Raw genomic sequence first — 922,746 nt, forward strand, 5'->3', positions numbered from 1 at the left:
ACTTTTACGGGACTATCACCCTCTATGGTCTGTCTTTCCAAACAGTTCTAATTCACTTATCTTCGAATATCGTGGCCCTACAACCCCTATTTTGCCGTAACAAAATAGGTTTGGGCTAATCCGCGTTCGCTCGCCACTACTAACGGAATCACTATTGTTTTCTCTTCCTCCGGTTACTTAGATGTTTCAGTTCACCGGGTTTACCCCTATTGCTTGGTGACATGTCTTCAACATGCCGGGTTGCCCCATTCGGATATCTACGGATCAAAAGGTATGTGCCCCTCCCCGTAGCTTTTCGCAGCTTATCACGTCCTTCGTCGTCTCTGAGAGCCTAGGCATCCGCCATACGCCCTTACTTAACTTATTGTACTTTTTGCTACAGTGTGTCTCCACACTATAATGAACTCTTTTATATTTTTATAAAAAAATTTTTAATTAGATTGCTCTAATCGTTCTCTATCTATTTGATTCTTACGATATCATTTTACCAATATGTCAATGAACTTTCTTTCAATTAAACAATTATCAGTTAACAATTATCAATGTAAAATTGATCAATGTTAAGCGGTCATTGTTAATTGACCTGGTGGAGAATATCGGAGTCGAACCGATGACCTCTTGCGTGCAAGGCAAGCGCTCTAGCCAGCTGAGCTAATCCCCCATTTACTAGTTGGCAGTCCACAGTCCTCAGTCTGCAGTCGATAGCCGACTAATTAGGGTGAATAACCACTTCTAGAATTTCCTTAAGTATTTTTTTTTAGCTTTTTGTAGTCCCGGGCAGACTCGAACTGCCGACCTCTACATTATCAGTGTAGCGCTCTAACCAGCTGAGCTACGAGACTAGAATAGCTTAAATACTTTTTTATTTTAAAATTAACAGCAAAGAGTAAAAATGACCTTTTTTTGTAACTCACCATCTTTCTCTAGAAAGGAGGTGTTCCAGCCGCACCTTCCGGTACGGCTACCTTGTTACGACTTAGCCCTAGTTACCAGTTTTACCCTAGGCGGCTCCTTGCGGTGACCGACTTCAGGCACTCCCAGCTTCCATGGCTTGACGGGCGGTGTGTACAAGGCCCGGGAACGTATTCACCGGATCATGGCTGATATCCGATTACTAGCGATTCCAGCTTCACGGAGTCGAGTTGCAGACTCCGATCCGAACTGTGATATGGTTTATAGATTCGCTCTCTGTTGCCAGATGGCTGCTCATTGTCCATACCATTGTAGCACGTGTGTGGCCCAGGACGTAAGGGCCGTGATGATTTGACGTCATCCCCACCTTCCTCACTACTTGCGTAGGCAGTCTCGTTAGAGTCCCCATCATAACATGCTGGCAACTAACGACAGGGGTTGCGCTCGTTATAGGACTTAACCTGACACCTCACGGCACGAGCTGACGACAACCATGCAGCACCTTGTAATATGTCCGAAGAAAAAACTATCTCTAGTCCTGTCATACTACATTTAAGCCCTGGTAAGGTTCCTCGCGTATCATCGAATTAAACCACATGCTCCACCGCTTGTGCGGGCCCCCGTCAATTCCTTTGAGTTTCAGTCTTGCGACCGTACTCCCCAGGTGGGATACTTATCACTTTCGCTTAGTCACTGAGCTAATGCCCAACAACTAGTATCCATCGTTTACGGCGTGGACTACCAGGGTATCTAATCCTGTTCGCTCCCCACGCTTTCGTCCCTCAGCGTCAGTACATACGTAGTAGACTGCCTTCGCAATCGGTATTCTGTGTAATATCTATGCATTTCACCGCTACACTACACATTCTATCTACTTCCATATGACTCAAGTCAACCAGTATCAAAGGCAGTTCCATAGTTGAGCTATGGGATTTCACCTCTGACTTAATCGACCGCCTGCGGACCCTTTAAACCCAATGATTCCGGATAACGCTCGGACCCTCCGTATTACCGCGGCTGCTGGCACGGAGTTAGCCGGTCCTTATTCTTACAGTACCGTCAAGCTGGTATACATACCAGTGTTTCTTCCTGTATAAAAGCAGTTTACAACCCATAGGGCAGTCTTCCTGCACGCGGCATGGCTGGGTCAGAGTTGCCTCCATTGCCCAATATTCCTCACTGCTGCCTCCCGTAGGAGTCTGGTCCGTGTCTCAGTACCAGTGTGGGGGATCTCCCTCTCAGGACCCCTACCTATCGATGTCATGGTAAGCCGTTACCTTACCATCTAACTAATAGGACGCATAGCCATCTTTTACCAATAAATCTTTAATTACATCTCGATGCCGAGTCGCAATACTATGGAGCATTAATCTTCATTTCTAAAGGCTATTCTCCAGTAAAAGGTAGGTTCTATACGCGTTACGCACCCGTGCGCCGGTCGTCATCTGTGCAAGCACAATGTTACCCCTCGACTTGCATGTGTTAAGCCTGCCGCTAGCGTTCATCCTGAGCCAGGATCAAACTCTTCATTGTATATTTTAAATATTTTAATGAATAAGTTTCAAAAGAATTTACATTAAACTAATAATGTGGTTATTCTACTCTTTAATTACGCTGTCAATTTCAATATTTTCAATGAACTGTGCCGAGTCGGCACCGACAAGTCATAAAACTCAATCTTTACCTTTAACTCAACTTTGTAGAAACGTTAGACTCGAACTAACTGACTTTTTTAAATCATTCCAAATTTTCTCTGATCGTTTTGCTGTATTTCTTAGCGGCTGCAAACATACAAACTATTTCTAATCTGACAATAAAAAATAAACTTTTTTTTATTTGTTTTTACCTGTAAAAAAACCTGAACGTTTTGCCGAAAATTTCGGACTGCAAATATACAATGTTTTTTACAAACAAACCTCATAAAAATTAAAGTTTTTTTTTGATAAAATTTTATAACTTTACAAGTTTAACTCCTTAATTTTCAATCGACTTACAAACTCTCAATGAACGTGACTAACAGAACAATATTGCTGTTAGCGGGTGCAAACTTACAACTCATTTTTAATCTAACAACTATCTTTTAACCTTTATTTTAATTTAATTTTACATACACATCTTAAGTGCATTGTTTTGAGCAAGTTATAGACTGACTTTTTTTGAATGTTTTTTTTAAGGTATTGGGGGGTATGTAGGTTTTGGGGATGACAGCTACTATAAACAACCTAATGACATTAAAAAGATGGAAGAGTTTGTGCTGAAATTTTAGTCTAAATAGGTTTCTTGTTCTCTAATTTTAGATAAAACGACTACTACTCTCGTTAATTTTATCTTTGAAATAGCTTTATCTGGTTACTTGGATTTGTTTTTTAGCTTTTAAATAAGGTATGTAAATGATTGTTTTTTTTATTTTAATAGAAAGGAAATTGTAAAAAAGGTCCCTTATAGATGAAGTAGAAACTTTGTAAATAGAATTAAATCTAAAAAAAACGGATTATTAGAAGACAAGTATCGTGTAGGTTTCTGTTGAATACATAGGCTTCGATTTACTCAGAACCTTAATTTATTGAAATAAAGGGATTGCTTCGTGCCTCGCAATGACGGGTGTTTTTTTTTAAGAGAAAATAGAGATGAAAAACAAATTGGCTATCTATTTGTTAAAATTGCTCTTTGTAGACTTGTTTCCTTCTGGCTAATTACAATTACAGGCTTTGTGTTAGGGATTGAAACGGCATCCTTTTTGCTTTTCGCAAAAAGATATAGTGTAAAGCCCGACCTTTTTTTATCTGAGAGTTTGTGGAAATTGCAAAAGTGTCTTTATATATAACTATATCTTTTTTAATATTTCAACGAAAAAAAAGGGAACACCCAAATGGAAGTTTATATTGGATACTTTTTAAATTACGTATTTGATTGCTTTTTAAGGGGTGAAAAAAACTAATAAGAAATGCTATCTATAAAGAATACTTAAAGCATATAGAGGTTTAAGTGAAGAATAGAGTTATTAGTTAAGTGTAAAATTAATTTTATTAACGATAAACGAAATGGATAATAGTGAAACTTGGTAATGATTGCTTAAATGAATAAAATTAAAAACCTGTAACTGCTTCTTTACAGTTACATGCATAAATCTATAATAAATACTACATTTTTATGTATCTAGATCATAGTTATAATATTGATATTGCACTCAATAATTTTATACTATGCTTAAAGAACAACAAATAAAAGAAGAAGCACAACGTTTAGATAAGGCTGAAATTAATAGACAGCAAATAAGCGCAACTACCACAAGGTTTCCAGATATGGAAATTAAGGATTCTTATGCCATCCAAAAAGCATGGATGCAATTAAAACAAAATAAAGGAAGAAAAGTAGTAGGTCATAAAATAGGTTTAACCTCTAGGGTTATGCAAGTTGCTATGGGGATTGACGAACCAGATTATGGAACATTATTAGATGATATGGTTTTTGAAAATAATTCAGAAATTGAAACGTCTAATTTTTTAGATCCTAAAATTGAAGTGGAATTGGCTTTTGTTTTGAAAAAGAGATTGTTTGGCGAAAATGTAACTATTGAAGATGTTTTTGATGCTACAGATTATGTAGTGCCTGCTTTAGAGCTAATAGCAGCTAGAAGTTATAGAAAAAACCCTGAAACAGGTTATGTAAGAACGGTTAGAGATACAATTTCAGACAATGCAGCAAACGCAGGTATTATAACTGGAGGAAAAAAAGTAAACCCAAGAGATGTAGACTTACGCTGGGTAAGTACACTTTTATATAAAAACGGTACAATAGAAGAGTCTGGTGTTGCAGCAGCAGTTCTAGACCATCCAGCAAATGGAATTGTATGGTTGGCAAAAAAATATGCACAACACAATGTAGCCTTAGAGGCTGGTCAAATTATCTTGGCGGGGTCTTTTACTAGACCTATTGATGTTTCTGCAGGCGATGAAATTATTGCAGATTATGGTCCTTTGGGCAAAATAACAGTTAACTTTTCTTAGAAAAAATTATGGAGACACCTAAAAATAGTTTTAAGCAAAAAGCATTAGCACAAGAAACCAGCTATGGTATTTGGAATGGTTTAGTAGACACAGTAACTGCCGAAATAATTGCTGGTGCTGGTTTCGATTGGATTTTAGTTGATGGCGAGCACGCACCATTTGATTTAAGAACCATTCAACTACAATTACAAACTATTGCTGCATATAATGTACAAGTTGTGGTAAGACCACCAGTTGGAGATACTGTATTAATAAAACAATTGATGGATATTGGTGTGCAAAGTTTACTAGTACCTATGGTAGAAACCGCAGCACAAGCTACACAATTAGTAAAAGCTATGCGTTACCCTCCAGAAGGTGTACGTGGTGTTGGTACAGCTTTGGCAAGAGCGTCAAAATGGAATAGAACTAATAATTATTTTAGAGATGCTAATAATGAAATGTGTCTTATTTGCCAGATAGAATCTGTAGAAGGTATCAAAAACTTAGATGCTATTCTTGCTGTAGAAGGTGTAGATGGTGTGTTTATTGGTCCGGCAGATTTGGGCGCATCTATGGGATACCTTGGCAAACCATCGCATCCAGATGTTAAAGCGGCAGTTGTTAAAGCTATAAAAACCATTATAGCAGCAGGAAAAACAGCTGGTACCTTAGCCGTAAATCAAGAATTAGTAAACTTTTATAAAAACGCAGGCGCTAATATGTTTGGTGTAGGCGTAGATACTTTGCTTATGGCTAAAGCAACTAAAGAGCTAGCCGAACTTTATAAACCAGAATTAAAAAACAATCAATCTAATACTAAATATTAATATTATGTTAGAAAAAAATTTAAAAATATTAGACCAGTATTTACCAAATTTAAAGTCTAATGGTGTTCAGAATTTAATAAACGGAAAATCAATAGATGCTATTTCTGGTAAAAAATTCGATAATACAACCCCTGTAGACGGCTCTTTTATAGGCCAAGTTTCTGAAGGTGATGCAGAAGATATAGATAAAGCGGCAAATGCTGCTATGGATGCTTTTGATGCTTGGAAAAAAATGCCACATCAAGAACGTAAAAAAATAATGCATGCTATTGCAGATAAAATTGAAGAACACGCAGATGAAATAGCTGTTTTAGAAAGTTATGATACTGGGCAAACTATACGTTTTATGAAAAAAGCAGCAATGCGTGGAGCTGCAAATTTTAGATATTTTGCAGACAAAGTAATTGATGCTCCAAACGGATTGTCTACACCAGATACAAACCATGTAAACTACACTATGCGCCAACCTATAGGGCCTGTTGGTATCATTACACCTTGGAATACACCTTTTATGTTAACCACATGGAAAATTGCTCCTGCCCTAGCCTCTGGTTGTACCGTAGTGCACAAACCAGCAGAGTTTAGCCCTGTTACCGCTACTAGATTAGCACAGTTAGCACATGAAGCAGGTTTACCAAAAGGAGTTTGGAACGTAGTACACGGTTTTGGCGAAACTGCGGGTAAAGCCTTAACAGAGCATGAGCACATTAAAGCAGTAGCCTTTATTGGAGAAACTACCACAGGTACATATATAATGAAACAAGGTGCACCAACTTTAAAACGTGTGCATTTAGAATTAGGTGGTCAAAACCCAATTATTGTGTTTGATGATGCCGATTTAGATAGAGCTCTAGATGCTGCCATTTTTATGAAATATAGCATAAATGGAGAACGATGCACGTCTAGTAGTAGATTGCTTTTACATAAAAATGTGTATAAAGATTTTGTTAAAAAACTAACAGCACGAGTTGCAAATATAAAAGTTGGGCATCCATTAGATCCAAAAACAGAAGTGGGACCAATGATACACCCATCACATCAAGAAAAAGTATTAAGCTATATTGATATAGGTAAGAAAGATGGTGCTGTTTTGGCTTGTGGTGGCGGAAAACCAGCAGGTTTACCAGAGGGAGGTGCTTATGTAAACCCAACATTATTTATTGATGCTAATAAAGATATGAGAATTTCTCAAGAAGAAGTTTTTGGACCCTTTTTAACGGTAATCCCTTTTGAAACAGAAGCAGAAGCTATAGAAATAGCAAATTCAGTAAAATACGGGTTAGCGGCTTACATCTGGACAAAAGACATAAGTAGAGGGCACAGAATGGCACATGCAGCAGAAGCAGGTATGGTGTGGATTAATTCTGAAAACGTAAGACACTTGCCAACACCTTTTGGTGGCGTAAAATATAGTGGTATTGGTAGAGATGGTGGCGAGTATAGTTTCGATTTTTATATGGAAACCAAAAATATATCTGTTGCCTTGGGAGATCATAAAATAACACAATTAGGAGTTCAATAATTATAAAAAATTAAGACTATGGGTAAAATTGTTTTAGCAGCGAAAATAACACATGTACCAACTATGTTAATGTCCGAAAAACCAGGAAGACTTTTTGGGTGCAGGCAACAAGCCATAGACGGCCATCATGAAATTGTTAGAAGAGCTAGAGAAGCGGGTGCCGATACAGTTATTGTTTTTGACACCCATTGGTTAATAAACGCGGGGTATCACATTAATTCTGGCGAGCATTTTAAAGGTATCTATACCAGTCATGAGTTTCCACAATTTATTCAAAATATGACTTATGAATATACAGGAAATAAAGCTTTAGGTGATGCTATAGCAAAAAAAGCAATGGAAAAAGGAGTGCATACAGAATCTCATAATATTCCTTCTTTAACCTTAGAGTACGGCACTTTAGTACCTATGTACTTTATGAATAAAGAACAGGATTTAAAAATAGTTTCAGTAGCTGCCCTATGTATGGTACATAGCCATGAATCATCTATGAAATTAGGCGAATCCGTTGCAGAAGCTGTTGCAGAAAGCGACAGCAACGTTATGCTGTTAGCATCGGGCTCACTGTCTCACGGTATGTGGGCTAATGAAGATTATGCTGCAAATAATGGCACATTTACCATTTCTAGTGAATTTAATCAACAAATGGATTTACACGTTATAGAGCTATGGAAACAAGGGAGACATAAAGAGTTTTTAAAGTTCTTACCCGAGTATGCAAGTAAATGTGATGGTGAAGGTAATATGCATGATACTGCTATGTTATACGGAGCATTAGGAGGAGAAAACTACGAAGGAAAATGCGAGTTAATAGGAGAATACTTTCCAAGTTCTGGAACAGGACAAGTAAATATGATTTTTCCTGTTTAATTAAAAAAAATGAAAATATGCCACATATCACTTTAGAACATTCCGCAAATATCTCTTTAGATTTTCAATCGTTTTTTAAAGACCTATCGGAACAATTAGTAGCCACAGGACATGTTCCTAAACTAGGTGTAAAATGTAGAGCTGTTTCTTCTGATAATTATTATATAATTGATGGGAAACCAGAATATCAAATGGTGAATCTATTATTTAGACTTCGTGAAGGACGTTCATTTGAAGTACGACAACAAATTTCATCAATTGGTATGAAATTAATGTCAAACTATTTTCAAAAAGAAATGAAAGCAAAACAAATTATACTTTCAACGGAAGTTAAAGAATTAACTAAAGAATTAGATCTCACAAAAAACTCGATTAGATAAATGAGACTGTTAAAACATAAAGCATATATAAACGGAGAGTGGATAGATTCAAATTCTGGTAAAACATTTGAAGTTACAAATCCGTATAATAATGAAGTTATTGGTAGTGTTTCTGATTGTGGTCAAGAAGAAACAAAATTAGCTATTGATGCTGCAAGTGAAGCATTCAAAACGTGGAAAAAATATGCTGCGTCAGAACGAGCAGACTTACTTAAAAAATGGTATCAATTACAAATAGATAACGCTGAAGAATTAGGTAAGATACTAACCTTAGAACAAGGTAAACCATTACAAGAAGCTATTGGCGAAATTAAGTATGGCGCCTCATTTGTAGAATGGTTTGCAGAAGAAGCACGAAGAAATTATGGCGATGTTATACCTGGGCATCAAAGAGACAAAAGAATACTAACAATTAAGCAACCTATTGGTGTTGTAGCAGCCATAACACCTTGGAATTTTCCTAATGCCATGATAACTAGAAAAGTAGCCCCAGCACTGGCAGCTGGCTGTACAGTAGTTATTAAACCAGCAAATTTAACACCTTTTTCTGCACTGGCATTAGCGGCTTTAGCAGAAGAAGCAGGGATTCCTCCAGGAGTAATAAATATAATTCAAGGAACTAATGCAAGCGCAATAGGCTTAGAGCTTTGTAAAAACCCAATTGTTAAAAAATTATCGTTTACAGGCTCTACTCCTGTTGGTAAAATTTTATTGAAGCAATGCGCAGATACCGTAAAAAAAGTATCAATGGAACTTGGAGGAAATGCTCCTTTTATAGTTTTTGATGATGCAGATATTGATGCCGCAGTAGAAGGCGCTATAATTTCTAAATATAGAAATGCAGGTCAAACCTGTGTATGTACCAATAGAATATTTGTTCAAGAATCTGTTTATGATTTGTTTATTGAAAAATTTACAAAAGCAGTAAAACTTCAAAAAATTGGAAACGGATTAGAGGATGGCGTTACTATTGGCCCTTTAGTAGAAGAAAAAGCAATTCAATTTGTAGAAAGCGTAGTTAAAGATGCAACAAATAAAGGCGCTAAAGTAGTTTTAGGAGGTAAACGTTTTAATAACTCTGATAATTCATTGGTTTATGAACCTACTATTTTAGCCAATGTTACTAAAGATATGGATGTTTATAAAGAAGAAATATTTGGTCCCGTAGCACCTGTTTTTAAATTTAAAACAGAAGAAGAGGTTATTGCTTATGCCAATGATACTCCTTTTGGATTGGCTTCCTATTTCTACGGAAGAGATTATGCTAAAATTTGGCGCGTTGCCGAGGCTTTAGAATATGGAATGGTTGGTATAAACACAGGGCTTATATCTACTACTGTAGCTCCCTTTGGAGGTATTAAAGAAAGTGGTTTTGGACGAGAAGGTTCTAAATACGGAATGGATGATTATCTAGAAATTAAATATTTATGTTTTGGAGGGATAGAGTAAGCATTCTTTTCTAAAATTTTAATATAAAAATACAATTATACAAGATGAAATGTGCAAGTTATAATATAAACGGTACAACTACTTATGGTTCTGTAGTTGAAGAAAATAATCAAATTTTTCTAACTGATATTGGAAAAACAGAAGGGCACGATTTACGTTATTGGATTGAAAACGATGCTATGAGCCAATTAAAAGATATAGCAAAAAAAACTAAAACACGTTATTCAGAAAAAGAAATAGAATATTTGCCACCTATACTTTCTGCAGAAAAAATTGCCTGTATTGGTGTAAATTATGCCAATAGAAATGCAGAATATAAAGACAATTCAGACTTACCAAAGTACCCAAGTTTATTTCTACGTTATTTAGATTCGTTTACAGGACATGGTAAAAACCTTGTTAGACCACCAGAATCACATCAATTAGATTATGAAGGCGAAATAGTTATTATTATTGGTAAAGGCGGAAGACGTATTAAAGAAGAAGATGCACTAGGTCATATTGCAGGACTTACATTAATGAACGAGGGCACCTTGCGAGATTGGGTGCGACACGCAAAATTTAATGTAACACAAGGAAAGAATTTTGAAAAATCGGGTTCTATTGGACCGTGGATGATGACAGCAGATGAGGTGCCAGATTATACCAATCTAGATATTCAAACACGAGTAAACGGAGAAATAAGACAAAATGATAACACAAAAAGATTAATGTTTCCTTTTGCATTTATCATATCGTATTTAAGCACTTTTATGACTTTAAAACCAGGAGATATGATTTCTACAGGAACACCAAATGGAGCTGGTGCAAGATTTGATCCGCCTATATATTTAAAACCAGGAGATATTGTTGAGGTAGAAGCCGCAGGAATTGGTGTTTTAAGTAATGGTATTGAAGATGAAGTTATTTAATAATTAATATTTTAAAACTTTAGATAATTTAAGCTGTATTAAATTGGTTTTAACCTTTTTTTTACAGCTTTTTTATTGAATTAAATAGATAAGGGGTTTCTAAAAAAGAGTACTGTAATGTCATTACATTTCTTTTTAAATTAGTTAATAAAAACTATAATAATGTAAGAATAAAAATATTTTTTAAATTATAAATAATTGATAATAAGACTTATCCCTATTTAAGTTTTTATATCGTAATAATTTTACGTTTAAATTATGACATAAATCATAAATACACAAAACCTAAATAAATGCATCATTTTTATGTAATTCTAAAGTTGTAGTTTAGACTAGTTTTGGATTATATCATTTCAACTAAAAATATTTGTACTAATTAAATTTCACTTATTATGAAAAAAATTATCTTAATTTTTATTTTACAGCTAACAACGGTGGCTTTTGCTCAGAAAACCATATCCGGGACTATAGACGACGCAGGAACGGGTGACCCACTTCCAGAGGTAACAGTAGTTATTGAAAACACAACAACAGGAACTACGACAGATTTTGATGGTAAATTCAGTTTACAAGGAAACACGAATACTTTTACATTAGTAATAAGGTATTTAGGGTATGAAACTCAAAAAATAAAAATTACATCAGCAACAAGCGTTTTAAAGATTGCTTTAAAAGAAGATGCTGCGCAATTAGACCAAGTTGTTGTTACCGCTAATAAAACAGCACAACGCTCACAAGATGTTCCTTTAAGTATTACGGCAATTGGAGCCAAAGAACTTACAAGAACAGGATCTGTTAAAGCTGAAGATTATTTTCCTAGTATTCCTAACTTAAGTGTTTCTTCTGCAGGTGGCGGTGGTGCTAGTTTTGGTGATGGTAGGTCTTCTGGTAAAAACATATCTATTAGAGGTATATCTGGTCAAAATACTACTGCGTTTTATTTAGATGAAACACCTTTACCAGAATTTGCAGATCCAAGATTATTTGATACAAATAGAATAGAAGTTTTAAGAGGTCCTCAAGGAACACTATATGGTTCAAACACCATGGGAGGTGCAGTTAAAGTAATCACTAATAATCCTAACGCTTTTGATACATCTGGAAGTATTGATGTTTCTACTGCAAAAGTAAAAGAAGGAGATGCAGATTATAGTTTTCAAAGCATTTTAAACATCCCTTTAATCAAAGAAAAATTAGCTTTAAGAGTTGGCGCTTTTTATGCTTTTGAAACAGGTATTTATGACAGAAAGCAACAAACTAGCTTTAATGGTTTTCCTTTAAATACAGAAGATGGTACAGGAGCAAACCCCGGAGCTGTTTTTGATAACCCTGATGGTAGTGGTGTAAGAATACCTTATAATTTAGGTTCGCTACCAATTGTTCTTCAACAAAATGGAAACAATGATTTAGCTGGTAATTTTAGAGATAATGTTGATGATGAAAAAAGTTATGGAATTAATATTGGATTAGGCTTTTATCCAAATGATAGAGTAAAAATTATTCCTAAATTTATTTATCAAAAAACTCAAGGAGACGGATTAGACTTTGCAGATTTTAAATCGGATAATTTTACACAATATAGAGTAGCTGGTATTGATGAAAAGTATGAGTTAGATCTATTACACGCAAGTCTTTTAACTCAGTTTGAGTTTAAAAATGGACAATTAACAAATAACATATCATTTACTAATTTAGATCAGTTTGATAGAGAAGACGTTACAGAACGTGAAAGTTCTGGTAACACAAGTACAGAACTGACTCCATTTGATGAAAATGGATTAATTATAGGTGCAGTAGATGAGCCACAGTTTACCAATACAGACTATACTGAAGCTTATTTTTATCCTGAATTTATAGATAGAACAGGGTCTTTAAATAAGTTAGTTGAAGAATTACGATATAGTTCTACCAATGAGGATAGCAAACTTAATTTTACAGCTGGATTATTTTATAGTTCAGAGAGCTCTAAATTTAATGCATCACAACCTAGAAATAAATATTTAGGAGATTTATCAGATTTCTTCAAAAACCTTATTGAATTAGGAGTAACTGAAGTAGAAGGATTGCCAGAATTTATTGCGGCAGAAAATTATATATGGTATTCTCAAGATACAAATTTTCAAACCAATGAATTAGCATTATTTGGTGAGTTATATTGGGATATAACACCAAAATTAAAAGCTACATTTGGATTAAGATACTTCTCTTATAATCAAAAATTAGAACAAAAATTAGCCGGTTTTATTGCTGCTGGTGGTGGAGAACCAACAAACGAAGAAACTAACGATAGTGGTTTTACTCCTAAATTTAATTTAACCTATAACATAAATGAAAATAGTTTAGTTTATGGTAGCGCAACTAGAGGCTATAGATTAGGTGGTGCAAATGGTATTGTTCCGGTTCTTTTTGCTGCAGCAGATTTAGAAGCAATTGGTTTAACTGAAGCACCAAGAACATTTGAGCCTGATTTCTTATGGACCTATGAAATAGGTAGTAAAAACACTTTTTTAGGTAATAAATTAATTACTAATATGTCTTTATTTCATACAGTATGGAATGATTTACAGCAACGTGTTTTTCTTCCAACAGGCTTTTTATTTGTAGACAATATTGGTCAAGCAAAAATGACAGGTGTTGAGTTAGAAATAAAAGGAAAAGTTAATCAAAATCTTCAAATTGGAGGGGCTTTTGGATACACAAAAGCAGAAATTCAAGAAGGAAGTATTTTAACAGGAGCAGAAAAAGGAGATAGAGTGCTTAATGTACCCGAGTTAACAGCAAGTGCTAATATTCAATATGCTCATACCTTAAAAAACAAAGACAACTCTATGTTTTACAGACTCGATCTAAACCATTCGGGAGATCGTGTCAATACATTTTCTCCAGAAACTCAATCTCAATTTGTATTTGATGCCTATACAACTCTAAGTGCAAGAGTTGGTTATACAAGCAAAAAAATACGATGTTTCAATATTTGCTAAAAATATAACAAATACAATTGCCAATTTTGGCGATATCACCTCACTTGCAGCTACTCCTTTTGGTAGAACAAGGTATGCTGCTGGTAGACCTGCTTCTTTTGGTGTAAACTTAAAGTATAAGTTTTAATTAATAGCAGCAAATAAGAATTGCGTTTAGTTCATTATTAATAACTAAGTGTAAATAAGCTTTCCCTTAAAAAAAATAAAAATGGAATATAAAATGTTACCAAAAGTAGAATCTTTTTTAAATAAAAACCAATTATCATTATTTATAAATGGTAAACAACAAGCTGCTCAAACAGATAAACTGATAGCAGTCCATAACCCCGCAACAGAAGATATTCTGGCTTATATTCCAAATGCTTCGAGTGCAGATACAGAAAAAGCCATAAAGGCAGCAGACAAAGCTTTAAGTTTAGGAAAATGGCCTAAGCTATTAGCAAATCAGCGTGAGAAGATGATGTTGGATTACGCGAATATAATCGAAAAAAATGAGCCTGAATTAGCACAATTACTAGTTCTAGAACATGGCAAACTATATGTCGATGCTCAAAAAGAAGTAAGTGCAGCAGTAAACTGTTTTCGTTATTATGCAGGTTGGGCTACAAAAATTGAAGGATCTACATTAGATGTTTCATTGGGTGGAGCAGATCATTTTGCATATACAAAAAGAGAACCTATTGGGGTTGTTGGCGCTATTGCGCCTTGGAATGTGCCAATAATGATGTATGCATGGAAAATAGCACCAGCATTAGCTTGCGGATGTACTATTGTATTTAAACCTTCTGAAGAAACGCCATTAACAGCATTGTTTTTAGCGGAGCTTTCTGCAGAAGTAGGCATCCCTGAGGGGGTTATAAATGTAGTTACAGGTGATGGTGAAAATGCAGGAAGTGATATTGTAAAACATCCTTTGGTTTCTAAAATAACATTTACAGGCTCTACAAATGTTGGTAAAATTATAGGACAAGGTGCCGCAAAAGCACTTAAAGATTTCACTTTAGAATTAGGTGGAAAGAATCCTGTTTTAGTGTTAGATGATGCCGATTTAAACAAAGTGCCAAAAGGAGCTGCAAAAGGTATTTTCTATAATCAAGGTCAAGTTTGTGTATCTGGTTCTAGAATTTACTTGCCAAAAAATAAATATGATAATTTATTAGGTGATATTGGCGAGATTGCAAATAATATAAAAACAGGAAACGGAATGGATGCTAGTTCTCAAATGGGACCATTAGTTTCAGAAAAACACATGCAAAATGTAATGCGTTATATAGATTCTGGTAAAACATCTGGTGCAGAGGTTATTGCAGGAGGATCAAAACTTTTTAACAAAGGGTATTATGTTGCTCCAACGGTGTTTTCTAATCCAGATAATAAAAATATTGATATCTTAACCGAAGAAATATTTGGCCCTGTTATAGTAGCTGTTGCTTATGATGGTATTGATGATTTAATTCAAAAAGCAAATGACACAACTTATGGTTTAGCCGCAAGTGTTTGGACAAACAATGTAAGTAATATGCATAAAACATTGGCAAAATTAAACGCAGGAATGATTTATGTTAATTCGCCCGTAAGATCAGATCCTAATTTACCACTTGGCGGTTTTAATCAATCTGGAATTGGGAATGAATTAGGTAGCGCATCAATAAAAGCATATACACGTTTAAAATCTGTTGTTATTGCTTACTAAAATAATTTATAATTAGTCTGTTTATTTAAACCCATATCAAAATAAATCCAAATGAAAAAAACCAAAGTAATAGATGTAAATAGTCGAGGCACAATTGCAGCAGGAGTAATTTTAGGTACAATTGGTGTGCTTTCATTTATTGTTCAGCCTGGTTTAGTACAGGGATTTGTTAGTGTGCTAGGGTTATCTGAAGCAGATGCAAATCTTTTAGCTTCTATAGAAATGGCAGGTATCGCTATTGCTACCATTATTGCTATTTTCTTAACGCCTAATGTAAGTTGGAGAATTATTCTAGGTGCAGCAATTATAATAGCAGCGGTAGGAAACTTGTTTTCTGCCATTGGAGATAATGATACTAGCCTTCAACTAGCAAGGTTTATTACTGGTATAGGTGAGGGTTTAATTATATCTCTAAGTTTTACAATTATAGGTTTAACTAAAAAAACAGAAAGAAATATAGCACTTTATCTTGCGTTATTAATGACATACGGAGCCTTTGGACTCTGGGGTATGCCATTGGCTTTTGAAACTATTGGCTTAAATGGTATTTTTATTATTTGGGCTATATTAACTTTAATAGCACTTATTACTCTTAAATATGTACCAGTTTCGACTGAAAGTCAAGAAGAACCTAGACCTTCTGCTGTGCAATTAAGTATAGGATGGTTAATTTTAGCATTATTAGCAGTGTTTGCTTACAATGCAGCTATTGGTTTGGCCTGGGCCAACTTATTCCTTATTGGCATGGATATTAAACCCAATGAGCAAACCGTTGCCAATGCACTATTAATTGCTCAATTTGCTGGTATTATTGGCGCTATAGGAGCTGTTTATCTTTCAGACCGTATAGGAAGTTGGTGGCCATTATCTCTTGGTGTTATTATAGCAGCTATTTGTATTTCTTTATTATTAGGAGACACATCAATTTTAATCTTTGTAATTGCTGTCTCTGGTTTTAATGGCTTATGGAACTTTACACTCCCCTATTTACTGAGTATAGTAGGAGATATGGATACAAAATCACGTATGATGACTTTGGCAATAGCTATACAAATGGTTGGTCTTGGCTCTGGGCCATATTTAGCTTCTAAATTATTTGAGTCAGGTTTTGGGTTTACAGAAATGGAAATCATTACTGCAGTTGCTTTAGTTGGAAGCGTTATTATTCTTTCCATTCCAATGCGAATTCATCGTATCAAATTAAAAAATAGATAGAAGGAGTATTTCTGAAATCTTTTATCAATTTTAGATTGCAATAAAACACGAAAGTTTATTTATTCTAACACTTTTATGTAATTATTTATCTAAGTTTATTAATAATTTTATAGTGTAATTAATAATTCAATTATGGAAAAAAAAACCATACTTATTATAGGAACGGCAGATACAAAATCTGATGAGTTATTGTTTATGAAGTCTTGTATAGAAGCACAAAATGGCGACGTAAAAATTATGGACGTAGGTGTTCTTGGTGATCCTCCTTTTACGCCAGACTACAGTAAACATGATGTTGCTAAGTGTGCAAACACTACAAATAAAGATATTATAGCTCTTGGTGATGAAAACCAAGCTATGACTAAAACAGCAGAAGGCGCCTCTATATTAACAAGAAAATTATATGATGAAGGTATCATAGATGGTATGATTGCTTTAGGAGGCTCCATGGGAACCGATTTAGCTTTAGATACTGCAGCCTCTTTACCTATAGGTGTACCTAAATATGTAGTTTCTACGATAGCTTTTTCTCATTTAATTCCACCAGAAAGAATTTCACCAGATTTAACTATGATGCTTTGGTCTGGAGGTCTTTATGGTATAAATAAAATTTGTAAGGCTGTATTAAGTCAAGCTTGCGGAGCTGTTTTAGGCGCAGCAAAATCTACCCAAAAACCTCATGAAGGTAAACCACTTATAGGAATGAGTTCTCTAGGTAAAACAGCCTTAAAATATATGGTACATTTAAAACCAGAACTCGAAAAAAGAGGTTATGAACTTGTTGTTTTTCATACAACAGGCCAAGGTGGTAGAGCTTTAGAATGGTTAGCTAAAAGAGAACGGTTTGCAGCAGTTTTAGACTTTAGTTTACAAGAGGTTGTTAATGATATTTTTGAATCTGTAGTAACTTCAGGCAGTAATCGTTTAGTCAGAGCAGGGGAAGTTGGTGTTCCTCAAATTATTGCACCAGGTTCTATAAACATTATAGATTTACCCACATGGCAAAAACCAATAAAACGATTAAAAGATAGGCCACGTCACGTGCATAATAGGTTAATTTCATCTGTAACTCTAAGTGTTAAAGAATTAAAAAAAGCGGCTAAACATATTTCTAAAAAAGTATCAAATTCTAAAGGACCTATAAAATTTATTCTTCCCAGAAAAGGTGTTTTAGAATGGGATAGAGAAGGAAATGAATTACATGACCCAAAAACGCTAAATGTGTTTTTTGATGAAATAAAATCTAACGTAAAACCCAATGTAGATGTTATAGAATTAGACTGTCATATTAATGATATAGAATTTGTAAACAAAGTGCTCGATATTTTTGATGAGTGGGTTAAACAAGGAATTATAGTAAAAGGAATTCAATAAGATTATAGCATGGAAAATAAAACAAATATAAAAGCCTTACTCCTAGATTTTGGTAGTGTAATTAGTAAATCACTTTTTGAACGACACGACCTTATTGAAGAGCGATTAAATTTACCTAAAGGCACACTAACTTGGAAAGGACCATTTGACCCAGCAAACGATCCGTTATGGATGTCTATGCAACGTGATAAAATTACAGAACGCGATTATTGGAGAACTAGAGCTAAAGAAATTGGCGAATTAGTTGGAGAGCAAAATTGGTCTATGATAGATTTATTGAATGCCATGGGTGGCGAAACTAATTACGCTAAAATATTAAGACCAGAAGCACTAGAAACTATCGCTTTAGTAAAAAAAGCAGGATTAAAAGTTGGTATTTTAAGTAATGAAATAGAATTATTTACAGGTAAGACATTTGTAGATAACCTACCGTTTATTAATGATTTAGATACGTTTTACGATGCTACACATTCTGATATTCTTAAACCAGATCCGAGATCGTATAACTCAGCATTAAGCAACCTTAAATTAGAAGCTAAAGATGTTTTGTTTGTGGACGATCAACTAAGAAATATTGTAGGTGCAATGAAATGCGGATTGAAGACTTTACATTTTGATATAACACAACCTAAAGCTTGCTACGATTACGTAACAAGCGTAATGAATATAAAATAATACGTTATGAATACAGGTACAGATAGTATTACAGCAGCTAACATTGAAGAGTGGAACGGAAAAGAACAATGGCACCCAATGGGACATCCAAACGATTCGTTAAAAAAACCACCTTTAATTATCAATAAAGGAAGAGGTGTTTACATTGAAGATAGTAATGGTAACAAAATGGTAGATGGTGTTGCTGGTCTTTGGAATATAAACTGTGGTTATGATAGACCAGAAATTAAAGCGGCTATAGTTAAGCAATTAGATGAATTGGTATACTATTCTACTTTTAAAGGAACCACACACCCTAAATCTATAGAATTAGCACACCTTTTAATAGAAATGCTAGAGCCAGAAAACATGAAACGTGTTATGTTTAGCTCTGGAGGGTCTGATGCTATGGAAACTGCTATGCGTATTGCACGTCAATATTGGAAAATGTTAGGACAAAGAGATCGATTTAAATTTATATCATTAAAACAAGGGTATCACGGAACGCATTTTGGAGCGGCTTCTGTAAATGGAAACACACGTTTTAGAAGAAACTATGAACCTATGTTACCAGGATGTTTTCATGTCGATGTACCTTGGGATTATAGAAACCCATTTACACAAGACCCAGAAAAATTGGCTGAAATTTGTGCAGAATTAGTGGATAGAGAAATACAGTTTCAAAGTCCAGATACTGTTGCTGCATTTATTATGGAGCCTGTTTTAGGTGCTGGAGGCGTTATTGTACCACCAGACAATTACATGAAATTAGTAAGAAAGGTATGCGATAAACATGGTGTGCTATTAATAGCTGATGAAGTTGTTACTGGTTTTGGACGTACAGGTAGTATGTTTGGTAGTAGAGCTTATGGAGTAAAACCAGACATTATTACATTAGCAAAAGGTATTTCTTCAGGTTATATTCCGTTGGGTGCTACAGTTTGTAACGAGCGTATTGATAATGCTTTTAAAGAAAACGAAGATTCTTTTGGTACTTTAGGTCATGGTTATACTTATGCAGGACACCCTATTGCATGTGCTGCTGCTATAGCTGCATTAAAAATAGTTAAAGATGAAGATTTACCTGGTAATGCAGCAAAACAAGGTGCTTATTTAATGGATAGACTAAAACCTTTAGAAGATAAATATAATTTTATAGGTAATGTAAGAGGTAAAGGATTAATGTTGGCTATGGAGTTTGTTGAAGACAAAGTAAGTAAAAAGCCTAACAGAGCAATTGTTGCAGAAATTTTTAAATTGATGCTTACCAAAGGTGCATTTGTTAGAGCTGCAGGTAATAATATTATTATTTCTCCTCCTTTAGTAATTAAAAAAGAAGAGTTAGATATTATTATAGATGCATTAGAATTTGCATTAGAAGAAGTTAATAAATAAGTGTTTGAATTGGTTTTAAAAATAGTACTAATCCTCATTTAAAGTTTTAGTACTATTTTTTTATCATCATTAAAAAAAACAAATGAAATCAGCTAAAAAGATAATCGTATTACTATGCTTTTTTACCCTACTAACCTCGTGTTCTAAAGGGCAAAAAAAAGATGTAAAAGAAAATATTAAAAACGAATTGAACCTAAAAACTATCAGTTTAAAGGGAAAAACTTTTTTATATAATTATGTTGATTATCAATATGAAGTAAGTTTTAAATCTGAAAACCAATTACATTGGAAATGTATTAAAGGTAATGAACTAGGTAGAGAAGAAGATGAACATTACAAATTACAAAGAATAAACGATTACACATTATTTATCTCTTGGGTAGAAAAAGACGGATTAGGCGTTAGCCAAGTTATTAATTTAAGAGAATATAAAGTTAATTCGTATCTAAAAATTGATAAAGAAATCATGCCTTTAATGGGTACTATTAAAGAATTATAATTATTTTTCCATGCCAAACATATCAATAAAAGGATCTCAAATGCCTGCATCTCCAATACGTAAATTGGTACCTTATGCAGAAGAAGCAAAAAAAAGAGGCGTAAACGTCTATCATCTTAATATTGGTCAGCCAGATATTAAAACTCCTCAAATAGCACTAGATGCAGTAAAAAATAACACACTTAATGTTTTAGCTTACAGCAGGTCTGAAGGGTCTGAGGCGTACCGTAAAAAATTAGCAGCTTACTATAAAAAGAATAACATACTTGTAAATGCAGCAGATATTATAGTAACCACAGGAGGTAGTGAAGCTCTTTTGTTTGCTTTTGGTAGTATTATGGATATAGGAGATGAGGTTATTATACCAGAACCATTTTATGCCAATTATAATGGTTTTTCTGTAGCATCTGGCATAAATGTAGTTCCTGTAATATCTAAAATTGAAGATAATTTTGCATTACCCCCAATTGAAGAGTTTGAAAAATTAATAACACCAAAAACAAAAGCAATTTTAATTTGTAACCCAGGTAACCCTACAGGGTATTTGTATAGTGAAGAAGAAATTAAAAAATTAGCAAGTTTAGTAAAAAAACATGATTTATTTTTAATTGCAGACGAGGTTTATAGAGAATTTGTTTACGATGGTGTAAAGCATTACTCTATTCTAGAAAATGAAGGATTAGAAGATCATGCAATTATTATAGATTCGGTATCTAAACGATATAGCATGTGTGGTGCTAGAATTGGATGCCTGGTTTCAAAAAATAAAGAAGTTATTAATACAGCACTTAAATTTGCCCAAGCAAGATTATCGCCCCCAACCTATGCTCAAATTGCATGTGAAGCTGCATTAGATACAGATCAAAGCTATTTTGATGAAGTTATTACAGAATATGTTGGGCGCAGAAATACTTTAATAAAAGAATTAGAACAAATAAGTGGTGTTAAAGTAGCCTACCCAAAAGGTGCTTTTTATTGTATGGTAGAGCTGCCAATAGACAATGCCGATAATTTTGCGCAATGGTTATTAGAAAGTTTTCACTACAATAACCAAACAGTAATGGTTGCACCTGCAGCAGGTTTTTATTCTACTCCAGGGGTTGGGCTAAATCAAATTAGAATTGCATATGTATTAAAAAGTGAAGATTTAGTAAAAGCAATTCATATTTTAAAAATAGCATTAGAAAAATATATTTTACAAGCAAACTAATTTTTATAAAAGGATTGTTTTATAAAAAGGAGAATAAAAGCTAAATATAACATTCGTTATAGAGTAATATATTTGAAAGTAATTGTCTGTAAGATATTAAGATACTCGTTTAATTAAAAATATAGATAAGAGATGAATATAAAAATAATTGAAGGGAAAATAGAGCTTTTAGAACCAATAACTCAACTTTATAATGAATATATGCTGTTTTATAAACAACCTAGTAATATACCAAAATATAGAGCATATTTAAAAGACAGAATGCTGCAAGATAATACTATTTTTTGCTTAGCAGTTGATGCTAATAATAACGCAGTAGGCTTTACTCAAAATTTTAATTCATATAGCTCATTATCATTACATCCAATTTTGGTTTTAAACGATTTATTTGTAAGTTCAAATTATAGACGAAAAGGTATTGCAGAAATGCTAATAAAGAAAACATTTCAATTAGCAAAAAAAGCAAATATGTTTAGAGTTGATTTAAGAACGTCTAAAGATAATACAGGCGCTCAAAAATTATATAATAAAATGAATTTTATAAGAGACGAGAATGTCTATACTTATAGATGTGAATTATAAATTAAAATAGTTTTAATACAAAGAAAGAAATCACCATTTAAGGTAAACGAATTACTAAAAATGGTATAAGTTTATATTATATAAAGAGTATTTATACGTAAAAAAACGCAATCTAAATTCAAGAGGGGTTAGTAGCCCCCCCTATTTCTGTTGTTGAATTTTTCTGTATTGATTTGGTGTATGCCCCGTTATTTCTTTAAATAATGTAGAAAAATACGCTGGGTATTCAAACCCTAAATCATAACAAATCTCTTTTAGATTTTTATTAGAATAAGCCAGTAATCTTTTAGCTTCTAAAATAACCCGGTCTAATAAATAGCGTTTGGCAGTAATTCCTGTAAATTCTTTTACAAGATCGGATAGTTTTCTTCTAGATAAACTTAATTTATCGGCATAAAAATCCATATTATGAGTCGTCATAAAATTTTCTTCCAAAATATCTAAAAAATTAGTGTACAGTATTTTGTTATGATTATTTATTTCTCCTTTTGTGGTATCAATAACAATGTCTCTTGCTTTACGTTCAATTTTTAGAATTAAACTAATAAAGAGATGCTGTACAATACTTTTGCTAGTAAAAGCTTCTTCGGGCTCATAATATTCTTTTAAAAGCACATTAAAATGCGATTTTAAATTTTTCATGCCTTTTTTCTTGAATTCAATATATTTTAAATCAGAAATGTAACCGTTTAACTTAGAGTAATAAGATGATTTATAATTAAGTCCGGCACTAGGTATAAATTCATTTTTATATTTTAATGAATACCCTACAGTGTTTTTAATGTGGAGAATTTTAAAAAATTGATTTTTCTTTATAAAAAATAACGTATTTGGTTTTAACTTAATAACCTCGTCGTCTATCTTAAATTCACCTGTTCCAGAAAATAAAAAAATAATTTCCTTATAGTCATGAGTAACGTCATTTTTACTATTCTTATCTATAATATAATCTGTAGGCAAGGGTATAATTGTAAATGCTGACTCTCTGTTATTTCTAATCATAAGTTTTTAATTAAATAAGAAAAATGCAATTTAGTTTTTTTAAAATAAAAGCATATTGTTTTTATTTTGCAAATGCTATCAAGTAGAAAATAAACAGTAAAAATCTGTATTCAGAAGAAATAAAAACTTTCACTTGCTTTAAAGGCTCGATTTTACGATGTAGCTTAAACCATTTTATTCAATCTGTAAGCCCGATTGCTAAATCATCAATAACAAAAAAAGAGCCGAAGATAAATCTTCGGCTCTTTGTACAGGCGGAGAGACTCGAACTCTCACACCTTGCGGCACTAGATCCTAAGTCTAGCGTGTCTACCAATTCCACCACGCCTGCAACTTTACCATTAAATTGGGGTGCAAATATAAACAATAGTTCGAAACTGCAAAGCAGTTCATAATTATTTTTCTACTTTTGATGAAGAAATAAAAAACATCCCTAATGAATACAATTCAATCTTATATAAAAGACAACAAACAACGATTTTTAAATGAGTTAGTCGATTTACTTAAAATACCTTCTGTAAGTGCTGACTCTGCCTACAAAAAAGACGTTTTACTAACTGCCGATTTTGTACTAGAAAGCCTTAAAAAAGCAGGATGTGACAAGGTAGAAATGTGTGAAACACCAGGATACCCTATTATTTACGGAGAAAAAATTATTGATAAAAATTTACCTACAGTGTTAGTTTATGGTCATTATGACGTGCAACCTGCAGATCCTATTGAATTATGGACCTCTCCTCCATTTGAACCTGTTATCAAAAAAACAGAAATTCATCCAGAGGGAGCAATATTTGCTCGCGGTGCTTGCGATGATAAAGGACAGATGTATATGCACGTAAAAGCATTAGAATACATGACATCTGCAGGAAACTTACCTTGTAACGTAAAATTTATGATTGAAGGTGAAGAAGAAGTTGGTTCTAAAAGTTTAGCTTGGTTTGTACCAAGAAACACAGAAAAATTAGCCAATGATGTTATTATAATATCTGACACTGGTATGATTGCCAACGATATTCCTTCTATTACAACAGGTTTACGTGGTTTAAGCTATGTAGAAGTAGAAGTTACAGGCCCTAATAGAGATTTACATTCTGGTTTATATGGTGGTGCCGTTGCCAATCCTATTAATATCTTAACCAAAATGATTGCTTCTTTACATGATGAAAACAATCATATTACAATACCTGGTTTTTATAACAATGTAGAGGAGTTATCTGCTGAAGATAGAGCAGAAATGGCAAAAGCTCCATTTTCTTTAGATAAATATAAGGATGCCTTAAAAATTGATGAAGTCTATGGAGAGAAAGGATACTCTACAAACGAACGTAATGCTATTCGCCCTACCTTAGATGTAAACGGAATTTGGGGAGGTTATACGGGAGAAGGTGCAAAAACAGTAATTGCTAGCAAAGCATTTGCAAAAATTTCTATGCGCTTAGTACCAAATCAAGATTGGAAAGAAATTACACAATTATTTAAAAACCATTTTGAAAGTATTGCACCAAAAGCAGTAACTGTAAAAGTAACACCACACCACGGAGGGCAAGGTTATGTTACACCAATAGATAATATAGCATACAAAGCAGCAAGCAAAGCATATAAAACTACCTTTGGTAAAACACCTATTCCGCAAAGAAGTGGTGGTAGCATCCCTATTGTTGCCTTATTTGAACAACACTTAAAAAGTAAGACTATTTTAATGGGATTTGGGCTAGATTCTGATGCAATTCACTCTCCAAATGAACATTTTGGCGTTTTTAATTTCCTAAAAGGGATAGAAACAATTCCTTATTTTTATAAATTCTTTACAGAATTATCAAAATAAAACACTAATTTCCATAGCAATTAAAAGATTTTTATTTGAATACGATACAACTGTTTATGCTACAATTGTTTGATAAAACACTTGTATAACAACATTCTAATCATTTTTTATGTAAAAAAAGAGAATTTTAATAATTGCAACAATAAGTAAACTGGGCAAGTACAATACTACTTAACATCTATAAATTACTCTTTAAATCTCCGTTTATAGGGTAACTATTTTTATTATAAAGAAAGTATTGTTTGTATATACAAAAAATATTGTAAATTTGCAACCAAAATCACAGTTATAATTAAAAACAAAAAAAATGAAAAGATTAATTTTAGGGGCATTATTAATAGGTTCCGTTTTTCAATCAAGTGCGCAAGATTTTAACAAATGGTCTATCGATGTTGGTGCCGGTGTACAAACAATTGTAGGTTCAGTAGCACCAGGATATGGAACAAACAATCCAGATTTCTGGCAAGCAAACATAGGTGCTAGATACATGTTTAACGAAAGATTTGGTTTACGTTTAGATTTAGGTTACAACAACATTAGTGAAGCTAGCGGAAACAACCCTTTTAAATCTAACTATTACAGAGGAAGTATAGAAGGAGTTATAAATGCTGGTAATCTTTTAAACTTTAAAAGTTGGACAAAAGACTTCAATTTATTAGTACATGCTGGTGGTGGAATCTCTAGATTATATTCTTCAGAGCCAATAGATACTGATGCTGATAAAATGCGTCAATTAATTGCAGGTATAACACCACAATTTAAATTATCTAATCGTGTTTCTTTATTTGCAGATGTATCTGGAATAAGTAACTTTTACCAAAATCGTTCTTTTGACGGTACAGGTACTACTACAAAAAATGGAATTAGTGGAGGTATTGTTAACTACTCTGTTGGTGTAAATATTTCTTTAGGGAAACATGAGCAACATGCAGACTGGTACTATTCTGATGTAGAAGTAGCAGAAAAAAGCGAATTAGAAGCTATCAACAAGCGTTTAAAAGATGCTGAAGAAGAAATTGCTGATTTAAAAGCAAAAGACTTTACTAAAGCTAAACTTGTTTCTGAATTAGATTCTAGATACGCTACAATAGAAAGTGTTGGATCTAAAAATGTTGATTTTGCTAAGCAATTAATTGAGAACGGTTATGTAAACGTTTATTTTGATGTTGACAGAGCTAACGTTCAAACTGGTTCTACAAGTGCAATCAACTTCTTAAAAACATACTTAGAAAATAATTCTTCTGCAAAAGCTGAATTAATTGGTTATGCTGATGAAACTGGACCAAAAGGTTACAACAAATTTTTATCTGAAAAAAGAGCTAAAACAGTATACAATGTTTTAGTTGCTGCTGGTGTAGACGCTAACAGATTATCTCACAAAGGTGAAGGTGAAGACGCTACTGCAACTAAAGAAGCTAGACAATTAGCTAGAAGAGTAGCAATCAGAATTCAAAAATAATAAATAGTTCGTTATACATTTTATTATAATAAAAACAACCATCAACAATTTATTTGTTGGTGGTTGTTTTTTTTGTGCCTATAAATTATTTATTTAAAGAAAACTACACTAACCCTACAATTAAGAAATAGTTTAAAATAAATAAGTAAAAAACAAATCCTAGCGTATGTTTTAAAAACTCTTAGCCAGTTTCTTTTATACAGCAGCAGAAAGTATCAAAAACAAGTATTAACAGCTCCTTATCACTAAAAAAAGCACTACAAACTATTTTAAAATAGATATAACTAATTCTGATGTAGTTTAGTAATTAAAAAAAATAGTCATAAAAACAATTAGAAAACTTCTAGATGTTTATATGACTATTTTTAAGAATCATTAAATTAGATTCTAATGTTATATGTAGGTAAATAAACGTTTATTAGATTTCTACTTAGCTTAATACAAGCTCTAAGTAGCACAAAAAAGAAACGCCCACCTAGGGTATAAAATATTACTCTTTTTCTGCCATCTTTTTAACGTAATCTGTAATAATTACAATTTGCGTTGGTCCAACCTTACCCTCTATATATTTTGCATTTTCATGATCTAAAGATATTCTACGCACTGCAGTTCCTTGTTTTGCAACCATGCTAGATCCTTTTACCTTTAAATCTTTAATTAAAACTACAGAATCTCCAGCTTCTAAAATAGCTCCATTTGCATCCCTGTGAATAATTTTTTCGCTATCATCTAAATGATCTCCAGATTCTTTTGCAAAACGTAAATCGTCATCTTCTAAATACATCATGTCTAGTAAATCTTTTGGCCAACCTTCGTTTCTTAAACGAGATAATATTCTCCAAGCAACCACTTTTACAGCTCTATATTCACTCCACATAGAATCGTTTAAACAACGCCAATGGTTTGGTTCTGTTTGGTCTGCATTATCAATTTGAGTTCTACAAGTTTCACAAGCTAGCAAACTTCCATCTACTCCACTTCCCCCAACTGTTGATGTTGGTTTAACTTCATAAATTGCTAAATTATCTGTTGAAGTACATAATTCGCATTTATTTCCACTTCTATTTTCTAAATCTTGTTGTAAACTCATAATATATTTTTTGTTGCACAAAAGTACATTTTTAATTGAAAAACACTAATTAATTTGCAAAGAAGTACGTTAAAAATTAAGAATTTGATAAAATTTTAACTAGAAGCTATTTCCTGCTTTCACTACTCGCTTTTTTTAGCCCAAAAAAGGCTAAAAAAGAGCTCAAACAAACCGTTCAATCAGGGCTAAACCTGTTTGCAAACATATTGTCATTATCAAACAAATTGTTTTTTCAATTTCTTATTGTAAATTCCTGTCTGTGCAGAAATGTCAAAGCATTATTGTCATTTCGAAATGAGCTTTTTAACGATTGAGAAATCTCATTTCATATAGACGAATAACCGCTATCTATAAAATGAGATTGCTTCGTAAACTCGCAATGACAGTTCATTATTCTATTTCTAAAGAAGTAAATTTAAACGAAGTTCCATCAAACAAACCTTTGTCAGATAATTTTAAAGACGGAATTACCAATAACGCCATAAAAGATAAACTCATATAAGGCGCTCTTAACTTACTACCCATTTCTTTTGCCATTGTATCTAAGGCAGCATAAGACCTTCCTATTTCTTCCGCAGATAAATCAGACATGATTCCGGCAACTGGTAACGAAACTATTTTTTCCTCCCTTGCATTTACAGCACAAACTCCTCCTCTATTTTCGATGATTAAATTTACGGCTCTACAAATATCTTCATCAGAAACTCCAACGGCAATAATATTATGAGAATCGTGACCAACAGAACTTGCAATAGCACCTTCTTTTAATCCGAAATTTTTGATGAATGCAATTGCAGGCGTATCATTTTTATAACGATTTACAACCGTCATTTTTAAAACATCAGTTTTTGTGTTTGAAATTAAGTTTCCATCTACAATTAAAGAAGCTGCTTCAATCTGGTTGGTTACTAATTCACCATCTAAAGCTTCAATAACTCTAATTTTTTCTGAAGACGAATCGAATCTAAATTCTGATACTTCTTTTTTATCCGTATTAAAATTATTTAAAACCTCAAAAGGAACAGATTCTACAAAAGATTCTCCGTTTTTAGCAACCAATTCTCCATTAATATAAGTCTCTAAAACATTGAATTTCTCTAAACTATCTACCAAAATAAAATCGGCATCATCTCCTTTTTGTAAGAAACCAACATCTAAATTATAATGTTTTATAGGGTTTATACACGCTGCTTGCAATACTTTAAAAACATCGATTCCTTTGGCAACGGCTCTTTCACAAAGTTGATTGATATGCCCTAACAACAAATCATCTGGATGTTTATCATCTGAACAAAACATCATATTTTCGAAATGCGTTGGTAATAAATCTATTAAAGCTTCGAAGTTTTTGGCTGCAGAACCTTCTCTAATAATTACTTTCATTCCTTTTTGTAGCTTTTCTAAAGCTTCATCATAAGAAAAACACTCATGATCTGTAGAAATTCCGGCTGCAATATACTTGGTAACATCATCTCCTCTTAAACCCGGAGCGTGACCATCAACTGGTTTGTTATTGTTTTTAGCATGTTCAATTTTCTTTAGAACCTCAGCATCATCAAACAAAACACCAGGATAATTCATCATTTCTGCCAAATATTTAATGTCTGGGTTTTCCATCATCAATTTAATATCATCAGCATCTATAATTGCACCAGCACTTTCAAAAGAAGTTGCAGGCACACAACTTGGTGCGCCAAAATTGAATTTTAACGGAACTTTCTTTCCGTTTTCAATCATAAACTCAACACCTTTAACGCCTAAAACGTTGGCAATTTCATGCGGATCGGAAACCGTTGCAACGGTACCGTGTTTTACAGCAATTTTAGCAAACTCAGATGGCACCAACATAGAACTTTCTATATGGATGTGTGCATCTATAAAACCAGGTAGAATGTAATTTTCTTGGTGGTGATTTACTTCTTTAATAGAAGAAATTTTTCCGTTGATAACCTCTACTTCTCCTTTGTAAATTCGTTTGTTTTGTATGTCTACAATATTTCCTTGTACAATCATTTGCTTTCTGTTTCTAAAGCAAATTTACAAAGAATAATAGGTGTCTTAAAGTTTATTTGGGATAGATTACTTGGTGTAAAGGAATATCAAATTCATCTGAATCTTTAATTTGATAAATAGGTTTAAAAAAGTTTAAACCAATAAATTGTGCTTCTTCTGTACATTTTGATAAAAACCTATCGTAAAACCCTTTTCCGTAACCAACTCTGTAATTTAATTCATCGGATATTAAAAGCGGAACAAAAATAAGATCGAGTTCTTTTTCATCAACTTGTTCTGCATTTATGGGTTCTGGAACGCCAAATTTATTCAACTCTAAAACAGTATCTTCTTCTAAATAGAAATGAGAAAGTGTATTGTCTTTAAAATTACAGGTACTTACTACTATTTTTTTATGTCGTTTTCTAAAAAAATTGATAATTGGTTGCGTATTTATTTCTTTAAACTTGGTTAGCGACAGAAACAAATGCACATTTTTAACACCAGAAGTATCTAAATCATAAATTTGTTCATAGATATTTTCTTGAAACGCTAAAATTTCATCTGCAGTTAAATCTGTACGTTTTTGTTTGTAAATTTTTCTGAGTTCTTGCTTTTTCATTTCACAAATTATATAAGTTTATTTGTAATTCTATCTACTGTTATTACTCTAAAAGTATTTGAATTAATAGTAACTCTAATTGTATGTTGCTTATTAGAAATATAAAAATTCTTCCCTTTTTTAATATAGTTTTCTAAAGTGGTTTCTTCTAATATTTTTTTAATCAGCGTTTCGCTTTCATCATTAGAAAAATTAGTTTTTAATTTCTTGTTTATCCTTTCGTAAACCAACTTTGTATAGCAATGCTTTTTTATAATTTCTTCTTTATGCACTATCATAAGTTACTTAAAGTTTCTTTTTGTTTTTTAGTTAAACCTAATACAACTAAATCGTAAGAATGGTTTATCAATTCTCTTGCTAAATCATCTGAAACATCACTAGAGTTTAAGATTACTGTGTTCCAATGTTTTTTATTCATGTGAAAACCCGGAATAATACCTTCATATTCTCCTCGTAATTCTTCTGCTTTTTCTGGATTACATTTTAAGTTGATCTTTTGTTCGCCTTTTTCCCAATTGTTTAATCCTGTGAGTAAAAACATTTTATCCATCACTTTAAAAACCAACGTAGATTCATCAAAAGGAAAATGTTCTGTCACACCTTTTTTAACAATACAAAAATCTCTTAATTGTTCTATATGCATAAACTCTTTATTTTAAAATTGATATTATTACAATATAAAAAGTATCTTTATCTATCAAATTTACAACTATTTTATATGACGGAAAATGATTTTTTAGACAATACTACAATTATCAGTTACTCTCATAGTAATTATGAGAAAACTGATTTTACTTCAGTTTCAGAAATTGATTTTTTAGAAAATAAGACAACTATAAAGTGGCTAAACACCTATGGAATTAAATTTCATGATGCCTACAAGCAAGTTATTGTTCAAAATAAATTAGACGATTTTTTAATTAAATTATTAAGTGATGAAGAGCATCCTAATAAAGTTATTTTATTAGATAACTTACTTTTTATTACCACACGAGTTTTAATTACTACAAGTAATAAATTAGATTCTGAACAAATGGTTTTTATTGTTTCTGCAGACTTTTTATGGTCTATTCAAGAAAAATCTGGCGATTATTTTAATTGGATTCGCGAACGTTTAGAAGGTAATAAAGGAATTGTTAGAAAGAAAAGAGCAGATTATCTATTGTTTTTATTATTAGAATCGATTATAGATAACTACCAAGATACTTATGAAGAAAATGCAGAATTAAGTGCAGATAAATTAAATTCTACACATATTAAACCTACACCAGAATTTACTTCTTTAGTTGAAAAAAGAAAGCAAGAACTATTCAATTTTAAGAAAGCAACAATGAGTTTAAAAGACACTATTGTTAAGCTAGAAAAAATTGAAATTGATGGTTTTGATGTAAAATATTTTAGCGAATTAAAGGAACAAACCAATAACTTAATTTCTAATATAGATTTTGAGTTACAAGAATTAGAAAGTAAGATAAACTTAATTTTTAGTATACAAGGACATCGCTTAAATGAAGTAATGAAAACCTTAACTATATTGTCTGTTGTTTTTATTCCTCTAACTTTTTTAGCAGGAATTTACGGAATGAACTTTGACAATATTCCGGAATTAAAATATGAATATAGTTACTTTATTTTATTAGCAGTTATGGTACTAATTACCATTGTTTCTGTTTGGTATTTTAAACGTAAAAAGTGGTTTTAGAATAAAGTTTTACTTTATAATCTTATACAAAACAGGCTTACTTGGTGTTGCATCATTTTCGAATGGTGCAATCATTAAGTTTAATAAATACTCCCCATCTTCTACTTCATTTGGCACATAAATAAATTCTGTAATTGTAGCATTCATACGAATTTCTCCTGCAGTATTCCAAAAAGCATTATGAGCTAAAAGTTCTCCATCATCTTTTTCTTTATCTACAGATGGTAAATCTATTAATAAATGTTTTATCCCTTTTTCTCTTAAATAAATGGCAGCTTCTTCTAATAAATAAGGCGGGTTTGTATTCGAATATTTCATCGACTTCTTATCTTTTAAATTAGGCAAAGTTCTAATTACAATTGCATCTCTTTTCTTATTCTTTAAGGCTGTTTTTAATTGTTTTTCAGAAATAAAGAAATCTTTACCATTGTTTTCTGGTACAACAGTTACAACTTCTGCAAGAAAAATAAAGTATTTTAAATTTTGATTTACGGAGTGTACCTCTTTTGTAATATGCCCAACACATTCTGTGTGTGTAATATGAGAATGTGGATTAAAATGAATATTATTAAAATTAACCACAGCACCATTTGCAACGCTTATATCATAACCATCTACCGATTCTGGGAAAATTTTTGGGTCTTCTATATACCAAGCATTTACATTTTCTTTCTTAATATCTATAGGAATTGAAATATCTATAGGATTAGATATGTTAACTTCTATTTTTCTAGAATTATATTCTATAGTTGCTTTCATTATGCTAAACTTATTTCAGTAATTTTTAAATTATACTACAAACTCAAATATAAGTTTTTAAATTTTGATTTCTGCCTTTATAGCAAATCTAATCTTAACATTTAACAAAAATAAAAGACTGATAAAACTAATTAACCATAAATAAATCTGAAGAAATTCCGTCTGATAAAAACTTTCCTTTTTGAGTTGTTTTTAAAATTCGGTTTTCTAGAATTAGTAATTCTTGTTGCAAATATTTATCAGCTTGTTTTTCTAAATATTTTATATATTTTTCTCCAAAATCCTTTTCAATTTTATCTAAAGAAACTCCCCAAATAGTTCGTAAACCTGTCATAATATATTCATTATAACCATCCACTTTTGTTAACGTTTCTCTTTCTATAGGAAGTTTATTTTCTTGAATAGATTTAATATACTTTGTGTTATTTCTAACATTCCAACTTCGTTGAATACCATTAAACGAATGTGCAGAAGGACCAATACCTAAATAAGATTTACCCAACCAATAAGACGAATTATTTTGACTAAAAAAACCTTCTTTACCAAAGTTTGATAATTCGTAATGCACAAAATTGGCTCTCTTTAATTCTTCAATTAAAATATAAAACTGTTCTTGCGCTTTTTCTTCATCAACATTTTTAATTTCACCTTTTTTAATTAAAGTGTCTAAAGCTGTTTTTGGTTCTACCGTTAAGGCATAACTAGATATATGTGGAATTCCGAAACTCAAAGCCGTTTGTATATTTTCTCTCCATTCCTCATTTGTACAATCCGGAATTCCGTAAATTAAATCGACAGAAAGATTATCGAAATAGCGCGTTACCATAGCTAATGATTTTTTTGCTTCGGATGAATTATGCGCACGATTCATCAGTTGTAAATCTTTCTCAAAAAAAGATTGAACACCAATACTTAGTCTGTTTATGGGTGATTTAGAAAGTTGTATAATTTTTTCTTCTGATAAATCATCAGGATTTGCCTCTAGCGTAATTTCTGGATTATCAACTACTGTATGATTTTTATAAACAGCATCAATTAAAGTTTGAATTTCTTCCGTATTTAAAACAGATGGTGTTCCTCCTCCAAAATAAATGGTTTCTATAATTGAATTTTCTAATTCGTCTTTTCTAATTTCTATCTCTTTAATTAAAGACAAAATCATATCTTCTTTCTTCTTTAACGAAGTAGAAAAATGAAAGTCGCAATAAAAACATGCTTGTTTACAAAACGGTATATGTATATAAATTCCAGACATAAATTCAGTTATCTTTTATCAATTATCACGATTGCTTATTAATTCTAGTCGTTTTTAAAATTGAAAAAAGAATTCTCCCAATCTCATCAGCTTTTTCAAATAAAATATTAAAATCAACAAGTTCTAAATCGTCACTATCTTTTAATAAATGCAACCAATATTTTGTTTCTAAACATTCTTTATAAGCAATTGACATTTTAGCAGAAAAATCTGCCTTAGAAATAGCACCGTTAGCTTCAACGATATTGGCTCCAACTGAAGTTCCGCTTCTTAAAATCTGTTTTGACAAAACATATTCTTTCTTTTCTATCATTAACTTCTTGCTAAGTTTTACAATTAACAATGCAAGGTCATAAGATTTATTCTGTAACGGATTATTTGGTAATTTCATTATTTCTGATAATTGATTACTGATAAATGTTCCTTGAAAATTTACTTTTTAACCCGTTTTTCATTTTGTTTTACAAAACTGGCCCAACCTGTATAGTTTTTCCCACCAACAACTTTACCCGAATTGTAAAAATGACAAACTGCAGCCGCTAAACCATCTGTTGCATCTAAATTTTTAGGCAATGTTTTTAAATTCAATAAAGATTTTAACATCAAAGCCACTTGCTCTTTACTTGCACTTCCGCTTCCGGTAACTGCCATTTTAATTTTCTTAGGCAAGTATTCTGTAATCGGAATTTCGCGAGATAAACCTGCAGCCATCGCAACTCCTTGCGCTCTACCTAACTTTAACATCGATTGTACATTCTTACCAAAAAAGGGTGCTTCAATAGCAATCTCATCCGGATTGTAAGTGTCTATCAATTCTATGGTTCGTTCAAAAATGAGTTTTAATTTTAGATAATGATCGTCGTATTTCTTTAACATTAATTCATTCATTTGAATAAATTCCATCTTTTTACCAACAACTTTTATCAGTCCGAAACCCATAATTGTGGTTCCTGGATCAATTCCTAAAATAATTTTTTCTATCGCCAAACTGGTAGATTGTTTTTGTGTGTATCACCAAAAATACTGATGATTATTTATTACTTTGCGAACCATGTATAATTCGCTTTCTTACAAATCTAAACAATTCTTTTGGTTGATAATAAAACTATCGATTGTAATTGGCTGCGGATATTTTATTTACACAAAACTGATTGAAAACGAACAGTTAGCCTTTTCTGTTTTTTATCAGAATTTGATACAAAACAACATTTTTACAATAAAAAACAGTCTATTTCTACTTCTTTTTACATTTTTAAACTGGTATTTAGAAGCTAATAAATGGCACTTGTTAATTTCTTTTATTAGTAATTACTCTTTTAAAAGTGCTTTAATACAGAGTTTATCTTCTTTAACAACCTCACTAATTACACCAAATAGAATTGGAGAATACGGCGCAAAAGCATTGTATTTTGAAAAAAAACATAGAAAACAAATTTTAGGTTTAAACTTGGTTGGCAACTTTTACCAGATGTTAACAACACTCATTTTTGGAGTTACTGGTTTTACTTATTTTGTATTTAAACATAATGTTGCTATAAACATTTCTCAAATTTCTAGTATTTTATTGATAGGAATAAGTATAATAGTTTCTTTAATTTTTCTGATAAAACACTTTAATTTTAAAGGATTGTCTTTTGAAAAAGTAAGAAATTTTATCAAAAAAATTCCAGCTGCGCTTAACCGTAAAGTCGCACTTATTTCATTGTTGAGATTTGTAATTTTCTCTCACCAATTCTACTACTTGTTACTAATCTTTAATGTTGATATTTCTTATATAGACGCCATTTCTGCAATTTCGTCCGTTTATTTAATTGCTTCTACAATACCAATGTTATCTTTATTTGATGTGGTTTTAAAAGGTTCTGTTGCAATTTGGGTTTTTCCATTTTTTAATATTGAACCACTTACTATTTTATCAATAACAACAATTATGTGGTTGCTTAATTTTGTTTTACCAGCAACTATTGGTAGCTATTTTGTTTTAACTTTTAAACCTAATTTTACAAAATGATATGGTTATTAGTTTTTACATTCGTTTTCTACGCTATTTTGATTGTCTCTTTGTCAATAGGCTTTAAAAACAGTCCTAATTATATTCCTCAAAACACCGAAACTAAAACTTCTTTCTCTGTAATTATCCCTTTTAGAAACGAAGCTAAAAACCTACCGCTTTTATTAAAATCAATTAGCGAATTAAAGTATCCCAAGAATTTGGTAGAATTTATTTTGGTTGATGATGCTTCTTCTGATAATTCTATCGAAGTTATAAACAACTTCCTTTCAGTAATTACGAACGAGGAACAAGGAGAAACCTTTAAAGATGCTACTAGAATTGATATTAAGGTTATAAAAAACGTAAGAATATCTAATTCTCCAAAAAAAGATGCTATTACAACTGCAATTACTACTGCAAAAAATAATTGGATTGTTACCACAGATGCAGATTGTATGTTGCCTATAAATTGGCTGAATATTTTAGATAACTTTATTCTGAACAAAAAACCGAATATGGTAGTTGCTCCTGTAAATTACAAGGTAGAAAACAACTTTTTAGAACAGTTTCAGTTATTAGATTTTATGAGCATGCAAGGAACTACAATTGGCGGTTTTGGCATCAATTTTCCGTTTTTATGTAATGGTGCTAATTTTGCTTATAAAAAAACAACCTTTTTAGAGTTAAATGGCTTTAAAGGAAACAACAATATAGCAAGTGGTGATGATATCTTTCTATTCGAAAAATTTATAAAAGCTGATAAAAAAAGTGTTCGTTATTTAAAATCTCCAAATGCAATTGTAACTACATTTCCGGTAAAAAGTTGGACAGACTTAATGAACCAAAGAACAAGATGGGCAGCAAAAACAAGTAGTTTTAGTTCTTTAAGAGTAAAACTAATTGGCTTACTCGTACTTTTTACAAATTGCTTTGTTATTTATTATCTATTAACAGGTTCTGTTAAAATGATGTTTGTTCCTTTGGTTTTAAAAATGAGTATAGATTTGTTTTTATTCTTGCCTACAATTCAGTTTTTTAACCACAAATCGTCATTTTTTAAATGGTATTTCTTATCGAGCTTACTGTATCCATTTTTTAGTATTCTAGTTATTTTAAAATCTATTTTCTTTAAGTATGGCTGGAAAGATAGACGTTTTAAAAAATAACTTTAGTTAAAGCATAAAACAAATGCTACAAACAAGGTTAGCCCTGATTGTAGCATTTGTTTGAGCTCTTTTTTATCTTTTTTCGAGATAAAAAAAGCGAGTGCGAAAAGCAGGAAATAGCTTCTAAAAAACTATTTAAAGTAACGCATTCATAATATCTTCTGCTTTAAACCAAAGAATTATAACAAACGCTAAAAGCAATATAAAAAAAAGTCCTTTTGAAGGTTTTGATTCTTTTTTCCTTCCAAATTTTCTTCTGAATTCCATTTAAAAAATATTTTAAACGAAGATAAAAAAAGGATTGGAATTTAAACCTCTTTACTACTTTTTATCTTTTACAGAATTGTCTGTTAGACTTTCTATAAAAGCAATAATATCTTGCTGTTCTTGCTCTGTAAGCTCTAATTTATCGAAAGGTAATGTTTGGTGCTCTAAATCGAATCCTAAACCAGCGCCTCCACCAAGATTATAAAAATTAAGTACCTCTTCTAAAGTTTCATAAACACCATTATGCATGTACGGTCCTGTAATACCGGCATTTCTAATGGTTGGCGTTTTAAACATTCCTTTATGTAAATCTTCTTTAAAAACCCAATAAAAACCTAAATCGTCGTCTAGTTTTTTATTCATTTTAGTTTCCGGAACACCTATTACTTCTTTTTCTGTTTCTGTAAAAAAAGGAGGTACTGTTCCGTTAGTTAACGGCATAAAATGGCAAGTTGCACACAAGGCTTTACCCATAAATAAATTGTACCCATTTTTTTCATTTTCTGTATAGGTGTTTTCTTCTCCTCTAATATTTTTATCGAATTTAGAGTTAAAACCGTTTAATGTAGATACGTAAGATGAAATGGCTCTAATTACTTCTCTATTACTTTTAGGCACAAAATTATAAGCTTCTTTAAATAATTTTAAATAGGTTGTGTCTTTTAAAATATCGTTAGAAAAAGTATGAACATCTGTATTAAACTCTTTTTTGTTTTTAAAAACCATAGAAATTTGATCTAATAGATCTCTAGATCTTCCGTCCCAAAAAAAACTTTTTTGAAATGCAGCATTTATAAGTGTAGGTGCATTACGCGTTAACAAATCTCCTTTATTGTCTTTATTAAGCGAAAAACCATCTGAATATCCCTTTTCTGGTAAATGACAACTTATACATGCCAATTTTTTGTTTGCAGAAAGCGCTGGATCTGAAAATAATTTTTCTCCTAATTGTATTTGTTTAATTGTTGCGTTTCTATTTGTAGGCGGTGTAAAGTAAGTTAGGTTAAAAGAATCGTTTTCAAAAAAAGTAGGCGCATTAAAATTAAATGGTTCTGTTTTTACAGGAATCCAAAGGTTACTTGTTTTACGAATTTTAACCCAATTTCTAGTAATAGGATTTAGGTAATCTCTAGTAAATGTATATCTATCGAAAGTATTAAAATCGGTATTACTTTTGATAAAATTAATTGCATTTAAAATATTTGTTTGAAACTCTTTATCGAGGTTTTTATCTTTACTTATAATGATAGATTGAATTGTATTTTGATACATCAACTCTAAACTTTCTAAAGAAATGATAGTTTCTAAAATACCTAAATGACTTACAGGTGTATCAAAACCAGAAATTGCTAAACTTGCAATTCTAAATAATTGTTGATGTGTTGCTATAAAAAAACGATGAGCATTTAATTCTCTTTTTATTATATTCTTCTTTAATACAGAAAACAGCCCTTTTGTAACATAGATTTCTTGATTAAAATCTTCTAGAATCGTTTCTTTATCATAAATACTTTCTTCAATTTTTTGCAAACCAACAGGTGCTAAAATTTTTCCACTGTCTTCTTTATAAAATGGCAATGCAGGTCCGTTGGCTCTATGCCCAACTTCTGGATTTAAATAGGAAGCAAATGGCTCTGCCATTTTAAAATTTTCTCTTACTTTTTTAAAATAAAACTTCGTTTTCCCCCCATCAATTCCCTCTTGCTTTAAACTATCTAAATAAATAATTGCAGTTGTAATATGTTCTTTATAATAGTTCTGTGCAAAAGACCAATTTACGGTAGCTACATAATTTTCTTCCTTCTTATTTTTACAAGAACTAATTAAAACTGAAACTAAAAATACAAGTAATAGCGTTTTATGCGCTTTTATAATCATAAGTAATATTTTATAAACAAATGAATCTCCATAAATTATGGAGATTCATCTTATGCTATGTTAATTTTGTAATTTATCTAGGTAAACCCTGTAATAAGACAACTTGTCCACCTTGGTTATGAGGTAAATTTGAAGATTCAAAATCGTCACTTTGCCAATAATGTGGTTGTAATGCTAAAATAAAAGTATCTGGCACGCCTACTTTATCAGAAACATCTATTAAAGAACCAAATTCTCCAGAAAAGTTAGTACTTCCTGTTGGAGATAAGTTACTTTCTATTTTTAATTCTAATACAACACTTGCATTATTACCATTTAAATCTGTTTGATAAATTTGTGCTGCGTGACCTCTACTAAAAGAATTTGGGTCTTCTTGTACATACACAAAGTTTTCTGTTACACAAATATTATCTGGACTCTGAAGCGCTGCTAAGTTTCCATCATTATTATTAGAATCTGTATTTCCACTAACAATTTGCGTTAATTTTCCTTCTAGAGGATTTGTATCATCTAACTCTAATTTATAAACGGTTCCCCAATCATTATAAGTCCCTCTATCTGGGCCTCTACCAGTAACTGCAAAAAACACATTTCTTCCATTTGCATCAGAACCTTTTTGATAATCTACATCTTCTACACGCATAAATTGTGAAGCAAAAACACCTGTACAAGCCGTTTCCATTTCATTCTTTGTCATACTTGCTCCGTTTTCGATTTCAACAAATTCAACATTGTATGTTTTACCAAAATCTAAACTTCCTTCATTGTACACTGTATTAGCAACAACATCTTGCACACCATTTGCACCATCAGAAACTTGTTTATATCTTAAAACATATATTTTTCCGTTTTCTAAATCTGCATCTCCATTTTCTGAAACATACATTGTTACTTGTCCTTCAGAACCGCTAGAGTCATCATCTCCACCAACAATAACCGTTTTACCAGAGTAAGCGTCTTTTGGTAATGGAACTGCATTTTCCCAAGAAAATTCTCCTAAAGCATCTAAACCAAAATCTGCCGTTGGCGTAGGTGTTTCTATCCAAGGATCAATTCCTTTTACATCATAAGCAATACTTTCTGACGCTGATAAAAAAATATCTTTATCACCTCCATGAATATCCTTTTCCCACATAGTACCAGAACATTGTCTTGCAAAATCTGCAACACCAGCATTTAATAACCAATCTCCTTCTATAGGATTCATAAATTCATCAAAACGAATTCTAGAAACACCATAATCATCTTCTGCATTTACAACATAAATATACTCATTGCCATCTTTTAAGAAACCTGCGCCATCTTGCGCACCAACCAAACGAAATCCATTTGATAATACATCTGTAGAACTGATTAAAGAATATGCTTTAACATTACTAAAACTAGCATTAATATTTACTAGTGGATTTAAAGAAGACTTATTGGTAAATAAATTTGGACTTGGTGTAAAATCTTCTCCATTAGTACCATCTACACCATCAACACCATTTTCTCCATCGATACCATTTATACCATCTTCGGCACAACTTGTTAATAAAGTAAAACTAGCACCTATTAAGGTAAGTGTTAAAAATAATTTAGTAATTGATTTTTTCATAATTGTAATTATCGTTTTGTTTAGAGTGCCAAAACTATAATTATAAAAGAAGGGAGTTGTTAACCCAGAAAAACCATTGCGTTAAAATAGCGTTACAAGAAAGTTAAGAAGTTTAAGAAAACATTAAGAGAAAAATGATTGCCTTAACTTGTAAAAAAAAGTTGTATTAGTTCTTAAAATAGAACATTAAGCTTTAAATGAAATTAAAATTTAATGTTCTAAATAATAATTTGATATTATATTTTACTTGCTCTAAGCATTTCTCTTTTTCCTGGAGGTCCAGGCAAACGCTCTACAACAAAACCTACTTCTTGCATGGCTCTTCGTACGCTACCTTTTGCTGAATAGGTTACTAAAATTCCGTTTTCTTTTAATGCATCATACATTTTACGAAAAATTTCTACAGTCCATAATTGAGGCTGTACACGAGCGCCAAAAGCATCAAAATAAATTAAATTAAATGCGTCTTTATCTTCAATATCTTCAAAAAACTGTTTTCTTTTTGTTAGAGAAAAAGTCTCTGAAATTTGATGTTTTTCTTCCCAAGAAACCTCGTGCATTTTTTTAAAAGCTTCGTTTTCTTTTTCTGCCTTTAAAATGGAAATAAAATTCATTTTCTCCACTTCTTCTGTGGTAACAGGATAGGCTTCTACACCCACATAATCGATTTCTTTTTTAGCTTCTAAATAGGTTATAAAACAATTTAAACCTGTACCAAAACCAATTTCTAGTATAGCAACTTTTTCTAAAGAAACCAATTTTAACCCGCTGTTTATAAAAACATGATAGGTTTCATTTATAGATCCATTTTTAGAATGATATTGCTCATCCCAATCTGGTATATGTATGGTTGATGAACCGTCTGAAGTAATTAGAATTTCTCTTTTCAAAATCTTAAATTGTTTAAGTATTTAAACTATATTTTTAATAAAACACCATCAGCTTCAAAAGCAAACTCGGTTTTTGGTTCAGTTATTTTTGCTATTTCTTCTTTAGATTTACCTGCATCTTCTGCATAATGTTGTAGTTCTTTTACAGAAGTTTCTTTTACAAATGCTTTGCCATTTAAAACCACTTCTTTTCCTTTAGAATCTAAAGGCATAAAAAAGCCGTAATCTTTAAAACGCACCATTGTTTCTGTCTCCTTATTTAAAGGAACCTTCATCCAACATCCTTTTTTAGAACACACTTCATTAATAGTAGAAGCAACCTTTACGTTAATAGTATCACCTACTTTTAAATCTCTAAATTTAGATAAAAGTTCTTCTGATGTTATAGCCTTATTAGATGTTATTTTTTCACCAAAAGAATTGTATCCAATTTCTTGTTTTGGTTGCTCTACTTTTTTAACTGTTTTCACTCCATCTTTACATGAAGAAAAAGCAAATATAATAAGTAAACAAAACGGCATCAAATATTTCATAATTTCTAATTTTAAACAATGTTGAACAAAAGTACATCTTTTAAAGAGTAAAAGCAATGACTTGTTATATTGACAGATAAATATTTTATGTACATTTGTTGCCCAAATCAATCAATAAAGAATGAAATCTAAAATAGAAATTCAACGTATAGAAAAATCGAAGATCGATTCTGTAGATTTTAACAATCTACCCTTTGGTAGTGTATATTCTGACCACATGTTAGAATGTGATTTTATAAATGGCGAATGGCAAACACCGGTCATTAAACCATATTCACCAATATCTTTAGATCCGGCTGCAAAGATTTTCCATTATGGTCAATCTATTTTTGAAGGAATGAAAGCCTACAAAGATGCAGATGAAAATACCATGTTATTTAGACCTTTAGAAAACTGGAAGCGTTTAAATAAATCTGCAGAACGTTTGGTTATTCCTCAAATTCCTGAAGACATTTTTATGGAGGGTTTAAAAAAATTATTAGAAGTTGATAATAACTGGATTCCTACAAACGAAGGAAGTTCTTTGTACATAAGACCTTTTATGTTTGCATCTGGAATTGGTTTTCATGCTTCTCCTGCAGATGCATATAAATTTATAATTTGTACCGCTCCTTCTGGTGCTTATTTTGCTGGAAAAGTAAAAGTTGCTATTGAAGAAAAATATGCACGTGCGGCTAATGGTGGTGTTGGTTTTGCAAAAGCTGGTGGTAATTATGCTGCTCAGTTTTACCCTACACAATTAGCTATAGAAAAAGGATACAATCAAGTAATTTGGACGGATGATAATTCTCACGAATATATTGAGGAAGCTGGAGCAATGAATATTTTCATCAGAATTAATGATACTTTAATTACAAGCCCTACTAGCGATAGAATCTTAGACGGAATTACACGTAAAAGTGTTATTCAGATTGCTAAAGACATGGATATTGATGTAGAAGTTAGAAAAATCACTGTTTCTGAAGTAATTGCTGCTGCACAAAGCGGAAGCTTAAAAGAAATGTTTGGTGCAGGAACTGCTGCAGTAATTTCTCCAATAGCAGGTTTTGGGTATCAAGGTACAGATTATGATTTACCTGAATTAGAAACTCCTTTTGCAGGTACATTAAAGAAAGCTATTACAGATATTCAAACAAATAAAGTTGAAGACCCATACGGATGGAGGGTTGTTTTAGACTAAAAAAGAATATTAAATATTTAATATACTAAAAGCATCAATTAATTTTGATGCTTTTTTTTTATCTTTCAATTTTATTTCTAAATTATGAAACACATAGTTGCACTTTTATTTCTTTTACTAATTTCTTGTCACCCCCCTAAAGACAAGGATAAAATTCTACCTTTAGAAAAAGGAAAGCAATACATTACAGTATTAGGAATTGCCCAAGACGGAGGTTACCCACATATTGGTTGCCAAAAAGAATGTTGCGCTAATTTTTACAATGGAAAAAACAACAAAAAAAGTGTTGTTTCTTTAGGCTTGGTAGATCTAGATAACAAGCAAAAATGGCTATTTGATGCAACACCAGATATGCATACACAATTAGCAGCATTAGAACAACATCACAAAAAAAAAGAAAACCTTATTGATGGTGTATTTTTAACGCATGCTCACATTGGGCATTACACAGGTCTTATGTATTTTGGTAGAGAAGCTTTTGGTAAAAAAAATATGAAAGTTTATGCAATGCCAAAAATGAAAAGTTTTTTACAAAAAAATGGGCCTTGGAGTCAATTAATTTCTCTTCAAAATATTCAACTCCAAAACTTACAACACGACACTACCTTAGTGTTAAATAACAAAATAAAAGTAACCCCTTTTTTAGTGCCGCATAGAGATGAATTTTCTGAAACCGTAGGATATAAAATAGAAGGAACACAAAAAACAGCCCTTTTTATTCCAGACATTGACAAATGGCATAAATGGAGCCGCAATATTATTGATGAAGTTAAAAAGGTTGATTATGCTTTTGTAGATGCCACATTTTTAAATCAGAATGAAGTAAAACGAGCAATGACAGAAGTTCCTCACCCTTTTATACAAGAAACCATAGACTTATTTAAAAACGAAACGCTAGCAACTAAAAATAAAGTTATTTTTATTCACTTTAATCACACCAACCCTACTCTTCAGAAAAATAGTAAAAAACGAAAAGAAATTGAAAAAATGGGCTTTCGTTTTGCAAGTGAAGGCAATAACTATACATTATAAAATGAGCGTTACTTGCCTCTTTTTTTTTAGTTTTTAAAACATTAAAAAGACAAAAACATTTATTCTCTATATTTTTATAAAAATAATTATAACAGCCTATTTGTCAATCAAATAAAAAGCAGTACATTTGCACTCCTTTTTTAAGGTAAAATTGATTATTAATAAACAAAAACTAATAGTGTAATTATGAACACATTAAGTTACAAAACAGTATCAGCAAACAGCGCTACCGTAAACAAGGAGTGGGTTTTAGTTGATGCAGACGGGCAAACGTTGGGTCGTCTAGCTTCTAAAGTAGCAAAGCTAATTAGAGGTAAATACAAACCAAATTTTACTCCTCACGTAGATTGTGGAGATAACGTGGTTATTATCAACGCAGAAAAAATTGTTTTAACTGGAAACAAATGGAGAGACAAATCTTACATTCGTCACACAGGGTATCCAGGAGGACAAAGATCGTTAACTGCAACAGAAATGTTTGAGAAAGATCCTACAAGATTAATCGAAAAAGCAGTAAAAGGAATGTTACCTAAAAATATTTTAGGAGCAGCTTTGTACAGAAACTTGTATGTATATGCAGGTACTGAGCACAAACAAGATGGGCAAACGCCTAAAGCTATTAACCTTAACGATTTAATATAATGGATATAGTACACAAAATCGGTAGAAGAAAAACTGCTGTAGCTCGTATTTATCTTTCTGAAGGAAAAGGTAACATTACAGTAAACAAAAAAGATTACAAAAGCTATTTTACTACTGGTACTTTACAGTATAAAGTACAACAACCTTTAATGTTAACAGAAAACTTAGAATCTTATGATATCAAAGTTAATGTTTACGGAGGTGGTGTAACAGGACAAGCAGAAGCTATCCGTTTAGCTATTACTAGAGCTTTAGTTTCTATTAACGAAGAGCACAGATTAGTATTGAAACCAGAAGGTTTATTAACTCGTGACCCAAGAATGGTTGAACGTAAGAAATTCGGTCAGAAAAAAGCACGTAAAAAATTCCAATTCTCGAAACGTTAATATTATTCAGAATTTATTCTGCAATATATTATATCGAGAACTGTTATTATATTTTAATATTAAACAGTTTAGCATCTAAATAGTTAGGACTCGAAAGACTACCTAACTATTGATTTCAAAACAGAAAGTAAACACATTTAAGAAAATGGCAAACGTAAACATTCAAGAATTATTAGATAGTGGTGTACATTTTGGACACTTAACTAGAAAATGGAACCCAAACATGGCTCCATACATTTATACAGAACGTAATGGTGTTCACATCATCGATTTGTATAAAACAGCAGCAAAAATAGAAGAAACTTCAGAAGCTTTAAAAAAGATCGCTAACTCTGGACGTAAAATTTTATTTGTAGCTACTAAAAAGCAAGCAAAAGATATCGTTGCAGAAAAAGCAAAAGCAGTAAACATGCCTTTCATTACAGAAAGATGGCCAGGTGGTATGTTAACTAACTTTGTAACTATTAGAAAAGCTGTTAAGAAAATGGCTCATATTGATAGAATGAAGTTAGATGGTTCTTTTGATGCATTATCTAAAAGAGAAAAATTACAAATCAACCGTCAGAGAGAAAAATTAGAAAAGAATTTAGGTTCTATTTCTGATATGACTCGTTTACCTGGAGCATTATTTGTAGTAGATATTAAAAAAGAGCACATTGCTGTTGCTGAAGCTCAAAAATTAAGCATTCCTATTTTTGCAATGGTTGATACAAACTCTGATCCTAGATTAGTAGATTTTATCATTCCAGCAAATGATGATGCCTCTAAATCTATAGATAAAGTATTATCTTATGTTACTGATGCAATTGCAGACGGTTTATCAGACAGAAAAGCAGACAAAGAAAAAGTAAAAGAAACTAAAGAAGTTGCAGCTCCAAAGGCAGAAAAAGCAGCTCCTGTAGTTGAAGAAGCGAAAGCTGAAGTTACTGAAACTCCTGCTGAAGAAAAAAAATAACAATCACTAAAAAATATACATAACATGGAAACAGTAAAGATTAGTGCTGCTGATGTTAAAAAGTTAAGAGAAGCAACTGGGGCTGGAATGATGGACTGTAAAAAGGCATTAGTAGAAGCTGCTGGAGACTTTGATAAAGCAATTGATATTTTACGTAAAAAAGGTCAAAAAATTGCTGCAAAAAGAGCTGATAGAGATTCTACAGAAGGAGTTGCAGTAACAAAAATAAACGACGCTAACACTGCTGGTGTTGCTATCGTTTTAGCTTGTGAGACTGATTTTGTTGGTAAAAATGACGCATTTGTAGCTTTAGGAGCTCAATTTGCTGAAATCGCTTTAAATTCTGCTGATAAGGAAGCTTTCTTAGCGGCTGATTTTGGAGGAATGACTGTTGCTGATAAATTAATTGAGCAAACTGGTGTTATTGGAGAAAAGTTAGAGATAACAGCTTTTGAAAAAGTAGAAGCTGCTTATGTTGGTGCTTACACTCACATTGGTAAAATTGCTGCTTTAGTAGGTTTATCTGCTGTTGTAGACAATGCTGATGTTTTATCTAAAGACGTAGCTATGCAAATTGCATCTATGGGAGCATCTACTTTATCTTATAAAGATTTTGATCCTGCATTTGTTGCTGCTGAAACAGAAGCAAGAATTGCTGTAATTGAAAAAGATAATATTGAATTAGGAAGATTAGGGAAAACATTAAAAAATGTACCTCAATTTATTTCTATGTCTCAATTATCTGAAGAAGTTTTAGCAAAAGCTGAAGAAGTTGCAAAAGCAGAATTAGCTGCAGAAGGAAAACCAGAAAAAATCTGGGATAGAATTTTACCAGGTAAAATGGAAAGATTTGTTTCTGACAACACAACTTTAGATACAGAGCAATGTCTTTTAGACCAAGCTTTTATTAAAGATGAAAAGAAAAATGTTGCACAATATGTAAAAACATATGGTGATGTTGAAGTAAGTACTTTTAAAAGGGTTACTTTAGGATAAACATTTATCTGCAATTCTTGTACGGTTTATACAAAACTAGCTTAGGCAACAAGAATATAAATTTTTAAAAACCTCACATTCTATAATTTTAGAATTGTGAGGTTTTTTTATTTCTCAGAAAAAGGAAACTCAAAAAAAAAGCTTAATTTTGCACAACTTTCAAAATAAACTATGCAATACAATAGAATTCTTTTAAAATTAAGTGGAGAAGCATTAATGGGCGATAGACAATATGGTATAGATCCTAAACGTCTGGCTGAATATGCCAAAGAAATAAAAGAAATAGTAGCTAAAGGTATAGAAGTTGCTATTGTAATTGGTGGTGGAAATATATTTAGAGGAGTTGCAGGTGCTGCCAATGGTATGGATCGTGTGCAAGGAGACCACATGGGTATGTTAGCAACCTGTATTAATGGTTTAGCATTGCAAAGTGCATTAGAAGATGAAAACGTAGACACGCGCTTACAAACAGCCCTAGAAATTAAAGAAGTTGCAGAACCTTATATCAAAAGAAAAGCAATTCGTCATTTAGAAAAAGGAAGAGTTGTTATTTTTGGAGCAGGAACAGGTAATCCGTATTTTACAACCGATACTGCTGCCGTTTTAAGAGCAATTGAAATAGATGCAGATGCAATTTTAAAAGGGACTCGTGTTGATGGAATCTACGATATGGATCCAGAAAAAAATAAAGACGCCATTAAATTCGAAAAAATTACTTTTAAAGATGTTATTAAAAAAGGTCTTAAAGTGATGGACATGACTGCATTTACATTAAGTGAAGAAAACAACTTACCAATTATTGTTTTTGACATGAATACAAATGGAAACTTAATGAAATTAGTTTCAGGAGAAAAAATTGGTACTATTGTTGATTCTCAATAAACAGCGTATTTTTTAAAATTTACTAAAGATGAACGAAGAAATTGAATTTATTCTTGACAGTGCTAAAGAAGCAATGAGTAATGCTATTGAGCATTTAATTAAAGAATTAAGAACTATTAGAGCAGGTAAAGCAACGCCTGCAATGTTAGCAAATGTTATGGTAGATTATTATGGTTCTCAAACCCCATTAAGTCAGGTAGCAAATGTTAGCACACCAGACCCTAGAACGATCTCTGTACAACCTTGGGAGAAAAACATGTTACAACCAATAGAGAAAGCAATAATGATTGCTAATCTTGGTTTTAACCCAATGAATAATGGTGATATTATTATGATTAACGTACCACCATTAACGGAAGAACGAAGAATTGGTCTTGCAAAACAAGCAAAAGCAGAAGCAGAACATGCAAAAGTTGGTATTAGAAATGCACGTAAAGATGCAAATAATGATATCAAAAAAACAGACATTTCTGATGATATGAAAAAAATATCAGAAGACGATATTCAAAAACTAACAGATACTTTTGTAAAACAGATCGAAGAAAAACTGGCTGTTAAAGAAGTAGAAATAATGAAGGTTTAATAAAATCTAAACAATAAAAAGAGGGTGTTTCTTAACACTCTTTTTTTATTTACAACAATATACAATTTAACTACATTTTCGTAAAATTAACTGAATGAATTTCTGGACAAAAGTTGCTGGTATTATCTTAAGAAACCGCTATTTGGTTTTAATAGGTATTGCAATCATTACTGGCTTATTAGCATCACAAATGAAGTATATGAAATTTTCATATACAGAAGCAAACCTATTGCCAGAAGATCATGAAGCAAACATACAATACAACCAATTTTTAAAAATCTTTGGAGAAGAAGGTAACTTAGTTATTTTAGGAATTAAAGACTCTACAGTTTTTACACCTAAGAAATTTAATGCTTGGAATAATTTAGTTCGGAAATTTGATAGTTTAGACGAAATAGATTTTACAATCTCTATAGCTGATGTTCAAAAGTTAAAAGCAGATAGAAAACAAAGAAAATTTGTACTAGAACCTTTATATGAAGAAGAACCAACTACAACAGAAGAGGTTCTAGCAATAAAAAAACAGCTTTTTGAAAAACTGCCTTTCTATGATAATTTATTATTTAATAAGGAAACAGGAACACTACAAACAGCAATTTATATTAAGAAATCGATTATAAATACACCCAAGCGTAGGGATTTTATTTTTGATGTCTTAATACCCACTATAAAACAGTTTGAAAAGGAAAATAATGTAAACGTGCGTGTTTCTGGAATGCCGTACATTAGAACACTAAATGCACAAAACATTCAAGATGAAATTATACTCTTTGTAGGTGGTGCATTAGGTATTACTGCCATTATTTTCTTCTTTTTCTTCAGATCTTTTAGAGCAACGTTTATTACGCTTTTAGTAGTAATGATAGGGGTTGTTTGGGCTTTTGGATTTATAGGCTGGTTTCAGTACGAAATTACGGTATTATCAGCATTAATACCTCCTTTAATTATTGTAATTGGTGTACCAAATGCCGTTTTTCTAATTAACAAATATCAGCAAGAAATAAAAAAACACGGTCAACAAGCAAAAGCCTTACAACGTGTAATTTCTAAAGTAGGAAACGCTACTTTAATGACCAATATTACAACTGCATCTGGTTTTGCAACTTTTGTATTTGTAAAAAGTAGTTTGCTTCGTGAATTCGGAATTTTAGCTTCTGTAAACATTATAAGTATCTTTATTCTAGCATTACTTATTATACCTATTTTATATAGTTTTATGCCGCTTCCAAAGAAAAAACATTTAAATCACCTTGAAACAAAGTGGATTGAAAATGTAGTAGATTGGATGGAAAGAATGGTTAGAAACCGAAGAATTACCATATACTTTACCACTGTAATTGTTATAATTGCGGCGATTATTGGAGTTTATAAAATTAAAGTATCCGGTAGTTTAATTGAAGATATGCCTAAAAGCTTAGAGTTCTATCAAGACATTAAGTTTTTCGAAACCGAGTTTGGTGGAATTATGCCTTTAGAAATATTGGTAGATACTAAAAAAGATAAAGGTGTAATGAAACTCTCTACTTTAAAGAAGATGGAGAAAATAAATGAAGCTATTGAAACTTTTCCAGAATTGTCTAAACCCATATCGGTAACAAACCTAGTAAAATACTCTAAACAAGCGTACTACAGAGGTAATCCTAAATATTATCAATTACCAACAAGCCAAGAACAAAGTTACATTTTTGCATACACCAAAAACTCTAACAGTGAGGCTGGTATGCTTAAAAACTTTGTAGACTCTACAGGTCGTTATGCAAGAATAACAACTTTTATGAAAGACATTGGTACAGAAAAAATGAATGTCATTCAAGAAAGACTAAAAGCAGTTATTGCTAAAGAATTTCCATCAGATGACTATAATGTTTCAATAACAGGAAAAGCATTAGTTTTTATAAAAGGAACTAATTATTTGATTAAAAATTTAGTGATTTCTTTATCATTAGCTATTTTTCTAATCGCTATTTTTATGGCATGGATGTTTAGATCACCACAAATGATTTTTATTTCTCTAATTCCAAACATACTACCATTACTAATTACAGCAGGATTAATGGGCTTCTTTGGTATCCCAATAAAACCATCAACAATTTTGGTATTTAGTATTGCTTTTGGTATTTCTGTAGATGATACGATTCACTTTTTAGCTAAATATAGACAAGAACTAATTGCTAATAAATGGCGAATAAAACCGTCTGTTTATGCTGCTTTAAGAGAAACGGGTGTAAGTATGTTTTATACTTCTATAGTGTTGTTTTTTGGTTTTTTAACTTTTACACTTTCTAGCTTTGGAGGTACCATTGCTTTAGGCGGTTTAGTTTCAGTTACTTTATTATTAGCAATGGTTTCTAACTTATTATTACTACCCTCTTTATTATTAACTTTTGAAAAAAAGATAGCCAATAAAAAAGTATTTAAAGAACCCTCAATAAAAATATTTCCACCAAAGGAAGAAAAGAAAGAAGAGTAGTATTTTAGTTTGATAAAATATCAACCAAATAAAAAAAATCGGATGTTTTATAAAAACATCCGATTTTTAGTTTGTTGAAAGAAATTAACAAGAATAATTCAAATAATAATAGAAATTTCTAACAGTTTAAAGGTATATAAAAAAACAGTATTTTTTATAGGGGTTTTTACCCTAAATTCTAACACAAACAACTTAAAAATATCATTGGTTATCTTATATCAAAAAAGTATCTTTACTTTTTAATTATAACATATATTTATATCAATATTATAAGAATATGATAAACAGCAACGTTGCCGAACTTTTAAAGTCGGAAGGATTATTATTACAGGAAGTACAATTAAAAGGATGGGTTAGAACTTTTAGAAGCAATCGTTTTATTGCTTTAAATGATGGTTCTACTATTAATAATATTCAATGTGTAATCGATTTTGAAAACACAGATGAAAATACATTAAAAAGAATTACAACAGGTGCCGCAATTGCTATAAAAGGAACTTTAGCAGCAAGTCAAGGAAAAGGACAGTCTGTAGAAATTCAGGTTACCGAAATAGAAATATTAGGAGATTCTAATCCAGATGAATACCCTATTCAACCTAAAAAACACAGTTTCGAATTCTTAAGAGAAAATGCACATTTACGTGTTAGAACTAATACTTTTAGCGCTGTAATGCGTGTACGTTCTAAATTATCATTTGCCGTACATCAGTATTTTCAAGAAAGAGATTTTAACTATGTGCACACTCCAATTGTTACAGGTTCTGATGCAGAAGGTGCAGGAGAAATGTTTAGAGTAACAACCTTTAAAGACAATGAAGCCCCAGTTACAGAAGACGGAAAAGTAGATTATTCTAAAGATTTTTTTGGTAAAGAAACCAACTTAACCGTTTCCGGACAATTAGAGGCAGAAACTTTTGCAATGGCATTGGGTAAAGCATATACTTTTGGTCCAACTTTTAGAGCAGAAAACTCTAATACCACTCGACATTTAGCAGAATTTTGGATGATAGAACCAGAAGTTGCCTTTATGGATTTAGATGGTAACATGGATTTAGCAGAAGACTTTATAAAATATGTAATAAACTATGTTTTAGAAAAATGTGAAGATGATTTGGGTTTTCTAGACCAACGTTTAACTCAAGAGGAAAAAAGCAAACCACAAGCTGAAAGAAGTGAAATGAGTTTGTTAGATAAATTAAAATTTGTTGTTGAGAACAACTTCAAAAGAGTTTCATACACAGAAGCTATCGATATTCTTAGAAATTCGAAACCAAATAAGAAGAAGAAATTTCAATTTCCTATCAATGAATGGGGAGCGGATTTACAATCTGAACACGAACGTTTTTTAGTTGAAAAACACTTTAAATGTCCTGTAATTTTATTTGATTACCCAGCAAACATCAAAGCATTTTACATGCGTTTAAATGATGATGGTAAAACAGTAAGAGCCATGGATGTATTGTTTCCTGGTATTGGAGAAATCGTAGGAGGTTCTCAAAGAGAAGAACGTTATGATGTTTTAGTTGATAAAATGAAAGCATTAGGTATCGAAGAAAAAGAATTGTGGTGGTATTTAGATTTAAGAAAATTTGGAACAGCAGTGCATTCTGGATTTGGTTTAGGTTTTGAAAGATTAGTACAATTTACAACAGGAATGAATAATATTAGAGACGTAATTCCTTTTCCAAGAACTCCACAAAACGCAGAGTTTTAAAAGAAATACTAAAATTTTATAATATGAAACGTCATTCCTAACAGAATGACGTTTTTTATTTTAACCTATTTCATATATTTGTCTATATGCTAAAACAAAGTTTACAATACAAACTCTTACAGAAATTATCTCCTCAACAAATACAGTTGATGAAGTTAATTCAATTGCCTACGCAAGCTTTTGAAGAACGCTTAAAGCAAGAAATTGAAGAAAACCCTGCATTAGACACAGGTAAAGATGATGCTGACGCAATAGACGATGATCTATCTAATGAGTTTGATGATACTGGCAATGAAAAAATTGAAGCAGAAGACATCAATATTGATGAGTATTTAAGTGATGATGAAATACCTAATTACAAAACTCAAGCAAACAATTATTCTGCTGATGACGAAGAAAAAAACGTTCCTTATGCATCCGGAACAAGTTTCCACCAATCCTTAAAAAATCAATTAAGTACTTATAGTTTTAATGATGAAGAATTTGCTATTGCAGAATTTTTAGTAGGTAGTATTGATGATAGTGGCTACATAAGAAGAGATATTCTAGATTTAGTAGATGATTTAGCTTTTACTGAAAATGTTTTTACAACAGAAGAAAAAGTAATTTCTATTCTAAAAAAAGTAGTACATACATTAGATCCTATTGGTGTTGGTGCAAGAGATTTAAAAGAATGTTTAATCATTCAACTTAAAAGGAAAGAAAAAAATAAAATAAGGAGTTTAGCTATTGATATTTTAGAATCTGCTTTTGATCATTTTGTAAAAAAACATTATAAGAAACTACAGGAAAAGTTTAATATTTCTGAAGACGAATTAAAAGAAGTAAACAAAGAAATTTCTAAACTAAACCCTAAACCAGGTAGTTCTTACGCTGGTAATAATAAAATTGCAGAACAAATTGTTCCAGATTTTTCTATTAAACTTATTGATGGAGAATTAGATTTGGTTTTAAACTCTAGAAACGCACCAGAATTGCATATTTCTAGAGAATATAACAATATGCTAAAAGGATATCAAGAAGCAAGTGTAAAAAGTAAATCTCAAAAAGATGCTGTTTTCTTTATCAAACAAAAATTAGATTCTGCTAAGTGGTTTATTGATGCCATAAAACAACGTCAACAAACACTTTTGGTTACTATGAATACTATTATGCATTATCAATATGAATATTTCTTAACGGGTGATGAGCGCAAGTTAAAACCAATGATTTTAAAAGATATTGCAGATAAAATTAACATGGATGTTTCTACGGTTTCTAGAGTTGCAAATAGCAAATATGTTTCTACACCTTATGGCACAAAATTAATTAAAGAATTCTTTTCTGAATCTATGAAGAATGATCAAGGAGAAGATGTATCAACCAAAGAAATAAAGAAAATTTTAGAAACTGTAATTCTAGAGGAAAATAAGAAAAAACCGTTAACTGATGAAAAATTGGCAGCAATTTTAAAAGAAAAGGGATACCCAATAGCAAGAAGGACTGTTGCTAAATATAGAGAACAATTAGATTTACCTGTAGCACGTTTAAGAAAAGAAATTTAGTGAAGTTTTATAAATTTATATCGGTAATGTTGCACCCAATTGTAATACCTACAATTGGAATCTTCTTATATTTTATTTTAATTCAAAATAATTTTGATAGTTCGCAAAAATTCACGGTATTAGGTTTAATATTTCTTACAACATACATAATACCTTTACTTGTTCTAATACTTTTTAAGAGGTTTAAACTAATTAAATCGTTTAATGCAGAAAGTATTAAGGAAAGGAAAGTTCCTGTCGCTATGATGATTTTACTCTTCTATTTACTAGGTAATACACTTTACAGAATCAATCATTTAACTGATTTAGGAATCCTTTTTTATTCGACTACCTTAGGATTTCTATTTATCTATATATTATTCGCTTTTAAGATAAAAACAAGTATTCATTTAACTTCATTAGGAATCACAACAGGGTTCTTTTTTATATTAAACCTTATCTACCAGCAAAACTTAATAATAGTTATTGTTTGTGCAATTATACTTTCTGGTATTCTTGCTAGTGCTCGATTGCACTTAAAAGCACATACACAAAAAGAAGTTTATTTAGGTTTTATATTGGGTTTTCTATCTCCAATAATCATTTTCTATTTTTTATAAGATATAGAAAATCAGTCCAAATTTTAAAATTTTAGTATTTATCACCTCTCCATTTATAGTACTATTGTTAAAAACAGGTGTTAAACCATAATAGATATTAATATTAAACTCGTCATAACCGGCAGAAAGGGTTAAACCGTACTGCAGTTTATTATAATTAGAAATGTTTGAATACTTAAAAGTAGTTTCATCAGCATCTTCAAACTGAAACTTATTTGATAGATTATAAGTGAATTTAATTCCACCATATATTCTCCAAAAACTATATTTATTAGCGGTTGATGTTCTCCATCTTAACTCAAAAGGAAACTCTAGGTTATGAGATTTTAATAAATTAGAACTAATATCATCATCTTGACTAAAAGCAATTTCATTATTAAGATCTTCTACCTTTAATTCATGATTAAAAAAATAAAATCCATAGCCAACTCCAGCGGCAACCGATATATTTCCTTGCTTATTTAAGATCAAATCCTTAATAAACCCTAAAGAGAGTCCATAAGAAAAATTACTTTTAGAAATTACTGTTGGTTGATCATAAAACTGAGCATAAGAAACCGTAACATAAATTTGATCGTCTGCATATCTATTACCAAGTTCTAAGGAGTCTTTCTGAGCAAAAGAAACCATAATATTCATCAATAATAAAAGGAAGGTAATCGCTGTTTTCATATACAAAATTAACGTAGCATAAAGATACAATATTTCATCACGAGTAATGATTTCTCAAAAAAAAACATAAAAAAAGGATAATTCAAATGAATTATCCTTTTTTTAATAAAATTATATTATAAAGATTACTCTGTTTTTTTAGAAGCAGAATAACTAATTTTAAGAGCATTTACATCTCTTAATTTTAATCTAATATCAGTAATTGTACCTACACTAGATTCTTTATCTGCTTTAATAGAAGTTGTCATAAACGGAACTTCAGCTTCAGAAACCTTAGATCTTGCATTTATAATAAAAGCAGGAACGTCATCCGCAGAACCGATTTTATCATTCAATTGAATTCTATTAAAACTAGTTCCATATTTAGCATCTTTTGCTTTACCAACGTAAATAGTAGTTACTAAACTTTTGTGTTCTAGTTTTTTAACTTCAGTTGCCGACGGTAATCTTGGAGCATCAATTTGTAAAGAAGTTTCTCTCATAGTAGTAGTTACCATGAAGAAGAATAACAACATAAATACAATATCTGGTAAAGCTGCAGTATTCACTGCTGGCATTCCTTTTTTCTTTTTTCTAAATTTAGACATACTGTTAAATTTTAAAGATTATTTTGTAGGTTCTTGATCGGAAATAATTTGAGGATAAGCTGTTTTTATAAATTCAACTTTCTTTTTCAAATTCTCATTATTCTTATCATCCTTATAAGCTTCTTCTAGTTCTTCAAAAGGAGTAGCGTATTTTTCAACACTTAACCTATTTCTTAAAAAACTATAAGCCTTCAACAATTGATCTTGAACAGTTAAATACATTCCATACTCTGTTAATCTATCACTTTGAACCGAAATAATTGCTTTATTTGGGTGATCTGAAGAAGAATCACTTCTTTCACCTTTACAATAGCTACAAGGCCCACTAACAATACCATTCTCAACTTTACCTTCACCTCCACCGTTATCGATAAAAGCGATAGCAGCTTCTTTTAGGTCTTTAATATCCATTCTTTCGCCTTCAACTAAAAGCTCATTATTTCTATTAATGTTTACCTCAAAAATGTTTTTTTCTTTAATAACAGGTGGCACATAATCCGCTGGTGGTTTTTCAGATAGTTTTTTAGAAACTCCCGAATCAACATTCATCGTTGTTGTTACTAAGAAAAAGATTAACAGCAAGAAGGCAATATCTGCCATAGAACCTGCATTAATTTCTGGATTCTCTCTTCTTGCCATATTATTATGATTTTATTAATCCTTTTACTAAATCGTATACAAAGAAGAAACTAGCAACAAGACCTAAACAAACGCTGTACCAGATACCTGTTCCAACCCATTGATTAATTGATGTTCCTGCATCACCTCCTTTAAGTACTTTACCTTGTGTATCTAACACTGCATTACTATCTGCTAAAAAGTAAGCAAAAACTAATACAACACCTAATACCGCAACACCTAATAAAGTTTTCTTTAAATTATCAGGATTTGTAAAAAGACTGATTAAAGAAAGAATTAAAGTTGCACCAATTGCAAAGTACAGTAATATAGTAGAAAAAGTAACTATACTACCCACAGAACCACTTAAGGCTTCTGTATCACCTTCATCAGTCATAAAAATTCTGATAAAGAGAAAAGCTCCAACTACAGCTATAAGAGCTATAAATATGTTTAAAATTTTTGATAAATTATTTTTCATAATATATCTTATTTTTTATATTTCACTAATAAATCTATTAATTGAATAGATGCATCTTCCATGTTATTTACAATACTATCGATTTTAGAAACGATATAATTATAAAAAATTTGAAGAATAATAGCCACAACTAAACCAAATACAGTTGTTAATAATGCTACTTTAATACCAACTGCTACAACTCCTGGAGAGATATCGTTTGCTACTGCAATCATATCAAAGGCCTGGATCATACCAATTACCGTACCCATAAACCCAAGCATCGGTGCTAAAGCGATAAATAAAGATAACCAAGAAATATTTTTCTCTAAAAGCCCCATTTGAACACCTCCATAAGAAACTACAGCTTTTTCTGCAGCCTCTACTCCTTCATCTACTCTGTCTAAACCTTGGTAAAAGATAGATGCAACTGGTCCTTTAGAATTTCTACAAACTTCTTTAGCAGCTTCTATACCACCAGAACTTAGAGCATCATCTACACTAGCTACTAATTTCTTAGTATTAGTTGTTGCCATGTTTAAATAAATAATTCTTTCAATTGCAATTGCCAAACCTAAAATTAAGGCTACTAATACAATTCCCATAAATTCTGGGCCACCCTCAATAAAACGTTGTTTTAATTCCTGGTGGAAAGTTTTTGACTCTTCAGCTGCTTCTTGTGCGAAAGTTGATTGAATAGCTCCAAAAAACATAAATCCTGTTACGGATAGGACATTTACTACTTTTTTCATCTTTGTTATAATTATTTTTAATAGTTAACGGGTTAAAGATATTAATTTTCCTCTCAAAAAAACAATATGAAAGACAATTTAACTAAATAAATTAGAAAGCATTTCTCTCTACAATACTTTTGAGAGTGCCAAGTAACAAAAAAATATTGAGCATTAAAAAAAAAATTCAATCTATTTAGCTCTTGAAAGTTGATTTAACAGAATAAGTTATTTAAAAATGATAATTATCAGTTAATTCACCCCTTAAAGACGATTCAAAGTGATTTTTAAAATCTTTAATTGATAAGTTTTTATTTAAAAGATACATTAATTTGGCTATTGCAGACTCTGTTGTAATATCTTTTCCATTTATAACGCCTATTTCTTTTAGTAATAAACTAGTATCATAATGCCCCATCATTACGCTACCACTTTTACACTGAGTAACATTTACTATTTTAATTCCTTTATTTATGGCTTCTTTTAATAAAGTAATAAAATAGTTAGAATTTGGAGCGTTTCCAGAACCATACGTTTCCAATACTATTCCTTTTAAATTAGGTGTATTTAAAATACTTTCTATGACTAACTTAGAAATCCCTGGAAATAGTTTTAAAATAACAACTTCTTCTACTAATTCTTTTCTAACAATTAAAGGTTGCTCTTTATTTTTAGATTGATAAATTAAGTGTTCATTAAATTTAAGATGCACTCCACTTTCTGCCAACGGAGGAAAATTTAAAGAAGTAAACGCTTCAAACTGTTCTGAACTTATTTTGGTTGTTCTATTGGCTCTGTATAATTTGTATTCGAAATACAAACAAACTTCAGAAATAACAGGTGCTCCATTTTTATTTGCACATGCTACTTCTATAGAAGTAATTAAATTCTCTTTTGCATCTGTTCTTAAATCGCCAATTGGCAGTTGAGAACCTGTGAAAATAATTGGTTTTTGCAGGTTTTCTAGCATAAAACTAATTGCAGATGACGTATATGACATTGTATCAGAACCTGTTAACACCACAAAACCTTCATATTTATTATAATTAGCTTCAATAATTTCTACAATTTCTTTATAATATTCAATATTCATGTTTGATGAATCTATAGGTTCATCAAAAGAAATACTGGTTATATTACAGTTTAACTGTTGCAATTCTGGAATTTTATCTACAATCTGACTAAAGTCGAATGCTTTTAAAGCATTCGTTTTATAATCTTTAACCATACCAATAGTTCCACCAGTATAAATAAGTAATATGTTAGGTTTTGTTGTCATTTTGTCATTTTTATTCTCCAAATAATAAATTGGAATACTTTATGTTGTAAATTTATCAAACAAAAATGAATTACAATTTTTAAACAATATAAATTATGATCGGATTTTATATTTTAATTGGTGCAATTGCTTTAGTGAGTTGGCTAGTTAGTAATACTTTAAAAAATAAATTTAAGAAATACTCTAAAATTCAGCTTAGAAACGGCATGAGCGGTGCAGAAATTGCACAAAAAATGCTTGCTGATAACGGTATTTTTGATGTAAAAGTTATTTCTACTCCTGGGAGATTAACAGACCACTACAACCCTGCAGATAAAACGGTAAATTTAAGTGAATCTGTTTACAACCAAACAAATGCTGCTGCTGCTGCTGTTGCTGCACATGAATGCGGACACGCAGTACAACACGCACAAGCATATAGTTATTTAACAATGCGATCTCAATTAGTGCCAATTGTAGGTGTTACTTCTAAGTTTTCTCAATGGTTGGTCTTTGGTGGATTAATTTTAGGTGTTACTTCAGATGCTACTGGTGCTAATGGAATTGGTTTTTATATTGCTATAACTGGTTTGGTTTTTATGGGGTTTGCTACACTTTTTAGTTTTATTACCTTACCCGTAGAATACGATGCTAGTAATAGAGCTTTAGCATGGTTACAAAATAAAAACATGGTTTCACAAGAGGAATTAGCTGGCGCAACCGATGCCTTAAAATGGGCTGCAAGAACTTATTTAGTTGCTGCTTTAGGTTCTTTAGCTACATTATTATATTGGGGAATGCAAATTTTAGGAGGAAGAGATTAAGTATCGCAGATACTTTTTACCTTTATCTGATACAAATACTACAAAACACTTTTGATTCATTTCTGAAGTGTTTTTTTTGATTTAACTGCTACTTAAACTTATAAAAGCAGATTTATTAGTACTGATTTCGCAGGATAAAAAGTGAGCTAACAAATAGTTTAGCCCAGATTGAACGGCATGTTTGAGCTCTTTTTTATTCCTTTTTTAGGATAAAAAAAGCGAGTAGTGAAAGCTGGAAATAGCTTCAAATAAAAAAACCTTCTTGATTTCTCAAAAAGGTTTTCTGTTTTATAAACTTATATAGATTTCTGCCTTCGCAGGAATGATAACTGTGATAATTTTTGATTCTAAAAGACTAGATCTTAGTCATTCAATTTTAAAACTGCCATAAATGCTTCTTGCGGAATTTCTACATTACCAACCTGACGCATTCTTTTCTTTCCTTTTTTCTGCTTTTCTAGTAACTTACGTTTTCTAGAAATATCTCCACCGTAACATTTTGCAGTAACATCTTTACGCAATGCTTTGGTAGTTTCACGCGCAATAATTTTTGCACCGATTGCTGCCTGAATAGGAATATCAAACTGTTGTCTTGGTATTAATTCTTTTAATTTCTCTACAATTTTCTTACCAATTGTATAGGCGTTATCTGCATGTAAAAGCGCAGAAAGGGCATCTACTGGTTGTGCATTTAATAAAATATCTACACGTACTAATTTAGATTCTCTCATTCCTATCGGAGAATAATCGAAAGAAGCATATCCTTTAGAAACTGTTTTTAATCGATCGTAAAAATCGAAAACAATTTCTGCCAAAGGCATATCAAACGTTAACTCAACTCTTTCTGTTGTTAAGTATGTTTGATTGGTAATTTCTCCACGTTTTTCGATACACAAACTCATTACTTGACCCACAAAATCTGATTTTGTAATAATAGAAGCTTTAATAAAAGGCTCTTCTACTCTATCTAATCTAGATGGATCTGGTAAATCTGTTGGGTTATTTAAAAGTAATATTTCGTTTGGATTTTTCTTTGTATAAGCATGATAAGAAACGTTGGGAACCGTTGTAATAACTGTCATATTAAACTCACGCTCTAAACGTTCTTGAATAATTTCCATGTGTAACATTCCTAAGAATCCACAACGGAAACCAAAGCCTAAAGCGGCAGAACTTTCTGGTACAAAAACCAAAGAAGCATCATTTAATTGCAGTTTTTCCATAGAATAACGCAACTCTTCATAATCTTCTGTGTCTACAGGATAAATTCCTGCAAAAACCATTGGTTTTACATCTTCGAAACCATCTATAATTTCTGTAGTTGGGTTTGCGGCATCTGTAATAGTATCTCCTACTTTTACTTCTTTTGCTGTTTTAATTCCTGTAATTAAATAACCAACATCACCTGTTTTTACAGATTGTTTTACAACTTGAGTTAATTTTAATGTACCAACTTCATCTGCAAAATATTCATTATTTGTTGCCATGAATTTAATACGTTGCCCTTTTTTAATTTCTCCGTTTAAAACTCTAAAATAAGTTTCTATACCTCTATAAGAGTTGTAAACAGAATCGAAAATTAAGGCTTGTAATGGTGCTTCTGGATCTCCTTTTGGGGCCGGGATTCTAGCTATAATTGCAGCTAAAATATTGTCTACACCAAAACCTGTTTTTCCACTAGCATGTATAATGTCTTCTGGCTCGCAACCTAATAAATCTACAATATCGTCTGTTACTTCTTCTGGGTTTGCAGAAGGTAAATCTACTTTATTTAAAACCGGAATAATTTCTAAATCATTCTCTAAAGCTAGGTATAAGTTAGAAATTGTTTGTGCTTGTATACTTTGTGCTGCATCTACAATTAGCAAAGCGCCCTCACAAGCAGCAATAGAACGAGAAACTTCGTAAGAAAAATCTACGTGACCTGGAGTATCAATTAAATTTAAAATAAATTGTTCTCCATTATGGGTATAATCCATTTGAATGGCATGCGATTTTATGGTAATTCCGCGTTCGCGTTCTAAATCCATATTATCTAATAACTGATCTTTCTTTTCTCGATCTGTTACAGAGCCTGTATATTCTAATAATCTATCTGCCAACGTACTTTTACCATGATCAATGTGTGCGATAATGCAAAAGTTTCTAATGTTCTTCATACTTCGTTTTCTAACTGCGTTCAACTTACAAAGATATGTTATTTACAGACCTTGTCAAATAAAAAAATATTCAATTATAAATCTCTCTCTAATTCTGCTATTGCTACTTTAAACTCTTCTAAATTAATAGCTTCATCACCAGATTTATCATATCCCTTAATTAATTCATTGGCTACAATTCCTCTTAAAAAACTGCTGATATCTGCATTTTTTAATAATTCTTTAAGCTCACCTTTGTTTAAACTTCCATCTTTATCCTTATCGTAAAACTGAAAAGCTTCTGTAGGTGTTTGAAATTTATCGCTTATTAAACCGTGTATTTTTTCTAATATTTGTTCTTTTGCTCCCATTTTTAATGTTTGTTTAAATACAATTTTAAGATACTAAATAAAGTTGAAATGTAATACAAAAAACTCAATCTTTTAAACCTTCTTTTAACAAACAAAGATGACTAAAAAAATGGGATTTTTTTTGTTTTGATTACTCTGTAATAACCAAATTAAATATAAATAGCTCTTCACTTTAAAGATACAAGAAAATATTTTTATACTTAAAGGATGAAAAAACACTAAATTTGCAAAAAATTAAATCGTTTTGATTAAAATTGGCAACATAGAATTACCAGACTTTCCGCTTTTATTAGCACCAATGGAAGATGTTTCTGACCCACCATTTAGAGCCTTGTGTAAAGAACAAGGAGCAGATGTGGTATATACAGAGTTCATTTCTTCTGAAGGCTTAATTCGTGATGCAGCAAAAAGCATCATGAAATTAGATATCTACGAGAAAGAACGTCCGGTAGGAATTCAGATTTTTGGAGCCAATTTAGAATCGATGTTAAAAACGGTAGAAATTGTAGAAAAATCGAATCCAGATATTATTGATATCAACTTTGGTTGTCCTGTAAAAAAAGTGGTTTCTAAAGGAGCCGGAGCAGGAATTTTAAAAGACATCGATTTAATGGTTTCTCTTACAGAAGCTATGGTAAAGCACACCAATTTACCAATTACTGTAAAAACTCGCTTGGGTTGGGACCATGATTCTATTAGAATTGTAGAAGTTGCAGAACGCTTACAAGATGTTGGTTGTAAAGCAATTTCTATACATGGTAGAACGCGTGCTCAAATGTATAAAGGAGAGGCTGATTGGAAACCTATTGCCGATGTAAAAAATAACCAAAGAATGCACATTCCTGTTTTTGGTAATGGCGATGTTACAACGCCAGAAAAAGCGATGGAAATGAGAGATTCTTATGGTTTAGACGGCGCTATGATTGGTAGAGCTGCAATTGGATATCCTTGGATTTTTAACGAAATAAAACATTTTTTTAATACTGGTGAACATTTAGCAAAACCAACAATTGCCCAACGTGTGGAAATGGCGAGAAGACATTTGCAAATGGCCATTGATTGGAAAGGACCTGTTTTAGGTGTTTTTGAAACCAGAAGACATTACACCAATTACTTTAAAGGAATTCCGCATTTTAAAGAATACAGAATGAAAATGGTAACTTCAGATGATGCTAAAGATGTTTTTGCGACGTTTGATGAAGTAGAAGCGAAGTTTGGAAATACAATTATTCCTCAGTTTTAAACTCAGTTAATTCGATAAATACTATCGTTAGCAAAAATACTTAGCCCTGATTGAAGTGACATCCTTTTTATTGCTCTTTTAAATAAGCCTCATTACGAGGAACGAAGTAATCTCTTTCGGATTTAGAGCTTGCCACAGTTTACAAAAAAGTAAACTTCGCAATGACAGCAATAAAAAGATATAACGAAAAGCAGGAAATAGCTTCAAAAAAATTACTTCTCTATAAACTCTTTAGAAATTCTACTACTAGCTATTTTAGAGGCTATAAAACCTAAAATAGTAATGGTTGCAATTACAATAAACAGATTAGAAAGTCGAAACTCAACTGGATAGGCTAAATTTTGAGTGATCATAAATACACCAAATTCTTTTTGAATAAAAACGATAATTAGACCCAATGTTAAACCAATAAACATTCCTAAAACAGTTAATAGAAACCCTTGCATTACAAAGACTTTCTTAATTTCTTTAATGGTTGCTCCTAAACTAAAAAGTGTTTTTAAGTTAGATTTTTTATCAATAATCATCATTATAATTGCACCAATAACATTAAATAATGCTATAATTACAATCAAAGTAAAAATAAGATAAGACACAAAATTCTCTGTATTTATTACCTTATAAAAAACTTCATTTAATTGCTGTTTGGTTTGTACTTTAAATTGATTACCTAGTTGTTGTTGTAGTTGTTCTGAAAATAAATCTGCCGTAGAATTGTCTTTTAATTTAATTTCAATACCTGTAATTTCATTGCCTTTAAACCTCAATAAACTCTTTGCATCATCAATGGAAACAAAAACAAATTTACTTTCAAATTCCTCGGTACCAGAATACAAACCAACAATTTGAACATCCTTTTTATAAAATGCATTATTGGGGTTTATAAAACCAACACCAGGTTTAGGAACCATAATTGATAGAGGTGCTCCAAAATTTAAAATACCTAAAGATAGTTTTCTAGAAATTCCATTCCCAACCACTGCTGTATTCGAAAAATCATTATCTAACCAATTCCCTAAAGTTACAACGGAATCTATGTGAGTAATGGAAGTGTAGTTTTCTTCTACCCCTTTTATATAAGCAATCTCATTTTTGTCATTGTACTCTAAAAAAACACGTTCTTCAATAACTTTAGAAGCCGCTTTTATAGCCGTATTTTGTAATAATGTTTGATGAACATCATCTGTATATAAAAAAGTTTTTCCTTTGTTAGAAGTTATTTTAATATCAGGATCTGATACATCTAACAAACTATAGCTAAAAGTACGTAAACCAGAAAAGCCAGAAAGAATTATAAACAAGGCTAAAGAGCCTACAATCACTCCAAAAGAAGCAATAATGGTTATAATATTTATGGCATTGTTACTTGTTTTAGAAAACAAATATCTTTTAGCAATGTATAAAGGAAAGTTCAAATGAAAGAATTTTTAACTTCTTTTACGTCTTGGTAAAACGCTAGGATCTTTAATAGGGTTATCATCTTCTCCTTTTAAAGATTTGTCAATTTCTTCTATATAATCTAAAGTGTCATCACCAAAAAACAATAATTCTGGCATTCTACGCAATTGATGTTTAGTTCTTTTTGCCATTTCATGACGAATTAAAACGGTGTTAGATTGTACACCTTTAATAATTTCGTCTCTATTACTTGAAGGAAAAACACTTAAATATACTTTGGCAACTCCTAAATCTGAAGTTACATGAACTTTAGAAACAGAAATTATTATCCCTTTCATACCATCTTGTGCTGCCTTCTGCAAAACATCTACCAAATCTTTTTGTAATACTCCTGCAATTTTTCGCTGTCTATTCGTTTCTTCCATGCTGCAAATTTACACAATTTTTATGGAGTGTAAATTTTATTTTTTATCGCATACATTACCAAACCTACCCTATTTTTTACATTCAATTTTGTAAATAAAACATCTCTATAACCATCTATTGTTTTGGGACTTAAACACATTTTATCTGCAATTTCTTTGTAAGTTAATTCAGAACAAGCATATTTCATAAAAGTTATTTCTCTTTCTTTTAAGTGAATTTCTGCACTTCCATTACCAGAAAGAGATTTCATTAATAAATTAGTTACATTTTTAGTATGATAAAATCCGTTTTCAGCTATTTCAACCAAGGCCTTTTCCAAGACAACTTTTTCTGTATCTTTTAACAAGTAACCAATAGCACCTACTTTAAGCATTTTTAAAATGGTTGTATCTTCGTCCTCTACAGAAAGCGCCATTACGTGTACACTACCATGGTTGTTTGTAATCCATTCTGTAGTTTCTATACCATTCATTATAGGCATGTTAATATCCATTAAAACAACGTCTGGTATAAACTCTGGCGACGCCGAAAACTTATCAATTAATTCTTGTCCGTTTTTACATGTATATAATACTTTAAATTTAGGAAAAGTATTTACCATGGCTGCTATAGCCTGAGAAAGCAATGTATGATCATCTACAATAACAACTGAATATTTCATCATAATTTATATACTATTTTTAAAGAGGTTCCTTTATTTACTTCGGATGTAAAAACTGCAGAAGCTCCAATTAATTTTGCTCTATTTTTAATATTTTCTAAGCCAATTCCTTTCGTTTTATTTTCTAATGATGAAAAACCAACCCCATCGTCTGCTGCAATAATTTCTAACTCAGTATCAGTGAAATTTAGCTGCACCATTAGATTAGAAGCTTTAGAGTGTTTGATGGTATTCGAAAAAAATTCTTGTAGAATTCTAAAAATAATGATGCTAGATTTTTTATTAATTATCTTTTCTTCTCCAGAAACCACTAATTTGGAGTTGATAAAATTTAATCTATTAAACCGGTCAATTTCTAATTGAATTGCATCTCTTAACTTTATGTTTTTTATAGCCTCTGGATTTATTAATTTAGATAAGGCTCTCACTTCTGTTAATCCTTTTGTAATTGTTTCTGACACTTCACTAATATTTTCTGGAGTAGCATTTTGTAATTGAATTTTAGCTAAAGTTAACAACTGCCCAATATTATCATGCAACTCCCAACTAATATTTCTAAGTGTTTCTTCTCTTATCTCTATTTGTGTTTCGGCTATTTCTCGCTCAAAACGTTTTTTGGTTTCATCTCTATCAATTAATAATGCTTTTTTCTTTTTTTGAAATACTCCAAAAAGTGCAATTAATGCTATTGTAATAAAACCAATAATTAATGTAGAAATTAAAAAAATTAATTCTTCTCCTTTGAACTCCATATTAGACCACCAATAAATAAAACATGTGTTAAAATTATTATTATTCGCTGAACTGTAAACAAATTAATACCATCTTGCCTAGACTTTATACCTATAACATAGAATGCTGTGTAAAATGGTATTGTAGTTAAGTAATACAACAAAAAAGCAATGGTTATCCAAAAAGGTAAACTTTTCTGAAAATTAATAATTTTATCGGATTTAAGTAATTCTTTTAAATAAAAAAACATGCAGAAACAAACTACTAATGCACCTAAAAGAACAGTATAATCTTGTATTGTTCTAAATATAAAACTTAATAAATAGATACAATTAAATAAAAGCATCAAATATTTGATGCAAATATGAGATATAGTTTCTTTGGTTAACTTAAAATAAATTAAAGCCACTAAATTATATTCAAAAAAAGTATATATATTAAAAAGACCTAGTGTTGGATAACCATAAAAAATAACAACTTTGGCTATAAATTCAAAAAACATAACTGTAACAATATAACCAAAAAAATACTTAAAATAAGATAGCGTATATTTTTTAAACAACACAACTGCAACAATCACTGTTGAAATATAAATAAAAGGGATGAAATTAGTTAATTCCATTAATACAATTAATAAGGAGGCATTACACTCAACCTATTCGCTCCAGAACTATTAAAATCTGCCTTAGCACTCATAAAAGGTAAAAAAGAAGCCCTCACTACATTTTTAGTTTCATCGCTACTAAATTGATGTAAAAACTCTGTAAACGGCACTGCTTGTCCTTCTTTAGAATACAAAGGCTCAAAGGCCACATTTTTACTTTTATCTGTATCTGCAGTTGGCATAAAAATTAAAGTCTGTCTTCCTCTTAAAAGTTCATCAGAATGATCTTTAGGATAGGCCGCAGAAAAAATTCGAATACCCGTTAATTTTATATTTTTTTCATTTGACAATTTTTCTAAATAAGCAATGTATTGCTTTAATTGATTAAGCTCATAAAAATGCGAAATACTTTCTGTAGCGTCTTTAGCATCACCTGTAAATTCTTTTCTATATTGGTCTAAAACAGGTTTTTGACCAACATCGTATTGATGAAACATACTAGCCATTTCTTTATAAGTTATTGTATTAGAAGGTCTAGAATCATCAACTTTTGGTTCTTTAGACTCTACTTCGGTTTGGCAACTAAAAATAAAAAGTGATAAAAAAAGTACTGAAAAAAAATTGCAAAGTGTTTTCATAATAATATAGTTAGATTAATTTTTATCAAAATACAATTTAAATTATAATCTTTAAAGGATAAATAAAAAAAAAAACCTTAACAACTATATACCAACAACTTGTATACTATTTTAGTTATTAATACATTCTTAAAAAGGGTGTTTTTCCCCTAAAAAATTAATGCTTTACACTTCTCTTTTATTCTAGTATTATTATCAATTTTGTAACATGAAAAAAAGAAAATTTTAGGGGGAAATTGCAAAACAAAAATACTTTACATAATACAAAGTATTTTAACTAAAAAGTCTCAAAACATAACTGTTTTGAGACTTTTAATTTTATATTTATTTTAAGAATTTAATCTGCTAAAATAATTACTTTATTTTCGTTTAATTCTAAAGTACCTGACTTAATAGCAATTATTAGAATATTATCATCATCTATATGAGATTCATAATGTCCATTAAATTGATTAAACTCCTGATGTTCTTTAGTATGAACATGAATTTTTATTGTTCCTTCTACTAAATTAGAAACAACTGGTGCGTGATTATTTAACATTTGAAACTCACCATCTACACCAGGTACTGATAAAGAATCAATTTCCGATGAAAATAATATAGCCTCTGGTGTTATAATTTCTAAATACATATATTTTAGTTTTTAGTTTTTAGCTAAAGTTGTTAATAAAAACACCAACCGTTAACTAAACTATGTTTATGCTTCAGCTAACATTTTTTCTCCGGCATCAATTGCATCTTGAATTGATCCTCTTAAGTTAAACGCTGCTTCTGGATATTTATCTAATTCACCATCCATAATCATATTAAAACCTTTAATAGTGTCTTTAATATCAACTAAAACTCCTGGTATACCAGTAAACTGTTCAGCTACATGGAAAGGCTGAGATAAGAAACGTTGTACACGTCTAGCTCTATGAACTACCAATTTATCTTCTTCAGATAATTCTTCCATCCCTAAAATTGCGATAATATCTTGTAATTCTTTATAACGTTGTAAAATTTCTTTTACAGCAGTTGCAGTGTTATAATGCTCATCACCTAAAACTGCTGCAGATAAAATTCTTGAAGTAGAATCTAAAGGATCTACCGCTGGGTAAATACCTAATTCTGCAATCTTACGAGACAATACTGTTGTTGCATCTAAATGCGCAAACGTTGTTGCTGGTGCTGGATCTGTTAAATCATCCGCAGGTACATAAACTGCCTGTACAGATGTAATAGAACCTTTTTTAGTTGATGTAATACGTTCTTGCATTGCTCCCATTTCAGTTGCCAATGTTGGTTGGTAACCTACTGCAGATGGCATACGTCCTAAAAGTGCTGACACTTCAGAACCTGCTTGCGTAAAACGGAAAATATTATCTACGAAGAAAAGTACATCTTTACCTTGTGCTTCACCTGCTCCATCTCTAAAATATTCTGCTATTGTTAAACCAGATAAGGCAACACGTGCACGTGCTCCAGGTGGCTCATTCATTTGTCCGAATACAAAAGTAGCTTTAGAATCTTTCATTCCTGGCTTATCTACTTTAGATAAATCCCATCCTCCTGCTTCCATAGAATGCATAAAGTCATCACCATATTTGATAATTCCAGATTCTAACATCTCTCTAAGTAAATCATTTCCTTCACGAGTTCTCTCACCAACACCTGCAAAAACTGATAAACCACCATGTCCTTTTGCAATGTTGTTAATTAACTCTTGAATTAATACTGTTTTACCTACTCCTGCTCCACCAAATAATCCAATTTTACCTCCTTTTGCATAAGGTTCAATTAAGTCGATTACTTTTATCCCTGTAAATAAAACTTCAGTAGAAACTGATAGGTCTTCGAACTTAGGTGCAGATCTGTGAATTGGTAAACCATCTTTACCTTCTTTTTTCAAGTTCCCTAAACCATCAATAGCATCTCCAGTTACATTAAACAAACGACCGTAGATATCGTTTCCAATAGGCATTTGAATAGGATTACCTGTAGCGACAACTTCAGTACCTCTGCTTAATCCGTCGGTTGCATCCATCGAGATTGTTCTAACTGTATCTTCTCCAATATGCTGTTGTACTTCTAAGACTAATATAGAGCCGTCAGCTTTTTTGATTTCTAACGAATCGTAAATTTTAGGAAGTTCATTATCCGTATTGAATTCAACATCAATTACTGGCCCAATAATTTGTGAAACTTTACCTGTTATTGTAGACATTATGTATCTAATTAAAGTTATTATTTGTTTTATGAGACTTACCTCTCATTTTCAGGATGCAAAGGTAATTTTTTAGATTGAATTTAAAAAGTTTTTTTAACTAAAAACAAAAAACAGATGTACAAAAAAAAGCCTCATCTATTTTAGATGAGGCTTTTTAAATATTATTTAAGAAAGAAACTAGTTAGTTACTTTAATTTCAACCCTTCTGTTGTTAGCTTTACCTGCTCTTGTAGTATTAGAATCTACTGGGAAACCTTCTCCGAATCCTTTCGCTTCTAATCTTGTAGTAGCTATTCCGTTATTTACTAAATAATCTCTAACTGAAATTGCTCTTTTTTCAGATAATCTTAAGTTAGTAGCAGCTGCACCACTACTATCTGTATGACCTCCAATAGCAAAAGTTGCTTTACTATTTTTATTCATTATTGCAACAATAGCATCCAATTGTGTAGTAACTCCTGGTTTAAAAGTAGATCTTCCTGAGTTAAATAAAATAGATTTAGCTGTAAAATTAAGTACTTCAATATCTTTTTTAGTAATAACTGGTTCTGGACATCCTCCTTGAGAAGCAACACCTGCAACAGTTGGACATTTATCATCTTTATCTAATACACCGTCTCCATCAGAATCTGGCCAAGGACAACCTGAATTAGCAACTGGTCCTGCAACAGAAGCACATTTATCATCTTTATCAACAACACCGTCTCCATCAGAATCTGGACAACCTTTGTTTGCTTTAGTTCCTTTAGAATTAGGACACATATCATCTTTATCAGCTACTCCATCTCCGTCTGCATCTGGACAACCATTCATAGCTGCTAAACCTGCAACATTAGGACAAGCATCATCAGAATCTTTTACTCCATCTCCATCTGCATCTGGACAACCATTAAATTCTTTTAAACCTGCAACCTCTGGACAAGCATCATCTTTATCATATACTCCGTCTCCGTCTGTATCATTTCCTCCAAATTTAATTACTAAACCTAAAGAATGTTGCCAGTGCTTTTGTACTTTATCAGCAAAACCGTGTTTAGCTCCTGAATGAAAATTTAAACCTAAGTTATCATTAAACCAAGTATTAAAACCTGCTCCAAATGTTAACATCCCTTCACCTTCACTATCTACAGAAACATAAGAACCACCTAAATGTACATAAGGATCAAACCATCCTGTTTGTCCAACTAAATTATTTAAATCATATTTTACACCAGCATCTAATGACCAATAAAGTAAATCTGAATCATCTTCTGTTAGTAATGTTTCTATTTTATTTAAAGAACCTGCTAATTGCAATGAAAAACCTTTATCTAAATATTTTTCTCCATAAATCCTAGAAATAGAAGGTAAAACATTCCAATCATTAACATCACCAAATAGGTCTTTAAAATGTTCACTGTCAGAAATTTTTGAGTGAATAAAGTCTACAGAGTTAACACCAAAACCTACAGCCCATGGATTGTTTTCATCTTGTGCGTTTACGTTACTAACTGTTACCAACGTAAACAAAGCTATCACAGCTATTTTTAATCGTTTCATTATCAAATTTTTAAATTAAAAGTTCGTTATTATAATACGCAAAAGTAATCCCTTAAAACGTATCTACAAAGACAAATCTACAAAATATTATTAGAACAATCCCTTTTATCAATTCTAAATAATATTCAACTCCTTACCCACCTCTGTAAAAGCTGTAACAGCCTTATTTAGATGCTCTTTAGTATGAACTGCAGACAATTGCACTCTAATTCTTGCCTTCTCTTTTGGTACTACAGGAAAAAAGAAACCAATAACATAAATTCCTTTTTCTAGTAGTTTATTTGCCATTATTTGAGCAATTTTTGCATCATATAACATCACCGGAACAATTGCTGCATCTGCCCCCACTAAATCAAAACCAGCTTTTTCCATTCCTTTTCTAAAATAATTAGTATTCCACTCTAATTTATCTCGTAATGAAGTATCATTAGAGATTAAATCGAACACTTTTAAGGATGCACCTACAATTGCTGGCGCTAAAGAATTAGAAAACAAATAAGGTCTAGAACGTTGACGTAAAATTTCAATAATTTCTTTTCTACCTGTAGTATAACCTCCCATTGCACCTCCAAGAGCTTTCCCTAAAGTTCCTGTAACAATATCTACTCTATCCATTACATCCTTTAATTCTACAGTTCCTCTACCAGTTTTACCAATAAAACCTGTAGCATGGCATTCATCAACCATAACCAAAGCATCATATTTATCTGCTAAATCACAAATTTCATCGAGCTTTGCTACAATTCCGTCCATAGAAAACACACCATCTGTAACGATAATCTTAAAACGGTGGTTCTGTTTATTTGCTTCAATTAACTGCTCCTCTAAAGAAGCCATGTCATTATTATTATAACGATACCGTGCAGCTTTACACAAACGAACTCCATCTATAATAGAAGCGTGGTTTAAGCTATCCGATATAATGGCATCTTCACTTGTTAATAGCGGTTCAAAAACACCTCCGTTAGCATCAAAAGCCGCAGCATATAAAATAGTATCTTCTGTAGTATAGAAATCTGCAATTGTTTTTTCTAATTGCTTGTGAATATCTTGTGTGCCGCAGATAAAACGAACAGAAGACATACCAAAACCATGTGTATCCATAGTGTCTTTTGCTGCCTGAATTACCATCGGGTGGTTAGACAACCCTAAATAATTATTTGCACAAAAATTGATAACTTCTTCTCCCGTAGAAATTTTGATAACTGCGTCTTGTGAAGATGTTATAATTCTTTCTGATTTATATAAACCTGCATCTTTTAACTCCTGAAGCTCTTTATTTAAAGTATCTTTAATTTTACCGTACATTTTTTATCAATTTAAGAAATGTAAAGTTACAAACTTTATTTTTTTTGATTATACCTCAACAACATCAATTTTATCATTTATATAAATCAGTATTTTTTTATCAACTATAAAATGCATTGATTTTAAAATTTTCTCATATTTTAGTAACTGTTGATGATGTTCATCCGAAGGATTCCCCGTTTTATAATCTATAATAACCAACTTGTTTTCATCAATAAAAACCAATCTATCCGGAATTATAACTTGATTATCTACATCTACAATTTCTCTTTCATTAAAAACAGCAAAGTTTTCAGAGAAATACATGGCTAATTTTGGATGTTTTACAACATCATTAAAATTCTGTTTAATAAGTACCGCTTGCTTTTCATCTAAAACTCCTTGTTGATGATACGACTCAACAACATTATCAACATCATTAATGGTAGTTATTTTAGCAAAAATTTCGTGAAATAGGTTTCCAAAATCAATGGCATTACCTTGTTCTGTATTCCATAATTTAGAAGAATTTGCTAACAAGACAATATTATGCTCTTGCCATGGTGTCGAAATAAATTTCTGATGAATTTCTGCAACAGAACTTTCTTCTTTTTTTATACTAACGCGGTTTTCATCACCAAAAGAATATTCTGACAAATCTTCATTCCAAAGATTTTCTTGTTTTAAATAATTGATAAAAACACCTGAATAAAAATTAGTGTTTTCTTCTCCTTTAGAGGATATTTTTTTATCAGTAATAACATGTAATTGCTCTACAGCCCTGGTTAAAGTAACATACAATAGATTAAAATTATCTAATTCTAATTCTTCTCTTTGCATATTGTAAATATCTAAACCTCTTTCACTAACAATGCTTAGACTTTTACTGTAATCAACCAATAACTCATCGAAACCTTCATAAGATTCTGGCAATTTATTTAACCATGCTTTTGGTTTTATCTGTCGATAAATATCAACATCACAAGGAAAAATAACTACCGGAAATTCTAATCCTTTTGATTTATGAATCGTCATAATCTGAACAGCACCAGCACTTTCTGGCGCAACAATACTTAAACGTTCTTTTTTAAGTTCCCAAAACTCTAAAAATGCACCAACATCGGTTCCGTTTCTTTGTTGTTCTAAAACTACATCCAGAAAAAACTGAATATATGCATCCGACGAATTTATCAAATTAAAACCTCTAATAATTTCTTCTACCTTCTCATAAAAAGGCAACTGATGAAACATTGAAACCTCAAATAATACTCCGTATTTTTTTAAAGACCCTAAAATAGTTTCATTATCAGCTTTAGCGAATTCATTAAAAAAGACATGTTTCGGGTTTTCAACTTGTAAATGTTGATGTAAAAAATACAGCATTTCAAACCTTGTTTCTTCATCACTTGGGTTTTGTAACACTTTTAAAACATCCACAATAAAAGTAACTTTTGCACTGTTTTTAAGCAACAAAGTTTCTGATGAAACAATATCAATTCCTTTTTCTGATAAATAATTAGCAACCGCAACTCCATCTTTTCTTGTACGTGTTAACACACAAATTTCACTCAAAGAAAAGTTTTCTTTTAATTGTAGAATCTTTTCTAAAACCTTCTGCGGATACTTTACTTTCTCAATCTCTTTATCTTCGTTTTTTTCAAGAAAAGTTAACGAGACAAAACCACCTTTTTTAGCATTTTCAATTTGTTTATTTCCTTCGATAAAAATATTTTTATACGATTCATTTTGAAGGAAATTGGCCGTATGCTGAAAAAACGAATTATTAAAATTGATAACCTCTGAATAACTTCTAAAATTGGTTTCTAAGTTTTTAATTTCTTTAGGAACATGAAAAGGGTTTACTCTATCTGAACCTAACTCGATAAACTGTTCTGCTTTTCCGCCACGCCATCTATAAATTGCTTGTTTACCATCGCCAACCAACAATAAATTACTATTTTCTTGTGCTAAGGTATTGTCTATTAACGGAACTAAATTTTGCCATTGCAACACAGAAGTATCCTGCATTTCATCTATAAAATAATGCTGAAAACGCTGCCCTATCCTTTCATAAATAAAAGGTGCTGGCTGATCTTTTATATTGTCAGAAATCAATTGATTAAATTCTGCGTTTAACCGTATATTATTATCTTCTTTTATCTGTTCTAATTCTGAATTGATATTATTTAAAACCGCTAAAGGGATGATGCTTTTTAATGCTAATTTATTCATAGAGAATTGCTGATAAATTAACTCAGCCTCATTAAATAAACGAACAATATCCGGAACAATTTGATCTATAGAACTTGCAATAAGTTCTGATGTTGTTTTTGAATAGTATTGATTATTCTCTATCGCTTTTTTTATAGTTTCACTTCGTTTGATAAAATCGATATTTACAGACTTTACGCTTAAATCTGCAAAGAATTTAGGAATCGTTCCTCGCATAAAATTCTTATGCTCTAAATCGTTATTTTCTATTAATTGAAGACATTCTTCTCCGATTTTTATAACAGATTCTTTTAATTCTTTTTGTTGATTGTATAGTTTTGATTTTAAGTTTGTAAAATCTTCTAACTTTTTATCTGCAAGACTTCTAAAATGCTGTACATCGTCTTCATTTAGTAAAATTCTTGCAAACTCGCTTAAATCTCTAGAAATATCCCAAGATTTATCATCATCGGTTTTATCTAAAGAATAATCAATTAAAAGATTTGTTAACTTTTTATCTGTTCCTATTTTAGAGATTAAAACATCTACCGCTTCGTTTAAAAGAGAAACGGCATCCATTTCTACTTCAAAATTAAGCGACAAACCTAAATCGAAAGCGAAATTTTTAATAATCTTATGTGTAAAACTATCAATCGTAGTAATTGAAAAAGCAGAATAATTTTGCAAAATTGCATCTAAAATCTTTCTACTTCTTTCTTTAATAATAGATTTATCAATAGTAATTTCATTGATAATTATATTGAATAAATCATTTTCTTCTCCGTCTGCAAAATCCTCTAAACTAGACAATACACGTTCTTTCATTTCACCAGCGGCTTTGTTGGTAAACGTAATTGCTAATATTTTCTGAAACGAAAAAATATCATCAGAAGTTAATAAGACTTTTATGTATTCTTTTACAAGCGTAAAGGTTTTTCCGCTTCCTGCAGAAGCATTATAAACCTGAAAAGTAGATGATTGTTGCACAGTTTATTTTACTGCAAAATACAAAATTAAGTATTTAAATTTATCTTAATCCTTGGTTTTATTTTTATCAATTAACTTAAAATTCTCCAAATTTGCGCCACTAAGAAAGTTACTATAAACCCTGCAATTACAGGTAACATGGTAGCAACTACCGTCCATTTTACGCTTTTTGTCTCTTTATAAATTGTGTAAATAGTTGTACTACATGGGTTATGCAGTAAACTAAACAACATTACATTAATTGCCGTTAACAAGGTCCAACCACCACTTCTTAAAACATCTCCCGTTGCACTAACAGAATCTAACTCGAACATTACTCCAGCGCCAGCGCCACCAGCCACTCCAGTTACCATTACTGTTAACATTAATATAGACGGAATTACAATTTCATTGGCAGGAATAGCAACAACATACGCTAATAAAATAACACCATTTAAACCAAGTAAAAATCCAAACCCATCTAAAGAATGAATTAAATATACTGCAATGCTTTCATTACCAATAAAAATATTAGAAATTAACCATATTACCGCTCCTGCAGGCGCTGCAAAAACAATTGCTCTCCATAAAACAATTAATGTTCTATCTATTAAAGACGTATAAATCGTTTTCCAAAATAACGGTGTTCTATAAGGTGGAAGCTCTAAATTAAAAGTAGAAACCTCTCCTTTTAAGACTGTTTTAGACAATGCCCAAGAAAAGAAAAACATAAAAAAGATTCCTAAAACGGCAATTCCAACAACGGCAACTAAAGAAATTAAACTAGAATATGTTGATGGAACAACAGCTCCAATAAATATGGTAGCTAATAATATTTGTGTTGGCCAACGACCATTACACAAAGAAAAATTATTAGTAATAATTGCAATTAATCGTTCTCTAGGACTATCAATAATACGTGTTGCTACAACTCCCGCTGCATTACAACCAAACCCCATACTCATTGTTAAGGCTTGTTTACCGTGTGCACCAGATTTTTTAAAAAGTGCATCCATATTAAAAGCGACTCTTGGTAAATACCCAAAATCTTCTAATAAAGTAAATAACGGAAAAAATATCGCCATAGGCGGTAACATTACTGCAATTACCCAAGCAACTGACAAATAAACTCCATCAATTAAAAAACCAGACAACCACCAAGGAAAACCAACAGATGATGCTCCTTCTTTTAACAAAGGATGAACCGTATCTAATAATAAACTAGCCAACATTGATGATGGATAATTGGCGCCAATAATTGTTAACCAAAGCACCAAACCTAACAGCAAAAGCATAATTGGAAAACCCCAAATTTTACTTGTTACTACTCGATCTATTTTTGCATTTAAATAAAAAGCGCCTTTTTTATCATCTTTTACAACTGTTTTTTCTACAATTTTAGAAGCATCAGCATAAATTGCCTCGGTTAAGTTATCATGAAAATCATCGCCAATTTGCCAGCGCAACTCATTAGATAACTCTATAATTTTATCAATATTTTTTGTTTCCATTTCTTAAAAATTAAATAAAATCACCTGTTTTTAAGGCTTCTAAAATATGTGTATCTCCTTCTAAAACCCTAAAAGCTAACCACCTGCTATTTGAAACATTTGGATATTCTTCTTTAATAGCGTTGCTCAATTTTTGAACAGCATCTTCTACGTGTTTTGGAATACTCTTTATTTTATAAGGTTTACAAACTATTTTTCCGTTTGCTAAATCGCTAATTGCAGCAATTAATTCCGGAATTCCTTCTTTAGACCTTGCACTTGTTGGCACAACAGGAATACCTAATTCTCTTGATAAACTTCTATGATCTATGTTTATATTATTTTTCTCTGCTTCGTCCATTAAATTCAAACACAAAACAGCATTCGAAGAAATTTCTAAAATTTGCAATACCAAGTTTAAATTACGCTCTAACCTACTTGCATCTACCACAATAACCGTTAAAGTTGGTTTACCAAAAAGGATAAAATCTCTAGCAACTTCCTCATCCTCAGATCGAGACATTAAAGAATACGTACCCGGTAAATCTATTAACTTATATTTTTGTTGCTGATATTCGAATGCGCCTTCTGCTCTTGTAACCGTTTTCCCTGGCCAATTACCTGTGTGTTGCCTTAAACCTGTTAATGCATTAAAAACAGTACTTTTTCCGGTATTTGGGTTTCCTGCTAATGCAATTACAAAGTCTACATTTTCAGTATCTACGCCTAATTTTTTTACGCCGTCTAAATTATGATGTACACAAGTGTCACAAGCTGATTTTGTTGCCGTTTTCATATTTTTATACTTTGGTAATTAAAATTTTAACCGCCTGGTCTTTTCTTAACGCAATGGCAGTTCCTTTAATTAAAAATGCTTTTGGATCTCCTAAAGGGTTTAATAAATCTACATTAACAGTGGCTCCTTTTACAAAACCTAAATCTAATAATCGTCTTCTATTTTCTCCTCTACACTCTTTAGAAACACCAATAATAAGAGCTTTTTGATTACTTTCTAAATTTGATAAACGCATGGTGTCTTTTTCTATTACATCTGCCTTATCTAAAGAAATTACAGTAATATTCTTAGCCACTTTTGGTGTTAATACAAACTGTTCTCCTTCCGACTCAAAAACAATGCGATTTTCATTAACTTCTTTCATATAAAACTGAGAATCTAAATGAATGTGTTTCGCTAAAATTTGCTTATAAACACCAATAGGCTCATCTTCTATATGAATAATTTTCCCGAAATTAAAAACAGGTAATTTAGAAAGCAACATTCCTTTTTTCTTAGGCACTTCACCCCCCTTAGTAGGTATTGGATCTCCGTGAGGATCATATCTTGGATTTCCTAAAAGCGTAGACAAATCTTCTACCTCTTTTCCAGACAACTCATGTTCTTTTTTTTCTGCTCTTTTATGCCATTCTTCTTTATGAAAACCTGTTTTTTCTGATAAGTATTTTTCCCACAAACGATGTGCTCTAATAATCCTTAACGCATACTCATCTCCTTCGTTTGTTAAAGAGAATAATTCATTCTTTTTTTCCATCAAACCTGTTTCTAACATGGTTTCAATACTTTCTAGTAATAAACTATGACTAAATTCTAGCTCATCAAAAATAGTATCTTTCGAGGTGTCAGGATTATGATACAATAATTTTAAAACATCTTCTATAGCCGTTTTTTCATTTTCTTTACGTGCTTTTAAATACTTAAAAAAGAGTCCTTTTTTAGGATTAAAAATAAAAAACAACAGTATGATAACGACACCAAATACCAAAAGCGCTGTTACAGGATTGTAAGTGTTCATGTTTTTTGAATGTATAAATTATTAGCTATTTTATATGAAATAGACAGCTTTTTTTCTTCTATTAAAATTGATAAAGAATTGTCAAAATCTTCTTTATCTAAAACGGTAATTTTTTTTCCTAACGTGATGCCCTTTTTATCTAAGAATTTTAAAAATTCTGATGAAGAATCATCAACACCCACACAAACTCCACTTTCGTTTTTTGATAAAGTTGATAATAAACTTTTTTCAATTGTTTTTAAATTTCCGTCTTTATCCGGAATAGGATCTCCATGAGGATCGTGCGTTGGAAAACCTAAAAAAGCATCTATCTGGTCTACTAATTTTTCTGACTTGATATGTTCTAACTGCTCTGCAACATCATGCACTTCATCCCAAGAAAAATTTAATTTCTCAACTAAAAAAACCTCCCAAAGCCTGTGTTTACGTACAATATTTGCTGCAATTTTCTTTCCAAAATCTGTCAACTTTACACCTTTATACTTTTTATAAACAACCACCTCTTTTTCAGATAGCTTTTTAATCATATCTGTTACAGAAGAAGCTTTTGTTTCTAACTTTTTAGCAATAGCATTTGTACTGATTCCTTTATCAGCATCTAATTCTAAATGATAAATTGCTTTTAAATAATTTTCTTCGGAAAATGTAAACATCTACAAATTTTATATTACAAAGATATACTTTTTAATTTTAATAAATATATTTTTAGACATGTCTAAAAATTAAATTATATTTGTCAAAAATTAAAATCAAATGAATCTAAAAAGACTCTTCTTATTTATTGCTTTTATCAGTATAAATTCTATTTTTTCTCAGAATAACACTATTTCTGGTAAAATCTATAACAACTCAGATGCATTGCCTTATGTAAATGTCTATTTGAAAAAGACTAAAATCGGAGCAGCTTCTGACGAAAACGGCTTTTATCAACTAAAAAACATTCCAAAAGGAAATTACACACTTGTTGCAAGTAGTATTGGTTATAAAACTAAATCTATTAAAATATCTATTGATAAAAATCAAAAAATTACGCAGAACTTCTCTTTAGTAGAAGATAGTTCTTTAGATGAAATTGTTATTTCTGGCACTTTAAAACCAGTTACAAAATCTAACAGTTCTGTTCCTATAGAGGTTTATAGTAAAACTTTTTTTAAGAAAAATCCAACTCCTTCAATTTTTGAATCTTTACAAAATGTAAACGGAGTTAGGCCGCAATTAAACTGTAATGTTTGTAATACGGGAGATATTCATATTAACGGATTAGAAGGCCCTTATACTTTTGTTTTAATTGATGGAATGCCAATTGTAAGTGGACTGTCTACCGTTTACGGGTTAACCGGAATTCCGCAAGCATTAATAGAAAGAGTAGAAATTGTTAAAGGACCAGCATCTACATTGTATGGTTCTGAAGCAGTAGGAGGAATTATAAATATCATCACCAAAAAACCATCTAACTCCCCCGCATTAACAACAGATGTTTTTGCTAGCTCTTGGGGAGAAGTAAATACAGACATTGGTTTACGTTATAAATTATCAGAAAAAACGCAAGGTTTATTGGGGGTTAATTACTTTAATTATCAGAATAGAATTGATAATAATAATGATGGATTTACAGACTTAACACTTCAAAATAGAATATCTCTTTTTAATAAAATAAATATTGAAAGAGAAAGTAATAAAGTCTTTACAGTTGCTGGTAGATATGTTTATGAAGATCGTTGGGGTGGCGAAATGGATTGGGAAAAGGAGTTTAGAGGGACAGATATAAAATATGGTGAGAGTATTTACACGAATAGATGGGAAACTTTTGGAACCTATGAATTGCCTACATCAGAAAATATTAATTTTCAATTTAGTGCAAACGGACATTATCAAGATTCCTTTTACGGAACAGATGCTTATGACGCTGAACAATTAATTGCTTTTGGTCAGTTTGTATATAACAAACAGATTAAGGAAAAACACGATTTACTTTTAGGAGTTGCTTATAGGTATACTTTTTATGATGATAATACTTTTGCTACTTTTGAGGAAGACGGAATTACAAACAAAGCTTCTGTAACTCATTTACCAGGTGTTTTTCTTCAGGATGAAATTAGCTTAAACAAGCAAAATAAATTACTTATTGGTGCAAGATGGGATTATAATAGTTTGCATGGTAGTATTTTTTCTCCGAGAGTAAATTACAAATGGAATTCTAAAGACAATGCTGATATTATTAGACTTAGTGTTGGTAACGGTTTTAGAGTTGCCAATGTTTTTACAGAAGACCATGCTGCGTTAACAGGTGCTAGAGAAGTAGAATTTAATGGCGAATTAGACCCAGAAACTTCTTGGAATGCAAACATTAACTATGTTAAAAAAATAAATACAGAAAATTCGTTTATCACCTTAGATGCGAGTGCTTTTTACACGTATTTTAATAATAGAATTTTGCCTGATTACGAAACGGATTCTAATAAAATAATATATGCAAATCTAGATGGTTATTCTGTTTCAAAAGGAGTTTCTTTAAACACAGACATTACATTTACAAACGGATTAGCTATTAATTTAGGTGCCACTTTAATGGATGTTTCCATAACAGAAAACGATATTAAAACAAGGCAATTATTAACAGAAGGTTTTAGTGGAGTTTGGTCTATTTCTTACAAGTTACATCATAATTTTACAATAGATTATACTGGAAATTTATACGGACCAATGCGATTACCTTTATTGGGAAAAAATGATACAAGAGACAAATATTCTCCTTGGTACAGTATACAAAACCTACAATTAACTAAAAACTTTAATAATAGTTGGGAAGTTTATGGTGGTGTAAAAAACCTTTTAAATTTTACACCAGCAGCAAATAGTATAAATAATTCTAAAAACCCTTTTGATAAAGGAATTAATACAGAACAAAACCCAGAATTAGCTTTTGATCCAAATTACGTATACGCTTCTAACCAAGGAATTAGAGCCTTTTTAGGCGTACGCTACACAATCTTTTAATCCTTATTTATGAAAAAATATATAATCTTTATTATTTTATTTATTTGCTTTACAATTCAATCTCAAGAAAAAGAATTGAATGTTTTTTCTTTTGAGGAAACAGAAATACTACATCAACAAAAGCCAAAACCAGTGGTAATTTTCATTTATACAGATTGGTGTAAATTTTGTTATGCGATGGAAAAAAACACCTTCGGAAACAAAGAAATAATTGAAATTTTAAATAAAAACTTTTATTTTATAAAACTAAATGCAGAAGAAAAGAAAGACATACTATTTTTAAACAACACATTTAAGTACAAACCAACCGGTAAAAACACAGGAATTCATCAACTTGCAAACGAATTGGCATCCATTAAGAATAAAATTAGTTATCCTACATCAATTATATTGAACTCTAAATTTGAAATTGAACTACAGAAAAGTGGTTATATAAATAGTAAAAAAATGAAATCAATTATAAATAGATACATGAAGTCCCTTTCCTTAAATTAAACCTATTCAAATAGAAAACTTATAAATAATATTGATTTCTATTCTTTAATCCCAAAGACGTTTTCTATTAAAACCATCAATAGTACCATTTCTTCCTTTAAATAATGAAAAACGGTAAACAAACCCTGCAGATAAAAATGTATGTGAACGCTGGCTATTAAATTTCTTATCATTATACTTATGCAACAGTTGACCGTGTAACCCAAAATGATCAGAAACCCAAAGCGTACCTCCAACACCAAAATTTAAAGTTGGTAAAAAATGTTTAGACTTCACAAAACTGCCTCCTATCACCACATAAGGATTAATTGTATTTTTTGAAGTACCAAAATCATACCTAGCCTCAGCATCAAAAGTGGTATATTTTTGACTGTCTTTATAAGTACCAGAAATACTACCAACAAAAGTTACATTTTTAAACATATATCTAGCCGCAGATACTCTTGGAAATTGAGGTATATATCTACCCTCAACTACAGGTGCATTTTCTACAGAATAAATCACAGCCCCAGATCCTAAGGTAACTGCCCATTTATGTTCTTCGTTCTGACTGAAATTATGAAGTGTAAATACTAAAAAAATAAGTACAAAAAATTTAAGTTTTCTGTTCATTTAAAGGAGATAATATAGAGGGTTTTATAATAACATTTTTTGCAAATGTATTGTATTACCTAATGAAACAGAAGAATAAATCATTTATTATATGTTAAGTTATGTTTATTTTGAATACAATAAAAATAGCTCTTAAAATAATGCAAATAAATAAACTAATACCTAAATATTTACTTCTTAATATTTTTTTTAAATCAAAGTGTAATAATCATTTTCTACAAGAAAAAGAGGCATCATTATGAGCAATTTTACAATAGACAAACTACAAGTATCGTTTAAGGTTAATTAAAATAGTTGTATAACATTTTATATTTAATAAATTCAAATTAATATCTTTGAACAAAATATTTCAGGTTGAGTACCCAGAACATTGTAAATCAATATCAAAATTCTGCAAATGTATCGCAGATAATTAAAGCACTTCAACAAGACAAAAACCATTTTCAAATATCGAATTTGGTCGGATCTTCGTTGTCTTTTGTTATTTCAGAAACTTTTAAAGTAGCAGACAAACCTTATCTTTTAATCTTTAATGATAAGGAAGAAGCTGCTTATTATTTAAATGATCTTGAACAATTATTAGGCGAAAAAAATGTGCTTTTTTATCCTGGTTCCTACAGAAGACCTTACCAGATAGAAGAAACAGACAATGCCAATGTTTTATTACGATCAGAGGTTTTAAACCGAATTAATTCGCGTAAAAAACCTGCTGTAATTGTAACATACCCAACTGCTTTATTCGAAAAAGTGGTTACCAAAAAAGAGTTAGAAAAAAATACTTTAAAAGTTGCTGTTGGTGAGAGTTTATCTCTAGATTTTGTTAACGAAGTGTTATTTGAATACAAATTTAAACGTGTAGATTTTGTTACAGAACCTGGAGACTTTTCTGTACGTGGAGGAATTATAGATGTTTTTTCTTTTTCTAATGATGAACCTTATCGAGTAGAATTTTTTGGTGATGAAATAGATAGTATCCGTTCTTTTGATGTAGAAACACAACTTTCTAAAGAAAAGCTGAAGAAAATTTCTATAATGCCCAATGTAGAAAACAAAACATTGGAAGAAAATAGAGAGAGTTTTCTAAAATACATCTCTTCAAAAACAGTCATTTTTGCAAAAAACACCGACTTATTAGTTGGTAATCTAGATAAGTTTTATCAAAAAGCAGAAGAAGCTTTTCTTAGTTTATCCAAAGAAATAAAACACGCAAAACCAAGTGAATTATTTTGTGATGGTAATTTTATAAAAAATCAATTACACGAGTTTTCTTTGATAGAAATGTCACCGAAAGTGCAATCGAAAGAATTGTTAGAAATTGAATTTAATACCATTGCACAACCTTCTTTTAATAAACAATTCAATTTATTAATTGATAATTTAGAAGAGTATCACAAAGCAAAATTTACCAGTTATATATTTTGTGCCAACGATCAGCAAGCAAAACGTTTTCACGATATTTTTGATGATGCAGAACAAGAAGTTCATTACGAAACCGTTGTTTTTCCATTATACCAAGGTTTTGTAGATGTAGATAATCGTTTGGTTTGTTATACAGATCATGAAATTTTTGAACGTTATCATAAATTCAGATTAAAAAACGGGTACGCTAAAAAACAAGCCATAACGCTTCAAGATTTAAATAAATTAGAAATTGGCGATTATGTAACGCACATGGATCACGGAATTGGAAAATTTGGTGGTTTACAAAAAATTGATGTTCAAGGTAAAAAACAAGAAGCAATTAAATTGGTCTATGGAGAAAGAGACATTTTATATGTAAGTATTCACTCGCTTCACAAGATTTCTAAATTTAATGGAAAAGATGGTAAAGCACCTAAAATATACAAATTAGGTTCTGGAGCTTGGAAAAAAATAAAACAAAAAACAAAAGCCCGAGTTAAGCATGTTGCCTTTAATTTAATTCAATTATACGCAAAGAGAAAACTCCAAAAAGGATTCGCTTTTGGTCCAGATACACACATTCAACATGAGCTAGAAGGTAGTTTTATGTATGAAGATACTCCAGATCAATTTACATCTACACAAGATGTAAAATTAGATATGGAAAAAGAACAACCAATGGACCGTTTGGTTTGTGGCGATGTTGGTTTCGGTAAAACAGAAGTTGCCGTAAGAGCTGCTTTTAAAGCGGTAGATAATGGCAAGCAAGTTGCAATTTTGGTACCAACAACCATACTTGCTTTTCAACATTATAAAACATTTACAGAACGTTTAAAAGATTTTCCGGTTAGAATCGATTATCTGAATCGTTTTAGAACAGCAAAACAAAAAACAGAAGCTATAAATGGCGTAAATGATGGTTCTGTAGACATTATAATCGGTACACATCAGCTTACAAATAAACGTTTACAATTTAAAGATTTAGGTCTATTAATTATCGATGAAGAGCAAAAATTTGGTGTTGCCGTAAAAGACAAATTAAAAACTTTAAAGGAAAATGTAGACACTTTAACCTTAACCGCAACTCCAATTCCTAGAACGTTGCAGTTTAGTTTAATGGCTGCAAGAGATTTATCGGTTATAAAAACGCCGCCACCAAACAGACATCCTATAGAAAGTAATGTCATTCGTTTTTCTGAAGAAACAGTACGAGACGCTATTGCTTACGAGATTTCTAGAGGAGGACAGGTTTTCTTTATTCATAATAGAATAGAGAATATTAAAGAAGTTGCTGGTTTAATTCAGCGTTTGGTGCCAAATGCAAAAGTGGGTATTGGTCACGGACAAATGGAAGGTAAAAAACTAGAGGGCTTAATGCTCAGTTTTATGAACGGAGAGTTTGATGTTTTGGTTTCTACAACCATTATAGAAAGTGGTTTAGACGTACCAAATGCCAATACTATTTTTATTAATAATGCCAATAATTTCGGCCTTTCAGACTTACACCAAATGCGTGGTAGAGTTGGTCGTTCTAACAAAAAAGCCTTCTGTTATTTTATAACGCCTCCGTATCATATGATGACGGATGATGCCAGAAAACGTATAGAAGCCTTGGTGTTATTTTCAGACTTAGGAAGCGGAATTAACATTGCCATGAAAGATTTAGAAATTCGTGGAGCTGGAGATTTATTAGGTGGAGAACAGAGTGGCTTTATCAATGATATTGGGTTTGACACCTATCAGAAAATATTGCAAGAAGCCATCGAAGAACTGAAAGAGAATGAATTTAAAGAATTGTATCCTACAGATAATTCCAAACCAAAAGAATATGTAAAAGAGGTTACAATTGATACTGATTTCGAGATTTTATTCCCAGATGATTATATCAATTCCATTACAGAAAGATTGGCTTTGTATAATAAATTAGGTGAACTAAAATCTGAAGAAGAATTACAGGTTTTCGAAACTGAAATTATAGATCGTTTTGGAGAAATACCTACGCAAGTAGAAGATTTATTAGATTCTGTTCGTATAAAATGGCTAGCCAAAGAGCTTGGTTTAGAGAAAGTTATTCTAAAACAAAAAAGAATGATGGGCTATTTTGTATCGAACCAGCAAAGTGAATTTTACCACACAGATGCTTTTACAAGAATGTTAAAATACGTGCAACTAAACCCTAAAAGTTGCGTAATGAAAGAGAAAGAAAGCAAAAACGGAATTCGTTTATTAATCACTTTTATAAGAATAGATTCGGTAAAAACGGCATTAAGCGTCTTACAGAAAATTTAGGCATCTCTTTAGAAGCTATTTCCTGCTTTCCTCTATATCTTTTTGCTGAAAAAGCAAAAAGGATGTCGTTTCAATCAGGGCTAGACTTGTTTGCAAGCATTCTGTCATTCCTGCGCAGGCAGAAATCTATACATAAGTTTACTAAAACAATTAGAAACCTAACAGTGCGCTTTGTGTCATTGCGAAGTTTACTTTTTTGTAAACTGTGGCAAGAAATAGATTGCTTCGTGCCTCGCAATGACTCATATTAGAAAGAGCAATAAAAGGATGTCGTTTCAATCTGGGCTAAACTTGTTTGCAAGCACTCTGTCATTCCTGCGAGGGCAGGAATCCATACATAAGTTTACTAAAACAATTAGGAACCTAACAGAGCTGTTTCTGTCATTGCGAAGTTTACTTTTTTGTAAACTGTGGCAATCGCTAACAAAACAAGAGATTGCTTCGTGCCTCGCAATGACACACTTTTAAAACACAAAGTTTAGGCTTGTTTGTTAACTACTTTAATCTTGATTTATTAAAAGATTATAAACAAGATTACTTATAGATTCCTGCCTACGCAGGAATGACAAATAGAATTTACTTATTATTTTATAAAAAAAGCTAGTAAACAACTTAAACCCTAAGAAAGCTATTCCTGTCATTGCGAAGTTTACTTTTTTGTAAACTTCGCAATCTCTGACTAAACAAGAGATTACTTCGTTCCTCGTAATGACACTCATTTAAAAAAAAGTTAGGCTTGTTTAATAACTACTTTCATCTTTACCTTTTAAGGGATTGTAAATAACCTTACTTAGAGAATTCCTGCCTACTCAGGAATAACAAAGAAAACTGAGTTCTAAATAATTTCCATTTTCTGCAACAAGAAAGAAGCATTCATGTTTTTACAAATTCCGTTTTTTAAGGTGTAATCGAAATGCAATTCATCATCTATAATTTCTGCATCAAAATAATAGTTTTTAATACCTGTAAACTCGTTTTCTAATTCGCACAAACTCACATCATGAGTGGCAATAATTCCGGTGGATTTCGATTTTGTTAACTTTTCTACAAACTTTTTAGAACCAATTGCCTTGTCTTTACTGTTAGTTCCTTTTAAAATCTCATCTAAAATGATAAAATAATCTGTTGTTTTAATTTCATCAACAATAAACTTTAAACGCTTTAATTCAGAATAAAAATACGATTCATCTTCTGTTAAAGAATCTGTAGTTCGCATACTTGTAATCAATTTTATGGGCGCATATTTAAAACTTACCGCACACACGGGCAAACCACAATTTGCCATAACAATAGACAAAGAAATGGTTCTTAAAAAAGTACTTTTACCTGCCATATTTGCTCCTGTAACTATAAAAAACTCTTCTTTATGAATGGTAAAGTCATTGTCAATTCTTTTAATAGCATCTAATAACGGATGCCCTAAGTTGGTTGCTTTTACAACTTCTTTGTCCGATGTAATTTCTGGAAAAATGAATTTTGTATGGTTAAAATGAAAGTTTGCTAAAGAATTCTGAGAATCAAAAAAAGCAACCACAGAAAACCATTTATCTACAGTATGTTTGTAAGTAGTAATCCATTTTTCTACTCTGCAAGCATTAAAGATTTCTGATAAAAAAAGTCCGTTACCAGCCACAGAAATTAAAATATTATTACGCTGATCAAATCCATCTAAAATTTTAGAAAATTCTTTAAAAATTGTTGAAGCTTTTTTACTCTCGGAATTAATAATAGCTTGTTTTTCTACTAAAACTTTAGAAGTAAATTTTTCGTTTTCAATTTCATTTAATAATACGTGATATTGCTTAAAAGTTTCTCTTACTTTATCTGTATCCGTATATAAATTACTTGTTTTTTTAACAAATGCTGCTGTGATAAATAGTCCTGTAAAAAACCAAAGAATTAAATAAGTAAACGAAACAAATCCAAAAGAAATTAAACCAATTAAAACTAAAGAAACTACAGAAAAGCCCATTTGTATTCCCTTTAAAAAAGCAGGTAAAACTGCTGTATAATTCTGAATCCAATTTACAATAAAACCAGACGTATCTTTAGTGGTTATTAAACTTGCCAAAGCGGAAAAATGCTGCCTCCAAGTTACTTTTGTAGCTAATTCTTTAATCGTATTTTGCTTCTCTACAATTCCGTCTGTTTTATTTTCTGTAAACGTATTTGCAAGTAGTTTCTTCCCTTCACCTGTTACCGTTCTATTTGCATATTGAAAAAACGAACCAACATCAAACAAATCGATATCATTACTATAATAATGCGTTGGGTTAACAAATTCCACTCCAGATTCTAAATGATGGAAATTCCTATTTAAAACTTCTAGTTCTGTATTATTGATGTTAATTTTTGCTTTAACAATAGCCCTTTTTCTTTGTAAACTAACCTGTTTTACTACTAAAAAACCAAATAATAAAACCCCTAAAAAAGCGATGATAAAAACATCTGGATAACTACCAAAAGTTAAATACACTAAAAAGCAAGTTATTAAAAAAACAGAAAATCTAAAAACACTTAAGTTTACAGATTTACGTTTTAATATTGTTGCTTCTTTTTCTAATATTAACTTTTCTTGACTATAAAAATCTACAGGGGTTTTCATTCTTTTAATTTCTTTCTAAAAATTTAATTTCTAAGTTTTTGGCTAAATCTCTACCATAAATAACAGCATTATCTATCTCATCAAAAACGGCAATTCTATATCTTTTATTACTAATATCCCAAATATTAATTTCGCATTCTTTCCTATTATTTAAAAATGTAGAAACTCTATCTAATTTTCTTATTGCTTTCCATTTTCCAAAACCAATAGGACCTACAGCATAAAATTTTCTGTATTTCATTTCTTGAAAATTAAAATGATGACTTTCCATAACCGAAAACTTAATACCAAGTACAATTAGCGTTGTAATAGAAAACACATTGGACCTTAACATTCTACTAGGGGTTGAAAGAGTAAATGAACTGTCTATAATAAAATATTTATAAACTAAAAACAACGTTAATGAGTAGAAAATTGCCGCAAGAGCTCTACTGAATATAGATCTTTTGCCAAAGTGAATAATTACGTTTTTATCCTTCAAAACTTAATAACCAGATATTCCTCCAGATAAACTTAACACATTTAATGCTGGATATTTTTTCTTTAACATTTTTGTTGCTCTGTAACTATTAATACCTCTTTGACAAACCATAATGTAGGTTTTAGTAAAATCTACCTCTATAGTATCTACATTAAACTCATTAATAGGAATTGTTTGATGCACTTTAAAAGGTAATTTTAAATTCGGTAAAACTGCTATCAACTCTAAACTTCTCGACTGCGCTCGAAGTGACAATTGTTCTTTTAGTTCTTTTGATGATATTTGCAAATCTGAATTTTGAAGAGTACAGGCAGCATCAAAATACGTTTGTATTTTAAATAAATTTGAAATATTTTCTTTTAAAACTGTTGGTTTTAACTTCATTTTCAATTGTGTATTTTGAAGCGAATTGTAAATCAATAATTCATTTGCTAAAGGTTTTCCAATACCTGTTATCAATTTTAAAACTTCATTTACTTGTTGGATAGCAATGAGACCAACAATAGCGTTCATAGTTCCCACTTCTGAACAATTAGGAACATCTGTTGCCATTTTTGGAAAAGCATCTCTTAAATTGGCTGAATATCTTCCGTCATTTTGTAAAACATTAAAAGTAGCTGCATAACCATCAAACTTATACAAAGACCCATATACCAATGGTTTGCTTTTTATAACGCAAGCGTCATTCAATAAGTATTTTGTAGGTAAAGAATCTGTGCCATCTACAATAATATCAAAAGTAGAAATCAGCTCAAAAACGTTTTCTTTTGTAATGGGTTTATCCGTAAAACTAACAGCTGTAAAAGCGGCTCTTTTTTTTATAAATTCTGATAAAACTGCTGCTTTCGATTTGCCAACATCATCTAACGCATAAAAAACTTGTCTGTGTAGATTAGAAGCATCAACAGTATCAAAATCTACCAAATGAATTTTTCCAATTCCGCTTGCGGCTAAATACACCGCAATCGGACTTCCTAATCCGCCACAACCAACCACTAAAACAGATGCTTTTTGTAGTTTTTCTTGCCCTTCTTCACTAATCTCAGATAAAGTAATTTGACGCTTAAAAAGTTCCTTTTTTGTTACACTCATTCAGCTCACAAGATAGTTAAATAAAAAAGCCATTACAAATGCTGTAATGACTTTTAATTGTATTAAAAAAATCGCTGACTTACTTATATTTTATCTTCATAACTAAGAGATAAAAAGTTAAAATTGCGGTAATTATATTCGCTAAAATTATTGATAAACTTTGTATCCAAATACCATAGATTAACCATAAAAGAACTCCAATAAAAAAGATAATATACATGGACAAAGAAAGTCCGGAGGTATCTTTTGTTTTGTAGGTTTTAAAAACTTGCGGCAAAAATGATGTTGTTGTAAAAACGGCTGCAACTAAACCAATAATCTCGTGTAGATCTATCACTGTTTATATTTTTCTAATATATGAATTACATAATTTGTCATTTTGAAATGAGCTTTTTGCGATTGAGAAATCTCATAAAAACAGTTATTCTCTTTATGAGATTCCTCCTCAATTCTTCGTTCGGAATGACAAAAATAAGCTAATACAAAAGCACCCGTTACGTGTGCTATATTACAATGTTTATAATTTTACCAGGAACAATAATTACTTTCTTAGGAGCTTTACCTTCTAATTGGGCAATTGTTTTTTCGTTTTCCATGACTACTTTTTCTATTTCTTCTTTAGATAAATCTAAAGGAAGTTCTAACGTAAAACGCATTTTTCCATTAAAAGAAATTGGATAATTTTTAGCACTTTCGACCAAATGACTTGCTTCAAAAACAGGGAAAGCTGCCGTAGAAATAGATTCATTATTCCCTAACAAACTCCATAATTCTTCTGCAATGTGTGGTGCATAAGGAGAAACCAAAATTGCTAAAGGTTCTAATATTGCACGTTTATTACATTTTAAAGCAGTTAACTCGTTTACAGCAATCATAAAGGTAGAAACAGATGTATTAAAAGAGAAATTCTCTATATCATCTTCTACTTTTTTGATGGTTTTATGTAATGTTTTTAACTCGTCTTTAGTTGGTACAGCATTAGAAACATCAAAATTTTCACCGTTAAAGTACAGTTTCCATAATTTCTTTAAGAAAGATGAAACTCCAGAAATACCAGAAGTTTTCCAAGGTTTTGCTTGTTCTAAAGGGCCTAAAAACATTTCGAATAAACGTAAACTATCTGCTCCGTATTCTTCACAAATAGCATCTGGGTTTACCACATTGTATTTAGATTTAGACATTTTTTCTACTTCACGTCCTACTTTATAAGCTCCGTCTTGTAAAACAAATTCAGCATTTTTATAATCAGCATTTAAAGCATGATTTTTAAACGCATCAACATCTAGTTCATCAGAAGCATTTACCAAAGAAACATCTGCATGTAAAGCCGTTTTAGTGATCATTACTAAATCTGCAAAATTAGGATCTAAAAACTTGTTATCTAATAAGTAGTTTTTTACCACAGTTTCAAATTCGTCATCTGTAGTAAAAGAATTTTTAGAAACAAAAACCGTTGGTATTTTTTCTAAAACATCATCCATAGATTTTTCATCAGAACAACCACAACCATTCTTTACAAAAGCAGTTGCTTTGTAAACAAAAGCAGAAGTTCCTAAAATCATTCCTTGGTTAATCAGTTTTTTTGCAAACTCATCTACAGGTACAATTCCTTTATCGAACAAGAATTTTTGCCAAAAACGAGCGTATAATAAATGTCCTGTTGCGTGTTCAGATCCACCAATATATAAATCTACTTCTTTCCAATAGTCTAAGTTTTCTTTGCTTGCAAACTCATTCGTGTTTTTAGCATCCATGTATCTGTTAAAATACCAAGAACTACCTGCCCACCCAGGCATTGTATTTAATTCTAAAGGATACACCGTTTTGTTTTTTAACTTATCGTTAGAAACCACTTTCTTTCCACGAGAATCCCAAGCCCATTCTGTTGCATTTCCTAAAGGTGGTTTTCCATCTTCCGTTGGTAAGTATTTTTCTACTTCTGGTAAAACGATTGGCAAATGTTCTGCATCAATCATTTGTGGCATTCCGTCTTTGTAATATACAGGGAAAGGTTCTCCCCAATAACGTTGTCTGCTAAAAACAGCATCACGTAAACGGTAATTTATTTTCCCGTAACCAAAGCCACGTTTTTCCATTTCAAAAATGGATAATTTTAATGCTTTCTTATATTTTAATCCTGATAAAAAATCTGAATTTGCAATTTTTGTTCCGTCTTTACCTGCGTGTGCAGCTTCAGAAATATCTACATCTTCGAAAATATTAGGAATCGGAATTCCAAAATGTTTCGCAAAGTCATAATCACGTTGATCTCCACAAGGAACTGCCATAACTGCTCCTGTTCCGTAATTTGCTAATACGTAATCTCCAATCCAAATTTGAACCTTTTCACCAGAAAAAGGATGTATTGCAAAAGCACCTGTAAAAGCACCAGAAATGGTTTTTACATCTGCCATTCTATCACGTTCAGAACGCTTTGCTGTGGCTGTAATATACGCTTCAACGTCTGTTTTTTGAGCATCTGTTGTAATTTTTGATACTAACTCATGTTCTGGAGCTAATGTCATAAAACTTACACCGTAAATAGTATCTGGTCTTGTAGTAAAGACATCTATCTTATATTGATTTTCTTCTTTAGCTGTAACTTCTTTCTTCTCCGTTTTTTCAATTGCTTTTGGAAATTGAATTGCCGAATTAATTTTAGAAACTGCTCCAAGTACATTTTTAATTACTTCTTCATTTGTAAAACGAACTACATTAAAGCCTTCGCTTGTAAAATAAAGATCTCTTGCTGCTTCATCTTCTTTACCAGAAAATTCCACAATTAAGTTTTTAGTAACACAAACATAATCTACTAAAAATGTACCAATGGTATATTTTTTTCTAAATTTTGATGCTCCTTTTTTATTCTTTAACTCGTTCCAAAGAACTGTTTCTGCTTTCGATAAATTTTGTCTTAATTCTTTTAAAGCTTCTAATTCTTTATAAGATAATTTTACTTCAGAAGAGACTTTTTCAGAACCATTTGCTACATCAAAAGTAACCATGGCACCCACAGATTTACCAATCCAATTGGTTTGAGAATCTTTTAAAGGCTGTGGCCAATCTATTTTTTCTAATCCGTCTAACAAACGTTGTGCATATGCAGAAATTCGCATAGACCATTGTGTCATTTTCTTTCTGATAACAGGATGACTACCACGTTCTGATACTCCGTTTACAATCTCATCATTTGCTAAAACGGTTCCTAAAGCAGGACACCAGTTTACTTCTGTATCAGATAAAAACGTTAAACGGTATTGTAATAAAATTTCTTCTTGTTCTTTTGTTGATAACGCTTTCCATTCATCCGCAGAAAAAGATTGAATTTCTTCATCACAAACTGCATTTACTGTTGCGTTACCTTCTTTTTTAAATATTTTAATCAAAGTAGAAACATCTTCTGCCTTGTCTGTATCTTTATTATACCAAGAATCAAATAATTGAATAAAAATCCACTGTGTCCATTTATAATACTCAGGACTAGAAGTTCTTACTTCTCTGCTCCAATCGAAAGAAAAACCAATAGTATCTAATTGTCTTCTGTAGGTTGCTACATTATCTTCTGTAGTTTTTGCTGGATGCTGACCTGTTTGAATAGCATACTGTTCTGCCGGTAAACCAAAAGAATCATATCCTTGCGGATGCAATACGTTAAAACCTTTATGACGTTTGTAACGCGCATAAATATCACTTGCAATATATCCTAAAGGATGCCCAACATGCAAACCTGCTCCCGAAGGGTAAGGAAACATATCTAACACATAATATTTAGGTTTCTCAGATTCATTATTAGCTTTAAAAGTTTGGTTATCTGCCCAAAATTTTTGCCATTTCTTTTCTATATCTAGGTGATTATATTGCATTTGATTCTTTTATTAAAGTGTGCAAATTTACATTTATTCTAAGAAAGAATAAAGTAAATAAATTGATGATTATTCGTATTATAGGAAATAAAAAAAGTCGAGATTTCAGCATTCTGAAATCTCGACCTTATATATAAGTTTTGAAATTATTATTTCAACTTCTTCTTAACTGCTACTTCTTTGTATGCCTCAATTACATCTCCTTCTAAAATATCATTGTAGTTCTTAATTTGAACACCACAATCAAATCCTTTTGTAACTTCTCTAACATCATCTTTAAAACGTTTTAACGCTGTTAAAGTTCCGTCGTGCACTACAATTCCGTCTCTAATAATTCTAATCTGAGAATCTCTTTGGATTTTACCAGACATTACCATACAACCTGCAATATTACCAACTTTAGATATTTTATAGATTTCTCTAATTTCTACGTTACCAGTAACTTCTTCTTTCATTTCTGGAGATAACATCCCTTCCATGGCGTCTTTTAAGTCGTTGATAGCTGCATAAATAATAGAATATGTTCTAATATCTACCTCTTCTCTATCTGCTACTACTCTTGCATTTCCTTGCGGACGAACATTAAACCCAACAATAATTGCGTCTGATGCTGATGCTAATAAAACATCACTTTCTGTAATGGCTCCAACACCTTTATGTAAAATATTAACTTGAATTTCTTCAGTAGATAATTTCTGGAAAGAATCTGTTAACGCTTCTACAGAACCATCTACATCTCCTTTTAAGATAATGTTTAATTCTTTAAAGTCTCCTAACGCAATTCTACGTCCGATTTCATCTAACGTTAATGTTTTCTGAGTTCTTACAGATTGCTCACGTTGTAATTGAGAACGTTTAGATGCTATTTGTTTTGCTTCTCTTTCATCATCAAATACTACAAACTTATCACCCGCTTGTGGCGCTCCGTCTAAACCTAATATTGATACTGGTGTTGATGGACCTGCAACTTTTAAATTAGTTCCTTTATCATCAAACATTGCTCTTACTTTACCACTGTGTTTACCTGCTAACAAGTAATCTCCAATTTTTAAAGTTCCTGCTTGTACTAATACAGTAGAAACATATCCTCTACCTTTATCTAATAATGCTTCCACTACTGCACCAACTGCATTTTTATTAGGATTTGCTTTCAATTCTAAAATTTCAGCTTCTAATAAAACTTTCTCTAATAATTCTGGAACACCTGTTCCATGTTTTGCTGAGATATCTTGAGACTGTATGTTACCACCCCATTCTTCTATCAACAAATTCATTGAAGATAATTGCGTTTTTACATTATCTGGATTTGCATTTGGTTTATCAATCTTATTGATTGCAAATATAATAGGCACTCCTGCTGCTTGCGCATGAGAAATTGCTTCTTTAGTTTGTGGCATTACATCATCATCTGCTGCAACTACAATAATAACTAAATCTGTTACTTGCGCCCCACGTGCACGCATTGCGGTAAACGCCTCGTGACCTGGTGTATCTAAAAATGCTATTTTTTGATCGCCAACTTTTACAGAATATGCACCAATGTGTTGTGTAATTCCTCCACTTTCACCATCAATAACATTTGCTTTTCTAATGTAATCTAATAAAGATGTTTTACCATGATCTACGTGACCCATTACCGTAATAATTGGTGCACGAGTTTCTAAATCTTCTGGTTTATCTATTACTTCTTCTATAGACTCTTCTACTTCTGCACCAACAAATTCTACTTTGTGGTTAAATTCTTCAGCAACAATAACTAATGTTTCTGCGTCTAAACGCTGATTCATTGTTACCATCATACCTAAAGACATACATGCAGATATAATATTTGTTACAGGAACTTCCATCATTGTAGCAACTTCACTTACAGTAACAAATTCTGTTACTTTTAAGATTTTGTTGTCTAATGCTTGAGCTTCTAACTCAGCGTCAGAATGTTCTCTGTGTGCATCTCTTTTATTTCTACGGTATTTTGCTCCTTTACCTCTAGAAGATTTTCCTTGCAGTTTCTCTAGCGTTTCTCTTACTTGCTTTTGAATTTCTGCTTCAGTTGGTTCTTCTTTTTTAACGGCTGCTGGTCTTGCTGCTCCACGTCCACCTCTATTAAAAGGAGGTCTACTACCACCACCTGCTCTATTACCTTGACCTGGTCTACTAGGTCTTGCAGTTGCAGAACCTGGCGCACCTGCTTTAGTTACAATACGCTTACGTTTCTTCTTGTCTGCGTTTGCATCTTTTTTAGGGTCTGGTTTCTTTTTCTTAGGTCTTTCAAATTGTTTTAAATCAATTTTCTTACCTGTAAAGTTTGGACCGTCTAATTTTTTATACTGAGTTTTGATTGCTTCTGCATTTTCTGCAGTAACTTCCTCTACTTTTTCATCAGATTTCGAAGCATCTTTTTTACCTTTTGGTTTATCACCAACTTTAGAAACTTCTTTTTCTATTTCAGAAACAGTTTTTTTAACTTCAGGAATTACAGCCTTTGGTTTTTCAACCACCGGAGTTTCTTCAACTTTAGGTGTTTCAGCTTTCACTTCAACAACTGGAGTTTCTGCAACTACTTTCGGTTCTTCAACTTTAGGCGTTTCAGTCTTAGGTTCAGCAACAACCTCTACAGGTGCTTCTTTTTCCTTTTCGACTATCTTGGCAGGTTTTTTACCGATATTTTCAATATCAATTTTACCAACAGTCTTAAACTCTAATTTATCTGCTTTGGCTTTTAAAACCTCTTCCTTCTTAACCTCTTCCGCTCTTTTCTTCTCTAACTTAGCTTCATGTTCTAAACGAATAGCTTCTTTCTCCTTACGTTTTTCCTCTCCAACTTCTTTAGATGCAGCTTTCTTGTTTGCATCTTTTTCAAAGCCATCAAGTAAAACTTGATAGACGTCACCCGTTATTTTTGTGGTTGGCCTCGATTCTATTTCGTGACCTTTACCCGCTAAATATTCGACTGCTCTATCAAGAGAAATGTTTAATTCTCTTAAAACTTTATTAAGCCTCATTGTTTTGCCTACAGACATAAATTCTTTTTAACTTTATACTTGTAAAAATATACTTTTTACTTTAATACTATACTATACTTAGTCCTCGAATTCTTCTTTCAAGATTCTTTGAACGTCCATAATTGTTTCCTCTTCTAAATCAGTTCTTCTTACTAGTTCTGCAACACTTGTTTCCAAGACACTTCTTGCAGTATCTAAACCAATCTTTTTGAATTCAACAATAACCCAATCTTCAATTTCATCGCCAAACTCTGTTAACTCTACGTCTTCTTCTTCTAGACCTTCTCTCTTAACGTCTATTTCGTAACCTGTTAACTCACTTGCCAAACGAATATTTACACCACCTCTACCAATTGCTTTAGAAACTTCTTCTGGTTTTAATAAAACGCTTACACGTCCTTTTTTACCGTTTCTTTCTTCATCAAACATTTCTATTTCCATTGATGTCACTTTAGCAGGACTCAATGCTCTTGAAATAAATAATTGTTCGTTTTTGGTATAGTTAATAACGTCTATATTTTCATTCCCTAATTCACGTACTATACCATGAATTCTAGAACCTTTTACACCAACACAAGCTCCTACAGGATCTATTCTATCATCATAAGAATCTACCGCTACTTTTGCTTTTTCTCCTGGTATTCTTGCCACACCTTCAACAGTAATTAAACCATCAAAAACTTCTGGAATTTCTTGCTCGAACAGCTTGTTTAAGAAAACAGGCGATGTTCTTGATAAGATAATCGCTGGTTTATTTCCTCTTAACTCTACTGTTTTTATAACACCTTTTACAGAATCTCCTTTTCTAAAAAAGTCTGAACGAATTTGCTCACTTTTTGGTAATACAATTTCATTACCATCATCATCTAACAAAATAATTGCATTATGACGAATGTGATGCACCTCTGCACTGTACAATTCTCCTTCTAATTCTTTAAACTGCTTAAAGATATTTGTACTGTCGTGTTCGTAAATTTTAGAAATTAAGTTTTGGCGTAATGCTAAAATAGCTCTTCTTCCTAAATCTATTAACTTCACTTCTTCAGATACATCTTCACCAATTTCAAAATCTGGCTCAATTAATCTTGCTTCCGCTAATTCAATTTCTTCATTATCATCTTCAGAAAAACCATCTGCAACAACAACTCTATTTCTCCAAATTTCTAAATCTCCTTTATCTGGGTTAATAATAATATCAAAATTATCATCAGAACCAAACTTACGTTTTAAGGCAGCTCTAAAAACTTCTTCTAAAATAGACATTAATGTTACTCTGTCTATACTCTTGTTATCTTTAAATTCTGAAAACGAATCAATTAATGCTATATTCTCCATTACATTTTTGCTTAAAATACAATCTTCACTTTTGCTTCTTTAATATCCTGATAATCTATAGTTGCTGTTTTTAACACAGTAACTTTTCCTTTACCTATTGGTTTTGGCTCTCTTGCTTTCCAGTTTAAAACAATTTTATCTTCATCAGCTTCTACTAAAGTTCCTTCTAATTCTTCTTCAGAAGTTTTTACTTTTAGTATTCTATTAATGTTTTTAATATATTGTCTTTTAACTTTAAGTGGATGCGAAATGTCTGGTGTAGAAACTTCTAAAGAGAAATCTTCTTCTTCTCTATCAAAATTATTATCTACACTTCTACTAATTCTAATGCATTCACTTAATGGAACTCCATTATCGCCATCAACTGTAACCTGAATTTTATTATTTTCTGATATCGATAAATCTATCAAATACAATGATTCGTTCAGTGCTAATGCTTCATCTACTAAATCTCTTACCTTGGTTTGGTCCATTCTAACGCTTAAAATAAAATATAAAAAGAGGGGACTCTTAGTCCCCTTCTTTCTCCATTTATTATAAATTTCGATGCAAATATACTAAATGTTTGGGATTTACCAAACTAAGTTCAAGTCAATTATTTTTTGTAACTTTATATATATTGATATGAACCTTTAAATTTCTGCAAAATGAAAAAAATTTTAGTCCCTATAGATTTTTCTAAAACATCTGAGTACGCATCTAAAATTGCAGCAAAAATAGCTACAAAAACAAATGCTACTGTTTACCTCATTCATTTAATTGAAGTTCCAAAAGGTGTCATAGACATGACTGCTAGCAGTAAATTTAGCATTCCTGAGAGCATGTTATATTTAAGAAAAATTAGAGAGAAAATACTACATTTTAAAAATACTTTTTTTAGTAAAGACACTCATGTAGAATACCTTATAAAACTACTCACTCCTTTTGAAGGCATTCAAAAATATGCTGATAAGATTGATGCAGACCTAATTATAATGGGCTCTAAAGGTCATTCTGAACTAGAAGAAATGATTATTGGCTCTAATACAGAAAAAGTTACACGAAACTCTAAAAGACCTGTTATTGTTATAAAACAAGATAGCGGAAAATTTAAATTAAAAAATTTAGTTTTTGCATCTAACTTTAAGGAAGAAAACAAAGAAGTGTTTGGTAAATTTGTTGATTTTGCATCTATTTTTGAAAGTAAAATTCATTTATTAAAAGTTAACACTCCTGCCAACTTTCATGGAACCTCAGAAACAAAACAAAAAATAAAAGACTTTATTGCCGATTTTAATTTACCAAAACACAAAATTAACATCTATAGCGACACCTCTGTAGAAAAAGGAATCTTAAATTTCTCTAACGATATTAATGCAGACTTAATTGCCTTAAGTACACACGGAAGAACTGGTTTAGCACACCTATTTACAGGTAGTGTTACCAAAAGTTTATCTAAAAATGCATTAAAACCAATGTTAACCATTAAGGTTTAGAGAATAGTTTTGTTTGTTTTTAAAATTATTTACTGAGACCTTGGCCAACTACGGATATAAAAAATTTAAATGTTGCCTATTTTTGTTAACCTTAACAAAAAATAAAAAAACCTCCATTTCTGGAGGTTTTTTTTCATATAATATATCTAATTCTCTTACAAAAGATAATCTGTACTAATAAAATTAGATGCTTTTTTATCTAATAATTCTTCTAAAATAGCATTGTTATAAGGTGTATCTTTAGACGCTACAAAAGTTCTAATAGAAAAAGAACGCAATGCATCATGCACACTTAACGTAGCAACTGCAGAATCTTTTCTTCCTGTAAAAGGATATACATCTGGTCCTCTTTGTGCAGCACTATTTAAGTTTACTCTACACACTAAATTTACCAACGTATCTATTAATGGCGCTAAGGTTTTTACCTCGCTACCAAAAACACTTACTTGTTGTCCGTAATTAGAATCTGCCATATCATCTAAAGGCTCTTGAATATTTTTAAAAGAAACAATAGGTGTTACTGGTCCAAATTGCTCTTCTTTAAACACTCTCATATCTTTAGAAACAGGGTATAAAACTGATGGAAAAATATAATTATCTGTAGTTTCTCCTCCTTTTTTATTAATAACTTTTGCTCCTTTTGCAGTTGCATCATCAATTAATTCTTGAATATAAGCAGGTTTACCTGGTTCTGGTAAGGGTGTTAATTTTACACCTTCTACCCAAGGATTTCCAAATTTTAAAGCATCTACTCTTTTTGCAAATCGTTTGTTAAATTTATCTACAATATGCTCATGAACATATAATATCTTTAACGCCGTACAACGTTGCCCGTTAAAAGAGGTTGCTCCAGCAAGACATTCATCTATTGCCAAGTCTAAATCTGCATCTGGCAATACAATTCCAGGGTTTTTAGCCTCTAAACCTAATACCAAACGCAATCTATTTTTAAACGGGTGATTTGCCTGAATAGCATTTGCAGATTTACTGTTACCTATTAAAGCTAACACATCTACTTTCCCTGTTTTCATGATAGGAGTTGCTAAAACACGACCTCTACCGTAAATTACATTTACAACACCTTCTGGAAAACTATTTTGAAAAGCCTCTAATAAAGGAGACAATAATAACACTCCATGTTTTGCAGGCTTAAAAACAGCAGTATTCCCCATAATTAAAGCAGGAATTAACAATGCAAATGTTTCATTTAAAGGGTAGTTATAAGGTCCTAAACACAAAACAACACCTAAAGGTCCACGTCTAATATGAGCATGTACTCCACTATTTTTTTCAAACTTAGCAAAATCCCTGTCCATTTGTTTGTAATCTTCAATGGTATCGTAAATATAGTCTATGGTTCTATCAAATTCTTTTTCAGAATCCGGTAAAGCTTTTCCAATTTCCCACATTAATAATTTTACAACCTCATCTCGTTTGGTTTTCATTTGCTCTGCAAACTCCTCCATACATTCTATTCTGTCTGCAACACGCATTGTTGGCCACAAACCCTGCCCTTTATCATAGGCTCTGTATGCAGAATTTAAAGCTTCTATACCTTCTTCTCCTGTTAAATTAGGCACAGTACCTAACAAAGTTGGCTTGTATTCTTTTGTTGATGAAATTGTAGAATACACCTCTGCAAATTCCCCTTTCCATTCTTTTAATTCACCATCAACTAAATACGTCTTTTGATGTAAAAGTGAAGTAACTTTATATGCTTCTGGAATTTCTGTAAATTGTTTTTTCATAAATTAAATTTTAATAGATTGTATAAAAAATAAGCCCTACAATTATCTATTGTTCAAAATTAACTAAAAATAACTGTAAAATACCTCATTTATTATTTAAAAAACGAAAAGGATTTCGGTATTGTAACACTGTTTTATTTTAGAGTTTTTTAAACAATTAAACCAAAAACTGAAACAAATCTGGCTTATCATTTAGGTAGTCGCCAAAGAAACTTCTTTCTTTCATTCTATTGATTAAAGGTTCTAAATCTTTAGAAGATTTTAACTCTAAACCAACAACAGCAGCTCCATTAGTCCTGTTATTTTTCTTTGTATACTCAAAATGCGTAATATCATCATTTGGTCCTAAAATTTCTGCCACAAATTCTTTTAAAGCTCCTGCTCTTTGAGGAAACTTTACAATAAAGTAATGTTTTAGATTGGCAAATAACAATGCACGTTCTTTAATCTCTGCAGTTCTTGTAATATCATTATTACTACCACTTACCACGCAAACTATATTTTTACCTTTAATTTCATCAGCAAAAAAATCTAATGCAGCAATACTTAAAGCACCTGCAGGTTCTACCACAATAGCGTCTTTGTTATATAAATCTAAAATTGTCTGACAGATTTTTCCTTCAGGAACCGTTATTACTTCGGTTAAGTTTTGCTCACAAATAGCAAAATTTAAGTCTCCCACTCTTTTAACCGCTGCTCCATCTACAAAAGAATCTATTACATCTAAAGTTGTATTCTTTTTATTTTTGATTGATGTTAGCATGGAAGGTGCTCCCTCTGGCTCTACACCAATAATTTTTGTTTCTGGTGATAAGTATTTAAAAACAGACGATAGTCCTGCAGACAGACCTCCACCGCCAATAGGCACAAAAACATAATCTATTTTTTTATCCGTTTGATTCAATATTTCGAAACCAACTGTTGCCTGACCTTCAATTACTTTTTTATCATTAAAAGGATGAATAAAGGTTTTTTCCTTGGCGTCACACTCTAGTTTTGCTGCATCAGAAGCATCATCAAAAGTATCTCCTTCAATTACAATGTCAATAAAATCTTCACCAAACATTTTTACTTGGTTAATTTTTTGGTTCGGAGTTGGAGACGGCATAAAAATAGTTCCTTTTATCTTTAATAACTTACAAGATAAAGCAACTCCTTGTGCATGATTTCCTGCACTTGCACAAACAATTCCTCGTTGCTTTTCATCCGAAGTTAAAGAAGACATTTTATTATAGGCACCTCTAATTTTATAAGAACGTACCACTTGTAAATCTTCTCGCTTAAACAAAATTGTTGCTTCTAACTCTTTAGACAAGTTAAAGTTTTTGCTTAACGGAGTTTCAAAAGCAACTCCCTTTAAGTTTGCTGCGGCAGCTTTTACGTTTTCTAAGCTTGGGTAATAAATTGGCTTTGTTTGCATGGGTCGAATATAAAAAGAAAACCTGTCAGACAATTAAATCTGACAGGTTTTTATAAAAAAAATCTTTAGTTAATTATGCAGTTTTTACAACTTTCATTGCGGTCATAGAAGCTCTTAATTGCTCTCCTACTTTTTCTACTGGATGATTTCTAATAATTTTGTTAATTCTAATTAATTCTTGGTTATCAACTCCGTTTTCTGAGCTAAAAGATTTACCAATAACGTTTGTAGAAACTGTTTTCATAAAATCAGTTAATAAAGGCTTACAAGCATGATCAAATAAATAACAACCATATTCTGCAGTATCAGAAATTACACGGTTCATTTCTGCCAATTTCATTCTTGCAATTGTATTTGCAATTAATGGCGTTTCGTGTAAAGACTCGTAATAAGCAGAAGCAGCAATAATACCAGATTCTGTCATTGCCTCAAAAGCTAATTCTACACCAGCTCTTACAAAAGCAACTAATAAAGTTCCGTGGTCAAAATATTCTTGTTCAGAAATTTCTTGATCTGTAACTTCTTGTTTTTCAAAAGCAGTTTCTCCTGTTGCAGCTCTCCAAGTTAATAAGTTTTTATCATCATTTGCCCAGTCTTCCATCATTGTTTGAGAGAAATGACCAGTCATAATATCATCCATATGTTTTTGAAACAACGGACGCATAATTTCTTTTAATTCTTCAGAAATTCTAAAAGCTTCTACTTTTGCAGGATTAGACAATCTGTCCATCATGTTAGTAATTCCTCCATGTTTTAAAGCTTCTGTTACAGTTTCCCAACCATACTGAATTAATTTAGCAGCATAACCTGCTTCAATTCCTTCTTCAACCATTTTATCAAAAGATAAAATTGCTCCTGTTTGTAACAAACCACATAAAATAGTTTGCTCTCCCATTAAATCAGACTTTACCTCAGCAACAAAAGAAGATTGTAAAACTCCGGCTTTATGACCACCTGTTCCTACTGCATACGCTTTTGCTTCTGCCCAACCTTTTCCTTGTGGATCATTTTCTGGGTGAACCGCAATTAATGTTGGTACACCAAATCCTCTTTTATACTCTTCTCTAACCTCAGATCCTGGAGACTTTGGCGCCACCATAATTACAGTTAAATCTTTACGAACTTGCATTCCTTCTTCAACAATATTAAAACCATGAGAATAAGATAATGTAGCTCCTTTTTTCATTAAAGGCATTACTGCATTTACAACATTTGTATGTTGCTTATCTGGCGTTAAATTAATTACCACATCTGCACTTGGTAACATTTCTTCATAAGTACCAACCTCAAAATTATTTGAAGATGCATTGATAAAAGATTGTCTCTTTTGCTCAATAGCAGCCCCTCTTAATGTATAAGAAATATCTAAACCAGATTCTCTCATATTTAAACCTTGGTTTAAACCTTGTGCACCACAACCTACAATAACAATTTTTTTCCCTTTCAATGCTTCTACTCCGTCTTCAAATTCTGAAGCGTCCATAAAACGACATTTTCCTAATTGCTCTAATTTTTCTCTTAATGTTAATGTGTTAAAATAATTTGACATTTTTATTGTTTTTGTTTGTTGGTTTTAGAGTAAAGATGATAGAAAAAAGAAGATAGACAAATCTTACTTGTAATAGATTTATTTCTTGTCTCTTCTCTTTTTTCTCTTCTCTTTTTTCTTTGACTTATTTTTAGTTGTTGTATGTTTCTAATAATGCTGATATCTTCATTTCTTCTTTAGTAACCGCAATTAAACCAGAACGGGTATATTGCATAATACCAAATACGCTTAACTTATTGTATAACGTTACTATTTCTTCTTTTTTGCCTGATTTTTCTAAAACAAAAAATTCTTTATTAACGGTTACAATTCTAGCGTTGCTTTCTTTAATTATATTCTGAATTTGACGCTCTTCGAACAATAATTCTGATTTAATTTTAAACAATCCCGAAATTTGATAGATAATCTCATCTTGATCATGGTAGTAAGCTTTTATAACCTCTACTTGTTTTTCTATCTGACCAATTATTTTTTTAACGCTTTCTTCTGCCATATTTACAACAATTGTAAATTTAGCAACGCCCACAATTTCTGATGGAGAAATATTTAAACTCTCTATATTGATGTGTCTTCTTTGAAAAATTGCCGAAATTCTATTCAACAATCCTATATTATTTTCTGTATAAACAGATATGGTAAATAATTGTTTTTCTGTATTCATATTTTTAAAAGATGATAGAAAAAAGATATTAGAAAATAGACTTGCAAGGTCTTGTTATTTTGATAAAATCTTTATTCTTTGTTCTCTACTCTTTTCTCTAATTTTATTACGCTAGTCTTATATCTGAAACACTTGCTCCTGTAGGAATCATTGGAAATACGTTTCCTTCTTTTTCTACACAAACCTCTAAAAAATAAGCTTCTTTACTTTCCATCATTTCTTTAACAGCTTCTGCTAAATCTTCTCGTTTAGTAACTTTTCTTGCTTTTATATAATATCCTTCTGCAATAGCAACAAAATTAGGGTTTACCATTTCTGTTGATGCATATCGTTTATCGAAAAACAACTGTTGCCACTGACGTACCATTCCTAAGAAATCATTATTTAAAACCACCACTTTTACAGCCGCTTTTTGCTGAAAAATAGTTCCTAATTCTTGAATCGTCATTTGGTAACCTCCGTCTCCAGAAATAGAAACTACTTCTCTATCTGGTGCCGCCATTTTTGCTCCAATTGCAGCAGGTAAACCAAAGCCCATTGTACCCAAACCACCAGAAGTAATATTACTTTTAGTTTTATTGAATTCTGCATATCTACAAGCAATCATTTGGTGTTGCCCAACATCTGAAACGATGGCAGCATCACCTTTACTATAAATATTAATTTGGTTTAAAACCTCACCCATCGTTAAACCTTCTTTAGTTGGGTGTATATCGTCTTTTATTACTTTTTCATATTCGATAGCATATAAATCTTTAAATTTCTGATGCCAATCTGTATGAGAATTTTTATTTATTAACGGTAAAATTGCCTCTAAGCTAGCTTTTGCATCCCCTAAAACAGCAACATCCGTTTTAACGTTTTTATCTACTTCTGCAGGATCTATTTCAAAATGAATCACTTTTGCCTGTGTAGCATACTCATCTAACTTCCCTGTAACCCTATCGTCAAAACGCATTCCGATTGCAATTAAAACATCACATTCGTTTGTTAAAACATTTGGTGCATAATTACCATGCATACCAACCATACCAACATTTAATGGGTGTTTAGTAGGTATTGCAGAAGCTCCTAAAATTGTCCATGCAGAAGGAATTCCTGCTTTTTCAATTACTGCTTTAAATGCTTCTTCTGCTTTACTTAAAATTACTCCTTGCCCCCAAACCACTAATGGTTTTTTTGCAGCATTGATTAATTTTGCAGCAGCTTCAACAGAAGAAAAATCTGTTTTTGGCACAGGAACATAACTTCTTATTTTTGTACATTTTTCATAAGAAAAATCGAACATTTCCATTTGTGCATCCTTAGTAATATCTACTAAAACAGGTCCTGGTCTTCCGCTTCTAGCAATATAAAATGCTTTTGCCATTGCTTCTGGAATATCAGCTGCTTTTGCAACTTGACAGTTCCATTTTGTAACTGGTGTAGAAATACCAACAATATCCGTTTCTTGAAATGCATCACTTCCCAATAAATGAGAAAAAACCTGACCTGTAATACACACCATTGGTGTAGAGTCTATTTGTGCATCTGCAATACCAGTAATTAAATTGGTTGCTCCGGGTCCTGAAGTTGCCATAGCAACTCCAACCTCACCAGAAATACGTGCATAACCTTGTGCAGAGTGTGTTGCACCTTGCTCATGACGTGTTAATACATGATGAATTTTGTCTTGATATTTATACAGCTCATCATAAACAGGCATAATTGCCCCTCCAGGATAACCGTATAAAATCTTAACTCCTTCTTCTATAAGACATCTAACAATTGCCTCGCTACCAGAAATCCTTTCTGTAGTTTTTGTTGTATTTTGTTTGCTTTTTATGGTTTGTGTTTCCATAGTTTTATCTTTTAAACACCTACAAGGCTATTGAAACCTTTCGGGATATCTTGTCTCTTTTTTTATCTTGTTTCTTGATTCTATTTAAATCTACAAATCAGTTACACATCCTTTGGATGCAGATGCTACTGTTTTTGCATATTTATACAAAATTCCTTTTGTATGTTTTAACGCTGGCTCAACCCATTTAGATTTTCTTTCTGCGATTTCTTCATCAGAAATTAACACATTTATTGAATTGTCTTCTGCGCTAATTCTAATTTTATCTCCCGTTTCTAAAATTCCGATTGTTCCTCCAGATTGTGCTTCTGGTGTAATATGCCCGACCACAAAACCATGGGTTCCTCCAGAAAAACGACCATCTGTAATTAACGCTACAGATTTTCCTAAACCTGCTCCCATAATTAAAGAAGTTGGCTTTAACATTTCTGGCATTCCTGGTCCTCCTTTAGGTCCAACATACCTAATGACGACTACATCACCTCTTTCTACTTCTCCGTTAGAAATACCTGTATTTGCTGCTTGTTCACCATCATATACAACTGCTTTCCCTTCAAAAAGTAAACCTTCATTTCCAGAAATTTTAGCTACAGCTCCTTCTTCTGCAAGGTTTCCGTAAATTATTTGAATGTTTCCTGATGATTTTAATGCTTTATCTGTTGGATGAATTACATCTTGATCATCAAATTCTATTGCTTCTACATTTGCTAAATTTTCAGCTAATGTTTTTCCTGTTACCGTCATACAGTCTCCATGTAAATATCCATTATCTAATAAATATTTCATAATTGCAGGCGTACCTCCAATTCCGTGTACATCTTCCATTAAGTATCTACCAGATGGTTTTAAATCTGCTATTAACGGAGTTCTGTCTGAAACTTTCTGAAAATCTGCCAATGTAAACTCAATATCAGCTGCATGTGCAATTGCTAAAAAGTGCAATACTGCATTTGTAGACCCACCTAAAGCATTTACAATTGCAATGGCATTTTCTAAAGATTTTTTAGTGATAATATCTAAAGGCTTTAAATCTAATTCTAATAAATTTTTAATAGCTAAAGCAGTTCTTTCTGCTTCTGATAATTTATTAGGATTTTCTGCTGGTATTGATGAATTGTAAGGTAAAGAGAACCCCATACATTCTATTGCAGAAGCCATTGTGTTTGCAGTATACATACCACCACATGCTCCAGCCCCTGGAATTGCTCTTTTTATAATTTCTCTATATTCTTCTTCTTCTATTTCTCCTGCTACTTTTTGACCTAAAGCCTCAAAAGCAGAAACAATATTTAATTTTTTTCCTTTGTAATTTCCTGATGCAATTGTACCACCATACATCATAATTGATGGTCGGTTTAAACGTAACATTGCAATTACTGCTCCTGGCATGTTTTTATCACAACCAACCACAGAAACTAAAGCATCATAACTTTGAGCATTCATTACAGTTTCTATAGAATCTGCAATAATATCTCTAGAAGCTAATGAGTAATTCATACCAGAAGTTCCCATAGAAATACCATCTGAAACTCCAATTGTATTGAATCCTAAACCGACTAAACCTGCAATTTTGCTTTCTACCTTAACCTCTGCGGCCAAATTATTTAAATGCATATTACATGGGTTACCGTCATAACCAGTGCTTGCAATACCAACTTGCGCTTTCTGCATGTCTTCATCCGTTAAACCTACCGCATACAACATTGCTTGTGATGCTGGTTGAGATTCGTCTTGTGTTAATCTGCTACTGTGTTTATTTAGTTTCATTTAATGTTTTCTTCAATTTGTTGTCTAAATTACTATGTTTCTCTATTTTTATTGAATATACTTTAATGATATCCTTTAAATTCACGTGTTAAAAATACACCTCAATAAACTGATATACAATTATTTAAGTGTATTTAATTATGATATTCAATCATTGAAATAAATTCATAAAAAAAACCTTCCGTTTTATTAGAAGGTTTGTTTATAAAAAATATAAATAGCACTTCCTTATCATGTCGTAATAATTACGATGACGATGATAATTGAAATACTATTTAATATTTGTTTTTTCATGTGTTCAAATATTGTAATTTTATTTTAAATATACAACTACTTTTATTTTTATTACCAAAAATAGGCAAATTAGGCTAGCCCAGATTGAATGGTTTGTTTGAGCTCTTTTTTGTTTTTTACAAAAAAAGCGAGTAATGAAAGCTGGAAATAGCTTCTAAATAATAGTGCTTTGTCCCATATGAATGTTTTGAAAATTCATATTACTATCTTCTTGATTTGCAATGTAATCTGCAATAAAATCACCTACTTTTGCGGTAGACGCCGAGTACTGGTTTTTGCCTTTTAAATCTGGAGTTGTAATACCTAAATCTAACGATTTCTCTACAGCTCTTTGTATTGCATCTGCTTCATCATGCAAGCCTAAATGCTCTAGCATCATTGCGGCAGATAAAATAGAAGCCAAAGGGTTGGCAATATCTTTTCCGGTTGCTTGTGGGTAAGACCCATGGATTGGCTCGAATAATGCATTTTTTTCGCCAATTGAGCTTGATGCAAGTATCCCTATAGAACCACCAATAACGCAAGCTACATCAGAAATAACGTCTCCAAAAAGGTTTTCTGTTAAAATTACATCAAACTTTTTAGGGTTTAGAACAATTTGCATTGCAGCATTGTCTATAAACATAAAATCTAAGGTAACATCTTTGTATTGTTCTGCAATTTCGGCAACTGTTTTTCTCCATAAACGAGAGGTTGCCAAAACATTTGCTTTATCTATTAGCGTTACTTTTTTCTTTCTATCTTGTGCTGCTTTAAAGGCTAAATGTGTTATTCTAGATATTTCTTTAACAGTATAAGAACATACGTCATAAGCAGATTTGCCATCTTTACTGATTTCTTTTTTTCCGAAATAAATTCCGCCAGACAATTCTCTATAAATAACGATATCTGTACCAGAAATAATTTCTTTTTTAAGCGGCGAGTTTTTTAACAACTTCGGATATGCTTTTATTGGTCTTACATTACAGAATAAGCCCAACTCTTGTCTTAGTTGCAAAAGACCTTGTTCTGGTCTTATTTTTAAAGATGGATCATTATCGTATTTTAATTCTCCGATGGCTCCGAATAAAATGGCGTCTGCTTTTTTACAGATTTCAATTGTTTCTTTTGGCAAAGGATTACCAGTTTTATCAATTGCACAAGCGCCCATTTGCGCTTCTTTATATAAAAAAATATGATCGTACACCTCAGCTACAGCATCTAATGCTTTTTTTGCTTGCGTAGTTACTGCTGGCCCTATACCATCTCCGGGGATTACTGCAATTGTATATTTCATTCTGTAGGTGTAATCTAAAAAATTATTCTGTAATCAAAGGTAGTTGATTATTTTAAATTGTACACTTAAAATTTACAACTACCTATGAAGACAAAGTTTACTTTTATATTGTTGCTACTTTAGAGGTTTTACTTACTTCTTTCATAATTGCATGAATGTCCTCGTCTTTTACTTCTTTTTGTTTATCGGCAGTACTTAAAAAAGCTTCGTAAGCAATATCTAGCTGAACTTTAGTTAACTCGTAACCCACTTTTTTTGCTCTGTACGCTAAAGCAGCTCTACCACTTCTTGCAGTTAACACAATTGCACTTTCTGTTACACCAACGTCTTCAGGATCCATAATTTCGTATGTTTCTCTGTTTTTTATAACGCCGTCTTGATGAATACCAGAACTATGCGCAAATGCATTTGCACCAACAATAGCTTTGTTTGGTTGCACAGGCATTCCCATACTTTCACGAACCATAATACTTGTATCGTACAATAATTTTGTATTGATACTTGTTTCTAGGTTTAAATATGGATGTTGCTTTAACACCATTACCACTTCTTCTAAAGCTGTATTTCCAGCTCTTTCACCAATACCATTAATAGTACACTCTATTTGACGAGCACCATTAATAACACCCGCAATAGAATTTGCAGTTGCCATACCTAAATCGTTATGACAGTGACAAGAAAGAATTACATTCTCTATTCCCTTTACGTTTTCACGTAAATATTTAATTTTAGCTCCATATTCTTCTGGCAAACAATACCCTGTTGTATCAGGAATATTTAATACCGTAGCACCTGCTTTAATAACCGCTTCGCAAACTCTTGCTAAAAACTCATTGTCTGTTCTACCTGCATCTTCTGCATAAAACTCTACATCTTCTACAAAAGATTTTGAATATGACACTGCTTTAACAGCGCGTTCTATTACTTTTTCTCTTGTTGAGTTAAATTTAAATTGAATATGAGAATCACTTGTACCAATACCTGTATGAATTCTTGGTAATTTGGCATATTTAAGTGCTTCTGCAGCTACTTTTATATCATTTTCTACAGCTCTGGTTAAGCCACAAACTGTAGCATTTTTTACAATTTTTGCAATTTCTGAAACTGAATTAAAATCACCAGGACTTGAAACTGGAAAACCCGCCTCAATAACATTTACTCCTAATAAATCTAATCTCTCAGCAATCACTAATTTCTGTCTTGTATCTAACTTGCACCCAGGGACTTGCTCCCCATCTCTTAATGTTGTATCAAAAATTTGAACCTTGTTATCTTGCATAATTTCTGTAAAGATTATCTTATTTAAACTCAAATGTATATATTGAACTTAAAATAAATAGTTATTTTTACCATTCCGTACGATTTCTAATATCATTTACAAAAACTTAAACAACTAACAATCAGTTTTTTATGAGTAAAAATGTTACATCAGCCAATCAACAAAATGATGCTCTTTTTGTTTTAATTAAGTCTTTAACTAAGTCAGAAAAGAGGCAATTTAATTTATATGTAGGTAGATTAGGTGGAAACATCGATGCTAAATTTTTTTCTTTATTTAAGTTTTTAGAAAAGCTAAAAATTTATGATGAAAAGGTAATTATTGGAAGTGGAATTGTTTCTAAACAACAACTTTCTAATTTAAAAGCGCACTTATACAAACAAATTTTAATTAGTCTACGTTTAAACCCTGCACATAAAAATGTACGAATTCAAATTAGAGAACAATTAGATTTTGCTACCGTTTTATACCAAAAAGGACTTTACAAACAAAGTTTAAAACTGCTAGAAAAAGCCAAACACATGGCTTTAGATACAGAAGAAAAAAATATTGCTTACGAAATTGTAGAGCTAGAAAAAGTAATTGAAACACAATACATAACCAGAAGTTTAAGCAACAGAGCAAACCAACTTTCTATTGAAGCAAAAGAACTAAGTCAAGACAATGTAATTGCGAGCAAACTATCTAACCTATCCTTACAATTATACAGTCATTTAATACAAAATGGTTATGTAAAAAACATAGAAGAGTTAGAGTTTGTTGACAAATACTTTAGTGACCGAATGCCAAAATACAACTATCAAAAATTAGGCTTTCGTGAAAAACTTTGGTTATACAAAGCACATTTATGGCATAGTTTTTTGGTACAAGATTTTTTATTGAGCTATAAATACGCTAAAAAATGTGTCGATTTATTTGATTCTCCAAAATTAATAAACACACATCCTGTATTCTATTTAAAATCTAAAAACTACTTACTAGAGGCTTCTTTTTTAGTAAAAAAAGTATCTACCTTTAAAAGAGAACTAACCCTTTTTGAGTCTGAAATAGAACAAAAAGAGATACCAATGAATACCAATACAGAGTTGTTAATATTTTTATACCTGTATTCTAACAAATTACACTTTCACTTCTTAGAAGGTTCTTTTGAAAAAGGAGAGTATTTGGTTGATATTATCAATAACAAAATTGATAAATATAAAAACAGACTAGACAATCATTACATTGTTTTACTGTATTACAAAATTGCTTGTTTGTATTTTGGAATGGGTAAAAACAAGTTGTGCATCATCTATTTACAAAAAATTATTAAATCTAAAAACATAGGTTCTGCAGAAGACTTACAATGTTTTGCACGTATTTTAAATTTAATTGCACATTATGAATGTGGCTTAGATTACGATCTAGAAAGACAGTTTGTAGACACTTACAAGTTTTTATTAAAAATGGAAAACCTACAAGAAGTACAGAAGGTTTTTCTTACTTCTATTAGAGATTTAAGCGATGTTTTTCCGCATGAAATTAAAAATGAATTCAAAAAAATTCATGCCAAGTTAAAGACATTCGAAAATCATCCGTATGAAAAAAGAGCTTTCTTATATTTAGACATATTATCTTGGCTAGAAAGTAAAATTCAAAACAAACCTATTGCTTTAATTATTAAAGAAAAAACAAAACAACTTACCAAATAATAGGAAAACAACACCTGAAATAGCTTAATTATAATAATTCTGCATAAATCAATTAAAAACGAGAAATAATTGCTACTGAAAGGTGAAAAATTAAATAATACTCCTATTTTTGTCTTGTGAATTTATCGTATACACATACTAATTCTTCTAAAACTACCAACGTAGTTTATACTTCTATGCGCACAATTACCTTCACAACTACAACAATTACCCTTTAGGGGTTCTACTATATTCATATCACCACAGGTTATATATTGTTTCGAATAACATCGAAACAAACTCAATAAAATATTAAATTACACAAACTATTCATTAGAAATGAAAGTATTAAAATTTGGCGGTTCATCTGTCGCAAGTTCAGAAAAAATACAAAAAGTATTAGCCATCGTAGAGGCTGCATCTAAAAAAGAAAAAATAGCAGTAGTTGTTTCCGCTTTCGGAAAAACTACAGATAAGTTATTAGCTGGCGCTAATGAGGCTTTAGAAGACATTGCATCTGCTAAAGAAACTTTAGGCCACATTAAAAAAATTCACTTTGAAGTAGTTGATGATTTAATTACTAAAAACACAAAAGAGGTTCACGAAGAAGTTACTTCTTTGTTCAATCGCTTATTGTCTATTTATGAAGGTGTTTTCTTATTACAAGAATTATCAGATAAAACCTTAGCTAAAGTATATAGTTTTGGAGAAAGACTTTCTTCTTATATTATTGCAAATGCAGCAAAAGAATTATTTGATGCCGACCATAAAGAAAGCAGAGATTTAATCATTACAAATAATGAGTATTTAAATGCTCAAGTAAATTTTAAAGTCACAAACAAAAATATCGTTTCATTTTTTAAAGAAAACAAGCATCAGGTTATTGTTTTAGGTGGTTTTATTTCTTCTAATGTTTTTGAAGAAACAACTACATTAGGTAGAGGTGGTTCTGATTTTACTGCTGCTATTTATGCTGCCGCTTTAAATGCGGATGAATTACAAATATGGACAGACGTTAGTGGTATGTTTACTGCAAACCCAAGAGTTGTAAAACAAGCATATCCTATTTCAGAAATTTCTTATGAAGAAGCTATGGAGTTGTCTCATTTTGGAGCAAAAGTTTTGTATCCGCCAACAATTCAGCCTGCATTAAGAAAAGAAATTGCCATCAGAATTAAAAATACATTTGAACCAGAAAGTGCTGGAACTTTAATTTGTAAACATCCTAAAAACGGGAACGAAGTTAAAGGAATTTCTCATATAGAAGATATTAGTTTAATCACCTTAGAAGGTGGTGGAATGATTGGTATTCCTGGTTTTTCTAAACGTTTGTTCGAAACACTTTCTCAACAAAAAATAAATGTAGTTTTTATTACTCAAGCTTCATCAGAACATTCTATTTGTGTGGGTGTTTATGAAAATGATGCTGCAAAAGCAAAAGAGCTTTTGGATGAAACTTTTAGCATAGAAATAGACAAGAAAAAAATAAAGCCAATTATTGTAGAAAATAATTTAGCAATTATTGCTGTTGTTGGTGAAAGCATGAAAAATTATCAAGGTTTAAGCGGACAAATGTTTAGCGCTTTAGGTAGAAATAATGTAAATGTTAGAGCAATTGCTCAAGGTTCATCAGAAAAAAACATCTCTGCAGTTATTAATAAGTACGATGCAAAAAAGGCATTAAATACGTTACACGAGCAATTCTTTGAAGAAAGAACAAAGCAGTTAAACTTATTTGTAACTGGTGTTGGTAATGTTGGTGAACGCTTTTTAGCACAAATACATCAACAAAAGAAATTCTTAAAAGAGAACTTAAAATTAAGTATTAAGGTTATCGGAATTGCGAATTCTAGAAAAATGGCTTTCGATGATAATGGTATCGATTTAGGTAACTGGAAAGAAGCATTAGAAAACGGAGAACCAACAACTTTAGACAGTTTTCATAAAAAAGTAAAAGAAAGCAATCATATTAATAGTGTTTTTATAGACAATACTGCAAACCAGCAAGTATCAGAAATCTATGAAAAATATTTACGCGATAGTATTTCTGTAGTAACTTGTAACAAAATTGCATGTGCTTCTAGTTTTGATAATTATAAAACTTTAAAACAAGTTTCTAGAAAATACAATGCTTCTTTCTTATTTGAAACAAATGTTGGTGCAGGTTTACCAATTATAGATACTTTAAAGAATTTAGTAAATTCTGGAGATAGCGTCAATAAAATTCAAGCTGTTTTATCTGGAAGTTTAAATTTTGTGTTTAATAACTTTAATGCAAACTCAACGTTTCATGATGTTGTTGCAGCTGCTCAAAAGGAAGGATATACAGAACCAGATCCAAAAATTGATTTAAGCGGTGTTGATGTTGCTCGTAAAATTTTAATTTTAGCTAGAGAAAGTGGTTATAAAATGGAATTAGAAGACATTGCAAAAAATGCCTTTTTACCTGAAGAAAGCTTAAAAACAACTAACAATGATGATTTTTACGCATCATTAACTAAAAACGAAGCACATTTTCAAAATATATTTAAAGAAGCAAACGACAAAGATTGCCGCTTAAAATATGTTGCAGAATTTGCTGATGGAAAAGCAAATGTTGGTTTACAACACATCGCTTCAGACCATCCTTTTTATAATTTAGAAGGAAGTGATAATATTGTATTATTCTTTACAGACAGATACCCAGAAAATCCTTTAATTATAAAAGGTGCTGGTGCTGGTGCAGATGTTACTGCTTCTGGTATTTTTGCGGATGTAATTAGAATTGCAAATAAATAGTTATTGGTTGATAGTTGTTGGTTTATGGTTCTGTTTTCAGCTAAAAACCAACAACTAAAAACCACAAACCAAAAAAAAAATGGATTATTTAAAAATTTTTGCTCCCGCTACTGTTGCTAATGTTTCTTGCGGATTCGATTCTCTAGGTTTTGCTGTTGACGAAATTGGAGATGAAATGACCTTTACAAAAACAACAGAAAAAGGCGTTAAAATAACAAATATTACCGGTGCTAATTTAACATATAATGTTGATGAAAATGCTGCAAGTGCCGTTGTTAAAAAAATACTGAATGAAGCAAATGCAGATTTCGGAATTGAATTAACAATTCACAAAGGTTTTTCTCCAGGAAGTGGATTAGGAAGTTCTGCCGCTAGTGCTGCAGGTGCTGCTTTTGGTGCAAATCAATTATTAGGGAACATTTATTCGGACTTAGAGCTAACTAAATTTGCCATGTTTGGTGAAGAAGTTGCTTGCGGAACTCCAATTGCAGACAATGTTTCTGCAGCTATATATGGTGGTTTTGTTTTAGTGAGAAGCTACAGTCCTTTAGAAATTATAAAATTACCGGTTCCTAATGAATTAAGAGTTGTAGCCATTCATCCGCAGGTAGAAGTAAAAACCAAAGACGCTAGAGAAGTTTTACCTACAGAAATAGCTTTGAAAGATGCTGTTACACAATGGGCAAATGTTGGTGGTTTAATTAGCGGTTTATATGCTGATAACTACGACTTAATCAGTAATTCTTTAGTAGATATTATTGTAGAACCTCATAGAAAAAAATTAATTCCGTTTTTTGACGATGTTAAAAACGCAGCAACAAAAGCAGGTGCTTTAGGTGCGGGAATTAGTGGTTCTGGTCCAACAATTTTTGCACTTTGTAAAGGTGATAAAATTGCCAATGAGGTTTACAAAAGTATCGAAGAAAGTTATAAAAATACAGGTATTGACTTTGAAATGTTTATTTCGAAAGTGAATCACGAAGGAATAAAAATATTATAATTGCAATAAGCCTTAAGCAATAGGTTTTATGCAAAAAAATAACACATACGCTTAGAGCATACCGCCTAAAGCGTAAAGCAAAACACAAAAAATGAACTACTACAGTTTACACCATAAATCGCCAATATCAACTTTTAAAAACGCAGTTGTAGAAGGCTTAGCAAAAGATAGAGGAATTTATTTTCCTGATAATATTCATCAGCTTTCAAAAGATTTTATTGAAAACATTTCTGATTATTCGAATCATGAAATTGCTTATGAAGTAATTAAACAGTTTGTAGGAGATGAAATTCCTGCTGAAAAATTAAAAGACATTGTTGCAAAAACGGTTTCTTTCGATTTTCCTTTGGTAAAAGTGGATGATAATATTGCTTCTTTAGAATTGTTTCACGGACCAACCATGGCTTTTAAAGACGTTGGTGCTAAATTTATGGCACAGTGTCTAGAGTATTTCAATAAAGACAACGATGATGAAGTTACTGTTTTAGTAGCAACTTCTGGAGATACAGGTGGTGCAGTTGCTAACGGATTTTTAGGTGCAAAAGGAGTAAATGTTGTTATTTTATATCCTTCAGGAAAAGTAAGTGACATTCAAGAAAAACAATTAACAACTTTAGGTCAGAACATTACTGCTTTAGAAGTTGATGGAGTTTTTGATGATTGTCAAGAAATGGTAAAAACTGCTTTTTTAGATGAAGAAATTACAAAGACATTAACATCTGCTAATTCTATAAACGTTGCACGTTGGTTGCCACAAATGTTTTACTTTTTCTTTGCGTATAAAGAATTACACAAAAAACACAAAGATTTAATCTTTTCTGTACCAAGTGGAAACTTTGGTAATATCTGTGCAGGAATTATGGCACAAAAATTAGGTTTACCTATTAAACACTTTGTAGCTTCTACAAATGTAAATGATACCGTACCTAATTATTTAATAGACGGAGTTTACAAACCAAAACCATCTAAAGCAACTATTTCTAACGCTATGGATGTTGGTAACCCAAGTAACTTTATCAGAATACAAGAATTATTTAATAATGACTTAGAGGCTCTTAAAAGCGCTTTTTCTTCATATAGTTTTTCTGATGATGAAACTCGTGCTACCATGAAAGATATTTACACCAATTCTGGTTACGTTGCAGATCCTCATGGAGCTGTTGGTTATTTAGGTTTAAAAAAACATGGATTAAAAGAAAACGAATTTGGTGTTTTCCTTGAAACAGCACATCCAGTAAAATTCTTAGATGTTGTAGAAGAAACGTTACCTGTAAAAGTAGAAATACCAGCACAGATTAAAAAGGTTATCAATAATAAAAAAGTGGCTTACAAAGCTTCTAACTATCAAGATTTGAAAGATTTCTTAATGAAAAAATAAGAAACCAAAACTTTTACAAAAAGAAAAAAGTCCTAACAATTTAAATTGTTAGGACTCTTTTCTTTTTGTAAGTATACCTTTTGTAAACCAAATAAAATAATCAACCTTAAACTTCTAAGTTAAAACAACTATTTTACTTATTTTTATAATATAGTTTCTGATATAAGAACAACAAGGTAAATATGATTACAAAAAATAATATAGATTCAAAATTCCCAGAAACTTCACTTTTAAGAATTATTAAATTTACCACATCTTAGTTTTTTAGGTCTATACTATCTTTGTGAATATTTTTTTCGCCATTAGATTAACTAAAGTATTGAGTACTAATAAAAGTGCCAAATAAAATAAAAAAATCTCATCTGTCTTATTTTGTATAAGTTCAAACTACTTTTAATTACTATCTTGAATTGTAAAAAAAACTTTACGTAAACGATTTATTTTTTTGAATACAACTAGGATTATTTTTTAGATGATACTTACTTGATTTTACTCTAACAAGTAGTATTCCATAAATAACAGCAATAATCAATAAGACAATTATCCCTGAATCTACAGGTAGTCCCGGAGGTGATGGTGGACCCAATGTTGGTGGTCCAGATTGTAATGCAATCATCTTTAATATTGTTTTTGTGTTTTATAATTTTTTAAAAAAAATATTAGAAAAGAGTTTAGTTTCACGGGAATGCTACTAAAAATTACAATAAAAAAATTTTATTAATCTTTTCTAATATAGTCTTATAGATAATACTTTTTTGTTCACTCAATAAAAGAAGCTATTAATCAATAACAACTTTTTTATTTATTGTACCCTTATCTGTATTTATTTTTACAATGTAAACACCTGTTGGTATGTGTTTTTGAATATCTAATTCGTAAGATGTTTTCTGTTCTTTAATATTCCAGAATCTTACTTCTTTACCAAGAATATCAAACAACTCTACCTTGTTAAGGGTTACATTTAAATCTTTAGAAACTACAATACTATGATTTTTATTATCTGCATAAATATGAGTACTGTTAGATAAAACATCTCCCTCTAAACTAAGTACACTATTTTCAGAAAAAGCAAGTACAAAGCGATCTGAATAAACACCTTTATCTAATGTTAAAGTGATTTTTCCATCAGTAATACGATGAGAAGTACCTGATAATTTATCAGTAATATAAATATCTCTAGAAATATTTTGCTTTTCATCTATCATCACATCTACTTCACCAGAATATCCCATTGTAATTTCTAAAGGAACTTCTAAGTCATCAGAGATTGATTGCACACCAGCAATTACATATTTTTTGTCATCATTAGAAAACTTCCAATACATGTCTGTAGCATCAATTCCATAAGCTTCTGAGTCTGCTCCTTTATCGTAACCAAATGAATTTGTTTCTTGAAAAGAGATTCCTATTTGATGGTGAAGTAATAATTCTTCAGCATTTTTATATTCAAATCCTAATTTAATAATAGGCAGTAAGTTATTAGTACTTGCCGTTTTGGCTGCACTCCTTTTTTTACTTCCTTTAAAAAATACAGATTCTGAGTTTACTCCTCCTTCTTCAGTAACATATGCTCTTTGACTGTTATTAAATGTAATATCTCCTCCTGTTGCATTTCCTTCTACAAAGAATCCTTGTGCTATTGCTATATAAGGTTTAGGGGCTTTATAAACAGATGAATCGTTTCCTAAACCAGAAGTACCGTTATTATTATTACTCTGAAGTGAGCTATTTGCTGCTAACCCCATTGTTAAGTTTAACGTTGCATAACCACCTATATAGCCACCAAATATATGACCATCAATTCCGGTTCCCTCTCCATTAGCACTTTTTTGGTGATCCCAGAAATAAAGTGTCTGCTCTATAGAACCTACATTATCTTCCATAAACTTTCTTGCGTTCATTGCGGAAGCGAAAGGATTACCAATTAGATAATCTTCTTCTGCATTTATAGATGTAGAAGTATCAAATTCTCCATCATTAGGTACACCTACAAAAGTATAATTTTGCGGTCTACCAGGTCCTTTAAAAATAAATCCATCACCACGAGATATAGATCCCGATCTGTACTTATGTACCCAATTAGATCTTCCGTTAGCTCCAGGAGCATAAGTATATATCCAATAGTCTGCTAATGAGATAGGATCTGTAGCAGCTCCATCATAACCTTGAATAAACTTAATATCTTTTGCCAACGTAGTACCAATAATAGAGGTAGCGTCTAATGGTGTAGTACCATCTTTTAAAACATCTTTTACTGTGAACGTATTATTTATTCCTGAGGTAACAGGAGAACTCATATAACCATATCTATATAAACTAGTTATTTCTGAATTTTGTTCTACCAATAATTTACCAGAAACAGTAGGTAAAGTACTTGTAACTGTACTACCACCAGTATGCGTTTGTACTAATTGAGAAGTACCTGCTAAACGAATATTACCATCTAAAATAAGATCATTAGTAACTACTAATAACTGATTGGTTACCGTTAAGTTAACTATTGTATTTACCTTTAATTTTCTAGCACTTAAACGATTACCTGTATGCTCGAAATCTTGATCAATTACTACAGAACGAGACCTGTCTGGAAAACCATTAGTCCAAGTATTACTATTAGAATTTGAAGTAGTAATATTTATTGTATGTAAACCTAACAAAGTATTTGCCTCTATACTAGATGTTTTAATCTCTGAAATTAAAGGATCTTGTGGATGTCTTCTTGGAATAACAACAGTACTACCAGGATTATTTACAGCCTGATAAGGTGCTATATTATCATCTATAAAAGCTACCCATTCTGAAGCTTTATAGTCTTTATTAGTTGTTAAAGTTTCATCTATTCTTACAAACGACGTATTGTTTGTAATGCTAGAAATAACGTCATATCTATTTTCCCATGAAAAACTTCCTTCTGCTGTTGAAAGTGTAATAATATCATCACCTCCATTAATATCTGTTAATGCATCATTTACTACAGTTGTTGCATCAGCTGCTATTTCTGAATTTAGAATTATTGAATTATTAGAATTTTTAAATAAAACAGAATTACCAGCTTCTAGTATGGTACCAACTGTATAAGAAACATCTGGAGCAATACCTGTTTGATCTCCTGATTTATCTTTGTACAATTGTACTTTAATGGTATTTGCAGGGATATCTGTTATACCTATATTGGTAATTTCAATCCATCTTTCCTTAACCGAATCAGTATCAGCACCAAATTGATATACCTGGGTAATCATTGCGTCTGCTGAATCTGGTATATCTCTATAATCTACATCTCCTCCAGTAATTACATCTCCATCGGTGTCTGTAAAGTTATCTGCTTGTGTATTGTCATACTCTCCATTTACATCAGTATACCCTTGGTCTGTATCGCCCGTTTCTATAGCATCTACTAATCCGTTAGTGCCTACAACACCTGTTACAACACCACTTCCATTATTTGCCAATCCACTTCCTGATTCAATAACATCAAAAATACCATCATTATCAGAATGTAAATCTATATAATCTGCAGTATCAGCACCGTCTGTATTTACAGGTACAATAAGAGCTCCGATAACACCAGAACAATTTATTCCGGTACAATCTGGATCATACGCATCATCTAAACCATCCTTATCGGTATCTGCTCCTGAAGGTGATACATAACCTAAAGTAGTTTGTGCTTCTATATTATCTGGAATTCCATCATTATCTGCATCTAAGTCTAAATAATCTGGAATACTATCTCCATCTGTACTTGTTGGTGTTAAACCTGTACCTGCTGAAGTAGGGATACCATTTGAACCTGTATTATTTACATTGTTATCGTCATCATCTGCTCTACCATCATTGTTTGTGTCTGTTCCTCCTGCTTCTGTTACATCTGGAATACCATCGTTATCTGAATCTAAATCTAATAAGTTTAATTGACCATCTCCATCGGTATCATCTGTACTTGGGTAAGAATCTGGTTTACCATCATTGTTAGCATCATCTCCTGTAACAATTAATACACTTGAAGTGTTTTCTGATACTCCATCTTGCCCAACATCTCCATCAACAACATCGCTAAATCCATCACCGTCTATATCATCTGTTAAAGTACCATTAGCATTAAGACCGTCTACTTTACCATTACCATCGGTATCTAAACCTCCAGCTTCTATGATATCTGTAATACCATCATTGTCTGAATCTAAGTCTTGGCTATTTGGTACGCCATCGCCATCGCTATCTAGATTTGCTAAACTATTACCTCCATTATTTACATCATAACGATCATCTATACCATCGTTGTCAGTATCATTGACTAAGGTACCATTAGCGTTTAAATCATCTACTTTACCATTACCATCTGTATCTTCTCCTCCTGCTTCTACAATATCTGCAACTCCATCATTGTCTGAATCTAAATCGAAATGATTTGGTACACCATCGCCATCTGCATCATATACATCCGGAATTCCATCGTTATTAGAATCTGTATAGTCTGTTGTACTTCCGTCTCCACCGTTTCCGTTATCGGTTGTGTCTTTGTAGTTTGGTATGCCGTCGCCATCTTCATCGCCATCTGCAAAATTTACTCCATTTTCTGCAGTATCAGGAATTCCATCATTATCATCATCTAAATCTACGCTATCTGGAATACCATCATTGTCATTATCGTTATCTTCGGCATCTCTATAATCTACATCTCCTCCAGTATTTACATCTCCATCGGTATCTGCAAAATTATCTGCTTGTGTATTGTCATATTCTCCATTTACATCAGTATAACCTTGATCTGTATCGCCTGTTTCTATAGCATCTACTAATCCGTTTGTACCTACAACACCTGTTACAACACCATTACCATCATTTGCCAATCCACTTCCTGATTCAATAACATCAAAAATACCATCGTTATCTGCATCTAAATCTATATAATCTGCTGTATCAGCACCGTCTGTATTTACAGGTACAATAAGAGCTCCGGTAACACCAGAACAATTTGCGCCAGTACAATCTGGATCATACGCATCATCTAAACCATCATTATCCGTATCTGCTCCTGAAGGTGCTACATAACCTGTTGTAGTTTGTCCTTCTATATTGTCTGGAATACCATCATTATCTGCATCTAAGTCTAAGTAATCTGGAATTTTATCACCATCGGTATCTTCACATTGATCTACTAATTGGGTTCTAACAGGATTAGCAAATGTGGTTGAACCAAAGAGATAACCTGTATTATTAGTAGGCCCATCTCTTTTTCTAAAGCTAGCAGTAAAAGAGCTTGTTTTAAGCATCTCTGTTTTTACCATTATTTTAGTGTCAGTAGTACTTGAATTAAGTGATGAAGTAAACACAGTTTCTCCACCTACAGAATTAACTATAATATTTGTAGGAGTATCTACCGTATAGGCAGCAATTTCATTGGTGTTAAATGTAATAGACTCTGTACCGTTACCGCTAGGGAAACCTGTTACAACGTCGATATCTTTCCAAACAAAATTTGCTATAACAGGAATTAATGTGTTGGTACCAGAAATTAGGTATTCAAATTTTAATGATGCAGAATCTCCGTCAAAAGAAAATTGGTTTCCTCCTAAAAAAATAGGATATATGTTAGGACTCGAACCTACACCTGCTATATTAACAGTCATGTTTGCTGGGTTAGAATTTGATAAAACGGTTACCCTTAAATCAATACTTTCCCCGTTATAAGTAGTAATATTGGAATATACTGCGATGTCACCAACGTCTCCTGGAGCTCCAGAATCTACAAAAGAGCTACTAATTTGTGAGATATTTGCAGGTGAAACAGTACATTCTTCAGTATCTAAGATACCATCATTATCGTCATCTATATCTACACTATCTGGAACACCATCTTTATCATTGTCATTATCTTGAGCATCTCTATAATCTACATCTCCACCGGTATTTACATCTCCATCTGTATCTGTAAAGTTGTCTGCTTGTGTATTGTCATATTCTCCATTTACATCAGTATACCCTTGGTCTGTATCACCTGTTTCTATAGCATCTACTAATCCGTTAGTTCCTACAGCTCCAGTTACAACGCCATTACCATCGTTTGCCAATCCACTTCCTGATTCAATAACATCAAAAACACCATCGTTATCTGCATCTAAATCTATATAATCTGCAGTATCGGCATTGTCTGCGTTTACAGGGTTGATAATTGCTCCGCTTACACCAGAACAATTTGCGCCGGTACAATCTGGATCATAAGCATCATCTAAACCATCATTATCGGTGTCTGCTCCTGAAGGTGCTACATAACCTATTGTAGTTTGTGCTTCTATGTTATCTGGAATACCATCATTATCTGCATCTAAGTCTAAATAATCTGGAATACTATCACCATCTGTACTTGTTGGTGTTAAACCTGTACCTGCTGATGTAGGTATACCATTTGAACCAGAATTGTCTACATTATTATCGTCATCATCTGCTCTACCATCATTATTAAGATCTGTTCCACCTGCTTCCGTTACATCTGGAATACCATCGTTATCTGAATCTAAATCTAAGTAATCTGGCACACCATCATTATCTGTATTGGTTGGTACAATAGTACCTGTACCAGCTGAAGTTGGAATACCATTTGAACCTGTATTGTCTGCATTGTTATCATCATCACCTGCTCTTCCATCATTGTTTGCATCTGTTCCTCCTGCTTCTGTTACATCTGGAATACCATCGTTATCTGAATCTAAATCTAATAAATTTAATTGACCATCTCCATCTGTATCATCAGTATTTGGGTAAGAATCTGGTTTACCATCATTGTTAGCATCATCTCCTGTAACAATTAATACATTTGAAATATTTTCTGAAGTACCATCTTGTCCTACATCACCATCAACAGCGTCATTAAAACCATCGCCGTCTGTATCTGTAAATACACCATCTACAACACCATTACTATCATTATCTGCACCACCTGCTTCAATAATATCTGTAACACCATCATTATCTGAATCTAAATCTTGGCTATTTGGTACGCCATCGCCATCTGTATCTGGGTTACCTATACCACTACCTCCATTATCAACATCATAACGATTATCTATACCGTCGCCGTCTGTATCATTTATTAAGGTACCGTTAGCGTTTAAATCATCTACTTTACCATTACCATCTGTATCTTCTCCTCCTGCTTCTACAATATCTGCAATACCATCATTATCTGCATCTAAATCTTGGCTATTTGGTACGCCATCATTATCTGAATCTATATTTGTAAGATCTGTACCACCATTATTAGAATCATATAAATCATCTAAACCATCGTTGTCCGTATCATTTATTAAGGTTCCATTTGGGTTTAAGGCATCTACCTTACCATTACCATCTGCATCTGTACCACCAACTTCTACAATATCTGGAACACCATCATTGTCTGAATCTAAATCTAAATGATTAGGGATACCATCTCCATCTTTATCTAAACTACTAACAACACCATTTACAATAGTAGAGCCATTTTCTGCTGCATAGTCTGGATCTCTGTAATTTAGTATTCCATCATTATCTGAATCTAAACTTGGATCTGCAGTTAAACAAACGTAAGGAGATAATGGAAATGTAAGATTTCTAGTGAATGACAAATTAGAAGTACCATTAGTATTCTGTTTACGGAAAGGATCTCCTTGCCCTTGAACAACTCCATCGAACGCTACTCTGTAAAAAGAAGTTCCATTCTCATTACTACCATCGCCAGTTGGAGTTCTTGAAGTAAATAAAGAGAACTTATACTGACCTTCTACAGTTGTAATAAACTCTAAATCTATAATATCATCTGCATTAACATAAGGACCACCACTTTGTGATACAAAACCAGACGGTCCTGTTAAAGTCCAAGTAGTTCTAGTTTCGAAAGCATCTAAATCTAAAAATAGAGTTATTTTAGATTCTGTAAGATATGTAGGTCCATCAGGACATAGTTCTTCTATATCTAAAATACCATCATTATCATCATCTACATCAGCTGTATCTATAATACCATCATTGTCTGAATCTGTATTTGTTAAATTTACATCATCTCTATAATCTACTTCACCTCCAGAAGAAAAATCATTATCAATATCACCTAAATTACTTGCATTTGGCGGGTTTATACCATCATTTACTGTAAAGCCAGAATTTGAAGAATCATCATTATCATCAAAATTATCGTCTAAACCATCATTATCTACATCTGTATTAGCCAAAACATTATCAGTATCACCATTTTCAGCAATATCAAGAATACCATCATTGTCTGAATCTGAGTCTAAATAATCTGGAGTATCAGTAGCGTCTGTATTTACGGGTGTTATTTTAAGTATTCCTGTTAATGTATCTTCGTAAGAATCATCAATACCATTGTTATTGCTATCTGTTATAGAAGTACCAATACCGCTTGGTGCAATGTAACCATTTGTAGGTTGTGCTTCTATATTATCTGGAATACCATCATTATCTGCATCGATGTCTAAATAATCTGGAATAGCATCGCCGTCAGAATTTATAGGAGTAACTCCATTTACTGCAGAATTAGGCACTCCATTAGTAGTAACAGAAGTACCTACAGGTCCATCTGCCTTACCATCGTTATCTAAATCTAAACCACCTGCTTCTAAAACATCAGAAATACCATCATTATCTGAATCTAAGTCGTAAATATTTAAAACACCATCTTTATCTGTATCTCCAGAACATATACCTCTTAAAATACTAAATGCATCTAAAGCAATATCTGCCCCTAATTCTTCTGGATTAGTTTGTACTAAAACAATATCTATATTTTTTGTTGCTGGTGCAGTAAAATCTGTTTCGTTTAGCTGCCAATTTTGATTACCCTGTGTAATATTATTTAAACTAAAATTAGGGATTCCTGCAGGTGTACTTGTACCAGCATTATAAAATTCAAACGAATAAGAACTTACATATGGATTTGTATTTGTAATTTCTGCTGCGTACACTGCTACAGAATAGGTTACACCCTCTACAATAGATACGTTACCAATAGAAACAATTTCTCCAAACCTACCATTTCCATTATAATCTATACCAAGTCTTCTACAAACATTAGCATTTGTATTTGCTGCAAATGCATTAAAAACAGCAGCTTTACCTGATGGTACCGGATGTAAACCTTTAGTAGACTCTACAACACCCGTTGTTGGTTGCCAACATGTTATTGTTGAAGGATCTAAAAGAGTAATACCCCCACCTTTAGGCACATTACAACCCGAAATTGCACAAGCAGCATCATTAACACCAGCATCTGTAACAAAACCAGCAGCCTCAAAACCTTCTGTAACAACAGGCACAGAATATACGAATCCCATACATTCATCTGTATCTAAAACACCATCGTTATCATCATCTAAATCATCTACATTTAAGATCGTATCACAATCAAAATCATCTTCTGGCAATGTACCTCCACAAGCTGCCATTGAAGTTGTAGCTGATTCATTTACAGTTAATGTGTTTTTTGTAATTTCTTTTGAAGAAATAATTAAACTACTCGTTTCTAAACCTTCGGATAAACTTTTCCAGAAATTATTGAATTCCTGTAAAAAACCAGTATATTTAACGGCTTCATTGTTAATAGTAACGTAGTTAACTAATTTGTAATTGTTTTCTGCCTTTTCAATTTCGTTTGCAGATGTAAAAAGTGTGAAAAATAGAAAAATCCACACAAAAACAGGTTTAGATAACCCGTTTGTTAAACTTAATAAGAACTGTCCCAACATCTTTTATTTTTATAAATGTTTAAAATTAATTTGCACTACTTGTACTAAATATAATGTTAGGGGACTCTTTGCAAAGTTACAATTTATATATTACAAAAAAACTTTTAAAAAGACGAATTGTACTTTAGAATAGACATAAAAAAATTAATTTGCACTATTTTTAGACATTTATCTATTTTTTTTAGACATTAGTTAAATATTACTAACTAATACAGATTATTACAAAATATTAAAGTTTAATTTTACATAATTAAAGCCCTCTAATGAAATCGATATTTTTTTACTTTTTTTTATGCTTATCTCTACTTACAAAAGCGCAAACAAATATTGACACTGTAACTATAAAGAAAAAACTAACTAAACTTCAATTAGAAACTGCAATTGTATCTATTGACACTACAAAAAATAGAATTTACAAACTTCTACATCAGCTAAACCGTATAAAAAGCTCGTTTTCTAACCAAGAAAAAGAAACGAAGACAGGTAAAGCTATTAAAAAAATATATACCAATACAGTTATTAGCTTAATAGAAAATATTTTTTTGCCAGAGGCTAAAGTAGATTCTATTAAATATTATCATACATTATTAGAAAAAAATAATAGCGATTACTACACGTTAGCACGCACTATAAAACATGTAGGATATCTAAGTAATCAAAAAAATGATATCGCTAATGCAGTAAAAAACTTTAATAAAAGTATTGATTACTTTGATAAAGCAAATGCTAAGATAGACGAATTAGAAACTATAATAATGCTGGCTTCTACATACATAGCGTACGATTTACCAACTTATACAGAAGAAACCATTGCTATTTTTGAAGCTCGCTTTAATAGTTACAAAAAAGAGCTTATTCCTAAAGATTATAGACTTTTAGAAATTTCATTTAAAACAATGAAAGCATCTTGGATATCTGCTGGAGGTGATTGTAAAAAAGCGCTTTCTATTATAAAATCAATTAACTTAGACGGAGTTAATAATTTAAATACGTTAGCAGATTATTACAAAGAAAGTATGCTTATACATCTGGATTGCGGAAACTATGATGAAGCTATTGCTTGCTTAAAGAAAGCATATGATGAAAAATATAATAATTTTAAGGAATTCGAACAATTTAAAAACGGCCATTACTTAACTATCTACTTACAAAAAAACGATTTAGAAAAAGCGGCTTATTATGTAGATCTTCTAAAAAAAGACAGCACCATCAATAAAAACACAGATATCTCTATAAACAAATCATATTCAAAATTTTACAAAGCTACAGGTAACTATAAATTAGCGTTACAATACAAAGAAAAACATCATCACATATTAGATTCTATTAATTCATTAAAATCTAAAATTACAAACGATTTAACTATTTACAAACTAAAACTAGATAACGAAGTTGTAAAGCTAAATGCACAAAATAAGAGCCAAGAAATAATCAATAAAAGAACAAAAGAATACTTAATTTATGTTTTTATTGCAATAATTTACATCTTGCTATTTACTTTCTACAGAATCTCTCATACTAGAAATAAAAAGAGGTATATTTTAAATTTAGAGCTAGAAAAAAACAAAGAAATAGTTGCCCTTAAAAACTTATACATACAAAACCTATCTCACGAGATAAGAACACCAATTACTATTATTATTGGGTATTTAAGCTTGATTAGGCAAAATATTTTTGACAACGCCAAAATACTAGATTATACAAATAAAACACTTAAAAGTAGCGAACAATTAACTACTTCGCTTAACGATTTTTTAACCTTATTAAAATTAGAGAATAAAAAAATAATATCGAATACAGAATCTAAAAACTTAGGTGCATTTCTAAAAAAAATAGTTTATTCTTTTGAAGGCAACGTAACTTTAAAACGTATAAATTTATACTACAAAACAAATATAAAAGCCACCAATAAGAATTTAACCTACGATTACAATAGTCTTACCAAAATTATACATAACCTAATTACCAATGCTATAAAATACACACATACGGGCGAAACTATTTATGTAGAAACTTTAGTGAATAAAAACGAATTATTAATTACCATAAAAGATACTGGTATAGGAATCTCTGAAGAAGAAATTCCTCATATATTTTCAAGATTCTTTCAATCTAAAGAACACATAAATTCTGGTGGCTTTGGTATTGGTCTTTCTTTAGTTTCTGAATTAATAAAAAATTTAAACGGAAAAATAGACGTAAAAAGTAAAAAAAATAAAGGCACTACATTTACAGTAACCTTAACGCTTGATAAAAATAATGACCTACAAGTTACAGAAAACACTTCTGACTATATTTTAATTAACGAAAAAGAAGACACTGAAAAAGAAAAAGATTCGAAAAAAAGAAATTTACCTAAAATTCTAATCGTAGACGACAATACAGATATTTTAATTTACTTAAAAGAATTACTTTCTACAGAGTTTAATTGTTTTACCTGTTACAATGGTAAAGACGGGTTAACATTAGCTAAGGCATATCAATTTAATTTAGTTTTATCTGATTTATACATGCCTATTATGCAAGGATTTAAATTTAAAGAAGAATTAAACAAGTTAGACAAGTATAAAGAAACTCCTTTTATATTGATGTCTGCATCACCACCAGAAGAAACAGAAGCTTTAAAACTTACTCTTGGTATTGATGACTTTATAGTAAAACCATTTAAAGCAAAAGAAATTCAATCTAGAATTTATAATCTCCTAGAAAATAAAATATACAGAGACAAATTGCAAAACATTAACTATAATGACATAGAAATGACTAGTTATAATTCTGAATTTGTTAATAAAGTAAGATCTATTATTTTAGAAAACTTAAACAACTCAGAGTTTTCTGTAAATGACTTAGCCACAGCCTGCAATTACAGCACAAAACAATTGGGAAGAATTTTACAAGCAAAAACAGGCTTATCTACTGTAAAAATTATCTTAGAAATACGTTTATTAAAAGCCTATGAATTAATTTTAAAAAATGAATACCAAACAATAAAAGAAGTTACGTTTGCTATTGGTTTAAATAGTACAGATTATTTTAATAAAGCTTTTACAAAAAGATTTGGCATAAAACCTAGCGAACTAATCAAATAACAAAAAAGGAAACTTATAGATATTAATATCACTTAGAAAAAAACTTTCTAAATGTAAAAAATCCTAACAATTTAAATTGTTAGGATTTTTTTGTTGGCCTACAAGGACTCGAACCTTGAATGTCGGTACCAAAAACCGGTGTGTTACCAATTACACCATAGGCCAATACTCTAATGCGGGTGCAAATTTAAACCTTTATTTAGAACACGCAAACATTTTTTTATTTTTTTTTCATTTAACAAACATTTAAGATGAAATTATCAGTTATAAAAGCGCTTCTCAACTATTTTTATTCATATTTATTAGTAAATTCGCCACAACTTATTAAAAGACTATGACATCAGCAAATTTTAAAAAATGGAACATCATCTTAGGATGGGCTACATTTGTAATTGCTTTAATTACATATACCCTAACCTTAGAGCCAACTGTGAGTGCCTGGGATTGTGGAGAATACATTTCTACCTCAGTAAAGTTAGAAGTTGGTCACCCACCAGGAGCACCTTTGTTTCAAATGTTGGGCGCATTTTTTGCAATGTTTACTTCTAGTTTAGACCAAATTGCTAAAATGGTAAACTTTATGTCTGCCTTGGCAAGTGCATTTACTATTTTGTTTATGTTTTGGACCATAAGTAACTTAGCAAAGAAATTATCTTTAAAAACAGGTGCTATTTCCGAAGGAAAATACATTGCCATTTTAGGGAGTTCTATTGTAGGTTCTTTAGCGTATACGTTTTCAGACAGTTTCTGGTTTAGTGCTGTAGAAGGAGAAGTATATGCAATGTCATCATTTTTAATGGCATTATTATTCTGGCTAGGTTTAAAATGGGAAAGTGAAATACATACTGCTAGAGGTAACAAATGGTTAATTCTAATCAGTTTTGTTGTTGGTTTATCGTTTGGAGTACACATTCTATCATTATTGGTAATTCCTGCCATTGTAATGCTCTATTTCTTTAAAACGTATAAAGAAATCAACTTAAAAACAACTGCAATAGCAACCGTAATTTCTGTTATTGCGCTAATGTTTGTTTTTAAATTTCTATTTCCTTTTACATTAAAATTCTTTAGTGCTTCTGAGTTATTTTTTATCAACTCAATAGGAATGCCTTATAATTCTGGAAGTATTATAGCTGCCTTAATTTTGGTAGCATTGTTCTATTTCGGATTAAATTTTACACGTAAAAAAAACAAAATACACGCAAATACCTTAATACTATCTGTATTGTTTATTATGATTGGTTTCTCTTCTTGGATGATGTTACCAATTAGAGCAAATGCAAATACTACAATTAATGAAAACAACCCGTCTAGTGCTCGTGAGTTATTAGCCTATTATGATCGTGAACAATATGGTGATGCCAATGTTTTTTATGATACTTATTATTCTAACTCTTATGAAAGAACACAAGATGAAAACAAGCCTTACAAGGATGATAAGCCTAAGTACGAAAAAAGAAACGGCAAATACGAAATTGTAAATAATTACGAAGGAGTAGTACCAAATTGGTCTGATAAGCACAAAGGATTTATACCTAGAATGGTAAATTCTGCATCAGAAAAAATGTACAAATCTATTGCCGGAATTCCGCAAAACAGTAAACGTAGACCCACATTTTCAGAAAACATAAAGTTTATGATGAGCTACCAATTTGGCTACATGTATGGACGTTATTTTATGTGGAATTTTGTAGGAAGACAAAATGATATTCAAGGAAACTTAGATGCTTTTAATGGAAATTGGCTTAGCGGAATTACTGCCATTGATGAAGTACGATTGGGTTCTCAAAAGGAACTTCCTTCGCAAGTATTAAACAATAAAGGAAGAAACAAATATTACTTTTTACCTTTAATTTTAGGAATTATAGGATTGCTTTACCAAATTAAATGGGATAAAAAGAATTTCTTCACACTTTTCCTATTCTTTGCTTTTACGGGTTTTGCCATTATTTTTTACACAAATCCAAGGCCTTTTGAACCAAGAGAAAGAGATTATGCAGTTGTAGGAAGTTTTTACATTTTTGCCATCTGGATTGGTTTTGGCGTACTTGCTTTATATGAATATTTAAAGAATTTTGCTAATAAAAAAATGGTTGCCATTGCGGTTTCTTTAGTGTCTCTTTTAGCAGTACCAACTTTAATGGCTTCTCAAAATTGGGATGATCACGACAGATCTAACAGATACACAACACATTTAAACGCACAAGCTTATTTAGAAAGTTGTGACAAAAATGCTATTATGTTTACCATTGGCGACAATGATACTTTTCCGCTTTGGTACATGCAAGAGGTAGAAAACATAAGAACAGATATAAAACTTGTAAACACATCACTTTTTGCAACCGATTGGTACATAGATCAGATGAAACGAGCTACTTATAAAGCAGCTCCTATTCCATCTCAATTAAAACACGATCAATATAAATACGGAACTTTAGACGTTGCTTATTCAATGGATCATCCTCGTTTTAAAGATTCTGTAATGACCATTAAAAACTTTATGCGTTGGATTGCTTCTGATAGTGATGCTACGTATGTTGAAACAGAAAACGGTCAGAAAGAAAAGTTTTATCCAACTAATAAAATTAGAATTCCTGTTAACAAACAAATGGTCTTAAAAAACGGAATTGTAGCTCAAAAGGATGCAGATAAAATTGTGCCTTATATTGATATTACTATTGATAATAGAGCCTTGTTTAAAAATAGAATTTTAATGTTAGATATTCTTGCCAATAACAATTGGGAACGACCTATTTATTTTACAGGTGGTGCAAATGCTGCCGAAGAATATCTTTGGTTAAAAGACTACTTACAATTAGATGGTTTGGCTTATAAATTAGTACCAATTAAAACGCCAATGGCTAAAAAGAGTTTGTTTGACATGGGTAGAATTGACCCAGAAAAAATGTATACAAACATTCAGAAATGGAATTGGAGAAATATTAATGACGGTAAAATTTATTTAGACGAACAAACCAAAAGAAATTCAATTTCTATGCGTAATAGTTTATTGCGTTTGTCTGAAGCTTTTGGTAAAGAAGGAGATACTGCAAAAGCATTAGAAATCTTAGACTTGTCTTTAGATAAAATGCCAATTAAAGACTTTGATCACTATAGTTTATCATTAGGGTATCCAGAAGCGTATTACCGTTTAAAAGACACTAAAAAAGCAAGAGAAACATCTAGAACATTAGTTGATTTATTTAAAGAAAAATTACTTTGGTTAAGTACTTTCTCTAAAGAGGATACAGAACTTATTTTTGATGAAATAGATACAACGCTGTACATGTACAGAAATATTATTAGTCAGGCAGAAGCAGGTGAAGTTGATAAAAAATATTTAGATGCTTTACAAAACGAATTTATAAATATTGTAAAGCTATTTAATCATCTTATTCCGGATGAAGAATAATATTTTATAAATGAAAAGTTATTTCCCCGAAACGCCACGTTTTATTATGAGATTATTCTCTAAATATACGTGGCGTTTTAATTCTGATAAAAAAGAGATTTTTCTTACTTTTGATGATGGACCAACGCCCAAAATTACTCAATTTGTTTTAGCTGAATTAAAGAAATACAACGCAAAAGCCACATTTTTTTGTATTGGAAAAAACATCCAAAATCATCCTGAAATTTTTAAGGATATAATTTCAGACGGGCATTCTATAGGAAACCATACACAAAACCATTTAAAAGGTTGGCAAACCAACAATGCTACCTATATTGAGAATACTTTAACGTGTGAGCATGTTATCTCTAAAGAATTTAAGAACTTAAAACTTAAAACTCAAAACTTAAAAATTTTCAGACCGCCTTACGGAAAAATAAAAAAAGCACAAGCTAAAGAACTCCTAAAAAGAGGCTATAAAATTATTATGTGGAGTGTTTTATCTGCTGATTTTGACACAACAATTTCTAATGAAAAATGCTTAAACAATGTTTTAAAAAACACCAAAGCAGGAAGTATTATTGTTTTTCATGATAGTGTTAAAGCTGCCGAAAGAATGCAATACGCATTACCAAAAGTATTAAAACATTTTTCTGATAAAGGGTTTGTTTTTAAGTCGATATAAAATGCCCAAATTGTCATTTCGAAATGAGCTTTTTTGCGATTGAGAAATCTTATAACTTTCCTTAATTTTAAGGATCGCATCTCGATACTAATTTCATAAAAAATAAAATCCACTCGATGTGACAGTAAGTGAAAATAGAGATTGCTTCGTGCCTCGCAATGACGGATCGTTTTACTTATACTACCAACCAAATAGTAACACAAAAATATAGCGTATTTTACTGTAAAAAAGGTGAATTACGCCTCCAAATGTCATTTAGAAATGAACTTTTTTGCGATTGAGAAATCTAAAAGTTTAGTTTTCTTAATTTTATCTCGATACAGATTTCTGAAGAAATTAACACATATAGTTCATATACAAGAGATTGCTTCGTTCCCCGAAATAACAAAGGTTAGCAAACAAGCTCTAGCCCTGATTGAACCTTTCGCCTTCGCTCAAGACAGGCTATCTGTTTGAGCTCTTTTTTATTCCTTTTTAGGGTAAAAAAAGCGAGTAGTGAAAGCAGGAAATAGCTTCTAAAAAAATTAAAGGTATTCTTTTACCAAACCAATTAAGGTATTTGCGTCTTGCAAACCGGTTTGACGCCATTTCATTTGGCCATTTTTATAAATCATAAAAGTAGGGCTTCCCTTTACCTGCAAAGCATCTGCAAGAGTTTCATTCTTTTTTATGTCTATTTTAATTACTTTGGCTTTTGCACCTAATACGGAAGCGACATCTCTTAAGGTATGTATCGTGTTATCCGTATCATTCCAATCTGTATAAAAGTCGATTAAAACAGGCTTTTCAGTACTAATTAATTCACCAAATTTTGCCATAATATAAATTTTTAAAGAGGGAAAATGCGTAAATATCTATTTGTAATTAAACAAAGATAAAGAAAAGTAATTAAACAACCTGAGTATCAGGCTTTCTTCAATTCTATCACCGTAATTTCTGGCCAAATACCTACTCTACCCGGAAATGCATGGTACCCAAAACCTCGGTTTACATTAATGTATCTGCCATATTCTTCATACAAACCTGCCCATTGTTTGTAAACGTATTTAGAAGGACTCCATTTTAACCAACCCGGAATTTCGATACCCATTTGCAAACCATGTGTATGCCCACTTAAAGTAAGCTGATAATTAAAAGGATCTTCTTTTACTTTATACTCCCAATGACTTGGATCGTGAGACATTAATATTTTAAAATCTTCTTTTTTGATGTTTGCAGAGGCTTTTGCCAAATCGCCTGCTTGGTTAAATCCTTTTCCCCAATTTTCTACACCTACTAGAGCAATTTTTTGTCCGTCTTTTTCTAAATAACGGTGTTCATCTAACAATAAATCGAATCCTATTTTTTGATGAATATCTTTTACTTTTTGAAAGTTGTCTATTTTGTCTTGCGGATTACCCCAATCCATATAATCGCCATAATCATGGTTTCCTAGAATAGAATATTTGCCTTCCTTTGCCTCCAACTTATCAAAAACATCCATCCAATTGTCCATTTCATCGGCTTTGTTATTTACAATATCTCCTGTAAACAACATGATATCCGATTTTTGTTGATTGATTAAATCGACTCCGTATTGTATTTTTTCTTTATTAGTAAAACTACCAGAATGTATATCGGAAATTTGAGTGATTGTAAATCCATCGAAAGCATCAGGTAAATCTTTAAAACTCAATTGGTACTTTAAAACTTTGTAATTGTATTTTCCTTGAATAATTCCGTAAATAAAAGCTGCAAAAGGTATGGCTGCCAACCCTAAAGCTAATTGAGAAATAAACTTTCTTCTACCAACTAAAGATTTTGTTTGTTCGCTTGAAACAGCAGAAAATAGTTTTAAAACCCAACGATATGCATCTTCTCCAAAAAGTAATATGATAATAACAAGTTTGGGTATAGAAACGGTTAACAACAACCCCATTGCCATCTGAAATTGTGGCGTTTGCCCTTCGCTTCTAGAATACGTAATTATGTTTATAAAGAAATTAATGTAAACCGCAATACTTACTAATAGAAAAGAATAACGAACTATTTTACTTTTAGAAACCGTTTTAAATGCTTGAAATGTATAAACTTCTACAAGTATAATAACAATTGTTAATATGATTAAAGGAAAAACCCAACGTGGCATAGATCTATTTTAAAATGTTAGCAAAGATAACTGTTTAAATATCGAATGGATTTTAACGTCTTGTTAAAGTTTTGTACCTTTCTCGAATCTCAAAAAACACTATTTTTGAGGTCAAATTATCATCATTTAAACCACAAAACCAATATAATGTCAGATCAAAAAAGAGTTTTTTTAGTGGATGCTTTTGCATTAATTTTTAGAGGATATTATGCTTTTATAAAGAACCCAAGAATAAACTCTAAAGGATTGGATACTTCTGCAATTATGGGGTTTATGAATTCTCTTTTAGACGTTATAAAACGTGAAAGACCAGATCATTTAGCGGTTTGTTTTGATAAAGGCGGAAGTGTAGACAGAGTAGAAATGTTTGAAGCTTATAAAGCCAACAGAGATGAAACTCCGGAAGCTATTAAGTTAGCAGTGCCTTACATTCAAGAAATTTTAAAAGCCATGCACATTCCTATTATGGTAAAAGAAGGTTTTGAGGCAGATGATGTTATTGGAACACTTTCTAAACAAGCAGAAAAAGAAGGCTACAAAACCTATATGGTAACGCCAGATAAGGATTTTGCTCAGTTAGTTTCTGAGAATATTTTTATGTACAAACCTCGTTTTGGTGGTGGTTACGATATTTGGGGCGTGGATGAAGTGAAAGAAAAATTTGGTGTAGAAAATCCAGAGCAAGTCATCGATTTCTTAGGAATGATGGGAGATTCTGCAGATAATATCCCAGGTTTACCAGGTGTTGGAGAAAAAACAGCTAAGAAATTTTTGGCTGCTTACGGTTCTATGGAAAATCTGTTAGCAAATACCCATGAGCTAAAAGGAAAAATGAAAGAGAAAATAGAAGCAAACGGAGAATTAGGTTTGCTTTCTAAACAATTGGCAACAATTATGTTAGATGTGCCGGTAACTTTTGATGCTAAAGATTTTGAATTAGACCAGCCAGATAAAGAAAAAGTAACGGAACTTTTTAACGAGTTAGAGTTCAGAAATTTATTAACCAATTTCTTACGAACTTTTGCAGTTGAAAATGCAGAAAAAGCAAACTCTGTAGAAGATAACAAAAACACGACAGACTCAAGTCCGTTGCAAAGCAAAAAAGTAGCTCCAGAAGGTCAGTTTGATTTATTCGCAGCTCCAGGAAGCGGAAGTGTTTCTGAAGAAGCAATTGCATCTGGTTTTAAAACGATAAAAGATACAAGTCATTTTTACCAACATATAGATTCTCCTTTTGCCAGAAAATTATTACTTAAAAAATTAATGGAACAAACTTCTGTTTGTTTTGATACAGAAACTACAGGTTTAAAAGCTTTAGAAGTAGAATTAATAGGAATTGCTTTTTCTTACGAAGTTGGTAAAGGATATTATGTTTCATTCCCAGAAGACCAAGAAGAAACCAAAGCAATTTTAGAAGAATTTCGTCCGTTTTTCACATCCGATGGAATCGAAAAAATTGGGCATAATTTAAAGTATGATATCAAGGTTTTATCCAATTATGATATGCCTGTAAAAGGGAAATTATTTGATACCATGATTGCACATTACTTGATCAATCCAGATATGCGTCATAATATGGATATGTTGGCAGAAACATATTTAAATTATCAACCAGTTTCTATTGTAGATTTAATTGGTAAAAAAGGAAAGAACCAATTGACGATGCGTGTTGTTCCGCTTGCAGACCAAACAGAATATGCCGTAGAAGATGCAGATATTACGTTTCAATTAAAACAATTGTTTACAAGCGAATTAGAAAGCGGAAATGTAACCAACCTTTTTAATGATATAGAAACGCCTTTAGTTTCGGTATTAACTGCCATGGAAATTGAGGGAATTAACATTAATATTGATTTCTTAAAAGACTTATCTGTTGCCTTAACAGACGACATTGATAGACTTGAAAAAAATATTTACGAGCAAGCAGGTGAAGAATTTAATATTGCTTCTCCTAAACAATTAGGAATTGTTTTGTTCGAAAAAATGGAGTTGGTTAAAAAACCAAAAAAGACAAAAACAGGTCAGTATAAAACAGGAGAAGATATTTTATCATTCTTAGCAAAAGATCATAAAATTATTAGAGACATTCAAGAATATCGTCAGTATAAAAAATTACAAAGTACCTATGTAGATGCATTGCCAAATGAAGTGAATCCTAAAACAGGAAGAATTCATACGGAATATATGCAAGCTGTTGCTGCAACAGGAAGATTAAGTTCTAACAATCCGAATTTACAGAACATTCCTATTAGAACAGAACGTGGTAAGGAAGTAAGAAAATCGTTTATACCTAGAGATGAAAACTATGTATTGTTAGCAGCCGATTATTCTCAAATAGAATTACGAATTATAGCAGCTTTAAGTGAAGAAGAAAACATGATTGAAGCTTTTAAAAACGGTGAAGATATTCACGCTTCTACCGCTGCAAAAGTTTTTAATGTTCCGTTAGATGAAGTTACTCGTGAACAAAGAAGTAATGCAAAAACAGTCAATTTTGGAATTGTCTACGGAGTTTCTGCTTTCGGATTAAGCAATCAGACAGATTTATCTAGAAGTGAGGCTAAAGAATTAATTGATACGTATTACGAAACCTATCCGAAGTTAAAAGCATACATGTCTGCACAAGTAGATTTTGCAAGAGAACATGGTTATGTAGAAACTGTTTTAAACAGACGTAGGTATTTAAAAGACATTAATTCTAGAAACGCTATGGTTAGAAGTGGCGCAGAAAGAAATGCTGTAAACGCACCGATACAAGGTTCTGCAGCAGACATTATAAAATTAGCCATGATTAATATTCATAACCGTTTTGAGAAAGAAGGTTTTAAATCTAAAATGTTGTTGCAAGTGCATGATGAATTGGTTTTTGATGCACATAAAGACGAATTAGAGATTATTAGACCTATTATAAAGTACGAAATGGAAAATGCTTTTAAAATGAGTGTTCCTTTAGATGTTGAAGTTGGCATTGGAGAAAATTGGCTACAGGCGCATTAAAATAAGTGAATGAGTCTTAGATAAACTCAGACTGACAAACATTACATTCATTAAAATTCTGAATGTTATACTGAGCTTACCGAAGTGTTTTTCTTTTGAATATTAAAAATAAAAAATGGAATTAGATTATATTGAAAATATAGATGGTCACGATCAGAATATCGTTCGTTTATATAATTTTGACAAAGCAGAAGCCGTTTTGTTTAGAGACTTAATTGTAGATACTATTATCAATAAAAAACAAAAGTTAGATTTGGCACAGGTAGATTTTATCTCACCACGTAATTGCAATTTAATTTTTGGTTTATTTAAATCTGATGAAGGTATATTATCTGAAGACAATGAAACTTTTTTCTGTGTTTTAACGTTAGATGGTTTTACTAATATGGCGCGCCTTTTAGAGCCTTTTTGTAGAAAAGAATCTAAAGGATATGAGTATTTGTATGAAATTGACAACCCAACGGATTTACTATTTTGCCCAACTGCGACTTATGATAATGAAGAGAATGAAGACTTTGATGACGATCTTGAAGACGAAATAGAATTTTAAAAAAAAATCCCTTTCTAAATCGATACTTCTTATCAGTTTAGAAAGGGAAAAAAGGAATTTATTTTAATAAAATCTTTTAATTTAATAATTCTGGATTGCTAAGAATCAATTCTATTTTCTTAATAATTACCGTAATCTCATCCATTTGAGATTCTATATTTCTAAAATAAAGGCTAATATCTCTATTTACCCAACTTTCTGAAATAACTCTTGCTCCCAAGCTAATTCGTAAAACTGCACTTTGTAAATCGTTTCCGTATTTTACATTTACTGCTTGACCAATATGACATTTTTGAGCAGCAAGTCTAATTACCTTTAAAGACGCTCCTTTAAACTGAGCAGATAAATCTGAATTTAACAACACATACAATTTCTTTACATTTTCTACAGATAATGCTTCCTTATTTTTAAGGATGAAAAAAGGAAAAATGGTTCGGATATTTCTGATCCCGAATTCTTGATTATCATACGTTTTTACACTTGCCTCCTCATCACAAAGTAATTCTAAAAAAGTAGCTTCTTTTATAGAATCTTCAACAAAATTGCAAAACATTTCAATTCCCATATTTCTATATAATATTGGCGTTTTGTAATATCTATCCATTTCTACAATGGCAGCTTTCCAACGCATATAAGAACCAAAATTAAATCCATCAGATAAGTTTTTAGAGCAAAACCAAGCTGTTGGCCAATCTGAATTATTATAATATTCAGTTAATCCTTTTGGTAATATATTTTTAGCATCGTCCATTAATTTACTAACAGATTCTGGGAAAATTAAGGCTCCAGAATACGGAGGTCCTGTAAAATATTTACTTCCTGTAATACTAACAATATATCCTTTGCTTAAATAATTCTGAATATCTAAAGGATCTAATCGAAGTTGCGCTGCATCTACAAGAACTTGTAATGACACCCCTTTAAGTGTATCTAATTTATCTAACATGTCTTTACTAGGCGATTGATAACCTAATTTAGAATGATCCATTACATGTAAAACAATGTGTCGTCCTAATTTATTGGTTTCAGAAATGGCTGTAAAAACTTCATCATCTAATTGTACTGTAGATTTTAATTGACCACTTTCATCTCTAAAAGGAATTTTAATTAAATCGATATCTCTAAAACCTTCAATTTTATCTCCTTTTTTAACAGGATAATTAAGTGCAGTATTATTTTCGAAATGACGTCCTTGTAACGCACCAGCAACACCACTACCCGTTTCATCAGAAGCTACCAAAACATGGGTAATTTCTTTGTCTGTAATAATCTGAGTAATTGCTGCTATTTGAAGTGAAGAATCTGTACCTGATGGCGAAAAAATAACCTGACACTCATCATTTAAATTAAATATCTTTCTAAGATTATCTTTTAATGATTCTGCAAACTCTATAGCCGTTTCTTTAAAACCATTTTTTAAGCTATTTTTAATTAAAATACTTCTTACTTTATCTGTTTTATCATACGCAAAGTTAGAAACACTTGTTGCCGTAGAAGAAGCAAAAGTAAATGCTTCTGGTCTTGGAAATGGCCTACAACCATATTTGTTTAACAAATCTACCTCATCAATATTCAATCTAAAATCGCCACCATCCATTAATAAATATTCTGTGGGTTTTGCTAAGTTTTCAATAATTGGTTCCCAAGATTCTTCAAATATTTTATTATCATTATTTAATCCATGAATAGCCTGTAAAGCCTCATGTTTTAATAAATATACGGCATTTAAATCTTGTTCATTTTTAATTAAATTCATTAAAAAATAATCTTGATTTTTTAATTTCTCTTTATCCTCTTTTCGTAATAATTTATAAAATATTCTAGTTACTTCTAATGCTGCAATATTACATAAAGAAGTTCCGTTTTTTTCGTTTCCTAATGCTTTATACCAAAGCTGCCATTCTATACCATATCTTAAATAAACTAAAGCTAAAACAGGATTTTTTAGATATAATGAACCAATAATAATCGATTCATTGGGTACTATTTTAAAGATGCTAGGTTCACTGCTAGAAGTAATAATATTAATGTTGTTTACTTTAGGCACCGTGTTAAATCTCTTTAAAACATGCACTAAATAATTTACATTTTCTTTTTCAAATAAAGATGTTCTTTTATATTGATCTTCAATTGGTATATTATTTGTCATAAGTACTTTCATTTAAACGTTCATAGAACGCCGTTCTCTAATGAGACTATTTATCGATTTTTAAACCGTAAATAATTAATATTAATGTATCATGCATATAAACACACATGATTCTTTTTATTCTTTTAAATTTAATAATTCGGTAGTTTCATCAGAAGAACAATCTCCACATACTTTAGAATTTGTGATGTCTCCTATTAACCTGAAACAGTTGTTGCATTTATACCAATCTTTTTCAAACTCGAAGTTCCCTCCTTTTATAAGGATCGATTTTCCCTCTACAAATGCTTGTGCAATTTTTTTTAAAGCACTGTTATAAATCCTGGTAAGCGTAGGTCTAGAAACTTCCATTTTTTCTGCCGCTATACCTTGCGAAAAACTATCATAAACAACCAACTTAACGGCCTCGTATTCTTCATACTGCATTACAATATGCTCCGTATCACAAAATCGAATTCCAAAAGGTTTAAAACCAAGCATTTTAGGCGGACAATTAACTTTCCTTTTCTTTTTTGGCCTTGGCATTTATTATTTTTTTGCAAATATAAAGAACCTACGTTCATAACAAATAAAATAGTCTAAAGAAAATGCTAAATTTTATTAAAAATGCAGCTTATATTTAAAATGAGACACTAACTTTATTTCTTATCAAATTAAGTAAACCAATTTGTGCTATTTTATCTTTAAATTTGCAGCCTATAACATAAGCAATGAGCATCATTTCTAAAGACATACAAAAAGCAGTACAGTTACTAACCAATGAAGAATTGGTTGCCATACCTACAGAAACCGTTTATGGATTGGCAGGAAATATTTTTAGCGAAAAAGCCATAAAAAGTATTTTTTCTACAAAGAAACGTCCGTTTTTTAACCCTTTAATTGTACATATTCCTTCTGTAGATTCTTTAGAGGGAATTGTAACACATATTCCTGAAAAAGCAAAGTTACTAGCAGCTGCATTTTGGCCTGGTTCTATGACATTGGTTTTAAAAAAGGATAAAAATATTCCAGATCTTATTACTGCCGGAAAAGATACTGTTGCGGTTCGTGTTCCTAATCATCCTGTAACTTTAGAGTTATTAAGACAACTTCCTTTTCCATTAGCAGCACCAAGTGCAAACCCCTTTGGAAGTATTAGCCCAACAAAACCAGAACACGTAGAACGTTATTTTAAAAATGATATTCAACAAGTTTTAGATGGTGGCCCTTGCACAAACGGAATTGAATCTACCATTATTGGTTTTATAGATGATGAACCTATTATATATAGATTAGGTGCTTTGGCTTTAGAGGATATTGAAGCGGTTATTGGTAAAATTTCTATAAAAAATAAGGATGAAGTAAGTCCGGATGCTCCAGGAATGTTAGCAAGACATTACGCACCTAGTACACGTACTTTTTTGGTTGATGATGTTGCTGCTGAAGTTAAAAATCATCAAGGAAAAAAAATTGGCGTTTTGGTTTTTAAGAACTCTTTAAGTGATACTGATCTTACTGAGATAATTTTATCAGAAAAAGGGGATTTGCATGAAGCTGCATCAAAATTATATGATTCATTACACGAATTAGACAGTAAAAAACTGGATGTAATTATTGCAGAACGATTTCCTGAATCAGGTTTGGGTAAATCTATAAATGACAGATTGCAACGTGCAACGTTTCGTCTTTAACTTCCTAATTTTACATATTGAATTATTTCCAAAATTTTAAAGCAGACTTTTCTAGAATTCAACTTCCAGAAAAATTTACATTCCCTTTTTATTACCAACCTCATACGTTGGCTAAAATTGCAGCAAATGAGCTCCAAGAATATTTAGAGAACCAAACTGATTTTACACATAATTTTGGACTTACAGAAATAGAAAATGAATTGCCAATTGGTAAAATGTTTGGCGTTTTAGTAGTTAAAAATCAACAAAATGAAATTGGCTATTTAGCCGCCTTTTCTGGGAAGTTAGCTGATAAAAGCTTACCTAACAAATTTGTACCTCCTGTTTTTAATATGAGAACAGAAGGTAGTTTCTATATAAAAGGAGAACAAGAAATAGACAAAATAAACGCACAATTATCTATTTTAAAAAAGGATAAAGGATATTTAAAGCTAAAAAAATCTGTTCAAAAACTATCAGAAGAAATAGAAGACGATTTAATGCTGGAGAGAAGAAAAATGAAACTTCAGAAAAAAAACAGAAAAACTAAGAAAACAAATGGGTTAGCCACTTTAAATGAAGCTGATTTTAATGTTTTAAATAAAACGTTAGTTCAAGAGAGTTTTAATAACCAGTTCTACTACAAAGAACTTGTAGAATATTACGAAGATAAAATTGCAAAAAAAAGAACAGAATTAATACTTTTTGAAGATAAAATTTCCTCCTTAAAAAAAGAAAGAAAAGAAAAATCTAACTACCTACAACAAACACTTTTTAGTAAGTATGCTTTCTTAAATCAAAAGAAAGAGCCGCGTAATTTATTAGACATTTTCAACAATCCTGACATAAAACCACCCGCTGGTTCTGGAGAATGTTCTGCACCCAAATTATTACAACACGCTTTTTTAAACGACTTAACACCTATTTGCATGGCTGAATTTTGGTGGGGAATTTCGCCAAACTCAGCAATTAGAAAACATAAAAACTATTATCCGGCTTGCCAAGGAAGATGCAAACCCATTTTAACACATATGTTAGATGGTGTTAAAATGGACGATAATTTATTATTAGAAAATTTAGCAGAAAAACAAACTTTAGAAATCATTTATGAAGATGATGTTTTATTGGTTGTAAACAAACCTACTGAGTTTTTATCTGTACCCGGTAAAGATATTACAGACTCTGTATACACTCGAATTAAGGAGAAATACCCAAACGCAACAGGTCCGTTAATTGTACACAGATTAGACATGTCTACTTCCGGAATTTTACTATTAACCAAAACCAAAGAAGCTAATAAAGTTTTACAAAGTCAGTTTATAAACAGAACTGTAAAAAAACGATATGTTGCTTTATTAGATGGTAATTTAACTGAAGAAAGCGGAAAAATAAAACTTCCATTACGTGTAGATTTAGATGACAGACCCAAACAATTAGTCGATTTTGTTCACGGAAAAAATGCTGAAACAGATTGGAAAGTCATTAAAAAAGAAAATGAAAAAACCAAAATTCACTTCTACCCAATTACAGGACGAACTCATCAATTAAGAGTACATGCTGCTCATAAAAATGGACTAAACACACCGATTGTAGGTGATGATTTATACGGAAAAAAAGAAAATAGGTTGCATTTACATGCAGAATTCATTGAGTTTAGACATCCATCAACAAATAAAATAATGAACTTTACGGTTGCTCCAGATTTTTAAATTGATATTTCACTGATTTCAACATATAAAAGGACAAACAGTTTAACAAAACATACTAACGAGTCAAAATAACAGACTAACTCCTTCTACTCCTTATAATAAATCTTATAAATAAAAAGAAAACTAAGACTTTAAGTTCTTTAAAAAGATACTTCTATCAACCTCTTGTGCCCCCAAACTAGCTAAATGATCATTATGCATTTGGCAATCTATTAAGGTGTATTCTTTATTTTTAGCTAAATAAATAAACGCCAATTTAGAAGCATTAGAGACCTTGCTAAACATACTTTCTCCACAGAAAATAGCATTTATTTCTAAACCATATAAACCACCAACTAACTCATCATTCTGCCATACTTCTATAGACTTTGCAATGCCTTTTTTGTGTAAATTAATATAAGCCTGCTCCATATCATCCGTAATCCAAGTTCCAAAACCATCACTTCTTTCAATATTCTTACAATTATAAATTACTTCTTTAAAAGCTTTGTTCTCTGTTATTGTAAATTGATTTTTATGGATAATTTTTCGCATCGATTTAGACACTTTTATTTGATCAGGATATAATACCATTCTTTTATAAGGACAATACCAAACAATAGGATCTCCTTCCGAAAACCAAGGAAAGATTCCGTTTCTGTAGGCATAAATCAATCGTTCTTCAGATAAATCTCCACCCAAAGCAATAATTCCATCATCCGTTGTAAACTCATAAGGCGGGAATTCTATTTTATCTGTTAGCCAAATCATTTTTGCTGTATTTATGGCTAAATTAAGAAAATCTTAAAAAACTATTAAACTAAAATTGTAACCTTATTTATTTAGAATTTGTTCTTATTTTTGCAGTATCATTTAAACAATTACCTACTTGGAAAAAAAGCGTAAAAAAAGAAAGAAAAAAAAGGCATTTATAGGAAAAAGACTCCATAATTATTATGGTAGAACTGGTTTCTATTTATTTGTTTGGGAAAGCTTAAAAAAAGCTTTCTTACCTATCCTTGCCGTTGTGGTTAGTTTATTTCTTTTTAATAAATATGTTTATAATATAAATGAGGGTTTACATCATTTTACAGAAACTTTTTCTAGACTAACTGTTTTAACAGCTTTCTTTATTTCTGAAACATTGTTAGGGTTAGTGCCTCCAGAAATGTTTATTGCATGGTCTAAAAAAACATCAGAACCCGTTTTAAATCTAGCAATCTTAGCTACGTTATCTTATTCAGGAGGTTTACTTTCTTATTTTATTGGAAAAACAGCTTTAAAAATTAAATCTGTAAAAGAATATTTAGAAGTAAAAATGGCAGACAACTTAAAAAACACTCGAAAATGGGGTGGAATTTTAATTTTAGTCGGTGCTTTATTACCACTGCCTTTTTCTATAGCTTGTTTAGCTGCCGGTATGATAAAATACCCTTTTAGAAGTGTTGTTCTGTTTGGTTTATTTCGTTTTGTAAGATTTGCAATTTATGCCTGGGCAATTTTTCAAGTAGTAAATTAAACTCAATTTAAAATAATTATCTTTGCTGTATGGGATTAACAAATAACGACATTTTAAAAAAACTACGTGTAGCTCATAAACTGCGCGATACTGATATTGTAGACATTTGCGCTTTGGTTGACTTTAAGGTAAGTAAAGCCGAATTAGGCGCTTTATTTAGAAGTGAAGAGCATCCAAAGTATATGGAATGTCAAGATCAAATTTTACGTAATTTCTTAAACGGATTGGTTATTCATTTACGTGGACCAATGCCTAAGAAAGGAGAAAAAAAATAATTGCAGATATTTAGATTGTTGGATTATTAGGTCTTTCGATTTAAAAAAGCAAAATAAAATTTTATATAAAAAAAGAGTGTAATTTAAAAATTACACTCTTTTTTTTATTTTTATCTAAAATTCCAATAGTCTAGAAAGGTAAATCGTCTGGCTCTTCATCTGTAATTTTAGATGCTGGCTCAAAATTATCTGTAGGAGGTATATTACCACCTGCAGAAGCACCTTGAGATAAGTTTTCTATTCTCCATCCTACGATTGAGTTAAAGTATTTAGCTTCACCTTGTGGGTTAATCCACTCTCTACCTCTTAAATTGATAGATACTTTTACATCTTGCCCAACTTTATAGTTGTTTAACAAGTCTGCTTTATCTTGTTGAAACTCAATATTAATCATTTGTGGATATTGATCATCTGTTGTAACCACTAATTCTCTTTTTTGAAATCCATTTGATCCAAAAGTTTGAACTTCTCCAATTAATTTTACTTTACCAATAACTTCCATAATTTCTAATTTAATAAAAGTACTTTCCAAGCACTTTCTACATCATTCATTTTTAAATACTCTTGGGCAAATGTATGTTTTTTTGTGGTTTCTAATCCAATAAATTCAGAATGTTCTTCCTTAAAGTTATTAACATCCGCTTCTGTTGGCAATTGTTCTACGTTACCTAACATCCCTAAATTATTACCAGTTAAAATAGTACTATTCCTTATATCTAAAGGGATTTGGTCTACTCCAATACCTAAATTAGCAATAGGTTTTGGTATTTCGAAAAAACCATCTTTAGCTCTTGTATAGTAATTACCTCCTGCTCTTGCTACTAAATCTATTTTATGTTGATCTATGCTTCCATCCTCTGCTAAAACATCCTCAGAAATATGCACTTTTACAACTTCACAAACTATTAAGTTTCCAGCGCCACCTTCATCACCTGTAAAAATAACATCATTTACTTTACACTCTAATTGCACAGGAGATTCTGCTACTCTAAATGGTTTAATTTTATCGGAAGGTAACATGGTAAACCCTGCTTTTTCAAACTCATTTATACCCTCTGGATATTCTGCGCTACTTAAAGACATTTGTTGTGCCATCGCATAGTTTACTACATTTATAACAACTTCTTTTGTTGCCAAAGCATTATCTAAAGTATGTTTTGTAGTATTATCTCTAACTCTTCTTGCAGGAGAAAAAATTAATATTGGCGGATTTGCACCAAAAATATTAAAAAAACTAAAAGGTGATAAATTTGGATTTCCATCTGCATCAATTGTACTTGCAAAAGCAATGGGTCTTGGCGCAATGGCACCCAATAAATAACCATGCAATTTTTGAGTAGAAATATCTTTTGGATCGATAGAAAGCATACATAAATTTTTAGTTACGTAAAGATACTATCTAATCTTTAAATGAGTTATATACAAGAAACCTTTATATTTGTTTTAATGAACTTTTTCTCTAATACTATTTTATTTAAACGAATTACAATTTTTGTTTCGTTAATTATTGTCTCGTTAATTCTATGGAATACATATACGTTCTTTCAAAAATTTAAACATGAAGAGCGTATTAAAATGGAAATTTTAGCAACTGCTCAAAAGGAAATAGCCAGTGACACCAACTTAGACGCAAATGTAGATTTGCCTTTAAAAATAATTGAGAACAACAGTAATATTCCAATGATTTTAGTGAATAACAAGGGAGCGATAGAATATTTTCAAAACCTCGATTCTGTAAAAGCCTCAAATCCTAGTTATTTAGAGAAACAACTACTAGAAATGAAGGCAGAAAACGAGCCCATTGAAGTTAGTTATAAAGGAAAAAACAAACAATTTATTTACTACCGAAATTCGGATTTATTAAACAGGTTAACTTACTACCCTATTGCTTTAATCTTAATTTTAGTGCTCTTTCTAAGTGTTATTTATATGTTTTACAACTCTAACAAAGCTGCAGAAACCAATAAACTCTGGACAGGCATGGCTAAAGAAACAGCACATCAAATTGGTACACCCTTATCTTCTCTTTTAGGCTGGATTGCCATTTTAAAAATGGAAAAAATTGATGATAAATATGTAGAAGAAATAGAAAAAGACGTTAGCAGACTAAACACTATTGCAAATCGATTTTCTAAAATTGGCTCTACCCCAGAATTGAAAAAAGAAAATGTGGTTGCTATTACAAAACAAGCTTTCGATTATTTAGAATCTAGAAGTTCTAAACAAATATCCTTTTCTTTTATTACTACTGATGATGAGATTTACACAAACTTAAATACAGAACTATTTGGTTGGGTTATAGAAAACCTTATCAAAAATGCTATTGACGCTATGTTAGGTAAAGGAGAACTGAAACTAAATATAGAAAACACTACTAAAAAAGTAAAAATTACCATTACTGATACTGGTAAAGGAATGCCTAAAAAGTTATTCAAACAGATTTTTAAACCCGGATTTACCACTAAAAAGCGTGGTTGGGGCTTAGGATTATCACTTTCTAAACGTATTGTTTCTGATTATCACAAAGGAAAAATATTTGTACAAAAATCTGAAATTGGAAAAGGAACTACTTTTGAGATCCAATTAGACAAAGTGTAGTTGAACGGTTTCTACAACAATCCTAAAAAAGATATTTCCTTAATACTTACTGTAAGTACTAAAACACTTGTTTCCTCTCGATTTATTGATAAAACCAACACTCTTTACTACCAATAGTTTCTCAAAATTAACACTTTTTTCACTTAATAAATGGTTATTAAAGCAATTTTATCTAATAACAAAAAGCAATTCAACTACACTAAACTGCATTTTAAGTACATAAAAAAGCCACTCGAATAAAAACATCTCATTTTTTTAAACCTCATCACTAATTTTGTAACTCCAAACGATATTAAAATTTAAAAACCAGTTATATATGAACATCTTAAGGTTTAAAAAATTAAAGAGAGCATTTTTATTTATTATTCTATTTACTTTTTCTCAGATAGGCTATGGTCAATTAAGTGACTTACACATCCTTCCGCCATTAAAACAAGATGCTAATAACCAAGCTATTCAGCAACAAACCATCTATTTATCTACACCAGAAACTTCAAGTTTCAATGTAAATATATATAGAGGTACTAATACCACAGCACTTACTACATTATCACTATCAAAAGCAACTCCAAAAACATACAACCCAGGTAATGGAGATAACAATATAACTCTAGTAACTAATGCCAATACAGGTATAACTTTATCTAACAGTGGTTTACGCTTTGAGTCTGAAAACGGAGAAAAATTTTATGTCAATTACAGAGGGCGTTCTAAATCACAAGCTGCTTCAATTACTTCTAAAGGTAGAGCAGCTTTAGGTCAAAAATTTAAATGGGGAGGCGCACCTATTGAAGCGAACCATAAAACAATGAGTGCTACATTAGGTATAATGGCTACTGAGGACAATACCCAAATAAAAATAAGTGGCTACGATACAAATTGTAAATTTAGAGCTACAACTACAGTAGACGGAATTACAGATAATACTATAAATATTACGCTAAACAAAGGACAGTCTTATGTACTTGAAGCTGCAAAAGACGCTACCACAGCCAATGTAGATGGATGGATTGGCTCATCTATTGAAGCTGATAAAGATATTGCTATTAGTAATGGTATGTTAAATTTTGGGGTAAATACTAATAGCGCTTCTAGAGATGCTGGTGCAGACCAACCTGTGCCTGAAGATAAATTAGGAAAAGAATATGTTTTTGTTCGTGGTAATGGAGGTACAACAAATGAGTTTGTAATCATCATAGGTACACAAGCAAACACAGAAATCTATGTAAATAACGAGACCACACCTTTTGCAACAATTGGTATTGGAGAGTACGCAGAAATACCATCCTCTAAATATTCTGGGACTTCAAGTGGTAAAAATATGTTTGTATCTTCTACAAAAAATGTATACGCCTACCAAGTTATTTCTGGAAGTTCAAGTATTGCTACAGTAAGTTTAAATTTTGTAGCACCTGTAAGCTGCTTATTACCAGATACAATGGATCACATTTCTAATATAGAAGATATTTCTGGAATTACAGCTTCTGGAGGTTTATCTATTATAGCATCAACTACAACAGCAAACTCAGCTATTAAGGTTTATAACGGTGCTAACGGTATCACTCAAATTAATTTACCTGCAGAAGAAGCTGTTGCAGGTTCATCTGACTGGAAAACTTTTTATATTACAGGTCTTACAGGGAAAGTATCTGTAAAATCTACAGGCCCAATTGCTGTTGGGTTTTTAGGTTTTAATGGAGCTAGAGGAATTGCAGGATATTTTTCTGGATTTGATACAGAACCAGAGACTGTATTAGCTATTACAGGCGGAGGATGTTTACCTAGTGGTGCAATTGAAGTAGTTAATAAAGATTTTGAAACTTATCAATGGTTTGATAATGGCGCTTTAGTACAAGGAGCAACTAGCCATACATATACCCCAACCGAAGCTGGAGATTATTATGTACGTGTTTCTAAAGGAGGTTGTACTTATGATTCTAAATCTATTTCCGCTTACTATTGTAACCCAGATATTGTTGTAACCAAAACTGCCGACAAAACCGAAGTTATAGAAGGTGGTACCATTACTTTTAAAATTACAGTAGAAAGTAAAGGATTAGACGCAGTAACAAATGTTAACATTTCAGATGTAATCCCTAGTGGAATAACAATATCTAGTGCAGAAGCAAGTACAGGTTCTTGGTCTGCACCAAACTGGACAGTAGGTACACTTACAAGCGGACAAATAGAAACCATTACAATAAAAACTATTGTTGATCCAATGACAGGCATTACCGCTAGCACAGAATTAACAAACACAGCAACAAACACACAAGACCAAGTAGATAGTAATATCACTACAGATGCCCCTTCTGTATCTTTTAATATTTTAAGAGATTCTGATGGTGATGGTATTGCAGATGTAAATGATATTGACGATGATAACGATGGTGTTTTAGATACTGTAGAAGGAAGTAATGATTTAGATAACGATGGTATCCCTAATTTCTTAGACTTAGATTCTGATGGTGATGGTTGTCCAGATACTATAGAAGCTAGTGTACCTACAGTATTAACAAATATAGATGTAACCAATGGTAATGGTACAAATACTAATGATAACACAATTACCAACATTACAAATGCTACAATAAACACTACAAACAACCCTGTTGGAAGTAATGGATTAGCTGCTGGTTTAGAAGCAAACGACACTGCTACAACCTCTACAAACTACACTTCTACTTACAATACGTATGCTTTAGATGCTGCGACAAATGTTTGTGGAACTGCAATGATAACACAAGTATACCAGACACCAACAGAACGTTGGATAGAAATTACCAATACAGACGCTACAAATATTGTTGCACCAAATGCAGCTATTATTGCGCTCTTTAAAAATACTGCTGGAGACCAAACAGATAAAACTCCTTCTGCCTTTGCTTCTAACACTAATGTTATTAACCCAGGTAAATCTATACTAATATCTGCAGGTAGTGTTACAAACAAGCTTTCTTCTGCACAAGAAATAGTAAACACAAATGTTACCAATTTTGCTGATGGAAATGATATTATAGCGTTAACAAGAGTTTCAGGTAATAATGCTTGGGAAACAAGAATTGATGTTTTAGAAGCTATAAAAAACACTACTAGTTATGTGCGTATTGATGAAATATTAGCTCCAAATAAAACTGCAGACGCAACAGAATGGGTAGCTTTTATAAATGATAATATTATTACGTATTCAGACTTAGTAAACGAAGAAAACGAAGAACGTCATACACATGATCCTTTATTATCAGAAATAGCAACTGCAAATAACAATGCGAACATTAAACCAGGTTTACACAACTTTGGACTAACAGATAGAACGAGTTCTGATTGGTCTAATGGATATCCTGATAGATCTAGAAATGTACAAATTTCTGAAACATATTCTTTTTCAGAAAAACTAAGTGCTAGAAAATTTGAAGTTAAAAACGGAAGTATTTTTAGTATTACGGATAATTTATTAGTAGTAACAAACAACATTAACATCGATAGTGCTACAGATGAAATTAGATTGGTTAGTTCTGATGATACTAATAAAGCACAACTAATACAAACGCACGAAGGTGATAAACTAGTTACAGGTTTAGGTAAAATTCTTATCGATCAAAACTCAAATGTACCAAGTAAATACAGATATAACTACATGAGTTCGCCAGTAAACACTGTTGGTACCAATTCTTTTACTTTAGAAAATGTACTAAAAGACGGAACAACACCAACCTCTACAACTTCTACAATAAAAGATATAAATTTTGTAACAGGTTACGATGGTAGTGCAACATCACCAATTTCTATAGCAGAATATTGGGTTTACACTTATTCAAATGCATCAGGAAGAAGTAATTGGTCTCATAAATATAAAAACAGAACAATTTCACAAACCGACGGTTTTACAATTAAAGGAACTGGTACTGCGCAGAATTACACATTTGCAGGTACACCAAAAGACGGAGATTTAAGCACTACTATTGGCGCACAACAATCTTATCTACTAGGAAACCCATACACATCTACAATGAGTGCTAAAAAGTTTATAGAAGACAATAAAAACACAATAACTGGTAATATCTATTTCTGGGAACATGATGGAGAAGAAAGTACCGAAGCTAAAAACCAAGGACATAATTACGGTGGGTATATTGGTGGTTACGCAATAAGAAACAGTGCTATGGGAATTGCTGCAAACCAAGTATCAACTAACAATGGTGCAACCCGCACAAATAGTGTGATTGAAGCAGAAACAGGAACACTGTCTAATGGTGCAGAAATTTATACCGATAATGATATGAGCGGTGTGTTGTTAAATGGATACAATCAAAAAGTTGCTTTTACAAGTGGTGTTAATGCAGATTCATTATTTATAAATTATAAAACAAATCAATCTCTATTTTTAAATATTAAAATAAACGGAGTAGATTATCCTACCTACCTTAACACTGTACCTGGTAATTATGCAAATGTTTTTATTGTAACAGATATAAAAGTTTCTGATGAAATAGAATTTATTTATCCTGATGAAACTTCAAACATAGACATCTATATTAACGAAATTACTTTAACCGGAGATGGCGCAAATGATGCAGCACCTTCATTAGGTAACGGAGAGTACAAAATTCCAGGTGCGTATATACCTATCGGACAAGGATTTTTTGTTACAGCTAATGAAAATGGCGGAACGATTAACTTTAATAATAGCCAAAGAGAATATATTACTGAAGGAGCAGAAGCTGTTTTCTTTAAAAGCAGTAATAAGAAAGCAAAAACAACCGACTTTACAAACACATTACCTATTATTAAACTAGGTATGGATTATAGAAACAATAATGAATTAAGCCTGCATAGACAAATAGGTATTTCATTTAAAAACGGAAATTCATTTGAATTTGAAACAGGATACGATGCACCAATCTATGATGTTGGAACAACCGATATCTACTGGAAATTTCCAAATGTTGATAATAAATATGCTATTGCAGGTGTGCAAAGTATTACCGAAGACCTAGAAATTCCTTTAGAAATTACTTTAAAAAACACAGGTACAGTTACTGTAGGTATTGATGAGTGGAATGCAATTGACAGAAACATCTATTTAATAGATAGAGTAACAGAAACCTCTTATTTATTAAACAACGCAAAAATTGCTTTAACTTTAGTAAAAGGAACCTATTCAGAAAGGTTTTATTTAGGATTTAAAAATATTAAACCAGAAGTAGAAGTAACTCTAGACACTAAAAATTCTGTAATTTTAGACACAAACATCTCTGTATATTTAGATAATAATACACAAGAGTTGGTTATTAACAATAACAGTAATTTACAAATAGAAAATGTAAAATTATTTAATCTTACAGGTCAACAAGTAAACGAATGGAATAACCTTGAACCAACTAAAACTGAAAGTAGGTTTAAAACTAAAAAACTTTCTAAAGCAATTTATATTGTAAACATAGCAACTGAAAAAGGAATTGTTTCTAAAAAAATTATATTAGAATAATTTATTCTAAAACACTTATATGGTAACCACGTTTTTATTTTAAAACGTGGTTATTTTTTTCATGCCTAATATTTACAAAACCATACCCAAGAATTAATCCAAAAAACATCCAAAGTAAAAACTTTAAAGAACTTTTTTAAGATAATTTCTTCATCAACAATAAATGGCCAAAAAAAAGCTGCACCAATAAACTTACAAAAGCCCAAAATTAAGTCAACTTTAACCCACGGTCTCATCTTATTCAAACTGATTAGAAATACTTGTAGCTAAAGCAACAAACTTATCATTTGTTAATGTTACTTTTTTAATAAATTGAATATCTTCCATTGTATTTGTAGGCACTAAATGTATGTGTACATATGGTACTTCTAACCCCATAACCCTCGTACAAACTCTTTTACATGCAACTTCTTTTTTAATGATTTATCATTTGGATTGATATCTAAAAAAGCAATATAGTTATCATCTTCTAAAGCTCTTTTAAAATAAAGCGCTACCTTTATATAGAAAAAGTAACTTACAGTCTATCTACAGCATCAAATCAATTAATAACACCCTAAAGTACTTATACCTTTCTTCTTTTTTTAAAATATTTTATTAGAGGTCAGTATTTAAATTCATATCTTTAAAAACAACAAATACAGTAATATTATGAATATATTTAAAGGACAAAACCTTCTAGAGTTTGCTGATCGGTTTAAAACGGATGAAGATTGCAAGAAATACTTGGCAGATATTAAGTGGAAAGATGGATTTCAATGTGTTAAATGTGGTCATAACAAGGCTCAAATAAGAAAAGATTTTTCACGGACATGTAATATTTGCTCTCATCAAGAATCATCTACATCAAACACACTTTTTCATAAAGTAAAGTTTGGTGTTAGAAAAGCTTTCTTTATTGTTTTTGAAATGAGTACGAGTACTAAAAGCCTTTCTGCTAGTTATGTTGCAGTTCGTTTTAGTGTAACAGAAAAGACTGCACGTTTATTTATGCTCAAAATTAGAGAAGCTATGGAAAGTAGTGGAAATAGTCCTATGACCGGTATTGTTCATGTGGATGAATTTGTTTTGGGTGGACGAGAAAAAGATAAAGTAGGAAGAAGTTATAATGCTAAGAAAAAGAAAGCTATAACTGCTGTTGAACTAACTGAAGATGGAAAAGTTAAAAGAATGTATGCCATGAGAATCGAAGATTTTTCAGCTAGTTCTTTGCAATATATTTTTGTGAATCATATCAGTCGAGAAGCTAAAGTGATAACCGACAAATGGAGAGGTTACAGGCCTATTGCTAAAGTTTATAATATTACTCAAATAGAAAGTAATGGTGGTATGAATTTTAAAGCACTTCATACAATGATTCATCAGGTGAAATCTTGGATAAGAACAACGTATTCTTGGGTAAGTGACTTTAATCTAAATAGATATTTTAATGAATTTTGTTTTAGAATTAATCGATCACAAAGTAAAGCAACAATATTCAATAACTTAATAACTAAAATGGTTGAAAAGGAGAAAGTAGAACATCACAAAATTATATGTAACTAACTACTGACCTCTATATTTTATTACTACATTAGCATTATTATAAAATAAGATGCTCTAAATTCCCTAAAATGAGAAAAAAAATATATAAAATAATTATCAGTATTATTTTATTAACCATAACACACGCTGGTTATAGCCAATTAAGTGATTTACATTACCTACCACCATTAAAACAATCTGCTAACAACCAAGCTATTAAAGAACAAACCATCTATTTATCTACACCAGAAACTTCAAGTTTTAATGTAAAAATATATAGAGGTACTAATACTACAGCACTTGCTACTTTATCACTATCAAAATCTACCCCACAAACCTATTCTCCAGCCCCAGGAGACAATGATATAACCCTAGTAAGTGATAACACACACAGGAATTGTGTTATCTGATGGAGGCTTACGTTTTGAATCTGCAAGCGGAGAAAAATTCTATGTTAACTATAGAGGTAGATCCGCTTCACAAGCAACTTCAATTACCTCTAAAGGTAGAGCTGCTTTAGGTCAAAAATTTAAATGGGGAGGCGCACCAATTGAATCCAAGGACAGTAGAGTTAATGCAACACTAGGTATAATGGCTACTGAAGACAATACCTCGATAACAATAAGTGGTTATGATACAGAATGTAAATTTAGATCTCCAACTGCAATAGACGGAATTACTGATAATACAATAAATATTACTTTAAATAAAGGACAGTCTTATGTACTTGAAGCAGCTAAAGACGGTGCCGCAGCCAACATTGATGGTTGGATTGGTGCATCTATTGTGTCTGATAAAGACATAGCCATCAGTAACGGAATGTTAAATTTTGGTGTAGATATTGCTAGAGGGGCTAGAGATGCTGGTGCCGATCAACCTGTACCAGAAGATAAATTAGGTAAAGAATATATTTTTGTACGTGGTAATGGAGGGTCAACCAGTGAGTTTGTAATCATCATAGGAACCCAAGCAAATACAGAAATTTATGTAAATGATGAAACTTCGGCTTTTACTACAATTGGTGTTGGAGAGTATGCAAAAGTACCATCCTCTAAATATTCTGGTAATTCTGTTGGAAAAAACATGCACATAACAACTACAAAAAACGTTTATGCCTACCAAGTTCTTTCCGGATCTAGTAATAGCAATTCAGTAAGTTTAAACTTCGTAGCCCCCGTAAGTTGCTTATTACCAGATACCATGGATCACATTTCTAATATAGAAGATATTGCTGGACTTACAGCATCTGGAGGTTTATTTATTATAGCATCAACCACAACAGCAAACTCAGCTATTGAGGTTTATAACGGTGCTAGCGGTAATACTAGAATTTTTTTAACTACAGAAGAAACTGTTTCAGGTTCATCTGACTGGAAAACTTTTTATATTACAGGAGTTACAGGGAATGTATCTGTAAAATCTACGGGGCCAATAGCTGTTGGATTTTTAGGTTTTGACGGAGCTAAAGGTATTGCCGGATATTTTTCTGGATTTGACACTGTACCTGTTACAGAATTAGCTGTTACAGGTGGAGGTTGTTTGCCAGGTGGTGCTATTGAGGTAGTTAGTAAAAATTTTGAATCTTACCAATGGTATGATAATGGTGTTTTAGTAACAGGGGCAACAGACCATACATACACCCCAACAACATCTGGAGATTATTATGTACGTGTTACTAAAGGAGGTTGTACCTATGATTCTCAGTCAATATCTGCTTACTATTGTAACCCAGATATTGTGGTAACCAAAACTGCCGACAAAACCGAAGTTATGGAAGGAGAAACCATTACTTTTAAAATTACAGTAGAAAGTAAAAGTCTAAACGAAGTTACAAATATTAACATCTCAGATGTGGTTCCTAATGGTTTAACAATTATTAGCGCAAGTACAAGTATAGGTTCTTGGACAGCTCCTAATTGGACTGTAGGAGACATTATTAGCGGGCAAGTAGAAACCATTACAATTGTTACAAAAGCAGATGCAATGACAGGAATTAACGCTACTTCTGCTAAGGTAAACACAGCTACAAATACACAAGATCAAGTAGATGATAATACCACTGCAGATTCACCTTCTGTTTCTTTTAATGTTTTAAGAGATTATGATGGAGATGGCATCGCAGATATTTATGATATTGATGATGATAATGATGGTATTTTAGATACCGAAGAAGGAAATATTGATACAGATAATGATGGTATACCAAATCAACTAGATTTAGATTCTGATGGAGACGGTTGCCCAGATGCAATAGAAGCAAATGTGCCAACTACATTTAAAGAAGCGCCTGTAAGTAATTTAGATACAGATAATACAACAACCATAATAACCAATATAGCAAATGCAGTTATAGATACTACACAAGACCTAGTTGGTGCCAATGGATTAGCAAATAGCTTAGAAGATGTAGACACAGATGCAGCAGCTATTAATTACACATCAACATACACTAATTATGCTTTAGACACAGCATTAAAAGCATGTGGTACATCAATGATAACACAAGTATATACTACAGGTACAGAGCATTGGGTAGAAATTACAAACATAGACCCAACAAATATTGTTGGTATAAATGCAGCAACATTAGCATTATTTAAAGACGGATCTGACCCAACAACAGCAACATCTCCTGTAATTTTTGCCAATACAACAACTATTCAACCAGGTGCTTCTATTTTAATTACTAATGATCTTACTAATGCTTCATTAAGTAATGCTAACGTTACGCCTATTACTAATGCAAACGTAATAGATTTCTCTGATGCAGATGATGTATTAGTACTAACAAAAGGTACCGCAAATTATGCTTGGAACAGAAGAGTAGATGTTGTAAGTGCTATTGCAGACAATACAAGTTACGTGCGTATAGATGAAACTTTAGTACCAAACACAACCTATACAGAAGATGAATGGGTTGCTTTTATAGATGATACTATTATTACGTATTCAGATGCAGCAAATGATAATACCACAGAACGTCATGCACATGCGCCACTTTTATCTGAAATTGCTAATGCAGATGATGCCGCTAATATAAGACCTGGTTTGCATAACTTTGGAGAGACTAGAAGAATAAGTAATGCTTGGTCTAACGGTTACCCAGATAGATCTAGATACGTAAGAATTTTTAGAGACTTTAGTACTTCTGATAAATTAAGCGCAAGAAAACTAGAAGTTAGAAATGGTCGTACACTTAGTATTACAGACAATTTAATAATAGTAACCGAGGAGGTTAAAATTAAAGATACTACCGATCAAATACGATTAATTAGCTCTGATGACACCAACAAAGCACAATTAATACAAACGCATACAACAACATCTAAAGTAACTGGTGATGGAAAATTATTAGTAGACCAAAACACTACCGTACCAAGTAAATACAGATATAACTATTTAAGTTCTCCTGTAAATACAATCGGTGAAACAAATTTTACGGTTGCTAGTGTTTTAAAAGATGGTACAAACCCATTAGACGCAACCTCTACTATTGGTAACGGAAGCTCTAATATAGCTAAAGAGATTACTTTTGTAGCAGGTTATGATGGTGACTATACAAAATCACCCATAGAAATCGCTGAATATTGGGTATATACCTATGCAGCCTCAGCAGGCGGAAGAGCTAATTGGTTACAGAAATTTAAAGGAGGAACCATTGCACAAACAGATGGGTTTCTACTTAAAGGAGCAGGAAGTTTAAATCAAAGTACAAAAGGACAAAATTACACTTTTGTAGGCACACCAAAAGACGGAACATTAACAACAACTATTAGTGCGGGAGATTTTTATTTAGTAGGTAATCCGTATGCATCTGCAATAAGTGCTAAAAAGTTTATAGAAGATAATTTAGATACTACCAACGGAAGTTTATATTTCTGGGAACATAAAGAAGAAAAAGCTTCTAAAAATGGATCTGAAGGACATAATTACGGAGGATATGGAGTTAGAAACTTGTCTGGTGGAGTTGCTGCAACTAGTGTATCTAATAACAATAATTCTAATAACGGTACACCTAATTTAGGTAACGGTTCTTATACAGAGCCAAAGGCTTTTATAGCAATCGGACAAGGTTTTTTTATAAATGGAGATGATGCCGCCTCTACAACTACAGACAATATTCAGTTTAACAATAGCCAAAGAGAATACATACAAGAAGGAAACGAATCTTATTTCTTTAAAAGTGAAAACAAAAAATCTGCAAGCTACACAAACACATTGCCTATAATTAAACTTGGAATGAGTTATACTAATGATGAAAACTTAAACCTACACAGACAATTAGCTATTTCATTTAAAAACAATAACTCTTTTGATTTTGACAAAGGATATGACACAGAAATTTACGACGTAGGAACTACCGATATCTATTGGAAGTTTCCAAACAATGATAAAAAGTATGTAATTACTGGTGTACAAAGTATTTCTGAAGATTTAGAAATTCCTTTAGAGTTAGTGCTCTCTAAAAACGGTAATGCAACAATTGGTATAGATGAATGGAATGCTATTAACAGAGACGTTTATTTAACAGATAAATTAACAAATACATCTTACGCTCTTAATAATAAAACTATCGATTTAACACTTGCAAAAGGAACCTATACAGATCGTTTTGTACTTGCTTTTTCTAAAACCACAACACTAGGTATAGAAGATGTTCTTTTAGAAAATAAAGTTGCTGTCTATTTAGACAACAATGCTAAAGAAATTGTAATTAACAACAACAGTAATTTAGAATTAAAAAAGGTAACTTTAGTTAATATATTAGGTCAAAAAGTGGCACAATGGAATAATATTGGAATCACAAACAAAGAAAATAGATTAAAAATAAATACTCTTTCCAAAGCTATTTACATTGTAAATATTGATACAGAAAATGGAAAAGTAACTAAAAAAATAGCAGTAGAATAATTTATTTTAAGAAAAAAAACTAATTTCTAATCGTTAAAAAGCCTACTATGTAATGGTAGGCTTTTTAATTAGAAGCTATTTCCTGCTTTCACTACTCGCTTTTTTTATCCTAAAAAGGAATAAAAAAGAGCTCAAACAGACCGTTCAATCAGGGCTAAACTTCTTTGCTAACTAATTATTTGAAATTTATACAGTATAGTTTTCAAGTAAGAAATTTAATATTTTATAAATACCAAAACCTAAAATCATTCCTATTAACATCCAATAAAAACGTTGTTTTTTGTCTGTTTCTACAATTCGCTTATCTAACAATTCCCCATTATTTTTCAATTCAAGTATAATTTCATTTTTATCGAATTGTTTATAATTTGATTCTAATGTTAAATCGCTTAATTTTAGTTTTACTTTATGCTTAATTCCAAAAAAAGAGAACTTCTTAGAGATTATTTTTCCATTTAACAAAACACTTTCAACTCCTAAAAAAGAATTTAAAAACTCAATTTTATTAGATTCTATATTAAATTCAGCGTATTTCATTTTTAATTAGAGTTATTAATCTTTATTTAAGTTCAGATGAAATACTTGCCGCCAATGCCACAAACTCATCATTTGTTAATTTTACTTTTTTAGTAAATTGAATATCTTCCATTGCATTTGTAGGCACTAAATGTACATGTACATGTGGCACTTCTAAACCAATAACACTCATACAAACTCTTTTACAAGCAACTGCTTTTTCTAAAGCTTTTGCAACTCTGTAAGAAAAATTCATAAGGTTTAAATATTCTTCTTTAGACAAGTCGAATAATTTATTTTCTTCCTTTTTTGGCACTACTAAAGTGTGTCCTTTTGCATTTGGGTTGATATCTAAAAAAGCTATGTAGTTATCGTCTTCTGCTACTTTGTAACACGGAATTTCTCCTTCTATTATTTTTGTAAAAATGCTCATATAATTAGGTTTTAGTTGTTGGTTTTAGTTGAAGAACTAAATATAAAAAAGAATTCGGGTTCTAGCAGTGCTAAAACCCGAATTTATAATGAATAAAAACGTCATTGCGAATGTAATGAAGCAATCTTTTAATCGATAAAGAGATTACTTCGTCATTCTTCCTCGTAATGATTTTATCTCGTAATTTCTACAATCTCGAATTTCATAATCCCGCTAGGTACCTGAATTTCTGCAACATCACCAACTATTTTACCTAACAAACCTTTACCAATTGGCGAGTTTACAGATAGTTTTCCGTTTCTAACATCGGTTTCAGAATCTGCTACCAAGGTGTAAGAAAACTCCATTCCGTTTGCAGAATTTTTAATTTTAACAATCGAATGAATTAGTACTTTAGAAGTATCTAATTGAGATTCATCTATAATTCTAGCATTAGAAATTACATTCTTTAATTTTGCAATCTTAAATTCTAAGTGAGATTGTTCTTCTTTTGCTGCGTGATATTCTGCATTTTCACTTAAATCTCCTTTATCTCGTGCATCTGCAATTTCTGTAGTTACTCTTGGTCTTTCTACTTGTTCTAGTTGCACCAATTCTTCTTTCAATTTCTTTAATCCTTCTGCTGAATAATATGATATATCGCTCATTTTTTTTTTAATTTAAATTCATCAACTTTTCTTAATAAATTATTTAAATTTATTAAGAAAAGAGTAACTCTCTCTCTCTTATAATACCCTTTATGGGGTTAAATTTAAAAATCCCATTACCTTTGCAGTAATGAGATTGTCTTACAAATATACAAAATATTTGTAAATTTCAATCGTTTTAGATAAAATGAAACTTTTGTATGTTTAAAAAAATATTGTTTTTATGCTTTTCCATAACAATTTTATCATGTAGCGATAACACGCAAATTAATGATTGTTTTATGGATGTAAACGTCTCTGAAGTTTTAAATACCAGACTTCCTTCTAACCAATTATTAACAATAAATGGTACTAGTAAAACGTATTCTATAGATGGTAGACAGATTCATATTATTAGAAATAATGCTTCAGATTTTATTGCGTTTGATTTAGAATGCCCAGATAGAAACTGTAATACCCCTTTAGATATTGTTACAAATGCACCTCTTATAACGTGCACTTGCCATAACAGAAACTATAATTATTTACAAGGCGGCGCATTAATTGGAGAAGAAGGTTGCGGTATGTTAATGTACACCGTAAACCTACTTGGAAGCGATGCAGTACAAATAAGGAATTAAATTAATAGATTAGTTAATTTGAGTTGCTTATTTTTGCCTAAACACAACAATATTCAACGTGAAAAACTATTATTCTTCAGATTTTAAATTAGGCGTTCTTGGTGGCGGACAATTAGGCAGAATGCTTTTGGCCGAAACTCAAAAATTAGACATTCATACTTCTATTTTAGAAAGCAACAAAAACGCACCTTGTGCAGAAATTTGTAACACCTTTGTTGTTGGAGATTTATTAGATTTTGATGCTGTATATAATTTTGGTAAAACGGTAGATGTATTGACCATTGAAATTGAAAATGTAAATCTTGATGCCTTAGACAAACTGGAAGAAGAAGGTTTAACTATTTTTCCCAAGCCAAAAGATTTACGTATCATTCAAAGTAAAGCAAGACAGAAAAACTTTTATATAGATCATCAAATTCCTACTGCAGAATTTTCTCATTATGCATATTTAGAGGAATTAAAACATTGTTTTGAAAACAATATTATCGATTTTCCTTTTGTTTGGAAAGCAGCACGTTTTGGTTATGATGGTACTGGTGTTAAAATTGTTAGAAATATAGACGATTTAAACAACTTACCTAATGTTGAGTGTATTACCGAAAAACTGATTCCTTTTAAAAATGAATTGGCAGTAATTGTGGCAAGAAATGTTAGTGGAGAGGTAAAAACATATCCTGTTGTAGAAATGGAATTTCACCCAGAAGCAAACCAGGTTGAGTATGTTATTTGTCCGGCAAGGATAAATAGTACCGTTGCAGAAAAAGCAAGAGAAGTTGCTTTAAAAGTAGTAAGTGATTTAGATTTTGTTGGTTTATTGGCTGTAGAAATGTTTCAAACAGTAGATGATAAAATCTTAGTGAATGAAGTTGCTCCAAGACCTCATAATTCTGGCCATTATTCTATAGAAGCAAGTTACACCAACCAATTTGAACAACATATTCGTTCTATTTTAAATCTTCCTTTAGGAAATACAGATAGTAAAGTTGCCGGAATTATGGTAAATTTGGTTGGTGAAGAAGGCTTTTCTGGTGATGTAATTTACGAGAATATAGAAGAAATTTTAAAGATTGATGGTGTTACGCCACATATCTACGGAAAGAAAGAAACTCGTCCGTTTCGTAAAATGGGACATGTTACGATTGTAAATGCGGATATTGATGTTGCAAGAAAAGTAGCGCAAGAGGTTAAAGAAACGATTAGGGTAATTTCTAAGTAATAGAAAATAGAATTGGTGTATTATTTTTACAGCAACTAAAAAACAAGTTTGATAAGTTATTCTTAAATTAGTCAAAATTTCTAAAAATGAAAATTTCTAAACTACATATAGAACAGTATAAACATCTAGAAAACCTAGAATTTGATTTTACGTATCAAACAGGAAAAAGAAAAGGACAACCTTTAGATAAAATTTGTTTTATTGGGCAGAGTGCTACTGGGAAGACTAATTTGTTGGAGTTATTGTTTTCAGAAACAAAACGAGCTTTAAATCAAGAAGTAATTAATGAATCTCTTAGATCACTAAACTATCTTGAAACAAAATTTGATGGCGAGTTAATTATAAATTTCAAAACAGAAACTTATAAAAAAAAGAATGGAGTAACTACTTACAAAGAGAAAGAATATGGGCATACTAATGCAGCAGGACTTGTAAGGAAATTAATTCCAAATAACGTAAAATCAAACTTACTATTTTTTAAATCAAACTTTATTTCAGATGAAAATATTTCAATCTTTAACAGAAACCCAATAGACATCTTTGAAGAAAGTGATTCTCATTTTAAAGAAATTGAAAAGAATAATATAGTAAATCTTGTTGAACCAGATTTTATTTCTGTATTTGATAAAAAAGTAGAATATAAAACTTGGCTGCAATTACTAATTGAAATTTTAGAATATCGTAAAAAGTTCAATCAAAAAATGTCTGAACTTATTCATAAGGGTTTACTGGCAAATACCAATAAATTAAGTTCTGAATTTAAAAAATGGCAAAAAGATAATCCAAATAGTTTAGAGAAATTTGCCTTAAAATTTAATCCCTTAATTGAAAAACTAAACTTAGAGATTGATATAATTAATACAGAATATTCAATTCCTATCGCTAATAAAAGAAACGACGAGATTATACCGATTCAAAATACAAGTACAGGAACAAAAGGTTTATTATTAACATTTTTACCATTATTTAAATTAGATACTAAAGATGCTATTATATTAATGGATGAACCTGAGCGTTCTTTATACCCAGATATGCAAATGGATTTAATAGAGCACTATCAGAATCTTGCTCCAGATGCGCAGTTTATAGTTGCAACGCATTCTCCATTTATTGCTGCTTCTTTTGAACCAGAAGAACGTTTTATTTTATATTTTGATGAAGAAGGTAAAGTTGCCGTTAGAAGAGGAAGTTCTCCTATTGGAGACGACCCAAACGATATGCTAAAAAATGATTTTGGTGTTAATTATTATAATAAACACGGGGAAGATGCATATAAAAAATACCTTAGTTTAAAACAAGCAGTATCAAGTGAAAAAGATCCAAAAAAGAAAAAAGAATTACTGCTTGAAACTGTTAAATTAGGAGATGCTTATAATTTTTAAATATGAAAAGAATTGTAAAAAAAGAAGCATCTGAAATTATAAAAGAAAATCTAAGTTACATTGTTGGAAATTCTTTAAATAATAAAAAAATATCAACAATTTTATATAAAGAGCAGAAAGGGTTTTGTGCTTATACCGAAGAATTTATTGGTAGAACAGATGCTAAAGATATAGAACATTTTAACCCTACATTAAAAGGAACAGATGAAGACTCATATCAGAACTGGTTTTTAGTAAAACACCAATGGAATAAAGAGAAATCTTCTAAATGGGAGAAATTTCAACCGGTTTTACATCCAACTAATCCAACTTTCGAAAATAGAGTTTTATACTTAAACGGAGATTATGTTTTAGCAGATTCAAAAGATATAGAAGCTAAAAATTTAATTGATTTACTTAAGCTAGACGATGTTTTACTTGCAGATGAAAGAAAAAAATACATCAAAAGAAAAAAATCTGAGATGGAAATTTACAATATAAATCCAACAGAATTCTTTGAGTTACTAATTGATGATGATATTAAACAAGTTTCTTACTTAAGAGCAATAGACAAAGAGTTCAATATAAATATATGGAAATTAATTCCTGAAATTGAATAATAAATAAAAATATGGTAGGTATAATAATGGGAAGCGATTCTGATCTTCCAATAATGCAAGAAGCAATAGATATTTTAGAGAGTTTTAATATTGCAATAGAAGTAGATATTGTTTCTGCTCACAGAACTCCAGAGAAATTGGTAGACTATTCTAAAAATGCTCACAAAAGAGGTATTCAAGTAATTATTGCAGGTGCAGGTGGCGCAGCGCACTTACCAGGAATGGTAGCTTCTATGAGTCCGTTGCCAATAATAGGAGTTCCTGTAAAAAGCAGAAATTCTATTGATGGTTGGGATTCTGTTTTATCAATTTTACAAATGCCTGGTGGCGTACCTGTAGCAACTGTAGCTTTAGATGGTGCAAAAAACGCAGGTATTTTAGCGGCTCAAATTATTGGTGCTTCAGACAAAGCTGTTTTAGATAAAATAATTGCTTACAAAGAAGAATTAAAATTGAAGGTTGAACAGGCTTCTGAACGAGTTAGAAAATAAAAAATGTCTCCTCGAGCGCAGTCGAGAGGTTTATTTTAGGTCTCGACTGCGCTCGACCTGACACAGTTTAACAATTACACCTTTTTAGATGAACCCACTTTTACAAGACTTTAATACGGCTCCTTTTTCTAAAATTTCTAATAACGATTACAAACCTGCCATTAAAAAAGGGATTGAAATTGCCAAAACAGAAATTAATGAGCTTATACATAATACTGAAAAACCAACGTTTAAAAATACAACAGTAGCTTTAGATTTTACTGGTGAAAAACTAAACAGAATTACTAGTATTTTTTTCAATTTAAATTCTGCAGAAACCAATGATGAGATTCAGAAAATTGCACAAGAAGTTTCTCCTTGGTTAAGTGAATTTAGTAATGATATTACTTTAAACGAAGATTTGTTTAAAAGAGTAAAATCTGTTTTTGATAGTAAAGAAACGTTAGATTTAACGCCAGAGCAAGCAATGCTTTTAGAAAAGCAGTACAAAAGTTTTGCAAGAAATGGGGCTAATTTAAAGGAAGCTGATAAAATTGAACTTCGTAAAATTGATGCTCAACTTTCTAAATTATCTTTAAAATTTGGAGAAAACGTATTGGCAGAAACGCATGCTTTTGAAATGCATTTAACCGATGAAAAAGATGTAGCAGGTTTGCCAGAAAGTGAAAAAGAAGCAGCCAAAGAAGTGGCAAAATCTAAAGACAAAGAAGGATATATTTTTACGTTAGATTACCCAAGTTACATTCCTTTTTTAACCTATGCTGATAACAGAGAATTGCGTAAAAAAATGGCAATTGCTGCTGGTAAAAAAGCGTTTCAAGCCAATGAATTCAACAATGAAAAAATTGTTTTAGAAATTGTAAATCTTCGTCATCAGAGAGCTAATTTATTAGGTTATAAAACACATGCTCATTTTGTTTTAGAAGAAAGAATGGCAGAAACGCCAGAAAAAGTAATCGAATTTTCTAATAATCTTTTAGAAAAAGCAAAACCTGCTGCTTTAAAAGAATTTGAAAACTTAGAAAACTTTGCTAAAAAATTAGACGGAATAGACCAACTTGAAAAATGGGATGGTTCTTACTATTCTGAGAAATTAAAGAAAGAATTATTCGATTTAGATCAAGAATTATTAAAGCCTTATTTTAAATTAGAAAACGTAATTGATGGTGTTTTTGAAATTGCCAACAGATTATATGATTTAAAATTTGAAGAAGTATCTAACATCGACAAATATCACGAAGATGTTAAAACATATAACGTAACAGATATAAACGGTAACTTTATTTCTGTGTTTTATGCAGATTTCCATCCAAGAAAAGGCAAACGTAATGGTGCGTGGATGACTTCTTATAAGTCACAACAAATTAAAAACGGAATTAACGAAAGACCACAGGTTTCCATTGTTTGTAATTTTACCAAACCAACCGAAACCAAACCGTCTTTATTAACGTTTAACGAGGTTACAACCTTGTTTCATGAATTTGGTCATGCATTACACGGAATGTTAGCAAATACTACTTACAATAGCTTATCTGGAACATCTGTTTCTTGGGATTTTGTAGAATTACCAAGTCAGGTTTTAGAAAACTGGTGTTTCGAAAAAGAAGCTTTAGAATTGTTTGCAAAACATTATGAAACCGGAGAAGTTATTCCGATGAAATATGTTGAAAAAATTAAAGAATCTGCAAGTTTTCATGAAGGAATGCAAACCTTACGTCAGTTAAGTTTTGGTTTATTAGATATGCAATGGCACGGTGGCGAGTCGCCACAGACAATTACTTCTATAAAAGAGTTTGAGAACAACGCTTTTGCAAACACAAAATTATATCCTGATGTTGCAGAAAACTGTATGAGTACCGCTTTTTCTCATATTTTTCTAGGAGGATATTCTGCCGGATATTATTCTTACAAATGGGCCGAAGTTTTAGATGCTGATGCTTTTGAATATTTCTTAGAAGAAGGAATTTTTAATAAAGAAGTAGCCACCAAATTTAAAGACAATGTACTTTCTAAAGGTGGAACCGAGAAACCTATGGAATTATACAAACGTTTTAGAGGTAAAGAACCAAAACCAGATGCACTTTTAAGAAGAGCGGGGTTAATTTAGTATTCAGTTTTCAGTAGCAGTTTTCAGTTCTCATCTTACTGAAAACTGTAGACTGTTTTACTACCTGCCAAAATGCTACGCATTTTTCTCTTCTATCCATTTACTCATATACTTTGTTGCTTGTAACGTTTGATGTTGTAACAAACTTCCTAAAAAATTATGAGTTCTATGTTGATATAAATTCTCTTGAACTCCTTTTATTTGGTTGATAAAAAGCACTCCTAACTCCTCTTTATCATAAATTTGATTGATGATTTCAATTCCGTTTTTTTGAGATGATTTCCAAAGTTTTTCATCAGTATATAATTGAACTGCTTTTTCTGAAAATTTAGAGTAATCAGATTCTATAAAACCATTCCAATTTAATTTACCAGACATTCCTTCTGCTCCTATTTCTGTTGTAACACTTGGCGTACCACAAATCATAGCTTCGGTTAGTTTTCCTTTTATACCCGCTCCAAAACGAAGAGGCGCTAACACAACTCTTGCCTTTTTTACAACCTCTTTTGCATCTTCTGCAAAGCCTTTAATGATAAATCCTTCTTTTTTATTATGTAATTGATTTATTTGCTGATTTGCATACGCTCCGTAAATATGAACCTCTGCTTTTGGTAAAATCGCTCTAATTTCTTTCCAAATCTCATTTTTTAATGTTAAAACAGCATCAACATTGGGTTTGTGAAAAAAGTTACCAATAAAAATAAAACGATCTCTTTCCTCAAAAATTCTCCATTTTTCTTGCTGATGCTCATCAACCTTATCTAATAAAAAAGGGAGATAATACAAGATTTTTTCATCAACTTTAAAAATATCTTTCAATAAATCCATTTCAAAAGAAGAGATAATCAAACTGATATCACAACGTAAAATTGAAGCGATTTCTCTTTTAGCATCATCCGACTTTAATAATGCGTCCGTTGTAAATTTTTCTCCTTTTTTTAATTGCTGATGACGGGTTTTTCGTAAAAAATGTAAATCTTCCGTATCTAGAATTCGTATTGCATTAGGGCAATTTTCCGCAACGCGCCAACCAAATTGTTCTTCCATCATAAAACGATCGAACAAAACAATTGTTGGGTTTAATTCTTTTATAAAATCATCAAAAGAAACATTATTTAATTCAATAGCAACTTCATCAACACCTAAAGAATTTAAACTTGCTGCTTTATCGCTTTTTTGTGCAGGAGAAGCAAACGTTATTTTATAACCTTCTTGTAAAAACTGTTCTATAAGTTGTAACATTCTACTGCCAGCAGCAGAAGAATTAGGCTCTACCCAAACATACCCAATAATTAAAACTTGTTGAGTATTCAATTACTTCGCATTTAATTGTTGTTTATAATCTGCTTGTACTTTCTTAGCCCAAGTAACCACAGCATCAATTTGATCTTGTGTTAAATTGGCGTCTCCATGCGTCCAAGTATACGAATCTAAAGGCATTTTTTTCTCTGCAACTTCCTCATGAAGCTCATCCATTTTATGTTCTTTCTTTTTTAAAGAATACGCACTCCAAGTAGAAAAATTAAAATGTTTTTTACCGTCTTTAACATGATCTGCCAACCAAAAATTTACAGGAGTAATAGTATTATACCAAGGATAATTAGTTTTACTAGAATGGCAATCGTAACAAGTAGTTTCTAAAATCTTTCTTACATCTGCTGGCGGATTTGTTTCTGCTATAAAGGTTTCTACAGAAGCTAAATCTCCTTCATTTTTTTCGGGACCAAAAAATTGTGCAATTAAAAATATTAAAACAATAACAACTCCTATTTTCTTGATAATTTTCATTGTGTAAATTTTAAGGTTTACAAGACTGTAAAACTACTAAAATCCCTCTTCATTTTGTGAAAATATCCGTATTTTTGTCAACTATCATTAAAAAACAAACCGAAAGGTTACATTATACGCAAAATAAACGCACTCATGAAATACGATATTATTGTAATTGGATCTGGTCCTGGAGGATACATTTCTGCAGTTAGAGCTTCTCAATTAGGTAAAAAAGTAGCAATTATTGAAAAATATTCAACTTTAGGAGGAACCTGTTTAAACGTTGGTTGCATTCCATCTAAAGCATTGTTAGATTCTTCTCATCATTATTATGATGCTGTACATCATTTTGAAGAACATGGTATTTCTGTAGAAAACCCTACTTTCGATTTTGGTAAAATGATAGAAAGAAAGGCTAAAGTTGTAGAAACTACAACAGGAGGAATTACGTATTTAATGGACAAAAACAACGTTGATGTTTTTGAAGGTTTAGGTTCTTTTGAAGATGCTACACATGTAAAAATTACTAAAAATGATGGTTCGTCAGAAATAATTGAAGGAACAAATATTATTATAGCAACAGGTTCTAAACCGTCTACTTTACCTTTTATTTCTTTAGATAAAGAGCGTGTAATTACCTCTACAGAAGCTTTAAAATTACCAGAGGTACCAAAACATTTAATTGTAATTGGTGGTGGTGTTATTGGTTTAGAATTAGGTTCTGTATACAAACGTTTAGGTGCAGATGTTACTGTTGTAGAATATGCGCCTAAAATTACACCAACAATGGATGCTGATGTTTCTAAAGAACTACAAAAAGTTTTAAAGAAACAAGGAATTAAGTTTGCTATAAGTCATGGTGTTACTTCTGTAGAAAGAAATGGTGATGAAATTACAGTAAAAGCAAACAATAAAAAAGGTGTAGAAGTAGAATTTAAAGGAGATTATTGTTTAGTTGCAGTTGGTAGAAAAGCGTATACAGAAGGTTTAGGTTTAGAAAAAGTTGGAGTAGAAGTTAACGAACGTGGGCAGGTTGCTACCAACGATCATTTACAAACAAATGTTTCTAATATTTACGCAATTGGTGATGTTGTTGCTGGTGCTATGCTTGCACACAAAGCAGAAGAAGAAGGTGTTGTGGTTGCAGAATATTTAGCTGGAGAAAAACCACACATCGATTATAATTTAATTCCTGGTATTGTGTACACATGGCCAGAAGTTGCTGCTGTTGGTAAAACAGAAGACGAATTAAAAGAAGCAAAAGCAGATTATAAAGTTGGTAAATTTTCTATGAGAGCTTTAGGTAGATCTCGTGCTAGTGGAGATTTAGATGGTTTTGTAAAAGTTTTAGCTGATAAAAATACAGATGAAATTTTAGGAGTTCACATGGTAGGTGCACGTGTTGCAGATTTAATTATGGAAGCAGCAGTTGCTATGGAATACAGAGCGTCTGCAGAAGACTTGGCAAGAATTTGTCATGGTCACCCAACGTATTCTGAAGCGGTAAAAGAAGCTGCAAAAGCTGCTTGGGACGGAAAACCCTTAAACTCATAAAGAGTAAAAAACATACCATTTAAAAAATCTCGAAATATATTTATTTCGAGATTTTTTTATTTTCTTCATTTGTTTCTAAAGCTGTAAAATCTAATTTCCAGCCAATCGTTTCTACTAAATTTTCCATTAAAATAATTGACTCTAAAGCTTCTTTATTTGCAAGGCGAATTAAATTACTTTCTGGTATTTTACTAAGCACATGTTCTTTTGCTTCTTTATTTAAAGTGGTAAAATCTTCTGTATCAAACTTATTTAGGTAGCCGTTTTTTAAATCATAAAATTTAATATCACACTCTATAGAAACCACTTCTGGTTGCGGAAAAGCAGACATAACAATTTCTTTTTTTTCTGTATTAGCCTCTAATTTAATTTTTCTAAAATCGAAGCCAATATGTGCTTTTGCGTGAATTAAAATAATGGCTTTTTTCTTACTTGTAAATCCCCAAAAATTTTCTTTGGTATTTTCATGATGATAGATTTCAGAAAAATCTCCTTCTACCGTAATCAACTTTGATACTTTCTTTATTTTGTCTAATAAGATAACAGATTGTTTTTCTGTTAAACTCTTTTTTTTTGATAAAGAAAATCGTTGCGAGATTACATAAGAAATTCCTAAACCAATAACCAACCCTAAAATAACTAACTCCATACTGTAAATATACTATTGTTTTCTTAAATTTTAACACTCTTGCATAAGCATGAACATCAAAATTAAATTCTCAAAAAAAACTTTGACAATAAGCTTCTTTGGGTTAAAAACTAAAGAAGCTTTTTTTTTAAGGAGCTTTAGTCTATTTTTATCCCATGAAAAAAACCAACCTACTCTACTTTTTTCTATTGATTTACACCGTTTGTTTGGCACAAAAAACAGACAGCATTCCGCTTAAAAACGGAATAGATAAACCTAGTTTATTACCGATTCATCATTTTGGGATGTTTTCGGCAAGAATCAATCAAAATTTTAAAATTAGACCGCCAGAAATATCCACTTTAAATTTTTCTTACGCGAGCGCAAATACGTTTCACCCTTTTGTAGAAATGTATATACCAGAAGACGAAGCTACCCGACAAACTCTAAAACAACAAACTTGGTATGACAGGCATTTTTATGAAAACCAACAAACAACACCTGCTGATTACGAAAACATTATTGTAGATGCCGTTTTTAAAAATTTCAGGATTGATTATAATACCAAAATCGGAAAAAACCATGAACTCGGAATCACACTTCGCTCCTATTTAGTAAGCAAAGGTAAATACCCTTTTTCGGTTTTTACAAGTGATGAAACAATAGAATGGTTTCATAGCAATGTTGCTGGTGGAGAAGATCCTTTTGGCCGAAAATATTATGGTATTAACAAAGTAAATGTGAACTACCAAGATAGAAATGGTAACACTTTAGAATTAAAAGACGGTCAATTTCTTTTTGCAGGAATAGAATTCAATCATTTTTATTATCCAAATTTCATCAATCTAAAAAATAGAAATATTCATGTTAATTTTGGTTCTCATTTAGGTGTTAACACGTCAAAAAACACCCCTTCTATAGATGTTGGTGTTTCTGGAAACATTGTAAAAGAATGGAAATTAAACGAAAATTCAGAAATTAGATCTGGCTTTGGTACAAGTTTTTTAAGAAAAAATGCCATTAATTTTAAGGAAAACCTTGTAAACTTAGGAAACAATAAATATTTAGGAAGTTTAGAAACCATGTTTGAGTTTACAAAATACACCAGAAAGAAAAATTACCATTCTGTATCTGTTAATTACCAAATTCAATCTCGCTTTAGCAAAAGAGCAGAAGCAGATTATTATCAGTTGGTGGGGCTTTGGCAAGAAATTCATTCTGGTTGGCAAAATGGTTTCGCAAAATTATACGAATACCAATCTGCTTGGAGCTGGCTGTATACTTACACAAGAAAAGAATACAGTTTTACCATATACGTAAAGGAAGATTTGTATTTAAACAACTCGCCAGATTTACAAACAGGAATCAGTTTAAAAATTCCGCTTTCTAACAAATAAGATTTGTATTTTTGACGCAAATATGCAAAGAACAATTCGCACTTTTTCCATTGATAATATTATTGAATTCAAGAACAATTTATTGTCTTGGGCACAACAATTTGAAACCGTACTTTGGTTAGATTCTAACAAATATCATCAAAAATATGCTAGTTTTGATGGTGCTTTAGCTGCAGATGATTTTACTTCGATAAAAACAGATTATCATCAAGCTTTTAACAAGTTAAAAGAATACCAAACCATTACCAAAGATTATATTTTTGGTTATATGACCTATGATATTAAGAATGATGTAGAGCGTCTTTCTTCTAATAATTTTGATGGTTTACACTTTGCTGATTTATATTTTTTTCAGCCTAAAAAACTTATTTTCATCAAAGGAAACACAGCTGAGTTTCATTATTTAAGAATGGCTGATGATGAGATTGAAAGCGATTTTGAAGAAATTAAAAAATTTGAAGACTCAATAATTAAAGAATCAGCTTCTGATATTAAAATAAAGCTTAGAATTCATAAAGATGAATACCACGCTAAAGTAACCAAAGTTTTAGAACACATAAAAAAAGGAGATATTTACGAAGCCAATTTTTGTCAAGAATTTTATGCCGAAAATGCAACGATAAACCCGGTGGAAGTTTACAAACACCTCAACCAAATTTCTGAACCTCCTTTTGCTTCTTTTTTTAAATTAGATGATAAATTTGCTTTGTGTGCATCACCAGAAAGATACCTTAAAAAGGAAGGCACAAAAATAATTTCTCAACCCATTAAAGGCACTGCTAAAAGATTGGTAAGTGAGTTTGACGATGCTCAATTAGCTTTAGATTTAATGCGCGACGAAAAAGAGCGTGCAGAAAACGTAATGATTGTAGATTTGGTTAGAAACGACCTATCTAAAACAGCAAAAATAGGAAGCGTAAAAGTAGAAGAACTTTGTAAAGTATATTCTTTTAAGCAAGTACATCAGCTAATATCTACCGTGGTCTCTGAGGTTGAAGAAAACACACATCCAATAGACATAATTCAAAGCACGTATCCGATGGGAAGTATGACCGGAGCACCTAAAGTTTCTGCTATGAAAATTATTGAAAACCTAGAAGAAACAAAACGTGGTTTATACTCAGGATCAATAGGTTATTTTACTCCAGAAAATGATTTCGATTTTAATGTAATTATAAGAAGTATCTTATATAATGAAGAAAAAAAATACATATCTTATTCTGTTGGTGGCGCTATAACCGCAAAATCTATAGTAGAAAAAGAGTATGAAGAATGTTTGCTAAAAGCAAAGGCTATGAAGTATGTTTTGCTGAATTCAAAATAAAAAAATATGATACCAAATCAAGAAGAACTTTTTCAAAAAACGTTAGATAGTTTAGATGAAAAACCAACGGAACAAAATATGTTTAACATGTTCTTAAAATTGTACCCAGCAGAATGGAAAGCACTAAAAGTTACCTTTTCTAAATTTAACCGAAGTAAACAATTTGGTAAAACAATTCCGTTACCAAAACCAGAAGTGTCTATAAGAAAAGACATTCGTGTTTGGTTAAATAAACAATAAATGGCCGATTTAATATCTTTCTTTTTAGATATTTATTTAGACATTAAATATTGGATTAAATACAAGAAACAACGGAAGTTTGAGAAAGAGAATAACCTGCCCAAAAGTATTGTTTGGTATCCGTACATAAAACAATTTGCAATATTATTTAGCGTTCTTTTTGCTGTTTATTTTCTTGTTGTTATTTTTATTTTAAAGGATAATAATCAGAAAAAAACAACCAAAAGGATGACGGAAATTTCTAAACTTTTAGCCTCAGAAAAAAAACAGTTTGGTAAATTTCCATCAGAATTAAAAGACATTATTAGAAATAATCCTCTAAGATCTAATATAACCATAGATTCTTGGAAAGCTGCTTTTGTATATATTCCATCTAAAGGTGGACAAAATTATCAACTGATTTCTTTAGGAGGAGACGGAATACTATCTACTAAAGACGATATTGTATATTCTTCTAAATAAAAAACATCAACATATATAAAATGTGTTATTTTTGATATATAATGCTACAAGAACTCTCTAACCACATCAACCATAATCTTCCTTTTTTAAAAGGCAAGAAATTATTAATCGCCATTTCTGGCGGAATAGACTCTGTTGTTTTAACACATCTGTTATCAGCATTAAAATTTAATATATCACTGGCACATTGCAACTTTAATTTAAGAGGCACAGAAAGCGATTTAGATGAAAACTTTGTTAAGGAATTAGGTAAAGAACAAAACATAGCTGTTTTTACATCTCATTTTAACACTGAAGAATTCGCTAAAAAAAATAAACAATCTACACAAATTGCTGCAAGAAACTTACGGTATGATTGGTTTAATGAACTGATTGAAAAACACCAATTTGATTATCTCTTAACAGCACATCATGCCGATGATAATTTAGAAACTTTTCTTATTAATTTAACCCGTGGCGCAGGTTTAGATGGTTTAACTGGTATTCCAGAAATTAACGGAAATATTGTACGCCCGTTATTAACTTTCTCTAGAAATGACGTTTTAACGTTTGCTAAAGAAAATAATATTTATTGGCGAGAAGATAAAAGTAATGCATCTACAAAATACACAAGAAATAAAATTAGACACCTTATTACTCCTATTTTAAAAGAAATTAATCCTAGTTTACTAGAAACCTTTACAAAAACTACAGAACACTTAAAGGAAAGTCTGCAAATTATTGAAGATAAAGTTAACGATGTTTCTACAAAAGTAATATCAACAGAAAACAATTTTATAAAATTAGATATTAGTGAGATAGAAAAAACATCAAACCCAAAAGCGTATTTATATCAACTTTTAAAAGAATATAATTTTACAGAATGGAATGATGTTTATCAATTACTTTCTGCTCAATCGGGTAAACAAGTTTTATCTAAAACACATACATTATTAAAAAACAGAGGTTTTTTATTGCTTTCTAAAAATGTATCTTCTAATGAAGTTAAAATGTTTTTAATTGAAGAAACTCAATCTGAAATTACAAACCCAATTCATCTTAAATTAGAAGAAGTAAAAGAAAAATCAACAGAAAATAACCAAACCATTTATGTTGATAAACAACGTTTAAGTTTTCCGTTAACACTTAGAAAATGGCAAGATGGCGATTTCTTTTATCCAACAGGAATGACCGGGAAAAAGAAATTGAGCAAGTATTTTAAAGACCAAAAATTATCGCTTTTAGAAAAACAAAATACGTGGTTACTTTGCAATAATAATGAGGATATTATTTGGATTATAGATTATCGCTTAGACAATCGTTTTGAAACAACCCAACAAACAAAATCTATTTTAAAAATAGCTCTTCTATAAAACTTTGCCGCTGTTTTTTCAACTCAAAAAAAACAAAATCAACAAATAGTAACAGAAAATAAACATTTCATAAAAAAGAAATGAAATTTATATCGTTTTCGTAAATAAATCAAGCATTATTCATTAAAAAGTAGGTTTAATCATTTCTCTTTTTTGTAATTTTAATCCCGTAAAATCAGAAGAAAATGAACAATTTACCTAAGCTAGATAGATTTAATGAAAATGTACTGTCTAAATATCAAATTTACAACAGTATTTTCACAACCCTACCTTTTGACACCATAGACGATACTGGGGTTTTATTACCTCTTTTACATAAAGTTTGTAGTAAAGGTTTTAAATTAGAAAAAAATCCTACAGAAATTGTAGAACATTTTTTTAGTAAATACCAAGACGAACCTACAGAAAAAGAAAAAGCAGATTTACTTTTTCGTTTTATTCAATTTATAGAACGTCAAGTCGTTTTATTTGATGCCGTAGAAGATGCTGCCTATCCTATTGTAAATAATATGGATGGTTTTGGTACACTTAGAAACTCTAAAGAAGCTGCATTTCTTAACAATAAAAAAGATGAATTAAAGGCGCATTTAGACGACTTTAAAGTTCGTATTGTATTAACAGCGCATCCAACACAATTTTACCCAGGTTCTGTTTTAGGTATTATTACAGATTTAGATAAGGCAATACAAGATGATGACTTATTACTAATTAGAAAATTGTTAGCTCAATTAGGAAAAACGCCTTTCTATAAAAAAGAAAAGCCATCTCCTTTTGATGAAGCAGTTAGTTTAATCTGGTATTTAGAACATGTATTCTACCACTCGGTTCCTAAAATTTACAACTATATTCAACAACATATTTATGATGGTGAACCAATAGAAAATGAAATTATAGAACTCGGTTTCTGGCCAGGTGGAGATAGAGATGGTAACCCATTTGTAACTACTAAAATTACTTTAGATGTTGCCGAAAGACTGCGTCAAACAATTTTAAGAAACTACTATAGAGACATTAGACGTTTAAAAAGACGTTTTACGTTTGATGAAGTACAAGAAATCTTTTCTAAATTAGAAAAGAGACTTTACAAGCACGTTGTTAGAAGTTATACGAAAGTTAATTTTTCTCAGAAAATATTATTAGAAGAGTTATATGCTGCAAGAGAAATTATTGTAAATAAGCATCAATCTTTATTTGTAGAAGAATTAAATGACGTTATCAATAAAGTAAAAATCTTTGGTTTTCACTTTGCAACGTTAGATATTAGACAAGATAGTAGAGTGCATCACCAAGCATTTACACAAATTGTAGAAGACTTATTAAAAACAGGAGATACTACTTTTCCTGAAAATTATTTAAGACTTTCTGACGAAGAACAAGTTGAAGTTTTATCTGTTGTAAAAGGACACATAGACCCAAGTATTTTAACCGATGAAACTTCTATTAAAACTATAGAATCTATTTATGCTTTAAAAGAAATTCAGCAAAGAAATGGAGAACGTGGTGCAAACCGTTACATAATTAGTAACAACCAAAGTGCTTTACACGTAATGCAAACTTTTGCAATGCTAAACTTATGTGGTTTTGAAAACGAATTACCAGTAGATGTTATTCCGCTTTTTGAAACTGTAGAAGATTTAGAAAACGCAGAAGACGTAATGAGAACTTTATATTCTAATAAAGTTTATAGACACCATGTTGCAAAAAGAGGACACAAACAAACTATTATGTTAGGTTTTTCTGATGGAACAAAAGACGGTGGTTACTTAATGGCAAACTGGGGTATTTTTAAAGCTAAAGAAGCTTTAACAAGAATCTCTAGAGAATATGATATTGAAGTAGTTTTCTTTGACGGACGTGGAGGACCACCTGCTCGTGGAGGAGGAAAAACACACCAATTTTATGCTTCTTTAGGACCAACAATAGAAGATAAAGAAATTCAATTAACCGTACAAGGACAAACTATTAGTTCTAATTTTGGTACACAAAACTCATCTCAATTTAATTTAGAACAATTAATAAGTTCTGGTATTAAGAATGATGTTTTTACAAAAGATCAATTAAATGATAGCCATAGAGAATTAATAAACGACATGGCCGCTACAAGTTACAAAACGTATGTAGATTTTAAAAATCACGATAAGTTCTTACCGTATTTAGAAAAAATGAGTACGTTAAAATACTATGCAAAAACCAATATTGGAAGTAGACCAAGTAAACGTGGTGGATCTGATAAACTTGACTTTTCTGCATTAAGAGCAATTCCTTTTGTAGGTAGTTGGAGCCAGTTAAAACAAAACGTTCCTGGTTTCTTTGGAGTAGGAACTGCATTAAAAAAGTATGAAGACGCAGGTAGATTTGATGAAATTATTGAATTCTACAACGCATCTGATTTCTTTAGAACATTATTAGAAAACAGTATGATGAGTTTAACCAAATCTTTCTTTGGCTTAACTTCTTATATGGCAGATGATGAAGAGTTTGGAGAATTCTGGACTTTAATTTTTACAGAATACGAAACAACAAAACGATTACTTTTAAAGTTAACAGGTCATACAGAATTAATGGAGAATTTCCCTGTTGGAAAAGCATCTATTGAAGTTAGAGAACAAATTGTATTGCCTTTATTAACGATACAACAGTTTGCTTTAAAGAAAATTCAAGAACTTCAAAAAACTGGCGGAAGCGCAGAAGAAATTGAAATTTATGAAAAAATGGTAATGCGTTCTTTATTTGGTAACATTAATGCAAGTAGAAACTCTGCTTAAAATTTTGTTTATCAAATAATTACAGTATATTTATAAAGTAAAATTACGTACTATGAAAAAATACGCTTCTTTACTTTTAACTTTATTTGTTGGTAGTTTTTGTTTTTCACAACAAAAAACTACCAACAATAATTTTATTCCAATTAGTATTTATACTTCTTCTTTTGGGGTTAAAACAAACCAAAGCCCTTCTTATTCATCCATTAAGAAGAATTTAAATCTCAAAAACATTATAAATTTACCACAGTTTCTTTTGAAGAAATAGATGCAAATCAGTTTTTTATTTCTGATAAAAATCTCAGTACAAAAGCTACGCTATTTATTTATGATGACTATAAAAGTTATAGAGATGAAAACCTTTTAAAGGGGGTTTTAGAAAAATACGATCTTACAAGATGGGATCCTTCTAATTTTCAACAACCAAACCTTAATTAATTTTCTTTATCTTTAGAAAAAAGAAAAAGAATGCTTGTAAAAGTCTATGGTTCTGCCGTTTTTGGTATCGAAGCAACTACAATTACCGTTGAAGTAAATATTGATAAAGGAATTGGCTATCATTTGGTAGGTTTACCAGATAATGCAGTTCGTGAGAGTTCTTATCGAATTTCTGCTGCACTCAACAACAATAACTACAAACTTCCAGGTAAGAAAATTATTATCAACATGGCTCCCGCCGATATTCGGAAAGAAGGTGCTTCTTATGATTTAACTTTGGCTGTTGGAATTTTAGCCGCATCAGCTCAAATAAAATCTGAAGCTATTCATGAATACATTATTATGGGCGAACTTTCTCTAGACGGAAGCTTACAACCCATAAGAGGCGCTTTACCAATTGCCATAAAAGCAAGAGAAGAAGGTTATAAGCATTTAATTCTTCCGAAAGAAAATGCTAAAGAAGCTGCCATTGTAGATGATTTAGAAGTTTTAGGTGTCGAAAATATATTAGAAGTAATCAATCATTTTAATGATGATAAAAAAATTGAACCAACTATTGTTGATACAAGAGCTGAGTTTTATAAAAACATCGATTTCCCAGAGTTCGATTTTTCTGATGTAAAAGGACAAGAATCTATAAAACGATGCATGGAAATTGCTGCTGCAGGCGGACATAATATTATTTTAATTGGTCCTCCAGGATCTGGAAAAACGATGTTAGCAAAGAGATTGCCTTCTATTTTACCACCAATGACGTTACATGAAGCATTAGAGACCACAAAGATTCATTCTGTGGTTGGTAAAATAAAAAAGGAAGGTTTGCTATACCAACGCCCTTTTAGAAGCCCACATCACACAATTTCGAATGTAGCTTTGGTCGGCGGCGGGCAATATCCTCGTCCTGGAGAGATTTCGTTATCTCATAATGGTGTTTTATTTTTAGATGAATTACCAGAATTTAAAAGAGATGTTTTAGAGGTAATGCGTCAACCTTTAGAAGACAGAGAAGTCACTATTTCTAGAGCAAAATTTACAGTTACCTACCCAAGTAGTTTTATGTTGGTAGCAAGTATGAACCCGAGTCCGAGTGGTTTTTTTAATGACCCAAATAGCCCAATGACTTCTTCTCCACAAGAAATGCAACGTTATTTAAGCAAAATTTCTGGACCATTATTAGACAGAATCGATATTCATATAGAAGTTACTCCTGTTCCATTTGCAAAACTATCAGAAGAACGCAAAGGTGAATCTAGTGTTGCCATTAGAAAACGAGTTACGGCATCTAGAGAAATACAATCTGAGCGATTTAAAGACTTTGAAAACGTACATTATAATGCACAAATGAATGTAAAACAGATTCGTGAATTTTGCAAATTATCACCAGAAAGTTTATCCCTTTTAAAAACTGCAATGGAAAAATTAAACCTTTCTGCCAGAGCCTATGATCGAATATTAAAAGTATCTAGAACAATCGCAGATTTAGCAAATTCTAAAGATATTTCTCCAGATCATATTGCAGAGGCAATACAGTATAGAAGTCTAGATAGAGATGGTTGGTTGGGGTAAAATAGATTTATCTAAACGCAAAGGCGCAAAGGTAAATCGCAAAGTTAACAGAGAAGAATGGTTAAAAATCTTTGCTTTTTATTTAAATTAACTACGTTTACTTTTGATATAAATATTATAAAGCAAGCCAAACATTATTAAAAACACACCTAACAAGGTCCATAAATTATAGATTTCTCCAAACCAAAATGCACCGATAGCAATCATAAAAATGACTTCTAAATACTTTAAAGGTGCAATTACATTTGTTTCGTGAGATTGTAATGCTTTGGTCATGTATAATTGGCCAACATAACCAAAAACACCTAAACTTAATAGTAACAACCATTCTACTAAACTTGGGTTTCTCCAATGATTGATAGACATAATACCCCCAAAAACAAAAGCCATTACCATAAAGTAATTGATAATTACTAATGGATTTTCAGTGTCTCCTATTTTACGAATCACCACAAAAATAACACCTAAAGAAATTGCAGATAATAAAACAAAAATTATTCCCATAGAATCTACATCTACTCCAAAACCCTTAATGATTAATACACCAGCAAATGCTATTAAAAACAGCAGCCATTGTATTGGTTTTATTTTCTCTTTCAAGAATATAAAGGCAAAAATAGCAGCGAAAATTGGTGACGTATATCTTAATGAAACGGCAGTACCAACCGCTAAATAATTTAATGACTGAAAGAAACATGTTAATGAAATTACACCAGTAAGACCTCTAATAAATAACAGTTTTTTATGCGTACCAAGAATAGGAATTTTAGCCTTTAAAATTAATGGTACTGTAAAACACAACGTACCAATAGATCTAAAAAATACAATTTGATAAGCGCTAAAATCATTTAAATATTTTACAACTGCATTCATTAATGAAAATGCAATTACACTAAAAATCATATAAAAAATGGCTGTTGAGCTTTTCATAAAGAAGTAGTTTGTACTATTTTTATTATAAGCGTACAAAAATAACATTAAAATAAAGAAAACTACTTTAGTTTGTATAGAACCTTAGCTTTAGAAATAATAGAATTTGAATGTTTTTTAAATTAAAAACTCCAATTTTTATAACTACTAGAGCTTTCTAACTTATTTTCAACAGAATCCTCTAATTCTTTAAAGAAATCGATACCCGTTAAAGCTTCAATTTTATCTACCGAAACCACAAATTTATACAAAGGTAAATTAGATTCTTTATGAGGCATTAAAAACGCCAACATTTTAATTTTACCCTTTGTTTTATCTAAGATTAATTTATAAAACTGATTTGGAACAGAAACAGATTCACTACCAATCGTTTTTAAATTGTTTTCTAAAACGCCTCCTGTAATTACAAATACTCCATCGTTTTTCTTTGCCCAATAACGCACTTTCTGTTCTAGACGATTCCAAACCCCTGCATTAAATTGATGTTCTTGCGGACTGATATTACTTGTTAAAAAAGTTTCGTCGTGCGCAGCTTTAGAAAAACGTCTGTCTGCAGCAGGACATAAATGCCCTTTATCGTAACCAGATTTTTTATAATTACGCCAATGAGCTGCTTTGGTTTTTACGGCGTTGTCAATTTCAAAATAAGGTCTTTTGTAATTGGTACTACTTAAATCGGATGCTTTTAACTCATACGCAACCCATTCTGCTTGTTCGTGTTTTTCGCTATAGGATAACGAATAGTTTTGATGATGCACCACTTGGTTGGTTGTACTTGTTGGCAAAAAATATTGATTGGTAGTTGCTTTTGGTATTTTACCAGCTTCTATTACAACATTTTCTTCTTCTGAATTTAAAAATTGTTCATAACCATAAACCGCAATTAAAATAACAACAGAAATTATGGAAAGCAATGTCTTTTTCTTCAAAATATATTTTTTTATAATTATTAATTACCGCAAAGATAAAGAAGTAAAAAAATAGATTTTACTTCTTTAATATACTCTTTACAATCTTTAAGTGATGGTTTGTATGTGTATCTATAAAACGGAAAACTCTTTTCTTATTTATATGTCCGAATAAAGGATGTCTGAAATAAGCGTTTTCATCTAAGTTTTTAATTGCTTCTATATGCGCTATTGCCGCTGCTAATTGTGTAACAATAGCTGCTTCTAAAATTACTTCTGGAGATTTAAGATATTCTGGTGCTTTTGCTTTTCCTCTCGGAAAAAAACCAAGTGTAAGGCATATTTTTCCGACAAGCGTAAAATTATTTCTAAATAATGTTGGGTCTGATGTACTAATACTTTCTGCTACAGCATTCAATACTCTTAAACTATGGTCTAAATGCCATGCAACGTCTGCTTTAGAAACACTAGTATCTACACTTTTACTATGTGGAATATAACTTTCTAAAAGGTTTAATCGGTTTTCTAAGGTTGACGTATTTATTGCTTTCATTCAGAATTTATTTTTTTAAAGGTACTTAAAATTGATGAAACTCTTTTAGTTATTACAGATTCGCGTTAAGGATAGAACGGTCTGTTTGAGCTCTTTTTTACTGTTAGTTAGAGTGAATTTTGAAGAATGAAAAATTTGTATCGAGAACTAGCAGTAAAAAAAGCGAGTAGTGAAAGCCTGTTAAAACGCCCAAAAAGAAGTTGAATTTATAAAAAAGAGATTGCTTCGTCATTCTTCCTCGCAATGACAGATAAAGAAAAACCCTTTCAAATAAATGAAAGGGTTTTGTATTTATGAGATTTCTCAATCGACTAAAAAGTCTCATTTAGAAATGACAAATAGTTTGTGATTTTTGATTGTCACTAATAACTAACAACCAAAAACTAACAACTTTTTTTAGTATCTATAGTGTTCTGGCTTATAAGGACCTTCTACAGTTACACCAATATAAGAAGCTTGTTCTTCGCGTAATTCAGTTAATTCGACACCGATTTTTGCTAAGTGTAATTTTGCTACTTTTTCATCTAAATGCTTTGGTAACATATATACTTCATTTTCGTAAGCATCTCTGTTTGTCCAAAGTTCTATTTGAGCCAAAGTTTGGTTTGTAAATGAGTTAGACATTACAAAACTTGGGTGACCTGTTGCACAACCTAAGTTTACTAAACGACCTTCTGCTAACAAAATAATGTCGTTTCCGTTAATGTTATATTTATCAACCTGTGGTTTGATAGTATCTTTTGAAGCACCATGATTACCGTTTAACCAAGCCATGTCAATTTCGTTATCGAAATGCCCAATGTTACAAACGATTACCTTGTCTTTCATAGCCTCAAAATGACGACCTTGAATAATATCTTTGTTTCCTGTAGTTGTAATAATAATGTCTGAATTACCAACAACAGTTTCTAAACGTTTTACCTCAAAACCATCCATTGCAGCTTGTAAAGCACAAATAGGATCGATTTCTGTAACCGTTACAATAGAACCTGCACCTTTAAAAGAAGCTGCTGTTCCTTTACCAACATCTCCATAACCACAAACAGTTACACGTTTACCGGCTAACATAATATCTGTTGCTCTACGAATTGCATCTACTGCAGATTCTTTACAACCATATTTATTATCGAATTTAGATTTTGTAACAGAATCGTTTACGTTAATTGCTGGCATTGGTAAAGTTCCTGCTTTTACTCTTTCGTACAATCTATGAACTCCTGTTGTAGTTTCTTCTGATAAACCATTAATACCTGCAGCTAATTCTGGGTAACGATCTAAAACCATATTTGTTAAATCTCCACCATCATCTAAAATTAAGTTTAATGGTTTTCTGTCTTCTCCAAAGAATAAAGTTTGCTCGATACACCAGTCAAATTCTTCTTCAGTTAAACCTTTCCAAGCATAAACCGCTGTTCCTGCTGCTGCAATTGCTGCTGCTGCTTGATCTTGTGTAGAAAAAATATTACAAGAACTCCAAGTAACTTCTGCTCCTAAAGCTTGTAAAGTTTCTATTAAAACTGCTGTTTGAATTGTCATGTGAAGACAACCTGCAATTCTAGCTCCTTTTAAAGGTTGCTCGTTTTTGTACTCTTCTCTTAAAGACATTAATCCTGGCATTTCTGCCTCTGCCAATAAAATTTCTTTTCTTCCCCAAGCTGCTAAAGAAATATCTTTAACTTTATTTGGTACGTAAGCTAATTTAGTGCTCATATTATGTATATTTATATTCTAATTTTTTCGAGCTGCAAAGTTACGACATCCATTTTAAAAAAGTATGCCTCTTTACAAAAGTTTAACGATTAACAAAAACACTAAAGTATTCATTTGGAAAATTGAAGAATCATTTAATCAATTAAATACAAACGTTTTACTTACTGATAAAAGTCAGACTCGTTTAGACGGAATGAAATCGGACTTACACCAAAGGGGTTTTTTAAGTGTGCGTCATTTATTAAAAGAAGCTGGTTATTCTGATTCGGATTTAGTTTATGATGAATTTGGAAAACCACACTTAAAGGATGGAAAGTTTATTTCGATAACACATTCCTTCACTTTTTCTGGGTTGATAATTTCTGATAATTTACATGTTGGTATTGATATTGAAATGCAACGTGATAAAATATTGAAAATTGCACACAAATTCACCTCCATTAAAGAGTATGTAACCATTGCAAACCACGATGCTTTAATAAGTAAACTAACCATTGTTTGGGGAGGAAAAGAGAGCTTATATAAAATCTACGGAAAGAAAAAATTACGCTTTTTAGAAAATATTTATATTGAAGATTTTGATTTTTCTGATAAAAAGACAACTGGTAAAATTCGTTATAACGGAGAGGAAACCTCTTATACTATAGAATTTTTAGAGTTTGAAGGTTTTACGTGTGTGTATGCTTTTTAGTTTTAATATTGAAAGTTGGAAAGTAAAAAAGTTTTCGTCATTGCGAAGAATGAAGCAATCTTTTATTTGAAAAACAGATTACTTCGTCATTCTTCCTCGTAATGACATATAGGTTTTGTATTTTCGCAGTTGTGAATATTTATCAAAACATTTTATTAGCAAAAAAAGAGGGCAAAAAATTATTGGCTGTTTTAATAGATCCTGAAAAAATAGATCTAGATAATATTGTTGCTTTTTTTGAAAAAGTACATCAATCTATTGCTACACATATTTTTGTTGGTGGCAGTACTGATATAAACAACGTAACCGAAAAGGTGGTTGCTGCTATTAAAAAAGAAACACATTTGCCTGTTGTTCTTTTTCCTGGAGATGTAAAACAAATTACACAAAAAGCAGACGGAATTCTATTTCTGAGTTTACTTTCTGGCAGAAATCCTGAATATTTAATTGAACAACAAATAAAAAGTGTTCCGTTTTTAAAGGATTCTAATTTAGAAATTTTACCAACGGGTTACATTTTAATTGACGGACAAAAAGAAACGGCAACACAAAGAGTAAGCAACACAAAACCAATTGCACAAGAAAACACAGAATTGATTTTAAACACGGCTTTAGCAGGCGAATTTTCTGGTAAAAAATTGATTTATTTAGAAGCCGGTTCTGGCGCCAAAGTGCCTGTGGACGCAAATATTATCACTGTTGTAAAAAACAACTTATCGATTCCTTTAATTGTTGGTGGCGGAATTAGAACTAAAGAACAGTTAAAAAACGCTTTTAATGCAGGTGCAGATGTAGTGGTTATTGGTACTGCTTTTGAAAATGATGAAGCTTTTTTTAACGATTTAAAAAAATAAAAGTTTTCTTTATAGTTTTTCTGAATTCAATCGAAAAAAACACTCGAACTGACAGAATGTATTATTTTTGTGTTTCAAAAAAAAAACAATGACTGATATTTTTGATTTTTTCTTAGCATCATATCAAGATAAACCAAGTTTTATTATTGTAATCGAAGCCATCATTTTTATTTTTGGTATCATAAGTGTTTTGTACGCTAAAAAAGAAAATATTTTAGTATATCCTACAGGGCTAATCGCTACCATTTTATCAGTTTACCTACTATATAAAGATAAATTAATGGGTGATATGATGATGAATTTTTATTTCTCAATAATGAGTATTTATGGTTGGTGGAACTGGTCAAGAAAAAAAGATAATAAATATTTAATCCCTATTTCAAGAACAGATAATCTAGAAAAGATAATTGGTGTTGGATTATTTCTAATCACTTTTTTAATTACATATATCGTATATAAAACATCTGGAGTACCAATTGAAGTATCTAATTATATAGATATGTTTACTTCAGGTCTCTTTTTTGTAGGAATGTGGTATATGGCAAAAAAGAAATTAGAAAACTGGACTATTTGGATTATTGCGGATATTATAACAGTCCCACTTTATGCATACCGTGGATGGGGAATGTTGTCATTACAATACCTTATCTTTACAATATTAGCCATTCAAGGTTACATCGTATGGAAAAAGAACTTAAACAAGCCCCAATTAACATCGTAAAAGTTGTTTTATTCGGACCTGAATCTTCTGGTAAAACTACTCTTTCTCGTCATTTAGCACGTTATTACAATACGGTTTGGGCGCCAGAATTTGCACGTGAATATTTACAAGAAAAATGGAACAACGAGCGTAAAACTTGCGAAAAAGATGATTTACTTCCTATTGCAATCGGACAAATGAAATTAGAAAATACGTTGGCTAAAAAGGCTGATAAAATTTTAATTTGTGATACCGATTTATTAGAAACCAAAGTATATTCCGAAGAGTTTTATGGCGGTTTTGTTGATGAAAGACTAGACGAAGCGGCAGATGAAAACACATACGACTTGTACTTATTAACGTATATAGACACGCCTTGGGAAGAAGATGATTTACGAGACAGACCAGAGCTACGTTTAGAAATGTTTAATGCTTTTGAAAAATCTTTAATAGATCATAACAGACCTTATATTTTATTAAAAGGCGATAAAGAAACTCGTTTAAAGAATGCTACAGCAGCTATTGATAAAATAATTGCTGATAAAGAAAATTTACATTCTTTTTCTGATTCTTTACAAGATGTAGACATGCATTTTCTACATCAAAACACGGGTGATTTTGGCACTCCGTTTGAGTATTGAATAACAGAAAAAGTGATAAGTGATAAGTGATAAGTGATAAAACTATCAATATTTATCTAAAAACACTACTAATTTCTTTATTATAGACTTTATTTTTAGAACAAATGAACAAAGAAAACATCTTAAAAGAACTCAGTTTTAAAGGCATTAGAAGTTCTGGTGCTGGCGGGCAGCATGTAAATAAAGTGTCTTCTAAAATTGAGTTGACTTTTGATTTAGAAAACTCTCTTTCTCTTTCTGATACTGAAAAAACACTTCTAAAAACAAAGCTTTCAAATAAGCTAACTAAAGAAAACACGTTGGTTTTATTTTGTGACGAATCTCGTTCTCAGCACAGAAATAAGGAAGTAGCTATAAAACGTTTTTTAGAATTATTACGGGTAAATTTAATTCGCCCGAAAAAAAGAAGACCTACAAAACCGAGCAAATCTTCTGTTCGAAAAAATGCCGAAAAGAAAAAAAGAAATTCGGTTAAAAAAACATTGAGAAAGAAACCAGGTTTAGATTAAAAATTACATTTTTTAACTTAAGATTCCTCAATCGTCAAACTACTCATTTCGGAATGGCTTACTTATTATTGCTTTTTAAAATGAGTTATTGCGAGGTACAAAACTCTCTTTTTATAATACCAAATAAACATCAAAATTCATTTGATATAAGGATGAGATTGCCACAGTTTACAAAAAAGTAAACTTCGCAATGACAGAAATTAAAATCGACCTAAAACCAAAAGCTAACAAACAGGCTTAGCCCTGATTGAACGATCTGTTTGAGCTCTTTTTTACTGGCAGTTCGAGTGAATTTTGAAGAATGAAAAATTTGTATCGAGAACAGACTGTAAAAAAAGCGAGTAGTGAAAGCAGGAAATAGCTTCTAAAAAAAGTGCTTTTGTTATTCTTTATGTCAAAAAACTGAGGTAATTTTGCGCCGTTCTCATAAAGGGGTGCTAATTTTTAGTTGATGGTGTTTAGTTGTTAGTTTTTAGTCTTACTCAGACTTTTTAAACTTTCTAACTTTCAAATTAAAGAAAAGCTGAGATCATACCCATTGAACCTAGAACAGGTAATGCTGTTTAGGAAATATCAAATGTCATTGCGAAGATTTTTTTCTGAAGCAATCTTTCTTACTGAAGAGATTACCACGTTGTAAACTCCTCGTAATGACAGTAAATAATTATTCAAAAATCAATCACAAGAATAATTACCTCTTTTTATTCGTTTTAAAATTTTTAAAATGAAAAAAATTACTTTTTTTTTATTCTTGTTTACAAGCATTCTTGTAAACGCCCAGACATTTACACTTAACGGAAAAGTGGTAGATGAAAACAATGATTCTTTACCAGGAGCAACTATTTTGGTACAAGAAACTAAAAAAGGAACCTCAACAGATTTTGATGGAAAGTTTAGTGTAAGTCTTCTTAAAGGAGATTATACCATTCAGGTTTCTTTTATAGGTTATAAAACTGTTTATAAAACAGTTACTTTAACCAAAAATGATACAATTGCGTTTTCTTTAGTACCAAATGCTACTCTTTTAGAAGAGATTTTGGTTTCTGCAACTAGAGCAAATGATCAGTCTCCTTTTGTATTTACCAACATTAAAAAAGAAACTTTAGAATCTGCTAATTTAGGTCAGGATTTACCTATTTTATTAGACCAACTTCCTTCTGTAGTAACTACTAGTGATGCCGGTGCTGGAGTTGGTTATACAGGAATTAGAGTTCGTGGAAGTGATGCAACTAGGGTTAATGTAACAATTAATGGAATTCCTTATAATGACTCTGAAAGTCAAGGAACTTTTTGGGTTAACATGCCAGATTTTACAAGTTCTGTAGAAGATATTCAATTGCAGCGAGGTGTAGGAACTTCTACAAATGGATCTGGTGCTTTTGGTGCAAGTTTAAATATAAAAACATTAACTCCTTCTAAAGTTGGTTATGCCAAAACATCACATTCTGTTGGAAGTTTTAACACTAGAAAACACAATGTTAGCGTTGGTTCTGGAATTAAAAACAATTTTTATGTTGAAGCTAGATTATCTAGTATACAAAGTGATGGATATATTGATAGAGCCAGTGCAGATTTAAGTAGTTACTATACTGAAGCTGGATTTTTAAATGATAAAACTTCTATAAAAGCCGTCATATTTGGTGGTAAAGAAATAACCTATCAATCTTGGTATGGGACTCCTGAAGCTGTTGTAAAAAATGATAGAGATGGCATTCAAGGTTTTATAGATAGAAATTTTCCAAGTACTGATGAAGAACAAAACTTATTAAATTCTGGTAGAACTTATAATTTTTACACGTATGATAATCAGGTTGATAATTATGAACAAACTCATTATCAATTACATTTATCACACAAGTTTACAGATTATTTTTCTGCTAATATTTCTAGTAATTTAACCAAAGGTAAAGGTTATTTTGAGCAATATAAGGACGGTGAAGAACTAGGAGATTATTTTCCTACAAATGCAAATGCATCAGATGAAGGAGACGTAATAAGAAGACGTTGGTTAGATAATGACTTTTACGCATTTGTTTATACTCTAAATTATAAGAAAGATAATTTTAATATCTATTTAGGTGGGGGCTACAATTCTTATAAAGGAGATCATTATGGAGAAATAATTTGGGACTCTTTTAAAACTGCAATTCCAATTAGAAGTAACTATTATTTTAGTTATGGTAAAAAGAAAAGTTTTAACACCTATTTTAAAGTAGAATATGATATTACATCAAATTTATTTGCCTTATTAGATTTACAGTATAGAACTGTTAATTATGAGTCTTTAGGTACAAGTTCTGACTTATTAAATATAAACGTTGACGAAAAATATAATTTTTTTAATCCTAAATTCGGTTTAACATATTACATCAATAAAAACAATAGTATTTACGGTTCTTATGCCGTTGGTAACAGAGAGCCAAATAGAGATGATTTAACTAAAAATCCTGTTTTACCAAAATCAGAAAGGTTACATGACTTTGAATTTGGTTACAAGTTAAAAAAGAAAGACTACTACTTTAATGCGAACTTGTATTACATGAATTACACAGATCAGTTAGTGCTAACTGGAGATTTAGATGATGTTGGTGATCCAATTAGACAAAATGTTTCTGATAGTTACAGATTAGGAATTGAGTTACAGTTAGGTTATAAATTATCTGAAAAATTTAGAGTAGACTTTAATGCTACATTCAGTAAAAATAAAATTGATGAATTTGATTATGTTGTTTATGACACCCAACATGATGCTAATTTTAAGACTGTTTCTTATACCCCAATTGTAACCACATTTAAAGATACAGATATTTCTTTTTCTCCAAATACAATCTTTGCAAGTACTTTAACTTACTCTCCATTTAAAAATGGAAAGATCTCTTTATTAAGTAAATATGTTGGAAAACAATTTTTAGATAATACGGCCAACAACAGTAAAAGTATTGATAGCTATTTTGTAAATAATCTAAATCTTTCATACAAATTGCAACCAAAATGGATAGATGAAATAGGATTCAATTTACTTGTTAATAACATATTTAACAATGAATATGTTTCAAATGGTTATACTTACAGTTATTTTTATAGACCAGAAAATTCTAATAACAACGCAATAACAGAAAATTTTTATTACCCACAAGCAACTAGAAATTTCTTAGTTGGCCTTACTTTAAAGTTTTAAAAAAACATCATTTCTTAGTCTTTTTTGATTAAAATTGACGAAAAAATAAACAAAACGAGCATTTTCTATTGAAAATCGCTCGTTTTTTCGTATATTGTAGATTCATGAGAAATTCTTTCTTTTACATCAAAAATAATACGAGCACTTATAGTCTTGATTTTTGTCTTACAAAAAATCATTCTAATATATCGATCACTCCTGCTTTCTAGTTTTTTAATAAAATTACATCTGTTATCATCTTCAACTTCATAAAAAAGTGTTTTTACACTTCTTTAAAACTATATATATGAAAATTATTCAAATTCAAAGAAAAACGAAATATCAAAAATACTATTCTTCTGCCATGGGAACTCTAAATTCTAGAGTTACTTACATCAAAAAATATTTTTTAGGGATTCCTTTTAAAACGATTCACAAATACCGAGAAACCTATTACGGAGAAATGAAAATGTGTGATGATTGCAATCTATTTATTTAAAATTAATCTTAAAAAAACCCCAAACAATATATGAGACAACTTAAAATTGTAAAGCAAGTAACCAATCGTGACGCCAAATCTTTAGAAAAATATTTTCAAGAAATCAGTAAAATTGGTCTTATTACTGCTGATGAAGAAGTAGAACTAGCTTTGAAAATAAAAAAAGGGAACAATAGAGCGTTGGATAAACTTGTTACTGCAAATTTAAGATTTGTTGTTTCTGTTGCAAAACAATACCAAGGTCAGGGTTTAAAACTGTCTGATTTAATTAATGAAGGTAATTTAGGTTTGGTAAAAGCTGCAAAACGTTTTGATGAAACAAGAGGTTTTAAGTTTATTTCTTATGCTGTTTGGTGGATTCGTCAATCTATTATGTCTGCCTTGGCAGAACAATCTCGTATTGTACGTTTGCCTTTAAATAAAATTGGTAGCATTAATAAAATACGTAAAATATATGATCGTTTAGAACAAAACGAACAACGTATGCCTACTAATAAAGAAATAGCAAAACAGTTAGACATGACAGAAACTGAAGTTGCTCAGTCTTTAAAAAACTCTGGAAGACACGTTTCTATGGATGCACCGTTTAAAGAAGGAGAAGATTCTAATTTATACAATCTAATACAGTCTGATGATTCTCCTAGACCAGATAAAAACTTAATGACACAATCTTTATCAATTGAAATAAACAGGGCTTTAGACACGCTTTCTAGTAAAGAGGCTAAAGTGATAAAAATGTTTTATGGCATTAATCTTCCTGCTCCTTGTAGCTTAACCGAAATTGGAGAAATTTTTGACCTTTCTAGAGAAAGAGTGAGACAGGTAAAACAAAAAGCAATTAGACGCTTACAACATCGATCTAAAACACATCTTTTAAAAACATATTTAGGGTAACATTTACCCTTTTAAATTATTTACAAAAAAAGGAAGCAAAATTGCTTCCTTTTTTTTTGTAAAAAACCATATAAACCTACTTTATAGGTTCTAACAACAATACTATTTTATTAAAATCTGCAGCACTATTAATTACCGTTCTATATTCTTCATACATAGCTACTTCTATGTTGTTTTCTCTATAATGCTCATCGGCAGTAACAGTTAACGTATTTCCTTTTAATTGGTAAGAAGATTTAAAAGAGAATAATTCTTTGCCATCTTTCACATACGAATTATCAATAATGATATCCTCTAAATTGGTTATTTTATATCCTTTAGGGATATGAAGTGTTAGCGTTCTAAAATAACTCCTATGAAACTGACCTTCTAAAGGCAACACTCGTTGCTTTTCTTGATACATTTCTAATTGTTGTCCAATTAAATCGCCCAACTTAAATAAGTATTTTCTGCCTGCTTTTTCTACAAATCCTTCTGTTGTAAAATCTACAATAACTTGTAAGGGCTTTACACCAAACAATTCAGCATCGTCATTTATTAGTTTTCTACTTTTAATTTCAAACTCTGGTGTTGCACTTTCTACAAAACTATCTACTAAATCATTTCTAGCTTCTTTACCTTGAATTAAATGCATAAAAGGTTGAATATTCATAGCATAATATCCGCTGAAAGCTCTGTCTAAATGAACCGTGTTTTCTGTTAAATTGTCTTTATCAAAATCGATTGTTACTTTCATAACATCTGCAATTTTATCCGCTTTTACAGGTTCTATATATTTAATTTTCCCAGTTACCGATTTCTGATCTCCAACAACCACTTCTTTTAAAAACAATCCATAATTATCGGTTACATAAGGCAACGGGAAACCAAACCTTGTTCCTGATGCATTTGGTGACAGATATTTATCAGAAGCAGGGAAATATAGTAAAAAGTCCGTTAAAAAATTAGTCGACTCAAATTCTGGATCGAACTTTATTTCATTTCTATCTGAGGTAATCACCAATTCATGCGCTATATTTAAAGTTCTTAAAACAGCGATATATAATTTTATAACTCCAGTTTCATTCGCCACTTGTTGGGCTAAAATTAAATCTAAATTTTCTAAATCATCACCATAAATATCTTGAGAATACACCGTTGCTTTTATGTAATAATCTAATTTTCTTACAATTGTTTCTTCATCTGCTTTTTTCGGAAGGTCTAATTCTTTTATAAAATCGTTAAGTAAACCAGTTGTTTTTTCTGAATATTCTGGATAATAAGAGGTATACAAATTATGAGCGATGTTACCATAAGAAATAACATCAACATCCATATTGTTGGTGTTTTTATCCATTTTATAAACAATAAATCCTCTGGATGCATTATAAGGCGCTTGGTATTCATTTTCTAATTTTGGCACCTTAGCAACATATAATTTATAATGTATTTTATGGGTACTAAAAGTATCTGTATCAACATCTGGTACATTATTATAACTCTTAAATTTAAACAATAAATTACTTGGTGAAAATAAATCGAATTCTACATTTTCTTTATAGTATGCATCTTGAATGTACATTCTTTCTCCTGTATAACTTGGTGCTCTTTTTACCACATACATATACTCAATAAAACTGCCTTTTATAATCCCTTCTAAAGCAAAATATTTATAAGTACTTCCTGTCTCTTCATCTTCTGCCGTTAGTATTTTAGATTGATCTAAATTGATTATTTTGCCTTCTGGAGTAATTACTCTTGCTTTATTTATTTGTAATTCGGCACCCGCAGAAAATGGTAAATAAATTTTGTTATATTCTTCAATCGCATCATCAGAATTTAACCACAACACTTTGTGCTCTAAAAAATATTCTACTAAATCTTCCTTATCAAAAGTAAATTCTGTAACTATTTTTTCTTTTACAGCAATCATATCTTCTGTACTTCCTTTTTCTACGGTATAATTAGGAGTTGTTTCCCAATCGTAACTTTTAAAGAAAAGAGTTTCTTGCGCTACTGCAATCTGAAAAGTAAATAACAAGGCAACTAATAAGCTAATTTTAATCTTCATAATTTGATTTTATTCTTTTTTTAAAACGACAATTTCTTTATAATTTCTTTCAATTTTTTTAATCGCTGTATTTACTTCTTTTTGTTGATCTAAAGATAAAACTAAGAAATTTAATTCGATTTCTTGGGCATAGACAACCTCATTACCGTTTGCTTGATAACTAATTTTACAAGTCAGTAAATCATTAGATACTTTTACATCTTCAGGCACATAATCTACCACATAACCTTTCGGAACTTCTAATGTAGTTGTATAACTAAAGAATTTTTTATAATCGTATTCTATGGAGTTTTTTCTGTTTTTATCTGTTTTATAAATAGAAATATCTTTATTCAAATTTAGGTTGATGTAAATTTCATCACCCAAATTTTTAGCATAATTTTTAATCTTAAAATCATAATCTACAATAAAATTATCATCGTAATGATATTTATTTGTCTCTTTAAAATCACTTATTAAAAAGGTATTGTTCCCTTTTTGGAACACGCTATTATAAAATTTCTTTAACTTCGTTTCTGTATTTCCTGTTTCTAAACTATGAAAAATATCGATTTTTGGATATCCAGAAATCTCGGTTTTAGAAGAACCAATAACCCTGCCGTTTTCAATTTTGATATCGGTTACATCTATAATTGCATTTTCTTTAGCCGCAACAATTGGTACTTTTTTAATTTTAAAATCTTTTCCATACCCCACCAATGCTTCTTTTCCTTGAATAAAAGAAGTTGGCATACCAAATTTTATATACCTACCTGTTGCATCTAAATAATAGGTTTTTCCGTTGTTCTCATAAGAGAGAATCATGTGATTGTCTACAACAGGTGTTGGCACCTCATCATACGTATACGGAATACTTCTTGTACCAATCCAAGTTAAATTTCCTTTCACACCTGCAATTTCTAACATTCTATAAAGAATACTAGAATTGTCTTTACAATCGCCATATTTTTTTCTAAATACCTCGTTAGATTCTCTCGGAATAAAACCACCTAATGCATACTCAAAAGCAATGTATTTTATGTTTTGCTGTGTCCAATAATAAATGGCTTTTACCTTTTCTAAATCGTTTTTTTTATCCTCAGTAATTCTAGCAACTAAAGCTACCAATTCGGTATTTGGTGCTTCTGTATTTACATTTTCTACCAAAGAATAATACCAATTGTACAGATCGGATACTTTGCCTAACAACTTACTGTTTTTACCCTTAATTTTATAAGAAGTAATGATAGGAACAATATGAGGTAAAATGGTTTTGTAACTTGGTGTATTTGCCTCAAAATCATATTCTGGTTGGTTGTTTAATATCCAAGTATAAATTACCTTATCTCCTTTTTTAGCTTCTGTAAACTCAATTTCTGTATCAGAAATATTGAATTTCTTGAATTCTAAATGCACGTTTTCATCAACAATAATGGTGACTTTGTTTTTTTGAACAGGAAAATAATCACCAAAATAAAAAGGGGTTAAGAAACGGGGATTTTTAATTTTCTGAGAATATTTTAAAATCGATTTTGATCCTTTTTTCAAATTGGAATACACAAAATTTAACAACTTAGAATCATCATGAAAAGACTGATTTAATTCATCCTTCTCCGTAAACTTTTCTACTTTATTTTCTACATATTTGTTATTCTCATAAGAAAAAGAGGATGCTTCTATTTTATTTAATTCAAAAAATGTAGAAAAGTTTAGTGTATTTTTAGAATTATAAGTTGCAGCATCATTTAAATACAAGTCTTCTTCTATAAACGCTTGATTGATTTGTAAACTATCATTAATAACTTCTATCGTAATAATAGTTTCTTGTAGTAAACGTGTTCTTGCCGCTTCTGGATGCAGCTTGTGATACTTTAAATACTCAGCAGAATACTGAGCGTTTAAGCTTGTAACAATAAATAAAAAGAACGCAATTAAACTTAATTTATAAATTTTCAACCGTGTATACTTTTCCATTAAAATATTCCTTTTTCGTTTTTATTTTTCCTGCCTCATCATAAAAAAACGACATTCCATGTTCTACATTATTAATAAATATCAATTCTTCTTTCTTATTTCCGTTTTCGAAAAATACAATTTGTTTCCCATGCTTTTCTCCATGATTGTAATTAATCTCTTTTTTTACATTACCATTAGAAAAGTACGATTTTCTTACACCATGATAATTACCATCTACATACTTAATTTCTTCAATTAATTTTCCATCATAAGCATACGATTTACAGCTATGTATAAATTCTCCATGTTTTAGCTCTGACGTTTTTGAAACTTTTCCGTTATCGAAAAAACCTTCTATTTTACCACTTTCTTTAGCCAATGGAATCATTGCAATTTCTGTTCCGTTTTTATCTAAATAACTATAACCAATAATTGCTCCATGATTGTAAAAACAAATTAACTGAAGTTTTCCTAAAACATCATAAAACACATTTTCACCATGTTTTTGTCCTTCATAATATTCAATACTTGCCTTTTTAACACCATTATCATAGTATTTAAAACTAGTTCCTATTTCTAAATTACTATCATAATTAGAGGTGCTTTTTATTTTCCCTTCTTTATAATAGTTTATTAATTTACCCTGAAGATTTCCCATTGAGTAATTGACGCTACGCTCTATATTTCCGTTTTCAAAATACCAAACCCAAGTTCCGTTTTGTGCTCCATTAAGATAACTTCCCTTAATTTTTGCTTTTCCATTAAAGTAGAAAGCTTCATAATTTCCATGTTTTACTTCATTTACATAAGAAATAGTAGTATTTATATTTCCATTGTAATGCTTAGAACTTATTTGGTATTCATTTTCTTTAGAAGTATAATTTACCTTTTCGAAAAAAAATTCTTCTTTACCAAAGGTATTTTCCGAAATTAAATCACCAAACTTATAGAAAGTAGTTGCTATTAATTTACCATCTACACCATAAGATTCTTGTGTTCCATTAAGCAATCCTTTATGATAAAAATTAATTGCATTTAAACTACCGTCTAAATTGTAATACCTCCATTCTCCATGTTCACTTCCTTCTTTATACCAACCTTGGGTTCTCATTTGTTCATTGTCATAATACGCCACGTAATAGCCATCTATAACATTTTCCTTGTAGGTGGTTGAATTATCTATTTTACCATTTTTAAAATAGGTAAAATACTCCCCTATTATTTTATCATCCTTAAAGTTTCCTTTATTCTTTAAAACAGAATTATTAGTATAGAATTTCCATTCACCTACTTTTCCTCCAGAAACATCATACAAGCCTTCTGTTATTTTATTGCCCTCAGGAGAAAACCCTTCATAATAAAATGCTCCTTTTCTCTTTTTACCTTCATTTAAAATAGTTGCGTCTTTGTTGTAAAAAGTAAAAGCTATCAATTCTCCTTTTCTATAGATATAATCATAATATAATTTGCCATCTGTATCATAGTACCTATAAAAATCACTTAGATTTCCTTTTTTATAAAAAGACTTACTTTCTAATGTACCATCTGAATAATACGTTCTCCAAGCACCCGTATAATAACCGTTTAAAGTTTGTCCTATTTCCTTTGGCTTTCCATTAGAATGAAACGTTTTATAACGACCACTTAACTCGTCATTCACATAATTAATTTCTGATAAAATGTTGTTATTATAATGATAAGTTGTTTCTATTCCGTTCTTTTTATCATCTACATAATATGATTTAGAATATAAATCTCCATTTGCATAATATTCTAAAACTTCACCTTCTATTTTTCCTTCTCTGTAGGGCATCTCAAGTTCTAATAACTTTTCTCCAACACTAAAATAAGATTGAGAAAGGCCATCTATTTTACCATATTTAAAATATTTTCTTTCTACTAAGGCTCCCTTGTTGTTAAAATACTCATATAGACCCTGCAAAGAATCGTTTTTAAAAATAGCATCCACATACTTTTTTCCATTTTCATAGAACATAAGGTTCTTTCCATCTAGCATTCCTTCTTTGTAAAAAGTAGTCTCTTCTATTTTATTAAATGAAGAATACCAAATCCATTTACCAACCCTAGCACCTAAATCATCAAAATTACCTTCTGTTGTTAACCCTCCAAATTCATTATAAAACTGCCAAAACCCAACTGTTTTTCCATCCTTGTAATTACCAATTCCGTTTACTAAGTAATTGTCATATTTATAAGTAACATCTTGTTGTTTTCCATTAAAAAGAATGTTGTTTTTAGATACATTATTAGCCCATTTAATTTTTAAAGCTAATAAAAAAGCAATTATTTGTTTCTTTTTTTTCTTAATTATTTTTTGATAATCTTCATTCTCAATAGCATATGTTAACGTATAAATAAAATCATCAAATGTATTGTTTGTAGCAATCCACTTATAAAAAGGAATGTATGTGTGATCCCAAAAACCACCATTTCCCTCAAAGTTTTTTAACTTTTCAATCATTGCATGATTCTGTCTTACTAAAGCTATGTCAATTGAGTTTCCTGTTTTGTAGTTCTTATTCAAAGCCACTTTACTAGTCAACAATACATCTATATTTTTAAAAGAATCATCTTCATCATCTAAAACAATATTTGGGTTTCTTTTATTCGTTTTTTTAGATTTAACAATATTATTTAAAGACTTTAAAACTTTTGCGCTATTATCTGCATTTGGCTCTAAAAGTAAGTACAAATTAAAGCACATTAACGCTTGTGTTAAACGGTTTTGTTTGTAATAAATATTACCAATTAGTATATGTGGTTTGGTATAAGTTGGATTTAAAGTAATAACTTTTTTATAAGCATTTACAGCGGCGTTTAAGTTTCCTGCTACCTCTAAGACAAGCCCTTTATTAAACCAAAATAAATAATTCTTTGGATAAATCTTAAGGCCTTCATCATAGTTTTTTAAAGCTTCATCATATCTTTCTAAACTTGATAAAGCAACTCCTTTATTAGCATAAAAATCAGCTTTAAAATACTCACTATTATTATTAAGACCTTCGTTTACAACCTCTAGCGCCTCCTCGTACTTATTTAATTTTAGCAAATAAAAAGACTTTACTACCAGCAATGAATTATAAGAAGAATCGTTTTTATGAAGTGTATTGATAAGATCTACAATTTTATCATCACTTACTTCTTTATAAATTTTCTGAAGAACTTCATCATAATCTATGAACGGAATTTTTTCTTGAGAAAAGCTAAAGTTAGCAACAAAAAGTATAGCAATCAGTAATTTTTTCATAAAACTAAAATACAAAAAAGAGAGAACAAAAACCCAACTTTAAGGCTCTTGTTCTCTCTATCTATTATTATGTTTTTATGGTTCTAATTTTCTTTTCCCCATTGATTATATCCACCGAGTACATTTACTACTTTAAATCCTTTTTCTTGAAGTATTTCCGAAGCTTTAGTACTTCTTCTACCACTTCTACAATAAATATAAACAGGCTTATTTTTATCTAAAGAGTTCGCTGCTTTTATAGAAAAATCAGCATCAAATACATTTGCAAATTTTGCTGTTTTTATAAACCCTAGTTGCACTTCTTTAGGCGTTCTAACATCTAATAATTGAATGTTATCTTTTTCTAATAAGACTTTTAATTCTTTTGTAGAAATAGACTTTAAATCTTCTTGAGAATTACAACTTAAAAAGAATAGCGTTAAAAAGAATAATGGAATTAATTTCTTCATTTATTTTATTTTAAAGTTGATGGACACACTGCTGCCGTTCTTTCGATATTTGTATTTCTTATTGCCGCATAACCACCAGCAACATCAATTACATTATGAATACCTCTTGCTTTTAAAATAGACGCCGTAATTACAGAACGATAACCACCACCACAATACACATAAAAATCTCCTTTTTCTGGAAACTCAGAAATATGATCATTTAAAAAATCTAACGGTGTATTTTTTGCCACAACTGCATGTTCACTTGCAAATTCACCTGGTTTTCTAGCATCAAAAACTACTGCATTTTCTTTAATTTTATCTTCTAAAACATCAACAGAAACAGACGTTAAGGTATCTATTTCTTTACCTGCTTTTTGCCAAGCATCAAAACTACCTTCTAAATATCCTAAAACATTATCGAAACCAACTCTAGACAAACGGGTAATGGTATCTTCTTCTCTTCCTTCTGGAGCAACTAATAAAATTGGTTGTTGAATATCTTTAATCAATGCACCAACCCAAGGAGCAAAACCGCCATCGATACCAATAAAAATAGATTGCGGAATGAATCCTTTTACAAACTCTGTTTGATGACGAACGTCTAAAACAATTGCACCAGTTTCATTTGCAATGATTTCAAAATCTTTAACAGATAAGGGCTTTTCACTGTTTTTAATAACATCATCAATACTTTTATAGCCTTCTTTATTCAACTTTACATTTAAAGGAAAATAAGCTGGAGGAGGCAATAAACCATCTGTAACTTCTTTTACAAACTCCTCTTTAGTCATGTTTGCTCTTAAAGCGTAATTGGTTTCTTTTTGATGACCAATAGTACCAACCGTTTCTTTGCTTAAGTTTTTACCACAAGCAGAACCCGCTCCGTGTGCAGGATATACAATAACCTCATCAGCTAAAGTCATTACTTTAGTACGCAAACTATCAAATAAAAAACCTGCTAAATCTTTTTCTGTTACATCACTTTTTTGAGCCAAGTCTGGACGACCAACATCACCTAAAAACAAGGTATCACCACTAAAAAGCGCATGGTCTTTACCGTTTTCATCCTTTAATAAATAACAAGAGCTTTCCATTGTATGACCAGGTGTGTGTAATACCGTAATGGTAATATCTCCTACTTTAAAAACCTGATTATCTTCTGCTATAATTGCATCGAAATTAGTTTTTGCTGTTGGACCAAATACAATTTGTGCTCCCGTTTTTTCTGCCAATGTAACGTGTCCGCTCACAAAATCTGCATGAAAATGCGTTTCGAAAATATATTTAATTTTTGCATCGTTTTTAGCTGCGCTATCTATATAATCTTGTACTTCTCTTAATGGATCTATAATAGCAACTTCGCCATTACTTTCTATGTAGTAAGCCCCTTGAGCTAAACAACCTGTATAAATTTGTTCTATGATCATTTTTATATTTTTAACACCTACAAGGTTTTAAAATTCTGAATTCACTTCAAAAATTTTACTTATAGACTTAGTTACTAATTATTTTTAATGATATGCTTGATGTATGTATTTCGCATATTTTTCTTGTTGTTTTCTATCTCCAGTTTTGTAGAATTTTACGGCATCATTAGAGCGCATAAAAAAGTGATTGATATCTATAATTGATAAAATTCCGCTTCTAAATAAATCGTCTCTTACTGGACCTTTTACGCCTGCTAGTAAAAAAGTAATCCCTTTCTTTTTATAGTATTTAATACGCTCTTTTAGCATTTCTACTCCTGTACTATCTACTCTGTTTATGCTTTCTGCATCTAAAACTATCAATTTTAAAGCATCTCCTTTTCTATATGCCATTTCATCTAATTTATCTCTAAAATAGCTAGAATTTGCGTAGAATATTTGTGCATCAAATCTAAAAATTAAGACATCTTCTTCTATAATAACTTCTTCAAAACGGCTTCTATTTCTGTAAAAATTAGAGTTAGGCACTTTACCTAATTCTGCTACATAAGGTCTAGAGGTTCTATAAATTAACACTATTAAAGACAACCCTACGCCAACAATAATACCAAATTCGATTCCTAATAATAACGTACCAATAAATGTGGCTAACATCAACCAGAAATCTAAATGATTTGCTCTCCATAAAAAAGCTGCTTCTTTAATATTTACCAAATTAAAAACGGCTACTATAATAATTGCTGCCAAGACTGTTTTTGGTAAATGATAAAATAACGGTGTTAAAAATAATAGCGTAATAACAACCATTACAACAGAAATTAAAGCTGCCATACCTGTTCTTGCTCCACTTTCTTGGTTAATTGCAGAACGAGAAAAACTAGAAGTAGTTGGATATGCTTTAAACAGCGACCCCACCATATTACTGATTCCTAAAGCTATTAATTCTTGATTGGGTCTTATTCTATATTCGTCCTGTTTTGCTTCTAACGATTTTCCTATAGAAATGGTTTCTAAATATCCAACCATTACCAACGTAAATGCAATTGGTAATAACTCTCTTATTAAGTCAATATCAAACTCTGGAATTCCGAAAATTGGCAACCCAGAAGGAATATCTTTTACAATGGAAACACCAACTATAGAACTTCCAAAAAACTTTAAAATTAGAATGCCTAAAATAACAACTATTAAGGCACTTGGTATTTTTTTATTGATTTTTCTGAGGATGATAATAATCACGACAGAAATTAATCCGATAATAGTTGTTGGGTGATTAAAATTGTTAATTCTACCAAAAACATCTACTACAACATACTGTAATTGATCACTTTGCACAAAATCTACTCCAAATAAATTCCGAAATTGATTAAACCCAATAATTAACGCTACCGCGGATGTAAAGCCAGTTATTACGGGTTTAGAGAGGAAGTTTACAATAAAGCCCAAACTAAAAATCCCCATAATAAATTGGATTGCTCCAACCATTAACGCTAATAAAATGGCAATAGAAATATAACTATCAGACCCCGCTAAAGCTAAAGTAGAAACTCCTGTTGCAACAATTAAAGAATCCATTGCTACAGGACCAATTGCTACTTGTCTAGACGACCCAAAAATGGCGTACATAACTTGTGGCATTAAAGCACAATACAAACCATAAATTGGTGGTAAACCCGCAATTAAAGCATACGCAATTCCTTGCGGAATTAAAATAATACCAACAGTTATACCTGCTAACAAATCTCCCTTAAAAAGAGATTTATTGTAGTTTGGCAACCACTCTAAAATTGGAATTATTTTTTTTATATTCATTCTTTAGCAATATGCTTTAAGCAATATGCTTTAAGCTTACAGCCTAAAGCTTAAAGCCTTTTAAAACAATTCTCCTTGATTTTTTCCTTTTACGCGTCCTAAATGTTTGTAAGCTAAATCTGTTACTTCTCTTCCTCTTGGAGTTCTCATGATAAAACCTTGCTGAATTAAAAAAGGTTCGTACACTTCTTCAATGGTTTCTGTGTTTTCAGAAACAGCAGTTGCAATGGTACTTAAACCAACAGGTCCTCCTTTAAATTTATCAATAATAGTCATTAAGATTTTATTGTCCATTTCATCTAAACCATGCGCATCTACATTTAATGCCTTTAAAGCATATTTTGCAATTTCTATGGTAATACTTCCGTCTCCTTTTATTTGTGCAAAATCTCTAACTCTTCTTAATAAAGCATTTGCTATTCTTGGTGTACCTCTACTTCTACCTGCAATTTCTATGGCAGATTCCATAGAAATAGGAACCCCTAGAATATAAGCACTTCTTTGAATAATGGTTGTTAATAACTCTGTTTTGTAATAATGTAATCTACTACTTATTCCAAAACGTGCTCTCATTGGCGCAGTTAACAATCCAGATCGGGTTGTTGCTCCAATTAAAGTAAAAGGTTCTAAGTTTATTTGAACTGTTCTGGCATTTGGGCCAGATTCTATCATAATATCAATTTTATAATCTTCCATTGCAGAGTATAAATATTCTTCTACAATAGGACTTAATCTATGAATTTCATCAATAAATAATACATCACGCTCATCTAGGTTTGTTAACAAACCAGCTAAATCTCCAGGCTTGTCTAAAACAGGACCAGAAGTAACTTTTATCCCTACTTCTAATTCATTTGCTAAAATATGTGCTAAAGTTGTTTTCCCTAAACCTGGAGGTCCGTGAAAAAGTGTATGATCTAAAGCTTCTCCTCTTTGATTTGCTGCTTCAACAAATATTTTTAGGTTATCTATGGCCTGATCTTGTCCTGTAAAATCATCAAAAGAAAGTGGACGTAATTTTTTTTCTACGTCTAAATCTTCATTAGATAAGTTGTCGTTTTCAGGATTTAAGTTTTCATTCATAACTACAAAGATAATTGATTTTAAAGTACAGTTTTGTAAGATTTGTTACATAACAAAAAAACCTTTCTTATTCAGAAAGGTTTTTTATAATACAGTATCTATTTTTTATTATTTTTTAAAAATTTTACGTGTAAAAGTTCCTTTGTTCGTTTTTACATTAACAATATAAATTGAGGTTGATAAATTACCAACTTCTAAGTCTATTTTTTCATCTACAACATTTGGGTTCCATGTTTTAATTTGCTGACCTAACACATTAAATAGTTCTACATTTTCTATAAAAAGATTGGTATTGTTAAGTATTGATATTGCATTCGAATTGTCATCCAAATAAACTCTTAAACTAAAATCTAAAACCTCATCAGAAACAGATAACACATTAGCTTCATTAAAGGTGATAAAAAAACGATCCTTATAAGTTCCTTTAGCCAACTCTAATTCCACCATCTCATCTTCTTTTAATTCTCTAGTTGTATTCTCTAATGCATCTAATAAATAAATTTTACGGTCAATATTTTCTAATTCATCAATCCTTATAAAAAGAGGTTCATTAGAATCAACAAGAATTGTAAGCGGTACTTTTAAATTATCATTTATACTCTCAACTCCTGCAATAGCTAATTTCTGATTATCTATTTCATCAAAATTCCAATATACATCAGATGATTGAATATCTATCATTACACTTTCATAACCATAATCAAAAGCAAAAGAATGATTTTCATTAAATGAAACACCTATTTGCCTATGAATTTTTAAATAGTCTTTATTTGTAAAATCAATCCCTAACTTTAAAATAGGTAACGTATTATCTGTTGTTTTCTTTTTTTGTCCTTTAAAAAAATGAGGTTCCGCTGCTTGGTAACTTCTTTGCTTGTTATTAAAATTAATGGTTCCTCCATCTGTATCTGAAAGAACAAAAAAACCCTGACCTACAGCGATATATCTTGTTGGCTCTGTATATGTGTAAGAGTCTGTTAACCCACTTGTACCCTCAACAACACTAGTGGCAGCTGTACCCATAGAAAAAGTTAATTGGGCATAACCACCTTCATAGCCTCCTTTTACATGTCCTTGATCTGTCGCTTCTCCAGAATGTTCCCAAAAATAAAGCGTACCATCAATTGTATCTTCATTATTTAATATAAATGCCTTACCATCTAAAGTACCTGCGTATGGATTTCCTAAAAGACTATTTGTATTTGCAGATAAGTTAAATGAAATATCTCCATCAATTGGACTTCCATAAAAAGTAAAATATTGAGGATTCGCACCTGTACTTTTCATAATATATCCTAAACCTTTAGATAAATACCCCGTATCTTTTAATTGCACCCAATCATTACCTGCTGTACTATTAAAGTAAGCCCAAATCCAATAACTTGCTATTTGTATAGGACTAGTAGCAGCCCCATCATAACCTCCAACAAAATTAATATTTGTAATTATTGAACTAGCAGTAAGCTCACCTCCAGCATCTTTCATAATTTCTGAAACTCTATACGTATTTCCGCCAATAAACTCTACCACTGGTGATGACCAATAATTATACCTGAACACATTAGGAACCTCGCTTTTTTGATCTATTAATAGTTTTCCATTACCGGTTACATTACGATTACCATCGTGTACTTGCACAAACTGTCCAATACCTAAAATTCTAATCTGTGCATTTACATTAATATTCGTGTTGTTTAAAACAATTAACGCATTATCACTAACACTTAACACATTACTACCTTGCACATCTAATATTCTTGCATTTAAATTACCTGTAGAATGTGTATACGTTTCTCTAACAATTACACTTCTAGACTTATCTGGAAAACCATTACTCCACGCAGCTCCTGTACGAATAGTTGGACTTATTCTATGCAAACCTAAACCACAATTTGTTTCATTAATTGGTGTCTTTACTTCTGATAAAAGCGGCGCATTTGCATGTCTTACAATTGCAGGAATTGGATCTGAATCTCCAACAACTTCTATTGAGTCATCTACAAAAGAAAGCCATTCTGCTGCAGTAAATGTGGTATTTGCTTTTGTTATTTCATCGATACGAACCAAAGATGTTGTGTTACTAATATTCTTAACAACATCATATCTATTTTCCCAAGCAGAGGCATTTACGGTTTTTGAAAGAATTATAGTGTCGTCTCCTCCAGCAAAATCAGTAATATTTGCGTCTGTTAATTCGGTAGGATTATTTATAAAAGTAACTCCCGGAAGTGATGCAACAGATTTTATAACAACAGAGCCACTTGCAGGTATACTTGCTATTGTTAAATCCGCCGTAGGCAAAATAGCACTTGCAGAAGCAGTACCTAAATCTTTAAATAAAACTAAACTGACATTGGTTACAGTTGTTGTTCCAATATTTGTTAACTCTATTGCGTTACCTGACGCCGTTTGATAAACTTGACTAATAATTACAGGCAGCAAACTACAACTTGAATCTTGTACTAAATCATCTTGACTACTTCCTAATAATTGACCATTACTAGTTGCTACAACAGGAATACCTTTTCCATCTATATCTCCTTTTAATCGATTATTACCATCTACATCTGCAAAAGTAAAAGTAGCACCACCTTCTAAAGCATCCGGACAACCATCTCCGTCTGCGTCCGTATCAAATTGATCTATAATTCCGTCTAAATCAAGATCATATCGATCATCTATATCATCTGAATTAGAGTCTACGAAACCACTAAGACTTGGATCTTTGTAATCTATAATTCCGTTTTTATTTGTATCTGCAATCGGGTTTCCACTAGATGCATTTTCTGCAGTATCTAAAACACCATCGTTATCGTCGTCTAAATCAATAATATCAATGATTCCATCTAAATCAGTATCAGTAGTATCACAAGCTAAAACACTTCCATTTTGGCTATCACCAATATCTTGTCCTGCTCCAGCACCAGCTTCTGTTAAAGTTGGTATTCCTTGTGCATTTACTGTTCCGATAATTACAAAACTAGCATCTAAATCCGTTTGCTTAACAGTACCTGTTGCTTCTAAAGCATCCGGACAACCATCTCCATCACTATCTAAATCTAAATAATTAGCAATTCCGTCTCCATCAAAATCTCCAGTTCCTTCAATAGTATCTAAAATACCATCATTATCATCATCTAAATCATCCGTATCTTTTACACCATCACAATCATTGTCTTCACCGGCTTCAGATATTGTTTGTGTATTATTACTTGGATCACTATCTGGTTGAAACACCCCCGTTGCTGTAGCTGTAAAACTGATAGGAAATGAAGCCGTACTTACAGAAGTATTAACCGTTAACGTAACACTTTCTCCTACTGATAAATTATCAATAGTCCAGGTATTATTCGTATTATTAAAACTTGCTGATAAAGGAGAAACACCTGATTCAGAAAAAACTGCGGAGTTACTTGTTACCGTCATACCAACTGGTATTGTAAAATCTACCTCAAAATCTTTTGATAATTCGGTAGCAGATTTATTAGTTATCGTTGTTGTAAAAGTAGCAGTAGTAGGCGCACAAAAATCATCTGCAGAAATCATTGAATTTGATACTTCTAAATCTGTTGCTGGTAGCAATATTTTTATTGCATCAGAATTGTATGCCGTAAAAGCAATATCTGTACTACCAGATGTAGTGTGTACAAAATTAGTTATTTGGTTAAAGTTACTCGTTGTTATGCCAAAATCACTTAAATTGATAGATAGAACTCTTAGATCTCTATAAGTATCTATCCCAAAAGTATTTGACACGGTACCTGTAGAAGGATTTACCCTATAAATAGTCCAATCTGTTCCTCCTACAATAGCTACATTTCCAAAAGTAACGTTGATTTCCGCCCCTACTATAACACCTGCACTATCTATAAATTTAAACTTATCTGTATTTCCAGGAGCTCCTGTCTGAGTTACAATAATATCTGGCATCGCATCATTAATACTTACCGCCTGATTTATTACAATAGCATCGTATATGATTACTTGACTTTCTATATTAAAAAAATTTGTTGCTAACTCTAAACCGTTACTACCGTCTCTAACAAAGAATGAAGGAACAATAGGGCTAAATGTTTTAATATAATCTGTTGCACTATTATTTTGAGAAACTCCACCCCAGTTAGTTCCAACCCCAATTAATTCTTGATTATTAGTACCATAAACAATAGAGGCTGGCATTGGAAATGAAACAAAACTTCCGCTTGTAAACGTTATATTATTTGCTGTTAAAGTTGCGTCATTAACACAGGTAGAATATGTAGCACCATCTACTGTAAACCCTAATAAATTATTAGAATCATCATAAGTTACAGGCACAGCCGTTGTAGAAGTATAAAAACCTCCATTATCGCCATAAACAGCGGTTACAGCATGTTGTTGTGCACTCGAAGAAAAAGAGGCACTTAATAAAACAAAGAAAAAAAGATAGAGATAAAAAAAATCACTAAAATTTAGACGTATGGAGAGGTGATTTTTCAATTATGTATATTTTAATAAAATTAATTTCTTGATAAATGTAAATATTAGAACATAACAACATTATATCTATTTTACCCGAAAAGACAACAATATTGATCATCTATTGATGTTGCCAATTACAAAAGTAACCAAATAAAAAAACCTCTCCAAGTAGGAGAGGTTTTTCATAATCTTTTAACATTCTTACTTCACTTCTAGAACATTATTCTCTAAATTAATATCAGCCATTAATCCGCTTTTATCAATAGTAACAGATTTTACAGCTTTAGAAACTGTAAAAGAATATGTTGGCATTGCCCAACCCCAATCTTTTAAAATGGTTGCTGTTGTTGGCTTAGTACCTCTCATCATTTCTAATGGAATGTTAAAACTTTCTGATGTCCCATCAACATAAGTTACATCAACATCCATTGGCATTGGCATTTGCCCAATTCTCTCTAAAGTAATTGTTTTGTTATCTACAGATTTTACTCCATAATCTATGGTGTGTGTAGTTTGTGTCCATTCATTTAAATACCATCCTAAATCCAATCCAGCAGTTTTTTCCATAGAACGTTTAATATCATTTGGAGTTGGATGTTTAAAACTAAAATCTGTAAAATACTTTTTTAATCCGTTTGCAACATTCTCTTTACCAATAACATATTCTAACTGACTTAAAAAAATATTTCCTTTAGAATAACTTGCGGTACTATACGCCCAATTTGTGTTGTATCTATCTGCATGTGTAGACAAAGATTCTTCATACCCTTTTGCAACAATTGTTCTATATCCTTTATAAGAACCTGCATGTGGATTTTCTTTGTTTTCTTTTAAAATTTCGTTTTCTGCTTTGTTAGAAATATAGGTTGTAAAACCTTCATCCATCCAAGGATGTAAACTTTCGTTAGAGGCTAACAAAAACTGAAACCAAGTATGTGCCATTTCATGTGCTGTTACGCCAAAAAGGCTCCCGAATTTACGTTTACCAGTAATTAACGTAGACATTGCATACTCCATACCACCATCTCCACCTTGTATTACAGAGTATTGTTTGTATGGATATTGACCAACATGCGCACTATAATACGTCATTAATTCGGCTACTTTAGGCTGTAAATCTTTCCAGTTTTTTAAATAAACTTCTTCAAGATCTTTCTTATATAAAAAGTGTAAATCAATTCCGTTTTCCATTTTTAAAACATCATGAATGTATGCAGGATCTGCTGCCCACATAAAATCGTGCACATTTGGTGCTTTAAAATGCCATGTTAATTTATCGCCTTTAGGCAAGTTTAATTCTTTTGAATCATCTTGATACCCATGACCAATTTCTTGAGGGTTTTGTAAATTTCCAGAACCACCAACCGTATAGTTTTTATCGATATGGATAGTTACATCAAAATCTCCCCAAACACCTTGAAATTCTCTAGCGATATAAGGAGGTGTATGCCAACCCTGAAAATCGTATTCTGCTAATTTAGGATACCATTGCGCCATAGATAACGCAACTCCTTCTTTATTGTTTCTTCCAGAACGACGAATTTGAACAGGAACCTGAGCATCAAAATTCATTTCTAAAGTAACTGTTTCTCCAGATTTTATAGGTTTATTTAATTGTACTTCTAAAATTGTACCAACGGTTTCATGAGAAACTGCAACGCCATTTTGTTTTAATGAGTTTACTTTAATGTATCCTATTTCATTAGGTTGTAATTTACTAATTCTATCTCCTACTCTTCTGTCTGGATCTTTAATATTTAAAGAACGAACATCCATTTGAGATCCTGGTTGAAATGCATTAAAATACAAGTGATAAAATACTTTATCTAAATCGTCTGGAGAATTATTTGTGTACTCTAAAGTCTGTTTTCCTTTGTATTGATATTTGTTTACATCTACATCTACGTCCATTGTATAATCTACATGTTGCTGCCAATAGGTTTCTTTAGACACAGAAGTTGTGTTTTTTGTAACCGTACAAGAAGTTAACATGATAAGCGACAATCCTAAAAAGTAAATTTTTCTCATATTTAAGTTGATTAAAGTTCAAAAAAAAGCAGCATCTTTTACAATGCTGCTTTTTAAAATTAATAATTATTTTTTTCCGTTTACCATTTCGTCTGCCATTTTTAAGGCATTGTAGGCATTTACAACTCTACCCGAAACAGATAAGTCTGCAAAAGGAACTTTTACTCCTTCTGGATTTTCTCTTGATTGAGAACCTGGTTGAATTACATCAAAATTAATTTTGATACCAGAATTCATTAAAATATGTTTTACCTGACTTGCAGTTAATTTAGGATAATAAGAACGAATTAACGCTGCAACACCAACTGTAGAAGGCGCAGCCATAGAAGTTCCACTAAATTTTTTATACTCATTTTCTGGAGTTGTAGAATAAATTTGAACTCCAGGTGCAAAAACATCTACATTCTTTTTACCGTAGTTAGAAAAATTAGCTGGTAATTTTTCGTTATAATTAGCACTCATTGCACCAATTGTTAATACGTTGTCAGAAATTTCTGTTTCTAAATCTTTAGAATCGTTAGGGTACGTTCTTTCTACGTCAATATTTTTACCATCATTTCCTGCTGCATTTACAATTAATACATCTTTAGAAGCGGCATACTTTATAGCATCATAAACCCATTCTTTTTTAGGCGAATATCCTTTTCCAAAACTTGTGTTAATTACTTTTGCTCCGTTATCTACTGCATAACGTAAACCTAAAGCAACATCTTTATCATACTCATCTCCGTCTGGTACAGCTCTAACAGCCATTATCTTTACGTGATTTGCAACTCCGTTCATTCCTATTCCATTATTTCTGCTTGCAGCAATAATACCAGAAACATGTGTTCCGTGTGCTTCATCTTTTACAGAGTGACCGGTTTTATTATTTCCATAAACCTTTACATCCATTGTATAAGCATTGTCTCCAACAGCACCTCTATAGTCTTTCTTTAAAGCATCTCCATTTAACAAATCTGCAGAACTTGTAACCAATTTAGTAAGTTCTGCTTTTGCTGCACTTAAAGATGGCAAACCAAAACTAAACATTTGCTTAGCAATCGCAACACCTTGTAATAAAGCAGGGTCTTCGGTAACAATAGCTAAAACCTCTTCTTTAGTATAATCTGTTTTATTTAAGTTTTTAGAAATAACGTCATCTGCATTTGTTATTCCTTGTAACATTTGCTCGTATCTTAATTTACTTTTCTCTGCACCTTCTAGTTTTTTATCATAAAACGCTTTTGCTTCTTTTGCTTCTTCTTTACTGGCAATAGATGGATCTTTTACAATTCTTTCGTATTCTAAATTTTCTTTATAAATACTCCCTAAAAAATTCCAGCCATTAATATCGTCTATAAAACCATTTTTATCATCATCAATTCCATTACCTGCAACTTCTTTTGGGTTAATCCAAGCCACATCTTTAAGATCTTCATGCGCTAAATCTGTTCCAGAATCTACAACACCAACAACAACTTGTACTCCTTTTTTACCAGAAAGAAACTGATATGCTTTTTCAAGACTCATACCCGGAATTGAATCTGTTAGTAAGTCTGCATGACTCCATTTATTCAATTCATCCTCAGACAACACTCCTTTTTTAGCGGTTGCATTTAGTACCGTTGTTGCCCCCTGTGGAACAGGAATCTTAGAAATTGATTTACAACTAGAAAAAACTAAACCAGCAAAAGCTACGTAAAAAATAGGTTTTAAAACTCTCATAATCTCACTTATCTTAATTAAATATGTCTATAAATTTATGTGTATTCTTTAATCTAACTCCTTTTTCTGTATGCTGAACCGTACAAATTTCATTATAAGCATCGTGTTCTAAAAAAAGGTAATACTCTTTGTCTGCAGCTTGGTTTAAAAATGCTGCTTTTTCTTTTAAGGTTAATAAAGGCCTTGTATCATACCCCATAACGTAAGGCAATGGAATGTGCCCAATAGTTGGTAATAAATCTGCTACAAAAACAATGGTTTTACCTTGATAAGACAACATTGGTAACATTTGTTTTTCTGTATGGCCATCCATAAAAAGAACGTCAAAACCTATTTGTTCTTTAAAGTTACTGTGAATAAAATTTAATTGTCCGCTTTCTTTAATAGGGTTGATGTTTTCCTTGAAAAAAGATGCTTTTTCTCTTGGGTTGGGGTCTGTTGCCCATTGCCAATGTTTATCATTAGACCAAAATTTTGCATTTTTAAAAGCGGGTTGTAAAAAAGTTCTCTCGGCATTCCATTCTATAGCTCCTCCGCAATGATCAAAATGTAAATGTGTTAAAAAAACATCTGTAATATTATCTCTATGAAAACCATGTTTTGCCAAAGAAGAATCTAAAGAGAAATCTCCAAAAAGGTAATAATAGCTATAAAATTTATTCGATTGTTTTGCTCCTAAGCCTGTATCTACAAGAATTAAACGATTTCCGTCTTCTATAAGCATACTTCGCATGCTCATATCTATCAAATTATTATTGTCTGCCGGATTGGTTTTTTGCCAAATAGTTTTGGGTACAACACCAAACATTGCACCACCATCTAATTTAAAATTACCAGTTTCTATAGGATATATCTTCATTCTGTGTAGATTAAAATCATAAAAAAAATCGACTATAAAAATAATCAATTAAGACTTAATATATTCACAATACTTCATAAAAGTACAAGAGAACAAAGATGTAGAAAATTATATAAGTTTTTGTTAAGAAAAATCTAAAGGTTACCTATTAAAACCTAAAATACTTTATGAGTTATAACCCGACTTATTATTAGCCTTATTAAAACTCATTTTACTTAAAGATTTAGCAATTCTTAAAATTAAAAAGACTAAAATAACCAAACCTAAAATTACAAATACTAATTGATTTTCAAAAACGGCTTTAGCTGATGTAAATACATTATGAGCAAAAACTTGTAAAAACATAATCAATAGAATTTTTAATAGTGAGAAACAAAAGTACAATACAAACCGTTTTAACATCTTTTATTTCGACAAACTGCTACTTAGCTTCGATAATTTGCACTTTAACTTCTTTCTATAAATTACTCTTTTATTATTATTTGTTGATGAATTTCGTTTCCAAAATTATCTGTAGCAGAAATAAGGTAACTTCCGCTCTTTAAATGAACCCCAAATTCATGTGTTTCTGTTGTTGTACCTAAATATGTTTTATCTACGTACCAGTACAATACTGCGTCCTTATTGGCATGTACTATTTTTAAAACAAGTTCATTCTTTTTTCCATCAAAGTTCTTTGGTAAAAAAATGGTGCTTTTTTCTGTTGGATACATAAATTTCATCACATTTTTATCCGCACCCAAACAATCAGTTCTAAATTTTGGCAATGGTTTATAAAACGGATTTTTATCCTTGTAATAGTACTCCATTAATGGAGGCAACACAAACCATTTTTTTTGTTTGATGTTTTCTAAGCGTTCACAAGAAGTATTTACTTGATAATTTTCTGACGCATCTACATTTACCAACACATGATATGGACAAGGTTTGGTTTTTAAACCTGCATTCTGTACAAATTCTACAGTTTTTTCTTCGCAATTTTCAGCAGCCCTATAACCACTTTTAGCACAAACTTCTATTTCTGTCATTTCATCAAAAGGTTTTTCAAACCATGCTGAGTTTGGTAATTTATCAAAAACAGCAAATAAAATAGGCGCTGCAGCTTGCACACCCACCAAACCAGGTCTTCCTTCTCCGTCTGCATTCCCAACCCAAACTCCTACTACATAATCTTTAGTGGTTCCTATTGCCCAAGCATCTCTAAAACCAAAACTGGTACCAGTTTTCCATGCAATTTGTTTAGAAGAATCAAAAAACTCCCAATTCTGACTTGCATTTGGTCTATTTACATCCTTTAAACTTTCAAAAGTGAGGTAAATAGAAGCGGCATCAAAAATTATTTTTTCTGCGGATTTTTCTCCGAAATCTATTTTTTTATCAGCATAAAAAGTAGGTTCACAAAATTCATTTTTAAAGTACCTACTCGAATTTTCTGAATAGTGATTTACCGTAGACGCAATCGATGCATAACTTTTACATAAATCCCATAAATTACTTTCTGCACCACCTAAAGCCAATGTTAATCCGTAGTAATTAGGATTTTTCTTTAAATCTTTAAGCTTCAACTTTTGTAAATAATCATGAAATTTTTCCAATCCAAAACTTTGCAACATTCTTACAGTTGGCACATTTAAAGATTTAGCCAAGGCTAATTTTGCCGAAACTGCTCCAGCATATTTTTTATCAAAATTTTCTGGATGATAACTTCCAAAGTTTGTGGGTACATCTGCAATTAACATATTTGGCAACAAATCTCCACTATCTAACATGGCTGCGTACAAAAATGGTTTTAGAATACTTCCGGTACTTCTAGGCTTATCTATAACGTCTACATATTTTTGATTTTTTGGCGTTGTTTCAGAGTTGCCAACATAGGTTAAAACCTTTCTATTTTTTACATCTAAAACCAAAACAGAAATATTATATATCTCATTATTTTTCAATTGTTTATAATGATTATTAACAATTAAATTTGTTTGAATTTGCAACTTTTTATTTATGGTAGTTTTTACAAATTTTCCATTATTTTTTTTGTTAATTTTTTGCAATAAATGCGATGTAATTTGTGGAAGCGGATATGGTTTTTGTGGCAACTCTTCTAAAACGGATAATTCGTATGTTAATGAATCTATTATTTTTTTAGTGAGTAACTTTTTTAATAATCGATTTCTTTTTGCTAATAATCTATGTTGATTTTTCCCCGGATAAATCAAGTTTGGCGCATTGGGTAAAACGGCTAAAGTTGCCGATTCTGCCCAAGATAAATCTGTAGCTTTTCTATTAAAATAACGCCAAGATGCTGCGTCCAAACCTACAACATTTCCGCCAAATGGCGCATTAGAACTCCAATAGGTTATAATTTTTTCTTTTGATGCTCTAACCTCTAAACGCGTTGCTAAAATTAATTCTTTTACTTTTTCAAAATAAGTTCTAGGTCTATTATCTCTACTTAATCTAATTACTTGTTGCGTAATGGTACTTCCACCTCTTTTTACACTTCCTGCTTGTAAATTTTGTTTTAATGCCTTAAAAATAGAAACCGGATTAAACCCTGGATGTTCATAAAAATGTTCATCTTCAAACTGAATTAAACAGGTTTTAAATTTCTTCGGAACCGAATCGTTATGCGGAAAACGCCATTGCCCATCTTTTGCTATTAACGCACCCAACAACTCGTTTTTGTTACTTGTAATTACGGTTGATGTTGGCTTTGTAAATAATTTATTAGGCAAACAAAACACATAGAAAATCAGCAAAACAACCACTAGTATTGTTTTCTTTTTATGACGTTTTATGTAGTTTGTTATTTTCAATTTTTGATGTATTTATTTCTTTTAAGGTTTAATTGTCATTTCAAAATGAGCCTTTTCGGCGATTGAGAAATCTCACAAACCAAATATTCATAATGAGATTCCTCTTCCTACGTCATTCGGAATGACAATCTTACTTTTATCTATCATTGTGAGTTTACAAAGGAATCTGTTGTTTTAATCGAAAGATTGCTTCGTTCCTCGCAATGACATTTCTTTACTTAATAACCTTTATCCAACTTCCTTTAGTTATCACCATATAATCATTATCATACATAGCTTCTACCTGAATTCCGGGTAAATAATAAGTTCCTAAATAGGCTGCATTTAATAAAACTGAAAACGTTTTTGTTTCTGATTTTTTAGATTGATGCTCTAAATCGAAATAAAAATTAACGCGATCATCTCTAATATCTGTATAACGTGCTTCACTTTTTATAGTTGTTCCAAAATCTGTAAAACGTGTGTTTACAATTTCCCATCCAGACGGGAAAATTTGCGTCAACGCAATATCATTTACCGTTTCGTTTTTAGGATTACTTACCGTAATTTTTGCTACAAAATCCTGACCTTGTTTCAGGTTTTTAATATCAATAGCCTTTCCTTGTAAATCTTTATACTGAACAGAAACACTTAAACCTCTACCTTCGGTAATTTCATCATCCAAAGGCAATTGACCAGAATTGATAATTCTTGCAAAAACAATATTATCATCATTTTTTATGTTGATAGCATTTGCACCATTTTTTACATTTAAAGTTCGTTGCACCATAGAACTTTGCGTTTTAATTGCAACTGTTTTTCCATTATTGGTATACTTCAAATTCATGGCTTTCCCTCCGTTTTTAACAACCATTTTACCAATTGCCAACAAACTATACGCGGTAGATTGTGTGCTCATCCATCTTTTACTAGACAACTCTTTGGCTATAGATTTCGCTACACTTTTAACGTCTTTATGATCTGTAATTAGCATGGTTTCTAAAGCCATTGCTCGGTTTCTATCTACAGAGCCATAAGAGTAATAATTGTATTTAGAAGAGGTGAAATTAATATTTGCAGTACTCATAATTTCTTTACTCGCTTCCTTTTGGCCTGACAATGCATACGCTGCAGCCAATCGCCATTTTGCTTCGTTAGAAATTTGTTTAAACTCGCGCATTCTATTCATTGCAGATAAATCTGGACTACCCGCTAAAGCCAATGTATACAATCTGTAAGCTTGCGCTAAATCTGTGTAATTATTACTGTAATTTGGTCGCCAGTTTCTTGCAGCATTTTTCTGATATTTGATAAAATTACTTTTAAAAGTTAACGGTAAAACAAATCCTTTTTTAGCAGCTTCTAACATAAAATGACCTGCGTATGTTGTACCCCAATCATTTACATAATTTTCTCCAAGCCAATAACTCAAACCTCCATTTGCTTGCTGAAAGTTTCCTAATCGTTTAATGCCGTTTTCTATATTTTCCTGAATTTCGCGTTTTTTATCCGACGTTAAGTCGAAAATATCATTCAGAAATAATTGAGGAAAAACGCTCGACGTAGTTTGCTCTACACAACCATGTGGATACTGAATTAAATACGCCAATCTACCAGAGAAATTAATAGGCGGAATTGTAGACAATTCTAACGTAGCGGTATTAGAACCTGCAACACCAAATGTATTAAAACTAATGATTTGTGCTTGCTTCTCTTCAATCGTTGCATCTACCAATTTAGAGGTAATTGGGTTTGGATTTACAACATCTAACTCTACTTTATAAGTAGCTTTTTCTCCGTTTCCTGATGCAATAATTTCTACCGTATTTATGCCGTTTGCTTTTAAAACATCCATTTCAAAATACACCATTTTTTCATCTGGTTTCTCAAAATTGATGTTCTGCGTTTTATTGCCAATAACCGCAATTCCGTTAGACGTTTTTACCTGAACCGTTACATTTTTTACTTTTTTATCCATTGCAAAAATGGTAATTGGCAACGTTACTTTTTCTTTTGGCGATAATTTTCTTGGCAACGTAGCCAATACCATTAAAGGCTTTTTAACAGGCACCGCTTTTTCTGCATTTCCAAAAGCTTCCTTATTTACATCACCTGCAACCACCATTGTTCTTACAGAGCCAATATAATTTGGTAAGGTAATTTTATGCGAAGCTGTTTTTCCTTTTTCTAAATAAAACGGACCTAAAAACTTTACAACCGGTTTAAATCTGTTTGCTTTTCTACTTTTTCCTTTTGCAGCACTTCCATCTCCACCAATGGCAAAAACTTGATCTACGCTGCCCGAATACGCACCAATTACATCATCAAAAATATCCCAAGTTTTTACACCTAAAGCTTCTCTTGCATAAAAAACATCAAATGCATTTGGAGTTTTAAATCGTGTTAAATCTAACAAACCTTCTTCTACAACCGCCAAAGTATAGGTCATGGTTTTGTTGTTTGTTTCTGAAACTTTTACCACAAACTCTTTTTCTGGCTGTAACTCATCTGGCATAGAAATTTGAGGTTCTAACTTGGTGTTTTTATCTTCTACCAAAAGTGGAATTACACCAAACAACCTTAATGGTAAATCGTTTTCTGAAACATGATGTGGTTGCAATAATGAAATGTTTACAAACACATTGGGTGCCATGTTTTTGTTGATAGGAATTTCTACAGAAGTTGTTCCTTTTTGAGTTGCTACCCATTTAGTTTCTAAAACTTTTGTACCGTTTTCTATACTGATTAACGCACGTCCTTTACTTCCTGAAGGAAATGTAATTTTTGCAGTTTCGCCAACAGCATACTTTTCTTTATCTGCAGAAAAAACCAACATTTTAGCGGCTTCTTTATCGCCAGAACCAGCATTTTGCCACCAATTTTTATAGAAATAAGCCGTTCTACCGGTTGCATGACCACTTTTTTTATCAATAACTCGTATTAAAAAACGACCTCTATCTCTTTCTGGAATGTTTAATTTAAAACTTCCTTTTCCTTTAGAATCGGTACTAATTTTTATCGTTTTATAAGGTTTTTGATACGTACTAGAAGTATATCTAGATAAATTATCCTCGGAAGAACTCCACCACCAACGCCATTTAATTTGATGCACTTCTACTTCAATTTCACCTCTTTTAGTTGGCACTCCTTTTTCATCTACCGAAACCACAGAAAACGTCTGATTTTCGTCTGTAAAGAAAGAACCATATCTATTTCCTTCTGGTGATTTTAACCCTACAAAAGACTCAAAAGGCGCATACTTTTTAGTAAAAGCATCTATAGAAAAATCTCCTCCGTTTTCAAAAGCTCTTATCAAAAACTGAACGTTTAACATGCCCGGAGCATTTTTACCAATACTTAATTTACTATTGATTTTTGCCATTCCGTTCGCATCTAATTTTCCTTCGAAAACATTTATCTCTTCGGATGAAAAATCTCTTGATGGATCTGTAAAAACATAATCTTCATACGCTTTAAAGCTATAATTAGCCGCAGAAACTTTGGCTTTAATTTCTGCTTTTAGATTTTTTGCAGGTGTACCATGCAACCATTTTACATCTAAGGTTCCGTTTATAGGTTTGTTGTTAGATAAAACCTCATCATTAAAATCTACTTTAATTTTTAAACGATTTGGTTTTACCGTTTCAATTTTTAAACTCTTAGAAAATTTTGCGCCACCTACAGAAATTTCTGCATTGTAGTTTCCTGTTTTTGCTTCTTGTACTGTTGAAAATGTAAACTTGTAAAAATTATTAAGATTCTCTGAAGTCACTTTTTTATACACCAACTTACCACTTGGGTCTGTAACTTCTAATTTTACAGGATGATTTTTTGGCAACTTATTATCGGCATCATTTAGCATAAAAGTTAAGTGCACATCATCTCCAGGACGCCAAACTCCACGTTCTCCGTACAAATATCCTTTTAAACCTTTTTGAGTTTTACTTCCTGCAACATCAAACTTACTTAAAGACAAAGAATTTCCGTCTAACAATCTAATATAGCCTTTATTATTCCCTTTAGACACCACTGCAAAAGAAGCATTTTTAGCGGTTTCTACATTTGCAAATCCTTCTGAATCTGTTTTGGTAGAAAGAATTTCTTGTTGCTGAAAATTATATAATTTTATGGTAGCACCAGCTTCTGGTTTTGTCGTTAAAATATTAGTGATCGCAAAGAAATAAGAATTGTTTGTCCCTTTTTTTGCAATGATTCCCAAATTAGAAGCTAGTAAATTCTGAGTTACTTCTTTATAGCGATAATAAGAATCTGAACAAGGATTGTCTCTTTCTCGCCAATCATAATCACGGTCTCTGTAATCGTATAATTTGTTATCCCAATACAATTCTTCTCTTGCGTTCTCGTCTTCAATCTTACTTAAATCGTCAAATCTCTCATCTTCAAACCCTTCTAAATTTGTGTTGGAATCTTTATTTTCTGAACATTTGTAAAATACCTGATTTTTATGATAACTCAGTTCTACTCTATAAATTGCTCCAGGTTCTGCCTCAAACATTTTAGCCAAGTCTACACTGTATGCTTTCCATTTTTGTGCATTGTTTTTTTTACTATCAACTAAAGTAATGGTTTGTTTAGCAACACCTCTACCAACTCGTTTAACCTGATATTCATTGTTACTATTGATGCTATTTTCTTGCAAAAACTGCAATACATTATCTTCATAAATTTTAATAACTCTAACATCTACTTCTTTTACGTTGATGGCCTCGAAATTGAATTTTAAATCTTTAGAGTTTGGTAAAATTGTTCCGCTACTTATGGATCTAATTTGTGGTTTCTTTTGCTCGAAAGTAATGGTTTCTTTAAATAATTTTTTGAGTTTAAAATCATTAGAATTTCTAATTCCCTCAAAAACAGAAACTAAAATATCTCCTTCAAATTTATTTTCGGAAAATACTTTTAACTCATTTCCGTTAACGATAAAACGAGGTTTCTTTTCATTCTGAACAGTAACCAAACCATCAAAATTTTGTTGCTTTTTTAACCGATCAGAAAAGTTGATAGAAATGTATTGTTCTGTACTATTGTTTACTTTTAAACGAACTACTTTAAAATTATTTTTACCAGGAATTATAATTTCATTTTCTCCTTTTGAGGTTGCATTGATTGCTTTTCCGTTCCAAGAAATTGATAATTTAGAATCTTCTATAGATCGTTTGATACTATCAATTTTAAATTCGAATATTTTTCCTTTCTCATAGGATTCATTCCAAACTATATTTTTTGAATCGTTATTATGAGAAGCATTTAATAGCTTTTTAGCATTTTCTAAAGAGATTACATCTGCAGATTTTACAACACCTTCTACATATTGATATTCTTTAGAATACGATTGTAAATTATTGGTCTGGACATTAAAATTTGGTGTAATTGTTTTAAACTGAAATGTATAATCACTAAAACCCTGAGGTGTATTTTTATAAATCTCTTTTAATTTTACCGTTACACTATATTCTGTATTTGCATCTAAAACTTCATCAGGAATAAAAATAAAAGCATGTTTATTAACCGTTTTAATTGTTCCGTTTACAAATGGTTTTATAGCAATAATTTCTGATGAAATTTCTTTATTTACTTCCCAACCTGTTACTTCTTTTGCTAAGTTTACTTCAATATTATTAGCTATAGAAACCACTCCAGAAGTGGTATAACTTATATATTCTTTAAATTTGTAAATGTTATCTGTTTTAATTTCTTCTTTCTTACAAGAAAAAATTAATAGCAAAATTGAGGTTGTTAAAAGTAGATTTTTCAGTTTCATAATAATTGTATTTGTATACACTTATCAAAAATAAGTGTTCCTTTTTAACTTAAGGGTAACCGTTTAGTATTCGTTACTGTTTATTTAGTATTCGCGTAAAACAAAAAAAACCCCAATCTTAAAGATTGGGGTTTTTGGAGGTGTCTAGCGGATTCGAACCGCTGTACATGGTTTTGCAAACCATTGCCTAGCCACTCGGCCAAGACACCTTTTTATCTTAAAACTAATTTACAATAAATTGAAAATATGTTTTTAAGGATTGCAAATTTAAGCAAATTTACAAGGATTGCAAGTGTTTTTTTACTTTATCGCTTTTTTGTAAGAATAATTACCACTTCTTCTACATTTCCGCCAATAGGTGGATTGATTTTTGCTACAGAAACTTTGGCTTTTTTTACCATTAAAATTTCTTTAAAAATTCTATCTAATATTCTCTGTGCCACCTCTTCTAACAACTTAGAACGAATTGCCATTTCTTCTTTTACAATACGATTTAAGTGTACATAATCTACCGTATCTGCCAACTCATCTGTTTTAGATGATTTTTTTAAATTAGCTTTAATTTCTACATCTACACTGTATTCAGATCCTATTTTTGCTTCTTCGTCTAAACATCCATGAAAAGCATAGAGTTTAATATTGTTTACTTGTATTATTCCCATTTTGTATTTTAAAAGTACAAATATAGCTTTATTAACGGATTTTTATTGACTTTCTACACACCGTGTTAGTGATTGAAACGGCAGCTTTTTTATAGTTTTTTTTCTAAAACTATAAAAAACTACAGTGTAAAGCACGACCCGCAGGGAAACACCCAAAAAAAAGGACTTAAAAATGAGTTATTTTATGTAATTTTGAGGCTTAATTTTGTACCGAAACAGATGTCTGAAGAGAAAAAATCGCTCAATTTTTTAGAGCATATTATTGAAGAGGATTTAGCAAACGGAATGCCTAAAGAAAATTTACGTTTTCGTTTTCCGCCAGAACCAAATGGGTATTTACATATTGGTCACACAAAAGCAATCGGAATTAGTTTCGGCTTAGGTGAGACGTATAATGCGCCTGTAAATTTGCGTTTTGATGATACAAACCCAGCAAAAGAAGAACAAGAATATGTAGATGCCATTAAGAAAGATATTTCTTGGTTAGGATATTCTTGGGCAAATGAATGTTATTCATCAGACTATTTTCAGCAATTGTTCGATTGGGCAGTTTTGTTAATAAAGGATGGTAAAGCGTATGTAGATTCTCAATCTTCGGAAGATATGAGAGCACAAAAAGGAACGCCAACGAAGGTTGGTACAAATAGCCCTTTTAGAAATCGTTCTGTTGAAGAAAACTTGGAATTATTTCAAGGAATGAAGGATGGAAAATTTAAGGAAGGGGAACATACTTTGCGTGCAAAGATTGATATGGAGAGCCCAAATATGTTGATGCGTGATCCTTTAATGTACAGAATTATGTTTAAATCTCACCACAGAACGGGTGATGATTGGTGCATTTACCCAATGTACGATTGGACGCATGGTGAGAGTGATTATATTGAGCAAATATCACATTCTTTATGTTCTCTTGAGTTTAAACCTCACAGAGAATTGTATAATTGGTTTAGAGATAATGTATATAATTATAGTAGTTCTAAATATCCGAATCCGCCAAAACAACGTGAGTTTTCTCGTTTGAATTTGAGTTATACAATTATGAGTAAACGTAAATTGTTAACGTTGGTAGAAAATGGAGTTGTTTCTGGTTGGGACGATCCTAGAATGCCTACTATTTCTGGTTTGCGTAGACGTGGTTATACTCCAGAATCGATTAAGAGTTTTATAGAAACGGTTGGTGTTTCTAAACGTGAAAATATAATTGACGTAGCACTTTTAGAGTTTAAAATTCGTGAGGATTTAAACAAAACGGCTAAAAGAGTCATGGGTGTTTTAGACCCAGTTAAAGTAATTATTGATAATTATCCTGAAGGACAAGAAGAAATGTTAACGGCTGATTATAATGATTATGAAGAAGGTTTTGGAACAAGAGAGGTTCCTTTTTCTAGAGAAATTTACATAGAACGTGAAGATTTTAGAGAAGAGGCTAACAAAAAATTCTTCCGTTTAAAATTAGGAAAAGAGGTTCGTTTAAAAAATGCTTATTTTATTACAGCAACGAGCTGTGAGAAAGATGAAAACGGAGAAATTACCGTTATTCATTGTACATACGATCCATTAACAAAATCTGGAATGGATACGGAAGAAAGCAAGCGTAAAGTAAAAGGTACTTTGCATTGGGTTTCTGTAAAACATGCTGTAAAAGCAGAAGTAAGAGCTTATGACAGGTTGTTTTTAGATGAAGCTCCTGATGCTCATAAAGACAAGGATTTTATGGAATTTGTAAATCCTAATTCTTTAGAGGTAATTACTGCTTTTGTAGAACCTAGTTTACAAACGGCTAAAATTGGAGAACGTTTTCAGTTTCAGCGTATGGGCTATTTTAATGTTGATGATGATGCTACCACAGATAACTTAATTTTCAACAAAATTGTTGGATTGAGAGATTCTTGGGGCGGGAAATAAGTAGGCAGTGTTCAGTAGCAGTTGGCAGTTATCACTGTTGGGTAAAACATCTCGATACAATTTTGATAAAAAAATCAAAATCACTCGATGTGACAGAAACCTACAAATAGGTGTTCGTAAATTACGAAGTGTCAGTTCGAGCGCAGTCGAGAACTCATAAAAATTATAATTATGAAAAAATTAATCGTTTTAAGTTTATTAATATTAGCTTCTTGTTCTAACAAGAAAGAAATTAAGCAAGTTGCAGAAATTTCTTGCGGTATATGTCAGCTTCATTTAGATGCTGAAGAGTGTAGCTTAGCGGTTAGGTTTAATGATAAAGCTTATTTTGTTGATGGTTTTAATATTGATGATTTTGGCGATGCACATGATGAGAAAATTGGCTTCTGTAATGTTATTAGAAAAGCAGAAATTACTGGCACAGTAGAAAACGGACGATTTTTTGCAAGTGATATTAAGTTGGTTGAATAAAAGTACATTGATTTTAGAGACAAGAACTAAGACATAAGAAAAATAGATTTCTACTTACGCTGGAATAGAAACAAAAAAATCCGATGAAATAATTTCATCGGATTTTTATTGCAGTATATATTTTATATATAAAATATATACTTTATATTTGTTGTGTTAAATTTTTAAAATAAAATAAAGTTTACATTATATGAAGAAATTAATAGAAATAGATGATACTATTCTTACAAAACTGAAAGTATTATCTGCTTTTGAAGGATTAAGCGTAAAGGCCTTAATGGAAAAAGCTATTGAATTGTTTGTGAAAACAAAAGAAAAAGAACAATTAGATAGTTTAACAGATGAACAAAAAGAGGATATAGGACTTTTATTATTGATGCAACAAGCAGATAGAACTGACACAGTAAGTGAAGAAGAGTTTTTAAATGCATTAAAATAATGGAAATTATCTACTTACGCCAAGCATTAAAAGACGTAAACAAAATTAAAAATAGTAAGTTAAAGTCAAAAATAGCTGACGTTGTAGCTGATTTAAAATTAGCTGAAAATTTATCAGAAATAAAAAATGTAAAACCAATGTCTGGTCATTCAGATGCCTACAGAATTAGAATTGGCAATTATAGATTAGGAATTTATTATTTAGACGATACAATTACAATCGGTCGTTTTGTAAAACGTGAAGATATTTATAAATTATTTCCATAAATAATAGATTCCTGCTTTCGCAGGAATGACAACAAATAAAAAAATCCGATGAAATAATTTCATCGGATTTTTTTATACTGCTTACTGAAGACTGTTAACTGCCCACTAACTTTTATGGCGCAGGATTCGGAATTAACTTATGAACAGCTTCTATTTCATTCAAAATTTCTTCTGATAAATCAATATGAATACTACCAATATTTTCTTTTAACTGACTCATTTTTGTAGCACCAATAATATTACTCGTTACAAACGGTAATTGATTAATATATGCTAAAGACAATTCTGTTAAAGTCATTCCGTTTTTCAATGCAATTGCTTCATACGCTAAAACTGCCTGATCTACTAAATCTGTTTGGTATCTTGTAATATAATTAGGAAACAAGATTCCTCTTGCATCTGCAGGTTTTTGCCCTCTTAAATACTTACCCGATAAAACCCCTTGTGCTAAAGGAGAATACGCCAACAAACCAATATTTTCTCTCATAGAAACTTCCGACATTCCGTATTCATAACCACGGTGCACTAAAGAATAAGAATTCTGAATTGTAGCCATTCTTGGCAAATTCACTTCTTTAGCAGCTTGTAAATACTGCATCGTTCCCCAAGGTGTTTCATTAGACAAACCTACTTGTCTAATTTTACCTTCGTTGATTAAAGTTTGTAGCGTTTCTAGAATCTCTACATGATTTTCTGCCTCTTTATTAGAAGTCCTATAAGGATAATCTCTTAACCCAAAACAGTTAACTCCTCTTTCTGGCCAGTGCAACTGATACAAATCTATATAATCTGTTTGCAACCTTTTAAGACTACCTTCTACAGCATCTATAATTGCTTCCTTTGCAAATCCATTTTTTCTAATATGCGCTGTATAAGGTCCAGAACCCGCTATTTTACTTCCTAAAACAACGTTATCTCTATTCCCCGTTTTTTTAAACCAATTTCCTATAATAGTTTCTGTGGTTCCATAAGTTTCTGGAGTTGCAGGAACGGAATACAGTTCTGCCGTATCAAAAAAGTTTACGCCTTGTTCTAAAGCATAATCCATTTGCTCAAAACCATCTTCTTGCGTATTTTGTTTTCCCCAAGTCATGGTTCCTAAACAAATCTTAGAAACTTTAATATCTGTATTTGGTAATTTTGTGTATTTCATAATAATGTGTAAACGTGTAATTGTTTGTTTGTATAACCATACAAAAACTGACCGCGAAATTATAATATATTCTTCTATAAAACAATAAGCGTGTAATTTTACAATTACACGCTTATTAATAAATTTATATTTTAAAATGAAACTTAGACAAGCTCAGTTTAACATCTTAAATGTTAATTGGAATCTAAAATCTAATTTAAAGGTATAACAGTCTATTAAACAATTACACGATTAATCAAATAAACAGTTAAACGACTATTTTAAGATAGCATCAATTCCTGGTAACGTTTTACCTTCTAACATTTCTAACATTGCCCCACCACCAGTAGAAACATAACTTACTTTATCTGCAAAACCAAATTGTTTAACAGCAGCAACAGAATCTCCACCACCAACTAAAGAGAATGCTCCGTTTTTGGTTGCTTTATCAATAGAATGACCTAAAGCAATTGTTCCACCTGCAAAAGATTCCATTTCGAAAACACCTAAAGGTCCGTTCCATAAAATTGTTTTACACTTGTTTACAACAGCATCAAAGATTTCTCTAGATTTTGGTCCAGCATCAACTCCTTCCCAACCATCAGGAATTTCGTTAATATCTACTGTTTGTGTATTTGCATCATTAGAAAAATCATCAGCAGCAATAACATCAACAGGGATATGTACTTCTACTCCTTTTGCTTTTGCTTGCTTTAAAATATCTAAAGCTAATTCCATTTTATCATCTTCACAAATAGAGTTCCCAATCTTTCCTCCTTGTGCTTTCACAAAAGTAAAACTCATTCCACCACCAATAATTAAGTGGTCTACTTTATCTAAAATATTTTCGATAACCGTAATTTTAGAAGACACTTTTGCACCACCTAAAATTGCTAAAACTGGTCTTTCAGAATTGTTTAATACTTTATCTATACTTTCTATTTCTCTTGCTAATAAGTTTCCAAAACATTTGTTTTCAGGAAAAAACTGAGCAATAATTGTTGTTGATGCATGTGCTCTGTGTGCAGTACCAAAAGCATCATTTACATACACATCACCTAATTTAGATAATTTTTCTGCAAAAGCAACATCACCTTTTTTCTCTTCTTCGTAAAAACGTAAGTTTTCTAATAATAAGATTTCTCCAGATTCTAAATTAGCAACAGCTTCTTCTACTTTATCTCCAATACAATCTGCAACAAACTTTACATTTACACCTAAAATTTCAGTTGCTTTAGCTACAATATGGCTTAAAGAAAATTCATCTTGAAATCCTTTTGGACGTCCTAAATGAGACATTAAGATACAACTTCCTTCTTGCTCTAAAATATCTATAATTGTAGATTTTGCAGCTTGGATTCTTGTAGCATCTGTTACTTCAAACTTATCGTTTAAAGGCACATTAAAATCTACACGAATTAACGCTTTCTTATTCTTGAAATTAAAATCTTTTAGTGTTTTCATCTTTTATTAATCTATTTTCAACAAAAATACCGAATTATTTACTTTTTTAGAACTGTAAAACCTAAAATTTAATACAACGTTTTCGAAGACAAATACCACGCTTACTAAGATTTCACAAATGAAAAAGATTGCCTTCTAAAATTGATGGATTAATGACAAACAAATTTTATATTTGCCCATGCTTTTCAACCAAATTATCGGCCAAGAACACATTAAAAAACACTTAAAAGTATCTGCAGAAAACGGCAGAATTCCGCACGCGCAATTATTTGTAGGTAAAGAAGGAAGCGGCACCTTGCCAATGGCAATTGCATACGCGCAGTTTTTATTGTGTAATTTTTCTGATAATACAGACATCTGTAACTTAAAATGCGACAAGCTACAACACCCAGATTTGCATTTTGCATATCCTGTTACTTCTAATGAAAACGTAAAAAAACATCCTGTTAGTAGTTTGTTTTTAGAAGATTGGAGAACCTTTATAGCAACCCAACCATACGGTAGTTTGTTTAATTGGCTACAACATATTGGTGTAGAAAATAAACAAGGAATTATTGGTGTAGATGAAGCAGAAGAAGTTGTAAAAAAGCTACGACTTAAAAGTTACGAAGGTGGTTTTAAGGTGATGATTATTTGGATGGCAGAAAAAATGAATATTGCTGCCGCCAACAAATTATTAAAATTAATTGAAGAACCGCCAGAAAAAACGGTTTTTATTTTAATTACAGAAAGCGAAGAACAAATTATAAATACTATAAAATCTCGCTGTCAGGCATTACATTTCCCTGCTTTAAGCGAGCAAGATATTTCTAATACTTTAGTGGTAGACCATCAGGTTTCAGATAATGAAGCTGCAAAAATTGCGCATCAGGCAGAAGGAAATTTTAATAAAGCATTGCATTTATTACAAAATGATTCTAGTGATCTTGTTTTTGAAGAATGGTTTATTGCTTGGATTAGAACCGCTTTTAAAGCCAAAGGAAATGCCGCTGTTGTGCAACAATTAATCGAATGGTCGGAAAACATTGCCAAAACCGGACGAGAAACTCAGAAGCGTTTTTTAGAGTATTGTTTGCAATTTTTTAGACAAGCTTTACTATTAAATTACAAATCAGAAAACTTGGTTTTTATGGAAACTAAAACCGGATTTAATCTTTCTAAATTTGCTCCTTTTGTGCATTCTGGAAACATTTTAGACATAGAAAAGGAACTAAATGATGCCATGTATCATATAGAAAGAAACGGAAATCCAAAGATTATTCTGTTAGATTTATCTATGAAATTGACTCGTTTTTTACATAAAAAAGAAGCAACTGTTTAGAAGCTATTTCCAGCTTTCGTTACTCGCTTTTTTTACCATAAAAAATGGTAAAAAAGAGCTCAGACAGACCACTCAATCTGGGCTAAACTTGTTTGCCAACTATATGTATCCTTTTAAACCTGTCAGTTTTTAGCAAGTCTACAAAGAGCAAATAATTTTGTTTAAAAAACAAGAAAATTAATTTTGTTTTCCTAAATTGTTATCCATAAATTTTTATGAATCCATTTTATTTCAAAAAAAAATAAAAAAAATGTCCTCTTTTTAATTTTGACAAACGTCTTAATCATATAAAACTTAAAAACTTTAAATTATGAAACAATTTATGATGATTTTTATCGGTGAAGATTACGCCGATTTAGGACTTTCTCCGGAAGAGATGCAAAACAGAATGGGCAAATGGTTTGCTTGGAGTCAGAAAATGGAAAAAGCAGGAATTCCTCACGAAGGAGAAGCCTTAACTTCAAAAATAAGACGTATTTCAGGTGTTGAGAGAACAGCAAAAGATTTAGCATCAACAGAATTAAAAGAAATAGTTGGGGGTTATTATACTGTTTCTGCCAAAAATTTTGACGAAGTTGAAGAAATCGCTAAAGATTTTCCAGATTATGATTTAGGATCATTCGTAGAAATTAGAGAAATAATGGTATTTGATCATTAATGGAAACCAAACAAATAGACCATCTTTTTCGCCATCATAGTGGAAAGATGGTTTCTGTTTTAACAAGAATTTTTGGGCTTTCAAATCTAGAAATTATTGAAGATGCTGTTCAAGATACTTTCTTAAAAGCCAGTTTAACTTGGCGAACTCATCAACCAGAAAACCCTGAAGCTTGGCTCACAAAAGTTGCTAAAAACAATGTATTAGATGTTTTTAGAAAAGGGAAGACTGCACAAAAATATCTCTCAAAAATTAATCAAAATATTCAAGCCGTTTCTAATAACGAACTCTTTTTAGTTTCAGAAATCGAAGACGCTCAACTCCGGATGATTTTTACTGCTTGTCATCCAAAATTAGATCCACAAGATCAAATTACATTTGCTTTAAAAACTATTTCTGGTTTTAGTACAAAAGAAATTGCTCCTGCTTTATTAACAAAAGAAGAAACCATTAAAAAGCGATTATTAAGAGCTAGAAAAAATATACAGGAAACAAATTTAGCTTTTAAAGTTCCACAAGGAAAAGAACTTCCGCTAAGAATCGAAAATGTTCTAAATATTATTTATTTAATTTTTAACGAAGGTTTTCATTCAAATAAAAAAGAAATTCTCATTCAAAAAGAATTATGTGGAGAAGCAATTCGTTTGTGTAAAATGCTGCTTAAAAATAAACACACTCAAATTTCAGACAGTTATGCTTTATTTGCGTTAATGTGTTTTCATTCGGCTAGATTAGATGCAAAAGTAAACACCGAAAACGAGTTATTAGACTTAAAAACACAAGATAGAAATAAATGGTCATTTCCTTTAATTCAATTAGGAAACATGATGATGAATAAAGCTGTTGAAACTGAAACATTTTCAAGATATCATTATGAAGCAGCCATTGTTGCAGAACACATAAAAGCAGCTAATTTTGAACAAACAGATTGGGATAAAATCTTACATTGGTACAAATGTTTGTACAAAATACAGCCTACAACTTCTCATTTATTAACAATGGCCGTAGTTTGCTTACAAAGTAAAAATCATGTAAAAGCAAACTATTATTTCCAGCAAATAAACCCTGATGATTTAGCACAACGTGCTTATTTATTTTACGGGGCAAAATCAGATTATTATTCAAAAATTAATAAGAAAAAGCAAGCTCTTAAATGTATGAATATTGCTTTAGAAAAAGTGACTAATGATTTGGAAAAAGCATTTTTAGAGAAGAAGAAAAAAACTTTATTATAATCCTTTTACCTTTCTTTGAGCAACAAACAAATCTGCTATTGTTGGGTTATCCGGACAACTTTTTATTTGAATAAATTCATCACCAGCCTTTACAAAACCTGTTTGTAAAACTTTAAAATAAACACCACAAAAAGTAGTTTTCCAAAACTTCTTTACAATGCTCATATTGTTAAAACGAACTCCTAACTTATAACAAGGATCTCTTTGTACAGTTGCTTCTAAAATAGTTTCACCTACTTTAAAAGTATCACCTTGATGAATTTTAGTTTCATCAATATCATCAATGGTTAAGTTTTCTCCAAAAATTCCCATTTCAAAATCTACCTTTGGATACACCGTTTTCCAATATGTATAATGCTTTAAAGAATACGCATAAACTGCTTGTAAAACACCTCCATGATTCTCTCTATCGCAAATAGTATCTCCTTTTACATCTTCTACATTTAAAAAGATAGGTTGCGCAACGCTGTACTTAAAAATACCCGTAGTGACTAAAGTTCCCTTGTAATCTATTTCTTGTCGTTCTCCAATATTTGTTGAAATGATTTTCACACTCTTATTTTTTAAATTTTGACAATGCTTTTTTGGTGAATTCTGATAAAACTAACTCTCCAGAAACAGCAGCTCTTTCGGCTAATAAATCCGTCCAATTTTCTGTTCCTTGCCACAATGCTTTCTTCATTTCTAATAAAACTACAGAATTGTAAGAAGCCAATTTTTCTGATAACAATTCAACCTCTTCATCCAATTCTTTTTGCGATTCAAAAACCTTTGCATACAAACCTTTTTCTTTTGCCCAATACGCATTTTTCCAATTGGTTGCATCTAACGTTAATTCTGCGGTACTAGAAACTCCAATTTTACGAGTTACTGCAGGTTCAATTACAAAAGGGCCAATTCCAATCGTAAATTCAGATAATTTTATTGCTGCATTTTCTGTTGCCAAAACATAATCGCAAGCAGCAACTAAACCAACGCCACCACCCACTGTTTTTCCCTGAACACGACCAATAATTAGTTTTCCACAAGTTCGCATGGCATTTAATACGTTTGCAAAACCAGAGAAAAACTGTTTTCCTTCTTCTAAATTTGATATGGCAACTAATTCATCAAAAGAAGCACCAGCACAAAATGCTTTTTCTCCTTCAGACTTTAAAACAATAACAGAAACAGTAGCATTATTTCCTACAGAAATCAATTCTTTGGCTAACCTGTCTAACAATTCACTCGGAAAAGAATTACTTGCAGGATGCCCAAATTCTATCGTTGCAATACTATTTTGAATGTTGGTATATAAACTTCCGTTTTGTCTTGTAGTGTTCATAAAATGTATTTTTAGTAAAGTTAAGGCTTTATCCTTAATGTCATTTAGAAATGAGACTTTTTAGTCGATTGAGAAATCTAAAAATAAAAGTATAATATTTAATGAGATTGCTTCGTACCTCGCAATGACAAGAATACTGTCATTACGAGGACGATAGGACGAAGTAATCTGTTTATTTAGAGTGCTAATTTAAAAGATTGCTTAGTTACTCGCAACGACAACACAAACTAATTACTTTCAACAAGTGGTAAAAACTTACTTCTAAACTTAATAATTAATGGCAATCCTCTTGCAACCATCCAAAGGGTAAAAGCAATCCAGATAGCCGTTAATTTAAAATCGTAATAATCAAAAACCAATAAAGTGGGAATAAAAACCAAACCTGTAGCCAGAATTAATAAGTTTCTTAAATATTTCATTTCTCCCATTCCTTTAAACATTCCATCAAAAATAAAAGTGACCGCATTTAAAGGTTGCATTAGTAAAACAATCCAAAAAACATTGTAAAACTGCTCTAAAACAGCGGTTTCTTTCGTAAAAATCTGTCCGATGAAATCGTAAAAAATAAAACCTACCAAAGCAATAATTATTCCTATTGCTAATCCGTATTTAAAAAGTTCGTTACTTAATAACACCAAAGATTTATACGATTTAGCGCCCAAGAACTTGCCAGATAAAATATTTCCGGCACTTGCATATCCATCAATCATAAAAGCACCTAAAAGCCAAATATTAATACCAATTGTATACGCCGCAATATATTCTTTTCCGTAATCTGTAGCATAAGAAGTTGCAAAGTATAAAGCTGTATTTAAAGCAATGGTTCTTATAAAAAGGTTACCAATCATCCCTAATAATCGTGGGATTTCTGAATGTAATTTCAATGAAATCCTTAATGAAATAGGCGTTTTTTTCATCAACAAAACAAGAGCAATAATAGCCATAGTAATTTGCGCAATAATACTTGCATAAGCAGCACCTTCTATATTCATTGCAGGAATGTATCCTTCTACTCCATAAACCAAAATAATATCTAAAAAAACATTTAACAAAGCACCAATAATTGCAATTATCATTGGGTAATACGTGTTTTGCAAACCTCTAAAAATACCAAAAACAGCAAATACAAAAAGTGAAAACGGAAATCCGAAAATTCTTATTTTAAAATAGGTAACGCAATAGTCTAAAACAGTACCAGATGCATTGTAAAATTGAAAAATTTGTTTCGCAAACGGATAAGAAATTGCTAATACAAACAAACTTCCTAAAACTACAATGGCAATTGCTTGTGCTGGTAAAGCTTTTACTTCATCCAATTTATTGGCGCCTACATATTGAGAAATAATAGAAGAAATAGCACTTCTAATTTGTCCGAAAACCCAAATTAACATCGATATAAATGCACCTACAATACCAACAGCGGCTAAACTTTCGGTGGCATTTTCATTAATATTACCAATAATTGCAGTGTCTGTAATAGAGAGTAATGGTTCTGCAATACCAGCAATTAAAGCAGGAATTGCCAATTTATTTATTCTCTTAAAACTAATATTTTTATCCAAGAAATACTTTTTTTGGCAAAGGTACATATCTAAAAAAGGTAAGCAGAAAGGTTTCAATGAAAAATAACTAACTTTGCAGCAATAAATATAGCATTATGAAAAATATTTTAGTACCTATTGGATCTACAGAAAATGCACAATCTACTTTGCAATATGCCATTGATTTTGCTGCCGAAATAAATGCAGATGTGTTAGTTTTTAGAGCTTACAAAGCAAAATCTAAAGCAGGAACAATGGTAAATATGACGGCCATTATTGAACGTGAAACCAATCTATATCTAAGAACAATGGTAAGCGCTGTTGATAGAAAAAATGTAGCTGTAAAATTAATTTCATCTAAAGGTAGTGTTGCTGAAAATGTGGAAGCTATTGATGATGAAATTGGAATAGATTTAGTAATTGTAGGTGCTAAAAGTAATTCTATTAAAGAAGAAGTTTTTTTAGGAGCTACCGCTGGTAGTATTGTAAAAAACACAAACTTACCAGTATTAACAGTACCTGAAGGATATGTTTACAAACCAGTAAAAAATATACTATTAGCCTTTAAAACTGGAATTGTAAAAAGTAAAACAGCTTTAACTCCTTTAAAGTTTATTGTTAAAAGTTTTAAAACGGACGTACATTCTTTGCTAGTAAAAACAGCTCGTTATAAAGAAGAAGATTTAGTTGTAGATAAAGATTTACTTGAAATACAAACTTCATTTACCACAACAGAAAATACAACTACATTTCAAGGTGTATTAGAGCATTTTAAATATCATAACCCAGATATGTTATGCGTTTTTAGACGTAAACGTGGTTTCTTTAAAAAATTATGGAAAAAGAAGATTATTTTAAAACAAGAATTTCATACTTCTATTCCTTTATTAATTTTAAAAGGAAAATAAACTAGTATTTTAAATCTGCTGGTTCTATAAAATCTACATCAAGGGTATACATCTCTTTGATGTAGGTTTTTATTTCTACCATAAATTCCTCTAACTTTTCTTCTGTTATTTCTACGTCGGGTTTTCTATAATTTGACGAAAAATTGACAGATAAAAATCCACTATTTAGGTTTTTAAAAGAATAAATTCCGCCTTCTAAAGGTTGCTTAAAATCGTACTTTTTACTTTTAGTATATAAATAAGCGTATAACAATACTTGTATGGCTTTGTGCTGCTCTTTTTCTCTTAATTTATCAAATTCTACAACGCGTAAATCTGCACTACTTACCATGCCTGTTTTATAATCTATAATACGTAAAACTCCATTTAATTGATCTACTCGATCTACTTGGCCATGAATTTTTATAGGATAATCAATTCCTTCAATTTCTATTTCTGCAGCTAAGTTTTCTTCGGTTGCCAAAATCTTTAATTGATTGTTTTTATCTTTTAATAATTCTTTTTCTTGTGATAAAAAATTATTAACAAATCGGTTAGCCACTTCAAAAATTAAACGATTTCTACCTGTAGAAATATCTCCGTTTTTAAAGGCTTCTTTAAAATGTTTCTCCACCAAATCTTTCGATTTTTTGCCCATCGAATCAATATCTTCTACTTGTAAAAACTTACCTACAAACGGTGTGTATAGTTCATCTAATGTTTCATGAACAACAGTACCTAAGGTGTTATAAGCAACGGTTTCCTCTACATCTTCAAACTCTTTTAACTTAATTATTTTCTGTTTGTAAAACGAAATTGGGTTGTATAAATAATTGGTTAATGCAGACGGAGAAATTCCTTTTACAGCCAATTCTTTTAGTTTATCTAAAACAGTTTTATCTTTTTTAATTTCTTTCAACTCCACTTTTTGATTTAGTACTTTTGGGGCAACCGTTTTCTGAATAACATCTGTTCGCATCATTTCTAATTGCGTAACAAAACGGCTTTTCTCTCCACTTCCTAAAACATCGTGCTCTGTATTATAAATGATAAACACATTTTTGGCTCTTTGCATCAATCTAAAAAAGTGATACGAAAAAATAGCATCTTTTTCTCTGTAAGTTGGTAAGCCAAACTCTACTTTAACATCAAAAGGAATAAAAGAATTTTGCTGACTACTTGCTGGTAAAACACCTTCGTTTGTAGAAATTAAAATAATGTTTTCGAAATCTAAAACACGGGTTTCTAACATACCCATTAACTGTAAACCTCTTAAAGGCTCTCCTTGAAACGATAAACTTTCCGAAGATATTAATTGTCTAAAAAAGAGGGCTAATGTTTTTAAATCTGGAAAATATTTAAATTCATTTTGCAAGGTTTTTAGTTGCGTGAAGGTGGTGTAAAAACGGAACAAATATTCCCTTTCTAAATCGCTTACATCTTCTTTTAAAAGATTGATTAAGTTTAAAACTCGATCTATAAATTCATCTACAGAAACGTACGAATTAAAAATTGAAACAAGAACTACTTGTAATTCTGCACTGGTATTTTTTAATAATTTATTAAGATCATTTTGTTTGATAAACGTCTGGTTATGTTTTGCTATATTGTCTGAAAAAGCATCTATTTCTGGTATTAATTTATAAATAGATTGTTGTTTTAAAAACCGAATTACATCTTTATAATAAAACTCATTTACAATACCTTTTTGTAATTTTTCTTGAGAAATAAATAATTGAAATATAGAAAATAACAAGTTGGTTGTTGGCACATCTTTTAAAGGATATCCCATGGTAATATTAATTGCATTGATGTTTTTAGGCAAAGAATTTAACGTTATTGGCAACAACGTTTCATCTGCTAAAACTAATGCTGTATTTTTAAAATCAGTAATTTTTTCTAAAATTTCTCCTGCATATTTTATTTGAGTCGTGTTTTTAGAAGCTCCAATTACTTCAATATTTTTAGGCTCAGAAAAGGTACTACCTAACGTTTGTATTTCGTTTTTCTCGTAGTATTTCCATTGTTTTTTATACCTTCTGATGAATTTTCCGGCTTGATGATTAGACTTAAAAAAAACTTCATCAATATCCCAATAAATTTCTGAATTACCACTTTCTAAAACTTTCTGAAACAATAATTCTTCGGCAGTATTTAGAGCGTTAAACCCAATAATAAAAAACTTCTTCGTTGAATTTCTTTCTAAAAAATCGTCAATTTTATTACAAGATTCTCTATAAATTAAACCTTGGTAACCAATGTTTTTTTCTTTTAAAAATTGATAAAAGGCATCGTAATAAACATTCAGTTTCTCTAAAAACGAATAATGATCTTTCATTAATTCCGTTTCTGTAAATTCTCCATCTACAGACCATTTTTTTAAACGTTGAATATCTCTTAAATAAATAAAGATGTTTTTAGTTTCTATTAAATGTTGGTCTATTTCGTTAAAATCTTGAATAACGGTAAATGCCCAAGAGGCAAAAACATCGAAAGTTACAGGTTCTTTCTCTAAACCTTTATAAATAGTATAAAAATGAAATAACAATTGAATGCTGTCTGCCTTTTCTATGCCTGAAACTTTATTGATAAATTGCTCTACATTGATAACTTCTGGTAAAAAACCAACTGTAATTTTATCTTTAAAGGTTTGTTTTACAAACACTTTTGCTCTTTGAGATGGAAGTATAAATACTACATCTTGAAAAGATTTTGTAGTTTTTAAAATGTTTTCTATAGTATCAGAAATAAAAGATTGCATAGTTAAAATAGGTCTCGACTGCGCTCGACCAGACATTTAGGAGAACTTGTCTCCTCGAGCGGAGTCGAGAGGTTTATATTAAATACCAAATTACAATTTTTATCCTATTTTTGAGTAATCAAATTTTTAATTTTAAAATAAAAAAATGCAAAACGAATTGAACATTGTTGGTATTCAGGCTGATTTAGTTTGGGAAAACCCAACTGAAAATATTGCTTTTTTTGAAGAAAAAATAAACGCACTTTCTAAAAACACCGATCTTGTTGTTTTACCAGAAATGTTTACTTCTGGTTTCACCATGAATCCAGAAAAGGTTGCGGAAGAAATGAATGGAATTTCGGTTTCTTGGATGCAAAAAATGGCGACAGAAAATGCTCTTGCAATTTGTGGTAGCTTGGTGATATACGAAAGACCTTTCGACTGCGCTCAAAGTGACAAAAAATATTACAATCGTTTGGTTTTTGTGCATCCTGATGGTAAAATAGAAACCTATGACAAACGACATTCTTTTACCTTGGCAGGAGAAGACAAAGTGTATACTTCTGGTGCTGTAAAGCTAATTGTAAATTATAAAGGATGGAAAATTTGTCCGTTAATTTGTTACGATTTACGTTTTCCTGTTTGGGCTAGAAACACCGAAAATTACGATCTTTTAATTTTTATGGCAAATTGGCCTGTAATTAGAATTAAAGCTTGGGAAACACTTTTAAAAGCACGTGCTATAGAAAATATGTGTTATGTTATTGGCGTAAATAGAACCGGAAAGGATGCTAATAATTATGATTACTCTGGAAACTCTTTAGTCTTGAATTTTTTGGGTGATGAACTTTCTCAATTAGAAAATAATAAAGTAGGACTTGTTACCGTTACTTTGGTGAAAACCGAGCAAGATTCAGTTAGAAAAAAACTTGGTTTTTTAAATGATATGGATACTTTTAACATTGATTTCTAATGTTTTACAACAAAAAAAAGACCTTTCTGCTTTTAAACTGAAAGGTCTTTTAAAATTATATATAAGTTAGCAAACAAGGCTAGCCCTGATTGAACGGCTTGTTTGAGCTCTTTTTTGTTTTTTCAAAAAAAGCGAGTAGTGAAAGCAGGAAATAGCTTCTAATACTAACTAGGATTCATCATCCATTTGAATTTGAAATCTGTTTTAGGAACTACAATTCTTTCTGTAATTCTGTACATCCTGTCTGGTAATTTCATTAGATAATCTCTTGCCTTTTCTGCTTCTGGCGTAAGATTTGTAATTTTATCGATTTCCCAAGCTTCGTTTAATTTTCTTAAAATATCTACATAATCGAAACCGGTGTAAACACCAACTCTTTGTGCTACAATAGAAAAATCGTCGAACAAAGTTCCTTTTTCTTCAAAAGATTCTCTTAAGTGCATTGCAGGCATAACAATTTTGTATTTCATCATGTGCTGAAAAGCCAACATCATTTCACTAGGATCTATTTTAAAGATTTCTTTTACGAATTCTGTATATGCCTGGTGGTGACGCATTTCGTCTCCTGCAATAATTCTAGACATTTTTGCTAATGCTTTGTGCCCTTTTTTACGTGCAATTTTAGCTACATTGTTGTGGGAAACATAGGTAGCTAATTCTTGAAAACTTGTATAAACAAAGTTTTTATATGGATCTGTAGAGGTACCAATATCAAAACCATCTGCAATTAAATGCTGTGTAGAAATTTCTACTTCACGCATATTTACACGACCTGATAAGTACAAGTATTTGTTTAAAACATCTCCATGTCTATTTTCTTCTGCAGTCCAAGTTCTTACCCATTTTGCCCAACTGTTATCTGGATCCTGAGAAACCCCGTCTAAATCTAATAACCAAGATTCGTATGTTGGTAATGCTTCTTCTGTAATGGTATCTCCTACTAAAACAATCCAAAAATCGTCATGCAATTCTTTAGATAATTCTCTAATTTCTTCTACTTCTGATATGAAAGAGTCTTTTTGAGAATTTGGCAAAAAGTCTGTTGGCTGCCAGATTTTTTCTGCAGGAATTAAATATTTATCTACAAAGGTATGCATCCTTTTTTCTAAGTTAAGCATAACTTCTTTTCTTACGTTGTGTATAGACATATCTTTATTTTATGTGTTCTTTAATAACTGATTCTGTTTTTTCTAACAATTCATTAAATGGTAATGAATTTATTTTTATAGGTTTATGAACCTTAACTGTAATGGGGCTACCTAAACCTAATGGAAATTTTCCGTATTTAAAAACTTTCCAAGAATTATTTATGGTTAAAGGTACGATATAGCCTTCTTTATTAAATTTAGTGATGACTTTTAACCCATTTACTGCAAATTCTTTAGGTTTACCGTCTTTACTTCTTGTGCCTTCTGGGAAAATAACGGCTCCCCAATTTTTTGTTTTTATTTTTTTAGCAAACTCCATTAAAGCAGAAATTGCTTGTTTTGGGTCTTGTCTATCTATTAATGCTGCGCCACCATGTTTTAAATTAAAAGAGATACTTGGTATCCCTTTACCGAGTTCTTTTTTTGAGACAAATTTTGGTTGATGTTTTCTAAACGCCCAACTAATAGGAGAAATATCGAACATACTTTGATGGTTAGAAACAAAAATTAGCGAACAATTTTCTGGCAATTCTTGCTGATTATCTACCTTAACAACTACTCCTAAAATTAAAAGTGTTTTTGATAAAAACCAGTTCATATAATCTACCACCAACTGATGTCCTTTATGTCCAAACAACTTTAACCCCAACCATTGTAATGGATGAAATATGAGTAGACTTAAAAAAAACACCAATATAAAAATTGGTGATATTATGTAGCTTAAAATTTTCATTTAAATCTAATATAGGTTCCTGCTTACACAAGAATGATCGTTACTATAACCAGTTACTCCAAGGGATTCTAGAAAGAATTACTATTAAAGCAATACCGTAAAAGATTGCAAACGTTTTAAATTTTGCAGCATCTGTTGTTTGTTTCTTATGCTTAGACCAACCTATTGTAATAAATACAATAGCAATAAGCATCATTAAAGGGTGTTCTACAGCTAACAATCTTGCTGCTTTATCTCCCATAACTTCACTTCCGTTTGCTTTTAAGGCTTTAAACCAAGGCGACATAAAATACCATCCCAAACCTAATAATAATTGTATGTGAGATACAATTAAAGTAAACAAACCTAGTCTTAAATCTTTGTCTGTAAATTCCTTTTTTTTCTTTAAACCAATTACTGCATTAACAACCGTAAAAATTAAAATTGCCAATACTAAATAAGCCCAATATGAATGTATGTCTTTCATGCTTTTTTTATTCTATTTATGATGTTGTAAAGTTACTAAATTTATAAATAAAAAAACCACCTCGTTTGAGGTGGTTTTAAATAATATACAAATAAAGTATTATTTTATTAATCGTCGTCTGCAGTTTTTAATCTATAATCTGCACCGTCTTTAATAAGGTTTATTGTGTTATTAACCGTTGAACCATCAAATACAACATAAGTAAGCGAATATTTTTGTTTTTCTTCTGCAGAAGGATCGATATCATTTAACAAAGCATTAAAAGCTTCTAAAAGCATATCATTATTCCAATAGTTACCACTACTACTTCTTACATCAAAACTTTTAAAGAACCCTAAATTATCTGCAGGACCAGGGTATTTTGAAAGAAATTCACTAGATATAAATGCTACATCTGCAGCAGATAATGTTCTTTTAATAGTATTATCTGGTACCCATTGTTGACCATCATGACCTAATTGAATTGACTGATCTATTACGTTATTATATGTTGACCAGTTTGCACCGTCATAGATAAAAAATGCAACAAAACTGTTTACAACTCTAGCACTGCTATCAAATAATTTATACATTACTCCTTCAATATCTCCTTTTTTTGGTAATAAAACAACTTCTTTACCTTTTAAATACAAAGGAATTTTAGACAATGCTTCATCTTCATTAGAAAACTGGGCTCTAACCTCTCCCATAGCATTGTACTCTGCTAAGGTAATACCGTTAGATTTTTCCCAAGTATCATTTACATAGATAAATCCGTTTTCTACAGTAGTAGTAATACCACTATCATATGCATCATAAGTTAATGCAACTAAAACACGTTCTTCTGGTGTAGGATATAAATAATTTAATAATTGTTGAGCTTGATCATCATTAGAGATATTTGAAAACCTTAATCCAGCTGCAGTATAATCTCCAGCTTCAACTGTATATGTAATTAAACTCTTCTCATCGTTCTTCTTATTAAACAACTTATAACTTACAAGTGCAGTTGACTTTTTCTTAATATCTCCATTAGGAGAGTAAGTAACTCCTAACTGAGGATATTTTGCTGATAAAAAACCAGGCAATAATTCTAGAGCTTGCTCTTGGTTACTAAAGTTTGGAAAACTAAAACCAAAACCACCATCTTCTACATCTGCTGTATAATCATCGTCTGATAATGTAAATACAAGATCGTCTACTAAAGCATCATTTGCTGTAAGTGCGTCTACATCTTCAATTACATCCTCTAATGGATTACATGAAGTAAATACGAACGCTGTAATTGCGAATAAATAAAATATTTTTTTCATTTTTATATATGTTTAAAAATTAATTTTTGCACCAACACTAAATGTTCTACCAGCACCGTAATATACTTGCGCTTCTGCAGCTGTAGAAGCCCCTCTGTCTTGTGCATCTGAGATATAACTAGTATCAAATACATTGTTAACTCTTGCAATAACAGAAGCATCGAAATCACCAAATTTAAATTTATGTCTTAATGCTGTATCAAACAAAGTAAAAGAAGGAACTTTCCACGCATCTGGCGCTCCAGCTGTACCTCTATCACTAGGGTCGAAATCTGCATATAAATCTGCAAAATAATTAGCATCAACTGTAAAAGTAGTTTCTGATGTTAATTTGTAGTTTAAACCTAATGCAAGTGTAGTTTGTGCAGCATCACCAACATGTAAGTCTTTAATAAACAAATCTACTTCATCTACCTCTACATTATCTTCATTAAATATTTTAACGTTTTCTACATTACTATCCCATCTCCAGTCTCCTAAAGAAGCCATACCTGTAATCTTTAATTTATCTGTAGCTTTATAAACGAAGTCTACCTCAACACCTTGATGAATTGCATTTACTCCTAAAACGTTTGCAGTTGCTCTAGTACCATCTGGTTGTTGAAAACTCGCAGTCTCCGTTCTATCTTTCCATAAAGTTCTATATAAATTTAAATTTGCAGTAAATTTTTCTGCTCTAAAAGTATACCCAAGTTCATAACTTGTAATTTTTTGATTCGGAGCATCTTCGTTTGTATCTGTATTACTTGAACGACTTGTAAAAATAGCATTAAAATAAGGTGCTCTTTCAAAGTAACCTAAGTTAGCAAAAATACCATGATTATCATCTAAATTATAGTTTACACCACCTTTAGTACCAAAACCAATAAAGTTAAATTTTTCTGAAGTTTGTCCTGGATCTGAATCTAAGTAATTAAAACGGTCTACTCTTTGGTAAGATGTATTAGAAACGTTTGCAGAAATAAATCCACTAAGGTCGTCTTTAGAATATTCTAATTGTGCAAAGCCACCAAACCAGCCAACTTTACCATCATTATCATAAAATATTTTATCTCCTACTTTTGTTTGATTATTTGGGTTGTTTTTATTAGAGTTATCTAAATAATACTGACCTCCTAATAAATCTGTAACTTCTGTAAAGTGAATTCCTTTATATCCTCTAACATCTACTCCGGTTAAAAAAGTTAACTCTTCTGTAACATCTGTTTTTAAAGTAGATAAAACACCATACCAAATATGGTCATTTCTAGAAGCTCTTAATATAGATTCAGAACCACTAGTACCTAATGCTTCGTTTTCATCAACAATTTTATCAAAATCTATAGTTCCTAAAGACCCTATTCTGTAGTCATCATTATCAAAGTTAAATTTATTAACTCCACTAAAACCCCCACCACCACCTGTTCCAAAAGAAACATATGCAGCTGTAGATACTAACGTCTTATCACTAACATTCCAGTAATGATTTAAAGATACTTGCGGTTTGTGATAAAAATTGTCTTCAGAATTTGTTTCCTGACCATTTTTATACCCCCAATCTGAATTATATTTTCTTCCGCTTTCACTTGCTCTAAAAGTAGAAATTAAATGTCTATTTTGTCTTTGACCGTGTTGTTGTTTTGCACCAAAAGCAGTTAAAGATAATTTATGAGCTTCATTAAATTGTTTTGTAATATTAACAAAGTAATTAAAACCTTTAAAAGAAGTACCATCTACATATCCTCTTCCTTCTGTTGAAGAAGCAGAAACAGAAACAGCAATACCATTATCCATCATCCCTGTAGAGTAAGTAAGACCAAATTTACTATATCCGTCATTTGCTAAAGAATATCCTAAATTACCTCCTTCTTCTACATCAGAAGTTTTTGTTAAAATATTTATAGTACCACCAATAGAAGGTACAGCTACTTTAGAAGCACCTAAACCTCTTTGCACTTGCATTGCAGAAGTAACATCTCCTAAACCGGCCCAATTAGACCAAAATACTCTACCATTTTCCATATCGTTAACAGGTACTCCGTTAATCATTACGGCAACGTTTTCTGAATTAAAACCACGTAAATTTATACGTCCATCTCCATAACCACCACCAGATTTAGTAGCGTATACTCCAGGAGTAGATTTTAAAACCTCAGGAAATTCTTGTGTTCCTAATTTTAATTCGATATCTGCTGCTTTAATTGTTGAAACCGCAACAGGCGTTTTTCTATCTATTGCAAAAGAAGTTGCTGTAACAATAATTTCATCTAAAGAACCAGAATCTTCTTCTAATTTAATAGATTTAAAATTAGATTTAGAAGCAGAAAAAACAAACTCTCTAGTTTTGTAGCCTATAAAAGAGACTATCATAACGCCTGAATTTGTTTTTGCTGTTAAAGTAAATTTTCCATCAAAATCTGTTGATGTACCGTTTGCTGTACCTTTTACAACAATACTTGCTCCTGGTAATGGTTGGTTTGTATCATCTACAACTGTCCCAGTAATTTTAGTTTGTCCTAAAATTGTAGCCGATACAAATAGTAAGGCTACTAATAATAAGTTTTTAAAATTTCTCATTGTTTAATTTTATGTTATTAAATGTTCTGCAAAATTCCTCTTTTTGTAGAGTTCTAATGTTAATTTAATGTTAAGCTTTAACAAAAAATTAAGACAAATAATCACATAAAATATTTTTTTTATACTGATAATCAAACTGTTAAAAATAAACAGATATGTTAACAAAAGTTAACTAAATAATTAATAGTTTAAAAAACAGGACAAAAAACTAAATTTAAGATTTATTCAATAATTTTTTCGCCATTTCTTTACCAAGTTCTACACCAAATTGATCGTAGCTATAAATGTTCCATAAAATTCCTTGTGTATAAATTTTATGTTCATAAAGTGCTATTAGTTTTCCTAAAGAACGTGGTGTTAATTTATCAAAAAGAATGGCGTTACTTGGTCTGTTTCCTTCAAAAACTTTAAAAGGTAAAAGTGTAGCAATTTTATCTTCATCACCAGAAAACTTTAACTCTAAATGCACTTCTTCTTTTGTTTTACCAAAAGCCAATGCATCCATTTGACCATAATAATTAGACATTAATTTTTTTTGATGATCTGTTAAACCATATAAAGACTCTTTGTAACCAATAAAATCTGCAGGAATTAATTTAGTTCCTTGATGTACCAATTGCATAAAAGCATGCTGCATATTTGTACCTGTGCTTCCCCAAACAATGGTACCTGTTTGGTAAGTTACTTTTTCTCCGTTTCTGTCTACACCTTTTCCATTACTTTCCATAATAGCTTGTTGTAAATAATCTGGAAGTTTTGCTAAGTACTGAGAATAGGGTAAAACGGCCTCTGTTTCTGCACCGTAAAAGTTATTATACCAAATACTTAACAATGCTAAAATTACAGGGATATTTGTATCAAAATCTTCATTTTTATAATGAATATCCATTTCTTCGGCTCCTTCTAAAAGTTGCTTATAGTTATCGAAACCTACAGACAAACTAATAGACAAACCAACACCTGACCAAAGAGAAAAACGTCCTCCAACCCAATTCCACATCGGAAAAACGTTACCTTTATCTATACCAAAATTATCTACTGCTTCTAAATTTGTAGAAACTGCCACAAAATGTTTTGGAATATCAAAAATAGTTGCCGATTTTAAAAACCAATTTTTAAGCGTTTCTGCATTGGTAATAGTTTCTTGTGTTGTAAATGTTTTAGATACAATTACAAATAAGGTTGTTTCTGGGTTTAAAAATTTAATAACTTCAGAAACATGATCTCCATCTACATTAGAAACAAAATGAGTGGTTAATTGATTTTTGTAATATTTTAAGGATTCTACAACCATATCTGGCCCTAGATCAGAACCTCCAATACCAATATTTACAATATCTGTAATAGATTTGCCTGTATATCCTTTCCATTTACCAGAAATAACTTTGTTAGAAAAACTTTTAATTTTTCTTAGGGCTGCTTGTATTTGTGGCTTCACATTTTTCCCTTCAACTAAAACAGGTTCATCAGAAGTACTTCTTAACGCAGTATGTAAAACTTCTCTACCTTCTGTTACGTTAATAACTTCTCCTGCAAATTGCTTTTCTATAGCATCTTTTAAATCAACTTCTTTGGCTAAATCTAGTAACAAACTAATTGTTTCTTTAGTAACTCTATTTTTAGAAAAATCTACCAATAAGTCATCAAATTTTAAAGAAAAATCTTCTTTTCTATTTGCATCCTTATATAAATCTTTAATATTGATATCTTTAATATCGTTAAAATGATATGTTAATGCTGCCCAAGCATTTGTTGTAGTTGGGTTGATGTTTTTTAAAGCCATTTTATTTTAATTTTGTGCAATTTTCTCTATCACCTCTGGCTCTTTAACCGGAAGTACTTTATTTTCTAATTGATATTTAAGCGGTTTAATATACTCTAAATATTTAGGTTTTAAACTTTTCTTTAAAGGTTCTGCAGAGGGTAGTTTCTCCTTAAAAGGGTCTACTTGCTTGCCATGTTTCCAAAAACGATAACATACATGTGGTCCACCTGTATTCCCCGTCATACCTACCCAACCAATTACATCTCCTTGTTTTACGTATTGCCCTTTATTAACTTTACGTTTTTTCATGTGTAAATACTGCGTAGAGTACGTACTATTATGTTTAATCTTTACATAATTACCATTTCCTCCTCTTCTTGCAGACTCAGAAACGGTTCCACTTGCTGTTGCTAAAATTGGTGTACCAATATTGGCCGCAAAATCAGTCCCTTTATGTGGTCTTATCTTATTACCGTAATATGCTATCCTTCTTCTTAAATTGTATCTCGAAGAAATTCTATATTGAAATTTTATAGGTGATTTTAAAAACTGACTACGAAGCATGTTTCCGTTTTCATCATAGTATTCTGGAATTCCTTTTATAGAATCTGCCACGTATCTAAAAGCAAGTAAATTTGTTCCATTATGCTTAAATACTGCCGATTTAATTTCTCCATAGCCTGCAAAAAGAGAGTCTTTTATGTACTTCTCTTCAAAAACGAGCTTAAAAGTATCTCCTTTCTGTAGTTTGTAAAAATCTAAAGTCCAAGCATAAATATCTGCAACAGCATACGTTAAATTTGCTGATAAATGTAAACTATCCATTGCATTAGAAAGATTAGAATGAATTTCTCCTTCTACAATTTTTTCTACTGTTTTTATTGGCTGAACATAAGTATGTGCAGCTATTATAGAATCTTTAAAATCTATAACCGTAGCGTTAATTAAATTATCCTTATAAATAAAAACCTTGGCCTCCTCTAAAGAGTCTTTACTAGATAAAATTACATAAGGTTTTCCTGCTCTTAATCTTCTAACATCAAAAACATCTTTTATAGAAGTAGTAATTTCACTAATTTTTGGGTAATCTACATGATGCCTATCTAAAATAGCGCCAAAACTTTCGCCTCTTCTAATAGTATCTTGTATTACTTTATAATCTTCTATTTTATACCCAAATTTATAAACAGGTTTAGGTTTTACTTTTTTAGGTACTGTTACGGGTTTTTTAACATCTTTTTTACAAGATGAAAACGAGGTAATTAAAACTAAAAGGAGGATTATTTTTTTCAAAAATATGTGCTATTGAATGTAGTCTTCAAAAGTACAAATAAAAAAGTTTTTTTAGGTTGCTATCTTAATGAACTTCCTAAATCGGTTTCGTTAAAAATTTCTTAATATTTAATAAAAGGATTTGCTAACCCCTTATAAGACTCTAATTCCGCTCTTAAAGAACCAACTGCTAAATCTGCTTTCATTTTAATAGGAATTTTATTAGCATCATCAGTAATCCAAAGCGTAACACTTTCTTGTGCTTTAAAAACTCTACCAGACTGTACTAATGGTCTAAAAATAAGTGTTTTAACTTTACCGAATTTTGTTTTTAACGTTTCTCTTCCTATAAAACGTAATTTAAAAGGATATACCTGAGAATCTAAAAACATATCTATGGCAATTTCCTCTCCCTTATTCATATTTTTAACATCTTTATTTCTTAAATAATAGAATGAAGAAAGGATGTCTTGCACATTAGAAAAAGAGACAGACGTATCTTTTTGCATTGTAAAATCTTGAACGTATGCTTTATTAGAATTATAATTAAATGAAGTAATTCTATGTTTTTTATAGCCACCTTCGTCAATTTTTCTTTTAAAAAGATAAGGCTTCACGGTATCTTTATCAAAATAACTCTCATATTTATCATCCACACTAAAAAACCATTTTATCATACCAGAGGTCCAACCTGTACCTTTAGTATAAAACACTTTTTTACCATTTAAATCTTTTTCTTGTACTTCTAAAACGGCAGTTCCTGCTCTTAAAAAGCCACTGTAACTCATTTTATAACGTAACAACTCTCCGCTTTTAAAAGCAACTGAATTTTCTTGACTATTAGTAATTGTCAAGAAAAAAAGGGTCAAAAATAATAGGGTATATTTTTTCATATTAAACCAAACATATAAAAAAGTAATGACAATTACCGTTCCAAAATAAAAAAAAACCATTTACTAACTATTTGTAAATGGTTTTTTAATATAAATGTATGTTACTATAAGCCAATCTAATTGATCGTAAAATTTAACAAGATTGCCCTTTTTATTTATACCGTAAATATTTCTAACAATAAATTATTTAATTTTAAAACGTACCCCAATTTTTTAACTCTTCTTCACTCCACAAGTACGGATAAAAAATTCTTCGTTGATATTTTGGATGCATATATTTACGCCAATTACTACCTCCTGTAGCTTTTAATTCAGAATCATTACCACCAATATATTTTGCAGCAGCATTGTAATGAGCCATTACCCACTTTACGTTTACTGTATAATCATAATGACGCATGGCTTTGATTAAATCTTTATTTTCTTGCACTTCTTTAGGCAACTGTTTAAATTTTAAAGACAAATTAATATCATTATAATCTTCCATAAAATCGATAAAATCTCCCATATATTTTTTTTCAAAAAGAGTTAATAAAGTCGATTTCTGCCCTGTTGTATAATTTTTACCTGCTGCTTGCCAATACAAATGATTATAGGCATTTTTAAATGACGAATTTCTATCGATATCGTCCCTAAAACGAACATCAATTAAATTTATTAATTCTGTGGATGCAAATTCTATTTTACGGTATTGTGCACTTTGAAAACCACTTGCAGGCGTTAATGTATTTCTAAATTTTAGATACTGCTCTTTCTCCATTCCATCTGCCATTACATTAAAAGAACTACAAAGCATATCAAAATACCTGCTAATTCTACCTAAATGCATCGAAAACCTATCTGCTGTAACTTCAATTGTTTTTGCTACTTGGTCAATTTCCCACAAAATCATTTTAAACAACAACTCATTTACTTGATGGTACATGATAAAAACCATTTCGTCTGGTTGCGTAGTTCTTGGAGTTTGCAAACCAAGTAAAGCATCTGTTTGAATATAATCCCAATACGTTATTGGCGTACTCCAAAGCAAACCCTCTAACATAGAATCTACAGGCACACCTAATTTATCGTACTTTTCTTCTATTGCTTTTAAAATTTCGTCTCTGTTCATTTTTTTTTAAGAATCAAGATAATTAGAGCCAAGAAACAAGAAATTTTTGATTTTTGGACATTTTGAATGCAATTTAATATAAAAAATAAAAATTATTTCATCTTTCTATTGAAGTTTTATTAAAACAAAAAACCAAGAATTAAGTTGTTAAATCCTGAAAATCTTATAAGTGTAAAACAGAAAATCAATTATTTTTATTTGGGTGTTTTAACGGGCTTTCCATTATATCTTTTTGCCGAAAAGTCAAAAAGGATGCCATTGCAATCCCTAACACTCATTAAATACTTTGCTGATTTTAGTCAAAAATTTGATTATAATTTACGTATAAATCATAAAAAAACATCTACAAGGTTTTAAAAAAAACCTGTAAAACAACTAGTATTAAACTGTTACTACCACTAAAAATTAAAGATTTATAAACATAAAAAAAACAAGAACTAAGGTGTTAAATCTTGATTCTTGATTCTTTTTAAAGAGTTCCCCTTTTTGCTTGTTCTCTTTCTATAGACTCAAACAAAGCTTTAAAGTTTCCTGCACCAAAGCCTTTTGCTCCCATTCTTTGAATAATTTCAAAAAACAACGTTGGTCTGTCTTCAACTGGTTTTGTAAAAATTTGTAATAGATAACCTTCCTCATCAGCATCAATCATAATACCAAGCTCTTTTAAATTCTCAATATCTTCTCTTAGTTCATGGCTATACTCTTCTAATCTTCCTGGAACTGCATTGTAATATTCTTCTGGTGGGGTCGATAAAAATTCTACTCCACTATAACGCAATTGAGTTACAGTAGCAATAATATCATCTGTTGCAACTGCAATATGCTGTACACCTGCGCCTTCATAAAAATCTAAATATTCTTCTATTTGAGAACGTTTTTTACCCTCTGCTGGCTCGTTTATCGGAAACTTAATTCTACCATTTCCGTTAGACATTACTTTACTCATTAATGCAGAATATTCTGTATGAATTTGCTTATCATCAAAAGATAGAAAGTTTTCAAACCCCATAACATCTTCGTACCATTTTACCCAAACATCCATTTGATTCCACCCCACATTACCCACCATGTGATCTATGTATTTTAAACCTGCAATTGGTGGGTTGTAATCTGATTCCCATTTTTGAAAACCTGGTAAAAATGTGCCGTTATAATTTTTACGCTCTACAAACATGTGTACCGTTTCTCCGTAGGTGTAAATCCCAGCTCTTACCACTTCTCCATCTTCATCTGTTTCTACCGTTGGCTCCATATAAGATTTTGCACCTCTAGAAGTTGTTTCTTCGTATGCTTTTCTTGCGTCTTCTACCCAAAGCGCCACAACTTTTACACCATCGCCATGTTTTACAATATGGTCGTTTATTGGTGATCTACTGTTTAATGGAGTTGTTAAAACTAATTTAATTTTATCTTGAGTTAGCACATAACTTACAACATCTTTAGAACCTGTTTCTAATCCTCTATAAGCATATGATTGAAAACCAAAGGCTGTTTTGTAAAAGTGTGCTGCTTGTTTTGCGTTACCAACGTAAAACTCTACATAATCTGTTCCTAAAAGTGGAAGGAAATCTTGTGCGCCTTCAAATATTTTTTCTAATCCGTAGTTTACTGATTTTATTTCTTTTGCCATCTTTATGTTTTATAGAACAAAGAAAAAAGAGACAAGAAAAAAGACTTTTAGAGCTTATTTTGAAACCCCATTATCATTTTTTGAAATTCTTGAATCTTTAATTCAATCTTTGTTAATTGATGTTTATTTTTTAGACCTCACAGGTTTTAAAAACCTGTGAGGTCTCTGTGTTTGTAAATTTATTTATTTTTAAAAATTAGCTGTTTTTTTTTAAAATTAAAGCTGTTGGTTTCAAACAAGTTTAGCCCTAATTAACTCTGCTTTACTTTTTTTTTGAATCGTTGAATGCTTCGCTATTGAAGTGACATCCTTTTTGTTTTTTACAAAAAACATAACGAAAAGCAGTAAATAGCTTCTAATGTCTATTTTCTTCTAACCAAGATTTATAATACTCTTCATCTGCAATTTTCATAGCTTCTTCTGTAACCATTAAAGGTTTAAAAGTGTCTACCATAACTGCCAATTCTTCGGTTTTTGTTTTTCCTATACTTTTTTCTGTAGTTCCTGGGTGTGGACCATGAGGAATTCCGGATGGATGCAAGGAAATATGACCTTGGTCGATGTCGTTTCTACTCATAAAATCGCCATCTACATAATACAAAACCTCGTCTGAATCTATATTACTGTGATTATATGGCGCAGGAATTGAGTTTGGATGATAATCGTACAAACGGGGTACAAAACTGCAAATTACAAAGGCATTGGTTTCAAAAGTTTGATGTACTGGCGGCGGTTGATGAACGCGACCTGTTATTGGCTCAAAATCGTGAATTGAAAATGCATACGGAAAATTATAACCGTCGTAACCCACCACATCAAAAGGATGTGAAGCATACGTCATTTCTATAATTTCGCCTTGTTTTTTTACTTTGATAAGAAAATCTCCTAACTCATTATAGGTTTCTAATTCTTGGGGTCTTCTTAAATCTCGCTCACAAAATGGTGAGTGTTCTAACAATTGACCAAAGTAATTTCTATATCTTTTTGGTGTATACACTGGCGAATAAGATTCTACGATAAAAAGTCTGTTGTTCTCGTCATCGAAATCTAATTTGTAAATAATTCCACGCGGAATTACTAAATAATCTCCGTATTTAAAGTTGATGTTACCAAGATGTGTTCTTAACTTCCCGGTTCCTTTATGGATAAAAACTACCTCATCTGCGTCTGTATTTTTATAAAAATATGCTGTGGTAGATTTTTTGGGCGCCGATAAAATAATATTACAATCAGCATTTGTTAAAACGATTTTTCTACTTTCTAGATAATCGTTTTCTGGCGGAACTTGAAATCCACGAAAACGATACGATTGAATATTATTGGCTTTTGCAATTTTTGGTTTTACAGAATATTGTTTACCAATATGCTTAACCATTGTTGGTCTATGCTCGTGATACGAATTGGTAGACATACCATCGAAACCAATAGTACCAAACAATTGCTCGTAATATAAGCTTCCGTCTTTTTTACGAAACTGGGTGTGTCTTTTAGGTGGAATGGTTCCTAATTTATGATAAAAAGGCATATGTTTTTAAAATTTTAAATTAATAATTTGATTAAAATAAAAATTTAAACCCTTTATTCTGGATTGCGTTTGATTAGGAATTTTAAATGTGAAAGTAAGTCTACAAACATCTCAATCGATTTCGTTGTTCTACAAATATAAGAAAAGATTGTTAGAATATTTTTTTAAAAGTATTAGTAAAAAGAGTTTACAGCACCAATAAGTTTATCTACAGGAACGATAATAACAAAAGCAATAAGGACTAAAACTAAGGCTTTACCCCAAATTGAAGTAGTGCTTTGGGTAATAATTAAATTTATATTGCTATTATTCGATTGCAATAAAACATCTTTTGATTGATAAATAGTATTCTCTAATTCCCTACTAGAATTATTACTTTTTGAGATACTATTATAATAAAAAAGTAAAATTGATATCAGGACAAAAGAACCTAAACCAAAGATTAATAAATCATAGGCATTTGGCTCATTTTGGTAACCAAGACAATTTATTACAAAAAATTTTATTCCGATTATCATACTTTAATTTTCATCTAAGATAGGGGTATTAATTCACAAAAACATGGATTCCTGCCTACGCAGGAATGACAAAAAAAAATCCTTCAGGTTATAAAAATATAAAGGAATACCAACTTCTTGTTTATCTATTATCTTAAAAACCTCACTAGAATAAAATCTTGTGAGGTTTTTTTATGCTGATGAGCGCGTTAGGGATTGAAATGACATCCTTTTTGCTTTTCGCAAAAAAATATAATGTAAAGCCCGACCTTTAGGTAACGCCCAAAAATATATTTCTACAATTATTAATAACTGATTTACAGGTAATTACACTACATTTATTACTTCTGTAATTTGTGGTGCAAACTTTTTAATGGTAGCTTCTACTCCGTTTTTTAACGTCATTTGATTTACAGAACAACCTGTACAAGCGCCTTCTAATTGTACTTTTACAATAAAATCTTCTATAGAAAGTAGTTTGATGTTACCTCCGTCACTTATTAAAAAAGGACGAATTTCTTCTAATGCTTTTTCTACATTATTTAATGTTTCTTGCTCTGTCATAATCTTATTTTTTTACAGAACTACAACCACTCATAGTTGTAATTCTTACTACTTCTGTAGGTGGTAAATCTGCGTTTCTTTTTAATAATTCTGCAACCATTTCTTTAGTAATATCATTAAATGATTTTTCTAAAATAGTTCCGTTTTGTAAAGCTACCGGATGCCCAACATCTCCAGATTCTCTAATACTTTGTACCAAAGGAATTTCTCCTAAAAATTTAGTTTCAATATCTTCTGCTAAATTTTTTGCTCCATCTTTACCAAAGATATAATATTTATTATCTGGTAATTCTTCTGGTGTAAAATAAGCCATATTTTCTATGATTCCTAAAACAGGAACATTAATATTTTCTTGCTGAAACATTGCAACTCCTTTTTTAGCATCTGCTAAAGCAATATTTTGCGGTGTACTTACTATAACTGCTCCGTTTATAGGTAAAGCTTGTACTATTGATAAATGTACATCTCCTGTTCCTGGAGGTAAATCAATTAATAAAAAGTCTAATTCTCCCCAATCTGCATCAAAAATTAATTGATTTAATGCTTTAGATGCCATTGGCCCCCTCCAAATTACTGCTTGACCTGGATCTGTAAAGAAACCTAAAGACAATAATTTAACTCCGTAATTTTCTACAGGCTTCATTTTAGAACGCCCATCTATTTTTACAGAAAGTGGTTTTGCTTTTTCTACATCGAACATAATGTGTTGCGATGGTCCGTAAACATCTGCATCTAAAATACCTACATTAAAACCCATTTTGGCTAATGAAATAGCTGTATTTGCGGTAATTGTAGATTTACCTACACCTCCTTTACCTGATGCAATTGCAATAATGTTTTTAATATTTGGTATTGCTTTTCCTTTAATTTGATTCGGTTTTGCTTTTTCTACTGGCTTTTCTACTTTTACGTTTACTTTTACAGTAATTTCTTCGCTAACATTGGTCTGAATAGCCTTTGTTATTTCCGTCTCAATCTTCTTTTTTGCTTGTAAAGTAGGGTTACTAATGGTAACATCTACCTCTACTTCATTACCAAAAGTAACTACATTGGTAACATTATTATTTTCTATTAAACTTTTACCTTCTCCAGGAGCAGTAATCGTTTCTAATGCGTTGTATATATCTTGTTTTTTAAAACTCATTTTTGAGATTCTAATTAAGGTTATTCTAAGTTACAAAGATACGTTTTACAGTTTAGAAAAGAAAGCTTGTAGATTGTGAATATTGATGTGTTGATAGCAGAAAATTATAGACTTAATTTTGATAAAGAAACCCTAAGACAATTCATCCATAGGATTCCATAATACTTTTTCTAAATCTTGAATTTGATTATCGATGACAACAATACCTTCACTTTCTAGTAATTGCTGCATAAGGTTTGTACCATCAAAGTGATGCTTGCCTGTGAGTAACCCTTTTCTATTTACAACTCTATGTGCAGGAATATCGTTTAAATTATGGGCTTTGTTCATTGCCCAACCTACCATTCTTGCAGATCTTGCTGCTCCTAAATAGGTTGCAATTGCGCCATAACTGGTCACTTTTCCATAAGGAATTAAGCGTGCAACTTTGTACACTTTATCAAAAAAATTGTCTTCTTTTTCCACGTTGTGAAGATACTATTATTACCTAGAGTTTTGCAGAGAAATTTAGAGCGTTAAAATATTGCATTAATAACAGTGGTGTTATGAGGTTCCTCGACCACCTTAAAAGGCTCATTTCGGAATGACAGTAGAGCGTTTTAATAAATACTCATAAAAAAACTAGTACTCATTAAAACGAGTACTAGTTTTTTATATGTAAGAAATTCCTAAATCACCTTAAAACGTTCGTTTTGGGAATTAAAAAAATTAATATTTTAATCTAAACTTAATGTAGGTAATTGGTTTATCTACTTCTAAATATTGTTTTTCGTAAAAAGTCTGTGTTTCCGTAACTTCTTTCGGAGCTCCTTCATTTTTATATACGGTATGATTTGCGTATAAAATTTCGTGTCCTTCTCCATGTAACAAACCTAAAGTATAACCATGCATAAATTCAGAATCTGTTTTTAAGTTCATAATTCCGTCTTCATTTAAAATATGGTGGTACTTTTTCATAAAACTAGAATTTGTCATTCTATGTTTTGTGCGTTGAAATTTTATTTGTGGATCTGGGAAAGTAATCCAAATTTCTGAAACTTCATTTTCGGCAAAAATAAAATCGACCAATTCTATTTGGGTTCTTACAAAAGCTACATTAGGTAAATTTTCTTCTATTGCAGTTTTTGCGCCTCTCCAAAAACGAGCGCCTTTTATATCGATACCAATATAATTTTTATTCGGATTTTTTCTAGCCAAAGCAATGGTATATTCTCCTTTACCACAACCTAACTCTACAACAATAGGATTGTTGTTACCAAAAAAAGAATGCCATTTCCCTTTATGAGAAAAGTCTGTTACAACTTCTTCTCTAGTTGGTTGAATGACATTTTTAAACGTTTCATTTTCTTTGAAACGTTTCAATTTATTTTTGCTTCCCAAATTGTTATTTTAAGCTTTATCTTCAGTTCCTTCTCTCTTAAACTTAAGAGATTCTTTCATCCAATATGCTAATAAGCATAATAAAACGACTAGAAAAAACCAATTTACTGCATTAGATATCCACCAACCTAAATCTGCTTGTGCTACACTTGTACGTAACCATTTAAAAGGGACGAATAAAAAATCAGTAAATAAACTACCAATCCATCTAAAAATATTGCTTGCTATCATAACTTAATTATCTTTACGCTGCAAAAATAACAAAAAGAAACAATGCTAGCCAACTTTTTAGAGAAATCTAAACCAATCAATTTTATAGTCTATTTAGGGCTGTTTTTTTGCTTCTTCTTAATCACTGTTTTTACAGACTTTTTTACAGGAAGTTTTACTTGGCCTCAAACACTAGAAAACCTTTTATTTTTGTTTTTGTTTTTGATTGTTTTTTTCTTTTATAATTTTATCGTTTCTAAGAACAAATTAACGTTCGATCATTCGTATGCATTCTTTATTTTTACATTAACAACCATCCTTTTTATTTCTAAGCTACTTGAACTGAAAGCCCTGTTAATGCTTATAATTTACTTTCTTTTTTTAAGAAAAATTTACAGCTTACGCTCTTCTAAACAGGTAATTCAAAAATTATTTGATAGCGGTTTTTGGTTAGGGATTCTTTTTTTATTAGAACCCTTTACACTGGTATTTCTTGTTTTAATTTACGCTTCTAATCTGTTAAGAAAAAAAGTATCAATTCATACTTTATTAACACCAATTATAGGATTCATCTCTCCCTTAATTATTTACTTTGCGTACTTGTTTTGGAACGATGCTACGGAAGAAATACACCATTTATTCTATTTTAAAAGCATAAATAACCTACTTATTTACGCAGAAGACAATACAATATGGCTTTTCGGAACCATAGTTTTATTAACAATATGTTCAATTTTCTTAAAATCGCCTAAAGCATTCTCTGTAAATAATTCTTTTAAGAAAAGTTGGATTCTGTTAATTATAAACGTAATTATTGCTATTGTTTTTGCATTAATTATTACAAACAAAAATGGATCTGAAATTGTTTATCTACTCGTTCCATCATCAATAATTATTGCAAACGGATTTGAAGTTATTGAAAAAACGTTGGTAAAAAATATTTTAGCTGGATTGTTATTAATAGGAACAATTATAACTTTTTTTTTATCATAATTTCGCTCCAAAAGCTAAATCGCCAGCATCTCCTAAACCAGGAACGATGTACCCCTTACTGTTTAACGTATCATCTAATGCAGCAATCCATAAATGGGTATTTTCTGGGAACTTGTCTTCTATAAATTCGATTCCTTCTTTAGAGGCAATAACTACAACAATATGTATTTCTTTTGGAATTCCTTGTTTTTTTATGGCCTCATAAACAGACACTAAAGATTGCCCTGTAGCTAACATTGGGTCTGCCAATAATAATGTTTTATTTTCTACGGATGGAGCTGCAAAATACTCTACTACAATTTCAAATTCGGCATTATTATTTGGGTGATGACGGTATGCAGAAATAAAAGCATTTTCTGCATCATCAAAATAATTTAACAACCCTTGATGCAAAGGCAAACCTGCTCTTAAAATAGAACACAAAACAACCTCATTACTAGATATCTGCTCTTTTTTTACGCCTAAAGGTGTTTCTATAGAAACATCCCTGTAAGAAAGTTTTTTACTTAATTCATACCCCAAAACCTCACCAATTCTTTCAATATTTCTTCTAAAACGAAGTGAATCTTTTTGAATCTTGACGTCTCTAATCTCTGCAATAAATTTATTAAGAATTGAGTTTTCTTCTTGTAGGTAATGAATAATCATTTTTATTAAGGTATTTATACAAATATAGAAATAAAACTTTACCTGAAAGTTCTATTAAGGTCGATATAATTAGTGAATTTTATCTCGCTTTAAAAAAATTGTAACCAAAACAAAGCCGAAAAGCGTCTATAAATATATTTTAGAACTTATTTTATTTAAGAAAAATATACCTATTAATTTTCTTTAACATTTTAAAAATACAATTAAAATATCTATTTTTTTGTATCTTGCATCAGCACAAAAAATTAAAATTTAAACAAAAAACAATCAAAAAAAATGGGAATTTTTTCATTCATTAAAAATGCAGGAGCAAAAGTTTTCGGCATTGGAAAAACTACAGAAGAAGAAAATGCAGACAAATCTGAACAATTAAGAGGAGCTATTGCTGCTCTAGAACTAGAAGTTACAGACTTATCTATTGAGGTAGATGACGATGCTGTAAAACTTTGGGGAGAAACCGCAGACTTGGCTACAAAAGAAAAAGTAGTTTTAGTAGTAGGTAACACCAATGGTGTAGCATCTGTTGAAGACAATTTAACAGTGGCAGAAATTGAAGTTATTGAAGAAGCTGCAATGGCACAATTTCATACAGTAGAAAGTGGAGATACTTTAGGTAAAATTGCAAAAACATATTATGGTAACGCTATGAAATATCCTGTAATTTTTGAAGCAAACAAACCAATGTTATCGCATCCAGATAAAATTTATCCTGGTCAGGTTTTAAGAATACCGCCTTTAGTAGACTAACTTAAAAACAATAAAATTTTAAAAGAGTTTCAAAATATATTTGAAACTCTTTTTTTATGCTCTAAATTAAAATTTATCACCAACTTTGCAGGCTAATTTTAGAATTTCAATCTTGAAAATAAACCAAAGAACATTAGCATTAATTGCAGTATCTATAGCCACCTTAATTTACGGTCTTAATTACACCATAGCTAAAGAAGTAATGCCTTTTTACGTAAAACCCTTCGGTTTTATTTTAATAAGAGTTCTTGGTGCAACTACTATTTTTTGGATTCTTGGTTTATTTATTAAATCAGAAAAAATAGATAAATCAGATTACAAAACCATTCTCTTAGCGTCCTTTTTTGGTATCGGTGTAAACATGCTTTCCTTTTTTAAAGGGTTAAGCCTAACAACCCCCATAAGTGCTTCTGTAATGATGGTTACCTCGCCAATTATGGTGTTAATTTTCTCTAGTATACTAATACGTAAAGCAATTGGTAAACAAAGAATTATAGGCGTTATTATAGGTTTAATAGGTACAATTATACTTATTACATACGGCAACTCATCAGACTCTAACGCTACAAACAGCAATTGGGGTAATTTCTTGGTTTTTATAAATGCTGCTTCTTATGGCTTGTATTTAGTTATTTCTAAAAAATTAACAGCAAAATACCATCCAATAACTTTAGTAAAGTGGCTCTATTTAGTAGGCTTACTCATTACAGTTCCTTTTGGGTACCGCGAATTAATGGATGTTAATTGGCACCAGATGCCCACAAATATTTATTGGAATATAAGCTTTGTAGTTGTCTTTACTTCTTGTATTACCTATCTCTTTAATCTATACGGTTTATCTAAATTAAAGCCAACTACTGTTAGTGTTTTTATTTATTTACAACCTGTAATTGCAACCATTTTTGCATTAATTGTTGGTAGCGACTCTTTAAGCCTTATAAAAATTGGTGCAACCCTACTTATCTTTTCTGGCGTATATTTAGTAACCAGACAAGTAGAAAATTCTGTGAAATAAAAACTATATTTGCCCTTCATCTAAAATGTTGATTTTATGATTCAATCTATGACTGGTTATGGGAAGTCTGTATTACAATTACCTACTAAAAAAGTAACCATAGAAATTAAATCTTTAAACAGTAAAAACCTCGATTTAAACGTTCGTATTCCTTCTTATTATAAAGAGAAAGAATTGGCTGTTCGTAAAAAACTAGCAAGTGCTTTGGTTCGTGGTAAAGTAGATTTTTCAATTTTTGTAGAAATGACTGCGGATGAAACTTCTACAACTATTAATCATGGAGTAGTAAAAGAATACATGCAACAACTAAGAAACGTTGTACAAACAGGTACTACAGATGATGTAGAGTTATTAAAGATGGCTGTAAGAATGCCAGATGCTTTAAAAACAGAACGTGAAGAATTAGATGAAAACGAATGGAACCTTATCAACACAAGTGTTGATGTTGCCATTAAAGATATTGTACAATATAGAATTGATGAGGCTGCATCTTTAGAAATAGATTTTAAAGAAAGAATTGCTAATATTAAAACCTATTTAGAAGAAGTAAAAGCTTTAGATGGCGATAGAGTAGAAAACGTTAAAACCCGTTTAAAAAAGGCTATCGACGATTTAAAAGTAGATACGGATGAAAATCGTTTTGAACAAGAATTGATTTATTATCTAGAAAAATTAGATATTAACGAAGAAAAAGTTCGTTTGGCAAATCATCTAGATTATTTTTTACAAACAATGGATTCTGAAGATTCTAATGGTAAGAAACTAGGCTTTATTGTTCAAGAAATGGGACGAGAAATAAACACAACAGGTTCTAAAGCAAATTTTGCACCTATGCAAAAAGCAGTAATTCAAATGAAAAACGAATTAGAACAAATTAAAGAGCAAATTTTAAACGTGCTTTAATTAGTTTTTGGTTGATGGTTTTTAGTTAGTAGTAAAACCCATCAACCAAAAATTAGCAACTAAAAACAAAATCATATGTCAGATTTTAAAGGAAAATTATTCGTCTTTTCGGCACCTTCTGGTTCAGGTAAAACTACAATTGTACGTCATTTATTAAAGCAAGAAAGGTTTAATTTAGAGTTTTCTATTTCAGCTACTTCTAGAGCACCAAGAGGAGAAGAAAAAGACGGTAAAGATTATTATTTTATCAATTTAAGAGAATTTAAAGATAAAATTAAAAGTGATGAGTTTTTAGAGTGGGAAGAAGTTTACAGAGATAACTTTTACGGAACTTTAAAAACGGAAGTAGAAAGAATTTGGGCCTTAAAAAAACATGTTATTTTTGATATTGATGTAGTTGGAGGATTAAGAATTAAACATAAATTCCCAGAAGAAACCTTGTCTGTTTTTGTAAAACCACCAAGTGTAGATGAATTAAAAATTCGTTTAAAAAAACGATCTACAGAAAGTGAAGACAAAATAAATATGCGTATTGCAAAAGCTTCTGTAGAGTTAGCAACAGCGCCGCAGTTTGATAAAATTATAAAAAATTATATCCTAGAAGATGCTTTAAAAGAAGCAGAAGAATTAATGAGTATTTTTTTAGGGTTAGAATAGAAACAAGAGCAGTTTTCTAAAAAAACTTCTCGATACAAAATTCTTGAAAAAAAGAATTTCACTCTAAACGGCAAAGTGTTCATCTATTTAGTTAATACACATTGTTTGTTTGAATGATTTTTCTGAAGAATGAAGAAAAATAGTATCTAGAACATTTCATTTTTAAAAGATATGAGTAAAATCGGTTTATATTTTGGCACATTCAATCCAATTCATATTGGACATTTAATTATTGCCAATCATATGGTAGAAAATTCAGATTTAGACGAAATTTGGATGGTAGTAACCCCTCATAATCCGTTTAAAAAGAAAAGCTCTTTGCTAGAAAATCATCATCGTTTAGAAATGGTTTACAGAGCAACAGAAAACTACGTAAAAATTAAGCCTTCTAATATTGAGTTTAAATTACCACAACCCAATTACACCGTATACACGTTAGCACATATTGCAGAGTTGCACCCAGACAAAGAATTTTGTTTAATTATGGGTGAAGACAATTTAAAAAGTTTACATAAATGGAAAAATTATGAAACTATTTTAGAGCATCATCATATTTATGTATATCCAAGAATTGCAGAAGGTACCGTAGATCATCAATTTAACAATCACTCTAAAATTCATAAAGTAGCTGCACCTATTGTACAAATATCTTCTACCATGATTAGAAAGGGTATAAAAGATCAAAAAAACATACAACCACTCTTACCAAAAGAAGTTTGGGAATATGCAGATGAAATGAATTTTTACAGAAAATAATTAAATTACATTTGTAACGTTAATAAACTGAGTACGTACTGCAAAGGTTTCATTGTATCTTTGTTAAACATAAAATACATTTTTGTGGCTAAAAAAAATAAAAAGAAAGGAAAACTTAAAGAAAAACTAACTGACAAGTACAGGTTGGTTGTTTTAAATGAAGACACTTTTGAAGAGCGTTTTTCATTGAAACTTTCTAGATTAAATGTTTTTGTTTTAGGTGGTTTTTTCTCTATACTACTAATAGCCGGCACCATTTTATTAATTGCTTTTACTCCCTTAAAAGAATACATACCAGGTTATTCTTCTACCGCTTTAAAAAGAAAAGCTGCCAATTTAACTTTTGAAGCAGATTCTTTAAAAATTAAATTAGCTATTTTAGAAAACTACACAAAGGCATTAAAACCTGTATTAACAGGTGATATTGAACCAGAAAATATAGATTCTATTCAAGTTGAAGCTAGACATCGTTTAATAGATGAAAGTAAATTAGACGCAACAAGAGAAGACTCTATCTTTAGAGAAAAAGTAGATAGTGAAAATCGATTCTCTATTCAAAAGAATGCACAAAGCAATGTTAAGATAGTCTTTTTTGCCCCTTTAAATGGTAACATATCACAAAATTTTGATGCTACTTCTAAACATTTTGCTGTAGACATTACCGCAAAAACAGGGAGCCCCATTAAAGCAACTGCAGATGGTACTGTAATTTTTTCTGGATGGACTACAGAAACAGGCTACGTTATTATTTTAAAACATGCTAAAGATTATATTTCTGTATACAAACACAATGGAAATTTACTAAAAGAACAAGGAGATTTTGTAAAATCTGGCGAAGTTATAGCTACTATAGGTTCTACAGGAGAGTTAACAACAGGACCGCATTTACATTTTGAACTTTGGAGCGGTGGTTATGCCGTAAACCCAACAAATTTTATAGATTTTAAATAATGAGTATCAAATCACTTTTTGCGATTCCGTTTGCTAAAATTGCAACAAAAAAAGTTTATAAATGGGCAAATACCCCTCATAAAACACAAGAAAAAGTTTTTAAAAACTTACTTTCTAAAGGAAGCAAAACTGCCTTTGGAAAAGATCATAATTTTTCTACAATTACCAATTACCAAGATTTTAAAAGAGAGGTTAAAGTTACAGATTACGAAGGTTTAAGACCTTATGTAGATAGAATTGTAGCAGGAGAATCTGATGTTCTTTGGACCGGAAAACCACTTTACTTTGCTAAAACTTCTGGTACAACTTCTGGCGCAAAATACATACCAATTACCAAAGATTCTATGCCTACACACATTAAGGCAGCAAGAAATGCTTTGTTGTTTTATATCGCAGAAAAAAAAGACGCAAGTTTTGTTGATGGAAAAATGATTTTCTTACAAGGAAGTCCTGTTTTAAGTGATAAAAATGGTGTAAAACTAGGTAGATTAAGCGGAATTGTGGCGCATTACGTGCCTCAATATTTATTAAAAAACAGATTGCCAAGTTGGGAAACCAACTGTATAGAAGATTGGGATACCAAAGTAAATGCCATTGTAGAAGAAACCATTAACGAAGACATGTCTGTAATTAGCGGAATTCCGTCTTGGGTACAAATGTATTTTGAAAAACTAATTGAAAAAACAGGGAAATCGGTTTCAGAATTGTTCCCTAATTTTAATTTCTTTATTTATGGCGGTGTTAATTTTGAGCCTTATAAAAATAAGTTTGAAAGTTTAATTGGTAAAAAGATAGATTATATAGAGTTGTATCCTGCATCAGAAGGGTTTATTGCCTATCAAGATTCTCAGACAGAAAAAGGAATGTTGTTGCAATTAGATTCTGGTATCTTTTATGAGTTTATTCCTGCGGATGAGTTTTTTAACGAAAACCCAACAAGAATTTCTTTAAAGGATGTAAAAATAGGCGTTAATTATGCTATCATTTTAAATACTACTGCAGGTCTTTGGGGTTATAATATTGGTGATACTGTAGAGTTTACATCAACAAAACCTTATCGAATTAAAGTTACCGGTAGAATAAAACATTTTATATCCGCCTTTGGCGAACATGTTATTGGTAAGGAAGTAGAAAAAGCACTAAACGACTCTATTAAAGGCACAAATATAAACATTAGCGAATTTACAGTAGCACCACAAGTAAGCCCAGAAAGTGGTTTACCGTATCACGAATGGTTTATTGAGTTTGAAAACGAACCAGAAGATTTAGAAGCTTTTGCGGCTAAGATTGATGCTTCTATGCAGGCTCAGAATATTTATTATATCGATTTAATTGAAGGGAAAGTTTTACGTCCTTTGGTGATTAGAAAAGTAAAAAAGGGTGGTTTTCATGAATATATGAAATCTATTGGTAAATTTGGAGGACAAAATAAGATTCCGCAATTATCTGATAACAGAAAAATTGCAGATGTTTTAAATAATTTTTTAATTACAGCATAACAAAATATACACAAAATGGGAGGAGATTTTTTATTTTTAGGATTGGCAATAGCATTAGTTGTTGTTTATTTTTACAACAAGTTTAGAAACAGAAGATAATTTTTTTGTCATTAAGAAGCATAAAATAATCTGATTATAAAAAATAGATTACTTCTTTATTCTTCCTCGTAATGACGGATTCATAAAAAACACAAATGAGCACAATAAGAATTACCAAACAATTTAACTTTGAAACAGGGCACGCATTATATGGTTATGATGGAAAATGTAAAAATGTACACGGGCACTCTTACAAACTGTCTGTAACTGTTTCTGGAAAACCAATTAAAGACAATACCAATGTAAAGTTTGGTATGGTGATTGACTTTGGAGATTTAAAAAAAATTGTAAATGAAGAGGTTGTAGACATCTTTGACCATGCAACTGTTTTTAATAAAAACACACCTCATGTTGAGCTAGCTAAAGAATTGCAAGCAAGAGACCATCATGTTATTTTAGTAGATTACCAACCAACAAGTGAAATGATGGTGATAGACTTTGCTAAAAAAATTAAAAATAGGTTGCCAGAAAACATCAAACTACATTCTATAAAACTACAAGAAACAGATTCTAGTTTTGCAGAATGGTTTGCTAGTGAAAACAAATAGTCTGTTTTAAAAAAGTGCTATTTTTTAATAGTAACATTTTAAATTATGCCTTATATTTGCCCAAAAATCAAAATATTATGAAATTATTAAAATCATTTTTAATCTTATGTATCGCAGTATCTATTACTAGCTGTAGTAGTGACGATGACAATTCTTTTGAGTTATCAGCAGTAAATTTAGCTGGTACTTACAAAATTACAGCTTACAAAGCTGTAGAAACAGAAATAGCAACAGCTTCTAATGGTAATGAATCTACACTTTCTACAACCACAAAAACAGGAAGTACTTTTTCAATAGATGTAGCATTAAATGCAAACGGAACTTACAGCATTGGCGGAACTTTATTATTAGGGTATAAAGCAGATCCAACTCCAAAAGGTGGAGATGAAGATAACGAAATACTAACTTTAGCTTCTAGTGGTAATTACACTTTAAATGCAACAGCTAAAACAATTACTCTTACAGTTTCTGAAGACGAAGCTTTTATTGGTGGTACTTTTGAGATTAAATCTTTTAATGAAGATAAAATGGTACTAAAACAAACAGTTGAAGGAACTGGATCTGTTAGTATTAATAGTGTTACAGACATTACTTTAGAAAGAAATTAAAAAAGTAAGTAAACTTTAATAAAAAAGGTATCTATTTCTAGATACCTTTTTTTATTTTCCGTTAAAAGTATTCATGGTATTATTTAAGCCTGCAGTACCAAAAGAGGTAATTACTTTAGCTGATGTTGGTAAACGCTCTATCAACTCACTAGTTTCTTCTTTACTCCATTCTCCAAGTACAAAATCTACTTGTCTACCTCTACTATAATTACCTCCTACTCCAAATCTAAAACGAGCGTATTGCTGTGTATTCAATTTTTCTTGAATGTCTTTTAATCCGTTATGTCCGCCAGCAGATCCTTTTGCTTTTAAACGAATTGTACCAAAATCAATATTTATATCATCTGTAACTACTAAAATATTTTCTATAGATATATTTTCTTTATCCATCCAATACTTTACCGCCTTTCCACTTAAATTCATAAATGTACTTGGTTTTAGTAAAATAAAAGTTCTGCCTTTAAATCGAAAGCTAGCTACATCTCCAAGCTTTTCAGTTTCAAAAGTTACGTTGTGTTCTTCTGCCACCTCATCTAGAACCTTAAAACCAATATTATGACGCGTATTTGTGTACTTATCACCAATATTACCTAAACCAATAATTAAAAATTTCTTCATTAACTCTTCTTTAGTTTCAACTTTTATACCCAATATTTCAGAAAAAAAGTTTTTAAATTTCATTCTTCAAAAATAAGAAGAATTATATAATGTGAGGCCCAGAAATAAGTTTAGGGCAAAAAAAAAAGCGTTACAAAATTGTAACGCTTTTTATATTTTATGTGTGCAAAATTTATTCTGCAGCAGCTTCTGTAGCTTCTTCTTCTTCTTCATCATCAGAAACAGTTGCATTACGAGAAGTTCTTACTTGAACAACAACTGTATTGTCTGGGTGCATAAATGTATACCCATCTGTTGCTAAAGCTGTTACTGTTAATTTATTTCCAATTTTTAATTTAGAAATATCTGCAGTTACAAAATCTGGCAAGTTAGCTGGTAATGCTTTTACTCTTAATTTACGGTTTGTAAAACGTAAAGATCCACCATTTAATACACCAGGAGAAGTACCTGTTAATTTTACAGGAATGTTCATTGTAATTTCTTTATCATCAAATGTTTGATAAAAATCTACGTGAATGATTTTATCTGTTACTGGGTGATACTGAATGTCTTGTAACACTGCTGGTATTTGCTGACCATCAATATCTAAACTTGCTGTATACACATTTGGAGTGAATACCAATTTTGTAAACGCTTTTTCTTCTGCTGAAAAGTGTATTGGGTTTTCTCCTCCGTATATAACGCAAGGAACCATACCAGCATTACGTAAGGCCTTAGTTGCTACTTTACCTACGCTTTCTCTTTTTGATCCTTTAATTGAAATTGATTTCATTACTTTGTTTATTATTTATTTACATTAAAAATTGTCCACTAATTGAAGTATTGTCTTGCACTTTATGCATAACATCCGCAAATAATGGCGCGCAAGATACCACTTTTATTTTAGAAGTAGCCTTTTTTAAAGGAATTGTGTCTGAAACAATTAGCTCTGTTAATCCTGAGTCTTCTATTTTTTGATAAGCCCCACCAGAAAGTATTGGATGTGTACAGATTGCTCTTACACTTAATGCTCCTCTTTCCATCATTAAATTTGCTGCATGTGCTAATGTTCCTCCAGTATCAATCATGTCATCTACTAAGATTACATTTTTACCTTTAACGTCTCCAATTAACTCCATGTGCCCAATTTGATTGGCTTTAATACGTTGCTTATAACAAATAACAACATCACATTGCAAGTGCTTAGAATATGCATACGCTCTTTTAGAACCTCCCATATCTGGAGATGCAATTGTTAAATTGTCTAATTTTAAACTATTAATGTAAGGCATAAAAATAGTGGAAGCAAACAAATGGTCTACTGGTTTTTCGAAAAAACCTTGAATTTGGTCTGCATGTAAATCCATCGTCATAATTCTAGTTGCTCCTGCAGATTCTAAAAGTTTTGCAACTAATTTTGCTCCAATAGCAACTCTTGGTTGATCTTTTCTATCTTGTCTAGCCCAACCAAAATATGGCATAACCGCTGTAATATGTCTTGCTGATGCTCTTTTTGCAGCATCACACATTAACAACATTTCCATTAAATTGTCTGCATTCGGAAATGTAGAACCAATAATAAAAACACGTCTTCCACGAACAGATTCTTCAAAAGCTGGCTGAAATTCTCCGTCACTAAAGTAAGTTGTTTTAACTTTTCCTAAAGTAGTATTGTATTCTGTTGCAATCTTTTCTGCCAAAACTGTGCTTTGTCTGCAGGCAAATAGTTTTGGTGCTAATTGATTTGTAGGCATTTAGTTGTTTTTTTGTTGTATTGTTGTGTGTTTACAAAAGTAGAAATTATTTATTGAGTTTCGAATTAAATTTTTCACTTTAAAATAAAATAATTTTATACATTTGCAGTCTTATTAATTTTTTGCTCAAGTGGCGGAATTGGTAGACGCGCTGGATTCAAAATCCAGTTCTTTCGGGAGTGTGGGTTCGATTCCCACCTTGAGTACTTAAAACCCTTTAAAAACGTTGTTTTTAAAGGGTTTTTTAATTTTTGGGTGGCGAAATGGGTGGCGTTTTTACATTATATAGATATTAAGCCAAGCTTTAATAAGATTATAAACTATTATTCCTCTTAATAACGAACCTCTCATTTTCCCAACTCATAATATTCAATAATTGAGCTTTTCAGGTTTTTCATTAATTCCATTTCCGAGTTAAATCTCAATTGCTGAAACGGTCGAATATTAAATCCGATATCCGTTTCCTGAGAGTCTTTATCCTGTCGTTTTATTAAGATGAAATTCTCTTGTTTAAGCCCTTTTCCTTGATTTAATCCCATTAAGTAACCTAACTCTTGGTAAACATTAATATTCTTCGAAGAAAGGTCTGCAATCAATAATCCGCTTTCTTCTATTAAGGATAATATTTCATCATCTATTTTATAAGAATGACCAACGTTAAAATTATCAATTCTTATTTCTCTCAGCTGAATATCTAAATCAAACTCATCATTTACTTCTTCAATTACTTTTACTATTGCTTCATAATGTGGTTTTGTTTCTTCGTCAAATTGCATTGAAACAAAAACCTGTTTTGACTTACTCTCTCTAATTTTTGAATAAATATTAATCAATGAAATTGGAGATAGACCTTTGATTTCAATTATATGATTTTTGAATAACCAGTTTATAAAGATGTCAATATTGTAATCTTTAGTAATAAATAGATAAAGTGCCGTTGCAACAAAACTGATGTCGTTTGAAGCTGTAAGTTTAGGATGGTTTCCAAAAATTTGATTCACTTCTTTTAAAGCTTCGTTTACTTTCTTTATGCTAGAATTGGTTTTTGTTATCTTCTTATTTTTTAATAAAATACTTATCAAGTGTTTAGATAAAGTTCTAGGTTGTTCTAAAAATTTCTGACCTAAATTTGGATATGATTCTTCAATATTTTTTGGTAATTCTTGATAGACCTTTCGGATAGCTAAGTATTCCCATCCAAATTTTTCTTTTAGTTCATCATTTGGAAAGTTGACAGTATCGTCTAATATTACTCTTAAATTTTCCTCTGATGTTAGAGGTATTGTTTTGGTATTGATGTTATGAAAAACAGCTCTTTCAAATTTCTCATTATTGCTTTTAGTTTCTCTAACAACAGTTCCATCGTAAGCAACTATTTCGTCTGTAATTTCCTCTGTAAGAATAATACAAAACGGAACTTGCATTCTTTGAACCTTTTCAGATGTTGCTAATTCCGCTGCTTTTAACCTGTGATTCCCATCAACTCGATTAAATGGTTCCTCTTCATCTTCAATAGCTTCTTTCAGAATAGCATCGTCCAAATATAGCTCAACAACTTTAATTTGTTCGCTACCTCTAATATCGCTTTTGTCTTTATAATTGACGTTTTTAGTTTTAAGTGTTGATTTGTCAATGTTAGATTTAAAACTCCCTTTTTGTTCTAATAACTGTATTGGAGTTAACGATTTATCTTTAAGTTTTGAGTAATCTGATTTTATCTTGTAACTTAAAATAACTTCAGGAAAAAACAAAAATTCTTCTTCGTCTAAAAAAGTAGATATTTCTTCTTGTTGCTCATAAATTGGGTTACGCTGATATGAATAATCTGCTCTTGATATTTTAGCTAATTCTTTTATTGGAGCAAAACCTCTAATGCAAATTTGGCTACTTAGCGAACGGTCTAATATTCCTCTTAAAATCATTTGTTACCTAATATTAGTTGTTCAATTTCTTGTTTTGCAAACTCTAATTCGTTTTTTGCTTCAGCTTCTAATTGTTTTGCTTTTGCTCTAATTTTAGAGATATGTTCTGCAATTTCTTTTTGTTTTGGGAGTGTTGGAACAATTATCGATATACTTTTTAGAGCGGTTTGATTAATTTCGGGAATTACTCCACCATTGTTAACTCTAAAAAATTGTATTTGCCCCATTTCACTCCTCAAAAAAGCTTCTAGATAATAAGGGTTAATTAATTCAATGTTAAGGCTAACTTTAAATATATGAGAACTCAGTATTGAATCAATTACTTTGTCGTTAACTACATTTACTAAACCCAATGAACCTGAACGAGAAATTAAAAAATCAGAATAGGTTAATTTTATTTTTGAAGGAATTTCTAGAACATCAACGATTTTAGCATTTTTATTGTTTATGCCATTTTTGCCTAAATCACTTACTCGTAAGTATCTAAAACCAGTATTGGAATAACTTCTTATCTCTACTCCATTATTTAAATCAGTCATTATCTTACTGAAAAGCAAAGAATCGAATTTTCCGTTTTCTAAAGCATTTTGTAATTCAAAATATTCCGTTTTGTTGAAAAATGAATCTAATCGACTTCCTGATATTTTTGAAAAATTAACATTAAAAATCCTCTTGTTTAGGCTGTTATCTTTCTTTGGCAAAATAACACCTAACTCGTTCAATAAATAAGTGTCTATATTTGCCAATATTTCTTTGGCTTCTTTTTCTTTTTGCTGTTTTGAGTTGTAAGCATTTTTATAAAGAGTTACTATCTCTTTTTGAATTTCGATTGGTGGTACTACAATTGGAGTAGGAGCCAATTGCTGATAATTAATATTTTTTTGAGCTGCTTGTGGTGCTAAATCATTTAAATAATTTTTCAAGAATTTAAAATATACATTCAGATATTCTAATTGTAGTTTTCCTTCTTCCTTTGGTGTCATTGCAATTAAACTATCTGGAAAACAAGCAGGATAATCTAATATTGCTGTATCTCCAATATTGGCAGCTATGGTAATAATAATGGCCTTTTCTTCAAAAAGTCGACTTGTTTTTAACCCTAATTCGTTTAAGGTTTGCGAATATGGTATTTGACCTCCTTTTTTACTAGCCTTTACAATATCGCCTGTTTGAATAAATGGGTATTTCCCATTGTAAAATTTAGGGTCGTTTCTTGGCCTGTGACCAAAACGCCCTCTTTTCATATTTACTACTTCCGAAAGTTTGAATACAGGATTGGATGTCTTTTTAACTATTACCAATTCATTTACCGATTTGAAATAGATAGGGTCAATCCTTTCCGTTATTTCAGAATGATTAATGATAAAAACTTTGTTTTCATCTACTACTCCAGAAAATTTATATTCTCCCATCTTCAATTTGTTTTATAAAATGAGACAACTCTTTTAGAATACCTTCTGATAGTATTTCCTTTTTCGCAGAAATTTCTTCTTCTTGTACATCAAAGGTTTTGGTAATTCGTTCGTCAAATAAATCGTGACTTAGGTGTTTGATTATTTTCGTGTAATTCCCTTCTATAATCTCTTTTTTACTAACTGTAGTAGCAGAAGATTTACCAGTAGCATCATAGCCAATATTTTCAGCGATTGCCATAAAGATTGGATAATCTGGTAATTCTTTCGCTTTTTCTTCTTGGTAAGCTTCGGTTAGCTGTTCTTGTAGGTCTTTTAGTTTTTCATTGTAAAGGCTATTTATATCTGTACGCCAATCTTTAAACTCCTGCGTTTTCTTTATTTCCTTTACACTTGTTAAACCAGTTGTATTGGTGAAACCATCTAAATCTTTAATGATTTTGGCTTTTTCTGTATTCCATTTTTCAATGGTTTCCAAATACTTAAATTTAGTTTTAAGCTTATTTTGAATTTTCTCTTTTAAAGCCTGTAATTTAACTGTATGTTTTTTGGTATGCTTTTTCACAAATAATACAGAGCTTTTAACACCAGCACCTGTGGCACTAAATGCAGTTTGTGGCATAGAGTTTACGGCTACAATTCTGTACCAATCTTCTATTTGGTCTCTTACATATTGTAAACTACTATTGGTAAGTACACCATCTGGCAACACAACTGCTAAATAACCACCTTCTGTTAAAAAGTTATAGCATTGTTCAATAAATAGAACTTCTGTACTCTGGTTGTTTCTTACTACAGTTTTTGTGTTTTTATAATCTAACCAATCAGGTTTTTTATTACCTAATTCAAAGCTTTTTAAATAATGTTTTTCATTTTCTTTTATGCTACTACCAAATGGTGGATTGGTAATGATAAAATCAAAATGATTGTTTTTAAAACCTTTGTTTATGGCTTTAATTTGACTTTCACTTTCTAAACCATCAATTGCAATCACGTTAGTGTGTCCGTCATCGTGAATAATCATATTCATTTTGGCAGTTCTTGCTATTTGTTCGTTGATTTCTATTCCAAATAAATTATTTTCTGCAAAATCGTGCCAGTACTCTTTCCAAGCGATTCTCTCATCAGCATCATCTTTATAGTCAGGAAATTCTTCGTCTGCTTTACTTCTTACTTTATCTAAAGCGTGCAATAAGAAACCACCACTACCACAAGAAGTATCTAAAACATAAGAAGTGTTTTTAATAGGTAAAGCTTCTACAATAAATTGTACAATTGGTCTAGGTGTAAAATATTGTCCAAATTCTCCTCTAAAGAAATTCCCCATAAAGGTTTCAAACGCTCGACCTTTACTATCTAAATCGGTATCGTTGAGATTTATGTCTTGTAGATAATTGGCTATTGTTCTAATCCTACTATCTGATAGTCTAATATTATCTTTAAAGACTTCCTTATCAAAACTTCTTCCTGCACTATATATGTTTTTAACACGTTTTGCTAAAGCTTCATTTGTTTTTTTAATAGTGTCTTCTTTATCTTTACCTGTAACTGTAATAACTTGAAAATCGTAAATCTCACCTTTTTTTCTGCGTTTTTTTGTTTTACCTGTTAAGTTATATTTTTCATCCCAAATTTTACAGAATATTAATTTGTCTAATTCATCAAAAGCTTCTGATGGGTTAAGTTGTCCACCAGCCCATAGTGCATCATGTGCCTGTTTAAAACGCTTGGTTAAATCGTTTTCAGATACAGTTTTAATGTCTTTAAAAAACTGTTTCTTCTTTTTTCCCTGTTCATCTAAGTATTCTCTTTCTCCACCACCTTTTACAAACTTGTATGGAGCAACTGAATCAAAACCGTGTCTAGGTAATTCCCCTAGAGGTTCTTTAGTCTCTTTTTCTTTATCAAATCGATAAAACTCGTTAAGGATACCAGAAGTAATCCATACAAATTTTACAGTTCCTGATAAAGCGTTTGCATAACTAAAACCTTGATTTACTGCTTGATTAAATTCCTGTTGAGAGACTTCTTGTTTTTTACACTCAACGACAATTTTAGGTTTGTCCCATTCTGCATTTTCGTGAACAATTATGTCAGCTTCTCTTTTGTCAGAACCCATTGTAACAATTTTAAACTGCTCAATATATTCAACAGGATAACCATATTCTAAAACTAATTTCAGAAATATTTCTGCTTGTACTTTTTCTTCAGGATTAGAATAGCTCCTTGATTTGTCCTGATGTATATAGGTTATTCGTTTTTTGTCTTCTGAGAACTTAATAAGTCCTTTTTCTATTCCTTGGTCAATTAAACTCATTATATCTTATTTATCAATTCGCTTTTAAGCCAGTTAAAAGCTTCTGCTTGGTTGTATTTTACTCCTGTTCTTAATAGCGCTTCCATATCTCCTGTAAAGTCTGGGTTTTGCTCTTTTTCTTCTATATTTAATAAGAATTCTTTTTGGCTTGGTGGTCTGTTTCCTGTTGAAAATGTTGTGTATTCTTTGAAACATTCAACTATCTCGTCTATATCTAGCTCCATATTTAACCTAGAATAATCTAAATCGAATAAATCTCTTCCTTTGCTACGTTGGTACAAGGCACGTAATTTTGTACCTAATAATTCGTTAATGCTATAGGTTTTAATTTTAGCTTTTCCAGAAAACCATTCGCTTTCTACTTCAAAAGGAAAATCTACCCAATCCAAAACATTAAAATGCTCTTTACAGTTAATTTCTAATTTTAAGCGTAATCTAATATCTTCGTATTCTGATGTAAAACGGTAGGTTGCTTTTGCTCCGTGTCCTTTTACTTGTGTTCTTCTTGGTTCTTCAAAAAAAGTGATTACCTCTTTTAATCTCTCCATTATTGGTTTTATAGGTCCTGGTTTAATTTGAACCAAATCTATATCCTCCGAATACCTTGGAGCAGGATTTAAATACAACTTATGCAAAGCTGTACCACCCCTAAAAGCTAAATTTTTACGTAGGAAATCATCAGAAAATATTTCTACTAAAGCACGACTAATTACAAGGTCTTGCTCTACTTGATAAAATTGTTTCCAAGGTGCTTGTTCTTGCCATTTTGCTATGTAAGGCTTCGGAATCATAAATCGCTTTCTAGTTTAATGTTTATATCTACTTTCCAGTCGTTATCTACTCCGCCTGCTTTCTGTTTAGATTTTGGACTTAATAATACCGGAAAGTATTTCGATTTTTTTAAGTGTTGTATTATTGGTTCTAAAAGAGTTTCTTCTACTTGCAATTCTTCTAATAAAAAGCCAAGTCGTTGTAAAGTACTTTTATGCGGATACCAACTCAATAATTCTTCGATGTCATTTTTAGTAATTTCTTCGGATAATTCTTCCAAAATGGCTAACATTCTATTAATTCCGCCCAACTTATTCTGATGATGGATTAAATCTACCGCTGTAAGTGCTGGACTTGAAATTTTGAAAATTCCTGCATCAGATTTTTTTTCTACAATGTTTTTTGATGGCCATTTTGAAGTTGTGAAAAAATGAATATCTAAAGACGATTTTTTAATGTTAGAAAATGCTTTATCTGTCATTACATAATCCCTTTGCACTTGTTGATGTCCAGCTCCGTGAAACTTGGCTGCAGAATAAAAACATAAATAATAATCTCTTTTTAAATATTGAAACAACTTACTAGAAAACAATTGAACAGGTATTTGCTCTTGTTTTGAATACCTAGGAGGAATAATTAAATAAAACCCTTTTCTAAGGTTTACAATTTCTTTTTTTGTAACAAGTCTCGATAGTTCTCTTTTTAAAGCGGTTTCTGTTTTATCGCATTTTTGCACTAACTCATCCCAAGAAAAAGCATATTCTTCAACGGATTGTAGTTGTTTTATATAATCAGAAATATCCAATTTTGTAGTAATTTTTTGATAAAGATACCTTTTTAAGGTAATTATCTCATTATTTTACTATGTTATTTTTAATTTTATTTACTTTTCACTTTTATAAAGCTGATTTTAAATAAATTGTAATAGATTTAAAACCAACCTATCTTGAATTACTTGATATATAAACGAGGGTAATTTCAGTTAAAAATTACCCTCGTTTTGGTTTTGAGAGTAAAACTTACTCCTGTGGTTTTTCCGTTTTAAAAATGATTTGATTTTTCTCTTCATATTTTTTTATTAAGTTATTTATATTTCTAGTGGTTTAGTATTTTACTTTTTTATAGAAGAATCAAAACGACAGTAAACACGGTAATATTTATTTTTAGATTGGGTATAAAACTTTAAGTGAGCTCTATCGCTTATAACAACCTTAAAAGGTTTTAAACAGACACTACACTGCTTTACTTTATAAATAGTAAACACTTCTATACTTCTTAAATTTGAGAAGTAATTTTCAGTATTATATTTATTACAAAATAAATCTAATTAAAAATATAATCTATATAATCTATATAATTGTACATTTTTAAAATCGAAATAACAACTACCTTTCAACCTCAATTTAAAACTTTAAAATGAAAAATAAAATACTATTTTTTATCGCCTTTATAATTTGTGGTTATGGAACTGTTTTCTCCCAAAATACAATTCTAAATAATTTTGAAACAGATTCACCAAGCGTGGTTGCTAAAAATGATGCAAAGTTTGCAATCGTTAAAAACCCAAGTCTTACTAAAAATAATAGCATAATTTTAAACGACTTTGAACCTAACTCACCAAATGTTGTTGCTAGAAGTGGTGCAAGTATTTTAAATGTACCAAACCCTAATAGTAGCGAACAAAATAACACAGCAAATTGTATTAGAATTGGAAGAACTACTAATAATTGGTTCGAATTAATTGCTTTTCCTGTTGCAAATGAAGCTATTATTCCTGCTAATACAATAAAATATATAACAATGGCAGTAAACTATCCTGCAGAGCCAGATATTGCTATACGAATAGATGGAGATGATGAAAATTCTAACGGAAGCGCTACTGTTGCTATTAGACCTATTAATAAATATACTAATTTTGGAAACTGGCAAACGTTAACTTTTAAAATTAATGGCGGACAAAATGGTGCCCAAATTAAAGCGATTGTTATTTTTCCAGATGCTGGTTTTGAAAACTCACCTATTAAAAAAATATTAAACAATACCGATTCTTTCGGTTATATTGATGAAATTAAACTAAATGATACCGATAGCGAAGAAACAACTTATAAAGATTATTTAACAAACGTAAAATTAGAACTTGTAAAAAATTGGCCAGCAAATAGAACTATTAATTTGGTTTTTCACGGACATTCAGTACCTTCTGGATACAATCAAACACCAATAGTAAATACACTAAATTCTTATCCACATCAAGTATTGCAAAAATTATCTGCAAAATACCCAACAGCTGTTATAAATACGATTAAAACATCAATTGGTGGAGAAAACTCTATACAAGGAGCCAGAAGATTTGATGAAGATGTATTGGTTTACAAACCTGATGTTTTATTTATAGATTATAGTTTAAATGATCGTTCTCAAGGATTAGAGGCAACTTATGCTGCTTGGGATGAAATGATTAAAAAAGCTGTTGCAAAAGGTATTAAGGTTATTCTATTAACACCATCTCCTTTTAGAGATGTAGACATGTTATCTACAACTACAGAGCTATACCAGCACACAGAACAAGTTAAAAGATTAGCAATAGAAAATGGAGTTGCTTTGGTTGATAGTTATGAGCAATTTAAAAAAGCAGTAGTAGCAGGTAATAACGTAAATAATTATTTATCTTCTTTTAATCATCCAAATGCTGCCGGACATACCTTAATATCTGACGAAATTATAAAGTTTTTTTAAAAAAAACTTTTATCAACTAAACAATCAATAATTAAATATTTATAATGAGCAAAAAGATATTTTTTAATATTACATTTTTATTATGCTGTTCAATGTTTATTTACGGACAAGCTAATAATACAGAAAATTGTATTAAAGTATGGAGAACTACCGATAATGAAGAAGCATTAATTACCTTTTCTTTTGATCAATTTACCATTCCTCCAAATACTACTAGATATATTCAAATGATGGTAAATTACAAAGCACAACCAGATATTGCTATACAAGTTGCTAGCAAGAATGGAGGTTCAGACGCTATAGTTTCATCACTTATTAGACCTACAGAAAAATATACAAATTTAGATACTTGGCAAACAATTGTATTTCCTATTAGTGCTCAAAAAGAGGAAGTTAAAGTAAATTCCATTCTTATTTTTCCTGATTTAGGGTTTGAAAATGAACCTACAGGACAAATTTTAGACAATATGGGCGAAGTTGGTTATATCGATGAAATAATGCTTTTAGAAAATTCAACACTTTCTACAGATGCAGCATTTTTAAATAATAATGTAATTTCTATACAACCAAATCCTGTAAAAAACACTTTTAAAATTCTTACAGAAAAAGCATTTAGTAAAGTTTCTTTCTTTGATTCTTTGGGAAAAGAAATTAGCAAAAACATTACCAAAATCAATATAAATGAATACGATATAAGTAGCTTACCTACTGGTTTATATTTTATAAAATGTATCGATGAAAATAATGTTGTTGAAACATTAAAAATAGTAAAACAATAATTTTCTATTAAAATTAAACGCCAAAAGGATTCTCTATAGAATGTGCTGGTTTTGTAAACCATTCTGCACCATTTTCTGCCATATAAATATGATCCTCTAAACGAATTCCAAATTCATTTGGCACGCAAATCATAGGTTCATTACTAAATGTAATTCCTTCTACTAATGTTGTTTTATCTCCTTTAACAATATAAGGGTATTCATGAATTTGCAACCCAATTCCATGACCAGTTCTGTGAGGTAAACCTGGTAATTTATAATCAGGGCCTAAATGGTGTTTTTCTAAAATTCTTCTTGATGCATCATCAACAGAACTGCAAGAATTTCCCAAAATAGAAGCTTTAAAAGCTGCTTGTTGCGTTTCTTTTTCGATGTTCCATATTTTGTGTTGTAGCTCATTGGCTTCTCCAAAAACGTAGGTTCTTGTAATATCAGAAATATAATCATACAATTGGCAACCTGTGTCTACCAAAACAACATCATTCATTTCTAAATTCTTCGGGTTTTTAACACCATGTGGAAAAGAAGAATCTACACCAAATAAAACAATGCAAAAATAAGAGCCAGAAGAAACTCCGTATTTTTTATGTGCTTCATGTATAAAATTTTCTACTTCTTTGGTAGAAATACCAACTCTTAAAATTTTTGCAGATGCTTTTTGAACCTCTAAAGTAATATTCATTACATGTTGAATAATAGCAATTTCTGCTGCCGATTTTATCATTCTACATTCTGAAATAAAAGCAGTTGCTGTTGTTATTTTAAACGCTTCTTTCTCTTTTAACAATCCATTTATAATAGAAAAAGGTGTAGTTTCATCTACTTGAATTTCTCCTGGATTAATCTTATTTTCTTTTAAAACATCAAAGAATAATCTATGCGGATTTTCATGTTCTTCCCAACAATGAATTGTTCCTTCAACTTCTAAAAAATCTTGGATTGTTCCTTTTTCGAAATTTGGAGCAATATAATGAACTTCTTCATTTGGCAATAAAAGTGCACCAACCATTCTTTCACTTGCTCCCCAATGTGTACCTGTAAAATACAGTAAATTTGCACCTGCATTTACATATATTGCTTGTACATTATTCGCTTTCATTAAATTACAAATTTTATGAATTCGCTGTTTGTATTCTATTTTTTGTATTGGTTTTACGCTACTTTCTAAAGGTTGTATTTTCGCTAATTCTTTTTCTGAAGTAGAACCTCCAATTCCGTATTTATTCATACTTAAAATTTTCTATCTGGATGAAATGAATCTATATTTAAAGATAATTTTTTATCAGAAATAATTTCTGATACTAGTTTACCTGTTACAGGGCCTAAACTCCACCCCATCATTGCGTGACCAGTTGCAATGGTTAAATTTTTACATTTGTTTGATTTCCCAATATAAGGCAATCCATCAGGAGAACAAGGTCTTAAACCACAATTTGCAGTTTCTTTTTCTTTGGATGAAATTTCTAAGTTTTTATAATAACTTTTACCTGCATTTGCAATTGCTGCAACTCTTTTTGGGTTAATATCATGATTAATACCTGTAATTTCCATAGTTCCTGCAAAACGAGTAAAACCATTCATAGGAGTAACTGCTACTTTTGCTTCGCATAAAATTGATGGAATTGTAATTTTTGTATCGCTCTTAACATTAATACTATAGCCTTTTCCAGCTTGAATTGGTATTTTTAAACCCAGTTTTTTTGTAATTATCGGACTCCAACTGCCTGCTGCCAAAACAACCTCATCTGCTTTTAATGCTCTTTTATTGGTTATTATTGATGAAATTTCACCTCCTGAAATTTGTAAATCATTTACAGTTTCATTTTTATAAAAAGTAACGCCATTTTTTTCTAGATAAGAAATCATTTCTATCATAAATAAATTTGGAGTCATATGTGCATCAGAATGATAATAAACTGCACCTTTAATATCTAAATTTGCATTGGGTTCTATTTTTGCCACTTCTTTAGCTGATAAGTTTTCAACCTGCAAACCTTGCTGAATTCCTATTTTACCAACTTCCCATTCTTCCTCTCCAACTTTATCAGATTTATAAAACATCAACAACCCTTTTTTCTCATAATGAAAATTAAAGTCGTTTGTGTTTTTTAAATCTTCATACAAATCTCTCCCCAACAAATTAATGTTTAAAATTGGTTGTATTGCTTTGGCTACTTTTTCTTTTGTGGCAGATTTTTTAAACGCTAAACTCCACTTTAAAAAATCGATATCTAACCTTGGTTTTACGTAAAATGGACTAGAAGAATTAAACATCCATTTAATGCCTTTTGTAATAATTCCAGGAGTTGCCAATGGTATAAAATGACTTGGAGTTATATACCCTGCATTTACATGAGAAGCACCAGAATTCATATTTGTTTTATCAATAACGGTAACTTTACACCCTTCTTTTTGAAGGTAATAAGCAGTGCAAACACCTATAATTCCACCACCAATAATTACTATATTTCTACTCATGTTCTACTCTAAATTAAAATTCCAAATTGGTTTTGTTTCTAAAAGATGTTCTACAAAATAGTTCCATCTTTTCTTTGTAAAATATTTGTAAGAATCTCCACTATATCCATGTTTTTGACTTGGAATAATCAATAAATCAAACTCTTTATCTGCTTTTATAAGTGCTTCAGCAAATTTAAACGTTGCAGAAGGGTTTACGTTTTCATCAATTCCTCCATGAACCAATAGTAGTTTTCCTTTTAAGTTTTTTGCATTGGTAATATTAGATGCTTTATGGTATCTTTCATCAACTGGCCACCCCATATACATTTCTGGCCACCAAGCTTTTTCCATTCTAAAATCATGATCTCCAGAGCTAGCAACACCAACTTTATAAAAATCAGGAAAACCAACCATAGCTCTTCCAGTATCATAACCTCCAGCAGAATGTCCGTAAATTCCAACTTTATTTACATCTATAAAAGCATATTTTTCTGCTAAATACTTAATTGCCAAAACATGGTCTTCTAAATTATTTTGCATATTTAAATAAGAATGTGCTTTAAATTCTTTTGATCTTGCTGCAGTTCCTAAGCCATCAATTCTAACCACAATAAAACCTAATTCTGCTAACGATTGTTCTGTATAAATTAAATTAAAAGATTTTGGAAAACGTTGTGTATGTGGCCCTGTATAAGTGGCATCTATAATTGGATATTTTTTAGAAGCATCAAAATTAGAAGGTCTCCAAAAAGCTCCATAGATAGTTGTTTTATCATCTTTTGCAATTAGCGAAAATGGTTTTGGAGCTGTCCAACCTGTTTTTGTTATTTCAGAAACATCTGCATTTGTTAATTCTGTAATTATTTTACCAGATATTGTTTCTCTTAAAACTGTTTTTGTTGGTTTTTCTATCGTTGAAAAATTATCTGCAAAATATTTTTTATCTTTTGAAAAATGGACAATGTGATGCGTGTTTTCTGGCGTTAATAAAGTTTCTTTTCCTTTAAAAGTAACTTTGTATAATTGCTGATGATATGGATTGTTTCCTTCCTCTTTTCCTGATGCTAAAAAATATACAACTTCCTTTTTCTCATCAATAAATTCAATGTTGTTAATGTAATAACCATCACTTGTTAAAAGTTTAGATTTTTTTGTTTTTACATCAAATAAATACAACTGTTTCCATCCCGATTTTTCTGACAAATAAATAATCTTTTCTTTGTTTTCTGTAAGCCTAAATTCAAAAGCATCAATGCCAATAGAATCTTTTTCGTGAATTAAAACTTCTTCAGAATTTGTGTTTAAATCGATAAGTTTTACATATTCATTTAAAAAACCTCTCTCTTTATAATTGGCAATAAACTCGCCAGATTTATTTGTCCAATTTACACTTACAGTATTTATGTGAGTTTGAGTTGGTAAGTTTGTTTTTACTTCATTTTTTGTATCAATATTAAAAAATACAGGAATACTTTTTACCATAGTTGTATCTCCAGGAGAACCTCTGTAATAAGACAATAATTTTGGTTTGTATAAAGAATCTATTGCCCAATTTAACAAATACATTTTTTCTGCATTTCTTGTATCTACAATATTCGTGGCAATCCATTTAGAATCTTTGGACCATTTTACAGAAAAATGTTTTGGTCTTTCCCCATTTTCTCCTTCCATCATATCAGACCAACCATACCAAGAGGCATATTCGTATCCTTTTTTTCCGTTTTTACTCAGTTGAAATACTTGGTTTGTTTCTGTAGATTTTATAAATAAATTATACTCTTTTACAAAAGCAATCCATTTATTATCTGGTGATCTACTTTCAAAATTATTTGGTTTTTCTTGCGCTGTTTTCGTTGGTTTTTCTTTTAGTTGATAATCTTTTAAATTTAAGTTGAAGGTTTTATTATCAACAGAAAAAGTTAGAATACCATCTAATTTTTCAATATTTGAAAGCGATAAATTAGTTGCTTTCACTTCTTTATTTAATGCTTCTGATAAACTTTTTGCTAATTTTTTATGGTTAAAAAATTCAACTACTTTTTTATTTTTAAAGCTTACTGTGTTATACGTTTTATTATTTTTACTGTAATCGATAAACCAAAAACCTGAACCATCTTTAAACCAATTTACATTTGTTTGTAAATTAAAAACTTGCTTATTAATTAATTTACTGTAGCCAAAGTTTACTGCCCTTTTATAGTCTTCTTTTGTTATTTCTTGAGCAGTAATAGTTACTGAACTTATTAAAAAAAGAACTAATGCTCTTAAGAAATGCTTCATTTTAGTTTGTTTAAATTAATAATGTTATAAGATTCTGAAACAAGTTGAGAATAAATTTAGTTTGATGTAAGCATCAACTTAAATCACTTGAAAACCATGTGCATAAGGATCATCTTCATCATCAATAATAATTGTATTGTAACCATAAATTTTTGCCCATCCTTTTACGCTTGGTATTATTGCAGGTTTGCCATTTAAAGTGGTTACTTCTTCCACTAAACCTGTAAATTTAGAACCGATAAAGCTTTCATGAATAAACTCTTCACCAACTTTTAATTTTCCTTTCCCAAATAATTGTGCTAATCTTGCAGAAGTACCTGTTCCACAAGGGCTTCTATCTATTGCTTTATCGCCATAAAAAACTGCATTTCTGCCAGAAGATGTTGAATCTAAAGGATTGCCTGTCCACAACATGTGTGTTACATCTTTAATGGTTTCATCTTCTGGATGCACAAATAAATTAGGGTATTTTAAATTGATATTTGCTCTTACTATTTGCGAATATTGAACAATTTTACTTGCTGTAAAGTTATGAATACCACTAAAATTTTTCTGCGGATCTACAATTGCATAAAAATTTCCTCCATAAGAAACATCAAAAGTAAGTTCACCTAATTCTGGACAGTCTACAGTTAAGTTTTCTGCAGCTAAATAACTTTTTACATTTTTTAATTTTACCCAATCTACTTTTTTTCCTGTGGTTTTGTATTCAATTTCAACCAAACCTGCAGGCGCTTCCATTCTAATTTTACCAGGAATTTTTGGGGTTATTAAACCTTCTTCTATAGCAATTGTAATTGTGCCAATTGTTCCATGACCACACATTGGCAAACAGCCAGAAGTTTCTATAAATAAAATGGCAAAATCGTTTGCTGGGTTGTGAGGTGGAAACAAAATAGAACCACTCATCATATCATGACCTCTTGGTTCAAACATTAAGCCTTTTCGAATCCAATCGAATTCTTTTAAAAAATGCTGACGCTTTTCGCTCATATTTGCGCCAATTAAGTTAGGGCCACCACCTGCAACAACTCTCACAGGATTCCCACAAGTGTGTGCATCAACACAAAAAAAAGTTTTTCTACTCATTTAATTTCTGATTGATATAATTATTCACTCGATTTTCCATGATTGATAATGTTACAGTACCAACACCTAAAATTACTTCATGAAAATCTCTAATATTAAATTTTTCTTTTAATTCTTTTTCTGCTTTTTTACGCAATTCACGAATTTTAATTTCACCAATTTTGTAAGAAATTGCTTGTCCAGGCCAAGAAATATACCTGTCTGTTTCTGTAGTAACTTCGTGGATTGACAATGCTGTATTTTCTGCCAAATAATCAATTACTTGCTGTCTAGACCAACCTTTCGCATGAATTCCTGTATCTACAACTAACCTACAAGCACGCCACATTTCGTAGGTAAATTTTCCAAATTTTTCGTAAGGTGTTGTGTAAATTCCCATTTCATCTGCCAGCGTTTCTGCATACAAACCCCAACCTTCACCATAAGCAGATAAATATAAATTTCTTCTAAATTTCGGAATTTCATCTTTTGGTAATTCGTTGTTTAAAGATATTTGTAAATGATGCCCAGGAACTGCTTCATGAGCTGTTAATGCAGGAATTGTATACAAAGTTCTGCTTGATAAATTATAGGTATTTACCCAATAAAAGCCAGCTGTGTCATCACTGCTGCTTCCAGAATATCTACCTCCTGTATAATTGGGCGCAATTGCTGCAGGAACCGGCACAACTCCATAAGGTTTTCTTGGTAATGTTTTAAAATATTTTGGCAATTCAGCATCAATTCTTTTAGCGATATCTCTTGCGAACATTAATAATTCTTTTGCCGTTTTTGGATAGAATTGCTCTTCTGTTCTTAAAAATTGCAAGAAGTCTGCAAAAGTTCCTTCAAATTGAAGTTCGTTAATTATTGTTTGCATTTCTGCTTTAATTCGTGCAACTTCTTTCAAACCAATTTGATGAATATCTTCTGCAGTATATTCTTGGCTAGTAGTGTAAAAATTTATTCTGTTTTGATAAAACGCTTCTCCATTTGGAGTGTTATTTACACCCAATTCTTCTCTAGTATTTAGAAAATATTCATCCTCAAAAAAAGCTTTTATTTCTTTAAATTTTTCTACTACATTTTCTTGAATACTTTTTGTTGCTTTCTTTATAAAATCTTCTTTTTCTTGGTTTGATAAAGATGCAGGTAAATTTAAAAAAGGTTTGTAAAATTCACTTTTAGTTACATCTAAAACAATATGTTTATCATATGTAAAACTATAATTGCTAAAAACTGCTTTGGGTTGAGAAATTCCTGCTGCAACCCCTGCTCTTAGTAAGTTTATATTATAATCTATTTTACTATTAAGTTTTTCTAAATCCTTTAAATATTTTGCAACATCTTCTTTTGTTTTTAGAACTTTAGAACCCATATTTCCTAAATTCAAATGAAAAGCAACTTCATTTGTAATCGGATTTAGGTGCATTTTAAACTTAACTTCGTCTATTTTATCTTGTAAGACAAAAAGCAATAATTCTCTAGAAATTTTATCTGATTCAGAAAGATTTTCTAGAGAAATCTTATTTATTTTTTGAATCATTTCCGTTGCAAAATCTGCCTCAAGTTTATAATACTCGTTTGTCTTTTCTACAGATTCAAATGGATTAAATTTATAATCTCTTTGCGTTTCATAAACTTCAATAATTTTTGCCAATTCGTTTTTACTTTGTGCTGTAGTTAAAGAAATACACACAAAACAAATTAGAATACAAAGAGATTTTAAATTTTTCAAATTAATTAATTTTTTCAGTTGATTTTTTTCCGTCTATTGATCTTAAAATTCCTAAAGGATTTTCGTTCTTTAATTCGTCTGGCAATAAATTATTTGGCCAATCTTGATAACTAAAAGGTCTTACCCAACGTTTTATAGAACCAACACCAACTGCTGTAAATCTACTATCTGTAGATGCAGGATAAGGACCTCCATGAACCATAGATTCACAAACTTCTACACCTGTTGGCACTCCATTAAAAATAATTCGTCCAACTCTATTTTGTAGCGCATTTACAATATTTGTGTGGTTTTCTAATTCATTATCATCTGCAATAATAGTTCCTGTTAATTGCCCTTCTAAATGGTCAATTACGTTTTCTAATTCAGCTTCATTCTCACATTGAACAACCATAGAAAAAGGTCCAAAAACCTCTAAGTGTAAAGTTGTGTTTTTAAGAAATTCACTTCCATTTACAGTAACAACAGCTTGTTGTGCATAATTGGCTTTTACATCTTCTGTGAAATTTGCAGTTACAGAAACTCCTTTTTGAGAAACCACCTTTTCTTTATTATTTAAATAGCCTTTTTTAATATTTGGATGCAACATAACAGAAGGATTTATTTTTACAATTTCTTCTGATAATGTATGTACAAAAGTGGTTAATCCTTCTGATTTTATACCTAAAAGTAATCCAGGGTTTGTACAAAACTGACCTGTACCAACAGTAATAGAACCTGCATAAATAGTTGCAATATTAACGGCTCTGTTTTCTAATGCCTTTGGTAATAATACAACAGGATTTATACTACCCATTTCTGCAAAAACCGGAATTGGTTCTTCTCTTTTTGCGGCTAAATCATACAAAGCTCTTCCTCCTTTTATACTTCCTGTAAAACCAACTGCTTTTACTCCTGAATTTGAAACTAATTTTTGACCAACTTCTATACCACTAGAATTTAAGTTAGAGAAAACCCCATTTGGCATCTTGGTTTTTTCTGCTGCTTTTATAACTGCTGTAGCAATTAATTCTCCTGTTCCTGCATGCATTGGATGTGATTTTACAAGTACAGGACAACCTGCTGCTAAAGCTGCTGCAGTATCTCCACCAGCAGTAGAAAATGCTAAAGGAAAATTACTTGCACCAAAAACAACTACTGGACCTAATGGAAAGTTAAGTTTTCTAATATCTGGTTTTGGTTGTGGCTCTCTAGTTGCATCTCCTTTATCTATAGTTGCATCTACCCAAGAACCTGCTGCAATTAAATTGGCAAAACCTCTTAATTGCCCAACTGTTCTTCCTCTTTCTCCATTTGCACGTCCTTCTGGTAAACCACTTTCTAAACAATATGTTTTAATTAATACATCGTCTAAAGCCAAAATTTCATCTGCAATTGCATTTAAGAATGCTGCTTTTTTAGTGCCAGAAATTTTACTGTATTCTTTATAAGCTTTGGTTGCTAAACTTACAGCTTCATTTATTTCTTCGGTTGTTGCTTCTGTAAAAACAGATTCGTTTTCTTGATTTAATTCTGGATTAAAGGTTGTAAAAGTCTTGTTTCCTTTTGCTGATAATTTATTTCCTATATAGTTTTTTCCTGTAATCATTCTTTGCTTATTTTTAAATGTTTTTTTCAAATTTACTCGTTTGTAAGCTATTTTTTTGATAATAGATATTTTTGCAATAATGCCTTAAAATGAAAAACCTTTTCTCATATCCATCTCTAGAATTATGATAAACGTGTAATTAATGTCTACATTATGCCTTCTGTAAAAACGAAGCTTTCTCTTTTTTAAATATTTGAAAGAATCAACTTATTAAGTCCAGAACTTCAAGTCTTTCTTTTGCCAGAATATACCTTGCACGCACATCATCAATTTGTTGTTGAGTTAATTTCTTACCAAAGGTACGCAGCCCTCCAGCAACATCATTATGATGAATTCCCATAGCAAGCTTAAGATATTCCATAAGCAGCGGCTGAGCATCTAGATACGATAAGGAATTTAAAGCCTGAGAAATTTTGTTAGCCTCTGCCCATTCTCCATTTAAAACATACTCCTGCATAGTAACACTTGCTTTTGGGAAGATAGTACCTACACCTGTAATCCCACCGCTTGCTCCAGCGAGTCCTGCATATACAGTTACTGTGTCTACTCCTGCCAAAATTTTTAAATCTTTGTTCTCTAACATCAGAGTTTCAATAATTGAAACATCTATAGTCGATATTTTAAGAGCAGTTACTTTAGGCAGCACAGAAAGTCTTTTAAGAAGGTCCGTTGAGAGCGCATGATAACCGGCTGCATCAGGGTTGTTATAAGGCATAATTGTTACACCTGCATCTTTTGCAGTTGTTTCAGAAAGTGCATAGTACTCATACATTTCTTTTTCAGAAGGAACCGCCTTAGTTTTTGGTGGCATGACCATAACGGTATCAACTCCAACTGTTGCAAGTCCTTCAATGATTTTGGCAAGTTCTTCCTTAGTTTCTGCTGCAGCTCCACTAATCAACGGAACATTGTATTCTTTAGCAACCTCAGAAAGGGATTTAAGTAAAGAAAGACGCTGTTTGGCGCTCAGGTAGCTATTCTCTCCCAGAGTACCAGAACCAACAAGTCCGCTCATTCTGCTTCCGCCCTTTCCTTGAGCTTTTAAAATAACTGCGGCCTGTTTTTGTGTTATATCAAGGTCAATTTCAAGAGCGCCAGATTTTGACTCTTTCAGCCATGTAAACACGGCCGGCATTACGCCATTCCATTGTATACTCATAATTATTGTTTTTTGTTTTATTCAAAAATACACAATAACTTATTTTTTTTAGTTGATAAATTATCCAGAATTAATACTATAATATCCAATAAGTATGATGTAAATTATATATCGAGTATTATTTACATATATTTGATGTAATTATAGCTTATTTATGATTGTACTCCCTTTTAAAATAGCGAAACCAGAAAAGAATTCTTTTGTTTTTCAGATAGACGATACACATCCTTTTTATGACAAATTACATCAGCATGAAGAAATACAAATAAGTTTAATTGTTAAAGGTGAAGGCACTTTAATTGTTGGTGATACTGTTAATTCTTTTAAAAAAGGCGATATCTTTATTATTGGTAGCGCAATTCCTCATGTTTTTAAAAGTGATATAAAAGCCTCTGAAAGTTCATATATGCTTACGTTATTTTTTACCTATAAATCTTTTGGAAAAGACTTTTTTGAACTAGAGGAATTGCAAGAAGTCACTACTTTTTTTAAACGATCTAAACATGGTTTTAAAATTACTTCTAAAAAAAAGATTGCAAGTGATGTATTTTTTCAACTTGAAAAATCTACAAAACTAAATCAATTAATTCTCTTACTTCAACTTTTAAAAATCTGTTCTAATACTAGTTATAAAAGTTTATCTTCTTTTATTTACGATAAAAAATATTCTGATAATGAAGGAAATAGAATGCGAACTATTTTTGAATATACTATGAACAATTTTACTCAAAAAATAACGCTTGAAGAAATAAGTACCATTGCAAATATGACTAAAAATGCGTTTTGTAAATATTTTAAAAAACGAACTAATAAAACTTATTTTCAGTTTTTAATGGAGTTAAGAATTGAAAATGCTTGCAAACTTTTAATAAGTGATAAAGAAGCTTCTATTGCTGGTATAGCAGAGCAATGTGGGTATTATAATATTTCTAATTTTAATAGACAGTTTCAAATTTATAAACAACAATCGCCTTCAGAATTTAAGAATTCTTTTTCTTAAAATATGGATTATAATAACTGGCTACTATCACTTTTTAAAACAGATGTTATTATTTATTTTATCAACTTTACAAAAACCATTTTACAAATTAAAAAACCTCAACTTTATTAAGTTGAGGTTCTATAATTGACTAATTTTAAGCAATAATAAAGTTACTCTTTAATTATTTTTTTGGTGATAAAATTTCCGTTTTCACTAGTAATTTTAACGATGTACATTCCTGATGATAAAGAACTAATGTTGTAGGTTTCGTTTTCTAACTTTACAAGATTATTAGTAACATTTTTACCTAAAACACTAAATATAGAAATATCACTTATAGTTTTAGTAGTTTTTACTGTAAAGACAGAAGAAACAGCACTTGGATAAATAGAGAAAGCATCTTCTAAGCTAGCATCATTAATACTAGCAGTAGCTAAAGGGTTTTCATCTAAAATACGAATATTATCTATATAAGCTAGTTTTGTAGTGCTTAGTACTTGACCTGCAGGAACATTTACAAAACCCATATCTGGATGAAACACCAATCTATCTAAAGAGCCAAGAGTAAATGCAAAAGCATCTTTATCATCTTTAATTTCCCATACAATTTCTTGCCAGGTATCTGGTGCAGAAGCATCATAAGTGTTTAATGCTCTTATAATTCCCGATTCTGTACCAGCAGGTTTATCTTCGTTAGCATTAAAACGTACTCCTAAATCTGACTGAGCTGAATAACGTACCATGATACTTAAAAACTTAGGATTATCAGTAACGCTTATTGTAGCAATAGGATCTACAGGTATTGTAGCAAATGCCCACCATTTGCTATTATCATTTCTTGAAAATTGTAAACAATTATCTGAAGTATTTAAACCTGTTTTACTTGGGTTTTCTACTACTAAAGTGGTAACACCACCTTTAATAAATTCTAAATTAGAGCCCTCAAAATCTTGAACGTTAATTTGGCTAAATCCAACACTAATTGATAGTGTAAATAAGGTAAAAAGAGTAATTTTTTTCATGGTACATTAATTTAATTAGTTAAAATGTTAAAATTAAATAATAGACGACTTATTTAAAATAGATGATATTATCTAATAAATAGCTAATAATGTATGTCTTACGAAAGAAATAATGCTATTATACCTTAAATTCAAATTAAACTTTATGTAAAAATGACAAGTATAATTATCATTAAGAGAATGTTTGTTAATAAATTATTATTCAAAATTTTAACCGACTAAACATTCTGTTTTTTATATTATATTATTTTACTTTTCTTATATAGAACTTACTAAGTTACTTAACTAAATATGTTATTCTATCAAAATAACATTTAAACAAGCCTAAATTTATATAAAAAAACAGATTCATTTCTGAATCTGTTTTAACTTTTAAAAATAAAAAATTATTTTTTTATAATTTTTTTAGTAGATAGGTTTCCTTTATTATCTGAAAGTTTCATCATATAAATACCAGAAGATAAATTACTAAAATCATACTCTTCTTTACTATTTTTTATAACGTTATTGGTAACATCTTTACCTAAAATATTATAAAATGAAATACTTTCAACGTTAATAGAATTGTCTATTTTAACTTTAAAAACACTACTTGTAGGATTTGGATAAACCGAAATAGCATTATCTAATATAAAACTCTTTGTACTTAAAGGGTTAACATTTAATACGCGAAATTGATCTAAATAACCTAGTTGAAAATCACTAAGTATTCTACCAGCAGGTACATTTTCAAATCCTGCATCTGCATGAAATGTAATGTTAAATAATTTATCTTGCGTAAAGGAATGTGGACCGCTTGTGGTACTTTTTATCTCAAAAATAATTTCTTGCCAAGTATTTGCATTATCTCCTGAAGTATCGTAGGTGTTTATAGCTCTCAGCACTCCTGCATTTGTACCTATTTCTCCATCAGCAGATGAATTAAAACGTACAACTAAATCTGGCTGAACTGGGTAATTAACCATTACACTAAGAAATTTCTTATCGGTAGGTAAAAAATTAATATCAGGATCTACATCAATAATTGTTAAAGAATACCAAAAATCTGCATTAGCTCTACCAACTTGCAAGCAATTTGCTGTAGTATTTAAACCTGTTGGAAAAGGGTTTGCTACTATTTCGGTTGTTAATCCAAAACGTACTTCTGGGGCTGTTTCTCCAGAGCTTTCAAAATCATTTACCATAGTTTGTCCATTAGTAATAAATGAAATAGAAAATAAAAGTAAAAAAGTAATTTTTTTCATCATAAGTTAATTTAATTAGTTAGATATAAAAATAGTTAAAAGACAGCTTGATTAAAATAGATGATATTACCTAATAAATGGCTAATAATGTTTACGTTACAATTAAAAAAAACTTCAACTTTTAAAAGTTGAAGTTTTATATTCTTAAAAAATTATTAATAAGATTTTAAAAACCTGTACCAGGCCCCTCAGGTGTTGCACTTGCTGCTTGTGCTTTTTGTGGATTTAAAATCATATAAGTTCCTAATGCTGTTAATGCTGCATATTTACCGTAATTACCTATCTTTTTAATAGCGTCTTTACGAGTAATTTCTTTATTTGTTTCTCTATTTTTCTTCATAATATTAGTATTTAAAAATCTCGTAAATTATTCTAAAATTATTTTTTTATTTAAACGACCGCTTTCTGTTTCTAACTTTACAAAGTAAATACCAGAAGCTAATATTGGTAAAGCAATTTCTATGTTATTGTTTGATGTAAAATTAGAATTCATTACTTGTTTTCCTAAAGTATTAAAAATAGAAATAGTAGCTTTACCTGGTTGCAAACCTTTAATTGTAAGCATATTATTCATTTTCTTAAAAACTTGCACACCAGCTAACTCTGTAGACACTGTAGATAGTACGTTTGCTGTAGTTTTTAAAAAGAATCTTCCTGTACCATCTATACTTTCTTTTAAGGTAACTTTAAAATTACCTTCATTTAAATTCGTAAACGTATTGTTTAATCTATCTTCTAAATAAACATTAATTCCATCTGGTAAATTTAAGGAGCTTGCAGATATAGTTATTTCTTTCCCAAAAGATGATTTAATTCCAATAGGTACTACCATAGCATCATAATCTGAATTTGGTAAAGACTGTACGCTTAATTTTTTATCCTCATTAATTAATCCTGTATAAATTGATAAATCATATTCTACACCACCAAACAATGAACCATCAAATCCATTGTCAAAACCAGTTGAAGTACCTTCTATATAATATAGTTTTGTACTATGTATTGAGTTGTCTTGAGTTACTTTCAACTTTATTTCTGTAGTATTGTTAACACTCTTTAAAAAAGAATCTGTTCCTTGATGACTTAATTGACCTAAAAAGAACGCAACTTTGTTTGAAGCTGCAGAACCTGCACTTACAAAAAAACCTTGTCCTGGTGCTAATTCAAAATCTGTATCTAAAGGAATACCAGACATTTTTGTAACATAGCCCCCCATATTAACCCCCTCTTTATTTTCGTCCCAAAACCAAATAGTAGGTTCAGATAATCTATCTGCTTGAGCATTTCCTGTAAAGAAACCACCTAAATTATGATAAGACAAAAATGGATTACCTACATAATTAAAGTTATTACTTCCTTGAGAAATAACTACTTCTGTATAAGCGCCAGAGTAAGTACCAGTAAAAGAAACTTCAGTATTTGAACCTCCATTATCTAATTTTACACTTAAGCCAGTACCAGCAGGTATTGCGTCTGTACTAGTTGTGGTAAAGTAATTCCAAGCAGGTGTAACATTATTATAAGTTGATAACCCTATTCTATTTCCTCCAGAACCATCTGCAAAGTCATTTTCTGCTCTTAGAGAGGAAGCTGTAACTCCTAAAACTGGTGATGATAAACTATGCCAACCCTCTGTTAAACCAGCAGCTTTGCTTAATGTTCTTTTATAGGTAATGTTACCTGTTGCTGCACCACTAACAATTAAAGAACTTCCGTCTTTAATTGTTAAAATTGCTCCAGAAGCCACTGTTAAATCATCAACTGTTACTCCTGTATGTGAACTTATTTCAGGAGAAAACGTAGTACCTGATGGTATAACTACATTATCGGTTGTTACAGGAACAGCTTCTTTAGACCAGTTAGTAGAAGTATTCCAATCTGTTGATGTAGTACCTAACCAATTATTATCTAATGGATTATAATCTAAAACACGAATATTATCTACATAACCAATAGTAGGATTAGTAAGAACCCTACCTGCAGGTACATTATTAAAACCCATATCTGGATAAAAAACAACTTTATACATAGTACCATTGGTAAACGTATGTGCTCCAGTACCTGCGGTTTTAATTTCAAAAACCAATTCCTGCCATGTATTTACCTTACCAACAGAAGCATCATAAGTGTTTAAACTTCTTGTTATTAAAGAATTTAAACCCCTATCTGTGTCATCAGCTCCGGCAGTAGATACACCAAAATCTGGTGATGCTGGATAATTTACCATAACACTTAAAAACTTCTTTTCTGAAGGTGCTATTACTAAATTTGGATTTACATTAATGATAAAACTTCGCCACCATTCTACTGCTGCTGTTCTACCTACTTGTAAACAATTTTCAGATAAATTTAAACCTGCTTTAGTAGGATTTACAACAACATTTGTATTAAAATTAGTTGAAATTACTACAGGTTCGTAACCTAATTCAAAATCGTTTACATTAATTTGTCCGTGTATTAATGCTGTACTATAAAGTAACAACAAAAATGTAATTGTTTTTTTCATGATAATTAAATTTAAATATTTAGTTAAATTTAACATAAATGAAAACTCAAAAAATAGACATAAATTGAAATTACATGGACTATTATATCAATTTAAAAGATTAACTGTTAATTAATTACGATTATAATACAAATCAATAGAATGCTGTATCATAAAGAATAAAAAAAACTTTTTAATTTATAAATCTTAATGATAAAAAATCACCTTTTGTTAGTCTTTAAAATAAAAAATATTGCAATTAAAAATGGTTTTTTATTTTAATTACTTCCTTAATTATAAGATTGTAATTAAAACAAAAAACCATTTAAAAAATCTAATTGAATAGATATTTTTATATATTATTTTTTTTGCAAACTAAAAGAAGCAATTGTCATAAATCTATTAATATTTACTGGTGGAGCACTTGGCTCATTTGGATTAATACCATTTGTTAAAGCTAAACCTATTGCAATATCTGTTAAATCTTCTGTTAAAGTAAATTCAATTGTATATGTATTTGCTGGACCAGAAACTCTTGTAAAGGCTAATGTTTCTGAAGATGTTTCTACATCTATAACATCTGGTAATATATCTCCTAAAGTAGCTGTCATATAAACTTGGTCGTTTACACCATTATAATTATTACCTTCTGTTACTAATGTATAGGTATAGGTACCACTTCTTAATCTCATTTTTTGGTAAATTTTACCATTAACAATATTAGGTTCACCTCCATAACCAGAAACAAGATTAAATATTCCACCACCACTATTACTATCATAAACACCATAACCATTATGATTTAATGCACCTTCATTATGAATCCAATCTGTTGGTGTTCCATAACGACCTGTACCAATCTCTAACAATTTAAAAGGTTTAGAAGCGTTTTCAAAGTAAGGCGCTTCTGAAATAGGAACAATAGCTTCTATAACACTATAGTCTGTATAAAAAGTATCTATACTTGTAGAATCTGGCTTAAAAGAAGATCTATATTTAAAAGTATTTCCTGGATTAAAATTACCTAAAACTAATTGATAAGTACTGTCTGCAGGAATTGTATAAGATTTAGTTACATTATTATTATCTGTATATTCTAACTCAGAATCGATGATCCCAGAAGAGGTATCTACTGGAGCAAACTGAACTACTGCAGAATTATCTGCTATTTGCAATTCGCTTTTTACAAGAGGCCTGTTAATTATTGAATTTTGATAACGTTCTCCATACACTTTTCCTAATGTAAAAACAGGTACTGAACTATTTCCTTTATCATCAAAAGTTACAATCTCAAAATTGTACGTATTTTCTTCAAGGTTTTCAATTATTTGAGAAATATTCGTTGCAATTTGATTTTCTTGTACAGGAATAACTACACTGTCTTTTCTGCTAGCCCAATAAACTCGATAAGAGGTTACTTGTGGATCTGTGCTTAAAAAAGCATTTAGTTTCATTCTATTTTTACCTGAAAAAATCTTTACTGAATCTAGTTTTCCTGTATAGGAGATTTCACCACCTTCAGTATATTTCTTAAAATCGTCAGCTTCTACAGAGCAAGCATTTAAACCTATTACTAATACTCCGAACAGAAACAGTGAATATGCTATATTTTTTAACTTATTAATCATAATATTAATTAATTTATTAGTATTTATTATTATCTAGGATCTCCGTAAACTCTCATTTCTGCAATCGCTAAACGGCCACCACCAGCCCAATTTTTTAAGTTGTTAATTCTTAAATATCTATATTTAGGTGATGTAATAGGAATTGGCCAATTGAAACCATCTTGTGCAAATTCTAAATCTTCAGCATTTTGCTGTGTTAAAGGCAACCCAGAAGGTTTTACAACTTCATAGGTACCTAACAAATCCCAACTATCATAACTTCCGTCTGTACTTGGATTATTTGAACCCCAAATCTCAAAATTACGCATGTTAAATTGCCAATAATAAATATAGCCTGCTGCAGTTCCTTGTGGATAATCCCAGATTTTAACACGACTTATTTTTAATTCCTGTCCTAAATCTATAGTAAATGAATGAGGAGCAGGTGCAGAAGCATCTGTAATATAAATTCTTGGCCAGCCTATAAAATTATTATCAAATAATCTATCTAGACCGAATCCAAAATCATTTGTTGGAGCATCTCCTGGTAATGGAAATCCAGCATATTGTGTTCTTGGTATTTCTGTTTCAAAAATTGGTTTTACCGCTTGAAATAATGTATCTGAAGTATTTAAAAAACGATCACGAATTGTAAATGCAAAATCTCTAGATATTGTATCTAAACCTCTAACTGTTCTAAAAATTTCATCTGTACCTGTGTACACACTATTAGCAGTTGTTTCCCAATCTCCATTCTCATCTTTTTCCATTACTAAAATAGCAATATCAGCTCTTTCTGGATTTTTAGCTTCTAAAAACAAACCACCAAAATCAGGCCCCACTGAAAGACTTTTGTAAATATCGTAAATAGGAGAATCTAAAGGATTTACTGTTATAATAATTGGTGCAGATTCAATTTCGTTTCTACTTACTGTAACTAAACTTACTTCTCTAGGACCAGCAATAGAAAAACCATCGAGCTCTATTGTTTTTTTATAAAATGAAGACTTTACTTCAATTTCTTTACCAGTATCTAACTTATAAAGTGCTTTTACATATAGTAAATTATCATCTTTAGGTAGTGAATATGTAATTTTAGATTTACCTGCCGCATTTGTAACAGAAATATTAGTTAACTGCTCTGGTACAGTACTATTTTCACTTAAAGGTTCGTTAAAATTATCACTTTTATCACAAGAAGTTAATGTTGCGACTATACAAAGTATACATAAACAGGTTTTAAATATTAAGTATCTCATAATTTATTATTTTAGAATTGATTACCAACCTGGGTTTTGCTCCAAATTAGGGTTTTGTAATAATGTGTTTTCAGAAATTGGCCATAAATAATCTCTTGGTGCAACAAATCTTTGTAGTTCTAAAGTTTGTATTTGATAATATTCAGCTTCTTCAATTCCAGTAAAGTTCCATCCTTGAATTGGTTTATTTAATTCTTCAGCAGCTTTTTTCCAACGTCTTAAATCCCAAAATCTTTGTCCTTCGAAAGACATTTCGATTAGCCTCTCATGATGAATTATTTCCCTCATACCTTCTTTAGTGGTGTATTTTGATGGATTTACAGAATACGTAGACCAAGATGTAGCAACACCCTTTAAACCAGCTCTTGCTCTAACTAAATCTATATATCTTAAAACTTCTGGTGTTGGCCCAGAAGCTTCATTTAAAGCCTCTGCATACAAAAGGTATAAGTCTGCCAATCTTAGTTCTGGCCAAGCATAAGTTCTATAAGGGTTTTGAGTAGAATTCGTCATCCTTCTATCTATCAACTTCTTAATATAATATCCTGTAACATTGTAAAGTACACCCGCATTACTACCCGAATAATCGTTAAATTTAGAACGAATTACCCAAGTATCTTCATCTGATCTAGATGGACTATCGTCTTTATAAAAAGTACTCCCATCAAAACCTAAATTTGCATAAAAACGAGGCTCTCTATCAAAATGAATCCTAGCTGTTCTATATCCTTCTAAAATATTATAACGATGGTCTGCATCTCCAATTCTTAAATCTGTATCATTCCCAAAGTTTAAAGTTCTATCTTCATTCATAGGTACTCCATTTTTAGTGTAGTACATTTTAGCTATTTTTAATGGTGGTGATAATATTTTTTGGGCTAAAGTATGCGTGTATTCTGAGCTCAAAGGAACCATACAATAATACTGTAAAGCTCCTGTTCTACTATTTGGATTGGACCATATTACCTCTTGATTCCATCGCTCTGTAACAGCCTGTCTAATACTCATTTTAGTTAATGTAGTATCGGATAAATTAAACTGATTTTGAGGAAAGTAATACAAACTACTTCCTATAGCTTCTGCAGATTGAATAGCAGCTAACGCAGCATCTGCGGCTTTATTCCATTTTTCAGAATCTGATGTTGTGCTTATTAACTGCCTTCCTTTACTATCTGTAAAACCTGCATAATCTGGATTTCCATTAAATAAAGGGCTAGCTGCCATTGTTAATAATTTGGCTTTTATACCCAATGCAATTGGCCTTGTAATTCTACCTAATTCATTGGTAACATCTTGTATAGATTCTGGTAATTTTTCTGCAGATGTATCTAATAAATTTGATATATAAGTTACACAATCATCAAAAGGTTCTCTAAAAACATTTATTTCTTCTGTTGATGCTTCAATAGGAATATTCTTATCTATAATAGGAATTGGCCCATACATTCTTAATAAATAATAATGATAATAAGCTTTTAAAAATTGCGCTTCAGCAATCCAACGTTGTCTTTCTGAAGCATCTAAATCTCTAACATTATCAGTATTACTAACAGCTTCTATAAAAATATTACAATGTCTAATACCATCATAAATATCGTAGTTGTTCGATGGACCAGCACCATCTCTATTACCGTCCCAAGCGTTTTGAAAAACTGTACCTACAGCTTGGCTACCAATGGCTATTTGGGTACTAGGCATATTAGGAAGTGCAACATTATTTTTCCAAACTTCATCTCCTGATAACATACCTATGTTATAATTAATATCTCCGTTTTTTGGTATGTATGAATAACAAGTAAACAAGTATTTTTCGGCCTCATTTCTTAGTGTAAAGGCATTATCTATAGTTGCTACATTATCAGGAACTATATCTAAAAAACTATCGCAAGATTGAAAACTTATAGTTAGTGCCACAAACACAGCAAATACTTTAATTTTTTTAAAATACAAACTCATTTTTTTATTTTTTAAATTAATCATTTTTTTAAAATCTAGCTGTTAATCCAATATTATAGGTGCTTTGTATTGGATATCCTAATCCATTAGCTCCTTGTTCTGGATCCCACAAATCAAAAGAACTCCAAACCGCAACATTAATAGCACTTGCATATACTCTTAAATTTTTAAGTCCTAATTTTTTATAAAAATTTTCTGGAGCATTGTAACCAGCTTCTATATTTTTAAGTCTTAAAAAAGCTCCATTTCTCATCCACCAAGTTGATGTTTGATTGTTATTAACTTCTTGATTAGTACTTAGTCTAGGCCAAAATGCGTAAATATCTCTATTTTCTTCAGACCAGTGACTGTCTGCAATTGCTTGTAATAAACCACTTTCTGATCTTCCATTAATAAAAAATGGCTGAATTAATGATGGGTTTATAAAAAAGCTAGATCTACCAGAACCTTGAAAGAAAATACTTAGATCAAAACCTTTGTAACCTACTGTACCTCCAAAACCAAAAATAAGCTCTGGCACTCTTGGTAAACCAATTGGTACTCTATCTGTATTACTAATTACGCCATCTCCATTTACATCTCTATATTTAATATCTCCACCACGAACATCCCCAAACTGAGTAGGTGAATTGGCAACTTCTTCGTCATCAATAAACAAACGCTCTGCAATAAGACCATAAGTTTGTGCTACTGAATTCCCTTTTTGTCTTAAATAAGATAGTTCATCAGGATAATCAAGCTCTGCAAACTGTAAAACCTTACTTCTAGAGTAGGTTAGGTTACCACGTAAACTAGTCCACCAATCTCTACCAAACTGTTTATTATAATCTAAAGCTAATTCAAAACCTTGTGTTTGTGCTTCACCAAAATTAGTTCTAGGCGTAAGTTGCAAACCTTGAGTTGCACCCACATCTTGTCTTACCTGAAGTATATTTGATCTTGTTTGTCTGAAATAATCTGCATTAATTGTTAAAGAATTTAAAATTTCAAAATCAATTCCAAGATTTAATTGTTCAGAAGTTTCCCAACTAATATTTCTATTTGCATAACTTGTTGTTGATACACCAGGTCTAGAAAACTCAAAATCCTGACCAAAAGTAGCTCCATAAGTATTATCATTAAGATTTACACCAGCTAAATAGAAAAATCGATCTTGAGCTGTTCCCCCAATATCATCATTACCAACAGTACCAAAAGTAGCTCTAAATTTAAAATCTGTTAATACGTTTTTAACTGGCTCAAAAAATTTCTCATTAGAAACTCTGTATGCTAAACCTACTGAAGGAAAGAAACCAAATCTTTTTCCAGAATCAAAACGTTCAGAACCATTATAACCAAAATTGAATTCTACTAAATATCTACTATCATAATCATAAGTAAATCTACCAGAGAAACTATTGTTTCTTCTTGGCAAAGATGCTTCTAAAAACCCTGCATTTCCTGTTTGAAAACTTTGCAATAAGTTAACTAACATTCCTGAAACATTGTGTACTTTATTAAACGTTCTATTATAGTTTATAGCTGTCTCTATATGTATTCTAGCATCTATATTTTTTTCACCTGGACTGTAATCTAAAAATTCAGTACCTGCTCCTGCAAGACCACCAATAGCACCTTCACTACCATCATTAATTACATTTAATATAATTTCTCCGTTTTCTGGGTTTTTTCTTGATGAGTAATAAAAGGGGTTAAAACCTCTACTTACATCAAAGTATTGAAATCTTCTGATATAACCCATTGCTCTAGCACTTAAGCCTTCTGTTATAAAGTCTAAATCTTGTTTTAACTCTAATTGTACCTGAAAAGTTGAGTTTTTATATTCTTGAAAACCACTTACAGCTTCTGCATAAGGGTTTTGAGCTAAAACACCACTTCCTGGTCTTGTTTCTGCACCACCAAACATTGGGTGTGTTGTAAATGGTGAAAGTTCTGCTGGATAAATGTCTGGAAACAATACTGGATTTGAATACAAAGCAGAACTAAAAATACGTTGTCCCCCATTTACTCTTCTACCTTGAGCATCTCTTCCTCCAATTGGCCCTTTGTAATCATCAAACTGACCATACATTCTTATGATACCTTCTGTTGTTGGTGTTAACTGTAAATTTATGTTTGTTCTTATTGAATAATTTTGCAATTTTATATTATTATCCACACCATTTAAACTGTTTTGTTTAATTAAACCATTATCTACATTAAATGTACCTGCAACGTAATAACGAGCTTTTTCAGCACCTCCACTTGCACTTATATTAAATGCTTGGTTCCAAGAAAAATCTTTTATCAATCTATCTATCCAATTATTATTTGGGTATAATAAAGGATTATCGCCAGCTGCTGTTCTTTCAATTTTGTTTTGAGAGTAAGGCAATTGCGCTAAAGGATCTCTAGTTAAATTTGCTTCGTTTGCCAACTTCATGTAGGTAATGTTATCTGCCATTTTAAAGTTGTCTGTGTTAGAAGAAAACCTGTTCTCTATTCTAACGTCAAATTTAGCTGCACCAACTTTACCTACTTTTGTTGAAATTAAAACCACTCCATTTGCACCACGCGCTCCATATATAGAGGAAGCTGCAGCATCTTTTAAAACAGAGAAAGAATCAATATCATCTGGTTGTAATCTGGCCATATCTGTATTTGTAGATTCAATACCATCAATAAGAATTAATGGATTTTGCCTACCAGTTCCGAAAGAACTTAAACCTCTAATAAAAAAGTCGGAATTATCTGCTCCTGGCTCACCACTTCTTTGAAAAGCAATCATACCTGCAACCCTACCAGCTAACATTGAGGTAAGATTACTTGTAGGTGCTTGCAGTTCTGATGGAGTAATTGTAGTAATAGAACTTACCAAACTCTCTTTTTTCTGAGTACCAAAACCTACTAGTACAATTTCATCAAGTTGATTGTCATCATTTTCTAAAACTACATTTATTGATTTTTGATTTTTAACAGCAACTTCTTTCTTTTTGTACCCTAAATAGGCAAAAACTAAAACGGCATCTGTATTTGACACTGAAATTACATATTGACCGTCAAAATTTGTTGAAAATCCATTCGTGGTCCCTTTCTCTAAAACACTGGCTCCAGGTAAAAGGTTTCCTTCCGGGTCTTTTACAGTTCCCTCTATTGAAATTTGCGAAAACACAGTTTGGGCAAGTAAAATAAATAAGACGATTAGATGTTTTGTATTCTTCATACTTTAATATTTGGTTTGCGTTTATTATTTATTATGTAAGAAAAACGTTAAGTTAAAAGAATGTTTTTTATAAATACTTTAAGTATTAACTAAAATTAAGATTCAATTAACATCTCATTAACATAACTGAGTGCAATTTAGCATTTAGAATACATGAAAAAATGGATAAAACAACTAAAAACATCAACAAAAATACTTTTATATTAAAATTTATATAATTTAAAGCTATAAATATTAAGGATAAATTAATTTGATATATACAAACTGAATCATGTTTGTATGTAAAGTTTAAAGCTACTGAAGAGAAATGAGGTTTGTGAGGATTAGCTAGAAAATGCTGCCATACTAAATAAAAAGTAGTTCTATAATTATAATGCTTTTTTCTTTTCCAATGATAGATCAATCTAAACAATTGCCTACATAATTGATGACTTACGCAACCAATTTATTTGCATTAAAAACTCATAAAAAAATATTTATACATTAAATTAATGTATAAATATTTGTCCATTTGATATAGGCTTTATATCGTTATTTTTTAAGTTTTGAAATTTGATTAAAAAACTAAAAAGAATGTAAATACACTTAAAAAATCTTACTTTTTTGGATGTGCTTTCTTGTAAGCAGGATTCCAAATATCTTTATAATCTGTCTTTTTATTTTCCATTAAGCTCTGATGAATATGATTTGAAACATTTAACCAACTTTCGCCTTCATCCCATAATGGTTTCATTAACGTTTTTTCCCAATCTTTATAAGTTTTCTTTAAATTTTCTGAAATAGAAACTTTTGAATTTATTATATTTTTTGTTTCTCCTAAGTCTTCTTTCAGATTATAAACTACAGATCCATAATTATTTAAAGTAATCATTTTGTAATCTCCAGTTCTAATTGCAGAAGCCTCTAGTTTTTTCCAAAATAAGTTTTTATGAGGATTACCTGTTTTAGTATTATTTAAATATGGCATTAAATTAACTCCATCTAACTCTAAATTTTCTTCATAGATATTTGCTGCTGCTATTGAAGTTACAAAAATATCTAGTGATGAGGTTAATCCATTAAATTTTTCATTGCCTTTAATTACTGAAGGCCAACTCATTAAAAATGGCACACGGTGGCCACCTTCAAAGTTATTACCTTTCCAACCTTTTAAAGACCCCGTTTTCGATTCGTTATTATGAGCCCCACCATTATCACTTAAAAAATATATAATTGTATTATCTCTAACCCCTAAGGTTTCTAATTTATCTGTTAATTTACCGATGTTCTCATCTAAAGACCAAGTCATTGCAGCTAACTTTTGTCTTGGATGATTTTTAAATTTTTCTAAATCTTCTTTTTTAGCGTGCATTGGTGTATGCACAGCATTGTATGATAAATACATAAAAAATGGTTGGTTTTTAGAATCCTCTATATATTTTAGAGATTGATCTCCTAAAACATCTGTCATATAACCGTCAAAAATTACACGTTTTCCATTATTTTGTAACATATCGTTTCTTGATGGATTTTTTATTGGAAAATAAGACCTACTACCAGAAATAAAACCATAAAAATCATCAAAACCTCTTTGGTTTGGATGGTCTGAAACGTCTTCTCCTAAATGCCATTTTCCTAAAGCATATGTATTGTAACCATTTTTTTGAAACACATTTGCAATTGTAGTTACGTTATCACTTAAACCAATTCCTGCTGTTCCATTTGCCTCAAATCCAAATCGTTGTTGGTATTTACCCGTAATTAAACCTGCTCTAGAAGGTGCACAAACTGTTGCACTAACATGTGCATCTGTAAATACAACTCCGCTTTTTGCTAATTTATCTATGTTAGGCGTTTGTAAGTCTTCACTACCCATAAAACCAAAATCTACATAGCCAGCATCATCAATTAAAATTATGATAACATTTGGTTGTACATTTTTTAGTTTTTTACTTGTTACTAATCTGTTTTTACTGTTAGTTTCTTTAGTTTTACAGCTAAAACTGATTATCAGTAGAATAAAAAAACTTAAACAAATACTATTTAATTTCATATTATTAATTTTTATTTATCAAAAAAATCTAAACTCCATTCAGAATACCATTTTATGATTGGCTTTTCATCTTCAAACTCAATTGGCAACCATACATATCTGCCATTAATTGCGTTTTGAGGCATCCATCTATCTGCCATAAAAATATAAGCATCTTTTTTACCCATTACTGGTAAAATGTGAGTACTTTGACTATGAAAAGTAGTTTTTCTCTCTTTTTCATTACCTCTTGCAGGGTTTCCTAAAGAAGTCCAACTACCAAGCATATTATCTGCCATTGCAGATCTTGCACTATTTGGGTCCCAACCTGTTAAACCAGAAGATATCATAAAATACTTTCCATCTTTCTTAAATATAGCTGGTGCTTCATTATTTCCTCCAGGAAAAACACGTATATATTCGTCTGAAAGCGAAAGAAAATCAGAACTTAATTTAGATATTATTAAAGTTCCATTTTCTTCGGATGCTGTAATGTGATATGCAACACCATCATCGTCTTTAAAAAGAGTCATATCTCTAGACATTTGCCCACTTTCAAAATCTCTTAAGAAATAGACACCATGCACAGAGCCTTCACCCCATTTTAGTTTTTGTTTTGACATTTTTTTTGCATGCTGCTTTTGTTCTTCACTAAAGTTTTTAGGCCATACATTAGGATGCATTCTAAAACTATCTATATAATTATAAGGACCTGTAACATTATCTGAAACTGCAACACCAACTAATGCAGCATCATAACCTCTGCCTTTTAATTCGTGATGAAACCACATAACATATTTCTTAGTTTTATCATTATAAATAACTTTTGGGCGCTCAATTAAACTGCCTTCTACTAATTTAGATGACGGGTCTTTTGTTACTTTTAAAGCAACTCCTTCATTTTTCCAATTGTATAAATCTTTAGATGAATAAACCCTTACACCAACCCAAGATTGGTTTCCTCTACTACCTTTAACTTTGTGTTCTCCAAATAGATAATAAGTATCATTTTTAGTTAATACTCCTGCTCCATGTGCATTAATATGTACACCATCTGTATCTTTCCAGATTTCCCCTGGTTTAAAACTACTATGTTTTTCTTGCGCAAAATAATTATGAAATGAAACTATTAAAATAGATATATATATTATTGACTTGATATTTTTTATCATCTTTATTTATTATTACCTAAGAAACTAAAGGTTTGTATAAATTATTTTTCGCCATAAAAAATTATTACCTGTATTAAACTTAAAAAAATAGATTCCTTCTGCTAGAACTGGTAGCATTGTAATTTCCGATACTTCTTTTTCTAAAATTTTTGTTTGCACTTTTTTTCCTGTAACATCAAATATTTCCAACTCTAAAATTTTAATAAAATCTTTAACTGTAATTGTAATTTTTCCGTTTGTTGGATTTGGGTAAATACGTAACTTATCTATTGAATTAAAAATATCAATATTTAATACATTTCCACCGCAAGCATCACCAATACCATTATTATCAGTATCTTTTTGTTCTGTATTTGGGGTTGTTTTGCAATTGTCTAATATATCTAAAACACCATCATTATCATCATCTATATCAAATACATCTGGCACCCCATCTTTATCTATATCTGAAGGGCCATTTAGAATAGTAATTTTATCAAAAATTGGCATATTTTCTTGAGATTGAGATATTGTTATAGCATTTATTCCTGCATTTAAATTAACCAGAAAAGTTCTTTCTGCCATTTGTCCTCCAGCATCACACCAATTGCCCGATCTTTCAAAAAACCCATTGTATAAAAGCGCTCCATTTACGTGAACTTTTGCACTTCTATTATTTGCAGACATATATGCTACATTTAAAATATAAGAGCCAGCCTCATTTACTGGCACATTTGTATAGTTTAAATTTTTATTTGGTACTGGGTTTAAATTTATATACTGTCCATTTGAAGCAGTATTACAGTTCTGTAACGCACTTGCACCTGCATATAAAGCATCTTCGGCTTCGCCAGTCCATAAAACCTCTGAACTAATTTCATCTAAAAAATTAATATCTAATGTTGAACTACTCTTAATATTTAACACATCAAAAGCTCCCCAATAACCTGTAGAATTTTCATTTTTACCTACAGAAGTTAATTTTATATTGTAATTCCCTTTTTCTAGATAAATAGCTCCAAAAGTTTGCGATTTTTCTTTAACTGATGCTCCATAAAGATCTAATACTTGATCAAACTCATGCCAAACACCTTCTTCTATTTCTATGGATGCTTTAAATTGACCAAAAGTACTAAAGGTTAAACCTGATAAATTATAGGTATAATAACCACTTTCTGTATGGCAGATATTCTCTAAAACTACTTCATCTCCTTCACCATTTGACTGGAATCTTAGTAACGAATCATTAGATGCTAAAGAGTTTTGAACAACATCTGTTGTTGCTCCATTGCTTGCGTATTCTAAATTTTCTACCTCTTTAATAGGATTAAGACAAGCATAATTATCTAATTCCCAAACCCTAACGTAATCTACATAAGCATGTGTAAGTGTCCCAACTGGTTCTTTTGTAAAATTATCTCCAGAAAAACCAAAACTAGCACCATCTGAAAGCCAAATATATTGTGGTACCTGTGGAATCCATTTTGGATCTGAATACGTAATTTTTAATTTACCATCATAATAAATCTTTATGGCATCTGGGGTCCATAATACACCAAATGTATGAAAACCTTCATGTAAGCCTGGTGTTTCATACCTTTTTGTATTTGCTTTATGTGCACTTGCATAACCATCTATGTGTATTACAGATTTTGTATAATCTCCTGTCCAAGCAGATTCAAAAACATCTACTTCTGCTCCATCTCTTCCTGTTCCATCTATATTACCCATATTATCTCCCTGAAACCAAAACGCAGTATGAGTACCTTTATCTGCTTGTGCTATTTTAATTCTTGTTTCATAATAACCAAAAGCTTTTTCGAACCTATTATTAGAATTTACAGAACCACAAGTCATTGTATTGGCGTTGTACTTTTGCACTCTTAAAACAAGGTTTCCATCTACTTCCCAAGTGTTTTGAGGTCTCCAAAACCATTGAGAAATTCCTAAACCTGGTCTAGAGTTTCTAGATTTTTCGCTATTAGACACCCCCCATTTAGAGCCATCTATTTCTGTATCATTAAACTCGTCACTAAACGTCATTTCCCAGTCTCCAAACAAATCAACTCCATTTGGTTTAACAGATGCAGGTGTTTCAGTATCCACCATTTCTTGAGAAAAAAGAAAATTAACAGCTAATAAATTAAACAGTATTATAAAACTACATCTTATCTTTTTATGTATTGTTTCAGTTAAAAAATAATTTAAGATTATACTCATCAGTTTTTAATTTTTGATAGGAATTATACTGTAAGCATAGCTCATATTTTTTGTCTTAATTTGATATTTGTTTAAAGGTCTAGCCCACCAACTGGTATCTCCTCCAACACCCATTTGTTCAGTATCTATATTGATATTTACAAAATCTCTTTTTACAATATCTGTTGTGTGTCTTTGTTGCTTTTCTTTGCCTGAATCAAAATCTGAATTGTATTGATGATGTGCACTAAAACTTAACATTTTTGGTCCTAAAACTTTTATTCCTTTACCAGAAGTTTCTGTAAAAGTTATCCAACGAACATCTGTTTTATAACCATTTTCTTGCGGACGTATATAAGGATAATATAAGTCTTCTACATTAGAATTATAAACTCCTACAAATGCTGCAGAGTTTCTGTCTTGATAGTTTTCTTGTGGCCCTCTACCATACCAATTTACTTGATTATAGTTGTTATTTAAAATAAAATTATTTCCAAAACGCGGTATATTAGAAACGCCTTTTTTTACATCTCTTAAAGAGTTTGTAACCGTTATTTGACCAGAAGCCTCTATTTTATAATCTATTTGAATTTTAGCTAATTCATTAGGCAATTGATATACTACTTTAATATTTGCAAATTTTCTATTTAAAGAATTACGCTCTTTTAAAGTTGATATATCTATTATTTTTTCTCCATCTTTAAACTCTATAAAAATTAATGTTTGGGTTTCTGTAGCTTCTTTCCAAATACCAAACTCCTTTGGCATATTAAAACCAAAATCATTATCTGTGGTTGCTCTCCAAAAATTTGGTTGCATGCCTTGTACTAAAATATTTCCATCTCCATAATTTAAACCATTTAATGTACCCGTTTTGGTATTAAATTTTGCTTCGAAATTAGCAGATTTTAAGGTTAAACTGCTTTCTTCTTTTAAAACCTCTAAGCTTTCTTTTGAGGTTTCTAAGTATATTGGGGTATAATTACCAGCAATAAACTCTTCTTTAGCAACTGCATAATCTTTAGCAACTAAACGGGATTCTGTATTTGTATGTGCATATAATTGTAAAGAAAACTCACCTGTATTTAAGTCTATTTTAGGTAAGTTTAAAGCTAGTGTTTTTGTTTCTCCAGGAGCAACATTTGTACTTGCCATGGTTCCTTTTTCTATTTGAGAACCATTTTTAAAAAGTTTCCAAGAATAATTAAACTCATTTAAATCTCTAAAGAAAAACTCATTATAAACAGCTACTTTACCTGTTTTAAAGTTCATATCTTTAAAATGTATATTTTGATAAACTTTCTTTAATTCCTCTAATGCAGGATGTGCAGTTCTGTCTGGGTTTACAACACCATTTAAACAGAAATTACCATCATTTTTTATATGACTTGCGCCTAAATCTCCTCCATAAGCCCAAAATTCTTGTCCATCGTCTGTTTTGGTCTTTATACCTTGGTCTACCCAATCCCAAATAAAACCACCTTGTAAAACATCATATTTTCTAAAAGCATTCCAATAATCTTTAAAGTTACCTAAACTATTACCCATTGCATGCGAATATTCACATTGTATCATTGGTCTTTTAGGATCATTTTCAGCATACTTAATCATATCATGAATTAGCATATACATAGGTGCTTGAATATCTGTATTTGCATAACCTGTTGCTCCTTCGTATTGTGTTGGTCTTGTACTATCATTATCTTTTAACCATTTATAAGTAGTAAAAAAATTATCTCCATTTCCTGCTTCATTTCCTAAAGACCAAGTTACAATTGAAGGGTGATTTTTATCACGCTCAAACATTCTAATAGTTCTATCTAAGTGCATTGCTTTCCATTGAGGTAAATATGCTGGATGCACACTTTTTCTTTTTTCATCATTATCTAAACCTTGGTTTGTTGTTCCCATTCCATGGCTTTCTATATTAGCTTCATCAATTACATAAAAACCATACTCATCACAAAGTTCATAGAAAAAAGGATTTTTTGGGTAATGGCTACAACGTATTGCGTTTACGTTGTTTTCTTTCATTACCTTTAAATCTTTAATTGTTAACTCTTTACTTACAACATGTCCTTCAGACTCATCATGATCGTGCAGATTTACTCCTTTAATTAGAACAGGTTTACCGTTAATTAAAAATTGATTATTTTTTATTTTGATATTCCTAAAACCAACTTTTAGAGCTGTTGATTGTAAAACATTATTGTCTGTATCTTTTAATGTAATTAATGTAGTGTACAAATTTGGTGTTTCTGCTGACCACGATTTTATATCTGAAAGTGCCTCATTAAAACCTGCAGATGAAGAGTTATCTGCGGAAACATTTAACTTTTTTGAGTATTTTTTTAAAACCTTATCTTTATCTAAAAGTGTAATTTCAAGGGCTGCAGCTTGTTCTTTTTTAGAGAAATTATCTAGTTCAATATCTAAGCTGAATACTCCTTTTGAGTAATCTGAAGATAAATCTCCATTTAACCTAATATCTTTTATATGAAGTTTATTTTCTGCCCTTAAATACACATCTCTTTCGATACCACTTAATCTCCAAAAATCTTGATCTTCCATATAACTACCATCAGACCAACGTAAAACTTGAACAGCAATTTGGTTTTCTCCAGTTTTTATAAATTCTGTAACGTTAAATTCAGCAGCAGTTTTACTCCCTTCATTATAGCCAACTTTTTCTCCATTTACATATACATACATAGCACCACTTACACCTGCAAAGTGTAAAAAAACCTCTTTATTACCCCAGTCTTTAGAGATATTAATTGTTCTTTTATAGCTCCCTACATTGTTAATACTATGATCTATAAATGGTGGGTTTTTAGGAAAAACATATCCTGCATTTACATAAACAGGAAGCCCAAACCCTTTCATTTCCCAATTTGATGGCACCTCTATTTGATCCCAACCTTTTAGGCTAAAATCGTTTTTATAAAAATCTACAGGTCTTGCTTGTACACTATCTGCATAATAAAAACTCCAAGTACCGTTTAAAGTTTTGTAGCTTGCAGAATTTTGCCAACCTTTATTACTTAAGGCATCATTTTCGTTATTATAATTATAAAATGTTGCTTTAGGTGCTTCTCTATTTATCTGAAAAATTTCTGGGTTTTCCCATTCTGGATTTTCCCATTTTTCTGATGTATAAATTGGTTTTGTTATCTCGTTTTCTTGACAAGCAATAATCAATAAAATTAAAAGCAGTAGTTGGGTAAAGTTTTTCATTGTATGTAGCGTAAAAAATTATGTTGATTTTGTGATATTTAGCAATCGATTTTTAATTAAACAAAACTTAAAATTGAAGTTTTAAGGGTATCAAAATACTTTTTAAGAAATCAAAATTTCTCAAAAAATAAAAATAACACATATCACTTTTATAAACATAGTCTTTACTTTTGTATATATAGACAAAAAAATATTTATAAAAATGCGTCTTAATACAAAATTGTGCAGTAGATTTTTAAGTTCGTTAAAAAAAAGTATTTATAGATTTATTATTCTTTAACAAATTTGTGTGCCTTGTTGTTTATTAAAATAACATAATATCCAACATCTAATTTAGAGATATCAATAGTTTTTCCTGTGTTTTTAATTAGCTCTTTTCCGAGAATATTATAAACTTTATAAAGAGTATCATCGTCTGCATTTTTAATAGTTAAAATATCTTTTGCAGGGTTTGGATATACAGAAATTTGTGATTCTTCAAGATTAATGTTTTTGGTAGATAATATGGTATTAGAAAACACTTCTATTGCCTGTTTTTGAACATTAAATTTATCATCTAAATAAAAAACTGTGTAAGTACCTAAATCTTTCGACTGAATATTATTTAACACAGGTGCTCTTCCATTAAAATAATAACCATTAGGTCCATGCCAACTAAATGTTCCAAAATATTGTGTTTGCCCAAAATTATCTTGCGCTTGTGGTCCAAATTGCACTTGACTTCCTTGGTTTACTTGAATGTTTGTTCCTGATTTCCAGCCTTGACTATCTGTATTGTAGTAAGAGTTTATTCCTCCAGATGTATACTCGCTACTAATTATTAATTTTATTTCTGATGCTGTTGCAAAACTAGTTTCATTAAAGTCTGAAAGCGCAACAAACTTCATAAATTTAGCACTTTTTTGTTGAAAATATAGTTCGCTCCAATACCCTAACCAACCAGAAGCAACCGGAGCTCCCCAATTAATGCCATCCTCACTTAAAAAAAGTTGAAAATCTCTAAGAATTCCATTTAAACTATTATCTAATCTTGGCACGTAACTTAAGCCAGAAATACTATAACTAGCACCCAAATCTATTACAAATTCATGAGGAAAATTATCTTGTCCAGAATTGTAACGAGAGTGCCATATTGTATTTTTATTACCATCAAAAACATTTGTTAAAGGAAAATTACCAGAAACTGTTTCTTGACTAGAAACAGATACTACACTCCAATTATTTTTTGGAACGTAGGCATTATCATCAAAAGCAGACCAAGTACTTGTTGTTAAATTGATTTTAAATTCTCTTACATAATTCATACTTAATGTTCCGTTATTAACTGTTAACGGAAATAGTACTGTTTTAGAATTTCTAATATCTGGATCTCTCCATCTATCACCCACATAATAATAATTAGTGCCTGCTGTACCTGTAATTGTTAAAACGTCTGTAGGTTGAGAATCGAATGTAATTTTATTTCCTACGTTTTTCCAAGAAGACCAACCACTTTTTAAGTTTGTAGAAGTACTATATTGCATTTGGTTAGGATCCCAACCTGTTTTAGTAGATGATAACATGTAATAAATATTATCTTTTTTAAAAATAACAGGCGCTTCTTTATTCTGACCAGAAAATAAAACAGTTGCATCTTCTGCACCTCTAAAATTATCTGTTAATGTGTATAAATTTAAACTTTGATTTGCTTTATTTGTTGATACGTAATAAGCTTTACCATCTGTATCTACAAACATACTAGCATCATTAGAATCATATCCTTTCGGAAAAAACTCTCTATCATAAGTGTAACTTCCATCTATTGTGCTAGCATAAAAAACAGCTGCTTTATTATTGGTATATGACGCATTTTGGTATTTAACCCATACTACAAAAGTATTTGTTAAAGCATTGTAAATTAAACAAGGCCTTTCTGTAATCCGTTCTAAGTTTTTTAATTCATTGTTTGTATTTTTATCAATAATTGTTTTTTTAAACTCCCAATTCATTAAATCTGTAGAAGCATATAAGTTAATGCCCTTAAAAGTAAAGGCATCTCTCATATCATTACCAATCATATAAAAAATTCCTTGATGTTTTATGATTGCAACACCATGGGCATTAATTCTATTACCCGCTGTATCTCTCCAAAAAGTACCGTTTTTTATAGAGTTAACTTGACTAAAAAACTGAAAAGAAAATGCGAACAAGAAGAAAAATATAAGTTTATGTAATTTCATTTTTAGTTTTTTTTTAATTAATTATCTACAAGGTATTTACAATAAAAGATTTAAAATAGTTGATTAATAACCTATATCCATTTTTAAAAAATCAAACTTTTCAGCACTTTCGCCTGCTGTTTTAACTACATCTAAATCTTTCATTTCAATATTTTTAGACGGTTTAAAAGCATCACTTTGCATATAGTTTAATAAACTATAACGTAATTGTCTTGCAACTGGTCTTTCTGATAATGTTGAGCTTATATCAATAGCAGAAAATATTAATTTTCCAGTTCCTACATTTGTTTCAAATACATTTGCTAAATGATGATTCGTTACAAAATTATCGATGACACGAACTATTGGTGTAACCTCTAAAGAGTCTATAACTATAGATTTAGAGTTGATACATAAATCCCACCATTGCCAATCTGTATGAGTATCTGTTGGAAAACTATTAAAAGCAGGGTTTTTATCATCTACCATTAAACCCATTGTTGCTGGTTGATTAGGAAAATGTACCGGACTCCAAAAAACAGGTACAAACCTACCTTCTATACCTTTTAAGGCTTTATAATTAGGGTTTAACAACACCTTTTGCCCTTGCTTTAAGGCTGCTTCCGCATCTTTAAATGATGATGTTATAAGTATATCTTTAGCTGTTGTTGTTACTTTTTTTGGATACACCCAAATATGCCAATTGTTGGTATATTTTGTCCCTTTTAAACTTACTGTAATATTTAATTTCTCAGCTTTTGTTACGTTTACAGCATAATCTATCTTACCTAAATTTACATTGTTTCCTATTGATAAATTTACATTTCTAAAGCTCCCATTTTTTATAACTGAACCTGCATTATTAGTAATTGCCCAATCTAAAGTTTGGTTTGTTTTGTCTTCAAAAAAGTTAGCAACTTCTAAAGTTGCTTTAAAGTTTTCTCCCGTTTCGTAAACTGCTTTTTCAAAACGAATTAGTGGCACTAATTCACTGTTAAATTGGCTAAACTCTTCTGCAGTAATTACACCTTTAGATTCCCAAAAAGCATTTAATAATCCTACCAAAGCTGTTCCTTGACCAGGAAAATCTTGTAATTGTAGTAGTTGAAAGCCATCGAAACTTGGTGTTTTTAAGGCTCTTTCTATTTCTTCTTTATACAATAAAGCAGCTAATTTTCCTGAGTTAAAAGTAAAATCTGGTGCAAAATCAATAAGTCCTTTATTTTCTAATTCTATTTTAATTGCCTTAAAATTTAAAGGATCTAAAACACCTGTGTATTTTTTAATTTCACTCATGTCTGGATATACTGAGTATTGACCAATTTCATGTGTAACCAAAGGGATTTTTATATGTGAAGCTCCGGCAGTAAAATCTGCATTAAAGTGTGGAGGTTTGGCATTAAAAACGCCTTGTCCACGAATCCAACCTTTATCTGTCCATTGCGCAATAAAAAACTCATCTTCTTTTTCTGGTCTTGTTCCTGTTGGTCTTTGAAAAGAAAATGCTGTTGTAGCATATAAATGTCTGTTATCTATAGGTTTTAACTCTGCAACCATCTCATTTAAAACACTAATATCTCCTTGTAATTCGTTACCCAAAGCCATAAAAATAAAAGAAGGATGATTCCCATAATCTTTTAACATTCTTTGCGCTTCTTCTCTCAAAAAAGCAGTTGTGCTTGGATCTTTTCCAACCTCTAAACTCCAATGAGGTAATTCTACCTGATAATAAAAACCGGCTTCGTCTGCTGCCTCAAAGGCTGCTTTTGGTGGGCACCAAGAATGAAAACGTAAATGGTTTAAACCATACGCTTTTGCCTGAGTTATTAATTTTGCCCAATCTTCTTTTTTTGTTGGCGGATAACCTGTTAATGGAAAAATAACACATTCTAAGTTTCCTCTTAAAAAAATTCTTTTATCGTTTAATGTTAAATCTCCATTATCATTACCCAAATATTTATATCCAAAACTATCTGTTATTTCTCCTGTTTTAGTTATAACCGTAACATCATATAAATTTGGATGGAATTCGTCCCAAAGCTGCAGGTTTTCTGGTTTATCAATTTCGAAACTTACCGTATTTTTCTCTCCTTTTTCAATAGAAACGTTTTCACTAAAAACCTCTTTACCATCTTTAGATTTTATAATACACTTTATTTCATTCTCTAAAACAGATGCTTGCTCAAAACTTATTTTTATTTTATTTGCTCTACTAATTGGATAAATTTGTAAATTTTCTGGTGCATTTTTTGATGCCGTTTTTAAAAGAATATCCCCTAAAATACCATTCCATTTTATCTGAGTGTGGTTGGTATAACCATGTGCCATATCTTGGTTTACTTTGTCTGGGTATCTGGTTCCTGCAACATTTATGTACGGAAATTTATTACCATTATCAATTAGTATGGTTATCAAGTTTTTGCCCTCAGTTAAATGTTCAGTAACATTATAATCATGCTTAGCAACTAAACTATTATTTTTACCAATTAATTTACCATTTACAAATACGGTAGATTCCCAAATAATTCTCTCTAAACTCAACGTAATATTTTCTTTTACCCAAGCATTCGGAATTTCTATTTCTTTTTGATACCAAGCTTTACCAATATATTGATATTTTCTAGTAAGATTAGACAATACATAGTTGTTCATAGCTGGTTCTAACGTACTTTTTACTCCAATTTCAGCATCATCTAAAGTACCAGGTAAATTTATATTTTGTCCTTCAAATTTAGCTGAAGCCCAGTTTTCTTGATTACCTATATCTGTAGAGTCTAATTTTACTTGCCAAGTTCCTTCCAAAGAAATTGTTTCTATTTTATTAGTTGTGCAGTTAGCAAATAGAAAAAGTATTATAAAAACACTAAAAATTGAACTAATTAATTTCATAAATGGGTTCTTTAAATTATTTGATTTAATTGATAACAATGGTTCCTGAAGATAAAGTTGTAGAATCTTCCTCTAATTTATATAAATAAGTTCCGTTTTCTAAATCCTCTCTGGTTACTTTTAGTTCTTTACTATTAATGTTTTCAATTTTTTTAACTTCCATACCTAAAACATTATAAATTACTAAACGACCATTAATTAAATTGCGTGGAAACTTAAAAGTACTTTCCGTAGCAAAAGGAATTGGATAAAATTTAAAGCCTTCTTTTTTAAATACTGATGTGGAAAGTGATTTAGAAACATCAATAACAAACGTACTTACAGAATAAGCAGGTGCATTATATCTTATAGATTTTTTTGTTAATTGTCCTTTTAAATTTATATTTTCAATAGTGTTTTCTGTAGTATCTTCTCCTTTTTCGGAAGTTCTATAGGCTTTATAACCATTTACATTAGAGAATTTACTTAAATCTATAGAATATTCTCTAGTATCTTCTGAGCTATTAACGAGTACTAAAACCACTTCATTTTCATCAGGACTTAAAGCAGCAATGGTATTTCCTTCATCAGTTGCTATTATTTTATAACCAACTTTTATAAAATTAGTTACGTTTTTACGACAATAAAAACCTCTTGTTTTATTTAAAATAGGCTCTTGAAACGGCTTACTTTCATCCCAATTTGTTTGGTGAAGCAAACCCCAACCATCGTCTCTAGACATTAACTGCCAATCGCACCAAACTGTAGCTTTTAAATTTCTTACATCTTCTACCAATCTATACGCCATATCATAGTGCCTTGCAAACCAACCTCTGCCATTTCTATCCCAACTTAAAGGACCTGTTTCTGTTTGCCAAATTGGTTTGTTGCCATTATTTTTTGCAAACAAAGCTAAATTGGCTTTATCTTGCCAACTACCTCCATAACTGTGAGTGCTTATTTTAGAAATACCATTATATTCATTCAAATTATTATTTCTTAGAGTAGTTAAATTAGATAGTGAGCTTGTTATTTTAGAATTATCAGCAGCAGTAAATTTCAAAGAGTTAAAATCTAAATCTCTTCTTCTTTGCCACATTCTCCATAAAATTTGTGCCTGAGTTGCAGGATAAATAGCTGAACCTTCTTGTTTTCCTCCTTTTTTCCAATAACCAGAAATTGGTTCGTTAAAAGCTTCTAAATAACTAATATTCCAAGAAGGATACATAGTATCTAAACCTTTAGAAACAGAAACTAAATAATCTGCAAAATCGTCTATAAATTCTGGTTTTAAATTTTCTTGTGTAGCAACAACATTACCAGCTGAACATTGGCTATGTGTCATCCACCAAGGTGGAGAATAAGAAATCATTTCTGTAATAATATCTCCTTTTAACGCTCTTAATTCAGCAATTTTATTCATAACTGCAATTTGTCGAGCATCATTTGTATAATTATTTACACCCCAACCTTCATTATTTTTTTGCTGAGTTCTATAACCTGGCAATAAACCACCATCTTTTCTAATATGAGCTCCTTCTGTACAAGTAGGGTTTTCTCCTCCTGCAATGTTAAATCTAAATACATTTAAATTTAAATCGTTTACAGCATAATTTGCAACTTCATCTATAGTTTCTTGAGACATACCTCCAACAAGATTTGCCCACCAAGCTAAAGAAACTCCCCAACCTTCTATCGTTTGATGTTTGGTTTCTGGGTTTATAACAATATTAGTTTGCGCATGTATGTTGTTAAAAAATAAACAAAATGCAATACTTAATAAAAAGTTGATTCTTATGTTTTTTAACTCCATTTTTATTCTTTTTAACTTTTATAAATCTGTTGATTCTTTTGATTTTGGAATTCAATAAACTTTATGAACCTTCCAAAATTGTTAAAAAATCATTGCACGCAGCTTTTACTTAATAAGGATGATTTAATTTTTTTTATACAGATTTTATAGTGGCTTTAAATTAAGGCGAAGTATCTATAATAGTTATTCATAAAACATCTCTATTTTAAAATTTCTTTAAGCTTATTCTCCATCTTTTTAACAATTTTTGGATTGTTTTTTGCAATATTATTTTCTTCTGATGGATCTTTTTCTAAATCGAATAATTGTATTTCTGCACTAAAACCAGGATCAACAAACTTTTTAGCAATCCAATCAGGAATTGGTTTATCTTTTGGTTGTATGTATTTCCATTTACCAAAACGAAGTCCATAAGTATAGGCTTCTTCTAATAAAAACTCTCTTCCTTTTTTAGATTTCCCTAACCAAGCGTCTAAATGATTTTCGCTATCTGGTGCTGCATTTTTAGCAACTTTAACATCTAACAAACAGGCTAAAGTAGCATATAAATCTACTTGAGATAATAAAGCATCGCTTTTACCCGGTTTTACTTTTGCTGGCCAATGTAAAATAGTTGGCATTCTTGTTCCTGCCTCAAATACTGAATATTTTGCTCCTTTATATTTTCCTCCTGGTTTATGATCTCCAAGTAATTCAATTGCATAATCTAAATAACCATCATCTAAAATAGGCCCATTATCACTTGTAAAAATAATAAGTGTATTGTCTAATAAATTTTGCTTTTTTAAAGCTTTTGTAATTTCACCAACACACCAATCCATTTGTGCAATAACATCGCCTCTTGGGCCCATTGTACTACTTTCTACAAATTTTATATTGGCAATTCTTGGTTGATGAATGTCATGTAAAGAAAAGTATAAAAAAAACGGATTTTCTTTTTCCTTTTCAATAAAACCAGTGGCTTTTTCTGATAAAACAAAAGGAATTTTCTCATCTACCCAAAGAGCATCTTTACCACCTTTCATATAACCAATTCTACTAATTCCGTTTATTACTGCTCCTTGATGATAAGGATCTGTATGTTGTTTTAACAATTCAGGATGTTTAGATCCCCAAGGATATCCATCTATTCTTGTGCCATAACTTACAGTAATAGGATCATTTTTATCTAAATTAACTACTTCTTGATTTTCTAAAAATACAGTAGGAACTCTGTCTCCAGTTGCAGGAATTAAAAAACTATAATCAAAACCTACTTCTTCTGGTCCTAAAGGAATTTTTTGATTCCAATCTATCTTACCTGCACCTAATCCTAAATGCCATTTACCAACAATACCTGTAGTATAACCCGCTTTTTGCAGCATTTTTGGTAGCGTTTCTTTAGTTGTATCAATAATTAAAGGAGCATCTCCTTCTAAAATAGCGGCATTATTTCTAAACGCATAACTACCTGTTAATAAAGAATAACGAGAGGGCGTACAAGTTGCAGCAGCACTATGTGCATCCGTAAAATTTAAACCATTTTTTGCTAACTCGTCTACAAAAGGTGTTTTTACACCTATAGCACCATTTACACCAATATCTCCGTAACCTAAATCATCAACATAAATAATTACTATGTTTGGTTTTTTTGTTTTATTTTGAGAAATAATAAATTGACTCACTAAAAGTGAAACCAACAACATACATAGATTTCTTGTTTTTTTCATATTATTTCTGTTTAATTTTATTGTTTTTATTCGCTTTTAAAACTGAATTATTACTCTTTTAAAGTCCTTTTATAAAGATTATTTTTATTGATAGATTTCAAGAAAAAAGATCTTTTTTTACAAACTATTTTTAAATCTGTTTGGTTTCTCCTATCGAATTAAATACAACAAAAGAAACCATAACAGCGTAATTTTTTTAAATATTATTAGCTTACTAAAACTAATTGTGCATGTAAATGTGCTGGTAAATGATATAAATCCATTTCGATTACTTTATCAAAACTTTCACTCGCTTTTTGTTGATTTTTTAAACCTAATTGGCCTAAACCAATTAAATAGTTACAATGAATTTTATTAATATCATTTAAATCTTCTTCCCATATTAATAAATCTGGTAATGAAATTGCAAAATAATCTAACTTTACGTCATCATTCATATGCGCAATTCCGTAATTAATTAGGTTTTCGAAACGAACATTTGCCTCTTTAATTCTATTTAATTTTAGCAATGCCAAACCTTGATAAAAGATTTTATCTGGTTGTTGATCGTTGTAAAATATTGCAGGACTTGGATCACTTAAACCTTCCGAAGCTAACTTAAAATGTGTAGCCGCTTTTTGCTGTTCACCTAAACCTTCATATGCACAACCTAACCAATAATCAATATCATTTTCTTGCGTTCCGTCTAATTTTCCTTCACCTAAATTATGAGGATAAATTTTAGCTTGCTCTAAACATAAAATTGCTTTTTCAAAATTGTATAAATTAATGTGCTTTTTTGCTAATTCTACCTGACTAGTTAAATATTGAAAAGGTACTTTTCCTTCACCACCTTCCCAAGGATGAAACTGACGATTTGCCATTAATTCTGCAGATTTTTCAAAATCACCTTTTGTGTTATACAACGCAACTCGTTCTAAGTATAAATCGTCTCTAGAGTTTGTTAAATCGATATATTTTTCTAACAATTCTAATCGTTCAACAGCAGAAACGTTTACTTTTTTATAAAATTGATCTAGCTCCATTAATAAACGAGCATCTGTATTATCTAGAGAAAATGCTTTTTCTAAATGTGTTCTTGCCAACTCTTTTTGTTCCGTTTTATTAAAATATAAAAGAGACAAATTTCTGTGTGTAATTGCAAAAGTATCATCTAAATCTAAAGATTTCTCCCAAGCGTTTTGTGCCTCTTTATACTGCCTGTTTGCATACCAAAAATTCCCCAAATAATAATGTGCTTTAGCATCTTTTGGGTTTGCTTTAGCTGCTGCTTGCAATGCTAAAACTTCTTCAATTTTGTTTGGAAAACAATAATCTGCAGACATTGTAGAAGCTTTTTTATAACATTCAAAAGCGTTAGTTACATCTCCTTTTTGATCAAAATACCAACCCATAAAATAATAAACCATTGGGTACACTGTATCATTATCATTGGTAAACACCTTTAATAAAGAAATTGCATCGTTAAACTGACCAGCCATGGCGTAATCTAAAGAAAACTCATTATAGTTATGTGCATACCCTCTAATAATATCTTTAAACGCTTGTAGATCTTCTGCTTTATTTGAAATTAAATAACGCTCATACAAAACACCAAAATTAAATTTATCGATTGCTAAAGAATCATTAATTAGTTGATTTGCTTGGTCTAATTTCCCTAGTTTTCTTAAAATAATTACTTTTAAATGTCTTGCTTTGTGGTTATGCCAGTTTTTAATTAATGCTCTATCAATTAAATCTAAACCTTTTGTTAAATCTCCTCTAAAAGTATCAATTTGTGCTAAATTAAAATATCCTGCATCTTGCCATTGAGCGTTCCAACAAGATTTAAAGAAACTTGCATACGCCTCTTTCTTCTTCCCTAAGAAATTTAAGGCAATTCCTCTGTTAAAATAAGGCTCACCATCATAAGGATTTGGATTGTGTTTTGTTAAAGAAGCAATAGCCGTATCAAAATAAGAAACTGCTTTTTCTAATTGTCCTTTTCTTAAATATAACAATCCTATTGCATTATTATTTCTAACATCTCCAGGAGCTCTTCTTAACGCTTCTTCATAATAATCCATAGGATTAAAAGTTGCGTGCCTGTATTGCTCTAAATGCAAACCTTGTAAAAATAATGCTTCTACAGAATCTATTTCACTAGGTTCTTTTGCTGCAGTTGCAGGATCTGGAATTTCTGTTGATAAATCCTTATCTGGAGTCCAAGAAACTAAAATATTACCTAATTTATCAGAAACTGATACTTCTAAATCTTCAAATTTAGAACCATTTACTTCTATCAGCTTCTCAAAACCATTTCTTGGAGAAAGCTGAACAACCTCTTCTAATAAAACTCCATTTTTACCTTTTAAAGAAATAATTCCATCATTATAAGTAGAGGTTACGTGTACTTTTACGCGTGCTTTTCCATCAACAATTTCTAAATTAACCATTGCTTCTTTCGTCGCATTTTTAACCACACCAACATTATAATATGGCATAAAATATTGGGTAAAACTTTTTTCCTCATAGGGATGCATCCATGTAAAATCTGGCTGATTATCTGTATAAACACCACACATTAATTCAATGTAAGGCCCATCTTCATCCGTTAAATTTCTATCCCAAGCTTTTCCAAAATCTCCATTTCCCCAAGTCCATTGTTTTTTTCCTGGTGATACATTATGGTCTGCTATATGCAACAAACCTCCTTTAGAATCATTCTCATAACCACCAACAAAATCATATTCAGACGTAATTGCCATATAACTTGTTGGTACAGGAATATTTTTATAATTTGATATATCTGTTCCTGGTGAATAATCTACTTTATAATATTCTCCTTTTGCAATCGGAAATTCAGATACATCTCTTTTTCCATGATCAAAAACCGCATTTACATCTGGTGGAAAAACAGATTGATAATGATCATTTACAGCCACTGCTGGATTTGCCCACCATAAAAACGTTTGTGGATGTGGAGTTCTGTTGTATAATTGTGCTTTAATTTCTATATATGCTTTGTCTGGATGCAATGTAAAACCAGCCATTCCTTTTGTACGAAACATTCTTTCTAACTCACTTACCCAAATAGTTTTACTACCATCTTCATTTTCTTCAATAGTAGAATCTGTAGGGTCATAAGTACTTGGTCTATGATGTTGTGGCCAATTAAATTCTATTCCTCCAGAAATCCAAGGACCTGTTAAACCTACCAAAGCTGGTTTTATAACGTGATTGTAATATACAAAATGACGTTCTCTAACTTTGTCATACGCCATTTGAATTCTACCTCCTAATTCTGGTAAAATCATTACTTTTATATAATCGTTTTCAATATAAATAGCGTTCCACTCTTTATCTACTTTCGTGTCGCTAATTTTTTCAATTACAGGGTTTGGATAAACTGCTCCACTACTTGCTTGATATACTCTTTTTTCTAAAAAAACTGGATATTTCTCAGGTGTTCCAACCTCGTAAGTGGGTATAACCACTTTTTCTCTCCAAACTTTAACAGTTTTCATAATGCTATATTTTTAATTATTCTTTGGTTAGCTTTGGTGCTATATTTTTTTTAAGTTTATATTTTTTACTGACGATTTTCTATTTCAATAATTTTTTTATTTGGTTAATTTCTAAACTTACTTCAGGATTAAATTTAACAGTAGTCATGTATTTTTTTAAACTGTACAAGAGTTGTTTTGCCTCTAATCTTGATTCTAAATTTGTGTGTAAATCGATTCCTGACATAATAATTTTTCCTTTACCAACTTTTGCTTCAAAGACCAACCCTAGTCTTCGGTTTTTAAACCAATCATCAACCACTCTTACAATTGGAGTCATTTTTGGTAAATCATCTAAAATAATTGCATTAGAATTTGTCATAGCATCCCACCATTGCCAATTAGAATGATATTCTGTTGGAAAATCTGCTAAAGCCGGATTTTTAGGATCACACAGAATACCCAAAGTATGTGGTTTTTGACCATTTGTCCACGAGGTATTCCAAAAAATACTTGAAAAACCAATGCCAATATCACCACCTTTATCTGCTACTATATCTCCTTTTGTTATGTTAAATAAAACATTACCTCCTTTTTGAAGATAATTAACAGTTGATGCATCTAATTTATTTACAACTTTTACATTATTTTCATTTGTAATTGCTGGTATTTTATTCGGATACACCCATAAATCCCAAGTATTCTTAAACTCGTTCACATCAATAGAAAGTGTCAGTTTTCTTGCTTTTTCAATTTTTAAAAGTGATAAACTGATTTCTCCTAATTGAATTCCGTTTCCGATTTCAATATCTTTTTCAACTAAATTTCCTTCTGCAAAAACAGTATTATCAATGTTTGTTAAAGACCATTTAGGTGTTACATTTTTCAATGTTTTTTCACCAAAATGTGCAACTTCAATAGCTACTTTTAAAGTATCTGTATTTTTAAATGTTCTTTTTGGAAAACGCGCTAAAGCAACTGTTTGACCACTAAATGCTTTAAACTCTTCTGGAGATACATATCCTTTTTCTCCCCAAAATGCATCTAAAACCCCAACAAGTGCAGTTCCTTGACCTGGAAAATCGTGTAAATCTAACAGTTGAAATCCAGCCATATCTTTAGTTCTTAAAGCTGCTTCTATATCGGCTTTGTAACATAAGGTTTGTAATTTACCAGAAGCCATTAAAAATTGTTTAGCTAAATCTGCCATTCCATTTTCTGCCAAAGACTCTTGAAATATTTCAAAGTTTTTAGGTTTTAAAACACCTGTATATTTAGACATTTCTTCAAAATTAGGATACACACACCACTGACCCATTTCATGACTCACATAAGGCATTGGTGTTTTATCTATAAATGTACTCCAGTCAAATACAGTTTGTGGAGGCTTGGCATTAATTATACTTTTCAAATTTTCATCCCAACCTTGTATTCTTGGACCTCTGTGATTGTAATAATCCAAATTATCTAAATAAGGGTAACCAGCACCACTAGTATACAATCTTCTACTATCTAATTTTTTAAAATGATTTACATAGTCTCTTAAATATTCTTTATGATTTTCTCCATGAGGCTCATTACCATAAGTCATCATAACAAATGAAGGATGATTTCCGTATGCATTTATAATATCCTCTCCTTCTTTATAAAACCATTTGTCTTCAGGGTTTCCATCTCCTAATTTATTCCATCCAGAAGCCTCTGCTTGTAAATAAATTCCTTCTTCATCTGCAGCAATAAAAGCAGCTTCTGGTGGACTCCAAGAATGAAATCGTACATGATTTAAACCATGATTTTTAATTACTTTGTAAATACTCTTCCAAGAAGCAACATCGGTTGGTGGATAACCTGTTAATGGAAAAATAGCACTTTCTAAGGTTCCTCTTAAAAAAGTTTGCCTTCCATTAATGGTAAAGACTTTTCCATTTGCCTTAAATTCTCTCATTCCAAAATCGATGTTTTTTCTATCTGTACCCGATTTTGAATCTAAAGTAATTTGCATTTGATACACATTGGGATTGAATTCATCCCAAAGCTTTGGGCTATCACCCATATCATAATGTAAAACAACCTCATTATTTCCACTAATTGTAATTTCTTCTTTTAAAGTATTTAAAGAAAAATCTTCTACAGATTTTTCGATAGCAGTTAAAGTTAATTTTGCTGTTTGGTTTTCTTTGGTGATGTTTTCAATCTGAATAACAACTTTTACCTTTTTATCAGTAACATTAGGGTATAATTTTACATTACCTATTGCTATTTTAGGTTTTGCTATTAGTTTTATATCTCCAATAATTCCGTTCCAATTACTTTGAGTGTTATCAGAAATACTATGTGCATCTTTTCCAACATCAATATCTTTTACCCTATTATCTACCCTTATCGTTATGGTATGTTCTCCGGCAGTTAATGCAGCTCCTAAACTATAATCATGTGCTGTGGCTAAACTATTCTGCATCCCTATTTTTATAGCATCTACCCAAACTGTAGATTCCCAATGCACTCTCTCTAAATGTAAATCTATTTTTTTAGCCTTCCAGTCTGATGGAATCGTTACCTTTTTCTGATACCAAGCTGCTCCTGTATATTTTTTGTTAGGGGTTAACCAAAAAGGAAGCTTAATATTTCCTTTTTGTCTGTATTTAGCCATTTTTGCATCTTTGTACCAAACACTATCATTGTCCCAAATATTACCAGTCCATTTTGTTTTAACACTTAACTCATCACCTTTTCCATTTGTGTTCATAGAACCAGGTAATGTTATGGTTTCTTTAAATTGACTTTGATACCATTGCTCTGTAATACCTTGATCTAAAGAATCAACCTGAAAACTCCATTTACCTGATAAATCGATGCTAGTATCTGTATTGTTTTTGCAGCTTCCTAAAATAAGCACAGAAAAACATATTGCAAGTATCTTAATTTGATTAAATATTTTCATGTTTATTATTATTTTAACAAACTCTTAATTTGATTAATTTCTAACGTAACTTCTGGATTAAATTCAGATGTTGTCATGTATTTTTTTAAACTGTACAAGAGTTGTTTTGCCTCTAATCTTGATTCTAAATTTGTGTGTAAATCGATTCCAGAAATGATGATTTTCCCTTTGCCAACTTTTGCTTCAAAGACCAACCCTAGTCTTCGGTTTTTAAACCAATCATCAACCACTCTTACAATTGGAGTCATTTTTGGTAAATCATCTAAAATAATTGCATTAGAATTTGTCATAGCGTCCCACCATTGCCAATTAGAATGATATTCTGTTGGAAAATCTGCTAAAGCCGGATTTTTAGGATCACACAGAATACCCAAAGTATGTGGTTTTTGACCATTTGTCCACGAGGTATTCCAAAAAATACTTGAAAAACCAATCCCAATATCACCACCTTTATCTGCTGCTATATCTCCTTTTGTAATGTTAAATAAAACATTACCTCCTTTTTGAAGATAATTAACCGTTGATGCATCTAATTTATTTACAACTTTTACAATATTTTCATTTGTAATTGCTGGTATTTTATTCGGATACACCCATAAATCCCAAGTATTCTTAAACTCGTTCACATCAATAGAAAGTGTCAGTTTTCTTGCTTTTTCAATTTTTAAAAGTGATAAACTGATTTCTCCTAATTGAGTTCCGTTTCCGATTTCAATATCTTTTTCAACTAAATTTCCTTCTGCAAAAACAGTATTATCAATGTTTGTTAAAGACCATTTAGGTGTTACATTTTTCAATGTTTTTTCACCAAAATGTGCAACTTCAATAGCTACTTTTAAAGTATCTGTATTTTTAAATGTTCTTTTTGGAAAACGCGCTAAAGCAACTGTTTGACCACTAAATGCTTTAAACTCTTCTGGAGATACATATCCTTTTTCTCCCCAAAATGCATCTAAAACCCCAACAAGTGCAGTTCCTTGACCTGGAAAATCGTGTAAATCTAACAATTGAAATCCAGCCATATCTTTAGTTCTTAAAGCTGCTTCTATATCGGCTTTGTAACATAAGGTTTGTAATTTACCAGAAGCCATTAAAAATTGTTTAGCTAAATCTGCCATTCCATTTTCTGCCAAAGACTCTTGAAATATTTCAAAGTTTTTAGGTTTTAAAACGCCTGTATATTTAGACATTTCTTCAAAATTAGGATACACACACCACTGACCAATCTCGTGACTTACATAAGGCATTGGAGTTTTGTTAATATGCGTACTCCAATCAAATAACGTTTGAGGAGGTTGTGCATTTATAATACTTTTTAAATTTTGATTCCAAGCTTGAATTCTTGGTGCTCCACCATTAAAGTAATCTAGATTATCTATATATGGCCAATTTGCGCCACTAGTATATAATCTTCTATTATCTAAATCTTTAAAATGATTTACATAGTCTCTTAAATACTCTTTACTATTCTTTCCATGTGGTTCGTTTCCATGCGTCATCAATACAAATGAAGGATGATTTCCGTATGCATTTATAATATCCTCTCCTTCTTTATAGAGCCATCCATCAATTGGTTTATCATCGCCAACAGTAGCCCAAGCAGAAGCCTCTACTTGTAAATAAATTCCTTCTTCATCTGCAGCAATAAAAGCAGCTTCTGGTGGACTCCAAGAATGAAAACGCACATGATTTAAACCATGATTTTTAATTACTTTGTAAATACTCTTCCAAGAAGCAACATCGGTTGGTGGATAACCTGTTAATGGAAAAATAGCACTTTCTAAGGTTCCTCTTAAAAAAGTTTGCCTTCCATTAATGGTAAAGACTTTTCCATTTGCCTTAAATTCTCTCATTCCAAAATCGATGTTTTTTCTATCTGTACCCGATTTGGAATCTAAAGTAATTTGCATTTGATACACATTGGGATTAAATTCATCCCAAAGCTTTGGGCTATCACCCATATCATAATGTAAAACAACCTCATTATTTCCGCTAATTGTAATTTCTTCTTTTAAAGTATTTAAAGAATTGCCTTCTACAAATTTTTCGTTGGCAATTAAAGTTAACTTTGCTGTTTGGTTTTCTTTGGTGAGGTTTTCAATCTGAATAACAACTTTTACCTTTTTATCAGTAACATTAGGGTATAATTTTACATTACCTATTGCTATTTTAGGTTTTGCTATTAGTTTTATATCTCCAATAATTCCGTTCCAATTACTTTGAGTGTTATCAGAAATACTATGTGCATCTTTTCCAACATCAATATCTTTTACCCTATTATCTACCCTTATCGTTATGGTATGTTCTCCGGCAGTTAATGCAGCTCCTAAACTATAATCATGTGCTGTGGCTAAACTATTCTGCATCCCTATTTTTATAGCATCTACCCAAACTGTAGATTCCCAATGCACTCTCTCTAAATGTAAATCTATTTTTTTATCCTTCCAGTCAGATGGAATCGTTACCTTTTTCTGATACCAAGCTGCTCCTGTATATTTTTTGTTAGGGGTTAACCAAAAAGGAAGCTTAATATTTCCTTTTTGTCTGTATTTAGCCATTTTTGCATCTTTGTACCAAACACTATCATTGTCCCAAATATTACCAGTCCATTTTGTTTTAACACTTAACTCATCACCTTTTCCATTTGTGTTCATAGAACCAGGTAATGTTATGGTTTCTTTAAATTGACTTTGATACCATTGCTCTGTAATACCTTGATCTAAAGAATCAACCTGAAAACTCCATTTACCTGATAAATCGATGCTGTTCTCTTTTTTATTTCCACAGGAAATAAAAAAGAGAATTGTAAAACAAATAGTAAAGGATTTTACGATGGTGCAAAATTTCATATTATAATTAGTTTATTTATAATTTAAAATATTCAAAAATTACATCTGCTACAAACTGATGTCCTTTCTGATTTATATGATTGTTTTGAGACATATAACCAACTAAGGGTTGTTTTTTTGCTAATTTTTTAAATAGTACATAACTATCAATTAAACCAACATTATATTTTTTTGCCAGTGCTCTAATTTGAGCACTATGTTTTGCTAGTTTTGTTTCTTCGGATGAAATATCTTCTCTTAAATCTGGGGTTGGAGTTAATAAAATTACTTTTGTTCCATATTCTAGTGCTTCAACAATCATTTGTTCCCAAGCTATTTTTGCTCTTTCTAAACCTATTCCTCTGTCATTTAAAGCATAGTCTATAAAAAGTACATCTGGTCTGTAGCTTAAAACTTCTTCTTTAAATCTTTTTGCTCCTTGTTCAGATTGCTCACCACCAATAGACGTTGTAATTGTATTTACTACAGAGTAAGGATAATAATCATTTACCTTTTTTAAGGTTCTAAAAGGATATGCGCTTAAACGATCTACAACACCTTTGGTAGTATATCCTGTTGGTACAGAATGTCCATGAAAAACTAAATTTACAGACTTATTATTTGGCCACTTTTTCATCAATTTAACTTTGATTGAATCTAAATAGGTTTCAACTTTTATCTGATTTATAGATATGTTATTTTTTTGTTGAGCACAAGCAAAATTGATGCTTAATAAAAGGCCTATACAAAAAATTATTGTTGATTTTTTTAAACTGAATATCATTGTATTTTACTTGTCTTTTGTTAATTCTGCTTCAATTTCTTCTAAACTTTTCCCTTTGGTTTCTGGTAATTTCTTTTTGATGAATAAAAACCCTAAAACACAAATAATACTATATACCCAAAAAGTACCAGAAGCACCTAAAGCATCATTTAATATTGGAAAAGTGAATGTTAATATAAAGGATGCAACCCATAATGAAAATGTTGCTATAGACATTGCAACTCCTCTTATTTTATTTGGAAAAATCTCTGACAAAACAACCCAAGTAATTGGTGCTAAAGACATCGAATAAATAGCTATTGCTGTTAATACCAATACCAAAACAGGCCAACCTGTATACTGCATATAATAAGCACCCCCTAAAATAGCATATACAACCCCTAAACCAATAGAACCAAAAAGCATTAATTTTCTTCTACCCCAGCTATCTACTGTTCTCATTGCAATTATGGTAAAAATTAGATTTACACTTCCGGTAATTACAATATTGAATAACATATCTCCAACACTATAACCAGCAGCTGTAAAAATTTCTTCAGCATAATTAAAAATGATGTTTATTCCACACCATTGTTGAAAAATTGCCAAAACAATACCTATAATTAAAATGGGTTTTACTTTAGGACTTTTAAAATCTGAAAATTTAATTTTAACACTTCCACTTTCTTTTAGGGTTAAAGCAATACTTTTAATTTCCTCTTCTGCATAAGAATTTCCTCCAATTTTAGCTAATACTTTTTTAGCTGCAACTACATTATTCATTTTCATTAAAAAACGAGGACTTTTAGGTACTAAAAACATTAACACAAAGAATAAGATAGCTGGAATTATTTCTGCCCAAAACATCCATCTCCAACCAGTTTGACCATTCCAAGAATCTAGCATAGTAGCTTCATCTAAAACTGGATCTGAAATTAAAAAATTAGCTATTTGTGCTACTAAAATCCCAATTACTAAGGTAAGTTGATTAATAGCAACAAATTGCCCCCTATACTTTGCTGGTGCAATTTCTGCGATATACATTGGTGATAATGTAGAAGCCAACCCAATACCTAAACCACCTAATAATCTATAAAAAATAAAGGGTGTAAAATTATCTACATAACCAGTACCAAAAGCAGATAATGTAAACAATACAGCTGCAAAAATTAAAGGATTTTTACGTCCAAAACGATCTGCAGCAAAACCCGAAATTATGGCTCCGAAAATACAACCTATTAAAGCACTACTCATTGCCCAACCTTGTAGAGTTGGCATATCACTAATATTAAAATATAACTCGTAAAATGGTTTTGCACCACCAATTACCACCCAGTCATAACCAAATAAAAACCCTCCCATTGCAGAAGCTAATGCTAAAAAAAGCAAGTATCTAAAATTAAATTTATTACTTTCTGTTTGTGTTTGATGATTGATTTCCATAATTTATTTTAATAATTCGTATTAATAATTTAGTCTTTGGTTAAACTACTGTTATACCAATCTTCATTTGGTTTAAAGTCTTTCTTTAAAAAATCTTTACGTTGCTTTTCTAAACTTTGCATCATTTTCGTTTTTCTATTTTCTTGCAATTCAGTAGCTTTTTTTGCATCGTAGTTTTTATTTGTAGTAGGTACTTTTGCATCTACATTTTTTAAATACTCATCTAATTCTGCTCTTAATTTTTTTGTTATTTCTAAATTTGAAGAAGAAACATCATTTAATTCTTTAGGATCAGTATTTAAATTATATAATTCATCTTTTCCATCTTCATAATAATGAATCAATTTAAATTCATTTTTCCTGATAATACTTACTGGCTCACCTCCTTGATTTCCATAATGTGGATAATGCCAAAATAAGGCTCTATCCTCTAAAGATTCTCCTTTTAATAAAGGCACTAAACTAACACCATCTATAATTTGCTTAGGGTTTAATGCTACACCAGCTAAATCTAAAAGCGTAGGATAAAAATCTACTCCAGAAACTGGGTAGCTAACGGCTTTTGGAGAATTTTTTAACATTGGGGCTTTAATTAAATATGGCTCTCTAATACCACCTTCCCATTGATAACCTTTTCCTCCTCTTAATGGAAAATTTGTAGTAGAAAATGCATCTCCACTTGCAACACCTCCATTATCTGAAGTGAAAACTATAATTGTGTTTTTATCTAAACCTAATTCTTTTAATCTATTTAAAACAACACCCACAGCATCATCCATAGATTCTACTAAACCTGCATAAACAGGATTGTCTTGAACAGTTCTTATTGGCAAAATACGCTCCATTTCAAAACCTTTTTCTGGTATTCCTTGCGCTTCTGCCTTGTTTCTATATTTGTTCCATTTTTCTTGTGTAGTTTCTATTGGACCATGAACTGCATAAAAAGATAACATTGCAAAAAATGGCTCGTCTTTATTCTCAGACATAAAGTCTGCGGTTTCTAAAGCGAGTCTTTTTGTTAAGTTTTCGCCCTTATATTTATAATCTAATTTTGGATTATTCCAAGGTGCATAATAACCTCCTTTGGGGCTACCAACTTCCCAACCTCCAATATTAATATCAAAACCATTACTTTCTGGTCCATAAGATACGTCCCCTATATGCCATTTTCCTGCAAAAAATGTTTTGTAACCACCTTCTTTAAATGCTTCTGCTATGGTAATATTATCTTCTGAAATTGCGTTTACGTATTCTGGTGGTAAAACTTTTGTGTTTTTTCTTTCACCCCAAGTCTCGCCTGTTAGAGCACCAATCCAATCAGTAACACCATGTCTTGCTGTATGTTGACCCGTCATTAAACTGGCTCTTGAAGGGCTACATACTTGGGCAGCAGCATACCCTTGTGTAAATTCTACACCTTCATTTGCAATTGCGTCTATATTTGGTGTTTCATAATAAGTACTTCCTGCATAACTTAAATCATGCGCACCTAAATCATCTGCTACAATAAAAAGAATATTAGGTCTTTTCTTTTCTTCTTTTGAAATAGTGCCTTTTGTCTTACAAGCGTTTAAAATAATCACTGTAAAAAAAAGGCACAAAATCAACTCAAATTTCTTATTTAAAATTGCATTCATATTTCTATTTTTTGACATCCTATTATTGTGTTAATTGATTTTTATTTTTTAGTAATAATAGTATTATTTGATATTAATTCTAAATTTTTATCACCTGAGGTGACGTACATTTTATTTAAAGAAAAATTTTAAAATTGAACTTGTTTATCTGTATCACTATAATTAGCTAATTCTTTACTAAATAATAGTTCTGCTATTTTTCATTAAGCCAATTCAAATTAACAAAGCCAATTATATGAAACTCCAAATCTTTTTATTTTTTGATGCTTTTTATTTTTATCAATCTCAATATCTAAAACCTTTGAGGTTAAACCATTTGAAACAGGCAGTATTAGAAAACAAAAAACATAGCTTGTTTTATATTTGAAAGTATTTACTATCATAAATAAAATGGTTTACTTACAAATTTAGATTAAATAAGTGTTCTTAAAATACCTTATATCTGTTGAAACATAGATAATATTACTTAAACTATTAAACTTATTTAGAAAGATGAAATCTAAATATATTATAACATTGCACCTAAATTGTTAGGTTTTAAAATTTAATTGTAACGTGATTTATAAGAATAAAACTCCATCAATCTAAGTAATTTTGAATGATGGAATTTTATATCTCAAAAAACTATTTTCCTTACTTTTTAGTTATTATTAATAACCAGGATTTTGTACTAAATTTTCATTATCACTTATAAGTCCTTGTGAGATTGGTAAATAATAACGTTCTTTTCCAAATATTCTCGTTTGAGTTTCTGCATTTTTTAAAGTAATCACATATCTATCTGTATCTAAATTATACCTAAAAACCAATCCAGACATCCTTACTCCATCCATTTCTTCAACTGCTGTTCTCCATCTAACTAAATCCCAAAACCTATGGTCTTCAAAAGCTAATTCTACTTGTCTTTCTAACCTAATATTTTCTTCTGTAGCAATAGTTCTAAGAGGCATACCAGCACGATCTCTAATTTCATTAATGGCATCTAGAGCTTCTCCACTATTATTTAAATAAAAAGCAGCTTCCGCTTTATTAAGAAGGATTTCACCATATCTAAATACAAAAAAATCTTGCCCAGACCCTAACTCAATAACACCAGAAAGTGGTAAATTTGGATCTAACCTTTTTCTTAATAGAAGAGATGTATTTCTAATAGATCTTGCAGGTCCAGATGCAGGCCAAGTAGCACCATTTACGTCTATATTACCTTGATTTGTTGTTACAACTTGTCCGTTTAAAGTGTAAGTAGTGTTTGTATGAAAGTAAACTTCTTCTCCCCTCCAACTAGTTTGAGGAAAAAATACTGAAGCTACAAATCTAGGATCTTTTTCTCCGAAAAAATCTTTTATATCCCAATCATTATTTGCTGTAAGCATAGATCTTGGTACATTTTGTCTTCCATCTTTATACTCAAATAACTCAGCAAAATCATACAGTACAGGGAAATTAGAGTTCCAGGTAGTATTAAAACCATCTGGATGCGCTAAGTAATCTAAATTATGACCTCTTACTATTGGCTCGTATACTTCTGCAAAAATTACCTCTGGATTACCTAAACCATCTGTTAAAAATAAATCTCCAAAATTTTTCACTTTGTCACTTGGACTTGCATTATAAAGACTAAATACTCCACTTTTCTCTAAAGCTACAGAAGCGTCGTAACTTCTTTTATAATACTGCTCTGTTAAAGATGAATTAATACCAACAACAGCATCTAAATCAACTTCACCAAATTTTGCGATACTCGCTGCATAAAGCATTGCTCTACTTTGTAGTGCTAGAGCTGTATATTTATCAACTCTACCTTCTGCTCCAGTTCTATCATCAGAAAATTTACCTATAATATCATTAAGTTCCGTATAAATAAAATCATATATTTCTTGTTCTTTTGCACGCTTTGGAAACAATTCTTCTTCAGGGTCATCTGCTTTTTGAACCTTTGTTATTAACGGAACACCTCCATATCTTTTTACCATATCAAAATAGATATAAGCTCTTAAAAATCTTGCTTCCAGTATTTTTTTATCAATTATATTCTTTCTCAAAAGCTTTACTATTGACAATATTTTCGATAATAAAATTACTTTGTCTTACTGCCCCATAAGCCCAGTAGCCAAGTGTACCTGCCCCATTTTGTTGAGAATAGGTTCTTAAAAAAGCTTGGTTTGGTGCTTGCCAATTAGCAAAAGCAATAGCTTCTGCACCAATTGCACTAATAAGGCCCATATTTGTTTGCCCAAAAGAAGTAGTATTCATAAACTGCATAGATTCATAAATCTGTGACATATATGCCTCTGTTAAAGCTTTATCTTCAAAGACAGAACTCTCAGATAAAAAATCTGGCTCTACATTTAAATCATCATTACAGCTGAAAGTTGTAAGACAAATTGCTAAAAAAATTATAAATTTTCTCATATTGTTATTTGTTATTTTATTATTTTATAATCCTATTTTTATGCCTAAAGTAACTGTACGTAATGTTGGTAAAGTAAAACCATCATTATTAGCTGCAGCCTCAGGATCGATTATGTCACTAAATATACCTAACTTATTAAACATCAATAAATTATCAGCAGACACATATAATTCACATTTATTCATTCCTGTTTTTTCTAAAATATTTTTAGGAATCGAATAATTGATACTTGCTGTTTTTAATCTTAAGTATGTTGCATCTTTGTACCAAAAATCTGAAAAATTATTATTCCAAGCACGAGCACCATTTCTACCAAAAGCTGGTAGTTGAGCATTAGGGTTTCCATTTTGACCTGGATTTTCAGGATCTTGATAAAAACTATATTGTGTATGTATTTGAAGTGGTACACGTTCATTATCAAAAGGATTTCTTGCCTGAGTTGCAATACTTAAATTAAAACGAGTTGCACCTTGCCATAATAAGTTTAAACCAAAATTTTTGTATTTAAAATTAGTAGTTAATGCAAAAGTCATTTCTGGAAAAGTACCAAAACCTAACTGTTCTCTATCTTCTTGATTTATAATATTATCACCATTTACATCTTTATATCTTATATCTCCAAGTTGAGGCGAACCATTAAGGTCTTCTAATGTGTATTGATTTAAATAGTCATCTACCTCTAATTGATTTTGAAATAATCCATCAGATACATAACCAAATACTGTTTCATTAACAAACCTTCCTTCTCTTTTATTATACTTAACATCAATAGGATTGGTTTCATCAATTTCTTCCTCTACTTTTTCAAATTTTTCTCTAGCCAATCCAACATTTCCATTTAATGTAAATGTAAAATCTTCTCCAACTCTACCTTTATATCCTAAAGAAAGATCAAAACCACGATTGCTTCTACTATCTAAATTTGTTAGAGGCAAATTAGCTCCAAAAGTTGATGGAAAACCTTGTATTGGTCTTCTTAATAAACCCTCTCTTAGCCTATAAAAAACATCTACACTACCATATAGTTGTCCATTTAAAAAACTAAAATCTAAACCGGCATTATAAAGTTTTGTTTGCTCCCAAGTAATAAATGGATTTGCCAACCCTTGATCTACAATAATTGGCGTTGCAGTGTTATCAAGGAAATATACATTACCAAGAGATTCTGAAAAACCAGTTAAGTAATCGAAAGTAGTTCTACCAACATTTGAATCTACACCAGTTTCACTATAAGAAAGTCTTAGTTTTAAATTTCTAACAAATTCATTATCTTTTAAAAAGTTTTCTTTTGATATGTTCCACCCAAGAGAAACTGATGGAAAATAACCCCAACGAACATCTGGTCCAAAATAAGAACTACCATCTGCTCTAATAGTTGCTTCTAATAAATATTTATCTTTATAACTGTAGTTTGCACGAGCTGCGTAACTAACTCTTTTATACTCTTGAGTTCTACCAGTACTTGCAGCACCAATAGATGTAAGGTCATCTGCTCCACTAATCTGCGGAACTTCAAAAGATAACAACTCACGTCTTTGAACAAATAAATTATTAAAGGTATTCGTTTCTTTTTCTTTTAATGCTAAAAATTTTAGATCATGATTTCCTAATGATTTATCATATTCTATAAAAAATCTAGGAAGTATTCTTCTACGAGGTTCTCCGGCACCTGTAAAATAAGCCTGATCATAACCTGCTTGTGCAAAATTAGAAGCTTCAAGTGTATAACCATCGTTATCTTCTGTAACAGCTTCTGGATCGTAAGAAAAAATGTCATAAGCTCTTCGTAAAAAATCTTGATAATCATTTCTAAAACGCGCGTTAACTCTAACTCCTATAGATAAACCATCAATAAAGGGAGTTTTATATTTTAATTCTAAAGCAGCTGCTAGGGTTTCTGTTCTTGTTCTATTATAACCAGAAAATCTTTGATTTACCCTTGCCACTGGAGAACGCTGAGTAAAGCCTGAAAATGGTGCTCTGTCAGCATCTGGAAATTCATAATTATAGAAAGGTTGTGCCGTTCTTAAATCACCAAAAAAATCACCTAAAGTAGTTGCAGCATAATCTTTATATTCATCTATAAAAGAAGTGTTTAAACTCATCTTTAAATTCTCTGAAAGATCAGCATCCATATTATTAGTGATTGTCAATTTTCGGTAGTCATAATCTCCTTCAAAAATAGCATCTTGTGTTGCTAGACCAATAGAAGTAAAGTATTTAAATTTTTCTCCACCTCCTCTAATACTTAAATTGTGTTGCGCTATTGCAGCTCCACTATTTTTTAATAATCCATCAGCCCAATCATAAGATTTTCTTTGTCCAGAAGTGTATAAATCAAGTCTTTCTTGAGAGAAATCTGCAGGATATACCACATCAGCATCGGGATTAGCAGGATCATATTGATCATTAAATATAGCTGATCTTCCTAAGGTTAAATAATCTGTAGCATTCGCATAGTTTGCAAATGAAATTTCTTTTTGAAAACCATAGTAACCATGATAATCTATTGATGTTTTACCTGCTTTACCTCTCTTTGTAGTTACTAATATAACTCCATTACCTGCTCTAGCCCCGTAAATAGCAGCAGAGGCATCTTTTAAAACTGTAATTGACTCTATATCATTAGGATCTATACGATCAAAGAAAGACTCAACCCCATCTACAATAATCAAAGGAGCTCCAAACCCCCTAATACTTAAAGCAACATTATCTGAACCCGGTAAACCTGGATTTTGATTTGTTAACAATCCAGGTATTTGCCCTATTAATAGGTTTTTTACATTTGTTACTGGGCTATTTACAACATCACCCACCTTTAAAGTTTCAATAGAACCTGTTATGGTTTCTTTTTTTTGAGTACCATAAGCAACTACCACAATCTCATCTAACCCTTCGTTATCTACTACCATTTTAAGAGAAATGTTATTTCTACCATTCACCAAAATTTCTTCAGTTTTATATCCTAAATATCGAAAAACAAGAGTTGCGTTGTCTTCAACTGTAATTTCGTATTTTCCATTAAAATCGGAGACGAAACCTTTTGTTGTATTTTTTTCCAAAACACTAACTCCTGGAAAAGGCTCTCCAAACTCATCAGTAATCTGTCCAGAAACTTTATTCTGCCCAATTAATGATGAAGAGATAATTAGGAAACCTGTCATAATTAAAAATAAGTGCTTCATATTGTATAGTATTTAATTGATTGTTTTTTTTATTTTAAATATTATTTCGATAAGAAATTAAAATAATGATGTAAGATTAAAATTTTAAGTGTTGTAAAAATGGATTAATCAAGGTAAAATATGGACGCATCTATATTTTTCTAAAAAATTATTAAATGCCACCTTACTAAAAAGATAAAACCTACAATTTTATATTTACAATTAATTATTCTTTAATTTAATCTTATAAATTTAACATATAACTTCTTTAAAATTGAAATGAAAAACTAGAAAATAATTTTAAAAGTACTAGTATTTAATGCTGTTAATCTTTACAAAACAATTTATAAACCATTAAAAGCTTAATTTAAACGCTTAACAGTCTTTATTTTCTTAAATCTAAGAATCTATTATATTTCAATTGAGAAAATTAACTGCATTTTGATATTTATAATTTTATTTAGTTTTTTTTATGTTATAATTAAAATAGGCATATAATTTTATCAAATATACAATGACCTATTAACAAATAAAATAGACGAAAATATTAAAAATATAGATAAAAACACTTAGGTAAAAAAAATATTTATTTCACAAAAACCTTCATAGATACCTAAATTAAGGGTTTTTTTTTAATTAAAAAAGACCAACTAAATTAAATAGTATAATTTATGGATTTAATCACTTTAAAAAAAAAGCATATATTTACAAATAAACTACCATTTAAAATGAATAAAAATTAAAAGTAAATTTTACTATGGATACAACTGCTTTAAGAGAAGGCTTTTTGGGACAGAAATTAATTTCATTACCAAAATCTATAATTAGTATTGCAAAAAACAACCCTATTACTAAAAATTTTTATATTACTGATTTAGGTCATTATCCAAAAGCAAATAATCATTATAGACGAAGAAAAAAAGGGTCTACTGAATATATTTTGATATATTGTACCAAAGGGCAAGGCGAAATTATTTTAGATGATGTAAAATATATAATTTCTCCTAATGAATTTTTCATAATACCAAAAAAAGTTAAGCATGAATACAGAGCAGATGAATCTGATCCATGGACAATTTATTGGTTTCATTTTAATGGAGTTCTAGCTAAAGAATTATTTAATAGATATAAAGCTACAGATGCTAAAAATTATAAAAACACACCTTTTTCAAAAGAAAAAATAACATTGTTTGAAAAAATTTTTAATCTTTTTGATCATAATAATTTAGAAAATCAAATAGAGTATGCAAATTTATTAAGTTTAAGTTTTATTAGTACTTTTATCTACCAAGATTCAGATTTTAAAGTAAACAGAAGCGATAATGATAACGTTATCAATTCTATTAAAAATTTCTTGTTAGATAATTTGGATAAAAATTTTACTTTAGATGAAGTTGCAAACAAATTTAATTATTCAAAATCTTACTTGCACACAAAATTTAAATCAAACACAGGCTACCCAATAATGGTATTTTTTAATCTTAAAAAAACTCAAAAAGCTTGTGAGTATCTAAATTATACAGATTTAAGCATTAAGGAAATTAGCTACAAAATTGGCTTTGAAGATCCGTTATATTTTTCTAGAATATTTAAAAATTTCATGGGTAAATCACCAAGAAATTACAAAAAAAGTCAAATAAAGTAATATTTTTCAAGAATCTAAAAGGGTATTTTTTTTAGAACTATTAATAAAATTTATAACATTATCTTAATTAGAAATCTTCACTAACTTTCTAAACAAAAACGCTGCAAACGCCTGAATTACAATTATTTTATCTAAAACACCTGCACTAAAATAATTATAACTATTTAATGGATTATATTAAAGATTCCCCTAACATATATGTTAAATAAATATTCTTAGTAACCATCCTCACCGTTTTTTTTTGGCACCATCTTTAATAAATGATACCGAATATGCAAACCTATAGAAGTACATATCTATAAACTCTTTCTTGCAAGAATCTTCATTAATAATAACTTATGGTGTATACAATTATGGTTATTGTTAATCAGTATAAAACATAAATTTGCCTAAGAAGTTTAGCTAAAGATTATCAAAAGAAAACAATTATTTTTATTCTTTTAAAATTTTAACAAAAGCTGGTTTTTCTAAAAATATTTTAGCTAAATAAATACCTGAAGCTTCATTTTTTAGAGAAAGTTGAATTTGACCACCTACAACTTTGTATTTACTATTTGTAATTAACCTACCTGCTTCTGTATAAATATGCACTAAAACATCTTTTGAAGCATTAGGCACAGGTACTTTAAAATTTCCAGAAGTTGGGTTTGGAAATGCTTTAACGGATTCTGTTTCGTTTATAACATTATTATTTATAGACAAAGAGCTAACGTCTATTTTAAAATCGAAAACACCACTTCCATAAGTAGTAAATCTTACGATATCTTTAGACTTAATATACTGTACATCTGTAAAGCTTGTTAATTCAGGCACATCATCTCCATTCATTTCAAACCATTTATCTTCTTCTGTAGAATATACCCAGATTCCACTAAAATTACAAGCAGCAAATATAAATTTTCCTGAAGGAGCTACTGTAAAATCCATAATTTCATTAACATTAAGACCAATATTGTGGTTGGTGAATGTTATACCACCATCTTTAGAAATTAAAAAAATGTTGCCTTTACCTGTATAATACACTGTAGACTCATCTGCAGGACTTCCTTTTATAACCTGTCTTTGCTTTGTATGCTTATCTGTTTGACCAGGCATAGTGCCAGCATAAGTTGTTTCTGTAAAAGTTGTACCACCATCTGTTGAATAGAAAAATTCTCCAGTTTTTAAACCAACATACCACCTATTTGTATTTACTGGAGAGTAATTAAAACTTACTGCAGATCCTGGAAAAGTATAAGGATGAATTGTTCTAATTAAAGTACTACCATTATAAGTAATCTTTTCTAATTTATTTTGACCAGAAGGAATATAAATAGCATCCTCATTATTGTCTGGTGAAGGAATCATGCTTGTTGCCCACCAATTTCCATAATAGTTTTTCCCAACAACAGTGCCATAATTACCTCCATTAGTTGTGCTTGCTCTTCCTATTCTACCATACCAATACCAAAACCAAACTGAAGATTCATTTTTAGATAAAGCGACTCTAAAAACATCTGTATTCGCTTCTCTTGCAGTTTCATAATATCCGTTTTGAGATGGTGTTCCAGAAAAACTCTGTGAACCCCTATCTTGATTTGCTACGTATATTTTATCGTGAATTTCACTGGTAACAGCATCATAAGAAAGCATATTAGGGCTTCCTCTATTAATACTTTTCCAAGAACTCCAATCAGATGGATCTGTGGTGTAATAACTACCAAAATGAAATCCTGAAAAGGTAAAACTACCTCCATCTTCTTTATCATAAATTCTAAAATGTTCTAAATCCCAAACATAAGTTCCTGGACTTAAACGATGATTATTTCCTGCAAAACTAGCTCCAAAGTTTTGAGAAATAAATAAATCTATAAATCCTTTAAAAACAATATTTGGTTTTGTAGGATGCATTTCCACTATATTTCTGTCATTGGTATTATTTGTATGTTCCCAAGTTTCTCCTTCGTCTTTTGAATAATATATATTCTTGTTTCCACTACTTACATAAAAATAATAAACCCCACCAACTAAAGCTCCATGTAAGGTGTCTACTCCTGTAAAAGTTTGTGTTGGTTCTTTTATGATACTAAATTCACTCTCTCCTGCTTCCAGTTTAAAAATAAATATTTTCGAATCACTTTTTCTCCTAACAAAAGCGTAAATACTATTGTCATTATGAGGTTTAAGAGTATTAACCTCAAAAGAACTTCTAGAAAACTTATACCTAGATTCTCTATAATTTAAGCCGTAATCATCTGAAATAAAAAGTTTATCAAAACCAGAGTTGCCTTCAAAATTACCTCCATGAGCAACAACCCTTCTTCCTGTTGGCGTTTTCACAACATGCGTTTTAAAGTTTAATGAATTTTGAAATAAGGCTCCATTGGCTGTTGTCCAAGTTCTACCTTCATCATCAGAAAACTCCATACCCCCATTTGATTGTTGATTTACAAGACGAAAACTATTATCTGGTAAATTAACACCACTTAAAACTAAACCTCTAAAATTTAAACTACTATTTCCTAAAAAATTTCGCTTATGATTTCTAAGAGACCATTTTACTTGTTTAGTATCATCAATTTTATAGAGGTGACCTGGTCTAGAAAGTACATACACCTCTTCGTTAACAGGGTCGTAAACAGAACCAAGTGCATCCGAACCACCTTCAGTATAACCTGGTCCTACATTTGATGACATATGTAAATATTTTTGCGCCCAACTTCCATTAATTCTCTTATTTGCATAAGAATAACTTGGTAAATTAGAAAAATATTCTATTTCTCTATTTGGCTTTTTCTTACTGTAATCTGTAAACTGATTGCCAGAAACTTTTAGCTCTTCCCTCCAATTTGCGTAGTCTTTCAAGTCTTTTTCTTCTAATTTAGCAGGATCAAATGGTGGTGGTTGGGGAAACATAATTTTTGGCCTCCCTTTCTTTTCTTTATACTCAAAGTTAGCATCTGTACTATTGTTACTTTCTGGTAAATTATAATATATAAGTGATGTTATTACAATTATAACAAGTGATAGTATTAAGGTACTTTTTTTCATAATGAATTATATTTTTAAATTTTATAAATCTAATTGATGTATTAAAAACACTAATTATACTTTAAAAAAAAATCGTTTTTATTAAACAATTGAGTCAAAAAATGATAATTCCAAATTTAAAATTAACTAAGTAGAAAAATATAGATATAATAACTTAAAAAATAGATAATAACATTTAAAAGAAGTTTTAACAAGGCTCTACAAACCCATATAATTAGTGTTTTAAAAATACTTTGAGAAAAGCAGAATCAACAAACTATGTTTATCCTTTAGAGACAACAGGATTAAAGATTACTTAGACTTCCTAATCAGTTTATTCGATTTTATGAAAGATAACTTTAATAAAAAACCTTTTTTCTTTGTTGAATAAAATTGACCTAAAATCTAACTCTTTAATTATAAATATTAAATTTCTTCAATTAGGTTTTTTTAATTTTTAGTTTTTTTGCTGTGGTAGTTTTTTGATAATTTGAGATATTCCAATCTTTAGAAGTAATATGTATGGACTACCTTGTAAATTTGTGACTATTTTTTTAAGCTACATTTTTAATAATTCCCCTCAATTTTATTTCCCTTCATCATTCAACTTATACTTTTTGGAAATATTTTTTAAGAAACTTTCGGATACTTTAAGAAGAAAATTACCAGTAATTTCATTGGATGATAAATCTTGAGAACCTCCATTACCAGATACTTTTTGAAATGCAAAAAGTGTACTAGTTTCTTCATCAAAAAAAATAGAGTATTCATTAACTCCTTTTATTTTAATAATTTTATAACTCAGGCCAAAGCTTGCTAAGACGTTTATTATAAGCTTCTTTTTCTCCTTTATTTAATTTCATTTTAAAAGCTAATCTTTGTATAAGATTAAATTAATAAAAAAAATCATTCTAACTTTTAATAAAAAAAGTTAGAATGATTTAAAAAAATATTTTATAATTCTAAATAAAACTTATTCCTTTATTATTTTTTTAGAGAATTTTTCACCATTTACACCAACCATTTTTAAAATATATAAACCAGTTGATAACGAAGTTACATTAAGATTAATATCTCCGTTTGAATTACTAACTGTTTTCGATAACACTTTATTACCTAAAACAGAATATATAGAAATTTGCTTCACTTTAGATGTAGCACCTTTAACTGTTAATTGGTTATTAGATGTATAAACAGAAAATGCATCTAAACCAAAAGTATTAACACTTGCTACTGCAGCTTCTATAAGATGGTATTGAATTACATCAATACCTCCTCCATCGAATTGCACAGGGTCTCCTGCTGCAGATGGAATTATACCATATCTTGAATTAGTTCCCCATGGTGTTTGTAAAAATAATGCATTGTTTCCATCTGATGGGTTACTTCCTGTTGAGTCAGCAAGTCCGTCTGCATTAACTTTAGTTTTTCTTCTTTGAAACTGGTCTTTACCACTCCAATCACCAACTTCAACCTCTTTTGGAAGTCTTTTTTCAACAGTAAGAGTATAAGTTGGATGATCTGCTTCTACACCAGATGTAGTCATTGTCCAGTCAATTCCGCCTGCCTTTGAAGTAATTTCCACCAATCCTGGAGAAGCAGGAGTTCTATGTACTGCTATGTACCAAACTTGTGCTGCATTATTGTCAGGTAATTCTTCTGCCCAAACTAAAGCACCAGTAGCTCCATCAATTGTCATATAAAGATTAGTATCCAAACCCGATGTTGAAATTTTATAAGAACCGCTTGTGGTATATAATGCTTGCCCTTGCACTATTGTTGCGCTAAAAAATACAACAGCTAATAAAGTTAATTTAAGTAATTGTTTTTTCATAATAATAAATTTAAATGTTAATAATGGTTACAATATATAATATAAACCAATTACAAGTATCCTGCTCTCACCTGCTTTTAGCTTTTAGTTATAACCAAAAAATAGCTTTTTAACTGTATTAACTTCAGTCTTTAACCTGTTGCGCTTAGGGTGATCATGTAAAAAAGTTGTACACCCTGTTAAATAACAGTAAATTGTAGTTATCTCATAATAATTTAAAGAGGCACAATTTTCAAACAAATTACAACAAAATTCTTTAAGTATTAAATAGTATTGAACCAATAAGTTGCTTTTTAGTTTAAATCTGCAAACCTAAATCACCAGATAATGAGTTAATTGCTATAAACCTAACCTCTAAATATATAGATATAGACAGCAAATCTCAGTTGTTTAGAATTTTACCTTTATCATTACTCAACAAAATAGAACGTTCTGTTTATAATAGAAGAAAACGTAAATTATTTTATGCTCAAGATCAAATTCGTAAAAAATTAGTTTAATACTTTCACAAATTTGAACACTATTTTATTGAAGATAGTATGCCATTCGAAGTCTGCAAATTAGCGAGAGATTTAGAAGTAAGATCTTAATGATTCATCAAGTGAAATCTTGGATAAGAACAACCCATTATTGGATAAGTGACTTTAATCTAAATAGAAATTTTAATGAATTCTGTGTTAGAATTAATCGATCACAAAGTAAAGCAACAATATTCAATAACTTAATAATTAAAATGGTTGAAAACGATAAAGTAGAACATCACAAAATTATTTGTAACTAACTACTGACTTTTAAATATGTTTATTTTATTCTCCTTTATTCATCCAAAGAGTAACTCGTGCTAATTTGTCAAAAGGAGGGTAGACATATATGCCACCTGTTACCATATCCATATGTCCATCGTTATTAAAATCACCTAGTTCTAATGTAATTAAGTGTGTTGGAGATTTAGCAATAGTGTGTTTTTTAAAATTATTTTTACCATCATTTTCAAGTAATACTAAGCTTTCTGCGGTTGGTTTATCCCAATAGTTAAAGCCACTTACAACTAAAATATCTTCATCATTATCTTTATCAATATCAGTAGTTCTTGCACTAAAAGCACCAGGGAAATTAATTATAGGATGATATTTAAACTTTAAATCACCTAAGTTTTCTAGCCATTGTACCCCATGCCAAGGTCTTGGTAAAGGAGGCAGGTAATCGAAAGCATCTCCATTTGTATATAAAATATCTGGTTTTCCGTCTTTATTTATATCAGAAATTGAAATACCACTAGATCCATAATCTTCATTATTAGAACCCCATAATTGTTTAGGTGTAAAGTTGCCTTTTCCATCATTTTCAAAACAATATATTTTTTCCCATTCTTGGGTAACTAGAGAAATAATATCTAAATCATTATCAAAATCAATGTCTATTAATTCTACATTTATTGGGCCAGAAAGATTTTGTAAAGGGTGATTTTTAAAGGTCCAATTCCCTAAGTTTTCTATCCAAGAAGTTTCTCCGTCATCATAACCAAATTGTGCAACAGCTATATCTATATCTCCATCACCATCTAAATCTCCTGCTCTTACATCTGCAGCACGCGATATGTTTTCAATAACAATTCGCTTTGAAAAATTATTTTCCCCATCATTTTCAAGAACAACTATAGAACCTATTTTGTCATTGCTTGGAAAAAGCATACCAAGAAGAGCAACAATTAAATCCTGATCCCCATCATTATCAAAATCAAAAACCTGAACATGAGCAGGTGCTTTAATATTATCTGCAACTATTTTTTCTGTAAATATACCTTTTGGATGTTGCGTAATTATTGATATCGTGTTATTCTTTATATCGCATACTACAACATCTAACAAATTATCTTGGTTAATATCACCAACAGCAAGATTTGATATTTGCGGAGGCTCTTCAAATGAATTACCAATAGCGATTGGTGTAAATTTTTTATCAATATTTTTTAATAATTTATTTTCAACTTGTGCTTCATTTTTTTGTTGTTCAATATCATTCTTACTTTGACCTTTGTTTTTACAATTAATAAGTAAAACCGAAATGCAGCAAAGAAAAAGTATGGTATTTACTTTTCGAATTATACGTTTTTTAGGTTTTAATTTTTTTGTTGATAAATAAATTTTATTGTTTAACATAATTATTTTTCTTGTGATTTATTGTTCATATTTATTAGGTAATTAGTAATGCAATCAACTTCAATACTCGTAAGGCTAGGTTTTGGCATTTTATTGCTCTTAAACAATAGAGATTTTTCGTAATCGGGGTCTATAATTGATTTTTTAATATAGTTACTGTCAATTATAATAGCGTATTCTTTACCATTTCTAATTACTTGCTTTTTAGTTCCTAAAATGAAATTTAAAGAAGGGCCATAAAGTTTATCTTTAGATAAAGAATGGCAGGTGGTGCAGCCAACAGAAGTAAATAATTCTCGTCCTTTTTGTATTTTTTCTAAATTAATTTTTTCTGTCGAATCTTTACATCCTAAAACCAAAGAAGAAACAATTAAAAGTAAAAAATACATCATTATTTTGTTAGGGTACAACATAAGTTTCGGTTTCAATAAAAATAGAGTATAAAAGTAAGGGAATTTAAAAAATTAGGATTGTTATTTCTTATTTTATTTATGTTGATAAAGGTTTTTGCTATTTTAGCAAATCAATAAAATTGAAATGAATAGAAAAAATAAATTTTTTAGTGTTTCGTTTATCCTTGTTTTAGGTTTATCATACTTAGTAATCACTAATTATATTAATAATAAATATGCTAATAGATTACCTGCTGTTCCAGATTTAAAAGAAACTTCAATAATATTTCAAAAATATATTACAAATGTTAATGCAAATACTCTAAACAAAGCGTCTGCTGCTAACCTTGGAGAGTTGGGAATGGTTTATCATGCTAATAATTATTTTGAAGAAGCTGAAACTTGTTACCAATTAGCTATTGAACGAGATTCTAAAGTATGGAAATGGAGTTATTATTTGGGATGTTTAAAAAGAGAACTTAGTGATTCTGAAAATGCTATAAAGTATTTTAATAATGTTTTAGATATCCAACCCAATCAGTATTTGGCTTTGTTTTATAAAGCTGAAGCATATAACCAAATTGGGGAGACTGCTAAATTTGAGAAAATACTTAAAAGCCTTTCCGGAATGGATAAGAAATTTTTTGAGTTAAAGAACTCAAAAAGAACTTCATATTTTTCACTTCCAGTCTATGCTCGTTTAGAATTAGCAAAACTTAATATTAATATTGGTAAGCTTGAATTAGCCGAAAATCAATTAAAAGAATTGATTTCTAATGAAATTTCTTTTGGACCTGCTTATAAACAATTAAGTGTTATTTATGCACAAAAAGGGGATCAAAAATTGAGTAAGTATTATTCAGATCGATCTAAAGATTTAGAAGATTACACTCCGCCTGCAGATCCTTTGTTGGATACGTTGTGCTATTATTCTAGATCTGAAACCTATCTATTAAAACAAATTGAAGATGCGATTAGAAATAGTAATTTAGATTGGGCATTAGAGTTGGTCAATCTTGGTTTAAGAAATATTCCAGAGAGTAAATATGTGCTTTCTAAAGCTGTTAGACTTTATTTGTCTATGAATATGGCAAGAAGAACAGTGCCTTATTTAGATAAGCATCTAGAAGGTTTTAAAGAGGATTATAAAGAGTTAGTAGATGTTGGAAAAGGATTGTCTAATTATGGTTTGAAAAATTCAGCCCAAAAGTACTTCTTAGCTGCTGAAAAAAATGAAAATGAAAAACCAGCAACTAAATCTCGATTAGCAGGAATATATTTTGAAAGGTTAGGTATGAAGGAGAAAGCTTTTGAATTAATGAATGATTTATTAAAGCAGTACCCAAATGATCCTGCTGTAATCGGTGGAGCTACAGCTTTATCAATTCAAAATGGAGATATGTTAAATGCAAATAAATATTTATCAACACTAAAGAAACTTGATTCTAAAAATCCACGTATAAATGTTTTTAAAGGATTAATAGCTAAGAATATTGGAGATACAAAAGGAGTGATAAAGTATTATGAACTTGCTTTTAAAGACGTCCCAGATCAGGCATTTATAATTAACTACCTTTCTGATTATTATAGAAAGAATAAAATGTGGAAAGAACTTGCTGATTTATATGAAACCGCTTTAAATTTTTCTCCAAACAACCCAAACCTCCAAGAAGGATATGGTTCTTTTTTAATTAATTGTCCAAATAAAAAAATGCGTAATCCTAAGCAAGCTAGAGAGTTTAGTGAGAGAGCGTTAATAAATTTTAGATCTAATGTGCAAGTACAAGTTGCTGCTGGTCAATCTTTAGCGATGTCTTATTTTCAATTAAATGAAAGAGGTAAAGCTTTGTATTATATTCATAAGACAATACAAGTTGCTAAAAGCACTCGTTTTTCTATGGATTATATAGCAAATCTTGAAGGTATGTTAAGAGAGTTTCAAAAAGTTGTTACTTCAAATTAATAACAGACTAAATTAACCACAATGAATAGAATTTTATATTATAGTTTATTTACTTGTTTTGTAATAAGTTTTTTAGCCTGTGGGCATAAAAGCGATAGCGGTTTTATATCCATTTTTAATGGTAAAAATTTAGACGGATGGAAAGGAGACGCTAATTATTGGTCGATTAAAGACGGAATTTTAGTAGGTGAAGTTACTCCAGAAACCATTTTAAAAAGAAATACTTTTATCATTTATGAAAAAGAACAACCTTCTAATTTTGAATTGAAATTAGAATATAGAATTTCTAAATCTGGTAATAGTGGTGTCAATTACAGAAGTGAAATTATTAAAGATTTTCCTTTTGCGTTAAGAGGATATCAATGTGATATTGATGGTGAAAAAAGATATACAGGGCAAAATTATGAAGAAAAAAAACGAACTACTTTAGCATATATTGGTGAAAAAGTAATTGTTAAAAAAATGCCAGATAGCATTCCTTTTAGTAATTTAAGAAAAAATGTAAAAAGAAATTGTTGGCAAACAAGAGAGGTTGTAACTTCTTTAGGTGAAAAAAAAGAACTAAAAGCTTATATCAAAGAAAATGATTGGAATACTATACATCTTATTGTAAAAGACAATCGTTTGCAACATTTTGTAAATGGTGTTTTAATGAGTGATGTTACTGATTTAGACACTCAAAATAGAAGTATTAAAGGTTATATTGGAGTACAAGTACACGTAGGCCCACCTATGAAAGTTGAATATAAAAACATTAAACTAAAATCTTTAGAAAAAAGAGGTTAGAAATTCTTTCTTAAGATTTTAAACTCAATGAAAACTGGTGAAAGAGTAAGTTCGCTTAAAATTATTTTTTCTTTTTCCCCTAAAGTACAGGATACTTAAATAAAATGAGTATGGTAATTTTATTTGATTATAATAAATCATTTTATGAAAAAAACAAATAGTAAGTTATTAATAGTACTTATTTTATCATTTATAAGTCTAACAATTATTTCTTGTTCCAAAGAAGAAGTAATTGATGAAATTGAAGAAGTTGAAGAAACCGAAGAGGTTAAAGATCCTGTTGATGACCCAAATGTAATAGATTTAAGTGCAATTGATACTGATAAAATTGTAAGTGTAAATACGAGTTCTTTTGAGGGAGTATTTTATAATTTTTGGTCAACAAGACCAATGATAAACCAAACTAGGTTTAATGGGGCTAATTTTAGAAATACTATAAACAGCATAAAATCGTATGTAAAAAGTTACAATATGGTTAGAATGATGGGGGGTAGAAATGATGATTTAAATACTTTTTATCAAGGAGTAGATAGTTCTGGTAAAATTATCACCAATTTTAGTGGCTTAATTTCTAGTTTACGAAACTTTAGGTTAACAGGTTTTAAACCAAGAATTGTATTAGACAATGTGCCTTGGGAAATGAGTTTGCCAAAAATAAAGGATACCTATGGTAACTCTAAACCACCAAATGATTATGGTATTTGGAGGCAATATGTAAATGCATATATGCAAGCTTTGGTAGATGAGTTTGGAATGTCAGAAGTTAAAACTTGGCGTTTTAGAATTGCAACAGAACCAAATTATACGCCTAATCACTGGAGGGGAACAAAAATGGAGTTTTTTAAACACTATGATATTACAGTAGATGAAGTATTAAAAGTAATACCAGATGCCATTGTTGGTCCTGGAAATTTATTAACAGAAGGGGTTGCAACATATACTACAGAATTAATAGATCATTGTGCAACAGGTACAAATTATGCAACGGGTAAAGTAGGTACAAAAATGGATTTCTTTGCACTTTCTTACTATGAGAAATTAGATAAAAAAGAGGTAAGATTTGAAGATGTAGTGAAACCCTATAGAGATAAATTAAATAGCTACTCACAATTCAGTAATATTCCTTTTGATATTCAAGAATTTGGAATTTTAAGAGGTGATAATGGTGTAAGGGGCTTAAGTTTAAGTGATGGAACTGAGTTGGGAGCTAGTTGGTATGCAACTATTGCAGCATTGGCTTATAAATATAATGTAACTGAAATTTATGATTGGGGACAAGAACTAGAAGCTAGTGATTTACCAACAGGAAGAAGAAGTGTTACAGAAATGTTTTTAAAACTAGAAGGAGGTAACAGAATGTTTACATCAGAAAATTTATCAGGCTTTTCAGGGGTAATTCCCGTGTCTAAAGATGGTAAAATCTATATGTTAGTATACAACCATAATACTACTAGAAATAGTACAAATTCTAAAACTATTTATCCAAAATTAGAAGGAAGTCAGATTTCCAATACAACTAACTGGAAAATGAATGAATGGACTATAGATAAAGAAAATACAACTATTATGCACGAACTATACAAAGATATAAGAAATGCAGGTGTAGCAGAAAAAACAGACGGACGTATTTATGGTGACAGACCTTCTGACCGTTTTGAAGATGGATGGAAAAATGTTTTAAGTAGCAATTTATCTAAGTATGAGAATCTGTCTAAATTGTCATTAACTAGAGAAGGTGTTGTTGTAGGTAAAAAAGACGGATACCTTGCTTTAAAAGTAGAATTGGCACCTCATTCAGTTAAGTTAATAGAATTAATACCACAGTAATCTATATTTGAATTAATTACTACTAAAAAGGTCGGTTTAAAATATTGAATCGACCTTTTTAAATTTACTTTTTTGGCCTCTTTACTTTTCAGAATTTTTATTAATAAAAGCTAAAAATATTTTTTTATGTCATCTAGTTCCTTGCACTAAACTATTATTTATGTTAGCAACAGTAATCAAATATAAAATAATACCATTTACTATTATTTATTTCACATAAAAAGAATTTAAGTTATTATGATTACTAACAATAGATTTAATTGTTTCAGTTTCTATTTTCGTTACAAAATTAGCCAATCCTTCATTTATTTGTTTTAAATTTTTAAAGCATTTGTTATTGTACCTATCTTTAATGTATTTCCATACTTATTTGAAAGAATTTAGTTCTGGAGTATATGGTGTAATATTTAGTAGCTGAATATTATCTAGGATTTTTATATTTTTAGTAGCATGAAATCTAACAATAACAACGATTTTATATACATTGAATCTGTGAATTGATAATTGTTTCAAATAAATTTTAAAAAACTTTGACAGTTACTCTTTCTATCTCACAAACGATAGCATCGCCATCGATAGGAGAATAACTTCCATAGAGATATGTGTTTTTAAATTCTTGCTTAAAATCAACAATTGGAGAGATTCCTTTAGCCGTAATCATACTTACGATATAGGTTATTAAACCAAACCTAACTTCATCTTGGAAATAGAGATTTACTGTTGGGTATTTATCTTTATTTAGGCTAGTTATAACTTGATTTAAGCAACTAAGTAAGTTTTAAAAATAGGCCTTGGCTTGCTCTTTTTGTTTGATATAAGATTTTCTTGGACATTAAATTTTCGTACCAAAAAAATCTATCATATAAAGTCTAAATGTGTTGTAATTTATAGGTATTCCATAAGTTTGTTTAACCTAACGCAGTGCTTAAACATAGCTTAAAAAACCTTATTTTGGCTTGTTTAAACGCAATTCAAAACCTTTATAAATCAGTTTTCGAACTTATATAGTTCGTTGTTACTTTTGTTTAACTGGAATAACCATTGCTAATATTCCTTCAGATTTATAGGCTTTTAAACAGGTTTCCATACTTCTAACACTATAACCTAAAAATAAAGCTAATTAACTTCTAGTACTAAAAAGTGCTGTTTTTATGTAAATTAGAGATTGAATACGAATTACATTCTTGGGATTGGATTGCGAACGGAGTAAGTAACTTAATTATAAAACCTCTTCGTTTACTATTAAAATTGATTGTTGTGGCAGATATAAATATGCCAATTATTTATTAAAAAATCGTATAACGTGTAAATTAAGTGATCATAAATCATTAAAGACCCTTCACTATATCTATAATGAAGGGTCTTTAAAATATTAAATAAATTTAAATTATTTTTTTTCTAAATCAATAATAAATTCTTCAAACTTAACATTTCTATCTCTCATTACTATGGTATCTTTAACGGTATGCACCAAATTTAGTGTTGTTCTAGAAACCACCGTACCAAATACCTTTTGCTCAACAATTTCTTGATCATCGAACGTATAGTCAAGGTAAATTACATCTCGTTTTTCACCTCCCCATTCATCTCCATCTTCAACCCATTTTCCTGTACCAGTAACAGTTTGATTATCTCCATCAACAGGAGCAACCGTAATATCTCCACTATCGTTAACTTGTATATTTATTGATAAATCTGTATCACTAGAAATACTACCTCTTTTAATTAGGTTTGTAGTAGTAACTTGGTTTCTACCACTAGTATTTAAAGTAATTAATTCATCTTGTTCAACATAGGGAGCGTGATACACAATAGTTTCGTCTATATTCGTTGTTTCTGTTTGATTAGATGATACTGTAAACTCTTCTGAAGTTCCTACAATTTTATCTGCACCACGACGTAAATGAATACCTGTATATTTATTTATAAATTTGATACCAAATAATGTATAATCTTTAGGTAAAATTTCCCAATCATCTGCTTTTATACTAATTGGGTTATCAATAAATGGAATACCCGTTAACAAAGAATCTAATCCTTCAAAATTTGTAATTTTTAAAGGGATTACATAATGCACATCGTTTTCTCCTGCAAAAGATAAAGGATCGTCAAAGAAAGCATCATTAAGTTGTACAGGAATACGACCTTTAATAGAACCTGCAGGAATAGTTACAGGACTTTCTTGTTCTATAGTATAATATGATGCTGGTAAAACCTTTACATTCACAGTATCTAAGCCTAAAGCAGCTGCATCTATTAATCCTGGGGCTAGTTCGAAACCAACTTTTCTATCTTTCGTATTTTCATATACCCCAGACATTGTAACACCTATTTCAAATCTACCTTTGTTGTCATTATCATTAAACCCTAAATCATACTTTCCTTGTATAAGTGATCGTACAGGGGTTTGAAATGGAAAATATACGGAAGTTGAGCCAAAGTCGTCAAATGAATTTTCCTGGTTTTCGCAAGCCATAAAAGCCAGTGCGAAAGCAAATAGTATTATTAATTTATTTTTCATTTTTATGTTTTTATTTATTTGAATGCAAAATTATCTTACCAACCATTATTTTGCTCCAATTCAGAAAACTTTACCGTTTCAGAATTTGGAATTGGCATATAAATGGCAAAAGATTGAAAATTTCTATTTTCTACAGAAGGTAACTCGTTGTAACTACTTCCATCAAAAAAGTACCCCTTTGCTGTTTCATTTAAAGACATTCCCCAACGTCTAAGGTCCCAGAATCTGTGCCCTTCAAAACTTAGTTCTAAACGTCTTTCATTTCTAATAAGTTCTCTCATAGCTTCTTTAGTATTAATAGATGCTAAGTAGTTATCTGGTTGCGCTATACCTGCTCTATCTCTAATTGCAGCGATAACATCACGAGCAGAAATACCTTTAATTGCATTATCTGGACCACCAACTTCATTCGCCGCTTCTGCCAAAATTAAAAATAATTCTGTATATCTAAAGTACACATTAGCATGTATTTTACCAGATGTAGTACCATCACTATTAAGTCTAACATCTGGGCGTAATAATTTTTTTAGATAATATCCAGTAGTTGTAGATAATTCAGCAATAGAATCTAATCTATCGATTCCTCCACCAAGACCTGAGTTAATGGTACCTCCACCAATAGAAGAACCATTAACAACAATGTATTTCTCTAATCTAGGGTCTCTATTAGCATAAGGATTTTGCGGATCATAACCATTAGCAACTGTAGCTGGAAAACCGTTTTGCATTGGAAAAGCATCTACCAGGTTTTGAGTTGGGTTAATCTCTCCTTTACCATTTACAGATGGAGGAAACATTCTTTCTTCATAAGTAGTACTATTACCACCAACAGACCCTCTCCATAAAGATTCTATGCCTTTAATATTGTTATCTGATGCATAAAATTCAATTCCATTTGCTGGTAAACCGGCAACACCTCCAATAGTATTTAAAACATCTGCGGCATTATCTGCTGCCATAGCATAGTACGCCTGATCATTTAAAAAAGATGGACTTGCAGCAAAAAGTGCTACACGTGCCTTTAATGCTTTTACAATTCTACCAGATATACGTAAATTAAATTGTGCTCCATTTACTCTTTTGTAAGAAGCAATATCTATACCACTATACTTAGCATCAATATCACCATCATTATTTGTATAATCTGTAGGCAATAAAACCAATGCATCGTCAAAGTCTTTCATAATAGCCTGAACTGTTGCTTCAAATGACAAACGAGGAGTATTAAAATTACCATCAGACTCAATAAATTCTGTAAAGTATGGTATACCTAATAATTCACCCGAAGTACCTATTCCGGCATGAGCTTGCAGTACATAAAAATGATGCAATGCTCTTAATGCTAAAGCTTCCCCTTTTAAGCGATCATTAAACAATTTGTTTACTACTTCATCATTACTCCATAGTATTTCTCCTGCATTTACAATTTGTAAAAATTGGTTCATCCAAAATACTTGTTCCAGATTATTCCAACGAGATGCTGGGTTATATTGACCACTTAACTCTCCAAGTGCCAATCTTTTATACCCATTAGTCAACTGATTATTTACAGCGTCATCTGTTGCCCCTTCAGAAAATGAATATTGACTTACTAAACCAGTATATCCATTTAATAATATTCCTTCAGCTCTTACCGGCACAGTGCTCACAAAATCAAAATCTAACCTGTTTTCATCAATAGGCTCAAAGGTCTCACAGCCAATTATGCTAGTAAAAACTAACACAACAAATATATTTTTTATTAAATTTCTCATTTTATTTATCTAATTTTTATAATTGAATTAAAATGACACTCTTAAACCTAGAGTATACGTTCTAACTAAAGGCGTAGTACCTATTCTTAATTGACGAATCTCTTTATTTTCAGCTATCTCAAGTAAATTAGTTCCAGAAACATTCATACTTAAATCTTGAATTCCTAAATTTTCACATAAATTATCATCAAAATCGTATGTTAACTGAGCACGATTGATTGTAAAGTAACTCGTATCATACAACCAAAACGTAGACGTTCTAAAGTTATTTTGATTGGTTTGCGTAGACAATCTTGGAAAAGTTGCTGTATTTGCAGTAGCAGGAGTCCAACGTCCTCTAACAACCTCAGAATACTTAACATTACCATTTACACCATAATAATCATTAAAACTACTGTTTAGCTTGTCTCCAGAGGCTCCTGTTTGTCCTGTACCTAATACAAACAAACTAAATGCTTTATAATTTAAGTTTAAGTTAATACCGTAAGACCAAGGGCTACTAGATTGTCCAATAGCAATTCTATCATCATTATCAATAATTTTATCATCGTTTTGATCTTTGTATTTAATATCTCCTGGTTGTACATCTCCAAAATTAGGCACTGGTGCACCTGACTTTAAAGTATACCCTCCATTTCCATCAATATCAAAATCAGCTTCTGTATAAAAACCTTGATCTACTAAACCAAACATAGAAGACAATTCTTTTCCTACTCTGTTTTGGTAATCGAACTCGTTAATTTCAGATCTTTTTAACGCTTCTGTTTGACTGTATAGTACATTAGCACCTAAACTTATTGAAAAATCGTTAAATGTTTTATTATAATTAAAACCTAATTCAAAACCAGTATATAAGTCTTTATTAAAATTATCATAAGGTCTAAAATCATTATAATAAGAAGGATAATTTGCATTTAAGAAAGATACTTGTTTGTCTAGTTCTGTTCTAAAATAATTAGCCTCTATCCAAAGTGAATTCATCAAATAAGTTTCAAAACCTAAATTTAAATCTATACGTTCTTCAAAAGTTAAGTTAGGGTTTGCACCCTGAGAGATATCTTGTCTCTTGTTAGTAACCCCATCTGCCCAATTAAAGGTACCTCCGTCTGAATAGTTTGAATCATACAAATAGTAAGGACTATCATTATTATTATTAGCACTTATACCTTGGTCTGACTTTATAATACCTGCAGAAGCCTTAATTTTTAAATAGTTTATAAAATCATTATCTTTTAAAAATGATTCTTCACTTAACACATACCCTAAACCAATTGTTGGTGATAAGCCACCTCTATTTCCTTCTGGTAATTTAATAGAATTAACATAAGCACCACTAAAATCTACAAATAACTTTTTCTTGAAATCATAAGACACTTGAAAACCTATATGTGTATCTACATCTGTTTGTATAACATCGTTTCTATTCTCTGAATTATAATACGCTAATAAGGTAGTATTTAAAGAATGATTCTCTGCAATCGTCTTCTTATAATTTACAAGTCCATAAAAACCAAATCTAGAAATAAATCCATTAGTACTAACAGTTTCTGTTAAATCTTTTACATCTTCACCAAAAATACGAGAACCATCAGTTACTAGATTTGCTGGATTTGAATTATCAATACCAAAATTAGCAATATTATTACCAGACCATTCAGGTGCATATGTTTTAAATTGATTATTTATAGATAAGTTATAAGAATCATAAAAATCAAAACTCAAATACGTTTTAGCTGATAACCCTTTTGTTATTTTGTCTAAATCAAAATTAATAGAGTTATTGAATTGTGTAGAACGAAACACTGTATTTCTATAACCTCCAGCAATTGCCAACGCAATAGGTGCATTTTCTTTAAATACTGGTGAAGTACCTAAGATCATACCGTTAAATTTACGTGCTGTCTGTAATTGACCTGCAACTGTAGGATCACTAGTATCTACTAAATTTACAGGTAAGAAAGGTGAGTATGCATTTGGCTTTAAAGTAGCTGCTTCACTTAACAAATCTGCTCTAGAAGACTTATTGGTACTTATAATTGCAATACCATCAAGACTACTTGTAATCCAATCATTAATTTTAAAATCTATATTACCTCTTACATTAAAACGATTGGTTCCAACATTAATATCTTCATTTATATCTACCCAAGAGCTATTACGATTCCATCCAACGTTTACATAATACTGATTCTTTTCATTTCCACCAGAAAACTCTGTAATTACATTTGTAAAAGTTGTAAGTGGCTCTATGAATTGAGTAGAATAAAGATCTACATCTGGATATTTAAATGGATTTACTCCACTTTTAGTATTATTTATATCCTCTGTGCTAAAAGGAACTCCTCCAACACCATTATCATTCTGCAATGCTTCATTATACAATTCCATATATTCTGCAGAACCTAAATAATTTGGTAAAGCTCTAGGTGTGCTAAATCCAGAACGTACATTTACATTAATTTCTTTTCTGTTAATTTTACCACGTTTTGTATTAATTACAATAACACCATTTCTAGCCTGACTACCGTATAATGCCACAGCATTAGCGTCTTTAAGTACGGTTATCTGCTCTACCTCTTCCATGTTTAAGATATTAGGATCACGCCCAATAACACCATCAATCACAAAAACAGCACTTCCTATTCCTCTCACATTATCAGAACCTCTAACACCTAACATCAATCCGTTAATATAATCTCTAACGTACTGTGTATTATCATAAGTTGACCGATCACTTGTGTTTATAGTTGAAACAGCCCCCACTAATTCACGACGATTTTTAGTGGCAACTCCCATTTTTATTTCGTCCTGTTTTGAAGCAAGAAAAGCTGATTTTTCTAACACAACATCTCCTTCCGACAAATCGGCAGCATTAATTATCTTAGATGTGTACCCCTTTTTTTCAAGAATAAGAGAAGCATCATCCAATAATTTAATTTCAAAAACTCCATTTTCAGTCGTAGAAGCTTTGCCTCCATTAGAACCAAAAACACTAACACTAGCTATTGGACTACCTTGTTCATCTACAACGGTTGCTTTTACTTTTAAACCTTTAGTTTGAGCATTTGTAACATTACAAAAGCAAAAGAACATCAGGCAGGTTAGTGCAAATACCCTATATAATTTTTTATTTTTCTTCATTTTTTTCTATCTATTTATTAAAACGAATTTGTTAAAGATTACCATCCTGGATTTTGAGGGAATCCCTCATAAATTTGCGTTTGTTTAGCCTCAAATGGTAACCAATAATGTTTAGGATACTCACAAACTCTCTCTACAAGAAGTCTTTCTGTAAATGATGAATGATCTTCTGGAAAATCTAAAGCTGTTTTTCTTTTATATCTTTCTAAGTGCGCCAATCCCCAACGTCTAATATCAACCCATCTATGTGCTTCAAAACATAACTCCACACTTCTATCTCTTCTAATCTCATCCATAAATTTATTATTATCTGCAACGATACTAGGATGTACGTTAGGAATAGTACCTGCTGTTCTATTACGAATAGCATTAATAGCTTCTTCTGCTGTTAAATTATAAGATCCAGGTGTTGTAGTTGCTCCTCTAGAAGCATGTAACGCTTCTGCATACATTAAATACACATCGGTAAGTCTCATATGCAAACGCATTCCTGTATATTGGTCAATGATTTGATTCCATTTACTATGATACTCTCCATCTATTTTTGGGTAAAATTTAGAAAACATATACCCAGTTGTAGATGGCTGGTTATCATCACCTTTACTTCTATGCTCACCAAAATTACCGGTAGTTTCGTACCAAAGTTTAGCGGTACCATGTTTGGTTTGATTACTTCCTGTTGCTTTTGGCGCCATAACATCACCATCTATAATAAGCCATTTATAAAAACGCGGATCACGATTTTCAAATGGTTTTGCAGGATTATAAGTAACAGGCCCATATTTTCCACTCAGATCATCTTCTATAGAAAGTCCATTAGCCATTCCAAAATTATAATTAATAAAATTATGTGTTGGACTCACTATTTCAGACCCACTAATTCCATGAAAATCTCTATCAACTCCGGCCGTCATAAATCTTTGAACTTGTCCCTTATTACCTCCAGTTGAAGCAAATATAAATTCAGTAGCACCTGGCCATGCATTAGGTGTTGGTGATTTCCAAAATACCTCCTCATAATTTTCCCAAGAAGATAGTTTGTAATAGCCTTGATCTTTTAATTTAAGTACCTCTGCAAAAGCATCAACAGCCATATCACATAATTCTGTATCATAATTATAAGTATTCATACTACCATTGTTACCATACATTAATGGGCTGGCAGCTAAAAGTAAGTTTTTACCTTGAAAAGAATAGGCAGCTCCTTTAGTTAGTCTTGCTTTGTTTTCTCCTAATGTTAGTTTACCATAAGGCATTTCATCCCAATTTGCAGGCAATAACTCTACTGCTTTTTTATAATCTTCATTTGCAGCTAAAGCAGATTCTTTATAAGAATCTGGTCGTTGTAAATTAAAATCACCCACTAACACTTTATCTATATAAGGAAAACGTCCATAAAATTTCATAATTTCATTATGAAAAAATGCTCTAAAAAAATAAGCTTGTCCTAATATAACATCTCTCTCGTCTTGAGTTGCATTTACCATTAAATCTATATTAGAAATAACAATATTAGCTTTACGAATACCTCTTAAACTAGCATCCCATAAACCAGGTCTTTTAGACTGATTAGAATTGTTTATATCTGCATTACTTGTTCCATAAGTTGCATTCTGCCAATTCCACAAATAAGTAAAACTACCCCTTGCTGCTCCATTTAAGTTTCCTAAATCAATTTGATAACTTGCTTTCCAAGTTCTATTACCATATGCGTCATCTCCATACAAGTAATCTTGAAAAGTATGTGCTTGTGTTCCATAATCTACAACCAATGTATACATTTCTTCTACAAAGCCTTGTGCATTTTTAAAGGTAGAGAAAACTTCTTCTTCATCTAAATCTGACTCAGGTGCTTTATCTAAGTAACTCTCGCAAGAAAACGACAACAGTAGTCCTAGGATAATTAATAATTTTATTTTATATTTTTTCATCACTTATTCTTTTTAAAAATTCATATTAAAACCAAAGTTAAATCTCTTAAGAGTAGGGTAATCTCCTCTAGAAATTGCATCACTTGAAGCATTGTACTCTCTATCATCAGGTAAGTCTGACCATAAAAACAAGTTATTCCCATTTGCAAAAAGAGTCAATTTCTTAAGCCCTAACCTTTCACACATCTTAGTTGGCACTTCATAAGATACAGAAACTGCCTTAAGCCTTGTTAATGAACCATCTAACCAATTATCTCTAGGGTTAGTAGCTCCAGGAGCACTCCATGTTGGTTGCGTATCTGTATTATTAGGTGTATTTACCGTCCAATAATCTAAATCCTGCTCAAAAATTAAAGCAGTTTGTTGTGTAAACGTGTTGTTGCCAAAACGTCTACTAGCATTTTGTGTTCCATACAACTGAGCGGAAACACTCCAACCTTTATACCTTGCACCTAAAGTAGCACTCCAGTTCCTTTGAGGACGCTCTGGATATCCAAAAGGAGTATTATCAAAATTAGCATCATAAATACCATCTCCGTCAAAATCAACAACATCATAATAACCAACTCTGGTTAGATTTTGACTATTATTTTGTGGTGTTGACATATAAACATCATCCCAACTGGTTAATATTCCGGCAGGAATAGCAGTTCTTTGTTGACCGATAGCAAATCCTGCATTACGCTGATAATCTCTACTAAATAAAGGGTCTTCTCTTGATATTACTAAATCTTTTGATTGTGTAAAATTGAAATTACCAAAAACATTTATTTGGTTTTCAAAAGTGTAATTAGCTCCAAGCACTACTTCGTAACCTCTTACTTCAACTTTACCTGTATTAAAATCTGGTGGTGATTGCCCAAATAAATCTGGTACACTTCTTTGATCACCTACAACAACTATATTATCACGATCTTCTGCAAAATAGTCTATTTCACCAGTTAACAAACCATTAAATATAGAGAATTCAGCTCCAATATTATATTTAACAGCTGTTTCCCATTGAAGATCTGGATTTCCAACACTCAACTCTCTATACCATGTGTAAGGAGATTTACCACTATAATAATTACTTGGTACTAGATATGCAGATTCTGTACCTCCATTTTCCCATTGACTTACATATTTAAATCTACCACTAGAGTTATCATCACCAACAACACCATAAGAACCTCTAAACTTCAATTTAGACAACCAATCTGTATCTTTCATAAAAGCTTCGTTAGTTGGTGTCCAACCTAAGGCTACAGAAGGGAAAAGATCGAAACGGTAACCTGGACCAAATTTTTCTGACCCATTGTAAGCACCATTTACATCTATAAAGTATCTAGAATCGTAATCATACGTTACCCTTCCTACCCAGTCTTCACGGAATCTTGGAAAAACACTACCTTTAGCGGACTCTTGTCTTCTAAATAAGAACAATCCTGTTATGTTATGCTTCTCAGCAATTGTGGTGTTATAATTAAAAGAAAAATCATACACCATTTGACGTTCTCTTTGACTATTTTCTACTTCTGAGGCATCTAACGTCCATGGATTACGAACATAATCAAAACCATTTATACCCGGTGGAATATCAAATTCTTCTACACCATTATTGTAAACTCTATAACCTACACCTCCATCATTTAAAGTCTGTAAACTCCTCATATTATTATCTAAAGAAAAACGTCCTTTAAAAGACAAACCTTTAACAATACCATCTAGTTTTTGCTTTAAAACAAAATCCGTATTTACCTGAAAGTTAGTATACTTATCATATCCACTATTTGTTAAACTTACAACAGGATTATTGAAAACAAAAGCAGGATTTACAGATTGACCATATAACCCATCTGGATATACAGGCGTATATAAGTTTGGTGCAATTTGGTAAATTCCATTTGTTATATTTCCTATTTTATTCGGAGACTCTCTAATACCCAAATAACCAGAAAGATTAACAGACAGCTCGGTACTTTTGGTAATATTAAAATCAATATTACTTCTATAATTAAACCTTCTGTATTTATACTCACCTAAAGACCCTCTCCCTGTATCATACTTACTACCATCAAAAATATCGTTTACAGTCTGGTAAGCTAAACTACCAAAATATTTAGCCGTTTTATTACCACCACGAACCGATAAGTTAATTCTAAAATCTTGTGCAAAATCTTTTAACAATTCATCTTCCCAATTTACATTAGGGTAAATAAAACTTTCTTCTAAACTTGAAGGGTTTCTATATTTATCTGCAATACCTAAAGGTGTATAGGCACCCCAAGACCCTGGACTAATTGCTAACTCCCTAAGAATAGAACTATTAGACTGTAATACCGCATCATAAGAATCTAATTTATTTGGTAATTGCGAAACCATTTTAATGGTAGAATTTACATTAAGTGATAACTGCGCCTTACCTGTTTTACCTCTCTTAGTAGTAAGTAATATTACACCATTTGCCCCTTCTACACCAAATACAGCAGTAGCAGACGCATCTTTTAAAACAGAAAGGTTCTCGATATCATTCATATCAATATCCGTCATTGACCTCTTAACCCCGTCTACAAGAACAAGAGGCGCTCCATCTCCATTCCAAGAACTTAACCCACGAATAAAAATCTTTAGATTAGATTCTCCCGGAACCCCACTACCTTGTATAGTGGTAACACCTGGTAAATTTCCCTGCAATGCTTCTTCTACGTTTGTAATACCAGCAGCTCTCTCCATTAAGTCGGCACCTTTTACCTGAGTAATAGCCCCCACTACACTTTCTTTCTTTTGAGTACCATAACCAACTACAACTATTTCATCTAAGTTCTCTACATCTTCCGATAACTTTGCATTTATAGTTGTTACACCATTTACAGGAACTTCTTTAGATTTAAATCCTAGATACGAAAACACTAACGTTTTGGTACCCGAAATCAATTTAATAGAATAGTTTCCATCAAAATCGGTTATTGTACCGTTAGATGTTCCTTTTTGCACCACACTTACACCCGGTAAAGACATGCCTGTTAAATCAGTTACAATACCCGAAATCTTTTCCTGTGCTTGTAAATTAACAGTTGTAAAACCCGTTAATAAGAAAAAAAGCACAAGCTTCAGACCCAGCAAAGGATTTCGTTTTTTTAAGGTTTGTTTCATGTTTAAGTTAATTTTTATTAAAAATTTATTGAATTGTTTTTTTTTGTGAAATTTAAATTAATTATTCACATCACTTAATATAAAACAAGATTACAAACAATAAAATATTTTGGTATCCTGTACTATACTGAAATATATATTATTTTAACCTATTTGTATTAAATATTAATTAATATCTTGTTTACATAAAAAAAGCTTTTCCTTTTATATTTACTTCAATATTTTAATCTTTTAAACATCTTGATAAATAATTATAAAAATGGACTCTTTTCTTACTCAAGACTTTCTAGTTCGAAACCAATTTGCAAAAAACAAATTAACCCTTTGTGCATTATCATTAAAAAACTACCCATCTTACTAAAAATCAATAAACTACATTAGATACAACATATTAATTACGAATAACTTAAATGCAAATTACGAAAGAATATTGGAAGTTTTAGGCGTAATAGACAAAATGGTTGATCTTTTTTCTGATAATTTCATCAGTTTATTTTAGTTCTTAAAACTCATTTATAAATTTTATTTTTCTTTCTATAGTTAATCCATTATGGTTCCTAAGTTTGTTTTTAGAATCAGAAAAAAACCATCAATCATATTGGTTGTATTTGGAGTATTTAATTCATAATTATCTTACCAAGTAATACCCCATATTTGTATTAAGGCTTGTATATGTACTTCTAAGCAACTTATAAGTATTTAAACAGTCACAAAATTTACATTTTTTTTATTCAAAACCTTTGATTTGCCTCAAAACTAATAAACAAATGGGTTAAGGAAGATTTCACCAACCATTTTGTCTATTACACCTAAAGATCAAATTAGTAATTGCCCTTTGATTGAAGATTGCGGTTATTTATCAGCAGAAATTTAGCTAAGCTTATTTGAAACCTGTAATATAAAATTGAATACTCCAATGAGAAACAATCAAAATAATTATAAAAAACAACCTTATATTTTTAGAAAAAAAAGAAAACGAATAGAAACCCTATTCTCACAACTCTGTAACTTCATAAACTTTAGAAGTGGTAACAAATACGACACCCAAAGTAAAAGGCTTAAAAAATATAGACTCTAAATTGTAAGGTAAATTAGCCGTAGAATATATGTTTTAAGAATTAGAAAACATACCCGAAAAATACATAAATATAGAGAAGGCAAACCAAAAAAAACAGGTTACGCTTTATTAATAAAAAGATATAATCAAAGAAAATTTTGCCTTTGTAAACGCAGACGACTTTTATAGAGTACAAACTTTTATTGCAATTGCAGAACAGCTAAGAAATACAGCTATACTTTAATACGAAAGCTTATTCTTTAAAAAGCAACGTACATCAATTACAATGGTTTAAAAATTAACCCCAAATTAAAGCACATATAACAAACTATATATCAATTAAATATAAAATGACAACCATATTAAAAAAATAATGTAATTTTACATTAACTAAATAATTTAGAGAATAAATAGATCAAAATATTTTTGGCAAACAAAACGAAAAAAAATATTTTGACCGAGATAAAACTAATCTTGGTGTAGTACAGCTTTTTATGCATCTAAATAACTAACTAACTTTATAATTATGAAAACAAAAATTTATCTATCGATTGTGTTGTGCCTTTGCTCAGCACTAATGTTTGCAACTTCTTATAACGGAGATCCGTATAAATTTAAACAACCCGACGGAACCTATGTAACCGTACATCTTTATGGTGATGCTTATTACATACGGGCTGAAAGCCCTGACGGTTACACTTTAATTAGAGATGAATCTACTGGCTGGATTAGTTATGCTAAGCTATCTGATAACAAAGGAAAATTGATTTCTACAGGTATCTATTTTAGAGAAAACCAAGCAAATCTAAAAAGTAAATTACAAAAATTTAACTTAAAAAAACACTTAGATATTTCTAGTAGCGCCAGAAAATCTATAGTCAATGCAAATACAAAAATACTGAATCCTTCTTTTAGTAATAACAATGATTCAGTATTACAAAAAAGTGCAAAAAGCGCTGTTAATGGCACCATAAAGGGTCTTGCGATTGTTGTAGATTTTAGCGATTCAACAGCCCCTATAACCATGAACTCTATTAGAGATTTTTTCAATAAATCTGGCTATACTGGCTATGGAAATAATGGATCGGTTAAAGATTTTTTTTCTGATATATCTGGTGGTGCTTTGGTTTATGAAAATGTAGTTTATGGCTATTATCGTGCACCTAAAACTTTTGCAAGTTATGATGCAATGCCTTATGCTAAAGGAGCCCAAGAAATTCTTAACCAATCTCTAAATTGGATTAATAACCAAGGTTTTGATTTTAACACCTTAACTATAAAAAATGGTCGTATTCAGGCTATAAATTTAATGTATACAGGAACTCCTGCTGCATGGGCTAAAGGTATGTGGTATCACAAATCTACATATACTGGTTTTAGTGCAGATGGCGTATCAAGTGGAGATTACAACACAAGCCCTGTTAATACTGATTTATCATTAGGTACCGTTTGTCATGAAAATGGACACATGTTAGCAGGTTGGCCTGACACTTACACCTATGATAATAGCCCAAATGGTATAGGCGCTTTTGATTTAATGTGTTCTTATGGAAACAGGAAAAATCCATCAACACCTAATCCATATTTTTTAAATTTAGCAGGTTGGGGTACTACAATTAATATAAATTCTGCAAACCAAACATTTACTGAAAATTCTAATTCATTACGATCGTATAAATATACCAACCCTTCAAATTCAAAAGAGTTTTATTTAATAGAACCTAGAAGAAAAACAGGAAGAAGTACTTCTTTACCAGATGAAGGTATTACTATTTGGCACATTAACGAAAATGGTAATAATCAAAGAGCCGATAAACAAGTTGCCTTAGAGCATGCTAATAATAATATAAACGTTCATAATGCTGCGTGTTGGCACAATGGAGGCTCTACAACCTTTAATGATAACACAGCACCAAGTGCAAAATGGTATAACGGTTCCAATAGCGCTCTTAAGGTGAGTAACGTTGGAAACGTAGGTAATTCAATGAGTTTTACCATAGGAAATGGAGGAACTACAGGAGGTGGAGAAGCAGCTATTTCAAGCCCTACCCCAGGAAGTACGCTAAGTGCTGCTTCTATTAATTTTAAATGGAATAGACCTTCTGGTGCTAGTAATTTCGACTTATTAGTGGGTACTACTGGAGCAGGATCAACTAATATCCGTTCTAGTTCTACTTTTAACACCACCAACCTAACAGTTAACGGTTTACCTACCAACGGTAGTACAATTTATGTTAGATTATGGACTTTAAATGGTTCTTGGTCTTATAAAGATTACACCTACAAGACAACTACAGCAACTGCTGGAGAAGCAGCTATTTCAAGCCCTACTCCAGGTAGTACGCTAAGTGCTGCTTCTATTAATTTTAAATGGAATAGACCTTCTGGTGCTAATAACTTCGACTTATTAGTGGGTACTACTGGAGCGGGATCATCAAACATTCGTTCTAGCTCAACTTTTAACACCACCAACCTAACAGTTAACGGTTTACCTACCAACGGTAGTACAATTTATGTTAGATTATGGACTTTAAATGGTTCTTGGTCTTATAAAGATTATACCTACAAGGCAACTACAGCAACTGCTGTAGAAGCAGCTATTTCAAGCCCTACTCCAGGAAGTACGCTAAGCGCTGCTTCTATTAATTTTAAATGGAACAGACCTTCTGGTGCTAGTAATTTCGACTTATTAGTGGGTACTACTGGAGCGGGATCAACTAATATCCGTTCTAGTTCAACTTTTAATGGCACTAATAAAACAGTTAATGGTTTACCTACCAACGGTAGTACAATTTATGTTAGGTTATGGACTTTAAATGGTTCTTGGTCTTATAAAGATTATACGTACAAGGCAACTACAGCAACTATATCTAATGGAAGTGCCAATATAACAAGTCCGTCGCCAGGAAGCAGACTAAATTCATCTTCTATTAACTTTAGATGGAATAGACCTTCTGGTGCTACTTATTTTGATATTTTAGTAGGTACTACAGGAGCAGGATCAACTAATATCCGTTCAAGTTCAACTTTTAACAGCACTAATAAAACAGTTAGCGGCATACCTACCAATGGTAGTATTATATATGTTAGATTATGGACATTAAACGGGTCTTGGAAATATAATGATTATACATATAACGTAAATGGAGCACCTCTTAATTTGGAAGATAATTTAGACGAAAACATATCAATTTACCCTAATCCTACTGATAATAAATTCACTATTAATCTTGGTCAATATAAAAACTCAAGTGTTTCAATATTTAGTATTGATGGCAGATTAATTTATAAGGAATTACAAAAAGGTAACACAATGGAAGTAGATGCAATTTCTTTTAATACTGGAATATATTTAGTTCGTATATCAAACAATAAAGAAACAATAACTAAGAAATTAATAATTAAGTAAATTTATTAAAAATAAACTTACTGTATTTTAATAAGGCTGTTTACGTATTTAGTAAACAGCCTTATTTATGTACAATATATACGTTTTATCTAGAACAGTTTTTTTTATCAAGAAAAACTATTTTAGAACTTTTTACACACGGATATCTTAAAATCTAATCTCTAAACTTTTGATAAAAAAATTAAAAAAGTATCTAACAAAATAATAACACCACAGTAATTATTACTACAAGTTTTATGGTTCATTTTCGGATTTTGTTACTTGAATTAACGAAGCCTAAATTCGGTTTATGAAAACCATTAACAAACTTACAGCCAAAATAATTCCAGCAGCTACAAGTGGTTATTGGATTTTAATTACGAGTTATGCTACGGTACTGTTTTTTACTACACAGAATATCAAGTTAAAAATTGGACAAAAAAAATAAAGAGTTAGCAGTACCAGCAAGTAACCTACACTTTTTACTTTTAAGAAGTAACAATTTTCATTAAATCTAAAGGATGCTCTAACACGTGCTTAGCTCCCGCATTAATCAAACTTTCTTTATCTCTAAAACCCCAAGATACTCCAACAGGAAGCATATTTGCATTTTTAGCTACTAAAATATCTACATCTGTATCGCCAACAAAAATAGTTTCTTCTGGTTTTACCTGCATTGCATCACAGGTTTCCAAAGCTACCTTCGGATTTGGTTTTTTATCAACCTCTACTTTCAACCCTAAAACAGGGCTCAAAAATTCTGGTAATAAAAACGCAGCTATTTTTTTTGTTAGCGTATCTTCTTTATTAGAAAGTACACTTACTTTAATATTTTTAGCATTTAATTCTTCTAATAATTCTAATATGCCTTCGTAAGGCTCTGTTTTAACAGTGCAAACTTCACTATACACCTGCATCATATCATTAAGACACGCTTCTACTTCTTTATCTTTAGGGTTTGCATCTGGCAGCGCCTTCACCACCAAACTCCTTACGCCACTTCCTACAAAAGTTTTATAGGTTTCATAATTGTAGGTAGGATATTGGCGTTTTTCAAGAACAACATTCATGGCATCTGCAATATCTTTTATAGAATTTACAAGTGTACCATCCAAGTCAAAAATAACCGCTTTATACTTCATTCTTTTTTTTGATAAAATTACTAATAATAGCTGATTAAGAGTTGAAAATAATAAAGATTTTCTGCTCTAATTTAAAGTAATTTATCATTAATCTATACTAAAAAGACTTAAGTCCGCTACTCTAAAAGATATAAGAAACAAGACTTTCTCAACTAGCTTCTTTTAAGTGTTTTGTATATTAAAAGATCGTTTTTTTTAAAATATTCGTAATTCAAATCTTCACGTAATAATTTCTATCTAACCAAATTGAGTTAAATAAAGCTAACTTAAAAACGTGATGTTTTTAGTAGACACTAGAAATATTATATAAAAGAAAAATCCCTCAAAAAGAGGGATTTAAAACAGTACTAGCTATAATCCTTAACACTAAAAAGAACTACAACACTAACAATTTACTGTGCTTTTTTTATTTCTAGTTTAAAAACTTAGGCTTAATTACCAACATTGCCCACGCCCAGTTTTGATTATTTGCCGCTGCTGCTTCAGTTACACCTTTTAATTCGTACATACCATCGCTTGCAAACATTTGAGAATACCCAAGTACTAAAGAATAACCTTTAAATTTCTTTTTGTACACTAAATCTATCTCTGTTCCTAAAGAACTTTCTCCACTTGCTAAATCTTGTTCTCCACTAAAATTAAGGGCTTTTACCATTAAACTAGAAGAATCGTTTAAAGTAAAGTTTGCACTTAAATGTAAGTCTACTAAACCAACAGAGTTTGCGTGGTTCCCCACATAAAAATAATCCATAAAACCATTAAACTTATGGTTTGTTCCATATAAAGGGAAAAATGCTCCCGTTTCTCCTGCATCACCATCGTTACCACTAATAGCTTCTATACCTAATCCTAAACTTACTTTTGGTGCTACTTTATACGTTGCATCTAAACCAACTAAATACGCTCCTTTTACATCCACATCTCCCTGACGTTTTCCTGTCTGTAAAAAAGCATTTGCAGACAAACCAAAGCTTCCAGATTTATAATCTAAATGTGTTCCTAAAGTTTGTAAATTACTTACGCCATCTGCTTCTCCTGATACAGCATCAAATTCTTGAAATCCATTATTCAACAATAATAAACTACCTGTTAATTTATTCCACTTTTGTTTCATATATAACATTTGCATTGTTTTATATGAGAAATAACCTGTTGTATTGTATGCAGTACCTGCAGATTGAAAACCTGTTGGATTCGAATAATCTTGGTTAAATGCCAATGCAAAATCTAACATAAAATTATCTTTTTTATATTTAAGTAAAGCTGCATCGTGGTTTCTACCTTGTTGTGCCCAATCTAATCCTCCTAAAATTCTTTGATCATCATAAGATAAAACTTGACGACCAATTTTTGTTGAAGTATTTTCTCCTAACTTAATTTCTGCCCAAGCCTGAAAAACTGCAAATGAGTTATTTTGATCATAAGGTAAAATTTGTCTGTTTTCTCCCCACACCATTACATCTTGTAAACTCACATAAAACCAGTAATTGTCTGTCATGTAGCTGGTATTTAAACGTACTCTTGTAGAAATACCAAAACCTGCATCTGACGCATCCGGAATTAAACTTCCAAATCCGTTTCTATATTCTGTTCTTGGTCTAAACTCTCCATCTAATGTAAATTGTGCATTTACAAATTGGAAACACACTAACATTAGCCCTAAAATTACGTATTGTTTTTTCATTTTTTTATTAATTTAATTGTTGTGATTGCGTTTTTATTTAAGTTTCGAAATATAAAAAGACTAAAACATCTTTATTATGACATTTCTCATGTTTTTAATTCTCTAAAATATAATTACTTCTACTCTCTTTTAATGCTCTAAAAAATCTATTAAATGCTTTCTGTATGTATAATAATCGTCATGCTCTAAAACAGATTTTCTAGTTCTTGGTCTTTCAAAATTGATATCTAAAATATCTCCAATTTTGGCTTTCGGTCCGCTAGTCATCATTACCACTCTGTCTGCTAAAAAAATAGCTTCATCTACATCGTGGGTAATCATTACTGCTGTTATTTTTTCTTTGTTCCAGATTTCTATTAAAATGTCTTGCAATTCTCCTCTTGTTAAAGAATCTAACATTCCAAAAGGTTCATCTAACAACAATACTTTTGGTTTAATTGCAAATGCTCTTGCAATACCTACTCTTTGCTGCATACCTTGCGATAATTCACTTGCTTTTTTATGAAAAGCATCTTCTAAACCTACTTTTTGTAAATAGTATTTTGCAACATCATTTCTTTGTGCTTTTGTAGCTTTAGGAAAAACCTGATTTACGCCCAACAAAACATTCTGTAAAGAAGTCATCCAAGGCATTAAACTAGGCGATTGAAAAATAACACCTCTATCTGGTCCAGGACCTTGTATGTGTTTTCCTAACACAGAAATATTACCTCCAGAAATTGGGTTTAAACCAGCAATCATAGAAAGCATTGTTGTTTTACCACAACCAGAATGCCCAATAATAGTCACAAATTCTTCTTTTTTTATCTGCAGATTTAAGTCTTCTAAAACTACATAATCTCCTTTTGGAGTAGGATATACTTTTTTAAGATTTTTTAAATCTAACATTACATCATTCGAAGGAAAACGTGTGTTATTCGTAATAATTTTAGGTGTTTCTTGTTTTATTATAGTGCTCATTAGATTCCAAATTTAAACTGATTCACAAAATCTTTAGGCGTTAAATCTGGAAGAATATATTCCTTTTTAGCTTCAGATTTACGTTCATTTCCAATATCCATTAAATACTCAATAATAGCATTTCTTGTTTTCTTAAAACTCTCATTGTCATTCATGGCTGTTTTATCTCTCGGACGTTCCAAATCAATTTTAAATTCTGGTCCTAAAGTTGCATTAGGCCCAGGCCTTAAAGGAATAATTCTATCTGCCATATAAATACCTTCATCCACATCATTTGTAATTAACAAAGCTGTTCTCTTGTCTTTCCCCCAAATATTTAAGATTTCGTCTTGTAAATTACCACGTGTTAAAGCATCTAAAGCTCCTAGAGGTTCGTCCATAATTATCATTTCTGGTTTCATTGCCAAAGCTCTTGCAACCGCTACTCTTTGACGCATTCCTCCAGATAATTCGTTTGGTCTTTTATTTATTGCTGGCGTTAAACTCACCATTTCTACATAATTGGCAACAATTTCATTTAGTTCCTTTTTATTTTTCTTCGGAAAAGCTTCTTTTACTGCCATAAACACATTCTGACCAACAGTTAACCAAGGCAATAACGAATAATTTTGAAAAATAACTCCACGTTCATGACTTGTACCAACTACAGGTTCTCCTTTAAACAACACTTCTCCACTTGTTGGTTTTATCAATCCATTAATTAAATTAACTAACGTTGTTTTTCCACTTCCTGTAAAACCTACAATTGCAACAAATTCGCCTTCTTCTATTTTCAAGTTAATATTAGACAAGACTTCTGTCTCTCCATCTGCTTGATGATAACTTTTATAAATATTATTTAGTTCTAAATATGCCATCTTTTTATTTTATTTGGGCGTTACCTAAAAAGGTCGGGCTTTCCACTATATCTTTTTTATTTCAAACAAATAAAAAAGGATGCCGTTTCAATCCCTAACGCAGGTATCAACTCTTATTTATATTGCATCTGTTTTATCAAAAGACACCCAATTCTGAATCGTTAACATCAATCTGTCTAATAAAAAACCGATAATACCAATTACAAACATGGCTACGATAATTTTTGCATTAGAATCGTTTGCTCCATTTTGGAATTCCTCCCACACAAACAACCCTAAACCAGGACTCTGTGCCAAAAGTTCAATTGCAATTAAAACCATCCAAGCAACTGATAATGTTATCTTTAATCCTGTAAAAATTAAAGGCAAAGAAGAAGGTAAGATTACTTTAAAAATCTTCTGAAAAGTTCCTAATTTTAAAACTTTTGCAACATTTATATAATCTTTATCTACAGAAGAAACTCCCATAGCAGTATTTACTAATGTTGCCCACATAGAACAAAAACCAACACTAATAAATGAAATGGTAAAAGAACTATCTTCGTTAGAATCTATCAACAATGTTTTTACAATCATAAAAACTAATAAATACCAAACTACGGGTGATACTGGCTTAAAAATCTGAATAAACCAATTAAATGCACTTTTTAAAGTTGCACTTAATCCTATAAAAATACCTAAAGGAACTGCAATTAATAAGGCCAATAAGAACCCAGCAAATACCGTTTGTAAACTTCTAAATATTTGATCTACAAATGATGGTCTTCCTGTATACGTAATTGCGTCTTTTCCTTCTGCAATTCTACTAGCATTTAATGCAGCTGTTTTTTCTATAAAAGCAGCTTTATCTGCATTAATAATTCTGTGATCTCTTAATAAAGAATGGAAAGACTCCCAAACCTGAGCCGGAGATGGTAATGTATTTGGCTGACAACTAGATTCTCCAGAAGCAATACATGCTTTTAAAGCATCTGCCGCAACCTGACCCTGATCTTCTAAAGCCTTTTCTATTTTAAATTCTGCCTCTATATTGTATAAAGATTTTGCACCCAAATGCCACAAACCAATAAATAATAAAATGGAAGCAATTGGCACTATTGTCTTGCGTAAAAAGTTTTTAAATTCTTCTTTTTCTAGTTTTCCAGTAAACAGATCTTTTAATGTTACAAAAAAACCTAATCCTATAAAATTAGAAACCTTCTCTAGTGTTAAACTTGCTTTCATAATATTATTTTCTAGGGTATTGTTATTTTTTATCTTTATTTCCTATTTTAAAACTATTGATGTATCCTATTGGATCTTTTGCATCGTACATTGTTCCATCAATAAAATCTGCTGTTGCTGGCTTATAACCATCTGTTGTAGGAATATCTGCTGCAGGAATGTTTCCTTCTGCAACTAAAAGAGCTGCTGCTTTTTTCCAGATATCTGGTCTGTAAATATCTTTAATTGTGCTTGCGTACCAATCTGCAGTTTTTGCATCAGGTATTTGTCCCCATCTTCTCATTTGTGTTAAAAACCAGATTCCATCAGAATAAAAAGGATAGGTTGCATTGTATTTATAGAATACATTAAAGTCTTCCATTTCTCTTTTATCTCCTTTTTCAAACTCAAAAGTACCAGTCATAGAATTTGCTAATACTTCTACCGGAGCACCTACGTATTGAGACATAGATAAAATTTGCACAGCTTCTTTTCTATTTTCTGGTTTGTCTAACCATTTACCAGCTCTAATTAATGCTTTGGTAACTGCAATGGCTGTATTTGGGTTTTCGTTTACAAATTTCTCTGTCATAACAAATACTTTCTCTGGGTTGTTTTTCCAGATATCATAATTTGTAACAACCGGAACTCCAATTCCTTTAAAAACAGCTTGCTGATTCCAAGGTTCACCAACACAATATCCATGAATAGTACCTGCTTCTAAGGTTGCTGGCATTTGTGGTGGAGGCGTTACAGATAATAAAACCTCAGCATCAATCTGTCCTTGTACGTTTTCTTTGGTATACATTCCAGGGTTTATTCCTGCTGCTGCTAACCAATATCTAATTTCATAATTATGTGTTGAAACCGGAAAAACCATTCCCATTTTAAAAGGTTTACCAGAATTTCTATATTCAGTAATAACAGGCTTTAAAGCTTCTGCTTTTATAGGGTGAACAGGTTTACCATCTTTATCTTTTGCTACATGTGGTTTCATTTTAGACCAAACATCATTAGAAACTGTAATTGCATTTCCGTTTAAATCCATAGAAAAAGCAGTTACTAATTTTGCTTGTCTTCCAAAACCTGCTCCTGCAGCAATTGGCTGACCTGCTAACATGTGCGAACCGTCTAATTGACCATCAATAACACGGTCTAAAATATTTTTCCAGTTAGATTGTGCTTCTACAGAAACAAACAATCCTTCGTCTTCGAAAAATCCTTTTTCTTTTGCAATAGCCAAAGGAGCCATATCTGTTAACTTGATAAACCCAAACGTTAATTGAGGTTTTTCTATTGCTAATGTTTTTGTTTTTGATGTTTTTGCAGCAACAACTGTTGTTGCCTTTTTAGTTTCTTTACCACCACAAGCAAATAATAACATTGCTACAGGTAAAATGTAAGTTGATTTTTTAAATAGAGATTTCATTTTTAGTAAGTTTTATTAATCTACGTATTAATACTTATTTATTTGACAAATATATAAGTAGATAGGTTTCCAACTTATGGGAAACCACATATTAAAACCTCTTTTTAAAACATACTATAAACTGCTATAAAACATATTTTAACAATAAAACAATACTAACCAACACATTAAAGCAACAAAAAACATATACGTATAATTCTACGTACTTATTTTTAGATTAATTTTTATACGTAAAAAACCCTTCAGCTTATAAAGTCTGAAGGGTTTGTGATAAAATTTATGTTAGAATTATTTTGAATAACCATCAATAAATCCGTTTTTTATTAAAAAAAAACACTTTCTATTATATTCAAAAACTAAATGAATTATTAATTACAAAATATGTGAAATATTTCTAGGTTTAAAATTTTCCATTTTCTTGACAGGAAAAGGATTCTTAGAAACACTATTTTTATTCATAAAATTATTACAATCCTCTAAAGTAAAAATACCCTCAGACATCGCTCGAGAAAGGAAATCCATAGTTGTCAAATAATCCACACTATGTAAATTACAATAGTTTTTTGTATCTTTTAAATTATTACTTGCAATAATATTTTTTGTGAATTTAGCGTATGACATACAAGCTGCTTCACCATCACCATAATATCTAGATTTCTTGATCCAAAAAAACTCTTTTGCTATTTCACTATTTGTTTGTGGAAAAGCGATTACTTCTAATAGCTTAAATGTAATTAAATTTTCAATCTCCTTTTGCCTTCCTTTCCATTCTTTAAGTTCATTATAAACAACGTCCAAAATCTTAATTGGAGTTTTAAATATCTTTGTTAAAACAGTTATCTTACCTGCTCTTAAAAAGTGAGAAACTACATCAGCATCAATTAAAATAACCTTATTATTCTTTATCTTCGTCATCCTTATTGATATTAGTTTTTAACGCATCATAAGGACTCGTCAAATCATGTAATAAGGAAAGATACTGGGACTCTGATAGTTTACCTTCATCAAAAAGTTCTCGCGCTAAAGAACCATAATTTCCAATAAACTCTTGATGATTTCCAGATTCATATAAATCAGTCAAATAACCATTCTCCCTTGCACTTTTTTTCACATTAGCTTTATGTTCGTTATAAAAATTTTGGTTAATCAAATTTAATTTAAACAACCTAAAAAGTATAGCAGCTCTAGAACATCCAAAGAAATGCTCTATCTTTAATATAGTTTGAATAGTTATTTTATTTTTTCCTAACTCCTTATCTGGAATTAAAGCTTTTATTCCAGCTTCTGGAAGCAAAAGAAAAGAAGCAAACCAATCTGCATTATATTCCTCTCTATCATTGATATCGAATTTTCCAGTCACACACGAACGAGCAGTAAAATTTTCTTGTATAAATAAATGATATAATTCGTGGCAAATTGTAAAATGCTGTTTTCCTAAAGGATGATTACTATTTACCAATATAAACCTTAATGATTCATCATTATTTTGCTTAATCTTAATTGCCATACCAGAAAAACCACCTCCAAGTGGCTTGAAGATGGTTGTAATGTTTAACTGTGAAAGAATACTTTTCAATCGAATTGTAGTCTCACTTCCAAGTCCTAATTTTTTTCTAAACCCGTTAGCTTTTTTTTCTAGAAGTTCTTTATTCATTCACATTAAGTTCTTTAAGTTTCACATAGTTTTTTACTATCTTCTTGAAACTTGAAATTTCATTCAAATCATTTGCACTAAAGTTTTCTGCTCTAAAGGCAAATGCTAAATTCACTGAGTTTTCGATAGAATTTTCTTGATAAAGGTCGAATCCATCAATTCCAAAAATATCAGCAGCTTTTGATATTACTGATATTGGGGCTTGTCGTTTTCCGCTCTCATAGTAGCTTAATTCCGCTCTATTTATTCCTAAAAACTCTGAGAACGATTCTTGGGTAAATCCTAACTTCTTTCTGTAAGTTTGAATATTGTTTCCAATAATCTTGTTGTCGCTCATTTTTTAATTTGTTAGTTATATGTTACAAAAGTATGTAAAATAAAATTAATACACAGATATGTAACACCACAAACTACACCAAACTCTATTTTATTTAATATTTTTCAATAATTGTAGAAGAAACATTTCGATAGTAAAATTAATTTAAGAATCTAAATAGTAATTATGTTCACTAATTTCATTCTTTAAATTCTGAATATTAGCAATACCAATTTTTTTCCCCTGTGCAATGATCAATCCTTCCTTTTTAAGTGTAGAAAAAATTCTGATTACTTGTTCTTCTGTAGTTCCTGCATAATCTGCATATTCTTTTCTACTTAAAGGCAGGTTTAAAAATCCTCTTAAATCGCCAAATTTTCTATGAATATATAGTAATGTATCAATAACACGTTCTCTAACTGTCATTTGAGAAATCGTTTTTACTTTAGACTCACTTCTATTTAATTCGTTGGCGTAAAACAACATCATATCATACCCAAACTTCGGGTTTTCTAACAACGCTTCTTGTAAATCATCTTTAGAGAAATAACACAAAATAGTATCTTGCAAAGCAATAGAACCAATAGAATAATATTCTTCTGTACCAAAACCTCTATGCCCTATAATTTCTCCTTCTTTAGCAAAACGCACAATTTGTTCACGTCCATTAATACCGGTTCTAAAAACTTTTACAGTTCCTTTTAAAATAAAAAACAAGCCATTTACAGGTGCGCCTTCCATAATAAATTGTTGTCCTTTTTTGCATTTCAGCGTTTTCTTATGCTCAACAAAAACTGAATTGGATAAATTGGATAGGTTTTTTTTTATCAAACAAGATGTATTTATACAAGAAGCACAAGAAAAATCAGTAATTACCTTTCTTGAGTTTTTTAATACTATGTTTGAATTTACAATCAAATTTTTTATGCTATAACTTACTTATTTTACTAATACTACTTTTTGAAAACTAGGTTTTGGAGCTTCACACAGCGAACATTCATAGCTTTCTGGAAGCGCATTAAATAAGGTTTCTGCAGGGATATTTTGAGTAATATCACCAAAGGCTTCATCGTAAATTGTTAAACAATCTTTACATTGATATACCTCTAATTCTGTGGTTTCTTTTTGTACCTCAACTTCTTTTTCTGCTTCGATTTCACTTCCTAATTGATCAAAATACAACTGACTTAATTCCATTAACAAACCGGGTAATTCTACTTTATCCACGTCTTGAACGTGCATAATATATTGCCTTGTATTTGGGTCGAAATTTTTAGCATACAAAAGATTATACGTATCTCTTGTTTGAAAGTTGCCAATCATTTCTGGTTGTTTATTTCTTTCCACTACAATTGATGTAAAATAATAAGCTGCTTTGCTGTAATCTGTAATTCCGAAGGTTAAACCATACGTACTAATATCATTTTGATCGAAATTAGAAACCAAGTATTTTTTTAAATTTAAAGCATCTTTATTAGCAACAGGAATATGCCAATTTAACTCTAACATAGAATGGCGCACATTGATTCCTCGCTTCCCTAAAAACTTCTCCCAAACCAGTTTAGATTCTTTCGGAATCCCTTTAACAACAAAAGATTTCCAAGGTGTAATAGAAATTTTACCAATCTTATTTTCAGAACACAATTCGCACATTTCTTTTAAGAAAGAAATATCATATTTATTGTTTCTCCAATACAAACCTAACCAGTATTTATCCATCCCAATTTTGTTCATTCCTTCAAAATAAGGAAAAGGGTAAAAAGGCACTTCTAAAGGTTTATCAACCGTTCTATTATTCGTGTCTACTGCATCACTAACCAAATCGAAAATCATTTCGATGGTTTCTGGCTCTTCTTGAAGAACGTTTTCAATAGCAGTTTCAATCTTATCTAAATCCCAACTATAAATTAAAGCAGGATACATTTGTGTTTTTTTCCAATCTGGAAGCCTCACATACAAATACCAATAATCTTCGTGTTCTGAAGCGATAAAGTTTATATTCCCTGTAAACAAAGGAACTAAACGTTGTTTTGGATCTGTTAAATTTATTTTTAATTTAGATTCTGTATTAAATTGTTCTAAAAGATATAAATATCGGTCTCCTGTTAACCAAGACGTACTCGGAAAAATATCTGCACAAACATAAGACGAAACAATGTTTTCTACGCCTGTTTCATTTGCTTCTACAATTTTTAATTTATCAAATTGAGCTAACTCTTCTTGATTTACATTTTTAGGTAATAAAATATCTTGTCTAGAGCCAAAAGAAATGGTTTTTAAGCCCAAACTTTCTACAGATTCACAAATGTATTTTAGTTCTCCAGGAGATAAAACTCCACCTCTTACAATGATTCTATTTAACTGCTCGCTCATACTGTTACTTTTGCATTGTTCAAAATTTCTCTTACTTCCGTTTTACAACTTCCACACCCTAAACCTGCGCCTGTTTTGTTACATAATTCCGTAAAATTAGAACATCCTTTAGCAATGGCTTCTTCAATATTTCCTTCTCCTACCTGGCTACAAGAACAAACTAATTTACCTAAAACAGGTGCGTCATTAGATGCACCTCTTAACAAGGTTTCTCGTTTGTCAGACATTTCAATCTTGCTTTCAATTAAGGTTTTAAACTCTGCAAATTCATTTTTATCACCTACTAAAACAGCACCAATTAGTAAATCATCTTTTACAATACACTTCTTATAATATCCTTTAGAAATATCTGTAAAAATAATTTCCTCGAAACTTGGATCGTTATCCGGAACAGAAATTTCTCCAATACTACACAAGTTTAAATCGCTAAATTTTAGAATATTCATTAATACAGAACCATTGTAAGCCTCACTAATATCGCCTGCAATAAAGTTGGCTAAAATACCTGCTTGTTCTTCTGCTGCAGAGGTAATACCAAATAACTTGTTTTTAAATTCTGCAATTTCTCCGATGGCAAAAATATCTGGATGAGAAGATTGTAAATGTTGATTCACTTTTACTCCTCTACCGCAAATAATACCATTATTTTTAGCAATTTCTATATTTGGTCTTGTACCAATTGCATAGACAATTGCATTGGCATTAATGTATTTTCCACTTTTTAGGTTGATGGTTAATTCACCAGTATCTTCATCATCAAAAACAGTACTTACTTCATTATCAAAATAAATTTGAATGCCTCTTTCTTGTACATTTAAGGATAATAATTTACTAGAAATTTTATCTAGTTGACGTTCCATTAATCGAGATGCACGCTGAATAATAGTGATTTTTACATTCTTATGCTTCATCGCTGCAGCCAACTCTAAACCTAACAAACCTCCACCAACAATTACAACATGTTGTTCTTCTGGCGGCAAACCTGTAGCATCTAAGTAATTCTTAAATCGATCTGCATCACTTTTATTACGCATAGTAAAACGACCTGGTAAATCTATTTGCACATCTTTAGGTATAAAAGGCCTACTTCCGGTTGCTAAAATCAACTTATCAAACGAATGCGTTTCTCCGTTAGAATCTGTAACAACTTTAGCATCTTTATCAATCTTTTCTATTATTGTTTCTGGGTGAATTTTAATATTCAATCCCTTTAATTCAGCATTTTTTATTTTCAATAATTGCTCCCAAGAAAGTTCTTCTGTAATATATTCTGGCAACAAAACACGGTTGTAAAACAAGTTTTTTTCCATAGAAAAAACATGAATCTCATCAACCTCATTATTATCTCTATAGTTTTGTAAAAAACGAAAAGCGGCAGCTCCTGCACCTGCAATGATAATTTTATCTTTCGGTTTTTTATATTTTGATACAGAAACCGATGTAAATTTAAAATCGGGTTCTTTAGAAACCGGATCTACATGTGTGTTGGTTAAATTATTAGCTCTATTTAAATTACTTTGCAACACTTTACCCCAATGCATTGGCAAGAAAACAACGCCTTCTTTAATTTCGTCGGTAATTTTTGCACGTACCCTTACAACTCCGTTAGTACTTTTTATCTCTGTAATATCTCCGTCTTTTATTTTGTTTAAATAAGCATCAACAGGGTTTATTTCTAAAACAGGTTTCGGATAATGTGTTTTTAATCTTGCTACTTTCCCCGTTTTGGTCATGGTATGCCACTGATCTCTAACACGACCCGTGGTTAAAATTAAAGGAAATTCATCATTTGTTTTTACCGATGTATTTTCTATGGTTGATGGAACATTAAAAATGGCTTTTTGAGAGGGTGTGTAAAATTTTTTATCTTCAAAAAGACGCGGTGTTCCTTTACTTCTATATTCATTTACTGGCCACTGAAAAGTACCTTCGTTTTTTAATCGATCATAATTTAAGAAAGAAACATCAATATTTGTTCCTTTGGTCATAGAAGCATATTCATCATAAATTTCTTCTGCACTGTTAAAATTAAAACCTCTAAAACCCATTCTTTGTGCAAAATCACAGAAAATTTCTACATCTGGTCTTGCTTCTCCTGGCGCTTCAATTTCTTTTGGTAAATAAGAAATTCTTCTTTCAGAATTCGTCATTGTACCTTCTTTTTCTAACCACGCTGCAGCTGGCAATACCAAATCTGCAAACTGTAAAGTATCTGATTTATGAGAAATTTCTTGTACTACCACAAACTTAGAATTTGCCATCGCCTTTTCTATTCTGTGCGAATTTGGCATACTTACTAACGGATTTGTACAAGCAATCCAAACTGCTTTTAACTTTCCGCTTTCTAAAGCATCAAACATTTCTGTTGCTGTTAATCCTGGTTTTGGCGATATTTTATCGACTCCCCAAAATTGAGCAACTTCTCTTCTATGTTCTTCGTTTCCTAAATCTTTATGAACCGCTAACAAGTTTGCCATTCCACCAACTTCTCGTCCGCCCATTGCATTTGGCTGACCCGTTAATGAAAAAGGACCTGCACCAGGTTTACCAACCTGACCAGTTATTAATGATAAGTTTAAAAGTGATGTGTTTTTGTCTGTACCAATTACACTTTGGTTTAAACCCATAGCCCACATACTGATAAAGCCTTTAGAAAGACCAATCATTTCCGCAGCTTTCTGAATTTCTTTTGCAGGAACTCCACAAATTTTAGACGCTTGTTTTAAAGTCGTTCCAAAAATAATTTCTTTATAACCATCAAAACCTTGTGTGTGGTTTTTAATAAAATCTTCATCAATTAAACCACTCTTGTACAAACACCTACCAATAGCATTGTATAAAACAACATCGGTTCCTGGTGTTAATTGCAAATGCAAATCTGCAAATTTTGCAGAATCTGTTTTACGTGGATCAATTACAATCACTTTTACCTTCGGATTTTCTTCTTTGCGTTTTTCAATTCGTCTAAACAAAATTGGATGACACCAAGCAGGATTTGCACCTGTTATTAAAAAAGTATCTGCTAATTCAATATCATCATACGAAATTGGCACACTATCTTCTCCGAATGTTTTTTTATAACCAACCACTGCAGAACTCATGCATAAACGCGAGTTGGTATCTATATTATTAGTTCCTAAAAAACCTTTTGTAAGTTTATTAGCAATGTAATATTCTTCTGTTAAACTTTGTCCGGAAACGTAAAATGCTACAGAATCTGGACCATGTTTTTTTATGATTGATTTAAAAACGTTGGCAGCTCTATCTAAAGCAGTATCCCAAGAAACACGCTCACGCGGATGCGAACGACTCCAACGCATTTCTGGATATAAAATTCTGTCTGAAGTATCATTAGCAACATAATGCAAATTCATCCCTTTAGAACATAACATTCCTTTATTAACAGGATGGTCTTTATCTCCTTCAACAAAAACCTTGTTGTTAATGTCTTTTTTTACGATAATTCCGCAACCTACTCCACAATAAGAACACGTTGTTTTAATTTCATTTTTAATCATTTAGACCAAGGTTTTATACAAAATACGACATTAAAATTTTACTAACCAAAATTCAATTTTTTTATTCTGAATACATTTTAAAAGAGAACTGAATTTTTAAATCTGTTTTTCGATTCTTTATGTATTAGATCATTGGGGGACAATTATCTGTTTTATCTTTTTACTTTAATTGGTATCAACTCTGGTGATAAACCATTTATTTTTTCTGTTTCATCTTCTTCTTCTGTAGAAAACTTAATTGCTAAGGCTGCAATACCTGTGGCAACAACCACAAAACCAATTAATAAATATCCGTTTGCAACGGCACTTGAAGAAGCTGCAGATTGTGCTGCCTTAATAACCTCATCTCCTAAACCTTCGCTAGATACAATTGCAGCTTTTTCTGCTAATGAAGATTTAGATTTTAATAACATTGCTGCTAAAAATGCACCAACGTTTCCTCCTGCTCCAACAATTCCTGAAACAGAACCGATGGCTTTTTTATTTATAAATGGCACTACAGAAAACGTTGCTCCTTCTGCCATCTGTACACTTAAACTAAATAATATTAATAAAACAACTCCTAAAACAAGACTTGTAGCTCCAGAGAAAAAGATCAACATAACTCCTTGTAAGGTTAAAATGAAAGACAAGAACAAAACACGACCTCTCAATCCTTTTAACTTACCAAATTTATCTCCAAAGAAACCACCTAAAGTTCTTGCAAAAATATTCATCAATGCAAAAGACAATACAATGTTACCAGCGGTTACTCTTTGTAATTGAAACGTATTCTGAAGATAATCATCCATAGTTCCGTACACCGTTAATTCAATTCCGAAACTTGCAGCATATACTATAAAAAGAATCCAAACTCTATAATCTTTTAATACTTCTAAAAATCCTATTTGATCCTTTTTAGTAACAATCATTTCTCCAGCGGCTTTTAATTCGCCAAAGTTTCCTTTTGGTGTATCTGTTGTAAATACGTAATATACAATACCCATTAAAAAACAAACAATACCAGCAATTACCATAGAATATCTCCAAGCTTCTCCGTCTGCAACTCCAAAAGCAACAACTGCTGCTGCAATTAAAGGCATACCTAATCTATTTGCGCCACCACCTAAGTTACCCCAACCTGCAGAAGTTGCATTTGCAGTACCTACAATATTTGGTGCAAACATTAAAGAAGTATGTACTTGTGTAATTACAAAGGAAGCTCCAATAAAACCAATAAACAATCTACAAACTAAAAATTGCGTTGGTGTTTGTACCAATCCACATAAAATAACAGGAATTGCGCCTAACATTAACAACCAAGTATAACATAATCTTGGTCCGTATTTATCACATAATTTCCCAATAAGTAAACGTGCAAAGACGGTTCCTGAAACGGCTAAAATAATTGAGTTCCATTTTTGATCTGGAGTTAAACCTAAATCTTTTACAACATCTGGCATAAAAGGTACAATACCAAACCATGCAAAAAAGCATAAAAAGAATGATATTGATGTAATCCAAAATGTACGAGTGGATACATTCTTAAAATCGAATAAACTTAATTTTGTAGATTTTTCTTGAGATAGATTTATCATAATACATATTTTTAGATACACAAAACTAAGTATAAATACTTAATTATTATACTAAAAAATACGTATTTTATAATTATTACTAGATTAATAATTACGTAGTATTGAATTTAAGAATATGATAAAATTGGAGTTGAAAAATAATTGTTATGAAAAAGGTGTATTCCAATAAATGAATATTTTACAGAGAAATACTTAGGTTTCCTGGTTGTTATGAGTTGTTACACAGAGGTTGACATAAAAACGAGCTATTCTTATTTGTGCCCTTGGCGATATAACTTTGTGAACTTTGCGGTTAGTTCTTACACAGAGACACCTACAGTCAAAAGACCTATATCAACTGATATTCTTTGGATTTATTTGTTAATTCTTGCAAGTTTTTAGCTTCTAACTTCTTCATTAAATTAAAACGATGCACCTCTGCAGTACGCTTACTAATAGACAATTCTTCTGCAATATCTTTATTATTCTTTAATTCTAAAACTAAAGTAAGTATTTGTCTTTCTCTTTTAGTCAGTTTAAAAGGCGCAACTTTAACTTCCTTTTGCTCTTCAATAACTTTACTGGTTTTTCCGTTTACAAAGTTGTTCATTATAATGGTAGAAACATCACCAGTAAAATACTTATCGCCAGCAGCTACATTATTCACCGCTTTTAAAAACTCTTCTTTACTAGCTCCTTTTAACAAATAACCATCTGCACCAGCTTGTATAGATTTTAAAACATACTCTTCAGAATCGTGCATAGAAAGCACTAAGGTTTTTACATCTATTTTCTGTTTGGTAATTTCTGCAACCACTTCAATTCCGTTCATTTCTGGCATTCTAATATCTACAATAAGCACGTGAGGTTTGTTTTTAGCAATTACCTCTAAAGCCTCTTTTCCGTTAGAAGCTTCATCAATAACCGTAATTCCTGTTTGATCTTCTAAAAGTGCTTTTATTCCATCTCTTACCAAAACGTGGTCGTCTGCTAAAACTACATTTATCATAATTGTAACTATTTTATACGTACAAAAATAAGGTTTTTAAGTAAAACTACGTAATTAAAATAATCTCTAACAGTTACTTAATTTTCTAAAAGAATCTATCTGCATTATAACTACACTGTCACATCGAGTGATTTTGCTTTTTTTTTGCAAAATTGTATCGAGATGTTTTTTTACAAGAAATAAAAGTTAACAACCCTAAAAAAGTTCTCGATACAATTTTTCTTCATTCTTCAGAAAAATCACTCGAACTGACATTATGTAAAGCATATCTATATTAAAAAGTTAAATAGGAATATTCAAAGTAACTCTTGTCCCTTTTCCTAATTCAGAATTTAAGAATAAACGACCTTCAATATATTTAATTCTTTCTTTCATAAAGGTCATTCCCATGCCTCCATCTCCGTTTTTTACTTTCTTTACTTTCGATGGCTCAAAACCTTGTCCATCATCATCAATAACAATACTTAAAATATTTTTACTGTGAGAAAGTGACACTAAAATATGTGAAGAATCTGCATATTTAATAGCATTATTAATTGCTTCTTGGGTAATTCTATAAATATTAATTTCTACCAAAGAATCTAAACGATCATTAAAACCTGTTTTATTATAAAACATAATTTCTTTACCTGTTAACCTTCCTAACTCTTGTGTTAATTTGGTTATGGCAGGCACAATTCCGTGATCTGATAATTCTGGTGGAGTTAAGTTAAAAGTAGCTGTTCTAACTCCTTTTATAATGTTGGTGGTTAATTCTTTTAGGTGTTCTATTTTAGACGTTGTTTTCTCAATATCATTCATATTGATGCTTTCTAGATTGTATTTTAATCCTGTAAGCATTTGTCCAATTCCGTCATGAACGTCTTTGGCAATTCTGTTTTGTTCTTTTTCTTGATTTTCAATAATCTTGCTTGAGATTATTTTTTGCTGACTCATTTTCTCTTCAAAATTGGCCTTTGTAAGTCTTTCAATTTCTGTTTGAGCCGCTTTTCTTTCGGTAATTTCTGAAGCAATAATTAACAACTCAGATCTATCTTCGGTTGGTCTGTAAGGAACCAAAGACATTTCTAACCAAATATCAATATCACCTTTAATAGTTGCTTTGACCTCTCCTTGCCAACCCGTTTTTTTATGTTTATTAATTAAGTCTTCTATTAATAATTGTTCGTTTTCATTGCTTGATAAAACATGCCAAAAGAAAACTTCTTTTTTAATTTTTGACAATCGAAACAATCGAGAAAACTTATTTCCTATATGAATTAAACTTCCGCTTGGAGAAACTCTTGCAAACAATAGCGTTTCATCCATTGCATGACTTAAAGCACGTAATTCTTTAATGGATTTTTCTTTAGAAAGACTCAGTTCATCTGCATCAAAAGCCATTTTTTTAGCTTTTTTTTCTGCAAATAATAAATCAGACAACGTAGCTTTTACAGATTTTGCCGCTGGCCAAAAAATGAATAGTAATTCTCCTAAAAGAATCAACAACGTTAACCCCATTAAAGTAACCTCTAACTTTCTTAACCAAACTACTTTTTCTTCTGCTTCTAAATCATACTGATTTACAATCTCATCCATTATCAACAAAAAAGCACCTTCATTATTGGTTACCTTTTTAATTTCTGATGTTAATTCATCATTAGAAACATTAGAATTTTCTAACTTATTTATAATTGATTTTGATGCTTTCTGAATGGTATCAAAAACAGGATTGATTGCTATAAACTTGTTTTTAATGTTATCGCTATTCTGTTTAGGAAGCCCTAAACTATCATTTCCTTTTTGAAGCGAATTATGAGACAACTCCCATAAATGAAGTGTTGCTGTAATTTTATTTTTAAGTAAAATTCTGTTTTTTTCATCCGAAGAAACCAAAAGAGAAACAATTTCTTTGGTTAATTTCTGACTCAACATTCGTTGTCTACCAGCAACATTAATTACAGTAGAATCACTTTTTTGAGTTTCTAAATGATTACGAACTAAAACCTGACTAATAATTACAGAAAATGCAATAGCACTTAACGCAATAATATACAAACGGCTTAATTTATTAAACGTTCTTTGGTCTAATGAATTGCCGTTTTTAGTCATTATTTAGATTACATTTATTATGAAATGGCTTTTTTAACCAAGGCTAAACTTTTATCCGAAAACGGTATTTTTAAAGCTGCTGCATGTCCTGTATCAGACATTTTTACCCACGTTTTCTTTAAAATATCAATGATTTTTTCATCGGTATGTTTTGCTGCAAATTCATCAAAGTAATAATCTAGAAAAACCAGGCAAATAACATCTTCTAAAGTTTGAGATTCTTCATTTTTCTTGATGAGTTTTTTTAAGATAATTTTCTGAACTCTATCTACAAATTGATCATCAAAACCAACTTGTTCTAAGATTTCTCCGGTCAATTCTGCGTGCATCTTTTTTAATTCTTCACGCCATTTTAAATACCCAACCCTATCCATTGGAAACTCTTTTCTACCAATTTTCCAACGACAAATATGTTGTGCTCTAGCCGAAATTTGAAGTGCTTTTGATGCATTTGGATCAAACTGAAGTAACTTTCTTGTCATCCTTTGAGAATATAATAATTCTTTAGGATACTCTAATCCAGAAACTTGGTAGCTGTTTGGGTCTTCTGCGTTTTTTTTATCAATAATAGCAATAGCAGTTTCAAATCTTGTTGGCTTCATTTTTTATATTTATTTAAAAACGTTCTACCAATTTTTAATTGGTAGTTTCTGTTAAAGTTGTCATTCCCGTAAAAAGGGGAATCTAAATAAATAATTTGAATAAAATTATTTATTCTGAGAAGCCAATATACACATTTTCTGCTTCAATCTTAATAGGATATACAGCAATAGGTGCTAAATCTGCATTTAAGTTTTCGCCAGTTTCTAATGAAAACGTTTTTTTATGCAAAGGACATGCAATTTTAGGAATCCCTTTATGATCGCCCAACATACCTCTAGACAACACCATTTCTTGTTTTTCCGGCGATAAATTCTGACACGCATACCATTTATCTAATCTAGAAAAATTGAAAACAGCAATTTGTAAATCTTTGTATTTTACACACGCACCACCATCTTTTGGAAACGCACTTACTGGAGCGGCTTTAAACCAAACCTTTACTTCTGCTTCTTTTACTGTTTTGTATTTTAAAAGTAATGTGTCCATAAATTTATTTTTTATTTCTGTTCAACTAAGTAGTCTTGTTAAAAATAATTGAGATTTAAAATGTTATTTTAAAACGTTCTGTCACTTCGATTTTAAGAGAAGTCACATTACAGTGAACACATAATGTTTAGTAACTTTATGTGATTTCTCCTTAAGCCTGTCTTGAGCGATAGTCGAAAAGATCAAAATGACAAAACTGTACGTTTTATTTGTACCTGAAAAAATTAATTTTTCCAGAGTTCTGGCATTTTTTGATCACGTAAAGGCACAAATACTAAATTATCATCTCTATCATCTGAATTTACAAAATGATTAAAACGTTTCTTTGTTTCTTCGTTTGCTATCGCTTGTTTCCACTCACACTCGTAAGCATCTACTAAGAATTGCATTTCTTTTTCTAAGTCATCAACAATATGTAAACTATCGTCAATAACCACTTTTTTCAATTGCTCTATTCCGCCTTCTAATTTATCTAACCAAGCAGCAGTTCTCATTAACGGAGCAGCAGTTTGTATGTAATAAATTAAGTAACGATCTAAATATTTTATAACCGTTTCATTGTCTATTTTTTCCGCTAATAACTGTGCGTGTCTTGGTGTTGCACCACCGTTTCCACCAACATAAAGATTCCAACCACCTTCTACAGCAATAATTCCAAAATCTTTACCTCTTGCTTCTGCACATTCACGAATACAACCAGAAACACCACCTTTAATTTTATGAGGAGAACGCAACCCTTTATACCTGTTTTCTAATTCTATGGCAAAAGAAATACTTTCTGCTAAACCATAACGACACCAGGTAGAACCTACACAACTTTTTACAGTTCTTAATGATTTTCCGTACGCATGACCACTTTCAAAACCTGCATCAATTAACTCTTTCCAAATTGCTGGTAAATCATTTAATTCTGCACCAAAGAAATCGATACGCGCTCCACCGGTAATTTTTGTATATAAATTATATTTCGATCCTATTTGCCCTAAAACAATTAAGTCTTGTGGCGTTACTTCTCCACCCGCAATTCTTGGCACTACAGAATACGTTCCGTTACGTTGTATGTTTGCTAAAAATTTATCGTTTGTATCTTGTGTAACGTCTTCTTTATTTGGAGTATCATTATATAAACTTGCAAAAATTGAAGAAACTAACGGTTTACAAGTTTCACAACCATGACCGGTTCCTGTAGCATCTAAAACCTCGTTAAAAGAAGTCAGTTTTTTAGCTTTTATAATTCCGTATAATTCTTGTCTGCTATATTCAAAGTGTTCGCAAATTACATTTTTAACCGTTTTACCTAACGATTTTAAAGTTTCATTTACCAAATCTGTAACCATTGGTTTACAACCACCACAACTTGTACTTGCTTTTGTTGATGCAATAACGCCTGCTAAATCCTCACAAGAACCATCTTTAATGGCTCCACAAATTTGACCTTTACTTACGTTTTCACAAGAACAAATTTGCGCTTCGTCTGGTAAATCTAATGCACTACCAAAAGCACCGCCTTCTGTTGCTGGCAAAATTAATTGCGCAGCATCTTCTGGAATTGCCATTCCGTTTAAAAATACTTGATGCAACATATTATAGTCTGATGCATCACCAACTAAGATTCCTCCTAATAAAGATTTACCATCTAAACTAACGTTAATTCTTTTATATAAATGTTGTGTTTTGTTTTCGAAAATAACAGAATGTCCTTTAGATGCAGGCATAAAAGGCTCTCCAAAACTTGCTACATCTACACCAATTAATTTTAATTTGGTAGACATGTCAATCTCAGCTGGCATTAACTCTTCTGTGTTTCCAATAATTTGGTTTACTGCAACACCAGCCATATCATAACCAGGAGCAACCAAACCATAAATCATTTGATTGTACAAAGCAACTTCTCCAATTGCGAAGATATTTTCGTCGGAAGTTTTCATTTTATTGTCAACTACAATTCCTCCACGAACGCCCATTTCTAAGCCACATGTTTTACCTAGCTCGTCTCTTGGACGAATTCCTGCAGAAACTACTAACATTTCTACGTCTAAAACATCGTCTTCGCCAAACTCCATTCCCGTAATAGCATCGTCTCCTAAAATCTGGTTGGTTGCTTTACTTAAATGTATATTTAATCCTATCGACTCTAATTTTAATTGCAATACTTTACTACTTCTTGCATCTAATTGTCTTGGCATTAATTTAGGCGCAAACTCTACAATATGAGGTTCTAAACCCATATCCATAACAGCCTTACCTGCTTCTAAACCTAATAAACCTCCACCTAAAACAGCAGCTCTTGCATTTGGGTTTTTCTCTTTAAGATTTGCAGCATACTCTAACATACCTTCTAAATCTTCTATAGTTCTGTACACAAAAACTCCTTCTTTTTCTACACCTTTAATTGGCGGAACAAAAGCAGAAGATCCTGTTGCTAAAACTAAGTAATCGTAATTAAAAACTCTGTTTTTGGCAGTAATTATAGTTTTTGTAGTTCTTTGAATGTCAGAAACTCTTTCATCAACAATTAAATCGATTTTATTTTCTTTATACCATTCTGCAGGTGCCATTTCTAAAGCTTTTGCATCTTGGTTCTCGAAAAACTCACTTAAATGGACTCTATCGTAAGCAGGTCTTGGCTCTTCACCAAAAACAATAACTTTAAATTCTTCATTTACAGATGCTGCTACAAATTTTTCACAAAATTTATAACCAACCATTCCATTACCTACAACTATAATTGTTTTCATAATTACGTATTTGAATTACAAAACTAAGTATTATTACTTATTTATACGTATTTAATTTTATAAAATTTACGTATTAATTAAATTATTATTGATTTAAAGAAATGAATACTTATAAATTTGATATTATTTAAAATTTAGCAATTAGAATTGTTAATAGTGTATTTACGCTTTATTTCGATTACAGTTTTTAATATCTTTGACAATCACACCTAATTATTTTTTTGAAATGGACGATTTTTTACTGTATTTTAAAATGGGTTTAAACCATGTATTAGATTTATCTGCTTATGACCACATCTTATTTTTAATTGTTTTGGCCGTTGTTTTTAGCTTTAAACAATGGAAAAAAGTTTTATGGTTGGTTACTTTATTTACAATCGGTCATTCTGTTACCTTGGCTTTATCTGCGTATGGTATTTTAAAAATTAAAATGGATATGATTGAGTTTGCGATTCCGGTAACCATCTTTATAACCGGACTTGTAAATGTGCTTACGGCTAAAAATGCGTCTTCGGGGAAACAAAATATCAACTTACTTTTTGCTGTATTATTTGGGTTAATTCACGGATTGGGTTTTTCTAACTATTTTAAAATGATGGTTGGTAAAGAAGAAAACAAATTGTTTCCGTTATTAGAATTTGCATTAGGTATAGAAGCTGCTCAGATTATTATTGTATTAGGAATCTTAATTATTGGTACACTTTTACAAAACTTTTTTAGAGTTAGCAGAAGAGATTGGATTTTAGTTTGCTCTTCTATTGTAATTGGTTTTGCGATACAAATGATGTTAGATAGAGTTTTTTGGTAAACAACAAAATTTTCGATTTTTTACTGTTGATAACAACTAAGCTGCGTTAGGGATTGCAGTGAAAATCCTTTTTATGAAGTATGAATAAAAAGATTGTAACGTAAAGCCCGACCTTTAGGGAACGCCCAAAAAATAGTATTTAAGCAGAATCAAAATAAATTTTGTCTAATTATTAACGTCTTATTTCTGTAAATATTTTTACTTTCGTTCTAGTATGACGGATAAGAAACAATTAAAGTACGATAGGGCTTATTTAAAAATGGCTTTTGAGTGGGGAAAACTCTCACATTGTAAACGTAAACAAGTAGGTGCACTCATTGTAAAAGGCAGAATGATTATTTCTGATGGTTTTAACGGAACACCCACTGGTTTTGATAATTGTTGTGAAGATGATGAAGGAATTACAAAATGGGAAGTTTTACACGCAGAGGCAAATGCCATTTTAAAAGTTGCTTCTTCTACACAATCGGCAAACGGTGCCACCTTATATATTACCTTATCTCCCTGTACTCAATGCAGTAAATTAATTCATCAAGCAGGAATAAAACGTGTGGTTTTTGCAAATTCTTACAGAGATACTTCTGGAATCGATTTTTTACAAAAAGCAGGCGTAGAAATTATGCATTTACCTTATGAAAAATAGTAACAACCTACCTATATATTTTGCTTTAGCAGTTATTTTTGGTTTACTAATTGGCGTTTCTTTAAATGGAAGTCCAATGGATATGATATCTCTTTCTAAAAATTCTTCGCAAGAGATGAAGATAAAAAAACTGATTAATTTTATTGAAAAAGATTACGTAGATACCGTAAATACTGAGAGTTTATTAGATGGTGCAATTACGCAAATGTTGGGTAAATTAGACCCTCATTCAGTTTATATACCTAAAGAAAACTTGCAAGCTGTTAAGGAAAACATGCAAGGTAATTTTGTAGGTATTGGTGTTCAATTTAGAGTTATAAACGATTCTATTACTGTTATACAACCCATTAAAGGTGGACCAAGTATAAAAGCAGGTATTAAAGCTGGCGATCGTATTTTAATGGCAGATAAAGATACTTTGTATGGTAAAGATATGTTTACAGATAAGGTTCCTGGTTATTTAAAAGGGAAACCAAATACTAAAGTTGCGCTTCAAATTTATAGAAAAAGTACAGACTCGCTTTTTACAATTAATGTTACTCGTGGTAAAGTAAATATTAAAAGTGTTGATTTGGCATATATGATTAACGATTCTGTTGGTTATATTAAACTAGATCGTTTTGCAAGAAACACGTATACAGAATTTGAATCTTCATTACATACTTTAATAGATGATGGAATGACCGATTTGGTCTTAGATTTAAGAGGCAATGGCGGTGGTTTTATAGACATTGCAAATAGTATTGTTGATGAATTTTTAGAGGATGATAAATTAATTGTTTTTACTAAAAACAATAAGAATAAAATAGAAGAGTCTTTTGCAACTTCTAAAGGGGATTTTGAAAAAGGTGGTTTGTATGTTTTAATTGATGAAAACTCTGCCTCTGCATCAGAAATAGTTGCAGGCGCTTTACAAGACAATGACAAAGGAACTATTATAGGCCGTAGGTCTTTTGGAAAAGGTTTGGTACAAATAGAAATGGATTTAGGTGATGGTTCTGCAGTGCGTTTAACAACGGCTCGTTACTACACACCAACAGGTCGTTCTATTCAGAAACCCTATAATCATAAAGGAAATAAAAATTATTATAACGATTTTCAGAACAGAATTACAAGTGGAGAATTACTAAGTAGAGACAGTATAAAAGTGGTAGATTCTTTAAAGTTTACAACACCAAAAGGAAAAATAGTTTATGGTGGTGGTGGTATTATTCCTGATGTTTTTGTACCCATAGACACCACATCTTACATGACTAATTTCTATTTTAATACCATAAATGATTTTGCTTTTGATTATGTAGATAACAATAGAAAGTCTTTAGAAAAATGGAATGTAAATAGCTTTGTTACTGATTTTGATACAGACGAGAAAGTATTAAATTCTTATTTATCTGAGGTTAAAGACAGGGTTAAACCCAATGTTAAAACCAAAGAGAGTTTAAAAAAATATTTAAAAGCCTCTATTGCAAATACCCTTTTTGGCGATGTTGGTTTTTATAGAATTATGCACAAAGATGATAACATGATTCAGAAAGTATTAGAGCTAGAAAGCATGGAGTAGTTATCTGTTTACAGTAACAGTATTCTGTTTTTTTTACACTGCTTTATCATTTCTACCTTTTTGGAGAAATCACATAAAGTAGCTCTATTTTGTGTGATCACTGTTATGAGATTTCTCCTTTCGTCGAAATGACAAATTTAGCCCTCTGTTATGTAACCTCTACCTACTTCGAAATGATAATTGTTATTATTTTTAGCGAGTTCCAAATCAGTATGACTTTTTAAGTGCACTCGTTATTACTATGTAATGTACAAATTTTATCAAAAAAAAACATTTTTTTATACTCTTTGTAAACAATACTAATGATCTGGTGTTAATAAAACTTCAAAAGCTATTTCTTATTATTATTTCAACAATAACAAGAGCCTTAAATCAACAATCAATAAAACCAATTGTAACATCTTCTTTCGTAATGAAAGTTCTGTGTTTTTCTTCGACTTATATTGTATATTTGCAGACAATTTAGATTTAATCTATTTAAAATTATGATAAAAGTTTCAGACACAGCAAAAAAGAAAGTCGTAGAACTAATGACTGACGATGGCTTTAATGCGGCAACCGACTATGTTCGTGTTGGCGTAAAAAGTGGTGGTTGTTCAGGTTTATCTTACGATTTAACTTTTGACAATAAAAAAGATGAAAACGATAAAGTCTTTGAAGAGAATGATGTAAAAATCATTGTTGATAAGAAGAGTTTTTTATATCTAGTAGGAACAACTTTAGAGTATTCTGGAGGTTTAAACGGAAAAGGATTTGTTTTTAACAATCCAAACGCAAACAGAACTTGCGGTTGTGGGGAAAGCTTTAGTTTATAAAGTTCACAGTAAAAAAGTTTTTAAAGTAGCGTAATGTTATGGCAAAATTTAGTTCTTTTGAAGAAATTATTTCTTGGCAAAAAGCAAGAGAACTAAATGTTGTCATATATAAAATTACAAATTCAAATGATTTATTTTCTAAAGATTTTGGATTAAGGGATCAAATAAGAAGGGCGTCAGTTTCAATTTCTTCTAACATTGCAGAAGGTTTTGAAAGACAAACAACTAAAGAATTTATAAGATTCTTATATATAGCTAAAGCATCTGCGGGCGAAGTTCGTTCTCAATTGTATTTAGCTTTTGACATAAAATATATTGATAAAAATGAGTTTGAAGAATTAAAGTTAAAAACAAATGAAGTTTCAAAATTGATAAGTGGACTATTAAAATATCTGCATTCAACTTTATAAACTTTTAACTTTTTAACATTATAAACTAATTTATGAGCAAGTACACAGAAGAAGATTTAGAAAAAGAATTAGAAACCCAGGAGTATAAGTACGGTTTTTATACAGATATAGAAAGTGATACATTTCCTGTAGGATTAAGTGAAGATGTTGTTCGCGCAATTTCTAAGAAGAAAAACGAGCCAGAATGGATGACTGAATGGCGTTTGGAAGCTTATAGAGTTTGGGAAAAAATGGAAGAACCAGAATGGGCAAATGTGCATTATGAGAAACCAAAGTTTCAAGACATTGCGTATTATTCTGCTCCAAAAAAGAAACCTAAATTAAATTCTTTAGACGAAGTTGATCCAGAATTATTAGACACTTTTAAGCGTTTAGGGATTTCTTTAGACGAACAAAAAAAATTAGCTAATGTTGCTGTAGATATTGTTATGGATTCTGTTTCTGTAGCTACTACTTTTAAAAAGACATTAGGTGAAAAAGGTATTATTTTTATGCCAATTTCAGAAGCAATTCAAGAACATCCAGAATTGGTTAGAAAATATTTAGGAACCGTTGTACCAACAACAGACAACTTTTATGCAGCATTAAATTCGGCAGTTTTTTCTGACGGGTCTTTCTGTTACATTCCTAAAGGTGTTAAATGCCCAATGGAATTATCTACCTATTTTAGAATTAATGAAGGTGGAACAGGACAATTTGAAAGAACCTTAGTTGTTGCAGATGCAGGAAGTTATGTTTCTTATTTAGAAGGTTGTACGGCACCAAGTAGAGATGAAAATCAATTACACGCAGCTGTTGTAGAATTAATTGCAATGGACGATTCTGAGATTAAATATTCTACCGTACAAAACTGGTATCCTGGTAATAAAGAAGGAAAAGGTGGCGTTTACAATTTTGTAACAAAAAGAGGCTTGTGTGAAACCAATGCTAAAATTTCTTGGACACAAGTAGAAACTGGTTCTGCGGTAACTTGGAAATATCCTTCTTGTATTTTAAAAGGAAACAATTCTGTTGGTGAATTTTACTCAATTGCAGTAACAAACAATCATCAGCAAGCAGATACTGGTACAAAAATGATTCACTTAGGTAAAAATACCAAGTCTACCATTATTTCTAAAGGTATTTCTGCAGGACACTCACAAAACTCATATAGAGGATTGGTACAGATAAATGCACGAGCAGAAAATGCACGTAATTTTTCTCAGTGTGATTCTTTATTAATGGGTAACGCTTGTGGTGCACACACTTTCCCTTATATAGAAGTAAAAAATAAATCGGCACAAATAGAACACGAAGCAACTACAAGTAAAATTGGTGAAGAACAATTATTTTACTGTAACCAACGTGGTATCGATACAGAAAAAGCAATTGCATTAATTGTAAACGGATTTAGTAAAGAGGTTTTAAACAAACTTCCAATGGAATTTGCTGTAGAAGCGCAGAAATTATTAGAAATTAGTTTAGAAGGAAGTGTTGGATAAAAAAATAGACTAAAGTACAATGTCTTAAAGTCTAAAGACTGGATATTGAACACAATAATTAAAAATATGAGTTTTAAATCTTTTGAAGAAATAGAAAGTTGGAAAAAAGCTAGAGTTTTTAATAAACTTATTTATAGCATTACTTCACAAGAAAATTTCTCTAAAGATTTTGATTTAATTAGACAAATAAGAAGAGCTTCTGTATCTATAACATCAAATATTGCAGAAGGTTTTGAAAGAAGTACAGACAAAGAGTTTGTTTATTTTTTATTTGTAGCTAAAGCTTCAGCAGGAGAAGTAAGGTCGCAATTATATTTAGCAAATGATTTACAATATATAAATAATGAAGATTTTCATCAACTTAAAAGTAAAGTTATTGAAATATCAAAGTTAATAGGAGGGTTAATAAAATATTTAAAGAAATAAATTCATAAAGCATCAGACTTTTGTCTTTTGACTTTAAGACTTTAAACTAAAATTACAATGTTAAAAATAGAAAATTTACAAGCAAGTATAGACGATAAATCAATTTTAAAAGGATTGAATTTAGAAGTAAAAGCAGGTGAAGTACATGCAATTATGGGGCCTAATGGTGCTGGAAAAAGTACCTTGGCAAATATTATTGCAGGGAAAGACGATTATGAAGTTACTGCTGGAACTATTGAATTAAATGGTGAAGATATTAGCGAATTAGCACCAGAAGAAAGAGCACATAATGGTGTGTTTTTATCTTTTCAATACCCTGTAGAAATTCCTGGAGTTTCTGTTACAAACTTTATCAAAACGGCTATTAACGAAACTCGTAAAGCAAAAGGTTTAGAAGACATGCCTGCAAAAGACATGTTAAAAATGATTCGTGAGAAATCTGAATTATTAGAAATAGACCGTAAATTCTTATCTCGTTCTTTAAACGAAGGTTTTTCTGGAGGAGAAAAGAAACGTAACGAAATCTTTCAAATGGCAATGCTAGAACCAAAATTAGCAATTCTTGATGAAACTGATTCTGGTTTAGATATTGATGCTTTGCGTATTGTTGCAAATGGTGTTAATAAATTAAAATCTAAAGACAATGCAGTAATTGTAATTACACACTACCAACGTTTATTAGATTATATCGTACCAGATTTTGTACACGTTTTACACGATGGAAAAATCGTAAAAAGTGGAGACGCTTCTTTAGCTTTAGAATTAGAAGCAAAGGGATACGATTGGATTAAACAAGAACTGGTATAGTTCACAGTAAATCAGTAGCAGTTTGCAGTCAAAAAACTGCATGCTAAAACAGAAATAAAATTAAAATAGTTAGTCATTAAAGCAATTTATACATGTAATTGGTAAACTGCCAACTGAAGACTGACAACTGAAGACTGAAACAATGGAATTAAAAAACAAACTATTATCATCATACGTTGCATTTGAAAATGATGTAGACACCAATTCTGATGTGCATGAAATCCGTTCAAAAGCGTTTCAAAATTTTGAAGAACTAGGCTTTCCTACTAAGAAATTAGAAGCTTGGAAATACACCTCTTTAAACTCAGTTTTAAAGCAAGACTACAGCTTGTTTCCAAACAAAGAAAACGCTATTGAATTAGCAGATGTAAGAAAGTATTTTATACATGATATAGATGCTTATAAACTTGTTTTTATAGACGGAAAATACAGTTCTTTCTTATCTGAAACTACACACGATACTTTTGATGTTTGTTTAATGTCTGCGGCATTAACAAAACCAAAATACAAAGCTGTAATTGAAAATTACTTTAATAAAATAGCTAAAGAAGACAATTTAACTTCTTTAAATACCGCTTTTGCAAACGAAGGTGCCTACATCTACATTCCTAAAAATGTTGAAGTAGAAAAACCAATTCAGATTATCAACTTTACAACAGGTAACGAAGCTGCAACAATGTTGCAACCAAGAAACTTAATTGTAGTTGAGCAAAATGCACATGTTCAAATTATAGAACGTCATCAAAGTTTAACTTCTAACCCAGTTTTAACAAATTCGGTAACAGAAGTTTATGCTGCAAAAGATGCTACTGTAGATATTTATAAGATTCAGAATGATGACAATAATGCTTCTTTAATAGATAACTCTTACGTAGAACAAAAATCGAATAGTGTAGTATCTGTACATACTTTTTCTTTTGGTGGAAATATTACCAGAAACAATTTAAACTTTTATCAAAGAGGAGAACACATCGATTCTATCTTAAAAGGAATTACTATTTTAGACGGAAAACAACATGTAGATCATAACACTTTGGTACATCATATAGAACCAAATTGTGAAAGTCATCAAGATTATAAAGGAATTTATGATGCACGTTCTACAGGTGTTTTTAACGGTAAAGTAGTTGTTAATAAAGAAGCGCAGAAAACAAATGCATATCAAAAAAACAACAATGTTTTATTAAGTGATAAAGCAACGGTTAACGCAAAACCTCAACTAGAAATTTTTGCTGATGATGTAAAATGTTCTCATGGTTGTACTATTGGTCAACTAGATGATGAAGCTTTATTTTACATGCAACAACGTGGTATTCCTAAAAAAGAGGGGAAAGCTTTATTAATGTTTGCTTTTGCAAATACTGTTTTAGAAAGCGTTAAAATACCAGAAGTAAAACAACGTATAACAAAATTAATAGCTAAAAAATTAGGTGTTAATATTGGTTTCGATCTTTAAGAAAAAAATCATTTTTACATAAAATATAACCACGCAAATTGCGTGGTTTTTTTTTGTAACTTTAAAAAAACAAAATTATGAACAAAACAATTAAAACAATATTATTATCTGCAGGAGTAGTACTACTTGTTTATGGAATTTACACAATGGTACAGCCAGAAACCGAAATTTCTATTGGCGATTTAGATTTAGTAAAAGCACAAGACAATACAAACTCTTATATTACAATAGCATTAGGAATTGTAGCTGTAGCACTTAGTTTAATAAAAGGAAAGGACTAAATAATTCAACATATTTTTTTACAAATGGTATTATTCTTCAATAGAAGAAATAATACCTTTTAAAAACTCATTTTCATCAAAGTTTTTCAACCCAAAACGGACAATAACCATTTCTTGATCTGGTAAAACATACACCCTTTGTCCTTGAAAACCATCTGCATAATACATATTACTAGGCACATCTTTAAAGTGGTTTTCTGCATTTAACCAAAACTGAGCACCATAAGTTCCATCAGAAGTTGGCGTTGGTGTGGTCATATAATCTACCCATTTTTTTGTAAACAATTGTTCTCCGTTCCAATTTCCATTTTTAAGATACAAAAGACCGAATTTACCCCAATCTCTTGTCGTTGCCCAAGAATAAGAAGAACCTACGTAATTTCCGCTTAAATCGGCTTCTAAGAGCATAGAATTCATTCCTATCTTATCAATAAAATTGGTGTACCAAAAATCTAAATATTCTTGATGTGTTTTAAAATAGCTTCTTAAAATTCCGGATAATAAATTAGTGGTTCCAGAAGAGTAATTCCAAGTTTCGTTTGGCTTGCCAACCAAAGGTTTGTTTTCTTGCATTTTGGTCATATCTCTTTCTAGAAACAACATTTTAGTGGCATCAGAAATTTCTTCATAATTTTCATCCCATTCCAAACCAGAATTCATTTGCAATAAATTACTGATGGTAATATTTTTACGCTTATCATTTTGCCAAGAAGCAATTGGAGCTTTGTTAAACACATTAATTCCACCTTGAGTTTGCATAATACCAAATACAGTACTTAACAAACTCTTAGTCATAGACCAACCTAATAATTTTGAGTCTTGATCAAATCCGTCTGCATATTTTTCTGAAACAATTTGATCTTTATAGATAACTAAAACTGCTCTTGTTTGGTTTATTGAATCAAACAAAAAATCTAAAGAGCTATCTATTTTAGCATAATCTAAATTTGCAAAAATAGTATCTTTTTGTGGTGCATTTCCGTAAGGATAAGGTGTATTATTATCTGCTTCCAATCTTCTAGGAACTAAATAATTTGCTGTTTCATCGCTTTTTTCTAAGGATAAAACAGCTCCTAACCCTTTTCTATAAACAGCTTTTCTAGTTAATAAGCCAAACGCAGAAGAAGTTGCTATTTTACTTTCTAAATCAATAGCATCAGAAGCTAAATTAACAGGCGCAAAATTATTATCTGTTTTGTCTGTAAAGGCTAAAGTTCTATTGGCAACAAAAACAGAAGAAGCAATATTTTTAGCAGAATAGCCAGATAACATATTCAATTTTGGATAATTATAAATTACTGTAACCAAAACAAAAATCAATACTAAAAGTAGAATACGTTTAAAAATTTTCATGAGAAAAGAGTTTAATTATGTAAAAATAAGAAAATCATATTGTCTTTATCACAAGTTTAAAAAATCAACCTTTATCTTTGTCTTTTAAATTGATTTTGTATGATAAATGTTGATAAAATTCGTGAAGATTTTCCAATTCTAAAAAGAACGGTTCACGGAAAACCTTTAGTCTATTTTGATAATGCTGCTACTTCTCAAACACCGCAAGTTGTTATTGATGCCATTGTAGATTATTATAGCAATTACAATGCTAATATTCACAGAGGTGTGCATACTTTAAGTCAGGAAGCGACAGATAAATATGAGCAAGCACGTATTAAAATTCAGAAACATTTTAATGCAAAAGAAGCTTATGAGATTATTTTAACTTCTGGTACTACGGATAGTATTAATAGAGTTGCCGCTGGTTTTGCATCCCTTTTAAATGCAGGTGATGAAATCATTGTTTCTGCATTAGAACACCATTCTAATATTGTGCCTTGGCAAATGTTATGTGAAAAAACAGGTGCTGTTTTAAAGGTCATTCCGATGTTAGAAGATGGTTCTTTAAATATGGAAGCTTATCATAATTTATTAAATGAGAAAACAAAATTGGTTTTTTGTAACCATGTTTCTAACGCATTAGGAACCATTAACCCAATTGAAGAAATTATTAATGCTGCACACAAAGTAAACGCAGCTATTTTAATTGATGGAGCTCAGGCTACACCTCATATAAAACCAGATGTACAAGCTTTAAACGTTGATTTTTATGTAGCTTCCGCTCATAAATTATGTGGCCCAACAGGTGTTGGAATGTTATACGGTAAACAAGAATGGTTAGAAAAACTACCTCCTTACCAAGGTGGTGGAGAAATGATAGCTAACGTAACTTTCGAAAAAACAACCTATGCTGGTTTGCCTCATAAATTTGAAGCCGGAACACCAAATATTTGTGGAGGGATTGCTTTTGGAGCTGCCATAGATTATCTAAATTCTATTGGTTTTAATGAAATCGCAGCGTATGAAAATGAACTTTTAGCTTACGGTACGCAAGAACTTTTAAAGATTGAAGGCTTAAAAATTTACGGAACCACTAAAGATAAAACAGCGGTGATTTCTTTTAATGTAAATGATATTCATCCGTATGATATTGGCTCAATATTAGATAAATTAGGAATTGCAGTTAGAACAGGCCATCATTGTGCACAACCAATTATGGATTTTTATAAAATACCCGGGACTGTAAGAGCTTCTTTCTCTTTCTACAACACAAAAGAAGAAATAGATATTTTAGTTACTGGACTAAAAAGAGCTGTAATGATGTTGTCTTAATTGTCATTGCCAGGAACGAAGCAATCTGCTTATTGTAAGCTACAAATTTTCATGTATTACGTTCTATAAAATAAAAAAGGTTGAGAATTAAAATTCTCAACCTTTTTTTGTACTTAATTCTATCTACCTCTTATTGTAAAAGCGGTGAATAATTTGTTGGAAAATCTACTGCTTTCGCTAAACCATTTGTAGCTGTTGTAAAGTTAGATCCAAATTTAGCATCCATAGCTACTAAAATTTTATTAGCCATTAAGGCATATCCTCTACCTGTTAAATGAACTCCATCTAAACTAATTAAACCACCAGTAACTAAACCTGTAGTCAAAATATAATTATCAAAAGTAATTCCTGTAGAAGCTTCTTGTAAAATACCTTTAAAATCTACCATTGCAATGTTATCATTAGAAGCAACAGCATCTTCAATTACTGTATTATAAGCATCTGTAGCGGTTTTTATTGCTAATTGTTCTTGTGGTGTAAGTACCCATTTATCTTCTAAAGGAAGCGTAATTCCTTCTGCAGAAAACTGCCCCGCTAAAGTTGCTGGTAAAAGTCCACCACTTTGAGCGATTAAAGTACCAGCTGCAGTCATATTTACCGTACCGATTACTCTACTACTTGGTAAAACAAATAAATCATTAGAAGTTGCAGATCTTGCTTTTCCATATTGTTGCCCTAACAAATTAGCCACCAAAGGTGCAGCTGCAGCAGGTAACCCTATCGATTCTACAAAAGGAACAAAAGTTGGACTCGCACCTAAACTATTAGTAATTGCAGCAGTTAAATCTGTTGCATCTTCATCATATATAACTAAAGAATTTGTTTCTGTAGCAGAAAAAACAATAGAACGCTCTGGTTCTCCAGCACCCACATATATTTGATTAACAGCGCCAAAAACTGAATTTAATAAAGGTATTTGAGCCTTTAAAGTTGGTCCAGTTTCTGCATCATTAGGGTCTAATGGATTATATGGTACGGTTGTAAAATGTGCTAATGTTGTAATATAAGGTAAATTAGCAACTACTCCTTTTGCTCCTCCAGAAGTTAATGTAGCAACCATACCGTTAAAAACATTTGCAAAAACTAAAGGGTTTGTAATATCATTAGATCCATACGTTGCCAGATTTAAATTTCCTGTAGGGTTTTCTTCAGATGGAGATTGATCTACTCCAGCACCTCCAGAAAGTGCATAGCCTAAAACATCATTACCACCAATTTCTGATAATGTAAAAAAAGTTGGTGACTGTGCCATTGCATCCCCTAAAACCGTAGCTGTAGGTGAAGATGCCATTCTTGCAAAATAAGGGTTTGCTAACCCTGGGATAACGCCCGCAGAGTTACCATAACCTGCCGCTAATAAATGAAAGCTTTTTGCACCCGGAATACCAAAGTTATTTAAGTTTCCACTTACAGAAGAAGTAACTTCTGTAGTTGGGGTTGCTGTTAAAGATTCTGGTCCAGATCCATTAAAAAATAATCTTGGTCCTTGTATTACATTCCCAGAATACAATAACCCTCCAATATTATCATTCATTAAAGGTTGGTTAAAATCTGTGCCAAACTTTTTAGCTAGAATATTAGGAAAAGAGTTTTCTTGAGCTGCTTTAAACAAAGCTCCATCTGTAAAACCTGCAGTAAAAGAGGCTCCAATAGAAACGTATTTAGAAAAATCTAAACCATTTACATTTAATTGAACATTTGCTGCTACTTCTTCTGGAATTGCATCTAAATCATTGTTTACATCACAAGATGTAAGACCAAGAGTTAAAAGAAACAATCCTATATATTTATAATTCTTCATTAAATTTTGTTTTTTTAGTTATTAATTGTCCAAGAAAGGTAGTACTGAGAACCTACAGCACCAACACCAGTAGCACCTAAATATTCTTGTCCTGTTAAATTTGCTCCTCCTAATTTAAATACAGATTTCATTGAAGGAACACTATAGTTAATTTGAGCATCTATAACTGTTCTAGCTTTCATTGTACCATCTAAGAAAGAAGCTTCCCATCTATATTCATCTTGCCATCTTGCATTCACATTAAACCCAAAGTTTTTAAATAAATCTGTTTTACCAAATTGTAATTTTACTTTGTGTTCTGGAGTATTAAAACCGGCCTCAAAATCTGGATCAGACGCTTGGTCAAAATCAAATTTAGCATAGGTATAATTTAAACCAAGATTAAACCCTTTTAAAACTTTAGTATTTAAACCAATAGTAGCTCCATAAGAATTAATGTCTGCAGCAGAATTAGTATACAATTGAAAAACTTTAAAACCTCCAACTGTATTATAAGGCACAATTACATTTTTATTAGCTATAAAATCTTCATATTGATTATAATATACACTTAAATCTATAGTAATGTTATTCAATGAAACAGGAATAAGTCCTCTATATCCAACTTCAAAAGCAGTTACTTTTTCTGGTTTCACAAAATCTACATTTGCTTTTACAGTTCCACCACTTGCAACCGTAAAAGAGTTTTCATAAGCATCTCTACCAGTTAAGGTATAAGTATCTCCATTACCATCTTGAAAAGTTGTAGTATATCTATCTATATTATCCTCTACTCCACCAACTAAAATAGCATTACCTACATCTAAACCAATGTATTGATCTTGAGTTGTTGGGTTTCTAAAACCTGTTTGAAAAGAAGCTCTAAAGTTTTGATTTTTATTTTCTCCACCCGCATAGGCAAATGAAACTCTTGGAGAAAAATTACCATCAAAGTTTTGTGCTTTGTCATATCTAAGAGAGGCTGTTACTTTTAAACGATCATCCTCTAAAAACTTCTTTTGAGCTTGGGTATACACTCCATATTCGTCATAATCAATAGGACCATCAGAATCTGTAAAAATATTTCCAAAAGAATTTAAAGAATATCTTCTGTAAGAACCACCAACTTGAATTTCTGCAAAATCTATAACATCTTGAAAATTGTAATTAGCATCTGCATGGTATAATTTTGTTTGATCTCTAAATTTTGCTCCAGTAATTAAATCTGGATCACTAGTAACCTTGTCTAACGCTGCCTTAAATTCTGAAGTACCAGGTATTAAACGGTTTCTATCTGCATAAGCTCTTGCGCCTGCATGTTTTTCTGCTTCTGTTGTTCCTGTAGAAGTTAAAAAAGCTCCTGCATATTCTGTAAACCAGTTTTGATCTGAACTCCAAGCTCTATTAACATTTAAAGCTGCAAATAAAGTATTATAAGAATCACCAGCATCTTCATTTGTCATATACCCTCTTACAAAAAAGTTTTTTCCTTTAAATTCTAGTTTATGTTGTTCTAGAAAAAAGTTTTTAATGCTATATTTTTGTCCTCCTAAATATTGAGTAGTACCTACTCCTATCTTAGAATTCCAAATAACTTCTAAACGATCATCACCAAAAGGACGATAGTTTAATGAACTTCCAAATTTTACACTTTTAACACCATAATCCATCAAGTCATTTTCATTATAACCTGTTCTACTTACTCTACCTATTGCTCCTCCTAAATTTGTGGATGCAACATCACCATAAACATTAACCCCATTATAATTAGGATCAGATCTATCTCCTGCAATATATTCATCTCCATCTGTATTTCTATAATCTGTTGCATGCCAATCTTCACCTTCTAAATAAGACAATGTAGCTTTTGCTGCAAATTTATCAGAAAATGCATACGCCATTCTAACATTAAAATCATAAAATTCATTATTTCCTGCAGCTTCTTGACTTGTAACTCCACCTTTCATAGAAACACTAATTCCTTGATCATCAAAAGGGCTTTTACTTGTCATAAACATAATACCATTAAAAGCATTTGCACCATATAATGCAGAAGATGCCCCTGGAAGTAATTCTACCGTTTTTACATCTAGCTCAGACATTCCTAATAAATTACCTAATGCAAAATTTAATGCTGGAGAAGAATTATCCATTCCGTCTACCAACTGCATAAAACGCGTGTTAGAAAACGTTGCAAAACCACGTGTATTAACAGATTTAAAAGTTAAACTGTTTGTGTTAATATCTACTCCTTTTAAATTTTCTAAGCCATCATAAAAACTAGGTGCAGAGGTATTTTTTATTGCTCTACTATCCATTCTTTCTACCGTAACAGGAGACTCCATAATACGTTCTGGAGTTCTAGAAGCAGAAACAACTATTTCATCTAAAGAGGTTTCATTTTCTGTTAAACTAACAGTTACTTTTTGTTTGTTTTTTGTAATTTCTATTTTTTCTGGATGAAAACCTAGTACAGAAATTTCTAAAGTAAAAGGTGGGTTATCTGTAACTTGTAGTACAAAATTACCATCAAAATCTGTAGTAGTACCTACCGCTTTTCTTGAAATTTTAATGTTGGCTCCAGGAATTAATTCTCCTGTTTTAGCGTCTTTAACAGTACCTGTAACAGTGGTTTGAGCAACCATTGCAACACTACTAAAAGCTATAAACGCTAGAAGTATAATTTTTTTTATCATAATTTGAATTATTTGTTAGATAAATGCAAAATACAATTTTTTTTGAATAATTTAATAAATAGTGCTGTTTTTTAAGATTATAACAATAAAACCACATATTTTTATCAAAAAAAAAGTTCTAAAAACTACTCTTTTACATATTAGAAGAAACCGTTAGTTATTGTACATTTGTAATATCTTTAATTATCTTTTTTTGGATACAATTCAGAATATTTCTAGTTTTTCTACTTCAGAAAAAACATACGTAACCATTGGTACTTTTGATGGGGTACATTTTGGGCATCAAAAAATTATTGACAAGCTTGTTTTAGAAGCTAAAAAAGCCAATAAAAAATCGGTGTTGCTTACTTTTTTTCCGCACCCAAGAATGGTGTTGCAAAAAGACAATTCTTTAGAGTTGATTAACACTATTGTAGAACGTGCAGAATTGCTTAAAAAAACAGGTTTAGATTACTTAATTATTCATCCTTTTAGTAGGGAATTCTCTAGAATGACGGCCTTAGAGTTTGTACGTGATGTTTTGGTAAATAAGCTAAATATTTCTAAATTAATTATTGGCTACGATCATCATTTTGGTAAAAATAGAGAAGGAAATATTGTTCAGCTTACTGAATACAGTCATTTATATGATTTTATTGTAGAAGAAATTCCGGCACAAGACATTGATGATGTTTCTGTAAGTTCTACCAAAATTAGACAAGCTTTAGCAGAAGGAAGTTTAAAAACCGCCAACAATTATTTAGGTTACAACTTTATGTTAAGTGGTACTGTTGTAAACGGAAAACATTTAGGCGGAACAATTGGCTTTCCAACAGCTAATATTGATGTAAAAGAAAACTATAAACTAATACCAAAAACAGGGGTTTATGTTGTAAAATCTACCCTTGATAATAAAATCGTTTTTGGAATGATGAATATTGGTAGTAGACCAACGGTTGATGGAAGTTACCAAACTATTGAAGTACATTTTTTTGATTTTAACCAAGATTTATACAACCAATACCTTACCATAGAATTACTTTATTTTTTACGTGATGAAGAAAAGTTTAGTTCTATAGATGCTTTAATTGTTCAGCTTAAAAAAGACGAACAAACTGCTAGAGATTATATTAAAAACAAGCTTTAAGTTTTTACCCGAGTTTTATTTCCATGCATTTTGTCTTTTCGACCTTTTGGGAGAAATCATATAAAATTGTTTAGGTTTATGGAATCACAGCTACGGGATTTCTCCTTACGTCGAAATGACAAGTTTGGGGTTTCGTTTTGCGTCTTCATTGTTATAGTGCTTTTTATTGCTTCGAAGTGACTAATTAAACTCATTTGGTATCATTATGCGTTAAGGATAGAGCAACTGTTTGAGCTCTTTTTTGTTTTTCTACAAAAAAAGCGAGTGCGAAAGCCTGACCCTTGTGGTAACGCCCAAAAAGCGACACTTATAATTCTTCTTTTTGTGCTATTTTTTGTACGTATTTATAAGGAAACTTTTTATTGATGATTTGGTGGTAAATCCATTGCACAAATTATATCTTTGCATTTACAAAATTCTACAAAAATGTTACAAGTACAATTTATTAGAGACAACAAAGAAACTGTTTTAGCAGGGTTAGCAAAACGTAATTTTGCCAATGCAGAAACAATTATTGAGCAAGTTTTAACTGCAGATGAAAATAGAAGAGCTACTCAGGTTGAGTTAGACAATACGTTGGCAGAATCTAATAAAATGTCCAAAGAGATTGGTGGTTTTTTTAAGTCGGGAGAAGTGCAAAAAGCAAATCTTTTAAAAGAAAAAACAGTTCAGTTAAAAGAAAAATCGAAAGAACTTGGTGAGAGTTTTAATACGTATGCAGAAGAATTACAAACACTTTTGTATCAAATACCTAACATACCGCATGCTTCTGTAAAAGCAGGAACTTCTGAAGAGGATAATGAGAAAATTTTTAGTGAAGGAACGATTCCGGATTTAGGAGAAAATGCATTACCTCACTGGGAATTAGCTAAAAAATACGATATTATAGATTTTGAATTAGGAAATAAAATTACTGGTGCTGGTTTTCCTGTTTATAAAGGAAAAGGTGCAAGATTACAACGTGCTTTAATTAATTATTTTTTAGATAAAAACACCAAAGCAGGTTATACAGAAGTGCAAGTACCACATTTGGTAAATACAGAATCTGCAACTGCAACTGGGCAATTGCCAGATAAAGACGGACAAATGTATCATGCTACAGTAGATGATTTATATTTAATTCCTACTGCAGAAATTCCTATTACCAATATGTTTCGTGGTAATTTAATGCAAGAATCAGAATTTCCGATAACAGTTACAGGTTACACGCCTTGTTTTAGACGTGAAGCAGGTAGTTATGGTGCACACGTACGTGGATTAAATAGATTGCACCAGTTTGATAAAGTAGAGATTGTAAGAATTGAGCATCCAGATAATTCTTATAATGCTTTAAATGATATGGTAGAGCATATTAAAGATATTTTAAGAGACTTAAAATTACCTTACAGAATTTTACGTTTGTGTGGTGGAGATACTGGTTTTACCTCTGCCTTAACGTTCGATTTTGAAGTGTTTTCTACAGCACAAGATAGATGGCTAGAAATTAGTTCTGCATCTAACTTTGAAACTTTTCAGGCAAATAGATTAAAACTTCGTTTTAAAAATAAAGAAGGAAAAAGCGAATTAGCGCATACCTTAAACGGAAGTTCTTTGGCTTTACCACGTGTTTTAGCCGGTATTTTAGAGAACTACCAAACAGCAGACGGAATTAAAATTCCAGATGCTTTGGTACCTTATTGTGGGTTCGATATTATAGATTAGTACTAAGTATACAGTTAGCAGTTAGCTTGTTTGTATACTATTTTTTTATACAATTGAGTACTGTTTACTGCAACTACTAATTGTAAACTAATTTTAGTTAGCAGTATTCTGTCAGTTTTTGACTGAGTACTGAAGACTGAAAAACTGTAGACTAGTTTGAAACGACAGCTACCATTAATCTTTTATATTTATTCATTTCTAATAAGGCATTAAAATACGCACTTATTTGTCCGTTTTTCATAAACTCAATTGAGTTATTTTTTGCAATTTCGTATTGTTTAGAAAAAGTATTCATCATCTTTAAATTTGATTGGTTATATACTCTATAGACAAGTTTTGTGCCAAAATGTTACAAAAGGACTTTAAGAATAGCTGCCTTTAATAAAAATTTAACATTTATGTTGATTATCTTTGATTTGATATGAAAAAACTCTTTTTACTTATTTTCCTTACTATTGCTAGTATTAGCTATGCTCAAAACGATTATTTGTTGGGAGAAAGTTATTACAGAGAAGGAGAATATGAAAAAGCAGCACAAGTATTTAAAAAACTATATGCTAGTAGTCCTTTTAATACATCGTACTTAAGTAGATTGATTTCTTGTTATCAAGAAACAGGGCAATTTTTAGAAGTAGAAACATTAATAAAAAAAAAGCTAGAAAAACATGCTGAACAAGGTTTTTTATATGTCTACTTAGGCTATAACTACGAAAAACAACAATTAAAAGAACAGGCGGAAACCAACTATAATTTGGCTTTAAAAGCTATTGATAAAAACCCTTCTTTTGCTGGAATTATAGGGCGTATTTTTAAAGACTACAACTTGTTAGATAACGCCATTTTAGCGTATGAAAAAGCAATGGCTAAGAATGAAAATGCTAATTATAGTTTTCAAATTGCACAGATTTATGGTGAAAAAGGCGATTACAAAAAAATGTTTGAAGCCTACATGAATTTGGTTGATAAAGATGATAAATACTTTAGTTTAGTACAAAGATATACTAGTAAATACATTACCGATGATTCTGAAAATGAAGCCAATATTGTTTTTAGAAAAACATTATTAAAAAAATCTGCAAGCAACCCTAAAAATGTGTGGAATGTGTTGTTAAGTTGGCTATTTACCCAACAAAAACAGTATAATAAAGCATTGATACAAGAAAAAGCATTGTACCAAAGAAATCCTGACGATTTAACTGCAATTTTTAGCTTAGGAAAAATAGCTTTTGAAAACACCAATTACGAAGAAGCTAAAGATTGTTTTGATTTTATTGCCGAAAAATCAACCTCTAATGAAGAGAAAATTAACGCTTCTTTATACCTCGCAAAAATTGCAGTGGTTACAAATAACCCCAACACAGAAAAATTATTTGAATCCCTTTTTAATGAATTTGGAAAAAATACGGCAACCATAAAACTACAAGTAGAATATGCAGATTTTTTAACCTTTCATCAAAATAAACCTAATGAAGCCAAAGAAGTTTTAGAAGCTGCTATCCATTTTTCTAGCTCTAAATTTGATAAGGCAAGAATAAAATTAAAATTAGGAGATATTTTGGTGTTTACAGGCAACTACAACAAAGCATTAATTTATTTTTCTCAAATTCAGACGCAACTTAAAAACCACGAATTAGCACAACAAGCACGTTTTAAAGTAGCCCAAACAAGTTATTTTAAAGGCGATTTTACTTGGGCTAAAGCTCAATTAAAAGTACTAAAGAGTTCTACAACCCAAATGATTGCTAATGACGCTTTAGAGCTGTTTTTAAAGATTACAGACAATGAACCTCTAGATTCTATTCCTTCCGGATTAAAACAGCTAGCAAAGGCAGAATTACTGTCTTATCAGAATAAAAATGAGGAAGCTTTGGCAGAGTTACAAAGCTTATTTACTCCTAAAAACGTTTTTGCAAACGGATTAACTCTAGGCGATGTTATTTACGATGATGTGTTATTTTTTAAAGCAAAACTACTCATCAAACAAAAAAAATATGAGGAAGCTATCATCAGTTTTACTAAAATTATTACTGCCGATAACCAAGGAATTTATGCCGATGATGTATATTATGAAATTGCCCAATTGTATAATAATCAATTAAACAATCCAGAAAAGGCGTCAGAATATTATCAAAAGATTATTTTTGATTATTCTTCTAGTATTTATCTAGTAGATGCCAGAAATAAATATCGAAAATTAAGAGGAGATAATTTATAGTTGTTGGTTTATGGTTATTAATTGTTGGTTCAATAAATTTTATACAACTTTTATCCAAAAACTAAAAACTAGGAACTAAAAACCAATAACACCATCAACCAAAAACCAATAACTAAAAACCAACTATGTACATATACAACGTAACAATAAATATAGATGAAACGGTTCATAAAGAATGGCTTACCTTTATGGAAACGCATGTTTTAAAAGTATTAAATACTGGTAGGTTTACCGCTGCAAAACTAACCGAAGTTTTGGTTGAAGAAGAAATGGGTGGTAGAACGTATTCCATACAATATACTGCCAATACAAGAGAAGATTTAGACGATTATTATAAACACGACGCAGAAAAATTACAACAGCAAAGTCTTAAAAAATTTGGTGATAAAATGTTAGCTTTTAGAACAGAGTTAAAGTTGATAAAAGAATTTTATCCTACCAATACCATTAATTAAAAACTAGCACCAACACCAATAGAAAAGGCATTTATTTTAGAAACGCCAATCTTAAAATGCTCATATCCAGAAGAAATTTGATAATTTTGAATGTGATACTTTAACAATAATTTTGTTTTATGAACTTCTTGGTTATTAATATTTGTCCATTTGTGAAAAAAATCTAAACTTATCGGTTTAGCGATGAATAGTTCTGCTCCAACCCCCAAACCAAAACCTGTTTTATTTACCTCATTTGCAACGTACATCATTCCTAGACCAAACCAAGCATCAAATCTTTGAGTTCTAATTCTGTGGTATTTTAACAAAGCAGAATATAAAGAAAAAGAATCTCTTTTTCCATTTACTTTTTCAGAGAGATACAAATAATCTAAATCTACTGCAAAACGTTTTAGAAAACGAAAATTTAGTCCAAAATTATTTCCATATAAATTCTTATTTTCAATTACAAAATTGTTGGTAATATCAAATCTTGTAATATTATAATTGGTAGAATCTGTATAAATAAAATTACCATACCTATTTTCTTTATATGCATAATTAGAAAATTCTGCATCATGCATTCTGCCATTCACTTCCCAAGGAGTTTCTACAAAAGCACCATAAACCGTGTAAGCAAAAAGCCCCCAAACAATTCCAACAAAAGGATTTATGGTATCATCGTTATTAGAAGTATTCCCACTAGAATTAGTGTTTTTTGTTGATTTTTTTCCTCCAGAATTTGAATAATTTGTTCTATTTAAGCTTTTTTTTCCTTTGTCTAATTTTCCTTCTTGAGAAAACAGCGTGGTATTTATACTGAAAATTAAAACAGCTATTAGTAGAAATTTTCTATGCATTTTGGTTGATTTTAAAACTGAAATGAACCAAAAATTATGCCAATTTTTAACAGTACATTTGTAATCGAAGTAAAAAAGAACAGTATGTCAGTTAAAGCAAAAAAACATTTAGGTCAGCATTTTTTAATGGATGAAACTATTGCAGAAGATATTGCCAATGCATTAACCGGTAATGGTTATGATGACGTTTTAGAAATTGGTCCTGGAATGGGCGTTTTAACCAAATACTTATTGCCTAAAAAAGCAAAAGTTACTGTTATGGAATTAGACAGGGAGTCGGTTGCATATTTACACGATACATTTCCACTAGAACATATTAAATTAGATACCTCTAAAGAACATTTTGAAATTATTGAAGGTGATTTTTTAAAGCACAACATTCAAGATATTTTTAATAAAAAACAAGTGGCAATTATAGGGAATTTTCCTTATAACATTTCTACTCAAATTGTTTTTAAAGCGATAGAAAATAGGGAGTTTGTACCAGAATTTGCAGGTATGTTCCAAAAAGAAGTAGCCAAAAGAATTGCAGAAAAAGAAGGCTCTAAGGTTTACGGAATTCTATCTGTTTTAACACAAGCTTTTTTTGATGTAGAATATCTTTTTACTGTACCACCAACAGTTTTTAATCCACCTCCAAAAGTAGATTCTGGTGTTATCAGATTTATCAGAAAAAAGGATTATTCACTTCCCGTTGATGAAAAATTATTTTTTAGAGTTGTAAAAACAGCGTTTAATCAACGAAGAAAAATGCTGAGATCTAGTTTAAAATCTTTCAATCTTTCGGATACCTTAAAAGAAGAGCCTATCTTTGCGAAAAGGCCAGAACAATTATCTGTTTCTGACTTTATTTCACTGACGCAAAAATTAGCAGAAAATGACATTTGAAATCACTGATGAATTTTTAGAAAACCTATCAGAGCTTATCATTTCTAATAATGATAAAGAAATAACATCTTTATTTTCTGAAGTCCATTTTGCAGATATTGCAGAAGTTTTAGACGAAGTAAATTTTGATGAAGCTATTTATATCATTAAACTTTTAGATAGCGAAAAAACATCAGAAATTCTTACAGAATTAGATGAAGATACTCGTGAAAAAATTTTAGAAAACTTATCTGCAAAAGAAATTGCTGATGAAGTTAGAGAAATGGACACGGATGATGCTGCTGATATTATTGGAGAACTATCCGAAGAGCGTCAACATCGTGTAATTTCTGCATTAGAAGATGATGATCATGCAGCAGATATTAAAGAATTATTATCTTATAATGATGATTCTGCTGGTGCATTAATGGCAAAAGAATTGGTAAAGGTTTATGAAACTTGGACCGTTGCTGGATGCATGCGAAGAATTAGAGGACAAGCCAAAGATGTAACCAGAGTGCATTCTATTTACGTAGTAGATAAAGAGGATAAATTAGTGGGTAGAATGTCTTTAAAAGACTTAATTATTGCCAAATCCGACCATAAAATTGCAGACATTTGTAAAGCAAAAGTAGACTCTGTAAACGTACATGAAGGTGAAGAGGCCGTTGCTAAAATAATGGCAAAATACGATTTAGAAGCCATACCCGTGGTAGATGATAATAATGTTTTGGTGGGTAGAATTACCATTGACGATATTTTAGACGTTATTAGAGAAGAAGCAGATAAAGATTACCAAATGGCTGCTGGTTTTTCTAAAGATGTAGAAGCAGATGATACTATTTGGGAACTTACAAAAGCACGTTTACCTTGGTTAATTTTAGCGCTATTTGGCGGCTTTGTTTCTGTTTCTGTTTTAGGTAGTTTTGATGGTGCAATGAAAAATTTTCCAGAACTTTTTTTCTTCACACCTTTAATTGCGGCCATGGCAGGTAATGTAGGTGTACAATCTTCTGCAATTATTGTACAAGGTTTGGCAAACGACAGCTTAAAAGGTTCTCTTTTTAAAAGATTATTAAAAGAAATTTTACAAGGTCTATTAAACGGTTTTGTCTTAGCAGCCTTATTAATGTCTGCAGGCATGTTGTTTTTAGGTTTTAATTTAAACTTAGGTATTACGGTAGCAGCATCTTTGGTTTCTGTTATTATTATTGCCTCAATTATTGGAACATTTATTCCTATTATTTTAGCAAGAAAAGGTATAGATCCTGCTTTAGCTACAGGGCCATTTATTACCACAAGTAATGATATTTTAGGTATTTTAATCTACTTTAGTATTGCTAAGTTGGTCTTAGGTTTTTAAGTCTTTCCTTTTTTGAAACAATTTATTTCTTCCAAAAAAATAGAGAATGCAAAACAAATTAATCAATAAAGATTATACTTTTTTAAAATCATAAAAAAACCTTTCAGATAAACTGAAAGGTTTTATTCTTTTTTCATGTTTCGATATCCATACAGGTATCTGCAATAATTCCCCAATTATATATATATAATTATACAACAAAAATACAACTTATTTAAAACTAGGGAATGTAAAAAACCGAAAGTAAAAATGTGGTTTACCGCAGAAAAGAATATTTTTTAGACTAAAACAATTAAAATAATACTTTTAAATTAATCTATAATACCTAATTCTTTTGCCTTAAGTACTAAATCTGTATTATTTTTTGCATTTAAATCTGCTCTTAAATTACATAATTTTGTTTCTATAGAACGTAGTTTTATAGGAGTATCATCTGCCTTTGTTATTACCCCTTCTAAATTGCTTATTTTAGGATAATTTGGGAGCGCTTTTAAAATTTGAACAGCTACATCATCCATTTGTATTTGAACAATGTTTCTACGCATTATTTTTTGATGAATTTCATGTGTGTAATAGTAATCGTTAGCTAACATTTTTTGAACCGCAAAACCAATTTCTGTCGCATCACATTTACTTTTTAATAAATAGGCATTGGGGTTTAAATTGCTAATTACATTATACACTCTATTGGTTTCTGTATGCCCAGTTATAACGGCTATTTTAATATCAAATTCATTATTTCTAATGGCTTTTATCAACTCTTCTCCTCCATCTAAATTTGTTTCCTCGGTAGTATTATCAAAACTTAAATCTGTAAATAACAAGTGAAAAGGGTTTGTATTTTGGTGCGTTTTTATCAACTGAAAAGCATCATCACAAGTATTCGTTGCAACCACATCAAAGTCTCCAACATCTTTTAAAGAACATAAAATTCCTTGTATTACTAATTGATGATCGTCTACAATTAATATTCGTAATTTATTAGCCATTTTTAGGGATTTCAATTGTTGTTTTTGTTCCTTTTTCTAGTTCACTTTCAATACTAAAAACACCACTAATTTCTTCTATTCTTTCTTTTAAATTTTTTAACCCAATTCCATTTTTCTTAGCATTAACATTAAAGCCTTTACCGTTGTCTAAAATTGTTAAGATAATTAGTTTTTTAGTTTCACTAAAGTTTAAAATAACCTCATTAGCTTCTGCGTGTTTTTTAGTATTTTGAATACTTTCTCTAATCGTTAAAAATAAAGTTCTTTTAATAGAATTATTTACGGATTTCCATAAAACGCTATCAATTTTTTTAACCTTTATTCTAAAGTCAATCTCAAAATAATCTGAAACTAAATTAATTATTTGATCTTTAAAGGACACCTTATCAAAACTCTCGCTACTTAACTGATGTGATAAATTACGAACATTTTCTTTTATAACATCTAAACTTTTGGCTTCTTCTAATTGGTTTGTTTTTGCTAGTTTTAAATGTAGTGTTCTAATATCTCCTGCAACCTCATCGTGCAAAGATTTTGCTATTTGTTGTCGCTCTTTTTCTCTTACTTCTACCTGCTGTAACTTTGCATCAAAAAGCATTTTCTTACGTCTACTAGAAACAATACTTGCCCCAAAACCAATAAATAAAAGACTTCCTGCTGCAAGCAACCAACCAATTATTTTTTGTTGTTTTTCTTTTTCTAACTCTAATTGTTTTCTAGTATTTTCTTCTTTTAAATGATTATTTTCTATGTCCTTCTTTTCAGTTTCATACCTTACTTTAGCAAACTGATTTTTTAAAGATCTTTCTCTTCTATACAAACTGTCATTTAATATAAAATGCTCTTCTAAAAGTAACCTTCCTTTTTCTCCTTTTATTAAGGTTGATAAACGAAAAAGGTTTTCTAAAATATATCGATTATAGCTTATTTCTTTGGCTTTTTCTAAGCCTTTTTTAGAATGATAAATGGCTTTTTTAATATTATTTTCATCTTTATAAAAATCGCCTAAAATAGAATGAGAAATAACCAAACCTCTTTTATAGTTTCTCTTTTCTCTCAATTTTAAGACTTCTAAATATCCTTTTAAAGCTATTTTTTTATTACCCAACATAAAGTTATTGTAAGAAAAACCCGCCAATGCAGATTCATATCTGTAATCACTTTTATATTTTAGGCTGTCTATAGATAAACTTTTATTAAAATATTCTATTGCTTTTTGGTTATTTCCTTCAGATTCGTAGGTATTTGCTAAATGGTTATATAACCTGGCTTTTTCATATTTTATTTTTAAATGCGGACTTTTCTTTTGAAGTTCAAAAAATTTTAAATAATTTTTTCTAGCTTCTTCTTGTCTTTCGGTCATAAACATTACGTTTCCTAAACGTTCATACAAAAGACCCGTAAAAAAAACTTCATAAGGCGATTTTTTAAAACCAAACTTTGCAATATGTGGCTCTACAAAACGCAACCCTTCTATAATAGAATTTTCGCTGCCTAAATAATCTTTTTCATCATACTGAATGGCAGCCATAGGAAGTAATCTTCTTGTTGCTTCGAGAGAATCTTTTAATAGAACAGAAATATTTTTAGACTTGTTATAATAATAAAAAGTACTGTCTGGTTTAAATTGAAGTTTAAAATACAGTGCTCTATAATAATACTCTTTGGCTAAAACCGTAGTGTCTTTAGTTCTAGTATAATATTGGTGCAGTTTTTTTGCAGACAGCTCTAAATTAACCAAATCTTCATTAAAAAAACTACGCTTACCAAAATTAACATACGTACACTTTAGTATAGAATCGGTTTTACTTTTTTCTGCTAATAAAAATGCTTTTTGGGGTAAATTAGTTTGTTTTGTCTTTTTATATTCTTTTAATAAAACAGTAATAGAATCACCATCTTTTTTTTGAGAAAACACGGTAAAACTGAGTAAAAAAAGTAAAAAAAGAGTCTTTTTTGGGGTAAAAGATAAACATCTTAATTTTTCAAGAAATTTATATTTAGTCATCTTTTACAATGGTTCAAATTTATTTCTAATTCTTTAAAATCTTTTTCTTTAAGCATCATAAAAATAGGGTATTTTTTTTGAAGCCTTAAAAATAGATTTTTAGAATTAAAGTCAACTACAATTCATTAATTTTTTGAAATAAATCCCACAAAACAACACCTGTAGTTACAGATATATTTAAAGAATGTTTGGTACCTAATTGCGGAATTTCTAAGCATAAATTAGCAGCACTTACCACTTCTTGTTGCACTCCTTTTACTTCATTACCCATTACAATGGCATATTTTTCTCCTTTCGTCGGATAAAAAGTATTCAATTTTGTACTATTTTCTGCTTGCTCAACAGCCAATACTTGTACACCGTCTGCTTTTAATTTTTCTACTAAAGTTAACGTGTCTTCTACATATTCCCAAGCAACAGATTCTGTTGCTCCTAAAGCCGTTTTATGAATATCTTTATTAGGCGGAGTTGCACAAATACCACACAAGTAGATCTTTTCAATCAAAAAAGCATCACTCGTTCTAAAAACAGAACCAATGTTATTTAAACTTCTAATATTGTCTAATACTACTATAATTGGAGTTTTCGCTACAGTTTTAAATTCATCAACTGTAATTCTACCTAATTCGTTATTCTTTAATTTTCTCATAATTTAGTTTGGCTAAAGCCAATATTTTGTTCATTATTTATAACAATTGGGTTAAAACCCATTGCAATTGATGTGCTGCATTTTATCAAATTAAATTCAGTTGTATTTAATCCAATTGAATTACATCCTGCTTTAGCTAGATAATTATAAACATCTAAAATGGCATTAGCCAAACCTAACTTTGTTTTGTGAATAAGTTCACTGCAAACTGCTACTGATTACTGCTTACTAATTTTTATCTTCGCAAAACTAACTGAAAATTTCCAAAAACTTGGCAAAATCAAAACCAAAAAAGGTAACTCCTTTAATGAAACAATACAATGCAATCAAGAATAAATATCCTGATGCGATGTTACTTTTTAGAGTAGGAGATTTTTACGAAACTTTTGGTGAAGACGCTAAAAAAGCTGCCGGAGTTTTAGGAATTACATTGACAAAACGTGGTGCTGGAAGTGAAACCGAAACTGCCTTGGCAGGTTTTCCGCATCATTCTTTAAATACCTATTTACCAAAGTTGGTAAAAGCAGGAATGCGTGTTGCTATTTGCGACCAGTTAGAAGACCCAAAAATGACCAAAACCATTGTAAAACGTGGTGTTACAGAATTGGTTACGCCTGGAGTTTCTTTAAACGATGAAGTTTTACAAACCAAAACAAACAACTTTTTAGCGGCTGTTCATTTTGATACTTCGACACGCTCAGCAACCAAACAACTCGGAATTTCATTTCTTGATGTTTCTACTGGTGAATATTTAGTAGCGCAAGGAAATGCAGAATACATAGATAAATTGTTGCAAAATTTTAGTCCGAGTGAAGTTTTGGTTCAGAAACAACATAAACAACAATTTTTAGAATTATTTGAAAACCGATATTATACATTTTATTTAGACGATTGGGTTTTTCAAAAGGAATATGCAAACGAAACATTGCACAATCATTTTGAAGTAAAAAGCTTAAAAGGTTTTGGAATTGAAGATGTTAAAAACGGAATTATTGCTGCCGGCGCCGTTATGTATTACTTGTCGGAAACGCAACACAATCAACTAAAACACATTCAGCATATTAGCAGAATTGCAGAAGACAATTATGTTTGGATGGATCGTTTTACAGTCAGAAATTTAGAATTGTATAACCCAAATTCTATAAACGCAGTCACACTTTTAAATGTTATTGATAAAACTATTTCGCCAATGGGCGGACGTTTATTAAAGCGTTGGTTGGCATTGCCATTAAAAAACATCGACGCCATTAAAAACCGTCATGAATTGGTAAAATTCTTTATAGATTCTGATAAATTTTCTCAAACAGTAACCTATCAACTAAAACAAATATCAGATCTAGAACGATTAATTTCTAAAGTTGCCACAGGTAAAGCTTCACCAAGAGAAATTGTATTGTTAAAAGATTCTTTAAAAGCGATTCTGCCGATAAAAACATCCGCAGAAGAAAGTAAAAATAACACGGTAAAAGCACTCGGAAATCAATTACATACTTGTGCCGATTTAATTGAAAAAATTAACCAAACTTTGTTTGATGACGCTCCTGTTAACATCAACAAAGGGAATGCCATTGCCACAGGCGTTCATCAAGAATTAGACGATTTACGAACCATTTCTAATTCTGGAAAAACGTATTTAGATAACATGCTAAAACGTGAAACAGAACGAACCGGAATTACGAGTTTAAAGATTTCGTTTAACAACGTTTTTGGGTATTATATAGAAGTTAGAAACTCGCATAAAGACAAAGTGCCAGAAGAATGGATTCGTAAACAAACTTTGGTAAATGCAGAGCGTTATATTACCGAAGAATTAAAAGAATACGAAACCAAAATTTTAGGTGCCGAAGAAAAAATAGCCAAATTAGAGCAAGAAATTTTTTCTAAATTATTACAATACATCATTCAGTATGTACAGCTTGTCCAAGAAAATGCACAGGTTATAGCAAAAATAGATTGTTTACTCTCTTTTTCTGTTTTAGCGATTGATAACAATTATGTGCGTCCGATTATGGATGAAAGCACCGATTTAGAAATTAAAAATGGTCGTCACCCAGTAATTGAAAAACAGTTGCCAATTGATCAAACATATATTGCAAACGATGTGGTGTTGAACAGAACTCAGCAACAAATAATTATGATTACTGGGCCAAATATGTCTGGTAAATCTGCTATTTTAAGACAAACCGCATTGATTGTTTTATTAGCACAAATGGGAAGTTATGTTCCGGCTCAGAATGCAAAAATTGGTATTGTAGATAAAATTTTTACCAGAGTTGGTGCCAGTGATAATATTTCTATGGGCGAATCTACTTTTATGGTAGAAATGAATGAAACGGCATCCATCTTAAATAACGTTTCTGAGCGCAGTTTAATTCTTTTAGATGAAATTGGTAGAGGAACCTCTACTTATGACGGAATATCGATTGCTTGGGCCATATCTGAGTTCTTACACGAGCATCCTACCAAAGCAAAAACATTGTTTGCCACGCATTATCATGAATTGAATGAAATGACTACCACTTTTGAGCGCATTAAAAACTTTAATGTGTCTGTAAAAGAATTAGAAAACACCATTATTTTCTTACGTAAACTGGTTTCTGGAGGTTCTGATCATAGTTTTGGTATTCATGTAGCTAAATTAGCTGGAATGCCAAATATGGTAATTCATAGAGCGAATAAAATATTAGCACAATTAGAAAAAAACAATAAAAATGCCGAAGTTAAAGATGTTTTAAAACAAACTCAAGAGGAAGAAATGCAACTAAGTTTCTTTCAGTTAGATGATCCTTTATTAGAAAATATTAAAGAAGAAATTCTTGCTACAAATATTGATACGTTAACCCCTATTGAAGCCTTAATGAAATTGAACGAGATTAAAAGAATGTTGATTAAAAAGTAATGGTTAACGTGAGTTCGAGCTAATCAATCGCAATATTCGGTAACATATTCGGGATTTTTATAGAAGGTTTTTTAGGTAAAAAAGAATATGCAATTAATCCAGAGATCATATTTGTTATGAAATTATCAAAAGATCTATGTCTAGAATGTTCAATTTGGCAAGTGTTTTTTAGTACATCATTTACTGTTTCGATGATTGCTCTTTTTCTTAGGATAACTTTATCCATATAGTCCATTGCTTTCTTTTTCATGTTTTTTCGAACTTTAGTTATTAAATGAATTCCGTCTACAAAAAGTCTTTCAAATAAATCTTTCCCAATATATCCTTTGTCTCCAAAAATTTTTCCAAATAATTTGTCGTGAAACTTCTTTTGTTTGAGAGGGAATCTGTCATCTACATTGGCTGGAGTGAACATAAAATCAATAATTTCTCCTTTGTCATTGCAGACAATATGTAGTTTAAATCCAAAATACCACCCCATAGTTCCATAGCTTTTTTTGGCAATATCTTTAAATACTTGATGTTGTTTTTCTCTTTTATAGTGACATACTTTTAAAGGAGTAGAATCAATAAAAGAGATACCTGTGCAATCGCCTAAACAATACATTTTCATAAAAACGGCTAAAGGTTGTGTAACCTTTTTTTGAAGTTCTACAAATCTATTATAAGAAACACAATCTGGAAACAGATCTTGTCTGTATTTACAAATATGGTTTAAGTAAAAGTGTTTAAGGTTTCGGTAAGACTTTAGGTGAAATATAACAAGTATGGTCATCACTTCACTATCAGACATTTTGAACTTTCTATTACGTTTTTTAGTTGTTGAACCATCAGAAATGCTGTTTTTATTAAGAATTAAGTTAAATTCTTTCATAAAATCATCTAAAGAACAGAAAATTTCTATAATTTTACTATCAGAAATCATAAGCAGGATATTTATTAATATATTAGAATTCAGTACTTTAATATACTAAATATTCTGCTTTTTTTATAGGTTTAATTAAAATTTCTTACATCGAACTCACGTTGGTTAATAATTTAGAACAAGGTTTTTTCGGCATTGGAATTCAGAATGGAAAAACGCCTGAAAATTTAGGGGTACTTTGGCGTTCTGCCCAAAACATGGGGGCTAGTTTTATTTTTACCATTGGCAATCGCTATGCAAAACAAGCTTGCGATACACACAAAGCTACAGGTGCAATGCCCTATTTTCATTACGAAACTTTCGAAGATTTCTTTAATAATTTACCAAAAGGTGCCATGTTAGTTGGTGTAGAATTAGACGAAAAAGCAGTACAATTAGAAACTTTTAAGCATCCTAGACGTTGTGTTTATTTATTAGGCGCAGAGGATCATGGGTTGTCTAACGCTGCTATTGAAAAATCGCATCATTTGGTAAAGTTTAAATCGGAATTGAGTTTAAACGTTTCTGTTGCGGGAAGCATTATTATGTACGATCGGCAAGCGAAGTTTAATTTTTAAGTGTAGGAGAATGAAGTTGACTTCTATTAAAAATAGAATTTTTGTATATAAAAAGTAGTAAAGTGAAAATGCTTTTACTTTCTTATTATTAATAAAAATAGTAGTTAAACACAAACAATTTAGTTTGCACTTAACTACTATTTTTTATATAAAATTGCGTTTTTATTCTTCTGGTTCTTCTCCGCCCCCTGCATTATATTCATCGCCTTCATCGTCTTCATTATAAGTTTTAGAATCATAAATTACAGACTTCTCCATTTCTTCTGCATAATACATGTCTCCTTTTTTATAAACTTTTAGAACAGTACCTTTATCTAATTGCTTTCTAACACATCTAGCAAAACTAATCCCTGATCCCTGACAAATTATATCACCAGGAGCACCAGAAGCAAATCCATCTTCAAAACCATCACGTTCTGCTACTATTAAACCATTTCCTTTTGTAGAGTTAAAAACCATAATGTTATCCTCTCTTAGCTTATTAATAGCTAAAGAGATACTGTCTACTTCTTCAGGAGTTACATCATCTTGTTGACAATTGTTTAATAAAATAATACAAAAGAATAATGTAGTAATAATTTTTAATTTTTTCATTTTCATTTTCATTTTAATGTTTTAGTGTTTTAGTGTTGAATATTACTATTCAAATTTAACTATAAAAAAAACACTTATCAATCCCTGAAAACAGTGAAATTTGTTCTCACTGAAAATGGTGAGACATCTAACTATTTTCAGTGAAGTTACTTTACATCTATTTATCACTTTTTAGTGATAAATAACTTAACCGTTATAGAACTAAAAACAACAAATAATATTTATTTAAAGTTATAAATAGGTGCTATTAAGCATCGTTAAAAGTGAAAGGAGAACTATGTTTTAAGGAACATATACACTTAAAAATGTTAATTAATATTAAGAGAATATTGATTAAAAAGTAATTATCTTTGTAATATGAATTCAACTCTTTTATTTATTAGCGGTCCAGAAATAATGGTTGTCATGTTAATCGTGGTAATGCTTTTTGGTGCAGATAAGATTCCTGAAATAGCCAGAGGATTAGGAAAAGGAATGCGTCAGGTTAAAGATGCAACCAATGACATTAAAAGGGAAATTAACGAAAGTTCAGAGAAAATAGGGATAGATACCGATATCACAAAAAACATCAACAAAGAAATTACAGATGTAAAAGATAGTATTGATGATATTACAGGACCTATAAAACGTAATATGTAAGCGTTTTACCTTTTTATGAACCTGTTTTTATTAACTAATTATTTTACCCTACTTATTGTTAATCCATCTCTTATAGGCAATAAAACAGTTTCTATTCTATTATCTGCATTAAGCAATCTATTGTATTCTAAAAGTACTTTGGTGTCTTTATCTTTAGGGTCTAATTCTTCTACTACCTTTCCACTCCAAAGTACATTATCAGACAAAATAACACCTCCAGAATTCATTTTATCAATTATTAAGTGAAAATAATTAATGTAGTTAGATTTATCTGCATCAATAAAAATCAAATCAAATTTTTCATCAATAGTGGGTATAATTTCTATGGCATTACCAACATATTGTATTATTTGATTTCTAAAACCAGATTTTTCGAAATATTTATTTTGTAACGTTTCTAATTCTTCGTTTTTATCTAAAGTAAAAATTTTTCCTTCAGATGCTAAACCTTCTGCTAAAGACAATGCAGAATACCCTGTATAAGTACCAATTTCTAAAATGTTTTTAGGTTGAATCAGTTTAGAAATCATAGACAGTACTCGCCCTTGAAAAGCACCACTTAACATTCTAGGGTTTAACACCTTTTGCCAAGTTTCTTTACTTAATTCTTTTAAAATTGTAGGTTCTTGTTGTGAGTGATCTACAACATAATTGTCTATATTTTCTGGTAAAAAATGCATGGTATTGTTTGGTTGAGCGCAGTCTAGACCTTATTAATTGATTAAAGAACAAAACTTTCTACTGCCGCTAGAAAGGACAAAATCAAAGGTACAAAAAAACGGAATCTATATTTCTATAAATCCCGTTTCTATCTAACAAAAAATCAAAAAATGTGATTTTCTAAAAATCACGAAAATATTATTATATCTTAATTTTTTCTAATTCTTTTTTTAAAGCATCCTTTTCTTCTTTGCTTAAACAACGCTTTGTTTCTTTACAACTTTTAGAATGACCTTTGTATATTTTTGTAAGCGCATTATTTTGCTTTGTGTATAATGAGCAAATTCTACACTGTAAAAAATGAATATTCAATTTCACTTTTTCTGCTAAAGTAGCAGCACCGTATTGGCTTTTGTCACAAATAGTTGTGGCTTCGTCGCAAGTAATTTTCAAACTTTTAAACATGTCTTAATTATTAAACCAATTATCTTCCATACATTTTCTGAGCTGTGTTCTTGCTCTATGAATGATAACCCATAGGTTAGACGCTGTAATATCTAATTCCTTACAAATTTCTTCGGTTTCAAACTCTTGTATGGTTTTCATTCTAAAAACCATTGCATACTTTTCTGGTAAAGCATCTATACAAGAATCTAACTGACTTTTTAATTCTTCATTTTCAATTGATTTTTCAGATTGATTATCCCAACTTTGTGGCACTCTTTCTTCTAACCAATTTCCTTCATTCTCACCATCGTCATAAAAATTCATTCGAACTTCAGCTTGTCCTTTTATAGAATTTATTTTTCTATAATGATCTATTATTTTTCTTTTTAAAATTGAAATTAACCAAGTTCTTTCCGTAGATTTTCCTTGAAAATTTTTAGCAGATTTTAAACCCGCAAAAAAGGTGTCTTGAACCAAATCTTTAGCCAAATCACCATTATTTACGCGCACAACAGCATAATTATACATATAATCTGCATAATTATCTATCCATTTGTCGGTATTTAATAAAACTTGCTCTTGTATCATTTTATAATAAAGCCCAAATATAGTGCAATTTTTTATTAAAAATCGCTTTACAATTTCCTCTTATTTTAGTATAAGTAAAACAACTATTTCTTTTAACGCTATTTTAACAAAAAAAAAAATTTGATAGTGAAAGAAAATGAAAGGAGAAACACAATATAAAAAACTTATTTACAGTTCATTAAAATTAAATTGATACTTAATTTAATTCTAGAAAAATAGTGATCTCTGCAAAATATAAACTTGTTACATATTTGTTGCTTTTTCATACATTTACATATACATAAAAAACAAAAAGTATGTCAACAGCAAAGAAAGAATATAAAAAAGTTACTGTAAAATCTCTAGTAGATATGAAGAAGAATGGAGAGAAAATTTCCATGTTAACTGCGTATGACTTTACAATGGCAAAAATTTTAGATGGGGCTGGTATTGATGTTCTTTTAGTAGGAGATTCTGCCTCTAACGTTATGGCGGGTCATGAAACTACATTACCTATTACTTTAGATCAAATGATTTATCATGCTAGTTCTGTAGTTAGAGCAATTAGTCGCTGTTTGGTGGTGGTAGATTTACCTTTTGGTAGTTATCAATCTGATCCAAAAGAAGCGCTACGTTCTGCTATTAGAATTATGAAAGAAAGTGGCGGGCATTCTATAAAATTAGAAGGTGGTAAAGAAATTAAAGAATCTATAAAACGTATTTTAAATGCAGGTATTCCAGTAATGGGGCATTTAGGTTTAACGCCACAATCTATCTATAAATTTGGTACATATACCGTTAGAGCTAAAGAAGAGGAAGAAGCAGATCAATTAATGGAAGATGCTTTAATGTTAGAAAAAATTGGTTGTTTTGCCGTTGTTTTAGAAAAAGTACCTGCAAAATTAGCTAAAAAAGTAGCCGACGCAATCTCTATTCCGGTAATTGGTATTGGAGCCGGAAATGGTGTAGATGGTCAAGTTTTAGTTACCCATGATATGCTTGGAATGACACATGAATTTCATCCTCGTTTTTTACGTAGGTATTTAGATTTATATAAAGACATGACAGGTGCTTTTGAAACTTATATTGATGATGTAAAAAGTGGAGATTTTCCTAATGATAAAGAACAGTATTAGGTAGCTGTTATTAGATAATTAGATTGTTAGATTTGAAGTAAACATTCTAAAATTGGATGAATGAAACTAGCAATTTATTAACAATCTAGTTATTTAAAAATTTATAAAATATGCACAGGTATAAAGATTTAAAATTCTGGCAATTAAGTAGAGCATTTTGCACTGATATCTACATTGTTACTAAGACTTTTCCTTCTGATGAAAAGTTTGGATTAATTTCTCAACTAAGAAGAGCAGTAGTCTCTATACCTTCTAATATCGCTGAAGGAACAGCTAAAAGTTCAAATAAAGATTTTAAACGCTTTCTAAGAATTTCTTTAGGATCTTGTTATGAAATAGAAACACAACTTTTAATTTCCTTTGATTTAGGTTTTATAGATAAAAAAGAACTTGAGAATCTTAATAACACTCTTCAACAAGTTATTAAAATGATGTCTAAGTTTAATTCTTCTCTAAAAATCTAAAATTCCAATAATCTAAAAATCTAAAATGAAAATATTACATCTAGACGCTAACCACGCGCTTTTAATAAATCAATTAAATGATTTAGGATATCAAAACGATGAAGATTACACGTCTTCTAAAGAAGAAATTGAAGCTAAAATTCATTTATACGATGGATTTATCATTAGAAGTCGTTTTTCTATTGATAAAGCTTTTTTAGACAAAGCCACAAACCTAAAATTTATTGGACGTGTTGGTGCAGGTTTAGAGAATATAGATTGTACGTATGCAGAAAGCAAAGACGTTACATTAATTGCTGCTCCAGAAGGAAATAGAAACGCCGTTGGAGAACATGCCTTAGGTATGTTATTATCATTATTTAACAAGCTTAATAAAGCTGATAAAGAAGTTAGAAACGGAAAATGGTTGCGCGAAGAAAACCGCGGAATTGAGCTAGACGGAAGAACGGTTGGGTTAATTGGCTATGGAAACATGGGGAAATCATTTGCTAAAAAACTACGTGGTTTTAATGTGGAAGTTTTGTGTTATGATATAAAACCAAATGTTGGTGATGCAAATTGCAAACAAGTTTCATTAAAAGAATTACAAGAAAAAGCAGCCATTTTAAGTTTACACACACCGCAAACTGAACTGACAAAAAACATGATAAACACTGATTTTATCAATGGGTTTAAAAAGAATTTTTGGTTGATAAATACGGCTCGTGGAAAATCTGTTGTAACAAAAGATTTAGTTTCTGCTTTAAAATCAGGTAAAATATTAGGCGCAGGTTTAGATGTTTTAGAGTATGAAAAAACTTCTTTCGAAAACCTTTTTTCTGATGATAAAATGCCGGAAGCTTTTCAATATTTAATAAATTCAGAACAAGTGCTTCTATCTCCACATGTGGCAGGTTGGACAATTGAAAGCAAAGAACGATTAGCACAAACAATTGTAGATAAAATTAAAGCAAAATTCTACTAGTTTCTAATCTTTATAAAAACTTAAAGAAATGAAAAATAGAGTAACAGGCATTGGTGGTGTATTTTTTAAAACTGAAGATGCTAAAACAACAAAAGAATGGTATAAAAATCATTTAGGTTTTAACACCGACGATTGGGGTTGTACTTTTTGGTGGAAAGACAAAGATGGTAATAAATGTTCTACACAATGGAGTCCGTTTCCTAAAGACACCAATCATTTTAAACCTTCTAAAAAAGACTTTATGTTTAATTACAGAGTTGAAAATTTAGCTGAATTATTGGTAGAATTAAAAAAAGAAGGCGTTACCATTTTAGGTGAAATAGAAGAATATGACTACGGTAAATTTGGTTGGATATTAGATAACGAAGGAAACAAAATTGAACTTTGGGAACCTATAGACAAAGCCTTTCTTTAATATTAAACTTAATCTAAAATTATGTCAGAAAAAAATAAAAATACCGAAGAAAAAATACAAGATACAGTAAACTCTATTGCCAAAGAAAGCATAGAAAATACCAACCAAAAAACTAGTGAACTTGCTGATGTAGCAAAAAATAAAACAGCTGAATTTGTTGAGGATGCTAAAGAAGTTCTAGAAAGTGCTAAGGAAAAAGTAAGTGATTTTTTATCTGATGAAAATATAGAAAAAGTAAAACATAACGCAGAAAAATATACAGAAGTTGCCAAAGAAAAAGCAGCTAAGTTTGCAGAAGATAATAAAGAAACCTTTGAAGAAATTAAAGAGAATGCATCTGAAATAGTAGGACAAGCTGCAGAACATTTAGCTGATTTTACAGAAGATGCAAAAGAAGAAATAAAGGAGATTAAAGAAAAGTCTAAAAGCTTTTTACAACGTCTGTTTAAAAAGTAAAAAAGAAAAATAATTATGCGTTTTTTATCTAACTACCCTACAGAAATTTTAATCTTACTCTTTTTAATTATTACTTATTTAATATCCGCCATCGAAAAAATAGTAGATTGGAAAGGAAGTGTACTGTATATAAAAGATCATTTTAAAAACTCTCCTTTAAAAAATGGGGTGCCATTTTTATTAGCCATTCTTTTAGTTGTAGAAATTATTGCTGTGGTATTAATGATTATTGGAGTGTATCAAATTTATACTTTAGAAATAAAAGAAATTGCTTTACTAGGAATAGAGCTTTCTGCGATTAGTATAATTTTTATGCTTATCGGACAGCGTTTGGCAAAAGATTATCCAGGAGCGATGTCTTTAGGTGTCTATTTTATCATCACACTTTGTGGTGCATATTTATTAAATAGTTAAAATTGATAGTTTTTTATTAATTCAATAAATAATACCTATAAAAAACCCTTTTAAAACAAGCCTTTTAAGAGGTTTTTAAATTTTACTAAAGGATAATACTATTCTATACGTAAAAACAAAATATAGATAGTTAAAAATCGTTTTTAGCTCTTTTTTAGTACATATATAAAAAAAGAATACTCAGAGGTAGCTCTACCCCTTAAGTTTGAAACAAATACTCTATGAAAAGCTTTAAAAAATTCATTTTACCTGTTTTGTGTTTTTCACTTAAAAGTGATACATAATAAGAAACAAACTTTATTGGTAAAATTTTTTATACAATCCTATTGTCTTCAAAAAATATTTTGCGAATAGAACTTTGAGAAAAAGACAAAAGATATCTTGGTACATCAAAATAAGCCTAGTACTCTTTATCATATTTTGCACCATCACTTTTGATATTCGACACCACAATGATTAATCTTCCATTATCAGAAAGTAATTCTTGTAGTTTTAAAATATAATCAGATAAATTTTCCAGATGCTCTAAAACGTGTCAAAGTATAATTACATTAAATTTTCTATTTTTAGTAACTCTTCTTTTAAAAGAACACCTGTCCTCTCCCCTATATCTAAAATACTTTTCTATTTAATTTTAAAATAATTAATTAAACTTAGCGTTCTATTTAGGTTTCTATTTTTTACAGATTGATATACTTTATCTATAAATGATTTTTTACGATTTGTAAACGAAATATAATTTTCACTTTTATAGTAGTTTTATAAATCTACAAGAACAAGTAAAGTTACCAACATATCATATTCTGCATTAAACATTACCTCGTACGTTTCATCGGATACAGTAAAATATTTGCAATTAAAAAAAGGTACTAATTTTTTGTGAAGTACTCTTTTTTTAGCCATATTTTTTACTTTTTTATAAAGTGTTCCACGAGGAACATCAACAACTTTTTCTTAATTATATCTTCCATGTACACTAACAGAACAGAAATATAGCTAGAGGAAACACCACTAATTCTACTTACTTGTGATATTGATAAAAATTAAATGTTACTTAACTTTTCTCTAACTTCAAAAGAAAGTGACTTTACTTTTTGATAATTAAACAATCAACTAAAACACCTATCTACATTTCATACTTTGTTAAAACAAAAAATTCTTTTCTTTGGGTTTATAAAGTAGCATTACCATCAACCATTAATCTTTTAAAAACTGTTTCTTCATAACCTAAAGTAAAAGTAATCTTACTGATTTTAATTATTACTTACTTAATATCCGCAGTAGAAAAAATAGTAAACAAGAAAGAAAATGTACTTTTAAAACTTAACTTAAAAAAAACCTTGTCCTGTTATATTAGCCATTATTTTAGTTGTAGAAATTATTGCAGTGGTATTAATGATCGTTGAAGTATATTAAATTTATACTTCAGAGACAAAAAAATGCTTTACTTAGAATAGAGCTTACTGAGATCTGTATAAATTTTTATGCTTATTGGCCAGCTTTTAGCAAAAGAGTATAAAAGAGCCATGTCTTTAGGTATGTAATTTGTAACTACACTTTTCGATATTTATTAACTAAATAGTTAGAATTTATAGTTTTTTATTAATTCGATAAACAATACTTATAAAAAAACCTCTTAAAACAAGCGTCTTAAGAGGTTTTTAATATTCTATAAACAACTAATACTCTTTAACTATTAAACGTTAAGTACAGTTAGTTAAAATCGTTTTTAATTCTTTTTAAGCACGTATATTAAAGAAGAATATTCAGAAGTAGTTCTAGCCCTTAAGTTTGAAACAAATCCTCTATGAAAAGCCTTAAGAATGTTCATTTTACCAGTTTTATATTTTTCACTTAAAAGCGATACATAATAAGAATCAAATTTCATTGGTAAAGTTTGCTCTACAATGATATTGTCTTCAGAAAATATTTTACGAATAGAATTTTGAGAGAAATGCCAAAGATGTCTTGGTACATCAAAAGCAGCCCAGTATTCCTTATAATATTTAGCATCATCACTTTTATGATTTGGTACCGCAATGATTAATCTTCCATTATCAGAAAGTAATTCTTTAAGTTTCAAAATATAATCAGATAAATGTTCTACATGTTCTAAAACGTGCCAAAGTGTAATTACATCAAACTTTTCATTTACAACTTTTAGTAACTCTTCTTTTAAAATCACCCCTTTTTCTTTTGCAATATTTCTTGCATCAGCACTTGGTTCTACACCAGAAACAGTCCAATTATTAGCAGCACATATTTTTAAAAAATCTCCTGTTCCTGCTCCTACATCTAAAATACTTTTTGATTCCGTTTTAAAAGAATTAATTAAATCTAATTTTCTTTTTAAGGTAATGTTTTTTACAGATTGATATACTTTATCCATAAACGATTTTTTACTATCTGTATGTGAAATATAATTTTCGCTTTTATAGTAATTTTCTAAATCTATAGGCACAGGTGATGTTACAAGCATATCATACTCTTTATTAAACATTACCTCGTACGTTTCGTCAGATACCGTAAAATCTTTACAATTTAAAAAAGGCACTAACCTTTTGTGAAGCCCTCTTTTTTCCCCCATAATTTTTCTTTTTTTATATAACATGTTCCACGAGGAACACTAGCAATTTTTTTTTAATTTATCTCCCCATATAAACTAAAAGAACAGAAATGTCGCTGGGTGAAACGCCACTAATTCTACTAGCTTGTGAGATTGAGGTAGGTTGAATTTTACTCAACTTTTCTCTCGCTTCAAACGAAAGAGATTTTACTTTTTGATAATTAAAAGTAGAAGGAATCATAACATTCTCTAACCTATTTAATTTATCGGCATTGTTCTTTTCTTTTTCTATATAACCCGAATATTTTAAATGAATAACGGCTTGCTCAATAGCTTCTTTATCTATTGCATTATCATCTAAAAAAATATTTAATTTCTTTACGTTTTTAAAATCAGAAAACTCTAATTGTGGTCTTGCAGCAATTTTATAAAGCTTCATAGATTGATTAATCAATGCTAAATTTTTTGCTTCTAAAATAGGGTTTATCTCCTCTTGCTTAACACTTGTTTCTTGTAAAAACTTAATTAATAGATCTGCTTTTTCTTGTTTCTCTACAACTCTATCTAACCTTTCTTGAGAAGCCAAACCTAATTTATACCCAATAGGTGTTAATCTTAAGTCTGCATTATCTTGTCTTAAAAGCGTTCTATATTCTGCTCTAGATGTAAACATTCTATAAGGCTCTTCTGTACCTTTTGTAATTAAATCATCAACTAAAACACCTATATAAGCTTCATTTCTTTTTAAAACAAAAGGTTCTTTTCCTTGCATTTTTAAAGCAGCATTTACACCTGCCATTAATCCTTGTGCAGCTGCTTCTTCATACCCTGTTGTACCGTTAATCTGACCTGCAAAAAACAAGTTCTCTATAATCTTAGTTTCTAAAGAATGTTTTAATTGTGTAGGCGGAAAATAATCATATTCTATCGCATAACCATATCTTAAAAATTTTACATTTTCGAAACCTGCAACAGAACGAATTGCTTTGTCTTGAATATCTTCAGGGAGTGATGTAGAAAATCCGTTTACATACATTTCACAAGTAGTCCATCCTTCCGGTTCGATAAACATTTGATGTCTATCTTTAGTTGCAAAACGATCTATCTTATCTTCTATCGAAGGACAATATCTTGGGCCAGTAGATTTAATTCTACCATTAAACATTGGAGATCTATCAAACCCAGTACGCAACAAATCATGCACATCTAAATTGGTATATGTTAACCAGCATGAACGTTGTTTTTGTAATGCTTTTGTAGTTGGTAAATAAGAAAACTTTTCTGTTACTTCATCTCCTGGTTGCTCTATCATTTTAGAATAATCTAAAGATCTGCCATCAACTCTTGGTGGCGTTCCTGTTTTCATTCTTCCAGATTCAAAACCTTTTGCAACTAAGTCTTCTGTAATTCCTGTAGAAGCTCCTTCTCCTGCTCTACCACCTCCAAAACTTTTATCACCAATATGGATTAACCCATTAAGAAAAGTACCCGCAGTAATAACCACAGTCTTTGCCTTAATTTCTAAACCTAATACTGTTTTAACTCCTATAATTTTATTGTCATCAAACAATAAACCGTTCACAGAATCTTGATAAAAATCTACATTTTCTGTTTGCTCTAACATCGTTCTCCAGCATTCTGAAAACTGCATTCTATCAGATTGTGCTCTCGGACTCCACATTGCAGGTCCTTTAGATTTGTTAAGCATTTTAAATTGAATTGCAGTCTTATCAGTAACAATTCCACTATAACCACCTAAGGCATCAATTTCTCTTATTATCTGACCTTTTGCAATTCCACCCATTGCAGGATTACAACTCATTTGCGCAATATTTTGCAAATTCATTGTAATTAACAAAGTGTGAGCACCCATGTTAGCAGCAGCTGCAGCAGCCTCACTTCCTGCGTGACCACCTCCTACTACAATAACGTCGTATGTTGTTGAAAATAAACTCATTATATTATAGTTCCACGTGAAACCTAGTATTTATATTATTGATTATCAATTATTTAAACAGAGAAAGTGCCTCATCTTCAGCATTTCTCATTACTTTTTTTTCTTCTTCTGTTTTATCTTTTAAACCCATGTAATGCAAAACTCCATGAATCATTACTCTATGTAATTCATTGATAAAAGAAACTTCAAAATCAGTAGCATTATCGGCAACTCTTTCTACAGAAATATAAATATCTCCACTAATCAATTTACCTAACGTATTATCAAAACTAATAACATCTGTTAAGGTATCATGTTGTAAAAATTCTACATTTAACTTATGAAGGTACTCATCATCACAGAAAATATAGTTTAATTCTCCAAGACTAAAGCCTTCTTTTGATACCACAGTATCGATCCAATATTCTAAAAGATTTTCATCTTTTAATTCAAATTCAGTTTCGTAATTAAAAGTAACCATCTCTACTCTTTCTTTGTGTCAGAAAAATATGTTCTAACTTTGTTTTTATAAGTTGGTTGCAAAGGTAATGATTGTCTGTTTAATATCTCTGTTTGATTATAAAACTGCTTCTTAAATTTAATAGCTTGGATATTTCTTTTTTCTAATCGTTTTAAACTAGCACTAGATTTCCTTTTTGTATCCTCTCCTTGCTCTAAAGCAGCCTTATCTAGCTTTAATAATTCGTAATTTAATTGTTGCATTTTTTGAAGCGTATTCTTATTAAAACCGTTCTCTAAAATTTCATTTTCTAAATCCTCCATCTTTTTTAAAGCTTTTCTTGCTTCTGGGTTAACAGTATTATTAGCTCCTTCAGATAATTGTATTTGGTTTTGAAGTTCATTTCTTAATAAACTTTGTTGTTTATAAATCTCATATATTTCACCATCTAAATCATCATTAGAACTTCCTTTACCACCTTTTCCATTCTTTCCGTTCTTTCCATTTTCACCAGATTCTCCTCCTTTACCTTGTTTACCACTTTTACCTTTTTCACCAGGTTTATCTCCTTTTTCTCCTTCTTTACCATCTCCTTTTTTATCACCAGGTTTACTTCCTTTCTTCATTCCGTTTTTCATCTTTTCAGATAAATCACCTTGTTTCTTTATTAAATCTGGTAAACTAAAACCTTTGCTTTTTCCTTTCTTTCCTTTCCCCATTTTCATGGACATAGAATTTTGCATACTACTTAAAATGTTACTTAAATAATCTGCTAAATTATTCACTGAAGTCATAACATAACGTTGATTAGATATTCCATTTGAGAACATATTTTCAGAAAAATGCTCTAAGGATTGTTCTAAATTATAATGTGCCGTTGATAAATCATCTTTAATTTTTGCTGAAATTTTAGGCAACCTCATAGACAACACATATAAACTATCATCTATGTGTTCAAAATACGTTTTAAGTTCATTTTGCTTTTTTAAGTCTTTACCAAAATCTGGATGTGATGTAGAAATGGCATCAAACTTCTCCATTAAAGATTCTTGTTTAAAAGAAAAAGTAATTAGGTTTTCTAAAATTTTTCGCAAATCATCCATATTTTCTTCCATAGATTCACCTTCCATTTCCATCATAGCTTTTTGCATTTTAGCACTCATCTCTTTCATTTTTTTAGATGACTTCTTCTGGCTTTGTTTTGCATCACTACTTTTATCTTTAGATAAATTCTCTTCAGATTTTTTTAATTCGGAATCAATATCTTCTTTTTCATCTTCCACATCCGGAAGTTCCATTGGCTCTTTTAATTTTTTATTATCCTTATTTAACTCTTCTAATTCTTTTTTAATTTCATCAAACTCATTTTTCACTTCCTTTTGATGTTCTATTGAATCTTCTTTTTTATTAGATAAATCCTCTTGTTTTTTTGACAACTTTTCTATTTTATTAGCAATTTGCATTGTCTTTTGCTCCACATAAAATCGTTTAGTTAATTCTAAAATTCGCTCTAAACTTCTTTCTTGTTGTTTATTTTGTTGAGATAATTCTTTAGCCTTTTTTAACAAATCATCTTTGTTAAGCTTCTCTGCCATTTTCTGAATTTCATCTAACAACTTTTGTTGTTTATCTAATTTTTTTAATTCCTCTATACGTTTAGTTAATTCCTCTTTTTTATTCTGAAGATTTTCATTCTCTTCCTTTTTATCTGATAAATTCTCTTGTAACTTTTCAGTTTGACGTTGCATCATTTTATTATAATTATTCTGACGTTCTACAAACTTTTCAATCTTCTTTTTATCATTCCAATTAATCTTCTTTTTACCTTGTAAATCTTCTTGTACTTTTTCTAAATCTTTCTGTTGCTTTTTTTGTTTCTGAATGGAATTCTCAAGATTGTTAATCGTATTTTTTTGATTTTCCAATATCTCCTCTCCTACTTCATCTTCTGTTTTTTGTCGATATTTAAAAACCGAACTTTTGGTTTTTTTACTACCATTTACAGCATCATTATCAAATACCTGAAAAAACAACTCATAATTGATTCCTTCATCAATATGTAAACCATCAGGAAAATTATAAAAAAAAGTTTGAATGTTTTGATTGGTAATCGGTAAATCAAAAGTTTTTAGATTGTCTGGTTGTTGATTATCATAATAAACAAGCTGCAATTTTTTTAACCCATAATCATCAGAAATTTTACCAGCAAATAAAGGTGTACTATTAACAATACTATCAATATTAGATTGAATGGAAATAATAGGAAACTCATCTTTTATTACATCCACAGAAAACTGTAAATTTTCAAAATCTTTTAAATTTTTGTTCGAGGATGCAATTTGATAATTAAGCGGGTTTTGAATATTTTTTGAATATTCAAAATGATTATCAGAAATCAAATCAAATAAAGTTCTTTTATCATTGTTAATAAAAGCTACAGAATCGGTTTTATTTGTACTAACCTTCCAAGTAATGGTAGTACCTTCGGGAACAATAATATTTCCAGAATTTTTTACGGTTTCATTTTTCTTTTTAAGATATCTAGGATAATTAATATCTAAAGAAATGGTGTTTATAGTTGGTGTTTGTATAACTTCTATTGTATATTCTTGAGATTGAACACCATTGCCTTCTATAAAAAAATCAATAGGTTTTTGAACATCAGAAAAAGTATAAGAAAAGGTTCCATTTTTATTATTTTCTAAAAAATATTGCTGATTTTCAAAATGGATTTGTACTTCACTTGGTACTACTTTTCCTTGGGTCTCAACCAAAATAGAAATAGATTTTCCTTGAATTACTTTTAAGTCTGAATTTTTTATTAAAAATAAAAAAGGTGCAGGCGGATTATAAACAGTATTATGATTTACAACTCGATTAAAACTTTGTGATATTTTATCATTACTACCTGTAAATAAAGTGATTAACCAAATTAAAATAGGAACTATAGCATATTTTAAATATTTTTTATTTTTTGTAAAATCAACTGCTTTTACAAACGGAATAGGTTGTAATTCTTCTGATTTTTGATTGATACTTGCCAATAATAAATCAGTTTGATTAGTATTTTTTTTTAACTGTAAAATATTTAATAATTTATCTTGAACTTCAGGAAAATGACTTCCTATAATTTTTGAAGATTCTTCATCAGAAATTCCTTTTCTTAAACCAATTAATTTAAAAATTGGCATCAAAATAAATCGAATTAACAAAAATAATTCAACTCCTAAAAAAAGCCAAAATAAAATGGTTCTTGCAGTGGGTTTTAACCACAGAAAATATTCTATAAATACCGTGAAAAAAAAATATAGAAATCCTAAAGAAATAAATAAAATACCTCCTTTAATCAATTCACTCGTGTAATATTTACGCGTAAATTGATGTAACTTTTCCTCAATGTATATAAGTAACGCCATAATTAACTATTAAAAATACTATTTTTACATTGATACACCATCAAATTACATCATAAAACCAAATACATCCTAAAATAATAAGAATTTTAACGCAACCTTAAAGGTACATTTACATCTAAAATTGGATACTTCTTAGAGTATTAAAGAGTTGTAAGTTTTAAAAAAAAAGACAACTAACAAAGAAATACATCTTAAACTATGAAAAAATTATCAAAACTACTATTTTTATTTATTAGTATTTCTGCATTTTCGCAAGGTCCTTGGACACAAGAAAAAGGAAAATTCTACACCCAATTGTCATTTACTACCATACCTAATTATAACGAATTATTTGGTGACCCGGATTATGCTATAGAAGGAAAAATAACAGATAATACCATACAACTTTATGGAGAATATGGTATTACTAACAACACTACTCTAATTGTAAATGTGCCTTATAAAATTATTAGACACAAAGAATTGGTAAATCCGTGTTTAGTTGGTCCTTGTCCGGAACATACCAATAAAGAAAACTCTTTAGGAAATATTGAAATTGGTTTAAAACATAATTTTTATAAAAAAGATTGGTTGCTTTCTGGTCAGTTTTCTGTAGAATCTAACACAGGTTCTTTTGATACAAATTCAGGAATAAGAACTGGTTATGATGCCTTTACTTTTACTCCGTTATTTTTAGCAGGTAAAAGTTTTAAAAAATCTTATTTGCAAACTTTTATAGGAACTAAAATTAGAACAAATAACTACTCTTCTAACTTTAAAATTGGTGGAGAATATGGTGGTAAAATTTCTAAGCATATTTGGTTAATTGGTTTTCTAGACATAGAAAAGTCCTTTAAAAATGGAGACATTGATTTACCAAATTCTAATTCAGCAACAGCTTTATATGTAAATGATCAAGAATATGGTGTTGTTGGTGTAAAAGCAATTGGAGAATTTTCTGATAATTTTGGAGTTACCGCAAGTTTGCCAGCTGCTTTTTATGGAAACAATGTTGCCAAACAAGTAGCATTAACTCTTGGTGTTTATAAAAAATTCTAAATAGTTTACAATATAAACAACAACTTAAAAGCCTTTTCTAAAGGCTTTTTTTTATGCCTTTAGAAAACTATCTTTGCAACCATAAAAAAACAGAAAAGATGGAATCTAATGTACGTGTTCGTTTTGCACCAAGTCCTACAGGACCTTTGCATATTGGTGGTGTAAGAACAGCTTTATATAATTATTTATTTGCAAAAAAATATAACGGAACTTTTGTACTTCGTATAGAAGACACAGACCAAACACGTTATGTTGCAAATGCAGAACAATATATTATAGACGCTTTAGAATGGTGTAATATTCCTTTTGATGAAGGCCCAGGAAAGAACGAAAAATTTGGTCCTTACAGACAATCAGAACGTAAAGAATTGTACAAAGAATATGCAGATAAACTAATTGAAACTAGTTGGGCATATTACTGTTTTGATTCTTCTGAAGCTTTAGATGCAGAAAGAAAAGCACATGAAGCAGAAGGTAAAACCTTTATCTATAACTGGCATAACAGAGCAGGCGGAACTTTAGTAAACTCTTTAGTTTTAACTGATGATGAAGTACAAAACAGAATAAATTCTGGCGAAAATTATGTAATCCGTTTTAAAACGCCTCAAGATGAGCTTTTAAGAATGGAAGATGAAATTCGTGGAAATATTAGAATTGATACCAATACTTTAGATGATAAAATTTTATTTAAAGGAGATGGAATGCCAACCTATCATTTAGCAAATATTGTAGATGATCATTTAATGGAAATTACGCACGTTATTCGTGGAGAAGAATGGTTACCTTCTATGCCATTACACGTTTTATTATACAAAGCTTTTGGTTGGGATGCTCCTAAATTTGCACATTTACCATTAATTTTAAAACCAGTTGGTAAAGGAAAATTAAGCAAACGAGATGGAGATAAATTAGGTTTCCCAGTATTTCCTTTAGAATATACAAATGATGTTACAGGTGATGTTTCACGTGGATATAAAGAAGATGGATACTTTTCTGATGCTTTTATAAACATGTTGGCTTTCTTAGGATGGAATCCTGGAACAGAACAAGAATTATTTAATTTAGAAGGTTTAATTGAAGCTTTTGAATTAAAACGCGTTAGTAAATCTGGTGCAAAATTTAACCCAGATAAAGCAAAGTGGTTCAATCAACAATATATGCAAACGAAGTCTGATGAATCGTTGACTGAGTTGTTCTTGCCTATTTTATCAGAAAAAGGGATTACTAAAGACAAAGAATTTGTTTTAAAAGTAGTTGCATCTATTAAAGAAAGAGCAATTTTTGTACATGATTTTTGGGATTTATCTAGTTTCTTTTTCGAAACTCCAACAGAATATGATGCAAAAGCATCGAAGAAAAACTGGAAAGAAGGAACTGCAGAACTAATGCAAGAATTAATTACTCAAATTTCATCAATCGAAGATTTTACATCAGAAAATACAGAGAAAGAAATTAAAGAATGGATTTCTGCTAAAGAAATTGGCTTTGGTAAAGTAATGCAACCTTTAAGATTGTCTTTAGTTGGTAAATTAGCAGGACCACATTTGTTTGATATTATTGCAATGATTGGTAAAGAAGAAACTATTAAAAGATTAGAAAACGCAATCGAAAAACTATAATTATGAAAAACTTAATCCTATTTATTTTGCTATTTTGTGCTTTTACAACTCAAGCACAATATGGTTATGGAAACAATAATGGTAGACAACGACAAAGTCAAATGCCACAAACAGAACAAAAGGCACCAGAACCAAATTTTAATGTAGAAAGATATATAGGAATTGTAGTTTATGAAATTGAAAAAGCAGCTAAAAAATCGAGCATTAAACTTTCTTCTAAAGAAGGACAAGAGTTTGAAAAAGTATTAACAAAATACAATAAAGATATTAAAGACATTACTAGAATTAATACTTTTGTACTAAGAAGTACTAAAGATTTAGTTGAAAATTATCAGAAAAAAGTAATATCAACTGGCGATAATTCTTCTCAGAAAAAGGTAATGACAACCATGAATGAGAACTTAAAACCTATTTCTATAATACTTAAAGAAGAAGATCTAAAATTAGATAAAACTATGAAAAATCTACTTTCTGAAAAGCAATATAAAAAGTGGATTAAGTATAATAGAAAAATATATAAAGTTTTTCCGAAAGACGAAGAATAATTTAAAATATAAATTATATAAAAAAACCCTGTAAAAATTAAATTTTACAGGGTTTTCTTATTATAAAAGTGTAACATTTATAAAAAATAACGTCCTATGAATAACTATTGAAAATCAGTATCTTTACGTAAAACAAATTATTAACTTAAAAAAAAAACTATGTTACCAACTTCTATTATTATCCCTATTGTTATAATTGCACTTATCTTGTTTTCATCATTTTTTATGGTGAAGCAACAAACTGCTGCTATTATTGAACGTTTTGGAAAATTTCATAGCATTAAACAATCTGGACTTAAATTAAAGATTCCTTTTGTTGATAAAATTGCTGGAAAATTGAGTTTAAAAATTCAACAGTTAGATGTAATTATAGAAACAAAAACTTTGGATGATGTTTTTGTAAAACTAAAAGTTTCTGTACAATATAAAGTAATCACAGAAAAAGTATATGATGCATTTTATAAATTAGATTATCCTCATGATCAAATAACAAGTTATGTATTTGATGTAGTAAGAGCAGAAGTACCTAAAATGAAATTAGATGATGTTTTTGTGAAAAAGAATGACATAGCAATTGCTGTAAAAACAGAATTAAATGATGCCATGTTAGATTATGGTTTTGATATTATTAGAACCTTAGTAACCGATATAGATCCAGATGCCCAGGTTAAAATAGCAATGAATAGAATTAATGCTGCAGATAGAGAAAAAACTGCCGCACAATATGAAGGAGATGCACAACGTATTTTAATTGTAGAAAAAGCGAAGGCAGAAGCAGAAAGCAAACGTTTACAAGGACAAGGTATTGCAGACCAAAGACGTGAAATTGCACGTGGTTTAGAAGAGTCTGTAGACGTTTTAAATAGAGTTGGTATAAACAGCCAAGAAGCATCTGCATTAATTGTTGTAACACAACATTATGATACTTTACAATCTATTGGTAGCGAAACTAATAGTAATTTAATACTATTACCAAATTCGCCACAAGCTGGTAGCCAAATGTTAAACGATATGGTTGCTAGTTTTACAGCAAGTAACCAAATTGGTGAAGCTATGAAAAATCAAAAACCTAAAAAATTAGATAAATAATAGAAATACAATTTAACTTCATCTTTTATTAAATTGTATTTAACAAAAGATGAAGTTTATAAAAAAAGATCTTTAATTAATTTTCTATGAAAAAAATTATTAAATGGCTTTCAATGCCTTATTATTTTAATCCTACAATAAAATTTAAAATTAAAATAAGTTTTTTTCATGGGTTATTTTTATTCCTTTTTTTATATTTATTTAAACCTTTTTATTTAAATCAATTTGAAGTAATTATTTTAGAATATACTCTAAGTATAGGTATAATTGCATGTTTAGCTACTTTTATTGTTCTATATATACCTGCACTTATTTTTAAAGAATATTTTAATGAAGATAATTGGACCATTGGTAGAAATCTACTTTTAATGGTTGTAGGGGTTACATCAGTTAGTATACTTTTATGGTATATTACTCTAATATACTCCGAAGCTCATCAACTAACAAAAATTAGTCTTTTAGAGTTTCTTTTTTATACACTTTTAGTAAGTTTAATTCCTTTAATCTATTTTATATTTTTAAATGAAAAAAAGATAAGAATTAGAAGAGAAAAGAAAGTTTTTGAAATTAAAGAAATTAAGAAAGAAAAAGAAATTAGTATTTTAAAAGAACTAGCTAAAGAAATTAGCATCTACTCTGATAATGGAAAAGAAAATATTACTTTCCTTATAGATAATTTAGTTTATGTAACTTCTCAAGGAAATTATGCAAGTTTCTTTTTAATAAATAAAAATAACGAGTTAAAAGAAAAAATATTAAGAGTTACTTTAACAAAAATAGCAACTGAGTTAAAAGAGTATTCTAATATTATTAGATGTCATAAAAGTTATATTGTAAATATTAATTTTATAACGGATATTTCTGGAAATGCTAGAGGTTATTTATTAGAATCAGATTTTACTTATACAAGTATTCCGGTATCAAGAAGTTTTTCTAGACAATCTTTACTAAAATTAATGCGTTAAAGCTTCCCATTTATCCCAAATAAACCAAAAAACGTCCTGTTTACAACAAATATTTAATAATATCAATTATGATATATATATTTGTCAAACGAAAAAGAATTAAGAATTTTGGGGGATTTTTTTAATTCAAAATATAAAAGCTCAACTTGTTTATACAAATTGAGCTTTTTTTATGATTAAAAAAAAAGAATTAAACAGTTACTTCTTCTCTTCTATTTTATCTTCTGATTCTTCTTTAGCAGCGTTTTTAAACTCTTTAATTCCACTTCCTAAACCTTTCATTAATTCTGGAATCTTTTTTCCACCAAATAAAAGTAAAACCACTACTACAATAATTATTAATTGAGGACCACCAATAAATACAAAATTTGTTGATAAACTATACATGTTTTATTTAATTTAAGAATACAAAGATACAAAAAAGCATATAACACTTGCTTAAGTTAATTCCTTTTTTGAATAATACCACCAATTACTTTTTTATCTTTAACTACTTCTGGATCTCCTTTGTAAAATATAGATCCTCCAAAACTTACCTTAGCACTTAAAGTTTGTCCTGCTAAAATTTCTGCCTTGGCTCCTGTACCTGCAAAAACATTAGAATTACCAGATGTTTTCATATTAAACCCATTATAAATACCATATAAATCTACATCTATTTCTTGGTTCTTTGCTGTACCAGAAAGTTTTACAATACCTCCAGAAGAGGTTTTAACTGTAAGATAATTAACTTTTGTTGTTAAATTAATTAAAGCTCTTTCTTGTGCATTTACTTCTAATTTATCTTGATTAAAATTTTTACCAGTTATCGTAGCACCTTCATTAGCATCTAAGATAGTAATATCTTTATTAGAATAAAGTTTAATTAGAATTTTACCATCTGCAGCGTTATTTTCTGGTTTTAAAGAAAAAGGTAATGATAATTTTAAAGTGTTATTTACATTCTTAATTTTTACCATTTCAGATTTTTCTCCAGTAATTTCTAATTTTTGATCAGAAGATTTTATCAACTCTAACTCTATACCATTATAAACTTTTAGTTCGGTATAGTCTCCTAAAGTTTTAGTAATAGTCGATTGTCCAACTAATATAAAACTGAACATTAACGTGAATATAAATACTATTTTTTTCATTTTATTAAAATTAAATTACAATACTTAAATCAATAAACGTACCACTTTATAAATATTATAACGTTTATAAAGTGGCAAAATTGTTAAAATTTATTTTTCTATTAAAGCAAAATCTAAATGTTTTCTTTCTAAATCGGTATGTTTTACTCTTACTTTAACATCATCTCCTAACTGGTACATTTTTTTGGTAGATTGACCTACAATGGCATATTGTTTTTCATCAAAAATATAATGATCACTTTTTATATCTTTAATTCTAACCATACCTTCGCATTTATTAGAAGTAATTTCTACATAAATTCCCCATTCTGTAACACCAGTTATTACACCATCAAACTCTTCATCTTTATGATCTTGCATGTATTTTACTTGCATATACTTAATAGATGATCTTTCTGCTTTAGAGGCTAATTCTTCTCTATTTGATGAATGTTTACACTTTTCTTCATACTTATCTGCTTTTGGCGTGTCTCCGCCATCTAAATAGTGTTGAAGCAATCTATGTGTCATTACATCTGGATAACGTCTAATTGGTGATGTAAAATGACTGTAATAATCAAAAGCCAATCCGTAATGACCAATATTTTTAGTGGTATACACCGCTTTAGACATTGTTCTAATGGTTAAAGTTTCTATCATATTAGATTCTGCCTTACCATGTACATCACTTAATAACTGATTTAAAGAGTCTGAAGTAGCTTTTTTGGTATCTGTATTAATTTTGTAACCAAATTTACGAACCATGTTTTCTAAAGAAGCTAACTTTTCTACATCTGGCTCATCATGCACTCTGTAAATAAAAGTTTTATTGGTTGCTTTTCCTTTAGAAAAACCAATAAATTCTGCTACTTTTCTGTTTGCTAATAACATAAATTCTTCAATTAATTTATTAGCATCTTTAGATTCTTTAAAGAAAACACCTACTGGGTTTGCTTCTTCATCTAAATTAAACTTTACTTCTACTCTATCAAAAGAAATTGCACCTTGTTTCATTCTTTTTTTACGAAGAATTTTAGCCAATTCATCTAATTTTAAAGTAGCTTCTACAATTTCTGGAGTTACTGTATATTCTTTATCTATAATAGAAATATCTACCGGCATAACGTATGGCTGTACATCGTCAGATAATTTTACATTTTCTATAATAGATTGTGCTTCTTCGTACGCAAAACGTTGGTCTGAATACGTTACGGTTCTACCAAACCACTCGCCTACTATTTGTGCTTTTTCATTCAATTCAAAAACAGCAGAAAACGTTAATTTTTCTTCATTTGGTCTTAAAGAACAAACTCCGTTAGATAACATTTCTGGTAACATTGGTACTACTCTATCTACTAAATAAACAGATGTTGCTCTTTTATAAGCTTCATCATCTAAAATAGTTTTAGGTTCTAAATAATGCGAAACATCTGCAATATGAATTCCTATTTCATAATTCCCGTTTTCTAATTTTGTAAATGATAATGCATCATCAAAATCTTTTGCATCTTTAGGATCTATGGTAAAAGTTAAATCTTTACGCATATCTCTACGCTTAGAAATTTCTTCTTTTGTAATTTCTATAGATAAACCTTCTGCTTCTTTTTCTACCTCTGGTTCAAACTCAAAAGGCAAACCATATTCTAATAAAATAGAATGCATTTCTGTATTATGATCTCCTGGTTTACCAAGAACTGTAGTGATTTTACCAAAAGGATTTTTAGAATTTTTAGGCCAATCTATCAACGTAGCTTGTACTTTATCTCCATCTACTGCCCCATTCATTTTACTTTCAGAAACAAATATATCTGCATACATTTTGTTACTATCTGGCACTACAAAACCAAAATTTTTGTTTTTGTTCTTTTGTAAAACTCCTACAAATTCTGTTTTTGCACGTTCTACAATTTCTACAACGTCTGCTTCATATTTCTTTCCGCTACGTCTTTTATAAACATATGCTTTTACAGTATCATTATGTAAACCTTTACCCAAATTTATATTCGGAATAAAAATATCATCTTCATAATCATCAGTAACAAAATATCCATTTCCAGTAGATGTTACATCTAACGTACCAATAGAATATTTTTTGTCAACATTAATTTGAAACTTGCCTCTTTCTACTTCTTTTATTTGTTTTGTTGCAGTTAATTCTGCTAATTTCTTTATTATTTGGGTTTTCCCATCTGTATCAGAAATTTTTAATTTTGCAGAGATTTGCTTATGGTTATAAGTTTTTTCGCTGTCTTCTTTTAATACTTTAAATATATTTCTGGTTAAGTCTTTTACAACATTACCTTTCTTTTTATATATTTTTTTCTTCTTTTTTGTCATTAATTCTTACTTCTTAGTATATAATACCAAATTACAATTTTTTACTGTGATTGTCATTAAAAAATAGTTATCAATCTATTATTGTATTTTGGACTTAATTTAATTATTATTTATGTCTAAATCTTGGTTTATAATTGCAAATCCTACTTCTGGAAATCGGAATTTTTCTAAACAATGGAAGGAAATTCAACAATTATTAAACAACAAGAATATAGACTATTCTTTTGCTTTTACACAATTTTCTAAACACGAAATTGAATTGGTACAAAACGCTATTCAAAAAGGATTTAGAAATATTATTTCGATTGGTGGAGATGGAACACTACACAATGTAGTTAACGGAATAATGCTGCAAAGGTATGCAAAAACTTCTGATATAACTATTGCAGTGATTCCTTTAGGTACCGGAAACGATTGGATTAAAACATATAACATACCAAATAACATAGAAAAAGCAGTAGAAATTATCTATAAAAAGAAAACAATACTGCAAGATATTGGTGTTTTAGAAACCGAAAATAAAACTACCTATTTTAATAATGTAGCTGGTTTAGGGTATGATGGTTATATTGTTAATAAACTAAAATCTTTAAAAAAATTTGGTTCAATTGCTTATTTATTAGCCGGTATTTATGGTTTGTTATTCTATAAAAAATCAATATTTAAAATTATTTTTGATGATAAAGTAATTAAAACCAACTGTTTAATGACAGTTTTTGGAATTTGTAAATTTTCTGGAGGCGGAATGCAGTTTACAAAAGATGTAAATTCTTCGGATGGTTTATTGGATATTACAGTCGCTAAAAACTTAACTTTTTTAGATTTAATTTTTAATATTAAAAAATTATATAACGGAAACATTGTTCATCATAAAAAAGTAGAAACGTATAAAACCAAAAAAATAAAGGTAATTCCACAATCTTCTAAACCGTTTATACAAGCTGATGGTGAGTTAATTGGAACTGGTACTATTTCTGTTGGTATTGTTAAAAAAGCGGTTAATTTTTGTGTTAATTAATAATAGATTTGTTATAAATAGATTATTAATCCCGTTAAAAACGGGATTAATAAAATAGTTTTTGAAATTATAGATTCCTTTTAAAATCGAGATTAATTCAACTTGCTAATTTTATGCATCACTTCGTTATTTTAAAATTAGAATTATATTAAGTTAAATAAATCTTAATTTTTTTGTAACTTTTTATAAATCAATACGTCTATATAAAAAGAGTATCAAACTATTAAGATGAAAAACCTACGTAAAATTATCGCTTTGTTCTTTTTTATATTTATTACAGGTATTGTTGTTACCGTAATGAGTGTAAATTCTTCTTTAAATAAAAACGATATTGAAAAAGAACTCGTAGAAATTCAAAAAGATACTTTATCTCTTTTAAATGCTGAGAAAAAAACAGTTTAGTACTTTCATCTTTTATTTCAATCTCTTCTCTACTTTATAAATTATTTTTTAAAGAAACTTTAAATGAAGTAATTTCATTAGAGCAATTTTAAAAATTTTACTTTACTAACAGTTATCAACATTCTATATTATAATTATATTTTCTTTTTAAATTTAAAAAAAACAATGGTTGTTATAATAGTGTGTGAATAGCTACTATAAAAAAATCTCTTTTTATTTTTTATTTTCAGTTATTAAAAACCATTGACAAGTTATGAGTTACTTAAAAGCTTAAAAATCAATTTAATTTTAGAGTTATTAACAATAGTTATAAACAGTAGTTAACCTAAAATTCTTAATAGTTAACATCAAAATCTATGTAAACAAATGGTTAATTTTATGTTGATAAACTTTTATCAAAAACTTATAAAAAAAGTTGTGTATGTGATAGTACTCGCTGTATTGAAATTATTTTTTAATATACCAAATTTACTTGTAAAACTTTACCGATACTTCTTAACAATTACCTAACATAGCTAAAGGGTTTAAAATTAATAAGTTATTAAAAAAGCTATTTTTTTGATTGTTTATAACTGTTGATAACCATAAAAAACTATATTTTTGTTGATGTAACTATGTCATTGCGAATGTAATGAAGCAATCTGTTAATTAATAAAAAGATTACTTCGTCATTCTTCCTCGTAATGACAATATATAAAAATTAAATTATGACAATTGCCATTGGTAACGATCACGCCGGTACAGAATACAAATTCGAAATTATAAAACATTTAGAAGAAAAAGGGTATAAAGTTCTAAATTTTGGAACCGATACAAATGCTTCTATGGATTACCCAGATGCAATTCATCCAACTGCAGATGCTGTAGAAAGTGGTAAAGCAGAAATGGGTATTATTCTTTGTGGTTCTGGTAATGGAGCACAAATGACTGCTAATAAACACCAAGGTATTAGAGCTGCTTTGTGTTGGAATAACGAATTGGTAGCTTTAACAAGACAACATAATAATGCAAACGTTTTAACCATACCTGCACGTTTTGTGTCTTTACAACAAGCATTAGGCTTTGTAGATATTTTTCTTTCTACAGAATTTGAAGGTGGAAGACATGGAGATAGAGTACAAAAAATTTCTTGTGCTGGATAAATAACTTTTTCCGATACAAAATTTAAAAAGAATCACTCGAAATGATAATCTGTTAATAACTGTTGTTTTTTGAGTGATTTTACTTTTTTAGCCAAAAATAAAGAGAATATTAAGACTTTAAATAATGAATTTTCAAATAAAAACCTTCTCAGAGTTAACAACTACAGAACTGTATCAAATACTTCAATTACGATCGGAAGTTTTTGTAGTAGAACAAGATTGTGTGTACCAAGATGTAGATTTTAAAGATCAAAAATCTTTGCATGTTTTTGGTACTAAAAATGATAAAATAATGGCCTACACGCGTATTTTTAAACCAGGAGATTATTTTACTAACAGCAGTATTGGTAGAGTTGTGGTAGCTGCACCAGAAAGAAAATATGGCTACGGACACGATTTAATGAAGGCATCTATAGAAGCGATAAAAACTCATTTTAAGGTTGATGAAATTACTATTTCTGCGCAAAAATATTTAAAGAAATTCTACGAATCTCATAACTTTATTCAAATTGGTGAAGAATATTTAGAAGACGGAATTCCGCATATTAGAATGAATAGAAATTAATTAGTTTTCATCCAACTTGTCATTCCGACGATAGGAGAAATCTCATAAACTTACTCAACTTTAAATTTTACTTTTAAGACTTTTCAATACTTATAAGTGATAAAATTTTAGATAAATTATTTTCTTTTAAAAACGGACTCTAAAACTTAAATTAGGTGTAAAAGGCAGTGAATAATTGTCTACTCTTCTTACATTATTTTGGCTATTATCATCTACAACATAATAAGAATCTATTGTATTTTGTTTGTCTGTAATATTGGTAAAACCAAGACGAATAGTTGCTTTTAGCGCATCAGAAAAATCAAATTTATAGCTTCCAGAAAGATCTAATCTAAAGAAATTAGCTAAATTTTCTTGGTTAGGATTGTTGTAATTTACAATGGTTCTATTTCCGTTTTGTATGGTTTCATTTCCTAGAACAGGTTTTGTATACGGTTTACCAGAACGTAAAACACCACCAAAAGACACTTTTAATTTTTTAGTAAAACTGTAATTAAATGCAGCACTTACAGAGTGAGAAATATCTAAACTATTAGCAAAGGTTTCTGGAGAAAAAATATCGAAAGAATACTCGTTTTTAGAGTAGGTGTAACTTAGCCAAGTACTAATTTTATCTGTTTGTTTATTCACTAAAAATTCAATCCCTTTTACCTCGTAATTACCAATAGAATTAAAGGTTTGTATGTTGTTGTAAAAACCTTGATTTGCTGCTGTAATTCCGTCTACTTTTTTATAAAAACTTGTAATATCTACGTATAATTTATCTTTAGCATACGCAGTACCAAAAGATACTTGTTTGCTTTTTACAATAGGGATATTTTTATCGTCAGAAAGAATCCATCTGCGTTTTTCTATGCCTAAAAAATTTTCTTCAAAATCTACTTTTTGTGCCGTTGTTTGGTTTTTTAATTCACCTTCTAATTTTAAAGAAAAGGCAGTATTTAACTGTTGTCTGATGTTAATTCTAGGTTCAATTACAAATTTATTAAACTTATCAAAATAGTTTGCACGTACTCCAAACCTAGCGTAAGTATTGTTTTTTTGATATTCAATTTCAGAATAAAAAGCACTTTTTAATAACACTTTTTTTTCTGTAGTAGAAAAAGTGGGTGCGTTTACAGTGGTGGTATTTCTAATACCTATTTCATTAAATACCAATCCGTTAGTAAAAAATAAAACATCAGAAAATTCGTATTTAGAATTTAGTTTTATTTCTGTTTCTAACACATTATTAAACTGCGTTTGAAACTGATCTGTATCATTATTAAAGTCTGAAGAATTTATTTTATAATCTGAATAAAAAGCAGATAATGTAGTAGAAAATTTGGCATTCCAATTTGCATCCCAACTAATTTTTGCACCTACATTTTCTTGTTTTAAAGCACTATTTTCTTCAATAAGTGTATTATTAGAAGTGTATTGTTCTTTATAATCTAAATTATTTTTAATGTGGATAAAATTAGTTTTTATGGCATGATTATAATTAACATCATATAAAACTTTAAAGGAATAATCGTAGAAATAAAAATCTGATTCTGTGTTATTTACAGTATTTGATGAAATAGAATTATCTTGAAAACTTCTAGAGAAATAATTGTTATACGTTGGTGTGTTAATAACATCTGTAAATGATCTTCTTGCAGAAATATGTACTTCTAAATTCTCTTTTAGAGGTACTTGTACAAAAGCATCTGCACTTAATAAATTAAAACCGGCGCCACCAGAAAATTTATTGGTAATTCTGTTAGAAGTTTCCATGTTTATGGTAGATGAAACTCCGTCTGAAAAAGTACTACTTGTACCATTTTTAGTAACAGAAACCTTCTTTGTTAAATACGGATTATAAGCAGAAATAAGCCCGAAAAAATGACCAGCGTGGTACATTTTTATTCCATCCCAAAGAATTAAATTTTGGTCGTTTGTACCACCTCTAACGTTAATATTAGAAATACTTTCGTTTACACTTTCTACACCAGGTAAAATTTTAATAGTTTGTAAAATATCAGGTTCTATTAAACCCGGTAAAATTCCGAATTTTTCGGTATTTAAAACCGTACTTCCATCAGCACTTTTTTGCAAACCAGCAGTTAAAAAACGCGGCATTATAATTTCTGATAATTGCTCTGATGCTTCTTCTAAAAACAATTGTTTACAACTAGGTAAAAACAATTCTTTAGCGGAAAATTTTTTTGTTTTAAAACCGATAAAAGAAATATTTAAAGTAGCATTTACAGGCACATTTTTTAAATGAAAAACACCGTTATTATTGGTTGTTGTTCCTAATTTATAGCCATTTACTTTTACAGAAGTTAGTAATAAAGGTTCTAGTGTTTTGGCATCTAAAACGGTACCGCAAATAGCAATGGTTTTGTTTAAAAATGAAACCGTTACGTATCTATTATCTAAAGTTTTAAACTGTAAAAATGTTTTTTTGTTTAAAAATAATAATAATTCATCAATCGTTATTCCTTGTTTTGGTTGTGGTATAAAAATGTCTTTTACATCAGCATCTGAATAAGAAAACTTAATATCGTAACTTTTTTCTAATGTTGATAACAAGGTAGAAAGTGCAATTTTATCAGAAGAATTCTGTGTAAAAACAACACTTGTTATTAATAAAAAACAACATAAAAGAAGACGTATTTTATTGATCATAAGTATAGATAGTAATTTTTTTACCATCAATTTTATAAGACAATTGCAGCGGAATTGTAATAGATTTTAAGGCTACATTTATATCTGAATGTGTAAAACCACCAGAGTATAAAATATCTAAATCGATGTTTTTAGTTTCAATCGTATAATCAAACTGATTTTCTATTTCTTGCAATACAAAACGCAAAGCAGTACTTTTAAAATTAGACTCTTTTTGCAACCAAGATTTCTCACTAATATCAAACGTATTATTAGTATCAATAACACCATTAATTACTTTAAAAATAGTACCTTTTGGTAGTTTTACAAGGGTATCTTTATAAGCAACACTTACCAAACCTTCGTAAGTTTTTACTTCAAAATAATTAGTTCTTTCTTTTACGTTAAACTGTGTTCCAAGTACGGTTACTGCTCCTATTTGGGTATTTACCGTAAACTTTTTTCCTTTCTGAACCTTAAAAAAAGCTTCTCCTTCTAGGGTTAAATTTCTACTATTTTTCCAGTCTTTTTTAGAATAGGTAATTTCTGAGTTTGCGTTTAAAATTACTTCAGAATTATCTGGTAAATTAAAACTTTTTGTTTGTGCAAATTGGGATTTAAAATTGGCATCATTATTAAAAAGTAGAAAATACGAAGTTGTTAACAATACAACAATTGAAGCAGCATATTTATAGAATTTCTTAAAATTTAAGGAAACAACTTTGCCTTTTTTAGTGGTGTTTTTTGTCTTTAATTTTAAGTCTGCAAGGGCTTTTTCTACATCTACTTTAGGTGTTTCTATTTGCGTGGAATAATGTGCAATTTTATCTAAAGTAGTAAAGTCTTTTGTTTCTTTTAAACGCGTCAATTCTTCATCAGAAGTATCTCTGTTTAGCCATTTTAAGATGTCGTTTTCGTTTTCCATTTTTTGTACTTCTATATATGTAACAACTAATACGTAGTTTACCCTACCTTAAATTGAAATTAAATTCCGTCTATGTTAGTTCTTAATTTTTTTAATGCTGATGACATTCTTTTTTCTACTGCTTTTTGAGAAATTTCTAACATTTCTGCAATTTCTCGGTATTTTTTGCCATCAATTCTATTCATCAGAAAAACTTCCCTCTCGCCTACTGTTAAACCTGAAATGGCATTTTTTAGCTTGTTTTTAAATTCTTCTTCTTCTAATAAATAATCTGGACTTTGGTTATCTACATCTAAATAAGGACTACTTTTTGCATATTCAAAAACTACCTTTTGATGCTTTACTTTATTAAGAAAAAGATTGTTAATAACTGTAAATAAGTAAGACTTTGCTTTCGTAAAATCGACTTTAGCGCAATGTTCCCATATTTTTATAAATGCTTCTTGTGCTAAATCTAAAGACGTATTTTTATCACCAGACTTATAGTATGCAAAATTACTTGCAGATTGTATATGAGAAGTGTAAAACTCATTAAAATAAATTTCGTCGCAAAGAGATTTATTAGTCATATAGGGGTTTTAAATAATAAAAATAAAAAAAAATTAAAACAAAGGTAGGGTAAATAAATGTTTAGTTGTTTTACTTACAGAATGACAAAAAAATAATCATTCTAAAAAAAAAGGTAGGGTAAAATAAAACAAAGTTGTTTTACTCATATAAACAAGAAACATTAATTATAAAATTTATTAAAATGAAAACATTAAAATTAATTACAGCAATTGCTTTTACAGTAATATTAGGATTTACTTCTTGCCAATCTGAAGAAAGTAAAGAAATAGGTACCAATCCAAATGCAAATTCATCTACATCGCCAACCGCTTCTAATTACGAAAGAGCAGCAATGAATGATGGTTCTGATGATGATTTTTTAGACGGAAATGCGTGTACCGAATTATTGTTTCCATTAACGGCAACTGTAAACGGACAACAAATTACTTTAATTAGTAAATTAGATTTCTCTTTAGTTTTAAATATTATGGGACAATTTAATAACGATACTGATAATGTATCTTTTAATTTTCCAATTAGTGTTAAAACAAGTAATTATACAGAAGTAAAAGTAAATAATCAAGCAGAATTTGATGCTTTACAGCAAGAGTGTGAAAATGCAGAAGCACAAGGAAAAGGTGCAATTTCTTGTATAGATATTAACTTTCCGGTTACCATGTTAACTTATGATATTAGTTTAGAACAAACCGGAAGTGTGGTTGTACAATCAGAAAAACAACTGTATACGTTTATGACAGATTTACAATCTGATGAGTTATTTGCCGTAAATTATCCAATAAATGCAACTTTAAGTAACGGAACTGCTGTAACAATTAAAAGTGATGCAGAATTTCAAAATGCTATTTCAGAATGTATTCAATTTGAAGAAGAAAAAGATGATGCAGCAACTACAGCAGCAGATGTTGAAGCTATTTTATCTGGTACAAAATTTAAAGTAGAAACTTTTATTACAGCGGGTGCAAATACTGCAAACGATTATGCAAATTGGTCTATAGAATTTGCAAACGATTTTAAAATTGTGGCTACAAATGTGGTAAACGCAGCATTAGGAGAAGTAGAAGGAACGTATACGGTAAGTTCGGAAACAGAAGCTTTTGTAAATATTAATTTTGCAAGTAATACAGCAGTTAGTGCTTTAGGTAATGATTGGGTTATTAGCTCTTTTAGTAACACCTTAATTACATTACAAAGCAAAACAGATGCTTCTGTAACCTTAGCATTTAAGAAAATTTAAAAAGGAGAAGTAGTAGTAGATTGTAGTTAGTTGATGATAACTTTACAACTATTATTCCCCCAATTTTAGTTGTAAAGTTTTTAATAAAAGTAAAATGAAAAATATTTTTTTAAGAGTAATTTTAGTGTGTAGTATCCTTATTTCTTGTTCGTCAGAAAATGAAGGTATAATAGATGGAGAAACAGGTAATACCATTAATGTAGCCACTAATAGACAAGCTACAGGTTCTTCTGCTAACGATTTACTTTCTGCAAATACCTTTAAAAAAATGATTGTAGAACTTGCATATATAGAAGGTTTTAAACCTTCTGATGCAGCTATAAACAATTTTAAAAACTTTATTACCAATAGAACTAACAAACCAGAAGGAGTAATATTTAGTATTAAAGAAATAGCCGCTACAAACAAAGAAGTATATACTTTAGATGAAGTAGTAGCTTTAGAAACAACAAACAGAACTACTTATAATTCTAATACAACAATTGCTGTTTGGGTATTATTTATCAATGGTAAATCTTCTAGTGATACTAATTCTAGCGCAATTTTAGGTTCTGCATATTGGAACACTTCTTTTGTTATTTACGAAGAAACAATTCACGGTTTAAGTAACAGTGCTTTTGAACCAGAAAGAAGCTTATTAGAATCATCTGTAATTCATCACGAATTTGGCCATATTTTAGGGTTAACAAATTTAGGAACCGAGTTACAAAGTGATCATGAAGATACAGAACACCCAAAACATTGCGATGAAGAAGATTGTTTAATGTATTGGGCAGCAGAAACTAGCCAAGGAATTGGTAGAATGATTTCTGGCGGACAAATACCAACTTTAGACGCACAATGTTTGGCAGATTTAAAAGCCAATGGCGGAAAGTAAAAATAAAGGTAGGGTAAAATAAAGTTGAGTTGTCTTATATACGAGAACAATAAATATAAACTTTAAAACTATTTAAAATGAAAACATTATATATAACAATAGCATTATTAATTACAGGTCTTTTATCTGTAAATGCACAAGATAAAAATAGGGCTACAGCAGGTATTAAAGGAGGATATAATATCTCTTCAGTTAGTTTCGATGGAAGCTCAGAAACAGGTAAGTTACATGGTTATCACATAGGTATTTATGGCGAATCTTACATTGGTAAATTCCTTTCTATTCAGCCAGAAATATTGTATTCTAAACAAGGTTATAAAATTATAGATGATAACGGAACGTACACACAGAAGTTAGATTATATAAATGTACCATTGATGTTAAAATTATATCCTGTAAAAAGTTTTTTTATTGAAGCAGGACCACAAATAGGATTTTCAATTTCGCATAAAGAAACCTTTGATGCAGGTTTTATTCTATATGATACATCAGAAGAATTTGAACCTAGTAATTTAGATTGGGGTGTAAATGTAGGAACCGGTTTTAAGAGCGATGGAGGCGTAAGTTTAGGTGTAAGATACCATTTAGGTCAAAGTGATGTTTATGACCAAGACAAGCCAAAAAATAGAGTATGGCAGCTCTATTTAGGATTCGAATTTTAATCGCAGGGCGATAGCCAAGGATTTAATTACCAGATTATTGTATCGAAATTAAAAAACATGTTTCGGAAGCATACGTCGTACCCTTGGGTCTAGGTTGTTGATTCAAAAAAAAGGGAGATAATTATTTATCTCCCTTTTTTGTCATCTTATAAATTAAATAACCAAAACCCACTAAAAAGTGTAAAATGATTACTGCCGCAACTATATATAAAGTGGTGTTAGAATTATTCATTTTGCAAAAATATAAAGATAAATACTTTTTTTTTGTGATGAATGTTACATTAGGGTATCAACTTCTTTTACACCACAAATTTCTAGATTACCCAAAGTAATTTCTCCTATTCTAACACGAATTAAACGTAAAGTTGGTAAACCTACAGCAGCAGTCATTTTTCTAACTTGTCTAAATTTACCTTCTGTAATAATAATAGAAACCCAGCTTGTTGGTCCGTGTCTTTCATCCCTAATTTTCATACTTCTAAGTGGAAATTTAGGATCGTCTATTATAAAAGCTTTACCAGGTTTTGTGGTGTATTTTTTGCCATTAAAACCAATTTCTACTCCGGTTTGTAATTGCTCAATTTCTTTTTGGGTAATAACTCCATCAACTTGTACGTAATATTCTTTTTCGTATTTATGAGATCTAATTTCTGCGGATACTTTACCATCAGTTGTTAATAATAGTAACCCTTCCGATGGAACATCTAAACGACCAATAGCCATGGTTCCTTCTGGAAAATCGTGTAATTCTCCTAATAATTTTTTCTTCCGCTTTGCGGGATTAACAAACTGAGAAATCATTCCCCAAGGTTTGTTTATTATAAAATGACGATGATTTTCTATCAATTTATTGAGCTTTTAAAGAAGATAAAAAATCATTAAAAGCGGCCCAATAAGTTTCATTACCTTCCGTAGTTTTCCACAATGCTTTAGAACCGTGAATACCTTTTACTTCTGGTATAAAATGAGTTACATAAATAGGTTTTATTTTATTAACCAAAGTAGTTACACCGGCACTTTCACTTTTAGAAGAAGTTACAAAAACAGGTTTAGTATACGTACTTATTGCTTTATTGATATCGATACCTTTAAAATATTCACCAGGACTAAAAGCTGCTACTGCTTTAATTTTAGAATTATTTTCTCCCATTAAAAGCGCTAAAGAAGAAGAATAAGAACTACCAACTAACAAAATTTGTTGGCCTCCGTTTTGTTGATATATGTAATCTATTGCAGCTTCAATATCTTGCTTTGCATCTAAATAAGTAAGCCCTAAACCTTTTGTTTTGGCAGCAATTGCTGTTTGGTTATCTATAGTATTTACAGTGTTGCCAGAACGTTGATCTATTGCCATTACAGAATATCCTAATTTATTTAATTTTATAGCAGTGTCTTTATATTCTCCTCTACTATAACCCGCCTGATGGCATAATAAAACAGTAATAGGTGTTTCTTTAATTTTATAAACATCTGCAGTAATTGGCAAACTATCTTTAGACGGAAATGTAATGGTTTCTTTTTCTAAAATGGGTTTTGTTTTTTCTTGTATCGTTTTATTTTCTGACACTACATTGGTTGGAGTTGTCGGTTTATTTTTGCAAGAAAAAAGTAAGAGTACGCTAAGAATTAAAGAATATTTTATCATTTTGTTTAGGATGAAATTTTAGTATTTATAAATTTTATAACTAAGATATTGTAATGAAACTACAATACTTTAATTGTTACAGAAAAAGTATTTTTTCCTTCGGATAAACGCATGTTTTCTTCAGAGAATTTTTGGTCTGTGTAAGAAGTATATTGTGTAATTGGTTCAATACAAAGCATATTATCAACTTCTGTCCACAACATAAAATTATCAAAGTTTTTTGTAGTAATTTCTAAGTCGTTTTTGTTAATATTTTTTAAAGTGATTTTATCAGCATTTAAAACAGGACAAGCATTTGAACCCGCTTTATAAACATCTGCCAAAGTAATTTCTGTATCGTTAGAAATTAAGGTTTCATTACCTGTATTAGATAATAAAAATGCAGGATGATAGCCTAACATAAAAGGCATTCCTTTTTCTGACTCGATGATAAATTGGATATGTAAAACATCGTTTTTTAAGGTAAAATTCTTTTCGAATGTAAAATCGAAAGGCCAAAAAAGTTTTTCTTCGGTAGACTTTACAGGAAATTTACTGTTGATGATTGCTGTATTATTTTTATATTTTTTGATGAATTTAGCACTGCTTTCATCCGAAGAAATTAAAGAATAATCCATTTCTCTTAACAAACCATGTTGATCTAAAATAGCATCACCATTTTTGGTATGCACTCTAAAATTATTTTTAGCAGTTGGACCAATTACCGGAAACATTTCATCGTCAGCATTACGCCAACCTTTATTTCCTTTTTGATGAATATATTCTTGATTGTCTTTTTGATAACTGATTAATTCTCCTTTTTCGATTTTAATAAGAGAGTTTACGTTTTTTAGTATAATAATACTCATTTAAATTATTTTAATTTATCAGGGTTTTTACCTAGTTTTTTAGATTCAGAAATAACTCTTCTTTCTAATTTCTTTATATCTTCTTCTGCAGGTAAGTTTTCTGGTTTAATACCTCTTTCTAATAATATTTTTCTAACAGATCTATTGTTAGTTATATGTTCTGCAGAAATATTTCTTTCGTTTCTTAAATCTTTTTCTTTAGTATTAAAGACCGTTATTTCTGTTGCAAAATCTTTTGCTTTTATAGTGATAGTTGGTAAATAATCTGCCAATGCTTTACTATTAGGAATTCTTAATTTAGCTTTCATATCTTTTGTTGATCTTCCAAATAAAGCTTGGTCTCCTTTACTTCTTATTAATCCAAAATTTTTATCGTTTCCTGTTTTTTCGTAAATTAATTCTGATAAATCCTTTTCTGAAATTGTTAGTTTTTGTCTTGCCTGTAATCGTTCCCAATCTTTAATTCTTTGTTCAATTAGCTCAAACTTTCTTGTTTGCATTGCAAAGTAATTTTGTGCAAAAGCAATACTTTCTTTTCTTGGGTCTCCATTTTGTGCAATTAAATAACAAGCATATCTTGTAAGCATTAAATCTTCTATTTCTCTTTTGGTATTAGAACCAATTTCAACCATTTTCCTGACGTCAGGAAAATGGTCAAGAATATCATTTCCAGTTATATCACAAGAAACCTTTGCCTTATTAATAACTTTTATAAAATTTTCCCATTTTGAATAACCTAATAGAATTTGCAAATCCCTTGCAAACCAAAACTCTATACCACTTTCAGTAGTTTGAGAATAGTCTTCAAAATTTTTAGTTAGACTTTGTACAATTTCTTTTTTCATCTTTTTCAATTTTTTATAAAAATACAAAAAAAGATGTGTACAAAAACAAACTCTTTTTGTAACTTGTGGCACTTATTTAAAAATAAAACAAGCAAGATTAATGGCGGCAGATAAAGAAAAAACAGCAAAGCTAAAAGCACTTCAACTTACTCTAGATAAGCTAGATAAGACGTATGGTAAAGGAGCCGTAATGAAATTAGGAGATGTAGTTACCGAAGACATAGATGCAATTTCATCTGGTTCTTTAGGGTTAGATTTAGCCTTAGGCGTAGGTGGTTATCCAAGAGGAAGAGTTATTGAAATTTACGGACCAGAATCTTCTGGTAAAACTACTTTAACGTTGCATGCAATTGCAGAAGCTCAAAAAGCTGGAGGAATTGCAGCATTTATTGATGCAGAACATGCATTTGATAAATTTTACGCAGAAAATTTAGGAGTAGATATAGATAACTTAATTATTTCTCAACCAGATCATGGTGAGCAAGCATTAGAAATTGCAGAAAACTTAATTCGTTCTGGAGCAATAGATATTGTTGTTATTGATTCTGTGGCAGCATTAACGCCAAAAGCAGAAATTGAGGGAGAAATGGGAGATTCTAAAATGGGTTTACATGCTCGTTTAATGTCTCAAGCATTACGTAAATTAACGGGTACAATTTCTAAAACAAAATGTACTGTTATATTTATTAACCAATTACGTGAAAAAATTGGTGTAATGTTTGGTAACCCAGAAACTACAACGGGTGGTAACGCATTAAAATTCTATGCTTCTGTACGTTTAGATATTAGAAGAAGAACACAAATTAAAGACGGAGACAGAGTTATTGGTAACAGTACTAAAGTTAAAGTTGTTAAAAATAAAGTAGCACCGCCGTTTCAAATTGCAGAATTTGATATTATGTACGGACAAGGAATTTCTAAAGTTGGTGAAATTTTAGATATTGGTGTAGAGTTAGGTATTGTTAAGAAAAGTGGTTCTTGGTTTAGTTACGGAGAAACAAAATTAGGTCAGGGTAGAGATGCTGTTAAAGGTTTAATTAAAGACAATCCAGAATTAGCTGAAGAACTTGAAGGTAAAATTAAGATTGCTATTGAAAATCAAGAATAAATATTAAAAGTTCTAACTATTATTATTAAACTGCTATAGAAGTAATCAATCTATAGCAGTTTTTTTTATGCGTTTTCTAAAAGTATAATACAACAAACTATTTTTTATTGTGCAATATATACGCGCTTTTGCAAGTCAGTAATTACTTTTATAGGTTTGTAGCATGATTTACCTAACAGAACAACTATCCTTAAAAAGTATAAAAACGGATGATTATACGCTATTGTATAATGTAATGTGTGAGGTTTATCCTTTAGCTTACAGCCATTTTTGGACAGATAAAGGAGATTGGTATGTAAATTCTCAATACGCTAAAGCGCATATCTTAAAAGAATTATCTGAAGAAAATGCGGAGTATTATTTTGTGTTATTTAACGATGAAATTGTGGGTAATTTTAGAATTATTTGGAATGAAAAACTAGAAGGTTTATCCGAAGAAAAACAAGTAAAATTACACCGAATTTATCTTCATAAAAAAACACAAGGAAACGGAATTGGAAAAAAACTAGTTGCTTGGTTATCAAAAAAGGCAATTAAAAAAGGCTATAATACAATCTGGTTAGATGCCATGGATGAACAAGCCCAAGCTTTTCAGTTTTATAAAAAGTTAGGGTTTGTGTATCATTCTCATACTTTTTTAGCGTATGATTTATTATATAAAGAGGTTAGAAAAATGAGTCAGGTTTATAAAGTTTTAAAGTTTTAATATTTTATTTTTTTAATATTAAATTTGATTAAAAAGCTATTTATTTGTTTTAAATTTTATTGAGTTATAATTTATTTATCCTTTAAAAATATTTGTTTGTCCCAAATGTTTATTGATTCATACTTTTTATTCATAAATTTGTAAAAGGTTTATTTTTTAGAAAGTATCCCTATAAAAGCATTATATGAAATACACATACATCATAATACAAGACAAAAAAGAAGCTTTAGATGATTTAAGATCAGCTTTAGATGAACATTCAGATTATAAATTTGTAGATACTGCAACAAATTTAGAAGATGGATTTTCTTTAATTCTTAAAACAAAACCGAATCTTATTTTTTTAGATGTAGAAATTAACGATAGAAATACCTTTACACTTATTCCTAAACTAAAAGAATTTTTTACTGATTTGCCAATCATAATTATGACAACAACGCATAATTATTATGCAAAAGAAGCTGTTAATAATCAGGTATCTTATTTTTTAAGTAAACCAATACAACCTGTAGAATTAGAAAATTCATTACTGTTTTTTGAAAAAACATTTACAGAAAGACAAACACACCTTGTGGTAAAAACAGGGGCAGATATCTATCTTTTAAATTATAATAAAATTTCTTTTTTACAAGCGGAAAGAAATTATACAAGTATTTTTAATGCAAACGGAAAAAGTTTTTCAACATCAAAATCTTTAAAACATTTTGAAGAAACGTTACCTAAAAAATTTATTCGTGTTCATAGAAGTTTTATTGTAAATAAAAACTGTATTGAAAGATTAAATACTAGAAAAGGACAACTCTTTTTACAACCAACGGATACACTTCAGGATTTAGAAGAAAATTTTATTCCTATTGGAAAAGAATACTTACAGAAACTTAAAAACTCTTTTTCTTTTTAAAAATTATAACTCTTTTTTATTAATTATTTGGTTATAAAAAATGTTGTTAATCCTTAAAAAAATATTGTTGGTAGGTGTTAAATGTATTTTTATCCTAATTTATAGAAATTTTAAAATAAAAGGTAATAATTTTAAATTACTACCTTTTTAAGTATTTTAAATATTATTCTTTAGATAGAATTTTTACCAACCATAAAATTAAATAGGCTCCAAGACCTAAACCTCCAAATAAAACTAATAAGACAAATAATATTCTAATATTTTTTGCTGAAAACTGTGTTTTTGTACTCAACCATTCACATACTCCTAAAATCATAATTTTATTTTTTAATTTTTGTTAAACTCCTGTACTTCCAAATCCACCAGCTCCACGTGCTGTTTCACTTAAAACAGTTACTTCTTGCCAGTTTACACGTTCGTGCTTTGCAATAATTAATTGTGCTATTCTTTCGCCATCATTTACAATAAATTCTTCATTAGATAGGTTTACTAAAATAACACCAATTTCTCCTCTGTAATCTGCATCTACTGTTCCTGGAGCGTTTAAAACAGTAATTCCTTTTTTAGCAGCCAAACCACTTCTTGGTCTAACTTGAGCTTCAAAACCAACTGGTAATGCTATAAATAAGCCCGTTTTTACAATGGCTCTTTCTAAAGGTTTTAATGTTATAGATGCCTCAATATTTGCTCTTAAATCCATTCCTGCAGCACCTTCTGTTTCGTAATTAGGGGTTGCGTGTTTCGATTTATTAATTATTTGTACGTTCATTGTTGTTATAAATTATATAAAAATGTAATTACTTCTAAAAATTCTGCTTTCCAAAAAGACTCTGTATGTCTTCCTTTTGTTGCAATTTTGGTTTTCATGTTTTCTGATGGAAAACCAAGATCTAATAAGCGTTCTGCCATATTTTCTGTATCGGTAACCATAATAGCTTCTTCTTTATCACCAGCTAATAAATAAAGTTTTGTATTTTTCTGATTCCCATTTTCTTCAGCAAATTTAACTACTTTATTAGAAAACCAAAAAGAGGGAGAAAGTGCACCAATTTTACCAAAAACCTCAGGATGTTTCAATCCGCCGTAAAATGAGATTAACCCACCTAAAGAACTACCAATAATTGCGGTGTTTTCTGGAGCAGGTTTGGTTCTGTAATTTTTATCAATAAAAGGTTTTAGTTCGTTGACTAAAAAATCGACATAAATAGCTCCTTTTCCTCCACCATATTTTAGGTTTTTCCAAGGTGTATATTCTTCAATTCTTTTCTCTCCACCATTTTCAACCCCTACAACAATAAAGCTTTTACCCTTTTTTTTATAAAGTTCATTTAGCGTTTCATCTACAGACCATTCGCCAACAAAAGAAGTTTTGTTATCAAACAAATTCTGAGCATCGTGCATATAAATTACATCGTATTTTTCTGTTGATGTATTATAATTTGGTGGTAAATACAACCAAATTTTATGAGGAATAGTGTTTAAACCATCAATAACAAATGTTTTTTGTAAAATGGAAACATTGACTGCTTTTGTAGAAATTTTTTCTGTGCTTTTTGTTACTGTAATCTCTTTTTTTACTTCGGATTTTTTGACCTTACAAGCGTTAAAAACCAGTATGAAAATTAGAAAATATATTGATTTTATATTCATTTCTATCGTTTTAATATTTGTTTAATTTCCTCTTTTTCATTGTAATAAATCAATCCGAAGAAAAGTAAAATAGTTATTATAGAAAACCAATACTGCCCTCTAAATACTATAAAAGAAACCCACTCAAAGAAAATTGAAAATACTAAATAATACCCTATTTTTTTTAATTTATAATTTACTGGATAATGCTTTTTACCAACAAAATAAGACAACACCATCATGGTGCCAAATGCTATTAACGTTGCCCAAGCAGAAGCCATAAAGCCTATTTTAGGAATCATTATTAGGTTAAAAATAATGGTTATTAAGGCTCCCACAATAGAGAAATACATTCCGTATTTTGTTTTGTCGGTTAGTTTATACCAAATAGATAAATTATTATAAATGCCTAAAAATAAGTTTGCTAAAAGTATGATTGGCACAATAGAAAGTGCTTCAAAATATTCTGGTTTTCCTAATAAAATTTGTGCAAATAAATCTATAAAAACAACTACAATAAGCATAAAAAAAGACCCAAAAATGGTAAACCAAGTTAAAACTTTAGCATAGGTTTCTTTGGCATTTTTTTTATCAGCATTATTAAAGAAAAATGGTTCTGCACCCAATCGGAATGCCATAATATACAAGGTCATAAAAACACCTAATTTGTAACAAGCTGCGTAAACTCCCATTTGTTTTTCACCCAAGATATCACTTAACAAAAGTTTGTCTATATTTTCATTGGTTACAAAAGCTAAGCTTCCAACCATGATTGGAAAACTATATTTTAGCATTTTTTTTAAAAGTGTAATATCAAACTCGAATTTAAATTTAAAAACAGATGGAAAAAGCAATCCAAAAGTAGATAAACTGGCTATAGTTCCTGCAACAAAAATGTGAATTACTTTTGGGTAGTTACCATAGTAATTTACAATGGTTTCTGGTAATGAAATTCCGTTTTTAATAGCATAAGGAACAAACCACAAAAAGAAAACATTTAAAATAGTAAAAACACCAATGTTTATCATTTTTATTGCTGTAAATTTTAATGGTTTGTTTGTAACGCGTAAATATGCAAAAGGTACAACTACTAGGGTATCTAGCGTAATTGTATAAACTAATAATTTAAAAAATAAAGGGTTTTTAAATCCGAAGAAAGTAGCAATTTCATTATTAAAAAATAACGCTAAAAAAAAGAAAATTAGCGTTGAAATTAACAAACTAATAAAGGATGTAGAAACTACTTTTCCTTTCTCTTTTTCCTTAGAAAAAAAACGAAAAAAAGCAGTTTCCATTCCAAAAGTTAGTAGTGCATTTAAATAGGCAGCATAAACATAATAATCTGTATTAACTGCATATTTTTCTGCATCTAATGTAGAGGTATGTAATTTAACCAAAAAGATATTAATTGCACGTGGTAAAACAGCGGCAATTCCGTAAATTATGGTGTCTTTAAAAAATCGTTTTAAGGAACTCAAAAAATTAGTATTAGCATACACAAATATAATAATTCACAAATGCATTCATCATTAGATACTAATTTTCTTACTTTTGATATATAAAATGATCAATAGATGAATGAGGACAAAAAAATAGCGGTTTTTGGTGGAGGTAGTTGGGCTACGGCCATTGTAAAAATGTTGAGTGAAAACCTTGATACCATTGGTTGGTATATGAGGAGTGAGCAAGCAATTGAGCATATTAAAGAAAACGATCATAACCCAAATTATTTGCAATCTGCAGATGTGTATGCACGTCAGTTAGATTTGTCTAGTGATATTAATTACACCGTTAATAATTACGATGTTCTTATTTTTGCAATTCCATCTGCTTTTTTAATGAGCGAATTAAAAAAATTAGATACTTCTTTAGAGGGTAAAATTATTTTTTCGGCAATTAAAGGGATTGTGCCAGAAACAGGTTTAATTATAGGAGAACATTTTAATAGAGAATTTAACATACCTATAGAAAATATTGGTGTTATCACCGGACCTTGTCATGCAGAAGAAGTTGCTATGGAGCGATTATCGTATCTAACAATTGCTTGTAAAGATGAAAATAAGGCAAAGTTTATAGAAAAATCTATTCAAAGCTGGTACATTAAAACTAAGATTTCCGATGATATTATTGGTACAGAATATGCAGCCATGTTAAAAAATATTTATGCTGTGGCTGCAGGTATTGCACACGGTTTAGGTTATGGAGACAATTTTCAGGCAGTTTTAATGAGCAACGCAATTAGAGAAATGAAACGCTTTATTAAAAAGGTTCATAAAATGAAACGTAACATTAATAACTCTGCTTATTTGGGCGATTTATTAGTTACTGGATATTCTCTTTTTAGCAGAAATAGACAATTTGGAAACATGGTTGGTAAAGGATATACCGTTAAATCTGCACAAATGGAGATGAGTATGATTGCTGAGGGATATTATGCTACCAAAAGTGCCTTTAAGATGAAGGAAGAAAACGGCGCAAATACACCTATTATAGATACTGTTTACAATGTTTTATACGCGAATAAAAATCCTAAAAAAGAATTTCAAAATTTGACAGATAAATTAGATTAAATGTTTAATTTTGAACATTGATATAAAATATTAAACAATTGTAATGAAAACAATACAAGAAGTTGTTGAAAGCACCATTAGAAAAACACCTTTTATAGAAGAGGCTTTAAATGAAAAATTGATAAACGTTTCTTCTTTAGCAAGAATTATTTTACCAGATGTTTCTGCTGCATTAAAAAAAGAAGTGAAAGTGGGAGCTGTAATGATGGCAATTAATAGACTTTCTCCTGCAAGTGAATTGCGTATTAGAAAAAACATTAAAAAGTTAGCTTTAGATTTAGGTGATGTAATTGTACGATCAGATTTATGTGATTTTACTTTTAAAAATACGCCTTCTTTATTGCGAGAAATCGCAAAAATTCTAACAAAATCATCAGAAAATTCTGACTATTTTTTAACCGTTTCTCAAGGTATTTTTGAAACAAATATTGTGACTAGTAAAAATTTAGAACCTTTTGTTAAAGAAATTTTTGAACAAGAAATTTTAACAAATAGTATGTTAGATTTGGCTTCTATTACTATAAAACTACCAAAAGAAAATATAGAGCAGTCTGGTATTTATTACTTTATTTTAAAACAATTAGCCTGGGCAGATATCTCTTTACAAGAAATTATTTCTACTACAAACGAAATGACAATTGTTGTAAACGAAGAAGATATTAACCAAACATTTGCCATTTTAATGGATATGAAATTACGCTAATAAAATGGCTAAACAAGATCCTTATGCAGCTTTAAAAATAAAGGAATTTAATATCTTTTTATTTGTTCGGTTTTTACTTGTTTTTGGTTGGTCTATGCAGTTTATTGTAATTGAGTGGGAGGTATACTCCATAACAAAAGATCCTTTAAGTTTAGGTATTATTGGGTTAATGGAAATTATTCCGGCATTTACAATGGCTTTATTTGCAGGTCATATTGTAGATCAAAATGAAAAAAGAAATTTACTAGCTATTTGTACAGCAGCTTTTTCATTAATTAGTTTAGGTTTATTTTTATTAACATCAGAAAGTGTAGTAGGGCATTGGTCTACAAACGCTGTTTTATATTCTATATACGGATTGGTTTTCTTTGGTGGCTTTTTACGTTCGTTTTTTGGACCTACCATTTTCTCTTTAGTAGCGTTGTTAGTGCCTAAAAAAATATATCATAATGCGGCAACCTGGAGCACAAGTACCTGGAAAACAGCGTCTGTTTCTGGTGCTTTATTTGGTGGTTTTTTTATAAGTTGGATTGGTGTTGACAAGACACTTTGTTTAGTTTTTATCTTGGTAATTTTATCTTTAGCATTTACTTTTTTAATTAAAAAGAAACCAATTTTAAATAAAAAGATTGGTGAGCCAATAAAAGAAAGTTTAAAAGCAGGAGTTACGTTTGTATTTCAAAATAAAGCCATTTTAGGAGTTTTAACCTTAGATATGATTGCGGTTTTATTTGGTGGTACTGTAGCTATTTTATCTGTTTTTGCACAAGATGTACTTAAGGTGGGGCCAGAAGGTTTTGGTGTTTTAAATGCCTCTATTTCTATGGGAAGTATTGTTACTATGTTTTTAACAACCTACATTCCTATCAACCGAAAAACAGGTAAAAAAATGTTGATATCTGTCTTTGTCTTCGGATTAAGTATTATTGCCTTTGGGTTGTCTTCTATTTTTTTGGTAAGTATTTTAGCTTTATTTGTAAGTGGTGCTGCAGACGGAATATCGATGGTAATTCGTCAAACTATTTTACAATTAAAAACTCCGGATGATATGAGAGGTAGAGTATCTTCTGTAAATTCTATGTTTGTGGGTTCTTCTAATGAATTAGGGGCTTTTGAAAGCGGTTTAGCAGCCAAAATATTAGGTCCTGTTGTTGCAGTTGTTTTTGGCGGAACAATGACCTTAATTACAGTTGTAGCTATTGGAGGGTTAAACCCAACTTTAAGAGAGTTAGATTTAACAGCAGAAATTGAAGCAAACAGAAAAGAAGATTAATTTTTGTTCTGTTTTTAAGGCATAAAAAAACCGTTTATCGGTTGTATGGATAAACGGTTGTAGAAGTATTATTTCTTTTCTGCTATTGCTGTAATCGTTTTAACAGTCTGTTTTTCTTCGGTAGGATTGCCATCTTCATCTACAATATCAATTTCTTTATTTACCCAAGTAATGCTAAATTTCTTACCAATCAATTCTTCTTCGTACAAAGAAAGCTCTATGTTTTCATCTAAGTCATAGAATAAAAAGGAAACATTTTTATCATCTACAAATTTAAAATATTCGGTTTCTGTAAGTCCTTTAAAAGTAGCGATAAGTTTGTTTGATGTGTCTTGAGCAGAAATTGTATTTACAGCAAAAGAAAGAGAAATAAACAGCACGAATGCTGATGCATATAATTTTTTCATGATTTTTAATTTTAAGGTTATTTTTTAATAAATATAGTAGCTGCTCTTTTTCTTAAAAGAACCTGCTTTTGTTTTGAAGTACTCGAAACTATATTTTCATAAGCCTTAAAATTACTGATAAGTGTATATCAAATATACATTTTTTTTCAATTGAAAATTAAATTTGGTATTTATTTTTCAATAAATTAATAATTATTTTTAAATGTTCTTGTTTTTTTAGTTTTTAACCTGATTATCAGTATGTTGAAATTTATATAAAATTTAAACTAAAGTTGTTACATCGTCTATTTTAACTTGATAAATTGGGGTAAAATGCAGTAAATATTACTTTTTAAAATTAAATTTAAAGTAATTTTATAATAAGGAAAGACAATCTATATTTTAGTTAAAAAAGGGCTACTAAAAAGATGATAAAAAAACGTTTGTAAAATGTTACAAACGGCTTTAACTATTATTTTGATTCCTTAATAGATAATATGGTTTTTACAGTAATTTGCGTGCCTGTTTTTTGCCCCTGCAAATCATATTCATCTACAAGTTTATTTTTCCAGGTAAGTATAAATCTTTTATCTATTTTACTATCATCTTCTTTTTCAAAATTTATATTTTTTGATAAATCATAAAATAAATATTCTACATTATTATCATCAACAAATTTATAGTCTTGACTTTTTGTTGGCCCCACATAAGTTGCAACTAAGGTATGCACTGTTTCTTGCAACGTAATTTTTTTTGCAGAAAAAGAGAAAGCAATAAACAAGATAACAGCCGTGGTATAAAACGTTTTCATAATTTTTAAATTTAAGGTTATTGTAAATTATAAATAATTTAAATATTCTTTTTTTGGAGAAAGAAGTTATTTAAATAGAAAAGCATAAAAAGTGTAAATTCATAAGCATGATAATTAGCATTATACACTCAAATATAAGCTATTTTTTTATTGAAAATAAGTATTAAGTTTTATATATTTAAAATAATTACATTTTAAGTAAGTTGATATTCAGTGTTTTGAAGGTTAAAGAAAGTGCTTAAAAAGATCGTTTTAAAACAGAAACCTCACAGATTTTTACAATCTATGAGGTTTTTATATTGTGTTTATGAAATTACACTTTACTTAAAAGTAGTAGCCAATTGTATTTTTTCTTCCAATTCTTTTAGATGTTTTTCTGTTGTTTTTTCATCCCAAGAAAAAATGTTTTTAAATTCATAAAGAACATATTTTTTGTATAAAAGTACACTGCGTGCATCAAAAAATAAACGACCCGTTCTACGCATAAAAAAATCTGTTGGCGTGCAGGTCATTTCATAATTTATGGTAAACCAAACTTCTGCTTTCATCATTTTTTCTTGCATGTTATCATGCATTAAATCATCAAACTTTTGTAAAATAATATCTGTTTGTTTTCCATAATTATGCACTAAATATTCTGCATCCTTTCTATCGAAATCTACTTCTGCAATTCTATTCTGAATAGCATCCGTATAACTTTGTACTTCTTGGTAATTATTAAAAGTACCACCAGAGAGTGCTATTTCCTTGGTTTTTATTTCTTCAAATTTTGTATCGAACCTGCGTTCGTATTTTTTGGCAACCAAATCTACAATGCGTTCTGCCATTTTTCTGTAACCTGTTAATTTTCCACCGGCAATAGAAATCAATTCTGTATCAGAAACAAAAATTTCATCTTTTCTAGATAATTCAGAAGAAGACTTTCCTTCTTCGTGTATTAAAGGCCTTAATCCTGCCCAAGAAGACTCAATATCATTTAATGATAAATTAATGTCTGGAAACATATTGTTTACTGCAGAAATTAAATAAGTAGCATCTACCAAATTAGTTTCTACATTGTTTTTATCTAATTGATAATTGGTATCAGTTGTACCAAAATAAGTGACTCTTCCACGGGGAATCGCAAACATCATACGGCCATCTGGTACATCAAAATAAACAGATTGTTTTAGGGGTAACTTTTCATGAGCTACTACTAAGTGTACGCCTTTTGTTAAATGCAAACGTTTCCCTGTTTTAGAATGGTTGGTTTGTCTTAAATCATCTACCCAAGGGCCTGTTGCATTTACTACATACTTTGCTTTTATATCAAAAATAGTATTAGAAAGTGTGTCTTTTACAGTAGCACCAACAACCCTATTTTCTTCGTAAATAAATTCGGTTGCTTCTGTATAATTTATAATCTTAGCCTCGTATTCTAACGCTGTTTTTAGTACTTCTATGGTTAAACGAGCATCATCGGTTCTGTATTCTGCATAATAACCAGCACCATTTAAAATACCTTCTGGTAATAAAGGTTCTTTCTCTAAAGACTCCTCTTTGTCTAACATTTTACGTTTGTCTTCTCCTTCTACAGAAGCTAAAATATCATAGACTTTCAGTCCGATAGACGTTAACCAAGAACCATAGGTTCCTCCTTCAATTAAAGGTAAGATCATTTTTTCTGGTACCACTAAATGAGGTGCTAAATCGTGCACAATGGCACGTTCTGTACCTACTTCTTTAACCAACCAAAAATCAAATTGTTTTAAGTAGCGCAAACCACCGTGAATTAGTTTTGTAGATTTACTAGAAGTACCAGAAGCAAAATCGTTTTTTTCTATTAAAGCTACTTTCATTCCTCTAGAAGCAGCGTCTAAAGCGATTCCTGCGCCCGTAATTCCACCACCAATAATTAGTACATCAAATTCGGTAGTTTGTAAATCTTTGGTAATATTTTTTCTATTGAAGTAAGAAAAGTTGCTCATATTTTAAGTTAAATTAATAAAAGAATAGTTATGTAACTATTAATCTTTAGCAAAGTACAAAAAATGCAATCTATTCGATTTGTCTTTTTACAAATATTTTAGGAAACGTATTTTTAACTTTTTTTTTAGACCATTTTCACTATTTTTATAAAAAATAAATAAAATGGCAATATTAGATTTATATCCTAAAGGAAAACACAAACAAGAAATCGGGCATTTTGCAAATATTGTAAAAATTGCAAAAATAGACGGAGAAATTACAGATGATGAAAAAGAATTATTAATACGAATGGGTAAGAACTTAAACTTAACGTTAGATGAGTTTGCTGTTATTCTTAGTAATCCAGAAAAATTTCCAACAAATGCACCTGCAAATTATGAAGATAGAATAGAACGTTTGTATCGTTTGGCTAAAATGATTTTAGTAGATGGAGAAGCAAAGTTAATAGAAGTTCAATTGATGAGAAAAATTGCTGTTCGCTTACATTTTTCTCATGAAAATGCAGAAAAAGTTTGTGATGAAGCCATTCATTTAGTTTTAAATGATAACAGTTTAGAAGATTTTACAGAGGCTATTAAAAAAGTACATAACTCTTAATTGCAAACAATTCACAATCTAGAGTTGTGGTTGTCCTGGATGGACGATCTCGCAGACCAAGATTATGTAGTTATTGATGATTTTATAGACACTAACCTTTATAAAGAAATTAAAAACTTCCTTTTTAAAAAAATAGATGTTTTTGATAAAGCAGGTATTGGTTCTCTTAACCAACACACAATAAAAAAAACCATTCGTGGTGATAAAACCTATTGGTTAAATAAAGATAGAGATACGGTTCTTAGTGGTTTTTGGAATTTATTAGAAGAAACTAAAAGCACCTTAAATAGGTATTGTTATCTAAGTTTATCTGGCCAAGAATTTCATTTAGCTCATTATCCTTCTGGAGGTTATTATAAAAGACATTTAGATCAATTTGAAGGTAGAAATAATAGAATGATTTCTATGATTATTTACCTAAATGATAATTGGCAAGCAGAAAATGGTGGACAATTAGAAATTTTAGATAAAAATAAAAAATTACAATTAGTAGAACCTATTGCAAAAAGATGTGTTTTATTTAAAAGTGATAAAGTACCACATGCTGTTTTAAAATCTTTTAAAGACAGGTATAGTTTAACAGGTTGGTTGCTTTACCAACCAACAAGTTTAGGTCCATTGTTAGGTTAATTATAGTTTTCTTTTTTACAAGTTACAGAAACGCTATAGTTATTAGTCTAAAATTTTAGTTGGTAAACCATCAATACTGGTTTGGTTTTTATCTTGCCAGTATTGTGCTATACCTTCTTTACCTTGCGCTGTAGCCCAATCATTTAATTGGTTTCTTTCTCCTTTATATTCCATAAACGGAATAGACATTCCGCAAGAAGTTTGTGCAGATGCTATAGTAATATCAAAAATCTGACGTGTTCCTGGAGTTTCTGGAAACAGCGTAATTAACTCATTCCAAGTAGTATCACCTTCTTTAATTTCTTTCCCTTTTCCGTACAAACGCAAAATATTTGGTGCACCTTCAAAAGCACAAAACATAATGGTAATTCTGTCGTTTTCTAATAAATGAGCAGCAGTTTCGTTTCCACTTCCAGTAACATTTAACCATAAAACCCGGTTTTCACTTACAACTCTAAAAGAATCCATTCCTTTTGGTGATAGATTAATTCTACCAGAAATAGGAGCAGTAGCAACAAAGAATATTTTTTGTGCTTCAATAAATTTTTGAAGTCTAGTTGTTAGTTTTGTGTAGAATTTAGACATAAAAGCTTCTTTTTGGGTTCACAATTTACAAAATATCGATTGATAAAATGTTTTATAAATTACTACCTTGTAACCAAATTAAAATTTCTCTTTATGGAATATGGATTTCTATCAGTAATACCACCAATTGTGGCCATCATTTTAGCCTTAAAAACCAAACAAGTTTATATTGCGCTATTATTTGGTATTTGGTTTTCTTGGTTAATCATAGAAGGATGGAATCCGTTAGCGGGAACGTTAGCAATGATTGAAGGAATGGTAAACGTTTTTCAGTCTAAAGGAAATACAAGAACCATAATGTTTAGTGCTTTAGTTGGCGCTTTGTTAATCTTTATTCAGTTTTCTAGAGGAGTAGAAGGTTTTATCAATATTATAAATAGAAGATTAGTAAAACTAGAAAATAAAAAAACAGGTTATAGTAGAATAATGGTTCAAGTTTTAGCAACAGTAACAGGTTTATTACTGTTTGTAGAAACAAGTATTAGCTCTTTAACAGTAGGTACTTTGTACCGACCAATTTTCGATAAATTAGGCATTCCAAGAGAAAAATTAGCATACATAGCAGATTCTAGTTCTGCACCATCATCCATATTAATACCTTTTAATGCTTGGGGAGCTTTCATAATGGGCCTTTTATTAACACAAGGTATAGACAAACCTTTTGCAATGATGATGAGTTCTATTAAATATAACTTTTACCCATTAATTGCAATTGCAACTGTTTTCATTATCATTTTTACCAAAAAAGATTTTGGACCGATGAAACAGGCTGAAAAAAGAACCAAAGAAACGGGCCAGTTAATGAACGAAGGTTCTACACCAATGGTTTCAGATGAAATTACATCATTTCCGCCAAAAGAAGGCATTCCTGCAAGAGCATATAATATGATTGTGCCGCTTTTAACCATGGTTTTAATGATGCCAATTAACTTAGTTTACACAGGTTGGAATGAAGTTAAAGAATCCACATCAACCTTAGATCATATACAACAAGCAATTGGTGCAGGTTCTGGTTCTTCATCCGTTTTATATGCTGTAATTACCGCACTTTTAGTGGCAATTGTAATGTATATGATTCAAGGATTTTTAAAACCAAAAGAAGCTATTAATTTAACCTTAAAAGGAATTAGCGAGTTAATGCCATTAGCGTTATTAATGCTGTTAGCATTTGCTATTGGAGACGCTTGTAAAGTATTAGATACAGGAAACTATGTTGCAAATGTTACAGAAAGTTGGTTGTCGCCAGAACTGTTACCAGCGGTTGTTTTTATAGTAAGTTCTTTCATTGCATTTTCTACAGGAACATCTTGGGGAACCTTTGCCATAATGTTGGCAATATCAGTACCTATGGCAAATATTCATGGTTCAGATATTACAATTATTGTTGCAGCAACCTTAGGAGGAGGAATTTTTGGAGACCATTGTTCGCCAATTTCAGACACTTCTATTATCTCTTCCATGGCATCAGCAAGTGACCATATAGACCATGTAAAAACACAATTACCTTATGCTTTGGTTGGCGGTGTATTTACTGTAATTATGTATTTAGTTATTGGTTTTTTTGGGTAGTTATTAAACATTTGTAAGTAAATATTAAAACAAGAAACATGCATTTAGAAAAGTTAACTTTAAGTCATTTCATTTTAACTTTAATAATTATTTTATCTTTTAGTAGTTGTACAAAAGAAGACATTTGTACAAAAGAAATTAATGTACCTATTTGGAATGAAGAAGCTCAAATATTTGAGGATAATTTTCAAGATTTTCCTTGTGATTTTAATGGAATAACTAAAAGTGTATCAGAGTTTACTCTAAATGAAAAAAAAATACTTTTACTAAATTTAAAAAATAAAAAGACTACAGAAATTTCAGTACAATCTTTTGCTTATTAAACAATAAAGTTATGTCATTGCGAGGAAGAATGACGAAGCAATCTGTTTAATCAAATAAAGATTTTTTTTTAACCCTCAGTTTATAATAATTTGGGCGTTACCACAAGGGTCGCGCTTTCCACTATATCTTTTTATGAAAAATAAAAAGGATGCCGTTTCAATCGCTAACGCGAGCGTATTTGTATACAGTTTGTCTTTACGAGGACGTTAGGACGAAGTAATCTGTTTGTTTAATGAAGAGATTGCCACAGCTTACAAAAAAGTAAACTTCGCAATAACTACTCCGCCAAAATACCACGCTTTTTAATTTCATCAATCATACGTAAAGCGCCTTCTTTAACAGTATTTTCTTTAAAGAAAAATGTTTTTTCGTGTAAAGTGTTTCCTTCAAAAAAAGAAACCTGAAAACGGTTATTTAACTTGAATAATTCTGGTTGAATAAATTCAATCTTAGCAAAAGAATTTGCGGGTAGTTTGTCTAATTTTTTACGTAACAAAGAAGTTGTTTTTGTATCAGAAAAACCCTGAGAAACAATCACCATCATTTCTAAATCTACTTTCTTATTATTGATAATATACACATTCCAATCATCTGTTTTGTACAAATCATTGTATTCATAAACAACAGCCATTTCTAAGTCTGTAACTTGGGGTATGTGAATGTCTTTTTTCATAAAAAATAATTAAGTAAATAATTTTTTTGTGTCTTTGTAATTTGCTGTAATATACCCTCGTAAATTATTTAGAATAAGATGTTCAAAAACCACCTCGATACCATAAATTTCAAAAAGATTTTTAGGATCAAAAACAAAGTTTTTAATTCTAGTAAAATACAAATAGCAAAACAAATCTATGTTTAAACTTTTGCGAAGATACTCTTTTTCTATAGCCTCTTCAAGCAAAGGTTTTAAAGTGTTTTTTATAAAATCGACTTTAAAATCCTCGAAAAGAACATCTGCATTGTGGTAATATTTCTTAATTCCGTATAAGAAAGCAGGTTGAAAATAGTTTAGATATTGAAAACTATTTTTCTGAATTAAGAGAATTCTTTCTATAGGATCTTCTGTTTTTTTTAGAATTTTACCTACTTCGTGTAAATATTTATCTACAATAAAACGAACCCCTTTAGAAATGAGTTCGTCTTTATTTTTAAAGTGTTTGTAGATGGTTTTTTTAGAAATACCAAGTTCAGAAGCAAGCTGATTCATAGAAAAACGCTTGCTTCCAAACTTGATAAAGTTTGTAATAGAACATTCTAAAAGCTCTTGTTTACTAACCATTTTAATTTTACTTTAAACCACCACCAAGTGCTTCATATAAGTTAACTACAGATTGTAGTTGCTGTAATTTGCTACCAATCACTTTAATTTCTGAACTTAATGCACTTTGTCTAGCCGTTAGTAAGTCTAGGTAAGTAGCATATCCGTTTTTTAATAATTCTTCAGAATTTTTTTCTGCCTTACGTAAAGCTTCCACTTCGTTTTGTAAGAATTCGTACTTTTTGTTTTCAGAATTGTAAGAATAGAGTGCATTAGAAACTTCGTTACCGGCAACTAATAAGGTTTTTTTAAACTTTAATAAAGCTTGCTCTTGTTGTGCAATGGCAACTTCTTTTTGTGTTTTTAATTTTCGTTTATTAAAAATAGGTTGTGTTAAACCCCCAACAATATTAGCAAATAAAGAGTTTGCGTTAAATAATTTATCAAAATCTAAACTTTGCAATCCGCCAGAGGCAGTTAAGGTTAAAGAAGGATATAAACTACTTCTAGCAACATTTGTTAACTCGAAAGCACTAATTAATCCATATTCTGCAGCCATCACATCTGGACGATTACTTAATAATTGAGAAGCAACTCCTAATTTCATTTCAGAATTTATGGTTTGTTGGTCTAAACTACTTCTCTGAATTTGTTGAGGTGCTTTACCTAATAAAATGCTCAACGTATTTTCTGCTTTAAAAAGAGCCACTTCTAAATCTACTTCTAATGCTTTTGCATTATTGTATTGTGCAATATTTTGATCTACTGCTACCTGGTTTGTTAAACCTGCGTCTTTTAAAGCTTTAATAGTTTCTACTCCTTTTTTTCTTGTGTTAATAGATGTTTTGGTAATTTCTAACTGAGCATCTAAAGCCAAAATACTGTAGTATGTACTTGCAATGCTAGAAATCAATTGCGTTTTTACAGCCTGATGACCAGCTACACTTTGTAAAAAAGTAGCTTGTGTTGCACGTTTATTACTACGTATTTTTCCCCAAATATCAGCTTCCCAAGAAAGTGAAGCAGTAACATCCCATTGGTCTGTAGATGTATTTGTTAAAAATGAACCAAACTGACTGTTTTTAGATAATTCTTGATGTGTAAGGTTAGGACCAACACTTAAAGTTGGTAAATAACCTGCTTTACCTTGTTTTGCATAGGCTTCGGCTGCAACTATTTGTTGTATTGCAATTCTAATATCCATATTGTTTTGCAATCCTTCTTCTATGTATTGCTGCAAATAGGTATCGGTAAACAAGGTTTTCCAAGATACATCTGCCATAGATATACTATCTGATGGCAAATTATCTGTTCTGTACAAGTTTTCTGTTTCTGTAACTTCTGGTCTTGTATACTCTTTTGCAACAAAACAACTTTGTAACGTAAAAGCCATTACAGCTAAAACGACTCCTTTTTGAAGGTTTTTGTTTTTTATAATTGATATCATCTTATTCTTCTTCTTTTTGTTGAGAAATAACGGCTGGTTTACTAGAAACTTTTTCTTGTAACCATTGAAATAATATAAATAGTATCGGAATTACAAAGACTCCTAAGATAGTACCTATTAACATTCCTCCAACGGCACCTGTACCTATAGAGTTGTTTCCTTCAGACCCTACACCTTTTGCTAATACTAATGGCATTAAACCAAGAATAAAGGCAAATGAAGTCATTAAAATAGGACGTAAACGAGATTTTGCTCCATGAATAGCAGCATCTACAATACTTTCTCCATTTTTACGTCGCTGCAAAGCAAACTCTACAATTAATATGGCGTTCTTGGCGAGTAGACCAATCAACATAATTAAAGCAATTTGAAAATAAATGTTGTTTTCGAGTCCAAAGAAGTAGGTACTTATATATGCTCCAAATACACCAAATGGTAATGATAATACAACAGCAAAAGGTAATAAGTAACTTTCGTATTGTGCACTTAATAAGAAATATACAAATAGAATACTTAAAGCAAAAATAAATGCAGTTTGGTTACCAGCGTTAACCTCTTCTCTTGTTAAACCAGAATATGCAACGGTATAGTTACTTGGTAATTTTGCAACTTCTTCTTCAATAACTCTAATAGCATCTCCTGTACTAAAACCTTCGTTTGTAGCACCTATTATGGTTGTAGAATTAAATAGATTGAAACGTGTTACTGATTGTGGTCCATATACACGTTCTAATTTTACAAACTGTGTAATAGGTGTCATTTCTCCAGAATTTGTTCTAACATACATGCTATTTAAATCATCTACCGTTGCTCTGTCATCTGGTAGTGCTTGAATATACACTCTAAATTGTTTTCCGAATTTAGAAAAATCAGAAGCATACACTCCACCAATATAACCTTGTAAAGTAGAGAAGATACTATTAATTGGTACTCCTTTTTCTTTGGCTAAAGGCACATTAATATCCATTTCATATTGTGGATAATTTGTGTTGAAAGATGATTGTGCGTATTGTACTTCTGGATGCTTCATTAAAGCCATGGCAAATTCTTTATTTGCTTTATCTAAGTCTTTAAATTCTCCACCAAATTTATCTAGTAAATTTATTTCAAAACCTGCAGAGTTACCAAATCCACGTATACTTGGTGGCGAGAAGAAAATTATTTTTGCTTCTGGCATTGTAGATACAATTCCAAATAATTTACCTGTAATGGCTTGTACAGAGGTTGATGGATCTGTACGTTCTCCCCAATCTGCTAGTTTTATAATTCCAAAACCATAATTACTACCCGCTCCACTAATTAAACTTCTACCTTTAATAAAGTTTACGGCTACAACACCTTCTATACCATTTATTTTTCCATATAAATCTTTAGCAACCGCATTGGTTCTATCTAAAGAAGCACCTGCAGGTAACTCTATATTTGCAAAAATAATTCCTCTATCTTCATTAGGTACAAATCCTGTTGGTGTATTTTCAGTTGCCCAAAAGATTCCAACAACGGCTAAAACTAATAATAAAACAGGTATCCATTTTCTTTTGTATAAGAAATGTAGCGATTTACCATATCTTTCTACTGTAGCGTTAAAACCACGATTAAATAAGGTGTAAAAACGTTTTAAAGGACTTTTTCTTTGTAGTTCTTCATCTTCTTTATGTGTTTTTAATAATAAAGCACACAAGGCCGGACTTAAAGTTAATGCGTTAACTGCAGAAATAAGAATGGCAATAATTAACGTAACTCCAAATTGCTCATAAAATACACCCGTTGGTCCTGTAATAAAAGTTACTGGAATAAATACAGCTGCCATTACCAAAGTAATAGATATAATTGCACCAGAAATTTCGTTCATGGCTACCAATGTTGCTTTCTTCGGATTTTTCTCTCCTTCATCCATCTTTGCATGCACTGCTTCTACAACCACAATAGCATCATCTACCACAATACCAATGGCGAGGACTAATGCAAATAGTGTTAATAGGTTAATAGAGTATCCAAAAATATTTAAGAAAAAGAAGGTACCAATAATAGAAACGGGTACTGCAATTGCAGGAATTAACGTAGATCTAAAATCTTGTAAGAATAGAAATACTACTAAGAATACCAATAAAAAAGCTTCCATTAAAGTACTAATTACTTTTTCTATAGAGGCATTTAAAAATAAACTGGTATCATAAGGTACAAATACATCTAATCCTTCCGGAAGGTCTTTTTTAACGCTTTCTAAAGTTGTTTTAATGTTTTCAATAATTTCTCGTGCGTTAGAACCTTTTGTTTGAAAAATCCCCATAAACACAGCAGGATTTCCTTTACTCATTGCGTTAGACGCATAAGATTGTGCATCTAATTCAATTTTAGCAACATCATTTAAACGAAGAAATTGTCCGTTACCTAATGCTTTTATAACAATATCTCCGTATTGTTTTTCTTCTTTAAAACGACCACTATAGGTTAATGTATAAGAAAATGCTTCTCCATTATTTTGACCTAAAGAACCAGCAGCTGCTTCTAAATTTTGTTCTTTTAGAGCGGCTGTAATATCCGAAGGAATTAAACCATAAGCGGCTAATTTTTCTGGTTTTAACCAAATACGCATTGCATAATCTTGTTGAGAAAATACACTGACATCTCCAACACCACTAATACGTTGCATTGCTGGAATAACGTTTATTTTTAAGTAATTCTGAATAAACGTAGCATCGTAATCTGTATTCTCTGAATACATAGAGATAAACATTAAAGCACTTGTTTCTTGCTTTTGAGTTGTTACACCAGTTTGTATTACCTCTTGAGGCAGTAATGGCGTTGCTCTAGCTACACGATTTTGTACGTTTACAGCCGCAATATCTGCATCTATTTTTTGATTAAAATAAACGGTAATTTCTGCGGTACCTGTATTAGATGCCGTAGAAGTAATGTATGTCATTCCTTCTACACCATTTATTTGCTCTTCTATAGGAATAATTACACTTTCTAAAACGGTTTCTGCATTGGCACCAGGATAAGAAGCAATCACTTTAATTGTTGGTGGTGCTATATCTGGATATTCTTCTATTGGTAAGCTTGTAATACTGATAATCCCTAGTACAACTATGATAATAGAGATTACTGTTGAAAGCACGGGTCTTTCAATAAATGTTTTTAACATGTCTAATATTTTTGTTAGTTACTAGTTTTTAAATAAGATTGCTACTGGTTTAAGAGCTTCATCAAAAGAAGTTTCTTTAGGGGAAATAGCCATACCATTTCTTAATTTACCAACTCCAGATGCTATAATTTTATCGTTTAAATCTACACCAGATGTTACCACATATAAATTATCTATAGTTGCTTTTACCTTAATAATAGAGCTTGTAACTTTATTTTCTTTATCTAACTTAAATAACATAATGTTTCCTTGTTGCTCATAAGTTGCTGCTTGCGGAACCACAATGGCATTTTCGTAAACTGTTGGAATTTGAATTTTACCACTATTACCATTTGTTAATAGTTGGTTAGGATTGTTAAAAACAGCTCTTAAACTAATAGTACCTGTGTTTTTATTTACTTGCCCTGTACTGGTTTCTATTTTCCCTTTTTCGGCATACGTACTTCCGTTAGCTAAAACTAAATTAATAGCAGAATAATTAGCTAGTTTTTCTGCTAAGTTTTTACCTTTTGCATTTTGTAAAAAGTCTAAATACTGACTTTCGTTTAAACTAAAAAAAGCATATACCTTACTAATATTACTAACCGTTGTTAATGGAGTAGGATCTGCAGGACTAACCAATGCACCCTCTCTAAAGTTAATAGCACCCACAAAACCATCTACTTGGCTTCTTATGGTACCATAACCTATACTTGCAGAAACACTACTATAATTTGCTTTTGCTTGTGCTAAATTTGCTTTAGCAGTTTCTAATTGTACTGCACTTATTATGTTTTTTTCTACTAGAGGTATTAATTTGTTAACCTCTACCTGTGCTACATTAATACGAGCTTTTGCTGCTCCTGCATCTTGACTTAAAGATTGTGTTTCTAGTTGAAAAAGTACTTGTCCTTTGCGTACTTTCTGCCCTTCGTCTACCATTACTTTTTTAACGTATCCAGAAACTTTTGCTCTTACAGCACTATTTACAATACCTTCTATACTTGTTGGGTATTCTTTATAACCTGTTACTGTTTTAGTTTGCATTGCAATTACAGGAAATGAAGGCGCAGGTTGGTTTGCTGCAGCTGTTGACTGTTTTGCATCTTTAGCACAACTTGCAAGAACTAAAAATACGCTTAGTGATAGTAGTGTTAATAATTTATGATGTTTCATTTTTTACTTCGTTTAAATATGGAATTGGTTGTTTATTAATTTTTCTCTTAATGTTTTTACTGAAAATGATGCTTCATCTATAAACTTAACATAATCGTTGTGAAAACTTAAATCGAATTTATCTTCTTCATTTTCAATTTTTAGACTGTTCTGTTTTTCTTTATAGTCTTTAATTTCTAAATGTATTGAGCGTTCTTCTTGCCAATGGCTTATCATTCTATCTACATGTTGAATAATAGTATCTTTATTAATGATAAAATATTTTTTACGATCTCCTGTTTTGGTGAAATACTCTATTTTATTTAAGTCTTGTAAATGATTTAAATGGGTAGATATGGTACTTTTACTTGCGCATAAAATACTTACCATGTCTTCAAAAGTGGCTCCTTTTTTACCTGTTAAAATTATATATGCTAAAATACGAGCAGCAACAGGAGCTAACTGTTCCCTGTTTTCTAAATGAACACCTAGTCTTTCTACTAAATCCATTTTTTTCTTGCAGATTTCTTCTTTCATTTTAATTCGTTTTATACTGTTTTTGAATATCAATATTTTATTCACAGTGAAATTCTCTGCAAAGATATATTATTAGTTCGGAACAAACCGAACTATACGAAGTTAATTTATTGTTAAAGAAAAAAGCCGATATTTCTATCGGCTTTAAATTGTGTAAGTAAAAATGTATTTTAATACTGTATTATAGCTTTTCTATTTAGATTTGCTAAGTATAATGCTATTTTAGTTTGTTTTGGTATTTAAATAATTACCAAGCTTTATAGAAATCTTCTTTAGAGATTACATCTCCATCACATTCATCAATAGTTAATGTATCTTCACACAAACCACCAAATTGATCTTCAAGATTTTCATCACTATATTTTGTAACTTTTCCGTTTGCATAAACGGTAATTTGTTTTAAAACTTCATCTGCATCATTGGTTTCAAAATACCAAGTAGAGGTTCCCCAATCTGCATATTCATCATCTCTTTCTTCATCCCAAAATTGTGTAAAATAGTTCATTATATAACTTATTTTCTTAAAAATGATGTATCATTTTTCATTAGACTTATTGTTTTTTTGTTAAAATACATCAAATAAATTAACAAGGATGATTTTATAAATGCATATTTTTCTCTTCGCAAAACTTTTGTTGTGCTATTTATAAAACAGATTTAAATTGCTCTAAGAAACGTTTGTCGTTTTCATAAAACATTCTAATATCTGGTATTTGATATAATAACATAGCAATACGTTCTATTCCCATACCAAAAGCGTAACCAGAATATTTAGTTGGGTCTATGTTTGCATTTTTTAATACATTAGGATCTACCATACCACAACCCATAATTTCTAACCAACCTGTACCTTTTGTAATTCTATAATCAGTTTCGGTTTCTAAGCCCCAATAAATATCTACTTCTGCACTTGGCTCTGTAAACGGAAAATAAGAAGGACGTAAACGAATCTTAGATTTACCAAACATCTCTTTGGTAAAGTATAAAAGTGTTTGTTTTAAATCGGCAAAAGAAACATCAGTATCTATATATAAACCTTCTACCTGATGAAAAATACAATGTGCTCTTGCAGAAATATCTTCATTTCTAAAAACTCTTCCTGGAGAAATAGTTCTTATAGGTGGTTTATTTTCTTCCATATAACGTACTTGTACAGAAGAAGTGTGTGTTCTTAATAAAATATCTGGATCTTGTTCTATAAAGAACGTGTCTTGCATATCTCTTGCAGGATGATATTCTGGTAAATTTAAAGCGGTAAAGTTATGCCAATCATCTTCTATCTCTGGCCCTTCAGAAACGGTAAAACCAATTCTGTTAAAAACATCAATAATTTGATTTTTTACCAATGAAATTGGATGACGAGAACCTAAATTAATTGGTTCTGACGGACGTGTTAAATCTCCATAAAAAGATTTCTGACTTGCAGATCCTTCTAAAGATTCACTTAATTCAGCAACTTTTCCTTCTGCAGACTTTTTTAAATTATTTAATGCCTGACCAAAATCTTTACGTAACTCTGCATCTACATTTTTAAATTCTGCAAATAAGTCTTTCAATAAGCCTTTGCTTCCTAGGTATTTAATTCTAAAAGTTTCTACTTCTTCTTTTGTAGTTGCATTAAATGCTTTTACATCACCAATCAGTTCTTTTACTTTATCTAACATTTTAAAGGATAATTAAGAGGCAAATTTAATCTTTTTTAAAGAGTTTTAGATTGAATTTTTTAAGAAAACCACAACTCTAACTGAAATCGATTGAAATAAGGGTTTTTAACATAAGTTTTTTAATCAATTTAATTTTGTGATATTTAAAATTACTTATATTTGTGTCTTTAGATTTTTATAAAATTCGTAAAAAAGCACATCAAAAATTATGGAGTTAAAAATTAAAGAGTTTTTGGAGCTGGTTAAAACAAGAAATAGCCATGAGCCAGAATTTTTACAAGCGGTTCAAGAAGTTGCAGAAATTGTTATTCCGTTTATAGAAAAAAATCCTAAGTATCAAGATAAGAAATTATTAGAAAGAATGGTAGAACCGGAAAGAACGTTAATGTTCCGTGTACCATGGGTTGATGATAATGGAGAAACACAAATAAATAGAGGTTATAGAGTAGAATTTAATTCTGCAATAGGTCCATATAAAGGTGGGTTGCGTTTTCACCCTTCAGTAAACTTATCAATTTTAAAATTTTTAGGTTTTGAGCAAGTTTTTAAAAACTCTTTAACAACTTTACCTATGGGTGGAGGAAAAGGAGGATCTGATTTTGATCCGAAAGGAAAATCAGACAGAGAAGTAATGGCATTTTGTCAAGCTTTTATGTCAGAATTATTCCGTCATATTGGTGCAAATACAGATATACCTGCAGGAGATATTGGTGTTGGAGGAAGAGAAATTGGCTTTATGTTTGGTCAATATAAAAAATTACGCAACGAATTTGTTGGTGTTTTAACTGGTAAAGGTTCTAGTTGGGGTGGTTCTTTAATTAGACCAGAAGCAACAGGTTACGGAAACGTATACTTTGCACAAAACATGTTAAAAAGAAAAGGAGATTCTTTAAGTGGAAAAAAAATAGTTATTTCTGGTTCTGGTAATGTTGCACAATATGCAGCTGAAAAAGCATTAGAATTAGGTGCAACTGTTTTAACATTATCTGATTCTTCTGGATATATTTTAGATGACGAGGGATTAAATTCAGAAAAATTAAAACACGTTATGTTTATTAAAAACGAAAAACGTGGAAGAATTAGTGAGTATGTAGAGAAATATCCGAAGGCAAAATTTATTGCAGGAGCAAGACCTTGGGGCATAAAATGTGATATTGCTTTGCCTTGTGCAACACAAAACGAGTTAAATGAAGACGAAGCTAAACAACTAATTAAAAATGGTTGTATGTGTGTTTCTGAAGGAGCAAATATGCCTTCTACACCAAAAGCAATAGAAGCATTTCAAAAATCAAAAATTTTATTTGCTCCAGGAAAAGCATCTAATGCTGGTGGTGTTGCAACTTCTGGTTTAGAAATGAGTCAGAATTCTTTGCGTTATAACTGGACCAGAGAAGAAGTTGATGTTAAATTACATCAAATTATGAATGATATTCATAGTTCTTGCGTACAATACGGAGAAAATAAAGACGGAACTATAGACTATGTAAAAGGAGCAAATATTGCAGGTTTTGTAAAAGTAGCAAACGCTATGTTAGATCAAGGTGTTGTTTAAATTACAACCTTAATAATATGTAAAAGCGCATCATTTTTTGATGCGCTTTTTTTATTTTATACAATAGTTAAAAACTAAAATTTATATCTTGTGTGTTTAATAAGAAAGCAACTAATATGAAAGAAAATATAATAGACAACTTAAAATCTTACGCATTTAAAGAAGTTACTTTCGATAAGTTAATGAAAAAAAGAATTAACCAAGTGTTAATAGTTTGCTCTAACTACGATTTTTACATGCTAGAAGAAGATGGTAGAATTGAAGAGCGAATTTTTAATGAATATACTTCGTTAAACTTAAGATATCCACCAAATTTTGTACACGCAAATTCTGCAAAAAGAGCCATTAAAATGATGGATTCTCATAAAATAGACATCGTTATTACTTGGTTAGATATTGGTCATTATAAAGCATTTGAAACATCAAAAATAATTAAAGAGACGTTTCCTAATGTGCCAATTGCGGCATTAAGTCATCATTCATCAGAATTAAGAAGCAAGTTAAAAAAAGGGAACACAGGTATTATAGATTTTGTTTTTCATTGGAATGGTAATGCAGATATATTTTTGGCCATTATAAAGTTAACGGAAGATAGAATGAATGCCGAAGTTGATATTAATGGTGTTGGTGTAAAAGCCATTTTATTAGTAGAAGATTCACTTAAATTTTATTCACGATATATTCCACTTATTTATAAAGTTATTCTTAAACAAACCCAACAAATAATGTCTGAAGGGTTAAATGAACAACGAAAAATGTTGTTAATGAGAGGAAGACCAAAAATTTTATTGGCAACGACTTATGAAGAAGGAATGCTTTTATTTGATACCTACAAAGAAAACTTACTAGGTGTAATATCTGATGTTAATTATTTTAAAGATGGTGTACGAAATGAAGAAGCAGGATTTTTATTTTTAGATTATGTAAGAAATTACAAGCGTTATTTTCCTTTTTTAATTCAATCTTCGGATGCCAATAATAAAAAACGAGCTTTAGAACTAAAAGGAAAATTTTTATACAAGCATTCAGAAACATTAGGGGTAGATATTAAAAATTATATTGTAAAATATTTTGCATTTGGCGACTTTGAGTTTTGGGATCCTTTACAAATGAAAGTCTTAGCTAAAGCCAAAGATTTAAATGAATTTCAAAAAGCTATCAAAATTGTTACGGAAGATTGTTTAATGTATCATGCCACAAGAAGCGAGTTTTCTAAATGGTTAAAATCTAGAGCGCTGTTTCCTTTGGCAGATTTATTAAGTACTATAGAATATGATGATTTTGAAAACAGCAATCAAATAAGAGCGTTTTTAAATAACGCAATTAAATTATATAGAATTTATAGATCTAGAGGAGTAATTGTAAAATTTAACAAACTTAAATATGATGAATTTGTTGGGTTTGCAAGAATAGGAGAAGGAGCTTTAGGAGGAAAAGGAAGAGGTTTGGCGTTTATAGACTCTTTTTTAAAGCGAAATAATTTATATAATAAATACGAAAACGTAAGCATATCAATACCAAGAACCGTTGTAATAAGTACCGAAGTTTTTGATCAATTTATTGATACACACAAACTAATTGAATTTGTTGCCGAATGTTCGGATGATAATAAAATACTAAATAAATTTATTTCAAAAGATTTACCAGAATGGGCTTTAGAAGATATTAAAGCATTTTTAAAAACAACCAAATGCCCAATTGCCATAAGATCTTCTAGTATTTTAGAAGATTCTAATTTTCAGCCTTTTGCAGGTGTTTTTTCAACATATATGATTCCGGATGCTGACATTGATAAAAAAGTTGAAATGGTTTCTAATGCCATAAAATCGGTTATGGCCTCTTCTTTTTTCGAAAACAGTAAAACATATTTAAAAGCATTAGCACACACTATAGAGGAAGATAAAATGGCGGTAATTTTACAAGAGGTTGCCGGTAAACAATACCAAGACGTGTATTACCCAAATATATCTGGAGTAGCACGTTCTATTAATTTTTATCCGATTGGAGAAGAAAAGCCAAACGAAGGAATTGCTAATATTGCTTTAGGTTTAGGCGAGTTGATTGTAGGTGGAGGTAAATCTTTACGTTTTTCGCCCTATCATCCCAAAAAAGTATTACAATTATCTTCTCCGGGCTCTACCCAAAGAGAAACACAGCAATATTTTTATGGTTTAGATTTAGACCCAGAAAGTTATCAAACATCTACCTGTGAGGCAATTAATAAAAAGAAAGTAACGATTAGAAAAGCAGAAAACCATGGCTCTTTAAAATTTGTTGCATCTACCTACGATATACAAAACAATAGGATTAGACCAGGCGTAATGCACGATGGAATTCGTGTAATTACGTTTGATAATATTTTAAAGTACAACACCTTCCCTTTGCCAGAAATTTTACAAGAATTATTAAGAATTGGGCAACGAGAAATGAGAAACCCTATAGAAATAGAGTTTGCTGTAAAGCTAGATGTTCCGTTAGGAAAACCCAAAGAATTTAGTTTTTTACAAATTAGACCTATTGTAGAAAGTGTAGAAACAGTGAGTAAATTACCCGAAAATCTAAATATTTTAGACACTATAATTTATTCTGAATCTGCTTTAGGAAATGGAAAATATGAAAACATTTGTGATGTTGTTTATGTAAAACCTCAAACCTTTAATTCTGCCAATACAAGAGATATTGCAAAAGCAGTAGAAGCTATTAATAAAAAATTTGTAGCTTCAAATAAACCTTATATTTTGGTGGGTCCTGGTCGTTGGGGATCTAGTGATTCTTGGTTAGGAATTCCGGTTCTTTGGTCTCAAATTTCTGCAGCAAAAATAATTGTAGAATCTGGTTTAAATGATTTTAGAATAGACCCTAGCCAAGGAACTCATTTTTTTCAAAATTTAACCTCCTTTAAAGTGGGATATTTAACCATAAACCCATTTATAAAAGATGGTTTTTTTGATGTAGACTATTTAAATGAACAAGAAGCAGTCTTTGAAGATTCTTATTTAAGGCATATTTCTTTTAAAAAACCGCTTACCGTTATTGTTGATGGAACTAATAATAAAGCAGCAATTTTTAAATCTGGTATTTCATTAAAAGACATTTACCCAAATGAAGAAAAAACAGATGAAGAATTACCTCCTGAAGGATTTATGTAAAATATGTATTTAATAAAAAATATCTAGTATGGATTTAAATATATCTCATATTCTTAAAAAAGCGTTATATTTTTGTTAATACTTAAAAATCTAACAAAATATGTTGTTTAAATATCAATTTTAAAAATGTATTTTTGTTATTAAAATTATTCTATAAATAGTTGTTAATTATATAAATATGAATGTTACAGAAATTTTAACAAATCTAGAAACCAAACATCCTAATGAAAAAGAATATTTACAGGCTGTTAAAGAGGTTTTAGAGTCTATTGAAACAATTTATAATGAAAACCCACAATACGAATCGGCAAAAATTATTGAACGTTTAGTAGAACCAGATCGCATTTTTACTTTTAGAATTTCTTGGATGGATGATTCAGGAAATGTTCATGTTAATTTAGGTCATAGAATACAATTTAATAATGCCATTGGTCCATATAAAGGAGGTATTCGATTACACCCAAGTGTAAATTTAAGCATCTTAAAGTTTTTAGGGTTTGAGCAAATATTTAAAAATGCCTTAACTACTTTACCTATGGGAGGTGGAAAAGGAGGCTCTGATTTTAATCCTAAAGGAAAATCGGATACAGAAATTATGCGTTTTTGTCAGGCTTTTATGCTAGAATTATGGCGCTTTATTGGCCCAAGTACAGATGTACCTGCAGGAGATATAGGAACCGGGGCTAGAGAAATTGGGTTTATGTACGGTATGTATAAAAAACTACAACAAGAAAACTCGGGCGTTTTTACAGGTAAAGGTTTAAATTGGGGAGGAAGTTTAATTAGACCAGAAGCAACAGGGTTTGGAGGCGTTTATTTTGCAAAAGAAATGCTAGAAACCAAAAATGATGATTTTAAAGGGAAAACAATTGCACTTTCTGGTTTTGGAAACGTTACTTGGGGTGTAGCTTTAAAAATTACAGAATTAGGCGGAAAAGTAATTACAATTTCTGGTCCTGATGGATATATTTATGATGAAAAAGGTTTGGATGAGGATAAAATAAGTTACTTGTTACAATTAAGAGCAAGTAATAATGATATTGTTTCTCCGTATGCAGATGAGTTTCCGGAAGCTATCTTTTATCCAAATGAAAGCCCTTGGGGTGTAAAATGCGATATTGCAATGCCTTGTGCTACTCAAAATGAGTTAAACGGAGATGATGCTGTTAAATTAATAGCAAATGGCGTACAATATGTTGCAGAGGTTTCTAATATGGGTTGTACCCCAGAAGCTATTCACGAGTTTCATAAAGTTAAAATTTTATACGCACCAGGTAAAGCGGTTAATGCAGGTGGAGTTGGAGTTTCTGGCTTAGAAATGTCTCAGAATGCAATGAAAATGAACTGGACAAAAGAAGAGGTAGATGCTAAATTACACCAAATAATGCACTCTATACATACTGCTTGTTTAAAATTTGGAACAGAAGAAGATGGGTATATCAACTATGTAAAAGGAGCAAATATTGCTGGTTTTATTAAAGTAGCCGATTCCATGTTAGACCAAGGAGTTATTTAATAAAACTCATTTAAGTTATTACAAATATGAAACGCGTCAATTTTTTGACGCTTTTTTTTGTTTATTTGCCTATGTAAAAAACAATTTATGCACATTCTAATTTTTATTTTCTTAGGTTTTTGTATTGCTGCTGCAGGTAGTATTACACCTAGTTTTTTAAACTTAACGGTTGTTAAATTCAGTTTAAGAAATGGTAAAAAAGCAGCATTTTATCTTATTGGTGGTTATGCAACCATCTTATTTTTTCAAGCAAATATAGGAGCCTATTTGTCTAGTGTTTTAATGGAGAATTCAGAATATATAACCTTAATTCAAAAAATGGGAACAGGAATACTTTTTCTATTATCTATCAATTTTTTTAGATTATATTTTACATCAATAGAAAAGAAAGAGAAAAAAGAAATTCCGAAGTCTAAGGCTTATTTGCACGGTATTATCATGTCTTCTTTAAACACCATTGCTGTTCCTTTTTACTTTACTTCAATTTCTGTTTTAATAGGATTAGAATATTTTGAATACTCATATTTAAATGGTTTTTACTTTTCAATTGGTTCTACTTTGGGTTCTTTTACTTTATACTCTTTGTATGCTATTGTTGCTGAAAAAATTCAAGATAAACTGACATATGTTGCCACAAAAATGGATTTTATTTTAGGTTGTTTAACAGGAGTTGTTGCAATAGGAAATGCTGTATATTTGTATACAAATAATTAATTTTGAACATACTTTTACTTTTTTTCTTCGGATTTTTCTTCTCTTTCGTGGGTTCTATAACACCTAGCATGTTAAACATGACTGCGTTAAAAATTAGTTTAGAAAAAGGAAGAACCGCTGTAAATAAATATGCACTAGGTGTTTCTATAATTGTAATTCCGCAAGTAATAATTGCCGTAATTTTAACCAAGTACATTGCAGAAAACCCAACAATTTTAGAAACTTTAGAAAAATTTGGTATTGTTATTTTTATCCTTTTGTCTTATTATTTTTATAGAGAATCTAAGAAAGACAAAATTAAAGTTAATGGAATAAAAGCGAAAGAAACAAAACCGCTTTTAACGGGTATTACTTTGGCTATTTTAAACATGTTTTCAATTCCTTTTTTTAGTGGAACCACTATAACTTTAGATGCTTTTAATCTATTTAGTTTTAAATTTATACCTGTTTTATTTTTTACTTTAGGCGCAGTACTTGGTACGTATTACATCCTCTTCTTATACGGAAAATTTGCAAAAACAATTCAGCAAAAGACAGGAAAACTAACAAAAGATATTAATATCATTTTAGCTATTTTAACTGGTTTAGTAGCTGTTTTTTCTCTTGTAAAACTCTTATTTTAATATTATAAAGTAATTTTTGTAAATAAATTCCGACAGAATTGTTACTAAATAAAGTAACATGATTTCGCTGTTTTTCTTTGGGTTTGTTTTTTCCTTTTTAGGATACACGCTACCAAGTGTGTTAAATATGACTGCCTTAAAAATTAGTTTAGATGCAAATAAAAGAGAATTTACTAAGTTTACGTTAGGTGTTTCTTTGGTTGTTTTTATTCAAGTTTATATATCTATTTATACTATAGAGTACATTTCTAAGAACCCAACATTTCTAGAAATACTAGAAAAAACAGGTATTGTTGTTTTAATTTTCTTGTCTATTTATTTTTACAAACAGAATAAGAAAGAAAAAAAACAACTAAAAATTAAACGAAAAAACTCTTTTTTTACGGGTGTTATTCTGTCTTTATTAAACATGTTTGCAATTCCTTTTTTTTGTGGTACTGCGGCACTTCTTATTACTTTTAATAGTTTTAGTTTCGATATTGCTTCAACATTATTTTTTGTCTTTGGTTCTGTAGTTGGTACGTATTTTATTCTATATTTATACGGAAGATTTGCAAAATGTATTCAGCAAAAAACAGGCAATTTAACCAATAACATAAATTTAGTACTAAGTTTTATTACTGGAGGCTTTGCTTTGGTTACATTTCTTAGATTTGTAGTATAATTTACAGAAGATGAAAATAATTAAAAATTTAGTTGTTAAAGGAAAACACAATAAACCAATTGTAACAGATGTTTTTTACAAAGAAGAACATCAACCAAAAAAAGTTGTAATTTTTTGTCATGGTTACAAAGGTTTTAAAGATTGGGGAGCTTGGAATTTAATGGCAGAAGCATTTGCAAATGCAGGATTCTTCTTTATCAAATTTAATTTTTCTTATAACGGAGGTACTTTAGAACAACCCATAGATTTCCCCGATTTAGAAGCTTTTGGTAATAATAATTACTCTAAAGAATTAGATGATTTAGGGAGTATTTTCGATTGGATTTCATCCGAAGAAAAATTTAAAAATGACGTTGATGCTAATGATATTTCTATAATAGGGCACAGTAGAGGTGGCGGTATTGTATTATTAAAAACCAATGAAGACCCAAGAGTTAAAAAAGTAATTACGTTAGCTGGAGTTTGTGATTTTGAAAAAAGAACTGCAACTGTTGGTGATTTAAAAGAATGGAAACAAAAAGGTGTAAAATATGTTTTAAACGGAAGAACAAAACAAAATATGCCTCATTTTTATCAGTTTTATGAAGATTTTCTTCAGAATAAAAAACGTTTGGATGTTAAAAGTGCAACGGAAAATTTAAAGATTCCACATTTAATAATCCACGGAGATAAGGATACTTCTGTTTTAATTAATGAAGCAGAGAACCTGAAAAAATGGCATCCAAAAAGTAAATTTGAAATTATAGAAAACGCAAATCACGTTTTTAACGTTTCTCATCCTTGGCAAGAAAAAACAGTTTCTAAAGAGTTAGCGAAAGTAACACAACTTTGTGTTGATTTTTTAAAATAGATTTGTTTTTACGAATTAGCAACGAACTAAGTAATCTATCTATTTAAAATGAGATTGCTTTGTAAACTCGCAATGACAAATAACATCTTTTTAGTATTTTAGAAACATGGAATTGCAACCACCTTTTAGAAAAATAATTCATGTAGATATGGATGCTTTTTATGCATCTGTAGCAGAATTAGACAACCCTGAATTAAGAGGAAAAGCAATAGCAGTTGGTGGAGAAGGTAGAAGAGGTGTTATTTCTGCAGCAAGTTACGAGGCGCGTAAATTTGGAGTAAAGTCTGCAATGAGTGGCACTTTAGCCAAACAAAAATGCCCGCATTTAATTTTTGTAAACTCAGATTTTAAGCGTTATAAAGAGATTTCATTACAGGTTAGAGAAATATTTTATGAATACACAGATTTGGTAGAGCCACTTTCTTTAGATGAGGCTTATTTAGATGTTACCGTAAACAAAAAAGGAAACCCGTCTGCAAATACTATTGCTAGAGAAATTAGAGATCGTATTTTCGAAGAAACAGGTTTAAGGGCTTCAGCAGGAATTTCTATAAATAAGTTTATTGCAAAAGTAGCGTCTGATATTAACAAACCAAACGGACAAAAAACGGTGCATCCCGATGAGGTCATTCAGTTTTTAGAAGAATTACCCGTTAATAAATTTTACGGAGTAGGAAAAGTGACTGCTTCAAAAATGTATAATTTAGGCATTTTTGTGGGGAATGATTTAAAGAAAAAATCACTTGAAGAGTTGGTGAAGTCTTTTGGTAAATCTGGTGCTCATTACTATAATATTGTTCGTGGTATTCATAATAGTGCGGTAAAGCCTAATAGAATTCGAAAATCTGTGGCAGCAGAAAGAACCTTTAGCGAAAACATTTCTTCAGAAATTTTTATGATTCAAAAATTAGAAAAAATTGCTGATGAGTTAGAAAAACGCATGAAAACAACAGATACAAAAGGAAAAACCATAACTTTAAAAATTAAATATTCTGATTTTACACAGCAAACAAGAAGTAAAACCAAAGACTATTTTATGCAAACCAAAAAAGAATTTTTTCCTGTGGTAAAAGAGTTGTTGTTTCAAGATAAAATTACAAATTCTGTACGTTTATTAGGTTTATCTTTTGGTAATTTAAATACCGAAAATAAAGAACCTGTTTGGGTGCAATTAAAGTTCGAGTTCTGACGCTAAGCTTCTTTTTGTATGCTACAAAATTATGGTAAGCATTACTTAGTAATCTGTTAATTTAAATTATGAAGAGTTCAATTTCCGTAGACCTGCCTAAAAATAGAAAGGATTAATAATACCTCCAATTGTCATTTCGACGATAGGAGAAATCTCATAACCGTAAAAGCACAAAACTGAGTAACTTTATGTGATTTCTCTCAAAAAGTCGAAATGACAAAACTGAAAGAAATACTACGAGGCTTATCAGAGAAAGGACTAAATTGTACGTTATTATTTCTGGTCAATTTTTTTATCGGGTCTTAGAATGACATAAATAACATTAAAAATGAAAATAGAAATTATTAGAACAAATTCAGAAGACAGAGATTTTATCAATTTGGTAAAAGAATTAGACGCATATCTAAAAATTACGGATGGAGAGGAACATGCTTTTTACCATCAGTTTAATAATATAGATGTTTTAAAGAATTTGGTGGTTGTTTATGTTGATAAAAAAGCAGTTGGCTGCGGAGCAATTAAAAAGTTTGATAATACTTCTGTAGAGGTAAAAAGAATGTTTGTTTCTAAGGATGATAGAGGAAAAGGAGTAGCACAAAAAGTATTACAAGAATTAGAAACTTGGGCAAAAGAATTAGGGTATAAAAAATGTGTATTAGAAACTGGAAAAAGACAAGTAGAAGCTGTTAAATTCTATCAGAAATGCAATTACAAAGTGATTGAAAATTATGGACAGTATAAAGAAATGGAAAATAGTGTTTGTTTTGAAAAAGCATTGTAAAAGTCAATAGATTAGAATGAAAAAACCGATGAACATAGATAGTTATAATAAAAGCAATTTAGATTTAGATGTAATTATTATCGGTGGCGGTTTAGCAGGTTTATGCAATGCAATTCATTTATCAAAATTTAATAAAAAGGTTTTGTTGATTGAGAAAAATGAATATCCTAAACACAAAGTTTGTGGAGAATATATTTCGAATGAAGTGTTGCCTTATTTAGATTTTTTAGAGATTAATCCGTTTGATTTTGGCGCTGTTAAAATCTCTGAATTTCAATTATCAACTACCAAAAATAAACTTATTTCGGCAAAATTACCTTTGGGTGGATTCGGAATTTCACGATATCAATTAGATTTTATTTTATCAGAAAAAGCGATAAAAAACGGAGTTACAATTTTAAAAGATTCTGTAATAAATGTTGATTTTAAAAATGATGTTTTTTCGGTTGAAACCAAAGAAAATAATACCTTCACTTCAAAAATTACTATTGGAGCTTTTGGAAAACGTTCTTTATTAGACGTAAAATTAGAAAGAGATTTCATCAAAAAAAAATCGCCTTATTTAGGCGTGAAAATTCATGTAAAAGGAAATTTTAAAGAAGATTTAGTAGCACTCCATAATTTTAAAGGTGGTTATTGTGGCGTTTCTAAGGTGGAAAATAAAGCTATTAATTTGTGTTATATCACCAATTTTTCGTCTTTCAAAAAGTATAAAAATATCGAAGATTTTCAAGAACAAGTTGTTTTTAAAAATCAATTTTTAAAAGAAATATTCAATAATTCTAAAGCTATTTTTGAGAAACCTTTAACGATTAGTCAGGTTTCTTTTGAAACCAAAAAACCAGTAGAAAACCATATTTTAATGTGTGGCGATTCTGCAGGAATGATTCATCCACTTTGTGGAAACGGAATGAGTATGGCAATTCAGTCTGCACAAATTGCGTCTAAACTCATTCTAAACTATTACGAAGGTGCTATTTCGTCAAGAAGTGACCTTGAAAAGCTGTACATTAGACAGTGGAACAAACAATTTAAATGGAGATTAAAATCGGGTCATTTTATAGCAATGTTATTTCGAAAAGATAGAATTGCATCCATTTTATTACAAATTTTAAAGAAACTACCTTTTTTATTACCAATTATAATTAAGCAAACACATGGTAAACCAATGAAAATTTAATGGATTTTTTTATCAGCACAAAAAATAGAACAGAGAAAGAAGAACTGATGGATGATTTTTCTATTGGCGGCGATTTACTGCGAGATACTTTAGATAAGTTAGAAAATATTAATCGGTATTTAGGCGGAAATTTAGTTACTTTAAATTCCTTGAAAAAAGTATTAAAAAATCACCCAAAAGAACAAGAGTTAACCATTGTAGATATTGGTTGTGGTCATGGAGATATTTTACGAGATGTGGCAAAATTTGGAAGGAAGAAAGGCTATAAAATGAGCTTGTTAGGTGTTGATGCAAACCCAACAGCAATAGCATACGCAAATGAATTATCTACAAAGTTTCCAGAACTGAGTTTTAAAACAGAAGATATTTTTTCTGATACATTTAAAAATAGAAAATTCGATGTGGTATTGGCAACCTTATTTTTGCATCATTTTAAAGAAGAACAATTGGTTTCTTTTTTAGGAGATACTTTAAAACAAACAAAAATAGCAATTTTAGTAAACGATTTGCATCGACATAAATTGGCGTATTATCTGTTTATGTTGTTGTCTCTTTTTATTAAAAATAAAATGATTATTGAAGACGGATTAACATCCGTTTTAAGAGGATTTAAAAGAAAAGATTTAGAAAGAATCTCTCAAAAATTAAAAGTAGAACCACAAATTTCATGGAAATGGGCATTCCGTTTTCGATGGATGCTATCAAGTTCAAAATTTTAGTTTTTTAATTTTAATTACAAGCATAGGTAAAATTCTTGTCGAAATAAATTAGTACGAATTCGTGAAATTAGTATCTAAAAATATGAAAGTAAAAATAACATCGGTTGCAAAACAACTTCCAAAATATTATAGAGAAACAAAAGATATTATTCCGTTTGTAAAATTATGGATGCAAGATCAAGACGAACGATTTCAACGGAAAGTTGTTAAGTTATTTGAAGGAGCTGGCGTAGATAAAAGGTATTCAATTATGGATCCAGAAGAAGTTTTTATAGCAACTTCTTTCGAAGAAAAAAATAATATTTATACAAGAGAAGTTGTAAAACTAGCAGAACAATCTTTAACAAAATCATTAGAGAAAGCAAATTTAGAACCTACGGATATCGATTATATAATTACGGTAAGTTGTACCGGAATTATGATTCCGTCTATGGATGCTTATTTGATTAATTCTCTGCAAATGAAACAAGATATTGTACGTTTGCCAGTAACAGAAATGGGTTGTGCAGCCGGAGTTTCTGGTATTATTTATGCGAAGAATTTTTTAAAAGCAAACCCCAATAAAAGAGCTGCTGTAATAGCTGTTGAAGCACCAACAGCAACTTTTCAGTTAGATGATTATTCGATGACAAACATTGTAAGTGCTGCTATTTTTGGTGATGGAGCTTCTGCTGTTATTTTGTCTTCTTATGAAGAAGATAAAGGTCCAGAAATTATTGATGAAGCCATGTATCATTTTTACGATGCTACTTCTATGATGGGTTTTAAATTGGTAAATACAGGTTTACAAATGATATTGGATAAGGAGGTTCCACAGAAAATATCAGATCATTTTCCGGCAATTGTACATCCGTTTTTAGAACGAAATAATTTAACAATTGATGATGTAGACCACTTAATTTTTCATCCTGGAGGAAAAAAAATTGTACAAACGGTAGAAGATTTATTTGGTGTTTTAGGAAAAAATATAGACGATACAAAAGAAGTTTTACGATTATACGGTAATATGTCTAGTGCAACCGTTTTGTATGTTTTAGAACGATTTATGGATCGAAATCCTGCAAAAAGAGAACGTGGTTTAATGTTGAGTTTTGGTCCTGGTTTTTCTGCACAAAGAATTTTATTGGAGTGGTAATTAAATGATGATAAAAAATTACAAGACCTCACAAGTTTTTAAAATCTGCGAGGTCTGTTAAATCGAGCAAATGAACCAAATAGAAATTATAAAAAATCTTCCTTATACAAACCCATTTTTGTTTGTTGATGAACTCACAGAAATTTCAGAAAACGGAGTTACAGGAAATTATACATTTAAAGAAAATGAATTTTTTTATGAAGGTCATTTTAAGGGAAATCCGATTACGCCAGGAGTAATTTTAACGGAAACCATGGCGCAAATTGGTGTTGTTTGTTTGGGAATTTATTTATTAAAAGACGAAATCTTATCAACAGAAAAAAAACCACAAATTGCTTTAACCTCTAATAATATTGATTTCTATTTACCCGTTTTACCAAATGAAAAAGTAACCGTAACTTCAGAAAAAGAATATTTTAGATTCAATAAATTAAAGTGCAAAGTAAAAATGATGAATGCCAAAAATGAATTGGTTTGCAGAGGAACTATTTCTGGAATGATAATAGCTAAATAAATTAATGTCAGTTCGAGTGATTTCGATTATTCGCGAAATTGTATCGAGAACAAATTAATAAAAAATTAAAATTGAAAAACAGAGTTGTAATTACTGGTTTAGGAGTGGTGTCGCCAAATGGCGTTGGTATACCTGCGTTTACAAATGCTATAAAAGCTGGAACTTCTGGCATTACCTTTCATCAAAATTTAAAAGACAAGGGGTTTTCTTGTTGTATTGGTGGAATTCCGGATATTTCTGAAGAAAAAAAAGCAACATATTTAACACCTTTACAACTACGTGGGTTTAATAGTACTTCTATTTTATACGGATGTATAGCAGGAATTGATGCGTGGAAAGATGCAGGTTTTTCTGTAGATGAAAACTCTAAATTAGATTATGATTCTGGTTTAATTTTTGGAACAGGAACATCTGGAATTGAGAAATTTAGAGAGGCAATTTATAAAATTGATGAGCAACAAGTAAGACGTTTAGGAAGTACTTCTGTGGTGCAAACCATGGCAAGCGGAATTTCGGCTTATTTAGGTGGAATTTTAGGTTTAGGAAACCAAGTAACAACAAATTCATCTGCTTGTACAACGGGTACAGAAGCCTTGTTATTAGGTTTTGAACGTATTAAAAACGGAAAAGTAAAACGAATGTTGGTTGGCAGTTCTAGCGACAGTAGTTTGCATACTTGGGGCGGATTTGATGCCATGCGCGTAATGTCTTATAAACACAATGAAACTCCAGAAAAAGGATCGAGACCTATGAGTGAAACTGCATCTGGTTTTGTTCCTGGAAGTGGCGCAGGAGCCTTGGTTTTAGAATCGTTAGAGAGCGCTTTAGAAAGAAAAGCAACTATTTATGCGGAGGTTTTAGGTGGGAATATCAATTCTGGCGGACAAAGAAATGGCGGAACGTTAACGGCGCCGAATGCAGAAGCTGTTCAGAAATGTATTACTGATGCAATTTTAGATGCCAATATTTCTGCGGATGAAATTGATGTCATAAACGGACATTTAACAGCAACATCTAAAGACAGTTTAGAAATAGAAAATTGGACCAAAGCATTGCAAAGAAAAGGAACTGATTTTCCATACATTAATTCTTTAAAATCGATGATTGGTCATTGTTTGGCTGCTTCTGGCGCTATTGAGTCTGTTGCTGCTGTTTTACAAATTAAAGAACAATTTGTGTTTCCAAATATCAATTGTGAAGATGTACATCCAGAAATTACTGCATTAGTTTCTTCGGATAAAATTCCGACAAAAATGATGGAGAAAAACTTTACTATTTTAGCAAAAGCAAGTTTTGGTTTTGGTGATGTAAATGCTTGTGTTATCTTTAAAAAGTATAAATTGTAACTAATTTAAGATAAAGAAAAACCTCACAGCTTTTAAAAAACTGTGAGGTCTAAAACAATAAATAAAAAATGACAAAAGAAGAAATTATAAGTAAACTAACAACCATTGTAAAGCCTTATATTCAAAATGAAGATGGGTTTAAAAACATCTCTGAAGACACAGATTTTATAAATGATTTAGAAATAAACTCTGCAAATTTGGTAGATATTATTTTAGATGTAGAAGATGAATTTAAGATAGAAATAGACAATGCTTCTATGGAGAAAATGCTCTCTGTAAAAGCTACTGTAGCAATTATTCAAACAAAAATGAATGCATAGAATTGGCAATGATATTGTAGATTTAAATCTTGCAGAAACCGAAAGTAATTGGCAACGAAAAGGTTTTTTAGAGAAACAATTCACCCAAAAAGAGCAAACTGAAATTTTAAAAGCTAAAAATCCGTTTTTAAAAGTTTGGTTGTTTTGGAGCATGAAAGAAGCGGCTTACAAATGCTACACCCAAAAGGTAGAAAGGCGATTTTTTGCTCCTTTAAAATTTGAATGTAGTTTAGTTTCTAATAACGAAGGAATTGTTTCTTTCGAAGGAGATAAATACCATACTACTACGGTTATTAATTCATTTTATATTCATACAGTTGCTAAAGAAACCGATGGGGAGGTTAATTTTTTCTCGAATATTGGTTCTTTAGAAACAATAAATAGCATTTTAAAAATACAATTGGCAGCCAAAAAAGAAATTGTATCAGAAGAAATAGATAAAATAAAAACGCCTATTGGAGCGCCACTTTTTTATCATCAAAAACAATTATTAACAAAATCTTGTTCAATTTCTCACCATGGAAATTATGGAGCATTTGCATTTATTTTAAATAATGAAGCTTAAAGAAGAACTCTATTATAAGTGCGAAGCATTTGTAAATAATCGGTTACAAACGGTAGATGACATAATTTCATCGAACCAAAAAGCATTGCAATCAGAAACTAAAAGTTCTGCAGGTGATAAGCATGAAACTGGGCGTGCAATGTTACAATTAGAAATGGAAAAAGCGGGTCAGCAATTAGCAGGAATCAACCAAATGAAAGAAGTTTTGGCTAAAATAGATATATCAAAAAAGAGCACTATTGCTCATTTGGGTAGTGTAATTGAAACAAGTTCTGCAAATTATTTTTTATCCATTTCTGCAGGACAATTAATTGTTTCTGGTAAAGTATATTTTGCTATTTCAGTATCATCACCCATAGGGAAACTTTTGTTAGGTAAGAGTATTAATGATGAATTGGTTTTTAACAATAATAGAAGTATAATTAAAGGTATTAGTTAATATTTTGTATTTTAGGTGTTTAAATAGTTAATTATCAATGATAAAAACTCCAATTATAACGCATAATTATCAAAAACTTGAAAAATTTAATTTTGATATTGTAAAACTTGAAAAATTAGTAGAACTTGAAAGTACGGAGGTTCTTGCAAAAAATCATAAAGTAAATTTTTACGCGTTAATTTTTATTACAGATAATAGTGGTAAACATTCAATAGATTTTACAGATTACGATTATAGTAAAGGAACCATACTTTCTATAAGAAAAGATCAAATGCATAAGTTTTATTTAAGTAAAGACACAAAAGGTTTTTTGTTATGTTTTAAAGAAGAGTTTTTAAATAGTTATTTAAATGAGCTAGAAATAGCTAGTGCATTACAGATGTTTAATGAGTTGTTAGTGTCTCCAAAAACACAATTAATAAATAGCGATTTCGGAGGTATTTTTCAATTGATAAAAGTTATAGAAAAAGAAGCTTTAGTGGTTAATGATATGTATTCTTATAAGCTTATTAGAAGTCTTTTACATATTTTAATTACCTTAATTTATAGGTTAAAATCTAAAGAATATAATAATGTACAACAAAGTAAATATTTAAAAGAGTTTATTAAATTTCAAAATGCTTTAGAAGAGGATTATTTTAAAACTAAAAAAGTGTATGATTATGCAAATAAATTAGGTTTTTCAACAAAAAAGTTAAATACGGTAGTAAAGTTTATTGCAAATAAAGCTGCAAAAGAGTTTATTGATGACACGGTTATTATAAAAATAAAAAGATTGCTTTTGCAAAATAACCTTTCTATAAAAGAGATTGCATTTAAAGTAGGTTTTAAAGACCCCGCCAATTTATATAAGTACTTTAAAAAGCATACTACATTTACGCCAGAAGAGTTTAGAAAACAATTTATACGTTAATTTATCCCATTTTTACAGTTTAAAGGCACTTTATTACCTTTCCTGCGTAATACATTACACTTAGTTTTGTCGAACAACATTTAATGTTTAAAATAAGAAGTTATATTCCCCAATTTTTCATAAAATTTACTTTTTGAAAAGTATATAATTAAATCACCTTAATTCTTTTTTAGAATCAAGGTGATTCTTTTTTAGAGTTACTTTAATCTAAAAAAAATATTTTTCACCATTTTTAGAGGAATCCTTATAAGAGTTTTGAAATTGATGAGAAGGGAATCATGGTTAAAAAAAAGCCTTATTTTTACCATATTAAGTTTATTAACAATCTTATTTTTTTAAATGAAAAAACAACTCTTTTTTTTAGCACTATTATTTTCTGTTCAAATGTTTTCTCAATCTAATTTTAAAAGCTTTTTTAAACTTTCTGCCCCCATTAAAAAATGGGTATTATTTCATCCGTTTAAAGCAAAAAGATCTTTAACAGTTTCTAACGAAGCCAACAGAGTTTCTGATTCTATTGCAAAAACAAACTTATTAGATGGAGATGGTGCAGGTGGTCAAGTAGATGCATTTAGACATGGATATTGGATGGCACGTATGCGTCAAGAAATAGGAGAAGGTGCCGCACGTTCTTTAGGAAAAGCACATGAAAAAGAGAATTATATTAGCTATAAAAAACGAAAGCTAGAAGAGGGTATTGTGCCAGATGAGATATCATCAAAAATGGATTTATACAATAATGAAGAAGGGTTAAAATTAATTACTAAAGGAAGTAAAGTTTCTAGAAAAGTATTAATTTATAAAATTGTAAACGCCATTAATAAAGGTTCTTTCAAAATTATAAAAAAAGATATAAAGGGTAATTTTTTAACTTGTAAAGGAGAAGTTATTGCCAAAGAAGTACTTAGGGGAACTTGGGAAAATAGTAAATGCTTAATTTCATCTAAAAAAGGTAAAAACATCAGTTTTAATTAAGAAAAAATTTACTACAACGTATTCGTTCAATAAGCATGGTTGTTAGCGTACTTTAAACTAAAAAAAAACCAATAAAAGCAAGGCTTCAGCTGATAAATATCATATAAGCTTATTGTGGTAAAGACCTACTTTTGTCTACTCAAATGAAATTTAGTTTTTTATAAAATTACATTTAAATAAATATTAAAATTTATGGAATTTTTTTCAGAATTACTCACCAAAGATTACTTTGTGTTATTTCTAGTTATTGGCTTAGGAATTACCCTTGGAAATATTCGAGTAAAAGGGATTAATTTTGATACTTCGGCAGTTATTTTTGTAGCCATTTTTTTCGGGTACTTATATAACTTATATGGTATTACTTTTAATATTCCTTCTATCATACAAAGTGTGGGGTTGGTTTTATTTATTTACACCATAGGTATGCAAGCAGGCCCTTCTTTTTTCAGTTCTTTTAAAGAACAAGGAACAAAATTGATTACACTGGCAGGAATTACAGTATTAACAGGTGGAATTACAGCTGTCTCTATTTCTTATATTTATGATGTAGATATGAATATGATGAGTGGTTTGTTAACAGGTGCATTAACCTCTACACCTGGTTTGGCTGCTTCTATAGAGGCTTCTCAATCTCCTTTAGCATCAATTGGTTATGGTATTGCGTATCCTTTTGGGGTTTTAGGCGTTATTTTATTTGTAAAACTAGGCCCCTCTTTATTTAGAGTTAACATTAAAAAAGAAGAAAAAGATTTTGAAGAAAAATCAAACTCTAATACTCCAATGGTAATTAATAAAAACTTAATTATCTCTAATGAAAACGTTAACGGAAAAACTATTAAAGAGTTAAGAATACGTTTTATGACCAAAGCGAATATTTCTCGTATCATGAAACCGAATCAACTACCTATTTGCCCTACAAAAGACACAATCTTAGAAACTGGAGATATTATTAAAGCGGTAGGTACAGTAAATGCATTAGAAAGAATAGAAGTTTTATTAGGTAAAGTTACCGATATAGAAATTCCACGTAGTGGAACTTACGAGGTAAAATGGTATGTTGTAAGTAATGATGCTGTGGTAAATAAAAGCATTAGAGAACTCAATTTGTTAGAAAACTATTCTGCAACAATTACACGTATTAGAAGAGCAAGTATCGATTTAGCACCGCACCCAACAACTAAAATAAAATTTGGAGATAAAATTTTAGTTTCTTGCTCTATAGGAAACGTTTCTGCTGTTACACAACTCTTTGGAAATAGTTTAAAAAGAATTGGGCAAACGAGTTTTTTACCAGTTGCACTTGGTATTGTTATTGGTATTCTTGTTGGTGCAATCGCAATTCCTTTGGGAGGGATCAGTTTAAAACTAGGTCTTACAGGAGGTGTGCTTTTAGCTTCTATTTTTTTAAGTTGGAAAGGAAAAGTTGGGCCTGTAATTTGGAATTTATCTGGGCCTGCAAATCAAATACTACGTCAGTTTGGGTTATTATTATTCTTAACACCTGTTGGTCTTAATGCAGGACAGAGTTTAATTTCTGCCATTGAAAAACATGGTTTTATTTTATTTTTGTATGGAGCGCTTATTACTTTAGTTCCAATGATTACAACGGTTCTTGTTGGACGCTTCTTACTAAAAATTAATTTTTTATCTATTTTAGGAGCATTAACCGGAGGGATGACTTCAACTCCAGGTTTAAGTGCAACAGATTCTATGACAGAATCAGAAGCACCACAAGTTGCTTATGCAGCAGTTTATCCTTTTTCTTTAGTACTTATTATTATAGTAGCAGAAGTGATGGCGATGTTATAATATATTTTTTATTCAATTTACACTAGAAGTTATAAATACTCAAACTATGACAACTACATTTATTATTTTAGCAATAACAATTGTTCTTTTTGTATCAGGAAAAATTAGACCAGATATTGTAGCAATCACTAGTATGATGGCGCTAAGTATGACAGGGATCTTAACTGTTAACGAAACTTTTTCTGGATTTAGTAATTCGAGTATTATTTTAATTGCAGGTCTTTTTATTGTTGGAGAAGCAATGAGTAGAACCGGATTAACTTCTTGGTTGGGTAATAAAATTATTGTGCTATCAAAAAATAATTCAAATAAACTATTAGTCTTAATTATTATTGGTTCGGCTATTCTGTCTGCCTTTATGAGTAACACGGGTACAGTTGCATCTTTAATGCCTGTTATAATTGCTGCTTCTTGGAGATTAAAAACTCCTGCTTCAAAAATGTTAATTCCTTTATCGTTTGCAGCTGCTACCGGAGGTTTGTTAACGTTAACAGGTACGCCAACAAATATTGTTACAAACCAAGCAATGATAGATGCTGGAATTCCTGAATTTGGTTTTTTCGAATTTGCATACATAGGGGTTCCTTTGTTACTGTTAACGGTAATTTATATGCGTTATTTGGGAACAAAATTACTACCAAGTAATAAGTCTAGAAGAGTAGAAGATATTGATGAATCAATACAAAGTATAGAAGATTCCTATCAATTATTTCAAGGGTTTTGGAGGGTAAGGATTAGACCTAATTCTTCAGCTGTTGGTAAAACGATGAAAGAATTAAAGTTAGGATCCTTAATGGGAGTAACTATTATAAAAATGATTTCTAAAGAAGATATTACAACTTCTTTTCTTAAAAAGGTAGGTTTCAAAAAAAGTGATTTGGATGAATTTCCAGATTTAAATAGACAAATGAATGTTGGAGATGAGCTCATTGTTAATTGTAGTGAAAATCGTATTCATAGATTTATTGATAAGTATAATGTAGCTGCAACTAAATTGGCAGATGTTGATGGTGAATTTATCAAACAGAATGTACTTTCGGATGAGATTGGGATGTGTGAGTTGATTATTGCTCCAAAATCTAGCTATAAAGGGAGGCATATTAATACCGGTAGATTCGGAAAAAAATACAATTTGCAAGTTATTGCAGTAAGTAGATATAATAAAAGAATTAGAGGTAGAGAATTTGATTTGAGAGAAGGCGATGTTATTTTGGTTCGTGCTAAATGGGAAGACATTAAAGCGATTCAAGAAGAAAGTAGAGATTTCTTAATTATTGGTTCTCCAGAAGAGTTGTCTAAAGAAGTTGGTACCATAACAAGAAAAGGTATTATCTCCATTTTGGCAATGGTATTTATGGTGTGCATGTTTATTTGGGGGCCTTATTCGTCATCAATTACAGTAATGTTAACCGCATTTATTATGATTGCTGCAGGTTGTATTAATATGAATCAATCTTATAGATCTATCAATTGGAATGTGATTATTATAATGGCAGGTATGATACCGATGGGGGTTGCACTTCAAAAAACAGGAGGCGCAAAATTTATTGCAGATTCTATGATTTTATTAGTAGGAGAAAAACATCCCACTTATTTCTTAGCAGGTATCTTCTTAATTACTTCTTTTTTAAGTCAGGTAATGAGTAATACTGCAACGGCAATTTTAATGGCACCAATTGTTTTGGTAGCGTCTTTAGAGTTGGGGTATTCTCCGCATCCATTTATGATGGCATTAGCAGTAAGTGCATCTACGGCTTTTTTAACGCCTTTTGGTACACCTACAAATACAATGGTAATGAATGCAGGTAATTATAAGTTTACAGATTATTTAAAAAGTGGTGCTATTTTACTTCTAATGTTTTTTATAGTAAGCATTGTATTGATCCCTATAATTTGGCCATATAGTTAAAGTGGGTTAAAATAGATTCTTTTTTTGGTTAACCAGTTTTGTGAAAGATGAAATTTTTTATATTTTTTAAATAAATTTAGACACATAAATAACTGATTTTAAGTTGTTTAAAATATGTTTATTTTCTTTATTAAAACGATTCTAAATAATTAAAAAACCCCTGTTTTATTTCAATAAAGAATATGTAAATAGTACATTTGTAAAACAACAATTATAACTTAATTATACATTTATACAATGAGCGGATTTTTCAAATCTTCAGTTGGAAGAAAGATAGCCATGGCGCTTTCTGCATTCTTCCTCATGTTTTTTCTAATAATGCATATATCAGTAAATTTACTTTCACTTTTTAGTGAAGATGCATTTAATACAGCTTCTCACTTTATGGGGACAAACCCTATAGTACAGTTTGCTTTGCAGCCGGTATTAATTATTGGTGTTGTTTTTCATTTTGTAATGGGTTTTATTTTAGAGTTAAAAAACAAAAAAGCAAACGGAGTTGCTTATGCTAAAAATAATGGAGCTGCTAATTCATCTTGGATGAGTAGAAACATGATTTACAGTGGAATTGCAATTTTAGCTTTTATTGTTTTACACTTTATCGATTTCTGGTTTCCAGAAATTAACCATAAATATATTGCTGCTTTACCAGAAGATCCAACAAGATATTTTCATGAATTACAAGAGAAGTTTGTAAACCCTATTAGAGTTATTGCTTATGTAGTTGCATTTGTTTTCTTAGGATTGCATTTAGCACATGGTTTTGCATCTGCTTTTCAATCGATGGGAGTTACCGCAGGAAGAAAAAAAGCATTACAAAATTTTGGTAAAATATATTCAATAGTTATTCCTTTAGGATTTATAATTATTGCATTATTTCATCATTTATTTAATAACCATTAATTTTAAATAACAATGGCTTTAGATTCAAAAGTACCAAAAGGTCCAATTAAAGATAAATGGACAGATTATAAAAATAAAATAGACTTGGTAAACCCTGCAAACAAACGTAATATAGACGTTATTGTTGTAGGTACAGGATTAGCAGGTGGTTCTGCCGCAGCAACATTAGCAGAGTTAGGCTATAATGTTAAAGCATTTGCTTACCAAGATTCTCCAAGAAGAGCGCATTCTATTGCTGCACAAGGAGGAATTAACGCTGCAAAAAATTACCAAGGAGATGGAGATTCTACTTACAGATTATTTTACGATACTGTAAAAGGTGGAGATTACCGTTCTCGTGAAGCAAACGTATATCGTTTAGCTGAAGTTTCTGCAAATATTATTGATCAATGTGTAGCACAAGGAGTTCCTTTTGCACGTGATTATGGTGGTTTGTTAGACAATCGTTCTTTTGGTGGAGTTTTAGTTTCTAGAACTTTTTATGCAAAAGGACAAACGGGGCAACAATTATTATTGGGAGCGTATTCTGCAATGAATAGACAAATTGCTCGTGGTAAAATAGAGATGTTTAACAGACATGAAATGTTAGACGTTGTTATTGTTGATGGAAAAGCAAGAGGAATTATTGCAAGAAATTTAATTACAGGAGAAATTGAGCGTCATTCTGCACATGCTGTTGTAATTGGTTCTGGAGGTTACGGAAATGTATATTTCTTATCTACAAACGCAATGGGTTCTAATGCAACTGCAGCTTGGAAAATACACAAGAAAGGAGCTTATTTTGCAAATCCTTGTTATACGCAAATTCACCCAACATGTATTCCTCGTTCTGGAGATTATCAGTCTAAATTAACATTGATGTCTGAGTCTTTACGTAATGATGGACGTATTTGGGTTCCTAAAAACATGGAAGATGTTTTAGCAATTAGAGAAGGAAAGAAATCACCTAATGATTTAACAGAAGATCAAAGAGATTACTATTTAGAAAGACGTTACCCTGCATTTGGTAACTTAGTACCGCGTGATGTTGCATCTAGAGCAGCAAAAGAACGTTGTGATGCTGGTTACGGAGTAAATGCAACAGGAGAAGCTGTGTATTTAGATTTTGCATCTGCTTTTACACGTTACGGAAAAGAGCAAGCAAAAATTCATAATATAGAAAATGCATCACCTGCAAAAATAAAAGAATTAGGACAAGAGATTGTTAGAGCAAAATATGGAAACTTATTTCAGATGTATGAGAAAATCATAGATCAAAACCCGTATGAAACTCCAATGATGATTTATCCAGCGGTACACTATACAATGGGTGGTGTTTGGGTAGATTATAACTTAATGACAACTATTCCTGGATGTTACTGTATTGGAGAAGCAAATTTCTCTGACCACGGAGCAAACAGATTAGGAGCTTCTGCATTAATGCAAGGTTTGGCAGATGGTTATTTTGTACTACCTTATACTATTGGAGATTATTTATCTGCTGATATTAGAACAGGAAAAATATCTACTGAAACTGCAGAATTTGACGCAGCAGAAAAAGAAGTTACAGAAAGAATCAATCATTTTATTGAAAATAAAGGAACAAAATCTGTAGACTATTTCCATAAGAAATTAGGAAAAGTAATGTGGGACAAGGCAGGTATGTCTAGAAACGCAAAAGGATTACAAGAAGCAATGGTAGAAATTAAAGCCATTCGTGAAGAATTCTGGAAAGAAGTTTCTGTACCAGGATCTGCAAGTGAAATGAACCCAGAATTAGAAAAAGCAGGTAGAGTTGCAGATTTCTTAGAGTTAGGTGAGTTATTTGCTAAAGATGCCTTAATGAGAGCAGAATCTTGTGGAGGTCACTTTAGAGAAGAATCTGCAGAATTAGATGGCCCTCAAAAAGGAGAAGCAAAACGTAACGATGTAGATTTCGCTTTTGCAGCTGCTTGGGAATATAAAGGAGAACCTGCAGATGCAGTTTTACACAAAGAAGAATTAGAGTTTAACGATATTGAATTGAAACAACGTTCATACAAATAAGAAAGACAAGATGAATTTAACACTTAAAATTTGGAGACAAAAAGACGCTGGTTCAAAGGGTCAAATGGTAGACTATAAAGTGAATGATATTTCAGAGCACATGTCTTTTTTAGAAATGATGGATGTTTTGAATGAACAATTAGTAAACACAGGTGAAGAGCCAGTTGCTTTTGATCATGATTGTAGAGAAGGTATCTGTGGTGCTTGTTCTTTATATATTAATGGAGAAGCTCACGGACCAGATAGAGGTGTTACTACATGTCAGTTGCACATGCGTATGTTTAAAGATGGCGATACTATTACCATAGAGCCATTTAGAGCATCAGCATTTCCTGTAATAAAAGATTTAGTAGTAGACAGAATGGCTTTTGAGCGTATACAACAATCGGGTGGTTACATTTCTGTAAACACATCTGGTAATACGCAAGATGCAAACTCATTGCCAATTTCTAAACACGCAGCAGATGACGCTATGGATGCAGCAACTTGTATTGGTTGTGGTGCTTGTGTGGCTACTTGTAAAAACTCTTCTGCAATGTTATTTGTTGGTGCAAAAGTATCTCAGTATGCTTTATTACCACAAGGACAGGTAGAGGCTGCAGATCGTGTAAAAAACATGGTTGCACAAATGGATTTAGAAGGTTTTGGTAACTGTACAAATACAGGTGCTTGTGAGGTAGAATGTCCTAAAGGAATCTCTTTAGACAACATTGCAAGAATGAATAGAGAATTGATGAAGGCTAATTTATAATTTGTCATTGCGAACGATAGTGAAGCAATCTGTTTAATAATAAGAATGAATTGTCATTGCGAGTTTTTACGAAGCAATCTTAAAGTAAATTAATAAATATAAAAACCCAAAACTAAACATAGTTTTGGGTTTTTACTTTTAGTTTGTAATCTACAATTAGTCTTTATAATCTTTAAAAAACTCCTTTGGCGAAATAGCTAGTTTATTTAAAATAAGTAATAAGCGTTCTGTATCTAGCTTTGTGTGTCCTTTAATAACTTTAAAATAACCATTTTCTGTTATCCCTAAATGAAGTGCCATATCATAACGGCTTATACCAACTTGTTTTCTTTTTTCTTCTAAATTGTTTAATATACTTTTACAAGTATCTTTTATTTTTTCTCTTTCTCTTTCTCTTTCTCTTTCTCTCATTAATTTTTTCTTTTTCGATGTAAAAATAAGTAAAATTAGTATTTAAAATATTTCCATTTTGGCATACCTGAAAACAGTGAGGTTCTTATACCCTATAATTGGGTATGCTATAATGGAAAGTGATTTTTTAGGTTTTTAAAAATTTCTTTTCCATCTTTGACAAGAGAAAAATGCTGTGAAAAAGAAAAATTTCTCCACTATAAAATCATTCAAAATAAGAATGATAAAATCATCTATATCTAAATACCATTTTAAAATTAGTCTTTTTTGTTGATCCAGAAAGTTTATAATTTTTAAAAAAAAACCTCCGCTTGCGGAATTAAGAAGTATAAAATGAAACGATTGTCATTTCGACGCTAGGAGAAATCACATAATGTTTGATAGGTTTTGCGTTACGACTGTTATGCGACTTTTCAATACTTCGAAGTGACAATTTTGTGGTTTATTTTCATACAGTTTTGTCATTCCGACGATAGGAGAAATCACATAATGCATTTTAAGTTTTGCGTTATCACTGTTATGCGACTTCTCAATACTTCGAAGTGACAATTTTTGTGGTTTATTTTCATGCAGTTTGTTATTTCTACGATAGGAGAAATCGCATACTATTTTTAAGTATTGTTGCGTTATCACTACTGTTCTGTAACTTCCCAATACTTCGAAGTAACAATTTTTGGAGATTCTTTTTATAATACATACCTTTTAAGAAAAAAGGATGCTAAACCCACAAAAAGGATTTCATAGTTATTATGTTTATATAATTACAAATAGTTACCGTTCCACATTTTATATTGGAGTAACAAATAACTTAAAAGAACGTTTGCAACAACATAAAACAAACATACTTGAAAAGAAGAAAACATTTGCAGCAAAATATAATATTGAGTTCTTAGTGTATTACGAAAAACATTCTTGGATTCAATTGGCTATTGCGAGGGAAAAAGAATTGAAAAAATGGAGACGTGAGAAGAAACTAACACTTATAAAAGAAGTGAACCCTTCTTTTATTTTTTTGAATAATGAATTTGATTAATAATGTTTGGTTTTCATACAGTTTTGTCATTCCGACGATAGGAGAAATCGCATAGTGATATTCAGTTTTGTGTTATCACTGTTATGAGACTTCTCAATACTTTGAAGTGACAAGTAGTATGTATTAATAAGAATTGTTATGTTTTCTATTGGATAGAAGTCATAGAATTTATAAATTCGACACTATCCTAAAAACTGTGTAAGTTCAAAAAATCAGGGTTAACTTATTTATAGTTTAATCCTGTTTTCAAATATAGCTAAAAATTGGTTTAGAATAATTCCCCAATTTCTAATTGGCATTTTCCATTTTTTAGTGCTTTCTCTTACTGCTAAATATACAGATTTCATCACTGCATCATCAGTTGGAAAAGAGAGTTTATTTTTGGTGTATTTTCTAATTTTTCCGTTTAGATTTTCTATTAAATTTGTGGTATAAATAATAGTTCTAATTTCCACTGGAAAATCAAAGAATATGGTAAGTTCATCCCAGTTATTCTCCCAACTTCTAATGGCGTAAGAATATTTAGATTCCCATTTGGTTTTAAAGTCTTTTAAGGCAGCTCTTGCAGCTTCTTTTGTTGGAGCTGTATAGATTTGTTTCATATCTTTTGTAAAGGCTTTTTTATCTTTCCAAACAACATAGCGACAAGAGTTTCTAATTTGATGAACTACACAAATTTGAGTAGTTGAATTCGGGAAAATGGTTTTTATAGTGTCTGTAAAACCGTTTAAATTATCGGTTGCAGTAATCAGTATATCTTGAGTTCCTCTGGCTTTTATATCAGTTAAAACACTCATCCAGAAAGCAGAAGATTCATTTTTACCCAACCACAAACCTAAAACTTCTTTTTTGCCATCTGTTCTAAGCCCAACAGCAATGTAAATGGTTTTGTTAATTGCTTTAGAGTTTTCTCGTACTTTAAAAACAATTCCATCCATCCAAACAATTAAATAAGTAGTCTCTAATGGTCTATTTTTCCAAGCGATAACATCAGTGGTGATAGCGTCAGTTATTCTTGAAATTGTGGAAGTAGATACATTAAAATTATAGAGTTCTCGGATTTGTTCTTCGATATCAATATTGCTCATCCCTTTGGCATACAATGAGATAATAACATTTTCGACACCATCCGCAGTACTTTGTCTTTTCTTTATAATCATTGGATTAAAAGAACTATTACGATCTCTTGGCACTTGTATTTCTGTCTCCCCTAAAGTAGTTTTTAGCTTCTTTTTAGTGTAGCCATTTCGTAAGTTATTTGCTTTACTTTTTTGATGTTTATCATAATCTAAATAAGCATCGAGTTCGCCTTCTAAAATCTTTTCAACTCCTCGTTTGTGAAGTTGTTCGATGAAGCTGGTTAGCTCTGATCCGTTGTTAAATTGTTTTAAAAAATCATCGTTTAATAAATCTTCTGGTCTCATAAGTATATAAAATTTAAAGTTAATAAAAATAAAAAACTCAGGATTTGAACAATCCTGAGTTTTTAAAACTTACACACTTTATGAGACAGTGCCATAAATTCTGATAACTGATTTTACTTTCTCCCAAAATCTGCAGGAATTTCTCCCCAAGCTTTGGTTTCCCATTTCAAAATAGGATTTTTATATGTGTTTTCTTTCAGCCATTTTTCGGCTCTTTTTATCAAGTCTAATAAATCTTTATTAGAAGCATCAAAATGCATGTTGGTTTTACATCTTTTCTGCTTTACCCAACTCATGGCAATCTTAGAATCAGAATAAATAGGAATATGCTCTTTGTTCTTACTCTTTAAAAGCGCAATTCCGTGCACTAGAGCTAGAAATTCGCCAATATTATTGGTTCCCTTAGCAAATGGGCCTTTTAAAAAAAGTTGTTGCTTATTATGTGTTAAAACACCTCTGTATTCCATTTTCCCAGGATTTCCAGAGCAAGCAGCGTCTACAGAAATACTTTCTAAAATAGGTCTTCCTAATTTTTCTTTTTCTGCGGATGATAAAGTGGGTTTTTTAGTGTCTTTACCAACGTAATCTGCATAGATTTTGGTAGCTGCAATTTCGGCTTCGTTTAAATCTGCAAAAGATTTGTATTGTGCGCCTTCAAAACCTTCAATTTGCTTTTTACAGACTTTCCAAGAAGTAAAAACTCCTTTTCTTCGTCCGTTCCAAACAACATAAAACTTTTTTTTACTCATTTATAGTTAAAATTACATCTTCAATAACTCTTGGAAAGTAACGTTGTTCTAAAATATGAATCTTTTCTGCGATTTTTTCTGGTGTATCTTCATTTAAAAGAGCTGTTTTTTCTTGAAAAATGATAGCTCCTTCATCATAATTGGCATTTACGTAGTGAATAGTGATGCCAGTTTCTGTTTCTTTATTTTCTTTTACAGCTTTATGAACGTTCATTCCATACATCCCTTTTCCACCATATTTTGGCAACAATGCAGGGTGAATATTGATGATTTTATTTGGAAAAGCGTCAATAATTTTTGTTGGAATTTTCCATAAAAAACCTGCTAAAACAATATAATCTGCTTGTTCTTTTAGAAGATTTAGAACTTCATTCGAAGTAAAAAACGCCTCTTTTTTAAAATGTAAACATTTGATGTCTAAATTTTTACATCGATCAAAAACTTTGGCATGTTCATTGTTACATAACACATAAGTAACCTTAGCGGTTTTAGTATGATTAAAAAATTTAATAATGTTTTCTGCGTTCGTTCCAGAACCAGATGCAAAAATAACAATACGCTTCATAACTTCATTTCTAAGCTACAAAAAAAAGAATAATTATTAACAAATAGATTGTTTTAAGTAAAGATTAAATATTTTTCTTTACTTTTAAGAATCATTTTTGCGGCAAAAATTAGTTTTAATTGTTAAGATTCGTATTTTTGCCACGATTAAAATTTTAAAAAACACAAAATTATGTCAGACATTGCATCAAGAGTAAAAGCTATTATCGTAGACAAATTAGGAGTAGACGATAACGAAGTAACAACAGAAGCTAGCTTCACAAACGATTTAGGAGCAGATTCTTTGGATACTGTTGAGTTAATTATGGAATTCGAAAAAGAATTCGATATTCAAATTCCAGACGATCAAGCTGAAAACATCGGAACAGTAGGTCAAGCAGTTAGCTATATTGAAGAAGCAAAAAAGTAAATTTATATGCAATTAAAACGAGTTGTAATCACTGGACTTGGCGCATTAACGCCAATTGGTAATAATATTGAAGAGTATTGGAATGCCTTAGTTAACGGAGTTAGCGGAGCAGCGCCTATTAAAAGTTTTGATGCTGCCAAGTTCAAAACTCGTTTTGCATGTGAATTAAAAAACTTTGAAGTAACGGACTTTATTAATAGAAAGGACGCCCGTAAAATGGATAGGTTTACACAGTATGCAATGGTAGCTTCTGATGAAGCAATTGCAGATGCAAACCTAGACTTAGACAAAATTAACAAATTACGCGTTGGTGTAATTTGGGGAGCAGGAATTGGAGGTTTAGAAACTTTTCAAAACGAAGCTATAAACTTTGGTGTTGGAGACGGTACACCAAGATTTAATCCTTTCTTTATCCCAAAAATGATTGCAGATATTGCGCCAGGAAACATTTCTATTAAGAATGGATTTATGGGGCCTAATTATACTACAGTTTCTGCATGTGCATCATCTGCTAACGCAATGATAGATGCTTTAAACTATATTCGTTTAGGAACTTGTGATGTTATTGTAACTGGTGGCTCTGAAGCTGCAGTTGTAATTTCTGGTGTTGGTGGTTTTAACGCTATGCACGCCTTATCTACAAGAAACGAAAGTCCAGAAACAGCTTCTAGACCTTTTGATGCAGAACGAGATGGTTTTGTATTAGGAGAAGGAGCAGGTGCTTTGGTTTTAGAAAGCTACGAACATGCAAAAGCAAGGGGAGCAAAAATTTATGCAGAGGTTATTGGAGGCGGTATGTCTTCTGATGCTTATCATATGACTGCACCTCACCCAGAAGGAATTGGGGTAATTGCTGTAATGAAAAATTGTTTAGAAAATTCAGGAATTAATCCAGAAGATGTAGACCATATTAACACACATGGTACTTCTACACCTTTAGGAGATGTTGCAGAATTAAAAGCAATTTCTGAGGTTTTTGGTGAACATGCCAAAAACATTAATATTAACTCTACAAAATCGATGACAGGTCATTTGTTGGGAGCTGCAGGAGCTATAGAATCTATAGCGGCAGTTTTAGCCATGAAACATGGTATTGTACCACCAACAATTAATCATGTTAATGTAGATGAAAATATCAATCCAGATTTAAACTTAACTTTAAATAAAGCTCAAAAGCGCGATATTAAAGTAGCTATGAGTAATACGTTTGGTTTTGGAGGACATAATGCATGTGTTGCATTTAGAAAATTAGAAGATTAATTCTCTATGAATTTTATTCGTAAAATAGTAAAGCCTCACAATGAAGAGGATGCGCAATTATATAACGAATTAAAAAAATTACTAAACTTTTCACCAAGGAGTATCAATAAATACAAAAAAGCATTTACACATAGATCTGTGCAAATGTTAGACAACAAAGGAATTCCTATTAATTACGAACGCTTAGAGTTTTTAGGTGATTCTATTTTAGGGTCTGTTATTGCTGCTTATTTGTATAAAAAAGTTCCTACTGGTAGTGAAGGTTACCTTACGCAAATGCGCTCTAAAATAGTAAGTAGAGAGCATTTAAATGAATTGGGTAAAGATCTAGATTTAATACGATTTGTAAAAAGTAATATAGATCAGGCTAACGTTGGTGATAATATTCATGGTAATATTTTTGAGGCATTAGTAGGTGCTATTTATTTAGATAAAAACTACAATACTTGTCAGAAATTTATTTATGAAAATGTAATTGTTCCTTATGTTGATATTCAAAAACTAGAAGGAAAAATAACGAGTTACAAAGGTCTTATTATAGAGTGGTGTCAGAAACAAAAGAAAAAATACACTTTTGATACTTACGAAGATTCGGGTAACGAAGCGATTAAGCATTTTAGTGTTAAAATTAGTATCGATGGCGAGCAAATAGCCAAAGGTAGAGCCACTTCTAAGAAAAAAGCAGAAGAACAAGCCGCTAAAAGAGTCTATTTTGCTTTTCAGGAAGAGATTTCTTTAGGATAATATAACTTATTATTTTTGTTTACCAATCTTCTTTAAACTCAAATTTATAGTGTTTAATGGAATGTAAATCAACATCTATTTTTAAAAGAAATTAATTTAACAGCACCTAAGCTAGATTGAAAGGTATTTAATATAACTTTTTAACTAGTTCTTAGAGGATTTTCTTTTAATAAAAGAACAAAAATCTAAGGTAGTTTAGAAGTGTTTATAATTATTAAAAAAAGTTTAGAAAGAGAATACTTTGTGCACTAAGGTCACTTTAATTTAAGATATCAGCGATAACGTTTTCGTTAAATTAACACTAAAATTCGTAAACAATTAGTAATTTAGCTAACTCATAAAAACGAGTATTAGTTATAATTTATGCAGGTACACGCTTTAGAAATGGACGATTTTTTTGAAGAAGAATATTCTTTAATAGGCATCCATTCTACCTTGGAAGATTATAAACTTGCCTACTTATTAAATAAAAACCTAAACGCAAGGTTTTATAAAGCAAAAGAAGATTTAGAGTTTGTTAGAGAAAAAAAGAAATCCTCTTTTTCTATTTATAAATATAAAAATATAGAATTCGATTTCGATTGTTTTTTAATAGCAAATAGTTATAAAGGAGAAAATCAAACAACGTCTAATCAATTATTACTAACATTAGAAACAAAGACATATTTAATTCCAGAAAAGAAAAAAGTAGATTTTTTCTTGAAAATTTGTGGAGTATCAGAAGATGAATTTGTTTCGAAAACAATAAATAGAATTAAAAGTATTGACAATGTAATTACTGCATATTCAATAGATAAGAACACCTTAAAGTCGAAAGACTTTTTAATATTTTAAACAATGAAAGACTACAAAAAAACAAAAATAGTTGCAACCTTAGGGCCAGCAATTGATACTAAAGAAAAAATGAAAAACTTGGCCATAGCTGGTGTCAATGTTTTTAGAATTAATTTTTCTCATGCAGATTATGATGTTGTAAAACAAAATGTGCAAAGAATTAGAGAAATTAATGAAGAAGAAGGTTTCAATGTAGCAATTTTAGCAGACTTACAAGGTCCAAAACTTCGTGTAGGAGTTATGGAAGAAGGTGTCGTTTTAAAAGATGGTGACTTATTTACCTTTACTACAGAAAAATGTATTGGTAACAAGGAGAAAGCATTTATGACATACCAACGTTTTCCTAAAGACGTAAAAGTAGGAGAACAAATTATGGTAGATGATGGTAAATTATTATTTGAAGTAGTTTCTACAGATAAAGATAAAGCCGTTGTTGTAAAAGTAATTGTAGGTGGACCTTTAAATTCTAAAAAAGGAGTAAACTTACCAAACACCGCTATTTCTTTACCAGCCTTAACAGAAAAAGATAAAGAAGATGCAGTTTTTGCATTAGGTTTAAATGTAGATTGGATGGCACTTTCTTTTGTTAGAACGCCAGAAGATTTAAGAATGTTACGTGATTTAATTGACCAACATTCAGATTATAGAGTACCCGTAATTGCTAAAATAGAAAAGCCAGAAGCAGTTGCAAATATAGATGCATTAATTCCTTATTGTGATGGATTAATGGTTGCCCGTGGAGATTTAGGTGTAGAAATTCCTATGCAAGATGTACCATTAATTCAGAAAAAATTAGTGAGACGTGCAAAGAGAGCAAGAATTCCTGTAATTATTGCAACTCAAATGATGGAAACAATGATTGACAACCCTGTACCAACTAGGGCAGAAGTAAATGATGTTGCAAATTCTATTATGGACGGAGCAGATGCAGTAATGTTATCTGGAGAAACTTCTGTAGGGAAACACCCATTAAGAGTAATTCAAAAAATGGCAGAAATTATTAAAGCTGTTGAGAACTCTAGAATGATTAAAGTACCACATGAAGCACCACATATTAGAACAAACAGATTTATAACAAAATCGGTTTGTCATCACGCAGCTTTAATGGCAAATGATATTGATGCTACAGCAATTTCTACATTAACAAATAGTGGGTATACTGCATTTCAAATTTCTGCTTGGAGACCACAAGCTAAAATATTAGCATTTTCATCAGAAAGAAGAATTTTAGGAAAACTAAACTTACTTTGGGGTGTAAAAGCTTTTTATTACGATAAAAACTTAAGTACAGATGATACTGTAGTAGATATTAATAAAATATCTAAAGAAAAAGGCTTTGTTAAAGAAGGAGATTTAATGATTAACCTTACTTCTATGCCAGTAGAAGCTAAAGGTATGGTAAATACCTTAAGAGTATCTGAAATAGACTAAATACCAGTTTTTAATAATATTCTAAAAAGCATTTTGATTTTTCAAGATGCTTTTTTTGTTTTCTGATGTTAATTTTTTTGTCATCTAATTATTTATACACCTGTTTAATTAGAAGTATAGAAACAAAACTAAAAAAGCTTTTTAATTAATTTTTCAGAGGTCAGTATTTAAATTCATATCTTTAAAGTCAATAAATAGAGTATTATTATGAATATATTTAAAGGACAAAATCTTCTAGAGTTTGCTGATCGGTTTAAAACGGATGAAGATTGCAAGAAATACTTGGCAGATATTAAATGGAAAGATGGATTTCAATGTGTTAAATGTGGTCATAACAAGGCTCAAATAAGAAAAGATTTTTCACGTACATGTAATATTTGTTCTCATCAAGAATCATCTACCTCAAACACACTTTTTCACAAGGTAAAGTTTGGTGTTAGAAAAGCTTTTTTTATTGTTTTTGAAATGAGTACAAGTACTAAAAGCCTTTCTGCTAGTTATGTTGCAGTTCGTTTTAGCGTAACAGAAAAGACAGCCCGTTTATTTATGCTCAAAATTAGAGAAGCAATGGAAAGTAGTGGAAATAGTCCTATGACTGGTATTGTTCATGTAGATGAATTTGTTTTGGGTGGACGAGAAAAAGACAAAGTAGGAAGAAGTTATAATGCTAAGAAAAAGAAAGCTATAACTGCTGTTGAACTAACTCAAGATGGAAAAGTTAAAAGAATGTATGCCATGAGAATCGAAGATTTTTCAGCTAGTTCTTTGCAATATATTTTTGTGAATCATATCAGTCGAAAAGCTAAAGTGATAACCGACAAATGGAGAGGTTACAGGCCTATTGCTAAAGTTTATAATATTACTCAAATAGAAAGTAATGGTGGTATGAATTTTAAAGCACTTCATACAATGATTCATCAAGTGAAATCTTGGATAAGAACAACGTATTCTTGGGTTAGTGACTTTAATCTAAATAGATATTTTAATGAATTTTGTTTTAGAATTAATCGATCACAAAGTAAAGCAACAATATTCAATAACTTAATAACTAAAATGGTTGAAAAGGAGAAAGTAGAACATCACAAAATTATATGTAACTAACTACTGACCTCTATAATTTTTTAATAAAAAAGTCTCTTAAATTATAAGAAATAGATTTTTTTTTGATGTAAAGGTTGTATAAAACAGAAAAAACAGTACATTTAAAAGAACTAAAAACTACATCATTATGGCAATTAAAAGCTTTCAAGGCAAAAGAGATACAAATCAAGGAAAAGAAGAGACTCAAATTTTAGTATCAGATTACATGACTACAAAATTAATAACCTTTAAAGCTGAAGATACTTTAGATCATGTAATTAACCAATTAATTACCTATAAAATTTCTGGTGGGCCTGTAGTAAATGAGAAAAATGAACTAATTGGTATTATTTCTGAGACAGATTGTATTAAACATATTTCTGAAAGTAAGTACTATAATATGCCTTCGGATACAAATAATACTGTAGGTAAATATATGGTTACAGATGTTGATACAATTGATAAAAACATGAATATTTTTGATGCTGCTTTTAAATTTATTAGCTCACATAGAAGAAGATTTCCTGTTGTAGATAACGGAAAATTAATAGGACAATTAAGTCAGAAAGATGTTTTAAAAGCTGCAATTAGCGTAAAAGGAAATACTTGGAATAGTTAAAATGTATTTTATTCTTTAATATATGAGGATAGTGGGTACTATCCTTTTTTATTACTCTTTTCTAATCAGTAAAAAAGTTTCATTCTCTAATGGTAAATAACCTTCATCATAAATATAAAAATAAGTATTACCTGTTTTTGTTTTATAGATAGAGGTAAAAAACTGAAAGTCGAAACCTTTATCATATAATTTGGTTCTAGTTACTTTAGTTTTTCCTGATGTATTTAATTCTGATAAAATTTTATAGTTTTTTCTAAGACGATTATTAATATTTCTGATTAGGTTTTTACTGTCTTTATTTACACGATTGTTATAGGCATTTCTACAATAATCAGAACAGAATTTCTTATCAATTCTACCCTTTACAATTTCATCACATTCTAAACATGTTCTATTTTCCATAATTTATTTTTTTTAGTTCATACCAATTTACTTGCTCATTACCTTCTTTAAACTCATTAACAAATTGCAAACCAATTTTTTGTAAAATTTTGTTAGAACCAACATTTCTTATTTCTGCTGCTCCATAAATAATGTTATAATTCATGGTTTTAAAACCGTAGTCTAAACATGCAATTGCAGCTTCTAATCCATACCCTTTTTTCCAATATTTAGGAATCAATCGATAGCCAATATCTATAAAATCTTGGTAACCATTTAAGCTTTCTTTTTTACCTTTATTTAGTTTTAATCCAGACCAACCTATAAAATCACCAGAAGATTTTTCTATTACAGCAAACCTACCAATACCATGTTCTTGATATTGCTTAATAACAAAAGCAATATTTTTTTCAGCTGCTGCTTTAGTTGTAATACTATTATTTCCTAAATATTTATGTACTTCTGGGTTAGAATCTAATTTAAACATAGCTTCTAAATCACTTTGTCTAAGCTCTCTAAGAAGTAATCTTTCTGTTTCTAATTGAAATTTCATATCGTAAATATAGTTAAAAAATATCCGTTTACAAACGACTACAAATAATTACAACCGAAAGTAATTGTTTTGTAACCGAATAAAATTGCAATGGTGTCGCAACTTTGCAGTGTCAAAACGAATTGACATCAACAAATAATAATTTAAAAACTTATCTTATGAATACGTTAAGAAACAAAGTACAGTTAATTGGTAGATTAGGTCAAGAACCAGAAATAGTATCTTTTAAAGATGGAAATAAAATGGCTAAATTTTCTATGGCAACAGACGATAGCTATAAAGACAAAGCAGGTAACAAAGTAGAGCGTGCTTATTGGCATAATATTGTTATTACAGGTGGTTTGGTTAATGTGGTAGAAAACTATGTAAAAAAAGGGCAGGAAATAGCTGTTGAGGGAAAATTAACAAACAGGTCTTACAACACCAAAGAAGGTGAAAAAAGATATATAACTGAAATTTTAGTACATGATTTATTGCTTTTAGGAAGTAAATAGATTTTATAATTTATAGAACTAGAAAGCCTCTAGAATTATGTTATGATTTCTTAGAAAGAAGTAGAATGATATTCATCAGACCTAAAACCAACTGATGAATATCATTTTAATTTGATGGGTTTTTAAAGAGTTGATAAAACAGGAAGTTATATTTTATAAAACCCAATTAGGTTTTTAACTTTATTTTTCAAAAAAAAAGATTAAGAATTATCACTTGTAATTTTTTTACCAGTAATCTCATCAATTATAATTTTAAACACAATTGGTGTGTTTTTTGTATTTATTTTATGTGAAAAATCGCTAATGCAGTGTAAATTTTTGTGTTCTTTTTTGGAAATAAGTTCTTTAATTCCTGCAGAAAATTCATGTAAATGTTTTTTTGCACCAGAACCAGATAATTCTTCATAAATTCCATGTACCAAAATAGAATTACAAATATGATCATTCTTTTTTTCTGAAACTTGCAACGATACTTTTCTATAATTTCTCATTGCCATTGTTTTATGTCCATCTTCAGAATAACCAACAATACTATTATTTTCCTTGTCAAAAAAATAAGTCATAGGTATTACAAAAGGTCTGTCTATATAAATATAACCTAGTTGACCTATATAGTTATTTGATAAAACTTGTACGCATTCATTATCGTTTAAATTGGTTACCATGATGCTAGTTTTTAAATAAGAGTAGCGTCTAAGGTATTTAAAATCAGTTAAATAAAAACTGATATATATCAGTTTTTATAAATTTTATTTGTAGTGTAATTTAAATGAGTAATCATTTTATTTGTAAACCCTAAAATTATGAAGGACTAATAATAAAAAATTAATTTAGTATTTTAATGCTTTTTATAAAACGAAAGCTTGTTTTGTAAATCTGTAATTTCTTTTTTTAAAGTACTTACTTGGTTTAATAAGTTGTAAATTACATCAACACCTTCTAAATTTATGTTTAAATCATAGTGTAAACGAATCATTTTTTCTACTTCTGTAATTTGAGTAATTTTTATATAATGATCATCGTTTTCTACAATAACTTCTATTAATTCATACTCTTTTAATTCATTTATAAAAGTTTTAGGAATGCTGTAGTGCTTACAAAATTGCTGTATAGATATTAAATTTTGAGTTTCCATATTTAGCGTTGTTTTTGTAATTCTTTAATTAACTCTATTTCTTTTTTGTTTAACTTAGTAGGTATTTTAAGTTGATAGGTGATAAACAAATCTCCAAATTGATCTTCTTTTTTATATGCAGGAAATCCTTTTCCTTTTAGTTTTACTTTGCTACCGTTTTCTGTTTCTGGTTTAATGGTTAGTTTTACTTTTCCATCAAAAGTATCTACCAATATTTGTCCGCCCAATAAAGCAGTGTACACATCTAAATCAACATCAATATAAAGGTTGTCTTTGTCTCGTTTAAATTTTGTGTTGTTTGCAATAGAAAACTGAATATATAAATCGCCATTAGGACCATTATTTACACCTTTGCCACCATGCCCTTTTATTTTTATAACTTGTCCGTTTTCTACACCAGCAGGAATGGTAATTCTAATGTTTTTTCCATTAACAGTAATCACCTGTTTTTGGGTTTTATAAACATCTTTTAAATCTAGTTGAATTTCAGAATTGTAATCTTGCCCTCTATATTTAGCGCTTGTTCTTCTTCCAGAAGATGCACCACCTCCAAAGATGTCTCCAAAAATATCAGAAAAATCTTCTTGTGAATAGCCACCTTTTTGACTATTTTGAGACCTTTTGTGCTGCTCTTGCTGTCTTTGTTTTTCTTGCTCGTAGGCTTCACTATTTTGCCAATGCTCTCCATATACATCGTATTTTTTACGATTTTCTGAATTGCTTAAAACTTCATTGGCTTCATTAATTTCTTTAAATTTTTTTTCGGCAGTTTTATCATTCGGATTTAAATCTGGATGGTATTTTCGTGCTAATTTTCTGTAGGCTTTTTTAATATCAGCTTCAGAAGCACTTTTAGTAATTCCTAATATTTTGTAATAATCTACAAATGCCATTTATATGTTTTTTTGTGCTTAGAGCGTAATATTAAAAGTAGTACAACTAAATTGTAGATAAAATGAGAATTATCAGTTTTCTAAACATTCATCATTTTAACTGTTTTTTCTGTAGAGATTAGAGGTTATGTTGTTTTTTCTAATGCTAAATTCAGTTTTTTAACCAAGTTAAATTCAGATTGATCTATGTCATCTACAGAAGCCGCTATTTTGCTCGCAGTCTTACTTATTAGACTTTTAATACCTTCTGTAAATAGAGAAGGGTGTTCTTTTTTAAAATCAATAAACTCATTATAACAAGTTTTAGAGTTAGAAAAACCTTCGTTATTTAACCAATCAAAAACAGTTTCAATTTGATAAGCAGCATCAGATTGAAATTCATCATCAACAGGATCAACTTTAGTCCATTTATTTTTTACGATTTCTTTTAAAACATGAAACTCAATTTCTTCTACAACATTATCTGCAGCAGCTATTGCGTAAAATAATTTACCGAGGTTTTCATAAAAAGAAATAATGGTGTTTTGTGAAGGTTTCATAATTAAATTAATTATGAATGTTAGTAAAATTAAAATAATATGAGGAGCTATTCTATGATATTCATCATTATTAACCATATTTTTACATAAAATAGCGAACTTTAGATTTTCTTTAACTTAAAATCCATCATAAAAAATGCTGAATAAAGAACAAGATATTTTTAATGTACTTTTTGAAGCAGTCTCTGAGGGCGTTGTAGTTGTTAACGACCAACAAAAAATAGTTTCTGTAAACACTTCTGTAGAAAAAATGTTTGGTTACAACCACGGAGAGCTTGTAAATCAATCACTTAATGTCTTAATTCCTAAAAACTATCATGCTGGTCATGGAGCCCATTTTAAAGGCTTTATGAAACAAAAAGAAAAAAGGCAGATGGGCAATGGAAGAGATTTGCATGGGGCTAGAAAAAATGGAGATATTTTTCCGTTAGAAGCAGGTTTAAATCCGTTTAAAATTTATGGAGAAACTTTTGTAATGGCTTTGGTTATTGATATTTCTGCTAGAAAAGAACAAGAACAAGAAATTATTAAATTAAATGAAGAGCTAGAGAAAAAGGTTAATGAAAGAACAAAAGAGTTAAGTAAAACGGTTAATGAATTAAAGGTTGTTAATATTGAGTTAGATGCAGAAAACCATAAAAGGATAGAAGCAGAAAATAAAATTAAAGATGCTTTAAAAAAAGAAAAAGAACTAAATGAATTAAAGACAAAATTCTTGTCGTTAGTGTCTCATGAGTTTAAAACCCCTTTAAGTGGTATTTTAACATCTACCATGTTATTAGGCAAATATAAATTGGCAGAACAACAAGAAAAAAGAGACAAGCATTTAGAAACAATTACAAATAAAGTTCATTATTTAAATAATATTTTAAATGATTTTTTATCCGTAGAAAAATTAGAGACAGGTAAAATAAATTACAAATTTCATACCTTTAAACTAAGTAAGGTTGTAGATGAGGTAATTTACAATGCCAACATGCTTTTAAAGGAAGGGCAAAGAATTAATTACCCAGAAGATATTGATGAAATTTCTTTAACTCAAGATGAAAAAACTGTAGAACTTGCATTATCTAATTTAGTAAACAATGCTATTAAATATTCGCCAGAAAAGACAGAAATAAGCATTAATATAACGCAAGATAAAAAAGAGACTACTATTAAAATTAAAGATAACGGAATTGGGATTCCGAAGGCAGATCAGAAAAATATTTTTAACCGTTATTTTAGAGCAGAAAATGCGTTATTAACACAAGGAACAGGAATTGGTTTAAATATTATTAAAAGCCATTTAGAAAATTTAGGAGGAACGATTACTTTTGAAAGTAAAGAAAATGTCGGTTCTACTTTTACAATGAAGATTATTAACAAAGCAATATGAAAAAAATACTATTAATTGAAGACGATGTAGTTTTAAGAGAAAACACGTCAGAACTTTTAGAACTATCTAACTACGAGGTTGTAAATGCTGCAAATGGAAAAATAGGAGTACAAGTAGCAAAAGAAACTTTACCAGATATTATTGTTTGTGATATTATGATGCCAGAACTAGATGGTTATGGCGTGTTAGAAGCTTTAACTAAAAACGAAAGCACACAACACATCCCTTTTATATTTTTATCTGCAAAAACAGAAAGAAAAGATGTTAGAAAAGGAATGGATTTAGGTGCAGATGATTATATAACAAAACCTTTTAGTGAAGATGAGTTGATTAGTGCTATAGAAAGTAGACTAGCAAAAGCTTCTATATTAAAAGATATTAGAGAAAACAAAGTAGTAAAAACAGAAAGCACAGAAGAAACGGAAGAAATTAGAAGTCTTAATGATTTAAAAAATTATTTTGAAGACAATGGAGAGTCTTTTCTTTTTGCTAAAGAAGCAACCGTCTATAAAGAAGGTAATAACTCTAATTTTATTTATTTAATAAATAAAGGGTTAGTAAAGTGCCATAAATTAGATGAACAAGGAAAACAACTTACCACTGCTTTGTATAAAGAAGATGATTTGTTTGGCTATACTTCTTTTTCTCAAAATTTAGCGTATCAAGAATCTGCAACAGCAATTAAAAAAACAGAATTGGTAGGTCTTTCTAAAAAAGCATTAACCAATGTTTTAAACAAAAACCATAAAGTAACTTTAGAGTTAATAGAATTACTAACAGAAGATTTAGCTGTAGTAAAGGACCAACTTTTACAAATGGCCTATAGTTCTGTAAGTAAAAAAACGGCAAAGACTATTTTAATGTTTGCAGAAAAATTAAATAGAAAGCCAGAAGATCAAATAAAAATTTCTAGAAACGATTTAGCAAGTGTTGCTGGTATTGCAACAGAAACGTTAATTAGAACAATGTCTAGTTTTAAAAAACAAGGACTTATAGAAATAGAGGGTAGAACTATTAGAATTCTAGACTTAGAAAGGTTAAAAGAAATCTGTTAATTACCTACTAAGTAAAGGTAGATATGACCAATATCATTTTTTAAAAAGCATTGTAGCAATAAATTTGTCTAATATTAAAGACGAATTACAATGAAAAATATTTTACTACCCACAGATTTTTCTGATAATTCTTGGAACGCTATAGAGTACGCTTTAAATTTTTATAAAGACTCCAAGTGTAATTTTTATTTATTGCATATTAATAGATTAAGCAACGTTGCAACAGAAGGCTATTGTTACGGTCAAACACAAGAACTTCTTGTGGATATTAACGTAGAAAATGCAAAGAAAAAGCTAAAAATAGTACAACAAAAAATAGCACAAAATTTTAATAATAGCAAACATAAATTTTACACTTTAACAGATACTAACTTTTTTATTGAATCGATAAGACAACACATCGAAGAAAAAAAAGTAGATGTAATTGTTATGGGTACAAAAGGAGCTAGTGGTTTTGCTGGTTTTATTACAGGTAGCAATACCGGAGATGTTATTACAAAAGTAAAGTGTACAACTCTGGTGGTGCCAGAGAATGCTAAATTTGGCAAAATCGAAGAGATTGCATTTCCTACTGATTTTTCATTATCTACCGATTTGCAATTATTACAACCGATCATAGATATTTTAGAAGAAAAAAAAGCATCTTTAAGAGTTTTAAATATCAGTAAAAAAGTAACAGTATTAAATACAGACCAACAAAAAAGTAAAGAATTAGTAGAAGATTATTTTTATAATTATAGCCATAGTTTTCATTTTTTAACCAATAAAAAAGTAGAAGATGCAGTGCAGTGTTTTGTAAATAGTAGAAATATAGACATGATTGTTATGGTTGCAAAAAACCTTAATTATTTTCAACAAATACTATTTCATACCAAGGTGGCAGAAATAAGTTATCATACAGACGTTCCTTTTTTAGTGCTTCATGAATAAGAATAATATTATAGATTAAGTATTTAAGTTCAATTATCTACATAACTAAAAATAGTAGTAACAAAGCAATTTCTAAACTTATTTTAAGATACTGATATATATCAGTATCTATTTTTTTCTTTAAATGTAATTTAGTACAACAACTTTTTTTAACCTGAATTTAATAATATTACTATTATGAAAATTACACCAGTAAATACACGTTTTATAAAATGGTTAAGTGCAGAAGAAATGCATAATGATTCTAAAGAATGGCTTATAGATTTAGAATTTTTAAATGATGAGTATCTTTTTTTTGAAGATTTAATAAAGTGGAATACACTTCAGTTAATAGATTTTCAGTCTTATTCTAAAAGTAAAGAATTTATCGAAATTTTAAGTAACTCTAAAAAAACCAATGACAAGTTAATTGAGTTGGTTAAAAAGCATAAAAAAGGTCTTGAAGTTTTAGTAGACGTAAAAGATGAACCTAAAAAAGAGGAAGCTTATAAAACAGAACACAAAACAGTTCTTGTTCTGTTTAAAAATCATTTAAAAGAGCACAGAGCTCTAAAATTAAATTTATTTGAGATTTTAAAAAAAATTAAAAAAACAGAAAAAGGAAAACGAATAATAGATGTAGAATAAAATTACCGTAAAATATTAAGATAAAGCTGCAGAAAATTGCAATGAAAATTAAGAACTCGTTCATTATTGAACGGGTTCTTTTTTGTTAAAAAAATCACAAATACTCTTGGTTTTACACCTGGTTAAAATAGCAAAGGCAATTTTTTGTAACTTTCAAGTTAAATCATAAACCTCTTTCTATGCCAAATTATAAGCTTCATATTAACGGAAAAGTACGTGCAGTTTCTGCAGATGCAGATACACCCTTGTTATGGGTTTTAAGGGATGAACTAAATTTAGTAGGTACAAAATTTGGTTGTGGTATTGCACAATGTGGTGCTTGTACAGTACATATAGACGGTGTTGCTACAAGAAGTTGCCAAATGCAAGTTTCTATTTTAGATGATGTAAAAATTACAACGATAGAAGGGTTGTCTGATGATGGAAAACACCCAGTACAAGAGGCTTGGAAAGAAATTGATGTGCCACAATGTGGATATTGTCAGGCAGGACAAATTATGACTGCTTCTGCGTTTTTATCAGAAAATAAAAATCCTTCAGAAGAAGAAATTAGAGAAGCTATGCATGGTAATATTTGTAGATGTGCTTCTTATAATAGAATAGAAAAAGCGGTAAAAGTTGCTGCAGAAAAAATGTCTTAATATAAAAAAGTAGTTCCTCAAATTTTTTTCGAAGAGGAAAACCTAAAAATTACTTCACAAAATGGAATCTAAATCAAAGAATAATTTTAGCAGAAGAAACTTTTTAAAGGCATCTGTTTTAGCAAGTGGTGGCCTTTTAGTTGGTTTTAATTTATTAACGGCTTGCAAACCAGAAGCCGTAATGCCAGTAGATCTTGATAGTTTAAACTTTAATGATTTTAATGCATTTATTAAAATCTCTGATGATGGTTACGTTACTATTTTTTCTCCAAATCCAGAAATTGGACAAGGTGTAAAAACAGCAATGCCAATGATTATTGCAGAAGAATTAGATGTAGAATGGAGCAAAGTACGTGTTGTACAAGCCAATTTAGATACTAAAAACTTTAAAAGACAAGTTGCTGGTGGAAGTCAATCGATACGTTTTGGTTGGGATGCTTTAAGACAAACGGGGGCAACTACAAAACAATTATTAGTAAATGCGGCTGCAGTAAAATGGAATGTAGATGCTAGTACTTGTAAAGCATCAAAAGGAATTATTACAAATGCAAACGGAGATAAATTAGGCTATGGAGATGTTGTAAAAGAAGCAGCTTTGTTATCAATTCCGGAAGATGTAAAGTTGAAAGAAATTAAAGATTTTACAATTATTGGTCAAGAAATAGTAAATGTAGATATTGATAAAATTATTACAGGAAAACCTCTTTTTGGATTGGATTATAAAGCAGAAGGTATGTTATATGCATCTGTTTTAAGACCGCCTGCTTTTGGGCAAATATTAGAAAGTTTTGATGCTTCTGAAGCAAAAAAAATAAATGGTGTTATTGATGTAATTATCATTGGTGATAAAGCTAGAAAGTACGTGCAGTCTGGTAAAATAAACTGAACTTTTAAAATGTCAGAAACCGATAAAGTAGTGGTAATTGCAACAAATACTTGGGCTGCAATTAAAGGAAAAAAAGCACTTACTGCAATTTGGAAAGAAGACTCTAAATTAGAATCTACAGAAAATCAAAATAAAGCATTAACGAAGATATTAGAAGGTAAAGGGTTAACTACAAGGAGAGAAGATGGTAATTTAAAAAAGGCTTTTGCAACGGCAGATAAAGTAATTGAAAAAACATATCACTCGCCATTTTTACCACATAACTGTATGGAACCTATGAATTTTTATGCAAATGTAACTGCAGAAAATATTCAATTAGTAGGCCCTGTACAAACACCAGAATTTGCAGCACAAGTGGTTGCAGAAATGTTAGATTTTGATGTAAATAAGGTGTCTGTAGAAATGACAAGAATGGGTGGTGGTTTTGGTAGAAGACTCTATGGAGATTTTGTATACGAAGCCGCAGAAATATCTAGTGTTATAAAAAAACCTGTTAAATTAGTTTCTACAAGAGAAGATGATATGACTACAGGAGTATACAAACCTTCTGTAAAATATAGAATAAAAGCCGCTTTAAAAGACGGAAAAGTAACCGGATATCATTTAATTGAAGCTGCTGTAGGTGGCAATATGTATGGATTAATTCCTAATTTTTTTCCTGCAGGGTGCATTCCTAATTATAAAGTAGAAACAGGTAATTATAAAAGTAACGTTACAACAGGTGCGTGGAGAGCTCCTTATACCAATTTTTTAGCATTTGCAGAACAAAGTTTCTTTGATGAATTGGCATCAGCATTAAATATAGATCCTATTCAATTACGTTTAGATTTATTGCAAAATGTAAAAGGGACTACTGATAATAAAATTGAATATTCCGGACAAAGAATGCAAGACACTATTAAATTAGTGAGAGAAAAAGGAAATTGGGGAAAAACAAAAGAAGGTGTTTACCAAGGTTTTTCTGCATATTATAGCCATAATACACATGTTGCAGAAATTGCAGATATTGTTTTAAAAGATGGTTTTCCTATAGTTAAAAAAGTAACTGTTGCGGTAGATTGTGGTGTTGTAGTAAACCCAACAGGAGCAAGAAACCAAGTAGAAGGTGGTGTTTTAGATGGAATAGGGCACGCTATGTATGCTGATTTTTCTTTAAAGGATGGAAAACCAACACACAAAAATTTTGATACATATAGATTAATCAGAATGCAAGAAACGCCAAAAGTCGCCGTCCATTTTGTAGAAAATGATTTATCTCCTACAGGTTTGGGAGAACCAGGTTTACCTCCAGCAGGTGGAGCAGTTGCCAACGCAATTAATGCGGCTTTAGGTAAGAGAATTTACAAGCAGCCGTTTATAAATGAATTAAAACAAGATTCAATTTTAAGCTAATTTTAAATGAGTTTAAAACAAAAAAATTGCCAAAACCAAATACATGGTTTTGACAATTGGATGTGAGTAATTTTTTTTTGTTAAAATTCTTAGGGAACCTTTTAACTTGTTACTCAATATTTAGCACATTTATGGGGGCATTGCTAATATGATACAAATATAAAGCGTTTCTAAAAGTAATTTTTTAAATGCTTACAAAGTGTAAGTGTCTTTTGATTATTGACAATAATCTTTCGATTAAAAGAGTATCTTTAGTCGTGTAAAATTACTATAAACAACTAGATTTAACTTACTTGTTGCCCGTTTTTAACTGCTTTTGTAGGTTCTACAAAGGCTAATTTACCATCAGGAGTATCCGTCATTAAAATCATTCCTTGGCTTTCTACGCCTCTAATTTTCCTAGGTGCTAAGTTTACCAAAACAGAAACTTGCTGACCAATAATATCTTCTGGTGAAAAGCTTTCTGCAATACCAGAAACAATAGTTCTTGTATCAATACCTACATCAACCTTTAATTTTAAAAGCTTTTTAGTTTTAGCCACTTTTTCTGCTTCTAAAATAGTACCAATTCTAATATCTAGTTTGGTAAAATCTTCAAATTCAATAGTTTCTTTTTGAGGTTCTAGCACTTTATTTTCTTGCTCGTTGGCAATTTTAGTTGCTTCTAATTTTTCTATCTGAGCATCAATTGTTTTATCTTCAATTTTAGAAAACAACAATTCTGCTTTGTTTATTTGATGCGCTGCAGGTAATAAAACATCTTTTTCGGTAACATCTGTCCAAGAAAGCGTATCATCAATATTTAAAATTCCTTTTAATTTATCCGAAGTAAACGGTAAAAATGGTTTAGAAGCCACTGCCAATGCTGTAGAAATTTGCAAAGCAACATACATAATTGTTTGTACACGTGCTGCATCTACTTTTATCACTTTCCAAGGCTCTTCATCCGCTAAATACTTGTTACCAAGTCTTGCTAAATTCATTAATTCTTGGCTAGCTTCTCTAAATCTATATCTTTCTATAGATTTACCAATAATATTAGGAAACTCTTTTATAGCTGCTAAAACATCTTCATCTACTTCTGTAAAATCATTTGGCGCAGGTACAATTCCCTCGTAATATTTGTTGGTTAAAACGACAACTCTGTTAATAAAGTTGCCAAAAATAGCAACCAATTCGTTGTTGTTTTTAGCTTGAAAATCTTTCCAAGTAAAATCGTTGTCTTTACTTTCTGGTGCGTTTGCAGTTAATGTATAACGTAAAACATCTTGCTGATCTGGAAATTCTTCTAAATACTCGTGTAACCAAACTGCCCAGTTTTTAGAAGTAGATAATTTATTTCCTTCTAAATTTAAAAACTCGTTTGCAGGTACATTATCTGGTAAAATATAATCTCCATGTGCTTTTAACATCGATGGAAAAATAATACAGTGAAAAACAATATTGTCTTTCCCTATAAAATGAACCAATTTGGTATCATCCTTTTTCCAATAATCTTCCCAGTTTTTTCCTTCTCTAGCAGCCCATTCTTTGGTAGATGAAATGTAGCCAATTGGTGCATCAAACCAAACATATAAAACTTTTCCTTCGGCATCTTTTAAAGGAACCGGAATTCCCCAATCTAAATCTCTTGTTACTGCTCTTGGTCTTAAACCATCTTCTACCCAACTTTTTACTTGTCCGTAAACATTAGGTTTCCAATCTTTTTTATGACCTTCTAAAATCCACTCACGTAAAAAATCTTCGTGCTTATCTAGAGGTAAAAACCAGTGTTTTGTTTCTTTTACGGTTGGTACATTTCCTGTAATTGCAGATTTAGGATTAATTAAATCTGTAGCGTTATGAGAAGTACCGCAGTTTTCACATTGATCTCCATAACTTTCTTCGAAACCACATTTTGGGCAAGTTCCTACCACAAATCGGTCTGCTAAAAACTGATTTGCTTCCTCATCATACAATTGTGCCGAAACTTCTTCTATAAACTCACCATCATTATACATTTTTGTAAAAAACTCTGAGGCAGTTTCATGATGAATTTTAGCTGAAGTTCTTGAATAATTATCAAAAGAAATTCCGAAATCTTCAAAAGATTTTTTGATGATTCCATGGTATTTATCAATAATTACTTGCGGAGAAACGCCTTCTTTTTTAGCTCTCATTGGTATGGCAGCACCATGCTCATCCGAACCAGAAATGTAGGCAACATCATTACCTGTTAAACGTAAATAACGCGCATAAATATCTGCAGGAACGTAAACACCTGCTAAATGACCAATATGTATTGGACCATTTGTATATGGTAAAGCGGCAGTAATTGTATATCTTTTAGGAGCACTCATGTGTTCTATGTATTAATTGTGTACTGATTTTTGAAGTGCAAAAGTACGAAAAAGGGAGTTTTAAAAACCATTGAAAATTGATACATTTACCAGAATAAGATTTTTACACAATTTTAACCTAGAAACAAGACCTATTTTGAAGAAAAATATGCTATTTATTACATTTTTATTGATGATTTTTTCATCGATAAAAGCACAAGACAAATTAAGTACGCCAGCCTATTTAGAAAAAGGAGATACAATTGCTATTGTTGCACCTGCAGGTATTTTAAGAGGCAGACAAGCAACCATTGATAATGCTAAGAAATTAGCCGAAAGTTGGGGTTTAAAAGTGGTTATAGGTAAAAATGTATTTAAACAAAACAATCATTTTGCAGGAACGGATGTAGAACGTTGTCAAGATTTTCAAGATGCGTTAGACAACCCAAATATTAAAGCAATTTGGGCTGCAAGAGGCGGTTATGGTTCTGTAAGAATTTTAGATCTATTAGATTTTACAAAATTTAAAGAGCAACCAAAATGGATTATTGGGTATTCTGATATTACTGCGTTTCACAACCACATTCATAATTTAGGTGTAGAAACGATTCACGGAATGATGGCAAGTAGTTTAGAGGAGAAGCCAGAGGAAATTATTAAAACAATTTCGAGTTTTAAAAATGCGTTGTTTGGTAAAGACATTTCTTATAAAATTACTTCATCTAAATACAATAGAACTACTTCATCAAAAATTATAGAAGGACAAATTATAGGAGGAAACTTAGCTATTTTAACATCTATGTTAGGTTCTAAAAGTCAGTTAAATACGGATGGTAAAGTGTTGTTTATCGAAGAGATTGGCGAGTATAAATATTCTATTGATAGAATGTTGCAAAGTTTAAAACGTGCCGGATATTTTACAAATGTAAATGCTGTAATTATAGGTAATATGTCTTCTATCAGAAAGAATTCTACCAAATGGGGAAGTACTATTGAGCAATTAATTTTAGATGTTGTTCCAGAAGATACTCCTGTTTTCTTTGATTTTCCTGCAGGACATGAAGCAGATAATAGAGCAATGATTTTTGGACGAAACGTAAAGTTATCTGTTGGTAACGGACAGTATTCTGTTGATTTTATAAAATAGATTTTACTTTAAATAAAGTAGCGTCTAGCTCGTTGTAAAGTTTTAAAAACCGTTGTTTACGATTTTCTTGTTGCTTAAATTCATTAGCCTGAAAACCACCAAGAAAATTGAGCCATTTGTATTTTGGATTATTGTGATTTTCTTCATCTAGGTTAAAGTCTATTTGTGATATTATGAATTTTATTTCTTTAGAAAATAAGCTTTCTTTAACTTTCTGTATAAATCTGTTTATTTCAATTTCTAATTGATTTAATTCATCATCAGTAATAATTTTATCGTTTTGATGCCTTTTGGATGCTGTTTTTAAGAACTCTAAATATTTAATAAGCGTTTCTTTTTCCATTATTATAAAAGTAAGTAATAATTTGTAAATTAACACGTTGCAATTTTCAATTAAGAATCTTTTTAAAATTTAACAATCGACTGAAAACTGCCACTGAATACTGAAAACTCAAAAAAATGGCAGAACACAATGAACTTGGAAAAGAAGGAGAAAAATTAGCGATTAAATTTTTATTAAAAAATGGTTATAAAATTCTAGAAACAAACTACCGTTATTTAAAGGCAGAAGTAGATATTATTGCTCTAAAAGGAGAAATATTAGCTGCTGTTGAGGTAAAAACAAGAAGTTCAGATTATTTTGAAGAACCACAAGATGCCGTAAAAGCTAAAAAAATTAAATTATTGGTTTCTGCAATTGATTATTATGTGGTGCAAAGAGATTTAGATGTGGAAGTAAGATTTGATATTATTGCAATTTTAATCAATAAAAAAGGAACAAAATTGGAGCATTTAGAAGATGCTTTTCTTTATTTTTAATGTTCTCTTTTCATACTGAACATCGTAATCAATACCTAATAAAAGAACTTTTTAAAACGGTAAGTTTTAGTTTCGTTCTATGGTTACAAAAAAGTTTTGGTTTGGTGTTCTCTTAGGGGTTTTAGGTATTGTACTTTTCTCTTCTAAAGCTGTAATGGTAAAGCTAGCGTACAATTATAATGTAGATGCTATTACCATGTTGTTGCTAAGAATGTTATTTTCTTTTCCTTTTTATGTGGTGATTGTATATCTATATCGAAATAAAAATCAGGAAATAAAAATAACCAAAAAAGATTATTATTGGGTAGTATTTTTTGGTTTGGTTGGTTATTATTTGGCTAGCTATTTCGATTTTGTAGGTTTAAGCTATATAAAGGCAAGTTTAGAACGTATTATTTTGTTTGTATATCCTACCATTGTAATTTTATTAAATAGATTATTCTTTAAACAACCTATTACTAAATTTCAGGCGCTTGCCATCTTTTTATCATACGTAGGTATTGTAATTGCTTTTTCTGATGAGGTTGATATTTCTGGTAATAATGTGTATTTAGGAGGCTTTTTTGTGCTTTTAAGTGCAATAACGTATGCTTCTTATTTGGTAGGAAGTGGATGGTTAATTCCTAAATTTGGGGTAGTAAAGTTTACAGCTTATGCCATGTTAGTTTCTTGTTTTTGTGTGTTTGTTCACTTTAGCATTATTGGTGAAACAGATTTGTTTAATTTGCCTTGGCAAGTATATGGTTTTGGGCTTCTAATAGCAATATTTGCTACTGTAATTCCGTCTTTTTTAGTAAGTACTTCTATTAAAATGATTAGCTCATCTAACTTTGCAATTGTTGCAGGTGTTGGGCCAATATCTACCATAATACTAGCCTCTTTTTTCTTAGGAGAAAGGTTGACTTTAGTTCAGTTTTTTGGTGCTTTTTTAGTAATAATAGGTATTGTTATTACCTCCTTAAAACAAGCAAAGAAAAAGTAAGACTACTTTAAAGCTTTTAAAATAGCTTTTCTTAAATCACTAATATCAGATTTTTTATTGCCACTATCTATGTAGGCAATTTTTCCTTTTTTATTGATAATAAAATAAGAGGGATACACTTGTTGTTTGTTAAATTTCTGACTAACATCCATCGCAGAATAAGCAATTTTAAAATGAAAAGGATGTACTTTTAATAGCTTTTCTATTGTGGGTTTTCTATCTAATGCCGGTGCAATAAATAAAATATCATCTCTATTTTTAAACTCTTTTACAAGACTATTTAATTTAGGAATGTCTGTTAAACAAGGCATGCAAGAGGTAAACCAAAATTTAAAAACAACTACTTTTTTATTAATTTCTTTATTGGTTAATTTTGTGCCATCTGTAATCCATAATTTAAAGCTAGGCGCGTCATCATTAATTTTAAAATATTGTTGACTAATAACATTATAATTAATAAATAACGCAAAAATAACTACCCATTTTTTTACCATTACTTTTCGGTAAAAAAATCTTTTACATCTTTTAAATGTTCTGGTTTTGCAATAATTTTTTTGTTAGCATCTAAAATAAAATAACTTGGTGTAGAAACAATATTATAGGTTCTTGCAATTTTGTTTTCCCATTTGTTTAATCCTAAAACATGGTGCCAATTTGGTAATGTATTCTTAAAGCTGTTCCAACCAAAAGCCTCTTTTTCTAAAGAAAAAGCAATCACTTTTACCTTTTTATTTTCTTTTAAAAATTTATGTACTTGTGGTACTTCGTTTAAACAATGTGAGCAAGTAGTACTCCAAAAAATCAATAAATAATTTTCTGCATCGCCTAACTTAGAAAGTTTTAATTCTTTTCCGTTTTCTTTCCAAGAAAAGTCTGGTGCAATTCTACCTATTTCGGCAGCAAATAAGGCTTGTTTTGATTCTTTAAAACTTTTATTTTGAATGTTAGTAGGTAATTTGTTATAATAAGTTTCAAATAAATAATCTATTAAATCTAAATTCATAGAAGATTCAAACTGAGTTATTAAAAACTCAATTACATCTTTTTTATAAGTGATACTTTCAATTTTAGAAAGTACGGTATCTACCGATTTTTTATATAATTTTTGTTGTGTTTCTTGATCTTCAGAAAAGTTAATATAAAAAACATAATCTGTAATTCTACTGATTAAAAAAGAAGAGTTTAAAAGCGTTTTATTATCAAAATCTATGTTGTTAAAAAAGGTATTATTCATGCTAGACATATATTCTTCTGGAGTTTTTAAAATATCCGAAGAATTATTTTTTAAGGAAGCTTTAATAAAAGGATAAACATACATGCCGTTTGACGTTTCTAAATATTCTTTTTGAATATCATTTACCTGCTTTAAAGCTTTTTTATATTCTTTATTTAAATTTAAACTTTTATTTTGTAACCCTACAACTTGTATAGAATCTAATGTTTGTTGCGCTGCAGCACTTTTGTCTAAATAACTTTTATATAAAATATTTTCTTTTGAAGCTGTAAAAAAAACGGTTTGGTTTCCGTAATTAGGATTAAAACTAAAACTTACATCTTCTTTATTAAAAATAAAATCTACAAAACCAGCTTCCTCTAATTTATAAGTTAATCTATAAGAACCCGGTTTTGTGTTTGTTGGTAGTGTAAAACTAAACTTACCTATTGCTTGTTTTTTTCCTTGAATTGTAACAGTATCTATTGCTATTTTAGAATTTTGTACAAACTTTTGTGTAGCTCCTTCTATTTTGTATAAAATAACCCAATCACTTTTTAAAGTAGGATACATTGTACCGTTTACAGTATATTGTGCTTGTGCAAATGAAGAGATTAAGAATATAAAAGCGAGTATTTTTTTCATTTTTTAAGGTTGATTTGTTCTTATTAAACTAATTTCAAGAAACGTACCAAAAGTACTATTTCTCTATTAAATTAGGAATTTATTTAATAAATTCTCCCCAAAAAAAGGTTTTTAAAAAGATATGAAGATTACGGGTTATTTAGAGTATTACTAATAATTTAAAGTCTCAAAATAGTTAACAACCGCTTCTTTCATTAACACAGTTTGTTCTCCTGGTTTTAAGTTTGGTAATTCTGTAAGTGTTTTATAATGTGGCCAAGCATCATCATCAAAAAAATCGAATTCGTAATAACCATACGGTTCTAAAAGCTTACAAATGGCAATATGCATTAGGTTTACTTTTTCGTCTTTTTTAAATTCTCTATGACCTTGCCCTAATTCTTGTACGCCAATTAAATAGATAATTCCATCCATATTTAATTCGTCTCCATCTGCAAATTGATCTGTTAATTTACCAACTAACAAATCCCATTTTTCTTTTAAGGTGAGTGTTTTAGACATCTAATTTTTTTATAAGTTGTAAAGATACAACTGGCATTTTTAAATTGACTAAAAATTATGTAGGTTTGAGGAAATTAATTTCATGAATATTTTTGATATTATTATAGCTTCTTTATTACTTTTTGGTTTTGTTAGAGGTATTTTAAAAGGTTTATTTGTAGAAGTTGCATCTTTGGTTGCTTTAATAGGTGGTGTATATGGTGCAATTCATTTTTCTCACTTTGCTTCTAATTTCTTAACAGCATATGTTTCTTGGAAACCAGAATATATTTCTTTAGCTTCTTTTGCAATTACTTTTGTTATTATTATTTTGGTAATAGCACTTCTAGGAAAAGCATTAACTAAAATTGCAGATTTTGCTTCTTTAGGTATTTTAAATAAAATATTAGGCGGTGTATTTGGCGCTTTAAAAATAGGATTGATATTAAGTGTCGTTTTCATTTTTTTTGGTAAAATGAATGATACAATTCCTTTTATAGAAAAAGAAACATTAGAAGAATCTATTTTATATGCTCCAGTAAAAAAAGTAGCTCCGAGTATTTTTCCATCAATAATTAAAGAAGAGGTAGAGGAGAAGCCTTTATAAAAATAGTATACTTAAAATTAAAAACCCAAGGAATTTTCCTTGGGTTTTTAGTTTTAATCTAAATGATAAATTTGCATAATATCTTCTAGATATTTTTCAAAATCGATTTTAAGATCTATTAGTTTTCCTGAGTGAATATCAAAAACCCAACCATGTACTTTTAAGCCACGATCTCTGTATGCTTTTTGTACTGTTGCTGTTTTAATTAAGTTTACGCATTGTTCTTTAACGTTTAATTCTACCAAGCGTTCATATTTTTTTTCTTCATTAGAAATTGCATTTAACTCATCTGCATGAATTCTATACACATCTCTAATATTACGCAACCAAGGGTTTAAAATACCTAGATCTGCAGATTGCATAGCGGCTTTTACGCCACCACATCCATAATGACCACAAACAATAACGTGTTTTACTTTTAATTGGTCTACGGCATAATTTACAACAGACATTGCATTTAAATCGATACTAATAACCATATTGGCTATATTTCTATGCACAAAAACTTCTCCGGGTTTTGCGCCCATCAATTCTTCTGCGGTTGCTCTACTGTCTGAACAACCAATGTATAATAACTCTGGGCTTTGACCTTTGGCTAATTCTTCGAAATAATTTTTATCAATAGATAATTTATCTTTTATCCAATTTTCATTATTTATAAAAACGTTATCTAAATCCATTTTTTAATATTTTTCTTTTACATTTTTTTTTGCCCATTTTATACACTCATCAAAAGAGTTAAAAATATGTTCTGTTGGTATAAAATCTGGTATAATATCAATTCTCTCCATCATGTATTTAGGTTGCTTCAATAAATTTACAAATAAAACCTCTATGTTTTTTGTTTTTAAATCTTGCAGCATATCTTCCATTGCATATAAACCTGATTGGTCCATATATTGCATTCTACCCAAACGCATAATTACCATAGATGCAGAGTCTGGTATTTGTTGAGAAAGTGCTTGAAAATCGCTAGTAGAGCCAAAGAACAAAGGTCCTTTTATATGTTTGATAAAAATTTCTCCTTTTAAGGCTTTAGGGAAACCAGTTTCATCTTCCCAAGACTCTTCTTTAAGCGTTTTAACATCAGATCTTTCTGCAGTTAAATCTCCAATTTTTTTCATAAACATTAATGATGCTATTATTAGTCCAATACCTACAGCGTATACTAAATTCCAAAAGGTAGATAGTAGTAAAACAACAATCATAATTAATACTTCAGAACTTAGTTTTAAAGGGCCTATTTTAATGTCTTTAGGTAAACTTGGTATTGCTTTTAATCCTTTATAATCCATTACACCAATACCCACAGTAATTAAAATACCTGCCAATACTGCTGCGGGTATTTTAGAAGCAATAGGTCCTAAGCCTAACATTACAATTAGTAACATAATACCAGCAATCATTCCAGAAAGCTTGGTTTTTCCACCAGCATTAATATTTACAACAGTTCTAATTGTGGCTCCAGCACCTGGTATTCCACCAAACAAAGCAGCAATACTATTTCCTATTCCTTGCCCTACTAATTCATTATTTGGTTTGTGTTTTGTTTTGGTCATGTTATCTGCAACAACACTTGTTAAAAGGGAATCTATAGCACCTAAGAGTGCTAATGTTAAGGCTGTAAAAATATAGGGAGTGATGCTGTTTAAAGAAAATCCTGTAAATATTTCCCATTTAATAGAGGGGATTCCACTTGGAATTTCTTGAATCGTTTTATAATCTAGATTAAAGGCAACTGCAATACCAGACATTATAATTAATGCAACCAACGTACTCGGAATTTTAGTGGTAATCCGCTTAAAGCCATAAATTATAAAGATGGTTCCTAAGGCAAGTATAAATTCTAACCAATTAATGTTTTGTACTGCTCTAGGAAAAGATTTAATTGCTCCTAAGGCTCCAGAAGTTTCTTTTGCAGCTAATGTTTGAGATTCTTTTAAAATGTCTGCAGCAGTAATTAATTGACCTCTTCTATTGGTTTCTTTAAAGTTTTCTAAAACTAAAATTCCTTCACCTGCTTCTTCTTTTAATATATTCTGTAAAATTACCTCTTGTGCTTCTGCTTTAAATTGCGAAACAAACTCTACATCTTCTTTTGGGTAATAACCAACAGAAGGTAGTACTTGTGTTAGCAAAATAATTAAACCAATTGCTGTCATAAAACCAGAAACTACCGGATAAGGAATATATCTAATGTATTTTCCTAAGCCAATTAGTCCTAATCCAATTTGAAACAAACCAGCTAATAAAAAAACAGTTAAAATTGCTGGTAAGGCTTTAGATAGATCTCCATCATTTGCAGCAATAAGACCTGCAATAACCACCATACTAACAGCCGTCATTGGAGCTGTTGGTCCAGAAATTTGTGTGTTGGTTCCTCCAAAAAGTGCAGCAAAAAAACTAATAAAAATAGCGCCATATAAACCTGCACTTGGCCCTAAACCAGAAGAAACTCCAAAAGCTAGTGCTAATGGTAGTGCAACAATACCTGCCGTTATTCCACCAAAAACATCACCTTTAATATTTGAGAATAAATTTTTCATAGCTTAATTGTAATTATTAAGCTGTAATATAATTATTATAACTTAATAAAAGAACCCTTTTAATAGCTCATTTATTAAATTATTTAGTTTTTTTAGCCAAAAAAAAATCCCCGAGGTGTTGCCTCGAGGATCTCTAATAAAAAAATAAATATTTATTTTAAAAAGGTAACAGCGCCATCATTAATATTATACATAGCACCTATAATCATAATTTCTCCGTTTTGTTCCATTTCTGATAAAACATCACTTTCGTTTCTTATTCTTGCAATAGTCAAAGCTACGTTTTGTGCAGAAACATTATCTACAAAATCTAAATTTGCAGAGGTTCTTAAACTAGCGTCTTTTGGTTCTAAAACAGAATTTACTGCTGGCTTAATTTTGTTAAGCATTGCTGTTAGGTTTCCTAATTTAGCATTGTCGCAAGCACCTTTTATGGCTCCACAACTTGTGTGGCCTAAAACAACAACTAATTTTGTTCCTGCTAGTTTGCAACCAAACTCCATAGAACCTAAAATATCTTGGTTTACAAAGTTACCGGCAATTCTTATGCTAAAAACATCACCTAATCCTTGATCGAATACTAATTCTGCAGAAACTCTAGAATCGATACAACTTAAAATTGTTGCAAAAGGAAATTGACCTGTACTAGTATCGTTAACCTGTTCTAATAAGTTTCTATGTGCTTTTAAATTGTCTTGAAATCTTTGGTTTCCTTCTGTTAAATATTGTAATGACTTTTCTGGAGTCATTGTTGCTTGCGTTTCTCTTGTATGTGCTTTCATAATGAGTTTTTTTATGTTGTTAAAAGTAATGATACCTCAGTATCTTTAATTATATTTTTTAAAAAGGCAGTGTTGTTATCTGCTTTTTTGGTGAAACAAAGTAAATTTACATTGTTTTTAGTTAAATAATTAGAAATGTTTTTAGAGCTAGTGCTGTTTTCTTCAAAAACATACTCATTTTTTTCTTCTTCTAAATTTTCAGATGTTTTGTTATAAAGTTCAGCATCTTTTACAACTCTAAAGTACTTTATTGGTTCTTTAGATTTCTCTTTTAACTCTAAAGCCAAACTTATACTAGTATTGTCTTTTGTATTATTTAAAAAACCTAAATTTAATTTTTTATGTGGTTCTAAAGTACTTTTTTCTGATGCAATAATTACAGACCCAATGTGTTTTTGTAAAACAAAATCGGTAATATTATCTCCTAAAAAATTTAAAGACTTTGATTTTCTTTTTCCTAAAACAACAACATCTGGTTTATTTTTACTTAAAAAATCACCAATTTCACTTTTCACATTTCCAAATGAAAAAGAATGTTTAATGTTAATATTACTGTCTTCGGAAAACGAACTTATTAGGCTTTTTATTTTTTTATCAATAATAAAATATTCTTCATTTATTGCTCTCTTAGCAGATAATTGATTGTCGTTCTTTACAATCTCTGCTGGCTTTTTAGTGTAAAAAAAGTGTATGTCTGCATCTATTATCTTTGCAAAACTTACGGTACTTTTTAAAACACTCTGCGTGTTCTCTTTAAGGTCTGATAGGACTAAAATTTTATATTTCTTTTCCTTTTTCATACCCTTAACTTAAACTTAAATCAGATTTAGGTTTCTCTTTAAAAAAGTGAATAAAACTTGCTGGGTTTTCTGCTGTACCACGTTTAGATATTAATTTTATATCAATGTTTCGTTCTTTTGCTTTATGTAAGAAGTCTTCTAAAATTTCTATAATATCATTATCTAAATATCTAGTTTTAATAAGATTAATTTCTAATTGAGTATCTCTTGGTAAACTGTCTAATTCTTTTAAGATAGCACCTTTATTAAAGAAAGTTACCTCTTCTGCTAAAGTCATTTTTATTTTGTGTTTACCATTGCTATTATCTTCAATATGAAGAAAATGAGAGTTTTGGTAACTCTTTAATAAAATAACTACAATACCTACAGCAAGACCTAAACCAATACCTACTAATAAATCTGTAAAAACAATACCAACAACAGTTACAATAAATGGTACAAATTGTTTCCATCCTAATTTATACATTTGTTTAAATAATGCTGGTTTTGCCAATTTGTAACCTACAACTAATAGAATAGCAGCAAGAACAGATAATGGAATTTTATTTAATAAAGTTGGAATTAAAATTACAGAAATTAATAAAAAGAAACCGTGTATAATTGTTGATAATTTTGTTTTTCCACCAGATTGTACATTTGCAGAACTTCTTACAATTACTTGTGTAATTGGTAAACCTCCTACTAAACCAGAAATAATGTTTCCTGCTCCTTGTGCCAATAATTCTCTATTGGTTGGGGTTACGTTTTTGTCTGGATCTAATTTATCACAAGCCTCTACACTTAATAAAGTTTCTAAACTTGCTACCAATGCAATTGTAAATGCTACAATCCATACTTCAGCATTTGTAATTGCTCCAAAATTAGGAAAACTAAATTGACCTATAAAAGAGTCAATATCATCTGGAATTGGCACACTTACTAAATGCGATGCCGAAATAGCCAACGTTTCATTAGTACTTGTAAGCAAATGGTAAATAATACCTAAAACCACCGCAATTAATGGTCCTTGAATTACTGTAAAAAATTTAGCTTTTTTTGCTAAAACAGTATCCCAGAATAAGATAACAGCCAATCCTAAAAGACCAATAATAACAGATCCTAAAATAAGATTATCGAATATATTAAAAATAGAAGAAAACGTATTTTCTCCTGAAGTTTCTAAGAAAGCATCAGCTCCTTCTGGTTCTGCATCATACCCAAAAAAGTGAGGAATTTGCTTTAATATAATGATGATACCAATACCGGTTAACATCCCTTTAATTACAGAAGATGGAAAATAATAACCAATAACTCCGGCTTTTAATACTCCAAAAATTAATTGAATAATACCTGCTAATACTACAGCAACTAAAAAGTTTTCATAACTACCTAAAGTTCCAATTGCAGTTAATACAATAGCAGCTAATCCTGCTGCAGGACCACTAACCCCTAATTTAGACCCACTAAGGCTCCCTACTATAACACCACCAATAATACCGGCAATAACTCCAGAAAATAATGGTGCTCCACTTGCTAAAGCAATACCTAAACATAAAGGTAATGCTACGAAAAATACTACAATACTTGCAGGTAAGTCGTTTTTAATGTTTTTAAACATATGTAATATATTTTTACTCCGTTCTTATAAGAATAGAGTTTTTTGTTAAGTTTTATAAATTGTTGTTTTTTTTGTACGGTGGTTAAAGTACAAACTTAGGTGGTGGGGTAGTTATTTTAGGAAACAAAGAGATGTAGTCTTTAGATGTAAAACGTACAATCTCTCTTCTTTCAATTTTTCTAAAAAACACGGTTAAAGAAGAGTGAGGATATACTTTTAGTTCTTTAAAAGTTTCTGACTCGTAATTGTCTTCTTCCTCTTCATTTAAACTTAAGAAAATTGAAATATCTTGATTTTCATCAACAAAACTTATAATTGTTGGTGCTGTAATAACACTAACAAAAAGTATAGAAAGTAAGATTGCAATTTTAATTTTCAAATATTTTTTATTTTACGAATTGCAAAAATAACAAAGCAAACCTTAAAAACTTGTTAATTAAACATTAAAAATCGCTTATTATTTTAATTTCGTCAGCAATTATCCAACCTAGTTTACCATCAGCCAGTTTAATCTTTTTCCAGTTATCTACTTCGTCTAAGACAAACACTTTAGTGCCTTCGTGCAGCGTAAAAACTTCTTCAGAATTTAATGTTGGTGCATTTCTTACTTCTGTTTTCCCTGCAAAAACAATGGCTTCTTTGGTTTTAATAGTAAAATTATATTGATTGTAGGTAATAAATAAAGAAGCAATTAAGAGTATAAAACTTATACTACTTATTGTAAAATAGAATCTTTTTTTAGAAGGTCCTTCTGCAAAATAAAATAATAAAAACAACAGGCTTCCTAAAATAGAGCATACAATAACTACTATTGCCCACTGGTTATAAGAAAGTTTTTGTAAATAATTTACAGCAAACTTTTGTAAAACTGTTTTTGGTAATACTTCAATATTATCGAGTGCTAAACGTTTTGCAAAAACCAAATTGTTTTTTACATCTTCGTTTAAAGGATTTAATTTTAAAGCTTTTTCGTAATAATAGATTGATGGACCTACTTTGTTAAGCTTATAGTAAGAATTACCCAAATTATAATACAATTCTGAGGATACTAATTTTTGTGATTCTACTTTCTTATATAACTCAATAGCTTCGTTAAATTTACCGTTTTTATATAAATTATTTGCAGATTCAAATAAGCTATCTACATTTTGTGCAGTAACCGAATTGGCAATTATCAACAATAAAAAAAATAGTTTCTTCATCTTATAATTGTTTATCTAATTCAACAATAACTTGTTTTGCTCTTTCAAATTCAGCTTCCATTTCCGTATTTGTTATTTGAGAATAACGCGCCATATCAGAATGTTTTAGTACTTCTATAAATTGATGAATTGTGGTTGTTTCAATCTTTTTGCTTTCTAAAATTTCAGTAATTTTTTCTTTACTGATATCTGCTGTTTCAATACCTAGTTTTGCTTTTAAATAATTGTGTAATGCACGCTCTAAAGCTTCATAAAAAGCTTCTTTTTTACCTAATTGTTTCTGTGCTTCAGATAAATATTTCTTAGCCAGTCTTTCTGCTTTTCTAAGTTTGTTTCCAATAAGATCATTACTTCTTTCTTCATTCTTTTTAGCAATAAAAATACCAATCGGAATTGTAATTAGAGGTAATAATAATAAAATATAAAACAAGTTAGATTTAAAGAAATCATCTGTATCTACAAGTTCTAAATTACTCTTTGTTTGTATATATCTAAAGTTTTTACCTGTAGAAGTTACCGTCTTTTTTTGAATAGCATTAGTGTCTGCCACTGGTTTTAATTCTTTTCCTTCTAGTACATTTACATAGAAATCGTCGGTAGTAATAGTGTGATATTTTTCTTCCTGTGGATTAAAATAAGAGAAAGAAACATTCGGAATTTTATATTTTCCTTTATACTGTGGCACAATGGTGTATAAATCGGAAACTGAACCCGATATTCCGCCAGCATTTACGCTAACTTTTTCTTTTCTTTCTGGTTGATATTTTTCTAACTCAACCGGAGTTGTAACTTCTGGTAATTCAAATAATTTTAAATTCCCTTCCCCAGAAACTGCTACTTTAATTTGAGAGCTTTCATTCGCTTTTAAAACATCTTTGTTTAAAGAAACATCAAAGTTAAAATTACCAACAGCACCGTTAAAGTTTGTAGGTTTTCCATTTAAAGGTAGACTTCTAGGAGTAATTGTTTTTTTTATGGATGCAAATTCTTTTCTAACATTTCTTGTAATTACGTTTCCAAAAAAATCTGCTCTCCCTGTAGGAACTCCAATTACAATATCCATTTTCATTGGATCTATAGTTAATCTTCCTGTTTTTGTAGGTACCAATAAAGCTTTTTGAAGTACAATATATCTATAATCTTCACCATTATACTTACCTATTTTTACAGGGTAAGCATTTATTTTAATTGCTTGATTCCAAAAACCGTTATATTGTGGTGCTTCTGTAACATTGGTATCGTAAACACTAACATTTTCGCTTACATAAAGTCTATATTCTACATAAATTCCTTCGCCTACATAAGGGCTAGATTTAGAAATTTCTGCAACTAAATGTATATTTTGTTGAGCAATATAATTTGGGTCATTTGGGTTTTTAGGAACCGCGACTGCATCTGAAACAATAATTTTTATAGGTTCAGATTTTATTGTTTTTCCACCAATTTTAATACTTGCCGTTCCAATAGTTAATTCACCCTTTGTTTTTGGTTGAATAATGTACGAGTAAGACTGTGTAAAACTAGCTTTTCCGTTTATCCAAGATTGACTTACCGATTGGCTTGGTCCGCCAACAACTTTGAAATTAGAAAATTTTGGAGGAGAAAAATCATCTCCACCTTGTTTGTTTATTGAAAACTCTATTCGTAATCGTTGGTTTACGCCCAACTTGTTTTTACTCACTTTAGCCAATAAGGTTGCGTCTTGTGCAACTACTGCAAGCGAAAGCAAACTTATAAATAATGTTATGTAAAATTTCAACTTCATATTCGTTTCTCTATATCTCCCAAAAGGGGAGAAACACGCTTATTTTAATTTTTAATCTATATTTCTCTCAACCGTAAGTGATCTTTTAAGGTTGAATTTCTTCTCTTTTAAAGAAGTAAAGATGGGTTTTTTTTACCAATCTTTTTCTTGTTTTACTTTTTTACCTTTTGCTTTTTTAGCATTCATTTTCTTCTGAGTTTTCTTTTCCTCATTATTTAGGCTTTCTAGCAATTGTTTAACCTGTTGCGGAGACATTTTTCCTTGTTGTGGTTTGGGTTTTTGCTGCTCTTTTTTCTCATCTTTTTTAGGGTCTTGATTTTTCTTTTGATCCTCGTCTCCCTTACCATCTTTATCTTTGTTGTCTTTTTTGTCCTTGTCGTCTCCGTCTTTTTTATCTTTATCCTTGTCTTTATTTTTGTCGTCTTTGTCTTTCTTGTCCTTATCTTTATTATCCTTATTGTCTTTGTTATCTTTGTTTTTGTCGTCTTTATTATCCTGATTTTCCTTCTCTAATAATTTCTGAGCAACCGCTAAATTATAGCGAGTTTCATCATCATTAGGGTTGTTTCTTAAAGAATTTTTATAGGCATCAACCGCTGGTTGATATTGTTTTTGCTCCATCATGGCGTTACCAATATTATGAAACGCTTCTGCCTTTGTAAATTTATCTTCCGCAGTTTTTGCAGTTAATTCGTATTGCGGAACAGCCTCTTTAAAATTTTTATTTTCATAAAAAGCATTTCCTAAATTATAAGATGCTTTATCATAATTTGCGTTATTACCTAAAGATTTTTGATAGGCTACAGAGGCATCGGTAAATTGTTTTTTATTGTACAATTCATTTCCTTGTCTTAACAACTTTCTTGCTTTTCGTTGTAAGAGAATAGAATCTTTTTGTGCTAAAATTTCTTTAGAGGAAAATAGCATTAAGAAAACGATAAGGATGTAATGTAAATTCTTCATGTTATTTTGAATTTCTGTCATAATTCTGTATCATTATTCATAAAAGTTAATGATTACAAAAGTACGGCATTCAAAAAAAGAATTTTGTTAATAAGTTGTTATTTTTAATAATTTATACAGTGTAAAAATTACATTTTTTTTAGTTAAAAAGCCCCTTGCAATCTATAAAACTAAGGTTTTTTTAGGGTTGTTTTTGGGTATCTTGTTCGTTATCAGTTATCTGAGAGGTTAGGTGTTTTGTGTAGCTTTATATAAAACACCTATAAACAAAAAATTGATGAACAATAAATAGTATTTATCGTTCATCAATAGAATTAGGGGTTACTTCTTTAACCGATATTTACAAAGGTTGTTTTTGTCTTCAATCATTTATCTATTTATGCAGCTAGTTCACGAGTTAACCATCCACTTTTACCAGCTGTTGCAATAGCGTATGGAGTAATCCAGAATAAGCCAAAAGTATATAAGATACTGTAAGAGTATGCCCAAAGTGCTTCTTTTAAATCATATCTTTTTGAGTAAAATAATACAGGGAATGTTGAAAATATTAGAATACTTAATAGTGTAGAGCTTAAAAATAAAACGGGATGGGTTACAATGAAATAGCACATGAATAATAAAAATGGGTAAGACATAATCATTTTTATTGATTGCGTAACAAATAACAATCTCGATCCAAATTTACTACCTTCTCTAAAATTGGTAAACACATATTTATACATGGCAATGTTTTCACGAACATTACTTCTTCCCCATCTAATAAACATTTTATACAAGCCTGTATAATCTTCTGGTACATTTGTATATGCATAGGCGTTTTTCTGAAATAAAACACTGTAACCTTGTTTTAAAATCATATTTGTTAAGGCTCTATCTTCACCAATATCCGATGCTTTCCCCATAAATTTTTGATCGATCCATTCTGGTAAACATGCAAATACAGCACTTGCTTTATATGCCGCTAATGCTCCAGGAGTACATAAAACAGAATTTAAACTACTTTCTGCAGAACGCTTAAACTCAAAACTCATTACAAAACTTACGTTTAGCATTTTTGGCAATAAGGCTTTTTTATTATTCAATACTTGAATGTTACCAGCCACAGCACCGCATTTTTTATCTGTAACTAACGGACTTACTAAATTACGAAGTGTATCTTCTTTAACTATCGAATCACTATCTACAGTTACAAAAACGTCTCCTGTACCAATGTTAAAACCACGGTATAATGCATGTCTTTTCCCCATATTTTTAGGTTGTTGCATTATAGTTACTTGGTCTCCTAAAATTCTTTTAGCTTCTTTCATCCAATACCAAGTATCATCTTTACTACCATCATCAATAGATAATAATTGTAATTTTTCTTTCGGATAATCGCTTTTAGCTAAACTTTCTAAAGTTGCCCAAACTTGTTTTCCTTCGTTATATGCTGGTACTATCACGGTAACTGTTGGTAGTTCGTTATCACTTACAGATGCTATAGGTTTGTATTTAAAGTATAAATATACATCGTAAATAAAAGTCATGGCTCCAAAGACAAACAATACGGCTGCAACTGTAAAAAAGATAAACCCGAAATTGTTATTTAATCTATTAAAATTAAATTTTGAAAAATCATCTTGTAATAAATAAACGGAATAAGCAGCACCAATCATTACAACAAATGAACTTATGAGAATAATAAGAGCTCTAAAATTAATTGGAGTGGTTTTCTTATCTTCTATAGAAAATTTATTATTATGTAACTTTAAATTATAGGTTGCTGATTTCATTTTGAAAATTGTTTAGTTCTTGTGTATACATCTAAACCAATTTGCGTGCCGTTAGAAATAAAGACCATTTTACTAGTGTTTATACCTTTTTAGAGTGTTTTTGTGTGTAAAATTTACTCACTTAGTGTGTAAAAAGTATACTTTATTATTGTTCAGATTTCTTGTTATTGCTGAGGTTTTGGATGTTTGTATCGTTGTAAAAAGTTATGCGTAACATCTAAGAACTGATAATTAGATCTAGATCTTAAAAAATAGAAAGTTGTCTTTTAAGTTTTGGGAGGTTTATTTTGGATGAAAATATAAACTTAGAGACAACTATGATAAATAAATTTGGATTGATATTTAGAAGGTATATCTACTTTATCTGTAAAAGAATACTTGTTTGTTCAATCTATTTTGTAAGCTTTTTTTTCTGTTGATGAAAAAATATGTAGAAGTAGAATTTTAGAAAAAAAAACTATTTTTCACAACAAAAGAGCCGATTAAAATATTTAATCGGCTCTTTTGGTATTCTGTAATTTCAGTTGATGAAATTGTGTCTTTTTTAGAAATAACTTAGGTTATTTATTTGTTTTTTCTTCATTAAATAAATCTACTTTTCGTAACCATTTTGTTTTCTTATCAAACAAGAAAATATCAATAAGTAAGAACAATAATCCGATGGCTAAAAACCACTGAAATTGGTCTTTATAATCAGAGAATTGTTTGGTTTCAAATTCGCTTTTTTCTGCATTTGCAATCACATCAGCAATAATTTCTACCGGTCTTTCTGTAATATTACCATCAATATATTTTCCATCCGCAGCATCTGCAATACCTTGTAAAACTTCTGGCATACGTTTGGTAATGACAGTTTCTCCTTTATTGTCTTTTTTATAGCCAATCATAGAACCGTTTAAGCGCATTGGTATTGGTCCACCTTTTTCTAAACCTACACCAATGGTATAAATCTTTACACCTTCGTTTGCTAAGTTCTGAGCAACTTGTTTTGTTTCTTCTTGATGATCTTCTCCATCAGAAATAATGATTAAAAAACGATTTGTTTGTTCGTCATTATTATAATATGTTTTGGCTAATTCTAACGCTCCATTGATATCTGTTCCTTGGCTAGAAACCATATCTGGATTGGCGTTTTGCAAAAACATATTTGCAGCTGCATGATCTGTTGTTATTGGTAAAAGTGGATATGCATTTCCGGCATAAATAATAATTCCCACTCTATCTGATCCTAATTTATCAATTGTTTTAGAGATGATCTGTTTTGCTTTTTCTAAACGGTTAGGCGCAATGTCTTCTGCCAACATACTTTTAGAAACATCTAAGGCAAAAACAATATCTACACCTTCTCTTTTTACCGTTTTTAGTTTGGTTCCCATTTTTGGGTTTACTAAAGAAATTACTAAAAATGTAATTCCTAAAAGTAAAAATACCAGTTTTAAAACCGATTTAAATGTTGATGAATTTGGTGCTAATTTTTGCAGTAAATTTAAATCAGAAAATTTACGTTGTGTTCTTTTTTTCCACCATAAAACCAACAAGAAAACAACAATCATTGCTGGAATGATTAGCAGTAGGGAAAAATAAATTGGTTCTTCAATTTTATACATTGTTTGGTCTTGTAATTTTTATTCACTCTGTCACATCGAGTGAATTTGATTTTTTATCAAATTTGTATCGAGATGTTATTCTATTCTTGATACAACTATTTAATACTGTTTTTTCTAACCTTATTTTGTAAATACGTACAAGTTTTAAAAAAAATAGAGCACTTTAAATAAACGATTTAAAGATGGTATTTCTTAACAAGAATTCTAACAATAAGAATCCTAGTCCTAAAAAGACAAAAATTCTATATTTTTCTTGATAATTGTAATACTTAAATTCTTCTATTTTCGTTTTTTCAAGCTTGTCAATTTCATCATAAATTTCTTTTAAAGACTCGTTGTCTGTTGCTCTAAAGTATTTTCCTTGTGTTTCTGCTGCTATTTCTTTTAACAAAGCTTCGTCAATTTCTACAGGTAGCTTTCTAAATTGTAATTGCCCTGTTCTAGGATCTTTACTATAAGGAAAATCTGCCATTCCGTTTGTTCCAATTCCTATGGTGTAGGTTTTAATTTCTAACTCCTTTGCGAGTTCTGTAGCAGTTCTAGGATCTATGTTTCCAGAATTATTTACACCATCGGTTAATAAAATGATAACCTTACTTTTTGCAGTACTTTCTTTTAACCTGTTTACAGCAGAACCTAAGCCCATTCCTATGGCAGTTCCGCCTTCTAATTGTCCCCATTTTAATTCAGAAATAGTACGTTTTACAATCCCTTTATCGCTTGTAATTGGTGTTTGTGTAAAACTTTCTCCGGCATAAACTACAATTCCTATTCTGTCATTTGGTCTTCTATCAACAAAATCTACAGCTACTTTTTTAAGTGCTTCTAGTCTGTTAGGTTTTAAATCTCTAGCCAACATACTTGCAGAAACATCAATAGCCATTACAATATCTATCCCTTTATTCGTTTTTGTTTTTTTACTTACAGCAACGTTTCTTGGTCTTGCTAATGCAATAATAATTGCTGCTAAAGCGAATAGCCTTAAAAGATATAAAGCGGGTTTTAATTTAGATAAAAGCGAATCTGTATTAAAACCTTTTATACTAGGCATTGTTAAAACTGCAGCATCTTTTTTACGCATAAAAAAGTGCCAAATTGCTAATAATGGTATGATCGCTAAAAGCCACAAGAACCCGGGACTATGAAATTCAAAATTACTCCAATTCATCATTTTCTTCAATAATTGGTTTAGGTTTTAAATTACTCACAATGTCTTGTGCGTCTTTTCTGTCTTCTTCAATTTCTAAAGCTAAAGGTTTCGATTTTGCAAATTTCACCAAATCTGCTTCTTGTAATAACGCTTTTAACTTTTTAATGGTTTCTTCTGATGTCTGAATCGTTTCTGCATCTTTAAAGTCTTTTAACATATCTAAAACTTCGTCAGTTGTTTTTTCTAATGCAGGTACTTTTAATTCTCGCTCTATATAGCCACGAACAATTTCTGTTAATTCAGAATAATATTCTTTTACTTTATTGTTTTGCCACAATAATTTTTCGTCTAATTCATTTAGCCTATAAATAGCTTCTTCGTAAGGCGGTAATGCTCTGTAAGTTGGTTCTTCTTCCTCTTCTTTTCGTTTTCTAATAACAAACCAATAAATCCAGAAACCTATAATTGCCAAAGCAGCTAATAGGATGTAAACGTATATTTTAAAATCATCAAAAGTATAGGGTTCGCTTTTAATAGATTTAATAGGGAATTTCTTCACCTTAGTAGTATCAATAGCAATTGTAGCTACATTTACTAACAATGAGTCTGTTAAAAAAGCTTGGTTTTTTACAAATATCTGTTGCTGCGGAATGTAAAATGCACCACTATCAAAACCTGTTAAAATATACTTTCTGATTAAAGAGTTTTTAATAGTATCTACTTTTGTAGAATCTATTACCTCTAAACCTTTTAGTTGTAATTTAGGAATGATGACATTCTGAGTTTCATCTACAGTAATTTTTAACTTGAACTGTTCACCAATTCTAATATTAGTGGTGTCAATTTCTGCTCTTACCATTGGGTTTTGTGCAAAACCAACAGTAGAAATAAAAAGTAGTATGTAAAGTATTTGTTTTTTCATTTTTAGGGTAACTGCGTTACTATCTTCCTTTATGTTTAAAATAACCTAGTAATTTTTTCACGTAGTTTTCATCAACTCTTGTGTTAACTGTACCTGCGCCACTTCTTTTAAACATGTTTATGTAATAATCAGTTAAACGTAAAGCGTTTGCTTTGTAACTTGTTCTTACAGATTTCGATCCTGTGTTTATCAGCTTAACTTCTCTAGTTTCTGAATCTAACATGGGGACCATTCCTAAATTAGGAATTTCTTCATCATGTTTATCAAAAATTCTGATTCCTGTTAAATCGTGTTTTTTTGCAGCAATTTTTAATGTTTTTTCGTAATCATCATCCATAAAATCTGATAACATAAAAACAATTGCTCTTTTTTTCATCACACTAGATAAAAACTTTAAAGCTGCAGCAATATTGGTTTTTTTACTTTTTGGTTTAAATTCTATTAACTCTCTAATAATTCTTAAAACGTGACTTTTTCCTTTTTTAGGAGGAATAAAAAGTTCTACATCATCAGAAAATAAAATTAAACCTACTTTATCATTATTTTGAGTAGCTGAAAAAGCCAATGTAGCGGCAATTTCTGTAACCGTATCTTTTTTAAATTGTGTAGATGTACCAAATAATTCAGAACCAGAAACATCTACCAAAAGCATCATGGTTAACTCTCGTTCTTCTTCAAAAACCTTAATATAAGGTTCATTGTAACGCGCAGTAACATTCCAATCAATCGCTCTTACATCATCGCCAAATTGGTATTGTCTTACTTCAGAAAAAGTCATACCACGTCCTTTAAATGATGAATGGTATTCACCACCAAAAATATCATTAGACAAACGTTTTGTCTTAATTTCTATTTTACGAACCTTTTTAAGTATTTCTTTTGTTTCCATCTTTTCAATTGTCAGTTAACATTTATCATTTATCAGTTTTAAAACCGATAATTGTTCATTGATAATTGATTATGGTACTTCAATCTCATTAATGATTGAATTGATAATGTCTACAGAGGTTACATTTTCTGCTTCTGCTTCATAGGTAATTCCTATTCTGTGACGTAAAATATCAAAAACAACTGCTCTAACATCTTCTGGTATTACATACCCTCTTCTTTTGATAAAAGCATAACATTTTGCTGCTTTAGCAAGGTTGATACTTCCCCTTGGTGATGCTCCGAAACTAATTAAATCTTTTAATTGTGGTAAATTATATTTTTCTGGGTAACGCGTTGCAAAGATGATATCAAGAATGTATTTCTCAATTTTTTCATCCATATACACTTCGTTAGCCACTTCTCTTGCTCTTATAATTTGATCTACAGAAACTACAGGATTTACTTTTGAAAATCCGCCAGATAAATTCTGACGCATAATAATTTGCTCATCTTGTAATTTAGGGTAATCAATAACCACTTTTAGCATAAAACGATCTACTTGTGCTTCTGGTAAAGGATAGGTTCCTTCTTGTTCTACTGGGTTTTGAGTTGCCATTACTAAGAAAGGCTCATCTAACTTAAAAGTAGTATCACCAATAGTAATTTGACGCTCTTGCATTGCTTCTAGTAAAGCAGATTGTACTTTTGCAGGTGCTCTGTTAATCTCATCTGCTAACACAAAGTTTGCGAAAATAGGTCCTTTTTTAATTTCGAAATTATTTTCCTTCATGTTGTAAATCATCGTTCCAACAACATCTGCAGGTAATAAATCTGGTGTAAACTGTACTCTACTAAAACTAGCTTGTACCGCTTTAGATAAAGTATTAATTGCTAGTGTTTTTGCTAATCCAGGAACCCCTTCTAACAAAATATGTCCATTACCAATTAAGCCAATTAACAAACTTTCTATCATTTGTTTTTGCCCAACAATTACTTTATTCATTTCTAAAGTAAGAATGTCTATAAAGGCACTTTCTCTTTCTATTTTTTCATTAATAGCTCTTACATCTACATCCATTGTAATATTGTATTAGGTGTTATTTTTTACAGGAAACAAAGCTACAATTTTAACATATTGCTATTTGTTAAAAGTAGGTTAAAGATTTCGTAAGTTTCTGTTTAATTTAAAGGGAATTATTATTGAATTTTAACAGTTTAAATTCGGAATCTTTATATTCTCCATAGGTAAAATATTGAATCCAATCTCCTAGATTTATGTACATACTATTTTCTTGAAGTTCTATTTCTAAAGGAAGGTGTCTGTGCCCAAATACAAAATAATCGTACTGTTTTTCTGTTAGTTTTTCTTTACAATACTGTACCAACCACTCGTTATCATCACCTAAATATTTGGCATCATCATCACCCGAAATTAGTTTGTTTTTTACAGACATATAATGCCCTAAACGGACACCAATATCTGGATGCAACCATCTAAACATCCAATTAAATAAAGGGAAAGTGAATACTTTTTTCATACGTTTGTAGCCATGATCTCCAGGACCTAAACCATCTCCATGCCCAATTAAAAACTTTTTATTGTTGATTAAAAATTCTTGTGGTTCATGATATACTGGTATGTTTAATTCTTTTTCGAAATAATCATTCATCCATAAATCATGATTACCAATAAAAAAGTAAATAGGTATTCCGCTATCTCTTATTTCAGCTAATTTACCTAAAACCCTAACAAATCCTTTTGGTACAACTGTTTTATACTCGAACCAAAAATCGAATAGATCACCTAGTAAAAAAATAGTTTCTGCATCTTTTTTCACTTCATCTAACCAAGCAACAAACTTTTTTTCGCGAGGAAAACTAGCTTCTGGCGTTGGTGCCCCAAAATGTTGATCGGAAGCAAAATAGACTTTTTTATTTTCTGAAGTTGTTATAGAAATCAAGGAGTTGTTTATTTTATCGGTAAAAATAGAAAAACTAATTTATAAACTGGTGAAAGCACTTAAAAAGGTTAGACACTAATTTCACTAAAAAAGCACTAATTTTAAAAAATTACTCTTTAATAATCTTTCTATATAAGTTTCCTGAATCTGTAAAAACTTTAATAAAATAAATACCAGCATTTAATTTTTTTAGATTAACCTTTTTACTGCTAGATGTAAGAACTTCTTTACCAAGAGTATTGTAGAGAATTGCATTTTTTAAAATGATGTTTTCTGATGTTTCAATCGTTAAAAAATCACTTATCGGGTTTGGATACAAAGTAATGTTTTCTGATATAAAATTATTGTTTTCTAAACCTAAGGTTGTAGTACTATTTCTAGAAATTAAGTGATAATCTGGGTCAAAATCAATAGAACTTACAGAGAAATTTACATGTTCTATAAATATTTCTCCATTCGTTAAGTTGTTTAGAACCAAATCTAAGACTTCTCCGTTCGTTCCGTTTAAACGTATTGGAACATTGGCTTCAAAGAAAGAAACAGAAGTGTGACTCTGCGTTTGGTTTAACTGAATACTTATGGTGTTTGTTGTTGGTTGATGCCAATTTACGTTGTAAGTTGGGTATCCTTGATTGTATACCCAATCATTAAAAAACTCATTTAAATCTAAACTACTCGCAGTTTCTAGATGTGTTATTAAATCGGGCGTTTTAGCGTAACCGTATGCCAAATTAGGATCGGTTATGTAGTTTTTTACACCCTTAAAAAAGTTAGTATCTCCTAGTTTTTTACGGAGCATATGTAAAACCATTGCGCTTTTATTATACGTTAATCTACTATCAAAAATTCTGCTAACGTTTGTGGTGTCTATATCAGAAAGGTAAACGGCTCCAGTTGTAGATGTGGTTACCGTATTTATAGTAGCATTTCTCCAGTTTTTAAAAGAAGCATCACCATCTAAATGTTCTATTGTTAAACCAGATAAGTAGGTTGCAAAACCTTCATTTAACCAAATATCTTTCCAACTACCGCAAGTAACTTTATTACCAAACCATTGGTGCGCTAGTTCGTGGGCAATTAAACCTCTATCAAAATTTCCCATAAAAGAAATGGTTGTGTGTTCCATTCCTCCTCCCCAAGCAAACTGAGCATGTCCGTATTTTTCATCCTTATAAGGATAATCGCCAAACAAATCGATAAAATTATTCATAATATCAACTGTAACTCCTGTATTACTCTGTGCATACGCTATGTTTTCTGGGTACACATAATTCACAATCGGAAAGTTGTTGTCTTTATGAGAAACTTGATGCGAATACGTAGTATAATTAGTAACTGCAATGGCAATTAAATAAGCAGGAATTGGGTATTGATGTTTAAAGTGTGTTGTTTTAAGTCCTAAACTAGTGGTTGTGCCTTGCTCTAATCCGTTGGAAACGGAAACATATTGTTCTGGGGCTGTAATGTACACGTCAATAGTGTCTATTTTATCATTTAAATCTTGTTTACAAGGCCACCAATCTAAAGCGCCATAAGGCTCAGAGAGTGTCCAAAGAATTGGTGTAGCGTTTTCTCCATGGGTTGAGGCTTCAAAAGAATCAAAACCTTTACTTATTGGGGTTCCATGATACGCTATTAAAACAGACGCAGAGTCTCCTTTACTTATAGTGTTTAGAAGTGTAATTACTAATTCGTCATTTGAATTTTGTGAAAAGGAAACTGAATTGTTGTTTTGAGTAACCGAAGTTACCGTCATGTTATCATCTAAATCAAAAGTAACTGTAGTTAGGTTTTCTAAAGCAGTAAAAGTTGTGGTTACTTTACCTGCAATATCTGCTATTGCAGGATCTACAGTAAACTCTAATTTATGATAAGTAATATTATAATTTGAGGTGTTTGGGTTTGCTTTAAACTGAATTTTTGTTGCCGCAGATTTAGCTTCTATCTCTGCAATTTTTAGTAATTCTTGCGCAGTTGAGGTTAAGGTACTGGTAAAAATAAATAAGCAGATTATAATAAAGCGAATCATATCTAAAAAGTATTTGAATACTAAAAGTACTTCTTTTTTTTTAGAAAAATAATAAGCTTATGGTTACGATTTACTTTTTCTAACTACAAAAAAACCACTTTCTGTATCTGTAATTAAGATATTTCCACTTGATAAATTAGGAAAAACACTCAAAGCTCCTTTGGTTTCTGGAGTATCATTTTCTGGATAGGTATCAAAAAAACCACTTTCTGTAATTGTTTTACTATCAATGTCAGAAAGATCTAAAACTCGTAAGCCAGCAGTTGTATTTGCTTGGTAATATTTGTCGTTTTTTACAAAACCTGCGTGGTCAATTGCAGTTGTAGTTCCTTCAAAATCTAAATGATGCACAGGATTATCTAGATCAGATACATCTAAAATTACAGTTTTGTTTTGTGCATCACCTTCATCACCCACAATAATATATTTAAAATCTTCGGTAAAAGCTGCTTTGGTTGTTTTGCTACTATTTACGTAACTGATAGTCGCTATTTTAACAGGGTTTTCTTTATCAGTTACATTTAAAATAACAAGTTCATCTTCATTACTTCCTATTAAAATTTCTTGACCAATATAAGCAGCATCAGGTCCGTTATAGGTTACTACTTTTGCAGGATTATTGTAAGAGTTTTCTTGGTAACTTCCTTTAAATTTAGGCTCAGGTACTACAGATATGTTGTAGAATATTGGTCCTCCTTTGTTATTCTTAGAGCCTAAAAAATAAATAAAGTCGCTTTCTTCATTAATAGCAATACTTTGCGGGTTATCATTATAAACACCTTCTTTATGGCTTATAAAATCTGTTGGCGTAGTACCAACATTTCTTAGTTGTTCTAGGTTAAAAATCTGTAAATTATTAGTGGCATCATTATTAACAATAAATGCAAAAAATTGATATCTTTTTATATCTAAAATACGAGTACCTGTTGTTTTAAGTGTGCCCAAAATTTTAGCATCTGCAGGGTTTGTTATCTCTATAAATGTAACTCCTTTATTGGTGCCAACTAAAGCAAATTCTTTTTGTGTTTCTGTATCAGACCAACCCCAGCAAGTAGAAATAGTAGTAGCTGTTCCGCCAATTTCTTCTAAAGAAAAATGAGTTAACAAATCGTAGTCATTACAAGGGTATTCTCCGGCTAAACCATTCTCGCATTTGGCAATTGGGTTGATAAAAAATTGGTTTTCTCTATCAAAAACATCCTTTTTTGTACAACTATAAATAAGTGTTATTAGCACTAAGAAAAATATATTTTTAATCATTTAATTACTTTTAGAATCTATAAAACGTTTCTTGTGATTTTATTATTGTTGTAGACTGTAAATCAAAAATACTATTTAATATATAAAAAAGATTCATATTAGGTATTAAAGTAGTTCTGTCCTTTTTTAGAATGTACCTATCTTTGCAAAATGTTAGAAGACAAAAATACACAAAATACATCATTAGCCGAACTAGGTGAGTTTGGTTTAATCAATCATATTACAAAATATTTTAAAGTAGAAAATTCATCAACAGTTAAAGCTATTGGAGATGATGCTGCTGTTTTAGATGCTTCGGATAAACAAACATTGGTTACCACAGATTTGTTGATAGAAGGTGTACATTTCGATTTAAGTTATATGCCGCTAAAACATTTAGGTTACAAGGCGGTTATGGTAAACTTATCTGATGTGTATGCAATGAATGGCGTTGCAGAACAAATTACAGTTTCTATTGCGGTTTCTAATAGGTTTCCGTTAGAAGCAATAGAAGAATTGTATGCAGGTATTCAGTTGGCTTGTGAAACCTATAAAGTAGATTTAATTGGAGGAGACACTACATCATCTACCAAAGGAATCTTAATTTCTGTTACCGCAATTGGTAAGGCAGAAAAAGATGCTATTGTGTATAGAGATGGCGCAAAAGAAACCGATTTAATTGTGGTTTCTGGAGATTTAGGTGCGGCTTATTTAGGTTTGCAAGTTTTAGAAAGAGAGAAACAAGTTTTTAAAGTAGACCCTAATAATCAGCCAGATTTAGATAGCTATACTTATTTAATTGAACGTCAATTAAAGCCAGAAGCACGTAGAGATATTGCTGGCTTATTAAAAGAATTGGAAGTAAAACCAACTTCTATGATTGATATTTCTGATGGACTTTCATCAGAACTTTTTCATATTTGTACGCAAAGTAAAGTTGGTTGTAAGGTGTATGAAGATAAATTGCCTTTAGATCCGCAAGTAATTTCTGCTTGTGAAGAATTTGAATTAGATTCTACCATGGTTGCTTTAAGTGGAGGTGAAGATTACGAACTGTTATTTACAGTGCCTATTGCAGATTTTGATAAAATAAAAGGAAATCCTAATTTTTCTATTATTGGTCATATTACTGCAGAAAACCAAGGATTAAATTTGGTAACAAGAGCAGCACAAGAAATAGAATTGAAAGCACAAGGTTGGAATGCTTTAAAAAATGAGTAGTTTCAGTGAAAATAATGTATTAAAAAAGGCGAAAATTTAAAATTTTCGCCTTTTTTATGAGGTTCGTTTAACTAAAATAATAAGGTGAGTTTTAATTCATTTTATCAGAAGTTAAACGAAGTTAGTTGTTTTTTTGATAAAATAAAGTATGTACTCTTACAAATAGATAATAGTCGCCACTCTATAAACGTCTTTTTTTAATGGTAGTGTAGGTAGTAATTATGTATATGTTTAATAAATAAAAGAATTTTTTTAACTGAGTTTTTTACCCTGAAATATAATTTCCATACTTTATTTTTCGGAGCAAATAAATGGTTAGACTTGATATAAAGAAGCAAATTATTGACGTTACAGGGATACTAATGAGTGGGTTTGAAAACTTCCAATTTATTCCAATTTTATTTAAAAGAATTAGTATAAGAATGTGAACTAAATAAATTCCAAAACTCTGATTACTCAAAAATAAAATTAAGTTTTTAATTATTTTGTTTTTAATTATTAAATTCTTAAAAAACAGAAAAACACCTATAGAACTAATTAGTACATTAGGTGTTAGGTACTCATATAAGTATTCTGAGAATTTATTGTTTTTATGAGTTAAATAGTGTGTGCCCCAGATAGTGATTGTTGTTCCTATTATTATGAATAGGACTGGTATATATTTATTTTTTATTGTTAAATTAGATAAGAAATAACCTAATACTAAATATCCAATATATCCAGAAAAATTAGTCAAAGGAATATTGGGAAGATAAGTCTTCAAATAAGGAATACTGTAAATTATTGTGGCAAACCAAATTATTAAAAAGTAAAGTATTTCATTTTTACTCGAGTTTTTAATCCATTTTCTTAGAATTGGGATGAATAGGTAAAGACCAAGCAGTGTATAAACAAACCATAGATGACCTTGACTCCCATAAAATATGTTTCTTATAACCATTTTAATGAAACTGATAGGTGAAAAAGATTTTTCTCCAACCAATACATAATCATAAAATATATAAATTAGACTCCAAAAAATTAAAGGAGGTATTATTCTCCAAAAACGTTTTTTAAAAAAATAACTTAATTCGTAATCCTTACTTAGTAAAAGAGCTCCACTAAGCATAAAAAAAACAGGAACGCAAAATCGAACCATCCCATCATAGAAATTTCCAATGTTCCAAATTTCTTCTGTGACTCTCCCGTATTCATATAGAATTAAACCTGACACGTGTAGTAAAATGACCGCAAACGTAGAAATAACTCTAAGACTATCTAACCAAATTATTTTTTCTTTCAATATTTTTTTATTTTAAATTAAGACTAATGGTTAGTGCTGAAGATTTTTTATGTAAATTTAACTAAAAATAACTTAAAATCTAAAGGTTTTTATCTGCGTTAGGTTTTTCTGTAAGACAAAATATTTAAGCTATTAATTATGCATGTCTTAAGTTTTTTTAATAAATTATAGATATAATTAGAAAGAATTAAGGCTCATATATACGGCTTAATGTGGTTAAGAAAGAATTTGTTATATCGATAATCCAAGGAAATTTTTAAAAATCCAAAATTCAATTGATTCTATAACTTCTTGAAGGTTTTAGTTTTTGCAACTGAACCCTACTAACTTACCTTATATTTATCTTCAATTATAGCTTGTACGTTGTGTAGATTTTACATTTTTAACGCCAATATTTGCGTCAACAAAATGAGAATTACCAACGATTTGTAATAAGAATAGTCCGAGGAATAATGCGTATTTAATACTTTATAATTTAGGTTCAGTGTTTTTTTATCAAGCGAATGCTTCTTATTATTCTGTGTAGAAAAGTAATAGATGCTTTAAATTTTAGTTTTCTTTTGGTTTGTAAATAACAATTACTTGAATTAGAATTGCAAGAAAAATCAATATATAAATTTCTATTTTTGTAAAAAGCTCTACCGAATCAATGGCTTTTTCACTTAAAAACATTTGTCTTTTACCTTCATCTAACTGAATTTTTGACAAATCATTAAGATTTAGTTTTACTGATGAAATATGATTGATTAAAGGTGTTTTATCAGTAAATTTAGACTGGATGAAATTGGTTTCTGAGCTTTTTAATATTTCTAAATTATTTTTATAATCACTAAATATTTTTTTCTCTTGTAGTGTTAGATTTGTTTGTTCAAACAGCTTAACAAAATCTTGAATATCTTGGCTAACTTTTTTATTTCTGTTTGAAAAAAATACGGAATCTGAAGCAACAACAGCCAACTCTTTTTCTTGTACAGAGTTAGACATTTTAAAGATTAAATCTTTTGCAATAAGTCTATCTTTATAAATTGCAACAACAGAATCTTTAACTCTAGAAAAATTGTTTCTATCAATAAGATTTGTTGCAATAATTAATATAAAAACCATTAAAATACCAAGAACCCATTTTACTTTGTTGTAGAATACCATAGTTTATTGTAAAAATTAATACCTATCAAATTTAAATAAAATGTAAACTATTAACAAAAAAAAGTCATAACTGCTTATAATTCTACAATAGAAGAAACTAATTTACTGAATAGAAAACCAAAGAGTTTGTTAATAATTTAACTTTAAATATTCTCTTTTTAACTACACCTGTTAATTTATGTTTTTAAGAGAAGAGTGCTTTTAAAATTGATTTTTTTTTATTAAACAGCCAAATCGCTTTCATCTTCAATGGTTTTAAGTTTGTTTTTTCTAGCTAAAATAGCTAAACCAAAAGTTAGCAAGCCTAACCTACCTATAAACATCACAAAGATTATTACCAATTTTCCCCAGGTACTTAGATTACCAGTTATGCCTGTACTTAAACCAACGGTACTAATAGCAGATGTAGTTTCAAATAAAATTTGATGAAGAGGTAAATTTTCTGTGATAGCTAATAAAAAGGTAGAAATAAAAATAACAGATGCATACAACATAAAAATGGAAGTTGCTACATATAAACGTTCTAACGGAATTACTTTTCCTAAAAAAGTAACTTGTTTATTATTTCTAATTCTGTTCCACATTATAGCAATTAGTGCTGTTAAAGTGGTTGTTTTTAAACCACCGCCTGTACCAGACGGAGAAGCGCCCACATACATTAAAAAGATAATTATTAGCATAATACCTAAAGAAAACGAACCTATTGGTACAGTGTTAAAACCTACTGTAGTTAAGGCTGTCATAGATTGAAAAAAGGAAATCATAAGTTTGTTTTCGCTTAAATGATTTACAGAAGGTTCAAAAAAGTAAATCATTGCAGTACCAATGGATAGTAGTGTAATAATTGCCCCGAAAATAATTTTGGTTGTAAAGGTGATATTTTTTGTTTTACCAACAATTCTATTCCAAATATCGGTAACTACAATAAAACCTAATGATCCACTTATGGCTAGTACAGAAATAATAGTGTTTATAGAAGTGTTACCAGAAAATTGCTCAAAGCTATTGTTATAGAGTCCAAAACCAGCAGTACAAAAAGCAGAAACACTATGAAAAATACTGCTCCAAATGGCAAAATTATGTTCAACTCCTTCTTGTCTAAAGGCAATGTAAAAACACAATGCACCAATGGTTTCTACTGTAAATGTAAAAATGATGACCGATTTTAAAAAATCTTTCAATTCAAAACCTTTAGGCATGGTAAATTCTGCATTTAATACACGGTGATGCCAATGTGTTAACGGACTCTTTTTTGATAATAATATAAAGGAAGTAAAAGTCATATACCCAATACCACCAATTTGAAAAAGCAACATGATAATAAATTGACCAAAGCCATTATAAGTGTCAAAAATACTAGCAGTTACTAATCCGGTGGTTGAAATAGCCGATGTGGCAATAAATAAATTGTCTACTATTAAAATGGTTTGCTTGTGAAAAAACGGGACGCACAGCAATGCCCAACCTATTATAGTATAAGTTAAAAAACCATAAAGTAGATTTTGTTGGGGAGTTAGTGATAATTGAAATTTTCGATATGTTTTTGTAATCTTTTTCATGTTATTTAATTTTATTATTTAACAAGGTTTATAGTATAAAATTAGAAAGAGAAATAGAGATAAATGGCAATTACAAAAGCCACCATTATAATTGTAGGAATAATTAAATGCGCTATATCTTTATGCCAATTTTTAATAGATTGGTATGGTTTTGCATTATCCTCATTATAAAAAATATCTCATTTCATTTCTTTGTTTTTTTTGATACTACAAAGGTGGGCTGAAAGGGATAAGTAAAAAATTAATAATTAGACAGTATCTATAAAGATTTTATAAAGACTATTGAAAACGATAACCAACACCGCTTTCTGTAATAATATGTTGTGGGTTATTTGGGTTTTTTTCAATTTTTTTACGAAGTGTACCAACAAAAACACGCAGGTATTGCGTTTCGGTTTGATAGCTGTACCCCCAAATTTCTTTTAGAAGATATTGATGTGTTAAAACTTTGCCTTCGTTTTTAGCAAATAAGGCCAATAAATTATATTCTGTAGATGTAAGTTTTATAATTTCATCATTTCGTTTTACAATGCGGGCTACTAAATCAATGATAATAGATCCACAAATAATAACAGAATTATTTTCGGTATTTTGACTTCGTTTTATTGCAGAACGTATTCTAGCCAAAAGTTCGCCTGTGCGGAAAGGTTTGGTTAAATAGTCGGTTGCACCATTATCTAGCGCAGAAACAATATCGGTTTCATTGTCTAGTACAGATAGAATAATGATAGGTCTATTATACCATTCTCTTAGTTCTTTTAAAATGTCGTGGCCGCTTTTATCGGGTAACCCAATATCTAGTAAAATTAACTCTGGTGGATGGTTGGCAGATAAAATTAAGCCTTCATTTCCGGTACTTGCTTGGGTTACTTTATAATTGTTACTTTCTAAATTTATTTGAAGTAATTTTCTTATTTGTGGTTCATCATCAATAATGAGTATTTCTGCCTTATTCATTTTCTATATGTATGTTTAGTGAAAATTCACAAGGAATTTCAATTCTAAATTTAGCGCCACCTTGCAATAAATTTTCTAAATAAACTTTTCCGTTCATTGCTTCTGTAAAGCCTTTCACAATAGAAAGACCTAAACCAGTTCCGCCAGTAGAGGTTCTTGTTAAACGGTAAAATTTATTAAAAACATTATCAATTTCATTGTCAGGGAATCCTTTTCCATTATCAAAAATAGAGATAATACAATGTGTTTCATTATAGTCTAATTCAATTGATATAGTAGTGTTTTTTGGTGTATGCTGAATAGCATTATGAATTAAGTTGTAAAGAATTTGTTGTATTAAACCGTTGTCTATTCTAAAAAGTGGTAGCTGCTCATTTGCTAAAAACTTAATGTTATGCTGGCTAGCGTCATCTGCATTGTCTTTAATTGCTGCGAAAACAAGTTCGTTTAAATCGCACCAGTCTATTTTGGGTTTAATAAAACCAGCCTCAAGCCTGCTCATACTTAAAATATTTTCTACTTGTTGGTTTAACCGAAAGCTTGCAATTTCAATCTCTGTATAAAGTTCATTTTTGTTGTTTTCAGAAATGTTAGTTTGGGGGTCTTTAATGGTGTCTATTGCACCAATTATCGTTGCAATGGGGGTTCTTAGTTCATGAGAAAGTGAATTAAGTAAAGTATTGTATAGTTTAATAGATTTTTCTTTTTCAGCCTCATCTCTTTCCTTTCGTTCTACTTCTCTAATTTTGTAAGTTAAAACGGCATTTATAGAGGCAATAACAAAATACATTAAAAACATTAATGCATCTTCTGCTGTGCCAATGTGTAAATTAAATGTTGGCGGAATAAAAAAGAAATTCCAAATTAAGGCACTTAATATTGAAGAAAGTAATACAGGGTAAATGTCAAAAAGAATGGCATTAACAGAAACTACTAAAAGCAAAATAAGGGCAACAGCTCTGTAACCAATAATATTAATAGATATAAAACATAATACAGCCGTTATTGTAATAAGTAAAACACTTATTAGGTATTGTTTTTTTCTGCTGTATTTTCTTGTTTTAAATAAGTCCAATCTTTTTATTCAAAGTTAATGATTGAGTTGTAAATATTTTATAAAAACTTTAAGCTTCGGTAAGGTTGAGTATTTTAATTTATTTTATCAAAATTTAACGCTTAGAATCGTTTTGTAAGGAAATTAAAATTTATCAGTAAAATAATAAAACATATATCGATTTTAAGAGAAAAAAGACGCTATTAGTAATTTAACTTTAGCTCTTTTCTTTTGGGCTTGTCTGCTAATTTATGTTGTTCCCAATAAGGTTCATTTCTACTTGCTTTTAGTGTAGCTGTTGTTATTAAATTAGTTTCATCACTTTCTGACCAACCTAAGATTTTGTAGGGAAACTCTTTTTCTACATCAATAGAAATTGTTCTATCAATATTTAAGTATTTTATTTGATAACTTAAAGTTTTGTCTGTTGTTGTTTTGCTGATGATTGCTTTTTCTACGTCCATCTTTTTATGCTTAAAACGACTGTAAATAGTAGATGGAATTAAATCTATTTTTCCTTCAGGTAATTGCCCTTTGTTAATACGAATTCGGGTCATTAAACCTTCTTCTAAAAAGGCTTTTTTTATTGTTTTTTCTTCGTCGCCTTCAGGTTCAAAGTAAGAGAATTGTTTAAAATTATATGCGGTATCAGTAAGATTTAATTGCGTAAAAGTATGTCCGCACCATTCTTGTATACTTGTAGATGCTTTTAGCGTAAACGGATACTTTGTAGTGTTGACAGGTGTAAAAGTAGAGGTAATGATAGAATAATCATAAATACCAGTATAAAACTTACGTACATGGTTTAATTTCATTACAGAAACGTTGTCGTTACCTGCCTTTTTGGGGTAGTCTAATTTAACTTGTTTGCTTATAGAAAAAGGTTCTGTAACAAAAACTAAAACAACTTCACCATCGCGTATTTCACCGTATCTAGCTTGTTTTAAAGTATAACTACTTAATTCTGCTTTACCAGAATACCAGTATTTATTAAATGCATCGTTTATAGAAAGTGCGTTGTTTCCTTTATTTGCAGTTACTTGGGGAGCTGTATTGGTTTGTCCGGATTGGCAACCGATAAAAGAAAAAAGAAATAGGTGAAAAAGTGTTGTTTTAATATTCATAATTTTCGATTTACTAATTATCTGATAAAACTATTAAGCGGTTTTAATGCAGAGGTTAAAAATAAGTAAGTCGTTTTTTATAAATAAGTTTACAAAACGAGTTTATAATTATTTTTTATCACTTAAAACCTTTAATAGATATTCATTTTGTTTTTCTAAAAGTTCATTGGTTTTGTTCATCAACTCAATGTTTTTAGGAGTAACAATAGCTTTGTTTTTTGGGTCGTCTGCTTTCTTTTTCATGGCATTCATTGCTTTTACAACAATAAAAACGGTAAAAGCAATAATTAAAAAATCGATGCCTGCTTCAAATAGTTTACCATAACCAATGGCAATTTCTTCAACAGTAATCTTCTCTTTAACAAGAACAGCTTCTCTTAATATAATTTTTTTGTTTTCCCACTTTGTACCATCTGTTATAAACGCTAATGGAGGCATTAAAACTTCTTTTACTAAGGTACTAACTACTTTATTAAAAGCGGCACCAATAATAACCCCAATAGCAATATCTATCATGTTTCCTTTTACGGCAAACTCTTTAAATTCTTCTAATAATTTAAATTTCATCACTTATTTTTTTACAATACCATTAAATTACAACCTCTAATATCAGAGTTGTCAAAACGACCAATAATCTCAAAAGTTCCGTTTTGGTGTACCTTGCCTAAATCTTGCGTAGCAATAAAAGAGCAAGAATTATAATTGGCCAAATCTATTACATTAATTCCGCCTGTTTTTCCGGTTTGTTGGATCGTTAAGGCATCTTCTGTATCTCTGGTAAGAATTTGCATCCAAGGAGGCGTGTCAAAAATACCATTTCCGTTAGAATATCCTTGACTCAGTAATTCTGTCATTCCGTATTCTGAGTGAATTTTAGAAACTCCAAATCCGTTTTGTAAAACCTCATGTAATTCTTCTCTAACCAATTCTTTTCTTCTGCCTTTCATCCCACCGGTTTCCATAATAATGGTATTTTTTAGGTAGAATTGTTGCATTTCTACCAAATCTAACAAAGCAAAAGAAACACCTATTAAAAGTACTTTTTGTCCTTTTTGATCTAATTCCGTTAGCTTTTTAGCTAATTCTTCTATATTATTGAGGTAAAATCCGCTTTCTACGTTTTTAGATTTCTTAATTAAATCATTTACCATGTAGACTAAAGAAGAACCTTTTCTTTCTAAATAATTTGGTAATAACGCCAAAACTACATAGTTTTCTATATTGCCATAAAAATGAGCAAATCCTTTTAAATAACTTGCTTCGTAAAGCTTAATGTCTGTTACATAATGGTTGCTTGTTAGGCTACCTGTGGTGCCAGAACTTGTAAAAGTTTCTTGAATCTCTTTTGTAGAAGAAAGTACTTCTCTACTCTTAAAAAACTGAATCGGTAAAAACGGAATTTCATCAACCTTTGTAACGTCTGAAGGATGAATATATAATAAATCGCAAAAAGATCGGTACACTCTATTATTTTTAAATTGATGTTTAAAAACGGATAGCGCAACTTGCTTAAAATCTTCTTGATTTTGGATGTTAAAAATATTGTTTTCCATATACTTTGCAAAAATAACATTATTAGACGCAACCTTTTTAAAATTTCTGCATCTTATAAGAAATAACCCAATAATGAAATTAAAAACTATAATGCTAGCAATTTTTATTTTGATGGTTTCATGTGAAAAAAAAGATTTAAGCTTAAATAAAAAAATACTTGTAATTGCATCAGAAAAAGTAGATTGTGTGGGTGTTTCTCCTCAAAAATGTTTTTTAGTAAGAGAAGTAGATAAACAAGATTGGAGCTTTTTTTATGATTCAATAATCGGTTTTACGTATGAAGCAGGTTTTGAATACGAAATTTTAATTTCAGAAAAACAACTAGAAAACCCGCCACAAGACGCCTCATCAATAGAATATAAATTGATACGTATTATTTCTAAGATAGAAAAAACATCAGAAAACTTAACAAATTAAAAAGAACTAATAATGAATTTAAAAAACCTTTTCCTTTTATTCGTTGTAACTGTACTTTTTTCTTGCGAAAAGAATGATGTTGCTATAGATACAGATAATTTATTGTTAGGAACCTGGGTAACTCCTGTTTATAATGATGAAACTACCACTTTTAAAAGAGCCAACACTTTACCGAGTGATGCGTATGGAATTTCGTTTAGCGAAAACGGTAATCTAGTAGAACGAACTTCTGGTTGGTGTGGCACACCGCCTTTATCTTATTTTAATATTGAAGGAAGTTTTGAGTTAGAAAATACACTTATAAATATTTCTACACAAAGCTATCCTACAGATTATGCATGGAGAATAATATCGCTTACAGAAAATGAATTGGTGGTAAAAAGAGAGCTTACAGCACAAGAAATTGAGCATAGATATCTAATGGATTTATTTAATGAAATTCAAGATTTGGCTTACAGCGTTTCTTGTTTAGATGCTAACAATTGGTTGTTTACGGCCTACGGAAAAAAGGCTTGTGGAGGTGCACAAGGTTATATGGCGTATTCCTCTAGCATAGACACTAGTTCTTTTTTAAATAAAATAGCAACTTATACACAAGCAGAAAAAGATTTTAACGTTAAATGGGGCATAATTTCAAACTGTTCTATAACTAAACCACCAATTTCTGTAGTATGCCAAAACGGATATCCAACACTTAAATATTAACTTAATTACACAAAAAAAATGAAAAAAACTGCCTTACTTTTATTTGGATTACTTGTATTTTATTCTTGTTTAAATAGCGACAATGATGCGCCAAATTACACCCTTGAGTATGTGCCAATAGATGCTGCCATAACGCCTGCAAGTTTTACTCTCGGTCAAATAGATACAATTACAGTAAAGTATTCTTTACCAAATAGCTGTTTTACTTTTGATCAAATTTATTACCAACCAAAAGATTCTACAAGAACCATTGCAATTATTGCAGTTGTAAAATTAGATGATAATTGTACAGAAGCTATTGTACAAGAAGAAAAAAAGATTGCCGTAAAAGCAACACAAGAAGAAGACTATGTATTTAAATTTTTTAAAGGAAAAGATAGTGATGGTGAAAATATTTTTGAGGAAGTAATAGTTCCTGTAAATTAGACCCATCAAACTAGAAGAACTCATAAAGGAATGCTGCAAGCAAAATATAGCAGCGCAAGCAGAGGTTTATCAGATTTTTTCTGATAAACTCTTTGCTGTTTGTTTAAAATATTCAAGAAATTATCAAGACGCAGAAGATAATTTACAAGATAGTTTTATGACTATTTTTAGCAAAATAGAACAATATAAAAATAAAGGTTCTTTTGAGGGGTGGTTAAAACGGATTACCATACATACTGTTTTACAAAAGTACCGAAAGAAATCTCCCTTACAATTTGTAAAAGAAGTTTCTGAAGAAGTAGAAGAAGAGGAACTTAGTATAGAAACAAATAATTTTAGTATTGATGTTTTGTTAAGCAGTATTCAGCAACTGCCAGATAAGTATCGATTAATATTTAACTTATATGTTTTAGATAATTATTCTCATAAAGAGATTGCAGAAATGTTGCAAATTTCTGTTGGAACCTCAAAATCTAACTTGTCTAGAGCAAGAAAAATTTTGAGAGATCAGTTAGAAATTTATCAAAATAAACAACAGAAAATACTCATAAATGAATCAGAATAATTTAGATAAATTGTTTCAAGAACAACTTAATAATTTGGAGGCAACTCCAAATAAAAGAGTATGGAACAATATTGAGTCTAAACTTAAAAAGAAGAAAAGGCGTGTAGTACCTTTTTGGTGGTTTGGAAGTGGCGTTGCTGCAATGTTACTTTTAGGATTGTTTTTATTTCCTTTTTCTGATGATAAAACAGATGCTATTAAAACGGATTCTAAAATTATAATTACAGAAAGTTCAAAAAAGGAATTAGAGATAATAGATAACGCTAAAGTAGATGCTGTAATTAAAAACGAAATAAAGGAAGAGATGCTTTTTGTTGATAAAAAATTAAATGCTAACTCAATTAAATCTAAAAGAAATACGATTAAAAATACCGAGAATAAAAACAAATTAGTTAGCACAAAAAACGCTATGAAAAAGATTTTTTTAGCTGATAAATTTACAAAGCCAACAGAAGATTCTGTAAATAATAATCACATTTCTATTGATGAAAAGGAAATAGTTGTTGCAGAAAATAAGAATATAAGTATTCAGAAACAAATTACAAAAACAGATAAAGAGTCGCCTAAAAATAAAGTAGATTTAAATAAATTTATAGAAAAAAAGGACAGTGTTTTTTATACAAAATCGTTAAAAAAGAAATGGTCTATTGCTCCTGTTTTTGCAGTATTAAAGTCTAATTCTTTTTCAAACGGATCTCCTATAAACGAGCACTTATCTAACTCTACAAAGGGTAAGAATTCTTTTTCTTATGGCTTTAATATAGGGTATCAAATTAATGAAAAATGGAGCATTCAATCTGGTGTTCATTTACAAGAAATGGGGTTTAAAAATAATCAAGTAACTGCCGTTCCTTCAATTTCAAAAAGTTCGTTACCCGTTGTATTTAATAATGGCGATTCTTTTTCTTTTAACGAGGAAGAGGTTGCCCAAAGCTCAGATTTTATAAGTAACTCTGCATTAAATAAAACCAGTTTAAATGGAGATTTAAGTCAAAATTATGGCTACATAGAAATTCCTTTAGAGGTAAAATATAATTTTTTAAACACTAAAAAGTTTAATACACAGGTTGTTGTGGGGTTTAGTTCTTTGTTTTTAAATAAAAATGCTGTAAACTTTAGCACTTCCATTATCTCTACATCAGGTAAATCTAAAAATTTAAACAACATTAATTTTAGTGGAAACTTAGGTTTTGATTTTAATTATTCTTTAAATAAAAAGTGGTCCTTAAACTTAAATCCAATGTTTAAAGCGCAGGTGCATACTTTTAGCGAAGATGCTAATGGTTTTTCCCCTTTCAATTTAGGGGTATATTCTGGTATTAAATATAAATTCTAAATAATACCTTTAATTATTTGCGTTTAACGAGTTTTATTGTTCGTTAATCGAAAAAAAATAATATTTTTTTTTTAATTAATTAATTTTGCAGAATGAGTTTTTTGATATATTTATCAAGGTTAACGTGTTTGTTTTATAAATTAATTTTGAGGCTCTTAAATTAACAATACGATAGGATATGACATTTTTAGCAATTACATATAGAACTTTTAGCGGAACAAAGGAAGTTATAGAAACATTAGAAAAAAAAGCAACACAATGGGTTGTATATAAAGATAATAAACCCGCTTATTTTGTAGATTTTTATGATTTAGAAAAAGAATCTAATGCTATGATGAATAGTTTAGTTTTATGTACTAAAAGATCTATGAAAGAGGTTTTAGATGTTATTAATAAGAAGAACGGTATTAATTTATCTGTACCTATTATATCCCGATTAGGTTATAAAAAAATTGTAAAATCTAAAAAGATTGAATTAGAATTAGAGCCAATTCCAGAAAAATGGTTGGCTTATTCTTTGTAAATTTTAACAACCAATTCATCCTTATCATTCATAGAAGCTCTATACATTCCTGCTGTATTAAATTCAAAAGACATATTTCCATTCTTATCTAAAGCAATAACACCACCCGTTCCTCCAAGTTTTGTTAGTTTGTTTTTAATAACATCTGTAGTAGCTTCTTTTAAAGATTTATTTTGATATTCCATTTGAGCAGAAATATCATACGCAACCATACCTCTTATAAAATATTCTCCCCAACCGGTAGATGATACTCCGCAGGTTTTATTATTTGCATAAGTTCCTGCACCAATAATTGGCGCGTCTCCAATTCTTCCCCAACGTTTATTTGTCATGCCTCCTGTAGAAGTACCTGCAGCAATATTTCCATTTTTATCTAATGCAACACAACCTACTGTTCCAAATTTTGCATTTTTAATATCAGCATCATAAAAAGCGGCTTTTTTATCGTTATGATCTAATTCGGTTTTTGTTTTATTTTTTATTCTTTGCAGCGATTGAAAACGTTTTTCTGTGTAAAAATAACTTGGGTCTACAATTTCTAAGCCTTTTTCTTTTGCAAAAATAGAAGCTCCTTTGCCAGAAAGCATCACATGGTCAGAATCGGTCATTACTTTTATAGCCAATTCAATAGGGCTTTTTACATTGGTTACACCAGCAACAGCACCCGCATTTAATGTTTTTCCATCCATAAAAGAGGCATCCAATTCGTTGGTTTCTTCATGTGTAAAAACAGCTCCTTTACCAGCATTAAATAAAGGAGATTCTTCCATTACTTGTATGGTTTTCATTACTGCTTCTTGGCTTGTTCCTCCGTTTTTTAAAATAGTATGACCTATTTTTACGGCTTCTTCTAGTTTTGCTTTGTAGGCTTCTTCTTTTTCATCAGATAAATTCTTTTTTAAAATTGTTCCTGCACCACCATGAATTATAATTGCAAATTTATGTTGTTGTTTCGTTGTATTTTTTTCTTCGGATGATGTTACTGTTTCTTGCTTGCATCCTACAGAAATTAATACTAACAAGATGATAAAAAAGGCATTTTTCATGGCTAAGTGTTTAGAATTAAACAAAATTTATTATTTTTGTTTAATTTACAATTAATTAAAATTATTCGTAAATTGGTCATTCGAATGTAAACAACAAAAACGGAATAGCAAAATGACAGACTTTGGAATACAAGAAGCTTTACAAGAATTAGGTTTAAAAAACATAAATAACGGAACTTCTACCGGTTCTAACAATTTTTCTAACGGAGAAATTATAGAAAGTTATTCTCCTGTTGATGGAAAGTTAATTGGAAAAGTAAAAACAACCACAAAAGAAGACTACCAAAAAGTGATGGAAGCTGCTACAAAAGCATTTTTATCATTTAGAAATATGCCTGCTCCACAAAGAGGAGAAATTGTGCGTCAGTTTGGTAATAAATTAAGAGAAAAGAAGGCAGCACTTGGTAAATTGGTTTCTTACGAAATGGGAAAATCTTACCAAGAAGGTTTAGGTGAGGTGCAAGAAATGATAGATATCTGCGATTTTGCTGTAGGTTTATCTCGTCAATTAAACGGACAAACAATTCCGTCTGAAAGACCAGGACATGTAATGAGAGAACAATGGCATCCAATAGGTGTTGTTGGTATAATATCTGCCTTTAATTTTCCTGTGGCTGTTTGGGCTTGGAACACCGCTTTAGCGTGGATTTGCGGTGATGTTTGCGTTTGGAAAGGTTCTGAAAAAGCACCTTTATGTACCGTTGCTTGCCAAAATATAATTACTGAAATTTTAAAAGAAAATAATTTACCAGAAGGAATTTCTTGCATTATCAATGGAGATTACAAAGTAGGAGAGATGATGACTACAGACACAAGAATTCCATTAATTTCTGCTACAGGTTCTACCAAAATGGGACGAATTGTTGGCGCAACCGTTGCACAACGTTTTGGAAAATCCTTATTAGAATTAGGCGGAAATAATGCCATTATTATTACGCCTACGGCGGATTTAAAAGTGGTGGTTCCTGGTGCTGTTTTTGGCGCTGTTGGTACTTGCGGACAACGTTGCACATCAACCAGAAGATTAATTATTCACGAATCTGTGTACGATAAAGTAAGAGATGCAATTGTTGGCGCTTACAAACAAATTAAAATAGGAAATCCTTTAGATGAAAATAATCATGTGGGGCCGTTAATAGACAAAGATGCTGTAAATACGTATTTAGCTGCTATAGAAAAAGCAAAAGCAGAAGGTGGAACTATTTTAGTTGAAGGTGGTGTTTTAGAAGGTAAAGGTTATGAAAGCGGTTGTTACGTAAAACCAGCAATTATAGAAGCCGAAAATCATTTTGAAATTGTACAACATGAAACTTTTGCGCCTATCTTATATCTAATGAAATATAGCGGAGAAGTAGAAAATGCTATTGAAAAACAAAACGGAGTTGCACAGGGATTGTCATCTGCAATTATGACCAATGAACTAAAAGAAGCAGAGAAGTTTTTATCTTATGCAGGTTCAGATTGTGGAATTGCAAACGTAAATATTGGTACTTCTGGTGCAGAAATTGGTGGTGCTTTTGGAGGTGAAAAAGAAACAGGTGGAGGTAGAGAATCTGGTTCTGATGCATGGAAAGTATATATGCGTAGACAAACAAATACCATAAATTACTCTGATGAGTTACCTCTGGCTCAAGGCATAAAATTCGATTTATAAGAGATCTTTTTTAATCATTCTATATAAAAACCCAACTTGTAAGAGTTGGGTTTTTTATTGATAAATTAAACTATCTTTAAGTTATTAAGTCTAAAGGTCATGAAATCAGTACATATACAACACTTATATAATAGAGTTGGTTTTGGGATAACACCAAAAGAACTTGTTCGTTTATCAAAAAAAAGTAAGAAAAACGTGGTAAATGAGTTATTTACTGCTTCTAAGAATGTAACCGATTTAAGAGGAGATATTTCTTTCTTGAAAGGCAAAACGTATAAAGATTTTAAAGATAAAGAGCAGAAGAAAGAGCTTCAAAAAATTAGTAGAAAAAAAGTACAAGAATTTTCTATTGCCTGGTTTCAAAGATTAAATAACCCTTCTGAAGTTTTACGTGAAAAAATGACCTTATTTTGGGCAAATCATTTTGTTTGTGAGAGTAAAAACATCTTATTTGTAGAGAGTTACAATAATGCTTTGCGTAAAAATGCTTTGGGTAATTTTAGAGATTTCACAAAAATTGTTTCTAAAGAACCAGCAATGTTGGCATATTTAAACAACAAACAAAATAAAAAAAAGAGTCCGAATGAGAATTTTGCTCGCGAATTAATGGAGCTATTTACTTTGGGGCAAGATCAATATACAGAGCAAGATATAAAAGAGTCTGCAAGGTCTTTTACAGGTTATAATTATAATTTTAGGGGGCAATTTACTTTTAAAGAAAAACAGCACGACAATAAAGAAAAAACTTTTTTTGGTAAATTGGGTAATTTTAATGGTGATGATATTATAGACATTATTCTACAAAAGGAACAATGTGCAAGGTTTATTTCAGAAAAAATTTACACTTATTTTGTAAATGAAAACATCAATAAAAAACATATTGATGAAATGGTTGCTGTGTTTTATAAAGATTACAATATCAAAAAATTAATGAGTTTTGTCTTACTTTCTAAATGGTTTTATGAGGATGAAAATATTGGAACAAAAATAAAATCGCCCATTGAATTTTTAGTTGGCATTAATACAATTGTACCTTATAAAATAGAGAAAGAGAGACAAATTATTTTGGTTCAAAGATTATTAGGTCAAGTATTAATGAGTCCGCCAAATGTTGCCGGATGGAAAACAGGCAGAAATTGGATTGATAGTAATACCATTGTTACACGCTTACGTTTGCCTTCTGTACTGCTAAATAATGCTGAAATTGCGTATTCAGAGATTGGAGATGAGGAAACCATGATTACCAATTTTAAGAAAAGAAAACTTCGTAGAAAGGCTTTTATAAAAGTAAGTGCAGATTGGAATTCTTTTGAAGAAAATTATAAAAACAATACTAACAAAGAGTTGGTGCATCAAATAATTACTTCAAAGATTAATGCGGGTACCGAAGAAATGTTAGAAAGAAATCAGCAACTTTCTAAACACGATTTTGTTGTACAATTAATGAGTTTACCAGAATATCAACTTTGCTAAATCAAAACATATGAACCTTTCTACTAACAAATACATGATAATTTTTCTATTTAATTTTGGAAAGCAATATGTAACCATCAAAAAAAAATAAAAACGACCACATGAAACGTAGAGATTTTTTAAAACAGACAACTTTTGCTTCGGGGATGTTTTTTGTGCCTCAGTTTTTAAAGGCTTTCGAGAACAATTCAATGAAATCTTTTAGCAATAAAAAAGTAGTCATTATTCAGTTAAAAGGAGGTAATGATGGTTTAAATACGGTTGTGCCTTTTAACAACGATATTTATTATCAACAAAGAAGTAACATCGCCATAAAACAAAACGATTTATTTAAAATTTCTGATGAAGTTGGCTTGCATAAAAGTCTACAACCTTTGCAAGATTTGTACAATAAAGGCTTTGTAAGTATTATTAATAATGTTGGGTATCCAAACCCTAATTTATCACATTTTAGAGCTACAGATATTTGGCAAACCGCTAGTGATAGTAATGAGTATTTGCAAAACGGTTGGGTAGGTCGTTATTTAGATTACACCAAAGGAAATCCTTATAGTGCAATTGAAGTTGATGAAAGTTTGTCTTTAATGTTAAAAGGAAAAACCCAAAATGGATTGGCAATTACAGATCCAAAAATGTTTTATAATTCTATGCGTGCGCCATTTTTTAACAATGTGGTTGCTAATTATAAAGAGACGCATTTAAGTGAACATAACTTAGGATATTTGTACAATACCATGATTGATGCAAAATCATCTGCAAAACATATTTACGAGCAAAGTAATACCAAAAACACATCTGCAGAATACCCAAAAAATATTTTTGGCAAACAACTAAAAACCATTTCTCAATTTATAAATTCTGGTTTAGAAACACAGGTTTATTATGCAGGTTTAAGTGGGTTTGATACACATGCAAACCAAGCAGGTACACAAGAAAGGTTGCTAAAAATATATGCAGAAAGTATGGAGGTGTTTATTAATGATTTGCAAAAAAATAATGCTTTTGATGATGTTTTAATTCTTACCTTTTCTGAATTTGGTAGACGCGTAAAACAAAACGAATCTAAAGGGACAGATCATGGTACTGCAAACAATGTTTTTGTGATGGGGAAAAACTTAAAAAAGCAAGGTTTGTATAATGATTTGCCAGATTTAGGAAACTTAGATAAAAATGGAAACCTTACATATGAGATAGATTTTAGAGAAATTTATGCAACTATTTTAGACAAGTGGCTACAAGTAGATGATGTGGCTATTTTAAATAAATCATTTTCTAAATTGGGGTTTGTTTAATGTTTGTTGTTGTTAAAAAAACCATTAATTTCGTTTAAGTCCAGATAAATTTACTTTATCATCATTTCCCCATAACCGGAAAAAAACTTAGAAATAAATGAAAGCATTTTTAGCAAACATTATCATTAAAACGACGCTAAAGTTTAAAGACAAAAAAAAATACCCAAAAGGAAGTCCTTCAGAATATAAATTAGCCAAAAGATATAGAGAACTTTTAGTAACCTTTAAACGTAATTTAAAAAACGTAATACTAATAGTAATTGGTATTTTTTCTGCCTCTTTTGGTTTTAAAGGCTTTTTGCTAACCAACGATTTTATAGATGGTGGTGCTACGGGTATTTCTTTATTAATAGCTGCAGTTACAGGTGTTCCGCTTTATATTCTTATTATTTGTATCAACATTCCATTTGTGTTTTTGGGGTATAAAATTATGGGGAAACAGTTTGCTATAAAAACGGCTTTGGCAATTACCGGGCTTGCGCTTTGTGTGGCAATTGTTCCTTTTCCTAATGTTACCGATGATGATTTATTAGTAGCCATTTTTGGTGGATTTTTTCTTGGGGCAGGTATAGGACTTGCTATTAGAGGTGGTGCAGTAATAGATGGTACCGAGGTTTTAGCAATTTACTTAAGTAGAAAATTTGGTGCAACTATTGGTGATATTATCATATTAATTAATGTCTTTATTTTCTCTTTTGCAGCCTATTTACTTTCTATAGAAGTCGCGCTTTATTCTATGATAACGTATATGGCAGCCTCAAAAACCTTAGATTTTATTATTGAAGGAATTGAAGAATATATTGGTGTTACCATTATTTCTTCTCAAAGTAATAGAATAAGAGAAATGATTGTAGAAAAACTAGGTAGAGCTGTTACTATTTATAAAGGAGAAGGTGGTTACGCTAAACATGGTGTTAGTAAAGAGATGGACATTATTTATACCGTAATTACACGTTTAGAGGTAAACAAACTAAATACAGAAATAGAAAAAATAGAATCGAATGCTTTTATCATCATGAATAGTATTAAGGATATAAAAGGAGGGATGATTAAAAAAAGACCTCTGCATTAACCGAAGTTATTTTGGTAAAACTGTAAGCAGTATTCTAATTATACTGTACTTTTCTAATAACACGCATGGCCTCTTTGTATTTTATATAGGTAGTTTTATCTTCTAAGTTTCTGATATAAGTTTTTGCTTTTTTTAGTTGATCTGCAGCATCTATAAAACCATGAAGAAAGCAAATAAGGTAGTTTGTAGGTAAGCGTAAAACAGCTTCGTTTTCTATATCAGAAAGCGGAATTTCTTTCTCAATTTTTTGTATAATAGCTTTGTTGTTTTTATAAATGTGTAGCATAATACCAATATCTAATTTAGGAGGAACAAACAAAAATTCCTTTACAATATCATGTTTTCCGTTGTCTTTAAAGTTGATAATTGTTTTTTCTAGTGGATACAATTCTTCTTGCTTTTCTAAACCTAAATAAATGTATTCGGTAATAATAAAAGATTGATTATTGTAACTAATTTGTACATCATCTAAAGCAGAAAAAAATAGTTTTACTTGCTCGTTAATCAACTCAATATCTACTCTAGAAAAATATTCTTCTCCATTTATAATTTTCTTTTCTCCTGCCCAACACAACACAAATTGTTCTTTAAAAACCTTGTATTGTGGGTTGTATGCTGGTTTGTGGTTGTTGATAAAATCGAAAACACCATCTAAGGTTAATTTTATATTATTACTGGCGTTTTTTTCGATAGCTTCAACAATACCTTTATTGGTGTTTCGTAATTCAAAATTGCCAGATGATGGTATAGAATTGCTTCCTCGTCTGTAAAAAGTAGTGCCTTTTTTATATTTCCAAGTGTTTTTTAAAAGTGATGTAATTTTATTATTCGGATAAATAGTAACCAAACCAATTACTTTATGACGCGGTAGCCTCGGAAAAGGAACATTTTCATATTCTATTTTTGGTGGGTTTTTTAAATACGCATTCACTAAATTCTGAATTTTGCTGTCATCAAAAAAATCGACACCAACAATCTTGTTTTCTTCGTCCTCGATACCAATTACGAGGTAAGAGTTGTTTTCTGGATTGGAGTTGGATAAGGCACAAATATGTTTTAAAAACTTTGCTTTACCCTCTTTAGAATTTAAAGATAACTTTTGCTTTTTATCATAAAAACTATTCTCATCATTATGAGAAAGTAAGTTTTTAATAAGTAAGCGTTTGTTTATCATTCTTAATCTCTATTCAAAATTGTAGGTGTTGCCTGTGCTGTTGGGTATACCACTAAATCTTCAATATTTACGTGGTAAGGTCTAGATATAACAAAGTAAATAATATCGGCAATATCATCAGCTTGCAAAGCTTTATAACCTGCATACACAGATTTTGCTTTTTCGGAGTCTCCTTTAAAACGAACTTCAGAAAATTCTGTTTCTACTGCCCCAGGATGAATTGCAGACACACGAATGTTGTGTTTGTTTAAATCTATTCTCATCGCCTTATTTAAGGCGTTTACGGCATGTTTAGAAGCACAATATACATTTCCGTTAGGATAGACGTCTTTTCCTGCAATAGAACCTATATTAACAATAAAACCGTTGTTTCTATCCGTCATTTGCGGAATAATAGCTTTAGAAACGTATAACAGACCTTTTACGTTAATATCTATCATTGCATCCCAATCATCAATAGATCCATCTTGTATGCTAGATAAACCATGTGCATTTCCTGCATTGTTTATTAAAATATCAATTTTCTTAAAATTTTCGGGTAATGAATTTATGGCAGTCTCTACAGATGTTCTATCGGAAACATCAAACGGTAAAGTGGTTACCTCGGTAAGTTTGCTTAATTCTTCCTTTAATTTTGTTAATCTGTCAGTTCTTCTTCCGCAAAGAATTAAACGAATATTATTTTTTGCAAAAATTTCTGCTGTTGCTTTTCCTATTCCAGAAGTTGCTCCGGTTATAAATGCTGTTTGTTTCATTATTTTTTATGACGATTGTTTAAACGCTGTAAGAACGTTAAATATGGTTATAAAATTATGAAAACATCTGTTGGTTGTCAGTGTTTTAAGTATTATTTTTTTATCAAATTATTAACAAAGAAAAAACCGTCCTCCTCAGGACGGTTTATCTTTCAATTGGTAACTAACCAATCAAAAATCAACTAACCAAACTTTATTTTAAATTTCTTCTATTCTTTTGTTTTCTTATTACCTTAGTACGTTTTCTATTTTCATTCCTTACAACTTCTTTTAAATCTTTTTTAGAATTTTCACCTTTTAGGTATTGTACAAATCCCCTTCCTAAAAAATTATATGTGGTTTCAGAATTTACGTTATATAACTCTATTCTTACATCATTAATAACGGTCAACTCAAATTCTTCAATATCTCCTCCATCATAATTTAATGTTAAAATCTTTAAATCGTCATAACCTGTCACATCAAATATTTCATACCCACCTACATAATCCCAATTGATATTATCAATTTGTGTGCCAAAAGAATCTTGAGAACTATAAAAAGTTGTTATATTTTCTGGTGTAAAAGCTAAATAATTTTCATCATCAAAAGCATTTGGTACACCACCTTTAGTTGATACTTTTTCCCAACCAATATATTCTTGTAAAAAGTATTCTATGTTTTCATAAAACAATTTATCGTAATCAAATTCATTTACCTGATATCCAATTAAATAGTAATTAACGTTTTGTCTGTAATTGTATAATTTAATTTCATTATTAGAAAGCACTGTAACTTCAAAATCATTAATACCATCTAAATCATGGTTGGTTTCTAATATTCCATTGAAAGTATTGTATGTCCCAACATCAATACCAAAACCATCTCCTGTTCTGCCAATATCGGTAATATTGTTATTTGCATATAAAACACCATTTATAAAAGACAGTGTAAATGCTTTTGATACATAAGGTATATTACCGTTTCCTATCGTTTTATTATAATCTACATACCATAAATCATAATTAGAAACTACTTTTTCTAATGAAACTTGATTTTGATAACCATCGTCATATGAATCTTGATAAACTGTAGAACAAGAAGACAAAATTACTCCTGTAATGATAATTGTTAAAAGTATTTTTATTGATTTCATAAGCATGTTTTTAATGGTTATGTTTATGTAAATTCAAAATACGTGCCAAAAAAATCAGAGCATGTCTTAAAAAGTAATTATTTTGTCAATCTAAATTCATTTTAGATTATTATGAGACTAGATTATCAATCCTTCAATATAGTTAAATAAATTGAGTATGACAAGTTTTTATAAAACTTTTTATTTAGCTAATTGTTTTTTATCAAAAGAGAGTCAGATTCTTGTTTTTGGATATCTTTAATTTTAAAAAATTTTGTTTTTCCTTTTTGTTGATACTTGATCACTGCTTCGTTATCCTTTAAATTAAAAGGAAATTTTTGAATATTAGGAATTGGGTTCTTTAATTCTTTTATTGGATTTGCATCTAACGTAAAATCTTTTGATATGCTATTTTTCTTAAATTCTCCAAATGCGTATTTAAGTCCTTCGATGGTTTTAATTTGAATCTTTATTTTATTTTTTCTAAAATACAAACTATCAAACTGAATGTTATCTTTTGATGTATATCTTATGTAGATATAAGAAAGAGTATTTTTATGTATACCATTTATATTTTTGTAATAGGTACTAGATTGAATATTAAATGGTGGTTTTTTATCAAATTTAGAACCAGCACATTGTAAAAAAAGAAGTGTAATACTAATTATTGTTATTATTTTGATTGCTTTCATACGAATGTAATTTTAAACTAAATTTTCAAATTTTATGCCAAGAAACAAAAAAAGCGAACCAAATTGGTTCGCTTTGTATTTTATAAAAAATTATTCTTAGTTTTTTAAAGCTTCCGCTCCACCAACAATTTCTAAAATTTCATTAGTAATTGCCGCCTGACGTGCTTTATTATAAGTTAATAATAAATCGTCTCTTAATTCTGTTGCGTTGTCTGTTGCTTTGTGCATTGCAGTCATACGTGCACCATGTTCAGAAGCAAAACTATCTCTAAGTGCTTTATATAACTGTGTTTTTAAAGACTTAGGTATTAAAGCTTCTACAATTTCTTCTTTAGAAGGTTCAAATATATAGTCAGAATTTACAGCTTCTGCAATACCACCTTCAATAGGTTTAATTGGCAAAAATTGCTCTACTTGAGGTATTTGAGTTGCTGCATTTTTAAATTGGTTGTAAAAAACTTCAATTTTATCATAGGTTCCATTGGTAAATAGCAGCATTAACTCTTCTGCTATAGTTGCAACGTTATCATAATTTAAATCATCAAAAATTTGATTTCTAGTTTCTAGAATATTAAATTGTTTCGCTAATACATCACTACCTTTTTTACCAATAGCAAATAAATCTACTTCAACATTACTATATTTTTCTTTTACTGTTTTAATTACTTCTTTGGTTATTGATGAGTTAAAACCACCACATAAACCTCTGTTAGAAGTTACTACAACTAATAAAACTTTAGAAACTTCTCTTTGATTTGAATACACACCACCAGCATCACTATCTAAAGTTGCACTTAAGTTTTGCAACAATTCAGTTAGTTTAGATGAATAAGGACGCATTGCCGTAATTGCATCTTGTGCTTTTTTTAACTTTGCAGCAGATACCATTTTCATGGCAGATGTAATCTGCATTGTAGATTTAATAGAGGTAATTCTATTACGTATTTCTTTTAAGTTTGCCATTCTATTGGAATTTTGAAATTCCCGCTTTAGCGGGAATGACAACTATGTTTTATGCGAAATGAGTAGAAATTTCTTTAGCTGCTGCTTCTAATACTGAAATTGTTTCTGGTGTTAATTTACCAGATTTCAATACATCTAAAGTATCTCTATGTTTAGAGTTTAAATAATCTATATAATCTCTTTCGAATTTTTTAACTTGGTTTACCGGTACATCTTTTAATAAGTTCTTAGAACCTGCATAGATTATTGCAACCTGATCTTCTACTGAGTAAGGATCATTTTGAGCTTGTTTTAAAATTTCAACGTTACGTTGTCCTTTAGAAATTACACTCATTGTAGCAGCATCTAAATCAGAACCAAACTTTGCAAATGCTTCTAATTCACGATATTGAGCTTGATCTAATTTTAAAGTACCAGATACTTTTTTCATAGATTTAATTTGTGCGTTACCACCAACACGAGATACAGAAATACCTACGTTAATTGCCGGACGAACACCAGAGTTAAATAAATCTCCATCTAAGAAAATTTGTCCATCTGTAATCGAAATTACGTTTGTTGGAATATATGCAGAAACGTCACCTGCTTGTGTTTCAATAATTGGCAATGCAGTTAAAGAACCTCCACCTTTTACAATTCCTTTTAAAGAATCTGGTAAATCGTTCATTTCACTTGCAATTTTGTCATCATTAATAACTTTTGCAGCACGTTCTAATAATCTAGAGTGTAAGTAAAATACATCACCAGGATATGCCTCACGTCCTGGAGGTCTTCTTAATAATAAAGAAATCTCACGGTATGCTACGGCTTGTTTAGATAAATCATCATAAATAATTAAAGCTGGTCTTCCAGAATCTCTAAAAAATTCTCCAATTGCAGCTCCAGCAAATGGTGCATATACTTGCATTGCTGCAGGATCAGATGCATTTGCAGCTACGATTGTAGTATAAGACATTGCGCCTTTTTCTTCTAACATGTTTGCAATTGCTGCAACAGTAGAAGCTTTTTGACCAATAGCTACGTATATACAAAATACTGGTTCTCCAGCATCGTAAAATTCTTTTTGATTTAAGATAGTATCTAAAGCAACTGTAGATTTACCTGTTTGTCTATCTCCAATAATCAACTCACGTTGACCTCTTCCTACAGGAATCATTGCATCAATAGATTTAATACCAGTTTGTAATGGCTCTGTTACTGGCTCTCTAAAAATAACTCCAGGTGCTCTACGCTCTAAAGGCATTTCGTAAGTTTTACCTGTAATTGGTCCTTTACCATCAATTGGGTTTCCTAAAGTATCTACAACACGTCCTACAACGCCTTCACCTGCTTGTAAAGATGCAATTCGTTCTGTACGTTTAACATTAGAACCTTCTCTAATAGAAGTTGATGCTCCTAATAATACAACACCTACATTATCTTCTTCTAAGTTTAATACGATACCTTCTAATCCATTATCGAATTCTACTAATTCACCATATTGAACGTTAGAAAGACCGTAAACACGAGCAATTCCATCTCCTACTTGTAAAACAGTTCCTACTTCATTTAAAGTAGCTTTTGCTTCAAAATTTGTTAACTGTTGCTTTAAAATTGCTGATACTTCAGCTGGTTTAATACTTGCCATCTTGTATAATTTGATGTATTATTAGATTTTAGGAATGTAATGACTATTGTCAAATTCCTTTTTCAATTCGTTTAAATAATTAGAGATACTTGCATCGTATTGCATATCTCCTACACGTAAAATAAAACCTCCTAAAATAGCTGGGTTTATTTCATTTTCTAAATTTGCATTATCGCCAGTTAAAGCAACGATTTTTGCTAAAATTTTTGCTTCTATTTCTTTTGTTAAAGGTACCGCTGTGGTAACTTTAGCAACTTGCATATTCTTATCAAAATCATAAATGATTGCATATTGCTTTGCTATAGAATGAAGCATTGCAATTCTTTTATTATCTTGTAATAAATGGAATAAGCCAAGAGTAATATTATTTACTTTACCAGAAAACAAAGCATTTAAAACGTTTGTTTTATCAGTAGTTGAAACAATAGGACTTCTTAACATTACCTCAAATTCATCATTTTCAGAAATTGTATTACTTATAAATAACATATCGTCATTTACTACCGTTTCTTCTTTAGAATCTTTAGCTAGATTTAAGATGGCTTTTGCATAACGTATTGCTGCTCTTGCGTCTTTCATTCTTTGCTTAGTTTAAAGTAATATCTTTTAAGATATTTTCAACCAATTCTAGTTGATCATTCTTATTAGATAATTCTTTTTTAATTACTGATTCTGCTATACCAATAGATAATTCTGCAACACTCTTTTTAATCTCTGCTAATGCTGCTTGCTTTTCTTGTTGTATTGAGGCTTGTGCATTTTCTATTAACTTACTAGTTACTTCTTTTGCATCTTCTTTTGCTTCAGAAATCATTTTTTCTTGAATTTCTCTAGCACTCTTCATAATTGCATCTCTTTCTGCTCTTGCTTCTTTTAAAAGCTTTGCATTGTCTGCATGTAAGTTTTGCATTTCTTTACGTGCATTTTCTGCAGCTTTTAATGCATCTTCGATACCAGTTTCTCTTTCATCTAATGACTTTAAGATTGGTTTCCATGCAAATTTTTTCATCAAAAATAATAAAATTATTAAGATGACAATTTGCATTACAAATAACCCCGGTGAAAAATCGTTTAATAAAGTTTCCATTCTGTAAACTAATTATTTTGTTTTTTGTTTAATTTAAAAACACTTTCTGTAACCAACCGTTACAGAAAAGTGTTTTTGTTTCTTTTTTAGGAAATTATGCTTTCCCTAAGATTAATGCACCAAATGCTAATCCTTCTAATAAGGCACCAATGATGATCATTGCAGTTTGAATTTTACCAGCTGCTTCAGGTTGACGAGCAATTCCTTCCATTGCTTTACCACCGATTTGACCTAATCCAATTCCTCCTCCGATTACGATTAATCCTGCTCCAATTAAATTGTACATACTAATTGATTTTTAAATATATTAATTAAACAAATTCTAATTCTCTTTTGTACTTAACTTTCGTTAAGGTTTCTAATGATCGTCGTGTTCTTGAACGGCCATTCCAATAAATAACGATGATAACATCGTAAAAATAAATGCTTGTAAAAATGCCACTAAGATTTCTATAACCATTATAAATAATGCCAACGCTAAAGACATACCTGTAGACGCTACAGGACCAAATGCTTCTTTCATTGTTACCATTAAGGCAATTAAACTCATTACCACAAAGTGACCTGCTGTAATGTTTGCAAATAAACGCACTAATAATGAAAATGGTTTAATTAAAATAAAACCAGCTAATTCTATTACTGCTAATATAGGTCTTAAAATGTAAGGTACACCTGGCATCCATAATGTGTGTGCCCAAAAGTCTTTACTTCCGTTTGTTAAATATATTACCATTGTAAATACAGCTAAACAAACTGTTACTGCTATTTGCCCTGTTACGTTAAAACCTAATGGTGTTAAACCTAATAAGTTTAAAATCCATATAAAGAAAAATACAGTTAATAAAAAGCCCATAAACTTTTTATATTTTTTCTCTCCAATGTTTGGTCTTGCTATTTCATCTCTAACGTAAATTACTAAAGGCTCTAAAACACGTCCGAATCCTTTTGGTATTTTTGTAGACTTATATTGTTTTGCTAACCTAGAGAATCCTAAGAACATTAAAAGGCTTGCAAATAAAATACCTACAACACTTTTTGTAATAGAAAAATCTAATGTCTTGTGTGCGTTTGTTGCGTGATGGTCTTCATCAAAAGAAACGGTAGTTGCTCCTTTTTCGATTTCATAAACCTTGCTATGAATTTTTGCGAATTTCAACCCTTTTTTCTCAACAATAACGTGTCCATCATCATTGTGATGAAATTCTGATGACATAAAAGCCACTAAACCTTCACTCGACCATAAAATTACTGGTAAAGGAAAACCAAAGTGTTTTCTTTCTCCTTCATCCGAAGAATATGAGAAAAATGTAAAGTCGTGAGAATCTTTAAGGTGGTGCTGAATGTACGCTTTTACCTCTTCTTGTGTATTAACTTGTCCGCCATCATTTTGTGGATGGTTCTTTTGATCAGATTCTGATGCAAAAGTTGTGCTAGTAATAACCGTTATTAGGGCTATTGTAATATACTTGATTGTTTTTTGTGCAATCTTCATTGTAAAAATACGCTTTCTAAATTCGCCGCAAAGGTAGGAAATAATTCAAAATTACAAACCTTTTTTTAATAAAAATTTAACGATTGTTGTTTAATATTTTTACAACAAAAATTACTTCAAGAAATAAAAAAACAAATATTGGTGCTATTAAAGAGATTTTGGTTGTTAAAATTAAGTTTTCTTGTTTAATTATTGGGTGATAAAAAACAGTAGAAAAAAGAATTATTTTTAGCATTAACATGCCTAGGTATATAAAACCTAGTTGTTCTGATATTTTGGGTAGTGTAGAGAGTAATAGTAGGTTAACACATGTTAATATAGAAAAACCAGCAAGAAAAAGGTATAGTTTTTCTATTGATAATGGAAGTGTGATATCTTGGTTTACTAGTATGGTTTTATGTGTGTAGGTGCCTACTATGTATAAGGTTATAAAAGTTAACAGTATAGTAATTATACTTTTATTCATTTATTTTATTTGCTTGTTTTATTAGCGAGTATGTTGCAATAAAAATTGCAATTAACGTTATTGTGGTGGTTAGAAAAGAGGTTTCAAGGTTTTTATCTAACCATTCTCCTAATAAAAATCCTAAATAAATAGTTAAACCCATCTGTATACCTGCGCCAGAGAGTTGTATTGCTTTATTAAGCGGTTTTTTCTGAGTGTCTTTTTTGGTCATTAGTGGCATTTAATTCTTTTAACGTTCCTTTCATAGTACAGGTTGCATTAAAGCTTGCTCCGGGTTCTACAGAGAGTTTTGCAATTACTACTTCTCCAGAAATATTAGCAGTAGCTTTTACTGTTAATATATTTGATACAAAAAGTTGTCCAGAAAATTTACCCTCTATATCTGCATTACTGCTTTCTACTTTTCCCTTAATAAAACCATCTGCACCAATAATAACTCTACCATTTGTAACCAAGGTTCCTTCTAAAGTGCCATCAATTCTAAAATCACCATCAGATTTAATGTCGCCAACAATTTTAGTGTTTTTAGCTATAACATTTCTTTCCATAACTTTATTCTTTTGTGGTTTTTTTGTTTTATTACTAAACATGTTACTTACTTAATTGTTTAACTATTTCTTTTGCTTTCTTTCCTTCTTCTGTGTTTCCATAGCTAACAGCTACAAAATCTAGGGCAACTTTGTAAGCTTCTTTATCTTTATATTTACCTATAGCATACGCTTTTAAGAGTTCGAATTTAGGGATTAATTTAGAATTCTGGAGGGTAGGTAGTATTTTATTTATTTTAGTAACTGTTTCATCAAATTTATCTTCTTTGTATAAATAGTACAATTCTTTATACAATTCTTCAATTTTATTTACAGCTATTTCTTCTTTAATAGGTTTGTCTGGGTTTCTAATTACTTGTGCAAACTTTGTTGTAGGGTAGTCTGTAAGAATTACATTTTTGTGTTCGTTTGCTTTTACATCATTATTTAAATCTGTGTAAATTAGATATAAATGCCAATTAATTGGTAGTATTAGTTCTTTGTTTGGGTTTAGTGTAGCAACTCTTTCTAAGCGTTCAATAGCTAGCCTAGTATCTTTAAATTGTTCTTTATAAATAACGCCTAATTCATATAGGGCTTCATTTCTTTTTAAATGTAAAGTATCAATTTTTTCTTTTTCTGTAGGAATCGTTTCTAAATAACTAGCTAAGTTGTAGCGCAAATTTTCTTTATTTACAACTATAGAATCGTTATCTGTAATGTTAGAATTTATTTGAGAAGACCATCTCCAATCATCTTCTAAGGCTCTGTTTCCCCAAATTTTTTGAAATTCTGCTTTCCCATAATTTAATGATTCTGTATTATAGAAATACCACTTTCCTTTTTTGTTCGATTTTAAAAGATTTCCACCAAAAGTATCTCCAAAAGCTTGCTGGTTTAACTTTAATTGAGCAGCTTCTTCATCTTTCTTTTTTAAATCGTCGATATATTTTTGAAAAAAGGCTTCTTGTTCTGATTTAGGTAGTGCTACTATTCTTAAAATACTATCATTTTTAGAAACTGTTTCTTCAAAATTAATTAAGGATGCTAAATTTCTATGTTTTCTTTTAATTCTTCTAAACCTTAAATTTAAAGTGTCTACTGCAATGTTTATGATGCTATCATAATAAGAGCTTGCAACTTGGTATTCTGAGTTGTTAAAATTGATGTTTCCAAGTCTTTCGTATGTAAATGTTTTTTGTTTTATATTGTCAGATTCGGCTCTAAGAGACTTGTTGTAGAAATCTACAGCTAAGTCTATACTGTCATTTTGTTCATGCAGATAACCAATTTGGTAGTTAAGTTCGTCTAAATAAGGTCTGTTTTCTCTTTCCTTAATTAATGCGTACATTTTTTCTAAAATAGCTGCCGAAGTAGAATCGTTTGTAGAATTTTTTGCCAACTCTATATGAGCGTGCATTTTATATTTGTAAGGAGCTTTTTTAAAGTTGATGATTTTGTTAAACGTTAACAAGGCAGAATCTTTTTTATTTTCTGAACTATAAATCTGACCTAAAACAAACAAGTTTCTTGCTCCTTGGTTTCTGTCTTTTAAAATTTCTGTGGCTTTAATCAAGTATTTTTTTGCATTTTCAATACTATCAGATTTTATATACGCCATTGCTAAGGTAGTGTAACCATGCTCTTTAGTTTCTTCTGGTAAATCTACTTCTAAGGTATCTTTTACTTTAAGAAGTAAGTTCATAGATTCTATGGCAAATTCCTCATTATCTATTCTAATGTTTGTTTTTGCTCGCCAAATTTTAGTTTCTGCAATTAAATTTGCGTCGGGATATGTTGCAATAACATAGTTAAAAGCTTCTAATGCAGGAATAAAACGTTGTTCATAATAACGAGCTTTACCTAATAAAAGATATGCATCATCTATTTGTCTGTTGCGCTCTAGATCGTTAATGTTCATTCCGTGTTTTTGGATTGCTTTTACAGCTTTTTCTTCTGCAATTCCAAAAGGAGTGGTTGCTTTTGATTCTTCCTTATTGTCGTCATCAAAGCCAGCACCCATTCCAGAATTTAAGTTTGGAATGATAATTTTATCTTCTTCAAATTTAATAGGTTCTATTGGTAATTGTTGATACCAATCATCTTTATAGTTCTCGTTAATTCCTTCAACGCCTTTTTTAAAAGCTTCTTCACCATTAAATAACACATTAAATTTTGTGTTTAAAGCATGCCAATTTCTACTAATTAACGTGTCTTTTCTTGTACTACAAGAATATAAAACTGTAAATACAGAAAGAAGTAAAACTATTTTTTTAGTATATTTCACACAAATAGATATTTGGTTACACAATTTTTTAATGGCTAAGAGGATAAAAAACTCTTATTTAGAACTATTTTCTTCTAAAAATAGTATAAATCATTGTGTAAAAATAGTAATAAAATAAGAATAGAGCGCTTATACAGAAAAATAGCTTTCTAATTCTTTTAAAGTTGCTGTAGATGTTTCTATATCTTTCACTACATTTCCTTTGTCTAAAACTACAATTCGTTCGCAAACTTCTGTTACATGTGTTAAATCATGACTAGAAATTAAAACGGTAATTTCTCTATTTTCGGTTAGTGTTTTAATGATTGTTTTTAAGCGTATTTGTGTTGTTGGATCTAAATTAGCAAAAGGTTCGTCTAAAATAACCACTTTCGGGTTTCCCATTAAGGCGGCAACAATGCCTACTTTTTTCTGATTTCCTTTACTTAAATCTCTTAAGTATTTTTTCTTACCGATGATTTCTTCGTTAAAAAAATCATTAAATTGAGTTAAAAAGGTAGCAATGTCTGCTTTATTCATACCTCTTAAATCACCAACAAATTCAAAATATTCTTCTGGTGTTAAATAGCCAATTAAAAAAGATTCATCAATAAAAGAACCTGTAAAGTTTTTCCAGTCTTCGCTTTGGTTTACTTGTATATCATGATTTATAATTGCTCCTGTAGTAGGTCTTATTAAATCTAATAGAATATTAAAATAAGTGGTTTTTCCTGCGCCATTATTTCCTACTAATCCAAAACTTTGACCTGTTGGAATTTCTAATGAATCTATGTTTAGTACTGCTACTTTTCCGTATTTTTTTGAAAGTTGTGTAGTTTGTATCATTATTTTGTAAATTAATTTTCTTGTTTAAAAGAATGAATCATTATATATTTTGATGCAACATATTTTTTGGTAATTGCTGCCATTAAGTTTTTATGTAAGGCAATACCTACAAAGCCTAAGCCTGCTAAAACAGTTACGGCAATTTCAAAGCTAACCAACCAGTTTATCAAACCAAAAAGACCCATTGGTACAAACATTAAAGGAATACCTATTAACCATTGTACTGCTCCTGTTCCTTGATAATTAAAAGCTGCTTTTTCATCTAAATTTATTTTCTTTCTGTTAAAGGAACCTCCGTATAAAATTACATGTGTGTTTACGCCAATATTGTAAATCATAGCAGCAAAATGAACGACTAAAATTTTCCATCCAAAATATACATAAGGTATACCGAGTAGAAATAAAATAACAATACTAGCGGTCATCAGCGTAAATTTTGATTTTAAATAGCGTTCGTATTTAAAATTCTGACTCATTAAAAGATTGTAATAGCCACTGTCCCAGGCAGGAATAAATTGTCCAAAATTGATTAAAAATGTTCCTGTAGAAAAGATTCCGACCAAAACATACATAAAAGCCACGTCTTTATAGGCTGCTTGCGGATAAAAGAATAAACCATACAACAAACCAATAATTAAGATAAAAAAGGAAGATTTTGTTCTTTTATTTCTTGTTATTAAGCGCAGGTCGTTTTTTATAAATGGCGCAACATCTCCTAACTTATCTGCCCAAGATAAATCCGACGAGTTTGCTTCTTTTACCTTGGTTGCAACTGCTTGGTCTAAATATACTTGATTTCTTAGTTGTTTATAATTTAGTTGATATAAAACTGCAAGTAAAATAAAACCTAAAAAACTATAAATTGGGTTGTGGTAAATAAAATCGAAACCTTGACCAATAAAGCCTGCTATGTTAAAAATTTCATAACGTTGCACTAAGAAACCACCTAATAAAATGACTAATAAAGCTCCAAAAGCAACATTATTTTTATTGATTAAAAAATTTAAAAAGTTAGCAGATTGTATTAATAAAATCATCAGTAACAACCATCCTAAAACGCCTTCTGTTACATAGCCTTCTTTAATTAAAACTAAAGAAAACGGAATGTAAAAAAACAAACTCATAATGTTAAAAAACGAAAAAGACGATTTTACCAAGACATAATGTACAATGGTATTTTTTTTAACGGGTAAGACCAACAATGGTTTAATATTCATTATTGGTAAATTTTGCATTAGGTACCTAAAAATTAAATCTCCTGTAATTGCAAAGAGTAAAAAACTATTTACAACTACTAGAGGATCTTGATTTGGAAATTGTTCTTTTATCATAAAAAAGCCTCCAATTCCTAAACCTAAAAATAGTAAGATAAAGTATAAGGCAAAAAAGCCCATCAATATTTTTATGCCAATACTTTTACCGAAGGAAGCAGACCGTGTAAATTGTTTCCATTCTAATTTTAAAAAGTGTGAAATCATAAGTTGGTTAATTAGTTCGATTGATAATAAGTAGTTTATAAAACGATTTTGTTACAGAAATTTAAGATATTTTATATTCTGGATATGTTTCTTCTAATAATTCTTCGGCTTTTTGAGGAATTACAACTAAGGTTATATATCCAATAATTACAATAGCAGAAATTAGTAATGCAACGTGAGTTCGATGTAAGAAATTTTAATTAAACCTATAAAAAAAGCAGAATATTTAGTATATTAAAGTACTGAATTCTAATATATTAATAAATATCCTGCTTATGATTTCTGATAGTAAAATTATAGAAATTTTCTGTTCTTTAGATGATTTTATGAAAGAATTTAACTTAATTCTTAATAAAAACAGCATTTCTGATGGTTCAACAACTAAAAAACGTAATAGAAAGTTCAAAATGTCTGATAGTGAAGTGATGACCATACTTGTTATATTTCACCTAAAGTCTTACCGAAACCTTAAACACTTTTACTTAAACCATATTTGTAAATACAGACAAGATCTGTTTCCAGATTGTGTTCTTATAATAGATTTGTAGAACTTCAAAAAAAGGTTACACAACCTTTAGCCGTTTTTATGAAAATGTATTGTTTAGGCGATTGCACAGGTATCTCTTTTATTGATTCTACTCCTTTAAAAGTATGTCACTATAAAAGAGAAAAACAACATCAAGTATTTAAAGATATTGCCAAAAAAAGCTATGGAACTATGGGGTGGTATTTTGGATTTAAACTACATATTGTCTGCAATGACAAAGGAGAAATTATTGATTTTATGTTCACTCCAGCCAATGTAGACGACAGATTCCCTCTCAAACAAAAGAAGTTTCACGACAAATTATTTGGAAAAATTTTTGGAGACAAAGGATATATTGGGAAAGATTTATTTGAAAGACTTTTTGTAGACGGAATTCATTTAATAACTAAAGTTCGAAAAAACATGAAAAAGAAAGCAATGGACTATATGGATAAAGTTATCCTAAGAAAAAGAGCAATCATCGAAACAGTAAATGATGTACTAAAAAACACTTGCCAAATTGAACATTCTAGACATAGATCTTTTGATAATTTCATAACAAATATGATCTCTGGATTAATTGCATATTCTTTTTTACCTAAAAAACCTTCTATAAAAATCCCGAATATGTTACCGAATATTGCGATTGATTAGCTCGAACTCACGTTAATGCAGAAAAAAGTCGTCTAAAATCTCCCATTAATAAAAAATTTTTAGCATTGTTTGGCATCGAAAAATCGAAAGCGTAAAACATGATTAAGGCAGAATTTCCGATGCCGTTCGTCTGAATTATATTTTGAAACATCCATTTTTTATCTGTCTTTTTGAATTGTTTTACAGCTTTTCTTTTGTTTTTTAAAAGGATGAAAATTTCTAAAAATATAATAATACCATAAATGGATGCATATAAATAATAAGCATTTGGTGTTTCTTGAACGTAATAAAAAGTAAGGGTTATTAAAATTGTGAGAATTATTTTTGGTAGACGAAACCACTCTTTTGCAAAACGTAAAATTATTTTCCAATAGCGTTTATTCATTGCTTTTTGTCTGCTTTCTACAACATCCATAAAACCAAAAATGCCAAATTTTTTAAAAGATGCATCCCGAGCATCGTCAAATGATAGTTGTGGCTGCGCCACCCAAATACTTTCAATATCATTTGCTAAATGATCTACTAATTCTGTTTGTACATCATAATGTTCTACGTAATGTTGACGCGTAAATTTGTAGAGTTCTTCTATGTGAGATTGGGTTAACTGCATAGTTTATACAATTACATTTGGATATTGTTCTTTTACCGTTTTTCTATTTTGATAAAAAACATATTCTCCAGACCAATAAAACAACAATAGTAATATAAAAATGCTTAATTGAATGTTATTATGTATTGGGTTTAAAAAGCTTTCATCACTTCTAAGATTCGTTAGAAAATTAAAAGAAATAAAAATGAAGTTAAACAATTGTAAAAAGTTATTCGTTTTGTTTAAAACTAAGAAACGTTCTTTTTGCTGTTTTTTAGTTTTAAAGCTTTGGTAGAAAATTCTAACAATAAGAAATAGTAAAAAAGTATACGTCCAAAAGAAAAAGTTCTCTTTGTCATGAAATAAATTCATCATTAAAAACAATAAATAAGATAAAACACCTGTAAAGATGATTTTAGGAAGTTTAAAAAATGAAACGAAATGCTTAAAAGATTGTTTGTAGAATTTTTTATGAACCGATTTTGTCTTCTCTTTTAAAAGTTTACTAAAACTTCGATCAGAAAAATTTCTATGAATATTTATGATTTCTTTTTTTACATCTAAATTTGGATTTTTAGCCAACTTTTCTTCTAAAATATTGGCAAAATGGTCTACAATTTCTGTTCTTACATCATAATATTTTATTCCGCAAGAAAAAATGTAATTGTCTATTTGTAAAAGTTGTTCTTTTGATAATTCCATAATTATGAAATTTTATATTTTTTAATCGCTTCTTGGTGTTTTTTATAGAATCGGTAATAAATAAATGTTCCAAAAACAAATGAGAATAAAAGTCCAACTTGAAAGGGATTAAGATATCCTTCTCTATTAAAAAAATCGAAGTCTATTAAAAGAATGGCTCCTAATAAAAGATTTAAACTTTGTGTTTTTAAAATAAAACTATAGGTTGTTCTTTTTTTGTTTTTAGAAATCATAAGAAAAAGAAATAATACTACAGTTAAAATAGTAACAATTTGAAAAACTAAATTGAGTCCGTTTTCTATGTTTTCAGAATAAATGAAATCCATTTTATTTATTAAAAAATATGATAGTAAATAAGGTACTGGCATCAAGAAAAACCATTTTTTAAAACTTTTTTTAGCTTTTTCTAATATTATTTTTGGAGCAGAAAAACCTACACCAAAATACCAACTAGAAGTTTCTTTTAAATGTGCATCCCATTTACCTGTAACGTTATAAAACACTGTTTCAAAATCAAAATTTTCGTTTGTCATTTTTGATTCTATATCAGAAACAATATGATCTAAAATTTCAAAACGAACATCAATATAAGTAATGTTTTTAAGGTTTAAATAATGTTCTATTCTTTGTATTTGTTCTTTGTTCAATTCCATAGCTAAAATTTTTTACTCCAAACTAAATTTAGGGTTCACCAATTGTTGCATCGTTTTTAAAAACTCTTGCATTTCATCCAACTTGTTGGCTGTTTCTTTGGTGCCGATTTCTGTTAACTTGTAATATTTTCTAAGCCTATTACCAACTTTTGCAACCTCTACATCTAACAAACCATCGGCTTCTAATTTGTGCAATGCAGGATACAAAGCACCCTCGGTAATTTTTAATTCGCCTTTGGTTAATTCTTTTACTTTTTGAGTAATCTCATACCCATACATTTTATCGTTACTTGCTAATAACTTTAAAATGATGGTTTGTAAAGACCCTTTATATAATTTCTGATTTCCCATGTTATAAAATGTGTAATCGTGTAAGTGTTTATTTTTTATTGTCAGTTCTAGCGCAGTCGAGAACTCATACAACCTCTAGACTGCGCTCGAGGAGACATCTCGCTCACCAAATATACATAATTTTATTATACATTAGATTCTTATGTATTGTTTTTTAAAACAAAAAAAAATCCTGAAACGTTAATTTCAGGATATAATAGTATTATTTACATAAGAGATTGCTTCATTCTTCGCAATGACAAAAAACTATTTCGTCACCTTTAAAACATCAGCAATAATGTTTTCTAATTCGGCTTTTGGTAAAGCTCCATTTGCCATTTGTGGCTGTCCTTCTGCAGGGCAAAATAACATAGAAGGAATACTTCTAATACCAAATGCAGCAGCTAATTCTTGCTCTGCTTCTGTGTCTACTTTATAAATTTCAATTTTACCTTCGTATTCATCAGATAATTGCTCTAAAACAGGCGCTAAACTTTTACATGGGCCACACCAGTCTGCATAAAAATCAATTAAAACAGGTTTGTCTCCTTTAAATTTCCATTCTTTGTTTTCTTCAAAATTAAACACCTTTTCTAAAAAAGCTGCTTTTGTTAAGTTTTCTGTCATAATAATATAATTTTATTTCGATAAGATCGAAAATATTTAATTTGTCTTTTTTGCCTAAGCAAGAATCTATTTATACAAAAGTAGTCGTTTTTATATACTTTAAATTACAGTATGTTAATAATTATGTAAAAGTAGAGAAGCTTACAAAGGATGTATTATTTTAGTGTCTTCTAAAGAAACAATAAAAAAATTTGATGTATCCAAAAACAAATAAAAAACCAGTTGTAGATTCTTATTTTGGAATTGATGTTGTAGACAATTACAGATGGTTAGAAGATGATGAAAGTCCAGAAACAAAAGCTTGGGTAAAAGAAGAAAACCAAGTTACTTTTAAATATTTAGATCAAATTCCGTACAGAAAACAATTAAAAGAACGTTTGTCTAAATTATGGAACTACGAAAAAATAGGAACTCCTTTTATAGAAGGCGATTACACGTATTTTTCTAAAAATGATGGATTACAAAATCAAAATGTAATTTATAGAACCAAAGGAAACTCTGAACCTGAAATATTTTTAGACCCAAATACTTTTTCTGAAGACGGAACCACTTCTTTAGGTGCTTTAAGTTTTTCTGAAGATGGTAAAACAGCTGCCTATTCTATTTCTGAAGGAGGTTCTGATTGGCGTAAAATTATTATTATTGATGTGGAAACCAAAACCACAAAAGAAGATGTTTTGGTGGATGTAAAGTTCTCTGGAATTTCTTGGTACAAAAACGAAGGTTTTTACTATTCTAGTTACGATAAGCCAACCGGAAGCGAGTTGTCTGCCAAAACAGATCAACACAAATTATATTATCATAAATTAGATACTTCTCAAAAAGACGATACCATTATTTTTGGAGGAACTCCTGCAGAAAAACACAGATATGTTGGTGGTTACTTAACCGAAGATTTTAAATACTTGGTAATAACCGCACAAGTTTCTACTTCTGGAAATAAATTATTTATCAAAGATTTGTCTGATAAAAATAATGAGTTAAAACCAATTATAGAAACGGTAGAAAGCGATACTTATGTTATTGATAATAGAGGAGATAAACTGTTTTTGGTAACCAATTTAAATGCACCAAATAAAAAAGTAGTTACGGTAAACTTTACAAACCCTACGGCAGAATATTGGCAAGACTTTATTCCGGAAACAGAAAATGTTTTAAGTATTTCTACAGGTTCTAATTATCTGTTTGCACATTATATAGTAGATGCGGTTTCTAAGGTTTTTCAGTATAATTTTGATGGAGAAATTATTAGAGAAATTAATTTACCCGGTATTGGTTCTGCTGGTGGTTTCAGCGGAAAAACAAAAGCCAAAGAACTGTATTTTTCATTTACCAATTACAACACACCAATTTCGTCATATAAATTCAACCCTAAAGAAGGGAATTACAAATCTTATTGGAAACCAAAAGTAGCTTTTAATGCAGATGATTATGTAAGTCAGCAAGTTTTTTATCCATCGAAAGATGGAACAAAAATTCCGATGATTATCACGCATAAAAAGGGAATGGAACTAAACGGTAAAAACCCAACTATTTTATATGGCTATGGAGGTTTTAATATTAGTTTAACTCCTGCTTTTAGTATTGCAAACGTAGTTTGGATGGAACAAGGCGGAGTTTACGCAGTTGCAAATTTAAGAGGCGGAGGAGAATACGGAAAGAAATGGCACAATGCCGGAACGCAATTAAAAAAACAAAATGTGTTTGATGATTTTATTGCGGCTGCCGAGTTTTTAATCAGCAAAAAATATACTTCATCAGAATATTTAGCAATTCGTGGTGGTTCTAATGGAGGCTTATTAGTTGGAGCAACCATGACACAAAGACCAGACTTAATGAAAGTTGCTTTGCCAGCAGTGGGTGTTTTAGACATGTTGCGTTATCATACGTTTACTGCAGGAGCAGGTTGGGCGTATGATTATGGTACTGCAAATGACAGTAAAAAAATGTTCGAATATTTAAAAGGATATTCGCCTGTTCATAATGTGAAAAAAGGGGTGAAATATCCAGCAACTTTAATAACCACAGGAGATCATGATGATAGAGTAGTGCCTGCACATAGTTTTAAATTTGCTGCAGAATTACAAGAAAAACAAACAGGAGATAATCCTACTTTAATAAGAATAGAAACCAATGCTGGGCATGGAGCAGGAACACCTGTTGCAAAAACAATTGAACAATATGCAGATATTTTTGGTTTTACATTGTTTAATATGGGGTTTCAACAATTACCAAATTCTAAAAAAACATAAAAAATTTGTCATACTTAATATTTCTTAGTACTTCGCTAATTGAAAGATTATTAGCTATAATCGCCCAAAATAAATTTAGCTTCATAGGCATCTAAAACGGATGTAATAGAGTTACAATTTTTTAATTCTTTATATTTGATATGGTATTAAAAAATTACACAATCAGCAAAAAAAAGAGAATTAAAAGTTAAAAGCTGTAACAATTTGTAATTGTTGTTACTAATTGTATCAATTAAACTCAATCAAATCAAAAAATCATGAAGACAATTAAAAAAGTATTTTTATGCCTCTTAAAAACGTAGATGCTTTTTACAAAGCGTTTAATGTTAAAGAAGGAGATAAAATGTATCTAAAACCAGCAGAAAGAGTGAAAATTTGGTAGTCCCCCAGCTGTTTTATCAATGTAATTTTTTATAGAAATTACTTTTTAGAACTTAAGAACCGATACGAAAGTGTCGGTTTTTTTTATGGGCGTTACCACAAGGGTCACGCTTTCACTACTCGCTTCTTGCTAAAAAGCAAGAGAGCTCAAACAAGCCGTTCAATCGTTAACGCAGCATACTTGCCGTCTTTTAGCTATAAGAAATCAAATAGAAATCTTATTTTTGTAAAATGCTAAAAGTAGAAACTATTTCTTTTTCTTATCGTAAAAACAAAACAATCTTAAACGATTTTAAATTCACTTTACAACAAGGAGAACACTTGTGTGTAATGGGAGAAAGTGGTTGCGGAAAATCGACACTTTTAAAGGCTATTTACGGTTTAGTAGATTTAAATAAAGGAAAAATATTTTGGAAAGAAGACCAGATTTTTGGACCAGAAAAACACCTTGTTCCCGGTTTCGAAAACTTTAAATACGTAGCGCAAGATTTCGATTTAATGCCCTACATATCTGTTTCAGAAAATATTAAAAAATTCCTATCTCGCTTTTATCCAGAAGAAAGTGAACAAAGAACACAAGAGTTATTAGAAGTCATACAAATGACCACTTTTGCGAACACAATGGTTAAAAACCTAAGCGGCGGACAAAAACAACGTGTTGCTATTGCTAGAGCTTTGGCAAAAGAACCTCAGTTATTGTTGTTAGATGAACCTTTTGGACAAATAGATAATTTTAAAAAGAACTCATTACGTAGAAACTTATTTAGTTACTTAAAAGAAAAAAACATTGCGTGCATTATTGCAACACACGATAAAAATGACGCACTTTCCTTTGCAGACAAACTTATTATTATCAAAGACAATAAAATAATAGCAAACAATGCTCCGAAAGAGATTTACAACAACCCAAAAGAAAAATATGTTGCTGCCTTGTTCGATGATGTTAACGAAATTACCATTAACAATAAAACAACATTAATATATCCACATCAAATAAAAATTGTAGAAAAATCAGGATTAAAAGCAATAGTGTTAAATTCTTACTTTAAAGGTGCTTATTGGTTAATAGAAGCTGAGTTTAATGCACAAAAAGTGTTTTTTAATCACCAAATAGATCTAGAGAAAAACACTGAAATAAATCTTCAATTTTTATTGAATTAACATTTTTTATAAATTTATTTGTTTTTTTTATCGGCCTAATGGACAAAATGGTTGGTCTTTTTTTTTTGGTAATTTTATTAAATTCTTTTAGCTCTTAAAAACTCATTTATAAATTTTATTTTTCTCTCTTTAGTTAATCCATTATGATTTCTAAGTTTGTTTTTTAAATCAGAAAAATGACCATCAATCATATTGGTTGTATTTGGAATATTTAATTCATAATTATCGTACCAAGTAAATAGCCATGTCATATTGGTATTAAGGCTCCTATATGCACTTCTAAGGCGTTTATGAGTGAAGTAACTTTTACCTGTTTCAATATTAATAGTACGTTCATTTAAAAAGCTTTCCCACTTAATAAACCATATTTTTAACCCTCCTTCAAATGATTCTTTATCAGTTTTTTTTAGCATAGCTACATGAAGCTTCATATCAATGGAGGCGGGCATTTTTGGGTTTTTAGTTATATACCTTCTTATTGTTGCAACTTGATGAAATTGACAAAGCTGAACAGGTATGTCTTTAAATGCTCCAACCAACCCTTTTCTACCGTCACAAACGATAGCTACAACCTCAAAACCTTTAGATTTCAGTTCTTTAATACCCTTTATGTACAATGTGTTAGTTTCTGATTTGACGTAATACCAAAGAAGATTTTCTTTACTGTATGCGTCTTTAAACAACATTAAACCAAAACTTCTTCCCCAATAGGTTGTATCCATTAAAACAATAACCTTCTTAGGTACTATTTCTGCTTGCTTTACTTGATAAAGATCTAGTTTGCGTTGGATTGTTCTTTTTGAGCATCCATATTTGACTGCTAGTTGTATATAAGTTTGTTTTCCTCTGGCATATTCATCCCAAAGAAAATCTACTGAAATTTGTTTTCCTCCATTAAAAATCTTGGTACAATTTAAACATTTGTAACGTTGTTTATTTAAGCGAGTACCGTATTTATGTGTGTTTAAACTATCACAAAATTTACATTTTTTTTATTCAAAACCTTTGATTTGACTCAAAGCTAATAAACAAAATGGATAAGGAAGATTTTACCAACCATTTTGTCTATTACACCTTTTTATCAACAGTAAGAAATAAAAGAAAACGTTCAGTTTTGTCATTTCGAAGGTTGAGAGAAACCACCATAAAAAGGAATTTTAAGAAAAATTCATCCTCAATTTTAAACAACGTATCTTTGCAGGCTGAAACAACTACATAAAGTTGCTTTCAAAAATAACTTTTATGACATTTAAAGATTTAGGTTTATCTCCCGCTTTGGTAAAAGCAGTAGAAGAAAAAGGATACACCAAACCATCACCAATACAAGAAAAAGCAATACCACATATATTAGAAGGTAAAGATATTTTAGCATCTGCACAAACAGGTACAGGAAAAACAGCAGGTTTTACCTTGCCAGTTTTACAATATTTAGCAGAAACTAAGCATGTAAAATACAGACCTTTACGTGCGTTAGTACTTACGCCAACAAGGGAATTAGCTGCACAGGTTTACGATAACGTTAGAGAATACAGTAAGTATGTAAACATAAAATCTGCCGTAGTTTTTGGTGGAGTTAATGCAAAACCACAGATTGCAACGTTAAGAAGTGGAGTAGATATTTTAGTGGCAACACCTGGTAGATTATTAGATTTACACACTCAGAAAGCAGTGTCTTTTAACAGAATAGATGTTTTAATTTTAGATGAAGCAGATAGAATGTTAGACATGGGTTTTGCAAGAGACTTAAATAAACTGATTAGTTTTATGCCTGCAAAGCGTCAGAACTTAATGTTTTCGGCAACTTTTTCTACTGATATTAAAAAATTAGCTTCGGGTATTTTAAATAATCCTGTTTCTGTAGAAGCAGAACCACAGAATTCAACTGCTAAAAAAGTAACACATAAAGTGTATCAGGTTGATAAAGGTAAAAAAACTGAGTTTACCATTAAGTTGATAAAAGACGGAAACTGGAGTCAGGTTTTAATCTTTACAAGAACCAAACACGGGGCAAATAAATTAACCGAGAAATTGGTAAAAGCAGGAATTTCTGCCGCTGCAATTCACGGAAATAAGAGTCAGGGTGCAAGAACAAAAGCATTAAGAAACTTTAAAGAAAATACTATTAAAGCATTGGTTGCTACAGATATTGCGGCACGTGGTTTAGATATTCCTTTATTACCACACGTAATTAACTTTGAGTTACCAAATGTACCAGAAGATTACGTACATAGAATTGGTAGAACTGGTAGAGCAGGAGCGGCTGGAGAAGCAATTTCTTTAGTTTGTAGTGAAGAAACGGAGTACCAAAGTGAAATTGAAAAATTACTAAAAGAAAAATTAAATTCTACAGTAGTAGAAGGTTTTGAACCTACAGATACGGCAGCACCTAAAAGAGCGGCAACACAGAGTAAAGGTTCTTTTGGTAAGAAAAAAAGACCTACAAATGGAGGTGCTTCTCAAGGAGACAGACCAAAAAAGAAGCCTCATTTTAAAGGAAATAAACCAGAAAGTACTTCTGGAAGAGGTAGGACTGGAGCGCCGAAAAAGAAGCGTTTTTAGACACTAATTTCTCTAATTTACACAAATTTTATTATCCTACAAGGTTGTTAACCTTGTAGGATTTTTACTTTTAAAGAACTATTAATACCTCTTTTTAGGCACAAAAACCACCAAGGCTGTCATTTCGAACAGTCAGAGAAATTACATAGTATTTGCTGATTGTTGTGTTATCACTGTTATTGGACTTTTTAATACTTCGAAGTGACAGGTTTTGGAGGTTTTTTTTCATGCAGTTTGTCATTTCGAGCGTGGGAGAAATCACATAAGGCTTTTTAGTTGTTGTGTTATTACTGTTATGTGACTTCTCAATGCTTTGAAGTGACAGGTATGGTGGTATTGCTTCTGTTTTACATGTAACTAATTTGCGTTAGGGATTGCAATGACATCCTTTTTGCTTTTTTAGCAAAAAGATATAATGGAAAGCCCGCTCGAACGCCCAAAAAACAACAATTATAATGTATTATTTTAGTCTTTTTGATGTAAAATACAATTGAGCATAATAAAATATAGAAAGAGATTTTTATATTTTATTAATAGTGAAATTGTAGCCGCCTAAATATTGCTACCTTTGTTAGTAAACATAAATTCATCAGTATGAAATACGATAAAATAGACTCAAAATTATTTATAAAAAATCGAAAAAACTTTGCTGCTGCAATGAAGCCAAATAGTTTGGCTGTTTTTAATTCTAATGACATTTATCCGATTAGTGCAGATAGTACAATGCCTTTTGAGCAGCATAGAGATATCTTTTTTTTAAGTGGTGTAGATCAAGAAGAAAGTGTATTGTTTTTGTTTCCTGATTGTCCTAACGAAGCTTATAGAGAAGTATTATTTGTTAGAGAAACCAATGACCATATAGCGGTTTGGGAAGGTGCTAAATTAACTAAAGAAGCTGCTTTTGAAACGAGTGGTATTAAAACAGTTTTATGGTTGCAAGATTTAGAAAAAGTATTATTTGAACTTTCTACATATGCAGATACTTTTTACATTAACACAAACGAGCATTATAGAGCAAATGTAGAAACAGAAACGCGAGAAGATCGTTTTACAAAGTGGTTGTTAGCTAAATATCCTGCACATGGTGTTGCAAAAAGTGGTCCTATTTTGCATAAATTACGTTCTGTAAAAGATACTATTGAGTTAGATTTAATACAAAAGGCATGTAATATTACAGAAAAAGGGTTTCGTAGAATTTTAGATTTTGTAAAACCTGGTGTTTGGGAATATGAAATTGAAGCCGAATTATTACATGAGTTTGTAAGAAATAGATCTAAAGGCTTTGCATACTCACCAATTATTGCAAGTGGTAATAATGCAAATGTTTTACATTATGTAGAAAATAATAAAGAGTGTAAAAGTGGAGATTTAATTTTATTAGATGTTGCCGCAGAATATGCTAATTATAAAAGTGATTTAACAAGAACGATACCTGTTTCTGGGAAATTTTCTAATAGACAAAAGGCAGTTTATAATGCTGTAAATCATATTAAAAAAGAAGCTACAAAATTATTGGTGCCAGGTACTTTATGGAAAGAATACCATGTTGAGGTTGGTGATATGATGACTTCTGAATTACTGAAATTAGGTTTATTAGACAAGGCTGATGTGCAGAATGCAGCTAAAGATTGGCCAGCGTATAAGAAATACTTTATGCATGGTACAAGCCATCATATTGGTTTAGATACGCATGATTATGGTTTGTTACACAAGCCGATGGAAGCAAATATGGTATTTACAGTAGAGCCAGGAATTTATATTCCGGAAGAAGGTTTTGGAATTCGTTTAGAAGATGATGTGGTGATTCAAGAAAAAGGAGAGCCTTTTAACTTAATGGGAAATATACCTATTGAAGCAGATGAAATTGAGGCTATAATGCAAGGTTAAATCTTACAATAAATATTTAAAAGCGAGTTTTATAACTCGCTTTTTTTGTGTTTTGAATTCTCTATATTTGTAGATATGAAAGAAAAAGAACTATTAGAAATCATTACAAATTATTTTGAAGAAAAGATATTTGATAATCACAAAATCAATGCTTTAAAGACACATTCTAAATTAAAATCTTACAAGATAAACCCTATTATTGTTAAGTATTTATCTAAAATTTTAGAAGACAATTTTACGCCTGTTGGGATTGCAAAAGCTTTATATTATCCAAGAATTTTAGGAACTTCTATAAATACTTCTTTTGGAACAAGAATTCAAAATATGTTTGTTGAGTTAGGTTTAGCTAGCGGTTCTTTAATTAAAGGAATGGATATTGAATTTACTGATAAAATAGATGGAAGAAAGAAGTGGTGTCAGTTAAAATCTGGTCCAAATACTATTAATTCGGAAGATGTAAATCCATTATTAAAGAAGTTTTCTACAGTTACAAATTTAGCAAGAACGAATGCAATTAATTTAAATAATTCTGACTTAATTTTAGGTGTTTTATATGGAGATTCGGAACAGTTAAGTCAGCATTATAAAAAAATTGACACACAATTTCCAGTAATCATTGGTAAAGAATTTTGGCATAGAATTACTGGATTTCCAAACTTTTACGAAAAGCTAGTTTCAAATTTAGATGAGATGATTTTAACTTTAAATACAGAAGATTTTTTTGAAAAAGGTTACAAAGCATTAGCTAAAGAAATCGAATCTTCCGATTTGTTCGATTTCTCATAAAGCTTATTTAAAAATGTCACAATAGAGTAACCTATTTCTTGTCCTAAATTACAAGGAACTGCATTTCCTATTTGTTTGTATTGTTGAGAAATAGAACCAGCAAATTTCCAAGAGTCTGGAAATGTTTGAATTCTTGCGTATTCTCTCACTGTAAAAGGTCTTGTTTCATCTGGATGACAACGTTCTGTTTGTTTTTGAGCAGGACTACAAGTGAGTGTTAAGCTTGGTTCATCCCAACCAATTCTTCTTGCCATTCCTGTTTTTCCTCCACCTAAATAGAAGCTTTTCCCCATATATTCTTTTTGAATTTCAATTGGTAAATTTCTCCAATATCCTTTTGGTGGAATTAAATCTAAAATAACTTTTTTATGTTCTGGGTATTTAGAGCCTTCGGATTTTGGTACATCAGAAGAGAATAGTTCTCCTTTTTTTAAAGCGTCTTTTAAGTTGTAAATGGTTTGGTGTGGTTTTGGGTATTCGTATTTTATATCAATATCTTTTCGAATTCCAACAACAATTATACGTTCTCTTTTTTGCGGAACTTTATAATTTATTGCTTTTAGAACTTCTACAGGAACTACATTATAGCCAATTTCATCTAAAATTGAAATCATTCCTTTTAAGGTTGCTCCTTTTTCATGAGAACGCAGTCCTTTTACATTTTCACCAATACAAATTGGTGGATTTACTTCTTTTACAGCTCTAGCAAATTCGTAAAATAAAGTACCTCTTGCGTCTTCTAAACCTAGTCTTTTGCCAGCGTAACTAAATGCTTGACATGGAAAGCCACCAGTAATAATGTCTACTTTATTCTTGTATTTTTTAAAACTAATATTTCTAATATCTCCTTCAATAACATTCCAATTTGGTCTATTATTTCTTAATGTTTGGCAAGCCCATTTGTCTATTTCATTTAAAGCTTCACATTTAATACCTGCTTTTTCTAAGCCAATTGCTAAACCACCAGCGCCCGCAAAAAGTTCTAAAACCTTATACTCATTATTCGGGAGTTCAAAATTATCAACTATATCGTCTACTTCATTTTCAAAAAGATTTAACAAAGAATTTATTTCTTCTTTTTTATAGATTCTATACTCACTAATTGGTTCTCTTGCTGCAATTAGTTTTCCATTTCTATCCCATCTTCTTAAAGTTTCTTTACTTTTACCTAGAATTTCTGAAGCTTCAGCTAAAGAATAATAATTTTTTATAACCACATTAGTCAACATTAAACATTGGTTACAAATATAGTAAAATATATATATGTAACCTATCGATTATTTAAAACTTGATATTTTAATTACTGCCCATTAAAATCAGTATGGCTTAAGGTTTTCATAAATAAAATAAGGTTGCTTTTTTCTTCTTCGGTAATAGCAATTCTATTGTTGTTCTCTTTTAAAATAGGATCTAAATTATCGGCACTAAAACCTGTAACATCACTATCTCTGTTACCACCAATATTTTCTACAAACTTCATCATTTCTGTAGCTGTATGTGCACTTGGTGTTGCATTGTTGGTAATATTTGCAGTAGAAACTAAAGTAACTGTATCATCCATATAATGCTCTATAGCATTAAAATAGACTTTGGTATCCCAAATTTTTATGATGCCTTTTTTAAAAAATTGCTTGTAGGCAACAGAGGTAATTAAAGCTCTAGATAATGATGTCTCTATAGGTAGTGCAGGAAAAACAACATCTTTTGCTCTATCAAAAATAGCATCTACTCTTACAGAGGATAAATCACTGGTTTTGTAAGCAACACCTAAGGATGTATTTAGTTTCTTGTATTGAGAATGGTTTAATTCGTTGTTATTTCCGTTGCTATAATTCTCTGCTTTTCTGTTAGAAATACATCCATCAACCACCAATTTATCATCGGAATAAGAAACATTAGCAAGGTTAAAAAACTGATTATTGTTAAATTAAAAACCAGTTTAATTTTCTCCGCTCCATTTTTTTGAATATGAGAATGTGGTACTTTTCTTTTTTATATTGATACTACCTGCTATAGTTGCTCCGTGTAAACTACCTGGTTGTCCTGATTTTATATCAATTTCAGAAAGATTATTACTTTCTATATAAGAAGTTGGCATTAATTAAAAACATATCGGTATTTATAGATTTGTTATATTTGAATTATGAATTTAATAGAAATTAATAAAGCATTATCAAATCAAGTTAGAGTTGATATCCTAAATTGGCTTAAAAAACCAGAAGATAATTTCCCACCTCATTTAGAGTTAGGTCATTTTGATTTTGGCGTTTGTCTTGTTTTTATTAAAAATAAAGCTAATTTATCACAATCTACAATATCTCAATATATGTCTCAATTACAAAAATCAGGTCTTGTTACAGCGACAAGACTAGGTAAATGGACATATTTTAAAAGAAATGAACAAAATATTAAAAAATATATTAATCAACTTAATAAAGAACTTTAAGTTTTACACCTACAATTCGATATTTCTCTATTTATAAATTAATAAAAAATGAAAAACAACATTCAAAATAAAATGTTTCTAGAAATTAGAAACAAAGAAATATTTAACCAAGCCCAACAGTATTCATTTGAATATTTAGAAAGTGTTTTTGACCGAAATGTTTACCCAACAGAAGAAGCTGTCAAAAACTTGTCAATATTTAACGAAGAACTACCTACTGATTCTACAAATGCTAAAAGTGTATTAGAGCAGTTAAATAAATACGGGAGTCCTGCAACAACAGCAACATTAGGTGGGAGATACTTCGGATTCGTTTGCGGAAGTTCAGTTCCTGTAGGTTTAGCAGCCAAAAGCTTAGGAACTTATTGGGATCAAGCACCAGCAATGAATGTTTTATCACCAATTGGAAGTAAACTAGAATCTGTTGTAGAAAAATGGCTCGTAGATTTATTTAATTTACCACCAAACACATCTGCAGGATTTGTAAGCGGAACATCTACTGCTAATCTATGTGGTTTGGCAGCAGCAAGATTTCGTGTTCTAAAAAGGAATAATTGGGATATAAATGAAAAAGGCCTTAGAGACTCACCTAAAATAAGAATTGTAACAGGAAAACAATCGCATTCAACAGTTTTAAAAGCAATAGGCATATTAGGCTTAGGAACAGAAAACATTGAATGGGTGGATGTAGACAATCAAGGTAGAATTATTCCTGATTTAATTCCTGAATTAGATGAGAATACAATTCTAATTTTGCAAGCGGGTAATGTAAATAGTGGTGCATTTGATAACTTTGAAGTCATTTGCAAGAAAGCAAAAAAAGCCAATACTTGGGTTCATATCGATGGTGCATTTGGTTTGTGGGCTGAGGCAGTAAATGAATTAAAATATTTAACAAAAGGAATAGGAAATGCTACTTCTTGGGCTGTAGATGGTCACAAAACATTGAACACACCTTATGATTGTGGAATCATACTTTGTTCAGACCAAGAAGCTATGACTTCTGCTCTTCATATGTCTGGAAGCTATATTATAGAAAGTACTGAAAGAGACGGAATGTTTTACACACCTGAAATGTCTCGAAGAGCAAGAATAATTGAATTATGGTCAATAATGAAGTATCTAGGGAAAAACGGAATTGATGAAATGATTCTAACTATGAATCAAAGAGCAAAACAATTTGCAGAAGAAATAGAAAAAACAAAAGGTTTTCACGTTGAAAATGATATTGTTTTTAATCAAGTAATTGTGAGATGTGATTCGGACAAAATTACTGAACAGGTTTTAAGTAATATACAAACGTTAAGAGAATGTTGGCTTGGTGGTTCTATGTGGTTTGGGAAAAAAGTTATGAGAATAAGCATATGCTCTTGGGCTACTACTGAAAACGACATATCTAAATCTGTGAAATCATTTGAAAAGGCGTTAGAATTGGAAATAACTAATGCTAACAAAGAACTGAGCTAAAAAACAACTCTTTTCTTCATTAAATTTACGCACTATTATTATAGGCTCATAATTCTATCAATTAGTATTTTGAGCTTTTATTTTTTATGTAATTACTATTTATTTTGATAAAACAGAAACGTACGTTTCGTCATATGGTAAACCTGATTTTGCGATAGCAAAACTCTGTTTTATCAATTTATTTGAAACCGCTATTAAAGCCAATTTCTTACTCTTACCCTTGTTAACAATTCGCTCATAAATCTCACGACATCCTTTATTATGTTTACAAGCTGTAAAAGCACAGAGAAACAAGAGGTTTCGTAGTTTCCTATTTCCAACCTTACTTATTCTACTTCTTCCACGTACACTACTTCCAGACACTCTTATCGTTGGAGTGATCCCTACATAACTACATAATTGTGAAGCCGTTTCAAACTTCCTAAACCCATCAGTAATTACGATTAAAAACAATGCCGTTTTCAAACCTATCCCTGGAATACTAGTTAGTAATGTTAATTGTGCTTGCTGGTCTTGTTTTACTAACGAAAGTACTTTTGTTTCGATTCCTAAAATCTCTTTATCTAAATGTTTTTTAGTCCGTTTTAAAGAACCATAAACCCACTTAGAGGGAATCCCTAAAACTTCTTCTCCGTGAATTTTATTCTTTACCGCTGTGCGTTTTTTAATATCACTATCTAATAATCTAAACAACTGTAAGCACTCACTCTGAACATTGGTAAGAGCAGTATACAATGGAACTTCATTGATGCCTCCATATTCACAGATAGCCTTTGCATCACTTTTATCCGTCTTTACTTTAGACAATTTCATTTGGATAAAACGCTTTACAGATAAAGGATTTACAACAGATACAAAAATGCTTTGTTTGTATAAAAACTGAGCTAACCTGTAATGGTAATAACCCGTTGCTTCCATAATTACTAATGAGTTTTTAGGGAGATTTTTTAAGAATATTTTAAACCCTAATTCATCATTTTTAAACTGATCATGACCACTTGTACTTCCATAAACATCAAAAACGTCTTTACTGATGTCAACTCCAAAAATTTCCTTATATTTATTCATAAGAACTGATTTATGAAAGAATAACCTACTTTTACTCACAACAACTTGAAAACGAGATCTAGGTCTCACAGAACTGAACGTGATTTTAGTAGAAAAGAGAGAGGATTACCAATGTTGTCGAAGTCTAAGCTTCACCGTATAAATTAACCTTAATTCTCTCTTTTATTCTTTCTGATTATATACTTAAATTTAGTCTTTTATTATAAAATGCTAACTTAAGCCGTATATAATTTATTGCTGGCTTCTTGCCTACTTGCGAAAGTCCTCGCGGACTTTCTATCTGTGATTTATTTGTTAACTTTAGTGCTTAGAACACGCAACTAATCTTAGACAATTACGTTGGCAACAAACCATATAATAACATTACCAGATCCATTTTATCTGTACAAGCGCCAAAAACATGCATGCCGTCTATGGTAACCATAGAACGCTCCGTACTCAGGTTATTAGAGGTTCCCAAGCATACGCACCACGTTTAATAAAACTGATGTTATCTGTAGAAGCTAAAAATTCATCAACAGAAACAGCTATTTTCATTTTCGTTTCTATTTTCTTCTTTTGGCAGCAATAATTACAATTTCATCCAAGATTCCTCTTAAACTAGCTCTTTTTTAGGTATAATCTCCGCTAATTATTGATGTGACTTCTTCGAACTCTATATATTTGGTAGTTTTAATGTTTAATTCTACTTTGTAATCCGTTTTTTCTAGCGTATAAGAAGTAATCACAACAAGAGTTGCAATTACAATAAAAAGTAAATGTTTCATTTTTAATATAATCGTAAAAAGCGGCATATTTTAATAACGGAAGCTGAGGTTTCGTAAGTAAGAATAAAGATAAAAAGATGGCTGTTATTTTCACAATGCAAATATTTTGTTTTTTTAAAACTTGCCTAACCTTACATTATTTATAATAACTTTTTCCTAAAACAAAAAAAGACAAACATTTAAGTTTGTCTTTTTTTGTATAGATATATTGCTTGTTATTATCTCTGTAATCTACCTGTGGTATTACCTTCTAGAATACTCATTACTTCTTTTTCGTTTGCGTAATTAATATCGCCTAAATAGGTGTGTTTAATAGCACAAGCTGCACTACCAAATTCCATAGTTTTAAAGTCATCAAATTTTTGTAAACCATGAATTATTCCGGCAGCAAAAGCATCACCAGTACCAATTCTGTCTACAATATGTGTGATGTCTAAATCTTGGGTTTCTTTAAATTCTTTACCATTCCACATTCTTGCTCTAATTTTATGCCAAGAAGAATTGATAGATGTTCTTATTTTGTCGAACACTTTTTCTATGGTAGGATATTTTTCCATTAATTGCTTACTAGCTTCAATAAAATCTTCATTAGAATAAGAAAAATTGGTATCTAAAAGTTCATTTATTTCATTTACACCTCCAATAAAAACGGTAGAATAATTAACTAATTCTGATAAAACTTCTTTTGGAATTCCTCCCCATTTCCATAAACCACTTCTATACGTTGGATCCGCAGAAATTCCCATACCTTTTTTCTGAGCAAGAATTAATCCTTCTTTTAAAGTTTCATAACCACCTTTACAAAGCGCAGGCGTAATCCCTGTCCAATGAAACCATTTTCCTTTTTTTAAAGATTTTTCCCAATCTACCATTTCTGGTTGAATTTCAGAAAAAGAAGAGTGGGATCTATTGTAAGAAATAGAACTCGGTCTCATAACTGCACCAACTTCTAAAAAATAAACACCTAAAGGTCTACTAGAACGAACAATTGCAGTAGTACTAACGTCAAATTTTCTTAGAAAAGAAATTGCAGTATCCCCTATAAAATCATCAGAAACACATGAAATATGTTTTACATCTGCTCCAAAATTTGATACAGAAATACCAACATTTAATTCTGTACCACCAAAATAAAATTCTACTTGGTTAGATTGAATAAATTTTTTATTTCCTGAAGGAGAAATTCGCATTAAAACTTCGCCAAATGTAATTATCTGATTCATAATAAAAGATTTTATAAAACAAATATACTTTATAAAAAAGGATTAAAGTGTTGTTTTATTTTTAAATATTCTAAGATATTGTTGAGTATATAATAATGTCAAAGCCTTTGTATTAAAGGGTTTTTAGCTCTTTTAATTTTTAAAGAGCTCTTTAAATAAAAATAAAAACTGAATAAAAAATGCATATTTACGTCAATTGGTTAACCAATTTTAAGCAAAATAAGTTAAAATAAAACTTGTATAATAAAATAAACAGCTAATTATGCTCTTAAAGAGGATATAAAACGAATTGTTTGGTTGTTAAACATTTCTGGTTGTTCTACATTTACCACATGACCACAATTTTCTATAACAAAAAGTGATGAAGTAACATGTTTGGCAACAATGTTTTTTATAGAAGGCAAAAACAAATGATCTTCGGCTCCCATTACGTATAGCGTAGGGATTTTAATATCTTTTGTTCTAAAAAAGCGTAAAAGTGGGTTAATTTCTGATGTTAATTTAAACCAACGTAAAAATTCTTTTTGATATAATTTCTTCGCTTCGTTAACAAACAACAATCTAGAGTTTTTATGATTTTTCTTTGGCATTATAATAAATGCAAAGAGTTTATACAATAACATATAAGGCACTACAGATTTAAAGATATTGCCAAGTTTCATTAATACTTGAGAGCGGAAGTTCATTTTAATAATGGCACCGCCCATAATCATACTTTTTACCATTTCTGGTCTTTTTTCTGCAAGATTTCTAATAAGAATAGTACCTAAAGAAATACCTATAAAATGAGACTTTTCAATTTTTAAATGATCTATTACTTCAACAATATCTGCCGTAATAGAATCAAAAGTATACTTTGCTTTAAAGGTATCTTTTAACTTAGGTTTACTGTCTCCGTGGCCACGTAAGTCTAAAATTAAAATATTAAAATGTTTTCTAAAATCTCTAACCTGTTTAAACCAAATAGAACTGCTGCCTCCTGCTCCGTGAACAAAAGTAACCCATTCTTTAGAGGTTGTATGTGGGTAAGAGTAGTAGTTTAACAAACGTTTATTTTTTTATTTAATAAAAACCGAAATGCTAAAATAAGACATTTAATTTTGATGTACATTAAAATGTTTTTTTGAAGTTCGTAATTTACTTAATAGGAATAAAGAAATTTAATTATGAGCAAGAATTCATATACGTACTAAAGGTTAGGGAAATGTATTAGTTGTTGTTTTATATAGTTATTTATGAAAAAACGGATTTAAAACCTATAGAAATACTTCCGTTACCAGAGGGTAAAGCGTATGTTAGACCACCTATGAATTATCAAACTTTTATACCAGAAAAATTTTAGTGTATAAACACAAAAAAGGCAAACATTTCTGTTTGCCCTCCCCCTAATTTGAATAAAGAAATTATTCTACGATTAACGTATATTGTGGTGTTGGGTTTAAAGGACAGAAATAAACATATTCTCCTTTTGCAAGCGTTACTTCTTTAGAAGTTTCTTTGGTGTTGTTTTTTACTTGTGCAGTAACATACGCGTTTTTAATGTGCGCTTTTACATCTGCTTTTGGTGCTAAAACAAAACCTACATTATGCCCCACGTTGTTGTTTGCTACTTCAAAAATATAAGTTCCTTCAGATAAGGTAATTTGTTTCTGAGTAAACTCACCTTTTGTTTGTTCTAAAGAAACTGTTTTTACAGCTGCTTTATCCATTTTATCTTGTGCGTTTGTACTAAATGCGAAACCTAAAACTACTACTAAAATTGCGATTACTTTTTTCATGATTGTTGTGTATTACTATTGATTAAAAAATTGATTGTTTATTATTATTATTATTTACTCTTATTTATAATGCTTGTGCTAAAGGGAAATCTACGGCAACATCTGTTGTTTTATGAAAGTAGTTGGTAATGGTAATTTCTCCTATTAAGATAATTGCATCTGCCAAGTTTCCTTTAGTATATCCTGCTGCGTATAAGTTTTCTACTGTTTCTGGTGTTGCTGCTCCTCTGTTTTCTGCTACGCTTTTAGAAAAATTAGCTAAAGCGTTTAATTTTGTATCAAAAGATGCTTTACCAACTCTTAATTCTAAGATTTGCTCTTCTGTAAAACCATTCATTTTACCAATTGCTGTGTGTGCAGATAAACAATAAACACAATTGTTTACTTGACTTACTGCTAGGTTTATTACTTCTTTTTCTTTTGCAGAAAAACTAGTTTTTCCGTTTCCGATTGCTAAAAAGTTACCTAATGCAGTTTCACTGTGTGCAAATGCTGCATATAAGTTGGGTACAAAACCTAACCCTTTTTCTAACTGAGTAAAGATTGCTTGGTTATTTGCAGATACTTCGTTTTTTGTTGGTACGTTAAATGTGCTCATAATTTTATTTTAAAATATTTTTTTATTAATGTTTTGTATTTGTTTTACTTGTGCAAAACTAGTTTCGGTATTTTATTTGCATTTGCAAATTTGTTGTTCTGGGTTTTGCTCGTCGTATGTTTGGTATCCCCAACAGTTTGGGCATTGTGTGTTTTCTATAGTTTTCATAATTGTTGTTTTTGTTATTAATTGACTCTGCAAAGATGCAACCGATAGTGACTTCAAAAATTGGACAAAAGTTCCTTTGATTTGGACTCGTTAAAAAATTGTCTTTTTTTTTTGATGATTGCAGCGCTTATTTTAAGCGGTCTATTTTACTTCTTAAGTTTCTTTCTGTAATTAAACCTGTGTGTCTGTCTGCAGGCGCTCCGTTTTTAAAGAAAATTAATGTTGGTATATTTCTTACATTAAACTTTGCTGCTAATTCTGGGTATTCATCAACATTTACTTTTTTAATGGTAATGTTTTCCTTTAATTCATCTGCTAATTTGTTGATGGTTGGCAATAATGTTTGACAAGGTCCACACCAGTCTGCATAAAAATCTAATAATACACTGCTGTTGTTTTCTATAACATTGTTAAAGTCTGTTTGTTCTAATTGAGTTTCCATTTTTTCTTATTTTTAATTGCTGCTAAAGCAGGATTTATATATTGTTGTTGTGTTGTTATTGTTACACACTGCAAAGATGCAACCGAGATAGAGGTTTAAAAATGGACAAAAGTTCTTACTGTTTGGACAAGGTAAAAAAGTTGGCAAAAATGCACGCGTGAAGGATAGAGCAAGTTGTTTGAGCTCTTTTAAAGTTTGATAAAACTTTAAAAAGCGAGTTGCGAAAGCCTGACCTGATAAGGGCACGCCCAAGAAAATTAAAAAATGTTGAGTGAAGCTAGAACAATAAACCACAAATTTGTTATTTCTACAATAGGAAATATCTCATAATAGTGATAACGCAACACCAACCAAACTTTATGAGATTTCTCTCAAAAGGTCGAAATGACAAAGCTGGATAAAAAAATACAACGCTTGTTACTTTGTGTTTTATGAAGCTAAGGGAAATAAATAGCCGACTAATACTCCTTTTTAAATTGCAAAGGAGATTTTAAAATGGTCTTGGTAAAAAAGCGTGTAAAATAAGCAGGATCGTTAAAGCCAAGCTCGAAAGCAATTTCTTTTACCGTTTTATCTGTGTAAATTAACTGCCGTTTTGCTTCTAACAAAATGCGGTTTTTAATAAAGTCTGATGGTGTTTTTGCACCCAGTTTCTGAAAGTGTTTGCTAATAGATTTTGGCGAAAGGCCCAATCTGTTTGCGTAGTCTGTTACCGAGTGCATGGTTTTAAAATTCTGCTCTACCAACAAGCTAAAATCTTTAAAAAGACGGGTTTCGGTGTCTTCTTTAATTACATGGTTTTCCTTTTTTACACGAACCGAAGAAATGATAAATTGCTTTAAATAAGATTGCAACATATCGTATTGTGCGGTTTCGTTTTGTTGAAACTCTTCTATAAGACTCTCTAAAATAAAGTTGAGTTTTTTGGTGTCTTTTTCGCAGGGTTTTACAAAGGGTGTTTCGTAAATATTGTTGAACAGAATTCCGTTACAGGCCACTTCTGTATCGTGGGTTTGTATGCAGTAAAAATCTCTTACAAAAGTAAGTTTGTAGGCGGTTTTTATTTGTTCGGAATCTACTGTAAATACTTGTCCGGGTGATAAAAAGAACAACACATTGTCGTTAAACGTATAGCTTTCAAAATCGATATTGTAGGTGCCGCTTCCTTCTTGAATCCAATAAATAGAATAGGCGTTTTGTTGTACAGAATGATCTATTGTACATGCTTTTTCGAATTGAACGGTACTTACAGAAAAGGTTTCTTTAAAGGAATATTTTACAATGTCTTGAACTGCCATTTATTTGGTTTTCATTATTAGTAAAAGTACAGTAAATTTTGTCATAAATTGGAAATACTTTTTAGGCTACTTTATAAAATATCTTTGCTTAAAAGTATCACTTCTTTATCTAAAAACTCTTTAAAATTATTTTCTGATGGATGTCCTAAAAAGGGTGCATGAAAAAAAGAAGTCATATCGTTTCGCCAAATCATAACATAAGAAATACTGCTAGCTCTAATAGCTTTATATAAACTTTCTGTCCACCAAGTGTTATCAACTACATTGGTTAAACCCGTTTCGGTTAATGCAAAAAGCATATTTTTTTCAATACTAATATTTTCTACAATTTCTAAATTTTTTAAGGCAGTAGATAAGAATTTTCTATTTTGAAAATCATAAATATCAATACCTAAAATATCTACAAATTCGTCTCCGGGATAATTTCTTAAATATTCTGAACGATTTGCAACAAAATTGGGAGAATATACATATAATAGATTGTGAACATTAAAATCTTCGGATAAAATCTGAACAGTATCTCTCCAGAGTTGAATGTATTCTTCAGTAGTTCTAAAACCTTCTCCCCAAAAAAAGAAATCGCCATTCATTTCATGCCAAGGTCTAAACAATACAGGAATAGAATTTCCATTAGCATCTACTAATTTATTTAATAATCTTGCCGCTCTTGCAAGACGCTTAATGTAAACTTCTCTAAATTCTCCTCCTTTTAAAAAACCTTTTACAACATCGTTAAAACTTCCATCATTAGGTGTGCCAAAACCTTTTGGGTTTACGTGATGCCAACTTATGGTTATAATACTCCCATTTTCATGAGCTTTTATAATGGCTGCTGTAAATTGATTTATAAATTCATCTAGAAGAAAAGCAGTATTAGATTGTATATCGGGTTGTAACCCTATCAATTCTAAATCAAAACCTGCTATTGCTGGATGGTCTCCTGCTACTTCAAAAAAATCGTTTTCTAGTTTATTTCGAACAGGAAAATTATTTCCTGTTCCAAAAGGTTGTTGTTGGCCAAAGGCTATGCCTTTTTGAGTTAGATTAGTTAATCTATTATATAAATCTACACCTTGTTGATTTAAATTAGGGTCTGCAAAATTAATTGGAGCAGTAATAACTGGAGGAAGTCGTTTTGCATTTGGGTCAAAAGAATCATCTTCGTTGTTACAACTTATAAAAACAGAAGTAACCAAGAATAAGGTTAAGATATACTTGTTCATAAAATCTCTGTCGTATAACTCGTTCTTTTTTTACACAAAGCAAAAAAATATTATAATAATCATAAAAATAGAAACAAAAAATTACTTGCTATTTTTTTAACTATTCTTTAGACGCTTTTTATTTGAAAAAACAATAAGGTTAAAAACTAGAAAAGTTAATAAAGCAGGCAATACCCAACCTAAACTATGTTTGGCAAAAGGGATTACGCTTTTAATTCCGACTAAGTTTTCTCTAGGGATTATAAATCCTAAAAAGTCTGTAATACTAAAGATAAAAGTTGCAATAACAACACCTCTAAAGACCAATTTAGAAGCGTATTTTTCTGGTACAACATTTAGTAGAATTAATACAATAGTTATAGGGTACACAAACATTAAAGCAGGTACAGCAACATCAATAATAAACCCAACATTATAACTACCAACAATAATACCGATAATGCTACAAACAGCTGCAGTGCTTATGTATGCCGTTTTAGAATTGTTACAAATACCTTTTATATAATCTGCGGTTCCGGTTACAATACCAACAGCAGTTGTAAAACAGGCTAAAGCAACTAAGACACTTAAAAATGTGGTCCCTAAATTACCTAAGGTTTGTGTACTTAAACCAGATAAAATTTCTATTCTTGTGGCGTTTTCTACAAATGTAGCGCTTAATAAAGAGCCGCTTAAAATTAAACCTCCGTAAATTAATAATAAACCAAATCCGGATATATAACCTGCTTTTCTAATCAACGTTCTTTTTTCGTTAAAAGTGGTGTGATTGCTATAGTCTAACGAGATGATAATTACGGCACCAACAACAACGCCTGCAATAGCGTCAAAGGTTTGGTAACCTTCTAAAACACCATCTACAAAAGGATTTTTAAAGCTTGATGGATTTACAGTACCGGTTGCTGTAAAAAGAGCAATCGAAATAATTACCAATAAAATAACAACAATAATGGGTGTTAAAAATTTACCGATTAAACTGATGATTCTAGAACGGTTTACCGCAAAGATAAATACCAAAACAAAGTAAACAATACTTGTTAAAATAGGTGGCGAGTCAAAAAAAGGCTGAATTGCCATTTCATGTGTTACTGCCGCCGTTCTTGGAGACGGAATTGCAACTGCAATAATGTAGATAAAAAAACAAAAGACTGTACTAAACACAGGAGAAACTTTTTTACCAAAATCGTACAAAGTTCCTTGTAACCTAGCATGTGCAAAAATTGCCAAAATAGGAATAATAATCGCCGTTAATATAAATCCTAAAACGACAATCCACCAATCTGTACCCGATTTAACACCTAAAGTTGGAGGTAAAATTAAATTTCCTGCTCCAAAAAAGAGTGAAAATAATGCAAAACCTGCAATCCAAATTTCTTTTGTTTTGTTCAATTTAGTTTACTTTTTTAAGATGTAAATCACCAAAATCGAAACTAAAATCTGTTATTGGTGCAATAGGTTTCATGGTTGCGTCAGTTGCATTTCCTTTTTCATCAAAAGTAAAGTTTACAAAAACATCTGCATCAAAACTTCTGTTGTTCCATTTTGTAACGTATGTGGTTTGGTTGTAGGGTAATAATTGTCCCACTAATTTAGAAGAACGTTTGCATTTTATAGTGTAAGAAGTACCATCATTAGTAATAAGGATGTTTCCAAACCAATTGTCTTTATAAGTACCAACAATCTGACTTGGTTTAGGCAGACTTAGGTCCTTTTTAGCTAGTTCTGCTTTGTTATAAACAGCTGTTTTTAAACTATCATTATATTTTAAATACTTGGCGTTGTTTGTGCCTAATTTGTTTAACCAGTTTCTATCGTTATAACCTAAATAAGTATCTTTAATTGTGTTGGTAACGGTATTAAAAGCGCTTCCATTCATTTGATTGGTTAATACAATAATTGCCAAATCTAAATCTGGAATCATTGTAAACTGAGTTACGGTACCTAATAAACCACCTGTATGATATACTTGTTTGTAACCACCTTTTACATCGGTTAAAAACCACCCTAAACCATAGCCCTTAAAATTAGAGCTATAAGTATCATTTTTTCTAACCTTTAAAGGTGTTTGTAATTGCCAAAGTTCATGAAATTGTGTTTCGCTTAATAAACGTGTTCCGTTTTTTGTAACAGCATCATTCATTAAAAATTGTGCCCACGTAAGCATGTCGTTTACGTTACTCATAATTCCGCCAGCAGGATTTGCAGTTTCGCTCCAATCGTGCGGAATTTGTATTACTTTTCCTTCTGCTCTTGTATGTGCATCAATAATATTTGTTCTATTTGTAACTCTATTGTAAGATGCTTTACTGTTGTTCATGCCAACAGGTTTCATAATTTTAGTTTCAATAAATTCTTCCCAAGAAAGACCACTTACACGTTTTAAAACTTCACCAGCAATAATAAACATATTGTTATTGTATGCAAATTTGCTTCTAAAAGACGTTTCTGGTTTTAAGTATTTTACGTTGTTAATTACATCAGCAACATGAAAATCATTTCCTTCCGGAAAAAACATTAAATCTCCTGCGCCTAAACCCATTCCGCTTCTGTGCGTTACCAAATCTCTTACGGTAAATTGTTCTGTTACCCAAGCATCGTATAATTGAAATTCCGGAATGTGTTTACGTACTTTATCGTCCCAATTTAATTTCCCCGCATCTACCATCATCGCCAAAGCAAAACAAGTAAACCCTTTACTGTTAGAAGCAATACCAACTAAGGTATTTTCGTTCATGTCTTTTTTGTTGGTTAAAGAACGAACTCCGTGACCTTTTGCGTACACTATTTTTCCGTCTTTTAAAATTCCGACAGAAATACCCGGAACATCAAAAGTTTTTAAGGTTTGTTCTATTAAATTATCGAGTTTTTTTTCTGGTATTTGTGCGTTTAAGGTTAAAGAAAGTAAAAAGAGTGTTGAAAGTATTATTTTTTTGAAAAACATAAGATTAAATTGTGATAAATTCACATCAAATATAGTAAATACTTTATCATATTTTAAGTTTCTAAAAGGGAATCAAATGCTATATTTGTTTCTATGATTTTAGATTATAAAAACGCCAATGTTTTTTATACAGATCAAGGAAAAGGAACTGCTGTTGTTTTAATTCATGGTTTTTTAGAAAATGCCACTATGTGGGATGAAATTGTTCCTGAATTAACTAAAAGAAACAGAGTAATTACGATTGATTTACTAGGTCACGGAAAGTCTGATTGTTTGGGTTATGTACATTCTATGGAGTTGTTTTGTAAAACTGTAGAAGCGGTTTTAAAGCACTTAAAAATTAGAAAATTTATTTTGGTTGGCCATTCTTTAGGAGGCTATGTTTCTTTAGCGATTGCCAAAATGAATCCTTCTAAAATAAAGGGCTTATGCTTATTAAATTCAACTTCTAATGAAGATTCTGAAGAGCGAATAAAAATAAGAATTAGAGCAAATAAAATGGTTCAAAATAATTTTGAAAGTATGGTTAAAATGTCTATTTCAAATTTATTTAATCAAGAAAATTTATTGCAATTTAAAGAAGAAATAGAAGCGATAAAAACGGAAGCTTTAAAAACTTCTTTACAAGGTTATGTTGCAGCAAATGAAGGTATGAAATTACGTCTAAACACCAATGCTGTTTTAGCAGATAATCATTTTAAAAAATTGATTATTGTTGGTGAAAAAGATCTTATTTTAGATTTAGAAGCCTCTAAAGAGGAAGCTAAAAAAACCAATTCTGAGTTGGTTGTTTTTCCTGACGGACACATGAGTCATATAGAAAACACGCAAGAATTAATTTTTGTTTTAAAAGATTTTATAAAGAACTGTTAATCTTAGCTTTTATCTTTTTATTTACTGTAATTTTTTAAAAGTTTCTTCGACTATATATAAAACCGAAATCGATGAAACAATTTATACTATTACTTTTTTTAGGAATCTTTAGTAATATATCCGCACAACAAATAGATTATAATACTAAAAAAGGCTTTGTGGCTGAAGGGTACGATGTAGTTTCATATTTTGTAGATTATAAACCTGTAGAAGGAAAAAATAAATTTCAAACGGATTATGATGGGGCCAAATTTAGGTTTTCATCTGATGAGCATTTAAAAATGTTTACAGAAAACCCTAAAAAGTATGTGCCTCAATATGGTGGGTATTGTGCGTATGCAGTTGCAGAAAAAAACACTAAAATGTATATAGATGCAGAAGCTTATGAAATTAGAGATGGCAAGCTGTATTTATTTTACAGTTCTTTTTTTTGGAATAAGTTAGAGGATTGGAAAGAAGGAAATACCAAAGAATTACAAGCCAAGGGTGATGATAACTGGAAAAGTTTAAAGCATAAAAAAAATAAATAATGAAAAAACTCGGACTACTATTTTTACTGATTTCATTTACAACATTCGCACAAAAGCATAATTACAATACAAAAAGAGGCTATGTAGCAGAAGGCTACGATGTAGTTTCTTATTTTGATAATAAAGCAGAAAAAGGAAATAAGAGTTTTAGTACAACATACGATGACGTAAAGTTTAAGTTTTCATCAAAAGAAAATTTAGAAACCTTTATAAGAGAACCTAAAAAATATGTTCCTGCTTATGGTGGTTATTGTGCTTATGCTATTGGGTTAAAAGGAGAAAAAGTATCCATAGACCCAGAAACTTTTGAAATAAGAGAAGGTAAATTGTATTTGTTTTACAATTCTTGGGGAATAAATACGTTAAAGTTATGGCAAGAAGAAGGAGCAGAAGATCTTAAAGAAAAAGCAGATAAAAACTGGCTAAAAATAAATAATGAAGATTGAAAGCATTGTCGGGGGACTTTGTGAATGTTGTGAGAAAAAAAAGAGCTGAATGTTAATTCAGCTCTTTTTTAGTTTTATAAAGTAGATGCTACTCTGCTTTTAGTAAATAATATGTTTTTTTACCACGTTGTAATAACACGTATTTATTAGCAATTAAGTCTTCTTTAGTAATAGAGTAGTCTTCTTTTATTTTTTCTTTATTTACAGAAATTGCATTTTCTTTTAAGGCTCTTCTTGCATCTCCATTAGATTTTAAGAAGTTTGTTTTTGCTGCTAAAGCACCAATCATATCTAAGCCTTCTTCTATATCTGCAATAGCAACTGTTGCTTGTGGTACACCATCAAAAACATCTAAAAAAGTTTGTTCATCTAAAGACTTTAAATCAGAAGCGGTAGATTTTCCAAATAAAATATTAGAAGCTTTTAAGGCGTTTTCAAATGCTTCTTTTCCGTGTGTTAAAGTAGTAACTTCTTCACCAAGTGTTTTTTGTAACAAACGTAAATGCGGATTTTCTTTATGTTCTGCAATTAAGTTTTCTATAGTTTCTTTGTCTAAAAATGTAAACTTTTTAATAAAGTTTTCTGCATCTTCATCCGAAGAGTTTAACCAATATTGGTAGTATTTATAAGGAGAGGTTCTGTCTGTATTTAACCAAACATTTCCTCCTTCTGTTTTACCAAATTTTGTTCCGTCTGCTTTTGTAACCAAAGGCACTGTAATAGCATACGCTTTTCCTTGTGCTTTTCTACGAATTAATTCTGTACCTGTAGTTATGTTTCCCCACTGGTCAGAACCACCCATTTGTAGTCTACAATTTTTCTCTGTGTATAAGTGATAAAAATCGTATCCTTGAAATAATTGGTAGGTAAATTCTGTAAAACTCATTCCAACAGAAGATTCAGAACTTAAACGTTTCTTTACAGAATCTTTAGCCATCATGTAGTTTACAGTAATGTGTTTTCCTGTATCTCTAACAAAATCGATTAATGAAATATCTTTCATCCAATCGTAATTGTTAACCAATTCTGCTTTGTTTTCTGCGGTAGCATCAAAATCTAAAAAACGCTCTAAATTTTCTCTAACTCCGGCTATATTTTTAGCCAATGTAGCTTCGTCTAACAAATTACGTTCTGCAGATTTTCCAGAAGGATCACCAACCATACCTGTTGCGCCACCAATTAATGCAATTGGGTTATGACCTGCATTTTGAAAGTGTTTCAAAATGAAAATTTGTACCAAACTACCAATATGTAGCGAGTCTGCAGTTGGATCGAAACCAATATAACCAGCAGTTTTATTTTTTAATAAATAGTCTTCTGTGTCTGGCATAATATCATGCAATAATCCACGCCAGCGTAATTCTTCAACAAAATTTGTCATTATAAATCTAAATTAATTCAATTCAAAATACGAGTGTAAAACTGAGCTTGTCGAAGTTTTTGTGTATTAATAGTGTAAACCATCAATTTCGACAAGCTGAATTTGATATCTTATAGCAATTATTCATTTGCTATTTTTCATTATGCAAAGATAAACTTATCAATGAAAAAATCATAAATTCGCTGTATGATTTTAGTTACCGGAGGAACAGGTTTAGTAGGCGCGCATTTATTGTATCATTTAGTTAAAAATGATGAAAAAATACGTGCTATTTATCGAACTGAAGAAAAAATAGAAGCAGTAAAAAAAGTTTTTTCTTTGTATTCTAATGATGTAACGCTAATTTCTAAAATAGAATGGTATAGGGCAGATATTACAGAAGTACCTGCTATGATCCCTGCATTTATAGGTATTGAAAAAGTATATCATTGTGCTGCGTTAGTTTCTTTTAATGAGAAGGATTATAGGCAAATGAGAAAAGTAAATATTCATGGAACCGCAATTATTGTAAACCTTGCTATTGATGCAAAAGTAAATAAAATTTGTTTTGTAGGTTCTATTGCTGCTGTTGGGAGTTCTTTAAACGGAGGTTTGATTACCGAAAAAAACGAATGGAACCCAGAAGAAGATAATAGTGGGTATTCTATAACAAAGTTTGGTGCAGAAATGGAAATTTGGCGTGCTAGCCAAGAAGGAGTTAATGTGGTTATTGTAAACCCTGGCGTTATTTTAGGAAGTGGTTTCTATACTGCTGGTTCGGGTAAATTATTTTCTCAAGTCTATAATGGTTTCAAATATTACACAGAAGGAGTTACAGGTTTTGTGGGGGTAAAAGATGTAGTTGAGGTAATGATTCAATTAATGAATTCTAGCATAAAAAACGAACGTTTTATTTTAGTCGCTGAAAACAAATCCTTTAAAGAAATCTTTTTTTCTATAGCAAAATACTTCGGAAAGAAACAACCCACAAAAAATATTAAGCCTTGGCAAACTGCCATTTTTTGGAAGTTTTCTTGGTTATTATCTTTAGTTACCGGAAAAGAACCTTTATTAAGTAAATATTCTGCGAGAAGTGCACATTCCGTTTCTAGATATTCATCAGAAAAAATTGAAAAAAGTTTGCCTTTTCAGTTTGAAAAAATGGAAGATGTTATTAAGAGGGTTTGTAATAATTTTATTCGCTTTCAGAAAGTTTAATAGAATCGTTTTCCTTTCGTTTTATTGCGGTTTTTTCAATAGAATCTTTTCTAATAGAATCGTTTTTAGCGCTTATTTCACTATAAAATTCCTTTTTTTCGTCTAAATTATTTTGAACATCTTGTAATATTTGTTCATACAAATCTATTTTAGAAGTGTAATAGAAATTACTATTTTGAAAACGTAGGCTATCAATTTTATACTTATCGTATACAAACGCCATATAATTAATTTTCTTTTGATCGTTATTGTTCTTCACAAACTTAGCAGAAGAAGCAATCATCATATCTTTAATTAATAGCGTCATTGTATCTCTAGGAATCAGATCTTCTGGCTTCTTAAAGATGGTATTACTAGTACAAGAACCTAGAAAAATAAAAACAAGTAAATAGCTTAATTTTTTCATATTAGCGATTAAAAGTAAGACGTTTTCCTTTAATATCATCATTAAAAGCACCGTTGTTGTAGATTAAGTTTCCGTTGACAAATGTATGTGTTATAGTTGATGAAAATGTGGTGCCTTCAAAAGGAGACCAACCGCATTTGTATAAAATATTGTCTTTAGAAACAGTTTGCGACTTGTTGGTATCAATTAAAACGATATCTGCAAAATAGCCTTCTTTTATAAAACCACGTTTTTCAATTTGAAATAATTTAGCAGGATTATGACTCATTTTTTCAACTGCTTTTTCAATTGATATTACGCCTTCTTTTACTTTTTCTAAAACAGCAGTTACAGCATGTTGTACTAAAGGTCCTCCACTTGGTGCTTTTGTGTATACATTGTCTTTTTCCTCTAAAGTATGTGGAGCGTGATCTGTTGCTAAAACATCAATTCTATCATCTAAAAGTGCTTCCCATAAACCTAACCTGTCTTTTTCTGTTTTTACAGCAGGATTCCATTTTATATGCGTTCCTTTTTCATCATAATCTTTGTCGGAAAACCATAAATGATGAATACAAACTTCTGCAGTAATTTGTTTTTCTTCTAAAGGAATATCGTTTCTAAAAAGCTCGGTTTCTTTGGCTGTTGATACATGAAAAATATGCAATCTTGCTCCTGTTTTCTTTGCCAGTTCAATCGCTTTAGAAGACGATAAATAACAAGCTTCTTCACTTCTAATAATTGGGTGGTATTTTACAGGAATGTCATCTCCGTATTTATCTACAAACTCTTGTGTGTTTTTTCTAATTGTAGCTTCATCTTCACAATGTACAGAAATAATCATTTTTGTTGATGAGAAAATTTTCTCTAGAATTTCTTCATTATCAACCAACATATTTCCTGTAGAAGAGCCTAAGAATAATTTAATTCCGGCTACTTTTTTAGGGTCTGTTTTTAATAATTCTTCTAAATTATCATTTGTACCACCAAACATAAAAGAGTAGTTGGCATAAGAATCGTTTGCAGCAATTGTAAATTTATCTTCTAATAAATCTTGGGTCGTAGCTTGTGGTACTGTGTTTGGCATTTCAATAAAAGTAGTAATTCCACCAGCAACGGCAGCTCTACTTTCTGTGGCAATATTAGCTTTGTGTGTTAAGCCAGGTTCTCTAAAATGTACTTGATCATCTATAAAACCAGGAATTAAAAATTTACCTTCGGCATCAATAACTTCAACGTTTTCTGTTGCTTTTATGTTTGATGAAATTTCTTTTATCAATTCGTTTTCAATTAAAACATCACCTAAAAAAGTGTTGTTTTCATTTACGATTCTTGCGTTTTTTATTAAAGTTGATTTTGCCATGTTTTTTTCTTAAATATCCATTTTCATGTTAACTAAACTCTTTGTAAAACCAAAGCGTTCGTAAGATTTTATAGCTCCAGAATTGTTGCTATAAACATCTAATCTTAATTCTTTTAAATCTTTTTTTAAAGCCCAATTTTTTAGGGCTTCTAAAATTAAATTACTAATTCTATTTCCTCTAAAGGATGGTTTTACAAATATAAAACCAATATATCCGTGTTTTGGGTTTTTATGATAATGTTTAGATTTTTCTAATCTTAGGTATCCACAAGCAATCAATTCGTTATTAGAAACAGCAACAATTAAATGAATGTCTTTGTTAGTAATTAATTCTGGAATATTGTAATAAGTTATTTTACCATCACCTAAAAAAGGATCTAAAGGTCTTTCTGCTTTTATTACTCCTTGCTCAAATTCTAATAATGTTTCTAAGTCGTTTAGATTAGCGGTTCTAATAGAAATTTCACTCATGTTATTTCTGTTTAGGCAGTCCCTTTAGTTTCATTTTTATCACACCAAATAAAGCTTCATAAACAATGTTTCCACTCATTTTAGAGGTTCCTAAGGTTCTGTCAGTAAAAATTACAGAGACTTCTTTTATATTAAAACCATGTTTCCATGCTTTAAATTTCATTTCTATTTGAAAAGCGTATCCTACAAATTTTATCTTATCTAACTGTATTTTTTCTAGTACTTTTCTGTTCCAACAAACAAAACCAGCGGTAGTGTCATAAAGTGGAATTCTTGTAATAAAGCGTACGTATTTAGAGGCAAAATAAGAGAGTAATACTCTTTTCATTGGCCAATTAACAACGTTTACACCTTGTGAGTATCTAGAGCCTACAGCAACATCTCCACCTTCTTTTTCACAAGCATTGTAAAGGCGAACTAAATCTTTTGGATTATGAGAAAAATCTGCATCCATTTCAATAATATATTCGTAATTTTTGGCTAATGCCCATTTAAAACCATGAATATAGGCGGTACCTAAACCACTTTTACCTAACCTTTTTTCTAAAAAAAGTTTATTTGGGAATTCTAAAATTAAGTTTTCTACGATTTTTGAGGTTCCGTCTGGAGAATTATCATCCACAACCAAAATATGAAATTCTTTTTTTTGATTAAAAGTGGTTCTAATGATAACTTCTATGTTTTCTTTTTCGTTATAAGTAGGTATAATGACTAACGCATCTGACATAAATAAAATTTCATGTGGTAAGTAGACAAATATACATTATTTAATTACTAATTTTGTGTTAATCTTACCAAAACAGAAAAAGGTGCAAGCATTAGATAGAGTAGTTGTTGATAATAGTTGGATAACCATATTGTTGGTATGCTTATTAGCCTGTGTTTTTCTTTTAAGAGGTATAAGTGCGGTAAGGTTAAGAGGCTGTGCATCCTCTTTAATAAACAGTAATTTTGTTGAAACTGAAATTGAAGAGAATAGTTCTTTTTTTGATCCCTTTAAAAATATAATTTTCATTTTTTCTGTATTTGTTCTTTCACTCTTAGTTTATAAAATTTATGTGTTTTATAGTCCTTCTGCTCTTGAGGGGGTTTATGCTTTTTTTAAAATTTTTGGAGTTGTTTTTGTTTATTTTACCATTAAAAGGTTGTCAGAGTTGCTGCTTTCTTTTTTATTCATGATACATAAAAAACTAGATTTCTTTTTAGTCTCTAAGTCTATTTATTTGTATGCTATTTCTTTTTTAGTACTTGTAGCAGTGGTTTTAGAGGAGTATTCGCAATTAAACACCCTTTTTTTAGTGTATTTTTCTGGAGTATTATTTTCAGTTCGTTTTATATTCCACGGGGTTCGTAATAAAAAGCTGATTTTTAGCGAGTTGTTTTATTTTATTTTGTACCTTTGCGCCTTCGAAATAGCACCGCTATTTATACTGTTTAAATTGCTGTTTTAACTACAAAAAGAAAGCATATGAAAGTGAAAACGATTTTAGTATCGCAACCAGAACCAAAGACAGAAACCTCTCCTTATTTTGACTTGTCTGATAAACAAAAAGTTAAGATAGATTTTAGGCCTTTTATTCATGTAGAAGGAATCTCTGTTAAAGAAGTAAGAGGAGAAAAAGTGGACTTAAATAAGTTTACGGCTATTATTTTAACAAGTAGAAATGCCGTAGATCATTTTTTTAGAATTGCAGAAGAAATGCGCTTTAAAGTGCCAGATTCAATGAAGTACTTTTGTCAGTCAGAAGCAGTAGCTTATTACTTACAGAAATATGTGGTATATAGAAAACGTAAAATTTATGTTGGTCCTAGATCATTTTTAGAATTAACAAAATTAATTAAGAAACATAAAACTGAAAAATTTTTATTGCCAAGTTCAGATAAATTAAAACCTTTAATTCCAGAAGAATTAGATAAATTGGGTGTAAACTGGACACGATTAGATTTATATAGAACAGTTGTTAGTGATTTATCTGATTTAGAAGATGTATTTTATGATGTGTTGGTGTTTTTTAGCCCATCAGGAATAGAATCTCTATTAAAGAATTTTCCTAATTTTCAGCAAAAAGAAACAAGAATTGCTGCTTTTGGTAATTCTACTGTAAAAGCTGTAACAGATGCTGGTTTTAAGTGCGATATAGAAGCTCCATCACCAGAAACACCTTCTATGACAATGGCTTTAGACAAGTACATTAAAGTAGTAAATAAGAAGTAAATTATGCTAAACTTTATTTAGAATAATATTATAAAATTGATAAAAACCGAACAGAAATGTTCGGTTTTTTTTATATAGTTTTTTAGAAGCTATTTCCTGCTTTACACTATATCTTTTTTTGTAAAAAACAAAAAAAGGATGCCGTTTCAATCAGGGCTATACTTGTTTGTTGGCTAGTTGTTTTATTGTTTATATAAACCATTATAAGGAATGTTGTGTCGGTGTTTTCGATAATTTAAACTAAACCTCATAATCTTATTTGATAGAATAATGTATATTTGTTTAAGATAATTGTAAACAACTGAAAATCAGTTTGTTTTTATTTGATTCTTATTTGATAAATGACTGAAATTGAACTAAAATTACTTATAAAAGAACTAGTAAGTTACTCTCAAGAAACAGAATGGCTTGAGTTTAAATTGAACTTTCATTCCTGTGAAGAAATAGGAGAGAGGATATCGGCCTTAGCAAATGGAGCTTGCCTTAGTAAGAAACAATATGGATTTCTTATTTTTGGAGTTGAAGATAAAACCCATAATATAAAAGGAACTACTTTTAAAGTTAAATCAGCGACTAAAGGAAAACAAGAATTAGAAAATTGGTTAATTCAAAGACTGGATCCAAAAATTGATTTTAAAACATATGAATTTGAATATTTAGAAGGAATTAATATTAGTATGTATGTGATTCCTGCAGCAGTAAATAGACCTGTTAAGTTTACTAATCAGGCATATATTAGAATAGGGAGTTACACCAGGTTACTTAAAGAATTTCCTGAAAAAGAATCTAAAATTTGGAATCGAAAAGATAATATCAAATTTGAACTTCAATTAGCTAAAGAGAATATAGATGCTGATACTATAGTTTCTCTTTTGGATACTCAAGCGTATTTTGATTTATTAAAACTACCGTACCCTTCAAATAGACAAGGAGTGATTGATAAGTTTGTCTCTGAAAACTTAATTATCAAAAAAGCAATTAAATTTTCCATTACAAATTTAGGAGCACTTCTATTTGCTAAAAATTTAGAAGACTTTCCTGATTTAAAAAGAAAAGCGATTAGAGTTATTGTTTATAAAAATAATAACAAAATTGAAACTGTTAGAGAACAAATTGGAGGGAAGGGATATGTTTCAGGGTATCAGGGATTAATAGATTGGGTTAATAGTCAATTACCAGCCAATGAAGAAATAGGGAAAGCATTTAGAGATGATAAAAGAATGTATCCAGAAATTGCTGTTCGTGAGTTATTGGCAAATGCTATAATTCATCAAGATTTTGAAGAAAAAGGTTTTCCAATGGTTGAGATATTTTCTGATAGAATTGAAATTACTAATCCAGGAATACCACTTATTACACCAGAGCGTTTTATTGATGAATATCAATCAAGAAATGATGTGCTTGCGGATTTAATGAGAAGGTTGGGTATTTGTGAAGAGAAAGGAAGTGGAATTGATAAAGTTATTTTTTATAATGAAATGTATCAGTTGCCTGCTCCTGATATTTTAATTCAAGAAAAACATACAAAAGTTATAATGTATTCTTACAAGACTTTAAATCAGATGGATAAAAAAGATAAAATAAGAGCTTGTTATCAGCATTGTTGTTTGAAATATGTTTCAAATGATAAAATGACCAATCAGTCTTTAAGAGATAGGTTTATGATAGAGAGTAAGAATGCGGCAATTGCATCAAGAATAATTAAAGAGGCACTTAATGGAAATGTCATAAAAGAAGATGATCCTGAAAGTAATTCGAGGAAGTATAAAAAATACATCCCTTTTTGGGCGTAATTCTTATTTGATGGTTATTTGATGATTGTAAGATAAGGTATATTTAACTATCTGATAAACAGGTATGTTTTATTTGATGATATAAATAATTATTGATAGAGTGGCTGATGTTGGTTTAAAGTTTATTCTAAAATTTAGGGTTTTTAATTAAATTTTTGAATAGCCTTTAGAGTAAAAAACTAAGCAAACAAAGTAGCAAAAGCTTCTTCAATTTTACCAACTAGTACCAATCTTATTCCGTGGTTTTTAGAAGATATTTTATTGTATTTAGAAGCAACTAAAGTTTTATAACCTAATTTTTCTGCTTCTGTAATTCTTTGGTCTATTTTAGAAACAGGTCTTATTTCTCCTGCCAAACCAACTTCTGCAGCAAAACAAACATTTGGGTTAATTGCAACATCTTGGTTAGAGGATAAAATTGCAGCAACTACCGCTAAATCTATTGCAGGGTCATCTACATTTATGCCTCCGGTGATATTTAAAAAGACATCTTTTGCACCTAATTTAAAACCAGCTCTTTTTTCTAGAACCGCTAAAATCATGTTTAATCTTTTTAAATTATAACCTGTTGTAGATCGCTGGGGTGTTCCGTAAACAGCTGTAGAAACCAAGGCTTGTACTTCTATCATTAAAGGTCTAATACCTTCTAAAGTACTCGCAATTGCGGTTCCGCTTAAGTCTGCATCTTTCTTAGAAATTAATATTTCAGACGGATTAGAGATTTCTCTTAATCCGTTAGAAAGCATTTCGTAAATTCCTAATTCTGATGTTGAGCCGAATCTGTTTTTTTGACTTCGTAATATTCTGTAAGTATGGTTTCTGTCTCCTTCAAATTGTAAAACAACATCTACCATGTGTTCTAAAATTTTGGGTCCAGCAATGTTTCCGTCTTTATTGATGTGACCAATTAATAAAACTGGTGTAGCAGTTTCTTTGGCGTATTTAATTAATTCTGCAGCAGTTTCTCTAATTTGAGAAATACTTCCGGGAGAGGCTTCTATAGAGCTTGTGTGCAGTGTTTGTATAGAATCGATTACTAAAACTTCTGGCATTGTTTCTTCAATATTTTTGAAGATATTTTGCGTATTGGTTTCTGTTAAAATTAAACAGTTAGAGCTTTTAGCATCTAGTCTTTCTGCTCTCATTTTTATTTGAGACTGACTTTCTTCTCCGGAAACATATAATACTTTCTGGTTGATGTTTAAGGCAACTTGTAATAATAAAGTCGATTTCCCTATTCCTGGTTCTCCACCCAATAATGTTACAGAACCTTTTACCAAACCGCCACCTAAAACCGTGTCTAATTCGTTGTTATTGGTAACAATTCTTTCTTCTGGGTTTAGCTGAATATCGGCAATTTTTAAGGGTTTGTTTACAGCTTGTTTTGCGGTTGTAGATTGTTTCCAAACGCGCTTTTCTTCTTTTTGGACTACTTCTTCTACAATGGTGTTCCATTCTTTACAAGCACCACATTGCCCCACCCATTTTGCATGTTGAGTGCCACAATTCTGACAGAAAAAAGTTGTTTTGGTTTTGGCCATTTAAAAAGAGTTTCTAAGGTTTGAAAGTAGTAAAGTTACAAAGTTTATGAGTGATACTTTTTAATAATCTAAAAAAAAAATTCTCTAAAAGTTGGCAAACGGTTGCGTTAGCGATTGAAGTGGCATCCTTTTTTGTTTATAGCCGTCATTGCGAGGAACGAAGCAATCTGTTTTTATAAAGTAAGATTGCCGCAAAAAGTAAAAAAACTTTCCTCGCAATGACAAACCCTAAAAAAAGATATAACGTAAAGCGCGACCTTTTTAGGGAACGCCAAAAAAATTATTTATCCTTATTGTAAATAGGTAAGAATAAAAATGCCAAACCTCCAAAAACAATAATCATGGCAGTTTGTGCGGTCCACATAATCCAACCAAAAGCGGTTGCGGGTTCTGCTGCAATATTAAATAAGGCCAATGCGCCAGCAACTGCAACGGGATATAAACCGATACCGCCATTTGTTGCAGCAATAGAAAATCCGCCAGCAATAAAGCCAATTAAAATTCCGCCAAACGGAACTTCTAAACCGCTAATTGCAGGTATTGTTGCCCAAAACATAGCAACGTACATTACCCAAATAAATACGGTGTGAAAAATAAATGCCCATTTATTTTTCATTTTAAAGATGCTTGTAACACCTTCTATTAAACCAGAAACAAAGGTTTTAATTTTTAATAAAAAGCCAGAGGTTGCTTTTTTTACAAAAGATCTAAAGATTAAAAAACCAATGATTAAGACTGCTAAACCAATAATTATTTTAGAAGGATCGAAGTTTTTGGTTAGTAAATCATATATAAAATCGAACTGAACAAAAAGGGTGATTGCAACAATGGTAAGCATCATTATTAAATCTGCAATACGTTCTGCTACAATGGTTCCGAATCCTTTTTCGAAAGGAATTTTCTCGTAATTTGCCATTACAGTTGCTCTAGAAATTTCGCCTGCTCTTGGTAGTGCTAAGTTTACTAAATAACCTACTAAAACGGCTAAAACACTGTTTACAAATTTAGGTTTAAAACCTAATGGTTCTAACATAAACTTCCATCTGTAAGCTCTAGAAAGATGGCTTAAAATTCCGAAGAAAAGCCCAAGGAAAATGTAACTATAATTAGCTTCTTTAAAATAGGTGCCTAAAGTTTTTAGAGAAATATCTGAGAGAGAATACCAAACTAAAAAACCTCCCAAAACGAGAGGTAATATAATTTTTAAGATCTTTTTAATATTCAAACTATGTAAGTGTATTGTCTTTTTCGTTAGGGAATACTAAGGATGGTTTAAAGTTTTTAGCTTCTTCAAAATCCATAAATCCGTAAACGATAAGAATTAATACATCATTTACAGCAACCTTTCTTGCTGCTGCTCCGTTTAATGTAATTTCTCCACTACCACGAGGTCCAGGAATAGCGTATGTTTCTAAACGCTCTCCATTATTATTGTTAACGATTTGAACACGTTCGCCTTCAATAATGTTGGCTGCATCCATTAAATCTTCATCTATGGTGATGCTTCCTATATAATTTAAATCTGCACCTGTAACTTTTACACGGTGGATTTTTGATTTTACAACTTGTACTAACATGCAGCAAAAATACTATTTTTTTTGATTACTATTTTTTTAATTGAATGTTGTCTATTAATCTTGTTTCTCCTGCAAATACTGCAATAAAAGCGCGGTATTTTTTATTAGATTCTTTGTTTTTTATGGTTTCTAATGTTTTTTCATCAGCAATTGTAAAATACTCTAAATTTAATAAAGGGTGTTTTTTAAACTGATTTTCTACCCATTCGGTTACTTTAACAGCACTTTCTGTGCCAAATTTTTTACGAACTTTTTTTAGTATTTTATAAATAAAAGGTGCTGCTGCTCTATATTCTTTAGAAAGTCTAGTATTTCTAGAACTCATTGCTAAACCATCTTCTTCTCTAAAAATAGGGCACCCTTTAATTTTAACAAGAAGGCTATTTTTTTTGACCATTTTTTTGATAATTTGCAATTGTTGAAAATCTTTTTGACCAAAATAAGCTTTATCTGGAGTTACAATTTCGAAAAGATTTTTTACGATGGTGCCAACTCCATTAAAATGACCGTCTCTAAATTTACCTTCCATTTGATGTTCTAGGCCATCAAAATCAAAATTTTGTGAGGTTATGTTATCTGCGTAAATTTCTGTTACAGAAGGAAAAAATAACACATCGCAAGAAACACTTTCTAGTAATTTGGTGTCGTTTTCTATGGTTTTTGGGTATTTAACTAAATCTTCTTGGTTGTTGAATTGGGTAGGATTTACAAAAATACTAACCACAACTAGATCATTTTTTTTCTTTGCTTTTTTAATTAAAGATAAATGCCCTTTGTGTAATGCGCCCATTGTTGGCACAAAACCAATGGTTTTATTTTGTTCTTTTTTAGCGGTTAAATATGCTTTTATTTCTTGTTTGGTGTTAAAAATTTTCATCCTGAAGAATTAAGTAAAGTCTGCAAACTTACCAATTTAACACGATATTAGCATAATAATTTGTATTTTTGCGCTTCTTATAAAAGAGTTTGATTTAATGAAGGACAAGAGAATATTATTTGTTTCATCCGAAGTAGTTCCATACTTACCCGAAACAGAGTTATCATCTACAGCCTTTAATGTTGCAAAAAACGCACATTCTAAAGGAGTACAAACAAGAATTTTCATGCCAAGATATGGCGTAATTAACGAACGCAGACATCAACTACACGAAGTAATTCGTTTATCTGGTATGAATCTAGTAGTTAATGATATGGACATGCCATTAATTATAAAAGTTGCTTCTATTCCTAAAGAAAGAATGCAAGTATATTTTATAGATAATGAAGAATATTTTAAACGAAAAGCCGTTTTTACAGATGAAGACGATGATTTGTTTGAAGATAATGATGAACGTGCCATCTTTTTTGCAAAGGGAGTTATAGAGACTGTAAAAAAATTAAACTGGGCGCCAGATATTATTCATGTTCATGGATGGATGGCTTCTCTTTTACCTCTTTATTTAAAAGAATTTTATAAAGAAGAACCTTTATTTACAGAGAGTAAGGTTATTACGTCTTTATACAACAACCCTTTTGAAGGAAACTTAGATGAAACTTTAGCAGATAAAGTTAAGTTTGATGGTATAAGTGATGATAAAATTGCAACAATTAAAACACCAAGTTTTAATAATATATTAAAAAGTGCCATAGAAAATTCTGACGCAATTATTCATGGTAGTGAAGAGATCTCAGAAGAATTAACTTCTTTTATAGAAGGGAAGGATATTCCGGTTTTAGAATATCAAACTGAAGACTTAAAAGAAAGTTATTTAAATTTTTATGCTGATTTAATTTCAGCTAATTAATTATTTTATAAAGTGAGGAGAATTTTTGAGAAAAGCGCCTTTGTTGTAGCTTTAATATTGGTATTTACAGCTGTTATTTCTTGTGAAGAAGATTTTACAGATATTAAAAGTAAGGTAGTAACTAATACAAAGTTTGATACAAATGCCCTAACGGTTGAAGAAATTACTATTGAGAATAGTCCTATTACAAGTGTAACTTCAGATAATCTGTCTTTAGACCCTGGGCAATATTTATTAGGAGTACACGCAAGTGATGCTTACGAAAAGATAGAAGCATCTATTGTTTCGCAACTAGTTTTAGCTACAGGTTTACAGGTAGTTGATGATGAGAATATTTATGCTTCTGACACAACTGTGGTTACAACTATAGATACTGTTTTTGTAAAATTACCATATCAAGTAACTTTAAATGATGATGGTACGGCATACGAGTTAGATTCTATAATAGGAGATCAAACGAAAGCGTTTAATTTAAATGTTTATCAAACTAGTACTTATTTAAGTGTTTTAAATCCTGAAGAACCATCAAAATTTAATAGCTACCAATCTAATGATGTTTTTGAAAAAACAGGGAGTTTACTAAGTGCTACTGCTAACTTTAAGTTCTTACCATCATTAACAGATTCTATTGTAGTTAAAAGATGGTTAAGTACTGGTGAATTGGCAACAAAAGATACGGTAACTTATTTAAATTCAACCTCTACACTTCCTCTTCCTTTTGCGGCAGTACCTTTAAATGAAGCTGAAATTAAAAGAATATTTTTAGATGAATACGAGTCATCGCATTTTGATTCTCAAACTGCATTTAATGATTATTTTAGAGGACTTATTTTAGAGGCTACAGGAGATGAAGGATCTTTAATATCTTTTAATTTTAATGGAACAGTTAGGCCATCATTAGAAATTTATTACACAAATACAGTTATTACTGGAGGTGTAGTTATAGATGCTATTCATAAGAATGATAGTTTTTTATTATTAGGAGTAAGAGCAAGTACATATAAAATGGAAGATAAAACATATCCTGCAGATAATATTGTAGTACAAGGAGCAGCGGGTAGTGAAGCGGTAATAGATCTTTTTGGAGTAGATGCTGATGGAAATGGAATAGCAGATAAAATAGAAGAATTAAGAGCAAGAAAATTATTGATAAATGACGCTTCTTTAACTTTATATATCAATCAAAATGTAGATACAACAGCAGTACCTTATCGATTGTTTTTGTATAAAAGTGATGAAGATGTAAACCCTGTTTTCAGTCATGTAAAAGACGTTTATTCAGAAGGGATAACTACTTTTGGAGGGGTGTTAGAAAGAAATAGTAATGGTGATAAAGAAAAATACACATTTAGAATTACAGATTACGTTTCAGATCTTTTAAGTGGAGAAACTGGTTATTCTCCGAAATTAAGATTGAAGGTAATTAACTCAACAGACTTACAAACGGTTACAGATACTATTTTTAAGAATTATAATTGGAATCCAAAGGCAGTTACTCTTTTTAATCATTCAACAATAAATGGAGAAAAAAAGGCAGAATTTAAGATTTCATACTCAGAAAAAAAATAACTAACTAAATAACTAACCTACTAAAAAAAAAATGTTATGTGTGGAATAACTGGCTATATCGGTTTTAGAGAAGCTTACCCAATAGTGATAAGTGGCCTAAAAAGGCTAGAATATCGTGGTTACGATAGTGCAGGGGTAATGATGTATGATGGTAAAGAAATACAACTGTCTAAAACTAAAGGAAAAGTTTCTGACTTAGAGGCCATAACTGATAAAGAAGAAAAAAGAAAAAAAGGAAATATTGGAATTGGTCATACACGTTGGGCTACACATGGTGTACCTAATGATGTTAATTCTCATCCACATATTTCTCAATCTGGAGAATTAGTAATTGTTCATAACGGAATTATAGAAAATTATGATTCTCTTAGAAAAGAATTAATATCTAGAGGGTATACTTTTAAAAGTGATACCGATACAGAGGTTCTTGTTAATTTAATTGAAGAAGTAAAAAAACAAGAGAACTGTAAACTAGGTAAGGCTGTACAATTAGCTTTAACTAATGTTATTGGAGCATATGCAATTGCTGTTTTTGATAAAACAAAGCCAAATGAATTAGTTGTTGCACGTTTAGGAAGCCCTATTGCAATTGGAGTGGGAAAAGAAAATAAAGAGTTCTTTGTAGCTTCAGATGCTTCTCCTTTTATAGAATACACAAAAGATGCTATTTATTTAGAGGATGAAGAATTAGCAATCATTAAGATTGGTAAAACTATAAAAGTTCGTAAGATTAAAGACGACTCTATGGTTGATGCTAATATTCAGCAACTTAAACTGAGTTTAGATCAAATAGAAAAAGGGGGTTACGAGCATTTCATGTTAAAAGAAATTCATGAACAACCCAAAGCTATTATAGATACCTATAGAGGGAGAATGCTTGCTGATGAAGGAATTATAAGAATGGCAGGTATAGACAACCACATGAATAAATTCTTAAATGCAGAAAGAATTATCATTGTTGCTTGTGGTACCTCTTGGCATGCTGGTTTGGTTGGAGAATACCTTATTGAAGACAAAGCTCGTATTCCTGTAGAGGTTGAGTATGCTTCGGAATTTAGATATAGAAACCCAATTATTACTTCAAAAGATGTTGTAATTGCTATTTCACAATCTGGTGAAACCGCAGATACACTTGCTGCAATAAAACTAGCAAAATCTAAAGGCGCATTTGTTTTTGGAATTTGTAATGTTGTAGGTTCTTCTATTGCAAGAGAAACCGATGCTGGTGCTTATACACATGCAGGACCAGAAATAGGTGTAGCATCTACAAAGGCATTTACAACTCAAATTACTGTTTTAACTTTAATCGCTTTAAAGTTAGCTTCTAAAAAAGGAACAATTTCTAAAACAGAACTTAGAACGTTTCTACAAAGAATGCAATTAATTCCTGCAAAAGTAGAAGCTCTTTTAAAAATTGATGAAAAAGTTAAAGAAATAGCTGCGGTATATAAAGATGCAAAAAATTGTTTGTATTTGGGTAGAGGTTTTAACTTTCCGGTAGCATTAGAAGGAGCTTTAAAATTAAAAGAAATTTCTTACATACATGCAGAAGGATACCCTGCAGCAGAAATGAAGCACGGACCAATTGCTTTAATTGATGAAAATATGCCAATTTTTGTAATTGCTACTAGTAAAGGGCATTATGAAAAAGTAGTTAGTAATATTCAGGAAATAAAATCTAGAGCAGGTAAGATAATTGCAATTGTTACAGAAGGAGATGTGCAAGTTAAAGAAATTGCAGATCATGTTATTGAAATACCTGAAACAGAAGAAGCGTTAACTCCTTTGTTAACTACAATTCCTTTTCAGTTATTATCATATCATATTGCAGTAATGCTAGGAAAAAATGTTGATCAACCTCGAAATTTAGCAAAATCAGTTACAGTAGAGTAATTTTTTATTAGACATTTATTATAAAATAAAACCCAGCTTTATGCTGGGTTTTATGTTTTATAGCTTCTGTTTTTTTAGAAATAATATTCTTTGTTTATTTATTAGTAAGACTAATAGCTATTTTGTTACTAAAATAATTTTTATTTTTTATTAAAATAAAAGTAACAATTTCTCTCCTTTTAACAATCCTATTTTCAAACCTAAAGTTCTATTTACACTTATTCTTAAGAGAAAATATTGAGAAGGTAAAATAAAATTATATTTTAATATACTCAATATGCAAAATAAATTATCAGCAGATATAAATTTTAATGTCTATATTTAGGTATTTTAATGTTATGAATTATAGTCAGATAGCTTTCTTGTTTATGCAAGGCACTTTAGTAGCCTTAGTAATCCTTTTATTATTTCACCTTAGAAAACAGTTGGGTATTGGGGTTATGTTTGCTTGCCTTGGGTTGTTTCAGTTTGTGCAAGTATTTCTTTATAGCACTGTTTATGTTTCAGTCACAAGTGATTTTAATGTTTCGCCAGGATCGGCTGTTTTTTTTACAGCAACTCTCTTTGTTTTGTTAATGGTGTATATAAAGGAGGATGCTAGTGAAACTAAAAAAATAATTTATGCTTTGTTTATTGTAAACATAGTAATGGCAGTTCTTTCACGAACATTAAATTGGCATATAGGTAATTCAGGTATAGAAGGGGGTTTAGGATTATCAAAAAATCTTTTTAATGTTGGGGTATGGGAATTATTTATTGGTACAATTACATTGTTTTTAGATGCTTTTTTAATAATAATATTATTTGAATTTATATCTAGAAAAGTACGATTTCTATTCTTGCAAATTTGTTTAACAATGTTAATTGTTGTAAGTTTTGATACACTATTTTTTGCAACCTTAACTTTTTGGGGTTTAGAAAGCTTAAAATTAATTATAATATCAGGCCTTATCTCAAAAGGAGTTTTTACTATTTTTTACAGTATTCTTCTTTATTCTTATTTAAGATTTTTTGATTCAACGGATCCGTTAAGATATATTTTTAACCTAAAAGATGTATTTAAGCCACTTACTTATAAACAAAAGTTTGAATCTGCAGAAAAAGAAATTAAAGAAACTGCAGAAATGCATCGTATATTAACAGAGCATTCTAATGATTTAATCTGTTTACAAGAACCAGATAGTACTTTTAAATACATTAGCCCTTCTATAAAAAGGATGTTGGGTTATGAACAATCGGAATATCTTGGTAAGCAAGTTTTTAATATCGTTCATAAAGATGATGTTTTAGTTCTAAAAGAAGCTTTAAGTCAAAAAAAGTTTAATGATGGGGGTGTTATTGATGCCTTTCCTTTTAGAATTCGTCATAAAGATGGGCATTTTGTTTGGTTAGAATTTTTAGCATCTCCCATTTATAAAGATAATGAAATTAGTTATTTTGTTACTACTACTAGAGATATTACTCATAGAATTATTGCAAATCAAAAGATTCAAACATCTCTAGAATTATTAGAAAAGAGTGAGAACTCATTAAAAGAGGCGAGTAAAATAGCTAAAATAGGCTATCAAGAATATGATTTAGCTACGGATACTTATAATTGGTCCGATTATGTTTATGATATTTATGGATTGGACTCTAGAGGGAAAATACCATCAATGAAAGAAATTGTATCAATATTTGATGAGGAATCTCAAGAAAAAATAAAAGAAATCTCTAAAAATCTTATGATAAAGGGTGCTTCTTGTGATGTTGAGTTGAGGTGTATCAACTTAAAGAAGGAAGAGGTTTGGGTAAGATATGTAGCTAAAGCGGTATATAACCAAAAAAATGAAGTTATTGGAAGAAGTGGTGTTGTACATAATATTACAGCTTCTAAAAAGGCACAAATAGAATTAGAGCTTTCGAAAGAGAAAATTCAAAATTCTTTACAACTATTAGAAAAGAGAAAATATTCTATGAATGAAGCTAGTAAAATAGCTAAAATAGGGTATTGGGAACATGATTTTATAACTGGGGCTGTTTTATGGTCAGAATATGTTTATCAAATATTTGAGTTAAACCCTATAGACGGAATTCCATTACAAAAAGAAGTTTACAAAAATTTTAGTAAAGAATCTCTTGATAAATTAGAGCAAGCTACTCTAGAGCTTACATCTAAAGGTATTTCTTATGATATTGAATTGAAATGGATTAATCAAAAAGAAGAAGAAGTTTGGGTAAGAAATGTAGGACAACCTGTTTATAATAAAGAAGAAGAAATTATTGGTAAGAGAGGAGTTCTGCAGAACATAACAGCGTCTAAAAAGGCTCAGCTAGAATTAGAATTTTCTAGGCAAAAGATTCAAACTACATTAAATCTTTTAGAGGAAAGTGAATATTCTAAAAATGAGGCTAGTAAAACAGCTAAAATTGGTTTTTTAGAAGATGATATTGCAACGGAAACTTATATATGGTCAGATTATCTTTATCATATTTTTGGATTCGACCCAAAGCAACCAGTTCTATCTAGAAAAGATATTGCCGTACTTTTTAATGAAGATTCGCAAAAAAAGATGGCAGAAGCTACTTTAAATCTAGATACTAAGGGTATTCCTTTTGATCTTCAATTAAAAATGATTAATTTAAGAAAAGAAGAAGTTTGGATTAGAATTGTAGTAGAGCCTATTTATAACGATCAAAATAAAATTGTTAAAAGAAGAGGTGTTCTACAAGATATTACAGAATCTAAAAAAGCACAACATCAACTAGAGGTTTCTACACAAAAAATTCAAACTTCTTTAGAGCTTTTAGAAAGGAGTGAGTACTCTAAAAATGAAATGAGTAAAGTAGCTAAAATAGGGTATCAGGATTATGATATTGATACCGATACTTATGTATGGTCAGATTATATGTATCAAGTTTTAGAATTTGATAAAAAAGATGGAGTACCTACACTAGATCAAATTTTGCCAATTTTTGATAAAGAATCTCAAGAAAAGATAGCAAAAGCTTCTTTAGATATAGATTTGAGTGGACTTGCTAGTGATCTTACAGTTAGGTATATCAACTCTAAAAAAGAAGAAGTTTGGTTGCGATATTTAGCACACCCAGTATATAATAAAGAAAATAACATAGTTGGTAGAAAAGGTGTTTTACACAATATTACAGACTATAAAAAAGCATTACTCGAATTAGAAATTTCTAAACAAAAAATTAAAGATTCATTAGATCTTTTAGCGATAAAGGAAAACTCTATGGGTGAGGGGAGTAAGATGGCTAAAATTGGGTATTGGGAGTACGATATTGCCGCAGATACTTATATTTGGTCAGATTATCTTTATCATATTTATGGAATAGATCAAAATAAGCGAATTCCATTTCGTAATGAAATTCTTAAATGCTTAGATCAAGAATCACAAGTAAAAATGGCAGAAGCCACCAATAATCTTATTTTAACGGGGAATTCGTACGATATTGAGTTAAGAATGATCAATCGAAGAAAGGAAGAAGTTTGGGTAAGGAATGTTGTTCAGCCTATTTATAACCAACAAAACGAAATTATTGGTAGAAGAGGAGTTACTCAGAATATTACAGCTTCTAAAAAAGCCCAATTTGAATTAGAGCTTTCTAAACAAAAGATTCAGAATTCTTTAGACCTTTTAGAAAAAAGGAAGTATTCTATGGATGAAGCAAGTAAGATTGCTAAAATGGGGTATCATGAATATGATATTGCAACAGATACTTTTATGTGGTCTGAGCATCTTTACCACATTTTTGGACTAGATATAAAAGACCGAGTTCCAGCACGAAAAGAAATTTTGAGTTTTTTCGATGAAGAATCACAACAGAAGATGGCAAAAGCCACTAAAGAACTTGATACGAAAGGGATTCCTTATGATTTAGAATTGAAAATTCTTAATAAAAGAAAAGAAGAAGTTTGGGTACGTAATGTAGCTCAGCCTGTGTACAACCAGCAAAACGAAATTATTGGAAGAAGGGGTGTTACGCAGAACATTACAGAGAAAAAATTAATTGAAGAAGCAAATTTAATGATTACAAGTAGGTATAGAGAACTATTTGATAGTGCAACAGTGTCTATTTGGAATGGAGATTTAAGTTTAGTAATGCAACAGTTAGCAGAACTTAAAAAGCATGATATACCTAATATTAAAACATATTTTGAAGAGCACCCTGAGGTTTTATTTTCAATACTTGGAAAAGTAAAAATAAATAAAGTAAACAAAGCCACAGTAAAGTTATTTAAGGCAGAAAGTGCTGAAGATTTTTTACAAGGAAAAATACAAGATACGTTTGGTAAAGGTGCTCATAAGGTGTTTAGTGATTTGATAGTATCTATATGGAATAATGAAAAAACATTTATATCAGAAGTTAATTATAAAACTCTAAAAGGAGATGAGTTTGCAGCAATAATTTCAATTCCTATTCCTCAAACAGAAATAGAACAAAAAACAGTTCCTGTTAGTATTCAAAGTATTCAAAGTATAAAAGATGCAGAATCAGCAAAAAGAGAATCCATCAATAAATTAAAAGAAGCACAGAAATTAGCAAAAGTAGGAAGCTGGATATTTAATCCTTTCAATGATGAATCAGAATGGTCCGAGGAAACGTTTCGTATTTGGGGGGTAGATCCAAAGTTAGGGAGTCCTAAATTTGATACAATTTTAAAACAAATTCACAGAGATGATCTAGAGTTACATAATAGTTCCGTTGATAAAGCCATTCGTTTAGGAATTTCATTCGATATTGAATTTCGAATTTTTCTTCCCGATGGCACGCAAAAAACATTGAGAGGTCTTTGTCAACCAGTTATAGGTAGTACAGGAGAAGTAATCAACTTAAAGGGGACCAATCAAGATATTACAGAGCAAAAACGAATAACAAGTGAAATAGAAAAAGCCGAAGAGATGTATCGTATATTAACTGATAACTCTAACGATTTAATCTGTTTACACGAAATGGACAGTACTTTTAAATACATTAGCCCTTCTATAAAAAATATTTTGGGGTATAATCAATCAGAACTTTTAGGTAAAAAAGTCTTTGGTGTTATTCATGAAGAGGATATTGATTCTTTGAAAAATGTAATGTCACAAAGAATGTTTAGTAGCATGGTTATCGATGCTTTTGTTTGTAGAGTACTCCACAAAGAAGGACATTATGTGTGGTTAGAATTTTTATCATCACCTGTTTATAAAAACAATAAAGTCAGTTCTTTTATTTCTACTGCAAGAGACATTACACAATCGATTTTAGCAAAACAAGAGATTGAAGAGTACCAAGTGTCTCTTCAGAAATTAACCACAGAAATGACTGTGATAGAAGAGAAACAAAAGAAAGAAATTGCTACTAATATTCACGATCATTTAAGCCAGTCTTTAGTTATTTCTAAAATGAAAATTAATGAATTAAAGAAAAGATCACAATTAAAAATGATTGATGAAGATTTAAAGTTTATTGAAACACATATTTCTGAAGCTTTAGAAAACAGTCGAAAAATTACTTATGAGCTTTCTCCGCCAGTATTATATCAATTAGGTATCATTGAGGCATTAAATTGGTTGTTTGATAATGTAGAAGTAACTCATAAAATTAAGTGTGTAATTAACAGTAATGTAGATAGTATAAATTTGGATGAAATAAAATCTATTTTATTGTATAGAAGCATACAAGAAGTGTTAATGAATGCCATAAAATATGCTAATGCCACTTTAATAACATTAGGTCTTGATAAAAATAAACTTGGGCTAGATATTTTTATTACCGATAACGGTGTTGGGTTTGATACTTCTGTATTAAATAATAATCAAAATCATACAGGATCAGGCTTTGGTTTGTTTACGGTTCAAGAACGTATTAGAAACATACAAGGAAAATTTACGATTAAATCAAAAATAAATGAAGGAACAAGTATTAAAATTTTTATACCTTTATCTAAATGACTTATTTAAAAGAAATTAAAATAGTATTAGTAGATGACCATAAATTGCTAAGAGATGGTTTAAGAAACATTATAGAACAAAGGTCTAATATGCATATAATAGGCGAGGCTTCCGATGGTAGAGAGGCTATAAAAACATGTTTAAAACTAGCGCCAAATGTTATTGTTATGGATGTGGCAATGCCAGGTTTAAATGGTATAGAGGCTACAAAACAAATTCATAAAGAAAACCCAGAGATAAAAATAATAGGTCTTTCTATGCATTCTAGTAAGCAATTTATTCAGAGTATGTTTAAAGCAGGTGCTTTTGGTTATTTGTTAAAAGATGGAGATGCAGATGAGTTAATTACAGCAATTTCTACTGTTGTGCAAAATAAAAGATATCTATCAAAAGAGATTAATCAAGAGTTTCTTACAATACTTAAAGAAAAGAAAGCTATAGAAAAAACAGAATTAAGCTCTAGAGAAAAAGAAGTCTTGCAGTTAATTGCAGAAGGCAAGTCTTCTAAAGAAACTGGCGAGATATTGTTTTTGAGTCCTAAGACTGTTGATGTTCATAGAAATAATATTATGAAAAAAATAGATTTATATACGATTCCAGAATTGACAAAGTATGCTATTAAAGAAGGGTTAACTTCATTAGATCTTTAACCGCTATTATATAGTGTTACTTTATTTAAAATAGAATGATAAGCATATTGCTTATGTGAATACTTCTGAGAATGACCTACATTTGATTCTTCCCCGGTAACTTTTTTTAAATATTTACCTTATCTTGAAATCAAAAATAAATAATTTATTAATTGTAGAAGACAACTCTTTTGTTGCAAAGGCTATTGTTAGTGCTGTTAATGAAATTGATAGTATTGGAGATATCTGTTTAACGGAGTCTTTGCAAGAGGCAATTTCTTTTTTTGATGATACTTATTTTGAATTAGTGGTACTCGATTTAAAATTACCTGATGGACATGGAATAGAATTATTAAAAATTCTTAAAGAAAAAAAAATAGAAACAAAAGTTTTTGTTTTTTCTGTAAGTACAGAACTTAAATCCTTTTGTTTAAAATATGGTGCGTTGGCTTTTTTTGATAAAGCTAAAGATTTTGATGAGTTAATTGAGGCTATTACTATTGCTTAATTAAAAGAGGTCTATTTTATTAACTATAACAAAATAAAGCATAAAAAAAAGCTAAACAACAAGAGGTTGTTTAGCTTTTTTTATTAATATAATTTTGGGGGGCTAAATACATTAATATCTTTTATCAAAAATAGTTTTAGTTCATTCTGTAATTTTACTACTTACAAATTTCAATTAAATTCTACACTTCAAAGATAGATAAGGTTGTAAGTCTTTTCAATAGGCAAATTTCTTATTTTTTAAATATTGATTATAAAAGTTAACTTTTAGTAAGATTATAGATATAACTGTAAGTTAGATATCATTTAGGTGTTTATACATTTGTTAAATTAGATACTTAAAAGATCTTAATTTGATTGAATATTGTATTTTTTTTATAACTAAAAAACTACTGTCTTTTATTAAATTTCATAAAAAAAGCTAAACAACAGGGGGAGTGTTTAGCTTTCTATTAATATAATTATGGGGGACTAAGTAAATTAATATCTTTTATCAAGAATAGTTTTAGGTCATTCTGTAATTTTATTACTTACAGAATTTAAATAAATGCTACACTTCAAAGATAGATAAGAATCTAAATCTTTTCAATAGGTGATTTTCTTATTTTTAAGATTAATTATAATTGATGGTTTTTAATAAGTTTACACATTCGGTTAAATGTTTAGAGGTATACGTTATTTGTTGTTTATGGTGCTATTGCCTCCATTCAATAACTTAACGCAACAAATCTAAATTAATAGATTTGTAAAATGGAATTAAAAAAACATAGAAGATTAACTTTAAAAGAAAGAGTGATTATTCAGACACTTTTAATAGAAAAAAAGTCAAAATCATACATCGCTAAAAAACTAAAAAGAGCACCCTCAACAATTACAAGAGAAGTGAATAAATGGGTGCAGAAAAAGGAAGATAATTACGATGCTGAACTTGCTCATTGGTGTGTTAAAGAAGATTATTTAAACAAAAGAAACTTAGATAAAATAAGTACATATTCTCTACTTAAATTTTTTGTCTATAGAGGCCTTTTGTCAAACTGGACACCTGAACAAATTTCAGGAAGACTCAAAGAGCTGTATCCTAATGATCCAATAATGTCTATTTCTCACGAAGCTATTTATAGACATATTTACACAAGACCACAAGCACGTTTAAACAAAAAATTAATCAAACTATTAGTACGTAAAAAAACAAGACGTAGAACCCCTAAAAAAAGACGTGGTGGCGGATCTAAAATAATAAACCAAGTAAGTATTGACAATAGACCACAGCATATTGAACTTAGAAATGAAGTCGGACATTGGGAAGGTGATTTAGTCATTGGAAAGAACCATAAAAGCGCTATTGGAACTATAGTAGAACGCAAAACTAGATTTACTTTAATTGTAAAATTAGAGTCCAAAAAAGCAGGTGAAGTAGCCAATGAGTTTTCTAAAATATTAAACAAATTAAATCCTATTTATAAAAAAACAATGACTTCCGACAACGGAATTGAAATGGCTAGACACGAAAAAATTACTCAAAATACGGGAATGAAAATATACTTTGCTCACCCCTATTCTTCCTGGGAAAGAGGAACAAATGAAAATACGAACGGACTCATTAGAAGGTATCTGCCAAAGGGAACTAATTTTAATGAAATTGACATTAATCAACTCCTAATTATTCAAGAAAAATTGAACAACAGACCTCGAAAAATTATTGGTTATAAAACACCTAAAGAAATGATGGATTTAGAACTTAAATTTGTAGCTTAGTAACATCAAAAAACATAAACGTTTTGTTGCGTTACAACATTGAATCCAAGTTGTATTGGTTAAATTGATGAAAGCAGTTATTAAAAGGTTTTAACTTGGGTGGTTGTCTTTTTACTATTATCAAGAACTAATATAAAATACGATTGTTGCCTTTTATCAATTCTTTAAAAATAACGCATAAAAAAAGCTAAACGTCAATGGGGGGAGTTTAGCTTTTTTATTAATACATTCTCGGGGGGCTAAATATATTAATATCTTTTATCAAAAATAGTTTTAGTTCATTCTGTAATTTTACTACTTACAAATTTCAATTAAATTCTACACTTCAAAGATATGTAAGAAGCTAAGTCTTTTCAATAGGTAATTTTCTTATTTTTTATATTAAAGAATAAAAGTATGCTTTTTAATAGGCGTTAATTATTTAATAAGTGTTGTAATCTAAATGGTTTAATAATATACATGATAAGCATTTTGCTTACGTTTATATCTATTAAAAGCACTTATCTTGCCTGTAATTCACCCCTTATTCCCCTTATCTTGAAATCAATCTTAAATAATTTACTAGTCGTAGAAGACAACACTTTTATTGGAGAATGCATTGTTAATGCAGCTAAGAAAAACACAAGTATTAAAAATATCCATTTAACAGAGTCGTTACAAGAAGCAATCTCTTTTTTTGATGATACTAATTTCGATTTAGTGATACTCGATTTAAAGTTGCCTGATGGAAGTGGTATAGAGTTATTGAAAACACTTAAAGAAAAAAAAATAGAAACAAGAGTTTATGTTTTTTCTGTAAGTATAGAACTTAAAAGTTATTGTTTAAAGTACGGAGTGTGTACTTTTTTTGATAAAACTAAAGATTTTGACAAATTAATAGAAGCCATTACAGCAGCTTAATTGAAAAGAAGTGTTCCCATGTTTTCTTCTAAATTAGCACATAAAAAAAGCTAAACGACAAGGGGGTAGTTCAGCTTTTTATTAATGTAATTTTGGGGGATTAAATACGCTAATTAATTTTTCTAAAATAATTTTAAATCAAAATGTAATTATTACATTACAAATATATATTACATTGTTAGCTTATTCAATAGGTGATTTTCTTAATTCTTAATCATTTATAAAAAAAATAAACCCCAGCTATAAGCAGGGGTTTGTTTTTTTAGATTCTAACTTCAAAAGTAATTGGGATACTGTAACTAACACCAACTGGAGTTCCTCTTTGTTTTCCAGGAGTCATAGTAGGTAAAGCACTAATAATTTCTACTACTTCTTTTTCTAATCGAGGGTGCGGTCCTCTAGCTCTTACATTTGCTATTTTACCTTTGTTGTTAATTGTAAAAATTACAAATAATTTCTTTTTACCTGGTTGTAAGCCTAATTCGTTAGCCAAATTAATATTAAATTTTCTTCCAAAAAATTCCGTCACTTTTTTTGTGAAACAGTCTTTTAATTCTTTGTTATTTCCCTTACACCCCGGATAAACAGGTACGTTTTCAATTAAGATAAAAGGGATGTCTTCTACAACCTCTTCAACTTCTTCAACTTCTATAATATCATCAGTGTTTACAACTATACCCACTGTTTCGTCTGTTTCTGTAGATTCTATTACAGTTTCTACTATTTCTTTTTCATCTTCTACAATGGTAATTTGTTCTACAACTGGTGGAGGTGTATTTTTTGGTGGTGGTTTTACTTCTTGCATTTCGATAATAGGAATATCTTCCTTCATATCATCGACCATATTTGCTTGCCCTAAGCTTTTTAAATCATTCCTTTCATATGTTTTGTATTCAATTAAGGTGTAAGTAATAAATAAGGTTAGTACTAACCCTATTTGTAAGAAAATCTTGCTGTAGTTTTCTAACTGTTGTTTTGGGTTTTTTTTAACGTCCATCTTGAAATCCTTTTAATCTCGTTATTTAAAAATAGCTTTAGAATTATCAAATTCTTAGTAATTTGATTTTCTATTGTAAAATTAAAGCTTAAAAGGACTTTAAAATATGATTTTCATCATACTTTGTCGTGTATTTTTGTAGGGATGTTATTGTTCCAGATAGTAAGTATATCTGTGGCTACACTTGCGCCGCTACCTGCAGCAATTGCAAATTGGCTTCGGCAACCAGCTATCGTGCCGCAACAGTATAAGCCATCTTTTATTAGGTGGTTCGTGTTTTTAAGTTGAATTCTATCTTTTGATGGGTTTGCGCTGCTATGTGGTTCTATAAAAGTAGCCAAACCTTCTATTGTAAATGGTTTAGAATAATTTAAAGCAAGAATTACAATTTTACTAAAGTAAGTAGCATTGTTGGTTTTTATTTGATAACCATTTTTAATATTTAAGACAGATAGAACTTTTTCGTTTTCTATTTGTTGCACATGAGGGTATAAGGTAGAAAGTTGTTTTTTACCAGTAATTAAAATATCTTTTCCTAAAGTTTTAGGCGGTAAACCTAATACATTATTAAATAATGCATCTTGTAAATGAGACGCTCTTTGATGAATAATAATGCCAATATTTTTATCCTTAGCAAAAGTTTTATTTTTTGCAGAACCTAATACCAATGCACATTGCATTGCAGAAACGCCACCACCAATAATTAGAACATCAAAATTCATTTAAATAAAAAGGACTTTAATATTTGTTGCAAATAATTTTACAGAAATGGCTAATAAAATTACACCAAATATTTTTCTAATTATTTGAATTCCGTTTGGACCAATAATACGTTCTATTTTAGAAGAGGTTTTTAATACAAAATAAATTAAAAGAACATTGGCTAAAACAGCAATTATAATATTTTCTATATGAAACTCTGCTCTTAAAGAAAGTAAGGTTGTTAAACTACCTGGACCAGCAATTAAAGGGAAAGCTAAAGGAAAAACAGAGGCCGTAATAGCATTTACGTCGTCTTCATTATCTTTATAAAGTGTAATTCCTAAGATCATCTCTAAAGCAATAAAGAAAAGTATAAAAGCACCTGCAACTGCAAATGAGTGTACATCAATTCCAATCAATTTTAATAAACTTTGTCCTAAAAACAAGAAAACAATCATAATAAAACCTGCAATTATAGCAGCTTTTTCAGACTGAATATGACCAGCTTTTTTTCGTAAGTCTATAATAATAGGAATATTGCCAATAACATCTATAACAGCAAACAAAACCATAAATGCAGTAAAAGCTTCTTTAAAATTAAAATTCATAATTTTTATAATTTTTACAAAATTAGGCAACTTAGTTTAGGAAAACGTAAAGTTATAGAAAAAAATAACACTATTTTTGCGATATGTTTCAACTTGGAAAAACTATAGTTTCAGAAGATATTATCGAAAAAGATTTTGTTTGCAATTTATCTGCTTGTAAAGGTGCTTGTTGTATAGATGGCGACGCCGGTGCTCCTTTAGAAAAAGAAGAAACAAAAATTTTAGAAGATATTTATCCTAAAGTAAAACCTTTTTTAAGAAAAGAAGGTATCGATGTTATTGAAAAAGAAGGTACTTGGGTTACCAGTGAGTGGGGAGAATTAGAAACTCCTTTAATTAATGGTGCAGATTGTGCTTATGTTATTTTTGATGAAAAGAACACAGCTCTTTGCGCTATAGAAGAAGCATATAACCAAGGAGAAATAGATTGGAAAAAACCAGTTTCTTGTCATTTATACCCGATTAGAATAAAAGATTACAGTGAGTTTTCTGCTGTAAATTATGATAAATGGGAAATTTGCGATGATGCTTGTACCTTAGGTAAAGAGTTACAAGTACCTGTTTACAAATTTGTAAAACAAGCTTTGGTTAGAAAATTTGGACAAGATTGGTACAATGAATTAGAAATAGTTGCCGAAAAACATTTAAAAAATATGTAGTTACTCAACAAAGAGTATTTTACCTTAAAAGCATCAAAGAAATTTGATGCTTTTTTTGTGGCACGTTAATTGGTTTAACAAAGTTTTAACATTTAAAAACTTTCTAATTATGAATAACACCAAGAAACGACCAACCAAACAATTAGAAAAATTCTCTAACCTTTTTATGCAGTTAGGGCTTGTATTAGTACTCTTTGTAGTCTTTGTGACTTTAGAATACCAAACCGAACAGAAAACAATAGTTGTTCTTAAACCAGATAAAAACAAAATTGTTTATGTAGAACCAGATGTAAATGTTCTTTTTACAAAACAACCTAAAGTTGTGCCTCAAGTAAAGGTTATAAAAGCAGCACCATTTATTGTAGATGAGGTTGTAAAAGGAGATAATACTATTATTGAAACAATTATAGATAATACTCCAATAGAAGATCTTGTTTTAATTGATATAGATAAAGTTGTAGAGGTTAAAATTATAGATAACTTTATTGAAGATGTAGATTTTGTAAGTATAGAAGATGCACCTGTTTTTAAAGGATGTGAAAATTTATCAAAAAAAGAAAATAAGATTTGTTTTGATAAAAAAATGAAACAGTTTGTACAACGTAATTTTGATGTACAGTTGGCAAATGAAATAGGTTTACGTTCTGGTAAACATAAAATACAGACGCAGTTTGTAATAGATGATAAAGGAGAAATAGTCGATGTTAAGATTAGAACAGCTTATAAAGGTTTAGAAAAAGAAGCTTTAAGAGTTATTAAAAAGTTACCCAAATTTAAACCTGGTAAACAAAATAGTAGAACGGTTAAAGTTCGGTATAATTTACCAATAGCTTTTCGTTTAGAGTAAAATAAAACCCAACCAAAAGGTTGGGTTTTTTATGGAATCCGTTTTATTATTTATTATTTTTGTAAAATGAAAATGAATCAATATTTAGATGCTACTTACTTAAAAACAGCGAGTCAGGCGAATCTTACGGAAGAAGCAAATCAACAGAAGGTTGTCGATTTGCTTGAAGAAGCTATTTTGTTTGATTATAAATTAATCATGATTCGTGCTAAATATATTCCTTTAGCAAAAGAAGTGCTTAAAAAAGGAGCCTCTAAAACTTTAGTAGGTACTGTAATTGGTTTTCATGAAGGGACGTATTCATCAGAAGAAAAAATTAACGAAGCCCAAAAAGCTATTGATTTAGGTGCAGATGAATTAGACTTTGTAGTAAATTATGAAGCTTTTAAAAGAGGTGAAATAGATTTGGTTACCAATGAGATTACAAAGGGAATAGCCCTTGCTTTAGAAAATAAAAAAGTTGTAAAGTGGATAATTGAAGTTGCCGCCTTAACAAATAAAGAAATAATTGTAATTTCGTCCCTAATTAAAAACATTGTTTTCACTGTTTTTGGTGAAGAAAATGCAGAGAATGTTTTTGTAAAATCATCAACAGGTTTTTTTAAAACCGAAAATAATTTACCAAACGGAGCTACATTTGATACAATGAAGTTAATTGTAGAAAATGCAAAACCCTTAAAAGTAAAAGCGGCAGGTGGTGTAAGAGATTATAAAACGGCTGTAAAAATGATAGGTTTAGGAGTAGATAGAATAGGTACATCATCTTCTAAAGAGATAGTTAATAAGGAACAAAACAGCAATTCAGGATACTAATTTGATAGAATATTTTGCACATGAAACGGCTGTAATAGATAACGATTGCAGTATCGGAAAAGATACCAAAATATGGCATTTTAGTCATATTATGTCTAATTGTATTATTGGAGAGCATTGTAATATTGGTCAGAATGTAGTGGTTTCTCCAGAAGTTATTTTAGGGAAAAATGTAAAAGTGCAAAACAATGTTTCTATTTATACAGGCGTAATTTGCGAAGACGATGTTTTTTTAGGTCCTTCTATGGTTTTTACAAATGTTATAAACCCAAGAAGTGCTATCAAAAGAAAAAATGAATATCAAAAAACTTTAGTTAAAAAAGGCGCAAGTATTGGTGCAAATGCAACCATTGTTTGCGGCAACACTATTGGCGAGTATGCTTTTATTGGCGCAGGATCTGTGGTAACTAAAGAAGTTTTGCCATTTGCATTGGTAGTTGGCAACCCCTCTAAACAAATTGGTTGGGTAAGCGAATACGGTCATCGGTTAGAATTTAATAAAAACGGAATTGCAATCTGTAAAGAGAGCAATCAAAAATATCAATTAATAAACAACACCATTATAAAGTTATAGAATGATAAAAAAATACGTATTTCTAGTTTTATTATTTCCCTCAATATTATTTGCTCAAGAAGAAAAATATCCAATTTTCGAAGCTTGTAAAGGTGTAGAAATTCAATCTTTAAAAGATTGTTTCTATACACAAACAAAAAAAATGTTTTTTGCAGAATTTAAAACTCCAGCAATTGCAAAAAACGAAAGTTTTAAGGGGACTGCTAATACTATTTTTTCGGTTACAGCAGAAGGTGAATTTAAGTTAATTTATGTAAACACTCCGTTTAACGAAGTTAGAGAAGAGGTGAAAAGAGCTTTTATGGTCTTACCAAAAATCACCCCTGGGTGGTATAATAATCATGCCATAGAAATGAAGTTCGAGCTGCCTATTAGTTTTCCTATAATTGAAGCTTCTAAAGACTCTATTGTAGATAACGATGGTGCTAGTTTAGAAATTAAAAAAGAAAGTTTATTAGATGTTGTAGAAAAAAAGAGAATTGCAGATTCTACGTTTTTAGAACATAATAGTAAACTGAACATTCCTTTTACACATAGAAGTTATGTAGATTATGAATTCGCTTTACATAAGGCAAAAGGTACGCATACGGCCTCTAAACCTTATTCGTACAATGAGATAATGCCGTATTATAACATAACAAAAGAGAAGAAAAAGTTTTTAAAACCAAATAAAGAAACTTGGTTGGGTAAAAAAGTTTGGAATGAACATTTATTACAAGTTAAAAAGAAAGATTATTGGTTAACGGTAGATTTATTGTTTGATGTTCAAATAGGAAAAGACAATTCTGATGTAGCCTACACTTTTAATAATTCTAGAATTGTAAATGTGAATGGAGAAATTGGAAAGAATTTTTCATTTTCTACCACGTATTCCGAGAGTCAAGGTAGGTTTGCAGAATATGTAAATAGTTTTATAACAAATAGAGCAGCCAATGTAAGACCTAAAAATTCTGAAGGATTGGTTCCTGGTAGAGGTAAGACAAAAGGATTTAAAACAGATTCTCACGATTATCCGGTTGCAGAAGGTTATTTAGCATACACACCAAATAAGTATATGCAGTTTCAGTTTGGTAATGGTAAAAACTTTATTGGAGACGGATATAGATCTTTTATTTTATCAGATGTTTCATCGCCATCTACGTATTTAAAAATGAAGGTTGATTTTTGGAAAATACAATACACCAATATTTGGATGTGGAATACAGAGCCCTCTTTAAGTGCAGTTTCAGACCCAAATGAACATGCAAGAAAATATGTTGCTGCTCATTATTTAAGTATCAACCTAACAGATAAGTTAAATATAGGTCTTTTTGAAACTGCAATATCTGCAGGAGAAAACGGAATAGATGCAGGTTTTTTAAACCCTGTTTTATTTTATAGATCTTTAGAGTTTAATAGAGGAGAAGATGCCGGTAATGCCATTATTGGTTTAACTGGTAAGTATAAATTAAATAATAATATCTCTTTATATTCTCAATTAGTAATAGATGAGTTTTCTGTTGGTAACGTAAGTGATTTAAGTGATTGGAGACATAAATATGCCTATCAATTAGGTGTAAAATATTTTGATGCTTTTAAAGTTGAGAATTTATTTTTACAGTTAGAGTACAACCGTGCTCGTCCGTACACATTTGCACATAGATCACCAATTTTAAATTACGGAAACTATAGTCAGCCTCTTGGGCATTTATGGGGTGCTAACTTTTGGGAGGCAATTGCAATTGCAAGATATAAAAAAGACAGATGGAGTGGTAGTGCTAAAATTATTGTAGGTAAAAAAGGGTTTGATTTAGAAGATCAGGCAATAAGTTATGGTGGAGATATTTATCAATCTTATGTAAATCGTGTAGGAGATACAGGTATAGAAATTGGGCAAGGTAATACTGCTAACATTTTTATTGCAGACGTACAAGGTAATTATTTAATTAATCCTTCTAATAATACAAGTCTATTTGCTAGTTTATCTTATAGAAATTTCTCTTCAGACACGGCTTTAACTAGTTTTCCTTCAGGTGGAAATGTTTGGTTTTCAGTAGGAGTAAGAGCAGATTTATTTAATTGGTATTTCGACTTTTAAATTTTAATGTTTTTTTAAGAAAAACAATCAATATTATATATATCTTTGCAGTGTGATTTTTAATTAAGTCACACTTTTTCTTTTTCATAGCAATTTTCCCACTCAATTTATTGAGTGGGTTTTTTTTAAGTTAAAAGCTTAATTAAATGGTGATAAAGTCATTATTATCAAATATCTTTGCAAACTATTTTGTGATATGAAATCAACAGTAATTACAGACAATAAAACATCTATGCAAGCTATAATTTCTGACTTTAAGCAACTTACAAAAGTTGGTTTGTCTCTAAGTGTTGTGTTTTCTTCTGTTGCTGGTTATTTGTTGGCGGTAGAAGTTGTAGATTATTCTATACTTATTTTGTTAGCAATAGGGGGTTTTTTTATGGTTGGTGCTTCTAATGCATTTAATCAAATTATAGAAAAAGACACAGATCTTATCATGAAACGTACACAAAATAGACCTTTACCAACAGGTAGAATGTCTGTTAACGTTGCGCTTAGTATTGCAATTTTGTTTACCATTTTAGGGTTGTCTATATTATATAGTATAAATGCTAAAACAGCTTTGTTTGGTGCTATTTCTATATTTTTATATACAAGTGTATACACGCCGTTAAAAGCAGTAACACCTTTATCTGTTTTTGTTGGTGCAATTCCAGGGGCCATACCTTTTATGTTAGGTTGGGTTGCAGCTACCAATCAGTTTGGTATGGAAGCAGGTTTTTTATTTATGATTCAGTTTTTTTGGCAATTCCCGCATTTTTGGGCAATTGGTTGGTTACAACATGAAGAATATCAGAAAGCAGGTTTTAATATGCTTCCTATGGGAGAAAAAAATAAAGGAGCTGTAAATCAGATTATTTTTTATACGGTAATTATGATATTAGTATCAATTTCGCCGGTTTTAAAACTATCCGGAGCATTTTATATTTATCCTGCAACAGCAGTTATTGTTGCTTTATTAGGAATATATATGTTATACTTTGGTATTAAATTGCATAAAAGTCAAGACAATGTTGATGCAAGAAAGCTAATGTTATCTAGCGTTTTGTATATTACAGTAGTACAAATTGTATATGTAGTCGATAAATTTTTACATTAATAATGATAGTAGAACAAACATTAGAACAAGAATTAAAGGTTGCTAAAAGAAAATCTGCAAAACCTATGTTATGGATTTCCATGATAAGCATGGTAATGTTTTTTGCAGGACTTACAAGTGCATACGTTATAAGTATGGAAAGAGACGATTGGGTTTCTTTTGATTTACCTCTGGCGTTTTATATTAGCACCGTTTTAATTGTTGCTAGTAGTATTACGCTCTTTCTTTCGGGGAAATTCTTAAAAGCAGGTAAAAGACAACTCTCTTTAGGGTTTGTTGTTGCCACATTATTATTAGGTATAGGATTTGTATGGCAACAATATGTTGGCTTTAATGAATTAAAGAGTGTAGGCCTATTTTTTACAGGTCCAGAAAGTACGGTATCATCATCTTTTATTATAGGAATCACTTTTATGCACGTTTTACACCTGTTAGCAGGTCTTATAGTGCTATTAGTTGTTATTTATAATCATTTTAAATACAGGTATAAATCAGACAATATGCTTGGGTTTGAACTCGGTGCAATCTTTTGGCACTTTGTAGATATACTATGGATTTACCTATTTTTCTTTTTCTATTTTATTAGGTGATGAAAAATAGTTATTTTTGGCGAACTAATTAAAACTAATTAACAGAGAATATAATATGGAAGCAAATATTGCTATACCTTCTGATAGTAAAGAAACTTGGAACGGTGGTGGAATAAAACCATTTGGAGCAAGTTATGGTAAAATGATGATGTGGTTTTTTATCGTTTCTGATGCATTAACCTTTTCGGGGTTTTTAGCAGCTTACGGTTTAACTCGATTTAAATTTATTGACTCTTGGCCTATCGCCGATGAGGTCTTTACTCACTTTCCAGGATTACATGGTGTACACGCACCAATGTATTACGTTGCATTAATGACATTTATTTTAATTATTTCTTCTGTAACAATGGTTCTTGCTGTTGATGCAGGTCATCAAATGAAACAAAAAAGAGTAGCTTGGTATATGTTTGCTACTATTATTTTTGGAATCATCTTTGTTGGTTCTCAAGCTTGGGAGTGGAAAAACTTTATTTCTGGATCTTACGGAGCAGTAAAAACAACGGATGGTAGAATTTTACAATTTGTAAAAGACGGGCATCAAATTGCATTATCAGATTTTGTTGTTGGAGAAAGAACAGATGGAAGAGTGCAACAAACTAGAGAAAACGGATTATGGTTTGAAAAAGAAGCTGCAATTCCTACATATTCAATTGCTCAAATTCAAAATTCTTTTAAAGCGAATCCAGACATACAAATTCGTTCTGAATTAATTGATCCTGCAACAAAACAAAAAATAATTCTTTCTAGAGAAGATGGTTTGGCACAATTAGCCAAAACAAAATTGGTAGTAGAAGGAGCTAACTTAGAGGTAAACGAATACGGAAACACCATTTTTGCTGATTTCTTTTTCTTTATTACTGGTTTTCATGGTTTTCACGTATTTTCTGGAATCATTATTAACATCATTATTTTCTTTAATGTTATTCTAGGTACTTACGAGCGTAGAGGACATTATGAAATGGTAGAGAAGGTAGGGTTATATTGGCACTTTGTAGATTTAGTTTGGGTATTTGTATTCACATTCTTCTACTTAGTATAATTAAAAAGAGTACCTCTAGGTGTAACCTTGAGGTTTCCATTAAAATTGTCATTCCTGCGAAGGCAGGAATCTAAAAAAATATTAAAATGGCACACGCACACGAATCAAACACAAAGAGAATTTGGGTAGTTTTAGTACTATTAACAGTAATAACAACTGTAGAAGTTGCATTTGGTATTATTAAACCAGACTCTTTACATCTTACAAGTTTTTTAGGTACAAGTCCTTTAAACTGGATGTTTATCATTTTAACATTAGTAAAAGCGTATTATATTGCTTGGGCATTTATGCACTTAGAAGGTGAAAAAAAATGGTTTAGACGTTCTATAGTTTGGACCGCAGTTTTTCTAATTTGTTATTTAATAACACTGCTCTTAATAGAAGGGGGTTATTTATATGAAACATTAGGACCACTTGTAAAATGGTAATTATAAAATTAAAAAGGTGGTTTTAACCACCTTTTTTTATATACTGAAATTAATTTTTAGTGCCTAAAAAAGAATAAATGATGAAACTTACTAAAAAAAGAGTTGTATTATTTTTACTATTTATTTTCCCTCTAATTTGTTTTTTAATTTTATCAACCGGAAAAAACAACTTTAATAAATTACCAGTTGTTACAGAAAACGTTATTGATGTTTCTACCATAGATAAACAACAAACGTTTAAGGATAGAATTTCTATAGTTTGTTTTTTAGGAAACGATGTAAACTCACAGAAAGGTGGTTTCTTTAACCTTAATGAAAAGATTTATAAGAAGTTTATAGAGTATAAAAAATTTCAAATGATTGCTATTTACCCTAAAGGAAAAGAAGAGGAAACTAAGCAGCTTAAAAAAGAAATTAGTGCTTTTACAGATATGGTAAAATGGAACTTTGTAGCCGGTTCTAAAGAACAAATAACAGCTTTACATGCAAGTTTTAATTCTAGTAGCGAATTATCTAATTTGTATACTTCTAATGTTTTTTTGGTAGATAAGAACGGTAACTTAAGAGGAAGACTTACCGATGCTGATAGTAAAGAAGGAAAACTTATTGGATACAATATGAATTCTGTTTCTGAGTTAAATGCTAAATTAAAAGATGATGTATTGGTGCTCTTCTATGAGTATTATGCAGCATTTAAAGAAAAAAACGAAAACAAAGCAGATAGAAAAGAAGTTGGGTTATGAACAAAAAGTATTCTTACATAGGGATTTCATTTATTATCCTATTATTCGGAATTTATGTTGTTAGAAACATAGAAAGAAGAGTAAATGACAATGATCTTGTTCAGGATAGTAAATTGAATAAAGTTGGCAAAAAATCAAACAAAAAAAGTGGTTTATATACATTTAATAAAGTTCCCGATTTTGAGTTTTCAGATCAAAACGGAAAAATAATCACTAATAAAGATTACAAAGGAAAAGTATATGTGGTGGAGTTTTTCTTTTCTACTTGTCCAACTATTTGTCCATTAATGAATAAAAAGATGGTTACTATTCAGGATGAATTCTCAACAAACTCTAACTTTGGTATTGCTTCTTTTTCTATCACTCCAGAGATCGATAGTCAAGAAGTTTTAAAAGAATATGCTATCAATAATCAAATAACACATAAGAATTGGCATTTGTTAACAGGGCAAAGTCAAGAAATTGTTTATGATTTAGCTAATAAAGGTTTTAAGTTATATGCAGGAAAAGGAGATGAAGATCATGGTGGTTTTGAGCATTCTGGTTTATTTGCTTTAGTAGATAAAGAAGGAAACATTAGATCTAGAAAAGATGAATATGGAAACCCTATTATGTATTACAGAGCCTTAAAAGAACAAGGCTTTTCTGACCAAGTAGAGGAGTTAAAAGAAGATATTAAAATTTTGTTGAATGAGTAATTTAGCGCAAGAGAAAAAGTACAAGAAAATTATTACAGGGTTATCAGTTGTAATTCCTTTAGCAGTTGCAGCTTTGTTTGCTGTTAATTTAAGAAAACTAGGTTTTAATGTAGAACCTTTAAGTTTTTTACCGCCAATTTATGCTTCTATTAATGGTTTAACGGCAGTTGTTTTAATAGCAGCAGTTATTGCAATTAAAAAGGGTAATAAAAAACTGCATGAACAGTTAAATACCTTTGCTATTGGTTGTTCTTTGGTTTTCTTATTGTTGTATATAGGGTATCATATGACATCAGACTCTACGAAGTTTGCTGGAGAAGGAGTAATTAAATATGTTTATTATTTTATTTTACTTACTCATATTGTTTTATCAATAGTTGTAATTCCTTTTGTTTTAACAACATTTATGAGAGCAAAATTGGGTAACTTTCCACAACATAAAAAAATTGCCAAAATTACATTTCCTTTATGGTTATATGTTGCTATTACAGGCGTTGTTGTCTATTTAATGATATCTCCTTATTATGTATAAAAAAAAAGTTTTAGTATTGTTTTTACTGATGTTTTTTACATCAAAAGTTTCATTTTCTCAATGTGCAATGTGTAAGGCAGTTGTAGAAAACGGTGATGTTTCTATGGCGCAAGGTGTAAATAATGGAATTACTTATTTAATGGTATTTCCGTACCTTTTAGTTGGGCTTTTGTTTTTTGTGATTTATAGATATAAAAAGAACGCAAAAGACTAATATTTATATATCTATAATTTCTTGTAACAAATTATACTTTTAGTCGTCTTATTTACACATCATAAGATAATTTATCTTTTGTTGTTTAGAATATATAATATTTCAACCAAAAATTATTGCATTTTGAAAACTAAACTTATCCTATTTGTAACTCTTTTAACTACAGTGGTTACTTTTTCTCAAAAAAAATGGACACTTAAAGAATGTGTAGATCAGGCTTTAGAAAAAAATATTTCTATTCAACAAAATAAGTTAAACCTAGAAATTGCAAAAACAGATTTAAAGAGTTCTAAAGGGAATTTTTTACCTACCCTTAGTGCCAATACAGGAGGTAGCCTTTCTGCTGGTTCTAACTTTGATCCTGTAACCAATAACAGGTCTGCAAGCACAACTTTTTTTGGAGGTAACGTTGGTTTAAATGCTGGCATAACTGTTTTTAATGGATTTAGAAACCTAAATTTATATAAGCAAGCAGAGTTAGGTATTGAAACCAGTAAATTAGATTTAGCAAAAATAGAGAACGATGTTTCTTTGTTTGTAGTTAATGGTTATTTAAACGTTTTATTCGCAAAAGAAAATTTAGAAGTTGCAAAGGTTCAGGCAGAAATAAGTAAAAAACAAATTAGTGCTGCTAAGGATAGATTTGAAGCAGGAACAATTGCAAAAGGTGAATTGTTAAATTTTAAGTCTACAGCGGCAAATGATTTACAAAGTGTAATTTCTCAAGAGAATGCATTAGATCTTGCTCTGTTAAACTTAGCGCAATTGTTACAGATTCCTGTTAATAATTTTGATGTTGCTTTGTTAAATGTTGGTTCTCCATCAGCAGATTTGTTATATAAAAATTCATCATCTGTTTATGATAAATCTTTAACAAAAATGCCAGAAATTAAAAGAGCTAAATTGGCAATAGAAAATGCAGATTTGGGTATTGCAATTAGTAAAGGTAGTTATATGCCAACAGTTACTAGTTCTGTTTTTGCAAATTCTAATTATAGATATATTATAAAACCAACGGGTATTCCTACTGGTGATTTTTTCGATCAATTAGATGGTAATTTAGGTTACGGAGTTGGTTTTAATGTGAGTGTTCCTATTTTTAATGGTTTTAAAACGGATGCTAATGTTAAAAGATCTAAAATTAATAAAGAGATTTTTGAAACGAGATTAGAAAGTGAGAAATTAAATTTAAAGCAAACCATAGAACAAGCTTTTTTAGATGTAAAATCTTCTTTAAAAGCATTCGAAGCAGCTAAAATTTCTTTGGAAGCACAAAAGGAAGCTTTTAAAAACGCACAGGAAAGATATAATTATGGTGTAATGACTTTGTTTGATTTTGATTTGGTTAGAACACGTTTGGTAAATGCAGAAGGAGCAATGATTCGTTCTAAATACGATTATGTTTTTAAAACAAAAGTGTTGCAATTTTATTCTGGAGAACTTATTTTAGAATAATTAAAATATAGATTAACTTCTGAAGCCTCGCAGATTTGCGAGGTTTTCTTTTTTGTATGAGTTATATTTGCATAAAAATATAGAAGTTGGCAATTATACTTAACATAGAAACCGCAACCAAAAACTGCTCTGTAAGCATTGCAAAAAATGGAGAAGTTATAGCAATAAAAGAATTAAATAATGGTAATTATTCTCATGCAGAAGTTTTACATCCTTTTATTTTAGACGTACTAAAAGAAGTTCATTTAACTTCTACAGAAATAGACGCTGTAGCGGTAAGTAAAGGTCCGGGTTCTTATACAGGATTAAGGATTGGTGTTTCTGCCGCAAAAGGTCTTTGTTTTGCTTTTGATAAGCCTTTAATATCTATTAAAACCTTAGAATCTTTAGCGCATGCTATTTCTATTGATCAAGGAATTATAGTGTCTATGTTAGATGCAAGGAGAATGGAGGTATATGCGGCTGTTTTTAACCATAATTACGAACAAATAAGAGATATTAAAGCAGAAATAATTGACGAAAACTCCTTTTCTGATTATTTAGATGCAGGTAAAGTTTATTTTTTAGGTGATGGTGCTCATAAATGTAAAGAAGTAATTGCCCATAAAAATGCTGTTTTTGTGAATGATAAGTTTCCTTCTGCTAAAGAAATGGCGCAATTGTCTTATGATAAATACAAAAAAAACGACATCGAAGATGTCGCTTATTTTGAACCTTTTTATTTAAAAGATTTTGTTGTAATTCCAGAAAAGAAAAAGAAACCTACTTTTTAACATTCACTTGATGTGGATAAGGAATTTCAATTCCAGCTTCATCAAGAGCTAATTTTACGCTTTCTGTAACTTCAAAATATACTGCCCAATAATCTTCAGTTTTACACCAAGGTCTTACAGCAAAATTAACAGAACTATCTGCTAATTCAGAAACAGTAACTCCTGGAGCAGGATCTTTTAAAACTTTTGGATGAGAAGTTAATACTTTCATTAAAACCTCTTTAGTTTGCTTAATGTCTGCATCATAAGAAACGCCAATTACTAAATCTACACGTCTTGTACCTTCTGTTGTATAGTTAACAATATTTCCGTTTGATAAAGTACCATTTGGTATGATGATTTCTTTGTTAGATAAACCCGTAAGTTTTGTTGTAAAAATTTCAATTTCTTTTACAACACCAATTTCACCTTGTGCTTCCACTAAATCTCCAAGTTTAAAAGGTTTAAAAATCATAATTAAAACACCACCTGCAAAGTTAGCCAAAGATCCTTGTAATGCTAAACCAACAGCTAAACCTGCTGCAGCTAAAATAGCGGCAAAAGAAGTTGTTTCTACCCCAAGTTTAGAGATAACAGCTATTATTAATAATATTTTTAGGCCCCAACCAACTAAGTTTCCTAAAAATTTTTGAAGTGTAACATCTATACCTCCTTTGTTCATTACTTTTCTAGACGCCTTAACAATTAGTTTTATTACTATTAAGCCAATAACTAGAATTGCCAATGCAACTAATATTTTGGGAGTAAATTCAATTACTAATCCTTTTAAATATTCAAGATATTTATCCATTTTTATTTTTTGTTATAAATTAAATGCAAAAATAATGGTTTCTTATTAAAGAACGAAAAGATTAAGTATTATTATAAATTGGATATTATTTTTAAATGATTTGGAAGTTTTATATAAAAAAAAGCGATCTAATTATACATTAAATCGCTTTTAAATTGTTTTTAAATTGTTTTTTATATTCTAATTAACTTCAAAAGTGATTTTTAAGTTTACTCTAAATTCTGTAACCTCATCACCATTAACAACTGCACTTTGCGATTGCACAAATACAGATTTAATATTTTTTACTGACTTAGAAGCTTGCTTTACTGCTTTCCTTGTTGCTTCTTCCCAACTTTTTTCTGAGTTTGCTAATACCTCAATAACTTTCATAACTGCCATAATCTTGTTTTTTAGTTAATACAAGTAAAGATATTAAATTTATTATGAAATCATCAATGTTAATTTAATGTTACCAAATTGTTTTTTAATTGTAACTTTTTATGTATATTTGTTATTGTAATATTAACCTAAAATATAAAATCATGAAAAAAATACTAACACTTATAGTTCTTTGTGTAGCAACAATAGGATATTCTCAAGATAAAGAAACAACTTATACAGCAGAAGGTAATTTAGTTAAAGCTACTTATTACTATGAAGATGGATCTATAAGTACTGAAGGATATTTTAAAGATAAAAAATTAACTGGAGAGTGGATTCGTTTTGATAAACAAGGAAACAAAATTCAAATAGCAAATTACCAAGATGGTAAAAAAGTAGGTAAGTGGTTTGTTTGGAATAATGATTCTTTAAAAGAAATTAATTACGACAACAATGCTGTTGTAGATGTAAATGTTTGGAAGCATGAAACTAGGTTAGCTTCTAATAAGTAAAAAACATTAGCTTTTTTTAAGTACAATTATTTTAAACTCCAAAATTAACAATTTTGGAGTTTTTTTTATGGAGTTATATGAGGTCTATTTATGTTCTTATTATATTCTATTACTCTTTGTAATTTGAGGTGTTTTGTTAAGTGTGTGTAATGGTAGTTTTAGCCTGTTTTAGAGTTTTATTTAGGTGTTGTATACTTATGGTGTTACTATTCATTTAAGCATTTATACAAGCTTCATTTTGTTCTAACATAATACTACAGGTGTCGTTAATAAAGACTTTATTTTATGGCATAAAAAAACCGTTTAGAAATTTCTAAACGGTTTTTTTATATATGTGTTGTAAACTCTTATTACTCTACAATTAATGTAAAAGGGATACTATATTTTACACCTACTGGCTTACCTCTTTGTTTACCAGGTTTCATTTTAGGCAATTGTTTCATCACTTTAATAACTTCACTTTTAATTTTTGGGTGTGGAGCTCTAGCATTAACATCAACAATGTTACCGTTTTTATCAATTTTAAAACCGATAAATACTCTTTTTCTACCAGAAGATAAACCTAATTCATTTGGTAAATTTGCATCAAACTTTCTTGAGAAATGCTTTTGTACCATTTTACTAAAACAAGCTTTTAACTCGTTTTTACTTCCTTTACATCCAGGAAATACAGGTACATCTTCAATAATCATAAAACTTACATCTTCTACAACTTCTTCAACTTCTGCGATCTCTACAATTTCTTCAACCTCTACAGCTTCAGTTTCATCAGTTTCAGTAGATTCTATTACAGTCTCTTCAACTTCCTTTTCATCTTCAACAATTTCAATCTTTTCTGGCGCTGGTGGTGGTGGTGTTTTTGGTTTAACTGGCTCTACTCTTTCAGTAATTACAGTTTCTTCTTCCATTTCGGCATTCATCGTTACAGTACCTAAATCACCGATATTTCTATCGTATGTTTTCTTTTCGATTGCAGCATATGTTATAAATAATGCTAAAACCAAACCTATTTGCATAAAAATTTTACTGTAATTTTCTAAATTTGATTTCGGGTGTTTCTTAATTTCCATTGTAAAGAGTTTTTAATAGTTCGCTAATTTAATTAAATTATTGGTTTATATACAAGTCTTAGTATAAATTAACTGTAATTTTTTTTAATATTTGATTAAAAACAAACAATCCTAATAAAATTCCTATGGTGTTTGCAAATGCATCTTTATAATCACCTGTTCTGTATACAGTTAATGTTGCTTGCAAAACTTCAATAATTATGCCAAAAATTATACAACTAATTACTATAACGTATTTTAGTGTTGGTTTTCTATAAAATGAAAGCAACCAGCAAAGAGAAAGCGTAAAATAAGCAGACAAATGGTATAGCTTATCTAGATTGCTAAAACTTACTTCAAGTTTTGGCATTTTCATTAAACTTAAATAGGCAATGGTAATTGTTATTATTATTGCAATGATATAAAGGTTATCCTTGAATAAGTTCTTTATACGCTGCGGCATCTAATAAATTGTTTATTTGTGTTGTGTCTGACATTTCAACTTTAATCATCCAACCTTTACCATAAGGATCAGAGTTTACAAGTTCTGGTTCGTCTTCTAACGCTTCATTAAATTCGATTACTTCACCTGTTAAGGGCATAAATAAATCTGAAACAGTTTTTACGGCCTCAACAGAACCAAAAACTTCTCCTTCTTCTACAGTATCATCTAAGGTGTCTACGTCTACATAAACAATGTCTCCTAGTTCTCCTTGTGCAAACTCTGTAATACCAATTGTTGCAGTATTTCCATCAATTTTAATCCACTCGTGGTCTTTTGTGTATTTTAATTCTAAAGGTAAATTCATTCTTTAATTAATTTATAGTGTTATTTTTAATTTCCTCCTAAGTTATAAATAATATTAAATCCGCCATTAATCGATTGTCTCGGAAAAGTGGTAGAGATTGCATATTTAGATGTTTGATGATTATAATAAAATGATGCCGTTAAGCTATTACTTAATCTATAATCGGCGGTAAATTTAATAGAAAAAAGTTTCTGACCACCACTAATTTGATTATTATCTTCATCTACAGATCTAATTTGTGTTAAATTATCTCTTAAAGATACATCTGCTCTTAAGTTTATATCTCCTTTTAGGGTTTGTTTTTTTCCTGTAAATCGTGTATTAAACTTAACATCTTTAAATACATAGCCCATTCCAAAGACATACTCTGTTCCCTTAATATCAGTTAAAGTACTGTTATTAAAATTCATGGTTAATGTTCTATCACTTTTTACTTCTCCTCTTAGAGAGAAAGAGTTTCTCATTTTCATATCTAATTTAATTAGAGGAGAAAATTCATCAACCAAAGTAGCAGCAGCAACCAATAATTCTGGTTCATAATTGTTGGCTACATTTATGTTTGCATACGGGTTGTTGCCATCGTATTGTAAGTTATTTGTAAAACTAGACAAGGTGTAAGAAGATCTATAACCATGTGATACTACAAAGTTGCTAAAGTTTTTCTTAAAGAATTTTAACTTCATTAATCCATTGTATCGTAATGTCCAGTTAGGAATAGGAATATTTCTAAATAAACTAGTATTTACTTTATCTGGACTGGTGCCCGAATATGCAGCCATAAAAGCTGGTAATAAAACTTGTTGACTATTTGGTCCAAAACCACTTACCGGAACTCCGTTTTCATTAGCGAGTCTGTTAGAAATAATACTTCTATAATCTCTTAAATTTTGAAACAATTCATCTCCATCTGCAAATGCAGTAGAAACCATAGAATAACTTGTACTAAAGTTTCCTGTTTCAAAAGCAGCAATATTTTGATCTATTTCACCAAATTCAGTTCCGTTATTTACAACATCTAATTGTTGCGATAAATCTCTTGTTTTAATTTTATTACCTCTAACATCTATATTTAAATCCTTAATTGGTTTTAAAGTGAATGTATAATCTAGTTTGTTATAATGTGTTTTACTATAAGTTTTATTATAATAATCTCCATCTGCATCTCTCGGTGTTACTAACCAACCATTTTCTAAAGCTTTGTTTCTAATATCTACTTGACTACCAAAGGCAAAAGAAGTAGGTGCGCCTCCTAAAAAGCCAACATTTTCAGTATAACCAGGTAATAGTTGCCCGTTGTTTTCTGAATAACTAATTTTTCCTTGTTTTATAGAAGTTAAAATGTCATAAGTTCCTTTTAGAATTGTTTTACCAATAGATAGTTTTTTCTTTTTATTTTTTCCTCCTGTGCTTCTTCCAGGAGTTCTTGGTAAACTAGGACCTTTTAATCCTTTAGATTTTTTAGATCCTTTAATATCCTTACGTTGGCTTTTGGTTAGTAATAATTTTTCGAAACCAAGACCTTTGTAAAAACTATCAAAATTTAAGGTGGTATTTAAATTGTGTGTATTTGCATTCTGAATAACGTTTCCAATCAATTCTACAGACGCAACATCTGCTCCATTTACATCTATCGTGTTTTGTGGTGCTGCTTGCCAATCGAAATCTGCTGTATATGCATAATCTGCTTTTATGAATTTTAAAAACGGAATTTTATCAATTGGTAAATTATAGGTTCCGTTTAATGTTTGATGATATTGGTTTGCTCTTCCTGTGTTAAAGAAATCATCAAATACTTGAATTTCATCATTACTATTAAAAGTATCATACACATAACTATTGGTTGCATTAAAATTTAATTGCAACGATTTTGTTAAATCGAAACCAATGGTATAGTCCCAATCAAATAAAAATCTACGTTGTTTTAATTCTGGTTGTGCAGATAATCCTTCTACTAAATTTCTAGATTGTTGTTCGTTATAATTTCTATTGACGCTAGAGTTAACGGCAAATGTTTTTGGTATTGGATTAAAATTAAAATCTTTAATCAACTTTAAGTAATCACTCGCAAATAGTGAAGAGTTTTTAAAAGGTTCTATAGGTTTAGAATCGAAATTAAAGTTATACGTAGCAGAAGCTCGTACACTTTCGTTAATACGTTTTTTGATGTTGTAATTTCTTTGAAATTCTTTATTATGAGCGTAAGAAACTGCTAAGTTTTCTACATCGTAAAACTTAGGTTTTTTAGTAGAATTAGGGTTTCTATTCTTTTTTACGTTTGTAAAACTAATGCTAGTTCTTTTGGTATAATCTCTAGAAAACTCACTGTTTTCATTTTCACCCAAAGCATCTGCTAGTTCTATATCTTGAAACTGAGGGTCGTATTTAGGGTCTATATAAACCTCACCAACACTATAACTCATAGGTAATTGAATTCCCCAATCTTTTGGCGTTAATACCTTTCCTAAATTGATTGTTGTAGCAACATCATATTGTTTCGTTTCATCTAAACTACGTTGTGCAACTCTGTCTTCTACATTACCGAAACCTACGGTAGACATGCTACCAGATAAAGAGATATTTGCTACATCAGCAAAATTGGCATCTGCATTTAAAATGGCTGCCCAACCACCCTTATTGTCAAACCCAGAAGATCTTAATTCATTAAACCATACTTCTCCACTTATAGGACTTGTTGTATTGTTTTTTAGCCCTAAAACAATTGTTTTTAACTGTGCTAATGTTGGGTTTCCTTTTACAGCTATTGTATACGGAATCTCTGGATCTTGCTCTATAGAAGTATATAAGTCTGTAATTGCGGTACCGGCTCTATCTCTTTCTAATTTAACTAAGCCAAAAGTTTCTAAAAAAGCGTCTAAATTATTAGATTCTGGCCAAAGATCTAAAGCAGAAGTTCCGTTTGTAGAAACTTTTAAGGGTACTTCTATTTGATAATAATTATCGTCTAAATCTGTACCTAATCTTATAATGGCAGAAAAATCGTTATCATTTATGGTAAGCGCTCCTTCATTTTTTTGAAGATGCATAAACATCTTTAAATTTTTGAATCGCCTTAAATCCATACTAATATTTTTGTAAATAGCCCTTGCTTCATTTGCCGGCAAGTTGTTTACTTTTAAAGTAACAGATTGTTCGTTTTGTAGTTGTACACTAGTACTACCTTGTAAACGCTCTCTTTCTATTCCTGGAGGTTGTATGTAGCTTCCTTCGTTTTGCTCGATACTTACAACACCAACTTCAAAATCTTTTAACTGATTATCATCTAAATCTATAGGAGTTGTTAGGTCTTCATCTAGTGTTTTTGTGTAACGTCTCCAATCTCCACGTACCAAATCTAATTCTCCAAAACGAATTACAACAGGCATTTTAAAATTGGTTAAAAACATTCTCATAAAACGGATACTATTAAAATCTGATATACCATTTACTGGTGTTCCGCTTCTAATAGGAACTCTAAATTGATACCACGTTGTTTTTTGATTTACACCGTTTTCTAACGTAACGTCTGTTGTTTTTTCATCAACAATAAAATTCTTTCCTACCACCAAATCATTTCTATTCATAGAAATTTTATACTCGTAGTAACTTTCTACGGTATTCATGGTTTGATCTTTATTAATATCTTCTACATCTGGATACGATGTTGATGATGTTGGGTACGTTTCTGGAGATTGATTTAAGGTTGGTGAGTTGCCTTGTGTGTTGTTGTAGTTTTTATATCTGGTAATAATTGATGCGTTACTTGCATCTAATTGAGATCCTCTAAAATATTGAAAGTTATCGGATGCAGGGTCATTAGCGTTTAACTTACTAAAGTTAGAAAGGGTTGTGCTGTATTTAGCAAATTCATCAGTATCATTTAAACCATCAAAACCAACATCTTGGTTAGCTCTTGCGTCATCATCTTCATTAAAAGCATAAATAATAGATGGGTTTGTAGGTACTTTACCCCATGTAGTTGGTGCTGTATTTAGATCGCCACCCGTTTCTGGTAAACCATTTTCATACATTTTACGACTATCTTTTAAGATGTCTTCGGATACATTTCCTAAGTTAATGTATAAATCTCCTACTTGGTTTGAAACATCGTCAGGATTCATTCCTGCAGGTAAACCTTCTTCTGGTCTAATTGAATAATTTTCATAAGGGTCCATCACCCAAAATTGTACATACTCTATATTTGCTTGATCAAAATTATTGGTTGTTAAAGGCCTCATAACGCCTCCCCATCTATTTTCAGGATCAGAGAAAGTACCATCTGTATTTACATTGATGCCTGTATCAAAATTATAAGAACCTCTTTCTGATGGAAAATAAGCCAAATCTAAGGTTCTTATTAAAGAATTCTGCGTAATGTCTAATTGAATATTAGGAAACAACTCTCTATAATTAATTTGCCTTGTTTCTGCTCTAGAAAGTTCTGCTGCACTTATGTTTGATGGTGTATCTCCCGCTCCGTAAAAAATTTGATCTACATTATACCAAGCCAATCGTCCTCTTTGGTAATTGTATTCTAATTCGTTATTAGAAGCTCCTTTAAAGTCCGGGAAAGTTGGTGTATTCGGTGTACTTGCTTGGTGCCAATCTAATGGAGATAAGATGCTAATTGGTATTTGAGAAGCTTCAAAGTCATCTATATAAGAAGTTGCTGCACCTGTTACGTCTATACCGCTTGGTGTACCAGGAAGTAAATACGCCATGTCTGCTCTAACCGATAAATTAGAAGGTACATCTGTATCTACAAAAGGTAATTTATTTGCCAATTTTGTAAAATAGGGTACTTCTGTTGTATAATCTACATTTACCCCAAACATGGTATTGTTTATTGGGTCTGAACCAAAATTTACTTTAGGAGTAATAGGTCTTTCATTTACATTTAAAACGGTTGCACCAACTATAAATTTATCAGAAAATTTATGTTCAACATCAACACCCATAAATGTTTTTCGTTGTTGATTAAATACGGCATTGTTTTCTGTAGATACGCTAATTGGTGTTCCAGATGCTTGCAAGCCTGTATCTATAATTTGTACACGACCAAGTTGATAATCTACCACATAATCTACACCTTCTACCAACTGTCTACCACCAGCAGTTACTTTAACAGATCCTCGTGGTACATTAAATGCACCAATTGGGATTCCGCCAGAAGTTTCTGATTTAAAATATCCTTTTAAGAAATACTTATCTTTATTTTGATAGTTATTTTGTGCGTTTACCTTGGTATTTAAATAAAGTTCTTTAAATAGGTAAGTAGCATCTTCTGTATTGGTTAATTCATCGGCCAAATCATTACCAAAAGGTTCTGGCTCCGGGAAAAAGATAAATCCGTTTTGAGAATTAACAGTGATGCCTTCTACATAATCGAAAAATCCGTCTGGTTCTCTAAACTGACTTTGGTCTAACTGGTCTAATTTTAAAACTTGTAGTAAAGGTAAATTAGCAATTCCTGCAGTTTTAGCGTTTTGTAAAACGTTAGAAGGAATTCCGGTTTGATCATCTCTATATTGAATTTCGAAACGAAAACCATCCTGCGTTAGCGGAAAAGCACCTAAAGCGTATACGTTTTTCATCATTAAACGCCATGTAGGAAAAGACTCCTCTACAGTAACACCACCTACAACTCTATCTCTTTTTGTTTTTAAAATTTCACTACGTAATAATTTTACAGCTAAAGCCTGAGGAGCTAATATTCCGTCATTAGAAAATTCACCAACTTTAAAAGAGTTTTTTGTGCTTCCTGTAACACCTCCAGCAATGGTATACTCATAAGCAACGGCTAAAACTTCACCATCATTTAATCTTCTATTTAAAGAAATAAAACCTAGTTGAGCGTTTAAGGTGTATTCACTTGTGTTTAATTTTCGGGCATTTTCTAACACAGAATAATCTGTACCTTCACTCATGTTGTAAGGCTGTAACGTGCTGTTTACGGTAGAAATACTTCTAATTCCGCTAGTTGTAGTTAGTAAGTTAGATAAATTATTAGACTCATTTGCAGGGATATTTCCACCAGTTGTTGTTGGCGGACTTGTGGGTTGTACTTCTCCTGTTTGGTTTACTAAAACATCTGTATCAGATTCTCCAATATCTGCTAAAGCCACAATACTTCTATAATCTTCTGTACTTGCATTTCTGTTGGTTATCCAAACTTCTACTCTTGTAATGTTAATTTGACTGTTGATTAACGGATAATTTTTAAGAGAATTTGCGTAGTTGTCTATAAAATATTGTGATAAGAAAAAGTGACGATCATTATCGTAATCTGTTGCCTGTAATTGAAATTCTTGTATAGATGCTCCACCTTCTGCAACAACGGTTTTACTTTCTGAGTTTTGCTGAGAAAAGACCGCAGTTATGTTTGTGTTACCAAATTTTAATTGTGTTTTTACACCAAATAAACTTTGCGCACCGTTAATTAAAGAGTTTTTAATAGGCATAGAAACGTTACCCGCTTCTATTCCTTGTAAAATATCATCTTCAGTAGGCTCATAACCAATTTTTACTAAGTTCTGAAAATCGAAAGTAGATTGTGTGTCGTAATTTGCAGTGAAATCTAAACGTGTACCAACTTGGGCACGAATACTTGCATTAATTTGTTGATCGAAATCGAACGTAAAACTACTTCTATTTTCTTCTGATAATTGTGGGTTTTCTGTATTCTGATAAATAAAACCTAGCTTTAAATTTAAACTTCCTGTAGGAGTTACTTTAATTTCACTACCACCAAAAATAGTTTTAAAAAAATCTGAATTTACATAATAAGTAGGCAATAAGTCTTTTTGAGCATCTTTAGAACCCTTTTTCTTAGAGTTTGTAGCGCTTACTTTGTCTTTGTAATATTGCGTCATATCTCTTTTTAAGCGATAATCTGCGTATTCTCTTTGGGTTAGATAAATAGGTGTTTTAGTATAATAATCTCCTATTTTTTCTATAATTACATATTTGTTTAAATCTTTATCAAAAGTAATTTCTTTCTCTGCCAGATAATCTAAAAACAAACCTCCAGTTTGATCTTTTTTAAAGTTGTATCTTAACTTTAAAGTATCCTTTTTTACGGTAATAGAATCTGTATTTTTATTTGTTTGCGCATGTAGGGAAATGTTTGCTATAAAAGCAAAAGCAAGAAATAAGGTTATTCTTTTTAAAAAATTTCTCAAAATTATTATAAATTTTTTAAGGCTAGTTTTATTAAATTTTCTACGGTGGCTTCTGGGTTTTCTTTTAAAATAGTAGTAATTACTTTCTCCGACTGTTTTTTATTAAAACCTAAAACTTCTAAAGCAGATAACGCTTCATCTTTATTGGTATTGCTTGTAAACGTAGAAACTTCATCAATATTAAAGGTTTTTAAAATTTTATCTTTTAAATCTACAATTACTCTTTGTGCTGTTTTTACACCAATTCCTTTTACAGATTGTATGAGCGGCACGTTTTCTGATGCAATTGCATGTTGTATTTCTTCTGATGTCATAGAAGATAACATGGTTCTTGCAATGCTTGGTCCAACACCAGAAACAGAAATTAATAGTTTAAAAACTTCTCTTTCTGTTTTAGTAATAAACCCAAAAAGGGTGTGTGCATCTTCTCTTATAGATAAATGTGTGTATAAAACAACCGCTTCATCATCGGGTAAACTAGAGAAAGTATTTAGAGAAATATGTAATAAATAACCAACTCCGTTGCAATCTACTACAACTTCCGTTGGATTTTTTTCTACCAATCTCCCTCTAATTTGTGTAATCATAGATCCTTTTTTTCTTTGCGACTAAAGTAATAAAATTTATTTGTTGTTTCTTTTTTCTTTTTCTTGGGCATCTACAGCAGCTAAAGCAGCCATATTTACCATTTCATCTACACTAGAACCTAATTGTAAAATATGTACGGGTTTACTTAATCCTAAAATTATTGGACCAATAGATTCTGCTTGGTTTAATTGTTTCATTAATTTATAGGTAATGTTTGCAGCCTCTAAATTAGGGAAAATTAAAACATTTACTTTTTTACCATTTAGTTTCGAAAACGGAAATTCTTTGGCTAACATTTCTGGGTTTAAAGCAAAATCTGCTTGTAATTCACCATCTATAACTGTATCTGGAAAATGACGATGTAAATAAGAAACAGCCTCACTAATTTTCTTTGAAGTTTCAGAACCTGAAGATCCAAAGTTAGAAAAAGAAACCATTGCCATATTTGGTTTCATACCAAACATTTTTACAAAGTTACCTGTCATCTGAGAGATTTTTACCAATTCTTTCGCAGAAGGGTTAATGTTGATGGTTGTATCTGCTAAAAATAACGGACCTTGTTTGGTTAACATTAAGTTGGTTGCAGCAATTTTGGTAATCCCTTTGTCTTTTTCAATCAATTCTAAAATTGGTTTTAGAACCGTTGGGTAAGGTCTAGAATATCCTGTAATTAATGCATCTGCTTCCCCTTCATTTACCATCATTGCAGCAAAGTAGTTACGCTCTCGCATTAACTTTGTTGCCTCAGATAATGTACGTCCTTTACGTCTTCTGTTTTTCCAATAAAGATCACCAAAACGTTCTCTTCGCTCTGTTTCTTCATCCGTTTTTGGATCTATAATTGGTACATTTGCCGTAAAGCCAATTTCTTCTTTTAAAGCTAAGATAACGTCTTTTCTACCTAATAATATAGGTTTACCAATTTTTTCATCGTGTACTCTTTGTGCAGCTTTTAAAACATCTATATGATCTGCTTCTGCAAATACAATACGTTTTCTATTGCTTTTTGCTCTGTTGTGTAAAATTCTAACTTCTTTACTTCCAGAACCAGAACGTTCCATTAGTTCTTCTCTATATTTATCCCAATCTTCAATTGGTTCTAAAGCAACTCCAGAATCCATAGCTGCTTTTGCAATCGCTGGTGGAATTTCATAAATTAATCTTGGGTCAAATGGTTTAGGGATAATGTATTCTCTTCCGTAAGCTAAACTTACTTCATCGTATACAATATTTACTTGCTCAGGTACAGATTTCTTAGCTAAATCTGCTAAGGCATGTACTGCAGCCATTTTCATTTCTTCGTTAATTTTGGTAGCTCTAACATCTAAAGCACCTCTAAAAATAAAAGGAAAACCAAGTACATTATTAACCTGGTTAGGATGATCTGATCTTCCTGTAGCCATAATAATGTCTTTTCTTGTAGCTACGGCTACATCGTAATCTATTTCTGCAACTGGGTTTGCCATTGCAAAAACAATTGGATCTTTTGCCATTGTTAAAAGCATCTCTGGCGAAACTACGTTTCCTTTAGATAAACCAATAAAAACATCTGCATTGTGCATTGCCTCGTCTAAAGTATTTAAATCTCTATCTGTTGCAAATTCTGCTTTTTGTGAGGTAAGGTTATCTCGGTCATTTCTAATAACACCTTTACTATCGCACATTACAACGTTTTCTCTTTTTGCGCCTAATTTTAAATACAAACGTGTACAAGAAATAGCGGCTGCTCCAGCACCATTTACAACAATTTTTACTTTGCTAATATCTTTGTTTGTAATGTCTATGGCATTTTTTAATGCTGCAGCAGAAATAATTGCTGTTCCGTGTTGGTCATCGTGCATTACAGGAATGTTTAACTCTTCCTTTAATCTTCTTTCAATTTCAAAAGCTTCTGGTGCTTTAATATCTTCTAAGTTTATGCCACCAAAAGTAGGTGCAATTGCTTTTACTGTTTGTATAAAAAGTTCTACATCAGTTGCATCAACTTCAATATCGAAAACATCGATATCTGCAAAGATTTTAAAAAGTAATCCTTTTCCTTCCATTACTGGTTTAGAGGCTTCGGGACCAATGTCTCCTAAACCTAAAACTGCAGTTCCGTTAGATATTACCGCTACTAAGTTTCCTTTTGCAGTATATTTATATGCGTTGTTTTTATCTTTTGCAATTTCTAAGCAAGGCTCTGCAACTCCTGGTGAATATGCCAAGGCTAAATCGTGTTGCGTAGCGTATTTTTTAGTAGGAACTACTTCTATTTTTCCTGGTTTTGGCTTTGCGTGATATAATAAAGCTTCGTGTCTTTTTCTAGAATCGCTCATGATATTAAGTCTTTGCTTGTTTAAGCGTACAAATATATGATTTTCAGCGGAAGAGAAAATTTATTTTACCTTATTTTAAGTTGCTTTATAACTTAATGTTTATTCATTAGTCTTTTAGTATGATAATGTTTTTGTGATATTTTTTTCTGAATAGGTAATTGAAAAAGAATATGTTTTAAGATTTGCTTTTAGTTCTGCAAAATCGTTTTTATTTGACCAAGTTACATCTAATTCATTTTCAGGATTTTCATTGATATTTATTGTTCCTTGAAATGCTTTAGAAGTATTTCTTAGTCGCATTATTTTTAGCTGATTTAAAACAATTTCTGTTTTAAGGCCTTGTTCTATGTCTTTATTTGATAAGGTTGTTCTATTAATTTCTTTGTGTCCGCCGCTTCCGCCTTTATCTGCGGCTGCATAATTATTTTTACCTGCAAAAATATCTAGGTACCATACTTGGGGAATACCTGGCATAAACATTTGAATGGCTCTTGCTAATAATAGTTTTTGTTCATTTTCTCCCAATGCACTAAAAAAGGTTGCATTAACTTGGTAGTACGAAATTTTATTTCCGGCAGGGTCGTATAGGTTTTTTACTCTACCGCCACGTTTTAAAATAGTATTCATAATCGATTCTATTTCAGCGTCCTTTAATAAACCTTTATTGTAGGTTCCGTTAATTTCTTTCCCTTTTAAATCTAAAACAGGAATTCCGTCATGGCAACCTAACATATTTACGGTTTTATAACCTTTACTAATAATTTCTTTAGCCCAAGTTAAAAGAGCTTTAGCATTAGAAGTCTCTAGTGTGTGAATCATTAATCCTGGTAAGAAAAAATCGTAAATTTGATAACCTTCTTTAGCAACCTCATCATGTAAATTTAAACCATATTCTGCATGAATTTCTGGTAAAATAATTAGATCATTCTTTTTAGCAATTTCATTAATACGATCTAAATAGGTCCAAGTACCTGGTTTGTTAAAAAAATTAGTTTGCCCAACTTCTTTATTTAGATAAGAAAAAGCATCTAAACGTAAAATTTTGCAACCAAAACTTTTTACTTTAGCTAAAGTTTCTTCATAAAAATCCCAAACTAATTCAGATTTAGCATTTACATCCATTTGACCTAAAAAGGATCTGTTTTTTTCTACTAAAAGGTTTATTTCTTTCTTGTATTTATTGTAATCTCCTAAATCAAGATCATTAATGTTCATTTTATTTTCAATAGCTAAATTAACTTGTTTACAAACTAATTCAGCTTCTTGAGAATTTACAGAAATACTATATTCTAGATCTTTACTATTGATTTTATTATATTTAATTTCTTGGTAAAAAGTGTTCCAATACGGTTTTTCTGTGCCGTCTGGGAAAGGAACTTGTAAAATTGGAAGTCCAGATTTTCTCATAAATAATTTATTAAGAAATTCTTCTTTAGGTATTATAACTCCTTCTTTATTTTTGGTTCCGTTTTCTTGCCAAAAAGTATTCCAGTTGATAAAAAAGTCTTTAAATTTTGATTGTTCACCATTTTCTAAAATATCTTTAAATTGTGGAGAATTAACAGATAAATGATTTAGAACAATATCAAACTTTAGCATTATGTTTAGCTCTTCTAAAGATTTTAAATCTTCTTTAGAAACTAAATCTATATTTAAATTATAGTCTATAACAGAAAACCCTCTATCTAAATCGCTATTAAAAAAGGTAGGTAACACATAGAATAACGAAAAAACATCTTTAAATTCTGGTGTTTTAAGCATAGAAATAGTGTCGCTTAATTTTTTACCAATACTATCTGGGTAAGCATTCAGCATTACTCCGTTATAAATTATATTGTTTTCTTTTTGCATAAGTTGTAATTGCTATAAAAGTTTAGATAAAATATTAATGTTATCTGGCAGTCTGCCAACGTTTTGAAGTTTTAAAGCGGCTAATTTTAAAGCAACCTGTAAACAGTCTTGTATTGGTTTTTCTTTAATGTAAGCAAATAAGAAACCAGACCAAAAAGCATCTCCTGCGCCTGTGGTGTCCATTACTCGTTCTACTTTAATGGCTGGTAACTGAATAATTTCTTTACCAGATTGCGACAATTTAACACCGTTACTGCCTAGTGTTAAACAAACTGTTTCTACACCTAGGTTATGAAAAAAATCAAAAATCTCTTGGTGTGGCAACTCTTTTTCAAACAAGCGAAGCATATCATCTTCACTAATTTTTATTAATGGATTAAACTTACAGTATGCTTTTATTACGCTTAAAGCTTGTTCTTGACTACTCCATAATTTTTTAGCATAATTTATATCTATACTTAATTTACAGCCTAAATTATAAGCTTCTTCTGCTTTTTTTAAGATGGTTGTTTGTGCAGGCTCTCTACTTAATGCAAAACAAGTTGTATGATATATATTGGTTTTAGTCAACATTTCTGTAGATATCTGCTCTTCTGTAATATGATAATCTGCTTCACGAAAGGGAATAAAATCTGGAGTACCTTCTGATTTTGATACAAAAATGACACTTGTAGGTCTCTTGTCAATTTTTTTAATATGGCGTGTATTTACACCTTCTTCAGCAAGTCTTTTAAAAATGTATTCACCAAAGCCATCATCTCCAACGGATGATATCATAACAGATTTTAATCCTAATCTAGCAGAATTCATGGCAACATTAGTAGGTGAACCACCCAAATATCGATGGTAATCTCTTGTGTTGTTTATAAGTACACCAGATTGGTGACCAATGAAATCGATAAGGATTTCACCAACACATAATATGTCTATATTTTTATTTGTGTTTTTCAATTTTTTAATTTTAATTAGAGCTTTTTAATCTAAGAAGTTCTAGAATTATTTAGCAGAAATAGTTGCGGTTGCTGCAATTTCATTGTCACTATTTGTTTTTGGCTCTTTAAGACGCAATGCAAAAATACCAGCAATAACAAAAAGAACACCTCCTAATAGAATTGCGTTTACAGCACTATTATTTAGAATGTTTTTTACGATGGGTCCAAATGTTATTGTTTGTATCCCCATAGGAATCACAATCATCATATTTAAAATGCCCATATACACTCCACGTCTTTCTTGAGGAACAATTTTAGAAACCATAGAATATGGAATTCCCATCATTGCTGCCCATCCGATACCAAATAAAATCATAGGCAAAATAACTAGCATAGGATCATGAATGTAAGGAATGCTAATCATAGCAATACCTGTTAAGAACAAACTTAACACATATACTTTTTTTCCACCCCATTTTAAAGCTAAAGGAACAAGTGCCAAAGCAAAAACAATTGTAGAAATGTTGTATGTTGTATTCATTTTTGCAGCCTGACTTAAAGCTTCAGACTTGTTAAAGCCCATACTTTCTTCAAACATTGGAGAAATAAATTGCCAATAAATAAACAGTGCATACCACTGAAATAAATATACTGCAGATAATTTCCACATAAATTTAGGCATGTCTTTTATTGCTTGAACTATTTCTGTAAAAGGGGTTCTTATTCTTTCTGAAAGTGGTAGTGCATTGTGTTTTTTAATTTCTTCTAATTCTTTATTTGATGGTGGTATTTCTGAGGTTTTTAATACTGACCAAAGAATGGTTGCAATAGATAGTATTGCTCCTATAAAAAAGGAATAATACAGCCATTGAGGTATAGAAGTTGCTGCTGCACTTGTGGTTTCTTTTGTGCCAAACCAATCTTGAAAAAGAAAAATAGAGGCATTTGCTAAAACAATACCAGCGCCAACAAATAAACTTTGCATTTGGTACCCAAAACTTAATTGTTTGTTTGGTAATTTATCACCAACAAAAGCACGATAAGGCTCCATGGCCATGTTGTTTCCAACATCTAAAATCCATAGTAAACCCACAGCAAACCATAATGATGGACTGTATGGAAAAGCAAATAAACATAAACTACCTATTAAAGCACCAATAAGGAAAAACGGCTTTCTTCTTCCCCAACGAGGAGACCATGTTTTATCTGAAATAGCTCCGATTATAGGTTGAATAATTAAACCTGTAACGGGACCTGCTAAATTTAATAATGGTAAATCTTCATGATGAGCGCCTAAGAATGAAAAGATTGGGTTAACGGCTGTTTGCTGTAAACCGAAACTAAATTGAATTCCTAAGAACCCTACATTCATATTAAATATTTGCCAGAAACTTAAATTGGGTTTTTTTAACATAATAGTTTTTTTAAATAATTAGAATAAGAAAGAGCCAATAGGGAATATTATTGGCTCTATTCCTTCATTCAAAATTCACTTAATAATAACACTCAAACTTAAAAACTATATTGTAAAGTTAAAGATGATGAGCGACCTGTAATAGACCTTGCTCTAACATAACGATCTGTACCGTTTATTGCAACTCCATCCTGACCTTCAACTTCTGTAATACCAACGGTATCAAAAAGGTTATTTATATTTAAAGATAAAGATAAACCTTCTGTAAGACCTACTCTTCCTAAAAAATTAATGTATGCGTAACCAGGTTGTACTAAATCATTTGCATCTGTAGCGTAAGATTCTGTTGTACCTAATACTGTAAAGCCTAATAAATGTTGCTTTTCTAAACCAAAAGCATAGGTAGGAGCAATGCTGTATAGTAAATCAGCTTGTCTTCTAGGTTTGTTTCCGTCATTAGCTCCATTACCACCTCTATCTTCTTTAATTTTAGCATTTGTATATGTTGCAGATCCATTTATTGATAAATCACCAAAAGCAAATGCACTTTCTACTTCTAAACCTGTTGCTATATATTTGCTACCTACTGTATTTTGAAGTTCGAAACCTGCAGCTTCATCTGTAACAGAAGAAAAACCAGTTACATTTAAGGTTCCGTTATTAAAACGTTTTTTATATCCAATTTCTAGTTGCGAAACCTGGTCGTATTGTACATCTGCTGTACCATCTGTGTTGTAGCTATTTCTATCAGAAGCTCTACCAGAAGCACCTAAACTATATCTACCAAATACGGCTGCATCATCATTCATTTTATAATTTAAACCTGCAGAATAAGACGTAAAGCTATATTCATCAGAAACAATTTGATTTTGATTTGGTTGTACAATTGGTACTGCCATTTCAATTGGTTCAATAATGTTATTATTATTTACATCAGACGCTCCTGTTTCTGGTCCACTAGCAATTGTACCGTCTACTTTTACGTTTTCGAAACGTACACTTCCGCTAAAGTTTAATTTATCATTTAAATCTGCATCTATACCAACATAAGGTGAGTTTACTGTGTGTTGTGTGTTGTATTTACGTTGACAACAGTTGCCCCAAACCGGGGTTCCGTAAGCATATTGACCGCCTCTAGATAAACCATCTACATTTACTAATCTTGCATCTCCGCCTCCTTTAACTTCTTGTAAGAAAGAGTTCCATTGCCAAGATATTTTTGTGTTTTGAGTTGCAGTAAAGTAACCAGCAGTTACAGCTACATTGTCTGTAATTTTTTTACTTACTTTTAAATCATTCATTACATTACTTAAATCATCTATGGTAGTGTCAAAAACGTGTATGTTTTGAATTAATCCATTAGCAGGATTGTAAGCGGCACCATTATCTGCATAACTTAAAGTTGCTGGTTGCGGTATTGGTAAACCTGCAACAAAACTATTTGTTTCTCCGAATCCTGCAGAGAAAGGAGCAATAAATGCACCGTTATTTAATGCAATTCTACCATTGTTTCTAACTTTCCATCCATCGCCTAAATCAAAAGAAAACTCTACGCCTACAGATTTAGAAATAGCATTGTTTCCGTCTCTAACATCTCTAGAAGCTCTATTTCTATCACTACTTGTTGGACCAGAACTTTCTTGCAAATATTTAGATTGTAAACCATCTGTTGTAATATCAAAACCAGGTAAATTTGCATACGTTGGGTTAGCATCAGTTCCTTGTAATAACATTGGCATTGGCATATACATTGCTGTTTTATCATTTAAAAATTTTAAATAAGTTCTAATGTAACCAGATTTAAATCTTTTTGTAATGTTTGCTTTAATTTGACCACCTTTATTTGCATTAAATCCAGTAGTTCTAGGTCCTTCTCCTGTTCTCATAAAACCACCAATATGATAAGATAAACCATTTTCTAAAGGTGTTCCGTATTCAAAATCTACTCTATTTGAGCTATAATCCAAACCTACGGTTGTAGAGACAGTACCACCTTCTGTACTTCCTGTTTTGCTAATTAAGTTAATAATTCCGGCAGGACCATTAGATGTTTGTGTAGATGCAGAACCACCTCTAATAGCTTCTACTCTTGCAATGTTTTTATCTGCTCTTAACCAGTTATCTGAATTACCAAAAGAAGTATCTCCAAATAAATTTAAAGGCAAACCATCTTCTTGTAATTGTAAATATCTAGAACCACCAGAAGAAACAGGTACACCACGTACATTAAAATTTGAGTTTCCTTCCCCTGCAGAAGATTCTGCACGAATACCAGGAATGTTTTTAAAAATTTCACCTGTAGTTCTAGGTGACGATTGTTCTATTTGTTTAGTGCTAATTGTAGAAATAGAAACACTAGATTCTATTTTAGATTTAGGGTTTACAACTCCTGTAACAATAATTTCATCTAAAGATTGTGCATTTTCTTTAACAACAATGTTTAAAGTTATTTTAGATGAGTTTACGGTAACTTCTTTTGTAAAGTTATCAAAACCAATGTAAGATGCAGTTAGGTTGTAAGTGCCGTTTTCTACATTTTTAATTTCATAGTTTCCGTCAAAATCAGATGTGGTTCCTAAAGTTGTTCCTTTAAGAATAATGTTTACCCCAGGTATCAATTCTCCGTTTTGGTCTTTTACAGAACCAGAAATGGTAGATTGTGCTAATAAAGTTGAGCCTGTGAATATCAACGTTATTAAAACTAGTCTTTTTAATTGTATTAGTTTTTTCATTTTGATTGTGAATTTAATAATTAGTTAATCATTATTTTATGTAAAACTAAAATAGAGTCATGGTATTTTACGGAAATCTTAAATCGAAAACGTTTTCGATTTACCGAAAACGTTTTCGATTAAGGTAATTTACTATATTTATAGGGTAATAAAACATATATTTGCTTTAAAATTAAACAATTATACTTTGGTAACACTCAAACAAATTGCAGAACAATTAGGTATTTCTATAACCACGGTTTCAAAAGCATTAAAAGATTATCCGGATGTAAGTAAAAAAACCAGAAAGTTGGTGAGAGAAACCGCTTCTTTATTAAACTATAAACCAAATTCTTTTGCCGTTAATTTAAGAACTAAAGAATCTAAAATTATAGGTTTAATTATTCCTGTAATTGTACATCACTTTTTTTCTAGTGTTATTAAAGGAATTATTTCTCAAGCAGAAAAAAAAGGGTATTTGGTAATTATTCTTCAGTCTGATGAATCTTATGAGTTAGAAAAAAAGCAAATAGATTTATTACTTAGTAAAAGAGTAGACGGAATTTTAATTTCTTTAGCGAACGGAACAGGAGATTTTAAACATCTAACAGAAATTATTGAACAGGAAACCCCTTTAGTAATGTTTGATAAAATTGCCAAAGTGGTAAAGTGTTCTAAAGTTATTATTGATGATCGAAAGGCAGCTTATGTAGCAACGAAACATTTAATTGATATTGGTTGTAAACGAATTGCTCATTTTAGAGGAGCTTTGTTGCCTCAAAATTCTATCGATAGATTTCTTGGTTATAAAAAAGCTTTATTAGATAATAATTTAGAGTACGACCCTTCTTTAGTATACGTTAATGAGTGTGGAGATATGAGTTTTGAGGAAGGAAAAGAAAATGCAAGACAATTATTAAAAGACCATAAAGATGTGGATGGTATTTTTATAAATACAGATTTAGTGGCAATTGGTGCCATGACGGAGTTTGCTAAATTGGGCGTTAAAGTGCCAGAAGATATTAGTATTGTTGGTTTTAGTAATTGGTTTATGTCTTCTGTAATTTCACCATCTTTAACAACGATTAATCAACCTGGTTTTGAAATGGGTAAAAAATCTTTTAAAATATTATATAAAGAAATAAAAGACAGAAAAATGAATAAAAATATTAGTTATAAAGAAGTTGTTTTAGATACCGATTTAGTGATTAGAGAATCTACTAAAAAATAACTTTTAAGGTTGTTTTTGTGTTCCTAAAATTTAAAATTAAGAAATTATTAGGCCTTGTTTAACAAAATTTAAGTGGTTAGATTTAGCATAAAGTTTATGTTTGTATTTATCAACCAAAATTACGTTATGAAATATTTTACTTTTTTACTCATTTTTTTTACCTCTTTAACTGCTCTATCTCAAGTAAAAGGAAGGATTACCGATATCAAAAACAACCCTTTATCATTTGTAAGTATTTATTTAAATAAAACGGTAACAGGCACAACTTCTAATGATAGTGGAGAGTATGTTTTAAATGTTACTAAAAAAGGAAAGCAAACAATTGTTTTTCAAATTTTGGGGTATAAAACCGTAAAAAAGAAAGTGAATATTACTGCTTTTCCTTTTGAATTAAATATTCAATTAGAAGAAGAAGATGTACAATTAGCGGAGTTTTCTATTTCTACAAAAGACAATCCTGCAAATAGAATTATTAAAAATGTAATTGCAAGTAAAGAGAAAAATACTGATAAGTACGCAAAGTATACGGCTAAATTTTATTCTCGTGGCTTGTATAAAATAAAGGATGCACCAGAAAAGTTTTTAGGTCAGAATTTGGGCGATTTTGGAGGTGGATTAGATTCTACAAGAAGCGGAATTATTTATCTTTCGGAAACTGTTTCTGAAATCCATTTTCAGAAAAAACCTAAAAAGTTTAAAGAAAAAATTATTGCCTCTAAAGTTAGTGGAGAAGATAACGGAATTAGCTTTAATAGGGCAGAAGATGCCAATATCAATTTTTATAATAACAGTGTAACTTTTGGTAACGATTTAATTTCGCCAATTTCTACCAATGCTTTTAGTTATTACAAATATCAATTAGAAGGCACTTTTTATGAAAAAAGCGGAAAACTAATCAACAAAATAAAAATCATCCCGAAAAGAAAAAATGACCGAGTTTTTAATGGTTATTTATATATTGTAGAAGATGATTGGGCTTTGTATGGTGCCGATGTTTCGGTAACGGGGGCGCAAGTAAACATCCCTATTGTAGATGTTTTGTATCTAAAACAGAACTATAATCATTCTTCAGAAAATGATGCTTGGGTTTTAATTAGTCAGAGTATCGATTTTAAAGTAGATGGTTTTGGTTTTAAGTTAGATGGACGCTTTTCTTCCGGATATTCCGATTATAATTTTAATCCTAGGTATCATAAAGATACTTTTACCAACGAAGTTTTATCCTTTGAAAAAGAAGCAACAGAAAAAGATACGGTGTATTGGAATGCTTTAAGACCGGTTCCGTTAACGTTAGAAGAAACATCAGATTATAAATTTAAAGACAGTTTAAAACTTGTTCGGAAATCTAAAAAATATTTAGATTCTGTAGATAAAAAACAAAATAAGTTTAATGTATTGTCGCCAATAATGGGATATACCCATCGAAATTCTTATAAAAAATGGTCTGTATCTTATGATGGTTTAATAGATGATTTTAGCTTTAATACCGTGCAAGGTTTTAACACCTCTTTAGGTATTAGTTTTTTTAAAGAGCAAAATCATAAAGGAAAATGGTGGAATGCAGGTGTAAAAGCTAATTATGGTTTATCTGATAAACGCTTAAGACCAACCTTCTTTTTTACTAAAAAATGGAATGATATTTCGAGACCAAGAATGACTATTTCTGGAGGAGTTACAACTGCCCAGTTTAATGATAGAAATCCTATCATGAAATTAAATAATACTATTAGCTCGCTACTAAGAAGGTTAAATTATTTAAAAATTTATGAAAAAGAGTTTGCTAAAATTTCTTATTCAGAAGAAATTAAAAATGGGGTTTATCTTTCATCATCTTTAGAATACGCAAATAGAAAGCCTTTATTTAATACTACAGATTATTCGTTTGCTTCGAAAGATAATAATGGAGGCTATAAATCTAATAATCCTTTAGATAGAAACGATTTTGAAAATGCAGCATTTACAACGCATAAAATGGCGACTTTAAATGTAAAAGGAACTTTTGTTTTTGGGCAAAAGTATTTGTCTTATCCTGATAGTAAATTTAATATTGGTAATCCTAAGTTTCCAACCGTTAGTGTTACGTATACTAAAAAGTTTGAAGCGGCTAACTCTGAGTTGAATTCAGATTTGTTTCGTATTAATGTGAGGCAAGATATTGATGCAGGAAATTACGGGAAGTTTGTGTATAATTTAAAAGGAGGTGTGTTTTTAGAAAAGAAAAATATTCCTTTTATGGATTTGTTGCAAGCTAATGGAAATCGTTTGCTATTTCCTTTAGATGGTGAGTTAAATAGTTTTGGGTTGTTAGAGTATTATAAATTTTATACAAATGATAGGTATGCAGAAGCGCATATAGAACATAATTTTAAAGGGGCAATTTTAGGTAAAATTCCGTTGCTAAATAAATTGAATTTTCACTTAGTGGGTGGAGCAAAAACGTTAATTATGGCCGATAAAAAACCGTATACAGAATATTCTGTAGGTTTAGATAACATTGGTTTTGGTAAATGGCGTTTTTTAAGGGTTGATTATGTAAAATCTTTTCATGCAGGAATTAAAAGTAACGGTTTGTTGTTTCGATTGAGTATGTTTTAATTATTTTTGAAAGATGAAAATTCAAATACTTTTTTTTGGGATTACAACAGATTTAGTAGGTGCTTCAAATTTAGATTTAGAAATTACTGATGCTTTAACAGTTGTAGGTTTTAAGAATTTTTTGAAGAAAGAATATCCGCAGTTAAAAAATATCAATTCTTATGCTATTGCCGTTAATGAAAGTTATGCGGCAGATGAGTTAGCCTTAAAAGAAGGCGATGTAATTGCTGTGATTCCGCCAGTTAGCGGAGGGTAAAAAAGCTTGTTTTTTATCCCCCGAAGGGAAGAAACAAGCTTGTATGATTTTCTGAAAAAATAGAGATACTTATTTTTGACAATATTTTTTATCAATATAAAAAGTTCCAAAAGGAATTACAGAGGCAACTAAAACAATTCCTAAAGTTTTGTTACTCCAATTCATTTCTTTTTTAATTACAATAGCTAAAACTACATATAACATAAAAAGGATTCCATGAGGCATTCCTAACATTTTTACATAAGTTGCATCACCTTGAATATACTTAATTGGTGTTGCTATAAATAACAATAATAAGTAAGAAATTCCTTCTAAGATACTTACAAGTCTAAAGATGTTTTTCATTTTATAGGTATTAATCATTGCGTATAAAGTGAAGCAATCTATTTAAATTAAGAGATTACTTCGTGCGAAACTCCTCGTAATGACGTTTCGTTTATTTTTGCGAAAATACAATTTTGTTTTCCTATTTTTGTTGATGAATGGAAAGAACTTCAATAAAAATTACATCAGAAAAATTAGATTTACAAGAATGTTACAATTTTGTAGAAGATGATGCTTGTGGCGGAATTTCTGCATTTGTAGGTACAGTTAGAAATGATACACAAGGAAAAGAGGTGTTGCAGTTAGATTTTTCTACCTACAAACCAATGGCAATTAAAGAAATGCAAAAAATTGCAGATTTGGCTTTAGAGAAATTCGATATTAAAAAAATAGCCATTCATCATGCAGAAGGAATGTTGCAGGTTGGTGAAATTCCTGTAATTATAACTACTTCTTCTAAACATAGAAAAGCCGCTTTTGAGGCTTGTGAGTTTGCAATTGACACTTTAAAAGAAACGGTACCTATTTGGAAAAAAGAATACTTTGCAGATGGTGAGGTTTGGGTAAATGCACATCCGTGAATTAGTTAGCGGTTCTCAGTATTCAGTTTGCAGTCAAAAATTTTACCCAATGCTGTTGCGAGCGTCTCGCTCGTATCTTTTCTTACAACATTGTAGGATAAGTTCGTGGAAATTACGCCGCATGTTATTGGTGTTTGCACGAGCGGGACGCTCGCGCTATCGGGGAATTACTTTTAGTTTTTTTAATTTGTGTTTGTTTATAGTTGATAACTTTTAATGATTGTAAGACTGTGTTTGTGGAAATGTTTTCACCTAATGCTGTTGCGAGCGTCTCGCTCGTATCTTTTCTTACAACATTGTAGAATAAGTTCGTGTAAATTACTCTGCATGTTATTGGTATTTGCACGAGCGAGACGCTCGCGCTATCGGGGAATGACTTTTAGTTTTTTTAATTTTTGTTTGTTTATAGTTGATAACTTTTAATGATTGTAAGACTGTGCTTGTGGAAATATTTTTACCAAATGCTAGTGCGAGCGTCTCGCTCGTATCTTTTCTTACAACATTGTAGAATAAGTTCGTGTAAATTACTCTGCATGTTATTGGTATTTGCACGAGCGAGACGCTTGCGCTATCGGGGAATGACTTTTAGTTTTTTTAATTTTTGTTTGTTTATAGTTGATAACTTTTAATGATTGTAAGACTGTGCTTGTGGAAGTATTTTAACTTGCTTACTGCTTACTGCTTACTGCTTACTGCTTACTGCTTACTGCTTACTGCTTACTGCTTACTGCTTACTGCTTACTGCTTACTGCTTACTGCTTACTGCTTACTGCTTACTGCTTACTGCTTACTGCTTACTGCTTACTGCTTACTGCTTACTGCTTACTGCTTACTGCCTTCCTACTCTGAACCCATAAGTAATACTGCAACCCAAATAAAACTGCACCTGCCAATAAGTGTGTTGCTTGTGTGCCTAAAGGAAATTCTGCATAATACATTAAAATACCTGTAATGGTTTCTAAGAAAATTAAACCCACTATCCAGTTTACAAGCCTGTAGCCTAGGTCTTTTGCTTGATTTAGGTAAAATAAACCCAAATTTACTAAGACAATTGCAATTGTAAAAGATCTGTGAAAATAGAATTTAAAACTAGGATTCATCAAACTATAATCTTTGTTTTCGAAGCCATAAAGTTTTACTTGTTCGTCTATAAATTGTCTTACTTGGGTACCCATTGCAATTTGTATCAAAGAAAAAACTGCAGATACAATTAGCAATTTACTAAAGAGCGAATTGTAAGTGTAGGTCTTTTTTTTATCCGAAGAAATAAATTTTAATTGTAATAAAAGAGCAATAATAATTAAACCAATCACCATGTGAATGGTAATAATTGTTGGTTTTAAATTGGTGTCTACCACAGTTTTTCCTAACCAAGCTTCTACAAGCATTAGAAAAAATGCAGTATAAGCAAGTATAGGAATCCTTTTGTCTGTTTTCCAGAATTTTGTTGCTCCGTAAATTAAAAATAAGAAGACAAAACCAGCTAAAACAGAAGATAATCTGTTAATGTACTCTGTCCAAGAGTGGTATTTATTAAATTTAGCGTAATCGTGTTTTGTGTAGTTTGCCCAATTACTCTTATTAAATTTATCTGTAGTTTTAAGAGTGTGTTCTGCTACAAATAGTGCTTCATCTTTAATAATAATAAAACCTTTTTTAAACTCAGTATTTGGTTTCCAAGTAATTTGTTCTTCTGCGGTTGGCGGAATATAATAGCCAAAACATTTAGGCCAATCGGGACAGCCCATTCCAGAACCAGTCATTCTAACAACAGCACCTGCTAAAAAAATTAAGTAGACAGATATGATAGCAATTTGTACGGTTTTTGGAAATCTACTTTTCATAAAAGAATATTATTTCTGCAAAAATAAGACAAAAAAAAGCCGCTTAAAAAATTAAGCGACTTGTTCTTTTCAAAAAATTTAAAATTATAGAACTCTAACGTCTACTGCATTTAAACCTTTTCTACCTTCTTTAAGGTCGAACTCTACTGCGTCACCTTCTCTAATTTCGTCAATTAATCCTGATACATGTACAAAGTACTCTGTGTTTGAATCATCTTCTGTTACAAATCCAAATCCTTTAGATTCGTTGAAGAATTTTACTGTTCCTTTTTTCAAAATAATATAATATAAATGTTAATAATACTGCAAATATAAGATTATATTAATTGGTTTTACATAATTGCTGTTTTAAATAACATTTTTCCTTTTTTTTATAAAAAAGAGGTGTTTTAAAAAAGAAAATTTGATGCATAAAAATGTAATAAAATTTCTTTTCTAGAGGTGTTTTAAGAATGTCAACAGTAGCAGTTACTTAGCTGTTTTTTGTGTTTTAAAATATTGATTTTCATTTAATTGAAAAAGCGTTCTTTTTATTGGAAGTTGATAAAAAAACGATTATTGTTAAAAACTTCAAGGGATTTGTGAATAACTATAACTTTCATTTCGGAACAAAAAAACCAATCTTTGTAAGACTTGTTCTTAACATCAAATTAACCTTCAAATAACACCAATTTACTGTGGAGATTACGCACATTATAAAAAGAGACTCTGAAACAACCACTTTTGAGTTAGAGAAAATTATTAATGCTATTGAAAAAGCAATGCTTACTGTAAATAATGGCTCTAGAAATGATGCTATTGCAATTTCTAATATTGTACACGGTACTTTATTAGAGAGAAGGTTAAATGAGCCAGATTATATGCCTACAGTAGAGCAGGTTCAAGACATTGTAGAGTATAAATTAATGGACAGCCCTTTTCATGATGTGGCAAAGGCGTATATTTTATATAGAGATGAACAAACAAGAAGTAGAAAGCCTAATATTTTTGAGAAAAGAATAAACTTAAAGCCTTACGATTATCCTGCATTAGGAGAATATGTAGATGCTATTAGACACTCTTATTGGATACATACAGAATTTAATTACACGAGCGATATACAAGATTTTAAAGCAACTCTTACCAGTTTAGAACAAAATGCTATTAAAAATACCATGTTGGCAATTTCTCAAATAGAAGTAGCCGTTAAAACTTTTTGGGGAGACATTTATAAAAAAATGCCGAAGCCAGAAATTGGTTCTGTTGGTGCAACGTTTGCAGAAAGTGAAGTACGACATCACGATGCATATTCTCATTTATTAGAGATCTTAGGGTTAAACAATGAGTTTAAAAACTTAAAGAAGAAGCCTGTAATTATGAAACGTGTTAGTTACTTAGAAGGCGCGTTAAAAAATGTAAACAGTGAAGACAATCAAGAGTTTTCTGAATCGATAATTTTATTCTCTCTATTTATAGAGCATGTATCTTTATTTTCTCAGTTTTTGATTATTATGGCTTTTAACAAGCATAAAAATGTTTTAAAAGGAATTTCTAATGTGGTAGAAGCTACTTCTAAAGAAGAGCAAATTCATGGAGATTTTGGTATCGATCTTATTAAGATTATAAAAGAAGAAAACCCAGAATGGTTTAGTGAGGAGCATAATTTATTGGTTCAAGAAACTTGTAAAGAAGCATTTCTTTCTGAAAGTAAATTAATAGACTGGATTTTTGAAAAAGGAGAATTAGATTTTCTACCTAAAGACGTAATAAAAGAATTTATTAAAAATAGATTTAATAATTCTTTAGAGAGTATTGGTATATCAAAAATATTTGATGTAGACCAAGTATTATTATCTGAAACAGATTGGTTTGATGATGAAATTATTGGAACCAAACACGGAGATTTCTTTGTAAAAAGATCTATCAATTACAGTAAAAGAACTAAAAGTATAACTAGCGACGACCTATTTTAAATTATGAACTTGAACGAAACAGCAACAGCAGACTTAACCGAACACGAAAAATTAATTCAAGCAAGAAACGCCGCTAGGAAAGAAATGCTTAAAGATAACAAAGAACCAGAAATTACATGGCTAACAGAAAATAGCCGTAAATTTTTACAGTCTGGTTATTTAACGGGAGATACTACTCCAGAAGAAAGAATCCGTGAAATAGCAGATAATGCAGAGGGTCTTTTAAAAATTAAAGGTTTTTCTGATAAGTTTTACAAATACATGGCTGCTGGCTATTATTCTTTAGCATCGCCAGTATGGTCTAACTTTGGTAAGAAAAGAGGTTTACCTATTAGCTGTTTTGGAAGTCATGTGGCAGATGATATGGGGGATATTTTATTCTCACAATCAGAAGTTGGTATGATGTCTAAACTTGGTGGAGGAACGTCTGGTTACTTTGGTAAGTTGCGAGAAAGAGGTGCAGATGTTAAAAATAACGGTTCTTCGTCAGGATCGGTTCACATTATGCAATTGTTCGAAAAAATGGTTGATGTTGTAAGTCAAGGTTCTGTAAGGAGAGGTCGTTTTTCTCCATATTTACCAATAGATCATCAAGATATTAAAGAATTTTTAGAAATAGGTACAGAAGGAAATCCAATTCAAGAATTAACGCATGGAGTTACAGTAAGTGACCAATGGATGCAAGAAATGATTGATGGAGATGTAGAAAAAAGAGGTCTTTGGGCAAAAGTTTTACAAAGAAGAGGAGAAATAGGATACCCTTACATACTTTTTAGAGACAATGCAAATAACGGAACGGTAGATGTTTATAAAGACAAAAACCACGAAATTTATGCAAGTAACCTTTGTACAGAAATCATGTTACCATCTAATGAAGATTGGTCTTTTGTTTGCTGTTTATCATCTATTAACTTAGTACATTATGATGAGTGGAAAGATACAGATGCTGTAGAAACATTAGCATATTTCTTAGATGCAGTAATGCAAGAATTTATCAATAAATTAGAAGTATATAGAGATTCTGCAGATAGAGACGATCAGTTTACGTTTCGTTTTATGGAGAAAGCCTATAAATTTGCAAAAGAAAATAGAGCATTAGGTTTAGGTGCTTTAGGATGGCATTCTTTATTACAATCTAAAATGTTAGGGTTTGATAGTGCAGAGGCGTATGCTTTAAACAGTGAAATCTTTAAAGTAATTAAAGAAAAATCATACAAAGCATCAGAAGAAATGGCAAAATTGTATGGAGAACCAGAAGTATTAAAAGGATATGGTAGACGTAATGCAACGTTAAATGCAGTTGCTCCAACTACTTCATCAGCATTTATATTAGGACAAGTATCACAAGGTATAGAGCCAATTTGGTCTAATATTTATGTAAAAGATATTGCAAAAATTAAAACAACAATTAAGAATCCTGTTTTAGAACAACTTTTAGAAGCTAAAGGACAAAACACATCTGATGTTTGGAAAAGTATTAGAGATAACGATGGTTCAGTTCAGCATTTAAGTATTTTAACAGAACACGAGAAAGACGTTTTTAAAACGTATTCAGAAATAGATCAAAATGTAATTGTATATCAAGCGGCAAATAGACAAAACCATATAGATCAAGGACAATCTATTAATATTATGGTGCATCCAGATATGCCAATTAAAGAAGTGAATTCAGTATATATTAATGCTTGGAAATTAGGTGTAAAATCTATGTATTACCAACACAGTATGAATGCTGCACAGAAGTTTAAACAAAAGAAAGAATGTGCTAGTTGCGAAGGGTAATTAGTAGTATAAATAAAGATAAGAGAAGTCGAAAGGCTTCTCTTTTTTTTTGTAGCTATTTCCAGCTTTCACTACTCGCTTTTTTTGCCAAAAAAAATGGCAAAAAAGAGCTCAAACAGACCGTTCAATCTGGGCTAAACCTATTTAAAAGCTTTTAGAGAATGCAGTCAACTTTCAATGCTGAACTTGTTTCAGTATCTCAACTGAGTAATATTAAAACGTTATAAGAACCTGAAATAAATTCAGGTTGACATTTTTTTACTTTCTAGACGGCTTTTTTTGTACTTTTCAACCTATAAAAATGTAAAGTTTTGACAACAAAAACAATACTCTTTATAGCTTTAGGAATCGTTTCTTTTGGAGTTTCTTTATTGGTTAAGAAGAATAAAGACCAATCTAACACAACAAGAAAGCGAATGTTGGCAAAAGTTAACCAAGCTAAAAATATAGAAAAATTTAGAAATTCAAAAGATTTTCAACATCCAATTTCAAGTGCTATCTTTAATTTATTAGAAAATTTTGATGTGCATGATGGGGTTGGAAAAAAATTAAATGATGAAGAAATAAAAGCAATAGAAAATAAACTACAATTAGATTTACCAACATCTTACAAAATTTTTCTAAAACACTTTGGTGATGGAGGTAATTGGGTTTTTAGCCAGTATATAGATAGTATTCAAAATTTTTCTTGGTTATCAAATTATAGAAACGATTTCTCAGAGACAATTGAATTAGATGGAGGAAAACTGTTAAAAGTAAATAGTTTATTATGTCTAATGACAGAAGATTCTAATGGAGGTGCTTGGTGTTGGTTAACTTCAGAAAAAGATACTAATGGAGAATGGGAATTAGCGTATTATATGGATAATAAACTTCATTATAAAGTTCTCAACTTTACAGAATGGTTAAACATCCTAACAAAAGAAGGAGTTGAAGTTATTAGGGAGTTAGATCTAGAAGAAACATTAGGTTTAGGTTAATAAAAAAAGAGAAGCTTTACGGCTTCTCTTTTTTTATTTAACGTGAGTTCGAGCTAATCAATCGCAATATTCGGTAACATATTCGGGATTTTTATAGAAGGTTTTTTAGGTAAAAAAGAATATGCAATTAATCCAGAGATCATATTTGTTATGAAATTATCAAAAGATCTATGTCTAGAATGTTCAATTTGGCAAGTGTTTTTTAGTACATCATTTACTGTTTCGATGATTGCTCTTTTTCTTAGGATAACTTTATCCATATAGTCCATTGCTTTCTTTTTCATGTTTTTTCGAACTTTAGTTATTAAATGAATTCCGTCTACAAAAAGTCTTTCAAATAAATCTTTCCCAATATATCCTTTGTCTCCAAAAATTTTTCCAAATAATTTGTCGTGAAACTTCTTTTGTTTGAGAGGGAATCTGTCATCTACATTGGCTGGAGTGAACATAAAATCAATAATTTCTCCTTTGTCATTGCAGACAATATGTAGTTTAAATCCAAAATACCACCCCATAGTTCCATAGCTTTTTTTGGCAATATCTTTAAATACTTTATGTTGTTTTTCTCTTTTATAGTGACATACTTTTAAAGGAGTAGAATCAATAAAAGAGATACCTGTGCAATCGCCTAAACAATACATTTTCATAAAAACGGCTAAAGGTTGTGTAACCTTTTTTTGAAGTTCTACAAATCTATTATAAGAAACACAATCTGGAAACAGATCTTGTCTGTATTTACAAATATGGTTTAAGTAAAAGTGTTTAAGGTTTCGGTAAGACTTTAGGTGAAATATAACAAGTATGGTCATCACTTCACTATCAGACATTTTGAACTTTCTATTACGTTTTTTAGTTGTTGAACCATCAGAAATGCTGTTTTTATTAAGAATTAAGTTAAATTCTTTCATAAAATCATCTAAAGAACAGAAAATTTCTATAATTTTACTATCAGAAATCATAAGCAGGATATTTATTAATATATTAGAATTCAGTACTTTAATATACTAAATATTCTGCTTTTTTTATAGGTTTAATTAAAATTTCTTACATCGAACTCACGTTATTTATAAACTTTTTCTATAAGAGATTTATCCCTCAGTAATAACTTCTGGTTTGGTACTCGCCCTTAAAATAAAGTACCCAATTACGGCAGAAATAAGCGAACCTAAAAGAATTCCTATTTTTGCAGAACTAATGTATTCTGGAGATGAGGTAAAGGCCAAACTAGCAATAAAAATTGCCATTGTAAAACCAATACCTGCAATAAAGGAAACTCCAAAAATTTGTTTCACACTAACATCAGATGGAATCTGTACTAGGTTTAATTTCTCTGCAAGTAATACAATGAAAGGGATTCCTAATCCTTTACCTAAAACCAAACAAAGTATAATATTTATAACCAACGGCACTTCTATACCTACAGAACTATCTATTAAAACACCCGCGTTTGCCAATGCAAAAATAGGAATGATAAAATAGGCCACCCAACCATGTAAACTATGTTCTAAATGCTGTAATGGAGATTGAAACTTGTGGCTCCAATCTTCTAATTCATCCATATGACCTACTTGTTCATTAGACAAAATAGGTTTTTTTAATACCGTTGCATTTTTAATATCATTGTAAATATTCTCTAATTGAGATAAAAATGTGGCGGTTTCTATTTTCTGTCTTATTGGTACAGAAAAAGCTAACAAAATACCTGCTACTGTTGGGTGAACTCCAGATTTTAAGAACAATACCCAAACGACTATTCCGGTAAAAAACATAATAAATTTAAAGTAATACCCTTTGTAAGACAAAAAGTATAAAACAGCTAATAAACCTAAACCAATAAACAATAAGGTGGTTTTAATTGCGCCACTATAAAAAATGGCAATCACTAAAACAGCTTCAATATCATCTACAATTGCAAAGGCTATTAAAAATATTTTTAAACTTAAAGGCACTCTTTTTCCTAGAGAATTTAATACAGCCAAAGAAAAAGCAATATCTGTGGCCATTGGTATTCCCCAACCTTTAAAGGTATCTGGGTTTTGGTTTAAAAGCATAAATAAGGCAACAGGAGCAATTACGCCTCCAATGGCACCAAATAATGGAAATGCTATTTTTTTAATTGAATTTAACTCGCCAATTAACACTTCTCTTTTAATTTCTAAACCAATTAAAAAGAAGAAAATAGCCATTAAACCATCGTTAATCCATAATATAAGTGGTTTTTTTAATTCAAAATTTTCTCCTGTCACACCAATTTTATAGTCTAAAAGAGCGGTGTAACTATCGCTAAAGCTAGAGTTTGCCCAAATTAAGGCAATTATGGTACTTAATAATAATAGAATTCCGCTAAAACCTTCAATTTTCATGAACTTTTGAAACGGTGTAAGAAATACTTTTTTTATCATAGAATTTTAATTAAAATAAACAGCTTCAAAAATTGCTAAAGGAGCTCTTCTGCCCACATTTAAAGATAATACATCGTCTTTTACAGTGTAATTATCGGCTAAGTTTAAAACCTTTAAAAATGCAGGTTCATCTGTGTTAGGGCAAAACATTCTAGTAGATACTAATTTGCTAAATTTAATTCGGTTACCCTCTTCTAGGGTAAATTCTCCAGAAACGGAATTACAACCCGCAAAACCTGTTAGTCTATTATCTTGAGTTTTTAAGGTGATAGAAATTTCACGTTCTTGGTTTTTGTCCACTTTTACTTCTTTCCCTTCTAAGGTTTTTAGTTTCCAGTATTTTCCTGTGATAGCAGTATCAAAAGAATCATTGTTTTTTTTCTGTACAGAACTACAACTCATTACGGTTATTAGTATTAGATTGATTACGATCAGTTTAACTTTCATAAATATTTTTTTGTAAAAAATTAAATATACTTTTAGTTGGCAACATAGTAAATTAAAAAATATTAAAATCTTCATAAAATTTAAAGGCTAAAAAGGGGTTTGTATTGTTTTTCATTTGCTTTTATCAACCCAAAATAATAGTTTGTACTTTTACACATCAAACTTTATAATTCATACATAATGAACTGGGAACAACTCCTTTCTTTAAAACGCTTTGGAGATACACAAAAACGCGATAGAATAGCACAAGACGAAACTCGTTTGGGTTTTGATGTAGATTTTGATAGAATTATATTCTCCTCCGCATTTAGAAGCTTACAAGACAAAACACAGGTAATTCCGTTATCTAAAACCGACTTTGTACATACTCGTTTAACACACAGTTTAGAAGTCTCTGTGGTTGGTAGAACCTTAGGGAGAAGAGTAGGAAAGGTGTTGTTAGAACGCCATCCTAATTTATCTAATTTAGGATACACTTTTAACGATTTTGGTGCCATTGTAGGTACTGCTTCTTTAATGCACGATATTGGAAATCCGCCTTTTGGGCATTCTGGAGAAAAAGCCATTGGAGAGTATTTTAAAACCGGAAAAGGTGCAAAATATAAAGCAGAATTAACAGCTATAGAATATCAAGATTTAATAGATTTTGAAGGAAATGCAAACGGATTTAAAATTTTAACAGAATCTAGAGAGGGTATTTCTGGTGGTTTGCGTTTAAGTTATGCAACGTTAGGTGCTTTTTTAAAATATCCTAAAGAAAGTCTTCCTAAAAAACCAACAAATCATATTGTAGATAAAAAATATGGGTTTTTTCAGTCTGAAAAGAACGAGTTTTTAGAAGTGGTGGAAGATTTAGGAATGAAGCAAAAAACTGCCTCAGCAGTCTCTTTTTATAGACATCCATTAGCATATTTAGTAGAAGCGGCAGATGATATTTGTTATACAATTATAGATTTTGAAGACGGAATTAACCTAGGCTTAATTGAAGAAGAATTTGCTTTAGAGTATATGATTAAGTTGGTAAAAGATACTATTGATATTAAAAAATATCATTCTTTACAACATAAAACCGACAGAATAAGTTACTTAAGAGCTTTGGCAATTGGTGTTTTAATTAATGAAGCTGTAACTATTTTCTTGGCAAATGAAGAAGCTATTTTAAACGGAACGTTTGAGAAGTCTTTGTTAGAGAAGTGTAAGTATGAGGCACAAATTAACGACATTATTAAATTAAGTATTGATAAAATTTATAAAAGCACAGAAGTTATAGAAAAAGAGGTGGCTGGTTATAGAATTATTGCCGATTTGTTAGATGTTTTTGTATCGGCATTAAATAATAAATTTGAAGGAAACCCATCTAACTTTGATAGTTTGGTGTTAAACCTATTACCAAAAGAATATCAAACAGAAACCAATAACTTGTATCATAGAATAATGCAGGTTTGTAGTTATGTTTCTAGAATGTCTGATGGTTATGCTATTAGAATGCATAAAAAAATAACTGGGAATACTATTTAAATTCCATTTATAAGAAGATTAATAAACTTGTCATTAAATAAAGAGATACTATGTTAAACAAAATTGTACAATTATTATTTTTAATGCTAATTTCTAGTTTATTTTTCTTCTGTAAATCAAATCAAGTGAATAAAAACAACAGCAAAAACAATGATGAGATTATAACTTTTGAGAGCCATAAAATTGTTAAGGAAATTTATAATAAAAATAAATCTAAATTACTGATTTTAAATTATGTAGAGGGTAATAGTCCTGTAGTTACTTTCAATTATCAAGTAATTGATGTAAAAACCAAAAAGGAGTTAAAAAAAGGTGTTTTTACGGGCGAAAAAATGGAATGGTTAGATGAGAGTTCTTTAAAAGGTACACCTTATGTTGGTATAATAGAAAAAGAAAATGATCTAATTATAGGAGAAAACACACCGACAAAAAAGAGATATATTACTATAAAAATTGACTAACCTAAAAAGCTATGAAAATGAAAAAAAAGTATTTATCAATTGTTGCTTCTATATTTTTATCAACCATCCTTCTTGTTGGGTGTCAACCAAAAGAAAAGGAAAAAGAAATTGTTATAAAAAATAATTTTAGGCAATTAAAGAAAGCAAAAAAGCCTCAAGGTGTTCATAAAAAAGGAATCGAAAAGATTGCCGATTATCAAAAACAGATAAGAAAACGAATCGACGAAGAAAATTCTACTTATAAAAAGGGATACCTTATAGAAGAATATAATAAAGCAAAACAAAAAGCATTTAAAAAAGGTAGTGCTAGCGCTATTTCTCCTGTTTTTCAAGAAAGAGGTCCTAATAATGTTCCTGGAAGAGCTAGAGGTATTGCTGTAGATCCTAATAATGCTAATAGATGGTTTATAGGTAGTGTTGGTGGTGGTGTTTGGTTAACGGAAGATGCAGGAGTAACTTGGTCTGTACTAACCGATTTTAACATACCAAACCTAGCAACTTCTACCATTGTAATTAGTCAAACAAACTCTAATGTATTATATGTAGGTACAGGTGAGCCTTTTGGTAATTTAGGCGCAATTGGTGGTTCTGGAGTCTATAAAACAATAGATGGTGGTGTTACTTGGCAAAGTTTAGTTGCAACTACAGGTTTTGGTGATGTAGGGAGAATCATTATAAATCCTTTAGATGATATGAATGTTTTAATCGGTACCACCGAGGGTATTTATAGAACTACAGACGGTGGTACTTCTTGGGAAAAAACGTATAGTTTTCCAATTGATGGTTCTTCTACTGTACAAGATTTAGATGCAGATCCTACTAATTTTAATATTCAATATGGTTCTGTAAGCTCTTTAGGTTTGGTAAAAAGTACAGATGGAGGTGTTACATGGAACATTGTTTTTGATCGTGCAGATTTTAACGAAAATCATAGAAGATTTGAAACTGCTGTATCAGAAATAAATACATCAGTTGTTGTTGTTTGTGCTTATTCTGGTTCTGGTGGTACTGTTAGTCCTAATACAGATTTATATATATCAAGAGATGCTGGAGTAACTTTTACTAATTTAACAGCTCCAATTGGTGCTATCGTAGATAGATTAGATTTAGTAGACGGACAAGGATGGTATGACAATATTGTTTTAACGCACCCTTTTGATGAGAATGTTTTTTATGTTGGAGGAGTAGAACTTTTTAAAGTTACTGTAAATAGCGATGATACTTTTACTGCTTTAGAGATAGCTGCTACTGGTCAAAACAGTAATCTTAATCAAATAAATACAGATGTTCATGTAGATCAGCATGGACTTACTGCTATAAAAGGAATAAACAATAACTTTCAAATAGTTTTAGCAAACGATGGAGGTATTTATTCTAGTAACTCGGCTTTAGACCCAGGAGTAAATGAAGGAGATTGGTCTAATTCTGCCTTAGGAAAAAATAGTACGCAGTTTTATGGTGCAGCCAAACAAAATGGGGCTGATAATTATTTAGTAGGTGCACAAGATAATGGTTGTTGGATATCGTTAGGAGATGATTCAACCAAAGAGAAATCGTATATAGCTGTTTTTGGTGGAGATGGTTTTGAAGTTATTTGGCATTATGATAATCCTCGAGATTTTATTGTTTCTTCTCAAAATAATAGAATTGGTAGATATGTTAATTTTGACTTTGCAGGAAGTACTAGTTTAGAAGGAGAACCAATATTTTATACAAAAATAACAAATGCAAATAATAACCCAGATGTTGTTTTTTCTATTTCAGGGAATGGGGTTTATCGTTCTACAGATTTTGCAGCAACCTGGAGTTTAATACCTATAGTTTCTAATTATGCACCAAGTACTTCAAGTGCTTTAGATGTAAAGGTATCTGTTGCAGATCCAAATATTGTTTGGGCTGGAGCTGCAATGACAGAGAGTGGTAGTTATGTGTTACATGTTTCTAAAGATAACGGACAATCGTTTACCAATGCAGGTAGTTATAACAATCCTAATGGTTCTCTTAACGCATTTATTTCTGGTATAGCAACTTCTTATACCGAAAAAAATAGAGCCTATGCACTTTTTTCAAATCAAGGGGAGCCTAAAATTCTAAAAACTGAAGATTTAGGAGCAACTTGGAGTGATATTACAGGGTTTGAAACAGATTCGAATACAGGTTTTCCAGATGTGGCAGTTCATAGTGTTTTAGAAATGCCTTTTAACAAAGATATTATTTGGGCAGGTACAGATATTGGTCTTTTTCAAACAGAAAATGGAGGTACAAGTTGGAGTATGATTACAGATTTACCAGCAGTAGCTGTTTATGATATGAAAGTAGTAAATGATCAAGTTGTAATTGCAACTTATGGTAGAGGGGTTTGGTCTGCAACTATTTCTGATTTAAACACGTACACATTACCAGGATACTTAGAGTTTGCACAAGCCTCTACACAACAAAAAGAAATTGAAAGTTTACAAACTGTTGTTAGTTATAAAGTACCAACAGATGATGTAAACAGAATTAAAATATTTATAGATGGTATAGAGCAAGCAGAGGTAATACAAGATTTTACTGAAGGCGTAACGTATTCTTATGAAACAATAGATTTGGCAGAAGGGTATCATCAACTAGGTATTCAGGTTTTTGATGATACTAATAGTTTAGAAACTCCAATAAATAACCAAGAATTTTTAGTAATTGATTATAATGCTGCAGCTGCTTCCATTGTGATTACAGAATTTCAAGATTCAGATGTATTTTCATATAAGTCAGATTTTGTCGTGAATAATTTAGGTGGAGACGTTTCTAATTCAGTATTAAACAACTCAGATCATCCTTACAATAACGCAACAACGTATTCTGTAACATTAAAACAACCGTTAACAATATCAGAAGACAATAAAGATTTTAGGTATGAAGATTTTGCCATTGTAGAGCCATATACGGATGATCTAACAGACTTAACTCAGTTTTATGATTATGTTTTAATTGAAGCTTCTACCGATTTAATTACTTGGAAAACATTAGATAAATACGACGCAAGAAGATTTCCAGAATGGTTAGCAGAATTTAATAAAGGAACCGATGCTGTGGGAAGTGATGCTTTATTTAAAGAACAAAACATTGTGTTAACAGATAAAGGCTTTGCTATTGGAGATACGGTTGTTTTTAAATTTAGTTTAGTTTCAGATCCAGGGGCATTTTCTTATGGTTGGGCTATTCAGTCGATAAATAAAAATACAGCTACCGCTTCTGTTGATGATGTTTTAGCCGGTAATCAAGTATTTGCAATTTATCCTACGGTTTCTAAAGGAGACTTTACTTTACAAGGAAAAAGTACCTTAGGAAAAACTAAAATGACTGTTTTTAGTCTTAACGGTAAAAAAGTATATGCTAAAGAGGTCGATTTTACAGCAAACGATAAACAAGAAATTTCTGTGAGTTTAAATGCTGGCGTTTATATTGTAAATCTTATTGATGAAAACAATAAAAAAGCTTCAAGTAAAATAGTAATTGAGTAGTTTCCTCTACTTTCAATGTATAAAAAAAAGACGCTATTTAGCGTCTTTTTTTTATGATTATAATTTAAATATTTCGGATAAACTATGAGCGTCTAAACCAAGTTTTTCTTGAAGTTTTAATACACTTCCATGTTCAATAAACGCATCAGGAATACCTAACATTTTTATTTTATGTTGATAATTATTCTGGGATGCAAACTCTAAAATAGCACTACCAAAACCACCTTTTATAGTGCCATCTTCAACCGTAAAAATAGTTGTATGTTTTTTAAATATTTGATGTAATAAGTTTTCATCCAAAGGTTTTACAAAACGCATGTCATAATGAGAAAAATCTGATGAATTATCAATCAAATCTAGTGCTTCAGAAACATTTTTAGAAATGGTTCCTATAGATAAAATAGCTGTTTTATTACCCTCTTGTAAACAAACTCCTTTTCCTAGTGCTATTTTTTCAAAAGGTTTTTTCCAGTCTATAATCGTTCCTACTCCTCTTGGGTATCGAATGGCAATTGGGTTTTTTAAACCTAATTGGGCAGTATATAGAATATTACGCAATTCAATTTCGTTTCTTGGTGCAAAAACAATCAAATTAGGAATTAAACGTAAATACGCTAAATCGAAAACACCATGATGCGTTGCGCCATCTTCTCCTACCAAACCAGCTCTGTCTAAACAGAAAATAACCGGTAGGTTTTGCAAAGCAACATCATGAATTACTTGATCGTATGCACGTTGTAAAAACGTAGAATAAATATTACAAAAAGGCACTAAACCTTGCGTTGCCATACCTGCCGCTAAAGTTACAGCATGTTGTTCTGCAATACCAACATCAAAAGTTCTCTTTGGGTGCTTTTCTAACATGAATTTTAGAGAACCTCCCGTTAACATCGCTGGAGTTATACCAACAATTTTATCATTTTTATCAGCCAATTCTACTACTGTTTTCCCAAAAACATCTTGATATTTTGTGTATAAGCTTTTTGCTATTTTTAATCGCTCTCCAGAAATTTTATCAAATTTACCAGGTGCATGATAGGTTACTTGATCTTCTTCAGCTTGCTGTAAACCTTTTCCTTTTGTAGTAATTACATGTAAGAATTTTGGACCTTTAACATCTTTTAATCTTTTTAATTCTGATAAAACTTTCGGTAAATCATGTCCATCAATTGGGCCTGAATAATCAAAATTTAAGGCTTTTATAATATTGTTTTGTACAGCAAGTCTTTTATCTGTTTTAACCTTTGTTAAATACTCTTTTAAAGCACCAACAGAAGGATCAATACCAATAGCATTATCATTTAAAATGATGAGTAAATTAGCTTTAGAAACACCTGCATGGTTTAAGGCTTCAAAAGCCATTCCGCTTGCAATAGAAGCATCTCCAATAACCGCAATATGATGTTTTTCTGTTGCGCCTTTTATGTTAGAAGCAATTGCCATTCCTAAGGCAGCAGAAATAGAGGTCGATGAATGTCCTACGCCAAAAGCGTCAAATTCACTTTCTTTTCTTGACGGAAAACCCGCAATTCCTCCCAATTGTCTGTTGGTATGAAAAATGTCTTTTCTGCCGGTTAAAATTTTATGCCCGTATGCTTGGTGGCCAACATCCCAAACTAATAAATCATGAGGAGTATCAAATAAATAATGCAAAGCAATCGTTAATTCAACAACTCCTAAACTAGCGCCTAAATGTCCTTCTTTGGTTGCTACAATATCAATAATAAAATCTCTCAACTCTTTAGCAAGTTGAGGTAATTGTTCTGGATTTAGCTTTCGTAAATCTTCTGGGGTTGATATGTTTTTCAACAAATTATTTGTCATAAAGACAAAAGTACGATTTTGGCGTCAAAAAGTTTTTGTAATATTGAAAACTTAAATTAATGACAATGATTCAACCTTTTGACGATACTTATTTTATGAGAAAAGCTTTGCAAGAAGCCGAAATTGCCTTTGATAAAGGAGAAGTGCCAGTTGGAGCAATTATTGTTTTTAAAGATCAGATTATTGCAAGAGCTCATAATTTAACCGAAACTTTAAATGATGTAACCGCGCATGCAGAAATGCAGGCTTTTACGGCTGCTGCAGATTTTTTAGGCGGAAAATATTTAAAAGATTGTGTGTTGTATGTAACTTTAGAGCCTTGCCAAATGTGTGCTGGTGCCAGTTATTGGGCGCAAATTGGTAAGATTGTTTATGGAGCATCAGAACCAGAAAGAGGATTTAAGAATTTAAATACTACGTTGCATCCAAAAACAAAAGTGGTAGCAGGTATTTTAGAAAATGAATGTGCTCAGCTCTTAAAACGTTTTTTTGTAGAAAAACGGAACTTAAATTAATTTTGATATTGTTAAATATTTAATAAAAAAATCTTAAAAATTTGTGAGATAAGTTGTTTTAAAGAAACTTTACGAGAATTAATTCAAACTTTATCACCACATGAAAAAATTCTTACTTTTATTCTTGTCTTTCTTTACTGCTTTAGTAATTAATGCACAAGAAACACCAGTTCCCAATTACAGAGCAGCCGCTAAATATTCTCCAAAAAATTTGGCTAAAATGGTACACTCTACAACGGTAAGTCCACATTGGTTAAAAAAAGGAAATCGTTTTTGGTATGCTTATAAAACATCCGAAGGTTCTAATTATTATTTAGTAGACGCAGATAAGAAATCTAAAAAAGTACTTTTTGATAACGTAAAAATGGCAAAGTGGTTAACAGAAATCACTAAAGATCCTTACGATGCAAAACACCTACCAAAGTTTAGCTTTAAATTTAATAAAGCAGAAAATGCCATTCGTTTTAGAGTAACTTCTACAGAAGAAGTTGAAGTTATTGATGATAAAAAAGAGGTAAAAAAAGACTCTGTATCATCAAAAAAAGGAAAAAGTAAGAAACCTAAAATGGAGAAAAAAGTTTACCATTTAGAATATAAGTTAGGTGGAAATGGTTTAACAATTATTGATAATATAAAGAAAGAAAAAGAAGAATGGAAAAAATGGGCAAACATAGCGCCAGATAGTTCTATTGTTTTGTATTCTAAGAATTACAATTTGTATTGGATGGATAAAATAAACTTTAAAAAGTTTATTAAAGATGAAAAAGACAGTACGGTTGTAGAAAACCAATGGACTAAAGATGGTGAAGAAAACTATGGCTACGGAGGTGGTTCTAGAGGAAAAGATAATGTAGATAAAGAAAAAAATAAAGACAAAAGAAACGGAGTTGGTGGTGTTTGGTCTCACGATTCTAAGAAATTTGTTTTTCAAAAATCAGATGCTAGACATATTAAAGATTTGTGGGTAATTAATTCTACAGGTAAAAAAAGACCAACGTTAGAAACTTATAAGTATCACATGCCAGGAGAACAAGAATATTATAAATCTGAATTATTGATTTTTGATATTCCTACAAAAACGCATGTAAAAGTACCTTTAGATACGATTAAGCAACAAAGTATTTCTGTTTTTAAAGCGCCAAGAAAACAATCTAGTAGAGATGATGATTTTAAACCAACTTTATTGCTTTCTAAAAAAGGAAAAGTATATTTCAGTGTTATTTCTAGAGACCGTAAAAAGTATGATATTAATGTTGCTGATATAAATACAGGAACCTACAAAACCTTAATTGAAGAACGTTTTAATACGTATATAGAAGCACGTCCGTTAATTTTATTGAACAATGAAAAAGAAATGTTGCATTGGGCAGAACGCGATGGTTGGGCACATTTTTATTTATATGATTCAGAAGGAAACTTAAAGAACCAAGTTACAGAAGGCGATTATCATGTTGCTAATTTTGAAGGTTTAAATGAAAGTACAAGAACGTTGTATTTTTCTGCAAACGGAGTAAATAAAGAGCAAGATCCGTATTATGCACATACCTATAAAATTAATTTGAATGGAACGGGATTGAAAACTTTAAACCCGGGAGATTTTACGGCAAGTACAAATATGGCAGATTCTAATCAGTATTTTATTAGTAATTTTTCTAGAGTAAATACTGTGCCAAAATCGGAAGTTAGAGATGCTAACGGGCGTAAAGTAATGGATTTAGAAACAGCAGATTTATCGCAGTTATTTGCATCAGGATATAAATTTCCAGAAACGTTTAAAGTGAAAGCAGATGACGGAATTACCGACATTTATGGAGTTATGTACAAGCCATTTGATATGGATTCTACTATGGTTTATCCTTTATTAGAGTATGTTTATCCTGGTCCACAGACAGAAGCGGTAAACAAATCTTTTTCTTACAGAATGGATCGTTTAGATAGAATGGCACAGGTTGGTTTTATAGTAATTACCTTAGGAAACAGAGGTGGGCATCCAGACAGATCTAAATGGTATCATAATTATGGTTATGGAAATTTACGTGATTATGGTTTGGCTGATAAAAAGTATGTAGCACAACAATTGGCAAACAAACACAAGTTTATAGATATTGAAAAAGTAGGGATTTACGGTCATTCTGGTGGTGGATTTATGTCTACAGCAGCTATGTTAGTATACCCAGACTTTTTTAAAGCAGCTGTTTCATCCGCAGGAAACCATGATAATAATGTGTACAATTCTTGGTGGAGTGAAACGCATCATGGTGTAAAAGAAGAAATTGATGAGAAAGGAAAAATTTCTTATAAATATAAAATTGACACCAATCCATCTTTGGCAAAAAATTTAAAAGGACATTTAATGTTGATTCATGGAGATATGGATAATAACGTAAATCCTGCAGGAACAATTAGAATGGCAAACGAATTAATTAAAGCTCATAAACGTTTTAAATATATGATTATGCCAGGGCAAAGACATGGTTTTGGAAGTATGACAGAGTATTCTTTTTGGTTAAGAGCAGATCATTTTAGTAAGTATTTGTTAGGTAAAGAAGCTACAGATGTAGATTTTATGTATATGAATCTAGATGAACCAAAGAATAAATAATATTTGTCTGTTCAAACGTAATTTGTCAGTTCGAGCGCAGTCGAGAACTAAATAAAAGTAAAAACTCCGAATGAAAATTCGGAGTTTTTTTATGTTGTTGAATTATCAATAAATTTTATGAAGAAAAGAGCTGTTTTTATTCGGCACTGTCTCATAAAGTGTGTAAGTTTTAAAAACTCAGGATTGTTCAAATCCTGAGTTTTTTATTTTTATTAACTTTAAATTTTATATACTTATGAGACCAGAAGATTTATTAAACGATGATTTTTTAAAACAATTTAACAACGGATCAGAGCTAACCAGCTTCATCGAACAACTTCACAAACGAGGAGTTGAAAAGATTTTAGAAGGCGAACTCGATGCTCATTTAGATTATGATAAACATCAAAAAAGTAAAGCAAATAACTTACGAAATGGCTACACTAAAAAGAAGCTAAAAACTACTTTAGGGTAGACAGAAATACAAGTGCCAAGAGATCGTAATAGTTCTTTTAATCCAATGATTATAAAGAAAAGACAAAGTACTGCGGATGGTGTCGAAAATGTTATTATCTCATTGTATGCCAAAGGGATGAGCAATATTGATATCGAAGAACAAATCTGAGAACTCTATAATTTTAATGTATCTACTTCCACAATTTCAAGAATAACTGACGCTATCACCACTGATGTTATCGCTTGGAAAAATAGACCATTAGAGACTACTTATTTAATTGTTTGGATGGATGGAATTGTTTTTAAAGTACGAGAAAACTCTAAAGTAATTAACAAAACCATTTACATTGCTGTTGGGCTTAGAACAGATGGCAAAAAAGAAGTTTTAGGTTTGTGGTTGGGTAAAAATGAATCTTCTGCTTTCTGGATGAGTGTTTTAACTGATATAAAAGCCAGAGGAACTCAAGATATACTGATTACTGCAACCGATAATTTAAACGGTTTTACAGACACTATAAAAACCATTTTCCCGAATTCAACTACTCAAATTTGTGTAGTTCATCAAATTAGAAACTCTTGTCGCTATGTTGTTTGGAAAGATAAAAAAGCCTTTACAAAAGATATGAAACAAATCTATACAGCTCCAACAAAAGAAGCTGCAAGAGCTGCCTTAAAAGACTTTAAAACCAAATGGGAATCTAAATATTCTTACGCCATTAGAAGTTGGGAGAATAACTGGGATGAACTTACCGTATTCTTTGATTTTCCAGTGGAAATTAGAACTATTATTTATACCACAAATTTAATAGAAAATCTAAACGGAAAAATTAGAAAATACACCAAAAATAAACTCTCTTTTCCAACTGATGATGCAGTGATGAAATCTGTATATTTAGCAGTAAGAGAAAGCACTAAAAAATGGAAAATGCCAATTAGAAATTGGGGAATTATTCTAAACCAATTTTTAGCTATATTTGAAAACAGGATTAAACTATAAATAAGTTAACCCTGATTTTTTGAACTTACACAGTTTTTAGGATAGTGTCTTTTATTCTGTTATTTTTTGTTTTAAGTCCATTCTTTCGTGTAGTATTCTCGTTATTTCAATATAATCTTTTAGAGGTCAGTAGTTAGTTACATATAATTTTGTGCTGCTCTACTTTATCCTTTTGAACCATTTTTGTTATTAAGTTATTGAATATTGTTGCTTTACTTTGTGATCGATTAATTCTAAAACAAAATTCATTAAAATATCTATTTAGATTAAAGTCACTTACCCAAGAATACGTTGTTCTTATCCAAGATTTCACCTGATGAATCATTGTATGAAGTGCTTTAAAATTCATACCTCCATTACTTTCTATTTGAGTAATATTATAAGCTTTCGCAATAGGTCTGTAACCTCTCCATTTGTCGGTTATCACTTTAGCTTTTCGACTGATATGATTCACAAAAATATATTGCAAAGAACTAGCTGAAAAATCTTCGATTCTCATGGCATACATTCTTTTAACTTTTCCATCTTGAGTTAGTTCAACAGCAGTTATAGCTTTCTTTTTCTTAGCATTATAACTTCTTCCTACTTTGTCTTTTTCTCGTCCACCCAAAACAAATTCATCTACATGAACAATACCAGTCATAGGACTATTTCCACTACTTTCCATTGCTTCTCTAATTTTGAGCATAAATAAACGGGCTGTCTTTTCTGTTACGCTAAAACGAACTGCAACATAACTAGCAGAAAGGCTTTTAGTACTTGTACTCATTTCAAAAACAATAAAAAAAGCTTTTCTAACACCAAACTTTACCTTGTGAAAAAGTGTGTTTGATGTAGATGATTCTTGATGAGAACAAATATTACATGTACGTGAAAAATCTTTTCTTATTTGAGCCTTGTTATGACCACATTTAACACATTGAAATCCATCTTTCCATTTAATATCTGCCAAGTATTTCTTGCAATCTTCATCCGTTTTAAACCCATCAGCAAACTCTAGAAGATTTTGTCCTTTAAATATATTCATAATATTACTGTATTTGTTGTTTTTAAAGATATGAATTTAAATACTGACCTCTATAATCTTTATTTAAGGTTCTGTAGAATATGATGTGTCTATTTGCTTTTATTCCTAGAAGTAGCTTTGATATTCCTTCGTAGTTTTTACCAAAGTCTGGGTTTTTAGCAATTTCGTCACAATAAACAATTAGATCATTGTAATATTTATTAGCTTGATTTTCTGACCAAACTTCAAATGTATATTCCCAAATCTTTGATAAATCTGCAACAGCTTTGTTTGTCAGTTTATATTGAGTCATTCAAGTTCTTTTTGGCTTTTAGAGATTCAAGATGTTTTTTTGGGTCAAAATCGTGAGCTATTCCACTATCAATTCCTTCTTGAATTGCAGTTTTTAGTGCAATTACTTTACTTTCTTCCTCTTCCAAAAGTCTTAATCCAGCACGAATTACTTCGCTAACATTTTTAAATCGTCCTTGACTGATGCTACTTTGCACAAATTCGTCAAAATAATTTCCGAGCGATATTGAGGTGTTTTTGTTCATTTGAGTGCTATTTATATCAAATATACCAAAAATTGGTATATTTTCAAAATGGTAAACAATTGAAAATATAATGTCAACCTTCTGTGTTAGATAACATGGGGTTTACAAGTAAATGTTTTTTTGATAAAAAAAAGCGTGCTTTTACACTTTTTTGATAACGCTTGTTACAATTCCCCAGATCATAAAATCATTTTCTTCGGTAATGTTTATAATTGGGTAATTAGGGTTTTCTGGTTGTAACCAAACTTCGTTTTTTTCTACACGAAGGCGTTTTACAGTAAACTCGCCATCTAAAAAGCAAACCGCAATTTTATTGTTTGTAGGTTCTAAACTTCTGTCTATTACTAATAAATCGTTATCATCTAAACCCGCACCAATCATAGATTGTCCTTTTACTTTTGCAAAAAAGGTAGCATCTTTATTCTGAATCAATTCATCATCTAAAGAAATTCTAGTTTCTCTAAAATCATCTGCAGGAGAAGGAAAACCAGCAGAAATGCCAACATCAACAAAAACAGCTCCGTTTCCAGAAGAAGTTTTAGGAGTAAAAAAAGTAAGTGTTTTAGATTCAGTCATAATTGTTTGCAAATTATAACTTTTCTTTAAATGTTTAGACTATTATTTTACAATTAAAATAGGGTCTTACAATTGTTGGAGATGTGTCTTGTTTTTTCGAAAAAAGGAAATAACACATAAAAGACATTTTCTCTTTGAATAGGAGTAACTAAAATTCTAGTAGCATTACAATTTGGACAAAAATTAGCATCTCCATTTTTATCTTTTTGATAGTTTCTTGTCATTTCGACAGCGTGAGGTACGAACAACGAGAAATCTTATGATTATGAGATTCCTCCTCGTTCCTCGTTCGGAATGACAAGCTGACTTAAAAACGATTTTTTTAGAACTGATTGAGGTAATGCTTAATGCCTTAAGAGGCTTTTATAATTAAAATATCATTAATATTTGTAGTAAATTTAGAAGATAATCTTTCTTGACGCATTTTCCAAGTACGTTTTAAATCTTGGTTTCCTAATTTAATTTTATCAGATTTAAACTTTTTATTCAGTTTATCAATTGCAGACATTAAAGGTTTGTGTTTTGGGTTTTCACTTGAAAATAAATCCAATTGAAAATTATCATTGGGCACTAAACCTGTAACAATAACACCTGCTCTTTTGTATTTAACACCAGTTTTAAAAATAGTTTTTACGGCTTCTACTGCTGCGTTGGCAATGGTTAACGTAGAATCTGTTGGCGAAGAAAATACAACCGTTATGTTTTCTCTATGTTGTTGCATTTCTTTTTTATGTCGATCGCTAGAAAGTTGTACAATTAACATGTGGCAACTAGATTTTTGATTCCTTAATTTCTCTGCACAACTAGCTGCAAAGGTAGAAATACGTTCTTTTATATTATTGATATCAGAATACGTGTACTCGAAACTTCTAGTAGTTGCAATCATCTTTTTAGAAGAAACCGCATCTTCTAAAGGAATTTTAGAAATGCCTTGTAAATCTTTCTGCAAACGCCATTCTACAATAGAAAATTCTTTTAAAACCCAATCGCTAGAAAGTTGTGTAAAATCATAGGCAGTAATACAACCTTTGTCTTGCAAGCGTTTTTTTAAACGACTTCCAATTCCCCAAACATTGCCAATTTTTGTCCATTTTAAAGCTTTAATTCTTTTTTCATCAGAATCTATAATACAAATTCCTTTAGATTGCTTAATGTTAGAACGTGCAATTTTGTTAGCAACTTTCGTCAACGCTTTGGTGGGCGCAACACCCACACAAGTTGGTATTCCGGTCCATTTTAAAATTCTGCTTCTAATTTTTGTAGCATATTCTGGTAAATCATAATTTTCAAAACCTTTTAATTCTAAAAAAGATTCATCAATAGAATAGACTTCTACGTCTGGCGAAAAATCTGCTAAAATATTCATTACTCTCGCACTCATATCTCCGTATAACGGATAGTTAGAAGATAAAACAGTAATATTATTTGCTTTACAAAAAGCATCCCATTTAAAAATAGGCGCACCAAAAGGCAGTTGTAATTTCTTAGCTTCATCGCTCATAGAAATAACACAACCATCATTATTGCTTAAAATAGCAACAGGTTTTCCTTGTAAGTTGGGGTTAAAAACCCGCTCACAAGAAGCATAAAAATTATTACAATCTACGAGTGCAAACATGCTATAAAAGTATCAAAAAATAGCAGGCAAAATGGTGTTGTTAATATCTTAATCGAAGAAAAAAATCTAATTTTTAAGAGACTTGTTAGTTACCTTATTATAAGCGCTTTTTAGATTTATAATTATAGGTTCCATTTCGTCTAAATTAAGATGACCAAAACCAAAACGAATAGCGCAAGTGTTTTTATCTTGATAAAGAACTGTTTTGGGTAGAAATAAATCGTGCTTTTCTGCTTCTTCGGCTAGTTTTACTAAAGATATATGCTGCTGAAATTGTAACCAAATTGCTAATCCGCCAGCAGGAATTTCCCATTGTGCCGTTTCAGAAAAATATTGTGTTAAGAGTTTACATAAACAATCGCGTCTTTGTTTATAGATGATGATGTTTTTTTTCATCAAACGATAAATTTCACCTTCATTAATTAATTCGGATAACATTTGTTGCTGAATTAAATCGCCTTGTGCATCTAATAATTGTAAATAGTTTTTTGCTTCTGAAATTAAGTTTTCTGGTGCTATTACAAATCCTGTTTGAAAACTAGGGAATAATGATTGTCCTAATTTCCCTAAATAAATAACCATTCCGTTAACATCTGCGCTTGCCATTGGTAACATGGCAGAACCTTCGAACTGAAAATCGTAATCGTAATCATCTTCAATAATAGCAAAACCATATGCTGCAGCTAATTGCATTAAAGCTAAACGGCGCTCTACACTTAATTTTACCATTGTTGGGTAATCTCTATGTGCACATATATAGATACATCTAATACTGCCTTTTATAAAATGTTTTCTAATATAGTCTATGTCTAAACCATTGGCATCTACAGGAATTGTTTTTATGGTTGCGCCTGCTTGCTGAAAAATCATATTAGCGGCATAATTACTTAATTGACCAACTAAAACGACATCGTTTTGTTTTATCAATAATTGAGAAACAATGTACAAACTCATTTCTGTACTACGTGTACTTATTAAATTGTTAGGTTTGATGTGAAAACCTCTTGTTGCATTTAAATAATTAGAGAGCTGTGTTTGAAATAAGGAATGAGAAGACTCATTAGATTTATTCCATTTTTTTATCAACGTTTTTCGATTCATAGCCGCACTATACCATCTAGAAAATTGATGAACAGGGTGCAAACGTAAATCTGGTTTTCCATCATTAATAATATACTTTGCATCTGTTAACTGCGTAGTTGATGCTAAATGAAATGATTTTTGAAAAGGAAACCCTGTTGTTTTTGCGTAATTGTATGCTTGGTTTATTTTTTGTGAAGTCGCTTTTATTTTTGCTGTTTTTAATTCTGGTTCTAAAATAAAAGTGCCCTTATTGGGTATGATTTCTACCCAACCTTGTGAGGCTAATTCTTCGTAAATTGCAACAGCGGTATTTCTATGGATGTTTAATAACTGACCAAATACGCGAGTTCCTGGTAAAAGAGTTCCTTTTGTTAAATAGCCACGTTGTATTGCATTTATAATTTGCTGTGCAACTTGTATGTACACAGGTTGAGGTGTCGATTTATCGAAATTAATTAATTGTTTAAAAAGTATATTAACCGGACTATCTATCATTTTAAAACTGGACTAGTTTAGTCGTCCGGAAAGTTACGACTTTTGCATGGTATTTAAATTACTATTTATGAAAATTAAAATTGCGTTAGTTAGCACCCTTATTTTTTCTGCTTTACAGATAAATGCTCAGGTAGCTCCTATAAAAAGAGACACTTTAAAAGAAATTGTAATTACATCTACTAGAATAGATTTGCCTTTTAAAGAGAATTCTAGAACGATAGATGTTATTTCATCCGAAGTAATAAAGAATAGTGCTGCTACAAATGTTGCAGATTTATTACAGCAAGTTGCAGGTGTAGATATTAGAAGAAGAGGAACTGCAGGTAGTCAGGCAGATTTATATATTAGAGGTGGTGGTTTCGATCAAACATTACTTTTAATTGATGGCATTAAAATGGATGATGCACAAACAGGACATCACACCATGAATGCCGCTTTACCTATTGAAGTTATAGAAAGAATAGAGATTATTAAAGGTCCTGCTGCTAGAGTTTTCGGTCAAAATGCATTTACAGGAGCTATAAATATTGTAACTAAAAGTAAATTAGAGGATACGGTTTCTGCAAATGTAGAAGCGGGCTCTTTTGGTCAAATTAATCGTTCTATTACTGTTGGTAAAGAATTTGAAAACACCTCTATTATAGCACATGCAGGTGTTTTACAATCGAACGGTTATAGAAATAATTCTGATTATGAAAATAAAAATTATTTCTTAAAAGGTGTTTTTAATAAAGAAAAGCAACCTATAGAAGTAATTGCTACTTTTTTTGATAAAAAGTATGGCGCAGAAAATTTTTATACGACCAATCCAGATTGGCATGAGTATGAAGAAACTCAGAATAGTTTATTAGGAGTGTCAACAACTTTTAGAACCGAAAAATTTAAGATTACACCAAGAGTTTATTGGAAAAGAGGTCAAGATATATTTTTATTAAAAAGAGATGATCCTAGTTTTTTTAGAAACCTACATATTACCAATAAAGTAGGTGTAGAAACCAATGCATCTTATACATCAGATTTAGGAGTTACAGGTTTTGGAGTAGATGTTTCTAGAGTTTTTATCAGCAGTAATAATTTAGGAAAAAGAAATAGAACCATGGCTAATTTATTTTTAGAACATCGTTTTAAATTTGCTGATGACAAGTTGGATGTTACTCCAGGTGTTGCTGTTACTTATTTTTCTGATTTTAAATTTCATGCGTTTCCAGGGCTAGATGTTGGGTACCAATTTTCTGAAAACTTAAAAGTCTACGGAAACTTAGGTGTTACGTATAGAATACCAACGTATACAGATTTGTATTATAATGATCCAGGAACTATAGGAAATGAAAATTTAGAGCCAGAAGAAGCGTTTGCACAAGAAATAGGATTAAAGTATAATACAGGAAGGTTTACAACTTCTGTAGCAATTTTTAATAGAGATGCTACTGACTTAATTGATTTTATTAGAGAAAATACTACAATCTCTAAATATACAGCTACTAACATTGCAAAAGTAAATACCAAAGGTTTTGAGGCAAATGCAGATTATCATTTTAAATTAAGTGATTTTAAACAAACATTATCTTTTGGGTATACTTTTTTAGATGATGATATTTTAGAAGAGAATAAAGACTTATCTCGTTATTCTTTAAACACGTTAAGACATCAATTTATAACTCGTTTTGCAAGTAAATTCTTTAAAAATGTAAGACAAAATATTATTTACAAATATGCAGAGAGAACTGTTGGTACAAGTTATAATGTTTGGGATGCTTCTATAATTGTAGATGTTGATAAATTTAGTTTTACAATTACTGCTAGTAATATTTTTGATGCAGATTATATAGAATCTGGTTTTGTACCAATGCCACCAAGTAATGTTTTATTTGGTTTGCGTTATGCATTTTAATACATGAAAAATTAGCTATGAGTGAAGTTAGGCATAATTGGACAAAAGAAGAGGTCTTAGAAATTTATAACAAACCCTTAATGGAGTTGTTGTACGAAGCTGCAACTATTCATAGAAAACAACATGATCCTAATGTAGTGCAGGTGTCAACTTTATTGTCAATAAAAACAGGTGGTTGTTCTGAGGATTGTGGTTATTGCCCACAAGCAGCAAGATATCATACCAATGTAGAAGGTAATGATTTAATGACTGTAAACCAGGTAAAAGCACAAGCGTTAAGTGCAAAAGAAAGCGGAAGTTCTAGAGTTTGTATGGGAGCCGCTTGGAGAAATGTAAAAGACGGACCAGAATTTGACCAGGTTTTAGATATGGTGAGAACTGTAAATAAATTAGAAATGGAGGTTTGTTGTACGTTAGGTATGGTCACCGAAAACCAGGCTAAAAGGTTGGCAGAAGCAGGTTTGTATGCATACAATCATAATCTAGATTCGTCAGAAGAATATTACAAAGAAGTAATTTCTACAAGAGGTTATCAAGATCGGTTAGATACTATTAAGAATGTGCGTAAAACAAATGTTACTGTTTGTTCTGGCGGAATTATTGGTATGGGAGAAGCAGCTGAGGATAGAGCAGGCATGTTAGTTGCTTTGTCTACCTTAAATCCACAACCAGAATCTACACCTATTAATGCGTTAGTTGCGGTTGAAGGAACTCCTCTGGAGGATGAAAAACCCGTTGAAATTTGGGACATGATTCGTATGGTAGCAACAACCAGAATTGTTTTGCCAGAAACGCAGGTTCGTTTATCTGCAGGAAGAACTCAAATGAGTAGAGAAGGGCAAGCAATGTGTTTCTTTGCGGGTGCAAATTCTATTTTTGCGGGCGATAAATTATTAACAACTCCAAACCCTGATGTAAATGAGGATCTAAAAATGTTTAAACTATTAGGATTAAATCCGCAAAAGCCATTTACAAAAAAAGTACAACCAGAAACTGTATCTGCAGAAGATTCTAAATATCAATCTTTAAAAGAAAAACCAAAATGGACAAGACCAGGCCATAAAATTGATAGAAATGAAGCAGCAAGACTAAAATCATAGAAGGTTGTTTTTTAAACTAGTTTGATGATTTTTACTCATGTTATTTTGATAATATTAAGTAACGTTTTATTTGTAGTGCATAATGAATTAAAAAGGGGAAGTAAGAGAAAGCTTTGACACATTGGTGTCAGGGCTTTTTTGTTTTTTAATAATTATTAAAAATTTTATGTAACAAAATTAAGTTTTAAACTACTTATAAGAGAAGTTTAACGATACTTAGTACTTTAATTCTATTCATTTTTAATATTTATTAAAGTTTAAAACCAACCAAATTGCGCTTTTTAAAGTTGGATAAAGTAAAAATGAGTTTCTCTTATAATGATAGAATAACGTGTTCTATTCAGTCAAAAAACTTTATATTTATTCACTTTTTTAAAACAAACTGCTATGATGGAATGGTTTCAAGAATTAACTACTTTCGAAAAGACCTATTGGGTAATTACCGGGATTTCTACATGTATGTTTTTGTTGGTTTTAATAACCACAATAATTGGTGCAGAAACAGATGATATTGGTGATGTAGATGCCGAAATTGATGCAGATACTGGAGCCGGATTTCAGTTTTTTACTTTAAAAAACTTAGTTGCTTTTTTTACCATTTTTGGATGGAGTGGAATTGCAAGCATGGATGCAGGAAATGCTACAGGAACTACCATTATTATTTCTGTATTTTCTGGTTTGTTAATGATGTTTGTAATGGCAGCATTATTTTATTACATCAGTAAATTATCTTCTAGCGGAACTTTAAAAATGAAAAATGCTTTAAATACTATTGGCGAAGTGTATTTAACGGTTGGTGCAAATAGATCTAAAACAGGTAAAATTCAGATTAAAATTCAAGGAGCTTTAAGAGAATTAGAAGCCTTAACAGATTGTAATGAAGATTTAAAACAAGGAAAAATAATTAAAGTAATAGAAGTAACAAATAACGGAATATTAATAGTAGAACCTCAAAATTAAAAAAAAGCTATGTTAAACTTTATGGTATTACAAGCCAGTCAATTTGCTGGATTAATCGGAATCGGAATTGCAATTCTCTTCGTTTTTATATTGCTAATTGCAATGGTAAAACGGTATAAAAGATGTCCTTCAGACAGAATTTTGGTTGTTTATGGAAAAGTAGGTGGAGGAGAATCTGCTAAATGTATTCATGGTGGAGCCGCATTTATCTTTCCAGTAATTCAAGATTATCAATTTTTAGATTTAACACCAATTTCTATAGAAGTAAATTTGGTAAACGCACTTTCTAAGCAAAATATTCGTGTAAATGTACCAAGTAGATTTACAATTGGGGTTTCTACAGAACCAGGAATTATGCAAAATGCTGCAGAACGTTTATTAGGTTTAGACCAAGACAGTATTCAAGATTTAGCACAAGAAATTATTTTTGGTCAATTGCGTTTGGTAGTTGCATCGATGGATATTGAAGAAATTAACAATGACAGAGATAAGTTTTTAACCAATATTTCTCAATCTGTAGAAACAGAGTTAAAGAAAGTAGGATTAAAATTAATCAACGTAAATATTACAGATATTGTTGATGAATCTGGTTATATAGAAGCTTTAGGTAAAGAAGCAGCTGCACACGCAATTAACGCAGCAAGAAAATCGGTTGCAGAAAAAAATAGAGATGGTTCTATTGGAGAAGCGAATGCAGTACAAGATGAAAGAACACAAGTTGCAGCAGCAAACGCACAAGCAGTAGAAGGAGAAAATATTGCGAAAATTAATGTAGCAAATTCAGACTCTTTAAGAAGACAAAGAGAAGCAGAGGCAGAACGTACAGCAATTGCATCAGAAAAGGTACAAACAGCAAATGCGTTAAAAGAATCTTATGCTGCAGAGCAAGAAGCAGAGGTTGCCAGAGCAGAAAGAGAACGTTCATCTCAATTAGCAGATATAATTGTACCTGCAGAAATTGATAAACGTAAAGTAGAAATAGATGCAGAAGCAAGAGCAGAAAACATTAGAAGAATTGCAAAAGGAGAGGCAGATGCAATTTTGTTTAAAGCACAAGCAGAAGCACAAGGTTTGTATGAAGTTTTAACAAAGCAAGCAGCTGGTTTAGATCAAATTGTAAAAGCGGCAGGAAACGATTCTCAAAACGCAGCCTTATTATTAATTGCAGATAAATTACCAGAATTGGTAAAAACACAAGCAGATGCAATTAAAAATATTAAGATTGATAAAGTTACTGTTTGGGAAAACGGTGGAGGAAAAGATGGCAAAACATCAACATCTAACTTTATTTCTGGTATGTATAAAGCAGTACCACCATTACAAGAAATGTTTAATATGGCAGGTATGGAGTTGCCAAGTTATTTAAAAGGGAAAGATATTCCAGCAGAGGTATCTGCAGAGATTATTGAGGATAAAGAGAATTAGTTTATTTAAAAAATATAAGTTTTAATTTAAACCATCATTCATGTTTTAGAATGATGGTTTTTTTGTAAGTAATTTATTTTCATTTTATGAACTTAAAAGATGATTAGAATATGGTAGATTAAATAATCATTAAATAGGTGTTTCTACACGTGCTTAGATTGTTTGTTTTTAGTAACTTGCAGCTGTAAAATAGTAATTCTCCCAATATGAAAGCTTGCCCAAACTGTAAATCTGTATCTAGACATAGAATGAAAAGAAATAATTTTGTAAAACTAATACCAGGTACAAAAGCATATGCTTGTGATAATTGTAATACTCAGTATACGTGGTTTTCTTTTATAAATCGTTCTTTTAAAGTATAACAAAAAGCCTCACTATTTTAAAAATTGTGAGGCTTTTTTATGAGCTATTTCCTAAATTAAATAACTTAATATCCTTTCTATTCTAAAATAGAATAAATGAATTAGCGGTAATAATGTTTTTTAAAATGTATTCGTAAGTTACTTACAATCATTGTTTAATGTTGTAAACAGGGGAATATATCTATTAATTATAATATATAAATCAGGTAATCTAGAATATATTTATCCTTTATAATCTCACTAAATTTCAAGTGTCTAACCAAACAGTAATAATTATGAAAGCTTGCCCAAGATGTAAATCTGTGTCTAGGCATAGAATGAGAAGAAACCCTATTACTAAATTAATTCCTGGTGCTAGAGCATATGCTTGCGATCATTGTAATACACAGTATACATGGTTTCCTTTTATCAATCGTTCTTTTAAAGTTTAAAAAAAGCCTCACTGTTATAGTGAGGCTTTTTAATAGCTTTTATGTTGTTTAGTTAAACAACCTAAAAATATCGTTTCCGTTAGCAAAAAGTAACAATGCTATTAAAAGAATAAAACCTGTTACTTGTGCGTATTCTAAAAATTTATCTCCTGGCTTTTTACCTGTAATCATTTCCCAGAGGGTAAAGACAACGTGTCCACCATCTAAAGCAGGTATTGGTAAAAGGTTCATAAAACCTAACATAATAGATAAAAATGCTGTAATGTTCCAGAAAGACTCTGCGCTCCATTCGCTAGGAAATATACTTCCAATAGAAATAAAACCACCTAAACCTTTGTAAGCACCTGTACTTGGGTTAAAAATTTTCTTTAATTGTTTTATGTAATCTGTAAGTGTTTTTACAGACTTGTTCCATCCTGCAGGTATTGCTTCTCCAAATGAATACTCAATATTTGCTAACTTGTAATAGCCTAATCTTTCTAAATCTTTAGAAGGTAATTGACCAAAGCCAACACCTAGTTCTGCCTTGTTATTAACTTTTACAGCAATATCTTTAGTTTCAGTACCTCTTTTAACGGTTACTTTAATTTCTTGATTTTTAAATTTGCTTAATTCAGTTTTAGCTTCATCAAAATATTTTACCTTGTTTCCATTAATACCAACAATAATGTCATTTAGTTTTAAATCAGAACCAATATTTGGTGAGTCTTCAGAGACTGCTCCAATAACAAAAGGATATCTAGGTAGTAAAATTGCACCTGCATCTTTACCTCTGTCTACTAATTGAGAGATAAAATCTTCAGGAATTACTTTATCAATTATTTCTCCGTTTCTTTCTATTTGAAAGTTGTTTCCATTAACAAAACCTAAGGTTAACTCATTAAATTTCTTAATTTTTTCTCCATCAATAGTCAAAACTTTATCGCCTGTTTTTAGGCCTAAATTCATAGCTAAAGAATCTTGTACCCAAACACCATCTTTTACATTTTCGTTTGGTAAATATCTTTCTCCGTAGGCATACATTAACATTATGTAGATAAAAATACCTAATACAAAGTTTACAAAAACTCCACCTAGCATAATTATTAAACGTTGCCACGCAGGTTTAGAACGGAATTCCCAAGGTTGCGGTGGTAATGCCATCTGTTCAGTATCCATGCTTTCATCTATCATTCCAGATATTTTTACATATCCTCCTAAAGGAATCCAACCAATACCATAAACGGTATCACCAATTTTTTTCTTAAAAATAGAAAATTTATAATCAAAGAATAAGTAGAATTTTTCTACTCTTGTTTTAAATAGTTTTGCAGGGATAAAGTGCCCTAACTCGTGTAGTACAATTAATAAAGATAAACTTAAAATAAATTGCGATGCTTTTATTAATATTTCCATTCAGCGTTAAATCATAATTAAAATAGTCGCAAATGTACGTTTTTAAAGGTAGTTGTAAAAGGGCTAATAGAACTTGATTTTTTATTTTAACAAAGTATTTGTTTTTGTTTGCTTCTTTAAGGTTTTTTTAAGTCGTAAATTTGTCTTTCAAAACTATTTTATGGAGTTAAAATTCTTTAAAAAATCATTACCAACACTTATTTTTTTAATAATTGTTTCAGCGATCACCCTTCCTGTATTTTATCATTTATTAAAAGTAGATAATCGTCTTAAAATTTACAACCCAGTAGATGTAAACCCGAGATTGGTAGACGAAAGTATGTTACATATTACAAAAAATCACACAGTAGCAGATTTTAAACTTATCAACCAAAATGGAAAAACCATTACAAATGATGATTATAAAGATAAAATTTACGTAGCAGATTTCTTTTTTACACGCTGCCAAACTATTTGTATTGCAATGGCTTATAATATGAGTGAATTGCAAGAATATTATAAAGATGATAACGATATTATGTTTTTGTCTCATTCCGTAACTCCTGTAATAGATAGTGTTTCCGTATTAAGGGAATATGCAGATAGAAAAGGGGTTATAGATGGAAAGTGGAATGTTACTACTGGTGCTAAAAAACACATTTATGAGTTGGCTAGAAAAAGTTATTTTGCTGTAACCGATGAAGGCGATGGAGATGAAAACGATTTTATACATACAGAACAGTTTGTGTTAGTGGATAAGGAACAGCGTATCCGTGGTTATTATGATGGTACCGAGAAGAAAGATATGGAAAAGTTAAAAAAGGATATAGTTTTGTTAAAAGAAGAATATGCTTCTAAATAACTTGTTTAGAATCATTCTAAATTCTTATATTTGCCTTCCAAATTAAATTCATTGAGCACAATAGCTACATTACGTAAGGGAGAAATTGGGTATATTTCTGAAGAGTCTTTAGATTTTATTCCATTAAAATTACTAGAAATGGGTTGTTTGCCTGGTGCTGAGGTTCAGTTAGTTCAAATAGCTCCGTTAAAAGACCCTATTTATATTTGTGTAAACGGAAGTCATTTGGCTATAAGAAAAGAAACAGCTTCTAAAATTATAATCCTTAAAGCAAATTTGTAATGTCTAAAAATGATATAAAAGTAGCTTTAATAGGGAATCCAAATACAGGAAAAACATCACTCTTTAATCAGCTTACAGGTTTAAATCAAAAAGTTGGTAATTATCCAGGTATTACTGTCGATAAAAAAGAAGGAGTTAGTAAATTATCTGCTACTCAGAATGCAATTATTACAGATTTACCAGGAACTTATAGTATCAATCCAACTTCTATGGATGAAAGTATTGTTTTAAAAACACTACTTAAAAAAGACATAAAAGAATCGCCAGACGTTATTTTGGTGGTTGCGGATATAGAAAACTTAAAAAGAAACTTATTACTTTTTTCTCAAATTAAAGATTTAGAAATACCTACAGTTTTGGCAATCAATATGGTTGATCAAATGCATAAAAAAGGAATTACTATTGATTTATCTTTATTAAAAAAAGAGTTAAATACAGAAGTTATTTTAATAAGTGCAAGAAAAAATGAAGGAATTAATGATGTAAAAGCGGCTATTATTCGCTGTCATGTGGCAGCAAAGGCTTCTCCGCTTTGCGGAATAGATCATAAAATAGATCCCGATTATTTTGCAAAATTAAAAGAAGTTAGCCCTAATTATTCTTTGTATGAATTGTGGTTAATGATTACTCAGAATAATTACCCTGAAACTGTTACTAAAGAAGAAAAAGAAAAATTATTAGCATTTAAAAAAGATGTTTCTAAACTAAAGAGATATCAACATAAAGAAACAATTTACCGTTATCAAGAAATTAATAAAATTCTAAAGAAAACATATATAGTTGATAAAACGAAAGCAACCGATTTACGTGGTAAATTAGATAGAGTATTTACACATAAGTTTTTTGGGTACTTTTTCTTTGTCTTTTTGTTGTTAGTTATTTTTCAATCTGTTTTCGATTGGGCTTCTGTACCAATGGATTTTATTGATGCTACTTTTGCTGAAATTGCAGATTTTGCAAAAGGTAATTTACCAGCAGGAATGCTTACAAACCTATTAACAGAAGGAATCATTCCAGGTATTGGAGGTGTCATTATATTTATACCACAAATTGCCATTCTATTTCTATTTATCGCCATTTTAGAAGAAACAGGATATATGAGTCGTGTTGTGTTTTTAATGGATAAAATTATGCGACGTTTTGGTATGAATGGTAAAAGTATCATTCCGTTAATTTCTGGAACAGCCTGTGCAATACCTGCAATTATGGCAACCAGAACAATTGCTAGTTGGAAAGAACGTTTAATTACCATCTTGGTGGTGCCTTTTACAACATGTTCTGCACGTTTACCTATTTATGCAATTTTAATTTCGCTGATAATTCCAAATAAAAAAATATTCGGATTCTTAAATTTACAAGGTTTAGTTTTATTGTCATTATATGCATTGGGTTTTACAACAGCAATTATTGCAGCGTATATTTTACATAAAACATTAAAAATAAAATCGAAGTCGTTTTTTGTAGTAGAAATGCCAAACTACAAGCTACCATCTATAAAAAATGTATTTTTTGAAGTTATAGAAAAAACAAAGTCATTTGTTTTAGAAGCAGGTAAAATCATTTTGGCACTGTCTATTATTCTTTGGTTTTTAGCATCAAACGGACCAAGTTCTTTTGAGAATGCTGAAAAAAACACGATTGAAAACGTTGCAAATCAAAATTTACCTGACCAAGAATTACAACAAAAAATAGCATCTGCAAGATTAGAGAATTCTTATATTGGTATTTTAGGTAAAACAATAGAGCCAGCAATTAGGCCTTTAGGGTATGATTGGAAAATAGGAATTGCTCTAATAACTTCATTTGCTGCAAGAGAAGTATTTGTTGGTACTTTGGCTACTATTTATAGTGTAGAGGCAGGCGATGAAAACACTTCTACTATTAAAGAAAAAATGAGGTCTGAAGTGAATCCGGAAACCGGCGAAAGCAGATTTAATTTTCCTGTAGGAATGTCTTTAATGGTTTTTTACGCATTTGCAATGCAATGTATGGCAACATTAGCGATTGTTAAGAGAGAAACAAAGACATGGAAATGGCCACTAATACAACTTTTCGGTATGGGCTTATTGGCTTATGTGGCATCATTTATAACCTTTCAAATTTTAAGTTAATGCAAGAAATTATCGCTTATATATTAGTAGCACTGGCTGTTGTCTTTTTATTAAGAAAATATATTTTTCCTTCTAAAAAGAATAAAGGATGTGGTACAGATTGTGGTTGTTAATATTTTAGCTAACACTAATTCACCCATTTATTAAATTCATTTTTTTATTAATTTCTTTAAAATTATGTTTTCTGAAACAAGGAGCCTTGTTTTTTTACTTGTGATTTATGTAATTAACTTTTGAATTTTTAGTATGTTTAACACAAAATTAATAACAGATTCGTGTAAGGTTTTTTATTTTTGATGACTTACATTTTAATCATATTATAAATTATAAAAAATGAAGAAAACAATTTTATCCTTTGCAGTTTTTGCAATTGCAATTATGTCATCAACAGATAGTGTAGCTCAGAAATTTCCAAGATTAGATGTGAGTCCTATGGATGCAGCTACGTACCCAAATGATTGGAAAAACGCAGATAAGTTAGTAAAAGTTATATACGGAAGACCACAGTTAAAAGGGAGAGACTTGTCTACTTTAGCAGAGGTTTCAGATAAAGGTGTTTGGAGAACTGGTGCAAATGAAGCTCCAGAAGTTACTTTCTTTAAGGATGTGTTGTTTGGAGGAGAAGAAGTAAAAGCGGGTACATATACGTTGTTTAGTATTCCTGCAGAGAATGAATGGACGTTGGTGCTTAGTTCTGTTAGAAATGTTTGGGGGCATTATACATATGATAAGAAAGATGATGTTCTTAGGGTTTTTGCTAAAGTTTCTAAATCAGAAAAAACCATTGAAGCTTTTTCAATTGTTTTTAATGAAGATAAAGATGATGTAGTAAATATGTACTTAGGTTGGGGTAATACAATAGTTTCTATTCCTGTACAAGAAGTTGTAGAATAGTAATTGCTGCCCTTGTAATTGCTATATTTATAGAGAGCTCCTTTAGCTGCTCTATGTTAAAAAAGCTTTAAATTATTTTGTTTTCTAAATTAGGAAACAAAATAATTTAAAGCTTTTTTATTTGTCTTAACAATGGAATAATGTAGTTGTTAAGTGTATTTCTGTAAGAATGCAATAACGAGAATAAATAATTTAAAATTAATTATTTACCCATAGGAATTACTATAATACCAGAGAATTTTTCTTGAAACTTCATTAAATCTTTATCAGCTTCTAATTTTGTTTTATAATTACCTACTTGTACCTTCCATTCTGGCGCATTATAGACCAATTTTGAAAAAATTCCAGGAAATTCTACTTTAAAACGGGCTATAAACGTTCTTGCCTTTGCTTCATTTCCATTATAAAGTTGAATTCTATAACCAAATCCGTAGGTGCTATTAAAGCTTCTTTTTTTAGAAATTATACTTTTAATTTCTGCAGGCTCATTAGTTTTGTTCTGAGAAAAAGAACTGTAACTTGTTGTTAATAAAACAATCAAAAACGAAAGCGCTGTTAATTTAATATTCATACTATTTAATTTTGTACAAAAATAACGACTAGTTTAGAAATAAATTAGGTTAAGCGCTTATTTAGATTAATTATAAATTATGTTTAACATTCTTTTAGCTTTTCAGATTTTAGGAAGAAGTAGTACTTTTGTCAAACGGAAAAAAATGACTTATATCATTTTATATTAGATATTTTTAAACAAAGTTTAAGTATGAAAAGTGTAGAATTGCACAATAGACTAACCACATTACTTCTAAAGAGTTTTACTTTTCTCCTAATTTTTGCATTTAGCGTATCTGCGTATTCACAAGATGTAGATGAGGCACGTCAAAAAGAAGGGAAAAAATTATTTAAATCGTTATGTGCTTCTTGTCACAAGTTAGATAAGAAATTAGTAGGACCAGCTTTAGGCGGGGTAGAAGAGAGAAGAGAAAATGATTGGTTAAAAGCTTGGATTAAAAATAATGCAGAGCTTAGAGCATCGGGAGATGCGGACGCTAATGAAATATTTGACGAGTATAAAGGAGCTGCAATGACTGCTTTTCCTCAGTTGTCAGATAAGAACATAGATGACCTTTTGTATTACACAACTGTTGGTGAGCTTAAAAAGAAAGCTGCTGTAGCAGATGCTGTTGCAACTACAGGTTCTTCTTCTGAAGCACCAGGTTGGTTAATTTATATATTAGCTGCTGCTATTATTGTTGCCTTCTTAATGATTGCTAGTTTGTTAAAACAAGTAAATGAATTAAAAGGAAACACTGCACCTGGAGAAAGTTCTAATCTTAAAAGAGATTTACATGAACTTTGGGCAGGATTAAAGAAGAACACTTTCTTAAAAGTTTTAGGGACAATATTCTTGTTGTTGGTTGGTGCTTATTTTGTTTTTGGTACTTTATTTAAAGTGGGTGTTGATCAAGGATATCAACCAATTCAGCCAATTGCATTTTCACATAAAATACATGCAGGAGATAATAAGATAGATTGTCAATATTGTCACTCATCAGCAAAACATAGTAAAACATCTGGTATACCATCTGTTAATGTTTGTATGAATTGTCATAAAAACATATCTGAAGTTGCAGATGATACAGTTGTAGAATTAGAAGACGGTGTTGTTCTTGGCAAACCAGAATTAGATCTTGAAATTGCAAAAGTATATACAGCTGCTGGTTGGGATGCAGATAACTTAGAGTATACTGGTAAAACTGCGCCGATTAAATGGGTGAGAGTTCATAACTTACCAGATTTTGTATACTATAATCATTCGCAACACGTAACGGTTGCAGGGTTAAAATGTCAGAAATGTCATGGACCTGTAGAAGAAATGGACGAATTATATCAATATTCTCCATTAACGATGGGTTGGTGTATCGATTGTCATAAGGATACTAAAGTGGATTTAAAAGGTAATGATTATTACAAGAAAATTCATGAAGACTTGGCAAAGAAGTACAATGTAGATCAAGTTACCATTGCACAATTAGGTGGTAAGGAATGTGGTAAATGTCACTACTAGTTAAAAAGAATTAAAAATTAAAAGATTAAAAACTGAATGTAATTTTTAGTTTAAATCTTTCAATCATTAAATAAAAAGTATAAATGGCTTCAGACAAAAAATACTGGCAAAGTGTTGAGGAACTTAAAGGTAGTTCTATTGTTGAAACGTTAAGTAAAAACGAATTTGTAGAAGAAATTCCTACGGATGAGTTTTTAGGTGATAAAGAAACATTAGAGAATTCTTCTACTTCACGTAGAGACTTTTTAAAATATGTTGGTTTTACTACAGCTGCTGCATCATTAGCTGCTTGTCAAGGACCAGTTAGAAAGGCTATTCCTTATGTTGTAAAACCAGACGATATAACTCTTGGAGTTGCAGATTGGTACGCAACTTCTATGGCAGATGGATACGATTTTGCAAACGTTTTAGTTAAAACACGTGAAGGTCGCCCTATTCAAATAATGCCCAATAAAGAAGCAAACGGAACAACAAGCGCAAGAGTACAAGCAGCGGTTCTTTCTTTATATGATGAAAAATTACGTTTAAAAGCACCTACTAAAGGTGGTGAATCTATTTCTTGGTCAGCCGCTGATAAAGAAATTGGTGCTAAATTAAACGAGTTAAAAGAAGCAAATAAACCTGTTGTTTTATTAACGGGAACAATGGCTAGTCCATCTACAGATAAAATTGTTTCAGAATTTATAGCTGCAAATCCAAATGTAAAACATGTTGTTTACGATGCTATTTCAGAATCTGGAGCAGCAGATGCTTTTATGGCAATGTACGGTAGACGTGTATTACCAAACTATCATTTACAAAATGCTAAAACAATTGTTTCTTTTGGTGCAGATTTTCTTGGAGACTTTCACGGAGGATTAGAAAAACAATTTATTGCAGGTAGACAACCAGCAAAAGGACACATGTCTTACCATGTGCAGATTGAAAGTAACATGTCTTTAACAGGTGCAAATTCTGATAAAAGAGTGGTTGTAAAACCTTCTGATCAAGTATTTGCATTATTGAATTTATATAACGCTATTACAGGAGCTAACGTTCCTTCTAAAGCAACTTCTATAGATGCAACAATTAAAAAATTAGCTTCAGACTTAAAGAAAGCTGGTTCTAAAGCGGTTGTATTAACAGGGTTAAATGATAAAAATGCACAACTAATTGCATTAGCAATTAACAAAGCATTAAATAGTGAAATTATTGATGTAAACAACACATTAAATATCCGTCAAGGAAATGATGCTGAAGTTGCTCAATTAGTTTCTGATATGAAAGCAGGTAAAGTTGCAGGATTAATTTCTTACAATGTAGATCCTATTTATTCATTATCAAGTTCATCAGATTTTTCTGAAGGATTAAAAAAATTAGAATTATCAGTAGCATTATCAACAGAAAATAATGATACCGTAAACGCATCTAATTATGCATTGCCAACTCCACACTTTTTAGAATCTTGGGGAGATACTCAATTTGATGAAGTAACTTATGGTTTAATGCAACCAACAATTCAGCCATTATTTAATACACGTCAGGTTCAAGACACGTTATTAAACTGGACTGGAAATGCAACAAAATATTACGATTATTTAAAATCTTTTGCTACTACTACTATTTTAGTTGGTGGTTCTTGGAACAAAGCCTTACATAATGGTTTCTTTACAAAAGAAGTTGTTGTTTCTGAAGCTGAGTTACCAGAGATATCTATTTTAGATGCTGCAGCTAAACTTTCTAGTGCTGCTAAAAAAGCATCTGGTTTCGAATTAAACTTATATACTAAAACTGGTTTAGGTGATGGTAAGCAAGCAAACAATCCTTGGTTACAAGAATTTCCAGATCCAATTACAAGAGCTTCTTGGGATAATTACTTAATGATGTCTATGGCTGATGCCAGAGAATTAGGTTTTTCTAATCCTGTAAAAGATAACGGTGCTATAAATGGTGATTATGCCAAAGTATCTGTTAACGGTGTTGATGTTGTTGTTCCGGTAATGGTACAACCAGGTCAGGCAAAAGGTTCTGTAGGTTTAGCATTAGGTTATGGTAAAACGTTTGGTTTAAATAAAGAAATGCAAGTTGGTGTTAATGGATATCCATTATACAAAAACGGAAACAATATTCAATACGGAGTTACTATAGAAAAAGTATCTGGAACACATAAGTTTGCTTGTACACAAGTACAAAAAACAATTGCTGGTCGTCATGATATTTTAAAAGTAGCTTCTTTAAAAGATTATAACAGTAGTGCAGATCCAAAACATTCTTGGAACAAGCCTGCTTTTGTATCTTATGATCATCAAGAAGTAGAAGCAAAAACGATAGATTTATGGGATGAGCACAACAGAGAAGTTGGTCATCACTTTAACTTATCAATAGATTTAACATCTTGTACTGGTTGTGGTGCCTGTGTTGTTGCATGTCATGCAGAAAACAATGTACCAGTTGTAGGTAAAAGAGAAGTTAGAGTTGGTAGAGATATGCACTGGTTGCGTATAGATAGATATTATTCTTCTGAAATAGCTACTCGAGAAGAGGCTAAAGCACAAGGATTAAGCGGAGGAGACTTATATAAAGCTATCGAAACGGAAGCTGAGAATCCAGAAGTTACTTTTCAACCAATGATGTGTCAGCACTGTAATCATGCTCCTTGTGAGACTGTTTGCCCAGTTGCAGCAACATCACATGGTCGTCAAGGTCAAAATCAAATGGCATATAACAGATGTGTAGGTACAAGATATTGTGCAAACAACTGTCCATATAGAGTTCGTCGTTTTAACTGGTTTCAATACTCAGACAATAATGAGTTTGATTTCAATATGAACAATGACTATGGTAAAATGGTTTTAAACCCAGATGTTGTAGTTCGTTCTAGAGGAGTTATGGAGAAATGTTCTATGTGTATTCAAATGACACAAGCAACAATTCTAAAAGCTAAGAAAGAAGGAAGAGCTATTAATACAGATGAGTTTGAAACAGCTTGTTCTTCTGCTTGTACTACAGGAGCTATGGTTTTTGGAGATGTTAACAACAAAGAAGATGAGGTAGCGGCATTAGCTGCAGATGATAGATCTTATCACGTCTTAGATTACTTACAAACGAAACCGAATGTAGTATATCAAGTTAAAATTAAAAACACAAACGAAGCGTAAAGGAATAAGAAGTGTTAAGATGTAATAGTCGGTCACTTTTAACCTTTGAAATTAAATATAAAAACTAAGTAATTAAAATATGTCTCATTACGAAGCACCCATAAGGGAACCTTTAGTATTAGGTGATAAAAGTTATCACGATATTACAGAAGACATTGCAAAGCCTATTGAAGGAGCTGCAAATAAAAACTGGTACATAGCATTTTATATTTCTTTGGCAGCAATGCTTTGGGGATTTGGATGTATTTTTTACACCGTAGGTACTGGTATTGGAGTCTGGGGATTGAACAAGAACATTGGATGGGCTTGGGATATTACTAACTTTGTTTGGTGGGTAGGTATTGGTCACGCAGGAACATTAATTTCTGCAGTACTATTATTATTCCGTCAAAAATGGAGAATGGCAATTAACCGTTCTGCAGAAGCAATGACAATTTTTGCTGTTTTTCAGGCAGGATTGTTTCCTATTATTCACATGGGTAGACCATGGAATGGATATTGGGTATTGCCAATGCCAAATCAATTTGGATCATTGTGGGTAAACTTTAACTCGCCATTATTATGGGATGTTTTTGCTATATCAACATATTTATCTGTATCATTAGTTTTCTGGTGGACAGGTTTATTACCAGATTTTGCAATGATTAGAGATAGAGCTGTGAAACCTTTTCAAAAGAAAATATATGCTTTATTATCATTCGGTTGGTCTGGAAGAGCTAAAGATTGGCAACGTTTCGAAGAAGTATCTTTGGTTCTTGCAGGTTTAGCAACTCCACTAGTACTTTCTGTACATACAATTGTATCTATGGATTTTGCTACATCTATTAACCCAGGTTGGCACTCAACTATTTTTCCTCCTTATTTCGTAGCAGGAGCAATCTTTTCTGGATTTGCAATGGTACAAACGTTATTAGGAGTAATGAGAAAGGTTACTAATTTAGAAGATTATATTACACGTATGCACATTGAGTATATGAACATTGTAATTATCTTAACAGGTGGTATTGTAGCTGTAGCGTATGCAACAGAATTCTTTATTGCTTGGTATACAGGTTCACCTTATGAAAACTATACCTATTTATCTGTAGGGGCTGCAACTGGTCCTTATGCTTGGGCATTCTGGTCATTATTGATATTCAATATCTTTACACCTCAGTTATTATGGATTAAGAAATTTAGAAGAAGTTTTATAATTACTTTTATTATTTCTATCGCAATTAACATTGGTATGTGGTTTGAGCGTTTCGATATTATTGCAATTGTATTAAGTAAAGGTCATTTACCATCTACATGGTGGCGTTTTGAACCTACGTTTGTAGATGTTGGTATTTTTGTTGGAACAATAGGATTCTTCTTTGTATTATTCTTATTGTATGCAAGAACATTCCCAGTTATCGCACAAGCAGAAGTAAAAACTATTTTAAAATCTTCTGGTGAATTTTACAAGAAGAGAAGAGAACAAGGGATACCTACTAAACCAGCTATTAACGTAGCAAATGCAGCAGGAACATCTGATAAATCTAATAAAGAATAATTATGGAATCATCAAAAGTTATTCACGCATTTTATAATGATGACGAAGTTCTAATGGACGCAGTGAAAGCTGTTAAAGCAGAACATCTTCATATAGAGGAAGTATTTTGTCCTTTTCCAGTACATGGTTTAGACAAAGCAATGGGATTAGCTCCTACAAGATTGGCAATTACTGCATTTTTCTACGGAATTACAGGATTAGCTTTTGCTATCTGGATGACTAATTACATGATGATACAAGATTGGCCACAAGACATTGGTGGAAAGCCTAACTTTTCTTGGTGGACTAACATGCCAGCATTTGTGCCAATTATGTTTGAATTAACAGTGTTTTTTGCAGCCCACTTAATGGTAATTACTTTTTATATGAGAAGTAGAATATGGCCATTTAAAGAAGCAGAAAACCCAGACCCAAGAACTACAGATGATCATTTTTTAATGGAAATACCTGTAAACAATAATGAAGCTAAAATTACCGCTTTATTAGCAAAAACAGGAGCTGTAGAAATTAATGTAGTAGACAAGCACTAATATATAGATAATGAAGAATTTTAAATTAATTATCGCTTTAGTTACTCTTACAAGTATCATTTCTTGTAATGATAAACGTACGCGTCAATTGCAATATATGCCAGATATGTATGTGTCTGTTCCTTATGATGTAAATGGAGCAAATGGTTTAAATGGAGAACCTGTGAACTCTAAACCTGTTGCAGGTACAATACCAAGAGGAGGACATCCTTCTTATGACATTCCTGACACAAATGAAGGGTATGAATTGGCTAAAACGACAAGAACGAATCCGTTAGAAGCAAATGAAGCGAATTTAACGAACGGAAAAGCGATGTATGATATTTACTGCATATCTTGTCATGGAAAAAATGGTGACGGAAATGGAGTTCTATCTCAAAGGGATAAATTTTCTGGTATTCCTAACTATAAAGATAGAGATATTACCGCAGGTAGTATTTACCATGTAATTATGCACGGTAAAAACTTAATGGGGTCACATGCATCTCAAACAACGTATACAGAGCGTTGGCAGATAGTACAATACGTAGAAAAATTACGTTCAGAATTATAATTACAATACGTAGAAAAATTACGAAAAGATATGTATCAATTCTCAGGTAAATTAAAAACATTCTCATTAGCACTAATTATTGTTGGTTTAGTGGGAATTGCTTATGGTTTTTATTCAGCACCTAAAACGGTTGAAGAAGCTAAAGAAATTATTGCTCAACAAGCTAGTCATGGTGATAGTCATGCAACTTCTCATGAAGTAGCTAAAACAGATGAGCATAAAGATGAAAGTCATTCTGCAAAAGAAGGACATCATGAAGTTGTAAAAGATGCTCACGCTACAGCAGACACTCATGGAGAACACCATGATGATGCACATGCAGAACATGTTTTACATCAATTAAAAAATAAACCTTGGTCAGCTTTATACGTATCGTTATTCTTCTTTTTAGGAATTACTTTATTAGTATTAACTTTTTATGCTATTCAAAGAGTTGCTCAAGCAGGTTGGTCTATTGTTCTTTTTAGAGTTATGGAAGCAATAACAGCTAATTTAGTACCAACATCTATTGTAATGGTTTTGGTTGTAATTTCAGCTGTGATGCATTGGAATCATATGTTCCCTTGGATGGGAGAAGGTATTTTCGATCCAACAAGTCCTAACTACGATCCTATAATTGATGGTAAATCTTGGTGGATTAATGTTCCAGGTTGGGCTATTAGAAGTATTATCTATTTAGCTATATGGAATGCGTACAGATGGTTTATCCGTAGAAATTCTATTAAAGAAGATACAGTTGATGACAATAACAAAACATATAAGTTAAGTTATAATGTTTCTGTTGGTTACATTTTCTTATTTATGATTACAGAAACTTTAATGTCTTGGGATTGGATTATGGGTCTTGATCCTCACTGGTTCTCTACATTATTTGCATGGTATGTATTAGCAAGTTTACTTGTAAGTGCATTAACTGTAATTGCTTTTGTAACAATTTATTTACGTTCTAAAGGTGCTTTGCCAGCTGTAAATGATAGTCATATTCATGATTTAGCTAAATATATGTTTGGTTTTTCTGTATTCTGGACTTATTTATGGTTCGCTCAGTTTATGTTAATTTGGTATGCAGATATTCCTGAAGAAACCACTTACTTTGCAATGAGGTTTAATGAATACAATTTACCATTTTTAGCAATGGTTGTTATGAATTTTGTTTTTCCAATATTGTTATTATTAAATAGTGATTTTAAAAGTATTCCTTGGTTTGTGGTTATTGGAGGTATCGTTATCCTTGCCGGACATTATATTGATATCTTTGTAATGGTTATGCCAGCAACTGTTGGTGCTCAATGGTCATTTGGTATTCCAGAAATTAGTTCATTATTGTTCTTTTTAGGAGTCTTTATTTATGCTACTTTTAATGCATTTGCTAAAGCAAATCCTATACCAGTAAAGAATCCTTTCTTAGGTGAAAGTGAACATTATCATTATTATAATATTGAACACAGAGGTGAAGGTTCAGGAGATCATCATTAATAAATAATTTAAATTAAAATAATTAAGACGAGATAAATATGCTAGCTCTATTTTATATTTTTATAGCTGTTGCAATCGGTGTAAGTTTCTGGCAGATTACCAGAATAATGAACTTAAGAAGCGTAATTGCTACTGATAAAGACAATGCTACCCAAGGTAGAAATGCCATATACTTTATGGTGTTTTTATATGCAATGATGATTTATTGTTTAATCTTCATGAATGTTGTGATGTTACCAGAATCTGCTTCTTTTGAAGGAGAACATGATGATAACCTTTTTGATATTACATTTTGGTTAATCGGTATCGTACAATTTTTAATGCAGTTTATACTTTTCTACTTTACTTTTAAATACAAAGGTGAAAAAGGTAAGAAAGCAAAATTTTATTCTGATAGTCATAAATTAGAAGCTATTTGGACGATAACTCCAGCGGTAGTTTTAGTGGTTTTAATCGGTTACGGATTATGGCAATGGAATAATGTTATGGACTTATCTGATTTAGAAGATCCTGTTGTTATAGAAGTGTATTCTCAACAATTTAGATGGGATGCTCGTTATGCAGGAGAAGACAATACACTTGGTTTAGGTAACGTAAATTACATTAAAGGTATTAACACTTTGGGTGTTGATATGACAGATAAAAATTCATTAGACGATAAACAAGTTACTGAATTGTATTTGCCAAAAGGTAGAAAAATTCATTTCAAGTTCCGTTCTCAAGATGTTTTGCATTCTGCATACATGCCTCACTTTAGAGCACAAATGAATTGTGTTCCTGGTATGGTTACTCAATTTGGTTTTACACCAAAGTATACTACCGAAGAAATGAGACAACAACCTGAAGTAATTGAAAAAACGGCAGGTATCAATAAAATTAGAAAGGCAAAAGGAGAAGATCCTTATGTATTTGACTACCTTTTATTGTGTAATAAAATTTGTGGAGCTTCTCACTATAACATGCAAATGAAAATTACTGTTGTAGAGCCAGAAGAATACGACAAATGGATTGCAGAGCAACCAACATTAGCTTCAGTTATTAAATAATTATAATAAAAAATACACTACAAATTAATAAGATTATGTCAGATCATCATCATAAAGAAACATTTGTAACAAAATATATTTTTACTCAAGATCATAAAATGATTTCTAAGCAGTTCCTAGTAACTGGTATGTTTATGGGAATCATTGGTGTATTAATGTCTATGTTATTTCGTATACAAATAGCATGGCCAGAGCAATCGTTTTCTATTGTAGAAGCGTTTTTGGGACACCACCAAACGGATGGAATCATGGATCCAGATATGTACTTAGCATTGGTAACAATACACGGTACAATTATGGTTTTCTTTGTATTAACAGCAGGTTTAAGTGGTACGTTTTCTAACCTATTAATACCATTGCAAATTGGAGCTAGAGATATGGCTTCTGGTTTCTTAAATATGGTTTCATACTGGTTATTCTTTTTATCGAGTGTAATTATGGTGATTTCTTTATTTGTTGAAGCAGGACCAGCATCTGCTGGATGGACAATTTACCCTCCATTAAGTGCATTACCACAAGCAATTCCAGGTTCTGGAATGGGTATGACTTTATGGCTAGTTTCTATTGCTATCTTTATTGCTTCTTCTTTAATTGGATCTTTAAACTATATTGTTACTGTATTCAATTTAAGAACAAAAGGAATGACAATGACAAGAATGCCTTTAACAATTTGGGCTTTCTTTATTACAGCAGTTATTGGTGTAGTTTCTTTCCCTGTTTTATTATCTGCAGCATTATTATTAATTTTTGATAGAAGTTTTGGAACTTCATTTTACTTATCTGATATCTTTATATCTGGAGAAGTTTTACATTATCAAGGAGGATCACCGGTGTTATTTGAACACTTATTTTGGTTCTTAGGTCACCCAGAGGTATATATTGTAATTTTACCTGCAATGGGTATTGTATCAGAAATTTTAGCAATAAATTCTCGTAAACCTATTTTTGGTTACCGTGCAATGATTGGTTCTATTATAGCAATTGCATTTTTATCTACAATTGTTTGGGGACACCATATGTTTATTTCAGGAATGAATCCTTTCTTAGGTTCTGTATTTACATTTACAACATTATTAATTGCAATACCATCTGCAGTAAAATCTTTTAACTGGATTACTACTTTGTGGAAAGGGAACTTACAGTTAAACCCAGCAATGTTATTTTCTATTGGATTAGTTTCTACCTTTATTACAGGTGGTTTAACTGGTATTGTTTTAGGAGATTCTGCCTTAGATATTAATATTCATGATACGTATTTTGTTATTGCGCATTTCCACTTAGTAATGGGTGTTTCTGCTATATTTGGTATGTTTGCTGGTGTGTATCACTGGTTTCCTAAAATGTATGGTAGAATGATGAATAAAACATTAGGTTACTGGCACTTCTGGTTAAGTATTATTTGTGCTTATGGAGTATTCTGGCCAATGCACTTTATCGGTTTAGCTGGTTTACCAAGAAGATATTATACAAATACTAACTTTCCAATGTTTGATGATTTATCTGATATAAACATTGTAATTACATTATTTGCTTTAGTTGGTGGTTTTGCTCAAATATTCTTTATTGCAAACTTCTTTATATCTATTTACAGAGGTAAAGTAGCAACTCAAAATCCTTGGAATGCTAATACATTAGAATGGACTACTCCAGTTGAACATGTACATGGTAACTGGCCAGGTAAATTACCTGAGGTTCATAGATGGGCATATGATTACAGTAAAAGAGTAGATGCTCAAGATGATGATTCTGATTACTTACACGGACAAGATTTTGTTTTACAAACAACACCTTTATTAGACGGAGAAGAGGAATCTTAGACAAAGAATACAACATGAATCATTTATAACAATGATTTAAACATAAAAAAACCAGTGAATTTAATTCACTGGTTTTTATTTTTTATAATAGGTTTGATTAGTATATATAGCTTATTATTAACCATTATTATTTTTGATTAAGAACTATATCTTTTGCTTTGCTTATTGTTGTCTGTTTGCTGTATTATAAAGGATGATTTTTAAATACTTAATATTATAAAGGTACTTTTCCTTGAGTTATATACTCTGGCTTAAATCGGTCTTATTTGTTTATTTAAATGCAGTTTCATCGTCTTTAAAGACTATTGCATTAAAGTTAAAGATGATGACTTAGTTTATAAGTTCATTTATTTTATCATTAGGAATAAAACCTTTTAGAATTAGAAAAATTCCACAAACAAAAAGTATAATTCCCATTATTCTTTTCATTCTATAGATAACCAAAGGAGTCATTTTGTTTTTTAGCTGTTTGGCTAAAAGTATCTTGCCTAAATCTGTTACTGCATAACCAAGAATTACCGTTGCAAAGTACCAAAAAATACTATTAGGATTCATATCTAAAGTAGGACCAATAACTAAAACGGTTCCTAACCAAAATGCCAAAACACCAATATTGATAAAGTTTAAAAAGTACCCTTTAAAAAACAATTTTATATAATTACTCTTAACAGGAACTTCAATAGTTTTAGTATGTTCTAAGGCTTCTTTTTTGTTTTGTTTATCAAAGTATGTAATCAATCCGTAGACGATTAAGACCAAACCACCAACAAAATAAAGTCTAGGATCATCTTTTATTTTCTCTAATAAAGACCTACTTCCGTAATAAGCTATTAATATAAAAGTAATATCACCTAAGACAACTCCAATATCAAATGAAATAGCAGCTCTAGCACCTTTTAAAATACTAATTTGAATTAGCATAAAGAATACAGGTCCTATCATAAAAGCCATAAAAAAACCTATTAAGAATGCATTTTTAAAGTCGTAAATATCCATTGTATAAAATTAAGATTTTTATTTGAGGGATAAAAAAAAGGATGGAGAAACCATCCTTTTTAAATAAAATATATAATATTGTTTAGATTTAATACTTAAACATCATCAAAATCTATCTTTATTTTGGAAGTTGTAGGATATGCTTGGCAAGCTAAAACCAATCCTTCTTCAATTTCACTATCCGTTAAAATTGAGTTCTTAACCATTATGGCTTTTCCTTCTGTAACTTTACACATACAAGAACTACAAACGCCACCTTGGCAAGAATAAGGTGCATCTAAATTGTTACGTAAACTAGCAGATAAAATATTATCAGTCTGTTTCATTATAAATGTAGTTTCCTCGTCATCTAATAAAACAATTACTTCAGAATCCCCTTCTTTAATTTCAGATACTGCTTCCTTATCAATAGAAACCGTAAACAATTCTAAATGAATATTTTCTTTTGCAAAACCACGCTCTAAAAGCGTTGCCGAAACTTCATTTATCATAGACTCTGGTCCGCATAAATAAGCCGAATCAAATGTGGTGCCCTTGTAACTGTTATTTATGTAAAAATTAGTGTGTGCTTTGTCTATTCTACCAAATAAAGAACCTTCTTGTTGTTCTCTACTACAAATGTAGTGTAGGTTAAAACGATCGGAATTTGCTTCCTTTAAAGCATCTAATTCGCTTTTAAAGATTGTATCTTCTGCGGTCTTGTTTCCGTAGATTAAAGTAAAAGTAGACGAAGTTTCGTTCTCTAATACATCTTTTATCATAGAAAGAATTGGTGTAATACCAGAACCAGCTGCAAAAGCAATGTAATTTTTATTAGCTTTAGGTTCTAAAATAAACTTCCCTTCTGGTTCAGAAATCTCTATGAAATTCCCTTCTTTTAATTCAGTGTTAGCATATGTAGAAAAAGTACCATTCTCAACTGCTTTTACAGCTACTTTTAAATAACTATCACTTGGCGATGAACAGATAGAATACGCTCTTCTAACTTCTTTACCGTTAATTGTTTTTTTAAGTGTTAAGTATTGCCCAGAATGAAAAGCAAATTTTGCCTTTAAATTACCGGGTATTTTAAACACAAGAGAAACCGCATCTGCGGTTTCTCTTATCACTTCTTGTATGTTTACTTTGTGAAATGTTGACATTAAAAATGTATATTTTACACCAAATTATTTTCTATTAAATATTCGGCAATTTGTATTGTGTTAGTTGCTGCTCCTTTTCTAAGGTTATCTGCAACAATCCACAAATTTAAGGTATTTTCTTGAGATTCATCCCTTCTAATTCGTCCAACAAATACTTCATCTTTATCATGTGCATTTATTGCCATCGGATAAACGTTGTTAGCCAAATCATCTTCTACAATAACACCAGGAGTTTCACTTAATATTTTTCTAACTTCTGCCAAGTCAAATGCATTTTCAAACTGTACATTTACAGCTTCAGAATGTCCACCAGCGGTAGGTATTCTAACAGCAGTTGCCGTTACAGAAAAAGAATCATCACGTAAAATCTTTTTTGGTTCTTTAACTAATTTCATTTCTTCTTTTGTGTATCCATTTTCTAAGAAAACATCACAATGAGGAATTGCATTTCTACCAATTTTATGCGGATATGCCATTTCTCCATCAATACCAGCCTCTTCATTATCTAGTTGCTGTACCGCTTTAACACCAGAACCAGAAACAGATTGATACGTAGAAATAACTACACGTTTCATTTTATATTTTAAATGTAAAGGAGACAATACTGCAACTAACTGTATTGTAGAACAATTTGGGTTCGCAATAATTTTATCATCCTTAGTTAAAACATCTCCATTAATTTCTGGTACCACTAATTTCTTAGTTGGGTCCATTCTCCAAGCAGAAGAATTATCAATAACTGTTGTACCAACTTCAGCAAATTTAGGTGCCCATTCTACAGAAGTATCTCCACCGGCAGAAAATAAAGCAACATCTGGCTTCATTTTTACGGCATCTGCTAAGGTTACTATGGTATATTCTTTTCCTTTATAGGTTAATTTTTTTCCAGCAGATCTTTCAGATGCTACAGGAATCAATTCCGTTATTGGTAAATTACGTTCTTCTAAAACTTTCAACATTACTGTGCCCACCATTCCAGTTGCACCAACTACAGCTATTTTCATCGCCTAAAAATTTAATTATAAATTGAGTTGCAAATATCTTAAAAATAATAATCATACAAATCACTTAAATCGTTCTAAATCAACTAAAGTTTAAAATTGATTCACAAAAATTTCTAATGTTTAAATTTAAACTTTATTGTCATTGCGAGGTACGAAGCAATCTTATTTTATTCTTTAGAAGCTATTTCCAGCTTTCCGCACTCGCTTTTTTTGTCTAAAAAGCCAAAAAAGAGCTCAAACAAATGCTTCAATCTGGGCTAAACCCGTTTGCTAACTTATTTTAGTATGCTGTAAAAGCTAGTAAATCCCTGATAAAAGTCATAATATCTGTTTCTAAAATTTGTAACTTTGCAATTATAGAAACTGAAACAAATTCAGTTTAAAACGTTAAACCTAATTAGTATAGCATGCAACTGTACAATAAGTTAAGCGCCATAGAACGCGCTGCATTAATAGACGAAGCTGGCAAAGACCGCTTAACAATTTCCTTTTATCAATATTTTAAGATAGAAAACCCACAATTACTTAGAGACAAGTTATTTCTAGAATGGAATGCATTAGATGTACTTGGTAGAATTTATGTTTCTTACGAAGGTATTAATGCGCAACTTTCTGTTCCATCAGAAAACTTTTATGCCTTAAAAGATCAATTAGACAGTATTTCTTTTTTAAAGGATATCCGTTTAAATGTGGCAGTAGAGCACGATAATAAATCGTTTTTAAAGCTAAAAGTAAAAGTTAGAAACAAAATTGTTGCCGATGGTTTAAATGACGAAACTTTTGATGTTACCGCAAAAGGAGTTCATTTAAATGCACAAGAATTTAATGCAATGTTAGCAAATCCAGACACAGTTTGTGTAGATATGCGTAACCATTACGAAAGTGAAATTGGTCATTTCTTTGGCGCTGTAACACCAGATGTAGATACTTTTAGAGATTCTTTAGACATTATAGAAGAAGATTTAAAAGACAACAAAGAAGACAAAAACTTATTGATGTATTGTACAGGCGGAATTCGTTGCGAAAAAGCATCTGCATATTACAAACACAAAGGTTTTAAAAACGTTTTTCAGTTAGAAGGCGGAATTATAGAATATACGCGTCAAGTAAAAGAAGAAGGAATAGAGAATAAATTTATCGGTAAAAACTTTGTGTTCGATCATAGAAGAGCAGAACGTATTACAGATGATGTTGTTTCTAACTGTCACCAATGCGGTAAAGCGTGTGACGAACATACCAACTGCGCCAACGAAGCATGTCATTTATTGTTTATTCAGTGTGATGAATGTTCAGAAGCTATGGAAAATACTTGTTCTACAGATTGCCAAGAAATAATTCAACTGACTTTCGAAGAACAAAAAGAGCTTAGAAAAGGGAAGGGAAATAGCAATAAAATCTTTAAAAAAGGAAGATCGGAAGTTTTAAAGTTTAAGAAGTAAGGTTAAAACGTACTTAAATAAGTTCTTTTTTAGCGTCTTTGTTTTATGGAAACAGTAAATTATACAGATTTTCGTTCCAATTTAAAACATTGGTTCGATAAGGTTTTTAATGATGTAAGCGATATTGTCATTAAAAGAAAAGGAGGTAAAGATTTAGTTTTAATTTCTTTAGATGAATATAATTCTCTAAAAGAAACTACTTATTTACTTACTGGTAAAAATAGAGATGTTTTGTTAAATTCTCTAAAAGAACTAGAAGCTGGTAACGGAATTGAAAAAGAAATAATAGATTAAATGAAGTTAATTTGGTCTACATCTTCTTGGAACGATTATATCTATTGGCAAAAAGTAGATAAAAAAATTGTTAAAAGAATTAATGAACTGATAAAAAATTGCATTCGAGCACCTTTAGAAGGAATTGGAAAACCAGAAGCTTTAAAAGGAGATTTACAGGGATATTGGTCTAGAAGAATAACATCAGAACATAGATTAGTTTATAAATATGAGAATGAGCAATTGTTAATTGCCGCTTGCAGTTATCATTATGGAAAGTAAGTTTTTAATAAACGTATTTAAATAGTATAAGACCTCATTTTTGAGGTCTTTTTTTGTCTAAAAAAGAGCTTTTTAAACGAATTCTAACTTAATCGATGCAAATACTAAACGGTTTAGAGTTTAAACAATTTTCAGACTACATTTGAAGTGTTATCAAAAATAAAAATAGTTATGAGAACTTTATATTAACCTATTTTTTCATTCTTCGAGAATGCGTATATTTACGAATTAGTGACGATTAGGCTGTGTTTGTGTATCAGTCTGATAATCAATTTATGAACCAAGAGGTTTTTAGGATTTATAGAGAGGTTTTTTAGTGGATTTGCTGCTAAAAATATGCTATAAAAAATATCAACTATAAAAATATATACTTACATGGCATGTGGAAGTTGTGGTACAACAGAAAATGGAGTACCAAAAGGTTGCAAGAGTAATGGTAATTGTGGGTCTGGAACCTGCGGAAGTGGTAGTAATAAACTAGCCGTTTTTGATTGGTTGTCTAATATGACATTACCAAGTGGACAAGAAAGATTTAATATTTTTGAAGTCCGTTTTAAAAACGGAAGGAAACATTTTTATAAAAATCCAGAAAATTTACCCATTACAATGGGAGATATTGTTGCTGTAGAAGGATCTCCAGGACACGATATTGGTACAGTTTCTTTGGCAGGAGAATTGGTAAAAGTGCAAATGAAAAAGCACAAAATTACTGAAGATCATGAAGATGTAAAGAAAATTTACAGAATAGCAAGTCAGAGAGATATTGATATTTGGCAACAAGCAAGAGGTAAAGAAGAAGAAACGCAGCGAAAAGGAAGAGAGATTCTAGGACGCTTAGGTTTACAAATGAAATTATCTGATGTAGAATATCAAGGTGATGGAAACAAAGCTACTTTTTACTATACTGCAGAAACAAGAGTAGATTTTAGACAGTTAATTAGAGATTTGGCAAGTGCTTTTTCTATTCGTGTAGAAATGAAACAAGTTGGTGCAAGACAAGAAGCTGCAAGATTAGGTGGTATTGGTTCTTGTGGTAGAGAGTTGTGTTGTTCTACGTGGTTAACAGATTTTAGAAAAGTAACAACTTCTGCGGCTCGTTATCAACAATTATCTTTAAATCCTTTAAAGTTAGCCGGTCAATGTGGTAAATTAAAATGTTGTTTAAATTTTGAATTAGATACGTATTTAGATGCCTTAAAAACATTCCCTAAACAAGATTTAGTATTAAAAACAGAAAAAGGAGATGCTGTTTTTGTAAAGATGGATATTTTTAAAAATCATCTTTGGTATACATACAAAGAAGAACGTTTTAAATGGTTTAGACTTACTTTAGAACAAGTTTTAGAAATAGTTGATCTTAATAAGAATAACGAGAAATCTATTTCGTTAGAAGAATATGAAGCAGATGTAGAAATTCCTGTAAAAGTAGATTTCGAAGATGCTGTTGGGCAAGATAGTTTAACACGTTTCGATGTTCCAAAAACGAGTAATCGTAAGCGAAATAATAGAAATAAAAATAAGAAAAAACCGGTTGCAGTTGCTAATACTACTAATACACGTAATAAACCAACGGCAAAGGTAAACCCAAATCAAAAGGCAAAACCAACTCCTAACCAGAAGCCAAACCCAAATCAAAAAAGAAAGCCACAGGTAAAGAAGCAACCGAATACAAACCCAAATCAGAAACCAAAGCCTAACAATAATCCTAACCAAAACCCAAATCAAAAGGTTAAGCAAGATGTTGTGCAGAAGCCTAAACCAAAACCAAAACCAAGGCCAAGACCAAGACCAAAAGCTCAAGGAATAGAAAATAAACCAGAAGGAGAAGTTAAGAAGGTAAATAAACCAAGAAGAAATAATCGAAATAATAAAAACACCAACCCTAAGAATGATGACAATTCTGAAAAGAAATAATTTTTCAATTGTTTTAGTAGCTCTTTTTTTGATGTTTTCTTGTGATGATACAACTGATTTTAATCAATATAAATCAGTAGGTTCAGAAGGATGGAAAGCGAATGAAAAAGTAGTTTTTGAGTTTGATGTAAAAGATACCATTGCTCCAAAAAACCTATTTATCAATATTAGAAATAATAGTGAATACGCCTTTAGCAATTTATACGTTATTACTGAACTTGTTTTTCCGAACGAAACCAAGGTGGTAGATACGCTGCAATATGAAATGGCAGATAAAACAGGACGGTTTTTAGGAGAAGGGTTTACAGAGATTAAAGAAAATAAATTATTTTATAAAGAAAAAAAGGCGTTTCCTATTTCTGGAAAATACATTTTTAATGTGCGCCATGCAATGCGTAAAAATGGTGATGTAAATCCAATTGAGTTTTTAAAAGGAATTCTGGATGTTGGTTTTAGCATCGAAAATTAGATAAGGTTCTCGTTTGCACGGGAAAGAGAAATTAATGAAATCTCAGCTATGTTGAGAAACAGTTTTTTATTATGACAAAAGAGAAAACAACAGGTTTTAGAAAATATATAAAATGGTTTTGGCTACTAATCCTTGGCGGATTTGCCGCAATACTATTATTGTTTTTAATAGCTTCTTGGGGAGGTTTAGGTAAATTACCAACCTTTGAAGAATTAGAAAATCCAGAAAATAATTTAGCTACAGAAATTATTTCTTCGGATGGTAAAACCTTAGGTAAGTACGCTACAGAAAACAGAACACCTATTAAATTTAAAGACTTACCAGATAATTTGGTAAAAGCTTTAGTTGCAACCGAAGATGAACGTTTTTTCGAACATTCTGGTATCGATTTTAAAGGAACAGCAAGAGCCATTTTAAAACCAGGTAGTGGAGGCGCAAGTACTTTAACGCAGCAATTAGCAAAAATGTTGTTTACGGGGAGAGCTTCTAGAAATATATTTTTAAGAGTTGGTCAGAAAGTAAAAGAATGGGTGGTTGCAATTAAATTAGAAAGACAATATACCAAAAATGAAATCTTAACAATGTACTTAAATAAGTACGATTTCTTAAACCAAGCGGTTGGTATTCGTTCTGCATCCCGTATTTATTTTGGTAAAGAACCAAAAGAGTTAGCGGTTCAAGAATCTGCAATGTTGGTAGGGATGCTTAAAAATTCGTCTTATTTTAATCCTTTAAGAAGAGAAGAACTTGTTCAAGGTCGTAGAAATGTTGTTTTAAAGCAAATGAACCGTAGCGAGTTTATTTCATTGCAAGAAAAAGATTCTTTGCAACAATTAGACTTGGGTTTAAATATTAATAAAGAAGGCCATAGCGATGGTTCTGCAACTTACTTTAGAACCTACTTGCAAAAATATTTAAGAAAGTGGGTACAAGAAAACCCTAAACCAAATGGCGAAGAGTATAATATTTTTAGAGATGGTTTAAAAATTTATGTAACCATAGATTCTCGTATGCAAAAATATGCAGAAGAAGCTATAGATGAGCACATGTCTAATTTACAATCTTACTTTTTTAAAGAACAAGAAAGAAATAAAACAGCACCTTTTTACGATTTAGAGAAAAGTGAAATCAACGGAATTTTAGAAAGAGCTAAGAAAAATTCTGAAAGATATAAACGATTAAAAATAGCAGGAAAATCGAGCAAGTACATAGATGAAGTTTTTAAGAAAAAAACAAAAATGAGTGTTTTTTCTTGGAAAGGAGATAAAGATACTATTATGTCTCCAATGGATTCTTTAAGGTATTACAAGTATTTTTTACGTGCCGGATTGTTATCTATAGAACCACAATCTGGTCATATAAAAGCTTGGGTTGGTGGTATTGATAATAAACATTTTAAGTATGATGCAGTTGCACAACAAAAAAGGCAAGTGGGTTCTACATTTAAACCGTTTGTATATGCTACAGCTATTAATCAATTAAAACTATCTCCTTGTGATGAGTTTCCGAATATTCCATATACAATTCCAAAAGGAAAATACGGAATTCCAAAAGCTTGGACACCAGAAAACGCAAATAAAAAATATGGAGGAATGCTAACCTTAAAAGATGGTTTGGCAGGTTCTGTAAATACAATGTCTGTTAGATTGATAGATATGGTTTCTCCAGAAAATGTGGTTCGTTTGGCAAAATCTGCCGGTATAGAAAGTGACATACCTGCAAATCCATCAATTGCATTAGGTGCTGTAGATTTATCTTTATTAGAAATGGTAAGTGCCTATTCTACTTTTGCAAACAAAGGATTACGAGTTGCACCAATGATTTTAACAAGAATTGAAGATAAAAACGGAACCGTTCTACAAGAGTTTACACCAGAAACAAAAGAGGTTTTAAGTGAAGAATCTGCGTATGTAGTTTTAGATTTATTAAAAGGGGTTACTCAATCTGGTTCAGGTGTTCGTTTGCGTTTACCTTGGAAAAAAGCAGATTATATTACAGGACATCCTTATAAATTTACAAATCCTATTGCTGGTAAAACAGGAACCACCCAAAATCAATCTGATGGTTGGTTTATGGGGATTGTACCTAATTTAGCAACTGGTGTTTGGGCTGGTGGAGAAGATAGAGCAACCCATTTTGCAGGTATTGCAAAAGGACAAGGTGCAACTATGGCTTTGCCATCTTGGGCATTGTATATGCAAAAATGTTATGCAGATAAAGCATTAAATATCAGTTTGGAAGATTTTGAGAAACCAGAAAACTTATCAATCAATATTGATTGTGATGATAAATCGGATGAAAAAGAAATAAAGGGAGAAGATGAAGATACTGATTTTTAATAAATAGAATTTTTAAAGGTTTGTCTTAGAAATTGCTGATTTATAAAAATAGTTGTTTTCTATTAAAATTTCTTGTACTAAATATTTTTTAGTAAATTATTAGAATGTCATTTATGGATACAATTGATAAATTATAAAAAAGAAATAGTATGATTAATAAAAAGGTAAACAATGTAGAGGAAGCACTGCAAGGTGTTAAAAATGGTATGACTTTTATGTTGGGTGGTTTTGGTTTATGTGGTATTCCTGAAAATGCTATTGCAGCATTAGTCAACTTAGATATTAGAGAGGTTACTTGTATTTCTAACAATGCAGGGGTAGATGATTTTGGTTTGGGCTTATTACTTCAAAATAAACAAATCAAAAAAATGATTTCTTCTTATGTAGGAGAAAATGATGAGTTTGAACGTCAAATGTTATCTGGCGAGTTAGAAGTAGAGCTAACTCCACAAGGAACATTGGCAGAAAAATGTAGAGCTGCACAAGCTGGTTTTCCTGCATTTTATACTCCTGCCGGATATGGTACAGAAGTTGCAGAAGGCAAAGAAACCAGAGAGTTTGATGGAAAAATGTATGTCTTAGAACCAGCTTTTAAAGCTGATTTTTCCTTTGTAAAAGCGTGGAAAGGTGATGCTGCAGGTAATTTAATTTTTAAAGGAACATCTAGAAACTTTAATCCTAATATGTGTGGTGCTGCAACTATTACGGTGGCAGAAGTAGAAGAGTTGGTAGAGGTTGGAGAATTAGATCCAAACAATATTCATATTCCAGGAATATTTGTACAACGTATTTTTCAAGGAAAAAATTACGAAAAAAGAATTGAACAAAGAACAGTTCGTACAAGACAATAAGTCTGTAATTCCTGCGCAGACAGGAATCCATTATATCATAATTATTATCTAATTATAGATTCCTGTTTTTAAAGGAATGACAAAAAAAAGAGAATATGTTAGACAAAATTGGCATTGCAAAAAGAATTGCACAGGAAGTTCAAAATGGATTTTATGTAAACTTAGGAATCGGAATTCCAACTTTAGTTGCTAATTACGTTCGTAATGATATAGAGGTTGAATTTCAAAGTGAAAACGGAGTTTTAGGAATGGGGCCTTTTCCTTTTGATGGAGAAGAGGATGCAGATATTATTAATGCAGGTAAACAAACCATTACTACAATGCCAGGAGCAAGCTTTTTCGACTCTTCAATGAGTTTTGCAATGATTCGTGGTAAACATGTAGATTTAACTATTTTAGGCGCTATGGAAGTTGCTGAAAATGGAGATATTGCCAACTGGAAGATTCCAGGTAAAATGGTAAAAGGTATGGGTGGAGCAATGGATTTAGTGGCTTCTGCAGAAAATATTATTGTGGCTATGATGCACACTAATAAGCATGGTGAATCTAAGATTTTAAAAAAATGTTCTTTGCCATTAACAGGAGTTGGTTGCGTAACTAAAATAGTTACAAATTTAGCTTTTTTAGAAGTAAAAAATGGTGCTTTCCATTTATTAGAAAGAGCTCCTGGGGTTTCTGTTGAAGAAATTAAAAAAGCTACAGAAGGAACTTTAATTGTAAATGGCGAGATTCCGGAAATGAATATTTAAAATGAAACTATTTAAAAAAACATATTGGTTAATAAACCCTATTTTGATAGCGTTTTTTATGTTGATTTTAGATAAAATTTTTCTTATTGAAGAAATTTGGATAAATGGCATGATTGCTGTGAGTTTGGCTTATATTTTATCACCTAGAGTAACAATGGTTGACAGACAAAATGGGGAAGAAGAACAGATAAAATTGTTATTCTTTAATAAAGTAATTAATAATAAAGTAAAATAAAAAATACTTTTTCCTAAAGTTTGTATCAAACGAAGTTGAAAAGGGAAGAAGTAAATATGAACTTATGAAAATAATATCATACAACGTAAACGGAATTAGAGCAGCCTTAAAAAAAGGTTTTTTAGATTGGTTAGAAGCTGCAAATCCAGATGTAATTTGCATACAAGAAACCAAAGCACATAAAGAACAATTAGATCTTACTGATTTTGAAAACGCAGGTTATCCTTATCATTATTGGTTTTCTGCACAGAAAAAAGGGTATTCTTCTGTAGCCATTTTTTGTAAAGAAAAACCAAATCATATAGCATACGGAACCGGAATAGAATCGATGGATTTTGAAGGTAGAAATTTACGTGTAGATTTTGATAATGTTTCTGTAATGAGTTTGTATTTACCATCCGGAACAAATTCTGAAAGATTGAGTTTTAAGTTTAATTATATGGATGAATTTCAAGAATACATCAATAATTTAAAACAAGAAATTCCTAATTTAGTTATTTGTGGCGATTATAATATTTGTCATGAAGAAATAGACATTCACAATCCTAAAATGAAAGGAGTTTCTGGGTTTTTACCTGAAGAAAGAACTTGGATGGGAGATTTTATTAAAAACGGATTTATAGATAGTTTTCGTTTTTTAAATCAAGAAAAACAAGAATATTCTTGGTGGAGTTACAGAGCAAATTCTAGAGCAAATAATAAAGGTTGGCGTTTAGATTATGCTATGGTTTCTGAGCCCTTAAAAGAGCAGATTTCTAGAGCATATATTTTACCAGAAGCCAAACATTCAGATCATTGTCCTATTGCTGTAGAACTTAAATTTTAAAATTATATATGAAGAAACTAATTATATTCCTCCTAATAACTAGTTCTATTTTTTCTCAAGAGAAAAAAGAAACCTTATCTCTTAATGTAAAAAGGGATACTATATTTATTGCCAAAGATTCTATAAAAGAACCAATTGAGCAATCATTCTTTTCTGATAACGACTTAGATCTTATTGATAGTTTATTGGTGAATGAAAAATTCAATTCATTATTAGTAGATTCTCTGGCTTATGTTATCAATGATAAAGATATTATTGGCAATACAACTACAGTTTTAACAACAGATTTATTAAAGTTACGTCTTGCTGCATTAAACAATAAAACGCCTTTTAATTTAGCTTATAATTCCTCTTTAGAAAATGTAATTAATAGTTATTTATTGTATCGTAAAAAATACTATCCAGGTTTATTTGCAAAAGCAAAATATTATTTTCCAATGTTTGAGCGATATCTAGATCAATATGATATTCCTTTAGAAATGAAATATTTGGCCATTGTAGAATCGGCTTTAAGACCTAAGATAAAATCGCCCGTTGGGGCAACAGGTTTGTGGCAGTTTATGTATGGTACAGGAATTGAGTTTGATTTAAAAGTAAGTTCTTATGTAGATGAACGTCAAGATCCTGTAAAAGCAACCATTGCTGCATGTAAATATTTAAGTCAGTTGTTTACCATTTTTGGTGATTGGGATTTGGCTTTAGCAGCATATAATTCAGGACCAGGAAACGTAAGAAAAGCCATAAAACGTTCTGGAGGATATAAAAATTACTGGAATATTAGACCTTATTTACCAAGAGAAACGGCAAGTTATGTGCCTGCTTTTTATGCAACTATGTATATTTTTGAATATGCAAATGAGCATAATATTTATTCTGAATTACCACAATTTTTCAATTTTCAAACGGATACAATCCAAATAAAAAGAACCATTAGTTTCGATCAAATTTCAGAAAAATTAGCTATTGATGAAGAAGTTTTATCAGAATTAAATCCATCTTACAAATTAGATATTATTCCGTTTATAAAAGACAAAAATTACGCTTTAAGATTACCTAGCGATAAAATTATTGCGTTTTTAGATAAAGAGATAGAAATTTATGCTTTAGCAGATACAGATGATGCACAAAGAGAAAAACCTTTGCCTAAATACTTTGAAATGGATCAACGTATTCGTTACAAAGTAAAAAGTGGCGATTTTTTAGGTAAAATTGCAAATAAATTTGGTGTACGTGTTAGTGATCTTAAACGTTGGAATGGTTTAAAAACAAGTCGATTAAAAATAGGGCAAAGATTATCTGTTTACCCTAAGAAAATTGGTGGTTAAATAGTATTAATAAAGGAAAATTTTACAAAAAAGAGTATAAAAGGTCTGTGTAATTCTAAAAAGAGAGTTGGTTTTTAAGTTCTCTATTAAATAAATACTGTTTCTGTGGATTTAAAACTAAAAATGGAACAATATTTGGAGTGTTAAGAATGAAAACTTAGAACGAAACTTAAAAAGCTAAACTTATGAAAAAAATATTTACCCTATTAGCAATTGTACTGCTACTAACTTCTTGTGGAGGTAATGATAAAATTACACTACGATCATCAGTTGGTAAAGTAAACAAAGTAATGGTGGTTACCAAAGCGACTGATTGGGCTGGTGATATTGGTAAAGAAATAAGAAACTCTTTTGGAGAACTGATGGTAGGTTTGCCGCAACCAGAATCTCTTTTATCGGTATCTCAAGTGGCTCCGAATGGATTTGGAACCATGATGAAAGTGGGTAGAAATATTATGATTATTGGAGTTGGTGACGAAGAGAAATTTTATGTAAGAAACAACGTGTATGCACAACCGCAAACAGTTGTTTACGTATATGCTAAAGACAGAGCAGGTGTTGTAAAGATGTTTAAAAAGCACGAAAAAGAAATCATTAAAACATTTATAGAATCAGACATAAATATGGTTCAGCATTTGTTTGCAAAACATAAATTAGATGATTCTCAATTTAAAACATTGCAAAATTTAGGAATTTCATTAACCATTAATGACAAGTTTAATACAGTAGATGATACTGGTGATTTTTTATGGTTACGTCAACATTTATCTAGCGGAATTGCAAAAACAGGAAGTAATAATATTTTAGTGTATTCGGTTCCTTTAGAAGATGAAACTAAAGTTTCTGATAGTATTGTGGCTGTAAGAAACAGAATTGGTAAAAAATACATTCCGGGTTCAGACCCAGAAACCATGCATATGATTACAGAAAAAGCATATACACCTTTTACTTTTGATGCGGTTATAGATGGTAAAACAGCCTATGAAACTCGCGGAAAATGGGAAGTGAAAAATGATTTTATGGCAGGGCCTTTTTTAAACTATACTGTGGTTGATAAAAAGAATAATAGGTTAATTATTTTTGAAGGATTTACCTATGCACCATCTGTAAATAAAAGAGCATTTTTGTTTGAGCTAGAAGCAATAGCTAAATCAATGAAGATTAAGTAAAAGAACTAAATTATAAAAAAAAAACCGAAAGTATTTACTTTCGGTTTTTTTATGCTCTTATTTTATTAATAACCAATTTTGGCTCTTACTCTTTTTAAAACTCCTTTAGCAACTACAGATGCTTTTTCTGCTCCGATTTTTAAAGCGGCATCAATTTCATGCTTGTTTTCCATAAAGTGATTATAGCGTTCTCTAATCGTAGCAAAATCTTCAAGAATCAATTCGTACAAAGCTTGTTTTGCGTGTCCATATCCATAATTACCACCTTCGTAATTTGCTCTCATTTTTGCAATTTGAGCATCAGAAGCTAATAGTTTATAAATAGCAAAAACATTATCAGTATCCGGGTTTTTAGGCTCTTCTAAACCTAAGCTATCTGTTTTAATAGACATTATTTGTTTTCTTAATTTTTTATCTGGTAAGAAAATATTGATAATGTTATTTCTAGATTTACTCATTTTCTCACCATCAGTTCCGGGAACTAATTTTGTGCCTTCTTGTATTTTAGCTTCTGGTGGCACTAATGTTTCTCCAACAATATTGTTAAATCTATTGGCAACATCACGTGTCATTTCTAAATGCTGTAATTGATCTTTACCAACAGGAACAATTTCTGCATCATACAATAAGATATCTGCCGCCATTAACATTGGGTAAGTAAATAAACCTGTGTTTACATCACCTAATCTATCTGCTTTATCTTTAAAACCATGTGCCAAAGTTAATCTCTGGTAAGGAAAAAAGCAGTTTAAATACCACGTTAACTCTGTTGTTTGTGGTACATCACTTTGTCTATAAAAAACAGTTTTATTAATATCTAAGCCACAAGCAAGCCAAGTAGCAGCGGTGCTATATGTGTTTTCTCTTAATTCTTTTCCATTTTTAATTTGTGTTAAAGAATGCATGTCTGCAATAAAAAGGAAAGCTTCGTTATCTGGGTTATTAGACATTTTTACAGCAGGTAAAATTGCACCTAATAAATTTCCTAAATGTGGTGTTCCTGTACTTTGTACACCTGTTAAAATTCTTGACATTATACTGTGTTTATATTATTTTAAAAAAAAGGTATTTGAAACGTATCAAAAAAGTAAATAATATTTGAGAGAGATTCAAAAAACATCTTCGACGACAAAAATAAGGTTTTGTTTAAGAAAACCAATCAAACAAAAGAATATTAGTATTTTTGTTTGTAGAGCGCTATTTACAGTCTCAATTTTATTCTTTTTAATGATAGATACTTAAAGATACTATTAAACGTTTATGAATATTGTGAAGTATATCAAAATCCCTTTTCTTTTAATTTGGCGCTTGTGGTTCTACATTTTAATGTTTACAACTGTGCTATTAATGTCTCCTTTATTATTTGTTTTTACAATAAAAGAAGATTCTTATCACTTGTTTTGGAAACTAATTAGAATTTGGTCTAAAATACTCATTTACGGTATGGGGTTTCGGTTAGACATTCAATTAGATGAAGAAATTGAGCCCAACAAAAGTTATATGTTTTGCCCGAATCATACTTCTTTGATGGACCCATTTGTGTTAATCGTTTTAAGTAAAAACCCAATAGTATTTGTTGGTAAACAAGAGTTGGCTAAAATACCTGTATTTGGTTTTTTTTATAAAAGAACTGTTATTATGGTAGATAGAACAAATCCAGAAAGTAGAAGAAAGGTCTATAGAATGGCAAAAAAGAAATTGCAAAATGGCGTAAGTATGGCTATTTTTCCTGAAGGATTAGTGCCAGAGGAAGAAGTAGTTTTGGCACCCTTTAAAAAAGGAGCTTTTAGTTTGGCTGTAGAATTTGAAATGCCAATTGTACCTCAGGTTTATTATGATTGTAAACGGTTGTTTTCTTGGGATATTTTAAAAGGAGGTTTCGGCACACTTAGAGTGCACCAACATAAATTTATTTTAACAAAAGGATTGCCTGTTGCTAAAAAGAATGCTTTAAAAGATAAGACATTTGATATTATTTACAACGACTTGGTAAATGATACAAAATATATGAAAGATACAAATAGAAAAAAATGAGCGAAAAATTAAATCATGGATACTCAGAGTTAGAAGAGCGATTAAATGTTTGGTCTCATGGTTTTGGTTTGCTTGCAAGTATTTTAGTTTTTCCTTTTTTATTGATAAAAGCAAGCACGTATGCTAACTTTTGGGATATTACTAGTTTTGTAATTTATGGGTTGAGTTTAATAATTTTGTACGCAGCTTCAACTTTTTATCATGCAGCAAAAAATCCGAAGAAAAGAAGACGTTTAAATATTTTTGATCATGCGGCTATTTATGTCTTAATTGCTGGTAGTTATACCCCTTTTTGCTTGGTCGGTTTGCATTCTAATTTAGGTTGGTATATGTTTATTGCTGTTTGGGTTTTTGCTTTAACAGGTGTTATTTTAAAGTTGTTTTTTACAGGAAAGTACGATAAACTCTCTACAGCAATGTATCTTTTAATGGGGTGGCAAGTAGTGTTTTTTATAAAACCATTAATGAGTGCGTTAACCAGTTTTGGTTTTAATTTATTAATTGCAGGAGGTGTTTTTTATACAATAGGAGCCATTTTGTATTCTATAAAAAAAATGCCATATAACCATGCTACTTTTCATGTGTTTGTATTATTGGGTAGCTTATGTCACTTTTTGGCAATCTATTACTTATAGTTTTATACCCAGTCTTTAAAAGGATGTTTACTAATGCTAGAATTGTAGTATTTTACATCACCAGTTACTTCTTTGTCTAACCATTTTGGTTTGGTAAATGCTTCGTTTTCTGAGTTTAATTCTACTTCTGCAACCACTAAACCGTTGTTATCACCATAAAATTCATCAACCTCAAAAGTATGCGGACCAACTTTAACCAAATATCTGGTTTTATCAATAATGCTAGGTTCGCACAATAAAAGTAAATTTTCTGCTTCGTTTTTGTCAATCTCTTTTTCCCACTCAAAACGTGTAGTTCCAGAAATATTAGATTGTCCTTTAATTGTTATATAAGCTTTATCGTCGGCAATTCTAATGCGTACTGTTCTGCTTTTATCAGAATTTAAATAGCCTTGTTTAATGCTTTTTTGTGCGTAACTATCACTTTTAAAAGCATCGTTTTTTACTAAAAATTTTCTTTCTATTTCTAAGCTCATAAATTTTCTTTGATTTTTGTTTTAAATGAAGTACCTATAAGAGACGCATTATAATTTACTTTTAACAATTTATACAAAAATACTTCTTTTTGATAAACTGAAAGCTCGTAAAATACTTTGAATACATTTTCTATAAACAAGTTTATAATTTTTTTAAAGTCATACTAAGTAGCAGCATGTTTACGTTTTATAATAAAAAAGAAATATCTTTGAAATATCAAATTAAAACAATGAAAAAACTCTTTTCACTCTATATATTATTTTTTACAGTATTCTATTCTGCACAAACAGATTATAGCGATTCTTGGGAAGACTTTTATTCTTACAACAATGTAAAAGATTTTGTTAAGGTAGACGATGTAATTTATGCCTTGGCAGATAATGCCGTTTTTACGTATGATGTAACATCAGAAGAAATTAATAAGTTGTCTTCTGTACAGGGTTTGTCTGGAGAAACAACAAGTTCTATTCATTATAGCAGTGCCTTTAAAAGGCTTGTAATTGGTTATGAGAATGGCTTGGTAGAGGTTGTAGATAATGACGGGCAAATAACGATTTCATCGGATATTGTAAGTTTTAATCAATTTGGAGAAAAGAGTATAAACCATATAACAGAATTTAATAACAATTTATACTTAGCAACACCTTTTGGTATTGTTGTTTATGATATTGATAGATTAGAATTTGGTGACACCTATTTTATTGGAGATGGCTCTAGTTCTTTAGTAGTAAACCAAACAGTAGTTTTTAATGGGTTTATATATGCCGCTACAGATACAGGTATTTTTAAGGCAGATGTAACCAGTAATTTGTTGATTGATTTTAATAATTGGCAACAGCAGTTTTCTGGCAGATATTTTATACAAATTACATTGCTAAGTAATCAATTATATGTAGTAGAAAGTTTTTTAATAGGTAGTCAAAAAAACACCACTTTATTTGGTTTAAATGGAAGTGTACTAACGCCAAAACAAACTTTTTCTGAAGATATTATTACAACTATAAAAGCGTCTGATTCTAATTTGTCTTTAACATTAAATAATACAGCTATTGTTTTAGATTTAGCAATGAATGAAATGTTAAGGGTTACTGCAAATACGGAAACCAACTTTACATTAAATGCTTCTTTTTTTGAAAATGATACTATTTTTTTAGGGACCAAAGAGTTTGGTGTTTTAAGTACAACATCAAGTCAATTAACAAGTTTTAAAGAAGTTCATCCAGAAGGACCACTGTTTAATGATGCCTTTTCTATAGCTGCTAATAATGATAATGTGTGGGTTGTTTATGGTGGTTATGATGGTACGTATACACCAATTCAGAATAGAAAAGGGTTTAGTCATTTTAATGGCGAAAATTGGATAAACACTAAATTTAATCCAAATTTTCCTGTAATAGATTTAAACCATGTTTCTATAGACCCTAATGCAGAAAATAGAGTGTATATAAGTTCTTTTGGAGATACAGGTGATATTAATAGTGTTTCTACTGGTGGTTTGTTAGTGGTAGAAAACGATGAAATTAAAACATTCTATAATCATTTAAATAGTCCATTAGAAGATATTGCTTTAGGAGAACTAAATAGAGTTACCGTAAGGGTAAGTACAACTGTTTTTGATTCTCAAGGAAATTTATGGGTAACAAATATTGGTTTAGGTAACGAATTAAAGAAACTATCTGCCACCGGACAATGGTCTAGTTTTGATATGAAACCTGTAGAAACTAGTGCTGGATTTGGTTTAAGTGAGATTGTGGTAGACAGAAACAATAGTCTTTGGTATGGCTCTAGAGCAAACGGTGTGTATGTTTTTAATGAAAACGGAAATAGAAAAAAAGCTCTAATTGCAACACCTAACTTAGGAAACCTTCCAGATATAAATGTAAGAACAGTTGCTGTAGACGGTAATAATAGGGTTTGGTTGGGTACTAAATCTGGCTTGGTAATGTATAATAATGCATCTGGAGTTTTTGATGATGCAACGCCAAATGCAAGTACGGTAGTTATTAATGGAAATGATGAAGGTTTTGGAGAAAGACTCTTAGGAGACCAAACCATTAATTCTATAGTGGTTGATGGCGCAGAAAATAAATGGTTTGGTACAGATAATGGAGGTGTTATTTATACAAACTCTAACGGACAAACAACTTTGGCAAATTTTAGCATGCAAAACTCGCCATTACCTTCTAATAAAATTGTAAAAATAGCAGTAGACAATAGTACAGGTAAAGTATATTTTGCCACCAATAAAGGGATTGTTGTTTACAATAGTAGAGTAGCGCCTTTTGGCGATGTTTTAGGAGCTGTTTATGCGTATCCTAACCCTGCATTAAAAAACCATGAAACAGTTACAATTGATGGTAGAAACGGAACTCATTTACCAAAAGGAACCAACGTAAAGATAATAGATGTTGCTGGTAATTTAGTATATGAATCTAATGTTGTAGAAGGGCAAGAATTGCAAGGAGGAAAAGTAGTTTGGAATAAAAAAAATCTTGTGGGTACTAAAGTGGCTTCTGGTATTTATATTGTTTTACTCTCTAATGATGATGCTTCTGAAACAGCGGTTACAAAAATTGCAATTGTAAATTAAGATGGCAGTTGTAACAACTAAAGCAATTATTTTAAGCTCTTTAAAATATGGCGATTCTAGTTTAATAGTAAAATGTTATACGGAAGAAGAAGGTGTAAAATCATATTTAATTAGAGGGATTTTAAAAGCAAAAAAAGGTGGGCTAAAAGCGGCTTATTTTCAACCTCTAACACAGTTAATTATTGTTGCAAGCCATAACAATAAAGGAAATTTAAACTCTATTAAAGAGGTTCAAATTTCTAATCCATATCAAACCATTTATAAAGATATTGTAAAACAATCTGTAGTTATGTTTTTATCTGAAGTTTTATCTTATGCGATAAAAGAAGAAGAAAAAAATGAAGAACTTTTTGAGTATTTAGAATCTGGACTTATCTGGTTAGATCTACATGATAAAATTTCAAATTTTCACTTGTTATTTTTATTGAATTTAACTCGTTTTCTAGGCTTTTATCCAGACTTGTCTGAAAGTGATAAATTAGGATTTGATTTGGTTGAAGGAAATTTTACAGATTTAACTCCATATAAAAATATTATTTCTGGAAACAGTTATTATCAATTTAAAAAGCTGTTAGACATCAATTTTGATGCAATAGAAAACGTGTCTTTTGGTAAACAAGAAAGACAAATAGTATTAAAAATAATAATTCAATATTTCGAGTTGCATTTAGATGGTTTTAGGAAACCTAAATCATTACAAATTTTAGAAACCGTTTTTAGTTAATTATTTAATCTTCTTCTTTTTACCTTCTTCGGTAAAATTATCATTTAATGCTCTTTCTGTTTTTATAACACTTACTATAACAGATAATATTACCAAAACCATTGGTTGCCAAGTTAATTCTTGAGTTGCAAAATTTGCAAAAATCAAACCACCTAGAAAAGAAATTCCTGCGTAAATAACTAAGTTTTTATTAAATATACTATTTGCAAAATCCCAAATTTGTTGGTTTAGCGTTGCTTTGGGAGTTCTGTAACCGTACCAATTGTTTATTTTTTTTGGTGGAAATTTCCAGAAAATAATACTCAATAAAAAAAGTAAACCGTTTGTGGTTAAAATATAGGTAAAGGGATTCATCTGTTATAATTTTTTAATTTTGCTTACTGCTTACTGCTTACTGCTTACTGCTTACTGCTTACTGCTTACTGCTTACTGCTTACTGCTTACTTTTTCATCGGTCTTAACAGGCCTTCTTGTGTTACAGAAGCTATTAATTTACCATCTCTTGTAAATATATTTCCTTTAGATAAGCCTCTTGCTCCAAAAGCATTTGGAGATTCTACTGTATATAACATCCAATCATCAAAGTCAAAATCTCTAAAAAACCACATAGAATGATCTAAACTAGCAGTTTGAGTGTTTCCAAAATTATGATTACTTGCATTGGGGTTAAAGGCCGGATTTAGTATGTTATAATCAGAAATATAAGTAAGAATTTCTTGTTTTGTTCTAAAATCTAAATCTTGTTTTTCTCCTTTTAAACGAAACCAAACTTGTTCTGTTGGTGGTAAATCTTCGGGTTGTAAAGGATTGGGGATTCTAACAGGTTTAAACTCTATGGGTCTTTCTATACTTAAAAAGTACTTCATAGATTTTGGTAAAAAATCACCAAATTTTTCTAATATATCATCCCAACTTAACAACTTTTCTGGTTGTTTTATATTGGAATCAAATGCTACTTGATGCTCAAAACCTTCTTCTTTTTTATGAAATGAAGCTGCTAGAATAAAAATAGTTTTATCATTCTGACTAGCTGTAACTCTTCTTGTAGAAAAACTACCTCCGTTTCTAACTTCTTTTACAAGGTAATTTATAGGAATTGTTAAATCTCCTGCTTCTAAAAAATATGCATGTAAAGAGTGTAAAATTCTATCTTGTGGTATTGTTTTATAGGCAGCATTTACTGCTTGTGCTAATACTTGTCCGCCAAAAACATGTGGACTTCCAATGGTTACACTGTTTCCACTAAAGTTATGATTTCCAGAATCTTTTAAGTCTAATAGGGTAATTAATTCTTTAGTGTTTTTCATGCTTTGTTTCTACAGTTTTAAAAGGAAGTTTTTGTTGAAATGGCGTTGGTTGAATTCTTTGCAAAAATAACTTTAAAATTTTGTTTTTAATAGTTTTCTTGTGACGAAAATACATGGTTAAATCTTGTGGAACTGCACCAACAGAACTTTTTATCTCGCTAGCGGTTCTACCGAAATTTAAAATTTTCAGGTTTTTGTTGATGGCAATTTCTATGTAATCGTACAGCATTCTTTGGTAAATAGCATGTTCTCTATTTAGTTGATAATCGATGCCTACAAAATGTGCATCCAAAGAATTTTGATTGATAATACCAGAAATAAAACCTATAAGTTTACCCTCTAGATGATAAGATTTTAGAATGTAATTTTCTCCAAATTTTTCTTTTAAATCTTTATAAGTTTTTAAATTAAAATTACCTAAATTAAAACCAGCATTAGATGCAACTTTTTCATACAAAGCGGTCATTTTAGGCAATTGTTCTTCTATGTTTATTAAAGTTACTTCTTCAATACAAATATGTACACTTTGCTTAAATGCTTTTTTAGCTTTTACTCTAAATTTCGTTTTCATCGAAGCTAAGTAATCATCAAAATTCTGCCAATTTTCATGAATTTCTAGTTTCATGTTTGGTTCTACAGAAAACCGATGATAACCAAAATTTTTTAATTCATCAGAAATAAACAAAGACTCTTTGGCAAAATCTTTAAGTAAGAAGGCATCAATTTGTTTTTTTAGTTTTTTATCAGAATTTACAAAATGATTAATGCTCTTTGCTAATTCTTTTATAATGGCTTTTTTATCTTGATTTTCCTTTATAAAAACACCGTGTTCTCCACTTATAAAGGTGTTTCCGCAGATTAATAGTTTTAAAGGTTTCTTGTCTGGAAATACATGTAGTTTTCTGCCAATATCTTTTAAAAGCTTAAAATCGTTTTTAATTGAATTTAATTCGAAATCAATAATTTTTAAGCTAGCAAAAGCAATTGGTTGGTTTTTATCATCAACTAGAACAATATAAGAAAAGGTTATTTTTTGATGATTTTTTTCTAACGATTTTAAAAAATCTGGATGAAAATAACTGTTTTTTGTACAACCTAATGCTTTCCATATTTTGGAAGGAATTTTATCTATAGAAGAGAAAAATAATGCGGTATTTGTGTTTGTACAACAAATCAAATTAATTCATGTAATGTTTTAAGTTTTCTGGCCCTTCTAAAAGGGTTCTCTTTATTTGCAAAGTTCCGTTTTTTAAAGTTATAATATGCCATTTTATAAGGCAGATTTCATTGTTTTCAATTTCTATACCTGTAATAGATCTAGGGTGCACACAGCTTCCATCATTAAAAAAAGGAATTTCATTTTTATCAGGAAAACGAGGTCTGTGTGTATGACCAGTAATCATCATTTGATTATTGTTTTCTTGAATCCATTTTTCTAATTTCTGTTCTACTTTAATACGCTCTTTAAAGTTCTGAGCAGGACTTGTTGGGTCTGAAAAACCTAAAATTTGTAAAGGTTTCCAAAGTACTTTTACTAAGAAACTACTAAATCGCCAAAAAACATAATTAAACCAATCTGCTTGATGCCCATGTAATAGAAAAATCTTCTTCCCAGAATTTTCATCTTCTAAAACAATTGCTTCAGAGAACGTTGCACCTATTAGTAGCTCTTTCTTAGAATTTGTTACAGAGTCGTAATAATAATGTAGGTTTTTACGAATTGCAGTAGGGTTTTTATATTTCATGTCGTGATTTCCCCAAATGAAATGCAACCGGTTATTATCATGAAATTTTTTAAGCCATAAATAAATGTGTTTATTGGCTTTAAAGATCTTCGAAAAGTTTCTATTTTCCCATAATTCATCACCATCACCCAATTCTATATACGTAAAATCGTTGTTGTAATAATATTCTAAAGCATGTTTAAACATGTTTCGGTTGTGCGCAAAATCATCAGCAAAACCATTGTCTCCTCTATGAGAATCACTAAAAAGCACGTATTTAGAATCTGCATTAAAACAAATTCTTTTCGCATTTTTAAAAGCACGAGAAATTCTAAAGTTAGAAGACATCTTTATTTGTTTTTTGAAGATATAAAGATGCTAAAAAAAAGTGGTTCTATAAATTTCAGGGTAAAAATCATTAATTATAACGTTTCTTTAACATTCTTAAATGTTAACTCTTTAAGGTACTGTGCGTCATAAAACTATATTTGCAAAAACGCAATACTTTTTAAGTATCAATATAAAAGTACAATTAACCAATTATGAGAAAAACAATTCTAGCCATTCTAGGAATTTTAACGATTGTAGGAGCCATTTTTTTAGGTAAATACCTTATTGATAAAAATCAGAAACCAAAACCAAAATTCAGTAAACAAATAAAAACTGTTTTTGTAGAAAACGTTGCTAATAAAGACATTCCTATTATTTTAACAGCAAGTGGTACTTTAATAGCAAAGAATAAAATAGAAATATATTCTGAAGTTTCTGGTGTTTTAAAAGCATCTAACAAGTTATTTAAAGCCGGTACAAACTATAGTAGAGGTGCAACTTTGTTAAGTATTAATAGCGATGAGTTTTACGCAAGTTTACAATCTCAGAAAAGTAATTTAAATAATTTAATTACTGCAATTCTACCAGATTTACGTTTAGATTATCCTGTAGCATTTACAAAATGGGAAACTTATGTTAAAGGTTTTGATATGAATAAAACAACGCCTAAACTTCCTGAATTTTCTACAGATAAAGAAAAGTATTTTATTTCTGGTAGAGGAATTTTAACAGCTTATTACAATGTTAAGAATTTAGAAGTTCGTTTGTTTAAATATCAAATTAGAGCTCCTTTTACAGGAATCTTAACAGAAGCATTGGTTAGCCCTGGTGCTTTAGTAAGAGTAGGGCAAAAATTAGGAGAGTTTATAGACCCAAGCGTTTATGAAATGGAAGTTTCTGTAAATTCTAAATTTGCAGATTTATTAAAAATTGGTAATTCTGTAGCACTTTCTAATTTAGAAAAAACAAAAAAATACGTTGGTAAAGTAGTTCGTGTAAATGGTAAAGTAGACCAAGTATCGCAAACCATAAAGGCCTTTGTAGATGTTTCTGATAAAGATTTAAAAGAAGGTATGTTTTTAGAAGCAGACTTGGTTGCTAAATCAGAAAAGGAAGCTATTGAAATTTCTAGAAAATTATTGGTAGACAATAAAGCTATTTATACTGTTAAAAACGATAGTGTTTTATCTTTAGTAAACGTTAATCCTGTTTATTTTGGTGATGAAAAAGTGGTTGTTAAAGGATTGAAAAACAATCAGAAAATATTAACACAACTGCTACCTGGTGCTTTTGATGGTATGATTGTAAAAATTAATAAGAAGTAATTAGATGAGAAAATTAATTACATATTTTATTAAATATCCTGTTGCTGTAAATGTATTTATTATAGCATTTGTAGCTTTTGGTTTAGTGGGCGCTTTTAGTATGAAATCGTCTTTCTTTCCATTAACAGATTCAGAATTAATAAACATTTCTTTAGCGTATCCTGGAGCTTCACCTCAAGAAATGGAAGAAGGTGTTGTATTAAAAATTGAAGACAATTTAAAAGGAATTGTAGGCGTAGAGCGTGTAACGTCTGTTTCTAGAGAAAACGCAGCAACTGTAAGAATAGAGGTAGAAAAAGGGAAAGATATAGATGTTGTTTTAACAGATGTAAAAAATGCGGTAGATAGAGTTCCGTCTTTTCCGTCTGGTATGGAGCCGGCTGTAATAGCTAAAGTAGAAAGTATAAGACCAACCATTAGTTTTACAGTAAGTGGAGATAATATTCCGCTAAAATCTTTAAAACAATATGCTAGAAATATAGAAAACGATATTAGAGGTATTGAAGGAATTTCTCAAGTTACCATTTCTGGTTTTCCAGACGAAGAAATAGAAATAGCGGTTAAGGAAAACGATTTACGTGCTTTTAATTTATCCTTCGCAGAAGTAGCAAAAGCAATCCAAAACTCTAACCTTTTAATTACGGGTGGTAATATTAAAACGGCACAAGAAGATTATTTAATTAGAGCAAGTAACCGTTCTTATTACGGAGTAGAAATACAAAATCTAATTGTAAGAACAGAAACAAACGGACATATTATCCGTTTAAAAGATATTGCAGAGGTTAAAGATACGTGGTCGGAAACTCCAGATAGATTGTATTACAATGGCAATTTGGCAATTGATATTTCTATTAGTAATACCAATAATGAAGATTTGCTTTCATCAGCAGATAAAATAAAGGTTTATATTGATAAATTTAATCAGCAAAACCAAAACATACACTTAGATATTACAGATGATAGAAGTGTAACATTACAAGGAAGAACCATGCTTCTAATAGAAAATGGAGTAGTTGGTATTTTATTGGTTTTGTTTTTTCTAGCACTCTTTTTAAACTTACGTTTGGCAATTTGGGTAGCCTTTGGTTTGCCAGTAGCATTTTTAGGAATGTTTATTTTAGCGGCTCAGTTTGATGTTACCATTAATATTTTATCTCTTTTTGGGATGATTATCGTAATCGGTATTTTGGTGGATGATGGAATTGTAATTGGAGAAAATATTTATCACCATTATTACGATTTAGGAAAAACCAAAATTCAGGCAGCGATAGATGGTACAATGGAAGTAATTCCGCCAATTGTTTCAGCAATTCTAACAACTATTATTGCATTTTCTACGTTGTTTTTTGTTGATGGAAGAATCGGTAATTTCTTTAGTGAAGTCTCTACAATTGTACTTTTAACACTAAGTGTTTCATTAATTGAAGCGTTGGTTATTTTACCTGCACATATTGCGCATTCTAAGGCTTTAGATAGAAAGCGATTAGAAGAAGGAGCAGAAGCTAAAATGAATAGAATTGATGCCTTTTTTAATAAGGTAAATAGATTTGCAGACGGAGCTTTAACTAAGGTAAATGAAAAATTCTATGTTCCTTTTTTAAAGTTTTCTTTAAAAAATAAAATATTTTCTTTTTCAATTCCTATTGCTTTACTAATTTTTAGTTTAACCTCTATTGGTGGCGGTATTGTTAGAACTTCTTTTTTCCCTTCTGTAGCAAGTGATAAAATTCAGGTAACTTTAAACATGCCACAAGGTACAAACGAAACAATTACAGATTCTATAATTTCATCTATAGAAGAAAAAGTTTGGTTGGTAAATAAAGAATACACTGCAAAGCAATCTGGAGATGAGCAAGTTGTTCAGAATGTAATAAAAAGGGTTGGTCCAGGAAGTGCAAATGCAACCTTAAGTATTAATTTATTAGCAGGAGAAAGCAGAGAATTTTCTTCTCCAGAAATAACAAATTCTATTAGAGAAAAAGTAGGAAAAGTATATGGAGTAGAAAGCCTAATTTTTGGTTCTGGAGGAAACTTTGGAGGAAGTCCTGTTGCAGTTTCTTTATTAGGAAATAATATTGAAGAGCTAAAAGCAGCAAAAGCTGAACTAAAATTAGTGTTAGAAAACAATCCGCTTTTAAAGGATATTTCAGACAATGATCCTGCAGGCATAAAAGAGGTAAATATTTCTTTAAAAGATAATGCATATGTATTAGGCTTAAACTTACAGTCTGTAATGGCGCAAATACGTAATGGTTTCTTCGGGTTTCAGGCGCAACGTTTTCAGCGTGGTCAAGATGAAATTAAAGTTTGGGTACGTTACAATAAAGAAGACAGATCTTCAATAAAGGATTTAGATGATATGCGTATTGTTACTCCAAATGGAACAAGAATTCCGTTTTCTGAAATTGGAACTTACGAAATTAGAAGAGGAGACATTGCCATTAATCACTTAAATGGTCAAAGAGAAATTCAAGTTTCTGCAGATTTAAAAGATGCTAAAGAAAGTGCTACAGAAATTTTAGATGATATTAAAACACGTGTTGTTCCACAAATTATTTCTAAATATCATTCTGTAACGCCACTTTACGAAGGTCAAAATAGAGAAGCTAATAAAACGGTAGATTCTTTAGAATGGTTAAAATGGATAATTTTGGCCTTAATTTATATTGTAATTGCGTTTACATTTAGATCTTACAGTCAGCCAATTTTATTGCTTTTAATGATTCCTTTTAGTATGATTGGTGTTGTTTGGGGGCATTTTATTCACGATTTTTCTATCAATATTTTATCTTGGTTAGGTATTATTGCCTTGGTGGGTATTATGGTAAATGATGGCTTGGTTTTAATAGGGAAGTTTAACAGTTATTTAAAAGAAGGCATGTTGTTTGATGATGCATTAATTTTGGCAGGTCAATCTCGTTTTAGAGCAATTTTCTTAACCTCTTTAACTACTGTGGCAGGTTTAGCACCTTTAATGTTAGAAAAAAGTAGGCAAGCCCAATTTTTAATTCCGATGGCAATTTCTATTTCTTACGGAATAGCGGTTGCAACTATTTTAACCTTGGTGATGTTGCCATTGTTACTGTCTGTTTCCAATTCTATAAAAGTGGGCATAAAGTGGTTAAAAACAGGAGAAAAAGTAACGAAAGAAGAAGTAGAAAGAGCTATTATAGAATCTAAATTTGACGAAAATGAAGATCATTAGAAACACCATATTAATAGTCGGATTTTTATCGACTTTACAAGGAATCTCGCAAGAGATTTTAAGCAAAAAAGAAGCACTAGAAATTACGTTAGAAAATAACTTCGGAATTAAAATTGCGAACAATAATTTAGAAGTTGCAAAAAACAATAAAAGTATTTATAATACTGGTTTTTTGCCAACAGCTTCTATTTCTTCTGGCGCAAATTATAGTAATAACAATCAAACAATTTCTCGTCAAGATGGTACTTCTACAAGTATAGATGGTGCGGTTACAAAATCGTATAATGCCTCAATAGGTTTAAATTATACGCTTTTTGATGGTTTAGGTAGAAAATACAATTATCAACAATTAAAAGAAACGTATAATTTAACAGAATTACAAGCTAGAGAAACTATAGAAAACACCTATTTACAGTTATTTACAACGTATTTTCAAATTGCTAGATTTTCTGAAAATCAGGCAAATTTAAACGAAGCTTTAGCTATTTCTAAACAAAGATTACAACGTGCCAAATATCAATATGAATATGGGCAATCTACCAAATTAGAGTTGTTAAATGCTGAGGTAGATGTTAATAATGATAGTATTACTCTAATAAATGCCAACCAACAATTAAGCAATGTAAAACGTGGTTTAAATGTGATTTTAGGGGTTGAGAAAGAAGTGAATTATGAAGTAGATACAGAGGTTGAGTTTGTTAAAATGATGAATTTTGATGAACTTCAACAAAAAACAATTGCTAACAATGCTACCTTAAAACAGAACGAAAAAAATGTGGCTATTAGCGAGTTTAACATCAAAATAAACAAAGCAAATTACTTACCATCTTTAGGTTTAAATACTTCTTATGGATGGAACAAAAGTGAAAACCCAGAAACTTCTTTTTTAGCAGCATCTACTTCTAATGGGTTAAATGCTGGTTTAAGTTTATCATGGAGTTTGTTTGACGGTGGAAGTACAAAAACCAATGTTGCAAATGCTAAAATTGCTTTAGAAAATCAGCAAGTTTTACTAGAGCAGCAAAAACTAACGATTGATAATAATTTAAAAAATACTTGGGAGAATTATCAGAACCAATTATTTATTTTAAAAGCACAAGAAAAAAACGTTTTAACTACTCAAAATAACTTTGAGAGAACCAAAGAACGATACAAATTAGGTCAAGTTACTTCTATAGAATTTAGACAAGCTCAGATTAATTTTATCAACTCTAAAACGGCATTTAACAATGCTAAGTTTGATGCAAAATTAATAGAATTACAGTTGCTACAATTAAGTGGAGATATTTTAAATGAGCAGTTTTAAAAACTGATTTTAATCATATGTTAATTTATCCTTATATATTAATTTTGGATTTAAAATTAGACGAATATGAATTTTTTGAATATACCACAGGTCTCTTGGGTTAACGGTACAGTCATGATTGGTGTTTTTGCACTGGTTGTTATAGGTTTGGTTGTAGCTGTTTATTTATTGATGACCACAGATAAAAAAGCAAAATAGATCTTATAACAAATTAATTTTAAAATGTTGTATAAATAATTTGAATTATTTTTTGTTCAGAAAATATTAGCGTAGTTTGATTACGTTTCTATTTTATATTGAAATATGGACGAAAAAGAAACATAATTATATGCCACATTTTAATGCTAGTTTGGTATTAAAGTTTTTATATAAGCCTGAGTTAATCTCGGGCTTTTATGGTTGCAATAAAATTCATTTCATTATTTTTATAGTTGAAAAAACAAGTAATAATGATAAGTACGTTAGAAAGTAATTTTGGATACCTTTTTGAGAAAGAATTAATTTTAGAAATTCAAGAATTAGGAATTTCTAAAGATTTTAAAGAAGATGTTACTATTATTGAGGTTGGAGATTATATAAAATCGATGCCTTTATTAATTTCGGGTGCTATTAAAATTCTTAGAGAAGATGAAAAAGGAGATGAAATTGTTTTATATTATTTAGAAAAAGGAGATACTTGTGCCATGACCCTTTCTTGCTGTATGGGGCAAACTAAAAGTAAAATTAGAGCAGTTGCAGAAACAAATGTAGAGTTGATTATGTTGCCAAAAGAAAAAATGGCAGAATGGTTGGGGAAATATAAAACGTGGCAGGCTTATATTTTACAAACCTATCACAATAGGATGGATGAACTTTTAGAAGCTTTAGATACTATTGCTTTTTTAAAAATGGATGAACGTCTTTTTAAATACTTAAAAGACAAAGCTATGGTTACTCATAGTGATCTTTTAAATGTTACACATAAAGAAATTTCAGAAGATTTACATACCTCTAGAGTTGTTATATCTCGATTGCTAAAAAAATTAGAAAATGAGGATAAAATCAAACTTTTTAGAAATAGTATTAAAGTCTTAGAACTGTAACATTAGTTACTGAATAATAATAAAATACATGCTATTTTTGTAATAAAAATAGATGAAATTTTTAACTTTATTTATAGCAGTGGCTTTTATTTTTGGATGTAAAGATGCTAAAAAGTCTCCTTCTTATTCTAAAAAATCAGTTTCAGAAACACAAGAACATATTGGTAAAAAGTTAATGGAAACAAACTGTTATGTTTGCCATAATGCTACAACACCAGAAGATAATCGAATTGCACCACCAATGATTGCCATTAAAAAACGTTATTTAATGGGACATGCTACAAAAGCTGCATTTATAGCATCGATGCAAAATTGGATTAAAAATCCGACCAAAGAAAACGCTATTATGTATGGTGCCGTACAACGTTTTGGTTTGATGCCTAAACAGGCTTTCCCAGAAGAAACGATTCAGCAGATTGCAGATTATATGTTTGAGTCTGAAATAGAAAAACCCGTATGGTTTGATGAGCATTACAATCAACAACATGGAAATGGAAGAGGAAATGGAAACGGAATGCAAGGGCCGTTGCAAGGTGCTAATTTAAAAAACTTATCATACAATGAAAAGGGATTAAAGTATGCATTAGCTACCAAAAGTGTTTTGGGTAAAAACTTAATGGGTACAATTCAAAAAAAAGGAACCTTAGCAGCATTAAAATTTTGTAATGTAAAAGCGTATCCTTTAACAGATAGTATGTGTTTAGTGTATAAAACAAATATAAAAAGAGTTTCAGACAAACCAAGAAACGTAAACAACACAGCTAACAGTTTAGAGAAAGGATATATTACTGTTTTTAAAAAAGAGGCACAATTAAATAAAGAGTCTAAACCGATTGTTGTTGAATCTGCAGAAAATGTAAATTTTTATTATCCAATTAAAACAAGTAGTATGTGTTTGCAATGTCATGGTACACCAACTTCAGATATTAAAAACACTACTTTAGCACAAATAAATAAGTTGTATCCAAATGACTTAGCGATTGGTTATAAAGAAAATCAAGTAAGAGGAATTTGGAGTATTACTTTTAATAAACAAATATAAAATTCTTAGGCATGAGTAGTTTTACAGAAATAATAAATCAAGATAAAGCTGTTTTAGTAGACTTTTTTGCAGAATGGTGCGGACCTTGTAAAACAATGAGCCCTATTTTAAAAGAAGTAAAAGATACTTTGGGAAATAAGGTTTCTATTATTAAAATTGATGTTGATAAAAATCAATCTTTAGCAGCAAAATACCAAGTAAGAGGTGTACCCACTTTAATATTATATAAATCTGGTAAACAAGTTTGGAGGCAATCTGGAGCTGTACAAAAGGCAGCACTAATTACTGTTATAAATAATGCTAATAATTAATTATTATAAGTACAATATAGTTATAAGCATCTAAAATTATTTAGATGCTTTTTTTATTTAATGCAGTCTAAACTGTAGAAACCTCCACAATTTTCAGTTCTCTTTTTAGAGAATTGCGTAATTAAATATGCCGTTGTAATTAAGTTTCTTAATTCACATAAATCTACAGAAAGCTCCGAGTGATCATATAGGCGCTTGTTATCTTCGTAAAGTACCTTTAGCTTTTTCTCAGCACGTTTTATGCGCTCGTTAGAACGAACAATACCAACGTAATTGGTCATAATAGTTTTTACTTCATTTCTATCATGAGCAATTAATATTTTTTCCATATTCTTAATAACGCCATTGTCATTCCAAACAGGAATATCTTTTGGCATTTTAGCGCTATTATATTTTTTAGAAACATTTAAAAAAGCGTTATGAGCATATACTAAGCCTTCTAATAAAGAATTAGATGCCAATCTATTTCCGCCATGTAAACCAGTTCTAGTTACCTCGCCACAAGCATATAATTTCTTAATAGATGTCTTTGCTTTTTTGTTCACATTTACGCCCCCACAGATATAATGAGATGCTGGTACAACCGGAATATAATCTTTGGTTACATCAATATTTAAAGTAGCACATTTTTCTGTAATATTAGGAAAATGTTCTATAAATTTCTCCATATCTAAATTAGTACAATCTAAATAGACATGCGGTTTTCCACTTTTCTTTAATTCATTATCTATAGCTCTAGCAACAATATCTCTAGAAGCTAATTCTTCTCTTTCATCGTATTTATGCATAAAGAAATCACCATTGTAATCTCTTAATTTTGCACCAAATCCTCTTACAGCTTCGGAAATTAAAAAAGCAGGATATTCTCCTGGATTGTATAATGCTGTTGGGTGAAACTGAATAAATTCCATTTCAGAAATTTCTGCTTTTGCACGGTATGCAATTCCTATTCCATCGCCAGTAGCAACCACAGGGTTAGTGGTGGTTTCATATACTTGTCCATTACCTCCGGACGCTAAAACGGTAAATTTGCTTACAAAAGTTTTTACTTTTGCCTTTTTCTCGTCTAAAACATAAGCTCCATAACAAGAAATTTTTCCATTTCGTTTTGTCTTTCTCTTTTTAGTTTGATGTTCGGTAATTAAATCAATTGCATAATGATGGGTAAGAAAATCAATATTTTTAAGTGCATTTACCTTTGCTAATAGTGCACGTTCAATTTCTCCTCCAGTAATATCTGTATGGTGTAAAATTCTATTTTGAGAGTGTCCACCTTCACGACCTAAATCGTAATCTCCTTTTTCATTTTCATCAAACTGTGTTCCCCAATCAATTAATTCTTGCAGTCTTTTTGGGGCATCACCTACCACCATTTTTACTACTTCTTCATCACACAAACCATCACCAGCAACTAAAGTGTCATTTATATGTTGCTCAAAACTATCTACCGCTTTGTTGTAAACAGTAGCAATTCCACCTTGGGCATACTTTGTGTTAGATTCACTTTGTTCGTCTTTTGTAATAATTGTGATTTTTGCATCTTTAAACTCTGTGGCCGTTTTTAGCGCAAAAGTTAAACCAGCAATACCAGAACCAATCACTAAAAAGTCAGTGAAGATTATTTTTTTATCAGGTAACATTTTTAAGGTGTTATTTAGAAAGTTCTAACATTCTGTTAATAGGAATTATTGCTTTTTTACATAATTCTGCATCAACTTCAATATCAGGTAATTCATGTTTTAAACACAAATACAATTTTTTCATTGTATTCATTTTCATATAAGCACACTCACTACAAGCACAAGTGTTGTCTTCTTTTGCAGGAGCAGGAATAATTATTTTATCAGGATTTTCTTGCAACATTTGAAACAAGATTCCAGCTTCTGTAGCTACAATAAACTTTTTCTTTTCACTATTTCTAACATGATTTAAAAGTCCAGAAGTAGAACCAATATATTTTGCAACCTTAAGCATGTGTGCTTCAGATTCTGGATGCGCAATTAATTCGGCATCAGGATGCTCTTTATATAAGTCAATCAATTTTTCCATAGAAAAAGCTTCGTGTACCATACAAGCTCCGTCCCAAAGTAACATTTCTCTACCTGTTTCTTTGTTTAAATAAGCGCCTAAATTTCTATCAGGAGCAAAAATAATAGGTTGGTCTAAAGGAATAGAGTCTATTATCTTTCTTGCGTTAGACGATGTACAAACGTAATCGCTTAAAGCTTTAATTTCTGCCGAACAATTAATATAAGTAACAACAAGATGATCTGGATGTTGTTTTTTAAATGCGGCAAAATCTTCTGGCGGACAAGAATCTGCCAAAGAACAACCTGCTAATAAGTCTGGTAAAAGAACTTTTTTTGTTGGGTTTAATATTTTAGCGGTTTCTGCCATAAAATGAACACCCGCAAAAACAATCATGTCTGCATCTGTTTTAGCAGCTTGTTGTGCTAATGCTAAACTATCACCAACAAAATCTGCAATTTCTTGAATTTCATCAATTTGATAATAATGCGCTAAAAGAACTGCATTTTTTTCTTTTTTTAGCTTTAAAATCTCCTCGACATAATTAATATCAGGAGTTTTAATATCTAAAAATCCTTTTTCAGTAAGATTTTTCTTTGCAGTTTCTAAAGTTTCCATAAAAAATGTTTATTTTGAACTAGTGTGCAAATATAAACTCTATTTTGTTGCTAAGAAAATGATTGACCTCATTCTATTAAATATTGATTATAATTTACTATAAAATGAAATTTTCAGAAGCCTTTTGGGAAAAAAAATATACGAATAATAAGATTGGTTGGGATTTAGGAGAAGTGTCACCACCATTAAAAACGTATTTTGATCAACTAATAAACAAGAATTTAAAAATTCTAATTCCAGGTGGTGGAAATTCTTATGAAGCAGAATACCTTTTTAACAATGGTTTTAAAAATGTTTATGTGGTTGATGTTTCTAAAATTCCTTTAGAAAACTTAAAAAAGAGAGCTCCTGCGTTTCCATCAGAACAACTAATTCATGCTAATTTTTTTGATGTCGAAACTACTTTTGATTTGGTGATAGAGCAAACTTTCTTTTGTGCTATAGATCCACTTTTAAGAGAAAAGTATGCGTTAAAAATGCATCACTTATTAAGAGCTAAGGGTAAATTGGTAGGTTTGCTTTTTGATGCAAAACTAAATGAAGATCATCCACCTTTTGGTGGAAGTAAAAAAGAGTATTTAAATTATTTTAAGCCATTTTTTAAAATACAGAAAATGGATTCTTGTTATAATTCGTATCCTAATAGAGTAGAAATGGAGTTATTTATAAAGTTAGAAAAGTAATTATAAAAGCGAACTGTTTGTGATAAATGTTACAGATAAATAGCCTTGTTTTTGTATTTTTACTATTTAAAACCACAATATGGAAGACATGCTCTTTTATGATCGATTGCAATTTGCATTTACGATTACTTTCCACTACATATTTCCGCAATTAACAATGGGATTGTCATTAATGATTGTTTTCTTTAAATGGAAATATTTAAGAAATAATGACGAAAAATATAACAATGCAGCCAAATTTTTTATGAAAATTTTTGCTGTTAATTTTACAATGGGTGTTGTCACAGGAATTCCGATGGAATTTCAATTTGGTACCAATTGGGCAAAATTTTCTGAACTAACAGGAGGTATTATTGGTCAGACTTTGGCAATGGAAGGGATGTTTTCTTTCTTTCTAGAATCGTCTTTTTTAGCGCTCTTTATTTTTGGAGAAAAATTAATGGGACAAAAACTCCATTTTTTAACAGGTTTCTTAGTGTTTTTAGGTTCTTGGGCAAGTGGTTGGTTTATTTTAGCAACCAATGCTTGGATGCAACATCCTGTAGGTTATGAGGTTTTAGAGAACGGTAAATTCGTATTAGAAAACTTTTCTGCACTGTTTACAAACCCATGGTTGTTGCCTGCTTTTTTACATAATCAATTGGCATCAGTGGTAACTTCTTCTTTTGTAGTAGCAAGTATTGGTGCTTTTTACCTTTTAAGAAAAAAACAAGTTGAATACGGAAAGCTATTTTTAAAAACAGGAGTAATTTTTGGTTTAGTGTCAAGTCTTTTAGTGGCTTTTCCTACAGGAGATTGGAATGCCAAAAACGTAGCTAAATATCAACCAGCTGCTTTTGCGGCTATGGAAGGAATTTTTGAAACCGAAGAAGCCGGAGCAGAAATTGTTTTGGTTGGTCAGCCAAATATGGTTGAAAAAAAATTAGATAATAAAATTGCAGTACCAAACATTTTAAGTTTTTTAACGCACCAAGATTGGAATAAACAAATTCCGGGAATGGATCAATTTAAAAAAGAAGAATTGCCAGACAATATACCGGCGCTTTATTATTCTTATCATATAATGGTTGGTTTAGGTACTATTTTTATTGGTGTTATGTTACTTTCACTTTTCTTTTTATGGCGCAGAAAATTGTATACTTTAAAACCCTTACTTTGGGTAATTATGTTTTTAGTACCGTTTCCATACATTGCAAATCTTACGGGTTGGTACACAGCAGAATTAGGTAGGCAACCTTATTTGGTGTATGGCTTATTAAAAACAAGCGATGGTATTTCGCCAACGGTTTCATCGGGTAATACTTTATTCACTTTACTAGGGTTTGTTGCTTTATATATGCTACTAGGTTTGTTATTTTTAGTTTTAGTTGGTAAAACGATTAATGAAGGTCCTAAACATCAAAAACATTAAACTATGGAAATTTTCTGGTACATTATAATAGCAATTGTTTTAGCAGTATTTTTTATTTTAGATGGGTATGATTTTGGTACAGGAATCATTCATCTGTTTTTTGCTAAAAAAGAAAAAGATAAAGAAGTAATTGCAAAATCTGCAGGTTTGTTTTGGGATTCTAATGAGGTTTGGTTAGTTGCCGCTGGTGGAATGCTTTTTATGGCCTTCCCTACTTTTTATGCATCTGTTTTTAGTGGTTTCTATTTGCCATTAATCATTGTTCTATGGTTAATTATTTTTAGAGCGATTGGGTTAGAATTTAGAAGTCAGTTTCATTTTCAAATGTGGAAAGACATTTGGGACAAATCATTTGGAGTTTCTAGTTTACTGTTAGCATTGTTTTTTGGAATTGCCTTAGGGAATATTGTAAGAGGTGTAAATTTAGGTGGTGTAGAAAATGGAGTTTCTGTTTACGAAGGGCATTATTTTTTCTTGCCATTGTGGGACAGTAGTTTTAGTCCATTAACAGAACACCCTGGAGTTATAGACTGGTTTACTATTGTTATTGGTTTAATTTCTGTGGTTACTTTATCAATTCATGGTGCTAATTGGGTTATTTTAAAAACCAATTCATCTATTAATAAAAAACTAAAAGGCGTTATTTTTAATTTGAATATTGTGTTAGCAGTTCTTACTGTTTTTTCTTTATTCGTTTGGCAAATAGTGAATCCTAATTCTTTGTATAATTTTGTTGATAAACCCTACTTTATGGTATTTCCTATTATTTATTTAACAGGAATCATGGGCTTGTTTTTTATCAAAAAAATAAAAAAAGATATTTATGGATTTGTATTCTCTACTTTATTAATTTTAGGAGGAATTACATCTTCATTGGCATCTTTATTCCCTGTTTTACTACCTTCTGTTAATGATATTAATGAGCCTTTAACTATTTATAACACTACCACGTCTGAATACGGATTGTCTGTTGCTTTAACTTGGGGAGTTATTGGGTTTATCCTACTTTTTGTATATATGATTATTCAAAAAAGATTAATGGGTGGTAAGGTTGATAAAATGGATTACGGACATTAGTCTTATACTACTATTATGACAGAAACCTTAATTTCTTTAATTAGTATCTTGGTAGGAATCATTGGTGCTATTAGTGCAGGTTTTGTTTTTAAGAAATATTCATTTGGCATTGTTGGAAATACAATTGCTGGGGTTTTTGGAAGTATATTTTTGATAAAGTTTTTTGGACGATTGGGCTTTAATCCGCAATCAATAGTACAAAACGGAACATTTAATACTTCTTTATTTTTAATTAACTGTATTGTTTCATCTCTAGGAGGTGTTTTTGGGTTAATAGTTCTGAAACTAATCTATAATAAGCTAAATAAATAACTGTTTATTTAGCTTACATGATATAAGTCATCTTATTTGTTTACAGTTCATTATACATTTGTTAACTAGTTGGTTAAACTATTTAGTTGATAATGAAAAATAAGAAAAACGAAAACACCGAAAGTTTAATTTTAGAAGCTGCAAAATCCATTTTTCAAACAAAAGGGATGGATGGTGCTCGTATGCAAGAAATTGCAGATGAAGCGGATATTAACAAAGCCATGCTTCACTATTATTATAGAAGTAAACAGTTGCTTTTTGAGGCCGTTTTTAAAAATGCATTTTCATTATTAGCTCCGCAATTAAATACCATTTTAAATGATGATTCCTCTATAGAGGATAAGGTGAGACATTTTTCATCAAACTATATTTCATTTATAGCAGAACATCCTTATCTGCCAAATTTTATTATTCAAGAATTGAATAGAAATCCTGATTTCATTTTAAAAATGAAGGAAAGTAGTGCGTTTCCAAGTCTTGAAAAGTTTAGAAAACAAGTTGATTTTGAAGTAAAAAAAGGCAATATCAAAAAGATAAATGCAGCACAATTGTTTATTAATATTTTGGCTTTAAATGTATTTCCCTTTATAGCAAAACCATTAATTCAAAACTTGATAGATGCAGATGATATAACATTTCAACAAATAATAGAAGAGCGCAAAACTGCGGTTGCAGATTTTATTATTAATTCAATAAAAATATAAGATGAAAAAAATAGTATTCATTTTAATAGCAAGCATTAGTGTTTCTACATTTTCGCAAGAGCGTTTAACGCTTACTGATTGTTATCAATTGCTAGAGATAAATTATCCTCTGGTAAAGCAACATCAATTATTAGAAAATCAGCATCAAAAAGATGCAGAAATTATTTCTAATTCTAAATTGCCTCAATTTAATATTGATGCACAAGCAACGTATCAATCAGATGTTATAGAATTTCCTGTTGCAATGTCTAGTATTGAGCCGCAAAATAAAGATCAATATAGAGCAACTGTATCCGTAAATCAGTTAATTTATAATGGCGGCGCCACTGCAGCTAATTTAAAAGTAAAGGCTGCCGCATTAAAGACGAAAAAGAAAAATATTGAAACATCTATCTATCAACTAAAAACGCAAATTAATCAGCTTTATTTTTCAATTTTATTAACACAAGAATCTTTAAAATTATTAGAGGTAAAAGAGCTTCAGTTACAAACTAAATTAAAAGAAGTAAAATCGGGTATTAAATACGGAACATTATTACCTGCTTCTGATACTGTTTTGGAGGCTGAATTATTAAAAATTAAACAGCAATTTATTGAGGTTGAAAGTAACAAATTATCTTTAATGGAAACGTTATCGAGTTTAATTGGGGAATCTTTAAATAGCGAAACAAAATTTGAAAAACCTTTAATAAAAACGCAATTACAAAGTGCAATAAATAGACCTGAATTAGACTTATTTCAATTAAAGAAAGAAGAAATAAATAATTATGAATCGCTTATTTCTAAACAAAATTCACCAAGATTAAATGGTTTTGCAACTGGTGGTTATGGTAACCCCGGATTAAATATGTTGGATAATTCTTTTCAAACGTTTTATACCGTTGGTGTTAAATTACATTGGAATGTTTTTGATTGGAATACCAATAAAAAACAGCAAGAAGTGGTTGCCATCAATAAAGATTTTATAGAAAATGAAACGGAAATTTTTAAATTAAATACCAATATAGCATTGGATAAGCAGCAAAAGGAAATTGAAAAAATTACTGCATTTATAAATTCTGATTTAGAGATTATAGCACTTCGTAAAAAGGTATTGAAGACGTTTGACTCTCAACTTAAAAATGGGGTCATTACATCATCAATTTACACAACAGAATTCACCAATTTATTTGAAGCAGAAAACACTTTGTTAAAACATAAAATACAAATAGAATTAGCAAAAACAAATTACAATACTATAAAAGGAGAGTAAATACGCCGCAAATTTCGCAGATCTACGAAGATAAAAAGTTTGCAAAAAAAATCAGCGATAATCTGTGAAATCAGTGGAAAAAAAATAAAAAAAAGAACTAAAATGAAAAAATACACTCACATATTAATAGTAAGCATTATTGCCACAACATTATTTTCTTGCGTAAAAGACAATGGAAAAGCAGATGGTTATGGGAATTTTGAAGCTACAGAAATAATCATTTCTGCAGAAAACAACGGAAAACTAATTCAGTTTACTATTGATGAAGGCGATCAACTTAAAAAAGATCAATTTGTAGGTTATATAGATACTGTACAATTGGCTTTAAAACGAGAACAATTAATGGTATCTAAATCTGTAATTAGTTCAAAATCTAAAGGAGTATTGTCACAAATTTCTGTGTTAAATTCCAAATTAAAAGCTGTCAGAATTAATAAAGTTAGAATAGAAAACTTAATTAAAGATAATGCAGGTACACAGAAGCAACTCGATGACGTTTCCGGAGAAATAGATGTTATTAAAAGTCAGATTAAGAGTGTAGAAATTCAGAATGCACCTGTTGTGAATGAGCTAAAATCTATCGATGTTCAATTGAAACAAATTGATGATCAAATTCAGAAAAGTAAAATTATTAATCCCGCAAACGGAACCGTTTTAACCAAATATGCAGAGCCAAATGAAATTACTTCTTTTGGAAAATCTTTATATAAAATTGCAGATTTAAGTACGATGGAATTGCGTGTTTATATTAGTGAAACGCAATTGGCAAATATTAAAATAAGACAAAAAGTTACCGTTAAAATTGATGCTACAGATACAATGAAATCTTTTGAAGGTGTTGTTAGTTGGATTGCTTCTGAAGCAGAGTTTACACCTAAAATTATTCAAACCAAAGAAGAGCGCGTTGCCTTGGTATATGCTGTAAAAATTAATGTTGCAAACGATGGAAGTTTAAAAATAGGGATGCCAGCAGAAATGTGGTTAAACAATTAAGTTAATAATTATAATCAATAAAAATAAAGACAATGAAACAATTATTTTTAACAATCATACTCATAACTTTAGTAAGTTGTAAAGACGGTAAAAAGGAAGTTTCTATTGAAACCAATGGCGTGTATTCTAATACTTGGGTCAAAGAAATTAAGTTAAATAATGGTGATAAATGGTTAGCTAATTCAGAAACGAATGAAGGCATTTTAAAAATGAAAAAAAGCCTTAAAAAAGCATCTACAAATACGTTAGAGGAATATTATCAATTGGCAGAAAAACTTAATAATGATAAGAATTACGTGATAAAAAATTGCTCAATGAAAGGTGATTCACATGATAATTTACACATTTGGCTTTTACCATTAATGGCAAAAATTGATGCACTTTCTAAAACAAAAACTACTGAAGATGCCGCAAAATTGAAACAAAGTATCGAGGATAGTATTAATGCATATGCTGATTATTTTGAATAAATGAGTATTACAATTAGTAACATATCAAAATCGTATAAAAAAGTAAAAGCTTTAGAAAACATTTCTTTTACAGTGAAACCGGGTGAACTTTTTGGGTTAATTGGTCCGGATGGAGCAGGTAAAACAACTTTGTTTAGAGTTTTAACTACGCTTTTAATTGCCAATGAAGGTACTGCGAGTGTTGCTAGTTTTGATGTAATTACAGACTATAAAAGTATTAGAAAGAATGTGGGTTATATGCCTGGGAAATTTTCTTTGTATCAAGATTTAACCGTTGAGGAGAATTTGAATTTTTTTGCTACCATTTTTGGAACAACGATCGAAGAAAATTACGATTTAATTAAAGATATTTATATTCAAATAGCACCTTTTAAAAATAGAAGAGCAGGGAAATTATCTGGAGGAATGAAACAGAAATTAGCTTTGTGTTGTGCCTTAATTCACAAGCCAAAAGTGTTGTTTTTAGATGAACCTACAACGGGAGTTGACCCAGTTTCTAGAAAAGAATTTTGGGAAATGTTAAAACGATTGCAGCAAAAGGGGATTACTATTTTGGTTTCTACGCCATACATGGATGAAGCAGCTTTGTGTGACAGAATTGCCTTAATTCAGGCTGGGAAAATTTTAGAAATAGATACGCCACAAGCCATTGTAAAACAGTATCCAAAACAAATTTACAATGTAGGTGCTAATAATATGTATCAGCTTATTAATAGTTTAAAGGAGTATAAACACAATCATAGTGTGTATCCTTTTGGAGAATTTGTACATTATACAGATGGTAGGTCAGATTTTAATCCAACGGAGTTAGAAACATTTTTAAAGTCTAAAAACCTAACCAATATCAGCATAGAAAAAACAGCCCCAACGATTGAAGATACTTTTATGGAATTAGCAAAATAAGTATCAGTTAGAGCGCAGTGGAGAACTATTTTGAATATCAAGACTGGGTTCAATGATACAAAACAGAAAAAATAATGAGTAGTAACAATGTTATAGAAGTAGAAGGGTTAACCAAAACATTTGGAGATTTTACTGCTGTGAATGCTATTTCTTTTGAAGTTGAAAAAGGAGAGATTTTTGGTTTTTTAGGTGCAAATGGAGCAGGTAAAACAACGGCTATGAAAATGCTGATTGGTATTTCTAAGCCAACTTCTGGAGCTGCAAAAGTTGCTGGTTTTGATGTATACACACATGCCGAAGATATTAAAAAAAACATTGGTTATATGAGTCAGAAATTTGCTTTGTATGACGATTTAACGGTGAAAGAAAACATTACTTTTTTTGGTGGAATTTACGGTTTGTCTAGAAAAATAATCAAAGAAAAATCTGAAATTTTAATAGCAGAATTAGGCTTAGAAAGTGTTGCTAAAAAATTAGTAGGTTCATTACCGTTGGGTTGGAAACAAAAATTATCGTTTTCTGTGTCTTTGCTTCACGATCCAAAAATTGTGTTTTTAGACGAACCCACAGGTGGCGTAGATCCGATTACAAGGCGTCAGTTTTGGGAATTGATTTACAAAGCTGCCCATCAAGGAACCACCGTTTTTGTAACGACACATTATATGGATGAAGCAGAATATTGCGATCGTGTTTCCATAATGGTAAACGGAAAAATAGAAGCTTTAGATACTCCGAAGAAATTGAAAGAACAATTTAAGGTTGATAATATGAATGACGTGTTTTTAAAATTGGCTAGAGGATGAGAAATAGTATTCAGTCACAGTAGCAGTATTCAGTAAAAAAAACAATAACGTTTATCCGCGAAAGAAAAAAAGTAAAAAACGTTGCCCGCTGAAAACGCAGATTTGAGCATAAAAATGACATACATTGATAAAAAAATCTGCGATTAACTATTGAATTAGTGGGAGTATAACTAAAAAAGAAGAATGTTCCGTTTTTATAATTAAAGGGATAATGAGAAAAAGTTTACGGCAGAGCTAAATAAAAAAGTTTCTCGTAGATAACGCAGGTTTACGCGGATAAAATGAAAAAAAGAAACAGTTATGGAAGAAAAAACAGAAAATGAAATATCTTATATAATTAGAGGAGCAATTTTTAAGGTCTATAATGAATTAGGTCCAGGTTTGTTAGAATCAGTTTACGAAACTGTTTTATCCTACGAATTAGAAAATGAAGGTTTATCCGCTAAAAGACAAGTAATATTACCAATATTTTATGATGACATTAAACTCGATAATGGTTATAGATTAGATTTATTAGTAAATGATAAGGTAATAATAGAAATAAAATCTGTAGAAAAATTAGCAAAAGTACATCATAAACAAGTACTTACTTATTTAAAACTATCAGGTTTAAAATTAGGAATATTAGTCAATTTTAATGAAGACAATATCACAAAAGGTATTTTTAGAAAAGTAAATGGATTATAAAAAGTGTCCCGAAGATAACGCAGATTTACGTAGAAAATAACTGTAAAAAAATTCTGCGCTAATCTGTGAAATCAGCGGGAGATGTATCCACAGAAGAAAAAAATATTAAATGAAAAGATTTATAGGCTTCATAAAAAAAGAATTTTACCATATTTTTAGGGATAGACGCTCGTTGTTTATTCTCTTCGGGATGCCAATTGCTCAAATTATGCTATTTGGTTTTGCAATTACCAACGAAATCAATAATGTAGATATTGCTATTTTAGATCACTCTAAAGATGCAACTACAGCAGAAATTATTCATAAAATTGCTGCTTCAAAATATTTTAGTATCAAACAAATTATAGAAAAAGAAGCTGATATAGAAACTATCTTTAAAAAAGGACATGTAAAAGCTGTTTTAAACTTTGAAAAAGACTTTAGTAAAAACCTTTTGAAAGAAAATAAAGCAACTATTCAAATTATTACGGATGCTACAGATCCTAACACTGCCAATACCATCAGCAATTTTGTAAATGCAATACTTCAAAAATATCAGAAGGAATTAAATAAAGACATTACAATTGCCTATCAAATTATACCAGAAACACGTATGGTTTACAATCCAGAATTAAAAAGTGTGTATATGTTTGTTCCTGGAGTTATGACTATTATTTTAATGCTGGTTTCTGCAATGATGACTTCTATTTCAATTACCAAAGAAAAGGAATTAGGAACCATGGAAATACTTTTAGTATCGCCTTTAAAACCATTTCAAGTAATCATCGGTAAGGTATTTCCTTATATTTTTCTGTCTATTATTAATGCTATTGTAATTGTCTTGCTAAGTATTTTTATATTTAAAATGCCTGTTCAGGGAAGCTTTTTGCTCTTAGGTTTAGAAAGTGTTTTATTTATTATTTCAGCTTTGGCTTTAGGTATTCTAATTTCAACAATTTCGGCAACACAGCAAACTGCCATGATGATTTCTTTAATGGGGTTAATGCTACCTGTAATTTTATTATCTGGCTTTATATTTCCTATAACAAGCATGCCTTTACCGTTACAAATTATTAGTAACATTATTCCTGCAAAATGGTTTATCATCATCATAAAAGGCATTATGCTTAAAGGTGTTGGAATTGAATATGTTTGGAAAGAAACTTTAATTTTATTAGGAATGACAGTGTTTTTTATTGCATTAAGTGTTAAGAAATATAAAATTAGGTTAGAGTAAAATAGATAACAATATTCAGTTCTCAGTAAGCGGTAAAATATGAAAACAATTCTATACATTATACAAAAGGAGTTTAAGCAAATCTTTAGAAATAAGGGGATGCTTCCAATTATTTTTGTTTTACCATTACTGCAACTGGTTATTTTATCTAATGCGGCTACTTTTGAAGTAAAGAATATTAAATTTGGTTATATAGATAATGATCATACAGCAACTTCAAGAGCATTAATAGAAAAATTTAATGCTTCTACCTATTTTAATGTATTAACAGATTTCCCTTCAGAAGCATTGGCTAGTTCTGCGATGCTAAAAGGCGAGGTAGATGTCCTTTTACAAATTCCACACTATTTTGAACGAGATTTACAAAAAGAAAAATACAATAAATTAGGGGTTACACTTAATGCCATTGATGGTGCAGCAGCTGGAGTAGAAAATGTATATGTAACTCAGATTGTACAACGTTTTAATCAACATTTAAAAATAGATCTTGTACAAATTTCAGACAAACAAATACAACCTGTTAGCATAGAAACGATCCCTTTATTTTGGTATAATAAAACATTGAACTATAAAACATTTATGGTTCCCGGAATACTTGTTTTATTGGTAACTATGATTACTTTGTTTTTATCAGGAATGAATGTTGTTCGCGAAAAAGAAATAGGAACCTTAGAGCAAATAAATGTAACTCCAATTAAAAAGAGTCAGTTTATAATTGGTAAACTTTTTCCGTTTTGGGTTATTGGAATGGGCTTATTAACGGTTGGACTAATTTTAGCAAAAGTTATTTTTAACGTCCCTATGATTGGTAGTTTACCACTTATGTACTTATACACGTCTATTTATATTTTGGTGATTTTAGGCATTGGGTTATTCATTTCTAATTTTACAGACACACAGCAACAAGCCATGTTTATTGCTTGGTTTTTTACCGTTATCTTTATTTTAATGAGCGGTTTGTTTACCCCCATAGAAAGTATGCCAAAATGGGCGCAAGTGGTTACTGAGTTTAACCCCATAAAATATTTTGTTGAGGTAATGCGTATGGTCATGTTAAAAGGTTCTGGTTTTACAGATATTTTTCCGCAGTTATTAAAAACGTTGTTTTATGCTGTAATTATGAATGGTTTAGCTGTTTGGAGTTATAAGAAAACAAACTAAAATATTTGTGTAACATAAGTTACTGTGTAGGTTTTAAATTGAATTTATCTTTACTAATCATTATAAATTTTGAGACAGAAAAGTAAATTGATGTGGTTATCAGTTTTAGTTGGTTAAAGATGTTGGTTGGTTTCAATATCTTGAAAAAAAGAGAGCTTTATGCTCTCTTTTTGTTTTATAGCATGTAACATAAGTTACAGACCACCATGTATTCTAAACTTACTTTTGTACTAGATAATAGAACAATACATGAAAAATACACTATACTTAACCCTACTTTCTTTGTTTGCAAATACATTGTTTATGCAAGCACAAGAAATAAAACCAATTTCAAAAGCAGAAGTCTTAGCTATTGTTGCAGAAAAAAATACAACAATTAAAATTTCTGAAGAAGCATTTAATGCTGCAAAGGGAGATTATAAGCAAACAAATGCGGTGTTTTTACCAAACATAACTGCAAGTCATACCGGGATTTCAACAACAAATCCATTAATGTCTTTTGGTTCTAAATTAAATCAGGAAATATTAACTCAAAATGATTTTAATCCTACACTATTAAATGACCCAACAACAACTAGAAATTTTGCAACGAAAGTAGAAATTCAGCAACCATTAATTAATTTAGATGGTTTCTATCAAAGAAAAGCTGCAAAATCTAAAATGGCAGCAATGTCTTTAAAAACAGAACGTACACAAGATTATTTGGTTTTTGAAGTTGAAAAAGCCTACATGCAATTGCAATTGGCTTATAAAGGTGTTGCTGTTTTAAAAAAAGCCTTAGAGGCTGCAAATGCTAATAAAGAAATGGCAGATAATAGTTTTAAACAAGGGGTTTTACAGCGAGCTGATGTTTTAAATGTAGAAATAAGAGTTACAGAAGTTAAAAATCAATTGCAAATGGCAAAAAGTAATGTGCAAAATGCCTCTAATTATCTATCATTTTTAATGAATGATGAAAGCGATGTTTTATATCAGCCAACAGAAAGTTTAGTTGTTGCTAGTTTTAATGTTGATAACAAAACAATTTCTGAAAATAGAGCAGATATAAAAGCGATGCATTTGGCTTCTAAAGCATACGAAGCAATGAATAAAGCAGATAAAATGGCTTTTCTACCTCGTTTAAATGCCTTTGGAAGTTATGAAATGTATGACAATAAAGTTTTTCAGGGTGATGCTAACGGATATTTAATTGGTGCTCAACTAAGTTGGGATATTTTTCAGGGTTCTAAACGTTTTGGAAAAGCACAGAAAAGTAAAGCCGAATTTGAAAAATCTAAGTTAGAATACAATCAATATGTATCTAAAAGTAATTTAGAATTGAATAAAGTAAAGCGCCAATTGGTTGATGCAAAAAACAGATTAGAGTTAACGGATTTAGCTGTTAAACAATCTAAAGAATCTTTAAGAATAAGAAAAAATAGATTTAAAGAAGGCTTAGAAAAAACGTCTGATTTATTATTGGCAGAAACTCAATTTGCACAAAAGCAACTAGAATATTATCAAACAATTTACCAATATAATTTTACACAGTCTTATTTAAATTTTCTAACAAAGAAATAAAACCTTTCGACTGCGCTAAAGGAGACATCTCCTTGTCTAGTCGAGCGCAGTCGAGACCTAATATAAAACCAATACAAATGAAAAAATACATACACATAATAGCATTATTTACAGCATCATTAATAATGACGAGTTGTGGAAGTGAAGAAAAAAAAGGGGCAATAGACACCGCACCTGCAATTAAAGTTACAGTAAGCAAAGTTGCTATAAATAATAACAGTCCGTTTTTGTCTGCAAGTGGAAAAATTCAAGCATCTAACAGTGCAGATTTAAGCACAAGAATGATGGGGTACGTTAAAAAAGTACACGTAAATGTGGGCGATAAAGTTAGAAAAGGTCAATTATTAGTTTCGATTAATAACACGGATTTACAAGCTAAAAAAGGGCAAGTAAATGCTGGCATTACACAAGCTAAAACTACTTTTAAGAATGCTGAAAAAAATTACAAACGTTTTAAAAATTTATATGAAAGTAAGAGTGTTACTCAGAAAGAAATGGATGACATGACAGCTAATTATCAAATGGCAAAAGCAGGTTTAGAAGCTGCCAACCAAATGAAAAACGAAATTAACGCTCAGTTTGCATATTCTAATATTACAGCTCCTTTTAGTGGTGTTGTTACTAGTAAAAATATAGAAACAGGAGATATGGCAAACCCAGGTATGCCTTTAATTAGTTTAGAAGCTCCTGATGAGTTTGAAGTAATTGCGATGGTTCCTGAAACAGAGATCTCACAAATTAAAAAAGGAACAACTGTAAATATTTTGGTGAAATCTATGGATAAAATATTAACAGGTAACGTTACGGAAGTAAGTATTTCTGCTAAAAATACAGGCGGACAATATTTAGTGAAAATAAATTTAGAGAAAACTGCGGTACCTATTTTATCTGGCATGTTTGCTACGGTACAGTTTCCGGTAGAAAGAAAAGTAAAATCGGAATTGGTTTTAATTCCTACACAAGCAATTATAGAAAACGGACAATTATCTGGTATTTATACGGTAAGTGAAACTAATACAGCTATGTTACGTTGGTTGCGTTTAGGAAGAACTTTTGGTGATAAAGTAGAGGTTTTATCTGGCTTAAATGCCGATGAATCTTACATTGTTTCTGCTGATGGAAAGTTATTTAACGGAGCTAAAATAAGTGTTCAGTAAAACAGTTTTCAGTCATCAGTTGGCAGTTGTAGTTATCAGTAAGATAAAATAGTAATCAAGAATTATCGCGTTAAGGATAGAAGTGAAAATCCTTTTTTTTTATACTGAACTTGTTTCAGTATCTCTTTTAAAAAAGCATTTAGCTTAAATTTAAAGATGCTGAAATTAATTAAGCACAAGAAAAAAGATTGTAACGGATAGCCTGTTAAAATGCCCAAAAAATAGAAAGAAATGAAAGAAGGTTTAGCAGGGAAAATTGCAAAAGTCTTTATTGGATCAAAATTAACCGTGTTGCTAATGATCGTTTTTATGGTGGTTGGTGTGTACGCTTCTTTTTTGATTCCGAGAGAAGAAGAGCCGCAAATTGATGTGCCTATGGCAGATATTTTTGTGGGATATCCAGGTGCGAGTCCTACAGAAGTAGAATCGCGCGTGGTAAAACCTTTAGAAAAATTAATCTCGAATATTAAAGGTGTAGAGTATGTGTATTCTACGTCTATGAACGAGAAAGCAATGGTAATTGTGCAGTTTTATGTGGGCGAAGATATTGAGCGTTCTTTTGTAAAGTTATACAATGAAATTAACAAGCACATGGATCAAATGCCTGCTGGTGTTACGTTTCCGTTGGTTAAAACGCGTGCTATTGATGATGTGCCAATGTTGGGGTTAACGTTGTGGAGTGAAAACTACAGCGATTATCAGTTAAGCCAAATGGCGCAAGAGTTAGAAAGTGAAATTAAAAAGGTAAATGATGTTTCTATTACCGATAAAATAGGAGGAAGAAACCGTCAGTTACGTGTGGTTTTAGATAAAGATAAGTTGGCTGCAAGCGGATTGGATTTTTTATCGGTTTCTGAAATGATAAAAGCCAATAACACACAATTAAGTGCAGGAAGTTTTGATAAAAGTGATTCAGAATTTTTAGTAAAAACGGGTAAGTTTTTAGCTTCTGCAAAAGATGTAGAAAACTTAGTGGTTGGTGTACAGCAAAATAGACCAATTTATTTAAAACAAATTGCAAGTATTGTTGATGGACCAGAAATTCCACAGAATTATGTGTCTTTAGGTTTTGGAAAAGCGAGTGAAAAAGCCAATACTTATAAATCTGAATATCCGGCAGTAACTATTTCTGTTGCTAAAAGAAAAGGAGCTGATGCTATGAAAATTGCTGAGGTTATTTTAACAAAAGTAAATCATTTACGTACCACTTTAATTCCGGATGATGTACATGTAGAAATTACTAGAAATTACGGAGAAACCGCTTCTCATAAAGTGTCTGAACTGTTGTGGCATTTGATTGGTTCTATCTTTGCAGTTACTTTGGTTGTTATGTTGGCAATGGGCTGGCGTGGTGGTTTAGTAGTGTTTTTATCTGTGCCCATTACGTTTGCATTAACGTTGTTAAGTTATTACATGATGGATTATACGCTAAACAGAATTACGTTGTTTGCGTTGGTTTTTGTTACTGGTATTGTGGTAGATGACTCGATTATTATTGCAGAAAATATGCACAGGCATTTTAAAATGAAACGACTGCCTTTTAAACAAGCTGCTTTGTATGCAATTAACGAAGTAGGTAACCCAACAATTTTAGCAACATTTACAGTAATTGCTTCTGTTTTACCAATGGCTTTTGTGTCTGGTTTAATGGGGCCTTATATGGCGCCAATGCCAATTGGAGCATCAATAGCAATGATTTTATCATTATTTGTAGCTTTAACAATTACGCCTTATTTAGGATATATTTTCTTAAAAGAGAAAGATAAAAAAGACGTTGAAGAAAAACCAGAAAAACCTTTAGAAGAAACCTTTATTTATAAAATTTATAACAAATTTGAAAGACCGTTGTTAGAAAACGGAAAGAAACGTTGGTTGTTTTTAGGCGGAACATTTGTTTTATTGATGGCAACAATGGTGTTGTTTTTTACAAAATCGGTTGCCGTAAAAATGTTGCCTTTTGATAACAAAAATGAGTTTCAGGTAGTAATTGATATGCCAGAAGGCACTACTTTAGAACGTACAGGTGTTGTAACTCAAGAAATTGCACAGTATTTAGCAACTAGACCAGAAGTGGTTAATTATCAGAATTATATAGGTACTTCTGCACCGATTACTTTTAATGGTTTGGTACGTCATTACGATTTACGTGGAGGTTCTAATATGGCTGATATTCAGGTAAATTTAATAGATAAGGAAGAAAGAACTATTCAGAGTCACGGAATTGCAAAGTTATTAAGACCCGAAATTCAGAAAATAGCAAAGAAATACAATGCAAATGTAAAGTTAGTAGAGGTACCACCAGGACCACCAGTTTTATCTACTATTGTTGCTGAGGTTTATGGACCTGATTATAATGAGCAGATTAAGATAGCAAATAGCGTTCAGAATATTTTAAAGAATACAGAAGATGTTGTTGATATTGATTGGATGGTAGAAGATGATCAAACAGAATATCAATTTAATATTAATAAAGAAAAAGCCATGTTGTATGGTGTTGCACCACAACAAATTGCTTATACCATGAATATGGCTTTGTCTAACCGTGCTATTACTACTTTGTATGATGAAGATGCGGTGAGTCAAGTTGGGTTGGTATTAGCTTTAGATGAAAAAGAGAAATCTACCATTTCTGATATTTCTCAATTAAAAGTAAAATCTAAACAAGGTAATTTAGTGCCTATTGCAGATTTGGTAGAGATTAAAGAAAACATTGCTGCAAAAAGTATTTACAGAAAAAACCAAAAGCGTGTAGTTTATGTAGTGGCAGATATGGCAGGAGAATTAGAGAGTCCGGCATACGCAATTTTAGGAATGGAAGAAAAATTAAATAAGATAACACTTCCTGAAGGATATAAATTGGATGAAATGTATTTGGGGCAGCCAGAATTTGAAGATAATTATACCGTGAAATGGGATGGAGAATGGCAAATTACTTTAGAGGTTTTTAGAGATTTAGGAATCGCCTTTTTAGGTGCTATTATTTTAATTTATATTTTAATTGTTGGATGGTTTCAAAACTTTAAAGCACCCATTGTAATGATGGTTGCCATACCGTTATCATTAATAGGAATTGTTTTAGGACACTGGATTATGGGCGCATTTTTTACAGCAACTTCTTTTATTGGAATGATTGCACTGGCAGGAATTATGGTTCGGAATTCTGTTTTATTGATAGATTTTATCAACTTAAGAACAGATGAAGGCATTCCTTTAAAACAAGCTTGTATTGAGGCAGGAGCAGTAAGAACAACACCAATTTTATTAACTGCCGGAACCGTAGTTATAGGAGCATTTGTTATTTTGTTTGATCCTATCTTTCAAGGACTAGCCATATCATTAATGGGAGGAACTATTGTTTCTACAGTATTAACGTTATTGGTTGTGCCTTTAGTTTACTATATGATAGAGAAGAAAAATTATAAATAAAAAATTAGTAGCCCGCGGATTACACGGATTTTCGCAGATAGAAATAGTATTAATCTGCGATTATCAGCGAAATCAGCGGGGAAAAACAAAAAAAAATGAAATTAGTAATAGTTACAGCAGTAGAAGAGTTTCAGAAAGATATTTTAAACATCTTTAAAAAAGCAAATATTGAAAATTTTAGTAGTTCTGATATTGATGGGCATAAAAATACTCCTTCATTATTAAAAGCTTCTAATTGGTTTTCTGGAGAGAAAAATGGTAATGGATCGATTATGTTCTTTTCATTTACTAAAACAGATAAAATTGATGGTCTTTTTACGATTATAAAAGAGTTTAATAACAATTTAGAAACTAATAACCCTATAAGAGCCATTGTGCTTCCTGTAGAAAGATTTATATAATTTAAAAAAAAGATAAAAAATGTTAAACAAATATTTTAGAGTAATTGTAGGAGTAATGGTTTTATTAAGTGTGGTGCTTTCGGTTTACGTAAGCCAAAACTGGATGTGGTTTACCGTTTTTATAGGGGTGAATTTAATTCAGTCTGCATTTACAAAATGGTGTTTGTTAGAAACCATTTTAGTGAAATTAGGAGTTAAAAAATAAGAGCTCATCTAAAATTGATACTTATTCGATAATTTTTTCTGGTTGTTTTAAAAGATATTTTATAGAATAAGTTCTTGTAAAATGTGCTCCATAAAAGAGAATTAAGCTTGTGTAAGAAACCCATAACATTATTAAAATTATTGAGCCCGCAGCACCATAAGTAGAACCTGGTTCTAGTTCGCTAAAATAAATTGCAAGTAAATATTTACCAACAACAAAAAGAATAGATGTTAATAAAGCACCAATTCTAACAGCTCTCCATGGTACATTTGCATTTGGTAAAATTTTAAACATAGCTGCAAAAACAAAATAAATAGAAGCTAAAGAAATAAAAATATCCAACGTAAAAATAGAATTCACTAAATCACTAGAAATAATATTTTTTAAATTTTCTCCAAAAGTACTTAGTAGTGAAGTTAAGACGAGGCTTATTAATAGTAAGAACACAATAATAAGGATAAAACCAAAACTTTTTAATCTTACAAAAATAGTTTCTAAAACACCATTTTTAAACCTAGGTTTAGCATTCCAAATGGAATCTAAAATATTTTGTATTTGAAAAAATACACCTGTAGAACCGTATATTAAAGTTGCAATTCCAATTATTGTTGTAAAAAATGAAGTTTTTTTATCTCCATCATTAACCATCATTCCTTTTATTGTATTTGCTGTTTCTGTACCAATAGCGTTCGATATTTCGTTTAAAATTTGTCCTTCTACAATTTCTTTTCCCCAAATAGAGCCAACTAGGTTAAAAATGATTATTATAAGCGCAGGTAAAGAGAGTATTGCATAATAAGCAATAATTGCAGCTTTATTAAAAGGGTCATCATTAAACCAAGATTTTGCACTTGTTATTAATAATTCGGGCAAATGTTTTAGTTTGAATTTAATTTTATCTTTTTGCTTTGTCATACAAAGCAAAAATACACATTGAAAAAGAATTTACATATTTATTTTTCAATGTGTGTTTTTAGTGTAATATATGCTGCTAATTTTTTAAGTTGTAAAAGAAGTATTAAATTCTACTTTTTAGTTTATATAATTTAGAATTTATCCTCTATGTCTTCTTCTATTTCTAGGCTCAAATTTTTTACCTTCGCCTCCTAAACTATTAAATTTCCACGTAAAAGTTAACATTGCATATTGTTTTAGTACTGTACTAGAAGAATCTTGAATGTAATCTTCTGTAGCAACTCTTCTTGCATTTGTGTTTTGATTTAAGATGTCATACACCTTTATACCCAATGCTCCTTGGTCTTTTAAGATTGAATATCTTAAAGTAGTATTCCAGAACCAAGCACTTTTTTGAAAACCATCTGCAATATTTGGGTTGTAGTTAAATTTTACATCATTTCTCCATTCTATTTTTTTTGGTAAAAATGTAGCTGTACTTATTAACACATCGTGACTGGTAAAATTTTTATCGCTAAATCGTTCTATGTCGTAGGTGTTTTTGTTTACAGAAATAGAATATGAAGGTCTAATTTGTAAGATATCGTCCCACATAAAATCAAAACCAATTCTTGGTGAAATGCTAGTTGTTTTACTCGAGTATTGTACACCATTGTTAAAATTTATATTTTTATTATGGTTACCAAATACTTTAAATTCAGTTTTTAAACTACCAAAATCTTCCCATTTTTTGGTAACACTATAACTTCCGCCTGCTTGCATGTTATAAAAGCCATCTACATTTGCGTAAGAAGTTTCTCTAATAAGTGTATTTGTGTCTATTATGGTATTTGCAACCACTCTATCATTTGTAAAAGAAAGGTTACCAAAAGCCCAAAAACCAGTTCTTTCTTTCCAATTAAAATTAGATATTCCAAAACGCAAACTGTGTGTTTTTGTTGGGGCTAATTCTGGATTACCTGTTACAATATTTAATGGGTTAGATTCATCTCTAAAGGGTTGTAGTTGAGATAATGAAGGTGTACCGTTTCTAAAATTATATCTTAATCTATAACTACTTGTTCTATCTTTTCGATACCTAAGGTTTACTCCGTATTCTAAATTATTAAAATCTCTCGTTAAATTGGTTTCTGGTCTTAAGAAATCTTTGTTTTCTAGGGTTCTATTTACATAAGATACTTTTGCAGATGTAGACCATTTATCATTTCTAAACTCTAGTTTTGCACTCGGTTTTTTTACGTTGTCTAAATACTCAAAATCTGTACTTAATAAATTACTAAAGGCTGTGTAGTCACTTGTATTTTGATCAAAATTAAAAGTACTTCTTTTTCTTTTCGTTTTTGTGTTTGAATATTCATAACCTACATCAAAAAATAAAAGTTTAGATACTAATGGAAAACGATATACAACCTCACTACCTGTTTCTACGATGTCTGTAATTCCGTCTGAAAATTGGTCTCTAATAATTTGATCTGGATTGGTACCATAAATATTTGTTTCTGATTTTACCAAATCTTCAGTTTCCGTTTTTTTAACATTTACCGTTAGTTCTACTTTTAAAAAGGCGCCGTTATCACCAAATAACTTGGTTAGATTTATTTCGTTATCAATTTTTTTAATGTTAGAATCTGCAATAGAATTAGAGTTAGAGTCGTTGGTAAGATCATTAATATCATTAAAACTTTCTGAATTACTCATAAAGGTGTTTTTATTGATGTCTGCATTAAAATCAGTTTCAATATCAATTCTAAAAGTACTATCAATTTCAATTTCAAAATCTACGCTTGCGTCATGGCTATCACTTTCGTTAAAAGAAGTGTTATTCGATTTTCTGATAAAGCTTGTTCCATCAGATAAAAAGGTTTCTCTGTCGCTGGTTGTTTTATTATCCGAATTACTGTTTTTATAGAAGTAGTCGCTAGAGAGTTCAAATATATTTCCAAAAGCATTGATATAATTTACCCCATAATTGTTAGAAGTAACAATACCTTGTCCACCACCAAAACTTCTGTTGTTACCGCCAAACTGTAATCTTTGGTTTCCAAAACTAAAACCAGGTGAGTTTACATTGTTACCACCTGCTAAAAGACCAATTCTTTCGCTTTGTTTAAAACGAGTTGCCATACCTGCATATTCATATCTACCATCGGTACCTTTACCTGCGGCAACTTTACCAAAATACCCTTTATTGTTTTCTTTTTTAATAGTTAAGTTAATGGTTTTGTTTTCTCCATCAGAATCTTCACCAGCAAATGCTTGAGCTTTTGTTTTTGTATCCGAAATTTGTATTTTTTCAATAATATCTTTGGTAAGGTTTCTGGTTGTAATGGTTGGGTCGTTACCAAAAAAGGGTTTTCCGTTTACCAATATTTTATTTACCTCTTTTCCGTTTACGGTAATATTACCTTCATCATCAACCTCTACACCGGGTAGTTTTTTAAGTAAATCTTCTACATTTGCATCTTTCTTGGTTTTAAAAGATTTTACATTAAACTCTACGGTATCTTTTTTAATTGTGATAGGAGCACTAGATCTAATTACAATGGCATCTAATACGTTTGCAGGTTCTAATATTATGGTACCAATACTTTGGTTTTTTACAGTTACTATTTTACTGTAAGGCTTATAACCAAGATAAGAAACTACTAGTTTTACTTTAGCATCTGCAGTTGTACCACCTACATTAAAATACCCTTTAGAGTTTGTAATGGTATATGCAATAATACTACTGTCTTTTAACCTTTCTGTATGTACTGTTGCAGATTCTAAGAACTCATTGTCTTCTGCGGATTTTATGTTTCCTCTTAATTCAAATGATTTTGTTTGCGAATACGTGAGGCAACTTAAAAGTAAGCAAGTTAATAAAAGAAGTTTCTTCATTTTTGTTTGGTTGATTGGTTATTTGAGTAAGGTTTGAATAACTGTAACTAAATTTCTAGGCAAAGGTTTAATCAAATAATTAGATAATCTATTTTTTAACACAACTTTGGGATTTTGACGGGTTTAATCGCTTTTTTATGTTAAAAAGAACAAGGTTATTTCTGTGTTATAAAGTAGGTCTTTATATTAAATTAGTTGAGGTTTTTTAGTATTAGTACTTTCCTTCTGATGTAAAGAAGTTGTAGTTTGGATAAAAATATAGGACGAATGCATTTTTTAATTTCTTATTTTTATTTGTTCTAAATAAAAGCTTATATTTGCAGCATAATTATTTGTAATGATTGTTTTTTATACTGAAAGTAAGCCTGTAGTATCTTTGTTAAATGCATCTGTTTGTGATAGTGTTTGTTCTTCTAACTGCATAAAACCAAAAAGTAGCTGTTGCAATAAGTATAAAAAAAAGGGCATCAACTGTAAGCGATGCCCTAATATTTTGCTAAAAGCTTCTTAGTATATTATTTTTCTGTTAAACCGTTTTAATTTAAGGCGGTTATTATAAATATAAAAAAAGTGTGTAATTTTTATTTAAAAGCACTTAAACCTGTTACGTCTAGGCCTGTAATTAATAAATGAATATCATGCGTTCCTTCGTAGGTAATTACACTTTCTAGGTTCATCATGTGGCGCATAATAGAATACTCGCCAGTAATTCCCATTCCGCCTAACATTTGTCTTGCTTCTCTTGCAATAGTAATTGCCATGTCTACATTATTTCGTTTTGCCATAGAAATTTGCGCAGAGGTTGCTTTTTCTTCGTTTCTTAAAGTACCGAGTCTCCAAGCTAATAATTGCGCTTTGGTGATTTCTGTAATCATTTCAGCTAATTTTTTTTGTTGTAATTGAAACTGACCAATAGGTTTGCCAAATTGTTCGCGCTCCTTACAATAGCGTAATGCAGTGTCATAGCAATCCATAGCAGCGCCAATTGCGCCCCAAGCAATTCCGAAACGAGCCGAATCTAAACAACCTAATGGTGCTCCTAATCCAGATTTATTTGGTAACAAGTTTTCTTTGGGCACTTTTACATTATCAAAAATAAGTTCTCCGGTTGCAGAAGCACGTAGAGACCATTTATTATGCGTTGTAGGTGTTGTAAAACCTTCCATTCCGCGTTCTACTAATAAACCATGAATTCTACCTTCTTCATTTTTTGCCCAAACAACGGCAACTTGTGCAAAAGGAGCGTTAGAAATCCACATTTTTGCACCATTTAAAAGATAATGATCTCCCATGTCTTTAAACTTCGTTTCCATGCCCGAAGGATTAGAACCGTGATTTGGTTCTGTTAATCCAAAGCATCCCATCCATTTGCCAGAAGCTAATTTTGGTAAATATTTTTTACGTTGTGCTTCATTTCCATAAGTGTAAATAGGATACATTACTAAAGAAGATTGTACAGAAGCAGTAGAACGAACACCAGAATCTCCACGTTCTATTTCTTGCATAATTAATCCGTAAGAAATTTGATCTAAACCTGCTCCACCATATTCTTCTGGTATATAGGGGCCAAAAGCACCAATTTCTGCCAAACCTCCAATAATTTGAGTAGGAAATTCTGCTTTCTGAGCATATTCTTCGATAATAGGAGAAACATCGCGTTTTACCCAATCTCTTGCAGCATCTCGTATTAACTTGTGTTCTTCCGTTAATAAATCATCTAAATTATAATAATCTGGAGCTTGAAAAAGATCTTGTTTCATGTTTTGATATCTAAAAATTATACTATTAGTTTTTTTATGGGGTTGTTTAATTGTGTTATTTTAAACAAATATATGTATTGTTGTTAAATTTTAATTGATTTTAAATTAAAAATTAATAAAGTTAAAGATACAAAATCTATTAAAAGTAGATGATTTCTATTAAGTTTGTAAATATGAAGCATACCCTAGGAAAAGAAGAACGTTTAAAAAGCAAAAAGCTAATAGAAAGGTTGTATACGGAGAGAAATTCTGTAAAAGCGTTTCCTCTTAGAATGATTTTTTTACAAACAGAACATACATCAAATTTTCCTGCTCAGGTTGGTGTTTCTGTTCCAAAACGAAACTTTAAGTCTGCTGTAGATAGAAATCGATTGAAACGATTAATGCGAGAATCTTATCGTTTGCAAAAAGAAATTGTGTACAATAATTTAGAAAAACCGTATATTTTTATGATTTCGTATATTGGAAAAGAAGCATGTAACTATGATGAAATGTTCTTAAAAATGGAAAAATTGTTAACTCGGTTTGCAGACGAAACCAAAAATATAAATAATGATAAAGTTTAATCTTTCAAAAAAAACGATTCTTGTTCTTTTAGTCGGAACTCTTTTTTTGTCGTTTTCATTTAAATCTAAATTTTTTGAAGTTGCAAAGCAAATAGAAATTTACAATACGTTATTTAAGGAATTAAATATGTATTATATTGATGAAATTAATCCTGCAGAATTAACAAATAGTGCAATTAAAAATACATTGAAGGATTTAGATCCGTATACCAATTTTTATAATGAGCAAGATGTAGAAGATGCTAAAATTAGAAGAGAAGGTGAGTATGGAGGTATTGGGGTTACGGTGTATTATTTAAAAAATGGAATTCAAATTAACGAAGTTTATAAAGGATACGCTGCAGATAAAGCAGGACTAAAAGCAGGAGATGTTATTATTTCAGTTGATGGGCAGTCTGTAAAAAATATGGAAAGAGAACAGCTTTCTATGTTGATAAAAGGAACGCCAAACAGTACGTTTTCTGTTACATTAGAAAGGCAAGGTAATACTATTCAGAAAGAAATTACTAGAGATAAAGTGGTTTTAAACCCAGTTCCGTTTTCTAAAATGATTGATAAAGAAACAGGGTATATTGTTTTAACACGTTTTAATAACAAAGCATCATCCGAAGTAAAAAAAGCATTTAGAGCATTAAAAACAGCAGGAATGAAAAAGTTGGTTTTCGATTTAAGAGGAAATCCTGGAGGTTCATTATCTGAGTCTTTAAATATTTGTAACTTTTTTTTACCAAAAGGGAAAACACTTGTTACCACAAAAGCAAAAATTAAAAAATGGAGTAACATTTATAAAAGTAAAAATGAACCTTTAGATTTAGAAATTCCTATTGTGGTTTTGGTAAACGGTCGTTCTGCTTCTGCCTCTGAAATAGTAAGTGGTTCTTTACAAGATTATGATAGAGCTGTAATTATGGGGCAACGTTCTTTTGGAAAAGGATTAGTGCAACGTTATAGAAAACTAACGTATGGTACACAGTTAAAATTAACAATTTCTAAATATTATACACCAAGTGGTAGATGCATTCAAGAATTAGATTATGCCAATAGAGATAAAGATGGTAATGTGCCTAAGTTTTCAGATACAGGTATTAATGAGTTTAAAACGGCAAATGGTAGAAAGGTGTATGACGGAGGTGGTGTTTTACCAGATGTAGTTATTAAAACCTCTGAAAAAACAGCAGCAACTGAAAATTTATTAAGTTCTATGGCTGTTTTTAATTTTGTAACAAAGTATTATTATAATCATCCACAAATAGAAAGTGAAATTAATTTTGACTTTAAAGAAGCAGGTTTTACAGACTTTACCGATTATTTAAAAGTAGATACTACGTTTGTTACAAAACAAGAAAAACTGTTTAAAGAAGCTTACAAGGCATCAGAAGGAAAAAATATTTCTAAAGAGTATAGCCAAATTAAAGAGAAATTATTTAAAGATAAGGTTGATGAAATATCTAAAAATAAAGATATTTTAAAAAGCGTTATTAAAGAAGAAATATTAAAAAGATATTATTATGAAGAGGGTGTTTATATCCATAATTTAAAGAACGATTTGGTTATAAAAGAAGCCGTTAATTTATTGTTTAACCAAGATAAATATAAGCAACTATTATCCGCTAAATAATTTTATCTTTGAAAACTAAAATTTAGAATGGGAAAAATAAATAAAACAGATAGAACTAGAGCACAAGAGTCTACAAACGCAATAGAAAAATTATACATTTCTATGCGTCATTTATTTAGTAGAGGTTTTTATAAACCAATGGGAATTTCTGGAGAAACGTTACGTAAATCTTTACTTTCTTTAAGACCCGAAATTTATGGTTCAATTGCAGAAGAAAGAATTGAGTTAAATGGTTTGGTGTATGTTATAGAAAGACTTCCAAAAGGAATTGAAGAATGCCAGTTTATAAATTTAACCGCAGATGAAGGATATAGTGATTCTCATTTCGAAAGCATAATTCCACCAAAAAGAAGAAGAAACTGTTACAGAATAGATAAAGATCAAATGAACATAGAGATTACTCGTGGTCGTTCTGAAATTTATGATATTCTAACACACTTAACTTTTTTGTTTATTGAATCTCATAAAATTCAAAAAAGAGTAACCATAAATGAAGGAACAGACTTTATTAGAGAATGGAAATATTTAGAAGATATTGTTATTTATAATAAACAAATTACTGCCCAAGAAAGAGAAGTTGCTATTGCGCATTTAAGCAATATTTTAGGAAGAACTTTTGAAGAAGTATTAGACATTCATAAAACATTTAAAACAGCCCAAAATCAAGATCGTTTTTTTCAGTTAATCTATTGGTTAGGTAAGTTGGCAATTAATGAAGTTTTAGAGAATAAGAAAAGAAAGGTTACTTTTAGTTCTGTTTTAATTGAAGAAATTGGGCACCATATTTATGGTGATGTTTGGGCAAATAATATAAAGGTAGTTTTAAAAGAAAATAAACTTTTAAAGAGACCAATACATATTATTAGTGCAAATATGCATAGTGTGTTAAACTCTATTTATGCTAAAGGTGCGTTGCCAAATGAAGCAAAAGAACATGAGGGTTTCGAGTTGTTTCAATTGTTAAGTAACGCAGACAGTAAGCCATTGCAAAAAGCTGTTAAAGAATATGCTTCAGAAAACGGTTTAATCTATATTAAAGATACTTCTGGTACAAATATAAATGTACAAGTTATAGATACTGATAAAATTGATTTTGAATATGCTCCGTTTGATAAAGTAAATTCTATTAATAAAAGCCCTGTTATTATTGTAATGGATTATGCTTTTGGAGAACAAGCGTATGAAACAATGGATGAGCTTTTAAAACCTTATAAAAACACGAAAAAGAAAAATCATTTAGATGTAAAATCTGTTTCTATAATGGGTAAAGCAGGTATTTTAGAAGGAGGTAAAGGAGATATTATGATTCCGTCTGCACATATTTTTGAAGGTACTGCAGACAATTATCCTTTTAAAAATGAGTTATCTAAAGAAGATCTAGAAGGTTTTGGAGTAAAAGTCTTTGATGGTTCTATGATTTCAGTGTTAGGAACCTCTTTACAAAATAAAGATTTGTTAGAGTTTTTTCATGACTCTACTTGGAATGTTATTGGTTTAGAAATGGAAGGAGCACATTACCAAAAAGCAATTCAATCTGCATCAAAAATTAGAGGAAATATCGCAAAAAATGTAAAGGTGAGGTATGCTTATTATGCCTCTGATAATCCTTTAGAAACGGGTGGTACTTTAGCATCTGGAGGTTTAGGTATGACAGGAGTTACACCAACATATGCGATTACTCAAAAAATATTAGAACAAATTTTTTAATAGATTAAGATAAAATTTTACAACCAAATTAAAACAATGTCAACAAGTCAAAAAAATAGCGAAGAAGAAGTAGATTTAGGTTCTTTATTTGTAATTATAGGAAAAGGATTTTCTAAGTTTTTCAATTTTATTGCAAGTATTTTTAAAAGTATTTTTCATATACTAATTTTAATCTTACTCTTTTTTAAAAAAAATATTTTAAAAATTGGAATAGCAGTTATAATTGGGGGAGGAATAGGTGTTTTTTTAGAGGTTAAAAAACAAGATTTATATAGCTCGGACTTATTAGTAAAACCTAATTTTAAAAGTGCTAGACAATTATATAGTAATATAGATTACTATAATGATTTAGCAAAACAAAAAGATACTGCTAGTTTAATAAAAACGTTTCATTTAGATAAAGAAACAGCAGCTTCTTTAAAGAAGTTTACAATAGAACCTATAAAAACAGAGAATGATATTATAGATTCATATAATGATTTTATTACATCTGTAGATACTACAACGGTAAAGAGTTATGATTATGAAGATTTTAAACTATCGTTTTCAGAATACGATTATAAGGTGCATCAAATTCGTGTACTTGCTGCAAAAAATAATGTGTTTGCTAGTTTAGATGATGTAATTATTTCTTCTGTTGTTAGTAATAAATATTTTGATAGGTTAAAATCATTAACTAATGAAAATTTAAATAGAACAGATTCTTTATTACGCCAGAATTTAGGGCAAGTAGATTCTTTAAGAAGAGTTTATATGCAGGTGATGATTGAGGAAGCAAAAAAACAAACAAGCGGTACAAATATTGATCTAGGTGGAGAGAAACGAAGTACCAAGGAACTCGAACTGTTTGAAACTAACAGAAAAATTAATTCAGAATTAAAAGATGTTGTTAAAGATAGGTCAGAGAAATACGAAATTATAAATATTGTTTCAAATTTTCAGCCAATAGGTTATAAAATAAAAGGTGTAACTAAAAATTACGTCTTTTTATTAGGAGCTTTAGGAGCCGTTTTTATGATTTTATTTTTATTAATAAAACAACTAAATGTTTATTTAAATAATTATAAAAAATAAGGATGCAATCAATTTTAATAACAGGAGGAGCAGGATTTATAGGGGCAAATTTTATACCTTATTTTTTAGAGAATAATAAAGAGGTACAAATTGTAAATTTAGACGTATTAACTTATGCAGGTGATATTTCAAATTTAAGTGAGATTAAGGATGATTCGAGATATACTTTTGTTCAAGGAGATATTTGTGATCGAACTTTAGTAGAAAAATTATTTAAACAATACAATTTTAATGGTGTAATTCATTTTGCAGCAGAATCTCATGTAGATAACTCTATTAAGAACCCAGATGCATTTGTGAGAACAAATGTTTTTGGAACGTTTAATTTATTAGATGTTGCTAAAAATTACTGGATGGAAGCTCCAAACGTTTATAAAAAAGGATTTGAAACGGCTAGATTTCATCATATTTCTACAGATGAGGTATATGGAACTTTAGGAGCAACAGGTTTGTTTACAGAACAAACTTCTTACGCGCCAAACAGCCCTTATAGTGCCTCAAAAGCGTCATCAGATTTTATGGTAAGAAGTTATTTTCATACGTACGGAATGAATGTTGTTACCACAAATTGCTCTAATAACTATGGTCCAAAACAACATGATGAAAAGTTAATTCCTACTATAATTAGAAAAGCAATTTCAGGAGAAAATATCCCCATTTATGGAGATGGAAAAAATATTAGAGATTGGTTGTATGTTTTAGATCATTGTAAAGGAATTGAGTTGGTTTATAAAACAGGTAAATCTGGTGAGACCTACAATATTGGAGGAAAAAATGAACGCGATAACTTATATATAGTTGATAAAATTTGTGGAATTTTAGATACAATTATCCCTAAAAATACATCTTATAAAGAGCAAATTAGTTTTGTTAAAGATAGACCGGGTCACGATTTTAGGTATGCAATTGATGCATCAAAAATTGAAAGTGAATTAGGTTGGAAAGCAGATGAGAACTTTGAAACAGGTATACAAAAAACCATTGAATGGTATTTAAAAAAGTATCAATAATATGAAAGGAATAGTTTTAGCAGGAGGTTCGGGTACAAGGTTACATCCACTTACATTGGCAGTGAGTAAGCAGTTAATGCCCGTGTATGATAAACCAATGATTTACTACCCTCTTTCAACGTTAATTTCTGCGGGGATAAGAGAGATCTTAATTATTTCTACACCGCAAGATTTGCCCTTATTTAAAAAGCTATTAGGAAATGGAAATCAAATTGGTTGTAGTTTTCAGTATGAAGTTCAAGCAGAACCAAATGGGTTGGCAGAAGCGTTTATAATAGGTGAAAAATTTATTGGTAAAGATAAAGTAGCTTTAATTTTAGGTGATAATATTTTTTATGGTTCAGGGTTGTCTAATTTGTTAAAAGCCAATAACAATCCAGATGGAGGTATTGTATATGCGTATCATGTAAATGACCCAGAAAGATATGGTGTGGTTGAGTTTGATGACAATCAGAAAGCAATTTCAATAGAAGAAAAGCCAGAAAAACCTAAATCTAATTATGCAGTTCCTGGTATTTATTTTTATGATAATGACGTTGTGGAAATTGCTAAAAATATAAAACCAAGTAAAAGAGGCGAGTTAGAAATAACAGAAGTGAATAACGTGTATTTAAAAAAAGGGAAACTATCTGTAGAAATTTTAGATAGGGGAACCGCTTGGTTAGATACAGGGACTTTTGATTCTTTAATGCAAGCTGGTCAGTTTGTACAGGTAATAGAAGAAAGACAAGGTTTAAAAGTTGGTTCTATAGAAGAAGCAGCATACAGATCTGGTTTTATAACAAAAAAAGAAATGATAGAAATAACAAAACCTTTGTTAAAAAGCGGTTATTCTAATAATTTATTAAAAATATAATGATAGTAAAAGAAACAAGTTTAAAAGATTGTTTTGTAATAGAACCAACTTTTTTTAAAGATAACAGAGGTTGTTTTTTGTTGGAATACAATAAAAAAGAGTTTCAAGAAAAAACAGGTTTTGATGGAGATTTTGTATTAGGAAACCAATCTACTTCGCAATATGGTGTTGTAAGAGGTTTACACTTACAAAGAGGAGAATTTGCACAAGCAAAATTAGTACGAGTTGTAAAAGGTAAAATTTTAGATGTTGCTGTAGATGCAAGAAAAGGTTCTGAAACTTTTGGCAAAGTATTTTCTGTAGAATTATCTGCAGATAATAATAAACAATTATTTGTGCCTAGGGGGTTTTTACATGGCTTTTCTGTTTTAGAAGATGACACTATTGTATCTTATAAATGTGATAACTATTATGAGCCTGCAGCAGAAGATGGTGTTTTATTTGATGATAAAGATTTAAATATCGATTGGCAAATACCTGTTGATAAAGTTACTTTGTCTGAGAAGGATACCAAGTTAAAAGCGTTTAATGGGTTTTAAGTAATAACAAGTATAGAAATTTATCTAAAAAAATAGTTGTTTCTAGTTGTGCTTTTTAATTATATGATGAAGAGGGTATATTCTGAATATTTATTATTAGACAAAGATAAAGGAGGTAAGTTTGTAACTTATTGGAAATAGACTCAGTAAAAAATAAGTTACTTAAAGTAAAAAAAAATTGAATAGAATATTAGACTTTATTAAGATAAAAAGAATTTAAAAATAATTAAGAATTTTTCAGCTCTTACATTAATTCAAGTACTTAATTATTTATTTGTTTTATTGTTAATACCATATGTAGTTAGAATTATTCACGCAAATAATTTTGGGTTAATTACTTATTATAATGAGATATTAGTTTATTTTATAATTTTAGTTAATTTTGGTTTTGAATTTACCGCTACAAGAAAAATATCATTAAATATTGATGATAAATTAGAGATAAGAAAAATTTTTTGGGAGACAGTTTTTGTAAGAACTAGCTTAATGTTTTTTAGCTTTTTTGTCTTTTTCTTGATAATATTCTATGCAGAAAGTATATCCAATATTAGTTTATTGATAATCATTTTTTGTAAGATTATTGGTTTAACCTACCTGCCTACTTGGTTTCTTACAGGAATAGAAAAGAATAATATAGCAGCCTATTTTGTTTTCTTTTCAAAGCTAAGTGCTTTGATTTTAATATTGTTATTTGTCAATAATGAAGATGATTTTATTCTTTATGCATTAATTTTAACAATTGTAGAAATTGTAATAGGGTTATCTTTATTTATGTATGTAATTTATAAATATGATTTATCTGTAGTTATAAAACCAAACTTAAATTCGTTGTTTTCTATAGTAAAAGAAAATTTTTCAATTTTCTTAAATATTATTTTAAACCAATACGTAACTCTCAATTTTTTTCTATTAGGCTTCTTTGTTAGCGATGAATTATTAGGGTATTACGGAGGTGCTTTTAAAATAATTATGCCAATTATGATAATCACTTGGTTCCCTTTAAATCAATCAATTTATCCTTTAATGAACAGAGCATTTGATGAGGGTTTAAAAAAAGGAATTACCATTTTTAAAAAGATGTTACGCCCTATTTTAATATTTAATTGCTTATTAACGTTATTTATATATGTTGCTGCGCCTCTTTTAGTGAAAATAGTTTTAGGAAAAGAGTTTGTTAGTTCTGTTAGAATTTTAAGGATATTTTCATTTCTTCCAATTCTAGTAACTCTAACAAATTATTTAACAATACAAGGTTTGTATGCAATGAAATTAGAAAGGTTATCGCCTTACATTGGGTTTTTTGTGGGGCTTACTTGTTTATCTTTAAATCTAATATTCACACCTGATTATGGTGTTTTATCTTCTGCATATATTTGGGTCTTTACTCAATTATTAGCAGTATTAATTACCATGTATGTATTGTATAAAAATGGACTAAATGTCTTAGAAAGAAATAAGAATAGTTAGAAATATTAAATTGACTTTTATATTATTTTTTATGAAAAGAAAAAAGGTCAAGGTAGTTTTTAAAATAATAAGTTAATTAATTTTTTAGAATGATTAGAAAGATTGTTGAGATTTTTGCGCATTTTGTTAGTCTATTCTTTAATTATAGTTTAATTAAATATTGGAGGTTTTTCATAAATAATATTTACAGTTACAGTGTAAAGAGAAGGTTTAAAAAATGTGGTAATAATACTTTTATAGAAGCGCCAATATATATAGAAGGAGCTAGAAATATTACGATTGGTAATGATTTTTATTGTTTTAAAAGGTTACGAATTGAAGCTTATGAGAAGCATCTTCAAAGCAAGTTTAAACCTGTTATTTTAATAGGTAATAACGTTAGTATAAACTATGATTGTCATATAGGCTGTATTAATGAAATTGTTCTTGGAGATAACGTTCTTATAGGAAGTAGAGTGTTTATTACAGATCATTATCATGGAGATACAGATAATTCTAACATATTAGATGTTGCTCCAAACAAAAGGCAGTTAGTGTCAAAAGGTCCTGTTATCATTGAAAGCAATGTTTGGATTGGTGAAGGAGTGTCAATTATGCCTAATGTCACTATTGGAAAAAATTCAATTATTGGTGCCAATGCTGTTGTAACTAAAAGTTTTCCGGCTAATTCTATTATTGGTGGTGTGCCTGCCAAATTGATAAAAAAAGTGTAAAAAAAATGAAAGTAAGTTTAGAAGGATTTAGTGTTGCTATTCCAGCATATAGTAGAGTAAAGGAGTTTGAAGAATTATTGAGATCAATTTATGATATGTCTTTTTTACCAAATGAAATTGTTATTTGTGAAGATGGTTCTAAAGAACGAAAGGAATTGTCAGCAATAGGATCTCAATGGAAATCTAAATTTCAAGAAAAAAACTGTAACCTTATTTTTATTGAAAACGAAATAAATTTAGGTTACGACGCTAACGTTAGAAAATTAATTGAAGTCTCTTCTTTTAAATGGGTTGTTTTAATTGGTAATGATGATTTGTTTTTAAAAGACGGTTTAAGTGTTTTAAAGGAGTTTACTGACAGAAATGAAAATATTTCTATGGTGTCAAGGCCTTTTATAAGGTTTAGTGATGATATTAATAAGCCATTAGGATTCTCTACTATAGATAGTAAAGAAAATATATATAGTAATTCTAACAAGAGTTCTTCAAAAATGATTTTTAGATCTTGTGGATTTGTTGGAGGATTAGTAATAAATAGAAATTGGGCTTTACCATTAGCAACAAAGAAATATGATGGTTCTTTGTACTATCAAATCTATTTAGCATGTAATGCTTTTTGTACAAATGGAATTGGTTATTTGAATAGACCTACTGTTGGTGGTAGAACAGGTAACCCACCTTTATTTGGTTCTGCCAAAAGTGAATCTGAAATTCATGTACCAGGAGCTTACTCAGCAAAAGGAAGAGCAAAAATGTGGAAATCTGTATTAGAAATCTCGCAAGACATAGGTACAAAATATAAAGTAGATATATATAAAGATTTAAAAAAAGAGTTAATGGTTAAACAGTCTTTTCATGTTTTTGAAATGAATGTTGGAGTTGGAGTAAGAGAATTAAAGGAGTTGAAAAGTGAATTAAAGAAAATAGAATTGTTTAATCATATTGTTCCAAAATTTTTATTTACTATAAATTATTTCTTTGGTAGAAATGCTTTAATTTTTTATCGATTAATTAGAAAAATAGCACAATAATAAATTGATAATAAAAACAAAATATTCACTTTTTAGAATTGTTTTAGTATTGGCTATAATATTTAATATAGCCTTACCTAAAGGAGGATTTGATGTTGGAGGTATACCTATTACTTGGGGTTATATTATCCTCTTTTTGATTATTTTTTCAACTTTCTTAAAAAGTTTACTTTTAACTAAAATAGGAACCTATAGGCTTCAAGCCTATTTACTATCATTACCATTTACTATATGTTTTATTTCTTATTTATTTTATGTTGAGAAGTTTTCTCTTGGAGGAGGTTTTTTAATATCCTGTATTATAAGTTTTGTTTTTTTTCCAATCATATTTTTATTGTTTTTTGAAGAATGGGTGAAAAAAATCATTAAAGATTTTGATTTTTTTCACAAAATATTATTACGTACAATATTATTTATATCTGTATTTGGTATTATATTATTTTTTTATAAAATAATTACCGGGCTAGCTTTTGAAATTCCTTATTTAACAGTAAATATTAAAGATTATGGTTTACTCAATTCGAAGCATAATAATAGGGGAGGTGGGATATTTAAATTAATATCAACTTATAGTAACGGAAATATTTTTGGAGTTTGTATGTTATTTCTCCTGCCATTTACAAAAAATCATAAATGGCATAAAACTTTTTTAAAATTAGCGATGATTCTTACATTATCCAGAACAGTATGGGCAGGACTTATTATTTATGAAATTATTTCTTATAGAAAACATTTTGTTAAAATGGCTCTAATAGGTTCAGGTGTTGCCTTTGCTTTAGTATTTGTATTGGTATTTGTTTTAGGAAAAGATATGAGCTATCTTTTAGACCCTACTTTGAATGGTCGGTTAAATGGGAGTTTTTTTCAAAAAATACATTTGTTTTTTTATGATTTAGATTTTAAAGGGATTGCCGAAATGACCTACAAGAGTATTTTAGAGCAAATGGGTATTGTTGGTTTTATATTATTCATTATTCATTTTTTTTCTTCATTAATTGTGAATCAATTTTATAAATTATCTCAATATCAAAATGAATATCAAAAACAATTAAAAGTAGGGATATTAACATATTTAATTGTAGCATTTGTAGATGGAGCTTATGTTTTAATACCAGTTAGTTTATTTTTGTGGTTCTTTAATTCTTTAATTTTAACAAAACAATTAAAAGAAAATGAAGAAGGCTAGTTTGTTTTTACTGCCCTTAGCAGTGTCTTTTCCTATTGAAAAGTTAAGTAATGTTTTTTTAGTATTGTTTTTGCTTACTCAATTGATTCTGTTTTTTTTAAAAAAGATACAATTTACTTTCACTTACAAGATTTTTAAAAATCCATTAGTAATTTTGTTTTTTTTTACTTTTTTCTTATTAAAATTAAGAACCTCTTTAGGTGGATGGGATAGGGATTTATCGTTGCTATTATTACCTATCTTTTTCTCTTTTAGGGAATTTAAACAAGAAGATATTTATTTTATTTTAAAGTGGTTTGTTTATTTCCTTGGTTTAGGATTGATAACATGTCTATTTTATGAAATAATAGCAGAGTTTTATTTTAATAATTATGTAAATGAATGGAAATTAGTAGAACATTATAAAAATAACCATATTTTTTATTTAATACATTCAATTTCAGAAAGAATAGGCTTTCATCATATTTATTTGTCATTATATTTGTTTTTCGGTTTTATTATTAGTCATTGGTTGTTGAATGAAAAAGTTATTGAAAGTAAAAATGAAAGATCTTTTGTAATAATTTTGATGATTTTCTTTTTTCTTTTTTCTTTTTTATCAATATCAAGAATGACTATTATTTCTTTTATTATTTATTTTTTAGGAGTAGTTTTCTATAGCTTAAAAAAAAGAAATAAGATAAATTATGGTTTAATAATATTCTTTATTTTTATAGGAGTATCCACTGTCTTTTTTTCAAACAAATTTACGGAAAGGTTTAAGAATATAAAAAATGACCCTAGAATTAATCTTTTTAATTTGTCTGTTGATTTATCTCAAGAAGCCTTTTTTTTAGGATATGGTGCTAGAAGAGGTGAAGAATTATTAATTGAAAAACAAAGGAAAGAAGGGGGTAATGTATATTACAATAATCCTCATAACCAATATTTAGATTATTTATTAAAAGGAGGAGGTCTTATGCTTTTATTCTTTTTAACACTTCTTTTTTTATTATCTAAGTATTTTATTGTAAATAATTTATATATAGGATATATATTTGTTTTCTTTTTTGCCTTACAATGCTTAACAGAAGCTTTAATGGAACGTTACAGAGGGATTATTTTGTTTTCTTTTTTAATTAGTATATTTCTTAAATTGGTGTCTTTTAAAAGTGAAAAAAAAATAATAAATTAAATTGATGAAAGTAGCTATTATACATTATTGGTTTATTTCAAGAAGAGGAGGAGAAAAAGTTGTCGAATCTCTTTTAAAATTATATCCAGATGCAGACATTTATACCCTTTTTTATGATGAAGAAAAATATGGAAATCATTTAAAGAAACATAATGTATACACCTCAAAGTATAATACTCCTTTTTATAGAAAATATTATCAAAAGATTTTCCCATTATACCCAAAAGCAGTTAAATCTTTAAAACTTAAACAAGATTATGATTTAATAATTTCTTCAGAATCAGGGCCTGCAAAAGGTATTCAGATAGATAATAATGCAAAACATGTGTGTTATATTCATAGTCCAATGAGATATTGTTGGGGGTTTACACAAGATTATTTAAACTCCATGAATATTCTTTTAAGGCCTTTTGCACGATTTTTTTTTAATAAATTAAAAGATTGGGATACTACTACTATTGATAATGTTGATTTGTATGTTGCAAATTCAATGAATGTAGCAAAAAGAGTGGAACAGTATTATAATAGAAAAGCAATTGTAGTTTATCCTCCAATAGAAGCTAAATTATTCGAGGAGCCTTTAGATTTAAAAAAGCATAAAGAGTTTTATTTAAGTTTTGGTGCTATAACACCTTATAAAAGAATAGATTTATTGGTTGATTGTTTTAATAATAATGGAAAAAAATTAATTATTATAGGTAATGGGTCTGAAAAAGAAAAGTTACAAAGGAAAGCCAAATCAAATATTGAGTTTAAAGGTTTTTTAGAGACTAAAGAGTTAGAAGAGTTTATTAAAGGAGCAAAAGCACTTTTGTTTCCTGGGGAAGAAGATTTTGGAATGATTCCCTTAGAGGTTATGTCATTTGGGATACCTGTAATTGCTTATAATAAAGGAGGAGCGCTTGAAACGGTTATTGAAAATAAGGAGGAAATTTCTAAATCTACAGGTGTTTTTTTTAAGGAACAGGAAGTGAGTAGTTTACAGTCTGCAATTGATTTCTTTGATAAAGTTGAAAATAAGTTCAATCCAATTTGGATAAGAAAACACGCTAAAAAATTTGAAGAGAATAAGTTTTTATTTAGTTTTAGCGAAACAATTACTAATCTGTTAAAATAATAAATTTGAAAAAAAGATATTCTTATTTAATAAAACCATTACAAATTATTTTAGATATCATAATAATTAATTTAATTACTTACGTGATTTATGATATAGAATATTTTAATATATATTTTTTATCTTATATTACTAGTTTTTGGTTAGTTACCTCTTATTTATTTGGTTTTTATAAGATTTATAGATACACAAGTGTACTAAGGGTTTTTACACTTTTAGGAAAGCAGTTTTTAATTTTTACTTTAGGATATTTTGCTTATTTCGGTATTTTTAAAGAGGGGAGCGTTGTAAATAATCAATTCTTAATTTTAACTTCAATATTAAGTACTATAACCATCTTTAAGTTTTTGTTTTTTTTCTTATTAAAAAAATACAGATCCCTTGGAAATAATTTTAGAACTACTGTCGTTCTAGGATTTGATGATTCTGCTAAAAAAGTAATTAAAATTTTTCAAAGCAAAGCTAATTTAGGTTATAAATACCTAGGTTTTTTTTCTGATAAAGAATCTAAATACTCTAATTATTTAGGTAAATTAAATGAATGTTTTAAATATATTTCCGAAAATTCGGTAGATGAAATTTACTGTTCATTATCCGTTTTAACTAAAGAACAAATTAAAGAATTAAATAAATTTGTTATCGAAAAAGGGATAGTTTTAAAACTAATTCCAGAGTCAAACGAGCTTTACAGTAAGAATCAAAGTGCAGAGTATTATGATGATACGCTGTTAGTTTTAAATGTAAATAAATTGCCATTTGAATTTGCTGAAAATTTTTATATTAAAAGAATTTTCGATATTTTTTTCTCTTTGTTTGTTTGTTTATTTGTACTCTCTTGGTTATGGCCAATTCTTTGGGTTTTAGTGAAATTAGAATCAAAAGGTCCCTTACTCTTTAAACAAAAAAGAGAAGGTATTAACGGTGAAGAATTTGTTTGTTACAAATTTAGGTCGATGAAAATAAATAAATTATCGGATAAAATACATGCTACAAAAAATGATGCTAGAGTAACAAAAATGGGAGCGTTTTTACGCAAAACAAGTATGGATGAATTGCCTCAGTTTTTTAATGTATTAGTTGGTGACATGAGTGTAGTTGGACCCAGACCACATTTAGAAAGTTTGTCTTTAGAGTATCAAAAAGATGTAGATGATTATTTAAAAAGACATATTGTAAAACCAGGAATTACGGGCTTAGCCCAAGTAAGTGGGTATAGAGGAGAAATAAAAAGAAGAACAGATATTAAAAATAGAGTAAGGTTAGATATTTTTTATATCGAGAATTGGTCATTTTTTCTAGATATCAAAATTATTTTACAGACCATTCTTAATGTTTTTAAAGGGGAAGAAAAGGCGTATTAGATGACCGAAAATGTTACACTTACAGCCACAATTGTTCTTTACAATGAAAATCTATCATTATTAAAAAAAACAATTGACTCTTTTTTAAAAATAAATTTAGATAAGAAACTTTTTTTAATTGATAATTCACCCTCAAATACGTTACAGAAACACTTTATTTCTCCTGAAATTGAATATGTTTTTGTTGGTAAAAACATAGGTTTTGGTAGTGCTCATAATTTAGTTTTAGATAAAGTTAATTCACAATTTCATTTAGTTTTAAATCCAGATATTGAGTTTGACTCTCTAATTATTCCTATTTTAATTAGTAAATTAGAAGAAGAAAAAGAGGTTGCTTTTATAACACCTAAAGTTATTTATTCAAATAAAGAAAAACAATACGTTTGTAGAAAACATCCAACTTTTTTTGATTTGATAAATAGAAAACTAAAGATCTCTAAAAATCAAATTTTAATAAACGAGTATAGAAATAAAGATTTATCAAAACCATTTTATCCAGAATTTATTCATGGTTGCTTTATGCTTTTTAAAACAGCCGATTTTAAAAATTTAAAAGGGTTCGATGAACGTTATTTCTTATATATGGAGGATGCTGATATTTGTAGGAAAATAGATGATTCAGGAAAAAAGAAACTATATTATCCAAACATAGAAATTATTCATCAACATCAAAAAGGTTCATCAAAAAATATTAAATTATTTTTTTATCACCTAGCATCCGCAATTAAATATTTTACAAAATGGGGATTTTAATACAATACGCTTTTGCCATCAATTAAGGTTTCCTTAAAAATGTCTTTCTAATCAAAGGGCAATCCAATTTTTTTAAAATATATTTGCAACAACAACACAACACAACAAACAATGAATGTACTTATTTTAGGTTCTGGAGGTAGAGAACACGCTTTTGCTATTAAATTATTAGAAAGTAAAAAAATTAATCAACTTTTTGTAGCGCCAGGAAATGCAGGGACAGATAAAATAGCAACCAACGTTAATATTAGTGTTACCGATTTTGAAGCTGTTAAGAAAATTACCTTAGAAAACGATATTAAAATGGTCGTTGTTGGTCCAGAAGTACCTTTGGTAGCTGGAGTTCACGATTTCTTTTTAGCGGATGAAGAATTGAAAAACATTCCGGTAATTGGACCTAAAAAAGACGGAGCTTTATTAGAAGGAAGTAAAGATTTCTCTAAGCAATTTATGCAAAAACACGGCGTTCCTACAGCGCGTTACCAATCTTTTACTAAAAAGAACTTAACCGATGGTTTTGCTTTCTTAGAAACCCTAGAACCACCTTACGTGTTAAAAGCAGATGGTTTAGCAGCAGGAAAAGGAGTGTTAATTTTAAACTCTTTAGAAGAAGCAAAAACCGAATTAGAAGAAATGGTTTCTAATCAGAAATTCGGAGATGCATCTACAACCGTGGTTATCGAAGAATTTTTAAAAGGAATAGAATTATCTGTCTTTGTGTTAACAGACGGAAAAAGTTATAAAATTTTACCTTCAGCCAAAGATTATAAAAGAATTGGCGAAGGAGATGCAGGTTTAAATACTGGTGGAATGGGCGCAATTTCTCCTGTACCATTTGCCGATAAAGCATTTTTAGATAAAGTAGAAGAATTGGTTGTAAAACCTACCATTGCTGGTTTACAAAAAGACGGCATCGATTATAGAGGTTTTATTTTTATTGGGTTAATGAATGATAATGGAAACCCTTCTGTGGTTGAGTACAATGTAAGAATGGGAGATCCAGAAACAGAAGTTGTATTACCAAGAATAAATTCTGATTTATTTGACTTATTCGAAGGTGTTGCACATCAAAATTTAAATGAAAAATCTTTTTCTGTAACAAATCAAACAGCAACAACGGTAATGTTGGTCGCTGGCGGATATCCAGAAGCCTACGAGAAAAACAAAGAAATTACAGGTTTCGATACTGTAGAAGAATCTTTCGTTTTTCATGCAGGTACTACCATTAAAGACAATAAAGTGGTTACAAACGGAGGTAGAGTTATGGCCGTAACTTCTTTCGGAGACACTATAGAAGAGGCTTTAGAAAAAAGTTACAGAAGTATAGATAAGATTCATTTCGATAAAATGAACTACAGAAAAGATATTGGTTTCGATTTAGTGTAGATGTTTTATTTGGGCGTTTTAACAGGCTTTCAACTATATCTTTTTTTTCAGAAAAAGAAAAAAAAGGATGCCGTTTCAATCCTTAACGCACATGTTTAAAATCAAAAATTTAGCCCTAAATTTTAATACGTATTAAAAAAATGGTAGCTTTAAATTGAACTAAAAATGAATGCTACCCAAAATAAAATAATTGTAGCTCCTTTAAATTGGGGCTTAGGGCATGCAACGCGTTGTGTGCCAATTATAAATGCGTTGTTAGAAAACAATTTTACACCAATAATTGCATCAGACGGAAATGCTTTCAACTTTTTAAGAAAAGAGTTTCCTAATTTAGAATATATAGAAATCCCAGCTTATAACATTTCTTACCATAGAAATTTAAAGTTGGGATTCATTTTTCAACTTCCTAGAATTATAAGTGTTGTTCGTAAAGAACATCAAATTATAAATAACTTTATTCTTAAAAATAAAGAGGTTGTTGGTCTTATTTCGGATAATAGATTCGGAGTAAGAAGCAACTTAATTCCTTCTGTGTATATTACACATCAAGTAAATGTCTTGTCTGGTAGTACAACTTTCCTTACAGGTTATTTTCATCAAAAAATAATTAAGAAGTTTGATGAATGTTGGATTCCTGATACAACAAATTCTACTTTTTCAGGAAAATTGTCATCAACCCAAAAAAATCTAAATACAAAATTTATAGGTGTTTTAAGCCGATTTAAAAAACAAGAATTACCCAAAAATATAGCGATTTTAGTCATTATTTCTGGACCAGAACCCAATAGAACTCTTTTAGAAAATAAATTGACTTCAGCCTTTAAAAACGATGCTAGAGATGTTGTTTTTGTTTTGGGTAAAGTAGAAGCTGTGCAAAAAAAATGGATTTCAGGTAATATTACTTTTTACAACTATGTACTTTCAGAAGAACTTCAAAATTTAATTAACTCTTGTGAGGTTGTTATTTGTAGGTCTGGTTATTCCTCTATAATGGATTTGGCTGTTTTAGATAAAAAAGTGTTTTTTATTCCTACTAAAAATCAAGATGAACAAGAATATTTAGCAGAATTTTTAGAAGCAAAAAAAATAGCTCCATTTGCTAAAACTGAAGATTTCTCTAAAGAAGAAATCTTAAAAACAGCAAACTATAAAGGTTTAAAAACAAATGAAACAAGATTAGATTCTAGCCTATTTAGCCTTTTCGAGCGTAAAAGAAAACTCTGATCCTTCTCCGTAAGTACTTTTTAACAAAATGGTTTCATCATGCGCTTCTATAATGTGTTTTACAATAGATAAGCCCAAACCAGAACCACCTTGCTCTCTAGATCTACTTTGGTCTACTCTGTAGAAACGTTCAAAAAGGCGAGAAAGATGTTGTGGTTTAATTCCTTCTCCATTATCAATGGTTTTTACAATAAATTTATTTTCGTTGTAGCTTTCTACGGTAACAATGGTGGTGCCATTGGGTTTCCCGTATTTAATAGAGTTAACCACTAAATTTATTAAAACTTGTTCAATTTTTTCTATATCACCTTTTACAAATAGAGGAAACTCATAAATTCTATCAAACTTTAAAATGATGTTTCTTTTTTTTGCTTTCATTTCAAACAAATCAAAAACATTTTGCACCAATTCTAAAATGTTAAAAACAACCTTTTTAGGTTTCATTCCATCATTTTCTAATTTGGCAATCATATCTAAATCTTTAATAACAGCAACCAGTCTTTCTACTCCTTTATTGGCTCTTTCTAGGTATTTTGTTCTAATTTCTTTGTCGTTTACAGCACCTTCAATTAAGGTTAAAATATAACCTTGTACGGTAAATAAAGGTGTTTTAAGTTCGTGTGCAACGTTGCCTAAAAAGTCTCTTCTAAAAGAATCTCTTTCGGTTAAACTTTTTATTTCTAGCCTTTTACCCTCTACAAAACGTTGCATTCTTTTAGATAGTTTTTCAATATCTGTAGTAACAGAATCTCTACGTAAGTCATTTACATTTAAGATAGAAACATCCTCATATATTTTTTTAAGACGTCTATAAATAAAATGTTCCGTTCTATATTGAATGATAAAAAAAGAGATGATAAAAAGCGTAAGAATAGCTATAACAATGGTACATATCCCTAATTCTTTTGTAAATAGAAAATAAGAAACAAGCGCAATTGTTGAAGACAGTAAGGTTAAATATACTGCAGACCAAAGCGCATAAGAGTATGTTTTTTTAAATTTCATGAAGGCAATTTTAATGTTCTGCTCCTTCTAAAACAAACTTATAACCGACTCCTTTTACGGTTTTAAAGTGATCGTCACCAATTTTTTCTCTCAGTTTTCTAATGTGTACATCAATAGTTCTACCACCAACAACAACTTCATTTCCCCAAACGGTATCTAAAATAACTTCTCTCTTAAAAACTTTACCTGGTTTAGAAGTTAATAAAGAGAATAATTCAAATTCTTTCCTTGGTAAAGAAATTCTTTTACCTGCTTTGTAAACTACATATTCATCTCTGTCAATAACAATATCTCCTATTTTAAAGGTTTCTTCGCTATCTTTTTCAGTTTTTAGTCTACGTAAAAGAGATTTTACCTTGCTTACTAAAACTTTTGGTTTTATCGGTTTTGTAATATAATCATCAGCACCTGCCTCAAAACCAGCTACTTGAGAGTAGTCTTCGCCTCTTGCGGTTAAGAAAGAAATAATAACATTCTCTAGCGTTTTAATTTTTCTAATTTTCTCACAAGCTTCTATTCCATCCATTTCTGGCATCATAATATCTAATAAAATTAGATGTGGAATATTTTTTTTAGCAGATTTTATGGCCTCTTGTCCATTTGTAGCTGTAAAGATTTGATATCCTTCATTTTTTAAGTTGTAACCAACAATTTCTAGAATATCTGGCTCATCATCTACCAGTAAAATTTTAAAATCACTTTTGTTCATATAACTAGTTAATGTACTATTCAATATCAAAAATAGTAATAATTATATTAGCAATACGATTCCTTAACAATCATTTAATGTCATTACTGTCAGTTAACGTTAATGTAACATAAGAATAATTAATTATTTAAAATTTAGTGTTTTACTATATTCTTTAAGTTAACGATAATTTAATCTGTTTTAAATACTATTTTATTTAATTATTTATATTTTTACATACATTATTTTTAAAATAACTACCACATGAAAAAAAATTACATTTTTACATTTATGCTTACACTTTGTTTAATAGGAGTTTCTTTTGGACAAGAAATGTTGTTAAACGGAGATTTTGAAACCTGGGATGATGACGCTACACCAACAAGTTGGACGAAAGCAGAGGCTGTAACAAAATCTACAGAGGCACATTCTGGCTCTTTTTCTGCTTTTAGAAATGGAGGTTCTGGCACAAAAGATTTATCTCAAACAATTACAGGTATTGTTCCTGGTGAGAGCTACACAATTAGTTTTTGGTATAAAGTTACTGACGGAGATGATAAAGATGCTAGAATTTGGTGTACTTGGAAAAACGGAAGTGCAACTATTTATCATGTAGGAGATGGAAATGATCGCTCAAGTGATCCTTTAAGAGGTCCACAAGATGGATATTTAGATAATAATGGTGGTGTTTGGACTAAATACGAAGTTACTGTTACTGCTCCTGCAGCTGTAGATGCTTTTTATTTTGAGGTAAGGTCTTATTCTAACTCATTAACTTATTTTGATGATTTATCATTTGTAAAAAATGCAACGGCTTCTTTAAAAAAGAATTCAATAGAAGGTTTTGCAACGTATCCAAACCCAATTACAGCTAAAAAAATCACAATATCTAGTAATAGTTCAGATGTTAAAGAAGTATCTATTTTTAATGTTATTGGTAAAAGAGTGTTTTCTACTTCTTTTTCTGGTTTAAAGAAAAATTTAGATGTTTCTGCAATTAATTCTGGAATCTATATTTTAACAGTTACAGAAACTGGTAAAACGGCTACTAAAAAATTAGTGATTAGATAATTTCTAAACACGTTTTTAATTTATAAAGCTCCGAATTTAATTCGGAGCTTTTTTATTTTCCTTATCTTTAAAAGAAAAAGAAAATAGATTGCTATGAATTTACCTGTAAAATTAAACGATGTCCTTTTTTTAGATATTGAAACCGTACCACAAGAAGAAAGTTGGGATAGGTTATCTAAGGAAACACAAGAATTGTATACTAAGAAAACACAGTACCAACGTAAGGATGAATATAGCGCATCAGAATTTTACGGACGAGCAGGTATTTGGGCAGAGTTTGGTAAAATAATATGTATTTCTGTTGGTTATTTTGTGGATGTAAAAAATAAGAAACAACTCCGTTTAACTTCTTTCTTTGGTGATGACGAACATCAACTTTTAAGTGATTTTAAAGTGTTATTAGATAAACACTTTGCTAAGAAGAGTAATGTTTTGTGTGGGCATAATGGTAAAGAATTCGATTTTCCTTTTATTGCAAGAAGAATGATTGTACATCAAATAGAATTACCTAAAAAGCTAAATTTATTTGGTAAAAAACCGTGGGAAGTTCCACATTTAGATACACTAGAGTTATGGAAATTTGGAGACTATAAACATTATACTTCTTTAAAGCTTTTAACGTCTATTTTAGGAATTCCGTCTCCAAAAGATGATATTGATGGCAGTGAGGTAGCTGATGTTTATTATAAAGAAAAAAATATACAAAGAATAGTAGACTATTGTGAAAAGGATACTATTGCTGTTGCACAAATTTTGTTGCGTTTTAATAATCAAGAATTGATCAAAACGGAAGATATTGTGAGTGTTTAACTGTTTTACGGAGATTTACAGAGAAACTCAGAAGCACACAAAGAAAATAATAAGTTCTTTCCTGTAAGGTTTTCAAAAACCTTACAGGTATTTTATTTATAAGGAGTTATTTGATATAACACCTACAAGATCAAAAAAAGACCTTGCAGGTGAATATTGTTTGTTTATTTTACGCTAATATTTTTTGAAGTTTTCTCTGTCAATCTCTTAAAAATCTGCGAACTTTGCGAAAAAAAATTGCATTTTTGCGGTAAATTACTAATCTTCTAATTTCATAGAAAGCTCTAACCAGCGCTCTTCTTTTTGTTCTAGATTAGCAATTGTTTCTTGTAATTCTTCAGATTTTTTAGCAATATCATCAGGTGCAATTTCTACATTTAAAAATTCTGCCTCTATAGTTGCTTTTCTTCTTTGAAGTCTTTCAATATCTCCTTCTAAAGCACCAAACTCTCTTTTTTCATCAAAAGTTAAGGTGTTTTTATTTGATTTTTTTACCTCTTTTTTCTCTTCCTTTTTTCCTATAGGTTTTGCAACAACTTCTGTTAAAGCAGAACCATCATCGTAAGCTCTAAAATCTGAATAATTTCCTGGAAAATTCTCTACAACACCTTCGCCTCTAAAAACAAATAATGCGTCTACAATTTTATCCATAAAATACCTATCGTGAGAAACAACCAATAAGTTTCCCGGAAAATCTAATAAGAAACTTTCTAATACATTTAATGTTACAACATCTAAATCGTTTGTTGGCTCATCTAAAATTAAAAAGTTAGGATTCTGAATTAAAACAGCACATAAATACAAACGTTTTTGTTCTCCTCCAGATAATCTTTCTACAAAATCATACTGTTTCTTTTTATCGAATAAAAAACGCTCTAATAACTGAGATGCAGAAATTTTTCTTCCTTTAGTTAAAGGGATAAATTCTCCAAATTCTTTAACAACATCAATTACTTTCTGTCCTTCTTTTATATCAATTCCGGCTTGTGTGTAGTAACCGTATTTTACCGTTTCTCCTAAAATAACTTTACCAGAATCTAACTCTGCTGTTTCTGTAATAATATTTAAGAAAGAAGATTTACCTGTTCCGTTTTTACCAATAATACCAATACGTTCTCCTCGTTTAAAAACGTAATCGAAATTGTCTAATATTTTTTTCTCACCAAAAGATTTAGATACTTTATGAAGTTCAAGAATTTTACTTCCTAAACGTTCCATATTTATTTCTAATTGAACCTGATGATCTTGTCTACGTTGATGTGCTTTTTCTTTAATTTGATAAAAATCATCTGTTCTAGATTTAGACTTGGTAGTTCTTGCCTTTGGCTGCTTACGCATCCATTCTAATTCTTTTTTAAACAGACTTTTAGCTTTCCCCAAATTGGTTGCTTCTAAAGCTAAACGTTCTTCTTTATTTTGTAAATAGTAAGAGTAATTCCCTTTGTATTTATATATTTTACCTTCATCTAACTCTAAGATTTCGTTACAAACACGTTCTAAGAAATAACGATCATGGGTAACCATAAATAAGGTAATCTTTTCTTTTGCAAAGAAAGCCTCTAACCATTCTATCATTTCTAAATCTAAATGATTTGTAGGTTCATCTAAAATTAATAAATCTGGTTTGTTAATTAAAACAATGGCTAAAGACAGCCGTTTTCTTTGTCCACCAGAAAGTGCACCAACTTTTAAAGTTAGGTCGTCTAGTTTTAATTTTGATAAAATTTGTCTGTATTGCGTTTCAAAATCCCATGCATTGTATTGTTCCATTTGCTCAAAAGCTGTTTGGTACGCATCGGTATCATCTAAATTTAATAAAGCTTTTTCATATTGATTAACAATAGAAAGAATTTTATTATCGGTTGCAAAAATGGTTTCTTCTATCGTTAAATCAGGATTAATGTCATCCTTTTGGGCTAAGTAAGCAATAGAAATACCTTTTCTGCTTACTACTTGTCCGGAGTCTGGTACATCTAAACCAGCTATAATGTTTAAGATAGATGTTTTACCACTACCATTTTTAGCTACAAAGGCAACTTTTTGGTCTTTACTAATTCCAAAAGAGATGTCTTCAAATAATACGCGTTCTCCATAAGATTTAGAGATATTTTCAACAGATAAATAATTCACAGAGATAAATTTGTTTTTTGCAAAGAAACAAAAAACCCAAGCGTTAACTTGGGTTTTTGATATCATTTAATTTTTTTGGGGGAATTTTTGGGGGAAATAAATTAAATGTTTACTAATATGAAGTAAATATATGGTAAAAAATAGTACTTGTCAATCACTGAAAACAGTGAAATTTTCTTCTCCCTGAAATTGGTGAGAAGACTCCCTGAAAATGGTGATACAAAGAAAAAAACCCTCAAGATATACTTAAGGGTTTTAGTAGTGTTGGTTAGTTGATTTTTACTGTTTAGTTAATTTTGTTGGTAAACGTTTTTTCTTTATCTCTTACTGTTGTTAAATAAATCTCTTTTTTCAAAGTATTTATATCTACAGTGTTATTTTTAAAGATATTACTTAAGCCAATAAACTCTTAAACAATAATGATGTAAATATATAATGAAAAAAGGTGCTTGTCAATCACTGAAAACAGTGAAATCTTCTTCTCCCTGAAAATGGTGAGAAGACTCCCTGAAAATGGTGATACAAAAAAAACCCTTAAGTTTTACTTAAGGGTCTTAGTAGTTAGGTTAGTTGATTTTTACTGTTTAGTTAATTTTTTTGGTAAAAGTTGTCTTTATTTGTTACTGTAGTCAAATAAAATTCTTTTTTCAAAGTATTTAGATCTACAGTATTATTTTTAAAGGTATCTAACGTTATTACTTAATCCAATAAATTCTAATACAATAATGATGTAAATATATAATGAAAAAAGGTGCTTGTCAATCACTGAAAACAGTGAAATTTTTATCTCCCTGAAAACAGTGAGGATACTCCCTAAAAATGGTGATACAAATCAAAAAATCACTAACTATAGCTGAAATCTTAATTTTTTTGGTTGTAGATAATTAATTGTTTAATTATTTTTTGAATAAAAAGTTCTTCTTTATCTTTTGGTTTTATTAAATAGTTCCCTTTATTTTAAACACTAATGTTTATAGAATTAATAAATTAGTGATGTTATTATATCTAGATTAGGATTCGTGTTTTTCTATTTAAACCTTAATTTTAGGTTTTAATATTCGGTATCTTTTTTAAGAGCAGGTAATTTTAGGTTTCTCTAAGAGTGTGGGCTTTTTGTAAAGATTTATTAGAGGGGATAATAAGTTTTTACTTTTTTAGTAACTTCTTGTTAAAATTTATATTAACGAGAAACAGGTTATTTATACGGGCATATAATTTTTAAATATTATAGAAACTAAAATTAGAAATGGTTAATAAAATGGTGTGTCTTTGTTAAATTCAAATTTCTTGAATTTCTTAATTAGTGCTATATTGCGTCCATATTTATTGATAAAAGAAAAACATGAAAATAATAGTACCAATGGCCGGAATGGGGTCTCGTTTAAGACCACATACATTAACAATTCCAAAACCTTTAACTGTAATTGCAGGAAAACCAATTGTACAACGTTTGGTAGAAGATATTGCTTCTGTAATAGACGAAGAAATTGAAGAAATTGCATTTGTTATAGGAACAACAGCCAAAGGATTTCCTACCGATACAGAAGCTCAATTATTAAAGATTGCGGCAGAATTAGGTGCTAAAGGATCTGTTTATGTGCAAGAAGAAGCTTTAGGAACAGCACATGCAATTTATATGGCCAAAGAATCTTTAAGCGGGCCTTGTGTTGTTGCGTATGCAGATACTTTATTTAAAGCAGATTTTAAATTAGATGCGAATGCAGATGGCGCAATTTGGGTAAGTAAAGTAGAAAACCCTAGTGCCTTTGGCGTTGTAAAATTACAAGATGGTTTTATCACCGATTTTATAGAGAAACCAAAAGATTTTGTTTCTGATTTAGCAATTATCGGAATTTATTATTTTAAAAGTGGAGATAAATTATTAGAAGAAATTCAATATTTAATCGATAATGATTTAAAGGAGAATAATGAATATCAATTAACCAATGTTTTAGAGTCTTTAAAACAACAGGGAGCTAAATTTATTCCAGGAACGGTAAATGCTTGGATGGATTGTGGTAAAAAAGACCCAACAGTAGATACTAATAAACAAGTTTTAGGTTTTGAGCATGAAGCTGGAAATGACTTAGTAGCTAAAGATGTTGTTTTAGAAAATTCAGAAATTATTCAGCCTTGTTTTATTGGTGAAAATGTGGTGCTTAAAAACACAAAAATAGGGCCTTATGTTTCTATTGGAGCAAATAGTGTGGTAGAAAATTCTACAATTGTAAATTCTCTTATACAATCTAATGTTGCTATTTCTAACGCAAATTTAAACAATGCAATGATTGGTAATCACGCAAAATATAACGGTAAATATACTTCTGTAAGTATTGGAGATTATACCGAATTAACATAAATGATTATAAGATTAGAGCATAAAGCACAGAGAAAAAAGAGAGCTACTTATGTAAAGTATGCTCTGTTCTCTCTTTTTTTTATGCTCTGTTCTTTCAAATTTTACGCACAAGATAGCATACCAATTACTAAAGATTTAACAGAAGAAAAAGAGTTGAATTTTCAGCAATTTTTTTTTAAGGCTTTGTCAGAAAAGTCAATTGGTAATTATCAAAAAGCAATTGAAAATTTAGAAAGCTGTAACCAGATTTCAAACGAGAATAAGGCTGTTTATTTTGAGTTTTCTAAAAATTACTTACTCCTTAATAAAACTTTATTAGCAAAAGAGTATATTAAAAGAGCGCTAGAGGAGGAGCCAAATAATAATTGGATGCTCAAACATTTGGTTCAAGTTTATGTAAAGGATAGAAATTATTCTGAAGCCATATCTGTTCAACAAAAATTAGTTGAAGGCAATCTAAAAGAACGATCGTATTTGTTGCAATTATATTTGCAACAAAAAGAGTATAAAAAAGCTATTTTATTGATGGATGAAATGGAGCATGATAATATGTTGTCTTCATCCTATAAAAAAATAAAAAGTAACCTAGAAAATAAAGAAAGTAAAACGATTGTTGATAAAAAAACAGCATCAGAAGTTTCTTTAGAAGAACAATTTAAAGAACACAAATCGTATGTTGTCTTAAAGCAAATTTTAATAGCATCTAAAGAGAATTCAGAAGTGCTTTTAAAGTATTCAAGTGAAGGTATTTCACTTTTTCCTGCTCAACCTTTTGTATATTTAATGAAAGGAAAGGCCTTAAATTATCAGAAAAAGTTTAAAATAGCGTTATTGAGTTTACAGAACGGTATCGATTTTGTGATAGAAGATACAATGGAATCTGATTTTTACAAAGAAATGGCTATTTCCTATAAAGGTTTGGGTAATTTTAATGAGGAAAAAAAGTTTATAGAAAAATCAAAAAAAATAAAAGAGTAAGAATGAAATTTTTAAAATATTTTGTAGTCTTTGCAGTTGTATTTACTTCTTGTAAAGCAAAAAAGAATTTAATAGATGTAAATGCTATTGCTACAGAAATGTCAGCTAAAAAAGTTGCTAAAAAACATGTTGCTGCTAATTTTGATAAAAAAACAGTGGATGCCAAGTTAAAAGCAAATTATAATAACGGAAAAATAAATCAGAGTATTTCTGTGAGTTTAAAAATGGTGAAAGATGAGGTAATCTGGTTAAAAGGAACTAAGTTTATTACCGTATTTAAGGCTAAAATTACACCAACTTCTGTAAGTTATTATTCTCCTTATGCTAAAAATTATTTTGAAGGAGATTTTACTATGTTAAAAAAGTTGTTAGGTACAGATATTAATTTTAATCAGCTGCAAAATTTATTCTTAGGACAATCTTTAACAAATGTAAAAGAGCAAAAGCAAACGGTAGTTATTGCAGATAATTCTTATGTTTTATCGCCAGAAATACAAGCAAGTTTGTTTGATCTTTTCTTTTCTGTAAATCCGTCTCATTTTAAATTAGATAAACAATCTATTGTTAATTCGGCAAAAAATCAACGTTTAGATGTTTTTTATCCTTCGTACAATGTTTTTGATGATGTTGTTTTTCCATCAGAAATTCAGATAAAAGCAAAACAACCCGGTAAATTTACAGACATAGATTTTATTGTAAAATCTGTTGAATTTAATAAAGATATTGATGCTTCATTTTCGATACCTAATGGTTACAAGCAAATTAAACTATAGTGAAAAGTAGAAAGTTTTACATACCCGTTTTAATTTTTTTTATAAGTATTTTTTCTGTTTTTGGACAAACAAGAAAAGAATTAGAAGCACAACGTAAAAAACTTAATTATGAAATTAAGCAAGTAAATTCGTTGCTTTTTAAAGAAAAGAAAAAAGTAAACAATGCGTTAGAAGACTTAAAAGACTTAAATAGAAAAATATATGTTAGAACGAAGTTAATTGCTACAATTAACTCCGAAGCAAAAATTCTATTAAAAGAAATTCACGAAAATGAAACGGAGCTAAAAAGTTTAAAAAAGAAGCTAGCAGACTTAAAAGAAGATTATGCTGATATGATTTTTAGATCGTACAAAAGTAAATCTCAACAAAGTAGAATGATGTTTTTACTCTCTTCACAGAGTTTTTATCAGGCTTATAAAAGGTTAGAGTATATGAAACAATATACTTCCTTTAGAAAGAAACAGGGAGAAGGTATTTTAGTTCATACAAAAGAAGTAGAACAGTTAAATGATTCTTTATTGGTTCAAAAGGCTTTAAAAGATACTTTGATATTATCTCAGAAAGAACAAAAGAAGGAAATTGAAATTGATAAAAAGAACCAAGAAAAGTTACTTGCTACCATTAAGAAAAAAGAAAGTAAATATAAAAAAGATCTTCAAAATATAGTTAGAGAAGAGAAAAGAGTTACCGTTAAAATAGATAAGAAAATCCGTGAAGAAATTGAAAGAGCAAATAGAATTGCACGAGCTAAATTAAAGGATAAACCAAAGACGGCAGTTAAGAAAAATGAATTTATTTTAAGTCCAGAAGCCAAAGCTTTAGCAACAAAGTTCGAGTTAAATAAAGGTAGGTTGCCTTGGCCTGTAAGCGAAGGTATTGTTGTTAGAAAATTTGGTAAACAGCCACATCCATCATTTCCTGGGATTACCGTTAACGGTACCGGTTTGCATATTGTTACCAAACAAGGCAGAGATGCAGAAGCTATCTTTAATGGAAGTGTGCTGAATATTTTGGTAAGTGCAGAGGGTAGAAAAAACGTTTTAATTCAGCATGGTAATTATATTTCATCATACAACAACTTAGAAAAATCGTATGTTAAAAAAGGTGATCATGTTGTAACTGGACAAAAAATTGGTCAGATTTTTACAGACAAAGTTTCTAAAAAAACAAAGTTAATTTTTGTGTTGTTTAAGAACACAACACGTTTAAATCCTTCTTCTTGGATTTTAAGAAGATAAACTACTTAAAATAGTATTTACGTTAAAATAGAATTTGATACCACACATAAGAACGCTGGTTAATAATTAATTTTGTTATAGAAATTACAAATTTTTTATATTAATTAAAATTTTATTAAAATGGAAAACTTAAAAAGAAAGACCGTTGCAATATTAGCAACTAATGGATTTGAAGAAAGTGAATTAAGAGAACCTAAGAAAGCTTTAGAAGCCTCTGGTGCAGAGGTGCACATTGTGTCTTTAGAATCTGGAGAAATAAAATCTTGGAATGACGGTAATTGGGGAAAAACATATAAAGTAGATAAAACTTTAAAGGAAGTATCTCAAGAAAACTATAATGCATTGATGTTGCCTGGTGGAGTTATAAACCCAGACTTATTACGTAATAATACAGACGCAGTTCGTTTTGTAAAATCTTTCTTTGAGCATCATAAACCTGTTGGTGCTATTTGCCATGGACCTTGGTTATTGGCAGAAGCAGATGTTTTAAAAGGGAGAAAAATAACTTCATATAGCTCTATTAAAACAGATTTAATAAACGCCGGAGCAAATTGGATTGATGAAGAAGTAGTTGTAGATAAAGGATTAGTTACGAGTAGAAACCCTGATGATTTACCTGCTTTTAATGCTAAGTTAGTGGAAGAAGTATATGAAGGTAAACACAAAGGCCAAATGGCTTAATTTTATCTTATTACTATTAGTAAATAAAAAAAGAAGCGCAAATTTAAATTTGCGCTTCTTTTCTATGATAACATTTAACTATTTTAACCTAAACAAAAACCTTTACTAGAAAGATTAAATGAAGACTACTCTGGTTGCGGAGAATATTTAATATTTTTTTGAAGAATAACGGCATTTGGTAAGGTAATTAATTCTTTTTCTGGTGTTCTTAATGTGATAAAAAAAGCACCAATATCTCTAATTTCGCCTGTAATATTATTGTCTTTTTCTAGAATTGTAATGGTGTCTCCAATTTTTACTGGGTAGTTTATAAATAAAATTAAACCTGCTGTAATATTAGAAAGAATAGACCATTGTGCAAAAAATGCAATCCCTAATATAGTTAAAAAAGAAGATACATAAACTAACAGTTGTTTTTCATCAACCCCCCAAATAAAAGAGACTAGTACAATAACGGTAATATAAATTAGTACTGTAACTATTTTATTAGTCACTATAATTCTCGCCTTTTGAAATCCAAACTTTGTTTGAATTTTCTTTAAAGAATTGGTAATTAATAATCGTGTTAAAATAGCAGTTACAAAAATTGCAACTGAGTAAATGATTTTATATTTGTATAGCTCCATCATAATTAGAGTATTTAACTAAATAGAGCTTTTAAAGCAGTTGCATCACTAGGTTTTAGTTTACCCGCTAAAACTAAGCTTAGTTCTTTACGTCTTAAAGCTCCTTCAAAACGAGTTTCTTCTAAATCTGTTTCGGGTCTAATTTGAGGAATTGTAACAGGTTTTCCTGTTTCATCTACGGCAACAAAAGTATAAATACCTTCGTTTACTTTTGTTCTAGATCCAGACTGTCTGTCTTCCGTCCATACATCTACATAGGTTTCCATAGAAGAGTTAAACGCCCTAGAAACTTTAGCTTCTATTGTAACTACACTACCAACAGGTATTGCTTTGCTAAAAGCAACATGGTTTACAGAGGCTGTAACTACAATTCTTCTAGAGTGTCTTCTAGCAGCAATGCTGCAAGCTCTATCCATTCTGGCAAGTAATTCTCCTCCAAAAAGGTTGTCTAGATAATTGGTGTCACCAGGTAAAACCAAGTCGGTAAGTATTGTTAAAGATTCTTTTGGCGTTTTTGCTTCCATCAAAAAATGTTTTTTGCAAAGATACAATCCCTTATTTAAAGGTGAAGTTTAAAAAACGTTAAAGAAAAAGGAGTTAATCTAATTTTTTAGTCAATAACCAAGCGTCTTTAGAAACCGTTTTTTGAATCTGATAAAGACTGTTAATGGCTTTATTACGATTAGAATAACTGTTAAAAGTAACTTGTGTAAGGCCCCATTTGTTAACCCCAATTATTTTGGCGTCATACCCTTTTGTTTTTAATTCTTTAACTTTCTTTTCTGCATTTTCTGCAAATTGAAAAGCACCAGCAACAATATGGTATGGTTTTACTACTTCTTTAGCAACATTTAAATGGATGGTTGGTAAAGGGTTAGAGATTACAAAAGTTGCAGCTTGTATTTTTTTCTGTATTGCTTTTTCTTGATTGGCTGCTGTTATTTTTTGTTGATTATTTTCATAACCATTATAACCTGCAACACCTAAAGTTAATAAAATAGCAGCAGTTGCAGCATATTTTATAAATGCAGGTATTCCTTTTTTCTTTTCTTCTGCAATAATAGAAGTTAAAGGTTTTACTTGTTCTTTATATCTTGCAATTGCAGAAGATTGTACCGTTGCTAAACCAAAAGACTGCGTTAAATAATTAACAGTAGTATTGGGTTCAAAAATAATTTGTTTAGCTTCATTTAAAGACAAAACACCTAAATTATCAATTTGTACAAATTTAGATTGTAATTCATTTTGCCACTTAATTACAGACATCGAAATAGCTGTAGAAGCTTTCTCGAAAGAAATGTTTTCTGCAGAAGCAATATAATTTGCTAATAAACCATCATTATGCTTTAACAGGCTGTTAAAGGTAATTTGTTTTGTAGGTGGTGTAAAAGTGTGTGTAAAGTTATTCACTTTTGCACCAATTCTATTGGTTACAAATCCTCCAAAGTCAGGCACAATTACGCAATCGTATCTGTATAGTAAATCGTTTATATAAGTAGCTAAATTCATTGTAACAAATATAGAAATTAAGACGTTTTGTAAAAGTTTTTCTTAACAATTTTATCAACAAATATTTTATATATTGGTATTCAAATTGTTATCAGATTGAAAGAAGAAAAATTATTAGCCATCTTACGATTGCAAAAATGCAAAACTATTGGAGATATTATAGCCAAAAAACTCATTGTAAATGTGGGTGATGTAGCACAGGTTTTTAAAGAAAAGGCTGTGGTACTATCAAAAATTAACGGAATTGGAAATCATGTTTTAAAGAATTTGTTTGATACTAAAAATATAGAATTAGCAGAAAAAGAGCTAAAATACATTCAAGATAACAATATTTCTTATACCTACTTTTTAGACGATGATTACCCTAAAAACCTTCAACATTGTATCGATAGTCCTATTTTATTGTTTAAAGATGGCAATTTAGATTTTTCTAATTCTAGAATTATTTCTATTGTAGGTACACGAAATATTAGCTCTTATGGGCGCGATTTCTGCAATCAGTTTATAAAAGAAATTGCAAGCTATAATCCTATAATTGTAAGTGGTTTTGCCTACGGTGTAGATATTTGTGCGCATAAAGCAGCAATAGAAAATAAGTTGCAAACAATTGCCGTTTTAGCACACGGTTTCGAGCAAATTTATCCGAAGGTTCATAAAAAATATATCAATCAAGTAAATGAAAATGGTGGTTTTTTAACCGAGTTTTGGAGTGAAGAAGATCCTTTAAGAGAAAATTTTTTAAAACGCAATAGAATTGTTGCAGGCATTTCTAAAGCAACAATTATTATAGAATCAGCATCTAAAGGAGGTTCTTTGGTAACTGCAGATATTGCTAACTCTTATAACAAAGATGTGTTTGCTGTGCCTGGTAGAAGTACAGATTTGTATAGTAAAGGCTGTAATGGTTTAATTAAAAACAATAGAGCATATTTACTAAACTCAGCATCAGATGTTGTAAAAATGCTAAATTGGGATGTTCAAGAAAAAACGAAACCAATTCAAAAACAATTATTTGTAGAATTAAATGAGAACGAGCAGAAAATTCATGATCTATTGCACGATAAAGGACAACAATTATTAGACGTTATTTCTTTAGAATGTAACATTCCTATCTATCAATTATCATCTATTTTATTGCAAATGGAATTAAAAGGTGTTACAAAACCTTTGCCAGGAAAGATGTTCGAACTTACTTAATAATGCTTATTTTTGATAAAAATCAGAAGTAAAGATGGCGATAGAGAAAAAATTGATGTCCAAGAAAAAACCAACATTTCCTGTAAATGAAATGTTGCATGCGTATTTAAAGAATTACAACAGAAATACAAAAATTTCTCTTTATTACGATGATTTGTTGCGTTTTCAAGGATCAATTATTGTCTATGATAAAAATGACGAAGACACTTTGTGGGTAAGAACCTATTATTCTCAATACGAAAGAGAAGAGATTGATAGAAACTTAAAGAAAATTTATACAAGACTACATTCTGATGGAAATGATGATAGCATTCCGTATTTAAATATAGATGCTATTGATTATTGTACGTTTGGTAACTCTAAACCATTTAGAATAAAAGTTAGAAATATTTTAAATGATAACTTTACCTATTTTTATGTAAAAAAAGCTGATGCTTCTCGTGTTTATGGTTTAGAATTAGAGCATATTTTGTCTCCCCATAACATGAACTTTTTAGTATTTAAAGACACTTTAATTGAAGAGCACATTGCAGGAATACCTGGAGATGATTTTATAAGAGATATCTTACCCGATTGTACCGAATTAGAGAAAGCACAAATAGCCAAAGAATTTGTAAAGTTTAAAGAACGATGTTTAATCCGTTTGTTAGGCGATATGCGTTCTTACAATTACGTAATTACGCCAATACACGATTTTGATCAGGTTATTTATAAAATTAGAGCCATAGATTTCGATCAGCAATCTTTTGAAGGAAACTTAAAGGTCTACAACTTACAGTTTATGAAAGAGAACTTTAAAATGGTAGAAATGGTAGGTAAAAAGTTACAGAACACTTCTATAGATCAATATAAAATAGAAGAACGTTCTTTTATGGCAAAAAGGATGATTACTGCTCCCAGAAGAACAACCCGTTTAATAAAATGTATGAAGGCAGATACTATTTCTTACCCAGAAAATGTAGCGCTTCTTAAAAAACAGTTAATGAAATATGTTGGTGATGTAGAGTTTAAAAAATGCACCAATATGGGTGAAATTTTAGAAACCATTTTAGCCTTTGTAAAACGTAATTACTTAGATATTAGTAATAAAGAATTGTTTTAGAAGCTATTTCCTGCTTTCACTACTCGCTTTTTTTATCCCCAAAAAGGAATAAAAAAGAGCTCAAACAGACCGTTCTATCAGGGCTATAATTGTTTGTAAACTTTTTTTCTTAAAACAGTTTCAAGCATCAATATAAGTAAAGAGATTACTAAAATAAAAAAGCGTCGTAAAAATATTTTTTACAACGCTTTTTAACTTGTTTTATTTTTAGTAAAATATTACCAAGCACCAATAAAGTGACTTCCTGTTGCGTTTACTAATGTTGCACCTTTAGTAACTGCACCAGTATCAGTGTTAACAACATAAATGTTTCCATTTTGTCCAACAGGTGCTTGCGTTAAATAGATTTCATTTCCATCAACCGCAAAACCTTGGTATTGAAATAAGTAAAAATCTGGATCATAATGAATGTCGTCAATTTTAGTAGCCGTTTTAGCATTTAAATCAACCAAAGCAAAAAAGCCTTGTGCCCCTGCTAAACCGTCTACAGAACCATCATGTCTATAAGCTAATACCGCTTTTCCGTTTGCTGCAGGTCTCCAAGCAAGAATATAAGCGCCTGTTACACCTAAAGCATCATCTAAGTTAAAGTCATAAGAATTATCATATTCGTTATTAGCTCCAATTTTTAAAATATGAGAACCTTCTGGATCACTTTGGTTTGCTTGGTAAACACTTCCTTCGTATTCAAAAGCATTAATACTACGGTATCCGTTTGTGTTTCCATGCCCTAGAGTAGACGTAATTACTGTTGGGTTTAATAAAGAAGGATAATCTAAAATAATTGTTTTAGAACCTAAAATTTCATAACCTCTATCACTTTCTACAGTTGCAGGATCTACTTTACTTAAACGAGCACCGATATATAGTTTATCTCCAGCTTTATTTAAAGTAGGCATGTCAATTCTAGAAATATAATAACCTTTTGCTTCTTCTTCTGCACTTAAACGTACAACATGTTCTTTAAACTCTTTTATTAAAGAGTTTTCTAAATCTAAAGTAACTACACCTATGGTAGCTTCTGTGTAAGTATAAACATCATCCGTAACGTCATCTGTTGTTCCATTGTCATCAACTTGGTGTTCTGTAGATACGTATACTGCAGAACCAGTTTGGTCTCCATCAAATAATTTTATCCACCTTGGTGCAGTTCCTACATAAGGAGCAATACTAACTTCAGAACCAGTAGCGGTAAAGGTTTGTCCGCCTTCTACAGTGTATTTTGTGTAATTACCACCAGTATCTCCAGCGTAGCTAATATTAAAAATAGTACTTCCATCTTCAGAAGCTTGTAATCTAGCCGTTCTATTAGAAGGTGCTATAAATCCGTTTTCAAAAGGATCTATAGATACGGTTGGGTCTTTAGCGTCTTCACTAGTTACAGCGTAAATTAATGTTCCTCCATTTCCGTCTCCTGGGTTATCGCCCATTTTTGCTCCTGCAATTGTTATCCATCTAGTTTCTTCAACTGGATCTACGGTTTGATTTTCATTAATATCATCACTACATGCAGTTAATGCACTAAATGTTAATATAAAGGCTAATGCTTTGTAGTTTAAAAAAGTGTGTTTCATTTTATGTTATTTTGAATGGTTAAAATTTATTGATTGTGTAATTTAATTTTAGGTAAAAAGCTCTTCCTGGTTTCTGTACAGATAAATTATCATAAACAGGTTTGTCGAATATGTTTTTAACATCAAAACTTGCTACAAGTTTCTTGTTAGGAAAAGCATAGCTAAGCCCAATGTCTTGCGCTAGTTGTTTAGGTACTTCAAAGAAATCATTACCAACAGTATTTGATCCTTGAGAAGTTAGGTATGAAAAATCATCAGTAAAATACATGTTGTAGAATAGATTTAATCGAGAATTTTTCTGAATTACATCTTTAAATGAGTAACGTAAACTACCGTTCATTGTAAAAAAAGGTGTGTTAGGCACATCTATTTCTACTCCATTATTCATTATTTTTAAATCGAATTTAGAGACATTAAAATTTAACCCAAAGTTTCTGTTATAGGTGTAGTTTATTTGTGCGTCTATTCCTTTAGAGGTTCCGCTACCTTGGTTTACATATACTATTAGTTCATCATCAACATTAAACGATGTTTCTATTGGTAAACCGATTCTGTCTTTAATATTTCGTGTAAATAAATTTGTAGAAATTGTAAAATCATGTTTTTTTACATGAAAAGTTCCGAATCTAAAACCTAAATTGTAGTTGTTACTTTGTTCTGGATTAATGCTAGCATTGGCAACTACATTATCCCCATCGTTACCAAAAACTTCTGTTTCATCTGGCAAACGAATCGCTTTTTCAGCAGAAGCTAATAATGTAACTTTTGGAGAAATAGCATATGAAGCTGCAAACCCGTATCCATCCTTCTTGTTATTACTACTTATAATTTCATCAACGATACTTTTTGTTCCGTTTGAATCTGTTTTGATTTCAGGATCAATACTTGTTGTTTTTTGTTGATAATGTTTTCCGAAGACACTTGTTCTTAATCGGTTTTGAAATGCTGTAAATTCATAAGTTAAAGAATATATGTTTTTATCAATATTTCTAGTACCTTTAAAAGTGTTTTCTAAAACAGAAACTAAAACATCGCTATCTTCTCTATCAACACCACTATACACGTGGTTCGCTAAAATTTTATGTTGGTCATTGATATTGTAAGATATTCCAGATCTAATAGAAGCTACTTTTCTTTTAATTTTAGATAATGTTGGTCCGCCTTCTTGTTGAGAGCCCCAAGTGTATTTGTATTCATTTCCTCTAAAATCAATAGCTCTTTCTCCGTTCCAGTTATAAGCCCAAGCCACCGTATCGTTAACGGCACGGTTTCTTTTACCGTACAATCCATTTATTTTTAAGTTTAATCCTTTTGTAAAAAGGTTTTTCTTCTTGTAAGTTAGGTTTGCTAATAAAGCGTCTGATTCTAAATGCCTGTCTTTGTATGGAGTAATTGTCATAAAAGCACCATGTTGTACTTCTTTATAATCATCAGAACCTGTAATCCCAACAAAAAATTGATCTGCCCATTTTACGTTTGTAAAACCAGCTTGTATCATTCCGCCTGTAGAGCTGTAAGCATCATTAAATCTTCTTGCAGTTATTGGTTTTTGTACACCACCTAAACCAGTAACTACAACGCTTCTACCGGAAACTTTATAATCATTATTTGAATAATTATGAAAAAGAGAAGCTTTAACGGTGAAACCCGTTTTCTCAAAACGATATAAACCGTTTACATTTGCCTGTAAAGTATTAAAAGATCCGTAAGAAACAGATGCGTTTAAGTTGGTTTTTGCATCATTATGAAGTACAATATTAATAGCGCCACCCAAAGCATCATCTGCTAAATGACCGGGAACTACGCCTTTGTAAACTTCAATATTTTTAATCATTGAAGGCGGAATGCTGTTTAAATTAAAAGAAGAACCATAAACAGCACTAGGAATTCCGTCTATGAAAATTCGTACTGCATTTCCAGATAATCCATTTAAACTATAACTAACATCTGAACCTAAACCACCATTTTGACGAATCTTTACACCAACTGTTGTGTTTAATAATTCGTTTGTTTGGATGTTTCTAAGACTTGCTTCTTTGGTTTTTATAACATTTACTGCAAAACCTTGTGTCTCTTTTTTTGTCTTTTCTGTTTTGGTAGTTATTCGAACTTCGTCTAATTGGTTTTTTATCAACTCTAAGGAAACATTAACTTCTTTTTTCTTGGTGTTAAGTAGTACAGTAACTGTCTTCTTTTTTGAATTTAAAGAATGAAATTGAATTTTATGTGTACCATAAGGGATTGATTTTATATAAAATTCTCCATTAAAATCTGTAATAGTTTCTTTGTAGAAATGCGCTCCTTTTATAACGACAAATACATCTATTGCAGGTTCGTCATTGTTAAATTTTACTTTACCATAAAAATCTCCTTCTTGACTAAAAGTAGTATATGATATAAGTAGAAGTAAACCTATTTTGATAAAATGAGACATTCCTTTTTTTTGACAAATATATGTTTATTTGTATTTAATCTAAATAAGTATAGGTGTTTTAATGAATTATAATTTAAAAGAAGGTTTTAAAATTAATGTGTCAATTTTTAGGTATAGATATTCGTAATAATCAAATAAATGAACCTTATTTTTAATGATTCTATATAGTGTGTTTTGTGTATTTGATCGTTTTGCAATAGAAAACTCCTTTAAAAAATGATATTATGTCGTTTTTTAGAGTTGAAATATAAATAATCGTTAAATTTTGTATGTTTACTTCTTTTGATGTTTCGGAAACAGTAGATGTTATTTTCGGCTTCTTATGCTTTCAATAATTACTGTCGATAAAATTAAACTTCCGCCAATAAAAGTATTTAAACTAGGGATTTCGTTTACAAAGATATAAGCAATTATAATTCCGAAAATTGGCTGAACACTGCTAATAATACTGGCTGTAGATACTGTAAAATGTTTTAGCGAATGTACCATCATTGTGTGACCAATAGAAGTAGTTATTAATGCAACTAATATTAAAAGGGGAATTTGACTTTGAAAGTTAGAAAAATCACTAAAAAATAAAACAGGAGCTAATAGCACTGTAACTACAACCATTTGATGTAGCATTAACGCACTACCGTTATACTTTTTTACGTGTTTTTTAATGGTAAGATTTCTAAGCGCATAACAGAAGGCAGATAAAATTCCGAATAAAACACCTTTTAAATCATTGTTTTCTAAAGAGAAATCTGGCACCAAAATGTATACACCAATTAAAACTAAAATGGCTAAAAAGACATGTACGGGATTTAGTTTTTGTTTAGAAAAAAAAGGTTCTAAAAAGGCAGTAATTACAGGGAAAGTGTAGATAGATAACATGCCTAAAGCAACATTAGATAACTTTAATGCTATAAAATAGGTAACCCAATGTGCGCCCATAAAAAAACCACTAATGATAAAAGAAATAAAATCTGCTTTCGATTTTATTTTTAAATCTATCTTTTTAACTTTACAAAAAGCAAACATAAAAGCAGCCGCTAAAATAGCTCTACATAAAATAATTGCTTCTGCTGGTAGCGCAATATATTTTCCTAAAACACCAGAAGTACTTACAAAAAGAGTTCCTAAAAGTAAAAATGATACGTTTTTTCCGTGTGAATTTTCCATTAAATGTTATTGCAGTTTTAAAGTATCATTATTTTTAAGTGTTGCAAAATTGAGGAAAAATCAAAGAAGACTAGGTTTTTAGTTTGAGTATTTTTATAGAACTGTTATTTCCACTCTAGGGTTTCAACCAAACGCAGAATATCTTCTTTTATATAATCTACAGCAGGTAAAATAGAATCGTAATTTGGTTTTGCGTAAAAATATAAAGATCCTTTTATAAAGTTAGTAGTGCTGTCTGTAATATGAAACTGAATTTGTGAAGCTGCATTTCCAGTAATTTCATACATACTACCAAAGACTCTTTTTTTAGGATTTACAAAATCTTTAGGAATAATTTGATCTGCTTTTATAGTGTGTTTAAATACTAATTTTTCGGCCTCAGTAAGTAGTTCTTTAATATTGTTTTTTACGGGTCTGTAGGTAATGTCTATAGAGGCTTTTAATTTAGGGTATGTAATAGTTAGCCAGTTATTTGCATCGTCTTTAACCTTGGTGTTCTTTAAAACATCAAAAGAATATGGGCGTTCTAAAGCTAATTTAGTATATGATTTTTTAGGGTACGTTAAGCTTAAGTACGCTTTAGGTTTTGGTAATGTATCTTCTTTGCAAGAAAGAAAGGTGATTGTAAAAATTAATAGAAAAATGTTACGCATTTCTGGTTGCTTTAACTTGTTTAATACGTTTTTTATCTAACGCTTCTATGGTAAACGTATAGTTCTTGAAGTTTATTTTCTCACCCTTTTTAGGAAATTTACCAGAAATCTCTAAAATAAAGCCGGCTAAGGTTTCGCTTTCCCCTTTTTCTTCTTCAAAAATTTCTTCATCTTCATCATCTAAAACTCTACAGAAATCTTTAATAGAGGTTTTACCTTCAAAAATATAATTGTTGATGTCTATTTTAGAGTATTGTAAATCTTCATCATCAAACTCATCATTAATATCACCTACAATTTCTTCTATTACATCTTGTAAGCTTACCAAACCACTTGTGCCTCCATACTCATCAACCACAATTGCCAAGTGATTCTTCTTCTCTCTAAAATCGCCCAATAAATCATCTAATTTTTTGTTTTCTGGTACAAAAAAGGGTTCCCTTAATAATGTAGGCCACTTAAAAGTTGTTTTATTTAAATGCGCTAATAAATCTTTAGCATATAAAATACCAATTATATTATCGATACTGTCTTTGTAAACAGGATTTCTAGAATAGCCGTTTTTTAGAATTTTATCTAAAACAACTTCGTACGATTCAGTATCCGAAAGTGCAAAAACATCTATACGAGGTACCATAATTTGTACGGTTTCTGTGTTACCGAAATTTACAATTCCTTCCAAAATTTTTTGTTCATCTTTGGTAGTGGCTCCTTCAGAAGTTAATTCTAGTGCTTGCGATAAAGTTTCTACAGAAAAATTAGAGTTTTTACTTCCTAATTTTTTCTCAATCCATTTTGTTAAAGTAATTAAAGGTAAGCTAAAAGGTGTTAATAAGATATTTATAAAGTGTATAAATTTAGACATTGTTCTAGAAAAACGCAGCGCATTTCTAGAAGCATAAACCTTTGGTAAAACTTCACCAAATAAAAGGATTAAGAAGGTTACTAAAACAATTTCTAATAAAAAACGAATAGGAATGGTAAAGAGGTAAACGTTTAATTGATAATCAAAATTGCCAAATAAAGTTTCTGCAAGAGAAGCAAATAATAACACAATTAAAATATTTATAAAATTGTTGGTTATTAGAATTGTTGCTAATAGTTTTCTGGGCCTTTCTAATAAAGTGACTACAATATTTTGCTCTTTTCCGTTGTTAGAAAGTTCGTTTAAATCGGTTTGAGATAGTGAGAAAAAAGCAACTTCAGCTCCAGAAACTAATGCAGAACTTATAAGTAAAGCAATTAGTAGAATTGCATTAAATGTGGTTAGTAAATCTGTTGAAGCTAGTAGTAAAAACAATATTTCGGGATCTGGGTCCAAGTGCTTTAAGTTTGATTAATTAAAAAGGTAAATCATCATTTTCTTCTTCTTGAACAGCTTTTGGTGCTGGTGCAGAAGGTTTTTGATCTTGTTGTGGGGTGTTGTTAGGTGTTTCTACGTTTTTCTTTGTAGATAACATGGTCATTTCATTTACATGAATCTCTGTAGAATAGCGTTTTACGCCATCTTGTTCCCATTGTCTGTTTTTTAATTTACCTTCAACATACACTTTATCACCTTTAGATAAATATTTTTCACAAACCTTTGCTAATCCGTTTCTTACAACAATATTATGCCAGTCTGTAGAGGTTACTTTTTCTCCGGTAGTTTTATTGGTGTAGCTTTCGCTAGTTGCTATAGGAAATCTACCAACACAGTTTTGATCATCAAAATAATGCATCTTAACATCATCACCTAAGTTACCAATTAAAATTACTTTATTTATTGTTCCTGCTGCCATAGCTTTATTTTTTTTGTTGATAGGTGTAGCGCAGTCTAAACCTATAAATTATAATTTTTAGAGAAACTACGCTCTTACGTTTAATCAAAATATTTTTTAATTTTTAGTAAGTCTCTACTAGATAAATTTATTGTGTTCAATAATTTTACATCAAAAGTACTAAAAATATCAATTACTTTTTAGTTAGAAAGGCTTCTATAAAATTCGCAATTAAAATAGGAACAGGGTGTTTTTCTATTTCGGTCCATTTTATAGTAGCTTCAGGTGATTTATCGGTTTCTACAATCCAGAATTGAGTATATAAATGTTGATGCGATAATTTATGTACTATTACTTTTTCATTGAAAAGAGAAGTAGTTGTTTCTGCCGGAAATAGATCCATGAATTCTTCGGATGAAACGAGTTCGTTTTTATTGATGTTTTTATCGCTTTCAATTAATGGAAATTGAAATAAGCCTTGCCAGATTCCTTTTCCTTTTCTTTCTGATAAAATAGTTTTATTGTTAGCTGTTTTTATCACCAGAAAATTAAAATAACGTTTTCTAACCTTTATTTTTTTCTCTTTTACAGGCAATTCTTTTGTTAATTTTTTTTCTAAGGCTACACAGCTATTTGCAAAAGGACAGGTTTCGCATAGCGGATTTTGAGGTTTGCAATGCAGTGCGCCAAAATCCATAATTGCTTGGTTATAAGTTCCTGGTTTAGATGTATCAATTAAAGTCTGCGCTAAGGCTTTAAACTCTTTTATTCCTGCAGATGAGTTAATAGGTGTTTTAATTCCGTAATAGCGAGAAAGTACTCTGTAAACGTTTCCATCTACAACAGCGGTTGGTTCGTTAAAACAAATTGATGCAATTGCAGAAGCGGTATAATCTCCTATTCCTTTTAGTTTTATAATCTCTTTATAAGTAGAAGGGAATTCGCCATTTAATTCGTTTGCTATTTGTTTTGCAGAAAAATGAAGGTTTCTTGCTCTAGAATAATATCCTAAGCCTTGCCACATTTTTAAAACAGTACTTTCATCCGCTTTAGCGAGGTCGAAAACAGTAGGAAAAGTGTCTGTAAATTTTAAATAATAAGACAAACCTTGGGCAACTCTTGTTTGTTGCAGCATGATTTCTGATAGCCAAATAAAGTATGGGTTTTTAGATTTTCGCCAAGGCAAATCTCTATTATTTTGTAAGTACCAGTAAATTAATGTGTTATGAAATGTCATTGCTTAAAAATAGGTTTGCAATATTACATTATAAAATTCACATAAATTTAAGTGTTATTATTCTTGGAGTTGATTAATTATCATATATTTGCATCCGCATTTTTGAAAGTAAATTAATAAAAATATAGTAAAAATAGAGACATGACGAAAGCAGATATCGTATCAAAAATATCAGATAAATCAGGGATTGAAAAAACAGATGTATTAGCAACTGTAGAAGCATTCATGACTGAAGTTAAAGATGCATTAGAAAATGGCGACAACGTTTATTTAAGAGGTTTTGGTAGTTTTATTATCAAAACAAGAGCAGAAAAAACTGGTAGAAATATTTCTAAGAATACTACAATTAAGATTCCAGCACACAATATTCCAGCCTTTAAACCGGCAAAAACTTTTACAGAAGGAGTAAAAAGTAAAGTAGTAGTTAAGTAACACACAATATTAATCTAAATCTTAACAGATTTAAAAAATCGTAACATTATGCCAAGTGGTAAAAAAAGAAAGAGAGCTAAGATCTCTACACACAAAAGAAAGAAAAGAGCTAGAGCAAATAGACACAAGAAAAAGTAAGCATCCGCTTACTTTTTCGTTTATAGTTTAGCGCAAAAAAAACAACAAGTTCATTGACATAAGAGGTTAAACTAACCTCACACGGTATTACAAATACCTGACAATATTAACCCATCTGCACAATTATGTGTGGAGTTAAAACCATTTCAGCATGAAAACAGAATTAATAATTCGTTCAAATTCATCTGATATTGATTTTGCCTTATTAAGAGATGGAAAACTTATTGAATTAAATAATGAAACTAGTGATAACAAATTCTCGGTTGGCGATATTTTTTTAGCCAAAATAGGAAAAGTTTTAACTGGCTTAAATGCAGCTTTTGTAAATGTAGGCTACCCAAAAGATGGGTTCTTACATTATCATGATTTAGGTGCGCAAGTAAACTCATTAAATACATTCATTAAGAAAGTAAGCACAGGTAAGTATAAAGAATTCACTTTAAAGAACTTCCAAAAGGAAGAAGACATTAACAAAGACGGTAGTATTAACCAAGTACTAAAAACAGGGCAAAACCTATTAGTACAAATTGTAAAAGAACCGATTTCTACAAAAGGACCCAGACTAAGTTCTGAGTTATCAATAGCAGGTAGATATTTGGTTTTAGTTCCTTTTTCTAACCGAGTTTCTGTTTCTCAAAAAATAGCAGACCCAAAAGAAAAAGAACGTTTAAAAAGATTAGCAAAGAGCATTAAACCCAAAGGGTTTGGTGTTATTTTAAGAACTGTTGCCGAAGGCAAAAAAGTAGCAGAATTAGATAAAGATTTGCAAAACTCATTAGAACGTTGGGTAAGAATGTGTAAAAGTATACCTAATACAAACACACCAGCAAAGATTTTAAGCGAGTTAAACAGAGCATCTTCTATCTTAAGAGATGTAATGAATGATTCTTTTACAAGTATTGTAACAAATGATGAAACTTTGAAAGAAGAAATAAAAGAATATTTACAAGAAATTTATCCCGAAAAGGAAAAAATTGTAAAATTGCACAGATCTGAAACTCCTATTTTTGAAAAATACGGAATAGAAAGACAAATTAAAACATCATTTGGTAAAACAGTTTCTATGAGTAGAGGTGCCTATTTAGTTATAGAGCACACAGAAGCATTGCACGTTATTGATGTCAATAGCGGAAACCGTTCTAACAAAGCAGGTTCTCAAGAAGATACTGCATTAGAAGTAAATCTAATTTCAGCTACAGAAATAGCACGCCAGTTACAACTGCGTGATATGGGAGGAATTATAGTTGTAGATTTTATTGATATGCACAAAGCAGAAAACAGAAATAAACTGTTTCAGCATCTAAAAGACCAAATGGCTTTAGATAGAACAAAGCACAAAATATTACCTCCAAGTAAATTTGGATTGGTACAAATTACAAGACAAAGGGTAAGACCCGAGTTAAGTATAAAAACTACCGAAGCCAACCCAAACAAAAATGGAGAAGTAGAAGCACCAATAGTTTTGTTAGACAAAATTGAGGCAGATTTAGAGAAGTTTATGTCAAACTCTAAAGCAGGGAAAATACAGTTAAATGTACATCCCTTTATTGCAGCTTATCTAACAAAAGGAGTGAGTTCTATACGTTTTAAATGGTATTTAAAACACAAAAAGTGGATTACAATTATACCTCGTGACGCTTACACATACTTAAATTATAAATTTAAAACCTCAAAGTCTTAAATTCTTATAATATAAAGGCAATAATTTTTTATCAAAAAACCCCGTAACTTTTTAGTTGCGGGGTTTTTGTGTTTTATAAGATTTTGTAATTATACAAAATACACCCAATTTGTCATTTCGAACATAGTGAGAAATCACACACCAAGTTTCATTTATTTAATCATGTTATTTTTGGGCGTTCCCACAAGGGGCAGGCTTTCGCACTCGCTTTTTTTATTCAGAAAAAGAATAAAAAAGAGCTCAGACAATTGCTCTATCCTTAACGCGTAGTGAATATTATCTTGTAAGATTCTTAAAATCTAATTGGTTGTAAATCACTCAGACCCTTCAGGTTTTTAAAACCTGAAGGGTCTTTTATAGAGGCCTCTTAACAGTGATTTCTCAATAATATTTACAAGTTATATGAGATTTATCCATCGCTTAAAAAAGCTCATTTCGAAATGACAAACTAAGTAGTTGTTAGGTGTGTAAGTGGTTCTTTTCACTCAAAAAAAAGATCCAAGCTTGTCACTTCGAAGTATTGAGAAGTCTCATAACAGTGATAAGATAACACAAACCAAATCCCATAAAAGTTCTCTCAAAACGTTAAAATGACAACCTAAACGCAAAGAAATACGTTTTAATTATAAAACTATTTAGCCTCTTTAATTAAATATAAATAAACAGGGTAATGATCAGAATAGCCACCTGTATAACCTCCGTTAGAAAAACTTCTAAAAGGATATCCTTTATATTTTCCTTTTTTAGTTGTTAAAAAGCGTTTGTTAAAAATCATCGCTTTGTACATTTTATAAGTAGAAAAATCTTTTTCTCCTTTATCTAATAAAGGAGATGTAAAGAAAACCATGTCAAATAAATTTATTTTATCTCGGTATTTTAAAGTGTTAAAGCCTCTGCGAAACATGTCTTCGTAAGGATTGTACAAATCTCCTTCGGTTACATCTTTCTTTCTGCTTTTTGTTTTTAATACGTTTTTAAAACTAGAATTTATAGGATCATCATTAAAATCACCCATAATTAAAATCTTAGCATTGGCATCTTGCTCTCTAACCTGCGCTATTATTTTTGTGTTCTGGTAGGCTGCTTTTTCTCTGTTTGGTCTACTTGCGGCTTCTCCGCCCCTTCTAGAAGGCCAATGGTTTACAATGATGTGTATCAATTCATCATCTAGGTAACCAGAAACCAATAGTTGATCTCTAGTATAAACAGGATAATTGTCTTTAAATATTTTCGGATTAAAGGCTTCGTGATAAATAGGATTAAAATATTTTTTCTGATATAATAAAGCAACATCGATTCCTCTTTTATCGGGAGAATCGTAATGTATAATGCCGTAATCATTTTTTATTAAGTGTTTAGAGTGTATTAAATCTTCTAAAACATTTAAATTTTCTACTTCAGAAACTCCTATAATTGCCGGACTTGTATTGGTTTTATCTGCACCAATTTGAGCAATTGTGCTACTCAGTTTTTCAATTTTATCCCAATAAACCTTAGATCTGTTCGATTTTAGCTCCATCATTGGGCTTGCCTCATCATTCTTATTTACATCATTAATGGTGTCAAATAAGTTTTCTAAATTGTAAAAAGCAATGGTTCTAATCTTATATTTTTTTCCATTTTTTTGAGCATTACCAACTGTAATTGTTAGCGAAAAAATAATAATAAAAAATATTTTCTTATCCATTTTAGTGTTTTTTATAATCTAGTAAAAGTAAGAAACTGAAGCTATTTTAAGTGTTAAGAAAACTTCAAATTCTTTGATTTATTTTTTTTTCATTAACTTTAAGTGCAAAAGAAAAAGAAAATTTTATTATTTATGAAAAAAATTGTTATGGCAACTTGCTTGCTATTAGCCTCATTTTCGGGGCTTCATAGTCAGGGAGTTGTAAAAGGTATTGTTTTAGATAACAATTCTAAGAAACCGATAAAAGGTGTTCTTGTTACTATTAAAAACACGTCTAAAAATCACACCACAGACTTAAATGGTAATTTTATAATTAAGAATTTCCAAAACGGAAAAGCTGTTTTAGAATTAAAACTGATGGGGTATGAAACTCAAAATATTCCCATAGAACTCTCTGCTATAACGTTAGATTTAGGAAGTATCTTTTTATTTAAAGAGGTTGTAGAAAACCAAGACTTAAGTTTAATTACCCTTTCTGATGATGAATTAAATGATGATGCAAGTGCTGCCGATAATATTTCTGGACTCTTACAATCATCAAAAGATATTTTTCTTAGAACCGCTGCTTATGAGTTTAGTTCTTCCTTTTTTAAGATAAAAGGATTAGATTCTGGAAACGGAAAAGTGCTTATAAACGGCATAGAAATGAATAAAATCTATGATGGTAGAGCACAATGGAGTAATTGGGGAGGTTTAAATGATGTGTTAAGAAACCAAGAATTTAGAAACGGTCTATCACCTTCAGATGTTACTTTTGGAGGGCTTTTAGGTGCTACAAATATGAATACTAGAGCATCGGAACAAAGACCTGGGTTACGGGTTTCGTATTCTTCATCAAACAGAAGTTATCAGCATAGAGCCATGGCAACCTATGCTACGGGGATGTTAAAAAACAATTGGGCCTTTACTTTTTCTGGAAGCGGTAGACTAGGAAACGAAGGTTTTAATGACGCTACTTCTTATAAGGCGTATGCTGTTTTTACATCCGTAGAAAAAAAGTTGAACGATAAAAGCAGTATAAACTTTACAGGAATTTTCGCATTAAATAGAAGAGGGAAGTCATCGCCAAACACACAAGAAGTGTTTGATTTAAAAGGAATAAAGTACAACGATTATTGGGGTTTTTTAGATGGAGAAAAGAGAAATTCTAGAATTAAAGAAGTAAATGAGCCTATTTTAATGTTAAACCATTATTGGAATATTACTGAAAAAACTTCTATAAACACCAATATTGCTTATCAATTTGGTAAAATAGGCAACAGCAGAATCGATTATAATGGAGGTGCTAACCCAAGTGCCGCTTATTATCAAAATTTGCCAAGTTATTTTTTAAGAAATAACGATTTTGAAGGTGCTTATAATGCTGAAAATAATTTTAAAAAAGACGGACAAATAAATTGGAATCGGATTTTTGATGCAAATAAAACCAATGAAACTGCAGGTTTGGAAAATGCCTATGTTTTGTATGAAGATAGAAATGATGATAAACAATTTACTATAAATGCCATTTTAAATACAGAGGTAAATGACAATGTTTCCTTAAATGGAAAAATTGAATACAAACAATTACGGTCTCAAAATTTTGCAGAAGTTATCGATTTGCTAGGTGGAGTCGGCTACTTAGATATAGATCCTTTTGGGGCTACAGAAGATGAAAAACAAAACGATCTTTTAAACCCCAATAGAGTAGTTGGTAAAGGAGATCAATTTAAGTACAACTTTAATTTAAATTCTGATATTATTTCTGCCTTTACACAAGCGCAATTTCAATACCATAAAATAGATTTTTTTGCAGCTCTAAAAGTAACAAGTACAACACATCAGCGAGAAGGTTTATATAAAAATGGAAGTTTTTCTGAGAATTCTTTAGGTGCATCCGAAGCACAGAAATTTATAGATTATGGTTTTAAAATGGGGGCTACGTATAAAATTACGGGTCGTCATTTGGTAGATATAAATGCAGCATATATTACTGAGGCACCAACCCTTAGAAATACATTTTCTAACTCTAGAGAAAATAACAATGTGGTTTTAAGTTTACAAAGCGAAAAAATAATTTCTACGGATGTGAGTTATGTTTATAGAAGTCCAATTATTACATCAAAAGTAACAGCGTATTATACCTCTGTAAAAGATGCAACGGAGATTTCTTTTTATTTTGCAGATGGAGTTGGAGGAGATAACACAGCCTTTGTGCAAGAGGTTTTGAGTGGAATTCGTAAAAAACATTTGGGGTTAGAGTTAGGGATAGAAGCGCAAATAACATCAACTTTTAAATTGAAAGGAGCTGCTTCTGTTGGTCAATTCACGTATGATAACAATCCTGATTTATACTTAACCACAGAAGCAGATACAGAATCTTTAACGGCGGGTTTTGTAGATGGATTTAAAGATTTTGGCAAGACAAATCTTGAGAATTACAAATTAGCTGCCGGACCACAAAATGCGTATTCGGTTGGTTTTGAATATCGTGACCCAAGTTATTGGTGGTGTGGTGCCACTTTAAATTTTTTCAGCAACACATTTATAGATGTTTCACCTTTAAACAGGTCTCGAAATTTTTATACAGATGATGATGGTTTGCCTTTTTTAGAATATGATAATGAGATTGCAAAAGAACTTTTAACGCAAGAGAAATTCAACGATTATTCTGTTGTAAATTTTGTTGGAGGAAAATCTTTTATCATTAATAAACATTACATAAGTTTTTTTGTAACAGTAAATAATTTGTTGAATAAAACCTATAAATCTGGCGGATTTGAACAAGGAAGAAATGCCAATTACAGACAATTATTAGAAGATAAATCTTTAGATAAACCTGTTTTTGGGAATAAGTATTGGTATGGTAGAGGCGCAACTTATTTTTTAAATGTAAGTGTGTCGTTTTAATCGCGGGGCGATAGCCAAGGGTTTAATTCTCGAGGTGAAAAAGCATGTTTCGGAAGCATGTCTCGTACCCTTGAGGGGAGGTTGTTAATTAAAAAAAAATGAAAAATGAAAAAGAATAGAATAATCACAATAGTATGGGTGTTTATAGCGAGCATCTCTTTTATTACCTGTGTAGAAGATGGAAGTTTTACAGTGCCAGAAAGTTTAGGGAATGAAGAAAACGAAGCTGTAAGTCAGATTTTAGATAGTATTGCTGCCGGAACACTTCAATTAAAAACGATACAACAGCTAAAAGGACAGTATATAATTGGTAGTGATCCTTTAGAAATTACTTCTAACATTGTGGTAAAAGGATATGTAATTTCTTCGGATAAATCTGGTAATTTTTATAAAGAGTTTTATATGCAAGATGCTCCCGAAAACCCGACTGCAGGCATAAAAGTTGCCTTAAATTTAAGCAATAGTTATAATAAATTTAATATCGGTAGAGAAATTTACATTCGTTTAAAAGGGTTGTATGTTGGCGAAACTAATTCTGGAGATGGTAATATTACCATTGGAGGAAAAGTAAGTGCTACAGATCTTAATGAAATTGAAAACGTAACAACAAATCAAATTCCAAACCATATTTTTAGAACAGAAACAACCGAAGATATTGTACCAAAATTAATTGATTTTGCAGGGATTAATGAAACTAATATAGGAACTTTTGTAGCTTTAGAAAACGTGTTTTTTGATGCTGAATTAGCCGGTAAATCGTATGTAGACCCAAAAGAAGATTTTGATACACAACGTAAAATTCAAACTTGTTTAGGGTTAGGGTATGATTATATATGGTTAGAAACGAGTTCTTTTTCTCGTTTTTCAACAGAAACGTTACCCGAAAAAGCAGGAAGTATTAAAGCTATTGTTTCAAAAGATTTTAGTGGAGATCTTATTGTCCTTAATTTGAATGATACGGATGATGTTTACATGAATGATGAAAGATGTATGCCTTTGCCAATAGAAGAGTATACTACAATTTTGTTAGAAGAAAATTTTGATAATGAGTCTGGTGAAATAGATGTTTTAAATTGGATTAACTTTAGAGAAGAAGGGACTAAATCTTGGAGGTCTTATACAGATACCTATTCGCAAAGTAAAGCGGCAAGAATAGGTTCTAGTAGTTCTGGAGATGAAAGTACAATAACGTGGTTAATTACTTCGGGCGTTAATCTAGACACAACATCACAAGAATTTTTGTCTTTTGAAACCTCTAATAGCTTTGGAAATGGAAGTAATTTACAGGTTTTAATTTCTACAGATTTTGATGGAGATGATAACAATATAAACACGGCTACATGGACTGTTTTACCTGCAAAAATAGTTTCTAATGGAACGAATTATAAGAGTTGGGTGCATTCTACGTATATCGATTTATCTAATTATTCCGGGACAGCTTTTATCGCTTTTAAGTATACAGGAAACGGAAATGTTAATTTTGATGGAACTTATGAGCTAGATAATATTAGTGTTATTGCTAAATAACTCTTATCTAAGAGGTGTTTCCCTTATCTAAAAAAGGGAAAAACACTTTCCTTTATTAATGTGTTTTACTTCTGTTAATCAGTTGTTTACCTGTTGTTGTCCTTTTTTTTTATTGCAATTTTGATGTGTTGAAAATTAAAAGCATTAAGATGAAAAATTTATTAAGTGTTGCAATTAATGAAATAGGTGTAAAAGAAATAGCAGGAAGTAGACATAGCAAGCGCATTTTAGAGTACGCAAAAGAATCTGGTTTTCCTTGGGTTAATGATGATGAAACCCCTTGGTGTAGCATTTTTATGAATTGGGTAGCTAAAAAAGCGGGCTTAAAAAATAGTAATTCTGCAGCTGCACGTTCTTGGCTAAATGTGGGGGAATCTGTAAATAGCCCAGAACCTGGTGATGTAGTTGTTTATTACAGAGGAGACTTCAATTCATGGGAAGGTCATGTTGGTGTTTTTATGGGGTATTCTGCAGATGGAACTAGAATTTACACTCTAGGAGGAAACCAATCTGATACTGTTTCTATATCTGCTTATGCGGCTGATAAATTATTAGGTTTTAGAAGGTTAAGCCCTAGTAGAAAGCCAGTTTTACCAAAACCAACTCTAAAAAGAGGGTCAAAAGGAGAAGAAGTTGTAAGACTCCAAAATATATTAAAAAGTCTAGACTACGCTGTAGGAACTTCGGACGGAGATTTTGGACCTAAAACACAAAACGCACTTATCTTATTACAATCTACAGAATTCGGTAGAGAAGCCAACGGAATTTATGATGAAGGTACTAAAACATACATCAATTCTTTATTAGAAAATAGAAGCTAATCAATTTAAAAATAAAACCAAACGGCGTTAACCGAAAAGCCATAACAGAGTACGTAAAAACTAAAAACTAAAAAAGATGTCAAAAGTTCAACCACTAGGTTATCCTCACGCAGGTGCAGGAACCGTAGAAATTTTATTAAAAGAAGAAGATGGTGCAGATTATGCAGTATTATTTTCTCCAGATCCAAACAATATTTTGTTAAGAGAAAATAATCAGGCAATGCAGTTTTATTATTATCCTAAAAACCCAAGATTGGCAAAGTTTCCTGATGATAGATTTAAATTTTCTATGCAAGTTTTTAAATCTGAAGCAGATGAAACTACCGTAATTGGGGCAGAAGGTTTAGAAGAAGAAGCAGGTGGTTACACAACACTTACTACAACCATAGATTTGCCAGAGGCTTTACTTAAAATAGCAATAGATAAATTAAAAGATAAACTTCATAAAGAATTTAACAACAATAGAACATCTAAGTTATTTGGACTATTTTCTTTTAAAAAAGGGGTAGATAGAGACTTTAATGAAACAAACGTTAGGCCAATTCAGTTAGTAGAAAACAATATTAATATGCATATTATTGGCGAAGATGGAGGCGATAAACCTTTTGGAGGTATGAATCCTTGGAGCTTTAATGTGCAAGGAGATGGAGCAGGTAGTACTTTTGGTTTGGGAGAAAATGCATTTTCTATCTTAATGGGGCGTAACAGTGCATCATTAGTTAAAAGTGCATTAGAAAACGGAAACAATAATTTAGTTGTAGAAAATGCTATTAGGTATAAAGGTTATTTGCCAACTACTACAATTAAAACTACTGTAAATGCTAAAAAGGTACATAACTACTTTTCTGCGAAAAGTAATGTAAATTTTGCTTTTGTAGATATAAATTGGGAACATGAGTACGAAAAAATTAGAACAGAGGGAGGTATTGTCTCTGAGGTAATTACGGATGAGCAATTTTCTTCTGATGAAAGAAAAACATTAGAAGAAAGTTTACTAACAAAACAAAGAGAGTTTGCTTTCGAAATTCTAAAAAAACAAATTTTTGATGTTGCAGATAAAGAATTTACACCTGCAGAAGCTCCAGAAAAAAGAGGTGGGTTGTTTAATATTTTTAGATGGAAAGGTAGTGTAGGAGTTAGTTTAAAATCTGGAAAACAAATTAGAGAAGTAGACTTTACAGACGAAATTAAATTTTCTGCAATAGAGGTTATGGACTCTAAAATAAGCGGAAGTTTAGATCCTTTAACAGATCAAACAGGAGATGCTGCAAAAGAAGATCTTAAAAAATATATTACAGAAGTTCGTTTAGATGAAGATTTTCAAAAAGTACAAATTATTACCTCTTTAAATGGTGGTTTAATAAAACTAGATAGAGATGGTGATATTATAAATGATAGTCCTGTAAGTCAGGTTTCTATAGAGGTTGGTTATCCTAACTCTAGAGGTAATCTGGTTTGGAAAAGTTCTGGAAGAATGATTGCTCCAGAAGGTACTCCATACATAACCAAAACCAGTAGATCTGGTAAAACGATAGACGCTATTTTTCCGGCAACTTGGGGTTCTAGAGAAACAGAAAAAAATGCCTTTGTTTTTAGTTTTGTAAAAAACGAAACACCTAGTAAAATTAAGATACGCCAAAACATAATGTATGAAAAAGATAAGCGCGTAAGAGTTAAGGATAAAGTAAACGAATTTGAGTTTGATGGCACTAAAATATTTATTCCGTTGCCAGTACAAAATGCTGTAAACTATACTTTATCTACAGAAGAGCTTTATGAATGTGATACTTTAGAAGTTAGAATTAAGGCAGATAAAATGGCTACTAAAAAAATTAGATTTACAGAAGATAATTATGAGGATTTAATTCCGCTAAAGGTTTGGTATGAAAACGATTATGAAATTAAGCCTACTAAGTTTAAAGTTAAATATACTTGCAAAGGCAAAGTAGATGGTAAAACAGAAAAAGTAAAAATTTCTACAGATTGGCAAGAACTAGACTATCAAGAAGGAGATGTTTTATTTGAAATTCCGTCTGGTACAGAAGAAGAAAATGAAATGATTGTTGCTATAAGAGAAGAGCTAGAGTAAACTTAAAAACTATAATGTTAAGAGGTTGTTTTTAAATTAATTCTTTATAAATAACCTCTTTTTAATTTTAAAAATAAATGATATGCCAAATGCTAAACTTTTTAAAGTACAAGGTTCTAAAATTGTACCTGCAAATAGATTTAACCTTAAAGCGTCTAAGCCTAGTATTAGTTTTAACGCTATAAAACCAAATGTTTTTTCTGTAATAAAACATCCTGTTGTACATTCTATTAACTTTGTTCCGGTTAAAAGTGAAGCTCATTTACCGTTGGTTAGTAACAGAAGTAAAATAACTAAAACAACTGTTTTTACAGATAAAAACAACTCAAAACTTAAATTACAGTTTCCAAAAATTGTAATAACACCACTTAATAATACTCTTTTTTATTATGAAACTACTTTAGATTCTAAAGGCAATGAAGATGGTTATTTGGGTAAGGTAACCTTAAAGTATAGTGTAGTAAAAATTAAAAAAGCTGGGTTTAATTATGTCGATTTAGATTTAAAAGAAGTTATTTTAAATTTAAAAGTTAAGCAAGAAGTTATAAAAATTAATGGTTTAATTGATGTTAAAGCTAAAAGTATCATTTTTAAATTAAAAGACGAAGCTGTAAAAATTGCTTTTTTTAGCCTTATTACAGAATTTGATGATTTTAAGTCTAGTGTAGATTTGTTTTTTGCTTTTAAGGGGTATTCTAATCCACAAGTAAATTCTAAGTTGGCAGTTCAATTTAACAGAATAAAAGATTTTAGTTTACTAAGAAAGAAAGTAAAATTAACACAAAGCCCTTTATTATTTAGAAATAAAAAAGTAGAAAGTAATTTAACAATTAGAAACTTTAAGAAGCTTCAAATTAAAAATAAAGTAAAACCAACAAAAGACTCAGGTTTAGTAAAAAGCACATTTTTGTTAAGAATTAATGAGAAATTAAATTATCAATTGCCAGAAAATACGGCAGACAGTATTTATAAAAATGTAAACGGAGGCTTAAATAATAACCCATTTAATTTAAATGTAGAGTATTCAGAATTTCAGCAAATTTATTTACCGGGTATAGAAAACAATTACCTTTCTATCTATAAATCTGCTTTACAGCCAAATACCTTTCTTTTAGTGCCAAAGCAATATCATTTAACTAGAGATATAGATACAATGCAACCTTGTATAACCACTATATTTCATGCTTTTGAAGATGGAACAGGTTTAACAGAAGATATTTCTAAAATTAGTTTTTTGTTTGCAATTGGTCCAAAATTATCAGATTTTGACTTAGCTAAATTAAAAATAGATTTATATAACAATAATTGTATTGAAAAAGATAATTTAAACTATTTTGATGAAATTCAATTTTTATTTCCTAATGATATTGGTGCTAAATATGAGGTAACTGGTAATTCTTTTTTACAGAAGGCAGCTATTACTGTAGATGGTAAATATTTTATTTTTAATAGTGATACCGAAAGTTTAAACGAAGCTAGTTTATTAATTAATGCACTTAACAATTCAGTTTCTCAATACGCAAATATTAATTTTTCACATAAAGAAATTAAAGATTCTAGTATTTTAGAATTAAATGTAGAGAAATCTACAGGAGAAGCTATTAAAGCAGAAATAATAGAAGAGTCTAAAAAAATTAAATTAGAAAATATATCACTTTCTCCGTGTAGGGTAAATGCAGTTTTAAGTATAGATCAAGCAAATAAAACCTTTATAAACAAAAGTTTTTTTAATAATTTTCAGCTTATAGAAAGTGAAGGTATAGTACTTTTAAATCAAAATACATTTCTTAGTAATAATAGTACAGAAATAAAAGAGTTGTTTTTTAACCATGAGAGTATAGAAGATTTAAGTTCAGAGTTTAGCCAAATAGTATCTAGTTCTACAGATTATAATAGATATGTAACTGTAAGAATAAACTCACAAAAAGACAGTGTAAAAAAAGTTTTTATAGATATTACTATAGATGATACAGGGAGTAGTTTTAAGATAATGAAACACAGGCAAGATTTTAGAACACCAATATTGTTTAATTTTATTTTAAAAAACACAGAAAACAGACAAACAACTATTTCTTGTAAAACAGATTATTTTGATGTAAACGATAATTTAATGAATACCATTACAAATACTATAGATTACACAAATACTGCAAACATAAATATACAAGAAGGTTAAGTTTAAGGTTTTATTATTTCTAAAATAAAAAAATAACCATTACTTTTATCTATATGGATAAAATAGAACACATTGGCATTGCTGTAAAAGATTTAGAAAAGTCTAATCAGTTATTTGCATCACTTTTTGGGAAACCACACTATAAAACGGAAGAGGTTGCTTCCGAAGGTGTTAAAACCTCTTTTTTTCAATCAGGTCCAAATAAAATAGAATTGTTAGAAGCTACAAATCCAGAAAGCCCTATTGCTAAGTTTATCGAGAAAAAGGGAGAAGGAATTCATCATATTGCTTTTGCTGTTTCTGATATAAAAGCAGAGATAGAAAGACTTAAAAATGAAGGTTTTGTTGTTTTAAATAAAGAACCTAAAAAAGGAGCAGATAATAAATTAGTTGCTTTTTTACATCCAAAATCTACCAATGGAGTTCTTATTGAGTTATGTCAAGAAATAGATTCGTTAAAATACTGCTAACAGTTACGGAAACTGCATTCTAATTATTATCTTGCGAGCTTAAAAAACATTCTAAAATATGTCTTCAAAATTTGATGCTTATCAAAAACGGCGACTGCTATCTTCTTACTTTTCAGTAGTAGTAAGTATAGCTTTGGTGCTTTTTATGGTTGGTGTTTTGGGGCTAGTTTTGTTAAAATCTACCTTTGTTGCCAATCGTGTAAAAGAAAAAGTAGCAATTACCTTGTTCTTAAAAGATAATGTTTCTACTAAAAATAGAAATAATTTTAAAGATTCTTTGCAAAAAGAAGACTTTACTAGAACAATTATTTACACAAGTAAAGAGAAAGCTGCAAAAATTTATAGTGAAGAAATTGGTGAAGATTTTCTTAAATTCCTAGGAGAGAATCCGTTAAAAAATGGCATAGATATCTATTTAAAAGCAGATTTTGTGACTCCAGAAAAAATGCAAGAGTTAGAAGAGCGTTTTCTTAAAAATACTTTTGTATCTGATGTTTCTTATGACAAACCATTAATTAATTTATTAACCAAAAATATAAAAAGAATTAGCTTTTGGCTATTGGTTATAAGTGGCTTTTTTGGTGTAGTAGCAATGATTTTAATTAATAGCTCAATTAGGTTATCTATATATTCTAAACGATTTAATATTAAAACCATGCAAATGGTAGGCGCCACAAAAGGGTTTATTAGAAGACCTTTTATTTGGCAAAGTATTAAGCTAGGTATATTAGGCGCTCTTTTGGCAATAATAGCATTAGGTGTTGTTATTTATTATGTAGATAAATTAGCACCTAGTTTAGCGTTAACTAAAGATTACATTACATTAGGATATTTAGTTGGGGGAGTTTTCATTTCTGCCTTTTTAATTACTTGGATCAGTACTTTTTTTGCGACACAACGTTTTTTAAACTTAAAAACAGACGAACTTTATTATTAACACAATGGAAAACGAAAACACACAACAACCAGATTTCTTATTTGGTAAAAAAAATTATATAATCATGATTGTTGGTATCATTTTTATTGCTCTAGGTTTTATATTTATGGCAGGTGGAGGAAGTGATAATCCGGATGTTTTTAATGAAGAAATCTACAATTGGCAACGTATTCGTTTAGCGCCAACATTAGTAATTATTGGTTTAGGAATTGAAATTTATGCTATTTTAGCAAATCCAAAAAAATAGAAATGGATATATTAGAAGCAATAATCTTAGGGATTATACAAGGATTAACAGAGTTTTTACCAGTTTCTTCAAGTGGGCACTTAGAACTTGCTAAAGTAATTTTAGGAGATACATCTGTACCTGAAGAAAGTTTAACTTTTACAGTAGTATTACATTTTGCGACTGCTTTAAGTACTTTAGTTATTTTTAGAAAAGAAGTAGCTGAAATCTTTAAAGGATTGTTTCAGTTTAAATGGAATGATGAATGTAAGTTTTCTTTAAAAATAATTATTTCTATGCTACCAGCAGTTATTGTTGGTTTACTTTTTGAAAAAGAATTAGAATCGTTTTTTGGAGGAAAAATTTTATTAGTAGGTGTTATGTTGTTAGTAACAGCATTGCTTTTATTAATGGCAGATAAAGCTAAAAACACTAATAAAGAAGTTTCTTTTTGGAACTCTTTACTTATAGGTATTTCTCAAGCAATTGCTATGTTGCCAGGTATTTCTAGATCTGGAGCAACAATTTCTACTTCTGTTTTATTAGGTATTGATAGAACAAGAGCAGCACGTTTTTCTTTTTTAATGGTTGTTCCATTAATTTTCGGAAAAATAGGTAAAGATTTATTAGGTGGAGATATCAGTTTTCACTCTTCAGAAATTATACCAATTTCAGCAGGTTTTATAGCAGCTTTTTTAGCTGGTTTATTGGCGTGTAAATGGATGATTGCTTTAGTTAAAAAAAGTAAATTATCTTATTTCTCATTATACTGTGCTATAGTTGGTTTTATTGCAATTGGTTACGCTCTTTTAAATTAGTAAAACTTAAGTTTTAAAATAGCAAAACAATCTACTAAAAGTTGATAGTTAAACTAATTCTGCTGCATTGTAGAACTATAAAAACTAGCATTCGTAATAAATTCAGTACAAATAATGACAGAAGAAGGTTTTAAAAATGGTCAGGTTTTATTAATTGATAAGCCTTTAAATTGGACTTCATTCCAAGTAGTTAACAAACTTAGATGGGAAATAAGACAACGCTTTAATATAAAGAAGATTAAAGTAGGTCATGCAGGTACTTTAGATCCGCTTGCAACAGGTTTGTTAATTATTTGTACAGGTAAGCAAACAAAAGAAATACATGTTTATCAGGGGCAAGAAAAAGAATATACAGGCACTTTTACAATTGGTGGCACAACACCAAGTTACGATTTAGAAACCGAAGTAGATAAAACGTACCCAACAGCACATATTACCGAAGAATTATTACGTGAAACTACCAAACAGTTTATGGGTGATATTCTGCAAAAGCCACCTATTTTTTCTGCTATAAAGAAAGATGGTAAACGTTTGTATGAGTTGGCAAGAAAAGGAGAAACTACAGAGATTAATGCAAGAACTGTAACGGTATCAGAATTTGAAATCACAAAAATAAATTTACCAGAAGTAGCATTTAGAGTTGTTTGTAGTAAAGGAACTTATATACGTTCTTTAGCGTATGATTTTGGACTAGCCTTAAACTCAGGAGCACATTTATCAGCATTAAGAAGAACCAAAATTGGTGATTTTTCTGTAGAAAAAGGAGTTTCCGTAGAAGGTTTTATTAAAGGTTTACAAGAAAGTACTATAGAATCTTAACAATACAGTATTTATTAAACATAAAAAACCCAAGCATTTGCTTGGGTTTTTATTTTATAAAGAAAAGTAAAAACTTATTTCTTAGCTAATAAATCTCTAATTTCTGATAATAAATCTTCTTGACTTGGTCCTTTTGGAGCTTCAGGAGCTGCTTCCTCTTTCTTTTTAGTTTTGTTGTATGCTTTTACAATCATAAACATTACAAAACCAACAATGATTAAATTGATAATTGTATCTATCCAAGCACCATAAGTAATTGCGTTTTCTGGAGTTGCTACTTTACCAGCTGCGTCTAAAACTGCTTCAGATAATATATATTTTTGATCTGCTAAACTTACGCCTCCTGTAAATACACCAACAATTGGCATCACAATATTACTTACAAATCCTTTTACAACTGCACCAATTGCACCTGCCATAATTACTGCTACTGCAAATTCAATTACATTACCACCAGTAATAAATTCTTTAAATTCTTTTAACATTTTATTTGATTTTTTAATTAATTATTAGAACACAAAAGTAGTAAAAAAAACTACTACTTTAACACTTTGTTAACGCGTTGAGAAATTGCTGTTAATGTTTCGTACGGTATTGTTTCAGAAACATCTGCAATGTGTTGTATCATTTCTTGATTGTTAAAGACAATTACGGCATCACCTTCTTTACAATCAATTTTAGTAATATCTACCATAATCATATCCATACAAACGTTACCAATAATTTTTGCTTTTTGATTATTGATAAGAACATATCCTTTTTTATTACCCAGTCTTCTAGACAAACCATCTGCATGACCAATAGGTATTGTAGCGGTTTTACTTTGTCTTTTAGCTGTAAAAGCTCTGTTATAACCAACAGTTTCTCCGGGTTCTATAATATGAATTTGAGAGATAATAGATGTTAAATTATGTGTGTTTTTAAGTTGGGCTGTTTCTTTATCATCATTACCAAAACCATACAAACCAATACCAATTCTAACCATATCAAACTGTGCTTTTGGGTAGTTTATAACGCCAGAAGTGTTTAAAATATGTAACATAGGTTCGTAACCTAAGTGTTTGTAGAATTGTTGTGCTATGTAAGCAAAGTTATTAATTTGGTTGATGCTAAACTCTTGCTCTTCTAAATCTTCACTAGCGGCTAGATGAGAAAATAAAGACTGTACTTTAATGTGTGTTGTTTCTTTTAAATTGGTAATTATTGTAGGGATATCTGTATGCCAAAAACCTAATCTATTTAAACCCGTATTAAACTTTAGGTGAATAGGGTAATTCATTAACGGAGTTTCATCTGCTAATTTTAAAAAAGCATCAAAAATTTTAAAGTTATATAAACAAGGTTCTAACCTATATTCTACAATAGATGCTATGTTCTGTATATGTGGGTGTAAAACTAAAATAGGCGTTTCTACACCTGCTTCACGCAAAGCAATTCCTTCAATTGCGTAAGCGACTGCAAAATAATCTACTTTTTCTTCTAAAAATTTGGCAATTTGTACGGCATCACTTCCATATCCGAAAGCTTTAACAACAGCTAAAATTTTTGTTTCGGGTTGTAATTTCCCTTTAAAATAATTTAGATTGTGCAACAATGCATTTCCGTCAATCTCTAAAACTGTAACATGATTATTCATTTATTCCGAACTTGATTCAGAATCTTTTTGACTTAAGATTCTTTGTTTTTGTATTGCTTTGTAATACGCAGCCCTACTTAAAGGCTCATATTCTTGAGTTTCCCCTAACATTACCAAATCATTATTTTTCGCTTTTCTAAAACTGTAATGCGCTAAGTTTCCGGTGTGTGTACAAACTGCATGTACTTTTGTAACATACTCTGCAGTTGCCATTAAAGCAGGCATTGGTCCAAAAGGATTTCCTTTAAAATCCATATCTAAACCAGCAACGATTACACGGACGCCTCTGTTTGCTAAATCGTTACAAACAGCAACAATTTCATCATCAAAAAACTGAGCTTCATCAATACCAACAACATCAACATCTGTAGCTAATAAGCGAATGTTAGAGGCAACAGGCACAGGTGTAGAGCGAATTCTATTATCATTATGAGACACTACTTCTTCTTCATCATAACGTGTATCAACCGCAGGTTTAAAAATTTCTACGCGTTGCTTTGCAAATTGTGCACGTTTTAATCTTCTAATCAGTTCTTCTGTTTTTCCAGAGAACATAGAGCCACAAACTACTTCAATCCAACCAAATTGTTCTGAAGGATTTACTGTATTTTCGAGAAACATTTTGTAATTTTAGGCATTAGAATATTAAATTTGATGTTACTTTGAATTTCAACAAATTTAGGAATATTTACGAGTAAAAAATAACTTCAATAAACAACTTATGCACAAAAAATTAGAAGCTGATTTAATCAGTTTAGCGCACAGCATTTTACAATTAAAAAATAAAGAAGATGTGTTTGCTTTAAAAGAAATATCAAAAGAAATTTATGAGAAATTATCTTTGTTGGCATTTGTAGAAGAGTATGTAAATACAACTCCGGCTTTAGATGAAACGAAAGAAGAGTTAGTTTCAAAGGTTGAAATAGGGTTAGAATTACAAGCATCTAAAGAGGTTGTTTTGGTTGATGTTGAGGTGATTGATAAAACTGAAGAAGTTGAGGTTGTAGAAGAGCAAGTTAAAGAAGAGCAAATTAGTTTACCAACAGCAGAAACTATTAAGCAAGAAACAGTTGAAGAAGTAGTAATTGAGCAGGTTGTTGTTGCGGTAAAAGAAGAAGTGAAGGTTGTTGTAGATGAAATTATAGAACAACCTTTTGCCGAATTGGAAGAAATTATTTTTGCAGAACCTGAAGCTATAGAAGTAGAAGAGGTTATAAAGCAAGAAGTAAGTAAGGTATTATCTTTAGAAGAGGAGTTAGAAGACACTATTTCTGTTGATGAATTAGCAACTTTGTTCGATATTCCTGCACCAAAATCTTTAAATGATAGATTAACTACCAACATTCAGATTGGTTTAAATGATAGAATTGCATTTGTAAAGAATTTATTTGACGGTAGTCAAGAAGATTTTAACAGAGTAGTATCTCAATTAAATACATACGGAACAGAAAAAGAAGCAAATAAGTTTATTAGTAAAATGGTAAAACCAGATTACGATTGGTCTAACCAACAAGAATTAGAAGCACGTTTTATGGAAATAATAGAACGCAGATTCGCTTAAAAACATTATGTCTAAACCAATTTTAATACATACACACTTTCATAAACGTAGAACTGGAGTTACCAGAAGTATAGAAAACGTGTTACCTTTTTTCGATGAAAAGTTCGAAACCTATATTTATGGTTATAATGTAGAAGGCAGTAAAATTTCTTCATCAAAATTAAAATCATTATTATTTTCTAAGAAAGAAGTTGTGGTGCATTGTCATAGAAATAACGAAATAATGAGAATGTTATTTTTTCGTTTTTTAGGTGCAAAATTCAAATTAATTGCCACACGTCATGCAGAAACTACACCATCTAAACTCACTTTAAAGTTATTAAAAAGTGCAGACAATGTAGTTACACTTATTAAAAGTATGAGTGAAAAATTAGGGATAGAAAATACAATTGTTGGCCATGGTGTAAATGTTAATCTATTTTTGCCAGACAATACTAAAAAGCTTTCTAATATTAAGCAAGAAAATATTATTTTGTGTGCAGGAAGAGTTCGTAAAGCAAAAGGACAAGTTGTTTTGTTAGAAGCGGCCAAGGTTTTAAAACAAGATAGTAATTGGGCGTTAGCAATTGTTGGTAAAATAGATAAGCCTGTTTTTTTAGAAGAGCTACAGGCAATTGTTAAAAAACATGATATAGAAGATCAAGTTTATTTTGTAAATGAAACATCAGACATTATTTCTTATTATCAAGCGTCAAAAATAGCTGTTGTTCCTAGCTTTTCTGAAGGTTTTTCTTTGGTTACAGCAGAAGCAATGTCTTGTGGTTGCTCTGTAATTGCAACTAAAAATGTAGGTGTGCATTCATCACTAATAACACATGCTAAAAATGGCTATTTATTTGAAGCAGGTAATATTTCTGAATTAGAAAAACTAATATCAAAATCTATAAATAATGAAATTCCGCATTTAGGAAAACAAGCAAGGGAAGAAATTTTGATGAATTGGAGTGCAAAGAAAGAAGCAGAAAACTTAATAAAGGTTTACCAATAAAGTTGTTTTTTAAGTACTGTAAAATTTTATTGAAAATAAAGATTTGTAACAAAACTAATTGGTAGTCGTCTAAATTTAAAACCTACCAATATGAAACATTTAGCAACTATTTTATTTGCCTTTTTTATTACAACCATTTCTGCACAAGAAGCAGCATTTCAAAACTTCTATAAAGTTAATAAAGAAAAGTCAACGTTTTCTATCAATTTATCAGCGTCTTTAGCGGGTTCTTTTTTAGATGATGAAGAAGATGGAGATTTAATGAATATTATTAGAAAATCTAGCGATTTTAAACTCATGATTTTCGATAATCAAGACAATGCGGTTTCTAGCGATTTTAGAAAATTTAGCAGAAAAAACGACTTAAAGACATTGGCACGAGTAAAGGAAAACGGAAGTAAAGCCGAATTATTTTTTATCGAAAAAGGCAATTACATCAGAGAAATAATTATTAGAACCAATAGCGATTCAGATAAAATGGTCTTGTTTGGCTTAAAAACTAAAATTACGCATGATGAATTAGCCGCAATGATTTCATCTTCAGATATAAAAGTTTCATCAAATTAAAAATAAATAAAAGAGAAGGTTTTAACCAATCTTCTCTTTTAATGCTTCAATTACTTTTTTACTGTTTCCAATAAAAATTTCTTTATCAACAATAAAAACCGGACGCTTTAAAAACGTGTACTCATCTAAAAGAAATTGTCTATAATCAGCTTCAGACAAAACTTGGTTTTTTAAATCCATAGACTTATACAACTTAGCACGTTTGTTAAAAAGCGCCTCATAACTGCCAGAAAGTGCGTACATTTCTTCTAATTGCGCCGTTGTAACATTGTTTGCTTTAATTTCTTGTCGCTCAAAACCATCGGTATTTACCTCTTTTAAAATTCTTCGGCAAGTATCACAAGTTTGTAAAAAATAGACTTTCTTCATTTTTATAGATTATATTTACATCTCCAAAATTACACAAAAAAATGAACATACAATTCGATCTTTTAAGAACATCTCGCACACTAGTTTTAAAAGAATTAGAGGGCTTAACTTTAGAACAAATCCATACTACACCAGCTGGTTTTAAAAATAACATTGCTTGGAATGTGGCACATTTAGTGGTTACGCAGCAGCTTTTAAACTACAAATTAGCAGGTTTAAACTGTTTATGTCCAGAAGAATTAATCGAAGATTATAAAAAAGGAACCGTACCAACAAAAACTTTTACAGAAGAGGAGTTTGAAGAAGTAAAAGAGTTGCTTTTAGGTTTGCCAGACACTTTGCAAGAAGATTATGAAGCAGGTATTTTTGAGAATTATACAGAGTACCCAACAAGTACCGGTTTTGTAATTAATTCTATTGAAGCTGCTATTTCTTTTAACAATTTTCACGAAGGTATTCACTACGGAATTATTAGATCTATCAAGAAATTTTTATAGGTTTATTAGAAGCCATTTCCTGCTTTCCGTTATATCTTTTTTTATGAAAAATAAAAAAAGGATGCCACTTCAATCTGGGCTAAACCTGTTTGATAACTTGTAGAAATACCAAAGCTGAATTAAAACTTTAAAGATGAAATTTAATACAAAAACCATTCACGGAGGTCAGAAGCCAGAAGCGGCAACGGGAGCAGTAGTACCACCTATTTTTCAAACATCTACCTATGCGCAATCTAGCTTGGGTTCAGACCAAGAATACCATTATTCTAGAGGGTCAAACCCTACAAGAACGGCGTTAGAAAATAGTTTGGCTTCCATAGAAAGCGGAACGCATGGTTTTGCATTTTCATCTGGTTTGGCAGCCATAGATTGTGTACTAAGAACACTAAACCCTGGTGATGAAATTATTGCAGGAATCGATTTGTATGGCGGCACTTACAGAATGTTTACACGTTTGTTCGAAAAATACGGATTAGAATTTACCTATGTAGATACGGATTCTGTAGAAAATGTAGCGAAGGCAGTTACAGAAAAAACAAAATTAGTTTGGTTAGAAACTCCAACAAATCCGTTAATGAAAATTGCAGATATTCAAGCAATTTCTAGAGCTGTAAAAGATATAGGTTCTAACATTTTAATAGCAGTAGATAATACTTTTGCAACACCTTATTTGCAGCAACCTTTAAATTTAGGAGTAGATATTGTAATGCATTCCGCTACTAAATATTTAGGTGGCCATTCAGATATAATAATGGGTGCTTTAATTGTAAAAGACGCAAAATTAGCAGAAGAATTGCATTTTATTCAGTTTGCAGCAGGTGCTATTGCAGGTCCTATGGATGCTTTTCTAGCATTAAGAGGTATCAAAACATTACATCTTAGAATGCAACGTCATTGCGAGAATGCAATGGCAGTAGCTCGTTTCTTAAAAGAACATTCAAAAGTAGATGCTATTTATTATCCAGGTTTAGAAGACCATCCAAACCATGCTATTGCAAAAAAACAAATGAAAGCTTTTGGAGGCGTAGTTTCTTTCAGTTTAAAAGACAAAAGCAAAGAAGCTACTTTTAATTTTTTAGAGAACATTAAGTTTTTTACGTTGGCAGAATCTTTAGGAGGTGTGGAGAGTATGGTAAATCATTCGGCAACCATGTCGCATGCATCAATGCCAGAAAAAGAACGTTTAAAAATAGGTGTTACAGCTTCTTTAATTCGCTTAAGTGTTGGTATCGAAGACATCAGTGATATACTTGCAGATTTACAACACGCATTAAACGCATAAAAAAAGAGCCAATTGGCTCTTTTTTTATGTACAGTATTTTATAGAAGATAATAAAAATCTATTCAGGGTTTTTAACGGTAAAAACATTACCATCTAAGTAATAATTGGCTCTTACTTTTAGTTCTTCAGAGAAATAAATAATATTTTCTGGCTGCTGTTTTAGTAAGTAGTTTCCTGTATCCCATTTATTATTTTTATTCACGTCAATTATAGCTCTTACAAAATAAGTTTTTGGCTCTAAAAGATTAAATTGTATTTGTTTAGAGTCAGATATATAACGTCTTTCTATTAGTTTGTCTTTATTTTTTCCTTCTAAAAGTTCAATAATTAAAGAGTTAGAAGTTTGGTTTTTTATATCCATAGTAATTCTTCCGTAATCTTCAATCTCTTTTGTGTTTAAGCTAAATTTTAAGGTATCATTTTTTTGCTCAAAGATGTCAAAAATAGCATCAGGTAATATTTTTAAGGTATAGTTTTGTTCTGGTTTTTTATCAAAAAGTAAGGCAATTTTATTCTCTTTTTTAGAAATAAAACTAGTGTACGAGACTGCTAGCGTGTCCTTATCTGTAAGTGTAATTTTAGTAGTGTCAATTCTTACAAATGGGTTATTCCCTTTAATAAATAAAGTGTCTCTAAAATGTAGCGTACCAGATACAGAACTACTTACTATTAGGGTGTCTATCTTTTTCTTACGAAGTTTTACAGTAAGCGTATCAATAAAATTATCGTTGGTAACTATAAAGTTTAAAGAGTCTGCTTCAAAAGGTTTAAACCAGTAATTTAGTGTGTCTTTGTCGGTTTCAAACCTCGAAATACTTTTAAAATCTTTAGGTGTTTCAGAGATAATTTTAACTTTTAAATCTTTTATTTCACCTTCATAACCAAATGCAATTTTTCCTTTAGAAATTTCTTTACCACGTCTAAATTTATAGGGTAAAGTTTCCTTAAATAATTTAATTGGTTTTTTAACAATGCTATCTTTAGGCAATGTTATAGTGTCTGTAAAAAAACCTATTTTGTCTTCTCTAGGATTAAAAAGATAATCGTTTGCTGTTTCTTTTAAGGCAATCATTAGATATTTCCCCTCTTTTAAGTTTGTAAAATTAAAAGAAGAAGTATCTAAAGTGTTCGCTACATAATTAGGTTTGGTTTTAAAAATAATAGAATCTGTAAAAGCACTGTCTATTTTATATAAGAGCACATTAATACTTTTTTGTCTATCATCTAAATAAGCGTCTACGATTTCTCCGGAAGTTGTTAAGGAATCTATATAATTTCCGGTAGCGAATACATATTTAAAATTTTCTAATTTATTACCCTCATTATTGTCTTCTACAGCATTACCAAAGTTAATGATGTAGGTTGTATTTTTAATTAAAGTATCAAGAATTTTTAAAGTTAAAAATTTACTTGCAGTTCCTTGTGGTGTTACCAATAAAGGGCTTTTTAGTGGTGGAGAAACAATGAGTTGTTTGTTTAAATCTTTCAATTTTATAAACTCGTTAAAGTTTAATTTAATTTCTTTTTTATCAAAATTGATAGTTTCATAAGGCGGATTCGCAGTAACAAACAAAGGTGCGTCTTCATCTTTTGGGCCACCTTCTGGTCTTCCTGTTCGTGCACAGTTAGTTAAAAGTAGGAAAGAGAGGCTAAAAAAAAGAAATCTAAAAATTGGTTTCACAAAGGTAAATTTTATACAAATTAACAATATATTTTTGACTTAAAAAGCATAAATTTTACTCTGTATAAGCCATTGTTAAAATACTGATTTTTACGCCAGCTGTTTTTTGCAATTCTTTTGCGCAGGCTTCTAAAGTTGCGCCCGTGGTAATTACATCATCAATTAATAAAACGTGTTTATTTTTTAATATTGTGAAGTCAGATAACTGAAATTTGGTGTCAATATTATTAAAACGTTCAAAACGAGCTTTAAAAGTTTGGGTTTTTGAGGTTGATGTTCTCAGTAAAATGTTTTCTATTAACGGTTTGTCTAAGTGTTTGCTTAATGTTTTTCCGAATTTGGTAACTTGATTATAACCTCTTTGTCTACGTTTTTTAGGATGTAATGGAACAGGAATAATAACATCGATGTCTACAAATTCTTTGTTTTCTTTTAATATTTCGCCTAACCAATTACCAAAAAAGCTACCTACTTCTTCGTTTCCTTTGTACTTCAATTCGTGAATTAACTTTTTTGTAATCCCTACTTTTCTATAAAATAATAAAGAATTAGCTTTTTCTATGGCAACTCGTCCGTAAAAAGTTTTTGTTATCTTGTTCTCTATATAGCTAGTAAAATTGGTTAAAGGTAAATCGTGACGGCAAAATGTACAGAGTACATTTTCATTCTGTGTTAATTGATGCTCACAATTAGCACACAGTTTTGGGTAAAAAAGATTGAATAAGTCTTTTAAAATTCGCATTTTTACAAAGCCTTTTTTTTAGAAAGATAATCATATAATTTAAGAACAGGATTTGAATAACAGAATAAATTTTTTTAAAGAGTCTCTTAAAAACCTAAAAACATTAGGTACCGTAACTCCGAGTTCTCGGTTTTTGGCAGCAAGAATGTTAAAAGGAATCGATTTTTCTAAAGTAGAAGTTTTGGTAGAACTTGGACCAGGAAGTGGAGCAATAACCAAACTGATTTTAGAAAAATTACCAGAAAATGCTATCTTAATTTGTTTTGAGATTAATGAGAACTTTTACAATCAACTATCACAAATCAAAAACAAACAATTGATTGTTATTAAGTCTTCCGCAGAAAAAATTGAAGAAGAATTAAAGAAATTAAATTTTAATAAAACCAATCACATCATATCTAGTTTACCGTTAACGATAATTCCAGAAGAAATTACGAATGAAATTTTAGAGAAATCATTTCTTGTCTTAGAAGATAAAGGGACCTTTATTCAGTTTCAGTATAGTTTAACCTATTTTAAAAAACTTAAAACGGTGTTTAATCAATCGATCTCTTTAGGTTTTGAGCCTTTAAACTTTCCTCCAGCTTTTGTTTATCATTGTAAAAAAGTAGGTTAGATTTTTATTGTTAAATTTTTAGATTGATGTATATTTGTCGCATTATGGCAAAACAAGAAGATCAATTTAAAAAAGTTTTATCGCACGCTAAAGAATACGGTTATGTTTTTCAGTCTTCTGAAATTTATGATGGTTTAAGTGCGGTTTACGATTATGCTCAAAACGGAGTTGAGCTAAAGAAAAATATTAGAGATTACTGGTGGAAAGCAATGGTGCAAATGCACGAAAACATTGTGGGTATAGATGCTTCTATTTTAATGCACCCAACAACTTGGAAAGCTTCTGGGCATGTTGATGCTTTTAACGATCCTTTAATTGACAATAAAGATTCTAAAAAACGTTACAGAGCAGATGTTTTAATTGAAGAGTATTGTGCTAAAATTGAAGGAAAAATAAATAAAGAAGTTGCTAAAGCAGAAAAACGTTTTGGTGAAAGCTTTAATAAAGAAGAATTTGTTGCAACCAACGGACGTGTTCTTGGTTATCAAGAAAAAATAAATACAATTTTAGCAAGAATGGGTGCGTCTTTAGAAAAAGAAGACTTAGCCGATGTAAAGTTATTAATTGAAGAATTAGAAATTGCAGATCCTTTAACAGGTTCTAGAAATTGGACGGATGTAAAACAGTTTAATTTAATGTTTGGTACCAAATTAGGTGCTTCTGCAGAAACTGCAATGGATTTATATTTAAGACCAGAAACAGCTCAAGGAATTTTTGTAAATTTCTTAAACGTGCAAAAAACCGGAAGAATGAAAATTCCTTTTGGTATTGCACAAACGGGTAAAGCGTTTAGAAACGAAATTGTTGCAAGACAATTTATTTTTAGAATGCGTGAGTTTGAACAAATGGAAATGCAATTTTTTGTAAAACCAGGAACTCAAAAAGAATGGTATGATGCTTGGAAAGAAACGCGTTTAAAATGGCATTTATCTTTAGGAATGGGCGCAGAGAACTACCGTTTTCATGATCATGATAAATTAGCACATTACGCAGATGCAGCAGCAGATATTGAGTTTAACTTCCCATTCGGGTTTAAAGAATTAGAAGGAATTCATTCTCGTACAGATTTCGATTTAAAAGCGCATGAAGAATTTTCTGGAAAGAAATTACAGTATTTCGATCATGAAGAAAATAAAAGTTACACACCTTATGTAGTGGAAACTTCTATTGGTTTAGATAGAATGTTTTTAGCTGTCTTTTCTCATTCATTACAAGAAGAAGCCTTAGAAAACGGAACTACAAGAACTGTTTTAAAATTACCAGCAGTTTTAGCACCTTTTAAAGCGGCTATTTTTCCTTTAGTTAAAAAGGATGGTTTGCCAGAAGTAGCTCGTGAAATTATGGATGATTTAAAATGGGATTTTAACGTTTTTTACGACGAAAAAGATGCCGTTGGTAAACGTTACAGACGTCAGGATGCAGCAGGAACACCATTTTGTATTACTGTAGATCATGAGACTTTAGAAGATAAATGTGTTACTATAAGACATAGAGATACAATGGAGCAGAAAAGAGTTGCTATTGCAGATTTAAAAGAAATTATAAAAGCAGAAGTAGCTGTTAAAACTTGGTTACAGAAAATGTAATTAGTTTTTAAGGATAAAAAAAAGCTGAATCTCATTTGAGATTCAGCTTTTTTTTTGCTTTTAAAATATAAATGCTATGCCGCTTTTTTATCAGCACAACAAGCCATTTTACAGTCTTCTTTACAAAAGGTTGTTCCGTCTTCATCTACAGAGCAACATGCTTTTTCTGTTTCTGAAATAGTTGTTTTATTTTGGCAAGTATCTTTACAGGTTTCCGTACAAGTATGTGCTACTTTTTCAGGAGCAATAGAAGCTTTATAAAGTTCTCCGCCAGCAATTCCGCTAACAAAAGCAACTAAATCTTCTTTAGATGTTGTATTTGCATCAAATGCAATGTTGGCAATACTATCTGTAAAAATTACTTTAGCATCTATAACACCTTCTTTTTTAGATAATTTAGATTGAATAATTTTTGCACAACCAATTTGGCAAGTCATACCAGAAATTGCTAAAGAAACATTTTGTTTATCAACAGGTAACACTTCTTTTTTAACTTCACTTTTACAGCCTATTAAAACAAAACAAGCAATTGCAAAAGAAAATAATATTTTTTTAGTCTTCATAAAAATAGATTTAGAATATAAAATTTTAGTTTAAAAATTAATTTTGATAAACCATCAAAGTATTTGCATCAGATTCGGTTATAAAATTATTATGCAAATTTATCAATAAAAGCATTGACTTTTAAAGTTTTGTCGGACTTTTACATAATATTTTATAGTAAATGAACAATCAACAAAAAAAATGGTTTTATCTTATTATCCTTTCAATAGTTTGGGGTAGTTCTTTTATTTTAATGAAAAAAGCACTTTTAGGTGTAACTCCTGTTCAATTAGGAGCATTAAGAATGATTTTTACAGCTGTTTTTTTACTTTCTGTAGCTTTTCCATCCATCAAGAAAATTAAAAAGAAACATTGGAAATACATTATTTATACAGCACTTGCAGGTACATTTATACCTGGTTTTCTATTTGCTTTTGCAATTACGAGTATCGATAGTTCTATTGTGTCTATTCTAAATTCATTTACCCCTTTTAATACTTTAATTTTTGGAGCTTTAGTTTTTGGTTTTGCGTTTAAGAAAGCACAATTGTTTGGAATTTTAATTGGTTTGATAGGGACTTTAATCTTGATACTAAAAGGTGCCGATGTGAACTCAAATCAGAATTACTGGTATGCTTTATTGGTTATTATTGCTTCTGTAGGTTATGCCCTTAATGCGAATATGGTAAAAAAATATTTACACGATTTAGATGCTTTGGCTATTACAACGGGTAATTTTTTATTATTGATTATTCCTGCAATCATTGTTTTAAGTTTTACAGATTTCTTTACTACGTTTGATGTTAAGAATGAAGTTTTAATGCATTCTTTAGGGTATTTGGCAATTTTATCTGTGGTAGGCACAGGTGTTGCAAAAACTATTTACAATAAATTAGTACAAATTTCAGACCCTGTTTTTTCATCTTCTGTAACGTATTTAATTCCTTTAGTAGCTATTTTCTGGGGAGTGTTAGATGGCGAAAAGTTAAGTTTAATTCAGGTTTTAGGAGGTGTAATTGTGCTTTTGGGAGTTTACTTTGTAAATAAGAAGAAGTAGTTTTTTATAAATAAAAGGTATGCTCTTGATTTTGATAGAATTATTTATGAAAAGTATATTGTAACGTATTAAAAAAGATGTATATTTGCACCCGCATTTTCATTAGGAATATGCAAAATAATTAGTAATAAACGCAAAACAAATAGTATGTACGCAATCGTAGAGATGGCAGGGCAGCAGTTTAAAGTTGCAAAAGACCAAAAAGTATACGTTCACCGTTTACAAGGAGAAGTAGGATCAAAAGTTACTTTTGATAACGTTCTTTTACTTGATGAAAAAGGGAATGTAACAATTGGCGCCCCAGCTATAGAAGGAGCTTCAGTAACAGCTCAAATTTTAAGTCACTTAAAAGGTGATAAAGTAATCGTTTTCAAGAAGAAAAGAAGAAAAGGTTATATTAAGAAAAACGGACACAGACAATTTTTAAGCGAGATTCTTATTGAATCTATTGCTGCTTCAGGTAGTAAAAAAGCTGCTCCAAAGGCAACTAAAGCTGCTCCAAAGAAATCTGCTAAAGCAGACGACTTAAAGAAAATTGAAGGTGCTGGACCTAAAGCTGCAGAAGCTTTAGTAGGTGCAGGGTTAGATACTTTTGCAAAAGTGGCAAAAGCTGATCCAGCAAAATTGAGTGAAATCTTAACAGAAGCTAGTTCTAGATTATCTCATATCGTAACAACTACTTGGCCAAAGCAAGCTGGTTTAGCTGCAGAAGGTAAGTGGGATGAATTAAAAGAATTACAAGATAGATTAGACGGGGGTATTGAAAAATAATTCCTAATAATTTAACTTTAACCTATAAAAACTCAATAACATGGCACATAAAAAAGGTGTAGGTAGTTCGAAGAATGGTAGAGAATCAGAATCGAAACGTCTAGGTGTAAAAATATTTGGTGGACAAGCTGCAATTGCAGGGAACATTATTGTTCGTCAAAGAGGAACAACTCACAATCCAGGAGAAAACGTTTACATGGGTAAAGATCATACTTTACATGCAAAGGTTGACGGTGTTGTAGAATTCCGTAAGAAAAAAGATAACAGATCTTATGTTTCTATAACTCCTTTTGAAGTTTAAGAAATTAAGACTATTATAATTAAAACGCTCAAACAATTCTGTTTGAGCGTTTTTTTATGCTTCTAATTTAGGTTGAATTTGTACTTTTACATTAATGAAATTTTTATACAACATACTCGTTTTCAAAGCCTCTGTTTTATTGCCGTTAGTGGTACTATTCAGTAAGAAAATAAAACTTTTTGTAGCTGGCAGAAAAGAAATCTTTTCTAAAATAGCTGCATTAAAGAATTCTGAAACTATTTGGTTTCATGCAGCTTCTTTAGGTGAATTTGAGCAAGCAAGACCTATTATAGAAGAAATAAAGGCTAATTATCCTGCTTATAAAATACTAGTTACTTTCTTTTCTCCATCTGGTTATGAAATTAGAAAGAATTACAACTTAGCAGATGTGGTTTGTTATTTGCCTTTAGATTCAAAATCGAATGCCAAAAAGTTTATTGAAACTGTAAATCCTAAATTGGCAGTTTTTATAAAGTATGAATTTTGGCCAAATCTTTTAAACGAATTAAAACAAAAAGAAATTCCTACCATTTTAGTCTCAGGTATTTTAAGAGAAAAACAACTCTTCTTTAAAAGTTATGGTGGTTTTATGAGAGATTCATTAAAAGCTTTCCATCACTTTTTTGTGCAGGATGAAAACTCTAAAAAGTTACTAAGCTCAATTAATTTTAATAATGTAACTGTTGCTGGTGATACCCGTTTTGATAGAGTTTCTAAGATTTTAGAACAAAATAACTCACTCTATTTTATCAACCAGTTTAAAGACGGTAAATATACTGTTGTTGCAGGCAGTACGTGGCAAGAAGATGAAGCGTTGTTGGTAAATTATATCAATAATAATGCATCCGAAGATGAGAAATTTATTATTGCGCCTCACAATATTAAACAAGAAGCAATTTTAGAACTACAGAAATCTATCAACAAAAAAACTGTTTTATATTCAGCTAAAGCTGATAAAAATTTATCAGAATACAGCGTTTTTATTATTGATACGATTGGTATTTTAACCAAAATATATGCAGCAGCAGATCTTGCGTATGTTGGTGGAGGTTTAAAAACAGGTTTACATAATATTTTAGAACCTGCAACTTTCGGAATTCCTGTAGTGATTGGAGATAAATACGACAAATTTAAAGAAGCCGTAGATTTGGTTAAGATAGGAGGTTGTATTTCTATTAAAAACCAAGAAGAATTTACAACGAATTTCATCAACCTAAAAGAAGATGAGAATTTTAGAAAGTTAACAGGAGTTATCAATAAAAGATATATTGCCGATAATCTTAAGGCTACAAAATTAATTATGAATTATTTAGAGGATAAACTTTAGATGAATATCAGTTCGATTAATTTTGATTTTTATCAGAATCGTATCGAGAATAAATGAAAGAAATTATGAATTTTATATTACAACCTTGGGCTTGGTATGTTGGAGGACCATTAATAGCAATTTCGCTGTTATTGTATTTCTATTTTGGTAGAAATTTTGGTGCTTCTACAAATTTTGACACACTTTGTACCATGGCGGGGGCAGGAAAAGTATCAGATTATTTTAAGAAAGATTGGAAAGATCGTGATTTTGCTTTGATGTTTGTAGTTGGGTTAATTATTGGTGGTGTTATTTCTGCTAAGTATTTAATTCCGAATCAAGCAGTAGATTTAAATCCTAAAACGGTGCAAGAACTTACAGATTTAGGGTTTTCGAATGTTGGGAATCAATATTTTCCTGATGAAATTTTTGGAGCAGAATCATTCTTATCAATCAAAGGGTTTTTAATTCTTTTGGTATCAGGAATCTTTGTTGGTTTCGGAACTCGTTATGCAGGCGGTTGTACTTCTGGTCATGCAATTACTGGGTTAAGTAATTTAGAATTACCGTCTTTATTAGCAGTAATTGGCTTTTTTATTGGCGGAATGATTGCCACTTGGTTTATAATTCCAATTTTATTTTAGCCAATAATTGACATTAAACAAAAATAATTATGTTCAATTTGTCTCTTCGAGTGCAGTGGAGAAGTTAATTGAAAATTTAAAATATATTCAAAATGAAAAATATCAAATTCTTACTATTAGGAATCTTTTTTGCCATTGTATTGAGTAAAAGTGAAGCCATTTCTTGGTATCGTTTTTACGAAATGTTTAAGTTTCAATCTTTTCATATGTTTGGAATTATTGGAGGAGCTGTTGTAATTTCTATGGTTTTTATGCAGTTGTTTAAAAAAGGAATTATAAAAGATATTAAAGGAAATAAAATTATACCAAAACCGAAAGAAAAAGGTTTTATAAGAACTATTTTAGGAGGAACATTTTTTGGCTTAGGTTGGGGAATATCCGGAGCCTGTGCTGCACCTATTTTTGTAATTCTTGGCTTTAAATTAATACCTGCTTTAATTTTATTATTTGGTGCACTTTTAGGTGCCTTTATTTATGGAATTTTAAGTAAAAAACTACCCAACTAAATGAGTAAATTACTAGACAATTTTGGTCGTCAAATGGAGTATGTACGATTAGCAGTTACAGATCGTTGTAATTTGCGTTGCCAGTATTGCATGCCTGCTCACGGAATAGAAATAGTGCCAAGACAAGAGTTATTGACCTTTAAAGAAATGTATCGCTTAATTAGAGTGTTAACAGAATTGGGGGTTAATAAAGTCCGTTTAACAGGTGGAGAACCTTTTGTACGTAAAGATTTTGTTGGGTTTTTAGAAATGTTGTCTTATAATGATCTATTAGAAGCAATTAATATAACCACCAATGGTGCAATGATTTCTAAGCATATTTCTAAAATTGAACAATTAGAAAAGGTGAAAAATATCAATTTAAGTATTGATAGTTTGCATCGAGAAAAGTTTGCAAAAATTACACGAAGAGATGTTTTTCCGGAGGTTTATAAAACGTTTGAACTCTTAGAAAAAAGTAGTTTAAATTTAAAGCTAAATGTAGTAGTGCAATCTGGTTTTAATACGGATGAAATTGTAGACTTTGTAAGATTAACAAAAGATAAAAATGTGGCTGTTCGTTTTATTGAAGAAATGCCTTTTAATGGAAAAGGGCAACGAGAAATGAAAGAAAACTGGACTTTTAATAAGATTTTAAATGAAGTAAAAACGGAGTTTGATGTAAATGAAATTCAGTCTGAAAAATCATCAACTTCTAGAAATTACCAAATAGACAATCATGTTGGTACTTTTGGAATTATTCCTGCATTTACAAGAACTATTTGTAACGATTGTAATAGAATTAGAATAACATCTACCGGAACTTTTAAAAATTGTTTGTTTGATGATGGCGTTTTTAACCTTAGAGATTTCATAAGAAAAGGCGCTTCTAATGACGATTTAAAAGAACTTTTTTTAGGTTTGGTAAAACAGAAGCCAGAAAATGGTTTTATAGCAGAAGCTAATAGAAAAGATGGTGGCGCTTCTGAAAGTATGAGTACAATTGGAGGATAGTAAAAGTATAATCGTGTAATTGTTTAAATGTGTAAAACGCTTGAACAATTACACGATTAACCAAATAAACAATTACACATTTTATACAAATGATTTCAGTAGAAAAAGCTTTAGAAACTGTTTTAAATTCAAGTCGATATTTTGGAATTGAAGAGGTTCCGTTTATAAAATCTGTAGGTAGAATTCTAAAAGAAAATATTCTTGCAGATAGAGATTTCCCGCCATTTAATAGAGTTTCTATGGATGGAATTACTATTGACTATACTTCATTTAAAAACGGACAAAGAGCTTTTAAAATTGAAGGAATTCAAGCTGCAGGAAACGAGCAAATTTCGTTAAATAATTCAGAGAATTGTATTGAAGTAATGACAGGGGCAGTTTTACCAAACAACGCCAACACTGTTATTAGGTACGAAGATGTTACCATAACAAATGGAGTTGCAACGATTACTGTTGATGCAATAAATGATGGACAGAATATTCATAATAAAGGAAAAGATGGTAAAGTTGGCGATTTATTAATCGAAGAAAACACCAAAATATCCGCAGCAGAAATAGGCGTGCTAGCAACTGTTGGTAAATCTTTTGTAAAAGTAGCAAAACAACCAAAAGTGATGATTGTTTCTACGGGTGATGAATTGGTTGGCGTAGATGAAATTCCGCAAGCACATCAGATTAGAAGAAGTAATGTGTTTACTTTAGTGTCTTTGTTAGAAAGACTGAGTATTCCTTCTGAAACGGCGCATATTACAGATGATAAGCCTGTTTTAAAATCGAAAATCGAAAACTATTTACAAGAATACGATGTATTACTTTTTAGCGGAGCGGTAAGTAAAGGAAAGTATGATTTTTTACCAGAAGTATTTGATGAATTAGCAGTAGAGAAACTGTTTCATAAAATTACACAACGACCAGGGAAACCTTTCTTTTATGGAAAAACAGATGAATGTAATGTCTTCGGTTTTCCTGGAAACCCGATTTCTACTTTTGTAAACTGTTTGGTATATTTTTATCCTTGGTATTATAAATCAATAGGTTTAGAAGTTGAACAAGAAACTGCAATTTTATCTACTGAAGTTATTTTTAAACCTAATTTAACGTACTTTTTACAAGTGAAATTAAATTCAGTTTTAGGAGATTTAATAGCAACCCCTATTACCGGAAATGGTTCTGGAGATTTAGCAAGTTTGGTAAAAACAGATGCTTTTATTCAGTTACCAAATGATAAAGCTGAATTTAAAAAAGGAGAAGTTTTTCCTGTAATAAGATATAGATAAACATTATTATTGGATGATTTTATTGAGAAATAGTGAGAAACTTCTCGATACAAAATTCTATAAAAAAGAATTTCACTCGAAGTGACAGTGTGTATTTTAGAATGTTTAAAACGTATTGTCAGTTCGAGTGAATTTTGAGGGACGAGAAATTTGTATCGAGAACATTTTAAAATTTAAAAAATGAAAATCTACTATGTTTATATATTAAAATGTTCAGATAAAACGTATTATACTGGTATTACATCAAATTTAGAACAACGTGTTTTTGAACACCAACAAGGAAAACATATAGAAAGTTACACGTATAAAAGAAGACCTTTAGAGTTGGTTTTTTATGCTGAATTTACTGAAGTTGGATTTGCAATTGATACAGAAAAACGAATAAAAAAATGGTCAAAAGCTAAAAAGGAGGCTTTAATTAATAATGAATATGAAAAACTCCCTAATTTAGCAAAGAAGAAATTTAGATAATTAAAAACTTCTCGATACAAAATTCTTGAAAAAAGAATTTCACTCGAAGTGACAGTGTGTATTTTAGAGTGTTTAAAACGTATTGTCAGTTCGAGTGAATTTGGAGGTACGAGAAATTTGTATCGAGAACATTTTAATTTCAAAAAAACTTCTCGACACAGTATTTTAGAAAAAAATCACTTGAAGTAACTGTACGTGTGTAACTAAATTATTGGTTTTTTCGATAGATAAATTATAAATGTATTAAGAACAAAATATAGATAATGAGTGAATTCAGTCATTTAAATAAAAAAGGAAATCCTAAAATGGTAAATGTTTCTGATAAGGAAATTACCAAAAGAACTGCCATTGCAAAAGCAACCATGTTTTTAGGAAAAGAAGTAATAGCTCATTTTACAAATGATGAGTTAATTACCAAAAAAGGACCTGTTTTTCAGACGGCAATTATTGCGGGAATACAAGGGGTTAAAAAGACATCAGAATTAATACCAATGTGCCACCCTTTATTAATTAATGGGGTTGATATTGATATTAATATTATAGATATAGAAAATATAGAAGTTTTTTGTGAAGTTACGATTACAGGTAAAACTGGAGTAGAAATGGAGGCTTTAACAGGTGCAAATATTACGTGTTTAACTATTTATGATATGTGTAAAAGCATCAGTCAAGAAATGGTGATTAAAGAAGTGAAGCTCTTAAAGAAAACTGGAGGAAAATCTGATATTAATAATTAATTGTCATTACGAGGAGGAACGACGAAGTAATCTGTTAATAAAAGATTGCTTCACTTTGTTGGCAATGACAAAATGAATAAAATGAAAAAACATACAAAACATACAAAACATAAAAAACATACAAATTTAGAAAGAAGAGATAATGATAATTTTGCGCCAAATGAAATTGCTATTCTAGGTACAAACTGTGGTGTTATTTCAGATTTAGTTCATAATGTTTCTAAGAAATTATCCAATTATAAGTTGGCGTATTTTGATGCTTCTCACGCAAAAGATGTTGCAGAGAATACGTTATCAGAATATACTTTTCATCATCAAGGAAATTTACAGATTACCACTTCTGGAAATGTAAATAAGTTTGAACAACGCTTGCAATTTGCACAGTACGATTATGTTTTTATCAACGGAAATCATTATCAAGGAGCAAAACAGATTTTGGTTTTAGATGAAGCAAAAGAAGCTTCGGTTTTAAAAAGATTAGAACAGTTAGATCGTATTCAGTTTGTTGTAAAGTTGAAATCTGACACGGAATATTTTTCGTTTTTGGAAGAAAAATATCCGCAGATAAAAAACATCACGTGTTATACAATTGATGAGGTTGATGAAATATCGAACCACATTCATAATCTTATTCAAGAAAAAATAGCACCCGTAAAAGGGTTGGTTTTAGTTGGCGGTAAAAGCACAAGAATGGGGCAAGATAAATCTGAACTAGATTATTTTGGAAAACCTCAAAAAGAAGTTGCCAAAGAATTGTTAGAAATCAATAATTTAGAAACCTTTTATTCAGTTCAGAATTCATCAGAAAAAGAAGATGAAATTTCTGATAAGTTTTTAAATTTAGGTCCGTTTGGTGGTATTTGTTCTGCATTTCAGAAAGACCCAAATGCAGCTTGGTTTGTGTTGGCAACCGATGTTCCTTTTGTTACCGAGGATATAATTAAATTGGTACTTAAACATAGAAATCCGACTAAGTCGGCTACAGCAATTAAAGGGAAGAACAAAGATTTCCTCGAACCTTTAATCACTATTTATGAACCCAAAGCATATCCTATTTTATTACAATATTTAGCACAAGGATATTCTTGTCCGCGTAAAATGTTAATTAATTCTGATGTAGAAATTGTTGAGGTTGATGATGATTTTATCAGAAATATAAATACACCCGAAGAGTTTAGAGCTGCTAAAAAAGAGGTAAATTAGAATGTTTAAATTTATGTAATATCATTTTTATTATGAAAACAAAATTTTATTTTTTTATTCTTCTATTCGGAATACTTTTTGCGAGTTGTAAACCAGAGCTTTCAACAAAAGAATTTATGGTAGATAGTTGGGAAACTACTTATCTAAAAATAGAAATGTACACGGTTAATAATACAGATTCTTTACAAGTTTATGAAGATAAATTTGAAGATAATTCAGAATTAATTGCGCAATCTAAATATAATAAAGATGGTACTTTTTCTTCTTGGTTTATAAATAAAAAAGGAGAACAGATCTCTAAAGCTACCGGAAATTGGTCTGTTGTGGCAGATTCATTACTAGTAGCTTTTAATTATGGAGGCAGAGATATGAAGGTGAGTTACGATATTACAAAAACGGATGAAGGTTTTATAGGGAGAAGTAAGTACGATTGGGACGAAGATGGAGATTTTGATGACTTATTGACCATGAAAACAAAAAGAATAAAAACAAACAAAAATTGAGGAGTTTAACAAAAATATCTTTAAGAATACGAATTTTTCTGTCCATGATTTTATTGGTGTTATTGGCATCCGTATTAATTTTGGTGGTTACTATATATCAGTATGATGAACAGACAAAAGATTATAATATTCAGCGTTTTGAGCGTAAAGAGGCTACAACAAAAGAAACGATTGAATTAGAACTGAAAAATAAAACAACGTATCCTGTAAATACAGGGAATTTGTCTAAAATATTTCAGGAACGTATTTATGAAATTTCGTCTATAAATAGATTAAATATTTCATTTTACGATTTACAAGGTAATTTACTAAAATCATCTACAGCAAGTGCTTTTGAAAAGGTAAACTCTAAACCAGTTCCAGAAAATTTGTTAGAAGAATTAGCTAATAATTCTAATCATAAAATATTAAAAACGAGTGTAGATAAAGGGATTGGTTATCAATCTTCATTCTCATTTATTCATGATCCAAAGTTTAAAAGGATTGGTATTTTAGAATTACAATTTACACAAGATAATTCTGAGATAGAGCATGAATTAAGAGAGTTTATGTTAAGGTTAGGCTTGGTGTATATTTTGATGTTTTTAATAGCTATTTCTCTTGCATATTTTTTGTCAAGCTACATTACAAGATCAATAAAAACGATTTCTGATAAAATGCAGCAAACACGTTTAAATAAAAGAAACGAAAAAATTATTTTAAATAAGGCGAGTTCCGAGATAGAGATTTTGGTAGATGCGTACAATCATATGATTGATGAATTGGGCGAAAGTGCTGCTAAATTAGCCAGAAGTGAGCGTGAACAAGCTTGGAGGGAAATGGCAAAACAAGTAGCTCACGAAATTAAAAACCCACTTACACCAATGCGATTATCGGTGCAGAGTTTTGAACGCAGGTTTGATCCTTTAGATGTAAAAGCAAAAGAGAAATTAAAAGAATTTAGTCAAACTTTAATTCAGCAAATAGATGTAATGAGTTCTATAGCCTCTGCTTTTTCTGATTTTGCGAAAATGCCAACTCAAAAGAGAGAGCAAATAGAAATAATTAGTGTTGTTAAATTTGCGTTAGATATTTTTACAGAAAAATACATAAAATACTATCCTGGAGAAAAGGAATTACATGCCAATTTAGATAAAACACAATTAATTAGAGTAATTACTAACTTGATTAAAAATGCAATTCAGGCAATTGATAAAGAAGAAAATCCTTTAATTGAAGTAAAAGTTTTATCTGAAGGCAGTAATTTAAAAATTACAGTTTCTGATAATGGAAAAGGTATTGCAAAAGATGTAGGAGAATTTATTTTTGAACCAAAGTTTACCACAAAATCTAGCGGAATGGGCTTAGGTTTAGGGATGATAAGGAATATAATTGAGGCTTATGATGGATCTATTTCTTTTACTTCTGAAGTTGGAGTAGGAACCGTTTTTACTGTAATTTTACCAAAGAAATAATATAATTATCGCTTATAATTTTTTGTATAGGCAGCTAAATAAATAAATGATGAAATTCGAGAATATTTTAGTTGAGAAAAAAGATAGTTTAGCACAAATTACTATCAATAGACCGAAGAAGTTAAACGCTTTAAATAAGGCGACCATTAAAGAATTGAATATTGCTTTTGCGGCATTGGAAGATGATGAAACTACGAGGGCAATTATTTTAACGGGTACTGGTGATAAAGCTTTTGTTGCTGGTGCAGATATTTCTGAATTTGCTGATTTTTCAGTAGAAGAAGGGGCTAATTTATCTAGACTTGGACATGAAATTTTATTTGATTATGTAGCAAATTTATCGATTCCTGTAATTGCTGCTGTTAATGGTTTTGCATTAGGAGGTGGTTTAGAGTTAGCAATGGCGTGTCATTTTAGAGTGGCATCAGATAATGCTAAAATGGGGTTGCCTGAGGTTTCTTTAGGCGTGATTCCTGGTTACGGAGGTACACAGCGTTTGCCGCAATTAGTAGGTAAAGGAAAAGCCATGGAAATGATTATGACTGCTGGTATGATTTCTGCAGAAGAAGCAAAAGAATCTGGTTTGGTAAATCATGTTACCACACAAGAAGAGTTATTGCCTTTGGCAGAAAAAATTGCAAATAAAATTATAAGAAATTCTTCGGATGCAATTTCTGCAGCAATAAGAGCTATTAACGCAGGTTTTGAAGAAGGTATTAATGGTTTTGATGTAGAGATTGAAGAGTTTGGTGAGTGTTTTGGTACAGAAGATTTTAGTGAGGGTACTGCTGCTTTTTTAGGGAAGCGAAAACCTAATTTTTAGAAAGTGTATATATAAAAAGCGAGCCCAATAAGGCTCGCTTTCTTTTGTCTATTACACCAGATTGTTAGATTAGATACTGAAATTTTTTACATACATTCTGTTATCTGTGTAGACAAGAACTTTATATGCTCCTTTTTCTGTTTTAGATAATTTGTATACTCTGTTTAAAATCTTTTCAACTTCAATTTTTTCAGAAAGAATAACTTGGTTATCATAATATAAAACTACTTTTATAGGTTCTTTGTTAAAAGCAATTTTAGATATTAAGATTAAATCTCCTTCAGTTCTAATTACTGGTTTAAAAATTTTCTTGTTTTGTTCTTTTAAGAAAGTAACAAAACCATCTTTAACTTCAAGTTTTTTTACAACAATTTCAAAGTCTTTTTCTAATTCAGTGGTGTATATACCGTCTTCTAGATTGGTTAAATCAAAAGTTTTAGAATAGGTTCCAGAATTTTGAATGACTTGTTTATATAGTGTAATTCCGTTTTCATTTTTAATAGTTAAAGCGTGTCCTTTTTTTACAGACTTGTATTCAACTTTAACTCTTTTTACAGCTACTGCATTAGTAGATTTTGTGTTCTCATTTGCGTACCCAATTAATGTTCCGAACATTAATGTTACTAATAAAATTGTTTTAATTATTGTTCTCATTTCTTTTAGTTTTAGAATTAATAACACCACAAAGATATGGTGATAGTTAAGTTTTAAAAACAACAGAATTGGTAAATAAATACTCTAAATTAACACGTTAAGACGTTGTAAATTAATTGTTAAGTTAAAATAGAATACATTTATGTTAATTATTAAGGGTTTATAAATAAGAGTATCTTGTATGTAAAGCATTTTACAAATAAAAAGCGAGTCCTTTCGGACTCGCTTTTACCATCAAATTATAGCAGTAATTTGATGAAACAATTAACTAAATTTTTATATTGTAAGATCTTTTACATACATTCTATTGTCTGCATAAACAACTACTTTATATGTTCCTTTTTCTCTTTTAGATACATTATAAACTCTGTTTAAAATTTCTTTGCCTTCAATCTTTTCAGAATGAATAAGATTGTTATCATGATACAGAACTACTTTTATAGGCTGTTTATTAAAATCAATTTTAGAAATTAATACTAAATCTCCTTCTGCTCTAATTACAGGTTTAAAAATTTTCTTATTTTTTTCTTTTAAGAAAGTAACAAAACCATCTTTAACTTCAAGTTTTTTTACAACAATTTCAAAGTCTTTTTCTAATTCAGTGGTGTATATACCGTCTTCTAGATTGGTTAAATCAAAAGTTTTAGAATAGGTTCCAGAATTTTTAATGACTTGTTTATATAGTGTAATTCCGTTTTCATTTTTAATAGTTAAAGCATGTCCTATTTTTACGGCTTTGTATTCAACTTTAACTCTTTTTACAGCTACTGCATTAGTAGATTTTGTGTTCTCATTTGCGTACCCAATTAATGTTCCGAACATTAATGTTACTAATAAAATTGTTTTAATTATTGTTCTCATTTCTTTTAGTTTTAGAATTAATAGCACCACAAAGATATGGTGATAGTTAAGTTTTAAAAACAACAGAATTGGTATATTTATATTCTAAATTACCGTATTTACCTTATGTTAATTAATTGTTAAGTTAAAATAGAATAGGTTGGTGTTAATTATAGATAATTTTTTGGTATAGATTTGTTGTGTATAAAAGTATTTTACAAATAAAAAGCGAGTCTTTTTAGACTCGCTTTTATCATCAAACTATAGCAGTAATTTGACGAAACAATTAACTAAATTTTTATATGGTAAAATCCTTTACATAAGATCTATCGTCAGTACTAATGGAAACTTTATAATTCCCTATTTCATTTTCTGATAATTTGTAAACTCTTTTTAATATTTCTCCTCCTTTAATAGTTTCAGAAAGAATCGGTTCACTATTATAATAAATAACAACTTTTAAAGGTTTGTTATTAAAAGCAATTTTAGAAACGTATAGTAAATTTCCTTCTGCTCTAATAACTGGTTTAAAAATTTTTTCATTTTTATTGTTTAAAAAAGTAACCAAACCATTTTTAACATAAAACTGTTTCATAACAATTTCAAAATCTTTATTTAATTCAGCAGTATAGATTCCATCTTCTAAAGCAGAAAAATCGAAAGTTTTAGAATAGCTTCCAGAGTTTTTAATTTCATTATTATAAACAGTTACACCTTCGCCATTTTTAATTGCTAAAGTTTGTCCCTTTTTTACATTACTAAATTCAACCTTAACGGTTTTCTTAGCATTCAGTTCATTGTCATTTGTATGCTCGTTTGCGTATCCAATTAATGTTCCGAACATTAATGCTACTACTATAATTTTTTTCATTTTTGTTTTCATCTTTTGGTTATTTTAAATATTAATAACACTGCAAATTTATGGTAGAAGTTTTGTTTTAAAAACATCAATATTGGTAAATTTGTGTGTTATATTATTAATATTAATAAAACGTTAAGGATAAGTGTGGTAATATAGAATATGTTTGTGGTAATTAAACATAATTATCGATTACTAAAATTGTAGTGATAAAAGTATTTTACAAATAAAAAGCGAGTCTTTTTAGACTCGCTTTTACCATCAAACTATAGCAGTAGTCTGACGAAACAATTAACTAAATTTTTATATTGTAATATCCTTTTCGTAAGATCTATCATCAGAACTAATGATAACTTTATAATTTCCAGTTTCAGCTTCAGAAAATTTGTAAACTCTTTTTAATATTTGATTACCTTCTATAGTATCAGAAACAATTGTTTCATTATTATAATAAATAACAACTTTTAAAGGTTTGTTATTAAAAGCAATTTTAGAAACGTATAGTAAATTTCCTTCTGCTCTAATAACTGGTTTAAAAATTTTTTCATTTTTATTGTTTAAAAAAGTAACCAAACCATTTTTAACATAAAACTGTTTCATAACAATTTCAAAATCTTTATTTAATTCAGCAGTATAGATTCCATCTTCTAAAGCAGAAAAATCGAAAGTTTTAGAATAGCTTCCAGAGTTTTTAATTTCATTATTATAAACAGTTACACCTTCGCCATTTTTAATTGCTAAAGTTTGTCCCTTTTTTACATTACTAAATTCAACCTTAACGGTTTTCTTAGCATTCAGTTCATTGTCATTTGTATGCTCGTTTGCGTATCCAATTAATGTTCCGAACATTAATGCTACTACTATAATTTTTTTCATTTTTGTTTTCATCTTTTGGTTATTTTAAATATTAATAACACTGCAAATTTATGTTAGAAGTTTTGTTTTAAAAACATCAGTATTGGTATATTTATGTGCTAAATTATCTGTTATTTTTGTGTTAAAACAAAGTGAAGATAATATAGTGTATAATTTTGTTAATTTTATACAACTTTTTAGGATTTAGTGTTGTAAATTTGATTTTAAAATAGCAATATGATGAATGTAAAGCCAACTTTAGAAAAAATTAGTCCAGATTTTGGAAGCTCTATACTGGTAAAAAAACATACCGAGTTTTTAAAACAGATAAAAGCTTTTTGGCATTTTCACCCAGAAATTGAATTGGTTTATGTAAATAAAGGTAAAGGTAAAAGACACATTGGTAATCATTTGTCTTACTTTAACAATAGTCAATTATTATTAATAGGTTCTAATTTACCTCATAATGGGTTTACAGATAGGTTAACAACAAATGGTTCTGAAACCTTGGTACAATTTAAACCAGATTTTTTAGGAGAAGATTTTTTTGAAGTTCCAGAGATGAAACCTATTAGTATTTTGTTTGAAAAAGCAAAAAAAGGAATTCTTTTTGGTGTAAAAACAAAAGAAAAATTAGGGCCTAGGATTGAGAGAATATCTGAAAAGAAAGGTTTTAAGCAAATTTTAATTTTACTAGAAATACTACATACACTTTCTAAGTCTGAAGATTATACGCTTTTAAATGCAGATGGTTTTGCTTTTGAAACGCAACCACAAGACAGTAGTAAAATAGATATCATTTTTAAACATATAAACGAGAATTTTAATCAACATATTAGTTTAGACGAAATTTCTAATCTGGTAAGTATGACTGTTCCTGCATTTTGTAGGTTTTTTAAAAAAACAACAGGTAAAACGTTTACAAAATTGGTAAATGAATACAGAGTTGTGCATGCAACCAAATTGTTATCAGAAAGCCAAACAAGTATTACAGATATTTGTTTTGAGTGTGGCTTTAATAATTTTTCTCACTTTAATAAGTTATTTAAAGAGTTTACAGGTAAATCTGCATCAAAGTATAGAAGTGAAATGCTTAGTTTAGTACAATAAATAAGAACTTATATATTAAGGTGGTTTAAAAGTGTGTGTAAAGATTATTTAATTCCATTCCATTCATCATCAAATTGTTTTAAATAACCTTCCATAAAAGAATGCCTATCTGCAGCAATTTGTTGCCCAGAAGTAGTATTCATTTTATCTTTTAGTAAAAGTAGTTTTTCATAGAAATGATTTATGGTTGGTGCAGAAGAGTTTTTGTATTCTTCTTTTGTCATATTTAAATTCGGTAAAATTTCAGGATTATAAAGAGCTCGGTTTTTAAAACCACCATAATTAAAACAACGAGCAATACCAATTGCCCCAATAGCATCTAATCTATCAGCATCTTGCACAACCTCTAATTCTTTAGACGTAAATTTTACACCTGTTTTATCAAAAGAATTTTTAAAAGAAATATGGTTTATAATATTAATAACATGTTTTATAACCTCGTTGTTAACTTTTTGTTTTTCTAAAAAAGCAGTAGCTACTTTTGGTCCAACAGTTTCATTACCATTATAAAACTTAGGGTCTGCAATATCATGTAACAAAGCCCCTAAAGAAATCACAAAAACATCAACTTGTTCTTTTTTTGCAATTAATAAGGCATTTTTATAAACACGTTCTATATGAAACCAATCGTGTCCGCCTTCTGCATTTTCTAATTCTTTTTTTACAAAAACAATGGTATTTTTTATAATATTGGCTTTATTCATTTTACAAAAATATTAAAAATGAATTTAGGTCTTAGTTTCCTTTTGATTTAAAAAATTATTTTAGATAAATAGCCATTACCGGTATGTCTATATGGTTGATTAAATCTTCTGCTAAGCTAAATGAAAATAAACGCTGGTATAGATTTCTTTCTTGGTTTAACAAGCACACCATGTCTATTTCGTTTTTTTGACAATATTCTGTAAGTGATCCTTTTAGGTTTATACTATCAATAGAAATAAACTTTGTTTTTTTGTACTTTACAGTCAAGTTTTCTTTAAATTTATTCATCAATGGAGTAATAGATTCTCCGTGTGCTAAATCGAAATGAACAACATGTAATTGCGCACTAAATTCTTTTGCAATTTTAGTTAATTTTTCTAAAGGTATAATTTCTTCGTTTCTATAATCTACAAGAAACATAAGGTTATTAAGTTCTCCATCAAATTTTGCTCTTGCAGGCACAGCTATAACAGGTTTGTCTATTTCTTCTAAAATTTTAATGGTATCCGTTTCCATAAAAATATTAAATAAACTGCTGTTTCCTGTGTTGCGTGTTCCCATTATAATGATTTCTATTTTATCATCTCGTTTGGCAACATATTTAAATAAAGAGTTTACAAAAACACCTTGATCTACAATGTATTTAACTTTTAGATTTCCTTTTTTACTAGCTTTAATAAGTTTTTCGAAGGGTGGAAATTTATCTTTTTTATTTCTAAAATTATCGATATCAATTTTATCATAAATAGTTTGTGTTTTTTCATCTACAGAAGTGTCTTCATGGTAAGAGTGATACACAATTAAAGTAGCTTCTAATTTTTGTGCATATGCCATGGCATATGCAAAAGCGTTTAAAGAAATTTCTGAAAAGTCTGTTGGAAACAATATATTTTTCATGCTATTATGTTTTTAAAATGATACTTCAAGATTTAGTTCATAAATATTATTTTGGTCTAATGCTTTGTCATTGTGCTCTGCATTTAAAATTAATCGTAAATATTTATTAACAGTGTAAGAGACTCCACCTATGTAGCGGTTAGTACCTCTATGGTCGTCTGTTTTTAAGTGAAAGGAATCATATCTTCCCCAAATGGCTAATGGTGTTTTTTTAATTTTATATTCACCAAAAAAACTATATCCATTGTTTTTAATAGGCTTGTTGGTACCTTTATATAAATAGCTGGCTCTAAAATCTCCAACACCTTTATGTGTTTGTGCTGTTAAGGTTAGTTGTTTTCCTGTATACGTAATAAATCCTAAAACCTGGTTAAAGTCTGGTGCTTCTTCACTATTCCCTTTCCCAAAATTAAAATACCCACTAAAATGAAGTTCTGGTAAAGTGTTTGCAAAGGGCCTAACAGATAAACGTCCTGAGATTACTTTATTATTGTTTTTTTCTTCACCAGAATATCCGGCTCCGTTATAAATACCAATTACATAACTGGCATACATACCGGGTAAAGCTCCGTTAACTTCTTTTAAAAATTTTTTATCCATTGCAGGACCAATATTACCTCCAAAAGTTACACCAAAATCGGCAGAATTAAAAATTCTATTTCTTTCAATAAACATATTGTCTTGTACTCTGTAGGTGTTTATTTTTTGTTCATAATCTAACCAAGGTGTGTGAACCATACCAACCTCTATCCAATTACCTGTAAATACATCACTATTAAAATTAGGTTTGGCTTTTACATAAAGATATTTTAATCGCGTTTCTATATTACCTGCATCAGGGCCATCTCTGTCTACCGTTAAATCCATAGTGTATCTTACCGAAAAGGTTTCATCTAAGTCCTTTTTTAAAGTAAAATAACTTCGTTTTAAAACAAAAGCACTTTTATGCTCGTTTACAAGACCTTTTTCATCATCAGCTTGTGTTTGGGCAATTCCATCTCTATAAGCTATAAACCAATTACCAGACATTTTAAGAAAATTTGCTATTGTAATTCCTTTCTCATCAGTATCGATGCCATTTTTTTGATTTTGTGCAGTAGACCAAGACGAAAAATAAAACAAAGCAATAAACAAGATGCACGTTTTTAACTTCATATTCAAGGTATTAAATTGAAGTTGCTAAAAACTTTACACCATACACAAGTATTATACTAACTACAAGTCCTATAAAAACTTTAAATAAGTCTTTACCTAAACTGTTAAACATATCTTTACGAGCTTCATTTTTACGTAATACAAAGTTTAATGCAATTTCTCTACCCGCTAAAATCCCTATAAAAACCCACGTAGTACTCATTGGTACATTGTTTAGTTCTTTAAAATAAAACAGCACAATACCGTAGGTAAAATCAATTAAAGTAGCCGCACGAATATCTACCGTGTTGGTTTTAGAACGGATAATACTCTGTATTGCTCCACCTTTAGATGCAATTATGTAAGCCAAAAGGCCTAAAATAATCACCAAAGAACCAATCAGTTCCCAGATATTTAAAGATCTAGGTAAGTATACGTAAATATTTGCAAAATCTTGAATTAACCATTGCGACCACAAAAAACCTGTAGATAACCATTGTAAGGCGGTCCAAATATTTTTTTGCTTATTTGTAATTGGGTTTTCAATAAATTTCTTTTCAACACTTTTAGATATAATTAAATACAGCACAATAGCGGCTCCAAAGGCTACCAAATAACCAGACATCGATTTTACAACCATATCCGTTAAGTTTTTTTCATTAAAAAAAGTAAGTATTAAAAAAGACGTACTTACAGGTATTCCTGTACGCGTTAAAAGCATTAATACAATTGGAGGCAAAATATAATACCAAGCAAATGGTTTAGGTAAAGGGTATTTTGCTAACCTTCCATAAGAAACATCTCCATTATGAGTAACGTAACCGTAAATTAATGTTACGGCAAGTATACCACCAGCAAAAAGCCATAGAACCCACCATTTTTTACGTTCATTAGAACTTAAAAAGGTTCCTAATGTTTGTATGGTGTCATTTCCTACAACAGAATACGCTGCTAAGAAAAAACCTAAATACATTACTGTTAATTCCATAGGTAAATTAAATTATTTATAATTTAATTCAAAGGAATACTATTACAAAACAGTAGATGTTAAGTAATTATTATTATACTATAAAGTTTGTAGCAGTAGAAGTTATTTTCTTAATGCCAGTTCTTTTTTTATGTTTTTTATATCAAAATGCATAAAAAGAGACATCGGTATAAAGAATAAAGGTAAAAAAGTATGAAAAGACAAACCATTGTTAACGGTAGAGAAAACAGCAAATACAACCATTAAAAGGATAACAATCATTTTAATAATAAAATAATTTTTCTGTTTTTTTAATTTCGTTAAAAGCTCTTCTTTGGTGTAGGTAGAAAATTCTGAAGCCATAATTATTGAATGTTATTTAAAAAAAAAATCCACTCATAAATATAAGTGGATTTTTTTTTATGAAATATTTTAAAAGTCTAGCAAAACTCTTCGTAAGCCTGTGCTAAATTTTGTGCAATCATTTGTGCAGATCTACCTTCAATATGGTGACGCTCTAACATATGCACTAAATTACCATCTTTAAACAATGCTATTGCTGGTGATGATGGAGGAAAAGGAACCATAAACTCACGTGCTCTTTGTGTAGATTCTTTTTCTACACCTGCAAAAACAGTAGTTAAGTTTGTTGGCACTTTGTCAGCTCCAAGAGAAGCAATTGCTCCTGGTCTTGCAGTACCTGCAGCACAACCACAAACAGAGTTTACCATCACTAAAGTTGTTCCTTTTTTAGATATTGCGTTTTCAACATCTTCACCTGTATATAATGCTTCAAAACCAGCTTTGATTAATTCATCACGCATTGGTTTTACTAATTCTTCTGGATACATATTTTCTATATTTAAAAATACAAAGATAAGTATAAGTTAAAGAAAAGTCAACTTTATAAAAGTAGTTGTTTCAATAGAAACATCAATAAAATTGATATCATAGTGTTCTTTTTTGTTTTAGGGCATGCCCATTTTTAAGTAAAAGTTTCGTTGCACTACACTTTTATTTAAAAATCGTCAGGCTTTTCGCACTCGCTTTTTTTGAGAAAAACAAAAAAGAGCTCAAACAAATGCTACAATCCTTCATGCAAATAAGTTGCAAAGTAAAAATAAGTAACAAAGTTGCAGAGCCAAGTTTTCTAAAAATCTAACAATCCAATTTTTATAACTATAAATCGTTGTTTCTTTGAAACTTTGTAACTTTGCCGCTTATTAAAAATATATATGGGAAGTTTTACAAAATGGTTAGGAGCAGGATTAGGATTTACTTTTGGTGGTCCAATAGGTGCGGCCATTGGTTTTGCAGTAGGTAGTTTTGTAGATGGTTTTTCAGAAAAAGACTTAACGCAAGAACAAATACATTACGAAAGAAGCAGGCAATCTAATGGTGGCAGAAGTGCTGCAGACACACAATCTGGAGATTTTGAAATGAGTTTACTTGTTTTAGCATCTATCGTTATAAAATCTGACGGAAAAGTAGATCAAAGAGAGTTAGACTTTGTACGTACACAATTTGTGGGTATGTACGGTAAAGAAAGAGCAAACAATGCCTTTAAACTCTTTAGCGGAATTATAAAAAAGGAAGTTTCTGCACGTCAAGTTTGTATTCAGATTCGTCAAAACATGTCGCACGCATCACGTTTACAACTGTTGCATTTCTTGTTTGGTATTGCAAAAGCAGATGAATTTGTAGCCGAATCAGAAGTAGAAGAAATAAGAAAAATAGCAGGGTATTTATACATCAATCAAAATGATTTTGAATCTATTAAAGCCATGTTTTATGATTCTTCAGAAAATGCTTATAAAATTTTAGAAATAGAAAAAACAGCAACAGATGCAGAAGTAAAAACTGGATATAGAAAAATGGTAAAAAAATACCATCCAGATAAATTACAAGGCCTAGGAGAAGAGCATTTAAAAGGCGTAAACGAAAAGTTTCAAAGCATACAAGCTGCTTATGAACAAATTAAAAAAGAACGAGGTTTATAAATAGCATTTTAAAATTTCAGCACTTTTAAAGTGGCAAAGTTAGACCAGCGTAAGGGTTCAGCTTTGCCACTTTGTGGTTTTAGTACTTTTTTCTACCTTAAAACTTTGCTACTTTCAACTGACTAAAATTAGAAGAAAATCCTTAATTTCGCACTCTTATCAGAAAATAGATATGATGAAAGCGAAATTTCCTGAATATAAAGGACTTGACTTACCAAAAGTAGCAGAAGAAATTCTTAACTATTGGCAAGAAAACAACATTTTTGAAAAAAGTGTAACATCAAGAGAAAATGCAAAACCTTTTGTGTTTTTTGAAGGACCACCTTCTGCAAACGGACTTCCAGGAGTTCACCATGTTTTAGCAAGAGCAATTAAAGATATTTTTCCAAGATATAAAACCATGAAAGGTTTCCAGGTAAAGCGTAAAGCTGGTTGGGATACACATGGTTTACCAATAGAATTGGGAGTAGAGAAAGAGTTAGGAATTACTAAAGAAGATATTGGGAAAACCATTTCTGTAGAAGATTATAACGCAGCTTGTAGAAAAGCCGTAATGAAATATACAGATGTTTGGCACGATTTAACCAATAAAATGGGGTATTGGGTAGATATGGAAGATCCATATATTACGTATGAACCTAAATACATGGAATCTGTTTGGTGGCTTTTAAAAGAAATTTACAACAAAAAGTTAATATATAAAGGATATACAATTCAGCCTTATTCGCCAAAGGCAGGTACCGGTTTAAGCTCTCACGAGTTAAATCAACCAGGAACATACCAAGATGTAACAGATACAACGGTTGTTGCACAATTTAAAGCAGTAGCAAAAACACTTCCAGATTTTTTACAAAACGAAGGAACAGTTTATTTTATAGCTTGGACAACAACACCTTGGACTTTGCCAAGTAATACCGCATTAACGGTTGGGCCTAAAATTGAATATGTTTTAGTAGAAACGTTTAATCAATATACATTTGAACCTATAAAAGTAATTTTAGCTAAAAAATTAGTTGGAAAACAATTTGCAGGTAAAAACAATGTAGAAGTAGCAACTTCAGCAGAATTAAGTACTTACAATGCTGGTGATAAAAAAATACCTTACCACGTTATTAAAGAGTTTGTTGGTAAAGATTTAGTAGATATTAAATACGAACCCGTTTTAGATTACTGTCGTCCAAACGATAATCCGCAAGATGCTTTTAGAGTAATTGCAGGAGATTTTGTTACTACAGAAGACGGAACAGGAATTGTACATACCGCACCAACTTTTGGGGCAGATGATGCATTGGTTGCAAAACAAGCAGTGCCACCAATACCACCAATGTTGGTAAAAGATGAAAATGATAATTTAGTTCCTTTAGTAAATTTACAAGGAAAATTTAGACCAGAAATGGGCGAATTTGCAGGTAAATATGTAAAGAACGAATATTATAATGATGGAGAAGCACCAGAAAGATCTATTGATGTTGAGTTAGCAATTAAATTAAAAACAGAAAATAAAGCTTTTAAAGTAGAAAAATACAAACACAGTTATCCAAACTGTTGGCGTACAGATAAACCAATCTTATATTATCCATTAGATTCTTGGTTTATTAAAGTAACCGATGTTAAAGATAGAATGCACTCTTTAAACAAAACTATTAACTGGAAACCTGAATCTACAGGGACAGGACGTTTTGGAAACTGGTTAGCAAATGCAAACGATTGGAATTTATCTCGTTCTCGTTATTGGGGAATTCCATTACCAATCTGGAGAACAGAAGATGGTAAAGAAGAAATTTGTATTGGTTCTGTAAAAGAACTTAAATCAGAAATGCAACGTGCCGTTGAGGCAGGTGTTTTAAAATCTGACATTTTTGAAGATTTTGAAGTTGATAACAACTCAGAAGAAAACTATGCGAAAATAGATTTGCATAAAAATATTGTGGATGAAATTGTATTAGTTTCAGCAAGCGGACAACCAATGAAACGTGAAAGCGATTTAATTGATGTATGGTTCGATTCTGGTTCTATGCCGTATGCACAATGGCATTACCCGTTTGAAAATAAACAAAAAATTGACGGAAACGAATCTTTTCCTGCAGATTTTATTGCAGAAGGAGTAGACCAAACACGTGGTTGGTTTTATACTTTACATGCAATTGCAACAATGGTTTTCGATTCTGTAGCGTATAAAAATGTAGTTTCTAACGGTTTAGTTTTAGATAAAAACGGACATAAAATGTCTAAACGTCTAGGGAACGCAACAGATCCTTTTACAACATTATCTACGTATGGTGCAGATGCAACACGTTGGTACATGATTGCAAATGCAAACCCTTGGGACAATTTAAAATTTGATTTAGAAGGAATAGAAGAGGTAAAACGTAAGTTTTTTGGAACTTTATATAACACCTATTCTTTCTTTACTTTATATACAAATCTTGATGGCTTTTCTTATGAAGAAGCAGATATTTCTTTAGAAAAAAGACCAGAAATAGACCGTTGGGTTTTATCAGAATTACATACTTTAATTGCTAAAGTAGATAAATTCTATGAAGAATATGAACCTACAAGAGCTGCAAGAGCAATATCAGACTTTACACAAGATTATTTAAGTAACTGGTACGTGCGTTTAAGTAGAAGACGTTTTTGGAAAGGAGATTATCAAACAGATAAAATTTCTGCATATCAAACTTTATACACGTGTATGAATACGATTGCAAAATTAGCTTCTCCAATTGCGCCATTCTTTATGGACAGGTTGTATCAAGATTTAAACTCTGTAACGGGTAAAGAAACATCAGAAAGTATTCATTTATCTGATTTTCCTGTATACGATGCAAGTTTTGTTGATAAAAGCTTAGAGCGTAAAATGGAAAATGCACAAATTATATCATCTTTAGTTTTATCACTTAGAGCAAAAGAAAAGATAAAAGTGCGTCAACCATTACAAAAAATTATGATTCCTGTTGATAGTGAGCAGCAAAAAGAAGAAATTTTAGCTGTTGCAAACTTAATTCAGAATGAAGTAAACATTAAAGAAATTCAGATTTTAGATGATGCTTCAGATATTTTAATCAAACAAATTAAGCCGAATTTTAAAACATTAGGTCCAAAGTTTGGAAAAGACATGCGCTTTATAGCGGCTGAGGTTCAAAAGTTCAATCAAGAAGATATTAACAAAATAGAAAAAGATAAAAACATTCTTCTTGACATTAATGGAAAAAATATTACTTTGGAGCTCTCGGATGTAGAAATATCATCTAAGGATATAGAAGGTTGGTTGGTTGCAAATGAAGGAGCGTTAACAGTTGCTTTAGATGTTACAATAACAGAAGAATTACGTAAAGAAGGAGTTGCTAGAGAATTGGTAAACAGAATTCAGAATGCACGTAAAGACACTGGTTTAGAAGTAACAGATAGAATAAAGTTGACGGTTTTAAATTTTGAGAACTTACAGAAATCTATCATAGATAATAAAGAGTACATTATGAGTGAAACATTAACTAAAGAATTGGTTTTTGTAGATGAGTTAAACGGTGGTACAGAAATTGAATTTGATACCATAAAAAGTAAAATATTAATCGAAAAAATATAAGATTTATGTCAGACGTAAAACTAAAATACTCAGCGGAAGACTTACAAGAGTTTAAGGCAATCATAGAGAAAAAAATAGCAAGAGCACAAGAAGATTTAGAGTTGTTAAAAGCAGCATATAAAAATGATTCTAATAATGGTACAGATGATACTTCTCATTCATTTAAGTCATTTGATGAAGGTTCTGAGGTAATGAATAAGGAAGCTAATGTTCAGTTGGCTATTAGACAAGAAAAATTTATTAGAGATCTAAAAAATGCTTTGTTACGTATAGAAAATAGAACGTATGGTGTTTGTAGAGTAACGGGTAAATTAATACAGAAAGAACGTTTAAAAATAGTACCTCATGCAACTTTAAGTATCGAGGCAAAACGTAAACAATAATCGTTTTATATAAAATATAATTATCTAAAAGCTTCTTCTATAAGGAGCTTTTTTTATTCTATGAAAATACGTTTCGTTATTTTATGTTGTTTTATTTCTACTGTGATTTTATCGCAGAAAAAAGTTTTGAAAAAATTTGAAACCCAGTCTAAAGAAATAGAAATTTTTACATTTGGGTTAGATGATGTTGTAATAGAAAATTCTACATCTAATTTTGTAGAAGTTTATTTAATAGCAGAAAATATAGAAGAGCAACATATTCAATATAAAGAAGAATATAATTTGGTGAAAATTCAATTCGAAATACCAGAAAATATCCCGGAAGAAAAAGTTTTTAGAAAGTTTATTACAGAAAGATTGCATAGAGCAAGTGCTGTTATAAAGATTCCGAAAAATAAAGAAATTACCATTTTTGGTGATGAAATAAATATTGAATCTAAGAGCTACAAAGGCGATTTAAATATTTATATTGAAAAAGGTATTTTAAAATTGCATACTATTTACGCAAGTTTAAAGGTTAAAATGTATGCAGGTAACCTTTATGCAGCTGTTAATAAAGCCAATATAGATGTAGTTTCTAAAACAGGTAAGATAAAAATTAACGATAATTTAGTTGAAAAATCGTACAAAAAAAAGGAAGAAAAATCAGGTGAAAAAATTAGCATAAATTCTATAAAAGCTAATATTTTCTTAACAACCCAATAAACACAATAATATTGTTATTTTTGTGAGCACAAAATAAAGAAAAATGTCAAAAAAGAATCTTGCTATTCTAACTATAAGTATCGCAATTATTTTAGATCAGATTATAAAAATATATGTAAAAACGCACTTTGTTTTAGGAGAAGAAGTTGTTGTTTTTAATTGGTTTAAAATTCATTTTGTAGAAAACAACGGAATGGCAATGGGGTTTGAGTTTGGTGGTAAAGCAGGGAAACTTTTTTTAACACTTTTTAGATTGGTTGCCGTAACAGGAATTATTTATTGGTTGGTACAAAATATCAAGAAAAAAGTACACAACGCTGTTATTATTGCTATCGGATTAATTTTTTCTGGGGCAGTTGGTAATATTATAGATTCTGTTTTTTACGGAGTTATTTTTGATGGGTCTAGCCATAAAGTAGCGACACTTTTTGCAGACAAACCTTATGGAGAATTATTTCATGGTAGAGTAGTAGATATGTTTTATTTTCCCTTATGGGAAGGCGTTTTACCAGGTTGGATCCCTGTAATAGGAGGAGAGTTCTTTACTTTCTTTCAGTATATCTTTAACCCAGCAGATGCTTTTATAAGTGTTGGTGTTGCTTTGTTGTTTCTTTTTAGCAAGCAAGCTTTTCCTAAAGAAGAGATTGTAAAAGAATAATCTTTTTTTCAATTTTACTACCTTTATAGAAAGTTTAAAAAGATGCGCTTTCTAAAATACCTTATTGTTTTTTTTGTTGGATTTTTTATCGCCAAGTTTTGGTGCTATAAAAAGGAGGAACACCACAAACAAGAAGAAATACAAGTGGTTGTAAACTCTATTAAAAACTTAAGCAAGTTAGTTGTTTCTAAGGGAACTTTCTCTGAAGTTTATAATTATTCTGATTCTAAAAAATATTTTTACGATTATCTTTCTTTTGATAAAAAAGCAATTGTTACTGTTAATGCAGTTGTAGAGGTTGGTTACGATTTATCTAAAATAGAAATTCAAATAGATTCTGTGGGTAAGAAAATCATCATCAATAAAATACCAACTCAAGAAGTTATTATTTCTCCTGATATTAAATATTTCGATTTACAACAAAGTCAGTTTAATGTTTTTTCTAAAGAAGAATTGAATAAAATTAATCAAAAAAGTATTGAGAAGATTAAACAAACAATTGAAGTAACGGATTTAAAAGAAAAATCAAAAACAAGATTGTTTGAAGAGTTATCTAAACTATACCTACTTTCTGCAATTTACAATTGGCAAGTGGTAGATAATACGAGTTCTGGTTTTTTTAATGATTTTATAAAGGTTAAAGATTAAAAAAAAAAGGCTATCAAAAATTAATTTGATAGCCTTTTTTAATTTTTTCAGAGTTTTTATTAAAACCCTGATCCAGGAATCTCAGGAGAAGCTGCTTGCGCTTTCTGTGGGTTTAGTATTAAATAGGTTCCTAATGCAGTTAAGGCTGCATATTTACCATAATTTCCTATTTTTTTAATAGCTTGTTTACGAGTAATTTCTTCTGTATTTTTTATGTTTTTTTTCATAATGTTTAGTTTTAAAATGATTGCTATTATTCTAAAATTATTTTTTTGTTTAACTTACCTTTTTCTGTTTCAAGTTTTACAAGGTAAACACCTTTAGCTAATAGCGGTAAGGCAATATCTTTAGTTCCGTTAGAAGTAAAAGCAGTTTTTACTACTTGTTTACCAAGCATACTGTACAACTTAATATTAGCATTACCTTGTGGTAAACCAGCGATTCTTAAAGTAGTATTATCTAATTTATAGATGCTTGTATTTTCTAAAGTTGCCGTTCCATCTATACTTAAAGTGCTATTGGTTGTATGAATGTAAAAACGACCAATTCCGTCTAAATTTTTAGATAAAGTAACTTTATAAGTGCTGTTTGCTTCATTTAAAGGAGTAAAGGTATTTGTAAGTCTGTCTTCTAAAAATATTTTTAAATCATCATTAAAGTTAGATGCGTTTAAAGAAAAAGTAATCTCTTTACCCGCTGCAGCTTTAATTCCTACAGGAATCTCCATACTATCATAATTAGCATCTGGTAATGTTTGTATTGCTAGTTTTTTTCCTTGATTATTAGAAACTAATTGAGTAAATACTTCAAAACTAGAAGCAACACCATTAAACATTTTAGAGTCGTATCCATTGTCAAAATCTGTAGTTTTACCTGCTAGGTAGAAAACTTTAGTGGATTTTTTTGTATCGTTATTTTCAATAAACAATTCAAAAGATGTTTTAGGAGTTTGTCTCATAAAAGTATCTGTACCATGATGACTTCTATTAGCAGTAGAAAATGCTATTGTTCCGTTTGTAGAAGCTTCTACAAAGAAACCTTGTCCTGGTGCAATTTCAATTGGGTCTATAGCATTGTATGATTTATATTCAGTACCATTCCATAACCAAATTGTTTTTTCTGTAAGGAGACTTGTATTTGTAGTTGCAAAGGTTTCTGAGTTAACAAAAGATGTAAAAGGATTACCAATTAAATTAAATTTATTTCTAGAACCTGTTGCTGATACAGGGAAAAATATGTTACTAGTATTTAAGTTACCGGTAGAAGATAATTCTCCAGGAGCATCTAATTTTACAGATACACCTAATCCAGGAACATAAGCACCTGTACTAGCTATATTTGCGTACAACCATGGAGTAATACCATTATTAAGATAATTACCAATTCCTATATTACTACCTGTACCGGTTGCAAACGTATTATTTGCAATAATATTTTCTAATGTTTCATTTGCAATAGGTGTAGATGCTAAATACCAATTTGTTGTTGGTATATTTCTTTTAAAAGTTACTGGACCGGTTACAGTACTTTGTGGTTTAAACGTTGCACCAGAGTTAATTGTTAAACTGTTAAATGTAACTGCGCTGCTTGCTGTTGGGTAGGTGGCTAAACCACTAGGAATAATTATGTCTGCATTTGCTGGAGGCACAGCATTTCTATCCCAGTTTACTGTAATAGTCCAATCATTATTAAATGCCCCTGTCCAAGTATACACACTTGATTGTATGGTAATTGAAGCAGATGCACTATTAGCACATGGTCCTGTAGTTTGGTAGGTAACACTATATGTACCTAACGTTGAAGCAGAAAGGTCAATTTCTCCTGTACTAGCATTTATACTTAAGCCTGCAGTAGAAGAAAAGTTTCCACCAGAAACACCAGTAATAGTTGGTGTTGGGTCTGTGTCATTATTGATATAATTAGTAGCAGAATAACTAAAGCTAGCGTCATCTATGGCATTTATGGTAATACTTACATTAGAACTATTCGGACACGTCCCTGTAGTTGTATAGGTTACAATATAGCTTCCTAGAGTAGAAGCAGAAAGGTCAATTTCTCCTGTACTAGTATTTATACTTAACCCTGTGGTAGAAGAAAAAGTTCCACCTCCTAGACCAGTAATCGTTGGTGTTGGGTCTGCATCATTTGCACAATATGCAGCAGCAGTATAATTAAAACTTGCATCGTCTGCAGCATTTATAGTTAGTATAACATTTGAGCTATTAGCGCATGTTCCTGATGTTGTATAGGTTACAATATAGCTTCCTGGAGTAGAAGCGGAAAGATCAACCTCACCAGAACTAGTATTAATTGATAAACCTGCACTACTTGAAAAAGTTCCACCTACTACACCAGTAATTGTTGGAGTTGGGTCTGCACCAGTTGCGCAATACGAAGCGGCAGAATAATTAAAACTTGGATTGTCTAAAGCATTAATTGTAACAGAAACATTAGAACTATTAGGACATGCACCAGCAGTAGTATAGATTACTGAATAAGTTCCTGGAGTAGAGGCTGAAACATCTATTTGTCCTGTACTAGTATTTATACTTAATCCTGCGGTAGAAGAAAAACCTCCACCAGCTAGACCTGTAATTGTTGGGCTAGGGTCGCTATCGCTAGTACAAAAGGTTGTTGAACCATAATTAAAAGAAGCATCGTCTGCTGCTGTAGTGGTAATTGTAACGGTACCGCAAGGGCCTGTTGTTGTACAGCCTCCTTCTCCTCTAACAAAATAAGTTGTACTTGGCGAAGTTGGTATAACATTTATAGAGTTACCAGTAGTTGTACCTACAAGAGTTCCTCCACAAGAGCCGGTATAAACATGCCATTGTGTAGCATCATTTAAATTGCCAGCTATGTTTAAGGTAGCAGTACTTCCTTCACAGACGGTTGCTGGAGAAAAGGTTACTGAAGCAACATCTGGTTCCGTACAAGGTACAGCGCATGTTACGCTTGGGGATGGGTAGTTAATAGGGCTTATACCTATTGGAGAAGTACTTCCTGCAGTCCAGTTAGAAGCATTGTTAATAGCTGCTAATAATGCCGAAGACGTACCTGTTAGAGTACCTGTATAACGATTGTTATCTAATTCTGGAGTACCTGGGTATAGTGAAATACAGTTTACCCCATTTGTAAGACCTAAAGGGAGCATTGAGTGAGATCCAGAATTTATATAACTCGAATTATTAGTTCCCCATTTTGTTAATGCGTCAAAAGAAGCAGGGATATAATCTCCATGAACACCAGCAAGAAAAACAGGTGAAGCAGGTTTTGCTCCAGATCCTCCTCTGTAAGCTAATATTTGATCACCTCCACTTGATAGGCTAAAAGAGCCTAATGAATGTGCTATTGTTCCTGTTCCTGCTGTAATACTAAAAGTATTGGGTGCTATTTCTCTTATTTCTACAATTGTTCCACAAGATAATCCTGTAGCTGGAGCAGTATATTTAATATGGCCTTCATCATTAACGTACCATGTATTGGTACTCGAGTTCCAACCATTTTCTCCGAAATAAATTTCTGTGTTAGCTGGTATATCAGTTAATGAAATCCAAGTAAATCCATCATCTGCGTCTGTATGAAAACCAATAAAAGCAATGTCTCCTGCCTTAAGTTGTGCAAAAGATTTAGGAATGTAAAGCATTCCTATAAGTGTTAAAAAAAGTAGTAGTTTTTTCATAATTATTTGGTTAAAAGTTTATTAAGCTATAGTTTGTGTTTTATATAAAAACAAAAATAGGAAATTGACTTGACTCAAAAACAGGGGTAAATACCTATTTATTAATCAAATTATTGTTTTACAGGTTTTAATGGCATAAATAAGCATTATTCCACCCACCAACTTGTTTGTTCTTTGTAGAGTCTATTTTATATTGAAACTGCTCCATTTTTTCTTTTATAATTTTTTTGTACCCGTTATTTTTAAAGTTTAATTCTAAAAGATGGTGTTCGAAACTAGTACGTTTAGTTGAAAAACTAGCTTTTAGAGATCCTCGTGGTCCAATTAATTTAGCTTCTTCTGGGTTGGTTTTCTTTTCAAGAAAGTCATTAATAAGAAGTCCATTTTCATATCCTAATAGAGCAAATACGGAAGGTAACTTACCATACGCCTCATTATATTCATTTACAAATTTTTTATTTTCTTTTGAATTTAATATTTCAGACCAAGTTGTTAAACAGCGTGTTCCTTCAAATATTTCTGGGAATTGGTCTAGTATTTTATTTTCTATTGTAAATGGTCCAGTATATAAAGGTGTTGTTTTATTTATTTTGTTTTCTTTTAAGAATGTAGCATGTTCTTGTGCATAAATACCATTATGAAAGGCAAAAATTGCATCAGCTTTAACTTCTTGAGCAAACTCCTTCATAATTTTAGCTTCATTTTTACGAGGTTCCATTGGGGTAATAAAGTGTCCTGCAAATTGCCCTTTTCCATTACTATAAAGTGCTTTTTCCATCGCTTCTATAAACCCGTAACCAGCATCATAGTAGCATGTAGATAAACCAATGTTGTTAAGGTTGTTTTTTAAGAAATATTCTCCTAATTTTAATGTAGAACCATAAAGATCTAATGAATTACACCAAACGTAGTTTTTATCTTCTAAAGAGATAGGTTTTGTGGCTCCCAGATCTGAATAAATTAATGGTTCTTCAGTTCCTTCAACAAATTCTAGAATTTCTTTTAAATCAAAATGACCTAATAAACCTGTTGTTATTAGAACATCTTCTTGATTTACTAGTTTTTGTAAACTATTAATTATTGCTTTAGAATCTGTACCCAAACCAATACCTTCTATTTTAATATTAACATTTTTTCCTAAAGATAGTTTTAGACCGTTTAAAAATTCTTTTCCCATTTTTGGGAATGCTTTAGACATTGGTAATAATACTCCTACGTTTTTCACATTGTATATTTTAAATAAAAAAAGGGAACTCTATAGAATTCCCTTCATTTTTTTGTTATTATAATTAGCTTCTAGATGGATAAATACCCAATTGAGCTATACACACATTAATTCCTAGAAAAGGATTTCTAGATTCAAATGGTTGACTAGATCCAGCAGCACTTGTTGTTCCAGAAACGTTTACATCTAATAATCCAGAAGCAGTTCCGTCAGATTCCATAAAGATTTCTAGTTGAGAACCTCCAGAAGCAAGTTTGTTTTCAGATGCTCCAGTTTCATTAATAGCAGTTCCTCCATCTAGTGTTTCAATACTTCCATTAACAGTTCCATTTACTAAAGCATGACTGTGAGATGGTAAGTTTAATTGGTTAAGAGCAATTTGTTCTAACCCACCTCTTTCTCCCCAGTCAATTGTACTTAATCCTGGTCCATGACCAATGTGTACAATACTTCTTCCTCTTAAATCTGGTAACCCAAAACTTGTTCTACCATCACCCCCAAAGGTGGTTCCTAAAAGTGAAAATAAAGCTGTGTTAGAAGATATTGCTAATATTTGTCCGTCGCATTTAGCCCAACCTCTTGGCGCAAAATTAAATCCGAATGGTTGAATTTGTCCTACAAATGGCTCCATAATTTTATTTTTTAATTGTTTATATTAAGTGTGTTTATCCAATAAAATCTAAATTGGTATCGGAAATGTTTAATTTTTTAACTTCTTGAAGGAAAAATGCCTTGTAAAGCAATACATACATTAATTCCTAGAAATGGATTTCTATTATAAAAAGCTTGATTTCCACCAGAAGCAGTAGTTGTTCCAGAGATGTTTACATCTAATGTTCCAGATTGAGTTCCGTCAGACTCCATATAAATTTCTAATTGAGATCCACCAGAGGCTAATTTATTTTCTGCGGTTCCGGTTTCGTTAATTGCAGTTCCGCCATCTAGCGTAGTAAGACTAGCATTTGCAACACCGTTAACTAAAGCATGACTGTGTTGTGGCATGTTTGTTTGGTTTAATGTTATGTATTCATGACCACCGCGTTCTCCCCAAGCAATTGTGCTTAATCCGGGCCCATTACCAATATGTACAATACTTCTTCCTCTTAATTCGGGAAGTCCAAATGATGTTCTACCATCCCCCCCAAAAGTGGTTCCTAATAAAGAAAAAAGTGCTGAGTAACTTGCAATAGGTAATAATTGTCCGTCGCATTTTGCCCAACCTCTTGGTGCAAAATTAAATCCGAATGGTTGAATTTGTCCTAAAAATGGATCCATAATAATAAATTTAAGTAGTTAATATTTAGTTTATCCAAATTTATAAGTATTAATTAATAGATTTTAGAGCGCTAAGTACTGAAAACAAAAAAGGGTATAAATACTTGTTTTATAAATATTTATACCCTTTTTGTTAAGGCGATTGCAATTATAAGTTAAAATCTGGTGTAATCTCTATTAATTTTTTTTGAATACCATAAATAACCAAGCCAGCTACATTTTTAGATTGTGTTTTAAGAAGTAAATTATTTCTGTGTCCTTCTACGGTTCTTGGACTTATAAAAAGTTTGTCTGCAATTTCTGCGGTGGTGTATTGATCGCAAATTAATTCTAAAACATCAATTTCTCTTTTAGAAAGCAGCTTTTTATCTAAATCGCTTTTTATACGTTTTCCACTCGATGAAATGATGTTTTCATGAATAATCTTTAATACCTTTTCATCATAATAAAACCCTTTGTCGCTTACTTCATTAATGGTGTGAACTACCATTTTAGGGCTTGTGTTTTTAAGTAGATAAGAAGAGGCGCCAACATCTATCATATTGGTAATAAAAGATTTTCCGTCGAAACTGGTTAAAGCAATTATTTTAATTTCTGGATGTTTTTTATGAATTATCTTAGTAGCTTCTACACCATTTATTTCTGGCATTTTTAAATCCATTAAAATAATGTCTGGTTTTTCTTCTGTATTAGATATAAAATCGATTAATTCTTTACCATTTTCTGCTTCAAAAGAAATAGTAAGATTCGCTTCTCTTTCTAATAAAAAACGAATTCCTTTTCTAAAAAGTTCTTCATCATCTGCAATTATAATATTAATTTTTTTCATCATCTTGAGGGTATATTACAATTAAAATTTTAAAACCGTTGCCTATTTCACTACCAATACTATACTGTCCGTTTAATAAAGAAATTCTACTTTCTATGTTTTTCATACCAAGACCTTTTTTATTATCTATGTTATCAGTATTAAAACCAATACCATTGTCTGTATAGCTAAAAATTAATTTATTGTTTTTTTGAGAAATGTGTATGGTACTATTATTTGCTTTTCCGTGCCTTACAGAGTTGTTAATTAACTCTTGGGTAATTCTAAATAAGTGTAGTTCGTTTTGTGGGTTTAAAAATTTATTAGGGTAGTTTATAGTGTATTCAATATCAATTTTTCTACTATTATTAAAGGAGTCCGCAAGTTCTTCTACAGCATCTTTAAAACCAAATTCTTCTAAAATAGGTGGTAATAAATTGTGCGCAATCTTACGGGCACTTTCTAAGGTTTTGTCTGTTGCTTCTAAGATGCCATTGTTAACAATTAGGTATTCTTCTGGCGATAATTCTCCGTCTTTTAAAAGGTTGGCATTTAAGTTAATTACATTTAATTTAGAGCTAATATCATCATGTAAATCTTGTGCAATACGTTTGCGTTCTTCTTCTTGCGTTATAATAATAGATTGTATAATTTCTTTTTGATGTGTAACTTCTAGGTTTTTTTTCTCTAATTCCTTCTCCACTATTTTTTTTCTTGAGAAGAAAAAAAATAATAGTAAAGCAACCCCCATTAGAAGGAGCATTAAAACACCTATTAATACTATTGTTATCACTTGATTTTCTTGAGCAAAAAATTCTTCCATTAAGAGGTTTTAAAAACGTCAAAAACGAATTTACGGAATAATTTTTTATATAAAGGTAGTTGTTGCTTTGTGAAATAAAAAACTCAAATTAAAAATCAGGGGTTTATACGTATTTTGGCTTTTAAATACATTTACATTATAAGTTGCTTTTAAAATTTAAAGGTTTTCTAAAATTTTGATACCACTCTACAAAAATAGCTATCTGAAAAAACAAGTATAAAATACTATTAAATAACCAAACATAAAATTTTACTTCTTTACTACCAATGTTACCTAAAGTGAAGATTAATGTGCTACAAAGTGTGTATACAAAAAAACCAGAATTAAAGTAGATGTATTTTTTGTTTGTATTGGAATCTATCTTTTTTATAAAAAAGTAAAAACTATATATAATTAAGGGTATTGAAGTAATGGCAATTTCTAATTCACTCCATTT

Annotated in this window: 775 protein-coding genes, 6 tRNA genes, 2 rRNA genes and 8 pseudogenes (1 of these 791 running past the window's edge); 392 read left to right on the forward strand and 399 right to left on the reverse strand. The window is 30.5% G+C overall.

Annotation, left to right across the window (positions count from 1 at the left end):
- From GQR92_RS09990 to GQR92_RS10005, 4 genes are all read right to left on the reverse strand, one after another.
- Window positions 1-367 (reverse strand): 23S ribosomal RNA (locus GQR92_RS09990); it reaches 2,519 nt to the left of the window's first position.
- Between the two features lie 217 nt (window positions 368-584).
- Window positions 585-661: transfer RNA gene (locus GQR92_RS09995), tRNA-Ala, on the reverse strand.
- 107 nt (window positions 662-768) lie between these two features.
- Window positions 769-842, reverse strand: a tRNA-Ile gene (locus GQR92_RS10000).
- A gap of 85 nt (window positions 843-927) precedes the next feature.
- A 16S ribosomal RNA gene (locus tag GQR92_RS10005) occupies window positions 928-2,445 on the reverse strand.
- Together the 16S and 23S rRNA genes with 2 tRNA genes alongside form the textbook arrangement of a ribosomal RNA operon.
- Before the next feature lie 1,670 nt (window positions 2,446-4,115).
- On the opposite strand from GQR92_RS10005, the gene hpaH reads away from it, so the two are divergent.
- The 17 genes from hpaH to GQR92_RS10090 all read left to right on the forward strand — a co-directional run bounded on the left by hpaH (window position 4,116) and on the right by GQR92_RS10090 (window position 22,463).
- Window positions 4,116-4,919 carry a 2-oxo-hept-4-ene-1,7-dioate hydratase gene (hpaH, locus tag GQR92_RS10010; protein ID WP_158839205.1) on the forward strand — a complete coding sequence of 268 codons (804 nt, stop codon included), beginning with the start codon at window positions 4,116-4,118 and terminating at the stop codon, window positions 4,917-4,919.
- Between the two features lie 8 nt (window positions 4,920-4,927).
- A complete protein-coding gene (locus tag GQR92_RS10015) occupies window positions 4,928-5,728 on the forward strand; it encodes an aldolase/citrate lyase family protein (RefSeq protein WP_158839206.1) in 801 nt (266 codons plus the stop codon).
- 4 nt (window positions 5,729-5,732) lie between these two features.
- Window positions 5,733-7,250 (forward strand): 5-carboxymethyl-2-hydroxymuconate semialdehyde dehydrogenase, encoded by a 1,518-nt coding sequence (gene hpaE / locus GQR92_RS10020; RefSeq protein ID WP_158839207.1) that lies wholly within the window; start codon window positions 5,733-5,735, stop codon window positions 7,248-7,250.
- A gap of 18 nt (window positions 7,251-7,268) precedes the next feature.
- A complete protein-coding gene (hpaD, locus tag GQR92_RS10025) occupies window positions 7,269-8,120 on the forward strand; it encodes a 3,4-dihydroxyphenylacetate 2,3-dioxygenase (protein WP_158839208.1) in 852 nt (283 codons plus the stop codon).
- Between the two features lie 17 nt (window positions 8,121-8,137).
- Complete coding sequence (locus GQR92_RS10030) at window positions 8,138-8,500, forward strand: hypothetical protein (RefSeq protein ID WP_158839209.1); 363 nt, start codon at window positions 8,138-8,140, stop codon at window positions 8,498-8,500.
- Window positions 8,501-9,949 (forward strand): NAD-dependent succinate-semialdehyde dehydrogenase, encoded by a 1,449-nt coding sequence (locus tag GQR92_RS10035; protein ID WP_158839210.1) that lies wholly within the window; start codon window positions 8,501-8,503, stop codon window positions 9,947-9,949.
- 44 nt (window positions 9,950-9,993) lie between these two features.
- The gene (locus GQR92_RS10040; protein ID WP_158839211.1) at window positions 9,994-10,860 is read left to right on the forward strand and encodes a fumarylacetoacetate hydrolase family protein; all 867 of its coding nucleotides are present in this window, start codon (window positions 9,994-9,996) and stop codon (window positions 10,858-10,860) included.
- A gap of 392 nt (window positions 10,861-11,252) precedes the next feature.
- Window positions 11,253-13,841, forward strand: a complete 2,589-nt coding sequence (locus GQR92_RS10045) for a TonB-dependent receptor (RefSeq protein WP_158839212.1) — start codon at window positions 11,253-11,255, stop codon at window positions 13,839-13,841.
- Window positions 13,798-13,968: a hypothetical protein gene (locus GQR92_RS10050; RefSeq protein ID WP_158839213.1), complete on the forward strand. Its 171-nt coding sequence runs from the start codon at window positions 13,798-13,800 to the stop codon at window positions 13,966-13,968. The genes GQR92_RS10045 and GQR92_RS10050 overlap by 44 nt, the downstream gene beginning before the upstream one ends.
- Before the next feature lie 81 nt (window positions 13,969-14,049).
- Window positions 14,050-15,534: an aldehyde dehydrogenase family protein gene (locus GQR92_RS10055; RefSeq protein WP_199269124.1), complete on the forward strand. Its 1,485-nt coding sequence runs from the start codon at window positions 14,050-14,052 to the stop codon at window positions 15,532-15,534.
- A gap of 51 nt (window positions 15,535-15,585) precedes the next feature.
- Window positions 15,586-16,749 (forward strand): MFS transporter, encoded by a 1,164-nt coding sequence (locus GQR92_RS10060; protein WP_158839214.1) that lies wholly within the window; start codon window positions 15,586-15,588, stop codon window positions 16,747-16,749.
- 132 nt (window positions 16,750-16,881) lie between these two features.
- On the forward strand, window positions 16,882-18,123 hold the full coding sequence (locus GQR92_RS10065; protein WP_158839215.1) for a Tm-1-like ATP-binding domain-containing protein: 1,242 nt from the start codon (window positions 16,882-16,884) through the stop codon (window positions 18,121-18,123).
- 9 nt (window positions 18,124-18,132) lie between these two features.
- The gene (locus tag GQR92_RS10070; RefSeq protein WP_158839216.1) at window positions 18,133-18,798 is read left to right on the forward strand and encodes an HAD-IA family hydrolase; all 666 of its coding nucleotides are present in this window, start codon (window positions 18,133-18,135) and stop codon (window positions 18,796-18,798) included.
- 6 nt (window positions 18,799-18,804) lie between these two features.
- A complete protein-coding gene (locus tag GQR92_RS10075; RefSeq protein WP_158839217.1) occupies window positions 18,805-20,172 on the forward strand; it encodes an aminotransferase class III-fold pyridoxal phosphate-dependent enzyme in 1,368 nt (455 codons plus the stop codon).
- Between the two features lie 82 nt (window positions 20,173-20,254).
- Entirely contained in the window at window positions 20,255-20,671 is a 417-nt protein-coding gene (locus GQR92_RS10080; RefSeq protein ID WP_158839218.1) for a phenolic acid decarboxylase, read from the forward strand.
- A 10-nt stretch (window positions 20,672-20,681) separates the two neighbouring features.
- Window positions 20,682-21,881 carry a pyridoxal phosphate-dependent aminotransferase gene (locus GQR92_RS10085; RefSeq protein ID WP_158839219.1) on the forward strand — a complete coding sequence of 400 codons (1,200 nt, stop codon included), beginning with the start codon at window positions 20,682-20,684 and terminating at the stop codon, window positions 21,879-21,881.
- 132 nt (window positions 21,882-22,013) lie between these two features.
- A complete protein-coding gene (locus GQR92_RS10090) occupies window positions 22,014-22,463 on the forward strand; it encodes a GNAT family N-acetyltransferase (protein WP_158839220.1) in 450 nt (149 codons plus the stop codon).
- 141 nt (window positions 22,464-22,604) lie between these two features.
- Here GQR92_RS10090 and GQR92_RS10095 read toward each other — a convergent pair whose 3' ends face one another.
- Window positions 22,605-23,465 (reverse strand): AraC family transcriptional regulator, encoded by an 861-nt coding sequence (locus GQR92_RS10095; RefSeq protein ID WP_158839221.1) that lies wholly within the window; start codon window positions 23,463-23,465, stop codon window positions 22,605-22,607.
- 249 nt (window positions 23,466-23,714) lie between these two features.
- Window positions 23,715-23,796, reverse strand: a tRNA-Leu gene (locus tag GQR92_RS10100).
- A gap of 105 nt (window positions 23,797-23,901) precedes the next feature.
- Here GQR92_RS10100 and GQR92_RS10105 point away from each other — a divergent pair.
- Together GQR92_RS10105 and GQR92_RS10110 are read left to right on the forward strand one after the other, a co-directional pair.
- Complete coding sequence (locus GQR92_RS10105) at window positions 23,902-25,290, forward strand: dipeptidase (RefSeq protein WP_158839222.1); 1,389 nt, start codon at window positions 23,902-23,904, stop codon at window positions 25,288-25,290.
- A 307-nt stretch (window positions 25,291-25,597) separates the two neighbouring features.
- Window positions 25,598-26,749, forward strand: a complete 1,152-nt coding sequence (locus GQR92_RS10110) for an OmpA family protein (protein WP_158839223.1) — start codon at window positions 25,598-25,600, stop codon at window positions 26,747-26,749.
- Window positions 26,750-27,239: 490 nt separating this feature from the next.
- On the opposite strand, the gene GQR92_RS10115 is transcribed toward GQR92_RS10110, so the two are convergent.
- The 5 genes from GQR92_RS10115 to GQR92_RS10135 form a co-directional block, all read right to left on the reverse strand.
- Window positions 27,240-27,839 carry a PhnA domain-containing protein gene (locus GQR92_RS10115; protein WP_158839224.1) on the reverse strand — a complete coding sequence of 200 codons (600 nt, stop codon included), beginning with the start codon at window positions 27,837-27,839 and terminating at the stop codon, window positions 27,240-27,242.
- Window positions 27,840-28,229: 390 nt separating this feature from the next.
- A complete protein-coding gene (gene ade, locus GQR92_RS10120) occupies window positions 28,230-29,852 on the reverse strand; it encodes an adenine deaminase (RefSeq protein ID WP_158839225.1) in 1,623 nt (540 codons plus the stop codon).
- Window positions 29,853-29,904: 52 nt separating this feature from the next.
- Complete coding sequence (locus GQR92_RS10125) at window positions 29,905-30,453, reverse strand: 5-formyltetrahydrofolate cyclo-ligase (RefSeq protein ID WP_158839226.1); 549 nt, start codon at window positions 30,451-30,453, stop codon at window positions 29,905-29,907.
- A gap of 8 nt (window positions 30,454-30,461) precedes the next feature.
- Window positions 30,462-30,731, reverse strand: coding sequence for a DUF3781 domain-containing protein (locus GQR92_RS10130; RefSeq protein WP_199269125.1), 270 nt, complete (start codon window positions 30,729-30,731; stop codon window positions 30,462-30,464).
- The gene (locus GQR92_RS10135; RefSeq protein ID WP_158839227.1) at window positions 30,728-31,096 is read right to left on the reverse strand and encodes an MmcQ/YjbR family DNA-binding protein; all 369 of its coding nucleotides are present in this window, start codon (window positions 31,094-31,096) and stop codon (window positions 30,728-30,730) included. Before GQR92_RS10135 ends, GQR92_RS10130 begins: the two co-directional genes overlap by 4 nt.
- A gap of 75 nt (window positions 31,097-31,171) precedes the next feature.
- On the opposite strand from GQR92_RS10135, the gene GQR92_RS10140 reads away from it, so the two are divergent.
- Window positions 31,172-32,155: a CorA family divalent cation transporter gene (locus tag GQR92_RS10140; protein ID WP_158839228.1), complete on the forward strand. Its 984-nt coding sequence runs from the start codon at window positions 31,172-31,174 to the stop codon at window positions 32,153-32,155.
- 9 nt (window positions 32,156-32,164) lie between these two features.
- On the opposite strand, the gene GQR92_RS10145 is transcribed toward GQR92_RS10140, so the two are convergent.
- The 4 genes from GQR92_RS10145 to ruvC form a co-directional block, all read right to left on the reverse strand.
- Window positions 32,165-32,914, reverse strand: a complete 750-nt coding sequence (locus GQR92_RS10145) for a cyclase family protein (RefSeq protein ID WP_158839229.1) — start codon at window positions 32,912-32,914, stop codon at window positions 32,165-32,167.
- Between the two features lie 127 nt (window positions 32,915-33,041).
- Window positions 33,042-34,169 carry a radical SAM family heme chaperone HemW gene (hemW, locus tag GQR92_RS10150; RefSeq protein ID WP_158839230.1) on the reverse strand — a complete coding sequence of 376 codons (1,128 nt, stop codon included), beginning with the start codon at window positions 34,167-34,169 and terminating at the stop codon, window positions 33,042-33,044.
- Between the two features lie 25 nt (window positions 34,170-34,194).
- A complete protein-coding gene (locus GQR92_RS10155) occupies window positions 34,195-34,560 on the reverse strand; it encodes a four helix bundle protein (protein ID WP_158839231.1) in 366 nt (121 codons plus the stop codon).
- A gap of 41 nt (window positions 34,561-34,601) precedes the next feature.
- Complete coding sequence (ruvC, locus tag GQR92_RS10160) at window positions 34,602-35,156, reverse strand: crossover junction endodeoxyribonuclease RuvC (protein WP_105049418.1); 555 nt, start codon at window positions 35,154-35,156, stop codon at window positions 34,602-34,604.
- Between the two features lie 106 nt (window positions 35,157-35,262).
- Between ruvC and GQR92_RS10165 the strand changes: the two genes are divergently transcribed.
- A complete protein-coding gene (locus tag GQR92_RS10165) occupies window positions 35,263-36,180 on the forward strand; it encodes a hypothetical protein (protein WP_158839232.1) in 918 nt (305 codons plus the stop codon).
- The gene (locus GQR92_RS10170) at window positions 36,177-37,328 is read left to right on the forward strand and encodes a glycosyltransferase family 2 protein (protein ID WP_158839233.1); all 1,152 of its coding nucleotides are present in this window, start codon (window positions 36,177-36,179) and stop codon (window positions 37,326-37,328) included. Before GQR92_RS10165 ends, GQR92_RS10170 begins: the two co-directional genes overlap by 4 nt.
- Before the next feature lie 321 nt (window positions 37,329-37,649).
- On the opposite strand, the gene GQR92_RS10175 is transcribed toward GQR92_RS10170, so the two are convergent.
- The 4 genes from GQR92_RS10175 to GQR92_RS10190 form a co-directional block, all read right to left on the reverse strand.
- Entirely contained in the window at window positions 37,650-39,473 is a 1,824-nt protein-coding gene (locus GQR92_RS10175; protein WP_158839234.1) for a cytochrome-c peroxidase, read from the reverse strand.
- A 73-nt stretch (window positions 39,474-39,546) separates the two neighbouring features.
- Window positions 39,547-41,070 carry a hypothetical protein gene (locus GQR92_RS10180; protein WP_158839235.1) on the reverse strand — a complete coding sequence of 508 codons (1,524 nt, stop codon included), beginning with the start codon at window positions 41,068-41,070 and terminating at the stop codon, window positions 39,547-39,549.
- Between the two features lie 236 nt (window positions 41,071-41,306).
- On the reverse strand, window positions 41,307-41,960 hold the full coding sequence (gene mnmD, locus GQR92_RS10185; RefSeq protein WP_158839236.1) for a tRNA (5-methylaminomethyl-2-thiouridine)(34)-methyltransferase MnmD: 654 nt from the start codon (window positions 41,958-41,960) through the stop codon (window positions 41,307-41,309).
- Between the two features lie 26 nt (window positions 41,961-41,986).
- Window positions 41,987-42,493, reverse strand: a complete 507-nt coding sequence (locus tag GQR92_RS10190) for a DUF4920 domain-containing protein (protein ID WP_158839237.1) — start codon at window positions 42,491-42,493, stop codon at window positions 41,987-41,989.
- Between the two features lie 121 nt (window positions 42,494-42,614).
- Here GQR92_RS10190 and GQR92_RS10195 point away from each other — a divergent pair, with 121 nt between their 5' ends.
- The 11 genes from GQR92_RS10195 to rpoN all read left to right on the forward strand — a co-directional run bounded on the left by GQR92_RS10195 (window position 42,615) and on the right by rpoN (window position 54,877).
- Window positions 42,615-43,673: a branched-chain amino acid aminotransferase gene (locus GQR92_RS10195; RefSeq protein WP_158839238.1), complete on the forward strand. Its 1,059-nt coding sequence runs from the start codon at window positions 42,615-42,617 to the stop codon at window positions 43,671-43,673.
- A gap of 84 nt (window positions 43,674-43,757) precedes the next feature.
- Window positions 43,758-44,705: an MBL fold metallo-hydrolase gene (locus GQR92_RS10200; RefSeq protein WP_158839239.1), complete on the forward strand. Its 948-nt coding sequence runs from the start codon at window positions 43,758-43,760 to the stop codon at window positions 44,703-44,705.
- 186 nt (window positions 44,706-44,891) lie between these two features.
- On the forward strand, window positions 44,892-45,347 hold the full coding sequence (gene rplM, locus GQR92_RS10205) for a 50S ribosomal protein L13 (protein ID WP_158839240.1): 456 nt from the start codon (window positions 44,892-44,894) through the stop codon (window positions 45,345-45,347).
- Complete coding sequence (gene rpsI, locus GQR92_RS10210) at window positions 45,347-45,733, forward strand: 30S ribosomal protein S9 (protein ID WP_158839241.1); 387 nt, start codon at window positions 45,347-45,349, stop codon at window positions 45,731-45,733. The genes rplM and rpsI overlap by 1 nt, the downstream gene beginning before the upstream one ends.
- A 145-nt stretch (window positions 45,734-45,878) precedes the next feature.
- Complete coding sequence (rpsB, locus tag GQR92_RS10215; protein ID WP_158839242.1) at window positions 45,879-46,688, forward strand: 30S ribosomal protein S2; 810 nt, start codon at window positions 45,879-45,881, stop codon at window positions 46,686-46,688.
- Between the two features lie 24 nt (window positions 46,689-46,712).
- Window positions 46,713-47,684, forward strand: a complete 972-nt coding sequence (gene tsf, locus GQR92_RS10220) for a translation elongation factor Ts (RefSeq protein WP_158839243.1) — start codon at window positions 46,713-46,715, stop codon at window positions 47,682-47,684.
- Window positions 47,685-47,855: 171 nt separating this feature from the next.
- On the forward strand, window positions 47,856-48,566 hold the full coding sequence (gene pyrH / locus GQR92_RS10225) for a UMP kinase (protein ID WP_158839244.1): 711 nt from the start codon (window positions 47,856-47,858) through the stop codon (window positions 48,564-48,566).
- Between the two features lie 28 nt (window positions 48,567-48,594).
- Complete coding sequence (frr, locus tag GQR92_RS10230; protein ID WP_158839245.1) at window positions 48,595-49,149, forward strand: ribosome recycling factor; 555 nt, start codon at window positions 48,595-48,597, stop codon at window positions 49,147-49,149.
- A gap of 94 nt (window positions 49,150-49,243) precedes the next feature.
- Window positions 49,244-51,619: an efflux RND transporter permease subunit gene (locus GQR92_RS10235; RefSeq protein ID WP_158839246.1), complete on the forward strand. Its 2,376-nt coding sequence runs from the start codon at window positions 49,244-49,246 to the stop codon at window positions 51,617-51,619.
- A gap of 277 nt (window positions 51,620-51,896) precedes the next feature.
- Window positions 51,897-53,333: an asparagine--tRNA ligase gene (asnS, locus tag GQR92_RS10240; protein ID WP_158839247.1), complete on the forward strand. Its 1,437-nt coding sequence runs from the start codon at window positions 51,897-51,899 to the stop codon at window positions 53,331-53,333.
- An 86-nt stretch (window positions 53,334-53,419) separates the two neighbouring features.
- A complete protein-coding gene (rpoN, locus tag GQR92_RS10245; RefSeq protein WP_158839248.1) occupies window positions 53,420-54,877 on the forward strand; it encodes an RNA polymerase factor sigma-54 in 1,458 nt (485 codons plus the stop codon).
- 593 nt (window positions 54,878-55,470) lie between these two features.
- Here the strand turns inward: rpoN and GQR92_RS10250 are convergent.
- From GQR92_RS10250 to GQR92_RS10275, 6 genes are all read right to left on the reverse strand, one after another.
- Entirely contained in the window at window positions 55,471-56,148 is a 678-nt protein-coding gene (locus tag GQR92_RS10250; RefSeq protein WP_158839249.1) for a porin family protein, read from the reverse strand.
- 125 nt (window positions 56,149-56,273) lie between these two features.
- The gene (locus tag GQR92_RS10255; RefSeq protein WP_158839250.1) at window positions 56,274-56,735 is read right to left on the reverse strand and encodes an ExbD/TolR family protein; all 462 of its coding nucleotides are present in this window, start codon (window positions 56,733-56,735) and stop codon (window positions 56,274-56,276) included.
- An 18-nt stretch (window positions 56,736-56,753) separates the two neighbouring features.
- Complete coding sequence (locus GQR92_RS10260) at window positions 56,754-57,374, reverse strand: ExbD/TolR family protein (protein WP_158839251.1); 621 nt, start codon at window positions 57,372-57,374, stop codon at window positions 56,754-56,756.
- A 4-nt stretch (window positions 57,375-57,378) separates the two neighbouring features.
- On the reverse strand, window positions 57,379-57,834 hold the full coding sequence (locus GQR92_RS10265) for a hypothetical protein (protein WP_158839252.1): 456 nt from the start codon (window positions 57,832-57,834) through the stop codon (window positions 57,379-57,381).
- A gap of 8 nt (window positions 57,835-57,842) precedes the next feature.
- Entirely contained in the window at window positions 57,843-58,565 is a 723-nt protein-coding gene (locus tag GQR92_RS10270; protein WP_158839253.1) for a MotA/TolQ/ExbB proton channel family protein, read from the reverse strand.
- 211 nt (window positions 58,566-58,776) lie between these two features.
- Window positions 58,777-59,823 (reverse strand): asparaginase, encoded by a 1,047-nt coding sequence (locus tag GQR92_RS10275; protein WP_158839254.1) that lies wholly within the window; start codon window positions 59,821-59,823, stop codon window positions 58,777-58,779.
- A gap of 95 nt (window positions 59,824-59,918) precedes the next feature.
- Between GQR92_RS10275 and GQR92_RS10280 the strand changes: the two genes are divergently transcribed.
- Window positions 59,919-60,626 carry a zinc metallopeptidase gene (locus tag GQR92_RS10280; RefSeq protein WP_158839255.1) on the forward strand — a complete coding sequence of 236 codons (708 nt, stop codon included), beginning with the start codon at window positions 59,919-59,921 and terminating at the stop codon, window positions 60,624-60,626.
- Between the two features lie 362 nt (window positions 60,627-60,988).
- On the opposite strand, the gene lepA is transcribed toward GQR92_RS10280, so the two are convergent.
- Together lepA and GQR92_RS10290 are read right to left on the reverse strand one after the other, a co-directional pair.
- On the reverse strand, window positions 60,989-62,785 hold the full coding sequence (gene lepA, locus GQR92_RS10285) for a translation elongation factor 4 (protein WP_158839256.1): 1,797 nt from the start codon (window positions 62,783-62,785) through the stop codon (window positions 60,989-60,991).
- 74 nt (window positions 62,786-62,859) lie between these two features.
- On the reverse strand, window positions 62,860-63,135 hold the full coding sequence (locus tag GQR92_RS10290; protein WP_158839257.1) for an EF-hand domain-containing protein: 276 nt from the start codon (window positions 63,133-63,135) through the stop codon (window positions 62,860-62,862).
- Window positions 63,136-63,379: 244 nt separating this feature from the next.
- On the opposite strand from GQR92_RS10290, the gene dusB reads away from it, so the two are divergent.
- The gene (gene dusB / locus GQR92_RS10295; RefSeq protein WP_105049443.1) at window positions 63,380-64,378 is read left to right on the forward strand and encodes a tRNA dihydrouridine synthase DusB; all 999 of its coding nucleotides are present in this window, start codon (window positions 63,380-63,382) and stop codon (window positions 64,376-64,378) included.
- 212 nt (window positions 64,379-64,590) lie between these two features.
- Here the strand turns inward: dusB and GQR92_RS10300 are convergent, their stop codons facing one another.
- From GQR92_RS10300 to GQR92_RS10360, 14 genes are all read right to left on the reverse strand, one after another.
- Entirely contained in the window at window positions 64,591-65,793 is a 1,203-nt protein-coding gene (locus GQR92_RS10300) for an ABC transporter permease (RefSeq protein ID WP_158839258.1), read from the reverse strand.
- A gap of 12 nt (window positions 65,794-65,805) precedes the next feature.
- A complete protein-coding gene (gene rbfA / locus GQR92_RS10305) occupies window positions 65,806-66,201 on the reverse strand; it encodes a 30S ribosome-binding factor RbfA (protein ID WP_105049445.1) in 396 nt (131 codons plus the stop codon).
- A 20-nt stretch (window positions 66,202-66,221) separates the two neighbouring features.
- Window positions 66,222-66,866, reverse strand: a complete 645-nt coding sequence (locus GQR92_RS10310) for a response regulator transcription factor (protein WP_158839259.1) — start codon at window positions 66,864-66,866, stop codon at window positions 66,222-66,224.
- Window positions 66,863-67,615 (reverse strand): sensor histidine kinase, encoded by a 753-nt coding sequence (locus GQR92_RS10315; protein ID WP_158839260.1) that lies wholly within the window; start codon window positions 67,613-67,615, stop codon window positions 66,863-66,865. The genes GQR92_RS10310 and GQR92_RS10315 overlap by 4 nt, the downstream gene beginning before the upstream one ends.
- A gap of 610 nt (window positions 67,616-68,225) precedes the next feature.
- Window positions 68,226-68,837, reverse strand: coding sequence for a hypothetical protein (locus GQR92_RS10320; RefSeq protein WP_158839261.1), 612 nt, complete (start codon window positions 68,835-68,837; stop codon window positions 68,226-68,228).
- 337 nt (window positions 68,838-69,174) lie between these two features.
- Window positions 69,175-69,468 (reverse strand): FoF1 ATP synthase subunit delta/epsilon, encoded by a 294-nt coding sequence (locus tag GQR92_RS10325; RefSeq protein ID WP_158839262.1) that lies wholly within the window; start codon window positions 69,466-69,468, stop codon window positions 69,175-69,177.
- A gap of 66 nt (window positions 69,469-69,534) precedes the next feature.
- Complete coding sequence (atpD, locus tag GQR92_RS10330) at window positions 69,535-71,043, reverse strand: F0F1 ATP synthase subunit beta (protein WP_158839263.1); 1,509 nt, start codon at window positions 71,041-71,043, stop codon at window positions 69,535-69,537.
- Window positions 71,044-71,223: 180 nt separating this feature from the next.
- Window positions 71,224-72,585 carry an OmpA family protein gene (locus GQR92_RS10335; RefSeq protein WP_158839264.1) on the reverse strand — a complete coding sequence of 454 codons (1,362 nt, stop codon included), beginning with the start codon at window positions 72,583-72,585 and terminating at the stop codon, window positions 71,224-71,226.
- Between the two features lie 114 nt (window positions 72,586-72,699).
- The gene (gene kbl, locus GQR92_RS10340) at window positions 72,700-73,893 is read right to left on the reverse strand and encodes a glycine C-acetyltransferase (RefSeq protein ID WP_158839265.1); all 1,194 of its coding nucleotides are present in this window, start codon (window positions 73,891-73,893) and stop codon (window positions 72,700-72,702) included.
- Between the two features lie 48 nt (window positions 73,894-73,941).
- Window positions 73,942-77,070: a UvrD-helicase domain-containing protein gene (locus GQR92_RS10345; protein ID WP_158839266.1), complete on the reverse strand. Its 3,129-nt coding sequence runs from the start codon at window positions 77,068-77,070 to the stop codon at window positions 73,942-73,944.
- Between the two features lie 71 nt (window positions 77,071-77,141).
- Window positions 77,142-78,560, reverse strand: coding sequence for a nucleoside recognition domain-containing protein (locus tag GQR92_RS18245; protein WP_441339127.1), 1,419 nt, complete (start codon window positions 78,558-78,560; stop codon window positions 77,142-77,144).
- Window positions 78,561-78,570: 10 nt separating this feature from the next.
- A complete protein-coding gene (locus GQR92_RS18250; RefSeq protein ID WP_441339128.1) occupies window positions 78,571-79,335 on the reverse strand; it encodes a FeoB small GTPase domain-containing protein in 765 nt (254 codons plus the stop codon).
- Window positions 79,336-79,339: 4 nt separating this feature from the next.
- The gene (locus GQR92_RS10355; protein ID WP_158839267.1) at window positions 79,340-80,350 is read right to left on the reverse strand and encodes a metal-dependent transcriptional regulator; all 1,011 of its coding nucleotides are present in this window, start codon (window positions 80,348-80,350) and stop codon (window positions 79,340-79,342) included.
- Window positions 80,347-81,003, reverse strand: a complete 657-nt coding sequence (locus GQR92_RS10360) for a metal-dependent transcriptional regulator (RefSeq protein WP_158839268.1) — start codon at window positions 81,001-81,003, stop codon at window positions 80,347-80,349. The genes GQR92_RS10355 and GQR92_RS10360 overlap by 4 nt, the downstream gene beginning before the upstream one ends.
- A gap of 100 nt (window positions 81,004-81,103) precedes the next feature.
- Between GQR92_RS10360 and GQR92_RS10365 the strand changes: the two genes are divergently transcribed.
- Both GQR92_RS10365 and GQR92_RS10370 read left to right on the forward strand, forming a co-directional pair.
- Complete coding sequence (locus GQR92_RS10365; RefSeq protein ID WP_158839269.1) at window positions 81,104-83,347, forward strand: TonB-dependent receptor; 2,244 nt, start codon at window positions 81,104-81,106, stop codon at window positions 83,345-83,347.
- A gap of 9 nt (window positions 83,348-83,356) precedes the next feature.
- On the forward strand, window positions 83,357-83,842 hold the full coding sequence (locus GQR92_RS10370) for a thioredoxin family protein (RefSeq protein ID WP_158839270.1): 486 nt from the start codon (window positions 83,357-83,359) through the stop codon (window positions 83,840-83,842).
- A gap of 45 nt (window positions 83,843-83,887) precedes the next feature.
- Here the strand turns inward: GQR92_RS10370 and GQR92_RS10375 are convergent, their stop codons facing one another.
- A complete protein-coding gene (locus GQR92_RS10375; protein WP_158839271.1) occupies window positions 83,888-84,454 on the reverse strand; it encodes a hypothetical protein in 567 nt (188 codons plus the stop codon).
- 354 nt (window positions 84,455-84,808) lie between these two features.
- Between GQR92_RS10375 and mfd the strand changes: the two genes are divergently transcribed.
- Window positions 84,809-88,144 (forward strand): transcription-repair coupling factor, encoded by a 3,336-nt coding sequence (mfd, locus tag GQR92_RS10380; RefSeq protein WP_158839272.1) that lies wholly within the window; start codon window positions 84,809-84,811, stop codon window positions 88,142-88,144.
- An 835-nt stretch (window positions 88,145-88,979) separates the two neighbouring features.
- Here mfd and GQR92_RS10385 read toward each other — a convergent pair.
- The 8 genes from GQR92_RS10385 to rimP all read right to left on the reverse strand — a co-directional run bounded on the left by GQR92_RS10385 (window position 88,980) and on the right by rimP (window position 100,995).
- Window positions 88,980-90,749 carry a MutS-related protein gene (locus GQR92_RS10385; RefSeq protein WP_158839273.1) on the reverse strand — a complete coding sequence of 590 codons (1,770 nt, stop codon included), beginning with the start codon at window positions 90,747-90,749 and terminating at the stop codon, window positions 88,980-88,982.
- A gap of 4 nt (window positions 90,750-90,753) precedes the next feature.
- Window positions 90,754-90,990 (reverse strand): hypothetical protein, encoded by a 237-nt coding sequence (locus tag GQR92_RS10390; RefSeq protein ID WP_233269826.1) that lies wholly within the window; start codon window positions 90,988-90,990, stop codon window positions 90,754-90,756.
- Window positions 90,991-91,233: 243 nt separating this feature from the next.
- Window positions 91,234-92,322 carry a HesA/MoeB/ThiF family protein gene (locus tag GQR92_RS10395; RefSeq protein ID WP_158839275.1) on the reverse strand — a complete coding sequence of 363 codons (1,089 nt, stop codon included), beginning with the start codon at window positions 92,320-92,322 and terminating at the stop codon, window positions 91,234-91,236.
- A 79-nt stretch (window positions 92,323-92,401) separates the two neighbouring features.
- Complete coding sequence (locus tag GQR92_RS10400) at window positions 92,402-92,659, reverse strand: SemiSWEET family sugar transporter (protein ID WP_368074157.1); 258 nt, start codon at window positions 92,657-92,659, stop codon at window positions 92,402-92,404.
- A gap of 166 nt (window positions 92,660-92,825) precedes the next feature.
- Complete coding sequence (locus GQR92_RS10405; RefSeq protein WP_158839276.1) at window positions 92,826-96,185, reverse strand: leucine--tRNA ligase; 3,360 nt, start codon at window positions 96,183-96,185, stop codon at window positions 92,826-92,828.
- 149 nt (window positions 96,186-96,334) lie between these two features.
- Entirely contained in the window at window positions 96,335-99,205 is a 2,871-nt protein-coding gene (infB, locus tag GQR92_RS10410) for a translation initiation factor IF-2 (protein WP_158839278.1), read from the reverse strand.
- A 60-nt stretch (window positions 99,206-99,265) separates the two neighbouring features.
- Window positions 99,266-100,522 (reverse strand): transcription termination factor NusA, encoded by a 1,257-nt coding sequence (gene nusA / locus GQR92_RS10415; protein WP_105049466.1) that lies wholly within the window; start codon window positions 100,520-100,522, stop codon window positions 99,266-99,268.
- A gap of 11 nt (window positions 100,523-100,533) precedes the next feature.
- Window positions 100,534-100,995: a ribosome assembly cofactor RimP gene (gene rimP, locus GQR92_RS10420; protein ID WP_158839279.1), complete on the reverse strand. Its 462-nt coding sequence runs from the start codon at window positions 100,993-100,995 to the stop codon at window positions 100,534-100,536.
- Window positions 100,996-101,169: 174 nt separating this feature from the next.
- Between rimP and GQR92_RS10425 the strand changes: the two genes are divergently transcribed.
- Entirely contained in the window at window positions 101,170-101,997 is an 828-nt protein-coding gene (locus tag GQR92_RS10425) for a universal stress protein (RefSeq protein ID WP_158839280.1), read from the forward strand.
- A gap of 155 nt (window positions 101,998-102,152) precedes the next feature.
- Here the strand turns inward: GQR92_RS10425 and GQR92_RS10430 are convergent, their stop codons facing one another.
- The 8 genes from GQR92_RS10430 to GQR92_RS10465 form a co-directional block, all read right to left on the reverse strand.
- Complete coding sequence (locus GQR92_RS10430) at window positions 102,153-103,745, reverse strand: NADP-dependent glyceraldehyde-3-phosphate dehydrogenase (RefSeq protein ID WP_158839281.1); 1,593 nt, start codon at window positions 103,743-103,745, stop codon at window positions 102,153-102,155.
- 157 nt (window positions 103,746-103,902) lie between these two features.
- Entirely contained in the window at window positions 103,903-105,165 is a 1,263-nt protein-coding gene (gene ilvA / locus GQR92_RS10435; protein ID WP_158839282.1) for a threonine ammonia-lyase IlvA, read from the reverse strand.
- 73 nt (window positions 105,166-105,238) lie between these two features.
- Complete coding sequence (gene ilvC, locus GQR92_RS10440) at window positions 105,239-106,714, reverse strand: ketol-acid reductoisomerase (protein WP_158839283.1); 1,476 nt, start codon at window positions 106,712-106,714, stop codon at window positions 105,239-105,241.
- A gap of 130 nt (window positions 106,715-106,844) precedes the next feature.
- The gene (gene ilvN, locus GQR92_RS10445) at window positions 106,845-107,375 is read right to left on the reverse strand and encodes an acetolactate synthase small subunit (RefSeq protein ID WP_158839285.1); all 531 of its coding nucleotides are present in this window, start codon (window positions 107,373-107,375) and stop codon (window positions 106,845-106,847) included.
- 106 nt (window positions 107,376-107,481) lie between these two features.
- On the reverse strand, window positions 107,482-109,215 hold the full coding sequence (gene ilvB / locus GQR92_RS10450) for a biosynthetic-type acetolactate synthase large subunit (RefSeq protein WP_158839287.1): 1,734 nt from the start codon (window positions 109,213-109,215) through the stop codon (window positions 107,482-107,484).
- A gap of 90 nt (window positions 109,216-109,305) precedes the next feature.
- A complete protein-coding gene (gene ilvD / locus GQR92_RS10455; RefSeq protein ID WP_158839289.1) occupies window positions 109,306-110,982 on the reverse strand; it encodes a dihydroxy-acid dehydratase in 1,677 nt (558 codons plus the stop codon).
- Between the two features lie 448 nt (window positions 110,983-111,430).
- The gene (leuB, locus tag GQR92_RS10460; protein ID WP_158839292.1) at window positions 111,431-112,552 is read right to left on the reverse strand and encodes a 3-isopropylmalate dehydrogenase; all 1,122 of its coding nucleotides are present in this window, start codon (window positions 112,550-112,552) and stop codon (window positions 111,431-111,433) included.
- 103 nt (window positions 112,553-112,655) lie between these two features.
- The gene (locus GQR92_RS10465) at window positions 112,656-113,831 is read right to left on the reverse strand and encodes a 2-isopropylmalate synthase (protein ID WP_158839294.1); all 1,176 of its coding nucleotides are present in this window, start codon (window positions 113,829-113,831) and stop codon (window positions 112,656-112,658) included.
- A 131-nt stretch (window positions 113,832-113,962) separates the two neighbouring features.
- Here GQR92_RS10465 and GQR92_RS10470 point away from each other — a divergent pair, with 131 nt between their 5' ends.
- From GQR92_RS10470 to thrC, 4 genes are all read left to right on the forward strand, one after another.
- Complete coding sequence (locus GQR92_RS10470; RefSeq protein WP_158839296.1) at window positions 113,963-115,522, forward strand: hypothetical protein; 1,560 nt, start codon at window positions 113,963-113,965, stop codon at window positions 115,520-115,522.
- Between the two features lie 318 nt (window positions 115,523-115,840).
- Window positions 115,841-118,279, forward strand: coding sequence for a bifunctional aspartate kinase/homoserine dehydrogenase I (gene thrA / locus GQR92_RS10475; RefSeq protein ID WP_158839299.1), 2,439 nt, complete (start codon window positions 115,841-115,843; stop codon window positions 118,277-118,279).
- A gap of 79 nt (window positions 118,280-118,358) precedes the next feature.
- A complete protein-coding gene (locus GQR92_RS10480; protein ID WP_158839301.1) occupies window positions 118,359-119,279 on the forward strand; it encodes a homoserine kinase in 921 nt (306 codons plus the stop codon).
- A 91-nt stretch (window positions 119,280-119,370) separates the two neighbouring features.
- Complete coding sequence (thrC, locus tag GQR92_RS10485; protein ID WP_158839303.1) at window positions 119,371-120,657, forward strand: threonine synthase; 1,287 nt, start codon at window positions 119,371-119,373, stop codon at window positions 120,655-120,657.
- 779 nt (window positions 120,658-121,436) lie between these two features.
- Here thrC and GQR92_RS10490 read toward each other — a convergent pair.
- Window positions 121,437-130,397 carry a T9SS type A sorting domain-containing protein gene (locus GQR92_RS10490; RefSeq protein WP_158839305.1) on the reverse strand — a complete coding sequence of 2,987 codons (8,961 nt, stop codon included), beginning with the start codon at window positions 130,395-130,397 and terminating at the stop codon, window positions 121,437-121,439.
- A gap of 266 nt (window positions 130,398-130,663) precedes the next feature.
- On the opposite strand from GQR92_RS10490, the gene GQR92_RS10495 reads away from it, so the two are divergent.
- A complete protein-coding gene (locus GQR92_RS10495; protein ID WP_158839307.1) occupies window positions 130,664-133,489 on the forward strand; it encodes an ATP-binding protein in 2,826 nt (941 codons plus the stop codon).
- A 93-nt stretch (window positions 133,490-133,582) separates the two neighbouring features.
- On the opposite strand, the gene GQR92_RS10500 is transcribed toward GQR92_RS10495, so the two are convergent.
- Window positions 133,583-133,654, reverse strand: a tRNA-Gln gene (locus GQR92_RS10500).
- A 169-nt stretch (window positions 133,655-133,823) separates the two neighbouring features.
- On the opposite strand from GQR92_RS10500, the gene GQR92_RS10505 reads away from it, so the two are divergent.
- Both GQR92_RS10505 and GQR92_RS10510 read left to right on the forward strand, forming a co-directional pair.
- Complete coding sequence (locus GQR92_RS10505; protein WP_158839309.1) at window positions 133,824-136,901, forward strand: glycosyltransferase family 117 protein; 3,078 nt, start codon at window positions 133,824-133,826, stop codon at window positions 136,899-136,901.
- A 10-nt stretch (window positions 136,902-136,911) separates the two neighbouring features.
- Window positions 136,912-137,565, forward strand: a complete 654-nt coding sequence (locus tag GQR92_RS10510; protein ID WP_199269126.1) for a polysaccharide deacetylase family protein — start codon at window positions 136,912-136,914, stop codon at window positions 137,563-137,565.
- 524 nt (window positions 137,566-138,089) lie between these two features.
- On the opposite strand, the gene GQR92_RS10515 is transcribed toward GQR92_RS10510, so the two are convergent.
- Window positions 138,090-138,383, reverse strand: coding sequence for a thioredoxin family protein (locus GQR92_RS10515; RefSeq protein WP_158839311.1), 294 nt, complete (start codon window positions 138,381-138,383; stop codon window positions 138,090-138,092).
- 86 nt (window positions 138,384-138,469) lie between these two features.
- On the reverse strand, window positions 138,470-139,693 hold the full coding sequence (locus GQR92_RS10520) for a metallophosphoesterase (RefSeq protein ID WP_158839313.1): 1,224 nt from the start codon (window positions 139,691-139,693) through the stop codon (window positions 138,470-138,472).
- Between the two features lie 147 nt (window positions 139,694-139,840).
- Between GQR92_RS10520 and polA the strand changes: the two genes are divergently transcribed.
- Together polA and GQR92_RS10530 are read left to right on the forward strand one after the other, a co-directional pair.
- Entirely contained in the window at window positions 139,841-142,690 is a 2,850-nt protein-coding gene (polA, locus tag GQR92_RS10525; protein ID WP_158839315.1) for a DNA polymerase I, read from the forward strand.
- Window positions 142,691-142,805: 115 nt separating this feature from the next.
- On the forward strand, window positions 142,806-143,240 hold the full coding sequence (locus GQR92_RS10530; protein ID WP_158839317.1) for a hypothetical protein: 435 nt from the start codon (window positions 142,806-142,808) through the stop codon (window positions 143,238-143,240).
- 76 nt (window positions 143,241-143,316) lie between these two features.
- Here the strand turns inward: GQR92_RS10530 and GQR92_RS10535 are convergent, their stop codons facing one another.
- The gene (locus GQR92_RS10535) at window positions 143,317-145,389 is read right to left on the reverse strand and encodes a hypothetical protein (RefSeq protein WP_158839319.1); all 2,073 of its coding nucleotides are present in this window, start codon (window positions 145,387-145,389) and stop codon (window positions 143,317-143,319) included.
- A gap of 117 nt (window positions 145,390-145,506) precedes the next feature.
- Window positions 145,507-145,914 (reverse strand): DUF134 domain-containing protein, encoded by a 408-nt coding sequence (locus tag GQR92_RS10540; RefSeq protein ID WP_158839321.1) that lies wholly within the window; start codon window positions 145,912-145,914, stop codon window positions 145,507-145,509.
- Between the two features lie 185 nt (window positions 145,915-146,099).
- On the opposite strand from GQR92_RS10540, the gene GQR92_RS10545 reads away from it, so the two are divergent.
- Complete coding sequence (locus GQR92_RS10545; RefSeq protein ID WP_158839323.1) at window positions 146,100-147,059, forward strand: L-threonylcarbamoyladenylate synthase; 960 nt, start codon at window positions 146,100-146,102, stop codon at window positions 147,057-147,059.
- Window positions 147,060-147,076: 17 nt separating this feature from the next.
- Window positions 147,077-148,747, forward strand: a complete 1,671-nt coding sequence (locus GQR92_RS10550) for an RluA family pseudouridine synthase (protein WP_158839325.1) — start codon at window positions 147,077-147,079, stop codon at window positions 148,745-148,747.
- A 123-nt stretch (window positions 148,748-148,870) separates the two neighbouring features.
- On the opposite strand, the gene aat is transcribed toward GQR92_RS10550, so the two are convergent.
- A complete protein-coding gene (gene aat, locus GQR92_RS10555) occupies window positions 148,871-149,497 on the reverse strand; it encodes a leucyl/phenylalanyl-tRNA--protein transferase (protein WP_158839327.1) in 627 nt (208 codons plus the stop codon).
- 118 nt (window positions 149,498-149,615) lie between these two features.
- Between aat and GQR92_RS10560 the strand changes: the two genes are divergently transcribed.
- Complete coding sequence (locus tag GQR92_RS10560; protein WP_158839329.1) at window positions 149,616-150,245, forward strand: YqaA family protein; 630 nt, start codon at window positions 149,616-149,618, stop codon at window positions 150,243-150,245.
- 29 nt (window positions 150,246-150,274) lie between these two features.
- Window positions 150,275-150,520: a DUF1456 family protein gene (locus GQR92_RS10565; RefSeq protein WP_158839331.1), complete on the forward strand. Its 246-nt coding sequence runs from the start codon at window positions 150,275-150,277 to the stop codon at window positions 150,518-150,520.
- 130 nt (window positions 150,521-150,650) lie between these two features.
- On the opposite strand, the gene GQR92_RS10570 is transcribed toward GQR92_RS10565, so the two are convergent.
- Both GQR92_RS10570 and GQR92_RS10575 read right to left on the reverse strand, forming a co-directional pair.
- Entirely contained in the window at window positions 150,651-151,022 is a 372-nt protein-coding gene (locus GQR92_RS10570; protein WP_158839333.1) for a DUF3127 domain-containing protein, read from the reverse strand.
- A gap of 5 nt (window positions 151,023-151,027) precedes the next feature.
- Window positions 151,028-151,888, reverse strand: a complete 861-nt coding sequence (locus tag GQR92_RS10575; protein ID WP_158839335.1) for a flavin reductase family protein — start codon at window positions 151,886-151,888, stop codon at window positions 151,028-151,030.
- A 78-nt stretch (window positions 151,889-151,966) separates the two neighbouring features.
- Here GQR92_RS10575 and GQR92_RS10580 point away from each other — a divergent pair, with 78 nt between their 5' ends.
- Together GQR92_RS10580 and GQR92_RS10585 are read left to right on the forward strand one after the other, a co-directional pair.
- Complete coding sequence (locus GQR92_RS10580) at window positions 151,967-153,118, forward strand: sensor histidine kinase (RefSeq protein ID WP_158842103.1); 1,152 nt, start codon at window positions 151,967-151,969, stop codon at window positions 153,116-153,118.
- A gap of 316 nt (window positions 153,119-153,434) precedes the next feature.
- The gene (locus tag GQR92_RS10585) at window positions 153,435-158,606 is read left to right on the forward strand and encodes a T9SS type A sorting domain-containing protein (RefSeq protein WP_158839337.1); all 5,172 of its coding nucleotides are present in this window, start codon (window positions 153,435-153,437) and stop codon (window positions 158,604-158,606) included.
- Window positions 158,607-158,843: 237 nt separating this feature from the next.
- On the opposite strand, the gene GQR92_RS18175 is transcribed toward GQR92_RS10585, so the two are convergent.
- Window positions 158,844-158,984, reverse strand: coding sequence for a hypothetical protein (locus GQR92_RS18175; RefSeq protein ID WP_368074158.1), 141 nt, complete (start codon window positions 158,982-158,984; stop codon window positions 158,844-158,846).
- Window positions 158,985-159,257: 273 nt separating this feature from the next.
- Between GQR92_RS18175 and GQR92_RS10595 the strand changes: the two genes are divergently transcribed.
- From GQR92_RS10595 to GQR92_RS10605, 3 genes are all read left to right on the forward strand, one after another.
- Window positions 159,258-160,151, forward strand: coding sequence for an IS1595 family transposase (locus GQR92_RS10595; RefSeq protein ID WP_158839339.1), 894 nt, complete (start codon window positions 159,258-159,260; stop codon window positions 160,149-160,151).
- 68 nt (window positions 160,152-160,219) lie between these two features.
- Window positions 160,220-160,540, forward strand: a complete 321-nt coding sequence (locus GQR92_RS10600) for a hypothetical protein (protein WP_158839344.1) — start codon at window positions 160,220-160,222, stop codon at window positions 160,538-160,540.
- Window positions 160,509-165,041 carry a T9SS type A sorting domain-containing protein gene (locus tag GQR92_RS10605; RefSeq protein ID WP_158839347.1) on the forward strand — a complete coding sequence of 1,511 codons (4,533 nt, stop codon included), beginning with the start codon at window positions 160,509-160,511 and terminating at the stop codon, window positions 165,039-165,041. Before GQR92_RS10600 ends, GQR92_RS10605 begins: the two co-directional genes overlap by 32 nt.
- Window positions 165,042-165,227: 186 nt before the next feature.
- On the opposite strand, the gene GQR92_RS10610 is transcribed toward GQR92_RS10605, so the two are convergent.
- From GQR92_RS10610 to greA, 3 genes are all read right to left on the reverse strand, one after another.
- Entirely contained in the window at window positions 165,228-165,578 is a 351-nt protein-coding gene (locus GQR92_RS10610; protein WP_158839349.1) for a hypothetical protein, read from the reverse strand.
- Between the two features lie 22 nt (window positions 165,579-165,600).
- The gene (locus tag GQR92_RS10615; protein ID WP_158839351.1) at window positions 165,601-165,990 is read right to left on the reverse strand and encodes an HIT family protein; all 390 of its coding nucleotides are present in this window, start codon (window positions 165,988-165,990) and stop codon (window positions 165,601-165,603) included.
- Between the two features lie 173 nt (window positions 165,991-166,163).
- On the reverse strand, window positions 166,164-166,637 hold the full coding sequence (gene greA / locus GQR92_RS10620) for a transcription elongation factor GreA (protein ID WP_158839353.1): 474 nt from the start codon (window positions 166,635-166,637) through the stop codon (window positions 166,164-166,166).
- A gap of 281 nt (window positions 166,638-166,918) precedes the next feature.
- On the opposite strand from greA, the gene GQR92_RS10625 reads away from it, so the two are divergent.
- The 6 genes from GQR92_RS10625 (at window position 166,919) to GQR92_RS10650 (ending at window position 173,052) form a co-directional block, all read left to right on the forward strand.
- A complete protein-coding gene (locus GQR92_RS10625) occupies window positions 166,919-167,257 on the forward strand; it encodes a Rieske 2Fe-2S domain-containing protein (RefSeq protein ID WP_158839355.1) in 339 nt (112 codons plus the stop codon).
- Window positions 167,258-167,315: 58 nt separating this feature from the next.
- Window positions 167,316-168,473, forward strand: a complete 1,158-nt coding sequence (locus tag GQR92_RS10630) for a 5-(carboxyamino)imidazole ribonucleotide synthase (RefSeq protein ID WP_158839357.1) — start codon at window positions 167,316-167,318, stop codon at window positions 168,471-168,473.
- Between the two features lie 86 nt (window positions 168,474-168,559).
- Entirely contained in the window at window positions 168,560-169,855 is a 1,296-nt protein-coding gene (locus GQR92_RS10635) for an AAA family ATPase (protein WP_158839359.1), read from the forward strand.
- A gap of 2 nt (window positions 169,856-169,857) precedes the next feature.
- Complete coding sequence (locus tag GQR92_RS10640; protein WP_158839361.1) at window positions 169,858-170,454, forward strand: HNH endonuclease domain-containing protein; 597 nt, start codon at window positions 169,858-169,860, stop codon at window positions 170,452-170,454.
- Between the two features lie 11 nt (window positions 170,455-170,465).
- Window positions 170,466-170,945, forward strand: coding sequence for a 5-(carboxyamino)imidazole ribonucleotide mutase (purE, locus tag GQR92_RS10645; RefSeq protein ID WP_158839363.1), 480 nt, complete (start codon window positions 170,466-170,468; stop codon window positions 170,943-170,945).
- An 88-nt stretch (window positions 170,946-171,033) separates the two neighbouring features.
- Window positions 171,034-173,052, forward strand: a complete 2,019-nt coding sequence (locus tag GQR92_RS10650) for a M3 family metallopeptidase (protein ID WP_158839365.1) — start codon at window positions 171,034-171,036, stop codon at window positions 173,050-173,052.
- Between the two features lie 75 nt (window positions 173,053-173,127).
- Here GQR92_RS10650 and GQR92_RS10655 read toward each other — a convergent pair whose 3' ends face one another.
- Together GQR92_RS10655 and GQR92_RS10660 are read right to left on the reverse strand one after the other, a co-directional pair.
- A complete protein-coding gene (locus GQR92_RS10655) occupies window positions 173,128-174,366 on the reverse strand; it encodes a glycosyltransferase family 4 protein (RefSeq protein ID WP_158839367.1) in 1,239 nt (412 codons plus the stop codon).
- Window positions 174,367-174,840: a heme-binding domain-containing protein gene (locus tag GQR92_RS10660; protein ID WP_158839369.1), complete on the reverse strand. Its 474-nt coding sequence runs from the start codon at window positions 174,838-174,840 to the stop codon at window positions 174,367-174,369.
- Window positions 174,841-174,975: 135 nt separating this feature from the next.
- Here GQR92_RS10660 and lpdA point away from each other — a divergent pair, with 135 nt between their 5' ends.
- Window positions 174,976-176,376, forward strand: coding sequence for a dihydrolipoyl dehydrogenase (gene lpdA, locus GQR92_RS10665; RefSeq protein WP_158839371.1), 1,401 nt, complete (start codon window positions 174,976-174,978; stop codon window positions 176,374-176,376).
- 40 nt (window positions 176,377-176,416) lie between these two features.
- On the opposite strand, the gene GQR92_RS10670 is transcribed toward lpdA, so the two are convergent.
- On the reverse strand, window positions 176,417-177,025 hold the full coding sequence (locus GQR92_RS10670) for a DUF4230 domain-containing protein (protein ID WP_158839373.1): 609 nt from the start codon (window positions 177,023-177,025) through the stop codon (window positions 176,417-176,419).
- Between the two features lie 155 nt (window positions 177,026-177,180).
- Between GQR92_RS10670 and GQR92_RS10675 the strand changes: the two genes are divergently transcribed.
- The 7 genes from GQR92_RS10675 (at window position 177,181) to GQR92_RS10705 (ending at window position 186,545) form a co-directional block, all read left to right on the forward strand.
- Window positions 177,181-178,401, forward strand: a complete 1,221-nt coding sequence (locus GQR92_RS10675; protein ID WP_158839375.1) for a hypothetical protein — start codon at window positions 177,181-177,183, stop codon at window positions 178,399-178,401.
- Window positions 178,402-178,423: 22 nt separating this feature from the next.
- The gene (locus GQR92_RS10680) at window positions 178,424-179,725 is read left to right on the forward strand and encodes an anthranilate synthase component I family protein (protein WP_158839377.1); all 1,302 of its coding nucleotides are present in this window, start codon (window positions 178,424-178,426) and stop codon (window positions 179,723-179,725) included.
- 6 nt (window positions 179,726-179,731) lie between these two features.
- Window positions 179,732-179,965, forward strand: a complete 234-nt coding sequence (locus tag GQR92_RS10685) for a hypothetical protein (RefSeq protein ID WP_158839379.1) — start codon at window positions 179,732-179,734, stop codon at window positions 179,963-179,965.
- Window positions 179,966-180,427, forward strand: coding sequence for a hypothetical protein (locus tag GQR92_RS10690; protein ID WP_158839382.1), 462 nt, complete (start codon window positions 179,966-179,968; stop codon window positions 180,425-180,427). It abuts the gene before it with no gap.
- 41 nt (window positions 180,428-180,468) lie between these two features.
- Window positions 180,469-181,779 (forward strand): tRNA lysidine(34) synthetase TilS, encoded by a 1,311-nt coding sequence (tilS, locus tag GQR92_RS10695; protein ID WP_158839384.1) that lies wholly within the window; start codon window positions 180,469-180,471, stop codon window positions 181,777-181,779.
- 185 nt (window positions 181,780-181,964) lie between these two features.
- Window positions 181,965-184,544 (forward strand): phosphoenolpyruvate carboxylase, encoded by a 2,580-nt coding sequence (locus GQR92_RS10700; RefSeq protein ID WP_158839386.1) that lies wholly within the window; start codon window positions 181,965-181,967, stop codon window positions 184,542-184,544.
- A 465-nt stretch (window positions 184,545-185,009) separates the two neighbouring features.
- Complete coding sequence (locus tag GQR92_RS10705; protein WP_158839388.1) at window positions 185,010-186,545, forward strand: YifB family Mg chelatase-like AAA ATPase; 1,536 nt, start codon at window positions 185,010-185,012, stop codon at window positions 186,543-186,545.
- 87 nt (window positions 186,546-186,632) lie between these two features.
- Here the strand turns inward: GQR92_RS10705 and GQR92_RS10710 are convergent, their stop codons facing one another.
- The 4 genes from GQR92_RS10710 to ahcY all read right to left on the reverse strand — a co-directional run bounded on the left by GQR92_RS10710 (window position 186,633) and on the right by ahcY (window position 190,646).
- Window positions 186,633-187,475, reverse strand: coding sequence for a DMT family transporter (locus GQR92_RS10710; RefSeq protein WP_368074159.1), 843 nt, complete (start codon window positions 187,473-187,475; stop codon window positions 186,633-186,635).
- Window positions 187,476-187,597: 122 nt separating this feature from the next.
- Complete coding sequence (locus tag GQR92_RS10715) at window positions 187,598-188,404, reverse strand: DNA/RNA non-specific endonuclease (RefSeq protein WP_158839390.1); 807 nt, start codon at window positions 188,402-188,404, stop codon at window positions 187,598-187,600.
- Between the two features lie 58 nt (window positions 188,405-188,462).
- Entirely contained in the window at window positions 188,463-188,936 is a 474-nt protein-coding gene (locus tag GQR92_RS10720) for a DUF1569 domain-containing protein (protein ID WP_158839392.1), read from the reverse strand.
- Between the two features lie 396 nt (window positions 188,937-189,332).
- Entirely contained in the window at window positions 189,333-190,646 is a 1,314-nt protein-coding gene (ahcY, locus tag GQR92_RS10725; protein WP_158839394.1) for an adenosylhomocysteinase, read from the reverse strand.
- A 64-nt stretch (window positions 190,647-190,710) separates the two neighbouring features.
- Between ahcY and GQR92_RS10730 the strand changes: the two genes are divergently transcribed.
- From GQR92_RS10730 to GQR92_RS10765, 8 genes are all read left to right on the forward strand, one after another.
- Window positions 190,711-191,337 (forward strand): 4'-phosphopantetheinyl transferase family protein, encoded by a 627-nt coding sequence (locus GQR92_RS10730; protein ID WP_158839396.1) that lies wholly within the window; start codon window positions 190,711-190,713, stop codon window positions 191,335-191,337.
- Between the two features lie 131 nt (window positions 191,338-191,468).
- Window positions 191,469-192,191 carry a geranylgeranylglyceryl/heptaprenylglyceryl phosphate synthase gene (locus GQR92_RS10735; RefSeq protein ID WP_233269828.1) on the forward strand — a complete coding sequence of 241 codons (723 nt, stop codon included), beginning with the start codon at window positions 191,469-191,471 and terminating at the stop codon, window positions 192,189-192,191.
- Between the two features lie 88 nt (window positions 192,192-192,279).
- Window positions 192,280-192,912 (forward strand): nicotinamide riboside transporter PnuC, encoded by a 633-nt coding sequence (gene pnuC / locus GQR92_RS10740; protein ID WP_199269127.1) that lies wholly within the window; start codon window positions 192,280-192,282, stop codon window positions 192,910-192,912.
- On the forward strand, window positions 192,873-193,532 hold the full coding sequence (locus tag GQR92_RS10745; RefSeq protein WP_158839400.1) for an AAA family ATPase: 660 nt from the start codon (window positions 192,873-192,875) through the stop codon (window positions 193,530-193,532). The genes pnuC and GQR92_RS10745 overlap by 40 nt, the downstream gene beginning before the upstream one ends.
- Before the next feature lie 104 nt (window positions 193,533-193,636).
- Window positions 193,637-194,041 carry an alternative ribosome rescue aminoacyl-tRNA hydrolase ArfB gene (arfB, locus tag GQR92_RS10750; RefSeq protein WP_158839402.1) on the forward strand — a complete coding sequence of 135 codons (405 nt, stop codon included), beginning with the start codon at window positions 193,637-193,639 and terminating at the stop codon, window positions 194,039-194,041.
- Between the two features lie 724 nt (window positions 194,042-194,765).
- A complete protein-coding gene (locus GQR92_RS10755) occupies window positions 194,766-197,219 on the forward strand; it encodes a TonB-dependent receptor (protein ID WP_158839404.1) in 2,454 nt (817 codons plus the stop codon).
- A 286-nt stretch (window positions 197,220-197,505) separates the two neighbouring features.
- Window positions 197,506-197,697, forward strand: coding sequence for a hypothetical protein (locus GQR92_RS10760; protein WP_158839406.1), 192 nt, complete (start codon window positions 197,506-197,508; stop codon window positions 197,695-197,697).
- A gap of 30 nt (window positions 197,698-197,727) precedes the next feature.
- Window positions 197,728-198,591 carry a sigma-70 family RNA polymerase sigma factor gene (locus GQR92_RS10765; RefSeq protein ID WP_158839408.1) on the forward strand — a complete coding sequence of 288 codons (864 nt, stop codon included), beginning with the start codon at window positions 197,728-197,730 and terminating at the stop codon, window positions 198,589-198,591.
- A 76-nt stretch (window positions 198,592-198,667) separates the two neighbouring features.
- Here the strand turns inward: GQR92_RS10765 and GQR92_RS10770 are convergent, their stop codons facing one another.
- From GQR92_RS10770 to folB, 16 genes are all read right to left on the reverse strand, one after another.
- Window positions 198,668-200,641 carry a DUF3857 domain-containing protein gene (locus tag GQR92_RS10770; RefSeq protein ID WP_158839410.1) on the reverse strand — a complete coding sequence of 658 codons (1,974 nt, stop codon included), beginning with the start codon at window positions 200,639-200,641 and terminating at the stop codon, window positions 198,668-198,670.
- Between the two features lie 9 nt (window positions 200,642-200,650).
- The gene (locus GQR92_RS10775) at window positions 200,651-202,576 is read right to left on the reverse strand and encodes a transglutaminase-like domain-containing protein (protein ID WP_233269829.1); all 1,926 of its coding nucleotides are present in this window, start codon (window positions 202,574-202,576) and stop codon (window positions 200,651-200,653) included.
- Entirely contained in the window at window positions 202,563-205,844 is a 3,282-nt protein-coding gene (locus tag GQR92_RS10780; RefSeq protein WP_158839414.1) for a toxin-antitoxin system YwqK family antitoxin, read from the reverse strand. The genes GQR92_RS10775 and GQR92_RS10780 overlap by 14 nt, the downstream gene beginning before the upstream one ends.
- 83 nt (window positions 205,845-205,927) lie before the next feature.
- Complete coding sequence (locus GQR92_RS10785) at window positions 205,928-206,293, reverse strand: rhodanese-like domain-containing protein (RefSeq protein WP_158839416.1); 366 nt, start codon at window positions 206,291-206,293, stop codon at window positions 205,928-205,930.
- Between the two features lie 5 nt (window positions 206,294-206,298).
- On the reverse strand, window positions 206,299-207,705 hold the full coding sequence (locus GQR92_RS10790; RefSeq protein WP_158839418.1) for an MBL fold metallo-hydrolase: 1,407 nt from the start codon (window positions 207,703-207,705) through the stop codon (window positions 206,299-206,301).
- 84 nt (window positions 207,706-207,789) lie between these two features.
- Window positions 207,790-209,517 (reverse strand): SulP family inorganic anion transporter, encoded by a 1,728-nt coding sequence (locus GQR92_RS10795; protein ID WP_158839420.1) that lies wholly within the window; start codon window positions 209,515-209,517, stop codon window positions 207,790-207,792.
- Between the two features lie 60 nt (window positions 209,518-209,577).
- The gene (gene ruvB, locus GQR92_RS10800) at window positions 209,578-210,600 is read right to left on the reverse strand and encodes a Holliday junction branch migration DNA helicase RuvB (protein WP_158839422.1); all 1,023 of its coding nucleotides are present in this window, start codon (window positions 210,598-210,600) and stop codon (window positions 209,578-209,580) included.
- 108 nt (window positions 210,601-210,708) lie between these two features.
- On the reverse strand, window positions 210,709-215,079 hold the full coding sequence (locus GQR92_RS10805) for a T9SS type A sorting domain-containing protein (RefSeq protein WP_158839424.1): 4,371 nt from the start codon (window positions 215,077-215,079) through the stop codon (window positions 210,709-210,711).
- A 183-nt stretch (window positions 215,080-215,262) separates the two neighbouring features.
- Entirely contained in the window at window positions 215,263-217,089 is a 1,827-nt protein-coding gene (locus tag GQR92_RS10810) for a M1 family metallopeptidase (protein ID WP_158839426.1), read from the reverse strand.
- Window positions 217,090-217,155: 66 nt separating this feature from the next.
- Window positions 217,156-218,796 (reverse strand): S8 family peptidase, encoded by a 1,641-nt coding sequence (locus tag GQR92_RS10815; RefSeq protein WP_158839428.1) that lies wholly within the window; start codon window positions 218,794-218,796, stop codon window positions 217,156-217,158.
- Window positions 218,797-218,809: 13 nt separating this feature from the next.
- Window positions 218,810-219,655, reverse strand: a complete 846-nt coding sequence (locus GQR92_RS10820; RefSeq protein ID WP_158839430.1) for an MBL fold metallo-hydrolase — start codon at window positions 219,653-219,655, stop codon at window positions 218,810-218,812.
- Between the two features lie 165 nt (window positions 219,656-219,820).
- Window positions 219,821-220,000 carry a hypothetical protein gene (locus tag GQR92_RS10825; RefSeq protein ID WP_158839432.1) on the reverse strand — a complete coding sequence of 60 codons (180 nt, stop codon included), beginning with the start codon at window positions 219,998-220,000 and terminating at the stop codon, window positions 219,821-219,823.
- Between the two features lie 119 nt (window positions 220,001-220,119).
- Window positions 220,120-222,468, reverse strand: a complete 2,349-nt coding sequence (gene pbpC, locus GQR92_RS10830) for a penicillin-binding protein 1C (RefSeq protein WP_233269831.1) — start codon at window positions 222,466-222,468, stop codon at window positions 220,120-220,122.
- A 214-nt stretch (window positions 222,469-222,682) separates the two neighbouring features.
- Window positions 222,683-228,229 (reverse strand): alpha-2-macroglobulin family protein, encoded by a 5,547-nt coding sequence (locus tag GQR92_RS10835; RefSeq protein ID WP_158839434.1) that lies wholly within the window; start codon window positions 228,227-228,229, stop codon window positions 222,683-222,685.
- A 135-nt stretch (window positions 228,230-228,364) separates the two neighbouring features.
- Window positions 228,365-228,438: transfer RNA gene (locus tag GQR92_RS10840), tRNA-Cys, on the reverse strand.
- A 96-nt stretch (window positions 228,439-228,534) separates the two neighbouring features.
- On the reverse strand, window positions 228,535-228,891 hold the full coding sequence (gene folB, locus GQR92_RS10845; RefSeq protein ID WP_068449179.1) for a dihydroneopterin aldolase: 357 nt from the start codon (window positions 228,889-228,891) through the stop codon (window positions 228,535-228,537).
- A 219-nt stretch (window positions 228,892-229,110) separates the two neighbouring features.
- On the opposite strand from folB, the gene GQR92_RS10850 reads away from it, so the two are divergent.
- The 4 genes from GQR92_RS10850 to GQR92_RS10865 all read left to right on the forward strand — a co-directional run bounded on the left by GQR92_RS10850 (window position 229,111) and on the right by GQR92_RS10865 (window position 231,972).
- Window positions 229,111-230,796: a glutamine--tRNA ligase/YqeY domain fusion protein gene (locus GQR92_RS10850; protein ID WP_158839436.1), complete on the forward strand. Its 1,686-nt coding sequence runs from the start codon at window positions 229,111-229,113 to the stop codon at window positions 230,794-230,796.
- A gap of 171 nt (window positions 230,797-230,967) precedes the next feature.
- Window positions 230,968-231,267, forward strand: a complete 300-nt coding sequence (locus tag GQR92_RS10855) for a DUF6370 family protein (protein WP_158839438.1) — start codon at window positions 230,968-230,970, stop codon at window positions 231,265-231,267.
- 190 nt (window positions 231,268-231,457) lie between these two features.
- Window positions 231,458-231,706, forward strand: a complete 249-nt coding sequence (locus tag GQR92_RS10860) for a hypothetical protein (protein ID WP_158839440.1) — start codon at window positions 231,458-231,460, stop codon at window positions 231,704-231,706.
- Window positions 231,706-231,972: a type II toxin-antitoxin system RelE family toxin gene (locus tag GQR92_RS10865; protein ID WP_158839442.1), complete on the forward strand. Its 267-nt coding sequence runs from the start codon at window positions 231,706-231,708 to the stop codon at window positions 231,970-231,972. Before GQR92_RS10860 ends, GQR92_RS10865 begins: the two co-directional genes overlap by 1 nt.
- 112 nt (window positions 231,973-232,084) lie before the next feature.
- Here GQR92_RS10865 and GQR92_RS10870 read toward each other — a convergent pair whose 3' ends face one another.
- Both GQR92_RS10870 and GQR92_RS10875 read right to left on the reverse strand, forming a co-directional pair.
- The gene (locus tag GQR92_RS10870) at window positions 232,085-233,125 is read right to left on the reverse strand and encodes an aldo/keto reductase (protein ID WP_158839444.1); all 1,041 of its coding nucleotides are present in this window, start codon (window positions 233,123-233,125) and stop codon (window positions 232,085-232,087) included.
- A 255-nt stretch (window positions 233,126-233,380) separates the two neighbouring features.
- Window positions 233,381-234,568: a phosphoglycerate kinase gene (locus GQR92_RS10875; protein WP_158839446.1), complete on the reverse strand. Its 1,188-nt coding sequence runs from the start codon at window positions 234,566-234,568 to the stop codon at window positions 233,381-233,383.
- A 178-nt stretch (window positions 234,569-234,746) separates the two neighbouring features.
- Here GQR92_RS10875 and GQR92_RS10880 point away from each other — a divergent pair, with 178 nt between their 5' ends.
- From GQR92_RS10880 to GQR92_RS10890, 3 genes are all read left to right on the forward strand, one after another.
- A complete protein-coding gene (locus GQR92_RS10880; RefSeq protein WP_158839448.1) occupies window positions 234,747-235,889 on the forward strand; it encodes a DNA polymerase III subunit in 1,143 nt (380 codons plus the stop codon).
- A gap of 310 nt (window positions 235,890-236,199) precedes the next feature.
- Window positions 236,200-236,547 (forward strand): YciI family protein, encoded by a 348-nt coding sequence (locus GQR92_RS10885; protein ID WP_158839450.1) that lies wholly within the window; start codon window positions 236,200-236,202, stop codon window positions 236,545-236,547.
- On the forward strand, window positions 236,547-237,782 hold the full coding sequence (locus GQR92_RS10890) for an RNA polymerase sigma factor (protein WP_158839452.1): 1,236 nt from the start codon (window positions 236,547-236,549) through the stop codon (window positions 237,780-237,782). Before GQR92_RS10885 ends, GQR92_RS10890 begins: the two co-directional genes overlap by 1 nt.
- On the opposite strand, the gene GQR92_RS10895 is transcribed toward GQR92_RS10890, so the two are convergent.
- The 3 genes from GQR92_RS10895 to GQR92_RS10905 form a co-directional block, all read right to left on the reverse strand.
- Window positions 237,777-238,334, reverse strand: a complete 558-nt coding sequence (locus tag GQR92_RS10895) for an MOSC domain-containing protein (RefSeq protein ID WP_158839454.1) — start codon at window positions 238,332-238,334, stop codon at window positions 237,777-237,779. The genes GQR92_RS10890 and GQR92_RS10895 overlap by 6 nt on opposite strands.
- Window positions 238,335-238,338: 4 nt before the next feature.
- Window positions 238,339-239,106, reverse strand: coding sequence for an enoyl-CoA hydratase/isomerase family protein (locus tag GQR92_RS10900; protein WP_158839456.1), 768 nt, complete (start codon window positions 239,104-239,106; stop codon window positions 238,339-238,341).
- A 227-nt stretch (window positions 239,107-239,333) separates the two neighbouring features.
- Window positions 239,334-240,668 carry an MATE family efflux transporter gene (locus GQR92_RS10905; protein WP_158839458.1) on the reverse strand — a complete coding sequence of 445 codons (1,335 nt, stop codon included), beginning with the start codon at window positions 240,666-240,668 and terminating at the stop codon, window positions 239,334-239,336.
- A gap of 95 nt (window positions 240,669-240,763) precedes the next feature.
- Here GQR92_RS10905 and GQR92_RS10910 point away from each other — a divergent pair, with 95 nt between their 5' ends.
- Window positions 240,764-241,555, forward strand: a complete 792-nt coding sequence (locus GQR92_RS10910; protein WP_158839460.1) for a universal stress protein — start codon at window positions 240,764-240,766, stop codon at window positions 241,553-241,555.
- A 1-nt stretch (window position 241,556) separates the two neighbouring features.
- Here GQR92_RS10910 and GQR92_RS10915 read toward each other — a convergent pair whose 3' ends face one another.
- Window positions 241,557-244,295 carry a PD-(D/E)XK nuclease family protein gene (locus GQR92_RS10915; RefSeq protein ID WP_158839462.1) on the reverse strand — a complete coding sequence of 913 codons (2,739 nt, stop codon included), beginning with the start codon at window positions 244,293-244,295 and terminating at the stop codon, window positions 241,557-241,559.
- Window positions 244,296-244,440: 145 nt separating this feature from the next.
- On the opposite strand from GQR92_RS10915, the gene GQR92_RS10920 reads away from it, so the two are divergent.
- Window positions 244,441-245,247 carry a nitrilase family protein gene (locus GQR92_RS10920; RefSeq protein ID WP_158839464.1) on the forward strand — a complete coding sequence of 269 codons (807 nt, stop codon included), beginning with the start codon at window positions 244,441-244,443 and terminating at the stop codon, window positions 245,245-245,247.
- A 164-nt stretch (window positions 245,248-245,411) separates the two neighbouring features.
- On the opposite strand, the gene GQR92_RS10925 is transcribed toward GQR92_RS10920, so the two are convergent.
- The 17 genes from GQR92_RS10925 to GQR92_RS11005 all read right to left on the reverse strand — a co-directional run bounded on the left by GQR92_RS10925 (window position 245,412) and on the right by GQR92_RS11005 (window position 263,454).
- The gene (locus GQR92_RS10925) at window positions 245,412-246,395 is read right to left on the reverse strand and encodes an acyl-ACP desaturase (protein WP_158839466.1); all 984 of its coding nucleotides are present in this window, start codon (window positions 246,393-246,395) and stop codon (window positions 245,412-245,414) included.
- Between the two features lie 4 nt (window positions 246,396-246,399).
- Window positions 246,400-247,128, reverse strand: coding sequence for a lysophospholipid acyltransferase family protein (locus GQR92_RS10930; RefSeq protein ID WP_158839468.1), 729 nt, complete (start codon window positions 247,126-247,128; stop codon window positions 246,400-246,402).
- A gap of 43 nt (window positions 247,129-247,171) precedes the next feature.
- The gene (locus GQR92_RS10935) at window positions 247,172-247,594 is read right to left on the reverse strand and encodes a hypothetical protein (RefSeq protein WP_158839470.1); all 423 of its coding nucleotides are present in this window, start codon (window positions 247,592-247,594) and stop codon (window positions 247,172-247,174) included.
- A gap of 107 nt (window positions 247,595-247,701) precedes the next feature.
- Window positions 247,702-248,886: a hypothetical protein gene (locus GQR92_RS10940; RefSeq protein WP_158839473.1), complete on the reverse strand. Its 1,185-nt coding sequence runs from the start codon at window positions 248,884-248,886 to the stop codon at window positions 247,702-247,704.
- A gap of 12 nt (window positions 248,887-248,898) precedes the next feature.
- Window positions 248,899-251,442 (reverse strand): TonB-dependent receptor, encoded by a 2,544-nt coding sequence (locus GQR92_RS10945; RefSeq protein ID WP_158839475.1) that lies wholly within the window; start codon window positions 251,440-251,442, stop codon window positions 248,899-248,901.
- Between the two features lie 214 nt (window positions 251,443-251,656).
- Entirely contained in the window at window positions 251,657-253,225 is a 1,569-nt protein-coding gene (pgi, locus tag GQR92_RS10950; protein WP_158839477.1) for a glucose-6-phosphate isomerase, read from the reverse strand.
- A 6-nt stretch (window positions 253,226-253,231) separates the two neighbouring features.
- Window positions 253,232-254,500, reverse strand: coding sequence for a peptidoglycan DD-metalloendopeptidase family protein (locus GQR92_RS10955; RefSeq protein ID WP_158839479.1), 1,269 nt, complete (start codon window positions 254,498-254,500; stop codon window positions 253,232-253,234).
- A 101-nt stretch (window positions 254,501-254,601) separates the two neighbouring features.
- A complete protein-coding gene (locus tag GQR92_RS10960; RefSeq protein WP_158842111.1) occupies window positions 254,602-255,372 on the reverse strand; it encodes a DUF3108 domain-containing protein in 771 nt (256 codons plus the stop codon).
- A 193-nt stretch (window positions 255,373-255,565) separates the two neighbouring features.
- Complete coding sequence (locus GQR92_RS10965) at window positions 255,566-256,483, reverse strand: tryptophan 2,3-dioxygenase family protein (protein WP_158839481.1); 918 nt, start codon at window positions 256,481-256,483, stop codon at window positions 255,566-255,568.
- A 469-nt stretch (window positions 256,484-256,952) separates the two neighbouring features.
- Window positions 256,953-258,113 carry a 4-hydroxyphenylpyruvate dioxygenase gene (gene hppD / locus GQR92_RS10970; protein WP_158839482.1) on the reverse strand — a complete coding sequence of 387 codons (1,161 nt, stop codon included), beginning with the start codon at window positions 258,111-258,113 and terminating at the stop codon, window positions 256,953-256,955.
- A gap of 355 nt (window positions 258,114-258,468) precedes the next feature.
- Window positions 258,469-259,638, reverse strand: a complete 1,170-nt coding sequence (locus GQR92_RS10975) for a homogentisate 1,2-dioxygenase (RefSeq protein ID WP_158839483.1) — start codon at window positions 259,636-259,638, stop codon at window positions 258,469-258,471.
- A 173-nt stretch (window positions 259,639-259,811) separates the two neighbouring features.
- Entirely contained in the window at window positions 259,812-260,156 is a 345-nt protein-coding gene (locus GQR92_RS10980; RefSeq protein ID WP_158839484.1) for a hypothetical protein, read from the reverse strand.
- A 306-nt stretch (window positions 260,157-260,462) separates the two neighbouring features.
- Complete coding sequence (locus tag GQR92_RS10985) at window positions 260,463-260,699, reverse strand: NifU family protein (protein ID WP_158839485.1); 237 nt, start codon at window positions 260,697-260,699, stop codon at window positions 260,463-260,465.
- Window positions 260,700-260,703: 4 nt separating this feature from the next.
- Window positions 260,704-261,843, reverse strand: a complete 1,140-nt coding sequence (locus tag GQR92_RS10990; protein ID WP_158839486.1) for an Mrp/NBP35 family ATP-binding protein — start codon at window positions 261,841-261,843, stop codon at window positions 260,704-260,706.
- 132 nt (window positions 261,844-261,975) lie between these two features.
- Window positions 261,976-262,308, reverse strand: coding sequence for an MGMT family protein (locus tag GQR92_RS10995; RefSeq protein WP_158839487.1), 333 nt, complete (start codon window positions 262,306-262,308; stop codon window positions 261,976-261,978).
- Between the two features lie 243 nt (window positions 262,309-262,551).
- The gene (trmB, locus tag GQR92_RS11000) at window positions 262,552-263,223 is read right to left on the reverse strand and encodes a tRNA (guanosine(46)-N7)-methyltransferase TrmB (RefSeq protein ID WP_158839488.1); all 672 of its coding nucleotides are present in this window, start codon (window positions 263,221-263,223) and stop codon (window positions 262,552-262,554) included.
- A gap of 9 nt (window positions 263,224-263,232) precedes the next feature.
- Window positions 263,233-263,454 (reverse strand): DUF6341 family protein, encoded by a 222-nt coding sequence (locus GQR92_RS11005; RefSeq protein ID WP_158839489.1) that lies wholly within the window; start codon window positions 263,452-263,454, stop codon window positions 263,233-263,235.
- Window positions 263,455-263,496: 42 nt separating this feature from the next.
- On the opposite strand from GQR92_RS11005, the gene GQR92_RS11010 reads away from it, so the two are divergent.
- A complete protein-coding gene (locus GQR92_RS11010; RefSeq protein ID WP_233269832.1) occupies window positions 263,497-264,426 on the forward strand; it encodes a DUF6427 family protein in 930 nt (309 codons plus the stop codon).
- On the opposite strand, the gene upp is transcribed toward GQR92_RS11010, so the two are convergent.
- Entirely contained in the window at window positions 264,421-265,074 is a 654-nt protein-coding gene (gene upp / locus GQR92_RS11015) for a uracil phosphoribosyltransferase (protein WP_158839491.1), read from the reverse strand. The genes GQR92_RS11010 and upp overlap by 6 nt on opposite strands.
- Window positions 265,075-265,350: 276 nt before the next feature.
- On the opposite strand from upp, the gene lysM reads away from it, so the two are divergent.
- The 9 genes from lysM to GQR92_RS11060 all read left to right on the forward strand — a co-directional run bounded on the left by lysM (window position 265,351) and on the right by GQR92_RS11060 (window position 272,857).
- Window positions 265,351-265,821, forward strand: a complete 471-nt coding sequence (gene lysM, locus GQR92_RS11020) for a peptidoglycan-binding protein LysM (protein ID WP_158839492.1) — start codon at window positions 265,351-265,353, stop codon at window positions 265,819-265,821.
- Between the two features lie 118 nt (window positions 265,822-265,939).
- On the forward strand, window positions 265,940-266,836 hold the full coding sequence (locus GQR92_RS11025) for a DMT family transporter (protein WP_158842113.1): 897 nt from the start codon (window positions 265,940-265,942) through the stop codon (window positions 266,834-266,836).
- Between the two features lie 36 nt (window positions 266,837-266,872).
- Window positions 266,873-267,739: a YicC/YloC family endoribonuclease gene (locus GQR92_RS11030; RefSeq protein WP_233269834.1), complete on the forward strand. Its 867-nt coding sequence runs from the start codon at window positions 266,873-266,875 to the stop codon at window positions 267,737-267,739.
- A 75-nt stretch (window positions 267,740-267,814) separates the two neighbouring features.
- Window positions 267,815-268,396, forward strand: a complete 582-nt coding sequence (gene gmk, locus GQR92_RS11035; RefSeq protein WP_158839493.1) for a guanylate kinase — start codon at window positions 267,815-267,817, stop codon at window positions 268,394-268,396.
- Window positions 268,397-268,567: 171 nt separating this feature from the next.
- The gene (nadD, locus tag GQR92_RS11040) at window positions 268,568-269,152 is read left to right on the forward strand and encodes a nicotinate (nicotinamide) nucleotide adenylyltransferase (RefSeq protein WP_158839494.1); all 585 of its coding nucleotides are present in this window, start codon (window positions 268,568-268,570) and stop codon (window positions 269,150-269,152) included.
- Between the two features lie 84 nt (window positions 269,153-269,236).
- Complete coding sequence (locus tag GQR92_RS11045; protein ID WP_158839496.1) at window positions 269,237-270,103, forward strand: M23 family metallopeptidase; 867 nt, start codon at window positions 269,237-269,239, stop codon at window positions 270,101-270,103.
- Window positions 270,103-271,602: a GH3 auxin-responsive promoter family protein gene (locus GQR92_RS11050; protein WP_158839497.1), complete on the forward strand. Its 1,500-nt coding sequence runs from the start codon at window positions 270,103-270,105 to the stop codon at window positions 271,600-271,602. Before GQR92_RS11045 ends, GQR92_RS11050 begins: the two co-directional genes overlap by 1 nt.
- Window positions 271,603-271,796: 194 nt before the next feature.
- Window positions 271,797-272,249: a 6-pyruvoyl trahydropterin synthase family protein gene (locus GQR92_RS11055; RefSeq protein WP_158839499.1), complete on the forward strand. Its 453-nt coding sequence runs from the start codon at window positions 271,797-271,799 to the stop codon at window positions 272,247-272,249.
- 77 nt (window positions 272,250-272,326) lie between these two features.
- A complete protein-coding gene (locus tag GQR92_RS11060; RefSeq protein WP_158839501.1) occupies window positions 272,327-272,857 on the forward strand; it encodes a hypothetical protein in 531 nt (176 codons plus the stop codon).
- A 51-nt stretch (window positions 272,858-272,908) separates the two neighbouring features.
- Here the strand turns inward: GQR92_RS11060 and pth are convergent, their stop codons facing one another.
- From pth to GQR92_RS11075, 3 genes are all read right to left on the reverse strand, one after another.
- Window positions 272,909-273,475 carry an aminoacyl-tRNA hydrolase gene (gene pth, locus GQR92_RS11065; RefSeq protein WP_233269838.1) on the reverse strand — a complete coding sequence of 189 codons (567 nt, stop codon included), beginning with the start codon at window positions 273,473-273,475 and terminating at the stop codon, window positions 272,909-272,911.
- A 172-nt stretch (window positions 273,476-273,647) separates the two neighbouring features.
- Window positions 273,648-274,247 carry a 50S ribosomal protein L25/general stress protein Ctc gene (locus tag GQR92_RS11070; protein ID WP_158839505.1) on the reverse strand — a complete coding sequence of 200 codons (600 nt, stop codon included), beginning with the start codon at window positions 274,245-274,247 and terminating at the stop codon, window positions 273,648-273,650.
- 19 nt (window positions 274,248-274,266) lie between these two features.
- Window positions 274,267-275,208, reverse strand: a complete 942-nt coding sequence (locus tag GQR92_RS11075) for a ribose-phosphate pyrophosphokinase (RefSeq protein ID WP_158839507.1) — start codon at window positions 275,206-275,208, stop codon at window positions 274,267-274,269.
- 124 nt (window positions 275,209-275,332) lie between these two features.
- Here GQR92_RS11075 and GQR92_RS11080 point away from each other — a divergent pair.
- A tRNA-Leu gene (locus GQR92_RS11080) sits at window positions 275,333-275,414 on the forward strand.
- Between the two features lie 141 nt (window positions 275,415-275,555).
- Here the strand turns inward: GQR92_RS11080 and GQR92_RS11085 are convergent.
- The 5 genes from GQR92_RS11085 to GQR92_RS11105 are packed head-to-tail and all read right to left on the reverse strand — an operon-like array spanning window position 275,556 to window position 282,435.
- Window positions 275,556-277,130 carry a hypothetical protein gene (locus GQR92_RS11085; protein WP_158839509.1) on the reverse strand — a complete coding sequence of 525 codons (1,575 nt, stop codon included), beginning with the start codon at window positions 277,128-277,130 and terminating at the stop codon, window positions 275,556-275,558.
- On the reverse strand, window positions 277,127-278,542 hold the full coding sequence (locus tag GQR92_RS11090; RefSeq protein WP_158839511.1) for a restriction endonuclease subunit S: 1,416 nt from the start codon (window positions 278,540-278,542) through the stop codon (window positions 277,127-277,129). Before GQR92_RS11090 ends, GQR92_RS11085 begins: the two co-directional genes overlap by 4 nt.
- Window positions 278,529-280,859, reverse strand: coding sequence for a restriction endonuclease subunit M (locus GQR92_RS11095; RefSeq protein WP_199269128.1), 2,331 nt, complete (start codon window positions 280,857-280,859; stop codon window positions 278,529-278,531). The genes GQR92_RS11090 and GQR92_RS11095 overlap by 14 nt, the downstream gene beginning before the upstream one ends.
- The gene (locus GQR92_RS11100; RefSeq protein ID WP_158839513.1) at window positions 280,859-281,650 is read right to left on the reverse strand and encodes a nucleotidyl transferase AbiEii/AbiGii toxin family protein; all 792 of its coding nucleotides are present in this window, start codon (window positions 281,648-281,650) and stop codon (window positions 280,859-280,861) included. The genes GQR92_RS11095 and GQR92_RS11100 overlap by 1 nt, the downstream gene beginning before the upstream one ends.
- Window positions 281,647-282,435, reverse strand: coding sequence for a type IV toxin-antitoxin system AbiEi family antitoxin domain-containing protein (locus GQR92_RS11105; protein WP_158839515.1), 789 nt, complete (start codon window positions 282,433-282,435; stop codon window positions 281,647-281,649). The genes GQR92_RS11100 and GQR92_RS11105 overlap by 4 nt, the downstream gene beginning before the upstream one ends.
- A gap of 611 nt (window positions 282,436-283,046) precedes the next feature.
- Between GQR92_RS11105 and GQR92_RS11110 the strand changes: the two genes are divergently transcribed.
- Both GQR92_RS11110 and GQR92_RS11115 read left to right on the forward strand, forming a co-directional pair.
- On the forward strand, window positions 283,047-284,366 hold the full coding sequence (locus tag GQR92_RS11110; protein WP_158839517.1) for an SGNH/GDSL hydrolase family protein: 1,320 nt from the start codon (window positions 283,047-283,049) through the stop codon (window positions 284,364-284,366).
- A gap of 44 nt (window positions 284,367-284,410) precedes the next feature.
- Window positions 284,411-285,145, forward strand: coding sequence for a T9SS type A sorting domain-containing protein (locus tag GQR92_RS11115; protein WP_158839519.1), 735 nt, complete (start codon window positions 284,411-284,413; stop codon window positions 285,143-285,145).
- A 13-nt stretch (window positions 285,146-285,158) separates the two neighbouring features.
- Here the strand turns inward: GQR92_RS11115 and GQR92_RS11120 are convergent, their stop codons facing one another.
- The 7 genes from GQR92_RS11120 to GQR92_RS11150 all read right to left on the reverse strand — a co-directional run bounded on the left by GQR92_RS11120 (window position 285,159) and on the right by GQR92_RS11150 (window position 295,438).
- Complete coding sequence (locus GQR92_RS11120) at window positions 285,159-286,373, reverse strand: M24 family metallopeptidase (protein ID WP_158839521.1); 1,215 nt, start codon at window positions 286,371-286,373, stop codon at window positions 285,159-285,161.
- Window positions 286,374-286,375: 2 nt separating this feature from the next.
- Window positions 286,376-287,623 carry an NAD(P)/FAD-dependent oxidoreductase gene (locus tag GQR92_RS11125; protein WP_158839523.1) on the reverse strand — a complete coding sequence of 416 codons (1,248 nt, stop codon included), beginning with the start codon at window positions 287,621-287,623 and terminating at the stop codon, window positions 286,376-286,378.
- Between the two features lie 3 nt (window positions 287,624-287,626).
- Window positions 287,627-289,885 (reverse strand): S9 family peptidase, encoded by a 2,259-nt coding sequence (locus GQR92_RS11130; RefSeq protein WP_158839525.1) that lies wholly within the window; start codon window positions 289,883-289,885, stop codon window positions 287,627-287,629.
- A 78-nt stretch (window positions 289,886-289,963) separates the two neighbouring features.
- A complete protein-coding gene (locus tag GQR92_RS11135; protein WP_158839527.1) occupies window positions 289,964-290,974 on the reverse strand; it encodes a 4-hydroxyproline epimerase in 1,011 nt (336 codons plus the stop codon).
- Window positions 290,967-292,691 carry a DUF885 domain-containing protein gene (locus GQR92_RS11140; protein WP_158839529.1) on the reverse strand — a complete coding sequence of 575 codons (1,725 nt, stop codon included), beginning with the start codon at window positions 292,689-292,691 and terminating at the stop codon, window positions 290,967-290,969. Before GQR92_RS11140 ends, GQR92_RS11135 begins: the two co-directional genes overlap by 8 nt.
- 1 nt (window position 292,692) lies before the next feature.
- Complete coding sequence (locus GQR92_RS11145; protein ID WP_158839531.1) at window positions 292,693-294,279, reverse strand: aldehyde dehydrogenase (NADP(+)); 1,587 nt, start codon at window positions 294,277-294,279, stop codon at window positions 292,693-292,695.
- 202 nt (window positions 294,280-294,481) lie between these two features.
- Window positions 294,482-295,438, reverse strand: a complete 957-nt coding sequence (locus GQR92_RS11150) for a dihydrodipicolinate synthase family protein (RefSeq protein WP_158839533.1) — start codon at window positions 295,436-295,438, stop codon at window positions 294,482-294,484.
- Between the two features lie 154 nt (window positions 295,439-295,592).
- On the opposite strand from GQR92_RS11150, the gene GQR92_RS11155 reads away from it, so the two are divergent.
- Window positions 295,593-296,438, forward strand: coding sequence for an AraC family transcriptional regulator (locus GQR92_RS11155; protein ID WP_158839535.1), 846 nt, complete (start codon window positions 295,593-295,595; stop codon window positions 296,436-296,438).
- A gap of 152 nt (window positions 296,439-296,590) precedes the next feature.
- Here GQR92_RS11155 and GQR92_RS11160 read toward each other — a convergent pair whose 3' ends face one another.
- The 25 genes from GQR92_RS11160 to GQR92_RS11275 form a co-directional block, all read right to left on the reverse strand.
- Window positions 296,591-297,442, reverse strand: coding sequence for a T9SS type A sorting domain-containing protein (locus tag GQR92_RS11160; RefSeq protein ID WP_158839537.1), 852 nt, complete (start codon window positions 297,440-297,442; stop codon window positions 296,591-296,593).
- Window positions 297,443-297,828: 386 nt separating this feature from the next.
- Complete coding sequence (locus GQR92_RS11165; RefSeq protein ID WP_158839539.1) at window positions 297,829-298,689, reverse strand: T9SS type A sorting domain-containing protein; 861 nt, start codon at window positions 298,687-298,689, stop codon at window positions 297,829-297,831.
- A 163-nt stretch (window positions 298,690-298,852) separates the two neighbouring features.
- Window positions 298,853-299,026 carry a hypothetical protein gene (locus GQR92_RS17825; RefSeq protein WP_199269129.1) on the reverse strand — a complete coding sequence of 58 codons (174 nt, stop codon included), beginning with the start codon at window positions 299,024-299,026 and terminating at the stop codon, window positions 298,853-298,855.
- Between the two features lie 27 nt (window positions 299,027-299,053).
- Entirely contained in the window at window positions 299,054-301,192 is a 2,139-nt protein-coding gene (locus GQR92_RS11170; RefSeq protein ID WP_158839541.1) for a T9SS type A sorting domain-containing protein, read from the reverse strand.
- A gap of 338 nt (window positions 301,193-301,530) precedes the next feature.
- A complete protein-coding gene (locus GQR92_RS11175) occupies window positions 301,531-302,799 on the reverse strand; it encodes a DUF4998 domain-containing protein (protein WP_158839543.1) in 1,269 nt (422 codons plus the stop codon).
- A gap of 29 nt (window positions 302,800-302,828) precedes the next feature.
- Window positions 302,829-304,037: a DUF5000 domain-containing lipoprotein gene (locus GQR92_RS11180; RefSeq protein WP_158839545.1), complete on the reverse strand. Its 1,209-nt coding sequence runs from the start codon at window positions 304,035-304,037 to the stop codon at window positions 302,829-302,831.
- A 21-nt stretch (window positions 304,038-304,058) separates the two neighbouring features.
- Window positions 304,059-306,017, reverse strand: a complete 1,959-nt coding sequence (locus GQR92_RS11185) for a RagB/SusD family nutrient uptake outer membrane protein (RefSeq protein ID WP_158839547.1) — start codon at window positions 306,015-306,017, stop codon at window positions 304,059-304,061.
- A gap of 4 nt (window positions 306,018-306,021) precedes the next feature.
- Window positions 306,022-309,195 (reverse strand): SusC/RagA family TonB-linked outer membrane protein, encoded by a 3,174-nt coding sequence (locus GQR92_RS11190; protein WP_158839549.1) that lies wholly within the window; start codon window positions 309,193-309,195, stop codon window positions 306,022-306,024.
- Window positions 309,196-309,790: 595 nt separating this feature from the next.
- On the reverse strand, window positions 309,791-311,227 hold the full coding sequence (locus GQR92_RS11195; RefSeq protein WP_158839551.1) for a sulfatase-like hydrolase/transferase: 1,437 nt from the start codon (window positions 311,225-311,227) through the stop codon (window positions 309,791-309,793).
- An 11-nt stretch (window positions 311,228-311,238) separates the two neighbouring features.
- Entirely contained in the window at window positions 311,239-312,378 is a 1,140-nt protein-coding gene (locus GQR92_RS11200; protein WP_158839553.1) for a glycoside hydrolase family 43 protein, read from the reverse strand.
- A 24-nt stretch (window positions 312,379-312,402) separates the two neighbouring features.
- Window positions 312,403-314,577 (reverse strand): family 16 glycosylhydrolase, encoded by a 2,175-nt coding sequence (locus GQR92_RS11205; RefSeq protein WP_158839555.1) that lies wholly within the window; start codon window positions 314,575-314,577, stop codon window positions 312,403-312,405.
- Between the two features lie 6 nt (window positions 314,578-314,583).
- The gene (locus tag GQR92_RS11210) at window positions 314,584-317,793 is read right to left on the reverse strand and encodes a glycoside hydrolase family 2 TIM barrel-domain containing protein (RefSeq protein ID WP_158839557.1); all 3,210 of its coding nucleotides are present in this window, start codon (window positions 317,791-317,793) and stop codon (window positions 314,584-314,586) included.
- A 269-nt stretch (window positions 317,794-318,062) separates the two neighbouring features.
- Window positions 318,063-320,012, reverse strand: coding sequence for a family 43 glycosylhydrolase (locus GQR92_RS11215; RefSeq protein WP_158839559.1), 1,950 nt, complete (start codon window positions 320,010-320,012; stop codon window positions 318,063-318,065).
- A 63-nt stretch (window positions 320,013-320,075) separates the two neighbouring features.
- Window positions 320,076-322,880: a sugar-binding domain-containing protein gene (locus GQR92_RS11220; RefSeq protein ID WP_158839561.1), complete on the reverse strand. Its 2,805-nt coding sequence runs from the start codon at window positions 322,878-322,880 to the stop codon at window positions 320,076-320,078.
- Between the two features lie 25 nt (window positions 322,881-322,905).
- The gene (locus GQR92_RS11225) at window positions 322,906-324,672 is read right to left on the reverse strand and encodes a glycoside hydrolase (protein WP_158839563.1); all 1,767 of its coding nucleotides are present in this window, start codon (window positions 324,670-324,672) and stop codon (window positions 322,906-322,908) included.
- Between the two features lie 200 nt (window positions 324,673-324,872).
- The gene (locus GQR92_RS11230; RefSeq protein WP_158839565.1) at window positions 324,873-326,381 is read right to left on the reverse strand and encodes a sulfatase-like hydrolase/transferase; all 1,509 of its coding nucleotides are present in this window, start codon (window positions 326,379-326,381) and stop codon (window positions 324,873-324,875) included.
- Between the two features lie 206 nt (window positions 326,382-326,587).
- The gene (locus tag GQR92_RS11235; protein ID WP_158839567.1) at window positions 326,588-329,887 is read right to left on the reverse strand and encodes a DUF5107 domain-containing protein; all 3,300 of its coding nucleotides are present in this window, start codon (window positions 329,885-329,887) and stop codon (window positions 326,588-326,590) included.
- Between the two features lie 79 nt (window positions 329,888-329,966).
- Entirely contained in the window at window positions 329,967-332,807 is a 2,841-nt protein-coding gene (locus tag GQR92_RS11240; RefSeq protein WP_158839570.1) for a sugar-binding domain-containing protein, read from the reverse strand.
- Between the two features lie 8 nt (window positions 332,808-332,815).
- Window positions 332,816-335,656, reverse strand: a complete 2,841-nt coding sequence (locus GQR92_RS11245; protein WP_158839572.1) for a sugar-binding domain-containing protein — start codon at window positions 335,654-335,656, stop codon at window positions 332,816-332,818.
- 16 nt (window positions 335,657-335,672) lie between these two features.
- Window positions 335,673-336,272 (reverse strand): SGNH/GDSL hydrolase family protein, encoded by a 600-nt coding sequence (locus GQR92_RS11250; protein ID WP_199269130.1) that lies wholly within the window; start codon window positions 336,270-336,272, stop codon window positions 335,673-335,675.
- 153 nt (window positions 336,273-336,425) lie between these two features.
- Entirely contained in the window at window positions 336,426-337,841 is a 1,416-nt protein-coding gene (locus GQR92_RS11255) for a sugar porter family MFS transporter (protein WP_158839576.1), read from the reverse strand.
- 29 nt (window positions 337,842-337,870) lie between these two features.
- Window positions 337,871-339,424: a sulfatase gene (locus GQR92_RS11260; protein ID WP_233269840.1), complete on the reverse strand. Its 1,554-nt coding sequence runs from the start codon at window positions 339,422-339,424 to the stop codon at window positions 337,871-337,873.
- A 704-nt stretch (window positions 339,425-340,128) separates the two neighbouring features.
- Entirely contained in the window at window positions 340,129-341,520 is a 1,392-nt protein-coding gene (locus tag GQR92_RS11265) for a RagB/SusD family nutrient uptake outer membrane protein (RefSeq protein ID WP_158839578.1), read from the reverse strand.
- On the reverse strand, window positions 341,501-341,890 hold the full coding sequence (locus GQR92_RS11270) for a hypothetical protein (protein WP_158839580.1): 390 nt from the start codon (window positions 341,888-341,890) through the stop codon (window positions 341,501-341,503). The genes GQR92_RS11265 and GQR92_RS11270 overlap by 20 nt, the downstream gene beginning before the upstream one ends.
- Before the next feature lie 24 nt (window positions 341,891-341,914).
- A complete protein-coding gene (locus tag GQR92_RS11275) occupies window positions 341,915-345,076 on the reverse strand; it encodes a SusC/RagA family TonB-linked outer membrane protein (protein ID WP_158839582.1) in 3,162 nt (1,053 codons plus the stop codon).
- Between the two features lie 736 nt (window positions 345,077-345,812).
- Between GQR92_RS11275 and GQR92_RS11280 the strand changes: the two genes are divergently transcribed.
- Entirely contained in the window at window positions 345,813-346,700 is an 888-nt protein-coding gene (locus GQR92_RS11280) for an AraC family transcriptional regulator (protein ID WP_158839584.1), read from the forward strand.
- A 432-nt stretch (window positions 346,701-347,132) separates the two neighbouring features.
- On the opposite strand, the gene GQR92_RS11285 is transcribed toward GQR92_RS11280, so the two are convergent.
- Window positions 347,133-349,730 (reverse strand): T9SS type A sorting domain-containing protein, encoded by a 2,598-nt coding sequence (locus GQR92_RS11285; protein ID WP_158839586.1) that lies wholly within the window; start codon window positions 349,728-349,730, stop codon window positions 347,133-347,135.
- Window positions 349,731-350,682: 952 nt separating this feature from the next.
- Complete coding sequence (locus GQR92_RS11290) at window positions 350,683-351,543, reverse strand: T9SS type A sorting domain-containing protein (protein WP_158839588.1); 861 nt, start codon at window positions 351,541-351,543, stop codon at window positions 350,683-350,685.
- A 571-nt stretch (window positions 351,544-352,114) separates the two neighbouring features.
- Between GQR92_RS11290 and GQR92_RS11295 the strand changes: the two are divergent.
- A pseudogene (locus tag GQR92_RS11295) lies at window positions 352,115-352,324 on the forward strand (IS1595 family transposase); the annotation flags it as partial.
- A gap of 25 nt (window positions 352,325-352,349) precedes the next feature.
- Here GQR92_RS11295 and GQR92_RS11300 read toward each other — a convergent pair.
- Together GQR92_RS11300 and GQR92_RS11305 are read right to left on the reverse strand one after the other, a co-directional pair.
- Entirely contained in the window at window positions 352,350-353,702 is a 1,353-nt protein-coding gene (locus GQR92_RS11300) for an FG-GAP repeat domain-containing protein (protein ID WP_158839590.1), read from the reverse strand.
- A 2-nt stretch (window positions 353,703-353,704) separates the two neighbouring features.
- Window positions 353,705-354,094 (reverse strand): c-type cytochrome, encoded by a 390-nt coding sequence (locus tag GQR92_RS11305; protein WP_158839592.1) that lies wholly within the window; start codon window positions 354,092-354,094, stop codon window positions 353,705-353,707.
- Window positions 354,095-354,239: 145 nt separating this feature from the next.
- Between GQR92_RS11305 and GQR92_RS11310 the strand changes: the two genes are divergently transcribed.
- The 4 genes from GQR92_RS11310 (at window position 354,240) to GQR92_RS11325 (ending at window position 359,960) form a co-directional block, all read left to right on the forward strand.
- Window positions 354,240-356,057 carry a tetratricopeptide repeat protein gene (locus tag GQR92_RS11310; RefSeq protein ID WP_158839594.1) on the forward strand — a complete coding sequence of 606 codons (1,818 nt, stop codon included), beginning with the start codon at window positions 354,240-354,242 and terminating at the stop codon, window positions 356,055-356,057.
- Between the two features lie 21 nt (window positions 356,058-356,078).
- A complete protein-coding gene (locus tag GQR92_RS11315; RefSeq protein WP_158839597.1) occupies window positions 356,079-356,843 on the forward strand; it encodes a 3-keto-disaccharide hydrolase in 765 nt (254 codons plus the stop codon).
- Window positions 356,844-356,987: 144 nt separating this feature from the next.
- Window positions 356,988-358,670, forward strand: a complete 1,683-nt coding sequence (locus GQR92_RS11320; protein WP_158839599.1) for a GH39 family glycosyl hydrolase — start codon at window positions 356,988-356,990, stop codon at window positions 358,668-358,670.
- A gap of 1,140 nt (window positions 358,671-359,810) precedes the next feature.
- Window positions 359,811-359,960 carry a hypothetical protein gene (locus tag GQR92_RS11325; protein WP_158839601.1) on the forward strand — a complete coding sequence of 50 codons (150 nt, stop codon included), beginning with the start codon at window positions 359,811-359,813 and terminating at the stop codon, window positions 359,958-359,960.
- Window positions 359,961-360,057: 97 nt separating this feature from the next.
- On the opposite strand, the gene GQR92_RS11330 is transcribed toward GQR92_RS11325, so the two are convergent.
- The 5 genes from GQR92_RS11330 to GQR92_RS11350 all read right to left on the reverse strand — a co-directional run bounded on the left by GQR92_RS11330 (window position 360,058) and on the right by GQR92_RS11350 (window position 371,104).
- Window positions 360,058-361,191, reverse strand: a complete 1,134-nt coding sequence (locus tag GQR92_RS11330) for a DUF5627 domain-containing protein (RefSeq protein ID WP_158839603.1) — start codon at window positions 361,189-361,191, stop codon at window positions 360,058-360,060.
- 35 nt (window positions 361,192-361,226) lie between these two features.
- Complete coding sequence (locus GQR92_RS11335) at window positions 361,227-362,945, reverse strand: RagB/SusD family nutrient uptake outer membrane protein (RefSeq protein ID WP_158839605.1); 1,719 nt, start codon at window positions 362,943-362,945, stop codon at window positions 361,227-361,229.
- A gap of 27 nt (window positions 362,946-362,972) precedes the next feature.
- Window positions 362,973-366,038 (reverse strand): SusC/RagA family TonB-linked outer membrane protein, encoded by a 3,066-nt coding sequence (locus GQR92_RS11340; RefSeq protein WP_158839607.1) that lies wholly within the window; start codon window positions 366,036-366,038, stop codon window positions 362,973-362,975.
- An 86-nt stretch (window positions 366,039-366,124) separates the two neighbouring features.
- The gene (locus GQR92_RS11345; protein ID WP_158839609.1) at window positions 366,125-368,017 is read right to left on the reverse strand and encodes a RagB/SusD family nutrient uptake outer membrane protein; all 1,893 of its coding nucleotides are present in this window, start codon (window positions 368,015-368,017) and stop codon (window positions 366,125-366,127) included.
- A gap of 12 nt (window positions 368,018-368,029) precedes the next feature.
- Window positions 368,030-371,104, reverse strand: a complete 3,075-nt coding sequence (locus GQR92_RS11350; protein WP_158839611.1) for a SusC/RagA family TonB-linked outer membrane protein — start codon at window positions 371,102-371,104, stop codon at window positions 368,030-368,032.
- Between the two features lie 859 nt (window positions 371,105-371,963).
- Between GQR92_RS11350 and GQR92_RS17995 the strand changes: the two are divergent.
- From GQR92_RS17995 to GQR92_RS11360, 3 genes and pseudogenes are all read left to right on the forward strand, one after another.
- Window positions 371,964-372,161: pseudogene (locus GQR92_RS17995) on the forward strand (IS982 family transposase); the annotation flags it as partial.
- A 625-nt stretch (window positions 372,162-372,786) separates the two neighbouring features.
- Entirely contained in the window at window positions 372,787-375,618 is a 2,832-nt protein-coding gene (locus GQR92_RS11355; RefSeq protein ID WP_158839613.1) for a M6 family metalloprotease domain-containing protein, read from the forward strand.
- Window positions 375,619-375,907: 289 nt separating this feature from the next.
- Window positions 375,908-376,045, forward strand: coding sequence for a hypothetical protein (locus tag GQR92_RS11360; protein ID WP_158839615.1), 138 nt, complete (start codon window positions 375,908-375,910; stop codon window positions 376,043-376,045).
- Between the two features lie 40 nt (window positions 376,046-376,085).
- Here GQR92_RS11360 and GQR92_RS11365 read toward each other — a convergent pair whose 3' ends face one another.
- From GQR92_RS11365 to nirB, 18 genes are all read right to left on the reverse strand, one after another.
- Window positions 376,086-376,739, reverse strand: coding sequence for an HAD family hydrolase (locus GQR92_RS11365; RefSeq protein ID WP_158839617.1), 654 nt, complete (start codon window positions 376,737-376,739; stop codon window positions 376,086-376,088).
- 412 nt (window positions 376,740-377,151) lie between these two features.
- A complete protein-coding gene (locus tag GQR92_RS11370) occupies window positions 377,152-378,423 on the reverse strand; it encodes an alginate export family protein (protein WP_158839619.1) in 1,272 nt (423 codons plus the stop codon).
- A 129-nt stretch (window positions 378,424-378,552) separates the two neighbouring features.
- Window positions 378,553-379,383, reverse strand: a complete 831-nt coding sequence (locus tag GQR92_RS11375; protein ID WP_158839621.1) for an ABC transporter ATP-binding protein — start codon at window positions 379,381-379,383, stop codon at window positions 378,553-378,555.
- Complete coding sequence (locus tag GQR92_RS11380; protein WP_158839623.1) at window positions 379,383-380,240, reverse strand: ABC transporter ATP-binding protein; 858 nt, start codon at window positions 380,238-380,240, stop codon at window positions 379,383-379,385. The genes GQR92_RS11375 and GQR92_RS11380 overlap by 1 nt, the downstream gene beginning before the upstream one ends.
- 117 nt (window positions 380,241-380,357) lie before the next feature.
- Window positions 380,358-381,464: an ABC transporter permease gene (locus tag GQR92_RS11385; protein ID WP_158839625.1), complete on the reverse strand. Its 1,107-nt coding sequence runs from the start codon at window positions 381,462-381,464 to the stop codon at window positions 380,358-380,360.
- A gap of 22 nt (window positions 381,465-381,486) precedes the next feature.
- Window positions 381,487-382,872 carry a CmpA/NrtA family ABC transporter substrate-binding protein gene (locus GQR92_RS11390; protein WP_158839627.1) on the reverse strand — a complete coding sequence of 462 codons (1,386 nt, stop codon included), beginning with the start codon at window positions 382,870-382,872 and terminating at the stop codon, window positions 381,487-381,489.
- Window positions 382,873-383,244: 372 nt separating this feature from the next.
- Entirely contained in the window at window positions 383,245-383,787 is a 543-nt protein-coding gene (locus GQR92_RS11395) for a hypothetical protein (protein WP_158839629.1), read from the reverse strand.
- Window positions 383,768-384,526, reverse strand: a complete 759-nt coding sequence (locus GQR92_RS11400) for an ImmA/IrrE family metallo-endopeptidase (RefSeq protein ID WP_158839631.1) — start codon at window positions 384,524-384,526, stop codon at window positions 383,768-383,770. The genes GQR92_RS11395 and GQR92_RS11400 overlap by 20 nt, the downstream gene beginning before the upstream one ends.
- Window positions 384,519-384,863 carry a helix-turn-helix domain-containing protein gene (locus tag GQR92_RS11405; protein WP_158839633.1) on the reverse strand — a complete coding sequence of 115 codons (345 nt, stop codon included), beginning with the start codon at window positions 384,861-384,863 and terminating at the stop codon, window positions 384,519-384,521. The genes GQR92_RS11400 and GQR92_RS11405 overlap by 8 nt, the downstream gene beginning before the upstream one ends.
- A 144-nt stretch (window positions 384,864-385,007) precedes the next feature.
- Window positions 385,008-385,673, reverse strand: coding sequence for a Crp/Fnr family transcriptional regulator (locus GQR92_RS11410; protein ID WP_233269841.1), 666 nt, complete (start codon window positions 385,671-385,673; stop codon window positions 385,008-385,010).
- A 108-nt stretch (window positions 385,674-385,781) separates the two neighbouring features.
- The gene (locus GQR92_RS11415; protein WP_158839635.1) at window positions 385,782-387,215 is read right to left on the reverse strand and encodes a rubredoxin domain-containing protein; all 1,434 of its coding nucleotides are present in this window, start codon (window positions 387,213-387,215) and stop codon (window positions 385,782-385,784) included.
- Window positions 387,212-390,733, reverse strand: a complete 3,522-nt coding sequence (locus GQR92_RS11420) for a nitrate reductase (RefSeq protein WP_158839637.1) — start codon at window positions 390,731-390,733, stop codon at window positions 387,212-387,214. Before GQR92_RS11420 ends, GQR92_RS11415 begins: the two co-directional genes overlap by 4 nt.
- Window positions 390,734-390,885: 152 nt before the next feature.
- Window positions 390,886-392,310, reverse strand: coding sequence for an MFS transporter (locus tag GQR92_RS11425; protein WP_158839639.1), 1,425 nt, complete (start codon window positions 392,308-392,310; stop codon window positions 390,886-390,888).
- A 328-nt stretch (window positions 392,311-392,638) separates the two neighbouring features.
- The gene (locus GQR92_RS11430; RefSeq protein WP_158839641.1) at window positions 392,639-393,298 is read right to left on the reverse strand and encodes a response regulator transcription factor; all 660 of its coding nucleotides are present in this window, start codon (window positions 393,296-393,298) and stop codon (window positions 392,639-392,641) included.
- 282 nt (window positions 393,299-393,580) lie between these two features.
- On the reverse strand, window positions 393,581-395,389 hold the full coding sequence (locus GQR92_RS11435) for a sensor histidine kinase (RefSeq protein ID WP_158839644.1): 1,809 nt from the start codon (window positions 395,387-395,389) through the stop codon (window positions 393,581-393,583).
- A 17-nt stretch (window positions 395,390-395,406) separates the two neighbouring features.
- Entirely contained in the window at window positions 395,407-395,991 is a 585-nt protein-coding gene (locus GQR92_RS11440) for a DUF4202 domain-containing protein (protein WP_158839646.1), read from the reverse strand.
- Between the two features lie 109 nt (window positions 395,992-396,100).
- A complete protein-coding gene (gene nirD, locus GQR92_RS11445) occupies window positions 396,101-396,478 on the reverse strand; it encodes a nitrite reductase small subunit NirD (protein WP_068447941.1) in 378 nt (125 codons plus the stop codon).
- Between the two features lie 224 nt (window positions 396,479-396,702).
- The gene (gene nirB, locus GQR92_RS11450; RefSeq protein WP_158839648.1) at window positions 396,703-399,216 is read right to left on the reverse strand and encodes a nitrite reductase large subunit NirB; all 2,514 of its coding nucleotides are present in this window, start codon (window positions 399,214-399,216) and stop codon (window positions 396,703-396,705) included.
- A gap of 226 nt (window positions 399,217-399,442) precedes the next feature.
- Here nirB and GQR92_RS11455 point away from each other — a divergent pair, with 226 nt between their 5' ends.
- From GQR92_RS11455 to GQR92_RS11500, 10 genes are all read left to right on the forward strand, one after another.
- Window positions 399,443-400,024, forward strand: coding sequence for a HupE/UreJ family protein (locus GQR92_RS11455; protein WP_158839650.1), 582 nt, complete (start codon window positions 399,443-399,445; stop codon window positions 400,022-400,024).
- A 214-nt stretch (window positions 400,025-400,238) separates the two neighbouring features.
- A complete protein-coding gene (locus GQR92_RS11460) occupies window positions 400,239-400,667 on the forward strand; it encodes a deoxycytidylate deaminase (protein WP_158839652.1) in 429 nt (142 codons plus the stop codon).
- Entirely contained in the window at window positions 400,657-402,228 is a 1,572-nt protein-coding gene (locus GQR92_RS11465) for a S41 family peptidase (RefSeq protein ID WP_158839654.1), read from the forward strand. The genes GQR92_RS11460 and GQR92_RS11465 overlap by 11 nt, the downstream gene beginning before the upstream one ends.
- A gap of 485 nt (window positions 402,229-402,713) precedes the next feature.
- Window positions 402,714-403,043 (forward strand): HesB/IscA family protein, encoded by a 330-nt coding sequence (locus tag GQR92_RS11470; RefSeq protein ID WP_158839656.1) that lies wholly within the window; start codon window positions 402,714-402,716, stop codon window positions 403,041-403,043.
- A gap of 38 nt (window positions 403,044-403,081) precedes the next feature.
- Window positions 403,082-403,453 carry a four helix bundle protein gene (locus tag GQR92_RS11475; RefSeq protein ID WP_158839658.1) on the forward strand — a complete coding sequence of 124 codons (372 nt, stop codon included), beginning with the start codon at window positions 403,082-403,084 and terminating at the stop codon, window positions 403,451-403,453.
- A gap of 32 nt (window positions 403,454-403,485) precedes the next feature.
- Window positions 403,486-404,934: a Fe-S cluster assembly protein SufB gene (gene sufB / locus GQR92_RS11480; RefSeq protein WP_158839660.1), complete on the forward strand. Its 1,449-nt coding sequence runs from the start codon at window positions 403,486-403,488 to the stop codon at window positions 404,932-404,934.
- 66 nt (window positions 404,935-405,000) lie between these two features.
- Window positions 405,001-405,360, forward strand: coding sequence for a four helix bundle protein (locus tag GQR92_RS11485; RefSeq protein ID WP_158839662.1), 360 nt, complete (start codon window positions 405,001-405,003; stop codon window positions 405,358-405,360).
- A 57-nt stretch (window positions 405,361-405,417) separates the two neighbouring features.
- Entirely contained in the window at window positions 405,418-406,167 is a 750-nt protein-coding gene (sufC, locus tag GQR92_RS11490; protein WP_158839664.1) for a Fe-S cluster assembly ATPase SufC, read from the forward strand.
- Between the two features lie 142 nt (window positions 406,168-406,309).
- Complete coding sequence (gene sufD, locus GQR92_RS11495) at window positions 406,310-407,623, forward strand: Fe-S cluster assembly protein SufD (protein WP_158839666.1); 1,314 nt, start codon at window positions 406,310-406,312, stop codon at window positions 407,621-407,623.
- Between the two features lie 77 nt (window positions 407,624-407,700).
- Window positions 407,701-407,904: a hypothetical protein gene (locus GQR92_RS11500; RefSeq protein ID WP_105049641.1), complete on the forward strand. Its 204-nt coding sequence runs from the start codon at window positions 407,701-407,703 to the stop codon at window positions 407,902-407,904.
- A gap of 30 nt (window positions 407,905-407,934) precedes the next feature.
- Here GQR92_RS11500 and GQR92_RS11505 read toward each other — a convergent pair whose 3' ends face one another.
- Window positions 407,935-409,257 carry a serine hydrolase domain-containing protein gene (locus tag GQR92_RS11505; RefSeq protein WP_158839668.1) on the reverse strand — a complete coding sequence of 441 codons (1,323 nt, stop codon included), beginning with the start codon at window positions 409,255-409,257 and terminating at the stop codon, window positions 407,935-407,937.
- Between the two features lie 99 nt (window positions 409,258-409,356).
- Between GQR92_RS11505 and GQR92_RS11510 the strand changes: the two genes are divergently transcribed.
- Complete coding sequence (locus GQR92_RS11510) at window positions 409,357-410,571, forward strand: aminotransferase class V-fold PLP-dependent enzyme (protein ID WP_158839670.1); 1,215 nt, start codon at window positions 409,357-409,359, stop codon at window positions 410,569-410,571.
- 130 nt (window positions 410,572-410,701) lie between these two features.
- On the opposite strand, the gene GQR92_RS11515 is transcribed toward GQR92_RS11510, so the two are convergent.
- Together GQR92_RS11515 and GQR92_RS11520 are read right to left on the reverse strand one after the other, a co-directional pair.
- Window positions 410,702-412,372: a G-D-S-L family lipolytic protein gene (locus GQR92_RS11515; RefSeq protein WP_158839672.1), complete on the reverse strand. Its 1,671-nt coding sequence runs from the start codon at window positions 412,370-412,372 to the stop codon at window positions 410,702-410,704.
- 14 nt (window positions 412,373-412,386) lie between these two features.
- Window positions 412,387-415,047: a TonB-dependent receptor gene (locus GQR92_RS11520; RefSeq protein ID WP_158839674.1), complete on the reverse strand. Its 2,661-nt coding sequence runs from the start codon at window positions 415,045-415,047 to the stop codon at window positions 412,387-412,389.
- Between the two features lie 193 nt (window positions 415,048-415,240).
- On the opposite strand from GQR92_RS11520, the gene GQR92_RS11525 reads away from it, so the two are divergent.
- The gene (locus tag GQR92_RS11525) at window positions 415,241-416,173 is read left to right on the forward strand and encodes a bifunctional riboflavin kinase/FAD synthetase (RefSeq protein WP_158839676.1); all 933 of its coding nucleotides are present in this window, start codon (window positions 415,241-415,243) and stop codon (window positions 416,171-416,173) included.
- A gap of 426 nt (window positions 416,174-416,599) precedes the next feature.
- Window positions 416,600-417,874: a serine--tRNA ligase gene (gene serS / locus GQR92_RS11530; protein WP_158839678.1), complete on the forward strand. Its 1,275-nt coding sequence runs from the start codon at window positions 416,600-416,602 to the stop codon at window positions 417,872-417,874.
- Window positions 417,875-418,025: 151 nt separating this feature from the next.
- On the opposite strand, the gene GQR92_RS11535 is transcribed toward serS, so the two are convergent.
- Complete coding sequence (locus tag GQR92_RS11535; RefSeq protein WP_158839680.1) at window positions 418,026-418,172, reverse strand: hypothetical protein; 147 nt, start codon at window positions 418,170-418,172, stop codon at window positions 418,026-418,028.
- Between the two features lie 123 nt (window positions 418,173-418,295).
- Here GQR92_RS11535 and GQR92_RS11540 point away from each other — a divergent pair, with 123 nt between their 5' ends.
- Both GQR92_RS11540 and GQR92_RS11545 read left to right on the forward strand, forming a co-directional pair.
- Complete coding sequence (locus tag GQR92_RS11540) at window positions 418,296-420,089, forward strand: tetratricopeptide repeat protein (protein WP_158839682.1); 1,794 nt, start codon at window positions 418,296-418,298, stop codon at window positions 420,087-420,089.
- A gap of 125 nt (window positions 420,090-420,214) precedes the next feature.
- Window positions 420,215-420,544 (forward strand): DUF4286 family protein, encoded by a 330-nt coding sequence (locus tag GQR92_RS11545; RefSeq protein WP_158839684.1) that lies wholly within the window; start codon window positions 420,215-420,217, stop codon window positions 420,542-420,544.
- Here GQR92_RS11545 and GQR92_RS11550 read toward each other — a convergent pair.
- Window positions 420,541-421,383: a hypothetical protein gene (locus GQR92_RS11550; RefSeq protein ID WP_158839686.1), complete on the reverse strand. Its 843-nt coding sequence runs from the start codon at window positions 421,381-421,383 to the stop codon at window positions 420,541-420,543. The genes GQR92_RS11545 and GQR92_RS11550 overlap by 4 nt on opposite strands.
- 84 nt (window positions 421,384-421,467) lie before the next feature.
- On the opposite strand from GQR92_RS11550, the gene rsmA reads away from it, so the two are divergent.
- Together rsmA and mgtE are read left to right on the forward strand one after the other, a co-directional pair.
- Window positions 421,468-422,271, forward strand: coding sequence for a 16S rRNA (adenine(1518)-N(6)/adenine(1519)-N(6))-dimethyltransferase RsmA (gene rsmA / locus GQR92_RS11555; protein WP_158839689.1), 804 nt, complete (start codon window positions 421,468-421,470; stop codon window positions 422,269-422,271).
- Window positions 422,261-423,613 carry a magnesium transporter gene (gene mgtE, locus GQR92_RS11560; protein WP_158839691.1) on the forward strand — a complete coding sequence of 451 codons (1,353 nt, stop codon included), beginning with the start codon at window positions 422,261-422,263 and terminating at the stop codon, window positions 423,611-423,613. Before rsmA ends, mgtE begins: the two co-directional genes overlap by 11 nt.
- A 311-nt stretch (window positions 423,614-423,924) precedes the next feature.
- On the opposite strand, the gene GQR92_RS11565 is transcribed toward mgtE, so the two are convergent.
- The 3 genes from GQR92_RS11565 to GQR92_RS11575 form a co-directional block, all read right to left on the reverse strand.
- A complete protein-coding gene (locus GQR92_RS11565) occupies window positions 423,925-424,602 on the reverse strand; it encodes a response regulator transcription factor (RefSeq protein WP_158839693.1) in 678 nt (225 codons plus the stop codon).
- On the reverse strand, window positions 424,595-426,520 hold the full coding sequence (locus GQR92_RS11570; protein ID WP_158839695.1) for a tetratricopeptide repeat-containing sensor histidine kinase: 1,926 nt from the start codon (window positions 426,518-426,520) through the stop codon (window positions 424,595-424,597). The genes GQR92_RS11565 and GQR92_RS11570 overlap by 8 nt, the downstream gene beginning before the upstream one ends.
- A 205-nt stretch (window positions 426,521-426,725) precedes the next feature.
- Window positions 426,726-427,259, reverse strand: coding sequence for an RNA methyltransferase (locus GQR92_RS11575; protein ID WP_158839697.1), 534 nt, complete (start codon window positions 427,257-427,259; stop codon window positions 426,726-426,728).
- A gap of 307 nt (window positions 427,260-427,566) precedes the next feature.
- On the opposite strand from GQR92_RS11575, the gene mutS reads away from it, so the two are divergent.
- Window positions 427,567-430,158, forward strand: a complete 2,592-nt coding sequence (gene mutS, locus GQR92_RS11580; RefSeq protein ID WP_441339146.1) for a DNA mismatch repair protein MutS — start codon at window positions 427,567-427,569, stop codon at window positions 430,156-430,158.
- Between the two features lie 19 nt (window positions 430,159-430,177).
- Here mutS and GQR92_RS11585 read toward each other — a convergent pair whose 3' ends face one another.
- Complete coding sequence (locus tag GQR92_RS11585; RefSeq protein WP_158837965.1) at window positions 430,178-431,083, reverse strand: IS982 family transposase; 906 nt, start codon at window positions 431,081-431,083, stop codon at window positions 430,178-430,180.
- A 101-nt stretch (window positions 431,084-431,184) separates the two neighbouring features.
- Between GQR92_RS11585 and GQR92_RS11590 the strand changes: the two genes are divergently transcribed.
- A complete protein-coding gene (locus GQR92_RS11590; RefSeq protein WP_158839701.1) occupies window positions 431,185-431,640 on the forward strand; it encodes an RNA methyltransferase in 456 nt (151 codons plus the stop codon).
- A gap of 162 nt (window positions 431,641-431,802) precedes the next feature.
- Here GQR92_RS11590 and GQR92_RS11595 read toward each other — a convergent pair whose 3' ends face one another.
- A complete protein-coding gene (locus GQR92_RS11595; RefSeq protein ID WP_158839703.1) occupies window positions 431,803-432,234 on the reverse strand; it encodes a hypothetical protein in 432 nt (143 codons plus the stop codon).
- A gap of 357 nt (window positions 432,235-432,591) precedes the next feature.
- On the opposite strand from GQR92_RS11595, the gene GQR92_RS11600 reads away from it, so the two are divergent.
- Entirely contained in the window at window positions 432,592-432,873 is a 282-nt protein-coding gene (locus GQR92_RS11600; protein WP_158839705.1) for a Sec-independent protein translocase subunit TatA/TatB, read from the forward strand.
- 38 nt (window positions 432,874-432,911) lie between these two features.
- Here GQR92_RS11600 and GQR92_RS11605 read toward each other — a convergent pair whose 3' ends face one another.
- From GQR92_RS11605 to GQR92_RS11615, 3 genes are all read right to left on the reverse strand, one after another.
- Entirely contained in the window at window positions 432,912-433,553 is a 642-nt protein-coding gene (locus GQR92_RS11605) for an O-methyltransferase (protein WP_158839707.1), read from the reverse strand.
- Window positions 433,554-433,734: 181 nt separating this feature from the next.
- A complete protein-coding gene (locus GQR92_RS11610; protein WP_233269842.1) occupies window positions 433,735-433,986 on the reverse strand; it encodes a hypothetical protein in 252 nt (83 codons plus the stop codon).
- A gap of 15 nt (window positions 433,987-434,001) precedes the next feature.
- Entirely contained in the window at window positions 434,002-434,568 is a 567-nt protein-coding gene (locus GQR92_RS11615; RefSeq protein WP_158839711.1) for a sigma-70 family RNA polymerase sigma factor, read from the reverse strand.
- 296 nt (window positions 434,569-434,864) lie between these two features.
- Here GQR92_RS11615 and panB point away from each other — a divergent pair, with 296 nt between their 5' ends.
- From panB to GQR92_RS11645, 6 genes are all read left to right on the forward strand, one after another.
- Window positions 434,865-435,683: a 3-methyl-2-oxobutanoate hydroxymethyltransferase gene (gene panB / locus GQR92_RS11620; RefSeq protein WP_158839713.1), complete on the forward strand. Its 819-nt coding sequence runs from the start codon at window positions 434,865-434,867 to the stop codon at window positions 435,681-435,683.
- Window positions 435,684-435,793: 110 nt separating this feature from the next.
- Window positions 435,794-436,147, forward strand: coding sequence for a four helix bundle protein (locus GQR92_RS11625; RefSeq protein WP_158839715.1), 354 nt, complete (start codon window positions 435,794-435,796; stop codon window positions 436,145-436,147).
- 25 nt (window positions 436,148-436,172) lie between these two features.
- Entirely contained in the window at window positions 436,173-437,111 is a 939-nt protein-coding gene (locus tag GQR92_RS11630) for a 2-hydroxyacid dehydrogenase (protein ID WP_158839717.1), read from the forward strand.
- Between the two features lie 28 nt (window positions 437,112-437,139).
- On the forward strand, window positions 437,140-437,526 hold the full coding sequence (locus tag GQR92_RS11635; protein WP_158839719.1) for a VOC family protein: 387 nt from the start codon (window positions 437,140-437,142) through the stop codon (window positions 437,524-437,526).
- Window positions 437,527-437,547: 21 nt separating this feature from the next.
- On the forward strand, window positions 437,548-437,982 hold the full coding sequence (locus tag GQR92_RS11640) for a hypothetical protein (protein ID WP_158839721.1): 435 nt from the start codon (window positions 437,548-437,550) through the stop codon (window positions 437,980-437,982).
- Between the two features lie 15 nt (window positions 437,983-437,997).
- Entirely contained in the window at window positions 437,998-438,396 is a 399-nt protein-coding gene (locus GQR92_RS11645) for a DoxX family protein (protein WP_158839723.1), read from the forward strand.
- 759 nt (window positions 438,397-439,155) lie between these two features.
- Here the strand turns inward: GQR92_RS11645 and GQR92_RS18000 are convergent.
- The 5 genes from GQR92_RS18000 to GQR92_RS11670 form a co-directional block, all read right to left on the reverse strand.
- A complete protein-coding gene (locus tag GQR92_RS18000) occupies window positions 439,156-439,299 on the reverse strand; it encodes a hypothetical protein (RefSeq protein WP_233269843.1) in 144 nt (47 codons plus the stop codon).
- An 826-nt stretch (window positions 439,300-440,125) separates the two neighbouring features.
- Window positions 440,126-440,983, reverse strand: coding sequence for a class I SAM-dependent methyltransferase (locus tag GQR92_RS11655; RefSeq protein ID WP_158839725.1), 858 nt, complete (start codon window positions 440,981-440,983; stop codon window positions 440,126-440,128).
- Between the two features lie 58 nt (window positions 440,984-441,041).
- Window positions 441,042-442,919, reverse strand: coding sequence for a tRNA uridine-5-carboxymethylaminomethyl(34) synthesis enzyme MnmG (gene mnmG, locus GQR92_RS11660; protein ID WP_158839727.1), 1,878 nt, complete (start codon window positions 442,917-442,919; stop codon window positions 441,042-441,044).
- Between the two features lie 49 nt (window positions 442,920-442,968).
- Window positions 442,969-443,379: an rRNA maturation RNase YbeY gene (ybeY, locus tag GQR92_RS11665; protein WP_158839735.1), complete on the reverse strand. Its 411-nt coding sequence runs from the start codon at window positions 443,377-443,379 to the stop codon at window positions 442,969-442,971.
- Window positions 443,380-443,381: 2 nt separating this feature from the next.
- Window positions 443,382-446,774: a DUF4175 family protein gene (locus tag GQR92_RS11670; RefSeq protein WP_158839737.1), complete on the reverse strand. Its 3,393-nt coding sequence runs from the start codon at window positions 446,772-446,774 to the stop codon at window positions 443,382-443,384.
- A 198-nt stretch (window positions 446,775-446,972) separates the two neighbouring features.
- Between GQR92_RS11670 and GQR92_RS11675 the strand changes: the two genes are divergently transcribed.
- The 5 genes from GQR92_RS11675 (at window position 446,973) to GQR92_RS11695 (ending at window position 452,030) form a co-directional block, all read left to right on the forward strand.
- Window positions 446,973-447,812, forward strand: a complete 840-nt coding sequence (locus GQR92_RS11675) for a hypothetical protein (RefSeq protein WP_158839739.1) — start codon at window positions 446,973-446,975, stop codon at window positions 447,810-447,812.
- A 98-nt stretch (window positions 447,813-447,910) separates the two neighbouring features.
- Complete coding sequence (gene gltX, locus GQR92_RS11680; protein WP_158839741.1) at window positions 447,911-449,431, forward strand: glutamate--tRNA ligase; 1,521 nt, start codon at window positions 447,911-447,913, stop codon at window positions 449,429-449,431.
- A gap of 2 nt (window positions 449,432-449,433) precedes the next feature.
- Complete coding sequence (locus GQR92_RS11685) at window positions 449,434-449,976, forward strand: hypothetical protein (protein WP_158839743.1); 543 nt, start codon at window positions 449,434-449,436, stop codon at window positions 449,974-449,976.
- A gap of 159 nt (window positions 449,977-450,135) precedes the next feature.
- Window positions 450,136-451,065, forward strand: coding sequence for an SPFH domain-containing protein (locus GQR92_RS11690; protein WP_158839745.1), 930 nt, complete (start codon window positions 450,136-450,138; stop codon window positions 451,063-451,065).
- 86 nt (window positions 451,066-451,151) lie between these two features.
- Entirely contained in the window at window positions 451,152-452,030 is an 879-nt protein-coding gene (locus tag GQR92_RS11695) for a LytTR family DNA-binding domain-containing protein (protein WP_158839747.1), read from the forward strand.
- Window positions 452,031-452,228: 198 nt separating this feature from the next.
- Here the strand turns inward: GQR92_RS11695 and tatA are convergent, their stop codons facing one another.
- From tatA to rnr, 3 genes are all read right to left on the reverse strand, one after another.
- Window positions 452,229-452,417, reverse strand: coding sequence for a twin-arginine translocase TatA/TatE family subunit (tatA, locus tag GQR92_RS11700; protein WP_158839749.1), 189 nt, complete (start codon window positions 452,415-452,417; stop codon window positions 452,229-452,231).
- 56 nt (window positions 452,418-452,473) lie between these two features.
- A complete protein-coding gene (locus GQR92_RS11705) occupies window positions 452,474-453,163 on the reverse strand; it encodes a head GIN domain-containing protein (RefSeq protein ID WP_158839751.1) in 690 nt (229 codons plus the stop codon).
- A gap of 90 nt (window positions 453,164-453,253) precedes the next feature.
- Entirely contained in the window at window positions 453,254-455,479 is a 2,226-nt protein-coding gene (gene rnr, locus GQR92_RS11710) for a ribonuclease R (protein ID WP_158839753.1), read from the reverse strand.
- A gap of 112 nt (window positions 455,480-455,591) precedes the next feature.
- On the opposite strand from rnr, the gene GQR92_RS11715 reads away from it, so the two are divergent.
- The 4 genes from GQR92_RS11715 (at window position 455,592) to GQR92_RS11725 (ending at window position 458,606) form a co-directional block, all read left to right on the forward strand.
- Window positions 455,592-456,497, forward strand: a complete 906-nt coding sequence (locus GQR92_RS11715) for a diacylglycerol/lipid kinase family protein (RefSeq protein ID WP_158839755.1) — start codon at window positions 455,592-455,594, stop codon at window positions 456,495-456,497.
- A gap of 228 nt (window positions 456,498-456,725) precedes the next feature.
- Complete coding sequence (locus GQR92_RS17830) at window positions 456,726-456,899, forward strand: hypothetical protein (RefSeq protein WP_199269131.1); 174 nt, start codon at window positions 456,726-456,728, stop codon at window positions 456,897-456,899.
- A gap of 707 nt (window positions 456,900-457,606) precedes the next feature.
- Window positions 457,607-458,041, forward strand: a complete 435-nt coding sequence (gene rpiB / locus GQR92_RS11720) for a ribose 5-phosphate isomerase B (protein WP_158839757.1) — start codon at window positions 457,607-457,609, stop codon at window positions 458,039-458,041.
- Between the two features lie 124 nt (window positions 458,042-458,165).
- Window positions 458,166-458,606: a GNAT family N-acetyltransferase gene (locus GQR92_RS11725; RefSeq protein WP_158839759.1), complete on the forward strand. Its 441-nt coding sequence runs from the start codon at window positions 458,166-458,168 to the stop codon at window positions 458,604-458,606.
- A 126-nt stretch (window positions 458,607-458,732) separates the two neighbouring features.
- Here GQR92_RS11725 and GQR92_RS11730 read toward each other — a convergent pair whose 3' ends face one another.
- Genes GQR92_RS11730 through GQR92_RS11740 form a run of 3 tightly spaced genes read right to left on the reverse strand, consistent with a single transcriptional unit; the run spans window position 458,733 to window position 462,734 of the window.
- The gene (locus GQR92_RS11730) at window positions 458,733-461,261 is read right to left on the reverse strand and encodes a TonB-dependent receptor (protein WP_233269844.1); all 2,529 of its coding nucleotides are present in this window, start codon (window positions 461,259-461,261) and stop codon (window positions 458,733-458,735) included.
- Window positions 461,251-462,165 (reverse strand): FecR family protein, encoded by a 915-nt coding sequence (locus GQR92_RS11735; protein WP_158839763.1) that lies wholly within the window; start codon window positions 462,163-462,165, stop codon window positions 461,251-461,253. The genes GQR92_RS11730 and GQR92_RS11735 overlap by 11 nt, the downstream gene beginning before the upstream one ends.
- Window positions 462,166-462,224: 59 nt before the next feature.
- The gene (locus tag GQR92_RS11740; protein WP_158839765.1) at window positions 462,225-462,734 is read right to left on the reverse strand and encodes an RNA polymerase sigma factor; all 510 of its coding nucleotides are present in this window, start codon (window positions 462,732-462,734) and stop codon (window positions 462,225-462,227) included.
- A gap of 182 nt (window positions 462,735-462,916) precedes the next feature.
- On the opposite strand from GQR92_RS11740, the gene GQR92_RS11745 reads away from it, so the two are divergent.
- From GQR92_RS11745 to GQR92_RS11755, 3 genes are all read left to right on the forward strand, one after another.
- Window positions 462,917-463,969, forward strand: coding sequence for a hypothetical protein (locus GQR92_RS11745; RefSeq protein WP_158839767.1), 1,053 nt, complete (start codon window positions 462,917-462,919; stop codon window positions 463,967-463,969).
- 94 nt (window positions 463,970-464,063) lie between these two features.
- Window positions 464,064-464,846: a membrane metalloprotease gene (locus GQR92_RS11750; RefSeq protein WP_158839769.1), complete on the forward strand. Its 783-nt coding sequence runs from the start codon at window positions 464,064-464,066 to the stop codon at window positions 464,844-464,846.
- A gap of 77 nt (window positions 464,847-464,923) precedes the next feature.
- Window positions 464,924-465,508: a porin family protein gene (locus tag GQR92_RS11755; protein WP_158839771.1), complete on the forward strand. Its 585-nt coding sequence runs from the start codon at window positions 464,924-464,926 to the stop codon at window positions 465,506-465,508.
- Between the two features lie 276 nt (window positions 465,509-465,784).
- On the opposite strand, the gene GQR92_RS11760 is transcribed toward GQR92_RS11755, so the two are convergent.
- From GQR92_RS11760 to dinD, 4 genes are read right to left on the reverse strand one after another with little or no spacing between them, the layout of a single operon-like run.
- Window positions 465,785-466,351, reverse strand: coding sequence for a pseudouridine synthase (locus GQR92_RS11760; RefSeq protein WP_302849611.1), 567 nt, complete (start codon window positions 466,349-466,351; stop codon window positions 465,785-465,787).
- Window positions 466,352-466,355: 4 nt separating this feature from the next.
- Window positions 466,356-467,153 carry an alpha/beta hydrolase gene (locus GQR92_RS11765; protein WP_158839773.1) on the reverse strand — a complete coding sequence of 266 codons (798 nt, stop codon included), beginning with the start codon at window positions 467,151-467,153 and terminating at the stop codon, window positions 466,356-466,358.
- A 59-nt stretch (window positions 467,154-467,212) separates the two neighbouring features.
- Window positions 467,213-468,001, reverse strand: a complete 789-nt coding sequence (locus GQR92_RS11770) for an aldose 1-epimerase (protein WP_158839775.1) — start codon at window positions 467,999-468,001, stop codon at window positions 467,213-467,215.
- 5 nt (window positions 468,002-468,006) lie between these two features.
- Entirely contained in the window at window positions 468,007-468,846 is an 840-nt protein-coding gene (gene dinD / locus GQR92_RS11775; protein ID WP_158839777.1) for a DNA damage-inducible protein D, read from the reverse strand.
- A gap of 100 nt (window positions 468,847-468,946) precedes the next feature.
- On the opposite strand from dinD, the gene recA reads away from it, so the two are divergent.
- The 3 genes from recA to GQR92_RS11790 all read left to right on the forward strand — a co-directional run bounded on the left by recA (window position 468,947) and on the right by GQR92_RS11790 (window position 471,561).
- Window positions 468,947-469,954: a recombinase RecA gene (recA, locus tag GQR92_RS11780; protein WP_158839779.1), complete on the forward strand. Its 1,008-nt coding sequence runs from the start codon at window positions 468,947-468,949 to the stop codon at window positions 469,952-469,954.
- A 163-nt stretch (window positions 469,955-470,117) separates the two neighbouring features.
- Entirely contained in the window at window positions 470,118-470,660 is a 543-nt protein-coding gene (locus tag GQR92_RS11785) for a GNAT family N-acetyltransferase (RefSeq protein ID WP_158839781.1), read from the forward strand.
- Window positions 470,661-470,844: 184 nt separating this feature from the next.
- The gene (locus tag GQR92_RS11790; RefSeq protein ID WP_158839783.1) at window positions 470,845-471,561 is read left to right on the forward strand and encodes a LytR/AlgR family response regulator transcription factor; all 717 of its coding nucleotides are present in this window, start codon (window positions 470,845-470,847) and stop codon (window positions 471,559-471,561) included.
- Between the two features lie 163 nt (window positions 471,562-471,724).
- On the opposite strand, the gene GQR92_RS11795 is transcribed toward GQR92_RS11790, so the two are convergent.
- From GQR92_RS11795 to GQR92_RS11810, 4 genes are read right to left on the reverse strand one after another with little or no spacing between them, the layout of a single operon-like run.
- A complete protein-coding gene (locus tag GQR92_RS11795) occupies window positions 471,725-471,877 on the reverse strand; it encodes a PspC domain-containing protein (RefSeq protein ID WP_105049697.1) in 153 nt (50 codons plus the stop codon).
- A 21-nt stretch (window positions 471,878-471,898) separates the two neighbouring features.
- Window positions 471,899-472,330 carry a dUTP diphosphatase gene (dut, locus tag GQR92_RS11800; RefSeq protein ID WP_158839785.1) on the reverse strand — a complete coding sequence of 144 codons (432 nt, stop codon included), beginning with the start codon at window positions 472,328-472,330 and terminating at the stop codon, window positions 471,899-471,901.
- 5 nt (window positions 472,331-472,335) lie between these two features.
- Window positions 472,336-473,211, reverse strand: coding sequence for an alpha/beta hydrolase (locus tag GQR92_RS11805; RefSeq protein ID WP_158839787.1), 876 nt, complete (start codon window positions 473,209-473,211; stop codon window positions 472,336-472,338).
- A 2-nt stretch (window positions 473,212-473,213) separates the two neighbouring features.
- Complete coding sequence (locus GQR92_RS11810) at window positions 473,214-474,668, reverse strand: MATE family efflux transporter (RefSeq protein WP_158839789.1); 1,455 nt, start codon at window positions 474,666-474,668, stop codon at window positions 473,214-473,216.
- Window positions 474,669-474,764: 96 nt separating this feature from the next.
- Here GQR92_RS11810 and GQR92_RS11815 point away from each other — a divergent pair, with 96 nt between their 5' ends.
- Genes GQR92_RS11815 through GQR92_RS11825 form a run of 3 tightly spaced genes read left to right on the forward strand, consistent with a single transcriptional unit; the run spans window position 474,765 to window position 477,736 of the window.
- A complete protein-coding gene (locus GQR92_RS11815) occupies window positions 474,765-475,760 on the forward strand; it encodes an NAD(P)H-dependent glycerol-3-phosphate dehydrogenase (protein WP_158839791.1) in 996 nt (331 codons plus the stop codon).
- Window positions 475,761-475,803: 43 nt separating this feature from the next.
- The gene (locus tag GQR92_RS11820; protein WP_158839793.1) at window positions 475,804-476,463 is read left to right on the forward strand and encodes a hypothetical protein; all 660 of its coding nucleotides are present in this window, start codon (window positions 475,804-475,806) and stop codon (window positions 476,461-476,463) included.
- 4 nt (window positions 476,464-476,467) lie between these two features.
- The gene (locus GQR92_RS11825) at window positions 476,468-477,736 is read left to right on the forward strand and encodes an MFS transporter (protein WP_158839795.1); all 1,269 of its coding nucleotides are present in this window, start codon (window positions 476,468-476,470) and stop codon (window positions 477,734-477,736) included.
- A 68-nt stretch (window positions 477,737-477,804) separates the two neighbouring features.
- Here the strand turns inward: GQR92_RS11825 and GQR92_RS11830 are convergent, their stop codons facing one another.
- The 3 genes from GQR92_RS11830 to GQR92_RS11840 form a co-directional block, all read right to left on the reverse strand.
- Window positions 477,805-478,143 carry a hypothetical protein gene (locus GQR92_RS11830; protein ID WP_158839797.1) on the reverse strand — a complete coding sequence of 113 codons (339 nt, stop codon included), beginning with the start codon at window positions 478,141-478,143 and terminating at the stop codon, window positions 477,805-477,807.
- A 451-nt stretch (window positions 478,144-478,594) separates the two neighbouring features.
- Window positions 478,595-478,933 carry a hypothetical protein gene (locus tag GQR92_RS11835; RefSeq protein WP_158839799.1) on the reverse strand — a complete coding sequence of 113 codons (339 nt, stop codon included), beginning with the start codon at window positions 478,931-478,933 and terminating at the stop codon, window positions 478,595-478,597.
- 320 nt (window positions 478,934-479,253) lie between these two features.
- Window positions 479,254-480,900, reverse strand: a complete 1,647-nt coding sequence (locus GQR92_RS11840; protein WP_158839801.1) for a glycerol-3-phosphate dehydrogenase/oxidase — start codon at window positions 480,898-480,900, stop codon at window positions 479,254-479,256.
- Between the two features lie 163 nt (window positions 480,901-481,063).
- Between GQR92_RS11840 and GQR92_RS11845 the strand changes: the two genes are divergently transcribed.
- On the forward strand, window positions 481,064-481,498 hold the full coding sequence (locus GQR92_RS11845; protein ID WP_158839803.1) for a TerB family tellurite resistance protein: 435 nt from the start codon (window positions 481,064-481,066) through the stop codon (window positions 481,496-481,498).
- A 39-nt stretch (window positions 481,499-481,537) separates the two neighbouring features.
- The gene (locus GQR92_RS11850) at window positions 481,538-482,128 is read left to right on the forward strand and encodes a 2OG-Fe(II) oxygenase (RefSeq protein ID WP_158839805.1); all 591 of its coding nucleotides are present in this window, start codon (window positions 481,538-481,540) and stop codon (window positions 482,126-482,128) included.
- 42 nt (window positions 482,129-482,170) lie between these two features.
- Here GQR92_RS11850 and GQR92_RS11855 read toward each other — a convergent pair whose 3' ends face one another.
- Complete coding sequence (locus tag GQR92_RS11855; protein ID WP_158839807.1) at window positions 482,171-482,713, reverse strand: pyridoxamine 5'-phosphate oxidase family protein; 543 nt, start codon at window positions 482,711-482,713, stop codon at window positions 482,171-482,173.
- A gap of 93 nt (window positions 482,714-482,806) precedes the next feature.
- Here GQR92_RS11855 and GQR92_RS11860 point away from each other — a divergent pair, with 93 nt between their 5' ends.
- Both GQR92_RS11860 and GQR92_RS11865 read left to right on the forward strand, forming a co-directional pair.
- A complete protein-coding gene (locus GQR92_RS11860) occupies window positions 482,807-484,282 on the forward strand; it encodes a Na+/H+ antiporter NhaC family protein (RefSeq protein WP_158839809.1) in 1,476 nt (491 codons plus the stop codon).
- Window positions 484,283-484,320: 38 nt separating this feature from the next.
- A complete protein-coding gene (locus GQR92_RS11865; RefSeq protein ID WP_158839811.1) occupies window positions 484,321-484,605 on the forward strand; it encodes a hypothetical protein in 285 nt (94 codons plus the stop codon).
- Between the two features lie 278 nt (window positions 484,606-484,883).
- On the opposite strand, the gene GQR92_RS11870 is transcribed toward GQR92_RS11865, so the two are convergent.
- The 8 genes from GQR92_RS11870 to pheS all read right to left on the reverse strand — a co-directional run bounded on the left by GQR92_RS11870 (window position 484,884) and on the right by pheS (window position 493,794).
- Complete coding sequence (locus tag GQR92_RS11870) at window positions 484,884-485,279, reverse strand: hypothetical protein (RefSeq protein WP_158839813.1); 396 nt, start codon at window positions 485,277-485,279, stop codon at window positions 484,884-484,886.
- Window positions 485,280-485,288: 9 nt separating this feature from the next.
- The gene (locus tag GQR92_RS11875; protein ID WP_158839815.1) at window positions 485,289-485,885 is read right to left on the reverse strand and encodes a TetR/AcrR family transcriptional regulator; all 597 of its coding nucleotides are present in this window, start codon (window positions 485,883-485,885) and stop codon (window positions 485,289-485,291) included.
- A 7-nt stretch (window positions 485,886-485,892) separates the two neighbouring features.
- Entirely contained in the window at window positions 485,893-487,311 is a 1,419-nt protein-coding gene (locus GQR92_RS11880; RefSeq protein ID WP_158839817.1) for an efflux transporter outer membrane subunit, read from the reverse strand.
- Between the two features lies 1 nt (window position 487,312).
- Window positions 487,313-490,459, reverse strand: coding sequence for an efflux RND transporter permease subunit (locus GQR92_RS11885; protein WP_158839819.1), 3,147 nt, complete (start codon window positions 490,457-490,459; stop codon window positions 487,313-487,315).
- 21 nt (window positions 490,460-490,480) lie between these two features.
- A complete protein-coding gene (locus GQR92_RS11890) occupies window positions 490,481-491,614 on the reverse strand; it encodes an efflux RND transporter periplasmic adaptor subunit (RefSeq protein ID WP_158839821.1) in 1,134 nt (377 codons plus the stop codon).
- 12 nt (window positions 491,615-491,626) lie between these two features.
- Window positions 491,627-492,130 carry a GbsR/MarR family transcriptional regulator gene (locus GQR92_RS11895; protein ID WP_158839823.1) on the reverse strand — a complete coding sequence of 168 codons (504 nt, stop codon included), beginning with the start codon at window positions 492,128-492,130 and terminating at the stop codon, window positions 491,627-491,629.
- Between the two features lie 247 nt (window positions 492,131-492,377).
- Window positions 492,378-492,635, reverse strand: a complete 258-nt coding sequence (locus GQR92_RS11900; RefSeq protein ID WP_158839825.1) for a hypothetical protein — start codon at window positions 492,633-492,635, stop codon at window positions 492,378-492,380.
- A gap of 139 nt (window positions 492,636-492,774) precedes the next feature.
- The gene (pheS, locus tag GQR92_RS11905) at window positions 492,775-493,794 is read right to left on the reverse strand and encodes a phenylalanine--tRNA ligase subunit alpha (protein ID WP_158839827.1); all 1,020 of its coding nucleotides are present in this window, start codon (window positions 493,792-493,794) and stop codon (window positions 492,775-492,777) included.
- Between the two features lie 208 nt (window positions 493,795-494,002).
- Between pheS and gdhA (GQR92_RS11910) the strand changes: the two genes are divergently transcribed.
- The 24 genes from gdhA (GQR92_RS11910) (at window position 494,003) to GQR92_RS12025 (ending at window position 520,335) form a co-directional block, all read left to right on the forward strand.
- The gene (gdhA, locus tag GQR92_RS11910) at window positions 494,003-495,346 is read left to right on the forward strand and encodes an NADP-specific glutamate dehydrogenase (RefSeq protein ID WP_158839829.1); all 1,344 of its coding nucleotides are present in this window, start codon (window positions 494,003-494,005) and stop codon (window positions 495,344-495,346) included.
- Between the two features lie 116 nt (window positions 495,347-495,462).
- Entirely contained in the window at window positions 495,463-498,495 is a 3,033-nt protein-coding gene (locus tag GQR92_RS11915) for a PEP/pyruvate-binding domain-containing protein (RefSeq protein WP_158839831.1), read from the forward strand.
- A gap of 178 nt (window positions 498,496-498,673) precedes the next feature.
- Window positions 498,674-500,011 (forward strand): NADP-specific glutamate dehydrogenase, encoded by a 1,338-nt coding sequence (gdhA, locus tag GQR92_RS11920; RefSeq protein ID WP_158839833.1) that lies wholly within the window; start codon window positions 498,674-498,676, stop codon window positions 500,009-500,011.
- Between the two features lie 87 nt (window positions 500,012-500,098).
- Window positions 500,099-500,725, forward strand: a complete 627-nt coding sequence (locus tag GQR92_RS11925) for a LysE family transporter (protein ID WP_158839835.1) — start codon at window positions 500,099-500,101, stop codon at window positions 500,723-500,725.
- Window positions 500,726-500,727: 2 nt separating this feature from the next.
- Window positions 500,728-501,348, forward strand: a complete 621-nt coding sequence (locus GQR92_RS11930; RefSeq protein ID WP_199269132.1) for a glutamate dehydrogenase — start codon at window positions 500,728-500,730, stop codon at window positions 501,346-501,348.
- Between the two features lie 58 nt (window positions 501,349-501,406).
- On the forward strand, window positions 501,407-502,012 hold the full coding sequence (locus tag GQR92_RS11935; protein WP_199269133.1) for a LysE family transporter: 606 nt from the start codon (window positions 501,407-501,409) through the stop codon (window positions 502,010-502,012).
- A gap of 10 nt (window positions 502,013-502,022) precedes the next feature.
- On the forward strand, window positions 502,023-502,862 hold the full coding sequence (locus tag GQR92_RS11940) for an alpha/beta hydrolase family protein (protein WP_158839837.1): 840 nt from the start codon (window positions 502,023-502,025) through the stop codon (window positions 502,860-502,862).
- A 106-nt stretch (window positions 502,863-502,968) separates the two neighbouring features.
- Window positions 502,969-504,051: a DNA polymerase IV gene (gene dinB, locus GQR92_RS11945; protein WP_158839839.1), complete on the forward strand. Its 1,083-nt coding sequence runs from the start codon at window positions 502,969-502,971 to the stop codon at window positions 504,049-504,051.
- A gap of 328 nt (window positions 504,052-504,379) precedes the next feature.
- On the forward strand, window positions 504,380-504,832 hold the full coding sequence (locus GQR92_RS11950) for a GNAT family N-acetyltransferase (RefSeq protein WP_158839841.1): 453 nt from the start codon (window positions 504,380-504,382) through the stop codon (window positions 504,830-504,832).
- A gap of 28 nt (window positions 504,833-504,860) precedes the next feature.
- Window positions 504,861-506,012 carry an NAD(P)/FAD-dependent oxidoreductase gene (locus GQR92_RS11955; RefSeq protein ID WP_233269845.1) on the forward strand — a complete coding sequence of 384 codons (1,152 nt, stop codon included), beginning with the start codon at window positions 504,861-504,863 and terminating at the stop codon, window positions 506,010-506,012.
- Window positions 506,012-506,731: a methyltransferase domain-containing protein gene (locus GQR92_RS11960; RefSeq protein WP_158839845.1), complete on the forward strand. Its 720-nt coding sequence runs from the start codon at window positions 506,012-506,014 to the stop codon at window positions 506,729-506,731. The genes GQR92_RS11955 and GQR92_RS11960 overlap by 1 nt, the downstream gene beginning before the upstream one ends.
- An 82-nt stretch (window positions 506,732-506,813) precedes the next feature.
- Window positions 506,814-507,866: a type III polyketide synthase gene (locus tag GQR92_RS11965; RefSeq protein ID WP_158839847.1), complete on the forward strand. Its 1,053-nt coding sequence runs from the start codon at window positions 506,814-506,816 to the stop codon at window positions 507,864-507,866.
- 70 nt (window positions 507,867-507,936) lie between these two features.
- On the forward strand, window positions 507,937-508,380 hold the full coding sequence (locus GQR92_RS11970) for a 3-hydroxyacyl-ACP dehydratase FabZ family protein (protein ID WP_158839849.1): 444 nt from the start codon (window positions 507,937-507,939) through the stop codon (window positions 508,378-508,380).
- A gap of 71 nt (window positions 508,381-508,451) precedes the next feature.
- Entirely contained in the window at window positions 508,452-509,726 is a 1,275-nt protein-coding gene (locus GQR92_RS11975; protein ID WP_199269134.1) for a beta-ketoacyl-[acyl-carrier-protein] synthase family protein, read from the forward strand.
- A 68-nt stretch (window positions 509,727-509,794) separates the two neighbouring features.
- A complete protein-coding gene (locus GQR92_RS11980; protein WP_158839851.1) occupies window positions 509,795-510,046 on the forward strand; it encodes an acyl carrier protein in 252 nt (83 codons plus the stop codon).
- Window positions 510,039-510,611 (forward strand): 4'-phosphopantetheinyl transferase family protein, encoded by a 573-nt coding sequence (locus GQR92_RS11985; RefSeq protein WP_158839853.1) that lies wholly within the window; start codon window positions 510,039-510,041, stop codon window positions 510,609-510,611. Before GQR92_RS11980 ends, GQR92_RS11985 begins: the two co-directional genes overlap by 8 nt.
- Window positions 510,601-511,050, forward strand: coding sequence for a 3-oxoacyl-ACP synthase (locus tag GQR92_RS11990; protein ID WP_158839855.1), 450 nt, complete (start codon window positions 510,601-510,603; stop codon window positions 511,048-511,050). The genes GQR92_RS11985 and GQR92_RS11990 overlap by 11 nt, the downstream gene beginning before the upstream one ends.
- A gap of 37 nt (window positions 511,051-511,087) precedes the next feature.
- Window positions 511,088-511,963, forward strand: coding sequence for a helix-turn-helix domain-containing protein (locus GQR92_RS11995; protein ID WP_158839858.1), 876 nt, complete (start codon window positions 511,088-511,090; stop codon window positions 511,961-511,963).
- A 339-nt stretch (window positions 511,964-512,302) separates the two neighbouring features.
- Complete coding sequence (locus GQR92_RS12000; RefSeq protein ID WP_158839860.1) at window positions 512,303-512,938, forward strand: DUF6973 domain-containing protein; 636 nt, start codon at window positions 512,303-512,305, stop codon at window positions 512,936-512,938.
- Window positions 512,939-513,130: 192 nt separating this feature from the next.
- Window positions 513,131-514,747 carry an aspartate:alanine exchanger family transporter gene (locus GQR92_RS12005; RefSeq protein WP_158839862.1) on the forward strand — a complete coding sequence of 539 codons (1,617 nt, stop codon included), beginning with the start codon at window positions 513,131-513,133 and terminating at the stop codon, window positions 514,745-514,747.
- 46 nt (window positions 514,748-514,793) lie between these two features.
- The gene (locus GQR92_RS12010) at window positions 514,794-516,656 is read left to right on the forward strand and encodes an SLC13 family permease (protein WP_158839864.1); all 1,863 of its coding nucleotides are present in this window, start codon (window positions 514,794-514,796) and stop codon (window positions 516,654-516,656) included.
- 237 nt (window positions 516,657-516,893) lie between these two features.
- Entirely contained in the window at window positions 516,894-517,559 is a 666-nt protein-coding gene (locus GQR92_RS12015) for a succinate dehydrogenase cytochrome b subunit (RefSeq protein WP_158839866.1), read from the forward strand.
- Window positions 517,560-517,571: 12 nt separating this feature from the next.
- Window positions 517,572-519,584, forward strand: coding sequence for a fumarate reductase/succinate dehydrogenase flavoprotein subunit (locus GQR92_RS12020; RefSeq protein ID WP_158839868.1), 2,013 nt, complete (start codon window positions 517,572-517,574; stop codon window positions 519,582-519,584).
- A 10-nt stretch (window positions 519,585-519,594) separates the two neighbouring features.
- A complete protein-coding gene (locus GQR92_RS12025; RefSeq protein ID WP_158839870.1) occupies window positions 519,595-520,335 on the forward strand; it encodes a succinate dehydrogenase/fumarate reductase iron-sulfur subunit in 741 nt (246 codons plus the stop codon).
- A gap of 156 nt (window positions 520,336-520,491) precedes the next feature.
- On the opposite strand, the gene GQR92_RS12030 is transcribed toward GQR92_RS12025, so the two are convergent.
- On the reverse strand, window positions 520,492-520,746 hold the full coding sequence (locus tag GQR92_RS12030) for a helix-turn-helix domain-containing protein (RefSeq protein ID WP_158839872.1): 255 nt from the start codon (window positions 520,744-520,746) through the stop codon (window positions 520,492-520,494).
- A gap of 715 nt (window positions 520,747-521,461) precedes the next feature.
- Between GQR92_RS12030 and GQR92_RS12035 the strand changes: the two genes are divergently transcribed.
- A complete protein-coding gene (locus GQR92_RS12035; RefSeq protein ID WP_158839874.1) occupies window positions 521,462-521,779 on the forward strand; it encodes a GIY-YIG nuclease family protein in 318 nt (105 codons plus the stop codon).
- A gap of 227 nt (window positions 521,780-522,006) precedes the next feature.
- Here the strand turns inward: GQR92_RS12035 and GQR92_RS12040 are convergent, their stop codons facing one another.
- From GQR92_RS12040 to purN, 3 genes are all read right to left on the reverse strand, one after another.
- Window positions 522,007-523,203 carry an IS256 family transposase gene (locus GQR92_RS12040; protein ID WP_158839876.1) on the reverse strand — a complete coding sequence of 399 codons (1,197 nt, stop codon included), beginning with the start codon at window positions 523,201-523,203 and terminating at the stop codon, window positions 522,007-522,009.
- 113 nt (window positions 523,204-523,316) lie between these two features.
- On the reverse strand, window positions 523,317-523,952 hold the full coding sequence (locus GQR92_RS12045; protein ID WP_158839878.1) for a ribonuclease H1 domain-containing protein: 636 nt from the start codon (window positions 523,950-523,952) through the stop codon (window positions 523,317-523,319).
- Window positions 523,945-524,517, reverse strand: a complete 573-nt coding sequence (gene purN / locus GQR92_RS12050) for a phosphoribosylglycinamide formyltransferase (protein WP_158839880.1) — start codon at window positions 524,515-524,517, stop codon at window positions 523,945-523,947. Before purN ends, GQR92_RS12045 begins: the two co-directional genes overlap by 8 nt.
- Window positions 524,518-524,688: 171 nt before the next feature.
- On the opposite strand from purN, the gene GQR92_RS12055 reads away from it, so the two are divergent.
- The 7 genes from GQR92_RS12055 to GQR92_RS12085 all read left to right on the forward strand — a co-directional run bounded on the left by GQR92_RS12055 (window position 524,689) and on the right by GQR92_RS12085 (window position 530,893).
- Window positions 524,689-524,925, forward strand: a complete 237-nt coding sequence (locus GQR92_RS12055) for an acyl carrier protein (protein ID WP_004569249.1) — start codon at window positions 524,689-524,691, stop codon at window positions 524,923-524,925.
- A gap of 6 nt (window positions 524,926-524,931) precedes the next feature.
- The gene (gene fabF / locus GQR92_RS12060; RefSeq protein WP_158839882.1) at window positions 524,932-526,185 is read left to right on the forward strand and encodes a beta-ketoacyl-ACP synthase II; all 1,254 of its coding nucleotides are present in this window, start codon (window positions 524,932-524,934) and stop codon (window positions 526,183-526,185) included.
- Window positions 526,186-526,191: 6 nt separating this feature from the next.
- Window positions 526,192-526,929 (forward strand): ribonuclease III, encoded by a 738-nt coding sequence (gene rnc / locus GQR92_RS12065; RefSeq protein ID WP_158839884.1) that lies wholly within the window; start codon window positions 526,192-526,194, stop codon window positions 526,927-526,929.
- 363 nt (window positions 526,930-527,292) lie between these two features.
- Window positions 527,293-527,763, forward strand: a complete 471-nt coding sequence (locus tag GQR92_RS12070) for an IPExxxVDY family protein (RefSeq protein ID WP_158839886.1) — start codon at window positions 527,293-527,295, stop codon at window positions 527,761-527,763.
- A gap of 3 nt (window positions 527,764-527,766) precedes the next feature.
- Window positions 527,767-529,194: a pyruvate kinase gene (pyk, locus tag GQR92_RS12075; RefSeq protein WP_158839888.1), complete on the forward strand. Its 1,428-nt coding sequence runs from the start codon at window positions 527,767-527,769 to the stop codon at window positions 529,192-529,194.
- A 207-nt stretch (window positions 529,195-529,401) separates the two neighbouring features.
- Window positions 529,402-530,295: an IS1595 family transposase gene (locus GQR92_RS12080; protein WP_158838075.1), complete on the forward strand. Its 894-nt coding sequence runs from the start codon at window positions 529,402-529,404 to the stop codon at window positions 530,293-530,295.
- A 127-nt stretch (window positions 530,296-530,422) separates the two neighbouring features.
- Window positions 530,423-530,893, forward strand: a complete 471-nt coding sequence (locus GQR92_RS12085; RefSeq protein WP_158839890.1) for a CBS domain-containing protein — start codon at window positions 530,423-530,425, stop codon at window positions 530,891-530,893.
- A gap of 51 nt (window positions 530,894-530,944) precedes the next feature.
- On the opposite strand, the gene GQR92_RS12090 is transcribed toward GQR92_RS12085, so the two are convergent.
- Window positions 530,945-531,295, reverse strand: a complete 351-nt coding sequence (locus GQR92_RS12090; protein ID WP_158839892.1) for a hypothetical protein — start codon at window positions 531,293-531,295, stop codon at window positions 530,945-530,947.
- On the reverse strand, window positions 531,285-531,827 hold the full coding sequence (locus GQR92_RS12095) for a GNAT family N-acetyltransferase (protein ID WP_158839894.1): 543 nt from the start codon (window positions 531,825-531,827) through the stop codon (window positions 531,285-531,287). The genes GQR92_RS12090 and GQR92_RS12095 overlap by 11 nt, the downstream gene beginning before the upstream one ends.
- 158 nt (window positions 531,828-531,985) lie before the next feature.
- On the opposite strand from GQR92_RS12095, the gene GQR92_RS12100 reads away from it, so the two are divergent.
- Window positions 531,986-532,321, forward strand: a complete 336-nt coding sequence (locus GQR92_RS12100) for a single-stranded DNA-binding protein (RefSeq protein ID WP_158839896.1) — start codon at window positions 531,986-531,988, stop codon at window positions 532,319-532,321.
- A 200-nt stretch (window positions 532,322-532,521) separates the two neighbouring features.
- Here GQR92_RS12100 and GQR92_RS12105 read toward each other — a convergent pair whose 3' ends face one another.
- The 4 genes from GQR92_RS12105 to GQR92_RS12120 all read right to left on the reverse strand — a co-directional run bounded on the left by GQR92_RS12105 (window position 532,522) and on the right by GQR92_RS12120 (window position 534,888).
- A complete protein-coding gene (locus tag GQR92_RS12105) occupies window positions 532,522-532,986 on the reverse strand; it encodes a pyridoxamine 5'-phosphate oxidase family protein (protein ID WP_158839898.1) in 465 nt (154 codons plus the stop codon).
- A gap of 173 nt (window positions 532,987-533,159) precedes the next feature.
- Entirely contained in the window at window positions 533,160-533,456 is a 297-nt protein-coding gene (locus GQR92_RS12110; RefSeq protein WP_158839900.1) for a chaperone modulator CbpM, read from the reverse strand.
- A 2-nt stretch (window positions 533,457-533,458) separates the two neighbouring features.
- Complete coding sequence (locus GQR92_RS12115) at window positions 533,459-534,349, reverse strand: DnaJ C-terminal domain-containing protein (RefSeq protein WP_158839902.1); 891 nt, start codon at window positions 534,347-534,349, stop codon at window positions 533,459-533,461.
- A 125-nt stretch (window positions 534,350-534,474) separates the two neighbouring features.
- Window positions 534,475-534,888 (reverse strand): hypothetical protein, encoded by a 414-nt coding sequence (locus GQR92_RS12120; protein ID WP_158839904.1) that lies wholly within the window; start codon window positions 534,886-534,888, stop codon window positions 534,475-534,477.
- A gap of 136 nt (window positions 534,889-535,024) precedes the next feature.
- Here GQR92_RS12120 and GQR92_RS12125 point away from each other — a divergent pair, with 136 nt between their 5' ends.
- From GQR92_RS12125 to GQR92_RS12150, 6 genes and pseudogenes are all read left to right on the forward strand, one after another.
- Window positions 535,025-536,266 (forward strand): PAS domain-containing sensor histidine kinase, encoded by a 1,242-nt coding sequence (locus tag GQR92_RS12125; protein ID WP_158839906.1) that lies wholly within the window; start codon window positions 535,025-535,027, stop codon window positions 536,264-536,266.
- On the forward strand, window positions 536,263-537,321 hold the full coding sequence (locus GQR92_RS12130) for a response regulator (protein WP_158839908.1): 1,059 nt from the start codon (window positions 536,263-536,265) through the stop codon (window positions 537,319-537,321). The genes GQR92_RS12125 and GQR92_RS12130 overlap by 4 nt, the downstream gene beginning before the upstream one ends.
- Before the next feature lie 90 nt (window positions 537,322-537,411).
- A complete protein-coding gene (locus GQR92_RS12135) occupies window positions 537,412-538,251 on the forward strand; it encodes a universal stress protein (RefSeq protein ID WP_158839910.1) in 840 nt (279 codons plus the stop codon).
- A 177-nt stretch (window positions 538,252-538,428) separates the two neighbouring features.
- Complete coding sequence (locus tag GQR92_RS12140) at window positions 538,429-538,878, forward strand: hypothetical protein (RefSeq protein WP_158839912.1); 450 nt, start codon at window positions 538,429-538,431, stop codon at window positions 538,876-538,878.
- Window positions 538,879-539,057: 179 nt separating this feature from the next.
- Window positions 539,058-539,519: a (2Fe-2S)-binding protein gene (locus GQR92_RS12145; RefSeq protein ID WP_105049773.1), complete on the forward strand. Its 462-nt coding sequence runs from the start codon at window positions 539,058-539,060 to the stop codon at window positions 539,517-539,519.
- A 61-nt stretch (window positions 539,520-539,580) separates the two neighbouring features.
- A pseudogene (locus GQR92_RS12150) lies at window positions 539,581-541,797 on the forward strand (molybdopterin cofactor-binding domain-containing protein).
- Window positions 541,798-542,081: 284 nt separating this feature from the next.
- On the opposite strand, the gene metG reads toward GQR92_RS12150, so the two are convergent.
- Entirely contained in the window at window positions 542,082-544,136 is a 2,055-nt protein-coding gene (gene metG / locus GQR92_RS12155) for a methionine--tRNA ligase (RefSeq protein ID WP_158839914.1), read from the reverse strand.
- A 172-nt stretch (window positions 544,137-544,308) separates the two neighbouring features.
- Here metG and GQR92_RS12160 point away from each other — a divergent pair, with 172 nt between their 5' ends.
- The gene (locus tag GQR92_RS12160) at window positions 544,309-545,262 is read left to right on the forward strand and encodes a S66 peptidase family protein (RefSeq protein WP_158839916.1); all 954 of its coding nucleotides are present in this window, start codon (window positions 544,309-544,311) and stop codon (window positions 545,260-545,262) included.
- Here the strand turns inward: GQR92_RS12160 and GQR92_RS12165 are convergent.
- Window positions 545,252-545,605, reverse strand: a complete 354-nt coding sequence (locus GQR92_RS12165) for a hypothetical protein (RefSeq protein ID WP_158839918.1) — start codon at window positions 545,603-545,605, stop codon at window positions 545,252-545,254. The two genes, GQR92_RS12160 and GQR92_RS12165, sit on opposite strands and share 11 nt — an antisense overlap.
- Window positions 545,606-545,721: 116 nt before the next feature.
- On the opposite strand from GQR92_RS12165, the gene GQR92_RS12170 reads away from it, so the two are divergent.
- The gene (locus GQR92_RS12170) at window positions 545,722-546,081 is read left to right on the forward strand and encodes a YraN family protein (protein WP_158839920.1); all 360 of its coding nucleotides are present in this window, start codon (window positions 545,722-545,724) and stop codon (window positions 546,079-546,081) included.
- Between the two features lie 79 nt (window positions 546,082-546,160).
- Window positions 546,161-547,063 (forward strand): DMT family transporter, encoded by a 903-nt coding sequence (locus GQR92_RS12175; protein ID WP_158839922.1) that lies wholly within the window; start codon window positions 546,161-546,163, stop codon window positions 547,061-547,063.
- A gap of 2 nt (window positions 547,064-547,065) precedes the next feature.
- Here the strand turns inward: GQR92_RS12175 and GQR92_RS12180 are convergent, their stop codons facing one another.
- From GQR92_RS12180 to GQR92_RS12190, 3 genes are all read right to left on the reverse strand, one after another.
- Window positions 547,066-547,557 (reverse strand): TlpA family protein disulfide reductase, encoded by a 492-nt coding sequence (locus tag GQR92_RS12180; RefSeq protein WP_158839924.1) that lies wholly within the window; start codon window positions 547,555-547,557, stop codon window positions 547,066-547,068.
- Window positions 547,557-548,921, reverse strand: coding sequence for a TlpA family protein disulfide reductase (locus tag GQR92_RS12185; protein WP_158839926.1), 1,365 nt, complete (start codon window positions 548,919-548,921; stop codon window positions 547,557-547,559). The genes GQR92_RS12180 and GQR92_RS12185 overlap by 1 nt, the downstream gene beginning before the upstream one ends.
- 150 nt (window positions 548,922-549,071) lie before the next feature.
- Window positions 549,072-549,422: a hypothetical protein gene (locus GQR92_RS12190; RefSeq protein WP_158839928.1), complete on the reverse strand. Its 351-nt coding sequence runs from the start codon at window positions 549,420-549,422 to the stop codon at window positions 549,072-549,074.
- Between the two features lie 82 nt (window positions 549,423-549,504).
- Here GQR92_RS12190 and GQR92_RS12195 point away from each other — a divergent pair, with 82 nt between their 5' ends.
- Window positions 549,505-550,008, forward strand: coding sequence for a CvpA family protein (locus GQR92_RS12195; RefSeq protein WP_158839930.1), 504 nt, complete (start codon window positions 549,505-549,507; stop codon window positions 550,006-550,008).
- A gap of 53 nt (window positions 550,009-550,061) precedes the next feature.
- Here GQR92_RS12195 and GQR92_RS12200 read toward each other — a convergent pair whose 3' ends face one another.
- The 18 genes from GQR92_RS12200 to GQR92_RS12285 form a co-directional block, all read right to left on the reverse strand.
- A complete protein-coding gene (locus tag GQR92_RS12200; protein WP_158839932.1) occupies window positions 550,062-550,688 on the reverse strand; it encodes a carbonic anhydrase in 627 nt (208 codons plus the stop codon).
- 3 nt (window positions 550,689-550,691) lie between these two features.
- Window positions 550,692-552,554: a SulP family inorganic anion transporter gene (locus GQR92_RS12205; RefSeq protein ID WP_158839934.1), complete on the reverse strand. Its 1,863-nt coding sequence runs from the start codon at window positions 552,552-552,554 to the stop codon at window positions 550,692-550,694.
- A 152-nt stretch (window positions 552,555-552,706) separates the two neighbouring features.
- Complete coding sequence (locus GQR92_RS12210; protein WP_158839936.1) at window positions 552,707-553,336, reverse strand: carbonic anhydrase family protein; 630 nt, start codon at window positions 553,334-553,336, stop codon at window positions 552,707-552,709.
- A gap of 11 nt (window positions 553,337-553,347) precedes the next feature.
- Window positions 553,348-554,136 (reverse strand): universal stress protein, encoded by a 789-nt coding sequence (locus tag GQR92_RS12215; RefSeq protein ID WP_158839938.1) that lies wholly within the window; start codon window positions 554,134-554,136, stop codon window positions 553,348-553,350.
- Window positions 554,137-554,140: 4 nt separating this feature from the next.
- The gene (locus GQR92_RS12220) at window positions 554,141-555,733 is read right to left on the reverse strand and encodes a SulP family inorganic anion transporter (protein WP_158839940.1); all 1,593 of its coding nucleotides are present in this window, start codon (window positions 555,731-555,733) and stop codon (window positions 554,141-554,143) included.
- Between the two features lie 82 nt (window positions 555,734-555,815).
- Entirely contained in the window at window positions 555,816-556,112 is a 297-nt protein-coding gene (locus tag GQR92_RS12225) for a hypothetical protein (protein ID WP_233269846.1), read from the reverse strand.
- Between the two features lie 64 nt (window positions 556,113-556,176).
- On the reverse strand, window positions 556,177-556,935 hold the full coding sequence (locus tag GQR92_RS12230; RefSeq protein ID WP_158839942.1) for an SH3 domain-containing protein: 759 nt from the start codon (window positions 556,933-556,935) through the stop codon (window positions 556,177-556,179).
- A gap of 1 nt (window position 556,936) precedes the next feature.
- Window positions 556,937-558,700: a BatD family protein gene (locus tag GQR92_RS12235; RefSeq protein ID WP_158839944.1), complete on the reverse strand. Its 1,764-nt coding sequence runs from the start codon at window positions 558,698-558,700 to the stop codon at window positions 556,937-556,939.
- Window positions 558,701-558,832: 132 nt separating this feature from the next.
- Window positions 558,833-559,684 carry a tetratricopeptide repeat protein gene (locus tag GQR92_RS12240; protein ID WP_233269853.1) on the reverse strand — a complete coding sequence of 284 codons (852 nt, stop codon included), beginning with the start codon at window positions 559,682-559,684 and terminating at the stop codon, window positions 558,833-558,835.
- Between the two features lie 356 nt (window positions 559,685-560,040).
- The gene (locus GQR92_RS12245) at window positions 560,041-561,435 is read right to left on the reverse strand and encodes a glycosyltransferase (RefSeq protein ID WP_158839946.1); all 1,395 of its coding nucleotides are present in this window, start codon (window positions 561,433-561,435) and stop codon (window positions 560,041-560,043) included.
- Between the two features lie 560 nt (window positions 561,436-561,995).
- Window positions 561,996-563,042: a vWA domain-containing protein gene (locus GQR92_RS12250; protein WP_199269135.1), complete on the reverse strand. Its 1,047-nt coding sequence runs from the start codon at window positions 563,040-563,042 to the stop codon at window positions 561,996-561,998.
- Between the two features lie 163 nt (window positions 563,043-563,205).
- Window positions 563,206-564,210, reverse strand: coding sequence for a vWA domain-containing protein (locus GQR92_RS12255; RefSeq protein ID WP_158842131.1), 1,005 nt, complete (start codon window positions 564,208-564,210; stop codon window positions 563,206-563,208).
- On the reverse strand, window positions 564,197-565,114 hold the full coding sequence (locus GQR92_RS12260; protein WP_158839948.1) for a BatD family protein: 918 nt from the start codon (window positions 565,112-565,114) through the stop codon (window positions 564,197-564,199). The genes GQR92_RS12255 and GQR92_RS12260 overlap by 14 nt, the downstream gene beginning before the upstream one ends.
- A gap of 19 nt (window positions 565,115-565,133) precedes the next feature.
- On the reverse strand, window positions 565,134-566,003 hold the full coding sequence (locus GQR92_RS12265) for a DUF58 domain-containing protein (protein WP_158839950.1): 870 nt from the start codon (window positions 566,001-566,003) through the stop codon (window positions 565,134-565,136).
- Between the two features lie 69 nt (window positions 566,004-566,072).
- Window positions 566,073-567,062: an AAA family ATPase gene (locus GQR92_RS12270; RefSeq protein WP_158839952.1), complete on the reverse strand. Its 990-nt coding sequence runs from the start codon at window positions 567,060-567,062 to the stop codon at window positions 566,073-566,075.
- Window positions 567,063-567,168: 106 nt separating this feature from the next.
- Window positions 567,169-567,945, reverse strand: coding sequence for a UDP-2,3-diacylglucosamine diphosphatase (locus tag GQR92_RS12275; protein WP_199269136.1), 777 nt, complete (start codon window positions 567,943-567,945; stop codon window positions 567,169-567,171).
- A 109-nt stretch (window positions 567,946-568,054) separates the two neighbouring features.
- Window positions 568,055-569,974, reverse strand: a complete 1,920-nt coding sequence (locus GQR92_RS12280; RefSeq protein WP_158839954.1) for a M1 family aminopeptidase — start codon at window positions 569,972-569,974, stop codon at window positions 568,055-568,057.
- A 63-nt stretch (window positions 569,975-570,037) separates the two neighbouring features.
- Entirely contained in the window at window positions 570,038-571,234 is a 1,197-nt protein-coding gene (locus tag GQR92_RS12285) for a choice-of-anchor B family protein (RefSeq protein ID WP_158839956.1), read from the reverse strand.
- Window positions 571,235-571,384: 150 nt separating this feature from the next.
- Here GQR92_RS12285 and thiL point away from each other — a divergent pair, with 150 nt between their 5' ends.
- A complete protein-coding gene (gene thiL / locus GQR92_RS12290) occupies window positions 571,385-572,434 on the forward strand; it encodes a thiamine-phosphate kinase (RefSeq protein WP_158839958.1) in 1,050 nt (349 codons plus the stop codon).
- A gap of 265 nt (window positions 572,435-572,699) precedes the next feature.
- Here the strand turns inward: thiL and GQR92_RS12295 are convergent, their stop codons facing one another.
- The 8 genes from GQR92_RS12295 to GQR92_RS12330 all read right to left on the reverse strand — a co-directional run bounded on the left by GQR92_RS12295 (window position 572,700) and on the right by GQR92_RS12330 (window position 581,109).
- Window positions 572,700-573,716 carry an acyltransferase gene (locus GQR92_RS12295; RefSeq protein ID WP_158839960.1) on the reverse strand — a complete coding sequence of 339 codons (1,017 nt, stop codon included), beginning with the start codon at window positions 573,714-573,716 and terminating at the stop codon, window positions 572,700-572,702.
- 549 nt (window positions 573,717-574,265) lie between these two features.
- A complete protein-coding gene (locus GQR92_RS12300; RefSeq protein ID WP_158839962.1) occupies window positions 574,266-574,862 on the reverse strand; it encodes an MCP four helix bundle domain-containing protein in 597 nt (198 codons plus the stop codon).
- 221 nt (window positions 574,863-575,083) lie between these two features.
- Entirely contained in the window at window positions 575,084-576,421 is a 1,338-nt protein-coding gene (locus GQR92_RS12305) for a TrkH family potassium uptake protein (protein WP_158839964.1), read from the reverse strand.
- A gap of 279 nt (window positions 576,422-576,700) precedes the next feature.
- Window positions 576,701-577,378: a response regulator gene (locus GQR92_RS12310; RefSeq protein ID WP_158839966.1), complete on the reverse strand. Its 678-nt coding sequence runs from the start codon at window positions 577,376-577,378 to the stop codon at window positions 576,701-576,703.
- On the reverse strand, window positions 577,371-578,453 hold the full coding sequence (locus GQR92_RS12315) for a sensor histidine kinase (RefSeq protein ID WP_199269137.1): 1,083 nt from the start codon (window positions 578,451-578,453) through the stop codon (window positions 577,371-577,373). The genes GQR92_RS12310 and GQR92_RS12315 overlap by 8 nt, the downstream gene beginning before the upstream one ends.
- 182 nt (window positions 578,454-578,635) lie before the next feature.
- Window positions 578,636-579,556: a hypothetical protein gene (locus tag GQR92_RS12320; RefSeq protein ID WP_158839968.1), complete on the reverse strand. Its 921-nt coding sequence runs from the start codon at window positions 579,554-579,556 to the stop codon at window positions 578,636-578,638.
- Window positions 579,557-579,664: 108 nt separating this feature from the next.
- The gene (gene mscL / locus GQR92_RS12325) at window positions 579,665-580,123 is read right to left on the reverse strand and encodes a large conductance mechanosensitive channel protein MscL (RefSeq protein WP_158839971.1); all 459 of its coding nucleotides are present in this window, start codon (window positions 580,121-580,123) and stop codon (window positions 579,665-579,667) included.
- Between the two features lie 11 nt (window positions 580,124-580,134).
- Entirely contained in the window at window positions 580,135-581,109 is a 975-nt protein-coding gene (locus GQR92_RS12330; protein ID WP_158839973.1) for a LuxE/PaaK family acyltransferase, read from the reverse strand.
- Between the two features lie 73 nt (window positions 581,110-581,182).
- Between GQR92_RS12330 and GQR92_RS12335 the strand changes: the two genes are divergently transcribed.
- From GQR92_RS12335 to GQR92_RS12360, 6 genes are all read left to right on the forward strand, one after another.
- Window positions 581,183-581,527, forward strand: coding sequence for a DUF4377 domain-containing protein (locus tag GQR92_RS12335; protein WP_158839975.1), 345 nt, complete (start codon window positions 581,183-581,185; stop codon window positions 581,525-581,527).
- A gap of 12 nt (window positions 581,528-581,539) precedes the next feature.
- Window positions 581,540-582,232 (forward strand): hypothetical protein, encoded by a 693-nt coding sequence (locus tag GQR92_RS12340; RefSeq protein WP_158839978.1) that lies wholly within the window; start codon window positions 581,540-581,542, stop codon window positions 582,230-582,232.
- A gap of 18 nt (window positions 582,233-582,250) precedes the next feature.
- Window positions 582,251-582,658: a hypothetical protein gene (locus tag GQR92_RS12345; RefSeq protein WP_158839980.1), complete on the forward strand. Its 408-nt coding sequence runs from the start codon at window positions 582,251-582,253 to the stop codon at window positions 582,656-582,658.
- Between the two features lie 4 nt (window positions 582,659-582,662).
- Window positions 582,663-583,223, forward strand: coding sequence for an RNA polymerase sigma factor (locus tag GQR92_RS12350; protein ID WP_158842138.1), 561 nt, complete (start codon window positions 582,663-582,665; stop codon window positions 583,221-583,223).
- On the forward strand, window positions 583,210-584,559 hold the full coding sequence (locus GQR92_RS12355; RefSeq protein ID WP_158839982.1) for an outer membrane beta-barrel protein: 1,350 nt from the start codon (window positions 583,210-583,212) through the stop codon (window positions 584,557-584,559). Before GQR92_RS12350 ends, GQR92_RS12355 begins: the two co-directional genes overlap by 14 nt.
- A 178-nt stretch (window positions 584,560-584,737) precedes the next feature.
- A complete protein-coding gene (locus GQR92_RS12360; RefSeq protein WP_158839984.1) occupies window positions 584,738-585,082 on the forward strand; it encodes a hypothetical protein in 345 nt (114 codons plus the stop codon).
- Here the strand turns inward: GQR92_RS12360 and GQR92_RS12365 are convergent.
- Complete coding sequence (locus tag GQR92_RS12365) at window positions 585,070-586,128, reverse strand: isoaspartyl peptidase/L-asparaginase family protein (protein ID WP_158839986.1); 1,059 nt, start codon at window positions 586,126-586,128, stop codon at window positions 585,070-585,072. The genes GQR92_RS12360 and GQR92_RS12365 overlap by 13 nt on opposite strands.
- Before the next feature lie 112 nt (window positions 586,129-586,240).
- Here GQR92_RS12365 and amaB point away from each other — a divergent pair, with 112 nt between their 5' ends.
- The 4 genes from amaB (at window position 586,241) to GQR92_RS12385 (ending at window position 591,619) form a co-directional block, all read left to right on the forward strand.
- Window positions 586,241-587,782: an L-piperidine-6-carboxylate dehydrogenase gene (amaB, locus tag GQR92_RS12370; protein ID WP_158839988.1), complete on the forward strand. Its 1,542-nt coding sequence runs from the start codon at window positions 586,241-586,243 to the stop codon at window positions 587,780-587,782.
- A 99-nt stretch (window positions 587,783-587,881) separates the two neighbouring features.
- Window positions 587,882-589,255: a DUF1800 domain-containing protein gene (locus tag GQR92_RS12375; protein ID WP_158839990.1), complete on the forward strand. Its 1,374-nt coding sequence runs from the start codon at window positions 587,882-587,884 to the stop codon at window positions 589,253-589,255.
- Window positions 589,256-589,356: 101 nt separating this feature from the next.
- On the forward strand, window positions 589,357-590,547 hold the full coding sequence (locus GQR92_RS12380) for a DUF1501 domain-containing protein (RefSeq protein WP_158839993.1): 1,191 nt from the start codon (window positions 589,357-589,359) through the stop codon (window positions 590,545-590,547).
- Window positions 590,548-590,644: 97 nt separating this feature from the next.
- On the forward strand, window positions 590,645-591,619 hold the full coding sequence (locus tag GQR92_RS12385) for a YitT family protein (RefSeq protein ID WP_158839995.1): 975 nt from the start codon (window positions 590,645-590,647) through the stop codon (window positions 591,617-591,619).
- A 34-nt stretch (window positions 591,620-591,653) separates the two neighbouring features.
- Here GQR92_RS12385 and GQR92_RS12390 read toward each other — a convergent pair whose 3' ends face one another.
- From GQR92_RS12390 to GQR92_RS12465, 16 genes are all read right to left on the reverse strand, one after another.
- A complete protein-coding gene (locus GQR92_RS12390) occupies window positions 591,654-592,793 on the reverse strand; it encodes an ATP-binding protein (protein WP_158839997.1) in 1,140 nt (379 codons plus the stop codon).
- Between the two features lie 2 nt (window positions 592,794-592,795).
- Window positions 592,796-593,548 carry an SDR family NAD(P)-dependent oxidoreductase gene (locus GQR92_RS12395; RefSeq protein WP_158839999.1) on the reverse strand — a complete coding sequence of 251 codons (753 nt, stop codon included), beginning with the start codon at window positions 593,546-593,548 and terminating at the stop codon, window positions 592,796-592,798.
- Between the two features lie 193 nt (window positions 593,549-593,741).
- Window positions 593,742-594,683, reverse strand: a complete 942-nt coding sequence (locus GQR92_RS12400; protein ID WP_158840001.1) for a hypothetical protein — start codon at window positions 594,681-594,683, stop codon at window positions 593,742-593,744.
- Window positions 594,684-594,871: 188 nt separating this feature from the next.
- Complete coding sequence (locus tag GQR92_RS12405) at window positions 594,872-595,354, reverse strand: hypothetical protein (RefSeq protein WP_158840003.1); 483 nt, start codon at window positions 595,352-595,354, stop codon at window positions 594,872-594,874.
- 96 nt (window positions 595,355-595,450) lie between these two features.
- Window positions 595,451-596,317, reverse strand: a complete 867-nt coding sequence (gene atpG / locus GQR92_RS12410; protein WP_158840005.1) for an ATP synthase F1 subunit gamma — start codon at window positions 596,315-596,317, stop codon at window positions 595,451-595,453.
- Between the two features lie 49 nt (window positions 596,318-596,366).
- Window positions 596,367-597,944, reverse strand: a complete 1,578-nt coding sequence (atpA, locus tag GQR92_RS12415; protein WP_158840007.1) for a F0F1 ATP synthase subunit alpha — start codon at window positions 597,942-597,944, stop codon at window positions 596,367-596,369.
- Window positions 597,945-597,965: 21 nt separating this feature from the next.
- The gene (gene atpH / locus GQR92_RS12420) at window positions 597,966-598,523 is read right to left on the reverse strand and encodes an ATP synthase F1 subunit delta (RefSeq protein ID WP_158840009.1); all 558 of its coding nucleotides are present in this window, start codon (window positions 598,521-598,523) and stop codon (window positions 597,966-597,968) included.
- Between the two features lie 7 nt (window positions 598,524-598,530).
- Window positions 598,531-599,031, reverse strand: a complete 501-nt coding sequence (locus GQR92_RS12425; RefSeq protein WP_158840011.1) for a F0F1 ATP synthase subunit B — start codon at window positions 599,029-599,031, stop codon at window positions 598,531-598,533.
- A 94-nt stretch (window positions 599,032-599,125) separates the two neighbouring features.
- The gene (gene atpE, locus GQR92_RS12430; protein ID WP_013620961.1) at window positions 599,126-599,317 is read right to left on the reverse strand and encodes an ATP synthase F0 subunit C; all 192 of its coding nucleotides are present in this window, start codon (window positions 599,315-599,317) and stop codon (window positions 599,126-599,128) included.
- Window positions 599,318-599,389: 72 nt separating this feature from the next.
- On the reverse strand, window positions 599,390-600,523 hold the full coding sequence (atpB, locus tag GQR92_RS12435; RefSeq protein WP_158840013.1) for a F0F1 ATP synthase subunit A: 1,134 nt from the start codon (window positions 600,521-600,523) through the stop codon (window positions 599,390-599,392).
- A gap of 76 nt (window positions 600,524-600,599) precedes the next feature.
- On the reverse strand, window positions 600,600-600,989 hold the full coding sequence (locus tag GQR92_RS12440; protein ID WP_158840015.1) for a DUF6168 family protein: 390 nt from the start codon (window positions 600,987-600,989) through the stop codon (window positions 600,600-600,602).
- Window positions 600,982-601,200 (reverse strand): AtpZ/AtpI family protein, encoded by a 219-nt coding sequence (locus GQR92_RS12445; RefSeq protein ID WP_158840017.1) that lies wholly within the window; start codon window positions 601,198-601,200, stop codon window positions 600,982-600,984. The genes GQR92_RS12440 and GQR92_RS12445 overlap by 8 nt, the downstream gene beginning before the upstream one ends.
- Complete coding sequence (locus GQR92_RS12450; protein ID WP_368074160.1) at window positions 601,166-601,537, reverse strand: polymer-forming cytoskeletal protein; 372 nt, start codon at window positions 601,535-601,537, stop codon at window positions 601,166-601,168. Before GQR92_RS12450 ends, GQR92_RS12445 begins: the two co-directional genes overlap by 35 nt.
- Before the next feature lie 43 nt (window positions 601,538-601,580).
- Window positions 601,581-603,803, reverse strand: a complete 2,223-nt coding sequence (gene porW / locus GQR92_RS12455; RefSeq protein ID WP_158840021.1) for a type IX secretion system periplasmic lipoprotein PorW/SprE — start codon at window positions 603,801-603,803, stop codon at window positions 601,581-601,583.
- Between the two features lie 129 nt (window positions 603,804-603,932).
- Window positions 603,933-604,628, reverse strand: coding sequence for an ABC transporter ATP-binding protein (locus tag GQR92_RS12460; RefSeq protein ID WP_158840023.1), 696 nt, complete (start codon window positions 604,626-604,628; stop codon window positions 603,933-603,935).
- An 11-nt stretch (window positions 604,629-604,639) separates the two neighbouring features.
- Entirely contained in the window at window positions 604,640-606,106 is a 1,467-nt protein-coding gene (locus tag GQR92_RS12465) for a DUF5687 family protein (RefSeq protein ID WP_158840025.1), read from the reverse strand.
- A gap of 275 nt (window positions 606,107-606,381) precedes the next feature.
- Between GQR92_RS12465 and GQR92_RS12470 the strand changes: the two are divergent.
- Window positions 606,382-607,286 (forward strand): annotated as a pseudogene (locus tag GQR92_RS12470) (IS982 family transposase).
- A gap of 7 nt (window positions 607,287-607,293) precedes the next feature.
- Here GQR92_RS12470 and GQR92_RS12475 read toward each other — a convergent pair.
- The 5 genes from GQR92_RS12475 to trxA (GQR92_RS12495) form a co-directional block, all read right to left on the reverse strand.
- Window positions 607,294-607,896, reverse strand: coding sequence for a hypothetical protein (locus tag GQR92_RS12475; RefSeq protein WP_158840027.1), 603 nt, complete (start codon window positions 607,894-607,896; stop codon window positions 607,294-607,296).
- Window positions 607,897-607,899: 3 nt separating this feature from the next.
- Complete coding sequence (locus tag GQR92_RS12480; RefSeq protein WP_158840029.1) at window positions 607,900-608,577, reverse strand: hypothetical protein; 678 nt, start codon at window positions 608,575-608,577, stop codon at window positions 607,900-607,902.
- Between the two features lie 2 nt (window positions 608,578-608,579).
- On the reverse strand, window positions 608,580-609,230 hold the full coding sequence (locus GQR92_RS12485) for a hypothetical protein (RefSeq protein ID WP_158840031.1): 651 nt from the start codon (window positions 609,228-609,230) through the stop codon (window positions 608,580-608,582).
- A gap of 12 nt (window positions 609,231-609,242) precedes the next feature.
- Window positions 609,243-609,581, reverse strand: a complete 339-nt coding sequence (locus GQR92_RS12490) for a PadR family transcriptional regulator (protein ID WP_158840033.1) — start codon at window positions 609,579-609,581, stop codon at window positions 609,243-609,245.
- Window positions 609,582-609,827: 246 nt separating this feature from the next.
- Window positions 609,828-610,187 carry a thioredoxin gene (gene trxA / locus GQR92_RS12495; RefSeq protein ID WP_158840035.1) on the reverse strand — a complete coding sequence of 120 codons (360 nt, stop codon included), beginning with the start codon at window positions 610,185-610,187 and terminating at the stop codon, window positions 609,828-609,830.
- A gap of 194 nt (window positions 610,188-610,381) precedes the next feature.
- Here trxA (GQR92_RS12495) and GQR92_RS12500 point away from each other — a divergent pair, with 194 nt between their 5' ends.
- The 3 genes and pseudogenes from GQR92_RS12500 to GQR92_RS12510 all read left to right on the forward strand — a co-directional run bounded on the left by GQR92_RS12500 (window position 610,382) and on the right by GQR92_RS12510 (window position 613,981).
- A complete protein-coding gene (locus GQR92_RS12500) occupies window positions 610,382-612,439 on the forward strand; it encodes a prolyl oligopeptidase family serine peptidase (protein WP_158840037.1) in 2,058 nt (685 codons plus the stop codon).
- 280 nt (window positions 612,440-612,719) lie between these two features.
- Window positions 612,720-612,821 (forward strand): annotated as a pseudogene (locus GQR92_RS12505) (M13-type metalloendopeptidase); the annotation flags it as partial.
- A 230-nt stretch (window positions 612,822-613,051) separates the two neighbouring features.
- Window positions 613,052-613,981, forward strand: a complete 930-nt coding sequence (locus tag GQR92_RS12510) for an ABC transporter ATP-binding protein (RefSeq protein ID WP_158840039.1) — start codon at window positions 613,052-613,054, stop codon at window positions 613,979-613,981.
- 77 nt (window positions 613,982-614,058) lie between these two features.
- On the opposite strand, the pseudogene GQR92_RS12515 reads toward GQR92_RS12510, so the two are convergent.
- Window positions 614,059-614,958 (reverse strand): annotated as a pseudogene (locus GQR92_RS12515) (IS256 family transposase, variant Zn-binding type); the annotation flags it as partial.
- Between the two features lie 265 nt (window positions 614,959-615,223).
- Between GQR92_RS12515 and GQR92_RS12520 the strand changes: the two are divergent.
- The 3 genes from GQR92_RS12520 to GQR92_RS12530 all read left to right on the forward strand — a co-directional run bounded on the left by GQR92_RS12520 (window position 615,224) and on the right by GQR92_RS12530 (window position 619,213).
- Entirely contained in the window at window positions 615,224-616,540 is a 1,317-nt protein-coding gene (locus GQR92_RS12520; RefSeq protein WP_158840042.1) for a DEAD/DEAH box helicase, read from the forward strand.
- 594 nt (window positions 616,541-617,134) lie between these two features.
- Window positions 617,135-618,427, forward strand: a complete 1,293-nt coding sequence (locus GQR92_RS12525; RefSeq protein ID WP_158840044.1) for an aminopeptidase P family protein — start codon at window positions 617,135-617,137, stop codon at window positions 618,425-618,427.
- 75 nt (window positions 618,428-618,502) lie between these two features.
- Complete coding sequence (locus tag GQR92_RS12530) at window positions 618,503-619,213, forward strand: PmeII family type II restriction endonuclease (protein ID WP_158840046.1); 711 nt, start codon at window positions 618,503-618,505, stop codon at window positions 619,211-619,213.
- On the opposite strand, the gene dcm is transcribed toward GQR92_RS12530, so the two are convergent.
- The 3 genes from dcm to GQR92_RS12545 all read right to left on the reverse strand — a co-directional run bounded on the left by dcm (window position 619,159) and on the right by GQR92_RS12545 (window position 621,311).
- On the reverse strand, window positions 619,159-620,430 hold the full coding sequence (gene dcm / locus GQR92_RS12535) for a DNA (cytosine-5-)-methyltransferase (RefSeq protein WP_158840048.1): 1,272 nt from the start codon (window positions 620,428-620,430) through the stop codon (window positions 619,159-619,161). The two genes, GQR92_RS12530 and dcm, sit on opposite strands and share 55 nt — an antisense overlap.
- A gap of 83 nt (window positions 620,431-620,513) precedes the next feature.
- A complete protein-coding gene (locus GQR92_RS18255; RefSeq protein WP_441339129.1) occupies window positions 620,514-621,083 on the reverse strand; it encodes a hypothetical protein in 570 nt (189 codons plus the stop codon).
- A gap of 69 nt (window positions 621,084-621,152) precedes the next feature.
- Window positions 621,153-621,311, reverse strand: coding sequence for a hypothetical protein (locus GQR92_RS12545; RefSeq protein WP_158840050.1), 159 nt, complete (start codon window positions 621,309-621,311; stop codon window positions 621,153-621,155).
- A gap of 45 nt (window positions 621,312-621,356) precedes the next feature.
- Here GQR92_RS12545 and GQR92_RS12550 point away from each other — a divergent pair, with 45 nt between their 5' ends.
- Complete coding sequence (locus GQR92_RS12550) at window positions 621,357-621,659, forward strand: ArsR/SmtB family transcription factor (protein WP_199269138.1); 303 nt, start codon at window positions 621,357-621,359, stop codon at window positions 621,657-621,659.
- A 48-nt stretch (window positions 621,660-621,707) separates the two neighbouring features.
- Window positions 621,708-623,126: a pyridoxal phosphate-dependent decarboxylase family protein gene (locus tag GQR92_RS12555; protein ID WP_158840052.1), complete on the forward strand. Its 1,419-nt coding sequence runs from the start codon at window positions 621,708-621,710 to the stop codon at window positions 623,124-623,126.
- Window positions 623,127-623,225: 99 nt separating this feature from the next.
- On the opposite strand, the gene GQR92_RS12560 is transcribed toward GQR92_RS12555, so the two are convergent.
- The 12 genes and pseudogenes from GQR92_RS12560 to GQR92_RS12615 all read right to left on the reverse strand — a co-directional run bounded on the left by GQR92_RS12560 (window position 623,226) and on the right by GQR92_RS12615 (window position 634,629).
- Window positions 623,226-624,194 (reverse strand): IS110 family transposase, encoded by a 969-nt coding sequence (locus tag GQR92_RS12560; RefSeq protein WP_158838325.1) that lies wholly within the window; start codon window positions 624,192-624,194, stop codon window positions 623,226-623,228.
- Window positions 624,195-624,558: 364 nt separating this feature from the next.
- Window positions 624,559-624,796 (reverse strand): annotated as a pseudogene (locus GQR92_RS12565) (TonB-dependent receptor); the annotation flags it as partial.
- Between the two features lie 9 nt (window positions 624,797-624,805).
- A complete protein-coding gene (locus GQR92_RS12570; protein WP_158840054.1) occupies window positions 624,806-624,961 on the reverse strand; it encodes a hypothetical protein in 156 nt (51 codons plus the stop codon).
- 218 nt (window positions 624,962-625,179) lie between these two features.
- Window positions 625,180-626,184: a sugar kinase gene (locus GQR92_RS12575; RefSeq protein ID WP_158840056.1), complete on the reverse strand. Its 1,005-nt coding sequence runs from the start codon at window positions 626,182-626,184 to the stop codon at window positions 625,180-625,182.
- Window positions 626,185-626,444: 260 nt separating this feature from the next.
- On the reverse strand, window positions 626,445-627,230 hold the full coding sequence (locus tag GQR92_RS12580; RefSeq protein WP_158840058.1) for an alpha/beta fold hydrolase: 786 nt from the start codon (window positions 627,228-627,230) through the stop codon (window positions 626,445-626,447).
- A gap of 357 nt (window positions 627,231-627,587) precedes the next feature.
- Complete coding sequence (locus GQR92_RS12585) at window positions 627,588-627,962, reverse strand: plastocyanin/azurin family copper-binding protein (RefSeq protein ID WP_158840060.1); 375 nt, start codon at window positions 627,960-627,962, stop codon at window positions 627,588-627,590.
- 64 nt (window positions 627,963-628,026) lie between these two features.
- Window positions 628,027-628,560: a carboxymuconolactone decarboxylase family protein gene (locus tag GQR92_RS12590; protein ID WP_158840062.1), complete on the reverse strand. Its 534-nt coding sequence runs from the start codon at window positions 628,558-628,560 to the stop codon at window positions 628,027-628,029.
- Window positions 628,561-628,855: 295 nt separating this feature from the next.
- Window positions 628,856-629,170 (reverse strand): thioredoxin, encoded by a 315-nt coding sequence (gene trxA, locus GQR92_RS12595; RefSeq protein ID WP_158840065.1) that lies wholly within the window; start codon window positions 629,168-629,170, stop codon window positions 628,856-628,858.
- Between the two features lie 458 nt (window positions 629,171-629,628).
- Window positions 629,629-630,468, reverse strand: a complete 840-nt coding sequence (locus tag GQR92_RS12600) for a helix-turn-helix domain-containing protein (protein WP_158840067.1) — start codon at window positions 630,466-630,468, stop codon at window positions 629,629-629,631.
- Window positions 630,469-630,539: 71 nt separating this feature from the next.
- Window positions 630,540-631,691 (reverse strand): glycoside hydrolase family 26 protein, encoded by a 1,152-nt coding sequence (locus GQR92_RS12605; protein WP_158840069.1) that lies wholly within the window; start codon window positions 631,689-631,691, stop codon window positions 630,540-630,542.
- Between the two features lie 96 nt (window positions 631,692-631,787).
- A complete protein-coding gene (gene brnQ / locus GQR92_RS12610; RefSeq protein ID WP_158840072.1) occupies window positions 631,788-633,077 on the reverse strand; it encodes a branched-chain amino acid transport system II carrier protein in 1,290 nt (429 codons plus the stop codon).
- A 1-nt stretch (window position 633,078) separates the two neighbouring features.
- A complete protein-coding gene (locus tag GQR92_RS12615; protein WP_158840074.1) occupies window positions 633,079-634,629 on the reverse strand; it encodes a serine hydrolase in 1,551 nt (516 codons plus the stop codon).
- A gap of 93 nt (window positions 634,630-634,722) precedes the next feature.
- Here GQR92_RS12615 and GQR92_RS12620 point away from each other — a divergent pair, with 93 nt between their 5' ends.
- The 3 genes from GQR92_RS12620 (at window position 634,723) to GQR92_RS12630 (ending at window position 636,478) form a co-directional block, all read left to right on the forward strand.
- A complete protein-coding gene (locus GQR92_RS12620; RefSeq protein ID WP_158840076.1) occupies window positions 634,723-635,502 on the forward strand; it encodes an alpha/beta fold hydrolase in 780 nt (259 codons plus the stop codon).
- 71 nt (window positions 635,503-635,573) lie between these two features.
- Window positions 635,574-636,032 (forward strand): YHS domain-containing (seleno)protein, encoded by a 459-nt coding sequence (locus GQR92_RS12625; protein ID WP_158840078.1) that lies wholly within the window; start codon window positions 635,574-635,576, stop codon window positions 636,030-636,032.
- Window positions 636,032-636,478 (forward strand): YHS domain-containing (seleno)protein, encoded by a 447-nt coding sequence (locus tag GQR92_RS12630; RefSeq protein WP_158840080.1) that lies wholly within the window; start codon window positions 636,032-636,034, stop codon window positions 636,476-636,478. The genes GQR92_RS12625 and GQR92_RS12630 overlap by 1 nt, the downstream gene beginning before the upstream one ends.
- 88 nt (window positions 636,479-636,566) lie before the next feature.
- On the opposite strand, the gene tyrS is transcribed toward GQR92_RS12630, so the two are convergent.
- Window positions 636,567-637,859, reverse strand: a complete 1,293-nt coding sequence (gene tyrS / locus GQR92_RS12635) for a tyrosine--tRNA ligase (RefSeq protein ID WP_158840082.1) — start codon at window positions 637,857-637,859, stop codon at window positions 636,567-636,569.
- Window positions 637,860-638,045: 186 nt separating this feature from the next.
- Between tyrS and GQR92_RS12640 the strand changes: the two genes are divergently transcribed.
- Window positions 638,046-639,056 carry an SDR family oxidoreductase gene (locus GQR92_RS12640; protein WP_158840084.1) on the forward strand — a complete coding sequence of 337 codons (1,011 nt, stop codon included), beginning with the start codon at window positions 638,046-638,048 and terminating at the stop codon, window positions 639,054-639,056.
- Here the strand turns inward: GQR92_RS12640 and GQR92_RS12645 are convergent.
- Genes GQR92_RS12645 through GQR92_RS12660 form a run of 4 tightly spaced genes read right to left on the reverse strand, consistent with a single transcriptional unit; the run spans window position 639,034 to window position 642,002 of the window.
- Window positions 639,034-639,462, reverse strand: coding sequence for a DUF4296 domain-containing protein (locus GQR92_RS12645; protein ID WP_199269139.1), 429 nt, complete (start codon window positions 639,460-639,462; stop codon window positions 639,034-639,036). The two genes, GQR92_RS12640 and GQR92_RS12645, sit on opposite strands and share 23 nt — an antisense overlap.
- A gap of 1 nt (window position 639,463) precedes the next feature.
- Window positions 639,464-640,804: a dihydroorotase gene (locus GQR92_RS12650; RefSeq protein ID WP_158840086.1), complete on the reverse strand. Its 1,341-nt coding sequence runs from the start codon at window positions 640,802-640,804 to the stop codon at window positions 639,464-639,466.
- Between the two features lie 9 nt (window positions 640,805-640,813).
- Window positions 640,814-641,275, reverse strand: a complete 462-nt coding sequence (locus GQR92_RS12655) for a GNAT family N-acetyltransferase (RefSeq protein ID WP_158840088.1) — start codon at window positions 641,273-641,275, stop codon at window positions 640,814-640,816.
- A gap of 1 nt (window position 641,276) precedes the next feature.
- On the reverse strand, window positions 641,277-642,002 hold the full coding sequence (locus GQR92_RS12660; RefSeq protein WP_158840090.1) for a polyprenol monophosphomannose synthase: 726 nt from the start codon (window positions 642,000-642,002) through the stop codon (window positions 641,277-641,279).
- Window positions 642,003-642,084: 82 nt separating this feature from the next.
- Between GQR92_RS12660 and GQR92_RS12665 the strand changes: the two genes are divergently transcribed.
- The 3 genes from GQR92_RS12665 to GQR92_RS12675 all read left to right on the forward strand — a co-directional run bounded on the left by GQR92_RS12665 (window position 642,085) and on the right by GQR92_RS12675 (window position 645,283).
- Window positions 642,085-642,726, forward strand: a complete 642-nt coding sequence (locus GQR92_RS12665; RefSeq protein WP_158840092.1) for a DUF4271 domain-containing protein — start codon at window positions 642,085-642,087, stop codon at window positions 642,724-642,726.
- A gap of 17 nt (window positions 642,727-642,743) precedes the next feature.
- Window positions 642,744-643,490, forward strand: a complete 747-nt coding sequence (locus tag GQR92_RS12670; RefSeq protein WP_158840099.1) for a uroporphyrinogen-III synthase — start codon at window positions 642,744-642,746, stop codon at window positions 643,488-643,490.
- A gap of 341 nt (window positions 643,491-643,831) precedes the next feature.
- Complete coding sequence (locus GQR92_RS12675) at window positions 643,832-645,283, forward strand: ATP-binding protein (protein WP_158840101.1); 1,452 nt, start codon at window positions 643,832-643,834, stop codon at window positions 645,281-645,283.
- A 179-nt stretch (window positions 645,284-645,462) separates the two neighbouring features.
- On the opposite strand, the gene radA is transcribed toward GQR92_RS12675, so the two are convergent.
- The 4 genes from radA to panC all read right to left on the reverse strand — a co-directional run bounded on the left by radA (window position 645,463) and on the right by panC (window position 649,278).
- Window positions 645,463-646,824, reverse strand: a complete 1,362-nt coding sequence (gene radA, locus GQR92_RS12680) for a DNA repair protein RadA (RefSeq protein ID WP_158840103.1) — start codon at window positions 646,822-646,824, stop codon at window positions 645,463-645,465.
- Window positions 646,825-647,104: 280 nt separating this feature from the next.
- A complete protein-coding gene (locus GQR92_RS12685; protein WP_158840105.1) occupies window positions 647,105-648,049 on the reverse strand; it encodes a lysylphosphatidylglycerol synthase transmembrane domain-containing protein in 945 nt (314 codons plus the stop codon).
- A gap of 1 nt (window position 648,050) precedes the next feature.
- Window positions 648,051-648,401: an aspartate 1-decarboxylase gene (panD, locus tag GQR92_RS12690; RefSeq protein WP_036825265.1), complete on the reverse strand. Its 351-nt coding sequence runs from the start codon at window positions 648,399-648,401 to the stop codon at window positions 648,051-648,053.
- A 28-nt stretch (window positions 648,402-648,429) separates the two neighbouring features.
- Complete coding sequence (panC, locus tag GQR92_RS12695) at window positions 648,430-649,278, reverse strand: pantoate--beta-alanine ligase (RefSeq protein ID WP_158840107.1); 849 nt, start codon at window positions 649,276-649,278, stop codon at window positions 648,430-648,432.
- Window positions 649,279-649,375: 97 nt separating this feature from the next.
- On the opposite strand from panC, the gene GQR92_RS12700 reads away from it, so the two are divergent.
- The 8 genes from GQR92_RS12700 to GQR92_RS12735 all read left to right on the forward strand — a co-directional run bounded on the left by GQR92_RS12700 (window position 649,376) and on the right by GQR92_RS12735 (window position 663,377).
- Window positions 649,376-650,185, forward strand: coding sequence for a glycogen/starch synthase (locus tag GQR92_RS12700; RefSeq protein ID WP_158840109.1), 810 nt, complete (start codon window positions 649,376-649,378; stop codon window positions 650,183-650,185).
- Between the two features lie 12 nt (window positions 650,186-650,197).
- Window positions 650,198-651,754 (forward strand): DUF4270 family protein, encoded by a 1,557-nt coding sequence (locus GQR92_RS12705; protein WP_158840111.1) that lies wholly within the window; start codon window positions 650,198-650,200, stop codon window positions 651,752-651,754.
- Between the two features lie 36 nt (window positions 651,755-651,790).
- Window positions 651,791-653,647, forward strand: a complete 1,857-nt coding sequence (gene glmS, locus GQR92_RS12710) for a glutamine--fructose-6-phosphate transaminase (isomerizing) (protein ID WP_158840113.1) — start codon at window positions 651,791-651,793, stop codon at window positions 653,645-653,647.
- A 338-nt stretch (window positions 653,648-653,985) separates the two neighbouring features.
- Window positions 653,986-659,586: a PAS domain-containing protein gene (locus GQR92_RS12715; protein ID WP_158840115.1), complete on the forward strand. Its 5,601-nt coding sequence runs from the start codon at window positions 653,986-653,988 to the stop codon at window positions 659,584-659,586.
- Window positions 659,583-660,236: a response regulator gene (locus GQR92_RS12720; protein ID WP_199269140.1), complete on the forward strand. Its 654-nt coding sequence runs from the start codon at window positions 659,583-659,585 to the stop codon at window positions 660,234-660,236. The genes GQR92_RS12715 and GQR92_RS12720 overlap by 4 nt, the downstream gene beginning before the upstream one ends.
- Before the next feature lie 124 nt (window positions 660,237-660,360).
- The gene (locus GQR92_RS12725; protein WP_158840117.1) at window positions 660,361-660,723 is read left to right on the forward strand and encodes a response regulator; all 363 of its coding nucleotides are present in this window, start codon (window positions 660,361-660,363) and stop codon (window positions 660,721-660,723) included.
- A gap of 749 nt (window positions 660,724-661,472) precedes the next feature.
- A complete protein-coding gene (locus GQR92_RS12730; RefSeq protein WP_158840119.1) occupies window positions 661,473-662,477 on the forward strand; it encodes an IS30 family transposase in 1,005 nt (334 codons plus the stop codon).
- A 537-nt stretch (window positions 662,478-663,014) separates the two neighbouring features.
- Window positions 663,015-663,377, forward strand: a complete 363-nt coding sequence (locus GQR92_RS12735) for a response regulator (RefSeq protein WP_158840121.1) — start codon at window positions 663,015-663,017, stop codon at window positions 663,375-663,377.
- A 262-nt stretch (window positions 663,378-663,639) separates the two neighbouring features.
- Here the strand turns inward: GQR92_RS12735 and GQR92_RS12740 are convergent, their stop codons facing one another.
- The 3 genes from GQR92_RS12740 to GQR92_RS12750 all read right to left on the reverse strand — a co-directional run bounded on the left by GQR92_RS12740 (window position 663,640) and on the right by GQR92_RS12750 (window position 665,684).
- Entirely contained in the window at window positions 663,640-664,374 is a 735-nt protein-coding gene (locus tag GQR92_RS12740) for an energy transducer TonB (protein WP_158840123.1), read from the reverse strand.
- Window positions 664,375-664,490: 116 nt separating this feature from the next.
- The gene (locus tag GQR92_RS12745; protein WP_158840125.1) at window positions 664,491-665,096 is read right to left on the reverse strand and encodes an NAD(P)/FAD-dependent oxidoreductase; all 606 of its coding nucleotides are present in this window, start codon (window positions 665,094-665,096) and stop codon (window positions 664,491-664,493) included.
- A complete protein-coding gene (locus GQR92_RS12750; protein ID WP_158840127.1) occupies window positions 665,097-665,684 on the reverse strand; it encodes a MarC family protein in 588 nt (195 codons plus the stop codon).
- A gap of 83 nt (window positions 665,685-665,767) precedes the next feature.
- Here GQR92_RS12750 and GQR92_RS12755 point away from each other — a divergent pair, with 83 nt between their 5' ends.
- The 15 genes from GQR92_RS12755 to tsaB all read left to right on the forward strand — a co-directional run bounded on the left by GQR92_RS12755 (window position 665,768) and on the right by tsaB (window position 678,225).
- Window positions 665,768-666,343 carry a DUF3109 family protein gene (locus tag GQR92_RS12755; protein WP_158840129.1) on the forward strand — a complete coding sequence of 192 codons (576 nt, stop codon included), beginning with the start codon at window positions 665,768-665,770 and terminating at the stop codon, window positions 666,341-666,343.
- A gap of 109 nt (window positions 666,344-666,452) precedes the next feature.
- The gene (locus tag GQR92_RS12760; protein WP_158840131.1) at window positions 666,453-667,190 is read left to right on the forward strand and encodes an energy transducer TonB; all 738 of its coding nucleotides are present in this window, start codon (window positions 666,453-666,455) and stop codon (window positions 667,188-667,190) included.
- A gap of 66 nt (window positions 667,191-667,256) precedes the next feature.
- Window positions 667,257-668,003 carry a deoxyribose-phosphate aldolase gene (deoC, locus tag GQR92_RS12765; RefSeq protein ID WP_158840133.1) on the forward strand — a complete coding sequence of 249 codons (747 nt, stop codon included), beginning with the start codon at window positions 667,257-667,259 and terminating at the stop codon, window positions 668,001-668,003.
- 1 nt (window position 668,004) lies between these two features.
- Entirely contained in the window at window positions 668,005-668,577 is a 573-nt protein-coding gene (locus GQR92_RS12770; RefSeq protein ID WP_302849580.1) for an acyltransferase, read from the forward strand.
- A 1-nt stretch (window position 668,578) separates the two neighbouring features.
- Window positions 668,579-670,654 carry a gliding motility protein RemB gene (locus GQR92_RS12775; RefSeq protein ID WP_158840135.1) on the forward strand — a complete coding sequence of 692 codons (2,076 nt, stop codon included), beginning with the start codon at window positions 668,579-668,581 and terminating at the stop codon, window positions 670,652-670,654.
- Window positions 670,655-670,850: 196 nt separating this feature from the next.
- Entirely contained in the window at window positions 670,851-671,753 is a 903-nt protein-coding gene (gene cyoE / locus GQR92_RS12780; RefSeq protein WP_158840137.1) for a heme o synthase, read from the forward strand.
- 2 nt (window positions 671,754-671,755) lie between these two features.
- A complete protein-coding gene (locus tag GQR92_RS12785; protein ID WP_199269141.1) occupies window positions 671,756-672,343 on the forward strand; it encodes a cytochrome c oxidase subunit 3 in 588 nt (195 codons plus the stop codon).
- A gap of 55 nt (window positions 672,344-672,398) precedes the next feature.
- Window positions 672,399-673,382, forward strand: a complete 984-nt coding sequence (locus GQR92_RS12790; protein WP_158840139.1) for a cytochrome c oxidase subunit 3 — start codon at window positions 672,399-672,401, stop codon at window positions 673,380-673,382.
- A gap of 86 nt (window positions 673,383-673,468) precedes the next feature.
- A complete protein-coding gene (locus GQR92_RS12795) occupies window positions 673,469-673,810 on the forward strand; it encodes a cytochrome C oxidase subunit IV family protein (RefSeq protein WP_158840141.1) in 342 nt (113 codons plus the stop codon).
- Window positions 673,811-673,887: 77 nt separating this feature from the next.
- The gene (locus tag GQR92_RS12800) at window positions 673,888-674,553 is read left to right on the forward strand and encodes a hypothetical protein (protein ID WP_158840143.1); all 666 of its coding nucleotides are present in this window, start codon (window positions 673,888-673,890) and stop codon (window positions 674,551-674,553) included.
- Window positions 674,550-675,251, forward strand: coding sequence for an SCO family protein (locus GQR92_RS12805; protein ID WP_158840145.1), 702 nt, complete (start codon window positions 674,550-674,552; stop codon window positions 675,249-675,251). The genes GQR92_RS12800 and GQR92_RS12805 overlap by 4 nt, the downstream gene beginning before the upstream one ends.
- Window positions 675,244-675,783 carry a DUF420 domain-containing protein gene (locus tag GQR92_RS12810; protein WP_158840148.1) on the forward strand — a complete coding sequence of 180 codons (540 nt, stop codon included), beginning with the start codon at window positions 675,244-675,246 and terminating at the stop codon, window positions 675,781-675,783. The genes GQR92_RS12805 and GQR92_RS12810 overlap by 8 nt, the downstream gene beginning before the upstream one ends.
- Window positions 675,776-675,997: a hypothetical protein gene (locus GQR92_RS12815; RefSeq protein ID WP_158840150.1), complete on the forward strand. Its 222-nt coding sequence runs from the start codon at window positions 675,776-675,778 to the stop codon at window positions 675,995-675,997. The genes GQR92_RS12810 and GQR92_RS12815 overlap by 8 nt, the downstream gene beginning before the upstream one ends.
- 123 nt (window positions 675,998-676,120) lie before the next feature.
- Window positions 676,121-677,452, forward strand: a complete 1,332-nt coding sequence (locus tag GQR92_RS12820) for a TolC family protein (RefSeq protein WP_158840152.1) — start codon at window positions 676,121-676,123, stop codon at window positions 677,450-677,452.
- Window positions 677,453-677,538: 86 nt separating this feature from the next.
- Window positions 677,539-678,225: a tRNA (adenosine(37)-N6)-threonylcarbamoyltransferase complex dimerization subunit type 1 TsaB gene (tsaB, locus tag GQR92_RS12825; RefSeq protein WP_158840154.1), complete on the forward strand. Its 687-nt coding sequence runs from the start codon at window positions 677,539-677,541 to the stop codon at window positions 678,223-678,225.
- Here the strand turns inward: tsaB and GQR92_RS12830 are convergent.
- Together GQR92_RS12830 and GQR92_RS12835 are read right to left on the reverse strand one after the other, a co-directional pair.
- Complete coding sequence (locus tag GQR92_RS12830) at window positions 678,215-679,015, reverse strand: mechanosensitive ion channel family protein (RefSeq protein ID WP_158840156.1); 801 nt, start codon at window positions 679,013-679,015, stop codon at window positions 678,215-678,217. The genes tsaB and GQR92_RS12830 overlap by 11 nt on opposite strands.
- Before the next feature lie 180 nt (window positions 679,016-679,195).
- The gene (locus tag GQR92_RS12835) at window positions 679,196-679,396 is read right to left on the reverse strand and encodes a dodecin family protein (RefSeq protein WP_105049900.1); all 201 of its coding nucleotides are present in this window, start codon (window positions 679,394-679,396) and stop codon (window positions 679,196-679,198) included.
- Between the two features lie 143 nt (window positions 679,397-679,539).
- Here GQR92_RS12835 and GQR92_RS12840 point away from each other — a divergent pair, with 143 nt between their 5' ends.
- On the forward strand, window positions 679,540-679,890 hold the full coding sequence (locus GQR92_RS12840; protein ID WP_158840158.1) for a toxin-antitoxin system YwqK family antitoxin: 351 nt from the start codon (window positions 679,540-679,542) through the stop codon (window positions 679,888-679,890).
- Window positions 679,891-680,240: 350 nt separating this feature from the next.
- Here GQR92_RS12840 and GQR92_RS12845 read toward each other — a convergent pair whose 3' ends face one another.
- The 10 genes from GQR92_RS12845 to GQR92_RS12890 form a co-directional block, all read right to left on the reverse strand.
- On the reverse strand, window positions 680,241-680,960 hold the full coding sequence (locus GQR92_RS12845; RefSeq protein ID WP_158840160.1) for an energy transducer TonB: 720 nt from the start codon (window positions 680,958-680,960) through the stop codon (window positions 680,241-680,243).
- 58 nt (window positions 680,961-681,018) lie between these two features.
- Window positions 681,019-681,309: a VanZ family protein gene (locus GQR92_RS12850; RefSeq protein ID WP_233269855.1), complete on the reverse strand. Its 291-nt coding sequence runs from the start codon at window positions 681,307-681,309 to the stop codon at window positions 681,019-681,021.
- A gap of 58 nt (window positions 681,310-681,367) precedes the next feature.
- Window positions 681,368-681,748, reverse strand: coding sequence for a glycine cleavage system protein GcvH (gene gcvH / locus GQR92_RS12855; protein ID WP_158840164.1), 381 nt, complete (start codon window positions 681,746-681,748; stop codon window positions 681,368-681,370).
- Window positions 681,749-681,774: 26 nt separating this feature from the next.
- On the reverse strand, window positions 681,775-688,926 hold the full coding sequence (sprA, locus tag GQR92_RS12860; protein WP_158840166.1) for a T9SS outer membrane translocon Sov/SprA: 7,152 nt from the start codon (window positions 688,924-688,926) through the stop codon (window positions 681,775-681,777).
- Window positions 688,927-688,931: 5 nt separating this feature from the next.
- On the reverse strand, window positions 688,932-689,513 hold the full coding sequence (gene ruvA / locus GQR92_RS12865) for a Holliday junction branch migration protein RuvA (RefSeq protein ID WP_158840168.1): 582 nt from the start codon (window positions 689,511-689,513) through the stop codon (window positions 688,932-688,934).
- A gap of 36 nt (window positions 689,514-689,549) precedes the next feature.
- Entirely contained in the window at window positions 689,550-691,832 is a 2,283-nt protein-coding gene (locus tag GQR92_RS12870) for an NADP-dependent malic enzyme (RefSeq protein ID WP_158840170.1), read from the reverse strand.
- Between the two features lie 114 nt (window positions 691,833-691,946).
- Window positions 691,947-693,683 (reverse strand): glycosidase, encoded by a 1,737-nt coding sequence (locus GQR92_RS12875; RefSeq protein ID WP_158840172.1) that lies wholly within the window; start codon window positions 693,681-693,683, stop codon window positions 691,947-691,949.
- A gap of 12 nt (window positions 693,684-693,695) precedes the next feature.
- Window positions 693,696-694,634: a carbohydrate kinase family protein gene (locus GQR92_RS12880; protein ID WP_158840174.1), complete on the reverse strand. Its 939-nt coding sequence runs from the start codon at window positions 694,632-694,634 to the stop codon at window positions 693,696-693,698.
- Window positions 694,635-694,679: 45 nt separating this feature from the next.
- Complete coding sequence (locus GQR92_RS12885; protein ID WP_441339130.1) at window positions 694,680-696,029, reverse strand: MFS transporter; 1,350 nt, start codon at window positions 696,027-696,029, stop codon at window positions 694,680-694,682.
- Between the two features lie 98 nt (window positions 696,030-696,127).
- Window positions 696,128-698,761, reverse strand: a complete 2,634-nt coding sequence (locus tag GQR92_RS12890) for a TonB-dependent receptor (protein WP_158840176.1) — start codon at window positions 698,759-698,761, stop codon at window positions 696,128-696,130.
- 187 nt (window positions 698,762-698,948) lie between these two features.
- Here GQR92_RS12890 and GQR92_RS12895 point away from each other — a divergent pair, with 187 nt between their 5' ends.
- The 3 genes from GQR92_RS12895 (at window position 698,949) to GQR92_RS12905 (ending at window position 702,822) form a co-directional block, all read left to right on the forward strand.
- The gene (locus GQR92_RS12895) at window positions 698,949-699,971 is read left to right on the forward strand and encodes a LacI family DNA-binding transcriptional regulator (protein WP_158840178.1); all 1,023 of its coding nucleotides are present in this window, start codon (window positions 698,949-698,951) and stop codon (window positions 699,969-699,971) included.
- A 126-nt stretch (window positions 699,972-700,097) separates the two neighbouring features.
- Window positions 700,098-702,566 carry a DUF5686 and carboxypeptidase regulatory-like domain-containing protein gene (locus GQR92_RS12900; RefSeq protein ID WP_158840181.1) on the forward strand — a complete coding sequence of 823 codons (2,469 nt, stop codon included), beginning with the start codon at window positions 700,098-700,100 and terminating at the stop codon, window positions 702,564-702,566.
- Window positions 702,567-702,579: 13 nt separating this feature from the next.
- Window positions 702,580-702,822: a MoaD/ThiS family protein gene (locus GQR92_RS12905; protein WP_158840183.1), complete on the forward strand. Its 243-nt coding sequence runs from the start codon at window positions 702,580-702,582 to the stop codon at window positions 702,820-702,822.
- A 69-nt stretch (window positions 702,823-702,891) separates the two neighbouring features.
- Here the strand turns inward: GQR92_RS12905 and GQR92_RS12910 are convergent, their stop codons facing one another.
- Entirely contained in the window at window positions 702,892-703,167 is a 276-nt protein-coding gene (locus GQR92_RS12910; protein WP_105049909.1) for a DUF3817 domain-containing protein, read from the reverse strand.
- Window positions 703,168-703,304: 137 nt separating this feature from the next.
- Here GQR92_RS12910 and GQR92_RS12915 point away from each other — a divergent pair, with 137 nt between their 5' ends.
- Window positions 703,305-703,727 (forward strand): molybdenum cofactor biosynthesis protein MoaE, encoded by a 423-nt coding sequence (locus GQR92_RS12915; protein WP_158840185.1) that lies wholly within the window; start codon window positions 703,305-703,307, stop codon window positions 703,725-703,727.
- An 815-nt stretch (window positions 703,728-704,542) separates the two neighbouring features.
- On the opposite strand, the gene GQR92_RS12920 is transcribed toward GQR92_RS12915, so the two are convergent.
- Together GQR92_RS12920 and GQR92_RS12925 are read right to left on the reverse strand one after the other, a co-directional pair.
- Window positions 704,543-705,571: a COX15/CtaA family protein gene (locus GQR92_RS12920; protein WP_158840187.1), complete on the reverse strand. Its 1,029-nt coding sequence runs from the start codon at window positions 705,569-705,571 to the stop codon at window positions 704,543-704,545.
- Window positions 705,572-705,655: 84 nt separating this feature from the next.
- Entirely contained in the window at window positions 705,656-705,847 is a 192-nt protein-coding gene (locus tag GQR92_RS12925) for a cold-shock protein (RefSeq protein ID WP_068447358.1), read from the reverse strand.
- Between the two features lie 401 nt (window positions 705,848-706,248).
- On the opposite strand from GQR92_RS12925, the gene GQR92_RS12930 reads away from it, so the two are divergent.
- From GQR92_RS12930 to GQR92_RS12940, 3 genes are all read left to right on the forward strand, one after another.
- A complete protein-coding gene (locus GQR92_RS12930) occupies window positions 706,249-707,523 on the forward strand; it encodes a ribonucleotide-diphosphate reductase subunit beta (RefSeq protein ID WP_158840189.1) in 1,275 nt (424 codons plus the stop codon).
- Between the two features lie 3 nt (window positions 707,524-707,526).
- Complete coding sequence (locus GQR92_RS12935) at window positions 707,527-709,305, forward strand: ribonucleoside-diphosphate reductase subunit alpha (RefSeq protein ID WP_158840191.1); 1,779 nt, start codon at window positions 707,527-707,529, stop codon at window positions 709,303-709,305.
- 311 nt (window positions 709,306-709,616) lie between these two features.
- Entirely contained in the window at window positions 709,617-710,285 is a 669-nt protein-coding gene (locus GQR92_RS12940) for an SMI1/KNR4 family protein (protein ID WP_233269856.1), read from the forward strand.
- A 53-nt stretch (window positions 710,286-710,338) separates the two neighbouring features.
- Here the strand turns inward: GQR92_RS12940 and GQR92_RS12945 are convergent, their stop codons facing one another.
- The 3 genes from GQR92_RS12945 to GQR92_RS12955 form a co-directional block, all read right to left on the reverse strand.
- Window positions 710,339-711,244, reverse strand: a complete 906-nt coding sequence (locus GQR92_RS12945; RefSeq protein ID WP_158838411.1) for an IS982 family transposase — start codon at window positions 711,242-711,244, stop codon at window positions 710,339-710,341.
- Window positions 711,245-711,373: 129 nt separating this feature from the next.
- The gene (gene nhaA, locus GQR92_RS12950) at window positions 711,374-712,687 is read right to left on the reverse strand and encodes a Na+/H+ antiporter NhaA (protein ID WP_158840193.1); all 1,314 of its coding nucleotides are present in this window, start codon (window positions 712,685-712,687) and stop codon (window positions 711,374-711,376) included.
- Window positions 712,688-712,693: 6 nt separating this feature from the next.
- The gene (locus GQR92_RS12955) at window positions 712,694-713,134 is read right to left on the reverse strand and encodes an META domain-containing protein (protein ID WP_233269857.1); all 441 of its coding nucleotides are present in this window, start codon (window positions 713,132-713,134) and stop codon (window positions 712,694-712,696) included.
- 180 nt (window positions 713,135-713,314) lie between these two features.
- On the opposite strand from GQR92_RS12955, the gene GQR92_RS12960 reads away from it, so the two are divergent.
- Genes GQR92_RS12960 through GQR92_RS12970 form a run of 3 tightly spaced genes read left to right on the forward strand, consistent with a single transcriptional unit; the run spans window position 713,315 to window position 718,616 of the window.
- Entirely contained in the window at window positions 713,315-714,652 is a 1,338-nt protein-coding gene (locus GQR92_RS12960; RefSeq protein WP_158840197.1) for a deoxyguanosinetriphosphate triphosphohydrolase, read from the forward strand.
- A gap of 50 nt (window positions 714,653-714,702) precedes the next feature.
- Window positions 714,703-715,113, forward strand: a complete 411-nt coding sequence (locus GQR92_RS12965) for a hypothetical protein (protein WP_158840199.1) — start codon at window positions 714,703-714,705, stop codon at window positions 715,111-715,113.
- Between the two features lie 17 nt (window positions 715,114-715,130).
- Window positions 715,131-718,616, forward strand: a complete 3,486-nt coding sequence (locus GQR92_RS12970) for a T9SS type A sorting domain-containing protein (RefSeq protein WP_158840201.1) — start codon at window positions 715,131-715,133, stop codon at window positions 718,614-718,616.
- Window positions 718,617-718,673: 57 nt separating this feature from the next.
- Here GQR92_RS12970 and dxs read toward each other — a convergent pair whose 3' ends face one another.
- Complete coding sequence (gene dxs / locus GQR92_RS12975; RefSeq protein ID WP_158840203.1) at window positions 718,674-720,440, reverse strand: 1-deoxy-D-xylulose-5-phosphate synthase; 1,767 nt, start codon at window positions 720,438-720,440, stop codon at window positions 718,674-718,676.
- Between the two features lie 65 nt (window positions 720,441-720,505).
- Here dxs and GQR92_RS12980 point away from each other — a divergent pair, with 65 nt between their 5' ends.
- The 3 genes and pseudogenes from GQR92_RS12980 (at window position 720,506) to GQR92_RS12990 (ending at window position 724,989) form a co-directional block, all read left to right on the forward strand.
- Window positions 720,506-720,955 carry a nucleoside deaminase gene (locus GQR92_RS12980; RefSeq protein WP_158840205.1) on the forward strand — a complete coding sequence of 150 codons (450 nt, stop codon included), beginning with the start codon at window positions 720,506-720,508 and terminating at the stop codon, window positions 720,953-720,955.
- A gap of 100 nt (window positions 720,956-721,055) precedes the next feature.
- On the forward strand, window positions 721,056-723,557 hold the full coding sequence (locus GQR92_RS12985; protein ID WP_158840207.1) for a S9 family peptidase: 2,502 nt from the start codon (window positions 721,056-721,058) through the stop codon (window positions 723,555-723,557).
- A 235-nt stretch (window positions 723,558-723,792) separates the two neighbouring features.
- A pseudogene (locus GQR92_RS12990) lies at window positions 723,793-724,989 on the forward strand (IS256 family transposase).
- 133 nt (window positions 724,990-725,122) lie between these two features.
- Here GQR92_RS12990 and GQR92_RS12995 read toward each other — a convergent pair.
- The 6 genes from GQR92_RS12995 to GQR92_RS13020 all read right to left on the reverse strand — a co-directional run bounded on the left by GQR92_RS12995 (window position 725,123) and on the right by GQR92_RS13020 (window position 730,324).
- Window positions 725,123-726,016 (reverse strand): IS1595 family transposase, encoded by an 894-nt coding sequence (locus tag GQR92_RS12995; protein ID WP_158840209.1) that lies wholly within the window; start codon window positions 726,014-726,016, stop codon window positions 725,123-725,125.
- A 22-nt stretch (window positions 726,017-726,038) separates the two neighbouring features.
- Window positions 726,039-726,308 carry a type II toxin-antitoxin system RelE/ParE family toxin gene (locus tag GQR92_RS13000; protein WP_158840211.1) on the reverse strand — a complete coding sequence of 90 codons (270 nt, stop codon included), beginning with the start codon at window positions 726,306-726,308 and terminating at the stop codon, window positions 726,039-726,041.
- The gene (locus GQR92_RS13005) at window positions 726,295-726,552 is read right to left on the reverse strand and encodes a type II toxin-antitoxin system ParD family antitoxin (protein WP_158840214.1); all 258 of its coding nucleotides are present in this window, start codon (window positions 726,550-726,552) and stop codon (window positions 726,295-726,297) included. Before GQR92_RS13005 ends, GQR92_RS13000 begins: the two co-directional genes overlap by 14 nt.
- Window positions 726,553-726,693: 141 nt before the next feature.
- A complete protein-coding gene (locus GQR92_RS13010) occupies window positions 726,694-727,128 on the reverse strand; it encodes a LexA family protein (protein ID WP_158840216.1) in 435 nt (144 codons plus the stop codon).
- Between the two features lie 352 nt (window positions 727,129-727,480).
- Complete coding sequence (locus tag GQR92_RS13015; RefSeq protein WP_158840218.1) at window positions 727,481-728,746, reverse strand: Y-family DNA polymerase; 1,266 nt, start codon at window positions 728,744-728,746, stop codon at window positions 727,481-727,483.
- Window positions 728,747-728,812: 66 nt separating this feature from the next.
- Complete coding sequence (locus GQR92_RS13020; RefSeq protein WP_158840219.1) at window positions 728,813-730,324, reverse strand: aminotransferase-like domain-containing protein; 1,512 nt, start codon at window positions 730,322-730,324, stop codon at window positions 728,813-728,815.
- 67 nt (window positions 730,325-730,391) lie between these two features.
- On the opposite strand from GQR92_RS13020, the gene GQR92_RS13025 reads away from it, so the two are divergent.
- The 6 genes from GQR92_RS13025 to GQR92_RS13050 all read left to right on the forward strand — a co-directional run bounded on the left by GQR92_RS13025 (window position 730,392) and on the right by GQR92_RS13050 (window position 736,493).
- Complete coding sequence (locus tag GQR92_RS13025) at window positions 730,392-732,215, forward strand: TonB-dependent receptor plug domain-containing protein (RefSeq protein ID WP_158840221.1); 1,824 nt, start codon at window positions 730,392-730,394, stop codon at window positions 732,213-732,215.
- Between the two features lie 17 nt (window positions 732,216-732,232).
- Window positions 732,233-733,315: a biotin synthase BioB gene (gene bioB / locus GQR92_RS13030; protein WP_158840223.1), complete on the forward strand. Its 1,083-nt coding sequence runs from the start codon at window positions 732,233-732,235 to the stop codon at window positions 733,313-733,315.
- A 387-nt stretch (window positions 733,316-733,702) separates the two neighbouring features.
- The gene (locus GQR92_RS13035; protein WP_158840225.1) at window positions 733,703-734,275 is read left to right on the forward strand and encodes a hypothetical protein; all 573 of its coding nucleotides are present in this window, start codon (window positions 733,703-733,705) and stop codon (window positions 734,273-734,275) included.
- A gap of 9 nt (window positions 734,276-734,284) precedes the next feature.
- Window positions 734,285-735,700: a flotillin family protein gene (locus GQR92_RS13040; RefSeq protein ID WP_233269859.1), complete on the forward strand. Its 1,416-nt coding sequence runs from the start codon at window positions 734,285-734,287 to the stop codon at window positions 735,698-735,700.
- 206 nt (window positions 735,701-735,906) lie between these two features.
- Window positions 735,907-736,062 carry a hypothetical protein gene (locus GQR92_RS13045; RefSeq protein ID WP_158840227.1) on the forward strand — a complete coding sequence of 52 codons (156 nt, stop codon included), beginning with the start codon at window positions 735,907-735,909 and terminating at the stop codon, window positions 736,060-736,062.
- Window positions 736,063-736,337: 275 nt separating this feature from the next.
- Window positions 736,338-736,493, forward strand: coding sequence for a hypothetical protein (locus tag GQR92_RS13050; protein WP_158840229.1), 156 nt, complete (start codon window positions 736,338-736,340; stop codon window positions 736,491-736,493).
- Window positions 736,494-736,541: 48 nt separating this feature from the next.
- Here GQR92_RS13050 and rseP read toward each other — a convergent pair whose 3' ends face one another.
- On the reverse strand, window positions 736,542-737,888 hold the full coding sequence (gene rseP, locus GQR92_RS13055) for an RIP metalloprotease RseP (protein ID WP_158840231.1): 1,347 nt from the start codon (window positions 737,886-737,888) through the stop codon (window positions 736,542-736,544).
- Window positions 737,889-738,048: 160 nt separating this feature from the next.
- Here rseP and GQR92_RS13060 point away from each other — a divergent pair, with 160 nt between their 5' ends.
- The 5 genes from GQR92_RS13060 to GQR92_RS13080 all read left to right on the forward strand — a co-directional run bounded on the left by GQR92_RS13060 (window position 738,049) and on the right by GQR92_RS13080 (window position 742,016).
- On the forward strand, window positions 738,049-738,729 hold the full coding sequence (locus GQR92_RS13060; protein ID WP_158840233.1) for an SCO family protein: 681 nt from the start codon (window positions 738,049-738,051) through the stop codon (window positions 738,727-738,729).
- Window positions 738,730-738,780: 51 nt separating this feature from the next.
- Window positions 738,781-739,011 (forward strand): FeoA family protein, encoded by a 231-nt coding sequence (locus tag GQR92_RS13065; RefSeq protein WP_105049930.1) that lies wholly within the window; start codon window positions 738,781-738,783, stop codon window positions 739,009-739,011.
- The gene (gene feoB / locus GQR92_RS13070; protein ID WP_158840235.1) at window positions 739,011-741,122 is read left to right on the forward strand and encodes a ferrous iron transport protein B; all 2,112 of its coding nucleotides are present in this window, start codon (window positions 739,011-739,013) and stop codon (window positions 741,120-741,122) included. Before GQR92_RS13065 ends, feoB begins: the two co-directional genes overlap by 1 nt.
- Window positions 741,122-741,235 (forward strand): FeoB-associated Cys-rich membrane protein, encoded by a 114-nt coding sequence (locus GQR92_RS13075; protein ID WP_158840237.1) that lies wholly within the window; start codon window positions 741,122-741,124, stop codon window positions 741,233-741,235. The genes feoB and GQR92_RS13075 overlap by 1 nt, the downstream gene beginning before the upstream one ends.
- 220 nt (window positions 741,236-741,455) lie before the next feature.
- Window positions 741,456-742,016 carry a DUF2911 domain-containing protein gene (locus tag GQR92_RS13080; protein WP_158840239.1) on the forward strand — a complete coding sequence of 187 codons (561 nt, stop codon included), beginning with the start codon at window positions 741,456-741,458 and terminating at the stop codon, window positions 742,014-742,016.
- Between the two features lie 202 nt (window positions 742,017-742,218).
- Here the strand turns inward: GQR92_RS13080 and GQR92_RS13085 are convergent, their stop codons facing one another.
- Entirely contained in the window at window positions 742,219-742,587 is a 369-nt protein-coding gene (locus GQR92_RS13085) for an SPOR domain-containing protein (protein WP_158840241.1), read from the reverse strand.
- 192 nt (window positions 742,588-742,779) lie between these two features.
- Between GQR92_RS13085 and GQR92_RS13090 the strand changes: the two genes are divergently transcribed.
- The 8 genes from GQR92_RS13090 to GQR92_RS13125 all read left to right on the forward strand — a co-directional run bounded on the left by GQR92_RS13090 (window position 742,780) and on the right by GQR92_RS13125 (window position 754,177).
- Window positions 742,780-744,084 carry a c-type cytochrome gene (locus tag GQR92_RS13090; RefSeq protein ID WP_158840243.1) on the forward strand — a complete coding sequence of 435 codons (1,305 nt, stop codon included), beginning with the start codon at window positions 742,780-742,782 and terminating at the stop codon, window positions 744,082-744,084.
- 83 nt (window positions 744,085-744,167) lie between these two features.
- On the forward strand, window positions 744,168-747,221 hold the full coding sequence (locus tag GQR92_RS13095; RefSeq protein WP_158840245.1) for a TAT-variant-translocated molybdopterin oxidoreductase: 3,054 nt from the start codon (window positions 744,168-744,170) through the stop codon (window positions 747,219-747,221).
- A gap of 79 nt (window positions 747,222-747,300) precedes the next feature.
- Window positions 747,301-748,755 carry an NrfD/PsrC family molybdoenzyme membrane anchor subunit gene (gene nrfD, locus GQR92_RS13100; RefSeq protein ID WP_158840247.1) on the forward strand — a complete coding sequence of 485 codons (1,455 nt, stop codon included), beginning with the start codon at window positions 747,301-747,303 and terminating at the stop codon, window positions 748,753-748,755.
- Window positions 748,756-748,757: 2 nt separating this feature from the next.
- Window positions 748,758-749,285, forward strand: a complete 528-nt coding sequence (locus GQR92_RS13105) for a DUF3341 domain-containing protein (protein ID WP_158840249.1) — start codon at window positions 748,758-748,760, stop codon at window positions 749,283-749,285.
- A gap of 10 nt (window positions 749,286-749,295) precedes the next feature.
- Window positions 749,296-749,838 (forward strand): c-type cytochrome, encoded by a 543-nt coding sequence (locus GQR92_RS13110; RefSeq protein ID WP_199269142.1) that lies wholly within the window; start codon window positions 749,296-749,298, stop codon window positions 749,836-749,838.
- A 30-nt stretch (window positions 749,839-749,868) separates the two neighbouring features.
- On the forward strand, window positions 749,869-751,314 hold the full coding sequence (locus GQR92_RS13115) for a quinol:cytochrome C oxidoreductase (protein ID WP_158840251.1): 1,446 nt from the start codon (window positions 749,869-749,871) through the stop codon (window positions 751,312-751,314).
- Window positions 751,315-751,352: 38 nt separating this feature from the next.
- On the forward strand, window positions 751,353-752,360 hold the full coding sequence (locus GQR92_RS13120; protein WP_158840253.1) for a cytochrome c oxidase subunit II: 1,008 nt from the start codon (window positions 751,353-751,355) through the stop codon (window positions 752,358-752,360).
- Window positions 752,361-752,395: 35 nt separating this feature from the next.
- Window positions 752,396-754,177: a cytochrome c oxidase subunit I gene (locus GQR92_RS13125; protein ID WP_158840255.1), complete on the forward strand. Its 1,782-nt coding sequence runs from the start codon at window positions 752,396-752,398 to the stop codon at window positions 754,175-754,177.
- A 330-nt stretch (window positions 754,178-754,507) separates the two neighbouring features.
- Here GQR92_RS13125 and GQR92_RS13130 read toward each other — a convergent pair whose 3' ends face one another.
- The 3 genes from GQR92_RS13130 to GQR92_RS13140 all read right to left on the reverse strand — a co-directional run bounded on the left by GQR92_RS13130 (window position 754,508) and on the right by GQR92_RS13140 (window position 757,319).
- Window positions 754,508-755,173 (reverse strand): LysE family translocator, encoded by a 666-nt coding sequence (locus GQR92_RS13130; RefSeq protein WP_158840257.1) that lies wholly within the window; start codon window positions 755,171-755,173, stop codon window positions 754,508-754,510.
- A 95-nt stretch (window positions 755,174-755,268) separates the two neighbouring features.
- Window positions 755,269-756,315 carry a ferredoxin--NADP reductase gene (locus tag GQR92_RS13135; RefSeq protein WP_158840259.1) on the reverse strand — a complete coding sequence of 349 codons (1,047 nt, stop codon included), beginning with the start codon at window positions 756,313-756,315 and terminating at the stop codon, window positions 755,269-755,271.
- A gap of 14 nt (window positions 756,316-756,329) precedes the next feature.
- Window positions 756,330-757,319 (reverse strand): aspartate-semialdehyde dehydrogenase, encoded by a 990-nt coding sequence (locus GQR92_RS13140; RefSeq protein WP_158840261.1) that lies wholly within the window; start codon window positions 757,317-757,319, stop codon window positions 756,330-756,332.
- Between the two features lie 407 nt (window positions 757,320-757,726).
- Between GQR92_RS13140 and trhO the strand changes: the two genes are divergently transcribed.
- The 12 genes from trhO to GQR92_RS13200 all read left to right on the forward strand — a co-directional run bounded on the left by trhO (window position 757,727) and on the right by GQR92_RS13200 (window position 769,190).
- Complete coding sequence (gene trhO / locus GQR92_RS13145; protein ID WP_158840263.1) at window positions 757,727-758,758, forward strand: oxygen-dependent tRNA uridine(34) hydroxylase TrhO; 1,032 nt, start codon at window positions 757,727-757,729, stop codon at window positions 758,756-758,758.
- Between the two features lie 45 nt (window positions 758,759-758,803).
- Window positions 758,804-759,052 carry a type II toxin-antitoxin system Phd/YefM family antitoxin gene (locus GQR92_RS13150; RefSeq protein WP_158840265.1) on the forward strand — a complete coding sequence of 83 codons (249 nt, stop codon included), beginning with the start codon at window positions 758,804-758,806 and terminating at the stop codon, window positions 759,050-759,052.
- A complete protein-coding gene (locus GQR92_RS13155) occupies window positions 759,053-759,313 on the forward strand; it encodes a Txe/YoeB family addiction module toxin (protein WP_158840267.1) in 261 nt (86 codons plus the stop codon).
- A gap of 375 nt (window positions 759,314-759,688) precedes the next feature.
- On the forward strand, window positions 759,689-761,227 hold the full coding sequence (locus tag GQR92_RS13160) for a PSP1 domain-containing protein (protein WP_158840269.1): 1,539 nt from the start codon (window positions 759,689-759,691) through the stop codon (window positions 761,225-761,227).
- Window positions 761,202-761,696, forward strand: coding sequence for a gliding motility lipoprotein GldH (locus tag GQR92_RS13165; protein WP_158840271.1), 495 nt, complete (start codon window positions 761,202-761,204; stop codon window positions 761,694-761,696). Before GQR92_RS13160 ends, GQR92_RS13165 begins: the two co-directional genes overlap by 26 nt.
- Window positions 761,697-761,767: 71 nt before the next feature.
- Window positions 761,768-764,035 carry a transglycosylase domain-containing protein gene (locus tag GQR92_RS13170; protein WP_158840273.1) on the forward strand — a complete coding sequence of 756 codons (2,268 nt, stop codon included), beginning with the start codon at window positions 761,768-761,770 and terminating at the stop codon, window positions 764,033-764,035.
- Between the two features lie 149 nt (window positions 764,036-764,184).
- Entirely contained in the window at window positions 764,185-764,886 is a 702-nt protein-coding gene (locus GQR92_RS13175; RefSeq protein ID WP_158840275.1) for a CoA transferase subunit A, read from the forward strand.
- Window positions 764,887-764,981: 95 nt separating this feature from the next.
- On the forward strand, window positions 764,982-765,635 hold the full coding sequence (locus tag GQR92_RS13180) for a 3-oxoacid CoA-transferase subunit B (protein ID WP_158840277.1): 654 nt from the start codon (window positions 764,982-764,984) through the stop codon (window positions 765,633-765,635).
- 1 nt (window position 765,636) lies between these two features.
- Window positions 765,637-765,870: a hypothetical protein gene (locus tag GQR92_RS13185; protein WP_158840279.1), complete on the forward strand. Its 234-nt coding sequence runs from the start codon at window positions 765,637-765,639 to the stop codon at window positions 765,868-765,870.
- Window positions 765,871-765,934: 64 nt separating this feature from the next.
- Window positions 765,935-766,696: an exodeoxyribonuclease III gene (locus GQR92_RS13190; RefSeq protein ID WP_158840281.1), complete on the forward strand. Its 762-nt coding sequence runs from the start codon at window positions 765,935-765,937 to the stop codon at window positions 766,694-766,696.
- Window positions 766,697-766,704: 8 nt separating this feature from the next.
- Entirely contained in the window at window positions 766,705-768,021 is a 1,317-nt protein-coding gene (locus GQR92_RS13195; protein WP_158840283.1) for a lytic transglycosylase domain-containing protein, read from the forward strand.
- Window positions 768,022-768,206: 185 nt separating this feature from the next.
- Window positions 768,207-769,190: a DUF4837 family protein gene (locus tag GQR92_RS13200; RefSeq protein WP_158840285.1), complete on the forward strand. Its 984-nt coding sequence runs from the start codon at window positions 768,207-768,209 to the stop codon at window positions 769,188-769,190.
- Window positions 769,191-769,255: 65 nt separating this feature from the next.
- Here the strand turns inward: GQR92_RS13200 and trpS are convergent, their stop codons facing one another.
- Window positions 769,256-770,224: a tryptophan--tRNA ligase gene (trpS, locus tag GQR92_RS13205; protein ID WP_158840287.1), complete on the reverse strand. Its 969-nt coding sequence runs from the start codon at window positions 770,222-770,224 to the stop codon at window positions 769,256-769,258.
- A 313-nt stretch (window positions 770,225-770,537) separates the two neighbouring features.
- Between trpS and GQR92_RS13210 the strand changes: the two genes are divergently transcribed.
- Entirely contained in the window at window positions 770,538-771,224 is a 687-nt protein-coding gene (locus GQR92_RS13210; protein ID WP_233269860.1) for a lysophospholipid acyltransferase family protein, read from the forward strand.
- Window positions 771,221-771,859, forward strand: a complete 639-nt coding sequence (gene trhA / locus GQR92_RS13215; protein ID WP_158840291.1) for a PAQR family membrane homeostasis protein TrhA — start codon at window positions 771,221-771,223, stop codon at window positions 771,857-771,859. The genes GQR92_RS13210 and trhA overlap by 4 nt, the downstream gene beginning before the upstream one ends.
- Window positions 771,860-771,861: 2 nt before the next feature.
- On the opposite strand, the gene GQR92_RS13220 is transcribed toward trhA, so the two are convergent.
- Window positions 771,862-772,335 (reverse strand): CYTH domain-containing protein, encoded by a 474-nt coding sequence (locus tag GQR92_RS13220; protein WP_158840293.1) that lies wholly within the window; start codon window positions 772,333-772,335, stop codon window positions 771,862-771,864.
- 230 nt (window positions 772,336-772,565) lie between these two features.
- Here GQR92_RS13220 and porZ point away from each other — a divergent pair, with 230 nt between their 5' ends.
- Both porZ and recO read left to right on the forward strand, forming a co-directional pair.
- Window positions 772,566-774,926 (forward strand): type IX secretion system anionic LPS delivery protein PorZ, encoded by a 2,361-nt coding sequence (porZ, locus tag GQR92_RS13225; protein WP_158840295.1) that lies wholly within the window; start codon window positions 772,566-772,568, stop codon window positions 774,924-774,926.
- 1 nt (window position 774,927) lies between these two features.
- Window positions 774,928-775,650 carry a DNA repair protein RecO gene (gene recO, locus GQR92_RS13230; protein ID WP_158840297.1) on the forward strand — a complete coding sequence of 241 codons (723 nt, stop codon included), beginning with the start codon at window positions 774,928-774,930 and terminating at the stop codon, window positions 775,648-775,650.
- Here recO and GQR92_RS13235 read toward each other — a convergent pair whose 3' ends face one another.
- From GQR92_RS13235 to GQR92_RS13250, 4 genes are all read right to left on the reverse strand, one after another.
- On the reverse strand, window positions 775,651-776,004 hold the full coding sequence (locus tag GQR92_RS13235) for an SdpI family protein (RefSeq protein WP_158840299.1): 354 nt from the start codon (window positions 776,002-776,004) through the stop codon (window positions 775,651-775,653).
- An 86-nt stretch (window positions 776,005-776,090) separates the two neighbouring features.
- The gene (locus tag GQR92_RS13240; protein WP_158840301.1) at window positions 776,091-776,957 is read right to left on the reverse strand and encodes an acyl-CoA thioesterase; all 867 of its coding nucleotides are present in this window, start codon (window positions 776,955-776,957) and stop codon (window positions 776,091-776,093) included.
- On the reverse strand, window positions 776,944-778,134 hold the full coding sequence (locus GQR92_RS13245) for a peptidogalycan biosysnthesis protein (protein WP_233269862.1): 1,191 nt from the start codon (window positions 778,132-778,134) through the stop codon (window positions 776,944-776,946). Before GQR92_RS13245 ends, GQR92_RS13240 begins: the two co-directional genes overlap by 14 nt.
- A 1-nt stretch (window position 778,135) precedes the next feature.
- Window positions 778,136-779,029, reverse strand: coding sequence for a metallophosphoesterase family protein (locus GQR92_RS13250; RefSeq protein ID WP_158840303.1), 894 nt, complete (start codon window positions 779,027-779,029; stop codon window positions 778,136-778,138).
- Between the two features lie 194 nt (window positions 779,030-779,223).
- Here GQR92_RS13250 and GQR92_RS13255 point away from each other — a divergent pair, with 194 nt between their 5' ends.
- The 7 genes from GQR92_RS13255 to trxA (GQR92_RS13280) all read left to right on the forward strand — a co-directional run bounded on the left by GQR92_RS13255 (window position 779,224) and on the right by trxA (GQR92_RS13280) (window position 787,282).
- Window positions 779,224-780,336 carry an efflux RND transporter periplasmic adaptor subunit gene (locus GQR92_RS13255; protein ID WP_158840305.1) on the forward strand — a complete coding sequence of 371 codons (1,113 nt, stop codon included), beginning with the start codon at window positions 779,224-779,226 and terminating at the stop codon, window positions 780,334-780,336.
- Window positions 780,337-780,340: 4 nt separating this feature from the next.
- Entirely contained in the window at window positions 780,341-783,541 is a 3,201-nt protein-coding gene (locus GQR92_RS13260; protein ID WP_158840307.1) for an efflux RND transporter permease subunit, read from the forward strand.
- Entirely contained in the window at window positions 783,528-784,847 is a 1,320-nt protein-coding gene (locus GQR92_RS13265; RefSeq protein WP_158840309.1) for a TolC family protein, read from the forward strand. The genes GQR92_RS13260 and GQR92_RS13265 overlap by 14 nt, the downstream gene beginning before the upstream one ends.
- Window positions 784,848-784,913: 66 nt before the next feature.
- A complete protein-coding gene (locus GQR92_RS18135) occupies window positions 784,914-785,045 on the forward strand; it encodes a hypothetical protein (RefSeq protein ID WP_302849581.1) in 132 nt (43 codons plus the stop codon).
- Between the two features lie 251 nt (window positions 785,046-785,296).
- Window positions 785,297-785,929 carry a Crp/Fnr family transcriptional regulator gene (locus tag GQR92_RS13270; protein ID WP_158840311.1) on the forward strand — a complete coding sequence of 211 codons (633 nt, stop codon included), beginning with the start codon at window positions 785,297-785,299 and terminating at the stop codon, window positions 785,927-785,929.
- Between the two features lie 52 nt (window positions 785,930-785,981).
- Window positions 785,982-786,971 carry a c-type heme family protein gene (locus GQR92_RS13275; RefSeq protein ID WP_158840313.1) on the forward strand — a complete coding sequence of 330 codons (990 nt, stop codon included), beginning with the start codon at window positions 785,982-785,984 and terminating at the stop codon, window positions 786,969-786,971.
- A gap of 11 nt (window positions 786,972-786,982) precedes the next feature.
- Complete coding sequence (trxA, locus tag GQR92_RS13280; protein ID WP_158840315.1) at window positions 786,983-787,282, forward strand: thioredoxin; 300 nt, start codon at window positions 786,983-786,985, stop codon at window positions 787,280-787,282.
- Window positions 787,283-787,335: 53 nt separating this feature from the next.
- Here trxA (GQR92_RS13280) and nadB read toward each other — a convergent pair whose 3' ends face one another.
- A complete protein-coding gene (gene nadB, locus GQR92_RS13285; protein ID WP_233269864.1) occupies window positions 787,336-788,922 on the reverse strand; it encodes an L-aspartate oxidase in 1,587 nt (528 codons plus the stop codon).
- A gap of 10 nt (window positions 788,923-788,932) precedes the next feature.
- The gene (gene nadA / locus GQR92_RS13290) at window positions 788,933-789,928 is read right to left on the reverse strand and encodes a quinolinate synthase NadA (protein WP_158840317.1); all 996 of its coding nucleotides are present in this window, start codon (window positions 789,926-789,928) and stop codon (window positions 788,933-788,935) included.
- Window positions 789,929-790,032: 104 nt separating this feature from the next.
- Here nadA and GQR92_RS13295 point away from each other — a divergent pair, with 104 nt between their 5' ends.
- The 18 genes from GQR92_RS13295 to GQR92_RS13380 all read left to right on the forward strand — a co-directional run bounded on the left by GQR92_RS13295 (window position 790,033) and on the right by GQR92_RS13380 (window position 808,349).
- Window positions 790,033-790,611: a methyltransferase domain-containing protein gene (locus GQR92_RS13295; protein ID WP_158840319.1), complete on the forward strand. Its 579-nt coding sequence runs from the start codon at window positions 790,033-790,035 to the stop codon at window positions 790,609-790,611.
- 79 nt (window positions 790,612-790,690) lie between these two features.
- Window positions 790,691-792,022 carry a cytochrome ubiquinol oxidase subunit I gene (locus GQR92_RS13300; protein ID WP_158840321.1) on the forward strand — a complete coding sequence of 444 codons (1,332 nt, stop codon included), beginning with the start codon at window positions 790,691-790,693 and terminating at the stop codon, window positions 792,020-792,022.
- A 3-nt stretch (window positions 792,023-792,025) separates the two neighbouring features.
- Window positions 792,026-793,099, forward strand: coding sequence for a cytochrome d ubiquinol oxidase subunit II (gene cydB / locus GQR92_RS13305; RefSeq protein WP_158840323.1), 1,074 nt, complete (start codon window positions 792,026-792,028; stop codon window positions 793,097-793,099).
- Window positions 793,100-793,114: 15 nt separating this feature from the next.
- Window positions 793,115-793,411, forward strand: a complete 297-nt coding sequence (locus GQR92_RS13310; protein WP_158840325.1) for a hypothetical protein — start codon at window positions 793,115-793,117, stop codon at window positions 793,409-793,411.
- 92 nt (window positions 793,412-793,503) lie between these two features.
- Entirely contained in the window at window positions 793,504-794,115 is a 612-nt protein-coding gene (locus tag GQR92_RS13315) for a TetR/AcrR family transcriptional regulator (RefSeq protein WP_158840327.1), read from the forward strand.
- A 1-nt stretch (window position 794,116) separates the two neighbouring features.
- Window positions 794,117-795,367 (forward strand): TolC family protein, encoded by a 1,251-nt coding sequence (locus GQR92_RS13320; protein ID WP_158840329.1) that lies wholly within the window; start codon window positions 794,117-794,119, stop codon window positions 795,365-795,367.
- Between the two features lie 102 nt (window positions 795,368-795,469).
- Window positions 795,470-796,360 (forward strand): HlyD family secretion protein, encoded by an 891-nt coding sequence (locus GQR92_RS13325; protein ID WP_158840331.1) that lies wholly within the window; start codon window positions 795,470-795,472, stop codon window positions 796,358-796,360.
- A gap of 32 nt (window positions 796,361-796,392) precedes the next feature.
- Window positions 796,393-796,830 carry a hypothetical protein gene (locus tag GQR92_RS13330; protein WP_158840333.1) on the forward strand — a complete coding sequence of 146 codons (438 nt, stop codon included), beginning with the start codon at window positions 796,393-796,395 and terminating at the stop codon, window positions 796,828-796,830.
- The gene (locus GQR92_RS13335) at window positions 796,831-797,733 is read left to right on the forward strand and encodes an ABC transporter ATP-binding protein (RefSeq protein WP_158840335.1); all 903 of its coding nucleotides are present in this window, start codon (window positions 796,831-796,833) and stop codon (window positions 797,731-797,733) included.
- Between the two features lie 74 nt (window positions 797,734-797,807).
- On the forward strand, window positions 797,808-798,536 hold the full coding sequence (locus tag GQR92_RS13340) for an ABC transporter ATP-binding protein (RefSeq protein ID WP_158840337.1): 729 nt from the start codon (window positions 797,808-797,810) through the stop codon (window positions 798,534-798,536).
- 300 nt (window positions 798,537-798,836) lie between these two features.
- A complete protein-coding gene (locus tag GQR92_RS13345; protein ID WP_158840339.1) occupies window positions 798,837-799,223 on the forward strand; it encodes a GxxExxY protein in 387 nt (128 codons plus the stop codon).
- 109 nt (window positions 799,224-799,332) lie between these two features.
- Entirely contained in the window at window positions 799,333-800,439 is a 1,107-nt protein-coding gene (locus tag GQR92_RS13350; protein WP_158840341.1) for an ABC transporter permease, read from the forward strand.
- 39 nt (window positions 800,440-800,478) lie between these two features.
- Window positions 800,479-801,600: an ABC transporter permease gene (locus GQR92_RS13355; protein ID WP_158840343.1), complete on the forward strand. Its 1,122-nt coding sequence runs from the start codon at window positions 800,479-800,481 to the stop codon at window positions 801,598-801,600.
- Window positions 801,601-801,849: 249 nt separating this feature from the next.
- On the forward strand, window positions 801,850-803,160 hold the full coding sequence (locus GQR92_RS13360) for a TolC family protein (protein ID WP_158840345.1): 1,311 nt from the start codon (window positions 801,850-801,852) through the stop codon (window positions 803,158-803,160).
- A 77-nt stretch (window positions 803,161-803,237) separates the two neighbouring features.
- Window positions 803,238-804,317, forward strand: a complete 1,080-nt coding sequence (locus GQR92_RS13365) for an efflux RND transporter periplasmic adaptor subunit (protein ID WP_158840347.1) — start codon at window positions 803,238-803,240, stop codon at window positions 804,315-804,317.
- Between the two features lie 231 nt (window positions 804,318-804,548).
- Window positions 804,549-807,743 (forward strand): efflux RND transporter permease subunit, encoded by a 3,195-nt coding sequence (locus GQR92_RS13370; RefSeq protein WP_158840349.1) that lies wholly within the window; start codon window positions 804,549-804,551, stop codon window positions 807,741-807,743.
- A 95-nt stretch (window positions 807,744-807,838) separates the two neighbouring features.
- The gene (locus tag GQR92_RS13375) at window positions 807,839-808,144 is read left to right on the forward strand and encodes a hypothetical protein (RefSeq protein ID WP_158840351.1); all 306 of its coding nucleotides are present in this window, start codon (window positions 807,839-807,841) and stop codon (window positions 808,142-808,144) included.
- Window positions 808,145-808,163: 19 nt separating this feature from the next.
- Window positions 808,164-808,349 carry a YgaP family membrane protein gene (locus tag GQR92_RS13380; protein ID WP_158840353.1) on the forward strand — a complete coding sequence of 62 codons (186 nt, stop codon included), beginning with the start codon at window positions 808,164-808,166 and terminating at the stop codon, window positions 808,347-808,349.
- 21 nt (window positions 808,350-808,370) lie between these two features.
- Here the strand turns inward: GQR92_RS13380 and GQR92_RS13385 are convergent, their stop codons facing one another.
- The 3 genes from GQR92_RS13385 to GQR92_RS13395 form a co-directional block, all read right to left on the reverse strand.
- Window positions 808,371-809,264, reverse strand: coding sequence for a YihY/virulence factor BrkB family protein (locus GQR92_RS13385; protein WP_158840355.1), 894 nt, complete (start codon window positions 809,262-809,264; stop codon window positions 808,371-808,373).
- A gap of 138 nt (window positions 809,265-809,402) precedes the next feature.
- The gene (locus GQR92_RS13390; protein ID WP_158840357.1) at window positions 809,403-812,144 is read right to left on the reverse strand and encodes an outer membrane beta-barrel protein; all 2,742 of its coding nucleotides are present in this window, start codon (window positions 812,142-812,144) and stop codon (window positions 809,403-809,405) included.
- Window positions 812,145-812,725: 581 nt separating this feature from the next.
- A complete protein-coding gene (locus GQR92_RS13395) occupies window positions 812,726-813,904 on the reverse strand; it encodes an acyl-CoA dehydrogenase family protein (RefSeq protein ID WP_158840359.1) in 1,179 nt (392 codons plus the stop codon).
- A 173-nt stretch (window positions 813,905-814,077) separates the two neighbouring features.
- Here GQR92_RS13395 and rnpA point away from each other — a divergent pair, with 173 nt between their 5' ends.
- The 17 genes from rnpA to GQR92_RS13480 all read left to right on the forward strand — a co-directional run bounded on the left by rnpA (window position 814,078) and on the right by GQR92_RS13480 (window position 832,686).
- Window positions 814,078-814,470 (forward strand): ribonuclease P protein component, encoded by a 393-nt coding sequence (gene rnpA, locus GQR92_RS13400; protein WP_158840361.1) that lies wholly within the window; start codon window positions 814,078-814,080, stop codon window positions 814,468-814,470.
- On the forward strand, window positions 814,457-816,088 hold the full coding sequence (locus GQR92_RS13405; protein ID WP_158840363.1) for a S41 family peptidase: 1,632 nt from the start codon (window positions 814,457-814,459) through the stop codon (window positions 816,086-816,088). Before rnpA ends, GQR92_RS13405 begins: the two co-directional genes overlap by 14 nt.
- Before the next feature lie 27 nt (window positions 816,089-816,115).
- Complete coding sequence (locus GQR92_RS13410) at window positions 816,116-817,795, forward strand: DUF6909 family protein (RefSeq protein WP_158840365.1); 1,680 nt, start codon at window positions 816,116-816,118, stop codon at window positions 817,793-817,795.
- 36 nt (window positions 817,796-817,831) lie between these two features.
- The gene (locus GQR92_RS13415; RefSeq protein ID WP_158840367.1) at window positions 817,832-818,869 is read left to right on the forward strand and encodes a hypothetical protein; all 1,038 of its coding nucleotides are present in this window, start codon (window positions 817,832-817,834) and stop codon (window positions 818,867-818,869) included.
- Window positions 818,870-818,871: 2 nt separating this feature from the next.
- Window positions 818,872-819,879 carry a dTDP-glucose 4,6-dehydratase gene (gene rfbB, locus GQR92_RS13420; protein ID WP_158840369.1) on the forward strand — a complete coding sequence of 336 codons (1,008 nt, stop codon included), beginning with the start codon at window positions 818,872-818,874 and terminating at the stop codon, window positions 819,877-819,879.
- A 1-nt stretch (window position 819,880) separates the two neighbouring features.
- The gene (rfbA, locus tag GQR92_RS13425; RefSeq protein WP_158840371.1) at window positions 819,881-820,735 is read left to right on the forward strand and encodes a glucose-1-phosphate thymidylyltransferase RfbA; all 855 of its coding nucleotides are present in this window, start codon (window positions 819,881-819,883) and stop codon (window positions 820,733-820,735) included.
- Window positions 820,735-821,274 (forward strand): dTDP-4-dehydrorhamnose 3,5-epimerase, encoded by a 540-nt coding sequence (gene rfbC / locus GQR92_RS13430; RefSeq protein ID WP_158840374.1) that lies wholly within the window; start codon window positions 820,735-820,737, stop codon window positions 821,272-821,274. The genes rfbA and rfbC overlap by 1 nt, the downstream gene beginning before the upstream one ends.
- A 225-nt stretch (window positions 821,275-821,499) precedes the next feature.
- Window positions 821,500-822,741 carry an oligosaccharide flippase family protein gene (locus GQR92_RS13435; protein WP_302849612.1) on the forward strand — a complete coding sequence of 414 codons (1,242 nt, stop codon included), beginning with the start codon at window positions 821,500-821,502 and terminating at the stop codon, window positions 822,739-822,741.
- Between the two features lie 89 nt (window positions 822,742-822,830).
- Entirely contained in the window at window positions 822,831-823,454 is a 624-nt protein-coding gene (locus tag GQR92_RS13440; protein WP_158840376.1) for an acyltransferase, read from the forward strand.
- 5 nt (window positions 823,455-823,459) lie between these two features.
- Window positions 823,460-824,485: a glycosyltransferase family A protein gene (locus GQR92_RS13445; RefSeq protein WP_158840378.1), complete on the forward strand. Its 1,026-nt coding sequence runs from the start codon at window positions 823,460-823,462 to the stop codon at window positions 824,483-824,485.
- A gap of 49 nt (window positions 824,486-824,534) precedes the next feature.
- Window positions 824,535-825,671, forward strand: a complete 1,137-nt coding sequence (locus GQR92_RS13450; RefSeq protein ID WP_158840380.1) for a hypothetical protein — start codon at window positions 824,535-824,537, stop codon at window positions 825,669-825,671.
- A 154-nt stretch (window positions 825,672-825,825) separates the two neighbouring features.
- A complete protein-coding gene (locus tag GQR92_RS13455) occupies window positions 825,826-826,845 on the forward strand; it encodes an O-antigen ligase family protein (RefSeq protein WP_158840382.1) in 1,020 nt (339 codons plus the stop codon).
- Between the two features lie 4 nt (window positions 826,846-826,849).
- Window positions 826,850-827,962, forward strand: a complete 1,113-nt coding sequence (locus GQR92_RS13460) for a glycosyltransferase (RefSeq protein ID WP_158840384.1) — start codon at window positions 826,850-826,852, stop codon at window positions 827,960-827,962.
- A gap of 5 nt (window positions 827,963-827,967) precedes the next feature.
- Window positions 827,968-829,323 carry an exopolysaccharide biosynthesis polyprenyl glycosylphosphotransferase gene (locus GQR92_RS13465; RefSeq protein WP_158840386.1) on the forward strand — a complete coding sequence of 452 codons (1,356 nt, stop codon included), beginning with the start codon at window positions 827,968-827,970 and terminating at the stop codon, window positions 829,321-829,323.
- Window positions 829,324-830,076 carry a glycosyltransferase family 2 protein gene (locus GQR92_RS13470; protein ID WP_158840388.1) on the forward strand — a complete coding sequence of 251 codons (753 nt, stop codon included), beginning with the start codon at window positions 829,324-829,326 and terminating at the stop codon, window positions 830,074-830,076.
- A gap of 111 nt (window positions 830,077-830,187) precedes the next feature.
- A complete protein-coding gene (purD, locus tag GQR92_RS13475) occupies window positions 830,188-831,462 on the forward strand; it encodes a phosphoribosylamine--glycine ligase (protein ID WP_158840390.1) in 1,275 nt (424 codons plus the stop codon).
- 165 nt (window positions 831,463-831,627) lie between these two features.
- On the forward strand, window positions 831,628-832,686 hold the full coding sequence (locus GQR92_RS13480) for a glycosyltransferase family protein (protein ID WP_158840392.1): 1,059 nt from the start codon (window positions 831,628-831,630) through the stop codon (window positions 832,684-832,686).
- Here the strand turns inward: GQR92_RS13480 and GQR92_RS13485 are convergent.
- Window positions 832,651-833,691 carry a sensor histidine kinase gene (locus tag GQR92_RS13485; RefSeq protein WP_158840394.1) on the reverse strand — a complete coding sequence of 347 codons (1,041 nt, stop codon included), beginning with the start codon at window positions 833,689-833,691 and terminating at the stop codon, window positions 832,651-832,653. The genes GQR92_RS13480 and GQR92_RS13485 overlap by 36 nt on opposite strands.
- A gap of 10 nt (window positions 833,692-833,701) precedes the next feature.
- Window positions 833,702-834,400 carry a response regulator transcription factor gene (locus GQR92_RS13490; protein WP_158840396.1) on the reverse strand — a complete coding sequence of 233 codons (699 nt, stop codon included), beginning with the start codon at window positions 834,398-834,400 and terminating at the stop codon, window positions 833,702-833,704.
- A gap of 243 nt (window positions 834,401-834,643) precedes the next feature.
- On the opposite strand from GQR92_RS13490, the gene GQR92_RS13495 reads away from it, so the two are divergent.
- Both GQR92_RS13495 and GQR92_RS13500 read left to right on the forward strand, forming a co-directional pair.
- Window positions 834,644-835,450, forward strand: a complete 807-nt coding sequence (locus GQR92_RS13495; RefSeq protein ID WP_158840398.1) for a T9SS type A sorting domain-containing protein — start codon at window positions 834,644-834,646, stop codon at window positions 835,448-835,450.
- A 93-nt stretch (window positions 835,451-835,543) separates the two neighbouring features.
- Window positions 835,544-836,260 carry a 3'-5' exonuclease gene (locus GQR92_RS13500; RefSeq protein ID WP_158840400.1) on the forward strand — a complete coding sequence of 239 codons (717 nt, stop codon included), beginning with the start codon at window positions 835,544-835,546 and terminating at the stop codon, window positions 836,258-836,260.
- A 258-nt stretch (window positions 836,261-836,518) separates the two neighbouring features.
- Here the strand turns inward: GQR92_RS13500 and GQR92_RS13505 are convergent, their stop codons facing one another.
- Window positions 836,519-838,390, reverse strand: coding sequence for an ABC-F family ATP-binding cassette domain-containing protein (locus GQR92_RS13505; protein ID WP_158842165.1), 1,872 nt, complete (start codon window positions 838,388-838,390; stop codon window positions 836,519-836,521).
- Window positions 838,391-839,732: 1,342 nt separating this feature from the next.
- On the opposite strand from GQR92_RS13505, the gene GQR92_RS13510 reads away from it, so the two are divergent.
- The 5 genes from GQR92_RS13510 (at window position 839,733) to GQR92_RS13530 (ending at window position 844,419) form a co-directional block, all read left to right on the forward strand.
- On the forward strand, window positions 839,733-840,749 hold the full coding sequence (locus GQR92_RS13510) for a sugar phosphate nucleotidyltransferase (RefSeq protein WP_158840402.1): 1,017 nt from the start codon (window positions 839,733-839,735) through the stop codon (window positions 840,747-840,749).
- Entirely contained in the window at window positions 840,750-841,727 is a 978-nt protein-coding gene (locus tag GQR92_RS13515; RefSeq protein ID WP_233269867.1) for a tetratricopeptide repeat protein, read from the forward strand.
- 2 nt (window positions 841,728-841,729) lie between these two features.
- Window positions 841,730-842,500, forward strand: a complete 771-nt coding sequence (locus tag GQR92_RS13520) for a DUF4292 domain-containing protein (RefSeq protein WP_158840404.1) — start codon at window positions 841,730-841,732, stop codon at window positions 842,498-842,500.
- Window positions 842,500-843,738: a murein hydrolase activator EnvC family protein gene (locus tag GQR92_RS13525; protein ID WP_158840406.1), complete on the forward strand. Its 1,239-nt coding sequence runs from the start codon at window positions 842,500-842,502 to the stop codon at window positions 843,736-843,738. Before GQR92_RS13520 ends, GQR92_RS13525 begins: the two co-directional genes overlap by 1 nt.
- 120 nt (window positions 843,739-843,858) lie before the next feature.
- Complete coding sequence (locus tag GQR92_RS13530; RefSeq protein ID WP_158840408.1) at window positions 843,859-844,419, forward strand: type 1 glutamine amidotransferase domain-containing protein; 561 nt, start codon at window positions 843,859-843,861, stop codon at window positions 844,417-844,419.
- A gap of 125 nt (window positions 844,420-844,544) precedes the next feature.
- Here the strand turns inward: GQR92_RS13530 and GQR92_RS13535 are convergent, their stop codons facing one another.
- From GQR92_RS13535 to GQR92_RS13545, 3 genes are all read right to left on the reverse strand, one after another.
- Window positions 844,545-845,048, reverse strand: coding sequence for a mechanosensitive ion channel domain-containing protein (locus GQR92_RS13535; RefSeq protein ID WP_158840410.1), 504 nt, complete (start codon window positions 845,046-845,048; stop codon window positions 844,545-844,547).
- Window positions 845,049-845,059: 11 nt separating this feature from the next.
- On the reverse strand, window positions 845,060-845,569 hold the full coding sequence (locus GQR92_RS13540; RefSeq protein ID WP_158840412.1) for an acyl-CoA thioesterase: 510 nt from the start codon (window positions 845,567-845,569) through the stop codon (window positions 845,060-845,062).
- 73 nt (window positions 845,570-845,642) lie between these two features.
- Window positions 845,643-846,554: an SPOR domain-containing protein gene (locus GQR92_RS13545; RefSeq protein WP_158840414.1), complete on the reverse strand. Its 912-nt coding sequence runs from the start codon at window positions 846,552-846,554 to the stop codon at window positions 845,643-845,645.
- A gap of 96 nt (window positions 846,555-846,650) precedes the next feature.
- On the opposite strand from GQR92_RS13545, the gene dprA reads away from it, so the two are divergent.
- Window positions 846,651-847,751: a DNA-processing protein DprA gene (gene dprA / locus GQR92_RS13550; RefSeq protein WP_158840416.1), complete on the forward strand. Its 1,101-nt coding sequence runs from the start codon at window positions 846,651-846,653 to the stop codon at window positions 847,749-847,751.
- A gap of 34 nt (window positions 847,752-847,785) precedes the next feature.
- Complete coding sequence (locus GQR92_RS13555; protein ID WP_158840418.1) at window positions 847,786-848,853, forward strand: hypothetical protein; 1,068 nt, start codon at window positions 847,786-847,788, stop codon at window positions 848,851-848,853.
- Window positions 848,854-849,071: 218 nt separating this feature from the next.
- Here GQR92_RS13555 and GQR92_RS13560 read toward each other — a convergent pair whose 3' ends face one another.
- The 7 genes from GQR92_RS13560 to mutY all read right to left on the reverse strand — a co-directional run bounded on the left by GQR92_RS13560 (window position 849,072) and on the right by mutY (window position 857,675).
- Entirely contained in the window at window positions 849,072-850,427 is a 1,356-nt protein-coding gene (locus GQR92_RS13560) for a hypothetical protein (RefSeq protein ID WP_158840420.1), read from the reverse strand.
- A 19-nt stretch (window positions 850,428-850,446) separates the two neighbouring features.
- Window positions 850,447-852,861 (reverse strand): TonB-dependent receptor, encoded by a 2,415-nt coding sequence (locus GQR92_RS13565; RefSeq protein WP_158840422.1) that lies wholly within the window; start codon window positions 852,859-852,861, stop codon window positions 850,447-850,449.
- Window positions 852,862-853,167: 306 nt separating this feature from the next.
- Window positions 853,168-854,025 carry a DMT family transporter gene (locus GQR92_RS13570; RefSeq protein ID WP_158840424.1) on the reverse strand — a complete coding sequence of 286 codons (858 nt, stop codon included), beginning with the start codon at window positions 854,023-854,025 and terminating at the stop codon, window positions 853,168-853,170.
- Between the two features lie 104 nt (window positions 854,026-854,129).
- Entirely contained in the window at window positions 854,130-854,678 is a 549-nt protein-coding gene (gldD, locus tag GQR92_RS13575) for a gliding motility lipoprotein GldD (protein ID WP_158840426.1), read from the reverse strand.
- Complete coding sequence (locus GQR92_RS13580) at window positions 854,671-855,999, reverse strand: gliding motility-associated protein GldE (protein WP_158840428.1); 1,329 nt, start codon at window positions 855,997-855,999, stop codon at window positions 854,671-854,673. The genes gldD and GQR92_RS13580 overlap by 8 nt, the downstream gene beginning before the upstream one ends.
- Before the next feature lie 19 nt (window positions 856,000-856,018).
- Entirely contained in the window at window positions 856,019-856,459 is a 441-nt protein-coding gene (locus GQR92_RS13585; RefSeq protein ID WP_158840430.1) for a single-stranded DNA-binding protein, read from the reverse strand.
- Window positions 856,460-856,631: 172 nt separating this feature from the next.
- Window positions 856,632-857,675 carry an A/G-specific adenine glycosylase gene (gene mutY / locus GQR92_RS13590; protein ID WP_158840432.1) on the reverse strand — a complete coding sequence of 348 codons (1,044 nt, stop codon included), beginning with the start codon at window positions 857,673-857,675 and terminating at the stop codon, window positions 856,632-856,634.
- 141 nt (window positions 857,676-857,816) lie between these two features.
- On the opposite strand from mutY, the gene GQR92_RS13595 reads away from it, so the two are divergent.
- Together GQR92_RS13595 and GQR92_RS13600 are read left to right on the forward strand one after the other, a co-directional pair.
- A complete protein-coding gene (locus GQR92_RS13595; protein ID WP_036824254.1) occupies window positions 857,817-858,107 on the forward strand; it encodes an HU family DNA-binding protein in 291 nt (96 codons plus the stop codon).
- A 289-nt stretch (window positions 858,108-858,396) separates the two neighbouring features.
- Window positions 858,397-859,926: an Rne/Rng family ribonuclease gene (locus tag GQR92_RS13600; protein WP_158840434.1), complete on the forward strand. Its 1,530-nt coding sequence runs from the start codon at window positions 858,397-858,399 to the stop codon at window positions 859,924-859,926.
- Window positions 859,927-860,557: 631 nt separating this feature from the next.
- Here the strand turns inward: GQR92_RS13600 and GQR92_RS13605 are convergent.
- Complete coding sequence (locus tag GQR92_RS13605; RefSeq protein WP_158840436.1) at window positions 860,558-861,613, reverse strand: endonuclease/exonuclease/phosphatase family protein; 1,056 nt, start codon at window positions 861,611-861,613, stop codon at window positions 860,558-860,560.
- 132 nt (window positions 861,614-861,745) lie between these two features.
- Here GQR92_RS13605 and GQR92_RS13610 point away from each other — a divergent pair, with 132 nt between their 5' ends.
- The 10 genes from GQR92_RS13610 to truB all read left to right on the forward strand — a co-directional run bounded on the left by GQR92_RS13610 (window position 861,746) and on the right by truB (window position 874,385).
- Window positions 861,746-864,502, forward strand: coding sequence for a TonB-dependent receptor (locus GQR92_RS13610; protein WP_158840438.1), 2,757 nt, complete (start codon window positions 861,746-861,748; stop codon window positions 864,500-864,502).
- Between the two features lie 105 nt (window positions 864,503-864,607).
- Window positions 864,608-866,029, forward strand: a complete 1,422-nt coding sequence (locus GQR92_RS13615; protein WP_158840440.1) for a DUF5689 domain-containing protein — start codon at window positions 864,608-864,610, stop codon at window positions 866,027-866,029.
- 149 nt (window positions 866,030-866,178) lie between these two features.
- A complete protein-coding gene (locus GQR92_RS13620) occupies window positions 866,179-866,850 on the forward strand; it encodes a C40 family peptidase (RefSeq protein WP_158840442.1) in 672 nt (223 codons plus the stop codon).
- A gap of 76 nt (window positions 866,851-866,926) precedes the next feature.
- The gene (locus GQR92_RS13625) at window positions 866,927-868,939 is read left to right on the forward strand and encodes a hypothetical protein (protein ID WP_158840444.1); all 2,013 of its coding nucleotides are present in this window, start codon (window positions 866,927-866,929) and stop codon (window positions 868,937-868,939) included.
- Window positions 868,940-869,021: 82 nt separating this feature from the next.
- Entirely contained in the window at window positions 869,022-871,115 is a 2,094-nt protein-coding gene (locus GQR92_RS13630; protein ID WP_158840446.1) for a hypothetical protein, read from the forward strand.
- Between the two features lie 53 nt (window positions 871,116-871,168).
- Window positions 871,169-871,585 (forward strand): methylmalonyl-CoA epimerase, encoded by a 417-nt coding sequence (gene mce, locus GQR92_RS13635; RefSeq protein ID WP_158840448.1) that lies wholly within the window; start codon window positions 871,169-871,171, stop codon window positions 871,583-871,585.
- Window positions 871,586-871,643: 58 nt separating this feature from the next.
- Window positions 871,644-872,522 (forward strand): cell division protein FtsX, encoded by an 879-nt coding sequence (locus GQR92_RS13640; protein ID WP_158840450.1) that lies wholly within the window; start codon window positions 871,644-871,646, stop codon window positions 872,520-872,522.
- A gap of 4 nt (window positions 872,523-872,526) precedes the next feature.
- Window positions 872,527-872,769 carry a DUF3098 domain-containing protein gene (locus GQR92_RS13645; RefSeq protein WP_158840452.1) on the forward strand — a complete coding sequence of 81 codons (243 nt, stop codon included), beginning with the start codon at window positions 872,527-872,529 and terminating at the stop codon, window positions 872,767-872,769.
- Between the two features lie 2 nt (window positions 872,770-872,771).
- Window positions 872,772-873,566, forward strand: coding sequence for an undecaprenyl-diphosphate phosphatase (locus tag GQR92_RS13650; protein WP_158840454.1), 795 nt, complete (start codon window positions 872,772-872,774; stop codon window positions 873,564-873,566).
- Window positions 873,567-873,680: 114 nt separating this feature from the next.
- The gene (truB, locus tag GQR92_RS13655) at window positions 873,681-874,385 is read left to right on the forward strand and encodes a tRNA pseudouridine(55) synthase TruB (protein ID WP_158840456.1); all 705 of its coding nucleotides are present in this window, start codon (window positions 873,681-873,683) and stop codon (window positions 874,383-874,385) included.
- A gap of 74 nt (window positions 874,386-874,459) precedes the next feature.
- On the opposite strand, the gene mscL (GQR92_RS13660) is transcribed toward truB, so the two are convergent.
- Genes mscL (GQR92_RS13660) through GQR92_RS13670 form a run of 3 tightly spaced genes read right to left on the reverse strand, consistent with a single transcriptional unit; the run spans window position 874,460 to window position 876,642 of the window.
- Complete coding sequence (gene mscL / locus GQR92_RS13660; RefSeq protein WP_158840458.1) at window positions 874,460-874,870, reverse strand: large conductance mechanosensitive channel protein MscL; 411 nt, start codon at window positions 874,868-874,870, stop codon at window positions 874,460-874,462.
- Between the two features lie 53 nt (window positions 874,871-874,923).
- Entirely contained in the window at window positions 874,924-876,021 is a 1,098-nt protein-coding gene (alr, locus tag GQR92_RS13665) for an alanine racemase (protein ID WP_158840460.1), read from the reverse strand.
- Entirely contained in the window at window positions 876,022-876,642 is a 621-nt protein-coding gene (locus GQR92_RS13670; protein ID WP_158840462.1) for a thymidine kinase, read from the reverse strand.
- Window positions 876,643-876,742: 100 nt separating this feature from the next.
- Between GQR92_RS13670 and GQR92_RS13675 the strand changes: the two genes are divergently transcribed.
- The 3 genes from GQR92_RS13675 to GQR92_RS13685 all read left to right on the forward strand — a co-directional run bounded on the left by GQR92_RS13675 (window position 876,743) and on the right by GQR92_RS13685 (window position 879,137).
- Window positions 876,743-877,582, forward strand: coding sequence for a hypothetical protein (locus GQR92_RS13675; protein ID WP_158840464.1), 840 nt, complete (start codon window positions 876,743-876,745; stop codon window positions 877,580-877,582).
- Between the two features lie 7 nt (window positions 877,583-877,589).
- Window positions 877,590-878,570: a glycosyltransferase family 4 protein gene (locus GQR92_RS13680; protein ID WP_158840466.1), complete on the forward strand. Its 981-nt coding sequence runs from the start codon at window positions 877,590-877,592 to the stop codon at window positions 878,568-878,570.
- Window positions 878,571-878,660: 90 nt separating this feature from the next.
- A complete protein-coding gene (locus GQR92_RS13685; RefSeq protein ID WP_158840468.1) occupies window positions 878,661-879,137 on the forward strand; it encodes a DUF4252 domain-containing protein in 477 nt (158 codons plus the stop codon).
- A gap of 21 nt (window positions 879,138-879,158) precedes the next feature.
- Here the strand turns inward: GQR92_RS13685 and GQR92_RS13690 are convergent, their stop codons facing one another.
- Entirely contained in the window at window positions 879,159-879,506 is a 348-nt protein-coding gene (locus tag GQR92_RS13690) for an arsenate reductase family protein (RefSeq protein WP_158840470.1), read from the reverse strand.
- Window positions 879,507-879,547: 41 nt separating this feature from the next.
- On the opposite strand from GQR92_RS13690, the gene GQR92_RS13695 reads away from it, so the two are divergent.
- On the forward strand, window positions 879,548-880,003 hold the full coding sequence (locus GQR92_RS13695) for a DinB family protein (RefSeq protein ID WP_158840472.1): 456 nt from the start codon (window positions 879,548-879,550) through the stop codon (window positions 880,001-880,003).
- 133 nt (window positions 880,004-880,136) lie between these two features.
- Window positions 880,137-881,285 (forward strand): cystathionine gamma-synthase, encoded by a 1,149-nt coding sequence (locus tag GQR92_RS13700; protein ID WP_158840474.1) that lies wholly within the window; start codon window positions 880,137-880,139, stop codon window positions 881,283-881,285.
- A 58-nt stretch (window positions 881,286-881,343) separates the two neighbouring features.
- Here GQR92_RS13700 and GQR92_RS13705 read toward each other — a convergent pair whose 3' ends face one another.
- Together GQR92_RS13705 and GQR92_RS13710 are read right to left on the reverse strand one after the other, a co-directional pair.
- Window positions 881,344-882,966 carry an Ig-like domain-containing protein gene (locus tag GQR92_RS13705; protein ID WP_158840476.1) on the reverse strand — a complete coding sequence of 541 codons (1,623 nt, stop codon included), beginning with the start codon at window positions 882,964-882,966 and terminating at the stop codon, window positions 881,344-881,346.
- A gap of 55 nt (window positions 882,967-883,021) precedes the next feature.
- On the reverse strand, window positions 883,022-883,708 hold the full coding sequence (locus GQR92_RS13710) for a ComF family protein (RefSeq protein ID WP_158840478.1): 687 nt from the start codon (window positions 883,706-883,708) through the stop codon (window positions 883,022-883,024).
- A 52-nt stretch (window positions 883,709-883,760) separates the two neighbouring features.
- Here GQR92_RS13710 and GQR92_RS13715 point away from each other — a divergent pair, with 52 nt between their 5' ends.
- Window positions 883,761-884,324 (forward strand): class I SAM-dependent methyltransferase, encoded by a 564-nt coding sequence (locus GQR92_RS13715; protein WP_158840480.1) that lies wholly within the window; start codon window positions 883,761-883,763, stop codon window positions 884,322-884,324.
- Between the two features lie 44 nt (window positions 884,325-884,368).
- Complete coding sequence (locus GQR92_RS13720; protein ID WP_158840482.1) at window positions 884,369-885,910, forward strand: glycine--tRNA ligase; 1,542 nt, start codon at window positions 884,369-884,371, stop codon at window positions 885,908-885,910.
- Window positions 885,911-885,984: 74 nt separating this feature from the next.
- On the opposite strand, the gene GQR92_RS13725 is transcribed toward GQR92_RS13720, so the two are convergent.
- Complete coding sequence (locus GQR92_RS13725) at window positions 885,985-886,473, reverse strand: cation transporter (protein WP_158840484.1); 489 nt, start codon at window positions 886,471-886,473, stop codon at window positions 885,985-885,987.
- A 161-nt stretch (window positions 886,474-886,634) separates the two neighbouring features.
- Here GQR92_RS13725 and GQR92_RS13730 point away from each other — a divergent pair, with 161 nt between their 5' ends.
- From GQR92_RS13730 to GQR92_RS13795, 14 genes are all read left to right on the forward strand, one after another.
- Window positions 886,635-887,510, forward strand: coding sequence for a DMT family transporter (locus GQR92_RS13730; RefSeq protein ID WP_158840486.1), 876 nt, complete (start codon window positions 886,635-886,637; stop codon window positions 887,508-887,510).
- A 147-nt stretch (window positions 887,511-887,657) separates the two neighbouring features.
- A complete protein-coding gene (gene rplU, locus GQR92_RS13735; RefSeq protein WP_068447037.1) occupies window positions 887,658-888,281 on the forward strand; it encodes a 50S ribosomal protein L21 in 624 nt (207 codons plus the stop codon).
- A 40-nt stretch (window positions 888,282-888,321) separates the two neighbouring features.
- The gene (gene rpmA, locus GQR92_RS13740; RefSeq protein ID WP_036824185.1) at window positions 888,322-888,582 is read left to right on the forward strand and encodes a 50S ribosomal protein L27; all 261 of its coding nucleotides are present in this window, start codon (window positions 888,322-888,324) and stop codon (window positions 888,580-888,582) included.
- 94 nt (window positions 888,583-888,676) lie between these two features.
- Entirely contained in the window at window positions 888,677-889,909 is a 1,233-nt protein-coding gene (locus tag GQR92_RS13745; RefSeq protein ID WP_158840488.1) for a 3-deoxy-D-manno-octulosonic acid transferase, read from the forward strand.
- Between the two features lie 65 nt (window positions 889,910-889,974).
- Entirely contained in the window at window positions 889,975-890,532 is a 558-nt protein-coding gene (locus GQR92_RS13750; protein WP_158840490.1) for a YeeE/YedE family protein, read from the forward strand.
- Between the two features lie 92 nt (window positions 890,533-890,624).
- Window positions 890,625-891,038, forward strand: a complete 414-nt coding sequence (locus tag GQR92_RS13755) for a YeeE/YedE thiosulfate transporter family protein (RefSeq protein ID WP_158840492.1) — start codon at window positions 890,625-890,627, stop codon at window positions 891,036-891,038.
- Window positions 891,039-892,031 (forward strand): GTP 3',8-cyclase MoaA, encoded by a 993-nt coding sequence (gene moaA / locus GQR92_RS13760; protein WP_158840494.1) that lies wholly within the window; start codon window positions 891,039-891,041, stop codon window positions 892,029-892,031.
- An 89-nt stretch (window positions 892,032-892,120) separates the two neighbouring features.
- Window positions 892,121-893,308 carry a molybdopterin molybdotransferase MoeA gene (locus tag GQR92_RS13765; RefSeq protein ID WP_158840496.1) on the forward strand — a complete coding sequence of 396 codons (1,188 nt, stop codon included), beginning with the start codon at window positions 892,121-892,123 and terminating at the stop codon, window positions 893,306-893,308.
- A gap of 180 nt (window positions 893,309-893,488) precedes the next feature.
- Complete coding sequence (locus GQR92_RS13770) at window positions 893,489-893,779, forward strand: GIY-YIG nuclease family protein (RefSeq protein WP_158840498.1); 291 nt, start codon at window positions 893,489-893,491, stop codon at window positions 893,777-893,779.
- Between the two features lie 263 nt (window positions 893,780-894,042).
- Complete coding sequence (gene moaC / locus GQR92_RS13775; protein WP_158840500.1) at window positions 894,043-894,516, forward strand: cyclic pyranopterin monophosphate synthase MoaC; 474 nt, start codon at window positions 894,043-894,045, stop codon at window positions 894,514-894,516.
- Window positions 894,517-894,597: 81 nt separating this feature from the next.
- Entirely contained in the window at window positions 894,598-895,719 is a 1,122-nt protein-coding gene (locus GQR92_RS13780; RefSeq protein ID WP_158840502.1) for an NTP transferase domain-containing protein, read from the forward strand.
- A gap of 32 nt (window positions 895,720-895,751) precedes the next feature.
- Complete coding sequence (locus GQR92_RS13785; protein ID WP_158840504.1) at window positions 895,752-896,222, forward strand: hypothetical protein; 471 nt, start codon at window positions 895,752-895,754, stop codon at window positions 896,220-896,222.
- Window positions 896,223-896,266: 44 nt separating this feature from the next.
- Window positions 896,267-897,676: a sensor histidine kinase gene (locus GQR92_RS13790; RefSeq protein WP_158840506.1), complete on the forward strand. Its 1,410-nt coding sequence runs from the start codon at window positions 896,267-896,269 to the stop codon at window positions 897,674-897,676.
- Between the two features lie 49 nt (window positions 897,677-897,725).
- Entirely contained in the window at window positions 897,726-898,499 is a 774-nt protein-coding gene (locus tag GQR92_RS13795; RefSeq protein ID WP_158842169.1) for an enoyl-CoA hydratase/isomerase family protein, read from the forward strand.
- Window positions 898,500-898,568: 69 nt separating this feature from the next.
- Here GQR92_RS13795 and GQR92_RS13800 read toward each other — a convergent pair whose 3' ends face one another.
- The 4 genes from GQR92_RS13800 to GQR92_RS13815 all read right to left on the reverse strand — a co-directional run bounded on the left by GQR92_RS13800 (window position 898,569) and on the right by GQR92_RS13815 (window position 901,728).
- Window positions 898,569-899,153 carry a hypothetical protein gene (locus tag GQR92_RS13800; RefSeq protein WP_158840508.1) on the reverse strand — a complete coding sequence of 195 codons (585 nt, stop codon included), beginning with the start codon at window positions 899,151-899,153 and terminating at the stop codon, window positions 898,569-898,571.
- A gap of 276 nt (window positions 899,154-899,429) precedes the next feature.
- Window positions 899,430-900,014 carry a hypothetical protein gene (locus GQR92_RS13805; protein ID WP_158840510.1) on the reverse strand — a complete coding sequence of 195 codons (585 nt, stop codon included), beginning with the start codon at window positions 900,012-900,014 and terminating at the stop codon, window positions 899,430-899,432.
- Between the two features lie 277 nt (window positions 900,015-900,291).
- A complete protein-coding gene (locus tag GQR92_RS13810; protein WP_233269868.1) occupies window positions 900,292-900,864 on the reverse strand; it encodes a hypothetical protein in 573 nt (190 codons plus the stop codon).
- A gap of 291 nt (window positions 900,865-901,155) precedes the next feature.
- A complete protein-coding gene (locus GQR92_RS13815) occupies window positions 901,156-901,728 on the reverse strand; it encodes a hypothetical protein (protein WP_233269870.1) in 573 nt (190 codons plus the stop codon).
- Window positions 901,729-901,944: 216 nt separating this feature from the next.
- Between GQR92_RS13815 and GQR92_RS13820 the strand changes: the two genes are divergently transcribed.
- Window positions 901,945-902,817 carry an AraC family transcriptional regulator gene (locus tag GQR92_RS13820; RefSeq protein WP_158840516.1) on the forward strand — a complete coding sequence of 291 codons (873 nt, stop codon included), beginning with the start codon at window positions 901,945-901,947 and terminating at the stop codon, window positions 902,815-902,817.
- 44 nt (window positions 902,818-902,861) lie between these two features.
- Here the strand turns inward: GQR92_RS13820 and GQR92_RS13825 are convergent, their stop codons facing one another.
- The 6 genes from GQR92_RS13825 to GQR92_RS13850 all read right to left on the reverse strand — a co-directional run bounded on the left by GQR92_RS13825 (window position 902,862) and on the right by GQR92_RS13850 (window position 907,371).
- Window positions 902,862-903,521, reverse strand: a complete 660-nt coding sequence (locus GQR92_RS13825; protein WP_158840518.1) for an HD domain-containing protein — start codon at window positions 903,519-903,521, stop codon at window positions 902,862-902,864.
- A 55-nt stretch (window positions 903,522-903,576) separates the two neighbouring features.
- Complete coding sequence (locus GQR92_RS13830; protein ID WP_158840520.1) at window positions 903,577-904,419, reverse strand: universal stress protein; 843 nt, start codon at window positions 904,417-904,419, stop codon at window positions 903,577-903,579.
- Window positions 904,420-904,431: 12 nt separating this feature from the next.
- The gene (locus tag GQR92_RS13835; protein WP_158840522.1) at window positions 904,432-905,574 is read right to left on the reverse strand and encodes a hypothetical protein; all 1,143 of its coding nucleotides are present in this window, start codon (window positions 905,572-905,574) and stop codon (window positions 904,432-904,434) included.
- A gap of 10 nt (window positions 905,575-905,584) precedes the next feature.
- The gene (locus GQR92_RS13840) at window positions 905,585-906,541 is read right to left on the reverse strand and encodes a hypothetical protein (protein ID WP_158840524.1); all 957 of its coding nucleotides are present in this window, start codon (window positions 906,539-906,541) and stop codon (window positions 905,585-905,587) included.
- A 102-nt stretch (window positions 906,542-906,643) separates the two neighbouring features.
- The gene (locus GQR92_RS13845; RefSeq protein WP_158840526.1) at window positions 906,644-906,883 is read right to left on the reverse strand and encodes a hypothetical protein; all 240 of its coding nucleotides are present in this window, start codon (window positions 906,881-906,883) and stop codon (window positions 906,644-906,646) included.
- Between the two features lie 77 nt (window positions 906,884-906,960).
- Complete coding sequence (locus tag GQR92_RS13850; protein ID WP_158840528.1) at window positions 906,961-907,371, reverse strand: BrxA/BrxB family bacilliredoxin; 411 nt, start codon at window positions 907,369-907,371, stop codon at window positions 906,961-906,963.
- A gap of 384 nt (window positions 907,372-907,755) precedes the next feature.
- Between GQR92_RS13850 and GQR92_RS13855 the strand changes: the two genes are divergently transcribed.
- The 6 genes from GQR92_RS13855 to GQR92_RS13880 all read left to right on the forward strand — a co-directional run bounded on the left by GQR92_RS13855 (window position 907,756) and on the right by GQR92_RS13880 (window position 914,497).
- The gene (locus GQR92_RS13855) at window positions 907,756-908,520 is read left to right on the forward strand and encodes a TerB family tellurite resistance protein (RefSeq protein WP_158840530.1); all 765 of its coding nucleotides are present in this window, start codon (window positions 907,756-907,758) and stop codon (window positions 908,518-908,520) included.
- Window positions 908,521-908,695: 175 nt separating this feature from the next.
- Window positions 908,696-912,103, forward strand: a complete 3,408-nt coding sequence (ileS, locus tag GQR92_RS13860; protein WP_158842171.1) for an isoleucine--tRNA ligase — start codon at window positions 908,696-908,698, stop codon at window positions 912,101-912,103.
- A gap of 5 nt (window positions 912,104-912,108) precedes the next feature.
- Window positions 912,109-912,486, forward strand: a complete 378-nt coding sequence (locus GQR92_RS13865; RefSeq protein ID WP_158840532.1) for a TraR/DksA family transcriptional regulator — start codon at window positions 912,109-912,111, stop codon at window positions 912,484-912,486.
- A gap of 126 nt (window positions 912,487-912,612) precedes the next feature.
- Entirely contained in the window at window positions 912,613-913,191 is a 579-nt protein-coding gene (locus tag GQR92_RS13870; protein ID WP_158840534.1) for a hypothetical protein, read from the forward strand.
- Window positions 913,192-913,234: 43 nt separating this feature from the next.
- Window positions 913,235-913,849, forward strand: a complete 615-nt coding sequence (locus GQR92_RS13875; RefSeq protein WP_158840536.1) for a lipoprotein signal peptidase — start codon at window positions 913,235-913,237, stop codon at window positions 913,847-913,849.
- Window positions 913,850-913,891: 42 nt separating this feature from the next.
- Window positions 913,892-914,497, forward strand: a complete 606-nt coding sequence (locus GQR92_RS13880; protein ID WP_158840538.1) for a DUF4230 domain-containing protein — start codon at window positions 913,892-913,894, stop codon at window positions 914,495-914,497.
- Window positions 914,498-914,556: 59 nt separating this feature from the next.
- On the opposite strand, the gene GQR92_RS17835 is transcribed toward GQR92_RS13880, so the two are convergent.
- From GQR92_RS17835 to GQR92_RS13910, 7 genes are all read right to left on the reverse strand, one after another.
- Window positions 914,557-914,724, reverse strand: a complete 168-nt coding sequence (locus tag GQR92_RS17835) for a hypothetical protein (protein ID WP_199269143.1) — start codon at window positions 914,722-914,724, stop codon at window positions 914,557-914,559.
- Window positions 914,725-914,750: 26 nt separating this feature from the next.
- Window positions 914,751-918,179, reverse strand: coding sequence for a T9SS type A sorting domain-containing protein (locus tag GQR92_RS13885; RefSeq protein WP_158840540.1), 3,429 nt, complete (start codon window positions 918,177-918,179; stop codon window positions 914,751-914,753).
- Between the two features lie 127 nt (window positions 918,180-918,306).
- Complete coding sequence (locus GQR92_RS13890) at window positions 918,307-919,404, reverse strand: ABC transporter substrate-binding protein (protein WP_158840542.1); 1,098 nt, start codon at window positions 919,402-919,404, stop codon at window positions 918,307-918,309.
- Window positions 919,405-919,468: 64 nt separating this feature from the next.
- Window positions 919,469-920,035: a phage tail protein gene (locus GQR92_RS13895; RefSeq protein WP_158840544.1), complete on the reverse strand. Its 567-nt coding sequence runs from the start codon at window positions 920,033-920,035 to the stop codon at window positions 919,469-919,471.
- A 77-nt stretch (window positions 920,036-920,112) separates the two neighbouring features.
- The gene (locus GQR92_RS13900; RefSeq protein WP_158840546.1) at window positions 920,113-920,679 is read right to left on the reverse strand and encodes a phage tail protein; all 567 of its coding nucleotides are present in this window, start codon (window positions 920,677-920,679) and stop codon (window positions 920,113-920,115) included.
- 148 nt (window positions 920,680-920,827) lie between these two features.
- Window positions 920,828-921,511, reverse strand: a complete 684-nt coding sequence (locus tag GQR92_RS13905; protein WP_158840548.1) for a response regulator transcription factor — start codon at window positions 921,509-921,511, stop codon at window positions 920,828-920,830.
- Window positions 921,495-922,310 (reverse strand): sensor histidine kinase, encoded by an 816-nt coding sequence (locus tag GQR92_RS13910; RefSeq protein WP_158840550.1) that lies wholly within the window; start codon window positions 922,308-922,310, stop codon window positions 921,495-921,497. The genes GQR92_RS13905 and GQR92_RS13910 overlap by 17 nt, the downstream gene beginning before the upstream one ends.
- Window positions 922,311-922,746: the final 436 nt, after the last annotated feature.

Source organism: Polaribacter sp. L3A8 (assembly GCF_009796785.1).
Lineage (GTDB): Bacteria > Bacteroidota > Bacteroidia > Flavobacteriales > Flavobacteriaceae > Polaribacter.

Excerpts from the sequence above, each read along its gene's own strand:
- hpaH (WP_158839205.1), top strand. The coding sequence starts at position 4,116 with ATGCTTAAAGAACAACAAATAAAAGAAGAAGCACAACGTTTAGATAAG.
- GQR92_RS10015 (WP_158839206.1), top strand. The coding sequence starts at position 4,928 with ATGGAGACACCTAAAAATAGTTTTAAGCAAAAAGCATTAGCACAAGAA.
- hpaE (WP_158839207.1), top strand. The coding sequence starts at position 5,733 with ATGTTAGAAAAAAATTTAAAAATATTAGACCAGTATTTACCAAATTTA.
- hpaD (WP_158839208.1), top strand. The coding sequence starts at position 7,269 with ATGGGTAAAATTGTTTTAGCAGCGAAAATAACACATGTACCAACTATG.
- GQR92_RS10030 (WP_158839209.1), top strand. The coding sequence starts at position 8,138 with ATGCCACATATCACTTTAGAACATTCCGCAAATATCTCTTTAGATTTT.
- GQR92_RS10035 (WP_158839210.1), top strand. The coding sequence starts at position 8,501 with ATGAGACTGTTAAAACATAAAGCATATATAAACGGAGAGTGGATAGAT.
- GQR92_RS10040 (WP_158839211.1), top strand. The coding sequence starts at position 9,994 with ATGAAATGTGCAAGTTATAATATAAACGGTACAACTACTTATGGTTCT.
- GQR92_RS10045 (WP_158839212.1), top strand. The coding sequence starts at position 11,253 with ATGAAAAAAATTATCTTAATTTTTATTTTACAGCTAACAACGGTGGCT.
- GQR92_RS10055 (WP_199269124.1), top strand. The coding sequence starts at position 14,050 with ATGGAATATAAAATGTTACCAAAAGTAGAATCTTTTTTAAATAAAAAC.
- GQR92_RS10060 (WP_158839214.1), top strand. The coding sequence starts at position 15,586 with ATGAAAAAAACCAAAGTAATAGATGTAAATAGTCGAGGCACAATTGCA.
- GQR92_RS10065 (WP_158839215.1), top strand. The coding sequence starts at position 16,882 with ATGGAAAAAAAAACCATACTTATTATAGGAACGGCAGATACAAAATCT.
- GQR92_RS10070 (WP_158839216.1), top strand. The coding sequence starts at position 18,133 with ATGGAAAATAAAACAAATATAAAAGCCTTACTCCTAGATTTTGGTAGT.
- GQR92_RS10075 (WP_158839217.1), top strand. The coding sequence starts at position 18,805 with ATGAATACAGGTACAGATAGTATTACAGCAGCTAACATTGAAGAGTGG.
- GQR92_RS10080 (WP_158839218.1), top strand. The coding sequence starts at position 20,255 with ATGAAATCAGCTAAAAAGATAATCGTATTACTATGCTTTTTTACCCTA.
- GQR92_RS10085 (WP_158839219.1), top strand. The coding sequence starts at position 20,682 with ATGCCAAACATATCAATAAAAGGATCTCAAATGCCTGCATCTCCAATA.
- GQR92_RS10090 (WP_158839220.1), top strand. The coding sequence starts at position 22,014 with ATGAATATAAAAATAATTGAAGGGAAAATAGAGCTTTTAGAACCAATA.
- GQR92_RS10095 (WP_158839221.1), bottom strand. The coding sequence starts at position 23,465 with ATGATTAGAAATAACAGAGAGTCAGCATTTACAATTATACCCTTGCCT.
- GQR92_RS10105 (WP_158839222.1), top strand. The coding sequence starts at position 23,902 with ATGAATACAATTCAATCTTATATAAAAGACAACAAACAACGATTTTTA.
- GQR92_RS10110 (WP_158839223.1), top strand. The coding sequence starts at position 25,598 with ATGAAAAGATTAATTTTAGGGGCATTATTAATAGGTTCCGTTTTTCAA.
- GQR92_RS10115 (WP_158839224.1), bottom strand. The coding sequence starts at position 27,839 with ATGAGTTTACAACAAGATTTAGAAAATAGAAGTGGAAATAAATGCGAA.
- ade (WP_158839225.1), bottom strand. The coding sequence starts at position 29,852 with ATGATTGTACAAGGAAATATTGTAGACATACAAAACAAACGAATTTAC.
- GQR92_RS10125 (WP_158839226.1), bottom strand. The coding sequence starts at position 30,453 with ATGAAAAAGCAAGAACTCAGAAAAATTTACAAACAAAAACGTACAGAT.
- GQR92_RS10130 (WP_199269125.1), bottom strand. The coding sequence starts at position 30,731 with ATGATAGTGCATAAAGAAGAAATTATAAAAAAGCATTGCTATACAAAG.
- GQR92_RS10135 (WP_158839227.1), bottom strand. The coding sequence starts at position 31,096 with ATGCATATAGAACAATTAAGAGATTTTTGTATTGTTAAAAAAGGTGTG.
- GQR92_RS10140 (WP_158839228.1), top strand. The coding sequence starts at position 31,172 with ATGACGGAAAATGATTTTTTAGACAATACTACAATTATCAGTTACTCT.
- GQR92_RS10145 (WP_158839229.1), bottom strand. The coding sequence starts at position 32,914 with ATGAAAGCAACTATAGAATATAATTCTAGAAAAATAGAAGTTAACATA.
- hemW (WP_158839230.1), bottom strand. The coding sequence starts at position 34,169 with ATGTCTGGAATTTATATACATATACCGTTTTGTAAACAAGCATGTTTT.
- GQR92_RS10155 (WP_158839231.1), bottom strand. The coding sequence starts at position 34,560 with ATGAAATTACCAAATAATCCGTTACAGAATAAATCTTATGACCTTGCA.
- GQR92_RS10170 (WP_158839233.1), top strand. The coding sequence starts at position 36,177 with ATGATATGGTTATTAGTTTTTACATTCGTTTTCTACGCTATTTTGATT.
- GQR92_RS10175 (WP_158839234.1), bottom strand. The coding sequence starts at position 39,473 with ATGATTATAAAAGCGCATAAAACGCTATTACTTGTATTTTTAGTTTCA.
- GQR92_RS10180 (WP_158839235.1), bottom strand. The coding sequence starts at position 41,070 with ATGAAAAAATCAATTACTAAATTATTTTTAACACTTACCTTAATAGGT.
- GQR92_RS10190 (WP_158839237.1), bottom strand. The coding sequence starts at position 42,493 with ATGAAATATTTGATGCCGTTTTGTTTACTTATTATATTTGCTTTTTCT.
- GQR92_RS10195 (WP_158839238.1), top strand. The coding sequence starts at position 42,615 with ATGAAATCTAAAATAGAAATTCAACGTATAGAAAAATCGAAGATCGAT.
- GQR92_RS10200 (WP_158839239.1), top strand. The coding sequence starts at position 43,758 with ATGAAACACATAGTTGCACTTTTATTTCTTTTACTAATTTCTTGTCAC.
- rplM (WP_158839240.1), top strand. The coding sequence starts at position 44,892 with ATGAACACATTAAGTTACAAAACAGTATCAGCAAACAGCGCTACCGTA.
- rpsI (WP_158839241.1), top strand. The coding sequence starts at position 45,347 with ATGGATATAGTACACAAAATCGGTAGAAGAAAAACTGCTGTAGCTCGT.
- rpsB (WP_158839242.1), top strand. The coding sequence starts at position 45,879 with ATGGCAAACGTAAACATTCAAGAATTATTAGATAGTGGTGTACATTTT.
- tsf (WP_158839243.1), top strand. The coding sequence starts at position 46,713 with ATGGAAACAGTAAAGATTAGTGCTGCTGATGTTAAAAAGTTAAGAGAA.
- pyrH (WP_158839244.1), top strand. The coding sequence starts at position 47,856 with ATGCAATACAATAGAATTCTTTTAAAATTAAGTGGAGAAGCATTAATG.
- frr (WP_158839245.1), top strand. The coding sequence starts at position 48,595 with ATGAACGAAGAAATTGAATTTATTCTTGACAGTGCTAAAGAAGCAATG.
- GQR92_RS10235 (WP_158839246.1), top strand. The coding sequence starts at position 49,244 with ATGAATTTCTGGACAAAAGTTGCTGGTATTATCTTAAGAAACCGCTAT.
- asnS (WP_158839247.1), top strand. The coding sequence starts at position 51,897 with ATGATAAACAGCAACGTTGCCGAACTTTTAAAGTCGGAAGGATTATTA.
- rpoN (WP_158839248.1), top strand. The coding sequence starts at position 53,420 with ATGCTAAAACAAAGTTTACAATACAAACTCTTACAGAAATTATCTCCT.
- GQR92_RS10250 (WP_158839249.1), bottom strand. The coding sequence starts at position 56,148 with ATGAAAACAGCGATTACCTTCCTTTTATTATTGATGAATATTATGGTT.
- GQR92_RS10255 (WP_158839250.1), bottom strand. The coding sequence starts at position 56,735 with ATGTCTAAATTTAGAAAAAAGAAAAAAGGAATGCCAGCAGTGAATACT.
- GQR92_RS10260 (WP_158839251.1), bottom strand. The coding sequence starts at position 57,374 with ATGGCAAGAAGAGAGAATCCAGAAATTAATGCAGGTTCTATGGCAGAT.
- GQR92_RS10265 (WP_158839252.1), bottom strand. The coding sequence starts at position 57,834 with ATGAAAAATAATTTATCAAAAATTTTAAACATATTTATAGCTCTTATA.
- GQR92_RS10270 (WP_158839253.1), bottom strand. The coding sequence starts at position 58,565 with ATGAAAAAAGTAGTAAATGTCCTATCCGTAACAGGATTTATGTTTTTT.
- GQR92_RS10275 (WP_158839254.1), bottom strand. The coding sequence starts at position 59,823 with ATGACAACAAAACCTAACATATTACTTATTTATACTGGTGGAACTATT.
- GQR92_RS10280 (WP_158839255.1), top strand. The coding sequence starts at position 59,919 with ATGATCGGATTTTATATTTTAATTGGTGCAATTGCTTTAGTGAGTTGG.
- lepA (WP_158839256.1), bottom strand. The coding sequence starts at position 62,785 with ATGAAGAACATTAGAAACTTTTGCATTATCGCACACATTGATCATGGT.
- GQR92_RS10290 (WP_158839257.1), bottom strand. The coding sequence starts at position 63,135 with ATGGGAGCAAAAGAACAAATATTAGAAAAAATACACGGTTTAATAAGC.
- rbfA (WP_105049445.1), bottom strand. The coding sequence starts at position 66,201 with ATGGAAGAAACGAATAGACAGCGAAAAATTGCAGGAGTATTACAAAAA.
- GQR92_RS10310 (WP_158839259.1), bottom strand. The coding sequence starts at position 66,866 with ATGATGAAATATTCAGTTGTTATTGTAGATGATCATACATTGCTTTCT.
- GQR92_RS10315 (WP_158839260.1), bottom strand. The coding sequence starts at position 67,615 with ATGGAGTTCAAAGGAGAAGAATTAATTTTTTTAATTTCTACATTAATT.
- GQR92_RS10320 (WP_158839261.1), bottom strand. The coding sequence starts at position 68,837 with ATGAAAACACTTTGCAATTTTTTTTCAGTACTTTTTTTATCACTTTTT.
- GQR92_RS10325 (WP_158839262.1), bottom strand. The coding sequence starts at position 69,468 with ATGTATTTAGAAATTATAACACCAGAGGCTATATTATTTTCATCGGAA.
- atpD (WP_158839263.1), bottom strand. The coding sequence starts at position 71,043 with ATGTCTACAATAACAGGTAAAGTTTCACAAATTATTGGGCCAGTAATT.
- GQR92_RS10335 (WP_158839264.1), bottom strand. The coding sequence starts at position 72,585 with ATGAAACGATTAAAAATAGCTGTGATAGCTTTGTTTACGTTGGTAACA.
- kbl (WP_158839265.1), bottom strand. The coding sequence starts at position 73,893 with ATGTACGGTAAAATTAAAGATACTTTAAATAAAGAGCTTCAGGAGTTA.
- GQR92_RS18245 (WP_441339127.1), bottom strand. The coding sequence starts at position 78,560 with ATGGAAACAAAAAATATTGATAAAATTATAGAGTTATCTAATGAGTTG.
- GQR92_RS18250 (WP_441339128.1), bottom strand. The coding sequence starts at position 79,335 with ATGAAAACGGCAACAAAATCAGCTTGTGACACTTGTGTACATCATAAT.
- GQR92_RS10355 (WP_158839267.1), bottom strand. The coding sequence starts at position 80,350 with ATGAACACTTACAATCCTGTAACAGCGCTTTTGGTATTTGGTGTCGTT.
- GQR92_RS10360 (WP_158839268.1), bottom strand. The coding sequence starts at position 81,003 with ATGTTTACATTTTCCGAAGAAAATTATTTAAAAGCAATTTATCATTTA.
- GQR92_RS10365 (WP_158839269.1), top strand. The coding sequence starts at position 81,104 with ATGAATCTAAAAAGACTCTTCTTATTTATTGCTTTTATCAGTATAAAT.
- GQR92_RS10370 (WP_158839270.1), top strand. The coding sequence starts at position 83,357 with ATGAAAAAATATATAATCTTTATTATTTTATTTATTTGCTTTACAATT.
- GQR92_RS10375 (WP_158839271.1), bottom strand. The coding sequence starts at position 84,454 with ATGAACAGAAAACTTAAATTTTTTGTACTTATTTTTTTAGTATTTACA.
- GQR92_RS10385 (WP_158839273.1), bottom strand. The coding sequence starts at position 90,749 with ATGAAAACCCCTGTAGATTTTTATAGTCAAGAAAAGTTAATATTAGAA.
- GQR92_RS10390 (WP_233269826.1), bottom strand. The coding sequence starts at position 90,990 with ATGAAATACAGAAAATTTTATGCTGTAGGTCCTATTGGTTTTGGAAAA.
- GQR92_RS10395 (WP_158839275.1), bottom strand. The coding sequence starts at position 92,322 with ATGAGTGTAACAAAAAAGGAACTTTTTAAGCGTCAAATTACTTTATCT.
- GQR92_RS10405 (WP_158839276.1), bottom strand. The coding sequence starts at position 96,185 with ATGCAATATAATCACCTAGATATAGAAAAGAAATGGCAAAAATTTTGG.
- infB (WP_158839278.1), bottom strand. The coding sequence starts at position 99,205 with ATGTCTGTAGGCAAAACAATGAGGCTTAATAAAGTTTTAAGAGAATTA.
- nusA (WP_105049466.1), bottom strand. The coding sequence starts at position 100,522 with ATGGAGAATATAGCATTAATTGATTCGTTTTCAGAATTTAAAGATAAC.
- rimP (WP_158839279.1), bottom strand. The coding sequence starts at position 100,995 with ATGGACCAAACCAAGGTAAGAGATTTAGTAGATGAAGCATTAGCACTG.
- GQR92_RS10425 (WP_158839280.1), top strand. The coding sequence starts at position 101,170 with ATGAAAAAAATTTTAGTCCCTATAGATTTTTCTAAAACATCTGAGTAC.
- GQR92_RS10430 (WP_158839281.1), bottom strand. The coding sequence starts at position 103,745 with ATGAAAAAACAATTTACAGAAATTCCAGAAGCATATAAAGTTACTTCA.
- ilvA (WP_158839282.1), bottom strand. The coding sequence starts at position 105,165 with ATGCAAACAAAGCCAATTTATTACCCAAGCTTAGAAAACGTAAAAGCT.
- ilvC (WP_158839283.1), bottom strand. The coding sequence starts at position 106,714 with ATGTCAAATTATTTTAACACATTAACATTAAGAGAAAAATTAGAGCAA.
- ilvN (WP_158839285.1), bottom strand. The coding sequence starts at position 107,375 with ATGAATACAGAAAAACAATTATTTACCATATCTGTTTATACAGAAAAT.
- ilvB (WP_158839287.1), bottom strand. The coding sequence starts at position 109,215 with ATGGAAACACAAACCATAAAAAGCAAACAAAATACAACAAAAACTACA.
- ilvD (WP_158839289.1), bottom strand. The coding sequence starts at position 110,982 with ATGAAACTAAATAAACACAGTAGCAGATTAACACAAGACGAATCTCAA.
- leuB (WP_158839292.1), bottom strand. The coding sequence starts at position 112,552 with ATGAAATATACAATTGCAGTAATCCCCGGAGATGGTATAGGGCCAGCA.
- GQR92_RS10465 (WP_158839294.1), bottom strand. The coding sequence starts at position 113,831 with ATGCAAGATAACAAGGTTCAAATTTTTGATACAACATTAAGAGATGGG.
- GQR92_RS10470 (WP_158839296.1), top strand. The coding sequence starts at position 113,963 with ATGAGTAAAAATGTTACATCAGCCAATCAACAAAATGATGCTCTTTTT.
- thrA (WP_158839299.1), top strand. The coding sequence starts at position 115,841 with ATGAAAGTATTAAAATTTGGCGGTTCATCTGTCGCAAGTTCAGAAAAA.
- GQR92_RS10480 (WP_158839301.1), top strand. The coding sequence starts at position 118,359 with ATGGATTATTTAAAAATTTTTGCTCCCGCTACTGTTGCTAATGTTTCT.
- thrC (WP_158839303.1), top strand. The coding sequence starts at position 119,371 with ATGAACTACTACAGTTTACACCATAAATCGCCAATATCAACTTTTAAA.
- GQR92_RS10495 (WP_158839307.1), top strand. The coding sequence starts at position 130,664 with ATGAAATCGATATTTTTTTACTTTTTTTTATGCTTATCTCTACTTACA.
- GQR92_RS10505 (WP_158839309.1), top strand. The coding sequence starts at position 133,824 with ATGACATCAGCAAATTTTAAAAAATGGAACATCATCTTAGGATGGGCT.
- GQR92_RS10510 (WP_199269126.1), top strand. The coding sequence starts at position 136,912 with ATGAAAAGTTATTTCCCCGAAACGCCACGTTTTATTATGAGATTATTC.
- GQR92_RS10515 (WP_158839311.1), bottom strand. The coding sequence starts at position 138,383 with ATGGCAAAATTTGGTGAATTAATTAGTACTGAAAAGCCTGTTTTAATC.
- GQR92_RS10520 (WP_158839313.1), bottom strand. The coding sequence starts at position 139,693 with ATGCCACGTTGGGTTTTTCCTTTAATCATATTAACAATTGTTATTATA.
- polA (WP_158839315.1), top strand. The coding sequence starts at position 139,841 with ATGTCAGATCAAAAAAGAGTTTTTTTAGTGGATGCTTTTGCATTAATT.
- GQR92_RS10530 (WP_158839317.1), top strand. The coding sequence starts at position 142,806 with ATGGAATTAGATTATATTGAAAATATAGATGGTCACGATCAGAATATC.
- GQR92_RS10535 (WP_158839319.1), bottom strand. The coding sequence starts at position 145,389 with ATGACAAATAATATACCAATTGAAGATCAATATAAAAGAACATCTTTA.
- GQR92_RS10540 (WP_158839321.1), bottom strand. The coding sequence starts at position 145,914 with ATGCCAAGGCCAAAAAAGAAAAGGAAAGTTAATTGTCCGCCTAAAATG.
- GQR92_RS10545 (WP_158839323.1), top strand. The coding sequence starts at position 146,100 with ATGAGCATCATTTCTAAAGACATACAAAAAGCAGTACAGTTACTAACC.
- aat (WP_158839327.1), bottom strand. The coding sequence starts at position 149,497 with ATGATTTGGCTAACAGATAAAATAGAATTCCCGCCTTATGAGTTTACA.
- GQR92_RS10565 (WP_158839331.1), top strand. The coding sequence starts at position 150,275 with ATGGGATTAACAAATAACGACATTTTAAAAAAACTACGTGTAGCTCAT.
- GQR92_RS10570 (WP_158839333.1), bottom strand. The coding sequence starts at position 151,022 with ATGGAAGTTATTGGTAAAGTAAAATTAATTGGAGAAGTTCAAACTTTT.
- GQR92_RS10575 (WP_158839335.1), bottom strand. The coding sequence starts at position 151,888 with ATGCTTTCTATCGATCCAAAAGATATTTCTACTCAAAAATTGCATGGT.
- GQR92_RS10580 (WP_158842103.1), top strand. The coding sequence starts at position 151,967 with ATGAACTTTTTCTCTAATACTATTTTATTTAAACGAATTACAATTTTT.
- GQR92_RS10585 (WP_158839337.1), top strand. The coding sequence starts at position 153,435 with ATGAACATCTTAAGGTTTAAAAAATTAAAGAGAGCATTTTTATTTATT.
- GQR92_RS18175 (WP_368074158.1), bottom strand. The coding sequence starts at position 158,984 with ATGGGGTTAGAAGTACCATATGTACACATACATTTAGTGCCTACAAAT.
- GQR92_RS10595 (WP_158839339.1), top strand. The coding sequence starts at position 159,258 with ATGAATATATTTAAAGGACAAAACCTTCTAGAGTTTGCTGATCGGTTT.
- GQR92_RS10600 (WP_158839344.1), top strand. The coding sequence starts at position 160,220 with ATGAGAAAAAAAATATATAAAATAATTATCAGTATTATTTTATTAACC.
- GQR92_RS10610 (WP_158839349.1), bottom strand. The coding sequence starts at position 165,578 with ATGAAATACGCTGAATTTAATATAGAATCTAATAAAATTGAGTTTTTA.
- GQR92_RS10615 (WP_158839351.1), bottom strand. The coding sequence starts at position 165,990 with ATGAGCATTTTTACAAAAATAATAGAAGGAGAAATTCCGTGTTACAAA.
- greA (WP_158839353.1), bottom strand. The coding sequence starts at position 166,637 with ATGAGCGATATATCATATTATTCAGCAGAAGGATTAAAGAAATTGAAA.
- GQR92_RS10625 (WP_158839355.1), top strand. The coding sequence starts at position 166,919 with ATGGATGTAAACGTCTCTGAAGTTTTAAATACCAGACTTCCTTCTAAC.
- GQR92_RS10635 (WP_158839359.1), top strand. The coding sequence starts at position 168,560 with ATGAAAATTTCTAAACTACATATAGAACAGTATAAACATCTAGAAAAC.
- GQR92_RS10640 (WP_158839361.1), top strand. The coding sequence starts at position 169,858 with ATGAAAAGAATTGTAAAAAAAGAAGCATCTGAAATTATAAAAGAAAAT.
- purE (WP_158839363.1), top strand. The coding sequence starts at position 170,466 with ATGGTAGGTATAATAATGGGAAGCGATTCTGATCTTCCAATAATGCAA.
- GQR92_RS10650 (WP_158839365.1), top strand. The coding sequence starts at position 171,034 with ATGAACCCACTTTTACAAGACTTTAATACGGCTCCTTTTTCTAAAATT.
- GQR92_RS10660 (WP_158839369.1), bottom strand. The coding sequence starts at position 174,840 with ATGAAAATTATCAAGAAAATAGGAGTTGTTATTGTTTTAATATTTTTA.
- lpdA (WP_158839371.1), top strand. The coding sequence starts at position 174,976 with ATGAAATACGATATTATTGTAATTGGATCTGGTCCTGGAGGATACATT.
- GQR92_RS10670 (WP_158839373.1), bottom strand. The coding sequence starts at position 177,025 with ATGGAGTTAGTTATTTTAGGGTTGGTTATTGGTTTAGGAATTTCTTAT.
- GQR92_RS10675 (WP_158839375.1), top strand. The coding sequence starts at position 177,181 with ATGAAAAAAACCAACCTACTCTACTTTTTTCTATTGATTTACACCGTT.
- GQR92_RS10680 (WP_158839377.1), top strand. The coding sequence starts at position 178,424 with ATGCAAAGAACAATTCGCACTTTTTCCATTGATAATATTATTGAATTC.
- GQR92_RS10685 (WP_158839379.1), top strand. The coding sequence starts at position 179,732 with ATGATACCAAATCAAGAAGAACTTTTTCAAAAAACGTTAGATAGTTTA.
- GQR92_RS10690 (WP_158839382.1), top strand. The coding sequence starts at position 179,966 with ATGGCCGATTTAATATCTTTCTTTTTAGATATTTATTTAGACATTAAA.
- tilS (WP_158839384.1), top strand. The coding sequence starts at position 180,469 with ATGCTACAAGAACTCTCTAACCACATCAACCATAATCTTCCTTTTTTA.
- GQR92_RS10700 (WP_158839386.1), top strand. The coding sequence starts at position 181,965 with ATGAACAATTTACCTAAGCTAGATAGATTTAATGAAAATGTACTGTCT.
- GQR92_RS10705 (WP_158839388.1), top strand. The coding sequence starts at position 185,010 with ATGCTTGTAAAAGTCTATGGTTCTGCCGTTTTTGGTATCGAAGCAACT.
- GQR92_RS10710 (WP_368074159.1), bottom strand. The coding sequence starts at position 187,475 with ATGAAAAGCTCAACAGCCATTTTTTATATGATTTTTAGTGTAATTGCA.
- GQR92_RS10720 (WP_158839392.1), bottom strand. The coding sequence starts at position 188,936 with ATGAAAGCAATAAATACGTCAACCTTAGAAAACCGATTAAACCTTTTA.
- ahcY (WP_158839394.1), bottom strand. The coding sequence starts at position 190,646 with ATGAGCACTAAATTAGCTTACGTACCAAATAAAGTTAAAGATATTTCT.
- GQR92_RS10730 (WP_158839396.1), top strand. The coding sequence starts at position 190,711 with ATGCCTCTTTACAAAAGTTTAACGATTAACAAAAACACTAAAGTATTC.
- pnuC (WP_199269127.1), top strand. The coding sequence starts at position 192,280 with ATGACTGATATTTTTGATTTTTTCTTAGCATCATATCAAGATAAACCA.
- GQR92_RS10745 (WP_158839400.1), top strand. The coding sequence starts at position 192,873 with ATGGAAAAAGAACTTAAACAAGCCCCAATTAACATCGTAAAAGTTGTT.
- arfB (WP_158839402.1), top strand. The coding sequence starts at position 193,637 with ATGAACAAAGAAAACATCTTAAAAGAACTCAGTTTTAAAGGCATTAGA.
- GQR92_RS10755 (WP_158839404.1), top strand. The coding sequence starts at position 194,766 with ATGAAAAAAATTACTTTTTTTTTATTCTTGTTTACAAGCATTCTTGTA.
- GQR92_RS10760 (WP_158839406.1), top strand. The coding sequence starts at position 197,506 with ATGAAAATTATTCAAATTCAAAGAAAAACGAAATATCAAAAATACTAT.
- GQR92_RS10765 (WP_158839408.1), top strand. The coding sequence starts at position 197,728 with ATGAGACAACTTAAAATTGTAAAGCAAGTAACCAATCGTGACGCCAAA.
- GQR92_RS10770 (WP_158839410.1), bottom strand. The coding sequence starts at position 200,641 with ATGAAGATTAAAATTAGCTTATTAGTTGCCTTGTTATTTACTTTTCAG.
- GQR92_RS10780 (WP_158839414.1), bottom strand. The coding sequence starts at position 205,844 with ATGAAAAAATTACTGATTGCTATACTTTTTGTTGCTAACTTTAGCTTT.
- GQR92_RS10785 (WP_158839416.1), bottom strand. The coding sequence starts at position 206,293 with ATGAAGAAATTAATTCCATTATTCTTTTTAACGCTATTCTTTTTAAGT.
- GQR92_RS10790 (WP_158839418.1), bottom strand. The coding sequence starts at position 207,705 with ATGATCATAGAACAAATTTATACAGGTTGTTTAGCTCAAGGGGCTTAC.
- GQR92_RS10795 (WP_158839420.1), bottom strand. The coding sequence starts at position 209,517 with ATGAATATAAAAAAAATAATTCCAATTTTAGAGTGGTTGCCAAACTAC.
- ruvB (WP_158839422.1), bottom strand. The coding sequence starts at position 210,600 with ATGAATGAAAACTTAAATCCTGAAAACGACAACTTATCTAATGAAGAT.
- GQR92_RS10810 (WP_158839426.1), bottom strand. The coding sequence starts at position 217,089 with ATGAGAAAAATTTACTTTTTAGGATTGTCGCTTATCATGTTAACTTCT.
- GQR92_RS10815 (WP_158839428.1), bottom strand. The coding sequence starts at position 218,796 with ATGAGAGTTTTAAAACCTATTTTTTACGTAGCTTTTGCTGGTTTAGTT.
- GQR92_RS10820 (WP_158839430.1), bottom strand. The coding sequence starts at position 219,655 with ATGAAGATATATCCTATAGAAACTGGTAATTTTAAATTAGATGGTGGT.
- GQR92_RS10825 (WP_158839432.1), bottom strand. The coding sequence starts at position 220,000 with ATGTTTTTACAAGTTTTTGCTCATAATGTATTTACATCAGCTAAAGCC.
- GQR92_RS10835 (WP_158839434.1), bottom strand. The coding sequence starts at position 228,229 with ATGAAACTGAAAAATCTACTTTTAACAACCTCAATTTTGCTATTAATT.
- folB (WP_068449179.1), bottom strand. The coding sequence starts at position 228,891 with ATGGGAATAATACAAGTAAACAATATTAAACTCTATGCTTTTCATGGA.
- GQR92_RS10850 (WP_158839436.1), top strand. The coding sequence starts at position 229,111 with ATGTCTGAAGAGAAAAAATCGCTCAATTTTTTAGAGCATATTATTGAA.
- GQR92_RS10855 (WP_158839438.1), top strand. The coding sequence starts at position 230,968 with ATGAAAAAATTAATCGTTTTAAGTTTATTAATATTAGCTTCTTGTTCT.
- GQR92_RS10860 (WP_158839440.1), top strand. The coding sequence starts at position 231,458 with ATGAAGAAATTAATAGAAATAGATGATACTATTCTTACAAAACTGAAA.
- GQR92_RS10865 (WP_158839442.1), top strand. The coding sequence starts at position 231,706 with ATGGAAATTATCTACTTACGCCAAGCATTAAAAGACGTAAACAAAATT.
- GQR92_RS10870 (WP_158839444.1), bottom strand. The coding sequence starts at position 233,125 with ATGAAATACACAAAATTACCAAATACAGATATTAAAGTTTCTAAGATT.
- GQR92_RS10875 (WP_158839446.1), bottom strand. The coding sequence starts at position 234,568 with ATGAAAACACTAAAAGATTTTAATTTCAAGAATAAGAAAGCGTTAATT.
- GQR92_RS10880 (WP_158839448.1), top strand. The coding sequence starts at position 234,747 with ATGCTTTTCAACCAAATTATCGGCCAAGAACACATTAAAAAACACTTA.
- GQR92_RS10885 (WP_158839450.1), top strand. The coding sequence starts at position 236,200 with ATGAAACAATTTATGATGATTTTTATCGGTGAAGATTACGCCGATTTA.
- GQR92_RS10890 (WP_158839452.1), top strand. The coding sequence starts at position 236,547 with ATGGAAACCAAACAAATAGACCATCTTTTTCGCCATCATAGTGGAAAG.
- GQR92_RS10900 (WP_158839456.1), bottom strand. The coding sequence starts at position 239,106 with ATGAACACTACAAGACAAAACGGAAGTTTATATACCAACATTCAAAAT.
- GQR92_RS10910 (WP_158839460.1), top strand. The coding sequence starts at position 240,764 with ATGAAAAATATTTTAGTACCTATTGGATCTACAGAAAATGCACAATCT.
- GQR92_RS10915 (WP_158839462.1), bottom strand. The coding sequence starts at position 244,295 with ATGCAATCTTTTATTTCTGATACTATAGAAAACATTTTAAAAACTACA.
- GQR92_RS10920 (WP_158839464.1), top strand. The coding sequence starts at position 244,441 with ATGCAAAACGAATTGAACATTGTTGGTATTCAGGCTGATTTAGTTTGG.
- GQR92_RS10925 (WP_158839466.1), bottom strand. The coding sequence starts at position 246,395 with ATGTCTATACACAACGTAAGAAAAGAAGTTATGCTTAACTTAGAAAAA.
- GQR92_RS10930 (WP_158839468.1), bottom strand. The coding sequence starts at position 247,128 with ATGAAAATTTTAAGCTACATAATATCACCAATTTTTATATTGGTGTTT.
- GQR92_RS10935 (WP_158839470.1), bottom strand. The coding sequence starts at position 247,594 with ATGAAAGACATACATTCATATTGGGCTTATTTAGTATTGGCAATTTTA.
- GQR92_RS10940 (WP_158839473.1), bottom strand. The coding sequence starts at position 248,886 with ATGAAAAAAATATTTTATTTATTCGCAATTACAGCGTTCGTATTTACT.
- GQR92_RS10945 (WP_158839475.1), bottom strand. The coding sequence starts at position 251,442 with ATGAGAAATTTTAAAAACTTATTATTAGTAGCCTTACTATTTGTATCG.
- pgi (WP_158839477.1), bottom strand. The coding sequence starts at position 253,225 with ATGGCTTTAAAAAACATCAACCCAACTACAACAAATGCTTGGGCAGCA.
- GQR92_RS10960 (WP_158842111.1), bottom strand. The coding sequence starts at position 255,372 with ATGAAAAAATATACCCTATTATTTTTGACCCTTTTTTTCTTGACAATT.
- GQR92_RS10965 (WP_158839481.1), bottom strand. The coding sequence starts at position 256,483 with ATGAACAGAGACGAAATTTTAAAAGCAATAGAAGAAAAGTACGATAAA.
- hppD (WP_158839482.1), bottom strand. The coding sequence starts at position 258,113 with ATGGCAAAAGAAATAAAATCAGTAAACTACGGATTAGAAAAAATATTT.
- GQR92_RS10975 (WP_158839483.1), bottom strand. The coding sequence starts at position 259,638 with ATGCCTTTTTATCATAAATTAGGAACCATTCCACCTAAAAGACACACC.
- GQR92_RS10980 (WP_158839484.1), bottom strand. The coding sequence starts at position 260,156 with ATGATAATCGGAATAAAATTTTTTGTAATAAATTGTCTTGGTTACCAA.
- GQR92_RS10985 (WP_158839485.1), bottom strand. The coding sequence starts at position 260,699 with ATGACAGAGCAAGAAACATTAAATAATGTAGAAAAAGCATTAGAAGAA.
- GQR92_RS10990 (WP_158839486.1), bottom strand. The coding sequence starts at position 261,843 with ATGAGTTTTAAAAAACAAGATATATACAACGCATTAGAAACGATTACT.
- GQR92_RS11005 (WP_158839489.1), bottom strand. The coding sequence starts at position 263,454 with ATGATAGCAAGCAATATTTTTAGATGGATTGGTAGTTTATTTACTGAT.
- GQR92_RS11010 (WP_233269832.1), top strand. The coding sequence starts at position 263,497 with ATGCTAGCCAACTTTTTAGAGAAATCTAAACCAATCAATTTTATAGTC.
- upp (WP_158839491.1), bottom strand. The coding sequence starts at position 265,074 with ATGATTATTCATTACCTACAAGAAGAAAACTCAATTCTTAATAAATTT.
- lysM (WP_158839492.1), top strand. The coding sequence starts at position 265,351 with ATGGGAATTTTTTCATTCATTAAAAATGCAGGAGCAAAAGTTTTCGGC.
- GQR92_RS11030 (WP_233269834.1), top strand. The coding sequence starts at position 266,873 with ATGATTCAATCTATGACTGGTTATGGGAAGTCTGTATTACAATTACCT.
- gmk (WP_158839493.1), top strand. The coding sequence starts at position 267,815 with ATGTCAGATTTTAAAGGAAAATTATTCGTCTTTTCGGCACCTTCTGGT.
- nadD (WP_158839494.1), top strand. The coding sequence starts at position 268,568 with ATGAGTAAAATCGGTTTATATTTTGGCACATTCAATCCAATTCATATT.
- GQR92_RS11050 (WP_158839497.1), top strand. The coding sequence starts at position 270,103 with ATGAGTATCAAATCACTTTTTGCGATTCCGTTTGCTAAAATTGCAACA.
- GQR92_RS11055 (WP_158839499.1), top strand. The coding sequence starts at position 271,797 with ATGAGCACAATAAGAATTACCAAACAATTTAACTTTGAAACAGGGCAC.
- GQR92_RS11060 (WP_158839501.1), top strand. The coding sequence starts at position 272,327 with ATGAAATTATTAAAATCATTTTTAATCTTATGTATCGCAGTATCTATT.
- pth (WP_233269838.1), bottom strand. The coding sequence starts at position 273,475 with ATGAAGAAATTTTTAATTATTGGTTTAGGTAATATTGGTGATAAGTAC.
- GQR92_RS11070 (WP_158839505.1), bottom strand. The coding sequence starts at position 274,247 with ATGAAATCAATTTCAATTAAAGGATCAAAAAGAGAAAGCGTAGGTAAA.
- GQR92_RS11075 (WP_158839507.1), bottom strand. The coding sequence starts at position 275,208 with ATGCCTACAAATCAATTAGCACCAAAACTATTTGCCTGCAGACAAAGC.
- GQR92_RS11085 (WP_158839509.1), bottom strand. The coding sequence starts at position 277,130 with ATGATTTTAAGAGGAATATTAGACCGTTCGCTAAGTAGCCAAATTTGC.
- GQR92_RS11090 (WP_158839511.1), bottom strand. The coding sequence starts at position 278,542 with ATGGGAGAATATAAATTTTCTGGAGTAGTAGATGAAAACAAAGTTTTT.
- GQR92_RS11095 (WP_199269128.1), bottom strand. The coding sequence starts at position 280,859 with ATGAGTTTAATTGACCAAGGAATAGAAAAAGGACTTATTAAGTTCTCA.
- GQR92_RS11100 (WP_158839513.1), bottom strand. The coding sequence starts at position 281,650 with ATGATTCCGAAGCCTTACATAGCAAAATGGCAAGAACAAGCACCTTGG.
- GQR92_RS11110 (WP_158839517.1), top strand. The coding sequence starts at position 283,047 with ATGAAAAATAAAATACTATTTTTTATCGCCTTTATAATTTGTGGTTAT.
- GQR92_RS11115 (WP_158839519.1), top strand. The coding sequence starts at position 284,411 with ATGAGCAAAAAGATATTTTTTAATATTACATTTTTATTATGCTGTTCA.
- GQR92_RS11120 (WP_158839521.1), bottom strand. The coding sequence starts at position 286,373 with ATGAATAAATACGGAATTGGAGGTTCTACTTCAGAAAAAGAATTAGCG.
- GQR92_RS11125 (WP_158839523.1), bottom strand. The coding sequence starts at position 287,623 with ATGAGTAGAAATATAGTAATTATTGGTGGTGGAATTATAGGTGTTTGC.
- GQR92_RS11130 (WP_158839525.1), bottom strand. The coding sequence starts at position 289,885 with ATGAAGCATTTCTTAAGAGCATTAGTTCTTTTTTTAATAAGTTCAGTA.
- GQR92_RS11135 (WP_158839527.1), bottom strand. The coding sequence starts at position 290,974 with ATGAGTAGAAAAACTTTTTTTTGTGTTGATGCACACACTTGTGGGAAT.
- GQR92_RS11145 (WP_158839531.1), bottom strand. The coding sequence starts at position 294,279 with ATGATTACAGGAAAAAACTATATAGGAAATAAATTATCAGCAAAAGGA.
- GQR92_RS11150 (WP_158839533.1), bottom strand. The coding sequence starts at position 295,438 with ATGAGTATACAATGGAATGGCGTAATGCCGGCCGTGTTTACATGGCTG.
- GQR92_RS11155 (WP_158839535.1), top strand. The coding sequence starts at position 295,593 with ATGATTGTACTCCCTTTTAAAATAGCGAAACCAGAAAAGAATTCTTTT.
- GQR92_RS11160 (WP_158839537.1), bottom strand. The coding sequence starts at position 297,442 with ATGAAAAAAATTACTCTTTTTACCTTATTTACACTATCAATTAGTGTT.
- GQR92_RS11165 (WP_158839539.1), bottom strand. The coding sequence starts at position 298,689 with ATGATGAAAAAAATTACTTTTTTACTTTTATTTTCTATTTCATTTATT.
- GQR92_RS17825 (WP_199269129.1), bottom strand. The coding sequence starts at position 299,026 with ATGAAGAAAAATAGAGAAACAAATAAAGAAATTACTCGTAAAGACGCT.
- GQR92_RS11170 (WP_158839541.1), bottom strand. The coding sequence starts at position 301,192 with ATGAAAAAAACAATTACATTTTTGTTGTTACTTTATAGTACAGCATTA.
- GQR92_RS11175 (WP_158839543.1), bottom strand. The coding sequence starts at position 302,799 with ATGATTAATAAGTTAAAAAATATAGCATATTCACTGTTTCTGTTCGGA.
- GQR92_RS11180 (WP_158839545.1), bottom strand. The coding sequence starts at position 304,037 with ATGAGATACTTAATATTTAAAACCTGTTTATGTATACTTTGTATAGTC.
- GQR92_RS11185 (WP_158839547.1), bottom strand. The coding sequence starts at position 306,017 with ATGATTAATTTAAAAAATAAAAAAATGAGTTTGTATTTTAAAAAAATT.
- GQR92_RS11190 (WP_158839549.1), bottom strand. The coding sequence starts at position 309,195 with ATGAAGAATACAAAACATCTAATCGTCTTATTTATTTTACTTGCCCAA.
- GQR92_RS11195 (WP_158839551.1), bottom strand. The coding sequence starts at position 311,227 with ATGAAATTAAATAGTATTTGTTTAAGTTTTTTTATTCTACTGATAATC.
- GQR92_RS11200 (WP_158839553.1), bottom strand. The coding sequence starts at position 312,378 with ATGATAAAAAATATCAAGTCAATAATATATATATCTATTTTAATAGTT.
- GQR92_RS11205 (WP_158839555.1), bottom strand. The coding sequence starts at position 314,577 with ATGAGTATAATCTTAAATTATTTTTTAACTGAAACAATACATAAAAAG.
- GQR92_RS11210 (WP_158839557.1), bottom strand. The coding sequence starts at position 317,793 with ATGAAAAACTTTACCCAACTACTGCTTTTAATTTTATTGATTATTGCT.
- GQR92_RS11215 (WP_158839559.1), bottom strand. The coding sequence starts at position 320,012 with ATGAAATTACATAAACTTATATTTTTCTTCTTGTTCGCATTTTCTTTT.
- GQR92_RS11220 (WP_158839561.1), bottom strand. The coding sequence starts at position 322,880 with ATGAAATTAATTAGTTCAATTTTTAGTGTTTTTATAATACTTTTTCTA.
- GQR92_RS11225 (WP_158839563.1), bottom strand. The coding sequence starts at position 324,672 with ATGGAGTTAAAAAACATAAGAATCAACTTTTTATTAAGTATTGCATTT.
- GQR92_RS11230 (WP_158839565.1), bottom strand. The coding sequence starts at position 326,381 with ATGAAAAAAACAAGAAATCTATGTATGTTGTTGGTTTCACTTTTAGTG.
- GQR92_RS11235 (WP_158839567.1), bottom strand. The coding sequence starts at position 329,887 with ATGAAAACTGTTAAAGTTTGGAGAGAAAAAGTGGTTATACCCACTTAC.
- GQR92_RS11240 (WP_158839570.1), bottom strand. The coding sequence starts at position 332,807 with ATGAAAATATTTAATCAAATTAAGATACTTGCAATATGTTTTTCTGTG.
- GQR92_RS11245 (WP_158839572.1), bottom strand. The coding sequence starts at position 335,656 with ATGAAATTTTGCACCATCGTAAAATCCTTTACTATTTGTTTTACAATT.
- GQR92_RS11250 (WP_199269130.1), bottom strand. The coding sequence starts at position 336,272 with ATGAAAAAGTGGCCAAATAATAAGTCTGTAAATTTAGTTTTTCATGGA.
- GQR92_RS11255 (WP_158839576.1), bottom strand. The coding sequence starts at position 337,841 with ATGGAAATCAATCATCAAACACAAACAGAAAGTAATAAATTTAATTTT.
- GQR92_RS11270 (WP_158839580.1), bottom strand. The coding sequence starts at position 341,890 with ATGAGAAAATTTATAATTTTTTTAGCAATTTGTCTTACAACTTTCAGC.
- GQR92_RS11275 (WP_158839582.1), bottom strand. The coding sequence starts at position 345,076 with ATGAAGCACTTATTTTTAATTATGACAGGTTTCCTAATTATCTCTTCA.
- GQR92_RS11280 (WP_158839584.1), top strand. The coding sequence starts at position 345,813 with ATGGATACAACTGCTTTAAGAGAAGGCTTTTTGGGACAGAAATTAATT.
- GQR92_RS11285 (WP_158839586.1), bottom strand. The coding sequence starts at position 349,730 with ATGAAAAAAAGTACCTTAATACTATCACTTGTTATAATTGTAATAACA.
- GQR92_RS11290 (WP_158839588.1), bottom strand. The coding sequence starts at position 351,543 with ATGAAAAAACAATTACTTAAATTAACTTTATTAGCTGTTGTATTTTTT.
- GQR92_RS11300 (WP_158839590.1), bottom strand. The coding sequence starts at position 353,702 with ATGTTAAACAATAAAATTTATTTATCAACAAAAAAATTAAAACCTAAA.
- GQR92_RS11305 (WP_158839592.1), bottom strand. The coding sequence starts at position 354,094 with ATGATGTATTTTTTACTTTTAATTGTTTCTTCTTTGGTTTTAGGATGT.
- GQR92_RS11310 (WP_158839594.1), top strand. The coding sequence starts at position 354,240 with ATGAATAGAAAAAATAAATTTTTTAGTGTTTCGTTTATCCTTGTTTTA.
- GQR92_RS11315 (WP_158839597.1), top strand. The coding sequence starts at position 356,079 with ATGAATAGAATTTTATATTATAGTTTATTTACTTGTTTTGTAATAAGT.
- GQR92_RS11320 (WP_158839599.1), top strand. The coding sequence starts at position 356,988 with ATGAAAAAAACAAATAGTAAGTTATTAATAGTACTTATTTTATCATTT.
- GQR92_RS11330 (WP_158839603.1), bottom strand. The coding sequence starts at position 361,191 with ATGAAAAATAAATTAATAATACTATTTGCTTTCGCACTGGCTTTTATG.
- GQR92_RS11335 (WP_158839605.1), bottom strand. The coding sequence starts at position 362,945 with ATGAGAAATTTAATAAAAAATATATTTGTTGTGTTAGTTTTTACTAGC.
- GQR92_RS11340 (WP_158839607.1), bottom strand. The coding sequence starts at position 366,038 with ATGTTCTTTTGCTTTTGTAATGTTACAAATGCTCAAACTAAAGGTTTA.
- GQR92_RS11345 (WP_158839609.1), bottom strand. The coding sequence starts at position 368,017 with ATGAAAAAATATAAAATAAAATTATTAATTATCCTAGGACTACTGTTG.
- GQR92_RS11355 (WP_158839613.1), top strand. The coding sequence starts at position 372,787 with ATGTTTGCAACTTCTTATAACGGAGATCCGTATAAATTTAAACAACCC.
- GQR92_RS11360 (WP_158839615.1), top strand. The coding sequence starts at position 375,908 with ATGAAAACCATTAACAAACTTACAGCCAAAATAATTCCAGCAGCTACA.
- GQR92_RS11365 (WP_158839617.1), bottom strand. The coding sequence starts at position 376,739 with ATGAAGTATAAAGCGGTTATTTTTGACTTGGATGGTACACTTGTAAAT.
- GQR92_RS11370 (WP_158839619.1), bottom strand. The coding sequence starts at position 378,423 with ATGAAAAAACAATACGTAATTTTAGGGCTAATGTTAGTGTGTTTCCAA.
- GQR92_RS11375 (WP_158839621.1), bottom strand. The coding sequence starts at position 379,383 with ATGAGCACTATAATAAAACAAGAAACACCTAAAATTATTACGAATAAC.
- GQR92_RS11380 (WP_158839623.1), bottom strand. The coding sequence starts at position 380,240 with ATGGCATATTTAGAACTAAATAATATTTATAAAAGTTATCATCAAGCA.
- GQR92_RS11385 (WP_158839625.1), bottom strand. The coding sequence starts at position 381,464 with ATGAAAGCAAGTTTAACACTAGAGAAGGTTTCTAATTTTATAGGATTA.
- GQR92_RS11390 (WP_158839627.1), bottom strand. The coding sequence starts at position 382,872 with ATGAAATCTCTATTTAAAAAATCAACTTACATTTTACCTGTAGCAATG.
- GQR92_RS11395 (WP_158839629.1), bottom strand. The coding sequence starts at position 383,787 with ATGACGAAGATAAAGAATAATAAGGTTATTTTAATTGATGCTGATGTA.
- GQR92_RS11400 (WP_158839631.1), bottom strand. The coding sequence starts at position 384,526 with ATGAATAAAGAACTTCTAGAAAAAAAAGCTAACGGGTTTAGAAAAAAA.
- GQR92_RS11405 (WP_158839633.1), bottom strand. The coding sequence starts at position 384,863 with ATGAGCGACAACAAGATTATTGGAAACAATATTCAAACTTACAGAAAG.
- GQR92_RS11415 (WP_158839635.1), bottom strand. The coding sequence starts at position 387,215 with ATGAGCGAGCAGTTAAATAGAATCATTGTAAGAGGTGGAGTTTTATCT.
- GQR92_RS11420 (WP_158839637.1), bottom strand. The coding sequence starts at position 390,733 with ATGATTAAAAATGAAATTAAAACAACGTGTTCTTATTGTGGAGTAGGT.
- GQR92_RS11425 (WP_158839639.1), bottom strand. The coding sequence starts at position 392,310 with ATGATAAATCTATCTCAAGAAAAATCTACAAAATTAAGTTTATTCGAT.
- GQR92_RS11430 (WP_158839641.1), bottom strand. The coding sequence starts at position 393,298 with ATGATAAATGTAGTTTTAGCAGACGACCACGTTTTGGTAAGAGATGGA.
- GQR92_RS11435 (WP_158839644.1), bottom strand. The coding sequence starts at position 395,389 with ATGACTAAAAACGGCAATTCATTAGACCAAAGAACGTTTAATAAATTA.
- GQR92_RS11440 (WP_158839646.1), bottom strand. The coding sequence starts at position 395,991 with ATGAAGCCAACAAGATTTGAAACTGCTATTGCTATTATTGATAAAAAA.
- nirD (WP_068447941.1), bottom strand. The coding sequence starts at position 396,478 with ATGGACACATTACTTTTAAAATACAAAACAGTAAAAGAAGCAGAAGTA.
- nirB (WP_158839648.1), bottom strand. The coding sequence starts at position 399,216 with ATGAAAACAATTATAGTTGTAGGTAATGGAATGGTTGGTTATAAATTT.
- GQR92_RS11455 (WP_158839650.1), top strand. The coding sequence starts at position 399,443 with ATGGACGATTTTTTACTGTATTTTAAAATGGGTTTAAACCATGTATTA.
- GQR92_RS11460 (WP_158839652.1), top strand. The coding sequence starts at position 400,239 with ATGACGGATAAGAAACAATTAAAGTACGATAGGGCTTATTTAAAAATG.
- GQR92_RS11465 (WP_158839654.1), top strand. The coding sequence starts at position 400,657 with ATGAAAAATAGTAACAACCTACCTATATATTTTGCTTTAGCAGTTATT.
- GQR92_RS11470 (WP_158839656.1), top strand. The coding sequence starts at position 402,714 with ATGATAAAAGTTTCAGACACAGCAAAAAAGAAAGTCGTAGAACTAATG.
- GQR92_RS11475 (WP_158839658.1), top strand. The coding sequence starts at position 403,082 with ATGGCAAAATTTAGTTCTTTTGAAGAAATTATTTCTTGGCAAAAAGCA.
- sufB (WP_158839660.1), top strand. The coding sequence starts at position 403,486 with ATGAGCAAGTACACAGAAGAAGATTTAGAAAAAGAATTAGAAACCCAG.
- GQR92_RS11485 (WP_158839662.1), top strand. The coding sequence starts at position 405,001 with ATGAGTTTTAAATCTTTTGAAGAAATAGAAAGTTGGAAAAAAGCTAGA.
- sufC (WP_158839664.1), top strand. The coding sequence starts at position 405,418 with ATGTTAAAAATAGAAAATTTACAAGCAAGTATAGACGATAAATCAATT.
- sufD (WP_158839666.1), top strand. The coding sequence starts at position 406,310 with ATGGAATTAAAAAACAAACTATTATCATCATACGTTGCATTTGAAAAT.
- GQR92_RS11500 (WP_105049641.1), top strand. The coding sequence starts at position 407,701 with ATGAACAAAACAATTAAAACAATATTATTATCTGCAGGAGTAGTACTA.
- GQR92_RS11505 (WP_158839668.1), bottom strand. The coding sequence starts at position 409,257 with ATGAAAATTTTTAAACGTATTCTACTTTTAGTATTGATTTTTGTTTTG.
- GQR92_RS11510 (WP_158839670.1), top strand. The coding sequence starts at position 409,357 with ATGATAAATGTTGATAAAATTCGTGAAGATTTTCCAATTCTAAAAAGA.
- GQR92_RS11515 (WP_158839672.1), bottom strand. The coding sequence starts at position 412,372 with ATGAAGAATTATAAATATATAGGATTGTTTCTTTTAACTCTTGGTCTT.
- GQR92_RS11520 (WP_158839674.1), bottom strand. The coding sequence starts at position 415,047 with ATGATAAAAAAAATTATACTTCTAGCGTTTATAGCTTTTAGTAGTGTT.
- serS (WP_158839678.1), top strand. The coding sequence starts at position 416,600 with ATGTTACAAGTACAATTTATTAGAGACAACAAAGAAACTGTTTTAGCA.
- GQR92_RS11535 (WP_158839680.1), bottom strand. The coding sequence starts at position 418,172 with ATGATGAATACTTTTTCTAAACAATACGAAATTGCAAAAAATAACTCA.
- GQR92_RS11540 (WP_158839682.1), top strand. The coding sequence starts at position 418,296 with ATGAAAAAACTCTTTTTACTTATTTTCCTTACTATTGCTAGTATTAGC.
- GQR92_RS11545 (WP_158839684.1), top strand. The coding sequence starts at position 420,215 with ATGTACATATACAACGTAACAATAAATATAGATGAAACGGTTCATAAA.
- GQR92_RS11550 (WP_158839686.1), bottom strand. The coding sequence starts at position 421,383 with ATGCATAGAAAATTTCTACTAATAGCTGTTTTAATTTTCAGTATAAAT.
- rsmA (WP_158839689.1), top strand. The coding sequence starts at position 421,468 with ATGTCAGTTAAAGCAAAAAAACATTTAGGTCAGCATTTTTTAATGGAT.
- mgtE (WP_158839691.1), top strand. The coding sequence starts at position 422,261 with ATGACATTTGAAATCACTGATGAATTTTTAGAAAACCTATCAGAGCTT.
- GQR92_RS11565 (WP_158839693.1), bottom strand. The coding sequence starts at position 424,602 with ATGGCTAATAAATTACGAATATTAATTGTAGACGATCATCAATTAGTA.
- GQR92_RS11575 (WP_158839697.1), bottom strand. The coding sequence starts at position 427,259 with ATGAGAAAATTAAAGAATAACGAATTAGGTAGAATTACAGTTGATGAA.
- mutS (WP_441339146.1), top strand. The coding sequence starts at position 427,567 with ATGAAACAATACAATGCAATCAAGAATAAATATCCTGATGCGATGTTA.
- GQR92_RS11585 (WP_158837965.1), bottom strand. The coding sequence starts at position 431,083 with ATGATTTCTGATAGTAAAATTATAGAAATTTTCTGTTCTTTAGATGAT.
- GQR92_RS11595 (WP_158839703.1), bottom strand. The coding sequence starts at position 432,234 with ATGAAAAAATTAAAAATTATTACTACATTATTCTTTTGTATTATTTTA.
- GQR92_RS11600 (WP_158839705.1), top strand. The coding sequence starts at position 432,592 with ATGAATTCAACTCTTTTATTTATTAGCGGTCCAGAAATAATGGTTGTC.
- GQR92_RS11605 (WP_158839707.1), bottom strand. The coding sequence starts at position 433,553 with ATGCATTTTTTACCAGAAAATATAGACAATTATGTTGTAGATCACTCA.
- GQR92_RS11615 (WP_158839711.1), bottom strand. The coding sequence starts at position 434,568 with ATGATACAAGAGCAAGTTTTATTAAATACCGACAAATGGATAGATAAT.
- panB (WP_158839713.1), top strand. The coding sequence starts at position 434,865 with ATGTCAACAGCAAAGAAAGAATATAAAAAAGTTACTGTAAAATCTCTA.
- GQR92_RS11625 (WP_158839715.1), top strand. The coding sequence starts at position 435,794 with ATGCACAGGTATAAAGATTTAAAATTCTGGCAATTAAGTAGAGCATTT.
- GQR92_RS11630 (WP_158839717.1), top strand. The coding sequence starts at position 436,173 with ATGAAAATATTACATCTAGACGCTAACCACGCGCTTTTAATAAATCAA.
- GQR92_RS11635 (WP_158839719.1), top strand. The coding sequence starts at position 437,140 with ATGAAAAATAGAGTAACAGGCATTGGTGGTGTATTTTTTAAAACTGAA.
- GQR92_RS11640 (WP_158839721.1), top strand. The coding sequence starts at position 437,548 with ATGTCAGAAAAAAATAAAAATACCGAAGAAAAAATACAAGATACAGTA.
- GQR92_RS11645 (WP_158839723.1), top strand. The coding sequence starts at position 437,998 with ATGCGTTTTTTATCTAACTACCCTACAGAAATTTTAATCTTACTCTTT.
- GQR92_RS18000 (WP_233269843.1), bottom strand. The coding sequence starts at position 439,299 with ATGGCTAAAAAAAGAGTACTTCACAAAAAATTAGTACCTTTTTTTAAT.
- GQR92_RS11655 (WP_158839725.1), bottom strand. The coding sequence starts at position 440,983 with ATGGGGGAAAAAAGAGGGCTTCACAAAAGGTTAGTGCCTTTTTTAAAT.
- mnmG (WP_158839727.1), bottom strand. The coding sequence starts at position 442,919 with ATGAGTTTATTTTCAACAACATACGACGTTATTGTAGTAGGAGGTGGT.
- ybeY (WP_158839735.1), bottom strand. The coding sequence starts at position 443,379 with ATGGTTACTTTTAATTACGAAACTGAATTTGAATTAAAAGATGAAAAT.
- GQR92_RS11670 (WP_158839737.1), bottom strand. The coding sequence starts at position 446,774 with ATGGCGTTACTTATATACATTGAGGAAAAGTTACATCAATTTACGCGT.
- GQR92_RS11675 (WP_158839739.1), top strand. The coding sequence starts at position 446,973 with ATGAAAAAATTATCAAAACTACTATTTTTATTTATTAGTATTTCTGCA.
- gltX (WP_158839741.1), top strand. The coding sequence starts at position 447,911 with ATGGAATCTAATGTACGTGTTCGTTTTGCACCAAGTCCTACAGGACCT.
- GQR92_RS11685 (WP_158839743.1), top strand. The coding sequence starts at position 449,434 with ATGAAAAACTTAATCCTATTTATTTTGCTATTTTGTGCTTTTACAACT.
- GQR92_RS11690 (WP_158839745.1), top strand. The coding sequence starts at position 450,136 with ATGTTACCAACTTCTATTATTATCCCTATTGTTATAATTGCACTTATC.
- GQR92_RS11695 (WP_158839747.1), top strand. The coding sequence starts at position 451,152 with ATGAAAAAAATTATTAAATGGCTTTCAATGCCTTATTATTTTAATCCT.
- tatA (WP_158839749.1), bottom strand. The coding sequence starts at position 452,417 with ATGTATAGTTTATCAACAAATTTTGTATTTATTGGTGGTCCTCAATTA.
- GQR92_RS11705 (WP_158839751.1), bottom strand. The coding sequence starts at position 453,163 with ATGAAAAAAATAGTATTTATATTCACGTTAATGTTCAGTTTTATATTA.
- rnr (WP_158839753.1), bottom strand. The coding sequence starts at position 455,479 with ATGACAAAAAAGAAGAAAAAAATATATAAAAAGAAAGGTAATGTTGTA.
- GQR92_RS11715 (WP_158839755.1), top strand. The coding sequence starts at position 455,592 with ATGTCTAAATCTTGGTTTATAATTGCAAATCCTACTTCTGGAAATCGG.
- GQR92_RS17830 (WP_199269131.1), top strand. The coding sequence starts at position 456,726 with ATGAAAAACCTACGTAAAATTATCGCTTTGTTCTTTTTTATATTTATT.
- rpiB (WP_158839757.1), top strand. The coding sequence starts at position 457,607 with ATGACAATTGCCATTGGTAACGATCACGCCGGTACAGAATACAAATTC.
- GQR92_RS11725 (WP_158839759.1), top strand. The coding sequence starts at position 458,166 with ATGAATTTTCAAATAAAAACCTTCTCAGAGTTAACAACTACAGAACTG.
- GQR92_RS11730 (WP_233269844.1), bottom strand. The coding sequence starts at position 461,261 with ATGATCAATAAAATACGTCTTCTTTTATGTTGTTTTTTATTAATAACA.
- GQR92_RS11735 (WP_158839763.1), bottom strand. The coding sequence starts at position 462,165 with ATGGAAAACGAAAACGACATCTTAAAATGGCTAAACAGAGATACTTCT.
- GQR92_RS11740 (WP_158839765.1), bottom strand. The coding sequence starts at position 462,734 with ATGACTAATAAATCTCTTTGCGACGAAATTTATTTTAATGAGTTTTAC.
- GQR92_RS11745 (WP_158839767.1), top strand. The coding sequence starts at position 462,917 with ATGAAAACATTAAAATTAATTACAGCAATTGCTTTTACAGTAATATTA.
- GQR92_RS11750 (WP_158839769.1), top strand. The coding sequence starts at position 464,064 with ATGAAAAATATTTTTTTAAGAGTAATTTTAGTGTGTAGTATCCTTATT.
- GQR92_RS11755 (WP_158839771.1), top strand. The coding sequence starts at position 464,924 with ATGAAAACATTATATATAACAATAGCATTATTAATTACAGGTCTTTTA.
- GQR92_RS11765 (WP_158839773.1), bottom strand. The coding sequence starts at position 467,153 with ATGATAAAATATTCTTTAATTCTTAGCGTACTCTTACTTTTTTCTTGC.
- GQR92_RS11770 (WP_158839775.1), bottom strand. The coding sequence starts at position 468,001 with ATGAGTATTATTATACTAAAAAACGTAAACTCTCTTATTAAAATCGAA.
- dinD (WP_158839777.1), bottom strand. The coding sequence starts at position 468,846 with ATGAAAAAAGAAATTGTACAAAGTCTAACTAAAAATTTTGAAGACTAT.
- recA (WP_158839779.1), top strand. The coding sequence starts at position 468,947 with ATGGCGGCAGATAAAGAAAAAACAGCAAAGCTAAAAGCACTTCAACTT.
- GQR92_RS11785 (WP_158839781.1), top strand. The coding sequence starts at position 470,118 with ATGATTTACCTAACAGAACAACTATCCTTAAAAAGTATAAAAACGGAT.
- GQR92_RS11790 (WP_158839783.1), top strand. The coding sequence starts at position 470,845 with ATGAAATACACATACATCATAATACAAGACAAAAAAGAAGCTTTAGAT.
- GQR92_RS11795 (WP_105049697.1), bottom strand. The coding sequence starts at position 471,877 with ATGATTTTAGGAGTATGTGAATGGTTGAGTACAAAAACACAGTTTTCA.
- dut (WP_158839785.1), bottom strand. The coding sequence starts at position 472,330 with ATGAACGTACAAATAATTAATAAATCGAAACACGCAACCCCTAATTAC.
- GQR92_RS11805 (WP_158839787.1), bottom strand. The coding sequence starts at position 473,211 with ATGAATATAAAATCAATATATTTTCTAATTTTCATACTGGTTTTTAAC.
- GQR92_RS11815 (WP_158839791.1), top strand. The coding sequence starts at position 474,765 with ATGAATGAGGACAAAAAAATAGCGGTTTTTGGTGGAGGTAGTTGGGCT.
- GQR92_RS11820 (WP_158839793.1), top strand. The coding sequence starts at position 475,804 with ATGAAAACAATACAAGAAGTTGTTGAAAGCACCATTAGAAAAACACCT.
- GQR92_RS11825 (WP_158839795.1), top strand. The coding sequence starts at position 476,468 with ATGGCTAAACAAGATCCTTATGCAGCTTTAAAAATAAAGGAATTTAAT.
- GQR92_RS11830 (WP_158839797.1), bottom strand. The coding sequence starts at position 478,143 with ATGAAAAAATTATATGCATCAGCATTCGTGCTGTTTATTTCTCTTTCT.
- GQR92_RS11835 (WP_158839799.1), bottom strand. The coding sequence starts at position 478,933 with ATGAAAACGTTTTATACCACGGCTGTTATCTTGTTTATTGCTTTCTCT.
- GQR92_RS11840 (WP_158839801.1), bottom strand. The coding sequence starts at position 480,900 with ATGAGCAACTTTTCTTACTTCAATAGAAAAAATATTACCAAAGATTTA.
- GQR92_RS11845 (WP_158839803.1), top strand. The coding sequence starts at position 481,064 with ATGGCAATATTAGATTTATATCCTAAAGGAAAACACAAACAAGAAATC.
- GQR92_RS11850 (WP_158839805.1), top strand. The coding sequence starts at position 481,538 with ATGGACGATCTCGCAGACCAAGATTATGTAGTTATTGATGATTTTATA.
- GQR92_RS11855 (WP_158839807.1), bottom strand. The coding sequence starts at position 482,713 with ATGTCTAAATTCTACACAAAACTAACAACTAGACTTCAAAAATTTATT.
- GQR92_RS11860 (WP_158839809.1), top strand. The coding sequence starts at position 482,807 with ATGGAATATGGATTTCTATCAGTAATACCACCAATTGTGGCCATCATT.
- GQR92_RS11865 (WP_158839811.1), top strand. The coding sequence starts at position 484,321 with ATGCATTTAGAAAAGTTAACTTTAAGTCATTTCATTTTAACTTTAATA.
- GQR92_RS11870 (WP_158839813.1), bottom strand. The coding sequence starts at position 485,279 with ATGAAAAAAGACATTCACATACCCCAAGTTACAGACTTAGAAATGGCT.
- GQR92_RS11875 (WP_158839815.1), bottom strand. The coding sequence starts at position 485,885 with ATGGTTAGTAAACAAGAGCTTTTAGAATGTTCTATTACAAACTTTATC.
- GQR92_RS11880 (WP_158839817.1), bottom strand. The coding sequence starts at position 487,311 with ATGATATCAATTATAAAAAACAAAAACCTTCAAAAAGGAGTCGTTTTA.
- GQR92_RS11885 (WP_158839819.1), bottom strand. The coding sequence starts at position 490,459 with ATGTTAAAAACATTTATTGAAAGACCCGTGCTTTCAACAGTAATCTCT.
- GQR92_RS11890 (WP_158839821.1), bottom strand. The coding sequence starts at position 491,614 with ATGAAACATCATAAATTATTAACACTACTATCACTAAGCGTATTTTTA.
- GQR92_RS11895 (WP_158839823.1), bottom strand. The coding sequence starts at position 492,130 with ATGAAAGAAGAAATCTGCAAGAAAAAAATGGATTTAGTAGAAAGACTA.
- GQR92_RS11900 (WP_158839825.1), bottom strand. The coding sequence starts at position 492,635 with ATGAACTATTTTACACAATTTTGGGATGAAGAAAGAGATGATGAATAT.
- pheS (WP_158839827.1), bottom strand. The coding sequence starts at position 493,794 with ATGTTAGATAAAGTAAAAGAACTGATTGGTGATGTAAAAGCATTTAAT.
- gdhA (WP_158839829.1), top strand. The coding sequence starts at position 494,003 with ATGGAGTTAAAAATTAAAGAGTTTTTGGAGCTGGTTAAAACAAGAAAT.
- GQR92_RS11915 (WP_158839831.1), top strand. The coding sequence starts at position 495,463 with ATGAAAGAAAATATAATAGACAACTTAAAATCTTACGCATTTAAAGAA.
- gdhA (WP_158839833.1), top strand. The coding sequence starts at position 498,674 with ATGAATGTTACAGAAATTTTAACAAATCTAGAAACCAAACATCCTAAT.
- GQR92_RS11925 (WP_158839835.1), top strand. The coding sequence starts at position 500,099 with ATGCACATTCTAATTTTTATTTTCTTAGGTTTTTGTATTGCTGCTGCA.
- GQR92_RS11935 (WP_199269133.1), top strand. The coding sequence starts at position 501,407 with ATGATTTCGCTGTTTTTCTTTGGGTTTGTTTTTTCCTTTTTAGGATAC.
- GQR92_RS11940 (WP_158839837.1), top strand. The coding sequence starts at position 502,023 with ATGAAAATAATTAAAAATTTAGTTGTTAAAGGAAAACACAATAAACCA.
- dinB (WP_158839839.1), top strand. The coding sequence starts at position 502,969 with ATGGAATTGCAACCACCTTTTAGAAAAATAATTCATGTAGATATGGAT.
- GQR92_RS11950 (WP_158839841.1), top strand. The coding sequence starts at position 504,380 with ATGAAAATAGAAATTATTAGAACAAATTCAGAAGACAGAGATTTTATC.
- GQR92_RS11955 (WP_233269845.1), top strand. The coding sequence starts at position 504,861 with ATGAACATAGATAGTTATAATAAAAGCAATTTAGATTTAGATGTAATT.
- GQR92_RS11960 (WP_158839845.1), top strand. The coding sequence starts at position 506,012 with ATGGATTTTTTTATCAGCACAAAAAATAGAACAGAGAAAGAAGAACTG.
- GQR92_RS11965 (WP_158839847.1), top strand. The coding sequence starts at position 506,814 with ATGAAAGTAAAAATAACATCGGTTGCAAAACAACTTCCAAAATATTAT.
- GQR92_RS11970 (WP_158839849.1), top strand. The coding sequence starts at position 507,937 with ATGAACCAAATAGAAATTATAAAAAATCTTCCTTATACAAACCCATTT.
- GQR92_RS11980 (WP_158839851.1), top strand. The coding sequence starts at position 509,795 with ATGACAAAAGAAGAAATTATAAGTAAACTAACAACCATTGTAAAGCCT.
- GQR92_RS11985 (WP_158839853.1), top strand. The coding sequence starts at position 510,039 with ATGCATAGAATTGGCAATGATATTGTAGATTTAAATCTTGCAGAAACC.
- GQR92_RS11990 (WP_158839855.1), top strand. The coding sequence starts at position 510,601 with ATGAAGCTTAAAGAAGAACTCTATTATAAGTGCGAAGCATTTGTAAAT.
- GQR92_RS11995 (WP_158839858.1), top strand. The coding sequence starts at position 511,088 with ATGATAAAAACTCCAATTATAACGCATAATTATCAAAAACTTGAAAAA.
- GQR92_RS12000 (WP_158839860.1), top strand. The coding sequence starts at position 512,303 with ATGAAAAAACAACTCTTTTTTTTAGCACTATTATTTTCTGTTCAAATG.
- GQR92_RS12005 (WP_158839862.1), top strand. The coding sequence starts at position 513,131 with ATGGAATTTTTTTCAGAATTACTCACCAAAGATTACTTTGTGTTATTT.
- GQR92_RS12010 (WP_158839864.1), top strand. The coding sequence starts at position 514,794 with ATGACAACTACATTTATTATTTTAGCAATAACAATTGTTCTTTTTGTA.
- GQR92_RS12015 (WP_158839866.1), top strand. The coding sequence starts at position 516,894 with ATGAGCGGATTTTTCAAATCTTCAGTTGGAAGAAAGATAGCCATGGCG.
- GQR92_RS12020 (WP_158839868.1), top strand. The coding sequence starts at position 517,572 with ATGGCTTTAGATTCAAAAGTACCAAAAGGTCCAATTAAAGATAAATGG.
- GQR92_RS12025 (WP_158839870.1), top strand. The coding sequence starts at position 519,595 with ATGAATTTAACACTTAAAATTTGGAGACAAAAAGACGCTGGTTCAAAG.
- GQR92_RS12030 (WP_158839872.1), bottom strand. The coding sequence starts at position 520,746 with ATGAGAGAAAGAGAAAGAGAAAGAGAAAGAGAAAAAATAAAAGATACT.
- GQR92_RS12035 (WP_158839874.1), top strand. The coding sequence starts at position 521,462 with ATGCTAAACCCACAAAAAGGATTTCATAGTTATTATGTTTATATAATT.
- GQR92_RS12040 (WP_158839876.1), bottom strand. The coding sequence starts at position 523,203 with ATGAGACCAGAAGATTTATTAAACGATGATTTTTTAAAACAATTTAAC.
- GQR92_RS12045 (WP_158839878.1), bottom strand. The coding sequence starts at position 523,952 with ATGAGTAAAAAAAAGTTTTATGTTGTTTGGAACGGACGAAGAAAAGGA.
- purN (WP_158839880.1), bottom strand. The coding sequence starts at position 524,517 with ATGAAGCGTATTGTTATTTTTGCATCTGGTTCTGGAACGAACGCAGAA.
- GQR92_RS12055 (WP_004569249.1), top strand. The coding sequence starts at position 524,689 with ATGTCAGACATTGCATCAAGAGTAAAAGCTATTATCGTAGACAAATTA.
- fabF (WP_158839882.1), top strand. The coding sequence starts at position 524,932 with ATGCAATTAAAACGAGTTGTAATCACTGGACTTGGCGCATTAACGCCA.
- rnc (WP_158839884.1), top strand. The coding sequence starts at position 526,192 with ATGAATTTTATTCGTAAAATAGTAAAGCCTCACAATGAAGAGGATGCG.
- GQR92_RS12070 (WP_158839886.1), top strand. The coding sequence starts at position 527,293 with ATGCAGGTACACGCTTTAGAAATGGACGATTTTTTTGAAGAAGAATAT.
- pyk (WP_158839888.1), top strand. The coding sequence starts at position 527,767 with ATGAAAGACTACAAAAAAACAAAAATAGTTGCAACCTTAGGGCCAGCA.
- GQR92_RS12080 (WP_158838075.1), top strand. The coding sequence starts at position 529,402 with ATGAATATATTTAAAGGACAAAATCTTCTAGAGTTTGCTGATCGGTTT.
- GQR92_RS12085 (WP_158839890.1), top strand. The coding sequence starts at position 530,423 with ATGGCAATTAAAAGCTTTCAAGGCAAAAGAGATACAAATCAAGGAAAA.
- GQR92_RS12090 (WP_158839892.1), bottom strand. The coding sequence starts at position 531,295 with ATGGAAAATAGAACATGTTTAGAATGTGATGAAATTGTAAAGGGTAGA.
- GQR92_RS12095 (WP_158839894.1), bottom strand. The coding sequence starts at position 531,827 with ATGAAATTTCAATTAGAAACAGAAAGATTACTTCTTAGAGAGCTTAGA.
- GQR92_RS12100 (WP_158839896.1), top strand. The coding sequence starts at position 531,986 with ATGAATACGTTAAGAAACAAAGTACAGTTAATTGGTAGATTAGGTCAA.
- GQR92_RS12105 (WP_158839898.1), bottom strand. The coding sequence starts at position 532,986 with ATGGTAACCAATTTAAACGATAATGAATGCGTACAAGTTTTATCAAAT.
- GQR92_RS12110 (WP_158839900.1), bottom strand. The coding sequence starts at position 533,456 with ATGGAAACTCAAAATTTAATATCTATACAGCAATTTTGTAAGCACTAC.
- GQR92_RS12115 (WP_158839902.1), bottom strand. The coding sequence starts at position 534,349 with ATGGCATTTGTAGATTATTACAAAATATTAGGAATTACTAAAAGTGCT.
- GQR92_RS12120 (WP_158839904.1), bottom strand. The coding sequence starts at position 534,888 with ATGAAACCTTCACAAAACACCATTATTTCTTTTTATGAAAACCTCGGT.
- GQR92_RS12125 (WP_158839906.1), top strand. The coding sequence starts at position 535,025 with ATGCTGAATAAAGAACAAGATATTTTTAATGTACTTTTTGAAGCAGTC.
- GQR92_RS12130 (WP_158839908.1), top strand. The coding sequence starts at position 536,263 with ATGAAAAAAATACTATTAATTGAAGACGATGTAGTTTTAAGAGAAAAC.
- GQR92_RS12135 (WP_158839910.1), top strand. The coding sequence starts at position 537,412 with ATGAAAAATATTTTACTACCCACAGATTTTTCTGATAATTCTTGGAAC.
- GQR92_RS12140 (WP_158839912.1), top strand. The coding sequence starts at position 538,429 with ATGAAAATTACACCAGTAAATACACGTTTTATAAAATGGTTAAGTGCA.
- GQR92_RS12145 (WP_105049773.1), top strand. The coding sequence starts at position 539,058 with ATGCCAAATTATAAGCTTCATATTAACGGAAAAGTACGTGCAGTTTCT.
- metG (WP_158839914.1), bottom strand. The coding sequence starts at position 544,136 with ATGAGTGCTCCTAAAAGATATACAATTACTGCCGCTTTACCATATACA.
- GQR92_RS12160 (WP_158839916.1), top strand. The coding sequence starts at position 544,309 with ATGATTTTTTCATCGATAAAAGCACAAGACAAATTAAGTACGCCAGCC.
- GQR92_RS12165 (WP_158839918.1), bottom strand. The coding sequence starts at position 545,605 with ATGGAAAAAGAAACGCTTATTAAATATTTAGAGTTCTTAAAAACAGCA.
- GQR92_RS12170 (WP_158839920.1), top strand. The coding sequence starts at position 545,722 with ATGGCAGAACACAATGAACTTGGAAAAGAAGGAGAAAAATTAGCGATT.
- GQR92_RS12175 (WP_158839922.1), top strand. The coding sequence starts at position 546,161 with ATGGTTACAAAAAAGTTTTGGTTTGGTGTTCTCTTAGGGGTTTTAGGT.
- GQR92_RS12180 (WP_158839924.1), bottom strand. The coding sequence starts at position 547,557 with ATGGTAAAAAAATGGGTAGTTATTTTTGCGTTATTTATTAATTATAAT.
- GQR92_RS12185 (WP_158839926.1), bottom strand. The coding sequence starts at position 548,921 with ATGAAAAAAATACTCGCTTTTATATTCTTAATCTCTTCATTTGCACAA.
- GQR92_RS12190 (WP_158839928.1), bottom strand. The coding sequence starts at position 549,422 with ATGTCTAAAACACTCACCTTAAAAGAAAAATGGGATTTGTTAGTTGGT.
- GQR92_RS12195 (WP_158839930.1), top strand. The coding sequence starts at position 549,505 with ATGAATATTTTTGATATTATTATAGCTTCTTTATTACTTTTTGGTTTT.
- GQR92_RS12200 (WP_158839932.1), bottom strand. The coding sequence starts at position 550,688 with ATGGATTTAGATAACGTTTTTATAAATAATGAAAATTGGATAAAAGAT.
- GQR92_RS12205 (WP_158839934.1), bottom strand. The coding sequence starts at position 552,554 with ATGAAAAATTTATTCTCAAATATTAAAGGTGATGTTTTTGGTGGAATA.
- GQR92_RS12210 (WP_158839936.1), bottom strand. The coding sequence starts at position 553,336 with ATGAAAGCACATACAAGAGAAACGCAAGCAACAATGACTCCAGAAAAG.
- GQR92_RS12215 (WP_158839938.1), bottom strand. The coding sequence starts at position 554,136 with ATGAAAAAGGAAAAGAAATATAAAATTTTAGTCCTATCAGACCTTAAA.
- GQR92_RS12220 (WP_158839940.1), bottom strand. The coding sequence starts at position 555,733 with ATGTTTAAAAACATTAAAAACGACTTACCTGCAAGTATTGTAGTATTT.
- GQR92_RS12230 (WP_158839942.1), bottom strand. The coding sequence starts at position 556,935 with ATGAAGAAACTATTTTTTTTATTGTTGATAATTGCCAATTCGGTTACT.
- GQR92_RS12235 (WP_158839944.1), bottom strand. The coding sequence starts at position 558,700 with ATGAAGTTGAAATTTTACATAACATTATTTATAAGTTTGCTTTCGCTT.
- GQR92_RS12240 (WP_233269853.1), bottom strand. The coding sequence starts at position 559,684 with ATGACAGAAATTCAAAATAACATGAAGAATTTACATTACATCCTTATC.
- GQR92_RS12245 (WP_158839946.1), bottom strand. The coding sequence starts at position 561,435 with ATGAAATCAGCAACCTATAATTTAAAGTTACATAATAATAAATTTTCT.
- GQR92_RS12250 (WP_199269135.1), bottom strand. The coding sequence starts at position 563,042 with ATGTATAAAATTGAAGAACCAATTTATTTTTCCCTACTGCTAATCATT.
- GQR92_RS12255 (WP_158842131.1), bottom strand. The coding sequence starts at position 564,210 with ATGAATTGGAGTAATTTTGAATTTCATAGTCCCGGGTTCTTGTGGCTT.
- GQR92_RS12260 (WP_158839948.1), bottom strand. The coding sequence starts at position 565,114 with ATGAAAAAACAAATACTTTACATACTACTTTTTATTTCTACTGTTGGT.
- GQR92_RS12265 (WP_158839950.1), bottom strand. The coding sequence starts at position 566,003 with ATGGAAACAAAAGAAATACTTAAAAAGGTTCGTAAAATAGAAATTAAG.
- GQR92_RS12270 (WP_158839952.1), bottom strand. The coding sequence starts at position 567,062 with ATGGATGTAGATGTAAGAGCTATTAATGAAAAAATAGAAAGAGAAAGT.
- GQR92_RS12280 (WP_158839954.1), bottom strand. The coding sequence starts at position 569,974 with ATGATTCGCTTTATTATAATCTGCTTATTTATTTTTACCAGTACCTTA.
- GQR92_RS12285 (WP_158839956.1), bottom strand. The coding sequence starts at position 571,234 with ATGATTAAAAATATATTTTTCTTAGTGCTAATAACACTTATTTATAGT.
- thiL (WP_158839958.1), top strand. The coding sequence starts at position 571,385 with ATGTTAGAAGACAAAAATACACAAAATACATCATTAGCCGAACTAGGT.
- GQR92_RS12300 (WP_158839962.1), bottom strand. The coding sequence starts at position 574,862 with ATGGTATTCTACAACAAAGTAAAATGGGTTCTTGGTATTTTAATGGTT.
- GQR92_RS12305 (WP_158839964.1), bottom strand. The coding sequence starts at position 576,421 with ATGAAAAAGATTACAAAAACATATCGAAAATTTCAATTATCACTAACT.
- GQR92_RS12310 (WP_158839966.1), bottom strand. The coding sequence starts at position 577,378 with ATGAATAAGGCAGAAATACTCATTATTGATGATGAACCACAAATAAGA.
- GQR92_RS12320 (WP_158839968.1), bottom strand. The coding sequence starts at position 579,556 with ATGAATATTAAAACAACACTTTTTCACCTATTTCTTTTTTCTTTTATC.
- mscL (WP_158839971.1), bottom strand. The coding sequence starts at position 580,123 with ATGAAATTTAAATTATTAGAAGAATTTAAAGAGTTTGCCGTAAAAGGA.
- GQR92_RS12330 (WP_158839973.1), bottom strand. The coding sequence starts at position 581,109 with ATGGAAAACAATATTTTTAACATCCAAAATCAAGAAGATTTTAAGCAA.
- GQR92_RS12335 (WP_158839975.1), top strand. The coding sequence starts at position 581,183 with ATGAAATTAAAAACTATAATGCTAGCAATTTTTATTTTGATGGTTTCA.
- GQR92_RS12340 (WP_158839978.1), top strand. The coding sequence starts at position 581,540 with ATGAATTTAAAAAACCTTTTCCTTTTATTCGTTGTAACTGTACTTTTT.
- GQR92_RS12345 (WP_158839980.1), top strand. The coding sequence starts at position 582,251 with ATGAAAAAAACTGCCTTACTTTTATTTGGATTACTTGTATTTTATTCT.
- GQR92_RS12355 (WP_158839982.1), top strand. The coding sequence starts at position 583,210 with ATGAATCAGAATAATTTAGATAAATTGTTTCAAGAACAACTTAATAAT.
- GQR92_RS12360 (WP_158839984.1), top strand. The coding sequence starts at position 584,738 with ATGACATTTTTAGCAATTACATATAGAACTTTTAGCGGAACAAAGGAA.
- GQR92_RS12365 (WP_158839986.1), bottom strand. The coding sequence starts at position 586,128 with ATGAAAAATGCCTTTTTTATCATCTTGTTAGTATTAATTTCTGTAGGA.
- amaB (WP_158839988.1), top strand. The coding sequence starts at position 586,241 with ATGACAGACTTTGGAATACAAGAAGCTTTACAAGAATTAGGTTTAAAA.
- GQR92_RS12375 (WP_158839990.1), top strand. The coding sequence starts at position 587,882 with ATGAAATCAGTACATATACAACACTTATATAATAGAGTTGGTTTTGGG.
- GQR92_RS12380 (WP_158839993.1), top strand. The coding sequence starts at position 589,357 with ATGAAACGTAGAGATTTTTTAAAACAGACAACTTTTGCTTCGGGGATG.
- GQR92_RS12385 (WP_158839995.1), top strand. The coding sequence starts at position 590,645 with ATGAAAGCATTTTTAGCAAACATTATCATTAAAACGACGCTAAAGTTT.
- GQR92_RS12390 (WP_158839997.1), bottom strand. The coding sequence starts at position 592,793 with ATGATAAACAAACGCTTACTTATTAAAAACTTACTTTCTCATAATGAT.
- GQR92_RS12395 (WP_158839999.1), bottom strand. The coding sequence starts at position 593,548 with ATGAAACAAACAGCATTTATAACCGGAGCAACTTCTGGAATAGGAAAA.
- GQR92_RS12400 (WP_158840001.1), bottom strand. The coding sequence starts at position 594,683 with ATGAAATCAATAAAAATACTTTTAACAATTATCATTACAGGAGTAATT.
- GQR92_RS12405 (WP_158840003.1), bottom strand. The coding sequence starts at position 595,354 with ATGAAAGCAATCAAAATAATAACAATAATTAGTATTACACTTCTTTTT.
- atpG (WP_158840005.1), bottom strand. The coding sequence starts at position 596,317 with ATGGCAAACTTAAAAGAAATACGTAATAGAATTACCTCTATTAAATCT.
- atpA (WP_158840007.1), bottom strand. The coding sequence starts at position 597,944 with ATGGCAAGTATTAAACCAGCTGAAGTATCAGCAATTTTAAAGCAACAG.
- atpH (WP_158840009.1), bottom strand. The coding sequence starts at position 598,523 with ATGAAAGACGCAAGAGCAGCAATACGTTATGCAAAAGCCATCTTAAAT.
- GQR92_RS12425 (WP_158840011.1), bottom strand. The coding sequence starts at position 599,031 with ATGGAAACTTTATTAAACGATTTTTCACCGGGGTTATTTGTAATGCAA.
- atpE (WP_013620961.1), bottom strand. The coding sequence starts at position 599,317 with ATGTACAATTTAATTGGAGCAGGATTAATCGTAATCGGAGGAGGAATT.
- atpB (WP_158840013.1), bottom strand. The coding sequence starts at position 600,523 with ATGAAGATTGCACAAAAAACAATCAAGTATATTACAATAGCCCTAATA.
- GQR92_RS12440 (WP_158840015.1), bottom strand. The coding sequence starts at position 600,989 with ATGAATAAAAGTATAATTACTATACTGTTAACTTTTATAACCTTATAC.
- GQR92_RS12445 (WP_158840017.1), bottom strand. The coding sequence starts at position 601,200 with ATGACCAAAAAAGACACTCAGAAAAAACCGCTTAATAAAGCAATACAA.
- GQR92_RS12450 (WP_368074160.1), bottom strand. The coding sequence starts at position 601,537 with ATGGAAAGAAATGTTATAGCTAAAAACACTAAAATTGTTGGCGACATT.
- GQR92_RS12460 (WP_158840023.1), bottom strand. The coding sequence starts at position 604,628 with ATGATACAAACTACACAACTTTCAAAAAAATACGGAAAAGTAGCAGTA.
- GQR92_RS12465 (WP_158840025.1), bottom strand. The coding sequence starts at position 606,106 with ATGATTTCACACTTTTTAAAATTAGAATGGAAACAATTTACACGGTCT.
- GQR92_RS12475 (WP_158840027.1), bottom strand. The coding sequence starts at position 607,896 with ATGCAGTTAACCCAATCTCACATAGAAGAACTCTACAAATTTACGCGT.
- GQR92_RS12480 (WP_158840029.1), bottom strand. The coding sequence starts at position 608,577 with ATGGAATTATCAAAAGAACAACTTTTACAAATAGACAATTACATTTTT.
- GQR92_RS12485 (WP_158840031.1), bottom strand. The coding sequence starts at position 609,230 with ATGGAATTGAACAAAGAACAAATACAAAGAATAGAACATTATTTAAAC.
- GQR92_RS12490 (WP_158840033.1), bottom strand. The coding sequence starts at position 609,581 with ATGGGAAATCAGAAATTATATAAAGGGTCTTTACAAACCATCATTTTA.
- trxA (WP_158840035.1), bottom strand. The coding sequence starts at position 610,187 with ATGACAGAAAACTTAACAAAAGCAGCTTTTTTAGAAAAGGTGTTTAAT.
- GQR92_RS12500 (WP_158840037.1), top strand. The coding sequence starts at position 610,382 with ATGTATCCAAAAACAAATAAAAAACCAGTTGTAGATTCTTATTTTGGA.
- GQR92_RS12510 (WP_158840039.1), top strand. The coding sequence starts at position 613,052 with ATGCTAAAAGTAGAAACTATTTCTTTTTCTTATCGTAAAAACAAAACA.
- GQR92_RS12520 (WP_158840042.1), top strand. The coding sequence starts at position 615,224 with ATGACATTTAAAGATTTAGGTTTATCTCCCGCTTTGGTAAAAGCAGTA.
- GQR92_RS12525 (WP_158840044.1), top strand. The coding sequence starts at position 617,135 with ATGAAATACGATAAAATAGACTCAAAATTATTTATAAAAAATCGAAAA.
- GQR92_RS12530 (WP_158840046.1), top strand. The coding sequence starts at position 618,503 with ATGAAAGAAAAAGAACTATTAGAAATCATTACAAATTATTTTGAAGAA.
- GQR92_RS12545 (WP_158840050.1), bottom strand. The coding sequence starts at position 621,311 with ATGCCAACTTCTTATATAGAAAGTAATAATCTTTCTGAAATTGATATA.
- GQR92_RS12550 (WP_199269138.1), top strand. The coding sequence starts at position 621,357 with ATGAATTTAATAGAAATTAATAAAGCATTATCAAATCAAGTTAGAGTT.
- GQR92_RS12555 (WP_158840052.1), top strand. The coding sequence starts at position 621,708 with ATGAAAAACAACATTCAAAATAAAATGTTTCTAGAAATTAGAAACAAA.
- GQR92_RS12560 (WP_158838325.1), bottom strand. The coding sequence starts at position 624,194 with ATGAATAAATATAAGGAAATTTTTGGAGTTGACATCAGTAAAGACGTT.
- GQR92_RS12570 (WP_158840054.1), bottom strand. The coding sequence starts at position 624,961 with ATGAAACATTTACTTTTTATTGTAATTGCAACTCTTGTTGTGATTACT.
- GQR92_RS12575 (WP_158840056.1), bottom strand. The coding sequence starts at position 626,184 with ATGAATCAGATAATTACATTTGGCGAAGTTTTAATGCGAATTTCTCCT.
- GQR92_RS12585 (WP_158840060.1), bottom strand. The coding sequence starts at position 627,962 with ATGAAAAAAGTAATCGCAATTTTAGTAGTAGTTTTAGGTTTCGCATTT.
- GQR92_RS12590 (WP_158840062.1), bottom strand. The coding sequence starts at position 628,560 with ATGAGCACATTTAACGTACCAACAAAAAACGAAGTATCTGCAAATAAC.
- trxA (WP_158840065.1), bottom strand. The coding sequence starts at position 629,170 with ATGGAAACTCAATTAGAACAAACAGACTTTAACAATGTTATAGAAAAC.
- GQR92_RS12600 (WP_158840067.1), bottom strand. The coding sequence starts at position 630,468 with ATGGCAGTTCAAGACATTGTAAAATATTCCTTTAAAGAAACCTTTTCT.
- GQR92_RS12605 (WP_158840069.1), bottom strand. The coding sequence starts at position 631,691 with ATGAACAAGTATATCTTAACCTTATTCTTGGTTACTTCTGTTTTTATA.
- GQR92_RS12615 (WP_158840074.1), bottom strand. The coding sequence starts at position 634,629 with ATGTTTTTCAAAAAAATAATACTTTCAACACTCTTTTTACTTTCTTTA.
- GQR92_RS12620 (WP_158840076.1), top strand. The coding sequence starts at position 634,723 with ATGATTTTAGATTATAAAAACGCCAATGTTTTTTATACAGATCAAGGA.
- GQR92_RS12625 (WP_158840078.1), top strand. The coding sequence starts at position 635,574 with ATGAAACAATTTATACTATTACTTTTTTTAGGAATCTTTAGTAATATA.
- GQR92_RS12630 (WP_158840080.1), top strand. The coding sequence starts at position 636,032 with ATGAAAAAACTCGGACTACTATTTTTACTGATTTCATTTACAACATTC.
- tyrS (WP_158840082.1), bottom strand. The coding sequence starts at position 637,859 with ATGACAAATTTTGTTGAAGAATTACGCTGGCGTGGATTATTGCATGAT.
- GQR92_RS12640 (WP_158840084.1), top strand. The coding sequence starts at position 638,046 with ATGATTTTAGTTACCGGAGGAACAGGTTTAGTAGGCGCGCATTTATTG.
- GQR92_RS12645 (WP_199269139.1), bottom strand. The coding sequence starts at position 639,462 with ATGAAAAAATTAAGCTATTTACTTGTTTTTATTTTTCTAGGTTCTTGT.
- GQR92_RS12650 (WP_158840086.1), bottom strand. The coding sequence starts at position 640,804 with ATGGCAAAATCAACTTTAATAAAAAACGCAAGAATCGTAAATGAAAAC.
- GQR92_RS12655 (WP_158840088.1), bottom strand. The coding sequence starts at position 641,275 with ATGAGTGAAATTTCTATTAGAACCGCTAATCTAAACGACTTAGAAACA.
- GQR92_RS12660 (WP_158840090.1), bottom strand. The coding sequence starts at position 642,002 with ATGTCAGATGCGTTAGTCATTATACCTACTTATAACGAAAAAGAAAAC.
- GQR92_RS12670 (WP_158840099.1), top strand. The coding sequence starts at position 642,744 with ATGAAAGTGAAAACGATTTTAGTATCGCAACCAGAACCAAAGACAGAA.
- GQR92_RS12675 (WP_158840101.1), top strand. The coding sequence starts at position 643,832 with ATGACTGAAATTGAACTAAAATTACTTATAAAAGAACTAGTAAGTTAC.
- radA (WP_158840103.1), bottom strand. The coding sequence starts at position 646,824 with ATGGCCAAAACCAAAACAACTTTTTTCTGTCAGAATTGTGGCACTCAA.
- panD (WP_036825265.1), bottom strand. The coding sequence starts at position 648,401 with ATGTTAGTACAAGTTGTAAAATCAAAAATCCACCGTGTAAAAGTTACA.
- panC (WP_158840107.1), bottom strand. The coding sequence starts at position 649,278 with ATGAAAATTTTTAACACCAAACAAGAAATAAAAGCATATTTAACCGCT.
- GQR92_RS12700 (WP_158840109.1), top strand. The coding sequence starts at position 649,376 with ATGAAGGACAAGAGAATATTATTTGTTTCATCCGAAGTAGTTCCATAC.
- glmS (WP_158840113.1), top strand. The coding sequence starts at position 651,791 with ATGTGTGGAATAACTGGCTATATCGGTTTTAGAGAAGCTTACCCAATA.
- GQR92_RS12715 (WP_158840115.1), top strand. The coding sequence starts at position 653,986 with ATGAATTATAGTCAGATAGCTTTCTTGTTTATGCAAGGCACTTTAGTA.
- GQR92_RS12720 (WP_199269140.1), top strand. The coding sequence starts at position 659,583 with ATGACTTATTTAAAAGAAATTAAAATAGTATTAGTAGATGACCATAAA.
- GQR92_RS12730 (WP_158840119.1), top strand. The coding sequence starts at position 661,473 with ATGGAATTAAAAAAACATAGAAGATTAACTTTAAAAGAAAGAGTGATT.
- GQR92_RS12740 (WP_158840123.1), bottom strand. The coding sequence starts at position 664,374 with ATGGACGTTAAAAAAAACCCAAAACAACAGTTAGAAAACTACAGCAAG.
- GQR92_RS12745 (WP_158840125.1), bottom strand. The coding sequence starts at position 665,096 with ATGAATTTTGATGTTCTAATTATTGGTGGTGGCGTTTCTGCAATGCAA.
- GQR92_RS12750 (WP_158840127.1), bottom strand. The coding sequence starts at position 665,684 with ATGAATTTTAATTTTAAAGAAGCTTTTACTGCATTTATGGTTTTGTTT.
- GQR92_RS12755 (WP_158840129.1), top strand. The coding sequence starts at position 665,768 with ATGTTTCAACTTGGAAAAACTATAGTTTCAGAAGATATTATCGAAAAA.
- GQR92_RS12760 (WP_158840131.1), top strand. The coding sequence starts at position 666,453 with ATGAATAACACCAAGAAACGACCAACCAAACAATTAGAAAAATTCTCT.
- deoC (WP_158840133.1), top strand. The coding sequence starts at position 667,257 with ATGAAAATGAATCAATATTTAGATGCTACTTACTTAAAAACAGCGAGT.
- GQR92_RS12775 (WP_158840135.1), top strand. The coding sequence starts at position 668,579 with ATGATAAAAAAATACGTATTTCTAGTTTTATTATTTCCCTCAATATTA.
- cyoE (WP_158840137.1), top strand. The coding sequence starts at position 670,851 with ATGAAATCAACAGTAATTACAGACAATAAAACATCTATGCAAGCTATA.
- GQR92_RS12785 (WP_199269141.1), top strand. The coding sequence starts at position 671,756 with ATGATAGTAGAACAAACATTAGAACAAGAATTAAAGGTTGCTAAAAGA.
- GQR92_RS12790 (WP_158840139.1), top strand. The coding sequence starts at position 672,399 with ATGGAAGCAAATATTGCTATACCTTCTGATAGTAAAGAAACTTGGAAC.
- GQR92_RS12795 (WP_158840141.1), top strand. The coding sequence starts at position 673,469 with ATGGCACACGCACACGAATCAAACACAAAGAGAATTTGGGTAGTTTTA.
- GQR92_RS12800 (WP_158840143.1), top strand. The coding sequence starts at position 673,888 with ATGATGAAACTTACTAAAAAAAGAGTTGTATTATTTTTACTATTTATT.
- GQR92_RS12805 (WP_158840145.1), top strand. The coding sequence starts at position 674,550 with ATGAACAAAAAGTATTCTTACATAGGGATTTCATTTATTATCCTATTA.
- GQR92_RS12810 (WP_158840148.1), top strand. The coding sequence starts at position 675,244 with ATGAGTAATTTAGCGCAAGAGAAAAAGTACAAGAAAATTATTACAGGG.
- GQR92_RS12815 (WP_158840150.1), top strand. The coding sequence starts at position 675,776 with ATGTATAAAAAAAAAGTTTTAGTATTGTTTTTACTGATGTTTTTTACA.
- GQR92_RS12830 (WP_158840156.1), bottom strand. The coding sequence starts at position 679,015 with ATGGATAAATATCTTGAATATTTAAAAGGATTAGTAATTGAATTTACT.
- GQR92_RS12835 (WP_105049900.1), bottom strand. The coding sequence starts at position 679,396 with ATGGCAGTTATGAAAGTTATTGAGGTATTAGCAAACTCAGAAAAAAGT.
- GQR92_RS12840 (WP_158840158.1), top strand. The coding sequence starts at position 679,540 with ATGAAAAAAATACTAACACTTATAGTTCTTTGTGTAGCAACAATAGGA.
- GQR92_RS12845 (WP_158840160.1), bottom strand. The coding sequence starts at position 680,960 with ATGGAAATTAAGAAACACCCGAAATCAAATTTAGAAAATTACAGTAAA.
- GQR92_RS12850 (WP_233269855.1), bottom strand. The coding sequence starts at position 681,309 with ATGCCAAAACTTGAAGTAAGTTTTAGCAATCTAGATAAGCTATACCAT.
- gcvH (WP_158840164.1), bottom strand. The coding sequence starts at position 681,748 with ATGAATTTACCTTTAGAATTAAAATACACAAAAGACCACGAGTGGATT.
- ruvA (WP_158840168.1), bottom strand. The coding sequence starts at position 689,513 with ATGATTACACAAATTAGAGGGAGATTGGTAGAAAAAAATCCAACGGAA.
- GQR92_RS12870 (WP_158840170.1), bottom strand. The coding sequence starts at position 691,832 with ATGAGCGATTCTAGAAAAAGACACGAAGCTTTATTATATCACGCAAAG.
- GQR92_RS12875 (WP_158840172.1), bottom strand. The coding sequence starts at position 693,683 with ATGCAAAAAGAAAACAATATAATTTATAACGGAGTAATGCTGAATGCT.
- GQR92_RS12885 (WP_441339130.1), bottom strand. The coding sequence starts at position 696,029 with ATGTTAAAAAAACCCAATTTAAGTTTCTGGCAAATATTTAATATGAAT.
- GQR92_RS12890 (WP_158840176.1), bottom strand. The coding sequence starts at position 698,761 with ATGAAAAAACTAATACAATTAAAAAGACTAGTTTTAATAACGTTGATA.
- GQR92_RS12900 (WP_158840181.1), top strand. The coding sequence starts at position 700,098 with ATGAAATATTTTACTTTTTTACTCATTTTTTTTACCTCTTTAACTGCT.
- GQR92_RS12905 (WP_158840183.1), top strand. The coding sequence starts at position 702,580 with ATGAAAATTCAAATACTTTTTTTTGGGATTACAACAGATTTAGTAGGT.
- GQR92_RS12910 (WP_105049909.1), bottom strand. The coding sequence starts at position 703,167 with ATGAAAAACATCTTTAGACTTGTAAGTATCTTAGAAGGAATTTCTTAC.
- GQR92_RS12915 (WP_158840185.1), top strand. The coding sequence starts at position 703,305 with ATGGAAAGAACTTCAATAAAAATTACATCAGAAAAATTAGATTTACAA.
- GQR92_RS12920 (WP_158840187.1), bottom strand. The coding sequence starts at position 705,571 with ATGAAAAGTAGATTTCCAAAAACCGTACAAATTGCTATCATATCTGTC.
- GQR92_RS12935 (WP_158840191.1), top strand. The coding sequence starts at position 707,527 with ATGAACTTGAACGAAACAGCAACAGCAGACTTAACCGAACACGAAAAA.
- GQR92_RS12945 (WP_158838411.1), bottom strand. The coding sequence starts at position 711,244 with ATGATTTCTGATAGTAAAATTATAGAAATTTTCTGTTCTTTAGATGAT.
- nhaA (WP_158840193.1), bottom strand. The coding sequence starts at position 712,687 with ATGATAAAAAAAGTATTTCTTACACCGTTTCAAAAGTTCATGAAAATT.
- GQR92_RS12955 (WP_233269857.1), bottom strand. The coding sequence starts at position 713,134 with ATGAAAGTTAAACTGATCGTAATCAATCTAATACTAATAACCGTAATG.
- GQR92_RS12960 (WP_158840197.1), top strand. The coding sequence starts at position 713,315 with ATGAACTGGGAACAACTCCTTTCTTTAAAACGCTTTGGAGATACACAA.
- GQR92_RS12965 (WP_158840199.1), top strand. The coding sequence starts at position 714,703 with ATGTTAAACAAAATTGTACAATTATTATTTTTAATGCTAATTTCTAGT.
- GQR92_RS12970 (WP_158840201.1), top strand. The coding sequence starts at position 715,131 with ATGAAAAAAAAGTATTTATCAATTGTTGCTTCTATATTTTTATCAACC.
- dxs (WP_158840203.1), bottom strand. The coding sequence starts at position 720,440 with ATGACAAATAATTTGTTGAAAAACATATCAACCCCAGAAGATTTACGA.
- GQR92_RS12980 (WP_158840205.1), top strand. The coding sequence starts at position 720,506 with ATGATTCAACCTTTTGACGATACTTATTTTATGAGAAAAGCTTTGCAA.
- GQR92_RS12985 (WP_158840207.1), top strand. The coding sequence starts at position 721,056 with ATGAAAAAATTCTTACTTTTATTCTTGTCTTTCTTTACTGCTTTAGTA.
- GQR92_RS12995 (WP_158840209.1), bottom strand. The coding sequence starts at position 726,016 with ATGAATATATTTAAAGGACAAAATCTTCTAGAGTTTGCTGATGGGTTT.
- GQR92_RS13000 (WP_158840211.1), bottom strand. The coding sequence starts at position 726,308 with ATGACTCAATATAAACTGACAAACAAAGCTGTTGCAGATTTATCAAAG.
- GQR92_RS13005 (WP_158840214.1), bottom strand. The coding sequence starts at position 726,552 with ATGAACAAAAACACCTCAATATCGCTCGGAAATTATTTTGACGAATTT.
- GQR92_RS13010 (WP_158840216.1), bottom strand. The coding sequence starts at position 727,128 with ATGACTGAATCTAAAACACTTACTTTTTTTACTCCTAAAACTTCTTCT.
- GQR92_RS13015 (WP_158840218.1), bottom strand. The coding sequence starts at position 728,746 with ATGTTTGCACTCGTAGATTGTAATAATTTTTATGCTTCTTGTGAGCGG.
- GQR92_RS13020 (WP_158840219.1), bottom strand. The coding sequence starts at position 730,324 with ATGATAGATAGTCCGGTTAATATACTTTTTAAACAATTAATTAATTTC.
- GQR92_RS13025 (WP_158840221.1), top strand. The coding sequence starts at position 730,392 with ATGAAAATTAAAATTGCGTTAGTTAGCACCCTTATTTTTTCTGCTTTA.
- bioB (WP_158840223.1), top strand. The coding sequence starts at position 732,233 with ATGAGTGAAGTTAGGCATAATTGGACAAAAGAAGAGGTCTTAGAAATT.
- GQR92_RS13035 (WP_158840225.1), top strand. The coding sequence starts at position 733,703 with ATGATGGAATGGTTTCAAGAATTAACTACTTTCGAAAAGACCTATTGG.
- GQR92_RS13040 (WP_233269859.1), top strand. The coding sequence starts at position 734,285 with ATGTTAAACTTTATGGTATTACAAGCCAGTCAATTTGCTGGATTAATC.
- GQR92_RS13045 (WP_158840227.1), top strand. The coding sequence starts at position 735,907 with ATGAAAGCTTGCCCAAACTGTAAATCTGTATCTAGACATAGAATGAAA.
- GQR92_RS13050 (WP_158840229.1), top strand. The coding sequence starts at position 736,338 with ATGAAAGCTTGCCCAAGATGTAAATCTGTGTCTAGGCATAGAATGAGA.
- rseP (WP_158840231.1), bottom strand. The coding sequence starts at position 737,888 with ATGGAAATATTAATAAAAGCATCGCAATTTATTTTAAGTTTATCTTTA.
- GQR92_RS13060 (WP_158840233.1), top strand. The coding sequence starts at position 738,049 with ATGGAGTTAAAATTCTTTAAAAAATCATTACCAACACTTATTTTTTTA.
- feoB (WP_158840235.1), top strand. The coding sequence starts at position 739,011 with ATGTCTAAAAATGATATAAAAGTAGCTTTAATAGGGAATCCAAATACA.
- GQR92_RS13075 (WP_158840237.1), top strand. The coding sequence starts at position 741,122 with ATGCAAGAAATTATCGCTTATATATTAGTAGCACTGGCTGTTGTCTTT.
- GQR92_RS13080 (WP_158840239.1), top strand. The coding sequence starts at position 741,456 with ATGAAGAAAACAATTTTATCCTTTGCAGTTTTTGCAATTGCAATTATG.
- GQR92_RS13085 (WP_158840241.1), bottom strand. The coding sequence starts at position 742,587 with ATGAATATTAAATTAACAGCGCTTTCGTTTTTGATTGTTTTATTAACA.
- GQR92_RS13090 (WP_158840243.1), top strand. The coding sequence starts at position 742,780 with ATGAAAAGTGTAGAATTGCACAATAGACTAACCACATTACTTCTAAAG.
- GQR92_RS13095 (WP_158840245.1), top strand. The coding sequence starts at position 744,168 with ATGGCTTCAGACAAAAAATACTGGCAAAGTGTTGAGGAACTTAAAGGT.
- nrfD (WP_158840247.1), top strand. The coding sequence starts at position 747,301 with ATGTCTCATTACGAAGCACCCATAAGGGAACCTTTAGTATTAGGTGAT.
- GQR92_RS13105 (WP_158840249.1), top strand. The coding sequence starts at position 748,758 with ATGGAATCATCAAAAGTTATTCACGCATTTTATAATGATGACGAAGTT.
- GQR92_RS13110 (WP_199269142.1), top strand. The coding sequence starts at position 749,296 with ATGAAGAATTTTAAATTAATTATCGCTTTAGTTACTCTTACAAGTATC.
- GQR92_RS13115 (WP_158840251.1), top strand. The coding sequence starts at position 749,869 with ATGTATCAATTCTCAGGTAAATTAAAAACATTCTCATTAGCACTAATT.
- GQR92_RS13120 (WP_158840253.1), top strand. The coding sequence starts at position 751,353 with ATGCTAGCTCTATTTTATATTTTTATAGCTGTTGCAATCGGTGTAAGT.
- GQR92_RS13125 (WP_158840255.1), top strand. The coding sequence starts at position 752,396 with ATGTCAGATCATCATCATAAAGAAACATTTGTAACAAAATATATTTTT.
- GQR92_RS13130 (WP_158840257.1), bottom strand. The coding sequence starts at position 755,173 with ATGGATATTTACGACTTTAAAAATGCATTCTTAATAGGTTTTTTTATG.
- GQR92_RS13135 (WP_158840259.1), bottom strand. The coding sequence starts at position 756,315 with ATGTCAACATTTCACAAAGTAAACATACAAGAAGTGATAAGAGAAACC.
- GQR92_RS13140 (WP_158840261.1), bottom strand. The coding sequence starts at position 757,319 with ATGAAAATAGCTGTAGTTGGTGCAACTGGAATGGTGGGCACAGTAATG.
- trhO (WP_158840263.1), top strand. The coding sequence starts at position 757,727 with ATGCAACTGTACAATAAGTTAAGCGCCATAGAACGCGCTGCATTAATA.
- GQR92_RS13150 (WP_158840265.1), top strand. The coding sequence starts at position 758,804 with ATGGAAACAGTAAATTATACAGATTTTCGTTCCAATTTAAAACATTGG.
- GQR92_RS13155 (WP_158840267.1), top strand. The coding sequence starts at position 759,053 with ATGAAGTTAATTTGGTCTACATCTTCTTGGAACGATTATATCTATTGG.
- GQR92_RS13160 (WP_158840269.1), top strand. The coding sequence starts at position 759,689 with ATGGCATGTGGAAGTTGTGGTACAACAGAAAATGGAGTACCAAAAGGT.
- GQR92_RS13165 (WP_158840271.1), top strand. The coding sequence starts at position 761,202 with ATGATGACAATTCTGAAAAGAAATAATTTTTCAATTGTTTTAGTAGCT.
- GQR92_RS13170 (WP_158840273.1), top strand. The coding sequence starts at position 761,768 with ATGACAAAAGAGAAAACAACAGGTTTTAGAAAATATATAAAATGGTTT.
- GQR92_RS13175 (WP_158840275.1), top strand. The coding sequence starts at position 764,185 with ATGATTAATAAAAAGGTAAACAATGTAGAGGAAGCACTGCAAGGTGTT.
- GQR92_RS13180 (WP_158840277.1), top strand. The coding sequence starts at position 764,982 with ATGTTAGACAAAATTGGCATTGCAAAAAGAATTGCACAGGAAGTTCAA.
- GQR92_RS13185 (WP_158840279.1), top strand. The coding sequence starts at position 765,637 with ATGAAACTATTTAAAAAAACATATTGGTTAATAAACCCTATTTTGATA.
- GQR92_RS13190 (WP_158840281.1), top strand. The coding sequence starts at position 765,935 with ATGAAAATAATATCATACAACGTAAACGGAATTAGAGCAGCCTTAAAA.
- GQR92_RS13195 (WP_158840283.1), top strand. The coding sequence starts at position 766,705 with ATGAAGAAACTAATTATATTCCTCCTAATAACTAGTTCTATTTTTTCT.
- GQR92_RS13200 (WP_158840285.1), top strand. The coding sequence starts at position 768,207 with ATGAAAAAAATATTTACCCTATTAGCAATTGTACTGCTACTAACTTCT.
- trpS (WP_158840287.1), bottom strand. The coding sequence starts at position 770,224 with ATGTCAAGAATTTTAACAGGTGTACAAAGTACAGGAACACCACATTTA.
- GQR92_RS13210 (WP_233269860.1), top strand. The coding sequence starts at position 770,538 with ATGTCTCCTTTATTATTTGTTTTTACAATAAAAGAAGATTCTTATCAC.
- trhA (WP_158840291.1), top strand. The coding sequence starts at position 771,221 with ATGAGCGAAAAATTAAATCATGGATACTCAGAGTTAGAAGAGCGATTA.
- GQR92_RS13220 (WP_158840293.1), bottom strand. The coding sequence starts at position 772,335 with ATGAGCTTAGAAATAGAAAGAAAATTTTTAGTAAAAAACGATGCTTTT.
- porZ (WP_158840295.1), top strand. The coding sequence starts at position 772,566 with ATGAAAAAACTCTTTTCACTCTATATATTATTTTTTACAGTATTCTAT.
- recO (WP_158840297.1), top strand. The coding sequence starts at position 774,928 with ATGGCAGTTGTAACAACTAAAGCAATTATTTTAAGCTCTTTAAAATAT.
- GQR92_RS13235 (WP_158840299.1), bottom strand. The coding sequence starts at position 776,004 with ATGAATCCCTTTACCTATATTTTAACCACAAACGGTTTACTTTTTTTA.
- GQR92_RS13240 (WP_158840301.1), bottom strand. The coding sequence starts at position 776,957 with ATGAAAAACACTAAAGAATTAATTACCCTATTAGACTTAAAAGATTCT.
- GQR92_RS13250 (WP_158840303.1), bottom strand. The coding sequence starts at position 779,029 with ATGTCTTCTAACTTTAGAATTTCTCGTGCTTTTAAAAATGCGAAAAGA.
- GQR92_RS13255 (WP_158840305.1), top strand. The coding sequence starts at position 779,224 with ATGAGAAAAACAATTCTAGCCATTCTAGGAATTTTAACGATTGTAGGA.
- GQR92_RS13260 (WP_158840307.1), top strand. The coding sequence starts at position 780,341 with ATGAGAAAATTAATTACATATTTTATTAAATATCCTGTTGCTGTAAAT.
- GQR92_RS13265 (WP_158840309.1), top strand. The coding sequence starts at position 783,528 with ATGAAGATCATTAGAAACACCATATTAATAGTCGGATTTTTATCGACT.
- GQR92_RS18135 (WP_302849581.1), top strand. The coding sequence starts at position 784,914 with ATGAATTTTTTGAATATACCACAGGTCTCTTGGGTTAACGGTACAGTC.
- GQR92_RS13270 (WP_158840311.1), top strand. The coding sequence starts at position 785,297 with ATGATAAGTACGTTAGAAAGTAATTTTGGATACCTTTTTGAGAAAGAA.
- GQR92_RS13275 (WP_158840313.1), top strand. The coding sequence starts at position 785,982 with ATGAAATTTTTAACTTTATTTATAGCAGTGGCTTTTATTTTTGGATGT.
- trxA (WP_158840315.1), top strand. The coding sequence starts at position 786,983 with ATGAGTAGTTTTACAGAAATAATAAATCAAGATAAAGCTGTTTTAGTA.
- nadB (WP_233269864.1), bottom strand. The coding sequence starts at position 788,922 with ATGTTACCTGATAAAAAAATAATCTTCACTGACTTTTTAGTGATTGGT.
- nadA (WP_158840317.1), bottom strand. The coding sequence starts at position 789,928 with ATGGAAACTTTAGAAACTGCAAAGAAAAATCTTACTGAAAAAGGATTT.
- GQR92_RS13295 (WP_158840319.1), top strand. The coding sequence starts at position 790,033 with ATGAAATTTTCAGAAGCCTTTTGGGAAAAAAAATATACGAATAATAAG.
- GQR92_RS13300 (WP_158840321.1), top strand. The coding sequence starts at position 790,691 with ATGGAAGACATGCTCTTTTATGATCGATTGCAATTTGCATTTACGATT.
- cydB (WP_158840323.1), top strand. The coding sequence starts at position 792,026 with ATGGAAATTTTCTGGTACATTATAATAGCAATTGTTTTAGCAGTATTT.
- GQR92_RS13310 (WP_158840325.1), top strand. The coding sequence starts at position 793,115 with ATGACAGAAACCTTAATTTCTTTAATTAGTATCTTGGTAGGAATCATT.
- GQR92_RS13315 (WP_158840327.1), top strand. The coding sequence starts at position 793,504 with ATGAAAAATAAGAAAAACGAAAACACCGAAAGTTTAATTTTAGAAGCT.
- GQR92_RS13320 (WP_158840329.1), top strand. The coding sequence starts at position 794,117 with ATGAAAAAAATAGTATTCATTTTAATAGCAAGCATTAGTGTTTCTACA.
- GQR92_RS13325 (WP_158840331.1), top strand. The coding sequence starts at position 795,470 with ATGAAAAAATACACTCACATATTAATAGTAAGCATTATTGCCACAACA.
- GQR92_RS13330 (WP_158840333.1), top strand. The coding sequence starts at position 796,393 with ATGAAACAATTATTTTTAACAATCATACTCATAACTTTAGTAAGTTGT.
- GQR92_RS13335 (WP_158840335.1), top strand. The coding sequence starts at position 796,831 with ATGAGTATTACAATTAGTAACATATCAAAATCGTATAAAAAAGTAAAA.
- GQR92_RS13340 (WP_158840337.1), top strand. The coding sequence starts at position 797,808 with ATGAGTAGTAACAATGTTATAGAAGTAGAAGGGTTAACCAAAACATTT.
- GQR92_RS13345 (WP_158840339.1), top strand. The coding sequence starts at position 798,837 with ATGGAAGAAAAAACAGAAAATGAAATATCTTATATAATTAGAGGAGCA.
- GQR92_RS13350 (WP_158840341.1), top strand. The coding sequence starts at position 799,333 with ATGAAAAGATTTATAGGCTTCATAAAAAAAGAATTTTACCATATTTTT.
- GQR92_RS13355 (WP_158840343.1), top strand. The coding sequence starts at position 800,479 with ATGAAAACAATTCTATACATTATACAAAAGGAGTTTAAGCAAATCTTT.
- GQR92_RS13360 (WP_158840345.1), top strand. The coding sequence starts at position 801,850 with ATGAAAAATACACTATACTTAACCCTACTTTCTTTGTTTGCAAATACA.
- GQR92_RS13365 (WP_158840347.1), top strand. The coding sequence starts at position 803,238 with ATGAAAAAATACATACACATAATAGCATTATTTACAGCATCATTAATA.
- GQR92_RS13370 (WP_158840349.1), top strand. The coding sequence starts at position 804,549 with ATGAAAGAAGGTTTAGCAGGGAAAATTGCAAAAGTCTTTATTGGATCA.
- GQR92_RS13375 (WP_158840351.1), top strand. The coding sequence starts at position 807,839 with ATGAAATTAGTAATAGTTACAGCAGTAGAAGAGTTTCAGAAAGATATT.
- GQR92_RS13380 (WP_158840353.1), top strand. The coding sequence starts at position 808,164 with ATGTTAAACAAATATTTTAGAGTAATTGTAGGAGTAATGGTTTTATTA.
- GQR92_RS13385 (WP_158840355.1), bottom strand. The coding sequence starts at position 809,264 with ATGACAAAGCAAAAAGATAAAATTAAATTCAAACTAAAACATTTGCCC.
- GQR92_RS13390 (WP_158840357.1), bottom strand. The coding sequence starts at position 812,144 with ATGAAGAAACTTCTTTTATTAACTTGCTTACTTTTAAGTTGCCTCACG.
- GQR92_RS13395 (WP_158840359.1), bottom strand. The coding sequence starts at position 813,904 with ATGAAACAAGATCTTTTTCAAGCTCCAGATTATTATAATTTAGATGAT.
- rnpA (WP_158840361.1), top strand. The coding sequence starts at position 814,078 with ATGAAGCATACCCTAGGAAAAGAAGAACGTTTAAAAAGCAAAAAGCTA.
- GQR92_RS13405 (WP_158840363.1), top strand. The coding sequence starts at position 814,457 with ATGATAAAGTTTAATCTTTCAAAAAAAACGATTCTTGTTCTTTTAGTC.
- GQR92_RS13410 (WP_158840365.1), top strand. The coding sequence starts at position 816,116 with ATGGGAAAAATAAATAAAACAGATAGAACTAGAGCACAAGAGTCTACA.
- GQR92_RS13415 (WP_158840367.1), top strand. The coding sequence starts at position 817,832 with ATGTCAACAAGTCAAAAAAATAGCGAAGAAGAAGTAGATTTAGGTTCT.
- rfbB (WP_158840369.1), top strand. The coding sequence starts at position 818,872 with ATGCAATCAATTTTAATAACAGGAGGAGCAGGATTTATAGGGGCAAAT.
- rfbA (WP_158840371.1), top strand. The coding sequence starts at position 819,881 with ATGAAAGGAATAGTTTTAGCAGGAGGTTCGGGTACAAGGTTACATCCA.
- rfbC (WP_158840374.1), top strand. The coding sequence starts at position 820,735 with ATGATAGTAAAAGAAACAAGTTTAAAAGATTGTTTTGTAATAGAACCA.
- GQR92_RS13440 (WP_158840376.1), top strand. The coding sequence starts at position 822,831 with ATGATTAGAAAGATTGTTGAGATTTTTGCGCATTTTGTTAGTCTATTC.
- GQR92_RS13445 (WP_158840378.1), top strand. The coding sequence starts at position 823,460 with ATGAAAGTAAGTTTAGAAGGATTTAGTGTTGCTATTCCAGCATATAGT.
- GQR92_RS13460 (WP_158840384.1), top strand. The coding sequence starts at position 826,850 with ATGAAAGTAGCTATTATACATTATTGGTTTATTTCAAGAAGAGGAGGA.
- GQR92_RS13470 (WP_158840388.1), top strand. The coding sequence starts at position 829,324 with ATGACCGAAAATGTTACACTTACAGCCACAATTGTTCTTTACAATGAA.
- purD (WP_158840390.1), top strand. The coding sequence starts at position 830,188 with ATGAATGTACTTATTTTAGGTTCTGGAGGTAGAGAACACGCTTTTGCT.
- GQR92_RS13480 (WP_158840392.1), top strand. The coding sequence starts at position 831,628 with ATGAATGCTACCCAAAATAAAATAATTGTAGCTCCTTTAAATTGGGGC.
- GQR92_RS13485 (WP_158840394.1), bottom strand. The coding sequence starts at position 833,691 with ATGAAATTTAAAAAAACATACTCTTATGCGCTTTGGTCTGCAGTATAT.
- GQR92_RS13490 (WP_158840396.1), bottom strand. The coding sequence starts at position 834,400 with ATGAACAAAAGTGATTTTAAAATTTTACTGGTAGATGATGAGCCAGAT.
- GQR92_RS13495 (WP_158840398.1), top strand. The coding sequence starts at position 834,644 with ATGAAAAAAAATTACATTTTTACATTTATGCTTACACTTTGTTTAATA.
- GQR92_RS13500 (WP_158840400.1), top strand. The coding sequence starts at position 835,544 with ATGAATTTACCTGTAAAATTAAACGATGTCCTTTTTTTAGATATTGAA.
- GQR92_RS13510 (WP_158840402.1), top strand. The coding sequence starts at position 839,733 with ATGAAAATAATAGTACCAATGGCCGGAATGGGGTCTCGTTTAAGACCA.
- GQR92_RS13515 (WP_233269867.1), top strand. The coding sequence starts at position 840,750 with ATGATTATAAGATTAGAGCATAAAGCACAGAGAAAAAAGAGAGCTACT.
- GQR92_RS13520 (WP_158840404.1), top strand. The coding sequence starts at position 841,730 with ATGAAATTTTTAAAATATTTTGTAGTCTTTGCAGTTGTATTTACTTCT.
- GQR92_RS13530 (WP_158840408.1), top strand. The coding sequence starts at position 843,859 with ATGGAAAACTTAAAAAGAAAGACCGTTGCAATATTAGCAACTAATGGA.
- GQR92_RS13535 (WP_158840410.1), bottom strand. The coding sequence starts at position 845,048 with ATGATGGAGCTATACAAATATAAAATCATTTACTCAGTTGCAATTTTT.
- GQR92_RS13540 (WP_158840412.1), bottom strand. The coding sequence starts at position 845,569 with ATGGAAGCAAAAACGCCAAAAGAATCTTTAACAATACTTACCGACTTG.
- GQR92_RS13545 (WP_158840414.1), bottom strand. The coding sequence starts at position 846,554 with ATGAATTTAGCTACTTATATAAACGATTTACTATACAGATACGATTGC.
- GQR92_RS13555 (WP_158840418.1), top strand. The coding sequence starts at position 847,786 with ATGGCGATAGAGAAAAAATTGATGTCCAAGAAAAAACCAACATTTCCT.
- GQR92_RS13560 (WP_158840420.1), bottom strand. The coding sequence starts at position 850,427 with ATGAAACACACTTTTTTAAACTACAAAGCATTAGCCTTTATATTAACA.
- GQR92_RS13565 (WP_158840422.1), bottom strand. The coding sequence starts at position 852,861 with ATGTCTCATTTTATCAAAATAGGTTTACTTCTACTTATATCATATACT.
- GQR92_RS13570 (WP_158840424.1), bottom strand. The coding sequence starts at position 854,025 with ATGGAAAATTCACACGGAAAAAACGTATCATTTTTACTTTTAGGAACT.
- gldD (WP_158840426.1), bottom strand. The coding sequence starts at position 854,678 with ATGCGTAACATTTTTCTATTAATTTTTACAATCACCTTTCTTTCTTGC.
- GQR92_RS13585 (WP_158840430.1), bottom strand. The coding sequence starts at position 856,459 with ATGGCAGCAGGAACAATAAATAAAGTAATTTTAATTGGTAACTTAGGT.
- mutY (WP_158840432.1), bottom strand. The coding sequence starts at position 857,675 with ATGACATTTCATAACACATTAATTTACTGGTACTTACAAAATAATAGA.
- GQR92_RS13595 (WP_036824254.1), top strand. The coding sequence starts at position 857,817 with ATGACGAAAGCAGATATCGTATCAAAAATATCAGATAAATCAGGGATT.
- GQR92_RS13600 (WP_158840434.1), top strand. The coding sequence starts at position 858,397 with ATGAAAACAGAATTAATAATTCGTTCAAATTCATCTGATATTGATTTT.
- GQR92_RS13605 (WP_158840436.1), bottom strand. The coding sequence starts at position 861,613 with ATGGATAAGAAAATATTTTTTATTATTATTTTTTCGCTAACAATTACA.
- GQR92_RS13610 (WP_158840438.1), top strand. The coding sequence starts at position 861,746 with ATGAAAAAAATTGTTATGGCAACTTGCTTGCTATTAGCCTCATTTTCG.
- GQR92_RS13615 (WP_158840440.1), top strand. The coding sequence starts at position 864,608 with ATGAAAAAGAATAGAATAATCACAATAGTATGGGTGTTTATAGCGAGC.
- GQR92_RS13620 (WP_158840442.1), top strand. The coding sequence starts at position 866,179 with ATGAAAAATTTATTAAGTGTTGCAATTAATGAAATAGGTGTAAAAGAA.
- GQR92_RS13625 (WP_158840444.1), top strand. The coding sequence starts at position 866,927 with ATGTCAAAAGTTCAACCACTAGGTTATCCTCACGCAGGTGCAGGAACC.
- GQR92_RS13630 (WP_158840446.1), top strand. The coding sequence starts at position 869,022 with ATGCCAAATGCTAAACTTTTTAAAGTACAAGGTTCTAAAATTGTACCT.
- mce (WP_158840448.1), top strand. The coding sequence starts at position 871,169 with ATGGATAAAATAGAACACATTGGCATTGCTGTAAAAGATTTAGAAAAG.
- GQR92_RS13640 (WP_158840450.1), top strand. The coding sequence starts at position 871,644 with ATGTCTTCAAAATTTGATGCTTATCAAAAACGGCGACTGCTATCTTCT.
- GQR92_RS13645 (WP_158840452.1), top strand. The coding sequence starts at position 872,527 with ATGGAAAACGAAAACACACAACAACCAGATTTCTTATTTGGTAAAAAA.
- GQR92_RS13650 (WP_158840454.1), top strand. The coding sequence starts at position 872,772 with ATGGATATATTAGAAGCAATAATCTTAGGGATTATACAAGGATTAACA.
- truB (WP_158840456.1), top strand. The coding sequence starts at position 873,681 with ATGACAGAAGAAGGTTTTAAAAATGGTCAGGTTTTATTAATTGATAAG.
- mscL (WP_158840458.1), bottom strand. The coding sequence starts at position 874,870 with ATGTTAAAAGAATTTAAAGAATTTATTACTGGTGGTAATGTAATTGAA.
- alr (WP_158840460.1), bottom strand. The coding sequence starts at position 876,021 with ATGAATAATCATGTTACAGTTTTAGAGATTGACGGAAATGCATTGTTG.
- GQR92_RS13670 (WP_158840462.1), bottom strand. The coding sequence starts at position 876,642 with ATGTTTCTCGAAAATACAGTAAATCCTTCAGAACAATTTGGTTGGATT.
- GQR92_RS13675 (WP_158840464.1), top strand. The coding sequence starts at position 876,743 with ATGCACAAAAAATTAGAAGCTGATTTAATCAGTTTAGCGCACAGCATT.
- GQR92_RS13680 (WP_158840466.1), top strand. The coding sequence starts at position 877,590 with ATGTCTAAACCAATTTTAATACATACACACTTTCATAAACGTAGAACT.
- GQR92_RS13685 (WP_158840468.1), top strand. The coding sequence starts at position 878,661 with ATGAAACATTTAGCAACTATTTTATTTGCCTTTTTTATTACAACCATT.
- GQR92_RS13690 (WP_158840470.1), bottom strand. The coding sequence starts at position 879,506 with ATGAAGAAAGTCTATTTTTTACAAACTTGTGATACTTGCCGAAGAATT.
- GQR92_RS13695 (WP_158840472.1), top strand. The coding sequence starts at position 879,548 with ATGAACATACAATTCGATCTTTTAAGAACATCTCGCACACTAGTTTTA.
- GQR92_RS13700 (WP_158840474.1), top strand. The coding sequence starts at position 880,137 with ATGAAATTTAATACAAAAACCATTCACGGAGGTCAGAAGCCAGAAGCG.
- GQR92_RS13710 (WP_158840478.1), bottom strand. The coding sequence starts at position 883,708 with ATGCGAATTTTAAAAGACTTATTCAATCTTTTTTACCCAAAACTGTGT.
- GQR92_RS13720 (WP_158840482.1), top strand. The coding sequence starts at position 884,369 with ATGGCAAAACAAGAAGATCAATTTAAAAAAGTTTTATCGCACGCTAAA.
- GQR92_RS13725 (WP_158840484.1), bottom strand. The coding sequence starts at position 886,473 with ATGAAGACTAAAAAAATATTATTTTCTTTTGCAATTGCTTGTTTTGTT.
- GQR92_RS13730 (WP_158840486.1), top strand. The coding sequence starts at position 886,635 with ATGAACAATCAACAAAAAAAATGGTTTTATCTTATTATCCTTTCAATA.
- rplU (WP_068447037.1), top strand. The coding sequence starts at position 887,658 with ATGTACGCAATCGTAGAGATGGCAGGGCAGCAGTTTAAAGTTGCAAAA.
- rpmA (WP_036824185.1), top strand. The coding sequence starts at position 888,322 with ATGGCACATAAAAAAGGTGTAGGTAGTTCGAAGAATGGTAGAGAATCA.
- GQR92_RS13745 (WP_158840488.1), top strand. The coding sequence starts at position 888,677 with ATGAAATTTTTATACAACATACTCGTTTTCAAAGCCTCTGTTTTATTG.
- GQR92_RS13750 (WP_158840490.1), top strand. The coding sequence starts at position 889,975 with ATGAATTTTATATTACAACCTTGGGCTTGGTATGTTGGAGGACCATTA.
- GQR92_RS13755 (WP_158840492.1), top strand. The coding sequence starts at position 890,625 with ATGAAAAATATCAAATTCTTACTATTAGGAATCTTTTTTGCCATTGTA.
- moaA (WP_158840494.1), top strand. The coding sequence starts at position 891,039 with ATGAGTAAATTACTAGACAATTTTGGTCGTCAAATGGAGTATGTACGA.
- GQR92_RS13765 (WP_158840496.1), top strand. The coding sequence starts at position 892,121 with ATGATTTCAGTAGAAAAAGCTTTAGAAACTGTTTTAAATTCAAGTCGA.
- GQR92_RS13770 (WP_158840498.1), top strand. The coding sequence starts at position 893,489 with ATGAAAATCTACTATGTTTATATATTAAAATGTTCAGATAAAACGTAT.
- moaC (WP_158840500.1), top strand. The coding sequence starts at position 894,043 with ATGAGTGAATTCAGTCATTTAAATAAAAAAGGAAATCCTAAAATGGTA.
- GQR92_RS13780 (WP_158840502.1), top strand. The coding sequence starts at position 894,598 with ATGAAAAAACATACAAAACATACAAAACATAAAAAACATACAAATTTA.
- GQR92_RS13785 (WP_158840504.1), top strand. The coding sequence starts at position 895,752 with ATGAAAACAAAATTTTATTTTTTTATTCTTCTATTCGGAATACTTTTT.
- GQR92_RS13790 (WP_158840506.1), top strand. The coding sequence starts at position 896,267 with ATGATTTTATTGGTGTTATTGGCATCCGTATTAATTTTGGTGGTTACT.
- GQR92_RS13795 (WP_158842169.1), top strand. The coding sequence starts at position 897,726 with ATGAAATTCGAGAATATTTTAGTTGAGAAAAAAGATAGTTTAGCACAA.
- GQR92_RS13800 (WP_158840508.1), bottom strand. The coding sequence starts at position 899,153 with ATGAGAACAATAATTAAAACAATTTTATTAGTAACATTAATGTTCGGA.
- GQR92_RS13805 (WP_158840510.1), bottom strand. The coding sequence starts at position 900,014 with ATGAGAACAATAATTAAAACAATTTTATTAGTAACATTAATGTTCGGA.
- GQR92_RS13810 (WP_233269868.1), bottom strand. The coding sequence starts at position 900,864 with ATGAAAAAAATTATAGTAGTAGCATTAATGTTCGGAACATTAATTGGA.
- GQR92_RS13815 (WP_233269870.1), bottom strand. The coding sequence starts at position 901,728 with ATGAAAAAAATTATAGTAGTAGCATTAATGTTCGGAACATTAATTGGA.
- GQR92_RS13820 (WP_158840516.1), top strand. The coding sequence starts at position 901,945 with ATGATGAATGTAAAGCCAACTTTAGAAAAAATTAGTCCAGATTTTGGA.
- GQR92_RS13825 (WP_158840518.1), bottom strand. The coding sequence starts at position 903,521 with ATGAATAAAGCCAATATTATAAAAAATACCATTGTTTTTGTAAAAAAA.
- GQR92_RS13830 (WP_158840520.1), bottom strand. The coding sequence starts at position 904,419 with ATGAAAAATATATTGTTTCCAACAGACTTTTCAGAAATTTCTTTAAAC.
- GQR92_RS13835 (WP_158840522.1), bottom strand. The coding sequence starts at position 905,574 with ATGAAGTTAAAAACGTGCATCTTGTTTATTGCTTTGTTTTATTTTTCG.
- GQR92_RS13840 (WP_158840524.1), bottom strand. The coding sequence starts at position 906,541 with ATGGAATTAACAGTAATGTATTTAGGTTTTTTCTTAGCAGCGTATTCT.
- GQR92_RS13845 (WP_158840526.1), bottom strand. The coding sequence starts at position 906,883 with ATGGCTTCAGAATTTTCTACCTACACCAAAGAAGAGCTTTTAACGAAA.
- GQR92_RS13850 (WP_158840528.1), bottom strand. The coding sequence starts at position 907,371 with ATGTATCCAGAAGAATTAGTAAAACCAATGCGTGATGAATTAATCAAA.
- GQR92_RS13855 (WP_158840530.1), top strand. The coding sequence starts at position 907,756 with ATGGGAAGTTTTACAAAATGGTTAGGAGCAGGATTAGGATTTACTTTT.
- ileS (WP_158842171.1), top strand. The coding sequence starts at position 908,696 with ATGAAAGCGAAATTTCCTGAATATAAAGGACTTGACTTACCAAAAGTA.
- GQR92_RS13865 (WP_158840532.1), top strand. The coding sequence starts at position 912,109 with ATGTCAGACGTAAAACTAAAATACTCAGCGGAAGACTTACAAGAGTTT.
- GQR92_RS13875 (WP_158840536.1), top strand. The coding sequence starts at position 913,235 with ATGTCAAAAAAGAATCTTGCTATTCTAACTATAAGTATCGCAATTATT.
- GQR92_RS13880 (WP_158840538.1), top strand. The coding sequence starts at position 913,892 with ATGCGCTTTCTAAAATACCTTATTGTTTTTTTTGTTGGATTTTTTATC.
- GQR92_RS17835 (WP_199269143.1), bottom strand. The coding sequence starts at position 914,724 with ATGAAAAAAAACATAAAAAATACAGAAGAAATTACTCGTAAACAAGCT.
- GQR92_RS13885 (WP_158840540.1), bottom strand. The coding sequence starts at position 918,179 with ATGAAAAAACTACTACTTTTTTTAACACTTATAGGAATGCTTTACATT.
- GQR92_RS13895 (WP_158840544.1), bottom strand. The coding sequence starts at position 920,035 with ATGGAGCCATTTGTAGGACAAATTCAACCATTCGGATTTAATTTTGCG.
- GQR92_RS13900 (WP_158840546.1), bottom strand. The coding sequence starts at position 920,679 with ATGGATCCATTTTTAGGACAAATTCAACCATTCGGATTTAATTTTGCA.
- GQR92_RS13905 (WP_158840548.1), bottom strand. The coding sequence starts at position 921,511 with ATGATGAAAAAAATTAATATTATAATTGCAGATGATGAAGAACTTTTT.
- GQR92_RS13910 (WP_158840550.1), bottom strand. The coding sequence starts at position 922,310 with ATGGAAGAATTTTTTGCTCAAGAAAATCAAGTGATAACAATAGTATTA.